898 protein-coding genes, 9 tRNA genes, 1 other RNA gene, 10 pseudogenes and 1 riboswitch (2 of these 919 running past the window's edge) are annotated in these 897,044 nt (G+C 67.3%); of the genes and pseudogenes, 492 read left to right on the top strand and 426 right to left on the bottom strand.

From position 1 onward, the window contains the following. Nucleotides 1-688, top strand: the 3' portion of a protein-coding gene (locus G6N67_RS13470; RefSeq protein WP_036430941.1) for an ABC transporter permease. 113 nt of this gene lie to the left of the window's left edge; the window shows 688 of its 801 coding nt (coding positions 114-801); the start codon falls outside the window, past its left edge; its stop codon occupies nt 686-688. Nucleotides 689-714: 26 nt separating this feature from the next. Beyond that, a complete protein-coding gene (locus G6N67_RS13475; RefSeq protein WP_036430944.1) occupies nt 715-1,761 on the top strand; it encodes an ABC transporter ATP-binding protein in 1,047 nt (348 codons plus the stop codon). A 30-nt stretch (nt 1,762-1,791) separates the two neighbouring features. On the opposite strand, the gene pyrE is transcribed toward G6N67_RS13475, so the two are convergent. From pyrE to G6N67_RS13490, 3 genes are read right to left on the bottom strand one after another with little or no spacing between them, the layout of a single operon-like run. Further along, on the bottom strand, nt 1,792-2,355 hold the full coding sequence (gene pyrE / locus G6N67_RS13480) for an orotate phosphoribosyltransferase (RefSeq protein WP_036430947.1): 564 nt from the start codon (nt 2,353-2,355) through the stop codon (nt 1,792-1,794). 32 nt (nt 2,356-2,387) lie between these two features. Further along, nucleotides 2,388-3,182 (bottom strand): HugZ family pyridoxamine 5'-phosphate oxidase, encoded by a 795-nt coding sequence (locus G6N67_RS13485; RefSeq protein WP_036430950.1) that lies wholly within the window; start codon nt 3,180-3,182, stop codon nt 2,388-2,390. Between the two features lie 30 nt (nt 3,183-3,212). Continuing rightward, complete coding sequence (locus G6N67_RS13490; protein ID WP_036435101.1) at nt 3,213-3,602, bottom strand: hypothetical protein; 390 nt, start codon at nt 3,600-3,602, stop codon at nt 3,213-3,215. A 291-nt stretch (nt 3,603-3,893) separates the two neighbouring features. On the opposite strand from G6N67_RS13490, the gene G6N67_RS13495 reads away from it, so the two are divergent. Continuing rightward, a complete protein-coding gene (locus G6N67_RS13495; protein ID WP_036435104.1) occupies nt 3,894-5,186 on the top strand; it encodes a maltokinase N-terminal cap-like domain-containing protein in 1,293 nt (430 codons plus the stop codon). A gap of 70 nt (nt 5,187-5,256) precedes the next feature. On the opposite strand, the gene G6N67_RS13500 is transcribed toward G6N67_RS13495, so the two are convergent. The 6 genes from G6N67_RS13500 to glgX all read right to left on the bottom strand — a co-directional run bounded on the left by G6N67_RS13500 (nt 5,257) and on the right by glgX (nt 12,051). Next, complete coding sequence (locus tag G6N67_RS13500) at nt 5,257-6,357, bottom strand: acyl-CoA dehydrogenase family protein (RefSeq protein WP_036430951.1); 1,101 nt, start codon at nt 6,355-6,357, stop codon at nt 5,257-5,259. Nucleotides 6,358-6,365: 8 nt separating this feature from the next. Continuing rightward, nucleotides 6,366-7,526, bottom strand: coding sequence for an acyl-CoA dehydrogenase family protein (locus tag G6N67_RS13505; protein WP_036430955.1), 1,161 nt, complete (start codon nt 7,524-7,526; stop codon nt 6,366-6,368). A gap of 59 nt (nt 7,527-7,585) precedes the next feature. Continuing rightward, entirely contained in the window at nt 7,586-8,398 is an 813-nt protein-coding gene (locus tag G6N67_RS13510; RefSeq protein ID WP_110798381.1) for an ABC transporter permease, read from the bottom strand. Continuing rightward, nucleotides 8,388-9,203 (bottom strand): ATP-binding cassette domain-containing protein, encoded by an 816-nt coding sequence (locus G6N67_RS13515; RefSeq protein WP_036430958.1) that lies wholly within the window; start codon nt 9,201-9,203, stop codon nt 8,388-8,390. The genes G6N67_RS13510 and G6N67_RS13515 overlap by 11 nt, the downstream gene beginning before the upstream one ends. Beyond that, nucleotides 9,200-9,661: a MarR family winged helix-turn-helix transcriptional regulator gene (locus tag G6N67_RS13520; protein ID WP_110798382.1), complete on the bottom strand. Its 462-nt coding sequence runs from the start codon at nt 9,659-9,661 to the stop codon at nt 9,200-9,202. The genes G6N67_RS13515 and G6N67_RS13520 overlap by 4 nt, the downstream gene beginning before the upstream one ends. Nucleotides 9,662-9,933: 272 nt before the next feature. Then, nucleotides 9,934-12,051 carry a glycogen debranching protein GlgX gene (gene glgX / locus G6N67_RS13525; RefSeq protein WP_036435111.1) on the bottom strand — a complete coding sequence of 706 codons (2,118 nt, stop codon included), beginning with the start codon at nt 12,049-12,051 and terminating at the stop codon, nt 9,934-9,936. A gap of 89 nt (nt 12,052-12,140) precedes the next feature. On the opposite strand from glgX, the gene G6N67_RS13530 reads away from it, so the two are divergent. After that, nucleotides 12,141-12,986 (top strand): enoyl-CoA hydratase/isomerase family protein, encoded by an 846-nt coding sequence (locus tag G6N67_RS13530; RefSeq protein WP_081812476.1) that lies wholly within the window; start codon nt 12,141-12,143, stop codon nt 12,984-12,986. On the opposite strand, the gene G6N67_RS13535 is transcribed toward G6N67_RS13530, so the two are convergent. From G6N67_RS13535 to G6N67_RS13560, 7 genes are all read right to left on the bottom strand, one after another. After that, nucleotides 12,957-13,508, bottom strand: a complete 552-nt coding sequence (locus tag G6N67_RS13535; RefSeq protein ID WP_036430961.1) for an isochorismatase family protein — start codon at nt 13,506-13,508, stop codon at nt 12,957-12,959. The two genes, G6N67_RS13530 and G6N67_RS13535, sit on opposite strands and share 30 nt — an antisense overlap. 9 nt (nt 13,509-13,517) lie before the next feature. Next, nucleotides 13,518-14,804, bottom strand: a complete 1,287-nt coding sequence (locus tag G6N67_RS13540) for a hypothetical protein (protein WP_036430964.1) — start codon at nt 14,802-14,804, stop codon at nt 13,518-13,520. Beyond that, nucleotides 14,801-15,244, bottom strand: coding sequence for a hypothetical protein (locus tag G6N67_RS13545; protein WP_036435116.1), 444 nt, complete (start codon nt 15,242-15,244; stop codon nt 14,801-14,803). Before G6N67_RS13545 ends, G6N67_RS13540 begins: the two co-directional genes overlap by 4 nt. 2 nt (nt 15,245-15,246) lie before the next feature. Then, nucleotides 15,247-15,420 (bottom strand): hypothetical protein, encoded by a 174-nt coding sequence (locus tag G6N67_RS38790; RefSeq protein ID WP_165572151.1) that lies wholly within the window; start codon nt 15,418-15,420, stop codon nt 15,247-15,249. Then, nucleotides 15,420-17,264, bottom strand: coding sequence for a hypothetical protein (locus G6N67_RS13550; RefSeq protein WP_179976825.1), 1,845 nt, complete (start codon nt 17,262-17,264; stop codon nt 15,420-15,422). Before G6N67_RS13550 ends, G6N67_RS38790 begins: the two co-directional genes overlap by 1 nt. 100 nt (nt 17,265-17,364) lie before the next feature. Continuing rightward, the gene (locus G6N67_RS13555) at nt 17,365-18,165 is read right to left on the bottom strand and encodes a DUF427 domain-containing protein (RefSeq protein WP_036430967.1); all 801 of its coding nucleotides are present in this window, start codon (nt 18,163-18,165) and stop codon (nt 17,365-17,367) included. 80 nt (nt 18,166-18,245) lie between these two features. Next, nucleotides 18,246-18,536 (bottom strand): hypothetical protein, encoded by a 291-nt coding sequence (locus tag G6N67_RS13560; protein ID WP_036430970.1) that lies wholly within the window; start codon nt 18,534-18,536, stop codon nt 18,246-18,248. Between the two features lie 113 nt (nt 18,537-18,649). Between G6N67_RS13560 and G6N67_RS13565 the strand changes: the two genes are divergently transcribed. From G6N67_RS13565 to G6N67_RS13585, 5 genes are all read left to right on the top strand, one after another. Further along, entirely contained in the window at nt 18,650-19,204 is a 555-nt protein-coding gene (locus tag G6N67_RS13565; RefSeq protein ID WP_036430973.1) for a hypothetical protein, read from the top strand. Between the two features lie 4 nt (nt 19,205-19,208). Beyond that, nucleotides 19,209-19,664: a PPOX class F420-dependent oxidoreductase gene (locus G6N67_RS13570; protein WP_036430976.1), complete on the top strand. Its 456-nt coding sequence runs from the start codon at nt 19,209-19,211 to the stop codon at nt 19,662-19,664. A 204-nt stretch (nt 19,665-19,868) separates the two neighbouring features. After that, nucleotides 19,869-21,113, top strand: coding sequence for an MMP alpha-(1->4)-mannosyltransferase (locus tag G6N67_RS13575; protein ID WP_036430979.1), 1,245 nt, complete (start codon nt 19,869-19,871; stop codon nt 21,111-21,113). Nucleotides 21,114-21,121: 8 nt separating this feature from the next. Continuing rightward, the gene (locus tag G6N67_RS13580; protein WP_036430983.1) at nt 21,122-21,850 is read left to right on the top strand and encodes a class I SAM-dependent methyltransferase; all 729 of its coding nucleotides are present in this window, start codon (nt 21,122-21,124) and stop codon (nt 21,848-21,850) included. A gap of 9 nt (nt 21,851-21,859) precedes the next feature. Next, complete coding sequence (locus G6N67_RS13585) at nt 21,860-22,924, top strand: MMP endo-(1,4)-3-O-methyl-alpha-D-mannosidase (RefSeq protein WP_036430986.1); 1,065 nt, start codon at nt 21,860-21,862, stop codon at nt 22,922-22,924. On the opposite strand, the gene G6N67_RS13590 is transcribed toward G6N67_RS13585, so the two are convergent. After that, nucleotides 22,921-23,592 (bottom strand): class I SAM-dependent methyltransferase, encoded by a 672-nt coding sequence (locus G6N67_RS13590; RefSeq protein ID WP_036430988.1) that lies wholly within the window; start codon nt 23,590-23,592, stop codon nt 22,921-22,923. The genes G6N67_RS13585 and G6N67_RS13590 overlap by 4 nt on opposite strands. 53 nt (nt 23,593-23,645) lie before the next feature. On the opposite strand from G6N67_RS13590, the gene G6N67_RS13595 reads away from it, so the two are divergent. After that, nucleotides 23,646-24,215, top strand: a complete 570-nt coding sequence (locus G6N67_RS13595; protein ID WP_036430990.1) for a TetR/AcrR family transcriptional regulator — start codon at nt 23,646-23,648, stop codon at nt 24,213-24,215. Here the strand turns inward: G6N67_RS13595 and G6N67_RS13600 are convergent. Continuing rightward, nucleotides 24,192-24,809, bottom strand: coding sequence for a TetR/AcrR family transcriptional regulator (locus G6N67_RS13600; protein ID WP_036430993.1), 618 nt, complete (start codon nt 24,807-24,809; stop codon nt 24,192-24,194). The two genes, G6N67_RS13595 and G6N67_RS13600, sit on opposite strands and share 24 nt — an antisense overlap. A 92-nt stretch (nt 24,810-24,901) precedes the next feature. Here G6N67_RS13600 and G6N67_RS13605 point away from each other — a divergent pair, with 92 nt between their 5' ends. After that, nucleotides 24,902-26,245 (top strand): cytochrome P450, encoded by a 1,344-nt coding sequence (locus tag G6N67_RS13605; RefSeq protein ID WP_036430997.1) that lies wholly within the window; start codon nt 24,902-24,904, stop codon nt 26,243-26,245. 2 nt (nt 26,246-26,247) lie between these two features. On the opposite strand, the gene msrA is transcribed toward G6N67_RS13605, so the two are convergent. Then, a complete protein-coding gene (msrA, locus tag G6N67_RS13610; protein ID WP_036431000.1) occupies nt 26,248-26,763 on the bottom strand; it encodes a peptide-methionine (S)-S-oxide reductase MsrA in 516 nt (171 codons plus the stop codon). Nucleotides 26,764-26,821: 58 nt separating this feature from the next. On the opposite strand from msrA, the gene G6N67_RS13615 reads away from it, so the two are divergent. The 4 genes from G6N67_RS13615 to G6N67_RS13630 all read left to right on the top strand — a co-directional run bounded on the left by G6N67_RS13615 (nt 26,822) and on the right by G6N67_RS13630 (nt 29,680). Next, nucleotides 26,822-27,217: a hypothetical protein gene (locus G6N67_RS13615; RefSeq protein ID WP_036431003.1), complete on the top strand. Its 396-nt coding sequence runs from the start codon at nt 26,822-26,824 to the stop codon at nt 27,215-27,217. Between the two features lie 42 nt (nt 27,218-27,259). Continuing rightward, nucleotides 27,260-27,775 (top strand): nuclear transport factor 2 family protein, encoded by a 516-nt coding sequence (locus G6N67_RS13620; protein WP_036431006.1) that lies wholly within the window; start codon nt 27,260-27,262, stop codon nt 27,773-27,775. Beyond that, complete coding sequence (locus G6N67_RS13625) at nt 27,772-28,788, top strand: NAD-dependent epimerase/dehydratase family protein (protein WP_036431009.1); 1,017 nt, start codon at nt 27,772-27,774, stop codon at nt 28,786-28,788. The genes G6N67_RS13620 and G6N67_RS13625 overlap by 4 nt, the downstream gene beginning before the upstream one ends. A 64-nt stretch (nt 28,789-28,852) precedes the next feature. After that, nucleotides 28,853-29,680 (top strand): class I SAM-dependent methyltransferase, encoded by an 828-nt coding sequence (locus G6N67_RS13630; protein ID WP_036431011.1) that lies wholly within the window; start codon nt 28,853-28,855, stop codon nt 29,678-29,680. Nucleotides 29,681-29,729: 49 nt separating this feature from the next. Here G6N67_RS13630 and G6N67_RS13635 read toward each other — a convergent pair whose 3' ends face one another. Together G6N67_RS13635 and G6N67_RS13640 are read right to left on the bottom strand one after the other, a co-directional pair. Further along, a complete protein-coding gene (locus G6N67_RS13635) occupies nt 29,730-29,939 on the bottom strand; it encodes a hypothetical protein (protein ID WP_036431013.1) in 210 nt (69 codons plus the stop codon). Nucleotides 29,940-30,072: 133 nt separating this feature from the next. Continuing rightward, nucleotides 30,073-30,543 carry a DUF4262 domain-containing protein gene (locus G6N67_RS13640; protein WP_036431015.1) on the bottom strand — a complete coding sequence of 157 codons (471 nt, stop codon included), beginning with the start codon at nt 30,541-30,543 and terminating at the stop codon, nt 30,073-30,075. Between the two features lie 80 nt (nt 30,544-30,623). Here G6N67_RS13640 and G6N67_RS13645 point away from each other — a divergent pair, with 80 nt between their 5' ends. After that, on the top strand, nt 30,624-31,997 hold the full coding sequence (locus G6N67_RS13645; RefSeq protein WP_036431016.1) for an NAD(P)/FAD-dependent oxidoreductase: 1,374 nt from the start codon (nt 30,624-30,626) through the stop codon (nt 31,995-31,997). Here G6N67_RS13645 and G6N67_RS13650 read toward each other — a convergent pair. Both G6N67_RS13650 and G6N67_RS13655 read right to left on the bottom strand, forming a co-directional pair. Next, the gene (locus G6N67_RS13650) at nt 31,994-32,437 is read right to left on the bottom strand and encodes a hypothetical protein (RefSeq protein WP_036431019.1); all 444 of its coding nucleotides are present in this window, start codon (nt 32,435-32,437) and stop codon (nt 31,994-31,996) included. The two genes, G6N67_RS13645 and G6N67_RS13650, sit on opposite strands and share 4 nt — an antisense overlap. Before the next feature lie 44 nt (nt 32,438-32,481). After that, nucleotides 32,482-32,946 carry an SRPBCC family protein gene (locus G6N67_RS13655; protein ID WP_036431021.1) on the bottom strand — a complete coding sequence of 155 codons (465 nt, stop codon included), beginning with the start codon at nt 32,944-32,946 and terminating at the stop codon, nt 32,482-32,484. Nucleotides 32,947-33,046: 100 nt separating this feature from the next. Here G6N67_RS13655 and G6N67_RS13660 point away from each other — a divergent pair, with 100 nt between their 5' ends. The 4 genes from G6N67_RS13660 (at nt 33,047) to G6N67_RS13675 (ending at nt 35,807) form a co-directional block, all read left to right on the top strand. Beyond that, a complete protein-coding gene (locus tag G6N67_RS13660) occupies nt 33,047-33,409 on the top strand; it encodes a DUF427 domain-containing protein (protein ID WP_036431025.1) in 363 nt (120 codons plus the stop codon). Nucleotides 33,410-33,418: 9 nt separating this feature from the next. Continuing rightward, entirely contained in the window at nt 33,419-34,318 is a 900-nt protein-coding gene (locus tag G6N67_RS13665) for a DNA-3-methyladenine glycosylase family protein (protein WP_179976826.1), read from the top strand. A 72-nt stretch (nt 34,319-34,390) separates the two neighbouring features. After that, complete coding sequence (locus tag G6N67_RS13670) at nt 34,391-34,933, top strand: Dps family protein (protein ID WP_036431031.1); 543 nt, start codon at nt 34,391-34,393, stop codon at nt 34,931-34,933. Between the two features lie 46 nt (nt 34,934-34,979). Continuing rightward, complete coding sequence (locus tag G6N67_RS13675; protein WP_036431035.1) at nt 34,980-35,807, top strand: MBL fold metallo-hydrolase; 828 nt, start codon at nt 34,980-34,982, stop codon at nt 35,805-35,807. Here the strand turns inward: G6N67_RS13675 and aqpZ are convergent, their stop codons facing one another. Next, complete coding sequence (gene aqpZ / locus G6N67_RS13680; RefSeq protein ID WP_036431038.1) at nt 35,808-36,569, bottom strand: aquaporin Z; 762 nt, start codon at nt 36,567-36,569, stop codon at nt 35,808-35,810. Nucleotides 36,570-36,685: 116 nt separating this feature from the next. Then, nucleotides 36,686-38,056 carry a chloride channel protein gene (locus G6N67_RS13685; protein ID WP_036431041.1) on the bottom strand — a complete coding sequence of 457 codons (1,371 nt, stop codon included), beginning with the start codon at nt 38,054-38,056 and terminating at the stop codon, nt 36,686-36,688. Nucleotides 38,057-38,584: 528 nt separating this feature from the next. Between G6N67_RS13685 and gltB the strand changes: the two genes are divergently transcribed. From gltB to G6N67_RS13700, 3 genes are read left to right on the top strand one after another with little or no spacing between them, the layout of a single operon-like run. Beyond that, the gene (gltB, locus tag G6N67_RS13690) at nt 38,585-43,192 is read left to right on the top strand and encodes a glutamate synthase large subunit (RefSeq protein ID WP_051578619.1); all 4,608 of its coding nucleotides are present in this window, start codon (nt 38,585-38,587) and stop codon (nt 43,190-43,192) included. Further along, nucleotides 43,185-44,651 (top strand): glutamate synthase subunit beta, encoded by a 1,467-nt coding sequence (locus tag G6N67_RS13695; protein ID WP_036431043.1) that lies wholly within the window; start codon nt 43,185-43,187, stop codon nt 44,649-44,651. Before gltB ends, G6N67_RS13695 begins: the two co-directional genes overlap by 8 nt. A gap of 20 nt (nt 44,652-44,671) precedes the next feature. Continuing rightward, the gene (locus G6N67_RS13700) at nt 44,672-45,985 is read left to right on the top strand and encodes a glycosyltransferase 87 family protein (RefSeq protein ID WP_036431047.1); all 1,314 of its coding nucleotides are present in this window, start codon (nt 44,672-44,674) and stop codon (nt 45,983-45,985) included. A gap of 544 nt (nt 45,986-46,529) precedes the next feature. On the opposite strand, the gene G6N67_RS13705 is transcribed toward G6N67_RS13700, so the two are convergent. Further along, nucleotides 46,530-47,381, bottom strand: coding sequence for an LLM class F420-dependent oxidoreductase (locus tag G6N67_RS13705; protein ID WP_036435123.1), 852 nt, complete (start codon nt 47,379-47,381; stop codon nt 46,530-46,532). A gap of 129 nt (nt 47,382-47,510) precedes the next feature. Between G6N67_RS13705 and G6N67_RS13710 the strand changes: the two genes are divergently transcribed. Next, complete coding sequence (locus G6N67_RS13710; protein ID WP_036431050.1) at nt 47,511-48,857, top strand: NAD-dependent succinate-semialdehyde dehydrogenase; 1,347 nt, start codon at nt 47,511-47,513, stop codon at nt 48,855-48,857. A gap of 6 nt (nt 48,858-48,863) precedes the next feature. On the opposite strand, the gene G6N67_RS13715 is transcribed toward G6N67_RS13710, so the two are convergent. Continuing rightward, entirely contained in the window at nt 48,864-50,489 is a 1,626-nt protein-coding gene (locus tag G6N67_RS13715) for a SulP family inorganic anion transporter (protein WP_036431053.1), read from the bottom strand. Beyond that, a complete protein-coding gene (locus tag G6N67_RS13720; protein WP_036431056.1) occupies nt 50,486-50,863 on the bottom strand; it encodes an ArsR/SmtB family transcription factor in 378 nt (125 codons plus the stop codon). The genes G6N67_RS13715 and G6N67_RS13720 overlap by 4 nt, the downstream gene beginning before the upstream one ends. Nucleotides 50,864-50,953: 90 nt before the next feature. Here G6N67_RS13720 and G6N67_RS13725 point away from each other — a divergent pair, with 90 nt between their 5' ends. Then, nucleotides 50,954-51,961, top strand: a complete 1,008-nt coding sequence (locus tag G6N67_RS13725; protein WP_036435125.1) for a PHP domain-containing protein — start codon at nt 50,954-50,956, stop codon at nt 51,959-51,961. Here G6N67_RS13725 and G6N67_RS13730 read toward each other — a convergent pair. Further along, nucleotides 51,950-52,240 (bottom strand): YiaA/YiaB family inner membrane protein, encoded by a 291-nt coding sequence (locus G6N67_RS13730; protein WP_036431059.1) that lies wholly within the window; start codon nt 52,238-52,240, stop codon nt 51,950-51,952. The two genes, G6N67_RS13725 and G6N67_RS13730, sit on opposite strands and share 12 nt — an antisense overlap. Before the next feature lie 66 nt (nt 52,241-52,306). On the opposite strand from G6N67_RS13730, the gene G6N67_RS13735 reads away from it, so the two are divergent. Continuing rightward, nucleotides 52,307-52,738: a hypothetical protein gene (locus G6N67_RS13735; RefSeq protein ID WP_036431061.1), complete on the top strand. Its 432-nt coding sequence runs from the start codon at nt 52,307-52,309 to the stop codon at nt 52,736-52,738. On the opposite strand, the gene dinB is transcribed toward G6N67_RS13735, so the two are convergent. Continuing rightward, entirely contained in the window at nt 52,735-53,946 is a 1,212-nt protein-coding gene (dinB, locus tag G6N67_RS13740) for a DNA polymerase IV (RefSeq protein ID WP_036431062.1), read from the bottom strand. The genes G6N67_RS13735 and dinB overlap by 4 nt on opposite strands. A gap of 23 nt (nt 53,947-53,969) precedes the next feature. After that, on the bottom strand, nt 53,970-54,611 hold the full coding sequence (locus G6N67_RS13745; protein ID WP_036431065.1) for a TetR/AcrR family transcriptional regulator: 642 nt from the start codon (nt 54,609-54,611) through the stop codon (nt 53,970-53,972). A 78-nt stretch (nt 54,612-54,689) separates the two neighbouring features. Between G6N67_RS13745 and G6N67_RS13750 the strand changes: the two genes are divergently transcribed. Next, a complete protein-coding gene (locus tag G6N67_RS13750) occupies nt 54,690-56,159 on the top strand; it encodes a flavin-containing monooxygenase (protein WP_036431068.1) in 1,470 nt (489 codons plus the stop codon). Between the two features lie 46 nt (nt 56,160-56,205). On the opposite strand, the gene rraA is transcribed toward G6N67_RS13750, so the two are convergent. The 10 genes from rraA to G6N67_RS39215 all read right to left on the bottom strand — a co-directional run bounded on the left by rraA (nt 56,206) and on the right by G6N67_RS39215 (nt 62,606). After that, the gene (gene rraA, locus G6N67_RS13755; RefSeq protein ID WP_036431071.1) at nt 56,206-56,685 is read right to left on the bottom strand and encodes a ribonuclease E activity regulator RraA; all 480 of its coding nucleotides are present in this window, start codon (nt 56,683-56,685) and stop codon (nt 56,206-56,208) included. Next, nucleotides 56,686-57,450: a MerR family transcriptional regulator gene (locus tag G6N67_RS13760; RefSeq protein WP_036431073.1), complete on the bottom strand. Its 765-nt coding sequence runs from the start codon at nt 57,448-57,450 to the stop codon at nt 56,686-56,688. Nucleotides 57,451-57,494: 44 nt separating this feature from the next. Next, on the bottom strand, nt 57,495-57,995 hold the full coding sequence (locus G6N67_RS13765) for a hypothetical protein (RefSeq protein WP_036431075.1): 501 nt from the start codon (nt 57,993-57,995) through the stop codon (nt 57,495-57,497). A 92-nt stretch (nt 57,996-58,087) separates the two neighbouring features. After that, nucleotides 58,088-59,011: a CopD family protein gene (locus tag G6N67_RS13770; RefSeq protein WP_036431078.1), complete on the bottom strand. Its 924-nt coding sequence runs from the start codon at nt 59,009-59,011 to the stop codon at nt 58,088-58,090. Between the two features lie 4 nt (nt 59,012-59,015). Further along, entirely contained in the window at nt 59,016-59,522 is a 507-nt protein-coding gene (locus G6N67_RS13775; RefSeq protein ID WP_036431081.1) for a copper resistance CopC family protein, read from the bottom strand. Next, the gene (locus tag G6N67_RS13780) at nt 59,519-60,196 is read right to left on the bottom strand and encodes a YcnI family copper-binding membrane protein (RefSeq protein WP_036431085.1); all 678 of its coding nucleotides are present in this window, start codon (nt 60,194-60,196) and stop codon (nt 59,519-59,521) included. The genes G6N67_RS13775 and G6N67_RS13780 overlap by 4 nt, the downstream gene beginning before the upstream one ends. Before the next feature lie 33 nt (nt 60,197-60,229). Further along, nucleotides 60,230-60,751 (bottom strand): hypothetical protein, encoded by a 522-nt coding sequence (locus tag G6N67_RS13785; protein ID WP_036431088.1) that lies wholly within the window; start codon nt 60,749-60,751, stop codon nt 60,230-60,232. Nucleotides 60,752-60,765: 14 nt separating this feature from the next. Next, entirely contained in the window at nt 60,766-61,422 is a 657-nt protein-coding gene (locus G6N67_RS13790; RefSeq protein ID WP_036431090.1) for a DUF6474 family protein, read from the bottom strand. 545 nt (nt 61,423-61,967) lie between these two features. Beyond that, nucleotides 61,968-62,303, bottom strand: a complete 336-nt coding sequence (locus G6N67_RS13795) for a hypothetical protein (protein WP_131524641.1) — start codon at nt 62,301-62,303, stop codon at nt 61,968-61,970. Nucleotides 62,304-62,387: 84 nt separating this feature from the next. Beyond that, nucleotides 62,388-62,606 (bottom strand): hypothetical protein, encoded by a 219-nt coding sequence (locus tag G6N67_RS39215; RefSeq protein WP_230022336.1) that lies wholly within the window; start codon nt 62,604-62,606, stop codon nt 62,388-62,390. A 10-nt stretch (nt 62,607-62,616) separates the two neighbouring features. On the opposite strand from G6N67_RS39215, the gene G6N67_RS39220 reads away from it, so the two are divergent. Genes G6N67_RS39220 through G6N67_RS13810 form a run of 3 tightly spaced genes read left to right on the top strand, consistent with a single transcriptional unit; the run spans nt 62,617 to nt 64,524 of the window. Next, complete coding sequence (locus tag G6N67_RS39220; RefSeq protein ID WP_230022335.1) at nt 62,617-62,862, top strand: hypothetical protein; 246 nt, start codon at nt 62,617-62,619, stop codon at nt 62,860-62,862. A 34-nt stretch (nt 62,863-62,896) separates the two neighbouring features. Further along, nucleotides 62,897-63,388 (top strand): ImmA/IrrE family metallo-endopeptidase, encoded by a 492-nt coding sequence (locus G6N67_RS13805; protein WP_036431095.1) that lies wholly within the window; start codon nt 62,897-62,899, stop codon nt 63,386-63,388. After that, on the top strand, nt 63,385-64,524 hold the full coding sequence (locus tag G6N67_RS13810; protein WP_036431098.1) for a hypothetical protein: 1,140 nt from the start codon (nt 63,385-63,387) through the stop codon (nt 64,522-64,524). Before G6N67_RS13805 ends, G6N67_RS13810 begins: the two co-directional genes overlap by 4 nt. A 47-nt stretch (nt 64,525-64,571) precedes the next feature. Here the strand turns inward: G6N67_RS13810 and G6N67_RS13815 are convergent, their stop codons facing one another. The 5 genes from G6N67_RS13815 to G6N67_RS38795 all read right to left on the bottom strand — a co-directional run bounded on the left by G6N67_RS13815 (nt 64,572) and on the right by G6N67_RS38795 (nt 67,995). Next, nucleotides 64,572-64,970, bottom strand: coding sequence for a zinc-binding metallopeptidase family protein (locus G6N67_RS13815; RefSeq protein ID WP_036435128.1), 399 nt, complete (start codon nt 64,968-64,970; stop codon nt 64,572-64,574). Nucleotides 64,971-65,436: 466 nt separating this feature from the next. Next, nucleotides 65,437-66,096 (bottom strand): hypothetical protein, encoded by a 660-nt coding sequence (locus G6N67_RS13820; RefSeq protein WP_051578620.1) that lies wholly within the window; start codon nt 66,094-66,096, stop codon nt 65,437-65,439. 245 nt (nt 66,097-66,341) lie between these two features. Further along, complete coding sequence (locus tag G6N67_RS13825) at nt 66,342-66,875, bottom strand: hypothetical protein (RefSeq protein ID WP_036431101.1); 534 nt, start codon at nt 66,873-66,875, stop codon at nt 66,342-66,344. A 211-nt stretch (nt 66,876-67,086) separates the two neighbouring features. After that, on the bottom strand, nt 67,087-67,710 hold the full coding sequence (locus G6N67_RS13830; protein WP_036431105.1) for a superoxide dismutase: 624 nt from the start codon (nt 67,708-67,710) through the stop codon (nt 67,087-67,089). Between the two features lie 126 nt (nt 67,711-67,836). Further along, entirely contained in the window at nt 67,837-67,995 is a 159-nt protein-coding gene (locus G6N67_RS38795) for a hypothetical protein (RefSeq protein WP_165572152.1), read from the bottom strand. Between the two features lie 610 nt (nt 67,996-68,605). Between G6N67_RS38795 and G6N67_RS13835 the strand changes: the two genes are divergently transcribed. Genes G6N67_RS13835 through G6N67_RS13845 form a run of 3 tightly spaced genes read left to right on the top strand, consistent with a single transcriptional unit; the run spans nt 68,606 to nt 70,894 of the window. After that, nucleotides 68,606-68,947 carry a rhodanese-like domain-containing protein gene (locus G6N67_RS13835; RefSeq protein ID WP_036431109.1) on the top strand — a complete coding sequence of 114 codons (342 nt, stop codon included), beginning with the start codon at nt 68,606-68,608 and terminating at the stop codon, nt 68,945-68,947. A 47-nt stretch (nt 68,948-68,994) separates the two neighbouring features. Further along, nucleotides 68,995-70,050 carry a DUF4328 domain-containing protein gene (locus tag G6N67_RS13840; protein WP_036431112.1) on the top strand — a complete coding sequence of 352 codons (1,056 nt, stop codon included), beginning with the start codon at nt 68,995-68,997 and terminating at the stop codon, nt 70,048-70,050. Nucleotides 70,051-70,054: 4 nt separating this feature from the next. Further along, on the top strand, nt 70,055-70,894 hold the full coding sequence (locus tag G6N67_RS13845) for a glycerophosphodiester phosphodiesterase (RefSeq protein ID WP_036431115.1): 840 nt from the start codon (nt 70,055-70,057) through the stop codon (nt 70,892-70,894). A 12-nt stretch (nt 70,895-70,906) separates the two neighbouring features. Here G6N67_RS13845 and G6N67_RS13850 read toward each other — a convergent pair whose 3' ends face one another. The 4 genes from G6N67_RS13850 to G6N67_RS13865 all read right to left on the bottom strand — a co-directional run bounded on the left by G6N67_RS13850 (nt 70,907) and on the right by G6N67_RS13865 (nt 74,437). After that, nucleotides 70,907-71,452 (bottom strand): ferritin, encoded by a 546-nt coding sequence (locus tag G6N67_RS13850; RefSeq protein ID WP_036431118.1) that lies wholly within the window; start codon nt 71,450-71,452, stop codon nt 70,907-70,909. A 137-nt stretch (nt 71,453-71,589) separates the two neighbouring features. Next, entirely contained in the window at nt 71,590-72,753 is a 1,164-nt protein-coding gene (locus G6N67_RS13855) for an LCP family protein (RefSeq protein ID WP_370466333.1), read from the bottom strand. Between the two features lie 111 nt (nt 72,754-72,864). After that, entirely contained in the window at nt 72,865-73,626 is a 762-nt protein-coding gene (locus G6N67_RS13860) for a CPBP family intramembrane glutamic endopeptidase (protein ID WP_036431121.1), read from the bottom strand. 28 nt (nt 73,627-73,654) lie between these two features. Continuing rightward, the gene (locus G6N67_RS13865) at nt 73,655-74,437 is read right to left on the bottom strand and encodes a DUF2470 domain-containing protein (RefSeq protein WP_036431123.1); all 783 of its coding nucleotides are present in this window, start codon (nt 74,435-74,437) and stop codon (nt 73,655-73,657) included. 126 nt (nt 74,438-74,563) lie between these two features. Between G6N67_RS13865 and pheA the strand changes: the two genes are divergently transcribed. Then, nucleotides 74,564-75,502, top strand: a complete 939-nt coding sequence (gene pheA, locus G6N67_RS13870) for a prephenate dehydratase (RefSeq protein WP_036431126.1) — start codon at nt 74,564-74,566, stop codon at nt 75,500-75,502. Continuing rightward, entirely contained in the window at nt 75,499-76,185 is a 687-nt protein-coding gene (locus G6N67_RS13875; protein WP_036431129.1) for a histidine phosphatase family protein, read from the top strand. The genes pheA and G6N67_RS13875 overlap by 4 nt, the downstream gene beginning before the upstream one ends. On the opposite strand, the gene G6N67_RS13880 is transcribed toward G6N67_RS13875, so the two are convergent. The 3 genes from G6N67_RS13880 to G6N67_RS13890 all read right to left on the bottom strand — a co-directional run bounded on the left by G6N67_RS13880 (nt 76,182) and on the right by G6N67_RS13890 (nt 78,219). Beyond that, nucleotides 76,182-76,370, bottom strand: a complete 189-nt coding sequence (locus tag G6N67_RS13880) for a hypothetical protein (RefSeq protein ID WP_036431132.1) — start codon at nt 76,368-76,370, stop codon at nt 76,182-76,184. The two genes, G6N67_RS13875 and G6N67_RS13880, sit on opposite strands and share 4 nt — an antisense overlap. Before the next feature lie 67 nt (nt 76,371-76,437). After that, entirely contained in the window at nt 76,438-76,788 is a 351-nt protein-coding gene (locus G6N67_RS13885; RefSeq protein WP_036431135.1) for a metallopeptidase family protein, read from the bottom strand. 3 nt (nt 76,789-76,791) lie between these two features. Continuing rightward, complete coding sequence (locus G6N67_RS13890) at nt 76,792-78,219, bottom strand: septum formation family protein (protein WP_036431137.1); 1,428 nt, start codon at nt 78,217-78,219, stop codon at nt 76,792-76,794. Nucleotides 78,220-78,354: 135 nt separating this feature from the next. Here G6N67_RS13890 and serS point away from each other — a divergent pair, with 135 nt between their 5' ends. Further along, nucleotides 78,355-79,614 (top strand): serine--tRNA ligase, encoded by a 1,260-nt coding sequence (gene serS, locus G6N67_RS13895; RefSeq protein ID WP_036431140.1) that lies wholly within the window; start codon nt 78,355-78,357, stop codon nt 79,612-79,614. Between the two features lie 18 nt (nt 79,615-79,632). After that, on the top strand, nt 79,633-82,953 hold the full coding sequence (locus G6N67_RS13900) for an ATP-binding protein (RefSeq protein WP_036431143.1): 3,321 nt from the start codon (nt 79,633-79,635) through the stop codon (nt 82,951-82,953). Here the strand turns inward: G6N67_RS13900 and G6N67_RS13905 are convergent. Further along, nucleotides 82,950-83,678, bottom strand: a complete 729-nt coding sequence (locus tag G6N67_RS13905; protein ID WP_051578621.1) for a hemerythrin domain-containing protein — start codon at nt 83,676-83,678, stop codon at nt 82,950-82,952. The genes G6N67_RS13900 and G6N67_RS13905 overlap by 4 nt on opposite strands. A gap of 75 nt (nt 83,679-83,753) precedes the next feature. Here G6N67_RS13905 and G6N67_RS13910 point away from each other — a divergent pair, with 75 nt between their 5' ends. After that, a complete protein-coding gene (locus G6N67_RS13910) occupies nt 83,754-84,569 on the top strand; it encodes a DUF5718 family protein (RefSeq protein ID WP_036431145.1) in 816 nt (271 codons plus the stop codon). Here G6N67_RS13910 and G6N67_RS13915 read toward each other — a convergent pair. The 3 genes from G6N67_RS13915 to G6N67_RS13925 all read right to left on the bottom strand — a co-directional run bounded on the left by G6N67_RS13915 (nt 84,566) and on the right by G6N67_RS13925 (nt 87,252). Then, nucleotides 84,566-84,895, bottom strand: a complete 330-nt coding sequence (locus G6N67_RS13915; RefSeq protein ID WP_036431147.1) for a hypothetical protein — start codon at nt 84,893-84,895, stop codon at nt 84,566-84,568. The two genes, G6N67_RS13910 and G6N67_RS13915, sit on opposite strands and share 4 nt — an antisense overlap. After that, nucleotides 84,892-86,436: an MBL fold metallo-hydrolase gene (locus tag G6N67_RS13920; protein WP_036431150.1), complete on the bottom strand. Its 1,545-nt coding sequence runs from the start codon at nt 86,434-86,436 to the stop codon at nt 84,892-84,894. Before G6N67_RS13920 ends, G6N67_RS13915 begins: the two co-directional genes overlap by 4 nt. Nucleotides 86,437-86,523: 87 nt before the next feature. Beyond that, nucleotides 86,524-87,252 carry an aminoglycoside 3'-phosphotransferase gene (locus tag G6N67_RS13925; RefSeq protein ID WP_036431153.1) on the bottom strand — a complete coding sequence of 243 codons (729 nt, stop codon included), beginning with the start codon at nt 87,250-87,252 and terminating at the stop codon, nt 86,524-86,526. 101 nt (nt 87,253-87,353) lie between these two features. On the opposite strand from G6N67_RS13925, the gene G6N67_RS13930 reads away from it, so the two are divergent. From G6N67_RS13930 to G6N67_RS13940, 3 genes are read left to right on the top strand one after another with little or no spacing between them, the layout of a single operon-like run. Further along, on the top strand, nt 87,354-88,145 hold the full coding sequence (locus tag G6N67_RS13930) for a lysophospholipid acyltransferase family protein (RefSeq protein ID WP_036431156.1): 792 nt from the start codon (nt 87,354-87,356) through the stop codon (nt 88,143-88,145). A gap of 6 nt (nt 88,146-88,151) precedes the next feature. Continuing rightward, nucleotides 88,152-88,916: a lysophospholipid acyltransferase family protein gene (locus G6N67_RS13935; RefSeq protein WP_036431159.1), complete on the top strand. Its 765-nt coding sequence runs from the start codon at nt 88,152-88,154 to the stop codon at nt 88,914-88,916. After that, nucleotides 88,913-89,743: a Cof-type HAD-IIB family hydrolase gene (locus G6N67_RS13940; RefSeq protein ID WP_036431162.1), complete on the top strand. Its 831-nt coding sequence runs from the start codon at nt 88,913-88,915 to the stop codon at nt 89,741-89,743. The genes G6N67_RS13935 and G6N67_RS13940 overlap by 4 nt, the downstream gene beginning before the upstream one ends. Here the strand turns inward: G6N67_RS13940 and G6N67_RS13945 are convergent. Both G6N67_RS13945 and G6N67_RS13950 read right to left on the bottom strand, forming a co-directional pair. Then, nucleotides 89,733-91,343, bottom strand: coding sequence for an N-acetylmuramoyl-L-alanine amidase (locus G6N67_RS13945; protein WP_036431165.1), 1,611 nt, complete (start codon nt 91,341-91,343; stop codon nt 89,733-89,735). The two genes, G6N67_RS13940 and G6N67_RS13945, sit on opposite strands and share 11 nt — an antisense overlap. A 132-nt stretch (nt 91,344-91,475) precedes the next feature. Continuing rightward, nucleotides 91,476-92,426: a PPE family protein gene (locus G6N67_RS13950; RefSeq protein WP_036435141.1), complete on the bottom strand. Its 951-nt coding sequence runs from the start codon at nt 92,424-92,426 to the stop codon at nt 91,476-91,478. A 213-nt stretch (nt 92,427-92,639) separates the two neighbouring features. Between G6N67_RS13950 and glf the strand changes: the two genes are divergently transcribed. The 13 genes from glf to G6N67_RS14015 all read left to right on the top strand — a co-directional run bounded on the left by glf (nt 92,640) and on the right by G6N67_RS14015 (nt 112,520). Further along, on the top strand, nt 92,640-93,875 hold the full coding sequence (gene glf, locus G6N67_RS13955) for a UDP-galactopyranose mutase (RefSeq protein ID WP_051578901.1): 1,236 nt from the start codon (nt 92,640-92,642) through the stop codon (nt 93,873-93,875). An 18-nt stretch (nt 93,876-93,893) separates the two neighbouring features. Further along, the gene (locus G6N67_RS13960) at nt 93,894-95,831 is read left to right on the top strand and encodes a glycosyltransferase (RefSeq protein WP_036431168.1); all 1,938 of its coding nucleotides are present in this window, start codon (nt 93,894-93,896) and stop codon (nt 95,829-95,831) included. Nucleotide 95,832: 1 nt separating this feature from the next. Beyond that, entirely contained in the window at nt 95,833-96,375 is a 543-nt protein-coding gene (locus G6N67_RS13965) for a phosphatase PAP2 family protein (RefSeq protein ID WP_036431171.1), read from the top strand. Further along, nucleotides 96,372-97,289, top strand: coding sequence for a decaprenyl-phosphate phosphoribosyltransferase (locus G6N67_RS13970; RefSeq protein WP_036431175.1), 918 nt, complete (start codon nt 96,372-96,374; stop codon nt 97,287-97,289). The genes G6N67_RS13965 and G6N67_RS13970 overlap by 4 nt, the downstream gene beginning before the upstream one ends. A 4-nt stretch (nt 97,290-97,293) precedes the next feature. Continuing rightward, nucleotides 97,294-99,315, top strand: coding sequence for a terminal beta-(1->2)-arabinofuranosyltransferase (gene zomB / locus G6N67_RS13975; RefSeq protein ID WP_396923068.1), 2,022 nt, complete (start codon nt 97,294-97,296; stop codon nt 99,313-99,315). Between the two features lie 68 nt (nt 99,316-99,383). Then, the gene (locus G6N67_RS13980) at nt 99,384-99,578 is read left to right on the top strand and encodes a hypothetical protein (RefSeq protein ID WP_036431178.1); all 195 of its coding nucleotides are present in this window, start codon (nt 99,384-99,386) and stop codon (nt 99,576-99,578) included. A 107-nt stretch (nt 99,579-99,685) separates the two neighbouring features. Continuing rightward, complete coding sequence (locus G6N67_RS13985) at nt 99,686-100,693, top strand: esterase family protein (RefSeq protein ID WP_036431181.1); 1,008 nt, start codon at nt 99,686-99,688, stop codon at nt 100,691-100,693. A gap of 189 nt (nt 100,694-100,882) precedes the next feature. Beyond that, nucleotides 100,883-101,785, top strand: coding sequence for an alpha/beta hydrolase-fold protein (locus G6N67_RS13990; RefSeq protein WP_036431182.1), 903 nt, complete (start codon nt 100,883-100,885; stop codon nt 101,783-101,785). 54 nt (nt 101,786-101,839) lie between these two features. Then, nucleotides 101,840-102,280, top strand: coding sequence for a DUF732 domain-containing protein (locus tag G6N67_RS13995; RefSeq protein ID WP_036431184.1), 441 nt, complete (start codon nt 101,840-101,842; stop codon nt 102,278-102,280). A gap of 66 nt (nt 102,281-102,346) precedes the next feature. Next, nucleotides 102,347-103,360, top strand: a complete 1,014-nt coding sequence (gene culp6 / locus G6N67_RS14000; RefSeq protein ID WP_073909571.1) for a carboxylesterase Culp6 — start codon at nt 102,347-102,349, stop codon at nt 103,358-103,360. A gap of 249 nt (nt 103,361-103,609) precedes the next feature. Further along, the gene (fadD32, locus tag G6N67_RS14005; RefSeq protein ID WP_036431187.1) at nt 103,610-105,502 is read left to right on the top strand and encodes a long-chain-fatty-acid--AMP ligase FadD32; all 1,893 of its coding nucleotides are present in this window, start codon (nt 103,610-103,612) and stop codon (nt 105,500-105,502) included. Nucleotides 105,503-105,561: 59 nt separating this feature from the next. Further along, nucleotides 105,562-110,970 carry a polyketide synthase Pks13 gene (gene pks13, locus G6N67_RS14010; RefSeq protein WP_163642190.1) on the top strand — a complete coding sequence of 1,803 codons (5,409 nt, stop codon included), beginning with the start codon at nt 105,562-105,564 and terminating at the stop codon, nt 110,968-110,970. Next, nucleotides 110,967-112,520: an acyl-CoA carboxylase subunit beta gene (locus tag G6N67_RS14015; protein ID WP_036431193.1), complete on the top strand. Its 1,554-nt coding sequence runs from the start codon at nt 110,967-110,969 to the stop codon at nt 112,518-112,520. The genes pks13 and G6N67_RS14015 overlap by 4 nt, the downstream gene beginning before the upstream one ends. 35 nt (nt 112,521-112,555) lie before the next feature. Here the strand turns inward: G6N67_RS14015 and G6N67_RS14020 are convergent, their stop codons facing one another. Then, nucleotides 112,556-113,821, bottom strand: a complete 1,266-nt coding sequence (locus G6N67_RS14020; RefSeq protein WP_036431196.1) for a PucR family transcriptional regulator — start codon at nt 113,819-113,821, stop codon at nt 112,556-112,558. A gap of 106 nt (nt 113,822-113,927) precedes the next feature. Here G6N67_RS14020 and G6N67_RS14025 point away from each other — a divergent pair, with 106 nt between their 5' ends. The 4 genes from G6N67_RS14025 to G6N67_RS14040 all read left to right on the top strand — a co-directional run bounded on the left by G6N67_RS14025 (nt 113,928) and on the right by G6N67_RS14040 (nt 119,732). Continuing rightward, nucleotides 113,928-115,385: a class I adenylate-forming enzyme family protein gene (locus tag G6N67_RS14025; protein WP_036435148.1), complete on the top strand. Its 1,458-nt coding sequence runs from the start codon at nt 113,928-113,930 to the stop codon at nt 115,383-115,385. A gap of 18 nt (nt 115,386-115,403) precedes the next feature. Further along, on the top strand, nt 115,404-117,170 hold the full coding sequence (locus tag G6N67_RS14030) for a DUF3556 domain-containing protein (RefSeq protein WP_036431199.1): 1,767 nt from the start codon (nt 115,404-115,406) through the stop codon (nt 117,168-117,170). Then, a complete protein-coding gene (locus G6N67_RS14035) occupies nt 117,167-118,585 on the top strand; it encodes a phytoene desaturase family protein (protein WP_036435150.1) in 1,419 nt (472 codons plus the stop codon). Before G6N67_RS14030 ends, G6N67_RS14035 begins: the two co-directional genes overlap by 4 nt. Nucleotides 118,586-118,730: 145 nt before the next feature. Further along, nucleotides 118,731-119,732: a DUF4331 family protein gene (locus G6N67_RS14040; protein WP_036431202.1), complete on the top strand. Its 1,002-nt coding sequence runs from the start codon at nt 118,731-118,733 to the stop codon at nt 119,730-119,732. Between the two features lie 3 nt (nt 119,733-119,735). Here G6N67_RS14040 and G6N67_RS14045 read toward each other — a convergent pair whose 3' ends face one another. From G6N67_RS14045 to G6N67_RS14070, 6 genes are all read right to left on the bottom strand, one after another. Continuing rightward, complete coding sequence (locus tag G6N67_RS14045; RefSeq protein ID WP_036431204.1) at nt 119,736-120,614, bottom strand: MBL fold metallo-hydrolase; 879 nt, start codon at nt 120,612-120,614, stop codon at nt 119,736-119,738. Between the two features lie 2 nt (nt 120,615-120,616). Then, nucleotides 120,617-123,796: an arabinosyltransferase domain-containing protein gene (locus G6N67_RS14050; RefSeq protein ID WP_407663349.1), complete on the bottom strand. Its 3,180-nt coding sequence runs from the start codon at nt 123,794-123,796 to the stop codon at nt 120,617-120,619. 29 nt (nt 123,797-123,825) lie between these two features. After that, nucleotides 123,826-127,065, bottom strand: a complete 3,240-nt coding sequence (locus G6N67_RS14055) for an arabinosyltransferase domain-containing protein (RefSeq protein WP_036431207.1) — start codon at nt 127,063-127,065, stop codon at nt 123,826-123,828. 91 nt (nt 127,066-127,156) lie between these two features. After that, a complete protein-coding gene (locus G6N67_RS14060; RefSeq protein WP_081812479.1) occupies nt 127,157-130,441 on the bottom strand; it encodes an arabinosyltransferase domain-containing protein in 3,285 nt (1,094 codons plus the stop codon). After that, nucleotides 130,413-132,293 carry a galactan 5-O-arabinofuranosyltransferase gene (locus G6N67_RS14065; RefSeq protein WP_036431212.1) on the bottom strand — a complete coding sequence of 627 codons (1,881 nt, stop codon included), beginning with the start codon at nt 132,291-132,293 and terminating at the stop codon, nt 130,413-130,415. Before G6N67_RS14065 ends, G6N67_RS14060 begins: the two co-directional genes overlap by 29 nt. Continuing rightward, nucleotides 132,293-133,057, bottom strand: a complete 765-nt coding sequence (locus G6N67_RS14070) for a decaprenylphospho-beta-D-erythro-pentofuranosid-2-ulose 2-reductase (RefSeq protein WP_036431214.1) — start codon at nt 133,055-133,057, stop codon at nt 132,293-132,295. The genes G6N67_RS14065 and G6N67_RS14070 overlap by 1 nt, the downstream gene beginning before the upstream one ends. Before the next feature lie 147 nt (nt 133,058-133,204). Here G6N67_RS14070 and G6N67_RS14075 point away from each other — a divergent pair, with 147 nt between their 5' ends. Genes G6N67_RS14075 through G6N67_RS14085 form a run of 3 tightly spaced genes read left to right on the top strand, consistent with a single transcriptional unit; the run spans nt 133,205 to nt 135,131 of the window. Next, complete coding sequence (locus G6N67_RS14075; protein WP_036431217.1) at nt 133,205-134,275, top strand: oxygenase MpaB family protein; 1,071 nt, start codon at nt 133,205-133,207, stop codon at nt 134,273-134,275. Between the two features lie 3 nt (nt 134,276-134,278). Continuing rightward, nucleotides 134,279-134,494, top strand: a complete 216-nt coding sequence (locus G6N67_RS14080) for a hypothetical protein (RefSeq protein ID WP_036431220.1) — start codon at nt 134,279-134,281, stop codon at nt 134,492-134,494. 10 nt (nt 134,495-134,504) lie between these two features. Further along, nucleotides 134,505-135,131, top strand: coding sequence for a TetR/AcrR family transcriptional regulator (locus tag G6N67_RS14085; RefSeq protein ID WP_036431223.1), 627 nt, complete (start codon nt 134,505-134,507; stop codon nt 135,129-135,131). Between the two features lie 60 nt (nt 135,132-135,191). On the opposite strand, the gene katG is transcribed toward G6N67_RS14085, so the two are convergent. The 5 genes from katG to G6N67_RS14110 form a co-directional block, all read right to left on the bottom strand. Further along, entirely contained in the window at nt 135,192-137,393 is a 2,202-nt protein-coding gene (katG, locus tag G6N67_RS14090) for a catalase/peroxidase HPI (protein WP_036431227.1), read from the bottom strand. Nucleotides 137,394-137,427: 34 nt separating this feature from the next. Beyond that, nucleotides 137,428-137,859 carry a Fur family transcriptional regulator gene (locus G6N67_RS14095; RefSeq protein ID WP_110798387.1) on the bottom strand — a complete coding sequence of 144 codons (432 nt, stop codon included), beginning with the start codon at nt 137,857-137,859 and terminating at the stop codon, nt 137,428-137,430. 74 nt (nt 137,860-137,933) lie between these two features. Continuing rightward, entirely contained in the window at nt 137,934-139,316 is a 1,383-nt protein-coding gene (locus G6N67_RS14100) for a decaprenylphosphoryl-beta-D-ribose oxidase (protein ID WP_036431231.1), read from the bottom strand. 41 nt (nt 139,317-139,357) lie between these two features. Beyond that, complete coding sequence (locus G6N67_RS14105; protein WP_036431234.1) at nt 139,358-140,692, bottom strand: MFS transporter; 1,335 nt, start codon at nt 140,690-140,692, stop codon at nt 139,358-139,360. Nucleotides 140,693-140,694: 2 nt separating this feature from the next. Next, on the bottom strand, nt 140,695-141,588 hold the full coding sequence (locus G6N67_RS14110) for an SMP-30/gluconolactonase/LRE family protein (protein WP_036431236.1): 894 nt from the start codon (nt 141,586-141,588) through the stop codon (nt 140,695-140,697). A gap of 210 nt (nt 141,589-141,798) precedes the next feature. Here G6N67_RS14110 and G6N67_RS14115 point away from each other — a divergent pair, with 210 nt between their 5' ends. From G6N67_RS14115 to G6N67_RS14130, 4 genes are all read left to right on the top strand, one after another. Continuing rightward, entirely contained in the window at nt 141,799-142,830 is a 1,032-nt protein-coding gene (locus tag G6N67_RS14115; protein ID WP_036431239.1) for a LacI family DNA-binding transcriptional regulator, read from the top strand. Nucleotides 142,831-142,922: 92 nt separating this feature from the next. Beyond that, nucleotides 142,923-144,203 (top strand): MFS transporter, encoded by a 1,281-nt coding sequence (locus G6N67_RS14120; RefSeq protein WP_036435159.1) that lies wholly within the window; start codon nt 142,923-142,925, stop codon nt 144,201-144,203. Then, a complete protein-coding gene (locus G6N67_RS14125; protein ID WP_036431241.1) occupies nt 144,200-145,213 on the top strand; it encodes a ketopantoate reductase family protein in 1,014 nt (337 codons plus the stop codon). Before G6N67_RS14120 ends, G6N67_RS14125 begins: the two co-directional genes overlap by 4 nt. A 26-nt stretch (nt 145,214-145,239) precedes the next feature. Beyond that, the gene (locus tag G6N67_RS14130) at nt 145,240-146,166 is read left to right on the top strand and encodes a beta-keto acid cleavage family enzyme (protein WP_036431243.1); all 927 of its coding nucleotides are present in this window, start codon (nt 145,240-145,242) and stop codon (nt 146,164-146,166) included. Between the two features lie 6 nt (nt 146,167-146,172). Here the strand turns inward: G6N67_RS14130 and G6N67_RS14135 are convergent, their stop codons facing one another. Further along, on the bottom strand, nt 146,173-146,571 hold the full coding sequence (locus G6N67_RS14135; protein WP_036431246.1) for a GtrA family protein: 399 nt from the start codon (nt 146,569-146,571) through the stop codon (nt 146,173-146,175). A 48-nt stretch (nt 146,572-146,619) separates the two neighbouring features. Here G6N67_RS14135 and G6N67_RS14140 point away from each other — a divergent pair, with 48 nt between their 5' ends. Continuing rightward, a complete protein-coding gene (locus tag G6N67_RS14140) occupies nt 146,620-147,246 on the top strand; it encodes a trimeric intracellular cation channel family protein (RefSeq protein WP_036431249.1) in 627 nt (208 codons plus the stop codon). A 3-nt stretch (nt 147,247-147,249) separates the two neighbouring features. Here the strand turns inward: G6N67_RS14140 and pdxR are convergent, their stop codons facing one another. Beyond that, the gene (gene pdxR / locus G6N67_RS14145) at nt 147,250-148,662 is read right to left on the bottom strand and encodes a MocR-like pyridoxine biosynthesis transcription factor PdxR (protein ID WP_036431252.1); all 1,413 of its coding nucleotides are present in this window, start codon (nt 148,660-148,662) and stop codon (nt 147,250-147,252) included. A gap of 49 nt (nt 148,663-148,711) precedes the next feature. Between pdxR and G6N67_RS14150 the strand changes: the two genes are divergently transcribed. Together G6N67_RS14150 and G6N67_RS14155 are read left to right on the top strand one after the other, a co-directional pair. Continuing rightward, nucleotides 148,712-149,182, top strand: a complete 471-nt coding sequence (locus G6N67_RS14150) for a carboxymuconolactone decarboxylase family protein (protein WP_036435164.1) — start codon at nt 148,712-148,714, stop codon at nt 149,180-149,182. Between the two features lie 19 nt (nt 149,183-149,201). Next, nucleotides 149,202-149,975, top strand: a complete 774-nt coding sequence (locus tag G6N67_RS14155; protein ID WP_036431254.1) for a phosphotransferase family protein — start codon at nt 149,202-149,204, stop codon at nt 149,973-149,975. Here the strand turns inward: G6N67_RS14155 and G6N67_RS14160 are convergent. Further along, nucleotides 149,933-150,271 carry a TFIIB-type zinc ribbon-containing protein gene (locus tag G6N67_RS14160; protein ID WP_051578625.1) on the bottom strand — a complete coding sequence of 113 codons (339 nt, stop codon included), beginning with the start codon at nt 150,269-150,271 and terminating at the stop codon, nt 149,933-149,935. The genes G6N67_RS14155 and G6N67_RS14160 overlap by 43 nt on opposite strands. Nucleotides 150,272-150,438: 167 nt before the next feature. Here G6N67_RS14160 and G6N67_RS14165 point away from each other — a divergent pair, with 167 nt between their 5' ends. Together G6N67_RS14165 and G6N67_RS14170 are read left to right on the top strand one after the other, a co-directional pair. Then, nucleotides 150,439-152,265 (top strand): HNH endonuclease signature motif containing protein, encoded by a 1,827-nt coding sequence (locus tag G6N67_RS14165; protein WP_163642192.1) that lies wholly within the window; start codon nt 150,439-150,441, stop codon nt 152,263-152,265. A gap of 47 nt (nt 152,266-152,312) precedes the next feature. After that, a complete protein-coding gene (locus G6N67_RS14170) occupies nt 152,313-152,717 on the top strand; it encodes a pyridoxamine 5'-phosphate oxidase family protein (protein WP_063835109.1) in 405 nt (134 codons plus the stop codon). Here G6N67_RS14170 and G6N67_RS14175 read toward each other — a convergent pair. Next, nucleotides 152,687-154,276, bottom strand: coding sequence for a DUF2207 family protein (locus tag G6N67_RS14175; protein ID WP_131524642.1), 1,590 nt, complete (start codon nt 154,274-154,276; stop codon nt 152,687-152,689). The genes G6N67_RS14170 and G6N67_RS14175 overlap by 31 nt on opposite strands. Nucleotides 154,277-154,300: 24 nt before the next feature. Here G6N67_RS14175 and G6N67_RS14180 point away from each other — a divergent pair, with 24 nt between their 5' ends. Further along, a complete protein-coding gene (locus G6N67_RS14180; protein ID WP_051578627.1) occupies nt 154,301-155,647 on the top strand; it encodes a neutral zinc metallopeptidase in 1,347 nt (448 codons plus the stop codon). Nucleotides 155,648-155,664: 17 nt separating this feature from the next. Here G6N67_RS14180 and wzm read toward each other — a convergent pair whose 3' ends face one another. The 5 genes from wzm to G6N67_RS14205 are packed head-to-tail and all read right to left on the bottom strand — an operon-like array spanning nt 155,665 to nt 160,677. Next, nucleotides 155,665-156,495, bottom strand: a complete 831-nt coding sequence (wzm, locus tag G6N67_RS14185; RefSeq protein WP_036431260.1) for a galactan export ABC transporter permease subunit Wzm/RfbD — start codon at nt 156,493-156,495, stop codon at nt 155,665-155,667. Next, nucleotides 156,492-157,397 carry a galactofuranosyltransferase GlfT1 gene (glfT1, locus tag G6N67_RS14190; RefSeq protein ID WP_036431262.1) on the bottom strand — a complete coding sequence of 302 codons (906 nt, stop codon included), beginning with the start codon at nt 157,395-157,397 and terminating at the stop codon, nt 156,492-156,494. The genes wzm and glfT1 overlap by 4 nt, the downstream gene beginning before the upstream one ends. Then, nucleotides 157,387-158,184 (bottom strand): galactan export ABC transporter ATP-binding subunit Wzt/RfbE, encoded by a 798-nt coding sequence (gene wzt / locus G6N67_RS14195; RefSeq protein ID WP_036431265.1) that lies wholly within the window; start codon nt 158,182-158,184, stop codon nt 157,387-157,389. The genes glfT1 and wzt overlap by 11 nt, the downstream gene beginning before the upstream one ends. 10 nt (nt 158,185-158,194) lie before the next feature. After that, nucleotides 158,195-158,710: a bacterial proteasome activator family protein gene (locus G6N67_RS14200; protein WP_036431268.1), complete on the bottom strand. Its 516-nt coding sequence runs from the start codon at nt 158,708-158,710 to the stop codon at nt 158,195-158,197. Continuing rightward, nucleotides 158,707-160,677, bottom strand: coding sequence for a DUF6541 family protein (locus G6N67_RS14205; protein WP_036431270.1), 1,971 nt, complete (start codon nt 160,675-160,677; stop codon nt 158,707-158,709). Before G6N67_RS14205 ends, G6N67_RS14200 begins: the two co-directional genes overlap by 4 nt. Nucleotides 160,678-160,800: 123 nt before the next feature. Between G6N67_RS14205 and G6N67_RS14210 the strand changes: the two genes are divergently transcribed. Next, nucleotides 160,801-161,997, top strand: coding sequence for a cysteine desulfurase-like protein (locus G6N67_RS14210; RefSeq protein ID WP_036431273.1), 1,197 nt, complete (start codon nt 160,801-160,803; stop codon nt 161,995-161,997). A 61-nt stretch (nt 161,998-162,058) separates the two neighbouring features. On the opposite strand, the gene G6N67_RS14215 is transcribed toward G6N67_RS14210, so the two are convergent. After that, a complete protein-coding gene (locus G6N67_RS14215) occupies nt 162,059-163,030 on the bottom strand; it encodes an NAD(P)H-quinone oxidoreductase (RefSeq protein ID WP_036431276.1) in 972 nt (323 codons plus the stop codon). Between the two features lie 66 nt (nt 163,031-163,096). Between G6N67_RS14215 and G6N67_RS14220 the strand changes: the two genes are divergently transcribed. Beyond that, complete coding sequence (locus G6N67_RS14220) at nt 163,097-163,609, top strand: MarR family winged helix-turn-helix transcriptional regulator (RefSeq protein ID WP_036431279.1); 513 nt, start codon at nt 163,097-163,099, stop codon at nt 163,607-163,609. Nucleotides 163,610-163,628: 19 nt separating this feature from the next. Further along, nucleotides 163,629-163,715, top strand: a tRNA-Ser gene (locus G6N67_RS14225). Between the two features lie 194 nt (nt 163,716-163,909). Here G6N67_RS14225 and G6N67_RS14230 read toward each other — a convergent pair. Together G6N67_RS14230 and G6N67_RS14235 are read right to left on the bottom strand one after the other, a co-directional pair. Beyond that, nucleotides 163,910-165,112, bottom strand: coding sequence for a site-specific integrase (locus G6N67_RS14230; protein ID WP_051578628.1), 1,203 nt, complete (start codon nt 165,110-165,112; stop codon nt 163,910-163,912). Between the two features lie 2 nt (nt 165,113-165,114). Further along, on the bottom strand, nt 165,115-165,534 hold the full coding sequence (locus G6N67_RS14235) for a helix-turn-helix domain-containing protein (RefSeq protein WP_051578629.1): 420 nt from the start codon (nt 165,532-165,534) through the stop codon (nt 165,115-165,117). Between the two features lie 145 nt (nt 165,535-165,679). Between G6N67_RS14235 and G6N67_RS14240 the strand changes: the two genes are divergently transcribed. The 20 genes from G6N67_RS14240 (at nt 165,680) to G6N67_RS39225 (ending at nt 177,607) form a co-directional block, all read left to right on the top strand. Further along, the gene (locus tag G6N67_RS14240; RefSeq protein WP_036431281.1) at nt 165,680-165,916 is read left to right on the top strand and encodes a helix-turn-helix domain-containing protein; all 237 of its coding nucleotides are present in this window, start codon (nt 165,680-165,682) and stop codon (nt 165,914-165,916) included. Continuing rightward, on the top strand, nt 165,913-166,290 hold the full coding sequence (locus G6N67_RS14245) for a DUF3846 domain-containing protein (RefSeq protein ID WP_036431284.1): 378 nt from the start codon (nt 165,913-165,915) through the stop codon (nt 166,288-166,290). The genes G6N67_RS14240 and G6N67_RS14245 overlap by 4 nt, the downstream gene beginning before the upstream one ends. Before the next feature lie 114 nt (nt 166,291-166,404). Next, entirely contained in the window at nt 166,405-166,863 is a 459-nt protein-coding gene (locus G6N67_RS14250) for a hypothetical protein (RefSeq protein ID WP_036431287.1), read from the top strand. A 178-nt stretch (nt 166,864-167,041) separates the two neighbouring features. Next, nucleotides 167,042-167,914 carry a hypothetical protein gene (locus tag G6N67_RS14255; protein ID WP_036431289.1) on the top strand — a complete coding sequence of 291 codons (873 nt, stop codon included), beginning with the start codon at nt 167,042-167,044 and terminating at the stop codon, nt 167,912-167,914. After that, nucleotides 167,911-168,198, top strand: coding sequence for a hypothetical protein (locus G6N67_RS14260; RefSeq protein ID WP_036431292.1), 288 nt, complete (start codon nt 167,911-167,913; stop codon nt 168,196-168,198). The genes G6N67_RS14255 and G6N67_RS14260 overlap by 4 nt, the downstream gene beginning before the upstream one ends. Nucleotides 168,199-168,352: 154 nt before the next feature. After that, nucleotides 168,353-168,814 carry a hypothetical protein gene (locus G6N67_RS14265; RefSeq protein WP_036431295.1) on the top strand — a complete coding sequence of 154 codons (462 nt, stop codon included), beginning with the start codon at nt 168,353-168,355 and terminating at the stop codon, nt 168,812-168,814. A gap of 89 nt (nt 168,815-168,903) precedes the next feature. Continuing rightward, complete coding sequence (locus G6N67_RS14270) at nt 168,904-169,533, top strand: hypothetical protein (RefSeq protein WP_036431298.1); 630 nt, start codon at nt 168,904-168,906, stop codon at nt 169,531-169,533. Between the two features lie 73 nt (nt 169,534-169,606). After that, nucleotides 169,607-169,834 (top strand): helix-turn-helix transcriptional regulator, encoded by a 228-nt coding sequence (locus tag G6N67_RS14275; protein ID WP_036431300.1) that lies wholly within the window; start codon nt 169,607-169,609, stop codon nt 169,832-169,834. Then, nucleotides 169,834-170,346 carry a M50 family metallopeptidase gene (locus G6N67_RS14280; protein ID WP_036431304.1) on the top strand — a complete coding sequence of 171 codons (513 nt, stop codon included), beginning with the start codon at nt 169,834-169,836 and terminating at the stop codon, nt 170,344-170,346. The genes G6N67_RS14275 and G6N67_RS14280 overlap by 1 nt, the downstream gene beginning before the upstream one ends. 405 nt (nt 170,347-170,751) lie before the next feature. Next, nucleotides 170,752-170,991 (top strand): hypothetical protein, encoded by a 240-nt coding sequence (locus G6N67_RS14285; protein WP_036431307.1) that lies wholly within the window; start codon nt 170,752-170,754, stop codon nt 170,989-170,991. Next, a complete protein-coding gene (locus G6N67_RS14290) occupies nt 170,988-171,368 on the top strand; it encodes a hypothetical protein (RefSeq protein ID WP_036431310.1) in 381 nt (126 codons plus the stop codon). The genes G6N67_RS14285 and G6N67_RS14290 overlap by 4 nt, the downstream gene beginning before the upstream one ends. Next, nucleotides 171,365-172,618 (top strand): hypothetical protein, encoded by a 1,254-nt coding sequence (locus tag G6N67_RS14295; RefSeq protein ID WP_036431312.1) that lies wholly within the window; start codon nt 171,365-171,367, stop codon nt 172,616-172,618. The genes G6N67_RS14290 and G6N67_RS14295 overlap by 4 nt, the downstream gene beginning before the upstream one ends. Nucleotides 172,619-172,830: 212 nt before the next feature. Then, nucleotides 172,831-173,364, top strand: coding sequence for a hypothetical protein (locus tag G6N67_RS14300; RefSeq protein WP_131524643.1), 534 nt, complete (start codon nt 172,831-172,833; stop codon nt 173,362-173,364). Between the two features lie 166 nt (nt 173,365-173,530). Next, complete coding sequence (locus G6N67_RS14305) at nt 173,531-173,743, top strand: hypothetical protein (RefSeq protein ID WP_131524644.1); 213 nt, start codon at nt 173,531-173,533, stop codon at nt 173,741-173,743. Then, nucleotides 173,740-174,525 carry a hypothetical protein gene (locus G6N67_RS14310; RefSeq protein ID WP_036431318.1) on the top strand — a complete coding sequence of 262 codons (786 nt, stop codon included), beginning with the start codon at nt 173,740-173,742 and terminating at the stop codon, nt 174,523-174,525. Before G6N67_RS14305 ends, G6N67_RS14310 begins: the two co-directional genes overlap by 4 nt. Nucleotides 174,526-174,588: 63 nt before the next feature. Further along, nucleotides 174,589-174,816 (top strand): hypothetical protein, encoded by a 228-nt coding sequence (locus G6N67_RS14315; protein WP_036431320.1) that lies wholly within the window; start codon nt 174,589-174,591, stop codon nt 174,814-174,816. A 77-nt stretch (nt 174,817-174,893) separates the two neighbouring features. Beyond that, nucleotides 174,894-175,148: a glutaredoxin-like protein NrdH gene (gene nrdH / locus G6N67_RS14320; protein WP_036431322.1), complete on the top strand. Its 255-nt coding sequence runs from the start codon at nt 174,894-174,896 to the stop codon at nt 175,146-175,148. Beyond that, a complete protein-coding gene (locus G6N67_RS14325) occupies nt 175,145-176,137 on the top strand; it encodes a hypothetical protein (RefSeq protein WP_036431325.1) in 993 nt (330 codons plus the stop codon). Before nrdH ends, G6N67_RS14325 begins: the two co-directional genes overlap by 4 nt. Nucleotides 176,138-176,279: 142 nt before the next feature. Continuing rightward, a complete protein-coding gene (locus G6N67_RS14330; protein ID WP_036431328.1) occupies nt 176,280-177,119 on the top strand; it encodes a hypothetical protein in 840 nt (279 codons plus the stop codon). A gap of 290 nt (nt 177,120-177,409) precedes the next feature. Continuing rightward, nucleotides 177,410-177,607, top strand: coding sequence for a hypothetical protein (locus G6N67_RS39225; RefSeq protein ID WP_051578630.1), 198 nt, complete (start codon nt 177,410-177,412; stop codon nt 177,605-177,607). A 147-nt stretch (nt 177,608-177,754) separates the two neighbouring features. Here the strand turns inward: G6N67_RS39225 and G6N67_RS39230 are convergent. From G6N67_RS39230 to G6N67_RS14415, 17 genes and pseudogenes are all read right to left on the bottom strand, one after another. Then, nucleotides 177,755-177,961 (bottom strand): annotated as a pseudogene (locus G6N67_RS39230) (HNH endonuclease); the annotation flags it as partial. Between the two features lie 5 nt (nt 177,962-177,966). Next, nucleotides 177,967-178,674, bottom strand: a complete 708-nt coding sequence (locus G6N67_RS14340) for a hypothetical protein (protein WP_131524645.1) — start codon at nt 178,672-178,674, stop codon at nt 177,967-177,969. A 75-nt stretch (nt 178,675-178,749) separates the two neighbouring features. Next, complete coding sequence (locus G6N67_RS14345; RefSeq protein WP_131524646.1) at nt 178,750-179,472, bottom strand: hypothetical protein; 723 nt, start codon at nt 179,470-179,472, stop codon at nt 178,750-178,752. Between the two features lie 92 nt (nt 179,473-179,564). Further along, nucleotides 179,565-181,985, bottom strand: a complete 2,421-nt coding sequence (locus tag G6N67_RS14350) for an FtsK/SpoIIIE domain-containing protein (RefSeq protein WP_131524647.1) — start codon at nt 181,983-181,985, stop codon at nt 179,565-179,567. Continuing rightward, nucleotides 181,985-182,335, bottom strand: coding sequence for a hypothetical protein (locus tag G6N67_RS14355; RefSeq protein WP_051578632.1), 351 nt, complete (start codon nt 182,333-182,335; stop codon nt 181,985-181,987). The genes G6N67_RS14350 and G6N67_RS14355 overlap by 1 nt, the downstream gene beginning before the upstream one ends. Further along, nucleotides 182,332-182,937 (bottom strand): hypothetical protein, encoded by a 606-nt coding sequence (locus G6N67_RS14360; protein ID WP_051578633.1) that lies wholly within the window; start codon nt 182,935-182,937, stop codon nt 182,332-182,334. Before G6N67_RS14360 ends, G6N67_RS14355 begins: the two co-directional genes overlap by 4 nt. Then, nucleotides 182,924-183,604 carry a hypothetical protein gene (locus G6N67_RS14365; protein ID WP_036431343.1) on the bottom strand — a complete coding sequence of 227 codons (681 nt, stop codon included), beginning with the start codon at nt 183,602-183,604 and terminating at the stop codon, nt 182,924-182,926. Before G6N67_RS14365 ends, G6N67_RS14360 begins: the two co-directional genes overlap by 14 nt. Beyond that, on the bottom strand, nt 183,601-183,891 hold the full coding sequence (locus G6N67_RS14370) for a hypothetical protein (protein ID WP_036431348.1): 291 nt from the start codon (nt 183,889-183,891) through the stop codon (nt 183,601-183,603). Before G6N67_RS14370 ends, G6N67_RS14365 begins: the two co-directional genes overlap by 4 nt. Beyond that, on the bottom strand, nt 183,888-184,349 hold the full coding sequence (locus G6N67_RS14375; RefSeq protein ID WP_131524648.1) for a hypothetical protein: 462 nt from the start codon (nt 184,347-184,349) through the stop codon (nt 183,888-183,890). The genes G6N67_RS14370 and G6N67_RS14375 overlap by 4 nt, the downstream gene beginning before the upstream one ends. Nucleotides 184,350-185,040: 691 nt before the next feature. Beyond that, nucleotides 185,041-186,084, bottom strand: coding sequence for a ParB/RepB/Spo0J family partition protein (locus G6N67_RS14380; RefSeq protein WP_036431354.1), 1,044 nt, complete (start codon nt 186,082-186,084; stop codon nt 185,041-185,043). Next, complete coding sequence (locus tag G6N67_RS14385) at nt 186,081-186,560, bottom strand: hypothetical protein (protein ID WP_036431356.1); 480 nt, start codon at nt 186,558-186,560, stop codon at nt 186,081-186,083. The genes G6N67_RS14380 and G6N67_RS14385 overlap by 4 nt, the downstream gene beginning before the upstream one ends. A 99-nt stretch (nt 186,561-186,659) precedes the next feature. Then, nucleotides 186,660-186,845, bottom strand: coding sequence for a hypothetical protein (locus tag G6N67_RS14390; RefSeq protein WP_036431358.1), 186 nt, complete (start codon nt 186,843-186,845; stop codon nt 186,660-186,662). Next, entirely contained in the window at nt 186,842-187,111 is a 270-nt protein-coding gene (locus G6N67_RS14395) for a helix-turn-helix domain-containing protein (protein ID WP_036431361.1), read from the bottom strand. The genes G6N67_RS14390 and G6N67_RS14395 overlap by 4 nt, the downstream gene beginning before the upstream one ends. A gap of 71 nt (nt 187,112-187,182) precedes the next feature. Beyond that, nucleotides 187,183-187,881, bottom strand: coding sequence for an HNH endonuclease (locus G6N67_RS14400; RefSeq protein WP_036431363.1), 699 nt, complete (start codon nt 187,879-187,881; stop codon nt 187,183-187,185). Between the two features lie 48 nt (nt 187,882-187,929). Then, nucleotides 187,930-188,649: a sigma factor-like helix-turn-helix DNA-binding protein gene (locus G6N67_RS14405; RefSeq protein ID WP_163642194.1), complete on the bottom strand. Its 720-nt coding sequence runs from the start codon at nt 188,647-188,649 to the stop codon at nt 187,930-187,932. Between the two features lie 64 nt (nt 188,650-188,713). After that, entirely contained in the window at nt 188,714-189,214 is a 501-nt protein-coding gene (rnhA, locus tag G6N67_RS14410) for a ribonuclease HI (RefSeq protein WP_036431373.1), read from the bottom strand. A gap of 627 nt (nt 189,215-189,841) precedes the next feature. Continuing rightward, nucleotides 189,842-190,486 (bottom strand): helix-turn-helix domain-containing protein, encoded by a 645-nt coding sequence (locus tag G6N67_RS14415; protein WP_051578634.1) that lies wholly within the window; start codon nt 190,484-190,486, stop codon nt 189,842-189,844. A 444-nt stretch (nt 190,487-190,930) separates the two neighbouring features. On the opposite strand from G6N67_RS14415, the gene G6N67_RS14420 reads away from it, so the two are divergent. The 23 genes from G6N67_RS14420 to G6N67_RS14530 all read left to right on the top strand — a co-directional run bounded on the left by G6N67_RS14420 (nt 190,931) and on the right by G6N67_RS14530 (nt 213,252). Next, nucleotides 190,931-193,531 carry a DNA primase family protein gene (locus G6N67_RS14420; RefSeq protein ID WP_081812483.1) on the top strand — a complete coding sequence of 867 codons (2,601 nt, stop codon included), beginning with the start codon at nt 190,931-190,933 and terminating at the stop codon, nt 193,529-193,531. A 77-nt stretch (nt 193,532-193,608) separates the two neighbouring features. Then, nucleotides 193,609-194,250, top strand: coding sequence for a hypothetical protein (locus G6N67_RS14425; RefSeq protein WP_131524649.1), 642 nt, complete (start codon nt 193,609-193,611; stop codon nt 194,248-194,250). Next, nucleotides 194,247-196,235, top strand: a complete 1,989-nt coding sequence (locus G6N67_RS14430) for a DNA polymerase (RefSeq protein WP_036431385.1) — start codon at nt 194,247-194,249, stop codon at nt 196,233-196,235. Before G6N67_RS14425 ends, G6N67_RS14430 begins: the two co-directional genes overlap by 4 nt. Before the next feature lie 59 nt (nt 196,236-196,294). Next, on the top strand, nt 196,295-196,741 hold the full coding sequence (locus tag G6N67_RS14435) for a hypothetical protein (RefSeq protein ID WP_131524650.1): 447 nt from the start codon (nt 196,295-196,297) through the stop codon (nt 196,739-196,741). Between the two features lie 91 nt (nt 196,742-196,832). Continuing rightward, on the top strand, nt 196,833-197,339 hold the full coding sequence (locus G6N67_RS14440; RefSeq protein ID WP_051578635.1) for a hypothetical protein: 507 nt from the start codon (nt 196,833-196,835) through the stop codon (nt 197,337-197,339). A gap of 143 nt (nt 197,340-197,482) precedes the next feature. Next, complete coding sequence (locus tag G6N67_RS14445) at nt 197,483-197,704, top strand: hypothetical protein (protein WP_036431391.1); 222 nt, start codon at nt 197,483-197,485, stop codon at nt 197,702-197,704. Nucleotides 197,705-197,737: 33 nt separating this feature from the next. Then, nucleotides 197,738-199,336: an Eco57I restriction-modification methylase domain-containing protein gene (locus G6N67_RS14450; protein ID WP_179976827.1), complete on the top strand. Its 1,599-nt coding sequence runs from the start codon at nt 197,738-197,740 to the stop codon at nt 199,334-199,336. Further along, nucleotides 199,336-200,259, top strand: coding sequence for a XamI family restriction endonuclease (locus G6N67_RS14455; protein WP_036431395.1), 924 nt, complete (start codon nt 199,336-199,338; stop codon nt 200,257-200,259). The genes G6N67_RS14450 and G6N67_RS14455 overlap by 1 nt, the downstream gene beginning before the upstream one ends. A 4-nt stretch (nt 200,260-200,263) precedes the next feature. Continuing rightward, the gene (locus G6N67_RS14460) at nt 200,264-200,554 is read left to right on the top strand and encodes a type II toxin-antitoxin system RelB family anti-toxin (protein WP_081812484.1); all 291 of its coding nucleotides are present in this window, start codon (nt 200,264-200,266) and stop codon (nt 200,552-200,554) included. A gap of 387 nt (nt 200,555-200,941) precedes the next feature. After that, on the top strand, nt 200,942-201,154 hold the full coding sequence (locus tag G6N67_RS14465; protein WP_081812485.1) for a sigma factor-like helix-turn-helix DNA-binding protein: 213 nt from the start codon (nt 200,942-200,944) through the stop codon (nt 201,152-201,154). Beyond that, complete coding sequence (locus G6N67_RS14470; RefSeq protein WP_163642196.1) at nt 201,151-201,324, top strand: hypothetical protein; 174 nt, start codon at nt 201,151-201,153, stop codon at nt 201,322-201,324. The genes G6N67_RS14465 and G6N67_RS14470 overlap by 4 nt, the downstream gene beginning before the upstream one ends. Beyond that, nucleotides 201,321-202,670 (top strand): neutral zinc metallopeptidase, encoded by a 1,350-nt coding sequence (locus tag G6N67_RS14475; protein WP_036431400.1) that lies wholly within the window; start codon nt 201,321-201,323, stop codon nt 202,668-202,670. The genes G6N67_RS14470 and G6N67_RS14475 overlap by 4 nt, the downstream gene beginning before the upstream one ends. A gap of 232 nt (nt 202,671-202,902) precedes the next feature. Beyond that, on the top strand, nt 202,903-203,781 hold the full coding sequence (locus G6N67_RS14480; protein WP_036431402.1) for a PD-(D/E)XK nuclease family protein: 879 nt from the start codon (nt 202,903-202,905) through the stop codon (nt 203,779-203,781). Between the two features lie 43 nt (nt 203,782-203,824). After that, nucleotides 203,825-204,097 carry a hypothetical protein gene (locus tag G6N67_RS14485; protein ID WP_036431405.1) on the top strand — a complete coding sequence of 91 codons (273 nt, stop codon included), beginning with the start codon at nt 203,825-203,827 and terminating at the stop codon, nt 204,095-204,097. Further along, on the top strand, nt 204,084-204,467 hold the full coding sequence (locus G6N67_RS14490) for a hypothetical protein (RefSeq protein WP_036431408.1): 384 nt from the start codon (nt 204,084-204,086) through the stop codon (nt 204,465-204,467). Before G6N67_RS14485 ends, G6N67_RS14490 begins: the two co-directional genes overlap by 14 nt. Before the next feature lie 116 nt (nt 204,468-204,583). Continuing rightward, a complete protein-coding gene (locus G6N67_RS14495; protein WP_131524651.1) occupies nt 204,584-204,814 on the top strand; it encodes a hypothetical protein in 231 nt (76 codons plus the stop codon). A gap of 1 nt (nt 204,815) precedes the next feature. Beyond that, entirely contained in the window at nt 204,816-205,682 is an 867-nt protein-coding gene (locus G6N67_RS14500) for a hypothetical protein (protein ID WP_036431415.1), read from the top strand. Further along, complete coding sequence (locus G6N67_RS14505; RefSeq protein ID WP_036431418.1) at nt 205,679-207,721, top strand: hypothetical protein; 2,043 nt, start codon at nt 205,679-205,681, stop codon at nt 207,719-207,721. The genes G6N67_RS14500 and G6N67_RS14505 overlap by 4 nt, the downstream gene beginning before the upstream one ends. A 12-nt stretch (nt 207,722-207,733) precedes the next feature. Continuing rightward, a complete protein-coding gene (locus tag G6N67_RS14510) occupies nt 207,734-208,159 on the top strand; it encodes a hypothetical protein (RefSeq protein WP_036431421.1) in 426 nt (141 codons plus the stop codon). Nucleotides 208,160-208,173: 14 nt separating this feature from the next. Next, the gene (locus G6N67_RS14515) at nt 208,174-209,247 is read left to right on the top strand and encodes a hypothetical protein (RefSeq protein WP_131524652.1); all 1,074 of its coding nucleotides are present in this window, start codon (nt 208,174-208,176) and stop codon (nt 209,245-209,247) included. 964 nt (nt 209,248-210,211) lie between these two features. After that, entirely contained in the window at nt 210,212-210,775 is a 564-nt protein-coding gene (locus tag G6N67_RS14520) for a recombinase family protein (protein WP_036435187.1), read from the top strand. 277 nt (nt 210,776-211,052) lie between these two features. Continuing rightward, nucleotides 211,053-211,796: a hypothetical protein gene (locus G6N67_RS14525; protein ID WP_036431433.1), complete on the top strand. Its 744-nt coding sequence runs from the start codon at nt 211,053-211,055 to the stop codon at nt 211,794-211,796. A gap of 961 nt (nt 211,797-212,757) precedes the next feature. Continuing rightward, a complete protein-coding gene (locus tag G6N67_RS14530) occupies nt 212,758-213,252 on the top strand; it encodes a hypothetical protein (RefSeq protein ID WP_163642198.1) in 495 nt (164 codons plus the stop codon). Nucleotides 213,253-213,501: 249 nt separating this feature from the next. Here the strand turns inward: G6N67_RS14530 and G6N67_RS14535 are convergent, their stop codons facing one another. The 3 genes and pseudogenes from G6N67_RS14535 to G6N67_RS39660 all read right to left on the bottom strand — a co-directional run. Further along, a complete protein-coding gene (locus G6N67_RS14535; protein WP_036431439.1) occupies nt 213,502-213,915 on the bottom strand; it encodes a hypothetical protein in 414 nt (137 codons plus the stop codon). Then, nucleotides 213,912-214,451 carry a hypothetical protein gene (locus tag G6N67_RS14540; protein ID WP_036431440.1) on the bottom strand — a complete coding sequence of 180 codons (540 nt, stop codon included), beginning with the start codon at nt 214,449-214,451 and terminating at the stop codon, nt 213,912-213,914. The genes G6N67_RS14535 and G6N67_RS14540 overlap by 4 nt, the downstream gene beginning before the upstream one ends. Before the next feature lie 224 nt (nt 214,452-214,675). Continuing rightward, nucleotides 214,676-214,777: pseudogene (locus G6N67_RS39660) on the bottom strand (hypothetical protein); the annotation flags it as partial. 314 nt (nt 214,778-215,091) lie between these two features. Here G6N67_RS39660 and G6N67_RS14545 point away from each other — a divergent pair. Then, the gene (locus G6N67_RS14545) at nt 215,092-215,424 is read left to right on the top strand and encodes a hypothetical protein (RefSeq protein WP_081812487.1); all 333 of its coding nucleotides are present in this window, start codon (nt 215,092-215,094) and stop codon (nt 215,422-215,424) included. A gap of 46 nt (nt 215,425-215,470) precedes the next feature. On the opposite strand, the gene G6N67_RS14550 is transcribed toward G6N67_RS14545, so the two are convergent. From G6N67_RS14550 to G6N67_RS14570, 5 genes are all read right to left on the bottom strand, one after another. Then, on the bottom strand, nt 215,471-216,355 hold the full coding sequence (locus tag G6N67_RS14550) for a hypothetical protein (RefSeq protein ID WP_131524656.1): 885 nt from the start codon (nt 216,353-216,355) through the stop codon (nt 215,471-215,473). Between the two features lie 43 nt (nt 216,356-216,398). After that, entirely contained in the window at nt 216,399-216,725 is a 327-nt protein-coding gene (locus G6N67_RS14555; RefSeq protein ID WP_051578638.1) for an Imm51 family immunity protein, read from the bottom strand. A gap of 99 nt (nt 216,726-216,824) precedes the next feature. Next, nucleotides 216,825-217,406, bottom strand: coding sequence for a hypothetical protein (locus tag G6N67_RS14560; protein ID WP_131524657.1), 582 nt, complete (start codon nt 217,404-217,406; stop codon nt 216,825-216,827). Nucleotides 217,407-217,481: 75 nt separating this feature from the next. Beyond that, nucleotides 217,482-217,760, bottom strand: coding sequence for a hypothetical protein (locus G6N67_RS14565; protein WP_036435198.1), 279 nt, complete (start codon nt 217,758-217,760; stop codon nt 217,482-217,484). A gap of 82 nt (nt 217,761-217,842) precedes the next feature. Further along, nucleotides 217,843-218,358 (bottom strand): helix-turn-helix domain-containing protein, encoded by a 516-nt coding sequence (locus G6N67_RS14570; protein WP_036431444.1) that lies wholly within the window; start codon nt 218,356-218,358, stop codon nt 217,843-217,845. Between the two features lie 58 nt (nt 218,359-218,416). On the opposite strand from G6N67_RS14570, the gene G6N67_RS14575 reads away from it, so the two are divergent. Next, the gene (locus tag G6N67_RS14575; RefSeq protein ID WP_036431446.1) at nt 218,417-219,622 is read left to right on the top strand and encodes a benzoate/H(+) symporter BenE family transporter; all 1,206 of its coding nucleotides are present in this window, start codon (nt 218,417-218,419) and stop codon (nt 219,620-219,622) included. A 21-nt stretch (nt 219,623-219,643) separates the two neighbouring features. Here G6N67_RS14575 and G6N67_RS14580 read toward each other — a convergent pair whose 3' ends face one another. Continuing rightward, complete coding sequence (locus G6N67_RS14580) at nt 219,644-220,690, bottom strand: bile salt hydrolase (RefSeq protein WP_036431448.1); 1,047 nt, start codon at nt 220,688-220,690, stop codon at nt 219,644-219,646. A gap of 68 nt (nt 220,691-220,758) precedes the next feature. On the opposite strand from G6N67_RS14580, the gene G6N67_RS14585 reads away from it, so the two are divergent. Continuing rightward, nucleotides 220,759-221,592 (top strand): MerR family transcriptional regulator, encoded by an 834-nt coding sequence (locus G6N67_RS14585; RefSeq protein WP_036431450.1) that lies wholly within the window; start codon nt 220,759-220,761, stop codon nt 221,590-221,592. Nucleotides 221,593-221,608: 16 nt separating this feature from the next. On the opposite strand, the gene G6N67_RS14590 is transcribed toward G6N67_RS14585, so the two are convergent. Beyond that, entirely contained in the window at nt 221,609-223,012 is a 1,404-nt protein-coding gene (locus tag G6N67_RS14590) for a flavin monoamine oxidase family protein (protein ID WP_036431452.1), read from the bottom strand. Nucleotides 223,013-223,221: 209 nt separating this feature from the next. Here G6N67_RS14590 and G6N67_RS14595 point away from each other — a divergent pair, with 209 nt between their 5' ends. After that, on the top strand, nt 223,222-223,953 hold the full coding sequence (locus G6N67_RS14595) for a TetR/AcrR family transcriptional regulator (RefSeq protein WP_036431454.1): 732 nt from the start codon (nt 223,222-223,224) through the stop codon (nt 223,951-223,953). A gap of 22 nt (nt 223,954-223,975) precedes the next feature. On the opposite strand, the gene G6N67_RS14600 is transcribed toward G6N67_RS14595, so the two are convergent. The 3 genes from G6N67_RS14600 to G6N67_RS14610 are packed head-to-tail and all read right to left on the bottom strand — an operon-like array spanning nt 223,976 to nt 227,381. After that, nucleotides 223,976-224,350 carry a hypothetical protein gene (locus G6N67_RS14600; RefSeq protein WP_051578639.1) on the bottom strand — a complete coding sequence of 125 codons (375 nt, stop codon included), beginning with the start codon at nt 224,348-224,350 and terminating at the stop codon, nt 223,976-223,978. Continuing rightward, complete coding sequence (locus tag G6N67_RS14605; protein ID WP_051578640.1) at nt 224,350-225,768, bottom strand: APC family permease; 1,419 nt, start codon at nt 225,766-225,768, stop codon at nt 224,350-224,352. Before G6N67_RS14605 ends, G6N67_RS14600 begins: the two co-directional genes overlap by 1 nt. Beyond that, on the bottom strand, nt 225,768-227,381 hold the full coding sequence (locus tag G6N67_RS14610) for an amidohydrolase (protein WP_036431456.1): 1,614 nt from the start codon (nt 227,379-227,381) through the stop codon (nt 225,768-225,770). The genes G6N67_RS14605 and G6N67_RS14610 overlap by 1 nt, the downstream gene beginning before the upstream one ends. 69 nt (nt 227,382-227,450) lie before the next feature. On the opposite strand from G6N67_RS14610, the gene G6N67_RS14615 reads away from it, so the two are divergent. From G6N67_RS14615 to G6N67_RS14625, 3 genes are all read left to right on the top strand, one after another. Further along, a complete protein-coding gene (locus G6N67_RS14615) occupies nt 227,451-228,464 on the top strand; it encodes a LacI family DNA-binding transcriptional regulator (RefSeq protein WP_036431458.1) in 1,014 nt (337 codons plus the stop codon). Between the two features lie 92 nt (nt 228,465-228,556). After that, a complete protein-coding gene (locus tag G6N67_RS14620; protein WP_036431460.1) occupies nt 228,557-228,973 on the top strand; it encodes a hypothetical protein in 417 nt (138 codons plus the stop codon). Then, nucleotides 228,974-229,882 carry an NAD-dependent epimerase/dehydratase family protein gene (locus G6N67_RS14625; RefSeq protein ID WP_036431462.1) on the top strand — a complete coding sequence of 303 codons (909 nt, stop codon included), beginning with the start codon at nt 228,974-228,976 and terminating at the stop codon, nt 229,880-229,882. On the opposite strand, the gene G6N67_RS14630 is transcribed toward G6N67_RS14625, so the two are convergent. Both G6N67_RS14630 and G6N67_RS14635 read right to left on the bottom strand, forming a co-directional pair. Further along, on the bottom strand, nt 229,869-230,513 hold the full coding sequence (locus G6N67_RS14630) for a cutinase family protein (RefSeq protein ID WP_081812630.1): 645 nt from the start codon (nt 230,511-230,513) through the stop codon (nt 229,869-229,871). The two genes, G6N67_RS14625 and G6N67_RS14630, sit on opposite strands and share 14 nt — an antisense overlap. A 197-nt stretch (nt 230,514-230,710) precedes the next feature. Next, nucleotides 230,711-231,526: a crotonase/enoyl-CoA hydratase family protein gene (locus G6N67_RS14635; protein ID WP_036431464.1), complete on the bottom strand. Its 816-nt coding sequence runs from the start codon at nt 231,524-231,526 to the stop codon at nt 230,711-230,713. A gap of 19 nt (nt 231,527-231,545) precedes the next feature. Between G6N67_RS14635 and G6N67_RS14640 the strand changes: the two genes are divergently transcribed. Next, nucleotides 231,546-232,091 (top strand): TIGR03086 family metal-binding protein, encoded by a 546-nt coding sequence (locus tag G6N67_RS14640; protein ID WP_110798390.1) that lies wholly within the window; start codon nt 231,546-231,548, stop codon nt 232,089-232,091. Here the strand turns inward: G6N67_RS14640 and G6N67_RS14645 are convergent. Continuing rightward, nucleotides 232,088-232,549, bottom strand: a complete 462-nt coding sequence (locus G6N67_RS14645) for a DUF4334 domain-containing protein (RefSeq protein ID WP_036431467.1) — start codon at nt 232,547-232,549, stop codon at nt 232,088-232,090. The two genes, G6N67_RS14640 and G6N67_RS14645, sit on opposite strands and share 4 nt — an antisense overlap. Continuing rightward, on the bottom strand, nt 232,546-233,601 hold the full coding sequence (hisC, locus tag G6N67_RS14650) for a histidinol-phosphate transaminase (protein ID WP_036431468.1): 1,056 nt from the start codon (nt 233,599-233,601) through the stop codon (nt 232,546-232,548). The genes G6N67_RS14645 and hisC overlap by 4 nt, the downstream gene beginning before the upstream one ends. A gap of 127 nt (nt 233,602-233,728) precedes the next feature. Here hisC and G6N67_RS14655 point away from each other — a divergent pair. From G6N67_RS14655 to G6N67_RS14670, 4 genes are all read left to right on the top strand, one after another. Then, nucleotides 233,729-233,820, top strand: a tRNA-Ser gene (locus G6N67_RS14655). A gap of 36 nt (nt 233,821-233,856) precedes the next feature. After that, nucleotides 233,857-233,929: transfer RNA gene (locus G6N67_RS14660), tRNA-Arg, on the top strand. Nucleotides 233,930-234,430: 501 nt separating this feature from the next. After that, a complete protein-coding gene (locus G6N67_RS14665) occupies nt 234,431-236,899 on the top strand; it encodes a polymorphic toxin-type HINT domain-containing protein (RefSeq protein WP_081812488.1) in 2,469 nt (822 codons plus the stop codon). Between the two features lie 116 nt (nt 236,900-237,015). Further along, the gene (locus G6N67_RS14670; protein WP_036431469.1) at nt 237,016-237,924 is read left to right on the top strand and encodes a leucine-rich repeat domain-containing protein; all 909 of its coding nucleotides are present in this window, start codon (nt 237,016-237,018) and stop codon (nt 237,922-237,924) included. Between the two features lie 22 nt (nt 237,925-237,946). Here G6N67_RS14670 and G6N67_RS14675 read toward each other — a convergent pair whose 3' ends face one another. After that, a complete protein-coding gene (locus G6N67_RS14675) occupies nt 237,947-238,264 on the bottom strand; it encodes a hypothetical protein (protein WP_163642042.1) in 318 nt (105 codons plus the stop codon). Between G6N67_RS14675 and G6N67_RS14680 the strand changes: the two genes are divergently transcribed. Then, on the top strand, nt 238,254-238,712 hold the full coding sequence (locus G6N67_RS14680; RefSeq protein WP_036431470.1) for a DUF4265 domain-containing protein: 459 nt from the start codon (nt 238,254-238,256) through the stop codon (nt 238,710-238,712). The genes G6N67_RS14675 and G6N67_RS14680 overlap by 11 nt on opposite strands. 401 nt (nt 238,713-239,113) lie before the next feature. Here G6N67_RS14680 and G6N67_RS14685 read toward each other — a convergent pair whose 3' ends face one another. Together G6N67_RS14685 and G6N67_RS14690 are read right to left on the bottom strand one after the other, a co-directional pair. Then, nucleotides 239,114-239,467, bottom strand: coding sequence for a hypothetical protein (locus G6N67_RS14685; RefSeq protein WP_036431471.1), 354 nt, complete (start codon nt 239,465-239,467; stop codon nt 239,114-239,116). Nucleotides 239,468-239,482: 15 nt separating this feature from the next. Continuing rightward, entirely contained in the window at nt 239,483-240,100 is a 618-nt protein-coding gene (locus G6N67_RS14690) for a TetR/AcrR family transcriptional regulator (RefSeq protein ID WP_036431473.1), read from the bottom strand. A 54-nt stretch (nt 240,101-240,154) separates the two neighbouring features. On the opposite strand from G6N67_RS14690, the gene G6N67_RS14695 reads away from it, so the two are divergent. The 5 genes from G6N67_RS14695 to G6N67_RS14715 are packed head-to-tail and all read left to right on the top strand — an operon-like array spanning nt 240,155 to nt 244,246. Further along, nucleotides 240,155-241,066: an AurF N-oxygenase family protein gene (locus G6N67_RS14695; protein ID WP_051578641.1), complete on the top strand. Its 912-nt coding sequence runs from the start codon at nt 240,155-240,157 to the stop codon at nt 241,064-241,066. Further along, on the top strand, nt 241,063-241,863 hold the full coding sequence (locus G6N67_RS14700) for a DUF4873 domain-containing protein (protein ID WP_036431475.1): 801 nt from the start codon (nt 241,063-241,065) through the stop codon (nt 241,861-241,863). The genes G6N67_RS14695 and G6N67_RS14700 overlap by 4 nt, the downstream gene beginning before the upstream one ends. Before the next feature lie 8 nt (nt 241,864-241,871). Then, nucleotides 241,872-243,317, top strand: coding sequence for an FAD-dependent oxidoreductase (locus G6N67_RS14705; protein WP_081812490.1), 1,446 nt, complete (start codon nt 241,872-241,874; stop codon nt 243,315-243,317). A 9-nt stretch (nt 243,318-243,326) separates the two neighbouring features. Next, entirely contained in the window at nt 243,327-243,836 is a 510-nt protein-coding gene (locus G6N67_RS14710) for a metallophosphoesterase family protein (RefSeq protein ID WP_036431477.1), read from the top strand. After that, complete coding sequence (locus G6N67_RS14715) at nt 243,833-244,246, top strand: MmcQ/YjbR family DNA-binding protein (RefSeq protein WP_036431478.1); 414 nt, start codon at nt 243,833-243,835, stop codon at nt 244,244-244,246. Before G6N67_RS14710 ends, G6N67_RS14715 begins: the two co-directional genes overlap by 4 nt. Here G6N67_RS14715 and G6N67_RS14720 read toward each other — a convergent pair. Beyond that, a complete protein-coding gene (locus tag G6N67_RS14720) occupies nt 244,243-244,581 on the bottom strand; it encodes a winged helix-turn-helix transcriptional regulator (RefSeq protein ID WP_036431479.1) in 339 nt (112 codons plus the stop codon). The genes G6N67_RS14715 and G6N67_RS14720 overlap by 4 nt on opposite strands. Before the next feature lie 103 nt (nt 244,582-244,684). Here G6N67_RS14720 and G6N67_RS14725 point away from each other — a divergent pair, with 103 nt between their 5' ends. From G6N67_RS14725 to G6N67_RS14750, 6 genes are all read left to right on the top strand, one after another. Continuing rightward, nucleotides 244,685-245,557 (top strand): NAD(P)-dependent oxidoreductase, encoded by an 873-nt coding sequence (locus G6N67_RS14725; RefSeq protein WP_081812491.1) that lies wholly within the window; start codon nt 244,685-244,687, stop codon nt 245,555-245,557. Beyond that, the gene (locus tag G6N67_RS14730) at nt 245,554-246,408 is read left to right on the top strand and encodes an NAD(P)-dependent oxidoreductase (protein WP_036431480.1); all 855 of its coding nucleotides are present in this window, start codon (nt 245,554-245,556) and stop codon (nt 246,406-246,408) included. Before G6N67_RS14725 ends, G6N67_RS14730 begins: the two co-directional genes overlap by 4 nt. A 16-nt stretch (nt 246,409-246,424) precedes the next feature. Then, the gene (locus G6N67_RS14735) at nt 246,425-248,302 is read left to right on the top strand and encodes an alkyl/aryl-sulfatase (protein ID WP_036431482.1); all 1,878 of its coding nucleotides are present in this window, start codon (nt 246,425-246,427) and stop codon (nt 248,300-248,302) included. An 87-nt stretch (nt 248,303-248,389) separates the two neighbouring features. Next, complete coding sequence (locus tag G6N67_RS14740; RefSeq protein WP_036431483.1) at nt 248,390-249,535, top strand: TIGR03364 family FAD-dependent oxidoreductase; 1,146 nt, start codon at nt 248,390-248,392, stop codon at nt 249,533-249,535. 26 nt (nt 249,536-249,561) lie between these two features. Further along, complete coding sequence (locus G6N67_RS14745) at nt 249,562-250,260, top strand: phosphonatase-like hydrolase (RefSeq protein ID WP_036431484.1); 699 nt, start codon at nt 249,562-249,564, stop codon at nt 250,258-250,260. Nucleotides 250,261-250,434: 174 nt separating this feature from the next. Then, entirely contained in the window at nt 250,435-251,754 is a 1,320-nt protein-coding gene (locus G6N67_RS14750; protein ID WP_036431485.1) for an MFS transporter, read from the top strand. A gap of 63 nt (nt 251,755-251,817) precedes the next feature. Here G6N67_RS14750 and G6N67_RS14755 read toward each other — a convergent pair whose 3' ends face one another. Continuing rightward, complete coding sequence (locus tag G6N67_RS14755) at nt 251,818-252,558, bottom strand: GntR family transcriptional regulator (protein ID WP_036435220.1); 741 nt, start codon at nt 252,556-252,558, stop codon at nt 251,818-251,820. Nucleotides 252,559-252,625: 67 nt separating this feature from the next. Continuing rightward, a complete protein-coding gene (locus G6N67_RS14760) occupies nt 252,626-253,381 on the bottom strand; it encodes an SDR family NAD(P)-dependent oxidoreductase (protein ID WP_036431487.1) in 756 nt (251 codons plus the stop codon). 48 nt (nt 253,382-253,429) lie between these two features. Here G6N67_RS14760 and G6N67_RS14765 point away from each other — a divergent pair, with 48 nt between their 5' ends. Together G6N67_RS14765 and G6N67_RS14770 are read left to right on the top strand one after the other, a co-directional pair. Next, complete coding sequence (locus G6N67_RS14765) at nt 253,430-254,077, top strand: histidine phosphatase family protein (RefSeq protein ID WP_051578903.1); 648 nt, start codon at nt 253,430-253,432, stop codon at nt 254,075-254,077. 2 nt (nt 254,078-254,079) lie between these two features. Further along, on the top strand, nt 254,080-255,102 hold the full coding sequence (locus G6N67_RS14770) for a phosphotransferase family protein (protein WP_110798391.1): 1,023 nt from the start codon (nt 254,080-254,082) through the stop codon (nt 255,100-255,102). A gap of 3 nt (nt 255,103-255,105) precedes the next feature. Here the strand turns inward: G6N67_RS14770 and G6N67_RS14775 are convergent, their stop codons facing one another. Then, a complete protein-coding gene (locus G6N67_RS14775) occupies nt 255,106-255,519 on the bottom strand; it encodes a LapA family protein (RefSeq protein ID WP_036431490.1) in 414 nt (137 codons plus the stop codon). A 128-nt stretch (nt 255,520-255,647) separates the two neighbouring features. On the opposite strand from G6N67_RS14775, the gene G6N67_RS14780 reads away from it, so the two are divergent. Genes G6N67_RS14780 through G6N67_RS14800 form a run of 5 tightly spaced genes read left to right on the top strand, consistent with a single transcriptional unit; the run spans nt 255,648 to nt 259,772 of the window. After that, complete coding sequence (locus tag G6N67_RS14780; RefSeq protein WP_036431491.1) at nt 255,648-256,574, top strand: ABC transporter substrate-binding protein; 927 nt, start codon at nt 255,648-255,650, stop codon at nt 256,572-256,574. A gap of 13 nt (nt 256,575-256,587) precedes the next feature. Next, nucleotides 256,588-257,700 (top strand): ABC transporter ATP-binding protein, encoded by a 1,113-nt coding sequence (locus G6N67_RS14785; RefSeq protein ID WP_036431492.1) that lies wholly within the window; start codon nt 256,588-256,590, stop codon nt 257,698-257,700. Between the two features lies 1 nt (nt 257,701). Continuing rightward, the gene (locus tag G6N67_RS14790) at nt 257,702-258,364 is read left to right on the top strand and encodes an ABC transporter permease (protein WP_036431493.1); all 663 of its coding nucleotides are present in this window, start codon (nt 257,702-257,704) and stop codon (nt 258,362-258,364) included. Next, nucleotides 258,361-259,167, top strand: coding sequence for an ABC transporter permease (locus G6N67_RS14795; protein WP_036431497.1), 807 nt, complete (start codon nt 258,361-258,363; stop codon nt 259,165-259,167). Before G6N67_RS14790 ends, G6N67_RS14795 begins: the two co-directional genes overlap by 4 nt. Continuing rightward, nucleotides 259,164-259,772 carry a putative glycolipid-binding domain-containing protein gene (locus G6N67_RS14800; RefSeq protein ID WP_036431498.1) on the top strand — a complete coding sequence of 203 codons (609 nt, stop codon included), beginning with the start codon at nt 259,164-259,166 and terminating at the stop codon, nt 259,770-259,772. Before G6N67_RS14795 ends, G6N67_RS14800 begins: the two co-directional genes overlap by 4 nt. Here G6N67_RS14800 and G6N67_RS14805 read toward each other — a convergent pair. Then, on the bottom strand, nt 259,735-260,679 hold the full coding sequence (locus G6N67_RS14805; protein WP_036431502.1) for a prephenate dehydrogenase: 945 nt from the start codon (nt 260,677-260,679) through the stop codon (nt 259,735-259,737). The genes G6N67_RS14800 and G6N67_RS14805 overlap by 38 nt on opposite strands. Before the next feature lie 99 nt (nt 260,680-260,778). Here G6N67_RS14805 and G6N67_RS14810 point away from each other — a divergent pair, with 99 nt between their 5' ends. From G6N67_RS14810 to G6N67_RS14825, 4 genes are all read left to right on the top strand, one after another. After that, a complete protein-coding gene (locus G6N67_RS14810; protein ID WP_036431504.1) occupies nt 260,779-261,285 on the top strand; it encodes a tRNA adenosine deaminase-associated protein in 507 nt (168 codons plus the stop codon). Further along, nucleotides 261,282-261,737, top strand: coding sequence for a nucleoside deaminase (locus tag G6N67_RS14815; RefSeq protein ID WP_036431505.1), 456 nt, complete (start codon nt 261,282-261,284; stop codon nt 261,735-261,737). The genes G6N67_RS14810 and G6N67_RS14815 overlap by 4 nt, the downstream gene beginning before the upstream one ends. Nucleotides 261,738-261,788: 51 nt before the next feature. Beyond that, nucleotides 261,789-261,879, top strand: a tRNA-Ser gene (locus G6N67_RS14820). A 172-nt stretch (nt 261,880-262,051) separates the two neighbouring features. After that, nucleotides 262,052-263,227, top strand: a complete 1,176-nt coding sequence (locus G6N67_RS14825) for a Glu/Leu/Phe/Val dehydrogenase dimerization domain-containing protein (RefSeq protein WP_036431507.1) — start codon at nt 262,052-262,054, stop codon at nt 263,225-263,227. A gap of 80 nt (nt 263,228-263,307) precedes the next feature. On the opposite strand, the gene G6N67_RS39235 is transcribed toward G6N67_RS14825, so the two are convergent. From G6N67_RS39235 to G6N67_RS14840, 4 genes and pseudogenes are all read right to left on the bottom strand, one after another. After that, complete coding sequence (locus tag G6N67_RS39235; protein ID WP_083613012.1) at nt 263,308-263,826, bottom strand: thiamine pyrophosphate-dependent enzyme; 519 nt, start codon at nt 263,824-263,826, stop codon at nt 263,308-263,310. Between the two features lie 185 nt (nt 263,827-264,011). Further along, nucleotides 264,012-264,911: pseudogene (locus tag G6N67_RS39240) on the bottom strand (thiamine pyrophosphate-binding protein); the annotation flags it as partial. Further along, nucleotides 264,908-266,551, bottom strand: coding sequence for an amidohydrolase (locus tag G6N67_RS14835; protein WP_036431509.1), 1,644 nt, complete (start codon nt 266,549-266,551; stop codon nt 264,908-264,910). The pseudogene G6N67_RS39240 and the gene G6N67_RS14835, both read right to left, overlap by 4 nt. Next, nucleotides 266,548-268,050 (bottom strand): aminotransferase class I/II-fold pyridoxal phosphate-dependent enzyme, encoded by a 1,503-nt coding sequence (locus G6N67_RS14840; RefSeq protein ID WP_197747963.1) that lies wholly within the window; start codon nt 268,048-268,050, stop codon nt 266,548-266,550. The genes G6N67_RS14835 and G6N67_RS14840 overlap by 4 nt, the downstream gene beginning before the upstream one ends. 295 nt (nt 268,051-268,345) lie before the next feature. On the opposite strand from G6N67_RS14840, the gene G6N67_RS14845 reads away from it, so the two are divergent. The 4 genes from G6N67_RS14845 (at nt 268,346) to G6N67_RS14860 (ending at nt 272,966) form a co-directional block, all read left to right on the top strand. Beyond that, a complete protein-coding gene (locus tag G6N67_RS14845; protein WP_051578643.1) occupies nt 268,346-268,984 on the top strand; it encodes a TetR/AcrR family transcriptional regulator in 639 nt (212 codons plus the stop codon). 204 nt (nt 268,985-269,188) lie between these two features. Beyond that, nucleotides 269,189-270,589: an amino acid permease gene (locus G6N67_RS14850; RefSeq protein ID WP_110798501.1), complete on the top strand. Its 1,401-nt coding sequence runs from the start codon at nt 269,189-269,191 to the stop codon at nt 270,587-270,589. Beyond that, nucleotides 270,586-271,491 carry a universal stress protein gene (locus tag G6N67_RS14855; RefSeq protein ID WP_036431515.1) on the top strand — a complete coding sequence of 302 codons (906 nt, stop codon included), beginning with the start codon at nt 270,586-270,588 and terminating at the stop codon, nt 271,489-271,491. The genes G6N67_RS14850 and G6N67_RS14855 overlap by 4 nt, the downstream gene beginning before the upstream one ends. After that, a complete protein-coding gene (locus tag G6N67_RS14860; protein ID WP_036431516.1) occupies nt 271,491-272,966 on the top strand; it encodes an aminotransferase class I/II-fold pyridoxal phosphate-dependent enzyme in 1,476 nt (491 codons plus the stop codon). The genes G6N67_RS14855 and G6N67_RS14860 overlap by 1 nt, the downstream gene beginning before the upstream one ends. A gap of 1 nt (nt 272,967) precedes the next feature. Here G6N67_RS14860 and G6N67_RS14865 read toward each other — a convergent pair whose 3' ends face one another. Further along, nucleotides 272,968-273,567 (bottom strand): TetR/AcrR family transcriptional regulator C-terminal domain-containing protein, encoded by a 600-nt coding sequence (locus tag G6N67_RS14865; RefSeq protein WP_036431517.1) that lies wholly within the window; start codon nt 273,565-273,567, stop codon nt 272,968-272,970. An 88-nt stretch (nt 273,568-273,655) separates the two neighbouring features. On the opposite strand from G6N67_RS14865, the gene G6N67_RS14870 reads away from it, so the two are divergent. From G6N67_RS14870 to G6N67_RS14895, 6 genes are all read left to right on the top strand, one after another. Beyond that, nucleotides 273,656-274,606, top strand: coding sequence for a PDR/VanB family oxidoreductase (locus G6N67_RS14870; RefSeq protein ID WP_036431518.1), 951 nt, complete (start codon nt 273,656-273,658; stop codon nt 274,604-274,606). Between the two features lie 2 nt (nt 274,607-274,608). Then, a complete protein-coding gene (locus G6N67_RS14875) occupies nt 274,609-275,265 on the top strand; it encodes an MSMEG_1061 family FMN-dependent PPOX-type flavoprotein (RefSeq protein WP_051578644.1) in 657 nt (218 codons plus the stop codon). Between the two features lie 48 nt (nt 275,266-275,313). Beyond that, nucleotides 275,314-276,669 carry a WS/DGAT/MGAT family O-acyltransferase gene (locus G6N67_RS14880; protein ID WP_036435231.1) on the top strand — a complete coding sequence of 452 codons (1,356 nt, stop codon included), beginning with the start codon at nt 275,314-275,316 and terminating at the stop codon, nt 276,667-276,669. 88 nt (nt 276,670-276,757) lie between these two features. After that, nucleotides 276,758-278,977 carry a propanediol/glycerol family dehydratase large subunit gene (locus G6N67_RS14885; protein WP_036435232.1) on the top strand — a complete coding sequence of 740 codons (2,220 nt, stop codon included), beginning with the start codon at nt 276,758-276,760 and terminating at the stop codon, nt 278,975-278,977. Further along, nucleotides 278,974-279,306 (top strand): diol dehydratase small subunit, encoded by a 333-nt coding sequence (locus tag G6N67_RS14890; protein WP_036431519.1) that lies wholly within the window; start codon nt 278,974-278,976, stop codon nt 279,304-279,306. The genes G6N67_RS14885 and G6N67_RS14890 overlap by 4 nt, the downstream gene beginning before the upstream one ends. 2 nt (nt 279,307-279,308) lie before the next feature. After that, nucleotides 279,309-281,036: a diol dehydratase reactivase ATPase-like domain-containing protein gene (locus G6N67_RS14895; RefSeq protein WP_081812493.1), complete on the top strand. Its 1,728-nt coding sequence runs from the start codon at nt 279,309-279,311 to the stop codon at nt 281,034-281,036. On the opposite strand, the gene G6N67_RS14900 is transcribed toward G6N67_RS14895, so the two are convergent. From G6N67_RS14900 to G6N67_RS14920, 5 genes are all read right to left on the bottom strand, one after another. After that, on the bottom strand, nt 281,000-281,236 hold the full coding sequence (locus tag G6N67_RS14900) for a hypothetical protein (protein WP_036431521.1): 237 nt from the start codon (nt 281,234-281,236) through the stop codon (nt 281,000-281,002). The genes G6N67_RS14895 and G6N67_RS14900 overlap by 37 nt on opposite strands. A 105-nt stretch (nt 281,237-281,341) precedes the next feature. Then, nucleotides 281,342-283,111: a penicillin-binding transpeptidase domain-containing protein gene (locus G6N67_RS14905; RefSeq protein ID WP_036431523.1), complete on the bottom strand. Its 1,770-nt coding sequence runs from the start codon at nt 283,109-283,111 to the stop codon at nt 281,342-281,344. 10 nt (nt 283,112-283,121) lie between these two features. Next, on the bottom strand, nt 283,122-283,775 hold the full coding sequence (locus G6N67_RS14910) for an SGNH/GDSL hydrolase family protein (RefSeq protein WP_036431525.1): 654 nt from the start codon (nt 283,773-283,775) through the stop codon (nt 283,122-283,124). A gap of 12 nt (nt 283,776-283,787) precedes the next feature. Next, complete coding sequence (locus G6N67_RS14915) at nt 283,788-284,981, bottom strand: PE-PPE domain-containing protein (protein ID WP_229479273.1); 1,194 nt, start codon at nt 284,979-284,981, stop codon at nt 283,788-283,790. An 85-nt stretch (nt 284,982-285,066) separates the two neighbouring features. After that, nucleotides 285,067-285,564: a lipoprotein LpqH gene (locus tag G6N67_RS14920; RefSeq protein WP_036435238.1), complete on the bottom strand. Its 498-nt coding sequence runs from the start codon at nt 285,562-285,564 to the stop codon at nt 285,067-285,069. Between the two features lie 136 nt (nt 285,565-285,700). On the opposite strand from G6N67_RS14920, the gene G6N67_RS14925 reads away from it, so the two are divergent. Next, nucleotides 285,701-286,609 carry a haloalkane dehalogenase gene (locus tag G6N67_RS14925; protein WP_036431526.1) on the top strand — a complete coding sequence of 303 codons (909 nt, stop codon included), beginning with the start codon at nt 285,701-285,703 and terminating at the stop codon, nt 286,607-286,609. On the opposite strand, the gene G6N67_RS14930 is transcribed toward G6N67_RS14925, so the two are convergent. Beyond that, complete coding sequence (locus G6N67_RS14930; RefSeq protein WP_081812494.1) at nt 286,596-287,033, bottom strand: lipoprotein LpqH; 438 nt, start codon at nt 287,031-287,033, stop codon at nt 286,596-286,598. The genes G6N67_RS14925 and G6N67_RS14930 overlap by 14 nt on opposite strands. 67 nt (nt 287,034-287,100) lie before the next feature. On the opposite strand from G6N67_RS14930, the gene tgt reads away from it, so the two are divergent. The 3 genes from tgt (at nt 287,101) to G6N67_RS14945 (ending at nt 290,928) form a co-directional block, all read left to right on the top strand. Next, nucleotides 287,101-288,333, top strand: coding sequence for a tRNA guanosine(34) transglycosylase Tgt (gene tgt, locus G6N67_RS14935; RefSeq protein WP_036431529.1), 1,233 nt, complete (start codon nt 287,101-287,103; stop codon nt 288,331-288,333). Between the two features lie 34 nt (nt 288,334-288,367). Then, nucleotides 288,368-289,603 (top strand): cytochrome P450, encoded by a 1,236-nt coding sequence (locus tag G6N67_RS14940; protein WP_036431531.1) that lies wholly within the window; start codon nt 288,368-288,370, stop codon nt 289,601-289,603. A 113-nt stretch (nt 289,604-289,716) separates the two neighbouring features. After that, the gene (locus G6N67_RS14945) at nt 289,717-290,928 is read left to right on the top strand and encodes a saccharopine dehydrogenase family protein (RefSeq protein WP_036435240.1); all 1,212 of its coding nucleotides are present in this window, start codon (nt 289,717-289,719) and stop codon (nt 290,926-290,928) included. Here the strand turns inward: G6N67_RS14945 and G6N67_RS14950 are convergent. After that, nucleotides 290,889-292,163 carry an MFS transporter gene (locus G6N67_RS14950; protein ID WP_081812495.1) on the bottom strand — a complete coding sequence of 425 codons (1,275 nt, stop codon included), beginning with the start codon at nt 292,161-292,163 and terminating at the stop codon, nt 290,889-290,891. The two genes, G6N67_RS14945 and G6N67_RS14950, sit on opposite strands and share 40 nt — an antisense overlap. 99 nt (nt 292,164-292,262) lie before the next feature. On the opposite strand from G6N67_RS14950, the gene G6N67_RS14955 reads away from it, so the two are divergent. Then, on the top strand, nt 292,263-293,555 hold the full coding sequence (locus G6N67_RS14955) for an acetyl-CoA hydrolase/transferase family protein (protein WP_036431533.1): 1,293 nt from the start codon (nt 292,263-292,265) through the stop codon (nt 293,553-293,555). Between the two features lie 73 nt (nt 293,556-293,628). Here the strand turns inward: G6N67_RS14955 and G6N67_RS14960 are convergent, their stop codons facing one another. From G6N67_RS14960 to G6N67_RS14975, 4 genes are read right to left on the bottom strand one after another with little or no spacing between them, the layout of a single operon-like run. Then, nucleotides 293,629-294,384, bottom strand: coding sequence for an amino acid ABC transporter ATP-binding protein (locus G6N67_RS14960; protein WP_036431535.1), 756 nt, complete (start codon nt 294,382-294,384; stop codon nt 293,629-293,631). After that, nucleotides 294,381-296,576 carry an ABC transporter permease subunit gene (locus G6N67_RS39665; protein WP_396898626.1) on the bottom strand — a complete coding sequence of 732 codons (2,196 nt, stop codon included), beginning with the start codon at nt 296,574-296,576 and terminating at the stop codon, nt 294,381-294,383. The genes G6N67_RS14960 and G6N67_RS39665 overlap by 4 nt, the downstream gene beginning before the upstream one ends. Before the next feature lie 44 nt (nt 296,577-296,620). Beyond that, entirely contained in the window at nt 296,621-297,502 is an 882-nt protein-coding gene (gene gluQRS, locus G6N67_RS14970; protein WP_036431537.1) for a tRNA glutamyl-Q(34) synthetase GluQRS, read from the bottom strand. Nucleotides 297,503-297,515: 13 nt separating this feature from the next. Then, on the bottom strand, nt 297,516-297,884 hold the full coding sequence (locus G6N67_RS14975; protein WP_036431539.1) for a hypothetical protein: 369 nt from the start codon (nt 297,882-297,884) through the stop codon (nt 297,516-297,518). A 50-nt stretch (nt 297,885-297,934) separates the two neighbouring features. Here G6N67_RS14975 and G6N67_RS14980 point away from each other — a divergent pair, with 50 nt between their 5' ends. After that, nucleotides 297,935-299,236, top strand: a complete 1,302-nt coding sequence (locus G6N67_RS14980; RefSeq protein WP_036431540.1) for a carboxylesterase family protein — start codon at nt 297,935-297,937, stop codon at nt 299,234-299,236. Here the strand turns inward: G6N67_RS14980 and G6N67_RS14985 are convergent. After that, a complete protein-coding gene (locus tag G6N67_RS14985; protein WP_036431541.1) occupies nt 299,233-300,306 on the bottom strand; it encodes an ATP-dependent DNA ligase in 1,074 nt (357 codons plus the stop codon). The two genes, G6N67_RS14980 and G6N67_RS14985, sit on opposite strands and share 4 nt — an antisense overlap. A 224-nt stretch (nt 300,307-300,530) precedes the next feature. On the opposite strand from G6N67_RS14985, the gene G6N67_RS14990 reads away from it, so the two are divergent. From G6N67_RS14990 to G6N67_RS15000, 3 genes are all read left to right on the top strand, one after another. After that, nucleotides 300,531-301,586, top strand: coding sequence for an ATP-dependent DNA ligase (locus G6N67_RS14990; RefSeq protein WP_036435251.1), 1,056 nt, complete (start codon nt 300,531-300,533; stop codon nt 301,584-301,586). Then, nucleotides 301,586-302,629, top strand: coding sequence for a non-homologous end-joining DNA ligase (gene ligD, locus G6N67_RS14995; protein WP_036431542.1), 1,044 nt, complete (start codon nt 301,586-301,588; stop codon nt 302,627-302,629). The genes G6N67_RS14990 and ligD overlap by 1 nt, the downstream gene beginning before the upstream one ends. Nucleotides 302,630-302,726: 97 nt before the next feature. After that, the gene (locus tag G6N67_RS15000; protein ID WP_036431543.1) at nt 302,727-303,923 is read left to right on the top strand and encodes a metallophosphoesterase; all 1,197 of its coding nucleotides are present in this window, start codon (nt 302,727-302,729) and stop codon (nt 303,921-303,923) included. A 37-nt stretch (nt 303,924-303,960) separates the two neighbouring features. On the opposite strand, the gene G6N67_RS15005 is transcribed toward G6N67_RS15000, so the two are convergent. The 8 genes from G6N67_RS15005 to G6N67_RS15040 are packed head-to-tail and all read right to left on the bottom strand — an operon-like array spanning nt 303,961 to nt 312,451. Then, a complete protein-coding gene (locus G6N67_RS15005; protein WP_036431544.1) occupies nt 303,961-304,995 on the bottom strand; it encodes an isopenicillin N synthase family dioxygenase in 1,035 nt (344 codons plus the stop codon). Next, nucleotides 304,992-305,525, bottom strand: a complete 534-nt coding sequence (locus tag G6N67_RS15010; protein ID WP_036431545.1) for a hypothetical protein — start codon at nt 305,523-305,525, stop codon at nt 304,992-304,994. Before G6N67_RS15010 ends, G6N67_RS15005 begins: the two co-directional genes overlap by 4 nt. Further along, a complete protein-coding gene (locus tag G6N67_RS15015; protein ID WP_036431546.1) occupies nt 305,522-306,349 on the bottom strand; it encodes an N-acyl homoserine lactonase family protein in 828 nt (275 codons plus the stop codon). Before G6N67_RS15015 ends, G6N67_RS15010 begins: the two co-directional genes overlap by 4 nt. Before the next feature lie 2 nt (nt 306,350-306,351). After that, the gene (locus G6N67_RS15020) at nt 306,352-307,944 is read right to left on the bottom strand and encodes an ABC transporter substrate-binding protein (protein ID WP_081812497.1); all 1,593 of its coding nucleotides are present in this window, start codon (nt 307,942-307,944) and stop codon (nt 306,352-306,354) included. After that, complete coding sequence (locus tag G6N67_RS15025; RefSeq protein WP_036431553.1) at nt 307,941-308,567, bottom strand: cysteine hydrolase family protein; 627 nt, start codon at nt 308,565-308,567, stop codon at nt 307,941-307,943. Before G6N67_RS15025 ends, G6N67_RS15020 begins: the two co-directional genes overlap by 4 nt. Beyond that, nucleotides 308,568-309,572: an ABC transporter permease gene (locus tag G6N67_RS15030; protein ID WP_036431554.1), complete on the bottom strand. Its 1,005-nt coding sequence runs from the start codon at nt 309,570-309,572 to the stop codon at nt 308,568-308,570. A gap of 9 nt (nt 309,573-309,581) precedes the next feature. Beyond that, entirely contained in the window at nt 309,582-310,448 is an 867-nt protein-coding gene (locus G6N67_RS15035) for an ABC transporter permease (RefSeq protein ID WP_036431556.1), read from the bottom strand. Then, nucleotides 310,448-312,451: a dipeptide ABC transporter ATP-binding protein gene (locus G6N67_RS15040; RefSeq protein WP_036431557.1), complete on the bottom strand. Its 2,004-nt coding sequence runs from the start codon at nt 312,449-312,451 to the stop codon at nt 310,448-310,450. Before G6N67_RS15040 ends, G6N67_RS15035 begins: the two co-directional genes overlap by 1 nt. 184 nt (nt 312,452-312,635) lie before the next feature. On the opposite strand from G6N67_RS15040, the gene G6N67_RS15045 reads away from it, so the two are divergent. Beyond that, nucleotides 312,636-313,310 (top strand): TetR/AcrR family transcriptional regulator, encoded by a 675-nt coding sequence (locus tag G6N67_RS15045; RefSeq protein ID WP_036431558.1) that lies wholly within the window; start codon nt 312,636-312,638, stop codon nt 313,308-313,310. Nucleotides 313,311-313,320: 10 nt separating this feature from the next. On the opposite strand, the gene G6N67_RS15050 is transcribed toward G6N67_RS15045, so the two are convergent. Beyond that, a complete protein-coding gene (locus tag G6N67_RS15050) occupies nt 313,321-313,887 on the bottom strand; it encodes a TetR/AcrR family transcriptional regulator (protein WP_036431559.1) in 567 nt (188 codons plus the stop codon). 66 nt (nt 313,888-313,953) lie between these two features. On the opposite strand from G6N67_RS15050, the gene lipL reads away from it, so the two are divergent. Then, complete coding sequence (lipL, locus tag G6N67_RS15055) at nt 313,954-315,225, top strand: esterase/beta-lactamase LipL (protein ID WP_036431560.1); 1,272 nt, start codon at nt 313,954-313,956, stop codon at nt 315,223-315,225. On the opposite strand, the gene G6N67_RS15060 is transcribed toward lipL, so the two are convergent. From G6N67_RS15060 to G6N67_RS15090, 7 genes are all read right to left on the bottom strand, one after another. Further along, on the bottom strand, nt 315,218-315,673 hold the full coding sequence (locus G6N67_RS15060; protein WP_036431564.1) for a GreA/GreB family elongation factor: 456 nt from the start codon (nt 315,671-315,673) through the stop codon (nt 315,218-315,220). The genes lipL and G6N67_RS15060 overlap by 8 nt on opposite strands. Nucleotides 315,674-315,752: 79 nt before the next feature. Then, nucleotides 315,753-317,003: an NAD(P)/FAD-dependent oxidoreductase gene (locus G6N67_RS15065; RefSeq protein ID WP_036431565.1), complete on the bottom strand. Its 1,251-nt coding sequence runs from the start codon at nt 317,001-317,003 to the stop codon at nt 315,753-315,755. Nucleotides 317,004-317,104: 101 nt separating this feature from the next. Next, nucleotides 317,105-318,625 carry a PucR family transcriptional regulator gene (locus tag G6N67_RS15070; protein WP_036431566.1) on the bottom strand — a complete coding sequence of 507 codons (1,521 nt, stop codon included), beginning with the start codon at nt 318,623-318,625 and terminating at the stop codon, nt 317,105-317,107. A gap of 14 nt (nt 318,626-318,639) precedes the next feature. Continuing rightward, complete coding sequence (locus tag G6N67_RS15075) at nt 318,640-319,704, bottom strand: NAD(P)H-dependent amine dehydrogenase family protein (RefSeq protein ID WP_036431567.1); 1,065 nt, start codon at nt 319,702-319,704, stop codon at nt 318,640-318,642. Nucleotides 319,705-319,762: 58 nt separating this feature from the next. Further along, the gene (locus G6N67_RS15080) at nt 319,763-320,788 is read right to left on the bottom strand and encodes a S1C family serine protease (RefSeq protein WP_036431568.1); all 1,026 of its coding nucleotides are present in this window, start codon (nt 320,786-320,788) and stop codon (nt 319,763-319,765) included. A gap of 45 nt (nt 320,789-320,833) precedes the next feature. Then, entirely contained in the window at nt 320,834-321,637 is an 804-nt protein-coding gene (locus G6N67_RS15085; protein ID WP_036431574.1) for a lipid uptake coordinator LucA, read from the bottom strand. 73 nt (nt 321,638-321,710) lie between these two features. Then, nucleotides 321,711-321,796 (bottom strand) — tRNA-Ser (locus tag G6N67_RS15090). 71 nt (nt 321,797-321,867) lie between these two features. Here G6N67_RS15090 and ffs point away from each other — a divergent pair. From ffs to G6N67_RS15105, 3 genes are all read left to right on the top strand, one after another. Continuing rightward, nucleotides 321,868-321,962, top strand: an RNA gene (ffs, locus tag G6N67_RS15095) — signal recognition particle sRNA small type. A 34-nt stretch (nt 321,963-321,996) separates the two neighbouring features. After that, nucleotides 321,997-323,271: an aspartate aminotransferase type Ic gene (locus G6N67_RS15100; protein WP_036431575.1), complete on the top strand. Its 1,275-nt coding sequence runs from the start codon at nt 321,997-321,999 to the stop codon at nt 323,269-323,271. Between the two features lie 26 nt (nt 323,272-323,297). Next, nucleotides 323,298-325,232 carry a DNA polymerase III subunits gamma/tau gene (locus G6N67_RS15105; RefSeq protein WP_036431576.1) on the top strand — a complete coding sequence of 645 codons (1,935 nt, stop codon included), beginning with the start codon at nt 323,298-323,300 and terminating at the stop codon, nt 325,230-325,232. Nucleotides 325,233-325,314: 82 nt separating this feature from the next. On the opposite strand, the gene G6N67_RS15110 is transcribed toward G6N67_RS15105, so the two are convergent. Both G6N67_RS15110 and G6N67_RS15115 read right to left on the bottom strand, forming a co-directional pair. After that, the gene (locus G6N67_RS15110) at nt 325,315-326,628 is read right to left on the bottom strand and encodes a class I SAM-dependent methyltransferase (protein ID WP_036431577.1); all 1,314 of its coding nucleotides are present in this window, start codon (nt 326,626-326,628) and stop codon (nt 325,315-325,317) included. Further along, nucleotides 326,625-328,004, bottom strand: a complete 1,380-nt coding sequence (locus tag G6N67_RS15115; RefSeq protein ID WP_036431578.1) for an FAD-binding oxidoreductase — start codon at nt 328,002-328,004, stop codon at nt 326,625-326,627. The genes G6N67_RS15110 and G6N67_RS15115 overlap by 4 nt, the downstream gene beginning before the upstream one ends. 90 nt (nt 328,005-328,094) lie before the next feature. Between G6N67_RS15115 and G6N67_RS15120 the strand changes: the two genes are divergently transcribed. Then, nucleotides 328,095-328,535, top strand: coding sequence for an SRPBCC family protein (locus G6N67_RS15120; protein ID WP_036431580.1), 441 nt, complete (start codon nt 328,095-328,097; stop codon nt 328,533-328,535). A gap of 23 nt (nt 328,536-328,558) precedes the next feature. On the opposite strand, the gene G6N67_RS15125 is transcribed toward G6N67_RS15120, so the two are convergent. Beyond that, the gene (locus tag G6N67_RS15125; protein ID WP_197747964.1) at nt 328,559-329,314 is read right to left on the bottom strand and encodes an Rv3717 family N-acetylmuramoyl-L-alanine amidase; all 756 of its coding nucleotides are present in this window, start codon (nt 329,312-329,314) and stop codon (nt 328,559-328,561) included. A gap of 113 nt (nt 329,315-329,427) precedes the next feature. Here G6N67_RS15125 and G6N67_RS15130 point away from each other — a divergent pair, with 113 nt between their 5' ends. The 3 genes from G6N67_RS15130 (at nt 329,428) to G6N67_RS15140 (ending at nt 331,174) form a co-directional block, all read left to right on the top strand. After that, the gene (locus tag G6N67_RS15130; protein ID WP_036431592.1) at nt 329,428-329,760 is read left to right on the top strand and encodes a YbaB/EbfC family nucleoid-associated protein; all 333 of its coding nucleotides are present in this window, start codon (nt 329,428-329,430) and stop codon (nt 329,758-329,760) included. Nucleotide 329,761: 1 nt separating this feature from the next. Further along, nucleotides 329,762-330,373 (top strand): recombination mediator RecR, encoded by a 612-nt coding sequence (gene recR, locus G6N67_RS15135; RefSeq protein ID WP_036431593.1) that lies wholly within the window; start codon nt 329,762-329,764, stop codon nt 330,371-330,373. A gap of 87 nt (nt 330,374-330,460) precedes the next feature. Continuing rightward, nucleotides 330,461-331,174 carry an MBL fold metallo-hydrolase gene (locus G6N67_RS15140; RefSeq protein ID WP_036431594.1) on the top strand — a complete coding sequence of 238 codons (714 nt, stop codon included), beginning with the start codon at nt 330,461-330,463 and terminating at the stop codon, nt 331,172-331,174. 24 nt (nt 331,175-331,198) lie between these two features. On the opposite strand, the gene G6N67_RS15145 is transcribed toward G6N67_RS15140, so the two are convergent. From G6N67_RS15145 to G6N67_RS15175, 7 genes are read right to left on the bottom strand one after another with little or no spacing between them, the layout of a single operon-like run. Further along, on the bottom strand, nt 331,199-331,522 hold the full coding sequence (locus G6N67_RS15145) for a hypothetical protein (RefSeq protein ID WP_051578645.1): 324 nt from the start codon (nt 331,520-331,522) through the stop codon (nt 331,199-331,201). Nucleotides 331,523-331,532: 10 nt separating this feature from the next. Continuing rightward, complete coding sequence (locus G6N67_RS15150) at nt 331,533-332,576, bottom strand: LLM class flavin-dependent oxidoreductase (protein ID WP_036431597.1); 1,044 nt, start codon at nt 332,574-332,576, stop codon at nt 331,533-331,535. Beyond that, a complete protein-coding gene (locus tag G6N67_RS15155) occupies nt 332,573-332,770 on the bottom strand; it encodes a tautomerase family protein (RefSeq protein ID WP_036431599.1) in 198 nt (65 codons plus the stop codon). Before G6N67_RS15155 ends, G6N67_RS15150 begins: the two co-directional genes overlap by 4 nt. Nucleotide 332,771: 1 nt before the next feature. Continuing rightward, complete coding sequence (locus G6N67_RS15160; protein ID WP_036431601.1) at nt 332,772-334,259, bottom strand: aldehyde dehydrogenase; 1,488 nt, start codon at nt 334,257-334,259, stop codon at nt 332,772-332,774. Next, nucleotides 334,252-334,983, bottom strand: a complete 732-nt coding sequence (locus G6N67_RS15165) for an alpha/beta fold hydrolase (RefSeq protein ID WP_036431604.1) — start codon at nt 334,981-334,983, stop codon at nt 334,252-334,254. The genes G6N67_RS15160 and G6N67_RS15165 overlap by 8 nt, the downstream gene beginning before the upstream one ends. A gap of 5 nt (nt 334,984-334,988) precedes the next feature. Then, nucleotides 334,989-335,540, bottom strand: a complete 552-nt coding sequence (locus G6N67_RS15170) for an amino acid synthesis family protein (RefSeq protein ID WP_036431606.1) — start codon at nt 335,538-335,540, stop codon at nt 334,989-334,991. Further along, on the bottom strand, nt 335,537-336,151 hold the full coding sequence (locus G6N67_RS15175) for an amino acid synthesis family protein (protein ID WP_036431608.1): 615 nt from the start codon (nt 336,149-336,151) through the stop codon (nt 335,537-335,539). The genes G6N67_RS15170 and G6N67_RS15175 overlap by 4 nt, the downstream gene beginning before the upstream one ends. A 251-nt stretch (nt 336,152-336,402) precedes the next feature. Between G6N67_RS15175 and G6N67_RS15180 the strand changes: the two genes are divergently transcribed. From G6N67_RS15180 to G6N67_RS15195, 4 genes are read left to right on the top strand one after another with little or no spacing between them, the layout of a single operon-like run. After that, entirely contained in the window at nt 336,403-338,016 is a 1,614-nt protein-coding gene (locus G6N67_RS15180) for a BCCT family transporter (RefSeq protein ID WP_051578646.1), read from the top strand. Beyond that, nucleotides 338,013-338,441, top strand: a complete 429-nt coding sequence (locus tag G6N67_RS15185) for an ester cyclase (protein WP_036431610.1) — start codon at nt 338,013-338,015, stop codon at nt 338,439-338,441. Before G6N67_RS15180 ends, G6N67_RS15185 begins: the two co-directional genes overlap by 4 nt. Continuing rightward, complete coding sequence (locus tag G6N67_RS15190) at nt 338,438-338,938, top strand: flavin reductase family protein (protein ID WP_036431612.1); 501 nt, start codon at nt 338,438-338,440, stop codon at nt 338,936-338,938. The genes G6N67_RS15185 and G6N67_RS15190 overlap by 4 nt, the downstream gene beginning before the upstream one ends. Before the next feature lie 17 nt (nt 338,939-338,955). Then, the gene (locus G6N67_RS15195) at nt 338,956-339,615 is read left to right on the top strand and encodes a GntR family transcriptional regulator (RefSeq protein ID WP_036435258.1); all 660 of its coding nucleotides are present in this window, start codon (nt 338,956-338,958) and stop codon (nt 339,613-339,615) included. Nucleotides 339,616-339,763: 148 nt separating this feature from the next. Here the strand turns inward: G6N67_RS15195 and G6N67_RS15200 are convergent, their stop codons facing one another. From G6N67_RS15200 to G6N67_RS15225, 6 genes are read right to left on the bottom strand one after another with little or no spacing between them, the layout of a single operon-like run. Further along, nucleotides 339,764-340,528, bottom strand: coding sequence for an HpcH/HpaI aldolase family protein (locus tag G6N67_RS15200; RefSeq protein WP_036431614.1), 765 nt, complete (start codon nt 340,526-340,528; stop codon nt 339,764-339,766). Between the two features lie 9 nt (nt 340,529-340,537). After that, the gene (locus G6N67_RS15205; RefSeq protein WP_036431617.1) at nt 340,538-341,488 is read right to left on the bottom strand and encodes an aldo/keto reductase; all 951 of its coding nucleotides are present in this window, start codon (nt 341,486-341,488) and stop codon (nt 340,538-340,540) included. Then, a complete protein-coding gene (locus G6N67_RS15210; RefSeq protein ID WP_051578647.1) occupies nt 341,488-342,303 on the bottom strand; it encodes an ATP-binding cassette domain-containing protein in 816 nt (271 codons plus the stop codon). The genes G6N67_RS15205 and G6N67_RS15210 overlap by 1 nt, the downstream gene beginning before the upstream one ends. Beyond that, nucleotides 342,300-343,118: an ABC transporter ATP-binding protein gene (locus tag G6N67_RS15215; protein ID WP_230022064.1), complete on the bottom strand. Its 819-nt coding sequence runs from the start codon at nt 343,116-343,118 to the stop codon at nt 342,300-342,302. The genes G6N67_RS15210 and G6N67_RS15215 overlap by 4 nt, the downstream gene beginning before the upstream one ends. After that, nucleotides 343,115-344,053, bottom strand: a complete 939-nt coding sequence (locus G6N67_RS15220) for an ABC transporter permease (protein WP_036431620.1) — start codon at nt 344,051-344,053, stop codon at nt 343,115-343,117. The genes G6N67_RS15215 and G6N67_RS15220 overlap by 4 nt, the downstream gene beginning before the upstream one ends. Continuing rightward, nucleotides 344,050-345,048, bottom strand: a complete 999-nt coding sequence (locus tag G6N67_RS15225) for an ABC transporter permease (RefSeq protein WP_081812498.1) — start codon at nt 345,046-345,048, stop codon at nt 344,050-344,052. Before G6N67_RS15225 ends, G6N67_RS15220 begins: the two co-directional genes overlap by 4 nt. A gap of 109 nt (nt 345,049-345,157) precedes the next feature. Here G6N67_RS15225 and G6N67_RS15230 point away from each other — a divergent pair, with 109 nt between their 5' ends. The 7 genes from G6N67_RS15230 (at nt 345,158) to G6N67_RS15260 (ending at nt 352,649) form a co-directional block, all read left to right on the top strand. Then, on the top strand, nt 345,158-346,813 hold the full coding sequence (locus G6N67_RS15230; protein WP_081812499.1) for an ABC transporter substrate-binding protein: 1,656 nt from the start codon (nt 345,158-345,160) through the stop codon (nt 346,811-346,813). After that, entirely contained in the window at nt 346,810-347,976 is a 1,167-nt protein-coding gene (locus tag G6N67_RS15235) for a sialidase family protein (protein ID WP_036431623.1), read from the top strand. Before G6N67_RS15230 ends, G6N67_RS15235 begins: the two co-directional genes overlap by 4 nt. After that, nucleotides 347,973-348,650: an SDR family NAD(P)-dependent oxidoreductase gene (locus G6N67_RS15240; protein ID WP_036431628.1), complete on the top strand. Its 678-nt coding sequence runs from the start codon at nt 347,973-347,975 to the stop codon at nt 348,648-348,650. The genes G6N67_RS15235 and G6N67_RS15240 overlap by 4 nt, the downstream gene beginning before the upstream one ends. After that, nucleotides 348,647-349,720: a four-carbon acid sugar kinase family protein gene (locus tag G6N67_RS39250; protein WP_051578650.1), complete on the top strand. Its 1,074-nt coding sequence runs from the start codon at nt 348,647-348,649 to the stop codon at nt 349,718-349,720. Before G6N67_RS15240 ends, G6N67_RS39250 begins: the two co-directional genes overlap by 4 nt. Then, nucleotides 349,717-350,724: a 4-hydroxythreonine-4-phosphate dehydrogenase PdxA gene (gene pdxA, locus G6N67_RS39255; RefSeq protein WP_036431631.1), complete on the top strand. Its 1,008-nt coding sequence runs from the start codon at nt 349,717-349,719 to the stop codon at nt 350,722-350,724. Before G6N67_RS39250 ends, pdxA begins: the two co-directional genes overlap by 4 nt. Before the next feature lie 12 nt (nt 350,725-350,736). Beyond that, nucleotides 350,737-351,516, top strand: coding sequence for a DeoR/GlpR family DNA-binding transcription regulator (locus tag G6N67_RS15255; RefSeq protein ID WP_036431633.1), 780 nt, complete (start codon nt 350,737-350,739; stop codon nt 351,514-351,516). Nucleotides 351,517-351,605: 89 nt separating this feature from the next. Continuing rightward, a complete protein-coding gene (locus tag G6N67_RS15260) occupies nt 351,606-352,649 on the top strand; it encodes a hypothetical protein (protein WP_131524659.1) in 1,044 nt (347 codons plus the stop codon). A 7-nt stretch (nt 352,650-352,656) separates the two neighbouring features. Here G6N67_RS15260 and G6N67_RS15265 read toward each other — a convergent pair whose 3' ends face one another. After that, nucleotides 352,657-353,361 (bottom strand): type 1 glutamine amidotransferase, encoded by a 705-nt coding sequence (locus tag G6N67_RS15265; RefSeq protein ID WP_036431638.1) that lies wholly within the window; start codon nt 353,359-353,361, stop codon nt 352,657-352,659. Next, nucleotides 353,358-354,578 (bottom strand): Mur ligase family protein, encoded by a 1,221-nt coding sequence (locus G6N67_RS15270; RefSeq protein ID WP_036431640.1) that lies wholly within the window; start codon nt 354,576-354,578, stop codon nt 353,358-353,360. Before G6N67_RS15270 ends, G6N67_RS15265 begins: the two co-directional genes overlap by 4 nt. Before the next feature lie 74 nt (nt 354,579-354,652). On the opposite strand from G6N67_RS15270, the gene G6N67_RS15275 reads away from it, so the two are divergent. Beyond that, entirely contained in the window at nt 354,653-355,666 is a 1,014-nt protein-coding gene (locus G6N67_RS15275; protein ID WP_036431641.1) for a DEDDh family exonuclease, read from the top strand. An 18-nt stretch (nt 355,667-355,684) separates the two neighbouring features. Here G6N67_RS15275 and G6N67_RS15280 read toward each other — a convergent pair whose 3' ends face one another. Next, entirely contained in the window at nt 355,685-356,071 is a 387-nt protein-coding gene (locus G6N67_RS15280; protein WP_036431643.1) for an SHOCT domain-containing protein, read from the bottom strand. A 137-nt stretch (nt 356,072-356,208) separates the two neighbouring features. On the opposite strand from G6N67_RS15280, the gene G6N67_RS15285 reads away from it, so the two are divergent. Beyond that, nucleotides 356,209-356,661: a hypothetical protein gene (locus tag G6N67_RS15285; protein ID WP_036431646.1), complete on the top strand. Its 453-nt coding sequence runs from the start codon at nt 356,209-356,211 to the stop codon at nt 356,659-356,661. Then, nucleotides 356,661-357,224 carry a TetR/AcrR family transcriptional regulator gene (locus G6N67_RS15290; protein ID WP_036431648.1) on the top strand — a complete coding sequence of 188 codons (564 nt, stop codon included), beginning with the start codon at nt 356,661-356,663 and terminating at the stop codon, nt 357,222-357,224. The genes G6N67_RS15285 and G6N67_RS15290 overlap by 1 nt, the downstream gene beginning before the upstream one ends. On the opposite strand, the gene leuA is transcribed toward G6N67_RS15290, so the two are convergent. From leuA to G6N67_RS15325, 7 genes are all read right to left on the bottom strand, one after another. Beyond that, entirely contained in the window at nt 357,212-359,023 is a 1,812-nt protein-coding gene (gene leuA / locus G6N67_RS15295; protein ID WP_036435273.1) for a 2-isopropylmalate synthase, read from the bottom strand. The genes G6N67_RS15290 and leuA overlap by 13 nt on opposite strands. A 189-nt stretch (nt 359,024-359,212) precedes the next feature. Further along, nucleotides 359,213-359,554 carry a hypothetical protein gene (locus G6N67_RS15300; protein ID WP_036431650.1) on the bottom strand — a complete coding sequence of 114 codons (342 nt, stop codon included), beginning with the start codon at nt 359,552-359,554 and terminating at the stop codon, nt 359,213-359,215. A 3-nt stretch (nt 359,555-359,557) separates the two neighbouring features. Beyond that, on the bottom strand, nt 359,558-360,256 hold the full coding sequence (scnC, locus tag G6N67_RS15305; RefSeq protein ID WP_036431653.1) for a thiocyanate hydrolase subunit gamma: 699 nt from the start codon (nt 360,254-360,256) through the stop codon (nt 359,558-359,560). Further along, the gene (locus G6N67_RS15310) at nt 360,253-361,089 is read right to left on the bottom strand and encodes a nitrile hydratase subunit beta (protein WP_036431655.1); all 837 of its coding nucleotides are present in this window, start codon (nt 361,087-361,089) and stop codon (nt 360,253-360,255) included. Before G6N67_RS15310 ends, scnC begins: the two co-directional genes overlap by 4 nt. Before the next feature lie 112 nt (nt 361,090-361,201). Beyond that, on the bottom strand, nt 361,202-361,849 hold the full coding sequence (locus tag G6N67_RS15315) for a type II toxin-antitoxin system RelB family anti-toxin (protein WP_036431659.1): 648 nt from the start codon (nt 361,847-361,849) through the stop codon (nt 361,202-361,204). Nucleotides 361,850-361,959: 110 nt separating this feature from the next. Beyond that, on the bottom strand, nt 361,960-363,264 hold the full coding sequence (gene glnT / locus G6N67_RS15320) for a type III glutamate--ammonia ligase (protein WP_036435276.1): 1,305 nt from the start codon (nt 363,262-363,264) through the stop codon (nt 361,960-361,962). 118 nt (nt 363,265-363,382) lie between these two features. Further along, entirely contained in the window at nt 363,383-364,627 is a 1,245-nt protein-coding gene (locus G6N67_RS15325) for an ammonium transporter (RefSeq protein ID WP_163642200.1), read from the bottom strand. Nucleotides 364,628-364,817: 190 nt separating this feature from the next. Between G6N67_RS15325 and G6N67_RS15330 the strand changes: the two genes are divergently transcribed. The 3 genes from G6N67_RS15330 to G6N67_RS15340 are packed head-to-tail and all read left to right on the top strand — an operon-like array spanning nt 364,818 to nt 367,515. Continuing rightward, nucleotides 364,818-366,110 (top strand): cytosine permease, encoded by a 1,293-nt coding sequence (locus tag G6N67_RS15330; protein ID WP_036431663.1) that lies wholly within the window; start codon nt 364,818-364,820, stop codon nt 366,108-366,110. Beyond that, nucleotides 366,107-366,796 (top strand): biuret amidohydrolase, encoded by a 690-nt coding sequence (biuH, locus tag G6N67_RS15335; protein ID WP_036431664.1) that lies wholly within the window; start codon nt 366,107-366,109, stop codon nt 366,794-366,796. The genes G6N67_RS15330 and biuH overlap by 4 nt, the downstream gene beginning before the upstream one ends. After that, nucleotides 366,793-367,515 (top strand): GntR family transcriptional regulator, encoded by a 723-nt coding sequence (locus G6N67_RS15340; RefSeq protein ID WP_036431666.1) that lies wholly within the window; start codon nt 366,793-366,795, stop codon nt 367,513-367,515. Before biuH ends, G6N67_RS15340 begins: the two co-directional genes overlap by 4 nt. Nucleotides 367,516-367,538: 23 nt before the next feature. Here G6N67_RS15340 and G6N67_RS15345 read toward each other — a convergent pair whose 3' ends face one another. Then, entirely contained in the window at nt 367,539-368,162 is a 624-nt protein-coding gene (locus tag G6N67_RS15345; RefSeq protein WP_036431668.1) for a nitroreductase family protein, read from the bottom strand. A 77-nt stretch (nt 368,163-368,239) separates the two neighbouring features. On the opposite strand from G6N67_RS15345, the gene G6N67_RS15350 reads away from it, so the two are divergent. The 12 genes from G6N67_RS15350 (at nt 368,240) to egtE (ending at nt 379,439) form a co-directional block, all read left to right on the top strand. Beyond that, nucleotides 368,240-369,505 carry an aspartate kinase gene (locus tag G6N67_RS15350; protein ID WP_036431670.1) on the top strand — a complete coding sequence of 422 codons (1,266 nt, stop codon included), beginning with the start codon at nt 368,240-368,242 and terminating at the stop codon, nt 369,503-369,505. 4 nt (nt 369,506-369,509) lie between these two features. Further along, entirely contained in the window at nt 369,510-370,544 is a 1,035-nt protein-coding gene (locus G6N67_RS15355) for an aspartate-semialdehyde dehydrogenase (RefSeq protein ID WP_036431672.1), read from the top strand. A gap of 6 nt (nt 370,545-370,550) precedes the next feature. Then, nucleotides 370,551-371,675, top strand: a complete 1,125-nt coding sequence (locus G6N67_RS15360) for a DUF4185 domain-containing protein (protein WP_163642203.1) — start codon at nt 370,551-370,553, stop codon at nt 371,673-371,675. Between the two features lie 71 nt (nt 371,676-371,746). Then, a complete protein-coding gene (locus tag G6N67_RS15365; protein WP_081812632.1) occupies nt 371,747-372,181 on the top strand; it encodes a hypothetical protein in 435 nt (144 codons plus the stop codon). A gap of 50 nt (nt 372,182-372,231) precedes the next feature. Next, a complete protein-coding gene (locus G6N67_RS15370) occupies nt 372,232-372,672 on the top strand; it encodes a Fur family transcriptional regulator (RefSeq protein WP_036431680.1) in 441 nt (146 codons plus the stop codon). 112 nt (nt 372,673-372,784) lie between these two features. Continuing rightward, the gene (locus tag G6N67_RS15375; RefSeq protein WP_036431683.1) at nt 372,785-373,300 is read left to right on the top strand and encodes a hypothetical protein; all 516 of its coding nucleotides are present in this window, start codon (nt 372,785-372,787) and stop codon (nt 373,298-373,300) included. A gap of 17 nt (nt 373,301-373,317) precedes the next feature. Then, a complete protein-coding gene (locus G6N67_RS15380; protein WP_179976828.1) occupies nt 373,318-373,959 on the top strand; it encodes a sensor domain-containing protein in 642 nt (213 codons plus the stop codon). 175 nt (nt 373,960-374,134) lie between these two features. Continuing rightward, nucleotides 374,135-375,403 (top strand): ergothioneine biosynthesis glutamate--cysteine ligase EgtA, encoded by a 1,269-nt coding sequence (gene egtA / locus G6N67_RS15385; protein WP_036431689.1) that lies wholly within the window; start codon nt 374,135-374,137, stop codon nt 375,401-375,403. Then, a complete protein-coding gene (gene egtB, locus G6N67_RS15390) occupies nt 375,400-376,674 on the top strand; it encodes an ergothioneine biosynthesis protein EgtB (protein ID WP_036431691.1) in 1,275 nt (424 codons plus the stop codon). Before egtA ends, egtB begins: the two co-directional genes overlap by 4 nt. Beyond that, nucleotides 376,667-377,359: an ergothioneine biosynthesis protein EgtC gene (gene egtC / locus G6N67_RS15395; protein ID WP_036431694.1), complete on the top strand. Its 693-nt coding sequence runs from the start codon at nt 376,667-376,669 to the stop codon at nt 377,357-377,359. Before egtB ends, egtC begins: the two co-directional genes overlap by 8 nt. Beyond that, nucleotides 377,356-378,321: an L-histidine N(alpha)-methyltransferase gene (egtD, locus tag G6N67_RS15400; protein ID WP_036431695.1), complete on the top strand. Its 966-nt coding sequence runs from the start codon at nt 377,356-377,358 to the stop codon at nt 378,319-378,321. Before egtC ends, egtD begins: the two co-directional genes overlap by 4 nt. After that, the gene (gene egtE / locus G6N67_RS15405; protein WP_036431697.1) at nt 378,318-379,439 is read left to right on the top strand and encodes an ergothioneine biosynthesis PLP-dependent enzyme EgtE; all 1,122 of its coding nucleotides are present in this window, start codon (nt 378,318-378,320) and stop codon (nt 379,437-379,439) included. The genes egtD and egtE overlap by 4 nt, the downstream gene beginning before the upstream one ends. Before the next feature lie 61 nt (nt 379,440-379,500). On the opposite strand, the gene G6N67_RS15410 is transcribed toward egtE, so the two are convergent. Next, nucleotides 379,501-380,853 (bottom strand): HNH endonuclease signature motif containing protein, encoded by a 1,353-nt coding sequence (locus G6N67_RS15410; protein ID WP_036431699.1) that lies wholly within the window; start codon nt 380,851-380,853, stop codon nt 379,501-379,503. 486 nt (nt 380,854-381,339) lie between these two features. Between G6N67_RS15410 and G6N67_RS15415 the strand changes: the two genes are divergently transcribed. After that, nucleotides 381,340-381,633, top strand: coding sequence for a CDGP domain-containing protein (locus G6N67_RS15415; RefSeq protein WP_036431701.1), 294 nt, complete (start codon nt 381,340-381,342; stop codon nt 381,631-381,633). 1 nt (nt 381,634) lies between these two features. Here G6N67_RS15415 and G6N67_RS15420 read toward each other — a convergent pair whose 3' ends face one another. Then, on the bottom strand, nt 381,635-382,312 hold the full coding sequence (locus tag G6N67_RS15420) for a TetR/AcrR family transcriptional regulator (RefSeq protein ID WP_131524660.1): 678 nt from the start codon (nt 382,310-382,312) through the stop codon (nt 381,635-381,637). 64 nt (nt 382,313-382,376) lie between these two features. Here G6N67_RS15420 and G6N67_RS15425 point away from each other — a divergent pair, with 64 nt between their 5' ends. From G6N67_RS15425 to pip, 8 genes are all read left to right on the top strand, one after another. Further along, on the top strand, nt 382,377-383,768 hold the full coding sequence (locus tag G6N67_RS15425) for a flavin monoamine oxidase family protein (RefSeq protein ID WP_036431705.1): 1,392 nt from the start codon (nt 382,377-382,379) through the stop codon (nt 383,766-383,768). 131 nt (nt 383,769-383,899) lie between these two features. Continuing rightward, on the top strand, nt 383,900-385,171 hold the full coding sequence (gene mdo, locus G6N67_RS15430) for an NDMA-dependent methanol dehydrogenase (protein ID WP_036435285.1): 1,272 nt from the start codon (nt 383,900-383,902) through the stop codon (nt 385,169-385,171). Continuing rightward, nucleotides 385,149-386,117: a MadB family AAA-type ATPase gene (locus G6N67_RS15435; RefSeq protein WP_036431709.1), complete on the top strand. Its 969-nt coding sequence runs from the start codon at nt 385,149-385,151 to the stop codon at nt 386,115-386,117. The genes mdo and G6N67_RS15435 overlap by 23 nt, the downstream gene beginning before the upstream one ends. Further along, complete coding sequence (gene madC / locus G6N67_RS15440; protein WP_036431712.1) at nt 386,114-387,580, top strand: MadC family VWA domain-containing protein; 1,467 nt, start codon at nt 386,114-386,116, stop codon at nt 387,578-387,580. Before G6N67_RS15435 ends, madC begins: the two co-directional genes overlap by 4 nt. A gap of 151 nt (nt 387,581-387,731) precedes the next feature. Continuing rightward, nucleotides 387,732-388,886: an iron-containing alcohol dehydrogenase gene (locus G6N67_RS15445; protein ID WP_051578905.1), complete on the top strand. Its 1,155-nt coding sequence runs from the start codon at nt 387,732-387,734 to the stop codon at nt 388,884-388,886. Beyond that, nucleotides 388,883-390,205: a MadS family sensor histidine kinase gene (locus tag G6N67_RS15450; RefSeq protein WP_036431715.1), complete on the top strand. Its 1,323-nt coding sequence runs from the start codon at nt 388,883-388,885 to the stop codon at nt 390,203-390,205. The genes G6N67_RS15445 and G6N67_RS15450 overlap by 4 nt, the downstream gene beginning before the upstream one ends. Next, nucleotides 390,202-390,834 carry a two-component system response regulator MnoR gene (mnoR, locus tag G6N67_RS15455; RefSeq protein ID WP_036431717.1) on the top strand — a complete coding sequence of 211 codons (633 nt, stop codon included), beginning with the start codon at nt 390,202-390,204 and terminating at the stop codon, nt 390,832-390,834. Before G6N67_RS15450 ends, mnoR begins: the two co-directional genes overlap by 4 nt. A gap of 28 nt (nt 390,835-390,862) precedes the next feature. Next, nucleotides 390,863-391,810: a prolyl aminopeptidase gene (gene pip, locus G6N67_RS15460; RefSeq protein ID WP_036431720.1), complete on the top strand. Its 948-nt coding sequence runs from the start codon at nt 390,863-390,865 to the stop codon at nt 391,808-391,810. A gap of 165 nt (nt 391,811-391,975) precedes the next feature. Here pip and mftM read toward each other — a convergent pair whose 3' ends face one another. Beyond that, nucleotides 391,976-392,839: a mycofactocin oligosaccharide methyltransferase MftM gene (mftM, locus tag G6N67_RS15465; RefSeq protein WP_036431723.1), complete on the bottom strand. Its 864-nt coding sequence runs from the start codon at nt 392,837-392,839 to the stop codon at nt 391,976-391,978. Between the two features lie 135 nt (nt 392,840-392,974). On the opposite strand from mftM, the gene mftA reads away from it, so the two are divergent. The 4 genes from mftA to mftD are packed head-to-tail and all read left to right on the top strand — an operon-like array spanning nt 392,975 to nt 395,657. Beyond that, nucleotides 392,975-393,070: a mycofactocin precursor MftA gene (gene mftA / locus G6N67_RS15470; RefSeq protein ID WP_063835112.1), complete on the top strand. Its 96-nt coding sequence runs from the start codon at nt 392,975-392,977 to the stop codon at nt 393,068-393,070. A gap of 1 nt (nt 393,071) precedes the next feature. Then, nucleotides 393,072-393,332, top strand: coding sequence for a mycofactocin biosynthesis chaperone MftB (mftB, locus tag G6N67_RS15475; RefSeq protein ID WP_036431726.1), 261 nt, complete (start codon nt 393,072-393,074; stop codon nt 393,330-393,332). Further along, entirely contained in the window at nt 393,329-394,480 is a 1,152-nt protein-coding gene (gene mftC / locus G6N67_RS15480; RefSeq protein ID WP_036431729.1) for a mycofactocin radical SAM maturase, read from the top strand. The genes mftB and mftC overlap by 4 nt, the downstream gene beginning before the upstream one ends. A gap of 10 nt (nt 394,481-394,490) precedes the next feature. Further along, on the top strand, nt 394,491-395,657 hold the full coding sequence (gene mftD, locus G6N67_RS15485; protein ID WP_036431731.1) for a pre-mycofactocin synthase MftD: 1,167 nt from the start codon (nt 394,491-394,493) through the stop codon (nt 395,655-395,657). On the opposite strand, the gene G6N67_RS15490 is transcribed toward mftD, so the two are convergent. Both G6N67_RS15490 and G6N67_RS15495 read right to left on the bottom strand, forming a co-directional pair. Next, the gene (locus G6N67_RS15490) at nt 395,654-396,337 is read right to left on the bottom strand and encodes a class I SAM-dependent methyltransferase (protein ID WP_036431733.1); all 684 of its coding nucleotides are present in this window, start codon (nt 396,335-396,337) and stop codon (nt 395,654-395,656) included. The genes mftD and G6N67_RS15490 overlap by 4 nt on opposite strands. Before the next feature lie 19 nt (nt 396,338-396,356). Then, complete coding sequence (locus G6N67_RS15495) at nt 396,357-397,826, bottom strand: glutamate-cysteine ligase family protein (protein WP_036431735.1); 1,470 nt, start codon at nt 397,824-397,826, stop codon at nt 396,357-396,359. 48 nt (nt 397,827-397,874) lie between these two features. Between G6N67_RS15495 and G6N67_RS15500 the strand changes: the two genes are divergently transcribed. Next, complete coding sequence (locus G6N67_RS15500; RefSeq protein WP_036431738.1) at nt 397,875-399,008, top strand: acyltransferase family protein; 1,134 nt, start codon at nt 397,875-397,877, stop codon at nt 399,006-399,008. On the opposite strand, the gene G6N67_RS15505 is transcribed toward G6N67_RS15500, so the two are convergent. Further along, nucleotides 399,005-399,766 (bottom strand): class I SAM-dependent methyltransferase, encoded by a 762-nt coding sequence (locus G6N67_RS15505; protein ID WP_036431741.1) that lies wholly within the window; start codon nt 399,764-399,766, stop codon nt 399,005-399,007. The two genes, G6N67_RS15500 and G6N67_RS15505, sit on opposite strands and share 4 nt — an antisense overlap. A 50-nt stretch (nt 399,767-399,816) precedes the next feature. On the opposite strand from G6N67_RS15505, the gene glpK reads away from it, so the two are divergent. Continuing rightward, on the top strand, nt 399,817-401,349 hold the full coding sequence (gene glpK, locus G6N67_RS15510; protein ID WP_036431744.1) for a glycerol kinase GlpK: 1,533 nt from the start codon (nt 399,817-399,819) through the stop codon (nt 401,347-401,349). Nucleotides 401,350-401,359: 10 nt separating this feature from the next. Here glpK and G6N67_RS15515 read toward each other — a convergent pair whose 3' ends face one another. The 3 genes from G6N67_RS15515 to G6N67_RS38925 form a co-directional block, all read right to left on the bottom strand. Then, a complete protein-coding gene (locus G6N67_RS15515) occupies nt 401,360-402,040 on the bottom strand; it encodes a hypothetical protein (protein ID WP_036431746.1) in 681 nt (226 codons plus the stop codon). 18 nt (nt 402,041-402,058) lie between these two features. Continuing rightward, nucleotides 402,059-402,811, bottom strand: coding sequence for a PadR family transcriptional regulator (locus G6N67_RS38920; protein ID WP_036431748.1), 753 nt, complete (start codon nt 402,809-402,811; stop codon nt 402,059-402,061). Between the two features lie 84 nt (nt 402,812-402,895). After that, complete coding sequence (locus tag G6N67_RS38925; RefSeq protein ID WP_036431751.1) at nt 402,896-403,408, bottom strand: PadR family transcriptional regulator; 513 nt, start codon at nt 403,406-403,408, stop codon at nt 402,896-402,898. A gap of 57 nt (nt 403,409-403,465) precedes the next feature. Here G6N67_RS38925 and G6N67_RS15525 point away from each other — a divergent pair, with 57 nt between their 5' ends. Together G6N67_RS15525 and G6N67_RS15530 are read left to right on the top strand one after the other, a co-directional pair. Beyond that, a complete protein-coding gene (locus G6N67_RS15525; RefSeq protein WP_036431754.1) occupies nt 403,466-404,776 on the top strand; it encodes a carotenoid oxygenase family protein in 1,311 nt (436 codons plus the stop codon). A 15-nt stretch (nt 404,777-404,791) separates the two neighbouring features. Next, nucleotides 404,792-405,952, top strand: coding sequence for a cation:proton antiporter (locus G6N67_RS15530; protein ID WP_036431756.1), 1,161 nt, complete (start codon nt 404,792-404,794; stop codon nt 405,950-405,952). Here G6N67_RS15530 and G6N67_RS15535 read toward each other — a convergent pair. After that, on the bottom strand, nt 405,918-406,850 hold the full coding sequence (locus G6N67_RS15535) for an AraC family transcriptional regulator (RefSeq protein WP_036431759.1): 933 nt from the start codon (nt 406,848-406,850) through the stop codon (nt 405,918-405,920). The genes G6N67_RS15530 and G6N67_RS15535 overlap by 35 nt on opposite strands. A 16-nt stretch (nt 406,851-406,866) precedes the next feature. Continuing rightward, nucleotides 406,867-407,619: a methyltransferase domain-containing protein gene (locus G6N67_RS15540; protein WP_036431762.1), complete on the bottom strand. Its 753-nt coding sequence runs from the start codon at nt 407,617-407,619 to the stop codon at nt 406,867-406,869. Between the two features lie 87 nt (nt 407,620-407,706). Between G6N67_RS15540 and G6N67_RS15545 the strand changes: the two genes are divergently transcribed. Next, the gene (locus tag G6N67_RS15545) at nt 407,707-408,186 is read left to right on the top strand and encodes an anthrone oxygenase family protein (RefSeq protein ID WP_036435290.1); all 480 of its coding nucleotides are present in this window, start codon (nt 407,707-407,709) and stop codon (nt 408,184-408,186) included. A gap of 80 nt (nt 408,187-408,266) precedes the next feature. On the opposite strand, the gene lfrA is transcribed toward G6N67_RS15545, so the two are convergent. The 3 genes from lfrA to G6N67_RS15560 are packed head-to-tail and all read right to left on the bottom strand — an operon-like array spanning nt 408,267 to nt 411,341. Beyond that, nucleotides 408,267-409,796 carry an efflux MFS transporter LfrA gene (lfrA, locus tag G6N67_RS15550; RefSeq protein ID WP_036431764.1) on the bottom strand — a complete coding sequence of 510 codons (1,530 nt, stop codon included), beginning with the start codon at nt 409,794-409,796 and terminating at the stop codon, nt 408,267-408,269. A 47-nt stretch (nt 409,797-409,843) separates the two neighbouring features. Then, nucleotides 409,844-410,419, bottom strand: a complete 576-nt coding sequence (locus G6N67_RS15555) for a TetR/AcrR family transcriptional regulator (protein ID WP_036431766.1) — start codon at nt 410,417-410,419, stop codon at nt 409,844-409,846. A gap of 52 nt (nt 410,420-410,471) precedes the next feature. Beyond that, the gene (locus G6N67_RS15560) at nt 410,472-411,341 is read right to left on the bottom strand and encodes an RDD family protein (RefSeq protein WP_036431767.1); all 870 of its coding nucleotides are present in this window, start codon (nt 411,339-411,341) and stop codon (nt 410,472-410,474) included. A gap of 32 nt (nt 411,342-411,373) precedes the next feature. Between G6N67_RS15560 and G6N67_RS15565 the strand changes: the two genes are divergently transcribed. Further along, the gene (locus G6N67_RS15565) at nt 411,374-412,366 is read left to right on the top strand and encodes a stage II sporulation protein M (RefSeq protein ID WP_036431770.1); all 993 of its coding nucleotides are present in this window, start codon (nt 411,374-411,376) and stop codon (nt 412,364-412,366) included. 28 nt (nt 412,367-412,394) lie between these two features. Here the strand turns inward: G6N67_RS15565 and G6N67_RS39670 are convergent, their stop codons facing one another. The 7 genes from G6N67_RS39670 to G6N67_RS15595 all read right to left on the bottom strand — a co-directional run bounded on the left by G6N67_RS39670 (nt 412,395) and on the right by G6N67_RS15595 (nt 419,015). Continuing rightward, nucleotides 412,395-412,991, bottom strand: coding sequence for a transposase (locus G6N67_RS39670; RefSeq protein WP_407663357.1), 597 nt, complete (start codon nt 412,989-412,991; stop codon nt 412,395-412,397). Further along, complete coding sequence (locus G6N67_RS39675) at nt 412,984-413,442, bottom strand: IS110 family transposase (protein ID WP_407663358.1); 459 nt, start codon at nt 413,440-413,442, stop codon at nt 412,984-412,986. The genes G6N67_RS39670 and G6N67_RS39675 overlap by 8 nt, the downstream gene beginning before the upstream one ends. A 340-nt stretch (nt 413,443-413,782) precedes the next feature. Then, nucleotides 413,783-415,105 (bottom strand): DUF58 domain-containing protein, encoded by a 1,323-nt coding sequence (locus G6N67_RS15575; protein ID WP_036431773.1) that lies wholly within the window; start codon nt 415,103-415,105, stop codon nt 413,783-413,785. Continuing rightward, entirely contained in the window at nt 415,105-416,076 is a 972-nt protein-coding gene (locus G6N67_RS15580) for an AAA family ATPase (protein WP_197747965.1), read from the bottom strand. Before G6N67_RS15580 ends, G6N67_RS15575 begins: the two co-directional genes overlap by 1 nt. Continuing rightward, nucleotides 416,073-417,185 (bottom strand): DUF4350 domain-containing protein, encoded by a 1,113-nt coding sequence (locus G6N67_RS15585; RefSeq protein WP_036431775.1) that lies wholly within the window; start codon nt 417,183-417,185, stop codon nt 416,073-416,075. The genes G6N67_RS15580 and G6N67_RS15585 overlap by 4 nt, the downstream gene beginning before the upstream one ends. Further along, nucleotides 417,182-417,835 (bottom strand): DUF4129 domain-containing protein, encoded by a 654-nt coding sequence (locus tag G6N67_RS15590; RefSeq protein WP_036431777.1) that lies wholly within the window; start codon nt 417,833-417,835, stop codon nt 417,182-417,184. The genes G6N67_RS15585 and G6N67_RS15590 overlap by 4 nt, the downstream gene beginning before the upstream one ends. A 1-nt stretch (nt 417,836) precedes the next feature. After that, on the bottom strand, nt 417,837-419,015 hold the full coding sequence (locus G6N67_RS15595; protein ID WP_110798395.1) for a DUF7847 domain-containing protein: 1,179 nt from the start codon (nt 419,013-419,015) through the stop codon (nt 417,837-417,839). A gap of 74 nt (nt 419,016-419,089) precedes the next feature. Between G6N67_RS15595 and G6N67_RS15600 the strand changes: the two genes are divergently transcribed. The 3 genes from G6N67_RS15600 to G6N67_RS38800 are packed head-to-tail and all read left to right on the top strand — an operon-like array spanning nt 419,090 to nt 420,418. Continuing rightward, a complete protein-coding gene (locus G6N67_RS15600; protein ID WP_036435296.1) occupies nt 419,090-419,755 on the top strand; it encodes an SIMPL domain-containing protein in 666 nt (221 codons plus the stop codon). Nucleotides 419,756-419,776: 21 nt separating this feature from the next. After that, nucleotides 419,777-420,241, top strand: a complete 465-nt coding sequence (locus tag G6N67_RS15605) for a GatB/YqeY domain-containing protein (protein ID WP_036431782.1) — start codon at nt 419,777-419,779, stop codon at nt 420,239-420,241. 36 nt (nt 420,242-420,277) lie between these two features. After that, nucleotides 420,278-420,418, top strand: a complete 141-nt coding sequence (locus G6N67_RS38800; protein WP_165572154.1) for a hypothetical protein — start codon at nt 420,278-420,280, stop codon at nt 420,416-420,418. Nucleotides 420,419-420,422: 4 nt separating this feature from the next. Here G6N67_RS38800 and G6N67_RS15610 read toward each other — a convergent pair whose 3' ends face one another. The 5 genes from G6N67_RS15610 to G6N67_RS15630 form a co-directional block, all read right to left on the bottom strand. Beyond that, nucleotides 420,423-420,644: a three-helix bundle dimerization domain-containing protein gene (locus G6N67_RS15610; protein ID WP_036431786.1), complete on the bottom strand. Its 222-nt coding sequence runs from the start codon at nt 420,642-420,644 to the stop codon at nt 420,423-420,425. Between the two features lie 77 nt (nt 420,645-420,721). Continuing rightward, nucleotides 420,722-421,516, bottom strand: coding sequence for an acyl-CoA thioesterase (locus G6N67_RS15615; RefSeq protein WP_036431789.1), 795 nt, complete (start codon nt 421,514-421,516; stop codon nt 420,722-420,724). 36 nt (nt 421,517-421,552) lie between these two features. Continuing rightward, a complete protein-coding gene (locus tag G6N67_RS15620; RefSeq protein ID WP_036431792.1) occupies nt 421,553-422,050 on the bottom strand; it encodes an SRPBCC family protein in 498 nt (165 codons plus the stop codon). A 20-nt stretch (nt 422,051-422,070) separates the two neighbouring features. Beyond that, on the bottom strand, nt 422,071-422,877 hold the full coding sequence (locus G6N67_RS15625; RefSeq protein WP_036431796.1) for a class I SAM-dependent methyltransferase: 807 nt from the start codon (nt 422,875-422,877) through the stop codon (nt 422,071-422,073). Then, entirely contained in the window at nt 422,874-423,494 is a 621-nt protein-coding gene (locus G6N67_RS15630; protein WP_051578652.1) for a TetR/AcrR family transcriptional regulator, read from the bottom strand. The genes G6N67_RS15625 and G6N67_RS15630 overlap by 4 nt, the downstream gene beginning before the upstream one ends. Nucleotides 423,495-423,576: 82 nt before the next feature. On the opposite strand from G6N67_RS15630, the gene G6N67_RS15635 reads away from it, so the two are divergent. Continuing rightward, nucleotides 423,577-424,740, top strand: coding sequence for a serine/threonine-protein kinase (locus G6N67_RS15635; protein ID WP_036431799.1), 1,164 nt, complete (start codon nt 423,577-423,579; stop codon nt 424,738-424,740). Between the two features lie 57 nt (nt 424,741-424,797). Here G6N67_RS15635 and G6N67_RS15640 read toward each other — a convergent pair. The 7 genes from G6N67_RS15640 to ponA2 form a co-directional block, all read right to left on the bottom strand. Beyond that, nucleotides 424,798-424,871, bottom strand: a tRNA-Pro gene (locus tag G6N67_RS15640). A gap of 85 nt (nt 424,872-424,956) precedes the next feature. Further along, a complete protein-coding gene (locus G6N67_RS15645; RefSeq protein WP_051578653.1) occupies nt 424,957-425,220 on the bottom strand; it encodes an SHOCT domain-containing protein in 264 nt (87 codons plus the stop codon). A 77-nt stretch (nt 425,221-425,297) separates the two neighbouring features. Further along, complete coding sequence (locus G6N67_RS15650) at nt 425,298-425,963, bottom strand: response regulator transcription factor (RefSeq protein WP_036431802.1); 666 nt, start codon at nt 425,961-425,963, stop codon at nt 425,298-425,300. Continuing rightward, nucleotides 425,960-427,117 carry a sensor histidine kinase gene (locus G6N67_RS15655; RefSeq protein WP_036431804.1) on the bottom strand — a complete coding sequence of 386 codons (1,158 nt, stop codon included), beginning with the start codon at nt 427,115-427,117 and terminating at the stop codon, nt 425,960-425,962. Before G6N67_RS15655 ends, G6N67_RS15650 begins: the two co-directional genes overlap by 4 nt. Nucleotides 427,118-427,301: 184 nt before the next feature. Next, a complete protein-coding gene (cds1, locus tag G6N67_RS15660; protein ID WP_036431807.1) occupies nt 427,302-428,408 on the bottom strand; it encodes an L-cysteine desulfhydrase Cds1 in 1,107 nt (368 codons plus the stop codon). Then, entirely contained in the window at nt 428,405-429,361 is a 957-nt protein-coding gene (locus G6N67_RS15665) for a metallophosphoesterase (RefSeq protein ID WP_036431810.1), read from the bottom strand. Before G6N67_RS15665 ends, cds1 begins: the two co-directional genes overlap by 4 nt. Before the next feature lie 74 nt (nt 429,362-429,435). Then, entirely contained in the window at nt 429,436-431,883 is a 2,448-nt protein-coding gene (gene ponA2 / locus G6N67_RS15670) for a transglycosylase/D,D-transpeptidase PonA2 (protein WP_036431812.1), read from the bottom strand. A gap of 353 nt (nt 431,884-432,236) precedes the next feature. Here ponA2 and G6N67_RS15675 point away from each other — a divergent pair, with 353 nt between their 5' ends. The 5 genes from G6N67_RS15675 (at nt 432,237) to G6N67_RS15695 (ending at nt 437,937) form a co-directional block, all read left to right on the top strand. Further along, nucleotides 432,237-432,536 (top strand): WhiB family transcriptional regulator, encoded by a 300-nt coding sequence (locus G6N67_RS15675; RefSeq protein WP_110798396.1) that lies wholly within the window; start codon nt 432,237-432,239, stop codon nt 432,534-432,536. A 50-nt stretch (nt 432,537-432,586) separates the two neighbouring features. Beyond that, a complete protein-coding gene (locus G6N67_RS15680) occupies nt 432,587-434,194 on the top strand; it encodes a PucR family transcriptional regulator (protein ID WP_110798397.1) in 1,608 nt (535 codons plus the stop codon). Between the two features lie 122 nt (nt 434,195-434,316). Further along, entirely contained in the window at nt 434,317-435,672 is a 1,356-nt protein-coding gene (locus G6N67_RS15685; RefSeq protein WP_051578654.1) for a type III PLP-dependent enzyme domain-containing protein, read from the top strand. Nucleotides 435,673-435,712: 40 nt separating this feature from the next. Next, complete coding sequence (locus G6N67_RS15690) at nt 435,713-437,101, top strand: amino acid permease (protein WP_036431827.1); 1,389 nt, start codon at nt 435,713-435,715, stop codon at nt 437,099-437,101. After that, nucleotides 437,098-437,937 (top strand): serine hydrolase, encoded by an 840-nt coding sequence (locus G6N67_RS15695; RefSeq protein WP_036431831.1) that lies wholly within the window; start codon nt 437,098-437,100, stop codon nt 437,935-437,937. Before G6N67_RS15690 ends, G6N67_RS15695 begins: the two co-directional genes overlap by 4 nt. Here G6N67_RS15695 and G6N67_RS15700 read toward each other — a convergent pair. Both G6N67_RS15700 and G6N67_RS15705 read right to left on the bottom strand, forming a co-directional pair. Then, on the bottom strand, nt 437,934-439,067 hold the full coding sequence (locus G6N67_RS15700) for an ATPase BagB (RefSeq protein WP_036431834.1): 1,134 nt from the start codon (nt 439,065-439,067) through the stop codon (nt 437,934-437,936). The two genes, G6N67_RS15695 and G6N67_RS15700, sit on opposite strands and share 4 nt — an antisense overlap. Beyond that, nucleotides 439,067-440,098 carry an ATPase BagA gene (locus G6N67_RS15705; protein ID WP_179976863.1) on the bottom strand — a complete coding sequence of 344 codons (1,032 nt, stop codon included), beginning with the start codon at nt 440,096-440,098 and terminating at the stop codon, nt 439,067-439,069. The genes G6N67_RS15700 and G6N67_RS15705 overlap by 1 nt, the downstream gene beginning before the upstream one ends. A 44-nt stretch (nt 440,099-440,142) precedes the next feature. Here G6N67_RS15705 and G6N67_RS15710 point away from each other — a divergent pair, with 44 nt between their 5' ends. From G6N67_RS15710 to G6N67_RS15720, 3 genes are read left to right on the top strand one after another with little or no spacing between them, the layout of a single operon-like run. Continuing rightward, a complete protein-coding gene (locus G6N67_RS15710) occupies nt 440,143-440,304 on the top strand; it encodes a Sp36 family protein (protein ID WP_073902818.1) in 162 nt (53 codons plus the stop codon). Next, nucleotides 440,301-440,756, top strand: coding sequence for a RidA family protein (locus G6N67_RS15715; RefSeq protein ID WP_036431840.1), 456 nt, complete (start codon nt 440,301-440,303; stop codon nt 440,754-440,756). Before G6N67_RS15710 ends, G6N67_RS15715 begins: the two co-directional genes overlap by 4 nt. A gap of 48 nt (nt 440,757-440,804) precedes the next feature. Then, nucleotides 440,805-441,581 (top strand): MBL fold metallo-hydrolase, encoded by a 777-nt coding sequence (locus tag G6N67_RS15720; protein WP_036431842.1) that lies wholly within the window; start codon nt 440,805-440,807, stop codon nt 441,579-441,581. A gap of 61 nt (nt 441,582-441,642) precedes the next feature. Here the strand turns inward: G6N67_RS15720 and crp are convergent, their stop codons facing one another. Further along, nucleotides 441,643-442,317: a cAMP-activated global transcriptional regulator CRP gene (gene crp / locus G6N67_RS15725; protein ID WP_003883807.1), complete on the bottom strand. Its 675-nt coding sequence runs from the start codon at nt 442,315-442,317 to the stop codon at nt 441,643-441,645. Between the two features lie 88 nt (nt 442,318-442,405). Next, nucleotides 442,406-442,705, bottom strand: a complete 300-nt coding sequence (locus G6N67_RS15730; RefSeq protein WP_036431844.1) for a hypothetical protein — start codon at nt 442,703-442,705, stop codon at nt 442,406-442,408. 90 nt (nt 442,706-442,795) lie between these two features. Between G6N67_RS15730 and nth the strand changes: the two genes are divergently transcribed. The 4 genes from nth to marP are packed head-to-tail and all read left to right on the top strand — an operon-like array spanning nt 442,796 to nt 446,234. Next, nucleotides 442,796-443,599: an endonuclease III gene (gene nth / locus G6N67_RS15735; RefSeq protein ID WP_036431846.1), complete on the top strand. Its 804-nt coding sequence runs from the start codon at nt 442,796-442,798 to the stop codon at nt 443,597-443,599. Between the two features lie 3 nt (nt 443,600-443,602). Then, nucleotides 443,603-444,247: a TlpA family protein disulfide reductase gene (locus tag G6N67_RS15740; protein ID WP_036431848.1), complete on the top strand. Its 645-nt coding sequence runs from the start codon at nt 443,603-443,605 to the stop codon at nt 444,245-444,247. Between the two features lie 11 nt (nt 444,248-444,258). Beyond that, a complete protein-coding gene (locus tag G6N67_RS15745) occupies nt 444,259-445,035 on the top strand; it encodes an NUDIX hydrolase (protein WP_036431850.1) in 777 nt (258 codons plus the stop codon). Nucleotides 445,036-445,046: 11 nt separating this feature from the next. Then, nucleotides 445,047-446,234 carry an acid resistance serine protease MarP gene (marP, locus tag G6N67_RS15750; protein ID WP_036431851.1) on the top strand — a complete coding sequence of 396 codons (1,188 nt, stop codon included), beginning with the start codon at nt 445,047-445,049 and terminating at the stop codon, nt 446,232-446,234. Between the two features lie 3 nt (nt 446,235-446,237). Here the strand turns inward: marP and G6N67_RS15755 are convergent, their stop codons facing one another. After that, complete coding sequence (locus G6N67_RS15755; RefSeq protein ID WP_036431852.1) at nt 446,238-447,170, bottom strand: alpha/beta fold hydrolase; 933 nt, start codon at nt 447,168-447,170, stop codon at nt 446,238-446,240. Continuing rightward, entirely contained in the window at nt 447,170-447,682 is a 513-nt protein-coding gene (locus G6N67_RS15760; RefSeq protein WP_036435305.1) for a phage holin family protein, read from the bottom strand. The genes G6N67_RS15755 and G6N67_RS15760 overlap by 1 nt, the downstream gene beginning before the upstream one ends. Nucleotides 447,683-447,831: 149 nt before the next feature. Here G6N67_RS15760 and G6N67_RS15765 point away from each other — a divergent pair, with 149 nt between their 5' ends. Then, nucleotides 447,832-448,527 (top strand): S1 family peptidase, encoded by a 696-nt coding sequence (locus G6N67_RS15765; RefSeq protein ID WP_036431854.1) that lies wholly within the window; start codon nt 447,832-447,834, stop codon nt 448,525-448,527. An 83-nt stretch (nt 448,528-448,610) separates the two neighbouring features. On the opposite strand, the gene acs is transcribed toward G6N67_RS15765, so the two are convergent. After that, nucleotides 448,611-450,572, bottom strand: coding sequence for an acetate--CoA ligase (gene acs, locus G6N67_RS15770; RefSeq protein ID WP_036431856.1), 1,962 nt, complete (start codon nt 450,570-450,572; stop codon nt 448,611-448,613). A gap of 126 nt (nt 450,573-450,698) precedes the next feature. On the opposite strand from acs, the gene G6N67_RS15775 reads away from it, so the two are divergent. Further along, nucleotides 450,699-451,436, top strand: coding sequence for a hypothetical protein (locus tag G6N67_RS15775; RefSeq protein WP_036431858.1), 738 nt, complete (start codon nt 450,699-450,701; stop codon nt 451,434-451,436). On the opposite strand, the gene G6N67_RS15780 is transcribed toward G6N67_RS15775, so the two are convergent. Genes G6N67_RS15780 through G6N67_RS15795 form a run of 4 tightly spaced genes read right to left on the bottom strand, consistent with a single transcriptional unit; the run spans nt 451,433 to nt 455,473 of the window. Next, nucleotides 451,433-452,767, bottom strand: a complete 1,335-nt coding sequence (locus tag G6N67_RS15780) for an MFS transporter (RefSeq protein WP_036431860.1) — start codon at nt 452,765-452,767, stop codon at nt 451,433-451,435. The two genes, G6N67_RS15775 and G6N67_RS15780, sit on opposite strands and share 4 nt — an antisense overlap. Before the next feature lie 5 nt (nt 452,768-452,772). Beyond that, nucleotides 452,773-453,921 carry a galactonate dehydratase gene (dgoD, locus tag G6N67_RS15785; RefSeq protein ID WP_036431862.1) on the bottom strand — a complete coding sequence of 383 codons (1,149 nt, stop codon included), beginning with the start codon at nt 453,919-453,921 and terminating at the stop codon, nt 452,773-452,775. Continuing rightward, complete coding sequence (locus tag G6N67_RS15790; RefSeq protein WP_036431864.1) at nt 453,918-454,526, bottom strand: 2-dehydro-3-deoxy-6-phosphogalactonate aldolase; 609 nt, start codon at nt 454,524-454,526, stop codon at nt 453,918-453,920. Before G6N67_RS15790 ends, dgoD begins: the two co-directional genes overlap by 4 nt. Then, a complete protein-coding gene (locus G6N67_RS15795; RefSeq protein WP_230023092.1) occupies nt 454,523-455,473 on the bottom strand; it encodes a 2-dehydro-3-deoxygalactonokinase in 951 nt (316 codons plus the stop codon). The genes G6N67_RS15790 and G6N67_RS15795 overlap by 4 nt, the downstream gene beginning before the upstream one ends. 67 nt (nt 455,474-455,540) lie before the next feature. Here G6N67_RS15795 and G6N67_RS15800 point away from each other — a divergent pair, with 67 nt between their 5' ends. Then, on the top strand, nt 455,541-456,314 hold the full coding sequence (locus G6N67_RS15800) for an IclR family transcriptional regulator (RefSeq protein ID WP_036431870.1): 774 nt from the start codon (nt 455,541-455,543) through the stop codon (nt 456,312-456,314). 414 nt (nt 456,315-456,728) lie between these two features. On the opposite strand, the gene G6N67_RS15805 is transcribed toward G6N67_RS15800, so the two are convergent. Next, complete coding sequence (locus G6N67_RS15805) at nt 456,729-457,598, bottom strand: HAD-IB family hydrolase (RefSeq protein ID WP_036431872.1); 870 nt, start codon at nt 457,596-457,598, stop codon at nt 456,729-456,731. A gap of 434 nt (nt 457,599-458,032) precedes the next feature. On the opposite strand from G6N67_RS15805, the gene ssd reads away from it, so the two are divergent. The 4 genes and pseudogenes from ssd to G6N67_RS15825 all read left to right on the top strand — a co-directional run bounded on the left by ssd (nt 458,033) and on the right by G6N67_RS15825 (nt 461,751). Continuing rightward, a complete protein-coding gene (ssd, locus tag G6N67_RS15810; protein WP_036431874.1) occupies nt 458,033-459,094 on the top strand; it encodes a septum site-determining protein Ssd in 1,062 nt (353 codons plus the stop codon). Further along, nucleotides 459,091-459,690: pseudogene (locus G6N67_RS15815) on the top strand (ATPase, T2SS/T4P/T4SS family); the annotation flags it as partial. The gene ssd and the pseudogene G6N67_RS15815, both read left to right, overlap by 4 nt. A gap of 161 nt (nt 459,691-459,851) precedes the next feature. After that, nucleotides 459,852-460,622: a TIGR04255 family protein gene (locus tag G6N67_RS15820; protein ID WP_268951278.1), complete on the top strand. Its 771-nt coding sequence runs from the start codon at nt 459,852-459,854 to the stop codon at nt 460,620-460,622. Nucleotides 460,623-461,196: 574 nt separating this feature from the next. Continuing rightward, complete coding sequence (locus G6N67_RS15825) at nt 461,197-461,751, top strand: hypothetical protein (protein ID WP_036431880.1); 555 nt, start codon at nt 461,197-461,199, stop codon at nt 461,749-461,751. A gap of 511 nt (nt 461,752-462,262) precedes the next feature. On the opposite strand, the gene G6N67_RS15830 is transcribed toward G6N67_RS15825, so the two are convergent. From G6N67_RS15830 to G6N67_RS15875, 10 genes and pseudogenes are all read right to left on the bottom strand, one after another. Next, the gene (locus G6N67_RS15830; protein WP_036431885.1) at nt 462,263-462,658 is read right to left on the bottom strand and encodes a hypothetical protein; all 396 of its coding nucleotides are present in this window, start codon (nt 462,656-462,658) and stop codon (nt 462,263-462,265) included. A 744-nt stretch (nt 462,659-463,402) separates the two neighbouring features. Then, nucleotides 463,403-464,562, bottom strand: a pseudogene (locus G6N67_RS15835) (IS3 family transposase). Nucleotides 464,563-464,609: 47 nt separating this feature from the next. Next, the gene (locus G6N67_RS15840; protein WP_036431887.1) at nt 464,610-465,482 is read right to left on the bottom strand and encodes a phage major capsid protein; all 873 of its coding nucleotides are present in this window, start codon (nt 465,480-465,482) and stop codon (nt 464,610-464,612) included. A 133-nt stretch (nt 465,483-465,615) separates the two neighbouring features. Further along, entirely contained in the window at nt 465,616-466,167 is a 552-nt protein-coding gene (locus G6N67_RS15845; protein WP_036431889.1) for a hypothetical protein, read from the bottom strand. Then, nucleotides 466,164-466,451 (bottom strand): hypothetical protein, encoded by a 288-nt coding sequence (locus G6N67_RS15850; protein WP_036431891.1) that lies wholly within the window; start codon nt 466,449-466,451, stop codon nt 466,164-466,166. Before G6N67_RS15850 ends, G6N67_RS15845 begins: the two co-directional genes overlap by 4 nt. Nucleotides 466,452-466,458: 7 nt before the next feature. Beyond that, nucleotides 466,459-466,845, bottom strand: a complete 387-nt coding sequence (locus G6N67_RS39680; RefSeq protein WP_407663361.1) for a WhiB family transcriptional regulator — start codon at nt 466,843-466,845, stop codon at nt 466,459-466,461. Next, nucleotides 466,752-467,222 carry a hypothetical protein gene (locus G6N67_RS15860; RefSeq protein WP_036431893.1) on the bottom strand — a complete coding sequence of 157 codons (471 nt, stop codon included), beginning with the start codon at nt 467,220-467,222 and terminating at the stop codon, nt 466,752-466,754. Before G6N67_RS15860 ends, G6N67_RS39680 begins: the two co-directional genes overlap by 94 nt. 720 nt (nt 467,223-467,942) lie before the next feature. After that, the gene (locus G6N67_RS15865; RefSeq protein WP_131524661.1) at nt 467,943-468,779 is read right to left on the bottom strand and encodes a helix-turn-helix domain-containing protein; all 837 of its coding nucleotides are present in this window, start codon (nt 468,777-468,779) and stop codon (nt 467,943-467,945) included. Nucleotides 468,780-468,856: 77 nt separating this feature from the next. Further along, nucleotides 468,857-469,282, bottom strand: coding sequence for a helix-turn-helix transcriptional regulator (locus G6N67_RS15870; protein ID WP_081812502.1), 426 nt, complete (start codon nt 469,280-469,282; stop codon nt 468,857-468,859). A gap of 475 nt (nt 469,283-469,757) precedes the next feature. Further along, entirely contained in the window at nt 469,758-471,179 is a 1,422-nt protein-coding gene (locus tag G6N67_RS15875) for a recombinase family protein (protein ID WP_036431902.1), read from the bottom strand. 23 nt (nt 471,180-471,202) lie between these two features. On the opposite strand from G6N67_RS15875, the pseudogene G6N67_RS15880 reads away from it, so the two are divergent. Beyond that, a pseudogene (locus G6N67_RS15880) lies at nt 471,203-471,688 on the top strand (ATPase, T2SS/T4P/T4SS family); the annotation flags it as partial. 99 nt (nt 471,689-471,787) lie between these two features. Here the strand turns inward: G6N67_RS15880 and G6N67_RS15885 are convergent. From G6N67_RS15885 to G6N67_RS15900, 4 genes are all read right to left on the bottom strand, one after another. Then, a complete protein-coding gene (locus G6N67_RS15885; RefSeq protein ID WP_003882619.1) occupies nt 471,788-474,874 on the bottom strand; it encodes an MMPL/RND family transporter in 3,087 nt (1,028 codons plus the stop codon). A gap of 124 nt (nt 474,875-474,998) precedes the next feature. After that, nucleotides 474,999-475,424: a DUF6188 family protein gene (locus tag G6N67_RS15890; RefSeq protein WP_003882618.1), complete on the bottom strand. Its 426-nt coding sequence runs from the start codon at nt 475,422-475,424 to the stop codon at nt 474,999-475,001. Between the two features lie 73 nt (nt 475,425-475,497). Beyond that, nucleotides 475,498-476,058: a TetR/AcrR family transcriptional regulator gene (locus tag G6N67_RS15895; RefSeq protein ID WP_079710224.1), complete on the bottom strand. Its 561-nt coding sequence runs from the start codon at nt 476,056-476,058 to the stop codon at nt 475,498-475,500. 59 nt (nt 476,059-476,117) lie between these two features. After that, nucleotides 476,118-476,630, bottom strand: coding sequence for a PaaI family thioesterase (locus G6N67_RS15900; RefSeq protein ID WP_003882616.1), 513 nt, complete (start codon nt 476,628-476,630; stop codon nt 476,118-476,120). A 143-nt stretch (nt 476,631-476,773) separates the two neighbouring features. Between G6N67_RS15900 and G6N67_RS15905 the strand changes: the two genes are divergently transcribed. Beyond that, complete coding sequence (locus tag G6N67_RS15905) at nt 476,774-477,433, top strand: TetR/AcrR family transcriptional regulator (RefSeq protein WP_003882615.1); 660 nt, start codon at nt 476,774-476,776, stop codon at nt 477,431-477,433. Here G6N67_RS15905 and G6N67_RS15910 read toward each other — a convergent pair. From G6N67_RS15910 to G6N67_RS15930, 5 genes are all read right to left on the bottom strand, one after another. After that, nucleotides 477,430-477,840 (bottom strand): DUF6262 family protein, encoded by a 411-nt coding sequence (locus G6N67_RS15910; protein WP_003882614.1) that lies wholly within the window; start codon nt 477,838-477,840, stop codon nt 477,430-477,432. The genes G6N67_RS15905 and G6N67_RS15910 overlap by 4 nt on opposite strands. Then, nucleotides 477,837-480,068: a site-specific integrase gene (locus G6N67_RS15915; RefSeq protein ID WP_003882613.1), complete on the bottom strand. Its 2,232-nt coding sequence runs from the start codon at nt 480,066-480,068 to the stop codon at nt 477,837-477,839. Before G6N67_RS15915 ends, G6N67_RS15910 begins: the two co-directional genes overlap by 4 nt. Beyond that, entirely contained in the window at nt 480,055-481,257 is a 1,203-nt protein-coding gene (locus G6N67_RS15920) for a tyrosine-type recombinase/integrase (RefSeq protein ID WP_021269098.1), read from the bottom strand. Before G6N67_RS15920 ends, G6N67_RS15915 begins: the two co-directional genes overlap by 14 nt. A 16-nt stretch (nt 481,258-481,273) precedes the next feature. Then, nucleotides 481,274-482,518, bottom strand: coding sequence for an ImmA/IrrE family metallo-endopeptidase (locus G6N67_RS15925; protein WP_003882611.1), 1,245 nt, complete (start codon nt 482,516-482,518; stop codon nt 481,274-481,276). A 61-nt stretch (nt 482,519-482,579) separates the two neighbouring features. Further along, nucleotides 482,580-483,332 (bottom strand): hypothetical protein, encoded by a 753-nt coding sequence (locus tag G6N67_RS15930; protein WP_019344398.1) that lies wholly within the window; start codon nt 483,330-483,332, stop codon nt 482,580-482,582. Nucleotides 483,333-483,464: 132 nt separating this feature from the next. On the opposite strand from G6N67_RS15930, the gene G6N67_RS15935 reads away from it, so the two are divergent. From G6N67_RS15935 to G6N67_RS15965, 8 genes and pseudogenes are all read left to right on the top strand, one after another. Continuing rightward, nucleotides 483,465-483,641 carry a hypothetical protein gene (locus G6N67_RS15935; RefSeq protein WP_036431909.1) on the top strand — a complete coding sequence of 59 codons (177 nt, stop codon included), beginning with the start codon at nt 483,465-483,467 and terminating at the stop codon, nt 483,639-483,641. After that, nucleotides 483,638-484,411, top strand: a complete 774-nt coding sequence (locus G6N67_RS15940) for a type II secretion system F family protein (protein ID WP_036431911.1) — start codon at nt 483,638-483,640, stop codon at nt 484,409-484,411. The genes G6N67_RS15935 and G6N67_RS15940 overlap by 4 nt, the downstream gene beginning before the upstream one ends. Further along, nucleotides 484,408-484,974: a type II secretion system F family protein gene (locus G6N67_RS15945; RefSeq protein WP_036431914.1), complete on the top strand. Its 567-nt coding sequence runs from the start codon at nt 484,408-484,410 to the stop codon at nt 484,972-484,974. Before G6N67_RS15940 ends, G6N67_RS15945 begins: the two co-directional genes overlap by 4 nt. A gap of 21 nt (nt 484,975-484,995) precedes the next feature. Next, nucleotides 484,996-485,199, top strand: a complete 204-nt coding sequence (locus G6N67_RS15950) for a DUF4244 domain-containing protein (protein ID WP_036431917.1) — start codon at nt 484,996-484,998, stop codon at nt 485,197-485,199. Between the two features lie 20 nt (nt 485,200-485,219). Then, the gene (locus G6N67_RS39260; protein WP_230021667.1) at nt 485,220-485,519 is read left to right on the top strand and encodes a TadE family type IV pilus minor pilin; all 300 of its coding nucleotides are present in this window, start codon (nt 485,220-485,222) and stop codon (nt 485,517-485,519) included. 10 nt (nt 485,520-485,529) lie between these two features. Beyond that, a pseudogene (locus G6N67_RS39265) lies at nt 485,530-485,856 on the top strand (Rv3654c family TadE-like protein); the annotation flags it as partial. 45 nt (nt 485,857-485,901) lie between these two features. Beyond that, nucleotides 485,902-486,483 (top strand): TetR/AcrR family transcriptional regulator, encoded by a 582-nt coding sequence (locus G6N67_RS15960; RefSeq protein ID WP_036431920.1) that lies wholly within the window; start codon nt 485,902-485,904, stop codon nt 486,481-486,483. 39 nt (nt 486,484-486,522) lie between these two features. Further along, complete coding sequence (locus G6N67_RS15965; RefSeq protein WP_051578656.1) at nt 486,523-487,101, top strand: DUF308 domain-containing protein; 579 nt, start codon at nt 486,523-486,525, stop codon at nt 487,099-487,101. Between the two features lie 10 nt (nt 487,102-487,111). On the opposite strand, the gene G6N67_RS15970 is transcribed toward G6N67_RS15965, so the two are convergent. Both G6N67_RS15970 and G6N67_RS15975 read right to left on the bottom strand, forming a co-directional pair. Continuing rightward, nucleotides 487,112-488,140, bottom strand: coding sequence for a PAS domain-containing protein (locus tag G6N67_RS15970; RefSeq protein WP_036431923.1), 1,029 nt, complete (start codon nt 488,138-488,140; stop codon nt 487,112-487,114). Nucleotides 488,141-488,420: 280 nt separating this feature from the next. After that, the gene (locus G6N67_RS15975; RefSeq protein ID WP_036431925.1) at nt 488,421-490,778 is read right to left on the bottom strand and encodes a DNA 3'-5' helicase SftH; all 2,358 of its coding nucleotides are present in this window, start codon (nt 490,776-490,778) and stop codon (nt 488,421-488,423) included. Nucleotides 490,779-491,076: 298 nt separating this feature from the next. On the opposite strand from G6N67_RS15975, the gene G6N67_RS15980 reads away from it, so the two are divergent. The 3 genes from G6N67_RS15980 (at nt 491,077) to topA (ending at nt 494,912) form a co-directional block, all read left to right on the top strand. After that, the gene (locus G6N67_RS15980; RefSeq protein ID WP_011562175.1) at nt 491,077-491,280 is read left to right on the top strand and encodes a cold-shock protein; all 204 of its coding nucleotides are present in this window, start codon (nt 491,077-491,079) and stop codon (nt 491,278-491,280) included. A 99-nt stretch (nt 491,281-491,379) separates the two neighbouring features. Further along, entirely contained in the window at nt 491,380-491,973 is a 594-nt protein-coding gene (locus G6N67_RS15985; protein WP_036431928.1) for a hypothetical protein, read from the top strand. A gap of 104 nt (nt 491,974-492,077) precedes the next feature. After that, nucleotides 492,078-494,912: a type I DNA topoisomerase gene (topA, locus tag G6N67_RS15990; protein WP_036431931.1), complete on the top strand. Its 2,835-nt coding sequence runs from the start codon at nt 492,078-492,080 to the stop codon at nt 494,910-494,912. On the opposite strand, the gene G6N67_RS15995 is transcribed toward topA, so the two are convergent. After that, the gene (locus G6N67_RS15995) at nt 494,909-496,516 is read right to left on the bottom strand and encodes an adenylate/guanylate cyclase domain-containing protein (RefSeq protein ID WP_036431933.1); all 1,608 of its coding nucleotides are present in this window, start codon (nt 496,514-496,516) and stop codon (nt 494,909-494,911) included. The two genes, topA and G6N67_RS15995, sit on opposite strands and share 4 nt — an antisense overlap. Nucleotides 496,517-496,598: 82 nt before the next feature. Between G6N67_RS15995 and G6N67_RS16000 the strand changes: the two genes are divergently transcribed. Further along, nucleotides 496,599-497,819 (top strand): DNA polymerase III subunit delta', encoded by a 1,221-nt coding sequence (locus tag G6N67_RS16000; RefSeq protein ID WP_036431936.1) that lies wholly within the window; start codon nt 496,599-496,601, stop codon nt 497,817-497,819. 63 nt (nt 497,820-497,882) lie between these two features. Continuing rightward, nucleotides 497,883-497,955 (top strand) — tRNA-Thr (locus G6N67_RS16005). A 25-nt stretch (nt 497,956-497,980) separates the two neighbouring features. On the opposite strand, the gene G6N67_RS16010 is transcribed toward G6N67_RS16005, so the two are convergent. The 3 genes from G6N67_RS16010 to G6N67_RS16020 all read right to left on the bottom strand — a co-directional run bounded on the left by G6N67_RS16010 (nt 497,981) and on the right by G6N67_RS16020 (nt 500,342). Continuing rightward, on the bottom strand, nt 497,981-498,145 hold the full coding sequence (locus G6N67_RS16010) for a hypothetical protein (protein ID WP_163642207.1): 165 nt from the start codon (nt 498,143-498,145) through the stop codon (nt 497,981-497,983). Continuing rightward, nucleotides 498,142-498,516 carry a carboxymuconolactone decarboxylase family protein gene (locus G6N67_RS16015; RefSeq protein WP_036431939.1) on the bottom strand — a complete coding sequence of 125 codons (375 nt, stop codon included), beginning with the start codon at nt 498,514-498,516 and terminating at the stop codon, nt 498,142-498,144. Before G6N67_RS16015 ends, G6N67_RS16010 begins: the two co-directional genes overlap by 4 nt. A gap of 74 nt (nt 498,517-498,590) precedes the next feature. Continuing rightward, nucleotides 498,591-500,342: a hypothetical protein gene (locus G6N67_RS16020; RefSeq protein ID WP_036431941.1), complete on the bottom strand. Its 1,752-nt coding sequence runs from the start codon at nt 500,340-500,342 to the stop codon at nt 498,591-498,593. A gap of 57 nt (nt 500,343-500,399) precedes the next feature. Between G6N67_RS16020 and G6N67_RS16025 the strand changes: the two genes are divergently transcribed. From G6N67_RS16025 to G6N67_RS16035, 3 genes are read left to right on the top strand one after another with little or no spacing between them, the layout of a single operon-like run. Beyond that, nucleotides 500,400-501,341, top strand: coding sequence for a GDP-mannose 4,6-dehydratase (locus tag G6N67_RS16025; protein ID WP_165572155.1), 942 nt, complete (start codon nt 500,400-500,402; stop codon nt 501,339-501,341). Between the two features lie 40 nt (nt 501,342-501,381). Beyond that, complete coding sequence (locus G6N67_RS16030) at nt 501,382-503,166, top strand: N-acyl-D-amino-acid deacylase family protein (RefSeq protein ID WP_036431945.1); 1,785 nt, start codon at nt 501,382-501,384, stop codon at nt 503,164-503,166. A gap of 1 nt (nt 503,167) precedes the next feature. Further along, nucleotides 503,168-503,749, top strand: coding sequence for a TetR/AcrR family transcriptional regulator (locus G6N67_RS16035; RefSeq protein WP_036431947.1), 582 nt, complete (start codon nt 503,168-503,170; stop codon nt 503,747-503,749). Here G6N67_RS16035 and G6N67_RS16040 read toward each other — a convergent pair. Genes G6N67_RS16040 through G6N67_RS16060 form a run of 5 tightly spaced genes read right to left on the bottom strand, consistent with a single transcriptional unit; the run spans nt 503,739 to nt 511,344 of the window. After that, nucleotides 503,739-504,080 (bottom strand): DUF2304 domain-containing protein, encoded by a 342-nt coding sequence (locus G6N67_RS16040; RefSeq protein ID WP_036431950.1) that lies wholly within the window; start codon nt 504,078-504,080, stop codon nt 503,739-503,741. The genes G6N67_RS16035 and G6N67_RS16040 overlap by 11 nt on opposite strands. Next, entirely contained in the window at nt 504,077-504,763 is a 687-nt protein-coding gene (locus tag G6N67_RS16045) for a polyprenyl-phospho-N-acetylgalactosaminyl synthase PpgS (RefSeq protein ID WP_036431953.1), read from the bottom strand. Before G6N67_RS16045 ends, G6N67_RS16040 begins: the two co-directional genes overlap by 4 nt. A gap of 16 nt (nt 504,764-504,779) precedes the next feature. Beyond that, nucleotides 504,780-506,060: a hypothetical protein gene (locus G6N67_RS16050; RefSeq protein ID WP_036431956.1), complete on the bottom strand. Its 1,281-nt coding sequence runs from the start codon at nt 506,058-506,060 to the stop codon at nt 504,780-504,782. After that, entirely contained in the window at nt 506,057-507,418 is a 1,362-nt protein-coding gene (locus G6N67_RS16055; RefSeq protein WP_036431959.1) for a M1 family metallopeptidase, read from the bottom strand. The genes G6N67_RS16050 and G6N67_RS16055 overlap by 4 nt, the downstream gene beginning before the upstream one ends. Next, complete coding sequence (locus G6N67_RS16060; RefSeq protein ID WP_036431961.1) at nt 507,415-511,344, bottom strand: Pls/PosA family non-ribosomal peptide synthetase; 3,930 nt, start codon at nt 511,342-511,344, stop codon at nt 507,415-507,417. The genes G6N67_RS16055 and G6N67_RS16060 overlap by 4 nt, the downstream gene beginning before the upstream one ends. 232 nt (nt 511,345-511,576) lie before the next feature. Between G6N67_RS16060 and G6N67_RS16065 the strand changes: the two genes are divergently transcribed. The 4 genes from G6N67_RS16065 to G6N67_RS16080 all read left to right on the top strand — a co-directional run bounded on the left by G6N67_RS16065 (nt 511,577) and on the right by G6N67_RS16080 (nt 515,843). Further along, the gene (locus G6N67_RS16065) at nt 511,577-512,545 is read left to right on the top strand and encodes a TerC family protein (RefSeq protein WP_036431963.1); all 969 of its coding nucleotides are present in this window, start codon (nt 511,577-511,579) and stop codon (nt 512,543-512,545) included. Nucleotides 512,546-512,656: 111 nt separating this feature from the next. Continuing rightward, nucleotides 512,657-513,874 carry a PP2C family protein-serine/threonine phosphatase gene (locus tag G6N67_RS16070; protein WP_081812504.1) on the top strand — a complete coding sequence of 406 codons (1,218 nt, stop codon included), beginning with the start codon at nt 512,657-512,659 and terminating at the stop codon, nt 513,872-513,874. Then, the gene (locus G6N67_RS16075) at nt 513,871-515,400 is read left to right on the top strand and encodes a sensor histidine kinase (RefSeq protein ID WP_036431965.1); all 1,530 of its coding nucleotides are present in this window, start codon (nt 513,871-513,873) and stop codon (nt 515,398-515,400) included. Before G6N67_RS16070 ends, G6N67_RS16075 begins: the two co-directional genes overlap by 4 nt. Further along, nucleotides 515,397-515,843, top strand: coding sequence for a response regulator (locus tag G6N67_RS16080; RefSeq protein WP_036431967.1), 447 nt, complete (start codon nt 515,397-515,399; stop codon nt 515,841-515,843). Before G6N67_RS16075 ends, G6N67_RS16080 begins: the two co-directional genes overlap by 4 nt. Here G6N67_RS16080 and G6N67_RS16085 read toward each other — a convergent pair. Together G6N67_RS16085 and G6N67_RS16090 are read right to left on the bottom strand one after the other, a co-directional pair. Beyond that, a complete protein-coding gene (locus G6N67_RS16085) occupies nt 515,779-516,273 on the bottom strand; it encodes an ATP-binding protein (protein WP_051578657.1) in 495 nt (164 codons plus the stop codon). The genes G6N67_RS16080 and G6N67_RS16085 overlap by 65 nt on opposite strands. A gap of 33 nt (nt 516,274-516,306) precedes the next feature. Then, a complete protein-coding gene (locus G6N67_RS16090; protein ID WP_036431969.1) occupies nt 516,307-516,699 on the bottom strand; it encodes an STAS domain-containing protein in 393 nt (130 codons plus the stop codon). Nucleotides 516,700-516,854: 155 nt separating this feature from the next. Between G6N67_RS16090 and G6N67_RS16095 the strand changes: the two genes are divergently transcribed. Continuing rightward, complete coding sequence (locus G6N67_RS16095; RefSeq protein WP_063835113.1) at nt 516,855-517,292, top strand: hypothetical protein; 438 nt, start codon at nt 516,855-516,857, stop codon at nt 517,290-517,292. A 1-nt stretch (nt 517,293) separates the two neighbouring features. On the opposite strand, the pseudogene G6N67_RS16100 reads toward G6N67_RS16095, so the two are convergent. After that, nucleotides 517,294-517,868: pseudogene (locus tag G6N67_RS16100) on the bottom strand (hypothetical protein). 70 nt (nt 517,869-517,938) lie between these two features. Beyond that, nucleotides 517,939-519,090, bottom strand: a complete 1,152-nt coding sequence (locus G6N67_RS16105; RefSeq protein ID WP_036435329.1) for an EstA family serine hydrolase — start codon at nt 519,088-519,090, stop codon at nt 517,939-517,941. A gap of 119 nt (nt 519,091-519,209) precedes the next feature. Between G6N67_RS16105 and G6N67_RS16110 the strand changes: the two genes are divergently transcribed. The 4 genes from G6N67_RS16110 to G6N67_RS16125 are packed head-to-tail and all read left to right on the top strand — an operon-like array spanning nt 519,210 to nt 523,449. Next, nucleotides 519,210-520,805, top strand: coding sequence for an aldehyde dehydrogenase (NADP(+)) (locus G6N67_RS16110; RefSeq protein ID WP_036431975.1), 1,596 nt, complete (start codon nt 519,210-519,212; stop codon nt 520,803-520,805). 22 nt (nt 520,806-520,827) lie between these two features. Further along, nucleotides 520,828-521,751 (top strand): 5-dehydro-4-deoxyglucarate dehydratase, encoded by a 924-nt coding sequence (locus G6N67_RS16115; RefSeq protein WP_036431977.1) that lies wholly within the window; start codon nt 520,828-520,830, stop codon nt 521,749-521,751. Next, nucleotides 521,751-523,010 (top strand): glucarate dehydratase family protein, encoded by a 1,260-nt coding sequence (locus G6N67_RS16120; protein ID WP_036431980.1) that lies wholly within the window; start codon nt 521,751-521,753, stop codon nt 523,008-523,010. Before G6N67_RS16115 ends, G6N67_RS16120 begins: the two co-directional genes overlap by 1 nt. 46 nt (nt 523,011-523,056) lie before the next feature. Beyond that, on the top strand, nt 523,057-523,449 hold the full coding sequence (locus G6N67_RS16125; protein WP_036431981.1) for a DUF6632 domain-containing protein: 393 nt from the start codon (nt 523,057-523,059) through the stop codon (nt 523,447-523,449). Here G6N67_RS16125 and G6N67_RS16130 read toward each other — a convergent pair. Further along, nucleotides 523,446-523,850 (bottom strand): 13E12 repeat family protein, encoded by a 405-nt coding sequence (locus G6N67_RS16130; RefSeq protein WP_036431983.1) that lies wholly within the window; start codon nt 523,848-523,850, stop codon nt 523,446-523,448. The genes G6N67_RS16125 and G6N67_RS16130 overlap by 4 nt on opposite strands. A 229-nt stretch (nt 523,851-524,079) precedes the next feature. On the opposite strand from G6N67_RS16130, the gene G6N67_RS16135 reads away from it, so the two are divergent. From G6N67_RS16135 to G6N67_RS16140, 3 genes and pseudogenes are all read left to right on the top strand, one after another. After that, nucleotides 524,080-525,099, top strand: coding sequence for a polyprenyl synthetase family protein (locus tag G6N67_RS16135; RefSeq protein WP_163642209.1), 1,020 nt, complete (start codon nt 524,080-524,082; stop codon nt 525,097-525,099). Continuing rightward, nucleotides 525,096-525,239: pseudogene (locus G6N67_RS39685) on the top strand (LacI family DNA-binding transcriptional regulator); the annotation flags it as partial. The gene G6N67_RS16135 and the pseudogene G6N67_RS39685, both read left to right, overlap by 4 nt. Nucleotides 525,240-525,311: 72 nt before the next feature. Continuing rightward, nucleotides 525,312-526,112 (top strand): substrate-binding domain-containing protein, encoded by an 801-nt coding sequence (locus G6N67_RS16140; RefSeq protein WP_131524663.1) that lies wholly within the window; start codon nt 525,312-525,314, stop codon nt 526,110-526,112. Nucleotides 526,113-526,118: 6 nt separating this feature from the next. Here the strand turns inward: G6N67_RS16140 and G6N67_RS16145 are convergent, their stop codons facing one another. After that, nucleotides 526,119-527,603: an APC family permease gene (locus tag G6N67_RS16145; protein ID WP_197747966.1), complete on the bottom strand. Its 1,485-nt coding sequence runs from the start codon at nt 527,601-527,603 to the stop codon at nt 526,119-526,121. Between the two features lie 206 nt (nt 527,604-527,809). Between G6N67_RS16145 and G6N67_RS16150 the strand changes: the two genes are divergently transcribed. Continuing rightward, entirely contained in the window at nt 527,810-528,592 is a 783-nt protein-coding gene (locus G6N67_RS16150) for a nitrilase-related carbon-nitrogen hydrolase (RefSeq protein ID WP_081812506.1), read from the top strand. Between the two features lie 38 nt (nt 528,593-528,630). Here G6N67_RS16150 and speB read toward each other — a convergent pair whose 3' ends face one another. Then, nucleotides 528,631-529,620 (bottom strand): agmatinase, encoded by a 990-nt coding sequence (gene speB / locus G6N67_RS16155; protein WP_036431989.1) that lies wholly within the window; start codon nt 529,618-529,620, stop codon nt 528,631-528,633. Between the two features lie 39 nt (nt 529,621-529,659). Continuing rightward, on the bottom strand, nt 529,660-529,899 hold the full coding sequence (locus G6N67_RS16160) for a hypothetical protein (protein ID WP_131524664.1): 240 nt from the start codon (nt 529,897-529,899) through the stop codon (nt 529,660-529,662). Here G6N67_RS16160 and G6N67_RS16165 point away from each other — a divergent pair. Then, the gene (locus G6N67_RS16165) at nt 529,868-530,794 is read left to right on the top strand and encodes a LysR family transcriptional regulator (RefSeq protein WP_036431992.1); all 927 of its coding nucleotides are present in this window, start codon (nt 529,868-529,870) and stop codon (nt 530,792-530,794) included. The genes G6N67_RS16160 and G6N67_RS16165 overlap by 32 nt on opposite strands. Nucleotides 530,795-530,834: 40 nt before the next feature. On the opposite strand, the gene G6N67_RS16170 is transcribed toward G6N67_RS16165, so the two are convergent. Then, nucleotides 530,835-532,301, bottom strand: coding sequence for an amidase (locus G6N67_RS16170; protein ID WP_036431996.1), 1,467 nt, complete (start codon nt 532,299-532,301; stop codon nt 530,835-530,837). Nucleotides 532,302-532,357: 56 nt separating this feature from the next. Next, the gene (locus G6N67_RS16175) at nt 532,358-533,329 is read right to left on the bottom strand and encodes a 2-hydroxyacid dehydrogenase (protein ID WP_081812507.1); all 972 of its coding nucleotides are present in this window, start codon (nt 533,327-533,329) and stop codon (nt 532,358-532,360) included. Nucleotides 533,330-533,628: 299 nt separating this feature from the next. On the opposite strand from G6N67_RS16175, the gene G6N67_RS16180 reads away from it, so the two are divergent. The 9 genes from G6N67_RS16180 to G6N67_RS16220 are packed head-to-tail and all read left to right on the top strand — an operon-like array spanning nt 533,629 to nt 542,959. After that, entirely contained in the window at nt 533,629-535,197 is a 1,569-nt protein-coding gene (locus G6N67_RS16180; RefSeq protein ID WP_036432001.1) for an ABC transporter substrate-binding protein, read from the top strand. Nucleotides 535,198-535,213: 16 nt separating this feature from the next. Further along, complete coding sequence (locus tag G6N67_RS16185; protein WP_036432003.1) at nt 535,214-536,143, top strand: ABC transporter permease; 930 nt, start codon at nt 535,214-535,216, stop codon at nt 536,141-536,143. Nucleotides 536,144-536,155: 12 nt separating this feature from the next. Continuing rightward, nucleotides 536,156-537,148, top strand: a complete 993-nt coding sequence (locus G6N67_RS16190; protein WP_036432005.1) for an ABC transporter permease — start codon at nt 536,156-536,158, stop codon at nt 537,146-537,148. 5 nt (nt 537,149-537,153) lie between these two features. Next, a complete protein-coding gene (locus G6N67_RS16195) occupies nt 537,154-538,158 on the top strand; it encodes an ABC transporter ATP-binding protein (protein ID WP_179976864.1) in 1,005 nt (334 codons plus the stop codon). After that, nucleotides 538,151-539,125 carry an ABC transporter ATP-binding protein gene (locus G6N67_RS16200; RefSeq protein WP_036432010.1) on the top strand — a complete coding sequence of 325 codons (975 nt, stop codon included), beginning with the start codon at nt 538,151-538,153 and terminating at the stop codon, nt 539,123-539,125. Before G6N67_RS16195 ends, G6N67_RS16200 begins: the two co-directional genes overlap by 8 nt. Next, entirely contained in the window at nt 539,122-539,844 is a 723-nt protein-coding gene (locus tag G6N67_RS16205; RefSeq protein WP_036432012.1) for a sulfite exporter TauE/SafE family protein, read from the top strand. The genes G6N67_RS16200 and G6N67_RS16205 overlap by 4 nt, the downstream gene beginning before the upstream one ends. After that, nucleotides 539,845-540,621 carry an IclR family transcriptional regulator gene (locus G6N67_RS16210; protein ID WP_036432015.1) on the top strand — a complete coding sequence of 259 codons (777 nt, stop codon included), beginning with the start codon at nt 539,845-539,847 and terminating at the stop codon, nt 540,619-540,621. An 11-nt stretch (nt 540,622-540,632) separates the two neighbouring features. Continuing rightward, a complete protein-coding gene (locus G6N67_RS16215; protein WP_036435341.1) occupies nt 540,633-541,982 on the top strand; it encodes an enolase C-terminal domain-like protein in 1,350 nt (449 codons plus the stop codon). A 2-nt stretch (nt 541,983-541,984) separates the two neighbouring features. Continuing rightward, on the top strand, nt 541,985-542,959 hold the full coding sequence (locus G6N67_RS16220) for a 2-hydroxyacid dehydrogenase (RefSeq protein ID WP_036432018.1): 975 nt from the start codon (nt 541,985-541,987) through the stop codon (nt 542,957-542,959). 4 nt (nt 542,960-542,963) lie between these two features. On the opposite strand, the gene G6N67_RS16225 is transcribed toward G6N67_RS16220, so the two are convergent. Together G6N67_RS16225 and G6N67_RS16230 are read right to left on the bottom strand one after the other, a co-directional pair. Continuing rightward, complete coding sequence (locus tag G6N67_RS16225; RefSeq protein WP_230021661.1) at nt 542,964-543,443, bottom strand: 2-oxo-4-hydroxy-4-carboxy-5-ureidoimidazoline decarboxylase; 480 nt, start codon at nt 543,441-543,443, stop codon at nt 542,964-542,966. 89 nt (nt 543,444-543,532) lie between these two features. Beyond that, nucleotides 543,533-544,021 carry an inorganic diphosphatase gene (locus G6N67_RS16230; RefSeq protein WP_036432022.1) on the bottom strand — a complete coding sequence of 163 codons (489 nt, stop codon included), beginning with the start codon at nt 544,019-544,021 and terminating at the stop codon, nt 543,533-543,535. A 128-nt stretch (nt 544,022-544,149) separates the two neighbouring features. Here G6N67_RS16230 and dacB point away from each other — a divergent pair, with 128 nt between their 5' ends. The 4 genes from dacB to hpt are packed head-to-tail and all read left to right on the top strand — an operon-like array spanning nt 544,150 to nt 548,130. Further along, the gene (gene dacB, locus G6N67_RS16235) at nt 544,150-545,532 is read left to right on the top strand and encodes a D-alanyl-D-alanine carboxypeptidase/D-alanyl-D-alanine endopeptidase (protein ID WP_036432023.1); all 1,383 of its coding nucleotides are present in this window, start codon (nt 544,150-544,152) and stop codon (nt 545,530-545,532) included. Next, nucleotides 545,529-546,578, top strand: a complete 1,050-nt coding sequence (locus tag G6N67_RS16240) for an Rv3626c family coenzyme F420 biosynthesis-associated protein (RefSeq protein ID WP_036435344.1) — start codon at nt 545,529-545,531, stop codon at nt 546,576-546,578. Before dacB ends, G6N67_RS16240 begins: the two co-directional genes overlap by 4 nt. Then, nucleotides 546,557-547,504: a tRNA lysidine(34) synthetase TilS gene (tilS, locus tag G6N67_RS16245; protein WP_036432026.1), complete on the top strand. Its 948-nt coding sequence runs from the start codon at nt 546,557-546,559 to the stop codon at nt 547,502-547,504. Before G6N67_RS16240 ends, tilS begins: the two co-directional genes overlap by 22 nt. 44 nt (nt 547,505-547,548) lie before the next feature. Next, a complete protein-coding gene (gene hpt / locus G6N67_RS16250) occupies nt 547,549-548,130 on the top strand; it encodes a hypoxanthine phosphoribosyltransferase (RefSeq protein WP_036435347.1) in 582 nt (193 codons plus the stop codon). A 4-nt stretch (nt 548,131-548,134) separates the two neighbouring features. Here hpt and G6N67_RS16255 read toward each other — a convergent pair whose 3' ends face one another. Together G6N67_RS16255 and G6N67_RS16260 are read right to left on the bottom strand one after the other, a co-directional pair. Continuing rightward, on the bottom strand, nt 548,135-548,860 hold the full coding sequence (locus tag G6N67_RS16255; protein ID WP_036432027.1) for an SIMPL domain-containing protein: 726 nt from the start codon (nt 548,858-548,860) through the stop codon (nt 548,135-548,137). A gap of 35 nt (nt 548,861-548,895) precedes the next feature. Then, a complete protein-coding gene (locus G6N67_RS16260) occupies nt 548,896-550,614 on the bottom strand; it encodes a helix-turn-helix domain-containing protein (protein WP_142242402.1) in 1,719 nt (572 codons plus the stop codon). Between the two features lie 91 nt (nt 550,615-550,705). On the opposite strand from G6N67_RS16260, the gene G6N67_RS16265 reads away from it, so the two are divergent. Genes G6N67_RS16265 through G6N67_RS16275 form a run of 3 tightly spaced genes read left to right on the top strand, consistent with a single transcriptional unit; the run spans nt 550,706 to nt 554,590 of the window. Continuing rightward, nucleotides 550,706-552,157: an aldehyde dehydrogenase gene (locus tag G6N67_RS16265; RefSeq protein ID WP_229479365.1), complete on the top strand. Its 1,452-nt coding sequence runs from the start codon at nt 550,706-550,708 to the stop codon at nt 552,155-552,157. Between the two features lie 11 nt (nt 552,158-552,168). Next, nucleotides 552,169-553,536 carry an MFS transporter gene (locus G6N67_RS16270; protein ID WP_036432031.1) on the top strand — a complete coding sequence of 456 codons (1,368 nt, stop codon included), beginning with the start codon at nt 552,169-552,171 and terminating at the stop codon, nt 553,534-553,536. Beyond that, on the top strand, nt 553,502-554,590 hold the full coding sequence (locus G6N67_RS16275; RefSeq protein ID WP_036435350.1) for an NADH:flavin oxidoreductase/NADH oxidase: 1,089 nt from the start codon (nt 553,502-553,504) through the stop codon (nt 554,588-554,590). The genes G6N67_RS16270 and G6N67_RS16275 overlap by 35 nt, the downstream gene beginning before the upstream one ends. Before the next feature lie 3 nt (nt 554,591-554,593). On the opposite strand, the gene G6N67_RS16280 is transcribed toward G6N67_RS16275, so the two are convergent. Genes G6N67_RS16280 through G6N67_RS16290 form a run of 3 tightly spaced genes read right to left on the bottom strand, consistent with a single transcriptional unit; the run spans nt 554,594 to nt 557,705 of the window. Continuing rightward, on the bottom strand, nt 554,594-555,610 hold the full coding sequence (locus G6N67_RS16280; protein WP_036432033.1) for a zinc-binding dehydrogenase: 1,017 nt from the start codon (nt 555,608-555,610) through the stop codon (nt 554,594-554,596). Next, nucleotides 555,610-556,785: an LLM class flavin-dependent oxidoreductase gene (locus tag G6N67_RS16285; protein ID WP_036432036.1), complete on the bottom strand. Its 1,176-nt coding sequence runs from the start codon at nt 556,783-556,785 to the stop codon at nt 555,610-555,612. The genes G6N67_RS16280 and G6N67_RS16285 overlap by 1 nt, the downstream gene beginning before the upstream one ends. Further along, nucleotides 556,782-557,705 carry an alpha/beta fold hydrolase gene (locus tag G6N67_RS16290; RefSeq protein ID WP_179976829.1) on the bottom strand — a complete coding sequence of 308 codons (924 nt, stop codon included), beginning with the start codon at nt 557,703-557,705 and terminating at the stop codon, nt 556,782-556,784. Before G6N67_RS16290 ends, G6N67_RS16285 begins: the two co-directional genes overlap by 4 nt. Before the next feature lie 61 nt (nt 557,706-557,766). Between G6N67_RS16290 and G6N67_RS16295 the strand changes: the two genes are divergently transcribed. The 20 genes from G6N67_RS16295 (at nt 557,767) to G6N67_RS16390 (ending at nt 577,597) form a co-directional block, all read left to right on the top strand. Further along, nucleotides 557,767-558,822, top strand: a complete 1,056-nt coding sequence (locus tag G6N67_RS16295) for an alpha/beta hydrolase family protein (RefSeq protein WP_051578662.1) — start codon at nt 557,767-557,769, stop codon at nt 558,820-558,822. Further along, the gene (locus G6N67_RS16300) at nt 558,819-560,024 is read left to right on the top strand and encodes a saccharopine dehydrogenase family protein (RefSeq protein WP_036432044.1); all 1,206 of its coding nucleotides are present in this window, start codon (nt 558,819-558,821) and stop codon (nt 560,022-560,024) included. The genes G6N67_RS16295 and G6N67_RS16300 overlap by 4 nt, the downstream gene beginning before the upstream one ends. After that, nucleotides 560,015-560,872: a PaaX family transcriptional regulator C-terminal domain-containing protein gene (locus tag G6N67_RS16305; RefSeq protein WP_036432046.1), complete on the top strand. Its 858-nt coding sequence runs from the start codon at nt 560,015-560,017 to the stop codon at nt 560,870-560,872. The genes G6N67_RS16300 and G6N67_RS16305 overlap by 10 nt, the downstream gene beginning before the upstream one ends. 109 nt (nt 560,873-560,981) lie before the next feature. Next, entirely contained in the window at nt 560,982-563,318 is a 2,337-nt protein-coding gene (gene ftsH, locus G6N67_RS16310) for an ATP-dependent zinc metalloprotease FtsH (protein ID WP_036432048.1), read from the top strand. A 19-nt stretch (nt 563,319-563,337) separates the two neighbouring features. Further along, on the top strand, nt 563,338-563,949 hold the full coding sequence (folE, locus tag G6N67_RS16315; RefSeq protein ID WP_036432050.1) for a GTP cyclohydrolase I FolE: 612 nt from the start codon (nt 563,338-563,340) through the stop codon (nt 563,947-563,949). Continuing rightward, nucleotides 563,946-564,779, top strand: a complete 834-nt coding sequence (folP, locus tag G6N67_RS16320) for a dihydropteroate synthase (protein WP_163642211.1) — start codon at nt 563,946-563,948, stop codon at nt 564,777-564,779. Before folE ends, folP begins: the two co-directional genes overlap by 4 nt. Continuing rightward, complete coding sequence (gene folB, locus G6N67_RS16325; RefSeq protein WP_036432051.1) at nt 564,772-565,152, top strand: dihydroneopterin aldolase; 381 nt, start codon at nt 564,772-564,774, stop codon at nt 565,150-565,152. The genes folP and folB overlap by 8 nt, the downstream gene beginning before the upstream one ends. Continuing rightward, nucleotides 565,149-565,676, top strand: a complete 528-nt coding sequence (gene folK / locus G6N67_RS16330) for a 2-amino-4-hydroxy-6-hydroxymethyldihydropteridine diphosphokinase (protein WP_036432053.1) — start codon at nt 565,149-565,151, stop codon at nt 565,674-565,676. The genes folB and folK overlap by 4 nt, the downstream gene beginning before the upstream one ends. Beyond that, a complete protein-coding gene (locus G6N67_RS16335) occupies nt 565,676-566,152 on the top strand; it encodes a DUF3180 domain-containing protein (protein ID WP_036432055.1) in 477 nt (158 codons plus the stop codon). Before folK ends, G6N67_RS16335 begins: the two co-directional genes overlap by 1 nt. Nucleotides 566,153-566,229: 77 nt before the next feature. Next, a complete protein-coding gene (locus G6N67_RS16340) occupies nt 566,230-567,687 on the top strand; it encodes a DUF6779 domain-containing protein (RefSeq protein WP_179976830.1) in 1,458 nt (485 codons plus the stop codon). Nucleotides 567,688-567,768: 81 nt separating this feature from the next. Then, on the top strand, nt 567,769-568,716 hold the full coding sequence (locus tag G6N67_RS16345) for a Rossmann-like and DUF2520 domain-containing protein (RefSeq protein WP_036432058.1): 948 nt from the start codon (nt 567,769-567,771) through the stop codon (nt 568,714-568,716). Then, entirely contained in the window at nt 568,713-569,648 is a 936-nt protein-coding gene (panC, locus tag G6N67_RS16350) for a pantoate--beta-alanine ligase (protein WP_110798400.1), read from the top strand. Before G6N67_RS16345 ends, panC begins: the two co-directional genes overlap by 4 nt. Further along, a complete protein-coding gene (gene panD, locus G6N67_RS16355; protein ID WP_036435359.1) occupies nt 569,648-570,055 on the top strand; it encodes an aspartate 1-decarboxylase in 408 nt (135 codons plus the stop codon). The genes panC and panD overlap by 1 nt, the downstream gene beginning before the upstream one ends. Then, the gene (locus G6N67_RS16360) at nt 570,055-570,870 is read left to right on the top strand and encodes a type III pantothenate kinase (RefSeq protein ID WP_036432061.1); all 816 of its coding nucleotides are present in this window, start codon (nt 570,055-570,057) and stop codon (nt 570,868-570,870) included. Before panD ends, G6N67_RS16360 begins: the two co-directional genes overlap by 1 nt. A gap of 39 nt (nt 570,871-570,909) precedes the next feature. Next, on the top strand, nt 570,910-572,433 hold the full coding sequence (lysS, locus tag G6N67_RS16365) for a lysine--tRNA ligase (RefSeq protein WP_036432064.1): 1,524 nt from the start codon (nt 570,910-570,912) through the stop codon (nt 572,431-572,433). A 130-nt stretch (nt 572,434-572,563) separates the two neighbouring features. Then, nucleotides 572,564-572,908, top strand: a complete 345-nt coding sequence (gene lsr2, locus G6N67_RS16370; RefSeq protein ID WP_073909640.1) for a histone-like nucleoid-structuring protein Lsr2 — start codon at nt 572,564-572,566, stop codon at nt 572,906-572,908. Nucleotides 572,909-573,245: 337 nt separating this feature from the next. Next, nucleotides 573,246-575,792 (top strand): ATP-dependent protease ATP-binding subunit ClpC, encoded by a 2,547-nt coding sequence (gene clpC1, locus G6N67_RS16375; protein ID WP_036432065.1) that lies wholly within the window; start codon nt 573,246-573,248, stop codon nt 575,790-575,792. 218 nt (nt 575,793-576,010) lie between these two features. Then, complete coding sequence (locus G6N67_RS16380; RefSeq protein WP_036432068.1) at nt 576,011-576,226, top strand: CbtB domain-containing protein; 216 nt, start codon at nt 576,011-576,013, stop codon at nt 576,224-576,226. A 21-nt stretch (nt 576,227-576,247) separates the two neighbouring features. Next, complete coding sequence (locus tag G6N67_RS16385; RefSeq protein ID WP_036432069.1) at nt 576,248-577,042, top strand: CbtA family protein; 795 nt, start codon at nt 576,248-576,250, stop codon at nt 577,040-577,042. A gap of 6 nt (nt 577,043-577,048) precedes the next feature. After that, complete coding sequence (locus tag G6N67_RS16390) at nt 577,049-577,597, top strand: histidine phosphatase family protein (RefSeq protein WP_036432072.1); 549 nt, start codon at nt 577,049-577,051, stop codon at nt 577,595-577,597. A 22-nt stretch (nt 577,598-577,619) separates the two neighbouring features. Here G6N67_RS16390 and G6N67_RS16395 read toward each other — a convergent pair whose 3' ends face one another. Both G6N67_RS16395 and mhuD read right to left on the bottom strand, forming a co-directional pair. Continuing rightward, nucleotides 577,620-578,993, bottom strand: coding sequence for a serine hydrolase (locus G6N67_RS16395; RefSeq protein WP_374762470.1), 1,374 nt, complete (start codon nt 578,991-578,993; stop codon nt 577,620-577,622). Further along, nucleotides 578,968-579,285 (bottom strand): mycobilin-forming heme oxygenase MhuD, encoded by a 318-nt coding sequence (gene mhuD, locus G6N67_RS16400; protein ID WP_036432075.1) that lies wholly within the window; start codon nt 579,283-579,285, stop codon nt 578,968-578,970. Before mhuD ends, G6N67_RS16395 begins: the two co-directional genes overlap by 26 nt. Before the next feature lie 39 nt (nt 579,286-579,324). Here mhuD and G6N67_RS16405 point away from each other — a divergent pair, with 39 nt between their 5' ends. Then, complete coding sequence (locus tag G6N67_RS16405; protein ID WP_036432077.1) at nt 579,325-580,086, top strand: alpha/beta fold hydrolase; 762 nt, start codon at nt 579,325-579,327, stop codon at nt 580,084-580,086. On the opposite strand, the gene G6N67_RS16410 is transcribed toward G6N67_RS16405, so the two are convergent. Beyond that, nucleotides 580,069-580,317, bottom strand: coding sequence for a hypothetical protein (locus G6N67_RS16410; protein ID WP_036432080.1), 249 nt, complete (start codon nt 580,315-580,317; stop codon nt 580,069-580,071). The two genes, G6N67_RS16405 and G6N67_RS16410, sit on opposite strands and share 18 nt — an antisense overlap. 71 nt (nt 580,318-580,388) lie before the next feature. On the opposite strand from G6N67_RS16410, the gene G6N67_RS16415 reads away from it, so the two are divergent. Continuing rightward, entirely contained in the window at nt 580,389-581,369 is a 981-nt protein-coding gene (locus G6N67_RS16415; protein WP_036432083.1) for a helix-turn-helix domain-containing protein, read from the top strand. Between the two features lies 1 nt (nt 581,370). Here the strand turns inward: G6N67_RS16415 and G6N67_RS16420 are convergent, their stop codons facing one another. Beyond that, nucleotides 581,371-581,661, bottom strand: a complete 291-nt coding sequence (locus G6N67_RS16420) for a hypothetical protein (protein ID WP_036432086.1) — start codon at nt 581,659-581,661, stop codon at nt 581,371-581,373. 61 nt (nt 581,662-581,722) lie between these two features. Beyond that, nucleotides 581,723-582,595, bottom strand: a complete 873-nt coding sequence (locus G6N67_RS16425) for an iron-sulfur binding domain-containing protein (RefSeq protein ID WP_110798513.1) — start codon at nt 582,593-582,595, stop codon at nt 581,723-581,725. A gap of 25 nt (nt 582,596-582,620) precedes the next feature. Between G6N67_RS16425 and G6N67_RS16430 the strand changes: the two genes are divergently transcribed. Beyond that, the gene (locus G6N67_RS16430; protein ID WP_036432091.1) at nt 582,621-583,241 is read left to right on the top strand and encodes a carbonic anhydrase; all 621 of its coding nucleotides are present in this window, start codon (nt 582,621-582,623) and stop codon (nt 583,239-583,241) included. Nucleotides 583,242-583,322: 81 nt separating this feature from the next. Further along, nucleotides 583,323-584,090, top strand: coding sequence for a hypothetical protein (locus G6N67_RS16435; protein WP_179976831.1), 768 nt, complete (start codon nt 583,323-583,325; stop codon nt 584,088-584,090). A 1-nt stretch (nt 584,091) separates the two neighbouring features. Here the strand turns inward: G6N67_RS16435 and disA are convergent, their stop codons facing one another. The 3 genes from disA to G6N67_RS16450 are packed head-to-tail and all read right to left on the bottom strand — an operon-like array spanning nt 584,092 to nt 587,247. Continuing rightward, nucleotides 584,092-585,210 (bottom strand): DNA integrity scanning diadenylate cyclase DisA, encoded by a 1,119-nt coding sequence (disA, locus tag G6N67_RS16440; protein ID WP_036432096.1) that lies wholly within the window; start codon nt 585,208-585,210, stop codon nt 584,092-584,094. A gap of 8 nt (nt 585,211-585,218) precedes the next feature. After that, nucleotides 585,219-586,622, bottom strand: a complete 1,404-nt coding sequence (gene radA / locus G6N67_RS16445) for a DNA repair protein RadA (RefSeq protein WP_036432098.1) — start codon at nt 586,620-586,622, stop codon at nt 585,219-585,221. A gap of 43 nt (nt 586,623-586,665) precedes the next feature. Continuing rightward, nucleotides 586,666-587,247: a copper chaperone PCu(A)C domain-containing protein gene (locus G6N67_RS16450; protein ID WP_036432100.1), complete on the bottom strand. Its 582-nt coding sequence runs from the start codon at nt 587,245-587,247 to the stop codon at nt 586,666-586,668. A 274-nt stretch (nt 587,248-587,521) separates the two neighbouring features. Between G6N67_RS16450 and carD the strand changes: the two genes are divergently transcribed. From carD to rlmB, 5 genes are all read left to right on the top strand, one after another. Continuing rightward, complete coding sequence (carD, locus tag G6N67_RS16455; protein WP_003921720.1) at nt 587,522-588,010, top strand: RNA polymerase-binding transcription factor CarD; 489 nt, start codon at nt 587,522-587,524, stop codon at nt 588,008-588,010. Nucleotides 588,011-588,016: 6 nt separating this feature from the next. Then, a complete protein-coding gene (gene ispD, locus G6N67_RS16460; protein WP_036432104.1) occupies nt 588,017-588,682 on the top strand; it encodes a 2-C-methyl-D-erythritol 4-phosphate cytidylyltransferase in 666 nt (221 codons plus the stop codon). Beyond that, nucleotides 588,679-589,155, top strand: coding sequence for a 2-C-methyl-D-erythritol 2,4-cyclodiphosphate synthase (ispF, locus tag G6N67_RS16465; protein WP_036432106.1), 477 nt, complete (start codon nt 588,679-588,681; stop codon nt 589,153-589,155). Before ispD ends, ispF begins: the two co-directional genes overlap by 4 nt. A 64-nt stretch (nt 589,156-589,219) precedes the next feature. Next, nucleotides 589,220-590,617 carry a cysteine--tRNA ligase gene (cysS, locus tag G6N67_RS16470; protein ID WP_036432108.1) on the top strand — a complete coding sequence of 466 codons (1,398 nt, stop codon included), beginning with the start codon at nt 589,220-589,222 and terminating at the stop codon, nt 590,615-590,617. After that, nucleotides 590,617-591,561 (top strand): 23S rRNA (guanosine(2251)-2'-O)-methyltransferase RlmB, encoded by a 945-nt coding sequence (gene rlmB, locus G6N67_RS16475; protein ID WP_036432111.1) that lies wholly within the window; start codon nt 590,617-590,619, stop codon nt 591,559-591,561. Before cysS ends, rlmB begins: the two co-directional genes overlap by 1 nt. Before the next feature lie 55 nt (nt 591,562-591,616). Here the strand turns inward: rlmB and G6N67_RS16480 are convergent, their stop codons facing one another. After that, complete coding sequence (locus G6N67_RS16480) at nt 591,617-593,152, bottom strand: purple acid phosphatase family protein (RefSeq protein WP_036432114.1); 1,536 nt, start codon at nt 593,150-593,152, stop codon at nt 591,617-591,619. Nucleotides 593,153-593,208: 56 nt separating this feature from the next. Further along, entirely contained in the window at nt 593,209-594,444 is a 1,236-nt protein-coding gene (locus tag G6N67_RS16485; RefSeq protein ID WP_036432116.1) for an SLC13 family permease, read from the bottom strand. 101 nt (nt 594,445-594,545) lie between these two features. Here G6N67_RS16485 and G6N67_RS16490 point away from each other — a divergent pair, with 101 nt between their 5' ends. Then, complete coding sequence (locus G6N67_RS16490) at nt 594,546-595,523, top strand: glycerophosphodiester phosphodiesterase (protein ID WP_036432118.1); 978 nt, start codon at nt 594,546-594,548, stop codon at nt 595,521-595,523. On the opposite strand, the gene G6N67_RS16495 is transcribed toward G6N67_RS16490, so the two are convergent. The 3 genes from G6N67_RS16495 to mrf are packed head-to-tail and all read right to left on the bottom strand — an operon-like array spanning nt 595,516 to nt 597,879. Continuing rightward, complete coding sequence (locus G6N67_RS16495) at nt 595,516-596,439, bottom strand: MBL fold metallo-hydrolase (protein WP_036432121.1); 924 nt, start codon at nt 596,437-596,439, stop codon at nt 595,516-595,518. The two genes, G6N67_RS16490 and G6N67_RS16495, sit on opposite strands and share 8 nt — an antisense overlap. Nucleotides 596,440-596,461: 22 nt before the next feature. After that, the gene (locus G6N67_RS16500) at nt 596,462-596,710 is read right to left on the bottom strand and encodes a type B 50S ribosomal protein L31 (RefSeq protein WP_036432123.1); all 249 of its coding nucleotides are present in this window, start codon (nt 596,708-596,710) and stop codon (nt 596,462-596,464) included. Then, nucleotides 596,707-597,879, bottom strand: a complete 1,173-nt coding sequence (gene mrf / locus G6N67_RS16505; protein WP_036435368.1) for a ribosome hibernation factor-recruiting GTPase MRF — start codon at nt 597,877-597,879, stop codon at nt 596,707-596,709. Before mrf ends, G6N67_RS16500 begins: the two co-directional genes overlap by 4 nt. Nucleotides 597,880-597,951: 72 nt before the next feature. Here mrf and rpmB point away from each other — a divergent pair, with 72 nt between their 5' ends. The 4 genes from rpmB to rpsR are packed head-to-tail and all read left to right on the top strand — an operon-like array spanning nt 597,952 to nt 598,911. Continuing rightward, nucleotides 597,952-598,188, top strand: coding sequence for a 50S ribosomal protein L28 (gene rpmB / locus G6N67_RS16510; RefSeq protein ID WP_036432126.1), 237 nt, complete (start codon nt 597,952-597,954; stop codon nt 598,186-598,188). After that, nucleotides 598,188-598,352: a 50S ribosomal protein L33 gene (rpmG, locus tag G6N67_RS16515; protein ID WP_036432128.1), complete on the top strand. Its 165-nt coding sequence runs from the start codon at nt 598,188-598,190 to the stop codon at nt 598,350-598,352. The genes rpmB and rpmG overlap by 1 nt, the downstream gene beginning before the upstream one ends. After that, a complete protein-coding gene (gene rpsN / locus G6N67_RS16520) occupies nt 598,352-598,657 on the top strand; it encodes a 30S ribosomal protein S14 (protein WP_036432130.1) in 306 nt (101 codons plus the stop codon). The genes rpmG and rpsN overlap by 1 nt, the downstream gene beginning before the upstream one ends. Beyond that, nucleotides 598,657-598,911, top strand: a complete 255-nt coding sequence (gene rpsR, locus G6N67_RS16525) for a 30S ribosomal protein S18 (RefSeq protein WP_036432132.1) — start codon at nt 598,657-598,659, stop codon at nt 598,909-598,911. The genes rpsN and rpsR overlap by 1 nt, the downstream gene beginning before the upstream one ends. 7 nt (nt 598,912-598,918) lie before the next feature. On the opposite strand, the gene G6N67_RS16530 is transcribed toward rpsR, so the two are convergent. Next, nucleotides 598,919-599,623, bottom strand: a complete 705-nt coding sequence (locus G6N67_RS16530) for a TIGR03943 family putative permease subunit (RefSeq protein ID WP_036432134.1) — start codon at nt 599,621-599,623, stop codon at nt 598,919-598,921. Beyond that, nucleotides 599,620-600,618, bottom strand: coding sequence for a permease (locus G6N67_RS16535; RefSeq protein WP_036432136.1), 999 nt, complete (start codon nt 600,616-600,618; stop codon nt 599,620-599,622). The genes G6N67_RS16530 and G6N67_RS16535 overlap by 4 nt, the downstream gene beginning before the upstream one ends. A gap of 79 nt (nt 600,619-600,697) precedes the next feature. Between G6N67_RS16535 and G6N67_RS16540 the strand changes: the two genes are divergently transcribed. Next, nucleotides 600,698-600,982: a DUF1490 family protein gene (locus tag G6N67_RS16540; protein ID WP_036432138.1), complete on the top strand. Its 285-nt coding sequence runs from the start codon at nt 600,698-600,700 to the stop codon at nt 600,980-600,982. Between the two features lie 44 nt (nt 600,983-601,026). After that, complete coding sequence (locus G6N67_RS16545) at nt 601,027-603,126, top strand: heavy metal translocating P-type ATPase (protein ID WP_051578907.1); 2,100 nt, start codon at nt 601,027-601,029, stop codon at nt 603,124-603,126. Here the strand turns inward: G6N67_RS16545 and G6N67_RS16550 are convergent. Genes G6N67_RS16550 through aztA form a run of 3 tightly spaced genes read right to left on the bottom strand, consistent with a single transcriptional unit; the run spans nt 603,123 to nt 605,207 of the window. After that, the gene (locus tag G6N67_RS16550; RefSeq protein ID WP_036432140.1) at nt 603,123-603,884 is read right to left on the bottom strand and encodes a LamB/YcsF family protein; all 762 of its coding nucleotides are present in this window, start codon (nt 603,882-603,884) and stop codon (nt 603,123-603,125) included. The two genes, G6N67_RS16545 and G6N67_RS16550, sit on opposite strands and share 4 nt — an antisense overlap. Then, entirely contained in the window at nt 603,884-604,531 is a 648-nt protein-coding gene (gene bluB, locus G6N67_RS16555; protein ID WP_036432143.1) for a 5,6-dimethylbenzimidazole synthase, read from the bottom strand. Before bluB ends, G6N67_RS16550 begins: the two co-directional genes overlap by 1 nt. Further along, complete coding sequence (aztA, locus tag G6N67_RS16560) at nt 604,464-605,207, bottom strand: zinc ABC transporter ATP-binding protein AztA (RefSeq protein WP_230021541.1); 744 nt, start codon at nt 605,205-605,207, stop codon at nt 604,464-604,466. Before aztA ends, bluB begins: the two co-directional genes overlap by 68 nt. Nucleotides 605,208-605,226: 19 nt before the next feature. Between aztA and aztB the strand changes: the two genes are divergently transcribed. The 4 genes from aztB to aztD are packed head-to-tail and all read left to right on the top strand — an operon-like array spanning nt 605,227 to nt 609,274. Further along, the gene (gene aztB / locus G6N67_RS16565; RefSeq protein WP_036432144.1) at nt 605,227-606,051 is read left to right on the top strand and encodes a zinc ABC transporter permease AztB; all 825 of its coding nucleotides are present in this window, start codon (nt 605,227-605,229) and stop codon (nt 606,049-606,051) included. Next, entirely contained in the window at nt 606,048-607,193 is a 1,146-nt protein-coding gene (locus tag G6N67_RS16570; RefSeq protein ID WP_036432146.1) for a PQQ-binding-like beta-propeller repeat protein, read from the top strand. The genes aztB and G6N67_RS16570 overlap by 4 nt, the downstream gene beginning before the upstream one ends. After that, nucleotides 607,190-608,095 carry a zinc ABC transporter substrate-binding protein AztC gene (aztC, locus tag G6N67_RS16575; RefSeq protein WP_036432149.1) on the top strand — a complete coding sequence of 302 codons (906 nt, stop codon included), beginning with the start codon at nt 607,190-607,192 and terminating at the stop codon, nt 608,093-608,095. Before G6N67_RS16570 ends, aztC begins: the two co-directional genes overlap by 4 nt. Before the next feature lie 15 nt (nt 608,096-608,110). Further along, nucleotides 608,111-609,274: a zinc metallochaperone AztD gene (gene aztD / locus G6N67_RS16580; protein ID WP_036432152.1), complete on the top strand. Its 1,164-nt coding sequence runs from the start codon at nt 608,111-608,113 to the stop codon at nt 609,272-609,274. 12 nt (nt 609,275-609,286) lie between these two features. Here aztD and G6N67_RS16585 read toward each other — a convergent pair whose 3' ends face one another. After that, nucleotides 609,287-610,423 (bottom strand): GTP-binding protein, encoded by a 1,137-nt coding sequence (locus G6N67_RS16585; RefSeq protein ID WP_036432154.1) that lies wholly within the window; start codon nt 610,421-610,423, stop codon nt 609,287-609,289. 57 nt (nt 610,424-610,480) lie between these two features. Between G6N67_RS16585 and G6N67_RS16590 the strand changes: the two genes are divergently transcribed. From G6N67_RS16590 to G6N67_RS16605, 4 genes are read left to right on the top strand one after another with little or no spacing between them, the layout of a single operon-like run. Then, the gene (locus tag G6N67_RS16590; RefSeq protein WP_036435374.1) at nt 610,481-611,485 is read left to right on the top strand and encodes a metal ABC transporter solute-binding protein, Zn/Mn family; all 1,005 of its coding nucleotides are present in this window, start codon (nt 610,481-610,483) and stop codon (nt 611,483-611,485) included. Beyond that, on the top strand, nt 611,472-612,248 hold the full coding sequence (locus G6N67_RS16595) for a metal ABC transporter ATP-binding protein (protein ID WP_036432157.1): 777 nt from the start codon (nt 611,472-611,474) through the stop codon (nt 612,246-612,248). The genes G6N67_RS16590 and G6N67_RS16595 overlap by 14 nt, the downstream gene beginning before the upstream one ends. Next, complete coding sequence (locus tag G6N67_RS16600; RefSeq protein WP_036432159.1) at nt 612,248-613,120, top strand: metal ABC transporter permease; 873 nt, start codon at nt 612,248-612,250, stop codon at nt 613,118-613,120. The genes G6N67_RS16595 and G6N67_RS16600 overlap by 1 nt, the downstream gene beginning before the upstream one ends. Nucleotides 613,121-613,160: 40 nt before the next feature. Then, complete coding sequence (locus tag G6N67_RS16605; protein WP_036432161.1) at nt 613,161-614,261, top strand: Rv3575c family transcriptional regulator; 1,101 nt, start codon at nt 613,161-613,163, stop codon at nt 614,259-614,261. Here the strand turns inward: G6N67_RS16605 and otsB are convergent. After that, complete coding sequence (otsB, locus tag G6N67_RS16610) at nt 614,258-615,007, bottom strand: trehalose-phosphatase (RefSeq protein ID WP_036432163.1); 750 nt, start codon at nt 615,005-615,007, stop codon at nt 614,258-614,260. The two genes, G6N67_RS16605 and otsB, sit on opposite strands and share 4 nt — an antisense overlap. Before the next feature lie 3 nt (nt 615,008-615,010). After that, on the bottom strand, nt 615,011-615,691 hold the full coding sequence (gene kstR / locus G6N67_RS16615) for a cholesterol catabolism transcriptional regulator KstR (RefSeq protein WP_036432166.1): 681 nt from the start codon (nt 615,689-615,691) through the stop codon (nt 615,011-615,013). 198 nt (nt 615,692-615,889) lie between these two features. On the opposite strand from kstR, the gene G6N67_RS16620 reads away from it, so the two are divergent. Continuing rightward, a complete protein-coding gene (locus tag G6N67_RS16620; RefSeq protein WP_036432167.1) occupies nt 615,890-617,992 on the top strand; it encodes an acyl-CoA dehydrogenase family protein in 2,103 nt (700 codons plus the stop codon). A 78-nt stretch (nt 617,993-618,070) separates the two neighbouring features. Here G6N67_RS16620 and G6N67_RS16625 read toward each other — a convergent pair whose 3' ends face one another. Next, nucleotides 618,071-618,688: a TetR/AcrR family transcriptional regulator gene (locus G6N67_RS16625; RefSeq protein ID WP_036435377.1), complete on the bottom strand. Its 618-nt coding sequence runs from the start codon at nt 618,686-618,688 to the stop codon at nt 618,071-618,073. A gap of 83 nt (nt 618,689-618,771) precedes the next feature. Between G6N67_RS16625 and G6N67_RS16630 the strand changes: the two genes are divergently transcribed. Next, nucleotides 618,772-619,287, top strand: a complete 516-nt coding sequence (locus tag G6N67_RS16630; RefSeq protein ID WP_036432170.1) for an Rv1443c family protein — start codon at nt 618,772-618,774, stop codon at nt 619,285-619,287. Here G6N67_RS16630 and G6N67_RS16635 read toward each other — a convergent pair. Both G6N67_RS16635 and G6N67_RS16640 read right to left on the bottom strand, forming a co-directional pair. Then, nucleotides 619,216-619,788, bottom strand: a complete 573-nt coding sequence (locus G6N67_RS16635) for a hypothetical protein (protein ID WP_036432172.1) — start codon at nt 619,786-619,788, stop codon at nt 619,216-619,218. The two genes, G6N67_RS16630 and G6N67_RS16635, sit on opposite strands and share 72 nt — an antisense overlap. Before the next feature lie 22 nt (nt 619,789-619,810). Next, nucleotides 619,811-620,869: a ferredoxin--NADP reductase gene (locus G6N67_RS16640; protein WP_036432175.1), complete on the bottom strand. Its 1,059-nt coding sequence runs from the start codon at nt 620,867-620,869 to the stop codon at nt 619,811-619,813. A 208-nt stretch (nt 620,870-621,077) separates the two neighbouring features. Here G6N67_RS16640 and hsaA point away from each other — a divergent pair, with 208 nt between their 5' ends. From hsaA to G6N67_RS16665, 5 genes are all read left to right on the top strand, one after another. Then, on the top strand, nt 621,078-622,268 hold the full coding sequence (gene hsaA, locus G6N67_RS16645; protein ID WP_036432178.1) for a 3-hydroxy-9,10-secoandrosta-1,3,5(10)-triene-9,17-dione monooxygenase oxygenase subunit: 1,191 nt from the start codon (nt 621,078-621,080) through the stop codon (nt 622,266-622,268). A 1-nt stretch (nt 622,269) separates the two neighbouring features. After that, complete coding sequence (gene hsaD, locus G6N67_RS16650) at nt 622,270-623,136, top strand: 4,5:9,10-diseco-3-hydroxy-5,9,17-trioxoandrosta-1(10),2-diene-4-oate hydrolase (RefSeq protein WP_036432180.1); 867 nt, start codon at nt 622,270-622,272, stop codon at nt 623,134-623,136. A 3-nt stretch (nt 623,137-623,139) separates the two neighbouring features. Then, nucleotides 623,140-624,039: an iron-dependent extradiol dioxygenase HsaC gene (hsaC, locus tag G6N67_RS16655; protein WP_036432181.1), complete on the top strand. Its 900-nt coding sequence runs from the start codon at nt 623,140-623,142 to the stop codon at nt 624,037-624,039. 2 nt (nt 624,040-624,041) lie between these two features. After that, nucleotides 624,042-624,608: a 3-hydroxy-9,10-secoandrosta-1,3,5(10)-triene-9,17-dione monooxygenase reductase subunit gene (hsaB, locus tag G6N67_RS16660; protein ID WP_036432182.1), complete on the top strand. Its 567-nt coding sequence runs from the start codon at nt 624,042-624,044 to the stop codon at nt 624,606-624,608. 155 nt (nt 624,609-624,763) lie between these two features. Continuing rightward, entirely contained in the window at nt 624,764-625,603 is an 840-nt protein-coding gene (locus tag G6N67_RS16665; RefSeq protein WP_036432184.1) for a mycofactocin-coupled SDR family oxidoreductase, read from the top strand. 6 nt (nt 625,604-625,609) lie between these two features. Here the strand turns inward: G6N67_RS16665 and G6N67_RS16670 are convergent, their stop codons facing one another. After that, nucleotides 625,610-626,194: a TetR/AcrR family transcriptional regulator gene (locus G6N67_RS16670; RefSeq protein WP_036432186.1), complete on the bottom strand. Its 585-nt coding sequence runs from the start codon at nt 626,192-626,194 to the stop codon at nt 625,610-625,612. A gap of 170 nt (nt 626,195-626,364) precedes the next feature. Here G6N67_RS16670 and G6N67_RS16675 point away from each other — a divergent pair, with 170 nt between their 5' ends. Further along, a complete protein-coding gene (locus tag G6N67_RS16675; RefSeq protein ID WP_036432189.1) occupies nt 626,365-626,580 on the top strand; it encodes a ferredoxin in 216 nt (71 codons plus the stop codon). Then, nucleotides 626,577-627,860 (top strand): cytochrome P450, encoded by a 1,284-nt coding sequence (locus G6N67_RS16680; protein WP_036432191.1) that lies wholly within the window; start codon nt 626,577-626,579, stop codon nt 627,858-627,860. Before G6N67_RS16675 ends, G6N67_RS16680 begins: the two co-directional genes overlap by 4 nt. Here G6N67_RS16680 and G6N67_RS16685 read toward each other — a convergent pair. The 9 genes from G6N67_RS16685 to G6N67_RS16725 form a co-directional block, all read right to left on the bottom strand. Further along, nucleotides 627,841-629,073 (bottom strand): NAD(P)/FAD-dependent oxidoreductase, encoded by a 1,233-nt coding sequence (locus tag G6N67_RS16685; RefSeq protein WP_036432193.1) that lies wholly within the window; start codon nt 629,071-629,073, stop codon nt 627,841-627,843. The genes G6N67_RS16680 and G6N67_RS16685 overlap by 20 nt on opposite strands. Then, nucleotides 629,070-630,476, bottom strand: coding sequence for an NAD(P)/FAD-dependent oxidoreductase (locus tag G6N67_RS16690; RefSeq protein ID WP_036432195.1), 1,407 nt, complete (start codon nt 630,474-630,476; stop codon nt 629,070-629,072). The genes G6N67_RS16685 and G6N67_RS16690 overlap by 4 nt, the downstream gene beginning before the upstream one ends. Beyond that, a complete protein-coding gene (locus G6N67_RS16695; protein ID WP_036432197.1) occupies nt 630,473-631,897 on the bottom strand; it encodes an FGGY family carbohydrate kinase in 1,425 nt (474 codons plus the stop codon). The genes G6N67_RS16690 and G6N67_RS16695 overlap by 4 nt, the downstream gene beginning before the upstream one ends. Next, nucleotides 631,894-633,384, bottom strand: a complete 1,491-nt coding sequence (locus G6N67_RS16700) for an amino acid permease (protein ID WP_036432199.1) — start codon at nt 633,382-633,384, stop codon at nt 631,894-631,896. The genes G6N67_RS16695 and G6N67_RS16700 overlap by 4 nt, the downstream gene beginning before the upstream one ends. 86 nt (nt 633,385-633,470) lie before the next feature. Beyond that, nucleotides 633,471-634,247, bottom strand: coding sequence for a DeoR/GlpR family DNA-binding transcription regulator (locus tag G6N67_RS16705; protein WP_036432202.1), 777 nt, complete (start codon nt 634,245-634,247; stop codon nt 633,471-633,473). Nucleotides 634,248-634,332: 85 nt separating this feature from the next. Next, nucleotides 634,333-635,718: an aldehyde dehydrogenase family protein gene (locus tag G6N67_RS16710; RefSeq protein WP_036432204.1), complete on the bottom strand. Its 1,386-nt coding sequence runs from the start codon at nt 635,716-635,718 to the stop codon at nt 634,333-634,335. Beyond that, nucleotides 635,715-636,503: a carboxymuconolactone decarboxylase family protein gene (locus tag G6N67_RS16715; protein WP_036432206.1), complete on the bottom strand. Its 789-nt coding sequence runs from the start codon at nt 636,501-636,503 to the stop codon at nt 635,715-635,717. Before G6N67_RS16715 ends, G6N67_RS16710 begins: the two co-directional genes overlap by 4 nt. After that, complete coding sequence (locus tag G6N67_RS16720; RefSeq protein ID WP_036432208.1) at nt 636,500-637,297, bottom strand: mycofactocin-coupled SDR family oxidoreductase; 798 nt, start codon at nt 637,295-637,297, stop codon at nt 636,500-636,502. Before G6N67_RS16720 ends, G6N67_RS16715 begins: the two co-directional genes overlap by 4 nt. After that, nucleotides 637,294-638,124 (bottom strand): mycofactocin-coupled SDR family oxidoreductase, encoded by an 831-nt coding sequence (locus G6N67_RS16725; RefSeq protein WP_036432210.1) that lies wholly within the window; start codon nt 638,122-638,124, stop codon nt 637,294-637,296. Before G6N67_RS16725 ends, G6N67_RS16720 begins: the two co-directional genes overlap by 4 nt. An 86-nt stretch (nt 638,125-638,210) precedes the next feature. On the opposite strand from G6N67_RS16725, the gene G6N67_RS16730 reads away from it, so the two are divergent. After that, on the top strand, nt 638,211-638,810 hold the full coding sequence (locus G6N67_RS16730) for a TetR/AcrR family transcriptional regulator (protein WP_081812636.1): 600 nt from the start codon (nt 638,211-638,213) through the stop codon (nt 638,808-638,810). A 12-nt stretch (nt 638,811-638,822) separates the two neighbouring features. Here G6N67_RS16730 and G6N67_RS16735 read toward each other — a convergent pair whose 3' ends face one another. The 3 genes from G6N67_RS16735 to G6N67_RS16745 are packed head-to-tail and all read right to left on the bottom strand — an operon-like array spanning nt 638,823 to nt 641,353. Next, nucleotides 638,823-639,593, bottom strand: coding sequence for an alpha/beta fold hydrolase (locus G6N67_RS16735; protein WP_036432215.1), 771 nt, complete (start codon nt 639,591-639,593; stop codon nt 638,823-638,825). A 55-nt stretch (nt 639,594-639,648) separates the two neighbouring features. Next, nucleotides 639,649-640,398: a class I SAM-dependent methyltransferase gene (locus G6N67_RS16740; RefSeq protein ID WP_036435380.1), complete on the bottom strand. Its 750-nt coding sequence runs from the start codon at nt 640,396-640,398 to the stop codon at nt 639,649-639,651. Between the two features lie 7 nt (nt 640,399-640,405). Then, nucleotides 640,406-641,353: a LysR family transcriptional regulator gene (locus tag G6N67_RS16745; protein WP_051578909.1), complete on the bottom strand. Its 948-nt coding sequence runs from the start codon at nt 641,351-641,353 to the stop codon at nt 640,406-640,408. Nucleotides 641,354-641,431: 78 nt separating this feature from the next. Here G6N67_RS16745 and G6N67_RS16750 point away from each other — a divergent pair, with 78 nt between their 5' ends. The 5 genes from G6N67_RS16750 to G6N67_RS16770 all read left to right on the top strand — a co-directional run bounded on the left by G6N67_RS16750 (nt 641,432) and on the right by G6N67_RS16770 (nt 647,390). Next, nucleotides 641,432-642,760: an MFS transporter gene (locus G6N67_RS16750; RefSeq protein ID WP_036432221.1), complete on the top strand. Its 1,329-nt coding sequence runs from the start codon at nt 641,432-641,434 to the stop codon at nt 642,758-642,760. Then, complete coding sequence (locus tag G6N67_RS16755) at nt 642,757-643,506, top strand: 3-hydroxybutyrate dehydrogenase (RefSeq protein ID WP_036432224.1); 750 nt, start codon at nt 642,757-642,759, stop codon at nt 643,504-643,506. Before G6N67_RS16750 ends, G6N67_RS16755 begins: the two co-directional genes overlap by 4 nt. Continuing rightward, entirely contained in the window at nt 643,503-645,437 is a 1,935-nt protein-coding gene (locus tag G6N67_RS16760; protein WP_036435384.1) for an acetoacetate--CoA ligase, read from the top strand. Before G6N67_RS16755 ends, G6N67_RS16760 begins: the two co-directional genes overlap by 4 nt. Nucleotides 645,438-645,523: 86 nt before the next feature. After that, entirely contained in the window at nt 645,524-646,942 is a 1,419-nt protein-coding gene (locus G6N67_RS16765) for an HNH endonuclease signature motif containing protein (protein WP_163642216.1), read from the top strand. A gap of 67 nt (nt 646,943-647,009) precedes the next feature. Continuing rightward, nucleotides 647,010-647,390 carry a ClpX C4-type zinc finger protein gene (locus G6N67_RS16770; RefSeq protein ID WP_036430204.1) on the top strand — a complete coding sequence of 127 codons (381 nt, stop codon included), beginning with the start codon at nt 647,010-647,012 and terminating at the stop codon, nt 647,388-647,390. A 6-nt stretch (nt 647,391-647,396) separates the two neighbouring features. On the opposite strand, the gene G6N67_RS16775 is transcribed toward G6N67_RS16770, so the two are convergent. Further along, nucleotides 647,397-648,548: a pyridoxal phosphate-dependent aminotransferase gene (locus tag G6N67_RS16775; protein WP_036430202.1), complete on the bottom strand. Its 1,152-nt coding sequence runs from the start codon at nt 648,546-648,548 to the stop codon at nt 647,397-647,399. A gap of 28 nt (nt 648,549-648,576) precedes the next feature. Continuing rightward, nucleotides 648,577-650,046, bottom strand: coding sequence for an aromatic amino acid lyase (locus G6N67_RS16780; RefSeq protein ID WP_036430200.1), 1,470 nt, complete (start codon nt 650,044-650,046; stop codon nt 648,577-648,579). A 127-nt stretch (nt 650,047-650,173) separates the two neighbouring features. Here G6N67_RS16780 and G6N67_RS16785 point away from each other — a divergent pair, with 127 nt between their 5' ends. The 7 genes from G6N67_RS16785 to G6N67_RS16815 are packed head-to-tail and all read left to right on the top strand — an operon-like array spanning nt 650,174 to nt 657,143. Beyond that, nucleotides 650,174-650,854: an IclR family transcriptional regulator gene (locus tag G6N67_RS16785; protein ID WP_036430198.1), complete on the top strand. Its 681-nt coding sequence runs from the start codon at nt 650,174-650,176 to the stop codon at nt 650,852-650,854. Continuing rightward, a complete protein-coding gene (locus G6N67_RS16790; protein WP_036430196.1) occupies nt 650,851-651,951 on the top strand; it encodes an ATP-binding cassette domain-containing protein in 1,101 nt (366 codons plus the stop codon). Before G6N67_RS16785 ends, G6N67_RS16790 begins: the two co-directional genes overlap by 4 nt. Beyond that, nucleotides 651,948-652,592: an ABC transporter permease gene (locus tag G6N67_RS16795; protein ID WP_036430194.1), complete on the top strand. Its 645-nt coding sequence runs from the start codon at nt 651,948-651,950 to the stop codon at nt 652,590-652,592. The genes G6N67_RS16790 and G6N67_RS16795 overlap by 4 nt, the downstream gene beginning before the upstream one ends. Then, on the top strand, nt 652,565-653,314 hold the full coding sequence (locus G6N67_RS16800) for an ABC transporter permease (RefSeq protein WP_197747967.1): 750 nt from the start codon (nt 652,565-652,567) through the stop codon (nt 653,312-653,314). Before G6N67_RS16795 ends, G6N67_RS16800 begins: the two co-directional genes overlap by 28 nt. After that, entirely contained in the window at nt 653,311-654,234 is a 924-nt protein-coding gene (locus G6N67_RS16805; protein WP_036430193.1) for an ABC transporter substrate-binding protein, read from the top strand. The genes G6N67_RS16800 and G6N67_RS16805 overlap by 4 nt, the downstream gene beginning before the upstream one ends. A gap of 21 nt (nt 654,235-654,255) precedes the next feature. Beyond that, entirely contained in the window at nt 654,256-655,923 is a 1,668-nt protein-coding gene (gene hutU / locus G6N67_RS16810) for a urocanate hydratase (RefSeq protein ID WP_036430192.1), read from the top strand. After that, a complete protein-coding gene (locus G6N67_RS16815) occupies nt 655,920-657,143 on the top strand; it encodes an allantoate amidohydrolase (RefSeq protein WP_036430190.1) in 1,224 nt (407 codons plus the stop codon). Before hutU ends, G6N67_RS16815 begins: the two co-directional genes overlap by 4 nt. A 2-nt stretch (nt 657,144-657,145) precedes the next feature. On the opposite strand, the gene ipdE2 is transcribed toward G6N67_RS16815, so the two are convergent. The 4 genes from ipdE2 to fadD3 are packed head-to-tail and all read right to left on the bottom strand — an operon-like array spanning nt 657,146 to nt 661,687. Then, nucleotides 657,146-658,087 (bottom strand): acyl-CoA dehydrogenase IpdE2, encoded by a 942-nt coding sequence (gene ipdE2 / locus G6N67_RS16820; protein WP_036430188.1) that lies wholly within the window; start codon nt 658,085-658,087, stop codon nt 657,146-657,148. Then, nucleotides 658,084-659,040, bottom strand: a complete 957-nt coding sequence (locus tag G6N67_RS16825) for an acyl-CoA dehydrogenase family protein (RefSeq protein WP_036430186.1) — start codon at nt 659,038-659,040, stop codon at nt 658,084-658,086. Before G6N67_RS16825 ends, ipdE2 begins: the two co-directional genes overlap by 4 nt. Next, complete coding sequence (locus tag G6N67_RS16830; RefSeq protein ID WP_036430184.1) at nt 659,037-660,167, bottom strand: acyl-CoA dehydrogenase family protein; 1,131 nt, start codon at nt 660,165-660,167, stop codon at nt 659,037-659,039. The genes G6N67_RS16825 and G6N67_RS16830 overlap by 4 nt, the downstream gene beginning before the upstream one ends. Continuing rightward, nucleotides 660,167-661,687, bottom strand: coding sequence for a 3-((3aS,4S,7aS)-7a-methyl-1,5-dioxo-octahydro-1H-inden-4-yl)propanoate--CoA ligase FadD3 (fadD3, locus tag G6N67_RS16835; RefSeq protein ID WP_036430182.1), 1,521 nt, complete (start codon nt 661,685-661,687; stop codon nt 660,167-660,169). The genes G6N67_RS16830 and fadD3 overlap by 1 nt, the downstream gene beginning before the upstream one ends. A 47-nt stretch (nt 661,688-661,734) precedes the next feature. On the opposite strand from fadD3, the gene ipdE1 reads away from it, so the two are divergent. Together ipdE1 and ipdF are read left to right on the top strand one after the other, a co-directional pair. Then, nucleotides 661,735-662,883 (top strand): acyl-CoA dehydrogenase IpdE1, encoded by a 1,149-nt coding sequence (gene ipdE1 / locus G6N67_RS16840; protein WP_036430180.1) that lies wholly within the window; start codon nt 661,735-661,737, stop codon nt 662,881-662,883. 31 nt (nt 662,884-662,914) lie between these two features. Then, entirely contained in the window at nt 662,915-663,706 is a 792-nt protein-coding gene (gene ipdF, locus G6N67_RS16845) for a (5R,7aS)-5-hydroxy-7a-methyl-1-oxo-2,3,5,6,7,7a-hexahydro-1H-indene-carboxyl-CoA reductase (RefSeq protein ID WP_036430178.1), read from the top strand. On the opposite strand, the gene G6N67_RS16850 is transcribed toward ipdF, so the two are convergent. Genes G6N67_RS16850 through G6N67_RS16870 form a run of 5 tightly spaced genes read right to left on the bottom strand, consistent with a single transcriptional unit; the run spans nt 663,703 to nt 670,861 of the window. Next, the gene (locus tag G6N67_RS16850; RefSeq protein ID WP_036430176.1) at nt 663,703-664,857 is read right to left on the bottom strand and encodes a VWA domain-containing protein; all 1,155 of its coding nucleotides are present in this window, start codon (nt 664,855-664,857) and stop codon (nt 663,703-663,705) included. The two genes, ipdF and G6N67_RS16850, sit on opposite strands and share 4 nt — an antisense overlap. After that, the gene (locus G6N67_RS16855; protein ID WP_230021735.1) at nt 664,850-667,030 is read right to left on the bottom strand and encodes a DUF5682 family protein; all 2,181 of its coding nucleotides are present in this window, start codon (nt 667,028-667,030) and stop codon (nt 664,850-664,852) included. Before G6N67_RS16855 ends, G6N67_RS16850 begins: the two co-directional genes overlap by 8 nt. Beyond that, nucleotides 667,027-668,118: an ATP-binding protein gene (locus G6N67_RS16860; protein WP_036434771.1), complete on the bottom strand. Its 1,092-nt coding sequence runs from the start codon at nt 668,116-668,118 to the stop codon at nt 667,027-667,029. The genes G6N67_RS16855 and G6N67_RS16860 overlap by 4 nt, the downstream gene beginning before the upstream one ends. Beyond that, nucleotides 668,115-669,563, bottom strand: coding sequence for a DUF5691 domain-containing protein (locus G6N67_RS16865; protein WP_036430174.1), 1,449 nt, complete (start codon nt 669,561-669,563; stop codon nt 668,115-668,117). Before G6N67_RS16865 ends, G6N67_RS16860 begins: the two co-directional genes overlap by 4 nt. Next, a complete protein-coding gene (locus G6N67_RS16870) occupies nt 669,560-670,861 on the bottom strand; it encodes an SWIM zinc finger family protein (protein ID WP_036430172.1) in 1,302 nt (433 codons plus the stop codon). Before G6N67_RS16870 ends, G6N67_RS16865 begins: the two co-directional genes overlap by 4 nt. A gap of 123 nt (nt 670,862-670,984) precedes the next feature. On the opposite strand from G6N67_RS16870, the gene G6N67_RS16875 reads away from it, so the two are divergent. The 8 genes from G6N67_RS16875 to G6N67_RS16910 all read left to right on the top strand — a co-directional run bounded on the left by G6N67_RS16875 (nt 670,985) and on the right by G6N67_RS16910 (nt 678,597). Beyond that, a complete protein-coding gene (locus tag G6N67_RS16875) occupies nt 670,985-671,650 on the top strand; it encodes a response regulator (RefSeq protein ID WP_036430170.1) in 666 nt (221 codons plus the stop codon). 5 nt (nt 671,651-671,655) lie between these two features. Continuing rightward, the gene (locus tag G6N67_RS16880) at nt 671,656-672,672 is read left to right on the top strand and encodes a HAMP domain-containing sensor histidine kinase (protein ID WP_036434769.1); all 1,017 of its coding nucleotides are present in this window, start codon (nt 671,656-671,658) and stop codon (nt 672,670-672,672) included. Then, nucleotides 672,669-674,210: a DUF4153 domain-containing protein gene (locus G6N67_RS16885; RefSeq protein ID WP_051578541.1), complete on the top strand. Its 1,542-nt coding sequence runs from the start codon at nt 672,669-672,671 to the stop codon at nt 674,208-674,210. Before G6N67_RS16880 ends, G6N67_RS16885 begins: the two co-directional genes overlap by 4 nt. A 70-nt stretch (nt 674,211-674,280) precedes the next feature. Continuing rightward, nucleotides 674,281-675,072, top strand: a complete 792-nt coding sequence (locus G6N67_RS16890) for a cysteine hydrolase family protein (RefSeq protein WP_051578540.1) — start codon at nt 674,281-674,283, stop codon at nt 675,070-675,072. Further along, nucleotides 675,072-675,743 carry an AmiS/UreI family transporter gene (locus tag G6N67_RS16895; protein ID WP_036430166.1) on the top strand — a complete coding sequence of 224 codons (672 nt, stop codon included), beginning with the start codon at nt 675,072-675,074 and terminating at the stop codon, nt 675,741-675,743. Before G6N67_RS16890 ends, G6N67_RS16895 begins: the two co-directional genes overlap by 1 nt. Nucleotides 675,744-675,860: 117 nt before the next feature. Then, on the top strand, nt 675,861-676,478 hold the full coding sequence (kstR2, locus tag G6N67_RS16900; RefSeq protein WP_036430164.1) for a TetR family transcriptional regulator KstR2: 618 nt from the start codon (nt 675,861-675,863) through the stop codon (nt 676,476-676,478). Next, nucleotides 676,471-677,619: a steroid 3-ketoacyl-CoA thiolase FadA6 gene (fadA6, locus tag G6N67_RS16905; protein ID WP_036430162.1), complete on the top strand. Its 1,149-nt coding sequence runs from the start codon at nt 676,471-676,473 to the stop codon at nt 677,617-677,619. The genes kstR2 and fadA6 overlap by 8 nt, the downstream gene beginning before the upstream one ends. Before the next feature lie 84 nt (nt 677,620-677,703). Next, on the top strand, nt 677,704-678,597 hold the full coding sequence (locus G6N67_RS16910; RefSeq protein WP_036430160.1) for a LysR family transcriptional regulator: 894 nt from the start codon (nt 677,704-677,706) through the stop codon (nt 678,595-678,597). 72 nt (nt 678,598-678,669) lie between these two features. Here G6N67_RS16910 and G6N67_RS16915 read toward each other — a convergent pair whose 3' ends face one another. The 5 genes from G6N67_RS16915 to G6N67_RS16935 form a co-directional block, all read right to left on the bottom strand. Further along, nucleotides 678,670-679,974: an MFS transporter gene (locus G6N67_RS16915; RefSeq protein ID WP_051578539.1), complete on the bottom strand. Its 1,305-nt coding sequence runs from the start codon at nt 679,972-679,974 to the stop codon at nt 678,670-678,672. A 23-nt stretch (nt 679,975-679,997) separates the two neighbouring features. Then, complete coding sequence (phnA, locus tag G6N67_RS16920; RefSeq protein WP_197747968.1) at nt 679,998-681,320, bottom strand: phosphonoacetate hydrolase; 1,323 nt, start codon at nt 681,318-681,320, stop codon at nt 679,998-680,000. A 152-nt stretch (nt 681,321-681,472) separates the two neighbouring features. Then, on the bottom strand, nt 681,473-682,375 hold the full coding sequence (locus G6N67_RS16925) for a LysR family transcriptional regulator (protein WP_163642218.1): 903 nt from the start codon (nt 682,373-682,375) through the stop codon (nt 681,473-681,475). Further along, a complete protein-coding gene (locus G6N67_RS16930) occupies nt 682,372-683,718 on the bottom strand; it encodes a cation:dicarboxylate symporter family transporter (RefSeq protein WP_036430154.1) in 1,347 nt (448 codons plus the stop codon). Before G6N67_RS16930 ends, G6N67_RS16925 begins: the two co-directional genes overlap by 4 nt. Nucleotides 683,719-683,959: 241 nt before the next feature. Beyond that, nucleotides 683,960-684,142, bottom strand: coding sequence for a hypothetical protein (locus G6N67_RS16935; protein ID WP_131524589.1), 183 nt, complete (start codon nt 684,140-684,142; stop codon nt 683,960-683,962). A 245-nt stretch (nt 684,143-684,387) separates the two neighbouring features. Between G6N67_RS16935 and G6N67_RS16940 the strand changes: the two genes are divergently transcribed. Then, nucleotides 684,388-687,024, top strand: coding sequence for a LuxR C-terminal-related transcriptional regulator (locus tag G6N67_RS16940; protein ID WP_230021738.1), 2,637 nt, complete (start codon nt 684,388-684,390; stop codon nt 687,022-687,024). A 12-nt stretch (nt 687,025-687,036) separates the two neighbouring features. Here G6N67_RS16940 and G6N67_RS16945 read toward each other — a convergent pair whose 3' ends face one another. From G6N67_RS16945 to G6N67_RS39520, 10 genes are all read right to left on the bottom strand, one after another. Next, nucleotides 687,037-689,109: a CHAT domain-containing protein gene (locus G6N67_RS16945; RefSeq protein ID WP_036430152.1), complete on the bottom strand. Its 2,073-nt coding sequence runs from the start codon at nt 689,107-689,109 to the stop codon at nt 687,037-687,039. Next, entirely contained in the window at nt 689,106-690,539 is a 1,434-nt protein-coding gene (locus G6N67_RS16950; RefSeq protein ID WP_051578536.1) for a metallophosphoesterase family protein, read from the bottom strand. Before G6N67_RS16950 ends, G6N67_RS16945 begins: the two co-directional genes overlap by 4 nt. Nucleotides 690,540-690,600: 61 nt before the next feature. Continuing rightward, complete coding sequence (locus G6N67_RS16955) at nt 690,601-691,644, bottom strand: esterase (RefSeq protein ID WP_073915794.1); 1,044 nt, start codon at nt 691,642-691,644, stop codon at nt 690,601-690,603. Then, the gene (locus G6N67_RS16960; RefSeq protein ID WP_036430150.1) at nt 691,641-692,237 is read right to left on the bottom strand and encodes a hypothetical protein; all 597 of its coding nucleotides are present in this window, start codon (nt 692,235-692,237) and stop codon (nt 691,641-691,643) included. Before G6N67_RS16960 ends, G6N67_RS16955 begins: the two co-directional genes overlap by 4 nt. Next, nucleotides 692,234-693,988: a GMC oxidoreductase gene (locus tag G6N67_RS16965; protein ID WP_051578534.1), complete on the bottom strand. Its 1,755-nt coding sequence runs from the start codon at nt 693,986-693,988 to the stop codon at nt 692,234-692,236. The genes G6N67_RS16960 and G6N67_RS16965 overlap by 4 nt, the downstream gene beginning before the upstream one ends. A gap of 137 nt (nt 693,989-694,125) precedes the next feature. Beyond that, complete coding sequence (locus G6N67_RS16970) at nt 694,126-695,835, bottom strand: GMC oxidoreductase (RefSeq protein WP_036430149.1); 1,710 nt, start codon at nt 695,833-695,835, stop codon at nt 694,126-694,128. Between the two features lie 45 nt (nt 695,836-695,880). Continuing rightward, nucleotides 695,881-696,933 (bottom strand): Rieske 2Fe-2S domain-containing protein, encoded by a 1,053-nt coding sequence (locus tag G6N67_RS16975; protein WP_036430147.1) that lies wholly within the window; start codon nt 696,931-696,933, stop codon nt 695,881-695,883. Then, nucleotides 696,930-697,901, bottom strand: coding sequence for a PDR/VanB family oxidoreductase (locus G6N67_RS16980; RefSeq protein WP_036430145.1), 972 nt, complete (start codon nt 697,899-697,901; stop codon nt 696,930-696,932). The genes G6N67_RS16975 and G6N67_RS16980 overlap by 4 nt, the downstream gene beginning before the upstream one ends. Next, complete coding sequence (locus G6N67_RS16985; RefSeq protein ID WP_036430143.1) at nt 697,898-699,136, bottom strand: cytochrome P450; 1,239 nt, start codon at nt 699,134-699,136, stop codon at nt 697,898-697,900. Before G6N67_RS16985 ends, G6N67_RS16980 begins: the two co-directional genes overlap by 4 nt. Before the next feature lie 27 nt (nt 699,137-699,163). Continuing rightward, the gene (locus G6N67_RS39520) at nt 699,164-699,289 is read right to left on the bottom strand and encodes a hypothetical protein (RefSeq protein WP_268951280.1); all 126 of its coding nucleotides are present in this window, start codon (nt 699,287-699,289) and stop codon (nt 699,164-699,166) included. A 199-nt stretch (nt 699,290-699,488) separates the two neighbouring features. Between G6N67_RS39520 and G6N67_RS16990 the strand changes: the two genes are divergently transcribed. From G6N67_RS16990 to nrfD, 4 genes are read left to right on the top strand one after another with little or no spacing between them, the layout of a single operon-like run. Continuing rightward, the gene (locus G6N67_RS16990; RefSeq protein WP_051578533.1) at nt 699,489-700,751 is read left to right on the top strand and encodes a PucR family transcriptional regulator; all 1,263 of its coding nucleotides are present in this window, start codon (nt 699,489-699,491) and stop codon (nt 700,749-700,751) included. Nucleotides 700,752-700,791: 40 nt separating this feature from the next. After that, the gene (gene fdh / locus G6N67_RS17000) at nt 700,792-704,133 is read left to right on the top strand and encodes a formate dehydrogenase (protein WP_165572149.1); all 3,342 of its coding nucleotides are present in this window, start codon (nt 700,792-700,794) and stop codon (nt 704,131-704,133) included. 19 nt (nt 704,134-704,152) lie between these two features. Beyond that, nucleotides 704,153-705,133, top strand: a complete 981-nt coding sequence (locus G6N67_RS17005; protein WP_036430137.1) for a 4Fe-4S dicluster domain-containing protein — start codon at nt 704,153-704,155, stop codon at nt 705,131-705,133. Further along, entirely contained in the window at nt 705,130-706,209 is a 1,080-nt protein-coding gene (nrfD, locus tag G6N67_RS17010; protein WP_036430135.1) for an NrfD/PsrC family molybdoenzyme membrane anchor subunit, read from the top strand. The genes G6N67_RS17005 and nrfD overlap by 4 nt, the downstream gene beginning before the upstream one ends. A gap of 17 nt (nt 706,210-706,226) precedes the next feature. Here nrfD and selD read toward each other — a convergent pair whose 3' ends face one another. Further along, entirely contained in the window at nt 706,227-707,207 is a 981-nt protein-coding gene (selD, locus tag G6N67_RS17015) for a selenide, water dikinase SelD (protein ID WP_036430132.1), read from the bottom strand. 43 nt (nt 707,208-707,250) lie between these two features. Between selD and G6N67_RS17020 the strand changes: the two genes are divergently transcribed. The 3 genes from G6N67_RS17020 to selB all read left to right on the top strand — a co-directional run bounded on the left by G6N67_RS17020 (nt 707,251) and on the right by selB (nt 710,462). Next, nucleotides 707,251-707,346: transfer RNA gene (locus G6N67_RS17020), tRNA-Sec, on the top strand. A 30-nt stretch (nt 707,347-707,376) separates the two neighbouring features. Then, entirely contained in the window at nt 707,377-708,678 is a 1,302-nt protein-coding gene (gene selA, locus G6N67_RS17025) for an L-seryl-tRNA(Sec) selenium transferase (protein ID WP_036430130.1), read from the top strand. A gap of 2 nt (nt 708,679-708,680) precedes the next feature. After that, nucleotides 708,681-710,462 (top strand): selenocysteine-specific translation elongation factor, encoded by a 1,782-nt coding sequence (gene selB, locus G6N67_RS17030; RefSeq protein WP_036430128.1) that lies wholly within the window; start codon nt 708,681-708,683, stop codon nt 710,460-710,462. An 88-nt stretch (nt 710,463-710,550) separates the two neighbouring features. Here selB and G6N67_RS17035 read toward each other — a convergent pair whose 3' ends face one another. From G6N67_RS17035 to G6N67_RS17045, 4 genes are read right to left on the bottom strand one after another with little or no spacing between them, the layout of a single operon-like run. Then, complete coding sequence (locus G6N67_RS17035) at nt 710,551-712,179, bottom strand: UbiD family decarboxylase (RefSeq protein ID WP_036430126.1); 1,629 nt, start codon at nt 712,177-712,179, stop codon at nt 710,551-710,553. A gap of 12 nt (nt 712,180-712,191) precedes the next feature. Continuing rightward, nucleotides 712,192-712,614, bottom strand: coding sequence for an SRPBCC family protein (locus G6N67_RS17040; protein WP_036430124.1), 423 nt, complete (start codon nt 712,612-712,614; stop codon nt 712,192-712,194). Then, on the bottom strand, nt 712,607-712,738 hold the full coding sequence (locus G6N67_RS39525) for a hypothetical protein (RefSeq protein ID WP_268951281.1): 132 nt from the start codon (nt 712,736-712,738) through the stop codon (nt 712,607-712,609). The genes G6N67_RS17040 and G6N67_RS39525 overlap by 8 nt, the downstream gene beginning before the upstream one ends. Further along, on the bottom strand, nt 712,735-714,042 hold the full coding sequence (locus G6N67_RS17045; RefSeq protein WP_036430122.1) for a UbiD family decarboxylase: 1,308 nt from the start codon (nt 714,040-714,042) through the stop codon (nt 712,735-712,737). The genes G6N67_RS39525 and G6N67_RS17045 overlap by 4 nt, the downstream gene beginning before the upstream one ends. A gap of 58 nt (nt 714,043-714,100) precedes the next feature. On the opposite strand from G6N67_RS17045, the gene G6N67_RS17050 reads away from it, so the two are divergent. Together G6N67_RS17050 and G6N67_RS17055 are read left to right on the top strand one after the other, a co-directional pair. Beyond that, on the top strand, nt 714,101-714,595 hold the full coding sequence (locus tag G6N67_RS17050) for a TIGR02444 family protein (RefSeq protein WP_163642220.1): 495 nt from the start codon (nt 714,101-714,103) through the stop codon (nt 714,593-714,595). Next, nucleotides 714,592-715,164, top strand: a complete 573-nt coding sequence (locus G6N67_RS17055) for a UbiX family flavin prenyltransferase (RefSeq protein WP_036430120.1) — start codon at nt 714,592-714,594, stop codon at nt 715,162-715,164. The genes G6N67_RS17050 and G6N67_RS17055 overlap by 4 nt, the downstream gene beginning before the upstream one ends. Nucleotides 715,165-715,179: 15 nt before the next feature. On the opposite strand, the gene ipdC is transcribed toward G6N67_RS17055, so the two are convergent. The 4 genes from ipdC to echA20 are packed head-to-tail and all read right to left on the bottom strand — an operon-like array spanning nt 715,180 to nt 718,630. Next, nucleotides 715,180-716,250 carry a (3aS,4S,5R,7aS)-5-hydroxy-7a-methyl-1-oxo-octahydro-1H-indene-4-carboxyl-CoA dehydrogenase gene (ipdC, locus tag G6N67_RS17060; RefSeq protein WP_036430118.1) on the bottom strand — a complete coding sequence of 357 codons (1,071 nt, stop codon included), beginning with the start codon at nt 716,248-716,250 and terminating at the stop codon, nt 715,180-715,182. Nucleotides 716,251-716,253: 3 nt separating this feature from the next. Then, the gene (ipdB, locus tag G6N67_RS17065; RefSeq protein ID WP_036430116.1) at nt 716,254-717,003 is read right to left on the bottom strand and encodes a cholesterol ring-cleaving hydrolase subunit IpdB; all 750 of its coding nucleotides are present in this window, start codon (nt 717,001-717,003) and stop codon (nt 716,254-716,256) included. Next, a complete protein-coding gene (ipdA, locus tag G6N67_RS17070; protein WP_036430115.1) occupies nt 717,000-717,878 on the bottom strand; it encodes a cholesterol ring-cleaving hydrolase subunit IpdA in 879 nt (292 codons plus the stop codon). Before ipdA ends, ipdB begins: the two co-directional genes overlap by 4 nt. Beyond that, nucleotides 717,875-718,630 carry a (7aS)-7a-methyl-1,5-dioxo-2,3,5,6,7,7a-hexahydro-1H-indene-carboxyl-CoA hydrolase gene (gene echA20 / locus G6N67_RS17075; RefSeq protein ID WP_036430113.1) on the bottom strand — a complete coding sequence of 252 codons (756 nt, stop codon included), beginning with the start codon at nt 718,628-718,630 and terminating at the stop codon, nt 717,875-717,877. Before echA20 ends, ipdA begins: the two co-directional genes overlap by 4 nt. 59 nt (nt 718,631-718,689) lie before the next feature. On the opposite strand from echA20, the gene G6N67_RS17080 reads away from it, so the two are divergent. Together G6N67_RS17080 and G6N67_RS17085 are read left to right on the top strand one after the other, a co-directional pair. Continuing rightward, nucleotides 718,690-719,460, top strand: coding sequence for an SDR family oxidoreductase (locus G6N67_RS17080; protein ID WP_073903663.1), 771 nt, complete (start codon nt 718,690-718,692; stop codon nt 719,458-719,460). A 12-nt stretch (nt 719,461-719,472) separates the two neighbouring features. Beyond that, nucleotides 719,473-720,378, top strand: coding sequence for an SDR family oxidoreductase (locus G6N67_RS17085; RefSeq protein ID WP_036430109.1), 906 nt, complete (start codon nt 719,473-719,475; stop codon nt 720,376-720,378). Between the two features lie 79 nt (nt 720,379-720,457). Here G6N67_RS17085 and G6N67_RS17090 read toward each other — a convergent pair whose 3' ends face one another. The 5 genes from G6N67_RS17090 to G6N67_RS17110 form a co-directional block, all read right to left on the bottom strand. Beyond that, nucleotides 720,458-721,792 carry a histidine phosphatase family protein gene (locus G6N67_RS17090; protein ID WP_230023420.1) on the bottom strand — a complete coding sequence of 445 codons (1,335 nt, stop codon included), beginning with the start codon at nt 721,790-721,792 and terminating at the stop codon, nt 720,458-720,460. A gap of 279 nt (nt 721,793-722,071) precedes the next feature. Continuing rightward, entirely contained in the window at nt 722,072-723,385 is a 1,314-nt protein-coding gene (locus G6N67_RS17095) for a histidine phosphatase family protein (RefSeq protein ID WP_051578885.1), read from the bottom strand. Between the two features lie 157 nt (nt 723,386-723,542). Further along, nucleotides 723,543-723,998, bottom strand: coding sequence for a nitroreductase family deazaflavin-dependent oxidoreductase (locus tag G6N67_RS17100; protein WP_036430107.1), 456 nt, complete (start codon nt 723,996-723,998; stop codon nt 723,543-723,545). A gap of 10 nt (nt 723,999-724,008) precedes the next feature. Then, entirely contained in the window at nt 724,009-724,383 is a 375-nt protein-coding gene (locus G6N67_RS17105) for a DUF8021 domain-containing protein (RefSeq protein ID WP_036430105.1), read from the bottom strand. 8 nt (nt 724,384-724,391) lie between these two features. Further along, complete coding sequence (locus G6N67_RS17110; protein WP_036430103.1) at nt 724,392-725,555, bottom strand: steroid 3-ketoacyl-CoA thiolase; 1,164 nt, start codon at nt 725,553-725,555, stop codon at nt 724,392-724,394. A gap of 121 nt (nt 725,556-725,676) precedes the next feature. On the opposite strand from G6N67_RS17110, the gene G6N67_RS17115 reads away from it, so the two are divergent. The 9 genes from G6N67_RS17115 (at nt 725,677) to G6N67_RS17155 (ending at nt 734,929) form a co-directional block, all read left to right on the top strand. After that, nucleotides 725,677-726,933 carry a cytochrome P450 gene (locus G6N67_RS17115; RefSeq protein ID WP_036430101.1) on the top strand — a complete coding sequence of 419 codons (1,257 nt, stop codon included), beginning with the start codon at nt 725,677-725,679 and terminating at the stop codon, nt 726,931-726,933. A gap of 19 nt (nt 726,934-726,952) precedes the next feature. Beyond that, nucleotides 726,953-727,957: an acyl-CoA dehydrogenase family protein gene (locus G6N67_RS17120; protein WP_036434751.1), complete on the top strand. Its 1,005-nt coding sequence runs from the start codon at nt 726,953-726,955 to the stop codon at nt 727,955-727,957. A gap of 3 nt (nt 727,958-727,960) precedes the next feature. Continuing rightward, on the top strand, nt 727,961-729,124 hold the full coding sequence (gene fadE29, locus G6N67_RS17125; protein WP_036430098.1) for an acyl-CoA dehydrogenase FadE29: 1,164 nt from the start codon (nt 727,961-727,963) through the stop codon (nt 729,122-729,124). A gap of 84 nt (nt 729,125-729,208) precedes the next feature. Further along, the gene (locus G6N67_RS17130) at nt 729,209-730,159 is read left to right on the top strand and encodes a bifunctional MaoC family dehydratase N-terminal/OB-fold nucleic acid binding domain-containing protein (protein ID WP_036430096.1); all 951 of its coding nucleotides are present in this window, start codon (nt 729,209-729,211) and stop codon (nt 730,157-730,159) included. Beyond that, nucleotides 730,156-730,557 (top strand): MaoC family dehydratase, encoded by a 402-nt coding sequence (locus tag G6N67_RS17135; RefSeq protein WP_036434749.1) that lies wholly within the window; start codon nt 730,156-730,158, stop codon nt 730,555-730,557. The genes G6N67_RS17130 and G6N67_RS17135 overlap by 4 nt, the downstream gene beginning before the upstream one ends. Further along, the gene (locus G6N67_RS17140) at nt 730,557-731,714 is read left to right on the top strand and encodes a 17-hydroxy-3-oxo-4-pregnene-20-carboxyl-CoA lyase (RefSeq protein ID WP_036430093.1); all 1,158 of its coding nucleotides are present in this window, start codon (nt 730,557-730,559) and stop codon (nt 731,712-731,714) included. The genes G6N67_RS17135 and G6N67_RS17140 overlap by 1 nt, the downstream gene beginning before the upstream one ends. A gap of 77 nt (nt 731,715-731,791) precedes the next feature. Then, nucleotides 731,792-732,880: a WXG100-like domain-containing protein gene (locus G6N67_RS17145; protein WP_036434747.1), complete on the top strand. Its 1,089-nt coding sequence runs from the start codon at nt 731,792-731,794 to the stop codon at nt 732,878-732,880. 47 nt (nt 732,881-732,927) lie between these two features. Continuing rightward, nucleotides 732,928-733,740 carry a hypothetical protein gene (locus G6N67_RS17150; RefSeq protein ID WP_036430091.1) on the top strand — a complete coding sequence of 271 codons (813 nt, stop codon included), beginning with the start codon at nt 732,928-732,930 and terminating at the stop codon, nt 733,738-733,740. A 343-nt stretch (nt 733,741-734,083) separates the two neighbouring features. Further along, entirely contained in the window at nt 734,084-734,929 is an 846-nt protein-coding gene (locus tag G6N67_RS17155; protein WP_036430089.1) for a hypothetical protein, read from the top strand. A 78-nt stretch (nt 734,930-735,007) separates the two neighbouring features. On the opposite strand, the gene G6N67_RS17160 is transcribed toward G6N67_RS17155, so the two are convergent. Both G6N67_RS17160 and kstD read right to left on the bottom strand, forming a co-directional pair. Then, complete coding sequence (locus G6N67_RS17160) at nt 735,008-735,868, bottom strand: enoyl-CoA hydratase ChsH3 (RefSeq protein WP_036430087.1); 861 nt, start codon at nt 735,866-735,868, stop codon at nt 735,008-735,010. A 1-nt stretch (nt 735,869) separates the two neighbouring features. After that, entirely contained in the window at nt 735,870-737,552 is a 1,683-nt protein-coding gene (kstD, locus tag G6N67_RS17165; protein ID WP_036434745.1) for a 3-oxosteroid 1-dehydrogenase, read from the bottom strand. Nucleotides 737,553-737,625: 73 nt separating this feature from the next. Here kstD and G6N67_RS17170 point away from each other — a divergent pair, with 73 nt between their 5' ends. From G6N67_RS17170 to G6N67_RS17190, 5 genes are all read left to right on the top strand, one after another. Then, nucleotides 737,626-738,411, top strand: a complete 786-nt coding sequence (locus tag G6N67_RS17170; RefSeq protein ID WP_036430085.1) for a 2-keto-4-pentenoate hydratase — start codon at nt 737,626-737,628, stop codon at nt 738,409-738,411. 9 nt (nt 738,412-738,420) lie between these two features. Further along, nucleotides 738,421-739,338 (top strand): acetaldehyde dehydrogenase (acetylating), encoded by a 918-nt coding sequence (locus G6N67_RS17175; RefSeq protein WP_036430083.1) that lies wholly within the window; start codon nt 738,421-738,423, stop codon nt 739,336-739,338. Beyond that, a complete protein-coding gene (gene dmpG / locus G6N67_RS17180) occupies nt 739,335-740,381 on the top strand; it encodes a 4-hydroxy-2-oxovalerate aldolase (protein ID WP_036430081.1) in 1,047 nt (348 codons plus the stop codon). Before G6N67_RS17175 ends, dmpG begins: the two co-directional genes overlap by 4 nt. 78 nt (nt 740,382-740,459) lie before the next feature. Beyond that, nucleotides 740,460-740,834 carry a hemophore-related protein gene (locus tag G6N67_RS17185; RefSeq protein ID WP_229481157.1) on the top strand — a complete coding sequence of 125 codons (375 nt, stop codon included), beginning with the start codon at nt 740,460-740,462 and terminating at the stop codon, nt 740,832-740,834. Between the two features lie 113 nt (nt 740,835-740,947). Further along, nucleotides 740,948-743,023 carry a RecQ family ATP-dependent DNA helicase gene (locus tag G6N67_RS17190; RefSeq protein WP_036430077.1) on the top strand — a complete coding sequence of 692 codons (2,076 nt, stop codon included), beginning with the start codon at nt 740,948-740,950 and terminating at the stop codon, nt 743,021-743,023. On the opposite strand, the gene G6N67_RS17195 is transcribed toward G6N67_RS17190, so the two are convergent. From G6N67_RS17195 to G6N67_RS17210, 4 genes are all read right to left on the bottom strand, one after another. Continuing rightward, nucleotides 743,020-744,498 (bottom strand): glycoside hydrolase family 32 protein, encoded by a 1,479-nt coding sequence (locus G6N67_RS17195; protein ID WP_036430075.1) that lies wholly within the window; start codon nt 744,496-744,498, stop codon nt 743,020-743,022. The two genes, G6N67_RS17190 and G6N67_RS17195, sit on opposite strands and share 4 nt — an antisense overlap. Next, nucleotides 744,498-745,790 (bottom strand): MFS transporter, encoded by a 1,293-nt coding sequence (locus G6N67_RS17200; protein WP_036430073.1) that lies wholly within the window; start codon nt 745,788-745,790, stop codon nt 744,498-744,500. The genes G6N67_RS17195 and G6N67_RS17200 overlap by 1 nt, the downstream gene beginning before the upstream one ends. Nucleotides 745,791-746,021: 231 nt before the next feature. Further along, nucleotides 746,022-747,047, bottom strand: a complete 1,026-nt coding sequence (locus G6N67_RS17205; RefSeq protein WP_197747969.1) for a LacI family DNA-binding transcriptional regulator — start codon at nt 747,045-747,047, stop codon at nt 746,022-746,024. Between the two features lie 85 nt (nt 747,048-747,132). Further along, nucleotides 747,133-748,065, bottom strand: coding sequence for an IclR family transcriptional regulator (locus tag G6N67_RS17210; protein WP_036430071.1), 933 nt, complete (start codon nt 748,063-748,065; stop codon nt 747,133-747,135). A 102-nt stretch (nt 748,066-748,167) separates the two neighbouring features. Between G6N67_RS17210 and G6N67_RS17215 the strand changes: the two genes are divergently transcribed. From G6N67_RS17215 to G6N67_RS17225, 3 genes are read left to right on the top strand one after another with little or no spacing between them, the layout of a single operon-like run. After that, complete coding sequence (locus G6N67_RS17215; protein ID WP_036430070.1) at nt 748,168-749,295, top strand: hypothetical protein; 1,128 nt, start codon at nt 748,168-748,170, stop codon at nt 749,293-749,295. Between the two features lie 2 nt (nt 749,296-749,297). Beyond that, complete coding sequence (locus tag G6N67_RS17220; protein WP_036430068.1) at nt 749,298-750,080, top strand: SDR family oxidoreductase; 783 nt, start codon at nt 749,298-749,300, stop codon at nt 750,078-750,080. 31 nt (nt 750,081-750,111) lie between these two features. Next, on the top strand, nt 750,112-751,260 hold the full coding sequence (locus G6N67_RS17225) for a sulfotransferase family protein (RefSeq protein ID WP_036430066.1): 1,149 nt from the start codon (nt 750,112-750,114) through the stop codon (nt 751,258-751,260). A gap of 93 nt (nt 751,261-751,353) precedes the next feature. Here the strand turns inward: G6N67_RS17225 and G6N67_RS17230 are convergent, their stop codons facing one another. The 3 genes from G6N67_RS17230 to G6N67_RS17240 all read right to left on the bottom strand — a co-directional run bounded on the left by G6N67_RS17230 (nt 751,354) and on the right by G6N67_RS17240 (nt 753,743). Further along, nucleotides 751,354-751,830 (bottom strand): hypothetical protein, encoded by a 477-nt coding sequence (locus G6N67_RS17230; protein WP_036430064.1) that lies wholly within the window; start codon nt 751,828-751,830, stop codon nt 751,354-751,356. A gap of 13 nt (nt 751,831-751,843) precedes the next feature. Continuing rightward, a complete protein-coding gene (locus G6N67_RS17235) occupies nt 751,844-752,992 on the bottom strand; it encodes a 3-ketosteroid-9-alpha-monooxygenase, oxygenase component (RefSeq protein ID WP_036430061.1) in 1,149 nt (382 codons plus the stop codon). A 100-nt stretch (nt 752,993-753,092) separates the two neighbouring features. Continuing rightward, on the bottom strand, nt 753,093-753,743 hold the full coding sequence (locus G6N67_RS17240) for a hypothetical protein (RefSeq protein WP_051578528.1): 651 nt from the start codon (nt 753,741-753,743) through the stop codon (nt 753,093-753,095). A gap of 62 nt (nt 753,744-753,805) precedes the next feature. On the opposite strand from G6N67_RS17240, the gene G6N67_RS17245 reads away from it, so the two are divergent. Then, on the top strand, nt 753,806-754,330 hold the full coding sequence (locus tag G6N67_RS17245; protein WP_036430059.1) for a gamma carbonic anhydrase family protein: 525 nt from the start codon (nt 753,806-753,808) through the stop codon (nt 754,328-754,330). 3 nt (nt 754,331-754,333) lie between these two features. Here the strand turns inward: G6N67_RS17245 and G6N67_RS17250 are convergent, their stop codons facing one another. From G6N67_RS17250 to G6N67_RS17270, 5 genes are read right to left on the bottom strand one after another with little or no spacing between them, the layout of a single operon-like run. Further along, nucleotides 754,334-754,747: a nuclear transport factor 2 family protein gene (locus G6N67_RS17250; RefSeq protein WP_036430058.1), complete on the bottom strand. Its 414-nt coding sequence runs from the start codon at nt 754,745-754,747 to the stop codon at nt 754,334-754,336. A 1-nt stretch (nt 754,748) separates the two neighbouring features. Further along, nucleotides 754,749-755,627, bottom strand: a complete 879-nt coding sequence (locus G6N67_RS17255) for a TIGR03619 family F420-dependent LLM class oxidoreductase (RefSeq protein ID WP_036430056.1) — start codon at nt 755,625-755,627, stop codon at nt 754,749-754,751. 5 nt (nt 755,628-755,632) lie between these two features. Next, nucleotides 755,633-756,811, bottom strand: coding sequence for a thiolase family protein (locus G6N67_RS17260; RefSeq protein WP_036430054.1), 1,179 nt, complete (start codon nt 756,809-756,811; stop codon nt 755,633-755,635). Then, nucleotides 756,811-757,872 (bottom strand): thiolase family protein, encoded by a 1,062-nt coding sequence (locus G6N67_RS17265; RefSeq protein WP_036430053.1) that lies wholly within the window; start codon nt 757,870-757,872, stop codon nt 756,811-756,813. Before G6N67_RS17265 ends, G6N67_RS17260 begins: the two co-directional genes overlap by 1 nt. A 12-nt stretch (nt 757,873-757,884) precedes the next feature. After that, nucleotides 757,885-758,874 carry a Zn-ribbon domain-containing OB-fold protein gene (locus G6N67_RS17270; RefSeq protein WP_036430051.1) on the bottom strand — a complete coding sequence of 330 codons (990 nt, stop codon included), beginning with the start codon at nt 758,872-758,874 and terminating at the stop codon, nt 757,885-757,887. 57 nt (nt 758,875-758,931) lie between these two features. Between G6N67_RS17270 and G6N67_RS17275 the strand changes: the two genes are divergently transcribed. From G6N67_RS17275 to G6N67_RS17285, 3 genes are all read left to right on the top strand, one after another. Further along, nucleotides 758,932-759,963 carry an LLM class F420-dependent oxidoreductase gene (locus G6N67_RS17275; protein ID WP_036430049.1) on the top strand — a complete coding sequence of 344 codons (1,032 nt, stop codon included), beginning with the start codon at nt 758,932-758,934 and terminating at the stop codon, nt 759,961-759,963. Between the two features lie 181 nt (nt 759,964-760,144). Then, the gene (locus tag G6N67_RS17280; RefSeq protein ID WP_051578884.1) at nt 760,145-760,825 is read left to right on the top strand and encodes an acetoacetate decarboxylase family protein; all 681 of its coding nucleotides are present in this window, start codon (nt 760,145-760,147) and stop codon (nt 760,823-760,825) included. After that, entirely contained in the window at nt 760,822-762,033 is a 1,212-nt protein-coding gene (locus G6N67_RS17285; RefSeq protein ID WP_036430045.1) for a cytochrome P450, read from the top strand. The genes G6N67_RS17280 and G6N67_RS17285 overlap by 4 nt, the downstream gene beginning before the upstream one ends. Here the strand turns inward: G6N67_RS17285 and G6N67_RS17290 are convergent. Beyond that, nucleotides 762,030-762,683 (bottom strand): nitroreductase, encoded by a 654-nt coding sequence (locus G6N67_RS17290; RefSeq protein ID WP_036430043.1) that lies wholly within the window; start codon nt 762,681-762,683, stop codon nt 762,030-762,032. The two genes, G6N67_RS17285 and G6N67_RS17290, sit on opposite strands and share 4 nt — an antisense overlap. 154 nt (nt 762,684-762,837) lie before the next feature. Here G6N67_RS17290 and G6N67_RS17295 point away from each other — a divergent pair, with 154 nt between their 5' ends. Continuing rightward, on the top strand, nt 762,838-763,161 hold the full coding sequence (locus G6N67_RS17295; protein ID WP_163642222.1) for a hypothetical protein: 324 nt from the start codon (nt 762,838-762,840) through the stop codon (nt 763,159-763,161). Nucleotides 763,162-763,218: 57 nt separating this feature from the next. On the opposite strand, the gene G6N67_RS17300 is transcribed toward G6N67_RS17295, so the two are convergent. Next, nucleotides 763,219-764,019, bottom strand: a complete 801-nt coding sequence (locus G6N67_RS17300) for a crotonase/enoyl-CoA hydratase family protein (protein ID WP_036430039.1) — start codon at nt 764,017-764,019, stop codon at nt 763,219-763,221. 69 nt (nt 764,020-764,088) lie between these two features. Here G6N67_RS17300 and G6N67_RS17305 point away from each other — a divergent pair, with 69 nt between their 5' ends. Both G6N67_RS17305 and G6N67_RS17310 read left to right on the top strand, forming a co-directional pair. Beyond that, nucleotides 764,089-765,738: a medium/long-chain-fatty-acid--CoA/3-oxocholest-4-en-26-oate--CoA ligase gene (locus tag G6N67_RS17305; protein ID WP_036430037.1), complete on the top strand. Its 1,650-nt coding sequence runs from the start codon at nt 764,089-764,091 to the stop codon at nt 765,736-765,738. Continuing rightward, nucleotides 765,738-766,859 carry an NAD(P)H-dependent flavin oxidoreductase gene (locus G6N67_RS17310; RefSeq protein ID WP_036430035.1) on the top strand — a complete coding sequence of 374 codons (1,122 nt, stop codon included), beginning with the start codon at nt 765,738-765,740 and terminating at the stop codon, nt 766,857-766,859. Before G6N67_RS17305 ends, G6N67_RS17310 begins: the two co-directional genes overlap by 1 nt. Nucleotides 766,860-766,937: 78 nt before the next feature. On the opposite strand, the gene G6N67_RS17315 is transcribed toward G6N67_RS17310, so the two are convergent. Next, entirely contained in the window at nt 766,938-768,491 is a 1,554-nt protein-coding gene (locus G6N67_RS17315) for a succinic semialdehyde dehydrogenase (RefSeq protein ID WP_036430033.1), read from the bottom strand. A 171-nt stretch (nt 768,492-768,662) separates the two neighbouring features. Here G6N67_RS17315 and G6N67_RS17320 point away from each other — a divergent pair, with 171 nt between their 5' ends. Beyond that, the gene (locus G6N67_RS17320; RefSeq protein ID WP_036430031.1) at nt 768,663-769,058 is read left to right on the top strand and encodes a VOC family protein; all 396 of its coding nucleotides are present in this window, start codon (nt 768,663-768,665) and stop codon (nt 769,056-769,058) included. Here G6N67_RS17320 and G6N67_RS17325 read toward each other — a convergent pair. From G6N67_RS17325 to G6N67_RS17340, 4 genes are all read right to left on the bottom strand, one after another. After that, entirely contained in the window at nt 768,989-769,711 is a 723-nt protein-coding gene (locus G6N67_RS17325; RefSeq protein WP_036430029.1) for a DUF6597 domain-containing transcriptional factor, read from the bottom strand. The two genes, G6N67_RS17320 and G6N67_RS17325, sit on opposite strands and share 70 nt — an antisense overlap. Before the next feature lie 111 nt (nt 769,712-769,822). Next, a complete protein-coding gene (gene fadD17 / locus G6N67_RS17330) occupies nt 769,823-771,349 on the bottom strand; it encodes a long-chain-fatty-acid--CoA ligase FadD17 (RefSeq protein ID WP_036430027.1) in 1,527 nt (508 codons plus the stop codon). After that, entirely contained in the window at nt 771,346-772,431 is a 1,086-nt protein-coding gene (locus G6N67_RS17335; protein WP_036430025.1) for an acyl-CoA dehydrogenase family protein, read from the bottom strand. Before G6N67_RS17335 ends, fadD17 begins: the two co-directional genes overlap by 4 nt. A gap of 8 nt (nt 772,432-772,439) precedes the next feature. After that, on the bottom strand, nt 772,440-773,621 hold the full coding sequence (locus tag G6N67_RS17340) for an acyl-CoA dehydrogenase family protein (protein ID WP_036430023.1): 1,182 nt from the start codon (nt 773,619-773,621) through the stop codon (nt 772,440-772,442). 165 nt (nt 773,622-773,786) lie between these two features. Between G6N67_RS17340 and G6N67_RS17345 the strand changes: the two genes are divergently transcribed. The 13 genes from G6N67_RS17345 (at nt 773,787) to G6N67_RS17405 (ending at nt 786,619) form a co-directional block, all read left to right on the top strand. Then, nucleotides 773,787-773,978: a ferredoxin gene (locus G6N67_RS17345; protein WP_036430021.1), complete on the top strand. Its 192-nt coding sequence runs from the start codon at nt 773,787-773,789 to the stop codon at nt 773,976-773,978. A gap of 66 nt (nt 773,979-774,044) precedes the next feature. Continuing rightward, nucleotides 774,045-774,965, top strand: a complete 921-nt coding sequence (locus G6N67_RS17350; RefSeq protein WP_036430019.1) for a 3-oxoacyl-ACP reductase — start codon at nt 774,045-774,047, stop codon at nt 774,963-774,965. Nucleotides 774,966-775,231: 266 nt separating this feature from the next. Next, a complete protein-coding gene (locus G6N67_RS17355; protein WP_036430017.1) occupies nt 775,232-775,996 on the top strand; it encodes an MlaE family ABC transporter permease in 765 nt (254 codons plus the stop codon). 52 nt (nt 775,997-776,048) lie between these two features. Then, nucleotides 776,049-776,891: an MlaE family ABC transporter permease gene (locus G6N67_RS17360; protein ID WP_036430015.1), complete on the top strand. Its 843-nt coding sequence runs from the start codon at nt 776,049-776,051 to the stop codon at nt 776,889-776,891. Between the two features lie 4 nt (nt 776,892-776,895). Continuing rightward, nucleotides 776,896-778,098, top strand: coding sequence for an MCE family protein (locus G6N67_RS17365; RefSeq protein ID WP_036430013.1), 1,203 nt, complete (start codon nt 776,896-776,898; stop codon nt 778,096-778,098). After that, nucleotides 778,098-779,144, top strand: a complete 1,047-nt coding sequence (locus tag G6N67_RS17370; RefSeq protein ID WP_036430011.1) for an MCE family protein — start codon at nt 778,098-778,100, stop codon at nt 779,142-779,144. The genes G6N67_RS17365 and G6N67_RS17370 overlap by 1 nt, the downstream gene beginning before the upstream one ends. Next, entirely contained in the window at nt 779,137-780,204 is a 1,068-nt protein-coding gene (locus G6N67_RS17375; protein WP_374762469.1) for a virulence factor Mce family protein, read from the top strand. Before G6N67_RS17370 ends, G6N67_RS17375 begins: the two co-directional genes overlap by 8 nt. Beyond that, nucleotides 780,201-781,652, top strand: coding sequence for an MCE family protein (locus tag G6N67_RS17380; protein ID WP_036430007.1), 1,452 nt, complete (start codon nt 780,201-780,203; stop codon nt 781,650-781,652). The genes G6N67_RS17375 and G6N67_RS17380 overlap by 4 nt, the downstream gene beginning before the upstream one ends. Continuing rightward, nucleotides 781,649-782,821: an MCE family protein gene (locus tag G6N67_RS17385; protein WP_036430005.1), complete on the top strand. Its 1,173-nt coding sequence runs from the start codon at nt 781,649-781,651 to the stop codon at nt 782,819-782,821. The genes G6N67_RS17380 and G6N67_RS17385 overlap by 4 nt, the downstream gene beginning before the upstream one ends. Then, complete coding sequence (locus G6N67_RS17390; protein ID WP_036430003.1) at nt 782,821-784,524, top strand: MCE family protein; 1,704 nt, start codon at nt 782,821-782,823, stop codon at nt 784,522-784,524. Before G6N67_RS17385 ends, G6N67_RS17390 begins: the two co-directional genes overlap by 1 nt. Further along, nucleotides 784,524-785,228: an Rv1363c family protein gene (locus G6N67_RS17395; protein ID WP_036430002.1), complete on the top strand. Its 705-nt coding sequence runs from the start codon at nt 784,524-784,526 to the stop codon at nt 785,226-785,228. Before G6N67_RS17390 ends, G6N67_RS17395 begins: the two co-directional genes overlap by 1 nt. Further along, nucleotides 785,228-785,725: a hypothetical protein gene (locus G6N67_RS17400; RefSeq protein WP_036430001.1), complete on the top strand. Its 498-nt coding sequence runs from the start codon at nt 785,228-785,230 to the stop codon at nt 785,723-785,725. The genes G6N67_RS17395 and G6N67_RS17400 overlap by 1 nt, the downstream gene beginning before the upstream one ends. A gap of 54 nt (nt 785,726-785,779) precedes the next feature. Beyond that, on the top strand, nt 785,780-786,619 hold the full coding sequence (locus G6N67_RS17405; protein ID WP_036429999.1) for a hypothetical protein: 840 nt from the start codon (nt 785,780-785,782) through the stop codon (nt 786,617-786,619). Nucleotides 786,620-786,627: 8 nt separating this feature from the next. Here G6N67_RS17405 and G6N67_RS17410 read toward each other — a convergent pair whose 3' ends face one another. The 5 genes from G6N67_RS17410 to G6N67_RS17425 all read right to left on the bottom strand — a co-directional run bounded on the left by G6N67_RS17410 (nt 786,628) and on the right by G6N67_RS17425 (nt 789,539). Next, nucleotides 786,628-788,091 carry an alpha,alpha-trehalose-phosphate synthase (UDP-forming) gene (locus G6N67_RS17410; RefSeq protein WP_036429997.1) on the bottom strand — a complete coding sequence of 488 codons (1,464 nt, stop codon included), beginning with the start codon at nt 788,089-788,091 and terminating at the stop codon, nt 786,628-786,630. Then, nucleotides 788,092-788,256 (bottom strand): hypothetical protein, encoded by a 165-nt coding sequence (locus G6N67_RS38805; RefSeq protein WP_110798355.1) that lies wholly within the window; start codon nt 788,254-788,256, stop codon nt 788,092-788,094. A gap of 47 nt (nt 788,257-788,303) precedes the next feature. Beyond that, nucleotides 788,304-788,693, bottom strand: coding sequence for a hypothetical protein (locus tag G6N67_RS17415; protein ID WP_036429995.1), 390 nt, complete (start codon nt 788,691-788,693; stop codon nt 788,304-788,306). A 106-nt stretch (nt 788,694-788,799) separates the two neighbouring features. After that, a complete protein-coding gene (locus tag G6N67_RS17420) occupies nt 788,800-789,129 on the bottom strand; it encodes a hypothetical protein (RefSeq protein WP_073907038.1) in 330 nt (109 codons plus the stop codon). A 59-nt stretch (nt 789,130-789,188) separates the two neighbouring features. Then, nucleotides 789,189-789,539, bottom strand: coding sequence for a hypothetical protein (locus G6N67_RS17425; RefSeq protein WP_036429993.1), 351 nt, complete (start codon nt 789,537-789,539; stop codon nt 789,189-789,191). Between the two features lie 270 nt (nt 789,540-789,809). Here G6N67_RS17425 and G6N67_RS17430 point away from each other — a divergent pair, with 270 nt between their 5' ends. Further along, on the top strand, nt 789,810-790,718 hold the full coding sequence (locus tag G6N67_RS17430; RefSeq protein ID WP_036429991.1) for an enoyl-CoA hydratase: 909 nt from the start codon (nt 789,810-789,812) through the stop codon (nt 790,716-790,718). Between the two features lie 41 nt (nt 790,719-790,759). Then, nucleotides 790,760-791,596 carry an SDR family oxidoreductase gene (locus tag G6N67_RS17435; RefSeq protein WP_036429989.1) on the top strand — a complete coding sequence of 279 codons (837 nt, stop codon included), beginning with the start codon at nt 790,760-790,762 and terminating at the stop codon, nt 791,594-791,596. 70 nt (nt 791,597-791,666) lie between these two features. Here the strand turns inward: G6N67_RS17435 and G6N67_RS17440 are convergent, their stop codons facing one another. Beyond that, on the bottom strand, nt 791,667-792,554 hold the full coding sequence (locus G6N67_RS17440; RefSeq protein ID WP_036429987.1) for an NAD(P)-dependent oxidoreductase: 888 nt from the start codon (nt 792,552-792,554) through the stop codon (nt 791,667-791,669). 40 nt (nt 792,555-792,594) lie between these two features. Between G6N67_RS17440 and G6N67_RS17445 the strand changes: the two genes are divergently transcribed. Further along, complete coding sequence (locus G6N67_RS17445) at nt 792,595-793,029, top strand: YdeI/OmpD-associated family protein (protein ID WP_036429985.1); 435 nt, start codon at nt 792,595-792,597, stop codon at nt 793,027-793,029. Here G6N67_RS17445 and G6N67_RS17450 read toward each other — a convergent pair. The 4 genes from G6N67_RS17450 to G6N67_RS17465 are packed head-to-tail and all read right to left on the bottom strand — an operon-like array spanning nt 793,007 to nt 797,391. Next, nucleotides 793,007-793,498 carry a (2Fe-2S)-binding protein gene (locus G6N67_RS17450; protein WP_036429983.1) on the bottom strand — a complete coding sequence of 164 codons (492 nt, stop codon included), beginning with the start codon at nt 793,496-793,498 and terminating at the stop codon, nt 793,007-793,009. The genes G6N67_RS17445 and G6N67_RS17450 overlap by 23 nt on opposite strands. Further along, on the bottom strand, nt 793,491-794,366 hold the full coding sequence (locus G6N67_RS17455; RefSeq protein WP_036429981.1) for an FAD binding domain-containing protein: 876 nt from the start codon (nt 794,364-794,366) through the stop codon (nt 793,491-793,493). Before G6N67_RS17455 ends, G6N67_RS17450 begins: the two co-directional genes overlap by 8 nt. Beyond that, on the bottom strand, nt 794,363-795,049 hold the full coding sequence (locus tag G6N67_RS17460) for an SRPBCC family protein (RefSeq protein ID WP_036429979.1): 687 nt from the start codon (nt 795,047-795,049) through the stop codon (nt 794,363-794,365). Before G6N67_RS17460 ends, G6N67_RS17455 begins: the two co-directional genes overlap by 4 nt. 2 nt (nt 795,050-795,051) lie before the next feature. Then, complete coding sequence (locus G6N67_RS17465; RefSeq protein ID WP_036429977.1) at nt 795,052-797,391, bottom strand: xanthine dehydrogenase family protein molybdopterin-binding subunit; 2,340 nt, start codon at nt 797,389-797,391, stop codon at nt 795,052-795,054. Between the two features lie 203 nt (nt 797,392-797,594). Here G6N67_RS17465 and G6N67_RS17470 point away from each other — a divergent pair, with 203 nt between their 5' ends. Further along, nucleotides 797,595-798,155, top strand: a complete 561-nt coding sequence (locus G6N67_RS17470; protein ID WP_110798354.1) for a M15 family metallopeptidase — start codon at nt 797,595-797,597, stop codon at nt 798,153-798,155. On the opposite strand, the gene G6N67_RS17475 is transcribed toward G6N67_RS17470, so the two are convergent. Next, nucleotides 798,152-799,633, bottom strand: coding sequence for a carboxylesterase/lipase family protein (locus G6N67_RS17475; RefSeq protein ID WP_036429971.1), 1,482 nt, complete (start codon nt 799,631-799,633; stop codon nt 798,152-798,154). The genes G6N67_RS17470 and G6N67_RS17475 overlap by 4 nt on opposite strands. An 81-nt stretch (nt 799,634-799,714) precedes the next feature. On the opposite strand from G6N67_RS17475, the gene G6N67_RS17480 reads away from it, so the two are divergent. The 3 genes from G6N67_RS17480 to G6N67_RS17490 all read left to right on the top strand — a co-directional run bounded on the left by G6N67_RS17480 (nt 799,715) and on the right by G6N67_RS17490 (nt 802,326). Further along, nucleotides 799,715-800,311 (top strand): TetR/AcrR family transcriptional regulator, encoded by a 597-nt coding sequence (locus tag G6N67_RS17480; protein ID WP_036429970.1) that lies wholly within the window; start codon nt 799,715-799,717, stop codon nt 800,309-800,311. A gap of 106 nt (nt 800,312-800,417) precedes the next feature. Then, the gene (locus G6N67_RS17485; RefSeq protein WP_036429966.1) at nt 800,418-801,119 is read left to right on the top strand and encodes a cutinase family protein; all 702 of its coding nucleotides are present in this window, start codon (nt 800,418-800,420) and stop codon (nt 801,117-801,119) included. A gap of 82 nt (nt 801,120-801,201) precedes the next feature. Continuing rightward, nucleotides 801,202-802,326, top strand: coding sequence for a glycoside hydrolase 5 family protein (locus G6N67_RS17490; RefSeq protein ID WP_036429964.1), 1,125 nt, complete (start codon nt 801,202-801,204; stop codon nt 802,324-802,326). Here G6N67_RS17490 and G6N67_RS17495 read toward each other — a convergent pair. From G6N67_RS17495 to G6N67_RS17515, 5 genes are all read right to left on the bottom strand, one after another. Next, on the bottom strand, nt 802,323-804,053 hold the full coding sequence (locus G6N67_RS17495; RefSeq protein ID WP_036429962.1) for a DUF885 domain-containing protein: 1,731 nt from the start codon (nt 804,051-804,053) through the stop codon (nt 802,323-802,325). The two genes, G6N67_RS17490 and G6N67_RS17495, sit on opposite strands and share 4 nt — an antisense overlap. A 43-nt stretch (nt 804,054-804,096) precedes the next feature. After that, nucleotides 804,097-804,705, bottom strand: coding sequence for a dihydrofolate reductase family protein (locus G6N67_RS17500; RefSeq protein WP_036429960.1), 609 nt, complete (start codon nt 804,703-804,705; stop codon nt 804,097-804,099). Nucleotides 804,706-804,759: 54 nt separating this feature from the next. Continuing rightward, nucleotides 804,760-805,164, bottom strand: a complete 405-nt coding sequence (locus G6N67_RS17505; protein WP_036429958.1) for an HNH endonuclease — start codon at nt 805,162-805,164, stop codon at nt 804,760-804,762. A 45-nt stretch (nt 805,165-805,209) separates the two neighbouring features. After that, nucleotides 805,210-805,284: transfer RNA gene (locus G6N67_RS17510), tRNA-Thr, on the bottom strand. 27 nt (nt 805,285-805,311) lie between these two features. Next, the gene (locus G6N67_RS17515; RefSeq protein WP_036429956.1) at nt 805,312-806,334 is read right to left on the bottom strand and encodes a hypothetical protein; all 1,023 of its coding nucleotides are present in this window, start codon (nt 806,332-806,334) and stop codon (nt 805,312-805,314) included. A 129-nt stretch (nt 806,335-806,463) separates the two neighbouring features. Here G6N67_RS17515 and G6N67_RS17520 point away from each other — a divergent pair, with 129 nt between their 5' ends. Next, complete coding sequence (locus G6N67_RS17520; protein WP_036429954.1) at nt 806,464-807,183, top strand: response regulator transcription factor; 720 nt, start codon at nt 806,464-806,466, stop codon at nt 807,181-807,183. Nucleotides 807,184-807,275: 92 nt separating this feature from the next. Then, a complete protein-coding gene (locus G6N67_RS17525) occupies nt 807,276-808,718 on the top strand; it encodes a sensor histidine kinase (protein WP_036429952.1) in 1,443 nt (480 codons plus the stop codon). Here the strand turns inward: G6N67_RS17525 and G6N67_RS17530 are convergent. After that, nucleotides 808,678-809,094 carry an HIT family protein gene (locus G6N67_RS17530; protein ID WP_036429951.1) on the bottom strand — a complete coding sequence of 139 codons (417 nt, stop codon included), beginning with the start codon at nt 809,092-809,094 and terminating at the stop codon, nt 808,678-808,680. The genes G6N67_RS17525 and G6N67_RS17530 overlap by 41 nt on opposite strands. Nucleotides 809,095-809,201: 107 nt before the next feature. Between G6N67_RS17530 and G6N67_RS17535 the strand changes: the two genes are divergently transcribed. Next, nucleotides 809,202-809,504 (top strand): hypothetical protein, encoded by a 303-nt coding sequence (locus G6N67_RS17535; protein ID WP_036429949.1) that lies wholly within the window; start codon nt 809,202-809,204, stop codon nt 809,502-809,504. Between the two features lie 4 nt (nt 809,505-809,508). On the opposite strand, the gene G6N67_RS17540 is transcribed toward G6N67_RS17535, so the two are convergent. From G6N67_RS17540 to G6N67_RS17580, 9 genes are all read right to left on the bottom strand, one after another. Beyond that, the gene (locus tag G6N67_RS17540) at nt 809,509-810,336 is read right to left on the bottom strand and encodes an SDR family NAD(P)-dependent oxidoreductase (protein ID WP_036429947.1); all 828 of its coding nucleotides are present in this window, start codon (nt 810,334-810,336) and stop codon (nt 809,509-809,511) included. A gap of 25 nt (nt 810,337-810,361) precedes the next feature. Next, nucleotides 810,362-810,790, bottom strand: a complete 429-nt coding sequence (locus tag G6N67_RS17545) for a nuclear transport factor 2 family protein (protein WP_036429945.1) — start codon at nt 810,788-810,790, stop codon at nt 810,362-810,364. A 19-nt stretch (nt 810,791-810,809) separates the two neighbouring features. Then, entirely contained in the window at nt 810,810-811,937 is a 1,128-nt protein-coding gene (locus G6N67_RS17550; protein ID WP_036429942.1) for an NDMA-dependent alcohol dehydrogenase, read from the bottom strand. 84 nt (nt 811,938-812,021) lie between these two features. Further along, nucleotides 812,022-812,561, bottom strand: coding sequence for a nuclear transport factor 2-like protein (locus G6N67_RS17555; RefSeq protein WP_036429940.1), 540 nt, complete (start codon nt 812,559-812,561; stop codon nt 812,022-812,024). 2 nt (nt 812,562-812,563) lie between these two features. Continuing rightward, entirely contained in the window at nt 812,564-812,770 is a 207-nt protein-coding gene (locus G6N67_RS17560) for a ferredoxin Fdx (protein ID WP_036434743.1), read from the bottom strand. A gap of 5 nt (nt 812,771-812,775) precedes the next feature. Further along, nucleotides 812,776-814,137, bottom strand: coding sequence for a lanosterol 14-alpha demethylase (locus G6N67_RS17565; RefSeq protein ID WP_036429938.1), 1,362 nt, complete (start codon nt 814,135-814,137; stop codon nt 812,776-812,778). Then, on the bottom strand, nt 814,134-814,961 hold the full coding sequence (locus tag G6N67_RS17570) for an SDR family oxidoreductase (protein WP_036429936.1): 828 nt from the start codon (nt 814,959-814,961) through the stop codon (nt 814,134-814,136). The genes G6N67_RS17565 and G6N67_RS17570 overlap by 4 nt, the downstream gene beginning before the upstream one ends. Nucleotides 814,962-814,987: 26 nt before the next feature. Further along, a complete protein-coding gene (locus G6N67_RS17575; RefSeq protein ID WP_036429935.1) occupies nt 814,988-816,190 on the bottom strand; it encodes a cytochrome P450 in 1,203 nt (400 codons plus the stop codon). Beyond that, on the bottom strand, nt 816,187-816,795 hold the full coding sequence (locus G6N67_RS17580; protein ID WP_036429933.1) for a TetR family transcriptional regulator: 609 nt from the start codon (nt 816,793-816,795) through the stop codon (nt 816,187-816,189). Before G6N67_RS17580 ends, G6N67_RS17575 begins: the two co-directional genes overlap by 4 nt. A 189-nt stretch (nt 816,796-816,984) precedes the next feature. Between G6N67_RS17580 and G6N67_RS17585 the strand changes: the two genes are divergently transcribed. From G6N67_RS17585 to G6N67_RS17610, 6 genes are all read left to right on the top strand, one after another. Beyond that, a complete protein-coding gene (locus G6N67_RS17585; RefSeq protein WP_036429931.1) occupies nt 816,985-818,454 on the top strand; it encodes an aldehyde dehydrogenase in 1,470 nt (489 codons plus the stop codon). Nucleotides 818,455-818,475: 21 nt separating this feature from the next. Continuing rightward, nucleotides 818,476-819,228, top strand: coding sequence for an SDR family oxidoreductase (locus tag G6N67_RS17590; RefSeq protein WP_036429929.1), 753 nt, complete (start codon nt 818,476-818,478; stop codon nt 819,226-819,228). Further along, entirely contained in the window at nt 819,225-820,106 is an 882-nt protein-coding gene (locus G6N67_RS17595) for an NAD(P)-dependent oxidoreductase (protein ID WP_036429927.1), read from the top strand. The genes G6N67_RS17590 and G6N67_RS17595 overlap by 4 nt, the downstream gene beginning before the upstream one ends. 5 nt (nt 820,107-820,111) lie before the next feature. Then, the gene (locus tag G6N67_RS17600) at nt 820,112-820,555 is read left to right on the top strand and encodes a carboxymuconolactone decarboxylase family protein (protein ID WP_036434741.1); all 444 of its coding nucleotides are present in this window, start codon (nt 820,112-820,114) and stop codon (nt 820,553-820,555) included. Next, nucleotides 820,542-821,771, top strand: a complete 1,230-nt coding sequence (locus G6N67_RS17605; protein ID WP_036429925.1) for a hypothetical protein — start codon at nt 820,542-820,544, stop codon at nt 821,769-821,771. Before G6N67_RS17600 ends, G6N67_RS17605 begins: the two co-directional genes overlap by 14 nt. Nucleotides 821,772-822,197: 426 nt before the next feature. Beyond that, on the top strand, nt 822,198-822,896 hold the full coding sequence (locus G6N67_RS17610; RefSeq protein WP_131524585.1) for a DUF5642 family protein: 699 nt from the start codon (nt 822,198-822,200) through the stop codon (nt 822,894-822,896). A gap of 23 nt (nt 822,897-822,919) precedes the next feature. On the opposite strand, the gene G6N67_RS39020 is transcribed toward G6N67_RS17610, so the two are convergent. The 6 genes and pseudogenes from G6N67_RS39020 to G6N67_RS17640 form a co-directional block, all read right to left on the bottom strand. After that, nucleotides 822,920-823,912 carry an EspA/EspE family type VII secretion system effector gene (locus tag G6N67_RS39020; RefSeq protein ID WP_220101421.1) on the bottom strand — a complete coding sequence of 331 codons (993 nt, stop codon included), beginning with the start codon at nt 823,910-823,912 and terminating at the stop codon, nt 822,920-822,922. 125 nt (nt 823,913-824,037) lie between these two features. Then, nucleotides 824,038-824,652 (bottom strand): TetR/AcrR family transcriptional regulator, encoded by a 615-nt coding sequence (locus G6N67_RS17620; RefSeq protein WP_036429923.1) that lies wholly within the window; start codon nt 824,650-824,652, stop codon nt 824,038-824,040. A gap of 17 nt (nt 824,653-824,669) precedes the next feature. Then, nucleotides 824,670-825,686: pseudogene (locus G6N67_RS17625) on the bottom strand (cytochrome P450); the annotation flags it as partial. Then, nucleotides 825,687-826,493 carry an alpha/beta fold hydrolase gene (locus G6N67_RS17630; protein ID WP_036429921.1) on the bottom strand — a complete coding sequence of 269 codons (807 nt, stop codon included), beginning with the start codon at nt 826,491-826,493 and terminating at the stop codon, nt 825,687-825,689. It abuts the pseudogene before it with no gap. Between the two features lie 10 nt (nt 826,494-826,503). Next, entirely contained in the window at nt 826,504-828,510 is a 2,007-nt protein-coding gene (locus G6N67_RS17635) for an MMPL family transporter (protein WP_036429919.1), read from the bottom strand. Then, complete coding sequence (locus G6N67_RS17640; RefSeq protein WP_036429917.1) at nt 828,503-830,095, bottom strand: Na+/H+ antiporter; 1,593 nt, start codon at nt 830,093-830,095, stop codon at nt 828,503-828,505. Before G6N67_RS17640 ends, G6N67_RS17635 begins: the two co-directional genes overlap by 8 nt. Nucleotides 830,096-830,132: 37 nt before the next feature. On the opposite strand from G6N67_RS17640, the gene G6N67_RS17645 reads away from it, so the two are divergent. The 9 genes from G6N67_RS17645 (at nt 830,133) to G6N67_RS17685 (ending at nt 838,119) form a co-directional block, all read left to right on the top strand. After that, entirely contained in the window at nt 830,133-830,435 is a 303-nt protein-coding gene (locus G6N67_RS17645) for a UBP-type zinc finger domain-containing protein (protein ID WP_036434736.1), read from the top strand. A gap of 24 nt (nt 830,436-830,459) precedes the next feature. After that, on the top strand, nt 830,460-831,875 hold the full coding sequence (purT, locus tag G6N67_RS17650; protein ID WP_081812441.1) for a formate-dependent phosphoribosylglycinamide formyltransferase: 1,416 nt from the start codon (nt 830,460-830,462) through the stop codon (nt 831,873-831,875). After that, on the top strand, nt 831,872-832,330 hold the full coding sequence (locus G6N67_RS17655) for an Rv0361 family membrane protein (protein ID WP_036429915.1): 459 nt from the start codon (nt 831,872-831,874) through the stop codon (nt 832,328-832,330). Before purT ends, G6N67_RS17655 begins: the two co-directional genes overlap by 4 nt. Further along, nucleotides 832,327-832,740 (top strand): rhodanese-like domain-containing protein, encoded by a 414-nt coding sequence (locus G6N67_RS17660; RefSeq protein ID WP_036429913.1) that lies wholly within the window; start codon nt 832,327-832,329, stop codon nt 832,738-832,740. Before G6N67_RS17655 ends, G6N67_RS17660 begins: the two co-directional genes overlap by 4 nt. After that, nucleotides 832,725-833,963 (top strand): O-succinylhomoserine sulfhydrylase, encoded by a 1,239-nt coding sequence (locus G6N67_RS17665; protein ID WP_036429911.1) that lies wholly within the window; start codon nt 832,725-832,727, stop codon nt 833,961-833,963. The genes G6N67_RS17660 and G6N67_RS17665 overlap by 16 nt, the downstream gene beginning before the upstream one ends. A 3-nt stretch (nt 833,964-833,966) precedes the next feature. Further along, nucleotides 833,967-834,374 carry a hypothetical protein gene (locus tag G6N67_RS17670; protein WP_036429909.1) on the top strand — a complete coding sequence of 136 codons (408 nt, stop codon included), beginning with the start codon at nt 833,967-833,969 and terminating at the stop codon, nt 834,372-834,374. 87 nt (nt 834,375-834,461) lie between these two features. Further along, complete coding sequence (locus G6N67_RS17675; protein WP_036429907.1) at nt 834,462-835,394, top strand: LysR family transcriptional regulator; 933 nt, start codon at nt 834,462-834,464, stop codon at nt 835,392-835,394. A gap of 105 nt (nt 835,395-835,499) precedes the next feature. Then, on the top strand, nt 835,500-837,014 hold the full coding sequence (locus G6N67_RS17680) for an APC family permease (RefSeq protein ID WP_036434732.1): 1,515 nt from the start codon (nt 835,500-835,502) through the stop codon (nt 837,012-837,014). An 88-nt stretch (nt 837,015-837,102) separates the two neighbouring features. After that, nucleotides 837,103-838,119, top strand: a complete 1,017-nt coding sequence (locus G6N67_RS17685) for an aminotransferase class IV (protein WP_051578526.1) — start codon at nt 837,103-837,105, stop codon at nt 838,117-838,119. A 70-nt stretch (nt 838,120-838,189) separates the two neighbouring features. Here G6N67_RS17685 and G6N67_RS17690 read toward each other — a convergent pair whose 3' ends face one another. Next, a complete protein-coding gene (locus tag G6N67_RS17690) occupies nt 838,190-839,041 on the bottom strand; it encodes an SDR family oxidoreductase (protein WP_036429906.1) in 852 nt (283 codons plus the stop codon). Nucleotides 839,042-839,173: 132 nt separating this feature from the next. Between G6N67_RS17690 and G6N67_RS17695 the strand changes: the two genes are divergently transcribed. Both G6N67_RS17695 and G6N67_RS39270 read left to right on the top strand, forming a co-directional pair. Further along, the gene (locus G6N67_RS17695) at nt 839,174-840,415 is read left to right on the top strand and encodes a PucR family transcriptional regulator (RefSeq protein WP_220101422.1); all 1,242 of its coding nucleotides are present in this window, start codon (nt 839,174-839,176) and stop codon (nt 840,413-840,415) included. 90 nt (nt 840,416-840,505) lie between these two features. After that, nucleotides 840,506-841,531 carry an Abi-alpha family protein gene (locus G6N67_RS39270; protein WP_051578525.1) on the top strand — a complete coding sequence of 342 codons (1,026 nt, stop codon included), beginning with the start codon at nt 840,506-840,508 and terminating at the stop codon, nt 841,529-841,531. Between the two features lie 5 nt (nt 841,532-841,536). On the opposite strand, the gene G6N67_RS17705 is transcribed toward G6N67_RS39270, so the two are convergent. Together G6N67_RS17705 and G6N67_RS17710 are read right to left on the bottom strand one after the other, a co-directional pair. Further along, nucleotides 841,537-842,901, bottom strand: coding sequence for a DUF445 domain-containing protein (locus G6N67_RS17705; RefSeq protein WP_036429904.1), 1,365 nt, complete (start codon nt 842,899-842,901; stop codon nt 841,537-841,539). 56 nt (nt 842,902-842,957) lie between these two features. Then, on the bottom strand, nt 842,958-843,182 hold the full coding sequence (locus tag G6N67_RS17710) for a hypothetical protein (RefSeq protein WP_036429902.1): 225 nt from the start codon (nt 843,180-843,182) through the stop codon (nt 842,958-842,960). A gap of 273 nt (nt 843,183-843,455) precedes the next feature. Here G6N67_RS17710 and G6N67_RS17715 point away from each other — a divergent pair, with 273 nt between their 5' ends. The 3 genes from G6N67_RS17715 to G6N67_RS17725 are packed head-to-tail and all read left to right on the top strand — an operon-like array spanning nt 843,456 to nt 845,403. Continuing rightward, a complete protein-coding gene (locus tag G6N67_RS17715) occupies nt 843,456-843,956 on the top strand; it encodes a GNAT family N-acetyltransferase (RefSeq protein ID WP_036429900.1) in 501 nt (166 codons plus the stop codon). Continuing rightward, nucleotides 843,953-845,068 (top strand): LLM class flavin-dependent oxidoreductase, encoded by a 1,116-nt coding sequence (locus tag G6N67_RS17720; RefSeq protein ID WP_036429897.1) that lies wholly within the window; start codon nt 843,953-843,955, stop codon nt 845,066-845,068. The genes G6N67_RS17715 and G6N67_RS17720 overlap by 4 nt, the downstream gene beginning before the upstream one ends. A 44-nt stretch (nt 845,069-845,112) precedes the next feature. Next, entirely contained in the window at nt 845,113-845,403 is a 291-nt protein-coding gene (locus G6N67_RS17725; protein ID WP_370466257.1) for a hypothetical protein, read from the top strand. A gap of 124 nt (nt 845,404-845,527) precedes the next feature. Here the strand turns inward: G6N67_RS17725 and G6N67_RS17730 are convergent, their stop codons facing one another. Then, entirely contained in the window at nt 845,528-846,910 is a 1,383-nt protein-coding gene (locus G6N67_RS17730) for an MFS transporter (protein ID WP_081812440.1), read from the bottom strand. 108 nt (nt 846,911-847,018) lie between these two features. On the opposite strand from G6N67_RS17730, the gene G6N67_RS17735 reads away from it, so the two are divergent. From G6N67_RS17735 to G6N67_RS17765, 8 genes are all read left to right on the top strand, one after another. After that, the gene (locus G6N67_RS17735; protein WP_163642224.1) at nt 847,019-847,963 is read left to right on the top strand and encodes a glutamate cyclase domain-containing protein; all 945 of its coding nucleotides are present in this window, start codon (nt 847,019-847,021) and stop codon (nt 847,961-847,963) included. Nucleotides 847,964-848,030: 67 nt separating this feature from the next. After that, nucleotides 848,031-848,639, top strand: coding sequence for a hypothetical protein (locus tag G6N67_RS17740; RefSeq protein WP_197747970.1), 609 nt, complete (start codon nt 848,031-848,033; stop codon nt 848,637-848,639). Nucleotides 848,640-848,652: 13 nt separating this feature from the next. Next, nucleotides 848,653-849,870: a 3-oxo-tetronate kinase gene (gene otnK / locus G6N67_RS17745; RefSeq protein WP_036429891.1), complete on the top strand. Its 1,218-nt coding sequence runs from the start codon at nt 848,653-848,655 to the stop codon at nt 849,868-849,870. Next, nucleotides 849,867-850,397, top strand: coding sequence for a class II aldolase/adducin family protein (locus G6N67_RS17750; protein ID WP_230021771.1), 531 nt, complete (start codon nt 849,867-849,869; stop codon nt 850,395-850,397). Before otnK ends, G6N67_RS17750 begins: the two co-directional genes overlap by 4 nt. Then, nucleotides 850,300-850,554: a class II aldolase/adducin family protein gene (locus G6N67_RS39690; RefSeq protein WP_374762509.1), complete on the top strand. Its 255-nt coding sequence runs from the start codon at nt 850,300-850,302 to the stop codon at nt 850,552-850,554. The genes G6N67_RS17750 and G6N67_RS39690 overlap by 98 nt, the downstream gene beginning before the upstream one ends. Continuing rightward, nucleotides 850,493-851,395, top strand: coding sequence for an alpha/beta fold hydrolase (locus tag G6N67_RS17755; RefSeq protein ID WP_230021769.1), 903 nt, complete (start codon nt 850,493-850,495; stop codon nt 851,393-851,395). The genes G6N67_RS39690 and G6N67_RS17755 overlap by 62 nt, the downstream gene beginning before the upstream one ends. Next, a complete protein-coding gene (locus G6N67_RS17760) occupies nt 851,392-851,823 on the top strand; it encodes a RidA family protein (RefSeq protein WP_197747971.1) in 432 nt (143 codons plus the stop codon). Before G6N67_RS17755 ends, G6N67_RS17760 begins: the two co-directional genes overlap by 4 nt. Then, nucleotides 851,820-852,614, top strand: a complete 795-nt coding sequence (locus G6N67_RS17765; protein ID WP_036429886.1) for a hydroxypyruvate isomerase family protein — start codon at nt 851,820-851,822, stop codon at nt 852,612-852,614. The genes G6N67_RS17760 and G6N67_RS17765 overlap by 4 nt, the downstream gene beginning before the upstream one ends. Here the strand turns inward: G6N67_RS17765 and G6N67_RS17770 are convergent. From G6N67_RS17770 to G6N67_RS17780, 3 genes are all read right to left on the bottom strand, one after another. Beyond that, entirely contained in the window at nt 852,611-853,285 is a 675-nt protein-coding gene (locus tag G6N67_RS17770; protein ID WP_036429884.1) for a substrate-binding domain-containing protein, read from the bottom strand. The genes G6N67_RS17765 and G6N67_RS17770 overlap by 4 nt on opposite strands. Nucleotides 853,286-853,299: 14 nt before the next feature. Then, nucleotides 853,300-854,061 (bottom strand): GntR family transcriptional regulator, encoded by a 762-nt coding sequence (locus G6N67_RS17775; RefSeq protein ID WP_051578523.1) that lies wholly within the window; start codon nt 854,059-854,061, stop codon nt 853,300-853,302. Between the two features lie 182 nt (nt 854,062-854,243). Then, nucleotides 854,244-854,981 carry an MBL fold metallo-hydrolase gene (locus tag G6N67_RS17780; protein WP_036429883.1) on the bottom strand — a complete coding sequence of 246 codons (738 nt, stop codon included), beginning with the start codon at nt 854,979-854,981 and terminating at the stop codon, nt 854,244-854,246. 35 nt (nt 854,982-855,016) lie between these two features. Between G6N67_RS17780 and fgd the strand changes: the two genes are divergently transcribed. Continuing rightward, nucleotides 855,017-856,027: a glucose-6-phosphate dehydrogenase (coenzyme-F420) gene (gene fgd / locus G6N67_RS17785; RefSeq protein ID WP_036434712.1), complete on the top strand. Its 1,011-nt coding sequence runs from the start codon at nt 855,017-855,019 to the stop codon at nt 856,025-856,027. Nucleotides 856,028-856,098: 71 nt separating this feature from the next. Here fgd and G6N67_RS17790 read toward each other — a convergent pair whose 3' ends face one another. Continuing rightward, on the bottom strand, nt 856,099-856,860 hold the full coding sequence (locus G6N67_RS17790; protein WP_036429881.1) for a GntR family transcriptional regulator: 762 nt from the start codon (nt 856,858-856,860) through the stop codon (nt 856,099-856,101). A gap of 222 nt (nt 856,861-857,082) precedes the next feature. Here G6N67_RS17790 and G6N67_RS17795 point away from each other — a divergent pair, with 222 nt between their 5' ends. The 4 genes from G6N67_RS17795 to G6N67_RS17810 are packed head-to-tail and all read left to right on the top strand — an operon-like array spanning nt 857,083 to nt 863,214. Then, nucleotides 857,083-858,639, top strand: coding sequence for an APC family permease (locus G6N67_RS17795; RefSeq protein WP_036429877.1), 1,557 nt, complete (start codon nt 857,083-857,085; stop codon nt 858,637-858,639). A 15-nt stretch (nt 858,640-858,654) separates the two neighbouring features. Continuing rightward, nucleotides 858,655-859,977 (top strand): aspartate aminotransferase family protein, encoded by a 1,323-nt coding sequence (locus tag G6N67_RS17800; RefSeq protein WP_036429874.1) that lies wholly within the window; start codon nt 858,655-858,657, stop codon nt 859,975-859,977. Nucleotides 859,978-859,996: 19 nt separating this feature from the next. Further along, nucleotides 859,997-862,081, top strand: coding sequence for a phosphate acetyltransferase (gene pta / locus G6N67_RS17805; RefSeq protein ID WP_036429871.1), 2,085 nt, complete (start codon nt 859,997-859,999; stop codon nt 862,079-862,081). Beyond that, on the top strand, nt 862,078-863,214 hold the full coding sequence (locus G6N67_RS17810) for an acetate kinase (RefSeq protein WP_036429868.1): 1,137 nt from the start codon (nt 862,078-862,080) through the stop codon (nt 863,212-863,214). The genes pta and G6N67_RS17810 overlap by 4 nt, the downstream gene beginning before the upstream one ends. A gap of 12 nt (nt 863,215-863,226) precedes the next feature. Here the strand turns inward: G6N67_RS17810 and G6N67_RS17815 are convergent, their stop codons facing one another. The 3 genes from G6N67_RS17815 to glnX are packed head-to-tail and all read right to left on the bottom strand — an operon-like array spanning nt 863,227 to nt 867,817. Then, the gene (locus tag G6N67_RS17815; RefSeq protein WP_036429865.1) at nt 863,227-865,506 is read right to left on the bottom strand and encodes a serine/threonine-protein kinase PknG; all 2,280 of its coding nucleotides are present in this window, start codon (nt 865,504-865,506) and stop codon (nt 863,227-863,229) included. After that, nucleotides 865,506-866,465 carry a glutamate ABC transporter substrate-binding protein gene (locus G6N67_RS17820; RefSeq protein ID WP_036429863.1) on the bottom strand — a complete coding sequence of 320 codons (960 nt, stop codon included), beginning with the start codon at nt 866,463-866,465 and terminating at the stop codon, nt 865,506-865,508. The genes G6N67_RS17815 and G6N67_RS17820 overlap by 1 nt, the downstream gene beginning before the upstream one ends. A 32-nt stretch (nt 866,466-866,497) precedes the next feature. Next, on the bottom strand, nt 866,498-867,817 hold the full coding sequence (gene glnX / locus G6N67_RS17825) for a protein kinase G-activating protein GlnX (protein WP_036429860.1): 1,320 nt from the start codon (nt 867,815-867,817) through the stop codon (nt 866,498-866,500). A gap of 146 nt (nt 867,818-867,963) precedes the next feature. Between glnX and G6N67_RS17830 the strand changes: the two genes are divergently transcribed. Further along, entirely contained in the window at nt 867,964-868,470 is a 507-nt protein-coding gene (locus G6N67_RS17830; RefSeq protein ID WP_036429857.1) for an NUDIX hydrolase, read from the top strand. Here G6N67_RS17830 and thiE read toward each other — a convergent pair. Continuing rightward, complete coding sequence (thiE, locus tag G6N67_RS17835) at nt 868,454-869,125, bottom strand: thiamine phosphate synthase (RefSeq protein WP_036429854.1); 672 nt, start codon at nt 869,123-869,125, stop codon at nt 868,454-868,456. The two genes, G6N67_RS17830 and thiE, sit on opposite strands and share 17 nt — an antisense overlap. 35 nt (nt 869,126-869,160) lie before the next feature. Beyond that, a riboswitch (TPP riboswitch) is annotated at nt 869,161-869,273 on the top strand. On the opposite strand from thiE, the gene thiO reads away from it, so the two are divergent. The 5 genes from thiO to G6N67_RS17860 all read left to right on the top strand — a co-directional run bounded on the left by thiO (nt 869,263) and on the right by G6N67_RS17860 (nt 873,005). After that, complete coding sequence (thiO, locus tag G6N67_RS17840) at nt 869,263-870,270, top strand: glycine oxidase ThiO (protein ID WP_036429852.1); 1,008 nt, start codon at nt 869,263-869,265, stop codon at nt 870,268-870,270. It overlaps the preceding riboswitch by 11 nt. Further along, the gene (thiS, locus tag G6N67_RS17845) at nt 870,267-870,467 is read left to right on the top strand and encodes a sulfur carrier protein ThiS (protein WP_081812439.1); all 201 of its coding nucleotides are present in this window, start codon (nt 870,267-870,269) and stop codon (nt 870,465-870,467) included. The genes thiO and thiS overlap by 4 nt, the downstream gene beginning before the upstream one ends. After that, a complete protein-coding gene (gene thiG / locus G6N67_RS17850; protein ID WP_036429850.1) occupies nt 870,460-871,221 on the top strand; it encodes a thiazole synthase in 762 nt (253 codons plus the stop codon). Before thiS ends, thiG begins: the two co-directional genes overlap by 8 nt. 126 nt (nt 871,222-871,347) lie before the next feature. Beyond that, entirely contained in the window at nt 871,348-872,250 is a 903-nt protein-coding gene (locus G6N67_RS17855) for an ABC transporter ATP-binding protein (protein WP_036429848.1), read from the top strand. Beyond that, a complete protein-coding gene (locus G6N67_RS17860) occupies nt 872,247-873,005 on the top strand; it encodes an ABC transporter permease (protein WP_036429845.1) in 759 nt (252 codons plus the stop codon). Before G6N67_RS17855 ends, G6N67_RS17860 begins: the two co-directional genes overlap by 4 nt. A 15-nt stretch (nt 873,006-873,020) precedes the next feature. Here the strand turns inward: G6N67_RS17860 and hypB are convergent, their stop codons facing one another. The 5 genes from hypB to rpe all read right to left on the bottom strand — a co-directional run bounded on the left by hypB (nt 873,021) and on the right by rpe (nt 877,640). Then, on the bottom strand, nt 873,021-873,788 hold the full coding sequence (hypB, locus tag G6N67_RS17865; protein ID WP_036429843.1) for a hydrogenase nickel incorporation protein HypB: 768 nt from the start codon (nt 873,786-873,788) through the stop codon (nt 873,021-873,023). A 12-nt stretch (nt 873,789-873,800) separates the two neighbouring features. Beyond that, nucleotides 873,801-874,136 (bottom strand): hydrogenase maturation nickel metallochaperone HypA, encoded by a 336-nt coding sequence (locus tag G6N67_RS17870; protein WP_036429841.1) that lies wholly within the window; start codon nt 874,134-874,136, stop codon nt 873,801-873,803. A 96-nt stretch (nt 874,137-874,232) separates the two neighbouring features. Continuing rightward, nucleotides 874,233-874,937, bottom strand: coding sequence for an HAD-IA family hydrolase (locus G6N67_RS17875; RefSeq protein WP_051578522.1), 705 nt, complete (start codon nt 874,935-874,937; stop codon nt 874,233-874,235). Continuing rightward, on the bottom strand, nt 874,930-876,948 hold the full coding sequence (tkt, locus tag G6N67_RS17880) for a transketolase (protein WP_051578521.1): 2,019 nt from the start codon (nt 876,946-876,948) through the stop codon (nt 874,930-874,932). The genes G6N67_RS17875 and tkt overlap by 8 nt, the downstream gene beginning before the upstream one ends. Next, complete coding sequence (gene rpe, locus G6N67_RS17885; protein ID WP_051578520.1) at nt 876,945-877,640, bottom strand: ribulose-phosphate 3-epimerase; 696 nt, start codon at nt 877,638-877,640, stop codon at nt 876,945-876,947. Before rpe ends, tkt begins: the two co-directional genes overlap by 4 nt. 148 nt (nt 877,641-877,788) lie before the next feature. Here rpe and G6N67_RS17890 point away from each other — a divergent pair, with 148 nt between their 5' ends. Both G6N67_RS17890 and G6N67_RS17895 read left to right on the top strand, forming a co-directional pair. Further along, entirely contained in the window at nt 877,789-878,460 is a 672-nt protein-coding gene (locus G6N67_RS17890; RefSeq protein ID WP_081812438.1) for a response regulator, read from the top strand. Between the two features lie 26 nt (nt 878,461-878,486). Then, nucleotides 878,487-879,689: a GAF domain-containing sensor histidine kinase gene (locus G6N67_RS17895; protein ID WP_036434699.1), complete on the top strand. Its 1,203-nt coding sequence runs from the start codon at nt 878,487-878,489 to the stop codon at nt 879,687-879,689. Here G6N67_RS17895 and G6N67_RS17900 read toward each other — a convergent pair. Then, on the bottom strand, nt 879,677-880,675 hold the full coding sequence (locus tag G6N67_RS17900; RefSeq protein ID WP_036429838.1) for a class I fructose-bisphosphate aldolase: 999 nt from the start codon (nt 880,673-880,675) through the stop codon (nt 879,677-879,679). The two genes, G6N67_RS17895 and G6N67_RS17900, sit on opposite strands and share 13 nt — an antisense overlap. 180 nt (nt 880,676-880,855) lie before the next feature. Between G6N67_RS17900 and G6N67_RS17905 the strand changes: the two genes are divergently transcribed. The 4 genes from G6N67_RS17905 to G6N67_RS17920 are packed head-to-tail and all read left to right on the top strand — an operon-like array spanning nt 880,856 to nt 884,644. After that, nucleotides 880,856-882,286, top strand: a complete 1,431-nt coding sequence (locus G6N67_RS17905) for a form I ribulose bisphosphate carboxylase large subunit (RefSeq protein WP_036429835.1) — start codon at nt 880,856-880,858, stop codon at nt 882,284-882,286. An 18-nt stretch (nt 882,287-882,304) separates the two neighbouring features. After that, nucleotides 882,305-882,730: a ribulose bisphosphate carboxylase small subunit gene (locus G6N67_RS17910; protein ID WP_036429833.1), complete on the top strand. Its 426-nt coding sequence runs from the start codon at nt 882,305-882,307 to the stop codon at nt 882,728-882,730. Between the two features lie 4 nt (nt 882,731-882,734). Then, entirely contained in the window at nt 882,735-883,736 is a 1,002-nt protein-coding gene (gene cbbX / locus G6N67_RS17915; protein WP_081812437.1) for a CbbX protein, read from the top strand. Further along, the gene (locus tag G6N67_RS17920) at nt 883,733-884,644 is read left to right on the top strand and encodes a LysR family transcriptional regulator (RefSeq protein ID WP_036429815.1); all 912 of its coding nucleotides are present in this window, start codon (nt 883,733-883,735) and stop codon (nt 884,642-884,644) included. The genes cbbX and G6N67_RS17920 overlap by 4 nt, the downstream gene beginning before the upstream one ends. On the opposite strand, the gene G6N67_RS17925 is transcribed toward G6N67_RS17920, so the two are convergent. Beyond that, entirely contained in the window at nt 884,634-885,695 is a 1,062-nt protein-coding gene (locus G6N67_RS17925; RefSeq protein WP_036429813.1) for an AraC family transcriptional regulator, read from the bottom strand. The two genes, G6N67_RS17920 and G6N67_RS17925, sit on opposite strands and share 11 nt — an antisense overlap. Nucleotides 885,696-885,910: 215 nt before the next feature. Here G6N67_RS17925 and G6N67_RS17930 point away from each other — a divergent pair, with 215 nt between their 5' ends. From G6N67_RS17930 to G6N67_RS17985, 12 genes are all read left to right on the top strand, one after another. Further along, a complete protein-coding gene (locus tag G6N67_RS17930; protein ID WP_036434696.1) occupies nt 885,911-886,459 on the top strand; it encodes a DUF1641 domain-containing protein in 549 nt (182 codons plus the stop codon). A gap of 103 nt (nt 886,460-886,562) precedes the next feature. After that, a complete protein-coding gene (locus G6N67_RS17935) occupies nt 886,563-887,534 on the top strand; it encodes an NADH-quinone oxidoreductase subunit B family protein (RefSeq protein WP_036429812.1) in 972 nt (323 codons plus the stop codon). Between the two features lie 62 nt (nt 887,535-887,596). Then, nucleotides 887,597-889,204 (top strand): nickel-dependent hydrogenase large subunit, encoded by a 1,608-nt coding sequence (locus G6N67_RS17940; protein ID WP_036429811.1) that lies wholly within the window; start codon nt 887,597-887,599, stop codon nt 889,202-889,204. After that, nucleotides 889,201-890,061, top strand: a complete 861-nt coding sequence (locus G6N67_RS17945) for a hydrogenase maturation protease (RefSeq protein WP_051578519.1) — start codon at nt 889,201-889,203, stop codon at nt 890,059-890,061. The genes G6N67_RS17940 and G6N67_RS17945 overlap by 4 nt, the downstream gene beginning before the upstream one ends. Nucleotides 890,062-890,066: 5 nt before the next feature. Next, complete coding sequence (locus G6N67_RS17950) at nt 890,067-890,318, top strand: hypothetical protein (RefSeq protein WP_036434691.1); 252 nt, start codon at nt 890,067-890,069, stop codon at nt 890,316-890,318. Further along, nucleotides 890,311-891,585, top strand: coding sequence for a hypothetical protein (locus G6N67_RS17955; protein ID WP_051578518.1), 1,275 nt, complete (start codon nt 890,311-890,313; stop codon nt 891,583-891,585). The genes G6N67_RS17950 and G6N67_RS17955 overlap by 8 nt, the downstream gene beginning before the upstream one ends. A 13-nt stretch (nt 891,586-891,598) precedes the next feature. Next, complete coding sequence (locus G6N67_RS17960; RefSeq protein ID WP_036429809.1) at nt 891,599-892,528, top strand: NifU family protein; 930 nt, start codon at nt 891,599-891,601, stop codon at nt 892,526-892,528. Beyond that, nucleotides 892,525-893,718: an NHL repeat-containing protein gene (locus G6N67_RS17965; protein WP_036429808.1), complete on the top strand. Its 1,194-nt coding sequence runs from the start codon at nt 892,525-892,527 to the stop codon at nt 893,716-893,718. Before G6N67_RS17960 ends, G6N67_RS17965 begins: the two co-directional genes overlap by 4 nt. After that, nucleotides 893,715-896,078 (top strand): carbamoyltransferase HypF, encoded by a 2,364-nt coding sequence (gene hypF, locus G6N67_RS17970; RefSeq protein WP_036429806.1) that lies wholly within the window; start codon nt 893,715-893,717, stop codon nt 896,076-896,078. Before G6N67_RS17965 ends, hypF begins: the two co-directional genes overlap by 4 nt. Then, nucleotides 896,069-896,317: a HypC/HybG/HupF family hydrogenase formation chaperone gene (locus G6N67_RS17975; protein ID WP_036429803.1), complete on the top strand. Its 249-nt coding sequence runs from the start codon at nt 896,069-896,071 to the stop codon at nt 896,315-896,317. The genes hypF and G6N67_RS17975 overlap by 10 nt, the downstream gene beginning before the upstream one ends. Then, complete coding sequence (locus tag G6N67_RS17980) at nt 896,317-897,027, top strand: HypC/HybG/HupF family hydrogenase formation chaperone (protein ID WP_036429801.1); 711 nt, start codon at nt 896,317-896,319, stop codon at nt 897,025-897,027. Before G6N67_RS17975 ends, G6N67_RS17980 begins: the two co-directional genes overlap by 1 nt. Next, nucleotides 897,024-897,044: the start of a D-sedoheptulose-7-phosphate isomerase gene (locus G6N67_RS17985; protein WP_036429798.1), read on the top strand. Its footprint extends 660 nt past the window's final position; only the first 21 of its 681 coding nucleotides appear in the window; it begins with the start codon at nt 897,024-897,026; its stop codon lies beyond the right edge, outside the window. The genes G6N67_RS17980 and G6N67_RS17985 overlap by 4 nt, the downstream gene beginning before the upstream one ends.

Below are 897,044 nucleotides of genomic sequence, written 5' to 3' on the forward strand. Positions count from 1 at the left end.
CTCGGCGGCGTGGCGCAACCTGGTGGCCGACGACGCGCTGTACCAGGCCATCGTGATCTCGCTGCTGCTCGCGGTGTTCACGGTGCTCGCCATGCTGGTGCTGCTGGTGCCCACCATGATCTGGGTGCGGCTGCGGGCTCCGTGGGCGCGGCGAGCCGTCGAGTTCCTGTGTCTGCTGCCGTTGACCATCCCCGCGCTCGTCATCGTGGTGGGCCTCAAGAACGTGTATCTGTGGGTCACCTACTTTCTCGGCGAGTCGGCACTGACCCTGACGTTCGTCTACGTCGTGCTGGTGCTGCCGTTCGCCTACCGCGCGATCGACGCGGCGCTCGCGGCCATCGACCTGACGACCCTCGCTGAGGCGGCCCGGTCGCTCGGCGCGGGCTGGTTCACCACGATCACGCGGGTCGTGGTGCCCAACATCTGGTCCGGAATCCTGTCCGCGGCTTTCATATCCATCGCGGTCGTGCTCGGTGAGTACACCATCGCGTCGCTGAGTGGCTTCGAAACCCTGCAGGTGCAGATCGTGTTGATCGGCAAGAGCGACGGTCCGACATCGGTGGCGGCGTCACTGGCCACTCTGCTGTTCGGGTTCGTGCTGTTGTTGATCCTGGCGTTCGTCACGCGCGGTCGCCGCGGACGTGAAGGGCAGCGGGGCATGCGCGGAAGAGTGGGAGATCCGGCGTGAGTGTCGCTGCGCACGTGAGGAGCAATATGTCTGCAGAGCATGGTGTCGCTGTCGAACTTCGCGACCTCACGCGCACTTACGGCAACGTCAAGGCGCTCGACGGGTTGAACCTGCGCATGGAGCCCGGCGAACTGGTGGCCCTGCTGGGGCCGTCCGGCTGCGGCAAGACCACCGCGTTGCGGATCCTGGCCGGCCTGGACGAGGCCACGGTGGGCACGGTGCTGGTGGGCGGGCAGGACGTCGGCTCGGTACCGGCGAACAAGCGCGGCATGGGCATGGTGTTCCAGGCCTACAGTCTGTTCCCGCACCTGAGCGTGCTCGACAACGTCGCGTTCGGATTGAAGGTCCGCGGAAAAGCCAAGGGCGCCAGGCTGTCTCGTGCCGAGGAGATGCTGGAGCTGGTCGGTTTGGCGGCCCACCGCGACAAGTATGCGAGCGAGTTGTCCGGCGGCCAGCAGCAGCGCGTCGCACTCGCCCGGGCGTTGGCGATCCAGCCCCGGGTTCTGCTCCTCGACGAGCCGTTGTCGGCTCTCGACGCCAAGGTGCGGGTGCAGCTGCGCGACGAGATCCGGCGGGTCCAGCTCGACGTCGGCACCACGACACTGTTCGTCACCCACGATCAGGAAGAGGCTCTCGCGGTTGCCGATCGGGTCGGTGTGATGAGTCAGGGCAAACTCGAGCAACTCGCGGCGCCCGCTGAGTTGTACGCCAATCCCGCGACACCGTTCGTCGCGGAGTTCGTCGGGTTGACCAACAAGGTGCCCGCGCAGGTGTCGGCGGGGCGCGCCCACGTGCTCGGCACGGTCATCCCCGCGCTGGCGGGCTCGATCAGCGGCGGTGAGGGCCTGGCCCTGGTCCGGCCCGAGAACCTGACGCTGACCGCTGCCGCGGACGGCGACGCCGTGGTCAGCGCGGTCGCGTTCCTCGGGCCGATCTCACGGGTCACCGCCGACCTGCCCGACGGCACGGTGGTCAGTGCTCAGGTGCCGAGCGGGCAGGCCCGGATGTTCAGCCCGGGTGCGCCGGTGCGGGTAGGGGTTGAGCCGGTGAGCGTGCTGGTGGTCGCCGGCTGAGCCGGCAATTCAGCACGGCCGGCTGAGCCGTCACACCGCGTGGATCGGTTCGATCCCCAGATCCTGGTAGGTGACCAGCGCGACGAACGGCACGTTGCGCGACGCGAAGAGTTCGGCCGCGACGTCGCCGCGGTCGACCATCGGGATCACGCCGGTGACCACGGCACCGAGTTGCACGACGCGATCGAACGCGATGGCGGTCGACCCGCCCGTGCTGATCACGTCGTCGACCAGCAGCACGCGCGTGCCGGGCTGCAACCGGGTGCCTTCGATCCACTGTTCGCGGCCGCGTTGCTTCTGCTCCTTGCGGACCGAGAACCAGGCCTTGCCGGTCACCATCGCCACACCGTGTGCGAGAGGATCGGCGCCCATGGTCAGGCCGCCGACGGCGTCGAACTCGATGCCGTGCTGCGTGGCCAGGTCGGCCACGGCGCGGCTCACCAGCGACAGCCGCTCGCCGGTGTCGATGGCGTACTTGCCGTCGATGTAGTCGTGGCTGAGCTGGCCGCTGGCCAGCTTGAAAGGCTCTTCCCGGTGCTCATAGCCACGGGTGCGAATGAGGTCGAAGGCCGCTTGCCAGGTGTCCGGGCGCATACCGGCGATCGTATTGCACCCGGGTACCCGGCTCAGAGCTGCCGGGCTCTTTCGGTCAACTCGACTGCCGCCGCGCGCAATTCGACGATCGAGCTGATGGGCGCGGCATAGGCGACCCGCGTGTGCGCCGCGCCGCGGTCCGACGTGATCCGCAGATCCAGGCCGTACCGATCGGCGGCGGTGCATTGCGCCGCGGTGGCGTCGGGATAGCCGCCCAGCGTCCGCGCCATGGCCACCAGGGCATCGGCGTGGTCGGCGTTGAGGTGCGCGATCGCGCCCGCGGCGTGTGGCGAGACCGGATCGGGTTCTGCGGCGAGATACTCCGCGCCCGTCGCGGAGTCCATGCGGCCGTAACCGCCGACCCACCGGACGCGTGCCACCCGCAAGACCCAGACCGAGAAATCGCTGTAGTCGATGTAGTACTTCGCGGCGTGAACCGCCGCGACATGCGCGTCGCGGGCCGCGTCGAGTTCGGCCCCGGTCGGCCGCTCGGCCAGGCCCGCCAACGTGATCCGGCCGCTCGCCAGGGGATCGGGTCCGTTGGCGGCTACCATCGCGATGCTGGCGCGCGGGTCGTTGTCGAGGTTTCGGCCGTGCTCGGCGAGATTCGACACGCACAGTACGGGTGCACCGCCGAGCAGCCCGTAGGTGACGAACGATGCCCACGGATCACCGTCGGCGGTCAGCGTGGCCAGGGTCGCGGTGTTGGTCGACGCCGCGATGGTGCGGGCTTCCTCTGCGGCCGAGGGCCGAACGGCATCGGCGACCGGAGTCAGCGGCGGCGGTACGGAGGGAGCGTCACCTGGGTCACCATGATCGCGCGGCACGTCGGCACCCTACCGCGAGACCGGCGTGTGTCAGCCGCCCAACGCGGCGATGAGATCCTTGATCTGCGCGGTCTCGGCCTCGGTGGCGGGCTCCTCGGCTTCGACGGCCTCGATCAGATCCTGGCGCAGCCCGACCCCGTTGGCCGCTTCCGCGGTGGACAGCTTGGCGCGGCCGCGAGCGACGTAGAGGCGCTGGCCCAGTGTGGCGCCGGGGCCTTCGGCTGCGGTCGTCATCAGCTCGTCGTACTGGCGGCGCACACCGCTGAGCGCGACGATCACCGACGGGGTCACGCGGCTGCGGCTCGCGGCCTCCGACAGCGAGCCCTGCAGCTTGCGCAGACCGCTGAGCACGACCGCCGCGCGTTCGGCGAATTCCGGTTCCGTGACCGGAGGCAGGGAGTCGATGGCGGCGACGTACATGTGCATCGCCGCATCGGACAGACCAACGATTACCGGTGCTTCACCATCATTAGGCGCCGAATCAGCCACAGGCCATCCTCATCGAATTGTTTCTTGGGCGATCTCCCCGGCGACCACCGGAGACAAGATCAAATGCGCAGAAAACGTAACCCGTCCCCGGCTCTTATTCAACCGTTAGTTTTCCCGCAAACCCGCCGGTCACGTCGAAAGATGTTGCTGGGGCCCGGACTTCGCCAGTGCCCTGGCCTGTGCCTCGACATTGGGTAAGTTGGGACGGTAATGGCCGACGTGATGGATCTGCCCTTCACCGACTGGCTGCCGCGACAGCGCTGGTATGCCGGTCGCACCAGGCAGCTCACGGGGGTGGCCCCGCGCGTTGCGGTGCCGCTCGGTGACCAGGACGGGCTGGGATTGGATCTGGTCCTGCTGGAGGCCAACTTTGCGCAGGGGCCGCCCGAGCGGTACCAGGTGATCGTGCGGTGGCGTGATCAGCCGGTCGACGCGTACCCGGCGATCGCCACGATCGGGCCCGCCGGTGGGCGCATCGGTTACGACGCGCTGTACGACGCCGAGGCGGCGCGCCACCTGCTGGAGTTGATCGCGACGACGACGACGCGCGGCGAGACGGTGTTCGCGGCCGAGCCCGGCGTGACGCTGCCGGTGGATGCGCAGCCGCGGGTGTCCGGCGCCGAACAGAGCAACACCAGCGTGATCTTCGGGCGCGCGGCCATGCTCAAGGTCTTCCGCCGGGTCACCGCGGGGATCAATCCGGACATCGAACTCAACCGCGTGCTTGGCCGGGCCGGCAACCGGCACGTGGCCAGGCTGCTGGGTTCGGTCGAAACATCTTGGGACGGTGAGCCGTTCGCGCTGGCCATGGTGAACGAGTTCGCCGCCGACGCCACCGAGGGGTGGGACATGGCCGTCGCCGAGACCCGCGACCTTCGGGCCGACGGCGACTTCTCGGCCGAGGCGCGCCGGCTCGGCGAGGCCGTCGCATCGGTACACGCGGGGCTGTCGCAACAGTTGGGCACCCAGTCGGTGCCGTTCCCGATGGCTGTGCTGTCCGAGCGGTTGGCGGCTGCCGCCGACGCGGTGGACCAACTGCGCCAACATGTTTCGTCCATCGAGGCGCTGTACCGCAGGCTCGCGGGCCAACAGATCACGGTGCAGCGGGTGCACGGCGACCTGCACCTAGGGCAGGTGCTGCGGACGGCTCAGGGCTGGCTCGTGATCGATTTCGAGGGTGAGCCGGGCCAGCCGCTCGACGAACGCCGACGCCCCGACTCACCCGTGCGTGACGTCGCGGGCATGCTGCGGTCGTTCGACTATGCCGCGCACAAGTGGCTCGCGGAGGGCGCCGGCTCCGGGTCGGTGGACGCGGCCAGGGCGTGGGTGCGGCGCGCCGAGGACGCGTTCTGCGCCGGCTACGCCGCGGTGGCGGGTGCCGATCCCCGCGATGCCGCCGATCTGCTTGCGGCCTACGAGTTGGACAAGGCCATCTACGAGGCGGCCTACGAGGCCAGGTACCGGCCCGACTGGCTGCCGATCCCGATGGGCGCGATCAGCCGCCTGCTTTCCTAGCGCGAACAGACGCATCGGTACCCCGATTTGCGGGTTTTGGGGTACCGCCACGTCTGCTCGGCGGGACAAACTAGAGCGTCGCGATCTCGTAACTGCCGATCTGCTCGATCAGCGTGTGCAACTGGTCGGCCGACGATCCGAGCGTGTGCTCGATCGCGGTGAGCCGGGCCGCGTAGTGGCCCACCGGGTACTCCGCGGTGATGCCGATGCCGCCGTGCAGCTGGATGGACTCCTGCGCGATGTGGCGGCCCGAGCGGCCGATCTGCAGCTTGGTGCGCGCGGCGATCACCGGATCGAACTGCCCGTCGGCGATCGACATCGACGCGTAGAGACCCATGCTGCGGGCCAGCTCGAGCGACAGGTACATGTCGGCCGCGCGCTGCGTGAGCGTCTGGAACTTGCTGAGTGTGACCCCGAACTGCTTGCGGGACTTGAGGTAATCGGTCGTCAGCCGTAGCGACTCCTCCATCGCGCCGACCGCTTCTGCGCACAGCCCGGCCGACGTGCGCACCAGGGCGCGGGCGATGGCCTCCGAAGAGTCGGTGGCCGCGCCCAGCGGGTCGGCCGGGGTGGCGTCGAGATCGATCTGCGCGCCCCGCTGACCGTCGAACGTGCGATAGCTCGTCCGGCTGACGGCCTCGGCGTCGACGAGGAACAAACCGGTGCCGCCGTCGGGCAGCGCGGCGCTGACGATCAGCGTGCCTGCGGCGTCACCGGCCAGCACGGGGTTCTTGCGGCCGTGCAGCGCCCACGAATCACCTTGCCGGACAGCCGTGGTGGTGACGGGTTCGGTGCCGCGCACCCCGGGCTCGGCGTGCGCGAAGGCCAGCAGGCGTTGGCCCGCGGCCACCTCGTCGAGCAGGGCGCGCTGTGCCTCGGTGCCGACCTCGGCGATGATCGAGCCCGGTACCAGGGCGCCGTGCAGCACCGGCTCGGGTGCCAATCGGCGTCCGAGCTCGTTGAGCACCACCATGATCTCGAGCTGGCCGCCCGCGTCTTCCTCGAATCCGAGCCCGAGCACACCGATCTCGGCGAGCTGGCCCCACACCTGCGTGCTGTAACCCGGATCGGTTTCGACGACCTTGTTGCGCTTCTCGGTGTCGTAACCCGACAGCACGTCGCGCGTGGTGTCGGCCAGCAGGGTCTGTTCGTCAGTCAGCTGAAAATCCATGGGTCAACTCACAATCCGAGAATGGTGGACGCGATGATGGTGCGCTGCACCTCGTTGCTACCGCCGTAGATCGACGTCTTGCGGTAGTTGAGGTAGTGCGGTGCGGCGTGCTGGGCCCACTCGGGCGACGCGATGGCGTCACCGGCCTCATACGGCAGGGCGTCCGCGCCCGCGACCTCGACCAGCAGTTCGGTGGCGATCTGCTGCAGCTGGCTGCCGCGGAGCTTGAGCACCGACGACGCGGGGCTGGGCTTGCCGTCGGCGGAGTCCGACGTCACGCGCATCTGAGTGAGTTCCAGTGCCAGCACGTCGTTCTCGGCCTCGGCGAGGCGTGCGGCGAACAGCGGGTCGCGGAGCAGACCGTTGGCCGCGGCGCGATCCTTCACCTCGGCGAGCCGGACCTTGGTCCTGGCCACCTGTGCGATGCCGGTGCGTTCGTTGCCCAGCAGGAACTTGGCGTACGTCCAGCCCTGGTTCTCCTCGCCGACAAGCTGATCGGCGGGTACCCGGACGTCCTCGAACCACACCTCGTTGACCTCGAAGCTGCCGTCGACGAGCTTGATCGGGCGCAGTGTGATGCCCGGCGTGTTCATGTCGATCAGCAGGAACGAGATGCCTGCCTGCTTCTTGGGGGCCTGCGGGTCGGTGCGGACCAGGCAGAAGATCCAGTCGGCGTGCTGGCCCAGGGTGGTCCAGGTCTTCTGGCCGTTGACCACGTAGCTGTCGCCGTCGCGGACTGCGGTGGTCCGCAGCGAGGCCAGGTCGGACCCCGCCTCGGGCTCGGAGAAGCCCTGGCACCACCAGATGTCGAGCGCCGCGGTCGGCGGCAGGAAACGTTCCTTGACCTCCTGTGAGCCGAACTCGGCGATCACCGGACCGACCATCCGCGCGTTGAAGGTCAACGGTTCGGGCACACTGGCCAGCTGCATCTCGTCGAGCCAGATCTGGTGCTGGTTGGGCGTCCAGTCCTTGCCGCCCCACTCGACGGGCCAGTTCGGGACGGCCAGGCCGTGCTCGTGCAGGATCTTGTGCGCGGTGACGATGCCTTCTTTGCCGAGCGGCAGACCCAGGCGGTTACGTTCGCGCAGGTCCGCGGGAATCTTCGTGGTGTAGAAGGTGCGGAGTTCGTCGCGGAACGCGGCTTCCTCCGGGGTGAGGGCTAGCTGCATGTCTGCACACTAAACCACCCGGTTGGTCGGGAGCCATCGCGGTGTGGCGTCCGTCGTTGTCAGCGCACGAGCCTGCGCAGCAGTCCCGAGGCCGCCGCGATGCCCAGGACGGCGGCCACCACCAGCACGGCGATGTCCAGCGCCCAGTTGGTCGGCGTGCCGATCAGCAGGCCGCGCAGCACGTTGACCTCGTAGCTGAGTGGGTTGACGGTGGACAGCCAGCGCAGCCAGCCCGGCATGATGTCGACCGGGTACAGCGCGTTGGACGCGAAGAACAGCGGCATGGTGATGGCCTGGCCGATGCCCATGAGCCGGTCGCGTTTGCGTACGAGCCCCGCGAGCGTCATCGACAGGCACGCGAAGAACGCCGAGCCGAGCACCACCACACCCATAGCGGCGAGGATCCGCAGCGGGTTGACCGTCATCGCGATGCCCATGAGATACGCCAGCACCACGACGCCGAGCACCTGCACCACCGAGCGCACACCGGCCGCGAACGCCTTGCCGGTCACCAACGCCGACGCGGGCGCCGGCGTGACCATGAGCTTGGCCAGGATGCCCGCGTCGCGGTCCCAGATGATCTGGATGCCGTAGAAGATCGAGATGAACAGCGCCGACTGCGCGATGATGCCCGGCGCGAGGAACGTCAGGTACGGCACGCCGCCCGTGTCGACCATGTGCAGCCTGCTGAAGGTCTGCCCGAAGATCAGCAGCCACAGCGCGGGCTGCACCAGACGCGTGAACAACTCGGTGCGGTCGTGGCGCAGCTTCTGCAGCTCCACGAGCGAGAACGCCCACACCCGCAGCGCGGTGCCGCGGATGCGGCCCAGGCCACGAGGGGCTCGGATCAGGGCGGGAGCCTCAACTGACACGGCGCGCGGTCCTCCTGCTGGATCGGACTTCCCGGATGCCTTGGCCGCCCGCGTCGGCGTCGAGATCGGATCCGGCGTAGTGCCGGAACACGTCCTCGAGCGTGGCCTCGGCGGACACGGTGGCCTTCAGCTCGGTCGGCGTGCCGATGGCCTGCAGGCGACCGTGGTGCATGAGCGCCACCCGGTCGCACAGCGCGTCGGCCTCGGCCATGTAGTGCGTCGTCAGCAGCACCGTCATGCCGAACTCGGTCTGCATGCGCTGCACCTGGTCCCAGACACTGTCGCGGGCGATCGGGTCGAGGCCGACCGTCGGCTCGTCGAGGATCAGCAACAGCGGCCGGTTGACCAGGGCCTGCGCCAGCTCGAGACGCCGGACCATGCCGCCCGAGTAGGTGCCCGCGGGCGCGTCGGCGACATCGATCAGCTGCATCGCGTCCAGCGCCGTCGTCACCCGTTCGGCGCGCTCGGCGCGCGGTACGTCGTACAGGCGCGCGAACAGTTCGACGTTCTGCCGGCCCGTCAGTGCGGATTCGATCGAAAGCTGTTGCGGCACGTAGCCGAGGTTGTGCCGGATGTCCATGGTGTGCTTGCGGGTGTCCAGGCCGAAGATCCTGACCTCGCCGTGCTGGACCGGGGTCAGCGTCGTGAGCACGCGCACCACGGTCGTCTTGCCCGCACCGTTCGGGCCGAGCAACCCGAGGGTCTCGCCGGGGCGGACCTGCAGGTTGAGCGCGTCGACCGCGGTGAAATGCCCGTATCGGTGGGTCAGGCCGCGGCAGTCGATGGCGGGAAGTTCGTCGGTCATCGCTCTTCGAGGCCCTTCTCGTTCAGCAGCCGGGTCAGCTCCGACAGCACGTCGAGGCCTTTCGCGAGGTCGTCGAGTTGCGCCGGGTCGAGTTGTGCGAGGACCGCCGAGAGTGCGGCGTGGCGGGCCTCGCGCGACGCGTCGGCGATGCGCTGAGCCGGTTCGGTCAGCCGGAGCCTGCCGACCCTGCGGTCCGAGTCGTCGACCGCGCGCACCATCAACCCGTCGGCGACCAGGCGCGACACCAGGGTCGACGCGGTGTTGGGCACGAGGCTGAGCTCGTCGGCGGATTCCCGCACCGAGATGCCCGGCCGCCGGCCCACCAGGCGCAGCAGCTCTGCCTGGGACTGGGTCAGCCCGGCCGCGCTGAAGCCGCCTCCGGTCGACCGCCGAAGCTGCCGACGGAACCGGCCGACGACGCGGAAGACCTCGCTCGTCAGCTCTGGGATGTCCACCACGTCAGAATACCTCTGAAACAGAGGTATCACAGGGCGCGGCACGGTGCCGAGCCCGGTGTGGGAGTTGCTGCGCAGACCAGCGCATGAGGCCGCAGCCGTGGCCGCAGGGTAGTTGCCGCCGCTCTTCGGCTTCTACCTCCGGCCCGCCCGGCCGGCGGCGCCAAGCAGTAGCTCGGCGCCCGCGAGGCGGCCACGGCTGCTACTTCGAGAACGTACCATACTTCCTGGTACGGGCCGGGATATCGAGGCCGTGAGCAACGTCCTTGTGACGGCTAATCCTGGTGTGCCTGCAGCACCAGCACCGCGCGGGCCTCGACGTTGACGCGAGCTCCCGGCGCGAGGGGTTCGTCGTCGGGGTTTGCGGCGGAGCTGACAATCGGCACCCAGGACGTGCCGAACTCCTCCGGTGGCAACGTGAACTCGATTGCCTCGTAGTGCGCGTTGAAGCACAGCAGAAACGAATCGTCGACCACGCGCTGACCGCGGACATCGGTGTCGGGGATGCCCTGCCCGTTGAGGTAGACGGCCACCGATTTGGCGTAGCCGGTCTCCCAGTCCTCGGTGGTCATGTCCGAACCGTCGGGGGCCAGCCACGCGATGTCGGGCAGCGCGGCGGCGCCGGCCTCCCGTACCGGACGCCCGTTGAAGAAACGCCTCCGCCGGAACACCGGATGCGCCGAACGCACCGCCGAAACCGACCTGGCGAACTCCAGCAGGTCGGTGTCGGCGCTCTCCCAGTCGATCCAGGACAATGCGTTGTCCTGGCAGTAGACGTTGTTGTTGCCCTGCTGCGTGCGGCCCAACTCGTCGCCATGCGAGATCATCGGAACACCTTGCGACAGCAGCAGAGTCGTGAGGAAGTTCCGCTGCTGGCGAGCGCGCAACGCGTTGATCGCCGGATCCTCGGTCGGGCCTTCCGCGCCACAGTTCCACGACTTGTTGTTGCTCTCGCCGTCGCGGTTGTCCTCACCGTTGGCGGCATTGTGTTTCTCGTTGTAGGACACCAGGTCTCGCAGCGTGAAGCCGTCGTGCGCGGTGACGAAGTTGATCGACGCGAACGGCCTGCGCCCGGTCTGCTCGTACAAATCGGCCGAACCGGTCAGCCGCGACGCGAACTCGTCGAGCGTGGCCGGCTCGCCACGCCAGTAATCGCGAACGGTGTCGCGATACTTGCCGTTCCACTCGGTCCACAGCGGCGGGAAGTTGCCGACCTGGTAGCCGCCGGGGCCGACGTCCCACGGTTCGGCGATCAGCTTGACCTGGCTCACGATCGGATCCTGTTGCACGAGTTCGAAGAACGCGGACAGCCGGTCCACGTCGTAGAACTCCCGGGCCAGGGTCGCGGCGAGGTCGAAGCGGAAACCGTCGACGTGCATCTCGGTCACCCAGTACCGCAGCGAGTCCATGATCAACTGAAGCGAGTGTGGGTGGCCGACATTGAGGCTGTTGCCGGTGCCCGTGTAATCCATGTAGTAGCGCTTGTCGTCGTCGACCAGCCGGTAGTAGGCGGCGTTGTCGATGCCACGCATCGACAACGTCGGGCCCATGTGGTTGCCCTCGGCCGTGTGGTTGTACACGACGTCGAGGATCACCTCGATGTTCGCCTCGTGCAGGGCGCGGACCATGGCCTTGAACTCCTGCACGTGCCCACCGGGGGTGGGGCTCGAGCTGTACTTCGGGTCGGGCGCAAGGAAGCCGATGGTGTTGTAACCCCAGTAGTTCGACAGCCCTTTGTCGATCAAGCCGGAGTCGTTGACGAAGTGATGCACCGGCATCAGCTCGATCGCGGTGACCCCCAACGACTGCAGGTGCTCGATGATCACGGGGTGCGCGACCGCGGCGTAGGTGCCGCGGATCTGCTCAGGGATGTCGGGATGCGTCTCGGTGAGGCCCTTGACGTGCGCCTCGTAGATGACGGTGTCGGCGTACTCGTGCTTGGGTGGGTGGTCCACGCCCCAGTCGAAGTACGGGTTGATCACCACGGCCTTGGGCATGTTGGCTGCGGAGTCGTCGTCGTTGCGGCTGTCCGGGTCGCCGAAGTTGTAGGAGAACAGCGGCTGGCCCCACGTGAACGAGCCGTTGATGGCCTTGGCGTACGGATCGAGCACGAGCTTGTTCGGGTTGCACCGGTGGCCCGCGGCGGGGTCGTAGGGGCCGTGGACACGGTAGCCGTAGCGCTGGCCCGGCTCGACACTCGGTACGAAACCGTGCCAGACAAACCCGTCGACCTCGGGGAGCGTGAGCCTGGTCTCCACACCGTCCGCGTCGAACAGGCACAACTCGACCCGCTCTGCGACCTCGCTGAACAGCGCGAAGTTGGTGCCCGATCCGTCGTAGGTGGCACCCAGCGGGTAGGCCTTGCCTCGCCAGATCTCGAGTTCGGGTTCCATGTTTTGCTCGGCAGGATTCACAAGCCGACTTTACGGTCCGGCGTGTCGAGGGACCATCGGAACGGTCGTCACATGAGCGGGAGGCCACCTTGTCCACCACCCCTGAACTGCCCGAATACCGAACCCTGCAGGTCGTTCGCGACGGCGCCGTCGCGACCGTCACGCTCAACCGGCCGCGCCGGCGCAACGCCTTCGGTGACGGCATGCGCGATGAGCTGGCCGACGCCTACACGCGCTGCGACCGCGACGACGGCATCCGGGTGATCGTGCTCACCGGGGCGCCGCCCGCGTTCTGTGCGGGTGCCGACCTCGCCGCGGGCGAGGACACGTTCACCACGGCTGGCCCGGAGTTCAGCGCGGCCGGCATCGCGGTGCCCGCCTGGTCGCTGTCCAAGCCCGTGATCGCCGCGGTCAACGGGCACGCGATCGGGCTCGGGTTGACTCTCGCGTTGCAGTGCGACATCCGGCTGTTCGCGGCCGACGCGCGCTACGGCGTCGTGCAGGTGCGTCGCGGCGTGATCGGCGACGCGTACTCGCACTGGGTGCTGCCGCGTCTGGTCGGGATCGCCAATGCCGCTGAAATCCTTTTGACCGGAGCGACTTTCGACGGACATCGGGCCGTCGAGCTGGGCCTGGGCAGCCGCGTGCTGCCCGCAGGCGAGGTGCTGCCCGCGGCATTGGCGCTGGCGCACGACATCGCGACCAACACCGCGCCCATGTCGGTCGCGGCGTCGAAGCGGCTGTTGTGGGATTCGTTCGACCTGGACCGCGCGGCAGTCGGGGCCAGGGAGACCGAGATCCACCGGCGGTTGATGGCCCACGACGACGCGAAGGAGGGCGTGCGGGCCTACGTCGAGAAGCGCGAACCTCGCTGGACCGGCAGCCCGGGCCCATCCTCTGCCGTGCTAACTGACTTGCACTCCCGAGGAACGTAATTCGTCGAGCGCGGCGTCGGTGGACTCAGGCGCGACACCTGCCGTGAGCCCCGTGAGCACGCGCGTGGTGAATCCCGCCTCGACCGCGTCGGCCGCGGTGGCCGCGACGCAGTAGTCGGTTGCGATGCCGACGACGTCCACGGTGTCGACGTCGTGCTGCCGCAGCCAGTCCGCAAGCGTCGTCCCCGCATCGGACGTGCCCTCGAAACCGCTGTACGCCGCCGAATAGTGGCCCTTGCGGAACACGGCCTCGACCGGCGCGGCGTCGAACTCGGGGTGGAACTCCGACCCGGGCGTATCGGCCACGCAGTGCCGCGGCCAGGACACCCGGTAGTCGGGGTGGTCGGAGAAGTGCTCGCCCGGATCGATGTGGAAGTCTTTCGTGGCCACCACGTGGTCGTAGCCGTGCTCACCGGCGAGCAGTTCGGTGATGCCGCGGGCGACGGCCGCGCCGCCGGTCACGGCCAGCGATCCGCCTTCGCAGAAGTCGTTCTGGACGTCGACGACGATGAGTGCCCTCATGTCCTCAAGCTACCCGCCGAACAGCAGGTACAACCCGGTGAACGTGTAGCCGACCATCACGAGCATCATCGCGAGTTGCCCGGTCAGCTGATGACGCTTGGGCAGCAGCTGCAGTGCGCGGTCGTGCGCGGCGATCACGCCGGCCACGTGGCCCGCGAGCACGAATCCCACCTTGAGGCTCGCGAGAACCGAAGGGTGAAGGGACAGCAGGTAATTGACCTGGGCGTCGTGGAGGCCGAGCAGCACGAAGACCGTCTGCTGGCCCCGCTCGACAAGATAGGTCAGATAGTGCGCGAACACGTAGCCGATCACGATGGGGATCAGCGAGTGTGCCATGAGCCCGGGCAGTTCGCGGCGCCGTCGGGCATCCACGCCGCCCGTGGTGCGGGCGGCCGCGGTGAACGTCACGGCCACCACGCCCGCGAAGACCAGCAGGCCCACGGTACGGATCAGTGTCGCGCCGAGCGGTGAGCCGGAATGGGCGTCGACGAAGTTGCGCCACTGCGGCATCGCCGAGAAGCTGTCGAACGCGGTCGACCCGAGCAGCACCGCGAGCACCGCGACCACACCGGGCCGCACCGGCAGCGACTGCAGATGGTCGAACGGGTTGCCCACCACGATGCGACCTGCTTGCCTGCGCAGCGGCGACAACCTCGACGCCACCATGCTGTACACGTCGAACGGGTCGGCGTTCGACAGCCACCGCTCACCGCAGCACAGCGCCCCGGCGAACGTCACCGCGAGATACAGCAAAAGCCAGATGCGAATGGCGGCAAGCGAACCCGGGTCCGGACTGGCGAGCTCGAGCCAGACGAACGCGAACAGGCCCGCGGCGGCAGGCCAGTAGCCCAGCCGCACCGGATAGCGCTGGGTGGTCCGGTGCAGCAGGCGGTACACCGTGCGCACCGGTGACACGACGCGCCACACGGGGCCGATCAACAGCGAGACCGCGACCAGGCCGACCCACAGCAGCACATAGAACACGCCGGGCAGCGGGTTGGTCGCGTCCTGCGGGCCCGTGAACGCGAGTACGCCCACCCAGACCGCGAACGCCAGCGCCAGCGCGCGCACGGTCCAGCGGGTGACGGGGGAGTCCACGGCCGTGGTCACCCAGCCCGGCAGCGGCCGTCCCGGCTTGGCCGGGTCGAACTTCGGCCGCCGCCAGGCCAGGGCCACGACAGCGAAGGTGAAGGTCAGCGTCCACGCCGCGCCGATGAGCGCGTACGTGTACGGGATGGGCAGATCGGTCGAACCGCCCAGGCCATGAGCCAGTATCGCGGTCCGAGCCGAAGTCACTGCTGCACTTGGATGCTGGCGACGGTGCGGTTCAGCTGATGCAGCTCGACGTCGACGGTTCCTGGCACGTCGACCGTGAACTGGAACTGCTGGCCGGCCTTGGGCTCGATCTTGAAGGTGTGTTCGGGCACCGAATGCACGTGCAACTCGTCGGCGGCATCGCTGTTGACCCGGATCACGATGGGATCCTTGACCTTGCCCTGCAGCTGCGCGTTGGTCGGTGTGACCTCGCCGCCCTTGATGGTCACGTCGATCACCAGGCGGTTGGGCGGGCTCTGCTGATTGGTCATGTCCGACGGCGCGACAGTGGTCACCGACGGAGTGGTGGACGTACTGGCTTCGGCGTTCTCGGCCTTGTCGGAGCCGCCGCAACCGGCGGCCAGGAGTGCCGCCGCGGCCGCCAGGACGATGATTCTGCTGCTCGGGATGGTCCTACTGATGGTCACGGTGAATCATCTTCTCCTGAGTCCTCCTGACTTTCACTGTGAGGCACCTCTTCGTCCGGCCCCTGGCGCCGGTCCCGCATCGCGACGTAGACGACCACGCCGACGACGACCACCGCCGGAGCGAATGCCGGCAGCGCCAGCAGCAACGTGTGATCTGCGAGCAGCCGCATCACGTCTGCGGTTGCACCGGTCGCGGTTCGCCGGCCTTGGCGCCGGCGGCCAGCTCGCGGGCGTTGATGCGCCCGGCGCCCCACGTGAGCCCGGCAATCAGGATCAGCGTGCAGACCAGGACCACGAGCGAGGCCACCGTGAACAACCACGACGGGTGGTTGAGGTTGCGTTCCCGCTGCAGCAGCGTGATCTCCTGCACGAACGGCCGCGTTCCGGACTCCAGCGCGGGAGTCTCGGGTGCACCGATGCCGGCATCGGCTGGCAGGAACAGCGGAACGCCTGCCATCGTGGTGCCGTCCTGCACCCGCAGCACGGTCTTCCAGCTGCCCGAGACCGGTATGGGTTGCGTGGACCGGTACCGGCCCGGGCCGACCCTCTCCAGCCGGTCCACGACCAGGCCGCGGTCGTTGGCCAGCCCGCCCTGCCACGCCAGGATCGACACCCATTCCGGGTCGGCGCTGATGAGGTTGGCCGGCGTGATCTGCACGTCCGCCGATGCCAGGCGCTGCCCGGTGTCGTTCGGGATGTCGGTCAGAGTGACTGTGGCGCTGGCACTTTCGGGAACCTCGGTGCGCAGTCCGGTGGCCACGGCGCCGCCGATCACGAGCACCGTCACGACGACCACCGAGATGCCGACCGCGGGCCGCGGCAAGGGCCTGCCGGTCAGCACGAGGGCCAGCAGCGCGCCGCACACACCCATCGCGACCGCGACGGGGACCGCCATGCCCAGGGCCTCCGGCCACATGGTCGTTGGCCACGGGAAGCGGTACACCGCGCCGATCCACAGCGATTCCAGCCAGAGCCCGGCCGTCGCGACGCCGAGGCCTGCCACCGCGCCGAATACGATGGGCCGCTTGACAAGTGGCGTCAACGCCAGCAGTTCCACGACGAGGGCCGGGCCGAGATACAGCGCGAACCAGCTTGTCGGGGCGCCGAGGACGGGGCCGACGACGAACGCGACGGCACCGCGCAGCGCGACGGCGAACCCGGCCGCGATCAGGGCGGCGCCCGGGCCGAGGACGAGCCGGGCCGCGACGGCGGCCAGCGCGGCCGCGCCTGCGATCATCATGGGCTGCAGCACGAGCCGGAACTGCTCGACGCCGAAGTCGTACTCGATCTGGAACACCGAGAGCCCGATGAAGAGCCCGCCGAAGGACAGGTAGTAGAGGAACTTGTTGAACTTGCTGTCCTCTGGCACATCCGGGCCCATTGCGACCCGGCCTTCATGTTCGAGCAGAAGCACCGCGATCAGGGACAGCCCGGCACCGCCGATCAACATCAGATGCGTTGGGCCCCAAAGGGTGACATCTTGCCCGAAGATGCGGTGCCAGATGTCGTCGAGCGGGAACCCGATCAGCGCGTACAGGCCGCACAACGCCATCAGCACGCCGCCGACGGGCGCGTACCAGGTGCGGGTGATCCGGATGGCCGCCGGACCGGGTTTCTCGTACGGCAGCACGATCGCCATCGAACCGGCGATGAACAGCAGGAACAGCCCGATCAGGATGAAGTAGTGCGCGGGGTTGGCGAGCGGGCCCGCGTCGCGGCCCTTGCCGATGTGCAGGCTGACGTCCCAGATGAAGCCGAACAGGGCGCAGATGATGGTGGCGGTGAACAGGAACACCTGCAGCGCGACCCACGGTGGCCGGTGGAATTTGCGGCCCAGGCGTTCGGCGAAGTTGTTGAGCCACGTGATGCGGCGCATGCGGTGCAGATAGCCGATCCACAGCAACGCGACCGTGACGACCAGCGCCGCGACGGACATGCCGATCACCTGGTCGAGGGCCGCGCCGCCGCCTTCCGTGCCCGGCGCGGCCGTGAGCGAAACGTTCGATGTGCCCATCATCATCCCCACCCACTGACTATGTCTGAATGACTGCGACTGGTGGGAGATGTTGCCAGAACTGATCAGGCTAAACCAGAGGTACCCGGTACCGCGGGTTTCAGCGTTCGCTCCACGGGGTGACCGGCCGGTCCTGGCGCAGGCCGTCGACGATGACATCGACGCGTTCGTCGAAGAAGCAGATGCGGTCGCGCACCGGACCCGCGTCGTACAGCGGCTCGTGGTACGTCCAACCGATGTCGGCGGGCCCGCCGGGCAGCGAATAGTAGGTCGCCCGGCCCTTGTACGCGCAGTAGCTGATGGTGCGACTCAGGTCCAGGGCGATGGTCACGTCCTCCCTGGGCAGGTAATAGCGCGTGGGCAGCAGGGTTTCGAACAGCAGAAGCGGACGCACGCTGTCGGCGAGCAACTGCCCGTCGAGCTCGACCTGGATGCGGCGGTGACTGCGCAGGATGTCGATGCGGTGGAACGGGTCGTGCGGATGCGCGACGATCGGCTCGTCCTCCTCGCGCCACTCGAACGTCGCGAAATCGAGGATCACGTAGTCGGCCAGGTCGGGATCGGTGGGTTGGAACGCTGCCTCGACACCCGTCTCTTCGCCGGCGATGACGTCAAAACCGTTGCCCGCACACGTATGTGCGGTGAACGGAACCGACGGGTCCAGGAAGCCCGGGATCTCGTCGTCCCCGGAATCGGCCCCCGCGGGCACGAGCTGCGCGGTGACGGCCGCGCGCGGGACGGCGTACGTGGGGACGATGCGGCGCGGCTCCCACACCAGCACGGCCGCGTCTGTGTCGGCGACGGGCTCCCCACCGAGGCAGGCCCGAATTCGCTTGGCAGTCGGGTGATATCGCAATGTGTCGATACCGCCTGCGAGTAGCTCGCTCATGGAGACCGCCATGGCCCCATTATCGACCCGCCGAACTCGTCTTGGACAGCAAAACGCCCCCGCCGGGGCGGGGGCGTCTCGAACTGCGGATGTCACTTCACGTCGACATAGACCGTGCGTTGCGTGACGGGCGACAGGCTGTCGGTGCGGCTGTAGTTCTGACCATGGCGCACCGCGACGACGGTCGCCTGGTCGAGCGGGGTCGAGCCGAGCCGGTTGACCACCACCCGGTAGCCCTGGGCCTCGAGTTGGCTGATGGTCTGCTGTGCGTTGCTCGGGCCGCTCGGTGCGGCGTGGCCGGGTGCGGCGAGACCGATGGTGGCCGCGGCCAATCCGCCTGCCAGCGCCGCTGTGATGCTGAACTTCTTGGCGGTGTACTGCACTTCTGGTTCCTCTTTCTCGCTTCGATGTCGGATTCTCTTCTGTAGGGTTGAACAAGCAGGTCAGACGATCTAGTTCCGATGGCAGAAATTGAACGGCCGATGGCGGCATCGACGTGGATCCGGTGAGACTCGCCGCACTGCGGCTGCACCAGCGCGACGGCGTCACATGCGGTCCGACGGTCGCGGTGGTGGCAGGCGCGTTGCTCGACGCGTCCTACCGTGAGGGGTTGCTGGGGCCCGATCGCGACGCATGGTTCGCGGGCGAGCAGGGGCGCGTGCACGCCGAGGTCAACGCGATCTGGCCGCGTCGGCTCGGCACGACGCCCGCCGGCATGGCCCGGGCGCTCACGGCGCACAGTGCACAGCGTGGAGTGTCCTACTGGTGGCGCTGGTTTCGCGGTTCAGGGGACACGCTGTCGGATGTGCTGCGTGCGGTCGACGGCGGCTGGCCCGTCGCGATGCTGCTCGGTGACCGGCTGCTGCCGAGGCACTGGGTACTGCTCGTCGGCGCGTCGGGCGACGTCGTGCAGTGTTATGAGCCGTCATCCGGGCGGGTCGTGCCCGTCGACGTGGCCGCGGTCCGGGCCGGCCGGGTCGACGGCGCAGGGTTCCGGCGGCCGTATGCGTTCGTGCTGCCCGATGCGATCGAGCCGCGCGGGCTAGCGTGAGGGTATGGCTCGAAAGTATGCGACCGCTGACACCGTGGGGATCGATGAGCTACTCGACTTCGTGCGTCCGCGACATCGGATGGTGCTCACCACTTTTCGGTCCGACGGATCATTGCAGAGCTCGCCCGTGACGGGCGGCGTGGACGCGGCGGGCCGGATCGTCATCGCGAGTTACCCGCAACGCGCGAAATCGGCCAACGCGCGGCGGAACCCGCAGGTGAGTGTGACGGTGCTGTCGGATGAGTTCGACGGACCCTACGTCCAGGTCGACGGCGAGGCCGAGGTGCTCGCGCTGCCCGAGGCCGTCGAACCGCTGGTCGACTACTTCCGGGCGATCGCCGGGGAGCATCCGGATTGGGATGAGTACCGGCAGGCCATGGTGGACCAGGGCAAGTGCCTCATCCGGATCACGCCGCGGCGTTGGGGGCCCGTGGCCACAGGCGGATTTCCGCCGGAGTGACCCGCCGGCTCTGCGCGTGCGGCGTGGGTCGCTCGGACTTTTGCGCCCTGGACACAGCGTCGAAAATTGCCGACGGCTAGAGGACGCGTTGCGTCAGCTAGCACGTCAAACTATAGTCTGGACACATGTCCAGAGGGTTTGGAGTCGCGGCGTGACGTCGTTTTCCCAGTTCAGCGCGATTCCGGCCGCGAGGTGAGCTGAATCATGCGTATCGCGTTGCTCTCCTATCGCAGCAAGACCCACTGCGGCGGCCAGGGTGTCTATGTCCGCCACCTGAGCCGCGGCCTGGCCGAACTCGGCCACGACGTCGAGGTCTTCTCGGGCCAGCCCTACCCGGAAGGGCTGGATCCCCGGGTTCGCCTCACCAAGGTGCCGAGCCTCGACCTCTACCGCGAACCCGACCCCTTCCGGGTACCGCGGCCCAGCGAGATCCGCGACGGCATCGACGCGCTCGAACTGCTGACCATGTGGACCGCGGGGTTCCCGGAGCCTCGAACCTTCACCCTGCGTGCGGCCCGCATGCTCGCCGAGCGCCTCGACGATTTCGACGTGGTCCACGACAACCAGAGCCTGGGCACCGGGCTGCTCAAGATCGAGAAGCTGGGCCTGCCCGTGGTCGCCACCGTGCATCACCCGATCACGCGCGACCGGGTGGTCGAGGTCGCGGCGGCCAAATGGTGGCGTAAACCGTTGGTGCGCAGGTGGTACGGCTTCGCCGAGATGCAGAAGCGGGTGGCCCGCCGGATTCCCGAACTGCTCACGGTGTCGTCGTCGTCGGCCGCCGACATCGCCGACGACTTCAGGGTGTCGCCCGATCAGCTTCACGTCGTGCCGCTCGGCGTCAACACCGAACTGTTCAAACCCGCCGAACATCGCGTCAGCGGCCGCATCATCGCGATCGCGAGCGCCGACGTACCGCTCAAGGGCATCAGCCACCTGTTGCACGCGGTCGCCCGGCTGCGGGTCGAGCGCAACCTCGACGTGCAACTGGTGTCGAAACTCGAACCCAACGGGCCGACCGAGAAGCTCATCGCCGAGCTGGGCATCTCCGACATCGTGCACAGCTCGAGCGGGCTGTCCGACGAAGCGCTGGCCGGCCTGTTGGCCTCGGCCGAGGTGGCGTGCATTCCGTCGCTCTACGAAGGGTTTTCACTGCCCGCGGTGGAAGCGATGGCCAGCGGTACCCCGATCGTGGCCAGCCGCGCCGGAGCGCTGCCCGAGGTGGTCGGCACCGATGGCCGGTGCGCGCGGCTGGTACGCCCGGCAGATGTCGACGAACTCACCTCGGTACTCGGTGCATTGCTCGACTCACCGCTGGAGCGCCAGAAGCTGGGACAGGCCGGCAGGCAACGTGCGCTCGACGTCTTCAGCTGGGAATCGGTTGCCGCACAGACGGTGTCCGTATACGAACAAGCCCGTGCAAGATGCCGTGCACGTGAGGAGCGATGAGGTGAAGCATGCTGACCGTCGACTTTGACCGGCTCGGTGTCGGGCCCGGCACCACGGTGATCGATGTCGGCTGTGGCGCGGGCCGACACACCTTCGAGGCGTACCGGCGCGGTGCGGACGTGATCGGCTTCGACCAGAACGTGTCCGACCTCAACGACGTCGACACCATGCTGCAGGCCATGCGCGAGCAGGGTGACGTACCGCTGTCGGCGCGGGGCGAAGCCGTCAAGGGCGACGCGCTCGACCTGCCGTACGAGGACGGCACGTTCGACTGCGTGATCGCCTCGGAGATCCTGGAGCACGTGCCCGAGGACGACCGCGCGATCGCCGAACTGGTCCGCGTGCTCAAACCCGGTGGCGCCCTGGCCATCACGGTGCCCCGCTGGTTGCCGGAGAAGGTGTGCTGGCTGCTGTCCGACGAATACCACGCCAACGAGGGCGGCCACATCCGGATCTACCACGCCGACGCGTTGCGTGACAAGGTGCTTGCCCACGGCCTCACGCTCACCCACACGCACCATGCGCACGCCCTGCATTCGCCGTACTGGTGGCTGAAATGCCTTGTCGGGACCGACAAGAACGACCATCCGGCGGTCAAGGCCTATCACCAGCTGCTGGTGTGGGACATGATGGGCCGGCCGTGGCTGACGAGGACCGCCGAATCGGTGCTGAACCCCGTGATCGGCAAGAGCGTCGCAATGTACTTTCACAAGCCACTCTCCCCGAACGGGCGGTGAACCTTGCGAGTGCCTGATGTTCCCGGGGTGCCCGGTGTCCTGACGCCGGACGAGTGCCGCCAGACCGCCCGGTCCATCGCGGCCACCCAGGAGACATCGGGCGCCATCCCGTGGTTCGACGGCGGCCACACCGATCCGTGGGACCACGTCGAGAACGCCATGGCGTTGACCGTCGCCGGGTTGTACGAGCCGGCCCGGGCGGCGTTCGAATGGTGCCGCACCGCGCAGCGTCCCGACGGCTCGTGGCCGATCCAACTGCGCAACGGCGCGATCGAGGACGCCAACAGCGACAGCAACTTCTGCGCCTACGTGGCCACCGGCGTGTGGCACCACGTGCTGATCACCGGGGACCGTGGCTTCGCGGAAGACATGTGGCCCGTGGTCACCGCGGCCATCGACTTCGTGTTGGGGCTGCAAGCGTCCACCGGTGAGATCTACTGGGCGCGAACCCCTTCCGGGCCCGTCACGGAAGCACTGCTGACCGGCTGTGCGAGCGTCTACCACAGCATCCGCTGCGCGCTGGCGCTCGCGGACCATCTCGGCGACCCGCAACCGGAATGGGAAGTGGCGGTCGGACGGCTCGGCCACGCGATCGCGGCTCATCCGGAACTATTCTCCGCCAAGGACACCCACGCGATGGAGTGGTACTACCCGGTGCTCGGGGGAGCCCTGCGGGGCGCGGCTGCACAATCCCGTATCGACGAGCGGTGGCAGGACTTCGTGGTGCCCGGCCTCGGTATCCGATGCGTGGACCACCGGCCGTGGGTGACCGGTGCCGAGACCTGTGAGCTGGTGATGGCACTCGACGCGATCGGCGACATCCGCCGCGCGCACGAACAGTTCGCGGCCATGCACCACCTCCGGGAGACCGACGGATCCTATTGGACCGGGCTGGTTTTCGCCGACGGCAAACGCTGGCCAGAGGAACGCACCACCTGGACCGGTGCGGCCATGATCCTGGCCGCCGACGCCCTGTCGTCGACCACGGCGGCCAGCGGCATCTTCCGCGGCGAAGGCCTGCCCCGCGGCCTGGAAGGCGAGTACGACTGCGAGTGTGTCGCCAGCGACCGTTAGTCGAGCACGCCTGGGTCGCCGGAGATCCGTTCCAGCACCCGCATCGACCCCATCGCCGAGACCTCCCGGAACGCGCCGGTGCGCAACGCGCGCTGATAGATGTGGAACGGCGCCTGCCCGCCGTCGTCGGGATTCGGGAACACGTCGTGGATGATCAGCGCACCGCCCACCTCGACCCACCTGGCCCAGCCGTCGAAGTCCCGCTGCGCGGCCTCCTCGGTGTGTCCGCCGTCGATGAACAATAGCCGCAACGGCATTCGCCAACCCCGCGCGACCACGGGAGACTTGCCGACAACCGCGACCACGTGCTCGTCGAGACCCGCGGCGTCGAGGGTGTGGCGCATGGTGGGCAGCGTGTCGAACAGCCCGGTGACGGGGTCGACGAGCGAGCTGTCGTGGTACTCCCACCCCGGCTGGTGCTCCTCGGACCCGTGGTGGTGATCCACGGTGTAGACCACCGATCCGGTTTCCTGCGCCGCCGCACCCAGCAGAACCGTGGATTTGCCGCAGTACGTGCCGATTTCGACGCCGACCCCACCGCCGAGGTAGCGCGCTGCGGCGTCGTAGAGGGCCCGCCCCTCGTCTGCGGGCATGAACCCCGTGACCTGCTCGGCGAGGGCGAACAGCCGCTCGGCGCGGGGCGGCAGGGCGGTGTCGATGTCGCTCATGTCTGACAACCTACCGTTGCCGGTCACAGGCAGTTGTAGTAGCGTCCGGACACGTGTCCGATCCGGCTTTGGAGTCGACTCGTCGACGTCTGACCGCACGGCAAGCCGACACCGTCGAACGCCTGGGCCGGGCCGCCGTGGAGCTGATCCGCCGGGAGGGCTTCGCGGGACTGACCGTGCGGCGCGTCGCCGCCGAGGCGGGCGTCGGTGCGGCCACCGCGTACACCTACTTCTCGTCCAAGGAACACCTTGTCGCCGAGGTGTTCTGGCGCAGGCTCGCGGGCGCGCCGCTGGCCGCGCACGAGTCCGCGGACCCCGCGACGCGCGTGGTCGAGGTGTTGCAGCACATCGCGTCGCTCGTGGCCGACGAACCCGAGTTCGCGGGTGCGGTCACCAATGCACTGCTGGGCCGTGACCCCGATGTCGAGGCGCTGCGGCACCGCATCGGCGGGGACATCCGGGGCAGGCTGGCTGCGGCGCTCGGCCCCGATGTCGATCCCGATGTCATCGAGTCGCTGGAGATGCTCTATTCGGGCGCGCTGGTGCGGGCGGGCATGGGATACGAGTCGTACCCGGACATCGCGCGGCGCCTGGAGAAATCAGCGCGGCTGATCCTGCGTTGACGGCGCAGGTGCGGCGCTCAGTATCGCCCGCGACGCGGCCAGAGCCGGCTCATAGATCTCGCGGATGTCGCGACCGTCCTCGACGATCAGCGCGGTGAGCTCGCGCAGCCCGCCCAGCAGGATGATCGCCATAGGCCTCGTGAGCTGGGGCAGCTCGGCATGACGGAAACCCGCGCTGTCGCTGAGTTCGATGAGCAGGTCGGTGAGTTCGCGCAAAGCGGCCCGCTGCAGCGGGCGTGCTTTGGTGCCGAGCGCGGGCAGTTCGCGGATCCAGCTCAGCGTGACCGCGGGCGCCGACTCGATGTGATCGACATAGGCCCCGACGGCTTGCGCGATCTGGTCCTGCCAGTCGGTGTCCGGCGCCACCGCCGTGCGGATCCGGTCGACCAACGACGTGTTGTTGGCCCGCAGCAGTTCGATGAAGCAGTCTTCCTTGCTTTCGAACTGGTCGTAGAAGGTCCGTTTCGACGTGCGGGCGTGGCGCACGATGTCGGCGACTGTGGTTTCGCGGTAACCCTTTTCGGTGATCGAGGCAGCCAGGCCGTCGAGCAGGCGCAGCCGGAAGGCGTCGGGGCTGGTGGCCGCGGCTGTCATTACCCACCCCCTTGCGCTGTGTGGTACCTGCGAGTACCGTACTACACACCCCCTTTGGTACACCGCAGTACCAGGACTTGGCTGGAGATGGCATGACCGAAACAGTGACCGCTGTAGACCCAGTTCGCCCCGCCACCCTCAGGATCCCGCCCGCGCCGAAGATCCCCCGGCTGCTGCAGGGCATAGCGTTCGCCGCAAACCGGCGGTGGGTGGTCAAACAGCTCACCCCGCGGTACGGCGACATCTTCACGCTGAGCATCCCCGTGTTCGGGCGGACCGCGATCGTGGCCGACGCGCAACTGGCCAAGCAGCTGTTCGTCGCCAACACCGACGACGTCGGCAACATCCAGCCCAACCTGAGCCGCATTCTCGGCTCTGGCTCGGTGTTCGCGCTCGACGGCACCGACCACCGCCGCAGGCGCAAGCTGCTCACGCCGCCGTTTCATGGCAAGAGCATCAAGAACTACGAGCGCATCTTCGAAGAGGAAACCCTGCGGGAATCCGCGAATTGGCCCGAGGGTCAGGAGTTCGAGACGCTCGAACCGATGATGCGGATCACGCTCAACGCGATCCTGCGGGCCGTGTTCGGCGCGGACGGTGAACAGCTCGACGAACTGCGCCGCATCATCCCGCCGTGGGTCACGCTGGGCTCACGCCTGGCCGTGCTGCCGACCCCGACCCGGACCTACGGCCGGTTCAGCCCGTGGGGGCGGCTCGCCGAATACCGCAGGCAATACGACGCGGTCATCAGCCGGTTGATCGACCGCGTCGAGAACGACCCGGCCTTCGATCAGCGTGACGACATCTTGGCGCTGCTCCTGCGCAGCACGTACGAAGACGGTTCGCCGATGTCGCGCAAGGACATCGGCGATGAGCTGCTGACGCTCCTGGCCGCCGGGCACGAGACCACCGCGTCGACGCTCGGCTGGGCATTCGAGCGGATCAGCCGCCACCCCGAGGTGCTGGCCCAGCTCGTCGCCGAAGCCGCGACCGACGGCAATGAATACCGGCAGGCAACGATTCTCGAGGTGCAGCGCGCCCGTACCGTCATCGATTTCGCGGGCCGCCACGTGTACGCGCCGTCGTTCCGGCTCGGCGACTGGGACATTCCGCGGGGCTACTCGATCGTCGTCGCGATCTCCCAGATCCAGGAACGCGCCGACGAGTTTCCCGATCCCGAGCGCTTCGACCCGCAACGGTTCATCGGCAGCAGGCCCGGCCTGGGCTGGATTCCCTTCGGCGGCGGCACCCGCCGCTGCGTCGGCGCCGCATTCGCCAACGTCGAGATGGACGTCGTGTTGCGAACGGTGTTGCGCCACTTCGTCATCGAGACCACGAGCGCACCGGGGGAGAAGGTGCATTCCCGCGGCGTGGCCTATACGCCCAAGGCCGGCGGGCGCATCGTCATGCGGCGACGCGCGACGCCGTTGGCCTGACGCTACTGGTTGGCGGTCTGCCGCTTGGGCAGCTTCCAGCCCGGGCGCGGGAAGTGGCACGTGTACCCGTTCGGGTAGTGCACCAGATAGTCCTGGTGTTCGGGCTCGGCCTCCCAGAAATCGACCGCCGGGGTCACCTCGGTGACCACCTTGCCCGGCCACAGCCCGGACGCGTCGACATCGGCGATGGTGTCCAGCGCGATGCGCTTCTGGTCCTCGTCGAGGTAGAAGATCGCCGAACGGTAGCTGGTGCCGACGTCATTGCCCTGCCGATCCTTGGTCGACGGATCGTGGATCTGGAAGAAGAACTCCAGCAGCGCGCGGTAATCGGTCTGGGCCGGGTCGTAGATGATCTCCACGGCCTCGGCGTGACCGGGATGGTTGCGGTAGGTCGGGTGGTCGTTGCGTCCGCCGGTATAACCCACGCGCGTCGAGATCACCCCGGGCTGCTTACGGATCAGATCCTGCATGCCCCAGAAGCAGCCGCCCGCGAGAATCGCCGTGGCGTAGTTGGTCATGAGCGCTCATCTCCTTTGCCGTCCACCACATTGTGCTCCGCCCACTACCGTGGGGCACATGCGTCTAGCTGTAACCGCAGCGCTGGGCTGTTTACTCCTGGCCGGCGCACCGATGGCCGCCGCCGAGCCGGTGAACCCGCCGGAGGTGCCGCCGGACCCCTCACGAACGGTGTTCGTCGACAACCCCGCGATCGTCGCCCCGCACGTCACCCGTGTCGAGTCGTGGACCCGCAGCGGCGACGGACTTGCGGTCAACTTCACCGCGGGTACCCCGGACTGCTTCGGTGTGCACGTCACCGCGCACGAGACCCCGGAGGCGGTCACGGTGCAGCTGAGAGGCGGGACGCCGCCCGAATCGGTCGGCCGGATGTGCATAGCCCTGGCCGTCGCGGGAACGGTCGACGTGCCGCTGCGGGAACCGCTGGGCAACCGGGCCGTGCTCGTCGACGACTGACAACCCTCGACAAACGTCAATAGAACGTGTTCTAGTTCTGGGGTGGGCAAGACGTTCAGCACCGCCGAGCTGGCGGCCGCGTTCGCGACGTTCGAACAGACCGTGGACCGGGCCGCGCAGACCAAGGACTGGGACGTGTGGGTCGAGCACTACACGCCCGACGTCGACTACATCGAGCACGCGGCGGGCACGATGAAGGGCCGCGAACAGGTACGCGCCTGGATCTGGAAGACCATGACCGCCTTCCCCGGCAGCTACATGACGGCATTCCCGTCACTCTGGTCGGTGATCGACGAGCCGACCGGACGCATCATCTGCGAACTGGACAACCCGATGGTCGACCCCGGTGACGGGACCGTCATCAGCGCCACCAACATCTCGATCATCACCTACGCCGGTGACGGGCTGTGGTCGCGGCAAGAGGACATCTACAACCCGCTGCGATTCGTGGCCGCGGGCATGAAGTGGTGTCGCAAGGCCAAAGAACTCGGGACGCTGACCGACGAGGCGGAGGCCTGGATGGAAAAGATGGGACACCAGATGGGGGCGGCACGATGACGGCGCTGGTGATCGGGGCCAACGGCTACCTCGGCTCGCACGTGGCCAGGCTGCTCGTCGAAGACGGCGAAGACGTCCGGGTGATGGTGCGGGCCGGCGCCAACACGATCGGAATCGACGACCTCGACGTCACCCGGTTCGAGGGCGACATCTTCAGCGACGACGTGCTGCGCGCCGCGATGACCGGTGCCGACGTGATCTACTACTGCGTCGTCGACACGCGCGGCTGGTTGCGTGATCCTTCGCCGCTGTTCCGTACCAACGTCGAGGGCACCCGCAACGTCCTGGACATCGCGGTGGAACCCGAGATCGCAGCCGGCCTCAAACGCTTCGTGTTCACCAGCAGCTACGCGACCGTCGGCCGCAAGCGCGGCAAGGTGGCAGACGAGGACGACATCGTCAGCGACAAGGGGCTGACCCCGTACGTGCGATCTCGCGTGCAGGCCGAGAAACTCGTGCTGAGCTACGCGCGGGAGCGTGGGCTGCCCGCGGTGGCGATGTGTGTATCGACCACCTACGGCGGACGGGACTGGGGCCGCACCCCGCACGGCGCGATCATCGCCGGTGCGGCGTTCGGCAAGCTGCCGTTCGTCATGCGCGGCATCGAACTGGAGGCCGTCGGTGTCAACGACGCGGCCCGCGCCCTGATCCTCGCCGCGGACAAGGGCCGCGTCGGCGAGCGCTATCTGATCTCGGAGAAGATGATCAGCAACGCCGAGGTGGCGCGAATCGCGGCCGAGGCCGCGGGCGTCGCGCCGCCCGCGAAATCGATCCCCCTGCCCGTCACCTACTTGCTCGCGGCCCTCGGCACCCTCAAGGGCAAGCTCAAGCGCACCGACGAGCGGCTGTCGCTGGCCTCGCTGCGGCTGATGCGCGCGGAAGCCCCGGTGGACCACAGCAAGGCCGAACGTGAACTCGGTTGGCGCCCAAGCCCGGTCGAGGATTCGGTGGCCGAGGCCGCGAAGTTCTGGGTGGGTGTGCGCGCCGCCAAACGCCAGGCCAAGGCGGGCTGAACACCACGCCGAAGGGTGTTAAGCGCTTGTGCCGCAGCGCTATTGCGGGGCTAGCCTGGCGGGTATGACCGACAGACTGAAAGTCGACCTCAGCGGCGCACCGCAGACGATGCTCGCGACCTTCTACGCCAAGGCCCTCGACGCCGACCTGCCCAAGCCGATCCTGGGGGACCAGCTCGCGAAGGAGATCGCCGAGCGCATCGACTACGACTGGTCGCGCACCACCATGACACCGGACCGGTCGCCGGCGGTGACCACCCGGTCGGCACACTTCGACAACTGGACCCGCCAGTTCCTGGCCGCACATCCCGAAGCCGTTGTGCTGCACCTGGGTTGCGGTCTCGACGGCCGGTTCTTCCGGTTGCGGCCCGGGCCGGGCGTGCAGTGGTACGACGTCGACTATCCCGACGTGGCCACGCTGCGTGAACAGCTCTATCCGACCGCCGAGAACTACCACGTCGTGTCCGCATCGGTCACGGATCCGGCCTGGCTCGCCGACATCCCCACCGACCGGCCCGTGCTGGCCATCGGCGAAGGGCTGACCATGTACCTGACCCAGGCCGACGGCGTCGCGCTGCTGCGCCGCATCGTCGACCACTTCGGCAGTGGGGAACTGCAATTCGACGCGTTCAACTCGCTCGGCATCAAGACCCAGTGGAGCAACGCCGTGGTGCGGCGCTCGGGCGCGACGCTGTACTGGGCGATCAACAAGCCCGAGGACATCCTCTCCGCCGTGCCCGGCACTCGCCTGCTGGCGTGGGTGTCGCCGTTCGACACCGCCGAGTTCGATCTGGTCCAGCCCGCCTATCGGATATTGGCGCGCGTGATGTCGGTGCTGAGCGCGACCAAGTACATGGCGCAGTACCACCGCTACGCGTTCGGCCGCCCGTGAACGCCAAGAGGGGCACCCCGGCCGGGATGCCCCTCTTGAGTTGCTGACCTCAGCGGCCGCTGTGGCGCACGGTGTTGTCGACCTTGGGCGCGGTGGCCTTGGGCTGGATCTGATCCAGCCAACCCAGGTGATCGACTCCGGCCGAGATCGTGGTCGAAGAGACCGGCGCTGGTGCGGCGGCCTGGGCCGGGGCGGCCAGGCCCACGATGGCGGCGCTCAGTCCACTGGCGGCGATGACGGCGAATCCGAACTTCTTCATTTTGCTCTCCTCCTCATATCCGGTGTGGCTGCCCTTGCGGGTGATCCGTACCGGTCTGACTGTCTAAACAGCGAGGTCAGAGGGATAATTCCGGTGGCAGAAATTGATCGACGGATGGCAGAAAGAAGTATGTTCAGCCCGTCTCAACGGGGCCGCGGAGGCCGAGTACCGGTTGTCTGGGCCCGCCGCGATTGAACTCCGGACACCACGGGGAATGCCCGTCTCTGTCATGCCAGACGAGTTGGAGTGCCCGAAGGTCGGGACCGCACATCCGCACCGCGAATCCCATGTGTGCGGTCGGCTCGGCCACTGCGACGAACTCGGCGAACCAGCCGTCCGGCAGCGACATGGTGTCGCCGGCAGCGGGGACGCACTTATGGACCAGGTAGCCGGCGACCGTGTTCAGCAGCCGCAGCGATGTCTCCGGGGGCAGGCCGGTGACCAGTAGCTCGGGCAAGCCGACTTCGCTCAGCCCGATGGTGTAGCCGAACGGCGAGCGACCCTCGACGTACTGCACGGTCCAGCCACACTTGGCGATCTGCCGCCGCAGGATGTCCAGATAGTCCTGCGTTGTCGCCTGCGGATGGTCGCACAACCAGCACATTGCCGACTCCTTCGATCACATGTTCGATTGCTTATGTCATCATGCTCCCGCAGTCCGACAAGTCTTGACAGAATCTGGCGGTGCCCAAAACCGTGAACGGTCAGGTCTCCCATTGGTTCGACGCGATTCCCGCATATCGCCCGGCGCTGCCGGGAGATCGCGACGCCGACGTGTGCATCGTCGGCGCCGGTTACACCGGACTGTGGACGGCCTACTACCTCAAAAAGGCTGACCCGACGCTGCGCATCGCCGTCCTGGAGGCCCGGTTCGCGGGGTTCGGCGCGTCGGGACGCAACGGCGGCTGGCTCTCGGGCTTGGCCCCCGGCGACCGGCACAAGCTCGCGAAGGCGCACGGCCGGGACCAGGTGCTGGCCTGGCAGCACGCGCTCAACGAGGCCGTCGACGAGGTCATCTCGGTGGCGGACCAGGAAGGCATCGACGCCGGTGCGGTCAAAGGCGGCACCATGGAGATCGCCCGCAACCCCGCGCAGGCCGCGCGGCTGGCCGACGCCCTCGCCGAAGAGCGCCGCTGGGGCAACGACGTCACCGAGCTGACGAAAGACGAAGCCGCACAGCGAATCCGGTTCGACGGGATGCTCGCGGCATTCCACAACCCGCACTGTGCCCGGATCCAGCCGGCGCGGCTGGCCCGCGGGCTGGCCGAAACCGTCGAGCGGCTCGGCGTCACCGTCTACGAGCAGTCGCCGGTGACCGAGATCAGGCCGGGCGCCGCGGTCACCGCCAGGGGCACCGTGCGCGCCCCGATCGTCCTGCGCGCCACCGAGGGGTTCACGCCCGCGCTCCCCGGCCTGCGGCGGCGCTGGCTGCCGATGAACAGCTCGATGATCGCCACCGCGCCGATCCCGGCCGACCGGTGGGACGAAATCGGCTGGGAAGCACGCGAAACCGTCGGCGACGCGGCACACGGTTTCTTCTACGCGCAGCGCACCGTCGACGACCGCATCGCGATCGGCGGCCGCAGCGTGCCGTACCGGTACGCGTCGCGCACCGACAAGGACGGCCGGGTGCCGGCCAAGACCATCACGCTGCTGACCGATGTGCTGCACACGATCCTGCCGCAGATCCGCGACATCCCCATCGCGCACGGATGGTGCGGAGTGCTGGCCGTGCCGCGTGACTGGCAGGCCGGGGTGGCCCTGGACCGGATCACCGGATTGGGTTGGGCCGGAGGTTATGTCGGCCACGGTGTGACCGCAACCAACCTGGCCGGCCGGACCCTGGCCGACCTGGTGCTGCGGCGGGACACCCCGATCACCCGACTGCCATGGGTCGGGCACGAGTCACGCACCTGGGAGCCCGAGCCGCTGCGCTGGCTCGGCGTGCGCGGCCTGTACATCGCCTACAAGCTGGCCGACCGGCACGAGGCCCGCGGCCGCGCGACGACGTCACCGATCGCGCGGATCGCCGACGTCATCACCGGCAAGCCGCACTAGCGCGGGTTCTGGTCGTCGATCAACCGCTGAAGCAGTCCGGCGATGTGAGCCTGACCGGCGGCGGTCGCATCGAGCTTGCCGCGCATTTCGATGAACCCGGCGTCGACCTGTGCAAACCGCGTGTTCATCTCGGAGCGCAGACCCGCGAAGTCGGAGCGCAGGTCGGCGAAGTCGGCACGCATGGCATTGAAGCTCGCAGCGGTCGCTTTGCGGTGGTCGCCGACCTCGCCGCGCAGTTGGCCGACCTCGCCGCGCAGTTCGCCGACCTCGCCACGGATTGCTCGCACATCTGTGCTGAGCTCACTGACATCACGATCGGCGGCGCCGGCCAGAATGCGGGCCGCGGCGGCGTCCTGCTCACTGCTGCGTACCCGCTCGTTGAGCTTGCGGTTCTCCGATTCCAGCCTGGATACGCGATCGGCAAAATCGTCGGGTTCCACGGTCCGAGCCTAACCGCATGCACCGACCGCGGTGATCGGCTCTTTCAGCCGCCGGATTCGGCGCGCTCCTTGAGCCGTTGCAGGGTCAGCCTGATGTGCTCGGCGTTGGCGGCAGGCCGGTCGTGCACGCCCGTGCTCCACTCGGCGGGCTTCTTGATCCAGCCCGGCCGCCGATCCCACGTCGACTCGGTGACCGTGCATCCGCCCTCGGCCGCCGCGATGTCATATCGCCAGCGTGCGACGGGAATGAAACCCCCGGTCTTGACGTCGAACGCGAACGTCTTGCCGGGCTCGGCCTCGGTCACGGTGCAGGTCGTGGTCCAGGTCCGGGAGCCGTTGCGGTTGTGCCCTTTGAACACCGCGCCGGGTGCCACCGCGTTGCCTTTCTGCCACTGCATCGCGTGGGCTTCCTCGGCCAGCGATGAGAGGGTCTGCAGGTCGGTGATCAGGGCATACACGTCTGCGGGGTCGGCGGCGATCGACACGGAAGCCGTTACGGGATCGGTCATGAGCCGATCGTAGTGATCCGCGCTGCCTTCCCGATGAACCTCATATGGGCCTCGGGCCGCTCGACGGGAATACCTCGGCGCGGGTGGCGTTGTGACCTAGATGACAAACCGTCCTGTGCTCGAGCCGACGGCCGAGCACCCCATCACCATCACGCCGACGGGCCGCCGCGTGACGGTCAGGGTCAACGGTGAGATCGTCGCCCAGTCCGACGACGCCCTGACCCTGCAGGAGTCGACCTATCCCGCGGTGCAGTATCTGCCGCTCGGCGATGTGGTCGCGTCGGCGCTGACGCGAAGCGAGACGACGACGTACTGCCCCTACAAGGGGGAGGCCTACTACTACCACGTAGGTGACGTGCAGGACGCCATCTGGACCTACGAGGAGCCGTACCCGGCCGTGGCCGAGATCGCCGGCCGGGTCGCGTTCTACACCGACAAGGCGGACGTCAGCGTCGCTCCATAAGCTGGTGCGGTGCCAAGCACCAGCGTGGTCTTTCCCGGCCCGGTCAGCCCGGGACTGACGCTGGCACCGCTGCGCCGCGGCGGCGGCGATCCGTGTTACCGCAGTGCTCCCGACGGGGCGATATGGCGGACGTCGGCCATGCCGAGTGGTCCGGTGACGGCACGCATCAGCAAGTCGGGCCTGGACACCGTCGACTGTGAAGCCTGGGGCGACGGTGCGGCCGAGTTCCTCGACGGGCTGCCTGCGCTGCTGGGATCCGACGACGACGCCACCGGTTTCGCACCCGTGGAACCGACCATCGCCGAGGCGTACCGGCGCGTGCCGCACCTGCGGCTCGGCCGCACCGGCCGGGTGCTGGAAGCACTGATCCCGGCCGTCATCGAACAACGCGTCTCGGGAATGGATGCCTGGCGGGCGTGGCGCGCGCTGGCCACCAAATTCGGTGCGCCCGCGCCCGGACCCGCACCGGCGGGAATGCGGGTGCCTCCGACGGCCGACGTGTGGCGCCGCATCCCGTCCTGGGAGTTCCACCGGGCCAACGTCGACCCGGGCCGGGCCCGCACCATCGTCGGGTGCGCGCAACGGGCCGACTCGGTGGAGCGACTCACCGCGGACCGCGCCCACCGGGCCCTGCAGTCGTTGCCCGGCGTGGGGGAATGGACCGCGGCCGAAACCGTCCAACGTGCGTTCGGCGACGCCGACGCGCTGTCGGTCGGCGACTACCACCTGGCCACGGTCGTGGGGCTGAGCCTGCTGGGCACGCCGATCGACGACGCCGCGATGCTCGAACTGCTCGAGCCGCTGCGGCCGCACCGGCACCGCGCCGTGCGGCTGCTGGAGGCCAGTGGACTGGCGGTGAACCGGCGGCGCGGTGCCCGCCAGGCGATCCCCAAACTGCGTGCGCTGTAACACAGAGGTGATTACCCGGGCCCGCCGTCGGGTACCCGTCGCGGTGACCATCGCTATGCGAAAGGAGCGACGATGACGGCGTTCACCATTCCGGGCCTCTCCGAGAAGGACGGCAACGAGGTGGCCGAACTGCTGCAGAAGCAGCTGAGCACCTACAACGACCTCCATCTGACCCTCAAACACATTCACTGGAATGTGGTGGGGCCCAACTTCATCGGTGTGCACGAGATGATCGATCCGCAGGTTGCGCTGGTCCGTGGCTACGCCGACGAGGTGGCCGAACGTATCGCGGCCCTCGGCAAGTCGCCGAAGGGCACGCCGGGCGCGATCGTCGCCGACCGGACCTGGGACGACTACTCCGTGGGCCGCGACACCGTGCAGGCCCACCTGGCCGCACTCGACCTCGTCTACACCGGGGTGATCGAGGACACCCGCAAGGGCATCCATCGGCTCGACCAACTCGACCTCGTGTCACAGGACATGCTGATCAACCATTCCGCCGAACTCGAGAAATTCCAGTGGTTCGTCCGGGCGCATCTGGAGAGTGCGGGCGGCAAGCTCACACATTCGGGCGAAACCACCGAACGCGGCGCGGCGAGCAAGGCGCGCAGCTGATTTCACGGGTTGACCTCAACCCTTGTTGAGGTGGCAGTCTCGGGCCATGCCTACCTGGATATGCACCGGATGCGGAATCGAACACCCGGAATCCGACGACAGGCCCGCCGAGAACACGTGCGTGCTGACATCGGAGGTCGTCGCGATCGAGGAACGCGGCGACCTCCCGCCGCACGGCACCTGGACCACGTTGGAACTACTTGCCGCGCAACCACACCACACCGAGCACGTGGACCACGGGCGGGGTGTGCACAGCCTGCGCAGGGAGCCGCGGTTCGCGATCGGGCACCGGTCGTTCCTGGTGCAGACCGCGCACGGCAACCTGCTGTGGGATGCGCCGGCCTATCTCGACGCCGAGATCGCCGGCCTGGTGCGCGGGCTCGGCGGGGTCACCGCGATCGCGTCGAGCCACCCACACATGTTCGGCGCCCAATTGTCCTGGAGCCGGGAGTTCGGTGACGTGCCGGTCTATGTGAATGCGCTTGACCGGGAATGGCTTCCGCGAACCGACCCGGTCATCAAACTCTGGAAGGGCGAGCACGAGCCGGTCCCCGGTGTCCGGCTGCTGCACGTCGGCGGCCACATGCGGGGAAGCTCTGTGGCGCTGACCGCCGACGGCACACTCCTGGTCGGCGACACCATCAGCGGCGGCCTGGCCAGGAACTGGGTGTCGTTCCAGCGCAACTTCCCCAAGCACGTTCCGCTCTCGGCCGCGGTGGTGCAGCGCATCGTGGACCGGCTCGACGCCTACGACTACGACCGGCTCTACACGCTGGGCGGTGACGAGATCGATCAGGACGCCAAGGGTGTGGTGCACCGGTCGGCCGAGACGCACATCCGCTGGGTCAGCGGCGAGTTCGACCACCTGACCTGACTATTCCAGCGCGTCGTCACGCACGGGCCGCTCGGCGAGTTCCTCGGCCACACCGAACAGGAACGGGTAGGCCACGCCTGCTATCGCCGCACCGACCAACGGCGCCAGCCAGAATGCCCACAGCTGCGCCGGCGCCCCGTCCCCGTTGAAGAACGCGACCGCGGTGGAGCGGGCCGGGTTGACCGACGTGTTGGAGATCGGGATCGAGATCAGGTGGATCAAGGTCAACGTGAGCCCGATTGCCAAGCCCGCGAAGCCCTTCGGTGCGCGATCGTCGGTCGAGCCGAGGATGACCAGCAGGAAGACCGCGGTCAGCACGATCTCGGCGATCAGTACGGAGGCCAGGGAGAACCCGCCCGGGGAGTGATCGCCGTATCCGTTGGCCGCCATGTTGCCGGTGGCGGTCCAGCCTTCTTTGCCCTTGGCCACGATGTAGATCACCACGCCGGCGACCAGGCCGCCGACGACCTGGGTTATCCAGTACGGCACCAACGCTTTCCACTCGACGCGTTTGGCCAGGGCCGCGCCGAGGGTGACCGCGGGATTGAAGTGCCCGCCCGAGATGGTGCCGAAGGCGTAGACCCCGGTGAGCACCGTGAGGCCGAACGCGAGGGCGACGCCGAGGAACCCGATACCCAGGGACAGCCCGGTATCGGTCGTGAACTTGGCGGCGAACACGGCGCTGCCGCAGCCGCCGAGAACCAGCCAGAACGTGCCGATGAATTCTGCGGCCAATCGATGTGCCAATGTCGGTTCGCGCATGCTGACTCCTCCGCAGCTGGATGCGTCATGGGTGATGCATACATTCGGAGAGTCACACGCCACTGGCCGATGGCATTACGGTTGTGACCGAATCGTTGGCCGATCGCAACCGGTCGTTATGCGCTGTTGCGGTCGAGCCGCTGTGCCCGGTAGATCGACACATTCGTCCGCGAGATCACCAGGCATGCGATCCCCACGGCGACCATGGCGCCGGGGATGACGGTGAACGAACCGGTCATCTCGGCAACCATGATCATCACGGCCAGCGGTGCGTGCGCGACGCTGCCGAAACAGGCCATCATGCCGACCACCACGAACACCGCTGGGGTGTCGGGAAGGCCTGGTATGCCGAGTGCTTCGCCGAGCCGCCACAGCGCGGCTCCGACGAACGCACCGATCACCACGCCGGGCCCGAAGATGCCGCCCGAGCCGCCCGTCCCGATGGACAGCGAGGTCGCGACGATCTTCGCGAACGGCATGAGCAGCACGATCCACAGCGGAATGGTCATCAAAGTGTCTGTGTCCGCGGCCTTTTGGGCCCATCCGTAGCCGCTGGCCAAGACCTGTGGGATGGCGAGGGCCAGCAGCCCGACCGCGAGCCCGCCGACCGCGGGCTTGACGATCTTGTTGCCTGGCAGCTTGGCGGTGAGCGCCGCGGTGCCGTAGAAGACCCGGGCATACAGCCAGCCGACCGCTGCGGCGGCAACGCCGAGCACCACGAACCAACCGAGGTCGGCCGGATGTTCGAACCGGTAATCGGCGGCCAACGAACCGAACAGCGGATCGAACCCGAGGATGGACCCCAGCACCGCATAGGCCGTTGCCGACGTGATGAAACCGGGCACCAGCGCCCGGTAGTCGAAATCCTCGCGGTAGACGATCGACGCGGCCAGCACCGCGCCGCCGAGCGGGGCCCCGAAGATCGCGCCGATGCCCGCGCCGATGCCCAGCGACACCGCGAGCCGTCCGTCCTCGTCGTCGAGATCGAGCCAACGCGTCAACAGCGAGCCGAAACCGGCGGAGATGTGGGCCGCGGGCCCCTCGCGGCCTCCGGACCCGCCCGATCCGATCGTCAGGGCGCTCGCGATGGTCTTCACCACGATCGCCCGGCCGCGAATGCCCCGCGGATCGGTGTGGACGGCCTCGATCGCGTCGTCGGTGCCGTGCCCTTCGGCTTCCGGTGCGAACGTCGCCACCAGCCACGCCGACAGCAGGGCACCGCCGAAGGTGATCAGCGGGATCGCCCACGGCCGGTCGAAGCCCGGGGATCCGGCGTCATCGCCATCCCCGGCCGGTTTCGGGATGTCGTATCCGCCGAGGTACCCGAGCAGGAACCGACCGGTGTAGTCGAGCGCGAGGTAGAACACCACCGCGCCGAGGCCCGCGATGACGCCGATGGTGACGCCGAGAATGAGCCATTTCCGCACATACCCCGAGCGCCGGAGGAAACCGCCCAGGCCGCCTTGGGTTTCCCGCGCTTCGGGCATGCAGCGGATGCTACTGCGGAATCGCCCGCCGCTCAGCGGTAAGTGCGTCGCCCGGATCCGCGGTCTGACGCCGTTGTGCAGGCGTTACGGCGAACTCTAAGAATCTGACTAGGCTTTTGTGCAAAGCGATATACGCCCTATAACAGCACGATAACGACCTGGCTTGATTTGTCCAGCAAACAGGTTTGCGGCGAAGGGCGATGTGGAGCCCGGAACAGGGGTGTGCCGGGCGTATCGGCTGTGGTGTGAAAAGGCAAGGGTGACAACGTGATTCGCGCAGCAGGTCGACGCGCCGAGCGGGTGGCTCGGATCCGGCCCGTGAGCATGGTTAGCCTTGGCTTAGTTGGCATGTCGCACCCTGTGTGCCCTATCGTTTTCTCCACTTATGGCGTGTGGGACATAGCCGTCGTCCAATGCTGCACGAAGGCATTCCATCGCCGGGCCGGCTAACACCAGCTGGAGGCGGTCGCAAAGTCGGCCAATAGCGGTGAGCTTCCTCATGGAAGCAGGTTGAAGGGCTAGGTGGGAATGACGCCCAGCACATTCGGAGGGCAGCAGAGCAGCAGCCAGGGCATGTACAACCCCGCATACGAGCACGATGCATGCGGCGTGGCCATGGTTGCCGACATGCACGGCCGTCGCAGCCGCGACATCGTCGACAAGGCGATCACGGCGCTGCTGAACCTGGAACACCGAGGTGCCGCAGGCGCCGAGCCGAACACCGGCGACGGCGCGGGCATCCTGCTGCAGGTGCCCGACGCGTTCCTGCGGGCCGTGTGCGACTTCGAACTGCCGCCCGAGGGCAGCTACGCCACCGGTATGGCATTCCTGCCGCAGTCCTCGCGCGACGCCAAGCTGGCCTGCGAGGCCGTCGAGAAGATCGTCGAGGCCGAAGGCCTGCAGCTGCTCGGCTGGCGCGACGTGCCCTACGACGACTCGTCGCTGGGTGCGCTCGCGCGCGACGCGATGCCGACGCTGCGCCAGGTGTTCATCGGCGGCGCCTCCGACATTGAGCTGGAACGGCGCGCATTCGTGATCCGCAAGCGCGCCGAACACGAACTGGGCACCAAGGGTCCCGGGCAGGACGGCCCCGGACGCGAGACCGTGTACTTCCCGAGCCTGTCCGGCAAGACCTTCGTCTACAAGGGCATGCTGACCACGCCGCAGCTGCGGGCGTTCTACCTGGACCTGCAGGACGAGCGCATGACCAGCGCGCTGGGCATCGTGCACTCGCGGTTCTCCACCAACACGTTCCCGTCGTGGCCGCTGGCGCACCCGTTCCGGCGCGTCGCCCACAACGGTGAGATCAACACCGTCACCGGCAACGAGAACTGGATGCGGGCCCGCGAGGCGCTCATTCACACCGACGTCTTCGGGTACCACAACGACCTGAACAAGATTTTCCCCGTCTGTACGCCAGGGGCGTCCGACACCGCGCGGTTCGACGAGGTGCTCGAGCTGCTGCACCTGGGCGGGCGTCCCCTGCACCACGCGGTGCTGATGATGATCCCCGAGGCGTGGGAGCGCAACGAGGAGATGGATCCCGCGCGGCGGGCGTTCTACCAGTACCACGGCTCGCTCATGGAGCCGTGGGACGGCCCGGCCTCGGTGTGCTTCACCGACGGCACCATCGTCGGCGCCGTGCTCGACCGCAACGGCCTGCGGCCGTCGCGCATCTGGGTCACCAAGGACGGCCTGGTCGTGATGGCCTCGGAGGCCGGAGTGCTCGACCTCGACCCGTCGACCGTCGTACAGAAGATGCGCCTGCGGCCCGGCCGCATGTTCCTGGTGGACACCGCGCAGGGCCGCATCGTCTCCGACGAGGAGATCAAGGCCGAGCTCGCGGCCGAGAAGCCCTACCAGGAATGGCTCGACGCGGGCCTGTTCCACATCGACGACCTGCCGCCGGGCAAGTACGTCAAGATGCCGCACCACCGCGTGGTGCTGCGCCAGCAGGCCTTCGGTTACACCTACGAGGAACTGAACCTGCTGATCGCGCCCATGGCCCGCACCGGCGCCGAGGCGCTCGGCTCGATGGGCACCGACACCCCCATCGCGGTGCTGTCGCAGCGGCCGCGCATGCTGTTCGACTACTTCCAGCAGCTGTTCGCCCAGGTCACCAACCCGCCGCTCGACGCGATCCGCGAAGAGGTGGTGACGAGCCTGCAAGGCGTCATCGGGCCCGAGGGTGACCTGCTCAACCCCGACGAGAACTCGTGCCGCCAGATCGTGCTGAGCCAGCCGATCCTGCGCAACGCCGAACTCTCCAAGCTCATCGACGTCGACCCCGACCATGAGATCCGCGGCCACAAGCACGGCATGCGGGCGGCCGTGGTGAGCTGCCTGTACCCGGTCGCCGACGGCGGCACGGGCCTGCGTCGCGCGCTGGAGGACGTCCGCACCAAGGTGTCGCAGGCCATCCGCAACGGGGCCCGCATCATCGTGCTGTCCGACCGCGAATCCAACGAGTGGCTCGCGCCGATCCCGTCGCTGCTGGCGGTCGCCGCGGTGCACCACCACCTGGTCCGGGAGCGCACGCGCACCCAGGTCGGTCTCGTGGTCGAGGCAGGCGACGCCCGCGAGGTGCACCATATGGCCATGCTGTGTGGTTTCGGTGCGGCGGCCATCAACCCGTACATGGCGTTCGAGTCGATCGAGGACATGATCGACCGCGGGGTCATCACCGGGCTGACCAGCGACCAGGCCAAGGCCAACTACGTCAAGGCCGCGGGCAAGGGTGTGCTCAAGGTGATGTCCAAGATGGGCATCTCGACGCTGGCCTCCTACACCGGTGCGCAGCTGTTCCAGGCCGTCGGCATCAGCCAGCGCGTGCTCGACGAGTACTTCACCGGATTGCACTGCCCGACAGGCGGAATCGACCTCGACGACATCGCGGCCGACGTCGCGGCCCGGCACGAACTGGCCTACCTGGACCGGCCCGATGAGTGGGCGCACCGCGAGCTCGAGGTCGGCGGCGAATACCAGTGGCGCCGCGAGGGCGAGTACCACCTGTTCAACCCGGACACGGTGTTCAAGCTGCAGCACTCCACGCGCACCGGGCAGTACTCGATATTCAAGGAGTACACCGCACTGGTCGACGACCAGAGCGAGCGCATGGCCTCGCTGCGCGGCCTGCTGAAGTTCAAAGAAGGTGTGCGCGAGCCGATCCCGATCGACGAGGTGGAGCCCGCGAGCGAGATCGTCAAGCGCTTCTCGACCGGCGCGATGAGCTACGGCTCGATCTCGGCCGAGGCGCACGAGACCCTGGCCATCGCGATGAACCGGCTCGGCGGCCGGTCGAACTCGGGTGAGGGCGGCGAGAGCGTCGACCGGTTCGACCCCGACGCCAACGGCGACTGGCGCCGCAGTGCCATCAAGCAGGTGGCCTCGGCACGGTTCGGCGTGACGAGCCACTACCTGACCAACTGCACCGACATCCAGATCAAGATGGCCCAGGGTGCGAAACCTGGTGAGGGCGGCCAACTTCCGGGTCACAAGGTGTACCCGTGGGTGGCCGAGGTGCGGCACTCCACGCCGGGTGTCGGCCTGATCTCGCCGCCGCCGCACCACGACATCTACTCGATCGAGGATCTGGCCCAGCTGATCCACGACCTGAAGAACGCGAACCCGCAGGCGCGTATCCACGTCAAGCTGGTGAGCGAGAACGGCGTCGGCACCGTCGCGGCCGGTGTCTCGAAGGCACACGCCGACGTGGTGCTGATCTCCGGGCACGACGGCGGCACCGGCGCGACGCCGCTGACCTCGCAGAAGCACGCGGGTGCGCCGTGGGAGCTGGGCCTGGCCGAGACGCAGCAGACCTTGCTGCTCAACGGGCTTCGCGACCGCATTGTGGTGCAGGTCGACGGCCAGCTCAAGACCGGGCGCGACGTGGTGATCGCCGCGTTGCTCGGCGCCGAGGAGTTCGGCTTCGCGACCGCACCGCTCGTGGTGTCGGGCTGCATCATGATGCGGGTCTGCCACCTCGATACCTGCCCGGTGGGTGTGGCCACGCAGAACCCCGTGCTGCGGCAGCGCTTCAACGGCAAGCCGGAGTTCGTCGAGAACTTCTTCATGTTCATCGCCGAAGAGGTCCGCGAGCTCATGGCCCAGCTGGGCTTCCGCACCGTCAACGAGATGGTCGGCCAGGTCGGCGCGCTGGACACCACCCGCGCCGCCGAGCACTGGAAGGCATACAAGCTCGACCTGTCGCCCGTGCTGCACGAGCCCGAGTCGGCGTTCATGAACCAGGATCTGTACTGCAGCTCGCGGCAGGACCACGGCCTGGACAAGGCGCTGGATCAGCAGCTCATCGTGCAGAGCCGGGAAGCGCTCGATGCGGGCACGCCCGTGCGGTTCACCACCAAGATCGCCAACGTGAACCGGACGGTCGGCACCATGCTCGGCCACGAGGTCACCAAGGTTTACGGCGGCCAGGGGCTTCCGGACGGAACCATCGACATCACGTTCGAAGGCTCGGCCGGCAACAGCTTCGGCGCATTCGTGCCGCGCGGGATCACGCTGCGCGTGTACGGCGACGCCAACGACTATGTGGGCAAGGGCCTCTCGGGTGGTCGCATCGTGGTGCGGCCGTCGGACAGCGCCCCCGCCGACTACATCGCCGAGAACAACATCATCGGCGGCAACGTGATCCTGTTCGGCGCCACCAGCGGCCAGGCCTTCCTCCGCGGCGTGGTGGGCGAGCGGTTCGCGGTCCGCAACTCCGGCGCGCACGCGGTCGTCGAAGGCGTGGGCGACCACGGCTGCGAGTACATGACCGGCGGCAAGGTGGTGATCCTTGGCTCGACCGGGCGCAACTTCGCCGCGGGCATGTCCGGCGGCGTGGCCTACGTGTACGACCCCGACAACAAGCTGGCGGGGAACCTGAATACAGAGATGGTCGATCTTGACGAACTGGACGACGCCGACCTCGAGTGGCTGCACGGCATGATCACCGCGCACGTCGATGCGACGGATTCGGCTGTGGGACAACGAATTCTTGCCGACTGGCCCAGTCAGCAGCGCAAGATCCGCAAGGTGATGCCACGCGACTACAAGCGGGTACTGGTGGCGATCTCCGAGGCAGAGACGGCCGGCGAGGACGTCAACGAGGCGATCATGGCGGCGGCCCGTGGCTGATCCGAACGGCTTCCTCAAGCACACGTCCCGCGAACTGCCGGCCCGCCGGCCCGTTCCGCTGCGCCTCAAGGACTGGAAAGAGGTCTACGAGGACTTCTCCCACGAGACGCTTCAGGTCCAGGCGTCACGGTGCATGGACTGCGGAATTCCCTTCTGTCACAACGGCTGCCCGCTGGGCAACCTGATCCCCGAGTGGAACGACCTGGTGTTCCGCGACCGGTGGCGCGACGCCATCGAACGGCTGCACGCCACCAACAACTTCCCGGAGTTCACGGGCCGGCTGTGCCCCGCTCCGTGCGAAGCGTCGTGTGTGCTGGGCATCAACCAGGATCCCGTGACCATCAAGCAGGTCGAGGTCGAGATCATCGACAACGCCTTCGAGCAGGGCTGGGTCAAGCCGCTGCCCCCCGGCGTGCTGACCGGCAAGAAGGTCGCCGTGGTCGGGTCCGGGCCTGCCGGGCTGGCCGCCGCACAGCAGCTCACGCGCGCCGGTCACGACGTGACGGTGTTCGAGCGGGCCGACCGCATCGGCGGGCTGCTGCGCTACGGCATCCCGGAATTCAAGATGGAGAAGCGCCACATCGACCGCCGCCTCGAGCAGATGGCGGCCGAGGGCACGCAGTTCCGCACCGGCGTCAACGTCGGCGTCGACATCACCGCCGAGCAGCTGCAGGAAGACTTCGACGCCGTGGTGCTGGCCGGCGGTGCGACCGCGTGGCGCGACCTGCCGATCCCGGGCCGCGAGCTCGACGGCATCCACCAGGCCATGGAGTACCTGCCGTGGGCCAACCGCGTGCAGAACGGCGACGACGTGCTTGGACCGGACGGCGAGCCGCCGATCACGGCCAAGGGCAAGAAGGTCGTCATCATCGGCGGTGGCGACACCGGCGCGGACTGCCTCGGCACCGCGCACCGGCAGGGCGCCGAGAGCATCCACCAGTTCGAGATCATGCCGCGTCCGCCGGAGTCGCGTGCGGATTCGACGCCATGGCCGACGTATCCGTTGATGTTCCGGGTGTCCTCGGCACACGAAGAGGGCGGTGAGCGCGTGTTCTCGGTGAACACCGAGCAGTTCGTCGGGACCGACGGCAAGGTGTCGTCGCTCAAGGTCCACGAAGTCGTCATGAACGCGGGCAAGTTCGAGAAGGTCGAAGGCTCGGACTTCGAGTTGGACGCCGACATCGTGTTCCTGGCCATGGGCTTTGTGGGTCCGGAGCGTGAGGGCCTGCTCACCGAACTCGGTGTCGAGCTCACCGACCGCGGAAACGTCGCGCGCGACAAGGACTTCCAGACCAGCATCCCCGGTGTGTTCGTCGCGGGTGACATGGGCCGCGGACAGTCGCTGATCGTGTGGGCCATCGCCGAGGGCCGCGCCGCGGCCGCCGCGGCGGACCGCTACCTGATGGGCCAGACCGCGCTGCCCGCGCCGATCAAGCCGACGGCGGCTCCGCAGCGGTAGCCGGCCCAGTGGGTGGGGGGATGAGGCTGCGCCGTCGCGTCGTCACAGGTGCGCTGGTCGCCGCGGTACTCGCGGTGGCGGTGCACAATCACCTGGTTCCGTTCCAGACGCAGTTCTACGGGCTGACCGAGAACAACTACGACCTGGACACCTACCGGGCGGCCGTGAACGGGCTGTGGGACGGCAAGCCCCTGTACGAGACACCGGCGCTACGGGGTGCCTGGTTCGTCTACCCGCCGTTCGCGGCCCTGGTACTCGCGCCGTTCGGCTGGGCCGATTTCGACGTCGCGAAGTGGGCGCTGCTGGGGCTTTCGATCTGTGTGCTGGCGCTCATCGCGTGGCGCATCATGCGCCTGGCCGGTTTCCGCGCCGACCACCGGCTGGCCGTGATGAGTGCCGCGCTCGCAGTCATCGTCATCGATGTCGAGCCGGTGCAGGCCACCCTGTGGTGGGGGCAGATCAACGTCCTGCTCATGGGCTTGGTGCTGCTCGACCTGTTGCGGCCCGCGGGCTCCCGCTGGCGGGGGATCGGGCTGGGGCTCGCGGCGGGCATCAAGCTGACCCCGCTCGTGTTCCTGCCGTACCTGCTGATCACCCGGCAGTGGCGCACCTCGGCGGTCGCGGCGGCGACGTTCGTGACCACCGCGGCGCTCACCTGGCCGCTGCTGCCACGCGACAGCGCATGGTTCTGGAGCCACCTCGGCGACACCTCACACATCAGCCGCCTCGATCACCTCGCCAATCAGTCGATCAACGGATTTCTCGCGCGGTTCTTCGCGCCCGATCCGCGCCCGGAATGGCTGTGGCTGGTGCTGAGCCTGCTGGTGGTCGCGGCCGGTCTCGCGGTCGCCGCGTGGGCGCATCGCCGAGGGGAACGTGCGCTTGCCGTGGTGCTGGTGGGCTTGATGGGTTGCGCGGTGTCGCCGTTCAGCTGGGCGGCGCACTGGGTGTGGTTCGCGCCGGCGATCTTCTGGCTCGTCGCCAAGGCCTGCACGGCCACGCGCCCGTGGGTGCTCGGCTGGGTGTACCGGGCCGCCGCGCTGTACGCGCTGACGTTCATGTGGACGCTGCACCGCCCCGGGCGCAATCACACGACCATGTATTTCAGCGGGGTGTACTGGAACTTCCTGGATCTGCGCCGGTTCTGGGCGGGCCAGCTGATGAGCGGGTGGTATCCGCTGACCTTCGTGTGCGTCCTGGTCGGGGCGGCCAGCTGGCTGTACGTGAGCGCGGGCCGCGACCCGGGCGAGCCCGACGAAACGCCCCTGGCCTCGGCGGACGACATCGAGGATTACCCGCCGGAATTCCTGGACGAGGAGCTGGCCCGCGCCTGATCCGAGCTTGTGGATTGGGGGGCTTTCTTATCTTTGCCCGCTTTGTTACCGCATTGTTATGTGACTTCACAGTGCGCGCCGACGTGTGATGCAAGCCACGCACATAGCGGGATCGATCGCCACATCAGTCCCAACAGCCTCACTAGAATCATCAGATTTTTGCGCGGCGTGGCTCACACTGTTTGCCGGAGATTGGGTATCTAATGACTTCATGAGAGCGCTGCGGTAACGTAGAGCTACGGGTACAGCTATCAGAACGTCGCAGGAGTGATCACCGTGTACATGAATCCGCTCAGTCGGTCACGGATGGGTCGAATTGCCTGGTCATTGCTTCGCCATCCCGTGAAAAGCCGTGAGTTCCCGGCAAAGAACGAGCGCCTGGTGACCGCCGACGAGCTACTGCGCTTCGGGGTCTGACGCACCTACCGCCACCTCGGGTAACAGCCCCACGTGGCGTTCGCCGTCTTTGCTTGGCTAAGTATTTCGACGTATTCGACAAATAAGGCCCGGCCGCCACTGGCGACCGGGCCCTTTTGCGGCGGTCCTAGGTGCTCAACTGTCCGGAATCCCGGATCGCCTCGGCCAACGGCTCGAGGACCGCGGTGTCGTATGGCGGCGGCAGGTAGATGATGGCCAGGTCGAGCCCTTCGGCTCCGAGGGCCGCGGCCTCGTCGACAACCTTGGCGTAATCCCGGTCCTCACCCAGCCGCACATGCGCGGACAACGTGATCTCCCCGGGGTCGCGACCGAGATCGGCGCAGTGTGCGGCAAGCACGTCGCGCTTGCGGGCGAACTCCTCGGGCGGCCCGCCCACGAAGTTCCAGTGATCGGCGTACTTGGCGGTGATCCGCAACGTGCGCTTCTCGCCGCTGCCGCCGATGCAGAACGGCGGGTGCGGCTGCTGCGGACCCTTGGGCTCGTTACGGGCGTCCTTGAGTTGGTAGTACTTGCCGTCGAATGTCGTCGTCTCCTGGCTCAGGAGACCCTTGAGCACCTCGCACGCCTCTTCGAAGCGGTCGAAGCGTTCCTTGATGCTGCCGAGTTCGATGCCGTATGCACCGGACTCCTCTTCGTTCCAGCCGGCGCCGATGCCCAGCTCCAGCCGTCCGTCGGAGATGATGTCAAGCGCCGCAGCCATATTCGCCAACACGGCGGGATGGCGGTAGTGGATGCCGGTGACGAGCACACCGACGCGGAGGCGTTCGGTTGCCTGGGCCAGCGCGGTCAACGTGGTCCAGCCCTCCAGACAGGGGCCGGTGGGGTCGGAGAAGATCGGGTAGAAGTGGTCGAACGTCCAGCCCGATTCGTAGACGTCGATGGTGTCGGCCACCCGCCAGATGGCAAGCATGTCGGCCCAGGCAGTGTTCTGCGGAGAAGTTTTGAAGGCGAATCGCACGTACACCGAAACTAGTCGCGGTAGCTGAATATTTCCTGCTTCGGCGTTTTTGCTTCCGAGCCAATTTCGGCATGCGCTGGGTAATCTCGCGTGGGAGTACACCCTCCGAGCGACCAGGAGTGAACAATTATGAGCGAGTATGCAGTCATCGATCCGGCGACCACGGAGGTCGTCGCCACCTACCCGACTGCAACCGATGCCGAGATCGAGGCCGCCATCGACGCGGCGGCCAAGACCGCCCGTACCTGGGCGCGCACCACCACGGTGGCCGACCGGGCCGCGCTTCTCGGCAAGGTCGCCAAGCTGCACGAGGAGCGTCGGGAACAACTGGCGAAGGTCATCAACCGGGAAATGGGCAAGCCCATGGACCAATCCCTGGGTGAGGTCGACTTCTGCGCGGCGATCTACCAGTACTACGCCGACAACGCCGAGAAGTTCCTCGCCGACGAGGAGATCACGTTGCTCGACGGAGAGGGCACCGCGGTGGTCAAGCGCGGACCCATCGGCGTGCTGCTCGGCATCATGCCGTGGAACTACCCGTACTACCAGGTGGCGCGGTTCGCCGGACCAAACCTGGTGGTGGGCAACACAATTCTGCTCAAGCATGCGCCGCAGTGCCCCGAATCGGCCGAACTGCTGCAGCTGATCTTCCTTGAGGCGGGATTCCCGCAGGGCGCCTATATCGACATCCGCGCGACCAACGACCAGGTTGCCGAGATCATCGCCGACCCGCGCGTGGCGGCGGTTTCGCTCACCGGATCCGAGCGGGCGGGCGCCGCGGTCGCCGAGATTGCCGGACGGCACCTGAAGAAGTGCGTGCTCGAGCTCGGTGGCTCCGACCCCTTCGTGGTGCTGTCGACCGACGATCTGGACGCCACCGTCGAATCCGCCGTCGCAGGCCGGATGGAGAACACCGGGCAGGCCTGTAACGCCGCCAAGCGGTTCATCGTCGCCGAGGACGTCTACGACGACTTCCTGACGAAGTTCACCGAGAAGATTCTCGCGACCGCCGAAGGCGTCGCCCCGCTGTCCTCGGTGCGGGCGGCCGAGACGCTGGAGCAGCAGGTCAAGACGGCGGTCGAAGGCGGCGCGAAGCTGACGTCGGCCGGCGAGCGCAAGGGCGCGTTCTTCCCGCCCGGCGTGCTGACCGGGGTCACCGAGGACAACCCGATCTACGGTCAGGAGCTGTTCGGGCCGGTCGCGGTGGTGTACAAGGTCGGCTCCGAGGACGAGGCGGTGGCCGTCGCCAACGACACCCCGTTCGGGCTCGGATCCTACGTGTTCACCACAGATCCCGACCAGGCCAAGCGGGTTGCCGATCGGATCGAGGCGGGCATGGTGTTCGTCAACGCCGTGGGCGCCGAAGGCGTCGAGCTGCCGTTCGGCGGGATCAAACGCTCCGGCTACGGGCGCGAACTCGGCAAGTACGGCATCGACGAATTCGTCAACAAGAAGCTGATCCGCATCGTGCCGTAACCGGCCTCAGTGCGGACGGTGCGCGACGTGCGTGCGCGCATGCTCGACGGCGTCGTCGAGCGAATCGACCAGGTGATTCTCGTGGCGCAGTGACTCGAACACGCCGACGTTGGCCAGCAACTCGGCGTGTTCGGGGCGCACGCCCTTGATGATGACGGTGATACCGCGCGACTCCAGTTCGGCGGCGATCTCCGCGAGCGTGTGTGCGCCCGTGGCGTCGAGCATGCCCAGTTGCGACATGCGGATGATGACGACCGATGTGTGCGGATGCTCGGCGTCCACGATCGCGTTCGAAATGCGTTCGGCCGCACCGAAGAACATCGCGCCGTCGAGGCGCAGCAGCGCGATCTGGTCGTCGCCGGGCAACCGCGGGCCGGGCAGCTCTTCGCGGACCACGCTGCTGCGCCGGGCCACCGAACGCAACGCGAAGAACGCGGCCACCACGATCCCGATCTCGACGGCCTCGATCAGGTCGAAGCACACGGTCACCGCCGCGGTCAGCACGAAGGTCAGCGCGTCGGACCGTGTCGAGCGCAGGATCTTGCGGATCGTGCCCGCCGAGATCATCCGGAACGACGTCACCATCAGCACGCCGGCCAATGCCGCGAGCGGAATTGTCGACACCGGCCCGGTCGCGAGGTACACCACACCCAGCAGCACCAGCGAGTGCACGATCGCCGCGACCCGCGTCCTGGCACCTGAGCGGACGTTGACCGCGGTCCGCGCGATCGCCCCGGTCGCGGGCATGCCGCCGAACACGCCCGACGCGACCGAGGCCAGGCCCTGTCCCACCAGCTCGCGGTCGGGATCGTACGGCCCGGTCGGCGACATGGTCGCCGCGACCCGGGCCGACAGCAGCGACTCGATGGCCGCGAGCGCGGCGATGGCCAGTGCCGCACCGAGCAGGGTGCGCAACGCGCCCAGGTCGGCGTGCGGCAGCACCGGAGAGGGCAGATGCGACGGCAACTCGCCGATCCGAGCGACCGGGATGTGCAGCGCCGCGACCAGGACCGTCGCGACGATCACCGCGGTGAGCGACTCGGGGATGGCGCGATGCAGCCGGGGGAGCGTGACCATGAGCGCCGCGACCACCGCAACCACGCCAAGGGTTTTCGCCGCTGCGGGCCAGTCGGCGCCGGCGACGACCGTGAGCGCGGCGGGCAGTGTTCGCGCACCGGCCGGCGGCTGCTGCGCGAACGCGGCGGGCACCTGCTGCAGGAAGATGATGGTCGCGATGCCGAGGGTGAACCCCTCGATTACGGGCCACGGAATGAACGTGACCGCCCGGCCCAGCCCGGAGACCCCGGCCGCCAGTACCAACAGACCGGCCACCACGGTCACCAGCGCGATGCTGCCGAGCCCGTGTTGCGCGACGATCGGCGCGAGCACGACGGCCATCGCACCCGTCGGCCCGGACACCTGCACGTGCGAACCGCCGAACACGGCCGCCACCAGACCCGCGACCACCGCGGTGATCAGCCCGGCTGCCGCGCCCACGCCCGAGCTGATGCCGAACGCCAACGCCAGTGGCAGCGCCACGACGCCGACGGTCACCCCGGCGACGACGTCGCGTCGCCACGAGCGCGGCAGCTCGGCGTAGTCGTCGCGATGGGGCAGCAGGCGTGCGATCACGGGTTCTGTCCGATCGGCGGCAGCGTCTGCAACGCCTCGAGCTGATCGCGTTGCGCGCCCAGCGTGTCGGCCAGGAACGTCCGCGCGATCACCAGTAACTCGGAGATCTTGGGGTGCGCCAGTTCGTAGAACACCGCATTGCCGACGCGGCGGCCGCTCACCACATGATGGCGCTTGAGCACCGCGAGGTGTTGTGACAGCAGCGTCGCCTCGATCTCGGTCTCGGCCAGTATCTCGCTCACCGCGGTGGGTTCGCCACTCGCGGAGAGGATTTCGAGGATCCGGATCCGCGCCGGGTGGGCCAGGGCCTTGAACAGGTTGGCCTTGATCTCGTACAGCGGCTGTTCGGGACTGCCGAGGAAGCGGTGGGGCACGGTACGACCTGATGACTTGATGGATTGAATAAGTTTGCAAGTCAGCCTAGCCGGGTGCCCGCGCGTGCCGCAACCGGCACACTGGAGCCCATGGATCCGGTGACCGCACTGCGCCAGATCGCGTACTACAAGGACCGCGCCCGCGAAGAACCGCGGCGCGTGATGGCCTATCGCAAGGCGGCCGACATCGTCGAGGCGCTGACCGATGCCCAGCGGGAAAAGCTGGGCGCGACCAACGGCTGGCAGTCGTTGCCGGGCATCGGCCCGAAGACCGCCACGGTGATCGCACAGGCCTGGTCGGGCCGTGAGCCCGACGCGCTGGTCGAACTGCGGTCCCATGCAGGCGATCTCGGCGGAGGCGAGCTTCGCGCGGCGTTACGCGGCGACCTGCACGTGCACTCGAACTGGTCGGACGGTTCCGCCCCGATCGAGGAGATGATGCTCGCCGCACGGGATCTGGGCCACGAATACTGCGCGCTGACCGACCATTCGCCGCGGCTCAAGATCGCCAACGGGCTCTCGCCGGAGCGGTTGCGTGAACAACTCGACGTGATCGAGGAGATCCGCGAGACCGTCGCTCCGCTGCGGATCCTCACCGGCATCGAGGTCGACATCCTCGAGGACGGTTCCTTGGATCAGGAACCCGAGCTGCTGGAGCGTCTCGACGTCGTGGTGGCCAGCGTGCATTCGAAGCTCGCGATGGACGCCCCATCGATGACGCGCCGCATGCTCAAAGCCGTCGCCAACCCGCACACCGACGTGCTCGGGCACTGCACGGGGCGCCTGGTCACCGGAGGCCGCGGCACCCGGCCCGAGTCGAAGTTCGACGCCGAGAAGGTGTTCACCGCGTGCCGCGATCACGGCACGGCCGTCGAGATCAACTCGCGGCCCGAGCGGCGGGATCCGCCGACGCGGCTGCTCAACCTCGCGTTCGACATCGGGTGCCTGTTCAGCATCGACACCGATTCGCACGCACCGGGACAACTCGACTTCCTCGGCTACGGGGCGCAGCGCGCGCTCGACGCCGGGGTGCCCGCCGACCGTATCGTCAACACCTGGCCCGCCGAGCAGCTCCTGGACTGGACCTCACGCGGCTGACGTGAACGGATTGTGTTCGGCGATCAGCTTCTCCATGCGCGCCTCATCGAGCCGGACCCGGATGGTGGCGGCTTCCTGCTGATCGCGGATCACCTTGGCCAGCGTGAACGAACTCGTCACGAGGAACAGCACGGTCATCGCGAGGAACAACCGCTGCCACAGGTCGAGCGGAAGGAAAAGCACACCGCCGAGCAGACCGAGGAAGCTCGCGCCGAAGGCGATCGCCGCCTGGAGGAAGAAGGCCGCGGTGACTTTCGACGTGTCGTTGAATGCGTTCATGTTTCACAGCCTGGCGTGGTTCGCCGCCCGGCGGATCCGTGAGACTACTCAATTAGACTCTGCGCGATGCGCGCTGAACTCGGCATCGACACCGTCGTCACGCTGCTGACCGCCGGGTTTATCTTCCTGCTGGCGCTGGTCCTCGGCGTGTGGAAGTACCGGCAGATGGCGACAAGCGAGAACCATCTGGCCCACCCCTACGTCGACATCGCGCACCGGGCCGCATTGCTCTATTCGTTCGCGACCCTGTTGGTCGCGGTGTTCGTCGAACTCAGTGCCTGGCCGACGTGGGTGAACCTCACCGCGGCCATGGTGCTGGTGTTCTTCTTCGTCGCCGCGATCGCCAGCTACATCGGCCACGGTGCAAAACGCGACACCGTCAATCAGTTCGACCAGTCCGGCGCGGGCCTGCACGCCGGCATGGCCGCCCTGATCTTCGGTGAGATCGGCGGATTCGCGGTGCTGCTCACGGGTTTCATTGCGGCCCAGTTCTTTTAGTCGGGCAGCATAGGCATCTCCAAACCGGGGTCGCGGCCCACCAGCACGCCCCGGGTGAGAAGTCCGTTGCCGAAGCGTTGCCGCACTTCGTCGATGGCGCAGTCGATCGCGATGGGATCCGGCTGGTGCTCGAACGGCAGCTCCAACTGCTGGGTGCCCTCGCGGTCGATGTTGGAGACCGCGAACCCGATGAGCGTCAGCCCGCGTTCGGCGATCAGCGGTGCCGCGTCGGCGACGAGCGCGCGAGCCGCGCCGAGGATCGCCTCGGTGGACGACGTGGCCCGGGGCAACGTGTGCGAGCGCGTGACCCGCCCGAAGTCGTTGAAGCGCAACCGCAATACCACCGTGCGTCCGGTGCGCCCGGCCGACCGCATGCGGCGCGTGATGCGATCCACGAGATTGAGCACGACGGCGTCCACCTCGGCGGGTGACATGGTGTTGCCGCGCTGACCGAGCGCGCGTTGCGCACCCACGGACCGGCGCCGCACGCCCGTGGTCACCCGCCGCCGATCGATGTTGCGCGACAACGCGAACAACTGGTGCCCCATGGCCCCGCCGACCATGGTGGCCAGCGCCGACTCGGACAGTTCGGCGACATCGGCCACGGTCTCGACACCGTGGGCGTGCAACTTCTCGGCGGTCTTTGCGCCGACGCCCCACAATCGCCGCACCGGGAGCGGGTGCAGGAACGCCAATTCCCGATCCGGCGGGACGAGTAGGAGCCCGTCGGGCTTGGCCTCCTGGCTGGCGACCTTGGCCAGGAACTTGGTGCGCGCGATGCCGACCGTGATGGGCAGCCCGACGCGGTCACGGACCTGTTCGCGCAGCTTCGCCGCGATCTGGACGGGCGTGCCCGATACCCGGCCCAGACCCGACACGTCGAGGAACGCCTCGTCGACCGACAGCGGCTCGACCACGGGCGTGGTGTCGTGGAAGACGTCGAACACGTCCCGGCTGGCCTGCGTGTACGCCGCCATGCGGGGTGGCACGACGACGGCCTGCGGACACAGCGCCCTGGCCTGCCTCCCGCCCATCGCGGTGCGCACCCCGAACGCCTTGGCCTCGTAGCTGGCCGCCAGCACCACGCCACCGCCCACGATCACCGGGCGCCCGCGCAGCGCCGGATCGTCACGCTGCTCGACCGATGCGTAGAACGAGTCGAGATCCGCGTGGAGGATGGCGGCTGCTTGCCCGTCGGACACGAACATATGTTCGCATGCCGGGCCGACAGTTACGAGACGCTGCCGTAGATGCTGTTGAGCCAGACGTGCGCGAGTGTGTCGACGACCTTGCCGTGTTCGACCGCGGGCTGTTCGCCGGACAGCGCGGCCATCATGGTCCGCTCGTTCATGAGGTTGAGCGACGTCGCCAGGTCGAGCGCGGGAATGGTGTCCGGCGCGGCGCCGCGTTGGCGTTCGGCCGTGATCAGCGCCGCGGTCAGGTTGATCCACTTCTGCATGAGCCCGGCCCAGAACGCGCGGAACTCCGGGCTGCTGTTCAGTGCCTCGGCGCCGGCGCGCGCCGTGGCCGGATGCGATCCGAACGAGTCGAAGAAGATCTCGATGCCGCGGCGGATCGCGCGCCTCGGTTCGGCGGGCATGTCTTCCATGGCGCTGTCGAATCCCGTGTCGGCGCGCTTGATCAGGGGATCGAGCAGGGATAGCAGCACGGCTTCCTTGGACGGGAAGTAGAAGTAGAACGTGGGCCGGGAGATTCCGGCGCCTTTGGCCAGGTCATCGACCGAGACGTCGGCGAATTTCTTGGACTCCAGCAGCTGCGTCGCGGTCGCGAGGATGGCAGCCTCGCGGTCGTCACCCGAGGGGCGGGCGGCGCGGCGACCGCGCGGTGCGCGGGTCGTGCTGGGCGTGGTCACAACAGGCAGCCTAACACTGCGTCGAATTTTTCAACACACTGTTGACCTACTCAACACCATGTTGATACCGTCGGTACCATGACCGAACACCTCGACGTTGTGATCGTCGGCGCCGGCATCTCCGGCATCAGCACGGCCTGGCACCTCCAGGAGCGCTGCCCCACGAAGAGCTACGCCATCCTGGAGCGTCGCGAGAACATCGGCGGCACCTGGGATCTGTTCAAGTACCCCGGCATTCGTTCCGACTCGGACATGTTCACCCTCGGCTTCCGGTTCAAGCCGTGGACCTCGGCGCACTCGATCGCCGACGGCAAGTCCATCTGGAACTACATCAACGAGGCCGCCGACGAGAACGGCATCAAGAAGCACATCCGCGTCAACCACCGCGTCGTCAACGCCGACTGGTCCGACGCGGACAACAAGTGGACGCTCACCGTCGACAACAACGGTGAGGAGAAGCAGATCACCTGCTCGTTCCTGTCGGTGTGCAGCGGCTACTACAACTACGACCAGGGCTACTCGCCGGAGTTCCCCGGCGCGGCGGACTTCAAGGGCAAGATCATCCACCCGCAGCACTGGCCCGAGAGTCTCGACTACGCAGGCAAGAAGATCGTCGTCATCGGCTCGGGCGCCACCGCTGTGACGCTCATCCCGTCACTGGTCAAGGGCGGTGCCGGGCACGTCACGATGCTGCAGCGTTCGCCCACCTACATCGGCTCGTTGCCGTTGGTCGACCCGATCGCGGAGAAGGCCAACAAGTACCTGCCGAAGAACCTGGCGCACTTCGTGAATCGCTGGAAAGCCATCGGCTTCTCGACCGCGCAGTACCAGTTGGCCCGGCGCTTCCCGCAGTACATGCGCAAGACCCTGCTCACCATGGCCAAGCACCGGTTGCCGGAGGGTTATGACGTCGAAAAGCACTTCGGCCCGCGGTACAACCCGTGGGATGAGCGGTTGTGCCTCGCTCCCAACGGCGATCTGTTCAAGACGATCAAGGCGGGCAAGGCCGACGTCGTCACCGACACCATCGACACCTTCACCGAGACCGGCATCAAGCTGAATTCGGGCGAGCAGCTGCAGGCCGACATCATCATCACCGCAACAGGTTTGAACATGCAGCTGTTCGGCGGCGCGAGCGTCACCCGCAACGGTGAGGAAATCGACCTGACCAAGTCGATGACCTACAAGGGCTTGATGCTCTCCGGGGTGCCCAACATGGCCATCACGTTCGGTTACACCAACGCGTCGTGGACACTCAAGGCCGACCTGGTCTCGGAGTTCATCTGCCGCGTGCTGAACTTCATGGACGCCAACGGCTTTGACAAGGTCGAGCCCGAGCATCCGGGCGAAGCGGTCGACGAGCTGCCGTTCATGGACTTCACCCCGGGCTACTTCCGGCGCGCCATGGACAGCCTGCCCAAGTCCGGTTCGGAAGCGCCGTGGCGCCTCAAGCAGAACTACTTCTTCGACCTGCGGACCATCCGCCACGGCAAGGTCGACGAGGAGTCGCTGCACTTCACCAAACACCGTGCGGCCGTGACGGTTTAGTCTCCCGCCGAGCAGTCCCCCCGCGCGTGCGGGGGGACTGCTTGCGCTATGGGGCGACCACGACGATCCCGTCCTCGTCGGCGTAGGCGATATCGCCCGGCACGAACGTGACGCCGCCGAAGCTGACCTCGACATCGCGTTGGCCCTCACCGGTCTTGGTGCCCTTGCGGGGATTGGTCCCCAGCGCCTTGATGCCGACATCGATGGTGCGCAGCGTCGCCGCGTCCCGCACGGCGCCGTGCACGATCACCCCGGACCACCCGTTGTCGGCGGCAAGGCCCGCGATGATGTCGCCCACCAGCGCGGTGTGCAGCGACCCGCCGCCGTCCACCACGAGCACGCCGCCGTCGCCGGGCGTGGACAGAATCGACTTGAGCAGCGCGTTGTCCTGGAAGCAGCGGACCGTGGTGATCCGGCCGGCGAACGCGGGCTTCGCCCCGTAGTTCTGCAACTGCAGGTCGCAGCTGCGGACGTCGGGGTAGATCTCGTCGACCAGGTCAGCGGTGGCGCGGGGTTCGATACTCACTCAGTTGATGCTAGCCACGATGATGTCGTGCACGAACTGGGCCAACCCCGGTTCGGCGTCGTCGTAGTAGTTGCCGTAGCGCTCGTCCTCCACGTATATCCGAGCCAGGCACATGTGCATGTCATCACTGCAGTCGAAGAACCGCGAGATGTTGGCCCGGTGCCGGGCGGCCAGCGCATTGGCCGCCGCGGATCCGGCCTCGACGCCGGACCGCTTGCCTGCGGCCAGCGCCTGCAAGAGGGCGTCGTTCTCGGCCTTGAATTCGATCCAGTCCCGCTTGGTCATCTTGGCGGTGCGTTCCTGCGACTGCCGCCATTCCTCGGTGTCGCCCCAGCGCTGCTGCGCCTCCTCGGCGTACTCCTCGCTGAACGCGGTGGTACCGAAGAGTTCGACCTGCTCCTCGGCGGTCAGTTGAATTCCGCTGTTGTGAGCGCTCATGAGTTCCTCCACTGCCTTGATCTTCTGTTCCAGCTGCTCGGCCTGATCGCACAGCAATCGGTGCTGGCGGTGCAGGTGGGCGAGTACATCGGCGTCGACGTCGTCGAGCAGGGTCCGGATCTCATCGAGGCCCAGCCCCACCGAGCGGTACACCAGAACCAGATGCAGGCGCTCGATGTCGGCGTCGGTATAGCCGCGGTAACCCGCCGCGGTACGCACGCTCGGAACCACGAGGCCGATGTGGTCATAGTGGTGCAGCGTTCGGACGGAGACACCCGTGAGGGTGGCTACCGTTCCGACCGTCCGCGCGTCCGAGTTGGCGTGCATGCCACCAACTATCGACCCTGACGTCACGTCAGGGTCAAGGCGATTTACTCGTCGTCCGGGTCGCTGTGGCGGCGCGTCACGAGGATGAACAGCACCACCAGGACACCCGCGGCCAGTGCGGCGGCCAGCGGCAGCCGCGACGAGCTCGGCCCGGCCAGCGGAGCCGGTGGTGGCCCGGACACCGGGTTGGCTGCCGCAGCGACTGTTGACTTGGCTTGTGCCGCAGCCTCTTTGGCGGCGGTCGCGACATCTGGCGCGGGTGCGGGGGGTTGTTTGGTGGGAGCCTTCTTGGCGGGCGCCTTCTTCGCAGGCGCTTTCTTGGCCGGAGCCTTCTTCGCGGCCTTGGCGGGGGCCTTCTTCGCCGGGGCCTTTTTGGCAGGCGCTTTCTTGGCGGGAGTCTTCTTGGCCGGGGGAGCCTTCGCCGCCGGAGGTTCAGGCGCCGGGGGTGCAGGCGCGGGATCGGCGACGGCATCCGGCGGTGCGGCCGAAGCGGACTCGGCTGCGGTGTCCGGCTTCTCGTCGGGCTGATCCTGCTGCTCTGCCATCTGGCTGCTCCTTTGCAGTGTCTGGTGCTCCGCGCCAGCGCGGTGTGGGGGGTGGCCGGCAGTGGTTCCCATCATGCCAGGTGGCCGGATCGTCAAGCCGCGACGGCCAACGCCGCGGCAAAGGTGAGCGCAACGGTCATGATCGCCAGTTCGGTCAGCGACCGCGACCGCGACAGGCTTGCGCTGGCCCGGTGCGCCCGCGCCGCGGGCAGCCAATCGGCCCGGTTGCGCCAGGCCAGCTCCAGCAGCCCGGCCGTCACCAGGATCTTCGCGGTCAGCAGCCGGCCGTAACCCGTGGTCCACAGCTCGGCCGGACTGTTCAGCCGGATCAGGGCGCCCGCCGCACCGGCGACCAGCAGCACGGCAACACAACCGAGCGACAGTTGAGAGAACCGGGGCAGCACGCGGGCCCATTGGCCGCGGTGCGTGACGGTCAGCACCAGCGCGGCCAGCACGCCGCACCAGACGGCAGCCGCCAGCGCGTGCACTGCGACGGCCATCCCACCGATCGGGTTCTCCGAGAGATGACCGGCCAAGGTGCGGGCCGTGAGACCGGCCGCCGCCAGACCCACGGTGACCGCGGTCGTCGACGCGGTGCGCGGCGCGAGCAGCGCCACGAGGCAGACACCCAGCGCCGCGATCACGCTCACCAGCCCGGACCGGCCCACCGTGGTGTACAGCGCGAACTCGGTGACCGTGCCGAGTCCGATGCGGTGCACCGGCAGGGCCGCGGTCTGCGCGGCCTCGACGATCAGGCGCACCAACTCGGCCAGCAGCCAACCCGCGCCGCACAACGCCAGCGGCCCGGCCGCTGCCCGCGCCAGCTCGGCGCGAAACCGCGTGGTGTCGAGCAGCGGCACCGCGGCCAGGCCGACCGTGCCCACCGCGGTGATGTCGGCGAGCGCGCGGACCAGCGGGCCGGTGACTGCGCCCTGCGGATAGACCAGGGCCCACGCCACGGCCGACGCTGCGGTCACCAGGAGCAGCCCGCCCGCCACCACGCGCCGGGTCACGATCGCCTCACGACCGTCTGCGTACCGCCCACCAGGCCCCGCCGCCGACGATCACGACGGCCGCCGCGACGAATGGCCAGACCGGCAGCCCGTCATCGGTCTTGGCGTCGGCCGTGGCGGACGGCCCCGGTGTTCCGGTCCCTGCGACGGTCAACTCGAAGGACCACGATCCGGAGACGACGTGTCCGTCGGCGGACGTCACGCGGTAGTTCACGGTGTAGGTGCCGGCCGGTCCGAGCGGCCGCAGCCCGACGCCGATCACCGCGCCCTTGACCTCGGCGTCGCCGCTCGACCACAGATTGCCGTCCGGGCCCACGACCGTCATGGCCGCGAACGCCTGCTGCAACGTCTCGTTGAACGTCGCGCTCACGCGCTGCGGGGACGCGGTGAGCTGCGCGTTTTCGGCGGGGTCGGTGGCGATGCGGGTCGCGTGGGCCGACGCGACGCCCGCTCCCGTCAGTGCCGCCGCCGCCATGGCGAGGCCAGTCAGCACGACGGCGAAGAGCTTCTTCACGACCGCCTCCTAGCCAGCAGTGCCGTGACGACCGCGGCGGCCGCCACCACGAGCGCGCCGCCCGCGAGCCAGCGTGCCGAATCGTCGGTGCTTGACGACGGTTGTGCGGTGGGCTGGGCCGGTGCCGGTTGCTCGGCGTGCTCGTCACCGTGATGGTCGTCAGACGCCGCGCCGGTCAGTTTCACCTCGGGTGCGGGGTGCTCCGGTTCGCTGCCGTCGGGCAGCGGCGCCTGGTCCCAGTGCACGACTGAACCATCGGAATAGGTCTGCGTGGCGGGGAAGCTCACGGTGTCGGAATCGGGCAGCTTGACCGAGATCTTGAACAGCGCGAACTGGTCGGGGGAGATGCCCACGCCGGGCGCGGCAGTCCAGGTGACCGACCGCACGGTACCCGCCGCGACGTCGCGGTCGAGCTTGGCCGTCCAGCCGGGCATCACCTCGGTGCGGGCCGAGGTGACGTCGGGCAGGCTGACACTCAGCGCGGTGGTCAACGCCCCGGAATCGGATTCTCCGGGCACCCGGAATGTGAGCACCGCAGTGCTGCCCGGGGCGGCGTTGTCGGCGTCGACGTGGACGTGTGCCGCGGCGGGCGCAGCGGTGAGTAGCGCGACGGCCGCGACCGTCGCCGCGGTGCCGAGCAGGGCGCGGCAAGGCGCCCCGATATGGGGTTGCATTTCGTCGGGATCTTTCGTCGGAGGGGAATCGGGTCAGGCGCGGACGCCGACCGGCGGACCCCGATGCGATACCGACGAGATGAGGAAGAGAACCGAGTGCAGTGGCCCGTCGCTGTCGCGGCTGACGATAGTCGCCGGGATCGGCAGTGGCTGCTCGACCGGCACGGCCGCACGCACCGCACGGGACACCGCGGCGCACAGCCGCGAGCCGCCCGCGATCAGCACCGCTCCCACGGTCACGGCCGCCAGGTGCGCGAGCGTCATCCCCGCACCCGGCGCGGCGCTGTGCGCGTGGTCGGCGGTGGCCAGCAGAGCGTGGCCCAACACCTGGCCCACACCGAGCAGCCCCCACAGCACGATCGTCCGATCCGCCCGGGTGAGGGTCGCGGCGAGCATGCCCAGCGTCACGGCCAGCACCGTGAGCTGTGCCGTCATCGCGCCGCCCGGCAGCGCGCCGCCCGCAGCACCGTGAGCCACGGCCGCGAGCGTCGCGGTGAGTCCACCGACCGCCACACCGCGCAGCGGCGCTGCGGGATCAGGCGTGGCGTCGGTCATGGGGAGTATCGGGGTCAGACCAGGCCGAGCCGGGCCATCAGGTCGGCGTCGATGCCGTCGAGCTGCGCGGCGATGGCCGCGTGTGCGCCGCGGCGACGGGCCGTCGGCATGTTCTCCGCGGCGGTCACCGCAGCCGACAGGTCGCTGAGCCGGTCGGTGATGGCCGATGCGAACTGCTTGGTCTCGGCATCCTTGGGCTTCTTGTCGACCACGAGGCGCAAGGACTGTTCGGCGCCGGCGATGCGGGCCGACAGCTGGGCGCCGTGCCCCGAGAACTGACCCAGCTGGCTCAGCGGGACGCCGAGCTGATCGGCCCGACGCTCGTCGAGTGCACCCCGCGCGGCGATCGACGCGCGGTAAATCAGCGGCACCAACACGGGCGCCAGCAAACGTGTGACAGTCAGCAGCCGACGAATTCGAGCGGGCGAAAGCAACTTGCCTTCACGTGCCGCCTGCAGCTCTGCCTGGGCGACTTTGAGCGCTGTGCGATCACTGTCCCGCTGAGCTTTGAGCTGGGACTTCAGCGCCTTGCGCTCGGCCTTGCGGTCACCTTTGATGCGGCGGGCCTCGTTCTTTGCGGTGAGCTTGGCTTCCAGCTTGGCCTTTGCCTTGATGGCCCGGGCTTCGGCCCTGCGGGTAGCACGGCTTTTACGTCGCGTGAACAGGCCCATTCCGGCTGCCTCCCGGTCGTCTCGTCGAGTTGTGGCGATCCCCAGTGCAATGCTGCAGACCCACAGTATCGTCCGGCGGCTTTGCTCGGCCGCCAAGCCCTGTGTGACCGCTGGTTATTCATTACGGCTAGCAAATCGGTCAGGCGGTCTGTGCGACAATTGTTCGGACGTCTTTAGGGCCGATGTGCGATGCGCTTGAGAGGTGGTGGGGTCGTGCGTTCCGGTGTGCGCGTCGCCGCCTCAGCGTGCGTGGTCCTTTCCGGCCTGCTCATCGCCGGTATCGGTGGTGCGCTCGCGTTTGCCGACCCCGACCGCGGTCACGGCGATTCGTCACAGGGTTCGTCGCACAACGACGACAAGGGCAGCCAACAGGGCGGCCGCGACCACGCCCGGCCCGACAGCGGGCGCCCGAGCCGGGACGACGGCAAGCCGGGCGGTGTCGGAGAAGGAGCCAACCGTCCGACCGGTGGCCCGTCCCGTGATTCGACAAAGTCGCCGTCCGGGTCGAACAAGCCGAGCTCGGGTCCGTCGCGCAATCCCAGCGGTCAGTCCCCGCAAACCGGCAACGCGTCTGCCGAGGGCGACGACGGAGACGAGCAGGGAACTACGAAAACTCCCGGGACGAAGACCGACGCGCCGGGAACCAAGACCGAGACAAAAACCGAGACGCCGCCTACGAAGACCGAGACGACCGGCGAGACGGAGACGGTGTCAGAGACGCCGCCGACTTCGGTAGAGGTGACGACGACGGACGTGACAACGTCGGAGACGTCATCGACGACTGCGACGACGACTTCCGCGACCACCACGGCGACGACGACAACACGATCGACCTCCCCGACAACTTCGCCGACGACCTCGCCTACGACGACCACGCTCATCGGATCGCCGGGTGGGGGCAGGGACGGCGGCGGCGACGGAGTCGGTGCGTTGCCAGGGTCGGTCGGTGGTCCGCAGCCCCCGCCTCAGATGCAGTTGCCCGAGCAGGCCGCGGCGCCTGTTTCGGAGGCCGCACCCGCCGCCCCACCCGGGCTCGCGGCCGGTGCCGCGGCAGCGCTCCCGCCGCCCGTGTTGCCGCCGGTCGTCGTGGCGCCGATCATTGTTGTGCCGCCCTTGCTTGCGCCGCCAGGTGCTCCCGGCGGGGACGGTCCTTCGGGCAATGACGCGGGATCCCCGTCGTTCACTGAACCGACAATGAAACAATCGGAAGCATCGGCAGACCGTTCGCTCGCGGACGGCCTGGACAGCGCGATTCCGGTGTCGTACCGGATGGGCTATGTCGACTATCTCCGTACCGCGGGGACATCGCAGATCGCGGCGGTCGCCGTGCCCGGGGTGGTCGGCATCATGGCTCTGACGGGCGCAGGGGGGCTCGTCGGATACCGGCAGGCCAAAGCCGGTTTCTCGCTGAGGGCCGGGTCGGCGCGGTTCCTGGGCTGATCGGCAGGACGGCGAGGAGTCGAAAGGGGGACAGATGTCAGCCAGCAAAAGCGTGACGCGCGCTGTGAGCGCGGTGCTCGACCTCGCTCCTCGACGGGGTGAAGTGACATTGATCCGCCTGGTCGAGGCAGTCAGCGAGGACCGCGGCAGACCCATCGAAGTCGACATGGCCGAGCTGCCGCCGGGCGTCTGCGGACAGTGGCGACAGTACGCAGACCGCGATGTGTTCCTGATCCAGCAGGGCCTACCGGCCTGGGACCGCACCCTGGCCCACGAACTTGGCCATCTGGTGCTCGGGCATGACGGCATCTCGATCGTCGAAGCCGCCGAGGATGCCGTAGAGGTCGCGAGTTCGGACCTCATCGCGTACATGCTCAACCAACGGACCGGATGCATGGGCCCCAATGGCGAGGACATTGAGCAGGAGGCCGAGGATTTCGCGGCCCTGCTGCTGTACCGGCTGGGACGGCTGCCGTCTGACCGGTCGTCGATCGTTCAGGTTCGCCTCGGAGAGGCGTTTGGTTGATCATCTGGGTGATCGCGGGTCTGCTCGGCCTGGCTACTGGACTGCGCATCGGCTGGGCACTGGTCAACAAACAATCTCTGGTGAGCTCGGCGATGATCCTTGCGCTGGGCAGCCTCGGCGCGGTGGCCGCGTTCAACTGGCAGCCGCTGGCACTTCTCACCGACACCCTGCTGCACTGGCCCAACATCGCGATGGCGTTCAGCCAGGTGGCGTTGATCGCATGTGCGGCGGGAAGCTGCGTGATGATCACCACCGCGGCCTCCGATCGTCCCGCCGCGATCAGCCGGCGCATCGCGATGGTGCAGTACGGCGTCGCCGCGGTCGTGGCGGTCGTCAGCCTGGCGACGTTCTTCCTGGCCGGCCGGCAACCCGAGATGGCGCCGGGGGAGTACCTGCAACGCAACCTCGGCGGCAACGGCACCACGTGGCTGCTGCCGTTGCTGTACGTGCTCCTGGCGCTCACGCTCGTGACGTGGGCCGGCGTGCGCTACTCGAACCGCAGCCGGCGCGGTCGCGCGCTGTTCGTGTTCACGATCGGCATTGTCCTGATCGTGGCGGCGAGCGGGTTCTTCCTGATCCGGGTGGTGAGCCGGACCAACCTGGTCAGTGTGGGTGCGGCGGTCACGATATTGGGCTGCGCGATGGTGATCGTCGCGATGGGCTCGTTGTTGCCGAGCATCGAAGACTGGTTCGGGGCACGGCAGGAACTGCGTGTCATCGCGCCGCTGCTTGCCGAACTCGGGCGGCGTCAGCCTGATGTCGGCATCGGCGTGCGACCGCGGGGACCGTTGGTTTTCCGGGTGGCTGAACGGATGTCGTTGATATCGGATTCGCTGTACCTGGAGGCCACCGCTGCGGCGACTGCGGCGCGGAATCGTGAGTCGGTCGGCCCCCGAGGATCGTCGGCAAAAGACGATCGGCGCCGCAAGGGCGATCCGGCGAACGTGTCACCGACCGAGCAGGCGCGCGTCGTCGCGCAGTGGATCTATGAAACTCGCGGCGACGACGAGCCGGACCCCGCCGCATTTCCAGGACTCACCTGGCTGCGCCAACCGGAATCGTATTCCGACCGGGAATGGATCCTTGCTATTGCCGAGCAGTACCGCGCATTGGAAAAAGCCAAACACGCCAGCTAAGCAGGGATCATCTGGTGATCCTGCTCAGCTGGCGGCTTGAGTGGACGTCAGTCGTCGAGTTGTTCGCGGCGGCGCAGTTCGTCGACCTTCTGGACGATGTCCTGCTGCGCCTCGGCCGACAGGCCAACGGTGCGGGCTGCGATGCGACGGACCCCTTCGTCGCGCATGCTCGCGAGCCAGGTCAGCTCCTTGTCGAGCTTCTCGTAGTACTCGTCGTCGGTGAAGTAGGCCGGCTTGATCCGGAAGAAATTGGCAAGGGCGGCCATTGTTGCCACGGATGGGTTGGTGCGGTTGCCCGACCGGAGCTGCGACAGGTACGGCGCCGACATGGTGATGCCCTCGGACTTCAGCGCGGCGATGACCTCAGCCGAGGTATGGGGTCCGCGCCCAGGTGGATAAACCGTGTCGAACAGGCGGTTTAGGCGGGCGGCGAACGTCTTGCTCATCGATTTGACCTCCACATGCATCATGAGCGGTACGAATAGGCGGCGTATTTGCTGACCATCGTAGCGAGAGTTGTGGCAACAACCAAGTGCAAACCGCGTAAAAGTTAAATCGGCTTTGTGTTTTGTGGGTCCGGGCAGCGGAAACCGGTACCTTCGCCGGGCGTCGAGGGCGGGATTCCGTCGTGTGACTAGGCAAATAATGACGGTTGCGTTGCATTGGCGCTGGTGAGCTGCTGTCTATGCATCTCAGGGGTGACCTCACCTGGTCGCTGGGCAACGGACACGGTCAGATCACGTCCCGAAATGGGTATTTGCTGGCGCACAGACCAACGCCGCACTGGCGCGCCGCGCGGCACCGGCGTGCGGCACGGGGCGCGCGCTGTCGTCGCGGCCGCCGAAAAGGCGCGATCCGCCGAACAAAAAGTTGCCACGACGGCTTCAGGCGGATTCTGGTGACGATTCACGTTCAGCCGGCGGACCAAGGTGTCGGCGCGCGCTCACGCGCAGGCCCGCAGGCGGCGGACCCTGCGGCGGCCATGACCACGAGGACGGTAACCGCCGCCGTGACCGGGCGCCAGCCAAGCGCGCCGATGATCAGCATCCACAACCCGACTAACAGGAATAGCACACCCGCTGCGTTGCGCACGGACCGCTCAGACAACCGGTGATGGCGCACCGACGCGGCGGTGATTGCTGCCGCGACTGCCAGCACCGCCCCTCGCGCGGTGTCGCGCCAGGCGTCTGACCAGTCACGATCGCCAACGGACGCGGGCATCGGCGCGTGACCGGGACGGGTCGGCGCGAGCGACGAGACAACTGTGAGCAGCGCCGGACACAATGCCGTCGCTTTTCCGGCTCCGCCGCTATCGGCGCGGCCCACGTGGCGCGCCCAAAAAACGACCGACAGAAATGCGATTAGCGCAGCAAATGTAATCGAATTATCCGGGGGAGTGAGTCCCATTAAATGGTCTACGAGGCCGGAAAAGATGCATGAGACGATGACGGCGGCACCGAGAATGGACAACCTCAGGTGCCATCCGAACGGCACGGGTGCGATCGCCGGCCGCATCTGGGCGGGCAAGGAGACGGCAACCACGCCGAGGCTGCTGGGCGTGGCGGCAAGCACTGACGACCTCTCGGCGCGTCGCCGCAGCAACGATCAACAGACCTGCGCGGCATGCGGTCGAAGGTCTCGTCCACCGCTGCGAAGCGGTTCGCCGGCCGGGCTGGCGCCAGGATGTCGACTCGGCGATCGGGACTACGGCCCTTCGCTGACGGCTAAGACCCTAACGGTTGCTTGCTCGGTTCGCTAGCTCTCCTACCTGTTTCGGGTAGCCGTATTCTTGTTTTCGCCATATAAATACAAGCGGCTCACGCCGCCAGCAGCATCGCGAGAATCGCGGTGTCCGGGTGGCTGATCGGATCGACGCCCACGCGGCTCACCATCGACGTGATCGTGCCGTCTGACTCTGCCTCGACCCACGCCGCCCGGTGTTCGAGACCGAGGTGCGGCAGACCGGGCAGCAGCACACATCCCGACGCCGCGCCGGCACACTCAGGCAGCGACGGCGTCGTCTCCGACGGCGGATGCAGCATCAGCAATGCGGGTGGCTGGTGCTCGGCGAAATAGCCGGGCGGCACCGCGGACTCACCGACCACCGGACCCTCGGCGAGCACGAGCCCCACGGTGCCCGGCTGAGGCTGCTCGGGAAGCTCCTCACGCACACCGAAAATCGTTGTGGTGGCCAGCAATCCGGGAAGCGAGGCCACGCGCACGGTGACGATCAACAGCTGTGCCCATTCTTTGGTCGACTCGGGCCAGCGGCCTGACACCACGAATCCCTTGAGCAAGCCACCGGAATGAAAAGGGGCGATTTCGATCGCCCGAGAAGACCCCTTATCCATCTTCGCCTCCGGGACGTCAGTGCCGGGATTCGTCCGTCGACGGCGATCGGACGTGCCCCGGCACATTGGTCGATGAATTCAGGATGCGCCCACGTCGCGGGGTGTGCAAGGCGACACGGTGGGCCGAGAACGAGGGCGGGGCGCCGCGCTGTCGCGCGACGCCCCTTCTGTAGAGACTTCTGAAATACCCTCTGGTCGGGCAGATTCCGGCTCAGCCGAAGATGAGGCCGTTGGCCTTCGACGTGGCCGCCGCGTAGCGGTTCTGGACGTCCTCCCAGTTGACGACGTTCCAGAAGGCCTTGACGTAGTCCGCCTTAACGTTCTTGTACTGCAGGTAGAAGGCGTGCTCCCACATGTCCACCTGAAGCAGCGGAATAATGCCGAGCGGTACGTTGGCCTGCTGGTCATACAGCTGGAAGGTCAGCAGCCGGTCGCCGAGGCTGTCGTAGCCGAGGACGGCCCAACCCGAGCCCTGCAGGCCGTTGGCGGCCGCGGTGAACTGTGCCTGGAACTTGTCGAACGATCCGAACTGCTCGTCGATGGCGGCCGCGAGATCACCCGTCGGCTTGTCACCGCCGTTGGGGGACAGGTTCTTCCACCAGATCGAGTGGTTCACGTGACCGCCGAGGTGGAAGGCCAGGTTCTTCTCGTTGAGGAAGATCGCGGCGTGGTCACCGTTGGCCCGGGCTTCCTCGAGCTTCGCAACTGCGTCGTTGACGCCCTTGACGTACGCCGCGTGGTGTTTGCTGTGGTGAAGCTCGTTGATCTGACCGGAGATGTGGGGTTCCAGTGCTCCGTAGTCGTAATCCAGGTCTGGCAGGGTGTATTCAGCCACGAGATTCCTTCCTGTAATTGATCGATGGAGTTCGACGTCATCAAGATCGTCGTCAACATTGCTCCATCGCCGCGCGCATCGCAAGGACGCGCGTCACCACCCCACGTATACCCGATCGGTTCGCGGTCAGTACAAGACGATCAACGCGAGGACGCCCAGCAACAGCAGCGCGATCACGCCCGCCCGCATGAACGACATCAGTTGGTTGCGGGTGTGCAGGTGTCCGGACGAATGCCACTCAGATTGTGGTAAGGCCGACCCCGGGCCCATCGGATGCGATGCCATCACACGCTCCTGACCTGCGCGATCAATGTTTGCCCCCAGTGAGTTCTGTCACAACATCAGGTGTGACGCCGATCATAGACCCTTTGCGGTGCCGGCAAAAATCGGGGCCGCCACGCCGCAAACACCCGAGCTGGTTTCGCCAGGGCAGGACCGTTCGGCACGTGCATCGCGAACGCGGCGCGAATTCTGCGCGAACGCGACGTGCCGCCCCGTCGCCACCGCGGCGCTCCGTTTGGCCGGGCGCGGTAATGGGAATCAACGTGAGCACAATCTGCGGCGGCACCGGCTTCGCGCGTCGGGCGGTGCGGATCCCGGCGGTGGCGGCTGCGGAATCGGGCCACGGTCCGCCGATGCGGCGTGTCCGCAGATAGTTAGCGGCACGAGCAATTTCGCTCGCTTCGCAATCAGGTGTTGATCGACGCTCGGGTGAACACAGGGTTATCCACAGTGTTGATCAGTAAGCGCACAGCTAAACCAGGCTGCGGACGGTCGCGGCAGGTGTCGGCCTGTGGATGAACCTGTGGAAACTGTGGATAGCCGCGCATTGCTAAGCGCGATGGGTCCACGGCGATGGATGCGTCGGCAAGATCGGCGTGTCAGCATGGTTGCCATGGACGATGTGGAGGTCGCGCAGGCGGAGATCGCCGCGGTTCCCACGACGTTCGAGGGGTCGGTGGTCCTGCTCGACGTGCGTGAGGATGACGAATGGCAGCGCGGGCATGTGGCAGGTGCCCAGCACATACCGATGGGTGACGTGCCTGCCCGGATGGCCGAGATCGACCCCGACGCCGAACTGTTCGTGGTGTGCCACGCCGGCGGGCGGTCGCTGCGCGTCGCGAACTATCTGGCTCGCAACGGCTACACCCCGGTCAACGTCAACGGCGGCATGCTGGCCTGGACGGCCGCCGGCCGGCCCGTGGTCACCGACGACGGCGGCGTCGGCACGGTCTGACCGGGCAGCCGCAAAAGCAACTACCGAGTCGTCGCTAGGCTGGTCGGATGATCCAGGTGTGTTCGCAGTGCGGGACGCGCTGGAACGTGCGCGACCGGCAACGGTCGTGGTGCCCGCGGTGTGGTGGCACGCTGCTCGCACCGTCGGCTCCCGCACAGCAGTGGGCACCCCCGCAGCAACCGGCCCAGCAGCGCCCGCCGCAGCGGCCGGCCCCGGGTTACCGCTGGATCGCCGTTCGTCCGGGCGCGGCGCCGCCGGCCCGTCGGCAGCGCAGGCCGCTCGGACCGACCCCGCGCTATCCCGTCATTCCGCGCTGGGGCCTGCAGCAGTACTTCGAACCCGAAGAGCAGCGCGATGTCACGCGCGGCGGACCGTCCGCTTCGACCGTCCGCAAGCTGCTGATCCTCGCAATGGCGATGCTGGGCTTCGCGGTCTTCGCCCATCTGGTGCGCTACATCCTGCTGTTGATCAACCGCACGGTGTTGCTGCATCCCTTCGTCGCCGCAGGCGGTGTCGTGCTCGGGCTGCTGGCAAGCGTGCTCGCGGTGGTCGCCGTGATCGTCACCGCGATATTCCTGGCCAACTGGCTGATCGCTCGGCGCGCCGCAGCCTACCGGCATCGCGGACAGGACGATCCACGGTCGCCGTGGGAAATCTTGATCCTGTGTTTGTTCCCCGGGCTCAACGTGCTGGTGGCACCCGTGTTCGTCATCGAGCTGGCCACGATCGAGGGCCGGTTGACGCAGCTGCGCCGGCCGATCGCGCTGTGGTGGGCAGTGTGGGCCGTGAGCGCGGTGACCGCGACGTGGTCGGTGATCAGTACCGTGCTGGTGAGCTTCTTCTGGAACTCGCCGCAGGGCATCGCCGACAACACCGTGATCACCACCGTCGGCTACGTCTTCGCAGTCGCAACCGTGGCGTTGACGGCCCGGCTGTACTTCCGGTTCGAGCGCACCGAACCGCACCGCAGTGCCCATCGCTGGGTCGTGGTGGGCACTGCCGAGGCATCCCCGGCGCCGTCTGCCGACAGCGCCGATCAGCCGGCACAGACCGAGGAATCGGCCGTTCCGGTTGAGACCGAAGGGCAGAACCCGGCAGCATAGCCATATGACCGCGGACGACGCCGGCGCTGCTGGGCCGACACCGGATCGGGTTCATCCATTTGTGGTGGCACATCGCGGAGCGTCTGCGGACCGGCCCGAACACACCTTGGCTGCCTACGATCTCGCGTTGCGTGAGGGTGCCGACGGCGTCGAGTGCGACGTGCGGCTGACCCGTGATGGGCACCTGGTGTGCGTGCATGACCGGAAGGTGGACCGGACGTCGACCGGTTCGGGTCTGGTCAGTGAGATGACACTGGCGCAGTTGCGGGATCTCGATTACGGGTCATGGCATTCGAGCTGGCGCCCGGACGGCGATCAGGACACCGGGCTGTTGACGCTCGACGACCTCGTCTCGCTGGTGCTGGACTGGAACCGGCCCGTCAAACTCTTCATCGAGACCAAGCACCCCGTCCGGTACGGCGCCCTCGTGGAGAACAAGGTGCTGGCGCTACTGCATCGGTACGGGATCGCCGCGCCGGCGTCCGCGGATCTCGCGCGGGCCGTGGTGATGTCGTTCTCGGCGGCCGCGGTCTGGCGGATCCGCCGCGCCGCGCCGATGCTCCCCACGGTGTTGTTGGGCGAGACGTCGCGCTACCTGGGCGGCAGCGCCGCCACGACGGTCGGTGCCACCGCGGTCGGCCCGTCCATCGCGACGCTGCGCGAACATCCCGAGTTGGTCGACCGGGCGGCGGCACAGGGCCGGGCGCTGTACTGCTGGACGGTCGATCACTACGAGGATGTCCGCTTCTGCCGCGACATCGGGGTGGCCTGGGTCGCGACCAACCATCCCGGCCGCACCAAGGACTGGCTGCAGAACGGCCTGACCGGTGCGGGCCGGGACTGACGTCGGCCGGATTTAGAGGTTGCCGCCCGCGGCGGTCGGCGCGGTCGGGTCGGCAGTTGCCGCGCCGAGCTCACGTGCGACGAAGTCCTCGAGGTGGAACAGGTTGGCGCCGGCGCGGTCGGCGATCCGCACGAGCGTCGACATCATGGCGACCTCTTCGACCTGCTCCTTGAGGAACCACTGCATGAACTGCTCGCCGAGGTAGTCGTGCTCCTCGCGGGCCACGCTCGCCAGCCGGCTGATCTGCTCGGTGACCGTGCGCTCCTGGTTGAGCGCCAGCACAAGCGCCTCGCGGGGCGAATCGAACCGATTGCACACCGTGTCCACGCCGGGGATCTCGACGTCGACGTCGCGGTCGAGCAGGTACTGCACCAGCATCATGGCGTGGTTGCGCTCCTCGATGGCCTGCGCGTAGAAGTGCTTGGCGAGCTGCGGAAGATCGGCGCCATCGAAATAAACGGCAATCGCAATGTATTGCTGAGCCGCGGTGAATTCGCTGCGAATCTGGTCCTGGAGAAGCGCGTGGAATTTCGTGTCGAGGGCACCGGTGATCGTCATGATCGCGAGGATATAGCAGGTCAGCGCGCATTGTCATAGAAGGTGAACCTCATTGAGGTCAGCTTTACCTAAGTGGTGTGACGGCGCTAACAAATATCGCTTTGAATTTGCTGTTGCCTAATTTAGCTTTGCCTAAACTATTGCGTGTTCAACGTGTCGGGAGGTGCCGGGTCGTCGGCGGCCAACGCGGCGAACAGCCGGCCCGCGGCGTCGCTGTCCCACACGACCACCGAACCGGAATCGCTCCCGGTGAACTCTCCGATGGGCACCGTGGTGGTCACGGGATCACCGTGCAGTGCCCAGGCCAGCCAGGCCAGATCCCAGATGTGGGCGTCTTGGTCGACCGTGACCGTTGCGCCGGCGGCGTGCGCCATCGGATACCAGCGCAGCGGGTTGAGCAGGACCGACGGGCTGGTCGCCCGGTGCAGCAGCGCGGACATGAACAGGCGCTGGTTGACCATGCGGTCGAGGTCTGCGCGCGGCGTCGCCCTGGTGCGCACGTATCCGAGCGCGTTGCGGCCGTCGAGGCGTTGGCAACCGGCGGGCAGGTCGATGCCGGCGAGTGGGTCGGTGATCGGTTCGGGCGGGCACATCGTGACCCCGCCGACGGCGTCGACGAGGGCCGCGAATCCGTCGAACCCGATCTCGGCGTAGTGGTCGAGCCGCAGACCCGTGGCCTGTTCGACGGTCTGCGCCAGCAGCGGCGCGCCGCCCAGCGAGAAGGCCGCGTTGATCTTGTCCTCACCGTAGCCCGGGATGGGCACATACGAGTCGCGCGGGATGGACACCATCGTGGCGGGCGTGCTCGAGCCCAGGCCCGGGACGTGCACGATCAGGATCGTGTCGGTGCGGCCGTTGCCGATGTCCCCGCCCGTCGCGAGCTCGGCCTGTTGCTCGGGGCTCAGCCCTTGGCGGCTGTCCGAGCCGACCAGCAGCCATGTGGTGCCCCGGCCGGTGCCGGGCCGTTCGGGGTAGTCGGCAAGCGCCGGGATCCGTTGTAACGACGAGTCGATCCACACACCCGTGGCGACGATGCCGACGATCGCCAACAGCAGCAGCGTCAGCACGATGCGGCCCCAGCGGCGTCGGCGCCGCGGCTTGCGGGGCGCTTTCGGTGTGGGTGGCGGCGGTCCGGCGGGCTGAGGCGGGCGGGCCACGGGCGCGGGCGGCCGCCGGGGCGGAGGTGGTGGCGGCGGGGGTGCGGCGCGCCGCGGGGGCGGGGCCGGCCGAGGCGGTGGTTGCCTGGGTGGCGTAGGCGGATTCGGGGGCCACGGCGGCCGGTAGTTCGGATCGCGCCGGATGACCTGCGACGGTTCAGCGGGCGGCCGGCCCGGGGCCGGACGCCGCAACCGCGGGTCGGGCTGGTACCGGTTGTCGTCCACAGCTGAAATGTACGTGTCGAAGCGGCCGGTCTACTGCAACCAGCTGAGATGGTCCGCGACAAGCGCATAGCCGACGAATGCGACGGCATCGATCAGGGTGTGGGCGATGATCAGCGGCCACAACCGGCCCGTGCGCTGCCAGGCGTAGCCGAACACCAGGCCCATCACGACGTTGCCGACGCCCGCGCTGTACCCCTGGTAGAGGTGGTAGGCGCCGCGCAGCAGGCTTGAGATCACCAGGGCACGCCCCGGGCTGACGTCGAGCTGGCGCAACCGCGTCAGCAGGAAACCCACGACGATGATCTCTTCGGCCCAGCCGTTGGCGAACGCCACTCCCAGTAGCACCGGGATGCGCCACCAGGTGTCGTACAGCTCGGCGGGTTCGACGTCGGCACTGAGGCCGAGCAGCCGGGCAAGGACGTAGAACGCCAACCCCGGCAGGCCGATCAGCGCGGCCAGACCCAGGCCGCCGAGACCGTCGGCGCGCCATTGCGGCCGGGCCAGACCGATCTTGGCCGGGCCGAATCCGCTGCGCCACAACAGATACAGCGCGAGCGCTCCCCACGCGAGCAGCTGCAGGATGCCGGCCAGGTGCAGGCCGAGGTCGATCAGGTCGAACGGCGAGCGCTTGGGGTTGAGCGCCACGGTCTGCCCGGCCAGGCCGAGCAGCACGGCCTCGGTCAGTTTGAGCAGCGCGGTGTAAGCGCTGAGCCCGAAGGTCACCGCCAGGACGACGGCGATCTCGATCTTGAGCGCGCGGCGTGGTCGCTCCGCGGCAGGGGGCTCGGTCACCGGAGCTACGGTAGCGGTGCTCCTGAGATCAGATGCGTCGTGCGCGTAGCCCGTTGAGGAAGGGGCACCCCATGAGCACGCGGATCGCCTGGCTGAGGCCCGTGACATCGTCGACCGGCTTGGCGAACGGCAGCCGCACGTCGTGGTCGCCGTTGTCGATCTCGACGCGCAGCTGCACGCCGTAGCGGTCCAGGCCCAGCGGCCGCACGCGGCCTTGGCGCAGGGCCACGGGCAGTCGGGTAGCGAGCCGTTCCACCACGTCGCGGTGCGCGGATTCCATGTGTTGCAGCCAGCAGGACTCCATGGCACAGAAGGGGTCCGGCTGGGCCTGCAGCAGCGCGCCCAGGCCGACGGACTCGGCGCCGGTGGCGTCGGCGACGACCACCGACTCGATCTCCAGGCGCATCAGGGCGTACGTGTCGTCACCTTGCTGCGGGGATGAATTGACTTGCAGCAGGGCAGGATTCGGGTCTTTCGTGGCGACGATGTCGAGCAGCGCCGCGACCTCGCCCGCCGGCACGTGCTGCAGCCGGCCCCGGATCCAGACCAGGGAGCGTACGGGCTCGCGCAGCGGCAGCGGTGCGTAGTCGGTCATCTCGAGCACGGCCTGCACACCTGCCGAGCCTGCCGACACCACCATCGCGGCCAGCGGCCCGGTCTGCGGCACGGTGATCGCGAACGAGCCGTCGTCGAGCAGGTGGTGGACGGGCGTCGCGATCGGCTCGAGGCCTTCGACGGCGACCATGGCGCCGCCACCGCGCGCGCATGCACTGCGAATCCGCTCGGCCGTCGTCGGTGCCGCTGTGGCCATCTCGCCGCCTTTCCTTGAGGTGAGGTAAGCCTAAATTAACTGGGTGCCCCGGTGGCCGCAAGGCGTACCGAACATGCCGCGCGCGACACGACCGGTCCAGGGAAACCGAGCGGATAGGGTTGGCATGTGCCGCGCATCGCCTACCTCGGACCGGAAGGAACTTTCACCGAGGCGGCATTGCTGCAGATGATCGCCAACGGTTCGGTACCTGGCATTCCACCGGGAGCCGACGCACACACGGCATTCACGCCGGTCCGGACCGACAGCACGCCCGGCGCGCTAGCCGCGGTGCGCGAGCAGCAGGCCGACTACGCGTGCGTGCCGATCGAGAACTCGATCGAAGGTTCGGTGCTTCCGACACTCGACAGCCTCGCCGCGGGATCACCGCTGCAGATCTACGCCGAGCTCACGCTGGACGTGTCGTTCACGATCGTGGTGCGACCCGGCCATACCGGCCCCATCGCGACGGTCGCGGCCTTCCCGGTCGCCGCGGCCCAGGTGCGCAACTGGCTGGCCGCCAACCTGCCCGACGCCGAAGTGGTTCCGGCGATCTCGAACGCCTCGGCGTCGCACGACGTCGCCGAGGGCCGCGCCGACGCCGGGGTCAGCACGTTGCTGGCCGCTCAGCGCTGTGGCGTCGACGTGCTGGCCTCCGGCGTCGTCGACGAGGCCAACGCCAGAACCCGCTTCGTGCTCGCCGGGCTGCCCGGGCGGCCACCGCACTCGACGGGTGCCGACCGCACCTCGGTGGTCTTGCGGCTGGAGAACGTCCCCGGTGCGCTGGTGTCTGCCATGACCGAATTCTCGATCCGCGGCATCGACCTGACTCGCATCGAATCCCGGCCGACCCGAACCGAGTTGGGCACGTACATGTTCTTTCTCGACTGCGTGGGCCACATCGACGACGTTCCGGTGGCCGAGGCACTCAAAGCGCTGCACCGGCGTTGTGCAGATGTGAGATATCTGGGTTCTTGGCCTACGGGGTCCGCGGCAGGCGCGCCGCCGCCGCACCTCGACGAGGCGTCGCAGTGGCTGGAGCGCCTACGCAACGGAGACCGCGCATGAGTGGACGGCTGATCCTGGTCCGTCACGGCCAGTCCCATGGCAATGTCGACCGCCGCCTCGACACGCGCCCGCCCGGCGCCGAGCTGACCGACCTCGGCCACGACCAGGCGCGCCGGTTCGCGCGCACGCTGCCGCAACCGCTCGCGATGGTCGGCCACTCCGTGGCGCGCCGGGCCGCGCAGACCGCCGCGGGCATCGGCGCCGAAACCGGTCTCGGCCTGCACGAGTTCGAAGGCCTGCACGAAGTTCAGGTCGGCGAGTTGGAGAACCGCAACGACGACGCGGCGATCGCGCAGTTCAACGCGATCTATCAGCGTTGGCATCAGGGCGAGCTCGACGTGCCCATGCCCGGCGGCGAGACGGCCACCCAGGTGCTCGACCGCTACGTCCCGGTGCTCACCGAGCTTCGGATGCGCTACCTCGACGATCACGAGTTCCCCGGCGACATCGTCGTGGTCAGTCACGGCGCCGCGATCCGGTTGGTCGCGGCCACGCTGGCCGGCATCGATTCGAGCTTCGCGCTCGACCATCACCTGGGCAACGCCGAATCAGTGGTGCTGGCGCCGATCACCGACGGGCGCTGGAGCTGTGTGCAGTGGGCCGCGCTGACCCCGCCGTTCTATCCCGAGCCGGAGGTGCACCCGGTCGAGGATGCGCTGCACTCAGGCGACCCGATGGGCTAGATCGCGAGCGCGATGTCGCGGCCGCAGGGACAGCCGATCGATTCGCAGTCGATGCTGAAGGTGTGGGCGATCTCGGGGGTGGTGCAGCCGTCGTCAGTGCACTCCGCGCGGTACCGGACGTGGTGGACGACCGTGCCGTGGCAGTGCTCCAGACCGGCCAGACAGTCCCGGCACTGGATGCTCATGGCCTGTTCATAGCACCGCACACCGACAATGCGGCGATGCCGCGCGGGGGGATGGGCTTCTTTCGGGTCATCCCCAACCCAGCCGGTGGAGCCGCTCGTCATCGATCCCGAAATGGTGCGCGATCTCGTGGATGACCGTGATCGCCACCTCGTCGCGGACCTCGTCGTCGTCCGCACACATCTCCAGCAGCGGTTCCCGGTAGATCGTGATGGTGTCCGGCAGTGATCCCGCGTACCAGGAGTCCCGCTCGGTCAACGCGATGCCCTGGTACAGGCCCAGGATGTCGGGCTCCTCGGCGTTGCGGTCTTCGACGAGCACCACGACGTTGTCGATCGCCGCGGCCAGTTCCTGCGGGATGCGGTCGAGAGCTTCGGAAACCAGTTCCTCAAACCGTTGCGGGCTCATCCGCACGGCCATGGCTTACGGCACCAGTGGTGGCGGTGCCGGTTCGCCCGGCGGCGGGCCCGCAGGTGCCGGTGCCGCCTGCTCGGGCGCGGGGGCCGGCGGTGCAGCCTGATCCGCCGCGGGCGGTTGCGCCTGGTCCGGTGCCGGCGGGGCCCCGGGCGGCGGCGGGTTGAACGTGTTGGCCTGCTGAGGCTCCGGTGCTGCCGAGCTGGGTGCGGCGGGCAGGTGCTGCGTCTGCTGCGACTGCGAGCCCGTGGACGACGACGAGCCGGACGACGACGACGAACCCGACGACGAGGATGAGCCCGACGAGGACGAACCCGAGGACGACGAACCCGAGGACGACGACGTGTCGACGGTCGCTTCCGGCATCGGGATCGGCGGCATGTTCAACCGCTCCTCGGGAATGTCCGGCGGGGCGACCGGCGGCTGCCCGTTGATCATCAGCGGGCCCTTGGCGCTGTGGACCAGCGTCGACCAACCACCGTTCCCGAGCGTCGCGCCGATGCTGCACGACACCTGGCGGCTGCCCGCCGACCAGCTGGGCAGCGCGATGGTGCTGTAGCTCAGCGCCAGGGTCGTGCTCCGCAGCTGTACGGGCGCCAAATAGTCGTCGGTCAGCTTGGTGCAGGTCTCCTTGATGTAGGAGTCCTGGTCGGGTTCGGGAGGGAGGCCTCCGGGGAACTTCTCGGCCAGGTTCACCGCGCCGGTGACCTCCATGGCATGCGGTGCCGCGCAGTCCACCGGGACGTCGGTGGGCTGGTTGGTCGCGGGGTCGATGCCCAGGCACGTGCCTGCCGGCCACACCTTGGACTGATCGATGTCGGCGACCTTGCCCTGGAAGGCGATCTGGGTGTCACCGGGGCCGAGTAACTGCAGCCCGCAGAGCATGCGGCGTTCGCCCGACTGCTTCCAGGCCTTCTCGCCCGACCACAGCAGGCCGATAGTGAACTTGCCGTTCGGGTCGAACTTCGGCCCCAGGTACTGGCGCAACGCCGGGGTGCACTGTTCCTGGCTGATCTGTTTGATGCGGTCCTCGGACGGCGGCGCGGCGTTGGGGCCGTACTCGCTGCCCGGGAACGTGCGCATGTCGACGGCCTCGGCGACCTCGAAGCGGTGCTCGTCGGTGCAGGAGACGATGTGCGCGCCGTCGGGATCGGGACCGGGCCAGTTCAGGCAGTCTCCCGTCTTGACATGGTCGAACGTGTCGTTGCCGCGGGGTCCGAGCGCAAGCGCACCGGCGTTGAGCGCGGTGTTGGCGCCCTCGCTGCGCGGCAGCGCCGTGATCAGTCCTGCGATGAGCAACCCGCCGAGCGCCGTCAGCAGCAGCGCACGACGCGTCGAGGCGGCTTGCAGGCTCTGCCACCAGTGCCCGTCGCGCCGATCGCCGGTCGCGGCGAGCTGGTCATCGGGGTGCTCAGGTGCTTCCAACATCCGCTCCATTGTGACAGGCGTGTCACGCGCTGTGACAACTGATACGGATGTAACGTTACGTGGTTGTGCCTGAGGCCTGAGCGGCGTTGGCGGTAGGCCACCTCACATGTACGCCGCGATCCGGCAAAAGTTAAGGTAGCGCCCGTGATCGACCTCAGGTTGTTGCGCGAGAATCCCGACGTCGTCCGCGCGTCACAACGCGCGCGTGGCGAAGACCCGGCGCTCGTCGATGCGCTTTTGGCGGCCGACACCGCGCGCCGTGCTGCGGTGTCCGCGGCCGACAACCTGCGTGCCGAGCAGAAGGCGGCCAGCAAGTCGGTGGGCAAGGCCACACCGGACGAGCGGCCCGCCCTGCTGCAGCAGGCCAAGGAACTCGCTGAACAGGTCAAGGCCGCCGAGGCCGCGCAAGCCGAGGCCGACGCCGCGTTCACGGCCGCGCACATGGCGATCGGCAACGTGATCGTCGATGGTGTGCCGGCCGGCGGCGAGGACGACTACGTCTTGCTGGACACGGTCGGCGAGCCGCGGGCGATCGAGAACGCCAAGGATCACCTCGAGCTCGGTGAGGCGCTCGGGCTCATCGACATGGAACGCGGCGCCAAGGTTTCCGGCTCGCGGTTCTACTTCCTGACCGGCGTCGGCGCGCTGCTGCAGCTCGGGCTGCTGCAACTGGCCGCCAGGCTCGCGGTGGACAATGGGTTCACCCTGATGATCCCGCCCGTGCTGGTGCGTCCGGAAGTCATGGCGGGCACCGGATTTCTCGGTGCGCACGCCGAGGAGGTGTACCACCTCGAAGCCGACGACATGTACCTGGTCGGCACCTCGGAGGTGCCGCTGGCCGGCTACCACGCCGACGAGATCATCGATCTGTCGGACGGTCCGCGCCGCTACGCCGGGTGGTCGTCGTGCTTCCGCCGGGAGGCGGGCAGCTACGGCAAGGACACCCGCGGCATCATCCGTGTGCATCAGTTCGACAAGGTCGAGGGCTTCGTCTACTGCAAGCCCGAGGACGCCGAGGCCGAGCATGAGCGGCTTTTGGGCTGGCAGCGCCAGATGCTGGCGGCCATCGAGGTGCCCTACCGCGTGATCGACGTCGCGGCAGGGGATCTCGGATCCTCGGCGGCCCGCAAGTATGACTGCGAGGCCTGGGTGCCGACGCAGCAGACCTACCGGGAGCTGACCTCGACGTCGAACTGCACAACGTTCCAGGCGCGGCGGTTGTCCACGCGCTACCGCGACGAGAACGGCAAGCCGCAGATCGCGGCCACGTTGAACGGCACGCTGGCCACCACCCGCTGGCTCGTGGCGATCCTGGAGAACCACCAGCAGCCCGACGGCAGCGTGCGGGTGCCCGCGGCGCTGGTGCCGTACCTCGGTACCGAAGTCCTGGAGCCCAAGAGCTAACCGCACGCCCTGCTGACGATGGCAGCGGTGGACCCCGTGCGGGTGGCGGTGCTCGGCCCGGTGCGGGCCTGGGTCGGTGACGAGCCGGCAGATCTTGGGGCGCGGCTGCAGCGGTCGCTGTTCGCGCGGTTGGTGCTCGCGCACGGTCACACGGTGTCGGTCGACCGGCTCATCGACGACCTCTGGGAAGGCGAACCGCCCCCCAAAGCTCTTGCGGCCCTTCAGGTTTACATATCGCACCTGCGGCGTGCGCTCGAACCCGGCCGGCCGCGCCGGGCGCCCGCGGGCATCGTGGTGAGCGCAGCGCCCGGATACTGCCTGAGACTTCCGGTCGAGGCCGTCGACTCATGGTGGTTCGAGGCCAAAGTGATCGAGGCGCAAAATGAATCGGACCCGCAGCGGCGGGCGCGGCTGCTGGACGATGCGCTGGCCACTTGGTCGGGCGATCCGTTCGCCGGGGTCGGCGATGCACTGTGGGCCGCGCCGGAAGTGGCGCGGTTGACCGAATTACGGCTCGCCGCGGTCGAAGACCTGGCCGCTGCCCAGATCGAACTCGGCAGGCACGCCACGGCGGTGACGGCGCTGGAACGTCACGTCCGGGACCATCCCGAGCGTGAGGGCGCCGCCGCGGTCCTGGCCACCGCGCTCTATGGGACCGGGCGGCAGGCCGACGCCCTCGACGTGTTGCGGCGCACCCGCGAACACCTGCTCGACGAGCTGGGGCTCGAACCCCGGCGGGTGCTGCGCGACCTCGAGCGGGACATCCTGCGTCACGCAGACCACCTGGAACCGGCCCGGCCGCTGCCGAATCCACCGCTTGCCGCACCGGACCGCGAACCTGCCCGCACCGAACGGGTGGCCTACGGACGCTCCGTCGAACTCGCGGCGATCGACGACGCCGCGCACGCGGTCATCACGGCGGGCAGTGCAGTGGTGTGGATCGGAGGCGAGGCCGGTTCCGGCAAGACGACCCTCGCCCACGCCGCGACGGACCGGTTGCGCACCGCGGGGTGGCGTGTCGTATTCGGGCGTTGTCCCGAGGTCGGCGGCGCGCCACCCGGTTGGGCGTGGACCGAGGTGCTGCGTCAATTGGTCGACCCGGCAACGCCATTGGGCGACAAGCAGGTGTTGGAGCCACTGCTGCACGACGGTGTCGCGGCCGAGCCGAGAACGTTCTGGTTGGGCCACGCGGTCGCCGACGTGCTCGGCACGGTCGCCGAGCAGCAGCCGCTGGTGGTCGTGCTCGATGACCTGCATCGCACCGACGGTCTCACGCTCGAACTGCTGCGGCTCGTGGCCGACCGGCTCAAGGACCGGCGCGTGCTGGTGGTCGGAACCTATCGCCCGTCGGAGGACCGCGGTGAGCTCGAGGCCGCGCGGGCCGCTTTGACCGTCCACACCGCGGCGCACGTGATCCTGCCGGGGCTCGATGCGGCGGCGATCGCGTCCTTGGCAGCCGATTGCGGGCTGACCGGTCTGAGTGGGGAGGCGCTGCGGCTGTTGCGTGAAAGGACCGGGGGCAACTCGCTTTTCGTCCGCGAACTGGCCCGGCTGATGGCCGCGGAGGGCGTGGATGCGGTATGGGCCTCGGTTCCGGTCGGGGTGCGTGATGTGCTGCGGCGCCGGCTGGCCCGGCTGCCCGGCCCGACCGTGACGGCGTTGCGGCAGGCGGCCGTGCTGGGGCGCGACGTCGACGTCGACCTGCTGGCCGAGCTCGGCGGGCGAGACCCCGACGATCTTCTCGACGCGCTGGAACCAGCCGTCCTGCTGGGCCTGCTCGACGAGCCCGGGCCCGGCCAACTGCGGTTCGCCCACACCCTGGTCCGTGACACCCTGTACGAGGACACCTCCCGGTTGCGCCGGTCGCGGCTGCACGCCGCGGCCCTGGAACTGCTGGCCCGGCCGGGGCGGTCGGCGGATCCGTCGGCACTGGCCCATCACGCGGTCGCCGCAGCGACCGCCGAAACATCCTTGGCCGCAGCCACTTTCGCGGCAGCGGCGGCTCGCGAGGCCGGCTCTGTGGGGGCGCATGCCGAAGCCGCGAGGCAGTGGCGCGCGGCGGTGCAGATGCTGGAGCTGGCGGCCGGCCGCCGGTTGCGACCGAGCGTGGACTGCCTGGAGGACGAATTCGAGGCACGCTGCGGGCTGATCTCCGCGTTGGCGCAGTCGGGTGACGCGATCGCCGCGCGCACCGAACTCAAGAAGGCGCTGCAGCTGCTCTCCGGTACGGCCCGCGACGATCTTCGGGTGCGCGTGTGCACCGCGTGGGACACGCCGCTGGTGTGGCGCGACCGCGAGTACGACGAGTCAGACGCCCAACTGGTCGAGCAGCTGCGCCGGCTGCTGGCGGTCGACGGTCGGCCCGCCGCGGACCGCATCAGACTGCTTAAGGCCCTCTACGTCGAACTCGAGGGCGCCGACCCGGACGGCGCGCTCGCGGTCAGCACGGAACTGCTCGAGCTGGCGCGCCGTGCCTACGCCGACGACCCGGCGTCGTCGGGACGGCTGCTGTGCACCGCGCTCAACGTCCGGGCCTATTGCTCGCTCGGGCCCGACCTCGATGCCGAGCGTGACGCCGTCGCTGCCGAATTGCTGCGGACCGCGGAGGCCACCGAGCAGGCCGACTATCAAGCCGTAGGGCACTGGCTGCTGTCTCTCGCGGCCGGGAATCGCTCTGATCTGGTGTCGGCGAAACGGCACGTCGACCTCGCGGTGGCGCGGGCGGGGACAGGCCAGCTGCTGCACCTGCTCGGGGTGCTGGGGTTGTTCCGCGCCCGCATGCACCTGCTGGCTGGCCGCCTCGACGACGCCGTGAGCTCATACACCGACCTTGCCGCGCGCATGGTGGAGAACGGCGCGGCCAACGGCGCCAAGCTGGCGATGGTGGGTCGCGTGACCGGTGAGTTCTGCCTCGGTGACCTGGGTCTGCTGGCCGACGAGCTGCTGTTCTTCTACCGCGAGGTGTCGGTCGCGGCGTTGGACGCCGCGGTGCTGGCGCTGGTCGCGCGGGGCCGCGACGCCGAGGCCCGAGAGCTGTGGCGTAACCGCCGACCGATCGAGCGCGCGTACTTCTGGCTGCCGTTCACGGTGCTGCGGGTCAACGCCGCGGTGGCGCTCGGCGATACCGAGGAAACCCGCGCGAGGGCCGCGGAACTTGAGCCCTATTCCGGCCGGATCGCCGGGCTGGGTGTCGACGGGCTCATGGTCGGTCCCGTCGACGCTGCGCTCGCGGTGGCCGCCGAGGCGCTGGGCCTGCCGGAGCAGGCTCGTCGCCACCGGGAGGCTGCGGACGCGTTGCGGGAGGCGCTTGCGGCCGAGGCACGGTCCCTCGTCGACTAGACGACCTCGTCGCACGCGTCGGCCGGCACTTCGAACTCGCGCGTAATGCGCGTCCCGAAGACCGCCCGCTCCAACCGCCGGTACCGCACCCCGACGATCGCGAGCACGGCCCGCAGCGCTATGCCCGCATGGTCGGCGAGTCGCGTGCGCTCGGCGTCGGTCATCGCCGCCAGTGCGCGCGGACCCTCGAACCACAATCGGCCCCCTCGCCGGGCTTCGGTCTCGACCGCGGTCCAGTCCGCCACCGAGACATGTTCGGTGATCAGCGGGAACACATCGCGTTCCTCTTCTTCGATGTGCTCGGTGAGCAGCGCCGTCAGCTCGGCCAGCTCGATCACCATGAGGCTCGCGACGTGGCGGTCGCCCATCGACAGCCGCAGGGCAGCGGCCCTGGCGCGCAACTGGTCCAGCCGTGGGTCGAGTGCGGCGTGATCCTCGGTCAGCTCGCCGAGGTCGAGCCTGCTGCCGACCGCGGCCTGGATCACGGGCCACAACACGATGTCCTCGGTGGTGTGGTGGTGGTGAATGGAGTCGCACAACAGCTCGATGTAGCGCGAGATGGCGCGGGCGTGGCCCGGCGTACAGATCACATCGCGGTCGCGCACCGCGATGGCCAGGTCGGTCAGGCGGCGCAGATCGGCCAGCATGGCCCGGTGGGCGACGGTGATGCCCAGCAGGTCGGGTCGGGTTGCGGCGATCTGGGCGTGGGGCGCGGCGGTCGGCATGCCGTAGAGACTGGCGGTACCGACTTAATCACGACTTGTCGCCGGCTTGTGGTGACCACAGTAGGGTTAGCGGCCATGATCGACATCGACCTTACGGAACTGCGGAACTGGTTCGGCTTCGGCGTGGCGGGAAACTTCGCCGGGCATCTCGAACAGGCGGGGGAAGCCGGGGATTTCGTCAAGGTCGTGACGGAAGGCTATGCGCCCAAAGGTATTTTCCCGTGGTACGCACCCGGGCGCGACGACTTCCTCGGGGAGTTTCCGCTGTCCAACGACGCGATCCTGTTGCCCGAGCCCGGTGAGGTGGAAGGCCCGCTGAACCTGCAGATTGAGCCCGAGGTCGGGGTGGCCTGCCGCGTCGTGTGGAACGGTGACACCGTGGTGCGGCTGGAACCGTTCGCGCTCGGCGCGTTCAACGACTGTTCGATCCGCAGGCCAGGAGCGCCCAAGATCAGCTACAAGAAGAACTGGGGCCCGGCGTCGAAAGGCGTTGCGCCGCAGTTCTTCGACATCAGCGACCTGACCCCGGACGGCCCGACCGCCACGATGCGCCTGGTGTGCTACCTGCGCGACGACAACGGCGAGCAGCACGCGTACGGCGTGGACTCCCCGCTGGTCGGTTACTCGTACTACGGCGAGGTACTGCTGGACTGGATCGTCGAGCGGCTGGCCAATCAGAAGGGTGCCGCGGACACCCCGCTGGAGGATGTCGGCGCGTTGATGGTGGCCAGCGGGCACCCGGAGAACGTGCTGATCGGGATCGGTGCCACGCGCTACACGCCGCTGGGTGAGTCGACCTACCTCAAGGCGGGCGACGAGGCGATCGTGCGGGTGTACGACAGTGCCTCGAGTGAGGCGTCCGAGCTACGCCAGCTGGTTTCAGCGCGCTAGCGCGCGAGCAGCTCGTCGAGCAGCGCGATGAACTCGGCGGGCCGCTGCGGTGTGAAGGCCGGATCGGGATGGGTTCCGTTGACCTTCAGGGTGATCAGCGTCGACTTGATGGGCCGCCAGACATCCAGCGGCAACCAGCGGCGCAGGTCGGTGCTGCCCCAGATGCGGAACCGGTTGATCAACAAACCCAGCGACTCGGCCCGGTAGCTGCGGATGTCGCGCAGCGGGATGACCTTCGACGTGCCGGACGGAAAATGGTAGCGGCGCAGTGTGATCGCTTCCCGATCCAGCTGGATCAGACCGTCGTCGTACTGCGCCCCGGTCATGCCCGTTCGCTCCTGAGCTGATGGCCCTTGGTGGTCAGGCACCGGCCGTTCTCCAGGTTCCACTGCCAGCCGTGCAGGTTGCAGGTCAGGGTGGTGCCCTCAACCACGCCGAACTTCGAAAGGTCGGCCTTGAGGTGCGGGCACCTGCGCTGAATCTCCCAGCCGTCCAGCGTGATCGACGCGGTGTCGTCGTGGGCTTCGGCGAACCAGCCGTCGGCATAGGCGATGCGTTCGTCGGTCAGACACTTGAAGAACGTGTAGAGGAACTCGTTGTAGCCGCCGACCCGCCACGCGGAGAACCGGGTGGACAGGAAGATGGTGTTGACCCAGTCCGGCTCGTTGTCCCGCAGCACGGTACGCGCCAATTCGGGTGCGATCCCGAAGCCGTACCGGAACTTCTCATCCGGGATAGCTTCGCGCACAACTCGTTTCGGGAAGTCGAGGACCACGGTCTCCGGGCCGAGGCGCAGCTCGACCGGGTAGCCGATGCCGTCGCAGATCTGATCGGTCTGGCTCATGATCGGTTCGAACAGTGCGCGCAGCGGCTCCAGCAGCGGTTCGCCGGCCGCGGGCGCCCACGACGCCTTCTCGGCGGCCAGCACCGGGGCCATGCGCTGCGCGTAGTCCTCGATGTAGGCGGCCTTGCCGGTGGTGAAGATCGTCTCGGGATCGTCCACGGGATGCGTCAGCGAGTTCAGCGTCGAGCCCGTGAAATCCGCTGTGCTGCCGGGGATCATCAGCAGCCCGCCGTCGTGGCCGTGGGACCGCATCTGGTCCAGGAACACGATCTGGTCGGGGAAGATGTTCGCCGGGTCGCCGTGGTCGTCGTTGAGATGCCGCAGCTCGGGATCGAGGAAGCACGGCGGGCCTGCCGAAGGCACCACCCAGGTCGCGCCGACCTGCGCGATGTACTGGCGGCAGCGGTCCATCTGACGCTGGCGCTTCTGCGTGCCGAACGCCTCCTTGGCCCGGGCGGGCATGTCGTAGACCATCGGGTACCAGATCGCGCCCGAGTACTGCAGCATGTGCACGTCGATCTGGCCGAAGTCGCTGTGCAGCATGTCGAGGTCGACGGGACGCGCGTCGTTCATGTTGAACGCAACGGTCTCGCCGTCGTCGACCACCAGGCCCGAGTCACCGATCGGGCCGTCGGCGGGCGCCCGCAGCGCGATGATCATGATGTCGAGATCGCCCTTGGGCCCGCTCACGGTGTGCTTGACGGAGTCGGTGGTCTCGAAGAATTCGTGGAAGCCCAGCTTCTCGAGCTCGCGCCGCAGGTCCGGCACGGGGTAGTCCGGCAGCAGCACCACGGCGTCCTTGTTGACGTGGCGGCGCAGGTTCTCGGGGTCGAAGTGGTCCTTGTGGAGATGCGACACGTACAGGTAGTCGACGTCTCCGAGCGCGTCCCAGTCCAGCTGGCTGTTGTCGGGAAAGGGGAACCAGGAGGCGAAATAGGCCGGGTTGACCCACGGGTCGCACAGGATGCTGCCGGCCCGGGTCTCGATCAGGAAGCCGGCATGTCCGACGCTGGTGACCTGCACAAACTGCCTTTCGTCCAAATTCGTTAATGCCTGGTCAGCCTAGCTGGAATCACGGGACACGCCGAAGCGCGGCAGGTCAGGCGGACGCTAGTCCTCGGCGTTCCACAGCTGGCGGTAGTAGTCGATCCGCGCGGGATCGGGCGCGGCGCCGTAGGCGGTGAAGAACACGTCTGCCCAGTCGCCCGGGTAGTTCCACTCCAGCGACAGCGAGGCCACGGCCAGGTCGGCCCAGCGGTCGGCCACGCCGAGGTCACCGAAGTCGACGTGCCCGCACCACTGCCCGTCGTCGGCGATGAGGGTGTTCGGCGCGCATGCGTCGCCGTGGCAGACCACGAGCCGGTCCACCGGTGGCGCTGCGGGCAGCGCGCGTCGACCGGCTTCGCTCAAACCTGCCAGCCGCTTGCGCACCGACCAGTCGTACGGGCAGTCCTCGACCGGTAGGCGGTCGTGCAGCGCGCGTAGCCCTTTGCCGATGGCGGTGACCGCTGCATGCGGGCGGGCCACCCACTGCGGGTCGACGGCGGAGCGGCCCGGCAGACCCGCGGTGTGCAGCCATGTAAGGGCGCCGTCGCGGCCGATGCCGAGCACGCGGGGCACCGTGAGGTACGGGCCCGCCCAGGCCAGTTTGTCGGCTTCGGCGGTCAGGTTCACCGACGGATGTGGCAGCGCGACTTTGACGAACTCGCGTTCGGCGCCGCTGCCCAGCTGGAAGGTGTGGCCGCCGACTTCGTTGTCCCACACGGCCTTGACCGGGCGGCCTGCGGCAATGTGGGTGACGATGCCGGGGACGGCGACGGTGTCCGCGGGAATGGTCATCGGCCCCAGTATCGTGATCGGCCGTTCGGGTATCCACCGAATTTGCCGCCGGTCGGGTGACCGGGTACGCGCCGGGACCGGCTGGCACTACGCTTGCGGATGTGGAACCGGTTTACGGGACTGTCATCCAGCTCGCCCGGCTGGCCTGGCGGCTACAGGGGTTGAAGTTCACCGTGACCGGCGTGGAGAACCTGCCCGTCACCGGTGGCGCGGTGATCGCGATCAACCACACCAGCTACTTCGATTTCACGTTCGCGGGCCTGCCCGCCTACAAGCAGAAGCGTGGCCGCAAGGTGCGGTTCATGGCCAAAAAAGAGGTGTTCGACAACAAGATCACCGGGCCCATCATGCGCAGCCTGCGCCATATCGAGGTGGACCGCGACAGTGGGGCCGCGTCCTACGATGCCGCGGTCGAATACCTCAAGTCCGGCGAGCTGGTCGGGGTGTACCCCGAGGCCACCATCAGCCGCAGCTTCGAGATCAAGCAGTTCAAGTCCGGCGCGGCCCGCATGGCGATCGAGGCCGGCGTGCCGATCGTCCCGCACATCGTCTGGGGCGCGCAGCGCATCTGGACCAAGGGACGCCCGAAGAACCTGTACCGGCCCAAGGTGCCGATCTCGATCGCCGTCGGCGAGCCGATCCAGCCGACGCTGCCTGCGCCGGAACTGACCGCGCTGCTGCATTCGCGTATGCAGCACCTGCTCGACCAGGTGCAGGATGCCTACGGGCCGCATCCCGCCGGGGAGTTCTGGGTTCCGCACCGGCTCGGTGGCGGGGCGCCCTCGCTGGCCGAGGCGAACCGGATGGATGCCGAGGAAGCGGCCGAGAAGGCGGCCCGGCGGGCGTTGGGGGGACAGACCGGACCCAACGAGCCGACAGGCGCGCCGGGGTAGGGGCGCATGGAACCGGTTTTCCGCAGTTTGGAGATCGCCGCCACGCTAGGGGTCCGCGCAACGGGAACCCGGATCACCTTCCGAGGGCTGCAGAATCTGCCCGCGTCGGGTGGTGCCGTGGTGGCGATCAACCACACCAGCTATGTCGACTTCCTCCCCGCGGCGCTGGCCGCGAAGGAACGCCGCCGGCGGATGCGCTTCATGATCAAGGCCGAGATGGACGAGGTGACGGTGATCCACTTCCTGATCAAGCACACCGGCACCATCCCGGTCGACCGGTCCGCGGGGGCGGGCGCGTATGCGAATGCCGTGGCGGCGCTGCGCGCCGGTGAACTGGTGGGTGTGTATCCCGAGGCAACCATCAGCCGCAGCTTCGAACTCAAGGGTTTCAAGACCGGGGCGGCCCGCATGGCGATCGAAGCCGACGTGCCCATCGTCCCGCTGATCGTCTGGGGAGCGCAACGGATCTGGACCAAAGACCACCCGAGGTCGTTGGGGCGCAAGAAGATTCCGGTGTCGGTGGTGCTCGGCACGCCGATCCGGCCGACCGGTTCGGTGGCCGAACTCGACGCGAGGTTGCGCGGCTCGATGTCGGCTCTGCTCGACGAGGCACAGCGCGGGTACCCGACCCCGGCCGGTGCGTACTGGGTGCCGCGCCGGCTCGGGGGCAGTGCGCCGACGCCCGAAGAGGCCACGCGGCTCGACGAGGTGGAGTTGGCCGAGCGGGCCCGCAAGCGTGCCGAGCGGGAAGCGACGAGGAACAACAGGTGAGCCCAGGAGGAACGCCGGGGCTGATCGCCACCGACGTGGACGGCACGCTGCTCGACGAGGACGAGAAGGTCACGCCGCGCACTCGCGCGGCCGTGCATGCCGCGGTCGACGCCGGGGCGACGTTCATCTTGGCGACGGGCAGGCCGCCGCGCTGGATCCAGCCCGTGGTCGACGGGCTCGGCCTGGCGCCCATGGCGGTGTGTGCCAACGGCGCCGTGATCTATGACCCGGCGACCGATCGCATCATCTCGGCCCACACGCTGTCGGCCGACGTGCTGGGCGAGCTCGCCGAGATCGCGACCCGGGTGATCCCCGGCGCGGGCCTGGCGGTCGAACGCGTCGGGGCGTCGGCGCACGACGCCGCGACACCGCAGTTCGTCAGCTCACCGGGCTACGAGCACGCGTGGCTCAATCCCGACAACACCGAGGTGTCGGTCGAGGATCTGCTGAGCGAGCCCGCGGTGAAGCTGCTGATCCGCAAAGCCGGTGCGCGCAGCGCCGACATGGCCGTGGAGCTGCTCAAACACATTGGGCTGCAGGGCGATATCACGTACTCGACCAACAACGGCCTGATCGAGGTGGTGCCCGTCGGCATCAGCAAGGCCACCGGGGTCCAGCAGCTCGCGGGCCCGCTCGGCCTGACCGCCGACGATGTGGTGACCTTCGGGGACATGCCCAACGACGTGCCCATGCTGAGCTGGGCCGGTCGCGGGGTCGCGATGGGCAACGCGCATCCCGAGGCGGTCGCGGCCGCCGACGAGGTCACCGAGACCAACGCCGAGGACGGCGTGGCCCGGGTACTCGAGCGCTGGTGGGCTACGGATTGATGGGCTTGAACCGCTCGAGCTGGACGGGCTGATCGTCCGGTGCGGGCGGCGGCAGTTCCTGCGGCACACCGTCGATCACGCGGGTGACGGTGCCCTTCTCGCGGTCGAAGTTCAGCGTGCCGTGCTGGAAGTTCTGCACGATCCACTGCGGTTCCTGGATCTCGCCGCTGGTCGGCAGTCCGAGTACGCCCCGTTCGAAGCCCAGTGAGCCCCAGGCCTCGTAGATCGCGCCTGTGACGGGCTCGGCACCGCTGGCCGGCGACCAGTACAGCGCGCCTTTCTCGAACGTCGCGTAGCGCGCGTCGCCTGCGGCCGCGGCCTCGGGCGAGGTCGGGTTGCCCAGCAGGCCCGCGGCGCCGCCGGTCTGTTGCCAGCGGTCGAAGATCGCGCCGCCGCGCATCTGCTCGGCGAGATCCTGCGGGCCGGGCGGCTGGTTGAACCGGGCCGCGATGTCGCGGATGAGCGGCATCTGGGCGTAGGCGGCGTTGCCGGGGCAGTCGGTGATGCCGACGTCACGGTGGGTGAAGATGGTCGGCAGCGTCGGGGTGGCGCCGCGCGGGAAATGCGTGAACGAACCACCCGCCGAGGTCAGCACCGTGGTGCCGTGCGGGTCGATGTGGTCGAGACCCAGCCGCCAGCCGAGCAGCCGCCCGGTGTTGCGCAACTGGATCGGGGTGGGCGGCACGACGTCGAAGTCGCCCATCATGGCCACACCCCAGGTGTCGCGGTTGAACCCGCCGGTGTGCGAGCCCTCGACAGCCCGGTTGATGCCGCCCGCACGGCCTTCGAAGACCTGGCCGTATTTGTCGACAAGTGCGTTGTAGGCGATGTCGCACCAGCCCAGGGTGCGGGTGTGGTACTCGTAGATCGAGCGGACGATCCCGGCCGAGTCCTCCGGTGTGTAGTCGTTGCTACCCGCCGTGTGGTGCACGATTCCCGCGCGGATCCCGTTGTCGTACACCGTGTTTCCGCAGCGCATCGATTCGTCGGCGCCCCACTGCGCGCGGGTGATGACGTTGGGCGGGACGCCGGGGGCCGTGACGGCGGCCGGTAGCGGGCCCGTGTCGACGGGTGCCTGCGGCGGGCTGATCAGCACCGCGGTGATGTTCTGCCCGAACGGTTGCTCGACGGTCGCGGGCCGGTAGCCCAGTCCGGGTTTCGCGGCGTCCTGATCGGCCGCACCCGTGGGCGCGGCGTCTTTGGGGCGCGTGACCGCGATCTGCACGGTGGTGGTGCGCCCGACGAAGATCGGCTCGGTGCCGCGCGGGCCGGGGGTGTCGGCGCCGACGCCGTCGAGATTCTCGGCCTGATACCAGGGGCCCCACGATCCGTCGGCCTTGCGCGCGCGTACGCGCGCCGAGGTTCCGCGCAGATCCTGCGCGGTGAGCGCGACCATCGAGAAGGGCGTGTCCTGATGGACCTCGCGGATGCTCTCGCCGCCCGCGAGATTGTTCAGAGGTTGCTGTGCCAGCGCAGGTGCATTGTCTGCAGGGTTGGCGGGTTCGCTGTCAGGGAGCCCGTCGATCGCCCACGGCAGGATTACGACTGTCGCCGCGATCGCGGTGAACAGGATCGACGGCGCTGGGCGGCGGGACGGCACGGACTGATGTTACGTATGGGTCTAGTGTTACTAATGTTTCGACACGGCCCGACCCGCACATTTCGTCACCAACACGCAACGGCACCGCAGAGCCCAGCCGGCTTCTGCGGTGCCGTTTCGTGATAGGTCTTCCTACGGTGTCGGCGGAGCCGGCGGCGGCACCGGAGCGGGTGCGGCCGGGACACCGGACTTCATGGCCGACGTGATGGCCGGCATGACCATGCCCTTGAGCAGATCGATCGCCTGGCCTGCGCCGAGCTGGTTGGCGGCGCTGGACAGGTCGCCGAACAGCCCGCCACCGCCCGTGGGAGCGGCTGCCGGCATCGCGCCGAGCGACGGGTCACCCAGCAGCGGGTAGGTGCCGAGGCCCGGATCCGCACCGAGCGGCGCCGAGATGGGCACCTCGCCCGGCGCGGGCAGCGCGCCGGTGGTGTTGGAGATCGGCAGCAGCGCCGGATCGCCGCCGATCGGCGGGGTGGTCAGGCCCGTCGCCGCATCGGTCAGCCCGGGCGTGGTCAGCCCACCCGGCGCGGCACCGGTCGGGCTCGTCAAACCGGGGTTGGTCAGGCTCGGGGTGGTCAGCCCGCCCGGGGCGCCACCGGGCGCGGTCAGCGCGGGGTTGGTCAGGCCCGGATCGGTGAGCGACGGCGTGGCAGGCGTACCTGCCGCAGGCAGGCCCGCGTTGGGTGCGGTCAGGCCGCCCGGACTGGTCAGGCCCGGAGACGTCAGCCCGGGCGAGGTGAGCGCCGGATCGGTCAGGCCGGGCGAGGTGAGTCCGGGCGAGGTCAGTCCCGGTGCGCCGAGGCCGGGCGACGTGAGCGTCGGCGAGGCCAGGGACGGTGTGGCACCCGTCCCACCGAGGATGCCGCCCGGCAGGTTGATGCCGAACTGGGACAGGCCCTGGGACAGCGCCGACATAAGCTCGCTGGGCAGGTCGGTGATCATCGCGGCCTGCGTGAACTCACGCTGCTGGGGTTCGGGCGCCAGCTCGGTGACGGCCACTAATGCGACTGGACTTGCGACTGCCACTGCAGCGACTGCGCGCATGGCTGTCGAGAGCTTGCGTCGACGTCGGTTCGGCACGGAAGTCTCCTCAATATTGGACTGCATGTTTGGTGCTCGTGGGTTGTCAGCGGCTACGGACAAATCGTGCGGAGCCCATGAGCGCCAACGTGATCGATGGTACTGGTGTGACTATTGGGTCTAGAGTGACGATATTGAATTGTGAGCGAATTGCGACCTGAGCCCGCCGTCGAATTCGGGGCATCCTGGGGCGGTCGGATACCCTGGCTGCCGATGACGTCCTTATCCCCGCGGGGCGCTGCGCGCCTGCCCACCGGTCATTTCGACTTGTTCGTCGTCGGCTCCGGATTCTTCGGTCTGACGATCGCCGAGCGCGTGGCGACGCAACTCGACAAACGTGTCCTCGTTATCGAGCGGCGTCCGCACATCGGCGGCAACGCCTACTCCGAGGCCGAGCCGCAGACCGGCATCGAGGTCCACAAGTACGGCGCGCACCTCTTCCACACCTCCAACAAGCGGGTGTGGGACTACGTGCGTCAGTTCACCGACTTCACCGGCTACCAACACCGCGTGTTCGCGCTGCACGCCGGTCAGGCCTACCAGTTCCCGATGGGGCTGGGCCTGGTGTCGCAGTTCTTCGGCAAGTACTTCACCCCGGACGAGGCCAGGGCGCTGATCGCCGAGCAGGCCGCCGAGATCGACAGCAAGGACGCGACCAACCTCGAAGAGAAGGCCATCTCGCTGATCGGCCGGCCGCTGTACGAGGCGTTCGTCAAGCACTACACCGCCAAGCAGTGGCAGACCGACCCCAAGGAACTGCCCGCGAGCAACATCACGCGGCTGCCGGTCCGCTACACGTTCGACAACCGCTACTTCAACGACACCTACGAGGGGTTGCCGGTCGACGGCTACACCGCGTGGCTGCAGAACATGGCATCCGACGACCGCATCGAGGTCGTCCTCGACACCGACTGGTTCGACGTGCGCGACGCGCTACGGGCCGAGAGCCCCGACGCCCCGGTCGTCTACACGGGACCGCTGGACCGCTACTTCGACTACTCCGAAGGCCGACTCGGCTGGCGCACACTCGATTTCGAGGTCGAGGTGCTCGACACCGGGGACTTCCAGGGCACGCCGGTGATGAACTACAACGACGCGGATGTGCCCTACACGCGCATCCACGAATTCCGGCACTTCCACCCCGAGCGGGCCTACCCGACCGACAAGACGGTGATCATGCGGGAGTACTCGCGGTTCGCCGACAACGAGGACGAGCCGTACTACCCGATCAACACCGAAGCCGACCGCGCCCTGCTGGCGACCTACCGGGCCCGCGCCAAAGCCGAGACCGCTTCGGCCAAGGTGCTTTTCGGTGGGCGGCTGGGCACTTACCAGTACCTCGACATGCACATGGCCATCGCCAGCGCGCTGAGCATGTACGACAACACGCTGGCGCCGCACCTGTCCGACGGTGCGCCGCTGGTGACCAATGGCGAGACAGACCTCTAACAAGGAAAGCAGCAACGCATGAGTGACATCCCTTCCGGCGCACTGGATGCCGGTGAATCCAGGGCGGTCAGTCTGCTGGCCCGCGTGATCCTGCCGCGACCGGGTGAGCCGCTGGACGTCCGCAAGCTCTATCTCGACGAAGATCCGACCAACGCGCGTCGGGCGCACGCCCCTTCGCGCACGACGCTCGAGGTGGGCGCCGAATCCGGGATATCGTTCGCGACCTACTTCAACGCGTTCCCGGCCAGCTACTGGCGCCGGTGGTCGACGCTGGAGTCCGTGGTGCTGCGGGTCGAGCTGACCGGCACCGCACGCGTCGACGTCTACCGGTCCAAGGCCACCGGCGCCCGCATCACCGTCGGTGGCGCACCCGTGTCCAGCGGCGACTCCGACGAACCCGCGAGCGTCGAGTTCGAGATCGACCTGACACCGTTCGAGGACGGCGGCTGGATCTGGTTCGACATCACCACCGACACCAAGGTCACGGTGCACAGCGCAGGCTGGTACGCGCCGACGGAAGCGCCGGGGCGCGCCGACATCGCGGTGGGCATCCCGACGTTCAACCGGCCCGCCGACTGTGTCAACGCCCTGGCCGCGCTCACGTCGGATCCGTTGGTCGACAAGGTGATCAGCGCCGTCATCGTGTCCGACCAGGGCACCAACAAGGCCAGAAACCACCCCGGGTTCGCCGCCGCGGCAGCGGGTCTGGGCGACCGTCTGACGATTCACAACCAGCCGAACCTCGGTGGCTCTGGCGGATACAGCCGGGTCATGTACGAGGCGCTCAAGAACACCGACTGTGAACAGATCCTGTTCATGGACGACGACATCCGCATCGAGCCCGACTCGATCCTGCGGGCACTGGCGATGAACCGGTTCGCCAAGGAGCCGACCCTGGTCGGTGGGCAGATGCTCAACCTGCAGGAGCCGTCGCACCTGCACATCATGGGTGAGGTCGTCGACCGGTCGAACTTCATGTGGACCGCGGCGCCCAATGCCGAATACGACCACGACTTCGCCAAGTTCGCGCTCGACGACGTCGATGCCGAACGCAGCAGGCTTCTGCACCGCCGCATCGACGTCGACTTCAACGGCTGGTGGATGTGCATGATCCCGCGGCAGGTCGCCGAGGAGCTCGGCCAGCCGCTGCCGTTGTTCATCAAGTGGGACGACTGCGAATACGGCCTGCGCGCAGCCGAACACGGCTACCGCACCGTCACGCTGCCCGGCGCCGCGATCTGGCACATGGCCTGGAGCGACAAGGACGACGCGATCGACTGGCAGGCGTACTTCCACCTGCGCAACCGGTTGGTGATCGCCGCGATCCACTGGGACGGCGACATCCGCGGGCTGCTGGCCAGCCACCTCAAGGCCACCTTCAAACATCTTCTGTGCCTTGAGTATTCGACCGTGGCCATCCAGAACCAGGCCATGGAGGACTTCCTGGCCGGCCCGGACCACATCTTCTCGATCCTGGAGTCGGCGCTGCCCGACATCCGCAAGATGCGCTCCGAGTACCCCGACGCCGTCGTGCTGCCCGGCGCCACCGCGCTGCCGCCGCCGTCTGACCTCAAGCGCAAGAAGGTCCGCATTCCGGTGTCCAAGGCCGCCATCCTGTTCCGGCTGTCCCGCGGCGTGGCCACCCAGCTGCGCAAGCACGATCCCGAAACGCATGTCCGGCCGCAGATCAACGTCGCGACGCAGGACGCGCGGTGGTTCTCGCTGTGCATGGTCGACGGTGTCACCGTCACCACGGCCGACGGCCGCGGCGTGGTGTACCGGCAGCGGGATCGCGCGAAAATGTTTGCGCTGCTGCGTGCTTCGCTGCGCCAGCAGGCCCGGATCGCGCGCCAGTTCAACAAGATGCGCAAGGTCTACCGCGACGCGTTGCCGAGACTGACCAGCACCCAGAGCTGGGAAAAGGTGCTGCTCACCGAGTCGGTGGAGAAAATCTGACATGACGGGTGCCCCTCACGGCGAAGATGCCGTGTTGGTTGCGGTGCAGTCGGCGCTGGCCGGCAGGCCCGGCGTGCTCGCCGGTGCACGCGCGTTGTCCCACTTCGGTGAGCACAGCGCGGGTTGGGTAGGCCTGGCGGCGGCGGGCGCGCTGGCGCAGCCGTCGAAGCGCCGGTCCTGGATCGCGGTGGGAGCCGGGGCATTTCTGGCCCACGCAGCCGCGGTGCTGATCAAGCGCGTGGTGCGCCGCGAGCGTCCGCATCACCCGGACATCGCGGTCAACGTCGGCACCCCGAGCCGGCTGAGCTTCCCGTCGGCACATGCCACGTCGACGACGGCCGCCGCGGTGCTGCTCGCGCAGACCACGGGTCTGCCGCTGCCCGCGGTGCTGGTGCCGCCGATGGCGTTGTCGCGCCTCGTTCTGGGTGTGCATTACCCCACCGATGTGCTGACCGGAATCGTGGTCGGCGCAGTCGTCGGGAAAACCGTCGGCAGGCTTGCCGATATTGTCGGTGCCGGGCCGAAGGAGATTGATCAGCAATGAGTGAGGACGTGCGAACGGAGCCGGGCCCGCCCAGCAATCTGGCCGTCGGGCTCGTCAAGGCACTGCGTCCGCGGCAATGGGTGAAGAACCTCCTGGTGCTGGTGGCGCCGCTGGCCGCGCTCGGCGGTGGCGTCGAGTACGACCTGAGCGATCTCAGCTACAAGGTCGGCATCGCCTTCGTGGTGTTCTCCCTGGCGGCCTCGTCCATCTATCTGATCAACGATGCGCGCGACGTCGAGGCCGACCGGGCCCACCCGACCAAACGCTTCCGGCCGATCGCGGCAGGCGTGGTGCCGGAATCGCTGGCCTACGTGCTGGCAGTGGTGCTCGCCGCGACGTCGCTGACCGTGTCGTGGCTTCTGACACCGAACCTCGCCCTGGTGATCGCCGTGTATCTGGCCATCCAGCTGGCCTACTGCTTCGGGCTCAAACATCAAGCGGTGCTTGACATCTGCATCGTTTCCTCGGCTTATCTGATCCGGGCGATCGCGGGTGGTGCGGCCGCCTCGATCCCGCTGTCCCAGTGGTTCCTGCTGATGATGGCGTTCGGTTCGCTGTTCATGGTGGCCGGCAAGCGGTACGCCGAACTGCAGCTGGCCGAGCGCACGGGCGCCAAGATCCGGAAATCGCTGGAGAGCTACACCAGCAGCTATCTCCGTTTCGTGTGGACGCTCGCGGCGACTGCGGTGGTGGTCTGCTACGGACTGTGGGCTTTCGAGCGGGACCGGGCCGGCGGCACGTCGTGGTTCGCCGTGTCGATGATTCCGTTCACCATCGCGATCCTGCGGTACGCGGTGGACGTCGACGGCGGTATCGCCGGTGAGCCGGAGGAGATCGCGCTCCGGGACCGGGTACTGCAGCTGCTTGCGGTGGCGTGGATCGGAACCATCGGTGCGGCCATCGCTTTCAGTTGACCGGGTGAAGCGGCGGGCGCAGGCCGGCGCCATCCGCGTGCTGCCGGGCGCGCCCGCGTTCCCCTATCACGTTTCGGTGCGCATCAGCCTGTGGATCAGCGTGGTGGTGGTCGCGGGCCTGTTCGGCTGGGGCGCCTGGCAGCGCCGCTGGATCGCCGACGACGGGCTGATCGTGCTGCGTACGGTTCGGAACCTGTTGGCGGGCAACGGGCCCGTGTTCAACGCCGGCGAGCGGGTCGAGGCCAACACCTCGACGCTGTGGACCTACCTGGTGACGCTCGGGGCGTGGATCGGCGGTCCGATCCGGCTCGAGTACGTCGTGCTCACGCTGGCTCTCGCGCTCAGTGTGCTCGGCGTCGTGCTGGCCGTGCTCGGGACCGGGCGCCTGTACGCGCCGAGCCTGCAGGGCAGGCGTGCGTTGTTGTTGCCCGCGGGTGCGCTGGTCTACATCGCGGTGCCGCCGGCCCGTGACTTCGCCACCTCGGGACTCGAAAACGGTTTGGTGCTGGCCTATCTCGGCCTGCTGTGGTGGATGCTGGTGTGTTGGTCGCAGTCGCTGCGCGCGTACCGGGCCCCGCACCCGGCGCCCGGTATGCCCGTCGCGCAGCCTCCGCGGAACATCCCGGGCACGGGCTTCGAGGCCGCGCTGGCCGCGGTGGCGGGCCTGAGCGTGCTGGTGCGTCCCGAGCTCGCGCTGATCGGCGGCGGCGCGCTGATCATGATGCTGGTCGCGGCGCACGGCTGGCGCCGCAGGGTGCTCATCATCGTCGCGGGCGGTTTGCTGCCCGTCGCGTACCAGATCTTCCGGATGGGGTACTACGCGCTGCTCGTCCCGGGTACCGCGGTGGCCAAGGACGCGTCGGGATCCAAGTGGTCCCAGGGCTTCATCTATCTGGCCAACTTCAACAAGCCCTACCTGCTGTGGGTGCCCGCGCTGTTGCTGATCGCGCTCGGTGTGGTGTTGCTGGCCACACGGACCAGGCCGTGGTGGGTGCGGCGCCAGATTCCCCGCGGATACGGCTGGCTGGCCCGCACCGTGCAGAGCCCGCCCGCCGTGGTCATCTTCATGCTCGTGAGCGGCCTGCTGCAGGCGGTGTACTGGGTCCGCCAGGGCGGCGACTTCATGCACGGCCGCGTTTTGCTGACCCCGTTGTTCTGCCTTTTGCTGCCGGTTGCCGTGATCCCGGTGGTGCTGCCCGACGGAACCAAGTTCACACGCGAGACCGGCTATCTGCTGGCGGCGGCCACCAGCGTGTTGTGGGCCGCGATCGTGGGTTGGTCTATATGGGCGGCGAATTCGCCCGGCATGGGTGCCGACGCGACCCGGGTGACCTACTCGGGCATCGTCGACGAGCGGCGCTTCTACGCGCAGGCCACGGGCCATGCGCACCCGCTGACCGCCGCAGACTATCTCGACTACCCGCGCATGCGGGCCGTCCTCACGGCCATCGAGAACACTCCCGACGGCGCGCTGCTGCTGCCGTCCGGCAACTACGACCAGTGGGACGTCGTACCTGCCATGCCGCTGCCGCCGGACGCGACGCCCGAGGCCAGGGCGGCGTATGAGCCGCCGCACACGGTGTTCTTCACCAACATGGGCATGCTCGGGATGAACGTCGGGCTCGACGTGCGGGTCATCGACCAGATCGGGCTGGCAAATCCGTTGGCGGCGCACACCCAGCGGCTGACCGACGGCCGCATCGGCCACGACAAGAACCTGTTCCCGGACTGGGCGGTGGCCGAAGGCCCGTTCATCAAGACACATCCTTATGTCCCGCCCTATCTCGACGAGGACTGGATCGCCCAAGCCGAGGTGGCGCTGCAGTGTCCGGCGACCGACGCGGTGCTGAATTCTGTGCGCGGCGAGCTGACCCCGCGGCGGTTCATCTCGAATCTGTTCCACGCATACGAGTTCACGAAGTACCGCATCGACCGCGTGCCCATGTACGAGTTGAACCGGTGCGGGCTGCAGCCTCCGCCGCCCAAGTCACCGCCGTACACGGGGCTGCCCGCGACAGGTCCGTAACGCCCGGCCGGGACCGGCCGATACGCAGACGGACGAGTGTCCTGATCGGACCTGACGAAACGGAAGCGATGTTGATCACACGCGGTGTCGAGTCCGCCCGTGCCCAGGGCGGTCGCCTTGTGCACGCTGTGGTCGCGACCTCGCCTTTCGTGCCCGCCGACACCCGAGCGCTGCCCCTGGTGGCAGTGCCGTCGGCCGTGCTCCACGTTCACCTGATCGCGCCGTTGAAAGGCGGCGGAGCGACCAGGGGGGACAACTGCTGAAGAGAAGATTTGCGCGTTCGTGTGGTTGACTACACGGGCACGTGAGCCGCTACGTCGGTTATTTCGGCGTGCGGCATACGACAGACGAAAGTGAGAATGGGAGCGGTATGAAGTTCGTTGGGAAGATGCGCGGCGCAGCGGCAGGTCTGTCGCGCCGGCTGACGGTTGGGGTCGCGGTCGCGGCTCTGCTGCCTGGCCTGGTGGGCGTCGTAGGCGGCTCGGCGACCGCTGGGGCTTTCTCTCGGCCGGGCCTGCCGGTGGAGTATCTCGACGTTCCGTCGGCAGGGATGGGACGTGACATTCGGGTGGAGTTCCAGAGCGGTGGCCCCCAGGCGCCCGCGCTGTATCTGCTCGACGGCATGCGCGCCCGTGAGGACAACAGCGGGTGGGACATCGAACTGCCGACGTTCGAGTGGTTCCTGAACTCGGGCATCTCGGTCGTGATGCCCGTCGGTGGCCAGTCCAGCTTCTACGCCGACTGGTACAAGCCGGCTTGCGGCAGCAAAGACGGCGGCTGCAAGACCTACAAGTGGGAGACCTTCCTGACGAGCGAGCTCCCGAACTGGCTGGCGGCCAACCGCGACGTCAAGCCGACCGGCAGCGCCGTGGTGGGTCTGTCGATGGCGGGTTCGTCCGCGCTGATGCTGTCGGCGCGTCACCCGGACCAGTTCATCTACGCCGGATCGCTGTCGGGCACGCTCAACCCGTCCGAGGGTTGGTGGCCCATGCTGATCAACGTTTCGATGGGTGACGCCGGCGGCTACAAGGCCGACGACATGTGGGGCAAGACGGGCGACCCGGGCAACGCGTGGAAGGCCAACGACCCGACGGAGAACGTCGCCACGATCGCCAACAACGGCACCCGCATCTGGATCTACTGCGGTAACGGCAAGCCCGGCGAGCTGGGTGGCACCGACATCCCCGCGAAGTTCCTCGAGGGCTTCGTGTGCCGCACGAACTCCACGTTCCAGGAGAAGTACATCGCGGCCGGTGGCAAGAACGGCGTGTTCAACTTCCCGCAGAGCGGTACGCACGCCTGGGCCTACTGGGGCCAGCAGCTGCAGGCCATGAAGCCTGACCTGCAGCGCGTGCTGGGTGCTACCCCGACCGCCTGAGCGGACGGCACGTAGCAGCCGAATCGAATCGAGACTGACGGCGGCGATCCCCCAGGGGGTCGCCGCCGTCAGGCGTTTGCGGCCACGCCGCGGCAAGGGATGTGGTTCACTACAACGCGGGTTACGTGTGCGGGGGCACATCTGGCAAAACCGGGGTGCGACGGTATCCGACAGCGGGAGAGGTTGAGGATGAGGCGTGCGTTGAGTCTGATGCGAGCGGTTGTGCTGTCGGTGGTGTTGGCCGCCGGACTGTGGACAGTCGCCACGACGGCGGATGCACCGGCAAAGGCCGACGGCGTCGAATACCTCATGGTCCCGTCCGCTGCGATGGGCCGCGACATCCCGGTCGCCTTCCAGGGCGGCGGGCCGCACGCGGTGTTCCTGCTCGACGCGTTCAACGCCGCACCGGACGTCAGCAACTGGGTCAACGCAGGCCACGCGATGACGACGCTGGCCGGCCGGGGGATCTCGGTGGCCGCGCCCGCGGGCGGCGCCTGGAGCCTCTACACCAACTGGGAGCAGGACGGCAGCAAGCAGTGGGAGACGTTCCTGTCGTCGGAGCTGCCCGATTGGCTTGCCGCCAACAAGGGCCTGGCGCCCGGCGGCCACGGTGTCGTGGGTGCTTCGCAGGGCGGCACCGCCGCGCTGACCCTCGCGGCCTTCCATCCCGACCGCTTCCGCTTCGCGGGATCGCTGTCGGGTTTCCTGACCCCGTCGGCGACGACGCTCAACGGCGCCATTACCGCGGGGCTGGCGCAGTTCGGCGGCGTGGACAGCTACGGCATGTGGGGTGCACCGCAGCTCGGCCGGTGGAAGTGGCACGACCCCGACGTGCACGTGCAGCTGCTTTCGGACGCCAACACCCGGCTCTGGGTGTTCAGCCCGGCGACTCTGACCTGCAGTGATCCCGCGGCGATGATCGGCGTGTGCGACCAGGCCACGGGCAGCAACCGGTCCTTCTACTCGCACTACCGCGGGGTCGGCGGGCGCAACGGACACTTCGACTTCCCGAATTCGGGCCAGCACGACTGGGGCACCTGGGCGCCTCAGCTGGCGGTGATGTCGGGCGAGTTGGTCGCGACCATCAAGTAGCCGCATCGAAACAGCTGCGGGCGGGCACTTTTCGCCACCCGGTACCGTGGAGGCGTGCAGCACTGGGTACCGCCGGCCGGAGTGGCCATCGTGGCGTTTGCTGCATTGTCGGTTACCGGGTGCGGTGCCGGCGAAGACATGATGGCGCCACTGGCCATGTCCACCTCGCAGATCAACGACACCGACGCGCAGTCCGGTGAGCTGTCCGACTACCCGGACCAGCCCGTGATCACCGAACAGCAGCGCGGTTATCTCGACGCGCTCAAGGCCGCGGGCGTGACGCCGTCGAGCGATCTGCACGCGCTGTCGATCGGTTCTTACGTCTGCCAGGCGCGCGCCGCGAGGCAGAATGACCAGGCAGTGTGGGATTTCGTGTTGCCGCTCGTACGCAGCGACGTACGGGCCGCGCATTCCAGCGAGGACATCCCGTTGACCGGCGAGGTCAACGAGGTCACCTCGGATTACATCCGCATCGCCACCGAGCGGCTCTGCTAGTCGGCATGACCGCGCCGCGGGGAGCGCGACCCAACACGTGCGCACGCGAGGAAGCAAAGGAAGTAAATGGCAAAGAACGCTCGCCGTAAGCGGCACCGCATCCTGGCCCTGATCGCAGCTGGGGCCATGACGCTTGTCGTGGTGCTGGTCGTGGCCATCGTGGTGATCATCATGCGGCGTCCTGAGACGCCGTCGGCGCCGCCGTCCGCTCAGCCACCGGCCGGGCAGCCGGGCGGCGTGCCGTCGACGGGCAAGCCGCGGCCCGAGTTCCAGTCCGCCGACTGTCCCGACGTGCAGCTGCTCTCGATCCCCGGTACCTGGGAGTCCTCGGTGCGCCAGGATCCCTTCAACCCGACGGAGTTCCCGCTCGCCCTGCTGCTCAATGTGACCAACCCGCTGCGCGCGCAGTTCGACAACTCCCGGCTCGAGATCTACACCGTCCCCTACACCGCGCAGTTCCACAATCCGTTCGCCGCCGACAAGCAGATGTCGTACAACGACAGCCGCGCGGAAGGGAAACGTGCTGCGGTGCAGGCGTTGACGGACATGAACAACCGGTGCCCGCTGACCAGTTACGTGATCGTCGGGTTCTCGCAGGGCGCGGTGATCGGCGGGGACATCGCAAGCGACATCGGCAACGGCCGCGGGCCGGTGGACCAGGATCTGGTTCTCGGCGTCACGCTGATCGCCGACGGCCGCCGCCAGGACGGCGTGGGGCAGAACCTGCCGTCGAACCCGCCGGGGCAGGGCGCCGAGATCACGTTGCACGAGGTGCCGATGCTCTCGGCACTCGGGCTTTCCATGACGGGCCCCCGGGCCGGCGGCTTCGGCGCGCTCAACGACCGCACCAACCAGATCTGCGGCCTGGGCGACCTGATCTGTTCGGCGCCGCAGGAGGCGTTCTCGATCACCAACCTGCCGCAGACCCTGGACACCCTGCTCGGCAGTACGGCGGGCCCGGTGCACGCGCTGTACAACACGCCGCAGTTCTGGTCGCTCAACGGGCAGACGGCCACGCAGTGGACGCTGGCCTGGGCGCAGAACCTCATCGAGAACGCGCCGCATCCGAAACACGGATAACAGTTCGGCCACGAGCGCGCCGGATTTGGCCGAGGGAAACTAGTTCCCTTAACATTAAGAGAAAAGTAAGAGCACCGCGCAAGATAATTCCGGGTGCACGTGGAGGGCGCCGGCCGACATGTCGGTTTGCGTGCTCCACCCCGGTACGATCCTTGGGGTTTTGGGGTTCGTGCGGCCGTCGAGTGGCTGTGACGCACCGCGAATGACGTGCGACAACGCGACGAGTGCGGCTCTGACAGGAGAAGAGATATGCCGTTCCACAATCCGTTCATCAAGGACGGACAGATCAAGTTCCCGGACGGCGCCAGCATTGTTGAGCACGTTGAGCGCTGGGCCAAGGTACGTGGGGACAAGCTCGCGTACCGATTCCTCGACTTCTCCACCGAGCGGGACGGCGTCGCCCGCGACCTGACCTGGTCGCAGTTCAGCGCCCGCAACAAGGCCGTCGCCGCGCGGCTGCAGCAGGTCACCCAGCCGGGCGACCGCGTCGCGATCCTGTGCCCCCAGAACCTCGACTACCTGGTCGCGTTCTTCGGTGCGCTCTACGCGGGCCGCATCGCGGTGCCGCTGTTCGATCCGTCGGAGCCCGGGCACGTCGGCCGCCTGCACGCGGTGCTGGACAACTGCCATCCGTCGGCGATCCTGACCACCACCGAGGCCGCCGAAGGCGTTCGTAAGTTCTTCCGCAGCAGGCCCGCCAACCAGCGGCCCCGCGTCATCGCGGTCGACGCGGTGCCCGACGACGTCGCGGCCACCTGGGCCAAGCCGGATCAGCCCGACGAGACCACCATCGCGTACCTGCAGTACACGTCCGGGTCGACGCGTATCCCGACGGGCGTGCAGATCACGCACCTCAACCTGGCCACCAACGTCGTCCAGGTGATCGAGGCACTCGAAGGCGAAGAGGGCGACCGCGGCCTGTCCTGGCTGCCGTTCTTCCACGACATGGGCCTGATCACGGCGCTGCTCGCGCCCATGATCGGCCACTACTTCACGTTCATGACGCCTGCCGCGTTCGTGCGTCGCCCGGAACGCTGGATCCGCGAGCTCGCACGCAAAGAGGGCGACACGGGCGGCACCATCTCGGTGGCCCCGAACTTCGCGTTCGACCATGCGGCGGCCCGCGGTGTGCCCAAGGAAGGCTCGGCGCCGCTGGACATGTCCAACGTCAAGGCCGTGCTGAACGGCAGCGAGCCGATCTCGGCCGCCACCGTGCGCCGGTTCAACGAGGCGTTCGGTCCGTTCGGCTTCCCGCCCAAGGCCATCAAGCCGTCCTACGGCCTCGCCGAGGCCACGCTGTTCGTGTCGACCACGCCGTCGGCCGAGGAGCCCAAGATCATCACGGTGGACCGCGACCAGCTCAACAGCGGCCGCATCGTCGAGGTGCCCGAGGATTCGCCCAAGGCTGTCGCGCAGGCCTCGGCGGGCAAGGTCGGCATCGCGGAATGGGCCGTGATCGTCGACGCCGAGAGCGCGACCGAACTGCCCGACGGCCAGGTCGGTGAGATCTGGATCAGCGGCCAGAACATGGGCACGGGTTACTGGGGCAAGACCGAGGAATCCCGCGAGACTTTCCAGAACACGCTCAAGTCGCGGACCAACCCGTCGCACGCCGAGGGCGCCGCCGACGACGCGACCTGGGTGCGCACGGGTGACTACGGCGCGTTCTACGACGGCGACCTCTACATCACGGGCCGCGTCAAGGATCTGGTGATCATCGACGGCCGCAACCATTACCCGCAGGATCTGGAGTACTCCGCACAGGAATCCAGCAAGGCCCTGCGCACCGGGTACGTCGCGGCGTTCTCGGTGCCCGCGAACCAGCTGCCCGACGAGGTCTTCGAGAACGCCCACTCCGGGCTCAAGCGCGATCCCGACGACACCTCCGAGCAGCTCGTGATCGTCGCCGAGCGCGCGCCCGGTGCACACAAGCTCGAGGTCGGGCCGATCTCCGACGACATCCGCGCCGCCATCGCGGTGCGCCACGGTGTCACGGTGCGCGACGTGCTGCTGACCGCGGCAGGCGCGATCCCACGTACCTCCAGCGGCAAGATCGGCCGCCGGGCCTGCCGCGCCGCGTACCTCGACGGCAGCCTGCGCAGCGGCAAGATCGCCAATGCGTTCCCCGACGAGACCGACTGATCTGACTTCAGACCCGTATCGCCGACCAGCGGGCCGGTCTAAGACGAAGGTGACTTGAAATGGATGAAACACAGAACGATTCGAATCTTCCAGCGACCACCGAGTCTGCCGGCCAGCCGACCTCGCGTCCGGACCTGAGCGTTGCGGAGATGCGCGAGTGGCTGCGCAAGTGGGTTGCCAACGCCACGGGGCAGTCGCCGGACGCGATCGACGAGACCACGCCCATGGTCGAGCTGGGCCTCTCGTCGCGCGACGCGGTGGCCATGGCCAGCGACATCGAGGATCTGACCGGGGTCACGCTGACGGCCACGGTGGCGTTCCGCCACCCGACCATCGAATCGCTCGCGACCGTGATCATCGAAGGCGAGCCCGAGCCAGAGTTCTCGGCCGACGACGAGGATTGGTCCCGCGAGCGTGACGTCGAGGACATCGCGATCGTCGGTGTGGCCACGCGTTTCCCGGGCGACATGAACACGCCCGACGAGATGTGGGCCGCGCTGCTCGAGGGCCGCGACGCCATCACCGACCTGCCCGAGGGCCGGTGGGAGGAGTTCCTCGACGAGCCGCGTATCGCCGAGCGGGTCGCCAAGGCCCGCACCCGCGGCGGCTATCTGAAGGACATCAAGGGTTTCGACTCGGAGTTCTTCGCACTGTCGAAGATGGAAGCCGACAACATCGACCCGCAGCAGCGCATGGCGCTCGAGCTGACCTGGGAAGCCTTGGAGCACGCCCGGATTCCGGCGTCGAGCCTGCGTGGCACGAGCGTCGCGGTGTACATCGGCAGCTCGACCAACGACTACAGCTTCATGGCGATGAGCGACCCGTCGGTCGCCCACCCGTACGCCATCACCGGAACCGCGAGTTCGATCATCGCCAACCGGGTTTCGTACTTCTACGACTTCCGCGGGCCGTCGGTCGCGGTCGACACCGCGTGCTCCAGCTCGCTGGTGGCAGCGCACCAGGGCGTGCAGGCACTGCGCTCGGGTGAGGCCGACGTCGCGGTGGTCGGTGGCGTCAACGCACTCATCACGCCGCTCGTGACGGTCGGTTTCGACGAGGTCGGCGGCGTGCTGGCATCCGACGGGCGGATCAAGTCGTTCTCGTCGGATGCCGACGGCTACGCGCGCTCCGAGGGCGGCGGCATGCTCGTGCTCAAGCGTGTCTCGGACGCACGCCGCGACGGCGATCAGATTCTCGCGGTCATCGCCGGTAGCGCGATCAACCACGACGGCCGGTCCAACGGCCTGCTCGCGCCCAACCCGGATGCGCAGGAAGCCGTGTTGCGCAAGGCCTACAAGGACGCCGGAATCGACCCGCGCACCGTCGACTACATCGAGGCCCACGGCACGGGCACCATCCTGGGTGACCCGATCGAGGCCGACGCGCTCGGCCGCGTGGTCGGCCGCGGTCGCGCCGCGGACAAGCCCGCACTGCTAGGCGCGGTGAAATCCAATGTGGGACACCTGGAATCGGCTGCCGGCGCGGCCAGCCTGGCGAAGATGACGCTGGCGCTGGCCAACGACAAGCTGCCGCCGTCGATCAACTACGCGGGGCCCAACCCGTACATCGACTTCGACAAGGAACACCTCAAGGTCAACGACACCGTCTCGGACTGGCCGCGCTACAGCGGGCACGCCATCGCGGGCGTGTCGGGCTTCGGCTTCGGTGGCGCCAACGCGCACCTGGTGCTGCGTGAGGTGCTGGCGACCGATCTGGTCGAGCCCGAGCCGGAACCTGAAGCCGCCGAGGACAAGTCGGCCTCCGACGATGCCAACGCGGTCTACGTGGGTGGTGTCCGGATGGACGAGTACGGCGAGTTTGTTCACGACGAGCCCGAGGCCGAGGAATACCCCGTCTACGACGAGGCGACTCATGAGCTGCCCGGCCTGACCGACGAGGCCAAACGCCTGATCGAGGCCGCTCGTGCGGAGCTCGAAGCCGCCGAGGCCGCCGAGCCCACCAAGAAGCTTGTCCCGCTGGCCGTCTCGGCGTTCCTGACGTCGCGCAAGAAGGCCGCGGCGGCAGAGCTCGCGGATTGGATCGACAGCGAGGCGGGCCGCGCGTCGTCTCTTGAGGCCATCGGGCGTTCGCTGTCGCGGCGCAACCACGGCCGGTCCCGTGCGGTGGTGCTGGCGCACGACCACGACGAGGCGGTCAAGGGCCTGCGTGCGCTGGCCGAGGGCAAGCAGCATCCGAGCGTCATCACCGCCGATGGGCCCGTCACCAACGGACCGGTCTGGGTGCTCGCCGGATTCGGTGCGCAGCACCGCAAGATGGGCAAGAGCCTGTACCTGCGCGAGCCGGTCTTCGCGGAGTGGATCAACAAGGTCGACGCCCACATCCAGGATGAGCGCGGCTATTCGATCGTCGAGCTGATCCTCGACGACTCGATCGACTACACCAACGAGACCTGCGAATACCCCATCGAAGTGGTCCAGACGGTGATCTTCGCCATCCAGATCGCGCTCGGTGAATTCCTCAAGGCCCACGGTGCGAAACCTGGTGCGGTGGTTGGCCAGTCGCTCGGCGAAGCGGCTGCCGCCTACTTCTCCGGCGGCCTGAGCCTGGCCGACGCCACCCGGACCATCTGCTCGCGTGCCCACCTCATGGGTGAGGGCGAGGCGATGCTGTTCGGTGAGTACATCCGGCTCATGGCGCTCGTGGAGTACTCGGCCGACGAGATCAAGACGGTCTTCGCCGACTATCCGGGTCTCGAAGTGTGCGTGTACGCCGCCCCGACGCAGACCGTGATTGGTGGCCCGCCGGAGCAGATCGACGCGATCATCGCCCGGGCGGAATCGGAGGGCAAGTTCGCCCGCAAGCTGCAGACCAAGGGCGCCAGCCACACGCAGCAGATGGACCCGCTGCTCGGTGAGCTGTCCGCTGAGATCCAGGGCATCGAACCGCACCCGCTGCAGACGGCGTACTACTCGACCGTCCACGAGGGCAAGCTGATCCGGGCCGGCGCCGAGCCTATCCACGATGTCGAGTACTGGAAGAAGGGGCTGCGGCACAGCGTCTACTTCACCCATGGCATCCGCAACGCCGTCGACAACGGTCACACCACGTTCCTGGAGCTCGCGCCGAATCCCGTGGCGCTCATGCAGGTCGGGCTGACGACGGCGACCGCAGGCCTGCACGACGCGCAGCTGATCCCGACCCTGGCGCGCAAGCAGGACGAGGTCGCGTCGATGACCACGGCCATGGCGCACCTGTACGTGCACGGGCATGACCTGGACTTCCGCACACTGTTCCCGCGGACATCGACAGGCCTGGCCGGGGCACTCGACTTCGCCGACATCCCGCCGACACGGTTCAAGCGCAAGCAGCACTGGCTCGACGCGCACTTCACGGGCGACAGCTCGACTGTCATGCCCGGCAACCACGTCGCGACACCGGACGGCAAGCATGTCTGGGAGTTCGTGCCGAAGGGCGCGAGCGATCTCGCGGCTCTGGTGAAAGCGGCTGCCGCGCAGGTACTTCCGGATGCCAAGCTGACGGCGTACGAGCAACGTGCGGTGCCCGCCGAGGGGTCGCGACTGGTCACCACACTGACCCGGCACCCGGGCGGTGCCTCGGTTCAGGTGCACGCCAGGATCGACGAGTCGTTCACGCTCGTCTACGACGCCATCGTCACGCGCGGTGGCGCCACGACGGCGCTGCCGACCGCGGTGGGCGCAGGTGTTGTCGCCGAACAGGTCTCGGCTGCGCCGGCGGTGGTCGAAGAGCCCGAGGACGACGCCGAGATCCTGCAGGATCACCTGACCCAGGGCGCAGGCATGGGGGCGGGCTTCGAGAAGTGGTCGCCGGAGTCCGGTGAGACCGTCGCGCAGCGCCTCGGCACGATCGTCGGCGCCGCAATGGGTTACGAGCCCGAGGATCTCCCGTGGGAGGTGCCGCTGATCGAGCTGGGCCTCGACTCGCTCATGGCGGTGCGGATCAAGAACCGCGTCGAGTACGACTTCGACCTCCCGCCCATCCAGCTGACCGCGGTGCGGGACGCCAACCTGTACAACGTCGAAGAGCTCATCAAGTACGCGATCGAGCACCGCGACGAGGTCGATCAGCTCGCCGAGGCCCAGAAGGGCAAGACCGCCGAGGAGATCGCGGCCGAGCAGGCCGAGCTGCTCGGGGGCGCGTCGAGTGTTGCCGAGGTCGAGGCCAAGCTGGCCGAGGTGGGACACCCGTTGGCCGACAAGGCGGACGAGACAGACGTCACCGCAGGTCTGGAGATTCCACCCCCGCCCACCGATCCCAGCGGACCGGCCGTTCCGCCCCCGCCCACCGATCCGTCCGGGCCCTCCGGCCCCAGCAAGGCCACCGCGGCCGCGGCTGCCGCCAAGGTGCTCACGCAGGAAGCGGTGACCGAGGCGCTTGGCGCCGACGTGCCCCCGCGTGATGCGGCCGAACGCGTCACGTTCGCGACGTGGGCGATCGTCACCGGCAAGTCGCCGGGCGGCATCTTCAACGAGCTGCCTGCCATCGACGAGGCCACCGCGACCAAGCTGTCCGAGCGGCTCTCAGAACGGGCCGAGGGCACGGTGACGGTGGAGCAGGTGCGCTCGGCCAAGACCATCGAGGCGCTGGCCACGATCGTCCGCGACCAGCTCGAGGAAGGTGTGGTCGACGGGTTCGTGCGCACGTTGCGGGCTGCCCCGGAAAGCCCGGCAGGCGGTTCCGCAAAAATTCCGCTGTTCGTGTTCCACCCGGCCGGTGGGTCGACGGTGGTGTACGAGCCGCTCATGAAGCGCCTGCCGGCGGACACCCCGATCTACGGCATCGAGCGCGTCGAGGGCTCGATCGAAGAGCGCGCGGCCGAGTACGTGCCCAAGCTGCTTGAGCTGCACAAGGGCCCGTTCGTGCTGGCGGGCTGGTCGCTCGGCGGTGCCCTGGCCTACGCGTGTGCGATCGGGCTCAGGCAGGCCGGCGCCGACGTGCGCTTCGTCGGATTGATCGACTGCGTCCGGCCGGGCGAGCCGATCGACCAGTCCAAGGAGGGCATGCGGGCCCGGTGGGATCGCTACGCGCGGTTCGCCGAGCGCACCTTCAACGTCGAGATTCCCGAGATCCCGTACGAGGAGCTCGAAAAGCTCGACGACGAGGGCCAGGTGAAGTTCGTGCTCGACGTCATCAAGGAGAGCGGCGTGCAGATCCCCGGCGGGATCATCGAGCACCAGCGCACGTCGTATCTGGACCAGCGCGCCCTGGACACCATCGAGGTCCAGCCCTTCGACGGACACGTCACGCTGTACATGGCCGACCGTTACCACGATGACGCGATCGTGTTCGAGCCCGCGTACGCGACTCGTAAGCCCGACGGTGGTTGGGGCGAGTTCGTCAAGGATCTCGAGGTCGTGCCCATCGGGGGTGAGCACATCCAGGCCATCGACGAGCCGTACATTGCCAAAGTGGGTGCGCACATGAGCGAGGCGCTCAACCGTATCGAAGCCGAGAGCGAGAGCAAGTGACGAACAAGACCACCGCCGAGCTGCTGGCCGACCTGCGCGACAAGCTCGAGCTGGCCAAGGAACCCGGCGGTGAGAAGGCCGTCGCCAAGCGCGAGAAGAAGGGCATCCCGTCGGCTCGCGCCAGGATCCACGCGTTGCTCGACCCGGGCAGCTTCCTGGAGATCGGCGCGCTGTGCAAGACGCCCGGTGATCCGAACGCGCTCTACGGCGACGGCGTCGTCACCGGTCACGGCACCATCAACGGGCGCCCGGTCGGCGTGTTCAGCCACGACCAGACGGTTTTCCAGGGCACGGTCGGCGAGATGTTCGGCCGCAAGGTGGCCCGGCTCATGGAGTGGGTGGCCATGGTCGGCTGCCCGATGATCGGCATCAACGACTCCGGCGGCGCCCGCATCCAGGACGCCGTGACCTCGCTGGCCTGGTACGCCGAACTCGGCCGCCGCCACGAGCTGCTGCGCGGCATGGTTCCCGAGATCTCGATCATCCTCGGCAAATGTGCAGGCGGCGCGGTGTATTCGCCGATCCAGACCGACCTCGTGGTCGCGGTGCGGGACCAGGGCTACATGTTCGTCACCGGGCCGGACGTCATCAAGGACGTCACCGGTGAGGACGTGTCCCTCGACGAGCTCGGCGGCGCGGACGCGCAGGCCCGCTACGGCAACATCCACCAGGTGGTCGAGGACGAGGCCGCGGCGTTCCAGTATGTACGCGATTACCTGAGCTTCCTGCCCGCCAACACCTTTGACGATCCGCCGATCGTCAACCCGGGCCTTGAGCCGGAGATCACACCGCATGACCTCGAATTGGATTCGATCGTGCCGGACGCCGACAACACGGCCTACGACATGCATGAGATCCTGTTGCGGATCTTCGACGACGGCGACGTGTTCGATGTGGCCGCGCAGCGCGGCCAGGCGATGATCACGGCGTTCGCGCGCGTCGACGGGCATCCGGTCGGCGTGATCGCCAACCAGCCGATGCACATGTCGGGAGCCATCGACAACGAGGCGTCGGACAAGGCCGCCGGGTTCATCCGGTTCTGCGACTCCTACAACCTGCCTTTGGTTTTCGTGGTCGACACCCCGGGCTTCCTGCCGGGTGTCGAGCAGGAGAAGGGCGGCATCATCAAGCGCGGCGGCCGGTTCCTCAACGCCGTCGTGGAGGCCGACGTGCCCAAGGTGACCATCACCATCCGCAAGTCCTACGGCGGCGCGTACGCGGTGATGGGTTCCAAGCAGCTCTCGGCCGACCTGAACTTCGCGTGGCCGACGGCGCGCATCGCGGTGATCGGTGCAGAAGGTGCGGCGCAGCTGCTGGTGAAGCGCTTCCCGGATCCCACGGCCCCCGAGGTGCAGAAGATCCGTGCCGACTTCATCGAGGGCTACAACCTCAACATGGCCACGCCGTGGATCGCGGCCGAGCGCGGCTTCATCGACGCCGTCATCCAGCCGCACGAGACCCGGCTGCTGCTGCGCAAGTCGCTGCACCTGTTGCGCGACAAGCAGAAGCACGGCCGCGTGCAGCGCAAGCACGGCCTGTTGCCGATCTAGTTTCCGCGGGCGGACTTTCTCCCGCTCGGCGGTGGTCAGTTGCCGGCCAACACCGCGGAGCGGTAGCGCTGACACAGCAACAGCGCCAATTCCACGTCGAGCCGGTCGTTTTCGATCGGGCGCCCACGCCGCTCCTCAGCCCGGCCGACTCGGTACTTCACGGAATTGAAGTGCAGGTTGAGTTCCTCGCCCGCGGCCTTGTAGCTCGCGCCGTGGCGCAGATAGACCTGCAGCGTGTCCCGTAGCCGGGCGTCGTTGTCGGTGTCCGATGCCAGCGCGCCCAGCGTGTCGGTGACGAATTCGCGTGCCGCATCCAGGTTCTCACCCAGCAGGGCCGCCGCGGCGAGCCCCGGATCGGTTGCGGCGGTGACGCCACCGGTGCCCGCGGCGATCGCCACCGCGCGGGCCCGGACGGCCTGATGGTGCGATCGGCGGAAGCCGTCGACGCCGCGCAGCGGGACGCCGAGGGCCACGGCGGGCGCGTTGTCCTGCGTGCGGAGGAAGTCGCGGGCCACCTCTATCGCGTCCGCACTCGCCGTCGCCGGCAACGGAACCCAGCCCCACCCGGTGTTGCGGTCGGCCGGGATGAACAACGGATGACCGTGCGCTCCAACAGCTTCTGCGATACCGCGCAGGATCACCTCGAGCCGCGCGAGCCCGTCCTCGCGGTCACAATCCGCCGGCCACCACAACACCACGGCCAGGTGCGTGCGCTGCATCGGGTACCGCAGCGCGGCGGTGAGGGTGTCGGAATCGGCCTCCGCCGACGACATGGGCGTCGCGAGCACCTCACGCACTCGCAGGGCCCTGGCGCTGTTCTGATTGGCCAGCCACCGCTCGCGTTCGGTTTCGTAGACCACCACCACCTGCTGGCTGATCCAGTCGATGTACCGGAACGACACCGAGGTGATGCGTTCGAACACCGCCAACCCGGTCTGCGCGTCCAGGCCGGCCTCGTTGACCTCGGCGGCGGCCGCGTCGATCACGAGCGCGTGCCCCAGCCGGTACGCGCGCACCAGCGCATCCATGGGCACTCCGCGCTGGGCCACGCGGCGCGCGTACTCGAGGGCCGCGGTGGGCGGTTCGATGTTGCCCAGCGATATGTCGTGGCGCAGCGCATGGAAGATGGTCTCGACGTTGCCCGCAACACTGGAGCCCAGCAGCTGCACCAACTCGGGGTCGCCGCGCAGCTGCGTGATGTCGCTGGCCAGCGCGTGTTGCACGGTGCGGCTCACCGCGGATTGCCGCGCGATCAAGCGGTCCATCACGACGGCTGAGGCGGCAGCGACAGCGGCGTCCATGCCCTGAACCCTAGAACGCGGATTTGTTTCCCGGCGACAAATCGCGGGGTCGACTTCATCGCCCCGCGATGGTGTGGTGCCTGCCACAAATTTCTACCGTCGTGACATGTCGCTCTCCACTCTGCCCGACCGCCGCGCTGCCGCGGTACCTCATGCACCCGCCGTCGCCGACGACGCGCTCGATCTCGACAACACGGCATTCCTCGATGCCGTGACCCGGGCCGCGGCCGCGTTGCGGGCCGCCGGCGTCGGCTCCGGTGACGTTGTCGCGATCAGACTGCCCAACCGCGCCGAGTTCGTCGTCGCGCTCTTCGCGGCCTGGCGCCTCGGTGCCGCGGTCACCCCGATCAGCCCCACCCTGGTCCCTGCCGAGATGGCCTATCAGGTCGCCGACGCAGGCTCAAAGGTGCTGCTCGGGGACAGCCCGCTCGACGCCGAGGTGCCGGTGGTAACGCTCGACGACCTGGCAGCCGCTGAGCCCGACCCGGTCGCACCCGCCGGCAACGCCGCCGACGCACTGGCCCTGCTGATCTACACGAGCGGGACCACGGGCCGGCCCAAGGGCGTCATGCTCGACCACGCCAACGTCGATGCCATGTGCGCCATGGTGATCGAGGGTTTCGCGCTCACCGGCGCCGACCACAGTCTGCTGATCCTGCCGCTGTTCCACGTCAACGGCATCGTGGTCAGCACCCTGTCGCCGCTCATCGCGGGCGGCCGGACGACGATCGCGGGCCGGTTCGACCCCGCCACGTTCTTCGGCCGGATCGAAAGCACGCGCGCCACCTACTTTTCCGCGGTGCCGACGATCTACACCATATTGGCCGGGTTGCCGCCCGAGGTGCGGCCCGACACCAGCTCGGTGCGGTTCGCGGTGTGCGGCGCGGCCCCCGCCAGCGTCGAACTGCTCGACCGGTTCGAACGGCGCTACGGCATCGGCGTCATCGAGGGCTACGGCCTGTCCGAGGGATCGTGCGCCAGCACGGGCAACCCGCTCGACGGCAAGCGCAAGCCGGGCACGGTCGGTATCCCGCTGCCGGGTCAGGAGATCCGGATCGTGGACACCATGGGCACGCCGGTGCCGCAAGGTGAGGCGGGCGAGGTGATCATCAAGGGCCCCAACGTGATGCGCGGCTACTTGAACCGGCCCGAGGAGACCGCGAAGACCGTCGTCGACGGTTGGCTGCACACCGGCGACATCGGACGTTTCGACGAGGACGGCTACCTGATCCTGGTGGACCGCGCCAAGGACATGATCATCCGCGGCGGTGAGAACATCTATCCCAAGGAGATCGAGACCGTCGTCTACCAGTTGCCCGCGATCGCCGAGGCGGCCGTGGTGGGCCGGGCCAACCCGCTCTACGGCGAAGAGCCCGTGCTGTTCGCGTCGCTGCACCCCGGTGCCGAGCTGGACGCCGGCCGCATTCGCGAACACCTGGCCGCGTCGCTGTCGAAATACAAACTGCCCGTGGATATCACGATCCTTCCGGAACTGCCCAAGAACCCCGTCGGCAAGATCGACAAGCCGTCGCTGCGCAAGACGCTCACCGCCGCCCGAACCTGAAAGCCAAAGGAGCCCATCATGGGATTCGTCAAACCGACGTTGCCAGACGTCGACTTCGAAGAGTTTCTGCGGATGCCGCTCATGGAGCGCATCCGGATCATGACCACCAAGTGGGCCGACCACGGCCTCGGCGCGCCCCGCATGATCCACGTGCTCTACATCGTCAAACTCGTCTTCTTCTACGCGCTCGGCGGCGTCGTCGTCGCGACCACGACCTCGCACCTGCCTGCCTTCTGGCATGTGTCGCAGTGGTGGGACCAGCCCATCGTGTACCAGAAGCTGATCCTGTGGACCGTCCTGCTTGAGCTCATCGGCCTAGCCGGATCGTGGGGGCCGCTCGCAGGCAAGACCAAGCCGATGACCGGCGGTTACCGATTCTGGGCCAAGGTCAACACGATTCGGCTGCGGCCGTGGAAGGCTGTGCCGTTCACGGGCGGTGACCGGCGGACCTGGTTCGACGTCATCGTGTACCTGGCGCTGAACGTGAGTGTGGTGGTGGCGCTGGTGCTGCCCGGTGTGCCCAGCGACTCACTGTCGAAGGTGTTGCCGGACAACACTTCCGGCCTGGTGAGCCCGAGTTTGCTGATCGTGCCGATGGTGCTGCTGGTGGTCATCGGCCTGCGGGACAAGACGATCTTCCTGGCCGCCCGCGGTGAGCAGTACCTGCCCGCGCTGCTGTTCTTCGCGACGCTGCCGTTCGTCGACATGATCATCGCGGGCAAGCTGCTGATCGGCACGGTGTGGATCTGGGCGGGCATCTCGAAGTTCGGTCTGCACTTCACCAACGTCATCCCGCCGATGGTGAGCAACAGCCCGACCATCGGCCTCAAGTGGCTCAAACGCGCGCACTACCGCAACTATCCGCATGATCTGCGTCCGTCACACCTGGCGACGTTCATGGCGCACGGGCCGGGAAGTTTCGTGGAGATCGTCGCGCCGCTTGCGCTGCTGCTGTCCCCGTGGCCGTGGCTCACGTTCGGCGCGGCCACGGTGATGGTGTGCTTCCACCTGTTCATCATCTCGACGTTCCCGCTCGCGGTTCCCGTGGAATGGAACGTGCTGTTCGCCTACCTGACCGTCTTTCTGTTCCTCGGCTTCCCGAACTGGGACGGCTACGCGATCGCGGACATGTCCTCGCCCTGGCTGACCGTCGCCCTGCTGGCCGGGTTGTGCTTCTTCCCGGTGCTGGGCAACCTGCGACCCGATCTGGTGTCGTTCCTGCCCGCCATGCGGCAGTACGCGGGCAACTGGGCTTCGGCGGTGTGGACCTTCACCCCGGGCGCCGAGCAGAAACTCAACCGGGTCACCCGGTCGTCGCCCAACACGGTGGACCAGTACATCGATTTCGGATGGGCGCCGATGGAGGCCGAGGTCTTCACGCAGCAGATCATCGCGTGGCGGGCGCTGCACAGCCAGGGTCGCGGGCTGTACTCGGTGCTGCTCAAGAGCCTGCCCGACATCGACACCCGCACCGTGCGGGAAGGCGAGATGGCGTGCAACACGATCATCGGCTTCAACTTCGGTGACGGTCACCTGCACAATGAAGATCTGATCGCCGCGATCCAGACCGAGGCGCAGTTCGAACCGGGCGAGTTCGTGGTGGCATGGGTGGAATCACAACCGATCCACAAGAAGACCCAGGAGTACAAGGTGATCGACGCGGCACTCGGGGTGATCGAACGGGGCACGTGGAACGTCGCGGATCTGGTCGACGAGCAGCCCTGGCTGCCCAACGGACCCATCCCCCTGAACGTGACGTGGCAGCGGGCCGGGGTGCGGGCGTGAGCACCGCGGTGGTGGTCGGTGGTGGGCCCAACGGGCTCGCCGCCGCCATCACGCTGGCCGGCCGCGGCGTCGACGTCACGGTGCTGGAGGCCTGCGACGAGATCGGCGGCGGGGTGCGGTCGTCGAGCGAGGGCGGCTTGGTCCATGACCAGTGCGCGGCGATCCACCCGATGGCGGTCGGCTCGGCGTTCCTGAGTGGGCTCGGACTCGACCGCCACGGCCTGCGGTGGCGCTGGCCCGAGATCGACTGCGCGCATCCGCTCGACGGTGGCGGCGCGGGCCTGCTGCACCGCAGTGTCGAGGCCACCGCGGCGGCGTTAGGCGAGGACGGCGGCCGGTGGCGCGCGGCGTTCGGCGGCCCGGCCGCGCGCTTCGACGTGCTGGCTCAGGACATCATGGGCCCGTTGCTGCGGGTGCCCAAGCATCCGTTGGCGCTGGCCCGGTTCGGCGCCCCCACGGTGCTGCCCGCGGCGGTGTTCACCCGGCTGTTTCGCACCCCGCAGGCCCGTGCTTTGTTCGGAGGCGTTGCGGCCCATACGTTTCAGCCGCTGCACCACCCCCTGACCTCGGCGATCGGGCTGGGCATCATCACGGCCGGGCACCGGCACGGCTGGCCCGTGGCCGAGGGCGGTTCGCAGGCCATCACCGACGCGCTCGCGGCCGTGCTCGCCGAGTTGGGCGTCAAGGTGGAGACCGGGGTTCACGTCACATCAGCGGCCCAGCTGCCGCCCGCCGACGTCACGATGTTCGACATCGCACCGACAGCGGTGGCCGACATCCTGGGTGACCGGTTGCCGCGGCGCGTCGCCCATGGCTTCCGTCGTTTCCGCTACGGCCCAGGCGCGTTCAAGGTCGACTTCGCGGTGGAAGGCCCCGTACCGTGGACCAATCCGCAGGTGGGCCGGGCCGGAACCGTGCATCTGGGCGGTGATTTCGACGAGATCGCCGCGACCGAGCGGGACATCCACGCCGGCCGCATGCCGCGGCGGCCGTTCGTCCTCGTCGGCCAGCAGTACCTGGCCGATCCGAGCAGATCCTCGGGCAACGTCAATCCCGTGTATTCGTATGCCCATGTGCCCCATGGCTATACCGGGGATGCGACCGAGGCCATCATCGGTCAGTTCGAGCGGTTTGCGCCCGGCTTCCGGGAGCGCATCGTCGGCATGGCGGTGCGGTCGACCACCGAGATGTCGGTGTACAACCCCAACTACGTGGGCGGTGACATCTGCACGGGCGCCAAGGACATCCGGCAACTGGTGTTCGGTCCGCGCACCACACTGCAGCCCTACCGGGTCGGTGTGCCCGGCATGTTCATCTGCTCGGCGGCCACGCCGCCCGGGCCCGGCGCACACGGCATGTGCGGTGCGAACGCCGCCGAGCAGGCGCTCACCTTCCTTGCGCGAGCAGTCGCGTAGCTACCCCAAAACGCCCAATTTGGGGTACCGACGCGTCTGCTCGGCGAGGAGCGGTACCAGCAGGCGAAGGCTCTTGCAGGACATTGGGTTGGGCAGTCACGTGATCTCCGTGCGGGCGGAACCGTGACGCGGTTGGATAGGGCCCATGTCAAACCACTTCACCGGCCTCAGCCTGGGCCCACCGCTGGGGGATCAGCGTCTCGATCTGTGCGACCTGTACGCGTTCCAATCGCCCGCAGATCCGGCACGCACCGTGCTGATCCTCAACGCCAACCCGAACGCCGACGCGCTGCACCCGGACGCGATCTACCGGCTGGCCATCGACAACGACGGTGACCTGCGCAACGACATCGCGTTCAGCTACGTGTTCTCCGAGCCGGTCGGTGGTCGCCAGACGGTCGATGTGTACCTCGCGGCCGGCGACGACGCCGAGTCACCCGAGGCCGTGGGGGAGCGGATCTTCACCGACGTCGAAGTTTCGTTCGGCAAGGAGCCGAACATCGTCGAGACCAACGGATTCCGGTTCTTCGCCGGGGCCCGCAGCGATGCGTTCTTCTTCGATTTCGACGGCATCAAGAACCTGTTCGACATCACGGGCGGCCGCAACTTCACCGCGCCGCATCTCGGTGGCGAATCCCCTTGGACGGGACAGGATTCCAACACCGAGGCCAACGTGTTCTCGATGGTGATGGAACTGCCGACCGAGCAGCTGGGTGCCGACCCGGACATCCGGATCTGGGGCCGGTGCAGTGTGCGCCGCGACGGTGAACTGCTGCATGTCGACCGCGCCGGGCACCCGTCGGTCAGCAGCTTCTTCAACACCGACGACACCAAGGAGGAATACAACGCCAGCGAGCCGATCCATGACCGGGAGCGCTGGATCGGCCAGTTCATCCACCTGCTCGGACACACCGGCGGCTATTCACATGACGAGGCGGTCGCGGCGATCGACGACGAAGGCATCCTGCCCGACATGCTGACCTACAACCCGGCCAGGCCGGCCAGATATCCGAACGGGCGCGTGTTCACCGATGACGTGATCGACTACCGGTTGGCGTCGCTCACCAAGGGCGACTGCCCGCCGTCGGGCTTGAGCCCGCACACCGACACTCTCGACGAATTCCCGTATCTCGGCCCGCCGCACTGAGATTCAGATCGGGTCGACGTCCAGCCAGTCGTCGACCTGAAACCGGTCGCCGCGCGCCACGATGGTCGCGCCGCCGTGGCCGGGGTAGTGCGCCGGGATGACGGTGGCGCGTCTGCGCGTGGCTTCGGCGAGGATGCGCCTGCGGGTGACGGCCGCGGCGTCGGCGTCGACGTCGAATGCGCACGGGTCCGACGGCCGCGGGATCTGGATCGGGCAGTGGGTCAGATCGCCGACGAACACCGCCGGATGGCCCGCGTCGAGCCACAGCACCGAGGATCCCGGCGTGTGCCCGGGTGCCGACCGCAACGCGAGCGATTCGCTGATCTGGTAGTCGCCCGACCACAGCACCGTCTGGTCCTCGACCGGCAGCACGCTGTCGGCGAACACGGTCCGGATGCCGTCGTGGGTTCCCGGCCCGTCCGGGCTGAAGAACCGGAAGTCGGCTTCGGGCATGAAGTAGCGCGCGTTGGGGAACGTCGGCACCCAGCCGTCGCCGCGGCGCATGGTGTTCCACCCGACGTGGTCGGTGTGCAGGTGTGTGTTCACCACCACGTCAACACTTTTCGGGTCGACGCCGGCCTGCGTCAGACCGTCGAGGTAATCGGTGTCGAGATTCGACAGCACCGGAAGGTGGGGTCGTTCACGCCCGTTGCCGACCCCGGTGTCGACGAGCACGCGCAGCCCGTCGACGTCGATCACCCAGCTCTGGATCGCGACCCGCCACTTCCCGGTCGCCGGGTTGTAGAACGTCGGCACCATCAGGTCGGCGTTGTCGGTCCAGGCCTGTGCCGGCGTCTGCGCGAACAGCTCGATCCCTGGCTCGAACGTCAGCTCCAGAACCCGGGTGACCGTGGCGTTCCCGAGCCGGACGCGATCAGCCATGGCTACGGGCCGATCCGGATCCGGCCCGGCTTGTACAGCCCGCTGTGGGTCGACTCGCCGAGGTCGATGTGGGCAGGCTCGGCATCCACGATGGTGTCGAACCTGCGCAGTGAGCCCCAGTCCTGACCCCAGTCCCGCGACAGGTACGTCGACATCACCGAAGCCCGCAGTAGCAGGTCGGTGATGCCGAGCAGGCCGCCGTTGATGCCGTCCTGCCACGTGTCGGTGCTCTGCAGCTTGGCGTAGTAGTCGGGCGAGATGCGGAACTTGGGCACCTCGGTCACGCCGTTGGCGTGCAGCATCGGCTGCTGACACGGGAAGGCCAACCCGACCGCCCAGTCCATCAGCACGGGCTGCTCGGAGCCGATGTACTCCTGCACCGACCGGACCTCGGGCACACGCGGCGGCGTCACCGCGATCCAATCGCCCTGGCTCAGTGACAGATCCTCGGCGATCACCCGGACCGCGACCGCGTCGGCGGGAATCTCCGAGCGCGGGTAACGCAGGTTGCGCCACGACGGGGTGGGGCCGACGTCGAACGGCTTGACCCGCCCCGCGGGCACCGGAGCGCCGTCGGGTCCGCGCCGTGCGTACTCGATCTCGATGGTCTGACCGGTCGTCAAGCCCTTGGCGACACTGGTTCCGGTGATCGTGCCCGCGGCGGTGATCACCACGAGCGGATGGGCCGCGTCGGCGGCGGGCAGCTCGTACCACGCCGATGCCAGCTTGCTCTCCTGTTGCGCGCCAAGCGAATACGTGCCAGCAACCGGAACCCGCGCGGGGTCCAGGCCGTAGGGCAGCGGGACGGTCGAGCCGTTGACACCCGGTGTGGACAGCTTGATCGGCTGGGTCCAGTCGTAGTCGGTGCCCGGCTGCGGGTTGTTGAGCCGGATGGCCTCGGCGATGATGCGGTCGGGAACTCCGTTGGGGGAGAAGCCCGTCGGCTTCTCGCCGCCCAGCGGGCCGAGCGGCCCGTAATTGCCCGGCAGCGCCTGCAGGAAGCCCGCGTTGGAGTCCGGTTCGACCAGCACGTCGTCGGCCAGGCCGCAGCCGCCGGCGAACGCGCGGACGTTGGCCCACCCGTTGGAGTAGGTCGGGTACTGGCGCACCACGCCGACGACCATCGACGCGACGAACACCATGACCATGAACCCGGCCGCGATCGGAACGGGTGCCGCGGTCAACCGGTCGACGACGCGCGACTCGCCGCGGCGCGACAGGTGCAGCCAGAACGCCCACAGCGCCGCGATCGCCGAGAGTGCGAAGAACACCGTACTGACCGTGACACCCGCGAACTTGGGCACCGAATTGTTGAACGGCGCACCGAAGTTCGACACATACCACCAGCCGTTGGTGGACGCGAAGCAGAACGCGAGCACGAAGAACACGAGCGCCAGGAACGCCATCCGGTTGCGTGCCGATCTCAGCACGGCAGGCGACACCAGCACGGTCGTGAGCGCGGCCATCGCGCCGCCCACGGCCGCGAACAGGCCGAAGTGGTGAATCCACTTGGTGGGCGTGAACATCAGGAAGAACATGGTCGCGAAGATGATGCCCATCAGTCGCCAGGCCGGGCCCCGCGCGACGCCCGCGATCCGCTTGCGCCGCAGCATCATGAACAGCGACGGGAACAGGCACATCGCGGTGAACACGAAGGCCACGCGCCGCGAGATCGCGCCGTCGGTCGTGGGCAGGATCAGGTAGTAGTACCGCAGGTTCTCGGTCCACCATTCCTGGCTGGGCCCGATCGCCGTGCGAATCCTGGTGGCCTCCAGCACCGTTGCCAGGGTCTGGTCGGCGAACACCACGGCCAGGATCACGGTGCCCGCGGCCAGCAGCGGCGCCACCAGCGGCCAGGTACCCACCATGCGGCGGCGACGCATCACGATCCGCAGGATCGGCCGGCCGCCCGCGAGCAACGCCGCGACCGCGATGAGGCCGGTCGGCTGGATGCCGAGCGTGAACGCGGCGGTGGTGATCGCCAGCGCGGCCGGGGTCAGCCGGCCCGAGGTGACGGCCCGTTCGATCAGCACGTAGGTGATCAGCGCGCCCGTGGCGATCTGGCCTTCGGGCCGCAGGCCGTTGTTGAACGGCATCCACGCGCCGAGCAGGACGAGGCCTGCCGCCCACAGCGCGGGCCTGCTGGCCGATACGGCCGGGCCCAGCCGCGGCAGCACCTCGCGGGACAGCAGCAGCCAGCAGACGAGCGCGCAGACCAGGTCCGGCAGCCGGATCCAGATGCTCGCGTCGCTGACATGGGTCATGAGTGCCAGCAGGTTGTAGTACCAGCCGAACGGATCCTCGGGACTGCCGAACCACCGGAAGTAGTTGGCCATGTATCCCGCGTGGTCGGCCGTGCGGGCCATCTGCAGGATGTAGCCGTCGTCGGAGGAATTGGCACCGATCACGTACCAGACCAGGAACCCGCCGACGACCACGCCGTCGACTGCGGTGAGCGTGCGCCAGCGGGTCGGGATGAGCCGGTGCATGCGGCGCCCGTCGAGCCGGTCCAGACGCCACAGCGCGAGCAGCGCGATCACGGTCGAGACGATCGCGAGCAGCATCGCCGCGAGTTTCAGCGGCGTCGGATGGGTCGTGAAGCGCGTGTCGATGACGGCCGACATCGAAAGACCTTGCGGCGCAGGCCCGGACAGGTCGGTGAACACCCCGACGATCGCGGGCCGCAGGTTCGGGTCGGCGTAGCCCGTGCGCTGCGGTTTGCCGGCGTTGGCGCCGGACACCTGGGTCAGGCCCACGAAGTCGGCGTACGTGCCGTCGGTCGTCGACGTGATCTCGATGCGCTGACACGCGGGGTCGGCGACGCGGTCCCGGTTGACACTCGCGACCACGACGTTGCGCACGATCACGTCCACGCGGGATTGCGTGACGTTGACGAGCATCGCGTTGAGTGCGGCGTCGCGGCCCTTGGCGGGTGCGGTGCCGAACACCAGGCCGCCTTGGGGAGGCAGATCCCGCACCACCGCGCACGGCACCGTCGCGGTCAGGCTCACCGGGGCTTGCGTGATCAGCGGGGCCGTGACATTCGTGAGCTGACCCTGCTGCGGCCAGTTCAGCGTCGCCGTCGTCTGCACCACGGGCAGGATCGGGGTGGTCACCGCGAGCACGAACCCCAGCAGACCCGCGATCGTGGCGACCCAGCGCGCGATCTTCACGTCGTTCACGCCTGACTCCACGCTGCCGTTCACTTCGTTCACGGCAGGGCCCTGATCGGTCCGCCGCGACTCCATCCGAACACTCGCGTCTGTCCTTCCTCGATGGCTGCGCTCGGCGCCCGATCCTGCGGCACCACCCGGATGTAGCGCTCGAGCGAGCCCCAGTCCCGGTACCAGTCGTCACGCAGGTACGTCGGGATCGCCTCGGTCCGCAGCAGCGCCTGGATGAACAGGAACGGTCCGCCGTCGGCAGCCGACTGCCACTGGTTCGAGGAGGCCACCATCTGCTTGAAATTCGGGATGATGCGGTATTCCGGCAGTTCGGCGACGCCGAGCCGCTCCGAGAACGGCCGCTGGCACGGGAAGTTCGCCGCCGTGGCGATGTCCATCATGACCGGGGTCTGGCTGCCGAGGAACTGTTGCGCGGTCTGCAGCACCGGCACGCGCGGCGGGGTGAACGCGAACCACTGGTCTTCGGACAGGTTCGGGTCGTCGGCCACGATGCGGGCCACGTTGGCCTCCGGTGGCGCCGTGGTGAGCGGGAAGCGCAGGTTGCGCCACGCCTTCTGCTGGAAGATGTCGATCGGCTGCACTTCGTTGAGCGCCTGGAACGAGCCGTCGGGCCGGGCCACGCCCCACTGCAGCTTGAGCGACTGGCCGTAGTTGAACGAGCCGTCTTCCTCGTAGTACCAGATGGCACCCGCGGCCGCGACGGTCACGAGCGGGCGGTCCGGTGTGCGGGGCGGCAGCTGGTACCAGGCCGAGGTGGCCTTGGCGGCCACGGTGTTCTCGTTGAAGCTGCCCATCACCGGGGTCCGCTTGGGATCGAGACCGAACGGCAGGAACACCCGCGAGCCGTTGACACCTTCGGGGCCGTAGCCACCACCGGTGCCCGCGGTGTAGCCGATGCCGATATTGGGCTTGTCGACCGGGCCGTCGGAGTTCACGGTGCCGGGGTTGGCCGCCACGGGTTCGGCGGGTTCGAGCGTGTCGCTGACGCCGTTGGGCGTGAAGCCGACGGGATCCTCGCCGCCGAGCGGACCGTACTGGCCGAAGCGCTGCCCCGGGACGGGTTGCAGCATGCCGGCGTTGGTGTCGGCCTCGACGAGGACCGCGTCGGCCATGGCACAGCTGTCCTCGGACAGTCCGGAGCGCAGCGCGGCCAGGTTGGCCGCACCGGTCGTGTAGACGGGGTAGCGGCCGGCCGTCGCCTTGAGCATCGAGCCCAGCTCGAGCACCACCATGATAGTCGCGACGATGAGCAGCGGGGTCGACGCCAGCGCGCGGTTGCGGCCGGTGTTGGCGACCTCGGTGTGCCCGGAGTAGTCCATGCGGAAGTGCAGCCAGCCGGTGAGCAGGCCGCCCGCGATCGCGAGCACCAGGAAGATCGTGGTGACCGGGAACCCGAAGATGACGGGTTGCTTGTCGAACCACGGCACGCCGTAGTTGCCGACGTAGAACCAGCCGTTGAGGCCAGAGGTCGCCCACGCCAGGATGAACAGCAGCGCGGTCACGTACAGCGCCAGGTTGCGGCGGCTGTGCAGCCCGACGCGGGCGAACGCGAAGGCTGTGACGCCGCCCAGCGCTCCGGCCAGCCCGGCGAACGCCCCGAACTGCACGGCCCACTTGGTCGGCGTGAGCATCAGCAGCAGCAGCCCGATGGCGGTCGAACCGGCCAGCCGCCACACCGGGCCACTGACGGCCCCGGGCACGCGGCCGCGCCGCAGCAGCACCATGATCAGGCCGAACACGCACAGCAGCAGCACCAGCACCGCGAACCGCCGGGTCAGCGAGCCGTCGACGCTGTCCTCGACCGTGAGGAAGTAGTACCGCAGGAATTCCTGGTACCAGGGGATGGTCGGGCCGACGACGTATTTGATGCGGACGGCCTCGGCGACCGTGGCCAGTGTCTGGTCGCGGAACACGATCACGAAGACAAGCGCGGCCGACGCCGCGAGCGGGGCCAGCGACGCCAGGATTCCGAGGCCGCGGCGCCGCTCGGTCACGATGCGGCCGATGGCGCGCGCGCCGACCAGCAGCGGCGCCAACGCGATGAGGCCCTGCGGGGCGAGCGTCACGGAGAACATCGCGATGACGATCGCGATGGCCGCGGGCCACAGCCGCCGCGTGCCGATGGCGTTCTCGACCAGGATCCACACCGCGACCACGGCGAACGCGATCAGTGGTTCGGGCCGCAAGCCGTTGTTGAACGGCAGCCACGCGGCGAGGAACGTCGCGCCCGCGGTCAGCATCGCGACCCGGTTGGCGGCCACGCGCCTGCCGATCCGGGGCAGGATGCAGCGGCTGATGATGAGCCATGTCGCGATCGCGGCCGCCGTGGCGGGCAGTCGCATCCAGACGCTGTCGGTGCTGATCGCGGCCAGGTGCGCCAGCACACTCTGGTACCAGTCGAACGGGGCTTCCGCGGCGCCGAAGTAGCGGTAGTAGTTGGCGGAATAGCCGGCTTCGGCCGACACCCTCGCGATCGTCAGGTTGTAGCCGTCGTCGGTCGAGAGCGCGCCGACGATGTGCCAGACGAGCAGTCCGCCGATCACCCCGGCGTCGGTGATCCAGGTCCACAGGCCCACCCGGCGGCGCGTGCGCGGGGGCCGTCTTCTGCCCGCGACGCGGTCCAGCAGGATCAGCGCGATGATCGATGCGATGACGCACGCGACGCTCAGGAACATCACGAGCGACTTGAGCGCGGTCGGTGCGGTGATGAACCGGGTGTCGACGTCGACGCGGGCGCCCAGACCGGGCTGGGCGGGCACCTTCAGATCGGTGAACAGGCCTGACACCTGGGGGCGCTTGTCGACCGCCAGCGTGCCGGTGGCCCCCGGGATGCCGACGAAGTCGGCCCCGACCGCTCCGACGTTGGCCCAGACGTGGATCTGGCTGCAGGCCCCGGAGTCCACGGCGGCCCGGGGCGCGACGGCTGCGACGCTGTCGCGGAACGCCACGTAGACGACGTCGGCGTTGGCCCGGACGAACATGCCGTTGCGCCCTGCTTCGATGCCGCCGGCCGGGTTGGTCGAGAACACCACGCCGCCGTCTCGCGGCAACGTGGCGACGGTCGCACACGGGATCGTGACGTCGAGCGCCTTGGGTGCGCCTGCCACCAGCGGAGCGGTGACATCGCTGACGTTCCCGTCGGCCGCGGGGGCCTGCGGCCACAGGATGGTCGCGGTGGTCTGCGTGACTGGTAGCAGTGGCGCGAGGACGCACAGCAACACACCCGCGATGCCGGCGAAGACGGCGATCAGACGTGCGATGCCCACAACTCGATCGGTTGGTTCATCGGAAGGCACGAGGCTCGATGGTATGCGACCAGGATGTGAGCCCCGGGTTCCCCTACCGCGTGGCCGCCGATCAACTCAGCCGCAGTGGCGCCGGGCTCCACAGCCCGCTGCGGGTCGCGGTGCCCAGATCGAGGCGGGCCGGCACGGCGTCGCGGTACCACGGCGTCAACCGCTGCAGCGCGCCCCAGTCCCGGAACCAGTCGTCCTTGAGGTAGGTGGGCACGCTCGACGGCCGCAGCAGCAGCTCCGAGATCCCCAGCGGCCCGCCACCGAGGTAGTCCATCACGGGTGAGTTGGCCTCCGCGCCGAACCGGTCGGGCAGGATGCGCCACTTGGGCACCTCGGTCACGCCGTACTGATGCGCGAACGGCCGCTGGCACGGGAACGCGAGCCCCACGAGCCAGTCGAGCAGCACGGGATCGGTCGACCCGACCACGTCCTGCAGCGTGCGCAGTTCGGGGATGCGCGGCGGCGTCACCGCGATCCAGTGCTGCGGCGCGAGATCGTCATCGGTGGCGACCAGCCGGATCTGGGTGGCGTTGCGTGGGATCGCGGCCAGCGGGGCGCGCAGGTTGCGCCAGGCCGGTGCGGCGCCGACGTCGGCGAATCCGACGGTGCCGCCCGGCTTGTTCTGCGCGGCGCCGGCGTCGTCGGCCCATTGCACGGTGACCTCGCCGGCGTCGAAGCGTCCGGCGGCCGAGACCACCAGCAGCGGGCCCGCCTTGTCCCGATCGGGGAGGCGGTACCACGCCGAGCGCATCACGGCGGGGGACTGGGTGCCGGCCCGCCAGCTGCCCAGCACGGGCGTGGTGGCCGGGTCGAGGTTGTAGGGCAACCGGGCGCGTGACCCGTTGACGCCCGCGGCCGCGGTGGTGCCGCCTTCGGTGCCTGCCTCGGCCGCGGTCTCGTCGGCAGAGTCGGTGTCGGCGAAGTTGCCGGACCCGGGCTGTTCCATCACGGGGTCGGCAGAGACGTCGGAGGGAATCCCGTTGGGCCCGAAGCCTTGTGACGTACCTGCGCCAAGGGCCTGGCCCGGCGGTTCGCCGATCGGGGCGAGCATGCCCGCGTTCGGGTTCTCCTCGACCATCACGTCGTCGGCCAGACCGCACGTCTTGCCGGTCAGCGCTTCGAGGTTGGAGCGGCCCACCGACCACGCCGGGTACTGATCGGTCATGGCCAGCGTCAGCGACAGAACCTCGAACATCACCAGCACCCACGCGGCGATCGCCAGCGGTGACTGCACGATGCGTTGCCAGCGGCGTTGCGGGCCGTCAGCGGCCACATCCCGTCCGCTGAAGTGGAACCACGCCGCGAGCAACAGCGTCAGCACCGAAAGCCCCAGCAGCATCGTGGTGAATCCGAAGTGCCACTCGGGGAACGAGTTCGACCACGGTACGCCGAAGTTGGAGACGTACCACCAGCCGTTGACGGTCGCGAACGACAACGCCATCACGAACAGCACGGCGGCCGCGAACATGGACCGGTTGCGGCGCGACTTCATCGCGGCGGCCGTGACGGCCACGGCGGCCAGCGCCCCCAGTGAGCCGGCCAGCCCGGCGAACACCCCGAAGTGGTGGGTCCACTTGGTGGGGGTGAACATCATGGCGAAGAACGAGATGATCGTGATGCCGACGATGCGCCGGCTCGGTCCCGCGGCCGTGCCGGGGATGCGGCCCTTGCGCAGTGACATCGCAACCGACACCGCCAGCGCCAGCAGCAGCGTCAGCACCGCGAAGCGCCGGGCCACCGAACCGTCGGGGCTCGTGGTGAACAACCGCTCGTAGCGGATGTGCTCGTCGAACCAGCTCAGGCTGGGGCCGACCGCGGATTTGAAGGTGCTGGCCTCGATCTCGCCGACCAGCGTCTGGTCGCGGAAGATCAGGATTATCGTCACGGTGCCCGCAGCCAGGATCGGCGCCAGCAGCGCGAGCCGGCCGAAGCGTGAAGTATGCGCGGCCACAATCGTTTTCAGCGGCCCGACGGCAACCAGCAACGCGCCCACCGCGGCAATGCCGGTCGGGCCGGAGAACAGGGTGAGCGCGCCGATGATGATCGCGATGGCCACCGGCAACAACCGGCTGGTCGCGACGCCACGTTCCACCGAACACCACGTCAGCAGGATGCCCAGCGCGATGATGGGTTCGGGCCGCAGGCCGTTGTTGAGCGGCAGCCAGAACGCCAGGAACATGCCCGCTGCCGTCCATGCCGCGGCCTGGCTGTGCTTGACCGCGTGCCCGAGGCGCGGGATCACCTCGCGGCTGATCACCCACCAGCACGCGAGCGCCATCAGCAGCGTGGGCAGGCGCATCCACACGCTCGCGGTCGATACGTGCGCCCACAGCGCCAGCAGGTCGTAGTACCAGCCGAAGGGGGCTTCTGGCGTGCCGAACCAGCGGTAGTAGTTGGCCATGTAGCCCGCGTGTTCGGACACGCGCGCCATGGTCAGGATGTAGCCGTCGTCGGACGTGTTGGCCCCGACGAAATGCCACCACACCAGCACCGCGGCCACCAGGCCGTCCAGCGGGCGCAGCGACCACCAGCGCGCGGGCAGGAAGCGTTTGATCCCGCGGCCGTCGGCGGTGTCGAGGACGTGCAGGGCGCCGAGCGCGATGAGGGTCATCGCGACACCGATGATCATCGCGAGCGTCTTGAGCAGCGTGGGTGCGCTGCTGTACCGCGAGTCGATCGTGGCCGAGAACTTGAGCCCGTCGGGAGCGGGCCCGGAGAGGTCGGTGAAGACGCCGACGATCTGGGGCCGGAAGTCGTAGCCGCTGCGTTCGCCGCGCAACGGCGCGTCGGGGTCGTCGGCCGTACCGCTCGCGTCGCCCTGTGTGAGGCCGACGAATTCGCCCGTCACCTTGTCGGCGTGGGCCGTGAACGTCACGTACTGACAGGCCGGGCTCAGCACCTGGTCGAGCGGCGCGCTCACCACGGGGGTGTTGCGGACGATGATCAGCAGGTCGTTGTTGACGCGTTCGATGAGCAGGCCGCGGTCGATGGCTTTCGGGGCCTGCTTGGGCACGGTCGACAACAGGACCGTGCGGCCCCGGTTGTCCGGTCCGGCCAGCCCGGCGGCGGCCTGACACGGCACGTTGATGGTCAGGTCGGTCGCGACGTAGCCGATCAGCGGCGCGTTGACGCTCTGCCAGACACCGTTCTGCGGCCAGTTGAGTTCGGCGGTGGTCTGTTTGACGGGCAGCAACGGCGTCGCTATCGCCATGACTGCCCCGAGAAGACCCGCGACGATCGCGATGAGCCGCGCGGTCCGGTGGTTGCTGCTGCCCGCTGGGTGCGGTCCACTCACGGGCTTTGATGCTAATGCGGCGTCAGTCGCCATCGGATCTCGGCTTCCCATCAGGCTTGCGGATTGCGAGGACGAACGGCCCGACGTCGGACACCTCGAACCGCGGATCGTCGAAGATCGCCGAATCGAGCGCAACGTGGTAGCGGCGCACGTTGGGCTGGTTGGGGTAGACGTCGGACGCGAGTCGCAGCGTGTAGGTGTCGTTGGCCCCGTGCCGCATCAGGAACACCGTCGGCGGCGGCCACGGCAACGCGTCGAGGGCACTGACGAACTGGTCGGGCTTGGTCAGCGTGGCCCAGTCCTCGATCGCCTTGGCGCGTTCGTCGAACTGTGCGAGCGGGTTCGCGTAATGCGAAGTCAAACCCTGGAACCCGTAGTACGGGTAGTACGACAAGAAGCTGTAGTCGGCTGTCAGCACCACGGTCTGGTTGCGGGGCACCCCGGTGATGTCGAGGATCTTGGCGTCGATCTCGCGGTAGTAGCGCTCGGCACCCGGGGCCCGGCGGTCGGCGCGGACCCCGGTCCCGTCGGTGTCGGTGTAGGCCACGTTGATGTCGGGGCGCAGCACGTCGGGAATGTCCTGGCTGAAGGTCAGCGCGCCGATCGAGCCGACCGCGGCCGCGGCCGCGACCACCCGGCGCCCCGTTTCGGGCTGGTAGCGCCGCGCGATCGCCAGCGACGCCTCGACGAAACCGAACGCGCCCGCGGTGGTGAGCAGCACGGTCAGGGTCGGCTGCAGCCGGAACGACAGCAGCGTGGTGCCCACCAGGGTGGTCAGCATCGACAGCAGCGACCACGCGTAGACCGCGAGCACCGCGACGGCCAGGGCGCCGGCGCGCGTCGACGAGCGGGCCCGCACCACGAGCCACAGCGTGCCGACCATGCACAGCGCACCCAGCAACGTGCCGCTCAGCATCGGGAATGTCAGCTGGGCGCCGTCCTGGGGCAGGTAGTGCTGGGCCGTTCCGGTGTCGGCGGGTTTGCCGCGCGCGGCGGCCAGCAGGTACGGGCCCCAGCCGATCAGCGCGATCGCGCCGGAGATCGCCGCGATCACGATTCCCCGCAGCAGCGGGTCGAACGTGCGGCGGGCCACCGCGAGCACGATGCCCATGATGGCCAAGGTGAACGCGGCGTAGGCGAACAGCAGCGTGTAGAAGAGCCCCGTCACGCCGAGGAAGACACCGACCCCGACGATCGCGGCCCAGCCGCCGTTGCGGGACTTGCCCCGCAACCCCGACCACGCCAACACGAACACCGGGGGCAGCAGCACCGTGATGATGGCCGCGTACGGCTCGGCGGGGGAATAGGCCAGCATCGCCGCGGTGCCCGCGGTGGCTGCGATCAGTGCGTACTCGAAGCGGATCATGGCTGCCCACAGCACAAGTGCCAGGACGGTGGCGATCGTGATGGACACGATGGCCCACGGCTTGAACATCTCCCACGCGGGCGTGTCGGTGCCCGCCGCGATGCGCCCGCCGATCCAGAACCAGCCCGGCGGGTAGAACGGCGGCAGCCCGATGTAGGTCATGTCGTGCAGGCCGGGAGTGTCCGTGAGCCGGGTCAGGTACTCGGTGCGGAACTGCTGGTCGACCGAGACCCCGAACAGGTACAGCTTGGTGGCCCCGAGCGGCATGGCGAGCGTGACCACCGAGAACGCGGACAGAAAGACGAGCCCGGCCAGCCTGGCCAGCGTGCGCCTGCCCCGGCGCCACAGCACACCGGCGGCGAATATGCCTGCCAGGGCGCCGAATTGGCCGACGGTGGTGAGGGCGTGCAGCTGGTTGGAGGTGTTGTAGGCGGGCCATTCCACGCGGGCTATCGCGGCGATCGACACGCCGGCCACGGCCGACGAGATCAGCACGGCGATGACCATCTGGCCGACCACCCTGGCCGGGCCCCGCATCAGATGGGGAGCTTGCGGAAGATGGGCCGCGGGATGTGCCGCAGGACCATCATCACGTAGCGGAATGCGCCTGGGGCCCAGACGAGTTCCTTGCCTTTCGCCGATGCGGTGACCGCAAGCTCGGCGACGTACTCCTTGTCGACCGTCAGCGGTGCTTCTTTGACGTGGGCGCTCATTCGGGTACGGACCTGGCCGGGCCGGATCACCAGTACCCGAACACCATACTCGCGCAGGGCCTCGCCGAGGCCCAGGTAGAAGCCGTCCAGGCCGGCCTTGGTGGAGCCGTAGACGAAGTTGGACCGGCGCACGCGCTCACCGGCGGCCGAGCTCATCGCGATGATGCGGCCCGAACCCTGCGCGCGCATCTTCTCGCCGAGCAGCACACCCACGGAAACGGCTGCGGTGTAGTTGATTTCGGCGATCTGCACGGCCTTGCGCTGGTTCTGCCACAGCTCCTCGGCGTCGCCGAGCAGGCCGAACGCGACGATCGCGACATCCACATCGCCGCCCGCGAACGCCTTGTCGATGACGGCGGGGTGACTGGCGGTGTCGACTGCGTCGAAGTCGATCACCTCGACGTCCTTGGCGCCTGCGGCACGCATCTGGGCCACGGCGTCGTCGCGGCCCGGATCGTCGGGCAGCGCGGCCAGCACGATGCGGGCGGGCGCGGTGCGCAGATAGCGCTCACAGATTGCCAGCCCGATCTCCGAAGTGCCGCCGAGCAGCAGAATCGTCTGGGGGTTACCTACGGCGTCGAACACCATCTAGCGCAGCTCCAAGCCTCGGGGACATCGTGACGAGGGTACCGTGCGGCAACTCTGACAAAGCCGGACAATCCGCGCGCAGGCATCTTGACCCGCTTTCCTACATCGCGTAGCTTTTTTCTACACCTTGTAGGAAATGGGGGAGACATGGCCATCCGTGACTGGTTGACGTTGCCCGAGACGGAACCTGGGGAGGACTACGGGTTCTTCGGCCCCGATTCGGTGACGTGGAAGGTGTGGAGTTATCCCACGTCGCTCTCCATCGGGTTTCAGCGCGCCGTCGTCGTCGAAGAACTCGACCCGGCGCTTGTCGCGGCGGTCGACAAGACTCATGAGATCTACTCGCGGCCGCGCACCCGGTATGACCGGACGTTGCGCTACTTCGCCATGGTGGCGTTCGACGACAGCCGCTCGACCACGAAGGCCGCCGATGTCCTGGTCAAGATCCACTCCAAGGCCATCGGCACCGATCCGGTGACCGGAAAGACCTACGACGCCAACGATCCTCGTTCGCAGCTGTGGATTCACCTGACCGCGTGGCATTCGATCCTGGTGGCCTACGAGAAGTACGGCCCCGGCCCGCTGCCGCCGGAGGAGGAGTTGCAGTACTGGCGGGAATGCTCGATCGCCGCCGAGCTGCAGACCTGCGACCCGTCCGATGTTCCCCGTACCCGCGAGGGTATCCGTGAGTACTTCGAGCAGATGCGGCCCCAGCTGATCGGTTCGGACATCGCCCGGCAGGCCATGCGCCACCTGCTCGGCGCCGAGGTGATGTTGCCCGAGATGCCGCTGCTGCTGCGTCCGGCAACCTTGGTGATCACCGCGCTCCTGCGCCGCGGCACCTTGGCGACGATGCCACGGTGGATGCGAAAGATGGCCGGGCTCAGCACTTCCCGGGTGCTCGACGCTTTGGTGGTGGCGCCGCTGAGCGCTGGGTTCACCCTGATCGCCATGAGCAAGCGGCTGCAGCTGATCCTGCTTCGGCTCCTGTCACCGGCAACCCTGCCGATCGGTGCGCGGGTACTGCTGTCGGTCCCGCCGAAGGATCCGGTCACCACGACCCCGCGCGAGGCCCAGCGTCGTTACGGCTACGCCGCCCCGAGCCAGGCGCACTTCGAGCTTCGCGATAGGCAGGCGGTCCGCGTGTTCGGCGAAGGGCGTGCACCCAGTGACGAGGGCATCGTTGAGTCGCAGCCGATTCTCGGTGGGATCGGTTGACGCATGATCAAGGATTTTCTCAACTACCGGTTGAGCATCAGGCAGCTCGTCTATCTTGCGCTCGTGGTTGGCGTCCCGTACTTCGTGATCGGCGTGGTCTGGGCTCTGACCCACAGTGATCACATCGCTGGGTTGACAGGGCTGGACAAGCTGTTTTCACTGTTGGGCGAGATCGTCGCGTGGCCGGTGCTGATCATTGCGGATGTCTCCCTGACATGAGTGAACTGACGTGAACCAAGCAGCAATCGCCAACCGGGCCCGGGCCGAGCATCTGGGCCCGGACCGCCGCCGGCCGCAGGTACTCGACACCGCGTTGGAGATCGCCGCGCAGCAGGGCCTGGCCGATGTGACGATGGGAAACATCGCGAAGCGGCTGGGTGTCACCCGGCCGGTCGTCTACGCCTGCTATCCCGGCCGCGGGGAAGTGCTTGCCGCACTGTTGGATCGGGAAACCGACACGGTGCTGGCCGGCCTGCTCGAACTGCTGCCGCCGCGCCGCACCGGTTCCATCGAGCAGTTGTTCGTCGACGGGTTCCGCGCGCTGCACTCCACCGTGCGTGAGCGTCCGGCGTCGTGGCGCATCATGTTCGGGACCGACGCCGACCCGGTGCTCACCGCGGCCGTCGCGCGCGGGCGTGAGCGCATCCGCAACCAGCTCGCGACTGTCATGCGCCCCCTGTTGCAGCGTTGGCAGGTCGAGGACGTCGAGACCGTCCTGCCCATGCTGGTCGAGGTGTTCCTGGCGATCTGCGAGGCCGCGGTGCGGAAGATGCTCGCGGGCGATGACGACTCCGGGCTGGTCGCCGAGACCTTCGGCAGGGCCGCCTACCGTGCGATGCGCGCAAAACCCCAGTGACACAACAACACCCCGCGAGCCGAAGCCCGCGGGGTGTTGCACCGTGCGTCAGTCGGTCGGTCAGACCTCGAGGTCGAACCGATCGTTGTTCATCACCTTGGTCCACGCCGCGACGAAGTCCTTGACGAACTTCTCCTTGGAATCGTCTTCGGCGTACACCTCGGCCAGGGCCCGCAGCTGCGAGTTCGAGCCGAACAGCAGGTCGACTCGGCTCGCGGTCCACTTGGGCGAACCGGTGGCGCGGTCGGTGCCGACGTACGTGCCGTCATCGGCCGGGGCCGGTGCCCACTTGGTGCCCATGTCGGTGAGGTTGACGAAGTAGTCGTTGGTCAACTGACCCTTCTTGTCCGTCAGAACCCCCAGGTCCGAGCCACCGTGGTTGGCACCCAGCACCCGCAGGCCGCCGATCAGCACGGTCATCTCGGGAGCCGTCAGGCCGAGCAGGTTGGCCCGGTCGATCAGCCGGTACTCGGGCGCCAGGGTGTCGCCCTTGCCGACGAAGTTGCGGAAACCGTCGCCCTTGGGCTCCAGGTAGGCGAACGACTCGACGTCCGTCTGGTCCTGGCTGGCGTCCCCGCGACCCGAGGTGAACGGCACCGCGACGTCGAAGCCGGCGTCCTTGATCGCCTTCTCCAGGCCCACGACACCGCCGAGGACCACCAGGTCGGCGAACGACACGCCAGTGTCCGAGGCCTGCTGGATCTCCTCGAGCTTCCGGATCACCTGCGCCAGCTCGTCGGGCTCGTTGACCTCCCAGCCGAGCTGGGGCTGCAGCCGGATCCGGCCGCCGTTGGCCCCGCCCCGCATGTCGCTGGAGCGGTACGACGCCGCTGCCTTCCACGCGGTGTTCACCAGCTGCTGCACGCTCAGGCCCGACTCCGCGATGGCCGTCTTGAGCGTGGCGACGTCAGCGTCGGACAGCGTCTTGCCTGCGGGGGTGATGTCCTGCCACAGCCAGGTCTGCTTCGGCACCAGCGGGCCGAGGTAGCGCACCACCGGTCCCATGTCGCGGTGCAGCAGCTTGAACCACGCCTTGGCGTATTCCTCGGCCAGCTCCTCCGGGTGATCCAGCCAGCGGCGGGTGATCTCACCGTAGATCGGATCCATCCGCATCGACAGGTCGGTGGTCAGCATCGACGGGTGGGTCTTGCCGGTGCCCTGGGCCATCGGCACAGAGTTGGCCCAGCCGTTGTCCTTGGGCTTCCACTGGTAGGCGCCCGCGGGGCTCTTGGTGAGCTCCCACTCGTTGCTGTAGAGGATTTCCAGGAAGCTGTTGTCCCACTTGGTGGGGGTGTGCGTCCAGGTCACCTCGAGGCCGCTGCTGACGGTGTCGTTGCCGACGCCCGGGTTGGCCCAGCCGAGCCCCATCTGCTCGAGCGGAGCGGCTTCGGGCTCGACGCCGTTCTCGATGTCGGTCGCGCCGTGGGTCTTGCCGAAGGTGTGGCCACCGACGATCAGCGCTGCGGTCTCGACGTCGTTCATCGCCATCCGGCCGAAGGTCTCGCGGATGTCGATGGCTGCGGCCACCGGATCCGGCTTGCCTTCGGGGCCTTCGGGATTCACGTAGATCAGACCCATGTGGCTGGCGGCCAGCGGGTTCTCCAGCTTGGTGCGGTCACTGCCGGAGTAGCGCTCCTGCGAGCCCAGCCACTCGTGCTCGGCGCCCCAGTAGATGTCCTCCTCGGGCTCCCAGTAGTCCGGGCGGCCGAACGCGAAGCCCGCGGTCTTGAAGCCCATGTGCTCCATGGCCCGGTTGCCCGCGTAGACGATGAGGTCCGACCACGAGATCTTCTTGCCGTACTTCTTCTTGAGCGGCCACAGCAGACGGCGCGCCTTGTCCAGGCTGACGTTGTCGGGCCAGCTGTTCAGCGGGGCGAAGCGCTGCATGCCGCGCCCGCCGCCACCGCGGCCGTCCTCGACCCGGTAGGTGCCTGCCGCGTGCCACGACATGCGGATGAAAAGCGGGCCGTAGTGGCCGAAGTCGGCGGGCCACCAGTCCTGCGAATTGGTCAGCAGCTCATCGAAATCGCGCTCGAACGCCTCGAAATCGAGCGTCTTGACTTCCTCGCGGTAGTCGTAGCCCTCGTCGGTCGGGTCGATGGCAGGCGGGTTCTTCTGCAGGATCTTGAGATTGACCGCGTTGGGCCACCAGTCGCGGTTGCTGCCACCCTCGACGGGAGGCTTGATCCGCATGGGACAACCGCTTTCGGCGGGTTCGGTCTGAGACTCACCGATAGGGGGATGGGTTTCGGCTTCAGCCATGACAAATCCTTTCCGGGGCTGGCGGGGATAAGGGCTATCTAATTGGAGCAGTGGAACATTCGGGGCAAATGCCCCAGTAGATGACCTCGGCTTCATCGATCTCGAAGCCGTGGTCTGCTGACGCGGTCAGGCAAGGTGCCTCACCTACCGCACAGTCGACGTCGGCGATCGCACCGCACGCCCGGCATACGACGTGGTGGTGGTTGTCGCCGACTCGTGACTCGTAGCGAGCCACGGAGCCTGATGGTTGGATGCGCCGCACCAGGCGCGCTGCGGTCAGCGCGTGCAGCGAGTCGTACACGGCCTGGTGCGACACTTCCGGCAGCTCCTGGCGCACCGCTCGGATGATCGAATCCGTGTCGGCGTGCGGGTGCGCGTGCACCGCCCCCAGCACTGCCAAGCGGGGCCGGGTCACACGTAAATCGGCTCCCCGAAGCAACTTCTGGAAGTCCGCAGTCGTGCCCACGACACGAAGTCTGGCCCGTTATCTGGAATTAGTCAAGAAAAAGTTCTCGGCCGTCTCAACCCGTGGTCAGCGGCTCAGGACAGCTCGAGACGGCGCGCCATGTCCGACATGAAGACGCCGTCGGGATCGACCTTTCGGCGTACCGCGATCCACTCGTCGATGCGCGGATACATCGAGTGGAACGTCTCGGCCGTGGTCCGCGAATCCTTCGCGGTGTAGAGCCGGCCACCGAACTCCAGCACCCGGCGGTCGAGGTCGGTGAGGAACTCGCCGACGCCCGGTTTCACGGGGAAGTCGACGCACACGTTCCAGCCGGGAATGGGGAAGCTCAGCGGGGCCTGGTTGCCCGGCCCGAACAACTTGAACACGTTGAGGAACGAGTAGTGCCCCGAGCGCTGGATGTCGTAGATGATGCCCTTGAACTCTTCGACGGCCTCGGTGGGCACCACGAACTGGTACTGCGCGAACCCGGCCGGGCCGTACGCGCGGTTCCACTCCCCGAACATGTCGAGCGGGTGGTAGAACTGCGTCAGGTTCTGCACCTTGTTGCGGTACGTGCCGGATTTGCGGTACCAGAGTTCGCCGATGGGGCCGAACGTGTACTTGTTCGCGAGCCCGTTGGGGAACACGTCGGGCAGCGTGAGCAGTTGCGGCGCATCGAATTTCAGCGGATTCTTCTGCAGTTTCTTGGGCAGCTGGTCGAGCTTGGCCAGCGATCCCCGGGAGATCGCGGCCCGGCCCAGCTTGGGCGGCGCGCTGATGGCGTCGAACCAGGCGCTGGAGTACGTGTAGTTGTCCTCGGTGCCGTCGCTGTGGAACGCGATGGTCTCGTCGAGGGTGTTCGTGACATCGCCGTCGGCGATGAAGTACGCGGTCTCGGTGGGCGTCATCTCGATCGTCGCGCGCAGGATGATGCCGGTCAGTCCGTTGCCGCCGACCGTGGCCCAGAACAGTTCGGCCTCGGGCCCGTCCGGGGTCAGCCGGCGCACGTCGCCGTTGGCGGTCAGCAGGTCCATCGAACGCACGTGGTTGCCGAAGCTGCCCGCACTGTGGTGGTTCTTGCCGTGGATGTCGCAGCCGATGGCCCCGCCGATGGTGACCTGACGCGTGCCCGGCAGCACCGGAACCCACAGCCCGAACGGCAGCGCGGCCTTCATCAGCTGGTCGAGGTTCACCCCGGCGTCCACGTCCACGATCCGGGTCTCGGCGTCGATCGAGTGGATGCGGTTCAGCGCGGGCATGTCGATGACCAGGCCGCCGCCGTTCTGCGCGTTGTCGCCGTAGGAGCGGCCCAGCCCGCGGGCGATCACGCCCCGGTGCCTGCCGTCGGCGGCCTCCGCCACCGCTTTGACGATCTCCTCGGGGTCCGAGGTGGTGAGCACCTGTGCCACGGTCGGCGCGGTGCGGCCCCAGCCCATGAGGCTCTTGGCGGTGGTCGCGATCTCAGTGGTGGACATCGAGACAGAGGGTACCGCGCCCGCGGGCCGCCCCCGGGCGGTCAACGCAACGTGAGCTCGCGCGGTTCTTCGTCGTCGGCCGGAGCCGGACGGCGCAGAAAGAGTTGGAGCACCACTCCCAGCAGCGCGCACGCCGACATGACGAAGAAGCACACGATGTAGCCGCCGTGCGCGGTCCACCCGCCGCCGAGGGAGATCAGCCTGCCCATGAGCAGCGGCGCGATTCCACCACCGATGAACATGGCCGTGGTGATGATGCCGTTCGCGGTGGAGACGGCGCCTTCTGGCGCGGCATCGGACGCCGCGGCGTAGTAGATGGGCCACACCGCGTTAGCGACCAGTCCGAAGGCCAACTGGATGACGACCACGAGCAGTGACGACGTCGCGAAATAGAAGCAGGCCACACTGACCGCCATCCACACGCCGCAGATCATGATGGTGGACTTGCGCCCGATCACGTCGGACAGCGTGGGCCAGAGGATCTGCCCCAGAATGCCGGTGAACGCGAACACCACGCTGAGGCCGGCCGATTCGGCCAGCGACAGCCCGACGACGTTGTAGAGGTAGGCGGGCAGCACGACGTTGATGCCCATGTAGACGATCTGGGTCAGCATCGTGGTGAGCGCGGTGAGGTTGATGCTGCGGTTGCGGAAGCAGGCCGAGATCAATCCTTTTGCGCCGCCGCTGCGGCCGAGGTCGCCGTCGGGTGGGGTGAGTCCTTTGGCGGCGATGTCGCTGTACAGCGTGGCGATGCGGTCGGCGGTCGAGTAGCGCCCCCAGAAGATCATCAGCGGCACGGCGACGATCAGGCCGAGGAACAACGTGTAGGACCAGTTCGACGCGCCGAACGTCGCGATCACGACTGCCGCGGACAAGCCGCTGAGCAGCGATCCGACCGGGTATCCGGTGTGGTGCACGCCGAGCGCGAAGCCGCGGCGTTCCTTGGGCCACCATTCGGCGGTGTTGCTGACACCGACGGGCTCGCCCCATCCGGCGCCGAGGTTGACCCCGACCCGCAGCGCGATGAACGCGACGGCGTGCGAGCTGACCGCTTTCAGCCCCGATATGAACGACAGCGCCGTGTAACCGATCACGAGCGGAACCTGGAAGCGCGCGCGTTTCCAGCCGCCCCCGTACCGGTCGCTCAGAGTCGATCCGGGGATCGCCAGGACTGCGAGCGAAATCATGATCAGCGATGCGATGGCGCCCCACGCATCCGGGCTGAGGTGGAACTGCTCGGAGATCGTCGGCCCGAGCCGCAGGATGATCTCGCGGTCATAGGCGTTGAGGATCCAGATCAGCCAGCACACGGCGAGCGAGATCCACGAGTACTTGTGGGTGTTGCGCAGGGAACCGCGACGCGAAGGAGTTTTCATGGCTATGCACCGAACCTGTTCTCGGGAATGCCCTGGACCCCCAGATCGCGGATCGCGAACAGGGAGCCGCGCAGCTGGCCGTCTTCGGGGAACCGCGGCAGGGGCGGCCGGGCCATCGAGGTCACGTAGAGGACGTCGAGATCGGCGCCGCCGAACATGACGCTCGTGGGCTTCCGCACCGGGAAGTCGATGACGCGGTCGACGGTTCCGTCCGGCGCGTAGCGAATGATCTTGCCGCCGTACACCAGTGCCTGCCACAGGTAGCCCTCGGCGTCGACGGTCGCGCCGTCGGCCGCCCCGCCCGAGCTGGTGTCGACGCGCGCGAACGTGCGCCGGTTGGCCACCGCACCGGTGTCGAGGTCATAGTCGTACGCCCAGATCTCGCCGGTCCAGGTGTCGCAGAAGTACAGCGTGCGGCCGTCCGGGCTCCAGCACGGGCCGTTGGAGACCGTGATGCCCTCGTCGAGCACCGTGAGCGATCCGTCCGGGTCGTAGCTGTAGAGCTTGCCGCTGGGCGAGTCCTCGAGCGTGTCCATCGAGCCGACCACGAAGCGGCCGCGTTTGTCGACCTTGCCGTCGTTGAGCCGGTTGTTCGGCAGGCCGGGCTCGGGGTCGATCAGTTCCGTGAGTCTGCCGTCGGCCAGATCGAGCTTGTGGAGGCCGTTCGCGAGGGCGACGATCGCGTGTTCGCCGTCGCGGCACAGCGCCATTGACCCGATCTTCTGCCCGACGTCCCAGGCACGGATGTGCGAGCCCTCTGCAGTCGAGCGAAAGATGCGTCCGTCCGCGCTGTCGATCCAGTACAACAACTGCTGCTCGCAGTCCCACAACGGTCCCTCGCCCAGCGTGGTCTTGAGATCGACGACCACGTCGATCACGGCATGCCTGTCGAACATTGCGGGAACGCTAGGAGCACTTCGCGGCGTTCAGCAACGTTAAGTTGTGATCCCTGACATTCAGCCTGGGTCGACAGCGGCCGATCACACTTGGCCGCCGCGATTCCCCGCTGTACCGCAGCATGCCCGGTGCGCCTCAACTTAACGTTGCTTAACGATTTGGGTCACACTTAACGTCGGGACACCAGGCCGAGCCAGGGAGGTGAACCGGTGAGAACACGCATATCGGCGGCTGACGTCGCGCGGGCCGTCGGCGTCTCACCTGCCACCGTCTCGTATGTGATGAACGGCCGCAGCGGGGTGTCGGAGCAGACCCGGGCGAAAATCCTGGAGGTGGCCGAGGAGCTGGGGCACATCTCGAGCGCGCGTGCCGACCGGCTCCGCTCGCATCAGACCCGCGTCATCGGTCTGGTTTTGACCGACATCGCCAATCCCTTCTACACCGAGATCGCAGCGGGCACCATCGACGCCGCGCGCGCCCGCGGATACGAGGTCTTCCTGGCCCACACGCAGGAGGATCCCGAGACGTTGCGCTCGGTGGTCGACGCGATGATCGCGCGGCACGTCGACGGTGTCGTGTTCACCGTGCTGCATCCCGACGACGGCGAGGTGATCCGGTCGCTGCGCAGCGCGCACATCCCGTTGGTGCAGCTGTCGCGGCGGATCGAGCGCATTGACGCCGACTTCGTCGGGATCGACGATCGGGCCGCGGCCTCGGAGATGATGGAACACGTTGTCGGGCACGGCTATCGGGACATCGTCACGATCGTCGGGCCGCGCACGTCGAGCGCATCGGCGGCCAGGGAAGACGGGTTCGTCCGCACCGCGGAATCGCACGGCATCCGCAGCATCGCGTCGCACCACATCAGCACCTACCTCAGTGAGCGGGGCGGCTATGTGGCCGTCGAGCAGGTGCTGGCCCGCAAGGCGTTGCCCCACGTGATCGTGTGCGGCAGTGACGCCATCGCGCTCGGCGCCATCAGCGCGCTGCGCGCGCACTCGATCAACGTGCCCGAGGACGTCGCCGTGACGGGCTTCGACGGACTCTTTCCTGGCGCGTCCCCGCTCGTCGAGCTCACCACCGTCAATCAGCCGCGCCGCGAAATGGCCGAGCAGTCAATCGAACTCCTGACCCGTCGTATCGACGGCGCCGGAGGCTCGTACCAGTCGGTGCTGCGCGCGCACGAACTCCGCATCGGAACCACCTGCGGCTGCCCGCGAAAACACGCGGCCGCCGCCTGACCAACAACACAACACCACTCCCTGGGCAACAGCCCACGGGACCATCTTTCGACACCCTCAAGAAGGGGCCCTGCATGGCCACGGACACCGAATTGAACAGGCTCATCTTCCGAAAGCTGATGCCGCTCTTGATCGCGGCGTACATCATCGCCTTCATCGACCGCACCAACATCGGCCTGGCCAAAACGCACCTGGAAGCCGACCTCGGATTATCCGCTGCCGCATACGGTTTGGGTGCCGGGTTGTTCTTCCTGGCCTACTCGCTGTGCGAGGTTCCGAGCAACCTCATCATGCACCGCGTCGGCGCCCGGCTGTGGATCACCCGGATCATGGTGACCTGGGGACTGTTGTCGGCGGCCATGGCCTTCGTGCAAGGGCCCGTGTCGTTCTATGTGCTGCGCGTTCTGCTCGGGATGGCCGAGGCCGGCCTGTTCCCCGGCGTGATGCTCTACCTCACGTACTGGTTCGGGCGCCGGGAGCGGGCCAGGGCCAACGGTGCTTTCCTGGTCGCGGTCTGCCTCGCCAACATCATGGGCGCGCCCATCGGCGGTGCCCTGCTCGGCATGGACGGAGCCCTGGGCTGGCACGGCTGGCAGTGGATGTTCGTGATCGAGGGCCTGCCCGCGGTAGCGCTCGCGTTCGTCGTGTACAAGTTTCTGCCCAACGGGCCCCACGACGCGAAATGGCTTGACCCGCACCAGGCCCGCGCGCTGACCGAGCGGCTGGCACAAGAGCAGCAGGACGGTGCCGAGGCGTCCGGGACGCATTCGTTCGCCGGCGTGTTCCGGGACAAGCAGATCCTGTTGGTGATCGCGGTGTACTTCACCCACCAGATCGCGGTCTACAGCCTGACCTACTTCCTGCCCGGGATCATCGGCGAGTGGGGTGAGATGTCCGACCTCACGATCGGTCTGCTCACGGCCCTGCCATGGGTCGCGGCCGCCGTCGGCACTCTCGTCCTGCCGCGCTACGCCACCGACGGCCGCCGTTCCCGGACGATGCTCTTCGGCGGAATGGCCGCCATGGTCATCGGATTCACGATCGGGGCGGTCGCCGGGCCCGCACTCGCGCTCATCGGGTTCTGCGTCGCGGCGTCCACATTCTTTGTCGTCCAGTCGATCCTGTTCGCGGTGCCTGCGTCGAGGCTGGCGGGTGCGGCGCTGGCCGGCGGGCTGGCGCTGGTCAACACGCTCGGCATCCTCGGCGGCTTCGTCGGCCCGTTCGTGATGGGCCTCATCGAGACCGCGACCGACAACCCTTCTGCCGGACTGTGGTTCGTGATCGCGCTGGTGTTCATCGGAGCCCTCGTGAGCTTGACCCTCAAGATCCAGGATGCGCCGGCGGACGTCACAGAGAAAGAGGTAACAACATGACCGACCGAATCCTCGTCGTCGGCGCGGGTGCCATCGGCGGAGTCACCGCCGCGCACCTCGCGCGGGCCGGCCGGGACGTCACGGTGCTCGACGCCAACACCGAACACGTGCGGCTGATGAACTCGCCAGGGCTGCGATTCGACGAGCTCGGACAGACCTCACAGGTCATCATCCCAGCGGTCGCCGACCCTGCCGAGTTGTCGGGCCGGTTCGACTACGCGCTTGTCACGCTCAAGGCGCCGTACCTTGACGTCGCCCTCGCGCCGTTGGTCGCGGGCGACCTGGTGGACACCTACGTGTTCCTCGGTAACGGCTTGGTGCAGAACACCGTTGGGCAGATCGTCGGCCCCGGCCGGCTCGTCGTCGGGATCACCGAGTGGGGCGCGACCAATCTCGGTCCCGGCCACCTCGCCCAGACCACCGTCGCGCCGTTCGTCATCGGCGAGGCCGATGGCAGCCGCACCGAACGCGTCGAGAGGCTGAGCCGTCTCCTCGCCGCGGCGGCCGAGGTGCGGATCTCGACCCGCATCGTGGGTCAGATCTGGACGAAGCTCCTGCTCAACAGCACCTTCTCCGGGCTCGGCGCGGTCGGCGGAATGCTGTACCGCGAGGTGGTCGCCGACCCGCTCGGCCGCGAACTGGCCCACCGGCTGTGGACCGAGGCCTACGACGTCGCGCACGCGGCAGGCATCGAACTCGACGAGATCATCGGTTTGCAACCGGACCGGCTCGTCGTCCGGTCCGCCGGCGACGTCGAACGGGCCGATGCCGCAACACAAATCCTGATGGACCGGCTCGGCGCCACCAAGGCGTCCATGCTGCAGGATCTCGAACGCGGCGCCGTCACCGAGGTCGACGTCATCAACGGCGGCGTGTGCGCGACAGCTGAAAAAGCCGGCGTGGCAAGCCCGTTGAACGCCCGCATCGTCGAGCTCGTGCACGACTGCGAGCAAGGGCGCCGCGCGCCGGGCGCAGCCACGCTCGAAGCCCTCGCCGAAGTGCCGGCCTGAACCCCAACCCTCAAGGAGTAGAACCCGTGAACGACAAAGTCATCATCACCTGCGCGCTGACCGGCGGCATGACCGTCCCCGCCCAGAGCAAGGCCATTCCCGTCACCGTCGAGCAGATAGTCGAGGACGGCGTCAAGGCGGCCGAGGCCGGCGCGTCCGTTCTGCATGTACACGTGCGCGAGGAGGCGACCGGGCGGCCCGTCGCCGACCTCGACCTGTTCGAACGCGTGCTGTCCGAACTCAAGAAGCGCACAGACGCCGTCATCCAGCCGACCACCGGCGGTGGCCGCGGCATGACCGTCGAGGAGCGTGCCTCGGTCCTCAAGTTCCGGCCCGAGATGGCCACGTTCAACGCGGGCAGCTTCAACTTCGGGTTGTTCCCCGTCGCGTCTCGCGACCTGCCGTTCGCCGACTGGGAACGCGAATACCTGGAGGGCACAACCGACTACATCTTCAAGAACACCTTCGCGGACATGACGTACATGGCCGAGCAGATGCGGCAGGCCGACACCCGGCCCGAGATCGAGGTCTACGACGTCGGCCACATCTACAACCTTGAGCAGCTCGTCAAGGACGGCGTGCTGGAGCCGCCGTTCAACCTGCAGTTCGTACTGGGCGTGCTCGGTGCCAACGCCGCCGAACCCGACCAGCTCATCCACATGCTGCGCACGGCCGAGCGCGTCTTCGGCAAGGACTCGTTCACCTGGTCGGCCGCGGGCGTGGGCTACCGCGGTGAGTACAGCCTCGCCGCGCTGTCGCTGATCCTGGGCGGCAACGTGCGGGTGGGCCTTGAGGACAACCTGCGGATCACCAGGACCGAGAACGCGACGTCGAACGCGCAGCTGGTGCGGAAGGCGGCCGACCTCGCCGCGCTCTTCGACCGGACACCCGCCACGCCGGACGAGGCGCGTGCGTATCTCGGCCTCAAGGGCGCGGAGGCGGTGGCCTTCTGACGGCTCTCAGTGCAGCTTGAAGATCACCGCGCGCTGCACCACGAAGTTGATCACGGTCGCGGTACCCTGCGCGATGACGAACGCGACCGGCACCGCCCACGACCGGTAGTCGGCAAGGTGGAGCACCAGGTGGTTCAGCCCCACCTGGACCGCGAAGGTCACCAGGTAGAGCACCCACACGGCGATGAACCGCGCGGTGCTCGGCGGTGCCTGGAAGGTCCAGCGCCGGTTGATCAGGTAGGCCGTGGTGGTCCCGGCGATGAAACCGATGGTCTTGGCGAGGTCGACCTGCAGTCCGACGACCTTGTAGAGCAGCACGTACAGGCCGAAGTCCACGATCGCGGACAGCCCGCCGGTGACGACGAACCGGAACGCCTGGGTCTTGAGATCCAGCCGGGGCGACATTAGGGGCTCAGCCACCACCGCAGCTTAGCGAGGGCCTACCGTGCGGGTGTGTTGCAGTTGGTGCTCAACTACCTCGGCATCGCGGTATTCGCCTCGTCGGGGGCCATGGTCGCGATCCGTAAAGGCTTCGACCTGTTCGGCATCGCCGCGCTCGGTGTCATGACCGGCGTCGGTGGCGGCGTGGTGCGCGACATCTTCCTCAACGTCAGCCCGCCCACGTCCATCCAGCACTGGCCCAACGTCACGGTCGCATTGGCCGCGACGGCCGTGGCCACCCTGACGGCCAGGTTGTTCATCCGGATGCGGCGCATCGTGCTGTCGCTCGACGCGGTCGGCATGGGCTTCTTCGCGACGTCGGGCGCGGCCATCGCGGTCGATCACGGCGCCAGCTGGTTCGCGGCCGTGCTGATCGGCATGACCACCGCGATCGGTGGCGGCATCATTCGCGACGTGCTGGCCCGGGAGGTGCCGCTGCTGCTCGGGCCCGACGACCTGTATGCGGTGCCCGCGATGCTGGGCGCGACAACATACGCCGTCATCGACTACTCGGGCCCGCAATGGGTCGGGCTCGTGGTGGGGACCGTGCTGGCGACCCTGCTGCGGGTGGCGGGGCTGCGGTTCGGCTGGCATCTGCCCACGGGCCCGGCCGACCTGATCGCGCGCGGCGACGCTTAGCGCTCAGCGCAGCACGTCGTCGAGCACCGCGCACAGGGCGTCGACCGCGGGTGCGAACGCGTGCTCGGCGGGTCCACCGAATCCCACGATGATGCCGTCGGGGTCGGGGATCTCCGGGCCGGCCAGCCGGTGGCGCATGAGCGCGAGCCCGTTCACGGCGATCCCCGCCTCGCCAGCGCGGCGCAGCACGTCGGGTTCGGCGCCGTCGGGCAGCGTGATGAGCATGTTGACGCCCGCGGCGAGCCCGCTGATGCCGACGTCGTAGCCCTGAAGTGCGGCGACCAGCATGTCGCGGCGCCGCCGGTAGCGGTTGCGCATGCGCCGGATGTGCCGGTCGTAGCCGCCCGTGCCGATGAAGTCCGCCAGCGTCAGTGCCGTGATGGCGTCGACGTGGTACTGCTGCCCGCCTGCCGCGGCGATCACCGGATCGATCAGCGCCTCGGGCAGCACCATCCAGCCCACCCTCAGCGTCTGGGCCAGTCCCTTGCTGACCGACCCGAGGTAGGCGACCCGCTCGGGGCTCAGTGCCTGCAGCGCGCCGACGGGTTGGCGGTCGTAGCGGAACTCGCCGTCGTAGTCGTCGTCGATCACGAATCCGTCTGTGCGCTGGGCCCATTCGACGACCCCGGCGCGCCGTGCCGGGTGCAGGGCCATGCCGAACGGACTGTGGTGCGCCGGGGTCAGCAGCGCCGCGGGGGTGTCGAGCGCATCGAGATCGCTGACCACCGCGCCGTCGTCGTCCAGCCCGATGGGTACCGTCGATATGCCCATCGCCTCCAGGGCGTCACGAAAGATGAAGAGCCCGTACGCTTCCACCGCTATCGGCCGGCTGTCGCCGAACACCTTGCCCAGCAGTTCGACACCGTCACGAACTCCCGAGCAGACGACGACGGACTCCGGTGTCGTACGGACGCCCCGCACCCGGCCGAGGTACTCGGTGAGCGCCTCCCGCAACTGCTGCGGACCGCGTGGGTCGCCCATCCGCAGGGCCGCGACCGGGGCCTCGGACAGCGCGCGCCGGGCTGAGGCCAGCCACGCAGCTCGTGGGAACTCCGAAACGTCAGGCGATCCCGGCATCAGATTGTGTTGCGGCACAACGGGTATGCGCCGCGGCCGCGGCGGTTTCCTGGGGGTGGCCGTGCGAGCGACCCACGTGCCCGCACCCTGGCGCGAGGCCAGCCAGCCTTCCGTGACGAGTTCGGCGTATGCCTCGGCGACGGTGTTGCGGGCCAGTCCGAGATCCGCGGCGAGCGAGCGGGATGGCGGCAACACGGTGTCGGTGGTCAGGCGGCCGGATCGGATGCCTTCCCGCAGTGCCCTGATGAGCTGTTCGCGGGCCGACCGGCTGCCCGGTTCGATGCTGGTGCGCAAGTCGAGATGCAGATCGCGACTGCCAGAATTGGCCCGTGAATTCACCATCGAATTGAACCATCTAGGCGGTACTTTTGTCGTTAGCGTGGTGGACATGACACAGACACTCGAACCCGCCAAGGCTGTCGACCGGCTCAAGATCTACAAGACGTCACCTGAGCTCTACGACGCGATGATGACGCTGTCCAACGCCGCGGCCAAGGACATCGACCCTACGATCGGTGAGCTCGTCAAGATCCGCGCATCGCAGATCAACCACTGTGCGTTCTGCCTCGACATGCACACCCATGACGCCCGCAAGCAGGGCGAGACCGAGCAGCGGCTCGCGCTCATCGCGGCGTGGCAGGAGGCAGGCGACCTGTTCACCGAACGCGAGCAGGCCGCGCTGGCCCTGACCGAGGCGATCACCGAACTGGGCAACGGCCATGTCCCCGACGCGGTGTACGCGCGTGCCGCCGCGGCGTTCACCGAACGTGAGCTGGGTCAGGTGATCGCGATGGCCGTGACCATCAACGCATGGAACCGGATCAACGTCACCGTGCGAACCCCCGCACCCCGGCGCTGATCTCGCGGAAACTGGAGGTGTGCAGACCCGGTCCGGTGCAGACATCACGGTGTGCGGCGACGCCGTGCACAAGCTGCACCGGCCGGGCACCGATCCGCGTGCACTACGCGTACGGCTGCACACGGCCAGCCGGGTGGGCGCACTGCTCAGTCCACTGTCGGATGTGCCCGACCTGGTGAACGGGCGGTTGCTGACCCGGTGGCCGCTGGTGGAAACCCTTGCGGTGCAACCGGAATCTGTGCCGTGGGTCGACATCGCGCAGCTGCTGGCGACCCTGCACACCGAGCCGGTCAGCGCGCGACTGCCGCCGCACGGCTGGCCCGCCCGGTTACGCCGCGCGGTCGGTCTGGCTCGGGGAAACGCGATCATCTGCCGTGCGGCGGCAGGCCTGCCCGACGCCGCGTGGCGGCCCGGCTCGGCGGACCGCCCGCGCACGCTCGTACACGGCGACTTCCACCTGGGCCAGGTGGGCCGGCGTGCCGGCCGCTGGCACCTGATCGATGTCGATGATCTCGGATTGGGTGATCCGGCTTGGGATTTGGCGCGTCCGGCCGGGTTCTGGGCGGCCGGCGTCATACCCGATACCGACTGGCTGCTGTTCCTCGACGCTTACCGCGACGCGGGCGGGCCCGCGCTGCCTGCGGGCGATCCGTGGCCCGTGCTGGAGCCGTTCGCGCGGGCCGCCGTCATCCAAGCCGCGGCCAACGATCCCGGCGACGATCTGTTGGCGGCGGCCTGCGCGCGGATGCCTCAACTGGAGAAGAACAGCCGGCCGAAGCCCTGCTTGCGGTAGTGCTTGTTGCCGCGGTGCCCCCAGCCTGGCCCGTAGTCCGAGTAGCCCTGGTGATAGCCCGAGTGCGCCTGCGGTGCCGGAGGCGGCGGCGCCTGGACGAACCGGTTCTCCATCTGGGTCAGCGCCTCGAGCTCGCCGAAATCCAGGAAGATGCCGCGGCAGGTGTCGCATTGCTCCAGGTGGACGCCGTTGCGCTCATACGTCTTCATGACCCCGGCGCACTTCGGACACAGCAGGGTGTTGCCCACACCGGGCGACGCGGGGGACTTCGGAGGCTCATATGGCGGAATGCTCATATCGCCATAACGCGCGACCTCGCTGTGAAGTGCCTGTGTGTTTTCCCGAAGCCCCGCCTACCACGTGGGTGTGACATTTTTCGTGCGTTGTCCCCAGGTTGGTTTTCATCCCCAGGCTGGGGTTTTGGCGTGGTGTGGGGGCCTGGGTTTTCGGCAGAATCAAACACATGTTCGAAGACCTCGATGATGCGGCCCTGGCGGCCGGGATCGAGGCGGAGACCCGCGCGGAGGCGGCCGCGGCGTGTCGCCGGTTGGCGATGATCGCGGCGTTGGCCGTCCGCCGGTTGGGTGATGAGGGCGATGAGCGGCAGTGGTGGGTGTGTGATGGCTGGGATGCCGCGGCCGCGGAGGTGGCCGTGGCGATGGGGGTGGGGCAGCGGGCGGCGTCGACGGAGATGACCAAGGCGCTGGCGTTGCGGGACCGGCTGCCGGCGGTGGCGGCGCTGTTCGCCCGTGGTGCGCTCAGTGCCCGCATGGTCGCGGCGATCACCTGGCGCACCCACCTGGTCGACGACCCGGACGCGTTGGCCGCGATCGATGCCGGGTTGGCGGAGCGCGCCGTGGGGTGGGAGGTGTTGTCGAAGGAGAAGTTGGAAGGCGTCATCGATGCGTTGATCACCCGCCATGACCCGGGCGCGGTGCGCCGCACCCGGCGGGCGGCCCGCGAGCGGGATGTGTGTTTCGGCAAGGATGATGACGTCACCGGGACCACGGCGTTTTTCGGGCGGTTGTTGCGTGCCGATGCGGTGGCCCTGAGGAAACGTGTGGCGCACGTGATCGGTGCGGTGTGTGCCGATGATCCGCGCACGCTGGGGCAGCGTCGTTCGGATGCGGTGGGGGTGATCGCTGTTGGTGGGGAGGCGTTGGCGTGTCGGTGCGGGAACCCGGAGTGTCCGGCCGCGGGGGTGGCCGATGCGCGGGCGGCCCACACCGTGGTCTACATCCTGGCCGATCCCGACGCGCTCACCGCCCAGCCCGACCGGTATCTGTCCGGGGATCACGACACCAACCCGATCCCCTGGGACACCCCGGCCCCCGTCGACACGGCAGAACCCGACGACCCCACCGAGCCCACCGACACGGCAGAACCCGACGAGCCCGATGCTGCCGATCCTGTCGAGCCCGCGGAGTGTGCGGATGCGGCCGGATGTGCCGAGCCCGCCGCGGAGTCCATGGACACCACAGAACTCGCCGACCGCGCGGAGCCCGCGGGCAGTGCGGACAACGCAGGGCCCGCGGACATTGCGGTGCCTTCGGACAACGTGGACAGCGCGGCCCCTGCCGAGCCCGCCGCCGAGCCTGCCGAGCTCGCCGAGCCTGACGACACCGCGGATGCCGCTGCGTCCGCGGACGTTATCGCCCCCGCCGCCTCGTCTCCCGGGGCCCCGGCCGAGAATCGGGTCCCGCCCGCCTGGTCGCCGGGGACCGCGGTGGTCGTCGATGGCGGGGTCATCCCCACCCCGCTGCTGGCCGATCTGATCGCCGCCGGCGCCACCGTCAAACACCTCGACCCGCCCGGTGTAGAGCCCGAGCCGCGGTACCGGCCCTCGGCGAAACTGGCCGCCTGGGTGCGGATGCGGGACATGACATGCATGTTCCCCGGCTGTGACCGCCCGGCCGAGCGCTGCGATGTCGACCACACCGAACCCTACCCAGGTGGTCCCACGCACCCGTCAAACACGAAGTGTCTGTGCCGGATTCATCATCTGCTCAAGACCTTCTGGGCCGGCTGGCACGACAAGCAGTACCCCGACGGCACCGTGGAATGGACCACCCCCAGCGGCCGGACCTACGTCAAGAAACCCGGCGCCGGACTGTTCTTCCCACACTGGGACACCACCACCGCCGCCCTACCAACGCCGGGGCCCCGAATCCCCAACGACGGCACCACCATGCCCCGCCGCACCCGCACCCGCGCCACCCAACGCGCCCGACGCAAACACGCCGAACGCGCACTCAACGGCCAGCACGACAAGCCGCCCCCGGGTTTGTAGACGACATTCGCAGCCTCGAACAGCATTCGCGGCGTTACGGTTGCTTCGTGCATCCGGTGACGAAGCTGAGCGAGGACGAGAGCTGGCGCCTGCTGTCCAGCGTGGCGCTCGGGCGCTTCGTCGCCACCATCGGCACAAGAATCGAGATCTTCCCGGTCAATTTCGTTGTGCAGCAACGCAGCATCCTGTTCCGGACCGCGGAGGGCACCAAACTGATCACAGCTCTGATGAGTGATCGGGTGGCGTTCGAGGCCGATGACCACAACATCATCAGCGGTTGGAGCGTGATCGTGCGGGGCACCGCTGAGATGCTCGAGTCGGCAGCTGACATCGCGGAGGCTGAACGGGCCCAATTACTTCCGTGGACCGCCACGGTGAAGCGCCGCCATGTGCGCATCACACCGAACGAGATCTCGGGGCGCTACTTCGTGTTCGGGACGGCGCCGGACTGACCCGCTTGGCTCTGGGCGGCGACGCCGTCGAGCATCGCGACAAGTGTGGGCAGCCCGGCGGGCAAGGGCCGATCGCCCGTCGCGCGGTACCACTCGACCGGGCCGGCTCCGCCCCACCGGGCCAACCAGTTACGCAGTCCACCGAGCGCATGCGCGTAAGGAATGGCCCGCTCGAACAACACCGGGCGTGCCGCCGGACTGATGCTGTCGGGATTGGTCGATTCGAGATAGCGCCGCATCCCGTCGACGGCCGCCGCGACGCGGCTCCCGCGAGCGGTCCGGTCGGGCAGCAGGCGACCGGCTGCCGCGACGCCACCACCGAGCACCACGACCGCAACGCCCCACAGCGAGCCGGCGCCGAGCACCGCGAGGACCACGGTCGCGATCACGCCGACGCCGAGGACCGCGTACCCGAGCGGTTCGATGCGGCGGGAACGACGCCACTCGGCCTGTCCCGCCGCGGGAACGACCACCGGGCGCGGGGATTGGGTCAGCTCGAACGCCGACACCGATTCGCGGTCGTTGGGCAGGATCGCGTCGACCACGGCCCGCTCATATGCGGTGGTCTCCCGGTCGAGCGGTGCGCGGCGGGATATCTGGAAATCCATCGCCCCTGAAGACCGTTGCCGCTCGGCGATCCAGAGATAGTTGCGCACAGCGAGATCCAGGATCGTGGCGCCGAAGTCGGATGGCTGGGCCCGGCCCGTCGTCAGCGTCCCGATCTCACCGGGCAACACACCGTCGGGCGACGCGAATGCGACGCCGCCCTCGGTCGGGACAAGCAGCTGCACGCTGTCGGTGGAGGCGCTGTCGGCCCGGCGCCGCAACCACGCAAACGCGGTCAAGGCCAGCGCAACAACCGCGGCGACGATGACGGCGATGAGTCCCGCGGTGTCCCGAGCAGGCCGGGCCTCGGTGACTGTCGGGGTGAATTCAGCGGTGGCCGTAGCGGTATCGGCAGGCAGCAGTACGGAGAACACCGCGACATCGCCGGATGCGAGGTTGTTGTTCTGGAATGACACCGAGCCGTCGAGGTCGGTCTGGGTCAGTGAGCACAGTCGTCGCACACCGATCTGGCCGTATGCGCAGATCGGCGAGTCCGGTTTGGCGGTGGGTGAGGAGAAGCGGCCCGTCAGCTTCTCGATCGGCGCAGACCAGCCCGCCGCGAGCACCCAGGTGAACTGTTGCAGGTCGGTGCCGTCGGCGACGGTGCCGCGCACCGAGTACCTCACCGTCGACGTGCCGCCGGGGACGGAGATGACCAGTGCGTCACCCTGGACGGCGGCCGACGCCCCGCCGTCGGCGGCGATGTCGGACACGGCGAAGTGCTGGGTCCGGTTGGCCTCCACGGGAACCTGAAGGGGCACAGTCCCGACCGCACTGGCGCCCTGGGGCACTGTGGCGGTGGTTGTCACGGCCAGCACCCCGTCAGCGTTGAGATCCAGTTTCACGTCGAGCGTGATCGCGGGGGTATCGGCGTGCGCCGCCGGCCCGCTCACGGTCAGCAACGTCGTCATGATCGCAACGACGATCGCGACCACACCCCCATAGGCACGCATGACCGGCACAGTAACGTACGTGAAATGCAGTCGTGGGGACCGTTCGGCCCACCGCCGAAGTCATGGGGCAACGATCCTTTCAGCGCGGGGGCAGATCCGTTCGGCGCACCACAACCCGGCAAGGCCAAGCCGCAGGATCCGTGGGCCTCGGTCCCCGATCCGTGGGCACCTGTGCCGGGTGCGCCGAGCGTCGGCCCGGCGCCCATGCGAGGCGGGGTCAGGAAGGGCTGGTTCGGGCGTCAGCCGCCCGCCCACGGCACCGCACAGCCGGATCCGTGGGGCAGCTACACCGCGCCGCCTCGCGTCGATCCGTGGGGCGACCCACAGCCCGTGCCGCCGGCCCAGCGCCCGGGCTACGTTGATCCCTGGGGTGGTCCGCCTGTGGGCCCGACACCGCTGCCGGTGCCCAAACGCAGTGCGCTGCCCGCCGTTCTGATGGGCGCCGCGGGCATCGTCGTGGTGCTCGTCCTGGTGGCCGCGGGGGTTTTCGTGGTGTTCAAACAACAGGGCGAGTCGAGTGCGAGCGGTCCGGTGAGCCCGACGAGCGAGATGCCGGCCACCGATCAGCCCACGTTCACACCGAGCCCCCGTACTCGTACGACGAGCACCAGTCCCACCCCGACGACCCTGCCGATACCGACCGGACCCGCGGCTCTCGGGCAGAACCGGCTGTACGCCAACTTCGATGCGGGTCTGCCGAAACAGCCGTGCAGCCCGGCCGGCTGGCCCAGTGACGCGGGTACCGCGCTGGCGTTCTACGAGGGCGTCATGCCGTGCCTGGAAGCGGCCTGGAAACCGGTGCTTACGGGCGCGGACATGGGTTTCCACGGTGCCACGGTGTTGGTGCCGACCGGGACCGTGGTGTCCAACCCGTGCGGGACCGAGACCGTCGGGCCCGGCGACACCCCGGCGTTCTACTGCTCGACGAACGAGACCCTGTACATGCCGCTGGCGGGAATGCCCGCAGAGCGCTTCGGCGACAAGGCGATCATCTACCTGTCGATGTTCGCTCATGAATTCGGCCACCACGTGCAGTCGCTCACCGGCACGCTCGCCGAGGAGGGTCAGCAGTCGCGCGCTGCAGGTACGGAGTCCGCCGCGGGCCTGGAACTGTCACGACGCCTCGAATTGCAGGCCCAGTGTTTCTCCGGGATGTTCGTCGGTTCGATCGTCGACAGCGGCGGACGGTTCACGGGAGCCGACTATCAGATCGCGCTCGACGACAACTCGAACCGTGGCGACTGGAACCCGAATGCGCCTCGCGATCACGGCTCGGTGGCGCACTCGGGGGCGTGGTGGGATCAGGGCTATCGCGAAAACAAGGTCGGGCAGTGCAACACCTGGCTCTCACCGCCCGAGGACGTTTCGTAGCGCCCAGACCCTAGCGCCTAGACCCAGTACGGCACGCGGGCCCGGTACTGCCGCATGGCCAAAGCGGCCAGCAGCCAGCCGATCACCGTCAACACCAGCACCACCACCCAGTGCCGTACCTCCTGATCGGCGCCCAACAAGGGGGCCCGCACGATGTCGAGATAGTGCAGCAGCGGGTTGAGTTCGACGATCTTGGCCCACGATCCGGCGCCCTGCTGCTGCAGGGTGGATTCGTTCCAGATGATCGGTGTCATGAAGAAAAGCAGCTGCACCACCGAGGCCAGCAGCGGACCGATGTCGCGGTAGCGCGTCGCCAGGATGCCGAAGCAGATGGACACCCAGATGCAGTTCAGCACGATCAGCCCCAGCGCCGGGATTACCGCGAGGTCGGGCCACGTCCAGTGCTTGGGATAGATGATCGCGATCACCACGAAGATCACGATGTTGTGGCCGAACAGGATGACCTGCCGCCACACCAGCCGGTAGACGTGTACCGACAGCGGCGTCGGAAGTTGTTTGATCAGGCCCTCGTTGGCGATGAACACCTCGGAACCTTCGAGGATGGCCGCGTTGATCAGGTTCCAGATGATCAGGCCGAGGGTGATGTAGGGCAGGTGTTCGGACAGCGGCAGCTTGAACAGTTTCGAGTACAGCAGGCCCATCGCGACCGCCGTGGTGCCGGTCGCGATGGTGATCCAGAACGGGCCGAGCACACTGCGCCGGTAGCGCTGTTTGATGTCCTGCCAGCCGAGGTGCAGCCACAGTTCGCGCTTGCCGAATCCGTCGACCAGGTCGCGCCAGGCCCGCGCCATCGTCTTGGACTGCGCGGCCGCATCGGTGAACGTCATGTTCCGGTCCTCCCGAACTTTTCGTGTCTGCCCAAGCGCCGCAAGCGAACCCATTCGAGCAAGCCCGCGGGATCGCGCCGGGACACCAGGAAGTACCAGCCGAACCGGAGCCATTCCTGGGGCAGGAGTTTGCGTAATCCCGGCTGCGACAGCAGATAGCCGCGATTGCGGTAGGTGAAGTACCGCTTGGTCTCGTCGTCGGGGTACTGCGTGTGCATGCGCCCACCGAGGATGGGCTTGAACTCGTCGGTACCGCACGGATGCAGATAGCTTGCGGTCAAGCATGTTCCGAACGGCAGACCTGAGCGCACGAGCCTGCGGTGCAGCTCCACCTCGTCGCCGCGCACGAACAGGCGCAGGTCGGGAACGCCGACCGCGTCCACGGTGGAGGCCCGGAACAGCGCACCGTTGAACAACGACGCGATGCCCGGTAGCAGGTCGCCATCGCCTTCGGTGCGCAGTTCGCTGACCAGTCGTCGCCACACCAGGCCGCGGCGCAGCGGGAATGCCAGCCGCTGCGGGTCGTCGAGATTGCACACCATCGGCGACACCTCGCCCAGGCTGTACTGCTCGGCGCACGCCAGCAGCGTCGCCAGCACCGTGGCGTCGGCGGGGCGGCCGTCGTCGTCGGCCAGCCAGATCCAATCGGCCCCGAGGGTCAGCGCGTGCAGCATGCCCAACGCGAATCCGCCTGCGCCACCGAGGTTTCGGCGCGACCCCAGATAGGTCGACGGGACCGGCTGGCCGGTCACCAGCTCGCGCACCGCCGGATCGTTGTCGTTGTCGACGACGATCAGGTGATCGGGCTTGCGGTCCTGTGTCACCACCGCGCGCAGCGACGTGGCCAGCAGGTCACGACGCCGGTGCGTGACCACGACCGCGCAGACCGTGTCAGGCTCCACGCGAGGTTTCCTCCAGCACCTCACGCACCGTGCGGGCGGCGTCCTCGCCCTCGTAGGCCCGCACGACTTCTTCGATGCCGCCCGTCATCTTGATGGTGCCGTGGTCGATCCACATCGCGGTCTTGCACAGCCTCGCCAGGAATTCGTTGGAATGGCTTGCGAACACCAGGATTCCGGAGCGTTCGACCAGATTCTGCAGCCGTGTCTGCGCCTTCTTCAGGAACTCCGCGTCGACCGCGCCGATGCCCTCGTCGAGCAACAGGATCTCGGGGTCGATGCTGGTGACCACGCCCATCGCCAACCGCACGCGCATACCGGTGGAGTACGTGCGCAGCGGCATGGACAGGTACTCGCCGAGTTCGGTGAACTCGGCGATCTCGTCGACTTTGGCCAGCATCTGCTTGCGGGTCTGGCCGAGGAACAGCCCGCGGATGATGATGTTCTCGAACCCGGAGATCTCCGGGTCCATCCCGACCCCGAGATCGAACACGGGCGCCACCCGGCCCCGCACCGTGGCCGAGCCGCGGGTCGGTTCGTAGATGCCCGACAGCAGCCGCAGCAGCGTGGACTTGCCCGCGCCGTTGTGGCCGACCAACCCGACGCGATCACCCATCTCCAGCGACATCGTGATGTCGCGGAGTGCCTCGATGACCACGACGTTGGACTGGTTGCGGCCGATGGCGCCGCCGGCTTTGCCGAGGAACGCCTTCTTCAGTGAGCGCGTCTTGGCGTCGAAGATGGGGAACTCCACCCACGCGTCGCGCGTCGAGATGTGCGGATCAGACAACGACGGCGTCCTACAGGTACTGCCCGGTGCCCGGGTGCGACGGACCGCCGCGCTGCGGGCCCGGGGGCTGCATGCCCGGCGGGAGTGCACCCTGACGCATCTGTTCCAACTGCGCGCGCGCCGCCATCTGCTGCGCGAACAGTGCGGTCTGAATGCCGTGGAACAACCCCTCGAGCCAGCCGACCAGCTGAGCCTGCGCGATGCGCAGTTCGGCGTCCGACGGCACGCTGTCCTCGGTGAACGGGAGTGTCAGCCGCTCGAGTTCTTCGCGGAGCTCGGGCGCAAGACCCTCCTCGAGCTCGGTGATGCTGGTCCGGTGGATGTCGCGCAGCCGGTTGCGGCTCGCGTCGTCCAGGGGAGCGGCCCGCACCTCTTCCAGCAGCTGCTTGATCATGGTGCCGATCCGCATCACCTTGGCCGGCTGCTCGACGAGATCCGTCAGCGACTTGCCGTCGGCCTCGGAATCGGCATCGTCGGCCGTGCTGGCCAGGATCTCGATGTTGTCGTCGTCGGGGTTGATTGTCATGACCTTCCCGTCGTCTCTGGTTGGTTCGGCTGGTCGCCGCGCCAGCGGTAGATGCGGTCCTCGCCGTTGTCGTAGATCTTCTCCCACGACCGCGACTTGTCTAGCGACACTAGCCCGTCGGGCATGACGAACCCGCGCACCACCGGAGTGCTGGTCAGCACATAGCGGATGTTGAGTGCCTTCACCGCCTCGGCAACCCGCGGATCGGTGTCCGCGTCGTCGGCGTATGCCCAGAAAATGAAGCGGTTATACCCGGGGCCCTGTTGCACCGGATAGTCGTAATGGGTCCACAGCGGGTGCAGCCCGCCCACCGCGTACATCCATGCGGTGCCGTCGGTGTTGGCGTTGCCGATCGTCGTGGTGCGCGCGTCGGGCAGCTCGGACAGGAACGCGAACGCCTCGAGATCCTTGTTGTCGATCATCACCGAGTCGTACTTCTCACCGAACAGGAACTTGTGTCGCGGAAAGTAGTGCCACGCGAGGCCGACCGTGGTGACCAGCAGCACGCCGGCGGCGGCCCCGCGAACCCAGTTCTCGCGCGTGGTGAGGCGTCTGAGCAGGGCCGTCACCAATGTCACGAGCCCGACCAACCCGATCGCGGCCATCGTCGCGTAGAGCATCGTGACCACGGCCGACAACCGGCGCGGGTCGCTGTAGAACAGGTCGCTGAACTTCCCGGTGATCGCGCCGATCGGCCCGCCGAACGGCGCACCCGAATGCACGATCGACACGATCAGCAGCAGCCACACCAGCAACGGCCACCACATCTTCTTGATCAGCATGATCAGCCCGCCCGCGGCGGCCAGCGCGATCAGCGCGTACTGGATCGGGAAATCGTTGAGATGACGGGTGTGCTGCACGATCGCCGCGAACAACGACCGCTTCTTGCCGAGGTGGTTGACGAACGCGTGCCCGACGATGATGTCCGCCTGCTGCAGCACGCCCAGGAATTGCGGCAGCAGGATCAGCAGCGTCGGCACCGCGACGACGAGCAGCGTCACGACGTCCGGCACCCGCCCGCGGACGGGCCGCCACAGCACGTCGAACAACCACCACGCGCCCACCAGCAGCACCGTCACCACGCCGCCGGTGATGTGCACCGAAAACACTCCGGTGAGCGCCAGCACGGCCAGTGGGATGCGATCGCGGTGCCGCAGCGTCGAGGCCACCAGGGCGAAGGCCGGCACGGCGATGCCGTACGCCACGAGATTCGGCATGGCGGCCACGTCGAATTCGACGTAGGGCACCGCGGTGAACGACGCCGCGAGCGCGGCAGCGGTGGCCGCGGCCGTCGCGGTCCGCCATTCGGTCGTGTGCGGGCGCACGATCTTCCAGGTCAGCAGCGCCGCGCTGAGCGGGAACAGCCAGACCGCTGCGGTGACCGAACTCACGGTGTACGCCGTGGTGGGTGCGGCGCCCGTGAGCTGGCACAGCACTGCCGCCAGGGCGTGGAACGCCGAAGGATAGTAGAGCCCTTCGTGGGTCTCGACGTTGCGGAGTTCGCCCATGTGGGTGGGTGAGGCCTGGCCCGTGTCGAGGATGTACCGGATGGTGTTGGCGTGCCACACCGAGTCCCAGGTGCTCGGGATCGATTGCCAGTGCGCCAACCCGGCCGCGGCCGCCGCGAAGATCAGGATCGCGCCGAGACCGATGCCTGCAGCGACGAGCATCACAGGGCCTCGCGAGGCCGCCTTGGCCTCGGCGTCGTGATCCCGATAGCGGGCCAGCAGCTTCCTGAAGCCGGCCGCGATGCCGCCGACAAATGCTGTGGCAAACAACGCCGTCCACAAGTTCCACGGCACGCCGAGTGCGCCGAACGGGACGATGGCCAGTGCGACTACGCCGTAGGTCAGCACAGGACCGACAGTCAGCGCCGCGGGCAGAGTTAGCCCGCCAACCCTCGCGATCAACGCCCCGGGAATCACCAGCAACAACAGTGCGATTAGCACTCCGAACCCGAAGCTCACTGGACTAGTATGGCTGCCCAGGGCGACCCGGTCCGGCGCGGCCTGTTGGGGGAAACACGCGGTCGGGCGCTCACCCCGATCTTGTCGGTTTGTGATATTTGCGGACGCTCTAAGGTGGCTGGCATGGCATACGACGTCGCCCGGGTGCGCGGTCTGCACCCATCACTGGGCGATGGGTGGGTGCATTTCGATGCGCAGAACGGAATGTTGGTTCCGGACGCGGTCGCGACGACTGTTTCCACCGCATTCCGCGGGTCGATGCCCACTCCGGTCGGACCGCACCCTTCCGCTCGGCGCAGTGCCGCCGTGCTGGCCGCGGCTCGGCAGGCGGTCGCCGATCTGGTCAACGGCGATCCGCGCGGCGTGGTCCTCGGCCCGGACCGTGCCCACCTGCTGACGGCGCTCGCCGAAGCCTCGTCGGCCCGCGTGGGGCTGGGCTATGAGGTCGTGGTGACCCGCCTGGACGACGAGGCGAACATCGCCCCGTGGTTGCGGGCCGCGAATCGCTATGGCGCCAAGGTGAAGTGGGCCGAGGTCGACATCGAGACCGGTGAGCTGCCCGCGTGGCAGTGGGAAGGCCTGATCGACAAACCGACCCGGCTCGTGGCGATCGCGTCGGCGTCGTCGACCCTGGGCACCGTCACCGATCTGCGTGAGGTGACCAAGCTGACCCACGAGGTGGGCGGTCTGGTGGTCGTCGACCACTCGGCGGCGGCGCCGTACCGGCTGTTCGACCTCAACGAGATCGACGCCGATGTCGTGGCGCTCAATGCCGTGGTGTGGGGCGGTCCGCCGATCGGCGCTCTGGTGTTCCGCGATCCCGCGACCATCGACACACTCGGCTCGGTGTCGCTGAACCCCTATGCCACCGGGCCGGAACGGCTCGAGGTGGGCGGGCACCAGTTCGGCCTGCTCGCCGGTGTGGTGGCCAGCATCGAGTACCTGTCCAACCTCGATGAGGCCGCGACCGGAACCCGCCGCGAAAGGCTTTCCGTCTCAACGCAATCCGCGGCCGCCTATATGGGTCGGTTGTTCGACTACCTGCTGTCGTCGCTGCGGTCCCTGCCGCTGGTTATGGTGATCGGCAGACCGGAGAACCACATCCCGGTGCTCAGCTTCGCGGTCCGCGACGTGCCCGCCGAGCGGGTCGTACAGCGCCTCGCGGACAACGGCATCCTCGCGATCTCCAACGCGAGCTCGCGGGTGCTCGACGTGATCGGCGTCAACGACATCGGTGGTGCGGTCACCGTCGGCCTGTCGCACTACTCGACGACAGCCGAGGTCGACCAGCTCGTGCGCGCGCTGGCGTCGCTCGGGTAATTCCCGTTCACTCTGCGTCCACGGCGCAGAAGTACGGGTGCGGCGCGTCGTCAGCGCAGAGTCAATCGACGGTCAGCAGGATCTTCCCCGACACCTCGCCCGACGCCAGCAGCTCCTGGCCCTGCTGGGCCTGCGTGATGGGCAGCTCTGCGCCGATGATCGGTTTCACCCGTCCGTCGGCGAACATGGGCCACACGTGCTCGGTCACCTGGCGCACGATCTCTGCCTTGCCGCCCGGGCCGTCGACGGGCCGGGACCGCAGGGCCGTGCCGATCACGCCGGCGCGCTTGCCGATCAGCTTGCCGATGTTGAGGTCGCCCTTCACGCCGCCCTGCATGCCGATGATCACGACCCGCCCGCCGTCGGCAAGGGCGTCGACGTTGCGATCCAGGTACGCCGCACCCATGATGTCGAGGATCACGTCGGCGCCGCCCTCCGCGCGCATCCGTTCGACGAAATCCTCGTCGCGATAGTTGATCGTGATGTCGGCGCCGAGGTCTCGACACAGCTCGAGTTTGTCGGCCGAGCCGGCCGTCACCGCAACTCGTGCGCCAAGCGCCCGCGCGACCTGGATGGCGTGCGTGCCGATGCCGCTGCCGCCGCCGTGCAACAGAACCAGCTGTCCGTCGGCTAAATCTGCCGTCATCACCAGGTTCGACCACACCGTGCACGCCACCTCTGGCAGTCCCGCGGCATGGGTCAGGCTGACCTGATCGGGCACCGGAAGCACTTGGGCCGCAGGCACCGCCACGTACTCGGCATAGCCGCCACCGGCAAGCAGCGCACAAACCTGCTGTCCCACCGACCATCCGGTAACGCCGTCGCCGAGTGCCGCGATAGTCCCGGAAACTTCCAGACCCAAGATGTCGCTCGCCCCCGGCGGGGGCGGGTACTTGCCCGCCGCTTGCAGCAAGTCCGCGCGGTTGATCCCGGCCGCCCTCACGCGGATCAGAACCTCTCCGTTTGCGGGTGAAATATCAGCAACGTTTTCCCAGGTCAGCGGGCCGTCTGCGGCCGCGACAATTGCATGCATTTTGACAACGGTACAACCTGTCGATTTCTCTTCCCAGCAATACTGACGTCACTTACGATTGCGCCCATGTCAGGCATGATTGCCGGGCGCACGGCAGGAGATATGCCGGGCCTGGATATCGCCGAAGAGAGGTCTTGGCAGAACTACCTCGATTCGGCACTTCGGTTGTACGCGACCCTCAACCGGTCGCTGGTGGACGCACATCACCTGACGCTCAATGATGTGCGCCTGCTGGACATGTTGGACAAGTCGCCCACCGGCGCGGCCCGGATGGGTGACTTGGCCGAACGTCTCATGTCCTTGCCAAGCCGAGTCACCCGGCAGATCCGCCGCCTGGAAGTTCAGAATCTGGTCACGCGATGTGCGAGCCCCGACGACGGCCGCGGCGTCATCGCCACGATCACCGACGAGGGCCGAGAGGCTGTCCGCGGAGCCATGGTGACCTACGGTCGCGGCGTCCGGGCACACTTCCTCGGCCGGCTGTCGCGCCCGCAGATCGCCGCGATGGGCGAGAACTGCCGGCGCATAAGCGTCGGTTTGCAGAACGGATCGCCTCCCGCCAAGATCGGCCGCGTGTGAACCACGTACTCTTGTCGGCGGTGGCGTGGCAGAGCGGCCTAATGCACTCGCCTTGAAAGCGAGAGGTGTCTAACAGCACCCGCAGGTTCAAATCCTGTCGCCACCGCAGGTCAGGGGCGGTATTTGGACGTAATACCAACGTCTGAGTGCCGCCCCTGATGCCCTCAGATGTCACAGGATGTCACAACTCCCAGGAACTCCTACACGCTGACCTGCTGTCACGTCCCCTGGATGCAGGCAGCCTGATGTCACCACGACCCGTGACATCGGGGAGCGGGGAGGTAATGCAGGAGCGGTGATCTACTCCGCTGCGGCGGTCGGCTTCTTGCCGTATAGCCCGTCGAAGGTGGTCGCGGCAGCTTCGATTGCCTGCTTCTGCGCGTGTGCGTACACACGCATCGTCACGTCACCGTTCGCGTGCCCCAGCCACGCCGCGACCACCGCCAGGGGAGCGCCTTCGAGTAGCAGCAGTGTGGCAGCGGTGTGCCGTCCGCCGTGAAGAACGATGGGATCAAGCCCAGCATCGGCGACAGCACGGTTCCAGTGGTTGTTCGTCGTCTTCGGGGAGAACCGTGTGCCGTCAGGCTTGAAGAACACATGTCCATCCTTGTCCCCTCGCCACGCTGAGCCAGACGCGAGGCGCTCACGTGTCCATCGCGCGCGAGCCCGACGCAGTACATCCACGGCGTGATCGGGCAGTGGCAGGTCGCGAGTGGATTCCTCGGTCTTGGTGCGATCCTTGTCCTGCACGCCCTTGCTGGTGGACACCACAGTGTGCGCGACCCTCAGCGTCCGCGCGTCAAGGTCAACGTGCGACCACCGCAGCCCGATAATCTCCGAACGCCGCATACCCAGGAGCGCCAGCATCACGAGCACCTCGTCCTCGGTGCCCTTCACGTGATCAAGGAGCTGCTGCCCCTGCTCTGCGGTCAGCGTATTGCGGACAGGCGCTTTCGGCGTCTTGGTGTCCTCACGCCTCACGTTCTTCACCAGGAGGGCGGGATTTCGAGCTAGAACGCCTTGCCCCACAAGGTCATCCATCAGAGAGCGTGTGCGTGCGAGGAACGGGTTAATACTTGTAGCCGCCCACGCGCCGCGTGGGGTGTCCCCGTTGATGAGCGCCTCAACGAGCCACTCTATGTCCGCTTTCGTGAGACTCTGTATAGGGCGGTCGCCGAACTGCTCAACCAACGGGCGAAGCGCGGCGGTGTAGGCGTCCCGTGTCGTCTGCTCGATGCGCTGCGAACGGAGCCACGCCTCCACAGCGGCTTTCACGGTGAGCTTGTTCGGCGCGACATGCAGCCCCCGCGCCTGATCCCCGAGTAGTGGGTCTAGGAATGCCCGCGCGGCGGTCTCAGTGGTGAAGCGGCGGCGGGACTGCTTCCGCTTTCCACCCTTCCGCCCAATGTCCACGACGACCTCATATCGGATTACGTCCCGTCCCTTGGCGTCGGTGCCGATGACACGTTTCTTGATCTGCGGCGGGAGCTGTTGCCGTGCCATGGTCAGTCCTTCCAGAGCCAGCGAGGCAGTGCCCCGCGTCGGAATGTCTCGATGTCGTGCTCATCATTCGTGCTGTTCAGAGGGGTGTCCCCGCGCACCCAGTCCACGAGATGGTGAAGGCTCACCTCGGGCGTCCCCGTGAGAGCGACCGCCTCGTCTGGGTCGGGCTGTGGGTCGTCGCGCTGCACAGGAATCAGGAACGTGACGGGGGCAATGCCCAACGCGGCGGATAGCGCGGTCAGGTCGTCCACAGTGACACGACGGTCGCCGCGCTCGATTTCCGAGAGCGTCGAGTGGCTCATCGGATGCCCTGCTTCGGTCATAGCCACCGAGAGCTGCCGCAGGCTCAGATGACGCTCGCCACGCACCATACGCAGGATGTATGCCACCGCCCACGAGGTCTTGCCGAGGTCGCGTATCACACCCGCAGTATGGCATGCCGTACGGCATATACGGAAGTTCTGGACGTTCTGTATGGAAATTCCTTCCATGATGGGCGTTCTTGTGTTAGCGTATGGGAAAGCCAGACAGTCTGGACGGAAATACCGCCGCTTGAAAGGGGCGACCATGAGCCTGGAACAGGCAATCGAGGAAGAAGTGGCGCGTCGCGTCGCTGAGCGGCTCGCAGAGGCGGATGTAGCTCCCCGCGTCTACACCGTCAATGAGGCAGCCGCCGCGCTGAAGGTGAGCCGTTCGACGGTGTACAAGATGCTCGCTGACGGTGAGATTCAGAAGGCTCCTCTGACCCGTCGTGTGCTCATCCCCGCCGATCAGGTGTCACGCCAGCTCGGAGTCCCCGCGTGACCATCACCGCCCTCGTCATCCCCGCCACCAGCGCGCCGTTCATGGTCGAGTTGCCGAAGTCAGACCCTGCCGCCGCGCTGCGAACGGTGGTCGGCGGGTGGATTGAAGGTGTCTACGGCACCACCCGCGCGGGTGAGCCCGTCACGATCTACATCAACGAGGACGGCAAGGGACGCGGACTACCTGCTAACGCCACCGCAACACTGCTCTGGCGATACCTCAACCAAGGCACCGTGATTGCCGATGAGTTGGTCGGCACGGCGGTAGTCCTGGGCGCTTCGGGCTGCGACGAGGCGGACATCCCCGCTGACGCGATGCATGCCGCTCTGGCGCTGCACAGGGCACTGAGCGAGGTGCCGCTGAACCTGACGTAGGGAGGGTGCCCGCGACCATCGGCGCGGCGCTGGGTTCAAGCCCCAGGCATCCACGGGAGCAGTTACACCGCTGCTGTCATCAACGAAATACCAACCAAACAAAGGAAATACACCGTGACCGACACCAACGAGGAATTATTCGCGGAAACACTGGATGAGAGCGTGGCGCGCAGCAACGCGGTAGGTGACCACGCCTGCAGAATCCGCGTGAAAGCCCTGAAGGGGTATCCCACTACGTCCACACCCAAGGAGGTGCGCACAGCGGCGGGAGAGGCGGCATATGAAGCAGCCGCCGCCGTGTTCACTGCAGCGGCATCTCGGTTCATAGCTGAGGCAAGCGCCGATGAGACGCTTCGCGTGGAGTACGAGTTCGTGGCAGACCCTGCACACGATGACGAGCTAATCGAACTCAGGCAGGGACTCTGCATCCAGCGAGGTGTGCTGCGCTGGGAGGAGATTGAGCGAGCGCGTCGGACGTTGTTTCCCCAGTGGCTCAAGGCACATCCAGAGGTGAGAGAGGAGGCGCTGACCCGCGCCACCGAAGCCGCTGCCCGAGCCGTCGCCACATCCTGACCAGGAGGACGCTGCCGAACCTAACGCGTTGCGGCACAGGGATTCATGACCCCAGCGTCCACGAACAGCGGACATAGACCACCCGCTGCGGAGCCGTCGCCATCGACGGGCACCACCTCCGACCAACTGAACAACCCTGCGCAAGGAGCGTGGGGACTGAACACCGTGGAGGTGGACGATGAGCTGGAACCCGAGGCGTTTCGCTATTGCCGTGAACGATTCTCAGTACACCCGTGGACGCCAGGCGCTCTGGCTGACCGCTGACGCTATCGAACGCATCGGGTCGGCGCTAAAGCATGAGACGCTGAACTTCGCCGATGCACCACCGTTCCCTGATGAGGGGTTGGTCGTGGGCTTCGCCGAGGGGATGGAAACTGAAGCGGGGGACATCGTGCACGCCGTGCGTGTGATCCCTCTCCCACAGGGGCAGGGTGCCATCCACACGCACCTCTGCACACCTGAGCCCACTCTCGGTGAGGTTCTGGCTCAACCTGATCGGGAGCAGGTATTCAGCGGCGTCGGCGGGAGCCTTTACTACGCACTGAGTCATCGAATGGAGTTCCTGGACGCGCAGTCGGAGATGGTCGCGGATTCGTCCATCGGGCGGGTGTCCCTCGCCGACTCATGCCGTTGGCTATTCACGTCACGAGGGCTTCCTGTCGATCACCTGCTAGTGGACGGGTTAAATCCAACCGAGCGCGCCGTGATTCGGTACTTCGCACACGCCGCCTGGGTGTTGCTGCATGAGCCCGTCGAGCGCGAGGTGTCAGCCACCGTCCTGACCCCGACGCCGATTCGCGCTGGTAAGGGGCGGCGAGCACGGGACGTGAGTGTGTCCGTCATCGACGTACGACGTTCCACGACAACGCGTTCCGCGCCTAGTGGGCGGGTTATCGAGCATGACCATCGCTGGACACGGCGTGCGGGTTGGGCGTGGAGGGCGTGTGGCAAGGGCAAGGCGGAGCGCCGCCGTGTGTGGATTGATGAGGTGATCTGCGGACCTGCTGACAAGCCGCTGATCAGGCGTCCGAAGGTGCAGGTGCTGCGGTGACCGTCAATCCGTTCCTCGACGCGCTGACATGGGATGAGCGGTTCACCGCATCCATGTCCTCGTCACAGCGAGCTTCGCGGCATGAGCGCCGAACAATCATGGCGCGGCTAGAGGCGTTGCGCGCGTTGGATTCTCAACTGCCGTTGGTTCAGCGGGCGCGGCTGGACGCGATACGTGAGGCGCGGGGCGCGGGCATGAGCAACGCGCTGATCGCGCAGGCGTTGGAGTTGAGCGAGGGTCGCGTGTCGGTGCTGGTACGGCGCGCTGAGGGTACTAGGTGTTAATGCCGCGTTAGCATGTAATGCATTGCTACTCAAGCCGACACGCCGCCAGTGTGACGCAACTCACAATCAGGATTCCTGACAATTGTCGTATCATGTACTACATTGGAGATAACAACGAAACGCCCTCAGGGGCACACCGACAGAAGGACACACCATGAACACCATTCACACCAACCAGGGCTTCCTCGACATCACCGACCTGAGCACCTGGTGTGCCGAAGGCGAGGGCTGGGAGCGCATCGAAGGCATGCAGGGGGCGCTGGAGGATGACCTGAAGGGCTTCCTCATCGAGCGTGACGACGAGGACTTCGCAGGGGGCTTCCAGGACTGGCTGACCTCAGGTGCGCCTGAGCGGGTGCGCGCAGCGTTCCTGGCGGACGACGTGGATTCTTACATCGAAGAGTCCACCGACATTGAATCCCTCGCCAACTACGCAGGCGAGCACGCCGATGACTTCGATCTGGACGCCATCGTGAGCGACTGGAGCGACTGGCTGGGTACCCGCCGCGACGCTATCGCTGCTGCGCTGCCCGATGAGAACGGCTCGGTCTTCGAGGCAATTGGCGGTGGACCCGTCCTAGACGGGCTGTTCCAGAAGCACGACAAGAACGGCTGACCAATCCACGAGGCGGGAGCCGTTGTCCGCCAGCGGTTCCCGTCCCCTAACTCCTAATCAACGAAACACCAACCGAAGGAACACTGATCATGAGCACGACCATCACCACCAGCTACAAGGCTGATACCGACAACCCCGACACCACCTACCTGGTCTTCTATCGAGAGGGTAAGTGGAGCAACCGCCAGCGGCTGATGCCAGTGAGCTGGGAAACTGCAGTCCTGCGCGGGGACGACCCCCGTTGGAAGTTCTGGAACAAGGCTGGCGCGCGTGAGTACATCATCCTTGCTGAGACCCAGAACCCTGAGGGCGACAGCGAGTTCCAGCGCCTCGTGTCCTTGGCTTGCCGCTTCCGCCGTCCCGACCTCCTGTCCCCTTTCGGTGTCGAGTGGCACGAACTCAACACCATCACAGTGGGCATGGTTCGTGAAGCCGTCGCGCCGAAGATGGACAAGTGGTCGGGCAAGACCCGCGCCGCCACCAGTTCGCCGCTGCTGCGGGAGGCTCTCCGCCTGATCGTGAACACGCCGTCAGTGAATCTCCGTGCCCGTCGTCTGGCTGCCGCCGTTCTCGGGGCGGGAGGTACGGAGCACGGACTTGCGGTCGCGGAGCGCGTTGCCAAACTCAAGCTGACTCTCACGGAAACCGAGGACGCGGCGCGGGAAGCCAGCCAGAGCAAGCACGGTGTGGCAGACGTACTGGCGAAGTACGCCGCCTGAGACCCAGCACGGTGGCGGTAGGTGTTCAGTCCCTACCGCCACCGTGTCACCAACGGATACAAGGACATTGACCATGACTACAGACCTCATCACTACCAAGGACGTTGCCGATATGGCGGGCGTTACCGAGCGCACCGTGCAGCAGTGGCGGGCACGGGGGACAGGACCGACGTTCACACGCATTGGGGCGACCTATGTCGTCTACGACCGCTCCGAGGTCGAGCGGTGGATAGCCGACGTGTACACCGTGGGCGTTGAGAGCCGCGCGGGACGTAAGCCGAAGTCGAGGGGTGGCAAGTGATGACCATCCACGACGAAATCCGCACCAAGACCACGGTCCACGAGGTCGGGCACGCGGTTGCCGCTGTCCTGCGGGGCGGCGAGCTGGTGTTCGTGGAAATCGAGGACGACGGGATGTCTGGTGTCACCCGCTGGTCGCAGCCGAGCGACAAGGACATCACGGCGTTCGTCGCCTGGGCAGGTCCGTACTACGAGCACCTCTGGCTGACGGAGCACAACGCGGACTACTCCGAGGGCGTGGACGGCGAGGAGGTCGCTTACTCGGTGTATGAGCTGATGGAAGGCAGTGACCGAGAGCTATATGACACCGCTGTGGACAATCTGGAGGAGGCTGCTGAGCGTCTCGGATTGTCGCCCGTAGGGCAGAACTGGTGCCGCACATGGGCATATGAGCTGTCGGACTTCTACCCGGTCGCGGTGTCACTCGCTGAGCGGTTGGCGCGCGGGGAGACCCTGACCCACGAGTTGGTGGTGGACGCCATCACCGCACGCCAAGCGGAGCTGGACGCGTGACCACAACGTCCTGACCCGCTGTAGCACTGACCGCGCGACTCACAACACCGTACAGGAACCCTGTGCGGGGTTCTTCTATGCGGAGGGACTCGACGCTGCGCGCGCACGCTGGCGGTCTCGGTAGCGCTTGGCACGGGCTCGGCGCTTCGCCGTTCGGGCTGCCTGCTGGGCGAGAGCTGACTTCCGTGCATTGGCGTTCACGGCGTCGGTGCGCTGTGCATGTATGAGGGTATGGGGCAGGTGGTGGGAGTCCCCGAGGTGCTGACCTGGGGAAACGTACGTCAACTGCATATTATGCAGCGCTGCCGATGGTGTTGCGCGCCGAGCTAGCGCCGATATGCGCAGTTGGTGCGCCCATATCACGGATATCTGACAACGCATAATTATTAGTGTAGAGTTAAGGGTATGCACACATGCGACCAGCACCGCAGCGGCGACCCGCTCGACGCTGTGCGATGCGCTGCCCACCAGCACCGTGAAGCTCGGGAAGCCGTACGCCGCGCATCCGCCCAGAGGACAGCGGCGTTCCGTGAAGCGCGGGACGCGGGGATCACCCTCACCGCCATCTCGCGCGAGGTCGGCATGTCGGTGCCGTACATCCATCAGCTCGTCCACTCCGCCGACACCGAGGACGCCGAATCATGACCACCACCCCAGACCCCACCATCACCGTCACGCCCGACGAGGCGCGCACCCAAGCTGACAAGCTCGAAGCGGGAGCCGCTCGCGCCGAAGCGCTACTTGCACGTATCACCGAAGCGCGCGACGCGTCCCGTGACGAATCCGCCGAGTACGTAGGCGAGTACGACCCCAAGCCCGACTTCCCCGATATCCAGAGCCCAGCGCAGCAGAGCGGTGTAGCCCTCATGTTGCACCTGACCAAGCAACGCGACGATTACGCCGCGCGGGCAGCGGGACTGCGTAAAGCCATCGCCGACCTCGAAGAGATGGACGTAGAGAACGGCGACGATATCGACGCCGTTGAGGTACCGAACCTAGACCAGGAGACCCAGCCAGCATGACCACGAACCCATACGGCACCTACGCCGCCATCCTCGCCGAAGTCGCGGTGGGCGCCGAAGCCCTCGGCGATGACATGAACGCGGCAATCGGCATCGCACCCGATGCATCAGGGCAGACCGCTGACGCCGTGAATGATGGCTTCCTCCAGAACGCCCAGGCTATGCGTGAAATAGCCCGCGCGGCAAGGGACATTGCCACGATTGCGGAGGACCAAGGACCCGCCGACGCGATGTTCGCAGCCGCCCCGACACCTGACGATATCGCCGACGCGCAGCAGAAGGTGCTCGACGCGAAGGCGAAGGGCGCAGCCCCTGAGGAGGTGCGTAAGGCTGCCAACCACGCCGCTGACCTGGCAACCGAGCGGGAGGATGCCCGCAACGCGCACGCCGCCGCATCACGCCGAACCGCAGAAGCCCTGCGCGGTGTCGTGATGCCACCGTTGCCGACTGGCAGCGCGCCTATCCCTACGGTGGCGCGGGGAGATGTTGACAGCGGTAACAGTAAGGGTGCCCCTCGAACAGGTGGTCAAGGTCAGGGTCAGGGAGACTTGAACAGCGGCAACGGTGGCGGGGGCGGGATTCCGCTGGACACCAGCTCCTCGGCTGGCGGCTCCACGCTCTCGGATAGCGACGCGGGAACCGCGCTCAGCGCAGACGGAAGTGGTGTCCCTATGACAGCCGCACAGCTCGCAGGGCAGCCCCAGGCGATGGGGCAGCAGCCTGGCGCTATGGGCGGGCAGCCGCAGATGGCACCCATGGGGCAGATGGGCGCGGTACCAAGCACTGGTGCGGGGCAGCTCACCGATCCGAAGGCGCTCGCGAAGGCGGCAGCCGCGCGTAACCGAAAGAGGGACAGCGGTAACGGCACACCCGTCGCACCTGTGATGTCGCCTATGAGCTTCGGAGGTGCTAGTGGTGGCGGCGCGGTAGACCGTGGGTCATCGACCAGTGGCGTCACAACAGCGGCGAACACCTCAGGCTCGCTCAAGACCGCGCTGTCGGGGGCTGTCGTCCCGCCTGGTACTGGGCAGGCACCAGGGATGATGGGGCGTGGCATGGGTGGCGGCATGATGGGTGGCGCTCCTGGTGCTGGTGGAGCTGGTGGCGGTAATTCCAAGGAACGCCCGACGATCTACGACGCGCATCGACCCGACGAAGTGGAGCGCTCGGATAGCATTCAAGACGGAACGCTGTCCCGCGCAACAGCGGAAGACCCGAATGCGGTAGAGGAACGAGAACGACAGAAGTGAAGCGGCACATAGGCGTTAGCGTCGCGGTGGCTACGGCTGCCGTGGCGCTATCGGCGTGCTCTGGGACTGGAATGCTGATTCCCGAGTACGACACGCCCGCGCCTGTGCCGACTGCCACGTCCACTGAGACCACAACGACTACAACCCCGCTGACGCCAGCGCCCGCGACCTCGGCGCACGTGGCGACGCCGCGATGGATTCCTACGGCAGATATGTCCGTAGACCAGGTGATGCGTGGAACGGTCGCCGATGCCGAGTCGTTCTGGACCAGCGATCCGAAGATGCCGAATCTCGGGCAGATCGACGCTGCACCTGGCGATGTGACCTGTGGCGGCGGGCTTCCAGACACGGGCAGCGAAGCTGCTCGGTGTCGTAATGGTGCTATCCGCTGGGATGCTCAGCGTCTCACCGCGCAGACCGCATCCCTCCCCGCACACCTCCGCGTCTGGACATGGACAATCATCGCAGCCCACGAGACGGGACACCATTTCGAGGGCTCTATCCTTGCGAATCGCACCTACCAGGAACGCGAGAACATCGCCGAATGCCTTGCAGGGGTTTACATTCGCCACCGTTTCAGCACGGTAGCCAGCGCTGACGACATCATGGCTGCCTATGGCGCGCTGGGGCGGGACGCGCGGATTCCTGACAACGCGGTGCCCGAGGCATTCAGCGAGGGTCTGCTGATCCCACGCGACACCACGCCAACGGATGCCTTCAAGGCGTGCACGCGGAGCTGGGGCTAACCCGTACCTCGCGCACTACCACCAGCACGTATTCGCACGCGCGCCAGCACCAACTTCCTCGCAGCCAGCGCACAACCTGTTAACGTCGCGTTAGCAACTACTCACGTATACCCCACCTATACGGCAGTTCGTATCTTGAACAGCGCAAATGCGCTAGCATAGACGTATGAGCAGCAAACTAGAAGAGTTCCAGCACGCCCTCGCTGAACTCGACGCGGCAGTTCGCGAACACCGCGACGCCGTTGACCACATGCACGCGACCTACGCCCGCCGCACCGCTGCCATCCGTCATGCCCGCAAGGTCGGCGTAACCCCAGGCGACATCGCCCGACGCATCGGACTGACCCGTCAGCGTGTAGCGCAGGTGACTACGAAATGAACACGCCCACAGCCCCTTACAACCCGCCCGTTGGACGGTGGAAGCGACCCAAGCTGCCCACCCTGGACGGCAGCGGTACCGACACCTACGTGCGCGGAACCACACTCATAGGGACGCTGGACGACAGCTCAGCGCTCGATACCTGGAAGACTCGCCAGCTTGTCCGTGCAGCTCGTTCCGCACGCCTGACCGACGACCTGTCCGCCACCGACCTGCTGGACACCGACGAGCCCGCCATCGACCCCCTGGTACTGCGCGACTATCTCGACGCTCCACGTGAGTCCGTCCCCGCGCCCTATCGCGAGTATGTGGACGCCTTCTACGAGGCGCTCGGAGCGGCTGGGCTGACCATCGACCACGCCTACACGAACACCTGGCTCATGCACACCGCAACGGGCTCCGTGACCCGCGTCTGGCGTGTTGTGGCTGCCCCTGACGGCATTACGCGCGCCCCGCTGATCCTGCGCACTAGCGCCACGGTGTCCCACGGAGCCCTACAGGATGCCATCAGCGCCGTTCTCGCAGCGGATTCGACCTATCGCCTGAACGCCTCTCACGACGCCTGGGATGCGGTGTCCCCGATGTTCCCGCGCACCGCCGTACTGATGCACCTGCCCACGAAGGTGGAGACGCCGACCGCGACCCTCTCGCTAATCGACTTGGACGAGGCGCGGCTGAACCTAGACACCGCGTTGGCTGTCCGCGCTGCCCGCTCGGATGCCAAGCACACCGTGCTCGGACGAAGGGTTCGCGTCTACGCGGACGGCACCGTAGAGAACTGACCCACATATAGACCGCCCGCAGCGAATCCCGTTGCGAGGGAACAGATAGAGGAGATACAAGCCATGACGAACACGACCACCAAGGACGCCTTCCGCTGGTACGCCGAGCCTGCACCAATCATCGACGGTGGGCAGGTGCTCACGGGAGTCGGCACATTCGACGGGGTGGACGACGTGCCACGATTCGCGCTCGCTCAAGGGACGGACGGCGTGATCCTGACCCCGACCGAGGCAGCGGCGCTCATCGGCGAACTAACCGAGTTCGCCGAGCTGGTACGCGACAACACCTAGACCCACCACGCACGGCACTACGGAGACCAATCGAAGGAGCCGCATCCGAATTACCAACTAACCCAAGGAAACACACCATGAACACCAACACCCTCACCGTCTACACCAAGCCGTCTTGCCCACAGTGCGACGCCACCAAGCGCTGCCTGACCAAGCATGGGATCGCGTTCCGTACCGTTGACTTGACCACCGATCCCGAGGCTCTGGCGTTCGTCCAGTCCCTGGGATACGGCTCCGCTCCCGTTGTCGTGACGGGCAGCGGCGAGCACTGGGCTGGCTTCCGTCCCGACCGCTTGAAGGCGACGGCGAGTGCAGGGGAGCTGGTGGCGTGAGCACCGTGGAAGAGCGCCAGGCACTGCTGGACGCCGCGCGGGAGGTGCGCCTGGCGACCGCTGAACTTCGCCTCCAGGGGCTGTCCTTCGCCGCTATTGCCGACCTGACAGGAACCACCGAAGGCATGGTGTCCCAGCGCATCGTCCGCCACCAGCGCTACGCCGCGCGAGGGCAGGAGCCACTGGTGTTACCACGCACTCCGCGTGGAGCGCATCGGATGGGCGAGCACACCGCCGTGGGTGATCCCGCAACCGTACAACGACTGCAATCCGCCAACGCCACCGTCGCGCGCCTACGGTCGCAGGGAGTGGGCTCCCGAGTTGCGCGCCCCTACCACACATGTCAGACACCACTACCGCTCCGTCACCGCGCCGCAGTGGAAGCGCAGCAGAGGGTCACAGCCAAACGCGCGGACATCTCGTACACCGCCTCCCAGTCCCTCTTTCACATGTCCCACGCCGACCTGGCGAAGTTGCTCGCGCCGAAGGGCGGGGACGACTGGCTGCTCGCTGACCTGACAGTGGGTGACTTGCGGAAGGCGTACCGCCGCAGAGCGGTACGTGACGATGATCGTGTGCTCTACGGGCTCAGGGTATGGGGGACGGCGGACACAGCGATACGCCATCGGTTATCCATCGACACCGAACGCGTAATGGACGAGCTGCGCCAGGTCGCAGACCCGCTGACCGACTACACCGTCCGAGCGCTCGCGGGGTGTTTGTACGCGAATCCTGCTCCGTCTCCCCTTGAGGTCGGAAGGGTCATCGACCATGCACTGGCGCTCCGAGACATTGGAGAGCGGTATGGAAAGCGTGGGATCGCGGCGGCGCGGTTCGCCGCCTGGGATTACGTGGAGGTAGGTGAGTTCGAGGAGCAGATGGTGGAGTTCGCCGAGTTCATCGAGCGCTTCACGGTGGCCGGAGAACCGATAACCGAGCTGATTGAGGCGGGACTGCCCGAGTGGGCGCGTCCGCTGATCGAGGCGTGATGGACGGGGAAGTAGGCGTACGCGTGACGTGCGGATGGCGAGCACCTGAGCCTCGTGTCGATGCCGTGGTGTCCCATGTCCGTGGAACCGACACATGGGTTATCGGGCGAGTGGACGAGCGCCCCGACATTACGGTGGGCTAATGAACATGGGCGAGGAGACTCGGCAGTGGCTGCTCGGCACCGCGCTGAACCACTCAGACCGTGACCAGCGCCGCGCAGCGCTGTTACTCCTGCTCGACGGGGATGTGTCCAACGCTGACCTGCCGCATATCGCCCCATGGGCTGTTCTGCCGCTGCTAAACGCCCTGGACAACGTACGCAAGCGCTTCGGGCACGTGGACGTAGCTGATGCGCTCGACGCGATTCCCGCCAATGCTGAGGTGCCACGCTGGGCGGGGGACGGTGCGGCGATGGTCGCGATGTTCACGCTCCTGGTCGCCGCGCTGCGGCATCACGCGCGCGATGATGATGTGAAGACGCTCGTGGCGAGGGCGGGTTGGCACGCCGACACTGCACCGACGTTCACCGTCGATGAGGCGCTCGATGCGGTGGAGTGGGCGGAGCGGTACGCCTGCTGCGGAGAGTACGTATCGCCCGCGACCCTGGTAGGGCTGTTCGGCGTGGACACCCTGTGCTTGGCGCGGGACTACGCGGGACGAGACGTGGAGTTGGAGCTGCTCGACATGGTGGTGGACACCCGCCTGGACTACAGCGCGCGACACCGAGCAGAGCAAGCCCTCACGTGGGCAACGGTTCTGCGGGACAACGGGATACCGTGCGATAGCACTGAGCGCTGGACTCGAACGCTCGACTGGCTATGCGCGGAGAGCCCCACAGTGGACGAGATGGTCGATGAGATTCCCGACGAGGATGGCATGGCGTTCATCGAGCAATTCACGGTGGACGGTGAACCTGTCACGGAGCTGATCCTCGCTGGAGTCGATGTGCCCGATTGGATGCTTCCGTGGGTCGGCGCATAGGGCGTTAACGAGGAGCGCCCCGCTCCAATTCGGAACGGGGCGCTTCTCTGTCTTCAACGAAACGGAACCACCATGACCGCTGGGCACCACCCCTATGCGGCATCTCCCACTATACCCCACAGGGGTATATCTGACGTTAGCAACACCCCGATTCCCGCGTATCCGATAGCCATTCACGCAGGTCAGCGCGTCGGGTGTGCCGAGAACCACAGAGGGTACACCACTTATTACATGTCCGTGTGGCAGATTGTCACGCCCACCGAATGGGGCATACGCGCAGGTCAAGGCACATGTCCCCGTGGCTAGGCAGCAAGGGCGGCGCGGCGGACACGTGGGCGGAGGAGCGGCGGAGGTTGGCGCAGGAGGTCGAGCTGGCGGCTTTCGCCGAGCGCGTCATAGGTCGCGCGGACAGCGGACAGGGCGCGGGCGCGAGGTCGGCGGGGTGGTCGTGGGCGTCGGTACGCAGACTCGCGCAAGGGTCCAATTAGTGGTGTCCCCACGGAGTAGCCGAGGGCACGGTCGAAGCGTTCCCGCAGGTCAACTGGCATTGTGAGGCGCAACCATTCAAGGCGCACCAACGGATTCGTCAACAGTGCGTGGAGCACTAGGTCGGGGCGTTCGTTCGCCAACTCGGTCAGCAGCTTCCCGCCCTTGTACGTGTTGCAGGTCTCGCACGCGGGCACCAAGTTCCAGACCTCCCAGTGTCCACCGCGCACCCTCGGACGTAGGTGATCCACCGTTCCCCGTCCCCGCCCGCAGTACACGCACGGCTGCCGACGAAGCGCTCGGCAATGGGCGCTACCACTGCTGACATGCCAGCGGGCGGGGTGGCGACGGGACATTGGGGCTAGGCGGCGCTGTGGGTGGCGTGCTCGGTCAACAACGCGGTCGCACGCTCCACGCAATCGCAGTCGATGGAGTGCGTTTCGGGCATCGGGAAGTTGGTGGCGATGCCCGAGCGCCAGGTAGACACCACGAGCGGGTACTCGGTGTGCGGCAAGCCCCGAGCCACGCGTACGGCGGCGTGTATGTTGTAGGGCAGGGCGTCCACGTCTCGATCTGAACGCTGGCGGAGAGCGATAGTCGTGGCGGCTTCACCCAGGAGGCGGCTGGGGACGTAGGACGCTCCCCGCGTGCTGATGAGCATTGAGGCGTTGTTGCTGCGCCCGTGTCGAGCGACCACACTAGCGGCGTCCCACAGATCACTCACGTTGTCCCCCATGGCAGCTTCCACGTCAATGACCATGAGCCGTGGTCGCTTTGGCGCAGTTCCACCGAATGAGTCAGCGAGGGCGCGGAGCGCTTCACCAGCCGCGTCCGTTCCCTCGTCGGCGACGTTGTGGGTGGTTATGTCCACGTCCTGCTCCATGCCGCGCACCAGCGCGTTCAGCAGATACGTCCTGCCCGCGCCAGTGTCGCCAACCAGGACGACGCCACCGCTATCTCGCCATGTCAGCCATATGGGTGAGCCGTTCGGCTGGTAGCCCACGACGGAACGGTGAGTGTGTGGGTCGTAGAAGCCCAGCGGGAGCGGGGCGTGTGATGGGGTGTTCATGTTCGTATTTCCTTGTCTGTCTTGCTATTTCCTTGTACTGCTAGCCATGTCATCGGGACATGGACATCTATGTGTCTACGACGCCTCAGCCTCGCCGTCGTCCTGCCCCTCGACTTGATACAGCGGTTCTGCGACCGCGACAGGGCGCTTGGCGTGCAGCTCGTTCCAGTCCGCCACGGTCACGGGCAGTGGTTGCACCGCCGCTGGCCACTGCACCGCGTTCGAGTGCGCCCACCCAGGATGCTTACGGCTCTGCGGGTCGTCCTTCTTCCAGGCGCGGCGCATGGACAGTGCCAGCACGCGCTCAGCGGTCGGGGCGTACGGCGTGGAGATACCCGCTGCCATCGCGCCCATCGCTGCGAAGGCGACGGTGGACGGGCGGAATCCTTCACCTGCCTTGACGATTGCCGCGTCCAGTCCCTCCCACTTCCCGCTGATGTCGGCGGCGAGCGCGTCCAGTCCTGCGCGTCCGAGTCCTTGGCTCTTGCCTAGCGCCCAGGTCTGTACGGTCGCCAATGGAACCTCGGCGACTGGTACGCGATGGCGTGCCAGCTCCCGCGCGATGTCCCACCACTGCCCATCGCGGCGGGGGAAGCTGGGGTCTTTGTCGATGAGTCCCCAAGACAACTTGCCCAGCACCACGAGCGATGGGCGGATGTTGTCCCGCAGCAGGGTGTCGAGCACCTCGGAGGTTGTGACGCGCTGACGGTGCACGGTGCTGGCGACGGAGTGGCTCCGACCGCTTGTGGCGGGAGGGCGTACCACCTTGCACAGCGGACGGTCGTTGTCAGCGTCCATCCGCACGATGCTTATAGCGGTCGTTGTGACATCCACAGCGAACACCAGTGGTCGGTCGGACGGGGTGAGTCGGCGGAACTTGAAATCGGACATCAGAAGTCGTCCCCTTGGGTCGTCGGTGTCGTCGTTGATTGCTTGGGGCTCGGGTCGGTCGTGGTGTCCTGTCCTTCGGGATCGGGTTCGGCGGACACAGGCTCCTCGGTGCTCACAGGCTCGGTCTCCGAGGTGTCGTCGGTGAGGTGTCCCGAGAGGCGGGCGTACTCGCGCATCCACGCGTCCCGTTCCTCGGCGGTCATCGCCGCGACCTCATCGGGTGTCGGAATGCGGAGAGCGTCCTGTCCCTTGGAAGCGTTCACAGGCTTGGCGTCGCGCTCCGCCGTCACTGTCGTCGGCTGCACATGGTCATCCACGCCATCGCCGTCCTCGTCAACGAAGCCGACTTCCAACACGTGACCTCCCGCGTCCAGCGACTCCGCTCCGAGCCACTCAGGGCTCGCGGGGTCGAACTGGCGAAGGCGCGCGGGTACAACACCGTTGGCGTCGGTAACGGGAATGACGGGGGTGTTCGCAATGACGTTCAGGTCAGCCTTGTCGCCGCCGCGCCAGTCGCTGGACAGTGCCTTGATGCCGAATCGCGGCGCGAGCCACGGGACGGTCTCGCACACTTCCTTCCACCGCTCCCACGAAGCCTTCACCTCGGGAGTCGGGGGCTGTACGTCCTTCGGCGCGCTGGGGTCGAGTGACGTTGTGCCAGGGCTCCAGCCGTAGAACGACTGGAACTCGACAACGCGCCCAGACTCGCGGTCAGCGGTGAGTCCACGTCCGCGCTTGCCCTTCAAACGAGGTCCGAGGAACGCCGCGCGGTCGCGCACCTCGGCGGGGAACGCGTCTGACTGGAGCGTGATTTCCGAAGGGGCACCGAGGCTCACAGTGAGTCCGAGGTTCTCCTGCCACGAGCCAGGTACAGCACCGTCGCCTGTCTTGCGGATCGTCTGGCTCAGCAGCACACAGTGCACGCGGCACTCACGTCCGAGGCGCAGGATGATGTCGATGTCCTTCTCGAATGCCTCAGCAGTCTTGCCGTACTCCGAGCGCATCTTGATAGCAACAGCGCCCCATTCGTCCAGAAGTAGGAGCCACGGCTGCATGCCCGCGAATGCATTCGCCTCGCCGCGTTTCTTCGCCGCAGAGGCTTGCGCGAACCGACGTTCCACCTCCTGGCGGACGCGGCGCACCATCACCGCGATCTGCGCGACATCACTGCTCGGAGCGACCATTGCGATGCCTGGCTGCCCTTCGAGAGCGCTGAAGTCGCTGCCTTTGCCGTCCCCCACAAAGGCTAGCCACCCGCCGCCGCAGTCCTGTCCCTTTCCGTTGTTCGCATCGGTGTCGCGGTAGCCCGTGCGCAGAGACTCGATAAGTCCGCGCGCCCACACTGACTTGCCGCCACCCGTGCCGCCTGTGACGAGGACGTGCGGTTGTGCTTTGAGTGGGAAACTCACGACGTTCCCGCGCGCATCCAGTCCCAGCATCCACCGTGTCGCCTCGTAGCGAGCGATGGCTTCGGCGATGGACTGCGGTGTCGTCGTCGGGGCAACGGGCGCGACGGCAGCGGGGAACGACGACGGGGCGTCATCGAAATCGAGGATCAGTTCCCCGTTCACGCCGTCCTTGATGCGGAGGTTGCTGGCGTTGTGAACACCGTTCGCGTTGAACGCAACACGCAGCGCGTCCAGGTGAGAACTCCAACGCTTCGCGGTCTCTCCTGCGCGATACGCGAACGTGATGCGGAGCCCGTCAGGCAGCACCTCAACTCCCGACACCGTGGGCAGTTCGGTCACTGTCACAGGACGTTCGTAGGTAATAGGCGAACCATCTTCGGCGGGGATTACACCGCGCTCGGGGAGCGTCTCGTTGAATGTGCGCAGCACACCAACTGGACGTATGAGACGTTCCAGCGCAGCGTCATCGCGAAGGTCGGCGACGATGGGATACCGCTTCTCGACATCCTCCAGAACGTCACCCGCGCGCTTCGCCCAGTCCTTGAGTGCAGGCGTCTGACCGACGTGCTCCACGAGCTGCACGGGGATCACATCGTCGTCGCCGATACCGCCGCCATCCCACAGCGCGAGCAGTGGTCCAGCGTCAGTGCGCTTGATGCCGTTGGTGGGGATGTTGTGCTCGGGAGGCAATGGAATCTGCCAGTGCCACACGATGAGCGGGGCGTCCCCGAGCGCCTTGGAACCACCCTCGGTTCGACGGTGCGGCTTGGTCAGCATGTCCCGTTCAGAGGCGCGCATCTCACGCTTCTGCTCCTTGATGAGCGCTTCCATTTCCTTCTGCGCGCGCTCAGCTTCACGGTCAACCTCGCGCTGCTGCTCATCGCGAATCCGCTTCGCCGCAGCCTGCTCTCGCTCCCAGCGACGGCGCTCCTCAGCGGTATCCCGCTGGCGCTGCTGCCATTTCTCCTTGGCATTAGGTACGTAATCGGGTTCACCGAACAGGAATCCCATTACATCCCCAGCTCTCGGTTGCGCGCCTCGGCGGCACGGCGCATCTCGTCGCGCATCGCGGCGAGTTCAGCGCGCTGTTGGTCGAGCGCAGACTCCCGCTGTGCGCGGGCGGCGGCTACCGATTGGTCACGCTGGAGACGCGCCTGGTCTTCCGTTGTGCCACCGAAATTCGTAGCTCGCTGCGAAGTTCCGAAGTTCCCGACCCACCAGCCGCCGACACCGAGCATGGTTGGGAAGACCATGCCGATGATGAACGCTCCGAGGTCTCCCGAAGTGAGTAGGGACAGGAGGGCGGATATGCCCATCAGCGCGGCGAGTCCGAGCATGATGCCACCGACAACTCGCCTCATGACTCGCTCCCTTCATCTCCAAATGTGAGCTTGCGCTTGGATGAGGTGCCCCAACCTGAACGGGTGCGCGGTGCTTCCTCGACAGGTTCGGCGTACTCGGGCTCAGCGGGACTCTCCGCGTATGCGGGGTAGTCCACGGGGTAGTCGTAGACGGGAACAGGTGGCGGGGGAGGCGGTGGCGCTGCGACGGTCTCAGGCTGCTGCGCCGCAGGCTCGTCGCCGTCGTTCTCATCTCGCCACAGGGTGAAACCCGCTGCGCCTGCGATAGCGAGACCAGCGATACCGACCTTGACGCCCAAGTCCTTCTGCCCAGAACTACTCGCTCCGCTGCGCTTCAAACGGCACAGCGACTCAGCAGACTTGGCGCGGTTCACCTGCGCTGTCGCCTGCTGCCGAGCGGTCGAGTAGGCGTCCTCACCGAGTAGTGGTGCGCGCGGTACGTTTCGGAGGTACTGATTGGCGGTCTCAACATCCGCTGCCTCGGCGTTGCAATTCACAGGCTTCGGCGCAGTCACCCAGATTCCCCCGCCGATGAGCGTGAGCGCTATCCCACCGAGGAATGCCAGGGTGGTCAGCTTGTCCCGCTGGTTATCCGTCAACATCACCGTCTCCGAATGTCAGCTTGTGCTTGGATGCGGTTCCCCATCCAGAGCGGGCACGCTGCGGCTCGTCAACAACAGGCTCCGCGTCCGTGTCCTCTGGGTAATCAACGACAGGCTCGGACAGTGGGAACGTTTGCTGGAACGCCTCAGGTGCAGGCTCAGGAGAGGGCTCCACAGGCGCTGCGGGCTGCGCGATACGGATGGTCGGTTCCTTCGGCGGGAGTCCACGCAACGCGCGGGAATGGACACGCACACGCTCTCCGAGGTCGGTGACGCGGCTTCCAGCGGACAGCCACAACACCGCTCCGATGCCCAGCGCGAGAGCCGTGATGCCCGCTCCGTTGTTGGCAATTCCACGATGCAACGGGCTCATCGACTGCTTCGTCGCCGCCTCCCACGCCACGATGCAATCGTTGTAATCGGAGCGGACGGCGTTAGCCCTGGAGGACTTCGCGCCGTACTCCTTCTCGGCGTTGGACAGCGCTTGCGACTCGGTGCTGCATCCACGTGCGATGGTATTTAGCACGTCGGCGCTAGGCGCTGCGGCAACCGCCAGCAAACTTACGACGGCGGCGGCGAAGCCAATGACGAGGAGCGCGGCAGCCCACTTCACGGTGGAAGGACGGGACGCCTTCGGAGAGCGCGGCTGCGTGTATTCGATGGTCATGGGGTCACCTCGGAGACAAGTTGCGCCTTCGCCGAGCGGTAGCTCCAACCAGCGCGGGCGAGGGGGATGAGCGCCGCTACTACGGCGACCACGGCGGTGACGCCGATCAACAGACCGAGTGCGCCGACGACGGTGGACGCTGCCGCTCGCCCTATTGCGATGACGGCTGTGCCGATGAGGTAGACGCCGACGAACGAGGCGATGACGGCAAGCCAACCCACGGCGCGAGTACGCGCTTCGATGGCGACGCGCGCAAGGAGTTCGGTGTTCGATTCGGAGGTGGTCATGGTCGTGACTCCTCGGTGTCGGCGTCCGAGTCCTCGGGAACGGCGACGCTGGCGCGGGACGCGTGTGCAGCACGACGAGCCTCGCGTTCTGCGTGGAGATGCTCGCTGTATCGGGCATGAAGCACGGCGCGCTTGTCCGCCCGTCGCGCCTGCGCCTCAGGGGACGTGACGCGTGTGAACGCGTAGATGGCGAGGACGCCGAGCGCGGTGGTCAGAAGCGCCAGGAGCGCGGCTCCAGCGGTCATGGGCGTTGCGCTGAACGTGACGGTGATGGCGGGCGCGAAGGGAAGCGGGAATCCGATGCCGCTGTCCGTCGAGGCGAGCAGTGCGTCCAGGTTGGCGGTCGGGTGGTCGTTCGCATGGGCGATGACGGAGGCGAGGCGGTCGCCTGGCACTGGGTCAACGTGGGTCAAGTCGAGCGGTGGGTACGGCGGGGTCGGGGTTGGTGTGGGGCTCATGTTGGTGTCCTTCGGTGGATGGTTATGCGCCTTAGTTAATAGAGTTACCGCGCTAGTAGGCGTGAGCCGTGGCTAGTGCGGTAGCTGATAATGGAAGGGTAGCACACCGCAGCAAACTTGTCAGGAATCCGACGACACGCTGCATATCCCCAGGTCACCCCTGCTAACGTCGCGTTAACACCTGGTCAGAGCGCCGAAGCTGTAGCCGCCATAGCAACCGTTCCATCCGCTCTAGCTAACAAGCGCCGAGAACCACCCGAATGCCGAGTCCGAGAGCGTCAATCCACGAGACAGTGCATAACTATGCGCCGTACATCTCCGCAGGTCATCGCCTCGGGGACTTCCACCAACACCGCCCAGAGAGCCGACAGGGCGCCGTGTTTCCCCAGGTCAGATAGCAAACGCGCAGGTCAGGGCGATTCCGTAACACTGTGCGTAATCGTGTGCGTAACAGTGCCCGTAACGATGGGCGTAACAGGTGCCGTAATGCCGCCCGTAACGACGGGCGTAACACCGAGGGCGACCTCAGTCGTGTGTCAGCGAGGGGTTGTAAACGCCGAGGTCAAGCTAGTGTTCTGCGAAGAAGTGAGTACCGCTCATGTGGGTGTATCGGGCAGGTGAGCAGGAGTGAGTCCGTAACGCCCATTCGTGGCGTGTGGAGGTGTGGGTGAGGGGTGCCTTGTAACGGCGGCTAGGAGGCAGCGGAGAGAGGAGGCTCCAGGTCTTTGGCGGCGTTGACGATCCGCCCCACCGTCGAACCGCTGGGAGCCTTCACGTCGGGCATTTCCACGCTCAGCGCCTCTGATACCTTCCGCTGGCTCAAGCCGTCGAGCGACAGCTCTAGCACCCGTGTGATGACCTCAGCGGACTGATCGAAGTTCCCCGTAGCCGCCAACTCGTCGGCGACTTCCGAGGCATCGCGGGACAGCACGAGCGGCTCAGCGCGAGGTAGTGAGCGTGGGGCGTTCGATGCTTCACGGGTTGGTCGATGCGTCACGAGCTGCTCGGTGATTGCGTCACGGAGCGCTTCAGCATGACCCGTGAGTTGCTCCGTGAGTTGCATCGTGAGTGATGCATGAAGCGCTCCACGATCCGCCTCACGGTTTGCGTCAAGCTGCTCCAGGAGCTGCTTCATGCCTGCGTCGTGGCGTGCGTCAAGCTGGCTCATGATGTGCTCCACGTCCGCCTGACGTGCGACGTTGAGCGCCTCTACATGCTCTGTGACCCGACGTTCCACGGCGTTATCCTGAACCTCCGGTGACCGCGCGACCAGCTCCGCCAGGGCGCTCACGATGGCGATGTCCACTGCAATCGGGACGATGGCGGCAGTCCACGCCGACAGTCCGAGCAGCATCATCGACAAGTCCTGCATCGCCAGGAAGGACAGGACGAAGGCACCTGTGACGGTCGCGCCTGTGAGTGTGAAGTTGACCCACCTGCGGATGTTCCCAACATTCGGACGGGGATTGGCGAGGGCGTGGGAACCGAACGCGAGGGCAATGGGCATAAGCGCTCCGAGCGCCACCGCGCCGAGTGTGAACCATGCTGGCGGGAGGTCGCCCGCCGTCTTCCAGGCTTCCCACAACACCGAGGTGTCACCCGTACGCAGAGCCTTGAAGTACGCAGGAGCCTTCACTCCAGCGTGCCACGCGTTGGCGATGACAGACACCGCCGTGAAGACGCCGAACCACACCCAGTAGAACGTGCGCGGGTCGTGCGTCCTGTCCTTGCTCACGATCCTCGTCCTCTCTCCAGCAAACTGCGCACAGTCTCACGTACGCCTCCGACACCCGCGTCGATGTCCAGGTCTTCGAGTTGTGGGTACGTCCCGTGCATCAGGCACAGCAGCTCCACGTCCATGCCCTGAAGGTCGTCGCGCAGGGTCAACCGCCCGCGCTCAACGGTCACCGTGCCGCGCCGCAGGAGCGTCAACACGGCGGTGGATTCGCTCGTGGACACGGACGTGCGGACGGGCTGCGCGCCCTCAGTGCGGAGGGCTCGCAGGAGCGAGTGCATCGCCTGCTCAACGGTCGCGTCGGGCTCCGAGGTGGCGGTGTGTGCGGCGATTCGGTCACGGATTCGGGCGGCAAGGGCGTGATCCCCGCGCCGTTCGGCACGTGAGATTTGGCGGACGAACGGGATGATGGTGTTGTGCCAGATTCGCTGACGGGGTTTGCTGGGGTTGGTCCAGCGGGGGAGTGCGGTGGTCATCGGTTCGGCTCCTCGGTGTCGGTGTTCGCGAGTTCGGCGATGCGTTGGTCGGCGGCGGCGAGTGCGGTGAGCAGTTCGGCGTCGGTCGGCTCGGTGTAGTCAGTCATGGGGGTGCACCTTGTCCACGTCGAACGGTGCGCGGGTCGAACGGCGTGCAGGTGCTCGGCGCTTGCGGAGGGGCTTCGTCGGCTGGTTGCGCAGGCGATAGATGGGCGTCTCGGGGAGGATGCAGCGCTCACTCACCTCGGCGACGATGGCTTCCAGCTCGATGTCTTCGGCTCTCATGAGTCCTGCCCTTCCGTGTTGTCGGCGGTGTGGTCGATGCGCGCGAGCAGGTTCTGCACGGTGCTGTAGCTGGTTCCCATGGCGTCGGCGAGGACAGGATAGGTGGCACCACCTCGCGTGCGGAGTCGGCGGACAACTTCGAGGCGTTCGGCGGATGTGGCATCCAATGTGCGCTTCTGCCGCTGCAGCTTTCGGCTCAACGCTCGGAGCGTCGCCAGGTCGGAGTCGCGCTCCTCGTCGGTGTACGTCGGGTCGGTGTTGGTCACGTTTCTATCATACCTAGCCATGATGAAATTGTCCCGTAACAGGCGTACAGGGGAGGTGTACGCCTGAAGGGTCAGCGCGAGATGGTGACGGTGAACGGCAAGCCTTCGCGCACCTCGACGTTCGGCGGTTCGCTCGGCGGTTCGGGACGCGCCGCCAGGAGAGCCTCTCCCGCAGGGTCATTCGTCCACGGCTTGAGTAGCAGGTGCATCGCCACGCGAAGCGATGGTGAGGCTGAGCTGATGGACGAGTTGCAGGGCTTGCACATCAACACCACATTCAGTGGGTGGTCTACGTACGCGCGTGGGACATTCCACACCGCGCCGTCCTCGCGCCCGTATCCATCGTGGCGGGACAGAATGTGTCCCGCTTCCATCGGCACCGAGGTGCTCTCAGACACTCCGCACAGGCGACACACACCGAGGTCGCGGACGCGAACCTCCTCCTCGTTGAGGTGGACAACCCAGTTGCGTGGTTGCGCGAGATAGTCGGGATTGGCACGCAGAGCGAGTGCAGCAGCGAGGTGTAGTGCTGGTGCTCCAAGCGCTTGGAACCGCTCAACGCAGGTAGCGCACATGGGAATCGTCACGGTGGCCACGGTGATTGGCAGAGTGGCGGCGGAGCCGCAGCCGACGCACGCGTTCACTCCTCGGTAGAGGAGGCGATAGAGGTCTCCCCACTGCTCGCACACCGCCGCAGGGTGCGCGGCGAGGGTCTCGGCGAGCTGATGTATGGGCACCAGTGGTGCGATGTCGGGTGGTTGAGTGGTCATGGTCAATCTCCTTGTCAGTGTTGATAGTTCGGTAGCGGAGGACAGGGGCTAGTCGTCCCCGAGATGGAGGTCGCGGCAATTGAGTGAGCACCACATCGGTGAGTTGTCGTCTCCGTCGTCGGCGACCAATTCGCCATCCCACGGGAAGCGCTCGTGGCACCACAGGCACTCTCCCCACCGCCAGCCTGTTGGGAGTTCCTCGACGTGCGCCCACAGTCCCTCAGGGTCTCCGTGGTAGTCACCATGCTCGGGCTGCCAGCTCTCCACGTCCAGGCGTACGGGATAGTCCGCCGACATGTATGCGATGAGCGTCGCGCCGTAATCGAGCACTTCCCGTACCTGCGGGACGGTGAGTGAGGGCAGGTCGTCCAGGGCTTCGGAGAGTGTGGCGCTGGCGTGCAGCTCACAGGGATACGGTGTAACGCCGCTGACTGCACACTGGAGCGCGTGCTGCAGCCGTCCCACGATGGGGTTGAGCGCCGCGTAGGCGTCCACGTCCCCGTGCAACGCTTCTATCGTCTTCGGAGCGTTTGAAGTCGGCACCTCTGGTAGGTAGCCCAGATGCAGGAGGCGTCCGTCGAGTTCGGTACGGGCTTCTGCCCACTGCTCGGCGGGCGTGCGGGCGGGATACGCGTCCCCCACATGTGGAGCCTCATCAGCCAGTTGCCGCACACGCTCGCGGCTCACTCCGAGTACACGTCCGAGTTCGGCGTAGGTGACACCAGCGGCGTAGGCGGCGCGGATGGTGCTGAGGTACTGCTCGCGCACCGCGCCTCGGGAATGTGGGTATGTAGCGTGCGCTTTGCGCACACGTGCCAGGTGGACGGCATGGTTAGACATTGAGAACCTCCCGCGCCTTCTCGACGGCTCCACGGCGTCCCTGCGCCACCAGCGCGTCGGCACGCTCGTTGCCTGGATTGCCACTGTGACCCTTCACCCAGTGCCAGACGACGGACTCATGGCAGCGGACGGCTAGCTGGATGCGCTGCCACAGCTCGGGGTTCTGGACAGGCGAACCGTCCCGTTTGACCCATCCGCGCTTCGCCCAGCCATCGACCCATTTGGTGATGCCGTCGATGACGAAGCGACTGTCGGTGAAGACGTGGACCTCACAGGGGCGCGACAGCGCTTCCAGCGCCTCGGCGGCGGCGGTCATCTCCATCACGATGTTGGTGGTGTCGTCGGCAGTCCCACCGCACAGTTCCTTGGTGTGGGAGCCGTACTGGAGGACGACTCCCCAGCCGCCTGGTCCTGGGTTCCTGGGGGCAGTGCCACCGTCCGTATACGCATGCACAACAGAGCGTGGTCTGTCGTTGCTGGATGTGTCAACCATACGTCCAGGTTACTCTGGACATTCGATATTTACCCAGCTCAGACGTATAGGGGGACTGTACGCAGTGTTGGGAACCGCGCAGTCGCAGCATTTGCTGTTAATGTCGGGATAGCAGTGTCGCGACGAACAGATGACTCTACGGGTTTGCTGGGCATTAACACCCGAGAGGGTGGAGGGTGGAGGCGGGGGACGCTACACGCACCGCCTGTCGCTAACGCGACGTTAGCCCTACGCGTCGCATTGCTCGAACCTGTGTTCGATTAGTGATGTGTATCACCATCGTAATTCGTTGTGCGTGTCGTCACAGAGGAGGGTATGTAGAGACGCAAGTCACACATTTAGCCTCCGAACTTCGGCAACTTCGGCAATAAGTTCGGCAACTTTGCACCTGTCCGAAACCGCCGTTGACCTGGGAACTTCGGCAACTTCGGCAACTTCGGCAGTTTCTGAGAGAGGTAGGGGGTAGGAGAAGTGAAATTAGCTAATCTCACTTCTGCTTATAGGAGACGAGTTGTGGAGAGGTGTATTTCTGCCGAACTTGCCGAAGTTGGCGGGTTTCCGCAGGTCAAAGGCTATTCTCGCCGATTTCAAAGTTGCCGAACTTACTGCCGACCCCCACTTCAGCCATCAGGCGGGTTCGTGGGGCTCCCCACCGACCCACTTCGCCCACTCCTCGGACAGTTCGCTGATTAGCTGGCGGGTGATCCTTGCGCGCCCCACGCGGGAGGTCACTCCCGCTGCCTCAGCCCGCGCATCCCGCTCCTCGGCGAGGTTCCGCCCCCACAGCGCGGTGGATAGTTGAATCATCCGAGCGCGGTCTAGCCCAAGCTCGGCGGCAGCACGCTGCTCGGTGCGCCCGTAGGTCTCCCGCGCGGACAGTTCCTGAGCGCTTCCTCGGGCGGTGGTGAACGGTCGGCGGTACTCAGCTAAAGCTCCCGCCGCGCCGCCCCGTACAACACCCACCAGGGCGGCGCTGGGCACCTCTACGCCCGTCACCAGCCCGATTCGCCCATCGTGGGTGAGCAGGTCAACCAGTGTCACAGAGCGGCGTGCGGGGAGAAGTCCGTCCAGCGCTGCCGCGACCAGCACCAGCGTCGGCAGCGTGGGGGACACATCCCCTGCCTCCAGTGCCGCCACGCGTCCACTACCCCACGGCAGCCCAAGGTGCACTAGCGCCGCCGCCACCTGTTGCTGTGTCGCGTCCGCCTCGGTACGCAGCCGCTTGACGTTCTGCCCTATGACCTGGGCAAGTGGCAGAGAAGCTGTAGACATGACGTTAACACTAGCATTGATTTCAGAGCGTCACTATCGCTAGGTGTGTCTCTCTGCACGTCAACGCGCCAAACGTGTGTTACAGTGTCATCTGCAACTAGGCGACACTAGCCCGAAAGGAACCACCCACAATGTCCCGAAGCAACGCAGATTCTCGGCGTGATGGGGACTGGCTCATGCACGACGCTCCTGAGCTGGTGCCAGTGCGCGTAGCCGCTGAGGTCATGGGGCTGCATCCCACGACCTTGACCGAGATGACCGTCAGGGGGGACGTGCCAAGCATCCGCAGTGAGCGCCGCACGTACGTCCCACGCCAAGCGCTGCTTGACCTTCTCCACCTCCCACGTCTGACCCGAACGCTGACCAGCGCCTGACCCAGGAAAGGAAAACGGGACAGGTTCACCTCGCCGTCAAACGAAGAACCTGCCCCGTGGAGCTATCACCATGCTAACACCAACCGACCCGTGGGGCGACCTCCCACCACTGGGCGACGACGACGTTCCGCCCGACTATGACGACTACCCCGAGCCCGACGTACCTGATGTCGATGTGCGGGAATTGGAGCAAGCCGCTGAAGTTGACGGAGCCGACTCCGCAGGAGCGGACGACGCCGACGAGCCTTCTGCAGGCAGTGATTATCCCGTCCACGCGGACGGTCACCCTGGCGCTCCAATGACTCTCCAGGATCGTGAGACGCTCATCAGCAAGCGCGGGCTCACCGAAACCTTCCTGTCCAGTCCTCACATCGCCGCCGCTGTCCGCTCGGTGCCTACTGTCGGTGACCTTCCATCCCATTTGCGCTGGAGCACCGCCGATTCCACGAACTGCGGCGTGCTGTACCTGTGGCGCGACCCGAAGTCGGGAGCGGTCACCCCTCAGTTCCGCCCGCACACGCCGACCAACCCAGACGCGAAGTACGTCTTCCCGAAGGGCGCGGGCTCGCCCGTGTGGCTTGTCTCAGGTGAGCTGCCCGACCTCAAGCACACGGTGTACGTGGTGGAGGGCACCAACCAAGCGCTGGCGTGGGCATGCGCCTTCGCCCATGACCCCTCGGTTGTCGTTGTCGCCATCGCGGGTTGCAACGGCGGCGTCAAGAACGGCGTCCTGCATTCGGGACTGGCGCACGTCGTCCGCCGCGCCTCCAAGGTCGTGGTGGTGCCTGACGGTGACGTGGCATCTAACCGCCGCGTGTACGACGCATACGCCACGCTCGGTGACCGCATCCGTGGATACATGCGCGCCCACGGGAACGGTGGACGGGCCACCGTGACCTTCGTCCAAATCCACGCCGACGCTGATGACCCCACAGCGGGCGCTGACGACCTTCTCGCGCAGACGCCCGAGCTGGATCGGCATGCGCTGCTCACCGAAATGACCGCGCTGTCAATCACCACTCCATCGGAGGTACGCCCACCGGCTGACCGTCGCCGTCCAAAGTCCGCCGCTGCTACCGACACCGAGGACGATGGGGAGGTCTACTTCAGCCAGTTCGGCGGAGGGCTGCGCTCGAAGGCGTGCGCGAGCGCCGTGCAGGAGCGTCTCGACCTACTGCTGGACGCCCACAGCAGCGTGCTCTACACGTACGACGCCGAGGCGGGCATCTACGTCCCCGACCGTAATGCGGGCACCAAGCACCCGCCCGCCCCCATCGCCGACGTACTCACCGACCTCGTTGGGGATGACTACCGCTCGGGACATGTCGCCTCGGTACTCGATCATGTGCACAAGTCCCTCGCGAAGGAGGGACGGCTACTGCCTGAGAAGCCGCTGACAGATGGGCTGCTACCCACGCGTACCTGCCTGGTGGACATGGAGACTGGGGAGACATTCCCGCATGCGCCTGAGGCGCGGCTCGCGGCGAAGCTCAACGTCGAGTTCGACCCCGACGCCACGGCTCCGACCTTCGAGAAGTGGCTCGCCGAGGCGACGGGCCTGTCAGACGGTACCGATCAGGTAGCGATTGTTCTTGACGCGCTGACCACCTTGCTGGACACCGCATCAGGTATCAGCCTCCCGACGCTTGCGCTGTACTTCTACGGTCCTCCCCGCGCGGGTAAGGGCACCATGGGAAAGCTGATTCAGGCGATGGTTCCCGTGGAAGCACAGACGGCTATGTCGTTGGCGGACATGGCAGTTGCGAAACCCTTCGACACCGCAGTGTTGTACCGCAAGCTGCTCAACGTCTCAGGTGAGACCAGTGACAACTACATCGGCGACACCGCGCTGATGAAGCAGGTGTTCGGCGAGGATTACATCCGTGGCGAGCTGAAGTTCGGTAAGGCGTGGCCCTTCAAGAACACCGCCGCGACGGTGTTCATGGGTAACGACCTGCCGCACTTCAGCGACGTGTCGGGCGCTACTGGCGCGCGCATTCAACCCATTCGCTTCACCAAGACGCATGTGGGGCAGGAAGACCGCACGCTGTACCCGAAGCTGGAGGAGGAGCTGCCAGGCATCCTCAATCTCATCATTGCCGCATGGCGGGAGCGGAAGGCTCGCAAGGGCTCATTCCTTCCGGCTGCCCCTGAGGCGGTGGAGGCGTTCATCGAAGCGACCAACCCGGTTGCGGGATTCATGCGCGACCGCGTTGAGAAGGCACCTGATGGAGCATGGGCTGACCCCCGCACGGGGGTTCCCACCCAATCGGTGGAGCCTGAATGGGGAACGACCGTCACCGAGCTGTATGCCGCATACCGCGCCTACTGCGAATCGACGGGCGGTAAGGCGCTCAAGCGTGACCGCTTCCTGAAGGCTATCTCCCGCGCCCCGTTCAGCATTCGTGACGGACGTACCCGCGCGACTGCCCAGCGCCGAGTCCTCGGTTGCCGCCTGGTCTCCGAGGACGACGACGCGCCGACCATCGCTACCTCTAATGGACATGGTGGTGTGGATATCGCGCTCACCGCTTCCGAGGTGGAGGCGCGCGCTCTCCGCGAGGAGCAGGAGCGTGCCCGTGCGAAGGCGAACATCGACCGCGTGGTGCGTATCGACACCTCGTCCGCGCGTACTGACGCGAACGCCTTCGGGGAAGGGGCGACGCTGTGACCGCCTCTGTTAGCACGGAGCCGTCCCCCTTCGACCACCCCGCTCTGGTGCGGTGCGGTAAGCGATTCTGGACAGAGATGGCGAAGGTCGCTGTCTCTGTGCCGCTCCCTGATGTTCTCCCCACTGACAACGAGTTTCGCCGCAATCTGCTTGCGCAGAAGCGGGAGGCGGACATCTTGCGCATCCCCGCCCAAGTGGCGCTGACACAGGTAGCTGAGTGGGTTGACCTGCCGCCTGAGTACGCGCGCGGATACCTTCGCGCCGTTCACCACCAGCTCGAAGCCTGCGGGCTCGTCCTGCTGGAGCGACGCCTCGGTGCTGTGGACACCCTCGGTTCCGACCTGCCGTACGGCGGGGAGGGTATGTCCAAACGAGACAAGGTTGAGCTGGAGCGCGCCGCGAATGCCGCCGCCCAGGAAGCTAAGTCGGCTGCCCGTGAGCACAAGCGCCGTGTCAGTGAAATGCGTCGGGCGGAACGGGCGCTCACTGCCGCTGAGAAGCGCGTAGCGCGGGGCAAGGAGGGTGACGACCTTGACGCCCTCACTGCGGCGCTCACAGCCGCACAGAGTGCCGTAGACGCGGCAGCGGCTGCCATCCCGCCTACTGAGCAAGCGCGCGACGCCTTGAGCGACCGCCTCGCCAATATCCAATTCCTACCCCTGGAGCGCATGGGCTACGCACCCATTCGCAACATCTCACCGAACGGAGCACGACCATGACCACACCAACCTCTGACCTTCGCACCTTGCTGCGTGCCCGCAAGCGCCAGACACTGTTCCTGCGGCACGGGGAGAGTCCCGCTGACGCCATCGCCAAGCTCCGCGCCTCGCTGCAAGGTGGCGGATTCCTCGCGTTCGACGTGGAGACCGACGCGCTGCATCCGTCCGATCCACGAGGCGCGACGACCTCGATTCAGCTCGGTAGCAAGTCCGTGGCGGTGCTGCTCGACCCGTCCGACCCCGCGCATGTATCGGCGGCACGGGAGATGCTCAACGACAAGACATTCACCCTCACAGCCCACAACGCCGCATTCGACATCCTGCGCCTGGTGCGCCTCGGGGTGTTCGACACTGTGCGCGACGCATGGAGGCGTACCTCTGACACCTTCATCCTGGGCATCCTCATCACCAACCGCAACGGCAAGCTCGGTAACGCCGCATTGGACCTGAAGTCCCTGACAAAGGCGTGGTGCGGGGAGGCAGCCGTGTCAGCGGACGCGAAGCAAGAGCTGCAAGCGGTACAGAAGGCGATGGGGACCAAGGGTGTAGGTGGCTCTACGTGGAGCGCCTATGACCACATCATCGTCACCGAGGACGGCGATGTGGTGGGCGACCCGACCCATGGCAACACCTGGGCGCACATTCCACGGGACAACCCTGAGTTCATCACCTACTGCGCGGCGGACGTGTACGACTCAGCGCACCTCGCCGAGGCTCTCGACCCCGTTGCGCGCTCACTGTGGCCGGACAGGGTGAACGCCGAGCATCACGCCGCCTGCATGGTCACGGAGATGACTCACCGTGGCGTGCGGCTGGACGTGGAACTCACACGCAAGTTGAACCAGGAGGCGTACGTGACTCTGGGGGACGCTGAGAAGGTGTTCGCCGACCATGGAGTGCCGATGGTCACGGCGAAGACCTCTGGCAATTCATCACCTGACAAGGAAGCCGTGGCGGCGGCTATTCGCGCCGAGGGCGTCCCCGTACCGACCAAGCGCACCAAGGACGGCAAGACCATCCCCGTGCTGGACAAGTCCGCATTGAAGGGGTACATCAAGGCGGGCTCGAAGGTGGCAACAGCCTTCCGTGCCTGGAACAAAGCCCACAAGGAAATCACCACCAACTACAGGCACTACCTGCGCACCACTGGCTCACGTGTGCACGCGGAAATCGTTGCCAATGAGGCGGTTACGGGACGTATGGCTTCCCGTTCGCCGAACCTCCAGAACGTGCCAGAGCCCGCGAAACCGTGCTTTGTCGCTGATCCTGGCATGGTCTTCATCAGCGCCGACTTCTCGTCCATCGAGATGCGCGTCGCCGCAGCGGTGACAGGCGACCCGAAGCTCACATGGAATTACACCGAGCCGATTCCAGAAGATGCGTCCGAGCATGACGTGAAGTCCCGTGACCCGTACTGGCTCATCGCCTGGGCGGTGTGGGGACCAGACGCCACGGTGGACGACCGCAAGCTCGCCAAGATCATCTGTCTGGCGCAGATGTACGGCGGCGGGCAGGACACTATCGCCGAGCAGGTGGACGAGGATATCGACCTGGTGTCGAAGGTGCTCAGCGCCAACCGCGCTCAGTTCCCGAAGTTGGGGGATTGGTTCTCGAAGAACGTCGAGCCGACCATCAACTCAGGGCGTCCCTTCTGGACGCTGCCCAGCGGGAGGTTTCAGACCATCGACCCCACACGCGCCTGGGCAGGATTCAACCTGATGATGCAGGGGTTGGCGCGTGACCTGCTGCTGGGAGCCATGTTCCGCCTGGACGGTGCAGGCTTCGGGGAGTACATGCTCCTGCCGATTCACGATGAAGTGCTGTTTCAGGTGCCAGCGGAGCAGGCGGAGGAGATGCTTCCACGCATCATCACCGCAATGGAGACGACCTTCCAAGGTGTCCCCATCACCGTGGAGGCGAAGGTTCTCGGTACGCGATGGATTGAGAAGACGCACGCCCCGAAGACCCCCTACCGAGTCAACTAACCCCGCCTCGTAGAGCGTGTATCCACCCGAAGTAGTAACCCTAATAAGGAGATTGAGAAATGAACACCCCGCTGCTAACCCCGTCCACACCTGAGCAGTGGCGAATATACGCTGACACATGGCGCTGTTGGCTCTGCCAGATATCCCGTACCGCTTTGGAAGTCCCGTGGGACACAGCGCACGAGCCGCATATCAACCGCCATCTGGCGTTCCACGAGACCACGCCAGGTGACCCGTTCGACCTCCAGTACAAGATGTGGAGGGAGGCTCCCACCCTTGCCCGCCACTTCGTGTGCACCACCTGTCGGGCGGAGCACTCCAACCTGAATCTCACATGCGTGTACTGCTGGTACTTCCCCGTGGGGATGCCACCCGCCAGACTTGCGGTTCTAGACGACTGCACACGGTGCGACGTGGACTTCACACGGGAGCGGATCAAGGAACGCATCCGCGCCGAGATTAAGGACGCTAAGCGCCGCGACACTCGTGTCTACCGCGTCGCCTGAGCTGCGGTTATCCGTGTACCTAACCCGTATGACGCACGCCCACAGGTAGCCTCCCCGCAGTAGGGGACACCACTTTCTGAGGAGCCTGAGCATGACGGACGCCGACCTGGAACTGCCTGCTGAGCTGGACACCTCCGACCCCGACGTGCTCGCGACGCTGCTGCACCGCGCGTTCTCAGAGGCGGACACAGCGGAGTTCCTCGAAGCGTTGGTGCAGATCGGCGGTTCGCTTCCCGCTGGAGCGCTCGGTGGTTCCATACCCGAGGGCGAGTTCACTGTGAAATGCACTGACGCAGTGCGGGACGTACTCGCGAGCCTACGAGGCACCAAACCCAAGCAGCAGATGCGTCGGAAAGTCCAACGCGCGCTTAGGATTATGCGCGACGCTGGACCCGAGCACCGCTCGTTGCAGTCGCACCGATACCACAACCTGAAAGGTAAGAACGGCGAGGACGTGTGGGAGTCATACATTGAGCACAAGATCGCCAACGCGTGGCGCGCGTGGTGGTACTTCGTGCTGGACGAGCCCAACACCATCCTTGTCGCCGCTGTCGGACCTCATCCAAAGCGCAGCCTGACAGCTCTACCACCCCACTGACCAGTACGTGGTGTCGAAGGGACGCCTTGCTGGTGTGTGATGATCAGTGGAGCTGGTGTGGCGGTTCACCTCATCAGTCACTCGCCTCACTGTTAAAGTCGACTTTCGAGCAGCGGACGGCACGGCGGGGAGGCACTATAAGCATGGTCAGTTCACCCAAGCGAGGACCACGCGGCGTTCTCAAGGACGCCATCCGCGCGTACCTGAGCAGCCTCAACGGCGAACCTGCGACAATCGCACAGATCACGGAAGCAACGAAGCCCGAAGTTGGCGAACGCCCGTCGTCGTCATACCGCTCCACGTTGCAGGATGAGAAATACTTCGAGCGCGTCTCGCGTGGCGTTTTCCGCCTCAAGCAGGGCTGACCAGTGTCGGTGGCTGGTGAGACCATCACTCGCATGGGAAGCGTGACAACTCTTGGTGACCTGGCACGTCTGTGTGCTGACCTGGGGGCTGATACTGCTGGAACGCTGACCCCGGACGAAGCCGCGCTCATCCCTTCGGGCAAATCACCGTTGACTGCCGATGCCGTGCGGCGGTTGCGTCAGACCATCACGCGCGGCGGCGACCCGCTCGGCGACGCCTACTGCCGCATCGTCACGCCCGCCGACCGCCGCCCATTGGGGCAGACCTATACCCCTTCGCCCATCATCGCGGCGATGACCTCCTGGGCTTCAGCACAAGGAGCGCCTGCCCGCATTGTGGACCCGGGCGCGGGATCAGGACGCTACCTGCTGGCTGCGGCGAAGAAGTTCCCGAAGGCGTCGGTCGTCGCAGCCGAGTTGGACCCGATTGCCGCCCTCATGTTGCGCGCGAACATCGCCGTCAACAAGCTGCAGGATCGGGTGGCGATCAACCTTGGCGACTACCGCGCCTTAGAGCTGCCTGACGTGGATGGACCGACGTTGTTCATCGGTAACCCGCCGTATGTCCGCCATCACCAGATTGACCCCGAATGGAAGCAGTGGCTTCTGGACACCGCGAAGGCACGGGGATTCAAGGCGTCCGCTCTCGCAGGTCTGCACGTGCACTTCTTCCTCGCTACAGCAGAGTTGGGCAAGCCTGGTGATTTCGGGGCGTTCATCACGGGCAGCGAGTGGATGGACGTGAACTACGGCTCCCTTGTTCGCCAACTGCTGTTGGATGGCTTGGGTGGCGAATCCATCCACGTCCTAGACCCAAGCGCCGCACCGTTCGCCGATGCCCAAACCACAGGTGCCATAACGTGCTTCAAGGTCGGTGCAGCTCCGACGAGCATGAAGCTACGCCGCGTGGACAAGGTGAGCGACCTGGGCAACTTGTCCAAGGGGCGCAAGGTGTCCCGTCAACGCCTGGCGGAGTCGTCGCGGTGGTCGGTGCTGACCCGCGTAACCCCGAAGCTGCCCCAAGGGTTTGTGGAGCTGGGCGAGCTGTGCCGCGTGCACCGTGGCGCAGTGACTGGTGCCAATGCTGTGTGGGTGAAGCGGCGCGACACCATCTCTCTTCCTGAATCGGTGCTGTACCCGTCCGTCACCAAAGCGCACGAGCTGTTCAGCGCAGGTGCGCGATTGGCGACTCCCGAGGGATTGAAGGTGGTCATCGACCTACCCGTGGACCTGGACGTGTTCGACGGTGATGAGCGTAAGCGGATTGATCAGTTCCTCCGAGTTGCCAAGCGGCACAAAGTGAACGAGGGATATATCGCCGCAACCCGCAAAGCCTGGTGGAGTGTTGGGTTGCGTACCCCCGCCCCGCTGCTGGCGACGTATATGGCGCGGCGTCCACCGACGTTCGTCCGCAACGACGCAGACGCACGGCACATCAACATCGCGCACGGGCTGTACCCACGAGAAACGTTCGCCGACGCAGTTCTCGACAATCTAGGCGAGTACCTGCGCACTTCCGTGTCCCTGACCGAGGGGCGCACGTACGCGGGCGGATTGACGAAGTTCGAGCCCAAGGAAATGGAGCGCATTGCGGTGCCGAACGTCGAAATGCTGACAGCGGGAGTCGTGTAGTGGCTCAGGTGCCGCCACCCCAATGGTCTGAGGTGCAGTTCGCCGAGGACATTGCGAAGTCACGGGCATTGTTCGCCGAGGCGCGGATGCAGGAGCCGCTGGAGCAGTACATCGACCGCTTCGAGGAGTTCCGCCTTGCTGTTGAGGAACTCATCGAAGGCACGGTAGATCTGACGTTGCTCAAGGACCACGCCGTGGAGTTGCTGGTACGTCCCGAGATGTTGACCACCATTAGATTTCTCGCGTCACCTTGGATCAGCGAGGACGACTTGAAGGTGTTGGCGGACACCACGCTGAGTCAGCAGCGGTTACGCGCCGACGATGGAGCTGGCGCGTACCGAGTCATCGACACAATCCTGGCGGGGTTGGACCGTAACAGGTTTCCGTGGGTGAGTGAGGACCGCAACCCGACAGCAGCCGAGCGAGAGGTGGCAGTCATTTCCACCGCCGCACTCATCGCTACCGAACGAGTGCGTACCGCCCGTCGCAACGAGTCCAAGGACGAGCAAGAAGAACTGGTGACGGCGTACCTCATCAGTCGGGGCTTCACTCAAGTTCCGACCCGCACCATTTCCACATTGATCGACGCCCCCGCGCCTGGTGAGTTCTGCCGCGAGAGCATGTTCGGCAGCCGAAAGGCTGACCTCATCGTGCGGCTCGGGGACGGGCGGGTGATGCCGATTGAGTGCAAGGTGTCGAACTCGTCCACCAACTCGGTGAAGCGCATCAATAACGACGCTGCGGTGAAAGCGGTTGCTTGGATTGCTGAGTTCGGGAGGCTAGGCGCGGTGCCCGCTGCCGTAATCTCTGGGGTGTTCAAAGTCCACAACCTGGTCTCGGCGCAGACGGCAGGGCTGACCATCTTCTGGTCCCACGCCCTGGACGAGCTGGGCAAGTTCCTGGAAGCGACGAAAGCGAAGTAGGGACGTGACACCCGCGCAGCGCCTCGGTGTCCTGCTGTCCGACCTACGTACCCAGCGCGGGCTCACCCAGGAGCAGGTGGCGGATGCTGCGGGAATCAGCCGCAACCATCTCCAGCTCCTGGAATCAGGACTGGGTAACCGTGATGGTTCACCAGCCAACCCACGCCTGTCCACTCTCCAAGGACTCGCCACTGTGCTGGGTACTGACGTGCCAGCCCTAGTCACAGCAGCGTTCACCGACGACCATGGCACTATGAGTATCGACTCGCGAAACGCCGAGCTGTTTAGCGAGTAGTTGCGTTCGGGGTCCAGCGGTAGCCATCGTCCCAGTCCAAGACCCAAGTGCCACTAACGGAGTCTCCGCGCGAGCGCATGACTTCGGCAGCCGCCGTGATGGCGGTTTGGGTGTCGGCGTAGTTCTCGCCGACCTGTTCACCGTCCGCTGTGAGGAGCGCACCCAAAGGTGTTTCCGCGATTCGGTAATCGGTCATCGCGTCATCGTGCCGTCAACCGACCGCCTGTGTTGGTGGAATCCTGCCGGACTTCATGAAGCACTCGCTCCCGTTCCTCTCGTCAAGGTGCTAACGCGACGTTAGCAGCAAACCTACTCAGCGCCTAGTCGTACAGTACCCCTATACGCCTGACCAGGGTAAATTGTGGAATGTCAAGGTAAACTTGACCTATGACCACGCCCCACAGCAACGACGAGCGGCTATCCCGTATAGCCGATGCGTGGGACGCTGCCCAGGCAACCCGCCATGCCTCCCGTGAGAACCTCGCCCATGCAATTCGCGCTGGACACCGTGAAGGGCTCACCTACGCGGAAATCGGACGCTATCTCGGAATCAGTCGCGAGCGCGTACGCCAAATTGCACAGGAGGGACAGGACGCATGACCGCTGACCACGCCCTCACCATCACCGCTAGCACCGTGCTCGCTGTCACAGTGACCGCCCTGACCATCGCACTCGCAACGGCAGCCCCGCGTGAAGTGTCGCAGTCCCCAACCCCCACGCTCCCGGAGATGTACGCCGACGCGTGGAATCAACTCAAGGAATCACCATGACCACCCACCCCTTTCGAGCCTCGATTGCCTCGCTTACCGCCGCTCTCTTGCTGACCTCGTGCGGGTCGCTGGCATTAATCCCTGAGCCCGATATCGCCGCAGGGGACACCGCTTCTACGTCCTCCGCGCCATCAGACACCGCCTCGTCGTCCACGCTTCCCGAGGTGGAGGGCACGGACGGGGGAGACCTCGACCGCGTTGCAGCGCAGACCATCGCTGACATGCAGGAACTCGTTGACCTCCCCTCGACCCTCCGCCTCGTGTCGTGGGATTCGACCCAACCGCAGGGGAACTCGTGGTGCAGGGGAGAGATTAAGGACGCGCTGAGCAACGCCGTGGTGTGCCGCGTTGACCCGCTGCTAATCGGCTGGGACAGGACATTTCTCCGCAAGCTCCACGACGCGAACGGCGACCTCGGTATCGCGTTAGTCATCGCCCATGAAATGGGACATGTCGCCGACGTGACGAGCGACGCGGGAGAGGGCGATTCTGTGATTGTGCGTGAGCAGCGCGCCGATTGCGTTGCGGGAGCCTATATCCGCTCACAACGGGACGCGGGCGAGATTCCTGAGGACGCCGTGGGCAACGCGTTCCTCGCCATGCTGTCCTTCGCCGACGTGCCCCTGAAGCCAGGGCAGAACCCCGCCGACGCACACGGCACGGGTGGTGAGCGGCTGAGCGCGATGCTCCAGGGCTTCAACGGGGATGTCGATGCCTGCCTCGCGATCACTCAGCCCGAGGTCGATGACCGCCGCTTGCGCCTCCCGCTGACCGCCGCCGAGGGCGAGGGTGACATGACCTGGAACCCCCGAGTGATTGACGGGGCATACAGCACTGCAGTGGCGTTCACGGGCGCTGTGGAACCTCCTCGGTTCGTCTTCAGCCCCTGCCTCCCTGGCGACCGTCCCGCGACCATCTGCCCCGATGGAAGCGTGTACGTAACACCCGAATCCTTGACCTCGTACACCGACACCATCCGCCGCGCGGCGACTACCCGCGTGGGGGACGGGACTGGACTTGGTGTCCTCGTCAATACCGTTGCGACTCGCTGGCTGGCGTCACAGGACATCCTCACCACAGGCGAGCAGGCAGCTCTCCGCGCAGCGTGCGTCGTGGGTATCACGCTGGCACGCATGACCGTCGATGTGATTGGTGCTCCCATCCTGTTGTCCGCTGGCGACGTGGACGAAGCGTTGACCGAGGTGCTCGTGCGGGGGCTCACGACCTCCGACCGAGATGGGTTGGTTCCTGCGTCCGTCCCCGACAGGGTGCAGGCGTTCCTTGCAGGCGTCTACACCGTCACGGGACCAGGAGCGTGTGTGTCGATGTACCCCGAATCGCGCTAGGGGACGCCACTTTCCGTTGTCCCACTTCAGGCAGCCGACGCTCCGCCGCGAGGTGACCGCCGCGCCGCCAGCAGACCAGCGCTGACCTGCACGTATCCACGTCCCACCCGAGACGGCCCAATGGGCCGTCTCGGGTGCAGAGCATCCCGAAGCGCGCTGACCTGGGCTTCGTACAGTCCCCCTATACACGATATTAGGGACAATAGTCAAATGTCTATGTAACATAGTCATCATGACCGCAGCTCTCGCCCTGCCCTTCGCCACCAGCGCCCCGCTGTCCTCGGTGCCGACCGTGGTACCGCAGGGCGCGGCGTACGCAATGCCCAAGCTCCCGAGCCGCTGTGAGCCGCGTGTGGACGGACGCGGGTATCACCTGCCCGCTGTCCCCGATTCCGACGCCCCAGCGCCTCCGTACGCGCGTGCCACGACCGTTGCGAAGACGCTGGAGGAGCGCGGCGGACTGACCAAGTGGTCGCTCAACCAGGTGCTTGCAGGCTTGACCTCGAATCCCGCGCTCCTGGCGGGATTGGACGCTGATGCTGACAACGACACCATCGACCACGTAGCCGAACTCGCGCACGCCGCCGCTGGTGCTGGAGACGCGGCGACCTTCGGTACCGCTGTGCACGCGTGGGCGGAAGCCGTGGATTTGGGCGTGTGCACCGTGGACGAGGTGCCTGAGGAACTCCGTGGACATGTCCGCGCCTACCGCGCCGCGTGCCTCGCGGCAGGGCTGACGGTGGTGCCCGAACTCGTGGAATGCGTCATCTACAACCACATCACGGGAGCCGCTGGGCGCATCGACCGCATCATGCGCGACGCTGACGGGCAGCTCGTCATCGTTGACCTGAAGACCAGCTCCTCACTCAAGAACAGCTTGCTGAGCATCGGCGTCCAGCTCGCGCAGTACGCATCTGCCTCTTGGCTTCTGAGCGCTGACGGCACGCACTGGCTCCCGTTCCCCGAGGTGCGCCAGGACATCGCCGTGGTTGTCCATGTCCCCGCGAAGGTGGACGACCAGCCCTACGCCGACGTGCTCGACATCGACCTGACCCGAGGACTGGACAACCTGTACCTCGCTGTAGAGGTGCGCGAAACCCGCGCTGCTTGACCCTGAATCCCTGACCCCTACCAACCGACAAGGAACCCCACACATGACCAAGTACACCGACGATGAACTCATAGAGCTGCTGACCGCCGACCAGGCGGCGCACGACGCGATGCACGCGAAACTCCGCGCCATCACTACCGAAATCGCCGAGGCGCAACGCCATCTCGCCGAACTGCGGGAGCGCCGTCACGACACCATCACCACCGCGCGGGCAATGGGTTGGACATGGCAGCGTGTGGGGGACGCCTTGGGCATTCCCCGAAACGCGGTTCAGCAGATTGTGCGCCTGGGGGAGGAGCGCCGTGGACGCGACTGATAGTGCAGATAGGCTGTCCCGCATCCCCCTGGACGCCGAGTACGCGGCACAGTGGGGCGTTGAGAACTTGTGCGCGGGTTGGACTCCCGCCGAAATACGGGACGCTGCTGCAATGTGCGCGGAGTTCGCGACGGCGTACCTCGACCTGATCCACGCGTTTGAATCGACCGCTGCCGCCGTATCGGCGTTGCACATGACCACTCCCGTTGACATCGCGCCGCTGTTCCGTGGCATGGAGATTCAGAACGCCACTTGGACGGAGCGCCTTATCGCAGACGCGGACGCGAACCGTCGCTCGGCGATAGATAACGTCCGCGCCGCTGGCGCTCTGCTCTGGCTCGCAGGGCAGCGGGAGTCGGGCGCGTCATGACGTTTGCCGAGCCTTGTGTTGAGCCGACGTTAACACCCTGGACGAGAGCCGACCGTACAGTCCCCCTATACGCTCTGACCTGGTGTAATGGGTTGACCTTCACGTACCATGAGGGTATGACCGATGACGACTCACGAGTGTTGCTGGAGCAGCGTCTCGATGACGCTTGTGCAGAGCATCGCCGTGCGTTGCAAGCGCTACGGGAGGCGCGTGTAGTACGCAACGCCGCCGTCGCCGACGCTCGCGCTGGTGGGTTGACCTGGGAGCGCATCGCCGACCACTTCGGTGTAGTGCCCACCGCGCCGATTGCATGGATGCACCGCGCCAATTGCGAAGGGGGACACTGACATGGCTAGCGCTGATGACCTCATTGACCTATTCGCGAAGGGCGTGCGGATGGGAGAGGACACTGCGAAGGCGGGCGCGAACGCTGCCGATGGACTGAAGACCGCAGCCCGTTCCACTGACGGTGCTGCTGATGCCACTCATGCCGCTGACACCGCTACTGACGGCGCTCGTGCCACGGACGGTGCCACCATCCCCGATGTCCACGGCAAGGATTGGGTGAAGGTGTCCCCTGCGGGGGACAAGCCTGACGGCAAGAGCGGGGGATTCCTGGATTGGGCGAAGCGTCACAAGCGCGGTCTGGGAGTTGGACTGGGAGCCGCAGGGCTCGGAACCGCTGGCGTCCTCGGATACCGCGCGCTGAGCGGCGGCGACAGCGGAGGAACGTCCCACGAAGACATCATCTCCCCTCCTGGTGGTCTCGTCGGCGATGCAAAGCGCGCTGTAGGAGCTGGGGACGGGACGAACGGAGCCATCGTGAAGATGGACACAGCCGTCGTTCGCCAGCTCGCCGCTGACCTACGCACCCAAGCCGATAACGCTGCTGCCCTGGCGACCTCTGCTCCTGACGCTTTCGCCGCGTACCGCGCGTGGCTGACGAGGGACGGACTGGGCGCGCCTACCCGTGACGGCAAGGCATCGCCTGTGGTCGCGGACTTCGACGCCGCCCTCGTTGAGGCTGAGAAGCGCTACATCGCTGTGGCGCAAGGGCTCTCCGCGCAGTTCGAGGGTGACGCCGTGAAGCTGGAACGCGTCGCCGCTGAGTGGGAGGACATGGAGACGGGCAACGCGGAATCCATCAACTCCGTGGACACCACCGTGACCCATGCTAACCCCGCCGCAACACCACCTAAGGACGTGCTCCTATGACCTCCGCGCTCAACGTCATCGGCGTAACCACCTCGGTTGCGTCGCTCACGGGACTCGGTAGCCCCGATCCCGACAGGCTGCGCCACCAAGCCCCCGAAGCAGGACGCACGCAATATCTCCCTGTGTCGGGTGTCGGCGGCATCGACGGCGACGCTGGGGACGCGGATTCCGTGGATGCCTTCGACCGCACCATCGACCAATTCAACACAGGCACAATGAACTACCAGCCCACGCACGTGGACGCATTCTGCGCGGGCAAGGGATGCGAAGCGGGCGGCGACTGCGGCGAGACCGTGGAGGGCGTCCCCGCGTTCCACGAAGCTGAGGCGTTACAGCCCCTGCTCGACGCGTTCGCGGGACTGCACGACGTGATGACCGCTGCCACTGCTGCGGTGACGCAACAGGCGGGGGAACCGTCAGCCGACCGACTTGCCGCTGTATATGCGGGCACAACTGGCGGGACGTTCAACTTGAACGCCGTCAACAATGCCACCACCGACGTGGAGGACGCGCTCACCATCACCGCCGCTGCCACACATGAGGGTGCGACGAACGCCCTTGGCTCACTTCGCCTATCAGTACAGGCGCTACGCAACGTGCAGGCTGACCGCGCTGCCCATCACGTGTCCGCTGCGGAGTGGCTGCTGGCTGCCCCGCTCGCCGCTACGGGTGTGGGGCTCGCCGTGGGCGGTCTCGGCTTGGGGATGAACGCCTGGAACGTGCTCAAAGGCTCAGGGGACACCACGCGTGGGACGGAGGCGCTCGGAGACGCGGCAACGGCGCTGGAGAACGCGACCACACTGAACGACGAAGCCGTGCAATACCTCCGCGCCGCTCTGGCTGAGTGGACGGTGACCCCGAACGGCAACTCCGTGACCACGAATCTGGAAGCCCCGAAACCTGAGGCGACGAAGGTAGGGGACACCACTCCAATCGGGGAGGCGCTGCCGAGCATCACTGACCCTGGTGCGCCCTCGCTCGCTCCCGCGCTGGACGACGTGTCCGACGACGAAGACCTGGACGACAAGCTCGCGAAGCTGCTGGCTTCCGAAACCCCGATGCCCGACATGGGTGTGCCCAGCGCGGGAATGCCCGCAGGTGGCGGTATGCCGTCCATGGGCGGCGGGGGAATGCCTGACATGGGCTCAGGAATGAGCAGCCCGCTCTCCGACCCGCTGGGCGACGAGGAGCTGGCGGAACCGCTGGACGACCTGAGCGAGGACGAGGACGACGAGATGGAGGAGCCGCTGGACGACCTCACCGACGAGGGCGATGAAGCCGTGGAGCCACTGGACGATCCCACCGATGGGCTGGACACTGAGCCCAAGGACGACGCAGCGCCCGAGACCGCCGAGGACACAGGTGAAGTCGCCCCCGTTGCCGCTGTCGAGACCGACCCGAACTCCGCCGAAGCGCGGACGGCGGACGTGGGCAACGGACGCCAGGTGGAGTTCCCGAGCGCCAAGCTCGCCGCTCTCGCGGACACCCTCGCGCGGGGCGCTGAGCAGGGTCTCGGCTTCACGCTGGCGCAGGAGGCTTCCGAACTGGGATTCCAGATTCCACCTGACGGTCAGGACATCGGCAAGCAGGTTCCCACGAGCCTGATGCAGGCAGGGGACGTGCTGGTGAGCAGTGCGGGCACGGGCATCTTCATCGGCAACGACGAGGTGATGATGGAGAACGGCGACATCGTGCCTGTGTCCGACGCCGCTGTGTTCGACGGTCAGAACCAGGGCATCTTCCGCCTGGACGAAGGCGGGGACTCCGCATCGCCGACCGCTGGCGCGGAGACCACCACCGTGGCAACTGGTGTCGCGCAGCCCGTGGGCGATGGTTCGGTAACGCCGCTCGCGGGTGACGTGACCCCTGTGGTGTCCACACCTGGCGAAGCGACCGCGCAGGCGGGCACCCCTGGCGTCCCCGACGATGAGGAAGCGGGACTGTCCAGCACTGATGACACCGCTGCGGGTGCCGCGTTCGGTGACACCGACAACGGCGCAGGTGCATTGAATCCCGACGACGTGTTCCCAAGCAGTTAGGAGGGCTGAACCATGAGCACGCTTGAGCTGGCACTCGGCACGCTGGGCGCGACCATCGCGCAGCGGGCGATGGCTGATATGCCCGCGCTCGATGCACTGGTAGACCCGTACCGTGCCCACCCTGACAGCGACTTCGGGGACAGGGACGCCGTGATGGAGCGCAGGCTCACTCAACTGGTGGCGAAGCTCCGCACACCATCCCTGTCCCCGAAACGCGGGCAGATGGTTCACGTCTCGCGACGCGGCTATGACATCGCCAACTCGGGCAGCGAGCAACGGGCGGACGGGACGCTCGTGTTCGGCGCGGGAACCCTTGCGCTGGAGAAGATTCTGCGCGACGACGCCGCCAACCCCGCGTTCGGCGGGAAGGCGGGATCGGTACTCCGAGACCGCGTGAACGCATTGCCCAAGCCCGACCTACCTACAACCAACCGATAAGGAGAACACACATCATGGCTACAGGAGGACTACCCCCGTCCACCACCCCGAACTTCGACAAGGTGGTGCGAGGTCACTACCCCGAACTGGACGAGACCGCTTACGCGGCAAGGGCAACCGAGCAGCACGCGAACGGCATCAACGCGTTCGCCAGCGCAGAGACCGTGACGAACATGGCGGTCAGCGTGGCATCGAGCATGCAGGGGGAGACCGCCGACGCGGCAGACTCGCAGTTCGCTACGCGCGTTGCGAACTTCACGGCTCAAGGCGCGACCTTCGAGAACCGCTCGGTAGCAACGGCTCTCTCGGCGCAGAACATCCTCAACGCGAAGACCGAACTCAATGCCCGCGCCGAGGCGTTCGACATGGAGTGGGAGGCGACGAAGGCGCGAGCTGTCGCCGAAGGCTGGGATCAGCCGCGTATCCAGGCGGAGTTCGATGCACTACTCGAACAGGCGCAGGGCGACGCCGACGCCATTGCCGCCAACTTCCAGTCCGCCAACACTGAGCTGAAGGGACACATCGCAGCAGGAACGGAACCGTCCGTCCCCGCTTCGATGCCCAGCGGAGCGCCTGGCGCGGGAGCCCCGAGCTTGGAGCTGCCGCCTGAGCTGATGAGCCAGATGCAGGGGATGCTCGGTCAGGGTATGGGGATGGCGCAGTCCCTCCCGCAGAGTCTGCAAGGGCTCACTGGGCAGGTGCAACCGCTCATCGACCCACTGCTCCAAGCGATTCAAGGCGCGGCTGGCGGCAGCGGGAACGTCAACGTAACACCCGAGATGCTGGACGAGATGCTGGCTGGACAGGAGAGCGAGGGTGGAGGTGGCTCAGCGTCCAGCGCTCCTGAGGCTCCCTCTCCCGAGGGCTTCCAGGGTGAGAACGCGGACACCGAGCTAGAGGAGCCGAAGGCTGAGGACACCGAGTCCGAGGGTGAGGGGGACGATGAACCCGCAGGTGAGGACACCGCCGAGGCGGCACCGAGCCCCGCAGCGTCTCCCGTGACTCAGGTGGCAGCACCGCCTGAGAGCGCCAAGGTGCCCGAGACCACCTTGTCCTCGGATGAGGCACTCGCGGAGCTGTTCTCATGATGCGCCCGCTGATTGTGGGAGCGGTGAGCATGGTGATGGCTGCTGTGTTCGCCGTTCCCGCACACGCTGATTCCACCCGCTGCGATTCGGTGACGACCTACCCACTGGTCGCGATGCCCGCACCGTGGACGCCTACCAGCCTGTGTGAGGCACGGGAGGCGCTGCTCGACCACACGATGCTGCCCCAGAGAGACGGGACGCGATGACCAACGAGGAGAGGAACGAGGAAGATGACCGAGACCAACACACCCGCTGGAAAGCGGCGCACCTGGCGGCAGGCTGCTATCGCGGGAGTAACACTGACCGCGATAATCGGCGGGCTACTCGCTGTGGACGTGGCGAATCGTCCAGAGCAGCAGGTGGACTGCGCCGTTGACCTGAGGGACATGGGCGACGACGGCGACGGAACAGGTGGGCTCGCGAACTTCGGAGACCCCCCGAGTTGCGGACACGACCTGGACGCAGGAGGACTTACAACGCGCCAAGGACGCCTTCCGTGCGGAACTGGGTAGGCGCGAAGCCGAGAAGCTCGCAGCGGGCTGCACTGATCCACTGCCGTTCCGTATCTGACCCGACCATGTGCAATTCCCAATCTGACGGCGAACACCAGCCCCATTCCAGCGTCACCGTCACGCCCGTCCTCGGCGGGCTGCGAATCACAGGCGTGACGCGGTATCTCGGCTACACGGATAACGTGGTGCTCCCGCCCTCGGACGCCCACACGCTTGCCGCCTGGCTTCGGCGCGACGGTGACGTGGATGCGGCGGAAGTGATTGAGGCAGCGTTAACGTCGGGTTAGGCGTGCTCGGGCGCGGTACCTCCGCTGTCGCATATCTAAAGATGTGACACGCCAACGCAACACCCATGCGCAGCATCGAAACCCGCAGGTCGCCGCTGCGATATGACACCGAGATATGCGACTGTCGCAGATTCCGTGTCAGATGACCGCTTTACGCTCCAGACCATGAGCACCGCAACGTATCTCCGTGTGAGCACGGGACACCAGACCGTCGAACAGCAGCGCGACACCCTGGCTGCCGCCAGCATCGCCGCCGACCGTGAGTTCGTGGACATCGCCTCAGGACGCGCGGGCGCTGACCGCCCTGGCTGGCGGGACTGTCTGGACTGGCTCCGTGAAGGCGACACCCTGGTGGTCGCCGCTGTTGACCGCATCGGGCGTTCCGTGCGCGAGGTCGCCGAGGCGCTGCACACGTTGACCGAACGCGGTATCGCCCTACGTTCTCTCCGTGAGGGCGTGGACACAGGAACGCCGACAGGTCGCGCCGTCGTGCAGATTATGTCCAGCATCGCCGAGCTAGAGCTGGAGCTGGGCAAGGAGCGCCGCGCTGCGAGCCGTGAGACTCGTTTAGCGCGTGGGCTTCCCGCTACACGTCCTCCGAAGCTGGCAGGTGACCAGCGTGAGCGTCTCGTCCGCCTATATCGCAACGGGGAGCCCGTTGAGGAGCTGGCGGCGATGTTCGGGGTGAGTCGAGCGACGGTGTTCCGCTACGTGCGGGTGGCAGGTTAACCCTTTACGATGTCGCGGCGCGGGGCTCTGTTGTGTTCACTCGGTGCTGCTAACCACGTGTTAGCTCGTACCCCGCCAATCTGCACACCATCCCTGTACAGGCGTGTTCTAGGGGACATGGACGAGTTCGCTGTAGGCTGGATACATGTGCAGAGCAACCGACGAGGGCGGACGGCGTTGCCCGAGCAGCCACGCCCCGAAGTCCGACACATTCAAGGCGAAGGACGCCGCACGGAAACGCGCTGAGCGAGCTGCCAAGCGCGGTAGCGTCGCGTCCATGTCCCCCAAGCAACGCCTGGCTGACCTGACTGAAGCGGGCGTCCAGCGCCTCACCGCCCGCATACCTGGTCTATCCGATGACACCGCGCGCGAGGTACTGCTCAAGACCGCACGGGAGTACGCCACACGTCCCATCGCCATCGAAGCGGGAACCCGCCTAATCGGGCAGTGGCAAGGCGGTGGCTCGCCTTCCCTGCTGGTGGACAGTGTGGACGACGATGGGTACTTGACCATCACCAAGCGCTCCGTGGGTACGGATTTCCGCCATGCGGTGGAGCTGCCGAAGCCGATGCGGATTCACCGCGACCTGCTGGCACCGCCGCCGATCCTGGACGAGGCGCGCGATGACGGGCGGATCGGCGGGCGTCCAGCGACGATAGAGACCCGTAGCGCGCAGAAGGACGTGGGAATGTCCGAGGTGGCGAGCATGGATCGTGATTACGCCGCAGAGGACGCCGCCGAAGCCTTGAAGGCTGGGCTGGGACGTGACGTTCCAGCCGACCATGCCGCTGCGCTGCGGGAGGAAGCCGACACCATGCTGACCGAGCTGTACGCCGACTCACCAGCCAATAGTCCTGGTCCCGTGGACTTCTGGGTCGCGGGCACCGCAGGCAAGGTCGCGAAGTCCGCCACCTTAACCGACATCCAGCTTCCATTCGCCACCGTCAAGCTGCGCGGGCAGGAGCCCGCCCGTATCAACATCTGGACACGTTCCGCGTTCCGAGAAGTCCTGGAACCATAGCGACCAAAGCGTTATTTCCCCAGCTCAACGACGTGTCCCCTGGTACACTAGACCTATGTGCAGGGCGATTCATGAAGGCGGGCGAAGGTGTCCAGGTGGACACGGGGAGAACCGCGCTGCTGTCCGTCGTGCGGAGCGTGCCGCGAAGCTGGCAGCGAAACGCGAAGCCCGCGCAGCACGCGCAACCCGTTACCGCGCAACGCAACTCCACCAGGCTGATGAAGCCCAGCAATTCATCACTGTGACTCGCGACCTCGCCCTGGATGACCGTGCCGTAGCGCTGGAGCAGCGTCTCGGAAGCCTGGACGCTGAGCCAGGCTCCCACCGTGCCGAGCGTGCCGTCCTGACCGCCGAACTCGCCCACGTTCAGGGCGCAATCTCCGCGCATAAGCGCGCCCAGTTCCTCCGAGAGATTGGGATAGACCCGATGCTGACCGACCACGACGTGACCCGCCAGGTGTACCAGCGCGCAGGGCTCCCACAGCCCTCCGAAGCGGCACTCGTGGCGGCGTACGGAACTCGCGCCGATGCCCCAACGCCTCCGACCACCGTGAAGGGTAGGGACGTAGTTCCTGACCTGCGTGTATCACCCGTCTCGGGGAACATCGGGGCACTTCCGGGTGAGTCGAAGGAACTGCTCAGGATGCACAAGCGCCGTGACCTGATAGCTGCTACGCCATCACACAACCCTGAGACCCTGCGCCGACTGGACGCGCGTATCGCGGCGGCGGAGGCGAAGTCGAAGGTGCACCAGGCACACCGCTCCCAGTCCGCCGTGCCCGCACCCACACCCGCGAACGTGGACACCGCACCTGCTCCCGTGCCTAAGCCTCAGTCCGTCGAACCGCCTGCCTCGCGTGTCAACGTCCCGCTGACACCGCCTCTCACGCCGCCGACCACGGTTCCCGTGACCGTGCCTATGTCCGCGAATGTCCCGCCTGTGTCCGCGAATGTCTCGCCCATGCCCACCCCACCCACTGCCACCGCGCCGTCGAGCACCGCCACAACGGGCAAGGGACACGCTACTGACCAGCGCGAATCACGTGCCAGCATGCCGAGTCCCGAGGTGGTGGACGCCAATCGCCAGCGTGTCGGTGTCCTCGTGGAGCAGCTCAAGGCGAGGGGGCAGGACGACGAGACGACCCGCGCGCAGATTGCCGCTGTCCGCGACGCGGAGCCCGTCGATTCCCCGTTGCGGGTAGCGCTGACCGAGGCGTGGGAGGCGCTGACTCCACGTAACTCCACGCCGAGGGACACCACCCCTAACCTGCGGGAATCACGCACACGTCCGCAATTCATCGCGCCAGCGGGTGGTGGTTCGCCGTTCGAGGCGCTCATGGCTCAGATGGGCGTGCAGGAGCGTGAGGAAGCCCTTGCGCGTGTCCGCGCTCAGCGGGACGCCGACGAGCACACCAGCTCATCGTTCGCACACGTCCTCGCCGAGATGGACGACTAACCGAGCCCCGTAGCCCTCAGTTCCGCGACACGTGCCTGCTCACAACGCGAATCGTCGCCTCCCGAATGGGCGACCCACTCCCCGCGAGCAGGTAGTCGCCAGTGCGTGCGTAACCGTGTGCGGCGAGAAGCTCTCCCGCCACGTCGGTGCAACGCTTCCCGCGCGGTATCTCAGTGCGCGCCACAGTGTCCCCGTGCTCGTCGCTTATCCACACGACCCGCGTCACGCGGTTGTAGCTGATGCGCGCGCTCATAGCCCCGCAGCCATCCAGACCAGCGGGTCGATATGCCCATCCACCGCGACCGCGACCAGTCCCCGCGCCACTGCCGCCGTCGCCGTCAACCCCGTATGCAGTCCCGCGACCGCCTGCGCTGCCGCTATGAGTTCGGTGTCCCCGTCCCACCCTTCCGAGGCACTCCACGACACCATCCGCCCATCCGCCAGCGTCACCTCCAGCGTGACATCGAGCAGGTCTCGGGGCATGAGCCGAGGCGCGGGGGACACGGAAAGAGGCAGGTCAAGCCCAGTGTCGGGCTCGTAATCGCGAATCCAGGGCTCAGGCTCCGCCGTCCAGCTCCACGCGTCGTACCAGGGGTAGGCGTCGTCGTCGGCGTCCTCCAACGCGTCGATATCGGCGATTAGGGAGTCCAGCGAATCGGTCACGGGGACGCCTCGGTGTAGCCCAGCTCATCGGCGTGGTCAGCGCACAGCGCGCGATACCAGCCTCGGCGGTGACACGGCACACCAACACCACCACACACCTCGCACACCGTCCGTGAATCCACCTCAGCCTCCCAAATCAGCGACTGTGCAACGGGATTCGCGCCTTTCACGTAGACCCTCAGCTCCGCGAACTTCGCCTTAACCTGCACATACTGAATGCCAGGACACACCTCTACCACGCGCTCGTGCATTTCCAGCACCAGAGGTACCCAACCCTCGGGAACGCCGATTCCGATGCAGGGCTCGGCGCGGTGGGCGTTGAGCGGTTCCAGGGGGTCAGGCTCTGGGTCAGTCTCAGGCATCGGGACGACCTTGCCGAGGGATGGGTCAGCCTTCACGGCGGCGACCAGTGCCTGCGCCGCTTCCTCGGTCGTGTGGGCAACGGGGAAGGTGAGGCAGCCGTCCTCAATCCACACGACGAACTGCACGGTGCCATCGGCGGTCAGGGTCTCGTAGTACGTCGGCTCGCTGGTCATGGGCACATCGTCGCTCCAGCCGCAGACAATGCGCCAGGAGCCGAAGGGGACGTGATGCACTGGTGAGATGTCACACTGCTCCTGTGATACCTACTCCTATCTGCGGCGTTGATACGCCAGGATGTCACGGTGGTGTCACAACTCCTGCAACCACGCCTGGGATAGAGCGACGTTTACCTGGGCTGTCCGGAATTTCCATACACATATCCACCTGGGGAAACGGGCTACTCTCGCCTTGAAAGCGAGAGACGGCTAACACCGTCCGGGGGTTCAAATCCCTCCGCCACCGCTCTTGGAGTGGCGGGTTTTCCGGGACTCGTGACATGGCGCGTGGGATCCGAACTCGATTCCGTTGCCGTCCTTGTACTTTCGAGTGCAAGCGCCGGTGCAATCCGCCGGGAATGCTCGATGTGTCGGCCCAGCAAGGACGTGAGCATCTGCGGTGTAGCCACCGCGACGCATGCGGACCCAATCGGTAAGGCTTTCAATCGCGTTGATAACGGCCATGCCGACAATGTGGCCTGCTTCCATCCGGTGTTCATCATGGAGACTGAATCTGGACGCCGCGGATGCGGATCGCTGTGGGTTCGGATGGTCGTCCGACGCGCACGTGGAGTTTGCTGAAGTTACCATTTACGTTATGGCATGTGTGGATGAATCCGACTGGCCCTTTGCTACGCCGGTCAACATCGCGGCCTTCACCACCCGTCAGGTTCTCGAGGATGGTCTACCGGTCCTGACCGTGTTTCACGATCACCAAGGTGAATGGCAGTTCGTGTGTGAGACTCCGGACCCGATCCGGGAGATCAAGCTCGCGTGCATGGGGTGCGTGGTCGGTGCCGACCCCTCGCTGCGCGCGTTGGCGGATCTCCCAGTGGGCTGGTTGGCGTTCCGGCCGTCTCCGGAGCACGAGTGGTACCGCGAGGAAATGCCCCCCGACGAGGTCGAGGACGACTCCACCCGTCACCGGTGACGGTGGCTCGCGCTGGCTTGCTTGCAGAGGCGTTGAGAGCCGCAGCCTATTTTTCGATGAGGTGCACCACGAGGGTGAGTCGACCGGATGGTGTCCACGCGCCGACGGCGATGTTCTCCGAACCCAGATACGTGAGCTTCTCGATCTCTCCGTCGTCGCCGAAGTCGATCGGCAGCACGATGCGTTCGGGCGAGTCGAAGTTCTCGTCGGCAACGATCAAGGCGTCCTCGGTCGCGTACACAGCGACTCGCTCGTCGTTGATCCAGCAGCCGGCGAGGCCGAAACCGTACTCGGCGTCGACGGCGCTCGCATCGAGCCGTGAGGTCTCCTTCAGATCCGGCCACGAGAGCACCCGTATTGTCTGCGGATCGCTGTGCGGCGTGACGAGTAGCCTCGAGCCCGATGGACTGAAGCCCGCGAACACGGGATCATCTCCTGTGAGGATCTCCGTCAGGTGTAGGCGCGTCCCCTCGACGTCGACGCGGAAACCGAGGACACCGTCCTGTCCCATGGCGAGCTCAAGAATCGCCGTGTCGTCGGCGGGATGGGGATGCAGGAAGGCGCGAGCATCATCCGCGTCGATAGCCTGGTCGTCGAGGATCGCCCCGGTCGCGGGATCGAGCAAGAGCAGCCGGTGACTCTCACCTTCCGGGACAGCGACGACGGGTCGACCGCCCAGGAGCGCGGTCGCGTCGGCGGGTAGCCCGGGCACCGTGACCACCTCCTTTCCGGCGATGACGAGGCCGTCGGCGGAGGCGAGTATGACCAGATCGAGGCCGGATGCCGCAAGGACGCAGACGTCGCCCTCCAGAGGGAGCTCTCGCTGCGCCTTCTCGGTGAGTCTGTCGTCGAGAAGACGCACTGCTCCGTCTCGCCACAGCGCGAAAGCCGATTGCCCGTCCACTTCGCCAGCGGAAACGAGGTCCGACATCGGGTCCAAGATGGCGATCACGTCAGGGGAGATGAGCATTCGACTAGTCGTCGAACTCGTAGCCGTCGGCCTCGGCCGTGGTGACCACGTCACGGACCTTCGCGGGATCGTTCACCACTGCGGCGAGTGCGGCACCGAGTTGCTCGAGTGCCGCGCGGTTGGTGCCGTACGCGCAGAACATCCCGGCTTCGCTGTCAAGCCCCACCTGTTTGACCAACTCCGGTGCCACGCGCTGGGCCACGCCCTCCCAGAAGTAGCCGTTGGGCTCGTGGTCGAGCGCCTCAACCGCTTCGTCAGATGGTGTCTCCCCGGCGTTGAGCAGGAGGGAGTAATTGCCGGTCGACGTCTCGACGATGCGGAGGGGTTCCATGGTTCGTGACGATATCCGCCGCCACCTCAATCTCATTCGTGCGGGGACTGTCACCCAGGCGGCTTCATCCATGGAGCAACGCTTGGCTGCCGTAGGCGATCAGTCGGTGTCGTAGTACCACCACCGCGGCATCACCTCGGGGCCAATCCCCGAGTCGCCGCCCCGATCAGGCGCCTCCATCCCGGAGGGCACGTAGAGCAACCCGTCCCAGCTTCTGTCGAACTTGATCAGCACGGTCCCGCTCGCGTTCGTCTGGACCGTGGCGGGGTAGCTGCCGATCCAGCGGTGCTGGGCCTCGCCACGCGCCGGCGGGTGGTCGGCCACTGCGAGCACCTCGGCGCGCGCATTCGCCCATCGCACCTTCTGCAGCACATTCGTACCGATCAACAGCATTGACAGGGCGATCACCGCGGCGACCGCAGCGATCGGGGCCGCCACCTGCCGACCGCGTGCGGCGCACACGCCGAAGTACACCGCGCCGACCAGCAACAGCGGAGGTCCGACGAAGAACGCCGGGAAGATCCAGCCCATGCGCTCGAACGGCCCGCCGCACCACACCAGCGTCCAGCAGAGGTAAGCCGCCGCAGCGACGAACACGACGTCGACGAAGCTGAGGATCCACGCTCCTGCGGTTCGGTGCTGTGGGCGCATCAGGTGGCGCGCCTCCCGCAGGGCGCCCATGTGCGGCTCCATATCTCGCGGATCGTCACGCCGAGCAGTGGGGCAGCTGTTTCGTGTCGGCCCGCTCGGCGGCAGTCAGATGGCGTCGCCGGGAACGTTGGTGCTGACCTGGAGGCCACCCTCATTGATCCCTCCACCGCCGTGATACTCGTTGAGATACTCCCCGTGCCACCGCGGCCAGTCCAGGTAAACGGCTCCCGCGCCGGCACGGTAGCGCCGGTACTGCCCACGAGCGGTGCGCAGCGAACGACGTGCCTCCCGAGCGGCCCGCCGGGCAGCGCTCCTGGCCGTGGACTCCTGCGCGGAGGTTAGCTCGCCGGGAGGATCGCGGAAGATTCGACGGTTGCTGAACATGTATGCCAGTGTATATCCGAGCACATAGAGGTGCACAGCGAGAGGAACGGAAACGTTGCTGGCCGCGTTGTCCGGCGAGGCCTCACCGCGGGGTCGTGATCACCACCACCGCCTCCGCGGCACCGTCGACGGCCGCGAACCGATGGCGGCGATCGCTCAGCCAGGTCAGCGTCGCGCCCTCTTCGACCACGGTCTCCTCGCCGACCGGTCCCGCCAGCACCTTTCCCTCCACCACGGTGAGGTGCTCGCGGACGCCGGCTCCATGCGACGGTGAGACGTGCTCTGCGCCCGAGGGGAACTCCAGACGGAACACCTCGACGGTGACCCGGGGCAGGTGCCGCACGGACAGCAGCACCGTCCGCATCCCGCCATGCGCGGCCGAGTGTGCGCCGGGGGATTCGCCGACCAGCGCGGTGAGAGGTACATCGAGGGGTTCGCAGAGCGCATAGAGCGTCTCGACCGTGGGGTTGCGGCCGCCCGATTCGATCTCGGACAGCGATCCCTTGCCGACGCCTGCGCGGCGCGCGAGCTCGGACAGGCTCAGACCGCGCTCGACTCGTAGATCCCGTAGCCGGCGACCGACCTCTGCCGCGTTCATCGTTCCATGCTACGTTCCGTTTACAGAACGTTCCGTATTCAGAACGGAGGGTCGGCGGATGGAGCAGGACGTCTCGAAAGCGGTTCCGATCGGCGCGGGCGTGGTGTGCGCGCTGGTCGGTTTCACGTCCTCGTTCGCGGTGGTGCTTGCGGGGTTGCGGGCAGCGGGCGCGAGTCCGGCACAGGCGGCATCGGGCCTGGTGGCGGTGAGCCTGGCGATGGGCGCAGCCTCGATGCTGCTGTCGTGGAGGTTCCGGATGCCGATCACCAGCGCGTGGTCGACGCCAGGTGCGGCGCTGCTGATCACGACCGGCGCAGTGGCCGGCGGATGGCCCGCCGCCGTCGGCGCGTTCGCGGTCACGGCGGCGCTGCTGTTCGCAACCGGGCTCTGGCCTGCGCTCGCGCGCCTTGTCACGCGCATTCCCACGGCGGTCGCGCAGGCCATGCTCGCGGGGGTGCTGCTCCCGCTGTGCGTCGCACCGGTCACCGCCCTGGCCCACGATCCGGGCGCGATCGCGCCGGTGCTGGCGGTGTGGCTGATCGTGCTCGCCGTCCGGCCCCGGTGGGCGGTGCCCGCCGCTTTCGGTGCGGCCCTGGTGGTGATCACGGTGACGCTGGTCCGGGAGCACAGCCTGCCCGCGGCCTCCGCGTGGATACCCCAGCTGCACGTCACGGCGCCGAGCCTGACCTTGCAGGCACTCACCGGCATCGCACTGCCGCTCTACATCGTGACCATGGCCGCGCAGAACATCCCGGGCGTCGCGGTCATGGCGGGGTTCGGGTTTCACGTCCCTTGGCGCCCGGCGCTTACGGTGACCGGAATCGGCTCGCTGCTGGCCGCGCCGTTCGGCGGGCACGCCGTCAACCTGGCCGCGATCAGTGCCGCGCTGGCGGCCGCACCGGACGCCGATCCGAATCCTCGGCGTCGCTGGATCGCCGGCTTCACGACCGGCGCGATGTACTGCGCGCTCGGCCTGGTCTCGACGGGGCTGACCGCGGCCGTGCTCGCCGCGCCGGACGGTGTGGTGCAGGCCGTCGCGGGTGTGGCGCTGCTGAGCGCGTTCGCCGGTGCCTGCGCGGGTGCCATGGCCGACGAATCGGCGCGAATCCCCGCAGCGGTGACGCTGGTCGTGGCGGCCTCGGGTACCACGGTGGCCGGGGTGGGCGCGGCATTCTGGGCGCTTGTGGTCGGCGTGATCGCTCACCGGCTGCTCAGGCCGGCGCCGAACCCTGCTCCTGAAACCAGTGCCGCTCCCGGAGGGTAGATCTGGGGACGCGTCGCGCGATTAGTCTTGTGCAGCAGCGGCTTTCGCCGCCGCTTCGAGTTCCGCCATGGCCTTGAGGGACAGGAACGTCATGGGACCGTTGTCGTCGAACCTGTCGGCGACGTTGCCCGCGATGCCGCCCTCGATCGCGAGTTTGCCGATCAGATCGAGCTTGAGCTGTGGGCTGCCCGCCGAGAAGTCGAGATCCGCCAGGTCGACCCAGACGATGTTGGGTCGGGTGGTGGACTCGTAGACGTACCGCTTGTTGGTCAGGTCCAGCACGGTCTGCCAGATGGTCTGTGAGGCGTCGGGCTTGCCCGGGTCGGGGATCCGGAAGGGCTGAGCGGCATTTCGGATCACCGAGAACATGGCGGCGATCGCCTCCACCTGAGTGTTCGGGGTGGGGAGCCGGCCGGCGTAGTAGCTGGCCCGGGCGAATCGGTCACTCGCCAAAGTCGATCCGGGGAGCGGCTGGTCACCGCCGAGGCCCGTGAACGACTTCACGAGCTCGAGTTGCCGGTCGAAGGTCGGTGAGTTGGTCATCACCGTGTAGTCCTTCGAGTGGTACACGCGGGCGTGCCCGTCGACGTATTCGATGATCGCGGAGTCGCCGGTCGCGTCGTCGAGTGCCAGGTGCAGGCCGGGTCGCACGCCGCCCGTGGGATCGTCCATCTGCACCACCTGCACGTCGGTCTCGGCGATCCACGCGACCGCGTCGGCCACGGTGGCGAAATTGTCCAGGAAGTACTGCAGCCAGATGGCCTGGCCGAGCTGAACCCGTGAGTCGTCGGGCTCGCCGTAGGTGGACTCGGCGAGCCACAGGATGTGCCCTGCCAGGCCGGCCTCGTTGATCCCGTCCACCGATGTGATGTCGAAGGCCGTCGCCACCACGCTGCCGTATTTCGAGGTCCAGGTGAGCTTGCCCGAGACGGCATCGTCACGTTCGACGCCGCGAGGCTGCTTCCACAAGTTGGTCAGCAGATCGCGGTGGAAGTCCATGTTCCTGCCGACCAGGACCGCATTCCCGGTCTTGTCGCCGGTGTCGGACCACATGACTCGCGTGCACATGCGAGTGACCCTATCGATGAACACCCCGACTTGACTCTCACGCCATGTGAGACCGCACGCTTGGTTTCGTGACAGACACCCCGAGCCTCATGTCCATCGGCAGGTTCTCCTCACTGAGCCGGATCAGCGTACGCATGCTGCGCCACTACGACATCCACGGCGTGCTGGTGCCAGCGGACGTCGACGAGTTCACCGGCTACCGGCGGTACGCGGCGACGCAACTGGCCGACGCGGCGGCGATCCGCCGCCTCCGGGACGTGGGTTTCGGCGTGTCCGCCATCGGAGCCGTGCTCGCCACCCGCGGTACCCCGGCCTACTACGCGGCGTTGCACGCGCAGCGCGCCGAACTCGCCATGGCCGCCGACGAAGCGCTCGCCCGGCTGCGTCTGATCGATCACCTGCTGTCCGAGAAGGAGCCCACCATGACCGACACCGTCACCGAAGAAATCATCCCCGCGCGCACCGTCGTGTACCTCCGGGGCACGATCGACAACTACGCCGCCGAAGGTCAGTTGTGGGAGCGGCTGTTTCCCGCGCTTCAGCAGCAAGGCATCACTCCCGTCGGCCTGGGCGGCACCATCGAGCACGACGACGAGTACCGCGAGGCCGACGTCGACGAGTCCGTGTTCGTGGCAGTGGCCGACGGCACCTCGGCCGCGGCGCCGCTCGGGGTGCTGACCACGGGGGAGCGGCGAGCCGTGGTCGCCACCGTCGTCGGGCCCTATCACGAGGCGATCTCGCGTGCCCACGAACTGATCGGCGCCTACGTCGCGGAACACAAGCTCGCGCTGTCGCGCACACCCGACGACCCGGCGACACACCACTTCAACGTGTACCTCAACGAGCCCGGTTCGGTGCCCGACGAACAACTGCGCACCAAGGTGTACGTCCCGGTGAACTGACCGGGGCGGTGGGCAGCTACAGCGCCGACCCGATGCGGGCAGCCGTGTCGGTGCCGATGCGGACGCCGCCGTCGACGTGGAGATATCCGGCGCCCTGAATGTCGGAGCTCGCGAAGTAGACGGGCCCCACGGGCTCGTTCTGGAGGTGACCCCACCGGCTGAGGCCGCCGAGGTCGTAGCTGCTTGCGTAGGCGCCGCGGGTGAATTCCTCACTGCCCCAGTCGGAAAGATAGAACGCGATCGGCTTCAGAGCTTCCTCGCCGAAGTACGCGGCGAAGGATTCCAGCACGGCTTCGCGGCGTCGGTCTTCGGGCAGCGCCCAGGTCTCGTCGGCGCGCTCGCTGACGATGAACCCGACGAGCATGCCGTGATCGTGGCCCGCGACGGTGTTGTCGTAGACCTCGCAGACGCGTTCGTGGGAAGCGAACCCGGTGCCGGACAGGCCACGGTCACGCCAGAACGGCCGCTCGTAGGCCGCCTGGGCCTTGATCACCAGGCCCATCGAATGATGTTGGTGGGCAACCTGCTGGGGCCGAGGCAGCGCTGGGGAGTAGTCGATGGTGGCGTAGAGGTTGGGTGGAATCGCGACGACGGCGAACCGCGAGCGGACGGTGACCCGGTCACTTGTGGTGATCACGGTGCCGGGTGCGCCGTCACCGTTCGACGCCCACTGCAGGCGCCGCACGGGGGTGGCAAGGTGCACGACTTCCGCGCCGAGTTCGGCGGCGATCTGCTCCGAGACGGACTGCATGCCGCCCACGACGCGTTCGTCGAGCAGGATGCCCTCGTCGATGAGGTGCTCGAACTTCTCGGCGGACGCGACCATCAGCATCGCCTGCAACAGCGAGAAGCAGTGGGACGGCTTGGTGAGCATCCCGGCCGCGATGTAGTGGTCGACGATGCGGATGGCCTCCGCGTCATCGGAGAGGCCGGCCAGCCAGGTGCTGAACTGGATTCCGTCGAGCTCGGCGGCTCGCGGATGGTTCCACGGGGCTGACGCGTCGATCTGCGCGGCCAATTCGTCCAACGCGTCGACCATCAACTGGATCTGTTGTTGCGTGGTGTCGGCGACCGGGAAGTCGCCGCGGAACTCTCGGCGTTCTCCGTCGCCGCTGATGTAGATGGAGTTGCCGTCCCGGTAGCGCGGAAAGGTCTCCTTACCCAGTTCCCGCAGGAGTGCCTTGAGCGCGTCCTGATCGGAGGAGACCCACTGCCCACCGATCTCGAAGAACTCGCCGTCGATCGTCTGCGACCAGGTGCGGCCGCCGACGCGGTCACGAGCCTCCAGTACGGCGACCGTGTGGCCGGCTTCCACCAGGCGGCGCGCGGTCACCAGGCCAGAGATTCCTGCGCCGATGACGACGACGTCCCGTTCCAGTTCCACGGTGTGCTCGGAACTGCTGGCGTTCGACAAGGTCATGGGGGTTCCTCTCAAGTTGGACCGGTGGTCGCGGTGAGTTGCGCAATGCTAGGAACGCCTTCGACGCCGACGGAACAGAAATCCGGTCGATGTTCGTTTGTCTGGCGGAAACGCGGTGATCAGCGCGGTCGGATCCGGTCAGGCTGTGTTCATTTTTGGCGTACGGTTCTGAGTGCACGGTCGACGATCACGCAGTGTTGGAGTTATCGATGCCGTCTGAGCGAGGTGCCGGCGACTCCGTCGGGTCGCTCCCGCCGAAGGCGCGCTCGAGGGGGCGTCCCCGCAGCCCGGTTCTCGACCCGGCCCGGATCACCGATGCCGCGTCGAGCCTGCTGCGCGCCGAGGGGATGCGTGGTCTGACGATGCGGTCGCTTGCCCAGCGGCTCGGCGTGTCCGTCGGTGCACTGTACAACCACGTGCCCTCGCGCGCAGGGCTTCTCGCAGCCGTGCAGGAGCGGTTCGCGGCCGAGCTCGACACCTCGGGCTTCGGGGTCGTCTCACTGCGGGAGGCGCTGGCGCGCTGGGCGTGGAGCTACCTGCGCCAGCTGCGTGAACATCCCGAGCTCGTGCCGGTGATCGTCGAAGTCCCCCTTGCGCAAGCGCCCCGGACATCGAGCATGTACCAACGTGTCATCGGGGGTTTCACCGCGGCGGGTTGGCCCGATGAGAGCGTCATCGCCTCGATGAGCGTGCTGGAGACGTTCATTTTCGGCGCGGCCTTGGATTCGCCGTCCCCCGACGATGTCTACGAACCCGAGGATCCGGCGCAGCTCCCACTGCTCGCGCGCACCTATGACGCGTTCGCCAGCGCCGTCGACCGCCAACAGGCACGCCCCCGCGACCTCATCTTCAGCATGGGCCTCGACGCCATCCTCACCGGGCTCCACCGGTTGTGGGGGACCGGGCGCGGCTGGGTAGACGTCAAAAGTGTTGGCGGTTAGGGCCGTTCGCTGCGATGCCCGGTCAGCTCAACACGATCCACGCGGCGATCAGGTAGCCGGCCGTCAGCATCACGAAGCCGGCGCGGTCGAGCCAGACCATGAGTGCGCAGTCACCGAGAGAAGGGCGCCAGGCCAGCGGGAAGAACAGCAGCGGCGCGAGCCATGAACCCGCGATCACGAACACGGTTGCAACAACAGGTAACCCAAGATCTGCTGCGCCCAGCGCAACCAGGATCGCACCCATGATCAGCAGGTCGAGATGGCCTTGGCGGATCCGCCGAGTGTCGACCATCCGCAGCCTGGTCCGCCATCGATCCGATCCCGCCGCCACCATGAGCCAACCGCTCAACACACCGACGGTCAGCTCGAGCACCCCGGCAGTGATGAGTGGACCCATCAGCCGACACTCGTAGGCTCGTCGGGCCGGACTGTGGCGAGCTGCTCGTACACCGCGGGGCGCCGTGCCCGCAGGATCCGGGCCACGACGACTCCGACGCCGAATGTCACCGGAAGTATCAGCAGCAGCACGGCGTTCGTGACGGAACCGGCGCCGGTGAGCAGATCGTAGTTGACAGCGATGAGCACGACCGTGCCGGCCAGCGCGGCGGTCGCGATGACTGGGGCGACGAGGCGGGTGAAGATGCCGTGGCCGTGCGGCTCACGGCGGAAGAACGCCACCACGGCGGCAGAGCACAGCGCCTGCAGCCCGATGATGCCCGGAATGCCGATCGCGTTGAGCCAGATGAACGTATGGGTGTAGGGGTCGGCGCCGGCGAGTGCGAACGCGACGACGATCACGGCTGCGGCCGCCGACACCGCGAGGCTGGCGGCACCGGGTGAGCCGGCCGGCGTGCGCCGCCCGAGCCAGGCGGGCAAAGCGTGTTCGTGCGCCAACGCCGACAGGTAGCGCGCGCTGGCGTTGTGGAAAGCGAGCGCGGCGGCCAGGGCACTCGTGACGATCAGCACGTGCATCGCGGTGGCGGCGGGCGCGCCCACCCACCGCTCGGTCGCGGTGAAGAACATTCCCGTGGGATCCTCGCTCGCCACGGCCACGGCGCGCTCGGGGCCGTACGCCATGATCGCGGCCCACAGCACGACGGTGTAGAACACTGCGAGGAACCCCACTGCGATGTAGGTCGATTGCGGCACAGTGCGTTTGGGGTTCTTGGCTTCCTCGCTGTAGATCGCGGTGGACTCGAACCCGAGGAATGCGCCGAACGCCAGCACGAACAGTGCGCCGACACCGGGGCCGAATATGTTGGCAGGGTTGAAACTTCCGAAGCTCAATCCTTCGGCGCCACCGGCAACCAGAACCGGCACCGCGAACAGCACCAGGATCAGCACTTCCAGTCCAAGCAGCACGCCGAGCACCTTGGCGCTCAGGGTGATGTTGAGGTAGCCCAATGTGCCGACGGTCAACCAGCCCGCGATCGCCCAAACCTGCCACGGAATGTCCACGCCTGCTAGTGACAACGCGGTGTCGTGCGCGAATACGCCGATTGCGGGGATGAAGCTGATGGCGATCAACACGTAGGACAACACCGCGACGAACGCCGCGCCCAGTCCGACAGTGCGGCCCAGCCCACGCGAGATGTACGCGTAAAAGGCACCCGGGTTGTCGACGTGACGGCTCATGGCGGTGAAGCCGACGGCGAAGACCGCCATGACGATGCCACCGAGTAGGTAGCCGCCGGGTGCCCCGACGCCGCCGAACATCACTGCGAGCGGCGAGACCCCGGACATCACGGCGAGTGGGGCGGCGGCCGCGACGACGAAGAAGACCAGATCCCAGACTCCGATGGAGCGGCGGTTCATCAGACATCCTCTCGGTGAACGATCTCGCCGTCGACGACGGTGAGCGGTATCGGCAGGTCGATCAGGTCGTCGGCGTCGACGCGTACTGGGTCGGCGGCGAACGCGGTGAGGTCGGCTCGAGCGCCGACGCGGATGCGCCCGCGGTCGTTCTCACCGAGAGCCTCTGCGGCCCAGGCGGTGTAGCCCAGCAGGGCCTGCTCACCGGTGAGCCGCTGCTCTGGTTCGAAGACGTGCCCGTTCCGGTCGCCCGGTGTGCGCCGCAGTCGCGCCCAGGCCATGCCGTACCGCGGGTCGGAATCGGCAACGGGCCAGTCCGAGCCGAGGCACACCGGCCCTCCGGCGGTGATGACGTCGGCCACCCGGAACGCCTGCGCGGCACGGCGCCTGCCGAGCCGCCGCGCGAATGCGTCGCTGTGGTCGGCCTGCCGCCATTGCATGTGTAGTGGCTGCATCGACGCCGTGACCTGCTGTTCGGCAAGGCGTTTCACATCGTCATCGGTGAGCAGTTCAAGGTGCTCCAGCCGGTGTCGCGCTGTGCCGTCGGCGTCGCGGTAGCAGTCGAGCACGAACGAGACCGCCTGGTCGCCGACCGCGTGTATCGCGAGTTGTATTCCCGCAGCGGTGTATTGGTGGATCACGTTGCGCAGCCGCTGCGGGTCGGGCCAGAACGGATGTGATCCGCACCCGCAGGTGTCCGGCTCGCGCAGCCATGCGGTGCCCGTGTCGATCACGCCGTCACTGAAGATCTTGACCATTCCGCTGCGCCACCGCCTGCCGCGGCGCGTGGCCAGCTTCACCAACTCGGCGACTCCCGCATCGTCGCGGTCAGGGTGATGCCACAGCGCTGCGACGAGCCGAACGGACAGCCGGCCGGTGTCCTCGAGCGCTGCGTAGGTGTCGAGCTGACCGGCGTCGGCATCCATCACCACGCCGCCGGTCACGCCAAAGCGGTTGAGCTCCTTCAATACACCGGCCAACCGATTCAGTACGGCTGCGGGGTCGGTCTCGGCCTGTGCGTCCATGAGTGGCAGGTAGGCAGACGGTTCCTTGAGTTCGCCGGTGGGGCGCCCCGTGTCATCGGTGACGACGGCGGCAGCGTCGGGAAACACTTCCCGCCCGGTCAGTCCGCTCTCGCGGATGGCCGCGGTGGACACCACAGCGGTGTGCAGGTCGTAGAAGACGCCGATGAACGGGCGGCGGCCGACGGCCTCGTCGATGAGTTGCGCGGAGATCCCGGTCTGCGCGAAGGCCGCGTAGTCGACGTTCCAGGCCCGCACCCATACGCCGTCGGGCGTCCGCGCCGCCTCGGCGCGCAATGCGTCACGTAGTCGGTCGAGGTCGGTGTGCCCGGCCACGTCAGCGCCCCGGGACAGTTCGGCGCCCCAGGCGGGGTGCAGGTGAGAGTCGATGAGACCGGGCGTGAGGCACGCGCCGCCCAGGTCGACGGGCTCGGTGCCCGGCGGCACCGTGGCCAGCACGTCCGCGGCGGAGCCGACGGCGGTGATCCGGCCGTCGGTCCAGCTGAGCGCTTCGGCGCGCGGCAGGTCGGGGTCGAGAGTTCGGATGCGGGCGTTCACCACGGCCCCAGACGTGACGGGGGACACAAATGTCATGGCGCCAAATCGTATACCTAAAACGTTTTGGGTCAACCCCTATATCGTTTTGGGCAGTAGGGTGGGGCGATGTCCCGGCCTCGCGTGACCATCCGCGAAGTAGCCGATGCGGTCGGCGTCTCGGTCACCACGGTGTCGCACGCGCTCAACGGGAAGGGCGAGGTCAGCGCGGCCACCGTGGAACGGGTACGGGCCGCGGCGAACCGGTTGGGATATCGACCGAGCGCGGCCGCACAAGCCCTGCGGCGCGGGCGCACGGGTTCCTTGGTGCTGATCCTGCCTCGCGAGGACGGCCGAGAAGTCGCGCGCCAGATCGTCGCGCTCGATTACTACATGGCCATCGCCGCCACTGCCGCCTCCGCGGCGTTCGAGCATCACCGTGCACTCGTATTGCCGCCCGAACTGACCTCGGCGGCGGACTGGGAGGCGCTCAACCCCGACGGTGTACTGCTGTGCGATCCCATCGCGTCGGATCCGCAGATCGATCTTCTGGAGAGTATCGGGATCCCGGTGGTGTCGATCGAGCGCGATGCCGGGCGGCCGCAGCAACGGCACTACGTGTCCGGCGACAACGCGGCCAACACCCGCCTGGTGTGTGACCACCTGCGCGCACAGGGCGCACGCCGGATCGCGCTGCTCACCACGGCCTGGACCAGAGCCTGGTCCATCGACATCGACCAGGCGTATTCGAAGTGGTGCCGTGACAACGGGTTTCCCGATCTGCAAGTGCGTATCCCGGTCCGGTTCGACCACCGTGCCACGTACGCGGCCACGAGTGAGCTGTTCGACCGCGACGATCCCCCCGACGCCATCTATGCGCCGGCCGAGGGCTACACCAGCGGCGTCGTGGCCGCCTGCCGGGACCGCGGCCTGCGGATCCCCCAGGATGTCCTGCTGGTGGGGGGAATCGACGGTCGCGAGGCCCGCGAGAACGATCCGCCGATCACCGCGCTCGACCTGCACCCCGACCGGCAGGCGCAAGCCGCAGTGGAACTACTCATCGACCGGATCGACGGGCGGGACGCGCCCGGCCCCGTGCATGTGACCAGTACGTTGCAGGTCCGGGCCAGCTCGACGCGGTAGCGTTGGCCACCCTCTGAGCCCGCAACCGGTACCCGGAAAAGCGCTTGAAATGGAGCCTGTTCGGAGACCTCTCTGAGGCCTATCGTGTGGGCATGGCGACCACAGCGACGCCGACCCGTTGGCGCTACGCCGACGTGGTGCTGGTGGTGTTCGGGATCTACTCGGTGACCCTCGGCCTGTTCATGCTCGTCGCGCCGGGCGCATTCTTCGAAACCCTGGGGGCTTTCGGGGTCCGAAACGACCACTACATCTTCGACAACGCGTCTTTCGAACTTCCGCTCGGTTTGCTGATGCTCGCGGCTGTGCGGCGGCCCGCATGGCAGGTGCCTGTGCTGGCGTTCGCGACGGCCCACTGGGCGCTGCACACGCTGAGCCACCTCGTCGACACCAACCATGCGGCGGGCGGTTGGGTGGGCTGGCTCGAAGCGGCGGGATTGCTGTTCACCACGGCGTTATTGGCAATTGCGTTGCGTGCCAGCATGTTCCGCGGTAAACGAGCGGGTGCCTAGATGCGAGTGCTGGTGGCAGGTGCGACGAGCGTTCCTGGCATTCCGCTGCTGCGGGAACTGACCGCGCGCGGTCATTCGGTCCGCGGCGTGACGCGGTCGCCCGCCAAGACCGCGCAGATCGCCGCGGCCGGAGCGGAGCCCGTGGTCGCCGATGTGCTCGATGCCGGCCAGATCGACACGGCGGTCGCGGAATTCGCGCCCGACGCGGTGGTGAGCCTGTTGACCACGCTGCCCAAGCTCGGGCCCAAGTGGATCAAGGATTTCGAACCCGCCAAACAGTTGTGGAGCCGCGGCGCGGGCAATCTGGTGGCGGCTGCGCAGCGTGCGGGGGTGCGCCGGATCGTCGCCGAGTCGGTGATCTTCGCGTACGGCTACGGGTCCACCGGGCCGGACCTGATGGACGAGACCGATCCCTATCCGGGCCCGCCGCCGCGCGGCGGCGGCGAGATGCTCGAAGCGCTGCGCGGCATGGAGCGCAACGTCGTCCGGTCCGGCGAGCACAGTGACACCGAGGGGATCGTGTTGCGCTACGGCGTCTTCTACGGATCCGGTGTCACACACGACGATTTGTTCCGCCGGCTCGCGAAATGGTGGGCCATGCCCGCGATGACCGGGAGCGGCGTGTTGTCGTGGGTGCACATCGACGATGTCGCGCGGGCAACGGCGGACGCGCTGGAGCGTGGGCGCGGCGGTGAGATCTACAACATCGTCGACGACCGGCCCCAGTCGTTCGGCGACTACATCCGTGAACTCAACGCCACGCTGAACCGGCCCAGGCCGTGGCCGGTTCCGCGCTCACTGGTCGGCCTCGTCGCGCCCTACCCGGCGACGGCGTTCGGCACCACGTGGCTGCCGCTGTCGAACGCGAAAGCCAAAGCGGAGCTCGGCTGGACGCCTATCGTCCGTTGACACGCTGTGCGACGAACGAGGCTGCCTGATCGGCCATTCCGTTGCTCGCGTAGAGGCTGTGCAGGCTCGCATCGCCCGGATCGGCCGAGCAGACCGGATCGCCGTCCACGCACATCTCCACGGTCTTGGCTGTGTAGCGGTGACCGATCGTGATCGGTGGTGCGGTGGACTGGATGGTGTTCATGAAGCCGTTGGACGGTTTGCCGAACAGCGCCACGGCCGCGACGTGATCGGCCACGTCGGCAGGCAGCGGCCCGGTAATGCCCTCCGGCAGTACGAAGTTCGCGGGAACCGAATCCGCGGTGATGTAGGCCGCGACCGCGGCGCCCTGTGAGAACCCGCCAAGCACGGTCTTGGTGCTCGGGCAGTCGGCGGCCGTTTGGCGGATCTTGTTGCTGGCGTCGATGATTCCGTCGGCCGCCCGCGGGAAGTCCAGCGATGCCGGGTAATTCACCGGGTACACCTCGACCGACTTGTCGCCGAGCTGGCGCGTGAGGGCGTCGACGAAGGCCTGCCCGGTGCCACCGACACCCGGCGGCTCGAACGTGCCGCGCGCGAACACCACCTCGACATCAGGGCACGGTGGCGCGGCGCTCGCGATCGGCGCGGCGAACAGTGACGCGGATACCATCGACAACGGCAATCCGGCGAGCACCGTCCGGATCAGGCATGAACTGAACAATCCCATTGCTGAACCCCCGGTCCGTCTGCACCCAATCGGCCGATTTCAGCTGCGGCGCCGAGCCGAGGGCGTCGGAATCTGTAGCACTACTAACCATAGGCGGGGATGGCTGAGCCCGCCACCGGGTTGTGGGTCAGCTCATACTTTTATTCGCCGGTGAACTGAGGCGCACGCTTCTGGAACATCGCGGTGACCGCCTCCGCGAGATCCTTCGACGGCAGGAACGCCGAGTTCCACGCGGCCACATAGCGCAGGCTCTCCGAGACCCGGGCGATGCGCTGCTGATCGAGCACGTCCTTGACACCCGCCACCGTCAGCGGCGGGTTGGCGGCGATCTCGGCGGCCGTGGCGTGTGCCGCGGCGAGCGACGCCTCCGGATCGTCGTACACGTCGTTCACCAGACCGATCTTCTCGGCGCGGGCCGCATCGATGTCTTTGCCCGTCAGAACCAGCTCCCGCAGGTGCCCGTCGGTCAGGATCAGCGGCAGCCGGGCCAGGCTGCCGACATCGGCGACGATGGCCAGCTTGGTCTCGCGCACCGAGAACTTGGCGTCGGCGCTCGCGTAGCGGATGTCGGCGGCGCTGATCAGGTCCACCCCGCCGCCGATGCACCAGCCGTGGATCGAGGCCACGGTCGGTGTCCGGCAGTCGGCGACCGCGCTGATCGCGCCCTGCATGCTCTGCAGCTTGGTGTGGAACTCCGCGCGGGCCTTCGCACCCGCGTCGAGTCCGGGCAGCGTCGCACCCATCGCGGGCAGGTCCAGTCCGTAGCTGAAGTTCTTGCCCGATCCGGTCAGCACGATCGCGCGCACCTCGGGGTCGGCATCGAGCTTGCCGAACACCTCGGGCATCTCGGCCCAGAACGCCGGCCCCATCGCGTTGCCCTTACCCGGACCGATCAACGTCACCTGCGCGACGTGATCCTTGGTCTCGATGGAAACGGACTCGTACGTGTCAGACATGCAGGCGACACTACCGAGTATGAACGAACTCGAATCCGCCGAGGCGACCCTCGGCGTACTGCAGACGGTCCTTCAAACCATCACTGACGACGACCTGTCCCGGCAGACCCCGTGTCGCGAATTCGACGTGGCGGCGCTGACCGACCACTTGCTGAACTCGATCACCATGATCGGCGGGGCCGCGGGCGCAGACATTCCCGAGCGCGACCCGGATGCCCCGGTCCGCGATCAGGTGCTCGCGGCGGCGCGGCCCGCCGTGGCGGCCTGGCAGCAGCGCGGGCTCGACGGCACCGTCCCGTTCGGTCAGGGTGAGGTGCCCGCGGCGATGATGGCCCGCATCCTCTCGCTGGAATTCCTGGTGCACGCCTGGGATTACGCGCGGGCCGTCGGGCAGTCGGTCGAGGTGCCCGATGCGCGGTCCGAGCCGGTCCTGCAGTGGGCCAAGGGCATCATCACGCCCGACGGGCGGGTCCGGGCGGGCTTCGACGATCCGGTCGAGGTGCCCGACGACGCATCGGGGCTGGACCGCTTGCTGGCGTTCACGGGACGCCGGCCGACGGCCTAGACGCGCTCGAGGAAGAAGTAGAAGTAGCGCCCGTTATCCAAGACGCCCTTGCCGTTCATGATGCCCATGACGGTGCGGTCGTCGACCTTCTTGAAGTGGTCGTGCGTGGGCTGGCCGTCGTAGACCATGGTCGCGGTCACCTGCCCGCGGAACTCCTCGAGCCACAGGCTGGCCTCACCCTTGCCGAGTTGGGTGTTGGAGAACTTCTGGCCGTTCTCGTCGAGACACACCAGCGGTTGCACGTCGGTCACCGATTTGAAGGTCTTGCCGAACCAGCGGGCCTTCTCCAGCAGGCCGTTCATCTTGTGACCTGTGACGAACTCGCCGCCCGACCACTCGCCCAGCATGAAATCGAGCGGCACCGGTTCGAGGACGGCCCAGAACGCGTCGAGTTCGGCGTCGGGGATCTGCCCTTCGCGGTTCTTGAACTCGTCGAACGTGCTGCGGGCGTTGCTCATCGTTGTCCTATCCAGCGGGTCGCGAATTCCAGGAACGCGTCGTTCTCGTGCGGTGCGGCGACGGTGACCCGGACGCCTTCCTCACCGTACGGTCGCACGATGATCCGGCTGTCTGCGGCCCGCGCCACGAAGTCCAGGGTGCGTTCGGCCAGCGGCAGCCACATGAAATTGGCCTGTGACGGCGGCACCGTGAATCCGGCATCGCGCAGCGTCGCGGTCACCCGCTTGCGTTCGGCGACCACCGCGTCGGTCCGGGCCAGGAGTTCCTCCGAGGCGTCGAGGCACGCGATCGCGGCGGCCTGCGAGAGGGTGGTCGCGCTGAACGGCACGTAAACCTTGCCCAGTGCGGTGATGATGTCCGGATCGGCCACCGCGTAGCCCACCCGCAGGCCGGCCAGCCCGTAGGCCTTCGAGAAGGTGCGCAGCACAACGACATTGCTGTGGGTCCGGACCAAACCGAGACTGTCGGGGGCCAGCCCGTCACGGATGTACTCGACGTAGGCCTCGTCGAGCGCGATCAGGATGTGCGGTGGCACCGCGGCCACGAACCGGGCCAGGGCGTCGGGCTCGACGACCGTGCTGGTCGGATTGTTGGGGTTGCAGATGAAGATCAGCCGCGTGCGGTCGGTGATCGCCGCGAGGATCGCGTCGAGGTCGAACACGTGATCACGCAGCGGCACCTGGACCGGGGTGGCGCCCGCCGTGCGCACCTGCAGCGGGTAGACCTCGAAGCTGCGCCAGCCGAACAGCACCTCGTCGCCCACGGTCGCGGTGATCTGGACCAACTGCTGGCACAGGCTCACCGAGCCGCAGCCCACCGCGATGTTCTCGGGCGCGAAGTTGACGTGCTTGGCCAGGTGCTCGCGAAGGTCGAGATAACCGTTGTCGGGATAGCGGTTGATGTTCTCGGTGGCCGCCAGGATCGCGTCCCGCACGCTGGGCAGTGGGCCGTGCACGGTTTCGTTGCTTGCGATCTTGATTGCGCCGGGGACGGTCTTGCCGGGGGTGTAGGCCGGGATCTCGGCCAATTCGGGGCGCAAACGGGCAGTCACCCGACCAGCATAGGGCCGCCGGTTATCCGCTTTGCTTCCAGCGGCCGAGCATGTGTAGGCTGTGCCCTCGGCGGTTCCGGGGACCAATCTGATCGACAGGTGGGGTCCGGTACCCTCAAGAAGTTCAGGAGGCGTGCCAGAGCGGCCGAATGGGACTCACTGCTAATGAGTTGTCCCCCTTACAGGGGACCGGAGGTTCAAATCCTCTCGCCTCCGCCAGGCTGACACGTCAGCTGTACAACTGAATACGCGAAAGCGCCCGTAGCTCAACGGATAGAGCATCTGACTACGGATCAGAAGGTTAGGGGTTCGAATCCCTTCGGGCGCGCAACATGTTGCAGGTCGGCCCCCCTCGTGGGGGCCGATTTCGTTTTCGAGGCGAATCGCGCTTCACCTTTGATCAGCACATCTGTCTAAAGTCTGCGTAGACATCAGACCCGACGTGGGTTCACCGCTGACGTTGTGATGCCAAGCCCCTTGGCACCCTCGCCGATGAGGCCGTGACAGATTCCCGGTAAGCGGGAGTGAGCAAATTCACTATGCCGGGACTCGGGGACTATGCGCAAGGGTCACGCGTTAGCTGCATGGCTGCTCAGAGACATCTACGCATTCTTTGCTATTACTGAAGCAAATGAGTCACAGACGCATTGCCGTATAAGGCATATATGCCGGTAGTTGACGTATTTTCCTGTTGCCAAATAGCGTGCTGAGCTACCTCACAGTCCTTGCTGAAGGGCTCTTCGTTGTTCGCTGATCGGGGGATCACGTGCGGGATAGTCGTGGCTTAGGGGCGTATTCAGGCAACTTTCTGTGCGACAGGCGGCAAAGCTTGTGGGCGGGGTGGCCGGCCCGCTGGCTCGCCGTGTTGTGCGCATTCGCGGTCACGGTAGCCGGGCTGCACCTGGTCACCGGTTCTGCGCGGCAGGGCGATCGCGAAATCGCGACGATCGCAGCCACGACGGTCGAGGGGTTCGCGGAGGCCGCTGGTGCTGCGTTCACTGATTCCGCGGTCGGTTCCGACCCTTCGCTGACTGCTGAGCAGCGTCGTGCGGGATTACCGGCTGATCCGGTGGCCGGCTTGACCTCGCAGACTCCGGTCGGCCTGGTTCAGGTGGTGTTGCCCGGCGGGCTCGGGGCGGCTCAACACACGTCGGGTGGTCAGGTCGTCTACCCGGATGCGGGTGCGGGGTTTGACTTGTTGGCGGAGAACACCGCGACCGGTACCCGCACGGTGGCCAAGGTCGACGGTCCGGGTGGGGTGCGGATGGTCACCACCTTTGTGCGGACCCCGGCCGATACGGTGATGCTGGCCCACACCAATGGCTATCTCACGATCAACAAGGCGACTCCGGCCGCCGAGACGATCGGCATGTTCTCCCCGGCCGAAACCCGCGACGCCACAGGAAAACTGGTCCCGAGCTCCTATGTCGTCAAACAGATCGCGCCGCAACTGTATGCGTTGGCCGAGGTGTTCGACCCTCAACCAGGCACGACCTGGCCGGTCTATGTCGACCCGCCCCTGCACCTGACCGGGCCGTTGCCGCAAGGGTTCTTCGACTCGGTCACCAACGCGGTCAGCTCCGTCGCCGACACGGTGACTTCGGCGGCCTCGACCGCGGTGTCGGCCACCGTCTCCGGCGCCAAAGCCGTCGGCACGTTTGTCAAGGAGAACCCGCTGGAATCGGCCATGCTGGTCGGCGGGGTCGCTCTTGCGTTGACCGGGGTCGGTGGGCCCGCCAGTGCCGCGATGATCGCCTCGGCCACCGTGAATCTGGCCAGCGCCACGGTGGATATCGCCGCCGCGGCGATGCCCGACAACCAGACTCTCGGGATCGCGTCGGACGTGCTGGGGGCCGCGTCGATGGTGACCCCGCAAGGTGCGGCGAAAAAGGTTGTCAAAGAGGGCGCCGAGCTGGCCGCCCAACAACTCGCCAAACACGCCGACGACGTCGTCGATGTCGCCAAAGCCGTACCCACCCCACCGAGCCAACTCGTCGACGAGGTCGCGGCCACCGCAGCCGCGAAAGCGCCTGTTACCCCCGGGGTTTCCCCGAAAGCCCCGAACGCACCGCCGGCCAAGGGTCCCGAGTTGCCGTGTGCGGGGCAGTCTTTCAGTCCTGACACCGCGGTGATGCTCGCAGACGGCAGCAGTCGGCCGATCGCTCAACTGGGTGTGGGTGATCTGGTGTGGTCCACCGACCCCACTTCGGGTCAGTCCGGGCCGCAGCTGGTGCAGGCGGTGTTGGTCAACCATGACACCGACCTGCTCGACCTCACCATCACCAACGCGGCTGGTGAGTCCTCGGTCATCAACACCACCAGCGGGCACCCCTTCTACAGCACCACCCGAGCACACGAGTCGACCCGGGGTCTTGCGGCCTCCACATCGACCGCGGCGTACGGGCCTGGTTGGACCGATGCCAGGAATCTGACCTCGGGCGACGGGCTCTACACCCCCAACAACGTTGCCGCGCAGGTCAAATCGACCACTCCGGTGGCCGGTGTCGCCGACATGTGGGATCTCACGATCGAGAACACCCACACCTTCTACATCACCACCCCCACCGCATCGGTTCTCGTCCACAACTGTCCAGCCGGCCCCGACCTGCCAGTTCCCGACGCCGCTCAGCCGAAACCCGCCACCGACGGCAAGGACATCACACCGAAAGTCAAGGATCACGTCACCGCGGACCGGGTATCGAAGAGCCCTGACGGCAACCTGCGCTGCGAAAACCCGCACTGCGCCGAGCGGGTCTTCCGGCAAGAAGGCAGAACGCGTAAAGGCGACAAGATCCCGCCGAACCGTGCCCAATTCGACCACGACACCCAACCCAAATCGCAGGGCGGCACCGGCGGTGCAAACGGCGAAGACACCAAGATTCTGTGCGCCCGATGCAATGGCCCCGCAGGCAAGGGCGATAAGTCGGCGGAGGAATGGGCGGCGGTCCAAGAAGATGTGGGCCGAGATTCGAAACGGATCATCCAGGAATTCGTTCGGCAGCACGGCCAGCCGCCGGACGGCGTGATCCGTACACCGAATCTGCGCCCACAGGCCACTGTGCGCAACGATGAAGCCCAGTCCACGACCCAAGCCAGCGCGGCCCAGCGCCGCGACACTGCGATCGGACAGGCACGGGAAGCCAATAACGCACCGTCGCAGGGCAACACGGGATCTGCCGGAACGAAGTCCAAAGACGGTGGGAAAAAGAAGAGCGAGAAGAAAAAGTCTGACAAGAAGAAAGACAAGACCAAAAAGAAGAACAAGAAGAGTAAGCAAAACCACAAAAAGCCTAAATAGACGAGGGTTGGCGAGCCGCGGCGTTGTTGACGTCGCCGCCCTGGCTATTCCCGACTTGCCAAACAGGCCGCGGTTCGCTTTGGATTGCATTTGACGGAAAGAGAGGGGTATTTCTGGTGACCAGCACCACTCCAGGCAGGGCCGAAGGCTACCGCGACGTCGCCTCGCCGCTGACCGCTGAGATGCTCGCGCCGCTGCCGCCAGCCTCGCCCGGTATTGCGATCGACGAGCCGCTGACCGACGGCGATTACCAGACCGTCGCGGAATTCCTCACCGCCTATCCCGACAAGAAACTCTACGTATCGCAGCTTCAAACGCCCGAGTGGAGTTCCCGTCCGTTCGTCGAACATCCGATCACTGATCTGAAATTTCTGCGTTTTTTCCCGAGCCTGCAACGATTCGCTTGCAATCTGTTCTATCTGGAATCTCTTGACGGCCTGCAACATTTGAACGCCTGCGTACAGTTGCGGATCTTCAAAAGCCCGGCGCGGCTGTCGGCTGCGCCGATCGGGGACCTCACCGGACTTGATTACCTAATGCTCGATGGCCAGATCCGTGACCTCGACACCCTCAAAACGCTCCCGAACCTGACCACCTTGAGTCTGGGATACGCCCGCAAACTCCCAGGCCTGGACTTCCTGCCGGCCGGTCTGCGCACCTTCTATATGAACCGCGGCAGCATCACCGACATCAGCGCCCTCGCCGATACCCACTTGGAGAAACTGTCATTCTTCAAAGTCGGCGCGCTCTCCAATCTCACTCCCATCTCGCACGTTACGAGCCTGCGGAACCTGCAGCTGTATCACCTCCGCGAAGTCACCGACCTACCCGACATGAGCGCACTAACCAATCTCACCGACCTCATCATCGACGACCTCAAAAACCTTTCCGACACCCGACCAGTCCTCACCGCACCTAACCTGACCAACCTCTCAGTCACCAACCTGCCCAGCATCAACCCCCAAGCCTGGGAACACACCTGGAAAACCTGGCTCCAACAAGGCCGACCACCCTTCTGGGAGTAAGGGGCAACCCCGCACCACCCGCTCAACCGCCAAACACCGCATGAGGTTCGACTTTGACCGCCGTTTTGCGAGTTGTTTGATCACGAATTCCGGAGAATCCGCTCAGCAGGCCGATGCGCAACACGGCGGCGGTTCCGGGTCCGGTGGGCGGTCCTCCGACAGAAAGAAAGACGATAAGAAGGACAGAAAGAGCAAGCAGAATCACCCCAAACCAAAAGGAAAGTAGTGCGCAGAGTTTGCGCGGGGATGGAAAATTGATCTCAATGGCTCGTGAACGCATCGGCACCCTTGAACCTCCTGCTGACACACGTCCACCGGATGCCTTGCCGATGAGGTTCAAGGTCGACACCGACGACAATCACTCCTGGCCGCCCGCCAACTCGGAGACACTCTGGGTAATGCCCGAGCCGCAGGCCCGAACGTACCGCATACTCAGTATCCCCGTTCTGGCCAACGGAATCGCGATTGATGACACCGTCTTCGGTGAGGTTGAGCCGAACGGCGACCTCACGTTCGACCGCAAGTACATCTCCGGCGGACACTCCACCATCCGGATCTTCATCGACCACCAGGCCGACGAAAATACCCTCACTGAACGCATCACCGCCATCGTCAGCGAGATAGAGGACGCCGGCTGCACCGTCCGGCGAACTCGATGGGATCTCATCCTCGCCGTCGACATTCCCACCCTCGACGCTTACGAACATGTCTACGACGATTGCCTCATCCCCCGGGGTGAAGCCGGCGATCTCAGCGTCGAATCAGCGTGCATGACCTTCGATACCTAACAAGCTAGCCGGAAACCTCGCTCCAACAAGGCCAAGCCGCTATCCGGGGATAGCGCGATATCCGTTCGGGAGTGCCCGGTCCAAACGGTTCCGACATCGGCAAACAGACCACCGTCACGAAGGGGGCGCCAGCGGTGTCCAGCGAGCATTCCGACCAGAAGGCCGGCTACCGCGATCATCTACGTCTACGGCCCCGACGCCGAAACACTTTGGCAAGCAATCGAACCAAAGGTGCGGGCGTTGGAACCCGCCCTCACGACTGTGACCATCCGCCCTTGACATCCTCCGCGGCAACTCGCCGCGATGTCCGCAGCCAATCGCAAATGTGAACGCCAGCGATCAGAACTGGAGCCGGCCCGCCCTCGCGGACTAATAGCATTCGGGCGCGCGGCTCTGACGCCTCACACCCACAACACCGCGACACCCGCGGCCAAAAGCGGAAGCACGCCGGCGGCGACGAACAGCCCGACCGGAGCGGCGCCCGTGCGCTTCTGGCGCGCGCTCGCGATGCCAAGCACGGCGCCGAGGGCGATCAGGATCACGAGCTTCACAGCGATCTTGGGGTAGTTGAGTTCGATGCCTGGCGGCCACGGCGCCGCGAGCGCCAGTCCGGTCACCAACGAGAGCGTGATGCCGTAGTGCATGACGCGCGTCACCTGAATCCGTCGGGCCGCCGCCTCGGCCACCCATGCGCCCACCATCAACGCGAAACCGATGAGGTGGAGATAAACAACTACATGCCGTAGTAGATCCATGGCCGGAGTGTACGGCTACGGCTGGATGACGGCAGCTTCCGCACTCATCGAGCGCAGCACCGGCAGCAGGAAGGTCCGCGCGTAATCCTCGGGCCCGCTCGGGGAGTCGATGTTCAGCACGCCGCCGGGAATCAGGATCAACGAGTGAATGGCCCGGGACAGGTACTCCGCGAAAGGCGCCCGGGCGGCCGCGGGAAGGTCGTCTTGATTGAAGGTCGAGTCGACGAATCCGCGGGCGAGGTTGAGGGCCAGGCTGTCCTCGGCGATCAGGTACGGCAGCAGGATCTCCGGGTTGACGCGCAACACCGTGGTCAGCGCCGGATGGTGCCGCAGCAGCCGGTAGGCCTGCGCGAAGCCGTGCACCAGTCGATCGTCGGCGTCGTGGTACTGGTCGACGACCTGCTGGATGCCCGCGAAGTAGCGCGCGAGCTCGCTCTGCACCAAGGCGCTGATCAGGGCGTCGCGGCCCTTGAAATACAGGTACAGCGTGGCGCGGCCGATCTTGGCTTGCCGCGCGATCTCCTCCATCGAGAACTTGCGCAACCCCGTGATGGCGGCCAGTTGCAACGCGCCGTCGAGGATCCGTTCGCGCGTGGCGGCGGAGTCGGCGCTGGTCGCGGGCCGTCGTTTCACGGATTCGATTCTATTCATAGACACAAAGACAAGAACTGTCTAATCTTCCAAGACATGACAGTGACGTCCAACATTCCGGGCCACGAAGCCCAGCGGCAGGAGATGGCGGACCGGCTGATCGGCGGCTCGATGCGGCGGTCCTACAACTCGGAAATCGATATCGACTGGGATGCACCCCAGGATCCCGACCTGTTCTATCTGCCCCCTGAGGGCGTGTCGCTGTACGGCACCCCGTTGTGGGAGCAGATGACGCATGCCGAACGCGTGGAGTTGTCCCGGCAGGAGGCGGCCAATCTGCTCACGCGTGGCGTGTGGTTCGAGAACACGCTTAATCAGGGCCTGCTGCGGGCGATGCTGTACCAGGATCCGACGTCGCGCAACGTGCACTACGCGCTGACCGAGATCGGTGACGAGACCCGGCACATGATCATGTTCGGGCGCACCATCAGCGCCATCGGGGCGCGGCCCTACCGGTTGTCGAAACTGCAGGCGTGGAGCGTCCAGCGGCTGCCGTCGCTGTACAAGGGCCTGTTGCTGTGGGGCGCGGCGCTGTGCGGTGAGGAGCTGCTCGACGATCTGCAGCGGCGGTTCGCGCACCACCCGCAGCTGCAGCCGATCATGGCGCAGGTGTTCCGCATCCACATCGCCGAGGAGGCCCGCCACATCCGCTACGCGCGTGAGGGCGTGCTCCGGCGGCTGCAGCACTCGACATGGCTGGAACGGCGGCTTGCCAAGGATCTCAACGGGATTGCGGCGTTCGTGATCCGCCGGCTGATGTACGACAAGGAGGTGTATCGCCGCTGCGGACTTGACGTCAAAGAGGCGATGCGCCAGGCGCGGGCCAACCAGCAGGTCGGGGCCATCCGGCAGGAGTCCTTCCGCAGCCTGTACCAGTTCATGGAGGACAACGGGCTGATGAGCCGGGTTTCGCGTCGCTTCTGGCGCTACTACGGATTCCTGGAGTGACGCGCGCAGTCGACGTCGTCGTATCGGGTTCGGCAGCACCGGGTTTGGTTGCGCAACTGAGAGATGACCTCACGCTCGGTGTTGTGGTGCTCGATGCGGTTGACACCGCGGTGTTCGACGGCGCCACCGACCGATGGGTCGTCGGAGAGCTTGCGGCGCGAGTGCTGATCGACACTGCGGTGGAGACCGGCACTCGGAGGGGGCTGCTTGCCGACGACGACGTCCGCGCGGGTATGCGTCCGTACCTGGCCGGCGCCAGGCACGGTTTCCCCAACCACTTCACCGTGACCGACGACGAGGCCGCACGCTACGTCGCGCAGTGCCTCGGCGCCCTGTGGCGGCGCGGCTGCACTCGCATCGAGGTCAAGCCGCATGTGCAGGCGCAGTACAGTCGCGGCGTCGACCGGGTCCGCCGGAAAGACCGTCGCACAGCGAAACTCGCGGACTTCGAGTTCACCACGTCGCACGACCGCGAGGAGGACGACGAGGACTACCAGGGCCCCGCAGTGCTGATCGGGGCAGACGGCACCGAGATCGACGTCGATGTGCATCTACTGGCCCTGTACCAACCGGTCGACAACGCAGTGCGCTGGTCGGGGCGCGTCCAGCCGTCGGCAGCGCTGGCCGATCTGCACCGCGGGCTCAATCAGCCCGTGCACATCCGCGTCGGCGGCAGGCCGGCCGTACCCGCAGTCCTGGTCGACAACGACCCGTGGGGCGGTTCGCACATCACGGGTGCCGGCCAGTCGCCGTACCCGCTGCCGCTGCTCGCCGAACTCGCCCGGCTCGACGGATAGGACGCTTCGTGGCGTACGTCATCACACAAAACTGTTGCAGCGACGCATCATGCGTCGTGGTGTGCCCGGTGGGCTGCATCCACCCGACCCCGGACGAACCGGGCTTCGGCACCGCCGAACTGCTCCACATCGATCCACAGACTTGTGTCGACTGCGGAGCCTGCGCCGACGCGTGCCCCGTCGACGCCATCCTGCCGGGCGACAAGCTCTCGGTCGACGACGAGTGGTACGCGGGGTTCAACGCCGGCTATTACCAGGACAATCCGACCGCTCCCGAGTGGTACCGGCGCACCCCGCCGCAGGTCGCGCGGGTCAGCGCCGACGGTCTACGCGTCGCGATCGTGGGATCCGGCGCGGCAGGCTTCTACGCTGCGACGGCATTGCTGCGCCATCCCGGCGTGCGTGTCGACATGTACGAAAAGCTCTCCGCGCCATACGGGTTGATTCGCTACGGGGTCGCTCCGGACCATCCGCACACCAAGGCCGTCACCGACCAGTTCCGGTGGCCGCCAGGGCAGCAGAAGCGTTTCACGCTGCATCTGGGTGTCGAGATCGGGCAGGACATCACCCACGACGAGTTGTTGCGCGATCACCACGCGGTGATCTACGCCTACGGTGCCGCCGGTGAACGCCACCTCGGCATCGCGGGGGAGAACCTGCCGGGCGTTGTAGGAGCGCTGTCGTTCGTCGGCTGGTACAACGGGCATCCCGACCACGCGGCACTGGCACCCGACCTCAGCGGTCAGCGCGCCGTCGTGATCGGCACCGGCAACGTCGCGTTGGACCTCGCCCGGATCCTGACCGCGGATCCGGATGCGTTGGCGGGCACCGACATCGCCGCCGCAGCGCTCGCCTCGTTGCGACGCAGCCGGATCGAGGAAGTCGTGGTCCTGGGGCGTCGCGGCGCCGAGCACGCGGCGTTCACCACCCCCGAGCTGTATGCGCTGAGCCGCGCCGCGGGCGTCGACGTGATCGTCGACCCCGACGACGTCCCCGCCGGGACGGGCCGCAAGCTCGATCTGTTGCGTGAGATCGCCGCCCGGCCGGCCACCGCGGGCAACAAGCGGATCGTTTTGCGGTTCAACACCTCTCCGGTGGAAATTCTGGGAGATCACGCCGTCACCGGAGTGCGGTGCAGTGACGGCCGGATCGTGCAGACCGGGCTGGTGCTGCGCTCGATCGGATTTCGCGGCCATGCGATCGCCGGTGTGCCGTTCGATGACGACACCGGGACCATCCCGGCCGTGGCGGGCCGGGTGGCCGACGGGGTCTACGCGACCGGGTGGATCAAGCGTGGTCCCACCGGTGGGATAGGCACCAACCGCACGTGTGCCGAGGAGACCGTGACTACGCTGCTGGCCGACTACGAGGCGAGCAGGCTCACGGCGCCTCAGCGTCCCCGCGCGGTGAATCGCCGCCTGCGGTTGTGGCCGGTTGGGTCGCGGGGCGCTTAACGTTGGGGCGTGCACCTGCTGCTGATCGCCGATACGCATGTGCCCAAGCGGGCGCGGGATCTGCCCCCGCCGGTCTGGGATGAGGTCGACCGCGCCGACGTCGTGATCCACGCCGGGGACTGGGTCGAGCCGGCGCTGCTCGACGCGCTGAGCGGGCGCGCACGCAGGCTCATCGGCTGCTGGGGCAACAACGACGGGGCCGAACTGCGTCGTCGCCTGCCCGAGCAGGCGCACGTGACATTGGAGGGTTTGCGCTTCACGGTCGTGCACGAGACCGGGGCCGCCACGGGCCGCGAGGCCCGCATGGCCAGGGACTATCCCGACACTGATGTGCTGGTGTTCGGGCATAGCCACATCCCGTGGGATACCACCGCGAAAACTGGTCTACGTCTGCTCAATCCGGGCTCGCCGACCGACCGGCGGCGGCAACCGCACTGCACGTTCATGACGGCGACGGTCAGCCGCGGTGTGTTGCACGACGTCACGCTGCATCCGCTGCACCGCGGCACACAGCCATGACGCCGCGGCGCGCCACGGTGGCCGACGTACACGCGATCGCCGCGGCCATGCCGCACGTGAAACGTGTTGAGGGGCCCAAGGGCAACCCGATCTACCAGGTGGGCGGAAAGTCGTTCGTGTTCTTCCGCACGCCGCAACCCGACGCCGTGGATCCCGAAACCGGGGAGCGGTATCCCGACGTGATCATGATCTGGGTCGAGTCGGAGAGCGACAAGCTCGCGCTGGTGCAGGATCCGTCGTCGCCGTTCTTCACGACCGACCGCTTCGACGGGCATCTGTCAGTTCTGGTGCGGGGCAGTGAGATCGGCGCGATCAGCCGTACCGAACTGACCGAGTTGATCCAGGATGCGTGGCTGTCCAGGGCTTCGGCACGGCGGGCCGAGCGGTGGCTCGCCGAGCACGGCGGCTAGCCCGCCTCGGCGGCACAGATCAGTTCGATGTGCTTGGTGGCCCAAATGCCCAACGGCTCAAGCGATTCGAGGAGCTCTTCGCCTGCGGGCGTCATCGAGTACTCGACGCGCGGTGGCACCTCGTGGTAGCTCTCCCGATGCACCACGCCGTGCCGCTGCAGCTCCTTGAGGTGTTGCGTGAGCATCTTCTGTGACACCCCGGGCAGGCTGCGGTGCAGCGCGTTGAACCGTTTCGGCCCGCCCTGCAACTCCCACAGGATCAGTGGCTTCCACTTCCCGTCCACCACGGCGAACGCTGCATCCAGGCCGCAGGTGAATTTACCCAACTGACTCATCTCGCCATCCCCGCAGTTCATGCCCAACAGTTACGAAAAGGTAAGTATCGCACTTTAAAGTGGGTACTTGTCGAAAACTCCGCATCACCCCAACGATGATGACATGACAAATCCGCAACTGACAGTCGGCTTTCTCGGAACCGGGGAGATGGGTTCGGCGCTGGTCCGCAGCGTGCTCGGTGCCGGCCATCGCGCCGTGATCTGGAACCGCAACGCGCACAAGGCCGAGGCGCTGGCCGGGGCCGGCGCGACCGTGGCGGCCACCGCGGGCGAGGCGCTGGACGCCGACCTGATCGTGGTATGCCTGTTCGACCACAAGTCCGTGCACGCCGTGCTCGATCCACTCGCCGAGCGACTCGCGGGCCGGCGAGTGCTGAACCTGACCACCACATCGGCCGAGGGCGCACGCGAACTCGCACGCTGGGCGGCAGGCGCGGGCGTCGACTATCTCGACGGCGGCATCATGGCCACGCCCGCGATGATCGGCAACCCCGGCTCGTCACTGCTCTACAGCGGGTCGCGAGCGCTGTTCGACGACCATCGTGAACTGCTCGAAACCTGGGGAACCGCGGAGTATTTCGGCGACGATGCCGGGTTGGCCTCACTGTACGACCTGGCGTTGCTCTCGGCCATGTACGTGATGTTCGCTGGCTTCTTCCACGGTGCCGCGATGGTCGGCACCGTCGGTGTCCCGGCCAAGGAATTCGCGGTGCGGGCCAGGGCGTTTCTCGGGGCCGTGCTGGAAGCGGTCGAGGAGTTCGCCGGCGTGGTCGACGGTGGTGACTACGGTGTGCCCGGGCAGCAGAGCCTGTTGTTCTCCGACGTCTCGGACATCGTCGAGACCAGCCGGGGACAGGGCATCAGCACCGAGGTCATCGACGTGGTTCAGCGGCTGATCCAGCGTCAGATTGCCGCGGGACACGGCGAAGACGGTTTCGCGCGCATCATCGAGAGCATCAAGAGGCCGGCCGCATGAGTGTCTCCGTTCTCGGGCTCGGGCCGATGGGTCAGGCGCTGACCCGCGCGCTGCTCAACGCGAATCATCGCACCACGGTGTGGAACCGGACCGCCGCCAAGGCCGACGACGTCGTGGCGCGCGGTGCGGTCTGGGCGGACGATCCTGCGTCCGCGATTGCCGCTGGCGACCTCACGCTGGTCAACGTGGTCGATCAGCAGGCCGTGGATGCGGTGCTGACCGCGGCAGGCGATGCCGTCGCAGGCCGGGTGATCATCGGCCTGAGCGCCGGCACACCCGACGCGGCGCGCCGCACCGCCTCGTTCGTGACGGGGGCGGGCGGGGCGTATCTCGACGGCGCCATCATGACACCGACCGACACCATCGGAACCGCCAGTGCCAGTGTGCTTTTCTCGGGCCCTCGTGAGCTGTTCGACGATCACCGCGAGGTCTTGTCTGCCCTCGGGACACTCACGTGGCTCGGTGAGGATGTGGGTCGGGCGGAAGCATTCGACGTCGCGCTGCTCGATCTGTTCTGGACGTCGGTGAGCGGATTCGTGCACGCCTTGTCGATCGCGAAAGCCAACGGCGTCAGCGCGGTGGAGCTGTTGCCGCATGCCAACGGCATCAGCGAGATCCTCCCGGCGATCTTCACCGAGATCGCCGAGCGGGTCGAGTCCGGCCGGCACGACGACGCGAGTGCGCCCGTGTCGTCGGTCGCGGCATCACTGCGCAATCTGATCTCCGCGGCGCGATCGGCGGGGATCGATGCCGGCGCGCTGGAAACCTTCCGGGACTACGTCGATGCCGCGGTGGCCGCGGGTCACGGCGACGCGGAGATCAGCAGGATCACCCCACTCGGAATCGGATAGTGGCAATGTCGCAGGCATGGAACAGAAGCCGCCCGCCGCCGTCATCGTCTCCGCCCATCGCGACCACCTCGACACCCTGCCGTTCGACGACACGCGAGATTTCACCGCCGCCGATCGCGGATTCATCGCCGCGCTGGAGCCCGGTGTCGTCAAGGCCGCCGACGGGCGGGTGGTCTGGGACAACGACTCGTATGGTTTCCTGACCGGCGAGGCGCCCGAGACGGTGCACCCGAGCCTGTGGCGGCAGTCGCAACTGTGCGCCAGGCAGGGCCTCTACGAGGTGGTCGAGGGCATCTATCAGGTGCGCGGCCTGGACCTGTCGAACATCAGCTTCATCGAGGGCGATACCGGGATCATCGTCATCGACCCGTTGATCTCGACCGAGACGGCCGCCGCGGCCCTGGAGCTGTATCGCGCGCACCGCGGCGACCGTCCGGTCGTCGCGGTGATCTACACCCACAGTCACGCCGACCATTTCGGCGGTGTGCTCGGTGTGACGAATCAAGCCGATGTCGACGCGGGCAAGGTCGTGATCATCGCGCCGGAACATTTCACCGAACATGCCGTGCAGGAAAACGTCTATGCGGGCACCGCGATGGCGCGCCGGGCCGGCTACATGTATGGCGCTGCACTGGCCCGTAACCCGCAGGGGCAGGTCGGTTGTGGGCTGGGGCAGGTCGGGTCGACCGGCGAGGTGGCGTTGATCGTCCCGACCCTCGACATCCGCGAAACGGGCGAGACCCACACCATCGACGGTGTCGAGATCGAGTTCCAGATGGCGCCCGGCACCGAGGCCCCGGCCGAGATGCATTTCTACTTCCCGAAGTTCCGGGCACTCTGCATGGCCGAGAACGCCACGCACAACCTGCACAACCTGCTGACGCTGCGCGGCGCACTGGTGCGTGATCCACACGGTTGGGCGGGTTACCTGACCGAGGCCATCGACACGTTCGCGGATCGCGCGGAGGTGGTGTTCGCGTCGCACCACTGGCCCACGTGGGGCCGGGACGAGATCGTGGAATTTCTGTCGCTGCAACGCGATCTGTACGCCTACCTGCACGACCAGACGTTGCGCCAGCTCAATCAGGGCTACACCGGAGTCGAGATCGCCGAGACCTTCCAGCTGCCGCCGGCCCTGGCGCGGGCCTGGCACACGCACGGCTACTACGGTTCGGTGAGCCACAACGTCAAGGCGATCTACCAGCGCTACATGGGCTGGTTCGACGGTAACCCGGCGCGGCTGTGGCCGCACCCGCCCGAGGCGCTCGGACCCCGCTACGTCGAGGCCATGGGCGGCGCCGACCGGGTGGTCGAGCTTGCCCAACGGGCTTTCGAGTCAGGAGATTTCCGGTGGGCGGCAACACTTCTCGATCACGTGATCTTCACCGACGAGAACCACGCGGCGGCCCGTGAACTCTACGCCGACGTGCTCGAGCAGCTGGCCTATGGCGCGGAGAACGCGACGTGGCGCAATTTCTTCCTGTCCGGTGCCACCGAGCTGCGCGAGGGGAAGTTCGGCACGCCGACCACGTCGGCGTCGCCGTCGCTGCTCGGACAGCTCACGCCCGAGCAGATCTTCGACACCTTCGCGATCAACGTGAACGGCCCGCGCGCGTCGGATCTCGACCTCGCGATCGACGTCACGTTCGAGGACACAGGCGACAACTACCGGCTGACGTTGCGCAACGGCGTGCTGGTGTACCGCAAGGCACCGGCAGATCCGCAGACCGCGCAGACCGGTGTCCGGCTGGCGAACAAGCTCCGGTTGTTGGGGTTGGCGGCCGGTGACGCGGCCTCACCGGGGTTCGAGGTGACCGGTGATGCCGACGCCCTGCCCGCGCTGTTGAGCGCGCTGGACCGACCCGACCCGGGTTTCAGCATCATCACGCCGTAGGCGCACCTACCTAACGGGTAGGTAGACAAGTCGTGGAAGTTTCGAACTTGTATTGACAAGTTGCGTGATGTGCCCCACTGTATCCGCATGGGAATTCATCACAGCTACGACGTCGTGGTGGTCGGTGCGGGCATCGTCGGCCTGGCGCACGCCTATCACGCGCACCAGCGGGGCCTCACGGTCGCGGTGGTCGACCACGCCGACGGAGTAGTCGGGGCGTCGGTCCAGAACTTCGGCCACGCCTGCATCACCGCGCAGTCCGGCGTTGCGCGCGACTACGCCCGCAACGGTCGGCAGCACTGGCTCGACCTGTCCCGGAAGGCAGGGTTCTGGTCGGCAGAGGCGGGTACCTTCTGCGTGGCGCGCCATGACGACGAGCTCGCTGTGATGCGGGAATTCGTCACCACCCGGGAAGACGGCGAGGTGCGGCTGCTGAGCCGCGAGCAGATCCTTGAGCAGATCCCGGTGGTGCCCGCGGGTGTCACCGGCGGCATGTACCTGCCGAACGACCTGCAGGTCGACCCGCGCACGGCCGCCCCGTCGATCGCGCGCTGGCTCGCGAGCGAAGGCGTCGACTTCCATTGGCGCACCGCGGCGTCCGGGTTCGAGCCCGGAGTCGTGCACACGTCGCGCGGCCCGCTTCGGGCTACCACGACGTTCGTCACGGTCAACTACGACGTCGACCGGCTGTTCCCGGGCCTGGCCGAACGCGACGGCCTGCTGCGGTGCCGGCTGCACATGCTGCGGGCCCGGCTACCGCTGGCCTTCGCGCTGCCCGCGCCGCTGTTCACCGGCTGGTCGCTGCTGCGGTACTCGGGATTCGAGGGGCTCCCGAGTGTCCAGGCGGTGGCCGACCGGTTGCGGGCCGACCATCCCGACTACGTCGCGATCGACCTGCACCAGATGTACACCCCGCAGCCCGACGGTTCGGTGCTGATCGGCGACACGCACTACCGCGACGTCTCCGCACCGCCGTTCCAATCCGAGGAGGGTTTCGCGGTCCTGCTCGAAGAGGCGCGGAAACTGTTCGGCGTCAAGGAGATCGAGGTCAGTGAGCGCTGGCAGGGCGTGTACTCGTCGGCGCCGGGGCAGGAATTCCTGATCGAGGAGCCCATCGAGGGCACCCACGTCGTCACCGTCACCACCGGCATCGGCATGACCACCAGCATGGGCCTCGCCCTCGACAGCGTCGAGAACGCCCTGTCCCGCGACAGCGTCGTCGCGCACGCCTGAACCAGCTACTCCGAAGGGATGAACCAATGAGCACCAACACAACTGACGCCATCAGCCTCGTCGTGTTCGACATGGCCGGAACCACCGTGGAGGACACGGGTCTGGTGAAGCAGTCGTTTCTCGCGGCCGACAACCATGCGGGCCTGTCCAAGACCGACGCCGACCGCGAGGAGATGCTGCGCTACGTCTCCGACACCATGGGACAGTCGAAGATCGTTGTGTTCCGCCACCTCGCCAAGGGCAACGAGGAGCAAGCCCAGGCCGCCAACAAGGAATTCGAACGCACCTACGCCCAGCTGGTCGCCGACGGGAACTGCAGCCCGATCCCCGGGGCCGAAGATGTCATTACATCTTTGCGCTCGAACGGCATCAAGACCGCGCTGACCACGGGCTTCGCGAAAGAAACCCAGTCGGCCATCATCGACGCGCTCGGCTGGCAGAGTCTCGCCGACGTGGTGCTGTGCCCCTCGCCGGGCGTGCGCGGCAGGCCCTACCCCGACATGCCGTTGACGGCGCTCATGCAGACCGAAACCGACTCGGTGCGATCGATGATCGTGCTCGGTGACACGTCTTCGGACGTCATCAGCGGGCTGCGCGCGGGTGCGCGGGCCTCGATCGGTGTACTGACCGGCGCGCACAACCGGGCCCAGCTGTCCGAAGCCGGAGCCACGCACATCCTCGACAGCGTCGCCGACCTACCGACCTTGGTGGCGGCCCTGCGGTAGGCCCGGAAACCGTCTGCTCGCGGCGGTCGGTCGCAGGCCCCGCCTCCCGACCGCCGCACCGCCTCTCCACCCGTTCTCGTCCGAGAAACCTGAACCTGACGTTCGGCCACTCACTCGGCCATCTGCCCCGGCCCGTCAGCACACCGTCTGCACAGCCCATCAGAGGTGCATCTCATGATCACGACGTCCACCGACCCGACGACCGTGCCGCGCTACCAGCGCTGGCGGATCCAGATCTTCGCCGTCACGTGGATCGCCTACGCCGGCTTCTATTTCACCCGACAAGCCTTTTCGGTCGCCAAGCTCGGCATCCTCGAAGACCCCATCCTGAGCACGACCCTGACCAAGAGCACGCTGGCCAACCTCGATGCCGCCTACCTCGCGGCGTACGCGGCCGGGCAGTTCGTGTGGGGTCAGGTCTCCGACCGCTTCGGGCCCCGCATCGTCATCCTCGGTGGTCTCGCCATCTCGGCCGTCGCAACCCTGTTCATGGGTCTGTTGCCCGCGCTGGTGTTCCTGCTGCCGCTGATGATCGTGCAGGGTCTCGCGCAGTCCACCGGCTGGTCCGGAACCCTGGCCAACATGGCCCAGTTCTTCTCGATCGGAGAACGTGGCCGCGTGCTCGGGCTGTGGAGCACCAACTACGCCTTCGGCGGTCTGGTGGCCGCGCCCGTGCTGGGCTGGTTCGCCTATGACATCTTCGGCTCGTGGCGTGCCGCGTTTTTCACCGGTGCGGCCATCGTGGTCGGGGTGTTCGTGCTGGTGCTGCTGTTCCAGCGCAACAAGCCCGAGGATGTCGGGCTGCCGCCGATCGAGGAATTCCATTCCAAGGAAGACATCGCAGAACTCGACGACTCACCCGACGCCGAGGCCGTCGCCGAGCCGACCCCGTCGTGGCGCGAGTCGCTGGCCGTGGTGCTGCGCGATCGCATGGTGAGAACCCTTGGCGCGTCGTACTTCCTTCTCAAGCCCGCCCGCTACGCGATCCTGCTGTGGGGCCCGGTCATCGTCGCGGAGCGGCTGGCCGACGGCGACAAGTTCCAGGCCGTGACGGTTCCGGTGGCGTTCGGTATCGCGGGCGTCATCGCCCCGATCCTGCTGGGCCGGATCTCCGACCGCGTGTTCAAGGCCCGCCGCGTCCCCGCATGTGTGCTGAGCCTGGCGATCCTGGTGGCCGTGCTCGCGCTGTTCGCGCCGCTGACCGCGACGGGCAACGTATGGATCATGGTGGGGGTACTCGGACTGATCGGTCTGAGCGTTTACGGCGCCGACGCGATGATCTCGTGCGTCGCCGCAGTCGATTTCGGTACCTCCAAGCATGCGGGCACTGCGGCCGGCCTGATCAACTGCTGCGGCTCGGTCGGGGCGATCCTCGGCGGCCTGCTGCCTGGTTACCTGAGCACGTCGACGCTGTTCTATGGTTTCGCCGTCGCCGCGTTCCTCGCGATGCTGCTGCTCATCCCGCACTGGAACCGGATGCCTGCCGCCGACTGACGCCTCACCACCCCTGCGCGAGCAGGCACAAAGTCGCACTCTCCCGAATAGGAGAGTGCGACTTCATGTCTGGCCGGCGGAGGAAAACTTGGTGCGGGCGTTGACGATGCTGAAGGTGACCATGTCCGGCCGATAGCGGTCGTCGGCGCATTCGAACACCACGCCGTGTTGATCGCGCGAGATGCGGCGCTCCCGCAGCAGCGGGCTGCCGGGCGCGATCCCGAGGTTCTCGGCGTCGTCCGGGCCGGCCGCGACGGCGTCGAGCACGTGTTCCATCGAGTCGAAGAACACTCCGCGGCTCGCGAGGTAGTCGGTCATCGAGCCGGAATCGGTGTCGAACTCGAACAGCAGAGAACCCACGGACTCGATGAACGTGCTGCGCTCGAGCATTGCCGGCTCACCGTCGAGCAGGCGCACCCGCAGCACCTCGACCACGAAGTCGTCGGCCGTCAAACCCAGTGCCTCGATGGCGGTTTCGGAGGCACGGCGCCTCGCGACCTCGATGGTGCGGTTGCCTGCGGTGCGCCCGACGCGTTCGGCCCACTGCGTGAACGGCGTGAAGGTGTCCAGGGTCTGCGTGGCGTCGTGGCTGCGCACCACCGCGGGCTTGCCGCGAGAGACCCGGATCAGCCCTTCGTTCTTGAGCGTTGCCAGTGCCTGCCGCACCGGCCCGCGGGACACCTCGAACTCCGCGCACAACGCGCTCTCGGTGGGCAACGCCTGACCGATCGCGTAGTCCCGGCGCCTGATGCGCTGGCGCAATTCGGCCGCGACGTGCTCATGGCGTGAACGGGGCCCCGCCATCCGCATCACCTTCCGGGTCAAGTTGTCATGACAAGTTAGCTATATCAGCTACATTACCGTGCCCCGTTCAGGGCAGGCCGCCGTCGGCGCGCAGGGTCGACCCCGTGGTGAAGCTCGCCGCATCTGACATCAAAAACAGTGCGGCGCCGACGATCTCCGCGGGATTGCCGGCCCGCTGCAACGCCAGGTGGCCGAACGGGTCTCCCGCCATGTCCCACGCTTTGCTGACATCCGTGAGGAACGGACCGGCCATCAGAGTGTTGACCCGTACGGTCGGGCCGAACGCCTTGGCCAGTCCCTCGGTCAGCGTGTTCAGGCCTGCCTTGGCCGCGGCGTAGGGCAGCATGTGCTGGTCGGGCCGCAACGAACCCGACGAGCTGACGTTGACGATCGCGCCTCCGCCTGCGGCAACCATGCGTTCCCCCACCAGGGCCGACAGCCGGAACGGGCCTTTGAGGTTGAGGTTGACCACCGCGTCGAACAGCTTCTCGGTGACCGTCGAGAGCGATTCATAAAGCGGCGACATGCCTGCGTTGTTGACCAGCACGTCGACCCGGCCGAACTCCTGGTAGGCGGCATCGACCAGCCCGTCGAGCTGATCCCAGCGCCCGACGTGCACCTGATAGGGGAACGCGTGGCGGCCCGTCGTCGCGGCGATCTCCTCGGCGGTGACGACGCAGGATTCCAGGTTGCGGCTCGCGATGATCACATCGGCCCCGCACTGCGCAGCCCCCATCGCGATCTCGCGGCCCAGGCCCCGGCTGCCGCCGGTCACCAGCACGACGCGGTCGGTGAGGTCGAACAACGTGTCGGCATAACCCATGTGCTGGCCCTCTCCGCCGCCGTGCCACTGCCGACCTATGGTGTCACGGTGCAATTGCTTCTGGTCCGACATGCGCTGCCGTTGCGCAGCGAACCCGGCCAAGGGTCCGATCCCGATCTGTCCGAGGTCGGTCTCGAACAGGCCAACCGGCTGCCCGCGGCCCTGGCCCGCTTCCCGGTCTCGCGGTTGGTGAGCAGCCCGCAACGACGCGCGGTGCAGACCGCGGGCCCGCTCGCGGAGAAGCTGGGGCTCACTGTCGACGTCGACGACCGCCTCGCCGAATACGACCGCGACATGTCGCACTACGTGCCGATCGAGGACATCGCCAAGGAGAACCCCGAGGAGCTGGCCCGGTTGGCCGGCGGCCACCTGCCGAGCGGCGTCGACGAGGACGCGTTCTCCGCCCGCATCGGCGCGGCCATCGAGGATCTGGTCGCGGCAAGCGATCACGACGAGACGGTCGCGGTGTTCAGCCACGGCGGCGTGATCAACGTGCTGCTGCACCAGATCCTGGGCACCGAGCGGTTGCTGTCGTTCCACGTCGACTACGCGTCGGTCACCCGGGTGCTGTCGTCGCGATCGGGCAAGCTCGCGGTCGCGTCGGTCAACGGCACCGAGCACGTGTGGGATCTGCTGCCGAGGAATAGTCCGATGAGCGCTCGCGCGAAGAGCAACGAGCACGGTGGTAAACAGTGACCGTGACATCTCTGGAAGGCCTCGACCTCACCGCCCTCGACCGGCATCTGCGTGCCGAGGGCATCGCCCGCTCCGGTGAGCTGCGCGCCGAACTGATCTCGGGCGGCCGTTCCAACCTCACCTTCCGGGTGTACGACGACGCGTCGAAGTGGGTGCTGCGCCGCCCGCCGCTGCACGGTCTCACGCCGTCGGCGCACGACATGGCCCGCGAGTACCGCGTCGTGGCCGCGCTGGCCGACACTCCGGTGCCTGTCGCGCGGGCCGTGACGATGAGCAACGACGACTCGGTGCTGGGCGCGCCGTTCCAGATGGTCGAGAACGTCGAGGGGCAGGTCGTCCGCAGCGCGGCAGAGCTCGCGGCGATGGGCGATGAAAGCGTGGTCAGCAGCAGCGTCGACGCCCTGATCAAGGTGTTGTCGGACCTGCACGCGGTGGATCCGGAGGCCGTGGGCCTCGGCGACTTCGGCAAGCCCGCAGGGTATCTGGAACGCCAGGTGCGGCGGTGGGGTTCGCAGTGGGATCTGGTCCGGCTGCCCAACGATCCCCGCGACGACGACGTCAAACGCCTGCACCAGGCGCTGGCCGAGGCGGTTCCCGCGCAGAGCCGCAACTCGATCGTGCACGGTGACTACCGCATCGACAACACGATCCTCGACGCGCAGGATCCGACCAAGGTGCTCGCGGTGCTGGACTGGGAGCTGTCGACGCTGGGCGACCCGCTCAGCGACGCCGCGCTGATGTGCGTGTACCGCGACCCGATGTTCAACCTGATCCTGAGCATGGAAGCCGCGTGGAGTTCACCGCTCATGCCGTCGGCCGACGAGCTGGCCAACCGGTATGCGGTGCAGTCCGGCCAGGAGCTCGCGCACTGGGACTTCTACATGGCACTGGCCTATTTCAAGGCGGCCATCATCGCCGCGGGCATCGACTTCCGGCACCGGCAGGGCTCGGCGGCCGAGGGCAGCTCGAGCGTCGGCGCTGCCGTGGCGCCGGCCATCGCGTCGGGTCTGAAGGCGCTGTCCTGAACCTCAGCCGCGCAGCGCGGCCTTCAGGTTCTTCTTCGCGGTCCGGCGCAGCTGGAAGATCCGGGCGGTGCCTGCCGCGACCGTGAGCAGTCCGCCGGCCACCGCGGCACCGAGGATCGCCACGCCCGTCGGCAGGGACCAGCGCCAGCCCAGGAAGGCCAGCGGCACCGGTTCGGTGTTCTGGGCGATGAAGATCAGCAGCACGATCAACACCAGGAAACCCATGATGAGCGCCGACCACAGCGCTCCGGCGCGGGTGAACTTGGAGGACTGGTCGACAGGGGGCTTGCCCTTGTCCGGCGTCTTCTTGTCCGGCTTGCCCACCTCGGGTGGTGTCTGCGCCTCCGGGATCAACTCCGGTGGGGTCGTGCCCGGCGTTGGCTCCGGCAAGTGGGGGGCCGGCTGATCGCTGGTCATGTTGACATCTTTGCCCGGATCGGCGGCAAAGCAAACCACCGTGAGGCAAAGCGCGGCGGCATGTCGGGTGTGCCGTTAGGGTCGAGAAGGGCCGCGATCCGGCTGATCGCCCGCCGAAAGGACTGCGCATGCCGCACAGAACCCTGGCCGTGCTCGTATTCGTGCTCGCAATCGTCACCGGCTGCGGGAGTTCGAATCCACTGGGCGGCGGCCCCATCTCCGGTGACCTGAAGTCCATCACCGTCGGCTCGGCCGATTTCCCGGAATCCAAGATCATCGCCGAGATCTATGCACAAGCCTTGGAGGCCAACGACTTTGAGATCAAGCGGCAGTTCGGCATCGGCAGCCGGGAAACCTACGTGCCCGCGGTGCAGGACCACTCGATCGACCTGATTCCCGAATACACCGGGAACCTGCTGCAGTACTTCGACAAGGACACCACCGCGACGACGTCGGACGCGGTGCTGATCGCGCTGCTCAAGGCGCTGCCGGGGGATCTGTCCATCCTGTATCCGTCGCCCGCGGAGGACAAGGACACCCTGGCGGTCTCAGCGGCGACTGCGCAGAAGTGGAATCTCAAGAGCATCGAGGATCTCGCGAAGCACTCGGCCGAGGTGAAAGTCGGCGCGCCGTCGGAGTTTCAGAACCGCCAGACCGGGCTCGTCGGGCTCAAGAACAAGTACGGTCTGGACATCGCACCCGCCAATTTCGTCGCGATCAGCGACGGCGGCGGCCCGGCCACCGTGCAGGCCCTGAACAACGGCACCATCACCGCCGCCAACATCTTCAGCACGTCGCCCGCGATCGAGCAGCACCACCTGGTGGTCCTCGAAGACCCCAAGAACGTATTCCTTGCGGCCAATGTCGTTCCGCTGGTGGCGTCCCAGAAGATGTCGAATCAACTGAAGACCGTGCTGGACGCGGTTTCGGCCAAACTCACCACCGAGGCACTGATCGCGCTCAACGCCGCCGTCGAGGGCAACGCAGGCGTCGACCCCGATGAGGCGGCGCGGAAGTGGGTGACCGACAACGGTTTCGACAAGCCGGTCGGATGACACAGGGGCAGAGATGATTACGTTCGAAGAGGTCACCAAGCGGTACCCCGACGGAACAGTCGCGGTCGACAACCTGAATCTCGCGGTGCCGCAAGGCACCTTGACGGTTTTCGTCGGGCCCTCCGGTTGCGGCAAGACCACGTCCATGCGGATGATCAACCGGATGATCGAGCCGACGTCGGGCACGCTCACCGTCAACGGCGACGACGTCACCAAGGTCGATCCCGTCAAGCTGCGGCTCGGTATCGGCTATGTCATCCAGAGTGCCGGCCTCATGCCGCACCTGCGGGTGATCGACAACGTCGCGACCGTGCCGGTGTTGCGCGGTGAATCCCGGCGCAGCGCGCGCAAGGCCGCGATCGGTGTCATGGAGCGCGTCGGCCTCGACCCGAAACTCGCCGACCGCTACCCGGCGCAGCTGTCCGGCGGGCAGCAGCAACGCGTCGGGGTGGCGCGCGCACTGGCAGCCGATCCGCCGATCCTCCTGATGGACGAACCGTTCAGTGCCGTCGACCCGGTGGTGCGCGACGATCTGCAGACCGAAATCCTGCGGCTGCAAAGCGAACTGCGCAAGACCATCGTGTTCGTCACACACGACATCGACGAGGCGCTCAAGCTCGGTGACAAGGTCGCGGTGTTCGGCCGCGGCGGTGTGCTGCAGCAGTACGACGAGCCGGCGCGGCTGCTCTCCAACCCGGCCAACGATCTCGTCGCGGGATTCGTCGGCACCGACCGCGGTTACCGCGGGCTGCAGTTCTTCCACGCGACGGGGTTGCCGCTGCACGACGTTCGCCGGGCCGCCGAACCCGAGATCGATGCGCTCGACCTCGGGCCTGACGACTGGGTGCTGATCACCAGGCCAGACGGCACGCCGTACGGCTGGATCAACGCCGAGGGCGTTCAGGTGCACCGCAACGGAAAGTCGCTCTACGACAGCACGATCGCGGGCGGTTCGCTGTTCCGTCCGGACGGCACGCTGCGGCTCGCGCTCGACGCCGCGCTGTCGTCGCCGTCGGGCCTCGGGGTCGCTGTCGACGACGACGAACAGGTCATCGGCGGGGTCAGGGCCACCGACGTGCTGGCCGCGCTCGAGACTCAGCGGCACATCCCCGAATTGGGGGACTAGCGTGCGTTATCTGCTCACCCATCTCGACGATCTGTGGGCGCTGACGCTTGTGCACCTGCGCCTTTCGCTCGTACCGATCGTGCTGGGGTTGTTGATCGCGGTGCCACTGGGGGCGTTCGTCCAGCGCACCACAACGCTGCGCAGGTTGACCACCGTGACCGCGAGCATCATCTTCACCATCCCCTCGCTCGCGCTGTTCGTGGTATTGCCGCTGATCATCCCGACCCGCATCCTCGACGAGGCCAACGTCATCGTGGCGTTGACGCTCTACACCACCGCGCTGCTGGTCCGCGCGGTGCCCGAGGCGCTCGACGCGGTGCCCGAACAGGTACTCGACGCGGCCACCGCGGTCGGCTACCGGCCGCTGGTGCGGATGCTGAAAGTTGAACTGCCCCTTTCGATCCCGGTGCTGGTCGCGGGTTTGCGGGTGGTCGCGGTGACCAACATCTCGATGGTCTCGGTGGGCTCGGTGATCGGCATCGGCGGTCTGGGCACCTGGTTCACCGAGGGATATCAGTCCAACAAGAGCGATCAGATCATCGCGGGCATCATCGCGATCTTCGTGCTGGCCGTCGTGGTCGACACGCTGATCATGCTGGCGGGCAAAGCCGCGACGCCGTGGACACGACAGCCCGGGCGTCGTCTGGTCAAGGCGGCCGCATGAACTTCCTGCAGCAGGCACTGGACTTCATCTTTACCGCGGCCAACTGGTCAGGCCCGGCAGGGCTGACCGCGCGCATTCTCGAACATCTGCAGTACACCGTCGTGGCGGTCGTGTTCTCGGTCCTGGTCGCAGTGCCGATCGGGCTGCTGATCGGACACACCGGTCGGGGTACGTTCCTCGTCGTCACGGGAGTCAACGCACTGCGCGCCCTGCCGACGCTGGGCGTGCTGCTGCTCGGGGTGCTGCTGTGGGGGCTCGGCCTGGTACCGCCGACCGTGGCCCTGATGCTGCTCGGGATCCCGCCGCTGCTGGCGGGCACGTACTCGGGCATCGCCAACGTCGACCGGGCTGTGGTCGACGCGGCCCGCTCGATGGGCATGACCGAATCCCGTGTGCTGCTGCGGGTCGAGGTGCCCAACGCGATGCCGTTGATCCTGGGCGGTTTGCGCACGGCGACCCTGCAGATCGTCGCGACCGCGACCGTGGCCGCGTATGCGAGCCTCGGCGGCCTCGGGCGTTATCTGATCGACGGGATCAAGATCCGGCAGTTCCACATCGCGTTGGTCGGCGCGCTGATGGTGACCGCGCTCGCGCTCATCCTCGACGCCGCGCTGGCGTTCGCGGTGTGGCTGTCGGTGCCCGGCAGCGGCAGGCTCCGGGCCCGCAGATCCGGCCGTACTCCGCTGCCGCAACCGTTGCTCGGCGACGAGGTCGCACTGGAATCGCGGTCGTCGGCAACATCTCGCGGGAGTTCCGGACTCGGCTACGAAGGTGGCGGTCCGTCGCATACGGTAGAAGGGTGAGTGAAGAGGCGCGCACCGACGAGCAGTCCGTCGACCAGGAATCTGCCTGGCCTGCCGTATTGACCTGGCGAGCCCACGACGTGCCGCGCATGGAATCGGTACGGGTGCAGCTCTCGGGCAACCGCATCAAGGCCTACGGCCGGATAGTGGCCGCCGCCACGGCATCCCATCCGGCGTTCTCGGCGTCGTACGACCTGGTCACCGACGAGCTCGGAGCAACCAAACGGCTCTCGCTCACGGTCACCCTGGCCGAGCGGGAACGTCAACTCTCCATCGCTCGCGATGAAGAGAACATGTGGCTGGTCCAAGACCACACCCAGACCAAGCGGTCGGACTTCGAGGGTGCCCTCGACGTCGACGTGATCTTCAGCCCGCTGTTCAACGCGTTGCCCATCCGGCGGCTCGGGTTGTACGAGAAGTCCGACTCGGTCACGGTGCCGGTGGTCTACGTGCGGTTGCCGGAGTTGACGGTCGAGGCGGCCAACATCAGCTACAGCAGCGCGCCTGACGGCGTGAAGCTGCAGTCGCCTGTCGCCGACACCACCATCACCATCGACTCCGACGGCTTCATTCTCGACTACCCAGGACTGGCAGAGCGGATCTGATCACCCCGCCGGCCCGTCCGGCGGCAGCCAGTTCCGCGCGCCAGTTGTCGGTGCCGACGACTGTGGTGATGATCTCCGGCCTGCTGAAGCTGTCGTAGCGCATCCGCGCGGCATGCCCCGTCTCGACCAGCTCGGCCACCGATCCGCTGGCCCGCAGGGTGTCCCTGGCGCGGGTGAGCAGGTCGATGCCGTGGTCGAGGGCAGGCAGCAGCTGCGCGGAGTTCGCCTCGCACATGGCCCGCACCAGGTCGGGCGCCGTCGCGGCGACTCGGGTGCCGTCCCGGAACGAGCCGGCCGCGAGCGCGAACGCCAACGGAACCTCACCCGCGATCACCGCGAGTGTTTCGGCGAACAGGTGCGGCAGGTGGGAGATGGCCGCGGCGGCCGCGTCGTGCTCGTCGGAGCGGGCCGGCACCACCACCGCGCGGCAGTCCAGCGCCAGCCGCGTGACCTCTGCCCACACGTGCGCGTCGACGTGGTCGTCGACACTGACCACCCACGGCGCACCGATGAACAGGCCCGCGTTGCCCGCGGCCCAGCCGGAGTGCGCGGTGCCTGCCATCGGGTGGCTTCCGACGAAGTTGTCCAGCAGCCCGAACTTCTGGACCTCTTGCAGCACAGCGCCTTTGACACTGATCACATCGGTGAGCGGGCACTCCGCCGCGATGCCGCGGACATGCTCGAGCATGATCGGCAACGCAGGCATCGGCACCGCGAGCACGATCAGCGCGTTGCTGTCGGCAGCCCGCTGCAGCGCCTCGTCGAGGTTTGCGGTGGCATCGAATCCGTCGAACTTCGCGGCCGCGACCGCCTCCACCGAACGGTTGTAGCCGAATACCTCGCGCCCGGCCGCGGCAGCGGCTCGCACCACCGAACCGCCGATCAGCCCCAGGCCCAATACGCACACGGGTGTGTTTGTCACGGTCTAAGGTTGGCACACTTCCGTGCGGGCAGCCGAGGGTGATGGCTGGTCAAAATCGCTGGTCGGCGACTACCGTAGGCGCACATGGGAGCACAGCGTGCGCCGGCGGACCTGCCAGATGGTTTCGGCGTGGCGGTCGTCCGAGAGGACGGCAAGTGGCGCTGCACGCCCATGCGTGCCGCGGCGTTGAACAGTTTGTCGGCCGCCGAGACCGAATTGCGTGAGCTGCGCAGCGCCGGGGCGGTGTTCGGCCTGCTCGACGTCGACGACGAGTTCTTCGTCATCGTCCGTCCGGCACCCGCGGGTACCCGGCTGCTGCTCTCGGATGCCACCGCCGCGCTCGACTACGACATCGCGGCCGAGGTGCTGGAGAAACTCGACGCCGACATCGGCCCCGACGACCTCGACGATGCCGACCCGTTCGAGGAGGGCGACCTCGGGCTGCTGTCCGATGTCGGGCTGCCCGATGCGGTGCTCAGCGTCATCCTCGACGAGACCGACCTGTACGCCGACGAGCAGCTCGGCCGGATCGCGCGCGAGATGGGTTTCGCCGAGGAGCTTGCCGCGGTGCTCGACCGACTCAATCGGTGAGCCCGTCCGACGAGGCCCTGATCCGCGTCGCGCTGGACGCCGCCCGCACTGCCGGGCCCCGTGACGTGCCGATCGGCGCCGTGGTGTTCGCGGCCGACGGCACCGAACTGGCCCGTGCCGCCAATGTCCGCGAAGCCACCGGCGACCCCGCCGGACATGCCGAGATCATCGCGATGCGTGAGGCCGCTGTCCGCCTGGGGGATGGCTGGCGGCTGGAGGGCACCACGCTCGCGGTGACGGTCGAGCCCTGCACGATGTGCGCGGGGGCGTTGGTGCTGGCCCGGGTCGCGCGCGTGGTGTTCGGCGCGTGGGAACCCAAGACCGGCGCGGTGGGCTCGCTGTGGGACGTCGTGCGGGATCGCCGGCTCAACCACCGGCCCGAGGTGGTCGGCGGGGTGCTGGCCGACGAGTGCGCGAGCCTGCTGGAAGAGTTCTTCGCGCGTCAGCGGTGAGGCTGCCCACGCGATTAGGGTCAGCGGCGTACTTTCGGTAAGCTGCCACACGGTGGCGTGTCCGAGCGGCCTAAGGAGCACGCCTCGAAAGCGTGTGTGGGGTAACCCCCCACCGAGGGTTCAAATCCCTCCGCCACCGCCATGAGCCCCGCGCCTGTCGACACAGGTAGCGGGGTTTTTCATCGGAACGGCATCCGGACACGTAGGCCGGTACTATTACGCGCCCTCATCGCGAACTTGGCCAAATCACTTACGAATTAACCGTTTTCGCACACACTGGGGGTGTGTTCACGACGGAAGGGCAGGGTTGACCCATGGCCGACTCGTACTTCGAGGTCACCTGGACCGATCCGGTCACCGACGCCAAGGGCTATCTGGTGATCGACCGGCTGGTCCGCGGTATCAGCAGCGGCGGCCTGCGCATGCGTGCGGGCTGCACCCTGGCCGAGGTCCGTGGTCTGGCGCAGGGCATGACGCTCAAGGAAGCCATGCACTACGAGGAGGGCGCGCGCTACGTCCCGCTCGGCGGCGCCAAGGGCGGCATCGACTTCGACCCGTACAGCGCCGACGCCGAGCAGGTGCTGTTCCGCTACCTGGCGGCCATGAAGCCGCTGATCGAGCAGCGCTGGACCATGGGGGAGGATTTCGGGGTCCGCCAGGATGCTGTCGACCGCGGCATCGCGGAGATCGGCCTGGACAGTTCGGTGCAGGCTGCGTACCAGGTGATCGAAGACCGGGCGGGTGCCGACGCCCGGATGAAAACCGCGTTCAGTGCGGTGGTCGACGGCGTCAAGCTCGATGAACTGGTCGGCGGCTACGGCGTGGCCCAGGCCGGGCTGGCCGCGATGGAGCGGCTCGGCATGCCCGCCGCCGATACCCGTGCGGTGGTTCAGGGTTTCGGGTCGATGGGCGGCGCGACGGCCCGCTACCTGGCGCGGGCCGGCGTGAAGATCGTCGGCATCGTCGACGTGCACGGCGTGGTGGCAAACCCGGACGGGCTCGACGTCGAGCGGCTGCTGCTCACGCGCGACGCCGCGGGCGGCATGGACCGCAACCAGTTGCGCGAAGGTGACGCGCAGTTGCCGGCCAACCAGTGGCTGGCGATCCCGGCGGATGTTTTGGTGCCCGCCGCGATGTCCTACTGCATCGACAGCTCGAACCAGGCCGACGTGCAGGCCAAGCTCATCGTCGAGGCCGCCAACATGCCCGTGCTGCCGGACGCCGAGGCGACGCTGGCCGCCCGCGGCGTGACGGTGTCGCCGGACTTCGTCGCCAATTCCGCGACCAACGCGTGGTGGTGGTGGGTGTTCTTCGGCGACATAGATGGCAGCCCGCAGCAGTCGTTCGCCAAGATCAGTGACCGCATCCGGGCATTGAGCCACAACATGTTCGACTACGCCGAAGCCAACGCCGTGACGCCACGCGAGGCCGCGCTCGCGGTGGCCGCGCAGCGATTGGCGTTGATCGACGAGCGGTTCCCGATCCTGTAGTGCTCGTCGAGTTCGACGTAAATGTCGTTCCCGCCCGAAAAGTACGACATTTACGTCGAATTCGGCGCCAATTAGACCCCCTACTGGCTGGCCCGGCTGTGCTCGCGCACGTGGATCAGGGTGGGCCGGTCGGCCGCGAAGGCGGTCTCGACGGCGCCGGTCAACTCCGAAACCTCGGTGATGGTCACGCCGTGGCAGCCCATCGCCCGCGCTAGGCCCGGGAAATCGACGCCACCGAGCGCGACGGCCGTCAAGGGCTCGCCGCGGTCGTCCATCTCGTTGCGGATCTCGCCGTAGCCGCCGTTGTCCACCACGACGACCGGCAACGCCACACCCTGCTGTGCGGCGGCGGCCAGCTCCGGCATGGTGAACATGATGCCGCCGTCACCCATGAGCGCCATGACCCGCGAGTCTGTTTCGGCCAGGGCCGCGCCGAGCGCCGCGGGCAGCCCGTAGCCCAGGGTGCCGACGCCGGTGGGGTAGAGGAATCCGGCCGGCCGGTGTACCGGAAGGTTGGACAGCGCACCGTAATACGACGCCATGTTGCTGTCGGCCGCGACGACCGTGCGCACGTCGATGGTGGGCGCCAACGCCGCCATGATGTCGAGCCATGGCCCGCCCTCGGCGGCAGCGTCGGCGCGCAGCCGCTCGCGAGCCTGGGCCGCGCGCGAGGTACCGCGCGCGAGGTACCGGCCGCGATCGCGGGCAGCGCGCCGGCGAGCAATGCCAGGGTCGCGGAGGCGTCACCGAGCAACCGGACCGCCGGATCTGCGTTGGTGACCATCGCGGCGGCGTCGACGTCGACGCGTATCAGCTTGTCGCCCAGGTCGACCGGGCCGTACCAGAAGTCCGACGGGGCCAGCTCGGTGCCGATCGCCAGCACTGCGTCGGCGGACACGAGCAGCGCCCGGGCCGCCGGATGGTGCACGCCCGAGCCGACGGCCAGCGGGTGGGCCTCGTCGAGCACGCCCTTGCCGTTGGCCGTCATCAGCACCGGTGCGTCCAGGTGTTCGGCCACGGTACGGACTTGGGTGGCAGCGCCTTTCGCGCCGCCGCCGACGATCAGCACCGGTTCGGCCGCCACCGCGAGGCGGGCAGCGGCATCGGCCAGGGCCGCGGTGTCCGGCTCGACGGGGCGCGGCGCGACGGGTGCGACGATGTGCACCTCTGCCTCGGCGTCGAGCAGGTCGAGCGGGATCTCGATGTGCACCGGGCGCGGCCGGCCCGTGGTCATTGCCGAGAACGCGTAGGTGACTGCCAGCGGGATCTCGGCGACGGAGCCGACCCGGTGGCTGTAGGCGACCACGGCTTCCACCGCGGCATGCTGGTCTTTCACCTCGTGCAGCAGCCCGTTGCCGCGTCCCGGATGCCCGGTCGACATGCCGGGCGAGATGAACAGCACCGGAACCGAATCCGACCACGCCTGGGCCGCGGCGGCCAGAGCGTTGAGGATCGCCGGACCGGTCGTGGTCAGGCACACCCCCGGGCGCCCCGCGACGCGCGCGTAGCCGTCGGCCGCGTAACCCGCGCCCTGTTCGTGGCGCGTGAGCACGGTCCTGATCGGCGACGCCGCCAGCGCGGCGAACGCCGCGAGGTTGTGGGTGCCGGGGATGCCGAACACCGTGTCGACGCCGTGCGCGACGAGCGCGTCGACCAGGGCCTGGCCGCCGCTGCGCATGGTCATGCTGCCGAGGTTCGGTTGTAGACGATCTGGCCGCCCACGATCGTCATGTCGATCGCGGCGTCCCGGATCGCCTCGGGTGGGCCCGCGAAGATGTTGTCGGAGACCACCGCGAAGTCGGCGTACTTGCCCGGTGTGATCGACCCTCGGTTGTCCTCGCAGAAGTTCGCGTAGGCGCTGCCCATGGTGTAGGCGTACACGGCCTCGTGCAGCGTGATGCCCTGTTCGGGCACCCACGCCGGGGTGTCACCGCGGCCGCGCCGCGTGACGGCGGTGTACAGGTGGGACAGCGGGTCCATCTCGGCGACGGTCCAGTCGCTTGAGAAGGCCAGCACCGCGCCGGCCTGCTGCAGGCTGCGGAACGCCCACGCGTGCTCCGAGCGTTCCGGCCCGATGGCCTCGGCCCAGTCCTTGCCGGGGCCGGCCACGTCGGGCGCGCCGTGCCGAGGCTGCATGCAGGCGACCACGCCCAGTTCGGCGAATCGCGCCACGTCGTCGGGGTGCAGGCATTCGACGTGCACGATCTGGTGCCGGGCGTCGCGCGCCCCGTTGGCGGCGCGCGCGGCCGCGACCCCGTCCAGCACGGTGCGGATGCCGCGATCGCCTGTCGCGTGGACGAAGGCCTGGAAGCCCGCGGCGTCCAGGCGCGTGAGGATCTCTGCGAATTCGGCAGGCTCGTAGTACGTCGCGCCGCGGTTGCCGGGCTCGTTGTAGTACGGCTCGAGCAGTGCGGCGGTGTGCGGCTCGACGACGTCGTCGATGTAGAGCTTGAGCGGCCCGAGCCGGAACTGGTCGTCCTGATACTGCTTGATCGCGGCGGCGAAGTCGGCCAGGTCTGAGGCCGGGGTGCCGCGCGGATGGAAAAGCCCGGCGATCACCCGCGACTTCAGCCGGCCCTCGTTGCGGGCCCGGGTGAACAGGCCGATGTCGTCCAGCGAGTTCTGTGGTTCGACGACCGTGGTCAACCCGTTCGCGATGGCCATGTCGAGGCTCGACAGCAGCCGTCCGTAGCGCCGGTCCTCCGACGCCCACGGCAGGAACTCGGCCATCGCGCGCTGGCCGTCGCGGGCCAGTCCCTTGACCGCGAAGTTGGTCAGGAACCCGGTGGGTTCACCGGTCTGCGGATCCAGTTTCGCAGTGCCGAACGGCAACTCGGTGTGATCGCGCGTGATGCCGAGGAACCGCAGGGCGGCCGTGTTGAGCCACGCCGTGTGGACGTCGTAGGTCAGCACGAACGCCGGCTTGTCCCCGGTGATGGCGTCGAGGTCGGCGGCCGTGGGCATCTGGCCCGTGGGGAACGCGCTGTAGTCCAGGCTTTCGCCCTCGATCCACGAGGCATCCGGATTGGCCGCGATCCAATCGGTCAGCCGGCGGTAGACCTCGTCGAGGGTTGCCGCCCCGGCGAGCTGCGCGCTCGCCACGTCCGAGCCGAGCCGCAGGTGGTTGTGGGCGTCGACGAAGCCCGGCAGCAGCAGCCGGCCGCCGAGGTCGACGACTTCGGTGCCGGGGCCGGCCAGGGCAGTGACGGTGGCGTCGTCGCCGACGGCGGTGATGCGGTCACCGGTGACGGCCACGGCCGCCGCGGCAGGTCGGTCCGGGTCGACCGTGTGGACGACCGCGTTGCGAAAGATGACGTCGGTCATGATTCCTTCCAGATCTGATCGGAGTGCTGGTCGGAGACCACGCGGAAGCCGGTGACCGCGCGGTCGACGGCGCCGCGGACGTAACCGCCGTGTGCCGTGGTACCGCGGAAGAAGTCGACGAGTTCGGCGGTGATCACCTCGCCGGGCAGCACGTTCGGGATGCCGGGCGGATAGGCCGCGAGCGTGTCGGCGCTGACCCGGCCGACGGCCGCTTCGACGCCGACGACCTCGACGGGCGAGAAGAACGCCTGGCGCACCGTCATGCGGCTCTCGCCGGGCGGCGGCACCTTCAATGCGGTGTGTTCGGCGCCCGTCGAGTCGCCCTCCTCGGGCAGCGCGTGCAGGGCGTCGACGATCCGGTCCACGTCGGGTGCGGACCCGGCGCCGATCACCATCACGATCGCGGCGCCGGTCGCCACCTCGACGTGGATCTTGTGCTCGTTGATCAGCAGCTTGCTGGCCCGGACGCCACTGATCCCGCCTGCCGACGTGTCGATGGCCACGCGCAGGGGGTCGACCGCGACCACGTCGGGGAACTCCAGGAAGTCGTCGCTTGCGATGCGGAACCGGCCCCTGGCGCGGATCCGCGCCCGGATCTCGTCGGCGACGACCACCGATTCGCCGATCCCGGCTTGCCCCGTCGCCAGTTGCCTGCGGGCCAGGTCTAGCGACGCGAGCAGGATGCCGCTGGTCGACGTCGACTGCACGGTGTGCAGGCCGCGAACAACCATGGGCTCGAGCTGCTTGGCGAACGGCCCGGCGCCCAGGTGCAGCATCGCCGACTGGGTGAGGCTGCCGCCCAGTTTGTGCGTGCTCGAGCACACCAGGTCGGCGCCCTTGGAAAGGGCGTTGGCGGGTAGCGCGGGATGGAAGCCGAAGTGTGCGCCCCAGGCTTCGTCGACGATGAGCGGCACGCCGTGGTCGTGGGCGACCTCGGCCAGCGCCGCCACGTCGCTGACCGAGCCGAAGTAGCTCGGCGTGATGAGATGCGCGGCCGCGGCGTCGGGGTTGGCGTCGAGCGCAGCGGACAGGTCGGCGGCCGTCACACCGTGCGCTATGCCGAGGTGGTCGTCGACCGACGGATGGACGAATGCCGAGTGCAGGCCCGCCAGCACGAGCGCGTCGACCACGCTGGAGTGCACGCTGCGCTGGACCACGAGCGTCTCGCCGAGCTGGCGCGCGCACATCACCGCGAGGTGGTTGGCCTGCGATCCGCCGTTGGTGAGAAACCACGTCCGGGCGGCGCCCCAGGCGTGTGCTGCCAATGCCTGGGCCTGGGTGATAGGCGTTGGGTCCGGCGTGATGTCGACGCCTTCGATCAGCGGCGGTACGTCGAGTTCGAGCACCCGGTCGCCGAACCATTCCGCGAGCAGCGGATGACGCTTCGGGTCGCCCATGTGGCCGGGCACGTGCACCCGGATCCACGGGCCCTCGCCGTAGGCGCGCATCGCGTCGGCGTATGGCGCACGGTCCTGATCGATCGGTTCGGTGGAGCTCACCGGCCCTCCCATCCACGGGGGCCCGGAGTATTCGCCGGGCCTGACGAGTTTGGCAATGTCGGGGACCGAGGGGGCGCTTTATCGTTCAATAATTCCGTGCCACTTTAGGTTTCGGGCTGCCGGTGCCGTGCCGGGCAGCGCCGGCGAGACCGGACCCAAACGGTCACCTCTTGTTAATAATTTGAACATATTATAGCGTTGTCGCATGTCGGAAGTGTTTCGGTCCCCGGGATCGGTCACGGCTGGGCGGCAAGCGGCCACAGGCAGCCGATTTCGGGCCTCGAACCCCGAACACATGGATGCCCGTCGGGCCGCCATCATCGCCGCCACGGCGCGGGTGATCGTGACCAACGGGGTGGATTCGACCCGCTTGGCCGATGTGGCCGAGGAGGCCGGTGTCTCGGTCGGCCTGATCCAGCACTACTTCCGGACCAAGGACCGGCTGGTGCTGGAGACCTTCCGGGCCGCGGCCGAGGCGAGCCGCGACGGTTGGCGCCGCTGGGCCGCCCTGGTCGATCAGCCGCTGGTGCGCATCGCCGCCCTGGCCCGATTCATCGTGACCGACGACGACTTCGCACTGGCCTGGGGTCTGTGGGTCGAGTTCTATGCCGTCAGCGCGCGAAACCGGGAGCTGCGCAAGCACATTCACCGGATCATGAACCTGTGGCGGACGCTGTTCACCGAGTGCGTCAACGACGGCATCGAACGCGGCGTGCTCACCTCGAACGGAAACGTGGACGACGCCGTGACCCGGATCGTGGCCCTGACCGATGGACTGGCCATCCAGAACCTGCTCGGCCTCTACGAGATGACCACGCCGTTGATGGAGTCGATGATCCTCGACGCCATCGCCGACCTGTTCAACGTCGACCGGATGGCGCTGGCCGAGGCGTCGGAAGCGGTGACCCACGCCGCGCTCGGCGCGCAATCCTGACCGCCGAATCGGGTATCGCGGCCGACAATATCGCACCACTGTTGCACAACGCCCTCCCCAGAACCCGCGCAGTCGTAGCGTGACCGCCGGGACACTCGCCGCTTGTGCTAGGGCCCCACCAGCTAGTGAGACAACGGGGTCTACTGAGGAGGAGTCGTGGCATCGTTCACCGAGCATGCCCTGCGCCGTAAACCGGTCGGCGAGATGAACGCCGAAACGGGTGCGGACACCGGCAACAGCGAGCTCAAACGCACCATGGGGCTGTGGAGCCTGTCGGCCATCGGCATCGGCGGCACCATCGGCACCGGCATCTTCTTCATTCTCAGTGAGGCGGTGCCCCTCGCCGGACCGGCCGTGATCTGGTCGTTCGTCCTGGCTGCCATTGTCGCGGGGCTCACCGCGGTCTGCTATGCCGAACTCGCAGGCGCAGTGCCGGTGTCGGGTTCGTCCTACTCCTACGCCTACACGACGCTCGGCGAACTCGTCGCGGTGATCGTCGGCGCGTGCCTGCTCCTGGAATGGGGCGTGGCCGGCGCCGCCACAGCGGTCGGCTGGTCGCAGTACGTGAACCAGTTCCTCGGCAACGTGTTCGGATTCCAGCTGCCCGAGGCGCTGTCGAACGCACCCGAAGAGGGCGGCATCTGCAATGTGCCCGCGATCCTGCTGATCCTGATGTGCGCCATCCTGCTGATCCGCGGTGTCAGCGAATCGGCCAAGACCAACGCCGTCATGGTGGCGATCAAACTCGCCGTGCTCGGCATGTTCATCGCGATCGGCGTGCAGGGCTTCGACTCGGCCAACCTGACGCCCTTCAACCCCACCGGTGTCGGCGGCGTCGTCACGGCCACGGGACTCATCTTCTTCACGTTCGTCGGGCTCGACGGCGTCGCCGCGGCGGGTGAGGAAGCCAAGAATCCGCACCGCAATCTGCCGCTCGCGATCATGATCTCGCTGATCACGGTCACCGTCATGTACGTGGTGGTCGCACTCGTCGCGGTCGCGGCGCAGCCGACGAGCGGCTTCGAGGGCCAGGAAGCCGGGTTGTCGCAGATCCTGCAGGACGTCACCGGATCGTCGTGGCCGGGCACCGTGATCGCGGCGGGCGCCATCATCTCGATCTTCAGCGTCACGCTGGTGTCGATCTACGGGCAGACGCGAATCCTGTTCGCGATGTCGCGCGACGGCATGATCCCGCCGGTGTTCCACCGCGTGAACCCGCGCACGCTCACGCCGATCCCCAACACGATCATCGTGGCGACCGTCATCGCGATACTCGCCGGTTTCATCCCGATCAACTTCCTCGCGGAGATGACGAGCATCGGCACGCTGATGGCGTTCATCACGGTCTCGATCGGTGTGATCGTGCTGCGGGTTCGCCAGCCGAACCTCAAGCGCACGTTCAAGGTGCCGCTGTACCCGGTCACCCCGATCCTGTCGGTGCTGGGTGCGCTGTGGATCATCTACAACCTGCGGGTCGTCACCTTGTACGTGTTCGTCATCTGGGTCGCCGTGGCCATCCTCTGGTACCTCGTCTACGCGCGCAGCCATTCCCACCTCGGCAGACACGAGCGGGTGGGGCTGGAAGCAGAGGAGCCGAAGCCATGACGATCCTCGTCGGCTACCCGCTCAAGCGCAGGGCCAAGGCCGTGCTCAGCCTGGCCGGCATGCTGGCCCGGACCAGCGGCGAGAACCTGCTGGTGTGCGTGGTCATCCCGGCCCCGTGGACGCCCGGCATCTCCCGGGCAGACCAGGGCTATCGCGCCTACATCGACGAACTCGTCGAGGCCGCGATCGCGCAGGCGCGCGAGGACATGCCCGCCGACGTCACGGCCGAGTTCATCACCATCCCCGCGAAGTCGGCGCCCGCCGGGTTGTTGGAGGCCGCCCAACAGCACGAGGTCAGCGTGCTCGTGACCGGATCGTCGGACTCGGGCCAGTTCGGGTACATCTCGCTGAGCAGTGTCGCCGACCGGTTGTTGCACAGTTCGCATGTTCCGGTTGCGGTGGCCACGCGTGGCTTTCGCGCGGTCGGCGGCAAGATCAAACGCATCACGCTTGCCTACACCGGCGGCGAGCAGAGTTCGTTGCTGCTGGCGTCGGCCCGCGTGCTGGCGGCGCAGTACGGCTGCGAACTTCGGCTCGCGTCGTTCGCGGTGCACCTGTCGCCATCGGAAACCGAGCGTTTCCGCGACGAACGTGGCACCGTGCTCTCGGAGTTCGCGCAGGAAATCTATGCCGCGGCCGAGAAGGAGCTGGCGACCGACGATCCTTCGCAGACAACGCGCCCCGAGATCGTGATCGGCTACGGCCGGGACTGGGACGAGGCGTTCGAGAGCGTCGAATGGGATGCCGGCGACGTACTGGTGGTCGGGTCGAGCGACGCAGGGGCCGTCGCCCGGGTGTTCATCGGGTCGCGGGCCACCAAGATCGTCAGGCACAGCCCGGTACCGGTGATCGTGGTACCGCGGTCTGCCGCAAAGGAATTCGCCGAGGAGGTGGGTGGCTGATGACGGCTCCCGAACAGCCGAACGCACCGTATCTCGACGCCGTCGTCGCGTATGCGTTCCGCGGCGCGGCCCGCTACCACACGCCCGGTCACAAGGGTGGTCCCGGTGCGGATCCCGCGCTGGTCAAGGCGATCGGCATCGACGCGCTCGCGTCCGATGTGCCGCTGGGCCTCTGGGGCGTGGACATCGGCCCGACGCCGACCCCGTACGTCGAGGCCGAGCGGCTCGCTGCGGAGGCGTTCGGTGCCGCTCGGTCGTTCTTCCTCACCAACGGTGCGACGCAGGGCAACCACACGCTGTGCCTTGCGCTCGCGCCGCTGGGCACCAGGATTGTGGCGCAACGTAATTCGCACGCCTCGATCGTCGACGGCCTGGTGCTGTCCGGCGGTATCCCGAGCTTCGTCGCGCCCGAATACGACGACGTGCTCGGCGTCGCGCACTGCGTGACCCCGAGTGCGCTGGCGCAGGCGCTGGACAACGCTCCCGACGCCAGGGCGGCTTTCATCGTGTCGCCGACCTATTTCGGCATGACCGCCGACGTCGCGGGGCTGGCCGAGGTCGCGCATTCCCGGGGTGTCCCGTTGGTCGTGGACCAGTCGTGGGGCCCCCACTTCGGCTTCCACGAAGCGCTGCCGCCGACCGCGCTGTCGCAGGGCGCCGACGCGATGCTGACCAGCACCCACAAGATCGCCGGTGCGCTGACCCAGGCCGCGATGCTGCATATCTCCGACAGTGGGCGCGTCGACATCGGCGCGGTCGCGCGTGCGCTGCGGCTGCTGCGGTCGACGAGCCCGTCGTCGTTGTTGATGGCCTCGCTCGACGCGGCCCGCCGCCAGCTGGTCATGCACGGCGAGCAGTTGCTGAACGAGACGCTTGTGGCGATCCGGACGGCCAGCGCGAAGCTCAAGAGCATCGACGGCATCGACCTGGTCGACGAGTCGATGGTCGGTCGGATGGGCGTGACGGGCTACGACCCGCTGCGCATCGTGCTCGACGTGCGACACACGGGCCGTACGGGTTACGAGATCGCCGACGCGTTGCGCCAGAACTACGACGTGCATGTCGAGCTGCCGTTGCACGCGACCATCGTGTTGGTGATCGGTCTCGGCGAGTCGGCAGCCAACCTGCTGCGGGTCGCGGGCGATGTCGAAGAGGTCGTCAAGCGGCTGTACCGGCCGGGCGACACGCCGCTGATAGTCCCGCCGGCCGCGTCGCTGGGCTACGAGGTGGCCATCCCGCCGCGCGAGGCCTTCCTCGGCGAGGCCGAGCAGGTCGCGGTGGAAAACGCCGCCGGCCGGATCTCGTGCGAGTCGATCGCGAGCTATCCGCCCGGTATCCCGGCGCTGCTGCCCGGCGAGCGCATCGACGCGGACATCATCACCTATCTGCGCGAGATCGCCGACGGCGGAGGCAAACTGCACGGCGCGAGCGATCCGAAGTTCCACACCATCAACGTGTTGGCCAAGGAGCCGTAGCTCACCGTCTGCCGAGCTCGGCGATCATCAGGTCGAGCCCGAAGTCGAAGCGCTGGTCGAAGTCTGCGGGGCGGAAGAACTCGGCGACCTGTGCCAGCGCGGGATAGCGGTCGGGGCTGACCGCGTCGGCGAGGCGCACCGGCTGGTCCAACGCGGGCAATGCCTGCTGCTCTTGCGTGATGCCCATGGTGTAGTACGCGATGGCCCAGGCCGACCACGCCGCGGTGCGCGGTTCGATGCCACCCGCGAGCAGTGTCGAGACGAACGCCTCGCCCAACTGCAGCGTGCGCGACTCGACGGGAAACGTTCCGGCGACCACGCGCGCGCCGTCGCGGTGGGCGAGCATCGCGTTGCGGTAGCGGTGCGCCAGTTCACGCAACCGGTCTTGCCACTGTTGCGGCAGCGGTTCGTCGGCGCAGCCTTCGAGCATCAGATCGGCCATGGCCGCCAGCAGGGCGGGCTTGCTCGCGGCGTGCCAGTACACGGTGTTGAGTTGCACGCCAAGGTGATTGGCCACTTTCCGCATGGTCAGCGCATCGAGGCCGATGTCGTCGAGCACCGCAAGACCTGCCGTGACCACTTGTTCCCGGTCCAGTCCCACGCCGGCTCTCCTCGAAACGTGACGCCTTGATCGTTGATCAAGTGTAGGGCATAGTTGTTCTTGATCCTTGTTCAAGAGAGGCGAGCGGATGAGTGTGGGATGTGCCGATCAGCCCGCGATGGTCAGGCAGTTGCGGCTCGAGGCCGACGGCGTGGTGTCGGTGTCGCTGACCCGTGCGGACGGCCTGCCGTGGCCGGCCTGGGAACCGGGCGCGCACGTCGACGTCGTGCTGCCCACGGGGATCACGCGGCAGTACTCGCTGTGCGGTTCACCCGGAGAGCGCGACACCTATCGCATCGCGGTCCGGCGCGAGGCCCGCAGCCGAGGCGGCTCGGAATACGTCCACGCGTTTCTGCGGCCAGGGCAGAAGCTCGCAATCCGCGGTCCCCGCAACAACTTTCCGCTGCAAGACCATGACCGCTACCTGTTCATCGCCGGTGGCATCGGCATCACACCGATTCTCGCGATGGCGCGGGAGACCGCCGCGCGAGGCGCACCGTGGCGGCTGGTCTACGCGGGGTCGAGTGCGGCCAGGATGGCGTTCACCGACGAACTGGCGGAGCTCGGTGGCACGGTCGAGTGCTACGAGAGCGACCGAACCGGGCGCATCCCGCTGGACGAGCTGCTGTCGCAACCGCAGCCGGGCACGGGCGTGTACGCGTGCGGACCCGAACCGCTCTTGGCCGCGATCGCCGAGCAACTGACGCAGTGGCCGCCCGGTGCGCTGCACGTCGAACGGTTCGCATCGCGACCGAAGGTGACGCGTCCCGATACCGAATTCGAAGTGCGTTGTGCGCGTTCGGGCAAGACCGTCACGGTGCCGCCAGGGCGCAGCATTCTCGACGTCCTCGCGGATGCGGGTGTGCCGGTGTCGGCCTCGTGCCGGGAAGGGTTGTGCGGTACCTGCGAGACGGCGGTGCTCGACGGTATCCCCGACCACCGCGACGACATCCTCGACGAGCAGGAACGCGCGGCCAACGACCGCATGTTCATCTGCGTGTCCCGCGCGGCCGGACCCCGACTGGAACTGGACATCTGACGATGACCCGCACCGCAGCTGACGACTACCAGCCCGTCGATCTGTCTCGCATCCGCGAAATCATCGGCTATCCACCCAAGTTCATCGAGGAGAAGAAGACCTCGAGCCTCGGGGACTTCGCGCGGCGCTTCATCGCGCACAGCACGTTCTACGTCGTCGCGACCGTCAACGACGCCGGCCAGGTCGATGCGAGCCCGAAGGGCGACCCGCCCGGGGCGGTCAAGGTGCTCGACTCGCGGACCCTGGCGATCCCGGACCGGCCGGGCAACAAGGCCATCGACACGTTCCGCAACCTCGTCGAGCGCCCCGGCATCGGCGTGCTGTTCCTGGTGCCCGGCGTCCGCGAGGTGCTGCGCGTCAACGGCGACGCCTTCGTCACCGACGACCCCAATCTGCTCGACATGCTCGCGGCCGACGGCAAGCCCGCGGTGCTCGCCACCATCGTGCGCGTCCAGGAAGTGTTCTACCAATGCGGCAAGGCGCTCATCCGCTCGCGCATGTGGAACCCGGATCCCGGCCTGGCCGAAGCGCTGCTGGGCGGCGCGAATTTCTACAGCGCCATCGGGGCGGAGATGGGCGAGATGGCCACCACCATGGGAATCGATGTGAGCGGGCTGATCGACATCACCAACGAGCATTACGAGACGACCTTGTACTGACACTCCGGTTTTGCCTTGCCGGTGCGCGCCGAAGCGTTCAATGGGCACATGGAGTTCATGTCGCCCACCGATTCGATGTTCCTGATCGCTGAGACGCGTGAGCACCCGTTCCATGTCGGCGGTCTGGCGCTCTACGAGCCGCCGGCCGGCGCGGGCCGCGACTTCGTGCGGGAACTGCACGAGGAAATGGTCGCCCACACCGACTTTCAGCCCGTGTTCCGCAAACACCCGGCGACCATCCTCGGCGGCATCGCCAACGTCGGCTGGACCTACGACAACGACGTCGACCTGGACTATCACCTGCGCCGCTCGGCGCTGCCGACCCCAGGCCGAGTGCGTGACCTGCTGGAACTGACGTCGCGCCTGCACGGCGGCCTGCTCGACCGGCACCGCCCGCTGTGGGAGGCCCACCTGATCGAGGGCTTGGCCGACGGCCGGTTCGCGGTCTACACCAAGCTGCACCACGCGCTCATCGACGGCGTCTCGGCCCTCAAGCTGATCATGCGCACGCTGTCGGAGGATCCGGACGATACCGAGGTCCGGGTGCCGTGGGACGTGCCGCGCAAGAAGCGGCCGCACCAGAATTCGTCGCTGCTGCGCACCGTGACCGACGCTGCGGGCTCGGTCGCCGGGATCGCGCCGTCGTCCGTGAAGCTGGCCCGCTCGGCGTTGCTGGAACAGCAACTCACGTTGCCGTTCGCGGCGCCCAAGACCATGTTCAACGTCAAGATCGGTGGTGCGCGGCGGGTTGCGGCACAATCCTGGCCACTGGAGCGGTTCAAGCGGATCAAGGAGGCCACCGGCGCCACGATCAACGACGTCGTGCTCGGCATGTGTGCCGGCGCGTTGCGGGCATATCTGCTGGAGCAGTCCGCGCTGCCTGACCGGCCGCTGATCGCGATGGTTCCGGTCAGCCTACGGTCGGAGAACGAGGCCGATACCGGCGGAAACCTGGTCGGGTCGATCCTGTGCAACCTGGCCACCGACCTCGACGACCCGGCCGAACGCCTCACCGTGATCAGCGAGTCGATGCGCGGCAACAAGAAGGTGTTCTCGGAGCTGCCCCGGATGCAGGCCCTCGCGTTGTCGGCACTGATGATCGCGCCGCTGGGCCTGGCCGCGGTCCCGGGCTTCGTCAAGGCCACGGCCCCGCCGTTCAACCTGGTCATCTCCAATGTGCCGGGGCCGCGACATCCGTTGTACTGGAAGGGCGCCCGCCTGGACGGCAACTATCCGCTGTCCATTGCGCTCGACGGGCAGGCCATGAACATCACGCTGGCCAACAACGCCGACAACTTGGATTTCGGCTTGGTCGGTTGCCGGCGCAGCGTGCCGCACCTGCAGCGCATGCTCAGCCATCTCGAGGACTCCCTCAAGGCGCTCGAGGTCGCCACCGGAGTCTGACACCAAAACCAGTAATGGCTAGACCAAATACCGCGCGTCACGCAAAATGGTTCGCGTGACGGACAGCGACGCCGCCGGGCTCGGGCGGATGCGGATTCTCGACGCGAAACCGGTGAACCTCGACGGTTTCAGCGTGGCCAACCCGGCTCTGGGCCTGGTGGCGATGCACAGTCCGCATGACCCGGAGCCCTCGCTGGTGGTCCGGGACGGTCAGGTCGTCGAACTCGACGGCAAGGCCGCCGCGGACTTCGACGTGATCGACGAGTTCATCGCACGCTACGGCCTTGACCTCGACGTCGCGGCCGAGGCCATGGCCATGTCGGACGTCGAACTGGCCCGCAAGACCGTCGACCTCAACGTGCCGCGCGCCGAGGTGGTGCGGCTGATCGGCGGCACCACGCCGGCCAAGCTGGCCAGGGTCATCGCGGTGCTCACGCCGGTCGAGATGCAGATGGCGATGGCCAAGATGCGGGCCCGCCGCACGCCGAGCAATCAGGCGCACGTGACCAATCAGCTCGACGACCCGATGCTCATCGCCGCGGATGCCGCGAGCGCGGTCGCCTACGGGTTCCGCGAAGTGGAGACGACGGTGCCGGTACTCGGCGACGCACCGTCGAATGCCGTTGCGCTGCTGATCGGTTCGCAGGTCGGGATACCCGGCGCGATGGCGCAGTGTTCGATCGAGGAGGCCCTCGAGCTGCGGCTCGGGCTGCGCGGGCTGACCAGCTACGCCGAGACCATTTCCATCTACGGCACCGAGCAGGTCTTCGTCGACGGTGACGACACCCCGTTCTCGAAGGCCATCCTCACGTCGGCGTACGCGTCGCGCGGGCTCAAGATGCGGGTCACCAGCGGCGGCGGCGCCGAGGTGCTGATGGGCGCGGCCGAGAAATGCTCGATCCTCTACCTGGAATCGCGCTGCGTGTCGCTGGCCCGTGCGCTCGGATCGCAGGGCGTGCAGAACGGGGGCATCGACGGCGTCGGGGTGGTGGCCTCGGTGCCCGAGGGCATGAAGGAACTGCTCGCCGAGAACCTCATGGTGATGCTGCGCGACCTGGAATCGTGCGCGGGCAACGACAACCTGATCTCCGAATCCGACATCCGGCGCAGCGCCCACACCCTGCCGGTGCTGCTGGCCGGTGCCGACTTCATCTTCTCGGGATTCGGTTCGATCCCGCGGTACGACAACGCCTTCGCGCTGTCCAACTTCAACTCCGACGACATGGATGACTTCCTCGTCCTGCAACGGGACTGGGGAGCCGACGGTGGCCTGCGCACGGTGTCGGCCGAGCATCTGGCCCGGGTCCGACGACGCGCGGCACAGGCCGTGCAGGCGGTGTACCGCGACTTGGGGCTTGCCGATTTCGACGACAGCCACATCGATGAGGTGGTGGCCGCCAACGGTTCGCGCGACCTGCCGCCCGGCGATCCCAAGGCGGTCGCCGAGGCGGCCAACGCGATCGAGGCCAAGCAGCTCACGGTGTTCGACGTTGTGGCGGCGCTGCACCGCACGGGCTTTCGGGCGGAGGCCGAGGCCATCATGAAGCTGACCGCCGAGCGGTTGCGGGGCGATCAGCTGCAGACCTCGGCGATCTTCGACGAGCAGTTCCGGGTGTTGTCGAAAATCACCGATCCCAACGACTATTCGGGTCCGGGCACCGGATATGCGCTGACCGGGCAGCGCCGCGCCGAGATCGACGACATCCGCCAGCAGCGCAGCGCTGCCGAGCTGACCGCCGATCAGGCCGAGCACGCCGGGCACATCACCGTGACCGAGGTGGAGCCGGCGCGTCAGGGCAGCGACCCCCGTGAGGTGTGCATCGGCCTCTCGCCTGCGTTGGGCCGCAGTGTGTGGCTGAGCCTGTGCGGCTTGACCATCGGCGAGGTCATCCGCCAGATCTGCGCGGGGCTTGAGGAAGAGGGTTGCGTGCCACGGTTTGTGCGGGTCCGCTCGACCATCGACGTCGGCCTGATCGGGCTCACGGCCGCCAAGCTTTCCGGGTCCGGCATCGGAATAGGTTTGCAGGGCAAGGGAACCGCGCTGATCCATCGCCGAGACCTGGCCCCACTGGCCAACCTCGAGCTGTTCAGCGTCGCGCCGCTGCTGACCGCGAAGAACTACCGCGAGCTGGGGCGCAACGCCGCGCGGCACGCCAAGGGCATGGCACCCGTGCCGATCCTCACGGGAGGTACCGACGAATCGATCTCGGCGCGCTACCACGCGCGGGCCGTCGCGCTGGTGGCGCTGGAGCGTGAGGCGAGCGAGCCGGGTCAGGCGCCCGTCACGGTGGAGGTGACCCGAGCATGAGCGAGAAGTTCACCGTCGCAGCCGCGGTCGACGGCAAGCTGGATCTGTCGGACCTGCGGATGGACCCGGCCGTCCTCGCGCACCAGGCCGTCGTCGCCGAAGAACACGGAAACCCGCAACTGGCCGAGAACTTCTTGCGCGCGGCCGAATTGGCGACCATCGACGACGAAGAGGTCATGGGTCTGTACGAGGCGCTGCGGCCGCACCGGTCCACCGCAGCGGAGCTCGACGCCTTGTCAGCCTCGCTCGAGGGTCGCGGGGCGTCGCGCTGTGCCGAGTTGGTGCGCCAGGCCGCCGCGGTCTACGCCCGGCGAGGTCTGTTGCGGTGAGGGTGGTGGCCGGGGTCGACATCGGTAATCACACCACCGAGATCGTCCTGGCGCGCATCACAGATGGCACAGTCGAGCCGATCACACACGGCCAGGCGCCGACTCGTGGGCGCAAGGGATCGCCGGAATCGCTGGAGGGCGCCGCGGCACTGCTGCACCGGATCGAAGTCGATGCCGGGGTCCGCGCGGACGAGCTTGTGCTGTCGGCGATCCGGCCGGTGGACACCGAGACCGCACCGCTGCCTGCCGCGCCGTCACCGCGCTCACCGGTGCGCAGCCTGCGGCGGCCCGATGCCAGCACGCCGGCCGGCACCGGTTACGCGGTGGGGCGCCACACGCCGCTGACCGCGCTGGCGGGACCGGCGCAACCGGGCCCGGTGATCGTGTCGGTCGACACGGAAACCGATTTCGAGATCGCCGCCGCGGGACTGACGGCGGCGATCGAGCGGGGCTGGTCGGTCGTCGGGGTGCTCGCCGCGCAGGACGACGCGGTGCTCATCCGCAACCGGATCCCCGTCGACGTCCCGGTGGTCGACGAGGTCGAGCTCGACGGTTTGCCGCCGGGAGTGCTGGTGGCGGTCGAGGTGGTCGAAGAGGGGCGCGCGTACCGCGCCCTGGCCGATCCGATAGCGCTGTGCGCCGCACTGGAACTCGGGCACGAGCAGATTCACGATGTCGCGGAGTTCACCCGCGAACTCGCCGATTCTCCGGCCATCGCGGTCACGCCGCGTACCGGGGCGCCCGAGCCGCCCGCGGTCGACGACGACTTCATCGAGTTCAGGATCGACGCGGAGGTCGTGCGTTACGCACCCGCGCAGGCCCACGGCATCCTGCGTTCGCAACCGCCAGGCACGGTCGCGCGGATCCGGTTGCGTTCGATCCCGACGGCCGATCATGAGATGGCGGTCGACGACGCCTTTTTCACCGAGCTGTCGGCCCTCGACAACGGAGCATGGCTGCGGCGCGGGGTTGCCGATGCCCGGGGCACGGTGGTCGCGTTGCTCGCTGCCGATCACGTCGCGGACGCCGCCGAGACGCTGGGCCGGTTGACCGGACGCCCGGCCCGCACCATCGCGACCGAACCGGCCGCCGCGGCGCGTGGTGCACAGACAACGCCGGGATTGCCGCCGGACACCGTGGTGTGTGATATCGGCGGCGGCACAATCGATCTCATCGGTCCCGACCGCGCCGTCACTGCGGCGGGCGCGGGGGAGACCATCACGGTCGCGGTCGCGCGGATGCTCAACATCCCACGCGCACTGGCCGAACGGGTCAAACGCACGCCTGCCATCCGCGTCGAGGGACCACACGTCGCGCATGAAGAGGACGGGCGGCGGTTGTTTTTGGACGGTCCGGCACCGGCCGATGCGATCGGCCGCCTGTGCACCAGGGGCAGTGCCGGACTCGTCCCGTTCTCCAACAAGCTGGCCGCCGAGGAATGGCGTAGCCTGCGGCTGGCCATCAAGCAGGAGACCGTCGCCGCGAACATCGCGCGGTGCCTGAAGGCTTTCGAGAAACCGCCGACCGCACTGGTGCTGGCCGGTGGCGGCGCGCTGGACGACGAATTGCTGCGCACCGTAGGCGAATCGCTGCGAACCGTTCCGGTCGTGGTCGGGCGCGCCAACATCGACGGCGTGCACGGACCCCGGTTCGCGGTAGCCGCCGGCCTCGTTCACCTGGCGGCCGAATCGCATCAGAACGGCAGATCCACACTGCCGTTCGTGGTGTAGACCTCGTCGTGGTTGGAGTCGACATAGCCCTGCGGGTACGGGTTGTCGGGGTTGGTGCCGTACGGCACGAGCGGATCGGTTCCCGTGGTGGCCGGTGAGTGCGAAACAGGTGCGGCGCTGGCGACCGGCGCCAACGCGACGGCGCCGGTGATGGCCGCTGCCGCCAGCCACGGTGCGATGAACTTCGCTGACATCTTCATGATGGGCTCCTGTGCTTGCTGGGCTATCGCGTTCGTGCGACAGACCAACTATCGCGCCGCGGCGCAGCACAGTCTGCACAGCTGACACCCAAACCCGGGGTCAGGCTAGCCGGTAGAGCGCAGGAAGTCGCCCGAGATCTTGACCGCGGGAGCCGACGAGTCGCCACCGACCACCAGCGTCGCAAACGCGATATCGCCTGCGATTCCGGCGAACCAGCCGTGCGAATGCGTGTTGTCGCCGAACTCGGCCGTGCCGGTCTTGCCACCGAGGCCGGCGATGTCGCTCAATTCGCTTGCCGTGCCCTCGGTCACGGTGCCGCGCATCATCGCGCGCAACGCGTCGACGACGTTGGGGGACAACGGCACCGACGGTTTGTCGGCCGTGGTCTTTTCGCCGTCGACCAACGACGGTGTGATGGTCGAACCGTGCGCGAGGCTGGCCTCGGCCACGGCCAGGCCGAACGGGCTGACCGTGACGGTGCCCTGCCCGATGCCGTTCTCGACGCGTTGCGCCGCGGTGTCGGCGTTGGGCACGCGCCCTGTCACGGTCGTGAGCCCGGGCACGTTGTAATCCACCCCGATCCCGAAATCCCGGGCCGTGTTGGTCAGCGCGTCCGCGGGCAACTTGTCGGCCAGAGCCGCCATGGTGGTGTTGCAGGAGTGCGAGAACGCCGAGGAGAGCGGCACCATGCCGAGGTCGAAGTTGTCCTCGTTGGGGATGGTCCGGTTCTCGATGGTGGCCTGGCCGGGGCACGCCAGCGGCGTATCAGGTGTGGCCAGATCGGCTTTCAGTGCGGCCGCGGTGGTGATGGTCTTGAACGTCGACCCCGGCGGGTAGAGTCCCGAGAACGCGATGGCACCCTGCGGGGCGGCCGCGGAGTTCTGCGCGGCCGCCAGGATGCCGCCCGTCGAACCCGACAGGGCCACGATGACGGCGGGCCTGGTCTCCTGCGCGACGGCCTGCTGCGCGAGCAGTTGCAGCCGCATGTCGAGCGTCGTGTGCATCGGATCGGTCTGTGCGGGCGGGGTCGAGGCCAGTCGCTGGGCCGGCGCGCCTTTGCCGTCCACCAGGTAGACCGACCAGCCCGAGGATCTGGTGATGCGGTCGTGCCACAGCTGCGCCAGCCCGTCGATCGCGGGCGACGACAGCGCGCGGTTGGTGGTCAGGAGCTCGCCCTGCTCGGCGACGGTGACGCCGGGAAGCTGGGTGAGCTGGTCACGCACCTGTTTGAGGTCGTCCTCACGCAACTTCATGACCGTGACGCGGTCGTCCGACGTCGAATTGAGCTGCGCGGAAATGGAATCTGGCGTGGTGGTGGGGTCGAACGGGGCCAGCAGCGCGGCCAGCGGGGCCGCGGCTTCCGGGTGCGCACGCTCGAGGTTGATCACTCCGACGGTCTGCCACGTCATCAATGGCTGACCGGTCCGGTCGAGCACAGGGGTCTGCAGGTCGCTGTCCTGGCTGTACTGGAACGCCAGCCCATCCTGCAGATCCTTGTGCAGCAGCGCGGGCGACCAGCCGACCGTCCAGCCCGCGTCGGTCTTGGTGGCGGATCCGGTGGTGTCGTAACCGAAGTCGTGGCCGTCGCCCCAGGTCCACTGGTACTTCAGGGTGAAGCTGTTGTCCTCACCCTCGGCCGCTGACGAGTTGACCGTGAGCTTGGCGTCCTTGCCCATGCCGTCGAACATCGACGTGATGGACTTCTCTGCGGCCGCCGGATCGCTGGTCTGTTGGGCTGCGGCGTGAGCATCTTTGCGTTGCAAGGCATCCGCGAACGACGCGAAGACGTCGGAGGGGTCCGGCGCCGATGAACAACCGACCATCGACAGGAAGAGCCCGAATACCGCGAGCCACGTCAGGGGGCGACGAGTCATACAGACAGCATTACAGCAGTGCGCGCACCCGCTCGGCCAGGGCCACGCCGAGGTCGCGGTTGTTGGCCTCGGTGAAGTGAATTCCGTCGACCCCGTCGGTGCTGATGACGGATCCGGCATCGAAGAACGGAACCTTCATGAATGACGCGAGCGCGCTGTACACGTTGGCCAACTCCGCGGACTTGCGCGCGCCGTCGGCGAAGATGAGCTGGAACCACGGATGCGGCATGGGAGCCAACAGGGGCGGGGCCATCACCAGCACCTGCGGTGCCGGGTATCCGGTGCCGACACCACCGGCGCTCGTCAGCACCTGCGTCAGCAGCACCGACATCCCGACGCCGATGTCGATGGGCTCGCGCCGGAAGTAGGCCTTGGTGTCGTTGGTGCCGAGCATGACGATCACCAGGTCGAGCGGCAGGTGGCTCGCCAGACACGACGGCAGGTAGCCCGCCCCGTTGAGGCGGGCGTCGGTCGGGTCGTCGAGGTTGGTGGTGCGGGCGCTCAAGCCCTCCTCGATCACCTCGTAGTCGGGCCCGAGCTGTTGGGCCAAAACCCCCGTCCAGCGCTGGTCGCGGGTGAACCGGTCGGTCGGCGCACCCTCGGCCACGGGGATCCAGCCCCAGGTCAGTGAGTCACCGAAACAGAGAATTCGCTTGGCCGCCATGGCCCAAGCACATCACACCGTGCTGTCGGCGTCCTGCTTCTCGGCGGGTGCGTCGTCCTTCTGGGCCGGCTTCTTGGGTTTGAGGTTCTTCAAGGTGCGCGACACCGCGTCGGTCAGGTTGTTGCCCCGCTCGGCCGGCTTGCGTGTCTTCGGCTTGGCGACGGCGGGCTTGTCCGGCTTCTGCTCGGGCTTGCTCGTCTCGGCCTGCTTGGCGGAGGTTTCGGGTTCAGAAGTCGACGGCGATCCGCCGGTGAGGTTGTCGGTGCCCTGCTTGATGGCACCGGGTAGTTGCTTGACGGTTTCGACCACGCGCTCGGGCGGCGTGACGAGCGAGAACCGGGTCGGTGTGTCGGCGTTGGAGTAATCGCGATCCGTGTAGCCCATGTCGACACCGAGCTTGAGGGTCGGCTCGATGGCTCCCAGCACCGGCTCCGTCAACGCGGTGGTGTTCAGCGCCGCCGACACGTCGCGCACCGGCCTGAGCAGCGGCAGGTGTTCGGTTTTCACCAGGATGTAGGTGTCGCCGTCGTCGGACGTGTACACGGCCTTGTCTGCCGTCTCCAGATTGGTCGCATCGGGTGTGGGGTCGCCGTGCAGGTACACCATCCCCGCGGCCGCATTCGCCAGCGACAGCGGGTTGGCGTAGGCGGGGAAGTCCCCCACCGGGTCGTACTCGATGGTGACGAACGTTTCCTTGTATGGCGACTCGGCGGCAGCGCCCGTGCTGGTGAAGCCCGGCATGCGGAGATCGGGGAAGCGCGCGTAGATGCCGCCGTTCGGCACCGTGGGCGCCGCGATGTAGACGAACTCGATGTCTTTCGTCGGCTGACCGGCAAGGCTGCGCTTGTATCTCTCGGCGACGATCGATCCCTCTGAGTAGCCGACTATGACGGTGTGCCCGGACGCGTCGTCCACCTCTTGACTGAGCGCAGGCACCCCGTCGTCGACACTGGGATCGATCGGCAGTGCGGCCGGGTAGTTGACGCCCTTGAATCCGGCCACGTCATACGCGCCTTCGAATTTGTTCTTGACCCGGTCACTGGTCGGGTTGCGCCAGCCGCCGACGCCGATCACCGTTTCGCCCTGGGGGAGGGTTGCCGCCGTGGCGTTGGTCGCGTGGCCGAGGGTCAATGCGGTCGAGATGCCGGCGGTCGCACCGGCGACCATGACAGCGGAATTCCGTGAACGCTTGCGGTGCTTGGCCACCGGCTGCTCCTACTGGTACGCGGAGAGTGGGCTTGAACGACCTCCGGCAACCGGAACGGTACTCAAGCCCACTCGCGTCAGCAAACTATGGGCAGGTAACTTCCAGTTCGAAGGGCTTGGTGACGACGCCGGCCATCGGATTGGCCATGTCAGCGCCCGTGGCGTTGCCCTTGATCGTGTACTTGTTGCCGTCCTTGGTGGCTTCCGCGCTGCCGCCGGGCGCACCCGCGCCGTACTGCAGCATCACGCCGTCGATGTTGCCGAGCTGCACCGCGGTTACGGCGGGCGGGTCGGCTTCGGAGACGACGGCGGTGATGCCTGTCATGCCCTGGCCCAGCGCGATGTTGACGTTTCCGCCTTGCTTGACGCACGCGATTGAGCCGGACACCGGATGGTCTTTACCGTCGATCGTCACCTTGGCTGTGCCCGAACCTGTGGTGACCGATGCACCACCGCCTTCGGCGCTGGCCGTCGCAGTCGCGGAGGCCGTCGACTCCGACTTCTTCTCGTCCGATGAACAGCCGGACAGGCCGGCGATGACGACGGCGGCACCGCCGACGACAACCAAGAACCCACGCTTCACCACTGTTCTCCTCACGGTCAGCGGTCCGCCGTCGTCGGCAAACCGTCTCGGAGAAGTATGAGGTGAGCCTTTGCGTTCGATAGGGGATTGAGTGAATTGACGGGCACGAATCGGGGAGCGGTCGTATCTTCACGGCATGCAGACTCTGCGGACCCCGGACGAGCGATTTCGCGATCTACCCGAATTCCCTTATGAACCAAGCTATTGCGAAGTCGACGACGGTGACGGCGGCCGGCTCAGGGTGGCCTGGGTGCAGGCCGGGCCGGCCGACGGCGCTCCGATCCTGTTGTTGCATGGGGAACCATCTTGGTCGTTTCTGTACCGGCAAATGATTCCGATCCTGACGGCCGCTGGGTACCAGGCGATCTGCCCGGACCTCGTCGGGTTCGGCCGGTCGGACAAGCCGACCCGGATCGAGGACCACAGTTATGCGCGGCACGTGGAGTGGATGCGGGCGTTGGCTTTCGACGTCCTCGATCTGCGCGACGTGACGCTGGTCGGTCAGGACTGGGGCGGGCTGATCGGATTGCGTTTGGCCGCCGAGCATCCCGACCGCTTCGCCAACATCGTCGTCGCCAACACCGGGCTGCCCACGGGCGACATCGCGATGCCTGAGATCTGGTGGCAGTTCCGCACCGCGATCCAAAACCTGCCGACCATCGACATCGGCAGGTTCGTTGCGTCCGGCTGCCGCCGTCCGGTCAGTGACGACGTCCGGGCCGCCTACGATGCGCCGTTCCCGGACGATTCCTTTTGTGCCGGGCCGCGCGCCATGCCCGGTCTGGTACCGACCTCACCCGACGACGCGGCCTCGGCCGCCAACCGTTCAGCGTGGAAGGTGTTGTCGGCCAGCGAAACTCCGATGCTTGTCGCGTTCAGCGACGGCGACCCGATCACGGGCGGTATGGCGGGTGTCTTCCAGCGGGAGATGCGGGGCGCGCAGGGCATCGAGCATCCCGTGATCGCCGATGCCGGTCACTTCCTGCAGGAGGACGCGGGCGAGGAGCTCGCCGCTGCGATCGTCACGTTCCTCAGGGACAGGTGACCGCGATGTCGAACGGTGTGTCGACCGGTGCGTCGCGGTTTGCCACGTTGGATCCCAGGCCGTTGCCCGTCACGGTGTAGTTCTTGCCGTCGCGGGACACCACAACCGGTGTGCTGGACACACCTTCGGAGTACATCAGGGCCGGGCCGTCGGATCCGACCTCGCCGATGCTGACCGATTTCACGGCCGGTGCCTGGCCCTCGGTCACCACCACGGTGCTGTGCAACTTGCCCTCGATCGAGATGGTGGTCAGCCCGTCCTTCGTGTCGCACTTGACGGACGTGACGGGCCCGGCGTCAGTGCTTCCGAACGTCACCTTGCCTCCGCCCGAGGATGCCGGTGAATCCGGCTCCTGCGACGAACATCCGACCAGTCCGGCCAGTATGGCTGCACATCCCGCGGCGACGACGAACCCGTGCTTCACGCACAGCAGTATGGCCGGGTCGGCCCCCGCGACGGAAATCGGATGCAGATCCGGTTGAATACCTGCTGTGGACCAGCCTTACTTCACCGTGGAGGCCGAGTTAGCCGGCCGACTCGGTCGGGTCGGGACGATTCACACGCCGCACGGTGACATCCAGACCCCGGCCTTCATTGCGGTCGGAACTCAGGCGACCGTCAAATCGGTGCTGCCCGAGACCATGAAACAGCTTGGTGCCCAGGCCATCCTGGCCAATGCCTACCACCTCTATCTGCAGCCGGGTCCGGACATCGTGGCCGAGGCCGGCGGGCTCGGTGCGTTCATGAACTGGCCGGGGCCGACGTTCACCGACAGCGGCGGGTTCCAGGTGATGTCGCTGGGCGTCGGGTTCAAGAAGGTGCTGGCGATGGACACCGAGCGGTTGCAGACCGACGACATCATCGCCAAGGGCAAGGAACGGCTCGCGGTGGTCGACGACGACGGCGTGACGTTCCGGTCGCATCTCGACGGCTCGAAGCACCGGTTCACCCCGGAGATCTCGATCGGCATCCAGCATCAGCTCGGCGCCGACATCATCTTCGCGTTCGACGAGCTGACGACGCTCGTGAACACGCGCGGCTACCAGGAAAGCTCGGTCCAGCGCACGCACGAGTGGGCAGTGCGATGCCTCATCGAACACCACCGGCTGCAGGACTCGACGCCGGAGCGGCCGCGGCAGGCGCTGTTCGGGGTGGTCCAGGGCGCGCAGTACGAAGATCTGCGTCGGCAGGCCGCCCGCGGGCTCACCGAGATCCGTACCGCGGACGGCCACGGGTTCGACGGTTACGGCATTGGCGGCGCGTTGGAGAAGCAGAACCTGGCCACCATCGTCGGCTGGGTCAGCAGCGAGTTGCCGGCCGACAAGCCGCGGCACCTGCTGGGCATCAGCGAACCCGACGACCTGTTCGATGCCGTGGCGGCCGGCGCTGACACGTTCGACTGCGTGTCGCCGTCGCGCGTTGCCCGCAATGCCGCGGTCTACTCGTCGACCGGGCGGTTCAACATCACGGGAGCCCGGTACAAGCGGGACTTCACCCCGATCGACGCCGAATGCGATTGCTATACGTGCGCCAATTACTCGCGCGCCTACATCCGGCACCTGTTCAAGGCCAAGGAGATGCTGTCGGCGACGCTGTGCACGATCCACAACGAGCGGTTCGTGATCCGGTTGGTCGACCAGATCCGCGCCGCGATCGTCGCGGGCGAGTTCGACGAGCTGCGCGCCCACGTGCTGGGGCGTTATTACGGCACGCCCGTGAGCTGAGCTGCACACTCTTCAACGCGTGCACAATAAGTGCATGACCTCATCCAGCCCGGCGGCCACCAACGCACAGGCGCTGCTGATGGAGATGCTGGACCCGGCCAGCCGCGCGGATCCGTACCCCACGTACCGCCGGATCCGCGAATGCGGCCCACTGCAACTCCCCGAGTCCAATCTCGCGGTGTTCACATCGTTCGCCGACTGCGACGAGGTGCTGCGGCACCCCGCGTCGTCCAGCGACCGGATGAAGTCGACCATCGCGCAACGGCAGCTCGAGACCGAAACCGAACCCCGCCGCGGCACTACGAGCTTCCTGTTCCTCGACGCGCCCGATCACACGCGGCTGCGCAAGCTCGTCAGCAAGGCCTTCGTGCCGAAGGTCGTCAAGGCGCTGGAGCCGGACATCACCGCACTCGTCGATGGGTTGCTCGATGAGGCCGCGGTCGCTGACGGGCCGTTCGATGTCATCACGGGCCTGGCCTATCCGCTCCCCGTCGCGGTGATCTGTCGCCTGCTCGGCGTCCCGATCGAGGACGAGCCACGCTTCAGCTGGGCCTCCGAACTGCTCGCCGCGGCGCTGGATCCGTTCCTGGCGCTCACCGGTGAGACCTCGGATCTGTTCGATCAGCAGATGCAAGCCGGACTGTGGCTCAACGAATACCTGCGCGAACTCATCGAACGGCGCAGGCGTCAGCCAGGTGACGACCTGATGTCGGGCCTGATCCAGGTGGAGGAATCCGGTGATCAGCTCACCGAAGACGAGATCATCGCGACCTGCAACCTGCTGCTCATCGCAGGCCACGAGACCACGGTCAACCTGATCGCCAACGCGACGTTGGCGATGCTGCGTCACCCGAACGAATGGGCTGCGCTCGGCGCCGACGCCGGCCAGGCCCATGCCGTGGTCGAGGAGACCATGCGGTTCGATCCACCCGTCCAGTTGGTGTCGCGAATTGCCGGTGAGGACATGAAGATCGGGGACGTGGCTGTCCCCAAGGGAGATTTCATGATGCTGTTGCTGGCCGCCGCGCATCGTGATCCTGCCGCCAACGAGCGGCCCGACGAATTCGACCCGGACCGCGCCAGTATCCGGCACATCGGATTCGGCAAGGGGCCGCATTTCTGCCTCGGCGCGCCGCTCGCGCGGTTGGAGGCCGGGGTCGCGCTGTCGGCGATGACCGCGCGCTTCCCGCAGGCCCGGCTTGCCGCCGATCCGGTGTACAAACGCAACCTCACACTGCGGGGCATGTCGACGCTGTCCGTCGAAGTCTAGGCGCCGAGAGCTGCAACGGTTTCCGTTGCCGAAACGCCACTGCGTAGATGGATCCTTCCGTAGATCGCCACAAACCCGACGAAAACCGCAATCCACGGGTACGGTTCTTCCGCATGCGGATCCTCTTGGTGGGTGCCGGCGGCGTGGGTGCTGCGTTCTGCGCGATCGCGGCCCGGCGCGATTTTTTCGAACAGATCGTGGTGTGCGACTACGACGAGAGCCGGGCCAAGGCCGCGGCAGACGCGGTCGGCGACGCGCGGTTCACCGCCGCGCAGGTCGACGCGACGTCTGCCGACGCGGTGGCCGAGCTGGTGCGCCGATACGGCATCACCCATGTGATGAACGCCGTCGACCCGCGCTTCGTGATGCCGATCTTCAACGGTGCCCTGGCAGGCGGTGCCGACTATCTCGACATGGCGATGAGTCTGTCGCAACGTCACCCCGACAAGCCCTACGAACTCACCGGGGTCAAGCTCGGTGACGAGCAGTTCGCGGTTGCCGCCGATTGGCAAGCCGCCGGCCGGCTGGCCCTGGTCGGCATCGGGGTGGAGCCCGGGCTCTCAGATGTGTTCGCGCGCTACGCGGCCGATCACCTGTTTTCCGAGATCGACGAACTCGGCACGCGAGACGGATCCAACCTCACCGTCGACGGCTACGACTTCGCACCGTCGTTCTCGATCTGGACCACGATCGAGGAGTGCCTCAACCCGCCGGTGATCTGGGAGTCCGACCGCGGCTGGTTCGTCACCGAACCGTTCAGTGAGCCAGAGGTTTTCGACTTCCCTGAGGGCATCGGACCGGTCGAATGCGTCAACGTGGAGCACGAGGAAGTGCTGTTGATGCCGCGCTGGGTGGATTGCAAGCGCGCGACGTTCAAGTACGGCCTCGGCACCGAATTCATCGACGTGCTCAAGGCTTTGCACAAGGTCGGGCTCGACCGGACGGACAAGGTCACGGTAGGTGACGTGCGGGTGAGCCCCCGGGACGTGGTGGCGGCCTGCCTGCCGAACCCGGCGACTCTCGGCCCGCAGATGCACGGCAAAACCTGTGCGGGGCTGTGGGTCACGGGCACCGGTAAGGATGGTGCGCCGAGGTCGACGTACCTCTACCACGTCGTCGACAACCAGTGGTCCATGGCCGAGTACGGACACCAGTGCGTGGTGTGGCAGACCGCGATCAATCCCGTTGTGGCACTCGAACTTCTGGCCAACGGCACATGGAGCGACACAGGAGTGTTGGGTCCGGAGGCCTTCGACGCCGTGCCGTTCCTGGACCTGTTGAAGGACTACGGCTCGCCCTGGGGGCAGCAGGAGCTTGCGCCGTAGGTCGTCAGTTGAGTGGTGGTGGTTGTGGTTGGTAGGGGGTGTACGCCGACCTGGCGCTCGGCGCGGGCAGCAGCGTCGGCGCTGCGTGCGGTCAGCAGCATCGCGAAGGCGATCGCCGCGGCGGTCACGGCTGCGGTCGCGGGCCAGCCGAACCATCCCACGGCGGCCGCACCGAATGCGGTGCCCAGGCTGCCACCCACGAAGTACACCACCATGTAGGCGCTGTTGAACCGCGCGGGCGCGGCCGGGTCGATCGCCAAGACCGTGCTCTGATTGGCGACTTGGGCCGCGAACAGCCCGGCGTCGAACACGGCCAGGCAGATCAGCGTGACCGCGGCATTCGACAGGCACGCACCCAGAGTGGCCGCGCCGAGGGTCGCGATGGCCAGGCCGAACATCATGACTCGTCGGGCGCCCACACGGTCCGTCCACACACCGGCGATACGCGTCGCGACGATGCCCAGCAGGCCGGCGAGGGCGTACAGACCAATCCGTTCAGCGGAATACGAGAACGGCGGCTGCGCCAGCGCCACTGCGATACCGGCCCACATTGCGCAGAAGGCGAAGAACCAGAGCGCGCCGCGTCCCGCGGCGATACGCAATGCCGGAAAGTGCACGTACAGGCCGGGGAGGCCGCGAAGCGTCGCGAGGTAGCCGCCGGTGGCCGAACCGGCCGCGTCGGGCAAGGTGCGTAACGCGACAAGCGCGGTGATCGCGGCGGCGAGCGCGAACACGAGCAGGGCGCCGCGCCATCCGGACACCTCGGTCAGCCAGCCACCGGCGATGCGGCCACCGATGATTCCGGCCGAGATGCCCGCCGTCACAATGCCGAGCGCTGTTGCGCGCCTGCCGTCCGGGACGAAGCGCGCCGTGATAGAGCTCAACTGCGCGCCGACGGTGGAACAGGCGCCGATCGCCCCGACGGCGATGCCGAGAATCCACAGTGCGCCGGCAGCGGCGTTGGCCGTCAAGGCCACGGCCAAAGCGGCGAACTGCGCGGCGAGCACGTATTTCGGTGGGAACCGGTCGACCAGTGGTACCAGCGTCGCGAGCCCCAGCAGGTAGCCAACCGGGCCGCACGCCAACGCGACACCGACCTGGGCGATCGAGACATCAAGACCGGCAGCGACGTCGGATACCGCCGGTTGCAGCGGATAGATCGCGGCGGTGCCGAGCGCTGCGGCAATCGCCGTGAACCACACGGTGATTCGGGTCAGGTCAGGCTGGGATGTCATGCCGCTGACGCTATGAGCCCGTACGCGGGGGTGCTGGCGGAAATCGGACCATGCGGTGCAGGCGTGTACAAATGCCGTCAGCCACGGAAGAGTGTCGGCATGCCAGAAGAGCTCACCGTCGAACAGGCCGTCGCGCGCCTGTCGACCGCTGACACCCTCGGTATCCCACTCGGCCCCGGACAGCCGCCGGCATTCCTGCGCGCGCTCGGTGAGCGTGAGGACTGGACGGATCTGCGCGTCTATGGCGCCCTGCTCGGGGTCGGGACCGAACTTTTCACGCGGCCGGGCGTGCATTACCTGTCCGGCTTCTTCGGTCCGTTCGAACGGATCCTCAGAGATGCCGGAGCCAACGTCGAATTCGCGCCTGCGGACTTCCGCCGGTTCGCCCCGCTGCTCGAACGCCAAGCACCGCGCGTGATGACGACGGTCGCGACGCCCCCCGATGCCGACGGGTGGTGCTCGCTGTCACTGCACGCCGGCGCCACGGTCGGTGAGCTGCGCCGGGCGGGCGCCGACCCGCAGCGACTGCTCGTCGTCGAGGTATCCGACGCTTATCCCCGAACCTTTGGGCTCGGCGATTACCGGCACGCGCTCCATGTCGACGAGATCGACGTCCTGGTGCGCTCGACCGATGCGCCGCTCGCGCTGCCCGGTGCGCAGCCCACCGACGTCGACAGGGCGATCGCGCGGCACGCCGTCGAATACGTTCCGTCAGGCGCCACGCTGCAGACGGGGATCGGCTCGATTCCCAGCCAGATCGCGGCACTGCTCGCCGAGGGTGACGGCGGTGATTACGGCCTGCACAGCGAGATGTTCACCGACGGTTGCATGCAATTGCACCGCGCGGGCAAGGTCACCAACGCCGCCAAAGGCCTGTTCGACGGGGTGAGCGTGACGACGTTCGCAATGGGTTCGGCCGAGCTCTATGCATGGTTGGACGGCACCGAGGATGTGTCGTTCCTACCGGTCGAGATCGTCAACGCACCCGAGGTGATCGGCGCCAACAACGACATGGTCACGATCAACGGTGCGCTCGCGGTCGACATCTACGGCCAGGTCGTCGCCGACACCATCGACGGCGGCCAGTTCAGCGGAATCGGCGGCGCCGAGGATTTCGTCGCCGGCGCCGGACTCGAGCTGTCGGACCGCTCGTTGATCTGTCTGCCCTCGACGTTCGAGAAGGACGGTGAGCGCCGGTCGCGAATCGTGCCGTGGTTCGGGCCCGGTGCGGTGATCACGACGCCGCGCCATCAGGTCGACGTGATCGTCACCGAATACGGCGCAGCCGAACTGGAGGGCAAGAGCATTCGGGAGCGCGGCGAGGCACTCGCTGCCATCGCGCATCCCGAGTTCCGCGATGAGCTGCTGGCGGCTGCGAAACGGGTCGGCTGATCTGCGCGAGCAGACGCGTAAGTGCCCGCAATAGCGCGAAATTGGGTACCTACGCGTCTGCTGGCCGGAGGAACTAGAGCGGGTTGAGGATGCGTTGCAGGAATTGGCGCGTGCGATCTTCCTGCGGGTCGCCGATCACCGCGGCGGGCGGGCCCTGCTCCAGGATCACTCCGCCGTCGGTGAAGAGCACTTGATCCGAAACCTGTTTGGCGAACTGGATTTCGTGCGTCACGATCACCAGCGTCCAGCCTTCGACTGCGAGATCCCGGATCACCGAGAGCACCTCGCCGACCAGCTCCGGGTCCAACGCCGAGGTCGGCTCGTCGAACAACACGACCTTGGGCTTGAGTGCCAAGGCCCGGGCGATGCCGACGCGTTGCTGCTGCCCACCCGAAAGCTGGAACGGATACTGATCGCGCTTGTCTGCCAGGCCGACCTGGCTCAGTAGTTCGGTAGCCTCCGACTCCACCTCGTCACGGGGGCGCTTCTGCACCACCAGCGGTCCCTCGGTGATGTTCTGCAGCACCGTCTTGTGCGGAAAGAGGTTGTGCGCCTGGAACACGAACCCGCTCTGCGCGCGGTAACGACGCAACTGGTCCTTCGTGACGGGTTTCGAGAAGTCCAGTTCGACCTCACCGACCTTGATCACGCCGGCGTCGGGCACGTCCAGCGCATTGAGTGCGCGCAGCAGCGTGGTCTTGCCCGAACCCGATGGGCCGATGATGGTCGTCGCGGAGCCCCGCGGCACGGTGAACGAAACTCCTTTGAGGACTTCGTTGTCGCCGAACGCCTTCCGGACGTCCTGGGCTTCGATCCGGTTCTCGGTCATCGCGCCACATACCTTTCCAGTCGGCGTTCGATGCGGCTCTGACCGAACGACAGCACCAGGCAGATCACCCAGTAGTACACCGCGGCCGTGCCGTACAGGGCGAAGAACTCGAACGTCGGTGCCGCCACGATCTGTGCCTGCCGCAAAAGTTCGGTCACCAGAATCGTCGAGGCCAGCGATGTGTCTTTGACCAGAGAGATCAGCGTGTTGGACAACGGCGGCACCGCTACCCGGGTGGCCTGCGGCAAGATGATGCGCCGCAGCGCTCCGACGTAGCTGAGCCCGATCGTCTCGGCGGCCTCCCACTGGCCCTTCGGGATGCTCTGGATGGCCGAGCGGATGATCTCGGCCGCGTAGCCACCCACGTTGAGACTGAACGCGATCACCGCGGCAGGGAACGGGTCGATCTTCACCCCGAACTCCGGCAGCGCGAAGAACACGATGAACAGCTGCACCAGCAGTGGGGTGCCGCGGATGATCGAGATGTAGAAACGGGCGATGTTGCTCAGCACCACGTTCGACGACAGTCGGGCCAGCGCGACCCCCAGCGCGATCACCAGACCGATCGCGAAGCTGATGATGGTCAGCGGGATGGTTGCCGTGATGGCGGCCTTGGCCAGCGGCCAGAGGTTGTCCAGGATCAGCTGCCACGCCGACCGGACCTGCGGCGCCTGCGAATTCTGCCCGTCGTGCCCGGTACCCGGCGCGGCACCGGTGGCATCGGTCTTGAGGTAGCGCTGGGAGATCTCGGCCAGGGTGCCGTCGGCGCGGAGCTCGTCGAGCGCCCCGTTCAGTTCGGGCAGCAGGCCACTGTTCTTGCGGGCCGCGAAGCCCTGTTCGCTTTTCTCACCGACAGTGCCTGAGATCTTGATCGACTTGTCGCCGGTCTCGGCGAGGTAGGCGTAGACGGCGATGCTGTCGTTGATGACGACGTCGACGCGGCCCTGGTTGAGCAGCGTGATGGCCTGCGTGAAGCCCTCGACGGCCTCGACGTCGGCCCCGGCCTTGCGTGCGATCTCCGACCAGTTGCTGGTGGCGTTCTCCGCGGCGGTCTTGCCCTTGACGTCGTCAAGCGTCTTGATGGAGTCGTCGTCGGCGCGGGTGACGATCACCCCCTCGCCGACCGAGTAGGGCTGCGACAGGTCGTACTTCCCCTGTCTCTCCGGCGTTATGGTGACTTCGTTGGCGACGATGTCGAATCGCTTGGCCTCCAACGCGGCGAAGATCGAGTCCCACGGCGTCTCGACGAATTCCACCGGCACACCGAGCTTTTCGCCGACGGCCTTCGCGACGTCGACGTCGTAGCCGACGAGCTTGCCGGTCGCGGGATCGTGGTAGCTGAACGGCGAGTACACGCCCTCGGTACCGACGCGCAACACTCCGGCCGCCCGGATCGGATTCTCCGACGGCGCGCCGGTCGCATCCGCCTTGAGGTAGCGCTGAGAGATCTTGGCCAGCGTGCCGTCTGCGCGGAGCTGGCCGATCGCGTCGTTGAGTTCGGGCAGCATGCCGCTGTCCTTGCGGGCCGCGAACCCTTGTTCGCTCTTCTCGCCGACGGTGCCCGCGATCTTGACCGACTTGTCGCCGGTCTCGGCGAGGTAGGCGTAGACCGCGATGCTGTCGTTGACGACGACGTCGACGCGGCCCTGGTTGAGCAGCGTGATGGCCTGCGTGAAACCTTCCACGGTCTCGACGCGCGCTCCAGCCTTGCGCGCAACCTCCGACCAGTTGCTGGTGGCACTCTCGGCGGCGGTCTTGCCCTTGAGGTCGGCGAGCGAGGTGATCGAATTGTCGTCCGCGCGGGTGACGATCACCCCCTCGCCCACCGAATACGGCTGGGACAGATCATATTTGCCCTGACGCTCCGGGTTGATCGTGACTTCGTTGGCCACCACGTCGAACCGGTTGGCCTCCAGCGCCGCGAACATCGAGTCCCACGGTGTCTCGACGAATTCGACACGCACGCCCAGCTTCTCGCCGACAGCCTTGGCGACGTCGACGTCGTAGCCGACGAGTTCACCGGTCTTGGGATCGTGGTAGCTGAACGGCGCATACGTGCCCTCGGTGCCGACGCGGAGCACACCGGCGGACTTGAGGGGGTTGTCGCCGCCGCCCGAAGATCCGCATCCGGCGGTCAGCAGCGCACCGAGGATGACGATCGCGAGCAGGGCCCGCCGCAGGGAGTACCTCACTGCCGCAACCTAGCAATGCGCTGGGAAATCCCGAAGGGTTCTGCTCATCCGGGCTGGTAAATCCATGGTTGGCGGGGCAGGGCGGCCGGGTCGAACTCGGCCAGCATGCCTGCGACGGTGGTCGCCGCGTATCCGAGTGAGCCGGCGATCTGCTCGAGCGCACGGTCGACGCCGATCTCGGCGAGCGTCACCGCGCCGTCGCGTTTGGCCAGCCGCGCGCCGTCCTCGTTGAGCACGAGTGGCACATGGGCGTACGTGGGCTCCGGGTAGCCGAGTAGCCGCGCCAGGTACGCCTGGCGCGGCGACGAACTCAACAGGTCGTCGCCGCGCACGATCTGATCCACACCGGAGGCCGCGTCATCGACCACCACCGCCAGGTTGTACGCCGGTACACCGTCGCCGCGCCGGACCACGAAATCGTCGACGATGCCGGTGTAGCTGCCGTGCACCAGATCGGTGACCGTGCCGACGAACGTGTCGGTGCGTAGCCGCAGCGCGGGCGGGCGCCCGGTCTCGGCCCGGCGGCTCTCGCGCTCGACGGCGGTCAGCTCGCGGCACGTGCCGGGGTAGGCGCCCTGAGGTGCATGGGGGGCTTGCGGAGCCTGCGCGATATCTTTTCTGCTGCAATAGCATTCGTACAGCAGGCCGTCATCCTGCAGTTGCTTGATCACGGCGTCGTAGCGGTCCCGGTGGCCCGTCTGCCATTCCACCGGAGCGTCCCAGGTGAGCCCGATCGCCGCGAGGTCATCGACCTGCCGGGTGCCGATGTCGCTGAACGTTCGGTCGTCGAGGTCTTCGACCCGCAGCAGGAACCGACGCCCCGTCGATCGCGCGAACAACCACGCCAGCACCGCGGTGCGCAGATTGCCGATGTGCAGGTCGGCCGACGGGCTCGGCGCGAACCGTCCGGCGGGGGCGAGGCTCACGCCCGCAATCTAGCTAACGACGCTCCCACGGCGCCGTCTCGCCCATCTTCTCGTAGTACTTGGCGAGGTGGCTCTTGACGCGGTCGATGTCTTCTTTCGGCAGGTCGATGCCGCCGCGGGCGCCGTCCATGATCCCGCCCGCGGCCATCACGCCACGCGGCACAGCTTCGAGCTTGCCGCCGATCACATCGGCGATCAGCAGCTTGTAAGCCGTGAAGTTGTCCTTCTCGTCCTTGTCGTACCAGACATGCGCGTCGCGGTATTTCGCGTTGGGCTCGTCCTGCGCGTCGGCCCACTTCCGTACCCGTTTGTCCGCCGCGTCGCCGTCCCACTCCCGATCCCGGTCGGCGAGCGGCAGATCCTGAAATGCAGTCACAGACATGCTGGTGGCATGCCCGATCGCGGGCGGTGGTAAACGCTAGCGTGGGGCGCGTGCGGGAGCGACACGTCAGGGGCGGCACGATCCAGGTCGAACACCGAGACGGGCTGGTGCGCGCACGGGGTGTGCGCTACGGCACCGCCAAGCGATTCGCGGTGCCCGAACCGCCCGCGGGCTGGTCAGGCGTGCGGGATGCGACGCAACCGGGGCCGGCGTGCCCGCAGCGGCCGTCGCGGCTGTCCTGGGTCGCCGGGGACGTGCTCGAGGGGCTGACCACCAACGAGCACTGCCTCGTGCTCAGCGTGACGGCCCCGGCCGACGCGCACCGCTTGCCGGTCATGGTGTGGTTCCACGGCGGCGCGTACGTCGCGGGTAGCGGTGAATCGGCCAAATACGATCCGGGGCTCCTGGCCCGTGCAGGCCACGTGGTGGTGGTCAACGTCAGCTACCGCCTGGGCATCTTCGGCTATCTCGTCCCACCCGGCGCAGGTGAGGACAACCTGGGGCTGCGCGATCAGATCCTGGCGTTGCACTGGGTGCGCGACAACATCGCGGCGTTCGGTGGCGACCCGGCCAACGTCACCCTCTTCGGCCAGTCCGCCGGGGCGCATTCGGTCATGTCACTCATGTTGTGCGAGGACGCCGCCGGGCTCTTCCACCGCGCGATCCTGCAGAGCGCTCCACTGGAACTGGACGACGGGCGCGATGACATGGCACAGCAGATGGGCTCCGCAATGGCGACCAGCCTGGCGGGCGCCGACCCGGCCGAGGTCAGTGTCGAACGGCTGCTCGTTGCCGAAGCCGCCGCGGTCGCGGCCGCGCAGGGCTTCGGCCTTCTCGGTGGCCTGGCGTTCGCACCACGGCTGGGCCGTGCGCCGCTGCCGGCACCCGCCGACGTGCCCGCGGCGATCGCCGACGCCGCAGGGCGCATCGAGCTATTCATCGGATATACCAAGGACGATGCCGCGCCGTTCGTCGCAATGGACCCCCGCGTCGCGAGGCTCAACCGGACGCCCGCCCTCGGCCGCATTGCGGTCCGGGCCGGTTCGCGAGCGATGACCAAGCGGGCGTTCGGTGCTCCCGCCGAACGACTGGCCGCGGCCTGGCGGAAACACGGTGGCCGGGTCGGCGAATATCGATTCGACTGGACGCCGGCCGGGTCGCCGCTCGGGGCGTGTCACTGCCTCGAGCTGCCGTTCCTGTTCGGCTCACCGCAGGCCTGGTCGGATGCCCCGATGCTCGGGCCGACGCGCAGCATCGACACCCAGCTGGCCAACGAGATGCGTTCGCAGTGGGCGCAATTCGCCCACCGCGGGGTGGAATCCCTGCCCGAGCCGGTCCTACGGTTCGGCTAGCGTGAGAGCCCGGGCACGATATCGCCGAGGTTGAACATGACCGGCTGGTCGAGTTGGGCGTACGTGCACGACCGCGGATCCCGGTCCGGGCGCCATCGGTTGAACTGCGCGGTGTGGCGGAACCGACGTCCTTCCATGTGGTCATAACGCACCTCGACGACGCGTTCGGGGCGCAGCGGCACGAACGAGAGATCCTTGCCCGCGTTCCAGCGGGAGCCGCCGCCATATCTACGTGCGAGGTCGGGATCGGCGGCGACCTGCGCGGCCCAGTTCCACGGATGGTCGTCGAAAGTGGTGACCAGCGCCTGCAATTCGGTGAACAACGCGCGGCGTTGCACCATCGGGAAGGCACCGACGACCCCGACCGAGGCGAGTTCGCCGTCGCCCGTGTAGAGGCCCAGGAGAAGTGAACCGACAGCGTCCGCACCCGATTTGTGAAGCCGGTAGCCCGCGACCACACAGTCGGCCGTCCGCTGGTGCTTGATCTTGACCATGACCCGTTTGTCGGGCTGGTAGGTGAGGTTGAGTGGCTTCGCGATCAGCCCGTCGAGGCCGGCTCCCTCGAACTCGTCGAACCACTGCCGGGCCGTGTCCAGATCGGTAGTCGCCGGCGTGACGTGGAACGAGCGGCCCACGTGCGCAAGCGCGTCGACCAGCGCGGCGCGCCGCTCGCTGAACGGCCGTCCCATCAGGTCGTCGTCGCCGAGCGCCAGCAGGTCGAATGCGACGAAGTGCGCCGGCGTCTGCTCGGCGAGCATCCGCACGCGCGATGCGGCCGGGTGCAGACGCAGTTGGAGCGCCTCGAAATCCAGGCCCTGGTCCACGGGCAGCACGATCTCGCCGTCGACGACGCACCGGGGCGGCAGCTCGGCGCGGGCGGCCTCGACGAGTTCGGGGAAGTACCGGGTCATGGGCCGCTCGTTACGGCTGCCCAGTTCGACCTCGTCACCGTCGCGGAAGCAGATCGACCGGAAGCCGTCCCACTTGGGCTCGTAGGACATGCCCGCCGGGATCGTCGTAACCGGCTTCGCCAGCATCGGCGACACGGGCGGCATCACGGGCAGCTGCATGGGGACCAGTATTCACGCGTGTGGACTTCCGGAATTGTGGCTATTCAACAAGCGCAACGACGTCCGGCCGAGTCGCGAGGCAAGAGCGGGAGTACCGGGTTTCAGGCGGCCTCCTAGGGCATGCGTCAAGCAGAGCGTGACTGGTCCCACCCGCCGCCGGACGGTCCGTCGATGAGTCTCGGACGGCGCGGCGGTCTAGATCCATGACACCCCGATGGATCAGGATGGTGATTGTGGACTTACCCGTACTGCCGCCGCTGGAACCGATGCTCGCCAAGGCGCAGGTGAAGGTGCCCGATGACGCGGGCGTGTGGTCTTACGAGCCGAAATGGGACGGCTTCCGCGCCCTGGTGTTCCGGGACGGCGACGACGTCGTGGTGCAGTCCCGCAGCGGTAAGGAGCTGGGTCGGTACTTTCCGGAGCTGCTCGACTCGTTGCGCGACGAGCTCGCGGACCGGTGTGTCCTCGACGGCGAAGTCGTGGTGCCCCGCGAGATCGACGGTCGGATCCGGCTCGACTGGGAGTCGCTGTCGCAGCGCATTCACCCGGCAGAATCCCGCATCCGCATGCTGGCCGAGCAGACGCCCGCGCACTTCATCGGTTTCGACGCGCTCGCGACGGGTGACAAGTCCTTGCTCGACGAGCCGTTCCGGGTCCGCCGGGAAGCCCTGATCGACGCCGTGAAGGAAAAACAGTGGTGTCATGTCACGCGCACCACCGAGGATCCCGCGCTGGGCACCGAGTGGCTCAAGACTTTCGAGGGCGCGGGCCTGGACGGCGTGATCGCCAAGAAACTCGACGGGCCCTACTTGCCGGGCAAGCGTGAGATGGTGAAGATCAAGCACCATCGTGACGCCGACTGTGTGGCCATCGGCTATCGCATCCACAAGAGCGGCGAAGGGGTCGGATCGATCCTGCTCGGCCTGTACCGCGACGACGGCGAGCTCCAGATGGTCGGTGGCGCAGCGTCGTTCACCGCGAAAGATCGGCTCAAGCTGTTGGCCGACCTGGAACCGCTGCGGGAGGGCGACGAAGTACGCGAAGGTGATCCGAGCCGGTGGAACTCGGCGGCGGACAAGCGCTGGATTCCGGTGCGCCCCGAACGGGTATGCGAGGTGGCGTATGACCAGATGGAGGGCAACACGGTGCACGGGAAGCGGTTTCGGCACGCGGTGAAATTCCTGCGCTGGCGGCCCGACCGCGAGCCGTCGAGCTGCCGGTTCGACCAGCTCGACGCGCCGCTCAACTACGACCTCTACGACGTCCTGGAGTCACGCTGATGGCAACGCCCGCAACCGAACTCGACGTCGACGGCATCAAGGTCAGGTTCACCAACCCGGACAAGGTGTACTACCCGAAACTGGGCAAGAACGGCACCAAGGGCAAGTTGATGGACTACTACCTGTCGGTGGCCGACCGCATGGTGGCGCTGCTGAAGGACCGGCCCACGCATCTGCAGCGGTTTCCCGACGGCATCGACGGTGAGGAGATCTATCAGAAGCGTGTGCCACAGAAGCATCCCGATTACCTGGAGACCTGCGTCGTCACGTTCCCGTCGGGCCGGACCGCCGACGCACTCAAGGTGACCCACCCCGCGTCGATCGCCTGGGCCGCGCAGATGGGCACCATCACGCTGCACCCGTGGCAGGTGCGGTGCCCGGACACCGAGCATCCCGACGAGCTGCGCATCGACCTGGACCCGCAACCCGGTACGGGCTTCAAGGAGGCCCGCACCATCGCATGCGACGTGCTCAAGCCGCTGCTCGACGAACTCGGCCTGGTCGGCTATCCCAAGACCTCGGGCGGCCGCGGCGTGCACGTGTTCCTCCGCATCAAGACCGATTGGGATTTCATCGAGGTGCGCCGCGCCGGCATCGCGCTGGCCCGCGAGATCGAGCGCCGGGCACCCGATGCGGTCACGACGTCGTGGTGGAAGGAAGAGCGGGGCGAGCGGCTGTTCATCGACTACAACCAGAACGCGCGCGACCGCACGTTCGCGTCGGCCTACTCGGCGCGCAAGACGCCGATTGCGACGGTCTCGACGCCCCTGACGTGGGGCGAGCTGGCCGACGCCGACCCCGACGACTACACGATCGCGACCGTGCCGGATTTCCTTGCCGGACGCGATGATCCGTGGGCCGGAATCGATTCGAAGAAGCAGTCGATCAAACCGCTGCTGGACATGGTCGCCGCCGACGAGGAGCGTGGGCTCGGAGATCTGCCGTACCCGCCGAACTATCCGAAGATGCCGGGCGAGCCGCCGCGCGTGCAGCCGAGCAAGAAGGTCGCCGAGCACTGGGACGACGAGGGCAACCGGCGCTAGGCCACCGATCTGAGCTTGTGTACCAACATTCGGCGAAAAGTGGTACGCAAGCTCAGATCCGTCGGAGATCGAAAACGCGCCCAGTACGCTCGCTGTAATGCAGGATAACCCGGCCGCCGAGGTCGAATCGGTCGCCCGTGCGCGCCCTGGCCGTCGGTGGCGTCGGCTGCTTGTCGTGTTGGCGATCGTGTTGGTGCTGCTCGCAGTGCCCTGGTGGACGCTGCTGTCGGCGGGTACCGAGTGGCCGGTTGCTGTGATCGTCGTCGGCACAGTCGCATTCGCAGCGGCGTTCGTCGGATTGCCGACCATGATGACGCTCGGACACGGCCGTCGCCACCTGGACTGGGCCGCCGCGACCGGAGATGCACTGCTCGGCGTGATGTGGGTGCTGTTCGTCTGGTCGGTGCTGGGCCAGCTGCTGCGGCTCGCGCTGTTCGTTCTGGGCATGCCCGATCCGGAGCGGTCCCGGGTGGTCGCGGGTGCGGTGGTCGCCGTGGTCGTTGCCCTGCTGACGTGGGGCTATGCCGAAGCGATGCGGGTGCCGCGGCTCAGGCGCGTCGACGTCGACATCGACAGGCTCGGCAGCGGTCTGGACGGACTTCGCGTCGCGGTGATCACCGACACCCACTACGGGCCGATCGACCGCACCCGCTGGTCCGCGTTGATGGTGGACCGCGTCAACGAACTCGACGCCGACGTCGTGTGCCACGTCGGCGACATCGCGGACGGAACCGTGGACGTACGGTTGCCGCAGGCGAGGCCACTGGCTGCGGTGCACGCGCGACTGGCACGCGTCTACGTCACCGGGAACCACGAGTACTTCAGCGAGGCGCAGGGCTGGCTCGACTACATGGGAGGCATCGGGTGGGACGCCCTGCACAACCGCCACCTGGTCGTCGAACGCAACGGGGACAAGCTGGTCGTCGCGGGCGTTGACGACGCGACCGCCCAAGCCTCCGGCGTCGCCGGACACGGCGCGAATCTCGAAGCCGCGCTGGCCGACAGCGATCCGATGCTGCCTGTGTTGCTGCTCGCGCATCAGCCCAAGCAGGTCGCCAAGGCCGCGGCGGCGGGAGTCGATCTGCAGATCTCCGGGCACACCCACGGCGGGCAGATCTGGCCGTTCAACTTTCTGGTCAGGTTCGAGCAGCCCGTGGTGCAGGGGCTGAGCCGGCACGGCGACCGCACCCAGCTCTATACGAGCCGCGGCACCGGTTTCTGGGGCCCGCCGTTCCGCATCTTCGCGCCGAGCGAGATCACCCTCATCACCCTGCGCGCGTCAGGCCTGCCCTGAGGAGCTTGCATTTCCAGGGCCGTCGAACGTTGGCGCATCAACCCGCGTGCAGCGCCTGCTGACCGAAGGTACCCACACCGAGTGACCCGTCGGGCAGGGTCAGCTCGCCGCGAGCCATGCGGGCCCGCAGGTACGCGAACGTCTGCGCGGTCTGGGCGAACAGGTGCTCACCGGCGCGCAGTGTCGGGCGGGTGGTGCCGGTCTGAGACACGAACTGCGGCAACGGTTTCACCTCGGTGTGGTAGTCGACGTTGAAGAACAGCGGAAACGAGTAGCGTTCCTCTTTGACGCGACGCACCCGATGGCTGGTCGCGATGAAGGTTCCGTTGGTCCACAACTCCAGCATGTCGCCGATGTTCACCACGTAGGTGCCGGGGATTGGTGGCACATCGATCCAGTCACCGGCCCCGTTCATCACCTCCAAACCGGGTGCGGTGGGCTTGAGCAGCGTGAAGCACTCGTAATCGGTGTGCGCCCCGATGCCCTGGGCATCCTCGGCCTTCGGGTTGTACGGATAATGGATGAGCCGCAGCTGGCTGGGCGTCTTCGTGGCGTGCCGGGCGAAGGTATCGGGATCCTCGCCCAGTGCGACCGCGAATGCCCACAGCAGCCGGTGCCCGACCTCAAGCACCGCGCGGTAGTACGCCGTCACGGCATCGGCGAAGCCCGGCAGTTCGGGCCAGGTGTTCGGTCCCAGCATCGGATTGCCTGCGAGGTGATCAGGATCGTCGGCAGGAAGGTCCAGTGCGGTGTCGAACGCCTCTTTCAGATCGGGCGGTCCCGTCTCCAATCCCTCCTCGCCGACCGGCACATACCCGCGGTGGCACCGGGACAAGCCGATGTAGGAGCGCATCTTCTCGTCGAGGGGTAGCGCGAAGAACTCCTTGACGCAAGATAGCATGTTGTCGAAAAGTGTTTCGGGCATGCCGGTTCCGGAGATGTAGAAGAATCCGACGTCACGCGCGGCCTTGCCGATCTCGGTTGCCACGCGTACCCGTTCGTCGGGGTCCGCCGACGTGAGACCACTGATGTCGACGATCGGTACTTCGGTGAAAGACGTTGCACCGCTCACAGATCCACCTCTCCTTCGGTCATTGTCGCGTGCCACCGCACGCCGTTGATCCACAGTTCGTCTTCCTCACGGCGGGGTGCCAGCCCGGCCCACCGCGCGTCGCCGACCTCCCCGAGTACCGCGGCGTCGCCATCAGCCCAGCCGAATTCGTCACCGGCCCGCACCAGCACCGCTGCCTGTCCGTCTTCTGATCGCAGCAGCAGCGACCAGCACGGCGATCCCGGCGGCTGGTCGCGGATCCAGTGCTCGACGTAGTCGGCGTGGACTCCGACCTCGACCAAAGTGCTACCGTCCCAGCTCATCCTGCCGGCGTCCGGAACCAGTCCGGGCGGGCCGGTCGAAACCAGCTGTTGCCACTCGAACACGTCCCCCCGCTGTTCGAGCACCCCGGCGAAGCCTCGGCTGTCGACGTATCCGGTGATGCCCTGCAGCCAGCTCACGCCCGGTGTGGTGTCGCGGGAGCCGTCGGAATCGATCAGCAGGGTGCGACGCCACAGCCCGGCGCAGTCTGTCATCAGCACGCCGGTCATGACGCCGGACCGAATCGCTCGTGGAAATGGCTGGTCAGCTCGGGCCACACCTGCGGATCGTGGCCGGGGATGAGTTGGTAGCCTTTCTCTTTCGCCAGCTTCTTGAGCCGGCGAATGGGTTCGACGGTCGCTTCCGGTCGGATCCCGATGTAGCCCCCGATGGCGAGCTCGTGCTCGATATTCTCGGTGAGATCCGCGGCGTCGAACGCGAACACGAACCCGTCGCCGCCCACCGACTTGTCCAGTTCGACCATGAAACTCTGATGGCCGGGGGTGTGGCCGTAGGTGGGGATCGCAGTGATACCGGGCGCGATCTCGGCCTCCCCGTCGGCGAGCCGCCAGTCGATGCGTGGATCGTCGAAGTCGATGCGGTTGATCGCGTTGTGTTCCGGCTCAGGGTGATTGGCCAGCCCATACTCCAGCTCACGGCGCTGGGCGTGCACGGGAACCTTGCCGGCGAACAACTTCAGTCCGCCTGCATGGTCGTGGTGCAGGTGGCTCACCGCGACCGTGTGGATGTCGTCGATGTCGACACCGATGTCGAGCAATGATTGCTCGATGGGTTCACCCGGCCCGGGCAGCACCGGGATGTACTCGACAGTCGGAAAGAACCTGCGGTACAGCGCCGGATCGCGGATCAGTGCGGTGTTGAACCCGGTGTCGAGCAGCACCCAGCCGCCATCGGTCTGCAGCAGCACTCCGGGCACCGGTTCCCGCATGCGCAGCTCAGGCGCTGCGCCGTGAACAGACACCGACTTCGGCAGCTCCTCCCAGCCGAGCGTGAGCAGGATTATGCGACGGACCTTGCCGTCGGTCACCCCCATCCTCAGCCGACCGAAAGTGCCGCGACCCGCAGCGAGTTGGGGTTGGACAGCGCATGTGCCTGTTCGACGCCCTTCAACCACGGCTGGGCCACGACGAAGTCGTCGATGTCGGCGACGTTGAGCCAGCACCCCGTGTCCTGGGCCGCTGCGCCGGCCTCCGAATACGGTTGCGGAGCGCCCGTCGGCAGTCCCTGCGCCAGCGCAGAACTCACCCGCGGCGACGAGCAACCCAGATAGTTGATCCCGCCGTCCTTGTCCCAGGAGATGTGACCCCAGGTGTAGGGCGACGGCGCGTCCGGCCACACCGTGTTCGCCATGATCTCCGGCGCGGCTTGCATGTCCGTACCGATCCAACCGTAGATTTCCGACGTCGGATAGCCCTGCACCTTCGCGGTGAGCCCGGCCGCCGCGAGTTGCGTCTGGACCAGGTTGCCGATCAGTTGCATGTCGGGGTTGCTGGTGTCATACCCGATGGTCACGGTCTTCTGATCGGCCGGAAGCCCGGCAGCGATCGTGGTCAGTGCCGAGGGGTCACGGGTGAGGGTCTGTTTGCCCAAGTCTGAGGCCAGCACGTAGGGCGGGTACATCTGTGCGCCGACCTTGCCGCGGCCGAAGAACGTCTGTTTGACAAGCTGATCGACATCGATGGCATCGATGGTGGCCTTCCGCGTGGCCTGGTCGGTCATGATGCCCTTGTTCGGGTTGACGTAAAGGAATGCCGCCATCATCGTGGGCAACGAGTAATGGGAGAACTTGCCGTTGTTCAGGTACTGCTCAACCGCCGATGACGGCAGGTCATGCAGGATGGCCGCGAGCTGACCGTTGTTGAACTGCAGCTGCTGCGCCGAGGTGTCGGTGATGACGGGCATCTCGACTTTCTCGAAATACGGCTTGGGGCCCCAGTATTCACTGAACGCCTCCATCGAGTAGTGCGACCCGACCTGGGCATCGGTCAACGTATACGGACCGGTGCCCAGGTCGTGGGTGGTCAGATAACTCTGAGCGAAATCCGAGCCGGCGTTCTGCTGCAGGCCGGTCGGGCTCATCATGCGCGGCCCGTACGGCGATGCGAGATAGTCGAGAAACTCCGAGTTGGGTGATTTCAGGGTGATCGTTACGCCGTAATCACCTTGTGTGGCCACTGATTCGATGTTCTTGACCATGTACGCGGGCCCGCCGCCGACGGCGAGCCTACGGTCGAACGAGGCCTTGACGGCGTCGGATTTGAACGGAGTTCCGTCGTGGAACTTCACGCCCTCCCGAAGCTTGAGCGTGAAAACCGTGTTGTCGGGTGACGCGGTCCATTCCCTGGCCAACAGCGGCTCCAGCTCGGGCTTGTCGGTACCGCCCTTGTACTGCAGGAGACCTTCGTAGGTGTTGGTCGTCAGCAGCAGGCCCTGGCCTGCGTAGTACACGTCGGGGTCCGGCGGCTGTCCCGGATCCTGGAGGAACGACAAGTGCAACACCTTGTCGGTCGGAGCGGCGTTGGGTGTTCCGCCGCCGGAATCCGAACCGCCACAGGCTGTCAACGTCAGCGTCGCGACGACGCTCACTGCGGCAACGGTTTTCATCCCAGCCGTGAGTCGCTTTCTCATCGTGCTGCTCCTTCGAGGATCTGGTTGTGGGTGGCGAAAGCGGCCAGGATCTCGTCGCTGGTACGGACGGCGCCGGTCTGCAGATACTCCATCGCGTCGAGGGCGGCATCGTGGCGGTACTGTGACGAGCCGCCGACGCAGTCCGAGACCACGCGCACGTAGTAGTCGCGTTGGTGCGCATCGGCGAAGGTGTAATGCACACACACGTCGGTGAGACCGCCGACCAGGATCAGGGTCGACGCCCGCAGGCCGCGGAGCACGATCTCGAAATCCGTGCCGATGAAGCCGGAATAGCGACGTTTGACGATGTGGAACTCGCCGGGTTCGGGCAACAGGTCAGGATGCAGGGGCGTGCCCGGCCGACCGTCGATGCAATGAGGGCCTTCCGTGCCGTCGAGTTCCCGGCCGAAGTCGACACCGCTGGGCCGGTGGACCTCCTGGAAGAACACCACCGGAATGCCGGCAGAGCGGGCGGCGGTGAGCAATTGCCGTGTCCGGCTGATCCGTTCGTCGTAGCCGGGCATGTGGGCGATGCCGACCTCCTCGGCCGGCATGTCGCCTGACTCCTGCATGTCGACCACGACGAACACGGGATTGCCGACGATCAATGGCTGTGCTGGCACCTAACCTCCTGATATTGCGATACGCGGATCCGCGGCGGCCTGCAGCAGGTCGACCGCGGTGTTGATGACGACGTAGAGCACGCCGAGCATGAGCGTGACGCCCGCGATGGCGGGAAAGTCGGCAACCGGGATGCTCTGTGCGATGTACTGGCCGATGCCCGGCCAACCGAAGACCTGCTCGATGACGAGTACCCCGGCGAACATCAACCCGACCTGCAGCCCGGTCATCGACATAGCCGCGCCGACACAGTTGCGCAGCACATGCCCGATCATCACGCGGCTCTCGGAAAGCCCCTTGGCCCTTGCGGTTCGGGCATAGTCGCTGTTGGCGTCCGACAGCAGGCTCGATCGCAGCACCCGCCCGATGGCGACTGCCGGGCCGAGCGCGAGCACCGCGGCAGGCAGGAGCAGATGATGCAACGCGTCGGCGACGACGTCGAAACGCCCCGCGAGCAGACCGTCCACGGTCAAGAGCCCCGTCGGGCCGTCCGGCGGGTTCGGCACACCGATCCGCCCGTTGGCGGGAACCCAACCCAACTTCTGATAGAAGACGATCAGGCCGACGATCCCGAGCAGGAACATCGGTGCCGACGCCCCGGTGAACAGCACCGCCCGCAGTGCCCCGGAGCCAGGCCATTTCAGCGTCGTGCCGAACGCCAGCAACGCAGCCAGCACGAGGGCCAGCACGATACCGGACAACGCGAGCTCGAGGGTCGCAGGGAAAAACGAACCCAGGTCGCTGCTGACCGGATGGCGGGTACGGTACGAGGTGCCCAGATCCCCGTGCACAGCCCCGGTGAGGTACTGCCAGAACTGGTTGACCAGCGGCTGGTCCAGGCCGAGCGCCTGCCGCCGGGCCGCAACAGTCTCGGCGGACGCGTTGGCGCCGAGTTGAGCCTTGACCGGGTCGAGCGGCGAAATGTGTTGCAGCACGAACATCACCGCGGTCAGCGCCACCAGGATCGCCACCATGGCGGCCAGCCGGGACAAGATGAAATTTCTCATCGTCGTCTCCTAACTCGTCTTCATCAGGTTGCGCAGGCCGTCGCCGGCCAGGTTCGCGATCAGCGCGAGTACCAGCACCCCGAGTCCCGGCATGACCGGAACCCACCACTGCTGAAGGAAGTACGTCAGGTTTCTCCCGGTGTCGGCGCCCAGCTCGGGTGCCGGCGCGGCCTGCCCGAGCCCCAGGAAAGACAGCGACGCCAGGGTGAGGATGAGCGTGCCGATGTCGAGGCTCGCGGCGACGAGAGCGTTGGGTACCGCACCGGGTAGGAGGTGACGCCGGGCCAGCCGAAACGGTCCGACCCCGGCGAGTTTGGCCGCTTCGACATGCGGGCGCGCCGCGAGCCGCGCCACCTCGCCGCGGACGAGTCGGGCGTAGAAGGGCCACCAGACGATGGACACCGCGATCAGCGTGTGGACGAAGCCCGGGCCGAGGGCAGCGACAACCGCGATGGCCAGCACCGGCGCGGGCAGGGACAGGAACCCGTCGGTGATCCGCATCAGCAGCCCGTCGACCCAACCACCCATGGCGCCGGCGATGAGTCCCACGAGTCCGCCGAGGAACAGTCCGACCGCCACTACCACCAGAGCCGCGAACCAACTGGCCCGTGCTCCGTAGAGCACCCGCGAAAGGATGTCGCGGCCGACGCTGTCGCTGCCCAGCGGGAACCCGTGGGAACCGGGTTCCTGCAGCGGCATCCCGACCGGCACCAGCGGGTCGTGCGGTGCGATGACGGGCACGGCCACCGCCACCACGGTCACCACCACGATCGACGCCACCGCGACCCAGTTCCACAGCCCGGCAGGCACACTGGGCAGCGCCATGCGGCGCCGCCCGATCCGCGGCCAGACACCCGTCGGTATCGCGATCGCCATCAGCTCGCCTTCCGTTCGATGCAGGCCACCTGGTGGGGGCCGCCGGGGATCCCGGCCAGCCGTACGTCGAGTTGAGGATCTGCGCACGTGTCGACGGCGACCGGACAGCGTGGGTGAAATGCGCAGCCCGTGGGCGGCGACAGCGGACTGGCGGGTTCGCCTGCCAGCACGGGTGATTCACGGCCGAGGTCGGGGATGGCGTTGACCAGCGCTTGCGTGTAGGGATGCGAAGGCCGGTTGATGACGTCGTCCGCCGGGCCGATCTCGACGATGCGGCCGAGATACATGACGGCGATTCGATCGGCGACGACCCTGGCCACCGACAGATCGTGGGTCACGAAAACCACTGACATGTCGAGCGTTTTGCGTAGGTCGCCGATCAGGTTCAGCACCGACGCGGCCAGGGATACGTCGAGCGCACTCGTCGGTTCGTCGCACAGCAGCACCGAAGGTGGCACCACGGTGGCCCGGGCCAGAGACACCCGCTGGCGCTGGCCACCGGACAGTTGGCCCGCGCGGGATCGCGCGATGTCGGCGGGCAGGCCGACCCGATCCAGAACCTCGGCCACCGCGGCCTGGCGTGCACCGCGCGACAGTGAGCTTGCCCGCAGTCGTTCCGATATGAGCTCGCCCACCGACAACCACGGTGTCAGTGACGCGCCGGCGTCTTGGAAGACCATCTGGGGGCGTCGGGCACCGTTGAGCGTCACCGAACCCGCGGTCGGTTTCTCCAGTCCCGCGATCACCCGCAACAAGGTCGACTTGCCCGAACCGCTCTCACCGACGAGCGCAACCGACTCGCCACTGTCGACGGTGAGCGAAACGCCGCGTAGGGCCTGGAGTTTCCCGCGCCGACCGTTCTTTCGGTCCCGCCGGTGGTGTTTGACGTCGAAGGACTTGGTGATGTCTCGGAGGGTGACGGCCGGTTCAGCGGATGTCGCAGGGATGTGCTCGTCTGAGGATTCATCCGCGTCCGCAGCCGGAGCGTTGAGCTCGGCCGCGACCGCTTCCATCGGCAACAGGCACGCGCCGGCCCGGCCGGGTGCCACCATCACGGGGTCGGGTGGTGAGCTTTCACATGCGGGTGTCGCCAACGTGCACCGGGGCGCGAAGGCGCAGCCGGGCAGCGGACTGAGGGGACTGGGCACCGCACCCGGCAGTGTGGCGAGTGCGCGGTGGCGCGGTGTGGCCAGGGTGAGCCGCGAACGTAGCAGGCCGAATGTGTATGGATGCGCCGGGCTTTCGAGAAGCGCTGTCGTCGGACCTATTTCAGCGACGCGTCCGGCGTAGAGGACTGCGATTCGGTCGGAGATCTGTGCTGCGACGCCGAGATCGTGGGTGATCATCACGATGCTGCAGCCGATGTCTTCGCGTAGCCGGCGCAGCAGCCGCAGCACTTGTGCCTGCACTGTGACGTCGAGGGCGGTTGTCGGTTCGTCGGCGATGATCAGTTCAGGGTCGCCCGCGACGGCCATCGCGATCATGACCCGCTGGCGCAATCCGCCGGACAACTCGTGCGGGTAGGCGCTCAGTCGCCGCTTCGCATCTGGGATGCCCACGGCATCAAGCAGTTTGACCGCTTCGTTCATGTTTCCGGCCGCTTCGGCGACCTGTTTGCCGATCCGCATGGTGGGGTTGAGTGACGTCATCGGATCCTGGAACACCGCTCCGAGATCCAATCGTCGTACCCGCCGGAGTGTCCTGGCGTTGCCGGTCAGCATGTCTGTGTCGCAGACCCGAACCGATCCGCGCGTGCCGGTGCCGGGCGGCAGCAGACCCAGCATGCTGAACCCGAGAACGCTCTTGCCCGAACCGGATTCGCCGACCAATCCCAGGATTTCGCCGGGAGAGATGTCGAGCGAGACGCCCCGTAGGGCCCGGACGTCGCGGCCGTCCCGTCGGAACGTGACGTGCAGGTTCTCCACCGCGGCGACGCACACGGGGTCCGCTACGTCGCCGGCGGCGGCCGGCGGTGCGACGGACTCGGTGATTGCGCTACTCATCTCGTTCTCCTGAGCCGGGGCCTGCCTATCGCCTGACAGTTTTCAGCCCCGGACTTCTCGATTGGTGTCGCCGGGGTAACCAATGCAATTCGGTTCGTAACCGATCGGTGTCGCATGTTTCTGTCGTGTGACAGATAGGGGTGGGACTTGAAGTGGCGCCGGGAAGGTGGGCAACGATGGGCCGATGGGGATCACTCGTGCGGGCCGCCCGCGGCTGATCACCCAGCGTCGGCCGGGTTCGACCGCGCGCGACGAAATCCTCGACGCCGCAGGTGAACTCTTCACCACGCTGGGGTACACCCGGACGTCGACCAGAACCATTGCCGAGGCAGTCGGTATCCGGCAGGCCTCGCTCTATCACTATTTCAGGACCAAGGACGACATCCTCTGCGCCCTGTTGAGTCAGACGGTGCAGCCGACGCTGTCGTTCATTCCGAGCCTCTGCCGGGCCGACCCCGCGCTGACCGATGCCGAGCACCTGCACGCCCTGGCGTTGTTCGACGGTCGCCAGCTGTTGAGTGGGCGGTGGAATCTGGGCGCACTGTACTTGCAGCCCGAGGTGAGGGAAGCACGGCTTTCGACGTTCTGGGCGGACCGCGAGCGGCTACGGCTGCATTACCTTGCGCTCAGCAAGACGATCGTTGCCGCTTCAGGTGTGCATGACGCGGCCGCCGATCTGCCGTTCCGCCTGGTCGAGTCGCTCGTCAACATGTGGTCCACGCCGGAAGGCCGGCGCTCCGAGCTGCCGGGTCATGTTGCCGACGCGTGCCTGCGGGTGCTGGGGCTGCCCGACCACACCATCCCGCGACTGCGATACCGCAGTTGTGCCCTGCTGTCGGGGGACGACGACGAGGGGTGAGAAGGCGGCCTCAGGTGCGCAGCATCAAGTCGAGGAAGCGTTCGTGGCGGTCGGACTCGCGCAGATCATCCGTCGAGTCGATCAGGTGCAGCATGCCGATACCCGCGGCGAACGTCGACTCCGCCCGCAGTTGCGCGTCGTCGTCGTCGAACCCGTAATCCAGGTAGGCCTGCCGGACCGCGAGCAGCACCCGGAGATCCGCGGCCCGCACGTTGGCCGCTGCGGCCTCGTCCGAGCGGGCCCATTCCCGCATGGCCCGTTCCAGCATCCAGTGCTGGGGACTGACCAGGGCCGCCATCATCTTCGACAACCGCTCGCGCGGCGGCAGCTGACCCAGCTCGGCCAGGGAGCGACGGTCGTTCTCCAGGAACGTATTCCACGAGTCGACCAGGGCCGCGCGGTAGGCATTCATGTCAGTGAAGTGCCAGTAGAAGCTGCCGCGGGTGGCCCCGACCTGCGCGCACAGCCGTTCGATCTTGAGCGCCCGCATGCCGTCGGTGGCCAGCAGCGTGTAACCGGCCTGCAGCCAGTCAGCCGCGGTCAAGCTGCCGGGCGAGCCCTTGCGTGCGCCTGCCATCCGATCAGGGTAAAGAAAATCCCGAATTCACCCCACGGAATCCCCCGACCCAGAAAAGTGTCGGGTATGACGAGTGACCAGCTGCTGCAAACCGACGCAGGTTTGCCCAGGGGTGTTTCTGGTGCCGCAGATCCCCGCTTCACCAGTGCGGTCAGGGTGTTCGCCAACCTGTTCCCCGGTCGCCGGTTCGGCGGCGGCGCACTGTGCGTATACATCGACGGCCGTCCCGTGGTCGACATCTGGACCGGCTGGTCGGATCGCGCCGGGCAGCGGTTGTGGACAGCCGACACCGGGGCGATGGTCTTCTCCGCGACCAAGGGCGTGGCCGCCACGGTCATCCACCGGCTGGCCGACCGCGGCCTGATCGACTACGACGCGCCGATGGCCGAATACTGGCCCGAGTTCGGTGCCAACGGCAAGGACACCGTCACGGTGCGCGAGGTGCTGCGGCACCGCTCGGGTCTGTCGCATCTACGCGGCGTGGGCCGCGAGCAACTGCTCGACCACGCGTTCATGGAGGAGCGGATGGCCTCGGCGCCGGTGGATCACCTGCGCGGCTGGCCGGCCTATCACGCGCTCACCTTCGGCTGGTTGCTCTCGGGCCTGGCCCGTGCGGTGACGGGAAAAGGCATGCGGGAGTTGATCCGTGAGGAGGTGGCCGAGCCGCTGGGCACCGACGGCGTGCACCTGGGACGCCCGCCGGCGGGCGGTCCGACGCAGCCTGCGCAGATCCTGATCCCGCAGGGCAGCGGCCGGGCCAATCCGGTGCTCGACTTCGTGGTGCCGAAGGTGGCAGGCATCCCGTTTTCGGGCCCGGTCGGCGCGATGTACTTCCCGGGTGTCAAATCCCTTGTGGAGGGCGATGTTCCGTTCCTCGACGGCGAGGTGCCCGCGGCCAACGGCGTGGTCACCGCGCGCGGCATGGCCAAGATGTACGGTGCGCTGGCCAACGGCGGGGTGATCGACGGAAAGCAGTATCTGTCAACCGAACTCGTACGCAGCCTGGCGGGCAGGCGGCGGATGTGGCCCGACCTCAACATCGGTGTCCCGATGGCCTTCCACCTCGGCTATCACGGCTCGCCGATTCCGGGACTGCTGCGCGGCTACGGTCATATCGGTCTGGGCGGCACCCTCGGCTGGGTCGATCCGGACACCGGGAGTGCGTTCGGCTACGTCCACAACCGGCTGATCTCACCGATGGTGTTCGACATGGCGTCGTTCGCGGCGCTGGCCCGGCCGATGCGGGTCGCGATCGAAGCGGCCCGCCATGCCGGGCCGCTGGAGGTGCCTGCGCTCGGCGCGGACTATCCCGCGCCTCGCCAGGCCGCCACTACGTGAGCGCGTGTAGGCCGAACGGTACTGCGGAGACCAGGGTCACCGGGATCGAGTCGCCGCTGGGCACCTGATAGAAGCGTTGCTCGCCGGGGCGGGCGCCGACGATCGCCGCACCGAGCGGCGACTGCACCGAGTACACCTCCATGTCGCCGTACTCGGCGCCGCGGACTCCGAGCAGGAATGTCTCGGTGTCACCGCCCTCGAAGCGGACCGTGAGCACCATGCCGGGTTCGGCAACGCCGTCGTCCGGCGGATCCTCCCCGACCACGGCGTTGAGCAGCAGATCGTGGATGTGCTGGATCCGGGCCTGACGGGCGCGCTGGATGGCCACCTGATTCTCGTCGGAGTCCTCGGCGGCCTCGGTGGCGAGCAGGTTGCGCAACGTGGCCAGCTCGTGCTGGAGCCGCTCGTGCGCCTGGGGTGACATCCACACCCGTTGGCTCGTAGTCATTTTCGGTTCCTCCTGATTGAACGTGAAAGGTGCCGTCAGGGGCGGGACGGGACACCGCCCCCGACGACTCTGTGGATGCCTAGCGCAGCGGGTTGAATTCGCGCAGCGCGTCGGGTTGCTTTCCGGTGGTGATGTATTCGGCCAGCAGCCGGCCGGTCACCGGCCCGTGCGCCAAACCCCACATGCCATGTCCGCCTGCGACATACACGTCACGGGCCACCTCGCCGATCAGCGGACGGCTGTCGGGTGTGACGGGGCGTGGGCCGACCCAGACGTCGGTGCGCTCGTCCCAGCGCACGCCGTCGAGCAGGGGCGCGGCCGACGCGACGATCGCGCCCACCCTGGCGGGCTGCAGGGCCGCGTCAGGCGAGCGGAATTCCATGGTGCCCGCTACGCGCAGCGCACCCTGATACGGCGTACACGCCACGCGCACGTCGGGCAGGTAGATCGGGCCGGGCACCGGACGGTCCACCGGCACGGTGAACGAGTAGCCACGCCCGGCGCGGACCGGGGTGCGCACCCACCGGCCGGCGAGCCGCGACAGCCATGCGCCGGTGGCGATGACCGCGGTGTCGGCGGTCAGCTCAGAACCGCGCAGATGCGCCACGACGCCGGTTCCGGACGGGGTGACGTCGGTGATCTCGCCCGTGCGGATGGTGCCGCCTCTGGCGACGAACGACTCCGCGAGCCCGTGCACGAACCGGCCCGGATCGATGAAGCGCTGTCCTTCGACACTGATGCCGACGGTGATGGCCGGCGACGCCAGCGGCACCTGCTCGTGCAGCGCGATGCCCGACAGTTCGGTGACGGTCACGGTCTGACCTGCCGCGGCCATGCGGCGCAGCTCGGTCCGGAGGTGCTCTGCCTGCTGGCTCGACGTGAACAGGGCGGTGATCGGCCCGTCGGTGGTGGGCACCTCGACGCCGTTGCCGGTGAGCACGTCGTACGCTTCGAGGCAGTCCTCGTTGAGCGGCAGGTTGGCGCGGGCAGCCCTGGTCCATGAGGAACGCCGGCAGTTGGCGGCGAACCGGGCGAGGAACATCCACAGGCCGGGATCCGCGGTCAGCGGGATGTGCAGCGGCGCGGCCGGGTTGGCCAGTGACCGCAGGCCGTAGCGGAGCACCCCGGGGTCGTTGAGCGGGATGGTCAGCGTCGGCGAAACCCATCCGGCATTGCCCCACGACGCACCGGCGGCGACGCCGGTCCGGTCCACCACGGTCACCTCGACACCGCGTTCCTGCAGGAACCATGCGGTCGACAGGCCGACGATGCCCGCACCCACGACGATCGCCGAACGCGGTCCGCCGTCAATCCGATCGACGCCGACCATGACGCCACCTCCCTGTAGTTGCCTGGCAACTCCATGGTGAGGTCGGGGGTACCGTCGCCGATTGCCGGTTTTCTACAACACGGTCACCTCAGATTGTCGGATCACGACAACGCCGGATCGTCACCCGTGGCGGCCAACTCGATCATCATCGCCAGCCGCTTGCGTGGGTCACCCAGGTCGAGCGTCGTGACCTCGGCCATGCGACGCAGCCGGTAACGCACGGTGTTCTCGTGCACATCGAGCTGCTGACCGGCCGCTGCGAGATCGCCTTGCGCTTCCAGCCAGGCTCGCAACGTCGTCGCGTACTGCGTCGCGTGAGCGCGGTCGTGCGCGCGCAGTTCGGCGACCGGTCCGCGCTGCGGCGCGCGGCCGGACTGTGCGGCGATCCGTAGCCGCTGCAGCAGGATGTCGTCCCAGGATTCGTCGTACACCGGTGCGGGACCGTGCCTGCGCACCTCGTGCAGGGCCAGGCACTCGTCGGCCTCGAGCCGGGCCAGGGCCAGCTCGGGCACGGTCGCGGGGCCGCTGACCCCGGCCAGCACGGTCACCGCTTCCGGCAGCGCGGCGCTCAGGCCAGAGACCCAGGTGCGGGCCGGTTCGGGTTCGGCGCCGGGGAGCACGGTGTAGACCGTGTTGCCGGCCAGTGCGCTGCGGGTCGGGCGCGACCAGCCGAAGCCCGTCGTCGCCCGCTCGAACGCGAGCAGCAGGGCCGCGTGCCGTTCGTCGGCGGTCTGTGCCCGCAGCGCGATGACCCGCAGTGGCGTCTGCGGCAGCGCGAGCCTGCTGGCGACCGTCGTGGCGTCGGCCGCGCCGTCGAGCAGACGGATCACCAGTTCGGATTCCACCTGCCGTTCGAGGTCCGCGCTGGCACGCGACCGCAGCAGGTGCATGGCGACCATGCGCGCGCCGTCGGCCAGGGCCGAGTGCTGCGCCTCGGGCAACGGCTCCGTGCACGCGACCCACACCGACCCGAGGATCTCGCGGCCCGCGCGTGCGGCGACCACCATGCGGCCGGTCAGGCCCTGGCCCGCATCGCCTTCGACGAACATCGGCTCGTCCGACTCGGCGAGGTGCCGAAACACCCCGCGGGATTCGAACACCGCGCGCAACCGCTCCGGGGCCTGACGGCTCAGGATCGTCTCGGCCCGCGCCGGGTCCGCGTGCTGCTGCAGCCGCGAGTAGGCCAGCACGCGCGACCGCCGGTCCTCGATGGTGACTGCGCCACCGACCGCGTCCGCGACACTGTCGGCGAGGGCGAACAAATCCGTTGGACCACGGCCAGATTCGGTCTCGCGGCCCTCCAGGACCAGCCCGTAGACCACGGCGGCGAGCTCGCTCCAGGCGACCTCGGCGTCGACCATCATCACCGCGATGCGGTCCGGATCGCCACCCACCGGCTCCGCGCTGCCGCGCACCAGCACCACGACCGCGCGCGCCGCCGCGGCCCATTCGATCGCCTCGGCAACCGAGGTGGCCCCGACGGCCAGCAGGACATCGCCGATCACCCGGCCCGGCTCGTGCATGACCACACTGCGCAGCTCGGTCGACCGCGGTGTCGAGCAGTACCGCAGGTGAACGCCGTAGCCGCCCAGCACGTTGATCAGCCGGTCGAGTGTGACCACGACTGCAGCGTAGGTCAGGCGCCGGGCACGACCCCGCGGGGCAGGATCAACGGCAGGTCGTTGTAGGTCACGATGCCGGGCGGGGCCGCGACCACCGCGGGGATCGCATTGAGCGGGGGCGTGGCGGTCATGATGTGGCCGAGCACCATGAATTCTTCGAGCGTGGTGGCCTCGAAGTCGGGCGGTGGCAGGAAGCCCACCTTCATGGTGACCGTGGGACGCCCTGCCACCTCGATCACCCAGCCGTCCTGGTCGATCTGCCAATCCGGTTGCAGTGCTTGGCCTTTGCGCCACCGTACGTTGATTTCGACCCGCGTCGCCCCCGCGACGATGCCCTTCCAGCTGGCGTACACACCTGCCACGCAGCCCGCCGGGATGGTCCACGAGCCAAGGTCGAGATCCTCGGTGGTCTGCGCGTACTCGGCGTCGCAGCGCACCTCGTCGAGTTCGACACCCAGCGCGTCGGCGACCATCCGGACGGCCTCGCCGAACACCCCGGTGCCGTGCGCGGTCATGGCCTGCAGGTCCGGGTTGTCGATGGGCTGGCCGAAGCCGACCGGTTTCTCGGTGGCGGGGGAGTCGTAGAACGTGGTGTCGGCGGCCTCGTTCACGGTGATCTTGTCGACGCGGTCGCAGATGCCCGCGGCCACCACCGACAGCTGGTTGACGTAGCCGGGGCTGATGCCCGAGCCGAACATGCTCGCCCCGCCGCGCGTGGCGGCGTCGGCGATCTTGTCCCGGCCAGCGCCCTGGTTGTGCCCGGTGATGAACGACGCCGTGGCCACGACGTTGACGCCAGCCTCGAGGATGCGGACCAGCTCGTCGACGTCGATCCACATGGGGTTGTAGACGACGACGTCGGGTTTGAGCGCGAGCAGCGCGTCGACGTCGTTGGTGGCCGTGACGCCGAGCGGTTCGATGCCCGCGAGCTCACCGACGTCTCTGCCGACCTTGTCGGCCGACCAGGCGTAACAGCCGACGAGTTCGAGCGTGGGGTTCTTGGCGATTGCGGCGACCGAGCTCTTGCCGACGTTGCCGGTGGTCCATTGGACGACGCGATAGGGAGCGGTGTTTGGCACTCGCTCAGCATAGGGAGAGGTGCTGAGCTCAACTAGCAATTCTGGATAAGCGAACCGCTTACGGGCCTGCGGCCAGCGTGGCCTTGCCGGTGCGCTGCTGCCCGGAGCGGTCCAGCCACGTGAGGTCGATGACGTCGCCGGGATAGTGCCGGTCCAGGATCAGCGTCAGCGTGCGGGCGGAGTCCAGCGTGGTGCCGTCCATGACGGTCAGCAGATCGCCGGGAACCAGGCCCGCGGCCTCGGCCGGGCCCCCGCGCACCACGTCCTGGATGACGACGCCGGAGCCGTCGCGCGTCGCGGTGCGGACACCCACACCGAGCAGCGTCGGCGGGCCGATGTGAACGGAGTCCGACGGCGTGCGCGACCGGATCTGCCCGGCGATGCCCATCGCGTCGTTGATCGGGATCGCGAACCCCTTGCCGCCCGGGCCCATGCGGAAGTTCACCGTCGCGGCCGTCGTCATCCCGACGACCTGCCCGGCCTCGTTGACCACCGGCCCGCCCGAGTCACCCGCGCGTACCGGCGCGGCGAACTCGAACAGCCCGTCGATCTGGTCTTTACTGCCCGTCAGCTCGTCCTCGGCGTTGACGGTGCGGCCGAACGCCGTGACGGTGCCGACCTCGCGCGTCAACGGGGCATTGGTGCCCTGGGCGTTGCCGAGCGCCACCACCGGGGCGCCGGGGGCCAGGGCCTTCGAGTCGCCGATCGGGGCCGCGGGCAGCCCGCCCGCGCCGCGCAACTGCAGGACCGCGATGTCGTGCTGGCGGTCGTAACCCACCAGATCGGCCATGAACGACTGGCCCGCGACGGTCGCGTTGATCGAGTTGGCGCCCTGTACGACGTGGTAGTTGGTCAGCACCTCGCCGCTCGGTGAGATCACGATTCCGGTGCCGATGCCGTATGCCTGCTGGTAGTCGACGACGGTGTCGATGCGCACCACCGACGGCTCGACCGCGGCAGCGGCTGCGGCCGGGTCACCCGGCGCGGCGGCTGCTGGGGAGACCGGAACCACGAGCGCCGCGACAGTCGTCAACGCTGCGGCCAGCACCACTGACTTGACGCGACGCATCACGGATATGCCCATGTATCCATCTTCCCCGGTCGCAGGGGGCGCTGTCGAACTCGGCGGTCAGTCGTCGACCGCGACGCCGCCGCGCGAACGCCTGCGCAGCCGGGAAACACCGCCCTTGTTGGCAGGTCGCCGGTTGCGCAGTTTGCCCCGAGGAGCCTCGGCTTCGGGCTCGCCAGATTCGGTGTCGTCGGCTTCGCTCTCAGCGGTCACAGCCTCGACGGGCTCGACTTCGTCGGCACCGGACTCGGGTTCTTCGGCAGTGACCTCGGCGGGGGCGTCCGCGTCGTCCTCGGCCTCGGTGTCCTCGGCAGCCGCGTCGTCTGTTTCGTCGACTTCGGACTCGGCCGCTTCTTCGGTGTCGTCGTCGGCCTCATCGGACTGCTTGCGGCGCCCCCGGCCCTTCTTCTCGCTAGTCTTGAGCGGTTTGGGTGCAGGTGGGGGCAGTTCGGCGACGAACGCCAGGTAGAAGCCGAAGATGCCGAGCAGCGCGATCGCGGCCGCAGCGCCGTAGATGCCGAACAGCCACTGGCCGGCGTCGTCGAGGTTGAGCCAGATCTCGCTGATCGCGGCGCCGAGGATGAGCACAGCGGCCAGAACGTGCATGACGATCGAGGAGGTGCGCAGCCGCAGCGCCAGGTGCGGGGTGGCGTACTCGGGGCGCTTGGTCCGCAGCAACGTGAACACCACGGGCAGGGCCGCGAGACCGATCAGGACAGCCGTGACGATCCGGAGCACCAAGCCGAGCGTGGGCGACGTCTGACCCATGAGCTCAGGCCAGCGGGGAACGACGAAGAAGAAGTAAAGGCCAGCCGCGACCAGCGAAAATGACGCATGCCAGGTCACCGCGACGGTGCGGCCCATACTCCTCCTTGGTTCTGTGGGCCGGGGTGCGGCAATGCTGGTGATCAGCAGGCCGCCACCCCGGACCCGAGTGCGGAGGATAGGGGATTTGAACCCCTGAGGGCTATTAACCCAACCCGCGTTCCAGGCGAGCGCCATAGGCCACTAGGCGAATCCTCCGTCGGCAATGGTAGCCGAACGCGCAACCCGTCCCGTCGGGTCGGGGGCCGACGGACGCGTATTACACTCGCCATGGACCCCGCGCGGCGTCCATCCTGTGAACTCCCCCAGGGCCGGAAGGCAGCAAGGGTCAACGGGCTCTGGCGGGTGCGCGGGGTCCCCTTATGACTAACCCAGATTTTCATTTCGAAAGGCGCGCGGTGTCGTACCACTCTCTCGGCCGCGACGAACTGCTCGCGCAGCACGAACTGCAGCAGCGCAACTACGCAGAACTGCAGGCCAAGCAGCTGAAACTCGACCTCACGCGCGGCAAGCCCGCGCCGGCGCAGCTGGATCTGTCGAACGCGCTGCTGAGCCTGCCCGGTGACGACTACCGCGACCGTGACGGCACCGACACCCGCAACTACGGCGGCCTGCACGGGCTGCCCGAGCTGCGGGAGATCTTCGGCGAGCTGCTCGGCATCCCGGTGCAGAACCTGATCGCGGGCAACAACGCGAGCCTGGAGTTGATGCACGACAGCATCGTGTTCTCGCTGTTGCACGGCGGTGTGGACTCGCCCCGGCCCTGGGGTCAAGAGCCTGCTGTCAAGTTCCTGTGCCCGTCACCCGGCTATGACCGGCACTTCGCGATCACCGAGTCCTTGGGCATCGAGATGATCCCGGTGCCGATGCGCGAGGACGGGCCCGACGTCGACCTCATCGAGGAACTCGTCGCGGCCGACCCGGCCATCAAGGGCATGTGGTGTGTGCCGGTGTACTCCAACCCGACCGGGGTCACGTATTCGTGGGAGACGGTCCGGCGTTTGGTCCAAATGCGCACGGCCGCACCCGATTTCCGGTTGATGTGGGACAACGCCTACGCCGTGCACACGCTCACCCCGGAGTTCGTCCGGCAGGTCGACGTGCTGGGACTGGCCGAGGCCGCGGGCAACCCGAACCGGCCGCTGGTGTTCGCCTCGACCTCCAAGATCACCTTCGCGGGAGCCGGCGTGAGCTTCCTGGGCGGCTCACTGGGCAACATCGCGTGGTACCTGCAGCACGCAGGCAAGAAGTCGATCGGCCCGGACAAGGTCAACCAGTTGCGGCACCTGCGGTTCTTCGGCGACGCGGACGGCGTCCGGCTGCAGATGCAGCGCCACCGCGAGATCATCGCGCCGAAGTTCGCACTGGTGGCCGAGATCCTCGAAGACCGCCTGGGCGAGTCGAAGATCGGGTCGTGGACCGACCCCAAGGGCGGCTACTTCGTGAGCCTCGACGTGTGGCCAGGCACGGCCAAGCGCACCATCGCGCTGGCCAAGGACGCCGGCATCGCGGTGACCGAGGCCGGATCGGCATTCCCGTACCGGAAAGACCCGGAGGACAAGAACATTCGCATCGCGCCGACGTTCCCGACGGAGTCCGACGTGCGGGAAGCGGTCGACGGCCTGGCCACCTGCGCGCTGCTCGCGGCCACCGAGTCACTGCTCGGCGAGTAGTCGGACCGCATCGGTAGCCTGCATCCGTGGCTCTCTACCGCAAGTACCGTCCGGCAACCTTCGCCGAAGTGGTCGGCCAGGAGCACGTCACCGAGCCGTTGTCCACGGCGCTGACCGCGGGCCGCATCAACCACGCCTACCTGTTCTCCGGGCCCCGTGGCTGCGGCAAGACGTCGTCGGCGCGCATCCTGGCCCGCTCACTGAACTGTGTGGACGGCCCGACCCCCACCCCGTGCGGGGTGTGCGACTCGTGCGTCGCGCTGGCACCCAACGGGCCGGGCAACGTCGACGTCGTCGAACTCGACGCGGCCAGCCACGGCGGCGTCGACGACACCCGTGAGCTGCGGGACCGGGCGTTCTACGCGCCTGCCCAGTCGCGGTACCGCATCTTCATCGTCGACGAGGCGCACATGGTCACCACGGCCGGATTCAACGCGCTGCTCAAGATCGTCGAGGAGCCGCCGGACCACCTGATCTTCGTGTTCGCCACCACCGAGCCTGAGAAAGTGCTGCCGACCATCCGGTCGCGCACCCACCACTACCCGTTCCGGTTGCTCGCGCCGCGCACCATGCGCCCGCTGCTCGAACGGATCTGTGGCGAAGAGAACGTCGAGGTGGACGACGCGGTGTACCCGCTCGTCATCCGGGCCGGCGGTGGCTCGCCGCGTGACACGCTCTCGGTGCTCGACCAACTGCTGGCCGGGGCCGAAGGCAACCGGATCGCCTACCAGCGGGCGTTGGCCCTGCTCGGCGCCACCGACATGGCGTTGATCGACGACGCCGTGGAAGCCTTGGCGGCCGGGGACGCCGCGGCCCTGTTCGGTGCGGTCGAATCGGTGATCGACGCGGGCCACGACCCGCGCCGGTTCGCGACCGACCTGCTGGAGCGCTTCCGCGACCTGATCGTGTTGCAGGCGGTTCCCGACGCGGCCGCACGCGGCGTGGTCGACGCACCCGCCGACGTGCTGGACCGCATGCGCGAGCAGGCCGACCGGTTGGGCTCGGCCACCCTGACCCGCTACGCCGAGGTGGTGCACGCCGGGCTGGGCGAGATGCGTGGAGCCACCGCCCCGCGGCTGCTGTTGGAGGTCGTGTGCGCCCGGCTGCTGCTGCCGTCGGCGCATGACACCGAGTCCGCGCTGCTGCAGCGCATCGAACGCATCGAGACCCGGCTCGACATGTCGATCCCGGCCGGGGAGGCCGCGGCGGCCCGGCCTGCCGAACCGGCCAAGACCTACACGCGCCGCAGCCAGGCCGCCGCGACACCGCCGGCACCCACGCCTGCACCTGACCCCGAGCCGGCACCGCCGCCGCCGGCCGTTGTGGCACCCCCACCAGCACCGCCGGCTCCCGAGCCCGAGCCCGAGCCGGAACGCATGCCCGAGCCGGTGGCGACGGCGCAGGCACCCGAACCGGAGCCCGAGCCCGAACCGGAACCTGCGCCTGCTGAGCAGCCCGCCCCTGGCGGCGAACCCAACGCGGCCGCGGTGCGGTCGATGTGGACGACGGTGCGCGAGAAGGTCCGCGAGCGCAGCCGCACCACCGAGGTCATGCTGTCGGGTGCCATCGTGCGGGCGGTCGAGGGGAAAACCCTTGTGCTGTCCCATGAATCACCCCCGTTGGCCAAACGGTTGACCGAGTCGCGCAATGCCGACGTCATCCGCGACGCGTTGAAGGACGCGCTCGGGGTGGACTGGCAGATCCGGTGCGAGGTCGGCACGGTCGAGGCGGCCGCGCCGCCGCCACCCAAGGCCGCGAAGCCGCCGCCACGGATTCCCACCCGGCCGGGCCGCACCATCCCCGAGCCCGAACCGGTGCCCGATCCGGAGCCGACCGTCGACGACGAGGAAGAAATGCTCGCCGAGGCCTCGCAGGGTGAGGCCGGGCCACGGCGCGACCCCGAAGAGGTTGCGCTGGAACTGCTGCAGAACGAACTGGGCGCGCGCAAGATCGAGGGTTAGCGCAACCCGTACAAACCCGTACAAGACTGAAGATCGCAGCCACCCGGTGGCTGCGATCTTCAGCGTTGGTACCTCTGAGCCGCTACGGCTGCCACCACGGCCGCAACGGCAACCCGCCGTCCTTGCCGTCCTCGTCGAGCTTCACGGCCAGAACCTGGTGCAGCTGAACCACATTCGTCTCGAAGCCCAGGCGTGACCCGGCCATGTACAGGCCCCACACCTTGGCGGTGGGCAGCCCGACCTCGGCAACGGCCTCGTCCCAGTGCTTGACGAGGTTGGCGCACCAGTCGCGCAGTGTGAGCGCGTAGTGGTTGCGCAGGTTCTCCTCGTGAATCACCTCGAGGCCGACGTCCTGGGCCTCTGCGATGATGCGGCCCGACCCCGTCAGCTCGCCGTCCGGGAAGACGTACCGGTCGATGAACCCGCCGGCCGACGGGCCCGTGCGGTTGTCGGGCCGGGTGATGCAGTGGTTGAGCAGCAGCGCGCCGGTGCGCATCTTGCGCTGCAGGAAAGCGAAGTACGCCGGGTAGTTGTGGACGCCGATGTGTTCGGTCAGCCCGATCGAGGACACCGCGTCGAACCCGGTCTCCGGGATGTCGCGGTAGTCGCCGTGGCGCACCTCGGCCAGGTCGGTGAGCCCCTCGTCGGCGATGGCCTGCTGCGCCCACGTGGCCTGCTCCTTGGACAGCGTCACGCCGATGGCCTTGACCCCGTGCCGCGCGGCGTAGCGCACCATGCCGCCCCAGCCGCAGCCCACGTCGAGCAGTCGGTCACCGGGCTGCAACCGGAGCTTGTCGAACACCAGCCGGTACTTGTTCTCCTGGGCTTCCTCGAGAGACGCGTCGGCATGCGGGTAGCACGCGCACGTGTAGGTCATCGACGGCCCGAGCACCCACTCGTAGAACGTGTTCGACACGTCGTAGTGATGGTGGATCGCCTCGGCGTCGCGGGTCTTGCTGTGGCGCAACCCTTCCATCATCCGGCGCCACCGGGGCAGCGCCTCCTGCGGCGGTGGCGCGATGGGCTTGAGGTGTTCGAAGCCGATGGAGCGCACGATGTTGGCCAGCACACGTGCCGGCGGACGCTTGAAGTCCATCTTGTCGGCCAGGGCGCACAACAGCGGGTACGGATCCCCGGGATGAACGCCGTGGGTTTCCAGGTCACCAGCGACATATGCGCGTGCGAGGCCGAGATCGCCGGGTGCGGTGGCCAGGTAGGTGGTGCCGCGCGGGGTCAGCAGGTCGAGCCCGAGTGTGGCGTCCTCGGGTCCGGCTGAACTGCCGTCGTATGCAGTGAATTTCAGTGGCAGCTTGCCCGCGGCGAAGATCTCCAGGATCTCCGCAAGCGTGAGTTTGGTCGCCGGGGTGTGTGTCGACCGTTCCTTGAAAGTTGTCATCGCCTTTGCACCGCCTTCGAATACAGGTCAAGCAAACGTGAATCGGGGTCGTACGCCTTCTTGACGGTTTTGTAAGTTTCCCCGCCATAGAGGTGGTCAAACTCCTCCGGAGAGTAAAAAGCGTCGGAGTACAGCGATTTATGCCCTTCGAGTTCGCTCACTTTGCGTTCGATGAGCTTGTTGGTGTGCCCCGGCTCCGGTCCCACTGGGACCGACGACCAGAAGCCGACGTTGACGTAGGTGTGGTGCGGACGGATGGGATAGAGCGGCCACGACGTGTCGTCCCGTAACCGCAGCGGACACAACCAGATCGGTTCGATCGGAATGTTCTGCAGGAACCAGGTGAGGAACTCCGCGCACCGCTCCAGGGGCACTTCGATGTCCTGGACCACGCGTTCGCGTGGTGGGCGGCCGTTGCGGATCTCGATCCGGTCGGCGATGTTGAACCGTTGGTCGTAGCCGATCAGTTTCCAGTAGAAGCTGCTGCGCCGGTAACGCCGCGGCCAGAACCGGCGGATGCGGGGGTTCTGCGCCCCGAATGCCCGTGAGCACCAGAACCAGTCGGTGTCCCAGCGCCACAGGTAATCGTGAATGGTCAGCCGGTCGTGCTTCTGGCCGTCGGCATGCTGGATGGAGCGGTAATAGATCTGCTGGCCCGTGTAATCGCTGACCGGGCCGGGCGTCGTGGTCTTGATGCCCACGCACAGATAGCTTTCCTCGGCGCTGAACACAACGCCGTCGAGGTAATCGATCTTCACGCCGTCCAGGCCGCCGGTCTCGATGATGCGGTCCATGGTGGCGACCAGATCGGCGAGGCGGTGAAAACGTAGATGCCGCAATTCGACGAACGGCGTCACCGGCTCGAGCTCGATTCGCAGACGAGTCGAATAGCCAAGTGTGCCATAGGAATTGGGAAAGCTGTGAAAAAGCTCGGAGTGGCTGGTGCGGCTCGCGGTGACGATTTCGCCTGCCCCCGTGAGGATGTCCATCTCGATGACGGACTCGTGCGGCAAGCCGTTGCGGAACGACGTCGACTCGATGCCGAGGCCCGTGACCGCACCGCCCAGTGTGATGGTCTTGAGTTGCGGCACCACCAGTGGCGCCAGGCCGTACGGCAGCGTGGCGGCGACCAGATCCTCGTAGGTGCACATGCCTGCCACGTCGGCCGTCGATGCGTGCGGGTCGACGGCGATGACATTCGTCAAACCCGATGTGTCCAGGCCCTTACCGGTGTTGCGGGGGCGGGCACGGAACAGGTTCGAGGTGGGTTTGGCAAGGCGAACGGTCGCGGTGGGCTCTATGGCGCGGTAACTGTCGAGAAGCCGTGCTACCCCGGCAGCGTGGACAGCCTGTGCGTCAGTCGAAACAACAGACACACATATACGCTAGTCGGCGGTTGCACCGGATGCGACCCAGAAGAGCGCGGTTATCAGACCGCGACGTCATTGATACAAGGAGTTTTCCCGATGGGACAGGTCAGCGCGGTCAGCACCGTTTTGATCAACGCCGAACCCGCCGCTGTGCTCGCCGCGATCGCCGACTACCAAACGGTGCGCCCGAAGATCCTTTCCTCGCACTACAGCGGCTATCAGGTGCTCGAGGGTGGTCAGGGCGCGGGCACCGTGGTCACCTGGAAGCTGCAGGCCACGAAGTCCCGGGTTCGCGACGTCAAGGCGACCGTCGATGTGGCCGGGCACACGGTGATCGAGAAGGACGCCAACTCGACCCTGGTGTCCAACTGGACCGTCGCCCCGGCCGGAACCGGGTCGAGCGTGAACCTCAAGACCTCGTGGACCGGGGCAGGCGGCGTCAAGGGCTTCTTCGAGAAGACGTTCGCGCCGTTGGGCCTGCGCAAGATTCAGGACGAGGTGCTGGCCAACCTCAAGAAAGAGGTGGAGAGCGCGTAAGCGCTCGACCATGCGGTGAGGGGCTAGCGCGCCTGCGTGCCCAGGAATCCGGCGATACCCCGGACGATCGCCTCGGCGTACTTCTGCCGTCCCTCAGGGGACTTCATCAGACTCGAGTCGACGGGGTTCTTCATGTTGCCGCATTCGACCAGGATCGACGGGTACTGCGCGAGGTTGAGCCCCGCGATGTCCGAGCGGGCATCGAGCCCGCCCGATCCGATGTAGGTGGCGGGCGGGATGCCCGAGCCGGCCAGTTGGTCACGCATGACCTGCGCGAACTGCACCGCAGGCCCGGCCTGGGCGTTGTTCAGTGGCGGCGACGAGTACAGCACGTGGAATCCACGCCCGTTGGGTGGGCCGCCGTCGGCGTGGATGGACACGATGGCGTTGGGCCGCAGCGCGTTCGCCATCGCGGCGCGTTCGTCCACGCACGGGCCGAGCGCGTTGTCGTTGCCGCGCGACATCGCGGTGCGCACCCCGAGCTGGGTCAGCGCCGCACGAACCCGCAGCGTGGTGTCCCACGTGAAGGTGTGCTCGGGATAGCCGTCGTCGGTCGAGGTGCCGCTTTCCTGGCAGTTCTTGGTGCCGCCGCGGCCGGTCGAGACCTGTTTGCTGATCGATGCGTCGTTGGCGCCGTTGTGGCCGGGGTCGAGGAACACGATCATCCCGGCGATGTTGGCGGGCGCAGCGTGCGCCGACGGGCTCACGGGGACGGACGCGGCGACAAGCACGCTGCAGGCAATCGCGGCGCCGACACGCAGGCAGGCTGGGACTCGCACGGGCGCCACCGTAGCCCGCGCGCCGTCTAGGCTGGAAGGCCAAACCGCCGCGCTCGAGCGATGAGCAATCAAGTCGAGACCAACGCGCAACCAACACGCAAGGGGATCCGTTCATGCAACCCGGAGGCACGCCCGACATGTCGGCACTGCTGGCGCAGGCGCAGCAGGTGCAGCAACAGCTGATGGAGGCGCAGGAAGCGCTGGCCAATTCGGAGGTGCACGGCCAGGCCGGCGGCGGTCTGGTGCAGGTCACCGTCAAGGGCAGTGGTGAGGTGACGGCGGTGTCGATCGATCCCAAGGTCGTCGATCCCGACGACGTCGAAACCCTGCAGGATCTCATCGTCGGCGCCCTCGCCGACGCCTCCAACCAGGTGACCACCCTGGCGCAGAGCCGCCTGGGTCCGCTGGCAGGCGGTTTGGGCGGGTTCGGAATCCCGGGGCTCTAGAGTGTTCGAAGGCCCGGTCCAGGATCTGATCGACGAGCTCGGCAAGCTGCCGGGCATCGGGCCGAAAAGTGCGCAGCGCATCGCGTTCCACCTGCTCAGCGTCGAACCGCCGGACATCGACCGGCTCACCGCGGTGCTGGGCCGGATCCGCGACGGTGTCACGTTCTGCGCGGTGTGCGGCAACGTCTCCGACGACGAACGCTGCCGCATCTGCAGTGATCCGCGCCGCGATGCGTCGCTCGTGTGCGTCGTCGAGGAACCCAAGGACGTCCAGGCCGTCGAACGCACGCGGGAGTTCCGGGGCCGCTACCACGTGCTGGGCGGCGCGCTGGATCCGCTGTCCGGCATCGGGCCCGAACAGTTGCGCATCCGGGAGCTGCTCAACCGGATCGGCGAGCGTGTCGACGGCATCGACGTCGCCGAGGTGATCATCGCCACCGATCCCAACACCGAAGGCGAGGCCACCGCGACCTATCTGGTGCGGATGCTGCGCGACATCCCCGGCCTTACGGTCACCCGTATCGCGTCGGGCCTGCCGATGGGCGGTGACCTCGAGTTCGCCGACGAGCTCACGCTGGGCCGCGCGCTGGCCGGCCGCCGCGCGATGGCCTGATTCGCGGCTCGCCGCGGTGGCCTGATTCGGTTTCGGCCACAGCGAAACCGCTCGACCGAGACGGGGCATCGTCACTAGCGTCGAGGCATGCCCGACCTCCTCCAGCTGGCGCCCGCGCTGTATCGGCTGCGCATCCCGGGCGGCCAGGCACACCTGCTGAACAGCTACGTGTGGCTCGGGCCCGACGGCGTGACGCTGGTCGACACCGGCTGGCCCGACAGCGCCGGGCTGATCGCCGAGGCGCTGGCCGCGCTCGGGATGCGGCGCCTGCACGTGACGCGCATCGTCCTCACCCACTTCCACGAGGACCACTGCGGATCGGCCGCGGAGATCGCGGACTGGGCGGACGTCGAGGTGATCGCCGGGGCCGGTGACGCGTCCTATGTACGTGGCGACGAGCCGGGCCCGCTTCCGGTGCTCACCGACGGAGAGCGGGCGCTTCATTCCGACTTCGACACCCCGCCGCACGGGCCGGCATGCCGCGTCGACCGCGTGGTGCGCGACGGCGACGTGCTCGACTTCGCCGGCGGAACCCAGGTGATCGAGGTGCCCGGCCACACGCCGGGCAGCATCGCGCTGTATCTGCCCGCCGCCGACACGCTGCTGACGGGCGACACGGTCGCCGAGTTCAACGGGCAGGTGATCCTCGGGGTGTTCAACACCGACCGCGCGGAGGCGGTCCGATCACTCGGCAAACTCGCCGCGACGGGCGCGCAGATCGCCGGTTTCGGTCACGGCGAAGCGGTGCTCACCGACGCCGCGGCGCGGATCGCGGCCGCGACGGACGCGTTCGCCGCCTGACGCACACCCGCGAGATCGATCGCGTCAGGACGCGAGACCGGGCACCAGTTCCTCGAGCATGAGATCGGCCACCGGGCTGTCGCCGAGTGGCTTGAGCACCACGCCGTCGGCGATGCCGAGCCGCTGCACGTCGGCGATCAGACCGGCCAGGCCGCGCGGGGTGCCGACGTAGCGCAGCGTGTTTCCCGCAGGCACGGTACTGAGCGCGGTGAGCGCAGCACGGGTGTCGCGGTCGATCAGCACCTCGATGTCGAGCAGCACGGGCCGCTCAGGTGCGGCGGCCCGCTGGGCCGCTGCGCGGCGCTGGGCATCCTGCAGATCGACGGCGTGAATACGCACACCATCCATGGCTGGCTCCTCACTGGAACGCGGGGACGACTTCTTTGATGAAAAGCTCGAGGCTCTTGCGCTTCTCGTCGTGCGGCAGGCTGTTGTCGCACCAGAAGCTGAACTCGTCGATGCCGAGTTCTCGGTAGAACCGCAGGCGCTCGATGACCTCGTCGGGTGTGCCGATCATCGCGGTGCGGTGCAGTGACTCGAGCTCGAACTCGGGCCGTTGCGCGAACTTCGACTCGGGGCTGGGCTCGAGGAACCCGTTGACGGGCGTGGTTTTGTTACCGAACCACGCGTCGAACGTGCGGTAGAACTTCGAGATCGCCGCGGCCGCCGGACGCCAGCCGTCGGGATCCTCGGCAGCGTGAACGTGGGTGTGGCGCAGCACCATGATCTGGGGGCGGGCCACCTCGGGGTGGTTGCCTACGGCGGTGTCGAACTTGCGCTTGAGGTCGACGACCTCCTCGTCGCCCTTCATCAGCGGCGTGACCATGACGTTGCAGCCCTGGGCCACCGCGAAGTCGTGCGAATCGGGGTCGCGCGCCGCGATCCACATCGGTGGCATCGGCTGCTGCACGGGCTTGGGAACGCTCGTCGACGTGGGGAACTGCCAGATCTCGCCGTCGTGCGCGTAGTCACCCTGCCACAGCTTGCGCACCGCGGGCACCAGTTCGCGCAGGTGCTTGCCGCCCTCGGCAGCGGACAGCCCGGGCATCATGCGGTCGAACTCGATCTGGTAGGCGCCGCGGGCCAGGCCGACTTCCATGCGGCCGTTGCTGATCACGTCGAGCAGCGCACACTCGCCCGCGGCGCGGATGGGGTTCCAGAACGGCGCGATGATGGTGCCCGCACCCAGCCGGATCGTCGAGGTCTGGCCGGCCAGATAGGCCAGCAGCGGCATGGGGCTCGGCGAGATCGTGTACTCCATGGCGTGGTGCTCACCGATCCACACCGTGGAAAAGCCGCCGGCCTCGGCCATCAGGGACAGCTCCGCGAGGTTCTCGAAGAGCTGCCGGTGGCTGACCGAATCGTCCCACCGCTCCATGTGGACGAACAACGAAAATCTCATGACTGCTCCTTCATCTCGGCGATGGTGAGATCGCCTGTTGCCCAATGAGTCCGGGGAACCTCGCGGACGATGACGCGGATGTGTTCGGGTTGGGTGTCCACGGTCCGCAGCACGGCCTCGTGCACTTCGTGCATCATGGCGCGGATCTGGTCCGCCGAACGGCCTTGCGCGATGGTGACTTCGACGAGTGGCATGTCAGCTCCGCATCACGAACGGGTCGGGCACCGGGCCCTCGTTGGTGTTGATCCACACGCTCTTGAGCCGCGTGTATTCCTTCATGGTCTCGGTGCCGTGCTCGACGCCGACGCCGCTGCTCTTGAAGCCCTGCCGCGGCGACATCGGGGACATGGCCCGGTAGGTGTTGACCCAGATGGTGCCTGCGTCCAGGCGTGCGGCCATCCGGTGGGCGCGGGCCAGATTCGACGTCCACACGCCGGCGGCCAGGCCGTACTGGGTGTCGTTGGCCAGTGCTACGACCTCGTCCTCTGAATCGAACGGCATGATCGCGGCGACCGGCCCGAAGATCTCCTCGCGCACCACCCGCATCTGGTTGGTGACGTCCACCAGAACCGTCGGCTCGTAGAAGAACCCACCGAGACCACCGTCGGAGGCGCGCCCGCCGGTGAGAACCCTGGCGCCCTCGGAACGGCCGAGGTCGACGTAGGACGCCACCTTGTCGCGCTGGCCCTCGAACGCCAGTGGGCCGAGCTCGGTGTCGTCGTGGAGCGGATCACCCATCCGGATGCTGCGCGCTCGTTCGGCGACGCGCTCAAGCAGCTCGTCGTAGATCGCGCGCTGGGCGAACACGCGGCTGCCCGCGATGCACGTCTGCCCGGCGGCTGCGAAGATGCCCGCCACCACACCGGTGGCCGCGTTGGCGATGTTGGCGTCGTCGAACACGATGTTGGGGGACTTGCCACCGAGTTCCAGCGTCGACCCGATGAACCGGCCCGCTGTCGCCGATGCGATCCGCGATCCGGTCGCGGTGCTGCCGGTGAACGAGATCTTCGCCAGCCCAGGGTGATCCACGAGCGGCTGACCCGCCTCGGCGCCGAATCCGGTGACCACGTTGACCGCACCGGGCGGGAAGCCTGCCTCGATGATGAGCTCGGCGAGCTTCAGCACGGTCGCCGACGTGTACTCGGACGGCTTGATCACCACGGTGTTGCCCGCGCACAACGCCGGGGCCAGCTTGCTCGTGGTCAGCGTCAGCGGCGAGTTCCACGGCGTGATCGCGCCCACCACACCCAGCGGCTCACGCATGGTGTAGTTGAGCACCTGCCGATCCGAGGTCGGGATGACGTCGCCGTGGATCTTGTCGGCCAAACCCGCGTAGTAGTAGTAATACTCGGGCAGGGTGGCGAGCTGACCGCGCATCTCGCGCAGCAGCTTGCCGTTGTCCAGGGATTCCGAGCGGGCCAACTCCTCGGCGTGCTCGCCGACGAGATCCCCGAGGCGGCGCAGCAGGTGTCCGCGTTTGGTCTGGCTCAGATCCCGCCACCGCGGGTCGTTGAACGCCTCGGTCGCCGAGGCCACAGCCGCGTCGATGTCGGCCGCGTTCCCGCGGGCCGCCTGGTACAGCACGTCGCGGGTGGCCGGGTTGGTGCTCTCGAAGTACTCGCCGGACGCCGGAGCGGTCGGCTTTCCGCCGATGAAGTGCTGCAGTGTCGGGGTTTCAGACATGGACGGACCTTCCGATGAAAGAAGTTAGGGCGTCGGCGAGTTCGCGTGGGCACTGCACCGGGAGCATGTGCCGCGCGCCGGGGACGATGACCGCTTGGCAACCGGGGATGGACGCCGCGAGCCTGCGGGTCATCTCCGGGGTCGAGCCCGGATCGTCGGACCCGGTGATGGCCAGCGCGGGGGTGTCGATGCGATCGAGCTGCGGTCCGATCTCCGCGTCGGCGGTCGCGAAGACCCGATAGCAGTTCAGGAAGCTGTCCGGATCGTTGGCCAGCAGCGTGGCCTGCGTCCGGGCGATCTGCTCGGCGCTGACGTCGGTGCCGTCGTACCAACGGTGCAGGGACGCAGCCGAACTCGCAGCAATGTCGGATGCCGCGGTGTCGAGCCGGGCCAGCACCGCGGCCCGTTCCTCCGGGGTGCGCCGGCAGACCGAGGCCACCGACGTCAGCGACGCGACGAGCTCGGGACGGTGCACCGCGAGGTGCTGGGCGACCAGGGCGCCGAGGGAGAACCCGACCAGGTGCGACCCGGCCGGGATCTCGGCCGCCACGCCATCGGCCAAGTCCGCCAACGTCACTCCCGCGGGTGCGGGCGGACGGTCGCCGTGCCCGGGCAGGTCGGGCGTGATGACCGCGAACTGGTCGGCCAGCAGCGCGGCCACCGGCTCCCACACGGTGTGGTCCAACCCCACTCCGTGCAGCAGGACGAGCGTCGGCCGGCTCATTGGCGTTACTTCTCGCTGCTCAGCGGCGCCAGGCGCTGCTGCGGGCGGCCTTGTGAGGCAGCGGCCAGTGCGATGACGATCTCGTCGGCGTGCGGCGCGTCGGCGATGCGCACCTCGACGGTCTGGTGGTGCGACCGGATCGTGGCGTCGGTGATGTGCTTGAGCGGGATGTCGAAGATGACGCCCGCCGGGCCGCGCTTCTCGACCGCGGGCAGCAACGTGGTGGCGTTGGCGGCCTTGCGGAAATGATCGCCGAACTTCAGCGTGTGGATCAGGCCCGAGCCGTGCTCGATCTCGCCGTTGAGCCCGACGATCGCGGCCTTGCCGTACGCCTCGGCGGGCTCCTCGAGGGCTTCGAGCACCAGCGGGGCCAGCAGGGCGCCGACGTTGGACGCGGTGGCGTCGATGCCCGGGGCCAGGTCGTCGACGAAACCCTGGCCCGCCCATGGGTTTTCGATCACCGCGGCGACCACTGCGACACGTGCGGGCGGAGTGACCTCGCGGCCGCCCTCGGTGCGGATCTCCTCGACGACGGTGACGATCTTGCGCAACTTCATGACAGGACACTCTCCAGACTCTTGACGGTGACGGCGGGGTCGGTGGTGCGGTCCCCGATCCGGGGATGCGGACGCGGACCGGTCGATCCGGCCGCGATGATGACGAGCTCGTCGGCGCGCGGGCCGTCGGCGACCCGGGTGCTCACGGTCTGATAGTGGCTGCGGGTCGCGGCATGCGTCTTGTGCCACAGCGGAACCACAAGCGGCTCACCGGCTTCGGCGCGGGTATCGGCGAAGCAGATGATCGATTCGCCGTCGAGGAACTCCCGCATCAGGTTGCCGAAGTACGGCGTATGGATCAGCGCACCGCCGTGCTCGATCTCGCCTGAGCTGCCCACGATCGCGGCCTTGCCGAACGCCTCGATCGCGTCGACTCCGCCGAGCGTGTCGATGAGGCGGTTGGTCACCAGCTGCGCGAGCACCGGGGCGATACGGGTCACCTCGGGTGACAGGTCGCGAGACGGGCCGGTGCCGGCCCACGGATTGCGCAGCACCGCGGCGACGCTGGCCTGCAGCGCAGGGCGGGTGGGACGTTCGCCTGCCTCGGTCACCACGGACTCGCGGTAGACGACCACCTTGCGGAGGCCGAGATCGGGGGTCACATCTTGCATGCCACAGACGATAGAGGTGCGGCGTCGAATCGGTCAAGGGTCGTGTGTGCGGCGGCTCCGCGAGCGGTGCGACGGATAGGCGATTTACCCAGTTGAAACACCATTTGTGGACGTCGGCGCGGTGGAGCGGGTGGCTATGGGTCCGGCAACCGTTGACAGAGGCTTGTGAGCGGTCTTACATTCTGTTGTATGCCACAGCCGCTTGCCGCTGGTCGATTCGGCCACTGGACCTGTGATGTCGAGGAGCGCCCATGACCAGCGATCTCAGTGCCGGCCCGGTGCCGCCCGTGACCGTCGCCCGCAACAGCCCGGCCAAGCCGACCGGCCGGCTCGGCACCGTCTTCTGGACCTCGGTGGCCATCTCGGCCGTCTTCGTCGCATGGGCGGTGCTGTTCACCGAGAACCTCAACGCAGTCACCACGGCGTCGCTGAACTGGGTGACCGGCAGCTTCGGCTGGCTCTACCTCGTGGTGACGCTGGGGATCCTGATCTTCCTGGTGTTCCTGGCCTTCAGCCCGTACGGGGACGTCCGGCTCGGCAAGGACTCCGACCGGCCCGAGTTCAACACCATCACGTGGCTCGCAATGATCCTGTCCGCCGTGATGGGCATCGGCCTGGTGTCCTACGGTGTTGCCGAACCGATTTCACATCTGGCCACGCCCCCGCACGGGCTGGCCGACGCGAACACCCCGCAAGCCGCGGTGCGTGCCATGCAGTACTCGTACTTCGACTGGGGCCTGCACGCCTGGGCGATCTTCGCGGTGTTCGGCCTGGCCATCGCGTACTCGACTTATCGAATGGGCAGGCGCACCCTGGTCAGCCAGCTGTTCGTGCCGCTGCTGGGTGACCGTGTCAACGGGCCGCTCGGCAAGCTCATCGACGTATTGGCCGTCTTCGCCACACTTTTCGGCACCACCACGTCACTGGGACTCGGCGCGCTGCAGGTCAACAACGGGTTGTTCACGCTGTTCGGCATCCCCGTCAGCAATGTCACCCAGGTGGTCATCATCGCCGCGGTGACCGCGATCTTCACGATGTCGGCGGTGACCGGCGTGAGCAAGGGCATCAAGTTCCTGAGTCAGGGCAGCACGGTGATGGCCGTGGCGTTGTTCGTCTTCATGCTTGTCGTCGGGCCTACGGTCTTCATCGCCAACCTCTACATCGAATCGCTCGGCACCTGGGCCACCGACTTCTTCCGGATGAGCCTGCAGGGCACGGCATTCGGTGACCTGGAATGGATGCAATGGTGGACCTACTTCATGCTCGCGTGGTGGGTGTCGTGGGGCGCCTTCGTCGGAGTGTTCCTGGCCCGTATCTCCAAGGGCCGCACGATCCGCGGATTCATCGTCGGTGTCCTGGTGGTCCCGAGCGTGGTGTTCTTCACGTGGTTCACCGTGTTCGGCGGCACCGCGATCCATGTCGACATGTTCGAGGGCGGTGACATCGCCAAGCAGACCGCCGACGACATCAACAGCGCGTTCTTCGCGACCCTGGCGCACTTCCCGCTCGCGTCGGTGACGTCGGTCGTCGCGATCCTGCTGGTGCTGATCTTCTTCATCTCGGGCGCGGACGCCAACACCTACGTGCTCGGCATGATGACCAGCGACGGCACGCTGACCCCGCGCCGTGGCGTGCTGATCCTGTGGGGCGTGCTCACCGGGATCACCGCGGTGGTGCTGATGTTCGCGGGTGGTCTGAATGCGCTGCAGAACACCGTGATCGTGGCGTCGCTGCCGTTCCTCATCATCATCGCGTGCCTCGCGGTGTCGTTCTGGAAGGACTTGATCGCCGACCGCAGGCACACCAAACCCGAGACTCCCATCGCCGCACTCATCGACGAAATCGACGAACAGGAAAAGCCATGACTGACAACGATTCCCGCCGGCGACGCATCCAGGACGCCTGGGAAGCCGCGTGGGATCGCGGCGAGGTGGACGTGTTCGACGGCCTGCTGGCCGAGGGTTACCGGCGGGTCAGCGGCACCGGCAACACCCAGGGCCGCGACGAGTTCAAGGCGTCGATCACCGCGACGCGCTCGGCATTCCCCGATCTGCTGACCGTGGTCGACGAGGTCGTGGTCGAGGGTGACCGCGCCGCGATCCGCTGGCACAGCACGGGCAGTCACGAGCACTCGTTCCTGGGCGTGCCGGCCACCAAGCGTGAGGTCGCGGTCAGCGGCGCGACGTTCGCGCGCTTCGAAGCTGACCGCATCGTTGAGGAACACGTCACGTGGGATCCGCGGGCGCTGCTGACCGCGCTCGGCATCATCGCGGTGGGCCAGGACCGATGACAGCACCCGTCCGCCCCGACGTCGACCTGATGAAGCGGGTCAACCGGCAGTTCGTCACGGGGGTCACCGTGGTCACCGCGCTCGACGGGGACAAGCCACGTGGGCTGGCGGTCAACGCGTTCGCGAGCATCTCGCTGGACCCGCCGACGGTCATGGTCGCCGTCCAGCACACGTCGTCGACGCACGACTGTCTGTTTCGCGCCGGTCATCTCGCGATCAACATCCTGTCCGCCGATCAACTCGACGTGGTGAGCCGCTTCGCGGTGAAGTCCGACGACAAGTTCTCCGGATTGGACTGGCACGCGGGGCCTTTCGGGAGCCCGCTGATCGATCGAAGCTCGGCGGCCATGGAGGTCGAGATCCGCGAGCGGCTGCAGGCGAGCACCCACACGGTGTTCATGTGCCGCGTCGTGCACGCTGAGGTCGACGATCGCCATCCCATGGTGTACAGCGCCGGTAAGTTCTTCGATGGCGGCAACCTGGCCGCACTGGGGTAGTGAGCAGGGGAGTGGCGGTGACCAGCAGTAACGGCTCGATCCAGGGTCGGTTGATCGAGGAGATCCGGCGCCGCATCATCGCGGGCGAGATCTCGCCCGGGGTCAACATCTCCGAGCTGGCCATCGCCGAGGAGTTCGGCGTGTCCCGCACCCCGGTGCGCGAGACGTTCAAGCAGCTGCAGACCGAGGGGCTCATCGAGATCCGGCCACGCGTCGGCACCTTCGTCACCACGCCGTCGCGCCGGGAGATCACCGAACTGTTCCAGATGAAGGAGCTGCTCGAGGGGGCCGCGGCGCGGCTGCTGGCGCAGCGCGGGCGCGTGCCCGAGATCGACAAGCTGGAGGAGAACCTCCGGCAGGCCGACGAGGCCGTCGCCCGCGACGACCGGGCCCACTACGCCGAACTCGTCGAGGAGTTCCACGACCTGCTGATCGTCGGTGCCGACAACAACAAGCTCGAGGCGCACTACCGCATGCTCATGAACCAGCTGGCCTACGCCCGGCTGGTCCACACCTCGCTGAGCCAGCCCGGCCGGCCCCTGCAATCGGACCGCGAACACCATGTCGTGCTCGACCTCATCGTCGCCAAGGACGGCGACAGCGCCGAACGTGTGATGCGCGAGCACGTCCGGGCCAGCAGACAGGCCCTGCTCGCGGGCCTGGGCGACTCTGTGTAGCTGGGTTGCACTGCGAGCGTGCGCGTCTGTCCTTCGACACGCCGCCACACACCAGCACTTTGCGCACGCTCGCGGTCGGCGAGGGTGCGTGTGGCGCCGATGACACACGGCGTGGCGGGGGACAAACACGCACGGTCGCGGTGCGGGCTTATTCGCCCCGGGCCGCCTTCAAGTGCGCTGCCGAGGCCTGCTTGAGATGCACGATGTCGGAGGCCACGGTTGCGAACGTGTAGCCCTGCGCGAGCCGTTTGGCCGCCGAAGCGCCGTCGGCGTTGTGGATCCCGGCCGCGATCCCTGCCGCCGCGGCGGCTTCCCGCACCCGCGTCAGCGCGGCCTCGAACTCGTCCGCGACCGCGGGATCCTGCGACGTCGCGCCCCCGATCGCCAGGCGCAGGTCCGACGGCCCGACGTACACGCCGTCGAGCCCGGGCACGCGGCAGATCTCCTCGACATGGGCCAGCCCGCCGGGGGTTTCGATCATCGCCAGCACGACCGTGTCACGGTTGGCCTCGGCGGGGACCGGCCCGATCCGCAACTGGGACCGCATGGGGCCGTACGACCGGATACCCGTGGGCGGGTACGTCGCGGCGGCCACCGCGGCGGCGGCCTCCTCGGCAGTGTTGACCATCGGCACGATGACCCCGGCCGCGCCGGCGTCGAGCGCCCGCCCGATCGCGGTGGCGTCGTTGGCCTCAACTCGCACCAGTCCGACGGCCGAGCCCGACGCGTCGATCGCGGTGAGCCCGGCCACCATGCCCGAGTAGCCGATCAGCCCGTGCTGCAGGTCGAGCGCGATGTAGTCCCAGCCGACGTGGGCCAGCCATTCCGTGGACACCGGGCTGTCGATCACCGACCAGTAGCCCAGCAGCTGTTGGCGATCCCGCAGCCGGGCCGCGAATTCCTGTGCGCGCATGGTGGATACCTATCGGTTGTAGTTGGGCATCGGGCCGCGCAGCGCGGCGCCGACCTCATCGCAGGCCGTCACCACATCTTCCGCCAACGGCCCCTGCGCCACCGCGGCGATGTTGGACTGCAGGTGGCCGACCTTCGAACCGCCCAGCAGAATCGGACCGGTCGCGGGTTTGGACACCAGCCACCGCAGCGCGAGTTCGGTCAGCGGTATGCCTGCCTTGTCGGCGATCACCGCCAACGCCTCGATGGCCTCGAAGATCGCGGCGTTCCAGTATCTCTGCTTGTACATCTGGGCCAGCCGCGAGTCGCCGAACCGGCCCTCGGTGGGGTCGGCGTCGAACGAGTGCCTGCCGGTGAGCAGACCGCCACCGAGCGGGTTGTAGACGACGGTGGTCAGGCCCGTGACGGCGGCGAACTCGGCGTACTCGTCCTCGATGCGGCGGGCCAGCAGGTTGTAGAGCTGTTGCGCGGCGACCGGGCGGGGCGCGCCGACGGTGTCGGCGACATGGTTGAGTTCGGCGATCTGCCAAGCCGCGTAGTTGGACACCCCCAGCGCGCCGATCTTGCCTTCGGCCACGAGTTCGGCCACGGTGGACAGTGTTTCGGTGAGCGGCGCGGCGCGGTCGGGCTGATGGAGGTAGAACAACTCGACGTGGTCGGTCTGCAGCCGGGACAGGCTGCCCTCGACACTCGCGCGAAGGCCGGCCGCCGACAACGGTGAGTGCTCGCCTGCGTCGGGATGCGGCATGCCGGCCTTCGTGGCGAGCGCGACGCGGTCGCGGCGGCCTCGCAGCAGATCGGCCAGCATGCGTTCGGATTCGCCGCCCGCATAGCCGTTGGCGGTGTCGATGTGGGTGATGCCGGCGTCGAGAGCCACATCGAGCATGGCCGCGGCGCCGTCGGCGTCGACGGTGTCGCCGAACGTCATGGTGCCGAGCACGAGGGGGCCGAGTTCGGCCATCAGGCAACTCCTTTGAGTAACTGTCGGGGTTTGACGCCGACCATCGTGGTCGGGTCGAGCGCGGCGGCGCGCAGCGCCTGGGTATACGGTTCGGCCGGGTGCGCGAGAACGTCTGTGGTCACGCCACTTTCGACGATCGAACCCGACGACATCACGATTATGGTGTCGCTGATTTCGCGCACGACTCCGAGGTTGTGCGAGATGAACACGTAGGTCAACCCGGTGTCGCGTTTGATCTCCCGCAGCAGCTCGAGCACCTGGGCCTGCACCGACACGTCCAGCGCGCTCGTCGCCTCGTCGCACACCAGCAGGTCGGGCTCACTGGCCAGGGCCCGCGCGATGCCGATGCGCTGGCGTTGGCCGCCCGAGAACTCACCGGGCTTGCGGTGTGCCGCCGTCGACGGCAGCCCGACGCGATCGATCAACTCGGCAGCCCGCTTCTCCCGCTCGGCCCGGTTGCGAATTCCCCGGAGCCGCAAGGGCTCGGAGACGATGTCGACGGCATCGAGGTGCGGATCGAGCGATCCGTACGGATCCTGGAAAACCATCTGGATGCGGGACCGGTACGGCTTGAGCCCACGCTCGGAGAGCTGCGCGATATCGGTGCCGTCGAAGCGGATGTGTCCCGAGGTCGGTGTGACGAGCCGGACGATCGACTTGGCGATCGTGGACTTTCCGCAGCCGGATTCGCCGACCACGGCGAGCGTCGTGCCTTTCGGCACCGAGAAGCTGACCCGGTCCACTGCGCGGAAAACCCCTCCGGATACCGGATATTCGACGACGAGATCCTCGACGGACAGCAGCGGTGTGGTCATGCGGGAACTCCCTGAGGTGCGTGATCGCTGAGCCGCGGCACGGCGGCCAGCAGCTTGCGGGCGTATTCGCTCTGCGGATGGCAGATCAGCGCCTCGGCACCGCCGGTTTCGACGAACCTGCCGTCCTTCATCACCAGGATCTGGTCGGACATCAACCGGGCCACGCCCAGGTCGTGGGTGATCAGCAGCATCCCGACCCCGGTGCGCTCCTGCACTTCCAGCATCAGGTCGAGGATGCTGGCCTGCACCGTCACGTCGAGGGCGCTGGTCGGCTCGTCGGCGACGATGAGTTCGGGGCCCGCGGCCAGCGCGGTGGCGATCAGCACGCGTTGCAGCATGCCACCGGACAGCTGATGCGGGTACTTGCCCAGCTGGGTCTCGGGCCGCGGGATCCGGACCTGCTCCAGAAGTTCGACGGCCCTGGCCGTTTCGCGGGCCTTGCCTCTGATACCGCTGTGCCGGATGGCGTCGCGCAGCTGAGCGCCGATGTTGTGGACCGGGCTCAGGGCGGTCATCGGATCCTGCGGGATCAGTGCGATGTGGCGGCCGCGGACCTTCTCCAGCGCCTTGGCGTTGCCGAGAATGTCGGTGCCCTGGAAGGTGGCACGCCCGGACAACACCGCGAGATCCGGTGGGAGCAGGCCCAGGATGCCCATCGCAGTGGTCGATTTCCCGGAGCCGGATTCACCGATGATCGTGACGGTTTCGCCGGCATCGATGCAGAACGACACCCCGTCCACTGCCCGGATCACGTCGCTCGCGGTGATCAACTCGACTTGCAGTTCGTCGACTTTCAGCAGGTTACCCATGCTCATGCTGCTTTCTTGGAGAGCGGAAGGCGTTTGAGCAGACCGAATTTGAACCCACCGCTGCGGTCACGGAGACCGTCGCCGAGGAGGTTGACCCCGATCACGAGGACCGCGATCACCAGACCGGGCAGCGTCACGAGCCACCACGACGTGGTGACGTAGTCCTGGCCGTCGGAGATGATGCGGCCCCACGTGGCGAACGGCCGCTGCGGCCCGGCGCCGAGGTAGCTCAGTGCGCTCTCCAACAGCACGGCCTGCGCGAGCAGCAGCAGCACCACGAGCGACACCTGCTTGACGACGTTGGGGATGACGTGGCGCAGCAGGATCGCGAAGCCACCCAGTCCGAGAACCCTCGCTGCTGCGACATAAGGCTTTTCGCGTTCCACCAGGCACAGCGAGCGGGTCAACCGGGCGATCTCGGGCCACTGCGCGATCGCGATGACGAACGTGATCACCGGGATCGACGGGCCGAACAGGGCCACCACGAGAAGCAGCATCATGAGCAGGGGCAGCGACAGCTGCGCTTCCAGCAGCCGGCTGACGACGGCGTCGACCCAGCCGCCCCAGTAGCCGGCGGCCGCGCCGAGCACCAGGCCGATGAGGCCCGACACCACGACCGCCAGGATGCCGACGGTCAGCGACACCTGACCGCCGTAGAGCACGCGGGCCAGCAGATCGCGGCCGAGCTGATCGGTGCCGAACAGGTGCCCGTCGGTCAGCGGCGGGAGGCGGCGTTCGCCGAGCTGTGTGGCGTCGGGCGACGGCAACGGCAGCAGCCGCGCGAACGCGACCGGCAGGATCACCAGCAGCGTGCACACGCTGCCGACCCAGATCTTGACCCGGCTGTCGCGCGCTCGGCGGGTCGCACCGGCGTGCGCGATGTCACGCGCGGTGACGGCGCTCGGCCGCGGTTCGGCGGGCGGGGCGACGAGAGTGGTCATTTCGCGGTTCCTTTCCCGAGCCGGACCCGTGGATCGAGAAGCGGATAACAGAGGTCGACGAGAAGCTGCACGAGTACCGCGAGAGCCGCGGTGACCAGCACGGTCGCCTGGATCAGCGGGTAGTCACGGGTTTCGAGGGCCCGCACGACCAGCGAGCCGACACCTGGCCACGCGAACACCACCTCGACCACGACGACACCGTTGAGCAGTGAGGCGAACCGCGTGCCCAGTGCGGTCAGCACGGGGATGGCCGAGTTGCGCATCGCATAGCGCCAGATCAGCTGGCGCTCCGAGACGCCCCTGGCCCGCGCGACCGTCACGTACGGCGACGTGAACGCGCCGACCATCTCACGGCGCACGAGCCGCGAGATGAGGGCGATCTGCAGGATCGCGATGGTCACGGTCGGCAGCACGAGGCTCGACCACGTCGCGAAGCCCGCGGTCGGGAAGATCGGGATGAGCACCGCGAAAACCGTGATGAGCATGAGCCCGGTCCAGAAGTCGGGCATCGATTGGCCGGCGATGGTGATGGCGTTGGCGCCGAGTTCGCGTCGGGTGTCGGCATTTCGGGCCATCCACACGCCGAGCGGAACCGATACGACCGTCGTCAGCAGGATCGACGCGATCGACAACGTGAGCGTGTAGGGCATCCGGTCGAGCACCACATCCAAGGCGGGCGCCTGGAACGAATATGACGTACCGAGGTCCAGGTGCAGCAGGCCCTGCAGGTAGCGCAGATACTGCACGAACACCGATTGATCCAGTCCCATGCTGGTGCGGATGCGTTCGATGTCGTCGCTGCTCGCGAGCGGCCCGGCCATGGCGTACGCGGGATCACCCGGGGCCAACCGGATCAGCACGAACACCGTGGTGAGGGTCAGGAAGATCGCGAGTGCGCTCTGGCCGAGGCGTTTGGCGATGTAGCGCGGGAGGGTAGCCGACGCCAGTCGGGATGCGCCCGTGCGGGGCGGCGCAAGGGTCACCTGCTGGGTCATCGAGTTCTCCGATGAGGTGGCGGAAAGTTCATCGTCGACCTTTCTGTTACACAGCTCACAATGTCACGATTGCGTGTTGTGCGCAAGTGTGAATCCCGACTTGCGCGTTATGCGCAATGCGATTACAGTTCGCTGTGTCCGCCATCACACTGATCCGTATGCCGCCTGGAGGTCGAGCGTGACCAAATCGATTCTGGATCAGCAGTTTTCCCGCCGAACGCTGCTGCGGTCGAGCCTGTTCGCGGGCGCGGGGCTGGCGTTCGGCGCGGCGGCAGGCTCGTTGGCCGGCTGCGCAACGCCGACCGGCACGCCCGGGCCGACCACCATGAGCCTCGGTCTCAACCGCTCGCTCGTGAGCCTGGACAACAAGCTCAACCAGTTCGACGCGGCGCTGACCGTCCAGCGCGGAGTGCGGCAGGCGCTGACCGAGATCAATCACGACCTGCGCCCGCAGCTCGTGCTGGCCGACCAGTTCAAACTCACCTCGCCGACGCAGTGGTACGTGCACCTGCGGCCCGGCGTGCGGTACTCGGACGGATCGCCGGTGCGCGCCGAGGACGTCGCGACGGCGCTCAAGATGTACAGCGAGGTCGACGGCTCCTTCGTGGCCGGGTTCTTCCCCGAGTTCCCGACGGTCGAGGCGATCGACGATACGAGCTTCACGCTCAACACCGTGCGCCCGGTGCCGGTGCTGGACTACCTGATGTCCAACATCCTCATCACGCCTGCGGCCGCCAACAAACCCGAGGAGTTGCAGAGCGGCGTCGGCACGGGCCCGTACGTCGTCACGGAAAGCAACCGCGGCGCTGGCACCTACACGCTGGTGCGCAACGACAAGTACTGGGGCGCACCGGCGCACGTCGAATCGGTGCGGGTGCGCTTCATTCCCGACGAGACCAGCCGGGTGGTCGCGTTGCGCAGCGGTGACATCGACGTGATCGACTCCATCACGCCTGATTCGGCCGACCAGCTCGACGGTCTGTCGGGCGTGGCCATCGACCGGGTCGACGGCGTGCGACTCAACCAGCTGTTCTTCAACTTCCGTAAGCCCAAGGGGCATCCGATCGCCGACGCCCGGGTGCGCCGTGCGCTCACCTACGCGATCGACGGCAACGCGTTGATCGACGAGGTCATGCAGGGATCGGCAACGGCGTCGCGCGGCGTCATCCCGCTGACCCTGGACGGGGCCATCGAGACGGGGGAGTACAGTTATGATCCCGGCCGGGCGAAGGCCGAACTCGACGCGCTCGGCCTCCGTGATCTCGATCTCAAGATCATCTGGGAATCAGGAGAATTCGCGGCCGACACCGACATCATGGAGTCGGTCGTACAGATGCTCGGTGCGGTCGGGGTACGCGCCCGGCTGCAACAGTTCGAGCCCGGCGGCGACATCATGCAGTGGCGCCAGGGCAAGACCGGGGACTGGGATGTGCTCGGAAACGGCTTCCCGAGCCCGACGGGGCTTGCGCTGACCATCATGCAGGGCATGTACGCCGGAACCCCCGAAAAGGAAGCCACCCGCGACAGCTACCACGGCTACGTCTTCCCCGAGATCACCGCGATCATCACGCAGGCCTCCGAGGAACCCGACTCGAAACGTCGCGCCGCGCTGCTGGCCGACGCGCAACGAAAGATCTGGGACACCTGCCCCATGCTGTGGTCGTTCGTCCCCAAGGCCGTGCTGGCCCGCCGCACGCGTATCGAAGGAATCACCCTGCGTCCCACCAACTCCTACGACCTGACGGCGGTGTCCCTGCGCTCATGAGCACCTCACTGACCACCACCGACGGCGCCGTCCGCGCCACCGCTGAACCCGGGCGGCGCCAGGCGTTGTTGCCGCCACCCCAGGTGCAGAACCACGCGGCCAACCTCACGGTACTGCCCGACGGCACGCTGGCGTGCGTGTGGTTCGCCGGAACCCAGGAAGGCGTGCCGGACATCAGTGTGTGGTTCTCGCGCCTCGACGGCGACACCTGGTCCGCGCCGGTGCAGCTGTCCGACGATCCGACGCGCTCGGAGCAGAACCCCGTGTTGCACGTGGCCGAATCCGGTGCACTGTGGCTCATGTGGACCTCACAACACGCGGGCAACCAGGACACCGCGCGGGTGTTGCGCCGTATCTCGACCGACCGCGGCGCCACCTGGGGGCCCGTGCACACGTTGCTGCCGGAGACCGACGAGGGCGGTGTGTTCATCCGCCAGCCGATCGTGACGCTGCCGAGCGGGCGCCTGCTCCTGCCGATCTTTCACTGCGTCAAGGTGCCCGGCCGCAAATGGGTGGGGGACAACGATTTCAGCGCGGTGATGGTCTCCGACGACGCTGGTGAAACCTGGCGTGAGGTCGTGGTGCCCCACAGCACCGGATGTGTCCACATGAACATCGGCAGGCTCTCCGACGGCACCTTGGTTGCACTGTACCGCAGCCGGTGGGCCGATTCCATCTATCGCAGCACCTCCACTGACGACGGTGAGACCTGGACCGCGCCGAAACCGACCGAACTGCCCAACAACAACTCGTCGATCCAGTTCGTGGTACTACCCGACGACCGGCTCGCGTTGGTGTTCAACGAATCCAGCGCCGCCGACGCGACCGAACGCCGGACCTCGCTGTACGACGAGATCGACGACGACGGGCTGGCCGCGACGCAGGAAAAGCCCGCCGAACAGCTCGGGCGCGCGTTCTGGGGCGCACCGCGAGCGCCGATGACACTGGCGATCTCTGCCGATGCCGGGCTGACCTGGCCGACCCGGCGCAACGTCGAGATCGGCGACGGCTACTGCCTGTCGAACAACTCGCGTGACGGGCTCAACCGCGAGTTCTCCTACCCGACGATCACCGCGACCCGAGACCGCCTGCACATCGCGTTCACCCGATTCCGGCAGGCCATCGAGTACGTCGAAGTGACCGACGACTGGGTCAACGGATGAGCACGGCCGTCGTCACCGGCGCGAGCTCCGGCATCGGCGCAGCCACCGTACTGCGGCTGCTCGACGACGGCTGGCACGTGACGGGACTCAGTCGCCGCGAGCCGGCCGTCGACCACGACCGATTCGACTGGCATCCCGCCGATCTCGACGACTGCGTGGGATTACGCGAAACCCTCTCCGGGTTCGGCGACGTCGACGCGGTCGTGCATGCCGCAGGACTGCAGCACAGTGCTCCGCTGGGGCAGTTGGACCCGGACCACGGCCTGGCGATGTGGCGCGTGCACGTGGCGGCCGCCGAAGTCCTCGTCGACGCACTGGCCTCCCGGATCCGCGACGGCGGCCGCATCGTGCTCGTCGGTAGCCGCACCATGACCGGCAACGCCGGCAAAAGCCAGTACGCGGCAACCAAATCCGCGCTCACAGGCCTGGCGCGGTCGTGGGCCGCCGAACTCGTGGGTCGCGGCGTCACGGTCAACGTCGTCGCACCCGGACCGACAGACACCCCGATGCTGCGCGAGCCGGCCCGCCGCAGCACGCCGCCCAAGACGCCTCCGATGGGCCGGTTCGTCACGCCCGAGGAAGTCGCCGGACTCATCGGATTCCTCGTGGGGCCGTACGGCGCGAGCATCACGGGACAGGCCATCGTGCAGTGCGCGGGGGTGTCGCTGCCATGACGCCGATTCTGGTGCTGGCCGACGATCTGTCGGGCGCGGCCGAGGTGGCCGGCGGATTCCTCGGCAGGGACACCGAACTCACGCTGCACCTAGGTGCTGCGGCCGTGACGTCCGGCGTCACCGTCGTCGACCTCGACACCAGGACCAAGCCCGCCGAAGACGCGGCGCGCATCGTGGCCGAGGCACTCGCCGGTGTCCCGGCAGGCACACGTGTGGTCAAGAAGATCGACTCACTACTGCGCGGACACATCGGCGCCGAGGTCGCGGTGCTCGCCGAGCGGGGACCGGTGCTCGTCGCCGCGGCCCTGCCCGCGCTACGCCGCCACGTCGAAGGCGGCGTGCTGCACGTCGACGGCACACCGTTGCACGAAACCGATTCCTGGCACGCCGAACTCGGGCAGCCGCCGCGCACCGTCGCCGAACTTTTCGGCGCAGGCGACATCACGATCTGCGACGCCGCGACCGACGCCGACCTGGACCGCATCGTCGCCTCCACGGGCGCGGGCGTGCAGTTGGTCGGGACCGCGGCGCTCGCGGCCGCGATTGCCCGGACCCTGCCTGCCGCACCGGCTCCCGCGAGCCGGCCAGGTGCGCGGGCCGTGCTCGTCGTCGTCGGCACCGCGGCCCCGGTCGCGCCGGGTCAGGTCGCGGCGCTGGATCCCGACGCCCGTGCCACCGTGACCGTCGACGCACGAGAGCTGCTGTGCGACAAAGCTGACCCGGAGCCCGTGCGGCAGGCGCTGTCGCGCGGCACCGCGGTGGTCGCGATCGGCGGAGTGGTGGAACCCGCTGAGACGTCGGCCGTTTCCCGCGCCCTCGCGACATACGTCGCGGACCTCCAGCGCCCGATCCAGCCCGATCTCGTGCTGACCGGAGGCGAGACCGCCAGGGCGGTGGTCGACGCGATCGGGATCACGACCCTGCGGCCGGTACATCAGATCCACCACGGCGCTGTGGTTTCCGAAGCCTCCGACGGCAGGCGGGTCGTGACGCGTCCGGGCAGCTTCGGCGGTACCGACAGCCTGGCCGCCATAGTCCACTACCTCACCCAACAAAAGGACCAGTCATGACAACCAGTCCAATCATCGCTGTCACCATGGGCGACGGCGCCGGTGTCGGCCCCGAAGTGGTGGTGCCCGCGCTGCTCGACGAGGGCGTGCTGAGCCGGTGCAATCCCGTGGTGATCGGGGACGCCAAACGGCTGCGTCAGGCCGCCGACATCCTCGGCATCGACGCGAAGATCAACGCCGTCGCGTCGCCCGGCCAGGCCGTGCCGACGCCGGGGACGATCAACGTCATCGACCTCGACCTGCTGCCCGAAGACCTGCCGTGGGGCGCGCTGTCCTCGGTAGCGGGCAACGCCGCCTACGAATACATCAGGGTCGCAGCCGAACTCGCGGTCCGCGGCGAGGTGCAGGCGATCTGCACGGCCCCGCTCAACAAGGAAGCCCTGCACGCCGCGGGACACATCTACCCCGGCCACACGGAACTGCTGGCACATCTGACCGGCACCGAAGAGGTGTCGATGATGCTGTCGACACCGAAACTCAAGGTCATCCACGTCACCACCCACATCGGGCTGATCGACGCGGTCGCCCGGATCGAACCGGGTCTGGTCGAGCGGACCATCCGGCGCGGCCATGACGCCCTCGTGCGTTCGGGCCTGGCCCAGCCCAAGATCGGCGTGTGCGGCATCAACCCGCATGCCGGCGAGAACGGCTTGTTCGGCTACGGCGAGGAAGAGCAGAAGATCATCCCCGCGGTCGACAAGCTCAAGGCCGAGGGCATCGACGTGCACGGTCCGCTGCCCGCCGACACCGCGTTCTTCCTGGCGGGCCGCGGCGACTACGACCTGATCGTGGCGATGTACCACGACCAGGGCCACGGGCCGGTCAAGGTGCTCGGCATCGAGGCCGGCGTCAACATCACGGTGGGACTGCCGGTGATCCGTACCTCCGTCGACCACGGCACGGCGTTCGACATCGCGGGCAAAGGCATTGCCGAGCACGGCAGTATGATCGAGGCGCTGCGTCAGGCGACGGAGCTGGCAACCAGCACAGCGACTGTGAGGTAACCGGGAAGACGTATGGCCATCCGTGAGTCGCAGGCCCGCCGGTCCGAGATCGTCCGACTGGCCAGGTCGATCGGGTTGGCCAGCGTCGACGAGCTCTCGGCGCAGTTCGGGGTGACCGCGTCGACCATCCGGCGCGACCTCAGCCAGCTCACCGCGCAAGGCCTGATCGCCCGTACCTACGGCGGTGCGATCCCGCTGGACCAGCAACCCGAATCCTCGTTACGGCAAAGGGCATTGGAAGGGTTCGACGCCAAACGCGCGATCGCCCGCTGGGCCGCCGACCAGGTGCAGCCCGGCGAGACCATCCTGCTCGACGCCGGCACCACGGTGGGCGCGATGGGTCACTTCCTGACCGACGTACGCGACCTCGTGGTGGTGGCGGCGGGCCTGACGGTGCTCGAAGTGCTTGCCGACGCCGACGATATCCGCGTCGAATGCATCGGCGGCACGATGCGCCACATCAGCCAGGGTTTCATCGGCCCGCTCGCCGAGGCCACGCTGCAGCGCCTGACGTTCGATCGTGCGTTCCTCGGCGCCGACGCCGTCACGGCCGACCTCGGAATCTGCGAGGCCGAGCTGGTGCAGACGCGGCTCAAGGAGATCATGATCGAACGGGCCGACCAGGTGTACGTGCTGGCGCACGCCGAGAAGCTCGGCAGGCGCCCGTTTCACGCGTGGGCGCCGATCCCGCCCGGGGCCACCCTCGTCACCGACACCGCGGCCACCGACGAACAGGTCGCACCGTTCGAGGAGTCCGGAATCCGCGTGGTCCGCGCCGCCGAAATGAGGTAGCCCGCTACGCGTTCGCTCCGAGTCCGAGCGCCATAACTTCACTGGTGAGCCCGGTGCGCGGGCTCCGCGGAGTCATGGAGGAGATGGCCATGTCCATCCCAACTGCGGACATTTCGAGCCGTCGCAACGGTAAGACACCGGAACCTGAACTGCCGCAACAGGTTCGCAGCGACGAGGAGCGCCACGGGCCGAGATCGGGATTGCCGCCCGAGTGGTCACATTCGGCGCCGTGGCGACAAACCGTGCAGCGCAGGCGTATCACGCTGATGAACGAGGTGGCGCGGCTGCAGCGCTGCGGGGCGCCCAGCGCGGCGTGCTCGTATCTGGTCGACGACCTCCTCGAAGATGCGAACCGGGCCTCGCTCGCGAAGGTCACCCTGCGGAAATGGTGGTGGGGCACCGAGATCGAACGAGCGTGGGCCCGGCTGCGTGAAGTCGAGGAGCGGATAGTCGAACTGGCACGCGACGAGGATCTGCCCGTGTACGCCGCGCATGCCGCGCATCTCGGCCAGACCTATCTCGGCAAAACCGACTCGCGAGTCACCCGTCTCCGTGTGCTGCGTCGACACGCGGCCCAGCCTGACACGACCCCGCAGGCCGATGAGTTGCGACGCTCGATCATCGCAGTGCTGTGGGCAGCGCACGACATTGCCGATTGCGTGGACCGCGAAGCGCGCTACCTGCGGAACCGGCTGCTGATCGCCTCGGGATTCTGCGTGCTCTTCGCGATTGTCATGGTGTGCATGCAGTCTCGGCTGGAATCGGTGAAGTTCATCGAGCACGCGAACGGATGGAAGGAGTCGAGCTGGTCCTACCTGGGCATCGTGATGCTGTTCGGGGCAGTGGGGTCGCTGTTCACCACCATTCCGGCGGTTTCGCGGATTCCGTCGAACTTCGGGCCGTTCAACCTTCCGCTCCAACAGGGACTGCTCAAGATCGCGTTCGGGCCGTTGGCGGCCGTGACAGGTCTGGGCGCACTCATGTTCGTTCCGGCGAAACTGCCCGACTCGCTGTCGGCAATCCTGTTGCTTGCGGTCATATTCGGCGCCGGACAGCACGCGGTCACGCGTTACGTCGACCAACGGGCCGAAGAGATCCTGACCGCGGCGGCGCCGAGCACGTCTCGAAAGTGACGCGGGCTCAGACCCGCCGCGGTGCCGCCAACCGTTCGCGGCGCAGCAATTCCACCTCGGGCAGCTCGAGCGGCGGCAGGTCACCGACCACTCGCGACAACAGGTGATCGGCCAGCTCCGGGTTGCGGGCCAGGCACGGGCCGTGCAGATACGTCGCGACGACGCTGCCCTGCACTGCGCCGTCGTAACCGTCGCCCAAACGGTTGCCCGCACCCTTGGTGACCGCCGCGAGCGGTCGGGCGTCAGAGCCGAGAGTCGTTCCACCACGGTGGTTTTCGAAACCCGTGAGCGGCTGGGTCAGCCCATCGAGCAGCGGCTTGGACGCGACCTCTCCGATGGTCCTGGCCTCCTGCGGTGACGTCGTGACGTCGAGCATCCCGACGCCCTCGACGCGCTCACCCGCCGATGTCTCGTACCAGTGCCCGAGCACCTGGATGGCCGCGCAGATCGCGAGTACGGGCGCGCCGCGCTCGGCGGCCCGCTGCAAGCCCGGGTAGCGGATCAGGTGCTTGGTGGCCAGGCGCTGCGCGTAATCCTCGGCGCCGCCGAGGGTGTAGATGTCCAGCGAGTCCGGGACCGGCTCGGCCAGCGTGATCTCGACGATCTCGGCGTCGATGCCGCGCAGCCGCAACCGTTGCCGCAGTACCACGGCGTTCCCGCCGTCACCGTAGGTGCCCATCACGTCGGGCAGCACCAGCCCTATCCGGATCATGCGAGCCGCCGATTCAGTTGCAGGAACGCGGTGTAGTTGGCGATCACCTCGACGTGCCCGGGCGGGCACGAGTCGATCGCGGCGACAGTGTCGTGCACGAGGTTGTGTTCGACGCCCGCGTAGCCGAGCCGCACCGCGAGGTCCGTCCCGCGTTCACCGGCCGCGACCACGACAGTGTCGTCGAAATGCTCGAAGCGAACATCCCACAGCCACGACAGATCCTCGCCGTCGGGCACCTGTCCGTTGACCGAGATCACGACGCCCGCGCCGTGCTTGTCGACCATCGACAGGGCTTCCTGCCAGCCGGCCGGGTTTTTCGCCAGCAGGATCCGGGCGGTGTGCGAGCCGATCTGGACGGTGCGATACCGGCCGGCAACCTCGTCGACTTGCGATACGGCAGCGACCGCGGCGGCCGGGTCGGCACCGAGCGCGACGGCGGCCGCGACGGCCTGCGTGGCGTTGCCGCGGTTCACCGCGCCGGGCAGCGCGAGCGTCATGGGCAGGACCAGACCGTCGGGGCCGTAGATGCTGGTCTCGTCGAACCACCACTGCGGATCGGGGCGTTTGAAGTCGGTTCCGGTGGAGTACCAGCCGGCGCCGTCACGCACGATGATCTCGCCACTGCGCGGGCAGCTCACCGAGTCGTTCGCCCAGCCGCCACCGGCCGCGACCCACACGACGTTGGGACTGTCGTACGCCGCCGAGGTCATCAGCACGTCGTCGCAGTTGGCCACGATCACCGCGCCGGGATGCCGGGCCAGCCCGCCCCGCAGCGTGCGTTCGATGTGGTTGATCTCACCGACCCGGTCCAGCTGATCGCGCGACAGGTTGAGCAGCACGATGACCGAGGGATCCACGGCGTCGGACACGTGCGGCACATGCATCTCGTCGACCTCGAGGGCGGCGAGCCGGGCGTCCCGCGCCGCGGCCAGGGCCGCGACTAGGCCGGCGTCCATGTTGGCGCCCTCGGAATTGCTGGCCACGGGGCCGAGCGTGGCCAGTGCGGCAGCCGTCATCCTCGTGGTCGTGGACTTGCCGTTGGTGCCGGTCACGACGACGGTGCGGCGGTCGCGGCCCAATTGACGCAGGATCGAGCGGTCCAGCGTCATCGCGACCAGGCCGCCGATCATGGCGCCCGCGCCACGGCCGGTGACCCGCGACGCCCAGCGTGCGGAAGCTCCGGCCGCGAGTGCGGCACGTCCGCGGAGGGTCAGCATTCCCGGGATTTTATGTGCACGACACGCTGCCCTGCCGCCCGAGGCTTGTCGGACCACCGTGCCATCCTGACGATATGAGCGACGCTACGGCTGTGACGGCAACCCCCTTGTGGGGCAGGCCGGCGGCCGAGCCGGGCTCCGGATGGGCCGTAGTCGACGTCGAGACGTCGGGATTCCGGCCGGGGCAGGCCCGCGTCGTGAGCATCGCAGCCCTGGCGGTGGGGGACGACGGCAATGTCGAGCGCAGCGTCTATTCGCTGCTCAACCCCGGCGTTGATCCGGGCCCCACGCACGTGCACGGGCTCACCGCGGAGATGTTGGAGGGCCAGCCGACGTTCGGTGACATCGTCGGTCAACTGGTCGAGGTGCTGCGGGGCCGCACCATGGTCGCCCACAATGTGGGCTTCGACTACGGGTTCCTGGCCGCCGAGGCCGAGCTCGTCGGTGCAGAGCTGCCGGTCGACAGTGTCATGTGCACGGTCGAGCTGGCTCGTCGGCTGGACTTGGGCACCGAGAATCTGCGCCTGGAGACGCTGGCCGCGCACTGGGGGATCAGCCAGATGCGGCCGCACGACGCGCTCGACGACGCGCAGGTGCTCGCCCAGATCCTCAAACCCACGCTCGCGCGTGCCCGCGAGCGCAAGGTGTGGCTGCCGCTGCGCGAGGTCAGCCGCAAGCGCTGGCCCAACGGTCAGGTCACCCACGAGGAATTCCGGCCGCTCAAGGTGCTTGCCGCGCGGTTGCCGTGCCCCTATCTCAACCCGGGAACGTACGTGCCGGGCCGGCCGCTCGTGCAGGGCATGCAGGTCGCGCTGTCGGCCGAGGTGGCCCGCACGCACGAGGAACTGATCGAGCGCATCCTGCACGCGGGGCTGGCCTACACCGAGGCCGTCGACCAGCAGACCTCCGTCGTGCTGTGCAACGAGCCCGCGCCGGAGTCCGGAAAGGGTTACCACGCAAAGGAACTGGGCGTTCCTCTGGTGACTGACAGCGATTTCATGGAGCTGCTGGACGACGTGATCGGCGGTTCTGCGGTCGAAGAGTTCACCGACACCACACCGGTCGGCGACCAGTTCACGTTGTTCTGATCGCCCCGACCGGAAGGCTCAGCCGAGCGCCTTGGCCTTCAACGTCTCGTACTCGTCGGCGGTGATGGTGCCGGCATCGAGCAGCGCCTTCGCGTCGGCGATCTCCTGCGCCGGGGTGCGGCCCGCCGCCTCGCGGATGTAGGCGTCGGTCTCCTGTTTGGCGGCTGCGGCCGCCGCCGCCGCGCGCTGGGCCATCCCCTGGCCACGTGCGATGAGATACACCACCGCGGTGAGCCACGGGAAGACGATCAGGAAGATCACCCAGACCGCCTTGATCCAGCCCGAGGTCTCGTGATCGCGCCAGAACAGGTCGCCGAGGATCTGGAACAGCACGAGCAGATACGCGATCCAGGCGAAGATGATCAGAAAGTGCCAGAGAAAATCCCACGTCGAACCCCAGTCCATGGGTGCTCCTTGACTTGGTTGGTTGCGTAGTTGATCTACGCATTCGTCAGTTAAACACGCGCGGAGGCGGTTGACCGCCCGACGTGATGCAGTCGTGACCCTTGTAGCCACTACGGTCGTAGTGATAGCTTCACATCATGACAACCACTACACATGTAGTACACCGCTCGTGGTGGGCGATCTACCGCACACACGGCTATTTCTTCCGCGAGGCTGCCATGCTCACGATCGGCCTGGGCGTTGCCCTGCACATATACCGCGTGATCTTCGGTGACCAGCTGGCGCTGAAGTATGCGATCACGCCGTTGACCGACCGGATCTTGCTCATCCCCATGACGTATGCGGCCGTCACGGGCATCGCGCTGCTGGCCCGGCGGCGGGTGATCTTCGCGAATCGGCGCCACCGCGCACTGTTCACGGGCTCGGTGGTCTACATCGCGGGCAGCGTGCCGCTGCACGTCTACTGCAGCTACATCATCGTGGACACCACCCTGGTCACGTGGTTCCCGATGTGGTTCAGCTACCTGCTGCTGATCGTGGTGTACCCGGTGTTCCTCACCATGTTCTGGCGGCTGCACTATAGGAACTGATGCCCGCCAACCCGCAACGTCGTGAGCAGATCCTCGACGCCGCCATCGACATCCTCTGTGACGACGGTGTCGCGGGCCTGACGCACCGGCAGGTGGATGCCCGCGCCGCCGTGCCGGCCGGAACCACCTCCAACTATTTCCGCACCAGGACCGCGCTGCTGGAGGCGACCGCGGCCCGCACGGTGGAACTGCACTGGCAGCGGGTCGAGGCGATGCAGGCCGCACTCGGCCCACTCTCGCGGGAGAGCCTGCGCGCCTTGATGATTCGGATGCTCGAGCCCGACGATCAGCTGCGCCGCTGGACCCTGGCGCGGTTCGAACTCTTCATGGAGAGCACGCGCCGCGAGGAGCTGCGGCCGTTGATGGCCGAGCTCCAGGCGGCCGCGGTGAAATCGGCGACGCTGATCTTCGAAGCGGCCGGGTTCACGCCGCCGCCCGAACGGATGGACGAGCTCAGCCGGTTGCTCAACGGGCTGGTGTTCAGCAATCTCACCATCGCCCCCGGTGCGGGGTATGACCCCGCCGGGGTGGTGGACCGGTTGCTGAGCGTTTACCCGGACTGAGCGGCGCGGTTCACCGCCGACACCACGGCTCGCAGCGAGGCCGTCGTGATCGACGTCGCGATGCCGACGCCCCACACGGTCTTGCCGTCGATCGAGGCTTCAACGTAGGCCGCGGCCTGGGCTTCTTCACCCGACGACATCGCGTGCTCGGAGTAGTCCAGCACGTTGACGTGATACCCGACGGCACCGAGGGCGTCGACGAACGCCGCGAGCGGGCCGTTGCCCGCACCCACGATCTCGCGCTCCTCGCCGTTGATCTTGACGATCGCGGTGATGGTGTCGGTGCCGCCGTCGATCTCGGCAGCGACCACCTTCTGCCGCATCCGCTCGAGCGGCGTGATCGGGGCCAGGTACTCCTCGGAGAACGCGTCCCACATCTCCTTGGGCGACACCTCGCCGCCCTCGCCGTCGGTGATCTTCTGGATCGCCTGGCTGAACTCGATCTGCAGCCGGCGCGGCAGCACCAGGCCGTGGTCGGCCTTCATGATGTAGGCGACGCCGCCCTTGCCGGACTGCGAGTTGACCCGGATGACGGCCTCGTAGGTGCGCCCGACATCGCGCGGGTCGATCGGCAGGTACGGCACCTGCCACAGGATGTCGTCGACGTCCTGATCGGCCTCGTCGGCGTCGACCTTCATCTGGTCCAGGCCCTTGTTGATCGCGTCCTGATGGCTGCCCGAGAACGCGGTGTACACCAGGTCGCCGCCGTACGGGTGGCGCTCGTGGACGCCCAGCTGGTTGCAGTACTCGACGGTGCGACGGATCTCGTCGATGTTGGAGAAGTCGATCTGCGGGTCGACACCGCGGCTGAACATGTTCATGCCCAGCGTCACCAGGCATACGTTGCCGGTGCGCTCACCGTTGCCGAAAAGGCAGCCCTCGATCCGGTCGGCGCCCGCCTGGTAGCCCAATTCTGCTGCGGCGACGGCGGTTCCGCGGTCGTTGTGGGGGTGCAGGCTCAGGATGATCGAGTCGCGCGGGCTCAGGTGGCGGTGCATCCACTCGATCGAATCGGCGTACACGTTGGGCGTGGCCATCTCGACCGTTGCGGGCAGGTTGATGATCAGCGGCCATTCCGGCGTGGGCTTGATGACGTCGGCGACCGCGTTGCACACCTCGACGGCGTACTCCAGCTCGGTGCCCGTGTACGACTCGGGGGAGTACTGGAACCGCCACTGCGTGCCCGGGTACTTCTTGGCCTCTTCGATGCACAGGGCCGCGCCGTCGGTCGCGATCTTCTTGACGGCGTCCCGGTCGGCGCGGAAAACCACGCGGCGCTGCAGGATCGACGTCGAGTTGTAGAAGTGCACGATGACGCGCGGCGCTCCGGCGCAGGCCTCGAACGTCTTGGTGATCAGCTCGGGCCGGCACTGCGTCAGCACCTGGATGGTCACGTCGTCGGGGATCGCGCCCTGTTCGATGATCTCGCGCACGAAGTCGTAGTCGGTCTGTGACGCCGACGGGAAGCCGACCTCGATCTCCTTGTAGCCCATGCGGACCAGCAGGTCGAACATGCGGCGCTTGCGTTCCGGGCTCATCGGGTCGATCAGGGCCTGGTTGCCGTCGCGCAGGTCGACCGCACACCACATGGGCGCGGTGTCGATGACCTTGTCGGGCCACGTGCGGTCGGGCAGCGTGACCTCTTCTACCTCGGCGGCGAACGTGCGGTACCGGCTCACCGGCATCGACGAACCGCGCTGGGTGTTCCAGGAGGGCTGGCCGGGGTTGGGCGCGCCGGCAGGAGTGGTGATGGTGCGGACGGACGTGAACGCGTCGGCAGAAGTCTCTTGGGTGGTCATGATGATTTGCTCCGGGTCGATGGTGGATTCAGACCGGCGCATCGCGAAAACCCGCGACGGGAGGCCAGTCTGGATCAGACCCCGTCGCGGCGTCCGAGAAGGAGCACCCGCTGCACGCCCGCAACTGTACTCCGCGTCGTGCCGTGGCCAAAACCCGCGGCCTGGCGGGGGTGGGTGTGAGCGGGCCCGTCAGGCCTCGAGCCGGGCCCGCACGGCGTCGAGCCGCTGTTGCAGTTCGGCCTCGTCGATAACGCCGCGCACCAGCAGCGAGTGGGCGAGCGCCATCAGCTGATTTTCCGGGTACGGCAGGTCGGCGTACAGCGACGCGGACAACGCGTCCTCCTCGTCACGGCGCTGCTTGAACGTGAGAGTGTCTGCGCCGCAAGCGGAATGGTCGAGCGCGTCACACAGCCCGTCGAGGCTGGTCTTCCACGGTGGCACCGGGTTCTCGACGCCGTACTTGGCGGCCATGCGGGGCCACACTTGGTTGCGTTCGACGATGGACTTCAGCGTCGCGATGTCGTCTGCCATCGCTCAGTCCGCCGGATGGAGTGCGGGACGCGTGTCGACGATGACGTTGGTGGTGACGCCCGGCTTGGGCAGCGCGACGCCGATGAGGCAGTCGCGCGTGATGATCTCGGCGAGCTGGTCCTCGGTCCAGCCGTCGGTGCCCTCGGGCCGCATGGGCATCACCATGAAACGGTGCTTCTGGTTGGAGTCCTCGACGCGCACGTCGACGTCGTCAGGCAGGTAGAGGCCGAACTCGGCCAGCACCTGCCGCGGCCAGCGCACCAGCCGCCTGCGGTAGTTCGGCGTGCGGTACCACTCGGGTGAGTTGCCCAGGATCGGCCGCGGGTAGCACGAGCACAACGCGCACACGATGACGTTGTGCAGCGTCGGGGTGTCCTCCAGGATCTTGAACGCCGTGAAATCGCTCGGGGTGCCGAACCCCGTCGGCTCCATCCAGTCGACGCCCACGGCCTTGCTGGCGGCCAGGGCGTCGGTGAGCGCGAGCTCTTTGAACTCCGGGTCGAGCCAGGCCCGGGCCACCAACCGCGCGGCCGGGGTCGGCCCGATCTGCTCGGCGAACTCGGTGAAGCGGCGGTGCTCCTCGGCGGTGAAGATCCCCTTCTCGATACACAGCTCGCGCAGCGCGATCTCGAGTACCTCGAAGTCGGTGATCTCGTCGACCATGGGTTTGACCGTGCGCGCGTGGTCGTGATCGTCGCTCATGCCTTCTCCAGCCAGCGTTCGGGAATCTCGGTCTGCAGGGTGTCGGTCGCGGTTCCGGTGTAGCCGTGCCACAGCTCGGACTGGTTGAACCGGACGATGTAGAACCACTCGGGCGTCGCGTCGGTGCGATCCCAGGTCTCGTCCTCGGCGGCCGGGCTCTCGTAGGTGACCTCGGCGATCTCACCGCGCGCGCCGCGGACGTACTCGGGCGTGCGGGTGTAGAGCAGGATCGGCAGCTCGCGCACGAGCACGGCGTCACCGACGCGGAACTTCGGCTCGCCGGCCTGCCCGGCGTACACCTGCGGATCGCCCTTGCCGACCGCGCGGATGTGGTGCTCGTTGCGTTTCACGTCCGCGCCGTCACCCTCGGACTTGGGTTGTGCTTCGAGCTTGCGGCCGGCCAGGCCGCCCTCGTAACGGCCTTTGACCTCGGCCATCCGCTGGGTCAGCTCACCGAGGCTGATGTGGTGCTTCTCCACCAGGACGCGGGCGACGGCCCACAGCCAGCGGCCGTAGTAGGGGAAGCCCTGGTAGATGGCCCGCCCGACGTCGACGTTGCCGATGCGGCGGCGCTCCTCCGAGAGCCAGATCCCACGCCACGCGAGCACCTCGCAGATCACGTAGGTCATGTGCTCCCAGTACTCGTAATCCTTGTTCTCGTACTTCATCGGAGCGTCCGGTTCACCGCCCACGTCGTGGACGGTCTTCATGTACGCCAGGAAGCGCTCGTGGTCGAGGAGGTCAGGGGGCGGCGCATCGGGCATCTCAGGGAAGGCCGACTTGAGCCGTCCGACGAGATCGAGGTGAGCTGCACGTTCTGCGGCAGTGCTCATGGGCGTCCCCTTCGGCGAGCAGACGATTTCAGACTCTAACGACGCTGCCACTCGGGCGTGGCGAAATGCTCCGCTTACGTGCGCGAAAATTCAGGCGCGCGAAGGCGTCTCGTCAGACCTGAGAGTCCGGGAACGCGATGACCGACAAAAACCGGATCGGCAGCTCCACCAGATCGACCGGTCCGTGCGCACCCTCGCCGTCGATCTGGAGCGAGTCGCCGGGCTGCAGCCGGTACACCGAGCGGCTGTGGCCGTAATCCATCACGCCCTCGAGCATGTAGATGAACTCGGTGCCCGGATGCTGGAACAACGGGTAGGTCTTGCTGGTCTCGGTCAATGTCACGTGCAGGCATTCGAGCCGTTTGTGCTCGCCGCGCAGCGAACTCAGCAGCTGGTACTCGTGGCCCTCGCGGGTGCCCTCGCGCACGATCTCCGCGCCGGTGCCGGCCCTGACGAACGCGGCGGGGCGTTCCACGTCCGCACCCCGGAACAGGCTCGTCACCGGAACGTCGAGGCCCTTGGCCAACAACGCCAGCGTGGACAGGCTGCACGAGGTCTGCGCGTTCTCGATCTTGGACAGCATGGCTTTGGAGATGCCGACGCGGGCCGCCATGTCGGCAACGGTCAGCCCATGCTGCTGGCGCAGCTGCCGCACGTTGCGCCCGATCGCCGCCTCGAACTCGAGCTCGTCGGCAGAGGCCTGCGGGTCGCGCTCGCGGGCAATGCCGGACTGGTTGCGGAGAAGCGGAACGTCACTCACAGCTACCTGTCTAACGTATTTTCGCCGCCCCTACGTGACAGAACGGGCACGTCAGCAGATCTTCTTCGGCAAACCACGCGCCGAAACCCGGTTTCCCGCCGACGATGACCTCAGAAAGCGGTCAGGTACGAATCGATCTCCCAGGACGTGACCGCGCTGTGGTAGGCGAAGAACTCCTCGCGTTTGATGCCGGCGAAGTAAGCCGACACGCCATCGCCTGCGACGTCGAGCACGCCGGTGACCACGGGGTCGGCCTCCAGCGCGTCGACGGCGTGCAGCAGGGTCGCCGGCAGAACCGAACTACCCTGCGCGCCGACCTGTCCGGGATCCGCACTGCGCTTGATGCCGTCCAGCCCGGCGCCCAGCGCCGCCGCGATGGCCAGGTACGGGTTGGCGGCGCCGTCGCCGCCGCGCAGCTCGATCCGCTGGTTGTCGGGCACCCGGATGTAGTGCGTGCGGTCGTTACCTCCGTAGCTCGGTTTGCGTGGTGCCCATGAGGCGCCCGACGCCGTCGAGGTGGCGCCGGTCCGCTTGTAGGAGTTGACGGTTGGGGCGATCACGGACTGCAGCGCGCACGCGTGATCGAGGATGCCGCCGATGAACGAGTACGCCGTGCCGGACAGGCCCAGGCCGCGCGCGTCGGTAGCGGCCGGGAAGACGGGGGCCCCGCCGCTGGTCAGTGACAGGTGCAGGTGCAGCCCGCTGCCGGTGCGGTCGGCGAACGGTTTGGGCATGAAGGTCGCGATCATGCCGCGCTCGGCGGCGATCGTCGACAGCAGGTACCGCAGGGTGATCACGCGGTCAGCGGTGACCAGCGCCTCGGCGAACTGGAAGTTCTGCTCGAACTGGCCGTTGCCGTCCTCGTGATCGTTGGCGTAGTTGGACCAGCCCAGGGTGTTCATCGCCGTGGAGATCGCGGTCAGATGCTCGTACATGCGGGTGACGCCGCGGGCGTCGTAGCACGGCTGGGCCGCCGTGTCGTGCGCGTCGGCGGTGACGAGTGCGCCATCGGTGTCGCGGCGCAGCAGGAAGTACTCGACCTCGGCGCCGACCCAGGGTTCGAATCCGGCGTCGGCGGCCTGCTGGATCAGGCCCTTGAGGATGACCCGCGGCGCGTAGGGCCACGGTTGCCCGTTGACGTGCGGATCGCAGTGCACGAGGGCCAGGCCGGGTTTGATGAACGGTATCGGGGTGAACGAGTCCGGATCGGGGATCGCGACCAGGTCGGGATCCTTGGGTTCCTGCCCCATGGCGCCCGCGGCGTACCCGGCGAAGCCGACGCCCTCGGTGGCCAGCTGCTCGATTGCTTCGACGGGAACCAGTTTGGCGCAAGGCTTTCCGCGCAGGTCGACGAACAGCGCGAGGATGAACGTGGTGCCGGACTGTTCGGCGAGGGCAGCAAGATCGGTGGACATGGTGACCAGCACTTTCGTCTCTTAGTGAGAATCTACGTATCGCGAGAGGAAACTTTGGTGAGCCGAGAAAACCCCGGACCGGTCGTCGGGAATCGGCGACCGGGCCGGGGTTCGGGGATCAGGCGAATTCGAGCTCGTAGGCCGAATCGCGGTGGAACTTGGTGTCGATTCCCTGCTCTTCGTCCTCGGGCGATATGCGGATGCCCATGGTCTTCTTGAGCACGTAGGCGATCGCGTAGGCAACGACGAAAGAGTAGATCATCACGGCGCCCGCCGCGACGGCTTGGCGCCACAGTTGATCGAAGCCGCCGCCGTAGAACAGGCCGCTGACCGCGTTGGGCATGCCTTCACTCGCGAAGAAACCGATCAGCAGCGTGCCGACGACACCACCGACCAGGTGGACGCCGACGACGTCGAGCGAGTCGTCGTAGCCGAACTTCTCTTTGAGCCCCACGGCATACACGCACACCGCCCCGGCGATCCCGCCGACGAAGATCGCGCCGACCGGCGTGACCGCACCGCACGCGGGCGTGATGGCGACCAGGCCCGTGATGGCGCCGGACGCCGCGCCGACACCGGTGACGTGGCCGGTCTTGACCTTCTCGACCGCCAGCCAGGCCAGCACCGCCGCACAGGTCGCGACGAATGTCGTGACCATGACGATCGCGGCCGAATTGCCTGCGGCCAAAGCGGATCCGCCGTTGAACGCGTACCAGCCGGCCCACAGCAGGCCCGCTCCCAGCAGGGTCAACGGCACGTTGTGCGGCTTGCGCAGCTGGCCGAACATGGCCGACTTGATGGCGACGGCCAGGGCGGCCGCGCCCGCGTTGATGTGCACGGCGGTGCCGCCCGCGAAGTCGATCGCGTGCAGCTTGTTGGCGATCCAGCCGCCGACCGAGTTCTCGGTCACCACACCGTCGAACGCGAAGACCCAGTGCGCGACCGGGAAGTAGACGAGAATGGCCCACACCGCCGCGAAGACCATCCACGCGCCGAACTTCATCCGGTCGGCGACCGCACCGGAGATCAGCGCGACGGTGATGGCCGCGAACAATGCCTGGAAGATCGAGAACAAACTGACCGGGAGTCCCTTGACCGTGGTCATCGGCTCGAGAAGGTTTGTCATCCCGGCGAATTCGGTGAAGCTGCCGATGAAACCACCGTAGGACGTGCCGAACACCATCGAGAACCCGAAGAGCACCCAGAGCAGACCCACGACGGCGACCGCGCCGAACGTCATCATCATCATGTTGGTCGAGCTCTTGACCGAGACCATGCCGCCGTAGAACAGCGCGAGCCCGGGAATCATCAGGGTGAGCCCGATGATGCAACACAACATGAATGCTGTGGTTCCTGTATCCATACACATCTCCTGCAGGGTGGGCGGCCCGATCGGGCCGGTCCCTGGCAGTTGACGACGCTTCTGTTACGTGAATCGGCTCTGCATGTTGCGGTCGCGTAAACGTCGACTGCCCGACGCCGTGAGCACCCCGTAACGGAACGTTCATCGAGTGAAACGCCGGGGAAATTCGTATACCGCACCGTATACAGCCATGGATACAGCGCGCGCGGGCCTCGGCGAAGAGTACGAAAGCGAACCTGTTCCGGCTTCTGCGCGAAAATCGCTGTTCGCGGTGTCGGCGGTGTGGGTCGGCTTCCCGATGATCATGACCTCGGCTGTGTTTGCCGGCATCGTGGTCTACAACCTGGGCTTCGCGACCGGAATGGCCGCGATCCTCGTCGGCGACCTCATCCTGGCGGCCTACGTGGGCACGCTGAGCTTTCTGGCCGGCCGGACCGGAAAGAACTTCGCGCTGACCGCCGCGGACACCTTCGGCGCCAAAGGGTTCCGCATCGTGTCGGCCTTCCTGTCGGCATTGGTCATCGGCTGGTTCGCGTTTCAGACCGGCATGGTGGGCTCGACGCTGCACCTCTCGATGGGATGGAGCGCGCCGTGGATCACGCTGTTGGCGGGCGTGCTGTTCGTGGCCCTGACGTTTGTCGGAATCCGGGCGATCTCGTGGATCGGTGTGGTGGCCTCGGCTCTGTTCATCCCGCTCGGCGTGGTCGCGGTGGTACTGGCAGCATCGGCGGACGGTTTGGGTTCGGCGCTGTCTTACGGCGGTGGAGCCGGGGCCGGCGCGTTCAGCTTCGGCGTCGCGGTGACGATGGTCTTCGCATGCTTCGCCGACTCAGGAACGATGACCGCTGATTTCACGCGGTGGGCCCGCAACGGCAAAGAGGGTGCCCTGGCGGCATTCGCGGCATTTCCGGTCGCCTATCTCATCGCTCAAGTGGTCGGTGCGCTCGTCGTGGCCTTGGGTGCGGCGGCTGCGGCCGACACCGCGGGCGGGGACTTCCTGCACGTTCTGGTGAGCGCAGGGGGAGTCCTGGTGCCGCTGGCGATCATCTTCGTGTTCGTCAACCTCGGCAGCGTGTGCGCGCACTGCCTGTACAACGGGGCCGTCGGCTTCGGCAACATCACTGGAAAGACCATGCGGCAGCTGACGATCGTGCTCGGCATCATCGGAACCATCGCCGCGGTCGCGGGAATTTGGTCCTACTTCGCGACCTGGCTGAACATCCTGGGTGTCCTCGTTCCGCCGATCGGTATCGTGCTCATCCTCGACCAATTGGTGTTCGCGCACCGGCGCGTAACCGCGGCGATGCACTGGAAGCCGTTCGCGGCGTGGGGGATCGGCGCTGCGGCTGCGCTGGGGACGCACCTCTACGCGCCTCAGCTGTCCGATGCGGTGGTGGCGATGGTCGTCGGTGGTCTCGCGTTCACCGTACTGACCTACCTGCCGGCCCGTGTCACGCGCACCGCCCTGGCGGCGGAAGCATGAGCATCACCATCGCCGCCAATCCCTACGTCTGGCCATACGACGGTGACATTGCGCGTGGCCGAACCGCATTGATAAACATCGACTGGCAGGTCGACTTCTGCGGCGAAGGTGGCTACGTCGACACCATGGGTTACGACCTGTCGCTGGTGCGCACCCCGCTCGGTCCTGCGCAGGAGGTTCTCGCGGCGGCCCGCGCGGCCGGTCTGTTCATCATCCATACGCGCGAGGGACACCGGCCCGATCTGTCCGACCTGCCGGCCAACAAGCGATGGCGCTCGGCTCAGATCGGCGCCGAGATCGGATCGCCGGGACCGTGCGGCCGCATTCTGACCCGCGGCGAGCCGGGCTGGCAGCTGGTGCCCGAGATGGCGCCACTCCCAGGGGAACCCGTCATCGACAAACCCGGCAAAGGCAGCTTCTACGCGACCGACCTCGACCTGATTCTGCGTCGGAGCGGCATCACTCACATCATCTTCACGGGCATCACCACCGACGTGTGCGTGCACACCACGATGCGTGACGCCAACGACCGCGGCTACGAGTGCCTCGCCGTGTCCGATGCCACCGGCGCGACCGACTACGCCAATCATGTTGCGGCGCTGAACATGATCACCATGCAGGGCGGGGTGTTCGGGGCGCACGCGACGAGCGTCGACGTCGTGACGGCGCTGAAAGGCCTGACGTGACCGGGGTCAAGGTCGACGAGCCGGTGTCGCAGCGCGACCGCGTGTACCTGGACCTCGGCAAGAAGCTCATGGTCGGCGAGATCGACGACCGCACCAGGCTCGTCGAGTCGCAGCTGTGCGAGACGCTCAACGTGAGTCGTACACCGTTGCGGGAAGCATTGGTGCGGTTGCACGCCGACGGCATGCTGGAACGTCGCGCTGACGGCTACTACCCGGTGGCGCTCGACATCGCCGGGGTCCGCGACCTCTACGAGCTGCGCATCACCATTGAACTGCGCGGCATCGCCCGAATTCTGGAGACCGACCAATTGCGGTACGACAAGACCGCATTGGCGAACGTACGTGCCGAGTGGGCGGCACTGGAAGCTGATCCGCCTCCTCCTGACGGCGACATGGTCCTGCTCGACGAATCCTTCCATATCGCCCTGTGCGCGGCCTCCGGCAACCGGGCGATGGTGGCGGCGCTCGACAACATCAACCGGCGGATCCGGCTCATCCGTATGTACGACTTCGTCACCGAGGAACGTGTGGCGGCGACCATCGCCGAACATCTGCAGATTGTGGATCTGCTGCTCGACGATCAACTCGACGCCGGCCGCGCGGCGCTGCACGAACACGTCGGCGCCAGCTTCGAAGTCGTCGAGCGTCGCGCTGTACGGGCGTTGACCGCGCGAGCGCTCGGACAGTCGGTCACGTCGCTCGACACGATGTGGCGGTAACTCGGCACCAACTGATGGACGCTCTAACCCAGTGGTCGGCCCCAGCGACCGCCGAAGGCGATGTCCTCGAGCGGCAGCCGTTCGCGCGGGCGACCGTCCCGCTCGATGATCGCTTCGTCGGAGGAGGAACCCAGTGTGCCCACCGCGACGATCGCGAGCGGCCGTACGCGGTCCGGGATGGCGAACGCCTCACGCGCCGCGTTGGCGTCGAACCCCGCCATCGGATGCACGACCAGGCCGCGCGAAACGGCCTCGACCGTGAGATTGGCGATCGCCGCCCCGGCATCGACGCCGGAATACCGCGCCGTCCGCTCGTCGTCGCCCTCGTCGGCGCACACCAGGATCAGTGCGCTCGCGGCGTGCGCGTAGCTGTTGCCGCGTTTGAGGGTCGCGGCGAGCGTCGTGAAGGTGTCGGCACCGCGGACGTGAGGAGCAGAGTCGGCACCGCGGAGGCCGACCACGAAGCGCACCGGTTGGCGGTGCCCCCACGTCGCGGCCCAGCGGGCGGCTTCGAGCAAGGCGGTGAGGTCGCCGTCGGCGAGGACCGCGTCGGGGTCGAACGCGCGCGGGCTCCAGCGAGCGGCGAGGTCGGGATGGATCGGCACGCTGGTGGAGGCCAGCCGACTTGAGTCGGGCACGTCGGCCAAGCTACCGGCGGACAAAACCGCGTGCGCGTCTCCCTTATCCTTGATGGGACTCAACACCCGCCCCGGAAGGTTTGACAGTGGCGCTCGTCGTACAGAAATACGGCGGATCCTCGGTATCGGATGCCGAGCGGATCCGACGCGTCGCCGAGCGCATCGTGGAAACCAAGAAGGCGGGCAACGACGTCGTCGTGGTCGTGTCCGCCATGGGCGACACCACCGACGACCTGCTGGACCTGGCCCGCCAGGTGTCCCCGGCGCCCCCGGCGCGCGAGATGGACATGCTGCTCACGGCCGGTGAGCGCATCTCCAACGCGCTGGTCGCCATGGCCATCGAGTCCCTCGGTGCGCAGGCCCGCTCGTTCACCGGCTCGCAGGCCGGCGTGATCACCACCGGTACGCACGGCAACGCCAAGATCATCGACGTCACCCCCGGCCGGCTGCGCGATGCGCTCGACGAGGGCCAGATCGTGCTGGTCGCCGGCTTCCAGGGCGTGAGCCAGGACAGCAAGGACGTCACCACGCTCGGCCGCGGCGGCTCGGACACCACCGCCGTCGCCCTGGCCGCGGCGCTGGACGCCGACGTCTGCGAGATCTACACCGACGTCGACGGCATCTTCACGGCCGACCCGCGCATCGTGCCCAACGCGCGCCACCTGGACACCGTCTCCTTCGAGGAGATGCTGGAGATGGCGGCCTGCGGCGCCAAGGTCTTGATGCTGCGCTGCGTCGAATACGCCCGTCGGTACAACGTTCCGATCCATGTGCGCTCGTCGTACTCGGACAAGCCCGGCACCATCGTCAAAGGATCGATCGAGGACATCCCCATGGAAGACGCCATCCTGACCGGAGTAGCCCACGACCGCAGCGAGGCCAAGGTCACCGTGGTGGCGCTGCCCGACGTGCCCGGCTACGCCGCCAAGGTGTTCCGCGCGGTCGCCGAGGCCGACGTCAACATCGACATGGTGCTGCAGAACATCTCCAAGATCGAGGACGGCAAGACCGACATCACGTTCACGTGCTCGCGCGAGAGCGGGCCGGGTGCGGTCGAGAAGCTGACCGCGCTCAAGGAGGAGATCGGCTTCAGCCAGGTGCTCTACGACGACCACATCGGCAAGGTGTCACTGGTCGGCGCGGGCATGCGCAGCCATCCGGGTGTGACCGCGACGTTCTGTGAGGCGCTGGCCGAGGTCGGTGTCAACATCGACCTGATCTCCACCTCCGAGATCCGCATCTCGGTGCTGGTCAAGGACACCGAGCTGGACAAGGCCGTCGCCGCACTGCACGAGGCGTTCGGCCTCGGCGGCGAGGACGAGGCCGTCGTGTACGGCGGAACGGGACGGTAGGCAGATGGTCAACATCGGTGTGGTCGGCGCGACCGGCCAGGTCGGCCAGGTCATGCGCGCGCTGCTGGAGGAGCGGGACTTCCCGGCCAGCTCCGTGCGGTTCTTTGCGTCCGCGCGGTCCGAAGGCAAGAAGTTGACGTTCCGCGGTCAGGAGATCGAGGTCGAGAACAGCGAGACCGCCGACCCGTCCGGGCTGGACATCGCGCTGTTCTCGGCGGGCGCCACGATGTCGCGCGTGCAGGCCCCGCGGTTCGCCGCGGCCGGCGCCGTCGTCGTCGACAACTCGTCGGCCTGGCGCAAGGATCCCGACGTTCCGCTCGTGGTCTCCGAGGTCAACTTCACCCGAGATGCCGGGACACGGCCCAAGGGCATCATCGCCAACCCGAACTGCACCACCATGGCCGCGATGCCGGTGCTCAAGGTGCTCCACGAAGAGGCCGGCCTGACCCGCCTGATCGTGTCGAGCTACCAGGCAGTCTCGGGCAGCGGTCTGGCCGGCGTCGAGGAGCTCGCGTCGCAGACGCGCGCGGTGGTGGACGGTGCCGAGGCGCTCGTGCACGACGGATCGGCCCTGGAGTATCCCGAGCCGGTGAAATACGTTGCGCCCATTGCGTTCAACGTCGTCCCGCTGGCCGGATCGCTCGTCGACGACGGCTCCGGCGAGACCGACGAGGACCAGAAGCTGCGCAACGAGAGCCGCAAGATCCTCGGCATCCCGGACCTTCTGGTGAGCGGCACGTGCGTGCGGGTTCCGGTGTTCACCGGGCACTCGCTGTCGATCAACGCCGAGTTCGCCCAGCCGCTTTCGGTTGAGCGCGCCAAGGAACTGCTGGCCGATGCGCCGGGCGTCAAGCTGGTCGACGTGCCGACGCCGCTTGCGGCCGCCGGGGTCGACGAGTCCCTCGTCGGCCGGATCCGCCAGGATCCGGGGGTGCCCGACGGACGTGGTCTCGCCCTGTTCGTGTCGGGCGACAACCTGCGAAAAGGTGCGGCGCTGAACACCATTCAGATCGCCGAACTGCTGGCCGCCGAGCTCTGACGGCGGGTGTCGCCGGCCCGCAGATTCGCCGCCGTCGCGGTCGCCGTGGCGTTGTGGCAGGCGCCCGCCGCGCATGCCAACCCGCCCTGGCCGTTTCCCGAGCCGACGCTTCCGCCGCTGGCCCCCGGCCAGGTGACCCTGATCGGGCCCGCTGCCGGAACCGGAACCCCTACGGGGGATTACGGCATCGGCGCGACCGACCTGTGTGAGTTCATGGAATTCCCGAGCCGCGTGCTGCAGGTCTGCGGCGACAGCTTCGCCGGTCAGGCCGTGGGATTCGGCGGCTGGTATTCGCCGATAGCACTGCATGTCGACCCCGATTCGATCGACGATCCGGCGGGCATCCGCTACGACGGTGTCACCGGTGGCGGCGTGGGCACGCCGCTGCTGGCCGACAAGACCCCGCCCGGCAGCTCGCAGCTGCCCGCGGGCGTGGTCTCCATCAACCGCGACAACTACATCATGGTGAGCACCACCAAAAACCTCGTCCCGCAGGACTCGCGGTTGGTGAAAGCCGATGCCTCCCGGGGCAATTGGCAGACCGTGCCCGGCTCGGTGCGGCCCGCGAACTACCAGGGCGGCGGCCAGTCGCAGATCAGTGGCTATTACGACCCCGTGCCGACGGCCGAGTCGCAGAGCGGCTGGGTGTACATCGTCGCCAACAACTTCGACCGCAGCGGGCCGGTGTTCCTGTACCGCGTGACGCCGCAGGCCTTCACCGATCGCTCTGCCTGGCAGGGCTGGTCGTCGTCAGGCGGTTGGGGCAAGCCGCCGACCGCGCTGTGGGGCGACCGGGTCGGCGAGATGAGCATCAAGCAGATCGACGGCAAGCCCGTGCTGTCGTACTTCAACGCGAGCAACGGCAACATGGAGGTGCGGGTCGCCTACGACCCGACGGGCCTGGGCACCGCGCCCGTCACGACCGTGGTCTTCGCGGGCGAATGGCCCGATCCCGTGGATTCGCTGCCGGACGACAACCGGCTCGCGCAGCCGTACGGCGGGTACATCTCCCCGGGATCCACGCTCGACGCGGTCCGGGTGTTCATCAGCCAGTGGAACACCACGCCGCGCGGCGGCACGCCGTACCGGGTCATCCAGTACGCGGTGAACCCGTTCAAGCCGTGGGAATAGCCGCTCCTTTCACAGCTGATTCATAGCGCATTCTTGATCACCACCTGAGTACGGCTCGCATGCTCAGGAACATGACAGATACACCGTCCTCGTCCGAGCCCGCCACCACGCCGGTGGCCACTTCCGAACCGGTCGCGGCTGCGCCGGTCACGCCGCCGGTCACGCAACAGCCCGTCGTCCAGGAGCCACGCCGGCCGAGCCGGCTCATGCAGACCGCGGCCTGGGTGGGGATCACCGCGGGCATCGTCTTCATCGTCGCCGTGGTGTTCGGCACGGGCTTCTTCCTCGGTGCCCATTCCGACGGCGGCCATCCTCGCGGCGGCGGCGGGTTCCACGACCGGCCCGGCATGATGATGTTCCACCGCGGCGGCCCGCCTCCGATGGGGCAGCTCGGTCCGGGCATGTTCGGCCCGGGTGGTCCCGACTTCGGTCCCGGTGGGCCCGGCTTCCGCCCGCCTGCCGAGCGTCCGGAGGCGCCGTCGACCGCCGCGCCGGCACGACCGTGATCACGCCCACTTTCTTTTGACTCATTCCAGAAAGGGCGCATACTGGAACCGTGACCGCGGTGCATGACCACGACCCCAGGGCCCGATTGCGGGCCGTGGGGCTACGGGTCACGGCACCGCGGGTCGCGGTGCTCGAGGCGCTCGCCGCCGAACCACATTCGACTGCAGATGATGTGGCCGGCCGCGTGCGACAAACCCTCGGCTCGGTGTCGACCCAAGCCGTTTACGACGTACTGCGGGCCTGCGTCAACGCGGGCCTGGTGCGGCGCATCGAGCCGGCAGGCTCGTCGGCCCGCTACGAGACCCGGGCCACCGACAACCATCACCACCTGGTGTGCCGGGTGTGCGGCCGGGTGGCCGACGTCGACTGCGCGGTGGGGCACGCTCCGTGCCTGGAACCGTCCGAACTCGCGGGCTTCACGGTCGACGAAGCCGAAGTCGTGTTCTGGGGCGTGTGCCCGGAATGCCAGGCCGCGAACAGCACCGCCTAGACCACATCTGCAGCCCGATGGACGCCCCGGTCGCCGTTACGACGACCGGGGCGCCTGCATTTTTGTCCCAACCGCTGGCCGCCCGGCGCCCGGCGTGAGATTCTCGCTAACCATGACGCGGAATCGGGGGCTCGTTGTCGCGCTTGTCGCGGCGCTGGGTGTGATGACCGGTTGCGCCGCCACCGGGCCACACCGCGGCACCGCCCCGGTGTTCGCCGTCGGCGACTGCGTCAGCGTGCCCGTGCCGGAGCCGTCGGAGCCCGCGCCGGTGCAGGCCGCCAAGGTGGCCTGCAGCGAGGATCCGAGCTACACCGTCGGTGCGATCGCCTCGGAGGAAGGGCAGTGCCCGAGTTCGGAGTACCAGCATCTGGCCGCGAAGCTGGCCGATCCGGCGACGGCCCGGCTGTGCCTGGTGCCCAACCTCGTCGCCGACCATTGCTACGAGATGGGCGTTCCGATGGGTGTGGTCGAGCTGGCCAATTGCGCTGATCGCGGCCAGGGTGTGCTGGTGCAGGTGACACAGCGGCTCGACGTCCGGGACCAGTCCGCGTGCCCCACCGAATCCGGCCATTTCGCATGGCCGTACCCGTCGCCGGCCCGGACCTATTGCACTCGCACCGTGTACTGAATGGCATCATCAAGGTCATGCGTGCCGTGACTGTGGGTCTCGGGGTGGCCGGTCTAGCGCTTGCCCTCGCGGCACCCGCCGGTGCCCGTCCGTCCGACCCGGGTGTGGTGTCCTACGCGGTGCTGCCGAAGGGTTCGGTCGGCAACATCGTGGGCGCCCCGATGACGTGGGAATCGGAATCCAACGATCCGTTCCAGGCCTTCTCCGTGGAAAACCCGGTGTGCAACAACTGGGCCGACATCGGACTGCCCGAGGTGTACAACGATCCCGACCTGGCGTCGTTCAACTCGGCCACCACCCAGACCTCGGCCAACGACCAGAACCATTACGTCAAGCAGGCGGTCGGGGTTTTCGCCGACGGCGACGCCGCCGACCGCGCGTTCCACCGGGTCGTCGACCGCACCGTGGGCTGTTCGGGGCAGACCACCCCGATGCATCTGGACAATTTCGTCACCCAGGTGTGGACCTTCACCGGAGGGCCCGCGAGTGCGACCGACGCCGACTGGGTCAAGCAGGAGGCCGGTACCGACCGCCGCTGCTTCAACACCACCCGCAAACGCGAGAATGTCCTGCTACAGGCCAAGGTGTGCCAGTCTGGCAACGGCGGCCCCGCGGTCAACGTGCTGGCGGGCGCAATGCAGAACAGCCTGGGTCAGTAGCAGCCGCAGGCTGTGGTCGGGCCGCAGTTCGGGTATCCGTCACCAACGCGTCATCACTGAAAACGGGAATTTGTCGGTCCTCTCTGGAAGATAGATGGGGAAGTGGCGGCCAGACGGCCGCCGTGCCGCCAACCAGAAGGATCGGCGCCGGTCCGGACTGGGAGGGATACACGCCATGACCCTGCCCATGCGCTCACGCCCGCGCGAGCCTGCCCTAGGAGAGTTCACCAGCGCCGCCCAAGCCGCCGAGTACATCGGCAGTCACTGCCTGCAGGCCGGTCCGGTGGGACGGGTGGGTCTGGAGATCGAAGCACACTGCTTCGACCTGACGGACCCGATGCGCCGTCCCGGCTGGGAGGAGTTGTCCGACGCCATCGCGAGCGTGCCCGCGCTGCCGGGCGGCAGCCGCATCACGGTCGAACCCGGCGGTGCCGTCGAGCTGTCCGGCCCACCGGCCGACGCGGCTCCGGAGGCCATCATCGGGCTGCTGGCCGACCGGGCGGCGCTGCGGGCGGCCTTCGCGCGGCGGGGTCTCGGGTTGGTGCTGCTCGGCACCGACCCGCTGCGGCCCACGCAGCGCGTCAACCCCGGTCCCCGCTACCAGGCCATGGAGCGCTTCTTCGCGGCCAGCGGCACCGCAGAGGCGGGCGCCGCGATGATGACGGCGACGGCCTCGGTTCAGGTCAACCTCGACGCGGGCCCGCAGGAGGGCTGGGCCGAGCGGGTGAAGCTCGCACATGCATTGGGCCCCACCATGATTGCCGTGACCGCCAACTCGCCGCTGCTGGGCGCCCGGTTCACCGGCTGGAACTCGACGCGCCAGTGGGTGTGGGGCCAGCTCGACTCGGCGCGCTGCGGGCCGATCCTCGGCGGCGACGACGACCCGGCCAGCGACTGGGCGCGGTACGCGCTGCGGGCCCCCGTCATGCTCGTTCATGCGCCCGAGGCGCTGCCCGTGACCAATTGGGTTCCGTTCGCCGATTGGGCCGACGGACGGGCGGTGCTGGGTGGGCGCCGGCCGACCGAAGCGGACCTCGACTACCACCTGACGACACTGTTCCCGCCGGTGCGGCCGCGCCGATGGTTGGAGATCCGCTATCTCGACAGCGTGCCCGACGCGCTGTGGCCCGCGGTGGTGTTCACCCTCACGACGCTGCTCGACGACTCCGATGCGACCGCGACAGCCACCGAGGCCACGGCGCCGGTGGCCGATGCGTGGGACCGGGCCGCCCGGGTCGGCCTCGCCGACCGGCGTCTGCACGCCGCCGCGGTCACGTGTGTGCAGGCCGCGGCCGAACGGGCCCCGGCCGAACTCGCGGAATCGATGGGGCAATTGGTGCGTTCGGTCGAACAGGGCCGCAGTCCGGCCGACGACTTCGCCGACCGGGTGGTGGCTCACGGAATCGCCCCCGCTGTGCGGCAACTGGCGGAAGGTGAGCTGTGAGCACACGCGAGACCTTGGCCCGCGAACTCATCCGGGCCCGCGAGCGCACGCTGCGCCTGGTCGACTTCGACGACGCCGAGCTGCATCGTCAATACGACCCGCTGATGAGCCCGCTGGTGTGGGATCTGGCGCACATCGGCCAGCAGGAAGAACTGTGGCTGTTGCGCGGCGGCAACCCCGACCGGCCCGGCATGCTGACGCCCGAGGTGGACCGGCTGTATGACGCGTTCGTGCATTCGCGCGCGAGCCGAGTCAGCCTGCCGCTGCTGCCGCCGGCCGACGCCCGCGCGTACTGCGCCACCGTGCGCTCCAAAGCCCTGGACGCCCTCGACGCGCTGCCGGCCGATGACGCCGGGTTCAACTTCGGGTTGGTGATCAGCCACGAGAACCAGCACGACGAAACCATGCTGCAGGCCCTGAACCTGCGGAAGGGCCCCGCGCTGCTGGACGCCGGAGCGTCGCTGCCCACCGGACGTCCCGGCGTGGCCGGCACGTCGGTGCTGGTTCCGGGCGGCCCGTTCACGCTCGGGGTCGACGCACTCGCCGAACCTCATTCGTTGGACAACGAGCGTCCGGCCCACACCGTCGACGTGCCGTCGTTCCGGATCGGCCGCGTCCCGGTCACCAACGCCGAATGGCGTGACTTCATCGACGACGGCGGATATCAGCAGTCGCGCTGGTGGTCCGAACGGGGCTGGGCGCACCGGCAGGAGGCCGGCCTGGTCGCGCCGCAGTTCTGGAACCCCGACGGCTCGCGCGTGCGGTTCGGGCACGTCGAGCCGATCCCGGCCGACGAACCTGTCCAGCACGTCACGTTCTTCGAAGCCGAGGCGTTCGCCGCGTGGGCCGGAGCGCGGCTGCCCACGGAGATCGAATGGGAGAAGGCGGCCGCGTGGGATCCGGTTGCGGGTGCCCGCCGCCGATTCCCTTGGGGCACTGCGGAACCTGATCGCCGACTGGCCAACCTGGGGGGCGACGCACTGCGGCCCGCGCCCGTCGGCGCCTATCCCGCGGGCGCATCGGCCTATGGCGCCGAGCAGATGCTGGGTGACGTCTGGGAATGGACGACGTCGCCACTGCGGCCGTGGCCCGGCTTCACCCCGATGGTCTACGACCGCTACACCGAGCCGTTCTTCGACGGTGACTACCGGGTGCTGCGGGGCGGATCGTGGGCCGTTGCGCCAGGCATCCTGCGGCCGAGCTTCCGCAACTGGGACCACCCCATTCGGCGGCAGATCTTCTCCGGCGTCCGGTTGGCATGGGATGTGTAGGCATCTGGGCTGGCTCGGAGCGCCGCGGTCGGTGGCCGCGTTGATGCTCGACCCACCGCAGAGCCTGTTGGTGCAGTCCTATGCGCCACGACGGCAGAAGCACGGCTTGATGAACGCCGACGGTTGGGGCGCAGGCTTTTTCGACGACGGTGTGCCCAGGCGTTGGCGCAGCGACAAGCCGCTGTGGGGTGACGCGTCGTTCGCGTCGGTCGCGCCGGCCCTTCGCAGTGGTTGCGTGGTCGCCGCGGTGCGCTCGGCGACCATCGGGATGCCGATCGAGCCGTCGGCGTCGGCGCCGTTCAGCGACGGGCAGTGGCTGTTGTCGCACAACGGCGTGGTCGACCGCGCGGTGCTGCCGCTTTCGGCGCTCGCAGAATCTACCGTGGACAGCGCGTTGCTGGCGGCGCTGATCTTCTCCAGGGGCCTCGACGCGTTGGGTGACACTGTCGCCGAGGTAGGCGCATCGGATCCGAACGCGCGGCTGAACATCCTGGCGGCCAACGGTTCCTGCCTTCTGGCCACCACCTGGGGCGATACCCTGTCGATGCTGCGTTGCGACGACGGCGTGGTGCTCGCCAGTGAACCCTACGATGACGATCCCGCCTGGCAGGACATCCCCGACCGGCACCTGGTGACGGTGCGCGACGGTCACGTCGAGCTCACCCCCATGAAAGGCACGCCATGACGTTCACGCTGTCGAACTACCTCGCGGCCGATTCCGCGGCCGCCGCGCTGCGTCGCGATGTGCGCGACGGTCTGACCAAGACGCCGAAAGAGTTGCCGCCCAAGTGGTTCTACGACTCGGTGGGCAGCGACCTGTTCGACCAGATCACGCGGCTGCCCGAGTACTACCCGACCCGCACCGAGGCCCAGATCCTGCGGGACCGTTCCGCTGAGATCGCCGCGGCCGCCGGCGCAGACACGCTCGTGGAGCTGGGCAGCGGCACGTCGGAGAAGACGCGGATGCTGCTCGATGCCATGCGCGACGGCGGTCAGCTGCGCCGGTTCATCCCGTTCGACGTCGATGCCGGGGTGCTGCAGGCCGCGGGCAAGGCCATCGGCCGTGAATACTCCGGCATCGAGATCGACGCGGTATGTGGTGATTTCGAGGAACATCTCGGCAAGATCCCGCGGGTCGGCCGGCGGTTGGTGATCTTCCTCGGCTCGACCATCGGCAACCTGACGCCTGGCCCCCGCGCGGAGTTCCTGGAAACCCTCGCCGACACGCTGCAACCCGGCGACAGCCTGCTGCTGGGCACCGATCTGGTGAAGGACACCGGCCGGTTGGTCCGCGCGTACGACGACAGTGCCGGTGTCACGGCGGAATTCAACCGCAACGTGCTGGCCGTGGTGAACCGTGAGCTCGACGCCGACTTCGACCTCGGGGCCTTCGAGCACGTGGCGCGCTGGAACGACACCGAGGAGCGCATCGAGATGTGGCTGAGGGCCCGCAGCGCCCAGCGGGTCAGGGTCGCGGCGCTCGACCTCGATGTTGCGTACGCGGCGGGAGAAGAGATGCTCACCGAGGTGTCGTGCAAGTTCCGTTCCGATGGCGTGGCCGCGGAGTTGGCGAAAGCCGGTCTGCGGCAGACGCATTGGTGGACTGACGCCGCCGGCGACTTCGGCCTGACGCTGGCGGTGAAATGAGTCTCGCCCAGCAGTGGCGGGATGCCCGCCCTAAGGTCGCCGGCCTGCACTTCGACAGCGGCGCGTGCTCACGGCAGAGCTTCGCGGTGATCGACGCGACCGCGACCCACGCGCGTCACGAGGCCGAGGTGGGCGGCTATGTCGCGGCCGACGCCGCGGCCCCCGTGCTCGATGCGGGGCGTGCCGCGGTGGCCGCACTGACCGGCCTCGCCGCGTCCGACGTCATCTACACGTCCGGTTCGGGCCACGCTCTCGAGTTGCTGCTCGGCAGCTGGGTGGGAGAGCGGACGCTGGCATGCCTGCCGGGCGAGTTCGGCCCGAACCTGGCGATCATGGCGGCCAACGGTTTTCAGGTGCGTGCCCTGCCCGTCGACTCCGACGGCCGGTTGGTCGTCGACGATGCCGCACGTGCGCTCGCCGCTGATCCCCCGGCGCTGGTGCACCTGACCGCGCTGGCCAGCCAGCGGGGTGTCGCCCAGCCGCTGGCCGAGATCGTCGCGGTGTGCCGCGCGGAAGGTATCCCGATCGTGGTGGACGCCGCCCAGGCGCTCGGGCATCTGGACTGCAACGTCGAACCCGACGCGGTGTACTCGTCGTCGCGCAAATGGATCGCCGGGCCGCGCGGCGTCGGCGTGCTGGCAATCCGCCCGGAGCTGGCGTCACGGCTGGAACCGCCTGTGCCGCCCGCGGACTGGGGGGTGCCGATGTCCGTCTTGGAGAAACTCGCGCAGGGCGAGCACAACGAGGCGGCCCGGATCGGCTACTCGGTTGCGCTCGGTGAGCACCTGGCCGCGGGCCCCGAGGCCGTGCGCGCGAGGCTGGCCGAGGTCGGGCGGCTGTCGCGGCAGGTGCTCGCCGATACGTCCGGCTGGCGCGTCGTCGAGCCGGCCGACGAGCCGACCGCGATCACCACGCTCGAGCCGACCGACGGTGCCGATCCGGTTTCGGTGCGGGCGTGGCTTATCGCCGAACGCGGAATCGTTACCACGGCATGCGAACTCGCCCGAGCGCCCTTTGAGATGACCAAGCCCGTGCTCCGCATCTCGCCGCATGTCGACACTACTGCCGAGGATCTCGACCAGTTCGCCGGAGCCTTGCGCGACGCGTCGAATCGGTAGCCCCGCCCCGTGTCCGCGGGTTTCACTGTGGAGTTGTCAAGGTGCGTTAGTGGGTTGGTGGTTATGCGGCGGTGGGCATCGAGGTCAGAGTGCGTCGGGCGTGTGAGCGCAGGTGTGGCGGTTCGGGCCCGGCCCGGTCATATGGCGGAATGAACCAGGGGTGGCGATCAGCGCCGAGATAGACCTGCCAGTCACTGTGGTGAATCATGGTGTGGTGACACCGGCAGAACAGCACGCCGTTGTCGACACAGGTGGATCCCTCTGCACCCCAAGGTTTTATGTGGTGGGCATCGCACCAGGACACGGGTCTGCCGCAGCCGGGGAAGGCGCAGCCGCGGTCGCGTATCGCCAACGCTTTGCGGATGTGCGGCGGGAATAATCGTTCACTGCGACCTACATCCAGCGGTGCACCGTCGGAGTCAACCAGAACGTTTCCCGTGGTGCTGTCACACGCAATGAGGTCGGCGGTGACACTGCTGATCGGCCCGGTGTACCCGAGCATGTCCACCCCCTTCCCGGCACCGAACACCCCTCCGTCCGTGGGCGTCATCGTGGCGGTCGCGGGCCGGATCAGGGTGACGTGCGGGAGGACTCCGCCGGAGGTGGGGCGCCGCGAACCGGACAGATAGGTGCGCACCAGTTGTCCGAACGCATCGGCGCGACGCTGCTGCGTCGAGCGGGGATCGGGTGACCCGTCGGGCAGTGGGACCGGCCGGCACAACGGGTCCAGTGCGGCGAACAGTTCTTCCCCGGTGAGTGCATCCAGATCCAGGGTGGCGTTGACTCGTCCTTCGTCGTTCTGGTGCAGGGTCATCTCGTTGAGGTCGGTGTTTTCCGCGACCGGCACCCCCTGCTCATCCGGGGATGGTCCGGCGGCGGTGTGGGCGATCGCGATCTCGCGGGCCTTCTTACCCACCCCTGCGGGCGTGGTCTGGATCATCAACGTGCGCACCACCTGCGCCCGTTCCTGATCGGATAGTTCGCCCCGGCGGTTGATGTGCTTGACACCTTTACCGACCGCGTCGACGAAGTCGATACCGAGTGCCCCGAGGCGTTGCTGAGCGGTGAGCGTGGGCAGGGTGTGCGCGGCCCGCCCGACTCGGGCGGCTTGGTACGCCGCGGCGGGGGACACCCCGAGATCGGTCAACAACTGCGCCCCCGAACGTAGACGCTTGCGTGTCGGGATTCCGGCACGCTCGGCGGCGGCGACCGCCTGGGCGATCACATAATCGAACAGATTGCGTGCGGTGACCGCGGCGGCCAGTACCGCTAACAGTGGCCCGTCATCGAGCACCCGGCGGGGACTGTCCAACAGATGACACAGCCGGCGATCCGCGTCCTCGTCGGGTGCCGGTGACGGGACTAGGTCATCGATGAGCGCATTGATGACGGTGTTCAGGTAGGTAGCGTCCATGACAGATACCCAAGCTTTCAACAAAGTCGCGCACGTAGGCGCGGCTCAACAAACAATTGGCTCTGACAATCCCGAGCCTCCCCGGGAACCTGTCGAGCCAGCAGTGACGTGGCGCGGGCGAAGCCCCTCACGTGCCCTTGCGGGGAGGACTTCTATTCGAACTTATGTTCGATTCTACGTGACGTAGCGACCTCTCGCAAGAGTTATCTCTCAGGACATCGGTGACAGTTCTGCCTTCAGTCGCGGATGGCCACCAAAGCTGCAATCACTGTGTCGGACAGGGTAATTGCTGAACACGGCGTTCCGCTCCGGCAATGGGACCGAGCTGAACTGTGGAAGTGATCACCGGGGTCAAGCCCACGACTGGCAACCCTGCCGCCACCGGACACGGGCCCGGTGAACCGCCCTTCTGTTATTCGGATACTGGTTGCACCTGAGTAGGCGCGGTAGCGTCATGGGCATCCGCGGATGTGACGGGAGAATCCCATGAAACTCTGCATCGTCGGAGGGGTGGTCGCGGTGTTGCTGGCTGGAGGTCTGATTGCCTCGGCGCCGCCAGCCAGCGCCGGCTGTCAGTACGGTGGACCTGTCATCAGCAAGTGCGACGGGCCCGTCCAGCCCGACGGCACCTGGCAGCGGTGCATCGGTGTTTACAGCTATGTACCCAGCGGGCTCAGCTCGCATCTGGTGCCCGTCAAGCGCTGCGATCTGATGGGGCCCGGTCACGACTATCCCGGGGACTTCGTCTTCGCCGACCCTCCGGTGCACATCAACGACTGATCTACGGCTTCAGGTTGCCGATGACGACGGCCAGCCCAGCGCCGAACCGCTGCCGCGCATCACCGCCGGAATGGGCCGCGAAGAACTGCGCGGCTGTCCCGGTATCGCGGCCGTGCAGCGACTCCAGCTCTGCCACCTTCGACGCCGACAGGTCGGCGAACGGCTGGCCGGCCTGTAGCCACGCGGCCTCGGCCGTGGCGGCGCCGAGCACGTAGTAGTAGACGGCCGATATGGCCGCGGCGAGCGAGTCGCCACGGAATCCCGCGCCGGACAGCACATCCACGATCGACGAGAAGTGGTCGACAGCAGCGGGCCCGATCGGCGGCTTGCTGCCCAGTAACGCAGGTGCCCACGGATGCCGTAGAAGCGCCTCGAACATGCTGTGGGAGAGCGCTTTCAAGTTGTCGCGCCAACTCCGGCCCCCAGCGTGCACGGCCGCCTCGGCGAAAACGCCGTCGAGTGCGTATTCGAGCACGTCGTCTTTCGTGGCGACGTAGCCATACAGGGTCATCGGTGCGGTGCCGAGTCGGGTGGCCAGCTTGCGCATGCTCAGCCCGGCGATCCCGTCGGAGTCCATGAGCGCCACGGCGGCCGCGACGATCTGATCGCGATGCAGCGATTGGTTGCGCTGCTTCTTGGCCGGACGCAGCCACACCGATTCCGATGATGCGGTACCCACGGGGGCTAGCGTACCTGCATTCGTACGTTGTACGTTGAATTACGTACAGCGTACGGAGGATGGTATGAACGAACACAAAGTCATCGTGATCGGCGCCGGGTTGTCGGGACTGGCTGCGGCGACCACATTGGTGGATGCGGGCTTCGCGTCGGTGACGGTGCTCGAGGCCGGCCCCCACGTCGGTGGGCGAACCCGCACCAGCACGGCCGGCGACACGACGATCGACGACGGCGCCACGCTGGCCTACCCGCAACACCGGCACGTTCTCGGGCTTGCCGACCGCTTCGGGGTCGACATGTTCGAGAGCGGGACGCAGGGACGCTTCCAATACCTGTTCGACGGCACGGCTCGATCACTCACCGCCGGGCGTATCCCGAACACGCGGCTGCTGACCGCACCGTTGCTGCGGCCGGTGGTCCGTGGCGCGCTGAGGCTGATCGAGCGGTGGCTGCCGATGTCGGCCGACGACGTCGTGCAGCTGCTGGAGGCCGTCCAGGAACTGGACCAATTGGCTGCGTCGGTCCCTGCTCAGCGCCCGTGGTCGGCGCCTCAGGCGCAAACCCTGGACCAGCGCACCGTCCAATCGTGGGTCGACGACGCCGTGCGACCCGGGCCTGCACGGCACCTACTCGCCTCACTCTTCGGGTACTTCCCGCCGACCACCTCGCTGCTGTTCGCCCTGCACGTCTTCAATACCTGGGGTGGGATCGGTGCGCTGCTGGCCAGCCAGGGCGGTGTGCTGCGGTTCGCGGACGGAGCGCAAGCGCTGCCCCTCGCTCTCGCGGCCGCCCTGGGCGACCGGGTCATCCTCAATTCGCCCGTCACCGCGATCGAGCAGTCGGCGAACCGCGTCAGCGTGCACGCGGGCGGCACGACGTACGACGCCGACCACGTCATCGTCGCCGTCGGCCCGGCGGCCTACCGCGGTATCGAATTCCGTCCGGCGCTGTCGCCGCAGCGCATCCGGCTGCAGAAGGCCTGGCAACCGGTGCACGGCCGCAAGGTCAACGTTGTCTACGACAAGCCGTTCTGGCGCGCCGACAACCTCTCCGGCTCGGCGCTGACCGATCGCGAAGCCGCACCGGGCGTGCTCGATGCCTCGCCGCCGGACGGCTCGCACGGTGTGCTCGCGTGCTACGGCACCGACGACACCACGGCCGTGCAGGATCCCGAGAGCCGAAAGGCCGCGGTGCTGACCACCTTCGCCGACCTGTTCGGCGCGCAAGCGCTTGAACCCCTGCACTATTCGGAAAAGCGGTGGATCTACGAACCGTTCCACTTCGGCTGCGAGGGCGGCCTCTCGGTAGGCGCGCTGACGGCGGCGCGTGAAACCCTCAAAGAACCCGTCGGCCGGCTGCACTGGGCCGGAGTCGAAACCGCCGACGAGTGGCTCGGTTTCATGGACGGCGCGGTCCAGGCCGGGCAGCGTGCTGCGAGTGAAGTGATCCGGAGCTAGCCCCTGTGCCGGTGGGACGACCTACCCGATCGGAGAGTTCTGGTGTGCCGGTCGGCGGGTAGTGCTCCCGAATCGTTGTGACGCGCGCCACCAAGGTTCACGGTGGTGTCACACGACAGAAGGAGCATCCAATGGCCATTGAGCTGAACCAGATTTGGGACTTCCCCATCAAGGAGTTCCATCCGTTCCCGCGGGCACTGCTCGGCGTGGGCGCGCACGACATCATCGGCGTCGAGGCCAAGAACCTGGGTTTCAAGCGCACCCTGCTGATGACGACGGGCCTGCGTGGCTCGGGCATCATCGAGGAGCTCACCGGCAAGATCGAATACCAGGGCGTCGAGGTCGTGCTCTACGACAAGGTGGAGTCAAACCCCAAGGACTACAACGTCATGGAGGCCGCCGCGCTCTACCAGCAGGAGCGCTGCGACAGCATCATCTCGATCGGCGGCGGATCAAGCCATGACGCCGCCAAGGGGGCGCGCGTCGTCATCGCCCACGACGGCCGCAACATCAACGAGTTCGAGGGCTTCGCGAAGTCGACCAACAAGCAGAACCCGCCCCACATTGCGGTATCCACCACGGCCGGAACGGGTTCGGAGACCTCGTGGGCCTACGTCATCACCGACACGTCCGACATGGAGCATCCACACAAGTGGGTCGGCTTCGACGAGGCCACCATCGTGACCCTCGCGATCGACGACCCGCTGCTGTACTACACGTGCCCCCAGCACTTCACCGCCTACTGCGGATTCGACGTGCTGGCCCACGGCAGCGAGCCCTACGTGTCGCGGCTGGACTTCGCGCCGTCGCTCGGAAACGCCTTGTACTCGGTCGAACTCGTGGCCAAGCACCTGCGGGAGGCGGTGTTCGAGCCGCGCAACCTCAAGGCCCGCGAAGGCATGATGAACGCGCAATACATCGCAGGCCAGGCCTTCAACTCGGGCGGCCTGGGCATCGTGCACTCGATCAGCCACGCCGTCAGTGCCTTCTTCGACAGCCACCACGGCCTCAACAACGCGATCGCGCTGCCCCGCGTGTGGGAGTACAACCTGCCGTCCCGCTATGAGCGCTACGCGCAGTTGGCCACCGCGATGGGCGTCGACACCCGCAACATGACCACGGTGCAGGCCGCCGACGCCGCGGTCGAGGCCGCGATCCGGCTGTCGCAGGACGTCGGCATCCCGGACAACTTCTCCCAGGTGCGTGTTGACTCGTATGACAAGAACCGCATGAACACCGGCAAGTACGCCGGTAAGGGCGAGGTGATCAAGGGCGACGACAAGAGCGTGCTTGCCATCTCCGAGCACATCCAGGGTGACTGGTGCACGCCCGGTAACCCCCGCGAGGTCACGGTCGACTCGATGATTCCGGTGGTCGGACATGCAATTAATGGCACTTACTGATCCGGTTGGGTTCGACAGTCCCGCAGCGCTTTCCGAAGCGCTGCGGGAGCAGGACTACATCGCCGATCAGGATCTGGCCACTGTCGTGCACCTGGCCACGGCGCTGGACCGGCCCCTGCTCCTGGAGGGGCCGGCCGGTGTCGGCAAGACCGAACTCGCCAAGGCGCTCGCGGCGGCGGGCGGCAGGCGGCTGATCCGGCTGCAATGCTACGAGGGCCTCGACGACAACCGCGTGCTCTACGAATGGGACTACGCCAAGCAGTTGCTGCACGTACAGATGCTGCGGGATCGGATGAGCGACGTCCACGAGATCGCCGAGGGCCTCTACACCGAGGAGTTCCTGTCGGTGCGGCCGCTGCTGGAAGCGGTGTTGTCGGAACAGCCGGTCGTGCTGCTGATCGACGAAGTCGACCGCACCGAGGAGGCGATGGAGGCGCTGCTGCTCGAGGTGCTCGCCGAACGGCAGATCACCATCCCCGAGATCGGCACGTTCGTCGCCCGCACGGTCCCATGGGTTGTGTTGACCTCCAACGACACCCGGGAGCTGTCGGCCGCGCTCAAGCGCCGCTGCCTGCATTACCACCTGGATTTCCCGACGCCGCAACGCGAACGGGAGATCGTCGGGGTGCGGGCACCACACGTCGAGCCGTCGGTCGTGGCCGATGTCGTCGAGTTGGCGCGGACCTTGCGGGAACTGCCGCTGCGCAAGAGCCCCTCGATCTCGGAAGTGATCGACGGTGCCAGGGCCGCGGCGATTCTCGGCCGCGACGTATCGCAGCCGTTGCTGCTTTCGGCGCTCGTGAAATTCACCAGCGACCGTGACATCGCGCTGCGCCACCTCACCGAACCGATCGCTGTCACAACAGAAAAGGAACGCGTCACCGTCGCGGCCCGGCCGGCCAACACCACCACCGCGGTATTCCGTGGGCGGGGCGGCCGGCAGTGACACCGTCGCAGACCCTCGACATCGTGGCGGCGATGTTCGGATCGCTGCTGCGCCGCGCCGGGGTCGCGACATCCCCGGCCGAGGTGATCGAGGTGCGTCGCGTCCTGGGTCTGCTGGGTGCGCGCGACCTGACAGTCCTGCGGGCGGCGCTGCGTGCGACGTGCGCGAAATACGGTCGGGAACAACAGGGATTCGACCGTGCCTTCGACGCGATGTTCGGCGTGGCCCAGGTCGAATCGAGAAGCGGCGAGACCCGCGCGCACTCGGGCGCGGGCCTGCCCGATGAGCTGGACATCGACGAGGACCAGGAGATCGGAAAGTATGCCGAGTACAACGAACGTGCGGCCGAGGTCGGCGATCACTTCGACACCCCCGATGCCGACAAGGGCTTCAACCCGCACAAGGACGACGACGATTTCAGTGTGACCGGTGGCGACAGCCAGTTGTCGGTGTCGGCCGAGACCGACATCGGCAGGCGCGGCGTGCGCTACACCGTCGAGGTGGATCGGGCCGCGTCGAATGTGGCCGGGCAGCTGGCGGATTCGGTGTCTTCGGTGGTGTCGGGAACCCTGAGTTGGGACGATCCCGATTCGATCCTGGCCTGGCTCGACGCGTACGACCCGAGCAGCTATGGCACTGACGACGAGCCGCTGACCGCCGAGCAACTGAGGCAGCTCAGCCAGGCGGTCGAGAAGTTCGTCGCGGCGCTGGCCGAACGCGCGGGGCTGACGGCCGAGCCCGACGGGCCCGTCGGCACCCCGGGTCTGGCCGCCGACATCGACCTGGCGTGCCACGAGGTGCTGCGGCGGATGCGGGGCGCGCCTCGGGTACGTCCCGGCCGTCGGGGCCGGCTCGACATCCGTCGTACGACGCGCGCGAGCCTGCGCACCGACGGTGTCCCGTTCCATCTCGTGATGCGCACACCCCTGCCGGACCGCGTGCGGCTGCTGGTGATCGCCGACGTGTCGCTGTCGGTCCGCCCGGTCACGGCATTCACACTGCGGCTGGCGCAGGCCATGCACCGGCGCGCTCACCGCTGCCGCGTGATGGCCTTCGTCGACCGCCCCGTCGACGTCACCGAGATCCTGCTGCGCTCCGGTGGAGACGACGCGCTTGCTGCGGTCCTCGCCGAGGCACAGCTCGACCTGCAGGCCAGCAGCGATTACGGGCAGGTGTTCGACGACATGCTGCGGGGGCAGGCCGACGCCCTGGATTCGCGGACCGCGGTGCTGATCGTCGGGGACGGCCGCAGCGGGGGGCTTCCGCCCGGTGTCGAGCAGCTGCGCGCGCTGCGGCGTCGCGTACACCGGCTGGCGTGGGTCACCCCGGAACCGCAGCGCTACTGGCGCCAGGCCACGTGCGCGATGCCGCAGTATGCGCAGGTATGCGATCACGTTGTGGTGGCAAGCGATGCCGAGCAGCTGACGGCGCACGCCGCGGAACTTGCCCACGCCCTTTCGTGATACCTGCCCGATCGGGTAGGTGACCACCTGTCCACCTGCAGATTGGTTGCGTCCGTCGACCGACGTAGGGTGGGGATGTTACTTGGATCACAAGGGAGTGCGCGAAGTGATAGCGCAGGCGGATATCGCGCCGGTGACGGTGCGCACGACGATGCCGACGCGGCTGCTGAAGTTTCATGCGCCCGAGATCGTGTTCGGCATCGATTCGATGGCCGAGGCTGCGCATGCCGCGGTCCGGCTGGGCGGGTTGCGGCCCCTGCTGGTCACGGATCCGGGGCTGATCGAGGCCGGCTGGGTGGACGAGCTCGTCGGGCATCTGCGCGCACAATGCGTCGAGGCGCACGTGTGGAGCGGCCTGACCCCCAACCCCAAGGACCACGAGATCACGGCGGGCCACGAGTTCTACCGGTCCCACGGTTGTGACGTGCTGATCGCGCTCGGCGGCGGATCGGTGATCGACGCCGCGAAAGGCATCGCGATCCTGTCGGCCAACGGTGGCGACATCCTGGACTACGCCGGCGTCGACAAGGCGACCATGCCGATCCCGCCGCTCGTGGTGCTGCCTTCGACGTCGGGCACGGGAGCCGACGTCTCACAGTTCTGCATCGTCACCGACACCACCCGCAACACCAAGATCACTATCCTGGGCCGGGCACTGGTGCCCGACATCACCGTGATCGACCCGCGACTGCTCACCACGATGCCCGAATGGCTCAACGCCGCAACGGGACTGGATGCACTGACGCACGGCATCGAGGCGTTCGTGTCGCTGGGGCACAACCAGCTGACCGATCACCACGCGCTGCGGTCGGTGATCATGGTGACCGAAAACCTGGTCACCACAATCGAACAGCCGCACGAGATGCCGGCCCGCGTGTTGATGGCGCAGGCCGCACTGGAAGCGGGCTTGGCGTTCACCAACGCGATCCTAGGGGCCGCCCACGCCATGAGCCATCAGGTCGGCGGCCTGCTGGATCTGCCGCACGGGGTCATCAACGGCGTGCTGCTGCCGCACGTGGTGCGCTTCAACGCCGAGGCGGACCCGGCCCCGTTCGCGACCATCGCGGCGTGCCTCGGCATCGCCGACAAACGCGCCCCGGAACGGGAATCCGCACTGGCCCTGGCAGATCGGCTGCAAGAGCTGGCCCGGCAGGTGGGCGTTCCACGCGGCCTGGCGGATCTGGGGGTGCGCGACACCGACGTGCCCGTGCTCGCCCGTAACGCGATGGCCGACGCGTGCATCACGACCAATCCGCGGCCTGCCGATGAGGCGCAGCTGCGCGCGCTGTTCCGGGCGGCGATGTGAGGGCGCCGGATCTGGAGCGACTGACCGGGGTTCGGTCCGGAAAGCCCACGTTCTACCCCGAGTTCCGCGTCGCGGCGCAGCGCACCGAGCGGGTCATCGCCGCGCTGGACGCCATATCGCGGGCCCTGGTGCAGACCGTCAACGGCCCGGAGAAACTCGTGCGCGCTGTGGCCGAGGCGGCCCGGACCCATCTGGGTGCCGAGTGGGTGCTGCTCGCACTCGCCGACGGCGCGCTGCCGGAGGCCCGGCCCCGGCACCTGATCCTCGACTCCGAGGGGAACGCGTACTCGTTCGAAGGGCTTTCCGGCGCAAAGCATCCGGTGCCGCACCTGCCCGACGCGGTGCTCAACCGGCTCAACGACATCCTGCGGGGTCAGCTGGCGCAGTTCCGGTTGCCCGTGATCGAGCCGCATCACGCGCACGTGCCGATCGAACTCGACGGTGGCGTGATCGGCGCGTTCGCGGCCTGGACACCCAACCATCGGACGCTCGACGGTACCGACGAAACCGTGATGCGAATCCTGTCCAACCAGACCGCGGTGGCGCTGCACAACTGCGAACTGTTCCAGCGCACGCAGAGCCTGCTGGCGCAGTCGGAGGCCCGCAACGCCGAGTTGCTGGCCACCCAGCGGGAACTCGGTGCGGTGCAACGCCATCAGGTGCTCGACTCGGAGCGCCACCGCATCGCACGCGAACTGCATGACAGCGTCGCGCAAACCGTGCTGTCGGCGGGCATGCAGATCGAGGTGTGCCGCAGCGAGATCGCCGCGCTCGGTGAGCGGGAACTCGTCGAGCGGCTCGACACCGCCAAGACCCTCACCCGGTCGGCCACCGAACAGCTGCGCTCGGCGATCTATGCCCTCAACCAGCCTGGCGACGCGGGCCGCTCGACGCTGCCCGAACTGCTGGAACAGCTTGCGACCGTACACATGCCCGAGGATCTGCGGGTCTCCTTGAAAGTCGAAGGGGCCGTGGCCGAACTGCCCAGCGAGGTGGAGCACGCGCTGCTGCGGGTGGCCGGCGAGGCGTTGTTCAACACCGCCATGCACGGCCATGCGACGCGGGCCATCGTGCGGCTGCGGTACCGGGCCGCCGCGGTCACGCTGTCGATCTCCGACGACGGCACGGGCGATCCGGAGAAGATCCGGTTGATGTTGCGGCTGGCCGACGCCACGGATGTCGACGGTCATCACCGCGGCCTGGCCAACATGCTGGCGCGCTGCCGTGAGCATCGCGGCACGTTCACCGTGCAGCGCTCGCGGATCGGCGGCGTGCGGGTGGTGGCGAGTATTCCCCGCGCGGAAGGGGTTCTGCGATGATCCGATTGGCACTGGTCGACGACCACGCGATCCTGCGGCAGGGCCTGCGCTCGCTGCTGGAACGCGAAGACGACCTGGTGGTCGTGGGCGAGGCGTCCACCGAACCGGAAGCCGAGGCGATGGTGGCCGCCGTCAATCCCGACGTGGTGCTTCTCGACCTGAAACTGTCGGCCGGCTCCGACTTCGAAGGTTTGTCGTTGTGTGCCAAGCTGTCCGGCACCTATCCCGATCTGGGTCTGCTGGTGCTCACGACGTTCCTCGACGAGGATCTGGTGGTGCGGGCCGTACATGCCGGGGCACGCGGCTACGTCGTCAAGGACGTCGACACCACCGAGCTGGTGCGGGCCATCCGCGCGATCTCGTCGGGGGACAGCGCGTTCGACTCGCGCAGTGCGGCCGCGGTCGTGCGCTCGCTGAGCGGGCGTACCCAGCCCCGTGAGCAGCTCACCGACCGCGAGCTCGAGGTGTTGCGGCTGCTGGCAACGGGCTTGTCCAACATCAAAATTGGCGAGAAGCTCTTCATCTCCGCGACCACCGCGAAGTTCCACGTCAGCAACATCATGCGCAAGCTCGACGTCAGCCGCCGCGCCGAGGCCGTGTACGCAGCGAGCAAGCGGGGCCTGATCTGACGCACCGCGGCGGGTACCGTCGGTCGATATGTATCCGCCGATCGAGGCCTACGACTCGGGCATGCTCGACGTCGGGGACGGAAACCGGGTCTATTGGGAGACCAGCGGCAATCCAGATGGAGTGCCTGCCGTGGCGCTGCACGGCGGCCCCGGCTCGGGCTGCGTGCCAGGTATGCGGCAGCTGTTCGACCCCCAGAAGTACCGCGTCGTGTTGTTCGACCAGCGCGGATGCGGCCGCAGCAGACCGTATGCCGGGGATCCGTCGGTCGACCTGCACACCAACACCACTGATCACCTGATCGCCGATCTGGAACTGCTGCGCGCCCATCTGCGTATCGACCGATGGGTCGTGGTCGGCTGGTCGTGGGGAACGACGCTGGCCTTGGCGTACGCCGAGCGGCACCCTGACCGGGTTGCGGCGCTCGTGCTGACCGCAGTCACCACCACGACACCACGCGAGGTGCAGTGGATCACGCGCGATGTCGGCCGGCTTTTCCCGGCCGAATGGGCCAGATTCCGGGCCGGCGCGCCCGAGGCCGACCGGGACGGCAGCCTGGTCGACGCGTACGCGCGGCTGCTCGCCGACGACGATCCGGCCGTGCGCGAGAAGGCTGCGCTGGACTGGTGTGAGTGGGAGGACAGCCACGTCAATCTCGGGCCTGAACCGCGGCACAGGCTCGTTGCCGCCACGCCCGAATTCCGGATGTGCTTCGCCCGCTTGGTCACCCATTACTGGCGCCATGCCGCGTGGCGCGGTGAAGGCGAACTGCTCAGCGGCGTCGCCGAAATCGCGCATATCCCGGCGGTGCTCATCCATGGCCGCCTCGATGTGAGCGGTCCACCCGACATCGCGTGGCAGTTGGCGCAGCGCTGGCCCGCGGCGCAGTTGCACATAGTGCCCGGCATGGGACACGAATCCGGCGGCGCGATGGGCGCGCTCGGCGTCGAGGCGCTGGACACGTTCGCAGCGCTTTGAGCACGCGCGCGGCTCTGCATGCTGCCTCCAGAACGCTGTGGCGAGTGTGCAGCCTGTCGCCGTCGATGTCGCGAATCTGACCCGAAAGGCTGCACGCTCGTCACAGCGTCTGGAACAGGACTACAACAGCCGAGATAACAGACCGCCAGTCGCAGCGCAGCAGCGCTACGCCAAATCCAATACCAGCCAGCCGCCGTGGTATTCGGACACGGTGGCGCGGATGCCGCCGGCGAGTTCGCCGAGCCGCGTCAGCTCACCGACGTCGAAGCGGCGGACATGCCCGTAGCACGCCTGCGGTTCGTCTTCGAACGGCACCGCGATGATCACGCGGCGGCGCGCCAACCGCACTGCCTCCGCGAGCACGGCAGCGCCTGCGTCGGTTGGCAGGTGTTCCAAAAGATGCAGGGCCGTCACGGTGTCGGCGACCCCGTCGGGCAACGGCACGCGCGCGGCATCGCACGCCACGGTGGCCACCGGCCGGCCCAGGCGCCCGCTGACCTGGCTCAGCAGGTCCATGGTCGGTGCACTGAGATCGGTTGCCGTGACGTGATATCCGGCGTGGCTCATCCGCAGCGGGAAAAACCCGAAGCACGATCCGAGGTCGAGCAGCCGCGTACCCGTGGTCAGCTCGGCCGCCCGCTCGTGGACGGCGGCGAATGCGGCGCGGCCGGATTCGAGCGCGGCGAGCGAATTGCGGTAGAAGCGCAACCACGCGGGCAGGCCTCCGTCGACCGTGGACCGCACGATGCCGGTGAAGACCCTCTCGAAATCTGGCTGACCGCGCAGCACTCCGCCGAGCTCGGCGGCCACCAGCACCGCGATCTCGTCGGACAGCTCGTCGGGCGTGAAATCGTGTTCGACGGTCAGGGCGTCACCGCGGCGATGCGCGCAGAACCTGGGCGTGCACACCGCGCCCGGGTGGTTCCGGTGCGGGCCGCGCCTTCTGCGGACCCGGACCCCGTGACTGCTCCATGTGCCGCGGGGTGCCGGCGCCAGTGGGTCGACTTCAGCAGGGCCGAGAATTGCCATGCCTACCAACGCTATTCGTTCAGACCTCCGAATACGCGCTCCGATCGGGTGAATCAGAACTGCCCGTTCGGCCAGTGTTCAGCCGCCGTGGCGTGGCCTAGCGTCAGTGGTGTCCGTCACACCTGGGAGGTTCCGATGCGTGCCAGCGAAAACACCACCGAAGTCACCGATCTCGTCGAAGAGACCCTCGTCGAAGAGGTCTTCATCGACGGCATGTGCGGGGTCTACTGACATGGAGTTCGACGTCGACGCACCGTGGCGGCTGCATTCGCAGGTCGCGGTGCGGCCCGAACCGTTCGGCGCGTTGCTGTACCACTTCGGCACCCGCAGGCTGTCGTTCCTCAAGAACCACACCGTGGTCGAGGTCGTGCGTTCGTTACCTGAACATCCCAGTGCCCGCGCCGCCCTGGAAACGGCAGGCGTCGACGCGAAACCCGCCTACACAGAAGCGCTTGCGGCCCTGGCCCACTCGCACATGCTGGTGACAACATGACCGCGGCCCTCACCGATCAGTTCGAACTCGGCCTGGCTGCCCCGATCTGCCTGACCTGGGAACTCACCTACGCGTGCAACCTGGCCTGCGTGCACTGCCTGTCGTCGTCCGGCCGCCGTGACCCGCGCGAGCTCAACACGCAGCAGTGCAAGGACATCATCGACGAGCTCGAACGCATGCAGGTGTTCTACGTCAACATCGGCGGCGGGGAACCCACTGTGCGGTCGGACTTTTGGGAGCTCGTCGACTACGCGACGGCCCACCACGTGGGCGTGAAGTTCTCGACCAACGGGGTGCGTATCACGCCCGCGGTCGCGGCCAAGCTTGCCGCGAGCGACTACGTCGACGTCCAGATCTCGCTGGACGGCGCGACGGCCGACGTCAACGATGCCGTGCGGGGCCGGGGCTCGTTCGACATGGCGATCCGCGCGCTGGAGAACCTCAAGTCCGCGGGCTTCAAGGACGCCAAGATCTCGGTCGTCGTCACGCGGCACAACGTGGAGCAACTCGATGATTTCAAGGCACTGGCGGATCGTTTCGGAGCGACCCTGCGGATCACCAGGCTGCGCCCGTCGGGGCGGGGCGCAGACGTTTGGGACGACCTGCACCCGACGCCACGTCAGCAGCGCCAACTCTACGACTGGCTGGTCGACAAGGGTGACCGTGTTCTTACCGGGGATTCGTTTTTCCATCTGTCGGCGTACGGCAGCGCGCTGCCCGGGTTGAACCTGTGCGGGGCGGGCCGCGTGGTGTGCCTGATCGATCCGGTGGGCGACGTCTACGCGTGCCCGTTCGCGATCCACGACAAGTTCCTGGCCGGAAACATCCTGTCCGACGGCGGTTTCGGTGCGGTGTGGCGGGATTCGGAGCTGTTCACCGAGCTGCGTAGCCCGACGACCGGTGGCGCCTGCGCCCGATGCGCGCACTTCGACTCGTGCCGCGGCGGTTGCATGGCCGCCAAGTTCTTCACGGGCCTGCCGATGGACGGGCCGGATCCCGAATGCGTGCAGGGCTACGGCCAGACCGCGCTCGACTCAGACCGCACGGTGCCGCGCCCGGCTGTCGACCACTCCCGGTCGCTGCCACTGACGGTGCTCAAGCAGCCCAGGCGGGTGTGCGACGTGAACCCGGTAAGCGAATTGCTGTGAGGAGCAGGACATGACATGGTTCGAGACGGTGGCCGAGGCTCAGCGCCGCGCCGCCAAACGGCTGCCCCCCAGCGTCTACAGCGCGCTGCTGGCAGGCTCCGAGAAGGGCACCACGGTCGCCGACAACACCGCGGCGTTCGCCGAACTCGGCTTCGCGCCGCACGTCGCGGGTCTGTCCGGCAAACGCGACATGGCCACAACCGTGATGGGACAGTCAATTTCACTGCCCGTCTTCATATCGCCGACCGGCGTGCAGGCCGTGCATCCCGACGGTGAGGTGGCGGTCGCCCGGGCCGCCGCGGCGCGTGGCACGGCGATGAGCCTGTCGTCGTTCGCGAGCAAGCCTATCGAGGACGTCGTCGCGGCCAACCCGCAGACCTTCTTCCAGATGTACTGGACCGGCAGCCGCGATCAACTCGTCGCCCGCATGGAACGGGCCAGGGCGGCGGGCGCCGTCGGCGTCATCGTCACCACCGACTGGTCGTTCTCCCACGGCAGGGACTGGGGCAGCCCCAAGATCCCCGAGAAGATGGACGTCAAAGCCATGCTGCGGTTCGCGCCGGAAGGCCTCCGGCGCCCCCGCTGGCTGCTCGACTTCGCGCGCACCGGCCGGGTGCCCGATCTCACCGCGCCGAACCTCGCCGAACCCGGTACGCCTGCGCCGACGTTCTTCGGGGCCTACGGCGAATGGATGGGCACGCCGCTGCCCACATGGGATGACATCGCGTGGCTACGCGAGCAGTGGGGCGGACCGTTCATGCTGAAAGGCGTCATGCGCGTCGACGACGCGAAACGGGCCGTCGACGCGGGTGTCACCGCGATCTCCGTGTCCAACCACGGCGGTAACAACCTCGACGGCACCCCGGCCTCGATCCGCGCCTTGCCCGCCATCGCCGACGCCGTCGGCGAGCACGTCGAAATCGTGCTCGACGGCGGCGTGCGGCGGGGCAGTGACGTGGTCAAGGCGGTCGCACTCGGCGCCCGCGCGGTCATGCTCGGCCGTGCCTACCTGTGGGGCCTGGCGGCCGGGGGCCAGACCGGCGTGGAGAACGTCCTCGACATCATCCGCGGTGGGATCGACTCCGCGCTGATGGGGCTCGGGCACTCGTCGGTGCACGATCTGAGCCCCGCCGACCTGGTGATCCCCGACGGGTTCGGCCGCGTGCTCGGGGTCTAGCTCGGCTTGTGCGCGGTCAGCAGGAAGGCCGGGAACTTGATGCGGCCCTTCTCGTCGTGATCGTGCTGCGGCAGCTCGAACGGGACGTCGGCGGGCAGCGCGACCGCGTTGGCGTGGATGAACGCGGGCCGGATGTCGTCGATCTCCCAGTACTTCGACACCGCCGCGCGCAGCTCGTCCTCGGTGACCTCGTTGGGCTTGGTCTCCAATTCGGCAGGGAACGCACCCTTGGCGAACACCAGCACGAAATAGCTCGCGCCAGGGGCCGACGCCCGCAGGATCGAGCTCAGGTACCCGTCGCGGCCCTCGACCGGCAGCGAGTGGAACAACGTGGAGTCGACGATGGTGTTGAACCGGCCGTCATAGCCGGTGAACGACGTGATGTCGCCTTGCACGAAGCTCGCGGTGTTCAGGTTGCGTTCCTGGGCCGCACGGTTGGCCGCGGCCACGGCCGTCGGGCTCAGATCCATCCCGACCACGGTGTAGCCGTCAGCGGCCAGCGTCAACGACAGTTCGGCGTGCCCGCACCCGGCGTCGAGCACGTCACTCCGGAACTTCCCAGCCCGATGCAGCGCAGCCAATTCGGGTTGTGGTTCACCGATGTTCCACGGTGGCGGCCCGCTGAACTCGCCCTCGCCCTTGTAAGCACTGTCCCAATCCAAGAGTCCGTCAGCAGTCATGAAATCCAACGTACCCGCGTCAGTCCCACGTGTGGACGGCCTCGTTGCTGTGCATCCGCTGCACATAGAGCCGCAGCATCTCGGCCAGAGCCTGTGGGCGTGCCAGGCCCCGTTCCTGCAGCGCCTGAACCGTCGCGACCTGCCACGACGCGCCCGTCCGGCCGGTTTTGGCGCGGCCTTCGATGACGCCGAGATACCGGTCGCACACCTCGCCGGCCACGCCCCAGCGGCGTAGGCCGTCATGGGCCAGCGGCAGCAGTTGCCGCAGCACCAACTCGTCGGGCGTCACCTCGCCCAGGCCGGGCCAGTACAGCCGCGCGTCCATGCCGTGCTGCGCGGCCTCCTGGAAATTGTGGTGGGCCGCAGCGAAACTCAGCTTGGTCCAGACCGGCCGGTCCTCCTCGGACAGGGTCCGCAGCAGGCCGTAGTAGAACGCCGCGTTGGCCATCATGTCGACCACGGTGGGCCCGGCGGGCAGCACGCGGTTCTCGACGCGAAGATGTGGCCGACCGTTCACGACGTCGTAAACCGGGCGGTTCCACCGGTACACGGTGCCGTTGTGCAGCCGTAACTCCGAAAGCCGCGGGGTGCGCCCGGCGGCCAGCTCAGCGGCTGGATCCTCGTCGGACAGCTCGGGCAGCAGCGACGGGAAGTAGCGGACGTTCTCCTCGAACAGGTCGAAGATCGACGTGATCCAGCGTTCGCCGAACCACACCCGCGGCCGCACGCCCTGCGTCTTGAGCTCGTCGGGCCGGGTGTCGGTGGCCTGCGCGAACAGCTCGATGCGCGTCTCGGCCCACAGCTGGTGACCGAAGAAATACGGTGAATTGGCCCCCACCGCCAGCTGCGGGCCCGCCAGCACCTGCGCGGCGTTCCAGTTGCGCGCGAAATCCGCCGGTGAGACCTGCAGATGCAACTGCATGCTGGTGCACGCGGATTCGGGTGCGATGGTCGCGGCCTGCAGCGACAGCCGCTCGGGTCCGGAGATGTCGATCGTCATGTCCTCACCGCGGGCGGTGAAGATCGAGTCGTTGAGCGCCTGATAGCGGGTCGATTCGCTCATCCAGCTGCCCGCCAGGTGCTCGGGCATGAGCGTCGGGAGGATGCCGACCATCACGATGTGCGAGCCGTCTTCGTTGGCCTTGACCTCGGCCGCGTTGAGGCTGGCCCGGACCTCGGTTTCCAGGTCCAGCGCGGCCCGGCCGGGCAGTGGGCGGGGCGGCACGTTGAATTCGATGTTGTAGGCGCCCAATTCGGTCTGATAGGCCGGATCGGCGATCGACGCCAGCACCTCCTGGTTGGTCATCGCAGGCTGGTAATCGCCGTCGACCAGGTTGCATTCGATCTCCATGCCCGTCAACGGCCGCTCGAACTCGAAGCTGGACTGCGCCAGCATGGTTTCGAACACGTCGAGACAGCGCTGCACTTTGCGGCGATACTCCTGACGGTGTGCCCGGGTGTACTCGGTGTTGCTGACCTCATCGCCCACACCGCGATGCAACAACGTCGGAGGCACGGTGCGCAGCAGAATGGCGAAATGACCTCAGCGGCCCAACCGGATCAGGGTGGGCTCGAACAAGTGGCCGGAGTCGACCGCGTCGCCGCGCTGACCGGCGTGCGCGCAGTGGCCGCGTTGACCGTGATGGGTACCCACGCGGCGTACGGCACCGGGCTGCTGTCACACGGTTACGTCGGCCTGCTCAGTGCGTGCCTGGAGATCGGCGTCGCGATCTTCTTCGTGCTGTCGGGACTGTTGCTGTTCCGGCCGTGGGTACGGGCTTTCGCCGAAGCGGACGACGCTCCGTCGGTGCGCCGCTACGCGCGCAGCCGGTTCCGCCGCATCATGCCCGCCTATGTGCTGACCGTGCTGCTGGTGTTCGGGGTGTACGAGTTGCGGCCCGTAGCGCCCAATCCGGGCCACACCTGGACCGGTCTGCTGCGCAACCTCACGCTCACGCAGATCTACAGCGACGACTACTTCACGCGGTACCTGCATCAGGGGCTGAGCCAGATGTGGAGCCTCGCGGTGGAGGTCGCCTTCTACGCGGTGCTGCCCGTGCTGGCGTACGGGTTGCTCGTGGTGTTGTGCCGCAGGCGGTTTCGGCCGGTCGTGCTGCTGGCCGGGCTGGCGGTGCTGGCTTCGGTCAGCCCCGTGTGGCTCATCGTCATGCACCGCACGGACTGGTTGCCCGTGGGGGCCGGCTCATGGCTGCCGCACTATCTGGCGTGGTTCGTGGGCGGGATGATGCTCGCGGTGCTGGCGGCGATGGGCGTGCGGTGCTATGCGCTGGCGGTGCTGCCGCTCGCGCTGGCCTGCTATCTCGTGGTGTCCACGCCGATAGCGGGTGTCACGACCGCGCTGACCCTCGACCTGTCCGCGGACCTGGCCAAGACCATGTTCTACGCCGTGATCGCGACGTTGGTGGTGGCACCGCTGGCCCTCGGCGACACCGGGTGGTACGCGCGGCTCATGGGCGGCACCCCGATGGTGCGGCTGGGTGAGATCTCCTACGAGGTGTTCCTGCTGCACGTCGTGGTGATGGACGTGGTGATGGAGCTGGTGCTGGGCTGGCCCGTCTACACCGGTTCGGCGGTCGTGCTTTTCGCGGTCACGTTGGCGTTCACGGTGCCTGCCGCGTGGCTGCTGCACCGGCTCACGCGGCCCCGCTAACCGCGCCGGGCGATCACGATCTGCGGCGAGTACAGGCCGCTGCGCAGTTCGAGCGTGATCGCGGGGTCCGCGTGCCGGGCGAGGCTACGCAACGCCGACGGGCTGTAGCAGCGCAGTGAGCTGATGATGCCGTCGTGCACGAACGGCAGGAACGGAGCCGCGGGCAGCATGGTCGCGAGCCGCAGCAGGTGCAGCGGGGCAGGCGGCCGCGGCAGGTCGATGATCAACAGCGTGTCGGCCACGCGCGTGCCCTCCGCGAAAACGCGGGATGCCTGCGCGGGCGGCAGGTGGTGGAACGACAGCGCGAACACCGCGAGGTCGTAACTGCCGTCGGCGGCGTCGATTTCGGTGGCATCAACGTGGGCGACGCGCGCGCGGCGATGGCTGCCGAGGTCGCCCGCGGCGATCTGGGCCACGGAGTCGGCGTCGACGTCGGATACCGTCACATGCGCGGACGGATGGTCCTGCAGCAGTTGCCGGGACAGTCCGCCGTGCCCGGCGCCGAGCTCCAGGATCCGCGGATCGGCGACGTCGGCGAGCAGCTCGAGGGCGATCGCGGCGAACCGTTCGTGGGTTTTGAAGAACCGGCCGGTCCAGTCCAGGGCTTCGATCACCTGCCGTTTGGTCGCGTCGTCGACGTCGTCGCGGTCGAGGTATTCGGGCCGGTCGGTCTCCAGCAAGCGATCCAGGCACGACGCATCGAACCCGCCTCGGGGCATGCGCGCGATATCTGCGGTGTGGCCGGCCATGTAAGCCATGATGGACGTTTCGGAGGGCAGGAGCGAAAGCGACCCGGGAAAGGACCACTGTGGCCGACTTTGTCGCAGCAATCGACCAGGGCACCACCAGCACGCGTTGCATGATCTTCGACCATTCGGGTGCCGAGGTGGGCCGCCACCAACTCGAACACGAGCAGATCCTGCCGAGGGCAGGGTGGGTCGAGCACAATCCCGTGGAGATCTGGGAACGCACGGCCGCGGTGATCATGACCGCGCTCAACAGGACCAACCTGAGCCACGGCGATCTCGCGGCCCTCGGCATCACCAATCAGCGCGAGACGTCGCTGGTGTGGAACCGGCGTACCGGACGGCCGTACCACAACGCGATCGTCTGGCAGGACACGCGCACCGACCGGATCGCGGCCGCGCTGGACCGCGACGAGCGGGGCCAGACCATCCGGCGCAAGGCCGGGCTGCCGCCCGCCACCTACTTCTCTGGCGGCAAGCTGCAGTGGATCCTGGAGAACGTCGACGGCGTGCGCGCCGACGCCGAGAAGGGCGACGCGATCTTCGGTACCGCCGACAGCTGGGTGGCCTGGCAGCTGACCGGGGGGACGCGCGGCGGTGTCCATGTCACCGACGTCACCAACGCCAGCCGCACCATGCTGATGAACCTGGAGACCCTCGACTGGGACGATGAGTTGTTGTCGTTTTTCGGGATTCCGCGTCAGATGCTGCCCGAGATCAAGCCGTCGTCGCACCCCGACGCGTACGGTGCGACCACGAGCACCGGCCCGATGGCCGGTGAGGTGCCGCTGACCGGCATCCTCGGCGATCAGCAGGCCGCGATGGTCGGGCAGGTGTGTCTGCAGGCTGGGGAGGCCAAGAACACCTACGGCACAGGCAATTTCCTGCTGCTCAACACCGGCGAGAACATCGTGCGGTCCGACAACGGTCTGCTGACCACGGTGTGTTACCAGTTTGCGGCCAGAGACGGGAGCCCAGCGAAACCGGTTTACGCGCTTGAGGGTTCGATCGCCGTCACCGGATCGGCCGTGCAGTGGCTGCGCGATCAGCTGGGCATCATCAGCGGCGCGTCGCAGAGCGAGTCGCTGGCCCGCCAGGTCGCCGACAACGGCGGGGTGTACTTCGTGCCCGCGTTCTCGGGGCTGTTCGCGCCGTACTGGCGCTCGGACGCACGCGGCGCGATCGTCGGGCTCTCGCGGTTCAACACCAACGCCCATCTGGCGCGCGCGACGCTCGAGGCGATCTGCTACCAGAGCCGCGACGTGGTCGATGCCATGGAGGCCGATTCCGGTGTGCACCTTGAGGTTTTGAAGGTCGACGGCGGCATCACCGCCAACGCGCTGTGCATGCAGATCCAGGCCGACGTTTTGGGGGTCGACGTGGTCAAGCCCGTGGTCGCGGAGACCACCGCGCTCGGCGCGGCATATGCGGCCGGGTTGGCGGTCGGTTTCTGGGACAGCGCCGATGATCTGCGGGCGAACTGGCAGGAAGGCCAGCGGTGGAGCCCGCAGTGGAGCTCTGAGCAACGCGCCGACGGCTATGCGGGCTGGCGGAAAGCCGTTCAGCGCACGCTGGATTGGGTCGACATCGAGTGATGCGTGCCCGTCATCGCTGCGACGGGCACTCCGTGCGGATCGCCACGAGCTGGTCCTGGATCTTGGTGCCGAGGATGGCGTGGCGGGCCTTGTCGCCTGACCGTTCGGCATCGGCGATCTGTCTTGCCAGGTCGGCGATGGTGCGGGCGGATTCTGCGACAGAGCCCGAGGTCACCTGCTGGGCTTGCTCGCCGATCACCTTGGCCCATTCGTCGTAGTCGCCGCTCGTCGGGCCCTGGCCCGCAGGAGCCATCGAGGGCACGAGCGCACCCGCGGTGGCAGTGCTGACCTGCATGAGAGATTTCACCTGCCGGCAGCCGGCGCCGTTGTAGTACGCCCACGTGATCGAGCCGATGAGGACGACGACCGCGGCGACGGCCGCCGTCGTTGCCCGCCACCGCGTGCTGTGGTCGGCGTCCAGCACCAGCCTGCGCCACAGGACGTGCGCGACGGTCACGGCGGCGAACCCGAACGCGCCGATGATGAGAACCTCGTAGAGCTGTCCGCCCGAGCTCGCGGTCTGCGTCGCGAACCACGTCGACAGGGCCGCGACCAGCACCAACAGCAACTGCCAGAACCCGCGCCTGCGTTCGTAGGCGTCGACATCGCGGAACTGGACTCCGATGATGGCACCCGCCGCGGTCAAGACCGCGACGAGTGCCGGTACTGCGACGGTGACGAGGCTGTCCACGGAGGGCAGCCTACGGGCTCACTCCTCGCCGAGGATTTGGTAGATCTCGCGGCGGGCGTTGTTGACGATGTCGACGATGCGCTGTTGTTGCTCCTCGTTGGCGGTGTACGCCGACTGCGCGACGGCGCCCATCAACTGGCCGACCGCTCCGCGCAACTTGAGGGCGTTCGGGGCCTCATCTTCCAGGTCTTCGGTGATCTGCGTCCACGGAGGCGTGTCGACCTTCTCGGCGGCCTCGCGTCCCTCGGCGGTGAGTTCGAACAGCTTCTTGCTGCCCTCGGCCTCGGTGGCCGCGATCAGACCCTCGTCGACCAGCAGCTGCAGCGTCGGGTAGACCGAGCCGGGGCTGGGGCGCCAGAGGTTCTGGCTGCGTTCGGCGATCTCCTGGATCATCTCGTAGCCGTGCATGGGTCGTTCGGTCAGCAGCGCCAGGATCGCGGCGCGGACATCACCGCGCCGGCCTCGCCTGCCGCGGCCGGGTCCGCCGCCTCGACGGCCGCGGGGCCCGGGGCCGAAACCGAACCCGAAGCCGCCACGCGGGTCGAAGCCGAACTCGAAGCCGCCGCGTCCGGGGCCGAAGCCGGGGCTGAACCCGGTCTCGCAGCTGGGGTCGACGCCCTGTTCGCGGGCCTCGTGGACGTGGGCGCGCATCTGCTCGCGCAACTCGCGGCGGGCCGCGCGGCGCTGGTGGTGCATGGCGCGGCGGGCGGCGTGGTCACCCGGGCCGAACCCGAATCCGAAGCCGCCTGGTGGTGTGAATGGGGTGCTCATATGGCAAGTCCTCCGGTCTGAGGGAAGCGCCGAGTGCGCTTCCGATACGTTAACGATATATCGGAAGCTATCGCGATGCAACGATTATTTGTCGAGCCGCGCGGCGACGTCTCGGGCCCACTGGGCCTGCATGGCGTTGAAGCGCAGGCCGTATTCGAGGGCTGCGTGCCCATAGGTGTCCTCGTCGGCGTCCCAGTCGATCGAGGCCTCCAGCTGTTTGAGGCGCTCGACCTCGGATTCTGAATGGTGGGCCAGGCCGAGGAGGTGGGCGCGCGCCTGGTCTCGCGGAAGTTCGTCCAACAGGAAGATCCGCAGCAGCCCCGCGCTGCGCTCGGGCGGGTCGTCGGCCGGATTGGTGATCCAGCGCAGCAGTTCGGCGCGGCCCGCCTCCGTGACCCGGTATTCCTTGCGGCCGCGCGGGCCGACGGCCGACGCCTCGATGAGCCCGGCGCCGGCCAGCTTGTTCAGCTCGCCGTAGAGCTGGCTCTGGGTGGCCGGCCACACGTTCGCCATCGACTTCTCGAAGCGTCTCAGCAGGTCGTACCCGCTGCCGGGGTGCTGGGCCAACAGGCCGAGTGCCGCCATTCGCAGACTCATGCGAGCATCCTAACCTCCAATATTGACATGTCAGTTGTGGAATGTCACTGTTGAGCCATGACTTCAGCCCTGCCGATTGGCGAAACCGAATTCTTCCGGCGCGGCAACTACGCGCCTGTCGCAGACGAACTCACCGAATACGACCTGCCCGTCGACGGCGCGATCCCGCCCGAACTCGATGGCTGGTACCTGCGCAACGGGCCGAACCCGCGCCAGGCCACCGCGCACTGGTTCACCGGTGACGGCATGATCCACGGCGTCCGGATCGAGGGCGGTGCGGCCAAGTGGTACCGCAACCGATGGGTGCGCACCGACAGCTTCATAGAGGACTTCCCGCTCTACAACGCCGACGGCACCCGCAACCTGCGCGCCGCGGTCGCCAACACCCACGTGGTCAACCACGCCGGGAAAACCCTCGCGCTCGTGGAATCGTCGCTGCCCTACGAGATCACGAACGATCTGGAAACCGTGGGGGCCTACGACTTCGGCGGAAAGCTCGTCGACTCGATGACGGCCCACCCCAAGATCTGCCCGACGACGGGCGAACTGCACTTCTTCGGCTACGGCAGCATCTTCGAGCCCTACGTCACCTACCACCGTGCCGACGCCAACGGGGAGCTGACCATCAACCGGCCCGTGGACGTCAAGGCGCACACCATGATGCACGACTTCGCGATGACGTCGGGGCACGTGATCTTCATGGACCTGCCTGTGGTCTTCGACCTCGACGTCGCGATCAAGGGTGAAGGTGACATGCCCTACCGGTGGAGCGACACGTACGGGGCCCGCCTCGGTGTGCTGCGCCGCGACGACCCGTTCGGCACGATCCGTTGGTTCGACATCGAACCGTGCTACGTGTTCCACGTCGCCAACTCCTTCGATTCTGGCAATTCGATTGTGCTGCAGGCAGTTCGCTATCCCGAGCTGTGGCGTAACGACGGCGGTTTCGACGTCGAAGGCGTGCTGTGGGAATGGCGGATCGACCTGACCGCGGGCACCGTCAGCGAACGTCAGCTCGACGACCTCGGCGTGGAGTTCCCGCGCATCGACGACCGGTTGGCCGGCCTGGACGCGCGCTACACCGTCGCGGTCGGCGGCAGTTCGTGGCTGCGTTACGACCTGAGCACCGGTGCGGCCGTGCGGCACGATCTCGGTACCGGCGGGCCGGGGGAGGCCGTGTTCGTGCCGGGTGCCGGTGCCGCCGACGAGAGCAACGGCTGGTACCTCGGATATGTCTACGACCCCGAACGTGACGGCAGCGACCTGGTGATCCTCGACGCCACTGACTTCGGGGGCAAGCCCGTCGCGAGAATCAAACTGCCGCAGCGTGTTCCCTACGGTTTTCACGGCAACTGGATCACCGGGTAAGTAATGTGACCGGCCATGGCCGGTTTCGGGTTTCCCACACTGGCGCTGATCACGGTGATCGGGCTGACCGGTCCGGCGCTGGCGGCGGTGCCGCGGCTGCGCGTCCCGGTGGTGATCGGTGAGCTGACCGCCGGGATCGTGGTGGGCAGAACCGGATTCGGCATCGTCGACCCCAGCGACCCGACCTTCACGCTGCTGGCCAACATCGGGTTCGCGCTCGTGATGTTCGTCGTCGGTACCCACGTTCCGGTCCGCGACACCACGCTGCGTTCCGCGCTGCCGAAGGCCCTGCTGCGCGCGGTACTGGTGGGAGCGGTCGCGGCCGCGCTCGGTGTGGTCATCGCCCGCGTGTTCGGCACGGGCCACGCGGCGCTGTACGCCGTGGTGATGGCGTCGTCATCGGCAGCCCTCGCGCTGCCGGTGATCGACGGCCTACGCCTGCAGGGGCCGAATGTGCTGTCGGTGACGGCACAGATCGCCGTGGCGGACACGGCATCGATCGTGCTGCTGCCCTTGGTGATCGACATCGAGCGGGCCCCGCGTGCGGCGCTGGGCGCCTTGGCCATCGCGGGCTGCGCGGGCGTGCTCTTCGTCGTGCTGCGGACCGGCTACACGCGGGCGTTGCGCCGCCGCCTGCATCACTACTCCGCGAAGCACAAGTTCGCGCTCGAGCTGCGGTTCAGCCTCATCTTCCTGTTCGGGCTTTCGGCGATCGCGCTGACCACGCACGTCTCGATCATGCTCGCCGGTTTCGCGCTCGGTCTGGTGGTGTCGGCGATCGGGGAGCCGCGTCGGCTGGCCAGGCAGTTGTTCGGCATCACCGACGGGTTCTTCGGCCCGCTGTTCTTCGTCTGGCTCGGCGCGTCGCTGCAGGTGCGCGAACTGGCCGACCACCCCGAATTCATCTGGCTCGCGGTGGCTTTGGGGGTCGGTGCGGTGCTCGCGCATGCCGTGGGCGTGGTGCTGCGCCAGCCCGTGACGCTCGCGGTGTTCTCGGCCGCGCAGCTGGGTGTGCCGGTCGCGGCGGCCACGCTGGGCACCGAGCAGCACCTGCTGGCGCCCGGCGAACCGTCGGCGTTGATGCTCGGCGCATTGGTGACGATCGCGAGCACGTCGGTCACCGGTGCCCTCGCCGCGCGGGTCAACCGACCCGTTCCCGATGTTCGTTCGGGCTGACCCCGTACGACCGCTTGAACGCGCTGCTCAGCGCGAACGGGGTGGAGTAGCCGACCTGCCGGGCCACCACGGCGATCGTGGTGTCGCTGCCGCGCAGCAGATCGGCCGCGAGCGCCAGGCGCCAGCCGGTGAGGAACGCGATCGGCGGTTCGCCGACCTGATCGGTGAACCGCCGGGCGAACACCGCCCTCGAACATCCCACGGCCGCTGCGAGATTGGCGACGGTCCACGGATGGGCCGGGTTGTTGTAGATCAGTTTGAGCGCGGGCCCGACAACGGGATCCTGCTCTGCCTGCCACCACGCGGGCGCGTTGCCGTCGCGGTCGAACCACGTGCGCAGCACGGCGATCAGCAGCACGTCGAGCAGCCGGTCCAGGTAGGCCTCCTGGCCGGGCCCGTCGCGGCCTGCCTCGACCGACAGCAGATCGATCAGCGGGGTGTCCCACTCGTCCGCGCGCAGCACCAGCACGGCCGGGAGCGCGTCGAGCAGGCGCGCGCTGACCTCGCTGCGGCCCTCGTACGCGCACACGATCGATTCCGCGGCACCCGCCGCGCTGTTACCCCAGCTGCGCAGCCCGAGCGACATCTCGAAGTGCAGATCCTCGCCCGACAGCGTCGTGCACCGCTGCCCGGGATTGATCACGACGCTCGGCGGCGTGGCCGGATCGTCGGCGAACACATAGTTTTCGGTGCCGCGGGTCAGCGCGACATCGCCGGGCCCGAGCCGCAACGTGCCGCTGTGGTCGCCGGCGATCACGGCGTATCCACGGGTCTGGCAGATCAGCGCCAGTGGGGCCTCGTCGCGGATCGCGAGGGACCAGGGCGGATCCATGCGCGACCGCAGTACGAACGCGCCCCGCGCGCGTACCCCGTCGAGCAGTCCGACCAGGGCGTCCACCTCGGTAGGGTAACGCTCAATCGGGCTTGCGGGCCTCGATCAGGTGACGCGACGAGTGCGCGACGAACGAACCGTCGGCCTCGATCTTGCGGTGCAGCGCGGCGAGCTTGTCGCGGTGGTCGTCGACCGTGAACCCCGGCACGATCCAGATCACCTTGCGCAGGAAGTACACCACGGCGCCGATGTCGAAGAACTCCATCTTCAGGCGCTCGGCACGCAGGTCGACGATGTCGAGGCCGGCGGCCCGCGCCGCAGCGGACTCGGATTCGGGGTCGCGGACCCTCCGGGCTTCGGGCTGTGGCCCGAGGAAGAACTCCGTCAGCTCGAAAACGCTTGCGGGGCCGACATGTTGGGCGAGATAGGTGCCGCCAGGTACCAGCACGCGGGCGATCTCGTCCCACCATACCGTGGCCGGGTGCCGGCTCAGCACCAGCTCGAACGCCGCGTCGGCGAACGGCAGCGGCGGCTCGTCGGGATCGGACACCACCACGACCCCGCGCGGCCCCAGCAGCCGGGTCGCGCGGTCGAGGTTGGGCGGCCACGATTCGGTGGCCGCCATGGTCGGCGGGAACGTCGCGGCGCCGGCAAGCACCTCACCGCCGCCGGTCTGGATGTCGAGCGCCGAGGACACCGTCGTCAACCGCCGGCTCATCAAGCGCTGATAGCCCCACGACGGCCGGGCCTCGGTGGCGCGGCCGTCCAGCCACGTGAAGTCCCAACCGGCCACGGGTGCCGCGTCGGCCTCGGCCACCAAATCGTCGAACGTCATCGACCCATCTTGGCAGTGAGACGATCACGTATGGAATCGGGATTCTCGGCGATGGAACGTCTCACGTCGGAGTCGTTGACTAAAGCCATGACCATCAGCCCCGTCGTCGTCCTCACCGCAGCCGCAGCCCTCGGCAGTGCCGCCTCCGGTGGGATCTTCTACGTGTTCTCCACCTTTGTGATGCGCGGCCTGGACCGTACCGGCCCGGTCGACGCGATCACGGCGATGCGCGGCATCAACGCCGAGGCCAACGCCAACGCGCCGTTCCTGCTGTTCCTGTTCGGGTCCGCATTGCTGTCACTGATCGTCGGCGTGCTCGCGGTGGCCCGGATCGGCAGGCCGGGCAGCTGGTTCCTGCTGGCCGGCGCGATCTTCGGGATCCTCGGCGTCATCGTCACGATGCTGTTCAACGTGCCGCTCAACAACCATCTCGACAAAGTCGACCTGGCCGATGCCGCGGCCGAATGGCAGGCCTACTTCAGCACCTGGACCGCGTGGAACCACGTGCGCACCGTCTCGGGGTTCGTCGGCGCGGTCCTGCTGCTGATCGGCATGCGTTACCGCTAGCTTTCTCCTGCCGAGCAGACGCGCAAGTACCCGGGAACGCGCTTTCCCGGGTACCGCCACGTCTGCTCGCGGGAGAAGTGTCACCGCTGAGGCTGCCTGCGGAAGGCAGCTGCGACGATCCCGGCCGCGGTCAGCGCGAGCGTCGCCGCGATGAGCGCGGTTGGCGCGATGCCGGAGTCGAATGCCGTGCGGGCCGAATCCAGCAGGCGCTGAGCGACTTCGGCGGGCAGATCCGCGGCCACCGCGGTGGCGCCGCCGATGCTCTCACCGGCGTCGGCGGCCTGCGCCGGGGTCAACCCGGCAGGCACCTCGATGTTGTTGCGGTAGAACGCCGTGAAGATCGTGCCGAGCGTCGCGGTGCCGATCACCGCGCCGAGCTCGTATGCGGTCTCGGAAACCGCGGACGCCGCACCGGCTTTCGCCGCGGGCACCGAGGCCACGATGGTGTCGTTGGACACCGTCTGCGAAACGCCGACACCCAGTTCGAGCACCACGAACGACACGATGACGGCCACCACCGAAAGGTCGTGGCGGAACGCCAGGATCATGCCGAACCCGGCCGCGACGAACACCAGGCCGAAGATCATCAGGGTGTTCGGCGCGAACCGCTTGGCGGCCTTCACCACCGCCAGACCCGCGATCATCGACACCACCGCGCCCGGCAGCGTCACCAGACCGGCCGCGAGCGGCGACAGGCCCAGCACCAGCTGCAGGTGCTGCGAGATGAAGAAGATGAACCCGATCAGGCCCACGATCGACAGGAAGTTCGCCAGGATCGACGCGCTGAACGGCGCGTACGAGAACAGCCCGATGTCGAGCATCGGTGTGGCACTGCGATTCTGCCGGCGCACGAACAGCACGCCGGAGACGATGCCGATCGCGAACGCCGCGACGACACCTGCCGAGAAACCGTCGTGCGCCGCGGTTTTGATCGCCCACACGACCGGCAGCATCGCGGTGAACGACAGCGTCACGCTCAGCAGATCCAGCGGGCCCGGATTCGGGTCACGCGATTCCGGCACCAGCTTGGGGCCGAGCACGAGCAGCGGCAGCAGGATCGGCACCGCCACGAGGAACACCGAGCCCCAGTGGAAATGCTGCAACAGTGCGCCGCCGACGATCGGGCCGAGCGTCGAGCCCGCCGTGAAGCACGACGCCCAGATGGCGATCGCGAGCCGGCGCGCCGACGCGTCGACGAAGATGTTGCGGATCAGCGACAGCGTCGACGGCATGAGCATCGCGCCGAACACGCCGAGCGCGGCACGCGCGGCGACCAGGTAGGCCGCGCTCGGCGCGAAAGCCGCGGCGGCCGAGACGATCGCGAAGCCCGTCGCGCCGATGAGCAGCAGACGGCGCCGGCCGAACCGGTCGCCGAGGCCGCCCATGGCGACCAGCAGTGCGGCCAGCACGAGCGAGTAGACGTCGACGATCCAGAGCTGGGTGGACGCCGCGGGACGCAGATCCTCGGCGATCATCGGCAGCGCGAAGGCCAGCACGGTGTTGTCGACCGCGATCAACAACACCGGCAGGGTCAGGACTGCCAGTGCAACCCAGGCGCGCCTGGGGGTGGTAGTGGGTGTCGATGGTGTGCCATCGATGCAGGTGGACACGGGAGTAGCTCCTGTAGTGCGAGAAAAATGGTGCGGCGCTTGGAAATTCAGGCGCGCGGCAGGTGGATGGTGCCGGAGGTGAGGCTGCTCATGATGGCGTCGACGATCTGGTGGCGGGGCGTGCCGTCCTGTTTGGCGGCTTCGTACCCGGCCTGCAGCAACGCCCAGAACACGCGTCGGGCCCATCCGGGGGGATATTCGGGTCGGTCGCACGAGGCCCGGTTGAGTACCTCGACGATGGCCTCGTCGCCGGTGTCCAGGTAGGCCGCCAGCTCGGGATCGGCCAGGATCGTGGGCTCGCTGTAGACGAAGAGCACGATGGGGCCGAGGTCGAGCTGGCTCTCCACGACGCGGCGCAGGGCCGCGTCGGGTGGGCCGTCGGCGGGGTCGGCGCGTTCGATCGCGGCGTTGCTCAGCTCGTGGACGTGCCGGGCGAGCGCGCGCAGCAGGTCGGAGCGTTCCGGGTAGTACCGGTGCACCGTGCTGCGGCCGACGCCTGCCGCACCGGCGATATCGGCGAGCGCGGCGGTCGGTTGGTCAGCCAGCACCGTCATGGCGGCGTCGAGGATCGCCTTGCGGGTCCGCTCACGCGGCCCACTGTGCGTCACTACCTGGCTGGTCATGCCTCAGAATATAGCACGATTGGCCCAAAATGGGACATCACTGTCCCATGGATCACGTCGGGGGAACAAACCCGCCGGTCGGTGGTGGCGGGGCCGGCTGCGGCGCAGGCGCGGGCGGATACGGCCCCGGCGGATACGACGGTGGATACGGCTGTGGAGAAGGCTGGGGCGCGGGCATCAGCCGCGCCAACTCACGCCGGTGCCGCTCGGCGAGCACCGCGGCCAGCACCCACTGCGGTGCCACGCCCTGCGGGGGTGGCGGCGAGATCCGGGATGCCACCTCGCCCAGGATCCGGTAGGCCATGTCGTCGCGGACGCGCGGATCGAGCTGGCCGGCCCTGGACAGGAACTGCCGGGCCAACTCGGCCTGCTCGGCGCCGAGCCCGGACAGCTGCAGCGACGCGGCCCACTGCGCCAGCATCGGCGGCATGGCGGGCGGGGGCGCCAGACGTGGGGCGCGTTCGCTGATCACGACCGTCCCGGCGAAGATGTCGCCGATCCGCTTACCCTTTGCCGAGAGCAAGCTGCAGATCACCGCGGGCCCACCGGTGAGCATCCACAGTTCGATGAACCCGGCCAGCGCACGAAACAGGGCCTGGCGGAAGCGTTCCGGGCCGCCGTCCTCGGACACCACCCGCAACCCGAGCGCCATCTTGCCGAGCGAGCGCCCGCGCGTCGTGGTCTCCATGACGAGTGGGTAGCCCACCAGCGTCAGCACCGTGAAGATGATCAGGATGGCCCCCGTCAGCGCATCGTCGAGTTGCGTGAACGCGAGCGCCCACAACACCATGCCGAGGAGGTAGAAGACCAAGATCGCCACGACGTCGATCAGCGCCGCCAACGCGCGGACCGGCAGCAGCGCGATCTGAATGTCGAGGACCACGGCATCCCCGGTCACCACCGGCTCAGGCTGGGAGACCATACCGCCACACGCTACCGACTACGATTTCTCACGTGGATGTCGATGCGTTCGTGTTGGCCCATCGCGCCACCTGGGACCGATTGGAACAGCTCGTGAAGCGGCGCAGGCGGTTGACCGGCGCCGAGGTGGACGAGCTCGTGGACCTGTATCAGCGGGTTTCGACGCAGCTGTCGATGGTGCGGTCGGCCTCGGGCGACGCCGTGCTGATCGGGCGCCTGTCGGGTCTGGTGGCGCGGGCCCGGTCCGCGGTGACGGGGGCGCACGCGCCGCTGTGGCGCGAGTTCGTCCGGTTCTGGACGGTCTCGTTTCCCGTTGTCGCCTACCGCTCCTGGCGGTGGTGGCTGGGTGCCGCGGTCGCATTCTTCATCGTCGTCGTGGCGCTCGCGCTGTGGGTCTCGGGCAATCCCGAAGTGCACACCGCGATCGGAACACCAAGCGAGATCGACGAATTGGTCAACCACGACTTCGAGTCGTATTACAGCGAGCATCCGGCGGGCTCGTTCGCGCTGCAGGTGTGGGTGAACAACTCCTGGGTGGCCGCGCAGTGCATCGCGTTCTCGATCCTGCTGGGCCTGCCCATCCCGTACATCCTGTTCCAGAACGCCGCCAACCTCGGCGTGATCGCCGGGCTGATGTTCAACGCCGGCCGCGGCGATCTGTTCCTCGGCCTGATCACACCGCACGGACTGCTGGAACTGACCGCGGTCTTCCTGGCCGGTGCGGTGGGCATGCGGCTGGGCTGGACCGTGATCGCACCGGGGGACCGGCCGCGCGGCCAGGTGCTCGCCGAACAAGGGCGAGCGGTGGTGTCGGTCGCGGTCGGGCTTGCCGTGGTGCTGCTGGTTTCGGGTCTGGTCGAGGCGTTGGTCACGCCGTCACCCCTGCCGACGTTCATGCGCGTGGCGATCGGCGTCGCGGTCGAGGTCGCGTTCCTGGGCTATGTGTTCTACTTCGGCCGCAAAGCCGTCCGGGCCGGCGACAGTGGTGACCTCGAGGACGCGCCCGACGTCGTGCCGACGGGCTGATTTCCTACCGCCAGCAATAGCTCCTATGTCAAGCCGCGGCGGTTAGGTGTTGATTGTGGGTGTGGTTGTCGTGGTGGAGGGCCTGGTAAATGCGGCGGGAGATGCGGCGTTTGAGGCAGCGGCGGGCTTTGGCTTTGGTTTTCCCGGCGGTGATGAGCCGGTGGTAGTAGGCGTGGCCGTCGCTGCCTTTCATTCGGGCTTGGGTGACGGCGATGCGGTGGATGGCGGCGTTGAGTTGGCGGTTGCCTGAGCGGCTTAACCGCATCTGGCCGGCGTTGGCGCCCGACCATGCCGGGATGGGTGCGACCCCGCAATGGCAGGCGAAGGCGGCCTCGCTGGTGAACCGGTCGATGCCGGCGGCCTCGCCGACAATCTTGGCCGCGGTCAGCTCCGCGCACCCGTCGATGGCCAGCAGGCTGGGCGCCACTTCGCGGGCCCGAGCGGCCAGACGCTGCTCGAGCTTGTCGATCTCGCCGGTGAGTCGGATGATGTCGGCCAGCTCATCGCGGGCCAGTTCAGCCACCAGACCCGGCTGGATGTTCAGCCATGTCTGCAACGCCTGCTGATGGGTGCGGGTTTTCAACGCGCGAGGTGGCGGGGCCTGGTCGGGGTCGAGTTCATGCACGCCACAGCAGTTGGTTGATCGTCTGAGTGCGTTGCCGGACAAGGACATCGCGACGGTCGGTGAGCAGTTTGAGCTCCGGATTGCTCATCGTGGGAAGCGATGGGCAGGTCGGTTCGCGCAGCACCGCCCGTGCGACCGACTCGGCATCGATCGGGTCGGACTTGCCGCGGGTGCGGGCGGACTTGCGCGTCTGGGCCGACAGTTTGGTGGGTACCCGCACCACTTTCTGCCCGGCACCGAGCAGGTCGCGTTCCAGCCGCGCGGACATGTTGCGGCAGTCTTCGATACCCCACACCAGTTCGGTGCCGAACTGGTCACGCGCCCACATCAGGGCCGCGTGGTGGCCCTCGGTGGTGGCCTTGACGGTCTTCTCGCCGAGGCGCCGGCCTACCTGATCAACGGCGACAAAGGTGTGGGAGCGCTTGTGTACATCGGCGCCAACAACAATCATGGTGAATGCCTCCTTCACGCGTGGGAGAGGTTGTTGAGGTTGGACCGGTCGGCCGACACATCTCAGTCGGGGCGATGCCACGCTCCTATCAAGTCAGGTCGGCCGGTCCGTCTCACCTGGTGCCGGCACTACTGCTCAACGCCAACTCCAAAGGGCGGCAGACGCGTACCGAGCCAGACACCAGGTGAAACGCAACCAACCACCGCGCTACAACGCCTGTCACGCAGACACGCCGTAAACCCGGCACACTCACCATGACACTGAGACGCGTACGTACCCGAAAGTGGCGGGTTTGGGGTACGCGCGCGTCTGCTCGCACAGTGGAACTCGCGCAGTGGAACTAGAGCCTGCCCGCGGCCTTCATGGCCAGATAGTGGTCGGCCAGCGCCGGGGCCAGCTCGTCCGGCACGGCGTCGACCACGTCGACCCCGTGGCGACGCAGCCGCGACGCGATCGCGCGCCGGTCGTTGCGGGCCCGCTCGGACGCGGCCGCGTCGTAGACCCGAGCGGCGTCGGCGCGTCCGGCCGCCAACGCGTCGACGCGCGGATCGGCGACGGCCGCCACGAGCACGCGGTGGCGCGCCGACAGCTGCGGCAGCACCGTCATGAGCCCCTCGTCGAGCGCTGACGCGTTCAGATCGGTCAGCAGCACCACGAGGGCCTGGCGTTTGACCCGGCCGGTGACGGCCGCGACCAAAGCCCGCGCATCGGATTCGACGAGCGCGGGCTGCAGCGGTGCCATGGCCGACACCAGCGCGGGCAGCAGTTCGGTGCGCGACGCCCCCCACACGCCGGCCCGGCTGACGCGGTCGAACGCCAGGAAATCGACGTGATCACCGGCCCGCGCGGCCAGCGCGGCCAGCAGCAGCGCCGCATCCATCGACCAGTCCAGCCGGGGCCAGCCGCTGGGATCGCTCGACGTGGGATCCACCCCGACGCGGCCCGCCGACGTGCGGCCCGAATCGAGCACGATCACCACGCGTCGGTCCCGTTCCGGGCGCCACGTGCGCACCACGACGTCGGCCCGACGTGCGGTGGCGCGCCAGTCGATGGAGCGCACGTCGTCGCCGACGACATACTCACGCAGCGAGTCGAATTCGGTGCCCTGGCCGCGGATCAGCACCGGGATGGCGCCGTCGAGTTCGCGCAGCCTCGCCAGCCGCGACGGCAGGTGCTTGCGGGACAGGAACGGCGGCAGGATCCGCACCTCGCCCGCGATCCGGTGTGACGCCTGGCGCCCGGCCAGCCCGAGCGGGCCGATCGCGCGCACCGTCACCGCCGCCGACGACTGATCGCCACGCCGTATCGGACGCAACCGGGTGACGACGCGAAGCTCTTGTCCGGCAGGGATGTTCACGCGGTGCGCGCGGGGCTCGGCGCGCGCACTCGGCGCCCAGGCATCACGGATCAGGCCACGCACGCGGCGCCGGCCTGCGTTGTGCACGGTCAGGGTCGCGTCGACCGATTGGCCAAGCCGGGCCGTGGTGTCGCCGCTGCGGGTCAGCCGCAGCGTCTTGGTGCTGCCGGCCAGCGCGACGTCAGCGGCCACCGCGGCCACCAACAACGCCAGCAGGACCAGGAAAACCGCTGCCGGCCAAGGGGCGAACGCGATCGGCAGCGCGCCGATCAACGCGACCAGGCCGGTTCGGCCGGTGAGGACCATCAGCGCGGGACCGGCACGGCCGCCAGGATGCCGTCGAGGACACCGTCGGCCGTGGCGCCCTCGAGCTCGGCCTCGGGCCGCAACGCCACACGATGCCGCAGCGTCGACCGTGCCATGGCCTTGACGTCGTCGGGCGTCACGTAGTTGCGGCCCGAAAGCCACGCCCACGACCGCGCGGTGCCCAGCAGCGCGGTCGCGCCGCGCGGTGACACCCCGAGCTGCAGCGACGGCGAATGCCGGGTGGCTCCGACGATGTCGACGATGTAGCCGAGCACTTCTTCGCCGACCAGCACCTGCGCGACCGCGGCACGCCCCGCCGCGAGCTCGGCCGCACCCGCCACGGGCTGCACGGCCGAAAGGTCACGCGGGTCGAAGCCGTGTGCGTGACGGGAAAGGATCGCGATCTCCTGGTCTCGCGGCGGCAGCGGCACAGTGAGTTTGAGCAGGAAGCGGTCGAGCTGGGCTTCCGGCAGCTGATAGGTGCCCTCGTACTCGATGGGGTTCTGCGTGGCCGCGACGATGAACGGGTCGGGCAGTGGCCGTGGCTTGCCGTCGACGCTGACCTGCCGCTCCTCCATGGCCTCGAGCAACGCGGCCTGGGTCTTTGGCGGCGTCCGGTTGATCTCGTCGGCGAGCAGCAGGTTGGTGAACACGGGCCCGGACCGGAACTCGAATTCGGCTGTGCGCGCGTCATAGACCAGCGATCCGGTGACATCGCCCGGCATGAGGTCGGGCGTGAACTGTACGCGTTTGAAGTCCAGTTGCAGCGCCGCGGCCAACGTCCGCACCAGCAGGGTCTTGGCGACGCCGGGTACCCCTTCGAGGAGCACGTGGCCGCGGCACAACAGCGCGATCACCAGGCCGCTGACCACCGCGTCCTGACCGACCACCGCTTTGGCGATCTCATTGCGCAAGGACAGCAACGCGTTTCGCGCGGCGTCGGGTTCCACTGGATACGCGGCGTAAGTCACGACTGTGCGACCTGCCTTTCGATGTCGTCGAGTTGATGGGCGAGGCTGACTAGATCGGAATCGGTCGCAGGCGGCGGCCCGAACAGCATGTGCGTCGTCGCGCCGATGTCAGTGCCGGAGCGCGCCGCGACAGCAGCGGCGATCGCGTCGGGTGCAGCGGCCGACGTGAGGCCGAGGCGCGGCAGCAGCCGCTGCAGGGTTGCCGTACGCAACGCATCGGCAGCCCGGTCACGGGCCCGGTGCGAACGGTACAGGCGGCCGCGTCCCTCAACGGTTTCCGACGCGCGGACCACGACGGGCAGCGACTCGGCGACCAGCGGCCCGAGGCGGCGGGCCTGCCACACCGCGACCAGCACGACAACGACGCACAGCCACAGCACGAGCCAGCGGACCTGATCGGGCAGCAGGTCGGACAGTGTTGCATCACCCGTGGATTCGCCCTCGTACCGCTGCGGCGCGTACCAGATCACGGTGGGTCGGGCGCCGGCCAGATTCATCGCGAGCGCGGCGTTGCCCTGTTTGAGCAGACCGGAGTTCGACATGAACTCGGCGGTGCCGACGACGGTGACCGTCCGCGGTCCGTCGGTGTAACGCACCACGGCGCCGTCGTAGCAGCGGGTCACCGGGGTGCTCCCGGCGGCTTCGAACGTGTCGGTGAAATCCAGCTCGGCGTCTCCGGCCCGGGTGGCCGCAGGCAGGTCGCAATCCGGTCGGCCGCCGCCGAACGCGCTGGCCCCGCTCTGCCGGATCTCGGGTGCGAGCGCCTCCCTGGTCTTGGCGACCGGGCTGATCAGCAGCAGATCGCCTGGGGTGTCGGCCAATTGAACCAGCCGGTCGCCCGCGGGCAGATACATGGTCTGGGCCACCACGAGCAGCCGGTCAGGACGCGCCGCGCGGCGCACATCGCCGATGGTGTCGGCCTCGATCACCTCGACGCCGTGGTCGCGCAACAAGGAGACCAGGGCGCGGGCCCCTTCGGGCGACGTCGCCTCGGGATCCATCGCGCCCCCGGGGCGCGGGGCCGTGAGGTACGTGCTGACCGCGGCCACCGCAACGATCACGACGAGCGCGAGCACCACCCAGCGCGCGGTGCGCAGACGTTGTTTCATCGCACCTGCGCCCAGCCGTCGACGGTGGCGGGTGCGGCCGCTGCGTCGCTCGCGGTGGCGCCGCGGTGGCGCAGCCGGTTGTCGAGCTCGACGATGCCGCGGTACGCCGGTTCGTCGCCCGGCCGCTCACCGTAGGTGACGTCGTTGAAACTGTCTGCCGCCCTGGCGAGTTCACGCGTCAGATCGGGCAGGACCGCTGCGGCGTCCCGCGCGAGCTCCGTCGCGGTACGCCCGGGGTTGGGACCGAGAACCTCGGCCTCCTCGAGGTGTCGGGCCACCGCACGCAGCCGGTGCCGGATCGCCGCGGCCCAATTGCCCGCTGCCGCATACTGTTCGGCGGTGGCCCGGTGCTCGGCCGCACTGAGCTCATGGGTGTCGAACAGCGAGTAGCTGTCGTCGCGCTGCGTGCGCATGGTGCGCCGCGCGACGCGCACGGCGACCACCACGGCGACCACCGCCACGATGGCCAGCACCGTGAGCGTGAGCCAACCGCCGGGGAACGACGAACCCGCCGACGCCACCCGGTACAGCAGATGGTTGAACCAGTCGCTGAACTGGTCCATGGCCGAAGCCCGGGGATAGATCGGCTTTCCGAGTTCGTTCTGGGCCGCATCGTGGGCGGCGTCGCGGTCGATGTCTATCGTCGTCACCTCACTGGCGCCGCGTGAGCCACAGCTGATCCGTCGATTCGGCCGACCCGGCCGCGCCGGTCCGCAGCACGAGGTCGAACGCCTCGGCCCGGATCCGCCGGTCGGTGTACAGCAATACCGTGACGCCTGCGGTGAATGGTGCCGTGACGATCTGGCCGATCGCGGAACCGATCGCCATGAGTGTCAGGCCGACGAACATCAGCGTGCCCGGGGTCGTGGCCATCAGGTTCCCGGCGATGCTGAACGGCATCCCGACGGCACCGGCCAGCAGCGCGGCGAGCAGCGACGCAAGCAGCCAAATGCCCAGTACGCGCCAGAAATCGTTTTTCACCAACGCGAATGACCGTGCAATGGCGGCGAATATGTCGAGTTGCTCGAGCACGATCAGGGACGGCGCGAACAGCAGCACGACCGACAGGTAGATCAGGCCCACGAAAGCCGCGAGCACCAGGATCGCGCCGATCATGAAGGCCGCGACCCCACCGCCGACGCTGCCTGCGGCGACGATGGCCAGCGCGATCACGCCACCGACCAACACGACGGCCAGCATCTCGAGGGCCGTGAGCCCCAGCAGCGGTAGAAAACGGCTGCGCAGCCGTTCCCAGGTCTGCCCGATGGTGATCGAGCCGCCGAACACCGCGCGGCCGATCACCACGGTGAGCATGCCGCTGAGCACCACTCCGGCGAGTGCGGTGATGATGACGCTGGCGATCATTCCGCCGGACAACGCCGTGATGGCGCCCATCGACGGCTCCTCGCCCTGCAGTCCCGAGTCGAACACGCCGAATGCGGCCAGCGGACCGATCTGCAGCAGCAGCGCGACGATCTGCGAGATCACCACCACGATGGTCGTGAGGCCCAGCGTCGCTTTGGGATTGGCCCGGATGTAGGACACCGCGCCGTTGAAGATGTCCGACAAGGTCAGCGGCCGCAGCGGGATGACGCCCGGTTTGAGAGCCAGCGGGGCTCCGTAGCCCGGTGGTGGATAGCCGGGCGGGGGATAACCCGGAGGCGCGTAACCGTACGGCGCATAACCGGGTGGGGGCCCGTACGGCGGGTACCCGGGCGGCGGCCCGTACCCGGGTGGCGGCGGTGCGTAACCAGGCGGGGGATAGCCCGGATTCGGCGGACCCGGCGGCGGCGGGGGATAGGGCGGAAACCCGCCGGCGTCGTGAGTCATGTTCCCCATCCTGTCCATGACCGCGGAAATTGACAACGTCGCATGCCGTCGCGGTGCACGACTACCGTGACAGGATGCCGACCGAGATCATTGTGCGCGGCTCGTTTTCCGCGCGGCGACCGCCCGAGCGCGGGACCGTCAACGCCACCGTGTCGCACGAAGGCCCGGCCATGGAACCCGTGTACCGGCGAGTGGTCCAGGATCTCGAAGCGCTCACGGGCTCGATCGAGCCGATGTCCGACACCGGCCGAGGCCCCGTCGTCAAGTGGTCCACCGATCAGCTGCGCACCTGGTCGGACCGGCCGTGGAACAACGAAGGCAAACAGCTGCCGCTCGTGTACCACGCAAGCGTCGGGATCGCGGTGACGTTCAACGACTTCACCGAGCTGTCGCGGTGGGTCGGCACGCACGTCGTCGACACCGCAGGCTTCCAGGTGGCGCACGTGGCATGGGAACTCACCGACGACCACCACGACGCGCTCGTCCGCGAGGTACACACCGGGGCGGTGCACGACGCCGTGGCCCGGGCCCAGCGCTACGCCGACGCGCTGGGCCTCGGTGCGGTGCGGCCCATGGCGATCGCCGACGCCGGGATGCTCGGCCAGGGGCAACCGGCTGACGCCCCGGTCGCCCCGCGGGCCATGGCGATGAAGGCCGGCGCACCGCAGATCGAGCTGGCGCCTGCCGACATCGAGGTGACGGTATCGGTGGATGCGCGGTTTCACGCCGGTGCCGCCTGACGTGCGGCGTAGGTTTGCGCTATGGCCGAGCTGAAGGACAAGCTGCGTACCGACCTCACCGGGGCGATGAAGTCCCAGGACAAGCTGCGCACCGCCACGCTGCGAATGATGTTGGCCGCCATCCAGACCGAGGAGGTCTCGGGCAAGCAGGCGCGTGAGCTGTCCGACGCCGAGGTGGTCGCGGTGCTGGCCCGGGAATCCAAGAAGCGCGGTGAGGCCGCCGAGATCTACACGCAGAACGGACGCGGCGAGCTGGCCGCCAACGAGCATGCCGAGGCGCGCGTCATCGACGAGTACCTGCCCACGCCGCTGACGGACGCCGAATTGGCCGATGTCGCAGACACCGCGATCGCGCAGGTGGCCGAGGATCTGGGAGAACGGCCGAGCATGCGCCAGATGGGCCAGGTGATGAAGGTCGCGACGGCCATTGCCGCGGGCAAAGCCGACGGCGCGCGGCTGTCGGCGGCGGTGAAGGCGCGGCTTTAGAGTTTGATGCCGCTCGCGGCCGGGAATTCAGCGGGCATGCCACGTGGACGAGGCATCAACGACGAAGAACATGCCGACAAGTACGACGACGGCGAGCATGGTCGCGATCCGGACTATCCGCGGGACACACCGGATGTTCCCGACCCGCCCGATGCCGAGCAGGAGCCGCCGGACTGAGGGCCTAAGTGGTCGCCAGCTGCGCTGCGCCGAGCTGCTGTTCCAGCTCTGAGCGGACTCGGCGTTCCACGAGCAACGGGACGAAATCGCGGATGATGCTGTGCTCGAAGCGCGTGTGCGCCGTGATCACCGCGTCCGAAACCAGGTCGCGGGGCAGGTCGGTGAAGCGTTGCGCCAATCGATCCTCGACGTCGGCCACCAACTCCTTTTCACTTTTTCCGAGCATGCAAAGAATTGTCTGACCTGGCGGTTGTGTGCGTCAACGCGCGTTTCCTCACACAGCTCGACAGGTGTCAACGCAGATCACATGCGCCAGAGCGCTTCCTGCGTGGTGCTCGCGATCAACGTCCCGTCGGCAGCGTAGAGCGAGCCGACCGCAAGCCCACGTGAATCGTTGTGGTTGACCGAGCGGACCTCGTACCGGTGCCAGCCGTCGGGCCGGAACGGCCGGTGAAACCAGATCGAGTGGTCGAGGCTCGCGGCGAAGCCGAGGTCTGACCGCAGCGGGATGTGCGGCGGTAAGGCGGCGGGCACCGGCCCGAGGTCCGACAAGAACGTCAGGGTGCACGCCCGGACCAGCGGATCGTCTTCGATCGGTGTGCTCGCCCGGATCCAGAACGGCGGCAGCGCGAATTCCGACGTGTCATGGCCCATGGTGCGCAGCTCGAACCAGCCCCCGAAATCGAGCACCGAGTCTTTCGGGACCGCTGCGTCGAATTCGAGGTTGGGCGCGACATCGGGATACCAGTCGGCGCCGGGTTCGGGATGGTGGAACGACGCGATCATCTCCAGGATCACCGCACCGTCCTGGATCGCCGTGACCCGCCGGTTGGCGAATGCGCGGCCGTCGCGCGTCCGGTCGACGTGGAATTCGACGTCGGCGTCGTACCGGCCACCCCGCACGAAATACGCGTGCAACGACTGCGGCAGCTTGCCGTCGTCGACGGTCGCGCCCGCCGCGGCGAGCGACTGGGCGGCGATCAACCCACCGAAGAGCCGCTGGACGGCACCGCGGCGGGGCTCGCGGATCCGGAACACATCGCCGTCACGATCGAAGCGCAGCAGCCGGGCGATCCAGCTTGTGGTGGAGGTCGTCATCGACCTGACGCTATCAACCGCTTGGTTGGGCTCGTGTCAGGCCTGCTTGGCGAAGTACCGCTGACCATCCGAGGCCAGCCGCCCGAACGTGGCCTTGACCACCGGGGTCAACGCCTTGAACGGCAGCGCGAACAGGGGGTGCGGCTCGATCGCCACGATCCAGGTGAACTGGGTCTCGCCTTCGCCTGCGGGTTCGATCAGATAGTCCTCGGCGAACCGGCGCAGCGCCGGGATGGTCCCGTAGTCGACGGAGAACGAGTACCGGCGACCGTCCTCCCACCGGAAGAACGTCTCGTGCACGCGCGCGATCCCGGGCGCCAGGATCACCTCGCGGGAGCTGCCGACCCCGAACGGGCGGGGCGACAGCCAGGTGACCTTCTGCACCGACGGGCCCCATGCGGCCAGCGACTCGTCGGAAGTCATCGATTCCCAGACCTTTTCCGGCGGGGCCGCAAAGCGTTTGGAGTACGTGAAGATGTGCGGCGCCGTCGTGAAGAAGCCGGCGTCTGCGGATTCCAGGTTGAACCGGGGCATGCGCTGAGCATGCCAGCTGATCAGCCGAAGGTATATCGCAGCGGCCGGCCCAGCCTGCGTACGGCGGGAACCGTGTACGCGGCATGCAGCAGGCGCCGCGTGATCGCGGAGAGGTGATGGTCCATGCCGGGGGCGTCGGAGTACCAGAGTTCGGCGTCGAACCGCAGGCCCGGCACGGCCCGTTCCAGCTCGCGGGGATCGTCGATGCTCCAGCCGAGGCGCGCGCCCGAAGCCTTGACGCAGCCGTAGCGCTGCAGGAACCGCAGGCCCCACCGGCCGTACGCGTCGAACAACAGCTCGCCCGTTGGGAAGTGGGCGGTGATGCGCCGCAGCATCGCGATGCCCTCCGCGGCGGGCAGATAGGGTGTCACGCCTTCGGCGACAACCAGTACCGGCCCGTCCCCGGCAATGCCGTCGAGCAGCGTCGGATCGGTGACGGACTTGGCGATCGCAGCCACCCCTGATCCGAAGAGCTTGTGCCGCAACGCGATCACATCAGGGAAGTCGACGTCGTACCACGTGCACCGTGGGGTGATCCGGTACGGGCGGGTGTCCAGGCCGCAGCCCAGGTGCAGGACCGTGCAGTCCGGGTGCGCGGCGATGAACTGGCAGGCCCAGATGTCGTACGCCTTGGCGCGCACTGCCAGTGACAGGTGGTCGCTGCGACGCACGCGCAACTTTCCGAAGTCGTAGTCGACGCGCGCCAGGGCATCGAACGCCACGGTGTCGTGCAGGATCGTGTCGGGGCGGCGACTCTCCATCGCCTTTCCGTACAGTGTGGCCAGGGTGGTCTCCTGAGCCCCGGTCAACGTCACCTTGTCGGTCATTGCTCATGCTCCTGTTGAAAGCGGGCCAAACCGTTGCGGGCCAACGACATCAGGTCCGCGCCGGCCAGATCCGGTGACATCGCGTCGAGCACCGCAGCGCTGATCCGGCTCAGCACCGCGGGCGTGAGAGCCTCCGCCCCGAGCGCCCGGACCAGGTGCGGATGCAGGATCCACACCCCGAGCCGCATCGCGACGTGGACCGCGGCCAGGGTCCGCAGGTCGTGGTTCGCCGACCGGCCGTGCACCGGATGGTCGGTCAGGTACCGCTCGGTGAGCGCCACCAGGTTGTCGAACAGTGTTGTGGCACCCGGGGATTCGTCGACTAGGGCGCGGGACACGTAACGCAGCACGATGGGTGCGTCCCGGTAGACGTCGCCGAGGTAGCCGGGATCGGCGATCGCCTGCCCGTCGACGCCCTCGGCGATCACCCGGCGCAGATAATCCATCACGTAGCCGTCGCACGCGTCGCGTAAGCCCTGCTTGCTGCCGAAGTGGTGCGACACGAGTCCCGGCGCCACGCCCGCATCGGCCGCGACCGCGCGGATGGTCGTCTCCTTGACGCCGTGCTCGGCGAACAGGCGCATGGCCGAATCCCGGATCCTGGCTCTGGCGGTCACGTCTTCGATTGGCCGTATGTTCAGTAGTTTAAACATCTGGCCAGTCGACTGGTCAAGTGTTCAATGTGCGATAGTCCGGGGCATGGGCAGTGTCCTCGGAAACCGCTACGAGCTCAGGGGAGTGCTGGGCCGCGGCGGGATGGCCGAGGTACGGGACGGTTGGGACACGCAACTGTCCCGCCCCGTGGCCATCAAACTGCTCTACCCGGCCCTTGCGGCCGATGCCGGACTACGCCGACGCTTCGAGGACGAGGCGCGCGCCGCCGCGGCGCTCAACCATCCGAACGTCGTCGCCATCCACGACAGCGGTGAGTACCACGGACAGCCGTTCATCGTCATGGAGCGACTGCCGGGACGCAGCCTCGCCGATGAGATCGCCGCGGGCCCGATGCGCGTCGAGCGCGTGCGGGCAGTGCTGGCCGAGATCCTGTCCGCACTGGCCGCCGCACACGCCGCAGGCATCCTGCACCGCGACATCAAGCCGGGCAACGTGCTGATCAGCCCGTCCGGTGCGGCCAAGCTCGCCGACTTCGGCATTGCCAAGACCGACGGGGGCATGCACACCCAGACCGGCCAGATCGTCGGAACCATGGGCTATCTCAGCCCGCAGCGCATCATGGGGCGGCCCGCGACCGTCGCCGACGACATCTACGCCGCCGGAGTGCTGGGCTACGAGGCGCTCACCGGGCAGCAGCCGTTCCGCCAGGACAACCCCGCCGCGATGGTGCGGGCGATCCTCGACGCGCGGCCGGTGCCCGTCGAAGCCGTGCGCCCCGACGTCGACCCCGCGCTGGCCGCGGTGATCCGGACCGCGACCGCGCCCGAACCGGGCCACCGCTTCCCCGACGCCATCGCGATGCGGGCCGCGGTGACCGGTGAGGCGCCGCCCACCGTGCAGTTTTCGCCGGCGCCGCGCCCCGCGACGAAGGCGTTCACGGCACCTGTGGCGTTTCCCGAGTCGGCGCCGGTATACCCGCCGGCGCGCCGATCCCGGTTGCCGCTCGTGCTCGGGGCCGCGGCCGCACTGCTGTTGGCGGCGATCCTCGCAGTCGTGCTGCTGGTGTCCCAACGTCCGCAGCAACAGCCGCTCACCCCCGTCAACACCACGTCGGTGCCGACGCCGACCACCTTCAGTGCGCCCCCGATGCCGACGACCACTGCGGCCGAGGACGACGAAGAGCCCGGGCGGGGCAAGGACAAGGGCAAAGAACCACCGGGCAAGAAGAAGGGCCATCCGCACGGGTGAGGGCTCGAGCAAGAAGGCCCCGACCGGATATGCCAGGTCAGGGCCTTGCCTACGCTGTCGGGGTGGCGGGATTCGAACCCACGACCTCTTCGTCCCGAACGAAGCGCGCTACCAAGCTGCGCCACACCCCGCGTGAAGCCACGACAGCGTATCGCACCGGGGTGGTCGAAAGCCAAACGGTTAACCCTCATGGCGCAGCGAGGCAGCCCATACCGCTCAGCGGCGCGTTTCCCGCAGCACGGCCAGCCGCTCGCGGTACTCGGCCTCGTTGACCTCGCCCTTGGCGTAGGCGTCGCGCAGCGTGCGTTCACCCTGGCGTCCGCGGTTGCGGCGGACGAAGTAGACGATCGCCCCGATGATCAGGACGAACACGACCAGCCGGATCACGAGGAACCACGGCGAGAATCCGTGGTGGCCCCAGCGCTCGTACTCGTCGGCCAGGAAAGTGGTTGTGGTGGGAGTGATTTCGTAGATGCTCATGCCACCAGCCTGCCGCCGTCACCCGCCGGGAACATCGGCCCGCGGGCGTCAATCCCGCTACGCTCCGGCGCGTACGTTCAGCCCTGCCAGCCCGGGCGGACCAGCCCGCTCTCGTAGGCCAGCACCACGAGCTGTGTGCGGTCCCGCGCGTCGAGCTTGGTCAGGATGCGGCTCACGTGCGTGCGGGCCGTGGCCGGGCTCATGAACAGACGCTCGCCGATCTCGGCGTTGGTCAACCCCTCGGCGACCAGGACCAGCACCTCGCGTTCGCGCGCGGTCAGGTCGGGCAGTGCGGGCGCGGCGGGGGTCTTGGCGTGCGCCGCGAACTCGGCCACCAGCCGGCGCGTGACCGACGGCGAGAGCAGCGCATCTCCGGCCGCGACCACCCGCACCGCCCGCACGAGCTCGGCCGGCTCGGTGTGCTTGACCAGAAACCCGCTGGCTCCCGCGCGGACGGCCTCGAACACGTACTCGTCGATCTCGAATGTGGTGAGAACCACAACGCGCACGTCGGCCAGTGCCGGATCGGCCGCGATCGCGCGGGTCGCCGCGAGGCCGTCGAGTTCGGGCATCCGGATGTCCATCAGCACCACGTCGGGCTTCAGCTCGCGGGCCGCTGACAGGGCGCGGGCCCCGGTGTCGGCCTCGGCCACCACCTCGATGCCGTCCTGCGCGTCGAGCAGCGCCACGAACCCGGCCCGCACCAAAGCCTGATCGTCGGCGACCAGTACCCGAATCGTCATGCGGCACCGTTACTTTCGTTCACCGGGAAGCTGGCCCGCACGCTGAACCCGCCGCCTGGAACTCGTTGCGCGGTGAAGTCGCCACCGAGCGCCTTGGCGCGTTCCCGCATGCCCGTGATGCCGCTGCCGCCTGACGGGCTGCTGTTCAATGGATGCCCGTCGTTGTCGACGCCGACCGCCACGTGCGTCGGGCCGTAATCCACGGTCACGGCCGCCGCGGTGGCGGTCGAATGGCGCACGACGTTGGTCAGAGACTCCTGCACGATGCGCGCCGCGGCCACGTCGACGACTGCGGGCAGCGGCCGCGGCTCGCCGCGCACCGTCGTCGTCACCGCGAGCCCGGTGGCCCGTGCGGGGGCCAGGAGCGCATCGAGATCCGCGATGCCGGGGGTCGGCGCTGTGGGTTCGCCACCGTCGGTACGCAACGCCGCGACGAGCGCGTGGACATCCGAAATAGCTTGGCGGCTGGCATCTTTGATGGCGGCCAGCGCCGGTCCCGCGCGCTCGGGTTGCTTGTCGAGCAGCTCCAGCGCGACCGAGGACTGCACGTTGATCATCGACAGGCTGTGCGCCAGCACATCGTGCAGTTCGCGCGCGATGGCCAGCCGGGCCGCGGTCGCCTGACGCTGCTGCTCGGCGCGGGCCTGCAGCGCCATGGCGTCCTGGCGCTGCCTGCGCGCCTCGACCACCGAGCGTCGTTGCCGCAGCCCCTCGGCGATCGCGATCAGCACCAGCAGCCACGCCCCCAGCGCGCCGAGGGCCTCCAGCGGGGGACCGGGCCGATCCCGCAGCCACGGCAGCAGCCAGGCCACCGCGACCCAGCCGAGTACCGGCAGCGGGTACGTCCACCAGCGCGGCCCGACGGCGGCGGCCCGCAGGAACGCCACCACGAGCGACAGGAACACCGGGCCCGCGCCGAACCCGGCCAGATGATAGGTCAGCGTGACGGCCAGCACCGCCAGCAACACGGGATACGGGTAGCGGATCCGGGCCAGCAGCGCCGCGGGGCCGGCCAGCAGCAGCAGATAACCGAACCAGTTCAGCGGCGGAAGCTCGGGGACGCGATGGCGGATGCCGGTACTGCCCGCGACCTGGATGACCGCGACGACCAGCGGCACCAGCCACCCCGTCGGGCGGCGGAGCAGCGGGTCCATAACCGCGAACCTAGTCCGGCACCAGAGGCGCTGACATCCGCATCGCGGCGTACATCACGTTGCGCTCAGGGATGGATGTGCTGGTCGGTGGCGTTAGAACCCGTATGACCGCATTGGGCGCCACCATCTACCTGGGGTTCTTTGCGCTGGCCGCGTTGTGGCTGTTCCTGACCGCCGAGGGTGCTCAGGACCAGCGGCCCGAGCGCTCGAACTCCGACAACACCTCGGCAGGTCCGGACGGATCCAGCCCCTGGCTGGCCACCCAGTCGTCGTCGAAGTAGGTGTCCGCGTAGCGGTCGCCGCTGTCGGCGAGCAGCGTGACGACCGAACCGCTGCGCCCCTGTCTCAGCATCTCGGACAGCAGCCCGAACGCACCCCACAGGTTGGTGCCCGTCGACGGCCCGACCCGGCGCCCGAGCACGGCGCTCACGTGCCGCGACGCGGCGATCGACGCGGCGTCGGGCACCGCGATCATGCGGTCGACCACCTCGGGCAGGAACGACGGTTCCACCCGCGGCCTGCCGATGCCCTCGATGCGTGACGACGCGCCCGTGACGATGTCGGTGCGGCCCTGCGAATAGGCCGGGAAGAACGCCGAATTCTCCGGGTCGACGACGCACAGCCGGGTGGCGTGGCGTCGGTAGCGGATGAACCGGCCGATGGTCGCGCTGGTGCCGCCCGTGCCCGCCCCGACGACGATCCACTCGGGAACCGGGTGGGCCTCCATCTGCATCTGCTCGAAGATCGACACCGCGATGTTGTTGTTGCCGCGCCAGTCGGTGGCCCGCTCGGCGTTGGTGAACTGGTCGAGATAGTGCCCGCCGGTCTCGTCGGCCAGCCGTTGCGCCTCGGCGTACACCTGGGACGCCTCGGCGACGAAATGGCAACGGCCACCTTGAGATTCGATGAGCGCAATTTTCGACGCGCTGGTCGAGGCTGTCATCACCGCGATGAACGGCAGGCCGAGCAGCGCCGCGAAATACGCCTCGGAGACCGCCGTCGAACCCGATGACGCCTCGATCACCGTGGTGTTCTCGCCGATCCAGCCGTTGCAGAGCCCGTAGAGGAACAACGAGCGCGCCAGCCGGTGCTTGAGGCTGCCGGTGATGTGGGTCGACTCGTCCTTGAGATACAGCGCCAGATCGAGGCCGTCGCACCACGCCGCGGGCAGCGGATAGCGCAGCAGGTGGGTGTCGGCACTGCGCTTGGCGTCGGCCTCGATCAGCCGCACCGCGTTGTCGACCCACTCGCGAGGCTGACTCCTGACGGCCGAACAGGCCTCGGGGCTCACCGCGCCGATACGGTCGGGGAGGACTGGCCGGCCCGGGTTCCGACGTGGCCGCCGCCGGTCGGTGCGGCGACGAGCGTCAGCAGGGTGGCCTCCGGCCGGCAGCAGAATCGCACGGGCGCGTACGGCGACGTGCCGATACCGGCCGACACGTGCAGCGCCATGTTGGCGCCCCAGCGCGACGCGCCCTTGGCGCGCGAGCGGTCCAGGTCGCAGTTGGTGACGATGGCGCCGTAGAACGGCAGGCACAGCTGACCGCCGTGAGTGTGGCCGGCCAGCACCAGCTGGTAGCCGTCGGCGGCGAACCGGTCCAGCACGCGCGGCTCGGGGGAGTGGGTGAGCCCCAGCGTCAGGTTCGCGGCCGCGTTGGCCGGCCCGGCGATGGTGTCGTAACGGTCGCGCTTGAGGTGCGGATCGTCCACCCCGGCCACCGAGATGGTCACGCCCGCGACTTCGAGTTCGCGGTGCGTGTGGGTCAGATCCAGCCAGCCGCGCTCGGTGAACGCCGCGCGCAGATCCTGCCACGGCAGCGGCTCACCGTGCGTGCGGTGCTCGGGGTTGGTGATGTAGTTCAGCGGGTTCTTGAGTCGTGGCGCGAAGTAGTCGTTGCTGCCGAACACGAACAGGCCGGGCACCGACAACAGGTCGGTCAGCGACTGCACGACGGCGGGCACGGCCTTCGGGTGCGCCAGGTTGTCGCCCGTGTTGACCACCAGGTCGGGCTCAAGCCGGGCCAGATCGCGCAGCCACGCCTGCTTGCGGCGCTGATTGGGACGCATGTGCAGATCCGACAGGTGCAGCACCCGAAGCGGCGACGATCCCGGCGTCAGCACCGGCATGGTCGCTTCGCGCAGCACGAACGCGTTCCGTTCGATGACGGACGCGTACCCGATCCCGGCTACGAGGGAACCGGCGGTGATGGCGGCGGACTTCTTCACTACCGAAGCTGCTGACATGCCCGAGAGCCTACTGCCACAGCCTGTGTGTCACCGCTTCTTGGCCGGTCACGGTGGTCAACCGCACAAACCGATCACGGCGGCGGCGGTGGTGGCGGCGGCCCAAGCACCGGGACCGTGATGGGCGGCAACCCGGGGATCTCCACGACGGTCTGGCCGATCTCCGGCGGCGGGCCGCCAGGCATCGGGAACGCCACCGGCGGCGGCGGTGGCGGCGGCGCGATGCCGTTGCTCAGCTGGATCGTGATGATCGAGCCGGGAATGGTCTGCCCGCTCGGCGTGGTGCCGACGACCGTGCCGTACTTCGAGCTGCTGTTGACCATCGCGGCCCCGTCGGCCACCTGGAAGCCCGAGTCCCTGAGCCGTTGGCGTGCGGCGTTCTCGTCGAGCCCGCTGACGCTGGGCACCTGCGAGCCGGGCCCGCCGTCGACGTAGCGCGGATCGGTCGGCGGCAGCGCGACGGGCCCGAAGTTGTTGGCGATGGGCTTCATCGCGGTGAACCACGTCCGGGCCGGCTCGTTGCCGCCGAACAGGTCGCCGTCGCCGCATTGGCGCAGCGGGAACGAGCACAGCTCGCCCGGGCTGGTCGAGTCGTCGTAGATGTAGTTGGCCGCCGCGTACTGGTTCGTGAAACCGAGGAAGCCCGACGAGCGGTGTGCCTCGGTGGTTCCGGTCTTACCCGACATCGGCAGATCCCAGCCGACCGAACCGGCCGACCCCGCCGCGGTGCCGCCACCCTGGTCGTCCTTGCTCATGGCGTTGGCCAAGGTGTTGGCCAGGCCTTCGGGCACGGCCTGTTCGCACGTCTCGGTGGTGACCGAGACTTCATTGCCGTTGCGGTCCAGCACCTGCGCGATCGGGTTGGGCGGGCACCAGGTTCCGCCCGAGGCCAGCGTCGCCGCGACGTTGGACAGCTCCAGTGCGTTGACCTCGATGGGCCCCAGCGTGAACGACCCGATGTTCTGGCGTTTGACGAAGTCGGCGAGGCTCTCGTTGCTGTCGGGGTCGTAATCGCGCGCCGTGCCGGGCAGCGCGTAGGACCGCAAGCCGAGCCGGACCGCCATGTCGACCGTGCGCTGCACACCGATCTGCGAGATGAGCTTGGCGAACGCCGTGTTGGGCGACGTGGCGAGCGCGTCGGTGACGCTCATCGACCCGCGGTAGCCGCCCGCGTTCTTGACGCACCAGGTTTCCTTCGGGCAGCCCGGGGTGTCGCTGCTGCCCAGGCCCTTGGCCTGGAAGAACTGCGGCACGGCCAGCTGCGTGTTGATGCCCATGCCCATGTCCATGGCGGCGGCCACGGTGAAGATCTTGAAGATCGACCCGGCGCCATCGCCGACCAGTGAGAACGGCTGCGGCTGCATGGTCTCGCCCGCGTCGGTGTTCAGGCCGTAGGTGCGGTTGCTGGCCATCGCCAGGACCGGGTGCGATTCCTTGCCGGGCTTGATCACGCTCATGACGCTCGCGATGCCCTGGGTGTCCGGACGCGCGATGCTGTCGATCGCGGACTTGACCGGAACCTGCACGTCGGGGTCGAGCGTGGTCTTGATGAGATAGCCGCCCTTGGCCACCTGGTCCTTGCTGATGCCCGCGCGGGCCAGGTACTCCAGGGCATAGTCGCAGAAGAAGGCCCGGTCGCCCGCCGCGATGCAACCGCGGGGCAACTCGTTGGGCTGCGGCAGGATGCCCAGCGGCTCCTGTTTGGCCGCCCGCAGTGCCTCTGCCTCTTGCGGAATGTTCTCGATCATGGTGTCCAGCACCAGGTTCCGGCGGGCCAGGGCGCCGTCGGGGTTGGTGTAGGGGTTCAGCGCACTCGTGGACTGCACCATGCCGGCCAGCAGGGCGGCCTGCTGCCAGTTCAGCTCCGAGGCGTTGATACCGAAGTACGTCTGCGCGGCGTCCTGGATTCCGAACGCGCCGTTGCCGAACGACACCAGGTTCAGATAGCGGGTGAGGATCTCTGGCTTGGTGAAAGTCTTGTCGAGCGTGAGCGCCATCCGGATCTCACGCAGCTTGCGCGCCGGAGTGGTCTCGATCGCGGCGCGGCGCTCGGCGTCGGTCTGTGCGACGACCAGCAGCTGATAGTTCTTGACGTACTGCTGTTCAAGGGTCGAGCCGCCGCGGGTGTCGGGATTGCCCGACATGTATCCGGACAGGCCCGTCAGGGTGCCCTGCCAGTCCACACCGTTGTGCTCGGCAAACCTCTTGTCCTCGATCGAGACGATCGCGAGCTTCATGGTGTTGGCGATCTTCTCGCTGGGCACCTCGAAGCGCCGCTGCGAGTACAGCCACGCGATGGTGTTGCCTTTGGCGTCGACCATCGTCGACACCTGGGGCACCTCGCCCTCGACGAGTGCCGCGGACCCGTTGGCAACCACGTCCGACGCCCGGTTCGACATCAGCCCGAATCCGCCGACGACGGGGAACATGAAAGCGGCCGCCAACACGCTCGCCAACAGACAGCACCAGGCGAGCTTGATGACCGTGACCGTCGTCGGCGGTCGCGTCGGCTGCTCGGGCATGGCTACAGAGTAACGAGCGTGCCCGCCGGCGTTCCCGCCGAGCGGGCGGATCGCCATATCGGGCTCGCGCTGCGGAAATGCCACACTTCGCGCGAAGATAGATCAGACGGCACGGGCGTCCCAAAAAAGTGGGTCGCAAACTGTTGCGTTAATACCCTCTGACCACCTAGCTTGGACACACAGTGCGATCCAGGTAACACTCACTGGCGCAATGTGGCGTAGATCGCATCGGCGTTCTACACCGGAGGACTCGCCGCCCCTCCGTTCGGTGGGCGGTTGGAACGAAGGGATCGCTGGTGTCAGGTACACAGTCGGCCGTACACAAGACGAGCACTAATGCCACAGCCCATGGAGTGACCCACGGTCGAGAGGCCGAAGCCCGCATCGCATGGGTGTCCCAAGCCCGGTGCCGGCAGGCCGACCCTGACGAGTTGTTCGTCCGCGGCGCCGCTCAGCGCAAAGCCGCGGTCATCTGCCGGCACTGTCCGGTGATCCTCGAATGCGGCGCGGACGCACTCGACAACCGCGTGGAATTCGGAGTGTGGGGCGGCATGACCGAACGCCAGCGCCGTGCCCTGCTCAAGCAACACCCCGAAGTCAGCTCCTGGGCCGACTTCTTCGCGGCCCAGCGCAAACATCGCAGCGCCGTTTAACCACCCCGCCCGCCGCGGCGCTCGGCGCCGGCCGTAGCGTGGCGTCAGCCATGAATGCCGTCGAGCCCGCACTTCCGTTGTCGGCGTTGGTAACTGGCGCCGCGGGCATGCTGATACCCGTCGCGGCCGATATCGAACGGGACGACGATCCGTTGGTGCGCGACGTCGCGCTGCACGAACGCGGTACGTCGGTGGACTATTCGGGCGCCATCGTGCTGGTCAGCACGCGCATCGACGACCGGTTCGCGCTCGGGTCACTGCTCGACGAGGTGGGAACCGCTGCTGCGCTTGTGCTTCCGGCCGACGCGACGCGCGACCTATCCGTGGTGCCCGGCGATCCCGCTCACCGTCCCCGCTTGTTCCGGCGGTCGCCCTGGGTGGGCTGGACCGAGCTGTTCGCTGGTCTGATCCGGCTGCTCGGCGCGGGCCGCGTCGTCATGCCCGCCCCGAACGTCGACAATCTGCAGGCGCTGGCCCGCTGGATCAGCGGCAAGACCGGTGCGCCCGTGACCATCGAGGATCTGGATTCTCGGGTGCTGGCGTATGCCGTCGCCGATCACGATGTCGATCCGATCCGCAACCAGACGATCCTGCGCGGTTCGGTGCCCGAGTATCGGGTCGAGCGGCTGATGTCCAGCGGATTCCTACCCGCGGTGTGGCGGTCCGACGACGTTGTCGTTCGCAACGCCGAGGACAACGATCCGGCTCGGATGGTGATCTCGCTCAAGACCGGCACCGAGACGCTCGGCACCATCTGGGCCGCGCTTGACGACGACACCGACCGGACCGAGCTGCGCGCGCTGCTGCTCGAGGTGCGTCAGACCGCGGCGGCCATGATGCTCCGCGAAGTCCACCGCGACCAGTACGAACGGCAGCTGCAGGAATCGGCGCTGGTCGATCTGCTCGCGAACGGCGTCGAGCCAGGGATCCCCGCGGCGCTGCTGGGCCTGCAGAGCGAAACCCGCTACGCCGTCGTCGCGCTGGGTGCGGACACGGCTGCGTCGCGTTCGGTGATGTTCCATCTCCAGGCGCTGCGGGCCGGGGCGCGGCCGGCGTCCGTGGCGGGGCACCTGCTGGTGGTCGTCCCGCTGCACGACGACGAGACCGCAGAGGCCGATGTGGCAGCCGCCCTGTCCGAGCGCCTGGGTCGGGTCGCAGGCGAACGCGACGTCGTCATCGCGGTCGGACCCGTCGCGCCGGCCCTGCCGGACCTTCGGAATTCGGCGACCGTCGCCCGGCACGTCCTCGACGCCGCGGCCCTCGGCGGCCAGCGCCGCGGCGGTGTCACGGTACTCACGGCGGCCGACGTGCCCGACGCGTTGACCCTCCTGCGGGTGGCCGACCGCCTGCTGCCGATGGCGGATGCCATCGCAGAGCCGCTGGAGATCCTGCGTCGTCACGATGCCGACCACGGGACCAGCCTGGTCGACACCGTCGCCGCGGTGCTGTCCCATCCCGGCAACCTGGCCGAAGCGGGACGCGCATTGGGGATTCACGCCAATTCGCTGCGGTACCGGCTCGAGCGCATCGGTGCGGTCTCGGGTATCGACCTGCATTCGGCACCCGCTCGGTTGCGTGCCGCACTGGCCCTGCTGGTCTGGGAACGCACCGGAGTGCCGCGACCCGGCGAATCGCACAAAACCGGCGGGGCGCCGTAGTGCATTTCGACGAACGCGGCGGTATCGACTCGCAGTGACCCTCACATTTGCACGAAGAACGCCGCGAAAGTCCTCGACGTGCGCGGGCTGCGCCGATATCGCGCTCTCCTTAGGGTTTTGGCGTGATTGAGACGACGTCGGCTGCCCGACATGTTCTGCCCAGTTCGGAGACGCTGCTGCGGCGCCGCGCAGAGGTGGTTGCCGGCGTGGTGCGGCACGGCTTCATCGACGACGCGCAGCCCTTGTGCGGCGTGATCGACCTGGACACACTCGACGAGTTGATGCGCGATCTCGCGGTGACCTACCCGCCGGAGATGCCGGCGTTGCACACCATCGCCGCGAAGGCCATCACGCTGCGGCCGGTCCTGGCCAGGTTCGCCCGGGCGGGCTTCGGGTGCGAGGTGGCCAGCCCCGGCGAGCTCGAACTCGCCCTGGCCGCAGGCTTTCCCGTCGAGCGCATCGTGCTGGATTCGCCGGCGAAGACGACGTCGGACCTCGCCAGGGCCGTCGAACTGGGCATCTCGTTCAACATCGACAATTTCGAGGAGCTCGCTCGCGTCGACGACGTGCTCGCACGCGTCGGTGCCACCCGGTCGATCATCGGGATACGCGTGAACCCACAGACCGGAGCGGGTGCGATCGGTGCCATGAGCACCGCGACCACGACGTCCAAGTTCGGCATCGGGCTGGCCGACGACCGGGCGCACATCATCGACGCGTTCGCGGCCCGGCCGTGGCTGACCCAACTGCACGTACACAGCGGCTCGCAGGGGGTGCGCCTCGAACACGCCGCGCACGGTGTGCGTCTGATCGTGGATCTCGCCGACGCCATCAACGCGCGCGTCGGCCGTCGCCAGATCGAGCGGATCGACATGGGCGGGGGACTGCCGGTCAATTTCGAATCCGACGACATCACCCCGACGTTCGCCGACCACCGGGCGGCCCTGCAGCAGGCCGCACCCGGATTGTTCGACGGCACATACGGTTTGGTGACGGAGTTCGGTCGAGCCCTGACCGCCAAGGCCGGCACCGTGGTGGCCCGCGTGGAGTACACGAAGGTCACGGGCGGCCGCTCGATCGCCATCGCGCATGCCGGGGTCCAGGTCGCCACCCGCACGATCTTCGCGCCGGGAGCCTGGCCCCTGCGCATCGACGTCTACGACCCGACCGGCCGCCGCCGCGTCGCGCAACCGTGCGTACAGGACGTCGCGGGGCCCGCCTGTTTCACCGGCGACCTGCTGGCCACCGGCCGCGAACTGCCCCGCATCCGCCCGGGGGATCTGGTGGCCGTGCCGGAGACCGGCGGCTACTACTTCTCCACCCATTTCTCGTACAACGCGCTGCCCCGGCCCGCCGTCTACACGATCGGATCCGACGCGCACGGGCACCGGCGCTGGTCCTTGGCGCGTCGCGCCCAGTCGATCGACCAGATCGTCGCCGAGGCCGGTGAACCGGCCCTCGTTCCCCTGCCCGCCTGACGACCCGCCGCGTCCCTTCCCTCGAATCGAGTTCTCGCCCATGACCTCAACCGAACCCCGCTCCGGCCTGGCCCAGTCGCTGAAGACCCGGCACATGACGATGATCGCCATCGGAGGCGCCATCGGCGCCGGGTTGTTCGTCGGCAGCGGCGCGGTCATCAAGACCGCCGGGCCCGCCGCAATCCTGTCGTACTGTCTGGCCGGTGCGCTCGTGCTGTGCACGCTGCGCATGCTCGGCGAGATGGTGGTGGCCAAGCCCAGGGCCGGTGCGTTCGCCGATTACGCCCGCATCGGGATCGGGCCATGGGCGGGCTTCACGCTCGGTTGGCTGTACTGGTACTACTACGTGATCATCATCGCCGTGGAAGCCGTTGCGGGAGCGCAGATCCTGCACGTCTGGGTCGGGCTGCCGCTGTGGGTCATGGCCATGCTGCTGATGGTCGTGATGACCGCGACCAACCTGATCTCGGTGAGATGGTTCGGCGAATTCGAATTCTGGTTCTCCGGCATCAAGGTCGCCGCCATCGTGTCGTTCATCATCCTGGGGCTGCTGTGGGTGGCCGGGCTGTGGCCGGGCGACACGGGTGGGCTGTCGAACCTGGTGGCGCACGGCGGGTTTGCGCCCAACGGATTCGGATCGATCCTCGGCGCGGTCGTGGTGGTGATCTTCGCGTTCGGCGGGGCCGAGATCGTCACGATCGCGGCGGCCGAGAGCGCCGAGCCGGCCAAGTCGGTGGCCCGGGCGACCACGGGTGTGATCTGGCGGATCATCCTGTTCTACGTCGGCTCGATCTTCCTGGTGGTGTGCATCCTGCCCTGGAACGACGCGTCGGTGCTTTCGAGCCCCTACGTCGCCGCGCTGGACAAGCTGGGGATCCCCGGCGCCGGTGTGATCATGAACTTCGTGATCCTCACGGCGGTGCTTTCGGTGCTCAACTCGTCGATCTACACGTCGTCGCGCATGCTGCGCGTGCTCGCATCGCACGGCGACGCGCCAGAGTGGCTGGTGCGGACCAACTCTCGAGGCGTTCCCACCGCGGCCGTCCTCGCCAGCACGGTCGTCGGATGGGTCTCCGTCGTGGTGGCCTACATTGCCCCCGATTCGCTGTTCCTCTTCCTCGTGAACTCGTGCGGCGTGGTGGCGATCTTCATGTACGTGATGATCGGTGTTTCCGAGTTGCGGGTGCGCCGGGCCATCGAACGCGAGGATCCGTCGCGGCTGACGTTGAAGATGTGGTTCTTCCCGTATCTGACCGTCGCCGTCATCGTGAGCTTCGTGCTGGTGCTGGTGGCCATGCTGTTCGACGCCGATCAGCGAGTGCAGCTGCTCGCCAGTGTGCTCAGCCTGGTCGTGGTCCTTGTCGCGTACGTGCTGCGCAAGCGCTACGGCCGGGTGCCGGCAGACGCTGTGTCCCGCGAATCGGCATGAGCGGCTTGTTCACTCAGGCGTCGACGTGGCTCGCCGGCGCGGCGACGTGGTCGACCCGCGTGGTGGATCTGACCACCGGCGACACGTTGTGGGAACACGATCCCGCGCGGGTGCTCAAGACCGCGAGCGTCGGCAAGGTCTTCCTGCTGGCGGAGGTGGCACGCCGGTTCGAGGCCGCCACGTTGGATCCCGCCGAAGTCGTCGCGGCCGGCGCAGCCGATCAGGTGGCGGATTCCGGTGTGCTGTACCTGATGCGGCAGCAGGATCTCCGGATCGACGACCTGTGCCTGCTCATCGGCGCGGTCAGCGACAACATGGCCACCAACATCCTGCTGCGCAGGCTCGGGCTGGAGGAAATCCAGCGCGCGACCCGCGACCTGGGGTTCACCGCGAGCGGGCTGCGGGATCGGGTGCGGCTGAACCGATCCCGCGACGACCCGCTCACGCTGTCGGTGGGCAACGCGGCAGAGCTGTGCGCGCTGGTCGCGCGGCTGGACGCGGGCACCATCCACGACCGCGCGGTCTGCGGGCGGGTCAGGCGATGGCTCGCCGTGAACACCGATCTTTCGATGGTCGCGGGCGCCTTCGGTCTCGACCCGTTGGCTCACACCGAGCCCGATCACGGCTTCGAGCTGTGGAACAAGACCGGGACCATCGCCGATGCCCGCATCGACATCGGCTGCGTGACGCGCCGGGTGGACGGACGCAAGGTCGGTTATGCGGTGCTCGCGAATTGGGCGTGGGGGGAAGACCACCGGGATCCCGTGCTGCACGGCATGCGGCGGATCGGCACGGAGATCCGCCGCTACCTCGACAGTGCGAGGCCCGGCGCCTAGGCGACCGAAGCTGCTTCGCCGGTGATCTGATCGGCGATCGCCCGCAACGCCTCCAGGTCTGAGACGTCGAACGGCAACGACGGCACCCCGACGATCGCCACGTGCGGGTTCGCCCCGGTGAACCGCGACAGCAGGCGTACCTCGCGCTTGGCGGTCTGGGCGCGGTCGGCGTGGATGCGCAGCACCCCTGCCGTCAACGACTCGGGATCGTCGGCCGCCAACTCGTCTGCGGCCTCCTCGGCCTTCTCGGCGTGCAGATCGCACAGCGTGGGATGCGTGCGGTTGAGGATCAGGCCCGCGAGCGGCATGCGTTCGCTCGAGAGCCGGTCGACGAAGAACGACGCCTCGCGCAACGCATCCGGCTCGGCTGCCGACACCACGACGAACTGGGTGCCGCGGCGCTTGAGCAATTCATAGGTGCGGTCGGCCTTTTCCCGGAAGCCGCCGAACGTCGCGTCCAGTGACTGCACGAAACCGGCTGCGTCGGAAAGCATCTGGGAACCCAGCACGGTCGACAACGCCTTCATGGCGAGCCCGACGGCGCCGGTTACCAACCGGCCGATGCCGCGTCCCGGCGCCAGCAGCATGCGCCACAGCCGGCTGTCCATGAAGCTGCCCAGCCGCTGCGGCGCATCCAGGAAGTCCAGTGCGTTGCGCGACGGCGGGGTGTCGACAACCACGAGATCCCACTTGTCCTCGGCCAGCAGCTGGCCGAGCTTCTCCATGGCCATGTACTCCTGCGTGCCGGCCAGTGACGTCGCAACTGTTTGGTAGAACTGGTTTTCCAGGATCGCGTCGGCCCGGTCGGGCCCGGAGTACTGGATCACCATCTCGTCGAATGTGCGACGCATGTCGAGCATCATGGCGTGCAGCTCGCCGCTGACCTCGGGGGCCAGCGGAACCCGCTGCGGCGTGTTGCCGAGATCCTTGATGCCGAGGGCCTGCGCGAGCCGCTTGGCCGGGTCGATCGTGAGGACGACGACGGTGCGCCCGTACTCCGCGGCCCGCAGGGCCATCGCCGCCGCCGTCGTGGTCTTGCCGACACCGCCTGCGCCGCAACAGACTACGACGCGATTGCTGGTGTCGGACAAGATCGCGCGCATGTCCAACGCCGGTGGTTTCGCACTCACTATCGGACTCCCTGTCGCTCGAGTTCCTCGGCCAGCTCGTACAGGCTGCCCAGGTCCACACCGTCGGCCAGGGCGGGCAGTTCCAGCCGCGGCACATCGATCGCGTCGAGTTGTTCGGCGCTCTCGGCACGCGCGGCGATCCGGGTCGCATGCTGGATGGTCTCGGTGAGCAAGCCGGCCAGATCGTTGTCCGACAACGTGATTCCCGTTTTTGCCAGATCCGCTCGCACAGCGTCGGCGTCGACGTCGCCCTCGGCGGCCTTGGCCAGATCGTCGGCGGACAGATACGCCGGGATGTTGCGGTTGACGATGACGCTGCCGATCGGCAGGCCCATCTCGGTGAGTTCTTCGATGGCCTCCAGGGTTTCCTGGATCGGCAACGCCTCCAGCAGGGTCACCAGGTGGATCGCCGTCTGCTCGGAGTGCAGCAGCTTGACCACGCCGTCGGCCTGAGAGTGCACCGGGCCGCCCTTGGCCAGATCCGACACGGCCTTGGTGACGTCGAGGAAGCGGGAGATCCGGCCCGTTGGCGGTGAGTCGACGACGACCGCGTCGTACGCGATCCGTTTTGCCTTGGGGCTCTTGTCTGTTCGGGTGACGACCTCTTTGATCTTGCCCGTCAGCAGCACGTCGCGCAGGCCCGGCGCGATGGTGGTGGCGAACTCGACGGCGCCGATGCGGCGCATCGCGCGGCCGGCCAGCCCGAGGTTGTAGAACATGTCGAGGTATTCCAGGAACGCGGCCTCGATGTCGATGGCCAGCGCGTTGACCTGACCGCCGCCGTCGGCCGTGGCGATCTTGACTTCCTCGTAGGGCAGCGGCGGCACGTCGAACAGCTGCGCGATGCCCTGGCGTTCCTCCACTTCGACCAGCAGCACCCGGCGGCCACCCGCGGCCAGCGCCAGGGCCAGCGCCGCGGCGATGGTGGATTTGCCGGTACCGCCCTTGCCGGACACGAAGTGCAGTCGCGCTTTGGTCAGGCGCGACGGCCAGCCGACCGGTTTGGCGCCGCTTTCTGTGGTTGCCACCAGTGCATGCTAACCATTGGCCGGAGCCCGACCGATAAGCTCGGGCCATGACCGAACCGACCCGGTGGGAATACGCCACGGTGCCGTTGCTGACGCACGCGACCAAACAGATCCTCGACCAGTGGGGAGCCGACGGCTGGGAGCTGGTCTCCGTGCTGCCCGGGCCGACCGGTGAACAGCACGTCGCCTACCTGAAGCGGCCGAAGTGAGCGCGTCTTCGCGGCTCACCGAACTGGGCATCGAATTGCCCGAGGTGGTGGCGCCGCTCGCGGCCTACGTTCCCGCCGTGCGGACCGGCAATCTCGTCTACACCGCGGGGCAGCTGCCCATCCAGGGCGGCGAGCTGCTGGCGACCGGAAAGGTCGGCGCCGAGGTGAGCCCCGAGGAGGGCAACGCCCTGGCCCGCGTCTGCGCCCTCAACGCGCTGGCCGCGGTGCACGCGCTGGTCGGCATCGACAGTGTGGTCCGGGTCGTCAAGGTGGTCGGCTTCGTCGCGTCGGCCCCGGGCTTCAGTGGCCAGCCCGGCGTGGTCAACGGTGCCTCCGAGCTCTTCGGTGAGGTGTTCGGCGACGCCGGTGCGCATGCCCGCTCGGCCGTCGGCGTGTCCGAGTTGCCGCGTAATGCGCCGGTCGAGGTCGAAATCATCGTCGAGGTCGCGTGAGCGACGATCGGGCAGAGGTCGCGTGAGCGACGATCGGGCAGGGGTCGCGTGACCGCTGAGCACCCGGCTTACGGGGTGCTGCGGCCCGTCACACCGACGGCCTCGGTACTGCTCTGCAACAACCCCGGCCTGATGACGCTCGAGGGCACCAACACGTGGGTTCTGCGGGCGCCGGGCAGCGACGAGATGGTGGTCGTGGATCCCGGGCCCGACGATGACGAGCACATCGCCCGCATCGCCGAGCTCGGGCGCATCGCGCTGGTGCTGATCAGCCACAAGCACGAGGACCACACGGGCGGCATCGACAAGATCGTCGAACGCACCGGCGCCGTGGTCCGTTCGGTCGGCAGCGGTTTCCTGCGCGGGTTGGGCGGGCCGCTGACCGATGGCGAGGTGATCGACGCGGCCGGGCTGCGCATCACGGTGATGGCCACGCCCGGCCACACGGTCGACTCGCTGAGTTTCGTGCTCGACGACGCCGTGCTGACCGCCGACACCGTGCTGGGGCGCGGCACGACCGTGATCGACACCGAGGACGGCAGCCTGCGGGACTATCTGGAGTCCTTGCGCCGGCTGCAGGGCCTCGGCGCACGTACGGTCCTGCCGGGCCACGGCCCCGACCTCGCCGATCTCGAAGCCGTCACCGCGATGTACCTCGCGCACCGCGAAGAGCGGCTCGAGCAGGTGCGGGGTGCGTTACGGGAACTCGGTGACGACGCCACGGCCCGCCAGGTCGTCGAGCACGTGTACACCGACGTCGACGAGAAGCTGTGGGATGCCGCCGAGTGGAGCGTGCAGGCCCAGCTGGACTACCTCCGCGCCTAGGCGCCGCGACAAAACTGCCCCTCTTCCGCGGAAGAGGGGCAGCTCATGGGGTTCTGCGGAGTCAGCGCGCGCGCCGTGCCAGCCGTTCACTGTCGGAGATCAGCACGCTCTTGCCCTCCAGCCGGATCCAGCCGCGGTGGGCGAAGTCGGCCAGCGCCTTGTTGACGGTTTCGCGTGACGCGCCGACGAGCTGGGCGATCTCTTCCTGAGTCAGGTCGTGGGTGACCCGCAGCGCGCCGCCCTCCTGCGTGCCGAACCGCTGGGCCAGCTGCAGCAGCTGCTTGGCCACGCGACCGGGCACGTCGGTGAAGATCAGGTCGGCGAGGTTGTTGTTGGTGCGGCGGAGCCGGCGCGCGAGCACGCGCAGCAGCTGCTCGGCGATCTCGGGCCGGTCGGCGATCCACGCCCGCAGCGCGTCGCGGTCCATCGACACCGCACGCACCTCGGTGATGGTGGTGGCGCTCGACGTCCGCGGTCCCGGATCGAAGATCGAAAGCTCACCGAACATGTCCGACGGACCCATGATGGTGAGCAGGTTCTCGCGGCCGTCCGGCGAGCGGCGGCCGATCTTCACCTTGCCGGAGATGATGATGTACAGCCGATCGCCCGGCTCGCCTTCGGCGAACACGGTGTGTCCGCGCGGGAAGTCGACGGGCTGCAACTGCTTGGTCAACGCCGATACGGCGGTGGGTTCGACTCCCTGGAAGATTCCGGCCCTGGCCAGGATCTCGTCCACGTTGCCCCTCTTAAGCTGGTGGGTGGTGTGATCTCTAACTGATAATCGTGATCATTCTAGAGGTACGCGGTTTCGCGACTAGCCCACGCTACACACGATTGGCATATCGAGTCTCCTGAAATTCAGGATTTGGGTGGCATGAGGTCTGCAATCGCGTTGGCAAACGCTCGACATTGAGGTCGCCGAGTGCGGTCTCGATCGCGACGTGTCGTTGCCGCAGCCGTCGCTGCAGGCCGTCCATGGTCTCGCGGGTATCGGCGCGCGCCGGATGCGCTGCCGGGCCGGACACGGGGCCGGATTCGCGGGCAAGCCACGCCTCGAGGCGGTCGAGCCCAAATGCCGCCAGCATCAGCAACCCCGGGATGAGCGCCACCAGCAACCACGACACAAGGGTGAAGTAAACACGCCGTAGGTCTCAGCGGGATCACGAAATCTCACCAGGTGTTCGACGGACCGATGTCACCATCCGCGCGGCGTCATGTCGGGGGTTGTCAGTACGCTGACAGCCGTGTCAACCGGTGTCGCACCAACAGGCAAAACAGCCCGCGCCAAGAAGTGGGACACCGAAACGCACCTCGGTCTGGTGCGCCGCGCGCGCAGAATGAACCGCGAACTCGCGCAAGCATTTCCGCATGTCTATTGCGAGCTGGATTTCACCAATCCGCTCGAATTGGCGGTCGCGACCATTCTTTCCGCGCAGAGCACCGACAAGCGGGTCAATCTGACGACGCCCGCGCTGTTCGCGAAATACCGCACCGCACTCGACTACGCGCAGGCCGACCGCGCCGAGATGGAGGAGTTGATCCGTCCCACCGGCTTCTACCGGAACAAGACCACGTCGCTGATCCGGCTGGGGCAGGAGCTCGTCGCACGCTTCGACGGGGAGGTGCCCAAAACCCTCGACGAACTGGTGACGCTGCCCGGCATCGGCCGTAAGACCGCCAACGTCATCCTGGGCAACGCCTTCGACATCCCGGGCATCACGGTCGACACGCACTTCGGGCGCCTCGTGCGGCGCTGGCGCTGGACCGCCGAGGAGGATCCGGTCAAGGTCGAGTTCGCGGTCGGTGAGCTCATCGAACGCAGCCAGTGGACTCTGCTCAGCCACCGCGTGATCTTTCACGGCCGCCGGGTCTGCCACGCACGCAAACCGGCCTGCGGCATCTGCGTGCTGGCCAAGGACTGCCCGTCGTTCGGCCTGGGGCCCACCGAGCCCGAGGTCGCCGCCGCCCTGGTCAAGGGCCCGGAGACCGAGCATCTGCTGGCCCTGGCCGGCCTGTAGGACATGAGCGTTTCGACCCGGTGGACCGTCGTGGTGCTCGTGGTCCTGGTGGCACTCGGCGCGGCGTTCTGGATGGAACTGCGTGACCAACCGGGCAGCACACCGGGGGCGGACACGCCCACCGCGCGCGATCACCGCGACGCCGACACCCCCGAGGCGCTGGCCGGCCCCCGCGCCAAAGCCGCTCTGCCGCCGTGTCCCGCACCCGGCGCAGGCGCGGGCCCCGAGGCGCTGCGGGGCATCACCCTGGAATGCGCGGCCGACGGCGCACCGGTCGACGTCGCCCGCGCGCTGGCCGGGCGTCCGGTGGTGCTCAACCTCTGGGCGTACTGGTGCGGGCCGTGCGCCGACGAGTTGCCCGCCATGGCCGAATACCAGCGGCGCAACCCCGGGGTGCTGGTGGTGACAGTGCACCAGGACGAGAACGAAACCGCCGCGCTGCTGCGCCTCGCCGAGCTCGGCGTACGCCTGCCGACGCTTCAGGACGGCCGCCGGTTGGTCGCCGCCGCACTACGCGTGCCCAACGTCATGCCTGCGACCGTGGTGCTGCGCGCGGACGGTAGCGTTGCCGAGATCCTGCCGCGACCATTCGCGACCGCGGACGAGATCGCCACGGCGGTCGACGCGAAGATTCGGCCCGACAGATAGGAGCACCCGGGGTGAGTTCCACGCGCGACGGGCTGACTCCCGATGCCGCCCCGGCGTGGCTCAAGCCTTTGGTGGACAACGTCGCCGGGGTGCCCGACGCGTACCGCAGGCGCGTGCCACCCGATGTGCTGGCGGCGATCGTCGAGGCGAACGAGCAGGCCGCGCTGGCGGGCGCGCGACGCGACGCGGCCGTGCTGGTGTTGTTCTCGGGCCCCCCGGACGCCCCGGCCGGTGCGCTGCCCGACGACGCCGATCTGCTGGTCACGGTGCGAGCGTCGACCCTGCGCCACCACGCCGGTCAGGCCGCGTTTCCCGGCGGTGCCACCGATCCGGGTGACGACGGACCCGTGGGCACGGCGTTCCGGGAAGCCGTCGAGGAAACCGGGATCGACACCAGCCGGCTACACCCGCTGGCCACCCTGGAGCGGATGTTCATCCCGCCGTCGGGTTTTCACGTCGTGCCCGTCCTGGCGTACTCGCCCGACCCTGGACCGGTCGCGGTGGTCGACGAATCCGAGACCGCGGTCGTCGCGCGGGTTCCAGTGCGCGCCTTCACCAATCCCGAGAACCGGCTCATGGTCTACCGCGAGGCCAACACCAGCCGGTTCGCGGGCCCGGCATTCCTGCTGAACGAGATGCTGGTGTGGGGGTTCACTGGTCAGGTCATCTCCGCGATGCTCGACGTGGCCGGCTGGGCGAAACCGTGGAACACCGACAATGTCCGGGAACTCGACGAAGCAATGGCGCTCGTCGCGCGTCCGAACGGCTACGGTGAAGCCCAACATTGAAGTGGAATTGAATGACACCTTCGCTCTGGCTTGATCTGGCCGTCATCGGCATCGCCTTCGTTGCCGCCATCTCCGGGTGGCGCTCGGGGGCGCTCGGCTCCCTGCTGTCCTTCATCGGCGTCGTGCTGGGCGCGGTCGCCGGCGTGCTGCTGTCGCCGCACGTGGTCACCCACATCGACGGGCCCCGCACCAAGCTGTTCGCGGCGCTGTTCTTGATCCTCGCACTGGTCGTGGTCGGTGAGATCGCGGGCGTCGTGCTGGGCCGCGCGGTGCGCGGCGCGATCCGCAACCGCGGCCTGCGCCTGATCGACTCGGCGGTGGGCGTCGCACTGCAGCTGGTCGCGGTGCTGGTGGCGTCCTGGTTGTTGGCGACGCCGTTGACCTCGTCGGACCAGCCGAACCTGGCCGCCGCCGTCAAGGGGTCGCGTGTGCTGTCGGAGGTCGACAAGGTCGCGCCGCCGTGGCTCAAGTCGGTGCCGACGCGGCTGTCGAGCCTGCTGGACACCTCGGGCCTGCCCGACGTGCTGGAACCGTTCGGCCGCACCCCGATCGTCAACGTCGACGCCCCCGACGCCGCGCTGGCCAACGATGCCGTCGTCGGCATCACGCGACCCAGTGTCGTCAAGATCCGCGGTATCGCGCCCAGCTGCCAGAAAGTGCTCGAGGGCAGTGGCTTCGTGGTCGCGCCCAACCGGGTGATGTCCAACGCGCACGTCGTCGCCGGTGCGGACAGCGTCACGGTCGAGGCCGACGGGCAGACCTACGAAGCCGGTGTCGTGTCCTACGACCCGAATGCCGACATCTCGATCCTCGACGTGCCGAATCTGCCGACTACGCCGCTGGTGTTCGCCGACGCGCCCGCGCCGCAGGGCACCGACGCGGTCGTGATGGGGTATCCGGGCGGCGGCGATTTCGTCGCGACCCCGGCGCGGGTCCGCGAGATCATCGAACTCAACGGGCCTGACATCTACCGCAAGACCACCGTGACCCGCGAGGTCTACACCGTGCGCGGCACGGTGCGGCAGGGCAATTCGGGTGGGCCGATGATCAACCGCAGCGGCAAGGTGCTCGGCGTGGTGTTCGGCGCGGCCGTCGACGACGCCGACACGGGCTTCGTGCTGACGGCCAAAGAGGTCGAGCGGCAGATGGCCAGGGTCGGCAACACCCAGCGGGTCGCCACCGGGACGTGCATCTCCTGACCGCTAGGCGTGGACCTGGGCGAAGTACCGGGTCAGCTGGGCGTTGACCTCCGCGGGCTGCTCCTCGTGCGCGAAATGGCCCGCGCCCGCCACGGATACGTAGCGGCCGTGCGGGGCATAGTGCTGCGTGCGGTACACCGGGTCGGCCAACACGTACGGATCCGCGTCGCCGCGCAGGTGCAGCACCGGGACGTGGATGGGCCGCTTCATGGACCGCATGAAGCGCCTGCCCTCGCCGCGTAACTGGCTGCGTACGGCCCAGCGCTGATACTCCAGGGCCGAATGCGCCGCGCCCGGAATCTGGATCGCCTGCCGAAGGTGCCCCATGGTCTCGGCGAAGTCCTGCGTGGCCTGCCATTTCTCGCTCGAGCGGCTGCGCACCAGCCGCTCGAGTTCCGCGCCGTCGTGGCGGGTCAGCGCATGCTCGGGCCAGATCGGCAACTGATAGCGCAGCATCGGCGGCAGCAGCGCCCGGCCCTGGTCGCGGCGCGTGAGCGTGGACGCCCGCAGCGCGACCGGATGTGGCGAGCTGACCACCGCGATCGCGCGCACCACGCGAGGGTGCAGCACCGCGGTCGCCCAGCACACCAGACCACCGTCGGCGTGCCCGACCAGCGTCGCGGTCTTGTGCCCGAGCGCGCGCACCAGGCCGGCCGTGTCCCCGGCCAGGGTCCAGCCGTCGTAGCCCCGCGGCGGTTTGTCGGTGCCGCCGTACCCGCGCAGGTCCACCGCGACCACCCGGGCGTCCCGCAATCCGGTGAGCTGATGGCGCCACGACCACCAGAACGAGCCGAAGCCGTGCAGCAGGATGACCAGCGGCCGGTCGGGCTGCGAGCCCTCGCCTTCCACGACCTGGAACCGGATGCCGTTGGCGTGGACCTGTAGATGACGCCAGGGCCCGTCGATCCGTGTGACCGACGGATCAGGCGCGGGCATTACCAGCCCGAAGGGTCAGCGGTGGGTTGCTTGGCCACCGCCGCGCCCGGTGCGGCGGCCTTGTCGTGCCCGGGGGTGAGCGCTTCGCGGGTTTCCTTGACCGACTCGATGGTTTGCCTCGGACCGCGGATGCGCCGCACCTTGAGGTACCCGAACAGGGCGAGCGCCACGGTCGTCAGCACCATGACCCCGAACACGATCAGGAACGCGACCCAGCGCCACAGCCACGTGTCGAGCAGCTCGGCCACGAAGAAGAAGAAAAAGAACGTCGAGTAGAACAGCACGACCAGGGCGGCGATGAAGAACACGCTGCCGGTCAGGCCCTTCTTGACGTCGCGGGTGATCTCGGCCTTTGCCAGCTCGACTTCGGCGCGCACCAGGGTCGACATCTGCGCGGTGGCGTCCTTGACCAGGTCACCGATGGACGGGTCGGGCTTGGGCGCGTTCGGATCCACCAGCGGAATCGATGTCACCGTTGCTGGTACGCCGTTCTTGCGGTCGCCAATGCTCACGGACACCGTCCTCCCCGAATCAGATTGGGTTTCGGCGTTCATGGTGCCATGCGACGCGCGGGCTCACGATCCCGGTCGGCATGTGTGCCCAAGTAGACTTCCGGTATTCCCTTGGCTTGCGCGGGTCGGGCGCGTCGATTGGAGGACTCTTGGCGACCAGACACCGCCGGCGACTTCTCGTGTTGGCACCGCTTCTTGCACTGGTCGCCCTGCTGACCCCGGTCGCCGCGCACGCCGACGGTCCGGTCGTGCTCGGCGGCGGTTCGGGCATCGTCGTCAACGGCGACACGTTCTGCACGTTGACCGCGATCGGTCATGACAACGCCGGCAGGCTGATCGGCTTCACGTCGGCACACTGCGGCGGCCCGGGCGCGGTGGTGGGCGCCGAAGGCGCCACCGACGCCGGGATCGTGGGCAAGATGGTCGCCGGCAACGATCTCCTGGACTACGCGGTGATCGAGTTCGACCCGCAGAAGGTCACGCCGACCAAGAACGTCAACGGCTTCGAGATCGACGGGCTCGGCCCGGACCCGGTCTTCGGCCAGGTCGCGTGCAAGCTCGGCCGCACCACCGGCTACTCGTGCGGTGTGACCTGGGGGCCGGGCCAGGAGCCCGGCACGATCGTCAATCAGGTGTGCGGACAGCCCGGTGATTCCGGCGCGCCCGTAACCGTCAACAACCTCCTGGTCGGCATGATCCACGGCGCGTACACAGAAGACCTGCCGACGTGTGTGGTGAAATTCGTGCCGCTGCACACCCCGGCCGTGACGATGTCGTTCAACACGCAGCTGGCAGACATCACCGCCAAGAACCGGCCCGGCACGGGATTCGTGCCGATCGCCTAGCTTCCCTCCCGCGGAACTGCATTCCCGGTCGTAAAACCCGGTCTTAAACGACCGGGAACGCAGTTCCGCGGGGGAGCGGCGGACTACTTGCCGGCGCGGATGGCCTCGAACACGCTGGGATCGACCAGGGTCGAGGTGTCGCCGAGCTCGCGGCCCTCGGCGACGTCGCGCAGCAGGCGCCGCATGATCTTGCCGCTGCGGGTCTTGGGAAGCTCTGGCACCACGTGGATCTCGCGGGGCTTGGCGATGGGGGAGATCTCGGTGGCGACCTGGGCGCGCAGTTCCTCGATCATGTTCTCGGCGCCGCCGTGGGCGCTTTCCTTGAGGATGACGAACGCGCAGATGGCCTGGCCCGTGGTGTCGTCGGTGGCGCCGACCACCGCCGCCTCGGCGACGCCCGCATGCCCGACGAGAGCCGATTCGACCTCAGCGGTCGAGATCCGGTGCCCGGAGATGTTCATGACGTCGTCGATGCGGCCCAGCACCCAGATGTTGCCGTCCGAGTCGTAGCGCGCGCCGTCACCGGCGAAGTACCAGCCCTGCTCGGCGAAGCGCGACCAGTAGGTCTCCTTGAACCGTTCCGGGTCACCCCAGATGCCGCGCAGCATCGACGGCCACGGCTTGTCGAGCACCAGGTAGCCCGTGACGTGCTCGGCTTCGTCGGCTCCGGGCACCAGGTCGTTGCCATCGTCGTCGACGATCTTGGCCGAGATACCGGGCAGCGGGGTCATGGCCGAACCGGGCTTGGCAGCCGTCACGCCCGGCAGCGGGGAGATCATGATGGCGCCGGTCTCGGTCTGCCACCAGGTGTCGACGATCGGAGTCTTGTTGCCTCCGATGAACTCGCGGTACCAGCGCCACGCCTCGGGGTTGATGGGTTCACCGACCGAACCCAGCAGCCGCAGGCTGGTCAGATCGTGGGCCTCGGGCAGCACGCGGCCCCACTTCATGAACGTGCGGATCAGCGTGGGCGCCGTGTAATAGATTGTGACGCCGTACTTTTCGATGACCTCGAAGTGCCGGTGCATGGTCGGCGACGCCGGGGTGCCCTCGTAGACCACCTGTGTGACGCCGTTGGCCAGCGGGCCGTAGACGATGTAGGTGTGGCCGGTGACCCAGCCGATGTCGGCCGTGCACCAGTACACGTCGGTTTCCGGCTTGATGTCGAAGACGTTGTAATGCGTGTACGCCGCCTGGGTCAGGAAACCGCCCGACGTGTGCACGATGCCCTTGGGCTTGCCGGTCGTTCCCGACGTGTACAGCAGGAACAGCGGCTGCTCGGAGTCGAACGCCTCGGGGGTGTGCTCGGGGGAGGCTTGCTCGACCGTCTCGTGCCACCACAGGTCGCGGCCATCGGTCCACTCGATGTCGATTCCGGTGCGCCGCACCACCAGAACGTGCTGCACCGACGGCTGGTCGGCGACCGCCTCGTCGACCGCGCTCTTGAGCGACGCGGCCGCGCCACGCCGGTACTGCCCGTCGGTGGTGATCACCAGCTTGGCCTCGGCGTCCTCGACGCGGGCCCGCAGTGCGCTCGCCGAGAAGCCGGCGAACACCACCGAATGCATGATGCCCAGGCGCGCACACGCCAGCATCGCGACGATCGCCTCGGGCACCATCGGCATGTAGATCGCCACGCGGTCACCGGCGGTGAGGCCGAGATCGGTCAGTGCGTTGGCCGCGCGGGAAACCTCGTCCTTGAGCTGGGCGTAGGTGATGTCGCGCTCGTCCTCGACGGGCTCACCGACCCAGTGGATGGCCACGCGGTCGCCGTTGCCGGCCTCGACGTGGCGGTCGACGCAGTTGTAGGCGACGTTGAGCTTGCCGCCGACAAACCATTTGGCGAACGGGGCGTCCGACCAGTCCAGCACCTCGGTGAACGGCGTCTGCCAGGACAGCCGGGCGGCCTGAGTTGCCCAGAACCCCAAGCGATCCTGCTCGGCTTCGGAGTAAAGCTCGGCCGTCGCGTTGGCATTGGCCGCGAAATCGGCCGGCGGCGGATAGGCTGACGGAACGTCGGTGTGCGTCGCTGACGGGTTTGTCATGTGTGTGAGCGTAGTCACCAAACGTTGCAGCCGCGTTGGGACGTCACAAGACGCCCGATGGGCGGTGGGCCAGCTGCGCTGAACGGTCGGATTTGTTGCGCTCAGCGGTCGACTACCGTAAGCCGGATGACCGATCCACTTGCCCCTTTGCTCGATTTGCCAGGGGTGGCCGCAGCCTGCGACGAAGCGCGCGACGCGCTCGGCCGGGCGCACCGGCACAAGGTCAATCTGCGGGGCTGGCCCAAGACGGCAGCGGAGTCGGCGCTGCGCGGTGCACGGGCGTCCGCGGTGCTCGACGGCGGCTCGCTGCAGGTGCCTGCCGACGGTAAGCCCGATCCCGTGATGGCCGGCGCGATCCGGGTCGCCGAAGCCCTCGAAGGCGGTGCGACGGCCCTGGTCGGCGTATGGCAGCGGGCCCCGCTGCAAGCGCTGGCACGGCTGCATTCACTGGCCGCCGCAGATCTCACCGATGACGAGCATCTCGGCCGGCCGCGCACCGATCCCGAGGTGGGGACGCGGTTGGCGCTGCTGACCGAGATTCTCACGGGCGGGTCGAAAGCACCCGCGCCGGTGCTGGCCGCGGTGGCGCACGGCGAGCTGCTCACGTTGGCGCCGTTCGGCTCGGCCGACGGGCTGGTGGCCCGCGCGGTGTCGCGGTTGATCACGATCTCCAGCGGCCTGGATCCGCACGGCCTCGGAGTGCCCGAGCTGCACTGGATGAAGCAGGCGGGCAACTACAAGGCCGCTGCCCGCGGGTTCGCGTCGGGAACGCCCGACGGCCTGACAGCGTGGCTTCTGCTCAGCTGTCAGGCCTTGCACGCCGGGGCGCGCGAGGCGCTGCAGATCGCGCAGGCCTCGGCCTAGTCGGAGGCCTGGTCGGAGGCCGCGTCGGAGACCCGCTCCACGCGGCCCACGAGCAGCACGTAGCTCGCGATGCCGATCGCGGTGACCACCGTCATGTAGACGAAACCTGGCGCGAAACTGTCGTCGGTCACCAAGAGCCCGATGATGATCGGTGTGGCGATCGACGACAGGTTGCCGATGAAGTTGAACATGCCACCGGTGAGCCCGAGCAGCCGCTTGGGGGCCAGCGCCGACACCAGCGACCACGTGATCGAGGCCAGGCCGTTGCCGAAGAACGCGATCGACAGGAACACCACGACCATCGCGGTCGAGTCGGTGAAGTTCGCGCCGAGCATCGCCATGGTCAGCAGCAGCCCCGTGATGATCGGGCCCTTGCGCGCGGTACCCAGTGAAACACCGCGCCGCAGCAGGAAATCCGAGAAGACGCCGGAGAACAGCACGCCGACGAGCGCCGCGATGAACGGCAGCGACGCCAGGAACCCCGTCTTGATGTAGTCCATGTCGCGGTATTCGACGAGATACGTCGGGAACCAGGTCAGGAAGAACCACAGCGTCGAGGTCAGGCAGAACTGGCCCAGGTAGATGCCCCACAACTTGCGCCTGCCGAGCACGGTCGCCACGTCGGCGCGCGTCACGGCGGCGCGTTGGGGGGCCGCTTCGACGACGTCCACGAGCCCGCCGCCACCGGCGATCAGCTCGATCTCCGCGTCGTTGGCCCGTGACTCGCGCGGCTCCCGGTACAGCGAGTACCAGACCGCGGCCCAGAGCAGGCCGATCGCGCCCGTCACGATGAACACCCAGTGCCAGCTCAGCACCGACTGCAGCCACGACAGCACAGGCGTCAGCAGGGCCAGACCGATGAACTGGCCGGACGTGTAGAAGCCGATGACCGAGGCCCGTTCCCGCTCGGGGAACCACGCCGTCGCGACGCGGTTGTTGATCGGATAGGCCGGCGCCTCGAAGATCCCGACGAGCAGCCGCAGCGCGATCAGCGCGACGAACCCGCCGATGACGCCCATGAACACCGTGGCCAGCGACCACAGCGCGAGACACAGCGGGTACAGCACGCGCGGGCGGATGCGGTCGACGAGCCAGCCGCCGGGGATCTGCAGCGCGGCATATGTCCAGCCGAACGCCGACAGCAGCAGGCCCTGTTGTGCCTTGGACAGGTCCATCTCGTCGGCGATGGCCGGCATCGCGATCGACAGGTTGGCGCGGTCCATGTAGTTGATCACCACCGTGACGAACAGCAGTACCGCGATGAGCCACCGGGCTCGCGACGCCTGGGTGGCCAGCCGCGGGCGGGTGGTCGCTGTGTTGTTCTGCGTCATGTGCCTCACCACTCCGCCACGGATCCGTCGGTGTGGCGCCAGACGGGGTTGCGCCAGCGGTGTCCTTCGGCCGCCCGCTCGGCCACGTAGTCTTCGTTGATCTCGATGCCGAGGCCGGGCCCCGACGGGATCCGCACCTGACCGTCGGCGTAGGTGAACACGGCCGGGTCCACGAGGTAGTCGAGGAGATCGTTGGTCGTGTTGTAGTGGATGCCGAGGCTCTGCTCCTGGATCGTGGCGTTGTAGCAGCCGGCGTCGATCTGCAGGCACGCGGCGAGCGCGATCGGTCCCAGTGGGCAGTGCAGCGCGAGTGCGACGTCATACGCCTCGGCCAGGTGCGCGATCTTGCGGGCCTCGGTGATGCCGCCGCAGTGCGACGGGTCGGGCTGGATGATGTCGACCGCACCCGAGGCCAGGATCGTCTTGCAGTCCCAGCGGGAGAACAGCCGCTCGCCCAGTGCGATCGGGATGGGGGACTGGCGCAGCACGTCGACGAACCCGTCGACGTGTTCGCTCAGCACTGGTTCCTCGACGAACATCAGCCGGTACGGTTCCAGTTCGCGCAGCAGCACTTTGGCCATGGGCTTGTGCACGCGGCCGTGGAAGTCCACGCCGATGCCGATGTTGGGGCCTACGGCGTCGCGCACCGCCGCGACACTGGCCACGGCCCGGTCGACCTTGTCCCACGAGTCGACGTACTGCATCTCCTCGGTGCCGTTCATCTTGACCGCGGTGAACCCGAGGTCGACCACTTCTTTTGCGGCCCTGGCAGTTTCGGACGGCCGGTCGCCGCCGATCCACGAGTACACCTTGATCCGGTCGCGCACCCGGCCGCCGAGCAGCTCGTAGGTGGGCACACCGAATGCCTTGCCCTTGATGTCCCACAGCGCCTGGTCGATGCCGGCCAGGGCGCTCATGTGGATGCCGCCGCCACGGTAGAAGCCGCCGCGGTACAGCACGGTCCAGATGTCCTCGATCTGCGCCGGATCCTGCCCGATCAGATAGTCCGAAAGTTCCTCGACGGCGGCCGCGACGGTCGCGGCGCGGCCCTCGAGAACCGGTTCGCCCCAACCGATCAGGCCGTCGTCGGTTTCGATCCGCAGAAAGAGCCACCGCGGCGGCACGGTGTAGGTCTTGATCGACTTGATCTTCATCGGGGGTTCCTCTCTGCCCAGATGCGTGCGAGTGTGCGGGCGCGCCGGCCGACGGTTTCGGCGTCGTCGCCCGGGCGGTACAGGCTCGATCCGAGTCCCGCGCCGCCGGCACCGGCGGCGGCCCAGTTGGCCAGGTTGTTCTCGTCGACGCCGCCGACCGGCAGCATCTCCACATCGGCGGGCAGCACCGCACGCCACGCCGACATCCCGGAGATGCCAACGGCGTCGGCCGGGAAGAGTTTGAGGCTGCGGGCTCCGGCGGCGACCGCGCGGAACGCCTCGGTCGGCGTGGCCACCCCGGGGTACGGGTGCAGGCCGCGCGAGACCGCGGCGGCGATCACGTCGGGATCGGTGTTGGGCGCGACGATGATTCGGGCGCCTACGGACTGTGCGCGGTCGACGTCGTCGACCGTGAGCACCGTGCCCGCGCCGACCACACCTGCGTCACCGGTCGCGGCGGCCAGCCGCTCGATGGAGTCGAACGGCTGCGGTGAGTTGAGTGGCACCTCGATCGCGGTGACGCCTGCCTCGACGAGCGCGCTGCCGATCGCCAGGATCTCGTCGGGGCGGATGCCGCGCAGGATTGCGACGAGCCCGGTTTTCATGAAACCTCCTCGGAATGTCGGGTCGGGCTGAGCAGCCCGCAGTCGGCGGCGATGGTCCACAGGCCGAGTGCGGCCGCGTCACCGGTGATCGACGCAGCGGGTGTGACGCCGTGCGCCGCGAATGCGGTGGAGTAGCGACGGCACAGCTCGGCGTTGCCGCACAGCACGATTCGCTGTTGCGGAAGGTGTTCGGGCAACAGGTGGCGTACTTCGTCGGCGATCAAGAGCCCGGACACGTAATCGGGCAGGGCGCTTGGGGCGAGCTGATCGTCGAGCACCGCCGCTCGGGCCCCGAACAGTGCGGAGGCCAGCCCGCGGGACGGGTCGGCGGCCAGGCCCCGCGCGAAGGCTCCCTCGTCCGGGGCTGCGGCGGCCGCGGTCCGGGCGAGGATTCCGTGCTGCATGAGCAGCCCGTACAACTCGCCCGTCATCGCCGTGGTGAACGAGAGCACTTGGTGCGCACTGATTCTCACCCACTTGGTGTGTGTGCCGGGCAAGACCACGAGCAGGTCGTCGGCGTCGAGCATGCGCAGCACGCCGATCAGTTGTGTCTCCTCGCCGCGCATGACGTCGGTGCGGCCGTCGTGCTCGTAGCGCAGCCCCGGCACCAGATGCAGGATTCCGCGATCGTGCGGGACGGGCGTCAGGGCGGACGCGGCGATGGTCAGGTCGGTCGGCACCGTCAGGTACCCGGCCTCACGCCAGCCCTGGCTGCTGCCCACCATCCCGCATGCGATGGCGGGCACGTCCGGATGGGCTCCCAGCCAGTCGGAACACATGTCGGAGAAGGTCGCGGCGTAGTCCTCGACCCGCAGCAGGCCGCCGTCGCATACGCGGGCATCGAGGATCTGGCCGTCGTCGCCGAGCAGCCACGCGCGCAACGCGGACGTGCCCCAGTCGAGGGCGACGAGCCGGGCCGGGCCCGGCTGTGGCGTGTCGTGCATCACAACCGCCAATATGCGGACCGTATCCCAAAATATCCAACAGAGTCCCTATATATGGGACGCTGTGGGCATGGCTGCGCCAACGGACATCCCGCCCGGCACTCAGACCCTGGCCCGCGGACTGGCGGTGATCAGGGCTGTTGCCGACGGCGCGGGCGATCTCCGCACGCTCGTCGAGCACACCGGACTCGGCCGCAGCACAACGCACCGCCTCGTGCAGCTGTTGGTGCGGGAGGACTTCCTCCGGCATGTCGACGGCGGCTACCGGCTGGGCCCGGCACTCATCGAACTCGGGTTCAAGGCGCTGCACGGCAACCCGCTGCCGGTGGTCGCGCGGCCCGTGCTGGAGGAGTTGTCCGCCCAGGTGCAGGACACCGTGCACCTCGGCGTGGTCGACGGCGACTCGGTGCTGTACCTGGAGAAGCTGCCGGGCTCCCGGGGTGCCGAGATGCGTTCGCGCGTCGGGCATCGGATGCCGCTGACCCGCACGGGTGTGGGGATGGCCCTACTGCTGGACTCGCCGGATCGGTGGTCCGACACGTACGTCGCGGACGAGGATCGCGTCACGGTTCCCCTGGCCGGCAAGCGCGGTGACGTCGCGGAATTCTGCGCGCGGATGGCGGGCTACGCCAAGATGGGCGCCGCAATGGACCTGGAGGACAACGAACCCGGCATCCGGTGTGTCGCCGCGCCGGTGCGTGACGCGTCGAAGGCCATCGTCGGCGCGATCAGTGTTTCGGCGACCCGGCCGTACATGCCGGCCGCCCGGATGCGCGGTCTCGTGCCGGTAGTCCGGCGGGCCGCGGGACGCATCTCGTCGGCCATGGGATACCGGGATGGCTGACCCGCCCCAGCAACGCAAAAGCGGGCGACGTTCCGAACTGTGTTCGGCTCGTCGCCCGCTAGCACGGACTCCAGTTACCAAGCGTGCCTTGTGGGTTGCGTGGGTGGCCTCGGCGTCCTTGCGATGCGCTGCGGCTGCAACCCCACCCAAGGGGCCGTCGTGGCCGTCCGCCTTCCCGCAATCACGCAGGCCCGCAACACTTTTGCCTATTCCGCGGCATGTGCTCCGCGTGGGTGCTGGAACCCGTGCTAGGGAGCCTGGTTCAGGAGATCTAGCCTTCTCTTCCGGCTATAACCTTGGCTTCGCCAAGCTTCCGTGGTTCCTTTGTACTACGTGACCACGGTCACAGCAAGGCCCAAATCGGGTGAGATTCCTGATCGTTACTGCCGGGCCTCAGCTACTACGTCCGGTAGCTCAGAATGCGAAGCGGCGCAAGAGCGAATACGTCAGCGCACCGGCTGCCAGCGCACTCATTCCGACCGCCGCGGTGGTCGCGACGGCGGCGCCCGACGGCGCGGGAATCCGGTCGCGCAGGGACACCGGTTTGGTGAACGTCTGCACGGGCCAGCCGCGGCTCGTGGCCTCCTTGCGCAGTGCCCGGTCCGGGTTGACCGCGGTGGGGTGGCCGACGGCCTCGAGCATCGGGATGTCGGTCACCGAATCGGAGTAGGCGTAGCAGTGGTCGAGCGCGTAGCCCTCGCGCGCGGCGAGCGCACGGATGGCCTCGACCTTGCCCTCGCCGTAGCAGTAGAACGCGATCTCGCCCGTGTAGCGGCCGTCTTCGACCACCATGCGCGTGGCCATGGCGTGTGTCGCACCGAGCGCCCTGGCGATGGGCGCGACGATCTCCTCGCCCGAGGCCGAGACCACGACGACGTCGCGGCCGCACAGCTTGTGGTCGGCGATCAGTTCGGCCGCCTCGGCGAACACCAGCGGATCGACGATGTCGTGCAGGGTCTCTCCGACGATCGACTTGACCTGCTCGACGTCCCAGCCCGCGCACATGTTGGTGATGTAGCTGCGCATGCGGTCCATCTGGTCGTGGTCGGCACCCGACATCAGAAACAGGAACTGCGCATAGGTGGACTTGAGCACCGCCCGGCGGTTCAGCAGACCCTGGTCGAAGAACGGTTTGCTGAATGCCAGGGTGCTCGACTTGGCGATCACTGTTTTGTCGAGGTCGAAGAACGCTGCGGTGCGTACCGGCCGACCGGCCTGGTGCCATGGTTGCGGCTCGATCGATTCCCCGGCAATCCGATCGGATGCGGTCACGATTGCCAGCATAGAGGCACGTCCGCGACCGTATTCGGGTCGCCGGACAAAACGGCCCCTGACGGGACGTTCTGCCTGCGCGCATTTTGAATACACGCGTTGTTAGCCCACAGCGTCATCTCTTGCGTATTCGGGCAGTTCCGTGTGTATAGTGAGCATTACTCGGCTTATGCCGAGGTGCATCAGCCCGACCCCCCGGGGCTGATACACGACGACCTCCGCCTCCTCCCCCCCTGGCGGGGGTCGTCTCTTTATGTGGGGACGTCTTCAAATCCGGTTCGCGGGCCCCGGCAAGAATGCCGCTCCGCCGCGGCCGGTTGGTTGCGGAACACCGTTTTCAGTGCCGCTCTCACAGTCGGTTCACGGGTTATCCCCAGGTTGGATTTCATCCACAATCGGCGAATCGACGATGGCGCGGTGTCGGTCGTCGGCCGCAGGGTTGGCACATGGCCGTTACGCCCAATGCGGTCCTCGCCCTCATCGGCGAGGCGCCCCTACTCGACGACGTGGCGCGCGTGGCCGCGGCCGCCGGTGTTCGGGTGGTGCATGTCGACGAGCCGTCCAGCCGCAAGGTGTGGGCGGGAGCCGCCGCCGTGGTGCTGGACGCGTCCGCTGCCAGGAGGTGTGTCGAGCGGGCACTACCGCGCCGCGACCGGGTGATCCTCGTCGGGCACGCCGCCCCGGGGCCTGCGGACTGGCAGGCCGCGGTCGCCATCGGCGCGCAGCACGTGGTGACGCTGCCGGCGCAGGGTGCCGACCTGGTGGCCGTGTTGTCCGACGCCGCGCTCCCGGACGACGCGCGGCGCGGGCCCGTGATCGCGGTCGTCGGGGCCAGGGGCGGCGCCGGGGCTTCGGTGTTCGCGGCCGCGCTCGCGCAGTGCGCGGGTGAGGCGCTGCTGGTCGACGCCGATCCGTGGAGCGGTGGCATCGACCTGGTCATGGGGTGCGAGGACGAGCCAGGGCTGCGGTGGCCCGATCTCGCACTGCAGGGCGGCAGGCTCGCCTACCCCGCGCTGCGGGACGCCCTGCCGCACCGGCACGGGGTGAGCGTGCTGTCCAGCGGCCGGGTCGCCGCCGACATCGACGCAGGCCCGCTCGGCGCGGTGCTCGACGCGGGCTGTCGGGGCGGCGCGACGGTGGTGTGCGACGTTCCGCGGCGCTGCACCACGGCGGCCGAGATCGCGATCGAGACAGCCGATCTCGTCGTCGTGGTGACCCCGGCCGATGTGCGGTCGTGCGCCGCGGCGGCCGCTGCCCGGCCATGGGTCACGAGCTGTAATCCCAACGCCGGGTTGGTGGTACGCGGCCCGGCGCCCGGCGGGCTGCGCGCCGCCGAGGTGGCCCACATCGTCGACCTACCGCTTCTGGTGGCGATGCGGCCGCAACCGGGCATCGCCGACGTTCTGGAACGCGGCGGGCTGCGGGTGCGGCGCCGGTCCCCGCTCGCATCGTCCGCGCGCCGGGTGCTCGCGGTCCTCGACGGGCATGGCGGGCTGGTGGCGGCATGAGCGGGTCACTGATCGAGCGCGTGCGGGAACGGCTCGTGGCCGAGGCCGCGCCGCTGAATCCGGGCGCCGTCGCGGCGGCGATCCGGGCTGAATCCGGCGGCCTGCTCGGCGACACCGAAGTGCTCGACAACCTTCGCGTGCTGCAGACCGAGCTGACGGGCGCCGGGATCCTCGAACCGCTGCTGTGCGCGGACGGCACCACCGACGTGTTGGTCACCGCGCCCGACGCGGTGTGGGTGGACGACGGTGCCGGCCTGCGACGCAGCGCTGTTCGTTTCCCGGACGAGGCCGCGGTGCGCCGGCTCGCGCAGCGGTTCGCGCTGCTGGCCGGCCGCCGCCTCGACGAGGCCCAACCATGGGTCGACGGCCAGCTCACCGGTCTCGGTGCGGTCACTGTGCGCCTGCACGCCGTGCTGCCACCGGTGGCGGCCGGCGGTACCTGCCTGTCGCTGCGCGTGCTGCGGCCCGCGACACAAGACCTGGCCGCGCTCACCGCATCCGGGGCCATCGCGCCGGATGCCGCCGCACTCCTTCGCGAGATCATCCGCGCCAGGCTGGCATTTCTCATCTCGGGCGGCACCGGGGCAGGCAACACGGCATCACACTAAAGACACGGCAGCGGAGGGAACGACTGGTGGCGACCAGTCGTTACGCTAATAAATAGCGACGCGCCGTATAACACGAGTCGCAGACGTTAAGAGGGGACCGCGAGTAGCTTTGGTTAACCTTCGTGGGTCAGAGCGATGGAAGGGATAGGGTGGCAGACGCTGGGCCTGGACGGACTGAGTATCCGAACCCGCCAATAGTGGAGGTCGTTTGTCAGGTGACTTTCGCTGATGCGGTGCCGTGGTCTGTAGCGTCTCCCGGCCTGCTGTGGACAGCGATCAGAGATGAGTACCCGTCCGAGCCCAATGCCCTCGGTGGTGGCGTAGAGGCCTCATTTGGTCAAACGCAAGGTCAAAATGAGGTCAGAGTAAATCAGCAGGCGCCGCGGTACGTCTTCTCGAATTCCGACCAGAACCGCCGCGTCGTGACCAACGGGTCTTGCCTGAGCGTGAACGGATTGGCACCATACGAAAAGTGGCCAAGTCTAGCGGCCCGCTTCGCAAAGGCTATTGATGCGTTTAGTACGACCATCGCTAGTTTCGTGCCCGAATCGGTGAGTATTCGGTACATCAACCGAGTAGTCATCCCAGAGAGTCGATTCGACCTCGATGATTACTTTAACGTGCCGATTTTTAAGTCGCACCAAGAGGGGGCGCTATTGCAGCAGCTCGTCGCAAGGTCGAGAACTTTTGTCCCCGACACATCAGTACAAACCACCATCACATTCGCGAGTGCCGACGACCAAACTGAGCATGAATCGTCCTTCGTACTCGACATTGAGCTGGTACAGCCGGTGCAGCCTGATGCGCAAGCGGATGATCTGCTCAGTGTGGCCGAGAAGCTGCACGTGCTAGAAAACCGCGAATTCGAGTCCAGTATTACCGCAAAGACAAGAGAGCTGTTCTATGGCAACGATCGCTAAGCGTCACGATGCGTTCGCGGCTGACGACACTCCGACTCGCGAGGCGCAGCCTACGTACTTGGATGCATTGACCTTCCTCGATGAGTTCGATAGCCCGGCTGATACGACCGGAGTAATCCACGCATCCCACGCACACACCACCTCGCTTTGGGTGTGGGGGCTGCAGCGGAGAGCCGCCGAAATTGTGAGTGAAACACTGGCGGCGCCTGCCCTTCCAGCACTTCCACCTGGACTTTTGGAGCACATCAATGTTCGGTGGCACACGGTGGGAAATGTGCTTGGGCGCTGCGACTTCCGAAGTGTCCCGCTTCCTGGTTTCGACCGCGCCTTCGAATCGCTCTCAGCGCTGTATCGCGACGTGTACGGGTTCATGCATCCATCGTCGGATTCTTTCTTGGAGCACAGATGTGACGACGGTGAGGATGACTTGGAGAGCGTCACATATGCCGACGTTGATTACACCCCGCGGTCGCGCACGTATCTAGATGTCGGAGTCAGCATCAATATCCATGGCAGGTCGGTGTCACGGCGCTACTCCGACGATGACGCAGAAACTTGGGAACCCTAGCTGGCAATGGCGGAGACAGAAGACATCGCTTCGAAGCACGCCCAATACTACGAGCAGACGTCGGAACTGCTTCAGGGCACAGTCCTTCGCGCAGTCCGCGTCTACGAGGAGACTGCGGAATCAACAGACGAAGCCCCGGAGGTTCGGCCTCAAGAGCTTGATGTCATCGTCCTTACCCAGTCATGCGACATCGCAAAACAATCACAGCGACAACTTCTCGTCGCAGAGGTTCAGCAATACTCCGACATGGTGAAAGAGCGAGCAGGCACCGAATCCGCAAAAGACAGTTACAAAAGAAGCCTAATTAGAAATACCGCGGTGTCGGACATGCTACTGCCACCGTGCGCTCTTCTCGGAATAACCGACTATCTCATTGTGAACTTCCGTGAGTTACACACGATCTTCAAACACCGGGTGTGCACTGCAGACAGCGGCTTTGTGTCACTTGCCTCACCCTTTCGGGAGCACTTGAGCCAGCATTACGCTTCATTCACCATGCGCGTAGGCCTACCAACCCCACCCCTGCACGAGTTCGAAAAGTATCGGCCCGAGCCGTCCTGATGAGCCAAAGGGATATCGCAGGCGAATGCCCGCTGTCGCCGACCCGACAGGTGGAGAGTGTCGCCGAGAATTCCCGCAGTTCGGCTCCCATCGGCAGGGTGATACTTGACAGGTGAACCGCCGAGACATCGCCACCATTGACGCCGAGTTGCGTCTACTCGCTGCGGTGCGCCGCCACGTCAAAGAACACGGTGGCCCACTACCCCCGGCGGCACTCGTGGACGGGCTCCTGGACGAACGCGCAGAGACAGCCGCGCAACCCACTACATGTCGGGGGTGACCACCACAGTCTCCCCGTGATCGGATGGCAGGAACCCTGACGGCACCTTCCACCACGGCACCCTCACCGTCTCCCCAGCCTCCAGAGCATCCAACAAATGCCGGGGACGGCGCATAGCGCCCACCACCCCGAACCGCTTCTGCAAGAACCGCTCACGATCCAACAAGCGCCGATACACCGGACCCATACCACTGCGGCTGCCAGCAGCCGATGCTCTCGCCAGGTTCTGCCTCACCGCGAACCCTCCAACCGCACCACATGCCCGTCCACCACGGGCTGATTCAACCGATCACGGCGACCCCACCGCGCATTAGCCGCCCGCTGATGTCTGGCACTCTTCGGCGGCTCCGGCGTCACCCGCACCCGGTCCAGCAGCTGCAGGGACTGCCGCTCGCAATGCCTGGCCTCTGCGCTCAGCCTGACCAGCGTCGTCGCCTTCGCCTCATCACCCTTGGCAAGCTCGGCGTCATACATCGCCTGCAGCTGCTCGGCGCGATCCGCAACCGCGCACGCCGCGTCCAGAGCTTCCAGCTCATACTCATCGAACTCCGCGCCCGCGATGCCGGTCGCCCGCAGCGCGGCATTCATCTTCGCCCGCAGCCTCTGCCCAGCGGTCCGCTTCGCCATAGCAACGAGTGTACGACCGAGCGATGTCACTAAAAATGTTGGTAGACAATGATGTTCAGTGTTACGCGATACGTTGACAAACGTTGCCACGCAACACGATTCCAGCACACGCCAGCCATCGCGAAAGCCGTTTGCTGTCAGCAATATTCGTGGTATCGTCGCAGGTAGCGAGAGTTGTTCCAGGGCAACGCAATTCGTTTCCAGCAAACACATGGCCAGCGGGTGCCCGCCCGGGTCGAAAACGGCCTGACCTGGGAATTCCGACGCACTGCGCGGAATGCCACCGAGCGCGCCTAGCGCTCGCGACTCGAAGGGCGGCAAAGGGGTATCCCCCCAGGGCAAGGCCGTGACCTGCGGAAACGTGGCCGATAACTGTCACTCGGCAAACTTATATTGGTGCGATGGCCCTTGTTTGAAAGTGCCGAAAGTGGCTGTGTAACAGCCGATTTCGATGCTCGAACCATGGTGTGGCACAGCGTTTTTGGCTATGTTCTGCGTGCTGCTGTTGTGGAGCGGTTCGACTGTTGGTTGTGGTGGCATGGTGGCCAGCAAACTTTGTCGGGTGGCACCACGGCCCGCGCGGGCGGTTGGCTTTGCATACGCGGGCCGTGGTGGCTTGGTGCACCGCTACTGTGTGGGCGTTCGGAGTAGTCAGGACGACTTCGCGCCACGCAGGTAGCGGTGAGTCTGGGCTGCTAGCTGCCTTCCATGCGGGTCTGCTGCACGATCAGGTGACAGTTTCGGTCACGCGGCCTGACTGGCCGGTGTGGTCATGATTGCTTCGAATTCGATCGGGGTCAACCGCCCGAGGCCGGACTGGCGGCGGCGCCGGTGGTAGGTGCGCTCGATCCAGGTGACGATCGCGATGCGGAGTTGTTCTCGGGTGTCCCAGCGGCGGCGGTCGAGCACGTTCTTCTGCAGCAGGCTAAAGAAGCTCTCCATGGCGGCGTTGTCGCCGGCGGCTCCGACACGGCCCATAGAGCCGACCATCTCGTGTTGATTCAAGGCGTGTACGAATTTCCTTGACCGGAACTGAGATCCGCGATCCGAGTGCAGAATGCACCCCGCGACATCTCCGCGTCGGGCTACCGCGCTGTGTAGTGCCCGGATGGCCAGTTGTGACTTCATTCGGGAGTCGATGCTGTAGCCGACGATCCGGTTGGAGAACACGTCCTTAATCGCACAGAGGTAGAGCTTGCCCTCACCGGTGCGGTGCTCAGTGATGTCACTGAGCCACAACTGATTTGGCCCTTCAGCGGTGAAGTCACGCTCGACAAGATCGTCGTGCACCGGCGGCCCGACTTTGCCGTTCTTGCCGCGTTTCTTACCAAACACGCTCCACAGTCGATTCTGCGAGCAGATCCGCCATGCGGTGCGCTCGGCCATCGGCTCGCCGGCATCGCGCGCCTCCTCCACGAGGTAGCGGTAGCCGAACTCCGGATCGTCTGCGTGCGCGTCGAACAGCGCATTGGCGCGGTAGGCCTCGATGAGTTCGGCCTCGGTGATGGGTCGGCCAGCCAGCGGTAATACGGTTGGCGGGAGAGCTTGAGTACCCGCACGTCACCGCGACGGGGATCCGTCGGCGGCGAGCTCTTTCACGAGCGGGTAGACCCTTTTCCCGGCAGATTGGCCTGCGATAAATACGCTGCGGCCCGGCGCAGCACCTCGTTCTCTTGCTCTAGCAGTTTGATCCGCCGTCGGGCTTCGCGCAGCTCACCGGACTCGCTGGCGCTCTTGCCGGGCTTGGTGCCTTCGTCGATGTCGGCCTGACGGAGCCATTTCTGCAGCGTCATCGGGTGCACTCCGAAATCGGTGGCGATCTGCTCGATCGTTACACCGTCATCGCGGTTGCGAGCGACCCGGACGACGTCGTCGCGGAACTCGCGGGGGTAGGGCCTTGCCATGGGGACATCCTTCCAGCCCGCCCATGCTGGGCAAGCCAACTCAGATGTCACCTATTCGTGCAGCAGACCCTGCCGACACGCACGATGGCTTGTTCGTGCGGGAAGCCGAAGCCGACTCGCAGCACGCAGCGGATACCTGTGCGGTCGCTGGAGAAGTAGGCCGAGCTGTCGGCGATGACTTGCGGGTCGGCGCGCAGCACCACGAACACCTTGTCGCGGGGTACCAGCCACATCGCGCCCTGTGTGACAGCTGGTGAGCTGTAGGCGGGGACACCGAGAATGCTGCGCCCGGTCGCTTGTGTGGCATCGGGGCCGAGCAACGGTTGGTTGGAGTCGGCAGCGACTTTGGTGGTGGACACCGAGAGCACGTCGGTGGGGTTGCCGACGAACGCCATGTTGGGCAGGCCATCGAGCGGGTTGACGGCGAGCACTCCGGCGTTCTCGGCAAGGGAGATACCTTCGGCGAACACGTCCAGGCTGCCGTCGAACGAAACGGTGGTCTCCTGCACGTTGGGCAGTGATTCCAGACCAGACGGCCCGTTGGGCACGGTGTTTCCGAAGTAGGCGTTGTCCAGGCGGGTCTGGAGGTCGCGCACGAGACCACTACCGACTACGTCGAGTGCGGACGGGTCGCTGTCGTTCATCAGCTCGTTGCTGACGACAGTGAGTCCTGCAAGCTTGGACGGTGTGACAACCAGCTCGTCCAAATCGGGATCGCTGACGGCGATCTCTGCGCCTTCGGCGGTCCAGCCTGTGGTGGGGTCGGTGACGACGACGGGGAATCGCGTTGCATGCGAACCGGTTTGGACAATGGTGGACACTCGTGTACCAACGGCTGACGCAAGTAGCGGTTTGATGACGAGTGCTTGGATATCTGCGGGTGCCAGGATTGCGGCACCGTTGCTGCTGAGCAGAGGCATGGGATTGCTTCCGAGAGGGAATGACTCGCCCGGTGCGATCCTCCAGGATCAAGCCGGGTCGCTCCCTACGGAAGCCCGCATGCGGTAGGCGTCTGGCCCGTACGGGCTGCGTCTATCAGCAGCCGCCAGTGTACTAGTCGCGACCGGCTTTCAATGCTGATGACCACGAGGATTGCCCGTGTGGCTGCCCTGATCCGGTGCCTTGCTGTCTGTTTGGCTGCGGTGGGCGGCTCTTCGGTGGGACGCGGAACTCTCGCGCGGTCTCGGCGATTGCCGCTGACAGCTTGTCGTGGTCGATGAGCCCGTCTTCGCCCACGAGTGTCTCCACGGTGTGACCGGCTGCGGCAATGAGTCGAGGGTCTACCCCGGCGGCGTGCACGGCGGTGTCCACGATGGACTGGCGTGTCTTGGTCAGCATGTCTTGCGCGGCGTCGCGTTGAGTGCGCGCTTCGTCCCGTTCGGCTTCTGCCTTTTGAGCCCGTTTGCGCAGCTTCGCGGCTTCTCGGTTTCCCTTGCCGTCTGCGTTGCCGTCGTCGGTGTCGTCGGTGTCGTCGCGGTCGGTGTCCGCTTCGCTAGCTGGCGGGTGTTCCTCGTCGGTGCTGGCAGGTGAGGGGTGGCCGGCCTGGACAACCGGTGCTGAATCCTGCTGCCCTGCATTGTTGTTCGTATTGTCCTGCTCTGTCACGGTGTGTGTCCTTCCAGTTGTGGCCAAGTGCGGCGACGAACCCCGTTGCTGAGCCACTGCACGCGCGTGGTCAGCTCGCCGGGCAACGCGTAGCCCAGGTGGGCGAGTAGCGCGCGTTCGGTGTCAGTGGCGGGTCGGTCGCGGTGCATGCTGGCGCGCCAGTGCCTCTGCTCGTAATCGTTGTGCTGCGTGCTGTCTTCGGCGCGCTGCATATCGTCGGGCAGCTGCTCGAATACCAGCCAGCCACGCGGATCGCCCGGTCGGTGAGCGCCAATGTCAGTCATTGTCTTGTCATCCTGTCTCGCTGCATGTTTCGGCCTTCTCTACATAGTCGCGGCCATAAAACTTGCCTGCCCAAACCCCGGTCAGGTCACGCTGTGTGGCTGCCCAACTTCGGCACCGCTCCAGCACGGGGCAGCGTCGGCATGCAGCCACGCACTCATCGATTCTGTGCCGCGCGCCGGTCATTTCGGCTTCCCAGAAGCGGATGCGCGCACCGATGCAGGCCGCGCCGTCCAATCGGGGAACGTTTTTCAGCACTCTGACCAACAGCTCCAAGGCGCCCGGAGTGACGCGCGCGCTATTCACGCTGCACCGTGCCCGTACTCGCGGAGCCGGTCGAACACTCCAGAGATGTCCACCGCGAGTGCCGCTATCGCCTGACCGGTGATTGCGCACGCCGCATGCGCAAGATCATGCGCTGAGACCTGCGAGCCGAGGCACAGTTCACGGACTGCCGCGTAGTCGTCGCGCTGCATGGCCTCAGCGAGCGCTACAGCCTCCAACGCGGCCACGGTGGTGTAATCGGTCGCCCCGGTGGCGGCAGCGACGCGTAGAACCTCTGAGCGCAGTTCGTCAGCGGATGCGCCTTCGCGCAGCAGACCAGCGAGCAATACCGCGCCGGAGATGACCAGCCAGCCGGGATTGCAGGTGCTTCCGGTTATGGTGGCGCAGCAGCGGGCTGGGTCGTCGTGCGCTGCGTACTCGGCGGCAGTGATGGTGTCCCGCCACGCATCCGATGGTGGGCGAGTGCGCCAATTCGGTTCGCAGGTCATGCGTGCTTACCTCCCGGCTTTCATGGTGCCGTTCGACCACGACAGACTCAGTGCGACATTTGCGCACGAGGATTGCTCGGTGCTTGCCGTGGAAGTGATTGCCGCCCAGCCGCCCAGGGCGAACCGCAGCCCGGAAAGCACGGGTGCACGCGGCACATGTGCGCGCAGCCGGGGCAGTGATGCCTGCCGGTGGACCACGACGACAGCCGGTGGAAGGCGGTTCGGTGCCTGCGAAGAACTCGTCCCTGCGCGTGCGCGGCGTCAAACACCCGATGGCACTTCGCGCAGCGTGGCCGGTAATGCGCCGGGTCGGCAGAGTAAGGCGACCCGTCTTCGAGCTGCTCATCGGGGTCGTCGTGGCTGTAGCTCCAGTGCACAGCCGGTCGTCCACAAGACACGCACCGGTAGTCGCTGGCGGGACCACGCTGGGCGCGGACACGGCGGTGCGCGGCGCGATAACCGATGCGCTCACGCGGAGACACGTGCCACGCGAGCGCCATACAAACACTGCGCCGCCCGTTCACCGCGAACCCGTTCGTGTGGTGCGTGTTTGCGCAGTAGTTCTGTTGGGCGCATGGCTGAAAAATCGCTGTGCGGCCCGTAGAGCGATTGGGAACTGCTTTCCGGCATAACCACCCTGCCGACGCGCCATTTGTCTCAGCACGTCCGAATCGGGCCCAGAGATAAACAATCTGGTAGACGTCTGCTGCACAGCCAGCCTCACCCGAGCATCTCCTCAACAGAGCTTGCGAACTTTCGATCCGCTTCGGCATCGGCATGACATCTCGGACATAAGCCGTCACTTGAGAACGGGTGTGCGGGTTCTTCGGAGCACGTGCGGCACAGGACTTCCGCATCGAGAGCAAGTTCCTGCTTCTCGTCCAGGCTCGCGGAGCGAAGCGGAGCGTTCTCTTGTTCGAACCCATGATCAGCAAGACGTGTGTTCATCTCGTCGTTGGGTGCGTTTTCGGCAGAAAACGCCCTATCACCCGTTGTAGTTCTTTCACCCGTGTATTCACCCGTTCTTTCACCCGTGGGGGTAGGTGTTTTCGCAGGTAGAGAATTTTCTCCAGGCGGGTCATTACCGCCTATTTGGCGGGTAATTACCGCCAATTTGGCGGGTAACTCGGGGTATGACCCGCCTATTTGGCGGGTAATTGTGGCATCGGACAGCTGCTCATTGTCAACCATTGTCACATTCACCGGACTATGACCCGCCAGATTGGCGGGTAATTCTGGGATCGCCAGCCGGTACTTATCCGGTCCGTGGTGGCCGGGGCCACGCTTCCGGGGTACGTCGACAACGAGATAACCCAACTGCTTCGCTTTGGAGATGGCGCGCTCTACCGTGCGTAGCCCCACCTTGAACCGCTCGGCCATTACGGACTGTCGCACGTAGAGCACACCCTCGCGCCTGCGGTGGTTCACGTAAGTAACGGCCATGTTCTGCAACACGTATTTATCCGCAGCCGACAGCCGGGTATCTGCCTGGACCGCCATAAACCAGTCGAATTTGTCGACGCGCCCCGTTGGCCTGTCGCTGGCTCGATCTATCATGGTTGCGTTCCGTTCGGTCGTCGGAATCGTTGAGAATCGGCCCGCGTAAACCCCCAGGCGCGGGCCGATTCGCGTACTCAGGACTGGATCTCGGTTCGGAGTTGTTCCCACAGTTCGGCACCCCGACCGGACGGGCGCAAAGCTCGAACTGCGATCCCGATTGCCTCCAGCGCCAACACATTCCCTGCGACGACGGGAATGAGCTTGTCGGCCTGCGCGTGATCACCTGCCGCCATGGCGTCAACGAAGTCTGCGACCGTCCGTTGGGCGGCTCTGCGCTGTGCCGGGGTGGGCGGTCGGTCCACGGTCTCAGTCCTTTGGTCGATCCAGTCCTGTAGCCGGTCGTCGCGGATGAGTACCCGGCGACCGATACGGGTCACGGCTGGCCCGTTGCCCTCGCTGATCTGGTCTTCCAAGTGGCGCTTGCTGATCCCGGCCACTGCTGCGGCTTCGCTAACGGTGCGCATCACCAGGGGTGGCGTAGTGGTTGCGTGCGTCTCCATGCAGCAAGTACAGCACTCAGTACAGGGCGCCTGATGTTGGTGATCTGCTGGGTACCTGGACAATTCGCGACAGTGCTGGCACTTGAGATAGGTGCTTGTCGGCAACCTCCAGGCATAACCGCATGTCAGCACTAGTTCACCTGGGCAACCGATATTCCTCCGGCGTGTCGTGCCAGGTTCTGTATCAGCGTGTCGCGCACTGAGTTTCAGCGGCAATCCGTTACACGATGACACGCAGAGAGCCGTGACCAGCTGCCTCCGGCTGAGTCAACGTTTGCCATTGTGTGAAATACGTTGGCATAAAGCGGAATAGACCCACGTCAGTCTGACGCGTTAGGTGAGTACCTTCGCCCACATGGGAAGACCAGCCGCCGAACGCAGCGACATTGCCGCTGCCGTGCGCGCTGTCGTGGACGCCGCGCCACCGCTCACCGCTGAGACCGTGCAGCGGATCGCGCAGATAATGCGGGTGCCGCTAACGCTTCCAATCGATGCGGACACCAGCCGGGTCGAACCCCAAATGTCCGCGTGACCGGCCCAGCGGAAGCACCGTCACGGTGCACAGATAATCGATGATCGCCCGTTTCTGGCCCAGCGTGAGTGCCGCCCACGCTGCCGCCATATCGGCGGGCTCCGCGTGCGCGAGGGCATCCAACGGCGACTTGCCGCCGATCATGGCCAGCTGAGCAGCGACCTGCGCTGCGCGTTCTTCGATGCGCTTGGACCCAGCCGTCAACGCTGCCCGCGTGATGTCGCCTTCGGCGAACGCCTCCGCAAGCTGCTCCTGCCGCAGGCGCAGCGCATCGGCCTCGGCGCGCAGCTCCACCACGTTCGTGGTGCTTTCCTCGGCGATGGCCTCATGCACGAGACCGGGACGAGACAGCCGCTCCACCATCACTGCTTCCACGAACCCGTCCAGCGCGGTCGCTTCCCGGCTCACATGCCCACCACTATCTTTCCGGTCACGGCTGCGGCAGCGATACGCGCGACGCTTCGCGGTGCTGGAGGACACCCGCAACTCGGCCTCACCGCAGACACCACAGTGGTAGAGCCCTGAGCCGAGCCATCGCACACCAGGGCCACGCCCCGCGTTGGTGCGCCGCGCTGGGTCGGTCAGGATCGCGCACGCTGCCCGCCACGTTTCCTCGGGCACGATGGCGGGCCACTGCGCCTTGCCGACGATCTCACCCTTGTACGACGACAAGCCAGCCGTGCGCGGGCGTCGGATGGTGTCCGATAGTGCGACGGCGGTCCACCGTGCCCGACCCGTCACTGTGGGGACACCGCGGGCGTTAAAGTCCCGCACGATGGCGCGCAGGCTCACTCCGGAGACGATCTGCTCCACAGCCTTCGCCAGCTCGGCAGCTTCGTCGGCTCGGATAGTGATGCCGTCAGGCTCGAACCCGAACGGCCGTATGCCGCCGTGGAAGCCGCCAGCTTTGGCCTGTTGCTGGCGTGCGCGCCGGATGCGTTCGCCCTTGTGCTCGGACTCGTGTTGACCCCACGCGGACAAGGTGATCGCGATCGCTCGACCTGACGGGGTTGACAAGTCCCAATGGCCCGCTTGCACGGTGTGTGTATCGATGCCGTGCTTACGGCTGACTGCTACGTAGTGCTCCAGCTCCAGCACCGACCGGTGTAGCCGGTCGGGGTGCCATGCCAGCACTCCTTTGACCGCACCCGACTCGATGGCGTTCAGCAGTGCCTCGTACTGCGGTCGGCGCTTGCCGGAGTAAGCGGAGATGTCGTTGTCGCAGAACACTTGGACGACGTGCCAGCCGAGTGTTTCGGCGAGCTTGCGGCAGTCCTGCTCTTGGCGGTCCACACCGAGGCCAGCGCCGGTGCGGTCCTGGGATATGCGCACGTAGATAGCGGCTGGAACCACGTTCTTACTCATGCCATCCAGTGTGTCATAAATATGGTGCCGTAAAGACCACGCTGTTGACCGCGGCCCTCGGCGCGGTCGCCGCCCACGAGCGCATCATCTGCGTCGAGGACGCTGCCGAACTCGCCCCACCGCATCCGCACCTGGTGCGGTTGGTGGCCCGCAGCGCCAACGTCGAAGGCGTCGGCGAGGTCACGGTGCGGGATCTGGTGCGCCAGGCCTTGCGGATGCGGCCCGACCGCATCGTGGTCGGCGAAGTCCGCGGCGCCGAAGTGGTCGACCTGCTCGCGGCGCTCAACACCGGCCACGACGGCGGCGCGGGCACGGTGCACGCCAACAGCCCCGCCGAGGTGCCCGCACGGCTGGAGGCTCTCGCCGCGCTCGGTGGCCTCAACCGCGAGGCGCTGTCCAGCCAGCTCGCGGCGGCCGTCTTATCTGTAGGTCGGTTGCGGGTGTCCTCGACTGTCGCTGACGGTGATCGGGATGGTGTTTGCGACCGTGGGCGACATGCTTATCTGTAGTGCTGTACTCGATGATCTGCGCTCTGCGGGGCGGGTTTTGGCGGATCGGTGTGAATCGGGAATGCCGCGTGTGACTGTGGTTGAAATTTCTTAGCGCTGTCAGGTTGTGGCGGTGGCTGGTTGTGGTGTTGGTGTGGGGTGTGTTGTGGGTGTGGTGGGGCGTTGTGGCCACCAGCTGGCTTGGCGGAGCAGGGTGGCGATGGCTGGGACGGTGAGGGTGCGTACGAGGAAGGTGTCCAGCAGTAGTCCGCAGCCGATGATGAGTCCGGTTTGGATCATGATGGCTACCGATCCGATCATCAGGCCGAACATGCTGGCTGCGAAGATGAGGCCGGCGGAGGTGATGACTGAGCCGGTGGTGGCTACGGTGCGCAGCACGCCGACGCGGATGTTGTGGGTGGATTCTTCGCGGAGTCGGGATACGAGCAGCATGTTGTAGTCGGCGCCGACGGCGACGAGGATGATGAACGCTAGTAGTGGTACGGGCCAAGCGATTTGGTGGCCGAGGATCCATTGGAAGACGATGACTCCGATACCGAGTGAGGCCAGGTAGTTCAGCACGACGGTGCCCAGCAGATATAGCGGGGCGATCAGGGCGCGTAGCAGGGCGATGAGGATGAGTCCGACAATGACCAGGGTGGCGATGGCCAGTTGGGTGAAGTCGGATGAGAGCAGGCGTTGGATGTCGGAGTTGACGGCGGGGAATCCGGCGACCGAGACGGTGGCGTGGTCCAGGGAGGTGTTGGGGCGTGCGGTGTTGGCGACGTCGGTGATCTGGCGGGCCAGGTTCATCGCCTCGCCGCTGTAGGGGTCGGTGTTGGTGTCGATGGCGAAGCGGGCGGTTTTGCCGTCGGGTGAGAGGAAGTGTTTGGCGACGTCGGCGAATTGGCGGTTGTCGAAGGCTTCGGGGGGCAGGTAGAAGCCGGTGGCGGCATCGGATCCGGCGGTGGCGCGGGCGGAGTTTTGCAGTTGGGCCGCGATTTGACTCATCCCGGACAGCATTTGGATGTTGCTGTCGGCCAGGGTGTGCACGCCGGTGGCCAGGGCGCGTGCGCCGGAGGCCAGTTGGCTGATGCCGTGTTGGAGTCGGCCGATGTTGGCGGTCAGGTTTTCGGGGTTGCCGAGGGTTTTGAAGGCGTTGTTCATGGTGGCCACGGTGTGTTGCACTTCGGTGAGGGTGCCGGTGACGGTGGCGTTGGTGGCCGGGTTGTACTGGTCGCCCAGGGTGGCGAGTTGGGTGAAGAATCCGTTGTCGCGCAGGGTGGTCAGGATACTGACCTGGTCGCGGATCTGGGTGCATTGCGGGGTGGTGATACACCACGGTGAGGTGTTGAGTGCGGTGACGAGCGGGTCGAGGGCGGCGATGGCGGTCTGGGCGCGTTCGGCCAGGGGTCGGATGCCGGGGCCGGCTTGGATGGCGGTGTCGACCTCGGGTGCGGTGGCTGAGAGTTGTTGCAGCAGCGGGCCGAAGCGCTGCATGTTCTCACCGGCGGCGCCGGCTTGGGTGAGTACACCGCCCAGGGGGGTGAGCGCGGTGCGCACGGTGGTGTCGAGTTGGGCCAGGCCGTCGGCGAGTTGGTCGGCGCCGTGGGTGAGCTTGTCCAGGTCGGTGCGCCGGTCGTTGCCCTGGGCGACCGAGTCGGCCATCTTGTCGCCGATTTGTCCGTTCTGCCAGGACAGTTGGGCTTGGTCGAGGCGTTGCCCGGCCGGTCGGGTGATCCCGGAAACACGTGTCACGGCCGGGATTTGGGCGATGCGTGAGGCCATCTCGTCGAGGTCGGCCAGGCCTTTGCCGGTGCGCATGTCGGTCGGGTTTTCCACGACGAGGAATTCGGTGATGACGACGTCTTTGGGGAAATGGCGGTCCAGCAGCTGATAGCCCTGGTTGCTGGCGGTGGTGGGGGGTTGTCCTTGGCGGTCGTCGTAGCTGATGGTCATGGTCGCCGCGGCCGCTGACAGTGCCACCAGGATGGTCAGGCTGATGACCAGCAGCGGCACCGGGCGACGCACCACGGCCACGGCCACGCTGTTCCAGTAGCGGCGGGTGCGGTCGGGTTTGGGTTCGCCGATGCCGCGGGTGGCCGCCAGCGCCAGCACCGGCGGCAGCAGGGTCACGGTGGCGGCGAATCCGACTGCCACGGCGACCGCGCAGGCCGGACCGAGGCCGGCGAACACACTCAAGGTGGCGAACACCATGGCCAGAAAGGCCAGGGCCACGGTGCCCGCCGAGGCCAGGATGACTCGGCCGATGCTGGCGGTGGCCGCGATGACCGCCTGCTCGGCGGGCACCTGGGCGCGGCGTTGTTCGTGGTAGCGGCTGATCAGAAACACGGTGTAGTCGGTGCCGGCGCCGAGCAGGATCGCGGTCATGAACGCCACGGTGAACTGCGAGACCGGCATGCCGATTTCCCCCAGGGCAGAGAGCACCCCACGCCCGACGGCCAGGCTGATCCCGATCACCAGCAGCGGCAGCAGCGCGGTGAACACCGACCGGTACACGATCAGCAGGATCAGCGCGATCAGCCCGGCGGTGGCGATCGAAATGAACACCAGGTCGTGCTCGGCTGAGGCGATCTGATCGGCGAACGTGGCCGGTGGCCCTGTCACATAGGCCGTGGTGGACGTGTTGGCGAATGCCGTGTCGGTGAGATCGCGCACGGCTTGCACGGATTCGGCCGCGGTGGGATCACCGAGCGTGCCGGCCACCCCGACCGGCAGATACCAGGCCTTGCCGTCACCGCTGACCGCCTGGGTTCTGGTGACCGGGTCGGCCAGCAGATCCTGGACCAGCAGGACATGGTCGTGATCGGCGCGCAACCGCCCCACCAGATCCTGATAGCGCAGCTGATTATCGGGGGTCAGACCGGCCGGGTCTTGCATCGCGACGAACAGCATCGTCTTGGAGCCCTGCTCACCGAACGCCTCACTCATGCGGTCCACGGTCTGAAACGAGGGCACATCACGCGGGATCAGATCGACCGACTGTTGGCGCACCACCGTCTCCAGCTGCGGGAACAGCAGCGCCAGCACCACCGCGGCCGCGATCCATCCACCGATCACCAATGCCTTGTGGCCCACCGTGAACGCCGCGAGCCGACCCAACCGGGCGCTGTATTCCGAAGATCCGGACAGATCGACGCCGCGCCGGCCACGGGAAGGCCCAGCATCTCCGGTTCGATCGCCCATCCCCACGCCTCCCAAGAAACGAAACTATCGGTATCGCTACGATACTAATAGTCCCACACGAGGATCGGAAGGGCCGCGCCGACCTTTCGGGCCATGGTTGCGGCTGGGCGCGGTGGGGGGTGAATTAACTTGCGGTGTCCTCAGATTCGTCGTCGGGCAGGTCGTGGCGCACCACCCGCACCCGCCCGCGGGGCAGGCATGCCATGTAGCCGTGGCGTTTGCCGTAGAGCTCCCAGGAGGTCGCGGCCTCCTGGGGGGCGACATCGATGCGATGCCCGCGGGAAAAACCCAGGTGCAACCCGCCGCCCTCGTCGCACCACGCCCCCGTGCACACCGCGCCGGCCAGGTCCAGCAACGGACGCTGCTGGACCGAGACGTTGCCCGGGTCGATGAGGACCTGCTCTTCGGGATAAGACGATCCGATCGGCGGCAGGGTCAGCCGGATCGGGGTGGCGATCACCAATTCGTTGTAATCGTCGAGGTCGAGCACCAATCCGTCGCGCAACGAGACACGCTGAACGGTGCACCGCTCGATCCAGGGGGTATGCATGCCCGGCTCCCTTCGACACGTCGTTGTGTCGCTTTATGGTACTGGGAGTAGCGCAGCGATACTACTAGTATCGCTAAGTGGTGGTGTGGGTGCCGTGCACCAGCTGTCGGGTTGTGCGGTCGATGCGTTCGCGGGCCAGGTCCGCATCGATCCGGCCGCCGATGACGGCGATCAGGTTGGCCAGCCACACGTCGGCGATCAGGCTGGCCACGTCCCGGTCATGTGCGCTGGGTGTGGGCCCGCCCAGGGCGCGGGCCAGCATGTCCTCGATCACCGCGACAGCGTGCTCGATCGCGCTGGTGGCCTCGGTGTCGGCCACGACGAACGCACGCACCATCGCCTCGGTCAGGTGCGGGTTGGCCTGCCAGGCTGTGTGCAGGTGGGTGGTCAACCGCCCCAGCCGGGCCTGCGGCGCCAGTTCACCGGTACTCCAGACGAATTCGGTGTCGAGACGTTCGAATTCGCGGGCCAGCACCGTCACCAGCAGATGGCTTTTGGATCGGAAATGCCGATACAGCGAGCTGGCGGCAATGCCGGCCTGCGCGGCCACCGCACGCATCTGCACACCGTCAAAACCGTGTGCTGAGGCCACCGTCCACGCGGCATCCAGGATCGCCTCGCGACGCGCCCACACCGAGGCCGCCGGCCGGCGCGGGCGCCGCACCCGGTCCCGGGGTGCGGCGGTGGGCGCGCTCACCGCGACCCCGCGTCGGGGCCGGCGCCACCGTAGCGGGCCAGCTCGGCGAACAACTCCCCGAAACCGCTGATGTCACCGTGGGCGGCGAAATGGGCCGCATCCACCGTGATGAACACCGCCGAGGCGGTGAACCGGGTGACACCGTCCACGCCGACCCCCACCCCGTCCACATGCAACGCCCGGCCCTCGCGGGTGGCGATCCGCGCGGTCAGCCGATGCGTACATCCCAACGGCACCGGCTGCAGATAGTCCACCGTCAAACGGCGCGTCACCGCCGGGGTGGCCGCGATCCACAACGAAAACCCCAGCACGTCATCACAGGCCGCGGCGATCGCGCCACCGTGTGCGAGCCCCGGCGCACCGATATGACGCTCATCGAACACCAGATCAGCGAACACCTCATCGCCGCACCGAAACACCTCCAGCTGCAAACCGTGCGGATTGTCCGGCCCGCAGCCCATGCAGGTCGGCGTGTGTGACGGCAACCGCTGCGGCTGATCAGCACCCATCACGGCCTCCTCACACCCGGGCAGCCCCGCCACCGCGTCCCGACCCGGGACCGCCGGTACTAGCAGTTTCGCTGCGCTACTATCGGTACCATAACCGGGAGAGCGGGGGCAACGCACCGGCGATCGGAACACCAGGAGGTCAGGTGGGGACAGAACCCGCGGCGGCACCCGACGACGAGGACGACGTCGACCCGCGCCGCACCCGATCGCGCACCCGACTGCTCGACGCCGCGGCCAACCTGCTCAAAACCGGTGGGATCGAAGCCGTCACCATCGACGCGGTCACTAAAGCCTCCAAGGTCGCCCGCACCACCCTCTACCGCCACTTCAACAGTTCCTCACAACTGCTCGCGGCCACCTTCGAACGCCTTCTGCCCCAAGTCATCCCGCCCGCCCCGACCAGCGGCACCCTGCGTGAGCGGCTCATCGAACTGCTCTCGCGCCAAGCCGACCTGTTCGCCGAAGCGCCGCTGCACGTCACCACCTTGGCCTGGGCCGCGTTGGGCCCCACCGAAACGCACGACAGCGACAGCGATACCGGCCAACACGCCACCGCCAGCATGCTGCGCACCCGGGTGATCGAGCAGTACCGGCGGCCTTTCGACGAAATCCTGCACAGCCCCGAAACCTTCGACCAACTCGGCGAACTCGACATCGAACTGGCACTGTGCCAACTGGTCGGCCCCCTGGTCTTCGCCAGAATGACCGGCCTACGCGCCATCGGCCACCACGACTGCACCCGCATCGTCGACGACTTCATCACCGCGCAAACCACGCAGCGACCCGCACAACCAGCCAGCTAGGAGTTGGTGTCCGGGTGGGGTTTGCCGGCCAGTTGCCCGTGCAGGGTCGCGATGATGTGGTCGCGTTCGCGCAGTTGGGCTTTCAGGTCGGCGATCTGGGCGTCTCGTGCCTTCAGGCGGGTCCGTAGCGCGGTGATGATGCTGCTCTCGGTGTCGGTAGCCGGTGGTGGCGGTGGATCGGGGGCGGCGGCCAGCGGCTGGGTGGTGCGGATCTGTTCTCGCAGTTGGGGGCGGCGGTGGATGACGCTGCGTGACACTCCGGCGTGGCGGGCCAGGCTGCTGACGTTGATGTCGAGGCCCTGCTTGCGCATCTTCTTCAGGGCCCGATCGATACGGGCCTCGACGTCGGCGCTGCGTTTGCGGGCGCTGGCCTCAAGGGCGGTGAGGGAGGCGGGGGTGACGGTCATGCGGGTGTGTGAGGATCGGCTTTGCGCAGTGCTGAATCGTGCGCACCGCGGGTGGCCACAGGTTGCAGCGGGATGCGGTTGGCCGTCCCGGCCCCGGCGATCGCCTCCTGATGGGTGCGTTGATCTGCGGTCAGGCGGTCCAGGATGGCTTGCAGGGAATGCAATTCGCGCAGGCGTTGGGCGACCCATACGTTGTCATCGGTGAGTTCGCGGCCGGTGCGCTGGCGGTACTGCTGACGTCTGATCTCGACCAGCGCCGTGGTCTTGGCGTGCTGATCTTTGAGTTCGTCGAGGTGGGTGGCGTCGGTGGCGAAATGCCCGCACGACAGACAGGCGTTGCCCTTGTCGCAGGTTTTCAGTGGCGGCAGCAGGCACACCCCGTTGGGCAAGACCCGGTCGGTGCGCACTGAGAGCTGGGTCATGTCCAACATGTCAGACGGGCTGATTCCGATGTCGGTGCCGTGAGCGCCGATCTTCTTGTGTTTGAGGAACTCCGCTTCGGCGGTCGCGGCCAGTGTCGCGGCATAACGCATGGTCATCTCGGGGCTCTTGTGGCCCAGGTAGCGCTGGACGACGTGGATCGGCACGCCGTCGTTGAGCAGTTCGGTGGCCCGGGTGTGGCGCAGCCGATGCGTTTGGGTGAACCGCAACGGGTTTCCCGCAGCATCGCTGAGACCATGGATGGCATCGAGCTTGTCCAGGGAGGCCCGATACGTTGCATACGGGCGGGGCCGGCGCCCGGCCAGGTTTTGTTTGACCGCGATGAACAGGTATTTCGGGGTGAGGCTGGGGTGGGTGTCGGCGAGCCAGCGCTGTTGCTCGGCGATGACGTTGACCACGGCCTGCTCGACCAGGATGGTGGGGATGACCCCGTCGACTTTGGTCTGTTGGTAGCGCAGTTTGGCCACGAACACATCGGGGTCATCGGTGGCGGTGGGCCGCGCCGCGCCGGGGATCGCTTCGAGCGGGTGGTGATCGAGCATGAGAATTTCTGAGGCCCGCCGCCCAGTCAGTGCTTGCAGCAGCCAGATCCGGGCGGCCTGGGGGTCGCCGAGGCCTTTGATCAGCGACACGGTGCCATCGGGATGGGTCACCGACACCAGGGCGCCCCGTTGGGCGGCGAGCACGTCGAGGTAGGCCAGCATCTGCTGCAGTTCTCCAGTGGAGTACCAGGTCAATTCCCGGGTGCGGTGGGCGCGGCGGGTGCGAAACGCCGGCCCCCACAACCGGGTGTGCGCCGCGGACAGGTTCTCCCAACGCGCATCGCCGGTGGCTGCCGCGGCCTCGGGTGCATGGTCGAGCATGAACGTGTAGAAGCTCTGGATCTGAGATTGGCTGTCGCCGATCGCCGTGGCAGACAACGGCTTGTCAGGTCGGGCAGCCGCGGCTGGGGAGCGCAGGTATTCGTTGTAGGTAGTGAAAATCAGGCGTAGCTGCGCCGGGTCATCGGATAAGACGGGATCGGTGTAGCCACGCGCGATCACGAATTCACCGAAATGGCGCGCCATCTCGCGGGCACGATCGACTGCCGATGACCAGCGCAGCAACTCCGCATCCAGGCAGGTGCGCAGCCAAAACCGCACCCCTTCGCGCAGCCACGCTGGTTCGATCGCGCCGATGCGCACCGTCTTCTCGTGGCACGGTTCGTGTTCGCGTTGCGGGATCCGTGGATCGGCCCGCAGATCCCAGGTGTCATAGGCCCACCAGTCGATGGCGCTGGCCCGCACCGACACAAACAGGTGCAGATGCTCGATCAGGCCCACAATATTGCGGCGTGTGCCGCCGGCGGGCAGCCGCGCATTGCGCCGCTCGAACACCACGACCGCGTGGCGCACCATGTCGTTGACCGCCAGGTCGGTGATGCTCACCGGGTGGCGGCCGTGCGCACTGCGGTACTCGGCCGCGGCGGCGCTGATGGCCTGGGTGGCCCAGCGCAGCAGGGAATGCTCGATCTTGCGCAGCCCCTCGTGGTAGCACACCCACACCCACCAGGCGATCTCGTCGGCGAACCGCGCCGGTGTGGCCTGCGGGGTGAAGTCGTACACCCCAGCGGTCGCAGCGGGCGGCAGATCGTTCTTGCGGGACAGGAACACCCGATCTGCCGGGGGCAGATGCACCTGATAGGCCGGGCGGCGCCATTCGGCGGGTACCTGGGCCCACTGCGCCTGCCACGCCACCGCACCGAGGTCGCCTACCGGTGTGGTCAGGCGGCCCTCATTGCTGGCCATCGTGAAGTCCTTTCCATCCGGCGACATAGTTTTTCCACTCGGCCAGTGAACGCATCGCCGCGTCCTGGGTGACCCAGCCGTAGGTGGACAGAGTGGTCTGCACATCGGCGTGGCCCAGACGCCGCATCACCACATGCTCAGGCACCCCCGCCAGCAGCAACGCGGTGGCGTGAGTGTGGCGCAGCCAGTGCGGTGACCAATCCGGCGGCAGACTCCGATGCGCTGTGCGCAGCCCGCGCACCTTCTCGTAGATGTTCTCCTGGCGCATCGGCGAAAAACGCGGTCCCCGTTGCAGATTGACGAACACGAAATGATTCGACAGATCATCGACCACCTGGTCGGCGTTCATCGCGACCAACTGCCACACATACTCTGAATACAGTGCCTCCAGGTCATCACCGACATAGATCCGCCGCGGCCCGGTCTTGACCCGAGCACCATGGGGATGATCTTGGCGCTCCACAATGTCGATCCACGGGGTCGCACCGGCGCCGATATGAAAATCGTTGTGCCGCAGTGATAAGGCCTCGCCCAGACGCATTCCCGTTTCGGCCAGTACTGCGAAAAACAATCGGTTGCGCACCGCGGCGGCCCCGCCGGTCCAGTCCCCGTCGCGCTGCACCGAGCAGCCATCGAGGATCGTGGCCACCTGGGCAGGCGACAAGACAGGGGTAGCCGATCGCCGCGGGGTGCGCACCGGGTAGATCGGGTGCTCGCCGTCGCGGTGGGGCCCGACGCCGTCGAGGAACCCGACGTAGCGGTTGTGGCGCCGCCAGCTGCCCCGCTGAGTGACCAAACGCCGATAAGGCACCTCGGTGGTGCCGGCATCAGCGTGATAGCGATACATCGACAACACCGCAGCCGCCCGCGGCTGCAAAGAACTGGTCACCATCTTGGTCTCGGGGGCACCCAGGCGCGGTGTCCCGGGCAGATCCCCAGTCCGCAGATACTGCAAGTACTGCCCGAACAGGGTGGTGGGGAAGTCATCCCAGCGATGGCCGGTGTGCTCGAGCATCGTGAACCACCGCGCCAACCCCGCGGCGTAGCCACGCACCGTGTGCGGGGACGCGCCCCCCTCACGCAGAAACCTCAGATACTCCGCAGCCGGGGCCACCGGCAGATGATCGGCGCCAACGACCGTGTAGGTGACAGGCTGGTCGGCAAAGATCACCCGCTGCACTCGCGCCACCGGCCCCCCTTGTGTTCTAGCCGCGCCGGCTTCGCTGCCGCAACGGAATCACATTGCTGCCCGTACTGGGCGCCGATGACCCGGGTCCGACCGTCGCTCTGCCGCTGCCGGCGGCCACCCGCACCGCCGCCGCGCCCGGGGCGGCCCGCTGCCCGGCCATGAAGTCCTCCAGCAGATCCTGCGGCCACACCAAGTCATAGGGGGCCAGCATCGCCGCCGAACGCGCCGAAAACGCCATCTCCAGCCACTTGCTGATCAATCGTGGCCGCTCCACCTCACGGTCATTCCAGCCCGGCTCCACCCGACCCCACGTCGTATCGGTATCCGGATTGACCCGGGTGTAGAGCTGGCGGCGCAACGCCTCAAACCGCGCCCCAGTCAACAACTGCGAGGTATGCAGATGCTTGATCAACGCCCCCAGCGACACACCCCACTTTGCTTTCACCGGCAACAACTCCGCCAGCGACGGAGCCCGCGACACGTCCTTGGCCAGCACCGCCGCCGGCGCCAACAACTCCGAGGCGAACTGCGACGCCTGCTCCTCGCAGGCCTCGGTGACGCTGCCCGAGGCATGCAACACCAGATGACCCACCTCATGAGCCAGCGTCCAGCGGGTCCGTTCCCACGAATTCGATTGCCGCACAACGATCAACGGCCGGGTATTGAACTCCCCGACACGCACCGAATAACCCAAATGCTTGTCGATCTTGCCGGTGGAATCCCCGTCACCCAGGATCCGCCGTGACGAGGAGGTCAGCAAGCGGCGCACCACGACCACCACACCGCTGCGCTCGATCTCATGCGTCAGGTACTCGATCGGCTGATCGTGCTCCAACCCCCAACTGGCACGCACCGCCGCAGCGGCCTGGGTCACTGCGGTGTCGATCGGAAGTATCGGCAACTTCACCGCAGGTAACTGAGTGCGGCCATTGAGCTCGTCGAGAAACTCCCCAGCCAATGCCGCGAACTGCGCCAAATACTCCCGCTCGGTCGCCGTGATCGACCGCGGCGCACGGAACAACAGATCCGACTGGTGCACCCGCGACGTCGGAGCGGTGGTGAAAAATTTCGCCGGGAACCGCAACACCGCCACCAGCCGGTCGAAATCCTTGATCGGCAACGCCGTCGTGGTCGACTTCTCCAACCGGTTCAGCCGAGAATGCTTCCAGCCCAACGCTTCCATCACCGCAGTGGCAGTCATCGCGCGCATGACCCGGGCCTGGTTGACCCGCAACCCATACACGTCCACGGTCGTCGTCATTGCGACCTCGATTCAACAGCCACCCGCCGACATTCGCATCGACCCCCGACACCACGACCCCTTAAGCCGGCTCCTCGGGATCCTCGCCCGTCCCCAGCGCCGGCGGCTCGTACTCGCCGAAGTCGTCCCTGGGCCCCTGACCCTGCGCCGACGGAGTCACCAGCGGAGAGTCGGTGACTGGAGGCAGCGGCTCGGTTGCCAAAATCTGCACCCGCGACGCATTGTCCACATCCACCACGAACGCCAACACCGCCTCCGACAATCCCCACCCATCGTCGGTCGGCCACCACAGGGCGAAGATATCCGGTGTACCGGCCGGAGTCACAATCGGCGACGGAAACAACTGCGCCGGCTCGTCCTCGTCCAACAACATCTGCTCGTCGACCTGAGCCTTCGGCGGCCGCAGCACCCGAAGATCGCCGCCCGTCGGATGCGTCACCACCCGAACTCGCTCCCCGTGCAACACCTTCGACGGCCACCGTCGCGCACGAAAATCCATCCCCCGCGAATCGGCGATCTGCACCGACAACCCACTGCCACGAGAAGTCAACAACGTGTCCCCAGGGATCGGCTTGCGAAGCTCGCGCATCCTCAACACCATCTGGCGCACACACGTACAAAACGCCTGACCATGAATATCCAACGGATCCTCGAACAACGGCTGCCACATCTGGCCAACCTTGGGGATCACCACCTCCAAGTCGTAACGCAGAGTCGCCAACGACGGCCCATGATCCGACACCGCCTTGCGCAACCGCTCTTGTAGGTTCACACGGCGAATTTCGCACACAAAAACAGAGAGCGCAAGCAACACGCCGCATCGGCGTGGCGAGAGGGTTGATATTGCTACGCACACTCTTAGAGTACATGTACCCGACGATAAATACGCAGTTCAACACGCATTGTGCGCCCACATTGTGTAGTTAACTACTGATAATTGTGTCAGGTGCTGGCACACGTGGGCCGCGACGGGTCCGGACGGCGCAGGCTTGCCGAGATCGCGGTGCTGGGGCGGGGCGCCGACGGCTCGGTGCACGTGCGGACGGCGTGGCACGCGGACAACGGATTCGGTTGCGGAGCAGAGCATCTCAAAACCCTCATCGCCGAGCGGGGCACGCCGTGACGGCCGCGGCGGTCGCGTTGGCGGTGGCCCTGCTGGTCTGGCCGGTCACCCCGCGCCGGTTGCGGGCGGTGCGTCGATCGCGGATACGCCGCGGCCCGGTCCTGCCCGTCGGGCTGGTCGCGGCGGGGGTGGTGCTGTGGACGATTCCCGGCACCGCCGCGTTGGCCGCGGGCATGATCGCCGGCACCGGTTGGTTGCGGTGGCGGCGCCGCCGGATGATGGTGCGCCGCAAAGAAGAAGCCGACGCGCTGCAGGCCGCGCTGGGGGTGCTGGTCGGGGAGTTGCGCGTCGGCGCACACCCCGTCAGCGCGTTCAGCACGGCGGCCGCGGAGGTCTCGGGGCCCGTGGCCGACGGTATGCGCACCGTGGCGGCGCGTGGCCGGTTGGGCGCCGACGTCGCGGCCGGTCTCGACGACATCGCGCGGTCATCGGTGCTACCGGTGCACTGGCAGCGCCTGGCGGTGTGCTGGCGGTTGGCCGAGCACCACGGCTTGGCCATCGCCACCCTGATGCGCACCGCGCAGCAGGACATCGTTGAGCGCGAACGCTTCTCGACCTACGTGCACGCGGGCATGGCGGGCGCGCGGGCGACCGCGATCGTGCTGGCCGGGCTGCCTGTGGTGGGCATCGGGCTCGGGCAGCTGATCGGTGCCGATCCGGTGTCGTTTCTCACGAGTGGTGGGGGCGGTTGGCTCTTGGTGATCGGTGTGCTGCTGTCGTGTGCCGGGTTGCTGTGGTCGGACCGGATCGCCGCTGGGGTGGTCAAATGAGCTGGGCGGCAGTGCTGTTGGCGGCAGCATTGCTCGTCGGGGCGGGCCCGCGCAGGCGTATCGGGACATCGGGCGCGAAGACCACGGCGCGTCACGCCCCGCGGGATGACGACCCGCTTGCGGCCGCGTCGACATTCGACCTGCTCGCCGCGTGCCTTTCGGCAGGCATGGCGGTCTCCGGCGCTGCGTCGGCGGCCGCGCCGTCGGCTCCCGCGACCGTCGCCGCGCTGCTGACCCGGGCATCCGACCTGCTGGCGCTCGGCGCTGATCCGGCCGTCGCCTGGTCGAACGATCAGCTGCTCGAGGACAAGAACGCCGAGGCCCTGCTCCGGCTGGCACGCCGCTCGGCAGCGTCGGGCACCGCACTGGCGCACGGCGTGGCCGAGCTGGCCGTCCAGTCACGCCACGATGCCTCGGCCGCCGCCGACGCTGCCGCGGAGCGCGCATCGGTTTTGGTCGCGGGCCCGCTCGGCCTGTGTTATCTGCCCGCGTTTTTGTGCCTGGGCATCGTGCCCGTGGTCGCCGGGCTGGCCGGCGACGTGCTCGGTTCGGGGTTGCTGTGACCTCAGTGGAAAGGAAAACCAATGGTAGAGAACATGATTCAGCAGGTTCGTGCCCGGCTGGCGGTGCTGGTGGTCGACGATTCTGGCATGTCGACAGTCGAGTACGCGATCGGCACGATTGCCGCCGCGGCGTTCGGGGCGATCCTGTACACCGTGGTGACCGGGGATTCGATTGTCAGCGCGCTGACCAACATCATCAGCAGGGCGCTCAACACCAACATCTAGATGACTCCGGTGCCGTCACGGTGGAGGCGGCTTTCGCGATCGCCGCGTTGGTGGTGGTCCTCATGCTGTGCGTCGGCGGGCTCAGCGCGGTTACCGCGCAGGTCCGGTGTGTCGACGCGGCCCGGGAAGCCGCGCGGCTGGCGGCCCGCGGTGACGATGCCTCTGCCACCGCGGTGGCACGGCGGATCGCGCCCGACGGCGCGTCGGTGCACCTGCGGCGGGAGGGCGCGGTCGTGGTGGCGCAGGTCAGTATCCCGGCGGCGCTGCCCGGCCTCACGGTGTCGTCGCAGGCGGCGGCCGCGATGGAGCCCGGCGGATGAGCGTGGTTCGGCGAGTGTGCTCGCGGCCGCCATGATCGCGGTGGTGGTGGCCTTCACGGTGGGTCTCGCGTATCTCGGGGCTGCGGTCATCGCGCGGCACCAGGCCCAGGCGGCAGCCGATCTCGCGGCGCTCGCCGCGGCGGGCTCGCTCGCGGCGGGGCCCGATGCGGCGTGTGCTCAGGCGGACGCGATCGCCTCGGCGATGCACACGGTCGTCGCGGGCTGCCGAGTGGACGGGCTCGACGTGGTGCTCGAAGCCCAGGTCACCGTGCGCTTCGGGCGGTGGGATCTGGGGCCCGCCCGGGCATCGGCGCGCGCGGGCCCGGTGTTGCCATGACCCGGCCCACTTGACGCCTACCTACTAGTAGGTAGGGTAGGAACCGTGACTCCGACCGGAGCGACCTACGACGGCATCATCGACTGCGCTCGTTCCTTGATAATCACCGGTGGCTACAACGGTTTCAGCTATGCCGATATCGCCGGCGCCGTAGGAATCCGGAAGGCCAGCATCCACCATCATTTTCCGACGAAGGCGGATCTGGTTCGCATTCTCGTCGAGCGATATCGCACAGATGCCGCCGAGGGGCTTGCGCACATCGAGCGGAATGTTCCCGAACCCGTAGACCAACTCCGCGCATATATCGGCTATTGGGCGGGGTGTATCGCCGATCCCAGTACGGCTTTTTGCGTGTGTGCGCTGCTCGCGAGCGAGATACCCCTGCTGCCGCAGGAAGTCGCGGTTGAAGTGCGTGCGCACTTCGAGGCGCTGTCGGCGTGGCTGACCTCGGTTCTGCAGGGGGGCGCCGACCAGGGCGAATTCGCGCTCAAAGAATCCGCACGGGCCGAGGCCGAGACGCTCATGGCGACCGTGCACGGTGCCATGCTGTCGGCCCGGGCGTACGGCGATTCACACATATTCAGCGTCATCACCGATGCGCTGATCGAAAGGCTCGTCAGCGCTTAGCGGGCGGGCATCTCTCTTTCCCGATTCTCAGGAGAAAACATGGCAGTGAAAGTGCAACCCGAACACGATAATGCTGCCGGCAATGCGTGGCTGAAACGCTATTACTTCGTCCGCGCCGCATTTTCATTCCTGTGGGTGGCGGCGGTCTTGACCCTGCCGGCCGGTGCGTCGGCCGTCGTCGGAGCGCTCCTGGTGGTCTACCCGGCATGGGATGCGGCAGCCAATCTCGTCGACGCGCGACGTAACGGCGGGATGCGGCACAACCGGACGCAGGCGCTCAACACCGCGGTCAGCACTGCCACGGCGGTCGCAGTCGCGATCGCGCTGTCGATGAGCATGAACGCAGTGCTCGGCGTGTTCGGGGTGTGGGCGTCTCTGGCGGGGCTGCTGCAGTTGGCGACCGCCGTTCGCCGTTGGAAAAGCTATGGGGCGCAATGGCCGATGGCACTCAGCGGCGGGCAATCGGCCGTCGTGGGCGTGATGTTCCTCAAGCAGGCAAACGCACCCGAGGTGCCCGGCGTCTCCACCATCGCCGGCTACGCGGCGTTCGGCGCAATCTACTTCGTGGCCTCGGCGTTGTTCCTCGTCGTGTCGGACCGGCGCCGCCGCAACGCCTGAACCGGCGATCTCAGTCGTCGATCGCGTCGAGGTCGGCGGCGGCCACTTCGGCGGCGGTCGGCAGGCGCAGTGCCACCAGACCGGCGAACGTGTCCCGCTCAAGCTCGATGCGATTGATCGTCATGTGCACCGGCTGCCACCCGCCGTCGGCCGTGCGCATTCGCAACACAGCGGTGGTGACGCCGCCGGCGAATTCCGCAGTCATCCTTTCCATGTGGCGGGCGTCGAGCGGGTGCACACGTGCCGGCCCGCCCTCGCGGCTGCGCCAGTCGAAGAACGGGGCCGGTTCGTCGAGCCATTTCAACAACTTCCAGTTGTTGAGGTCGATCAGGGCCCGATGCACACCGGGCTGCGCCAGGCCTTCGAGAATCCGCTGCGCAAGGTAGTCGGGCGGCACCTGAGCACCTTCGCGCTCGCTACGCCAGTTCATCGCGCGGCAGATCAGCCGCTCGGGCCCGTCGTCGGTTGATTCGTATGCCACGCGGGCCACGAATCCGACCGTGATCGGGTTGCCACGGAAGTCCGTGACGTCCCATGTGGTGCACAATGTGCTGCCCGGTTCGGGCTTGATCGTCATCGACAGCACCTTGGCCTCGCTGGGGTTCAAATCACGCGTCGGCAAATCGTCGGCGAATGCGCGGCCGTGGGTCGCCTCGGTTTCCGGATCCATCCCGCTGTTGGCGATGGATTCCGCAGTATCGGTCGCGATGCCTGTCGTGAGATCCCATTTGAGCGGACCCGGAATCGGTCGTTCCGGCGGGTCGACGTCGGGCGGGCCGATCCAGACGTGCACACCGTGGATGCGCCCATCGGACATCCGCACCACCTCGGTGCGGATCACGCGGTCGTTCTTGGGAGTGATACTGCTGAGGCCCTGACCTGCGCGTACGGTCTCACCGATGGCGCTCTGAATGGCCATGAGGTTCGGATTGCGACGCAGAAACGCACTTATCGGAACGAGATTCTTGGTCTGTTGACCCCGTGCAACCACCGCCGGCTCGCTGCCGAGTGTTTCCACGAGCAGCCAGTCGTGGGTCATGACGGGTATTTTACCGGCGGTCAGGTAGCTGTCCTTACGCCGAGCAACAACGAAATCCGTACCTCAAACACCGCGGCGGCGCATCTCGCCCGGGCGGGCGCCCAACCAACCGGTTGCAAACATGAGTGAATTCAAGTAATTTGCCACTGCGCCCGGCCTCCGGGATTGGGAACGGATCGCGTTGTCCGACCGTTCGTCGCAACGTCTGCGTGTTCGGCGTGCCCGAACGTGGTCATGTGTTGTCGATCCGTGCAGTCGGCCGTCGAGGGGTCGGTCGTCTTCACGGTCGGGGGTCGTCACGGTTCAGCGCGCCGAGCACCAGACGCAGTACCCGTACCGCACCGGCTTTGTCGAGCGGGTCATTGCCGTTGCCGCACTTGGGCGATTGCACGCACGACGGGCAGCCCTGCGGGCACTCGCACGCCTCGATGGCCGCGGCCGTCGCACCCCACCAGGTGGCGAACTGGTGAAAGCCACGGTCGGCGAACCCCGCGCCGCCCGGGTAGCCGTCGTAGACGAAAATCGTGGGCAGCCCGGCCAATTCGCCGGGACCGGGCCCGGCCGCTGTCGAAACCCCGCCGATGTCCCCGCGGTCGCAACTGGCCACCAGGGGCAGTAGGCCGATCGCGGCATGTTCGGCCGCGTGTAGGGAGCCAGGCACTCGCAGCGGGTCGATCCCGTTGTCCTGCAGCGCTTCCGGGGTGACGGTGCACATCACCGCGACCGTGTCCAGGGTGCGCGGGGGCATGTCGAGTTCGACGAAGTCGATCACCTCGCCGTCGACGCGCCTGCGCAGGTAACCGACCACGGTGTTGGTCACCGACACCGGCACCAGCCCCACGGTCACCTGCCCGTGGTGGTGCTGTTCACCGGCGCCTGTCACGGCGATGTCGGTGACCTCGCGCGCGAAGGTGGTGTAGCCCGGGTCCGCGGCGTGGACGAACGCGATGCCGTCCTCGAAATCGAGGGAATCGACCAGGTAGGTCTCGCCCTGATGCAGATACACCGCTCCGGGATGGACCGACGACGCGGCCTGGCCTGCGCCCGTGGTGCCCAGGATCCGTCCGGTGTCGGTCTCCAGGATCGCGATCTGACCGCCCGAGGAGCCCCGGATGTCGACCGCGGGATGCGGATCGACCCCGGGTGCCGGGTAATAGCTGCCGGCCCGTTTGCGCAGCAATCCGTCGTCGACCAGGTCCGCGGCCACCGATTCGGCGTTCCACAACCGCACTTCGGCATCGGTGAGTGGCAGTTCGGCCGCGGCGCACAGCAGCTGTGGCCCGAGCACGTGCGGGTTGGTGGGATCGATGACGACGCGTTCGATCGGCTTGTCGAGCAGCGCTGCCGGATGGTGCACCAGATAGGTGTCGAGTGGGTCGTCGCGGGCCACCAGCACGATGAGCGCGCCCTGCCCGCGTCGCCCGGATCGGCCCGCCTGCTGCCAGAACGACGCGACCGTGCCGGGGAATCCGGCCAGCACCACGGCATCCAGTCCGGCGATGTCGATGCCCAGCTCGAGCGCGTTGGTGGTCGCCAGGCCGCGCAGGCGGCCATCGGACAGGGCGTGCTCCAGCTCCCGACGGTCTTCGGCGAGATACCCGGCACGGTAGGACGCCACCTGCTCGGCAAGTTCGGGAGCGATGTCCTCCAACCGGGTCCGTGCTCCCAGCGCGGTGAGCTCCGCACCTCGACGTGACCGCACGAACGTCAGGGTGCGTGCACCCTCGGCGACGAGGTCGGCCATCACCCGGGCGGCCTCCGCGCCGGCCGAACGGCGTACCGGCGCACCGTTTTCACCACTGAGTTCGGGCAGCAGAGCCGGTTCCCACAGGGCGATCGTGCGGGCGCCCTGCGGGGATCCGTCCTCTGTCACCGCGGTCACCGTCTGGCCGATGAGCTCGGCCGCGGTCTCGGCGGGCGCGGCTGTGGTGGCGCTGGCGAAGAACACAGTGGGGGTCGAATGGTCGGTGGAATATCTCTCGCACAACCGCAGCAGCCGGCGCAGCACCATGGCCACATTCGAGCCGAAAATGCCACGGTAATAGTGGCATTCGTCGACCACGACATACTTGAGGTGACGCAGGAACACCGCCCAGCGGGCGTGGTTGCGCAGCATGGACAGATGGATCATGTCGGGGTTGGAGAAGATCCACCGCGACCGTTCCCTGGCGAATCGTCGGACCTCGGCTGCACTGTCGCCGTCGTACGCACTCGGCGCGACATCCCGTAGCGCGGTGACGCTTTCGGTCATCGCCATCGCGGCGCGCAACTGGTCGTGCCCGAGGGCCTTGGTGGGGGACAGGTAGAGCACGCGGGCCCGTGGGTCGGCGGCCAGGGTCGACAGGATCGGCAGCTGGTAGGCCAACGACTTCCCGGATGCGGTACCCGTCGACAGCACGACGTGGCGCCCGTCGTGCGCTAGCTGTGCCGCGGTGAGCTGATGCGACCACGGCGCGGTGATGCCGTGATCAAGCAACGCCCGCACCACATCTGGGTCGGCCCACTCCGGCCAGCTTTCCTGGCGGCCCTGACGCGGAGGTAAATCCGCGACATGGCGTAGCGGATGTTCGTCGGCCGGGGTGCCGTCGACAGCGCAGGCGAGCAGCTCACGGCCGAAATCCAGGCCCCGATCTGACACGCTTTGCCCTCCTGTCGCCGACCCCGCCGCGGCCTGCGCGGGGTTGTAAACGAATTGTTCACCACGCGCGGCACGTTGAGACTGTCGCGGCAGCGCGGAACGTGATTGACTAACCACGGTCGCAGCTTCTGTGTTTGTCACTCGCACTCGCAGGATCGTCGTTGCGATCGCGGTTCCTGCGAGGGTTGTAGGTCGGTCTCGTTCCGGCGACACACGCGTTGGTAAGCGGTCGGAACGGGCCCGGTACGCCGGAAGTCGGTGGACCGCACCCGGTAATAAGAGAAGGAAAGATCGAGAAATGCCACAGGGAACTGTGAAGTGGTTCAACGCGGAGAAGGGCTTCGGCTTCATCGCGCCCGAGGACGGCTCCGCCGACGTGTTTGTCCACTACACGGAAATCCAGGGCAGCGGCTTCCGCACCCTGGAAGAGAACCAGAAGGTTGAGTTCGAGGTCGGCCAGAGCCCCAAGGGGCCGCAGGCCACGGGTGTTCGGACCATCTGAGCCAACCCACACCTGACAGGACACCCCCGCGAAAAAGTCCCGCACCGGACACCGCGGGGGTGTTCTGGTTTATGGGCTCGGCTGGCCTACTGTCGTGCTGTGAGCCAGCTGTCCTTCTTCTCGGCTGAATCGGTGCCGCCCGCGGTCACCGATCTCACCGGAGTGCTCGCGGGGCCCGGCCAGATCGTCGTGGTCGGCAGCGGCGAGAAGCAGACAGCGCGGATCTCAGTAGTGGTCGACGAGCCGTGGCGCGCGGAGGCGCTCGCGGAGATGTTCGGTCAGGCCGGCCTGGCCGCCGAGATCGCCCGCACCGACGAGAACACTCCGTTGGTCCGCACGGCGCTGGATCCGCAGCTCGTGCCGATCGCGCGGGAGTGGACCCGCGGCGCGGTCAAGACCGTGCCGCCGACGTGGTTGCCGGGCTCACGCGAGCTGCGGGCCTGGGCACTGGCGGCCGGCGAACCCGAGGCCGACGACCGCTACCTGCTGGGTCTGGACCCGCACGCGCCGGACACGCACGCGCCGCTCGCGTCGGCCATGATGCGGGTCGGGATCGCACCCACGCTCATCGGCACGCGCGGATCGCACCCGGCCTTGCGGATCAGCGGCCGGCGCAGGCTGTCGCGCCTGGTAGAGAACGTGGGGGAACCGCCGGGGGATGCTGCCGCGTTGGCGCACTGGCCACGTATTTAATAGGTGTGGGGCAAAGGGCCAGTTTGCGTAGGCTCGCGCGGAGTGCGAAATTGTCAGTTGCCTCGCATGGCGTGGCAACTATATGAAGTGGAGCGTAGGCACAGTTGGCTGGCGACGACCGCAGCGGCGGTAGGACGGGAAATATCCGGCGACTCGTCATTGTCGAGTCGCCGACCAAAGCGCGCAAAATAGCCAGCTACCTGGGCTCGAACTACGTCGTCGAGTCCTCGCGCGGCCACATCAGGGATCTGCCGCGCAACGCCGCCGACGTGCCCGCCAAGTACAAATCCGAGGCCTGGGCGCGGCTCGGCGTGAACGTCGACGACAACTTCGAGCCGCTCTACATCGTCAGCCCTGACAAGAAGGGCACGGTATCGGAGCTCAAAGACCTGCTCAAAGGTGTCGACGAGCTCTACCTGGCAACGGACGGTGACCGCGAGGGTGAGGCCATCGCGTGGCACCTCGTGGAGACGCTCAAGCCCCGCATCCCGTATCGCCGGATGGTGTTCCACGAGATCACCGAGCCCGCGATCCGCGACGCCGCCGCAAACCCGCGTGACCTGGACATCGACCTGGTCGACGCGCAGGAGACCCGGCGCATCCTCGACCGCCTGTACGGCTACGAGGTCAGCCCGGTGCTGTGGAAGAAGGTCGCCCCGAAGCTTTCGGCGGGCCGCGTGCAGTCCGTGGCCACGCGCATCATCGTGCAGCGCGAACGGGAGCGCATGGCGTTCCGCACGGCCGGTTACTGGGACGTCACCGCCGAGCTCGACGCCAGCGTGTCCGACCCGCAGGCCACGCCGCCCCGGTTCACCGCGAAGCTCAACACGGTCGACGGGCGCCGCGTCGCGACGGGCCGCGATTTCGACTCGCTGGGGCAGGTCCGCAAGCCCGATGAGGTGCTGGTGCTCGACGAGGCCGCCGCCGGGGCCCTGGCGGCCGGGCTGCGCGGTGCGCAGCTGGCGGTCAGCTCGGTCGAGCAGAAGCCGTACACCCGCCGGCCCTACGCGCCGTTCATGACCTCGACGCTGCAGCAGGAGGCCGGCCGCAAGCTGCGGTTCAGCTCCGAGCGCACCATGAGCATCGCGCAGCGGCTGTACGAGAACGGCTACATCACCTACATGCGTACCGACTCGACGACTTTGTCGGAGTCGGCCATCAACGCGGCTCGCAACCAGGCGCGGCAGCTCTACGGTGACGAGTACGTGCACCCGACGCCGCGGCAGTACACCCGCAAGGTCAAGAACGCGCAGGAAGCGCACGAGGCCATCCGGCCCGCCGGTGACGTGTTCCAGACGCCGGGCCAGCTGCACGCGCAGCTCGACACCGACGAGTTCCGGCTCTACGAGCTGATCTGGCAGCGCACCGTGGCCTCGCAGATGGCCGATGCGCGCGGCACCACGCTGTCGTTGCGGATCGCCGGCGCTGCGGCAGGCGGTGAGCAGGTTGTCTTCAACGCGTCCGGTCGCACCATCACGTTCCCGGGCTTCCTCAAGGCCTACGTCGAGAGCATCGACGAGCTGGCCGGTGGCGAGTCCGACGACGCCGAGAGCCGCCTGCCGAACCTGACGCAGGGGCAGCGGGTCGACGCCGCCGAACTCACTGCCGACGGGCACCAGACCAGCCCGCCCGCACGTTTCACCGAGGCGTCGCTGATCAAGGTGCTCGAAGAGCTTGGCATCGGCCGCCCGTCGACGTACAGCTCGATCATCAAGACCATCCAGGACCGCGGCTACGTGCAGAAGAAGGGCAGCGCGCTGGTCCCGTCCTGGGTCGCGTTCGCGGTCGTGGGCCTGTTGGAGCAGCACTTCGGCCGGCTGGTCGACTACGACTTCACCGCGGCCATGGAAGACGAACTCGACGAGATCGCCAATGGTCAGGAGCGAAGGACCAACTGGCTCAACAACTTCTACTTCGGCGGTGAACACGGCGTCGAAGGTTCGGTGGCGCGTGCGGGCGGGCTCAAGAAGCTCGTGGGCGTCAACCTCGAAGGCATCGACGCGCGAGAAGTCAACTCCATCAAGCTCTTCGACGATTCCGAAGGGCGGGCCATCAACGTGCGGGTGGGCCGCAACGGCCCGTACCTGGAGCGCATGATCGCCGATCCCGACAATCCGGGGGAGCTGAAGCCTCAGCGGGCCAACCTCAAAGAGGATCTGACGCCCGACGAGCTGACTCTCGAACTGGCCGAAAAGCTTTTCGCCACACCACAAGAAGGTCGCGTGCTCGGTGTCGATCCCGCGACCGGACACGAGATCGTGGCCAAGGACGGCCGCTTCGGCCCCTACGTCACCGAGGTGCTGCCCGAACCCGAGGAGCCCGACGACGGCGCGGCCGGAACCCCGGCCAAGAAGGGCAAGAAGCCGACGGGGCCCAAGCCGCGCACCGGATCTCTGCTGCGGTCGATGGATCTGGAGACCGTCACGCTCGACGATGCGCTCAAGCTGCTGTCGCTGCCGCGCGTGGTCGGCGTAGACCCGTCCAACGGTGAGGAGATCACCGCGCAGAACGGCCGCTATGGCCCATACCTCAAGCGCGGCACCGATTCCCGCTCGCTGGCCACCGAGGAGCAGATGTTCGACATCACCCTCGAAGAGGCGCTCAAGATCTACGCCGAGCCCAAACGCCGTGGGCGCCAAGCCGCATCGGCTCCGCCACTGCGTGAGCTCGGTACCGACCCCGCGTCGGGCAAGCCCATGGTGATCAAGGACGGCCGGTTCGGGCCCTACGTGACCGACGGCGAGACCAACGCGAGCCTGCGCAAGGGCGACGACGTCGCGTCGATCACCGATGAGCGCGCATCGGAACTGCTGGCCGACCGCCGGGCCAAGGGTCCGGTCAAGAAGGCCGCCAAGAAGGCTCCGGCCAAGAAGGCTGCCGCGAAGAAGACCCCGGCCAAGAAGGCGCCCGCCAAGAAAGCCGCCGCCAAGAAGACCTAACCGGTCAGGTCGCTTTCGGTGACGTTGTCGGCGAGGTCGCGCGGCAACACCAGGTTCACGGGGCGGGCCAGCTGCGTGGGTGCGGTACGGCCGCGCAGCTCGACGATCTCGCCGACGTCCCAGCACAGTGCTTCGGCATCCAGTGCACCGCTGACGGCGATCGCGGATGCCAGCACGTGGCCTTCCTCGAGCTTGGCCAGCTCGGTCAGCCGGGCGGCCTCGTTGACGGGGTCGCCGATCACGGTGTACTCGAACCGGGCCTGAGCGCCGATGTGGCCGGCGATCGCGCGGCCCGCCGAAACCCCGATGCCGAACTCGGTGTCGCTGCCCAGCACGGTGAGCAGCTCGTCGTGCAGTTCGCGCGAAGCCGCCAGCGCGGCACCCGACGCGTCGGGATGTTCGATGGGCGCGCCGAAGATGGCCAGCGCGGCGTCACCCTGGAACTTGTTGACGAACCCGCCGTGGCGGTTGACGGTGTCGACGATGACGCGGAAGAACTCGTTGAGCAGGTTGACGACCTCGGCGGCCGGGATGGTCGACGCCAGGTGCGTCGAACCGACCAGGTCGACGAAAAGCACCGCGACGTCACGTTCCTGGCCGCCCAGCTCGGTGCCGCGTTCGAGCGCGCGGCGCGCGACATCCTCGCCCACGTAGCGGCCGAACAGGTCGCGCAGTCGTTGCCGCTCGGCGAGGTCGCGCACCATGTCGTTGAACCCGGCCTGCAGCAAGCCCAGCTCGCTGGCGTCGTAGATCTGCATGTGCGCGTTGTAGTTGCCGCGCTGTACTTCGCCCAGTGCCCAACGCAATTGGCGCAGCGGGTCGGCGATCGACATGGCCACCAGCACCGTGCCGGACAGCCCGATCACCAGCGCGGCGACGGCCAGCAGCAGGAGCGGTGTGGTGAGCCGGTCGGCCGTCGCGGTGAGGATCGAGAACTTGCTGGCCACCAGCGCCAGCACGATAGCCAGGACCGGGACGCCCGTCGACAGCACCCAGGTGAGCACCTGGCGCAGGATCACGCCGGGCGCGTGGAAGTTCTCCGGCACGCCGCCGCGCAGCGCGGCGACCGCGACCGGGCGCAGCACGCGTTCGGACTGCAGGTAGCCGATGATGGCCGTGGCGGTGGCACCGAGTGCGGTCGCCACGGCGACGATGGGTGCCGAGCCGCTGGCCACGGGCCAGCTGGCGATGATGAACACGATGGACCCGAAACACCAGTTCGAGACGCTGATCAGGGTTCGGTAGAACGGCATCCGCAGGGCTCGCGTGCGGGCCAGCTCGGTGATCGCCGGATCGCCGTCGGCAAGCAGCGTGTCGCGCCGCTGCCAGCGGATGACCGGCAGCAGCAGCCGCAGCGTCAGGTACGCACCGACGGTGAACGACACGAAGAGGTAGCCCAGGAACACCGCGAGGTTGGCGGCAGGCAGATCCTGCAGCTGGATGCGGTCCTCGGGCGGCAGGCCGAACCGCAGGAAGCCGAGCACGAACAGCGCGCCGATGATGTCGGCCTGCAGCATGCCCAGCGTGAACACCGGCCACGGGGTACGCGCGACCCAGCGGACGAATGCGCTGATTCGCCCGATCGGTACCGCCTCCGTGCTCACCCGTTAACCGTATCGGGCCGGGGCGACGTTCATCGCGGCTGTGAGGAGGTTGTGTCCGCCCCGGCCACTACTGTTGGCGGTGATGAGCGGTGTGTTTTCGCGTCTGGTGGGCCAGCACGTGGTGGAAAAGGAGCTGGTGGCGGCTGCTGTGGCCGCTCGCGGCGACGGTGGCGGTGATTCACCGCACAGCGCGACGGCGACCGGGACTATGACACACGCGTGGCTGATCACGGGTCCGCCCGGATCGGGCCGCTCGGTCGCGGCGCTGTGCTTCGCCGCGGCGTTGCAGTGCACGTCGGACGGGGTGCCGGGCTGCGGCCAGTGCCGCGCGTGCACCACGACCATGGCGGGCACGCACGCCGACGTGCGGCGCATCATCCCCGAAGGACTGTCCATCGCGGTCAAGGAGATGCGTGAGATCGTCCAGATCGCGTCGCGGCGGCCCGCGACCGGGCGGTGGCAGATCGTGGTGATCGAGGATGCCGACCGGCTCACCGAGGGCGCCGCGAACGCCCTGCTCAAGGTGGTCGAGGAGCCGCCGCCGTCGACGGTCTTCCTGCTGTGCGCGCCGTCGGTCGATCCCGAGGACATCGCGATCACGCTGCGCTCGCGCTGCCGGCACGTGGCGCTGACGACGCCTTCGGTCGAGGCCATCGCCGACGTGCTGATCTCGGGCGACGGCCTGCCGGCCGACGATGCCCGCTGGGCGGCGTCGGTCAGCGGCGGACATGTCGGGCGCGCGCGCCGGCTCGCGACCGATCCCGAGGCGCGCGAACGCCGGAAACGTGCGCTCGGGCTCGCGCGCGACGCCGCGACACCGTCACGCGCGTACGCGGCCGCCGAAGAGATGGTCGCGGTCGCCGAGGCCGAGGCGCTCGCGCTGACGGCTGGGCGCAACGAGGCCGAGATGGAGGAGCTCAAGACCGCGCTGGGCGCCGGCGGCACCGGCAAGGGCACCGCGGGCACCACGCGAGGTACTGCCGGCGCGCTCAAGGAGCTGGAGAACCGGCAGAAATCGCGTAAGACCCGCGCGTCGCGCGATGCGCTGGACCGTGCGCTGATCGACCTCGCGACCTACTTCCGCGATGCGCTGCTGGTGTCGTCGGGGGCCGGCGGTGTCACGGCCAACCATCCCGACATGGCCGAGAAGGTCGCGGCGATGGCCGACCATGCCTCGCCGGACAAGCTGCTGCGCTGCATCGAGGCCGTGCTGGAGTGCCGCGAGGCGCTCGCGGTGAACGTCAAGCCCAAGTTCGCGGTCGACGCGATGGTGGCCACGGTCGGGCAGGCGCTGCGGGGATGACGGCCTGGCTTTGGTGGTGCGGGATGTCTGCCGTAGACTCGTCCCGCCTGGTGCGCCAGGCGCGCCACCTTAGCTCAGTCGGCAGAGCGATTCACTCGTAATGAATAGGTCGGGGGTTCGATTCCCCCAGGTGGCTCTCATCTTCGTCGTCGTCATCATCGTCACGTCCACGGCCCGTTACGCGGGTCGTACGGCGGCTGTTGCCCATAGGGCGGGTACGGCGGCTGAGGCGGTCCCTGATTACGGCCCTTGGAGCTCTTGACCACGAGCACGACGAGAAACCCGATGATGGCCATCGCCACGACCAGAAGAAGCAGGATCGTCATTCCGTAGACGCTATGCCCTCGCGAAGTGACTCGCGCGCGACCTTGCAGGCCGTGTTGGCGGCGGGGAAGCCCGCGTATCCGCTGGAGTGGTAGATGACCTCGGCGATCTCGTCCTCAGAAAGCCCGTTGGTGCGGGCGATCTGCACGTGGGCTTTGAGCTCGTCGGTGGCCCGCAGCGCGATCAGGATGCCCAGCGTGACGAGGCTGCGGTCCCGAAGGCTCAGGCCTTCGCGGGCCCACAACCGGCCGAACACGTTGTCGACGCCGATCTCGAGCAGTTCGTCGCCGAAAGTGCCGTCCCGCAACTGCAATTCACTGTCGGGCAGTAACTCCCGGAACACCCGCAGACCCTGTTCGCGTACGTCAGTCATACCTGCCAGCTTCGCACCCGGTGCGGATCCTGGCCTGTCTTGGTCGGTGTGTGCCGCAGGTGAACCCGACCCCGCTACTTCGGCGCCAGAAATCCGACCGGCCCGGGCGAGATGCACACCGACAGTGCCGCGGTGTTGGCCCGCACGGTGATCGCGTCACCGGCCCCGGGCAGGCGGACGAAAACCCGGTTGAGCCCGGGCCGCACGGGCACCTTGGCCTCGGGCCCTTCAGAAAGGGCCATGGTCAGCGAGCCGTCGCTGTTGGCGAGGTAGTTGATCTCGGCGGTCCAGTCCGCGGGCAGCAGGGGTCCGTCGAGCGGCATGCGCACCGGAAAATCGGGCTGGATCAGGTAGCCGCAGTTGGCCGCGGGCCCCTCGACGATGGTGCGCACCCAGGTCACCTGGGCCGGCAGCAGCGTGCCGGAGCGATCGAACATGCGGAGATCTGTTGTTGCCGAGGCGAATTCGGGACGCGGTTGGGCGAGTGCGAACATGTGGCTGGCCAGGTTCTCGGGGAATGCGACGCGCTGCAGGATCAGCGGGTCCACCTCCTGGTCGAGCAACGGGGCGTCCGACGTGGCGGCCAGGCCCGCGCGGGCGTTGTTCAGATACGACGGCACCGGGCTGTCGCGCCACACCCGCAGGAACGTCGCGGTCGAGTACAGGCTGCTCACGATGAACACGACCGCCACCCCGACGGCAACGGCGGTGCGCCGCCGCGAGGCATCCAGCCGGGGCGAGGTGCGGTTGGGTGCGCAGAACCCCACGGCGGCGAGCAGTGCGAGCACCACCACCAGATCCGGCAGGTAGCGCAGCGTCTGCGCCAGTTCCAGCGCCGTGAACCGCGACGAGCGCATCAGATAGATAGGTATCTGGCACGCGACGGCATAGCCGAGCGCGACCGCGAGCACGGGCCAGATGCGCTGTTTGCGGGCCAGCGCCAGGGCCACGGCCGCGATCACCACGACCCAGCCCAGCACCATGACGCTCGCGGGCGGCGTGGCCCACGGCGACGCCGGCGCCCAGCGCTGCCACGCCCACGGCCCGCCGACCAGGCCCGGCACGATGCCGTGTGTGAACGACCGGCCCAGCAGGTCTCCCGTCATCGCGACGTCGAAACTCCACCGCTTCTGGTCGACGACCATCAGATACACCCCGATCCACGCGACGGTCAGCGCCAGACAGGCCAGCCACAGGCGCAGCCCGCGCCGCCAGACCTCGCGCACGCCGAACGACCCGGTCACGTATCCGAGCAGGGCCACCACCGCGAACGCCACGAACGGGATCACCGCGGCCTTCTCGAAGAACAGCAGCCCGCCGAAGTACACCAGCACCCCGGCGACGGCATAGCGCGGCTGCCGCGTGCGCATCAGCAGGATCGCGTCGGCACACACCCACGCGAGCGCGGCCTGCATCGGCAGGGTGTTCAGCCCGGCCGCCCACCACGCGAAACCGGGTATCGCCAACGGCGTGAACAACGCGAAGGTCAGCGGCACCAGCAGCACGGGCCGCCAGCCCAAGATCACCCACAGCGCACGCAGCAATGCCAGCGACGCGAGCGCTTGCAGCACCACGAGGCTCACCGCGGGCCACACCCAGGAGAACGGCGCCAGCCGCGTGATCGCACCGGACACCAGGAACGCGGCGGGCATCACGTGGCCGTCGTGGTCGTCGAAAAGGTACGACGGCGACAGCAGATTCTGGGTGCCCGCGCGGCCGACGAGGATCAGATCGTCCCAGTAGAAATAACCGCCGAAAGCCACCACGCCCCGGACCACGAGATGCGCCACGAGCAGTGCCGCAGCGGCGCGGGGAACCCATTTCACTCTTTCCGACTGTACGGTCCGAGCGGATCCGCAGCCGACGTCGGTATGGTGTGCGGCGTGCGAACACTGGTGACGGGCGCGGCGGGTTTCATCGGATCGACGCTGGTAGATCGGCTACTGGCAGACGGGCACAGCGTCGTCGGCATCGATGACCTCAGCACCGGTCGGGTCGACAACCTGCAGGATGCCGACAACGACAAGAACTTCGAGTTCGTCAAGGCTGACATCGTCGACGCCGATCTGATCGGGCTGCTCGCCGAGATGCGGCCCGAGGTGGTGTTCCATCTCGCAGCGCAGATCTCGGTCAAGCGCTCGGTCGACGATCCGCAGCTCGATTCGACGGTCAACGTGGTCGGCACGGTGCGGCTGGCCGAGGCCGCGCGGCGGGCCGGCGTGCGCAAGGTCGTGCACACGTCGTCAGGCGGTTCGATCTACGGCACCCCGCCGGTCTATCCGACGAGCGAGGACGTCGCGACCGATCCGGCGTCGCCGTACGCGGCGAGCAAGGTGGCCGGCGAGGTGTATCTCAACACCTTCCGCAACCTCTACGACCTGGACTGCTCGCACATCGCGCCGGCCAATGTGTACGGCCCGCGGCAGGATCCGCACGGCGAGGCGGGCGTGGTGGCGATCTTCGCGCAGGCCCTGCTGGCCGGCCGGCCGACCAAGATCTTCGGAGACGGCAGCGACACCCGCGATTACGTGTACGTCGACGACGTCGTGGACGCCTTCGTACGGGCGTCGGGCACCGAGGGCGGTGGATTGCGGTTCAACGTGGGCACGGGTGTGGAGACCTCGACGCGCGAGCTGCACACCGTGATCGCCAAGGCGGTCGGCGCAGCGGACGAGCCCGAGTTCCATCCGCCGCGCCTGGGGGATCTGCGGCGTTCGAAACTGGACATCAGCCGGGCGAAGAAACTGCTCGGTTGGCAGCCGGACGTGGCGCTTTCGACGGGCGTCGAGCGGACTGTCGATTTCTTCCGCAACAATCCTCGATGAAAAGATTGTAAGCACTTACTTTCTGGGTTAGCGTGACGTCATGCCCTATGACGTCATCGTGCGTAACGGTCTGTGGTTCGACGGCACCGGCAAGCCCCCCAAGGTCAGAACGCTCGGCATCCGCGACGGCGTCGTGGCCACGGTGTCGGTCGAGCCGCTCGACGAGTCCGGGTGCCCCGAGGTGATCGACGCGGGCGGCAAGTGGGTCGTGCCGGGCTTCATCGACGTGCACACGCACTACGACGCCGAGGTGCTGCTCGATCCGGGCCTGCGCGAGTCGGTGCGCCACGGCGTCACCACGGTCCTGCTCGGCATGTGTTCGCTGTCCACGGTGTACTCCGACACCGAGGACGCCGCCGACCTGTTCAGCCGCGTCGAGGCCGTGCCGCGCACGTTCGTGCTCGGTGCGTTGGAGAAGAACAAGACCTGGTCGGGGCCGGCCGAGTACGTCAAGGCCATCGACGAACTGCCGCTCGGCCCCAACATCAGCTCCATGCTGGGGCACTCGGACCTGCGCGCATCGGTGCTCGGCCTGGATCGGGCCACCACGCGCGGTGTGACGCCGACCGATGACGAACTCGAGACCATGGCACGCAAGCTCGACGAGGCGCTCGAAGCGGGCATGCTCGGCATGTCCGGCATGGACGCCGCGATCGACAAGCTCGACGGCGATCGCTTCCGCTCGCGTGCCCTGCCGTCGACCTTCGCCACCTGGCGGGAACGCAGGCGTCTCATCAAGGTGCTGCGCAAGCGCGGGCGCGTGCTGCAGAGTGCGCCCAACGTCGCCAAGGCGCAGGAGGCGCTCAACTTCTTCCTGGAGAGCAGCGGCCTGTTCGGTCGCCGTCGCGGCGTCAAGATGAGCCTGCTGGTCTCCGCCGACGCCAAGTCCGCACCCGGTGCCGTGCATGTGCTCGGGCGGGGCACGCGGCTGCTCAACAAGATCCTGGACGCCAAGGTGCGCTTCCAGCATCTGCCGGTGCCGTTCGAATTGTATTCGGACGGAATCGATCTGCCGGTTTTCGAGGAGTTCGGCGCGGGCACCGCTGCGCTGCACCTACGCGATCAGCTGGAGCGCAACAAGCTGCTGGCCGATCCCGAGTACCGGCGCCGCTTCCGCAAGTCGTTCGACCGCCGCAAGCTCGGTCCGACGTTGTGGCACCGCGACTTCCACGACGCCACCATCGTCGAATGCCCTGACAAGAGCCTGATCGGCAAGAGCTTCGGGCAGATCGCCGACGAGCGTGGCATCCACCCGCTCGACGCGTTCCTCGACGTCCTCGTCGACAACGGCGAGCGCAACGTCCGCTGGACCACCATCGTCGCCAACGACCGCCCCAAGCAGCTCGACAAGTTGGCCAAGGAGCCGTCGGTGCACATGGGCTTCTCGGATGCCGGTGCGCACCTGCGGAACATGGCCTTCTACAACTACGCGCTGCGGCTGCTCAAACGGGTTCGTGACGCACAGCTGGCGGGCAGGCCGTTCCTCACCACCGAGCATGCCGTGTACCGGTTGACGGGTGAGGTCGCCGACTGGTTCGGCGTCGACGCGGGCACCCTGCGCGAAGGCGAGCGTGCCGATTTCGTGGTCATCGACCCGCGGGGCCTCGACGACTCGGTGGACGCGTATCACGAGGAGACGGTGCCGTTCTACGGCGGCCTGAGCCGCATGGTCAACCGCAACGACGACGCCGTCGTCGTGACTGCCGTCAACGGTCAGGTCGTGTTCCGCGCCGGGCAGTTCCGCGAAGGCTACGGTGAGACCGTGAAATCCGGTCACTACCTACCTGCCCGCGGGGCCCGGCGGGCTGCCACGCAACCGGTCTGAGATGGCCCGGACGCAACAGCAGCGCCGCGAGGAAACGGTCGCACGGCTACTCGATGCCGGCATCGAGACCATCATTGAGGTCGGCTACGCGAAGGCTTCGGCCGCCGTGATCGCCAGGCGGGCCAAGGTTTCCGACGGCGCGCTGTTCCGGCATTTCCCCACCATGAGCGACTTCATGGCGGCCACGGCGCAAGAGGTGGCGCGCCGTCAGTTGGAGCTGGGCAGCAAGCTGGTCGCGGAGATCCCCGCCGACCAGCCGCCGCTACCTGCGGTGCTGACGATCCTGCGGGACATCGCGGGCAGCGACACCAACACCGTGTGGCACGAGCTCATGATGGCGGCCCGAACCGACGAAAAGCTGAGGGGCCCACTGCAAACGGTGCTCGCCGAGTACATCGACAACATCTACGAAACCGCCAAGAGCGGGCCGGGGATGGACCAGGTTCCCGAAGACGTCTTCGCGGTTCTGCTGACCATCGTGGTCAACACGTTCGACGGCGCCGCCATGGTGCGCCGCGTGCTGCCGCTCCCGGAACTCGAAGAGGCCAGGATCGCGGCACTGACCGAATTGCTCAGTCGTTAGCGGGTTCGCGTGCGTTCTGCAGTGCCACCGATCGCGCGAGCCTGGCGTACTTGAGCTCAAGATCCTTGAAGCGCAGGTACGCCGACAACGTGACGAACACGAACGCGATGACCAGTACGTACTCCATGAGGTCCGCACCGCGGTCCACGCCGAGCCAATTCGCGACGATCGTGGTGTCGTCGGGCCGCAGGATCGCGTAGATGCCTGCGACCACGAACAGCACGAAGCCCACTTTGACCCACGCCTTCGACCGCGCGCTGCGCCGCGACCGCAGCAGGTACACCAGCAGCGACAACACGGCCACGATGAGCAGTGCCTGGATCCAGTTCATCGGGACAGCCTCCTGCGCAGCAACCCGTCGAAGACTATGTTGACGCCGTTGAGCAGCGGCTGTCCCTTCGACTTCGAGTAGTCGGTGTAGAGAATCTCGACGGGTTCTTCTGCGACCCGCCAATGGTTCTCATAGGCCAGTGAGATGAACTCACCGGCGTGGCTCATGCCGTTCATGGTCAGGTCGAGCGCGTCGGCGACCTTCCTGTTGAACACCCGCAGCCCGTTGTGGGCGTCGGTCAGCCCGAGCGCGCGGCTCTGCGGGCTCAGGATGGCCGCGGCCCGCAGGATGACCCGCTTGAGCGGCGGCGTGTGGCTGACCGCGCCCGCGAACCGCGTGCCGACCACCAGGTCGACGTCGTCGCCGCCGAGCCGGTCGATCATCCGCATGACGTCCTTGACCTGGTGCTGGCCATCGGCGTCGAACGTCACGAACACCTCGGCGCCCGGCCGGCTGCGGGCATACTCGACCCCGGTCTGGATGGCCGCGCCCTGGCCCAGGTTCACCGGATGCGGCACGACGTACGCGCCGGCCAGGTGCGCCCGGTCTGCGGTGTCGTCGCGGCTACCGTCGTCGACGCAGACCACGTTAGGGAAAACCGAGCGCACGTCGGAGATGACGTCGCCGATGATGCTCGCCTCGTTGAAGGCGGGGATGACGATCCAAACGTCGTGGTAGCGCATGTCGATGGGCACCAAACTACACGGGGTTCCTGGCCAGGGCGCCCAGGTGCACGGCGATCCCCACGAGCGGTCCGCACAGCAGTGCGACGACGGTGCGGGTCTCCAGCTCGACGGGTAGCAGCAACAGTCCGACGGCGGCCACGGTCGCCAGGATCCAGCCCAGCGCGTAGGCCCGGTGCCGGGCGGCCGCGACGGCAGCGGCGCCGGTCAGCGTGAGCATCGCGATCGCGACGGCGCCCGCCGTGAGCCAGGCGAGCAGCGGGCCCGTGGCGAGGTAATCGCTGCCGAACCCGACCCGCAGCAGCCACGGCCCGACCAGCCCCGCGGCCAGCACCCCGACCGCGCCGAGCGCGGCCACCACCGCGGCCGGCGTCACCAGTGCGCGTAACCGCGCGCTGCGCTGGTCGACGAAATGTGCGATGAGGTTGCCCTGCATCGCGGTCAACGGCACCAGCAGCGGCGCCCGGGTCAGGGTGACCGCCAGGATCACCACACCGCCGGTGGCGCCGAGATCCCCAGAGGTGGCCTTGAGCAGCACCGGGAAACCCATCACGAGGATCGCGCTGGCACCCGCCGCCGAGATCGAGTGCCCGGCACCGCGCAGAAACGACGCGGTGGTGCCCGCGGTGACGAGCCGGGCCGCCATGCGCGACGCGGGGGACACGACCAGCATGATGAGCCAGGCCACCGCCCCGGCGACCGTGGCCCACAGGAAGCCGATCAGACCCCAGCTCAACACGAAGGTCGCGGCGGCGACCACCACGCGGATGACCGCGTCGGTGACCATGAGCGCGCCGTAATCGGTCCACCGGTTGACCCCGGCCAGCATGCCGAGCAGCGTTGCGTGCAGGCAGAATCCGGCGAGCCCCGCACTGAGCAGCGCGACGCTGAGTGCCCGGGACTCGGCGAACACGTGCGGCGACCACAGCGGCGAACTGCCCGCGATCACCAGGGCGGCGACGACGCCGACGACGGCCGCGATCCGCATGGGGTGCGCGCGGGGCGAATCGGTCAGGTCGACGTGGCGAGCCGAGCGCACCTCGCGGGTGGCTTCCTGCAGCAGACCATTGGCGGCCCCGGTGACCAGGCCGAACGCACCCCAGAACACGCTGAAGACCGAGAAGCCTGCCGGCTCGAGAGCACGCGCGGCCAGGTACAGGACGGCGTAGCCACACAGCGCGCTGATCGCGGTCGCCACGCCGACGCGGGCGACGCTGCTGCGCGTGATCGGGCCAGTCGCCGATGAGCCGCTTGCGCGAAGAGCATCGAACCCGGGCGCGCCGCCGCCGTCGGTCATAGGTCCGGCAGTTCCCTGGAGTACAGCCACTCGTGCCACAGCGGCCGCAGGGACTCGTTGGCGTACCGGGCGGCCAACCCGATGAAATCGTCGGTGAACGCGGTGCTGTGCCGGTATCGCGTGGTCCAGTCCTGAAGCAGCGCAAAGAAATTGTCGTCACCGATCCAGATGCGCAGCACGTGCAGCGTCATCGCGCCGCGCTTGTACACGCGGTCGTCGAACATGTCCCGCGGTCCCGGGTCGGCCAGCAGCAGATCCTGCGGCAAGTCGCGCAGGCCGTGGTGGTAGCGCCTGGCCCACTCGTCGGCGGTCGGCCCGCCGCTGTTCTCCGACCACAGCCACTCGGCGTAGCACGCGAAGCCCTCGTGCAGCCAGATGTCGCGCCACCGGTGCGCGGTCACCGAATTACCGAACCACTGGTGGGCCAGCTCGTGCGCGATGAGCCGCTCGGAACTGCGGTGCCCGTCGCAGTGATTGGCGCCGAAGATCGAAATGCCCTGGGCCTCTAGCGGTATCTCCAGGTCGTCGTCGGTCACCACCACGGTGTAGCCGGTCGACAGGGGATACGGGCCGAACAGTTTTACGAACAGTTTCATCATCTGCGGCTGCCGTGCGAAATCGTGGTCGAACGTGCGCTTGAGCCGCGGGGGCAGCACCGCTTGCATGGGCACCGGAGACTTGTTGAGCCGGTGGCTTTCGTACATGCCGATCTGCAGCGTGATCAGGTAGCTCGAGGTCGGTTCGGCCTGCTCGTAGGTCCACACCGTGTGCCCGGCCTTGACCTTGCGCGACACCAGCTCGCCGTTGGCGATCGCGCGGTACGGGCTGTCGGTGCTGATCTGGATGCGGTAGCTGGCCTTGGAACTGGGGTGGTCGTCGCACGGAAACCACGACGCCGCGCCGTTCGGTTGCCCGGCCACCAGCGCACCGTTCGACAGTTCCTCGAAACCGACGTCACCCCAATAGGTTTCGATGGGTCGAGGGTTGCCGCTGTAGCGCACGAAGATCGTCATCGCCGCGCCTGCGGGCAACACGGAGTCGAGCGTTATCAGCAGCTTGCCGCCCGAACATCGGAACTGCGCGGGCCTGCGGCCGTTGACCGAGACCCGCGACACGTTCATGGTGTGCGCGAGGTCGAGAGTGAACGTGCGGAGCTGGGCCAGCGTCACCGCGGTGATGGTCGCCGTCCCGGCCAGCCGATTGGCCGACACCTTGTATTCGAGGTCGAGCTCGTAGCGGGACACGCGGTAGCCGAAGTTGCCGTTGTTCGGCAGGTACGGATCGATCACCGGTGCGGGGGATGCCTTCTTCGCGGCTTTCTTGGCCGCCTTGCCGACTGCCTTCTGGGATCTCGTCACGCGGCGGTGTCCTCGGGGGCCTTGGGGCCCTTCTCGGGTGCCGAGGCGCCGCGCTTCTTGCCGAACAGGTTCCATGGGGCGATCGGATTGCCCTGCCAGCGCGTCGACGGTGGTACCTCGTCGCCGCGCATCACGAGCGAGCCGGGGCCGACCGTGGCGCCGGCACCAAGCCGGGCCGCGGGCAGCGCCACGCAGTGCGGGCCCAGCGTCGCACCCTCTTCGAGCACGACACTGTCCATCCGCATGATGCGGTCGTGGAACAGGTGGGTCTGCACGACGCAGCCGCGGTTCACCGTGGCCGCGGTGCCCAGCGTCACGAGATCGGCCTCGGGCAGCCAGTAGGTCTCGCACCACACGCCGCGGCCGATGGATGCGCCGAGCCCGCGCAGCCACAGGTTCATCACGGGTGTGCCGCTCGCGGCGCGCGCGAACCACGGTGCGGCGACGGTTTCGACGAACGTGTCCGACACCTCGTTGCGCCACACGAACGACGACCACAGCGGGTGTTCGACCGCGCGAATCCGGCCGATCACCAACCACTTCGCGATCACGGCGATGGTCCCGGCCACCGCGCCGGCCGCGAGCAGCACGAGGCCGCTGGCCAGCGCGGTCCACAGGTAACCGAACCGCAGGGCCGATGCCTGCAGCGTGCCGAGCACCGCGATGCCGATGCCGAACGTCACGATCACGGGCAACAACCGGCAGGTTTCGACGGTGCCGCGCATGATCTTGAGCCGCGCGGACGGATGGAAGGTTCGCAACGCGTCGGCCGCAGTCGGGTTGCGGCGCAACCGGACCGGCGGGCTGCCCAGCCACGACGATCCCGCCTTCGCCTTGTGCGGTGCGGCCGAAAGGACCGCGACCAGGCCGTCGTCGGGCACCTTGCGGCCGGGTTGGGTGATGCCCGAGTTGCCGAGGAACGCGCGCTTGCCGATCGTGGCCTTCGCGACGTGGATCCAGCCGCCGCCCAGTTCGTAGGACGCGACCATGGTGTCGTCGGCCAGGAATGCGCCGTCCTGCACCTCGGTGAACTTCGGTGTGAACAGCGCCGTCGAGATCTCGGTGCCCGCGCCGACTTTCGCGCCGAGCAGGCGCAGCCACCACGGGGTCAGCAGGCTCGCGTAGATCGGGAACAGGTAGTTGCGCGCGGCGTCCATTAGCCGCTCGGTGGCCCACAGCTGCCAGCCGACGCGGCTGCGCACCGGGTGGTAGCCCTCGGTCAGCCGCAGCGCCAGCACCCGCACGCCGATCACCGTGAACGCCGCGTAGCTCACCATCGCGGCGATCGCGGCCACCGGCGTCCACGCCAGTGCGGGCAGGATCGCGTCGGCCGCCGAGGCCGTGCCGTGGATGCCCCAGGCGATCACCGCCAGGCCCACGGCCAGCGCGGCCAGCGGCAGGCTGCCGAGCAGGATCGAGGTGAGGCCGTAGACCGCCACCCAGACGGGCGCGCGGCCGGGCCGGTGATCCGGCCAGGGGTGGCGCGCCTTGCCGGATTTCACCGCGGGCGAGCCCTTCCAGTACTGCCCGTTCTTGACCTTGCCCACGACCGCCGAGCCGGGCGCGACGTCGGCGTTCTTGCCGACCGTCGCGCCGGGCAGCAGCGTGGTGCGGGCCCCGATCGTGGCGTCGTTGCCGATCGACACCGGCCCGACATGGAACAGGTCGCCGTCGATCCAATGTCCGGTGAGGTCGACCTCCGGTTCGACCGAGGCACGGTGCCCGAGCTTGAGCATGCCGGTCACGGGCGGTGCCGAATGCAGGTCGACGCCCTTGCCGACGGTGTTGCCGAGCGCGCGGGCGTAGTAGACCATCCACGGCGCGCCCGCCAGGTTCTCCGCGCCGCTCGCGTCGGCGAGCCGTTCGGCGACCCACACACGCAGGTGCACGGCGCCGCCCCGCCGGTAGGTGCCGGGCTCGAGGCCCGTCAGCAGCATGCGCGCGAACAACACCGCGATCCCCATGCGGCCCAGCGGCGTGATGAACAGGATGAAGCCGCCGAGGATCCACCACCAGTTCATCGGCTCGGCCCACGGCACGATGTCCGCCGCGGCGGCCACGTTGTTGAGCAGCGCGAGCCACACGACCCACTGGATGCCCGTCAGCGTGGCAAGCGGCAACGACAGCGCGACCTGCGCGGCCTGCGTGAGCCACGGTGTCGGCTTCACCACGCGGGTCTCCACGCGGGGCGGCGGTTTGAGTTCGTCGAGGTAGCCGGCCAGCGATCCGAGGCGGGGATGGTCGTACAGGTCGGCCACCGTGACCTGCGGATAGCGCTGGCGCAGCGCAGCCACCAGCTGGGCCGCCGAAAGCGAGCCGCCGCCCAGCGCGATGAAATCGGCCTCCGGGCCGTCGACCGCGGTGCCCAGCACGTCGCGCCACAGCCCCGCGAGCCAGCCGAGGGTGCCGCCCAGGTCGGGGCTGTCCTGCTCGGTCTCGCCGGGTGGCGGCCACGGCAACGCGTTGCGGTCCACCTTGCCCGACGTGCGGGTCGGCAACTCGTCGAGCAGCACGAGCCGGGGCACGAGCGCGGCGGGCAGTGATTCCGAAAGCGCGGTGCGGGCCGCGGCGAGGTCGAACTCGGGATCGGTGCTGGCGATGTAGCCGACCAGCAGGGGCGTGCCGCTGGCGGTCTTGCGGACCGCGGCCGCGCCGCCGCTGACACCGGGCAGGTTGACCAGCGCTGTGTCGACCTCGCCGAGCTCGATGCGGCGTCCGCCGACCTTGACCTGATCGTCGGCCCGGCCCTGGAAGTAGAGGCCGTCCTTCTCGAGGCGCACCAGGTCTCCGCTGCGGTAGGCACGGCTCCAGCCGAGCGTGGGCATCGCGGCGTACTTCTCGGCGTCCTTCTCCGGGTCGAGGTAGCGGGCCAGCCCCACGCCGCCGATCACCAGTTCGCCGACCTCGCCGATGGGCACCGGCAGGTTGTCCTTGTCCACGACCGCCAGATCCCAGCCGGGCAGCGGCAGGCCGATGCTGACCGGGCCCTGCCCGTCGAGCTTCGCGCCGCACGCGACGACGGTGGCCTCGGTGGGGCCGTAGGTGTTCCACACCTCGCGGCCGTCCACCGCGAGGCGTTGTGCCAGCTCGGGCGGGCAGGCCTCGCCGCCGAAGATCAGCAGCCGCACGGCCTCGAGCGCCTCGGCGGGCCACAGGGCGGCCAGGGTCGGCACCGTCGACACGACGGTGATGTCGCGCGACACCAGCCACGGGCCCAGGTCCATGCCGCTGCGCACCAGCGACCGGGGCGCGGGTACCAGGCACGCGCCGTGCCGCCAGGCCAGCCACATCTCCTCGCACGACGCGTCGAACGCCACCGAAAGCCCGGCCAGCACGCGGTCACCGGGCCCAATGGGATTGTCCTGCAGAAACATCCGTGCCTCGGCATCGACGAACGCCGCGGCGCTGCGGTGCGTTACCGCGACGCCCTTCGGGGTTCCCGTCGAGCCCGACGTGAAGATGATCCAGGCGTCGTCGCGGCCCAGCGGCGCAGCGGCCCGCCACCCTCGCGAGGAGCCGGGCCCCCGCACCAGGCCGGCCTCGGTGATCACGCCCACCACGTTGGCCTCGCCGAACACCAGTGCCGCGCGCTCGTCGGGATCGTCGGCGTCCACCGGGACGTAGGCCGCCCCGGCGGCCAGCGTCGAGAGGATCGCGACGTAGAGGGCGTAGCTGCCCGACGGCATGCGGATGCCGATCCGGTCGCCCCGGCCGATGCCGCGCGCCGCCAGCCACGCGACGCTGTCCTCGATGTCGGCGATCAGTTCGGCGTAGGTGAGCTGGACGGTGCCATCGTCGAGTGCGGGTGCGTCGGGAAACCGGCGCGCGGTCTCATGCAGGATGTCTATGAGGGTCCGAGGCTCAGGTGCGGACGGCGATAGCACGTACTGAGCGGGTATTTCGGGCCCCGTGTCCGCAGCTGTCACGCATACAAACTACTAACTCGAAGTGACGCCGGCTCGGTGCCGGGCGCGGCGTGTGCATCGTTTCGGTTTCGGTTCGCGGCCGCGATCAGGCACACTTGTCGGCGGAGGGGAGTATTCCTTCGCTGCGGTGTCGTCATCACGTCGGTCGTCTACGGACCGATCGGTGCCGCAGACCGGTCGGCACGGCCGGTGGAAGAGACCTCCGGCGTTGTTTGGCGACCGGAGGTATTTGATGCAGGTAACCCAACTCGAGTGGATTGTCACGTTGGCCGTGACGATCGCCGTGCTGTTGTTCGACGTGATCGTCATCGGACGGCGGCCGCATGAACCATCGACCCGCGAGACCGCGACGTATCTGTCGATCTACATCGGCCTTGCCGTCGCGTTCGGCGTGTGGGTGTGGTTCTTCCACGGCTCCCAGTTCGGCCTCGAGTTCTTTGCCGGCTGGCTCACCGAGTACAGCCTGTCGGTCGACAACCTGTTCATCTTCCTGATCATCATGGCCAGCTTCAAGGTGCCCAGGGTCTACCAGCAGCAGGCTCTGCTGGTCGGCATCATCCTGGCGCTGATCTTCCGCGGCATCTTCATCGCGCTGGGCGCGGTCGCCATCAACCAGTTCTCGTGGGTGTTCTACATCTTCGGCGCGTTCCTGGTGTACACCGCGTTCAACCTGGTGCGCGACACCGAACACGACGACGACGGCGACAACGGTGTGGTGCGGTTCGCGCGCAAGCACCTGCGCACCACCGACAAGTGGGACGGCCTGCGGTTGTGGATCCACGAGAACGGCAAACGGCTCATGACGCCGATGTTCTTGGTGATCGTCGCGTTGGGTACCACCGACCTGCTGTTCGCGCTGGACTCGATCCCGGCGATCTACGGCCTGACGCAAGAGCCCTACCTGGTGTTCACCGCCAACGTGTTCGCGCTCATGGGCCTGCGGCAGCTGTACTTCCTGCTGGGCGATCTGCTCAAGCGCCTGGTGTACCTGTCCCAGGGGCTTGCCTTCATCCTGGCCTTCATCGGCGTGAAGCTGATCCTGCACGCGCTGCACGAGAACGAGTTGCCGTTCATCAACGGCGGTGAGCCGGTGCACGTGCCGGAGATCCCGACGCTGGCTAGCCTAGGGGTGATCATCGTGACGCTGGCCGTCACCACGGTCGCGAGCCTGTACAAGACGCGGGTGCGCGACGCCCGGTAGGACCGCTCGATGAATTGACGCGCGCGACTGGGTATTGTCGTGACGTTGTCACTAAAGCAGATGGTCAGCGCGACCAGGGGTGACCTCATTACATTAAGGATGTGATGGCCCATGCGCGCACCCCTGGATCCGCGGCTGGTTGCTGCGGTCAGTTCTGGCATCGCTGCTCACGGTGAGCAGCGATTGTCCCTGCTGTTGGTCGAAGACGACCGTGCCGATGCGGTGCTGGTCGAGGAATTGATCGCCGACGCCGGTACCGACATCCAATTCGTCTGGGCGCAGTCACTTTCCGACGCCGAGCACATCCTGGCCACGTCGAGGCCGGACTGTGTGCTGCTCGATCTGAACCTGCCCGATGCCAACGGCATCGACGCGCTACACCGGCTGGCCAAGTTCGACGCCACGATTCCGATACTCGTGCTGACGGGTCTGCACGACGAGCACTTCGGGGTCTCGGCCGTGGCGTCGGGCGCGCAGGACTATCTGGTCAAGGGCCGGGTGGATTCCGAGATCCTGCTGCGCGCGGTGCTTTACGCCATCGAGCGCAAACGCACCGAGCTCACGGCGGTCGCGTTGCACGCCAGCGACCTGCGGGCGCAGGAGAACGCGCGGCTCGAACGCGGGCTGCTGCCGTCACCGCTGCTGCTCGACGAGCCCGGCGTCGAGATCGTCACGCAGTCCCTGCCGAGCCGGCAGGACGCGCTGATCGGCGGGGATTTCTACGACGTCGTGCAGACGCCCGACCGCACGGTCCACGTCATGATCGGCGATGTGGCGGGCCACGGGCCTGATGCGGCCGCGTTGGGCGTCGCATTGCGGATCGGTTGGCGGGCGCTGACATTCGCGGGCCTGCGGGGCAACGAGCGGATGCGTCAGCTCGACCGGATCCTGACCACCGAGCGTCCCGGCGCAGGCATCTTCGCGACGCTGCTCAGCGTTGCGCTCGATCCCGACAGCGGACGGTTTTCCGCGGTGCGCGCGGGACATCCCGGAATGCTCGTGCACAGCTCGGACACGGTCGAATGGATCGAGCCCCCCGCAGGCGCGGCCCTGGGGCTCGGCGCGAAGGAATGGCCCGTCAACCAACTGGAACTGAGTGAGGAACACGGTCTGCTCCTGCTCACCGACGGATTGTTCGAAGGCCGGGTCGGACACGACGGCGAACGCCTCGGTGAACCCGGGTTGCTCGAGTTGGCCCGCTCACTCGCGGCGCTGCCGGGCCGCGAGTTCGTCGACACGCTGATCGGGCGGGTCGAGGCCTACGCCGAGCCGCACGGCGGTCTGACCGACGACATCGCGGTGATCCGGGTGGAGCGGTCGTCTCGATGAGGCTGACCGTGCAGGGGTGGCTCAACCTGGTGTTGGCTGCCATGGGTCTGATCGTCGTCGCAGGTGCGGTGGCCGGCGCGGTCGTGCTGAACCGGACCGACAGTGTGTCCGCGGATCTGACCGACCACATCCAGCCCGCCCGGGTGGCCGCCTACCAGTTGCAGGCCGCGCTGCGCGACCAGGAAACGGCCGTGCGGGGCTACGCCATCGCCGCCGACGACCAGTTCCTGGCGCCCTACCGCGACGGGGAACGTGCGGAATATGCTGCCGCCGACGGTATTCGCGCCAATCTGGCGGGCCGCGAAGCGTTCATCGCCGATCTCGACGCGATCGAGCAGGCCGCGGCAGGCTGGCGAAGCACGTACGCCGAGCCGTTGATCGCGAGCGTCACGCCAGGCCGGCCCACGCTCGTCGCGGGCGGCACGGTTGAGCGTGGGCGGGCTGAATTCGACCGTCTGCGAGCGCTTTTCGAGACTCAGAACGATCGCCTCGATGACGCGCGCAATGCCGCGGTGGCCGAGCTCGACGAGATCAGGGACTGGCGCGACGGCATCCTCACCGCGATGGTCGTGGCGTTCTTCGTCACCGCGATCCTGCTTGCGGCGTGGGTGCGCGGCGCCGTCGTACACCCGTTGCAGGCACTCGCCGCGGCGTGCAGGCGGATCACCGAAGGCGGCTTCGACGAACGCATCGTTGCGCAGGGCCCCAAGGACATCCGGGCGATGGCGGTGGACGTCGAGGACATGCGCCAGCGCATCGTGGCCGAACTCGACGCTTCGCGATCCGCACAGGCAGCGCTCGACGAGCAGGCCGACGAACTCCGGCGGTCCAACGCCGAACTCGAGCAGTTCGCCTACGTGGCATCGCACGACCTGCAGGAGCCGCTGCGAAAAGTCGCCTCGTTCTGTCAGCTGCTGGAGAAGCGGTACGCGGACAAGCTCGACGAACGCGGCGTCGAATACATCGGTTTCGCGGTCGACGGCGCCAAACGAATGCAGGTGCTGATCAACGACCTGCTGACCTTCTCGCGGGTTGGGCGGCTCAACGCCACCCACACCGAGGTCGAGCTCGACGCGACAGTCGAATCGGCCCTGCACAACCTGGCGACCTCGATCGACGAATCGGGGGCTGAGATCGAGCTTCCACAGGGGCCGTTGCCCCGCGTCGAGGGTGATCCGACGCTGCTGACGATGGTGTGGCAGAACCTCATCGGCAACGCCGTGAAGTTCCGGCGGGACAGCGTCGCACCGCGCATCGCGATCGACTGCCGGCCCGATGACGAGGGCTTCTGGTTGTTCAGTGTGTCCGACAACGGAATCGGGATCGGCGACGAGTTCGTCGACAAGGTCTTCGTGATCTTCCAGCGGTTGCACGGCCGAGATGCCTACAGCGGAACCGGGATCGGACTCGCGTTGTGCAAGAAGATCGTCGAACACCACGGCGGCACAATCTGGATCGACACGTCGTACGAGGGTGGGACGCGGTTCGAGTTCACCCTGCCCCGAGTGGAAGGAGACCCGCAATGACAACAGGCCCAGAAAGCCGGGCGATCGACATCCTGCTGGTGGAGGACGATCCGGGTGACGAGCTGATCACCCGCGAAGCCTTCGAACACAACAAGATCAACAACAACCTGTACGTCGCGCGGGACGGCGAGGAGGGCTTGGACTTCCTCTACCGGCGTGGCGAATACGCGGACGCACCGACGCCGGATCTGATCCTGCTCGACCTCAACCTGCCGAAGTACGACGGCAGGCAACTGCTGGAGCAGATCAAGTCCGATGCCGACCTGTGCCACATCCCGATCGTGGTGCTCACGACCTCATCGGCCGAGGAAGACATCCTGCGCAGCTACAAGCTGCATGCGAACGCCTACGTCACCAAACCGGTCGACCTGGACCAGTTCATGAGTGCGGTTCGGCAGATCGATCAGTTCTTTGTTCAGGTGGTCCGGCTTCCGCATGCCTGAGTGCGGGGGTGCGGATCCCGTCCCACTGCAGACACACCCGGGTGCCTGCCGACGTCGAATCGATGACGGCGCGGTCGCACAACGCGCGCATGAGCGGTATGCCCCTGCCTCGGGAGGCGTTGTTGTGCTGTGACTCCGAAATCCGCCAGCGGCCCTGATCGGCGACGATGACGGTGAGGATCGCGGCGGCCGGATCGTAGTCGGCGTGCACGTGCATCACTCCCGGCTGCGGTGCGCTCAGGTACGCGAATTCGGCCGCGTTGGCCAGGGCTTCGTTGACCGCCAGTACCACGTCACTGGCTTTCACCGCGTCGAGCGCGAGGTTCTGATCCAACCAGTCGGAGAATCGGTGCCGAACCTGGGCAGCCGATTCCGGAACGGCGGTGACATCCGCCATCGTGAAGCTTGGTGACTGTGCGTCGTCTGTCATAGCGACCTGTTGGCTACCCCGATTACGTCACGGCTATGTCGTGACCGCCGACAGCGCCTCATCGAGGGTCGCGTACAGGTCGACCACGTCGGTGATGCCGATCAGCTTGAGCGGCCGGCTCGTCGCGGGCCCGTCGGCGACCACGGCGAACCGGACGTCCGGATCCAGGTCGTTGCGTGCTGCCACCAGCACCCCCATCCCTGCCGACGCCAGGAAGTCGACGGCGCTCATGTCGACCACCACCGCCGACGGCGAACCCTTCACCGCGGCACCGATCGCCTCTTCCAGCCAGGGCGCGGTGAGCATGTCCACCGTTCCCGACACCGACACGACACTGACCTCACCGATCTGACGTCCTTCGACTGCGCAGTTGACCGCGGCCGTCGCGTCACCCGCGCTCTTGGCCGGGTCGGGCTGGCTGGTCATAGTCACCTCCGAAGTGTTCGTACGCCTATGGCGACAGGACGAGTACCCAGGCAGCATCCACTGCCCGCTGTCCTTCTTACCCTGTGGGGCGAATCCTCACACATTTCGTTCCCTTGGATTCGGGCTGAGCGCAACCCTGTGCGCGGCCGGCGGGTATGCCTAGCGTGGTCGGGGTGCGACTATTCGTGGCGGATTCCGGAGAGTGGACCGAGCTGACGACCGGCGATGCGGCCATTGTCCGCGTTTCCGCGCCTGACCTGCAGCAGGCCCGGCGGACCAGGGCGGCCATCCGGTCGGCTTCACAGAGCGAGGTGATCCTCGACGTGACCGTCGCGGTGGCCGGGGACTTCCGGTCCGCGCGGCGCGGGCTCGAACTGGCCCGTCCGGACGCAACGGTGCGCTATGCCGGGACGGTCGACGGGCTGGCCGGCCTGATCCTCGACATCGAGTTGGCCGGCGTGGCCGACGGGGTAACGCTGGTGCCTGCCGCGCCCGAGGAGGATGTCCGTGCGCTCGGTCGCGACGTGCTGCGTCGGCTCGAGCTCCGGTCCCGTCCCGACCTCACGCGTGAAGCTGGGCGCCGCCCAGCCTGACTCAGCGGCCGGGCCCCATTATCCTGCCGGGCCCATCATCCCGTGCATCATCGCCGGCATGCCGTCGCGGACGAACCCACTCACTTCCCGGGCGTGTTCGCGGATGGCCCGGATGAGATCGGGATCGTCAGCGGTCTCTTCCGCGATCACCCCGGTGCGCGTGATTGTGAGTTGTCTGCGGTAACCGGTGGCATGTCGAAACAGGATGGGCAGGCTCTGACTCATGCACATGACCTCTGATCCCTGTCCCATGCGGGTGTACATGCCGGATACGTGTATTTGGAGCTGGGCCGCAAGGTCCGGCGAGCTCGATTCGGTCGTCGTCCGCACGCCGCCCGGTATCTCTTCGACCGTTCGACGGATCTCTTTGTGTCGGGCGAACATCGCTCGGTAAAGCTGCATGTCGGCGGTACCGATGCCCATCATGCCGCCGTCCCGCGGCCCGTCGGCGGCCTGGAAGTCTGACGTCGGCGCCGCCGCGATGGTGCGGATGACGTAGCCGACGCCCAGGACACCTGCCGCGGCCAGCGCACCCAGGCCGGCGAGCGCCGCACGGCGATTCATCAACCTGGCCATCGTGAGCCTCCCTCTGTGCCGATCCTGCGCGCAGAGTCCTCCGTGGTCTAGGGCATTTGTGACCTTTGTGTCAGGCCAGGGCCTCGTAGAACAGGTTCAGATAACGGGCCGTGCGATCGGAGCCCTCGACGCCCGGTCCCATCTTGTTCATCACGTAGGCGAACGTCGCGCGATGGTCGGGGTTCATGGTCTCCCACGACCCGCCCCAGCCACCCCAGAAGCAGATCTTGCCGTCCGGCACGTACGGCACGGTGACCGGCTGCGGCAGCCCGAAGCCCAGCCCCCAGCGCAGTGGATGCCCTAGCAGCACCACGTCGGGGCCCTCCAACTGAACGTCGAAGATCGACTCGACAGTCTCGGGGCGGAGCAACTGAACCCCGTCGACCGTTCCGCCCAGTGAGATGGCCGAGAGGATGCGGGCCAGCGACCGGGCATTGCCGTGCCCGTTGGCGGCGCCGATGTCGGCCGCGCGCCAGGCCTCGGTGTTCGCAATCGTCGGGTCTGGTGCTCCGACGAAGGTTTTCATCGCGATTTCGGACAGCTGGTCCAGTGGGAGGTCCAGCGGCTCGTCGGCCGGGATCACCTCGGCGATCCGGTGGGAGTCCGATGGGTCTGCGCCGATCTGGAAGTCCGCGGAGAGCGGTCTCGCGATCTCGTCGCGGACGAACTCTTTCAACGTCTTTCCGGAGACTCGCCGCACGACCTCGCCGATCAGGTGGCCGTGCGTCACGGCGTGGTAGCCCGATGCGGTGCCCGGTGGCCACCACGGAGCCTGGGCTGCCAGCGCCGCCGTGGCGGCCTCCCAGTCGTAGACGGTCTCGACCGAGAACGGCGGCTCCCAACCGGACAGGCCCGAGCTGTGCGTCAGCAGGTGCCGAAATTCGATGTCCTGCTTGCCGTTTGCGGCGAACTCGGGCCAGTAGGTTGCGACGGTGGAGTCAGGGGCGACGAGTCCGCGGTCGATCAGCATGAGCGCGGCCAGCGCGGTCACGGTCTTGGTCGACGACCAGACGTTGACGATCGTGTTCTCGGTCCATGCGGTGGTGCGGGCCGCGTCGGCGTGGCCGCCCCACATGTCGACGACGAGCTCGCCGTCGATGTCGATCGCGATGGCCGCACCCACCTCCTCTCCGTCGGCGATGGCCTTGGCCAGGGCGTCACGGATGGGGGCGAATCGATCGTCGCAGTGGCCGTGCACGCTTGTCGCCGGGTCGAGGTCCATCGCCACATCATGCGGGAGCAGCGCGGGTTCGCGGCCCAGTTTGAACTGATCCAATCAGTGCATGAGTAACCGGCAAATTTGACTTGGACATGTATTTATTGGGGTCGTACGGTGCCACTATGACCTCGACCGCGACGCTAGACCTGACTGGGCGGATGCTCGTCGCCGGAACCCCGGTGCGGGGAACGGGTGTGGAGATCCGCGGTATCGACCCGCAGACCGGGAAGGTTCTCGAACCCGGCTATGCCTACGGTGACGAATCGAACGTCGAGGCCGCATGCGCTGCCGCAGCGGCCGCCTTCCCGGCCTACCGGGCGACGACCGCCGAAGACCGGGCGCGGTTCCTCGAAACCATCGCCGACAACCTCGAGTCGATCCGCGACGCCCTCGTCGAACGCGCGCACGCGGAGAGCGGCCTGCCCCGGCCGCGGCTGACCGGCGAGGTCGGCCGAACCTCCGGGCAGTTGCGCATGTTCGCCGACGTGCTACGTGAGGGCAGCTGGAACGAGGCCCGCATCGACCCCGCCCTGCCCGATCGAACTCCGTTGCCGCGCCCCGACATCCGTCAGCGCAGCGTGCCGTTGGGTCCGGTGGCGGTGTTCGGCGCGAGCAACTTCCCGCTCGCCTTCTCGGTGGCGGGCGGCGACACCGCGTCCGCGCTGGCCGCCGGATGCCCCGTCGTGGTCAAGGCGCACGACGCCCACCCCGGTACCTCCGAACTCGTCGGCCGCGCCGTCACCGACGCAGTCGGGGCCAGTGGCCTGCCCGCCGGAACCTTCTCGCTGCTGTACGGGGCCGGGCCCACGCTCGGCATCGCGCTGGTGACCGACCCGCACATCAAGGCCGTCGGGTTCACCGGATCACGTTCGGGCGGTATGGCTTTGGTGACCGCGGCCGCAGCGCGGCGCGAGCCGATCCCGGTATACGCCGAGATGAGCGCCATCAATCCCGTGTTCCTGCTCAGCGGTGCACTGGCCAGCCATGGCGCCGACCTGGGCCGGGCCTTCGTCGGATCCCTCACGCTGGGCTCGGGACAGTTCTGCACCAACCCCGGTCTGGTGGTCGCGATCGACGGACCCGAGCTGGACGCGTTCGTCGCGGCGGCCGCAGAGGCCGTCGCCGCGGCCGCGCCCACTCCGATGCTCACCCCGGGTATCGCCGAGAGCTTCCGCACCGGCGTGGCCGCAGTGTCCGGCGAGGCCGACCTGGTGGCCCGCGGCTCCGAGGCGGATTCGCCTGCCGTGTCCTGCCGGGCCGCCCTGTTCGCCACTGATTCCGCGACGTTCCAGCGCTCGGAAGCCTTGCAGGCCGAGGTGTTCGGCGCCTCCGGCGTGATCGTGCGCTGTGCCGACGTGGCTGAGATGAACCGCGTCGCGGCCGGTCTCGAGGGCCAGCTCACGGCGACCATCCACGCCGACGAATCCGACTACGGCCAGGCCCGCGAACTGCTCGGAACCCTCGAGCTCAAAGCCGGACGGATCCTGTTCAACGGTTGGCCCACCGGGGTCGAGGTCGGTCACGCCATGGTGCACGGCGGGCCGTTCCCGTCGACCTCGGACTCGCGCACCACGTCGGTGGGCGCGCGGGCCATCGAGCGGTTCCTACGTCCAGTGTGTTACCAGGACGCCCCGAAATCCTTGTTGCCCAGTGCCATTGCCGACGGAAACCCGGACGGACTGTGGCGCCGCATCGATGGCCGACTGACCAAAGACTGACAGAAAAATAGGAGTAGTAGAAATGCTGGACGGCGTCCTGTTCTTCCCGGTTACCCCGCTCACCGCTGCCGGTGAGGTCGACGTGGACCTGCTCGCGCAGCACGTCGCCAAGGGCGTCGCGGCCGGCCCCGGTGGCGTCTTCATCGGTTGCGGCACCGGCGAATTCCACGCGCTGGACCCCGAGGAGATGCGCACCGTGGTCCGCACGGCGGTCGAGGCGGTCGGCGGCCGGGTGCCCGTGTACGCGGGAGCCGGCGGCTCGGTCGCATCGGCCAAGGCGTTCGCGCGGGTGGCCGCCGAATCCGGCGCCGACGGCTTGCTGCTGCTGCCGCCGTATCTCGTAGAGATGCCGCAGGCCGGTCTGGTGGCCTACACCCGCGAGGTCAGCGCCGCCACCGAACTGCCGGTCGTGGTCTACAACCGTAACAACGCGCGTTACAACGAGGCGTCGGCCCTCGAGGTCGCCAAGCTGCCCAACGTGGTCGGATTCAAGGATGGCACAGGCGATCTCGACCAGGTCTCCCGCATCGTGCGGGCCGTCACCGACGCACTGGAGCCGCTCGGCAAGCCGTTCCAGTTCTTCAACGGCCTGCCCACGGCCGAGGTGTCGCAGCAGGCCTACCGGGCAATCGGTGTGACGCTCTACTCGTCGGCCACGTTCGCGTTCGCGCCCGACGTCGCCCTTGCCTTCTACCAGGCGCTGGAGACCGGCAACGAGCCGCTCGTCGCGGCCTTGCTGCGCGAGTTCTACCACCCGCTGGTCCGGTTGCGCGACACCGTGCCCGGTTACGCGGTGTCACTGATCAAGGCCGGCGTCACGATGGAAGGGATCCCCGCCGGCCCTGTGCGCGCCCCGCTGGTGGACGCCAGTGCCGAGGACGTCGCCGAACTGCAGCGCATCCTCGCCGCGGGCCGCGCCGTGCTGGCCGACGCCCTGGTGCACTGATGCCGCCGATCCGCATCACCGGGGCGCGCATCACGCCCGTCGCGTTCGCCGACCCGCCGCTGCTCAACACCGTCGGGGTGCACCAGCCGTTCGCGCTGCGCGCGATCATCCAGCTCGACACCGACGCGGGCTTGACCGGGCTCGGCGAGACCTACGCCGACTCCGTGCACCTGGCGCGCCTGCGCGCCGCGGCCGATGCGATCGCCGGCCAGGACATCTTTGCGCTGAACGCTATTCGCGCTGCCATCGCCGAGGTGCTGCGGGGTGATGCGGCGGCGGTCGGGACCGCGGGCATGATCACCACGGCCAGTGCCGTCGACCAGGTGCTGTCACCGTTCGAGGTCGCGTGCCTCGACGTCGCGGGCCAGGCCACGGGGCGTCCCGTGTCGGACCTGCTCGGCGGTGCGGTGCGCGATGCCGTGCCGTTCAGCGCCTACCTCTTCTACAAGTGGGCCGGGCATCCCGGCGCCGAACCCGACGGCTGGGGTGAGGCACTCGATCCCGACGGCATCGTCGCACAGGCCCGCCGCATCGTCGACGAATACGGTTTCACCGCAATCAAACTCAAGGGCGGCGTGTTTGCGCCCCAGGAGGAGGCGGCCGCGATCGAAGCGTTGCGAACCGCATTCCCCGAGCATCCGCTGCGGCTGGACCCGAATGCCGCCTGGACACCCGAGACGTCGCTGAAGGTGGCCGCGCGACTGGCCGGAGTGCTGGAGTACCTGGAGGATCCGACTCCGGGGCTCGACGGCATGGCCGAGGTCGCGGCGTCGGCCCCGATGCCGCTGGCCACCAACATGTGCGTCGTCGCGTTCGACCAACTGGCGCCCGCCGTCGCGAAAGGTTCCGTGCGCGTGGTGCTTTCCGACCATCACTACTGGGGCGGGCTGCAGCGGTCCCGGCTGCTGGCCGGCATCTGCGACACCTTCGGCCTCGGACTGTCCATGCATTCCAACTCGCACCTCAGCATCAGCCTGGCCGCCATGGTGCACCTCGCGGCCGCCACGCCCAACCTCACCTACGCCTGCGACACCCATTGGCCGTGGAAGACCGAGGACGTCGTGCGACCCGGCGCGCTCGAATTCCGCTCGGGCTCAGTGCCGGTGCCGACCGGTCCCGGGCTCGGCGTGCAGATCGACGACGACGCCATGGCAGCCCTGCACGAGCAGTACGTGCGCTGTGGCATCACCGACCGCGATGACACCGGATACATGCGGACCGTCGACCCGTCTTTCGAGGCCATCAGCCCGCGCTGGTAGGTGTCGCGGTGCGATCCTGGAGGTTTCCGTCCGCTAGGAGCGCGCCATGCCACCTTCACGCAGCTACCGCCTTCTCCAGATCGCGCTCGTCGTGTTCGGCGCCGTGATGATCCTGCTCTACCCGCTGGCCGTGGTCTGGCCGGCGGGGTGGGCATGGCATCACGGCGCGCCGTACGAGTCGAACTACTTCATGATGATCGTCGGCCTGTACGTGACGCTGGGCCTGTTCCTCTGGAACGCGGCGCGCCGCCCTGAGGCCAATCTCAGCCTGATCTGGTTCACCGTGGCGTCCAGCGTCGTGCATGCCGCGATCATGGCCGTGCAGTCATTCGGCAGCGGCCACCACATGGGCCACCTCTTGGGCGACGTGCCCGCACTGCTTCTCGCGGCCGTCGTGTTGTCAGGTCTGGTCTGGGCCTCCGGCATCGCGCGCACCTAGAACGGTGGCTTGTCGGGTTCGGGGGGTTCGTTGATCCAGCGCGCGTAGGGGCTGGAACTGAGTTCGTCACCTTTGAACAGGACCAGGCTGGCGCGCATCAGGTTGCGTATCATGCCGCGCCCCACAACCTCCGCCACCTGCGGCAACCTATTGGTCAACGACTCGGCCTGCGACACCACCGACGGCGACAAATGCATCGCCGCCCCCACCTCGGCGACCGTGCGGGCAAACGCCGTCACCAACACGAAGCCCGGATCGTCATCTTCGGCCTCGACCTCGGCGATGTGCCGGTTCAACAGCTCACCGATCATCGACATCCGCCACGCCATCATCATGGCCTCGTCAGCCACCGACTCACCGATGCACAACGCCAACTCCCACGATGCATTGTCCTCGAACATATGTTCGATCTTGATGCGAAAAGGTATCCCCGACAAGGGAATCCTCTACTGACATCACTGTCGAATGGCCTGCTTCCCGAACGGCGCCTGCCCCGGCCCACGCCGAAGTGCTAGGGCTTCTGCGTCGGCATCCACTGCCGCTGCCCCATGTTGCCGAACCGATTTGGCACCGGCTACGCGCGTCCGTATCCTGGTATGACTCCTCGCACGCACCGGAGAAGGGATCTGTGTGACGACGCCCGTTGCCCTCGTACGAGACGCGGAACCGTTCTCCCCGGAGTTGATCGACGCACACGTCGTGCGCGTCGCCGAGGAGCTCAAGGTTCGGATATCCGAGCGGATCGGGCACATCCCGCTCGCGGTTGACGATCCAACGTCCGTCATCGATGCGCTGTCGGGTGGAAAGCACCTGCGCGCACGGACACTTTTCCTCGTAGCCCACTCGTTCGGTGGGCCTGATGTGTGCTTCGCCGCGGATGCAGCTGTCGCACTCGAGTTGCTCCACACCGCGTCGCTCGTTCACGACGACATCATCGACGGGTCCAGCTTTCGCCGCGGGCAGCCATCACTGCACTCCGCGGCGGATGAGGCCACCGCGATCCTGATTGCCGATCTACTGATCGCTCTCTCGTTCGAAACCGCGGCAGTCCTCGGAGAGCGCGCCGTTGCTCCGCTGGCCCGTGCGTTCGGGCAGCTCTGCAAGGGCCAGTTGCTGGAACCGACGCTCGAATGGAGCGCCGACGCCCAGCCTGGAATCGAGGACTATGCGACGCTCAAGACCGGCGTGCTTTTCGGGGCGGCCTTCGAACTAGGCGGCATGGCAGCCTCTTGCGATGCGGCCTCCCAGCATTGCTTCCGTGAGTCAGGCCAGCGGCTCGGCCTGGCATTTCAGCTGACCGACGATCTTCTCGATGTCCGCGACGACGCTCTGAACCTCGGCAAGGATCAGGGTGCGGATCTCCGCAACGGAGTGCCGACGCTTCCGATCTGGAGCGCATACCGGCGTCTCGTCGATCGTGGCGAAACCCGTTCGGCCTCAGACCCGTCGCTGCGTGACCGCCTGGCAGGCGAGGCGGGTTCGGATCGCACACTTCATTTCACGAAGGAGCGGATCCGGGCTCTGATCCAGCAGGCCCTGGCGTTGTTGCCGCCGGCGAAGTCACCTCAGGTGCTCGATCTCACGGTGGCCACCGTGCTGGCCGATCTCGACCAATTCACGGGCGCGGATTCCGAATCAGAGATGCTGTGAAAGCCCGCCGCATCACCATCAAGGACGTCGCATCCGAAGCAGGCGTCTCGATCGCGACGGCGTCAGAGTCGTTGAACGGAAAGGGACGCGTCGCGGCTGCTACCCGTCAGAACGTGATCGACGTCGCCAATCGCCTGGGATACACGGCGAATCGGGTGGCCAAGAGTTTGAACGCAGGCAGAACCGGTTCACTCGTCCTGACCGTGTCCCCCATGGCAGTACAGTCGTCGACCGCCGATCTGCAGCCCGAATGGGATATCGAGTATTACTTCAGAGTTCTCAACGGGGCGAGTGCAGAAGCGTTCCAGCGCGGGTTCCTGCTCTCCATGCTGCCCTCGCACTTGTCCTCACAGGCGTTCCTCTCGGCGGCCGACGGCCTCATCGTCGTCGACCCGAGCGACGACGACGAGCTACTCGCACAGGTTGCCCAAGCGGGTTTGGCATGCGTCACCATCGGCCGGAACTCCGGTGAGTTCAGCTGGGTGGACAACGACTTCTCCACGGGTACGACGACCGCTCTGGGACATCTGGACGCGGTGCGTGGCTCGCGAACGGCGTTGTTCCTGAGCGAGACCAGCTCTTCCTATGTGCGGGACGAACTCTCCGCGTATCTCGATTGGTGCTCGTCGGTTTCGCTCGACCCGATCATCATCCGCTCGCCGGGTCCGCGGGTGGACGAAGCCGAGCCGGTGATCCGGGCGGCGCTCGCCTCACCCGATCGCCGATTCGATGCGGTGCTCGCCACTCTCGACACGCTGGCGTTCGCCACCGAGCGAAGCGCGCACCTGCTCGGGCTCGACGTCCCGCAGGATCTTCAGGTGGTGAGCCTCTCGGACAGTCGCTACCTCGATTACGGTCTGCAGAAGCCCATCACCGCGCTCGATCTGCACCCGGTGCGGCTGGGCCAGGTTGCGGTCGACCTGCTTGTCGAGACGCTGGACGGAGCGGCCGGCCGACGACGCGAACTCGTGAACACATCGCTGACCGTTCGGGAATCGACACTCGCAGAATGACATTCGTCACACCGCCTCGGTGCTGGTGGTGCAGTTTCGCAAGTCGCGGTCTTCGGGCTGTGCTTCGCGCTCCGGTTCGTCGTCGGCAGACTCGTCGCGTTCGACGATCACAATCGTCTGACCCGTCGAAGCCGCGAGCAGCCTCTTTCGATGCACCCAGCCTTCCACCACCACACCGAGAAGGCCGACCGCGACCGCTCCGATGATCGTGGACCAATCACTGGCCCAACCACCGCCGGTCTCCCGCGGCCACGCGACATTGACGATCTGAAATACCAGCCACCACAGTGCGATCCAACCTATGACGCGTCCCGCCCGTCCCAAGAAGAGGTCGGGCCCGTCGTGCCATTGGCCGCGGACCCGCGCGATGGCCAAGCCGAGGATGGGGAAGAAGAACGAGATGAAGAACCCAACCGACGAGAAGGAGATCAGCGCCATCTGAATGCCCTCGCTCTGGAACGGGATGAAGAGCGCCACCGCGATCAGCGCTGTCACCACGACCGCCTTGCGCGGCAGCCCGGTTGCGCCGGAAAGGCCTGTGAGGAATCGGGCGAATGGCAGTTCTCCGTTCCGCGCTGTGGCCCAGACGATTCGGGAGACCGTGATCTGAATGGTCATGAGGCTCGCAGCGAAGGCGATGACGAAAAGGGCGAGAATGCCACGGAATACGGGCTCGGGAAGCGCGCCGGCCATGATGGCGACGGCCGGATCCGCGGCGGTCTCGGGGTTTTGCAGGAACTGCTCGCTCGGCACCGCGAGGGTGAACGCGAGCGTGCTGAATACGACGATGCTCATGATGGCGAAGAACGAGACCACCATCGCGCGCGGCACTGCCCTCTTGGGGCGCTTGACCTCCTCGGCGATCGAGCTGGCGCTCTCGAATCCGATAGCGAAGTAGCTCGAGAAGGCAATCGCCATCACGAGCGGAGCCGAGAACAGCACCCCCTGGTGGTCGGGGAGCGCGGCAGGCGACAGGTACTCGAGCCCCTGGTGGCGGTCGAACATGAGCAGCCAGATCGCAACCCCGACCGAGCCGACGGCCTCGGCGACGATCACCGCGACCATGAGGATCTTGATGAACACGCGCCCGGCGAGGTTCACCAGCGTGCTGAACGCGAGAACCGCGACCGCCAACCACGTGACGAGCCCATGATCGACTCCCGAGAGGTCGAAGATGGGTGGGATCAGGACCGCGCCGGCGTATGCGACCGCAGGAAGCGTGATCAGCAATGTCCAGATGTAGGTCCACGACGCGAACCAGCCATAGCGAGAACCCAGGAGGCGGCGCGACCACTGATAGATGCCACCGGAATCCGCCCACTTGGAGGCGAGTACGCCGAGCGTGAGCACCACGACGAACTGGCCGGCGAACAGGATGAGCCCGCCCCAGATGAACGCGGGCCCCGTCGTCGCCAGGCCGACACCGAGAACGCTGTAGACGGCAACGATCGGCGAGACGAACGCGAACGCGACGGACAGAGCGGAAAACATGGTGAACTCTCTCTTCATCACCATCGGCGCCTCGGCCATAGTGCTCCCTTGATCCACGAGACGAAGACATGTAGCGGCGCTCACACTACGGAAGCCGAAACGTTTTGACAACCCGGCGTTAAAGTGCTGTTGGAACCGCATTCATTCCTCGAAACGATTCACGCGACACCTGACCTTCTCTGCACCCCATAGAGATCGGAACCTCAATGACGCCATCAAAAACTCTGCGACTCACAGTGATTCAAGAAGCGCCCGGCTCCCGTGATCTTGAACGCAACATTTCTCGGATCCGAGAGGGCATCGCTGCGGCGTGCGAAACGGATCTGATCGTCTTCCCGGAGCTCTTCCTGTCGGGGTACCAGACGAGCGCACTCGCAGAAATCGCGCTACAGCGCGATGATCCCCGGATCGCATCACTCGCGGATTGCTGTCGTACGACGGGTACAGCACTGTTGACCGGTTACGTCGAGGACGGCCCCGGAGGCTTTTTCGATTCTTATCTGGCCATCGACCGAGACGGCACCGTCAACGAGCCCATTCGCAAAACGCACCTGTTCGGGGCTGAACGCGAGGCATTTCTCAGCGGCGATGTGCTCGCACCGGTGACCCTCTGTGACACCAAGATCGGCGTGCTGAACTGTTTCGAACTCGAGTTCCCCGAGGTGTCCCGCACTCTCGTGCTTCGCGGGGCCGAGCTCCTTGTCGCGGGCTCGGCCAACATGCACCCCTACGAGCGCGATCATCTCATCGCCGCGACTTCACGCGCACTGGAGAATCGCGTCCCGCTGGCGTACGCGAACCGAATCGGGGCGGAATCAGGGCACCGCTTCTGCGGATCGAGCCGGATCGTCGACCGCGACGGCACGGTGCTGGCTGCGCTCGACTCCGTTGAGACCGGCAGTGCGACTGCGGATGTGGAAGTGGATTTGCGCAGCGGGGGAGCGACAGACATGCTCGGCCAGCGCCGCCCCGAACTCTACGAATCGTAGGTGGAGGCGACGCCGGCTTCGCACACACGGACGTCGATTCAGCCGACCTTGACCGGCGTGCTGGGGGAGTCTGCGTGAAATGCGAGCGCCTCCAGCACGATCCGGCCGGCGATCAGCTGAGTTCGGGTCGAATGGTCATGCGCGGGAAGTGCCTCAGCGACATCGATGCCGATCAATCCAGCAGGAGAGATGCCTCGAACGATTTCCAGCGCCTCCCGCATGGTCATACCGCCAGGAGTCGGCGCGCAGGTTCCCGGCGCGTAGGCGGCGTCGAGTGAATCGACGTCGAAGGTCAGATAGAACCCTTCCTCGCCGACCCGCTCGAGAATCTGATCGACGACCCAGGCGGCCCCGTGCTCCCAGATGTCCTCAAGCCAGATCACCCGAATGCCTTGGTCTCGGCAGTATTTCAGCTCCGTCTTCGGGTTCATCCACCCGCTGATTCCGACGAGCACGATCTTCGAAGGATCGTAGCCGTTGTCGACCGCACGTGTGATCGTGCAGCAGTGATTCAGTTCCTCACCTCCGACGTGCGGTGCGGCATCGAGGTGTGTGTCGAACTGAACCCAGCCCGGGCTCGTTCCCACTCGCTTGGCGGCCTTGCCGACCGGAATGCTCACCGAATGGTCACCGCCGAAGACCACGGGAATCGCTCCGCCTGCCACGATCTCGGCGATATCAGCCTCCACCCGCTCGAAGGTTTTCACGGTGTTTCCGAGGGCCACTTTGCAGTCGCCGCCGTCGGCGAGTGGAAGGTGCGCGAAGAGGTCGAAGTCGTAGGTCGCCTGGAAGTTCGTGAACTGCACCGACGTTTCGCGAATCGCCCGAGGTCCGTAGTTCGCGCCGCTTCGGCTGATCGTCGTCGCGTCGAACGGAAATCCGTATACGACGGCCTTCGTTCCGGACGCTCTGATCACGTCGCGGTCGAGTTCGATGCTCGGCACACCCATAAAGGTTCCGCCGTGGCCCCCGTGCAGGAGGCCGCTCCACATCGTCTCGTCGAACGAGCCGACAGTCACTTCGGTCATGCTTTCCTCACTTCTCTTTGCCCGCGAGAATCTCGCGCCTCATTGGCGAACCGCCTTGGAGAATCTCCACGACAGAAATTGCCGAAACGATTCGGCAAAACCGTAACATTCGGCTTCGTCGGCGTCCAGGGCGCTGCTGCCACCGGAAAGAAACCCGGTATCACCGGCCGGCGACCTCGCCATTCCCATTCGCACGATTTCCGGCGTCCATTCATGCCGCACCGGCATGAACCGATAGGCTTCAGCGGTGTTCTCACTGTCGAGACTGTCGTGCTTCATCGCGGTCGCCGAGGAGCTGCATTTCGGCCGGGCCGCCGAGCGGCTGCACATGACGCAGCCACCGCTGAGCAGGCAGATCCAGCAGTTGGAGAGTGAGCTCGGCGTGCACCTGATCGACCGCACCACGCGGTCGGTCACGCTCACGCCGGCCGGGGTGGCGTTCCTGCCCGACGCCCGCCGGATCCTGCAGCTGGCCGAAGGCGCGGCGCTCAACGTAAAACGGGTTCCAGCAGGCGATCTCGGCACCGTCGTGATCGGGTTCACCGCGGCCTCGGCGCACGCCGCGATGCCGCGCCTGCTCGACGCGGCCCGCGAACACCTGCCCGACGTGAAACTCGACCTGCGCGAGATGGTTACGGCCGCGCAGATCGAAGGGCTCATGACCGGCGAGCTGGATCTCGGCATGTGCCGGCCGCCGCTGAAGCGCCCCGGTCTGGTGTCGCGGCCGCTGCTGCACGAGCAGCTCATCGCGGCCATGCCGGTCGGTCATCCGTTGGGCGACATCGGCCGTCAGCTGACGCTCAACGACCTCGACGGCCAGGACATGATCATGTACTCGCCCGTGCAGGCCCGCTATTTCAACGAGTTGCTGATCAGTACCTTCACCATCGCGGGTGCGACGCCGCGATACGTCCAGTACGTCACGCAGGTGCACACCATGCTGGTGTTGGTCCGCTCCGGCATCGGCATCGCGCTGGTCCCGGCGTCAGCGGCGACGCTGCATCCCGAGGGTGTGCGGTTCCGCTCGATCGGCGCGTTCCGGGAGCGGCCCGTCGAGCTCGACGCGGCCTGGCGCGGCGACAGCACCAACCCGGCACTGCTGCGCATGTTGCGCGACGTACTCCCGCCGCGCGAATGGACGACCGACGATCTGGTCGAGGACGTGGTGGGCTGACCGCGTCGAGATCGACGAAATTGTCGCTGCCACTGGCGGATCACGACATTTGCGTCGAATTCGGTGTCTGGAAGCCGCCGATCTGCTGCTCGAGCAGTTCGGCCAGCCGCAGCGGCGTGCGGTCCTCGAACATCGGTCCGATCAGCTGCACTCCCACCGGTAGCCCCTCGGGTGAGCGCCCCGCGGGGATCGCGGCGGCTGGCAGGCCCGGCATCGTCGGCACACCGGCCCAGACGAGCTGGTCGAAGTACGCGTGCTCGACGCCGTCGATGTCGAGCCGACGTCCCAACAGATCCGGGTCGTGGTCGTGGCCGAACGCGGGAGTCGGCGTGATCGGGCATACCACGGCGTCGAACTCGCCGAACAGCTGCCGCCAGCCGTGGCGGTGCAGTTCGCGACGGTTGTTCACCTCGATCCAGTCGCGGTGGCTCAACACCATCCCGCGCAGCCGTGCCGCATCGAGGCTCTGATCGTCGGCACTCAGGCCGTCGGCGCGGGCCAGCAGCTGCTCGTACGAATCGACGGGAAATCGCGCCGCGGAGCCGGAAAACAGCAACTGCGTGTACAGCACCGCGGCCTCGGCCAGGTCGGGCAGCAGCGGACTGTGGCGTTCGACACGAGCACCACCGGCGACGAGCGCGTCGGCCACCCGGTCAACGCCTGCCCGGACCGCGGCCCCGGTCGCGATGAGCGGATGCTCGTCGAGGACCAAGACCCGGAAATCGGCGAGCCGCTCGTGGCGCGGGGGCGGCAGCGTCACCTCGTGCGCCACACCGAGAGTCAGCGGGTCCGGCCCGGCCATCACCTCGAGCAGCAGGGTGAGATCGCGGGCGGTGCGTGCCATCGGGCCGACGACCGCGAGGTCGGACTCGGCAGGCAGGGCGGGAGCCGGTGGCGGGGTCATACCGCGCGTGGCCGCCAGCCCGAGCGTCGGCTTGTGCGCGTAGACACCGCAGAAGTGCGCGGGGGTGCGCAATGAACCGGCGAGGTCGGAGCCGATCGACAGGGCGCCGAACCCGCACGCCAGGGCCGCTGCCGATCCGCCCGAGGAGCCGCCCGCCGTGCGACCGGGATCCCATGGATTGTTGGTCGTGCCGTAGAGGTCGTTGAAGCTCTGGATGTCTTGCAGGCCAAGCGGCACGTTGGTCTTGCCCAGGACCACCGCGCCTGCGGCCTTGAGCCGCGACACCTGCACCGCGTCCTCTGCGGGCACGAAGTCCCGGCATTGCGGCATGCCCCACGTCGTGGGCAGCCCGGCCATGTTGTAGGACTCCTTGACCGTCACCGGAATTCCGAGCAGCGGCCGATCCTCGCCCTGGGCACGCGCCTGGTCGGCTTGCCGTGCGGCCTTTCGTGCCCGATCGAAGTCACGCACACAGATCGCGTTGATCGTCCCGTCGAGCCGTTCGATCCGCGCGATCGCCGCGTCGGTCAGCTCGGCCGAGGAAACGGCACCAGAGCGCAACGCGACCGCCAGTTCACCGGCCGACTGAAAATTCCACTCCATGAATCCGACGCTAGAGACCCGCCGCCGGAGCCATAAAATCCCTTTTCCCGCAAGACCTACCCGGTTGCGGCAGGCATGGGCACCGGCGTGACGAGTTCCCCGGAATCCAGGAAGCGGTCCAGGTTCGCCAGCGTCAGCGCCTCCATGGCGGCGCGGGTCTCGACGGTGCCGCTGCCGACGTGGGGGAGCAGCACGACGTTGTCGAGCGCCGTCAGGGCTTCGGGCACGTTCGGTTCGTCGGCGAACACGTCGAGTCCCGCACCGGCGAGCCGGCCCTGTGTCAGCGCCTCGACGAGAGCGTCCTGATCGACGACGCTGCCGCGCGCGATGTTGATCAGGTAGCCGTCGGCGCCCAGCGCATCGAGCACCTCGCGGTCCACCAGGTGGCGCGTGCCGTTGCCGCCCGCCGCGGCGATCACCAGGACGTCGACCTGGCGCGCGAGCTCGGCCGGTGACCCGACGTAGGTGTACGGGCTGTCCGCGATCTCGTTGCGGTTGTGGTAGCTGATGCGGCAGTCGAAGGCGCGCAGTCGCGTGGCGATCGCGGTGCCGATGCGGCCGAGCCCGATGATGCCGACGCGGGAGCCTGAAACCTTGTGCGTCAGAGGGTAATTACCGTCGACGGCCCAGCGGCCCGCGCGCAGGTAACGGTCGGACGCCGAGAACTGCCGCATGGTGTCGATGAGCAGGCCCACGGCAGTGTCGGCGACGCAGTCGCTCAGCACGTCTGGGGTGTTGCTGACCGCGACGCCGCGTGCGGCGGCCGCGTCGACATCAGTCGTGTCGTAGCCGACGCCGAAGTTCACGACCGCGCCCAGATTGGGCAGCTCCGCCATGAGCGCGGCGCCGACGCCGGTGCGGCCCGAGGTCACGGCCGCCACGATCTCCGCGCCGTGCTCGGCGAGGAACGCCTGCCGCTCGGCACCGTCGTCGGGCAGCACGTATGCCTGGTGGCTGGTGCGCAGCGTCTCGGCCAGCGACGGCTTGAGTGGACCGACCTGCAACACGCGGCGAGCGGGAGCATCCATGCCGGTAACGGTAGGCGTGCCTGCAAATACCCGTCCAACACGGAAATAGCATGGGTTAATACGCAAGCCGCATAATTACCGGCGCGGCGGTGCGTTCGCCGCATCGATCGTCTTTCGGCATGGGTAAACGCGCAGGTCAAGCCCCAAATTGTGGTCGCCTTACCCGGCCCAGTAGTCCAGGCATTTTGGCTTTCCCGACCGATTTCGCCGGGTTGACGGTGTTCGGCACAGGTTCTTAGGTTGTGTCTGCGGTCACAGCCAGCATCCACATACGTGGACGTCACACCCTGGAGGATCCAATGAGGCCCGTTCCCCGCCGAACGCAGCGCACGCTGGCCGTCCTCTCCGCCGCGCTGTGCACCGCGACCGCGGGTTGCACAGTCGCCAACACGGCCCACGGTGGCTACGACCCCAACACGTTGCGGATCGTGCTGCCGCAGGAGCCGCCCACGCTCGAACCGTGCGAGAGCTCGCTGACCTCGACCGGCGTGGTGGTGCGGTCCAACATCACCGAGCCGCTGATCGAACGGGATCCGGGAACCGGTGATCTGCAGCCGCTGCTGGCCACGCAGTGGCGCCAAACCTCGCCGAACCAGTGGACGTTCACCACCCGCCCGGGCGTGACGTTCTCCGACGGCACGCCGTTCACCGCGGCCGACGCGGCCTTCTCCATCGACCGCGCGGTCAACTCCGACCTGCAGTGCAACGTCGACGGCTACGTGTTCGGCGACGACAAACTCGACGTGTCCGCGCCCGACGAGCACACCGTGGTGGTGGGCACCCCCAAGCCCGATCCCATTCTGCCGCTGCGCATCTCGTTCGTGGAGATCGTGCCGAAAACCACCAGCATGGCCGCGAAGGTCCGCGAACCGATCGGCACCGGCCCCTATGCGATCGAGAAATGGGACTACGGCCAGAAGCTCGTGCTGCACCGCAACGAGACGTACTGGGGCACCAAGCCGGACTTCGCCCGCGCCGAATACCAGTGGCGCAGTGAGGGAAGCGTGCGTGCCGCGATGGTAGTCAACGACGAAGCCGACATCGGCACCTCAGTCGGGCCGGAGGACGGCGCCGAAGAACTCGGCGTGCCGTTCCCCAACAACGAGACCACCGCACTGCGGATCACGGCCACCGAGGCACCGCTGAACGACATCCGGATCCGCCACGCGATCAACTACTCGGTCAACCGCACCGGCATCGTCAAGGCACTCTTCCGTGGTCTCGGCGAACCCGCTTCGCAGCTGATCCCCGAAGGCGTCGTCGGCTACAACAAGGATCTCCCGCTGTGGCCCTACGATCCCGACAAGGCCAAGCACCTGGTCGACGAGGCCAGGGCAGACGGCGTGCCGGTCGACCGCCAGATCCGGTTGATCGGGCGGAACAGCCAGTTCCCCAAGGTCACCGAGACCGTCGAGGTGATCCAGAACGAGCTGGCCAAGATCGGCCTCAACGTCAAGATCGAGATGATGGACACCGCGGCACAGCTGCAGTACCAGCTGCAGCCGTTCCCGGCCAACGCCGGGCCGTTCATCGCGCTGATCATGCACGGCAACCAGGCCGGTGACGCGGCGTTCAGCGTCGACCAGTACATGCGCAGCGACGGCGCGCAGAGTGCATACGGCACACCGGCTTTCGACGCGAAAATCGAGCAGGCCGGCGAACTGACGGGCCAGCAGCGCCAGGGCGCGTACGCCAAGGTGTTCGCCGACGAACCCAGCGAGATCGGCCAGTTCGCCTACATCGCCCATATGACCGGCGTGCTCGCGAAATCCCCGCGGGTCGACTACCAGCCCAACTCGGCAACCGGTGACGAGATGCGGCTGTCCCAGATGACATTCGCCGGCACCGAGTCCTCCGACAAGCAGTGACGGGAAGGCCCCAGCGATGTTCCCATTCCTCCGGCGCCGGATGTACACGAGCGCCCTGCCGTTGATCATCGTGCTGCTGGGTGTGTTCCTGCTGGCCCGGCTGACCGGTGACCCCACCAACCTGTACCTGCCGGAATCGGCGACCGCCGAACAGCGCGCCGAGTTCGCCGCATCGCACGGATTCGACGCTCCGCTGCTCACCCAGATGGCCGACTACTTCCGGGGCGTCATCCACCTCGACTTCGGCACGTCGCTGCGCACCGGGGAATCGGCGTCCGAGATGGCGCTGCGCGCTTTCCCGGCCACGCTTCAACTGGCCTTCACCACAATGATTCTGGCGATCATCGGCGCCGTGATCATCGGTTGCTGGGCGGCGTACCGGCCGAACTCGTTGGCCGACCGCTTCTCCAGCCTGCTGTCGATGACAGCGGCCTCCATCCCGGACTTCTGGTTCGCGATCACCGGGGTGTGGCTTTTCGCGGTGCTGCTGGGCTGGCTGCCGACCTCGGGTGTGGACAGCGGTGTGCTGTCCTGGATCCTGCCGGTCGCGACCCTGATGATCCGTCCGCTCGGCGTGCTCACCCAGGTGGTGCGCGGCGCCATGGTCTCGGCACTGTCCGCGCCCTACATCCGGCTCGCCCGGAGCAAGGGCGCAGGCGACCTGCGGGTGGTCAGCCATCACGCCCTGCGCAACGCGGCCGCACCCGCTCTGACGGTGGCAGGCGATCTCGCGGTCGGCCTGATCAACGGTGCGGTGGTGGTCGAGGCCATCTTCGGCTGGCCCGGCATCGGCAAGCTCATGATCGACGCGATCCTGCAACGCGACTTCGCGGTGCTCCAGGCGGCCGTACTGCTCACGGCCGTCAGCATTTTCGTCCTCAACATCGTCATCGACGCCTGCTACGCGCTACTCGACGCGCGGGTGCGGGAACCGGCCAGGGTTTAGGAGATCACCGACATGAGCACGCAGATCGACCTGATTCCGGCCAAACCCACGACGGCGATCATCGGTGAGGCCGAAACCGCCACCGGCAAGCGGCGCGATCGCGGGGTATGGCTCCGGATGCTGGGCAACGACCGGGTCGCGGCCGCCGCGGCCGTGGTGCTTGGCCTGGTCTTCCTGACCGCGATCGTCGGTCCCATGCTGGTCGGCGATCTCGCCACCGACATCGACCTGGACAACTCCAATCAGGCGCCGTTCACGCTCGCGCACGGCTGGGCCAACGTGCTCGGCACGGACCCGCTGGGGCGCAGCATGCTGGCGCGGCTCATCGTCGCGAGCCGCACCACACTGTCGGTAGCCGTTCCGGCCGTGGTGATCTCGGCCGTGGTCGGCTCGGTGATCGGCATGTGGGCCGGCTACCACCGGGGCTGGCGCGAGACCGTGGCCATGCGGGTGGCCGACGTCATCATGAGCTTCCCGTCGCTCCTGCTGGCCGTGGTGGTGCTGTATGTGTTCTCGCCCAGCGCGGCCAATATCGTGCTGGTGCTGGCCATCACGCGCATCCCGGTCTACCTGCGCACCGCCCGCGCCGAGTCCGCCGAGCTGCAGAGCCGTGTGTTCGTCGACGCGGCCCGCACGTTCGGGGCGGGTGCGACGTCGATCATCATGCGCCACGTCGTGCCGATCGTGCTGCCGACGCTGCTGACGGTCGCGACCCTCGACTTCTGCTACGTCATGCTCGCGGAGAGTTCGCTGAGCTTCCTGGGCATCGGCATCCAGCCGCCTGACATCAGCTGGGGCCTCATGGTTTCCCAGGGCCGCACGTATCTCCACACCGCGTGGTGGCTGTCGTTCTTCCCCGGCCTGGCCATCGTGATCACCACGGTGTCGGCGACGATCCTCGCCGCGTGGGCCCGCATCGCGACCGACCCGGGCCAGCGCTGGCGGCTCACCGTGCCCCAGAACCGCTTGTCCCGCTTCGCCAAGACCGGAAAGGCCCTCTCATGACCACGATGGTGGACCAGGCCGCCCTGCAGGTGGAGGGCATGTGCGTCGACATCCGCACCATCACCGGCACCGTCCGCGCGGTCGACAACGTGAGCTTCTCGGCGCACCGCGGCGAAACCCTCGCCCTGCTGGGCGAATCCGGCTGCGGCAAGTCCATGACCGCGACCGCGCTTGTCGGCCTGCTCGAGCCGGTGGCCAGGGTGTCGGCCGGTTCGGCCAGGCTCGGCGACGTCGAACTGTTCAGCGCCGACCGCAAGAAGCGCCGCGAGATCGCGGGCACCGAACTGGCCATCGTGTTCCAGGACGCGCTCACGGCCCTCAATCCGCTCTACACCGTGGGAACCCAACTGGCCGAGCCGTTCCGGATCCACCAGGGCATGAGCGCCAAGGACGCCAAACGCAAGGCTGTCGAACTCATGGCTCGCGTCGGGATCCCGCAGCCCGAGTCGCGGCTCAACTCGTACCCGCATCAGTTCTCCGGCGGTATGCGCCAGCGCCTACTGATCGCGATGGCGGTCGCGCTCAACCCCAGCGTGCTGATCGCCGACGAACCCACCACAGCGCTCGACGTCACGGTGCAGGCCCAGATCATGGCCCTGCTGCGGGATCTGCGCACCGAGTACCACATGGCCGTCGTGCTCATCACGCACGACCTGGCACTGGTGGCCGAGGAGGCCGACCGGGTCGCCGTGATGTACGCCGGGCAGATCGTCGAGACCGGGCCGGTGTCAGAGGTTTTCAGTGACCCCAGGCACCCGTACACCAAAGGGCTGCTGAGTTCGGTGCCCGTGCACGCGGTGCGCGGCGAGACCCTCAAGTCGATCGGCGGCTCGCCACCGGACCTGCACTCGATCCCGGCCGGCTGCGTGTACCAGGCGCGGTGCCCGCTGGCCCGGGAGATCTGCACCACCACTCGGCCCGAGCTGCGCGGCGACGGCCGGCGCAGTGCTTGCCATTTCCCGGAGGAAACTGCGGTCCGCACGCGAGGAGGAGAAATTGCAGATGTCTGAGCAACTGCTAGAGGTCCGTGGCCTGCGCAAGTCATTCCGGGTGGGCAAGAACCGGCTCACCGCGCTCGACGGCATCGACCTCGACCTGGCCCGGGGTGAAACGTTGGGTCTGGTGGGGGAGTCTGGTTGCGGAAAGTCCACGCTCGCACGCACATTGATGATGCTAGAACGTCCCGATGCGGGGTCGGTGACCTTCGACGGCATCGATCCCTTCAGCCTGCGCGGCAAGGAGCTCTTGAAGTTCCGCCGCCGCGTGCAGATGGTGTTCCAGGATCCCTACGCGTCGCTGAACTCCCGGATGACGGCGGGCGACATCATCTCCGAGCCCTGGCGCACCCACAAGACCCTGTACCCGAATCGTAAGGACCGCGAGCTGCGCATGCGTGGGCTGCTCGACATGGTCGGGCTCGGTGCCAAGGCGGCCGACAAGTATCCGCAGGAATTCTCCGGCGGCCAGCGCCAGCGCATCGGCATCGCCAGGGCCCTGGCGCTGGACCCCGATGTCATCATCTGCGACGAACCCGTTTCGGCGCTGGACCTTTCGGTGCAGGCGCAGGTACTCAACCTGCTCAACGATCTGCAACAGGAACTGAAGATCTCCTACCTCTTCATATCGCACGACCTTTCGGTGGTGCGGCACGTGGCGGACCGTGTGACGGTGATGTACCTGGGCCGCATGATCGAAAGCGGCCGCACCGAGGACGTGTACCGCAGCCCCGCGCATCCCTACACCGCGGCGCTGATGTCGGCGGCACCGAAACTGGACGCCGCGGACCGCGGCGACCGCATCCTGCTGAGCGGCGAGGTACCGTCACCGCTGAATCCGCCCTCGGGCTGCCGGTTCCGAACGCGATGCTGGCAGGCGACCGAGATCTGCGCGACGCACGAGCCCGCCGCGCACGACGACTCGGGGCATGTCGCCGAATGCCACCATCCCCTGCAGCCGGCCGTGCCGGTCTCGGCGTGAGCGCCGCCGGCTATGTGATCATCGCCGTGGCGATCCTGCTCGGCTCGTGTCTGCAGGCGTCGATCGGTTTCGGCCTCGGCATGCTGGCGGCACCGATCGTCGCCGTGGTGGATCCGAGCCTGATTCCCGGCACGCTCATCATGCTGGCCACCGCCGTCACGTTGTTGGTCGTCGTGCGGGAACGGGAGGCCATCGACCTGGCCGGAACCGGATGGGCACTGGCAGGGCGGGTTCCGGGCACCGTCGCGGGCGCGCTGCTGCTCGTGGTGCTGCCCGAACGGGCGTTGGCCTACGTGCTGGCCGCCGTGGTGCTCGGGGGCGTGGCGCTCACCAGTTTCGGGTGGATGCCGACGCCCCACCGGCGCAACCTGGTGCTGGCCGGCGCCACGTCAGGTGTGTTGGGCACCGCGACATCGATCGGCGGGCCACCGATGGCGCTGGTGTGGCAAAACAGCAGCGGCGCGAAGCTGCGCGGCACCATGAGCGGGTTCTTCCTGGTCGGGTCGGTGCTGTCGATCGTGCTGTTGGCCGTGACCGGCGCCATCGACCACCGTACCGTGGTGGTCTTCGGGATGCTGATCCCCGTCGTTATCGCCGGATACCTGTTGTCCCGCTTGGTCAATCGGCATCTGGACCGGAAACGGCAACGGTGGGCCGCGATCGTGATCTCGGCGCTCGGCGCGGTGGTGCTGATCGTCCGTCAGTTGGTTGGAGGGTGAATGACGAAGGTGAAGTCGGCGGTCCGCACCGTTGAACTGCTGGAGTACCTGGCGGCGCGGCCTGACCAACCGACGCGGGTGCGGGAAATCTGTGCGGCCCTGCAGATGCCGCGCAGCTCGGCCCATGCCCTGTTGCGCACACTCGTGGACCAGGGCTGGGTGCGGTCCGACGAGGCGGGCACCGAGTACAGCATCGGCATCCGGGCGCTGCTGGTCGGCACCAGCTATCTCGATGCCGACCCGTACCTGCCGATGATCACGCCGTTCCTCGACGATCTGCGTGGCCAGCTCGACGAGACGTTCCACCTGGCCCGGCTGGACGGTGACGACGTGGTGTACCTGGCCACCCGCGAACCCCGGCAATACGTGCGCACGAGCAACAAGGTCGGGCGCCGGCTGCCCGCCTACACGACCGCGCTGGGAAAAGCCTTGCTGGCCGAGCGGTTCGGTGCCGAGCTCGACGCGCACATCCCCGCGGCGCTGCCCGCGTTGACCGCACGCACCATCACCGATCGGGCAACGCTCGAGCGGGCGCTCGAGGAGGCCCGGGTCCGGGGCTACGCCACGGACAACGAGGAGAACACCGTCGGCATCAAGTGTTTCGCTGTCGCGCTGCGCTACCGGAATCCGGCATCGGACGCCATCAGCGCATCGGTCCCGCTCGAACGGCTCACCCCGGACCGGGAGCGGGAGATCGTCGAGGCGCTGCGCCTGGTGTGCGACAAGGTTTCGCGCGTGGTGCGGCCGGTGGCCAACGGGGACAAGTGGTTCGCATGAACAGGAGCATCATGAACGCCGAAACATCCATACCGGTCGTGACCGGCATGACCGTGATCCCCATCGCGGGTCACGACAGCATGCTGCTCAACCTCAGCGGCGCGCACGGGCCGTACTTCACCCGTAACCTGGTGGTCCTCACCGACTCCGACGGCAACACCGGCGTCGGGGAAGTGCCCGGCGGTGAGCCGATCCGCCGCACGCTCGACGATGCCCGTGCGCTCGTCGAAGGCCGGTCGATCGGCACCTACCACGCGATCCTGGCCGGCATCCGGCGCGAGTTCGCCGACCGCGACAGTGCGGGCCGGGGCGCGCAGACCTTCGATCTCCGGGTCATGATCCACGCGGTCACCGCGGTCGAGTCAGCCCTGCTCGACCTGCTCGGCAAGCATCTGGGGGTACCGGTCGCAGCGCTGTTGGGCGACGGCCGGCAGCGGGATCGCGTGCAGGCGCTGGGTTATCTGTTCTTCGTCGGCGACCGCAACCGCACCGATCTGCCATACCTGTCCGCCGCCGACGAACCCGCGGATGCCGACGACTGGCTGCGGATCCGCCACGACGAGGCGCTCTCGCCCGAGGCAGTGGTCCGGTTGGCCGAGGCCGCCCGCGCCCGCTACGGCTTCGAGGATTTCAAGCTCAAGGGCGGCGTCCTGCCCGCCGCGGACGAGGCCAAGGCCGTCACCGCGCTCGCCGAACGGTTCCCCGACGCACGAATCACCCTGGACCCCAACGGTGGCTGGCTGCTGGCCGACGCCATCCAGACCTGCCGCGGCCTCACCGATGTGCTCGCCTACGCCGAGGATCCGGTCGGGCCAGAGGGTACCTTCTCGGGCCGGGAGGTGATGGCCGAGTTCAAGCGGGCCACCGGCCTGCCGACCGCTACCAACATGATCGCGACCGACTGGCGCGAGATGGGCCACGCCATCCGCTCGGGCGCCGTCGACATCCCGCTGGCCGACCCGCATTTCTGGACCATGAGCGGCTCGGTGCGGGTCGCACAGCTGTGCGATGCCTGGGGCCTGACGTGGGGATCGCACTCCAACAACCACTTCGACGTTTCGCTGGCCATGTTCACCCACGTCGCGGCAGCGGCGCCGGGCCACATCACCGCGATCGACACCCACTGGATCTGGCAGGACGGCCAGCGCATCACCAAGCAGCCGTTCCGCATCGTCGACGGGTACCTCGATGTGCCCACCACGCCGGGGCTCGGTGTGGAACTCGACGACGACCGCGTGGCCGCGGCCCACGAGCTGTATCTGTCCAAGGGCCTCGGTGCGCGCGACGACGCCGCGGCCATGCAGTACCTGATCCCCGGGTGGACGTTCGACGGCAAACGGCCGGCGCTGCAGAGGGATTGATGATGAAGATCGTGATCGCTGACTCGAATCTGGTGCCGCACCGCGCACAGCTCGAGGCCGGTTTGCCGGACGCGGTGGACGTCAGCTGGTTCCTGCCGGGCGACGGCGCGATCCTCGACGAGCTGGCCGACGCCGAGGTCTTCGTGGGCAGCCGGTTTCCCGCCGAGCTGGCGGCGGCCGCTCCGCGGCTGCGCTTGATCCACGTCAACGGCGCGGGCACCGACCGGGTCGACTTCTCGGCGTTGCGGCCGGAAACCCAGGTGGCCAACACATTCCATCACGAACAGTCGATCGCCGAGTACGTCGCATCGGCAGCGGTGATGCTGCGGCGCGATCTGCCCGCGCAGGACCGTGCGCTGCGAGCCGGCCGGTGGGCGTCGTCGATGTACGACCGGTCGATCCCGCAACCCGGTTCACTGCACGGCGCGAGGGTCGGGTTCGTCGGATTCGGGCACATCGGGCGGTGCAGCTGGAAGCTGCTGCGCGCCTTCGGCGCAGAAGGCGCCGCCGTCACCGGCAGCGGCCGAATCGACGCGGCCACCGAAGGGCTCGGCTGGGCCGGCGACACCGGCAGGCTCGACCGGTTGATGGCCGAATCGGACGTCGTGGTGGTGTGCGCGCCGCTCACCGAACGCACGGTCGGCATGATCGGCGCCGCTCAACTCCGGGCCCTCGGCGAGACGGGTGTGCTGATCAACGTCGGTCGCGGCCCGCTGGTGGTGGAAACGGCGCTCTACGAAGCGCTTTCGACGGGGGTGATCGCGGCCGCCGCGATCGACGTGTGGTACAGCTACCCGGACGCGACCGGCTACGGAAGTCCCGCGGAATGCCCCTTCCACACGCTGCCGAACGTCTTGATGACGCCGCATGTCTCGGGCGTCACCGCGAACACGTTCGCGGGCCGCGCCGCCGACATCGCGGCGAACATCGGCAGGCTCGTGCGGGGCGAGCCGCTGTGCAACGTCGTGGCGCGCTGAGCGGTCACCAGTTGTAGAAGCCGCCCTCGGGGCCCAGCATGCGCTCCAACCGCACGCGGTTGATGCGGGCCATCTCGTTGCGCACGATCTTGCGTTCGGTCTCGTCGTCGTTGTGCATCCGGTCGGCGAGCACGGCAAGGATCTCGTCGGCGCGGCAGTCGGCCGTGCACATGATGAAGCCGAACCCGAACCGGTCGCTGTACCGGGTAACCGCGGTGGCCAGTTCTGCCTGCACATCAGGTCTGCGCTCCCAGCACCGCCCGATCGTGTAGGCCTGCAGGATGCCGTCGATCGAGTCCTCACACAGGCCAAACAACAACGCGTCGGCCTGCCGGAACAGCGCGTCATGCGTGTCGTACGGCCGCGCGCGGGCGATATCGGCGGCCAGCGGAACGCTGTAGCAGCATTCGTAGACCGCGTGGACGGCGCGTCGCATCGGCAATGCGTTGTACGCCTCAAGCCCCATGCCCTGATGCATCAACACACGGCAATCATCGAAGTTGCATAGGACAGCGGCGTTACCGCGTGTTACAGCGACGCTAAAAGATCAGTGGCTTTCGATCGGCTCGCCGATCAGTGACCTTCGGTCTTGAACCGGTCGATCGAGCGCTGCAGTTCGGCCTCGGCCTCTTCGCGGCCCACCCAGTCGGCGGTCTTGACGAACTTGCCGGGCTCCAGATCCTTGTAGTGCACGAAGAAGTGCTTGATCGCGTCGAGCTCGAACTGCGACACGTCGCCGACGTCCTGGATGTGGTCCCAGCGGGGGTCGCCCGCGGGCACGCACAGCAGCTTGTCGTCGCCGCCGGCCTCGTCGGTCATCTTGAACATCGCCACCGGGCGCGCCTCGACCGTGCAGCCCGGAAACACCGACTCGGGCAGCAGCACCAGCGCGTCGAGCGGGTCGCCGTCCTCGCCGAGGGTGTTCTCGAAGAACCCGTAATCGGCCGGGTAACCCATCGGGGTGTAGAGGTAGCGGTCGAGCTTCACCCGGCCGGTCTCGTGATCCACCTCATACTTGTTGCGCGAACCCTTCGGGATCTCGATGACGACGTCGAACTCCACCGTCGTGGCTCCTTCGCATTGCGGTTTCAGTCAGAGGTCGTCGGACGACGACGCGGGTCAACCTTAATTGAGCGATAGGCTGGCGCGGCGGGGTGGCTGGTCCCCCGCCGGTCGAGAGCAGGAGAACTATGCGGCCCACTCGGTGGCGGCGGTCCACCCATGTGGCGATAGGCGTCGCGGTCATTGTGCTGGTCGCGGGCGTCGTCGCGGTGGCCGCGCTGCTCACCGGGCAGCGGTCCAGCGATGCCGCCGCGATCAAACCCGCGCCCGCGCCTGCCACCGCGCAGCCCGGCATCGTCCCCGTCGACATGTCCGCCCCGACACCCACCGCCGGGGGCCTGGCAGCGGCTCTGGCGCCCGCGCTGGCCGACCCCAACCTCGGTGTGATCACGGGCCGCATCACCGACGCGGACACCGGGGCCCAGCTGTGGGAGCAGAACGCCGACGTGGCCATGCAGCCTGCGTCGGTCAACAAGGTGCTCACCACCGCGGCGGCCCTGCTGACCCTGGACCGCGACGCGACGCTGACCACCACGGTCGTCGCGTCCGAGCAGGAGCCGGGCCTCGTGGTGCTCAAGGGCGGCGGTGACACGACGCTGTCGGCTGCGCCGACCGGCACCGACACCTGGTACAAGGGCGCGGCCCGGATCAGCGACCTGGTCGAGCAGATCAACCAGAGCGGCATCAAGGTCACCGACGTGCAGGTGGACACCGGCGCGTACAGCGGCCCGACGATGGCGCCCGGTTGGGATCCGGCCGACATCGAGGGTGGCGACATCGCACCCATGGAGTCGGTCATGCTCGACGGCGGCCGCACACAGCCGACGACGGTCGAGTCCCGCCGGTCCACCACCCCCGCGCTGGATGCGGGACGCGCACTGGCCGTGGCCCTCAAGGTCGATCCCGACACCGTGACGGTCGTACGGTCATCGGCCACGGGCGGCAAGGAGATCGCCTCAGTACAGTCCGCGCCGCTGATCGAGCGGTTGCGCCAGATGATGAACGAATCCGACAACGTCATGGCCGAGGCCATCGCGCGCGAGGTGGCCGAGAAGCTCAACCTGCCGCAGAGCTTCGACGGCGGTGTGGAAGCCGTGCTGGGCCAGCTCAAGAGTGCCGGCATCGACACGAGCGGCGCCAAGCTCGTCGACTCGTCCGGGCTGTCCGTGGACGACAGGTTGACCGCGCGGACCCTCGACGAGGTCGTCAACGCCGCGGCGGGCAACACCGAACCGCGGCTGCGGCCGCTGGTCGACCTGCTGCCGATCGCGGGCGGCAGCGGCACGCTGTCCAACCGCTACCTCGACACCGACGCGGGCCGCTCGGCCGCGGGCTGGCTGCGGGCCAAGACCGGCTCGCTCACCGGAACCAACGCGCTGGCCGGGATCGTCACGGACCTCAACGGCCGGGTGTTGACGTTCGCGCTCATCTCGAACAACGCCGGTCCGACGGGACGCACGTCGATCGACGCGCTCGCCGCGGTGCTGCGCTCGTGCGGATGTGGCACATGAACAGCTCCGCGAGCTTGACCGCCGGTCGCGCCGTCGACTGGGGTTTCGCCGCGACCGTCGGCGCCAAGCTCGCGCGTCCCGCGCCGGCGGCCACCGAGTACACGCGCCGTCAGGTCGTCGATCAGCTCTTCGAAAGCGCCCGCGCGGCCGAACTGCCCGTCCGCGAGGTCACCGGGCTGGCCGAGGGCGCCGAGGTGCCCGAGGCGCGCGTCGTCGACCGGCCCGAGTGGATCCGTGCGGCCACCCGGTCCATGAAGGTCATGACGGGCGGCGACGACGAGCACAAGCCGGCGTTCATCACCGGTCGCGTCACCGGGGCACAGACCGGTGCGGTGCTGGCTTTCATCTCGTCGGGCATCCTCGGGCAGTACGACCCGTTCGGTCCCAACGGTGGCGAGCTGCTGCTGGTGTACCCCAACGTGATCTCGGTCGAACGCCAATTGCGGGTTTCCCCAGCTGATTTCCGGCTCTGGGTGTGTCTGCACGAGGTCACCCACCGCGTCCAGTTCCGGGCCAACCCGTGGCTCGCCGACCACATGTCGCAGGCGCTGGCAGTGCTCACGCAGGACGCCGGTGAGGACATTCCCGCGGTGGCGGCCCGGCTCGCGCAGTTCGTCCGCGACCAACGCAACGGCGCAGCGCCAGAACCGAACTCGACGGGGATCATCGGTCTCATGCGTGCCGTGCAGGCCGAGCCGCAGCGCCGCGCGCTGGATCAGCTGCTGGTGCTCGGCACGCTTCTGGAAGGCCACGCCGACCATGTCATGGATGCCGTCGGCCCCGCCGTCGTGCCGTCGGTCAGCACCATCCGGCGTCGCTTCGACGAACGCAGGCAACGTAAGCAACCGCCGCTCATGCGGTTGGTGCGGGCCCTGCTGGGCTTCGACGCCAAGCTCAGCCAGTACACCCGCGGCAAGGCCTTCGTCGACAAGGTGGTGGCCGAGGTCGGGATGGCCCGGTTCAACACCGTGTGGACCAACGCTGAAACCTTGCCGCTGCCAAGCGAAATCGACGAACCCCGGCGATGGATCGATCGGGTGCTGTAGCCGCGCTGCAGCGCGCGGTCGCGGCGTTCGAGGTCGACGGTGCCCGCTGGTGTGTCGCGCTGTCCGGTGGCCCGGACTCGCTCGCCCTCACCGCAGTCGCCGCGGAAGTCCGCCCGACCACGGCGCTGATCGTCGACCACGGTCTGCAGACCGGCTCGCGCACCGTCGCCGAAACCGCGCGCCAACAGGCGCTGCGGCTGGGATGCGTTGCCGCGCATGTGCTTGCGGTCGATGTCGGCAGTGCGGGCGGGCCGGAGGCGGCGGCCAGGACCGCGCGGTACGCCGCGCTCGACGCGGCCCGCGACGGTGCTCCGGTCCTGCTGGGCCACACGCTCGACGATCAGGCCGAGACGGTGCTGCTGGGGCTGGGCCGCGGTTCCGGGCCGCGGTCGATCGCCGGGATGCGGCCGCACGACCCACCGTGGCATCGCCCGCTGCTCGGGGTGCGACGCGCAGTCACCCACGCCGCGTGCGCCGAGCTCGGGCTAGCCGCGTGGCAAGATCCGCACAACGCCGACCGGCGGTTCACCCGGACCCGGCTGCGCCTCGAGGTCATGCCGCTGCTGGAGGACGTGCTCGGCGGGGGAGTGGCCGAGGCGCTGAGCCGCACCGCGGGCGCGTTGCGTGAGGACGTCGATGCGCTCGACGGTATGGCGCGCGACGTGCTCGACGGGCTCGCCGGCGAAACCCTGGACACCGAAGCGCTCGCCGAACTGCCCGACGCGCTGCGCCGTCGCGTGATCCGCGGTTGGCTGCTGGCCGGCGGGGCCAGCGGCCTGACCGATGTCCAGATCCGCGGCGTGGACCGGTTGGTCACCGATTGGCGCGGGCAGGGCGGCGTCGCGGTGCCCTCGGCCCTGCGTCGGCAACGGCTCATCGCGGCCCGCCGCGGCGGTGTGCTGGCCCTGCACATCGAGCCGGTGTAGAGGTCGCGTTGGTTCGCGCGGGCCAGTCATGGCACGCTGTGCACGTGGCTGCCGATTCTGCCGAGCTGTATCCGGGGGACATCAAGTCAGTGCTGCTGTCCGAGGAACAGATCCGGACGCGCACGGCCGAACTCGCCGAGATGATCGCCGCGAAATATCGCGACGACCTCGGAACCGACGACCTGTTGCTGGTCACGGTGCTCAAGGGTGCGGTCATGTTCGTCACCGACCTCGCGCGCACCATCCCGCTGCCGACCCAACTGGAATTCATGGCGGTCAGCTCGTACGGCTCGTCCACGTCGTCGTCCGGCGTGGTGCGCATCCTCAAGGATCTCGACCGCGACATCAACGACCGCGACGTGCTGATCGTCGAGGACATCATCGACTCGGGGCTCACGCTGTCGTGGTTGCTGCGCAACCTGGCGACCCGGCACCTGCGGTCGCTGCGGGTCTGCACGCTGCTGCGCAAACCCGAAGCGGTCCGCACCGAACTCGACGTGGAATTCGTGGGCTTCGACATTCCCAACGAGTTCGTCGTCGGCTACGGGCTGGACTTCGCCGAGCGCTACCGCGATCTGCCGTACATCGGCACGCTCGACCCGAAGGTCTACGAACCTCGGCTCTGAGCGGTCAGGTCAGTTCCCAGACGACCGTCACCGAGAAGTTCACGGTCTGCTGGCCCGGCTCGACCGGCACGGACTCCATGGCCATGCGCGGCATCGGGGTGGGCGGTGGCGTCGAGCCCGACTCTTCGGAAATCGAGATCACCTTTCCGAGGTCGAGCCCGGACAGCCCCGCGTACTGCTCGGCCCGGTTCTTGGCGTCGTCGAAGGCCCGGGCCCGTGCGTCGCGCACCAGGTCCGAGTCGTCCTCGATCGAGTAGTTGACCGAGTTGATGCGCGTCGCGTCGCCGCCGGTGTTCGCGATCAGGGCCAGCTTCTGCGATGCCGCACCGAGATCGCGGATCTTGACGTCGATCGCATTGCTGGCCCGGTAGCCTGTCGGCGTGTTGCCGTCGGCGGTGAACTGCGGCTGCACACTGACCTGCGTCGTGCTGATGTCCTTGCGGTCCACACCCGAGCCGACGAGCGCGTCGATCACGGCCTGCTGCCGCTGGCTGGATTGGCTGAGCGCGCCACTGACGTCGGGGGCGAAGAACTCCATCGCGACGTTGGCGGTCAGCGTGTCGGGCGTGCCTGACACCTTGCCCGCCCCCACGACGGTGACCTGGCGGGTCTCGCCGGACCCGCCCGTGGACGGACCCGACGTGGCGTCGCAGGCCGACACCGTGGCGGCCGTCAGTCCCGCGGCCGTGACGGCCAGGATCCGGGTTCGTAAGTTCGCGGGCATCGGCATGCCCGCACCCTACCGTCCGGGTCGGCGTTCGCGGTTCACGTTGCGGCTCCGCGCAATCCCACGGTGCGCACGGTCAGGGCCGTGCTGAAGTGCGCCGCGGCCGCCGGATCGCCCAGGTCGGTCGAGCACAGCTGCTCGATGCGGCGGATCCGCTGCCCGACGGTGTTCGGGTGGATGTGGAGTTCGGTTGCGGTCCTGGCCCGGTCGAGCCGGCAGCGCAGGTACACCGAAAGCGTCTCGAGCAGATCGGTGCGGTGCCTGCGGTCGTAATCCAGCAGCGGCCCGAGGGCACGCTCGGCGAATCCCAGCAGTTGCGCGGGGTCGTCGAGTTGCAGCAGGAGCCCGGCGACGCCCAGGTCGGCCAGCCGCACGACGGTGTTCGCGGAGCCCGCGCCGAGCGCGACGTCGAGGGCGCCCTTGGTCATTCGGTAGGCGTGCGCGTACGACGTAGATCCGGTCTCGTCGAGCGCGACGGTGGTCTTGAGCCGTCGCTGCACCAGAGCCGCGGCGTCGGTAGCGGCACCCGCAGCGGTCGGCCACAGCACCAGCACGTCGCCGCGGTACATCGCGGTCAGCGGGCGTGGCCGGTAGGACCGCAGCGCGTCGGACACGGTCGAAAGCGCCCGCTGACTGTTCTGCCCGGACGGCCCCAATGCGGCCACCATCGTCGCGTGCGGCGCGCTCAGGTCGTGCCCGAGCAGCTCGGCCCGCGACATCAACTGCTGCGACGGTGGCCCACTGTTGGTGAGCAGTTCGACCACCAGGTCGCCGCGCAGCCGGTGTTCGACCTCGACGCCGGTGCGGACCCGCAGCAGTTCGAGCGCGACGACCAGCGACGCGTGTTCGACGGCCCGGATGCCGATCGCGTCCAACGACAGATCCGGCAACCAGATCCGGGCTGCGACGTCGCCGCCGAGCCGCGCCGCAGACACCAGGAAGGCCGTGCCGTCGGAGCCGACGACCCGCACGGGTGTCGACGACGCGTCGACATCGACCGCGGCCCGCACGTCGGGGCCGGGCAGCGCGTCGCTGTCCCCGGTCAGCACCTGGTGATGCGCGTCGTCGATCAGTACCGGACCGCCGACCAGCTCGGCCAGCGCGGTCGCGATGCCGTCGATGCCGCCCGAGCGCAGCGTGACCGCGAGCAGCCGCTGGTGGATCTGCTCCGAGCGGGTCAGCGCGTCGCGCTGCTCGCGCAGCGAAGCCGTGAGGCTGCGCAGCTCGTCGAGCAGCCGGGCCGAGGTCACCGCAATCGCCGCATGGTTGGCCAGCAGTGTGAGCCGTTCGATCTCCTCGGCCGAGAATTCGTGCTCGGGCCGGTAGTAGCCGTTGAGTGTGCCGAGCACCTCGGTGCCCGCGATGAGCGGCACGCACACGATCGCGCGGTAGTCCTGTTCACGCGCGACGCCGCCCCATGGTGCGAACCCTGCCTCGGCCGTGATGTCGGCGATCGCGACCGGTCGGCCGCCGTGGAAGGCCCGGCTGGACGGTGCGGTGCCGTCGAGCCGCACTGCGCGGTCGCTGTTGACCCGGTCGACGTACTCGGCCGACAGCCCGTCCCAGCCGGTGATGAGCAGCCGGTCGCGCGCCGCGTTCGGGATCAGCACGCCGCAGAAGTCGAAACCCAGCAGGTCGCGGGCCGTCGCGGCGACCAGGTTGAGCACGTCGTGCGGGTCGGCCTCGGACGTGGCCGCCGCGCTCAGGGTGCGCAGCGCGGCCAGCCACCGCACCAGCTCGGTGTCCTGGCCTGTCATCGCGCCCCTTATGTTCACGGATACATAGTCAGATGACATCTATGTTATGGAAGACATTGATGTGGGTCACAGTTATGCCGACACTCGTGACATGACTTCACCCGACACCCGAGACATCGTCGATCCCGCGACCGGCGCGGTCATCGCGACAGTGCCCGAGCACGGCCCCGCCGACGTCGACGCAGCGGTGGCCCGCGCACAGGCCGCGTTCGACAGCGGCCCGTGGCCCGCGATGACTCGCAGTGAGCGGGCGAAACTGCTGCTGCGCATCGCCGATGCCATCGAGGAACACTCCGAGCGGCTGTACCGGTTGGAGACCCGCAACAACGGCAGGCCCATAACCGAGACCCGGGCACAGCTGTCCCGCGTACCCGAATGGTTCCGTTACAACGCCGGGCTGCTCGCCGCGCAGCGTTACGCCGTGCTGCCCGGTGACGGGCCGTACCTGACCTATCAGCAGCGGCTGCCGCTCGGCGTGTGCGGCATCATCACGCCGTTCAACCACCCGATGCTGATCCTGGCCCGCAGCCTGTCCGCGGCGCTGGCCAACGGCAACACCGTCGTGGTCAAGCCGTCCGAGCTCACGCCGCTGACCACCCTCGAACTGGCCAGGATCATGGCCGAGGCCGGGTTGCCCGACGGTGTCGTCACTGTCGTCACGGGCGGCCGCGACGCAGGTGTGCGGCTCACCGAACATCCGGAAATCGCCAAGATCACGCTGACCGGCGGCACCGAGGCGGGCCGCTCGGCGGCGGTCGCGACCGCGTCGCGGTTCGCGCGGGTCACGGCCGAGCTCGGCGGTAAGACTCCCGTGATCGTCTTCGGCGACATCGATCCCGTCGTCGCGGCCGAGGGCGCGGCGTTCTCGGCGTTCGTCGCGGCCGGCCAGTCGTGCGTGGCGGGATCACGATTCCTGGTGCACCGCAGCATCTACGACGACTTCGTCACCGCCCTGGCCAAGCGCGCCGCCGCGATCCGCATCGGCGACCCGGCCGACGCGGAAACGCAGCTGGGCCCGCTGATCAGTGCGCGGCAACGCGACAAGGTGCGGGCGCTGATCGCGACCGGCCTCGACGAGGGTGCCCGCGTGGCCGCAGGCGGTGAGCTGCCCGATCTGCCGTCGCCGCTGCGGGACGGATTCTTCCTGCAGCCAACGGTTCTGGCCGACGCCACGATGGACATGACGGTCGCGACGGAGGAGATCTTCGGCCCCGTCACGGTCGTCATCCCGTTCGACGACGAGGCGCAGGCCGTCGCGATGGCCAACGACAACCGGTACGGCCTCGGCGCCGGGGTATGGACCACCGACCTGTCGCGGGCCCACCGCGTGGCGGCCGCCATCGTCGCGGGCATGGTCTGGATCAACGATCACCACCGCCTGGAACCGTCGCTGCCCTGGGGCGGGGTCAAGGAATCCGGAACCGGAAAAGACGCGGGTACAGAGTCTTTCGATGATTTCTCGTGGGTCAAGACCGTGGTGGTGCGCACCGCGGCCGAACCGGTCGACTGGTACGGCAGCCACGACAACGGCCGGCTCAACTGAGAGGCGCTGACGTGACAACGGAACGCTTGGGGATCACCCGCGTGCAGTGGCTCGTGTTGGCGGGCACCACGCTGGGCTGGGGCCTGGACGGCTTCGCGGGCAGCCTCTACGTGCTGGTGCTGGGTCCGGCGATGACGGAGCTGCTGCCGCACAGCGGAATCGACGTCGCGCCCGCGGCGATCGGGTTCTACGGCGGGCTGACGGTGACGCTGTTCCTGCTGGGCTGGGCGACCGGCGGCATCCTGTTCGGCATGCTGGCCGACTACTGCGGCCGCACGAGGGTGCTGTCGCTGGGCATCCTGACCTACGCGGTGTTCACCGCGCTGGCCGCGTTCTCCGAAACCTGGTGGCAGCTGGGCGTGTTGCGCTTCGTCGCGGGCCTGGGGTCGGGTGTCGAGGCGCCGGTCGGCGCCGCGCTGATCGCGGAGACCTGGCGCAACCGTCACCGGGCCCGCGCAGGCGGCATCATGATGTCGGGATACGCCGCGGGATTCTTCGTGGCGGCCGCGGTATACGCGGTGCTGGGCTCGCACGGTTGGCGGCCGATGCTCGCGCTCGCGGTACTGCCTGCCCTGCTGGTCTGGTTCATCCGGCGCTACGTGCCCGAACCGCCCGAGGTCGGTGCGCACATCGAGGCGCGTAAGGCGCGTAAGCGGTTGGGCAACAGCACATCCGCCGACGGATTCGTGCTGCGCCGGCTGTTCACGCCGCCGCTGCTGCGGCCCATGCTGGTCAGCACGGCCCTGGCCACCGGAGCGCTGATCGCGTTCTGGAGTGTGTCGACGTGGTATCCGCAGCTCATCCGCAGCGCGACGCTGGCCGACGGCGCAGGCCGCGACGCGGCCGACCACCGCGTGGCCATCGCGTCGATGCTGTTCAACGCCGGCGGTATCGCCGGTTACGCCAGCTGGGGCTTCCTCGCCGACTGGGCAGGCAGGCGAAAGGCTTTCGCGCTGAGCTTCGTCGTGTCGAGTGCGGCGATCGTATACACATTCGTGTTCGACCGCGGCTACGGCGAATTCCTGGTCGCCATGCCGATCCTCGGGTTCGGTCTGTTCGGCGCACTGTCGGGCACGTTCATCTACGGCCCGGAGCTGTTCCCGGCCAGCGTCCGGGCCACGGCCCTTGCCGTGTGCAACAGTGTCGGGCGATATGTCACCGCGTTCGGCCCGCTGGTAGCCGGAGTCATCGCGACGTCGTGGTTCGGCGGCAACCTCGGCCTGGCCACCGCCTCGGTCGCCGCGCTCGGCCTCATCGCCGTGGCGGGCCTGGCGTTCGCACCGGAGACCCGCGGCGCACCGCTGCCGACCGATCCCACCACCCACACCGACCTGGAGAGCGAACATGGCAAACCTGTTCACACCATTGACAATCCGTGACGTCACGTTCGCGCACCGCGCCTGGATGTCGCCCATGATGCAGTTCGCCGCGGTGCCGGACGGCCCGGCCACCGGCAGCGCAACCGATTGGCATCTGGCGCATCTCGGCGCCCGCGCGACGGCAGGCGCGGCCCTGGTCATGGTCGAGGCCACGGCCGTGGCCGCGCGAGGCCGCAGCAGCGACTACGACCTCGGGCTGTGGAACGACATCCAGGCCGAATCGCTGCGGAGGATCACCACTTTCGTCACGGCCCAGGGAGCGGTCCCCGGAATCCAGCTGGTCCACGCGGGCCGCAAGGGTTCGACGGGCCGGCCGTGGCCGGATCCGGACCGCACGGAGAACCGGTGGGACACCGTCGGTGCCAGTGCCGTGCCGTTCGGCCGGTTGCCGAGCCCCGCTGAGCTTGGCGTCGGTGAGATCGGTTCGATCGTCGAGGCTTTCGCCGATGCGGCCGAACGTGCCGCCCGTGCGGGCTTCCGGGTTCTCGAGCTGCACGGTGCCCACGGCTACCTGATCCACCAGTTCCTGTCACCCCACTCCAACCGCCGCACCGATGCCTACGGCGGCTCTGCGGTCAACCGAAGGCGGTTCGCACTCGATGTGGTGCGCGCGGTGCGGTCGCGGTGGCCCGCGGAGCTCCCGTTGTTCTTCCGGGTGTCGGCCACCGATTGGCTCGGCGGAGACACCGACGATCCGCGTCCGGGCTGGATGGTCGACGACACCGTCGCGCTCGCGGTCGAGTTGAAAAGCCTCGGGGTGGACCTGCTCGACGTCTCGACGGGCGGCTCTGCGCCCGACGCCGTGATCCCGGTCGGGCCGGGATATCAGGTGCCGTTCGCTGCGCGGATCCGCAAGGAGGCCGAGATCCCGACGGCCGCAGTGGGTCTGATCACCGAACCGGACCAGGCCGACGAGATCGTCACGGGCGAACAGGCCGACGCGGTGTTCCTGGGCCGCGCGTTGCTGCGCAATCCGGCCTGGGTCCGGCAGGCCGCCGAACACCTTGGCGCGACGCTGCCACACCCACCGCAGTACGCGCGGGCGTTTCGCTGACGCCTACGGCGTCACCAGGATCTTGCAGTGCCGGTCGGGGTCGGCGAGTTCGGCGAAGGCCTCGTCGACGCCGTCCAGCGGCACCCGACCGGTGATCATCGGTGCCACATCGATCTCGCCCTCGGCGATGGCCCGCAGTGAATTCGCGAATTCTGCCGGGTCGTAGCCGAACACGAATTGGACGTTGATCTGTTTGGTGATCGCGTAGAACGGGTGCACGGTGTCGGGCTGCATGCACACGCCGGCCACCACGAGCCGGATTCCCGCCGGTGCGCGGCGCAGCACGTCGTCGATGATGCCGGGCGCGCCGACAGCCTCGAACACCACCGCGGGCCGGCACCGGTGGAACGGCGAGTCCTCGGCCGGGTCCAGGGTCACGTGCGCGCCCATGGTGGCCGCGAGCTCCCGCCGGGCGGGCGAGAAATCGGACGCCGCAATACTTTCCACACCACGCAAGGTGAGCGCGGCGATGATCGCGATGCCGACCGGGCCGCAGCCGACCACGAGCGCGGTCTCGCCTCGTTCGATGCGTGACGCGTTGACCGCGTGCAGGCCCACGGCCATCGGCTCGGTGAGTGCGGCCCGGTCCGCGTCGAGGCCGTTGGGGATGGGCAGCAGCAGCGGGGCCGAGAGCAGCATCCGCTCGGCGTAGCCGCCGACGGTCGAGTTGCTGTAGACGATCATCGACACCCCGGTGGGAGAGAGCAGCGCGGGGATGGACGTGACGAGCGTGCCCGCAGGATGGGTCTCGGTTCCGGGCCCCGCGTCGAGGATCTCGGCGCTGAACTCGTGGCCCATGAAGATGTCACGCGACAGGTCGATGTCGGCGTTGATGTCACCCATGCCTTCCATCTCGGCGCCCGCGGCCAGCATCTGGTCGCCGTGCTTGGCGAAATGCAGGTCGGATCCGCAGATCCCGCACGCCTTGACGTCGACCAACACCTGACCCGGGCCGGGTAGCGGTTCGGGGATGTCGTCGCGCACGACCATGCGGCCGCCGCGCAGAACGGCGCCGCGCATCAGTTCTTCCCCTCCGCGGTGTGCTCGGTGATGGCGTTGACGATGGCCTGTCCGGCCCGGCCGAGAAGTTGATCCCGCATGCCTTTGGCCCAGTCGTGCGACGCGCGTGCCGCGGTCAACTGCCCCTTGAAGTGCGGGATGACCTCACGCGCGAACAGCTCGTACGAGTGGAAGGTCGCGGCGGGCGGCGCCCAGTCGTGGCCGAGCAGCAGCAATGTGCCGAACCCGCCGGACCGGTCCAGTAGATCCTGGATGTAGCCGATCGCGTCGGCAGCGGTGCCGATGCAGCAATTGCCTTTGGACGCATAGTTTTCCACGAACTCGTACGCCGACTCGGTGGCTTCGGTCTGCTCCGAAAGCGGCACGAAGCCTGCCGCGCCGAAGTAGTTCGCGAAGTCCTGCAGGCCGTACGTGCAGTCCTCGATGGCCTGCTCGCGGGTGTCGGCGAGGTGCACGACGCCGAGCACGCGCCAATCCTTGCGGTCCGGCTCGGGCCGGTCCGACTTCGCGGCCTGATCGCGCACGATGTCCCACGTGGTCTCCAGCGCCGCATAGCCGCCGGGCACCGACATCGACAACGACAGCAGCGACGTGCCAAGGGCCCCGGCCAGCCGCGGGCCGGACGGCGAGACCATCGCCGCGGTGGAGATCTCCGGATAGGGGTAGGTGTAGGGCCGGATGTGCAGGGCCGCGTCCCGCAGGGTGAACCATTCGGTCTTGCGGTCGATCCGCTCGTCGGGCGCGGCGCGGAACAGCGCCAGGATTGCCTCGAGGGATTCCTGCATCATGGGCCGCTGATCGACCGGGTCGATGCCCATCATGTAGGCGTCGGACGGCAGCGCGCCCGGACCGGTCCCGAACATCACCCGGCCGCGGGTCAGGTGATCGAGCAGCACCCAGCGGTCGGCCACCATGAGCGGGTGGTGATAGGGCAGGGAAACGACGCCGGTGCCCAACCGGATGTGTTTGGTCCGCTCGGCCGCGGCCGCGATGAACACCTCGGGACACGCGATGAGCTCGTAGCCGCCCGAGTGGTGTTCACCGAACCACGCCTCGTCGTAGCCGAGCCGGTCCAGTGCCTCGACACGGTCCATGTCGTACTGCAGTGCGGTGGTGGGAGATTGGCCGACCGGGTGAAACGGCGTGATGAAGACGCCGAAGTTCAGCGGCCTCACTTGAGGCCGCCCAGGAATTCGAGGAGCACGGCGTTGACCTGGTCCGGGCGCTCCTGCTGCAGCCAGTGCCCGGCGCCGTCGAGCAGCACCTCGCGGTACTCGCCCGTCACCACGTCGCGGACGTGGTCTCGAGGCGTGAAGCTCAGCACCGGGTCGGCGCTGCCGGCCAGGAACAGGGTCGGCACCGTGATGGTCGGGGCGGGCGTGGTCTCGGTCAGCTCCCAGTTGCGGTCGAAGTTGCGGTACCAGTTCAGCGGCCCGGTGAAGCCGGTCGCGGTGAAAGCCTGTACGTACCGGTCGAACTCGGCGGCGCTGATCCACTCGGGCAGCGGCGGCAGTGGCCGGTCGACGAGGTTCTCGGGCGGCTCACCGAAGCCCTCCAACGCGATCATGCGGCGCATCGATTCGTACGTGTTGGCGCCGAGTGCGGCGTCCGCGACGCCGGGCTCCTGGAAGTAGAGGATGTAGAAGAAGTTGTCGCCGAAGAACTTCCGCCAGATCTGGACCGGTGGTGCCGGGGCCCGCGGCACGGGCGGCACGCTCAGGGCGGCCACCGCGCGGACCCGGTCGGGGAAGAACAGCGGGAAGTTGGTGGCCACCGGTGAGCCCCAGTCGTGGCCCACCAGCACGGCCTTCTCGGCGCCGACGTCGTCGAGCAGCCCGGCGATGTCGGCGGTGAGCTCGGTGATGTTGTAGGCGTCGATGCCCTCGGGCCGCGACGAGCCGCCGTAGCCGCGCTGATCGGGGGCCAGCACGTGGTAGCCGGCTTCGGCAAGCACCGGGATCTGGTGCCGCCACGAGTAGGCCAGCTCGGGGAAACCGTGCGCCAGCACGACGACGGGATTGCCGCGCTCGCCCGCCTCGGTCACCTTCAACGTCACGCCATTGGTATCGACTAACCGTTCGGTCGGTGTGCTCACGATCACAGCCAAGCACAGGATCGGCAGGATCGTAAGCCTGGCTATTCAAATCTATCGAAACATGAACGCCCGTTTCTGTTACGATAGGTTTGTGTTGCGTGCCAGTGGGTGGGTGATCGCCGTGTGCTGCGTCTTCGCGGCCGTGTCGGGCGGAGTCGTACTCGTGCAGAACGACTTCGACATCGCCGAGCAGCGCGTGGTGATACCGGGATCGGCGCAATCGCTCGACGCGATCCTGGCGCTGCCGCGTCGTAGTGAAAAGCCGCATGGGCTGGTGATTTTCGTGCACGGCGACGGCCCGGCGGACGCATCGCGGGACTCCTTCTACCGGCCGCTGTGGGAGACGTTCGCGCGGGCCGGCTACGCCTCGGTGTCCTGGAACAAGCCCGGTGTCGCCGGCGCGCCGGGCAATTGGCTGTTCCAGAGCATGCACGACCGTGCCGTCGAAACCGAAGCCGTACTGGCCTGGGCGAAAGGCCGAAGCGACATTGATCCGCACCGCATCGGGGTGTGGGGCATCAGCCAGGCGGGTTGGGTGCTGCCCGAGGTCGCCGCGGACCATCCCGAGTTGCAGTTCATGATCCTGGTAGGACCGGCCGTCAACTGGCTGCGCCAAGGCGAGTACAACCTGCGGGCCGAACTGCGCGCACAACGCGCCGGCGACGCCGAGATCGCCGCTGCGCTGCACCGCAGGACCGAATCCGTGCGACTGCTGCGCGCCGATGCCGACTATGGCCGGTACCTCGCGAGCGGCATCGACGACCCGCCGATGTCCGCCGACCGCTGGCGATTCGTGCACACCAACTACACGGCCGATGCGACGCTACAGCTGGGGCGGATCAGGATTCCTGTGCTGCTTGCCCTCGGCGCGGACGACCGCAACGTCGACGTCGCCGAAACCGAGCGGGTCTATCGCGCCCACCTGTCCCCGAACCAGCTGACCGTCGCGACGTTCCCGCACGCGTCGCACAACATCGTCAAGGCTCCGCTCGACCACGACCAGGGCGTCTGGTCGGTCCTCGTGGCGGTCTTCGCGCCGCGCTCGCTCTACGCGCCCGGCTACCTCGAATCTCTCCGGCAGTTCGTCGGAGACCAACCCGAAAGGAGCACGGCATGAGAGTTCTCGCACTGGGCGGCGCCGGATCGATGGGCGCCGTTGCTGCCCGGACCGTCGCGGCCGGAGGCGTCGAGCAGATCGTCATCGCCGATCGTGACCGTGCGGCGGCCGGGCGCGTCGCCCGGGAGTTGGCCGATGCGCCGGTGCCCGTCTGCGCCCGCCGGGTCGACGTGACCGATGGTGCCGAACTCCGCGATGCCCTGCATGGCGCGGATCTGGTGCTCAACACCGTCGGGCCGTACTTCCGCTTCGGATTGGCGGTGCTGCGGGCCGCGATCGACACCGGAACGCATTACCTCGACATCTGCGACGACTGGGAACCCACCGTCGCGATGCTCGAACTCGATGCGGAGGCCCGCGCAGCAGGCGTGACCGCGGTCATCGGCATGGGAGCCAGCCCTGGTGTGAGCAACCTGCTCGCCGCCACGGCGGTGGCGCCACTCGACTCGGTTCGCGACGTGTACACGGCCTGGCCGGTCGATGCGACGGGCGATGTCGACGACAGCCGCGGGCAACTGATCGGCGCGGACGGATCACCGACCGCCGCCGCGGTGCACTGGATGCAGCAGAGCAGCGGCAATATCAAGGCGGTTCGCGCAGGCTCGTTGACCGAGCAACGGCCGTTGCGTCCCGTCGCACTCGAGTTGCCGGGCGGACGCCGCGGAACCGCCTACACCGTCGGACACCCCGAACCCATCACGTTGCACCGCACTCTCGGACTCACCGGAGATTCCGCCAGCCTCATGGTCGTCAGGCCGTCGACGGTTGCGTATCTCGACGTGCTGCGCCGCGACATCGATGCCGGCGGGCTCACCAACGCTGCCGCCGCTCGCCGCGTGGCCGAGCCCCATATCCTCAGCATTCTCCGGTCGCTGCCGCGGGCGCTCGTGAACAAGGGTCCAGCAACATTGCCGCCGTTCTTCGCCGCGGCGTTCGGTGAACGGCAGGGCCGGGAAACCGCTGTGCTGGCCCACCTCGATCCCGCGGCCGGAATCGACGGCCTGCTGACCGACATGGCCCGCGCCACCGGAATTCCCTTGGCGCTCGGCATGTCCCAGGTCGTCGACGGCACCGCCCGGCGCGCGGGTGTGCACCCGCCCGAGGCGGTGATCGACCGCGAGCGCTTCTTCGCCGACCTCGATCGCGAACTCGGCCGCACCGGTTCCCCTCCGCTGATCGTGGTGGAACATGAATGTCGATGAGTCCTGAGATACCCACCCGCACCCTGGTGGAGAGCCTGCTGCGCGAGGACGCCACGGTCGACGCGGGCGAACTGTACGACGTCGGCAACGCCCTGGGTATGAACGATCAGCAGGTGAGGCTGTGCATCAAACGCCTTGTCGCCGAAGGGCAGTTCATCCAGGACGGCCGCGGTCGCAAGGCTGTGCTGCGTGCCACGCCAGAGGTGCGCAGCACGATCGAACCGGACCTGGACTTCGTGCGCCACATGTACGAACAGGATCGCGGCCGAGCCGACTGGGACGGCCGATGGCATGTGGTGGCCTTGGCGATCGGCGAATCCGCGCGCCCGGCGCGCGACGCGATGCGCGATGCCGTGGTGCGCCTGGGCGGCGCACCGATCCAGGGCGGCCTCTATGTGTCGCCCAACCGGTGGGAGCCGTATGTGCATGCGGCGGCCGACAGACTCGGGGTAGCCGACCGCGTCACGACCCTCACCACGACAGACCTGACGGTCGGGGGCGTGACCGAGCCGCGGGCCCTCGCCGAGCAGTTGTGGCCGCTGGACCGCATCGGCGACGGGCACCGCAGGCTGCTGGCGGCCGCGGAACGCTCGGCCCGCGTCCTGCCGGGGGCCTCGCGCACCTCGCGGCTCGGTGTCGCGATCGAGTTGGCCGCGGAGTTCGCCCGCGCTGTCGAACTCGACCCGCTGTTGCCGCCCCAGCTGTTGCCGCAGCCGTGGATCGGCACCGAGGCCCGCGCCGCCGTCGCGGCCTGCTGGGCGGAGCTGGTACGGAGCGATCAGCGCGAGCCGCTCAACCTTTTCCGCTGGTATGCCGACGTCATCGCGGAGGTAGCCGCCGCTGGCTAGACAACGTCGGGAACTTCCGCACGTTGGTCTAGCGGTAGCCTTGTAACTTGCCCAGCTGCGCGTATGGAAGGACTGGCCGGCTGACCCTGTTGGTGGCCGAAAGAAAACGATGAACCGGAAAAATGTGATCCGCACGCTGACCGTCATCGCGGTTGTGCTGTTGCTGGGCTGGTCGTTCTTCTATTTCAGTGACGACACCCGCGGCTACAAGCCCGTCGACACGTCTGTCGCGATGGCGCAGATCCACGGCGACAACGTCAACAGCGCCCAGATCGATGACCGTGAACAGCAGCTTCGGCTGGATCTGAAGAACGGCAACGACGCCACCGAGAACAGCAACAAGGTCATCACCAAGTACCCGACCGGGTACGGCGTGCCGATCTTCGACGCGCTGAGCGCCAAGAACGCCAAGGTCAACACCGTGGTGAACCAGGGCAGCGTGCTCGGATCGCTGCTCATCTACATGCTGCCGCTGCTGTTGCTGGTCGGCTTGTTCGTGATGTTCTCCCGCATGCAGGGCGGCGGGCGTATGGGCTTCGGCTTCGGCAAATCGCGCGCCAAGCAGCTCTCCAAGGACATGCCCAAGACCACGTTCGCCGACGTCGCGGGCGTCGACGAGGCGGTCGAAGAGCTCTACGAGATCAAGGACTTCCTGCAGAACCCCAGCCGTTATCAGGCACTGGGCGCCAAGATCCCCAAGGGCGTGCTGCTGTACGGCCCGCCCGGCACCGGCAAGACCCTGCTGGCCCGCGCGGTCGCCGGGGAAGCCGGAGTTCCGTTCTTCACGATTTCAGGTTCGGACTTCGTCGAGATGTTCGTCGGTGTCGGCGCCTCGCGCGTGCGTGACCTGTTCGAGCAGGCCAAGCAGAACAGCCCGTGCATCATCTTCGTCGACGAGATCGACGCCGTCGGCCGTCAGCGCGGCGCCGGCCTGGGTGGCGGCCACGACGAGCGCGAGCAGACCCTCAACCAGCTGCTGGTCGAGATGGACGGCTTCGGCGACCGCCAGGGCGTCATCCTGATCGCCGCGACCAACCGGCCCGACATCCTCGATCCCGCGCTGCTGCGGCCCGGCCGCTTCGACCGCCAGATCCCGGTCTCCAATCCCGACCTGGCCGGCCGCCGCGCCGTGCTCAAGGTGCATTCGCAGGGCAAGCCCATCGCGCCCGACGCCGACCTCGACGGCCTGGCCAAGCGCACGGTCGGCATGTCCGGTGCCGATCTGGCCAACGTCATCAACGAGGCCGCACTGCTCACCGCACGCGAGAACGGCACCGTGATCACGGGCCCCGCGCTGGAGGAGGCCGTCGACCGCGTCGTCGGCGGCCCGCGCCGCAAGAGCCGCATCATCAGCGAGCACGAAAAGAAGATCACCGCCTACCACGAGGGCGGCCACACGCTCGCGGCCTGGGCGATGCCCGACATCGAGCCCATCTACAAGGTGACCATCCTGGCCCGCGGCCGCACGGGCGGCCACGCCGTCGCGGTGCCCGAGGACGACAAGGGCCTGATGACCCGCTCGGAGATGATCGCCCGGCTGGTGTTCGCGATGGGCGGACGCGCGGCCGAGGAGCTCGTGTTCCGTGAGCCCACGACGGGCGCGGTATCCGACATCGAGCAGGCCACCAAGATCGCCCGCGCCATGGTCACCGAGTACGGCATGAGCTCCAAGCTGGGTGCGGTGCGCTACGGCACCGAGCACGGCGACCCGTTCCTCGGCCGCACCATGGGCACGCAGGCCGACTACAGCCACGAGGTCGCCCAGATCATCGACGACGAGGTGCGCAAGCTCATCGAGGCCGCCCACACCGAGGCGTGGGAGATCCTCACCGAGTACCGCGACGTGCTCGACACGCTGGCCGGCGAGCTGCTCGAGAAGGAGACGCTGCACCGCGCCGAGCTCGAGGCCATCTTCGGTGAGGTCAAGAAGCGTCCCCGGCTCACCATGTTCGACGATTTCGGCGGGCGCGTGCCGTCCGACAAGCCGCCCATCAAGACGCCGGGCGAGCTGGCCATCGAACGCGGCGAGCCGTGGCCTCCGCCCGTGCCGGAGCCGGCCTTCAAGGCTGCCATCGCGGCGGCCAGCCGCGAGGCCAACGAGCGTGCCGAGGCGTCGCGCCAGAACGGTTCGGCCGCCAACGGTGCCCCGAGCAACGGCGCGCCCAACGGGCCCACTCAGCCCGATTATGGCGCCCCGGCAGGCTGGCATGCTCCGGGCTGGCCGCCGCCCGCGCAGCAACAGCCGGGATACCAACCGCAGCAGGGGTACTGGTATCCGCCACCACACCCGTCGGGATGGCAACAGCCTCAGCCGTACCCGTATCAGCCCTATCCGCAACCGGGTCAGCATCCTGCGGCCCCGGATCCGGCCGGGCCGCCAAGCCAGGGATCTGGCCAGGACGGCGACCGGTCGGCGGACCGGTCCAACCCACCGGCACACGGCTGATCCGAGAACGGAGGCTTCGATGACGTCTCTTCGCGAGCACAACGACACCGCGCGGGACACCCCGGTGTTCGACCAGCCACGGGCCGAGGCGGCCGTGCGTGAGCTGCTCCTCGCGATCGGCGAAGACCCGGACCGCCAAGGGCTTCTCGACACTCCGGCCCGCGTCGCCCGGGCCTACAAGGAGTTGATGGCCGGGCTCTACACCGATCCGGACGCCGTGCTCAACACCACGTTCGACGAGCAGCACGACGAACTGGTGCTGGTCAAGCAGATCCCGATGTATTCGACGTGCGAACACCACCTGGTGTCGTTCCACGGCGTCGCGCACGTCGGCTACATCCCCGGCGTGGACGGGCGAGTCACGGGCCTGTCGAAGATCGCGCGCCTGGTCGACCTCTATTCGAAACGGCCGCAGGTGCAGGAGCGGCTGACCGCGCAGATCGCCGACGCACTCATGCGCAAGCTCGATCCGCGCGGCGTCATCGTGGTCGTCGAGGCCGAGCACCTCTGCATGGCCATGCGCGGTGTCCGGAAACCCGGCGCCATCACCACCACCTCGGCCGTGCGGGGGCAGTTCAAGACCGACAAGGCATCTCGGGCCGAGGCGCTGGAACTCATCCTGCGCAAGTGAAACCCACCCACGTGCAGGTGATGGGCGTCGTCAACGTCACCGACGATTCTTTTTCCGACGGCGGCAAGTTCATCGATCGCGACCGCGCCGTGGCGCACGGCTTGGCGCTGGCTTCGGCTGGGGCGGCGATCGTGGACGTCGGGGGCGAGTCGACCCGGCCCGGCGCCACCCGGGTGGATCCGGACATCGAGGCGGCACGCGTCGTTCCGGTCATCGAAAGCCTTGCGGCGCAAGGCATCACGATCAGCATCGATACGATGAACGCAGGCGTGGCGCGGGCCGCGCTGGAAAGCGGCGCGACGATCGTCAACGACGTGTCGGGCGGGCGGGCAGATCCCAACATGGCCGGCGTGGTGGCCGACGCCAAATGCCCGTGGATCCTCATGCACTGGCGTTCGGTGGGCGCGGCGCAGCCACACCGGATCCCGGGCTACACCGACGTGGTCGCCGAGGTCCGCAGCGAGCTGCTGGCCGCGGTGGACGACGCGGTCGCCGCGGGCGTCGACCCCGACCGGCTCATCATCGATCCCGGACTGGGCTTCGCCAAGACCGGCCAACACAATTGGGCCCTGCTACACGCCCTGCCCGAATTCGTCGGCACGGGAATCCCGGTGCTGGTCGGGGCGTCGCGCAAGCGTTTCCTGGGCACGTTGCTGGCCGGGCCCGACGGCGAACCCCGCGAGCCCGACGGCCGGGGGACCGCGACCGCGGTCATCTCGGCACTCGCGGCCGTGCACGGGGCGTGGGGTGTGCGGGTGCACGACGTGCAGGCTTCGGTCGACGCCGTGAAAGTCGTGGCGGCCTGGCAGTCGGGAGGCCGTGATGGCTGATCGAATCGAGTTGCGCGGCTTGAAAGTTCGCGGCAACCATGGCGTTTTCGACCACGAGCGCCGCGACGGGCAGGACTTCGTCGTCGACATCACGGTGTGGCTCGACCTCGCGGCCGCCGCGGCCAGTGACGACCTGGCCGACACCCTCGACTACGGCGCGCTGGCCCAGCGGGCCGCCGACATCGTGGGCGGTACCCCACGCAACCTGATCGAAACGGTCTCGGCGGAGATCGCCGACGACCTCATGTCCGACGACCGGCTGCATGCGGTCGAGGTCGTCGTGCACAAACCCAGCGCACCGATCCCGCTGACCTTCGACGACGTCGCGGTCGTGGCCAGGCGCTCGCGGCGCGGGGAGCGGAGGGCTACGTGACGACTGTCGTTCTCTCGATCGGCTCGAACCTGGGCGACCGGCTGGCGCGGCTGCAGTCCGTGCTCGACGGGCTCGGATCCGCGGTGCGCGCGGTGTCGCCGGTGTACGAGACCGCGGCCTGGGGCGGTGTCGAGCAGGGCCCGTTCCTCAACGCGGTGCTCGTGGCCGACGATCCCGCGCTCGACGGGCACGGCTGGCTGCGGCGCGGGCAGGAACTCGAGCAGGCCGCGGGCCGGGTGCGCGGGCAGAAATGGGGCCCGCGCACGCTCGACGTCGACCTGGTCACGTGCCATGCCGACGGAACCGAGGTGATGTCGCGCGAAGACGGGCTGACGCTGCCGCATCCGCTCGCGCATCTGCGGGCCTTCGTGCTCATCCCGTGGCTCGACATCGACCCTGACGCCACGTTGACCGTGGCAGGCGAATCGCGCCCGGTGCAGCGGCTGCTCACCGAAATCGACCCGGGTGAACGCGCCGGGGTCAGCCGTACCGAGCTGGTCCTGGAACGAGCGACCGAGCTCTGATGGGACCGACCCGTAAGCGAGACATCTCCGCGACCGCGGTGCTCGTCGCGATCGTCAGCTATCTGCTGATCGGCGGCCTTTACCGATGGTTTCCGCCGATCACGGTGTGGACGGGCCTGTCGCTGCTCGCGGTCGCGATCGCCGAGACGGGCTGGGCGTTCTACGTGCGGTCGAAGATCGCCGCGGGCCAGATCGGGGTGGGCGGCGGCAGGCTGCACCCGCTCGCGGTCGCCCGGTCGGTGGTGATCGCCAAGGCCTCGGCGTGGGTCGGCGCCGTGATGGCGGGCTGGTGGGTCGGCGTGCTGGTGTACCTCCTGCCCAAGCGCGGCACCCTTCGCGTCGCGGGGGAGGACACCGCAGGTGTCGTCGTCGCTGCCATCAGCGCGATCGCGCTGGCAATCGCAGCCCTCTGGCTGCAGCATTGCTGCAAGTCTCCCGAAGAGCCGCCCGAGAACGGCGATGCAGCGCCCGAGTGACGGACCGGTAAACCGGGATTCCCGAATCGCCGAAGCGGTCGACACGCTAGGTGACCTGTGACGGGTACAGTCGGCCCATGACCGTTCTGCCCCGCGGTGCACGACCACGGCGCGGCGGCCGAAGGCCGGGATGGCTGCTGTTGACTGTGTTGCTGGTGCTCGCCATCCTGGCGAGTTCAGCGCTGGTGTTCACCGATCGCGTGGAGTTGCTGAAACTCGCCGTCATCCTGGCGTTGTGGGCTGCTGTCGTGGCGGCCTTCGTCTCCGTCATCTATCGCCGCCAAAGCGACCTCGACCAGGCCAAGGCACGCGACCTGAAGCTCGTCTACGACCTGCAGCTGGACCGCGAGATCTCGGCGCGCCGGGAGTACGAGCTGACCGTCGAGAGCCAGCTGCGCCGCGAACTGGCCTCCGAGCTGAGGGCCCAGGCCGCCGACGAGGTCGCGGCGTTGCGGGCCGAACTGGCCGCGTTGCGGACCAACCTGGAGATCCTCTTCGACACCGACCTGGCGCACCGTCCGGCCATCGAGACCGACAAGTCGACCGCGCGTGCCGCGGGGCGCGTGACCGCGAGCCGCCTCGACATCCCCGACGTCGAGGTCACCGACATCCGCACCGAGGAAAGCCCCATCATCGACGTCCCCGCGGTGCCGCACCCGCCGGAGAACGACTGGGCCGCGCCCGCGTCCGGGGGCGCACACCGGTTGCCGACGCAGCCCGCGCCCGCGCCCGAGCAGCCGCGGCGCCGCCGCAGGCAGGCAGAAGACCAACCGCGGCCCGAGCCGCAGGCGGCCCGGCGGCAGCGGGAGGCGCCCGCACAGCCCGCGCAGCCCGCACAGCAGCCCGTACCGCCCCCGCCGCCGCCGCGTCGCCAACCCCCGGCACCCGAGCCGCCGTCCACGTGGGCGCCACCGCCGCCTCCGCCGACCATGCCGCCCATGGAGCCGTCGCCGACCATCGATGCGCCCGCGGCCAATCGCAGCGAACCGCAGCCGCGCATGCCGTGGCCGGCCGCCCAGCAGCCGGAACCGCCGCGCCGGACCGAACCCGCCGCCTCCGAATGGCAACCGGCACCTGCCGAGGGACAGTTCATCCCCGCGGGCGCGCCTGGCAGCAACTGGGTCGCGCCGGTGCCCGAGAACGGCGCCGAGGTCGAATACGTCGGCCGCAGGCGGGCGCCGGAAACCGCAGCGCCCGAGGCCCCGGCGGCGCCAGAGCCGCCCGCCGAGCCGCCTGCACCCGCGATGTCCACCCCGGCGGCCACCGAACCGCCCCCGCCGCCGCGGGGCCGCCACTCGGCACCGGCCGACGCCACCGATCCGGGCAGGCCGGGTGACGCGCAGCCGGAGCCGGTGCTCGCCGCGGAGCCGTCAGCGCCCCCGCCGCCTCCGGTCGAAGGATCCCGGCATCGCAGGGCCGCCGAGCCCGAGGCACCCGCTGGTCAGCACGCCGACGGACAGTCCGCGGCCGAACTGCTGGCGCGCTTCCAGGCAGCGCCCGCGGGAGGTGGCCGTCGCCGCCGCCGCGACGAGTGAGTTAGTCTCGTGTGATCCGTCCGGTACCCGCAGAGCGGGACTGGAACGTACAGAACTAGTCAACCTGCGAGGTCGTCTGCGATGGAGCAGCCCCCTGCGCGCGGCAGCGGTCCCTATGAGGGGCTGCGGCCGGCGCGGCTCACGGTCGGGATCATTTCCGCCGGTCGCGTCGGGACCGCGCTCGGTTACGCCCTGGAACGCGCCGAGCACGTCGTCGTGGCCTGCAACGCGATCTCGGAGGCTTCGCGGCTGCGGGCCCGGCGCAGGCTGCCCGACACCGCGATCCTGCCGCTGCACGAGGTCGCCCAGCGCGCCGAACTGCTGCTGCTGACCGTGCCCGATGCCGAGCTCGCCGGTCTGGTCGACGAGCTCGCCACCACCGGCGCCGTGCGGCCGGGCACCATCGTCGTGCACACCTCGGGAGCCAACGGGGTCGGCATTCTCGGGCCGCTGACCGACCGAGGCGGGATCCCGCTGGCCATCCACCCCGCGATGACGTTCACGGGATCCGACGAGGACATCGCGCGGCTGCCCGACACGTGCTTCGGCATCACCGCGGCCGACGAGATCGGCTACGCGATCGGCCAGTCGCTCGTGCTCGAGATGGGCGGCGAGCCGTTCCGCGTCCGCGAAGACGTCCGGACCCAGTACCACGCGGCGCTTGCGCACGCCAGTAACCACCTGGTCACGCTGGTGCTCGACGCTGTCGCGGTGCTGCGCGAGTCGCTGCGCGGCCAGGAGCTGCTCGGGCAGGAACTCGTCGGCGACGAACCGGGCGGCTTGGCCGAACGGGTGGTCGCGCCGCTGGCGCGCGCAGCGCTGGAGAACGCGTTGCAACGCGGCCAGGCGGCCCTCACCGGACCCGTGGCCCGTGGTGACGCCGCAGCGGTCGCCGCACACCTGCGCGCCCTGCGTGATCTCGACGAGGACGTGGCCGAGGCCTACCGGGCCAACTCATTGCGCACAGCCCAGCGTGCCCATGCATCCGACGACGTGTTCGAGGTGCTGGCAGAAGCGAGGACAACGTGATCAACAGCAAGGCGCCCGCGTTCACCGCCGGTGAGCTCAACGTGTATTCCCGGCCCCGCGACGTCACCGCGGTGACGGGTGCGCTGCGGGCCACGGGACGCCGGGTCATGCTGGTGCCGACCATGGGGGCGCTGCACGACGGGCACCTCACCCTCATCCGGGCGGCCAAACGCGTTCCCGGCTCGGTGGTCGTGGTGTCGATCTTCGTCAACCCGCTGCAGTTCGGTGCGGGCGAAGACCTCGACGCCTACCCCCGCACGCTCGACGACGATCTCGCCGCGCTGCGTGCCGAGGGCGTCGAGATCGCGTTCACCCCCACCGCGGCGGACATGTACCCCGAGGGCCCCCGCACCTCGGTGGATCCCGGACCCATCGGCTCCGAGCTCGAAGGCGCCTCGCGCCCAGGTCATTTCGCGGGCGTGCTCACCGTGGTGATGAAACTGCTGCAGATCGTGCGTCCGGACCGCGCGTTCTTCGGTGAGAAGGACTATCAGCAACTGGTGCTGATCCGGCAGATGGTCAACGACCTCAACATCGACGTGCGCATCGTCGGGGTGCCGATCGTGCGGGAATCCGACGGCTTGGCGATGTCGTCGCGCAACCGCTACCTCAGCGAGGACGAGCGCGAGCAGGCAGGCGCGCTGTCGGCCTCGCTGCTCGCGGGGATGTACGGGGCCGGGGAAGGTGTCTCGGCCGCGCTGGATGCCGCACGCGCGGTGCTCGACGAGGTTTCGGCCATCGCCGTCGACTATCTGGAGGTGCGGGGCGTCGACCTCGGGCCCGCGCCCGCGTCGGGCCCGGCCCGCATGCTCATCGCCGCGCGGCTCGGCACGACCCGGCTGCTGGACAACATTGCCATCGACATCGGCGTGCCCTCCGGGCCCGGCCCCGACGTCGCCTACGACGAGCACGAACTTCCGTGGAGAAACTGATGTTGCGCACCATGCTGAAATCCAAGATCCACCGCGCCACCGTCACGCAGGCAGACCTGCACTACGTCGGCTCGGTCACCATCGACGCCGACCTGATGGAGGCCGCCGACCTACTCGAGGGCGAGCAGGTCACGATCGTCGACATCGACAACGGTGCCCGGCTGGTCACGTATGCGATCACCGGTGAGCGCGGCAGCGGCGTGATCGGCATCAACGGTGCCGCCGCGCATCTCATCCATCCCGGCGACCTGGTGATCCTGATCGCCTACGGCACCATGGAGGACGCCGAGGCCCGGGCCTATCAGCCGCGGATCGTGTTCGTCGACGCCGAAAACAAGCAGATCGACCTCGGCCACGACCCCGCATACGTACCTGCGGATGCGTCCGAACTGATGTCGCCACGCTGATGCTGCTCGCGATCGACGTCCGCAACACCCACACCATCGTGGGCCTGATCTCCGGTTCGGGGGATCACGCAAAGGTGGTGCAGCAGTGGCGGATCCGGACCGAATCCGAGGTCACCGCCGACGAGCTCGCGCTGACCATCGACGGCCTGATCGGTGAGGACTCCGAACGGCTGACCGGCGCGGCCGGGCTGTCGACCGTGCCGTCGGTGCTGCATGAGGTGCGCCTCATGCTCGAGCAGTACTGGCCCGCGGTGCCGCACGTGCTCATCGAACCCGGCGTGCGCACGGGAATCCCGCTGCTGGTCGACAATCCGAAAGAGGTCGGTGCCGACCGGATCGTGAATTGCCTTGCGGCATACCACAAGTACCGCACAGCGGCGATCGTCGTCGACTTCGGCTCGTCGATCTGCGTCGACGTCGTCTCGGCCAAGGGCGAGTTCCTCGGCGGGGCCATCGCGCCGGGCGTCCAGGTGTCCTCGGACGCCGCGGCGGCCCGGTCGGCGGCGCTGCGTCGCGTCGAGCTGACTCGGCCGCGCTCGGTGGTCGGCAAGAACACCGTCGAGTGCATGCAGGCCGGTGCGGTGTTCGGCTTCGCGGGGCTCGTCGACGGTTTGGTCAACCGGATTCGCGACGATGTCGACGGCTTCTCGGGCACCGATGTCGCGGTGGTGGCGACCGGATACACCGCGCCGCTCGTGCTGCCCGATCTGCGGACAGTCGAACACTACGATCAGCACCTCACCCTCGACGGCCTGCGCATGGTGTTCGAACGCAACCGCGACAACCAGCGCGGCAGGCTCAAGCCCGCGCGCTGAGTTTTTTCACGCTCGCCGCAACACATAAGCTGGCATTTCGTGACCCCAGCCGACAGTGACCAGACGTCCCAGCTCCAGACCGACATCCCCGAGCAGTTCCGGATCCGTCAGGGCAAGCGGGAGCGGTTGCTCGCCGAAGGCCGTGAACCGTATCCCGTGCAGGTGCCGCGTACCCACACCCTGGCCGAGCTGCGCGCCGCGTACCCCGAGCTGGCGGCCGACACCCAGACCGGGCAGATCGTCGGCGTCGCCGGCCGCGTGGTGTTCGCCCGCAACTCCGGCAAGCTGTGCTTTGCGACGCTGCAGGAGGGGGACGGCACTCAGCTGCAGGCCATGATCAGCCTGGCCCAGGTGGGGCAGGAGGCGCTGGACGCCTGGAAAGCCGACGTCGACCTCGGCGACATCGTGTTCGTGCACGGTGAGGTGATCAGTTCCAAGCGCGGTGAACTTTCGGTTCTCGCCGATTCCTGGCAGATGGCGGCCAAGGCGCTGCGGCCACTTCCGGTTGCCCACAAGGAAATGAGCGAAGAGGCCAGGGTGCGTCAGCGCTATGTCGACCTGATCGTGCGGCCCGAGGCGCGCGTGATTGCGCGGCAGCGTGTCGCGGTGGTGCGGGCCGTGCGAAACGCACTCGAACGGCGCGGTTTCCTCGAAGTCGAGACGCCGATGCTGCAGACGCAGGCCGGCGGCGCGGCGGCCCGTCCGTTCATCACGCACTCCAATGCGCTCGACACCGACCTCTACCTGCGGATCGCGCCGGAACTGTTCCTGAAACGGTGCGCAGTGGGCGGGTTCGAGAAAGTTTTCGAGTTAAATCGCAACTTTCGTAACGAAGGTGTCGATTCCACGCACTCGCCTGAATTCGCGATGCTCGAGACTTATCAGGCTTACGGTGACTACAACGATTCCGCGACCGTGACCCGCGAGATTATTCAAGAGGTTGCCGACGAAGCCATCGGCACCCGCCAGGTGCCATTGCCCGATGGCACGGTCTATGACTTGGACGGTCAATGGGACACCGTGGAAATGTATCCATCTCTGTCCCAAGCGCTCGGTGAGGAGATCACGCCGCAGACGCCCGCCGAGCAGTTGTGGCGGATTGCCGATCGACTCGGGGCCGAGATTCCGCGGGACCGTGGCTTCGGGCACGGGAAATTGGTCGAGGAACTCTGGGAACACACCGTCGGCGAGAAGTTGTGGGCGCCGACGTTCGTCCGGGACTTTCCCATCGAAACTACTCCGCTGGTGCGTGCGCATCGCAGCATTCCGGGTGTCACCGAGAAGTGGGACTTGTACGTCCGCCGTTTCGAACTCGCCACCGGATATTCAGAACTCATCGACCCGGTAATCCAGCGGGAACGGTTCGAGGCGCAGGCCAGGGCCGCGGCTGCGGGTGATGACGAGGCAATGGTGCTCGACGACGATTTCCTTGCGGCATTGGAGTATGCGATGCCGCCGACCACCGGAACCGGAATGGGTATCGACCGCTTGTTGATGGCGCTCACAGGGTTGTCAATTAGGGAGACGGTTTTGTTCCCGATTGTGCGGCGGCACGGCAACTGATCCCGGTGTGAGCCGCGCGTTGTTGAAATTCTGCGAGTCTTTGTGGCACATTGGTGCCGGGCTGCGGGATACTCGGGGATAGTTCTTACGACTCAGCAATGCGTGAAGCAGAAGGGTTCGGTGTGGGGTAATGGCGAAGAAAGTGACCGTCACGCTTGTTGACGATTTCGATGGCGAAGCCACCGCTGACGAGACGGTCGAATTCGGGCTCGACGGAGTGAGCTACGAGATTGACCTTTCCTCCAAGAATGCCGCCAAGCTCCGTAATGATCTGAAGCAGTGGGTCGAGGCCGGACGCCGCGTCGGTGGACGCAGGCGGGGACGCGCCGCGGCGACGACGGGTCGTGGCCGTGGCGCCATCGACCGTGAGCAGAGCGCGGCCATCCGGGAATGGGCGCGGCGCAACGGACACAATGTGTCGACCCGGGGCCGCATCCCCGCCGACGTCATCGATGCATTCCACGCCGCGACGTGATGCCGCCGCGCGTGCGGCAACAAACGCGAAAGTAGCCAGCTCCGGACCGGCGGGTTTCCGCCGGTCCGTTGTTTTCGCTAGAGGCGAACTGCCGCGCCGGGGTTCGCGGAAACGTTTCCGGGAACCCCGGCGTTGCTCAATTGCAGCGCCGGGTACTGGAGAAATCTGTGGCAACGACGAATTGTCGGAGCATCTGGTTGGTGAAGCAGTAGACACCGCCAACCTCCGCGCCCGGGGTCGCCGCCCATTAGAGTGGACGGCAGGTAGTACGCAGCCGGCGAAGAGAAGTTGCTGCTGCGTGAAGTACCGCTACGTGATGGAGAGCAGGTAACCACCGATGTTCGAACGCTTTACCGACCGCGCACGGCGCGTCGTCGTCTTGGCCCAGGAAGAGGCCAGGATGCTCAACCACAACTACATCGGCACCGAGCACATCCTGCTTGGACTCATTCACGAAGGTGAAGGCGTCGCGGCCAAGTCGCTGGAGTCGTTGGGCATCTCCCTGGAAGGTGTGCGCAGCCAGGTCGAGGAGATCATCGGCCAGGGCCAGCAGGCGCCGTCCGGGCACATCCCGTTCACGCCGCGCGCCAAGAAGGTGCTCGAGCTCTCGCTGCGCGAGGCGCTGCAGCTCGGCCACAACTACATCGGCACCGAGCACATTCTGCTCGGCCTGATCCGTGAAGGCGAAGGCGTCGCGGCCCAGGTGCTGGTCAAGCTCGGCGCCGAGCTGACGCGCGTGCGCCAGCAGGTGATCCAGCTGCTGAGTGGCTACCAGGGCAAGGAGGCCGCCGAGGCAGGCACCGGTGGCCGCGGCGGTGAGTCGGGCAACCCGTCCACGTCGCTGGTCCTCGACCAGTTCGGTCGCAACCTGACCGCTGCCGCCATGGAGGGCAAGCTCGATCCGGTCATCGGCCGCGAGAAGGAAATCGAGCGGGTCATGCAGGTGCTGAGCCGCCGCACCAAGAACAACCCGGTGCTGATCGGCGAGCCCGGCGTCGGCAAGACAGCCGTCGTCGAAGGCCTCGCGCAGGCCATCGTGCACGGCGAGGTGCCCGAGACGCTCAAGGACAAGCAGCTCTACACCCTCGACCTGGGTTCGCTGGTCGCGGGCAGCCGCTACCGCGGTGACTTCGAGGAACGCCTCAAGAAGGTGCTCAAGGAGATCAACACCCGCGGCGACATCATCCTGTTCATCGACGAGCTGCACACACTCGTCGGCGCGGGTGCCGCCGAGGGCGCCATCGACGCGGCATCGATCCTGAAGCCGAAGCTGGCCCGCGGCGAGCTGCAGACCATCGGCGCCACGACCCTCGACGAGTACCGCAAGTACATCGAGAAGGACGCCGCCCTGGAGCGCCGGTTCCAGCCGGTCCAGGTGGGCGAGCCGACCGTCGAGCACACCATCGAGATCCTCAAGGGTCTGCGGGACCGCTACGAGGCGCACCACCGCGTCTCGATCACCGACGGCGCGCTGGTGGCCGCGGCCACCCTGGCCGATCGCTACATCAACGACCGGTTCCTGCCGGACAAGGCGATCGACCTGATCGACGAGGCGGGCGCCCGCATGCGCATCCGCCGGATGACCGCTCCGCCAGACCTGCGCGAGTTCGACGAGAAGATCGCCGACGCGCGCCGCGAGAAGGAGTCCGCGATCGACGCGCAGGACTTCGAGAAGGCCGCGAGCCTGCGGGACCGGGAGAAGCAACTGGTCGCGCAGCGCGCCGAGCGGGAGAAGCAGTGGCGTTCGGGTGATCTCGACGTGGTCGCCGAGGTCGACGACGAGCAGATCGCCGAGGTGCTGGGCAACTGGACCGGCATCCCCGTGTTCAAGCTGACCGAGGAGGAGACCACTCGGCTGCTGCGCATGGAGGACGAGCTGCACAAGCGGATCATCGGCCAGGAGGACGCCGTCAAGGCCGTCTCGAAGGCGATCCGCCGTACGCGTGCCGGCCTGAAGGATCCAAAGCGTCCGTCCGGTTCGTTCATCTTCGCCGGCCCGTCCGGTGTCGGTAAGACCGAACTGTCCAAGGCGCTGGCCAACTTCCTGTTCGGCGAGGACGACGCGCTCATCCAGATCGACATGGGCGAGTTCCACGACCGCTTCACCGCGTCGCGGCTGTTCGGTGCTCCCCCCGGATACGTCGGCTACGAAGAGGGCGGCCAGCTCACCGAGAAGGTGCGCCGCAAGCCGTTCAGCGTCGTGCTGTTCGACGAGATCGAGAAGGCCCATCAGGAGATCTACAACAGCCTCCTGCAGGTGCTCGAGGACGGTCGCCTCACCGACGGTCAGGGTCGCACGGTCGACTTCAAGAACACCGTGCTGATCTTCACGTCGAACCTGGGCACGTCCGACATCTCGAAGGCCGTCGGCCTCGGCTTCTCGCAGGGCGGTGGCGAGAACAACTACGAGCGGATGAAGCAGAAGGTCAACGACGAGCTGAAGAAGCACTTCCGCCCGGAGTTCCTGAACCGTATCGACGACATCATCGTGTTCCACCAGCTGACGCAGGACGAGATCATCAAGATGGTCGACCTGATGATCGGCCGGGTCGCCAACCAGCTCAAGACCAAGGACATGGCTCTGGAGCTGACCGACAAGGCCAAGGCTCTGCTGGCCAAGCGCGGGTTCGATCCGGTGCTGGGTGCGCGGCCGCTGCGCCGCACCATCCAGCGCGAGATCGAGGACCAGCTGTCGGAGAAGATCCTGTTCGAGGAGGTCGGACCGGGCCAGCTGGTGACGGTCGACGTCGAAGGTTGGGACGGCGAAGGTGCGGGCGAGGACGCCAAGTTCACGTTCGCCGGCGGGCCCAAGAAGGCCGAGCCCGCCGAGCCGGTCGCGGCCGGCGCGAGCGCGGCCGGCTCGTCGACGACCACCACGGAGTAGCCGCCTCAACGCAAAGTGCCCCCGATTCGTCGGGGGCACTTTTGCGTTCGCGGGTGAACCGGATGCGCCATTCCTGGGCCACGTGCTTAGGATGCTGATGTAATTGACAGACGAAGGAATCTGGTGAGAATCCAGAACGGTCGCGCCACTGTGAAAAGTCAGACCCTGCGCCTGTCACCTCTTCGGACTGGGACGCGAGCTCCCGGAAAGGACACCCGATGACTTCTCCCGAGGCTCACCAGAGTCGTGTTCGGTCCATCGACCTTTCGGCCACCAAGGCCGTCATGTGGCTGACCCTCACGGCGTTCCTGGCGCTGCTGGCCCTGTACTTCGTCGGCATGGACCAGGGCGCGACCTCGGTGTTCGGCAACAACACGTACGTGCACGAGTTCGTGCACGACGCTCGCCACCTGCTCGGCTTCCCCTGCCACTGACGCGCGGGATCAGCTACCAGAATGGAAAAACAGATCATCGGGCGCGGCATTCTGGCCGGCGCCCTCGCCGGTGTGCTCGCATTCCTGTGGGCCCGCGTGCTCATCGAGCCGGTCATCGACCGGGCCATCGGCTTCGAGGACGGCGTCGGCGAAGCACATGAGGCCATGGCACACGCGCACGGCGGTCATTCGCACGGCGACGGTGGCGAGGTGTTCACGCGCGGCATCCAGTCCAACATCGGCATGGGCTTCGGCGTGCTGATCTTCAGCGTGGCGATGGGTGCCCTGTTCGCCGTCGTCTTCTGCGTCGTCTACAACAAGACCACGATCTCGGCGCGCGCCCTTTCGGTGCTCACCGCGGGCGGCATGCTGGTCTCGCTGTGGATCGTGCCCGCGCTGAAGTACCCGCCCAACCCTCCTGCCGTGAGCCTCGACGAGACCATTCAGCAGCGGACCCTGCTCTACCTGCTGATGGTGGTGCTGTCGGCGGCACTGTTCGTCGGCGCGGTCTATCTCGGCCACCGGCTGAAACGCAACTTGGGTGCGTGGAATGCCACGCTCGCCGCGGCCGGCGCGTACATCGTGGCCGTCGCGGTGGTGATGCTCATCCTGCCCACGATCGACGAGACACCGGGTCCGCTGCGCGACGACTCCGGCGCCATCGTGTTCGCCGGATTCCCGGCCGACGACCTGTACCAGTTCCGGTTGCTCTCGCTGGGTACGCAGGTCGTGATGTGGGCGACGATCGGGCTCGTGTTCGCCGCGTTGGTTTCGCGGCTGCTCGACGGCAGGCGGCAGGAGCAGTTGGCGGCGTGAGCTCGCATGAGTGAAGTGGTCCGGCTGTCGCTGGTGTCGCATGCCATGACCGATGCCTTGGCGGCCGGACGCTTCCCGACCGACGAACCGCTCAACCCCCTCGGACACCGGCAGGTCGACGCGACGTACGAGCTGGGCCACATCGACGCGGCGTACTGCGGGCCCGAGAAGCGCACCAGACAGACCGCCGAGTTGCTCGGGCTGCGCGCAGACGTGCTGCCCCAGCTGGCCGACCTGGACTGTGGCCGCTGGCGCGGGGATCTGCTCGGCGGGGTGCGCCCGGCCGAGCTCGCGATCTGGCTGACCGATCCGACCCAGGCGCCGCACGGCGGGGAAACCGTCGTCGAGCTCATCGCCAGGGTGCGGCGCTGGCTCAACACCATGGCCGACCACCGCGGCAGGCTGGTCGCGGTCACTCACCCTGCGGTGATCCGCGCGGCGATCCTGGTGGTGCTCGACGCCCCGCCGAAGTCGTTCTGGCGCATGGACATCGCGCCGGTCAGCCGAACCGTGCTGCACTACCGCGGGCACGCCTGGACGTTGCGCAGCAAGTAGCGACGACGCTTCGTCGACCGCGTCAGCGGCCCTGGCCCACCGGGGCCATCGCGAACGCGCGCTTGGCGATCGACAGCAGCCAGCCCGCGGCCGTGGGGCTGCGGAACTGCGGCCAGTTCAGCTGGAAGCTCACCACCCACGGCTGGCCCGTGTGGTCGACGGCGTACCAGCTGAACGTCAGATCGCCGGGCAGGTTGCCGCCCTTGGCGCCGATGTAGCTCCACTTCGCCGGGTCGAGGTCGATGCCGGGCAACGCAGACAGGATGTCCTTGACGGGTGCAGCCGGCCCGACCGCGGAGGCCTGCAGCGCGGCGTGCACACGGCAGATGTCGGAGGCACTGCCGAACCACTCCAGCCCGTCGTTGGACGCCGGGGTGTGGGTGCGGGTCGGATCCGGTTCGTACGGACGTGAATTGGTCTGCTTGAACAGTTGCTGACGGGCCTCGGGCGACGCGTTCTTCCACTGCTCGCGCAGGTTGGGTTCGCCCCAGCCGACCGAGAACACCTGGTGCATGGTGGGGAACGGCGTCATGCTGGCCGGGTCGTGGTGGCCCGCGGTGACCAGTGCGCGTTCCACCGCGCCGGGGCCAAGGCGTCCGATCAGCAGGTCGGTGGCCATGTTGTCGCTGGCCGAGATCATCTGCTGAGCCGCGGTCCGCACGGTGATCTGGGCGCCCGGTGGCAGCTTGTCGAGACCGGCCGAACCGAGCTTCTTGCCCTCTTTCGTGATGGTGAGGTGGTCGTCCCAGCTCAGCGTGCCGGCTTTGACGGCATCCGAAACCGCAAGCAGCACATACAGTTTGAAGATCGACGCGAGTGGCAGGGACAGGTCGGTGTTGGTGCCCGCGACCTTCTGGCACTTGCCGTCGGTCACTCTGGAGACCTGGTAGGAGTACCGCGCCCCCGATTTGGTCAGCACGGTGTCGATGTCGGACCAGTTGTTGATCACCGGGGGGTTGAGGGTGACGTCGAAGCGGTCGACCAGACCGAAGTCGTTGGTCTTCAGCTCGATATCCTGCGACACGTTGTACGACGTCAGCACGTGCAGCGTGGCCTGGCCCGCGCCGATGTCGACGGACGTCACCGTGAACGGGCGGTCCCACCAGATGGCGTCCATCTTGGTGCCGACGTCGTCGACCTTCTCCGGGGCCGCGAGCGTGCGCACGCCTATCGGACCGATGGGCCAGTCCGAGTTGAGCATGTCCATGGTCTGCTTGGCGCGCAGCCCGGGTGGGGTGTTGGTGTCGATGTGGGCCCCGTAGGACACCTCGGCCGCTGGGGCCGCGCTTTGTGCACAACCACAAGCCAGTGCGGCAACCACCGCGGCGATGGCCGTGAGGCCCGACGCGGTGTGCAGCTTCCGGCTTGGGCTACGCGTTGGTGCCAGGCCCCGCAACGTCCAACACAACCTCGAACTCCAGCAGCGATGCCCCGGTGGCGACCGGGTTGGCGTGTTGCCCCTTGTGGGCCTCGACCGCGGGCCCGGAGGCCCAGGCCTGGAATGCCTCTTCGGACTCCCACTGCGTGACCACGAAGTAGCGGTCTTCGCCCTTGACCGGACGCAGCAACTGGAAGCCGAGGAAGCCGGGCTGGCTGTCGACGGCGTGTGCACGGTTCGCGAACCGCTTCTCCAGTTCCGGGCCGGCGTTGGGCGGGACCTCGATGGCGTTGATCTTCACGACGGGCATGGCCTTCAGGCTACCGCGACCGCTCGGCAAGATAACGGCATGGTCACAGAACTCCTCACGCCCCGCGGCGGCCGCGGCGCGCCGATCGTGCTGGTGCACGGGTTGATGGGGCGCGGCAGTACGTGGTCACGGCAGCTGCCGTGGCTCGCCGAGTTGGGCGCGGTGTTCACCTACGACGCGCTGTGGCATCGCGGCCGCGACGTCGCCGACCCCTTCCCGATCAGCACCGAGCGGTTCGTCGAGGATCTCGGCGACGCGGTCGCGTCGCTCGGTGAACCGGTCCGGTTGGTGGGCCATTCGATGGGTGGTCTGCATTCGTGGTGCCTGGCCGCGGCCAGGCCCGAGTTGGTGACGGCAGTCGTGGTGGAGGACATGGCTCCGGACTTCCGCGGCCGTACCACCGGGCCGTGGGAACCGTGGGTGCACGCGCTGCCGGTCGAATTCGGTTCGGCGCAAGAGGTTTACGACGAGTTCGGCCCGGTGGCCGGGCAGTACTTCCTGGAGGCGTTCGACCGGACCGCCACCGGGTGGCGGCTGCACGGCCACCCGCAGTGGTGGCTCGACATCGCCGCGGAATGGGGAACGCGGGACTACTGGGGGCAATGGCGGGCGGTGACGGCGCCGACGTTGCTCATCGAGGCCGGGAACTCCGTCGCGCCACCCGGCCAGATGCGCCGGATGGCCGAAATCGGCGCTCGGACAACCTATTTGTACGTCGCGGCGGCGGGGCATCTGATCCACGACGATGCCCCTGCGGTGTACCGCGACGCGGTCACCCAGTTTCTAACGCCGCTCGCCTAGCACACCGGCGGTCGGCCACGACGGGTCACGTTCGAAGCGGGTCCGGATCGCGTCGAGGTCGTGTTCGGCGCGGTAGGCGTCGTAGTCGGCCATGCGGCCCGCCAGCGGCGCGAAGACGCGGAACTGGTCCAGGTGGACCTTCAGGATGCCGCTACGGTGTGCTGCCCAGCTCAGCGCTGCGGCGACCAGAAACGGCGAAACCATGATCAACAGGGCGAGTGCAACAGTCATGGCAGTAATTGTTGTTGAGACCAAATCCCGCCAACAGTGGCAGCGCTGACACCTTGAGATAAAATGCTGCCATGCTTAAAAGCGTATCGGCGTTGGTGCTCGATGGGCTAGCGGTTTTTGAGTTCGGGGTGATCTGCGAGGTCTTCGGGATCGACCGATCTGCCGACGGCGTGCCCAATTTCGACTTCAAGGTGTGCGGCCCGGAGGCGGGCAAGCCGCTGCGGACCTCCGTGGGTGCCACGCTCACGCCCGATCACGGGCTCGACGCCCTGGCCGGTGCTGATCTGGTGGCCATCCCGGCGATCGGCGGATCCGACTACCTGCCCGAGGCGCTGGACGCGGTCCGCGCGGCGGCCGACGCCGGCTCGATCATCCTCACGGTGTGCTCGGGCGCGTTCCTGGCCGGGGCCGCCGGGCTGCTAGACGGCCGCCCGTGCACCACGCACTGGATGCACGCCGACGCGCTGGCGCGGATGTACCCCACCGCGAAAGTCGACCGCAACGTGCTGTACGTCGACGACGGCAACTTGATCACCAGCGCGGGCACCGCGGCGGGCATCGACGCGTGCCTGCACCTCGTGCGCCGGGAACTCGGCAGCGAGGTGACCAACAAGATCGCCCGGCGCATGGTGGTCCCGCCGCAGCGCGACGGCGGTCAGCGCCAGTTCATCGACCAGCCGATCCCGGTTCGGTGTTCGGAACGTTTCGCCCCGCACCTCGACTGGATCGTCGGCAACCTCGACAAGCCGCACACGGTTTCGACCTTGGCCAAGCGTGCCGCGATGTCCACTCGCACCTTCGCGCGCCGCTTCGTCGAGGAGACGGGCACCACGCCGATGCAGTGGATCACCGATCAGCGGGTGCTGTATGCGCGTCGCCTGCTCGAGGAGACGGATCTCGACATCGACTGGATCGCGGGGCAGGCCGGGTTCGGCACGGCCACGCTGCTGCGCCATCATTTCCGGCGGGTCATCGGCGTCACGCCGTCGGACTATCGGCGCCAGTTCGCCTGCGGCAACTCGCAACCCGACGAGGACATGGCGACTGCGTAGGTCACCCGTCGGGCTGGCACTTGACGTTGACGTAGACCGTCGTGTGCTGCGTCGGGTCGATGCGGTGACCCGTGTCATCGATGTTGGAGTCGGAGAGCCCGTGCACGCCGGTGACCGTGCAGAGCGAAAGTGCCGCCGGGGAATTCGAGTTGACCTGGACGTGGTAGCCGCGCTGCTGCAACTCGCGCACGGTGTCGGCGGCCGACCCGTTGCCGGCAGGTGCGGCGCCGGCCGGGGGCGCGAGGGCTAGGCCGAGGGCCAGTGTCGCACCGGCGAAAAGTCTGACTGACATGCATCCGTTCTATGCGCCGCGACGCCCGAAAAGTGCACCGCGGCGCGGATTCATGCCGACCTCATGGAATTTCGCCTTCACCCGCCAGCGCGAACCGGCCGTCGGTGGTCTGCTCGACCAGGCCGTCCACCAGAAGCGAGTCCAGTGCACGGTCCCGCTGCGCGGTGTCGGTGAGCCAGGCCACGTCCAGCTGTGCACGTGTCACCGGAGAACTGCTGGCGCGCAACACGTCCATCAGCTTTCCGCGCACCTGGCGATCGGTCCCGGCATATTTCTGCACCCGCTTGACCTCCGTGCCGGCCGGGAAACCGGCAGTGCGCCAACGGCATACGCTCAACGGGCAGATTCCGCAGCGTGGGTTGCGGGCCGTGCACACCGTGGCGCCGAGTTCCATCAGGGCGGCCGAGAACACCGGCGCGGTCGCGTCGTCGGGCAACAGCGCGGCGACGTCGTCGAGGTCGCGAACGCTGGCAGGCGAATCTGCGCGGCCGTGCACGGCCCGTGCGACCACCCGCCGGACGTTGGTGTCGACCACGGGAACCCTCGCGGAATACGCGAAACACGCGACCGCCCGCGCGGTGTAGGCCCCTATTCCGGGCAGTGTGAGCAGCGTCTCAACGTCGGCGGGCACCACGTCGTCGTGGTGCGACGAGATGACCACCGCACATTCGTGCAGGCGTTTTGCCCGCCGCGGGTAACCGAGCTTGCCCCAGGCCCTCAGCACCTCGGCCGAACCGGCGGCAGCGGTAGCTGACGGGGTGGGCCAGCGCTCGATCCAGGCCAGCCAGATCGGTTCGACACGCGAAACCGGGGTTTGCTGCAGCATGAACTCGCTGACCAGGATCTGCCACGGCGTGACCTCGGGCTTGCGCCACGGCAGATCCCGTCGAGCCTGCGCGTACCACCGCAGCAGCTCATCTGACTCGATGGTCATGTCCGACTCGGGCACAATAACGGCCATGCCCAATTCGAACCCGGTGTCCGCATGGAAAGCACTCAAGGACGGTAACGCGCGCTTCGTCGCGGGCGAACCGCAGCATCCCAGCCAGGACATCGCCCGTCGGGCAAGCCTTGCGCACACCCAGCGACCCACGGCTGTGGTGTTCGGCTGCGGGGACAGCCGGGTCGCCGCCGAGATCCTGTTCGACCAGGGCCTCGGCGACATGTTCGTGGTGCGCACCGCGGGCCACGTCATCGACAACGCGGTGCTCGGCTCGATCGAGTACGCGGTCTCGATCCTCGGCGTGCCCTTGATCGTGGTGCTCGGCCACGACAGTTGCGGTGCGGTCAAGGCCGCGCTCAACGCGCTCGACGAGGGCCAGGTGCCTGGCGGCTACGTCCGCGACATCGTGGAGCGCGTGACGCCGTCGATCCTGCTGGGCCGCCACGCCGGTCTGGAGCGGGTCGACGAGTTCGAGGCCCAGCACGTCAAGGAGACCGTGGCGCAGCTGCAGATGCGGTCGGCCGCCATCGCGCAGGGCATCGCCGCGGGCACCCAGGCCATCGTCGGCGCGACCTACCATCTGGCAGACGGCCGGGTGGAATTGCGCCATCATGTCGGCGATATCGGCCAGGTCTGAACGCGCCCGCGGCAAAATAGGCCGCAGACACGCCGGGTCGCCTCGGGCAACTGCGCATGACCTGGGCTTACCGTGAAGGTCGTGTTGGATCTGGAACCACGAGGCCCGCTGCCTGCAGAGATTTATCGGCGGCGCAGGGCGCTCGCCATCGGGATCGCGGTGGTTGTCGTCGCGATCATCGCCGCGATCGTCGCGGTGGTTGTGAGCAACAGCTCGGGTGCCGAATCCAAGCAAGCCGATCAACCCACCGCCACGGCCGCTCCGCCGACCCCGTTGCCCGGCGAGAACCCCGAAGTCAAGAGCCCGGTGGTGCCGCCACCGCAGCGCGCACCAGCGCCGACGGCCACGCCCACCGCGGCCGTGACGCCGCCGCCCGTGCTCAAGGAGGGCGACGACTGCCCGGATTCGACGCTCGCGGTCAAGGGCATCACGAGCCAGCCGCAGTACGTCGTCGGGGATCAGCCGAAGTTCACAATGGTCGTGACCAACATCGGTCTGGTGGCGTGCCAGCGTGACGTCGGTGCGGCCGTCCTCGCGGCGTACGTGTACTCGCTGGACAACAACCGGCTGTGGTCCAACCTGGACTGCGCACCGTCCAACGAGACGCTGGTGAAGACGTTCAACCCCGGCGAGCAGGTGACCACCGAGGTGACGTGGACCGGCATGGGCTCCGCGCCGCAGTGCCCGCTGCCGCGGCAGCCGATCGGCCCCGGCACGTACAACCTGGTGGTGCAGCTCGGGAATCTGAGATCGGCGCCGGTCCCGTTCATCCTGGCCGATGCCGCCCAGCACCCCGCGCCGCCTCCGGGCGATGCCCCGCCTGCGCCGGGACCGGTCCCGGGCAACTGATTCAGGCCAGCCGGTCGGCGATCGTCGACTCGGCCAGCAGCGAGAGCCCTTCGCGGATGTGCCTGGCCCACATCGAGCCGATGCCGTCCACCGACTGCAGATCGTCGGCACTGGCCGCCAGCAGGCCTTGCAGCGAGCCGAACGACCGCACCAGCAGGTCGACATGGGCGAACTGCAGTCGCGGGATGCCCGCCATCGCGCGATAGCCGCGCGAACTCATGGCCGAGTCCTGTGCTTCGGCTGTCGAAGGGTAGCCGAAAACCCTTGCCAGCGTGGTGAAGTCGAGCAGCTCGTTGTCGGTGAGCGCGTCCAGCTCGTCGAGGGTCGCGCCGACCTGGGCCGCGGTCGGCGGGTCCGGGTTGGCGTGATAGTCCCGCACGATCAGTTCCCGCGCGGTGTCGTTGTCCCCGACGAGCTCGTCGAGCTGCAGTTTGAGCTGACGTCCGTCGGTGCCGAGCTCGACCACGTCGGCGTCGATCTCGAGGCTGATCCGGCGCACCATCTCCAGCCGCTGTACCACGGTCATGACGTCACGCAGCGTCACGAAGTCCTCGATCTCGGCGGTCGAGAGCTGCTTGCTCACCTCGTCGAGCCTGCCCTTGTAGCGTTCGAGCGTGGCGATGGTCTGGTTGGCGCGCGACAGGATGGTCGCCGAATCGGGCACCACGTGACGCTCGCCTGCCACGTAGACCGTGACGATGCTCATCGAGTGGCTGACCGACACCACGGGGTAGCCCGTCTGGATCGCGGTGCGCTCGGCGGAGCGATGCCGCGTGCCGGATTCGTCGGTCGGGATCGACGGGTCGGGCACCAGCTGGACGTTGGCCCGCACGATGTGGTTGCCGTCGCTGGACAGCACCACCGCACCGTCCATCTTCGACAGCTCGCGCAGCCGGGTCGGCGCATACCGCACGTCGAGCGCGAACCCGCCGTCACAGATGGCCTCCACGCTGTCGTCGTAGCCGAGCACGATCAGCGCGCCCGTCTTGCCGCGCAGGATGCGTTCCAGGCCGTCCCGCAGCGGCGTCCCCGGCGCCAGCCGGCCGAGGGTCTCGCGCAGCGTCGGGCGTGCCAGATGCACGACGTTGCGCCCGGCGCGGCCACCGGACTTCACCGCCATCAGTTCTCCTAGGGTCGGCCGTTGTTGTCGCAATCGTTGCCGATCTCCCGCAGCGCTCGCAACGCGGTTCTGATGTTGTCGGCCTGGATCACCCGCATTCCGGCCGGCTTGGTGACCACTCCCGGCGGCACCACGGCGTGCGTGAAGCCGAGCCGCGCGGCCTCGGCGAGCCTGCGGTCCAAGCCCGTGACGCGGCGCAGATCGCCCGCGAGGCCCACCTCGCCGATGGCCACCGCGGTCATGGGCAACGCCAGGTCCAGGAATGCCGACGCGAGCGCCGCGGCGACGGCCAGGTCTGCCGACGAGTCGGTCAACCGCATGCCGCCGACCGTGGACAGATACACGTCGCTCTTGTTGACCGGCAGCCCGCCGATGGTCTGCAGGACCGCGCCGATCATCGACGCACGGGCCGAGTCGATGCCGCTCACGGCGCGCCGCGGCGGGGCATCGGTGGACGCGACCAGCGCCTGCACCTCGCCGATCATGGGCCGCTTGCCGTCGAGCGTCACCGTTATCGCGGTCCCGGGCACCGGTGCGGTGCGCTGGTCCAGGAACAGCCCCGACGGATCGCTCACACACTCGATCCCGTTGTCGTGCAACTGGAAACACCCGACCTCGTCGGCCGCGCCGAACCGGTTCTTGACCCCGCGCACCATGCGCAGCGCCGACGCGCGATCGCCTTCGAAGTGCAGCACCACGTCGACGAGGTGTTCCAGCGAGCGGGGGCCGGCGATGGCGCCGTCCTTGGTGACGTGGCCGACCAGGATCATCGCGACGGCCGGGTCACCCGTCGCGGATTTGGCGTAGGACGTCAGGGCCGTGGTCACCGCGCGGACCTGGGTCACGCCGCCCGTCACGCCGTCGGCCTCGGTGGTCGACATAGTCTGCACGGAGTCCACCACGACCAGGCTGGGGCGCACCGCGTCGATGTGACCGATCGCGGTCTGCAGGTCGGATTCGCCCGCCAGGTAAACCTCGTCGTGTGTGCAGCGCGTGCGCTCGGCCCGCAACCGGATCTGCCCGGCCGATTCCTCGCCGGACAGGTACAGCGCGCGCTTGCCGTTGTGGGCCCAGCGGCTGGCCACCTCGAGCAGCAGGGTCGACTTGCCGACGCCGGGATCACCCGCGAGCAGCGTGACCGAGCCCGCGACCAGCCCGCCGCCCAGAACGCGGTCCAACTCGCTGACGCCCGTCGGGTAATGGCGTGTGGTGCCCGGATCGATCGACGTGATGGGTACCGCAGGCGAATTGGGGGCCACCGAACGCCGCGCGGCGCTGCCGACCGAGGCCAGCACGGTCACCTCGTCGACCGTGCCCCAGGTGCCGCAATTCGAGCACCGCCCAACCCATTTCGGGGTGACATGCAGACACTCCGAACAGCGGTATTGCGAACGTACTTTCGAACCGGCCACGCACTGACAGTATCGGCCGGCGCCGACAAATCCCGGTCAGGGACTAGTGGTGCCCGCCCGTGTCGCCCTCGGCGGCTTCTTCGCCCTCGCCGGTCTTGTCGCGGCGCGGCTCGTTGCCCGCCGAGATCGGCACCGCGACCGTGGTCTTGCCGTTCTCGAAGTTGAACGTGAAGTCGTAGGTGATGCCGTTGGTGATCGGCTTGCTCAGCGTGACCTCGGCCGTGATGGCATCGGCCTTCTCGGCGTGCTCGACCGAAGCGATCTGGCCGTCGGGCTCACCGACCAGCAGCACCCCGTTGGCGGGGACGGTGCTGTCGCCGCTCAGGGTCACCTGGCCGACGTCCGACGTGATCGACGTGAGCTTGTTGTCGGCTTCCGAAGAACCGTTGACCGCGACGAACAGCAACTCGACCGTGCTGCCCGGCTCGACGTAGTCCTTCTGCTGCGGCGCGCGCAGGTGCACGTTGCGCAGCGAGACCTGGCCGGCCTGCGCGTTGGTGCCGTTGACCGCGGGCTCCTGGGTTGCTGTCTGGGAGACCTGCCCCGCACCACACCCGGTGAGGGCAGCGGCAGCCAGGCCGCATGCGGCCAGACCGACCGAGGCGCGCAATGTGAAGCGGTTCACTCAAGCCTCCTGAACTGGGTCGCCGTACTTCGACTATGCACAGTAGTAGGTGGCGGGTGCGGGCGGAACCGCGAGGGTTCACAACTGTTCGATCAGGCCCGCGAGACAGTTTGCGCGCCCGTGCATTACGGGCTGGGCAAACGCCTGGGTGTGGCACGGTTTCGTCACTCTGTCAACCCCTACTCTTCACCTGCAGTGCCCCTGACCAGCGCAGTTGGTGCGCGTGTGATCTGGGCCCGTGTTAGCATGGAGTAGCGAAAGGGGCTCGAATCAGATGATTTTTAAGGTCGGAGACACCGTCGTCTATCCACATCACGGTGCTGCGTTGATCGAGGCGATCGAAACCCGAACCATCAAAGGCGAGCAGAAGGAATATCTCGTCCTCAAGGTCGCCCAGGGGGATCTGACCGTACGAGTACCCGCTGAGAATGCTGAGTATGTCGGTGTTCGCGACGTCGTAGGCCAGGAAGGTCTCGACAAGGTGTTCCAGGTGCTGCGCGCTCCCCACACGGAAGAGCCGACCAACTGGTCGCGCCGCTACAAGGCCAACTTGGAGAAGCTGGCCTCCGGTGACGTGAACAAGGTTGCCGAGGTCGTTCGTGACCTGTGGCGCCGGGACCAGGAGCGCGGGCTGTCCGCCGGTGAGAAGCGCATGCTGGCCAAGGCTCGGCAGATCCTCGTCGGCGAGCTGGCGCTCGCGGAGAACACCGACGACGCCAAGGCCGAGACCATCCTCGACGAGGTGCTGGCCGCCGCGTCCTGACGCGCTGTGGCAACGGTTGCGGTCGTCCCGGCCGCGGGCTCTGGTGAACGGCTCGGTGCGGGACGGCCGAAAGCTTTCGTCAATCTGGGGGACAAGCCCCTGCTGGCGCATGCCCTTGCCGGGCTGCGCGCGTCAGGGGTGATCGACAGGGTCGTGGTGGCGGTGCCACCGACCCTCACCGATGAGGCCAAGCTGCTGTTCGGCGACGCCGCCGAGATCGTCGCGGGCGGCGCCGACCGGACCGAGTCGGTCGGGTTGGCCCTCGCGGCGGCCGGTGACGCAGAATTCGTCCTGGTGCACGATGCCGCGCGGGCGCTGACGCCGCCGGATCTGATCGTGCGCGTGGTTCAGGCCTTGCAATCCGGGCATGCCGCAGTGGTACCCGGGCTCGCGCTTACCGACACCATAAAGGCCGTCGACGCCAACGGTGCGGTGCTCGGCACGCCCGAGCGGGCGGGGCTGCGCGCCGTCCAGACGCCCCAGGGTTTCCACGCCGACGTGCTGCGCCGGGCCTACCAGCGCGCCGGCGCTGGGGTCGCCACCGACGACGCGTCGCTTGTCGAGCAGATGGGCACTCCCGTGCAGATCGTGGCAGGCGACCCGATGGCGTTCAAGATCACCACCGCGATGGATCTCCTGTTGGCAGAAGCCGTCCTGGCGCGTGGCGCGTGACGATCCCACGCGTCGGTGTGGGCACCGATGTCCACCCGATCGAGGCCGGGCGCCCCTGCTGGCTGCTGGGGCTGCTTTTCGAGGGCGCTGACGGCTGCGCCGGGCATTCCGACGGCGACGTCGCGGCCCACGCGCTGTGCGACGCCCTGCTGAGCGCGGCGGGCCTCGGCGATCTGGGCGCCGTGTTCGGCACCGACCGCCCCGAATGGCGTGGCGTCACAGGCGCCGAAATGCTGCGGCACGTCCGGGAGCTCGTGCAGGCGGCCGGGTTTGCGATCGGCAATGCCACGGTTCAGGTGATCGGCAACCGGCCCAAGGTCGGGCCCCGCCGCGACGAGGCGCAGGGCCTGCTCACCGAGCTCGTCGGCGCGCCTGTTTCGGTTTCTGCGACCACGACCGACGGCCTCGGGCTGACCGGCCGTGGCGAGGGTTTGGCCGCGATTGCCACGGCTTTGGTAATTCCAGCCGAATAGGGCCGGTAAGCTGGCGCGTCGTGGCCGGACAGCCCGGTTGCGCACGCGAGGAGCAAAAGTTGTGATGCGGCTTTACGACACCATGGCGGGTGCCGTACGTGATTTCGTGCCGCTGCAGCCCGGGCATGCCTCGATCTACCTGTGCGGCGCAACGGTCCAGGGGCTTCCGCATATCGGTCACGTCCGCAGCGGTGTCGCGTTCGACGTGCTGCGGCGGTGGCTGACGGCCAACGGCTACGACGTCGCGTTCATCCGCAACGTCACCGACATCGACGACAAGATCCTCAACAAGGCCGCCGACGCGGGCAGGCCGTGGTGGGAGTGGGCCGCCACCTACGAGCGGGCGTTCAGCGCCGCCTACGACGCGCTGGGGGTGCTGCCGCCGTCGGCCGAGCCGCGCGCCACCGGACACATCACCCAGATGGTCGAGCTCATCGACCGGCTCATCGACAAGGGCCACGCGTATGCCGCCGACGGCGACGTGTACTTCGACGTGTTGAGCCTGCCCGAATACGGCCAGCTGTCCGGGCACAAGATCGACGACGTGCACCAGGGTGAGGGCGCCGCCACCGGCAAGCGCGACCCGCGGGACTTCACGCTGTGGAAGGGCGCGAAACCTGGCGAGCCGTCGTGGCCGACGCCGTGGGGCCGGGGGCGTCCCGGCTGGCACACCGAATGCGTCGCGATGTGCGAGGCCTATCTCGGTGAGACTTTCGACATCCACGCGGGCGGCATGGATCTGGTCTTCCCGCACCACGAGAACGAGATCGCCCAGGCTCACGCCGCGGGAGACGGCTTCGCGCGGTACTGGCTGCACAACGGCTGGGTCACCATGGGCGGCGAGAAGATGAGCAAGTCGCTGGGCAACGTGCTGTCGATCCCGGCTGTGCTGCGACGGGTTCGCGCCGCCGAGCTCCGGTACTACCTGGGCAGCGCGCACTACCGGTCGATGCTGGAGTTCTCCGAGACGGCCCTGCAGGACGCGGTCAAGGCCTACAGCGGCATCGAGGACTTCCTGCACCGCGTGCGCAACCGGGTCGGTGCGGTCGAGATCGGGCAGTGGACGCCGAAGTTCGCCGCGGCTCTCGACGACGATCTCTCGGTGCCGATTGCGCTCGCCGAGGTGCACGCCGCGCGCGCCGAGGGCAACCGCGCGCTCGACGCGGGCGACCACGACGGAGCGATGGCGCAGGCGAGCGCCATCCGCGCGATGATGGACATCCTCGGGTGCGACCCGCTCAACGAGCGCTGGGAGTCGCGTGACGAGGCCTCGGCCGCGCTGGCGGCCGTCGATGTCCTGGTGCAGTGGGCACTCGCGAGCCGCGCCGAGGCGCGGGAGAATCGTGACTGGGCAGCCGCCGACGCCATCCGCGACCGGCTCAAGGAGGCCGGCATCGAGGTCACCGACACGGCCGACGGACCGCAGTGGGCGTTGCTCGACGGAGACGGAAAGCAGCAGTAATGGCAGGCAATTCGCAGCGCCGCGGCGCAGTCCGCAAGGCCGGGACCAAGAAGGGACCGACCGTCGGCTCGGGCGGCGTACGCAGGCGCGGGCTCGAAGGCCGTGGCGCCACCCCGCCGGCCCACATGCGGCCCAACCATCCGGCGGCCAAAAAGGCCAGGGCCGCCGCCAAGGCCCAGAAGCAGCGCGCGGGCCGCAAGACCGACGAGACCGAGTTGGTGCTCGGCCGCAACCCTGTGCTGGAGTGCTTGCGCGCCAAGGTTCCCGCCACCGCGCTGTACGTCGCGCTCGGCACCGAGGCCGACGAGCGGGTCACCGAATCCGTTCAGATCGCCGCGGACCGGGGCATCTCGATCCTCGAGGTGCCGCGCACCGATCTCGACCGCATGAGTTCGAACGCGCTGCACCAGGGCCTGGCCTTGCAGGTGCCGCCGTACGTGTATGCCCACCCCGACGATCTGCTCGCGGCGGCCAAGGCCGACGGCGCCCCGGCGCTGCTGGTGGCGCTCGACAACATCTCCGATCCGCGCAACCTCGGTGCGATCGTGCGGTCGACGGCCGCGTTCGGCGGGCACGGGGTGGTGATCCCGCAGCGCCGCTCGGCATCCGTGACCGCGGTGGCGTGGCGCACGAGTGCCGGCGCGGCGGCGCGGTTGCGGGTCGCGCGCGCGACGAACCTCAACCGGACGCTCAAGAGCTGGGCTGATGCGGGCCTGACGGTGGTGGGCCTCGATGCGGGCGGGGACACCGAACTCGACGAGCTCGACGCGACGGGGCCCATCGTGGTCGTGGTCGGCTCCGAGGGCAAGGGCCTGTCCCGCCTGGTGCGCGAGAACTGCGACGCCGTGGTTTCGATCCCCATGGCCGGGCCCACCGAATCGCTCAACGCGTCGGTGGCCGCGGGTGTGGTGCTCGCCGAGGTCGCCCGCCAGCGTCGCGGCTGATTCATTCTGCGGCCATGGCGCAGAAGTGCGAGTGCCGAGAGCCGTCGCGGCAGGATCAACTGGGCCGGCGCGGCTTGCGCAACGTGAAGCGGTCCACCGGAGTGGTCTGACCGAACGGCCCGTCGACTGCGAAATAGGTTGCCTCAATTGAGGTTTCACCGCCCGCCGAGCCCGGGTCGACGTCGAACATCACGAATCCGTAGGCGTGCTCCACGTCGCGGAACGCCGACCACGGTGCCGCTTCGGTGACGTAGCGTGGCGTGCGTTTGCGCAACGCCGGGTCGGGCGCGCCGACGCCGGTGAGCACCCGGCAGCGCGGTTCGGGGAAGAACATGCGGTTCGACGGGATCGAGGTACCCCCGCCGCCGATCACCAGATGCACTGTGCCGCGCCCGTCTTCGACGGGGATGGGGGTCAGCGTGTCGGTGGGCAGCACACCGCGGATCGGGTGTGAGCGTTCGTAGTGATGCTCGTGGCCGCACACCACGAGGTCGACGCCGTAGCGGTCGAACAGCGGCAGCCAGTTCTCCCGGATACCGAGGTCCGCGCCGTTGGTGCGGTCGGCGGTCGACACCGCGGTCTGGTGCATGCAGACCACGATCCAGTCGATGTCGGCGTCGGCGCTCGTGCGCTCCAATTCCTTTTCCAACCAACGCTTCTGAGCGCCGCCCGAGTAACCGTGCACGTATGAGTTGCCGCCGTCCTGATAGCACACGTCGTCGTTGTTGAGGCTGATCACCCGTACGGCGCCCGCGGTGAACGCGTACCACACGCCGCGCAGTTCGTCGTCTGCGCCGGAATCTGGCAACGCGAAGTAGGTCTGGTAGGCGCCGTAGCCGATCGGGCCGTTGCCCAGTTCGTTCTCGTGGTTGCCCGCCGCGGGCATCCAGGGACGGTGCCGCGCCGACCGCGAGTTGTTCTCGAACCAGTTCGACCAGGTTCGGACCCGGTCGCCGGACAGGTTGGCGTAGCACAGGTCGCCGTTGACCAGGTTGAACAGCGGCCGCACGTTCTCGACCGCGGTCGTGATGTCGCCCGCGGCGGGCGAACCCAGGCTGTCGCTGCCGAAGGCCTGGGCCACCATGGCGTCGAGCGTCGGTGTGGACTGGTCGCCAAAGCTGGTGAACCGCAGGTGGGCCCGCCCTCGCGGCGCCGTGCGTGCCGTGCCGAGCTCAGGACTCGCGCCGTCGTGCACCGCGGCGTAGACATACTCGGTGTCGGGCAGCAGGCCCGTGAGCCGGGCGTGGTGCACGCGGATCTCGGTGTTCGACTGGGCGTCGCGGTACGTCACCGTTTCGGCGGCGACGGTGTCACCGAAGCCGTCGCCGGGCGTGCCGAACATGACCCGCGGATTGCCGACGCCGACCACGGTGTGCCACGACACCACGACTTCCGACGACGCATCCGCGCCGTACTGCAGGTGCAGACCGCTGACGCGGGGCGCGCCGCTGCGGTCGTCACGCTGCCACAGCTCCGGTCCGGACGAGCGGAGCTGGCCGTCGGCCACCGCTCCCGCGCCGGCCCCGAGGATCGCGGTGGTGCCGCCCACGAGCAGCAGTGTTCGTCTACTCACCCCGGCGTTGTCGGTCACCCTGCCGTGCTACCGGGTCAATGCGAACGGTGTGGCACCGGCAAGTTAACGGTGTCCTAGCCGCCGAAGATTCGAAGGCCCACCCACAGCGCGACCACGCAGACGACCACGGTCAGCGGCGTCGTCACGAGCCCCACCCGGCTGAACTCGGTGAACCGCGCAGGCACGTCGTAGCGATGAACCACATTGCGCCACAGCAGGTTCGACAGTGAGCCGAGGTAGCTCAGGTTCGGCCCCACGTTGACCCCGATCAGCACGGCCAGCACCGCGCCGGGGCCGGACGCCGCCACCAGCGGCAGCAGCACCAGCACCGCGGGCAGATTGTTGACCAGGTTGGCCAGCACGGCGGCCACCGCCGCGAAACCCAGCAGCGCTGGCAGCGAGTCGCCGGCCGGAAGCAGCCCGCGCATGATGTCGCCCAGACCGTTGTGCACCACGGCATCCACGACGACGCCCAGGCACAGCACGAACGCCAGGAACGGCGCGTTGACCGCCCGCGCGATACCGGTCAGTGTGCTGCGCCGCTGGGCAAGGCTGCGCACGCCGAGCACGAGCGCACCGGCCAGCGCGGCCCAGGCGGGGGACACATCGAACACCGACGTGACGGCGAAACCCGCCAGCGTCAAACCCAGGACCACGAGCACGAACACCGGGATCTCGGGCGGCGGGGGAGTGACGTCGGCGGCCGGTCGGCTCAACTCACGGCGAAAGAGCAAACGCAGCAATACGAATTCGACCGCGATACCCGCGAGCCACGGCACCGCCATGATCGCGCTGAACTGGGTGAAGGACAGCCCGGCCACCGCGAAGGCCAGGAGATTCGTCAGGTTGGAAACCGGGAAGACCAGCGACGCGGTGTTCGCCAGGTGCGCGGTGGCGTACGCGTGCGGACGCGGCGTGATCGACAGCGTGCGGGCCGTCGCCAGCACCACCGGCGTGAGCAGCACGACCGTCGCGTCGAGGCTCAGCACCGCGGTCGTGGTGGCGCCGATCAGAAACACGCGAGTGAGCAGTCGGCGCGGATCGCCGCGGCTCGCGCGTGCCATCAGGGTGCCCGCGGCGTGGAACAGGCCTTCATCGTCACACAGGTGCGCAAGGACCAGCACAGCCGCGAGAAACCCGACCACCGGCAGCAGCCGGTTCACCTCGGCGAGGGCCTCGTCGGCCGAGATCACGTCGAACGCGATCAGCAGTCCGGCCGCGGGAACGGCCGCGACGGCCTCGGGCCAGCCTTCGGGCCGCGCGAGCGCGAACACCAACACGACAGCCAGCAGCACGACGGCCAAAATCAAGGCGTAGATCCTTTCGGCCGGTCGAACATTCGATGACTATTCGGGCGGTCGGCCCGTGCGGTCATGACCGTACCCGTGCCTGCTGGATAACGTGGTTCACCATGCGTCTGGCTGCTCCGATCATCCTGCTCTTCGCGCTGGCTGCGGCCTTCCAAGCGGTGCCGCCCGCTGCCGCGGCACCCACCGGATTCGACCTGCAGTCCCACCGCGGCGGCCGCGGCGAGACCACCGAGGAGTCGTTGCGGGCCTTCGCGAAGTCCCTCGAACTCGGGGTCAGCACGCTCGAGCTCGACATCGTGCTCACCAAGGACCGCCAACCTTTGGTGTGGCACGACCCACGGATCGACGAGGCCAAGTGCGCCGACACCGCGCCGGCGTTCCCGGGTGACCCGATGTATCCCTACGTCGGGAAACTCGTGCACGATCTCACCCTCGAACAGATCCGTACGCTGGACTGCGGCAAGTTGCTCAGCGGTTTTCCCGACGCTGAGGTGGTGCGCAACAACAAGATCGCCGTGCTGCCCGAGGTTTTCGAGCTGACCGACGCCTACGGCGCCGATGTGCGATACAACATCGAGACCAAGATCGAGGCCGACAAGCCCGAAACATCGGCTACGCCCGAGGAATTCGTCGATGTCATCCTGTCCGCGGTCCGGGCCGCGAACAAGGTCGACAAGGTGGACATCCAGAGTTTCGACTGGCGCACACTGCCGCTGGTGCGCCAGGCCGAGCCGTCGATCCCGCGGGTGGCGCTGTGGGACGACACCACCTGGATACCCGATTCCCCGTGGCTCGGCGGCGTCAACCCGGCCGTCGTGAGCGATCCGATCGCGGGTGCCAGGTCCGTGGGAGCCACAGTGCTCTCACCTCAGTATCAATTGGTGGACCGGGGATTCGTGGACCGGGCCCACGCGCTGGACCTCACGGTGACGCCGTGGACCGTCAACGATCCGGCCGCCATGCGGGCATTGATCGCCGACGGGGTCGACGGCCTGATCACCGATTACCCGACCCGGCTGCGGGCTGTGCTGGCGGAACTCGGCATGCCGTTGCCGCAGCCATACCGTCGCATCAGCTGACCCACGGATCGGACGGTTCCCACAGCGTCGGCAGGTGCAGGCACACGCCGTCACGCTCGGCCAGCCGGGTCAGCGTCCGCATCGACACATCGAGATCGTCACCGGCATACGGCAACGCGCGCAACGGCTTGTCCAGCGGCCGGAAGAAGTCGTCCCAATGGATGAGCACCACGCGGCGCGCGCCGACCGCACGGACCGTCTCGGCCCAGTAGCTCTCGAAGTACTCCTCGGACTGCAATCCGAGCTGCCCGACGCCGAGGTAAACCACGTCGGCCTGCTGACCCGCGAGCGCGCCCGGCACCGCCCCCGCACTGCCCACGATCAGCAGCCTGCTGTCGCTGTCGCGGTGGCGGAGGAACGTCGACCAGGCCTCGCCGCACTTGTAGGCCGAGGCCTTGACGGGTGGCACGACCGGCGCGGTGATCGTGCCGGGGAACCGGTCGGGCGGGCAGTGCTCGGACGAGAACAGGGTGACGTCGTAGCCGCCGAGACGTACCGGTTCACCTGGGGTTACGGTGACGACGCGGTCGGGCGCCAGCCCCTGCCCGGCACCGATCTGGGCGGCGGACGTTCCTCCGACCAGGCGTGCCCCGGTGTGCTCGGCCACCACGGCGGAGTCCATCGCGTGGTCGAAATGCGTGTGGACCGGCAGCACGGCGTCGAGCCGGTCGACGCCGAGCCGCGCCAGGCACCCGGCGATGCGGGGCGCCGACGGTGCCAGCTTGCGCAGGCCGACGCTCAGCAGGTTCGGTCGGGAGAAGAAGCCGTCGGTCATCACCGCCGACCTGCCGTCGTCGATCAGCAGGGTCGTGACGCCGGCCCACGTGACCCGTACCGCGGATTCGGGTGTGGCCGGCGGGGCGTCGAAGAACCGGTCGTAGTCGGCCAGGTCGGGCCTGCCGGGTTTGAGCCGCATGGCCCCCACCCTAGGACCGTGCCTATCCGTAGCGGCGCCGGAACTTCTCCACCTGGCCGGCCGAATCGATGTGGCGTGCCGACCCGGTCCAGAACGGGTGCGAATCGGAGCTCACATCGACCACGATCAGCGGGTAGGTCTCGACGCCGTCAGCGGTCGGCCAGTCGATCGTGCGACTGCTCGTCGCGGTCGACCGGGTGAGGAACCGGGTTCCGGTCGCGGCGTCCTGGAAGACCACCGGGTGGTAGTCGGGGTGGATACCGGGTTTCATGAGTTCTCTCCTTTGTGTCGGCCGGGGTTGGCGGTCTCGTCGGCGGGGTCTTCGCATGGCTCCTCGTGCCAGTCCCCGAACGGGTCGGGGTAGCGGCTCCAGTCCGCCCGCATCTCGCCGTCGGTGAGCAGCGCGCCGCGCAGTGCGTCGGTGATGTCGTCGGGATGCCCGCCGCAGACGAGCACGGTCAGCGATACGTGCCGGTCCCCGAACTGGTCGTCCCAACCGACGGCAGCCAGCGCCAGCCGCTGCGGGTCGGCATACGCGCGCTCGCTGGAATCCATTGCCGCCAGCCATCTTCCGGCATTACTGAACCGCAGCCCGCCGCCTGCCGATTCGATGAACATGACCTCGTCGGGCCGGTTGGCCAGCCAGGCCCGGCCCCGCGTGCGCACCACACCGTCGAGCAGCAGATCCAGCGCGGCGTGCAGGCGCACCGGGTGGAAGGGCCGCCGCGCGGTGAACTCGACGATCGCGACCTCGCCGTCGCGCTCCAGCGGCGGTTCGCCGGCCAGCAGCGGATCGTGCGGCGCGAACGCGCGGCCCCTGGGGCTGTCGGGCTCGAGGTGGGCCAGCGCCAACTCGACGCGATCGGGTCCGACCGTGATGCGGGCTCGTGGTGCGAGCCTGCGCAACACCGCCAGGGTCGTGGTCTTGGGTTCGGTGAGGACCAGCACGTCCGCGAACTCGGCTTGGCCGACCACGACCTGCGCCACGGTGCGTCCGTCGTCGAGTTCGTCGTCGCCGGTGGCCTGCTGAACCCACGACGCGGTGTCGATGCAGCTGACCACGCCGTCGATGCGGACATCGCGCGACGCGGGCCCGTCGATGTAACCGGGGCCGACGCAGACGCGGATGTTCTCGATGGCCCAGCACACCGGTTCCGGTTCGAGCCAGTCCATCAGCTGCACGACGATGCGCTGGACGTCGGTGCGCCGGTGCAGGCGGCGCAGCAGCACGAGCAGGTCGTCCCGCACGGTGCACGACACGCAGCCGTGCGCGAGCTCCAGCGGCCAGTCCGACGTTCCTGACGCCGTGCCGACCGTTCGCACCACGACCTGGCCGTCGAAGGTGTGCCGCACCAGCACCGTGCCCGGATTGCGGCTCAGCTCGCGGACGACGCCATCGGTATCGCCCTGGCCCGCGACCAGCACAACAGGGGTTCGCACCTCGCCTCCCATCGATTAGTGAAAACGATTATCATTATGATTAAGTCAGGTTACCTCAGACGAAGGAGACGCATGTCGGCCCACTGCCAAGTCACCGGGCGCAAGCCCGGGTTCGGCAACACCGTGTCGCATTCGCACCGGCGAAGTCGCAGACGCTGGAACCCGAACATCCAGACCAAGACCTACTACCTGCCCTCGGAGGACCGCCGGATCCGCCTGCGGGTCAGTGCCAAGGGCATCAAGGTGATCGACCGTGACGGCATCGAGGCCGTGGTCGCCAGGCTGCGTAGCAGCGGAGAGAAAATCTGATGGCGCGCACCGATATTCGGCCGATTGTCAAGCTGCGGTCCACGGCGGGAACCGGTTACACGTACGTCACCCGCAAGAACCGCCGCAACGACCCCGACCGGATCGTGCTGCGCAAGTACGACCCGGTGATCCGCAAGCACGTCGACTTCCGCGAGGAGCGCTGATGGCCAAGCGATCCAAGATCGTCAAGAACGAGCAGCGCCGCGAGTTGGTGGAGCGCTACGCCGAACGCCGTGCCGCGCTCAAGGAGACGATCCGCAACCCTGCGAGCTCGCGTGAGCAGCGGGCCGCGGCCGTCTCGGCGCTGCAACGCCTGCCGCGTGACTCCAGTCCGGTGCGGCTGCGCAACCGCGATGCGGTCGACGGCCGGCCCCGCGGGCACCTGCGCAAATTCGGCCTGTCCCGTGTGCGGGTACGCGAGCTGGCACATCGCGGTGAGCTGCCCGGCGTGCGGAAGTCGAGCTGGTGATGACGAAGAAGAATCCCAAGAAGCGGCCGCCCGCAACCGAACTCAAGAAGCCGCGGCGCAACCAGCTCGCCGCGCTCGGCGTCACCCGCGTCGACTACAAGGACGTGCAGTTGTTACGGACGTTCATCAGCGAGCGCGGCAAGATCCGGTCACGCCGGGTGACGGGTCTGACACCGCAACAGCAGCGCCAGGTCGCCGCCGCGATCAAGAACGCGCGGGAGATGGCACTGCTGCCGGTGGCAGGGCCCCGCTGAGCGGGTGTCAGTAGGCGTACGGACGCGCCGGAGGATCGGTGCGGGTCACGCGCGACACCGTCATGGTCGGGATGGTCCGGCCGCTCGAATCACCCTGCCCGGCAGGGACCGTGCCCTCCACCTTCAGCCAGGTGTTGTCGGGCAGACCGGACATCTCGGCGGTCGCGGGACCGGAAAGCCGGATCCGGGCGAGCTGGGCGTCGGCCGCGCAACAGATGATCACGACGCGCGCCAGGTCGGTGCGGTCGCCGTCACGCATGGTGAATCCCGTGACGGTGATGGTGCGGTTGTCGAGCGTGCCCGCGGTGTCCTGTGCGACCCGGATCAGCACGTCGGGCAGCGACACTTCGGGTGCGGCACCGTCGGGCAGCGGTGGGAACGGCCTGCGCAGCACATCGGTGGACACCTCGGTCACCGATGCCGCATCCGGTCGGATCGACGGCGGAACGACGAACGCCAGCAACGCAATCGGGATGATCAGCAGCCACGCGGTGCCGCTCCGGTGGTGATGGTCGGCATGGTCTTCTGCGCTGCCCCGGCGGATGTCGCGCACGATGGCCGCCAGCGCCAGCGCTATGAGCAGCACGGCCGTCGCGATCAGGTAGGGCAGCAGCGCCGGCTTGACGTAGCGCGTGTAGCTGCCGGTCAGCGCGATGAGCGCGGTGCTGACACCGATCAGCAACAGCATCGCGTTCTCGGTCTCGCGGCTCATCGCGGCCCCAGCAGGATGAGTCCCACGCCGGTCGCGGCCAGCGTGGCCACCACGAACGTCGCGGGTGCGAACCGAAGTGCGAACGCGCGCCCGAACATTCCGGCCTGCATGGCGAAGAGCTTGATGTCGACGGCAGGCCCGACGACCAGGAAAACCAGCCGGGGCAGCAGCGGCAGCATGGTGAGGCTTGCCGCGACGAACGCGTCGGCCTCCGAGCACAGTGCCAGCACCACCGCGAGCACCGCCATGGTCAGCACGCCCAGGATCAGTTGGCCCGCAAGGTGTTCGTACACCCAGGCCGGCACCAGGACATGCAGGGCCGCCGCGGCGACGGCGCCGACCACCAGGTAGGAGCACGCGGTCAGAAAGTCGTGGCGGGCGGCCTCGGTGAACACGGCCCAGCGGGAACCGGCGCCGTCATGCGGTTGCGGCAGCCGCCGGCTGATCCATTCACCGCGGCCGAACCGAGCCCACGCCGCACCCATGATGACCGCGGTGAGCAGCGACGCCGCGCAGCGAGCGGCCACCATCTCCGGATGGCCGGGAAACGCCACGGCCGTCGCGACCAGCACCACGGGGTTGATGGCGGGTGCGGCCAGCATGAAGGTCAGCGCGGCCGCACCCGCTGCGCCGTCGCCGAAAAGCCTGCGCGCCACCGGAACCGAGCCGCACTCACAGCCGGGCAGGGCGGCACCGCCGACGCCGGCGGCCAGGATGGCCACGCCGGTGCGCCGCGGCAGCCAGCGGGCCAGCCGCTGCGGTGTGACGAAAACCGCGATCAGCCCACTGATCACCACGCCGAGCGCCAGGAACGGCAGCGCCTGGACGAAGACGCCGCAGAACACCGTGGCGGCCGTCGCGACGTCCGGGGTGTGGATCACGAAATCTCGCAGCGGACTGCCGGCGAGGGCCAGTGCCACGACCCCGAGCACCAGCACCTGCATCGAGGTCGGCCGCCATCGCGTAATCGCCGGTGTCACCGCCACGGCGGCCATGATGCCAGGCCTGGTTGTGAATCGGCCGGTGCCACCGCCTGCAAATGACAATCATTTTCTCGCGGGCTACGCTGGGCCGATGGTGTGGCATGGGGTGCTGGCGAAGGCGGCGACGACAGTGGTGACCGGTGCGGTCGGGGTCGCGGCGTATGAGGGTCTGCGCAAGGTGGCCGCGAAAGTCCCGGTTCGGGAAGCTGCGGTCACCACGACCAGCTGGGCATTGCGTGGCGCGCGCAAAGCCGAGGTGGGCGCGGAGGCCGCGCGGCTCAAAGTGGCCGACGTGATGGCCGAGGCGCGCGAGCGCATCGGTGAGGAAGTGCCGCCGCCCGCGGTGGCCGACTCCGGCCACCCGCACGATCACTGAGCGTCGTGACAGCCCTGGAGGTGGTGTCCGACGCTGCCGGGCGCATGCGGCTGCATGCGCCGTGGCTGCGGGGCGACGCAGTTCGCGCGGTCGCGATCGAGGACGCCGTGGATCAGGTCGCCGGTGTTCGTGCCGTGCACGCGTACCCGCGGACCGCATCGGTGGTGGTGTGGTACTCCCCGAAACGCTGTGACCGCGATGCGGTGCGCACGGCCATAACGCAGGCCGCAGACATCGCGCGAAGTCTGGTCCCGGTCCGCACACCCCGTTCGGCCGACATTCACAACGCCGAGATCGTCCGGATGGCGATCGGTGCAGTCGCGTTGGCGCTGTTGGGAATTCGCCGTTACGTGTTCGCGAGACCGGCCTTGCTGGGGCCGACGAGCCGCACTTTCGCGACCGGGGCGACGATCGTCACGGGCTATCCGTTCCTGCGTGGTGCGCTGCGAACCCTCACCGGCAACCGCACCGCGGGCACCGACGTGCTGGTGTCGGCGGCCACGGTGGCCAGCCTGGTGTTGCGCGAGAACGTGGTGGCGCTGACCGTGCTGTGGCTGCTCAACATCGGTGAGTACCTGCAGGATCTGACGTTGCGACGCACCCGCCGGGCGATCGCGAACCTGCTCCAGGGCACCCAGGACACCGTGTGGTTGCAATTGCCCGACGGAACCGAGGTCGAGGTCGCCGTCGACGGTGTCCGGATCGGCGACCGGGTCGTGGTGCACGAACAGGTCGCGCTCGCGGTCGACGGCGTGGTCAGCGACGGTGAAGCGATCGTCGACCAGTCGGCGATCACCGGTGAGAACCTGCCCGTGGCGGTGGTGCCGGGCAGCAAGGTCTACGCGGGTTCGGTCGTCGTGCGTGGCCGGTTGGTCGTCACGGCCGAGGCGGTGGGGCGGCACACCACGATCGGCAGGATCGTCAGCCGGGTCGAGGAGGCGCAACAGCACCGCGCACCCATTCAGACCGTCGGAGAGAACTTTTCGCGACGCTTCGTGCCTGCCTCGTTCCTGTTGTCGGCGGTCACGCTGGTGGCGACCGGGGATGTCCGCCGCGCCATGACCATGCTGCTGGTCGCCTGCCCGTGCGCCGTCGGGTTGGCGACTCCCACGGCCATCAGCGCCGCGATCGGCAACGGTGCGCGGCGCGGCATCCTGATCAAGGGTGGCTCGCACCTGGAGCAAGCCGGCCGCGTCGACGCGGTCGTCTTCGACAAGACCGGCACGCTCACCCTCGGCCGGCCGATCGTCACCAATGTCGTTTCCTTCCATAAGGATTGGGAGCCCGCGCAAGTGCTGGCCTACGCGGCCAGCTCGGAGATCCACGCGCGCCATCCGCTCGCCGAGGCGGTGATCCGGTCCACGCAGGAACGGCACATCGAGATACCCCCGCACGAGGAATGCGAGGTTCTCGTCGGGTTGGGCATGCGGACGCGGGCTGACGGTCGCACGCTGTTGCTTGGCAGTCCCTCGCTGCTGCAGCAGGAAAATGTCCGGGTCACCAAACGGGCCGATGAATGGGTCGACAAACTCCGCAGACGCGCCGAGACCCCGCTGTTGCTGGCGGTCGACAAGAAGCTCGTCGGCCTGATCAGCCTGCGGGACGAGGTCAGGCCCGAGGCAGTTGAGGTGCTCAAGGCACTGAGCGCCAACGGGGTTCGGCGCGTGGTGATGCTCACCGGTGACCATCCCGACGCCGCGGCGGCCGTCGCCGAAGAACTCGGCATCGCCGAATGGCGCGCCGAGGTCATGCCCGAGGACAAGCTCGCGGTGGTCCGGGATCTGCAGGCCGACGGGCACACGGTCGCGGTGGTCGGGGACGGCGTGAACGACGCGCCCGCGCTGGCGGCCGCCGACATCGGCATCGCGATGGGCCTGGGCGGCACCGACGTCGCGGTCGAGACCGCCGATGTCGCGCTCGCCAGTGACGATCTGCGGCGGCTGCTCGACGTGCGGGCCCTTGGCGGGCGCGCGGTCGACGTGATCCAGCAGAACTATGCGATGTCCATCGCGGTCAACGCGATAGGGCTCGCGGTGGGCGCGGGCGGTGCGCTGTCTCCCGTGCTTGCGGCCGTGCTGCACAACGCATCGTCGGTCGCGGTGGTCGCCAACAGCGCGCGGCTGATCCGCTACGAGCTCGACTAGCTGAACGCAGAGAGATCGATCCCCTCTGCGAGCAGACGCTCCCGAACCGTGGTGGCGATCTGTACCGCTCCGGGTGAATCACCGTGCACGCAGATCGATTCCACCGTGATCGGGATGGTGCTGCCGTCGACCGCGGTCACCCGACCCGACGTCACCATCGTCGCGACCCGGTCGGCGATCGCCGACGGATCGTGCAGCACCGCGCCCGGTTCGCGCCGGGACACCAGGGTGCCGTCGGGGCGGTAGGCCCGGTCGGCGAATGCCTCGGGCACTGTGCGCAGCCCGAGGCGTTGCGCCTCGCTGAAGAACGCGGAGCCGGCCAGCCCCAGCACCGGTAGGCGGGCATCGACGGCATGCACGGCGGCCGCGACGGCTCGGGCCTGCTCGGTGTGGGTGACGATCGCGTTGTACAGCGCGCCATGGGGTTTGACGTAGCTCACCGAAGTGCCTGCCGCCCGGGCGATGGCCTGCAGCGCACCGATCTGGTAGATGATCTCGGCCGTCAGTTCGTCGGGCGCGACGTCGATGAACCGTCTGCCGAAGCCCGGCAGATCCCGGTAGCTGACCTGTGCGCCGACGCGTACTCCCCGGTCCGCCGCGACGCGGCACGTGTCGAGCAGTAACGCAGGATCCCCGGCGTGGAAGCCGCAGGCCACATTGGCGCTCGTGACGACACCTAGCATGGCCTCGTCGTCGCCGAGCTGCCACACCGAAAAGCTCTCGCCCAGGTCGGCGTTGAGATCCACGGTGGCCGGCATCAGTCCGGCCAGCCGTTCTCGGACACGAATTCGGGCAGCGGCCGCGCGGCGGTCCAGTGCTCGATCTCCAGCACTGGCCGGTCCGGAAACTCCGGAACCGGCCCGAGGCACAGGATGGCCACCGGTTCGGCGCCTTCCGGCATGTTCAGCAGCTGGGCCAGCGGCAGTGGCTCGAATATCGAAACCCAGCCCATGCCAAGGCCTTCCGCGCGTGCGGCCAACCACATGTTCTGGATCGCACACGATACCGACGCCAGGTCCATGTGTGGCAGGGTCCGGCGTCCGAACACGTGGCGCTCACGGCCGTCGCCCAGTGCGACCACGAACAGCTCGGCACAGTCGAGGATGCCTTCGACCTTGAGCGCCAGGAACTCGTCGCCGCGCGAGCCGAGGGCGTCGGCGGTGTGGCTGCGTTCCTCGTCGACGAGCGCGTGGATCTTGGCGCGGAGGGCGTCGGAGGTGATGTGGATGAAGCGCCACGGTTGCATGAGGCCGACGCTGGGCGCGGCGTGTGCGGCGTGGAGCAGACGCGCGACGACGTCGTCGGGAACGGAGCTGCCCGGGACGAATCTGCGCATGTCACGACGTTCGGCGATGGCCCGGTAGACGGCCTGCCGTTCGGGCTGGCTGAACGCATGGTGAGGCACATGACGAGCCTATCGCCGTCGATTCTCCGGCCAGGTCGGCCAGGTTGCAGTGGTGGTCGAAGCGGGTGTGGGCGTCGGCATCGTGGGTCGCGGCCACGATCGTGGTTCCCGCGGCCGCGAGACGGCGCAGCTGCCGGTACACGGTTTCCGCGCTGTCCGCGTCGAGCCCGGCGGTGGGCTCGTCGAGCAGCAGGATCGGGGCCTGTTGGGCGAAGGCCTGCGCCAGCAGCGTGCGTTGCCGTTGGCCGCCGGACAGATCTGCGAGGCGACGCCTGCGGAGTCCGTCGAGGCCGAGTTCGGTGATCCAGTAGTCGACGATGTCGCGATCGCTGCGCGCCGGGCGGCGGAGCAGCCCGAGGCGGCGCCAACGGCCCATGGCCACCGCTTCGCCGACCGTGATGGGAAACGTCTGTTCGACCTGGTCGCGTTGCACGGCCAGGGCGATGTTGTCGACGCCGTCGACGTCGACCGTGCCGTGTTGTGGTCGGAGCAATCCCGCGATCAGTCCCAGCAGGGTGGACTTGCCGCAGCCGTTGGGGCCGGTGACCGCCGTGCCGGCCGACCCGGCGAACTCGATGGTCAGATCGGTGAAGACCTGACTTCGGTGGTAGCCGAACGTGATTCGGTTCAGCCGGATCGCGGGCACGGACGACTCCTTGTTGAAAATGATTGTCATTGATGATAAGAGTCTAGCTGTGAATTGGCTGGGTGCCCCGTTCGGGTCGGAGGTCGTGGTCCGCGGGGCCGTCGCGGGGTCGGTCGTGGCACTGATGTGCGCGATCGTCGGCACGTGGGTCGTGTTGCGGGGTTCGGTCTTTCTCGGCGACGCGATGTCGCACGGCATGCTGCCGGGCGTCGCCGCGGCGTCGGCTCTCGGTGGCAACCTGCTCGTCGGTGCGCTGATCGCCGCGCTCGCGATGGCTTACGGCGTTGCGGCGCTCAGCCGGTCGGTGCGGTTCTCGTCCGACACCAGCATCGGTCTGCTGCTGGTCGGCATGCTCGCGGTCGGCGTCATCGTGGTGTCCCATTCGAGCAGTTACGCGGTCGATCTCACGGCGTTCCTGTTCGGTGATGTGCTCGGTGTGCGGTCCGGTGACATCGCGGTGCTCGCGGCGGCGCTCGCGGTCATCGCCGCGGTGGCGTTCGCGGGCCGACGGGCCTTCGTGGCGGCCACGTTCGACATTCGGAAAGCGGCCACGTTGGGGCTCAATCCGCGCGCGGCGGGTATCGCGCTGACCGTGCTGATCGCCGTCGCGATCGTCGCGTCCTTCCATGTGGTCGGCACGCTGCTGGTCTTGGGTCTGTTGGTGGCGCCGCCCGCGGCAGCCACGCTGTGGGCCCACTCGATCGGGCGCATCATGGCGCTGGCTGCCGCCCTCGGCGTGGCATCGGTGTGGATCGGGCTGCTCGTGTCGTGGCATGCCGCCACCGCGGGAGGCGCGACCATCGCGGCCGTGGCGGTTGCGCTGTTCTTCTGCTCCGCGGTGGCCTCCGTGGCGGTTCGGCGGGTCGCCGCATGAGGATCGTCGTCGGATTCGTGTGCGCCGTAGTACTTTTGGCCGGCTGCTCGGCCGACGAGAAGCCGGCCACCCCCACCACATCGGCGGCCGGCGACGACACCGGCATCGACGCGCAGGAGAGCTCCGAGCCGGTGACCCGGTTGGTGCTCGTCGAACCCGAGACCGGCGCAACTGTGGTCTTCGACGCCGGTGAGGAGACCGAGACGCGGCTGGGCGAACTCGGGCCGACGCACGGCGTCAGCGGTGACGGACGCTTCGCCTATCTCCGCGGCGATGATGCGCTCGCCGTCGTCGACGCGGGATCGTGGACCTTCGACCACGGTGACCACTCGCACTACTACGTCGAACCTCCCGCGGTCGCAGGGCGGGTCGACGGCCGGTTCGCTGCCGCGCACGGCCAACGCGACCTTGCCACGGCGCAGCGCGAGGACGGCACCGTTGCGGTACTGGATCGAAAAGCGCTGGGGGAACACCAAATCAAGCCGTTCGATCGGTTCGGTGAACTGCGTGACATCGCGGCGGCGGCACCGCTCGGCGAGGGCGTGGTCGTGGTGACCCGCGACGGTGCCGTCACCGAGATCGGTACTTCGCAGAACCTGGGCCGGTGCCCCGGAGTGACAGGTGTTTCCACGGTCGGGCGCGACGTGGTGTTCGGTTGTGCAGACGGCGCCGTGCGGATCGTCAGACGGGCGGGCGCCCTCACTGCTGAACCCATGCCCCTCCCAGGCGAACCGCCGTATCCCGGTGCCCTCGTATACCGGTACGGCAGTACGACTTTGACGGGCGTCGCCGAAGACACGGTCTGGGTGCTCGACGGCCGTCGCGGCTCCTGGAAGAGGGTGGCCGTACCGGACGTGGTCGCGGCGAACTCCGTATCGGCCGATACGGTGCTGGCCCTCACGGCCGATGGTCAATTGCGGGCCTTCGCCACGAACGACGGCAGGCAGACCGCCGCGGTGCCGCTCCTGCGCGGTCCGATACGGACCGGCCGGCCGGTCGTAGAGGTCGACGCCGACCGTGCATACGTCAACGATGCGCAAGGCCGCGCGGTCTACGAGATCGATTACCGGGACGGCCTGCGGGTGGCCCGCACGTTCAAGACCTCCATCGCCCCCGGCTTCATGGTGGAGACCGGGCGGTGACCCGCCGGTCGACATGGGCCCTGCTGTGCCTGGCGCTGCTGCTCGCCGCGTGCGGCGGTCCGGGCACCGCAGGCGGGCGACAGCAAATCGCCGTCACCACAACCATTCTCGGGGACGTCGTATCAGAGGTCGTCGGCGACACCGCGGACGTGCACGTGATGATGAAACCCAACGCCGATCCGCACTCCTACGCCCTTTCGGCCGCGGAAGCCGCGCGGATGGCCGAGGCCGACCTCGTGATCTACAACGGGCTGGGGCTCGAAGAGTCCATGCAACGCAATGTGGACGCGGCAGCCGGCGACGGTGTCCCCACCTTGCCGGTCGGCGACCACGTCGACCCGTTGCGGTTCTCCGAGGACGAGCACGGCGGGCCCGACCCTCATTTCTGGACCGACCCACAACGCATGGTCCGTGCGGTCGACGCGATCGCGGATCGCATCGCGCGGCTCCCCGGCATCGACGGGGCCAGGGTCGCGGCCAACGCGGCGAGCTACCAGGACCGCCTGAACAGCCTGTCGGAGACCATGACCGACCGGTTCGCCGCGATCCCCGCCGAGCGGCGCAAGCTCGTCACCAATCATCACGTGCTCGGCTATTTGGCCGACCGGTTCGGTTTCACGGTGATCGGTGCGGTGATCCCGAGCGGTACGACCCTGGCCTCGCCCAGCGCCTCCGACCTGGAATCGCTGGCCGGTGCGATCCGGGAAGCCGGGGTTGGAGCCATCTTCGTCGACTCGTCGCAACCCGACCGGCTGGCCCGGGTACTCGCCGAGCATTCCGGCGTTCAGGTCAACGTCGTGACGCTCTACAGCGAGTCGCTCAGCGAACCCGGAACAGAGGCCGACAGCTATCTGGGGATGATGCGCGCCAACACCGAAACCATTGCGAACAACCTCATCTGACAAGGAGACCGATACATGGCCAAACCCCTGCCACTGACCGCTGCGCTGGGCGCGTTCGCATTGGCATCGACGCTCGCGGGGTGCGCCGGTGACAACGGCCAAGCGCGCCAGGAGCCTATAGCCGAACCGCTGGTGGCCACCTATGACGGCGGGTTGTACGTGCTCGACGGTGAGACGCTCGAGGTCAAGGCCGACATCCCGCTCGACGGGTTCCTGCGGGTCAACCCGGCCGGCGACGATGCGCACGTGCTGGTGACGACCAACGACGGGTTCAGGGTGCTCGATGCGTCGGCGGGTGAACTCACCGAAACCACGTTCACGGCAGCCGAGCCCGGTCACGTGGTCCCGCACGGCGAGCGCACCGCGTTGTTCGCCGACGGATCCGGTGAGGTCACGGTGTTCGACCCGCACGACTTGGCCGGCGGTAAGCCCCAGGTCACGACGATGTCGTCACCCAAGCCACATCACGGAGTCGCGATCGTCCTGGCAGACGGCAGCTGGCTGCGCAGCGAGGGCGACCCCGACGAGCGGTCCGGTGCCGTGGCCTTCGACTCCGGCCAGGCCGAGATCGCCCGCAGCTCCGAATGCCCCGGCATTCACGGCGAGACTGTCACCGACGGCGAGACCGTGGTGTTCGGCTGCGAGAACGGCGCTTTGGTCTACGCCGACCGTGCCTTCACCAAGATCGCCGCCCCGGATCCGTACGGTCGCATCGGCACGGTGAAAGGCCACCCCGAATCGCCTGTGGCCCTGGGCGATTACAAGGTCGATCCCGATGCCGAGCTGGAACGGCCGAACCGATTCTCCCTGATCGACACCGCGGCCGATCAGCTGCGTCTCGTGACGTTGCCGCCGTCGGTCAGCTACTCCTTCCGTTCGCTTGCGCGCGGCCCGCACGCCGAGGCATTGATCCTGGGCACCGACGGTCAGTTGCACGTCGTCGACCCGGCGACCGGCGACACCGCCAAAACCATTGCGGTGACGCAGGCCTGGACCGAGCCGGACGACTGGCAGCAGCCGCGGCCCAGCGTTTTCACCCGCGGCCACGACGTCTACGTCGCAGACCCCGCCACGCGGGAACTGCACATCGTGGATGTGGAATCCGGCTCGGTGACCAAGTCGGTGACTCTCGACCACGCGCCGAACGAACTCAGCGGCGTGGTCGGCCACGAGCACTGAATCGGCAACGCCTCAGTGAGAATGCACGTGCGTCACATGCCATTCGGGCAGCGGATCGGGGTAGCGCAGCCACGCCTGCTCGCCGTCGGCCAGCTCGGCATCGGTCAGCAGCGCTGACCGCAGGTTTGCGTCGAGCGCGGCCCAGTCGATCCCGATGCCGATGAACACGATCTCCTGGCCTGGCTCGATCTCGGTCGATGACCAGAACTGGGCGGGATCGATCACCAGGTTCGGGCCGGCCTGCGACCAGATCGCGGCGATCGACGGCCGGCTCGCGATCCAGCAGAAACCCTTGCTGCGCAATAAACCTTGGGCCTGGTCCAGAACGGACGCCAGCCGCTGTGGATGAAACGGGCGATCGGCGCGGAACGTCGTCGACCCGATGCCGTACTCCTCGGTCTCCGGGGTGTGGCCCGATGCGATCTCCTCGTCCCAGCCGGGCAATTGGGCCGCGGCGATCGGGTCGAACAAGCCCGTGTCGAGCACTTCGTCCAGGGCCACCACGCCATGGTCGGTATGCAGCAGCCGGGCGGTCGGGTTGAGCCGCCGGACAACGGCTTCCACCGTCCCGAGCCGTTCGGCGGTCACGAGGTCGGTCTTGTTGAGCAGGATCACGTCGGCGAACTCGACCTGGTCGACCAGCAGATCCGCCACGCTGCGGGCGTCGCCAGGGCCTGCCGTCAGCTGCCGCTCGGCCAGTGCCTCACCACGCGCGAGTTCGGTGAGAAACGTCGACGCGTCGACGACGGTCACCAAGGTGTCCAGGCGCGCCAGCGCGCCCAGGCTGAACCCGTCGTCGAACTCCCAGCTGAAGGTCGCCGCGACGGGCATGGGCTCGGAGATTCCGGTCGACTCGATCACCAGCTGGTCGAACCGGTTCTGCCGGGCCAGCGCGCCGACGGCGTCGACGAGATCCTCACGCAGCGTGCAGCAGATGCAGCCGTTGGTCAGCTCGACGAGCTTCTCTTCTGTGCGGTCGAGGTGGCCCTGTCCGGCGATCAGCGCGGCGTCGATGTTGACCTCGCTCATGTCGTTGACGATCACGGCGACGCGTTTGCCGTCCCGGTTGGCGAGGATGTGGTTGAGCAGGGTGGTCTTGCCCGCCCCGAGGAAGCCGGACAGGACGGTGACGGGCAGCAGATCGGACATCGGGCTCCTTACTGAAAATGATTTTCAATAAATCATGATCCGGATGTGCGCGAGATAATGCAAACGGTTATCGTTATCGCCGTGAACCTGCCCGTGAACCTTCGCACCCTGGCTGTCGCAGCGGTACTCACCGCCCCGTTCGTTCTGGCTGCCTGCGGTTCCGGTGAGACCACCGGCACCGAGTCGGCAGGTGACTGCCCTACCACCCCCGTCAACGTCGTGGTCAGCGTCGACCAGTGGGGCGACATCGTGTCCGAACTGGGTGGGGCGTGCGCGAAGGTGACCACGGTGCTGGCCGGCTCCTCGGTGGACCCGCACGACTTCGAACCCGCGCCGTCGGACGCCGCGAAGTTCCAGGGCGCGCAACTCGTGGTGATCAACGGCGGCCACTACGACGAGTGGGCGGCCAAGCTGGCCCAGAGCTCGGCTCCCGATGCGCCCGTCGTCGAGGCGATCGCCGGGGGCGACGATCACGACGACCATGACCATGCGGCCGAGGGCCACAGCCATGGCGACGACCACGCCGAAGGCGTCAACCCCCACGCCTGGTACAGCCCGGCCGCGGTGACATCGGTAGCCGACGCGGTGACCGCGAAGCTCAGCGAGCTGGCGCCCGACGCCAAGGACTACTTCGCCGAGCGGCGCACCGCGTTCACCGACTCGATGAAGCCCTACCAGCAGCTCATCGACACCATCAAGGCCAAGGCGTCGGGCAAGACCTACGCAGCCAGCGAGGCGGTGTTCGACGACATGGCGGGCGCCGTGGGCCTGGTCAACCGCACGCCCGCGGGTTACCAGGTCGCGTCGTCGAATGAGTCTGACCCGTCACCGGCCGACCTCGACGCGTTCCTGCGCCTGCTCGGCGACAAGGGCGTCGACGTGCTCATCTACAACACCCAGACCGAGGGCTCGGTGCCGCAACAGCTGCGCGCGGCGGCCGAGAAGGCGGGCGTGCCCGTGGTCGATGTGACCGAAACGGTGGCGCCGGGAGCGGATTCGTTCGAGGCTTGGCAGGTGGCACAACTCACCGCGCTGGCCAAGGCTCTTGGTGTCCAGCAGTAACGACGAACCCGCGCTGGTCTTCGACGATGTCAGCGTCGTCCGCGGCGGACGGCTGATCTGGTCGGAGGGCACCTTCGAGATCCCGGCAGGCGGCATCGTCGCGCTGATCGGGTCCAACGGATCCGGCAAGTCGACCATGCTTCAGGTCGTGCTGGGACTGCTGCCGGTCGCGTCGGGCTCGGTGCGGGTGCTGGGGAGCCGGCCCGGGGAACGCAACGACGTGATCGGCTATGTGCCGCAGGATTACGTCGCAGGCGCCGGCGAGGCGATCCGGGCGCGTGACGCGGTGACGCTGGGCCTGACCGGACGTCGATGGGGCTTCAGCCGCACCACGCGAGCCGACAAGGCCCGCGTCGCCGAGGCGCTGGAGTGGGTCGAGGCCGACGGATTCGCCGACATGCGGGTCTCACAGCTGTCCGGCGGGCAGCGGCAGCGCATCGCGCTGGCCAATGCGCTTGTGGGACACCCGAAGATGCTCATCCTCGACGAGCCGCTGGCCGCGCTCGACCTACGCAACCAACATGAGATCGTGCGGCTGCTGGCCCGGCTCAACGACGAGCTGGGCATCACGATTCTCGTTGTCGCCCACGACCTCAACCCACTGCTTTCGGTCCTCGACAGCGCCATCTACCTGCTCGACGGCCATGCCCACCACGCGGCGATCCACGAGGTGGTGGATGCTGATCTGCTGACCCACCTGTACGGCACCAAGGTGCAGGTGGCCAACACCTTGCAGGGGCAGATGTACATGAGGAGCGTGTGATGCAGACGGGCCTGCTCGCGGGCAGCATGGCGTTGGGCTATCAGCACAACTGGTGGCAGATCCTCACGTCGGCGTTCATGCGCAACGCGTTGCTCGGCGGCACCCTGGTCGCCCTGGCGGCGGGTTTGATCGGCTACTTCATCATCGTGCGCAATACGGCGTTCGCCGCGCACGCGTTGGCGCACATCGGATTGCCCGGCGCGACCGGCGCCGCTCTGGTGGGACTGCCCGTCGTGCTCGGCCTCGGGGTGTTCTGCATCGGTGGCGCGCTGGTCATCGGGGCGCTCGGAAAACGTGCTGACGACCGGGAAGTCGCGACCGGGACAGTGCTCGCGCTGGCCACCGGTTTCGGGTTGTTCTTCAACTCGCTGGCCACCAAGAACTCGTCGACCCTGACCAACGTCCTGTTCGGCAACCTGTTGGCCATCACCCACCAGCAACTGCTGACGTTCACGGCGCTGCTGGTGGTGCTGGCCGCCACGGTCGTATTCATCTACCGCCCTTTGCTGTTCGCATCGGTCAACGCTCAGGTGGCCGAGGCCAAGGGGGTTCCGGTGCGCGCGCTCGCGGTGCTGTTCATGGCGCTGCTCGGCGTGGCCGTAACCATGGCCGTGCAGGCCGTCGGCACGCTGCTGTTGTTCGCGCTCGTCGTCACCCCGGCCGCCACCGCGATCATGCTGACGGCTCAGCCGCTGGCAGCGATGGCGATCTCGACCGGCATCAGCCTGGTCTCGGTGTGGGCCGGGCTCGCGGTTTCCGCGATCTTCAACATGCCGCCGAGTTTCGTGATCGTCACCATCGCGTGCGTCATCTGGCTCGTGGTGTGGACGCTCAACCGGGTAACTCACCCGACGCGCCCGATTACCGTCTGACTGCGACCGTCCGGCGGGCCATCCACTAGCCTCAGAAAGCATGCCGAGGAGTCCCCACCCGCCGAGGAGGGCGACACTGGCTTCCCTTGCGGCGGAACTGAAGGTTTCGCGCACCACGATCTCGAACGCCTACAACCGTCCTGACCAACTATCGGCGGATCTGCGTGAGCGCATCTTCGACGCCGCCAAGCGGCTGGGCTATCCGGGGCCCGATCCGGTGGCACGGTCGCTGCGGACCCGCAAGGCCGGCGCAGTCGGGTTGATGATCACCGAGCCACTCAACTACTCCTTCAGCGATCCCGCGGCGTTGGATTTCGTTGCCGGTCTTGCCGAGTCGTGTGAGGCGGTCGGGCAGGGCCTGCTGCTGGTCGCGGTTGGCCCCAACCGCAGCTTCGAGGAGGGTTCGGCTGCGGTGCTGTCGGCCGGCGTGGACGGATTCGTCGTGTACTCGGCCTCCGACGACGACCCCTACCTGCCCATCGTGCGGCAGCGGCACCTTCCGGTGGTCGTGGTGGACCAGCCCAAGGATGTGCCGGGGGTTTCGCGGATCTCGATCGACGACCGGGGCGGCATGCGCAAGCTCGCTGAACACGTGCTCGAACTCGGCCACCGCGACATCGGTCTGCTCACCATGCGGCTGGGCCGGGACTGGCCGCACGGCAACCCGAAACCGGCGCTGGCCGACCCGGATCGGCTGCTCACGCCACATTTCCACGTGCAGCGCGAACGTATCCATGGCGTCTATGAGGCGATGATCGGCTACGGACTCGATCCCGGGTCGTTGACGGTCGTGGAGAGCTACGAGCACCTGCCGACGTCGGGTGGCGCGGCCGCGGAGGTCGCGTTGGAGGCCAATCCGCGGCTCACCGCGCTCATGTGCACGGCCGACGTGCTGGCGCTGTCGGCCATGGATTACCTGCGTGCGCGTGGCATCTACGTGCCGGGGCAGATGACCGTGACGGGATTCGACGGCGTGCCGGAGGCGTTGCGCCGGGGTTTGAGCACGGTCGTGCAGTCGAGTGTCGAGAAGGGCAGGCGTGCCGGGGACATCCTGCACAATCCGCCGCGGTCGGGTCTGCCGGTGATCGACGTGCTCGACATCGAGGTGGTGCGGGGCCGGACGTCGGGCCCGCCCGCCTAGCGGGCCTGACGCTGCTCCAGCAGGTACTTCAGCGCGACGGCGACGTCCTCGGGCGCGGAAATCCGGTACGCGGCCTGGGTTTCGCCGGGGCCGACCTTGACGCCGACGTCGCTGTCACGCATACGTCGGAATGCCTTCTCGTCGGTCACGTCGTCGCCGAAATAGACCACGGCCGACGCGTCGTGCTCGTTGCGCAGGATGTCGATGGCCTCACCCTTGTCGGTCGTGATCACCGCGAACTCGAGCACGGCCTTGCCCTCGGTCAGCTGCGCGTCCCACGCCTGCGCTGCCGCGCGAGCCTGGGCCAGTGCGGCGTCGGCGTCGGGTGCCGAAGCGTTGCGCACGTGCAACGCGACGCTGGCCGGTTTGAGTTCGACGGTGACGCCCGGCCTGTCTGCGGCGATCGACTGCAGTTCGCGGGCGATCGTGCCGAGCAGTGCTTCGTCGATCGGGTGGGTGAAACCCGAATCGAACTCGGCGCCGTGACTGCCGACCAGATGGACCGACGCGGGCATCCCCGACAGACTGCGCAGCACGTCGAGGGCGCGGCCTGAGATCAACGCCGCGGCGGTGTCGGGCAGGCCGGCGAGCGCGACGAGCGTCTCGGCGGCGTCCGCGAGCGGCCGCGCATCGGCGGGATTGTTGACGATCGGCGAGAGCGTGCCGTCGAAGTCGGACGTGACCAACAGCCGGGGTGCGAGGGCCGCTCGGGTGAGGACGTGCGACAGTTCGGCAGGCAGGCTCACCCGTCAGATCTTAGGTTGGTCCTCGGCGCCGATGAGCAGTCGCACGGCCAGGTCCAGCCGCTTGGAGACGTCGGTCGCCGACGCGCGCCGGGTCAGCCAGGCCAGCAGGTTCGACAGCCACACGTCGGAGATCACACGCGCGATGTGGTACTGGTCCTCGGTCGGTTCGCCGTCGCTCATGGCGCGCGCGAACATCGAGTCCATGAGCTTGCCGACGTGGTCCACCTCGCCGGCGGCCGACGCGTCGGCGAACACGAACGCCCTGGTCATGGCTTCCGTGAGCAGCGGATTGCGCTGCATCGCGCGGTTGAGCTTGCCGACCATGAAGTTCAGCCGCTGATACGGGGTGCCTCCCGACAGCGAGGCTCGATCGGTCTTGGCGTCGATGCGCTCGAACTCCCGGCCGAGGGCCGACACCAGCAGGTGAACCTTGGAGGGGAAGTACCGGTAGAGCGTCCCGACGGCGACATCGGCCCGTTCGGCCACCGCACGCATCTGAACCGCCTCGTACCCACCCTTGGACGCGATGGCCAGGGTCGCGTCGAGGATTCGTTTGCGACGTTCCCGCTGGGCTTCAGAGCCGAGTTCGGATTCTGCGAGCACTGCCACGTTCAGAACCTCACGTGGGCGCGAGTCCGCCCCCGAGGACGAATCGGTGGATGCTGACTGCGACACCCCAGACATGTGGCTGGCGACTCCTTCTCATTGCGTACCTCGTGGAAAACGATACGCACGCCGGTCTCCTTTTTCTCACCCCCGAGCCGGTAAGACACGGACGTGTCCTGCTACAACGCCGGTCGACTTGACGGTCGAACACTGTCACCATTAGAACACGTTCTAGTGGGAAGCACGGACTTCTCGCACTACGACTAGGAGCCGACCTTGTCCGCTACCGTCACTGACGAGCAGTCCGCTGCCCGCGACCTGGTACGAAGCTGGGCCGCGGCTTCCGGGGCGATCGATGCCGTGCGAGAGGTCGAACACGATCCCGCAGCCTGGCGCGCGCCGTATCAGGCGTTCGCCGAACTGGGGATCTTCGGTGTGGCCGTTCCCGAAGAGTCGGGCGGTGCGGGCAGCTCGGTCGAGGATCTGTGCGCCATGATCGACGAGGCCGCCGCTGCCCTGGTGCCGGGGCCGGTCGCGACGACGGCGCTGGCGACCCTGCTGGTGACCGATCCGGGATTGCTCGACGCGCTGATGTCGGGGCAGCGGACCGCCGGTGTCGCGCTGAGTTCCGATGTCGCCGTCGACGGGAACCGCGCGAGCGGCACAGCCGACCATGTGTTGGGTGCCGACGCCGCAGGCGTGCTGGTGCTGCGGGCCGGTGACGCGGTGGTGCTGATCGACGCCCAGGCTGACGGTGTGAGCGTCGAATCCCTGGCAGCAACCGACTTCTCGGTTCCGCTGGCCCGCGTTGTGCTCGATTCGGCTCCCGCGGAGGTTTTGGACGTCTCGGTGCAGCGGTTCGAGGATCTGGCCGTCACCGTGCTCGCGGCCGAGCTGGCCGGGCTGTCCCGCTGGGCGCTGCAGACCGCGACCGAATATGCCAAGGTGCGTGAGCAGTTCGGCAAGCCGATCGGCAGCTTCCAGGCCGTCAAGCACATGTGCGCCGAGATGCTGTTGCGCTCTGAGCAGGCCGCGGTGTCGGCGGGCGATGCCGCACGCGCCGCGGCTGGTTCCGATGATCCGCAGCTGTCGATCGCCGCCGCGATCGCCGCGGCCGTGGGCATCGACGCGGCGCAGGTCAACGCCAAGGACTGCATTCAGGTGCTGGGTGGCATCGGCATCACGTGGGAACACGACGCGCACCTGTATCTGCGTCGCGCATACGGGATTTCGCACTTTCTCGGTGGCCGGCGCCGGTGGCTGCGCCGGGTCGCGGCGCTGACGCAGCAGGGCGTGCGACGTGAGCTCCGGATCGACCTGGAATCGGTGGAGGATCTGCGACCCGAGATCAGCGCCGCGGTCGCCGAGGTGGCGGCCCTGCCCGCCGAGAAGCGGCAGGTCGCGCTGGCCGACTCGGGTCTGCTTGCGCCGCACTGGCCCCGGCCGTACGGGCGGGCGGCCGGGCCTGCCGAGCAGCTGCTGATCGACCAGGAGTTGGCCGCCGCGAAGGTCGAGCGCCCCGACCTGGTGATCGGATGGTGGGCCGTGCCCACGATCCTCGAGCACGGCAGGCCCGAGCAGATCGAGCAGTTCGTGCCGCCGACGCTGCGAGGCGAGTTGACGTGGTGCCAGCTGTTCTCCGAGCCGGGTGCGGGTTCCGACCTGGCGGCGCTGCGCACGAAAGCCGTTCGCGCCGAGGGTGGTTGGAAGCTCACGGGCCAGAAGGTGTGGACATCGGCGGCGCAGAAGGCGCACTGGGGCGTCTGCCTGGCCCGGACGGACGCCGACGCGCCTAAACACAAGGGCATCACGTACTTCCTGATCGACATGCGCTCACCGGGCATCGTGATCCGGCCGCTGCGGGAGATCACGGGCGACGAACTGTTCAACGAGGTGTTCTTCGACGACGTGTTCGTGCCCGACGAGATGGTCGTCGGCACCGTCAACGACGGCTGGCGGCTGGCCCGCACGACGCTGGCCAACGAGCGCGTCGCGATGGCAGGCGGTACGGCCCTTGGCAATCCGATGGAAGAGCTGCTGCGCACCGTCAGCACGCTCGACCTGGATCCGGCCGATCAGGATCGGTTGGGTGGGCTGATCCTGGCCGCCCAGGTGGGCTCACTGCTGGATCAGCGGATCGCGCAGCTGGCCGTCGGCGGCAAGGATCCGGGGGCGGAAGCCAGCGCCCGCAAGCTGATCGGTGTGCGGTACCGCCAGGCGCTCGCCGAGTTCCGCATGGAGCTCTCCGATGGCGGTGGCGTCGTGGTCAACCACGAGGTGCACGACTTCCTCAACACCCGCTGCCTGACCATCGCAGGCGGCACCGAGCAGATCCTGCTGACCCTGGCCGGCGAGCGCCTCCTGGGCCTGCCGCGGTAGCTCACCTTCTCTGCCGAGCAGACGTATAGGTACCCGGGAACGCGCTTTCCCGAGTACCTATGCGTCTGCTCGGCAGGTTTAGTGACCCCGTAGATACCCCGCCAGCATCGCAACGATGCCGTCCTCGAGTTGCCCGGCGTCGGCGGGCTTTTCGCACGCCAGCAGCCGGTGAGTGAGCGATTCGATGGTCGCGACCACCATGCGCGCCGCGAACGCGGTGTCCTCGACCGTGACGTCGGGATGGTTGTCGAGCAGGGCCTGTGCGAGTTGCACCGAGCCGTCCTCGGTGTGGTGCAAGCGATTCAACAGTGCGGGTGAGCGTGGCGCCTCCTCGAACAGCACGCGGTGCAACCGGGTGTCGTCGCGATGGTTGTCGATCGCGGCCCGCACGAACAGCCGGAGCAGCTCGTCGAGGGATTCGGGCAGACCGTCGGCCGTGCGGTCGGTCAGCAGTGCCGCGCCCGCGTCGATGTGCGCGTCGGTGAGTGCCGACAGAATCGCGTCCTTGTTCGGAAAGTACTGATACAGCGAACCGATCGACAGGTCGGCGGCTTCGGCGATGCGGTTCGTGGTGCCCGCGGCGTAGCCGTACTCGGCGAAAATGCGAGCAGCCGCGTCGAGGATGCGCTGGCGGGTTTCGGCCGAGCGCTGCTGTCTGGGCTGCTTGCGGGGCCGAAACCGGTCGGGCGGTGCCATCGTCACCTCCACGGGAAAAGCGAGTAGTCAACCGGTCCGGTCTGGTCGAGTATCAGGTAACCCTAACGGAGAGGAGCTCTTTCGTGCGTACCGTGCATACCGAGACGGTTCTGGCCACCGACACCGACCGGGTCTGGCGGGCCATGCAGCAGATCCCGACGTTTCTCTACGTCTGCCGCGGCTTGTTCGGCGTGCCGATGCTCGCGGGCCGGACCGAACCGTTCCGGGCCGGCGATCGTGGCACCGGTTGGCTGTTCGCGTTCCACGTGATCCCGGCCTATCGGCACACCATCGAGGTGCTCTCGATCGACGACGCCACCCGCACCATCCGCACGCACGAACACGGCGGTGTTCTGCGGTCCTGGAACCACACGCTGCACGTCGAACCGGTCGCAGACGGCGTGTGCCGCTACAGCGACACCGTCGAGATCGACGCAGGCCGGCTGACCGGGATGGTCAGCGTGCTCGCGCGCGGCATCTACGCCTACCGGCACCGGCGTTGGCGCAGACTGGTGCGCCGGCACCTCTCAGAAGGTGGTCTGGGCGCAGGCGGTCGGGGTGGTGAGGTTCACGCCGCCGTAGACCACCTGGATGAATGAGCACGCGATGAAGTCGGCCTTGGTGTTCGGTTGACCCGTGCTCCAGTCGGTCGGCGACGAGTCGCCGTCGACCGTGAAGCGTTCGATGGGCCCGCCGCCGAAGTAGGTCACCGAGATCTCGACGTTGTTGATCGACTTCAACATTCGAGACAGCACGTTGTCGTGATTGGCGCCCTTGACTTCGCGCGGCATGCCCGCCGGTGCGCTGTAGGAGGCCTCCTGCCAGACGTCCCTGTTCATGCTGCGCAGCGTGATGGTCTGCCGGGCCCAGGTGTCGCCGGGGAAGCCCGTCGGGCCGTCCGGGCCCAGCAGGTTGGCGCTCGTGCGGAACGTGCACATGGTGCCCGCACAGTTGGCGTCGACGTGCATCTCGATCTGGGTCGCCGGGTCGACGGGAATCGACGCGGTGGCCGAGTTGGACGCGGCCGAGGCCGACGCGGGGTTGGTCAACGCAGCAGCGGTCAGCAGGGCCGCCGCGCTCGCTGCTGTGAGCCTGTTCATCGTCAAGAAAGGTATCCGCTCGTTACTCGTCGTAGGTGACTTCTACTGAATCCGTCACCGGCGTGGCCTGGCAGCCCAGGATGAGACCCTCTTCCAGATCGGAGGGTTCGAGCACGTCGTTGACCTCCATGTCGACCTCACCGGACTTCTTGAGCACCGCGCACGCCCCGCAGTGGCCCTCCCGGCACGAGAACGGTGCGTCCAGCCCCTTGTCGAGCAGGACGTCGAGCAGTTTGGCCGAGCGCGGCCAGCGGACCTCGTGGGTCGTTCCGTCGAGCGTCACGATCGCGGTGGCCGGCCCCTGGTCGCTGTCGTCTTCTTCGATGACCACGGCGGCGAACGGGTCACTCTCCAGCGACTTGAACACCTCGATGTGGATGCGCTCGTCGGGCGTTCCCGCCTCGCGCAGTGCCTCCTGCGCGGCGGCCATGAACGGGCCGGGACCGCAGATGAAGGCGTCGCGCGCGGTGTACGGCGCGGCCAGCCCGGCCAACGCGGCCGCGCTCGGCAGGCCCTGCACGGTCTCGAGCCAGTGCACCACGGTCAACCGGTCGGAGTACTTGGCGGCCAGCTCACGCAGCGTGGCCCCGAAGATCACCGAATTCTCGTCACGGTTGGCATAGATCAGCGTGACCTTGCCGTTGCCCTCGGCCAGCGCTGTCTTACAGATCGCCATCATCGGCGTGATGCCGCTGCCCGCTGCGAGCAGCAGGAAGTCGGCGTCGAGATCCTTGGGGACGAAATTGCCGGACGGTGCCAGCACGTGCATGCGCATGCCGGTGTGGGCGTTGTCGCACAGCCAGTTCGATGCGTAGCCGTCGGCGGTGCGCTTGACCGTGACGGTCAGCTGGTCGTCGGTCGCGGGTGAACTCGACAGCGAATAGCAGCGGGCCACGGATCCGGTCCGGTCGCTGGGCACGCGCAGCGTCAGGAACTGGCCCGGCGAGTACCGCAGCTTGTCCGGGGACAGCTCGGATCCGTCGGGAACACAGAACACCAGAGAGCGGGCATCGGCGGTCTCCTCGATGACCGCAGCCACCTGCAGTTCCAGCACATGGCTGCCCAGCGGCTCATCGGTCACAGTGGGATCCTTTCTCGCCTCATAACTAGAACAGGTTACAAAACCATAGTTGCCCAGGTCCAGCGCTTGCAGCCAGGCGCTACTCGACACAAATCGTAACGTGTTCTAATCTCTGTCTAGATGATCGGCTCTTCGCGCAAGCGCCCATCGCAGGTGATCGGGCTTCGCGCAAGCGCTCATCACGATCCGCACTCTGGGAGGCAAATCCGTGACATCCATTGAACAGCGTGACGTTCAGGCAGTGCTAGCCGGCATCGACGATCTGTTGCCGCAGCTGCGTGAACGCGCCCAGGCCACCGAGGATCTGCGCAAAATCCCGCAGGAGTCGATCGACGCGCTCGACGAGATCGGGTTCTTCAAGCTGCTGCAACCCGAGCAGTGGGGTGGCCTGCAGTGCGACCCGACGGTGTTCTACGAGGCGGTTCGCCGCCTGGCCAGCGCCTGCGGTTCGACCGGCTGGGTCGCCTCGATCATCGGTGTGCACAACTGGCACCTGGCGCTGTTCGATCAGCAGGCCCAGGAAGAGGTGTGGGGCGAGGATTCGTCGGTGCGGGTGTCCTCCTCGTACGCGCCGATGGGTGCCGGTGTGGTGACCGAGGCAGGCGACGGCTACCTGGTCAACGGTTCATGGAACTGGTCCTCGGGCTGTGACCACGCCACCTGGGCGTTCCTGGGTGGCCCGGTGATCAAGGACGGCCGCCCGGTGGATTTCGGCAGCTTCCTCATCCCGATCAGCGACTACAAGATCGAGGACGTCTGGCACGTCGTCGGCCTGCGCGGCACCGGCAGCAACACCGTCGTCGTCAAGGACGTCTTCGTGCCGAAGCACCGGTTCCTGTCGTACAAGGCGATGAACGACGGCACCGCGGGCGGCTATGCGACCAACACCGCGCCGGTGTACAAGATGCCTTGGGGCACGGTGCATCCCACGACCATCTCGGCCCCGATCGTCGGCATGGCCTACGGCGCCTACGCGGCCCACGTCGAGCACCAGGGCAAGCGGGTACGCGCGGCGTTCGCGGGGGAGAAGGGCAAGGACGATCCGTTCGCCAAGGTCCGGATCGCCGAGGCCGCAAGCGATATCGACGCCGCGTGGCGTCAGCTGATCGGCAACGTCGGTGACGAGTACGCACTGCTGCAGGCAGGCAAGGAGATCCCGTTCGAGCTGCGGACGCGTGCCCGCCGAGATCAGGTCCGTGCCACGGGCCGGGCCATCGCGTCCATCGACCGGCTCTTCGAGTCGGCGGGTGCCACCGCGCTTGCCAACACCGCACCGCTGCAACGGTTCTGGCGCGACGCGCATGCCGGCCGCGTGCACGCCGCCAACGATCCGGAGCGCGCGTACATGATCTTCGGCAACAACGAGTTCGGCCTGCCGCCCGCGGACACGATGGTCTGACATGACTGCAACGCAAGAGATCACATTCGAATCCACCTCGCGCTACGCGCAGGTCGCAGACGACATGCGGCTGCACTACCACGAGGCGGGCGACCCCAGCGCGCAGACCATCGTGCTGCTGCACGGCGGTGGTCCCGGTGCGTCGAGCTGGTCGAACTTCGGCCGCAACATCGCGGTGCTCGCCGAGCGCTTTCATGTGCTCGCGGTCGACCAGCCGGGTTACGGCTACTCGGACAAGCACACCGAACACGAGCAGTACAACCGCTACAGCGCCAAGGCGCTGCTGGGCCTGTTCGACCACCTGGGTCTGCAGGGCCGGATTCCGCTGCTGGGCAATTCGCTCGGCGGCGGCACCGCGGTGCGCTTCGCGCTGGACTATCCCGACCGCGCGGGCAAGCTCGTGCTGATGGGCCCGGGCGGCCTCTCGGTCAACCTGTTCGCTCCTGACCCCACCGAGGGTGTGAAGGCGCTCGCCAAGTTCAACTTCGAGCCGACCCGCGAGAACCTCGAAGCCTTCATCCGCATCATGGTGTTCGACCAGAAGCTCGTCACGCCGGAGCTGGTCGAAGAGCGCTTTGCGATCGCCAGTACCCCGGAATCGTTGGCCGCCACGCGGGCCATGGGCAAGTCTTTCGCCGGACCCGATTTCGAGCTCGGCATGATGTGGCGTGAGGTCTACAAGCTGCGCCAGCCGGTGCTGCTGATCTGGGGCCGCGAGGACCGGGTCAACCCGCTCGACGGTGCGCTGGTCGCGGTCAAGCAGATCCCGCGGGTGCAGCTGCACGTTTTCGGGCAGTGTGGACACTGGGCACAGGTGGAGAAGTTCGACGAGTTCAACAAGCTCACCATCGATTTTCTGGGAGGCTAGCCCATGAGCATCAAGTCGCTGGGGTACCTGCGCATCGAGGCCACCGACGTCGCGGCCTGGCGGGAGTACGGCCTGAAGGTGCTCGGCATGGTCGAGGGCAAAGGTCAGACCGAAGGCGCGCTGTATTTGCGGATGGACGAGTTCCCCGCACGGCTCGTGATCGTCCCTGGCGAGCACGACCGGTTGCTGGAGTCGGGCTGGGAAACCGCGAATGCCGCGGAACTGCAGGACATCCGCAGCAGCCTCGAGGCCAATGGCACGCCGTACAAAGAGGCCACCGCCACCGAGCTGGCCGATCGCCGCGTCGACGAGATGATCGTGTTCGACGATCCCTCCGGCAACACCCTCGAGGTGTTCCACGGGGTCGCACTTGAGCACCGTCGCGTCGTCAGCCCATACGGGCACAAGTTCGTCACCGAGGAGCAGGGGCTCGGGCACGTCGTGCTGACCACCAAAGACGACGCCGAAACCCTGCACTTCTACCGTGATGTGCTCGGCTTCCACCTGCGCGACTCGATGCGGTTGCCCCCGCAACTGGTGGGCCGCCCCGCTGACGGGGAGCCGGCGTGGCTGCGCTTCCTCGGAGTCAATCCGCGCCACCACAGCCTCGCGTTCATGCCGGGCCAGACACCCAGCGGCATCGTGCACCTCATGGTCGAGGTCGGCGAGGCCGACGACGTGGGCCTGTGCCTGGACCGTGCGCTGCGGCGCAAGGTGAAGATGTCTGCGACGTTGGGCCGCCACGTCAACGACAAGATGCTGTCGTTCTACATGAAGACACCGGGCGGGTTCGACATCGAGTTCGGTTGCGAGGGGCTCGAAGTCGACGACAACGACTGGGTGGCGCGGGAGTCCACGGCCGTCAGCCTGTGGGGCCACGACTTCACCGTCGGTTTCAAGTAGCGATGTCCGCTCCCGCGATCGATCCCCGCACGTTCCGCAACGTGCTCGGACAGTTCTGCACAGGCATCACGATCATCACCACGGTGCATGACGACGTGCCGATCGGGTTCGCGTGCCAGTCGTTCGCTGCGCTGTCGCTGGATCCGCCGCTCGTGCTGTTCTGCCCGACGAAGGTGTCCCGGTCGTGGCAGGCGATCGAGGCCAGCGGCCGGTTCTGCGTCAACATGCTGCACGAGGATCAGCAGCACGTGTCGGCGCGGTTCGGCTCCAAGGAGCCGGACAAGTTCGCCGGGATCGACTGGCGGCCATCCGAACTCGGCTCGCCGATCATTGACGGGTCGCTGGCCCACATCGACTGCACCGTTGCGTCTGTGCATGACGGTGGTGACCACTTCGTCGTGTTCGGTGCGGTGCACGGCATGTCCGAGGTGCCCAAACGCAAGCCCCGGCCGCTGCTCTTCTACCGCGGTGAGTACACCGGGATAGAGCCCGACAAGAACACCCCTGCGACGTGGCGCAACGACCTCGAGGCGTTCCTCACCGCCACCACCAACGACACCTGGCTTTGACTCGTTGACAACACACCGGGCCCCCTCCCTGCGGAGGGGGCCCGGTCTGTGTTGGGGTAGCCGGATGCTGATCGATCGATCAAAGTGAGTATTGACACACGGCCTTCACGGTGGAACGGTTTGATCGAACGATCAAACCGAGTGGAAGGATCCCCATGGCCGGGCGAGTCGAGGGCAAGGTCGCGTTCATCACCGGGGCGGCGCGCGGACAGGGGCGCAGCCACGCGGTACGGCTCGCACAGGAGGGTGCCGACATCATCGCGGTCGACGTCTGCAGGCCGGTGAGCAGCAACAGCGTCATCCCCGCGTCGACACCGGACGATCTGGCTGAGACAGTCGACCTGATCAAGGGCCTCAACCGGCGGATCGTCACGGCCGAGGTCGACGTCCGTGACTTCGACGCACTCAAGACGGCCGTGGACAACGGTGTCGAACAGCTGGGGCGGCTCGACATCATCGTCGCCAACGCGGGCATCGGCAACGGCGGTGAGACGCTGGACAAGACCAGCGAACAGGACTGGGACGACATGATCGGCGTCAACCTGTCCGGCGTCTGGAAAACCGTGAAAGCCGGTGTTCCGCATATTCTTTCGGGAAGCCGGGGCGGCTCCATAATCCTCACCAGCTCGGTGGGCGGACTCAAGGCCTACCCGCACACAGGTCACTACATCGCCGCCAAACACGGTGTGGTGGGTCTGATGCGGTCGTTCGCCGTTGAACTGGGCCAGCATTCGATCAGGGTCAACTCGGTACACCCGACCAACGTGAACACGCCGATGTTCATGAACGAGGGCACCATGAAGCTGTTCCGCCCGGATCTGGAGAATCCGGGGCCCGACGACATGGCCGTGGTGGCCCAGCTCATGCATGTGCTCCCGGTCGGCTGGGTCGAACCGGTGGACATCAGCAATGCCGTGCTGTTTCTGGCCTCCGACGAGGCGCGCTACGTCACGGGCCTGCCGGTGACGGTCGACGCCGGCAGCATGTTGAAGTAGCGCAGGCTATTTCAAGGGAGCGAAGCGGCTCAGCATGCGATCGACGAAGGCCCGGAACTCGGCGTGGCCCTGTGTCACGCCGACCGCCTCCTCGTTGCAGAGGCTGCGCGCCGACTGGGTCAGCAGCATCGACATCACCACGGGCGGGAACTCGTCGGTGTCGACGCCATGAGCCCGCAACACCATGGCCATCGCGGTGGTCTCGATGTCCCGGACGCGTTCGGAGTAGGCCTTGAGTTCGGCGCCGATCGCCTTGCGGTGGTTGGCCAGTGCCATGAATTCGGTATTGAGCCCCGTCAGCCGGGAGTCGGAATTGAGCAGCCACAGGGCGCGCAGGGGGTCGTCGTCGTCGATCGCCTCGCGCATCCGGGCCAGCGCGGCGTCGGCGCCGCTGCGCAGCACCGCGACGAACAGATCGTCGAGCGTGTCGAAGTAGTAGTACACCAGCGCCGAGCGGACACCGGCCTCCGCGGCGATCCGCCGCGTCGTCGCCGCGGCGTAGCCCTCATCGCGGATCACCTGAGCGGTCGCCTCGATCAGGCGTCGCCTGGTTCCGGCGTCCTTGTCCTTCGCTGCACGGGTCGCCGGCATCAGATGATGTCCCGAGAAGTGTTGTGCGACAGTATGTATTGCACGTCACCGGCAACCCTTGACCGCTCCTGAGGCGGAGTGATAAGCATGACGCATCTTAACAGTTTGATCGATTGATCAAACTCGGAGTGTGTGGAAGGCCCATGGCAGAAAAACGACGTGAGGAACATATGAACGCAAGCCTCTGGGTGGACCCCGGCCTGTGCGAGGGCCACGCGTTGTGCATCGAGTTGGCTCCCGAGATCTTCGACCTCGGGGACGACGACGTCGCCCGCGCCCTGCCACAACCACCCGAACGGTCGTGGGAGCACGTGAAAGCAGCGGTCGACGCGTGCCCACGCCAAGCGATCACGTTTCAAACCTCCGCGAAAGGCCCGCAGCAATGACCGATCTCGCGAGTGTCGACTACTTCTCCGACCCGGCGATCACGCAGGATCCCTATGCGTACTTCGACTACCTCCGCGAGCAGGGGCCGGTGTACGCCGAACCGCACCACGGCGTCGTGGCCGTCACCGGCTATCAGGAGGTGATGGCCGCGTTCAAGGACACCGACGCGTTCTCGGCGGTCAACGCGATCGGCGGCCCGTTTCCGCCGCTGCCGTTCGAACCCGAGGGCGACGACATCACCGCGCAGATCGAGGCGCACCGGCACGAGTTCCCGATCTTCGAACACATGGTGGTCATGGATCCGCCCGAGCACGAACGCGCGCGGTCCCTGCTCTCCAAGCTGCTGACACCGCGGCGGCTCAAGGAGAACGAGGACTTCATGTGGCAACTGGCCGATCAGGTGCTCGACGAGTTCATCGCGAACGGCCGCTGCGAGTTCCTCGGCGAGTACGCCAAACCCTTTGCCACCCTGGCGATCACCGATCTGCTCGGGGTTCCCGAGGAGGATCGCGCCGAGTTCCGCCGCGCGCTGGGAGCCGACAAGCCTGCGGGCAACCGCGTGGGCGCACTCGACGGTGAGCCGGTGGGCCTCAACCCGCTGCAGTACCTCGACGACAAGTTCAGCGCGTACATCGCCGAGCGCCGGCGCACGCCTCACGCGGATGTCCTCGGCGGCATGGCATCCGCAACCTATCCGGACGGATCGGTGCCGGAACTCCTGGAGGTGGTGCGTCCCGCGACGTTCCTGTTCGCGGCGGGGCAGGAGACCGTCACGAAACTCCTCAGTGCGGCAGTGCAGACGCTGGGGGACCGCCCCGAGTTCCAGCAGCGCCTGCGCGACGAACCTGAGCTGATCCCGGCTTTCATCGAGGAAGCGCTGCGCATGCAGAGCCCGACCAAGGTCGACTTCCGCCTCGCCCGCAGAACCACGACCCTGGGTGGCGTGCCCATCAAAGCCGGCACGGTGCTCATGCTGTGCCTGGGCGCGGCGAACCGGGATCCGCGCAAGTTCACCGACCCGCACGAGTTCCGGATCGACCGGCCGAACGTGCGTGAGCACATCGCATTCGGGCGCGGCATCCACACCTGTGCGGGGGCGCCGCTGGCCCGGGTCGAAGGCCAGGTCACCGTGCGCCGCCTGCTGAACCGGATGCGCGACATCACCATCAGTGAAGCCGAACACGGGCCCGCCGAGGACCGGCGTTACACCTACGAGCCCACGTTCCTGCTGCGCGGTCTCACGCGATTGCACATCGAGTTCACGCCAGTGACAGCGTGACCGTCCCGCCGTTCCGGTCAGCGCCGTCGAGAATGCTCGACGGCACCCGGAACACCCGGCCCGGTGACGCGGGCCATGGCAGGGTCTTGCGTCCGACGAGCCTGCCATCCTGATGGGCAACGACTTTCGGGATCCGCACGAGCTTGTCGGTCCACAACAGCAGCCGGTGGCGCGCGGGCGCCGGGTCGCCGGGCCGCAGCAGGCCGGGTGACACCCACCGCAGCGGCGCGCCGGCCTCGATCCGCACCCCGTCACCCGCGGCGGGCCTGCCGTCGAGATACCGGCGTACCTGGGCGGCGACGTGGCGGCCGTCGAGGGCCGCGATGTCGGCGGTGTCGACCGGGTGCAGCAGGTTGCCGATCGCGAACACGCCGTCGCGGCTGGTTCGCAACGCGGTGTCGACGACGGGCCCGAGGGTGCCGCGGTCGATGTCGAGACCGGCGGCCCGGGCCAGCTCATGGTCGGGGATCCAATCACCCGTGAAAACCACGGTGTCGCAGTCGATGACACGTCGCTGCCCGGTGCGCGTGTTCTCGATCTCGACGCCCTGAAGCACGGGTTTGCCGATGATGCGGGTCACGCGCGTGGTGGTCGCGATGTCCACATCGAGCAGCGGCGTGCGGCCCGCGAGATTGAACATCGCGTACGACTCGGGCGACGGGTACTCCGTCGTCATCAGCACTGTGCGGCAGCCGGCGTGCTTGAGGGTCAGCACGGCCGAGTAGCTCACCAGTTCCGCGCCGACGACCACCGCGCGGCTCCCGACCTGGCGGTGTTTGAGGTGTACGGCGTTCTGCAGGTGTCCCGTTGTGTACACCCCGGCGGGCCGGTCGCCGGGGATCATGCGCGCCGGCCGGGGGCGTTCGCGGGCGCCCGTGGCCAGCACGACGGCGCGTGCGTCGATGCGTTCGCGGCCCTGCGGCGAGGTGACGTCCAGTGCGGTGGCGTCGGCCCATCCGGTGACCATCGCGCTCGTGCGGATGCTCGCCCCGGCGGTGACGGCACCCTGCACCAGTCGGCGCGCGTACGCGGGCCCGCTGATGAACGTCTTCATGTCACGGATCCCGTATCCGGGATGATCGCTGTGCCGCGGAATGCCGCCTGCCGCGAGTTCACGTTCCAGGACAACGACTTTGTGGTACGGGGCCAGCTCGGCGGCCGCGGTGAGGCCCGCGGGCCCGCCGCCGACGATCGCAACGTCGTAGGTGGTCATCGCGTGGTCTCCTGCAGTACGGCGGGTCGTTCTGGTTGACGTTCGCGGTCGAAGATCGCCTGCACCTCGGCGCCGCAGAAGAACGCCTGGCAGCGGCCGTTCATGACGCGCGTGCGCCGCCGCAGCCCTTCGAGCGCTGCTGGTGCGATGACGGACTGGCATGCGTCACGCATCTCACCCTCGGTGACGCGCTCGCAGAAGCACACGATGCGGCCGTAGGCCGGGTCGGCGGCGATCTTGTCGGCCTCCTGATACGGCCGGGGGAACGCTTCGCCGAGGTTGGGCATGCGTGGTGGCGCGGGCAGGTCGGTGCGTGGGGCCAGTATGAGCCCGGCCGAAACCAATTGGTCGCGAACGTATTCCGCGATGGCCATGCCCGCGGTCAGCCCGGTCGAGCGGATGCCGCCGACCAGCAGATAGTTCTGCGCGGTGTCGGCCTCGATCAGGTAGTCGCCGTGGTCGATGGCCGCGCGCAACCCGGCGTAGGTCGCGGTGACCTCCTCGTCGAGCAGTCGCGGCATGAGCGCGCGCCCCTTCTCGAGCAGGAATTCGAAACCGGTCTCCGACGTCCCGGTCGCGGTGCGGTCGGTGAGATCCTCGGACGTGGGGCCGAGCATGACGTTGCCGTAGATGGTGGGGCTGACGAGCACGCCCTTGCCGCGCGACGTGGGCACGGGTAGCACGATCTTGTCGACCAGCGGGCGCGCGAGCTTGTCGTAGACGATGAGCTCGCCGCGGCGCGGGGTCACGGTGAACCGGGAATGGCCGAACAGGCCGTCGATCACGTCTGCACCGAGGCCCGCGGCGTTGATCACCCACCGTGCGGATACGGGACCACCTGTGGTGTGCAGAACCGTGCCGTCACCGGTCTTTTCGATGCTCTCGACGCGGTGATTGCGCAGCAGTGCGGCGCCCCGGTTGACGGCGTCGGTGGCCAGCGCGAGGTTGACGGTCCAGGTGCAGATGATCGATTCGTCGGGCACGGTCAGCCCGCCGAGCGCGCCCGGGCCGAGGTGGGGGACGGCGGCGTAGACCGCGTCGGAATCCACGATCTCGCACCGGTGGTAGCCGTTGGCCTCGGCCTTGTCCTTCAAACCCGGTAGCGCGGCGAGTTGTTCGCCGTCCCACGCCACCAGGATCGCACCGGTGTGTTCGATCGGGATACCGGTGTGCGTCGCGTAGTCGGACAGCAGGTGGTAACCGCGGCTGACCATCGCCGATTCGAGCGTGCCGGGCTTGGCGTCAAAACCGGTGTGCAGGATTGCGGTGTTGGCCTTGCTCGTGCCGTCGCCCACATCGTCGCGGGCTTCCAGCAGCGCGACCGACAGTTGGTGGCCGGACAGTTCGCGTGCGATGGCCGAGCCGACGATGCCTGCGCCGATCACCGCGACGTCGTAGTTCATGAAGTCTCCTGGGGGTAGGTGGTCGCCGCCAGATCGCGCCAGGCGGAGCGGAATTCGCTCGCTCGGGCGGCAGTCCAGCGGGGTTCGTAGCTGGCCGACGGTGTCCAGTCGGTGACGACGTCGCGCACCGATCGGTCGGGGTTCAGGCTGAGCCGGGCCAGCGCGGCGGCGCCGAGTGCGGTGGCGTGTGCCGACGGGTACACGTCGACCGGGATCTGCAAGATGTCGGCGCACGCCTGCATGAGCACCGTGGACTGGGTCAGGCCGCCGTCGGCACGCAGCCGCGTCAACGGGACCGCGTCGTCGTTGATCGCCGAGATCAGCTCGCCGACCTGTGCGGCTATGCCCTGAAGTACCGCGAGCACGATGTGCTCGCGCCCGGTCGACAGGGTCATGCCCGAAATAGCGGCTGTCGCATGAGATTTCCACCAGGGCGCGGCGAGTCCGGCCAGCGCGGGCACGCACAGCACGCCGGCGTTGTCCGGCGCGGCGACCGTGTCGAGCTCCTTGGGGCCGGAGACGATGCCGAGTGAGCACAGCCATTTGACCGCAGACGCGGCCGTGTACACCTGGCCGTCGATGCAGTAGGTGTCCTGCCCGCCGACGCGCCAGGCCACCGACGACGTGAGACCCGCGGTGGAATGCACGGGTGTGCCACCGGTATTGGCCAGCAGGAAGGCGCCCGTGCCGAACGTGCATTTTGCCATGCCCGGTTCGAGGCAGGCCTCAGCCAGCAGCGCGGCCTGCTGGTCCACCACGACCCCACCGACGGGCACGTCGGAGCCGAATGCCGATGTGGTGCCGATGGTCTCGTCGTTCGCGACGATCTGCGGCAGTTTCTCATCGGCCAGGCCGAAGGCCGCGAGCAGCTCGTGGCTCCAGTCCCGCCCGCCGAGCTCCACGGCCAGCGACCGGCTGGCCGTGGTCGCATCGGTGACGAACGCGCCGGTGAGTTGGTGCAGCAGCCAGGTGTCCGATGTGGTCACCACGCCGGAGGACTCCAGGTTCTGGCGCAGCCATGCCATCTTCGGCGCCGAGAAGTAGGAATCCAGCACCAGTCCCGTGCGCTCGGCGAACATGTCGCGATGCTGGGCAAGCTCGGCGCACAGCGGCTCGGCGCGCCGGTCCTGCCACACAAGCGCCTGCGTGAGCGGACGGCCCGTATCAGGATCCCAGGCCAACACGGTTTCGCCTTGATTGGCCAGCGACACCGCGTCGACCGACCGTCCGGCTTGTGCCAGGGCGGCGCGGCCGGCGCCGAGCACGGATTCCAGCAGTTCTGCCGGATCCTGCTCGACACCGCCGCCGTCGAGGTAACGCGGGTGCACCGCCACCTCGGCCAGGCCGACGACACCTTGTTCGGGGTCCACGACGATCGCCTTGGTGCCCGAGGTGCCCTGGTCGATGGCCAATACGGTCATTTCACCGAATCCTCGGTGGGAGTTGCCAAGTGGTCGAGTTCCGCGTCGATCGACGCCATCTCCGGCATCTTCAGCCCATGCCTGCCGCGGGTGACCAGCAGGTACCCGAGATAGACCGCACCGATGGCCACCATGATCGCCGCATACAACCAAGGATCTTTGAAGGACGCGTCGCGGAACAGCGAAAGCTCGAAAACGAGCCACACGACCGCGACGACGAGGATAGGGATCTCCCAGCGGCCCAGGCTGAATCCCTTGCTCGCGGGCAGCCGCTTGCGGGTCGCGATGTAGAGCGCCACGGTGATGGCGTAGATGATCGCGGGCAGCAACGTGGCGGCGGAGAACAGCTTGAACAGCGCGTCGGTGCTGGTCGAGAACAGTCCGAGGATCACGGCCGAGATGGCGGCCATGACGATGGTCGCGTTGAGCGGGGTGCCGAACCGTGGTGACACCTTGTGCAGCACCTGCCAGCCCGGGAAGCGCTGGTCGCGCGACATGGCCCAGACCAACCGGACGCCGCTCATCAGGATGACCAGACCGCACGCGAAGATCGCGATGGCCACCAGGACCAGCAGCGCGGTGCCGACGAACGAGCCGAGGATGTCACGGATGACGTCGGCGATCGGGGTGCCCGACTCGGCCAGTGCGGTCGGGTCGTTGACCGCGGCCGTGACCACGAGCAGGAACAGGAAGCCGAGTACACCCGAGGCCAGGACTGCCTGCCACATCGCGCGAGGCACAACGATTTCGGGTTTCTTGGTCTCCTCGGCGAGGTTGGCCGCGGACTCGAACCCGACGATCGTGAAGGCGCCGAGCAGGAAGCCCAGCATCCACGGTCCGGCCGACGTCGCTGTGCCGAAGCTCCAGTACCCGTCTGCCGGAATCTCGCCGCGCGAGAACAGGTTTCCGACCGAGAGCTTGTGGGCGATCACGCCGACGATGAACAACAGCACCACCAGGGCCACCATGCCGATCAGTTCCGCCGTCACGGCGAAGTTGTTGACCCGTTCGGTCCACCTCGTGGACAACCCGACGAGCAGGGCTTGCAGCAGCAGCACGCCCGCGGTGATCAGGAACGCGGTCGCGGGCGTTCCGGTGAAGTCGAACAGTGCGGGCACCACCGTCGACGCGACCGTGTAATCGACCGCGACGACGACGATCGCCAGGAACGTGAACGAGATCCAGCCGGTGATCCAGCCGAAGATGGGGTTGGCGAGCCGCGACACCCACTGATAGGCGTATCCGGTGACCGGGATGCGGGCGGCGAGCGATCCGAGCAGCAGCGCAACGGCGAGCTGGCCGATGATCACGATGGGCCAGGTCCAGATGCCCAATGGGCCTGAGCTGTTGAGCACGCTGCCGTACGTGGTGAAGATTCCGGTGGCGATGGAGACGAAGGCGAACGCCACGGCGAAAGACGCGAACCTGCCGGTCGCGCGTTCCAATGTTTCGGTATAGCCGTACGGCGTTGTGGAAGAATCTGTCATCGATCGGGCTTTCTTGACTGGAATTGACTGTTTCGGGAGGAGAGGCTCGGTCCGCGGGCGGCGCTGCAACGCCGCCCGCACCCGTATCAGGCGCTGGGACGCGCCGACAGGACAACACCTCCCGTCTCTTCGATGGCTGCTGCAACAGCCGGATCGGTGTTCTGATCGGTGATGAGTCCGTCGACGGCGCTGAACTCGCACACGCGGTACGGCGCGACCTGCCCGAGCTTGGACGAGTCGGCCAGGATGTAACTGCGTGCGCTGTTCGCGATGATCGTGCGACGCACGTCGACCTCGTCGAAGTGGTAGTCGGTGAGCCCGGCCTGCGCGTCGACCCCGCCGGATCCGAGCAGTGCGATGTCGGCGTAGATGTCGGCGAAAAAGGCCTTGGCGTGCGCGTTCGAGCAGGCCAGGTCACCCGCGCGGACCCGGCCCCCGGCCACCAGCACCGTGATTCCCGGCCGGTCGGCCAGTTCCACGGCGACCGGCAGTGACGGCGTGATCACCGTTCCGGTGAATCCGCGGGGGATCGCCTGCGCGACCGCCACAGCCGTCGTCCCGATGTCGATGACCACGGTCTGGCCGTTCTTGAGCAGACCCGCGGCGACCCGCGCCAGCTGGGCCTTGGCCTGGTGCCGGATGATCGTGCGCTCGGTGTAGGTGGGTTCGATGACATGCCGGTCGGCGACGGCGGCCGCGCCGCCGTGTACCCGGCGCAGTGCGCCCTGTTCTTCGAGGAGTGCCAGGTCACGCCGCACCGTCTCGGCCGAGACTCCGAGCAGGCGGACCAGCTCATCGGTGCTGACCGCCTGGGTGGCGCCGACCGCTTCGACGATCGCCTCATGCCGCTCAACTGGCAGCACGACTGACCGCCAATGTGGATTTTTGACCGGGCATGACGGTAATTGTGGGGTGTTGCCTGGCTCACGTCAACCGGGCACGAAAAAATCAACGCATGGCGATGCGGATGTTCTTCACCTGCTGGAACTCGCGCAGACCTTCCAGCCCGCCGGTCCGGCCGAAGCCACTCTGCTTGTAGCCGCCGTACGGACCCTGCGGAGAGATGTCGCTGAACTGGTTGATCCACACCGATCCGGACTCGAGCCCGCGGGCCACCCGATGTGCGCGGTTCAGGTCCGTGGTCTGGACGAACGCGTTGAGCCCGTAGGGAGTGTCGTTGGCGATCCGCACGGCATCGTCCTCGTCGCGGAATCTCATGACCGACACGACCGGGCCGAATGTCTCGGTTTGCGCGAGCGCCGACGCGTTGTCGACGCCGCCGAACACGGTCGGCTCGATGAAGTAGCCGTCGGCAAGGGCGCCGCCGATCCGGTTGCCGCCCAACAACAGCTCGCCCGCACCTGTGGACACCGCGGTTTCGATGGTGGCCAGGATCCGGTCGGCTGCAGACCGGCTGATCATGGGCCCGAAGACCGTCGCGGGATCGGTCGGGTCACCGACCTTGGCCGCAGCGACGACCGCAAGGAACTTCTCCAGGAATTCGTCGTACACCGTTTCGTGCACCAGGATCCGGCTCGCGCACGCACAGCTCTGGCCGGATTGCATGAGTGGACCCTGGTGCGCCGACAACGTGGCGGCGAGGTCCAGGTCGGCATCGTCGAACACGATGTTCGCCGATTTGCCGCCCAGTTCGGTGACCACGGGCGTCAGATTCGTCGCGGCAGCCTGCAACACCTTGCGCGCGGTCGTGCCACCTCCCGTGAAGGCGATCTTGCCGACGCCGGCGTGTCGCACCAGCGCGTCGCCGCCCTCGGCATCTGCGGGTACGACGCCGACGAGGCCCGCGGGCAGACCTGCCTCGGCGCACAATTCGCCGAAGTGCCGGGCCGCGAACGGCGCGAGCTCCGAGGGCTTCAAGACCACGGCGTTGCCCGCAGCCAACGCAGGCACGGCGCACGACGCCGCAACCGCGAGGGCGCCGTTCCACGGCGTGAGTACGGCGACGACGCCATAGGGCTCCCGCTCGACGAGATTGATGTCGAACGACCCGTTGACCGGGGTGCTGACGCCGTGCGGCTTGTCGACGTAGCCCGCGAAATGCCGGAGGAATCGCTCGAGCAGCAGTGCGGTGCCCGCGAACGAGATCGGCACCCCGTAATCGGCAACGTTGAGCCCGGCGAGTTCGTCGAGGCGGTCGTGCACCACGTCGGCAAGGTCGATCAGCAGATCCCGTCGCCGGTCGACGGTGAGCGCCACCCATTCTCGCTGCGCTTCGGCGGCCGTGCGGACCGCGTGGTCGATCTCTCGGGCCCCGGCCAGGGTCACCGTCCCGTTGGGCCGGCCGGTCGCGGGATAGATGTGATCGACGATCATGCTTCCCATCCCTGGCCCTCGTCGAGCACCCGCTGCTTCTGTTCGGCGATCACCTGGTTGAGGTGCGACGCCTTGGGCCAGCCGTAGTACGCCGCGAAATGCAAGGCCAGTTCGTCCATCTCGTCGAACGACACGTCGTGGCTCTTGAGCGCGGCGTACACATGGCTGAGGATCGGCAGCGGAGCGTCCTGGAACGCCACGCACGCGACTGTCACGAGGCGGCGTTCTTTCATGCCCAGGCCCGGCCGCAGCCACATCTCGCCGAACACGAAGTTGAGGATGCCCGCACCCGAATAGGGGTTGTCCCGGATCGGTGCGTACGGCAGGCAGTTGATCTCTTTGAACGACTCCTCGCCGCAGACCAGCCGCTCTTCGGGATCGCTCGGTGTCGCCAGCGGCAGCAGCGGATCGGGCCGCGGTGGCGGCACACCGCGTTCGCGGTGGATTCGGTCCCACTGTTCATCGACCACCATGTTGAAGCGCGAGGCCTTGGGCCATCCGCCGTACACCGCGAAATGCAGTACGGTTTCCCGCATTTCGACGATGCTCAGGTCGCCGCTGTTGAGTGCCGCATAGACGTGATCGCGCAACGGGCCTTCGGCATCGGCGGCCGCGACACACGGCAGCGTGATGAAGCGTCGGTCCCGGCGACTCAGCGCGGGCCGCGGCCAGATCTCGGCGAACACGAAGTCGATCAGGTTGGCTGTTGCGGGGGTCGTGTCGGACGGCGGCGGGAACGTCATCACCTCGGAGAATTCGCGGCGGCCGCGCTCGGTCCGGTTCATCGAAGCGTCACCCCCGCATCGACCTTGAACTCGAGCCCGGTCACATATCGGGATTCGTCGGACACCAGGAACAGCACCGCATTGCTGATGTCGATCGCCTCGGCCATCACGATGGGCATGGCGTTGGCGAACAGGGGCGCCAGATCGGGGCGTTGCTCGGCGATCAAGGCGTGCAGCGACGCCGGGCGCATGCCGGTCTCCACCCCGGTCGGGTGCACTGTGTTGACCCGGACCTGCTGGGCGGCAAGCTCATTGGCCAGTGCTCTGCTCATGCCGACCACGCCGTGTTTGGACGCCGTGTAGGGCGTGTGCAGCGGCGTGCCCTTGATGCCCGCGGCGGAGCTGATGTTGACCAGGCTGCCGCCGCGCTCGACCAGATGAGGCAGGGCTGCAGCGCAGGTGTTCCAGGTGCCGATCAGGTTGACGTCCACCACCGTTCGCCACTGCTCGGGCGTTGTGGCGTCCCACGTGCCCGCGGTCAGCACTCCGGCGTTGGCGACCGCGGCGTCCAGCCCGCCCAGCTGCGCCACGCCGTCGTCGACGGCGGCCGCCAGTGCCGCGGCATCGCGCACGTCGACCACATGGGAGACGGCCCGTCTGCCCTGCTTCTCGACAAGCCGTACGGTCTCGTCGAGCTCGTCTGGTGTAGCGAGCGGATATTCGATCTCGTCCAGGGATCGGCAGATGTCGACCAGGATCAGGTCTGCACCCTCCTCTGCGAGCCGCACGGCGTGACTGCGGCCCATACCTCGCGCGGCGCCGGTGATCAGCACGCGCTTGCCTGCGGCCCTCATAGCTTGTTGCAGAAGCCGGCGTCGACCGGGAAGGTCACCCCGGTCACGTATTTGGCGGCGTCGGACACCAGGTAGGCGATCGCCGCGCTGATGTCTTCGGGTTCCAGCAGCGACACCGGCATGGGGTTCTGCAGGTGCGGCCCGCCGTCGGGATAGTTCTCCAGGAACGCGGTCATGGCCGGGTTGACCGCCATCATGGTGTTGACCGCGGTCGGGTGCACGGTGTTGACCCGGATGCTGTGGGGTGCAAGCGCGTTGGCCAAGGTGCGCATGAGGCCGACGATGCCGTGTTTCGACGCCGCGTAGCCCAGGCCGCCGCCTTGCAGGCCACCGAATCCGCGAAGTCCGGCCGTCGAGCTGGTGAACACGATCGACCCGCCCCTGCCGCCGTCGATCAGGTGGGGGATGGCCGCCTTGGCGGTGTGGAAGGATCCCACCAGGTTGACGTTGAGCACGTCGGTCCACATCTCGAGGTCTTCCTCGATGGTCAGCTCGCGGAACGCCATCGTCGCGATACCTGCGTTGGCGCATACGATGTCGAGCCGGCCGAACTGCTCGACGCCTGCGTCGAGCGCGGCCCTGAGCTGATGGAAGTCCCTGACATCGGCGACCGCGCCGATCATCTTGCCGCCCGCGGCCTCGACCAGGCTCGCGGTCTCGTCGAGCTCGGCGCGGCTGGCCATGGGGTAGCCGTTCGATGCGATGTCAGCGCAGATGTCGACGCCGATGATCGCGGCGCCGTCACTCGCGAGCCGGATGGCGTGGCTGCGGCCCTGGCCGCGGGCCACCCCGGTGATGAAGGCGACTTTTCCGTCCAGACAACCCATTGATCCTCGCTCCGTCGCGGTGAGTAACCGTGTTACACCCGGTACGGTAACGGGGTTACTCATCGACGGCAAGGGTGTTCTCGACTGTGGCGATTGAACGTGACCGGATCCTCGACATCGTCGTGGAGATGCTCGAGACCGAAGGCTATGACGCTGTCCAACTGCGCGAGGTCGCGCGGCGCTCCCGGACGTCACTCGCCACGATCTACAAGCGCTACTCGACTCGCGACGAGTTGATCCTGACCGCACTCGACGCCTGGATGGAGGAGAATCGGTATGCGGGCCTGGCCGCGCATCCGCCCCCGCCGGGTGAATCGCTCTACGAGGGCCTGATGGGGTTGTTCCGCACCATCTTTGAGCCGTGGGAGAAGCATCCCGACATGCTCAGGGCGTACTCCCGCGCCCGCGCCGCACCCGGCGGGGACCGCCTGGTCAAGCGGGGCCTCGACGCGGTGGTGCCCGCGGGCATGGAGATCTTGACGGGTGTGGACGAGGACTTCGTCGACGACCTCGACAGCATCCTGACGAGCCTGGTGTTCGGGCTCGTCGGCCGCTTCACGGCGGGCGAGATCGCCATCACCGAGATCCTGGCCGGCATCGATCGGACCGTGTACCGGCTCACCGCAGGCTATGAGGCGTCGGTCAAAGCGCCCAGTAGATCCCGAAGACGAACGCGGCAAGGATGACGGCCAGATTGCTCAATCGAGCTGGCCGCCGATGAAATCCACGATCGTGGCGGCAACCTCACGGTGCACCGACTCGTTGAGGATGTCGTGGTGCGCGTGTGGATACTCGATGAGCTGCAGGGGCTCGATCTGCTCGGCGTAGGCACGAACCGCGTCGACGGGCGCGATGACGTCGGCCGACCCGTGCAGTGCGAGCGTCGGGACAGCCAGCCCCGGCAACTCGGCGCCGAACCGGTCCCACGCGCGGTCCAATTCCCGGGTCAGCGGGGCGCCGTCGGCATCGACGAAGGCCAATGGATCGTTCTCCAGCGCGTCCAGGTAGAACGGGTCGCTCGACAACCATGACGGATCGAGATCCAATGACGTGTCAGGGTCGAGCATCTCGGGGATCGGCACCAGCGGCGCCCCTGAGATGATGCCTGCCCGGTAACGGTCCGGCTGGCCCAGCAGCCGGAACAGGGTCACCACCGAACCGAACGAATGTCCTTGTGCCACCAGCGGTAGGCCCGGATGTGCCGTTGCGGCGAGCGCCGTCAGGGCGTCGGCCAATGCCGAGCTGTCCTCGAGCGTGCCGAAATCCCCGCGCGTGCCGGGGGACAGGCCGTGGCCGAACTGGTCGACCGCCCACAGGTCGATGCCTGCGGCGTTGAGTGCGAAGCCGTACCGGTGATACACCCCGGTGTGTTCGCCGAAGCCGTGCAGGAAGATCACCGCGGCTCGTGGCTCGGCGGCAGGCCAGTGCCGGTAGTAGGCGCGCCCACGGTCGTGCTCGATGAAAGGCATGCCAACACTGCAGCAACAGCGGAGCGCGAGCGCAAGGATTTGTGGCGGGTTGATGTCAACGCGGTGTGCAGACGACAGCAAGGGCGTCGTTCTCGGCGATCACGCCTCCGGTCCCGATGCACTGCTTCAGTCGCTTGCGGAACTCGCTGCGATCGTGGGGATCGAGCGTGAGGATGTTGGAGTATGTGCAGGCCATGCTGACCCAGTCGTCGGTCCGGTAGTGCAGATGCTCGACCACATGCCGACGGTCGATGACGAATCCGCACTCCTCGATGAGTTCGCTTACCCCCGCCGTGCGGTCGGCATCGACGGGAGGCCGGGCGGTCGGCGCCAGAAACTCCGAATAGACGGCGTCGATGGCCTGCCGGTCGGGCGATATGGGTGTGACGCGGTTCCACAGCAGTGCGAGACGGCCGTCCGGTTTCAAAAGCGTCGTGACCTTCCGGAGTGCCTGCCGAGGCTCCACCCAATGAAATGACGAGCCGAACACCACGACGTCGAACTGGCGTCCCGCAGGATCCCACTCCTCGAACATCGAGACTTCGACGGGCAAGCCCTTGGCCGCGGCGACTTGCGCCATTCGTGGATCGGGTTCTACGGCAAGGACTTGCACCCCAGTCGCGGCCAACTGTTCTGACAAGATGCCGGTTCCCGCCCCGACATCCAACGCGACGGCGGCGCCGCTCGGTAGGAGACCTGTGAGCAACGCTTGCGGGTAGCGCGGACGATAGCGATCGTATTCCGCTGCGGCGGAGCCGAAGGATCCGGCGCGATGGCGGTTCTCATGTAATGGTCGGTCCGACATGTTCGGCTCACCGCTCACCGAGCAGCACGTCGCGCTGATCGCTCATGCGGTCCTGGATTGCGTCGACCACTGCGGCCACGACCGGACGCCGCAAGGTTTCTGCCCGGGCCACCAGCCAGTAACTCAGCCGCACCGCAACGGCTTCCGGCAACACACGCACCAGGTCGTCGTGACGGTCGGACATGAAGCACGGCAGCAGGCCCAGCCCGGCGGCCGCGCGCGTGGCTTCCACGTGGACGAACACATTGGTCGACGTCACCGATTCGCGCATGGCCGGAGTGAAGCTCGTGGCCATGTCGAGTTCGTCGACCTGCAGCATCGAGTCGATGAAGTAGACGAGCGGAAAACGCGAGAGGTCTTCGACGCTGTCCGGGACGCCGTGCTCATCGAGATAGCTGCGGGCGCCGTAGAGGCCGAGGCAGTAGTCGCCGAGCCGGATCGCCTCGGCGCGACGCACCTGCGGCGCGCCGACGACGATCTCCAGATCGACGCTGGAGCGCTGTTGCGACGCCAGCCGGGTGGTCGCGACGATCTCGACCGCGATGCCGGGATGCCGACGTTGCACCTGTGCCGCCGCGGGCGCAGCGATGTACGCACTGAATCCGTCGGTGGCCGATACGCGGACGACGCCTTCGAGTCGCCGTGGGCCCGTCGCGGTGATCGAACGCACGGCGGACTCGACGGCCTCCGCGGCCTCGAGTGCTTCACGCCCGAGGTCAGTGAGTTCCCACCCACCGGCGGTGCGGGTCAATACGCGCCCGCCGATCGCGTGTTCGAGCGCCGCGATACGCCGCGAGATGGTGGTGTGGTTGATGCCGAGTTGCTCGGCTGCCGTGGTGTACCGCCCGGACCGTCCCACGGCCAGCAAAACCAGCAGATCGTCCGCGCTCGGGCGGCGGCCACTCGGATCGTCCACATCTGCATTTTTGCAGATAGTCCGTGCGCATCTCCCCATTGCGGCGTCGGTCACGTGCATGAATACTCACTGAGGATTGTGGCCTAAGTCACTGACGTCTTCTTTAAGGAGTTGCCGATGAGTGCGCCCATCTCAACCGGCCTGCGTCGCGTGGTCCTCGCGTCGATGGCGGGCACGGTGGTGGAGTGGTACGAGTTCTTCCTCTACGGGACCGCCGCCACGCTGGTGTTCAACAAGATCTTCTTCGATCAGGGCGCCAGCGATCTCGACAACATCCTCAAGGCGTTCCTGACCTATGCGGTCGGCTTCATCGCGCGGCCCGTCGGCGGCATCGTCTTCGGCCACTACGGCGACAAGTTCGGCCGCAAGAAGCTTTTGCAGTTCAGCCTGCTGCTGGTCGGCCTTGCCACATTCCTCATGGGCTGCCTGCCGACGTACGCGCAGATCGGCGTCTGGGCGCCGATCCTGTTGGTGCTGTTGCGGTTCCTGCAGGGCTTCGCGGTCGGTGGTGAGTGGGGCGGCGCGGTGCTGCTGGTCGCCGAGCACAGCCCGAACCAGTCGCGCGGGTTCTGGGCCAGCTGGCCTCAGGCCGGCGTGCCCGTCGGCAACATGCTGGCAACGGTCGTGCTGCTCGTGTTGAACGGCCTGCTGTCGAGCGCCGACTTCCTGTCGTGGGGTTGGCGCGTGGCATTCTGGCTGTCGGCGGTCGTCGTGCTGATCGGCTACTACATCCGCACCAAGGTCACCGACGCCCCGATTTTCGTTGCAGCGCAGCAGGAAGCAGAGCGCATCAAGGCCAGCTCGTTCAGTGTCATCGAGGTGCTGATGCGCTATCCGCGTGGCGTGTTCACCGCGATGGGCCTGCGGTTCGGCGAGAACATCATGTATTACCTGGTGGTCACGTTCTCGATCACATACCTGAAAGAGCACGTGAAGGCCGACACCACGGACATTCTGTGGTGGCTGCTCATCGCGCACACGGTGCACCTCGTGGCGATCCCGACCGTAGGCCGGTTGTCCGATCAGTACGGCCGGCGCCCGGTGTACTTCGTCGGGGCGGTTGGTGCGGCCTGCTGGGGCTTCATCGCATACCCGATGATGGACACCGGCAACTACCTGCTCATCATGGCCGCGATCATTCTCGGTCTGGTGATCCACGCTCTCATGTATGCGCCGCAGCCGGCGATCATGGCCGAGATGTTCCCCACCCGGATGCGTTATTCCGGTGTGTCGCTTGGCTATCAGGTCACCTCGATCGTCGCCGGATCGTTTGCGCCGATCATCGCGGTGTGGTTGCTGGAGCGGTACGCGTCCTCGGTGCCCATCGCGATCTACCTGGCCGGCGCTGCGGTGATCACGCTGTTCGCGGTGGTGGTCGCGCGCGAAACCAAGGGGATCGACCTCGCTGATGTCGACGCCGCGGACCTTCGGCGGGTCACCACATGAGCGGTGACCTCGACGGCCGCGCCGCGCTGGTCACCGGCGCCGCCAGCGGGATCGGCGCGGCGTGCGTGCGAGCCCTGGCGGCACGCGGCGCGACGGTCACCGTGGCCGACATCGACGCCGACGGAGCCAAGGCCCTGGCCGACGAGGTCGGCGGGAAGGCCTGGGCGGTGGACCTTCTCGACGTCGCCGCGCTGGAGTCGCTGAAGCTGGACTGCGACATCCTGGTGAACAACGCCGGGGTGCAGAGCATCAACCCGATCGAGGACTTTCCGCCGGACAAGTTCCGCATGCTGCAGACCTTGATGGTCGAAGCGCCGTTCCTGCTGATCCGGGCGGCGTTGCCGCACATGTACGGTCAGGGATTCGGCCGCATCGTGAACATCTCGTCGGTGCACGGTCTGCGGGCCTCCGAGTTCAAGGTCGGGTATGTGACCGCCAAGCACGCGCTCGAAGGCCTGTCGAAGGTGACTGCGCTGGAAGGCGGTCCGCACGGGGTCACCAGCAACTGCGTCAATCCCGGATACGTCCGCACCCCGCTGGTCGCCAAACAGATCGCCGATCAGGCCAGAATCCACGACATCGGCGAGGATGAGGTGATTGCCAAGGTGCTGCTGAAGGAAAGTGCTATCAAGGAGTTGGTGGAGCCGGAAGAGGTTGGTGCCCTGGTGGCTTGGCTGGCGTCACCGGACGCCCGCATGGTGACCGGGGCGTCGTACACGATGGATGGTGGGTGGAGCGCACGATGACAACCCCGGACGCCCAGTGGGAGCCGACGCAGGCCGATGTCGAATCGGCCCGTGTCACCGATTTCGCCCGCTTCGCGGCGTCCCGCGCCGACCGCGAGTTGACCGACTACCGCGCCCTGTGGCAATGGTCGGTCGACGATCCGGCAGCATTCTGGGCCGCGCTATGGGACTACTTCGAGCTCGGCGAGCGCCCCGCCGACGTTCTCACCGACGACCGGATGCCAGGGGCGCGCTGGTTCCCGGGCACCCGCCTCAACTACGTCGACCAGATCCGGCGCAATGCCCGCAGCGATCGTCCCGCGATTCTCTACGTCGCCGAAGGTGGCGCTGTCGCCGAGCTCTCCTGGGCTGAATTACTGTCTCGTACAGCAGCTTTCGCTCAAACGCTCCGTTCGCTCGGGGTGGAGCCCGGCGATCGCGTGGTCGGCTACCTGCCGAACATCCCAGAAGCCATCATCGCCTTCCTGGCCACCGCCGCGATCGGTGCGATCTGGAGTGCGTGCGGGCAGGACTACACCGCGAAAGCCGCGCTCGACCGGCTCGGCCAGTTGGAGCCGACCGTGCTGGTGACGGCCGACGGCTACCGGTTCGGCGGTAAGGACCATGACAAGAGCGACGACATCGCAGCGCTGCGGTCGGGGTTGCCGACGCTCAAGGCGGCCGTGCTGGTGGCTCGGCTCGGGCAGGCCCGCGCCGATTGGATCGACTGGGAATCGGCCAGCACCGGCGAGGTCGAATTGACCACGACGCCAGTGGATTTCGATCACCCGTTGTGGATCCTGTACTCGTCGGGCACGACGGGACTGCCCAAGGGCATCATGCACGGCCACGGTGGTGTGCTCGTGGAACACCTCAAAGCCGTTTCCCTGCAGTCGAATATCGGTGGCGACGACACCTTCTTCTGGTACACCAGCCCGAGTTGGATGATGTGGAACTTCCAGGTGGCCGGGCTGCTGGTGGGCGCCACCATCGTGTGTTACGACGGCAGCCCGGCCGCGCCGACCACCGATGCGCTGTGGGCCATCGCATCCCGTATCCGTGCCACAGTGCTCGGCACCAGCCCGGGTTACGTGCTGGCGTGCGCCAAGGTCGGCGCGGTGCCGCGCAAGGATCACGACCTGTCGGCCCTCAAACTTGTCGGCGTCACCGGATCGTCGTTGCCGCCGTCCTCGTCGTTGTGGTTGCGCGACAACGTCGGCGAACGTGTGCAGGTCTCCTCGATCAGCGGTGGCACCGACGTGGTGTCGGCGTTCATCGGCGGGGTACCCACCGTGCCCGTGTGGCCCGGTGAGCTTTCCGCGCCGTACCTCGGAGCGGCGCTGGACTCCTGGGACGAGTCCGGCCGGCCGGTCCGCGGCGAGGTGGGTGAACTGGTCATCACGAAACCGCTGCCGTCGATGCCCATCGCATTCTGGAACGACCCTGACGGAACCCGTTATCACGACGCGTATTTCGCGATGTTTCCCGGCGTGTGGCGGCACGGCGACTGGATCACCATCACCGACCACGGCAGCATCGTCGTGCACGGCCGGTCCGATTCCACGCTCAACCGGCACGGCATCCGAATGGGCAGTGCTGACATCTACCAGTCGGTCGAGCGCCTGCCAGAGATCGTGGAGGCTTTGGTGATCGGCGTCGAGCAACCCGACGGTGGCTACTGGATGCCGCTCTTCGTGGTACCGGCAGACGGTGTGGAGCTCACTGACCAGCTGCGTGACCGCATCAATCAGACCATCCGGACCGAGGTGTCGCCGCGGCACGTGCCCGACGAGATCATCGTCGCGCCGGGCGTGCCGCACACCCGCACCGGAAAGAAGCTCGAAGTGCCGATCAAGAAGATGTTCGGCGGCGCCGACCCGGCCAAAGTGGTCGAACGCAGCGCCGTCGACAATCCGGATCTGCTCGACTGGTACGCGTCGATCGAGCACTGATCCTGGGTTATCCCCAGATTGGTTTTCGTCCACAATTGGGGTTGTGACCTGCGGGATTGTCGGGGTGGATCGGTAGAATCGCACGTATGTTCGATCGGTCGGGTGCGGAGTTCATCGACGGGATGAGCGCGGCCTGGCGGGCCGAATCCGCCGCGATCGCCGCCCGCCTGGACCACATCGGCCGCCTCGACGCCCGGCGCACCGTGGAACTGGCCGAAACGGTGTTCTGGCGGGTCGACCCGTTCGAAGAAGTCGCCGCCGAAGTGTCGGCGGCGTTGCGGATCAGCCGTGCGCGGGCGGCCACGCAGATCCGTCATGCCCGCGCGTTGCGCAAGATGCCGGCGGTGGCGGCCCGCTTCGCCGCCGGGGACATCGACTGGCGGGTGATGGAGATGATCATCCAGCGCACCCCCAACGTCACCGATGAGGCCTGGCCCGGGTTGGACGCGGCGATGGCCCGGCACTGCGACAAATGGATGCGCCTGTCGGAACCGAAACTCAAAGACCGGGTGGATCAGTGGATCGCCAAACACGACCCCGACGCCGTGCGGGTGCCGCCGGAGGTGGCGGACGGCCGGTATGTGGAGATCGCCCCCACCGAGCCCGGCATGGCGGGGATCTGGGCCCGGCTGGATGCCCTGGATGCCGCCGCGTTCGAACAACGGCTGATCACCATCGCCGCCACCGTGTGCGATCAGGATCCCCGCACCGGGATGCAGCGCCGCACCGACGCCATCGGCGCGCTGGGCCGTGGCCGCCCCTGGCTGGACTGCCAGTGCGGGCTCGACGACTGCCCGGCGGTGGCGGACAAGCACCGCGCCGCCGATGTGGTGATCCATGTGTTGGCCAACCAGTCCACCCTCGACGGCACCAGTGATGACCCCGGGTATCTGCCGGGGTTCGGTGTGCAGCCCGCCGAGACCGTGCGGGCGGCGGCCACGACCGCCACGATCAAGCCCGTCGTGATCCCGCAGGACACGGCCGAGCCGCGGTACCGGCCCTCGGCCACGCTGGCCACCTTCATCACGTGGCGTGATCTGACGTGCCGGTTTCCGGGCTGCGACCAACCCGCGGTCAATTCCGAGATTGATCACACCACGCCGTATCCGGTGGGGCCGACGCATCCGTCGAACACCAAGCTCTACTGCACTCTTCATCACCTGGTGAAGACGTTCTGCGCGGGCTGGTGGGATCGGCAATCCCCGGACGGCACCGTGGAGTTCACCACCCCGACCGGGCATGTCTACAGCACCGACGCCCACGGCGCGGTCCTGTTCCCGGTCCTGGGGCAGCCCACCGGGGCGCTCGACCTGCCCGCCCCGCAGGAACCCGGCCCGCACAAGGCCGTCATGATGCCCAGACGCCGCCAAGCTCGTGATCAGGACACCGCCCAACGCATCGCCGCCGAACGCCGGCTCCGCCACGCACTCAACGAACAACTCGCCGAAACCCAACGCCAACACCAACAATGGCTCACCGACCACGCCGAACCACCCCCCTTCTGAACTTGACATCCGTCAGGCGTGGCCTGACTATTGATGTCAGGATTCACCTGACATTGATGGGAGGGCCATGGCCAAGACGACTAATGACGACGAGGCGGTTGCGGCCTGCTCGTTCTGCCTGAAGCCGCACACCGAGGTGAACTCGTTGGTGGCCGGGCCGGGTGTCTACATCTGCGACGAGTGCGTTCGGTTGGCGGGCGAGGTCATCGCCAACAAACCGGAGCAGGCAGATCCGGCAGCGCAATTGCCGGTATGGGAACAGGTTTCCACGGTCGACGAGATTCTCGGGAACCTGCCGCGCATCGCTGCCGCCGCCGATCTGGTGGACCGCAATCTGACGGGTTGGGTGTCGCGCGCGCGGCGGCTCGGGGCCAGTTGGGCGCAGATCGGGGAGTCCCTGGGGATGGCCCGCCAGTCCGCGTGGGAGCGGTTCGCCGAGCGGCAGTGACGAGCGTCAGCCCAGCCAGGGCCCGATCCGCCGGACGGCCTCTTCGACGTCGCTGGTGGGGCCGGCGAAGGACAACCGGACAAAGGAGCTGCCCCGGACCGTATCGAAGTCGATGCCCGGTGCGATCGCAACCCCGGTGTCGGCCAACAACTTCGAGCAGAACGACAGTGAATCCGAGGTGAACGCGCTGACATCGGCGTAGACGTAAAAGGCGCCGTCCGTCGGTGCGAGGCGGTCGATCCCGATGCCCCGCAACCCGTCGAGCAGCAGGCGCCGGTTGTCGGCGTAGTGCGCCAGCAGCCCGTCGGCTTCGGCGATGGACTCCGGCGTGAATGCCGCGACGGCCGCGTGCTGGGCCACTGCGGGCGGGCAGATGGTGAAGTTGCCGGTGAGGCAGTCGACTGTGCGGCGCAGCGGCTCTGGCACCAGCAGCCAGCCGAGCCGCCAGCCGGTCATCGCGAAGTACTTCGAAAAGCTGTTGACCACCACGGCATCTCGTGAGGTTTCCCACGCGCAGCTGGTCGCGGGTGCGCCGTCGTAGACCAGGCCGTGATACACCTCGTCGCTGACGAGCCGGACGCCGTTGGCCGTACACCAGGTTGCGATGGCCGCGAGTTCCTCGGGTGGGATGACGGTTCCGGTCGGGTTGGCCGGGCTCGCCACGATGACGCCCGCGACGGGCGGGTCGAGCGCGTCGAGCATCGAGACGGTCGGTTGGAAGCGGGTCTCGGGCCCGCACGGGATCTCGACCACCTCGCAGCCCAGCGCCGTGAGGATGTTGCGGTAGCACGGGTAGCCGGGACTCGCGATCGCCACGCGATCGCCGACGTCGAAGCAGGCCAGGAATGTCAGCAGGAACCCGCCGGATGAACCGGTGGTCAGCACGACGTCGTCCACGCCGACGTCGACACCGTACTTGGCGTATGACGCGGCGATCTGAGCACGCAGTTCGGGGATGCCCAGCGCGACGGTGTAGCCGAGTTGATTGGCCTGCACCGCCGCGATCGCGGCGTCGCGCACCGCGGCAGGCGGCCCTGCGCTGGGCTGGCCCGCCGACAGGTTGACCAGGTCGCCGTGCGTGCGTTGCCGTTCGGCAGCTGCCAGCCACACGTCCATGACGTGAAACGGCGGGATCCCTGCCCGGAGCGAGACGTCCATCCCAGTCAGGCTAGAACAGCGCACGCGGCTATCGGTCGGCCGGGCTGAAGGGATCGTCGTCGGACACCAGCCGACCGAGGTCGTCGAGCAAGTCCTCGGCGGTCGCCAGGTCGCCGCGCAGGTCGCGGTCGTCGTCGTTCCAGGGCAGCGCGGTGGCCAGCGCCAGCGCTTCGCCCAGCACGCCGCTGAATCCGTCGTGCAGCCCGCGCTGGCGCAGCAGTCGCACCGCGCCGACGAACTCGCAGCCGAGCAGGACGCGGTATGCCGCGATCGACCGTTCCAGCTGGAGGGTGCCCTGTGAGGCGAAGGTGGCGTCCTCCTCGGCGCCCCGGGACAGCACGAGCGTGCCGATCGATGCGGGTTGTGCTGCGGCACGGATCTCGGCGATGGCGCCTGCGGCGACGTATTCCACCATCATGAGCCCTGACGAGCCGTCCTCGGTGGCCGCGAGGAAAGCGTTGCGGCGGTTGGTCTCCGGATCGTTGAGCATGCGGATGCGGGAATGTGTGATGGGCGCCGTGAGCGCCAGCGCGAGGGTGGCTCCGTCGAGTTCGAGCGACAGTGAGGCCTGGTAGAAGGCGCCGTGATGGATCACCGCGTCGCCGTCGACATCGAACAGCGGGTTCTCCTGCGCGGCGTTCAGAGTCCGTTGCAGCTGCCGCGCAAGTGAATCCAACGATGCGACGACGCTTGCGTGCGCGACGGGATACACCCGCAGCCCGTACGGATCCTGGATGCGCGCCGGTACGTGATCGCCGCGTTCGTCGTCCCCATACAGCTGGCGCAGCCGGCCCGCCACGGTCAGCACCTGCGGGGCCGCCGCCGCGCGCGCCGCGGCCGGCGAGAACGTGGACGGGTTCCCGTCCAGGGCAAGGAAACTGAGTATGTAGATGACGCTGGACGCGCGCTCGAGCCGGTTCAGTTCGTCGAGTGCGAGGCAGCACCGCCCGACGGTGAGCGCACTGCTGCTCATGAACGGCAGGGCGCTGTCGGCGCCCCACGGTTGCATGGGCTCCAGCGGTGCGCTCGCGGGCCGCTCGCCGATCAGCGTCAGCGCGGTGCCCGCGAGCGCGGCGAGGTCGCCCGTGCCGATCGATGCGTACTGCAGCAGCTCGGGCAGTGCGTCGTCGTTGAGCATGCGTTCGAGACCGGACAGCACCTTCGGGTCGAGACCTGCCCCTGGCACGCACAATTGGATCAACCGGACCGCGAGCATGGCGCGGACAGTCCTGGCGGCCAGCGGATCGCCCGCGTCGACAGCGTGGCTGCGCAGCAGTCGCATGCCGTAGTCCTTATCGTCGGCAAGTACCTGGGTCGTGCGATTCGCCCCGACACCGGTGGTGCGTCCGTAGGTGGGAAAACGCGTGCTCAACTCGGCCGCCCGGTCATAGGCGCGCCCGACCGCGGCCAGGACATCCGGTGAGATCGAGACCTCGTCACCCCGGTCGGCCAACGTCACGACATCGGCAATCGTGCCCGAGCCGTTCAGCACAATCATGTAATTCTCCTCATTCTCTACCGCTGACGCGTGACACGACCTATCATCGCTCCAACCTGATAATTCCGCTAGATGGCAATTGAATTCCATCTACTAGAAATGTACGGGGTTGAGAGGAGGGTCGAGATTGGCCGAGGCGTCCACCCGGACCGTGGAGCGCGCGCTCGCGTTGCTGGCCACGATCTGCGAGCGCGGCAGCGCGAATCTTGCTGACAGCGCGAGGGATTGCGATCTCGCGCCGAGCACCGCGCTGCGGCTTCTGCGCACGCTGGAGACCACGGGCTTCGTCGCCAAGGACGAGTCCGGCATCTACCGGCCGGGCGGGCGGATGATCCAACTGGGAGCCGCGGCTCTCAGCAGCGAGTCGTTGACCGACCTGGCCAAGCCCGTGATGGAAAAGCTTGTCGGGCAGACGGGTGAGTCGGTCTATCTGTCGGTCGAGTGGCACAGCGACGTCGCCATATATATCGGCATTGTGCAGGGCACCCACTCGGTGCGACACACCAGTTGGGTTGGCCGGACCATTCCACTGGACGTGTCGGCGGCGGGGCATGCGCTTCGCGGCGACGTCAACAGCGACGGGTATGTCGTCATCGAGCGCGGTGTCGAACCCGACGTGACCGCCGTCGCGTGCCCGGTGTACTCCGAAGCGCGCATCGTCGCGGCGCTCAGCTTCGTGGTGCCGAGTTACCGATTCACCGAATCCGATGCGGCCCGGTGTGGCCACCTGCTGGTCTCGGCTGCCGCGGAGCTGTCCGCGCAGCTGAGCCGTTCCCCCAAGTCAGGCTCCGCAGAAAGACATTCATGATCACATTCGACAACGTTTCCAAGGTGTATCCCGACGGCACGGTCGCCGTCGACAAACTCACCTTGACTGTGCCGAGCGGCAAGATCACCGCTCTGGTGGGCCCGTCCGGGTGCGGCAAGACCACTTCGATGCGCATGATCAACCGGCTCATCGAACCCAGCTCGGGCACCATCGAACTCGACGGCGTCGACACCCAGACCCTGGACCGGGTCGCATTGCGCAGGCGGATCGGCTACGTCATCCAGAACGCGGGCCTGTTCCCGCACCGGACCGTCGTCGACAACGTCGCCGCGTTGCCCCGCCTGCTCGGCGGCGGCAAGAAGGAGACCCGCGCCAAGGCCATGGAACTCCTCGAGCGGGTCGGCCTGGACGCCAAGTTCGCCCGCCGGTATCCCTGGCAGCTCTCCGGTGGGCAGCAGCAGCGGGTGGGCGTGGCCCGTGCGCTGGCCACCGATCCGCCGTTCCTGTTGATGGACGAGCCGTTCAGCGCCGTCGACCCGATCGTGCGCAGCCAGCTGCAGGACGAATTCCTGCGCCTGCAGGCCGACATCTCGAAGACCATCGTGATGGTCACACACGACATCGACGAGGCGCTCAAACTGGGCGACCAGGTGGTCGTGCTACGCGAGGGCGGCACGCTGGCCCAGGCCGCGAGCCCAGCCGAACTGCTGGCCGCCCCGAACGACTCCTTCGTCGCAGACTTCGTCGGGTCCGCACGTGGCTACCAGGCGCTCGGGTTCCACCCCATCGACGGCCAGATCGCGCTGACCGAAGAACCGACAGTGACTGTGGGGCAGTCGGTTACGTCGATCCCGACGCTCGACGAGCGATGGGTGCTGACCGTGGGGAGCAACCGGGAGCCGCTCGGCTGGCTCGACACCGCGAACCTGTCCGGTGACACCGTCGCGGAGCGCGACATCAACCTGTGCGGCACCACCGCGCGGCGCGGCGATCCACTGCGCGAGCTGCTCAACTCGGCGCTGTCGAGCCCGAGCGGACGCGCCGTCGTCACCGACGATGCGGGCGTGCTGGTGGGCACCGTGACCGACCAGAACCTCATCGCGGCGATCCGGCGCGCGAAGGAGGCGCGACCGTGAACTGGATCTCGTCGAACCTGGACCGCATCGTGGCCCTCACGATCAGCCACACCTGGCTGACGGTGCTGCCCACGCTGTTCGGCCTGCTGCTCGCACTTCCGTTGGGCTGGTGGGCGCACCGCTCGAAGCGGGGATATGCCGCCATCGTCGGCACCGCGGGGCTGCTCTACACCGTGCCGTCACTGGCGCTGTTCATCCTGCTGCCGGTGCTGCTCGGCACCAAGATCCTCGACCCGATCAACATCGTTGTGGCGCTTACCCTTTACACCCTGGCGCTGCTGGTGCGGGTGGTCGCCGACGGGCTGAGCTCAGTGCCGCACGACACGGTGGCGGCGGCCGAGGCCATGGGCTACCGGGGCTGGCAGCGGCTGCTGCTGGTGGAACTGCCCGTCGCGGTCCCGGTGATCGCGGCCGGCCTGCGGGTCGCGGTGGTGTCCAACGTCAGCATCGTGACCATGGCCGCCCTGCTCGGTATCCCGCAACTCGGGTCTCTGTTCACCCAGGGCTTCCAGCTCCGATTGTTCGTTCCGTTGGTCACCGGCGTGGTGTTGTGCGTCGTGCTGGCCGTGATCCTGGACGGTTTGATCATCGTGGGAAACAAGATCCTCACGCCGTGGCGGCAGCGGACGGTGACCTCATGAACATCATCGGCTGGTTCACCGACCCCACGCACTGGACCGGCACGGGTGGCATCCCGATGCAGGTCGGCTACCACCTTTTGTACTCCGCGATCGCGCTGCTCGCTGCACTGGCCATCGGTGTCCCGCTCGGAATCCTGATCGGCTACACCGGGCGCGGCGAGACCCTGGTCGCCGGATTCGCCAACGCGCTGCGAGCTTTGCCGAGTCTGGGCCTGCTGGTGCTGCTGTTCCTGGTCTTCGCGCCGGTGGTGGCGGGCAAGCTCGTGTATGTGCTGCCGACCATCGTGGTGCTGGTGCTGTTGGCGGTGCCGCCGATCCTCACCGGCACCTACGCCGGGATCCAGAACGCGGATCCGGACGCGGTGGGCGCGGCCCGCGGCATGGGGTTCACCAAACGCCAGATCCTGCTGCGCGTTCAACTGCCGTGCGCGCTGCCGCTGCTGATCTCCGGTATCCGCAGTTCGACACTGCAGATCGTCTCGACCGCGACCATCGCCGCCTATCTGGGTCTGCAGGGTCTTGGCCGGTTCATCCTCGACGGCCGCGCACAGGCGAATTTCAGTGAAATGGCAGGCGGCGCAATCCTCGTCGCCCTGGTGGCCATCGTCCTCGAACTCGGCTTCGCCTGGCTGGGCCGCGTGATCGTGTCGCCCGGCCTGCGCCGCGTGGCCGCCAAATCCACCCCGCTCGACACCGCCGTCCCCATGGAGCCCGTGAAATGATCAGACGCAAATTCCTGTCCGCCCTCGTCACCACGATGGCTGCGGCACTGACCGTGTCGGCTTGCGGCCTGAACAGTGACCCACTGTCCAGCGACGGTGCCGCCGGCTCGGAAGGGTCCGGGGTCATAATCGGGTCCGCTGATTTCACCGAGAGCCAGCTGATCGCCAGCATTTATTCACAGGCCTTGCAGGCCAAGGGAATCAGCGTCACCGAGCAGTTCAACATCGGCAGCCGCGAGGTGTACCTGGCGGCGCTCAAGGACGGTTCGATCGACCTGGTTCCGGAATACTCCGGCGCGCTGTTGAGCCACCTGAACCCGGAGTCGACGGCGTCGAGCACCGAAGCCGTGATCACCGGACTGGTCAGCAACATGCCGTCCGGCATCACCATGCTGGCCCCGTCGCCTGCCCAGGACAAGGATGTCGTCGCGGTCACCCAGGCCACCGCGGACAAGTACAAGCTGCGCAAGATCTCCGACCTCGCACCGGTCGCCGGTGAAATGGTGCTCGGCGGGCCGCCCGAATGGAAATCGCGTGTGCAGGGTGTGGTCGGCCTGCGGGACGTGTACGGGCTCAACTTCAAGGAGTTCGTGAGCCTCGACGCCGGTGGCACCCTGACGATGACCGCGCTGACCAACGGTCAGATCCAGGCCGGTGACCTGTTCAGCACCGACCCGGGACTCAAGGCCAACCACCTTGTCGCCCTTGAGGACGACAAGGATCTGTTCGCGGCCGAGAACGTCATCCCGCTGATCAAGTCGGCCAAGCAGACCGAGACCATCACCAAGGCACTCAACGCTGTGTCGGCGAAGTTGACCACCGATGACCTCATCGACATGAACGCCGAGGCCGCCAAGGGCACCAACCTCTCCGACATCGCCAAGAAGTGGCTCGCCGACGCGGGCCTGAGCGGCAACTGAGCACAGAAGGAACCATCGAACATGACCGTGATATCCGGACCCCGTCCCGTTCGTGCCGCACGTGGCACCGAAATCTCCTGTAAGGGTTGGCAACAGGAAGCCGCCCTGCGCATGTTGATGAACAATCTCGACCCCGAGGTCGCCGAGCATCCCGAGGATCTCGTGGTCTACGGGGGCACCGGGCGGGCCGCGCGGAGCTGGGAGGCCTTCGACGCGATCGTGCGGACGCTGCAATCCCTCGAGGACGACGAAACCATGCTCATCCAGTCCGGGAAGCCGGTCGGGGTGTTCCGCACCAATGTCTGGTCACCGCGTGTCCTGCTGGCGAACTCGAACCTGGTGGGGGACTGGGCCACGTGGGAGCAGTTCCGCAAGCTCGAGGCCGAGGGCCTCATGATGTACGGCCAGATGACCGCGGGTTCCTGGATCTACATCGGCACGCAGGGCATCCTGCAGGGCACGTTCGAGACCTTCGGTGCCGTGGCGCGCAAGAGGTTCGGCGGAACCCTGGCCGGCACCATAACCCTGACCGCGGGCATGGGCGGCATGGGTGGGGCACAACCGCTCGCGGTGACCATGAACGACGGCGTGGCCATCTGCGTCGACTGCGACGAGAGCCGCATCGACCGCCGCATCGCGCATCACTACCTCGACACCAAGGCCGCCGACATCGACGAGGCCATGAGAATGGCGATCGAGGCGCGAGACGCCAAGCGGCCGTTGTCGATCGGGTTGGTGGGCAACGCCGCCGAGGTCTTCCCCGAGCTGCTGCGGCGCGAAGCCCCCATCGACATCGTGACCGATCAGACCTCGGCGCACGATCCGCTCGCGTACCTGCCGCTGGGCATCGATTTCGACGACATGAAGAAGATGTCCGAGAAGGATCCCGTCTACTTCACCGAACAAGCCGAACTGTCGATGGCCAAGCACGTCGAGGCCATGGTCGGATTCATGGACCGCGGTGCGGAGGTTTTCGACTACGGCAACTCGATCCGCGACGAGGCCCGTAAGGCCGGATATGACAGGGCCTTCGACTTCCCCGGGTTTGTGCCGGCCTACATCCGGCCGCAGTTCGAGGAGGGTCTGGGCCCGTTCCGGTGGGCCGCGCTCTCCGGCGATCCCAAGGACATCGCCGCCACCGACCGGGCGATCCTGGAGTTGTTCCCCGACAACGCCCACCTTCGCCGCTGGATCACCATGGCCGGCGAGAAGGTCAAGTTCGAAGGTCTGCCCGCCCGCATCTGCTGGCTCGGCTACGGCGAACGCCACCGGGCCGGGCTGCGGTTCAACGAGATGGTGGCCTCGGGCGAACTGTCCGCGCCGATCGTGATCGGCCGCGACCACCTCGATTCGGGGTCGGTCGCATCGCCCTATCGCGAAACCGAGTCCATGGCAGACGGTTCCGACGCGATCGCCGACTGGCCGCTGCTGAACGCGATGGTCAACGTGGCCTCGGGTGCATCGTGGGTGTCGATCCATCACGGCGGCGGGGTCGGCATGGGGCGGTCGATCCACGCCGGTCAGGTCTGTGTCGCCGACGGCACCGAACTGGCCGCGCAGAAACTCACGCGCGTGCTGACCAACGACCCGGGCATGGGCGTGATCCGCCACGTGGACGCCGGATACGAGCACGCCGCCGACGTCGCCCGCGAGCGAGGTGTGCGTATCCCGATGTGGGAGAACGCATGAGCGCGTTCGACGCGCTGTGGCCGACGATCCTCGACGTCGGCCGCCATCCCGCCACGGGCGGTTACCGTCGGTTCGCGTGGTCCGACGCCGACCTGACGTTGCGGGAATGGTTCGTGGGTGAGGCCGACCGCCGCGGCATGGACGTCGAGGCCGACCGCAACGGCAACCTGTGGGCGTGGTGGCTGCCGCCGGGGTGGTCCGGCGATCCGCGCGACGCGTTCGTGACGGGTTCGCACCTGGACTCGGTGCCCGACGGTGGTGCGTTCGACGGGCCACTCGGCGTCGTGTCGGCCTTCGCGGCCGTCGACATCCTGCGCGAGCGTGGCGTCGTGCCCACCATTCCGGTCGGGGTGGCGGCGTTCTCCGACGAGGAAGGTGCGCGGTTCGGTGTGGCGTGCGTGGGCTCGCAGCTGTCCACCGGTGCGCTGAGCCCCGACCGGGCCAGGGGCTTGCGCGACAACGACGGAATCACGTTGGCGGAGGCGCTCACCCGGGTCGGTCGGAATCCCGATCACCTCGGCGCCGACCCTCGCCTGGCCGAACGCGTCGGGGTGTTCGTCGAACTGCACGTCGAGCAGGGCCGGGCCATGGACCTGGTGGACGCACCGGTCGCGGTGGCGTCGTCGATCTGGCCGCACGGGCGGTGGGAGTTCACGTTCGCCGGCGAGGCCAACCATGCGGGTGCGACGCGGCTGATCGACCGTCGCGATCCGATGCTCGCGTTCGCGTCGTCGGTGCACACCGCGCGGGTGCAGGCGGCTCAGCACGGCGCGGTCGCGACGTTCGGCAAGGTGCTCGTATCACCCAACGGGGCCAACGCGATCCCGTCGCAGATCCGCGCGTGGCTGGATGCCCGGGCGCCCGACGAGGCGACGTTGAACACGCTGGTCGAGCACATCACGTCCGAGGCCCGTCATCATGCCGCCACCGACGCGATCGACCTCGACGTGTTCGCCGAATCCGTCACGCCCATCGTCGAATTCCCGGAGGGCCCGCGATCCCGATTGCTCAAGGCGCTCGCGCATCTCGGCGAGGTGCCCGTGCTGCCGACGGCCGCGGGCCACGACGCCGGAATTCTGTCCGAGCAGGTACCGACCGCGATGTTGTTCGTGCGCAACCCAACCGGTGTTTCGCACTCGCCCGCCGAGCACGCCGAACCGGCCGATTGCAATCAGGGCGCGGTCGCCCTCGCCGACGTCATGGCCGAATGGGTCGCGTGAGGCTAGAACACCTCGGCTTCGAGCCTGCGCAGATGCTCGCGCGCCGGGCCGAGCAGCTGCGCGCTGCCGTGTGCCCGCTTGAAGTACAGCTGGATGTCGCTCTCCCAGGTGATGGCGATGCCGCCGTGCAGCTGGATGGCTTCGGACGTCACGGCCGACAGTGTCTCGCTGGCGAACACGCGAGCCAATGACGCTGCGGCGGGCGTTGGTTCGGCGATCGCGTCGTAGATTACGGTGCGGGCCGAGACCACGTGGACGTAGAGATCGGCCATCCGGTGCTTGAGCGCCTGGAAGCTGCCGATCGGGCGGCCGAACTGCACGCGGTCCTTGGTGTAGGCGACGGTCAGGTCCAGGCAGCGCGCGGCCGCACCGATCTGTTCGGCCGCCAGCAGCAGTGCGGCGGTGTCGGCAAGGCCGGGGTCGGCGCCCAGTACCGCGGTGTCGCCGGGGATCACCGCCGACAGCCGCCGGGTCAGGTCCATGGTGGACTTGGCCTGCGCGGTGAAGGTGTTCCACCGGGTGAGGTTCTCCCCGTCGGCCGCGATGACGATGTCGGCGATATCGCCGTTGATCACGTACTCGGGATCGAACACCACGGTGCCGATGGCTGTGCCCTCGGCGAGCCCGGCCAGGGCCTCCTCGTCGGGGGCGTCGACCGACAGCAGCGCGAGCTCGGCCAGGGTGCTGCCGAGCAGGGGAGTGGGCACCAGCGCCTTGCCGAGCTCTTCGAGGACCACGGCCGCGTCGGCGAGTTCGCCGCCCGCGCCGCCGAGATCCTCGGGCACGACCAGCGCTGCGGCACCGACCTGCTCGCACAACAGTTTCCACAGCGACTCGTCGTAGCCGCGTTCGGATTCCATCGCCCCGCGGACCGCCTCGGGTGAAGCATGTTTGTCGACGAGCGCCGCAACCGTCTCGCGCAGCAGTTCGCGCTCTTCACTCACGAGAGCCCCTCCAATACCCGGCGGCGGTGCAGTGTCGGATCGCCCCAGGCCGAGCGTAGCGCTTGCACTCGCAGCAGCAGCAGGGACAGGTCGTGCTCCTGGGTGAAGCCTATGGCACCGTGCGTCTGCAGCGCAGACCGCGCGGCCAGCAGCGCGGCATCGGCGGCGGCCACCTTGGCGGCGCTCACGTCGCGCGCGGTTTCCGGCGATCCTTCGGCCAGCGACAGTGCCGCGCCGTAGACCAGTGGGCGCGCCAGTTCCACGGCGATGTGCACGTCGGCGAGCTTGTGCTTGATGGCCTGGTACGAGCCGATGACCCGGCCGAACTGGGTGCGCTGTTTGGCGTACGAGACCGACTGGTCGAGCATCGCCTGGCCCGCGCCCACCAGCTGGGCCGCGGTTGCCAGGACACCGAATTCATAGGCGCGCTGGGTGTCGGCGGGCTGGTCGGTGCCGGTGGCCGTAACCTCGAACAGTTTCCGGGCGGGGTCGACCGAGTCGTGCACCGCTCCGGCCTGACCATCCTGAATCGTCCCGTCACCCGCGACCAGGACCAGCCCCGCGAATTCTGCGTCGACGGCGTAGGGCACCTGGGGCGGCAACGCGACCGTCGCGATCAGATCACCGGACGCCAGGCCCGCGGACCGTTCGCCGTCGGCGAGGAGGATCGGGGCGACGGCGATCGACTCGGTGACCGGACCGGGCACGGCCCAGTAGCCCAGCCGCTCGGCCGCGACCACCAGGTCGACGGGGTGCGCGTCGATGCCGTCGTATTTCTCGGCCACCAGCAGCGCCGTGACGCCCAGGTCGGTCAGCTGTGACCACACCTTGCGCCCGGGTGCGGTGTCCCCGGCCGCCCAGGCCCGCACCGCGGCGGGAACGTCGGCCGCACCGAGCGCGGCGTCGATGCTTGCCGCGAAATCTCGCTGCTGTTCGTCTATCTCGAAGTTCACTTCGGCTCCCGGGGCAGGCCAAGTAGGCGCTCGGCGATGATGTTGCGCTGAATCTCGTTGGTGCCGGCGTAGATCGGGCCACCCAACGCGAACAACAGGCCTTCCGTCCAGTGGTCGACGACCTCGGCTTGAGCGCCCTGCATGTCCAACGCGGTCTGATGCAGCGCGACATCGAGGTCGGACCAGAACACCTTGGTCACCGAGGACTCGGCGCCGAGCTCACCGCCATTGGCCAGCCGGGTCACGGTGCCGAACGTGTGCAGCCGGTAGGCCTGCGCCTTGATCCAGGCGTCGGCGACCCGGTCGGTGAACGCCGGATCGGGGTTGGACTTCCACTGTCCGACGAGCCGCTCGGCCGGTGCCAGGAACCGGGCCGGGCTGCGTAGCGACATGCCGCGCTCGTTGCTCGACGTGCTCATCGCCGCGCGCCAGCCGTCGTGCACGCCGCCGATCACGTCGTGATCCGGCACGAACACGTCGTCGAGGAATATCTCGCCGAAGCCCGTGTCGCCGCCGAGTTGCGCGATCGGTCGCACGGTGATGCCGTCGGCCTTGAGGTCGAACATGAAGTAGGTCAGGCCCTTGTGCCGCTGGGCTTCGGGGTCCGAGCGGAACAGTCCGAAACCGCGCTCGCCGAACGGCGCCCGTGAGCTCCAGATCTTCTGCCCGTTGAGTTTCCAGCCGCCGTCGACCTTGGTGGCTGTCGAGCGCAGCGACGCCAGGTCGCTGCCCGATTCGGGTTCGGACCAGGCCTGCGCCCAGATCTCCTCACCGCTCGCCATTTTCGGCAACACACGATCAAGCTGTTCGGTGGTACCGTGCGCGAACAGCGTCGGCGCCAGCATCGACGTACCGTTGGCGCTCGCGCGTCCGGGCGCACCGGCGCGGAAGTACTCCTCCTCGAACACCACCCACTGCAGCAGCGTGGCGTCGCGGCCACCGTACTTCTCGGGCCACGCGATCACCGACAGGCCCGCGTCGAAAAGCACCTTGTCCCAACGGCGGTGCTGCTCGAACCCCTCGAGCGTGTCATATGACTTGGTCGGGAAGGAATCGCGGTTGGCCGCGAGGAATTCGCGGACCTCGGCCCGGAAGCCCTCGGTCTCGTCGTCGAAAGTCAGGTCCATCAGATCATCTCTCGCAGTTGTGGTTTTACCACTTTGCCTCCTGGATTGCGCGGCAGCACGTCGAGGAACGCGACTGACCGCGGCACTTTGAAGTTCGCCAAATGTTCACGGGTGTAGGCGATCACCGTCGCCTCATCCAAGGCCGCGCCGGGCTTGGCCACCACGAACGCCTTGCCGACCTCGCCGAGACGCTCGTCGGGCACCCCGATCACCGCCGCTTCGGCCACACCGTCGAGCCGGGCCAGCACCTGTTCGATCTCGGCGGGATACACGTTGAACCCGCCGCAGATGTACATGTCCTTGAGCCGGTCGGTGATGGTGAGGTTGCCACGCTCGTCGAGGGTTCCGATGTCGCCCGTGTGCAGCCAGCCGTCCGCGTCGATCGCCTCCGCAGTCGCAGCCGGATCGTCGAGGTAGCCCAGCATGACGTTCGGCCCACGCAGCAGCACCTCGCCGGTATCGGCCAGCCGCAGTTCGAAATCGGCAATAGGTCGCCCGCATGTCGTGGCCACCGTGACGGCGTCGTCGTCGGCGCTGCACATGGTGCCGAACCCGCTGGCCTCGGTCAGGCCGTACGCGGTCAGCACGATGTCGATGTCCAGTTCGGACTGCATGCGCTCGATCAGCACGACCGGGACCACAGCCGCGCCGGTCACCGCGAACCGCAAGGAGCTGAGGTCGTAGTCCGCACGCTTGGGGTGGTCCAGCAGCGTCTGATAGATGGTCGGCGGGCCGGGCAACACCGTGATGCGATGTTCGGCAACGGCTTTCATGGCCTGCTCGGGGTCGAACGTGAGCTGCGGATACAGCGTCGCACCCGTCTGCAGGCAGGCCAGGATCCCGGCCTTGAACCCGAAGTTGTGGAAGAACGGGTTTATGCACAGGTACCGGTCGGTGCTCGTGAGCTGACCGCATGCGGCCCACGCGGCCGACCCGTCGAGCGACTGCCGGTGCGCGCACCGCACGCCCTTGCTGCGGCCCGTCGTCCCGGAGGTGAACAGGATGTCGGAGACATCGTCGGGTGACACGGCGGCGGCGCGCGCGTCGACCGCGTCGAGATCGGTCCCGCGGGCCACGAACTCATCCCACGTGCCGTCGTCCTTTTCGATGGGTACGCGCACCACATGTCGCAGCGTCGGAAGCGCCGCCCGGTCCAGGTCTGCAGTCTTGTCGGCACCGAGGAACTCGCCCGCCGCAATCAGCAGAGGCGCTTCGGTGCGCGCCAGGATGTCGGCCGCCTCGCGGGCCGTGTACCGCGTGTTGAGCGGAACCACGACTGCGCCCGCGTAGTGGGTGGCCAGGCATGCCACGACCCAGTGCCAGGTGTTGGGGGACCAGATCGCGACCCGGTCGCCGGGTTCGACACCGAGCGCGATCATCGCCGCGGCGGCTTGGCGCACGTGCACCCGCAGTTCCGAGTAAGTCAGTCGCTGATCGTCGCTGACCAGGGCTTCATGGTCGGAAAACCGCACGGCAATCCGGTCCAACACCGCTGGAACGGTGCGGCTGGCGGTGATCATTGATGCTCCCTTAACAAAGCAAGTGCTTGGTAGGTTAGCCTACAAGGGTGATAGAGGTCCAGGAGTTCCGGGCCGAGGTCCGGCAGTGGCTCGCAGACAATCTCGTCGGTGAATATGCCGCGCTGAAAGGACTCGGAGGCCCCGGCCGCGAACACGAGGCATTCGAGGAACGGCGCGCGTGGAATCAGCACCTCGCCGCGGCAGGTCTGACCTGCCTCGGATGGCCCGTCGAGCACGGCGGCCGCGGCCTTTCGGTCGCGCACCGCGTCGCGTTCTACGAGGAGTACGCCCGCGCGAACGCGCCCGACAAGGTCAACCACCTGGGCGAGGAGCTGCTCGGGCCGACACTGATCGAATACGGCACGCCCGAGCAGCAACAGCGGTTCCTGCCCAAGATCCTCGATGTCACCGAGCTCTGGAGCCAGGGCTACTCCGAGCCGAACGCGGGCAGTGACTTGGCCAATGTGGCGACGACGGCCGAACTGGTCGGCGACGAATGGGTGATCAACGGGCAGAAGGTCTGGACGTCACTCGCGCACTGGGCACAGTGGTGCTTCGTGGTGGCCCGCACCGAGAAGGGCTCGAAGCGCCACGCCGGCCTGTCCTATCTGCTGGTCCCGCTGGATCAGCCCGGTGTCGAGATCCGGCCGATCATCCAGCTGACCGGTGACTCCGAGTTCAACGAGGTGTTCTTCGACGACGCCCGCACCGATGCCTCTCTCGTGGTCGGCGCACCCGGCGACGGTTGGCGCGTCGCGATGGGCACGCTCACCTTCGAACGCGGGGTGTCGACGCTGGGCCAGCAGATCCGCTATGCGCGTGAGCACTCCAACCTGGTCGAGCTGGCCAAGCGCACCGGTGCGGTCGATGACCCACTGATCCGCGAACGGTTGACCCGCTCCTGGACCGGCCTCAAGGCCATGCGGTCCTACGCCCTGGCGACCATGGATGTGGAGCAGCCGGGCCAGGACAACGTGTCGAAGCTCTTGTGGGCCAACTGGCACCGCGAGCTCGGCGAGATCGCCATGGATGTGCAGGGCATGGCCGGGCTCACGCTGCCCGACGGCGAGTTCGACGAGTGGCAGCGGTTGTACCTGTTCTCCCGTTCGGACACCATCTACGGCGGATCGAACGAAATCCAGCGCAACATCATCGCCGAGCGCGTGCTGGGCCTACCCCGAGAGGCTCGCGGATGAGCGTTCGCGCGAAGACCATAGGAGAAGACTGATGACCGATCTGTCCATCGCTCCCGAAGAGGTTGAGGGCCACGGCCTATTGGCGGGCAAGGTCGTCCTCGTCACCGCGGCCGCAGGCACCGGCATCGGTTCGTCCACCGCGCGCCGCGCCCTGCTGGAGGGGGCCGACGTCGTGGTGTCCGACTACCACGAGCGCCGCCTGGGGGAAACGCGCGACCAGTTGGCCAATCTGGGGCTCGGCAAGGTCGAGGCTGTGGTCTGCGACGTCACCTCGACCGAAGCGGTCGACGCACTCATCGCCCGGTCGGTCGAGAAGATGGGCCGCCTCGACGTTTTGGTCAACAACGCCGGCCTCGGCGGTGAAACCCCGCTGATCGACATGACCGACGACGAGTGGGACCGCGTCCTCAACGTCACGCTCAACTCGGTCATGCGGGCCACCCGCGCCGCGCTGCGGTATTTCCGGGACGTCGAGCACGGCGGCGTGATCGTCAACAACGCGAGCGTGTTGGGCTGGCGCGCACAGCATTCCCAGTCGCACTATGCCGCCGCCAAGGCCGGCGTCATGGCGTTGACCCGGTGCAGCGCAATCGAAGCCGTCGAGTACGGCGTGCGGATCAACGCCGTCTCGCCGAGCATCGCACGGCACAAATTCCTGGAGCGCTCGGCTTCTGCGGACCTGTTGGATCGGCTCTCTTCCGATGAAGCGTTCGGCCGCGCTGCCGAGCCGTGGGAGGTCGCGTCGACCATTGCGTTCCTGGCCAGCGACTACTCGAGCTACCTGACCGGCGAGGTCATCTCGGTGTCGAGCCAGCGGGCCTAGGTCTGCTCCATCCCGCGCTGCGCCAGACCGGTCCGGTCCGCCCAGCCGCGGATGTCGCCCTTGGTGATGGCCAGCGCCAGCAGCTCGGGAAACGCGTCGGGCGTGCTCGCGAACGCGGGGATCTCCATGGCGGCGAGGTCGGCGGCGATCTCCCGGTCGAACGACGGCGCGCCCGAGTCGGACAGCGCCAGTAGCACCACCACGGTCACTCCCGCGTCGACGAGTTGCTTGACGCGGGCCAGCATCTCGTCGCGCACGCCGCCCTCGTAGAGGTCGGAGATCAGCACGAAGATGCTGTCGGCGGGCCGCGTGATCAGCGTCTGGCAGTAGGCGATGGCCCGGTTGATGTCCGTGCCGCCACCGAGCTGGGTGCCGAACAGCACGTCGACAGGATCGTCGAGCAGGTCGGTGAGGTCGACGACTTCGGTGTCGAACACCACGAGCGACGTGCGCAGGGACCGCATCGACGCGATCACCGCGCCGAAAACCGCTGAGTACACGATCGATTCCGCCATCGAGCCCGACTGGTCGATGGCCAACACGATGTCCTTGGTGACCGATCGCCCGGCCCGGCGAAACCCGACCAGCCGTTCGGGGATGATCGTGTTGAGATCGGGCTGAAAGGTTTTCAGATTCCGGGCGATGGTGCGGTTCCAGTCGATGTCGGAGGCCAACGGCCGGTTGGTCCGCGCGCTGCGCGATAGCGCGCCGCGCAGCGTGGCTCGGGTGCCGTCGGCGATGCGCCGCTCGATGTCCTCGACGACCTTACGGACCAGGGCCCGCGCCGAGGCCTTCGACTCGTCGGGGATGGCCTCTCCGAGCGTGATCAGCGTGGTGGCCAGCGACAGATCCGGGACGACGCTGTCCATCATCTCGGGTTCGAGCAGCAGCATGCGCAGGTTGAGCCGTTCGATGGCGTCCTGCTGCATGACCTGAACCACGGTGCTGGGGAAGTAGTTTCGGATGTCGCCCAACCAGCGGGCCACCTTGGGCGCTGATCCGCCGAGCCCACCCTTGCGGTCGTACAGCGCGGACAGTGCCTTGTCCATCTCGACGTCACCGCCCTGCAGGCTCGGCAGCGACTCCGCGTCCGAGCCCAGCACGAGCCGCCAGCGGCGGTCGCGTTCGTCGGGGACGATGTCGTCAGTCATGCGCGATACCTCGTGCGAAGATGGCGGCCGCCGCGATCACCGCGGGCCGGGCGCGTTCGGCGTCGATGGCGAATTCGGTGTGGACGGTGGCGCCTGCCGTGGCCACCGCGTGCCCGATGTTGCGTTTGATGCCGGCATCGAACGTGGAGAACGTGCGCCGCACCAGCGGCAGGACGTCGGTGAACTCCGTTGCCGTCAAACCGATCAACCACTCGTCGATCACCGAGAGCAACTCGGTGTCGTGCACCAACAGCAGACCGCTGCCGGACAGGAAGCCCTCGATCCAGGCGGACTTCTCGTCGGCCGGCGCGCCGACGCTCAGGGCGCGACGCATGCGGTGGGCCGCTTCGGTGGTGGTGAACACCGCTCCGTCGACCCCGATCCGGACGAAGCGGCCCACCAGGCTGCCGTGCAGGTCGTCCCGGTCGGCCAGGCGCGTGATGGTGGTGAGCCATTCCTCACGGATATCGACGTCGAGCAGATCGACGGTTTCGGTGACGGCGTTGACGTGCACGAGCATCTCGGCGGCCGCGTCCGGACCCAGACCGGTCAGCGTCGCGGGCAGCCCGACGTTGACGCGGCGCAGCAACGATGTGGTGACCTCGCCCAGCGCGCCCGCGTCGGTGCGCCGCACGTCGCCGTAGCGCAGCGACCGGGCCAGCGCGGGCAGGGCCGCCATGAGCTCGGTGAGATCGCGGTCGACTGCGGCCTTGTTCTCCAGGATGGCCAGCAGCGGTGCGACGGCCTCGTCGACACCGCCGAGCAGGGCAGCCTCGATCGCGGCGGTCACCTCACCCAGATGAGTCGCGTTCTCGGCGGTGTCGACCAGTTTGGCTTTACATGCGCGGCACACGGTGTTGCCCCACACCGAAGACACCACGACCTTCACCGCGAACTCGGGCAGCCACTGCAGCGTCCAGGCCTCCTTGAACGTGCCCTGGCCGCTGGTCATCTCGGGCTCACCCCACGGAATGTCGAGCACGGCAAGCCGATGCAGCAGATGCGATTTGGCGAGGTCGTTCGGCTTGCGTAGGTCGAGCGTGACCTGCTTGGCAGTGGCATCGGGTTTGAGCCGCAACGAGCGCTGCTGCTTGGTGATGTCGGCCAGCAGCGGCACCATCGGCAGGTGTTCAGGAATGCTGCCGAGCCGTTCCCCGACCACCAGCTCCCGCACGATCAGCCCGAACCGGGTGTCGGAACCTTCGCACAGCACGGCTTCGGTGGCCTCGTTGACCTCGCTCAAACCGGGATGGGCCCGGCCCCGCATCGCGGCCAGTGCGTTGGCCAGCCGGACGCCTTCGATCACGTGTGCGGAGGAGACGAAGATGTCGTGGTTGCGTAATGCCCTGGCCGCCAGCGTGAGCCACGTTTCCACCGGGCGTTCGCGCTCGACAAATGCGTGCTGATACCAGCCCGGCGAGCGGACGCCCGCGCCGTAGCCCGACGCCGCGGCCAGCCGTGAATGCGTCCACGGCACCCACACCGTCGCGCACTTGACCTTGGGCAGGCCCCGCAGCAATGCCGAATCAGCGCTCGCGGCGGGAAGTTTTCCGGCCAAGGCGGGTGCGTGCCAGGCTCCGCACACCACGACCACGGTCGTGAATTCCTTGACTGCTTTCCGGATCACCTGACGCATGTGTGCTTCACGCTGGTGCTCGATCGTATCGTCCTCGGCGGGTTCGAGCTCCCGCACGGTCCGCATTGCCTCGGTGATCGCGTCGAATCCGGTTCCGTCGGTGCGAGATTCAACAACGTCATCCCACCAGCGTTCTGGGTCGTCGTAACCCGCGGCATCGGCGAGCGCCCCGATCGGATCGATGCGCACGAACGATGCGCTCTCGTGCCGCTCGTCGCGCTGGGCCAGCACGGTGGCTGCGGGCAGATCACAGAACCGCACCGGCACGCGGTTGTGCGCGGCCCACTGCAGCGCCTGCCACTCCGGGGAGAAGCCGCCGAACGGCCAGAACGCCGAAACCGCGGGATCGTCGACCGCATAGGCCATGATCGCCACGGGCGGCACCATGTCGGTGTGATCGACGTCGGTGGTGAGCGCGTTCGCGTCGGCCGGACCTTCGATCACCACGATGTCGGGCCGGATGCGGTCCAGCTCGGACACCACGGCACGGGCGGAACCGGGGCCGTGGTGCCGAACACCCAGGACGTGGGTGGTCACGAGTTCAGCACGTCCCGCGATGCCCGGTAGAAGTCGGCCCACCCGTCCCGCTCCCGCACCACGGCCTCGAGGTATTCCAGCCACACGACCGCGTCGTTGACCGGATCCTTGACGACGGCGCCGACGATTCCCGCCGCGGTGTCGGCAGGCCGCAGTACACCGTCGCCGAAATGCGCGGACATCGCGATACCCTGAGTCACAACGGAGATCGCCTCGGCGGTGGACAGCGTGCCCGATGGCTGCTTGAGTTTGTTGCGGCCGTCGGCGGTCAGGCCCGAGCGCAGTTCGCGGAAAACCGTGACCACGCGGCGGATCTCGTCGGCCGAGGTCGGCACCTCGGGTAGCTGCAGCGATCCGCTGATGTCGGCGACCCGGCGCGTCACGATCTCCACCTCGTCGTCGAGACTCGCGGGCAGCGGCAGCACCACGGTGTTGAACCGCCGCCGCAGTGCCGAGGACAGGTCGTTGACTCCGCGGTCGCGGTCGTTGGCGGTAGCGATCACGTTGAAGCCCCGCGTGGCCTGCACTTCGGTGCCGAGTTCTGGTATCGGCAGGGTCTTTTCGGAGAGCACCGTGATGAGCGCGTCCTGCACCTCTGACGGGATGCGGGTGAGCTCTTCGAGGCGCGCGATCTTGCCGTCGCGCATCGCGGTCATGATCGGCGACGGGACCAGGGCTTGCTCGGACGGTCCTTCGGCGATCAGCCGGGCATAGTTCCAGCCATACCGCACGGCTTCCTCGACGGTGCCCGCGGTGCCCTGCACCAACAGCGTCGAATCCCCGGTGACGGCCGCGGCCAGATGCTCCGAAACCCAGGTCTTGGCGGTGCCGGGTACCCCGAGCAGCAGCAGCGCCCGGTCGGTGGCCAGTGTCGCGACCGCTACCTCGATGATCCGGCGGGGTCCGATGTACTTGGGTGTGATCTCCACGCCGTCCACGGTTTCCCCGCCCAGCAGGTAGCGCACTACGGCGTGCGGCGACATCGACCAGTTGGGTGGCGCGGCCTTGTCGTCGGCCGCACGCAACGCGGCGAGTTCTGCGGCGAACAGCTGCTCGGCGTGCGGGCGCAGCAGGGCGGATTCGGTCATGGGAGTTCCTTTGCAATGTCGGAGCGCAGCGTGAGCAGTTCGAACACGGTGGCGTAGAACTTGTGCAGTTCCTCGTCGGTGGTGCGGTCGACCAGTGCGGCGAAGCGCGGCAGCCAATCGAGTGGATAGCCTGCAGCCAGATGGGCGGCGGCCTCGCGGCGCGAGCGCGCTGTGCCCCAGCCAACACCGGCCAGGGACGCGAACAGGGCTTCGGCCACGTCCGGCGCGAACGGCCGCGGCAGACCCGCCACCAACCGGGCCAGGGGCGCGGACTCGGCAGTGTTGGTGAGCGCGCGGATCATCTCGGCCGAGATGGCCGGATGGGCAGTCGCCGGGTGGTAGCAGGTGCCGTAATCAGCTGGGAGACAGCGCTGTAACAGCGGCACCGCCCAGCTGGGGTCGTCGCCGCGCAGCGCGCTGAGGGTCAGCGCGGCCAGCACGGTGTCGGGCAGCGCGCGCGCCACCTTCTCAGGTGCCACTGCGCCGAAGACCTCGTTCCAGAACGTGATCGGGGTGCGAGCCACGACGGCCTCGGGTTTGGTGGTGCTCAGGCCGTCACGAATCGCGGCGGCGTCGGGGCCGGGCAGCGGATGGACGGTGACCTTCACACCCAGCATCGATTTCTTGACCGAAAATATCTGGGCGGACCGGTCTTTCATGCGATCGAGATAGCGGCTGCGGGCCCGGTCACCGAGCACGGCGATGGCGGCGCTGCGTACCGTGACGGCGCGGTCGTCGAGCGCGGCTTCCAGAAATGGTTCGTCGGCGTCGTGTTCGGGTGACGCGAACGCTGCCAACAAGGCCGCCCGAGACTCGGCGTCTTCGCTCGCCCAATGTGCGGTGACGAGTTCGCGGGCGCGGTCCGGGTCGAGCCTCCGGGCGGCGGCCAGCCAGCTCAGGCGCTTGGCGGTGTCGCCGTGGGTGTAGTCGGATTCCCTGGGCCACTCGGTGGCATCCGCCCGGACTACGTTGCGCAGCGCACGGTGGTTGCGGCCGTAGTGCTCGACGGCATACCACTGGCCGGCGTTGCCGAGCGCATCCCAGAGTGCCTGCGTCACAACGCCGCCCTGCTGGAGCCGGAGCAGGTCTGGTATGAGCCGCGGTGGCAGGCGCAGGCCCGCCGCGGCGATGTCGCCGAGCACGGCGTCGAGGATGGGCCGGACGGTCAGTGCGCGCTCCATGAGGAAGGCGTGTGCGGCAGTGATCAGCGGCCGGGTCTCCGCGGCTGCGGGGGCGGCGCCCGGCTCGACGCGTTCGGGAAGTTGGCCCGCCCGTCTGGCGGTCGCGTACAGGCCCGCGACCCGCAGCACCGACCCGACGGGATCGTCTGCATCGCACACGGCGGCGACACTGCCGTCGACGGGTGCATCGAAGGTGCCCGCTGGAAGCGGTTTGGCGCCGAATCCCACAGTGGCGGCCGAGATCATCCGCTGATAGTCACTCACAGTGCGGTCACCGCCGGTCCGGTCAGACGCGACGGCGGCGCATCGCTCAAGAGTGACAGCGGATCGACACCGTCCCTGGTGATCTCGACCAGCACCGGCTGCAGGCGTCCTCCGCTGCCGGCCTGCAACCGCGCCCAGCGGTCGTCGTCACAGATCGCCGGTAGAGCGCTGCCGTCCGCGTCCACGAGATAGCGGCGTTTGGGCTTGGCTTGCTGCACGGGCCGGGCGGTGACGACCGCCGGAAACCGCAGCAGCCATGGGTCGACCGCCAGGGCGCGGGCCCGGCCGGCCAATGCCGCGTCGATTCCCGTGCCGGTGACGGCGAGTCGCTCGATGGGCGTCGTCGGCACGTCGCCGTCGGGAATCGCGACGCGGAAGCTCGACGACCCACCGGGGTACAGGTAGACGCCGCCGGTGAATTCGCGCCCCGGGGTGAGCCGGTTGTCGAAACTGGCACCGCTCGGCGCGGTGGACTGCACGCTGAGCAGCAGTCCGGTGGCGCTGCCGCTCAACCACATTCGCCGGGTAGTGTACCGGTCCTCCAAGGTCTCCGCGTAGCCGAGCACCTGCCAGGTGTCGCTCACCGGCTCGGTCGCCAGCACCTCGGCCCGCGCCACCGTGAACCCGATGTGGCGGCGCACCGCGGCAGCGGTCTCCGCGGGCAATGAGTCGATGGTGCGGTAGGCGTCGGTCAGCAGCCGCATCAAACCGAGATCCTCGATGATCATCCGCGGCCATTCGTCGTGCGTGAGGTAGCCGGGCAGGTTGCGCAACCAGCCCGCCAGGCCGGGTGCCTTGGCGTCGACCATGCGTTTGGCGATCGGTTCACTCCAGCCGGCGTACGGGTCGGTGCTGATCCCGGCGATGCCGTTGCGGATCTGGTCCTCGATCCACCGGTCGAGCTGCTGCAAGCCCTCGGCAACGCTGCGCTGCCGCGCCGCCATGGTTTTCTCGCTGACCTCACGCGGCGCCTTCGGCGCGGCGGGCGTCGCCTCGATGGCGCCTGCCGGGGCCGCCGAGGCGTCGACGCTGCCGCCGCACCAGCGCAGCACCAGACCGACCACGTGCTTGCAGGGAAACTGCCGTGACGGGCACGAGCACTTGTACGTCGGGCCCACCAAATTGACCTGCACGCGGTACGGCGTCCGCCCGCTGCCCTGGAAGTCGCCCCACAGCAAGGTCTGGGTGGCACCCGTGTTGGACCAGCCGGCAGCGCCTGCGAGCTTCTGGCCCGCCGCGTAGGCCTTGCCGGCAAACTGCCGCACCTCGTCGGTGGACCATGCCGTGTTCTGGTCCACCCCGGTGCCCTTCCTGACGCGTCCTGACCCAGGCCAGCGTAGCCAGATCCGGCGACACGGTCTCCACAGGATCTTCACAAACGCTGCCCTTGGCCACCACAACCTGCACCTAGAGTCGGATTTGTGAAGCGAATCCTGGTGGTCGACGACGAGCCGACGATCCTGTCCGCGGTGGCCACCCGGCTGCGCGCCGAGGCGTTCGACGTCGAGACCGCCGTCGATGGACCATCGGCGGTAGCAACCGCCGCGGCGACCCAGCCGGATCTGGTGGTGCTCGACGTGATGCTGCCGGGCTTCGACGGGCTGGAGGTGTGCCGGCGCATCCAGGCCGAGCGGGCTGTGCCGGTGCTCATGTTGACGGCCCGCACCGACGAGACCGACATGCTGATCGGTCTCGGCATCGGTGCTGACGACTACCTGACCAAGCCGTTCAGCATGCGGGAACTGGTGGCCCGGGTCCGGGTCTTGCTGCGGCGCGTGGACCGCGCGGCCGGTGACCAGCCGCTGTCGGTGGGCGACTACCGCATCGACCTGGCCGAGCGACGGGTCCATCAGGGCGAGCAGGAGATCCACCTCACCCGAACCGAATTCGACCTGCTGGCGTTTCTGGCCGGCCGGCCCCGGGCCGCGGTGGCCCGGGAGACGCTGCTCGAACACGTCTGGGGGTGGGCTGCGGAGGTCGAAACCCGCACGGTCGACAGCCACGTCAAGGCGCTGCGCCGCAAGCTCGGGTCGGACCTGATCCGCACGGTGCACGGCGTCGGTTACTCACTGGAGACGCCGAAATGAGCAGTGTGGCCGAGCTGTGGGACCGGCTGCCCCGGCCGCTGGATCCGTTCGCATCGTTCAAGGTGAAGACCGGGCTCCTGGTCGGCGGGGCGATCCTGTTGGCGTCGTTCACGTTCTGGGTCGGTGCCAGCTGGCAGTTCCGGTACGCGCTGCTCGCCGCGCTCGCGACGTCATTGATCTTGACGCAGTTCCTCGCGCATGGCATGACCTCGCCGCTGCGGCAGATGACGACCGCCGCCCGCGCGATGGCGCAGGGCGACTACAGCATCCGGGTCCGGGCCACGTCGCGCGATGAAATCGGCCAGTTGGCAGTCGCATTCAATCAGATGGCGGCCGACCTCGGCGCCGCGGACGAATACCGGCGCGGCTTGATCGGCAACGTGTCCCACGAACTGCGCACGCCGATCACGGCCCTGCAGGCGGTGTTGGAGAACGTGGTCGACGGCGTTGCCGAACCGGACCCCGCGACCATGCGGATGGCGCTCGCACAGACCGAACGACTCGGTGAGCTGGTGACCAATCTGCTCGATCTCTCGCGCATCGAAGGCGGTGCGATCCCGTTGCAGATCAGCAGGTTCGAGGTCGACGAGTTCCTGCGGGACGCGGTTGAGCACGCCACGGTGGCGGCAGCCGACGTGACGGTGAGCGTTCGGGTGTCGCCGCCCGGTTTGCACGCTGTGGCCGACCCGGCCCGGCTGCGTCAGGTGGTGGTCAACTTGGTGGACAACGCTATTCGGCACAGCCCGCCCGGCGGGCGCGTCACCGTGCTGGCCGCCGCGGCAGGCACGTCCGGCCTGCGGTTGGAGGTGTGCGACGAGGGCCCCGGAATCCCGCCGGCCGAGCGCGAACGCGTGTTCCAGAGGTTCACCAGGGGTGCGACGTCCGACGGCGGGACGGGTCTCGGCCTGGCCATCGCCCGGTGGGCCGTCGAACTGCACGGCGGAACCATCGAAGTGTTGGACGCCCACGCGGGGTGCCGGATCAGGGTCACCGTCGGGGAACAGATGGAGGAGTCAGTATGACGACAGCGCCACCCGGGTATCCCGGGGTCCATCCGGTGATGGCCCCGCCACCCCTGATCGGGCCGGCGCTGCCGCGCTACGGCGAGCCGGGCTGGACCGTGTGGTCGCGCCGGATCTGGCCGATCGATCCGTTGGCGGCCGCGCCCCGGCGGGTGCTGGTGTTGGCCGGGGTCGCAGGCTTGATCGGTACCGCGCTGTGGCGGCCCTCGGTGCTCAGCATCGGCTATCTGCTGGTCGCTGTGCTGGTGTTCGGCGTGGTGTACGGCACCGCGGATCGCCGGCCGTCGAGGCTGGAACTGGCGGGGATCGCGTTGACCCTCGCGCTGTTCGCCGTCCCAGGGCTGCTGGCCGCGGACTGGCTCGGCGTGCTGTGCATCATGGCCGGGTGGATGCTCGGATGGTGCACGTTGTTCGGCGGTCACACGTGGACCGCGGTGTTCACCGGGCCCTTCATGGCGTGGGCGTTGCCCGCGCGGGTCACGCGCTGGGTCCAGCGGGCGCTGCCACGGCGGACGAACATTCCCAACCTCGGTCGCGTCGCCGTGGTCGTCGCGGTGACCGTGGTGCTGGTGCTGTTGTTCGGCGCCTTGTTCGCCGCGGCAGACCCGGCGTTCGCGCACCTGGCAGGCAGTCTGACACCCGCGCTGGACGGTGGTGAATTCATCGCTCGCACAGTGGTGTTCGCGATCGTGGTGGCGTTCGTGCTGGGCGGGGCGTATCTGATGCGGTTCGCCCCGAAGCTCGACGCGATGGCACCGCCGCCGATGCGGCCGGTGCCCCGGTGGGAGTGGGCGCTGCCGCTGGGCGTGCTCGACGCGCTGTTCATCGCTTTCGTCGTGGTGCAGGCCGCGGTGCTGTTCGGCGGGCACACGCATGTTCTGGAAACCGAGGGGCTGACGTACGCAGAGTACGCGCGGCAGGGTTTCTGGCAGTTGCTGTGGGTGTCCGCGCTGACCATGCTGGTGCTCGGCGCCGTGATCCGGGTGGCCTCGCGCGTCAGTGCCGCCGACCGCCGCGCATTGCGGGTGCTCGTCGGGATCTTGTGTGCCACTTCGGTTGTGGTGGTGATCTCCGCGATCCACCGCATGTGGCTGTATCAGCAGGCCTACGGTTTCAGCACCGACCGGCTCATGGTGGTGACGATCGAACTGTGGCTCGGCGTGGTGTTCCTGCTGGTGGCTGCGGCAGGCATCCGGATGTCGGCGCGCTGGCTGCCACGGGCCGTCCTCGTCGCCGGCGTGCTGGCCCTGCTGGGGTTGGCCGCCCTCAACCCCGAACGATTGGTCGCCGACCGCAACATCGACCGTTTCGAAGCGACCGGGCAGATCGATCTGGAGTACCTGTCCCGGTTGTCCTCGGACATCGACCCGGCGCTGCACCGGCTCCCGGAGCTGGTGCGGACGTGCGTGAAATCCCGGCCTGCGGAACAGGATTCCTGGTATACCTTCAACCTGTCGCGGGCGAAGGCCGACCGCCCGGTGGCCGTCGAACTGCCGCAATACTGCTCGGCGTACTGGGACACCGTCGCGATGCGGTAGCGCGCTGGAATCGCGGCGATTCAAAGGCTGTCGTCCCGTTGCGCGCCGGTCAAAAGTTGTCCCGAGTGGCATGTTTCGTACACGTAACGCCGAAGGGAAGACTGTGACCGCACTCGCCGTCGACGGCTCACCGAGAATCACACCGCTCGAGCCGGTCGAGCTCGATGCCGCCGCGCTGGGTTATCCAGCCGACAACACCGCCGCCATTCCGCCGCTGGCCAAACAGTGGGAGAGCCTCGATTTCCGTGAGATCCTCTCGAGGCCGGCCGCTTTCCTGTCGATCAGCCAATCCAATTCGCTGTACAAGCCGGGCGGGGTTCAGTACGCCGAGGGGCACGCCTTCCGGGGCAGTCTCGCTGCGACCGTCAAGGCGGTGAAAGCCGCACGTTCGGCACCGAATTTCGTGTCCTTCAACTGGATTGGATTCTCGGTGTTCCGCGAGGATTATCCGAAAACCGATTTCGACAAAGCACAGTACGCCGGGTGGACCGGTCACATCAACGCGACGCCTGAACAAATCGCCTGGGACAACGAGCTTGTCGGCGAACTGCGCGAGCTGGTCGAGCCCGGCGACAACGAGTTGTACGAGAAGGCCCTGCAGACGGCTTTCGTCGGTACGGACCTGCCCGGCGCGTTGAACCGGCAACGGGTTGAGGTCATCGTGCTCACCGGCATTCATCTCGACTGGTGCGTGGAAGGCAATGCCCGGGCCGCACGTGACCACGGCCTGCTGCCCATCGTGATCGGCGATGCGACCGGTGCCGTGCATCCCGACCACGAGCGCGCCGCGTTCGAACGGATCAACAACTTTTTCGCGCCGGTCATCACGTCCGACCAGTTCGTGGATTGGGTCGGCCGCTGATGGGGAACGTCGGATTGCTTCTGGTGGGTGTGGCACTGTTCGTGAACGGACTGGTGTCGGTCGGGGTGGTCAGCCCGCGAGGTGCTGCGCCACTGAACCTGTTCGTGGGTGCCGCCCAGGTGGTCCTGCCGACGCTGGTGCTCGTTCAATCGGCCGGTGAGCCGACCACCGTCAACGCGACCTGGCCGAGCTACTTGTTCGGCTTCACATATCTGTGGTTCGGCTTCATCCAGATCTTCGACATCGACCCACGCGGCTTCGGCTGGTACAGCTCCTTCGTTGCTGCCATAGCGCTTCTCTATGCCGTCAGGAGTATCGGCACCGATCCAGTGTTCGCGGTCATCTGGGCGACCTGGGCGATCATGTGGACGCTGTTCTTCGTGCTGCTCGGACTTGGCGTGACGAAGGCGGGCCGAGTCGATCTCGGGCACTTCACCGGGTGGTTTCTGGTCCTGTTGGGCGTTCCGACCTGCACGTTGTCGGGGCTCTTGCTGCTGAACGGGATCTGGCCGACCTCAGCGTATGCAGGGCTGAGCGCGCTGGCGCTGCTCGCATTCGCCGCGGTACTTTCCGCGGTATTGGCGCAGCGCAGCGCTCGCGAAGGCGCAGACGAATCTGCAGTCGAAGTCGCGCAAGCCACTGCGGTCGGTGGTGTCCCGCAGCCTGCATAGCCCCATAGCCCCGACGAGTCGCGGCGGGCCTCCCTCTTGGAGGCCCGCCCTTTTTTTGAACGCGGTGTCGCGAACCCAAACGTGACCTAGCAAGCGCTTGGTTGCTATGCTGTCGTCATGGCGCCGGAAACCTCCAGCCAGCCGGCAAGCAGGCGGGACGAGCTCCTTGAGCTCGCAGCGACGATGTTCGCCGAGCGCGGTCTGAAAGCAACGACCGTCCGCGATATCGCCGACTCCGCAGGCATCCTCTCGGGCAGTCTGTACCACCACTTCAAGTCCAAAGAACAAATGGTCGAAGAGGTGCTGCGGGACTTCCTGGACTGGCTGTTCGCCCGCTATCAGGTCATCGTGGACAGCGCGGCGACCCCCTTGGAGCGGCTCTCGGGCATGTTCATGACGTCTTTCGAGGCCATCGAGCACCGGCACGCGCAGGTGGTGATCTACCAGGACGAGGCCAAACGGTTGTCCGCGCAGCCACAGTTCGCGTTCGTCGAGGCGCGCAACAAAGAGCAGCGCAAGATGTGGATCGACATCCTGCAGCAGGGCATGGCCGACGGCTCGTTCCGGCCAGACCTCGACGTCGACCTGGTGTACCGATTCATCCGCGACACCACATGGGTCTCGGTCCGGTGGTATCAGCCCGGCGGACCACTCTCGGCCGAGCAGGTCGGGCGCCAATACCTCGCCATCGTTCTCGGCGGAATCACCCTGTCAAAGGAGACAAACAATGCCTGAGGCATACATCGTCGATGCCGTGCGCACACCCGTCGGCAAGAAGAACGGATCGCTCGCCCAGGTGCACCCGATCGACCTCGGTGCGCACATCTTCCGTGCAGTCTTCGACCGTAACGACGTCGATCCGGCCGCGGTCGACGATGTCATCGTCGGCTGCGTCGACGCGATCGGCGGGCAGGCAGGCAACATCGGCCGTAACGCCTGGCTCGCGGCGGGTTACCCCGAAGAGGTGCCCGGCGTCACCGTCGACCGGCAGTGCGGCTCCAGCCAGCAGGCGATCTCCTTTGGTGCACAGGCGATCATGTCGGGCACCGCGGACATCATCCTGGCCGGCGGCATGCAGAACATGAGCTGGGTGCCGATCTCGTCGGCCATGATCGTCGGCAAGGAACTCGGATTCAGCACTCCCACAGCCGAATCCGAGAGCTGGCGGCATCGGTACGGCGACCAGGAGATCTCGCAGTTCCGCGGCTCCGAGCTGATCGCCGAGCGCTGGGACATCTCGCGGGAAGAGATGGAGCAGTTCGCCTACACGAGCCACCAGCGGGCGTTCGCCGCGATCCGCGCGGGCCATTTCGACAACGAGATCGTCCCGGTGGGGGACTTCGGGGTCGACGAAGGTCCGCGCGAGTCGACACTCGAGAAGCTCGCGACCTTGAAGCCGCTCGTCGAGGGTGGCCGCTTGACCGCCGCACTGGCCAGCCAGATCTCCGATGGCTCCAGCGCCGTGCTGTTGGCCTCCGAGAAGGCGGTCAACGAGCACAATCTGAAACCGCGGGCCCGCATTCACCACATCAGCGCACGCGGCGCCGATCCCGTGCTGATGCTCACCGGTCCGATCCCGGCGACGCAGTACGCGCTGGAGAAGACCGGCCTGTCCATCGATGACATCGACACCGTCGAGATCAACGAGGCCTTCGCGCCCGTCGTGCTGGCCTGGATGAAGGATCTGAAGGCCGACCCGGCCAAGGTCAACCCGAGCGGTGGTGCGATCGCCCTGGGGCACCCCCTCGGCGCCACCGGTGCCAAGCTGTTCGCCACGATGCTCAACACCCTTGAGCGCACCGGCGGCCGCTACGGTCTGCAGACCATGTGCGAAGGCGGCGGTACCGCCAACGTCACGATCATCGAGCGCCTCTGACATTTCGTCGAGCAGTCACAAAAGTGCCCCAAAACTCATGTTTTGGGGCACTTTTGCGTCTGCTGGGCGGACAATGGTGACCCTATGGCGAACCTGACGCAGCTCGAAGTGTTGGTCGCGGTCGTCGAAAGCGGAGGTTTTTCGGGGGCCGCCAAGCGGCTGTACATGAGTCAGCCCTCGGTATCCAATCACATCCGCAACCTGGAGAACTCTCTTGGCGTGCAACTCGTTCAGCGCAGCACGCAAGGTGCCAGGACGACTCCGGCCGGGGATGTCGTGGTCGAGCACGCCCGCAAGGTGTTCGAACTGCTGAGGAGTATGGAACATCAAGTCGCCGGCTTTCAGGGACTCGAAGCGGGCAGCCTGGTGGTGGCGGGCACGACCACGCTGGGCACCTATTTGTTGCCGAGGCTCGTGGCCGAGTTCGCTGAGCAGGCACCGAAAGTCGAATGCCAGATCAGGGTCGGAAACGAGGACGCGGTAGAAAACTGGGTGCTGCGCGGCGAGGTGGCGCTCGGCTTGTGCGCAGATGCGCCACGCGAAGAACAATTGACCGCCCAGGCCATGTTCGAAGAGGCGATGCTGCTCGTCGCAGCGCCCGGATCGCCGCTGGCTGGTCATGCGTTGACACCGGAAGACCTTGTCGGCCAGCGGTTTCTGATGCGAGAGATGGGATCGGCGACACGGCGCCAACAGGAAACGGCGCTGCGGTTGTGGGGACTGGATTCAGCCGCGCAATGGAACCTCTGGGGCCCCGACACCCTCAAGGAGGCGGTCTACGCAGGCCTTGGGGTGGCATTGCTGTCCGAACATGTGACCGCACGTGAGCGGGCTTCGGGTCTGCTCGTCGGACTGACGGTGACGCCTCCGCCGCCCAGCCGGACGGCCTACCTCGTGCGGCGGGCGGACCGGGTGCTGACTCCGCCCGAGGAGGCGTTCGTGGCGCTTGTCGGCGGCACAGCTTCGTGGCCGACGTAGGTGTCAGGCGCGCGAACCCAGGTACCGCACGACGCGGTGACCCGAAGTCGGGCCACCGCGCCGTCGATTGAGCTAACGCCGAATGGTTGCGGCCGCAGTCGCACTGGCCACACAGCACCCCGCCACCACAGGGAAGATCAGCGCTGCGTTTCCGGTGTGATCCATGAGGTGGCCGACGAGTGGTTCCGCGACGCCGGCGAACAGATAGGAGAAGAAGTTCACCACTCCCGTTGCAGTGCCCGCCATTTGCGTACCGACCAGATCCGGGCACAGCGCCCAGATGGTCGAATGCGGACCGTAGACGAAGAATCCCGTCAAGAACAGCACAAGGATCCCGGTGACCGTGCCCAGATGCGCGACGTACATGACTGTGGCGGTCACCGCGCCGAGCACCATGAACAACATGATGGGGCGATCACGACGGGATCCGAACATGCGGTCGGACAACTGACCGTTGGTGAGGGCGCCGACAGCCATGCCGACCGGCAGTGCCACCGAGATCCATACCGGGCTTATCCCACCGCCCCCCTCTTTCCAGTCCTTGCCCAGAAAGTAGACCGGTACCCAGATCAGCAATCCATAACGAGCAGCGTTCTGGAAACCGATCGTGACGCCGGTGGACCAGATCTTCGGATTGCGCAGCACCGCACGGTAACGGGCGAGTGACCGCGTGGTGTCCACCCCCTGAGCAGTCGCCTCGACGTATTCCTCGTCGCGGGTGTAGGACTCGGGCGGAGTGATTCCGGCGGCCTTGGGGCTGTCGCGGGCCACCACATAAAAGGTTATGCCGCCGACCAGCATGAGCAGCACCGGAATACGGAATATCCACTGCCAGTCCATTTTCAGCGTGTCCACCACGATGGTTGAGGTGACGAACGCCAGGACCGACGACAAGCCTGCGGCGAAGAGGTAGAAGCCGAAGCTCTTGCCGCGTTCGTGCGGGCCCCACCAGTTCGAGATCACGCGCCCTCCGGATGGAAAACCCATCGCCTGCGTGAATCCGTTGGCTCCCCAGAAGAAGGCCAGGGACTTGCTGCCCACGGCGAAACTGGTGCACCAGTTCAGAATCGTCGAAAGGACGGCGCCTGCGGCCATCAGCCGGCGTCCGCCGAACTTGTCGGCGAGGTTGCCGTTGACCATCTGACCCGCGGCGTAGCACCACAACATCGCGCCGCTGATCGACCCCAGAGTGGTCTTGCTGAGTCCCAAGTCTTCCTGGATGCCCGGGATCGCAAAACCGAAGGTCTGGCGTCCCGTATAGAAGAACAGGTAGCAGAACATCGCCGCGAGCAGCATGCGCCACTTCAACCGCGAAAACTTGGCCTCCGACACCGCAACCAGATCCCGAGAGGCGCGCTTTTCGAACGTGCTGGACATCGTTGTCCTCCGCTGGTCGGGCGCTAGACCGCTGCCGCGGTTCGGGATTGATGTTGTGTGACGAGGGTGGTGGCCACCCAGAACGCGTCGTAGTTGTGCACGTAGGCGTCGGCGCCATACGGCTCGTCGAGCAGGTCGGGACGCGGCAGCGCGCGGTTGATGATGAACGGGATCTGCAGTTCGCCCAACGCCCCGTGCGAACGCAGAGGCGCGTCGAGCCCGGTGAGATCGTGCCATTCGGCGAAGCGGCCCACCGCGGTGCCGGCGTCGGCCATCAACACCACATCACCGATCCGGTCACCCGGCAGCCCGAAGACATCGACCGCGTCGTCGCGGCTGTACACGGCCTGTACCCCGTTGATGGCCTTCAGCGCACTGATCACCAGATCTTGGTCGGTGCCTGTCGGTAGATGGATGCTGGCGAATGAACCCAGGGCGCCGTGGTGCACGGTATATGGGTCCGTGATGGGCAGGATCACCCGAACCCCGTCTACACCTTCGCCGCCCAGGATTCGGCGGACTTCGTCTTCGACGTAGATCACGCGCGGGGTTCCGGTCTCGTCGGTCTTGGCACTCATCCCGTGATCGGCCGTGAGCACCACGATCGCGCCGAGTGCCTCCAATTGTGCGGCGTACGAATCGATCATGGCGTAGAACCCGTTGGCGGTTGCGGTTCCGGGGGCATGCTTGTGCTGGATGTAGTCGGTCAGCGAGAGATACATGAGATCGGCGCCGCGTGAGGCGAGGATTGCGACCCCCGCAGCAAGCACGAACTCCGACAGATCCGCCGAATACACTTCCGGCACAGGCTTTCCCACAAACTCGAGCACGTTGTCGATGCCGTTGTCGGCCAGGGTGGCCTGATCGGCTTTCTCCGCGGAAAAACAGATGCCGGTGCGCGACGGTGCGACGAACGCGCCGCCACCGTCGAGACTCGGCCCTTCCTCGACCAGACCGGCGCCCAGCAGGTGCCGAAGTTTGTCCTTGGCGGTGACCACGACGACGTCGAATCCTGCTTGGCTCGCTGCGGCGAAAATGGTTGGTGCACGCAGGAACCGCTTGTCGTTCATCAATACTTCTTCGCCGGTGGTGGTGTCGAAGATGTAGTTGCCCGAGATGCCGTGGACACCAGGCGGACGCCCGGTCGCGATCGATAGATTGTTCGGATTGGTCAGCGCCGGTATGGCGCAATGCGCAGGCCATGAACTGGACTCGCCGGCAAGTACTCGGCTCAGCCACGGCATGTGGCCCGCTTTCATCGCCTCGACGTGATAATCGGGCTCACTGCCGTCGATGCAGATGACCACCACCGGTGCTCCCGGCAGCACGTATGTCCGGTCGTTCACGCTGAATGACGAAGGGGATTCCACTGATGCGCTCCTCGTGCTTGGTTGGGTGACAACGGCCTCGTGTAGCAACGGCCCGTCAGTAACAGTGCTCGGGTCCGGCGGCGCGCGGAACCCAGGTTCTCGCTATGGGAGCCATAGCTTGGCGAGATTCACTCCCGTGTGCACTTCTCGGTGACCAGTGCGAGGAAGTGCTCTTCTGCGCGCGTCAGGTGATGGTCGGTGCGCCGCACGAAGCAGACGGGGCGGGCAGGTGGCGGCGGATCGATGGCGAGTTCGGCCACCCGGCCCAGTGCGAAGGCGTCGCGGCACACGATCCGTGGAAGGCACGAAATGCCAAGACCTTCCGCGACAGCCGCGACGATCGCGCTGGTGCTGGCCAGCGTCCACGTGCGGACGTCGGGGATCTGCCAGCGGTTCACGAGTGCCTCCTGATAGGTCCGCGTCGCCGAACCCTGCTCGCGGAGTAGCACGATCGAGCCTCGTAGCACTCGTGGCTCCGCTGCCGAGCCCGCCAGCGGGTGCCTGCCGGACACGACGACGGCCTGCTCTTCGCTGGGTAGCGGTATGACAGTGAGGGCCGGATCGTCTACTTCCGCCGCGATGATCCCGAGGCCCACCTTGCCTTCGAGGGTGTGACGGATCGCCGTCGATGAGTTGTCGATGTGCACGTCGATCGTGACATCCGGATAGGTCGAGGAGAAGTCCTGCAGCAGCCCGGGCAGGAACGCGCCTTCACTGGTCGTCGTCGTAGCGCTGATGGTGAGCGAACCGGTCAGCGGCCGGAGACTGATCCCGGCGAGATCGTCTAGCGCCTCGTCGGCGATAGCGAGCATCCGGTACGCGTGCGCAAGCAGAACTTCTCCGGCTTCGGTGAGCTTGAACTGCCTGCCCGTCCGTTCGATGAGCAGGGATCCGACCTCGGCTTCTAGTTGGCGCAGATGGGTGGATGCGGTGGACTGCGTGATGCCGAGTTCCCGTGCGCCCGAGGACACACTGCCTGCGTCGACGATCACGGTGAACACGCGCAAGCGGTGCAGGCTGGGCAGGGTCACCGGGACGCCACCGCGGCCGGTGCGGCGGGTAACGGGGGAGCGTCCGGCACCCACGAGGTTCCGGCGATGATGGCATGCACCTGGGCGGGCCGGATTTCGCCCTGCCAGCGGCCGATCACCAGACCCGCGACGGCGTTGCCCAACGAATTCACCACCGCGCGACATTCCGACATGAACCGGTCGATTCCGAACACCAGCATCACGCCAGACACCGGAATCAGGCCGATTGCGGACACGCTCGTGGTCAGCATGACGAAGCCACCGCCCGTCACCCCGGCCGTGCCCTTCGACGCGAGCAGCATGACCAACAGCACCATCACCTGCTGTCCGATGGGCAGGTCGATACCGAGGGCTTGCGCGATGAAAACCGTTGTCAGCGTGAGGTAGATGCACGTGCCGTCGAGATTGAACGAGTAGCCGGCGGTAACGCTCATGCCCGCGGTGCCCTTAGAGACCCCGAGGTTCTCGAGTTTGCGCACGATGCCCGGCAGCGCCACCTCCGACGACGACGCGCCGAGAGCCAGCAGCACCTCGTCACGGAAATACCGCAGCACACGCCAGGGGTGCAGCCCCACCGAAAGCAGAATGCCGCCGAGCACCACCGCGATGAACACGATCGAGGTCGCGTAGAAGGTCAGGATGAGCTTCAGCAGTGCGCCCAGAGATGCCGCGCCGAAATTGCCCGCCGTGTACGCCATGGCACCGAACACGCCGACGGGTGCGGCCCACACGACGATCCGCACCACTGCGAACAGTGCCTCACCCACCCGCTCGACGCCTTGCGCGACGGGGCGGCCGCGCTCGCCAAGCAGTTGGAGACCGATTCCGAACAGCACCGCGAAGAACAAGATGGGCAGGATTGCGCCGTCGGCCAGACTCGCCACGATGTTGGACGGAATGACCTGCAAGAAATAGTCGTACCAGGCGAGTTCTTTGCCCGCGGCGACCCCGTCTGCGACTTTGTCGCTGAGCTCCAATGAGGATGCATCGGCATGCAGTCCCACGCCAGGGCGGATGAGGTTGACCGCGAGAAGACCCAGCGCGAGGGCGATCGTGGTGACGATCTCGAAGTAGATGATCGAGCGGAGCGCGACCCTGCCGACGGCACCCAAGTTCGCGACGGCGCCGATGCCGGCGACGACCATGCAGAGTATGAGCGGACCCAGCGTCATCGTCAGCAGGCTGACGAATGCGTCACCAAGCGGTTTGAGCGACTTGCCGGCTGACGGCCAGACCAGGCCTACTGCCGTGCCGAGCGCCATTGCGATCAGAACCCACACGTAGAGATGGCGATACCAGGGCGTCCGTCGGGAGGGAGGATTCGCGGGGGAGCGCAGCGTCATGAAACGCCATGATTCGAAGCAAGACCGAAGCCGTCACCAACTCACGGTGACGGGCGAATGAACTGTCGGCCCCATCTGGCCGACCTCTCGTTGGCCGCGATCGAGAATTCCGATATCGCCCTACGGCCGATCCCAAAGACACAAAAAGTGCCCCAAAACGCCGCTTTTGGGGCACTTTTGCGTCTGCCCGCCACCGTCGCCGGGAGGTCATCCGGCAACGCGAGCAAACTCCGGACCGACCCTATCCGGGGCCGGTGCGGCCCAGCATGTCCGACGGTCCCCCGAACCACGCATCGTCGATACCGCTGAGCATCGGGTGGGCGGTCCCGGTGTCCGGACCCCGGTCGTCGGTGTGCTCGTAGAGCACGTCGCGACTCGGGTCGGCACCGGGTACCACCGGTGACTGGCCAGGTTGAGTGGACATATGAACCCCCCTCGATGGTCCCATGTGCTTACTGGCTGCGGTCGAGGTCAACGTTAGGAGCGCGGGCCACGGCGGCGCACGAGTAGTGCACTACTTGTTTCCGAATCAATAACCGCGCCGCCGGAGGGCAAGCGCGCCCCAGACCGTCTTCAGCAAATTTTCCCGCCGGGAGTCCGCGTCCGCCACGCGGTCGCATTCGGGTTTTTCACCAAGTGAAGCAATCCGGCCCGGCTTAAGATTTGACGGTGGCGGAGGTTCGCTGGAAATTGGCGCCACGCCAATCGGTGTGGGAACGCATGGATTCGGCGTTGAGCAGCACGGCCCATCACGGCGTGGTTCTGGTGGGAGCGGCAGGTGTCGGCAAGACCGAGATCGCGCGTGCGGTCGCGCGCCGTCATGCCCACAGCGACCCGCGGGCCGTGACCCGCTGGGTGGCCGGAACCTCGTCGGCCACCCACATCCCGTTCGGGGTGTTCAGCCATCTCGTGGAGGTCTCCGGCGCGGGCGAGTCGGCAGCGTTGCTGCGCACCGCGCGAGAGACGCTGTGTGGCGGGACCGACGAACGCCGCCTTTTGATCGCCGTCGACGACGCCCACAACCTCGACACCTTGTCGGCGACGCTCGTGCATCAGCTCGCGGTGAGCAGTGGCGTCCGGCTGATCCTCACCGTCCGGGAGGGCGAGCCGGCCCCTGACGCCGTGACCGCGCTGTGGAAGGACGGCCTGCTTGCGCGCGTTGACGTCGAACCGATGAGTGCGGCCGAGGCCACCACGCTGCTGGAGTCCGTGCTGGGCGGTCCGCTGGAAACCAGCAGCGCCGCCAAGATCAACGCCGCCAGTGAGGGCAACCCGTTGTTTTTGCGGCACCTGGTCGACGGGGCGCTGCACTCGGGCCGGCTGCGGCTGGTCGAGGGGGTCTGGCAGCTGCGCGGCGCGATCGCACTGTCGTCGCACCTGTCCACCCTGATCCTGCAGCACCTGGATTCCATGCCGCCCGCAGTGCGGCAGGTGCTGGAGTATCTGGCGATCGAAGAGCCGCTGACGCTGTCCGATCTGGCTGCCGTGACGGGTTTGGACGCGGTCGAGCAGGCCGAGGCGGCCGGGGCGGTCACGGTGACCGACCGCGGCGGCAACACCGTGGTGCATCCCGCGCACCCGCTCTACACCGAATGCGTGCGCGGATCCATGGGACAGCTGATCGGGCGCCGGCTGCGCACCACGCTCGTGGCCCAATTGAACACGCGCCCACCCGAACACGTCAGCGACCGGCTGCGATTGGCGGCGCTCGCGCTGGGCACCGACGCCCCGCTGTCACCAACCGATCTGGTGGTCTCCGCCTACGAGGCGATGCGACTCGGTGATCTGGTGCTCGGCGAGCAACTCGCCCGCGGGGCGCTCGACCGCGGTGGCGGCCTGGCCGCGCGCCTGCCGCTGGCGCACTCGCTGGCCTGGCAGGGCCGTGGTCGCGACGCCGACGACGTCCTGGCGGCGGTCGACCCGGACACGTTGTCGCAGTGGGATCTCATGGCGTGGGCGCTGCCCAAGGCCGCCAACCAGTTCTGGATGTTGGGGGAGTCGCGGCAGGCCGTCGATCTGCTGGCCCAGGTGCGTTCCCGCATCACCGAACCGGCCGCGCGGGACAGCCTCGACGCGCTCGCGGCGACGTTCGCGCTCAACACCGGCGAGCCCAGGCAGGCCATCGAGATCGCGGGCGACGTGCTGGCCTCGACCACCGCGCAGGATCTCGCCGTGGCGTGGGCCGCGACCTCGGCCGCGCTAGCCAGCGCCCGGATCGGCCGCTTCAAAGACGTTGCCGCCCTGGCTGATCGCGGCTTGAATGCGCAGCACCCCGGTCTGCTCCGGTTCACGATCGGGCTCGGGCAGACGACCGCGGCGCTCATGGATTGCGATCTCGCGGGTGCCGAGAAGCTGGCCCGGCACTATCTGAGCTTCTCCGAGTTCCAGCAGCCCGGCCGGGCCATCGGTGACGTGCTGCTGGCACACGTTCTGATGGCGCGCGGAGCCCTGCGGGAAGCGGCCTCGCTGTTGCGGCAGAGCGCGGCGGCGCTGATCTCCACCGGGTACTCGTGGGGCCCGCTCGCATTGATGTACCTTGCGCAAACCCTTGGTCAACAGGGAGATTCGTCCGCTGCCGCCCAGGCCCTGCAACGCGCCGAAGCCGCGCACGGCATGCACTCCGCCCTGTATGCACCCGAACTGGAGTTGGCGCGCTCCTGGACCCTGGCCGCGGCCCGCGACGTGCGGGGCGCGATGGCCGCGGCCCGAGAAGCCGCGGCAGTCGCCGAGTCATCCGGTCAGCTGGCGATCGCACTGCGGGCCCTGCACGACGGGGTCCGGTTGGGCGACACCCGGCTGGCGGACCAGGTGCAGCGGATCGGCAAGCAACTCGACTGTGCCCTCGCACCTTTGGTGTACGCACACGCCCGCAACCTGGCCGACGGTGACGCTGCCGGGCTCGATGCCGTTGCCGCGTCGTTCGAGTCGCATCAGCTCAACCTCGCGGCCGCGGATGCCGCGAGTCAGGCCGCGGTGCTGCACGGTGGCGCCGGCAAACGTGCCCTCGAGTTGAAGGCCAAGAACCGCGCGGCGCAGCTCGCGGTGCACTGTGACACACCGTCGACGCCGGCGCTGGCTCGCGTGCTCAACCCGCTGCCGCTGACCGATCGGGAATTGGAGATCGGCGTGATGGTCGCAGAAGGGTTGACCAACAAGGCGATCGCCGACCGGCTGAGTGTCTCGGTGCGCACGGTCGAGGGGCACATCTACCGCGCGTGCATCAAACTCGACGTGCCCGACCGCGCGATGCTGGCCGCCGCGATCTCCGCGACCCAGATCTCCCGCCGTGCCAACGCGGCGCACTGAGCGCCGGGTCACTCAACCGTCGACGAGCTCCAAAACCGCGCTGGGGTCACCGAAGAACGCGTACGCCGCGTAGGTGTCGGTGTCCTCGTCGTCGTAGGCCCGTTGGCGCACGCGCCGCACGATCTCGGCGATCGGCGTGCCCGGGGACGTCAATGCGGTCTGGTAGACCTCGACCGCGAACTGGTGCGCCAAGGTGTCGTCGACCGGCCACAGCGGAGCCAGAATCGCCCGTGCCCCGATGTCGCTGAACGCGACGGGGAATCCGGCGCCCCCGACAAGCGCCGGGATGCTCATCCCGGTTTGGCACGCGTTGAGGAACACCATGGGGGCACGACGCCGGCACAGGGCCTTGAAGCCGTCGAGCGCCAGGATCGTGTCGGAGCGGAGTTCCTGTTCGTTGTCGAGCAGCAGGACCGCGTCGAAGTTGTCCTGGTCACTGGCGCCGTGACAGACGAAATGCAGCAGCGAAGCCGAATTGTCCTGGAAGTAGCGGTCGAGACCGTCGATCGAGGCGTCCTCGATCTTGATCCCGCGCAGGTTTTGAGTCATGTAGGTGACTTCGTCGTCCGCCGATGCCAGCTTCCGTTCCCCCTCGTAGCGGGGAGCGACCACGAAGGTTCTGCTCACCGGCAGTCGCTGCGGTGGCGATGCGGAATCGCTGCGGGTCCACCGGCCGATCGCGAACTCGACACCCAGCGGTGCGCGTTCTTCGGCGAACCCCGCGACCACGCGATGCGGAATCATCAGTTCCCACGGCAACGTCGGTTCGGCGGTCGCGATGTAGAGATTCTTGACCGTGACGTTCGCGTCGATCAGATCCCAGATCAACTTTTGGAACGTGGGTGGCGCAGCCTTCCAGAAACGGTATCCGGCCTCCTTGAGGTTGCGCCTGCGCTCGGTGGCGGACCGTGATTCGTCGATCAGGCCGTCGAGCTTCTTCGCGACGAACTCGGCTGCGGTCTCCGGCAGGCCGAACTCGGCTGAAACCCCAGCCTGGTATGCGGGCAGCAGTGGGGACTCGACACTGCACACGTAGTGCTGCCCGTCGGCGACCGGCGCGGTCACCTTGACGGTGACATCCGGAGCGACCGATTCGACGTGGATGGGCAAGCTCGACGCGGCCGCCGCATGCCCGGGTATCTCGGGCGCCTCCGATGCGGCTACGGTCCAGTCCCAGGCTCGGCTGACGAATCCGCTCGGCCTGCCGTTGTAACTGAACTGGGCCAGCATACCTGCGGGCCGCCTGGGCGCGTCCGCAGTCACCTCCAGCTCGAAAGTGGCTTCTGCAGTGCGCTTTTCGCTGCGCTTCAGAGTGACTTCGCGCCGTTGCCCGCCGCGATGACGGAAATGCGGGCTGGTCACGAGTTCGACCGTGAGGGCGATTTCGGTGACCGATTCCGGAGCCGTGATGACCACGTCGCGGCCGTCTTCCTGCTCTGCCATCGGTGCCTCGTCGAGGTACACCGTCACGGTGATCCTGCTGTCTGCCGCCTTGGGCAGTCGGTCCGGCGCATCCAGGTGCGGGGTCCGCTCCAGTACGGTGTCCGCGGCCGGTTCGGGCGCGGCGGCCCGGGCGCGGCTTCGCCGCCGACGCGGTGGTGGTGCAGGTGCCACTTCGACCGGTGGTGGCGCGCCGAAATCGGGCAACGCCTCGGCCATCTCGGGCAAGATCGCACCACCAAAGCCGTCGAGGTGTACCCGGCCGCCGGGTGCGGGAGCGTGGCGAACGTCGCGGTGCGCGATGAGGATGCCGACCGCCGAGCCGCCGGACATCACCGCGACCACCCGCGGCTCGGGCAGCCGCTGTAGCCGACGCTGGAGCTCGCGGCCGTCGGTGCCGTGCAACACGTCGACGACCGGCGCCTGCCGGATCGCGGCGCGCAGTTTGACGCGGTTGTCGCAGAGCTGCAGCAGCTCGTCGCGGTCGGCACCGAGGAACACCCGAATCTCGGCCGCCCCGATCTGCACCACGATGTCGGTCCCTGGCGGCGTTCGCTTGACGAGTCCGTCGACGACCTTGTCGAGAGTGCCGTGGACATAGGTGATCTCGGTGATGGGAATGAAGTCGTAGCCGGCAATGATCACGGTGCCACCCCCACCTGGTCGACGCGGTGATGCTCGTGCCCGGCCTCGTCGACGTAACGGACGTCGAGGCGTTCGTCGTGCAGGTCGAGCACCGCGAAGCCGAACATGCCCCACGGTTCCAGGCCGGTGCTGAACCGCTTGAGGTATTCGTATTCCCATGGCGCCGGCGCGGTCTGGCCCTCTTTCATCACCAGGTATTCCGGCACGCCACCGTGGCCGATGCAGCTCGCGAAGCCCAGCCGGTGCCCGTTGTAGGTGGTGGGCGAGTACTGGATACAGCGGTGTTCATGGCCCCACAGCCAGGCGTCGACCCGTTCGGTCGCGAGGACCGGTTCGATCTGGGTCCGCAGCGGGTGGTTCTTGTTCTCGTGCGCGCTGAACAACTGATGATGGCTCAACAGGCACGTGCGCATGTCCGGTGGGGCGTTGACGATCCGGTCCCGCGCCCAGCCGGTTTGTCCGCCGAACAGGCCGGCGTCCTGGTAGGCGGTGTCAAGGCCCAGGAACTGCCAGTGGTCGGTCTCGACCGCGAAGTAGCTGCAGCCCTGCTGGCGCGCGAACCGCGGATCGGTCAGGCCCACGTCGAAGTACGCGAAACCACCCGAGTACAGCTCGTGATTCCCGGGGATCGTGAGCGAGACGACCTCGGACCCTTTCGGCACGGGCCATGGATCGAGGAAGCGCTCCCGGAACTCCCGTTCGGTACCCGAGTAATACACGTCGCCGAGGTGGATGACGACCTTCTGCCTATGCGGATCTCGCGCCAGTTCTTTGGCGACCTGATCGGCGACCAGGCGGGCCCGCGGCAGACCCGAGCCCCAGTCACCGATCACGATGATCACCGCGTCATTGGCGACTTTGATCGTCGCCGGGTTGTCCACGAACGGGTGACTGCCCGTGCACGCATCCCGCCAGATCTTGTTGACGAGGGACAGCGCCCACCGGGGGTCGCTGAGCCAGGCCCACTTTCCGGTGGCGATCTCCATCTTCTTCCACACCCGCCGGTTGCCGACGGTCGGCGCCAGTTCAACACCTTTCAGGCTGCTGCCGGTGATGGCAGGCGTGGCACCGCCGCGGCGCCGGCCGGCGGCCGGGGATTGCGACGACACCTTGCCGGGATCGTGTTCGGCGATGGCCTGTTCGAGCGCGGACTGCAGGATGGCCATCAGCTGGTTGTGAGGCAGGAAGATGTGGTCCTCGCGCGGTGGCGGGGCGTCCGCCGCTGCGGCTGGCACCGGCTCGGGCGCACCGAGCTCGGCCGCTGCCTGCCCCAGCGCCTCCTCGAGTTCGTGAAGGTCGGCGGTGGAGTAGTCGTCCAGTGGGGATTTCTTGCCCCGGCGTTGATGTGCGGACGTTTCCTTGTTCAGGACCGTCCTGGCCCCCTCGGTAACCGCGAGCATGAAGTCCCGGTTGAGAAACTGTTCGATCATCGGGGTACGACCTTGTCGAGGGCATATTGTCCCGCCAGTGCCCGCTGGCGTGCCGGTAGGGTCATGCGCTCAACTCCTCGAGAATGAGTGGGAAGACGTCACGGGCCGAATACCGCCCCATGAAGATGTCGAGATGGCCGTAGCCACGGATCTCGTGGATCCGGTGATAACCGCGCCGGTAGGAGTCGAGGTACTCGAACGTGCGGTGTTGGCTGGCAGGCAGGAAGCAGCGGTTGTGTTCACCCGCGATGAGCGTGAACCGCGCATCGGTCTGGGGCGGTCCTGACATCGGATCGGCGGGCAGCTCGCGGAACTTCCCCGTCGGCATCAGGCGGCCCCGCCGCACAGATGCGCCCATCTGGTTGAAGAATGTCAGTGGAACGGAACCGAATTCGGCACGCAACCACTCGTGGGTTCTGGCCGACAGGTTCTCGTGCGCCCACAGCGCGGGCCTGCCGGACCCGTACGTGAAACTGACCATCTTGCAGGATCCGTTGTCGCACTCGCGATGTGTCGCATTGACCATGGCCACCATCGCGCGTTCGACCCACCGCGACGGCCGGTCGGTGCCCCAGCGGGGGTTCAGGCGGGGAAATATCGGCGTGATCCGCGGGACCACCTGGGTGATCTTGAACTGCGACCACCGCGGGATGACCGGATGCAGCGACATCGCATTCGACACGATCCGGTCCACCTGCGGCAGCAGGCCCGACACGGCCGACAACGCGAAGCTGCTCGAACCCTGGCAGTGGATCAGGGCTTTCACGGTGTCGGCGCCGGTCTTGTCGATGATGCACGCGACTGCGCGCGGATGGTCGAGCACCGCGGCCTGATCCAGATCCCAGTCGTTGAGCGGCAGGTCGATGCTGGCCCGCCAGTTCTCCAGCCAGACATCCCAGCCGTCGGCCACGAGCGCGTCGACGATGTTGACGGATTCGGGGGCACGGAACAGGTTGGCGCGAACCCCGGCGCCGGGCGCCAGGATGACGGGCCCCCGCCACGGTTCCTGCGGGCCCCGGACGTGGTGCAGGTTGAGTTCCATGCCGTCGGCTGCTGTGAACGGCACGATCTCGGTGACGAGTTCGGTGGCCTCGGTCGATGTCATAGCGGGGGCTTCCGTCGGGGACCGCCGTAGGCGGCCAGCAGTCGATTGAGAAAGAACGAGCCGAACTGGGCCACGCCCAGAGGCGAACCGCGAAACGTGGTGAGCTGCCGTGCGAACATCAGGGCGTTGAGGCGCAGGATGCCGCGCGCGTGTTCGGTCTCGGGATCGGCGTCGTGGTCGGCGGTGCCGCGGACCAGCCGGGTGTAGAGCGTCGTGGTGTCCGACCACGGGTCGATGCCCCAGTCGTCGCCGACGTCCTTGTACCCGAGCAGCGTCATCTCTCCCGCCGAGGTGGAGAACGGCAGCCGGTAGCGCATGAGGTAGCGGCCCTCGGCCGGGGCCGGCGCGAACAGGTCGAAAGTGCCGTCGTGTACCGGCATGCCGACCGGGCTGAACTCCTTGCAACGCACCTCGCCGATCGCCTGCATGCGGTGGTCTGGGTCGGACCGCACTCTGTCGAGGTCGTCGGTGCCGATGGTCAACCGGAACGACAGCCGGTTCCAATCACGTTGCCCCACCACATAACCGGCGTCATAGGCCGGCGAGTTCACGGTGTAGAACCCGGCCATCGATTCGGTGAATTTGACTTTCATGACGCTCCCGCGAGTTCCGAGTCCTCGTCGTCGTGGTACGTCGACGGGGATTCTTCGAGCATGTCCAGTGCGACGCGCCGGGCGAACGCCGCGATGGTCAGCGACGGGTTGGCGCCGACCGGCCCGGGGAACACCGACCCGTCGCAGACCCGCAATCCCGGGACACCGTGGACCCGGCCGTGGCTGTCGACGACGCCGGTGGCCCTGGTGGTGTCGGCCGGGCAGCCGCCGAGCGGGTGCACGGTGATGACCCTGCGCTGCAGCAGATAGCTCGGGTTGACCACGAAATCGCCGTCGAGCAGTTCGGCGATCTTGCCCATCCGGTGCACCATGGTGTCGAAGTAGTTCATCGACGTACGGGTGGTCCAGGTGCTGTCGAGAATCTCTTCGGGGGTGTCCCCGTTGCGCAGGTACAGCGTGCCGTCGGGGATGTCGCGGCCCATGCCGAGCACCGGAAGGCTCTGCGCGGTAAGCCTTCCCGGGCCGAGCACCGACGCGATGTCGGCAGACAGCGAGGTGCGCCACCGTCCCGTCCACCGCGACCACATCCTCTTGGCGACCAGACCGGACAGCCGGCCGAGCTGCCGGCCCGCCTGCGAGGTTTCCACGAGCCAGGCAGCGAAGGCCGGATAGCCGGCGTCCTCGATGTACATGCCGAAGTCCTCGGCCGCTCCGGTATCGATCCGGTCGGGGAAGCGCGCGTAGGACGTGATGACCGGACCGTTTGTGCCGTCGAGCTTTTCGCGCGAATTGAAGATGAAACCGAGCAGGTCGCCGTTGCCGCAGAACCGGGTTCCCAGGGCCGGGTTGTCCAAACCCAGCCGTTCCCGGTTCTTCAACAGCAGATAGGTGCTGCCGAACGTCCCTGCCGAAACCACGACGCGGCGCGCGGTGATCGTGTGGATCGGCAGCGCGCGGGTGTCGGTGGGGCTGCCTTCGTTCTCCGGACGGTGCACCACGACCTCGACGTCGAACCGTCCGTCGTCGCGGCGCGTGATCGTGCGTACCTCGGTCCGCTCATGCAGGGACGCGCCGTGGTGGCTGGCCGCGGACAGGTAGGTATGGTCGAGGCTGTTCTTGGCGCCGTCGTTGCAGCCGACGTCGCACTCGCCGAGCATTCGGCACGTTCGGCGGGGTGCCCCGAACAGGTTCGGGTAGCCGGCATCCGGCAGCGGTGCCCCGATCGCCGGCTCGCCCTGCGCGTCACGGAACCGGACGGCCAGTGGGGCGAACGTGGTGTGAGCGCCGTCCAACCGCGTTGCGGCCGCCTGGAACGCGGCGGTCTTGGGCAGGTTGAACTGTGGGTGATGCGCGGGCAGTCGTTGCACGTCGAGGAACCGCTCGACCGCGTCGTAGTGCGGTTCGAGGTCGCCGTAGCCGAAGGACCACTCTTCTGTGATGCCTGGCCGATACGGGTGGTGTTGCCGGAACCACGACTCGTCCTTGCGCAACATCACGTTGGCATAGATCAAGGAGCCGCCGCCGACTCCACTCGACACCACCGAGTCCAGGCCGTCGAACGACCAGACGTTGAACATGCCGTGCAACCCCGCCGACGGATCCCAGAAATTCGTGCCGACACCCGCAGGCGTGCGCGGGAACGAACCCGGCGGGTAACCCTTGCCGCGTTCGACCAGACAGACCTCGACACCTGCCTCGGCGAGCGTCTCGGCCACCACGGATCCACCGAAACCCGAACCGATCACGAGGACGTCGGTGGTCTGCGGGACGTCACCGATGCGCAGACTCATGGCAGGCCCCGCTCGGCGGAATGGACATGCGTGGGCGAGCTCATCTTCATCTGGCATCCTCCGACGTCAACGACCGTGGAGAAACCATAGGGCGATGGCGAGATCGCCACACGAGTACTCGACTACTCGACCCTCGCTCAGGTCAGCGGCGCGGCTGTCAGTCGCAGGGCGGCAGGTGCAGTCGCGGGCACGGCGGGATGAGCGGGTGCCACCGCGGGGATCCGCTGATAGGCCTCGCCCAGCGCGGGCCGTGGGTCGACCTCGCCGCGGTTGGGCCAGAACGACGCGGCGCGTTCGGCTTGCGCGGTGATGGTCAGCGACGGATTCACCCCGATGTTGGCCGAGATCGCCGAGCCGTCGAAGACGTGCAGGCCGGGGTGACCGAACACCCGGTGGTACGGATCGATGACACCGCGGGCAGCCGAATCGCCGATCACGCAGCCACCGAGGAAGTGCGCGGTCATCGGGATGTCGAGGATCTCGCCGATGCTGCTGTACGGCGCACCGTCGATCTCATCGGCCAGGCGTCGCGCGGTTTCGTTGGCCGCGGGGATCCAGGTCGGGTTCGGCACGCCGTGGCCCTGGCGCGAGGACACCCGCACGCGGCCGAAGCGGGTCCGTCTCGGGAACAGGGTCAGCGAGTTGTCCTCGGTCTGCATCACCAGCGCGATGACCGTGCGCTGCGACCAGTCCCGCAGGCCCGCATACAACGACGCGGCATGAGCGGGGTGGCGCAGCAGCTGACCGAGCCATTTGAGCCAGCGCGGGATCCGGCCGCCGCCGTCGGTCATCACGGTGGTCAGCAGCGCCATTGCGTTGGAACCCTTGCCGTAGCGCACCGGTTCGATATGGGTCTTGTCGTCCGGGTGGATCGACGACGTGATCGCGACGCCCTGCTGAAACTCGGCTCCGTCGCGCTTGCCGAGCTTGGTGCTGGCGGTGCAGATCGCCTCGGAGTTGGTGCGGGTCAGCTCACCGAGGCGATCCGACAGCTGCGGCAGGGTGCGCCCGGCTTTCATGCGGTGCAGCAGCTGCTGCGTGCCCCACGTGCCCGCGGCGAATATGACGTGCTCCGCGGTGAACGTGCGGGCCGTGCGCGTGGGGCGCCAGGATCCGGTCCGCACGGTGTCGATCGCATAGCCGGTCGCCAGCGGCCGCACCGACGTGACGGTGGTCAGGGCGTGCACCTGCGCACCCGCCCGTTCGGCAAGGTACAGGTAGTTCTTCAGCAGCGTGTTCTTGGCATTGTGCCGGCATCCGGTCATGCACTCGCCACATTGCAGGCAGCCGCGGCGGGCCGGACCCGCGCCGCCGAAGAACGGGTCGGGAACCTCGACGCCGGGTGCGCCGAAGTACACGCCGACCGGTGTCATGCCGAACGTGTCGGCCACGCCCATCTGGGCGGCGACCTTGAGCAGCACCCGATCCGACGGGGTCATGGTCGGATTGGTCACCACACCGAGCATGCGTTTGGCCTGGCGGTAGTACGGGGCGAGTTCGGATTTCCAGTCGGTGATGCCTGCCCAGTGCGGATCCTGATAGAACGCATCCGATTTCGGTTCGTAGAGGGTGTTGGCGTAGACCAGGGATCCGCCGCCCACGCCGGCCCCGGCGAGCACCACGACGTCTGGCAGGACGTGGATTCGTTGAATGCCGGTGCAGCCCAGCCGCGGTGCCCAGAACGCCTTGCGGACCTGCCAGTTGGTGTCGGCGAAGTCGGCGTCCTCGAAGCGGCGCCCGGCTTCCAGGACGCCCACGCGGTACCCCTTCTCGGTCAACCGCAGTGCCGCGACCGAACCGCCGAAGCCCGAGCCGATCACCACGACGTCGTAGTCGAAGTCAGCCATGCGCCCAGCCCAGCACCGGGAAGCTGATCATGAGTTCCTCGATGGTCATATCGCGGTCCACTCTCGGGTGAGCCGGCCGGATTCCTCGTCGACCATGTCGAGAGCGATACGACGGGCCCGCACCGCGGCCCGATCGGCCTTGACGTTGAATTCCCGCCTGGGGAGGGCATCTTCGTCGCGCCGGCGCTGCACGGTCTCCAACGCCACGGCGTCGCGCTCGGCCCACTCGTGGAACATCGTGGCCAGGAATTTGCCGACCGCGTCGTCGTCGATCGCGTAGTCGCGGGCCATCTGCAGGAAAATGTGTGTGACGCCGGGAGATTCCGGGGTGAACCCCTGCACCCGCAACAGCTGGCGGGGCGCGGCGTCGGCCGGCTCGATCACGTAGCGCTGCACGTGCAACGCGGGGGAGACGAAGATGCCTTCCTCGCGCCGGATCCCGCTCGTGTCGGCGGGCAGCCCCGTGGCCTGGGTCTCCCACGGCGCCAGCCTGCTGGGCGGGGTGGTGCGGAAGTAGGCGACCGAGCGTTCCGATACCTCGACCTCTTCGAGCGGGGGCAGCACCTCGATGTCGGGCGGCACCATCTCGGGGTGCAGCGTGAAGACGTTGGTCAGGTCGAGGTAATGCTCATGCAGCAGAAGGTAGTTCGCTTCGATGCCCAGCACTTCGAGACTGCTCGCCCAGTTCGAGCCGTCGGCGAGCCACGGTACCCGCGGTGGGGTGCGCAGCGCGGCCGCACCCGGATCGCCCAGCCAGATCCAGATGAACGGCCCTAGTTCGACGACTGGGTAGGTGCGGATCCGCACGCCGCGCGGCACGTTGTCCTGCGACGGCACGTCGACGAGATCTCCCGCCGGATCGTAGGCGAAGCCGTGGTAACCACACCGCACCAGATCGCCGTCGCGGCGGCCGTCCGACAGCGGATGGGGCCGGTGCGCGCAGCGGTCCTCCATCGCGACCACGGAGCCGTCGCCGCGGCGGTAGAGCATCACCGGGATGTCGAGCAGGCGGCGGGCGAACAGCTCGGGCCCGACCTCGTCGCGCAGGGCAGCGACGTACCAGCAGTTGAACGGATAGTTGATGCGCGGGTTTCTCATAAGTCGAGCACCAATCTTTGTGAGCGGGAGCGTGATACGCAGATCATGATGGACTGGCCGGCTTCCTTCTCGGCGTCGTTGAGCACCGAGTCCCGGTGGTCTGGCTCGCCCTCGAGGACGTCGCATTCACACGTGCCGCACACACCCTCCATGCATGAACCGAGCACATCGAGGCCGGCGTCCTCGGCCACCTCGTAGATCGTCTTGCCCAGTGGCACAGTCAGAGTGAGGCCCGACCGTTGGCACTCCACCTCGAACGAGTCCAGGGTGTCCGGGGTGTCCTCGACGGTCTTGGCGGAGAAGCGTTCGACGTGCAGGCTGTCGGCGGGCCAGTGCCCGCACCCGTCCTCGGTCGCGGTGAGCAGCCCTTCCGGACCGCAGCAGTACACCAGGGTGTCCGGGTGGGATTCGGCCAGAACGGTTTCCAGCGTGGTCCGGAACGTGGCGCCCTCATCGCGGGCGCACACCGTGACGCGGTCACCGTAGTGGGAGAGCTGGTCGAGGTAGGCCATCGAGGACCGCGTGCGGCCCCCGTAGAGCAGGTGCCAGTCCGCACCGGTGGCCTCGGCGGCCGCGATCATCGGCAGCATGGGCGTGATGCCGATGCCGCCTGCGATGAACTGGTAGCGCGGCGCGTGCACGAGCGCAAAGTGGTTGCGTGGTCCGCGAACCCGCACCGTGGCGCCCTCGTGCAGCTTGTTGTGCACGAACTCCGATCCGCCGCGGCTCGCGGGATCCAGCAGCACACCGACCTTCCATTCGGCGCGGTTGGTGGTGTCGCCGCACAGCGAGTACTGGCGGACCAGCTCCGGAGTCATCACCAGGTCGATGTGGGCGCCGGGCGTCCATTCGGGCAGGTCGGCCCCGGACGGGTCGGCCAGGGTCAGTGTCACCACGCCGTCGGCGGAATCTTCGCGGCCGGTGACCAGCAGGTCGAGTTCGACTTCACGGTAGGCGGGCCTGGTCATGACGTCCGCCGGACCGGGATGGACTTGTACTGGTTGAGGAACAGCGCCTGCACGCGGGTCGGTTCGCCGTCGAGCGCAAGATCGGGGAACCGTCGCAGCGTCTCCTGGATCCACAGTTTGAGCTCGAGGCGGGCCAGGTTGGCGCCGAGGCAGAAGTGCCTGCCGCGGCCGCCGAAGGCCTGATGCCGGTCGGCGAGTCCTTCGCGGGTGATGTCGAACTTGTTCGGGTTGTCGAACGCGGTCTCGTCGCGGTTGGACGCGATGTACCACAGCAGCAGCCGGTCGTTCTCCTTGATGGTCGTGCCGTGCAGTTCGAAGTCCTTGGTGGCGGCGCGGGCCATGAATGCGAACGCCGGGAAGCAGCGCAGCCCTTCCTCGACGGTCGCGTCGATCAGTTCCGGGTTCTCCCTCAGCAGCGCGAGCTGGTCGGGGTTCTGCATGAGCGCGAGCATGGTCGCGCTGTAGGTGGCACGCGTCGAGTCGTTGCCTGCGGTCATCAGCAGCGCGAAGAACGTGGCCATCTCGAGTTCGGTCAGCTTCTCCCCGTCGACCTCGGCGTTCATCACCGCGGTGATCAGGTCGTCGCGCGGCGCGTCCTTGCGCAGCTCCATCTGCTCGTTGAGATAGGCGATGATCTCCAGCACGATCGCGCCTGCGTCATCCCATTGCGCCCGGATCTCGGGGTCTTCGAACGCGCTGAACACGTTGGTCCAGTGCACCAGCCGCTCGTCGTCCTCGGGTGGCGTGCCGAGCATCGAGCCGATCACCCGGGCCGGGACAGGCCGCGCGACGTCGGCGACCAGATCGAACCGGTCCCGGTCGGCGACGCTGTCGAGCACCTCGCCGATGATCTGCTTGATGGCCTCCTCGTGTGCCGCGACGCGTTCGGGCGTGAAGGCCTTGATGACCAGGGCCTTGAGCCGGTCGTGGCGGGGCGGGTCCATCGAGATCAGCTGGAGGCGCTGGACGTCGAGCGGGACTCCGATGTCGTCGACGTTGAAGATGCCGCGTCGTTCGGACGAGAACGTGCGGTGGTCGCGGCTGACCGCGCGGACATCGTCGTACCGCGTGATCGACCAGAAGCCGCCTTCGCCCGGCGCGGTGTGCTGCGGGCTGTAGTGCACCGGGGCTTCGCGCTGCATCCGGGCGAACAGCTCATACGGCGGGCCTGCCGCCCAGATGGCCGGGTCGGCCAGGTCGATGCTGTCGAGGTCGGTGGCGCTCACGGTGCTCATGGCGGCTCTCCTTCGCTTGGGTGCTGATTACTGGGCGGTGGCCAGGCGGCGTCCGCGCCAATCGCTGACCGCACGCACGGTGGAGGTCGCGGCGGGCACCAGGACCGGGAACAGGCCGATGAAGAACAGGAGGAAGAAGCCGAAAACAGACATGGAGAACTCGCTTTCTTGTCGGTGGGTTTTCGCTGTCGCCGCTGGTAGAGGGCTTGGCGCTGCGTTCGTGAAGAACGTTACGGAGATGTGGTGGCCGTCACGACGTCCTCAGCGGCTCAAATGGCGGCCCGCCTCTGTCCCCGGAGGACAAATTCCCAACCCGGCCACTTCGGCCCAGGGGGACAACTACGGTTTTCCCATGGCGGGAAGCGGCGTCGTGGACGAGGCGCGGGTCGCGGAAGCCGCCGTGGCCGTGACCGCCCGACTGGTCGACAAACTGCCGGTCATCACCAGGACCGTTCAGCAATCTGTGGTTGCTGCAATATCGGAACTGCGCGACGAGGACGAGCTGCAGCAGTTGCTGCGCGACACCGTCGAGACCAATGTCGAGACGTTCTTCGCGGCGATCAGGCACGGCATATCGGTCCAGAACGTCGAACCGCCCGCCGCGGCGCTGGAGTATTCGCGGCGGCTGGCGCAGCGCGACGTGTCGGCCAATGCGTTGACCCGGGCGTACCGGCTGGGGCACCGTGCCGCGTTGCGGTTCATCCTCGACGAGATCCGTGAGGCAGGCCTCGACCCGACGCTGGGGCTCGCGGTCTATGAGCTCATGGAATCGGTGTCGTTCGACTACATCGACCAGATCTCGCTGCGTGTGGTCGAGGAGTATCAGGACGAACGTGATCGCTGGGTCGAGTCTCGCAACAGCGTGCGGGCATCGCGGGTCAGGGAGTTGCTGGTGTCGGGCGAGGATGTCGACGTAGACGCCGCCGCGATGGCAATCCGCTACCCGCTGAGGCGAATTCATCTGGCCGCGGTTGCTTGGTGTGAGGGATCAGACGATGGCGACGAGCTGTCGTCGATGGAGCGGTTCTTCACCAGATTCGCGAAATGCATCGGGGCGCAGGAAAGCCCGTTGTTCATCTCGGTCGACCGGGTCACGGCGTGGGTGTGGATCCCGGTGCCGGGTGAGGCCTCCGACGACGTGGTGAACCGCTTGCGGGCAGCCGCAGACGGACCGCTGCTCGCGGTGGGCAACCCGTTGCCCGGCGTCGACGGTTTCCGGCATTCACACCGCCAGGCCCAGGAGGCCCGGTCCGTGGCCATCGCGGCGGGGCCCGCGCTGTGCAGGTTCACCGCGGCGAGCGACAGCGGGGTCTCGGTGGCCGCGCTGCTCGGCACCGACCTGGAATCTGCTGCGCAGTGGGTGGGTGACGTGCTCGGCCCGCTCGCCGCGGCGACTGAGAACGACGAGCGGCTCCGCGAAACCCTGCGTGCCTTCCTGAGGTCGGGATCGAGCTACAAGGCCGCGGCAGAAGAACTTCACCTGCACACCAATTCGGTGAAGTACCGCGTCAGCCGCGCCGTCGAACGACGGGGCAGGCCGATCACCGACGATCGGCTCGATGTCGAGGTGGCCTTGCTGCTGTGCCACTACTTCGGGGCGACGCTGCTGCGCTGAAGTCGCGCCCCACCATGCCCACACGTACTAGCCTCGAGGCATGGCGGGACCGAAGTTCTTTCTGGAGTGGCCTGTGCTGCGGCAATTCCGCTCCGGTGACCTGTTGGGCCGTGGGCCCGCGGTGACCTCGGCGCGCACGCGTGCCGTCGAGCCGCGCACCGCGACCGCCGACCGTGTGGTGCAGAGCGTGTGCCCGTACTGCGCGGTGGGTTGCGGGCAGCGGGTTTACGTCAAGGACGAGAGGGTCGTGCAGATCGAGGGCGATCCCGATTCGCCGATCTCGCGCGGCCGGTTGTGCCCCAAGGGCTCGGCGAGCGAGCAGTTGGTGAACTCGCCCGGCCGGCAGACCGAGGTGCTCTACCGTGCGCCCCGGGCCACCGAGTGGCAGAAGCTCGACCTCGACACCGCGATCGACATGGTGGCCGACCGGTTCATCAAATCGCGCCGCTACACCTGGCAGGAACGCGACGAGCAGGGCCGGCCGCTGCGCCGGACCATGGGCATCGCATCGCTTGGTGGCGCCACGCTGGACAACGAAGAGAACTACCTGATCAAGAAACTCTTTACCGCTGCGGGCGCCATCCAGATCGAGAACCAGGCGCGTATTTGACACTCCGCCACGGTTCCCGGTCTGGGAGCCTCCTTCGGTCGCGGTGGCGCGACGCAACCCCTGCAAGACATGGCCAATGCGGACTGCATAGTCATCCAGGGCTCCAACATGGCCGAGTGCCACCCCGTGGGCTTCCAGTGGGTGACCGAGGCCAAGGCCCGCGGCGCGACGGTTATCCACGTCGACCCGCGGTTCACCCGCACCTCGGCGGTCGCTGACAAGCACGTCCCGATCCGGGCCGGCTCGGACGTCGTGTTGCTCGGCGCGCTGATCAACCACGTCCTGACCAACGACCTGTGGTTCAAGGAGTACGTGCTCGCTTACACCAACGCGGCCACGCTGATCAACGAGAACTACCGCGACACCGAGGATCTCGGTGGCCTGTTCTCTGGCTTCGATCCCGAGACGGGCCAGTACGACCCGACCACATGGTCGTACGCCGATGCCGACGGTGGCGGGATCGGGTCGCCCGGCCGGGAGACGTCGGGTCTGAGCGCCTCGGACAGTGCCACCGGTGACCAGTACGGAAGCGGCGGACCGGCTCTCGAACACGCCGGGGTGCTGCGCGACGACACCCTGCAACATCCGCGGACGGTTTTCCAGATCGTCAAGCGGCACTACGCGCGCTACACGGCTGAGATGGTGCGCGACGTGTGCGGCATCAGCATCAGCGACTTCGAATACCTGGCCCGCACCATTACGCAGAACTCGGGGCGCGAGCGCACCACGTGCTTCGCGTACGCGGTCGGTTGGACCCAACACACCCTCGGTGCCCAGTTCATCCGCACCGCAACCATTTTGCAGCTGCTGCTGGGCAACGTCGGTCGTCCGGGCAGCGGCATCATGGCGCTGCGCGGGCACGCCAGCATCCAGGGCTCGACCGACATCCCGACCCTGTTCAACCTGCTCCCGGGTTATCTGCCGATGCCCAAGGCCGGCAACCACGACACCTTCGATGCATACGTCGACGCGATCGGATCGAAAAAGCAAAAAGGCTTCTGGGCCAATGCCGACGCCTACACGGTGAGCCTGCTCAAGGCGTGGTGGGGCGACGCTGCGCGCGAGGACAACAACTGGGCCTACGACTATCTGCCCCGGCTGACTGGGCCGCACGGCACGTATCAGACCGTGATGTCGATGCTCGACGACGAGGTCGAGGGGTACTTCCTGCTCGGCCAGAACCCGGCGGTCGGCTCGGCGCACGGCCGGATGCAGCGCCTGGGCATGGCGCACCTGAAGTGGCTTGTGGTGCGCGATCTCAACCTCATCGAATCGGCGACGTTCTGGAAGGACTCACCCGAAATCGCGTCGGGTGAGCTGCGCACCGAGGACATCGAGACCGAGGTGTTCTTCCTGCCCGCGGCCACCCACGTCGAGAAGGCCGGATCGTTCACGCAGACCCAGCGGCTTGTGCAGTGGCGCCATCAGGCACTCGCGCCGCCCGGGCAGTGCCAGAGCGAACTGGACTTCTTCTTCAAGCTTGGTCAACGGATCCGCGCCAAGCTCGCAGGGTCGACCGACGAGCGGGACCGCCCGCTGCTCGACCTCACGTGGGACTATCCGACCGACGAGCACGGCGAACCGTTGCCCGAGTCGGTGCTCGCCGAGATCAACGGGTGTCAGTTGACCGGACCCGACGCGGGCAAGCCGTTGTCGTCGTACAACGAACTGCGCGCCGACGGGTCCACCGCTGCGGGCTGCTGGATCTACACCGGCGTCTACGCCGAGGGCGTCAACCAGGCGGCGCGCCGGGTGCCTCGCGGCGGCCATGGCCCCAGCCAGTCGGAGTGGGGTTGGGCCTGGCCCGCCGACCGGCGCATGCTCTACAACCGCGCGTCGGCCGACCCGGACGGGAAGCCGTGGAGCGACCGCAAGAAATACGTCTGGTGGGATGACCAGCAGTCCCGCTGGGTCGGCGACGACGTGCCGGACTTCCCCGTGGATCTGGCCCCGCACAGCCGGCCGGACCCGGCGCTCGGCGGGCCTGCTGCGTTGGCGGGTGACGACCCGTTCGTCATGCAACCCGACGGCAAAGGGTGGCTGTTCGCGCCGCGCGGCATGCTCGACGGGCCACTCCCGACGCACTATGAACCGCAGGAGTCGCCGGTCGCCAATGCGCTGTACCCACAGCAGCAGAGCCCGTCGCGGATCATCTTCCCGCGCAAGGACAATCTGAGCGCTCCCAGCGCGGGTGACGCAGGGGTGGACGTCTACCCGTATGTCTTTACGACGTACCGGCTCACCGAACACCACACGGCAGGTGGCATGAGCCGTTGGCTGCCTTATCTTTCCGAGCTGCAGCCCGAGATGTTCTGCGAGGTATCGCCCGAGCTGGCCGCCGAACGCGGCCTGGAACCCTACGGCTGGGCCACGATCGTGTCGCCGCGCGCCGCGATCGAGGCCCGCGTGCTGGTGACCGAGCGGATGACCCCGCTGACCATCGGCGGGCACACCGTGCACCAGATCGGGTTGCCGTATCACTGGGGTGTCGGCGGCGATGCGGTCGTCAGCGGCGACGCGGCCAACGACCTGCTCGGCCTCGCACTCGACCCGAACGTGCAGATCCAGGAGTCCAAGGCCGGGTCATGCGACATCCGGCCCGGCCGGCGGCCGCAGGGCCCCGCGCTGCTGCGGTTGATCGAGGAGTACCAGTCCCGTGCCGGGGTGACCACCGAGACCGACAACGTCCGGATCACCGACCCGGCGCGCGAGATCGTCGACCCGCCGCCCGAACAAGATGACCCAGAGAAGGAAGGATGGTCACGGTGGTGACGTCCGGGAGGGAACGCTGATGGGCCAGTTCGCGGGACCGAGCGACCCGGCCGCCGACGCGCACTGGGCCGAACACGTTGCCGAGCGCAAGGGATTCTTCACCGACACATCGATCTGCATCGGCTGCAAGGCGTGTGAGGTCGCGTGCAAGGAGTGGAACCGCAATCCGCGCGACGGCGACCTCGAGCTGCTCGGATCGTCCTACGACAACACCGGGGCGCTCGGCGCCAGCACGTGGCGGCACGTCGCGTTCGTCGAACAGAACCGCGACCGCATCGAGGAGGCCCGTGAGTCCGGCCGCGCGCTGGTGGGGCTCGGGATGCCTGCCGTCGGCGCGCCCGAACCGGACATCACGCCGCCCGACACCCCCGAGTTCCGTTGGCTCATGGCCTCGGACGTGTGCAAGCACTGCACCCATGCCGGCTGCCTCGACGTGTGCCCGACAGGCGCGATGTTCCGCACCGAGTTCGGCACCGTGGTGGTGCAGGCCGACGTGTGCAACGGCTGCGGGACATGCGTGGCGGGTTGCCCGTTCGGGGTGGTCGAGCGGCGCAGCGACGGCACGGCCGCGCCGACCACGCGGTCCGGCGAACGCAAAGGCGAGCAGCCCGAGGTGCCCAAACGCGGCATCGCGCAGAAGTGCACGCTGTGCTACGACCGCCTCGTCGAGGACGAGACGCCCGCGTGTGCGAAGACCTGCCCGACCACGTCGATCAAGTTCGGTGACCACGACGATCTGGTCGCCGAGGCCAGGGACCGTGTCGCGCAACTGCACGCGCAGGGCCTGACCGAGGCCCGGCTGTACGGCGCCAACGAGCTCGACGGTGTCGGTGGCACAGGCTCGGTGTTCCTGTTGCTCGACGAGCCCGAGGTGTACGGTCTGCCACCCGATCCTCGAGTGTGCACGGCCGATCTGATGACGATGTACAAGCGGGCCGGTGTCGCGGCGCTGGGAATGGTTGCGGCCGCCGCATTTTCGTTCCTCCGGGGTCGCTCGTGAGCGAATTCGACAGCTATCGCCCGCCCGAGCCGGCCCGCCGCCGGCGCGGCGGGGTCAAGCGCCGCCGCGGTTTACGCGGTGGCGGCGACGGCGCGCGCGAGATGCCGATGGTGCCCGAGGCCGAGTTCACGTCGTACTACGGCAGGCCGGTCGTCAAACCGCCACCATGGGGCCACGAGGTCGCGGCGTATCTGTTCCTGGGCGGGGTCGCAGGTGGATCGGGCCTGATCGGGCTCGGTGCGCAGCTGACCGGGCGGGCCAAGCTGCGGCGCAATGCCCGGCTCGGTGCGCTGACCGCGGTCGGCCTCGGCGGCGTGGCGCTGGTCGCGGACCTCGGCAGACCGGACCGCTTCTACAACATGCTGCGCACCTTCAAGATCACCTCGCCGATGAGCGTGGGGTCGTGGATCCTGTCGGCGTTCAGCGGCGGTATGGGAGTCGCCGCGGTCGCCGAGGTCGACCGGATGACGGGGGAGCGGCTGCCGCTGGGGCCGTTGCGCGGGGTGCTGCGCGCTGTCGAAGGGCCGGCCGGGCTCGAGGCCGGGGTGTTCGCCGCGCCGCTGGCCGTCTACACCGCGGTGCTGTTGTCCGACACCGCGACCCCGACGTGGAACGCCGCGCACCGAGATCTGCCGTTCGTGTTCGTCAGCTCGGCGAGCCTCGCGTCGGCCGGGCTCGCGATGGTGACCACGCCGGTGGCCGAGACCGGCCCGGTGCGCACCCTCGCAGCACTCGGCGTGATCGGGGACATCACGGCCATGAAACTCATGGAGCGCCGCATGGATCCCGTGGCGGCCGAGCCGCTGCACCACGGCACGGCCGGGCAGATGCTGCGATGGTCCGAGCGGCTCGCGGTCGCCGGCGGGCTCGGCGCGGTCCTCGGTGGGCGCAACCGGCTCGTCGCGGCGGCGTCGGGGCTGGCTCTGTTGGCGGCTTCGGCACTGACCCGGTTCGGTGTGTTCGAGGCGGGCATCCATTCCGCGAAGGATCCGCGCTACACGATCGAGCCGCAGAAGCGCAGGCTTGCCGCCCGGCGCGCAGCGGGCATCACCGACGATTCGATCACGACGGCCTGACCGAGTTTCGCGTCCGCCTAGCGAACCTCGATGCCCGACCCCGTCACGGTGTGCCCGATGACGGGATAACCGGGCACCTCGCCGACCACGAGCAGCCCGCCCGAGGTCTGGGCGTCGGCGAGCAGCAGCAGGTCGTCTTCGGAGACGTCGGCGCCGGGACGCAGGTGCGGCCGCACCCAGTCGAGATTGCGGCGCGTGCCGCCGGACACGAAGCCGTCGCGCAGCGCGTCGAGCGCACCGTCGACGACGGGCACCGCGCCTCGGTCGATCACCGCGCCGACGCCGGAGGCCCGGCACATCTTGTGCAGGTGCCCCAGCAGGCCGAAGCCCGTGACATCGGTGGCCGCCCGGGCGCCCGCCGCCAAAGCGGCCTCGGACGCGTCACGGTTGAGCGCCGTCATGGTCGCGAGCGCCTCGGCGAACACCTCGCCGGTCTGCTTGTGCCGGTTGTTCAGCAGGCCGACGCCGATCGGCTTGGTCAAGGTGAGGGGCAGCCCAGCCTCGGCGGCGTCGTTGCGCAGCAACCGATCAGGGGCGGCAACGCCCGTCACCGCCATGCCGTATTTGGGCTCCGGATCATCGATGGAATGCCCGCCGATCACCGGGCAGCCGGCCTGGGCGGCGACCGCGAGGCCGCCGCGCAGCACCTCGGTCATCAACTCCATCGGCAGGGTTTCGCGCGGCCAGCCCACCAGGTTGATCGCGACGACAGGACGCCCGCCCATCGCATACACGTCGGACAGCGCGTTGGCCGCGGCGATGCGGCCCCAGTCGTAGGCGTCGTCGACCACGGGCGTGAAGAAGTCGGCGGTCGAGAGCACCGCGAGGTCGTCGCGGACCAGCACCGCGGCCGCGTCGTCGCCGTCGTCGAGGCCGACGAGGACGTGGTCACCGGACTGTCCGACCAGCCCGCGGACCGCGTCCTCCAACTCGCCCGGCGGGATCTTGCAGGCGCACCCGCCGCCGTGGGCGTAGCCGGTGAGGCGAACGGTTTCCATGGCGTCAATGTAGCCGCCCGGGGCATTGGCTAGGTTTAGCGGCGGAGGCGTTTGGGTTCCTGGTGGTCCCCCCGGTCTTCAAAACCGGTGAGGCCGAGTAGCTCGGCCTGGCGGGTTCGATTCCCGTCCGCCTCCGCCAGTCGTTGCTGTCGGCGTCAGAGGAGGGCACGTGACCCAGCTCGACCCGCGTCGGCACATTCCGCGCACCGATCAGCTGCTGGCGTTGCCCGAGGTGCTCGAGGCCCGAAACCGGCTCGGCGAGCCGATGATTCGCACCGTGGTCCTCGAGGCCCAGGAGCAGGCCCGCCGCGGCGAGCTGGCCCCGGACGACGTCGCGACGGCCGTGGTGACCGCACTGGCCGCGCGGGCACCGGTGTCACTGCGGCCTGTGCTCAACGCCACCGGTGTCGTAGTGCACACCAATCTGGGCCGGGCGCCGCTGTCTCCCGTGGCGGTGGATGCGTTGGTCTCGGCCAGTGGATATGTCGACGTCGAGCTGGATCTCGGCACCGGCACCCGATCCAAGCGCGGGGTGGCAGCACGCCAAGCGCTGCTCGCGGCGTGCCCCGCGGCCGAGGACGCGCTCGTGGTCAACAACGGGGCTGCCGCGCTTGTGCTGGCCACCACCGCACTCGCCGCGGGTCGCGAGGTCGTGGTGAGCCGTGGTGAGCTGATCGAGATCGGCGCAGGCTTCCGTCTGCCCGACCTCATTGCGTCGACCGGGGCCAGGCTGCGTGAGGTCGGCACCACCAACCGCACGCACCTGACGGACTACGCCGACGCGCTCGGCCCCGACACCGGATGCGTGCTCAAAGTCCATCCGAGCAATTTCCGGGTCACCGGGTTCACGTCCGGGGTCGCGCTGCCCGAACTCAGGAAAATGCTGAGTGACAACGGGATTCCCCTCGTCGTCGATCTGGGCAGCGGCCTGCTCGAACCGGATCCGCTGCTGCCCGACGAACCCGATGCCGCTACGGCGCTCTCCCAGGGCGCGGACGTGATCACCGGGAGCGGGGACAAGCTGCTCGGCGGCCCGCAGGCCGGCATCGTGCTCGGCCGCGCCGAGATCGTGGCCCGCCTCGCCAGGCACCCGCTCGCGCGCGCCGTGCGCGCCGACAAGCTCACCCTCGCCGCGCTCGAGGCGACGGTGTGCGGCGGGCCCGCCCCGGTGATCCAGGCGCTGCATGCCGACCCAGACGTGCTGCGCGCCCGGGCCGAACGCATCGCCGACGCCGTGGGTGCTGCCGTGGTGCCGCACGACGGCCGCGTCGGCGGGGGTGGTGCGCCCGGCGTCCCGTTGCCGGGCTGGGCAGTCCGGCTGCCCGAGGCCGTCGCGGCCCGGCTGCGCGCAGGCGACCCTGCGGTGCTGCCCCGCGTGCACGACGGTGCCTGCCTGCTCGACCTGCGTTGCATACCCGAGGCCGACGACGAGCGTCTGCTCGCCGCCGTCCGGACCGCACTGGACGGTTGACGGTGCCGCACGTCATTGCCACCGCGGGTCACGTCGACCACGGCAAGAGCACTCTCGTGCGCGCGCTCACGGGTATCGAGCCCGACCGGTGGGCCGAAGAGCGCCGCCGCGGCCTGACGATCGACCTCGGCTTCGCGTGGACCACGCTGCCGTCGGGACAGGAGGTCGCATTCGTCGATGTGCCCGGCCACGAACGGTTTCTGGGCAACATGCTGGCCGGGCTCGGGCCCGCACCGGTGGTGTGTTTCGTGGTCGCGGCCGACGAAGGGTGGCAGGCGCAGTCGAGCGACCACCGCGACGCCATCGCGGCGCTCGGTATTCGGCACGGCCTGCTGGTGGTCAGCCGCATCGACCGGGCGCCCGACCGCGTCGACGATGTGATCGCACAGGCCCGCGCCGAATTGGCCGAGACCGGACTGCACGACGCCCCGGCCGTCGCGGTGTCGGCTGTCGAGGGCACCGGCCTGACCGATCTGCGCGCCACACTCGACGCTGTGCTGGCAGGCGTGGCGGCGCCGTCGGTCACTACGCGGGTGCGGCTGTGGGTGGATCGGTCCTTCACGATCACGGGCGCCGGAACCGTCGTCACCGGCACCCTGGCGGCCGGCACACTGGCCGACGGTGACCGGCTCGAACTCAGTCCGCGCGGACGCGAGGTTGTCGTCCGTGGTCTGGAATCGCGCGGCGTGCCGTGTGCCACGCTCGGGCCAGTGACGCGCGCCGCGCTCAATCTGCGTGGGATTTCAGCCGATCACGTGCGACGCGGCGACGCGCTGCTCACGCCCGGCGCGTGGGAGACCACCCGCACCATAGACGTGCTGCGGGTCAGCGGTGCGGTATTTCCCTACGTGCCAGAACAATTGACCGTGCACGTCGGCACCGCGGCGGTACCCGCCCGCGTGCGGCCCTTCGGCGACGACCACGCCCGGCTGGTGCTGGACCGCCGCCTGCCCCTCGTCCTCGGTGACCGCCTGGTGCTGCGGCATCCCGGCAGTCGGCGGGTGCTCGGCGGTGTGCAGATCCTCGACGCCGATCCGCCCGCACTGCGGCGCCGCGGCGACAGTGCGCGCCGGGCAGTTGCGCTGTCCGGTCTGGACGCCCGCGGCGACGTGCTCGTCGAGGTGGCCAGGCGGGGTGCGGTCACCGAAGACCATTTGCGCCGGTTGGGATTTCAAGTCGATGCCGCGCCCGTCGAGGTGCGCGTGCTCGACGGCTGGTGGGTGCACGCGCCGACCTTCGAGGCGTGGCAGCAACGGCTGCGGGCCGCGGTGCAGGAACTGCACGATCGAGATCCGCTGGCCGCCGGGCTCTCTCACGGTGCCGCCCGCGACCTGCTCGCACTGCCCGACCCGGCGCTGCTCGACGAGGTCGCCCGCGCAGCGGGACTCGAGCAGGCCGGTGGCCTGGTGCGGTTGCCCGGTGTCGCCGGCGAACTCGGCCCGGCCGAGCAGGCGGTGGCAGCGCTCGCGGACCGGCTGCGGGACAATCCCTTCCACGCACCGGAAGCCGACGATCTGACGGCTCTGCGGCTCGGCGTGCGTGAGCTCGCCGCGGCCGAACGGGCCGGCCGGCTGCTGCGGCTGCGCGACGGCGTGGTGCTGCTGCCGAACGCTCCCGCACTCGCGATGCGCGAACTGGCACGGCTGGAGCAGCCTTTCACCACGAGCCAGGCCCGGCAGGCGCTCGGCACCACGCGCCGTGTCGCGATCCCACTGCTGGAGCATCTCGACGCTCGCGGCTGGACCCGCCGCATCGACGCCGGTCACCGTGAAGTCGTGCGCTGAGTTCCCTCGGGGCTCATTTCCACTCGCGAGCAGACGCGGAAGTACCCGAGTAACACGGTTACGGGGTACCGCCGCGTCTGCTCGCGGGTCAGGGGCGATGCCTCGGGTCGTAGTTGTGCACCACGGTCTCGGGCTGCGCCACGGCGAAGTCCCCGTCGGAGAACGTGTAGCGGTACCACGGTGCGTCGTCGCACCGGCCCAGTTGCGGCCGCAGGTTGCTGAACGCGCGGTAGACAGTGCGGTACGGCTGGCCGTTGAAGTGCTCCAGGATCTCCTTCCACGCCCGCGGTTTTTCGCGGATGAGATCGGCCATTGCGGAGGTCAGTTCGTCCTCCGCAAGCTCCGTCACGTCGGCGGGCGGGTCCGCCAGCATGAACACCGAGCTGCGGTCGAAGCTCGCGCGGGTGAACTGCGGCCCCATCGGGATGGTGCAGTCGAAGCCGATCTTGGACGCCGTGCCGGGCGCGACGTCGGACCCGATCTTCGGGTCGACGGTCATGGTGTTGCCGTGCAGCATCACGGTGTCCAGGTGGGGCATGTACCGGAACGCCATCGCCAGTTGCACGGCGTTGTCGTCCCAGATGTCGATGTCCTCGTCGAACACCATCGCGATCTTCGGCAGGGCCAGCTTGGAACAGGTCAGCATGATGCCGAGGGCCTGCTTGGCATCCCCGCCGCCGTTGGGCTTGATCTTGGCGTAGGCGATGTTCGACAGGCCGCCGAGCGGGCAGCGGACCTCTTTGACGTTGATTCCCGCGAACTTCAGCGCACCGAAGATGTCGGCCTCCACCGCGGGCAGCTGCAGCATGTTGTCGGTGTACCAAGGGTGTGCGCCGCCGATCGTGGCGTGCTGAAAGATTCCGCCTCTGCGGTAGGTCATGGCCTTCACCACGGCGCGGTAGTTGTGCTTGATGCCTCCGCCGTACATGCCGCTGAACTCGCCGTACGGCCCTTCGTCGTGGGTCAGCCCCTCGGACGCCATGAGCTCGCACTCCAGCACGATCTCGGCGTTGGCGGGCACCAGCACGTCGATCGTCTCGCAGCGAACCAACCGCGCCGGGTGCCCGTAGAAACTGCCGAGCACTTCGAAATCGTCGGTGTCGGCCGGCACACCCGTCAGCGACGCCACCTTGTCGAGGATCGGCCCGCCGAGGACGATCGCGACCTCAAGGTTCTGGCCTTTCTCCTGCGCGGCAATGGCATTGATACGTGCCCGGTGTGACGTGCACGTCATGTCGAACATCTTCTCGTTGCGCGACCGGAACATGCTGCGGTAGATGCCCCAGTCATGCACGCCCGTGTCCGGGTGCCGGCTGACCACGAGGTTGTCGTTGGTGTAGGCGTGCCCGTCGCGGTCGTGGTGCAAAAACAGCGGCAGCAGTGTGAGGTCGACGTCGTCGCCGGTCAGGATCACGTCCTTGCACGGCGCGGTGTCGACGATCTCAGGTTTGACCCGGCCCTTGGCGAGTTCGCTCATGACGAAGCCGCTCTGGCTCTTGTCGCAGCCAAGACCCCACGCGTACTGATCCTGGTTGGAGTAGGCGTTGGCGAGGAACTGGAATTCGCAGTCCTTGACGTTCTCCACCAGCACCGCCGTGAGCGGGTTGGCCTCCATCACCGCGGGCAGTTCGTCGACGCGTTTCTCTTCGGTGATACGGACCAGCAGGCCCGCCTTCTCCATCTCCTCGACGAACTCGGTCAGGCTCTGCTGCGGCATGTCGCGTCCTGTTCAGTTGAAAGTGGTTGACGGGGCGCCGGTTTCGACGTACTGCTGGAGGTGGTGCAGCAATGCGCCCCAGATGGTGTTGCATTTGACGAAATTGCCGTGCGTACCCGGCCATCCGGCGTGCGTCAGCTCGACCAGGGTGCGGCCGTCCTCGGTGGGAGTGAGAACGAACGTCGCCGTGGTGCCCACGGAGTCACCGGGCCCTTGCGTGCACTTCCACGCGACGAATGTGTTGGGCTCCGACGCTGCGATCTCCCAGTCAAATTCGGCGCGGCCGGTGAATGTGAACGCCCACGTGCTGCCGACGGCGCCCGTGCCCTCGGCGAGCGGCGTGTGCCAGGACCGGACACCGTCCAGCGTGGTCAACGCGGCGTAGACCCGTTCTGGTGGTGCCGCAATCTTGATCTCGTGGTTGATGTCAGCCATGGGCCGTGCCTTCCAGTTCTGGAAATTCGTACTCGCGCCAGCCGGGAATGTCTGCCACCTCGACGACCCTGCCGCCATGTTCTTCGAGCGCGGGCCCACACACGTCGCCGACTTTCTTGATCACGGTGCCGTAGGGATACGTCGCGTCGGTGCCGATCGCCGATCCGGTGCGTTGATCCTGGGCAGCGACTCGTCGGCCGTCGGATCAAGCGGTCCTCCGGGCAGGCTGTCCACGATGATCACGTCGCGCGCCGGTTGGGTGCGGAACGCCATGGCCCACTCGACCTGCTCCGAGTCGTGCACATCGATGTCGGGGTCGACCACGACAACCTGCTTGGGCCGCAGGTTGCTGCCCATCGCGGCCAGGATCACGCTGCGAGCCTCGCCTGCGAAGCGCGGCCGCATCGCGATGACCACGCGGAAATAGACGCCCCCCGACGCCGGGATCGCCACCTTCTCGATCGTCGGGAACTGCTGGCGCATCATGTCGAAGAACGACGCCTCGAACGAGAGTTGTTTGAGGATATGGTTTTCCGTGGTGGGACGGCCGGTCAAGAGGGCCTGGAAGTAGGCCCCGTTGCGGTGCGTGACCGCTGTCGGCCGGACCACCGGCTTCGGTGACGCCGGCGTGTAGTAGCCCGTGTACTCGCCCAGTGGACCCTCGGTGACGGTCTGCGTGAAGTCGACTTCGAATTCGATGACGAACTCGGCGTGCGCGGGCACCGAAACGTCGTTGGTGCGGCACTTCACCAGTTCGACGGCGGCGCCGCGCATGCCACCGACGACTTCCCAGTCGTTGGTGTCCTCGGGCACCTGAACGGGGCACGAATAGGCGATCATCGGGTCGACACCGATCACGAGCGACGCGCGAAAGGTCTTGTGACCCATCCGCCGTGCCTTGGCCTGGTTCTTGGCGAAGCGGTGGTTCGGGATGGCCATGAGCGTCATGGTCTTGTTGTCGATGATCTCGCAGCGGTAATGCCCGATGTCGGGGACACCCGTTTCGGGATCGTGGCTCACGACGAAACCGGGCGTGATGTAGCGGCCGCCGTCGTCCGGGCTGTACTTCGGCACCGGCAGCATCGAGAGGTCGATGTCGTCGCCGAGGATCACGTTCTCGTGCACAGGACCGTCGTCGACGGACACCGGGGGAATCCGCGTCTTCAGGCGCTTCACGATGTCGTCGAACGCGTTGTCTTCGGTACACCCGTACGCCAGCAGCGCTTTGGCGCGGGAGTTGTAGATGCCGCCGACAAGTGGGAACGGCGTGCCATTGTCGTTGAACACGATGGCGGGCCCACCGGTCGCGGCACTCTTGCGCATGGCCTTGGCAACCTCCAGTTCCAGCGCCACCGGCCGGTCGACGTCGATGAGCTGCCCTTGGTTTCGCAGCGCGGCCAGGAAAGAACGGAAGTCGTCGAAGGGCATTGCTAACTATGTACTACGACTAGGCAGGCAGGGCTACCGAACAGCACAATTGGTCACCGTGCGGTTACCAGATTTTGCCCTGCGGGTGCACGGGGCCGACGGGGTCGCGCAGGCGTGCGTGCTGCTGCAGGACCGGTTCGGCCTCGACGTGAACCTGCTGCTGTTCGCGGCTCGTGTCGGCACCACCGGCCGGCTGACCCCGGCCACGCTTGCGGCCGCGACCGAACGTGTCGCGCAGTGGCACGCCGAGATCGTGCGGCCCCTGCGCGGCGTGCGACGACGGCTCAAATCCGGTCCGTCGCCCGCCCCGAGCCCCGCGACCGCCGAGCTGCGCGACGAGCTCAAGGGGCTGGAGATCCGCGCCGAGCTGATCGAGCTCGACGAACTGGATGCGTTGGTTCCCGCCGCCGAGCCGGGAAACGATCCCGTCAGGGCGGTCGCCGCTGCGCTCACGCTCGTCGTACGGGCACTGTCGGACCGGCCATTTGCGGCCGACGAGGACGCGGCGCTGGCTACGATCGCCGCAGCGGCCGTCAGAGTGGGGAGCCAGTGAAGCGACTGATCGTGGCGATCACCGGCGCGTCGGGTGCCAGTTACGGCATCCGGGCGCTGGAGCTGCTGCGTGATGTTCCCGACGTCGAAACCCATGCCATCGTGACGGCCTCGGCACACCGAACCATCGCCTACGAGACCAAGTACACCGACGAGTACGTGCGCGATCTGGCCGATCAGGTGCACAGTCCACGTGACATCGGGGCACCAGTGTCGTCGGGCTCGTTCGTCACCGCGGGCATGTTGATCGCGCCGTGCTCGGTCAAGACGCTCAGCGGTATCGCCCACTCCTACAACGAGTCTCTCGTCGTGCGCGCGGCCGATGTGTGCCTCAAGGAGCGCCGCCGCGTAGTGCTCCTGCTGCGCGAGACGCCGCTGCACGCCGGGCACATCGAGCTGATGGCACAGGCGACGCGCAACGGCGCGATCGTCATGCCGCCGGTTCCCGCGTTCTACGCACTGCCGCAGACCGTCGACGACATCGTCGACCAGACCGTGGGCCGCGCCCTGGATCTGCTCGGCGTGGTCCTGCCCGGCGTCAGGCGGTGGGACGGCAAGGGCGTCCAGTGACACGCGCGCGGCAGGCTACCGGATGTAGCTGGTTGCCGACTGCAGGTGCTTGACGGCGTCAGCAACGATCGACGGGACCAGTTCGGCACACGACGGCAGATCCTCGATGATGCCCGCGACCTGACCGGAGGCCAGCACACCGGCCTCGGTGTTGCCCTCGACAAGTCCTGCCTTGAGCAGCATCGGGGTGTTGGCCGCCATCACGACCTGCGACCAGGTGAGATCCTTGCCGTGCCGCATGGCCAGTCCGTCCTTGAGCATCGACTTCCAGGTCATACCGGACAGCTTCTTGAATTTCTGCGCGTTGCTCACAGCCGCGGCGAAACCCCGCACCGGGGATCCGCTTTCGAGCTTCTCCACCAAGCCTGTGCGTAGCACGCGGTGCGGCATGCCGTCGACGCGCGTCGACACCACGGTGCCGTCCAGCGCCGCCTGCAGGTACCGCTGCTTGACCGCGTCGGGCACAGTGGAGTCCGACGTGAGCAGGAAGCGGGTGCCCATCGCGACACCCGCCGCGCCGTACGACAGCGCCGCGGCCAGGCCCCGCCCGTCGAAGAAGCCGCCCGCGGCGATCACCGGCATGCCGGTGTCGGCGACCGCGTCGAGCACCGACGGCAGCAGCAGGGTGGTGGCGATCGGGCCGGTGTGGCCGCCGCCCTCGCCGCCCTGCACGATCACCGCGTCGGCGCCCCACCCGGCCACCTTCTTGGCATGCTTGGCCAGGCCGACGGAGGGGATGACTACCACGCCCGCATCTTTGAGCTTGGCGATCAGGTCGGGCTTGGGAGCCAGGGCGAAGGAGGCGACTTTGACTCCTTCGCGGATCAGGAGGTCGACGCGCTCGTTGGCGTCGCCGGCGTCGGCACGGATATTGATGCCGAAGGGTTTGTCGGTGGCGGCTTTGACCTTGGTGACGGCGGTCTGCAGTTCGTCCAGCGTCATGGTCGCCGACGCGAGGATGCCCAGACCGCCCGCGTTGGAGGTCGCCGCGACCAGGCGCGCACCGGCCACCCAGCCCATCCCGGTCTGCACGACGGGATGCTCGATGCCGACCAGTTCGGTCAGCGGAGTCGTGAGCTTGCTCATCGGTCAGACCTTGACTTCCTTGTCCCGCAGCGACTTCGGGTCGATGGTCTCGCGCAGCAGCGTGAGTTCGTCGGCCGAGGGCAGCCGCGTGGTCTCGGCGGAGTCGAGGCCGTGCACCTCGAAGCCCGTGTTGTCGGCGACCTGCTGGGCCTCGACACCCGGGTGCAGCGACACCGCGCGCATCTGGTGATCGGGTCCGTTGAAGTCGAACACGCCCAGATTGGTCACCACGCGGTAGACGTTGACGAACCGGTACGCGGGATTGTCGGCATCGACCTTGTCCCAACCGATTCCGGACACCACGTCGACCGATTCGCCGAACACGCGCTTCGAGTGGTTGCCCACCCAATAGCTGGTGGCATGGTTGATGGTGTTGCCCGGTGCGCCGCGGACGCCGAACATCTGCCGGGTCGGGTGCTGCAGCGGCCCGAACGCCGAGAGGTTCTGATTGCCGTAGCGGTCGATCTGGTTGGCGCCCATCACCACATGGCGCCTGCCCCACGCCAGCGTCTCGAACACCCGGCCGAACGGCATCCAGCCCTCGATCGCGGCCGCCGCACCGATGGCTGGGGTGTCGGCGATCAGCCGGGCCTCGCCGTCGGTCAGCAGGATGTCGGGGGAGAAGGTCAACCGGGCCAGCCGGGCACCGACCGACACGATCGTGGTCATCGGGCTGACCATGATCTCGCCGGCGTCGCGGAACAGCTCGGCGCAGGCGACGGCGCACACGTCGGCGCGGGTCACGGCGATCATTTGTTCTCCTCTGCAAACTTCCGCACGGCAGCCTGATAATCGAGCTCGTTGCCCGACAGATACGTCTTGACGAACTCGGCCCACGTCTCGTCGGACTCCGCGGCCTCGGCATAGTGGCGCTGGAACTTCTCGTCGCGGCGGTAATCCGGCTCCGCAGTGGTGAAGTGGGCACCGTTCGGGGCCTCCACGACGGTGTCGACCATCATGCGGTTGATCAACAGTGCCTGCGGCGGAACGGCTTTCACCAGTTCCTCGGTCGGCACGACGCGCTCGACCGACAGAAAACGGCGTTGCGCGGACATCAGGAACAAGTCATCGAAGTACGGGTCGATGCCGGTGTATGCCGCATTGCCCTGAGTGTCACCGAGATTCATGTGCACGAAGGCTGCGTCGAGGTTCAGCGCGGGCATCGCGATCAATTCCTCGTACGCCCCGTCGGTCTGATACGGCGACTTGACGGTCTTGAGCTCGTCACCCCAGAACGCGCGGACGTCGCTGCCGAGGCCGGCGCGGATCGGCAGGAACGGTAACCGTTGCGCCGCCGCCTGCAGGCCGCAACGCAGCATGCCCTCGTCCATCTCGCGGGCCTCGATCGAACCCGACGTGCGGGCTTTGGCGAACCACGGGTCGTAGAACGGCGGCGAGTCCAGAGACACGAAGCCGTAGTAGACCCGCTTGACCTTGCCCGCCGAGCACAGCAGGCCCAGGTCCGGGCCGCCGTAGGTGACCACGGTGAGGTCGGTGACATCGGTGCGCAGCAACGCGCGCACGAACGCCATCGGCTTGCGCCGCGAGCCCCAGCCACCGATGCCGATGGTCATACCGCTTTCGATGGAGGCGACGGCCTCGTCGAGAGTTGTTCGCTTGTCAGTCATTCTTTCCCCTTGGAGGTGCCGGCGAACGCGTCGCGGTGCTCGTCGGAGACACCGGACAGGTTCAGCTCGAACGTGAAGCCCTGCTCCATGCGGTAACTGGAGTTGACCTTCTGGACGTCGATGAGGTTGAGCGCTTCCTTGGCCGCGCGGATCACGCGGGTGTCCTTGGCGGCGATGTCGCGGGCGACCCGCAGGGCGGCCTCGTCCAACTCGTCGCGCGGCACCACCTCGTGGACGGAACCGAACTGGTGCAGGGTCTCGGCGCCGACGGTCGCGGCCGTGAAGAACAGCCGCCGCATCATGTGCTGGGGCACCAGGCGGGACAGGTGCGTGGCCGCACCGAGCGCGCCGCGTTCGACCTCGGGCAGGCCGAACTTGGCGTCGTCGGAGGCGACGATCACATCCGAGTTGCCGACCAGGCCGATGCCACCGCCGACGCAGAAGCCGTTGACCGCCGCGACCACCGGCACCTCGCACTCGTAGACGGCTTTGAACGCCGCGAAGCAGCCGCGGTTTGCGTCGATGAGCGCGGTGAAACCTTCGGTGTTCTGCATCTCCTTGATGTCCACACCGGCATTGAAGCCACGGCCCTCGGCTCGCAGGATCACCACGTGGGTGCTCTTGTCGCGGCCGGCTGCCGTGACGGCGTCGGCCAGTTCGAACCAACCGGCCGAGGGGATGGCATTGACCGGCGGGTAGTTGACGGTTACCGAGACGATGCCCGGCTCGACTGTCTTGGTGGTGATCGTCATCAATCCACTTCCTGAAGGGGTCGCTACCTAAGCAAGCACTTGCTTGGTACGCTAGCACAGTGACTGACGGTGCTGGAATCGATCTGCAACTCAGTGGCCGGGTGGTCCTGGTTACCGGTGGAGTGCGAGGGGTTGGCGCCGGAATCAGCGCCGTCTTCGCCGGTCAGGGCGCCACCGTGGTGACCTGCGCGCGGCGCCCCGTGGACGGGCTGCCGTACGAATTCCACAGCTGCGACGTCCGTGACGACGATTCGGTGGCCGCCATGATCGCGCACATCGTGGGCAGTCACGGCCGGCTGGACGTCGTCGTCAACAACGCCGGAGGGTCGCCGTACGTGCCCGCCGCCGAGGCGTCGGCGAAGTTCAGCACCAAGATCATCGAACTGAACCTGCTCGGCCCGCTGTCGGTCGCACAACACGCCAACGCCGTCATGCAGAAGCAGGACACGGGCGGGGTCATCGTGAACATCTCGAGCGTGAGCGCGCACCGGCCGACGCCCGGCACCGCGGCTTACGGCGCCGCCAAGGCCGGCCTGGACAACCTCACGTCGACGTTGGCGGTCGAATGGGCACCCAAGGTGCGCGTCAACTCCGTCGTGGTGGGCATGGTTGAGACCGAACAGTCCGAGCTGTTCTACGGGGACGCCGAATCCATCGCCGCGGTGGCCGCGACGGTTCCGCTGGGCCGGCTCGCCAAGCCCGCCGACATCGGTTGGTCGGCAGCCTTTCTCGCCTCCGATGCCGCGTCCTACGTCAGCGGTGCGACGCTTCAAGTCCACGGTGGCGGCGAGCCACCGCAATACCTGGCAGCTTCCAGCGCCAACAAGTAAGGAGAAACAGCAATGGGTTTGCTCGACGGCCGCGTGGTCATCGTGACGGGATCGGGTGGCGGAATCGGCCGCGCCCACGCACTGGCATTCGCCGCTGAAGGTGCGCGCGTGGTGGTCAACGACATCGGTGTGGGCCTGGACGGATCACCTGCCGGCGGCGGCAGTGCCGCGCAGGGCGTCGTCGACGAAATCACCGCTGCCGGAGGCGAAGCCGTCGCCAACGGCTCAAACGTGGCGGACTGGGCGCAGGCCGAGGCCCTGATCCAGACGGCCGTCGACACGTTCGGTGGGCTCGACGTCCTGGTGAACAATGCCGGCATCGTGCGGGATCGGATGTTCGCCAACACCTCAGAAGAGGAGTTCGACGCCGTCACCGCCGTGCACCTCAAGGGCCACTTCGCGACCATGAAGCACGCGGCCGCGTACTGGCGCGCACAGTCCAAGGCAGGCAATGCCGTTGACGCCCGCATCATCAACACCAGCTCGGGCGCCGGTCTGCAAGGCAGTGTGGGACAGGCGAATTACAGCGCATCCAAGGCCGGTATCGCGGCGCTGACGCTGGTGGCCGCCGCCGAGATGGGCCGTTACGGCGTCAGTGTCAACGCCATCGCGCCGTCCGCGCGCACCCGCATGACCGAGACCGTGTTTGCCGACATGATGGCCACGCAAGACGCCGAGTTCGATTCGATGGCGCCCGAGAACATCTCGCCGCTCGTGGTGTGGCTGGGCAGCGTCGAGTCCAAGGACGTCACCGGCAAGGTCTTCGAGGTCGAGGGCGGCAAGATCCGGGTGGCCGAAGGCTGGGCGCACGGTCCCGAGATCGACAAGGGTGCCAGGTGGGATCCTGCCGAGCTCGGGCCCGTCGTCTCCGACCTGCTGGCCAAGGCGCGTCCCGCGGTCCCGGTCTACGGCGCCTGATTTTCCACCCGCGAGCAGTCGCGCCGGTACCCTGCATCACGCATTTTCGGGTACCGGCGCGTCTGCTCGCCGTGGTTGGTCAGGCCGCGTCCTTGCCGGTGTCGCTGTCGGCGTCGCCGGTGTCGGCGTCTGCAGGCTTGGCAGACGGCTCGGCCTGGCCGGTGACCTTCTTGACGGCGTCGCTGATCTTCTGGAGGGACGACGTGACCTGTTCGCGAGCGCCCTCAATGGCCTCACGTACGCGCTGACCCGACCGGCCGACACTCTTGGTCGCTTCACCCGGCACGGCCTTGTTGCCGTCGGACAGGTCCGTCGCACCCCGCGGCTTGGCGACACGCTCGACCGCGTCGTCGACGGTCGGCGTCACGTCGCTGGCCAGTTTGCTTGCGCCCGTTACTGACTCGGAAACGTTCTGCTGAACCGACTGTGCTTCGCGCTTGATGCTCTCGGCGCCGGCCGTCACCGACGTCTTGACGTTCTCGACGCCGCCCGAGACCTTGTCCTGCAGCTCGCCGGCGTCGGAGCGGGCCGCATCGTCGACGCGCTTGATCGCCTCGGCGTTGATCGCCCGCCCGAACTTGACGACCGAGAAGCTCGCCTCGGCGATACCGCGGTTGATTGCGGTGGCGATGGCCGCCGGGTCGCGGGTCGCGAAGGACTCGACGACGCCCTCGACTGCCTTCTGCAGTTGCCGCGACAGGGTGCGGACCTGGAGTTCCAGGTTGGCGCCGAACGACGGTTGCGGGCCGATCTCCTCGCCGTCCCAGTTCACCAGGGTCCAGCCGTCTTCCGGATTGCCCTCGATGACGACGTATCCGGTGTTGGACAGCGGATGGCGGGCGAACAGCGCGAACTTCTCTGCGGTGCTGAGGTTGTCGACGTTCATCATGGTCCAGAACATGATGGTGCCGCCGTGCGAGAACACGACCGGATTGCGATCGCCGTTGTCGTACATGGTCTGCAGGGCGCCGTCCACCCGCGCATCGAACTCGTTGCCGTCGATCGATCCGGGGATACGCGCGTTGAGATCACCTTGCACCCACTTGATCGGGGCGACCAGATAGCCCGACACCGCGTCCCGCTCGGGCGTGCCCTCGTAATCGCCCGCCTCGATCTCCTGCAGGCCGGGCAACACCTGGATCGGCAGCCCGAGGTACTGCGACATCGGGGCCGCGGTCAGCTGCGTCCGGACCATGGTCGACGCGTAGATCGCGTCATAGTTGTTGTCGCCCAGCACCTTGACGATGTCTTGTGCCTGTTGCTGACCACCCGGGGTCAGCACGGGCCCGGGTGTCGAGGTGTCGATCAAACCGGACGTGTTGCCGTACGACTGCCCGTGGCGGACGAAGGTGACCCGCATGACCTCGGCAGCGTTGGCAACGGGGATCGCCGTGAAAAGGGCGAGGAATGCCATGGCGACACCCCCGAGAATTCTTCGTGTCCGCGACGACAACCCGTCGCCTCTCCGGTGGATCATGTTCTGTTGCCTCCGTTGGCATTTGGCGGATGTGGTGCGACTGTTCGCGGTAATCCCGTGAGCGGCCTCACGAATCGTCCAACTTGTGACCGAAGAATTGGGGCAGTGTCTCGGTGTCCGAGACACGCAAATTGACAAACGGAGATTCGCTCGAAACAGCACAAACCGGCCCCTTTTCCCGTGCAAGGGAGCCGGTTTGCGTCGTCCGCGAAGGCGTTAGGCGGCGTCCTTCGAGCCGGTGTCGTCGCTGGTCTTGCCGTCGGCGTCGGCCTTGCCCGCCTTGTCGGCGCCCGTGAGCTTCTTGACGGCCTCGCCGACCTGCTTGACGGAGGACTCGATGCCGGTCTGCGCATCCTTGATGGCACCCCGAACCTGTTGGCGCACTGTGGAAAGTGGCCGCCCGGGCGTGGCCTTGTTGCCGTCGGTCAGCTTGGTCGCCCCGGCGGCCTTGCGGACGGGTTTGGTGACCGCTTCAGACGTCGACTCCGCGACATCGGCTGCGGGAGTTTCGCTGTCAGAGTCGAGGGTCGACGCGCTGGACGTAGCAGGCTGATTCAGTGAGACGGGAATGTCGCGGATCGCGTCGACCGTGTCGGTCACGGAATCTTTCACGAACTTGACGCCGGCCTGTGCGACGTCGGAAGCCCCGGTTGCGACGCCTTCGCCGATACCTTGGGCATCGAGTGCGAGGGCGGGCTGGCGCAGCTTGTACGCCGCGGTCTGCGGGGCCACGATGAGGTCGCGGACGTTGACGAACATCTGTGTCGGATAGTTGACGGGCCCGACTTCCTGGCCGTCCCAGCTCTTCAGGGTCCAGCCGCCCTCGTCATTGCTCTCGACCACCACGACATCGGTGTTGCTCAACGGGTGCGTCAGGATCAGCGTGAGATCGGGGTTGTCGACGTTCATCATGGTCCAGAACATGATGGTGGCGCCGTGGGAGAACACCACGGGCTTTTCGCTACCGTCATCCGCCATCTCGGCCAAGGCGTTGTCGACGCGCTCGTCGAACTCGTTGCCGTCCTCGCCGCCCGGGATCCGCACGAAGCGCAGACCCAGCGTCCAGGCCAGCGGCGCCACGATGTAGCCGATGCGGCCGAGGCCGGCGCCTTCCGGCGAGCCCTCGAAGATGCCTGCGCCGATCTCCTGGACGCCGACGTTCTTGCCCGGGTTGTCCGGGTCGAATTCGCCGACGACGATCACCGGTTGGCCCATCTTGTCCGAGAGCGGTTGAGCGGTCTCCTGGGTCCGGATCATGGTCGATGCGTAGATGCCGTCGTACGCGGTGCACGGCGCGCTCGGGCACAGCTGGTCGGCCACGGCAACGGCCTCGCCCTGACCTTTCGTGGTCAGATGCGGTCCCGGTGTTCCGGTGTCGATGACGCCCGACGCGTTCCCCTCGGATTCCCCGTGCCGCACGAACGTCACGGTCATGGCAGCCGCGGGCAGAGTGGCGGCCGCGAAGAGCGAACACGCCGTGAGGGTGGTTGCGGCGGCTCCGGCGGTCCGGCGTCCCGAGAGTTTTCGCATGTAGTTCTCCATCTGTGCACCGAAAAGTGGGCTGACACACAACCGGTGTTCACTGTGTGCGCGCTCACTGTACAACATCGAAAAACTGTCTACTGGCATTGGCGTCAAAATCAAAAAGAGCCCCTGAGCTGCAGCTCAGGGGCTCGTCTAGGACCGGTCAGGCCGGGTCGCAGATGACTATCGGGATCTTGCGGTCGGTGTAGGACCGGTAATCCTTGAAGTCCGGATACATCGCGTCGAGCTTGGGCCAGTACTCGTCGCGCTCGGCGTCGGTGGCATCGCGCGCGGTCAGCTTCAGCACCTCGGTCTTGGTCTGGAAGCTCACCGTGGGATTGGCGGTCAGGTTCAGGTACCACATCGGGTTGGTCGCCCGTCCGCCCTGCGAAGCGACCAGCACAATGCGCCGGCCCTCCTGCAGGAACAGCAACGGGCTCTCCCGCGGCTCACCGGTCTTGCGGCCGATGGTGGTCAGGATCCCGACCGGAGCGCCGCGCAAGAACTTGTCCCCGAACCGGCCGTTGGACTTCTTGAAGATCCACGTGTTGGCGCGCGACATCTGCTTGATGAGGAAGCCGACGGGCTTCGAATTGAGGGCTCTGGGCGGATTGGCCATTCGGGCGACCCTAACGACTGATGAACGGTTTGAGCGTGGCCCGGATGTGGTGGATCAAGCCGTCCGACTCCGGGATCAGGAACGTCTCGTCCACGTGCGAACATACCCGCCGGCCGAACAACCGCGGCTTGGTCAGCACGTCGAAGCGCGCGCGGACATGGTCACCGTCGACGGTGAACTCCGGCGGCGTGGTCTTCTCGATCAACTTGAACTGCGGACCGCGATTCAGGCTGCGCCGCAAGTGATCTCCGGACCTGCCGGTCTTGAGTCCCATCTCGATGCGAATGCAGCCGGGCGCGAACGGCACCGAGTCTGCCTCATGAGTGACCAACGCATCGATGTACGCCTGGGCCGCCGCGATGCGGTCGGCTTCGGAGAATGCCACCGAACGACTCAGATTCTCTCGATGATGGTTCCGGTCGACAGCGCGCCGCCCGCGCACATCGTGATCAGCGCGGTGCTCTTGTCGGTGCGCTCCAACTCGTGCAGCGCTGTGGTGATCAGGCGCGCGCCCGTGGAGCCGACCGGGTGGCCGAGCGCGATGGCGCCGCCGTTGACGTTGACCTTGTCCATGTCGGCATCGTGGACCTGCGCCCACGACAGCACAACTGACGCGAACGCCTCGTTGATCTCGACGAGGTCGATGTCGCCGAGCTTCATGCCTGCCTTCTCCAGCACGCGCGCGGTCGACTGCACCGGGCCGTCGAGGTGGTAGAAGGTCTCGGCACCGACGTTGGCCTGCGCGACGATGCGGGCGCGGGGCTTGAGGCCGAGCGCACGTGCCCTGTCCTCGTCCATCCAGAGCACCGCGGCCGCGCCGTCGGAAATCTGCGACGACGTGCCCGCGGTGTGAATACCGCCTTCCATCACCGGGTTCAGCGACGCCAGTCCTTCTGCGGTGGTGTCGCGCAGCCCCTGGTCGCGGCTGACCGGCGCCCATTCGGCGGTCGGCTGCTTGTTCTCGTCGAGCACCGGCGCGGAGATCGGGGAGATCTCGCGGTCGAAGCGGCCCTCGGCCCAGGCCTGCTTGGCCTTGGCCTGCGACGCCAACCCGAGGGCGTCGACGTCGGCGCGCGTGATGCCCCGCCGCTTGGCGATGCGCTCGGCGGCCTCGAATTGGTTGGGCATGTCGATGTCCCACGACGACGCGCGGATCAGGCTGCGGTCCGGCCCCGCGTTGGCGCCCAGCCCGACGCGGCTCATGGCCTCGACACCGCAGGCAATGCCGATGTCGATCGCGCCCGTGGCGATCAGGCCGGCGATCAGGTGGTTGGCCTGCTGCGCGCTACCGCACTGGCAGTCGATGGTCGTTGCACCGACATGCTCGGGCAAACCTGCGGTCAGCCACCCCACGCGGGTGATGTTGTTGGATTGCTCGCCGTACTGCGTGACGCAGCCGCCGATGAGCTGCTCGACGTCACCGGCCTCGATGCCGGCCTTCTCGACGAGTGCCTTCTGCACCGCGCCCAGCAGTTCGGTGGCGTGCAGGCCGGACAACCAGCCATTGCGCTTGCCGATGGGGCTGCGGGTGGCTTCGACGATGACAGGATTACCCATGAGGTCAGGCTAGAACACGTTTCATTACTCTGACAAGCGACGATGTGACCGTGCCTTTTATCTGCTACGAAGGCATGTTTTACTGGCACTAGAACACGTTGCATTCCAGGAGCCCACACCTATGCCATGCCCGAATATCCCGGCCGATTTCGACTTCCTCGACGCGACCCTGAACCTCGAGCGGCTGCCTGTCGAAGAGCTTGCCCAGCTGCGCCAGTCCGAACCGATCCACTGGGTGGACGTACCCGGCGGTACCGGCGGCTTCGGTGACAGAGGTTACTGGCTGGTCACCAAGCACGCCGACGTCAAGGAGGTGTCCAAGCGCAACGACATCTTCGGTAGCTCACCTGACGGCGCCATCCCGGTCTGGCCTCAGGAGATGACGCGCGAAGCGGTGGACGTCCAGAAGGCCGTCCTGCTCAACATGGACGCCCCGCAGCACACGCGGCTGCGCAAGATCATCTCCCGCGGTTTCACGCCGCGGGCCATCGGCCGGCTGCAGGCCGAACTGCAGGAGCGAGCCCAGAAGATCGCCGAGAACGCCAAGGCCCAGGGGTCGGGCGACTTCGTCGAGCAGGTGTCGTGCGAGCTGCCGCTGCAGGCTATCGCCGGACTGCTCGGTGTGCCGCAGGAAGACCGCGACAAGCTTTTCCGGTGGTCCAACGAGATGACCGCGGGCGAGGATCCGGAGTACGCCGACATCGATCCGGCGATGTCCTCGTTCGAGCTCATCACCTACGCCATGAACATGGCGCAGGAGCGCGCCAAGAACCCCACCGACGACATCGTCACGCAGCTGATCGAGGCCGACATCGAAGGAGAGAAGCTCTCCGATGACGAGTTCGGCTTCTTCGTCGTGATGCTCGCCGTGGCCGGCAACGAGACCACCCGCAACTCGATCACGCACGGCATGATCGCGTTCTCGCAGCACCCCGAGCAGTGGGAGCTCTACAAGAAGGACCGCCCCGAGACTGCGGCCGACGAGATCATCCGGTGGGCCACACCCGTGTCGGCCTTCCAGCGCACGGCGCTCGAGGACACCGAGCTGGGCGGGGTGCAGATCAAGAAGGGCGAGCGGGTGGTGATGTCCTACCGCTCGGCCAACTTCGACGAAGAGGCGTTCGAGAACCCGCACACGTTCGACATCCTGCGCAGTCCCAACCCGCACGTCGGGTTCGGCGGCACGGGCGCGCACTACTGCATCGGCGCAAACCTGGCCCGCATGACCATCAACCTGATCTTCAACGCCGTCGCCGACCACATGCCCGATCTCAAGCCGATCGGCGAGCCCGAGCGGCTCAAGTCGGGGTGGCTCAACGGCATCAAGCACTGGCAGGTTGACTACACGGGTACGGGCAAGTGCCCGGTGGCCCACTGAACTGACGGAGGTGGATTCGGTGGATTTCACACCGAACCCCGAGCAGCAGGCTGTTGCCGATGTGGTGACGTCCGTGCTGGAGCGGGACAATAGTTGGGACGCACTGGTTTCCGGTGGCGTGACGGCACTCGCGGTGCCCGAACGGCTCGGTGGCGACGGCCTGGGCCTGCTCGAGGTCGCGACCGCGCTCACCGAGATCGGGCGCCACGGCACCATCAGCCCCGCCCTGGCCACGCTCGGTCTTGGCCTGGTCCCGCTGCTGGACCTGGCCTCGGAGGCGCAGCAGGACCGCTACCTCGCCGGGGTGGCTAAAGGCGACGTGTTGTCGGCAGCGCTCAACGAGCCGGGCGCCCAGCTCCCGGACCGGCCCGCCACGACCTATTCCGACGGCAAGCTCAACGGTGTGAAAACCGGTGTGCCCTATGCCGGATCGGCGCAGTGGCTGCTGGTGACCGCCGACACGGCCGTCGTGATCGTGGCGCCGACCGCGGCCGGCGTCACGGTGACGAAGACGCCCACGGCCAACGGCTCCGACGAATATGTGGTGACCTTCGCCGACGTCGAGGTGCCGGCCGGCGACGTGCTCGACGGCGCGACCGCTCACCGGGTCAACCAGCTGGCGCTGGCGACCACGGGTGCTTTCGCGGCAGGTCTGGTCGCGGGTGCGCTGCGGCTCACCGCCGACTACGTCGCGACCCGCGAGCAGTTCGGCCGCCCGCTGTCGACCTTCCAGACCGTGGCAGCTCAGCTGTCGGAGGTCTACATCGCCTCGCGGACCATCGACCTGGTGGCGACGTCGGCGACGTGGCGGTTGAGTGAAGGCCTCGACACCGAGGACGATCTGGCCATCCTCGGGTACTGGGTGACGTCGCAGGCACCCCCGGCGATGCGGACCTGCCATCATCTGCACGGCGGCATGGGCATGGACATCACCTACCCGATGGACCGTTACTACTCGTCGATCAAGGATCTGGCCCGGTTGCTGGGCGGTCCGCTGCGTCGTCTCGATCTGGTGGGAGCGTAGAGCATGTACATCGAGCTGACGCCCGAGCAGCGGGCACTGCAAGCCGAACTGCGGCAGTATTTTTCGACCCTCATCACACCGGGCGAGGCCAAGGCGATGGAGTCCGATCGCCACAACGAGGCCTACCGTGCGGTGATCAAACGCATGGGCTCCGACGGCAAGCTGGGTGTCGGCTGGCCCAAGGAGTACGGCGGCCTGGGCTTCGGTCCCATCGAGCAGCAGATCTTCGTCAACGAGGCCAACCGCGCCGACATCCCGTTGCCGCTCGTGACGCTGCAGACCGTCGGACCCACGCTGCAGGTGTACGGCACCGAGGAACAGAAGAAGAAGTTCCTGCCCGGGATCCTTTCCGGTGACATCCATTTCGCGATCGGCTACTCCGAGCCCGACGCGGGCACCGACCTGGCGTCGCTGCGCACCACCGCAGTCAGGCACGGCGACGAGTACATCGTCAACGGCCAGAAGATGTGGACCACGGGCGCGCACGACGCCGACTACATCTGGCTGGCCTGCCGCACCGATCCCACCGCCGCCAAGCACAAGGGCATCTCGATCCTGATCGTCGACACCAAGGATCCGGGGTACTCGTGGACGCCGATCATCCTGTCCGACGGCGCGCACCACACCAATGCGACGTACTACAACGACGTGCACGTACCCGCAGACATGGTGGTCGGCGAGGAGAACGGCGGCTGGAAGCTCATCACCACCCAGCTCAATCACGAACGCGTGAGCCTCGGGCCGGCCGGGCGCATCGCAGGCATCTACGACCACGTCTACGCCTGGGCGTCGAAACCCGGATCGGACGGCGTGACGCCCATCGAGCACGACGACGCGCGTCACCTGCTCGGCCAGATCAAGTCGATCTGGCGCATCAACGAGCTGCTCAACTGGCAGGTCGCGGCCTCTGGTGAGACCATCGCCGTCGCCGATGCCGCTGCGACGAAAGTCTTTTCCACCGAGCGCATCCAAGAGGTCGGCCGGCTGGCGGAAGAGCTCGTCGGCCGGTTCGGCAACCCCGCCGACCCGGAGACCGCCGAACTGCTCGAGTGGCTCGACAAGATGACCAAGCGCAACCTGGTCATTACGTTCGGTGGCGGGGTCAACGAGGTGATGCGCGAGATGATCGCCGCGTCCGGACTGAAGGTGCCGCGGGTTCCCCGGTGAAACACACGGCGCCGAACGTGAAGTTGTTGGCGAAGAATCGTCGAAATCTCGCGAACAACTTCACTTTCGAGGTAAAGGACACAGATGACTGACCTGCAGGCAGCGGCAGCCGAGATCAAAGCCGCCGGCCGGAGCAAGCCCCGCGCCGGCCGGGATCCGGTGAACCGGCCCATGATTCACCACTGGGTCGACGCCATCGGGGACAAGAACCCGATCTATGTCGATGAGGAGGCCGCGAAGGCTGCCGGCCACCCCGGCATCGTCGCGCCGCCGGCCATGATCCAGGTCTGGACCATGGCCGGCCTGGGTGCGGGCCGGCCGGACGACGACCCGCTGAGCCAGATGATGAAGCTGTTCGACGACGCGGGCTATGTCGGGGTCGTCGCCACCAACTGCGAGCAGACCTATCACCGCTACCTCGAGCCCGGCGAGGAAGTCACGATATCGGCCGAGCTGACCGACGTGATCGGCCCCAAGCAGACCGCGCTAGGCGAGGGCTACTTCATCAACCAGAAGATCACCTGGCAGGTCGGCGACGAGGATGTCGCCGAAATGATGTGGCGCATCATGAAATTCCGGCCCGCCGAGAAGAAGCAGACCTCGACGGTTCCGGATGATCTCGACCCGGACAAGCTCATGCGCCCCGCGGCCTCGCGTGACACCCAGTTCTTCTGGGACGGCGTCAACGCGCACGAGTTGCGGATCCAGAAACGCCCCGACGGCACGCTGCAGCATCCGCCGGTGCCCGCGGTGTGGGCCGACAAAGATGCGCCGGTCGACTACGTCGTCGCCTCCGGCAACGGCACGGTGTTCAGCTACGTGGTGCACCACGCGCCCAAGGTTCCCGGACGCAGCCTGCCGTTCGTCATCGCACTCGTCGAACTCGAAGAAGGGGTGCGGATGCTCGGCGAACTGCGTGGCATCGACCCGGAGAAGGTGCAGATCGGAATGCCTGTGCGCGCAACGTTCATCGACTTCCCCGACAGTGATGTCAGCCCGGCGTGGACGCTCTATGCGTGGGAGCCGGCCCAGTGAGCGCTCCTGCCGTCGCGGTCGGAACCAAACTGCCCGAGCTCGCGATCTACGGCGACCCGACGTTCATCGTGTCCACGGCCATCGCCACACGTGATTACCAGGACGTGCACCACGACCGGGACAAGGCGCAGGCCAAGGGATCCAAGGACATCTTCGTCAACATCCTCACCGACACCGGGCTGGTGCAGCGGTATCTCACCGACTGGGCGGGCCCGTCGGCGCGGATCAAGTCCATCGGGCTGCGGCTCGGCGTGCCGTGGTACGCGTACGACACCGTCACGTTCCGGGGTGAGGTCACTGCTCTCGACGACGGCGTCGCGACCGTGAAAGTGGTTGGCAGCAACAGCCTCGGCGATCACGTCATCGCCACCGCAACACTCACAGTGGGGGACAAGTGATGCTCTCCGGCAAGGCGGCAATCGCCGGTATCGGCGCCACCGACTTCTCCAAGAACTCCGGGCGCAGTGAGCTGAGGCTCGCCGCCGAGGCTGTGCTCGACGCGCTCGACGACGCCGGCCTCAAGCCATCCGACGTCGACGGTCTGGTGACCTTCACGATGGACTCCAACCTGGAGACCGCGGTGGCCCGGTCCACCGGGATCGGGGAACTGAAGTTCTTCAGCCAGATCGGCTACGGGGGCGGTGCGGCCGCCGCGACCGTGCAGCAGGCCGCGCTGGCGGTCGCCACGGGCGTCGCGGAATGTGTGGTGGCCTACCGAGCTTTCAATGAGCGCTCGGAGTTCCGGTTCGGCCAGGTGATGACCGGGCTGACCACCAATGCCGACTCCCGCGGTGTCGAGTACAGCTGGTCCTACCCACACGGTCTGAGCACTCCGGCCGCGTCGGTCGCAATGATCGCGCAGCGGTACATGCACGAATACGGTGCGACCAGTGCGGATTTCGGTGCGGTGTCGGTGGCGGACCGCAAGCACGCAGCGAACAACCCGAAGGCGCACTTCTACGGCAAGCCCATCACCATCGAGGATCACCAGAATTCCCGCTGGATCGCCGAACCGCTGCGGCTGCTGGACTGCTGCCAGGAGACCGACGGCGGCGTGGCCATCGTCGTGACGACCCCCGAACGGGCCAAGGATCTCAAGCACCGGCCGGCCATCATCGAGGCGGCGGCCCAGGCCGCGGGCGAAGACCAGTTCACCATGTACTCGTACTACCGCGACGAGCTCGGCCTGCCGGAGATGGGCCTGGTCGGCCGGCAGCTCTGGGAGCAGAGCGGTCTGTCGCCGGACGACATCCAGACCGCGATCTTGTACGACCACTTCACGCCGTACACGCTGCTCCAGCTCGAAGAGCTCGGCTTCTGTGGCAAGGGCGAAGCCAAGGACTTCATCGCGGGCGGTGCGATCGAACTGGGTGGGCGGTTGCCCATCAACACTCACGGCGGTCAGCTCGGTGAGGCCTACATCCACGGTATGAACGGCATCGCCGAGGGCGTCCGCCAGTTGCGCGGCACGTCGGTCAACCAGGTCGAGCGCGTCGAGCATGTGCTGGTCACGGCAGGCACCGGGGTTCCGACGTCGGGTCTGATCTTGGGATAAAGGTGCGTTGCCACCCCACTGCGGCACTGTAATCTTTTTGCTGCATGCCTGCAGCACGCATGGAAGGGGGCCGTGGCATGGGGATGCCGCCAGACAGCACTCCGTTCGGGTCGCAGACCGTGACGGGCCCGGCCTGGCCCAACGTCGACGAAGATCAGCTGATGGCTGCCGCGGCGTCGTACCAGAAACTGGCGGCGAAGATCAGCGGAACGGTCGTGCCTCAGCAGACCACGCAGCTCTCGAAGTTGACCGAGGTCTGGCAGGGGACCGGTTCGATCGCGGCGTCGGGTGAGGCCACCACGATGATCGGGGGTCACGAGACCAACGCGGCGCAGGCCGAAGCCATATCAGCGCAGCTGCTGGCCATGGCGTCTGCTGTCGTGCAGACCAAGACGACCGTCAACGCGACGGCCCAGGCTGTGCAGCACGCGGTTGAGGCCGTGCAGGCGGTGCCGTATCCCAACAAGGAGGAGTTGATCCAGGGGCTCATCCGGGAGGGCATGTCGCAGAACATCGCGACCGTGACGGCTGCGACGTCCGAACTTGCCACCAGCCTCGGTACCACGGCGAACATGCCCCAGATGACCACGCCGCCGACGGCTCAGGCGCAGCAGGCCGGCCAGCAGGGCATGCAGCAGATGATGCAGATGATGGGCCAGCTACCCCAGATGCTCGGCCAGATCCCGCAGATGCTGGGTCAGGTTCCGCAACAGTTGACGCAGCCACTGCAACAGTTGACGCAACCATTGCAGCAGCTCACCTCGATGTTCGGTTCGGCAGGCAAGGGCGGCAGCGGCGGTGGCCCTTCGCCGTTCTCGGCGTTCTCCACGCACCCCGCGGCCGGTGGATCCGGCCCCAGCACGGGTGCGGGCATGGTCAAGGCCGCTTCGTTACCGGGTACCGGCGGTGGCAGTCCGCAGACACCGTTGATGGCCAAGCTCGTCGGGGGTACGTCACCGGTTTCGGTTGCCGTGGACCCGACGCTGGCCGGCAGCAACGCGGTCGGGGTGGCGCCCGTGGCCGCGGGTGGCGGCATGGGCGGCGGTATGGGTCCGGGAATGATGGGGCAACGCGGTACGAGCGGCGGCTCGACGTCCGGGCTGGCCGTGCCTGCGCCCCTCGAGCACGACGTCGACTTCGAAGACGACGATGACGACGGTTGGTGATCGGCCGTGACCCCGACCTTGGTCGTAATCCCTGAAGGAGATCCCCGATGAGCCTGCCCGATTTCACGAGCCCAGGTGCCCTGGACTGGAATGCGGCCTCGGTCGAACTGCCTGAGATGCCGTCGATTCAGGCCGGCGAGGACGCGATGAGCATGACCATCGCCGGTTTGCTTCCGACCATGCACGCGTCACTGACCGCGAACATCACGGCGTTGTCGGCGAAAGAAAACATGTTCAACGCCAAGCTCAGTGACGCTCAGGGGGCCTACGAGAACGCTGACCAGGCCGGCCAGCAGGGTGTGGGCCAGCTGGGCCAGATGATGGGTCAGCTCGGCCAGCTGGGACAGATGGCCAGTGGCGCTGCTCAAGGTGGCGGTCAGGGCGGCGGGTTCAGTTCGCTGATGGAACCGTTGATGAAGGCCATGGAGAGCGCCACCAAGGGCGGCGGCGAGAACGGTGGAGCGCCTCCGGGCGCCGGGGCTCCTCCGGGTGCGCCGGGCGGTCCGGGAGGGCCGAATCCGCAACAGCAGCAGGACGAGCGGGAAGCGCGCCTGAACGACCGGGACAACCAGCAGAACGAACGCGAGGCCCGTCAAAACGAGCGCGATGCCGCTCAAGACGGCCGCGAGGCACATCTCAACGAGCGCGAGTCCCAGCTGAACGAGCGCTCGACGGCTGCGCCACAGGGCGCAGGCTCCGGGCCCAGCGAGAACCGGCCCAGCGCCGGGCCTGCACCCGTCGCGCCTCCACAGGCTCCGGCGGCTCCGCAGGCGCCCGCACCGCAAGCTCCGACGGCTCCTGTGGCCCCGCACCATCCTCCGTCGCGCCCCGACGACGGGGATCTCTCGCGCCGGATGTAGGCGGGGCAGGCCGCAAGCCTTGTACATCTTCTTTGCACCATTGTCACGCTGGAGTGGCTCTCGAACCCGAGAGCCACTCCAGCGTGACAATGGGGGAGGCTGTTCGGTGAATCGCGTTGTCGGCGGCGAACTTTGTCACTCCAGCGCGATGCTCGCGCCTGGCAGCCACTCCAACGTGACAAGCCGGTACTGAGGCAGTCGCTGCGGAAGTGTGAGCGCCATACCACCCAATACGGCACCCAGTCCACCGCCACGAGGGCGCGGCTGTGGACAACGAGCGTCACGCCAGCGCCTGTGGATAGCGGCGTGACGGATACGTTGTTGCGCGGCACACTTTTTCGCCATGGGGGATCCATTTGTCGGCAGTGTCGCTGTTGCGAACGGCGAATTGCTCAAGAGCGCACTTCGCACCAAGTACACCAGGGTATTCCGCGACATCTACGTGAGCCCGGGCACGGAACTCACGCCGGAGATTCGGGCACACGCGGCCTGGTTATGGTCGCGACGGCGGGGAGTCATCGCCGGCAAATCAGCATCTGCGCTCTATGGCGCGAAATGGGTCGACGCTGAAGCGCCTGTGGAGTTGATTCACTCCAACCGAAATCCGCTCGTGGGCCTCAAAGTGCGGACTGAACAAATCGATGACGACGAGATTGTCCGGATCGGTGCCCTTCCTGTTACCTCATTGGCCCGTACTGCTCTCGATATCGGATGCTGGTACCCGCGCGACGAAGCGGTGGCTGCCCTCGATGCGTTGGCACGTGCAACGGATCTGAAGGCAGCGGACGTCGAGTTGCTTGTGCAGCGTTATGCCCGACGTCGGGGGATCGCGGGTGCTCGGACGGCGCTCGATCTGATGGACGGTGGATCCCAGTCGCCGAAGGAGAGTTGGTTGCGGCTGATCATCATCGACGGTGGCATAGCACGTCCGCAGACCCAGATCCCGGTGTTCGACGGCCCAGGGAATCCATTCGCATACGTCGACATGGGTTGGGAGGACATCAAAGTCGGAGTCGAGTACGACGGTGAACAACACCGACTCGACTCGTGGCAGTACGGCTGGGATCTCCGTCGTGCGGACCGTCTGGAGCGGTGCGGCTGGATCAACGTACGCGTGGCCGCAGGCGAACGCAGTGGCAGCATCTTGCGCCGAGTTCACGCCGCGAGGGCTTGCCGCTTGTCACGTTAGAGTCACCGTCGACCACGACAGCCACTCCAGCGTGACAAACGGGAAGTCGGAAGTCGGAAGTCGGCGCCTGACCGCGACCTACGCGGGCACCAACTCCACGCCTGACAGCACCACGGCGTTGTCCCGCGACGGTGCGGTCAGCACGCCGATGAACTTGCCGTCTTCTTTCCAGATGTTGGCCTGCAGGGTCTCGCCCGGGAACACCACGCCGGCAAACCGCGCACCGTAGGAGGCCACCTGCGAGACATCGCCGTCGAGCAGGTTGTCGACGATGGCCTTGCAGCCGATGCCATAGGTGCACAGGCCGTGCAGGATGGGCCGGTCGAAACCGGCTGCCGCAGCGAAAGCCGGGTCGGAGTGCAGCGGGTTGCGGTCACCGCACAGTCGGTACAGCAGAGCCTGCTGCGGCAGCGTCGGCAACGCGATCTCGATGTCGGGCGCTCGTGCCGGTGGCTCGACGGATGTCGACGGACCCCTCTCGCCGCCGAATCCGCCCTCGCCGCGCGCGAAGATCGACCGTTTGGTCGTCCACAGCACGGTGCCGTCGGGATCGGTCACCGTGGTCTCGCTGACGATCACCGCGGCCTTGCCCTTGTCCCAGATCTCGGTGAACCGCTGCACCGACTGTGCGGTTCCGCTGGTCGGGATCGGGCCCGGCACGTTCACGGCCTCGCTCGCGTGCAGCACCTTGGCCAACTCGATGTCGATACCGGGGAACTGCACCTTGGGTGGCTCGGTCATGTGGAAACTGGCGGCCACATTGCCGAACGTCGGCAGCACCTGTGGGGCGTCGTCAACCAGGTAGCGGAGTTCCCGCTGATCCATCGGGTCGGCGCCCGCGCCAAGGCCCAGGTGGTAGAGCTGAATGTCGCTGCTGGTCCACGAGAATTCGATCGGGTCCAGCTCGGCGCCCAGCGCCTTGTCGAGATCGATTGGCATGTCAGACCTTTCCAGCCAGGTGCAGCGCCGCGAGGTAACCGAAGGTCATGGCGGGTCCGATGGTGCCTCCTGGGCCGGGGTAGGTGTGCCCCATCACCGGTGAGCTGACATTGCCTGCCGCGTAGAGCCCCTCGATCACCGAGTCGTCGTCGCGCAGCGCGCGCCCGTGCACGTCGGTGCGGATACCGCCCTTGGTACCCAGGTCGCCGGGCACCATCTTGGCCGCGTAGAACGGGCCGTGCTTGATCTCGCCGAGATTCGGGTTGGGCTTGTTGGTGGGATCGCCGTAGTAGCGGTCGTATGCACTGTCACCGCGATGGAAGTCCGCGTCGACGCCCGTGCGGGCGAAGTCGTTGAACCGTTCGACAGTTGCGGCGAAGGCATCGGCGGGCAGGCCGGTCTTCTCGGCCAGTTCGGCCAGCGTCTCGGCCTTGACCACCACGCCGGATTCCAGCCACTTCGACGGAATCCGTTGCCCGGGCTGCAATCCCGCGAAGATGTAGCGGTCACGGTACTGCTGGTCGAAGATCAGCCAGGCCGGGATGTTCTCGCCCGGGCCGGCACCTTGGCCGTACTCGCCGCCGTACATGTGGTGGCAGGCCTCGACGTAGGGCATCGACTCGTTCATGAAGCGTTTGCCCGCCATGTTCACGATGATCGACCCGGGAGAGTTGCGCTCGGACAATGCGAACCACGGCGCGTCGACCAGCGGAACCGTCGGACCCCACCACGCGTCTTCCATGAGTTCGAGTGCCGCACCGAGTTTCTCGGCAGCAAGGATGCCGTCGCCCGTGTTGGCGATCGCGCCGACGGTCCACTCGGTGGTGATCGGGGCGCGCTGGTACTTCACCCGCATCTGCTCGTTGTGCTCGAACCCACCTGAACCGAGGATGACGCCGCGGCGCGCCCGGATCAGTTCGGGCTCAGACGTTTCCGACGATCCGGCCGTGCGCACGTAGATGCCACGTACCACGCCGTCCTCGACGTACAGGTCCGTCATGGCCGTGTTGAGCAGCACCGGCACCCCGGCCTTCTGCAACCCGATGCGCAGCGGGGCGATCAGGGCGCGGCCCATGCCGACGAGGTTCTTGCCGGTGGCGTTGGCCCACATGGACCGGATACCGACCTTGAGGCTGCGCAGCACACCGCGCGGATGGCGCTTGAGCTGGTTGAGCCGTACGTAGTCCTGCTGCATCACCACCATGTTCAGCGGAACCTTGCCGTACGGCGGCTCCAGGCCCTTCTCGTCGGGGCCGAGCTTCTTGGCGTTGAACGGTTTGGGTTCCACGGACCGCCCGGTCGGCTTACCGCCCGGTGTCTCGGGGTAGTAGTCGGAGTACCCGGGCACCCAGCACAGCTTCAGCGGTGAGTTCTTGAGGACGAACGACAGCATCTCCGGACCACGGTCCAGATAGGTGTCGATCTTCTCGGCGGGAACCACGTCGCCGATGATCGTGTGCAGGTACGTCCGCGCCGCATCGGCCGTGTCGGTGACCCCGTCACGCTTGAGAATCTCGTTGTTCGGGATCCACACACCACCGCCGGACCGCGCAGTGGAACCTCCATAGTGCGGCGCCTTCTCGACGACTACTGTCGAGAGACCCTGGTGGGCAGCTGTGAGGGCGGCGACCATGCCGGCAGCGCCGCTGCCGACTACGACAACGTCGTACTCCTGTCCAGTCATGTAGAACACGTTATAGAATTGCCGGGCCTGTGGACAACTGCGCCGGTCAAAGAAGCGAGGGGAATTCACCAGAATGCTTAGTGTCGAGGTGCGTGACGAGCTCGCGGCCGATCTCGCTCAGGCCGAGCGCAGCCGGGTGCCGATGTCGCCGCTGACGGATCGCTACGCGGACATCGACGTGGTCGACGCCTATGAGATCCAGCTGATCAACATCCGGCGGCGGGTCGCCGAGGGGGCCCGGGTGATCGGCCACAAGGTCGGTCTGTCCAGCAAGGCCATGCAGGACATGATGGGCGTCGACGAGCCGGATTACGGCCACCTGCTCGACGAGATGCAGGTTTTCGAGGACACGCCGGTGAAGTCCGCGAATTACCTGTATCCGCGCGTCGAGGTGGAGGTCGGCTTCATCCTGGCCGACGATCTTCCGGGGGCCGGCTGCACCGAGGAGGATGTGCTCGCGGCGACGGCGGCATTCGCCCCGGCCATCGAGCTGATAGACACCCGGATCACCAACTGGCAGATCAAGCTGTGCGACACGATCGCCGACAACGCGTCGTCGGCCGGGTGGGTGCTGGGGCAGGCGCGGGTGTCCCCCAAGGACATCGACATCCGCAATATCGACGCCGTTCTGACCAACCACGGCGAGGTGGTCGCCGAAGGGCGCAGCGATGCGGTGCTGGGCAATCCGGTGACGGCGGTGGCATGGCTGGCCCGCAAGGTGGAGGGCTTCGGGGTGCGGCTCAAGGCCGGCGACATCGTGTTGCCGGGCTCGTGCACGCGTGCGATAGATGCACCCGCCGGCAGCGATTTCGTTGCCGACTTCGCCGGGTTAGGTTCAGTAAGACTGAGTTTCGAATAAGGAGCGAAAATGCCGAACAAGGCATCCGTCGCGATCGTTGGATCCGGCAACATCAGTACCGACCTGCTCTACAAGCTGCTGCGTTCGGAATGGCTTGAGCCACGCTGGATGATCGGCATCGATCCGCAGTCCGAAGGATTGGCCCGCGCGCGCAAGCTGGGCTTGGAAACCAGCCACGAGGGGGTGGATTGGCTGCTGGCGCAAGATGAGAAGCCGGATCTGGTTTTCGAGGCCACGAGTGCCTACGTGCACCGCGACGCCGCACCGCGGTACGCCGAGGCCGGTATCCGCGCGATCGACCTGACCCCGGCCGCAGTGGGCCCGGGCGTCATCCCGCCGGCCAATCTGCGGGCGCACCTCGACGCGCCCAACGTCAACATGGTCACCTGCGGTGGCCAGGCGACCATCCCCATGGTCTATGCGGTCTCCCGCGTGGTGGACGTGCCGTATGCCGAAATCGTGGCGTCGGTGTCGTCGGCCTCGGCGGGTCCGGGCACCCGGGCCAACATCGATGAGTTCACCAAGACGACCAGTGCGGGTGTGCAGAACATCGGCGGTGCTGCCCGCGGCAAGGCGATCATCATCCTCAACCCAGCTGAACCGCCAATGATCATGCGCGACACCATCTTCTGCGCGATCCCAGAGGATGCCGACCATGCCGCGATCACGCAGTCGATCAAGGACGTGGTGGCCGAGGTGCAGACCTACGTGCCGGGCTACCGGCTGCTCAACGAGCCGCAGTTCGACGAGCCGTCGGTGGTCAACGGTGGCAACCATCTCGTCACCGTTTTTGTGGAAGTGGAGGGTGCGGGCGACTACCTGCCGCCCTACGCTGGAAACCTGGACATCATGACCGCGGCGGCGACCAAGGTCGGCGAAGAGATTGCGAAGGAGTCGCTCGCGGTCTCAGGAGGTGCGCAAGCATGAGCGACATTTTCTTCAATCCTGTGTGGGACGTCCGGATGACCGACACGTCGCTGCGTGACGGCTCGCATCACAAGCGCCACCAGTTCACCAAGGACGAGGTCGGCGCCATTGTCGCGGCCCTGGACGCCGCGGGTGTCCCGGTCATCGAGGTGACTCACGGCGACGGACTGGGTGGCTCGAGCTTCAACTACGGGTTCTCCAAGACCCCGGAGCAGGAGCTGATCAAGCTCGCCGCAGAGACGGCCAAGGAAGCCAAGATCGCCTTCCTGATGCTGCCCGGTGTGGGCACCAAGGAAGACATCAAGGAAGCGCAGAACAACGGTGGTTCGATCTGCCGCATCGCGACGCACTGCACCGAGGCCGACGTGTCGATCCAGCACTTCGGGCTCGCTCGGGAGCTGGGCCTGGAGACCGTGGGCTTTTTGATGATGAGCCACACGATCTCTCCGGAGAAGCTCGCCAAGCAGGCGCGCATCATGGCCGACGCCGGCTGTCAGTGCGTGTACGTCGTGGATTCGGCTGGTGCCCTGGTCTTGGACGGGGTGGCCGACCGGGTGTCGGCGCTGGTCGCCGAACTCGGTAACGACGCGCAGGTTGGTTTCCACGGGCACGAGAACCTCGGGCTGGGCGTCGCGAACTCGATCGAGGCCGTGCGGGCCGGGGCCAAGCAGATCGACGGATCCTGCCGCCGGTTCGGGGCCGGAGCGGGCAACGCGCCGGTCGAGGCGCTCATCGGCGTGTTCGACAAGATCGGCGTCAAGACCGGCATCGATTTCTTCGACATCGCCGACGCTGCCGAAGAGGTCGTCGCACCGGCGATGCCTGCCGAATGCCTGCTCGACCGCAACGCGCTGATCATGGGTTATTCGGGGGTGTACTCGAGCTTCCTCAAGCACGCCATCCGGCAGTCCGAGCGCTACGGGGTGCCGGCACACCAGCTGCTGCACCGGGCCGGGCAGCGCAAGCTCATCGGCGGCCAGGAAGACCAGCTCATCGACATCGCGCTGGAGATCAAGCGCGAGCAAGAGCAGGCAGGCGTTTAGCGTTGCGCGTCGTCGGTTAATCCTTCGGTCGCGGTCACACAAGACCGCCGACCGAAGGAGTGAAGTTCGATGCACAGAATGTCCGCACGCACCGTCCGTCGTTGCTTGTACGGGATGTGCGCGGGCGGCGTCGTCTCCGCCGCGTTCACGCTGCCGACGGCGACAGCTGCGCCCGATCAGTGCAGCGAGAGTGGAATCAACCGCACCGTCAGCTCCGTCAGCGCCTCGACGAGCGCCTACCTGACGGCACACCCGGAGGCGGACCAGTCCCTGTCGGATATCGCCGCGCAGGCGGGCGACCGGGCTGACGCGCTGTACCAGGCGTACTTCGACCAGAACCCTCAGGTCGAGCAGGATCTGAGGACGATCAACCAACCGGTGACCGATCTGTCGGCGCAATGCGGTGTCGACGTGACACCGACATCGGTGTCCGCGGCGCTGCAGGATCTCTAAATCCTTTTGTGCCAGCGTAACCGGGTGGCGGCCCGATCCCCCGAGGGTCGCCGCCTGGTTACGTGCCCCCTGCGCCGCCTCCGGTGTCGGTCCCGCCAGGCACGATAGGACGCATGGCAACCCGCGAACAGGCCCAGTCGATCCTCGAACAACTCGCCGGGCCCGCGGCGTCGCTACGTGACGATCAGTGGACGGCCATCGAGGCGCTCGTCGTGCAGCGCCGTCAGGCGTTGGTGGTGCAGCGCACGGGCTGGGGAAAGTCCGCGGTGTACTTCATCGCGGCCAAGCTGTTGCGTGGTGCCGGGCGTGGCCCGACCGTGATCGTGTCGCCGCTGCTGGCGTTGATGCGCAACCAGGTGGCCGCGGCCGAACGCGCCGGGGTGCGTGCGGCGACCATCAATTCGGGCAACGTCACCGAGTGGTCGGCGATTCATCAGCAGGTGGCCGACGGCGAACTCGACGTTCTGCTGGTCAGCCCGGAACGGTTGAACAATCCCGATTTTCGCGACAATGTGCTGCCCGCCCTGGCGGCCGACGCCGGTCTGGTGGTGGTCGACGAGGCGCACTGTGTTTCCGATTGGGGCCATGACTTCCGCCCCGACTACCGGCGCATCCGCACGTTGATCGGCGAGTTGGGTTCCGACATCCCGGTTCTCGCCACCACCGCGACAGCCAACGACCGCGTGGTCAACGACGTCGCGGCCCAGTTGGGTGTCGGGGGTCGCGACACCGTGGTGCTGCGTGGCGGCCTGGACCGCGAGTCGCTCCGGCTGGCCGTTGTGCACGCGGGCAACCCCGCGCAGCGTGCGGCTTGGATTGCCGCGCAACTGGATTCGTTGCCCGGTTCGGGCATCGTCTACACGCTGACGGTTGCGCAGGCCCATGATGTCGCGGCGCTGCTGCGTGAGCAGGGCCATCAGGTCGCGGCCTACACGGGTTCGACTGACACCTCCGAACGCGAACAGCTGGAAGCCGACCTGCTGAACAACCGGGTCAAGGCGCTCATCGCGACGTCGGCGCTCGGGATGGGTTTCGACAAACCGGATCTCGGTTTCGTCGTACACCTGGGCGCACCGTCCTCGCCGATCGCGTACTACCAACAGGTCGGCCGTGCCGGCCGCGCGACCGAAAGCGCCGAGGTGATCCTGCTGCCCGGCGCCGAGGACCAGGACGTGTGGCGGTATTTTGCGTCGGTGGCATTCCCGTCGGAATCCATGGTGCGCAACGTGCTTCGCGCACTCGAACCCGACCGGCCGCAGTCGACACCCGCGCTGGAGGCGCTGGTGGACCTCAACCGGTCACGCCTGGAGATGGTGCTCAAGGTGCTCGACGTCGACGGTGCGGTGCGGCGCGTCAAAGGCGGGTGGATCGGCACCGGCCAACCCTGGGAGTACGACGAGGAACGGTACCGCGCACTCGACGAGGCCCGGAAACGCGAACAGCAGGCGATGCTGGACTATCAACGCACCGATGGATGCCGAATGGCTTTCCTGCGTGGACAACTCGATGATCCGGAAATACAGCCGGGCGAGCGGTGCGGCCGCTGCGACAACTGCACAGGAACTCGTTACGACACGAGGGTCGACGAAGGCACTCTGGCCACCACCGCGGAACGGCTGCGCAGGCCTGGCGTCGATGTGGCGCCCCGCAAGCAGTGGCCCTCCGGGCTGGCCGCGCTCGGGCTCGAACTGTCCGGACGCATCTCCGGTGGGGCCGCGCCTGGGCGGGCCATCGGCAGGCTCACCGACCTGGGCTGGGGTGCGCGGCTACGTCGGCTGCTGGCCGAACCCGACCAGGAGGTGCCCGACGATGTGGTGCAGGCCGCCGTCGCGGTACTCAAGGCCTGGGACTGGAAAGCCCGCCCGGTGGCCGTCATCGGGCTGGACTCCGAGACCCACCCGCGGCTGATCTCCTCGACCGTGCAGCGTCTCGCGCAACTCGGCCGGCTGACGGATCTGGGCACGTTGCGTTATGCGCCGCAGCGGCGGCCCGCAACCGCCGCCAACTCGGCATACCGGGTTGCCGCATTGCACGGGGCTTGGGAGGCACCGGACATCACCGTCGACGGCCCGGTGCTGCTGGTCGACGACATGACCGACACCGGCTGGACGCTGACCATGGCGGCGCGGGTGTTGCGGGATGCCGGTGCGCCAGAGGTGCTGCCGTTCGTGCTGGCCAGCACCAGTTAACGGGCGTCCTCCCAGATGGAACCCAGCCGATGGACGACGAGCCGGGGGATCGTCGCGTCTCCGCACTCGGTATAGAGCTCGATCGACCGGGGCCCGTCCGCGGCGAAGATCAGCGACGACACCGTCTCGGCGCCGTCGTTGACAAACACCTCGACCGATCCGCGATCGACGAGCACCCGCAGTTTGACCCGACCGCTCGAGCACGGCGCAGCGCGGTAACCCCGGTTGCCATGGCCCGAATTGCGGCGGTCGACGAACACCCTGCGGGCCAGATCGTCGTAGCCCACCAATGTTTCGTGGCCGTCGGGCGTCTTGTTGATCGCCAGGCCCACACGCTCGGCAGTCGAGCCGGCAAGATCGATGTCGATCTCCACCTCGGCGGCATCGACATTCTCGGCCAGCGTCCGGGTTTCGTTGGGCCCCATGGCCACCAACCCGAAATCGTGCGTTGCGGTTCGCAGCTGCGTCAGCTCCGCGATCGGCACCGCAATCAGGCGGTTGTCGTCGCCGAGCGTCAGCTCGCGGTGAACCGTCATCTGGCCTGACCAACCGTCGGTGAGCTGCGAGGCTGCGGGGATCCCGAAGGAACCCATCCACGCCAGCATTAGCCTGCGGCCGTCTGGAGCTTGAAATGATTGTGGGGCATAGTAATTGGCACCCCAGTCGATGGGCCGGTACTCGGTGAGCGGCCGAAACTCTTCACCCGGCGACCAGGTGCCCACCACGTATCCCGCGTTGTGTCGGTTGCGGGCCCGGTATTTCTTCGGTCTGCGGCCCATCGGACAGTAGGTGAGCACCCATTTGTCGCCGAGCGGGAACAGGTCAGGGCATTCGAGCATGAAAGTGTGTGGATCCGGATCGCGGTAGAGCACGCGGTCGAATGTCCAGTCCCGCATGTCGTCCGACGTGTACAGCCAGACCTCGCCACGATTGTCGGGTGAGCACGCGCCGAAGATCATGTAGCCGCGATCGCCAGTCCGCCAGACCTTCGGGTCGCGAAAGTGCATGAGGCCGTCCGGACACTCGACCACGGTGCCCTGCTTTTCGAAGGTGATTCCGTCTTTACTCACAGCCAGGCATTGGACCTGTAGGTTTCCGTCGTCCTCGTCGACGCCGTTGCGCCAGCGGTGTCCGGTGAAATAGACCAGCAACTCGTGCTCATCGGAGACCACGGCCGAGCCCGAGAAAACCCCGTCCCGGTCCTCCGCCACGCTCGGGGCCATCGCGATGGGTTCGCGGCGCCACGTGACCAGGTCGGCACTGCTGACATGGCCCCAGTGCATCGGGCCCCAGTCGCTGCTGTACGGATGATGTTGGAAGTAGACCTGGTACCGGTCGTTGAAGTGGCAGAGCCCGTTGGGGTCATTGATCCATCCGGCACGCGCCGCGATATGGAACTTGGGATACCAGCGGTCATTTCGGGTGGCCCGAAGTTCACGGACTCCCTGTTCGGCGCGGGCGAGCTGCTGGTCCATCACGCGCCCGCTCCGGCCGGGGTCTTGTCCGAAGCCCGGACGAACGGGTCGCCGTAGACGTCCTGAGCATCTCGCTTGAGAGTGCAGTAGGCATAGACACCGGCAGCGAATACCGTTGCGGCGATGACATAGAACGTCGGCTGGTAACCGATCGAGTCACGCAGCGCGCCGAGCGGCTGGGACAGGATGACGTTGCCGACCTGCGCCGAGATCTGGAACCCGACCATGTACAGGGTCGCCGAAAGCGTGGCCGGGAAGTGCAGCGTGAAGTAGCGGAAGATCGCCAGGATGAAGAGCGGAACCTCGATGGCGTGGAACATCTTCACGATGGACACGATGACCGCGTCGTCGAACACCGCGGTGCCGAGGATCCGCACACACATGACGGATACGCCCAGCAGGAGCGTGGCGCGAACCCCGACCTTGCGCATGAGGATCGGGACGAAACCCATCATCGTCGCTTCCACGAATACCTGGACAGAGTTGAGCACGCCATAGATCTGCTGGCCGCGTTCTTCGGTCTCGAACAGGCTCGTATAGAACTCGGGGAACATCTGCTGGTCGTAGACCGTGTAGAAGGTCCAGGTGAACAGCACGAACACGATGATGAGCCACAATCGCGGCAGTTTGAGCAAGCCGGCCATCTCGCGAAGGCTGGGAGTCTGCGGGTGGCTGCTGTGGCCTGCGGCCAACGGTACCGACGATGTTCTCCAGAACAGTTGCACCAGCAGGCAGGCGATGCCGAAGAGCGAGCCACCGATGAAGTTCAGCGTCGGGTTGATGGTGAACAGGAACCCTGCCATGAGGGCCGCGAGTGCATAACCGAACGAGCCCCACATGCGGGCCTGGCCGTACTCGAACCCATAGGTGCGGCTCATCCGTTCGGCGACGGCCTCGAGCAGACCTGCGGCGGCCATGTAGCCCAGCGACAGGAAGACCGCGCCGGCCAAGACTCCGAGGAAGAACGCCGAACGCAGCAGCGGTTCGTATATGACGAGGAAGAACGGTGCCACCAGGGCCATCGCCGCAGACGCGATGACGACCAGTGTGCGCTTCAAGCCGAGCTTGTCCTGGATCGTCCCGTAGAAGAACATGATCGCCAAGGTGGCGAGCGAGTTCACCGAGTAGACGGTCCCCACCTCGGCGCCGTTGAGCCCCAGACCGTGCTCGTCGTTGGTCAGCCAGATCTGGAAGAACGACCACCAGATGCCCCAGGACGCGAAGAAGAGCAGCAGCGTCACGGAACTCTGCAAGTAGGCCCCGTTTTTGAGGGAATGGGTCAGCTTCGGCACGTGGTGAACCTTTCCTCGCCGAGTCTTGTTGCCGACGCCGCACAGGGTGCGGTCTGACGGTGCGGCGCCTGCAGGCCGGAAGATTCGGCAGGTGCGATCACGGCGTTGGCCGTCAGGTGCAGGTCGGGGTTCGCAACGGCAGCAGCTTGCTAAATCGATTCTGCACTGTCTGGGCGAGGAAGTTACACCCCCTTGCAGGTGTGACGCAAGTCTCTTCTCGAGTCTGGTCCGTCAGCGCGGACGAGCGACCGATTCCCGCGTGGAACAAGGCATCGGGCACCGATGCACCGCGGCCTCCCGCTGGTTCCCGAGCACCAACTCGACGGCCTTCGCGCCCATGTCGTAATGCGGAAGGGCGATCGAGGTCAGGGCGGGACGCATCCAGGCCGCGAGTTCGGAGTCGTCGAACGAGACGACCGACACGTCGCCAGGAATGGAGAAACCCGATTCCTGCAGCGCCTGGTAGGCGCCGAGGGCAAGCCGGTCGTTGGCGCAGATGAGCGCCGTCGGCGGGAGATCGGTGCGTAGCACCTCCCGGGCCACCCGATATCCCTCCGGCGGCACCCACTCGCACTCTGCCGTACCGGCCAGGGACAGTCCCCGGGCGGCGAACGCCTCGGCGATGCCTCTGGCCCGCTCGTGGCCGGCGAAGATGCCGCCTGGTTTGTCGGCGGTCAGGTGCCTGCCGCCGATGTAGTACACGCGGTCGGTGTGACCGGCATCGAGAAGCGTTGCCGCGGCAAGCCTTCCGGCTTCGGCTTCGTCCGGGATCACCGCCGGTCCGTCATTCCCGGGGGGAAGGCAGTTGAGGAAGACGTGGGGCACCGACCGGAGGGAAACCGGCGGCTCCACCTCGCGGGTGTACATCGATCCGTAGATCAGTCCGTCGACCTGGCGGTCGAGCATCGCGTCGATGTGCTCGGCGCCATCGGCGGATTCGTCTTCGGTCTCCGCGATCAAAAGCACGCGGCCGGTTCGGGTCGCCGCCTCGATGGCTCCGCGCACCATCTCGCCGGCGTATTGCGTCGCCGCAATGCGATCGGAGATCATCCCGATCGTCATCGTCGAATTGACCCGCAGGCTTCGTGCCGCCAGGTTGGGCCGGTACCCGAGCTTGCGGCTGGCCTCCCAGACCCGGTCCTGGGTATCCGCAGAAATCCGCTTCGAATCTTGGTGCGACAGAACGAAGGACGCCGTCGTCCTGGACACCCCGGCTTCGCGCGCGACGTCGCTCAGCGTCACCCGCTTTTGCCGCAACGAATCACCTCCGGCTGGTCGTCCGCGCAGAACCCAGTATGCCCCGCTGGTTTTTCCCTTCAGATCCGTACCGGGTCGGCCCGGGTCAGCCGCCCGGTTTCGATCCACCCAGTTGAGCCGTCAACACGTCGGCGGCGGCGCACAGTCCGCCGGCATGCCGAGCAATCTCGGCGTCGGCCAGGGCCCGCCCGATCTGCAGCGAAACCACCATCACCTGCCGCTGATGGTGATCGAAAACGGGTGCCGCGATCACGCTGACGTCGACTGCCCGGGAATCGGCCGCGGTGCCGTCTGCTCTTCGCGCAAGCGGCTCATCGCTCGGCAGGTACACACGCTCCCCGATATCCGATATCAGCTCGCCCAGCAGCGCACGAAGTTCGTCGGGCAGCGTGCTCGACATGCCTGCCATCATCGCGTACAGGCGTCGGCCTCCCGGCGTGAGCCGCTCCACGAGGTATCCCGAGGCCCGGCACTCGGCGATGACGCGGTCGAGACGTTCGCTGTCGGTACGCAGCGGGATGGTCGGCTCTTTCGCGAGCCAGTCCCGCACGGCCCTGTCGTCCCACAACACGAACATCAGGCCGACCGGCGGCGCGAACGGATAGCTCTGGCCGACGCGGACGGTGACGGGGCTTCCGGGCGGGGAGACCAGTTCCAGCAGGGTGATGCGATCGTCCACGACGCCCGAGAGTGCCGCCGTCGCGTTGAAGGTCTCGCAGAGCCGACGCAGTTCTTCGCGCGCACCCGGACTGACTCGCATCGATTCCTGCGCGATGTGTCCGAGGGAGATGAGTGCAGGCCCAAGGCGATACGTCTTGTTTTGTGTGTCGCGGATCAGATAACCGGATTCGGCCAAGGTCGACAGGATGCCAAGGCATGTCGGCTTGCTCAGGCCCACCCGCCGCGCCAGTTCGGACAGACCGAACTGATCGTGGGGGTGCTGGGCCAGGAAGTCCAGGATGGCGATCACCCGCGCGGTGGGCGGCGACGCACGTCCGGCCGACTCGGCGAGCGTCATGTCATGACCTCCCAGACGTTGACTCGAATTGGAACGCGTTCTAGTGTCAGGTCGGAAACTCTACCACTTCGGTCCAATATTGGAACGAAAGAACGGGGCGAGATGTATTCACAGCCACTGGTCGACGCCATAGCCGAGGCTGAGCGCCTGGTCCGCGAGGCGCCGCACGTCGAATCCGAAGCCGACCTGCTCGAAGGCCTGCAGTACCTGGCAGGTGGGATCTCGGCCTGTACGCACATGGCGTTCGACTACGACCGCGACCACCCGTTCCTCTTGTCCGGCACCGGTCCGTTCAACAAGATGGGCCTCGACAATCCCGACACGCTGTATTTCGGCACCCGCGTGCAGGCCGGGCACGAGTACGTCGTGACCGGAACCCGGGGCACCACCACAGATCTGAGTTTCCAGATGCTCGGCGGTGAATACACCGACTCCAACGTGCCGGACAGCGAAACCGCGTTCGACGACCGGGCCCTCGACATCGCCGAGGACGGCACCTTCGAATGGCGCGTCACGCCGAAAAGCCCCGCGCAGTTGGTGATCCGCGAGGTCTACAACGACTGGTCGGCCCGGCGCGGCACGCTGGCGATCGCGCGTACCGACTCGGCCGGAACCGCGCCGCCACCACTGACCCGTGAACTCATCGAGAAGCGGTACGCCACTGCGGGCAAGCAGCTCGTGCAACGGATCAAGACGTGGCTGCAGTTCCCGCAGTGGTTCTACCTGAACATCCCGGTCAACACCATGGTGGCGCCGCGGCTCACGCCGGGCGGGCTGGCCACCCAGTATTCGTCGGCCGGGCACTATGACCTGGCTGACGACCAGGCGATGGTCATCACGCTGCCGGTCACCGACGCGCCGTACCTCGGATTCCAGCTGGGCAGCCTCTGGTACATCTCGCTCGACTACATCAACCATCAGACGTCGCTCAACGGTACTCAGGCACAAGCGGATCCGGACGGCAAGATCCGCATCGTGGTGTCCGAGGAAAATCCGGGGATCACCAACTGGGTGGAGACCCTGGGGCACCGCAAGGGCTTCCTGCAGTTCCGGTGGCAGCGGGTGTCGCGCGAGTTGACCGAGGCCGACGGTCCCACGGTGGAAGTGGTCGACGTGGCCGATGTGGCGAAGGCGCTGCCGTTCTACGACCACAACAAGATCTCAGAGCAAGACTGGCGGGCCCGTATTGCGCTGCGTCAGAACCAAATCGCGAACAGGATGCTGGGGTAGACATGTCGGGACTGCTTGAAAACAAAGTCGTCGTCATCAGCGGTGTCGGGCCCGCGCTGGGCACCACCCTGGCCCGGCGGTGTGCCGAGGCCGGCGCCGATCTGGTGCTCGCCGCGCGCACCGTCGAGCGCCTCGACGACGTGGCCAAAGAAGTGGCGAACCTCGGCCGGCGCGCGTTGTCGGTCGGCACCGACATCACCGACGACGAGCAGGTCGACAACCTCGTCTCGGCAGCGACGGCGGAGTACGGCAAGGTCGACGTGTTGATCAACAACGCATTCCGGGTGCCGTCGATGAAACCGTTCGCCAACACCACCTTTGAACACATGCGCGAAGCCATCGAACTCACGGTCTTCGGTGCGCTGCGACTCGTGCAGGCGTTCACGCCGGCCCTGGCCGAGTCGAAAGGCGCTGTGGTCAACGTCAACTCGATGGTGGTGCGGCACTCGCAGGCCAAGTACGGCGCCTACAAGCTGGCCAAGTCGGCACTGCTGGCCATGTCCCAGACCCTGGCGACCGAGCTCGGCGAGCAGGGTATCCGGGTGAATTCGGTGCTGCCCGGCTACATCTGGGGCGGCACGCTGGAGAGCTACTTCACCCACCAGGCCGGCAAGTACGGCACCACCGTGGACGAGATCTACAAAGCCACCGCGGCCGCGTCGGATCTCAAGCGGCTGCCCACCGAGGACGAGGTCGCGTCGGCCATCCTGTTCATGGCCAGCGACATGGCGAGCGGGATCACGGGGCAGGCCCTCGACGTCAACTGCGGGGAGTACAAGGCATGAGCGGGCAGCGAGTAGCGGAGGCGGATCGCGTATGAGCGGCGTTCGTACCAACGTCGGCACGGTCGAGGATCTGCACGCGTCGGCGACCAAGGCCACGGGTCTCGACGATTTCGGTACCGACGACGACAACTATCGCGAGGCGCTCGCGGTGCTACTGGAGTCGTATCAGCGCGACGCCGACCTCACCGAGCTGGGCAGCAAGATGTCGCGGTTCTTCTTGCGCAACGCACTGGTGGCCCGGCTGCTGAGCGAATCGTCGTGGAAGCAGTACCCGCAACATGCCGACGTGGCCATCGAGCGGCCGATCTTCGTCACGGGTCTGCCGCGTACCGGCACCACGGTGCTGCACCGGTTGCTGACGGCCGACCCGGCCCATCAAGGCTTGGAGATGTGGCTCGCCGAGTTTCCACAGCCGCGCCCGCCGCGCGAGACCTGGCCGGACAACCCCGTGTATCAGCAGCTCGCAGCCCGCTTCGACCAGCATCATGAGGAGAACCCGGACTACACCGGTCTGCACTTCATGACTGCCGACGAGGTGGAGGAGTGCTGGCAGCTGCTGCGTCAGTCCCTGCATTCGGTGTCGTACGAGACGCTCGCGCACCTGCCGACGTACGCGAACTGGCTTGCGCAGCAGGACTGGACGCGGTCCTATCAGCGGCACCGCCGCAACCTTCAGCTGATCGGTCTCAATGACCCCGAAAAGCGTTGGGTGCTCAAGAATCCCAGCCATCTGTTCGCCCTGGACGCGGTGTTCGCCACCTACCCGGACGCCCTCGTGATCCAGTGCCACCGGCCGGCGGAGACCATCATGGCGTCGATGTGTTCGTTGGCCCAGCACACCACGGAGGGCTGGTCGAACAGCTTCGTCGGCGCACAGATCGGCGCGGACGCGCTCGAAACCTGGTCGCGTGGGCTGGAGTTGTTCAGTGCGGAACGGCGCAAACACAATCCGGCGCAGTTCTACGACGTCGACTACTTCGAGTTCATCGCCGATCCCGTGGCCACGGTCGAGAACGTGTACCGGCACTTCGGGTTGCCGTACACCGACGCGGCGCGTGCGGCCGTCAAAGCGGTGGACGAGGCGAGCAAGCGGGGTCCGCGTGCACCGAAACACACGTATTCCCTTGCTGATTACGGGTTGACCGCGGAGTCGGTCAAGGAGCGGTTCAAGGGGCTTTAGAGTCTCCCCGCGAGAGTCTCCCCGCGAGCAGACGCGCAGGTACCCGGAAATCGCGAAAACGGGGTACCGACGCGTCTGCTCGCGAGAGAAAATTCAGCCGTCGCCGGGGGAGGGGGCCGAGGAGAATTCTTCGAGGCACCCTTCCGCGACGGCATGCTTGATGCTGTCGGCCAGCCGTGGACAGGATCGGGCCCGGGCCGGATCCCCGCCCGACTCCCGGATCTCGGCGAACACCGCACAGCGTTGCGTCGCTTGGGAATTCCACTGCACCGAGGTGTGCTCCGGGCCCAGCTTCTTGACCTTCACCGCGACGTGGCAGAACCGGCAGTCGACCTCCGCGAGGCCGGACGTGAGATAGCGCTCACGGTCCCGTTCGGTGGCAGCCCGCACCGCCGCGGCCCGTTCAGGGTCGGACGCGAAATCCGGTGCCTTTGACCACGTCCCAGCCCATGAACCGGAACTACTGCCGCCGGCGCCATGACGATCGTCGTCGTCATCATGCACGCCGTGCAGCAGCAGCATCGACCGGGCAAGTCGGTCGACATCTGGCGGTTCGTGGCGCGGCGTCATGGCGACTGCCAGCCTAGGCGTTCTCGGCGGCCTTGGCCGCTTCCTGCTGTTTCAAGTTCTCTTCCACCTCGATGTGCCACTTCTCGTTGGCCGCGGTGGTGTCGATCTCCATTTCGAAACGGTCGGTCATGTCGGGCGTGATGTCGGCGACGTCGACATAGAACTGCTGATACCAGCGGCGCATCTGGTAGACCGCGCCGTCCTCCTCGACCAGCAACGGGTTGTCGATGCGGGTCTTATGCTTCCAGATCTCGACGTCCTGCATGAAGCCCTTGCTCACGCCTTCGGTCATCGCCGCGGCAAGTTTCTCGGTGGTGGCATCGTCCATGCCCTTGGGCTTTTCGACGATGACGCCCCACTGCAGCACGAAGGAATCCTGGGTCACCGGGTAGTGGCAGTTGATCAGGATCGACTCGGCCTTGTACCCGCCGTAGTTGTTGTGCAGCCAGTTGATCATGAACGACGGGCCGAAGTACGACGCTTCCGAATCCAGGTGTGCCTCACCGTAAGCCGTACCCATGCCGCCGATGTCCGGGCGGCCCACGTTGTGCAGGTACTGCGACGCGATGTGGCCCTCGAACACGTTCTTGAAGTAGGTCGGCAGGCCGTAGTGGATGTAGAAGAAGTGCGCCATGTCGGTGACGTTGTCGATGATCTCGCGGCAGTTGCTGCCCTCGATCAACAAGGTGTTCCACCGCCAGTCGGTCCAGTCGTCGCTGGCGAACTCCGGGATCTCGGGGATGCGGACCTCGGGCTGTGGTGGGTTGCCCTCGTGGTCGTGCCACACGAACAGCAGACCGCCGCGCACATCGGTGTGCCAGGCCCGGGTACGGGCCAACCTCGGCGTGCGCTTGGCGTAGGGCACCAGCTTGCACTTGCCGTCGCCGCCCCAGCGCCAGTCGTGGAACGGGCATGCCACGGTGTCACCCTTGATGGTGCCCTGCGACAGGTCGCCGCCCATGTGACGGCAGTAGCCGTCCAGGATCTTCAGCTCGCCCTGCGAATCGGCAAAAATCACCAGCTTGGTGCCGAACGCCTCGACCGAGTGCGGTTTGCCGTCCAGGAAATCCTTTACCGGGCCCAAGCAATGCCAGCCCCGGGCATACCGATCGGGCAGCGCACCGGTGTCGATTTCGCGAATGCCGGCTGTGTCCGTAGCCATGACGCCTCCAGTCCTTGCTCTCTAACTAGAACACGTTACAGTTTTTGGCACCGCTCTGGCAATAATCGCGGCATGACCTGCGACATACCCGTCGTGGTCGTCATTCCGGCTGGGTGAACCCGATTCGCAGGGCAATCTCCTGCATTCTCCCGACGGCCGTCACCACCTGTGGCGAGGTCACGTCCCCCGGCGCACTGTCGAACTCGAGCCGCACGAGCGCGCGGCCCTCGGTGAACATCAGCAGCGTCACGGCTTTCGCGCCGTCGGGCGATGTGCCGGAGATCACAGTCCCGTCGGTGCCCACCGGAAACGGTTGCGGCGTGCCGCCGGTCACGATGGTGCTCACGGCGCCCGCCGCCTGACGCAGCGTCGCGGTCGCGGTCGCCGCGTCCGGGTAGATCACGACGGTGTCGGCGATGGCCCTGGTGTCGTCCTGGTTGACGAAAAGGGCACTTGCGCCGGGGATCCCGTTGGGATCGGTTTTCGACGACTGCGCGGTGTAGGTGTCCGGCGGGATGCTGACATCGCTCGCCCGCAGCAGAAGCCGGTTGTAGTCGGCCTTTTGGGGAGCTGCCGACGCCGACGTCGACGGTGCGGGAGCGGTCGACGACGACGTCGTGGTCGGCGTCATGCCCCAGCGGGCCGTCGGGGCCACGTCCGATGAACTGCAGGCGGTGGCGGCGGTCGCAATGACCGTCGCCATACCGAACGTGAACAGGAACTTGCGAGGTGTGGGCGGCGGAAACGACATAGTTACTGTTCACGGTACGCGTCGCGGCATGGCGGCCGCCCTGCCTGCGGTATATCTGAACGATGCCGTTGTACTCGTTCGAAGGGCGCGCTCCGCGCATCGACGCGGAAGCGTTCGTGGCCCCCACCGCGACGTTGATCGGTGACGTCACGGTCGAGGCCGGCGCCTCGGTGTGGTTCAACACGGTCGTGCGCGCCGACTACGCGCCGATCGTGATCCGAGAGGGCGCCAACGTGCAGGACGGCTCGGTGCTTCATGCGCCGCCCGGCATCCCCGTCGACATCGGGCCGGGCGCGACGGTCGCCCACATGTGCGTGATCCACGGCGCGCACGTCGGCGCGGAGGCCTTGATCGCGAACCACGCGACCGTGCTCGACGGTGCGGTGATCGGCCGCCGCAGCTTGATCGCCGCGAACTCGCTGGTGGTGGGCGGCACCAAGATCCCTGACGAGGTGCTGGTGGTGGGGTCGCCTGCGAAGGTTCGGGGCCCGATCGCCGGGACCGGGGCCGAACTGTGGGTCAACTCCAACCCGCTGGCCTACCAGGATCTGGCCCGCCGCTACCTGACCGGCCTGGAAGAGATCTAGCCGCTACGCGGGCGTCGACGTCGCCCGCCCGGCCTCCCAGTACGCCCGCAACGCCACCAACTGACCCGCGTCGTCGGCCCGGTAGGTGAACACTCCCTCGGTGGTGATCCGGTGGCCGCCCATGGTGGTGACGATGCTGCCGACGTTGGCTTCCTCGTCGCCGCACTGGAACGTGTCGACGAAGTTGAATTCCAGCTTCTCGGTGGGGGCGATCGCCTTGTCCCAGAACGCCGCGATGGCTTCCTTGCCGCGATGGCCCTTGCCTTCCGGATCGAGGAACGACGGCCCGATCGGATCCTGCACGATCGCGTCGTCGGCGAACACCGCCAGCCAGGCATCCTTGTCTCGCGCGGCCACCGCGGCGCGCGACCGCTTGCCTGCCAGGTGGGCGGGGTGTTGCGGATCGGTGATCGCCATGTCAGTCCTGCCAGCCGGAGTGGATGTACGTGTCGGCGAAGCGCTTGAGCGAGTCCTGCTTCTTCCCCAGCGGGGCGTCGAAGCCCAGGCCCTCGAGCAGCCACGGGATGACGATGTTGTCGGTGATGCCGGCGTCGGCGAGTTCACGGTGCCCTGCGAGATCGAACTTGTCGATACAGACCGCCTGGAACTCGAAAGGCTCGTCGGCGCGGCCGTATTCGGCCCGCAGCTTGTTGATCGCCTGAACCGTGTCGGCCAGTTGTGCACAGGTCATCATGGCGCTGGTCCAGCCGTCACCGACCCGGGCCGCGCGCTTGAGCGCGACCGGGGTGTGCCCACCGACGTAGAACGGCACGGGCTGCGACGGCGCAGGGCTCATCTGCAGACGGTCGAAATCGTAGAACTCGCCGTGGAACTCGACCATGCCGCCGCCGAGCACCAGCTTGAGCACCTCGATCATCTCATCGACGCGCGCGCCACGCTTGGCGAACGGAACCCCGCACCACTCGAATTCCTCCGGCGCCCAGCCGATCCCGACGCCGAACCCGAACCGGTTGTTCGTCAGGTTGGCCACCGAACCGACCTGCCGGGCCAGCAGCAGCGGGTTCCGCGAGCCGAGCTTCATGACGTTGGTGTAGAACCGCAGCGTCGAGGTCACCGCGCCCATCGAGGCCGCCGCGATCAGCGGATCCACCCACGGGGTCTCGGCATTCCACATGCGTGACCCGTCCGGCGTGTACGGATAATCCGCGGCCTGCTTCTCCATGTAGAACAGGGAATCCGGCAGCGCGATCGCGTCGAACCCGACTTCCTCTGCGGTGCGGGCCAATCCGGTCAGGTGTTCGAGCGGGCCCATGGCCACGCTGAGGGTGTACTTCATGCGAGTCATGACTTGTCCACCGGCTTGTCGCTACCGACGACCCACATCGAGTAGTACTGCGAGCCACCGCCGTAGGCGTGGCCGAGCGCCTTGCGGGCGCCCTCGACCTGGTGGTCGCCTGCCTTGCCCATCACCTGGATCGCCGATTCGGCGAACCGGATCATGCCCGACGCGCCGATCGGATTCGAGCTCAGCACGCCGCCCGACGCGTTGAACGGGATCGTGCCGCCGATCGCCGTCTCACCGGCCTCGGTGAGCTTCCAGCCCTCGCCTTCGGCGGCAAAACCGAGATTCTCCAACCACATCGGCTCGAACCACGAGAACGGCACGTACACCTCGGCGACATCGATCTCGTCGATCGGGCTCGTGATGCCCGCGTCGCGCCACAGTGCGGCGGCTGCGTCCCGGCCGGCCTGTGGATTGACCTGGTCACGACCCGAATAGGCGAGCGGTTCGGTGCGCAGGGCGGTCGCGTGGATCCAGGCCACCGGGTGGCCCGCTGCGACACGGGCATCGGCGGTCTGCTCGTCACCGATCACCATCGCGGCCGCGCCGTCAGATGACGGGCAGGTCTCGTCGAATCGGATCGGATCCCACAGCATCTGGGACGACATCACCTTCTCCAGCGTGATGTCGGGCTGATGCAGGTGCGCCAACGGGTTCTTGGCACCGTTCAACCGGTCCTTGACCGCGACCATCGCGCCGATGTGGTCCGGGGCACCAGAACGACGGATATAGGCGCGCACGTGCGGCGCGAAGTATCCGCCCGCGCCTGCGCCGACGGGTTTGGTGAACGGCACCGGAATGCTCAACGCCCACATGGCGTTCGACTCGGACTGCTTCTCCCACGCCATGGTGAGCACACGTCGGTACTTGCCGGACTTCACCAGGCTGGACGCCACGACGGCGGTCGAGCCGCCCACCGACCCCGCGGTGTGCACGCGGATCAGCGGTTTGTTGGTCGCACCCGTCGCGTCGGCCATGAACAGCTCGGGCATCATGACGCCCTCGAAGAAGTCGGGTGCCTTGCCGACCACCACGGCGTCGATATCGGCCATGGTCGTGCCGGAGTCCGCGAGGGCCTTGTCTATGGCTTCGCGCACCAGACCGTTCATCGACACGTCCTGGCGCTTGGCCACGTACTTCGTCTGGCCGGTGCCGAGGACCGCTGCTTTGTTGGCCATTATTTGCCCTCCAAGACCGCGACCAGATTCTGTTGCAGCGCAGGGCCACTCGTGGCATGCGCCAGTACGCGCCCTGCGGAGCCGGTGAAGATGTGTTGTGCCGCGAAGCCGACGCGTTCGAGGCCTGCCGCGAACATCGGGTTGGCGGCGAGCGCACCACCGGACGGGTTGACCTTCGTGTTCTCTCCCAGCCCGATCGCCTCGGTGAGGATCAGCTGCTGGTGGGTGAACGGCGCGTAGATCTCGGCCACCTCGATCGAGCTCACGTCGCCGCCGGTGGCGACCTGCGCCGATGCGGCAGTCGACGGTGACGTCGTCAGATCGCGGGCACCCACCACCGGAGTCTCGATGCGATGTTCGAAACCGGTGATCCAGGCCGGATTTTCACGTAGTTCGCGGGCCCGGTCGTCGGCGGCGAGCACGATCGCCGCGGCCCCGTCGGTGATCGGCGCGATGTCGTGGCGGCGCAGCGGATCGGCGAAGAACGGGCGGTCCAGCAGGTCCGCGACGGTACCGGTGACGTCTTCCCTGTCGGTGCGCCCACCGGCGGCGTAGGAGTCCAGGGCTACCTGGGCCATCTGCTCGGCAGTCCACTTTCCGGCGTCCAGACCGAACCGGGCCTGCAGCCCGGCCATCGACACCGAGTCCGGCCACAGCGGCGCGACGGTGTAGGGATCGGTCTGCAGCGCCAGCACCCGGCGCAGCACACCGGCGCTGGACTTGCCGAAGCCGTACACCAGCGCGGTGTCGACCTCGCCGGTGAGGATCTTGATGTAGGCCTCGTACAGTGCCCACGCGGCGTCCATCTCGACGTGCGATTCGTTGATGGGCGGTACGGCGCCGATCGAATCGATCGCCGAGATGAACGAAAAGGCTCGGCCGGCAAGGTAATCCGAGGAGCCGGAGCACCAGAATCCGATATCGGTCTGCTGGAGGCCGAGTTCAGCGTACAACTGGGCGAAACACGGCATCAGCATCTCGACGCCGTTGGTGGTGCCGTCGGTGCGGCGCACATGCGGGGCATGCGCGAAACCGACCACGGCTACATCACGAAAAGTCATGTGCAGTTTCCCTTACAGGTGGTGCTTGTAGCTGTCGTAGTCGGCGTCGGGCTCACCCGTCGGCCGGAAATGGGAGATGTTGTCGATGCCGAGGCCCCACTCGTCGCGGGGCTTCCACACCGCCTCCACCCGCATGCCCATGCGAACCTCGTCGGCGGGAATCTCGGTGACCAGATGCAGGAACGGGATGTCGGCGCCGTCGAGCAGCACGTAGGCCGCCACGTACGGCGGCTTGATGCGCTGGCCCGCGAACGGGATGTTGATGATCGCGAACGTCGTCACGGTGCCCTTGTCCGGCAGCTCGACGAACTGGTCGAGTTCCTTGCCGGTCGCCGGGTCGGCCTCCTTGGGCGGGAAGTACACCTTGCCTGAATCGCCCGTACGGGCGCCCAGCAGCTTGCCCTCCTGCAAACCCCGCAGGAACGTGCTCTCGGGGAGCGACGCGGTGTGTTGGATCTCGATGGCCGTCGGGACCACGAGCATGGTGATGGGGTCGCGGGCGTCGGTCACGTCGGGCACCGGCTCGGGCGTCTCACCCGGCACGAAGTACGCGATGTCGGTGATGGCGCCGACCGGTTCATCGACCCAGTGCGCATGGACGCGGGCGCCCGTGCTGAGCGTGCCTTCTGCAGCGTCGACCGCATGCAGCAGCGGGGTGTCGGCGCCGTCGAGCTTGATCAGGGCCCACGCGAACGGCCGGTCCAGCGGCTGGCCCTCGAGGGGCTCTGACTGCCAGGTCCACGACACCACGGTTCCGACGCTGGAGACCGGCACCACCTCGGTCAGGGCCTCGTAGGTGACCGGGTCATACTCGGCGGGTGGCACATGCACACGTCCGTCCGACCCGCGTACGCCGACGATTCGGCGGTCACGAAGGGCGGTGAAGAACTGACCGAGCACCGGGCCTACTGAACGGGTGTAGTCAAACGACAGTTTCAGTGGCGCAGAAAGTGGCGGCTCGTGATGATCTATCGAGGCCGGGCGGCTTTGGCTGGCTGTCACACATCGAGTAGAACAGGTTCTAAGAATCGTGGCAAGAAGCGGTCGAGAGGACAGCTAATGAAGTTGGGACTCCAGCTCGGATATTGGGGCGCGCAGCCGCCCACCAACCATGCGGAACTGGTGGCCGCCGCCGAAGACGCCGGGTTCGACACCGTCTTCACCGCCGAGGCCTGGGGATCGGATGCGTTCACGCCGCTGGCCTGGTGGGGACGCGAGACCAGCCGCTTGCGGCTGGGCACGTCGGTGGTGCAACTGTCGGCGCGCACCCCCACCGCGTGCGCCATGGCATCCCTGACGTTGGACCACCTCTCGGGCGGCAGGCACATCCTCGGGCTCGGGGTGTCCGGCCCGCAGGTCGTCGAGGGCTGGTACGGGCAGCGCTTCCCCAAGCCGCTTGCCCGCACCCGTGAATACGTCGACATCATCCGCCAGGTCTGGGCGCGCGAGGCGCCGGTGACCAGCGCGGGCCCGCACTATCCGCTGCCGCTTTCGGGGGAGGGCACGACCGGGCTGGGCAAGCCGCTCAAGCCCATCACGCATCCGCTGCGCGCCGACATCCCGATCATGCTCGGCGCGGAAGGCCCCAAGAACGTCGCGCTGGCGGCCGAGATCTGTGACGGCTGGCTGCCGATCTTCTACACGCCGCGCATGGCCGACACTTACAACGCCTGGCTCGACGAGGGTTTCGCGCGCCCGGGCGCGCGCCGGTCGCGCGAGGATTTCGAGATCTGTGCGACGGCCAACATCGTGATCACCGACGACCGGCCCGCGGCGTTCGCGGCCATGAAGCCCTACCTCGCGCTCTACATGGGCGGGATGGGCTCGGAGGACACCAACTTCCATGCCGAGGTGTACCGCCGCATGGGTTACGGCGACGTGGTCGACGAGGTCACCGAGCTGTTCCGCAGCGACCGCAAGGACGAGGCTGCCAAGGTCATCCCGGACGAGGTGGTCGACGACGCCGCGATCGTCGGCGACAAGGATTACGTGCGCGAACAGATCAAGGTCTGGGAGGCCGCGGGCGTCACGACCATGGTGGTGAGTGGTCGTAGTGCGGAGCAGATCCGGGAGCTCGCGACGCTCGTGTAGGCGGGCCCCTTTCCCGCGCGAGCAGACGCGCGGGTACCCGAAAAGCGCGTGATACGGGTACGTCCGCGTCTGCTCGGCGGGAAAGAGTAGACACTTGTTGCAAAGTGTTTAGAACACGTTCTAGATTTGGGATGTGACCGACGCCACCTCCCATCACACGATCGCCGGCACGGTGGTCACCATGCCCGTGCAGATCCGCAAGGCGGATCAGCACATGGCGATGTTCTCCGTGGACGCCGACGCCGCCCAGCGGATGATCGACTACAGCGGCCTACAGGTCTGCCGGTACCGGCCCGGCCGTGCGGTGGTCGTCCTGATGCTCATGCGCTACGTCGACGGCGACCTCGGCGAGTATCTGGAGTACGGCACCAACGTCATGGTCAACCCGCCGGGGTCGACCGCTTCGGGTGTTCGGGCCCTGCGGTCCGCCGGCGCGTTCATCCACCACCTGCCGGTCGACCAGGCGTTCACGCTCGAGGCCGGCAGAAAAATCTGGGGCTACCCGAAAGTCATGGCGGACTTCACCGTTCGCGAAGGCCGCCAGTTCGGATTCGATGTCAGCATCGAGGGGCAGCTGGTGATCGGCATGGAATTCAAGCCTGCGGTCCCGGTCCCGTCGGCGTTCACGTCCACGCCGCAGGTGCATCCCACGTACTCGCATCTGGACGGCGTCACGCGTGAAACCGCCGGCGTGATGCGGCTTTCCGGCGTGCGCTACCGGCCTGGCGGCGTCCGGCTGTGGCTCGGCGACCACCCGTACGCAAAAGAACTCGCGGCGCTGGGCCTGCCGAAGCGCGCGCTCGTTTCGAGCTCGGTCGACAACGTGCAGATGACGTTCGGTGACGCCAAGGAGATCTCATGACCCAAGTCCTGTCCAGCACCAAGCCCGACGTCGATCTGGCCGACGGCCGGTTCTACGCCGACGGCAACGCGCGCGATGCGTACCGCTGGATGCGGGCCAACGAGCCGGTGTTCCGGGACCGCAACGGGCTGGCCGCCGCGGCCAGCCATCAGGCGGTGCTCGACGCCGAGCGCAACCCCGAACTGTTCTCCAGTGCGGGTGGCATCCGGCCCGACCAGCCGGGTATGCCGTACATGATCGACATGGACGATCCCGCACATCTGTTGCGGCGCAAGCTCGTCAACTCCGGCTTCACCCGCAAACGCGTCATGGACAAGGTGCCGTCCATCGAGAAGCTGTGTGACGCCCTCATCGACGCGGTGTGTGAGCGCGGAGAATGCGACTTCGTCCGGGACATCGCGGCGCCGCTGCCGATGGCGGTCATCGGCGACATGCTCGGTGTGCTGCCCGAAGAACGCGACATGCTGCTGCGGTGGTCCGACGATCTGGTGTGCGGGCTGAGCTCCCACGTCGACGAGACCGTGATCCAGAAGCTCATGGATACCTTCGCGGCCTACACGGCGTTCACCATGGAAGAGATCAAGCGGCGCCGCGCCGATCCGACTGACGACCTGTTCTCGATCCTGGTCAACGCCGAGGTCGAGGGCCAGCGCATGACCGATGACGAGATCGTCTTCGAGACGCTGCTGATCCTCATCGGCGGTGACGAGACCACCCGGCACACGCTGTCAGGTGGTGTGGAACAGCTTCTGCGGCACCGGGATCAGTGGGACAGTCTGGTCGCAGATACAGCGCTGTTGCCCGGTGCGATCGAGGAGATGCTGCGCTGGACCTCGCCCGTGAAGAACATGTGCCGCATCCTGACCGCCGACACGGAGTTCCACGGCGCGGAGCTCAAAGCCGGCGAGAAGATCATGCTGTTGTTCGAGTCGGCCAACTTCGACGAAGCCGTGTTCGGTGATCCGGAGAACTTCCGCATCGACCGGAACCCGAACAGTCACATGGCGTTCGGGTTCGGGACGCACTTCTGCCTGGGCAACCAGCTGGCCCGCCTCGAGCTCAAGCTGATGGTTTCCCGGCTGCTGGCGCGGCTCCCGGACCTGCGATTGGCCGACGGCGCCGAAGTGCCGCTGCGGCCCGCCAACTTCGTGAGCGGCCCCGAGTCGATGCCGGTGGTGTTCACCCCGACCGCGCCGGCCGGCGCTTAGTTCTCGACGAAAGTCACGTTGTCGCTGACCGGGCTTCGCGGTGTCTGCAGCGCGTTGCCCGGGAAGCAGGGATCCGGGTAGCCGACCGCGAGGCCGCACAGGATGCGCATGTCGGCAGGTATCGCGAGTTGCTCGTGCACAACCTCGGGGTAACCCGCGATCGACACCTGCGTGCAGGTGCTCAACCCGCGGGCGGTCAATGCCAGAACGAGGGTCTGCAGGAACATGCCCACGCTCATGCTGTCGACATGGTCGAGCTCGCGGTGCATGCATACGACGCCGGCCAGCGGTGCCCCGAAGAAATCCCAGTTCCGCAGGACCACAGCGCGTCTGGCCTCGGCGTCGTGACGAGCGATGCCGAGTGCGCCGAACATCGCGGCACCAACCTCGAATCGATGATGTTCGAACTGTGTGGGGAGCGGGGGTATCTGCGGTTCGGACCGCCGGGCTTCGGCGCCGAGGGCTTTCACGAGCCGGTCGCGAGCCGGACCCGTCGTGAACACCACGCGCCACGGCTGGATGTTGGAGTTCGACGGCGCCCGCATCGCGAGGTCGAGTGCCTCGTCGACCAGCTCGCGCGGAACCGGTCTGTCCGGCAGGAACTGGCGTGTCGAGCGTCGGGTGCGGATTGCCGCATCGAGGTCGTACATAGCCGACCACGCTATCGATCGGGGTGGGAAGTGCCCACTGCTTTTCCGTCGCTTTGAATTGCTGTGCCGCGGTTAAGTTTTCGCTGTGTGATCTTCCTCGATGGCAGGCCTGTTAGATAGCCTTTCTAAATTGGATGACGAGGAGGTGCACGATATGGCACGACGAATTTCTCTGCTGATCGCGGGGGCAGTGCTCAGCGGAGCGCTCATGGCAGCATCGGTCGGGCCGGCCGGTGCGGCAAACGCCGCGCCCGCAACGACTTCGGCGGGTGCGCAGTTGGGGCCGGTTCCGCTCTTCCCGCCACCGCCGCCCCCGCCACCGCCGTTCTGGGGGCCGCCGCCACCACCCCCACCGCCGTTCTGGGGGCCGCCGCCACCACCCCCACCGCCGTTCTGGGGGCCGCCGCCACCACCCCCGCCGCCGTTCTGGGGGCCACCCCCGCCGCCGCCGTTCTGGGGGCCGCCTCGGCGCTGGTGATCCGGGTCCGAACATGATTGAGGCCCTGCCCATTTCGGGCAGGGCCTCGATCGCCGGCTACTTCATCTGGAAGTTGGGCGCACGCTTCTCGGCGAACGCCCGCGGGCCTTCCTTGGCGTCGTCGGACAGGAACACCGGGATGCCGTTGGCGGTGTCGGGCTTGAACGCGTCGTTCTCGTGCATGCCTTCGGTCTCGCGGATGGTCTTGAGGATCGCCTGCACGGCGAGCGGACCGTTGTTGTTGATCACCTCGGCGATCTGCAGCGCCTTGTCCAGCGCCGTGCCGTCGGGCACCACGTAGCCGATCAACCCGTAGGACAACGCCTCGGCCGCCGTGATGTGGCGCCCGGTCAGCAGCAGGTCGCACGCGATGGTGTAGGGAATCTGCCGCACCAGGCGCACCGCTGAGCCGCCCATCGGGTACAGGCTCCACTTGGCCTCGGAGATGCCGAACTTCGCGCTCTCGCCGGCGACGCGGATGTCGGTGCCCTGAAGGATCTCGGTGCCGCCCGCGATTGCCGGGCCCTCGACCGCGGCGATCAGCGGCTTCTTGAGCCGGCGGCCCTTGAGCAGACCGTCGATGCGCGACGGGTCGTAGCTGCCGTCCTTGAACGATTCGCCAGGCGGCTTCTTGTTCGCGCCCTTGAGGTCCATGCCTGCGCAGAAGTAGCCGCCCGCTCCGGTGAGGATGCACGTGCGGATGTCCGGATCCTCATCGACGCGGTCCCATGCGGCCACCATTATCGAGAGCATCTCGGTCGAGAGCGCGTTGCGCGCCTCCGGCCGGTTCAGCGTCACGATCAGGGTGTGTCCGCGCTGCTCAACGAGGGCGTCGGGCCCCTTCTCGGTCTCACTCACGGATATCTGCCTCCACACTCTTCAACGTCAGACTTGTCACGAAATGTAACACGTTCTAGTTTAGGTTCCGTGGCTCTGAATATCGCCGATCTTGCCGAGCACGCCATCGATGCTGTGCCTGACCGTGTCGCCCTCATCTGCGGCGACGAACAGCTCACCTATGCGCAGTTGGAGGAGAAGGCCAACCGCCTCGCGCACTACCTGCTGGACCAGGGCGTCAAGAAAGACGACAAGGTCGGCCTGTATTGCCGCAACCGCAACGAGATCGTCATCGCGATGCTCGGCATCGTGAAGGCGGGCGCGATCCTGGTGAACGTCAACTTCCGCTATGTCGAGGGCGAACTGAAGTACCTGTTCGAAAACTCCGACATGGTCGCGCTGGTCCATGAACGCCGCTACGCCGACCGCGTCGCGAACGTGCTGCCGGAGACTCCCAACGTGAAGACCGTGCTCGTCGTGGAAGACGGGTCGGATGACGACTTCGAGCGCTACGGCGGCGTCGAGTTCTACTCGGCCATCGCCGACAGCTCACCCGAGCGCGACTTCGGCCCGCGCAGTGCCGACGACATCTACCTGCTCTACACCGGCGGCACCACGGGATTCCCCAAGGGCGTCATGTGGCGTCACGAGGACATCTACCGCGTGCTGTTCGGCGGCACCGACTTCGCGACCGGCGAGCCTGTCGCCGACGAATACGACCTGTCCAAGCAGGCCGTCGCGAACCCGCCCATGATCCGGCTGCCGATCCCGCCGATGATCCACGGCGCCACGCAGTCGGCGACCTGGATGTCGCTGTTCTCCGGCCAGACCGTCGTGCTGGCACCGGAGTTCAACGCCGACGAGGTCTGGCAGATGATCCATGACCACAAGGTCAACCTGTTGTTCTTCACCGGCGATGCGATGGCCCGGCCGTTGCTGGACTCGCTGCTCGCCGCGCAGGCCGCAGGCAAGGAGCACGACCTGTCGAGCCTGTTCCTGCTCGCGAGCACCGCGGCGCTGTTCTCCACGAGCCTCAAGGAGAAGTTCCTCGAGCTGCTGCCCAACCGCATCATCACCGACTCGATCGGCTCGTCGGAGACCGGCTTCGGCGGCACCAGCATCGTGGCCAAGGGGCAGTCGCACACCGGCGGCCCACGCGTGACGATCGACAAGAACACCAAGGTGCTCGACGAGGACGGCAACGAGGTCAAGCCCGGCTCGGGCGTACGGGGCATCATCGCCAAGTGCGGTCACATCCCGGTCGGCTACTTCAAGGACGAGAAGAAGACCGCGGAGACCTTCAAGACCATCAACGGGGTTCGGTACGCGATTCCTGGTGACTACGCCGAGGTCGAGGCCGACGGCAGCGTGACCATGCTGGGGCGCGGCTCGGTGTCGATCAACAGCGGCGGCGAGAAGATCTACCCCGAAGAGGTCGAGGCCGCGCTCAAGGGGCATCCCGACGTGTTCGACGCGTTGGTGGTCGGTGTGCCCGACGAGCGGTTCGGGCAGCATGTCGCCGCGGTCGTGCAGCCCCGCGAGGGCACGCGGCCGACGTTGGCCGAGCTCGACGCGTTCGTGCGCAGCGAGATCGCGGGCTACAAGGTGCCGCGCAGCCTGTGGCTGGTCGATGAGGTCAAGCGCTCGCCCGCGGGCAAGCCCGACTACCGCTGGGCCAAGGACCAGACCGAAGAGCGGGCCGCCGATGACGTGCACGCCAACCATGTGGGAGCCAAGTGATGAAAACCGAACTCTGCGAACGGTTCGGGATCGAATACCCGATCTTCGTGTTCACGCCGTCGGAGAAGGTGGCCGCCGCGGTCAGCAAGGCCGGCGGACTCGGTGTGCTCGGCTGCGTGCGGTTCAACGACGCCGACGACCTCGAAGAGGTGCTGCAGTGGATGGACGCCAACACCGGCGGTAAGCCCTACGGCGTCGACGTCGTGATGCCGGCCAAGGTTCCCACCGAGGGCACGGCCGTCGACATCAACAAGCTCATCCCGCAGAGCCACCGCGACTTCGTCGCGAAAACCCTTGCGGATCTCGGAGTTCCGCCGCTGCCGGAGGACGAGGAGCGCAACGAGGGCGTGTTGGGCTGGCTGCACTCGGTGGCCCGCAGCCATGTCGAGGTCGCGCTCAAGCACCCGATCAAGCTGATCGCCAACGCGTTGGGATCCCCACCCAACGACGTGATCGAGCAGGCGCACGCCGCGGGTGTTCCGGTGGCAGCGCTGGCCGGCAGCGCCAAGCACGCGCTGCGCCACGTCGAGAACGGCGTCGACATCGTCGTCGCCCAAGGGCACGAGGCCGGTGGGCACACCGGTGAGATCGGCTCGATGGTGTTGTGGCCGGAAATCGTTGACGCGCTTGACGGTAAGGCCCCGGTGCTGGCGGCCGGCGGCATCGGCACCGGTAAGCAGGTGGCGGCCGCACTGGCGCTCGGCGCCTCGGGCGTGTGGATGGGCTCGGCCTTCCTGACCTCGGCCGAATACGACCTGGGCCACCGGCTGCCGGGCGGAACCTCCACGATCCAGGAGGCGCTGCTGCGCGCAGGCACCGCGGACACCGTGCGCCGCAAGATCTACACGGGCAAGCCGGCCCGGCTGCTCAAGACCAAGTGGACCGACGCGTGGGACGCGCCGGACGCGCCAGAGCCGCTGCCGATGCCGCTGCAGAACATCCTGGTGAGCGAGGCCCACCAGCGCATGAACGAGTCCGACAACCCCGACACCGTGTCGATGCCGGTCGGTCAGATCGTGGGCCGCATGAACGAGATCCGGCCCGTCGCCGACATCATCGGTGAGCTGGTCTCCGGGTTCGAGGCCGCCACAAAGCGTTTGGACACCGTCCGCGACAGCTGATTCCTCCCGCGAGCAGACGCGCAGGTACCCAGGAAGGCGCTTTCCAAGGTACCCGCGCGTCTGCTCGCGAGGGGAGGGTTAGCGTCCGGGCAGCTTCTGCACCGCCTGGATCATCGGCGTGAGGGCCTTCTGCCAGAGGGTCTGCGAGATGCCGAGCGGCGGATCCAGGTTCAGCACACGTGCGGTCGAAACCGTCTGCGATTCGGTGTATTTGAGGATGCCGTCGGCGCCGTGACGGCGGCCGACGCCGGACGCCTTCATACCGCCCATCGGGGCGGCCGTACTGCCGAACGCCAGCGCGTAGCCCTCGTCGACGTTGACCGTGCCGGCCTGCAGACGCGCGGCGATGGCCTCGCCCTCGGCCTTCGACCCTGCCCAGACGCTGGCGTTGAGGCCGTACTCGGTGTCGTTGGCCTTCGCGATGGCCTCGTCGACGGAATCGACCGGGTAGATCGCCACGAGCGGGCCGAAGGTCTCGTTGCGCCCGCATTCCATCTCGTCGGTGACGTCGGTGAGCACGGTCGGCTCGAAGAACAGCGGGCCGATGTCGGGGCGCGCGTTGCCGCCGGCAATGACCTTGGCGCCCTTGACCTTTGCGTCATCGACGTGGCCCGACACGGTCTTCACCTGGTCCTCGGAGATCAGGCTGCCCATGTCGGCGGAGAAATCGTATGCGGTCGAGAGTTTCATGTTGCGCACCTGCTCGCCGAACTTGGCCGTGAACTCGTCGGCGATCTCACGTTCGACGTAGATGCGTTCGATCGAGATGCACAGCTGGCCCGCGTTGGAGAAACACGCGCGCGTCGCGGCCTTGGCCACCACGTCGAGGTCGGCGCCTTTGGTGACGATCATGGGGTTCTTGCCGCCCAGCTCGGCCGAGAAGCCGATGAGTCGGCGGCCGCACTGTTCGGCCAGGGACCGGCCGGTCGCGGTGGAGCCCGTGAACATCAGGTAGTCGCAGTTCTCGACGATCGCGGTGCCCACCACCGAACCGGGACCGGGCACCACCGCGAACACGTCGCGCGGCAGGCCGGCCTGGTAGAGCAGTTCGGCGTTGGCCAAGGTGCAGTAGGGCGTCTGGCTGTCGGGCTTGACCACGACGGCGTTGCCCGCGAGCAGTGCCGGGATGGAATCCGAGATCGACAGCGCCATAGGGTAATTCCACGGCGAGATCACTCCGATGACGCCCTTGGGCTGATGATTGACGACGGTCTTCACGACGCCGGGGAGCAGGCCCTGTACGCGCTTCGGGGTGAGCAGCCGGGTCGCTTCACGCGAGTAGTAGCGCGCGTTCAGCATCATGTCGAGGATTTCTTCCTGAGCGGCCGAACGGGCTTTTCCGGTCTCGGCCTGCGCGACGTCCATCAGGAAATCCCGGTTGGCGATCACCAGGTCGCGGAAGCGCTCGATGACGGCGCTGCGTTCCTTGACCGGGCGCTTGGCCCACGCCACCTGCGCGGCCCTGGCCTTGGCGAAGGCCGCGGTCACGTCTTCGGCGGTGCCGACGGGGATGGTCGTCAGCTCCTTGCCGGTGAACACCTCGTCGATCGGTTTGGACTGCCGGGCCTCGACGTCCTCGATCGCGACGAGTTTGCGGAGCCGGGCGAAATCAGCGGCGGACGGAGCGGGCATCGGTGACTCTCCCTACTGGCCAGTAACTACGGTTACGCCCAACCTACTCGGTACCGGCGGTCCGACCAACCCTCCGGCAAGCCGACAGATCCGGGAAACTTCGTCCTGGGGGGACAAGACTTGTCCGATCCGTTCACGACCGTGCCTGGTCGGCCGTCCTACCGTGCGGATATGACTGTTCACCTCACCTCGACCGTCGTCGAGATCGTCGTCAATGACCTGCAGCGTTGCCTGGATTTCTACCGGCTGCTGGGCCTGGAGGTGCCTGCCGCCGACGGGCCGCATGTCGAGGTCGCGTTGCCCGGTGGCAACAAGCTCGCGTTCGACACCGAGGAAGTGATCGCGGGCATGCATCCGGGCTGGACGCCACCGGCCGGAGCCGGCCGGGTCGCGCTCGCCTTCGGGCTGGAGACTCCTGGCGCGGTCGACGAACTCTTCGAACGGCTCACCGCGGCCGGCCACGCCGGCACGCTCAAACCGTTCGACGCACCGTGGGGTCAGCGGTACGCGACAGTCGAAGACCCCGCCGGCACGTCGGTGGATCTGTTCGCGGCGCTGGAGAGCTGACGCAGCGGCACCCCGGCGAGCTCGCGGACCTCGCGGTAAAGGTGTGGCTGGTCGGCGTATCCGGCGTGGGCCGCGACCGCGCTGGTGTCCATGCCGGTGTGGATCAACTCGACCGCGCGGCGGAAGCGCAGGATGCGCCGCAACGTCGCCGGTCCGTAGCCGTACACCGCAGCGCATTGGCGTTGCAGGGTCCGGCTCGACCACCCGGCGTGGCGCGCCGTCGCGGTGACCGAATCGCCCGCTGCCAGCCGCCGCGTCACGTCCCGCAGCACCGGCAGTGGCCACGGCGTGGTCTCCGCCCGGGGCGTCTCGGCGGCCAGGGCGACGGTCAGTTGCAGCAGCGAGCGATCAGCTCCCGTGGTGCGCAGATCCCTCAGGTCGACGCGGGTGTTGCGCAACTCGGCCGCCGGAACCCCCAGCAGCCTGGGCAGCACCCCGGGCCGAAAACGCAGACCGTGCAACGGTTCCGGGCCGCGCTGCGCGACGAACGCTGTGGTGTCGGGGCCGGCGACGATCACCCTGTCACCGCTGCGGATCAGGTCCATGCAGCCGTCGGGAAGAACGCGGGCGTCTTCTGGTGCGCGGTCGCTGGCCCAGCCGCACTCCACGAGCGAGCGCAACTCGGCGGGTGCCGGAATCTCGCGGTAGCCCACGACTCCACGCTACCGGGGTGGGCCCGCGATTGGTTCTGCGGTGAGGGTGTGGGTTACTCGTGCTTTTGCGCCGTGGGCGCAGGGTGAGTGCGGTGTGGGGTGGGCGCAGGCTCAACGCGAGACGCGGCGCGCCGTGGGCGCAGGGTCAACGCGGAAAACGGGGTCCGCGCAGTCGGTGCCCTCGGCGGACAGCTGACGCTTGATCACCTTGAACGTCTCGGTGCGTGGCAGCGTTGCGCCTACCCGTACATATGTGGGCCACTGCTTCGGGCCGAGATCGGTTTGGCGCGAAAGGAACTCGCGGAAGGACGAAACATCGAACTCCACGCCGGGAACCAGCACCAGCGCGGCCATCACCTGATCGCCGACCGCGGGATCGGGGATCGGATACACGGCGGCCTCGACAACACCGGGGTAGCGCAACAGGATTCGCTCGATCGGGGCGGTTCCCAGGTTCTCGCCGTCGACCCGCATCCAGTCTCCGAGTCGGCCGGCGAAATAGACGTAGTCGTTCTCGTCGCGATACCCCAGGTCGCCGGTGTGGTAGACGCCGCCGGCCATGCGTTCGGTCTCGGCGTCGGGGGAGTTGTAATAACCGCGGAACCAGCCGCGCCCCGTGGGATTGACGATCTCGCCCACCACACCTGGCGGACACGGTTCACCCGTCTCGACGTCGACGATCGCGACCTCGTCGGTGAGCGGGCCGAGCGATCCGTCGGGGGTGTCGGGGGTGCGGGCGATGGCCACACCGCCTTCGGTGGAACCGAATCCGTCGACCACGACGACACCGAACCGCTCGGCGAACCGTGGCAGATCCCGTGGTGCGCCCTCGTTGCCGTACAGGATCCGCAACGGATTGTCGGCGTCGTCGGGTTGCTCCGGTGTGGCCAGGATGTAGGACAGCGGCTTGCCGACGTAGTTCGCGTACGTCGCGCCGTAGCGGCGGACATCGGGGAGGAATCGCGATGCGGAGAACTTGCGCCGCAGGGCAATCGACGCTCCCGCGGCCAGGCCGACGGCCCAGCCCGCCATGATGGCGTTCGAGTGGAACAACGGCATCGCCAGGTAGACGGTGTCGGCGGGGCCCAGGCCGAACCGGTCGGCGAGCATCCGCCCCGGGAACGCCACCTTGTCGTGGGTTACGCGGACTGCCTTGGGGTCACCGCTCGTGCCCGACGTGAAGATCAGCATGAACAGGTCGTCGGGGGACACGTCGCCGAACGTCACCGGGCTGTCCCGGTACGACGCGAGTTCGGTGGCCCAGGCTTCCGATTCGACGTCGATGTACTCCACACCGGCCGGCACACAACCCGGTGAATCCGACAGCACCAGCTGGCAGTCGGCCAACTCGATGTCGCGGGCCAGCGCGTCGCCGCGCCGGGTCGGGTTGAGGCCGACCGGTACCAACCCCGTCAGACCGGCGGCGACCAACAGGCTGGAGAAGAACCGCGTATTGCCCAGCAACACACCGACATGCGGCGGCTTCCCGGGATCGAGTCGGGCCCGCAGGGCCGCCGCGAGCTGTGCCCCTTCGGCGATGTGGTCGGCCCAGCTGACGAACGAATCACCCTCGTGGACACCACGATCGGTGACCGCCGCCAGCGGGGCCAACAGTTGCGTGACGGTTGGACCGGTCAAGCGGGGGTGTCCGCCAATTCACGTCCGATGCGCAGCAATTGGCCGGTGGCTCCGCCGAGCGCGAACTCGGTCTGCTTGGCGGCCAGGAAGTAGCGGTGCACCGGGTGATCCATGTCGATGCCGACGCCGCCGTGCACGTGCACGGCGGTGTGCGCTACGCGGTGTCCGGCCTCGGCGGCCCAGAACGCGGCGCTGGAGACATCGATGTCGGCGGGGAGATCCTCGGAAAGCCGCCAGGCGGCCTGGGTCAGCGTGAGCCGGAGGCCCTTGACGTCGATGTACCCGTCGGCCAGTCGCGCCGACACGGCCTGGAAGCTGCCGATCGGACGGTCGAACTGCTCGCGCTCGCGCGCGTATTCAGCCGTCAGTTCGAGGGCCCGCTCCAGCACGCCGAGCTGATAGGCGCTGCGGCCGAGGGCCGCGTGCGTGGTCAGCCATGCCACCACGTCGGCGCCACCCACGACGCGAGAGGCGTCGACCTCGGTGCCCTCCAGCTCCAGCAGCCCGACACTGCCGCGGCCGGTGGTGTCGAGTGCGGTCACCGTGACGCCGGGGTCGGCCGCGGTGACCAGGAAAACGCTTACGCCGGAACCCGTTTCGGCGGGAACCAGGAACGCGTCGGCGACCGGTCCGTAGCCGACGAGGGTGCGCGTGCCGGTGAGGCGGCCGTCGGTGGCCTGAACGGGGCCCTGCCCCATCTCTCCGTCGAGTGCGACGGCGAGGATCTTCGAGCCGGCCACCGCGGGCGCCGCCCACTGCGCGCGCAGTTCGTCGGACCCGAACGCCGCGAGCGCGCCGGCGGCCAGCACCACCGACTCCAGGTACGGCACGGCCGCGAGCTGGCGACCGAGCGCGGTCAGCACCGCGGTCTGCTCGAGCACGCCGAACCCGCCGCCGCCCACCGCCTCCGGAGCCGCGGCCGAAAGCACGTCGGCCTCGACGAGCTTGGCCCACAGGACACGGTCGAAGCGTTGTTCCAGCTTGTCGAGGTCGCGCTGATGTTCGGGCGTGCACACCGATTCGGTGATGGTCCGGACCAGGCCGCCCAGGTCGTCGGCGGCTTCTGTCGTCTTGAAATCCATGATGTCCCTTACCGATTAACCCTGGGCAGGCCCAGGGCGACCATGCCGATGATGTCCCGCTGAATCTCGTTGGTGCCGCCACCGAACGTCAGGATCAACGCCGACCGGTGGAACCGTTCGATGCGGCCGCGCAGCAGGGCACCCCGGGAATCGGCCCGCAGCGTCGCCGACGTGCCGAGCACCTCCATCAGCAGGCGGTAGGCCTCGGTGGCGAGTTCGGTGCCGTACACCTTGGCCGCGGACGCATCCGCCGGCGACGGCGCGGCATCCTGCGCGGAGGCCAGCTCCCAGTTGATGAGCTTGAGCACCTCGGCCTTGGCATGCACGCGTGCGAGGTTGAGCTGAACCCATTCCGAGTCGATCACGCGCTTGCCGTGCACGTCCTTGGTGTTCTGCGCCCACTCGCGGACGCCGTCGAGCGCGACGTAGATGGGCTGGGCCGAGACGAGCGCGACGCGCTCGTGGTTGAGCTGGTTGGTGACGAGCTTCCAGCCGGCGTTCTCCTCGCCGACCAGGTTCGTGACCGGAACCCGCACGTCTTGGTAATAGGTCGCGCTGGTGTCGACGCCGGACATGGTGTGCACGGGCGTCCACGAGAAGCCCTCGGCGGTGGTCGGCACGATGAGCATCGATATGCCGCGGTGCTTCTTGGCCTCGGGATTGGTGCGCACCGCCAACCACACGTAGTCGGCATACGCGATCAGGCTCGTCCACATCTTCTGGCCGTTGATGACGTAGTCGTCACCGTCGCGGACCGCGGTGGTGCGCAGCGCCGCGAGGTCGGTGCCCGCGCCGGGTTCGGAGTAGCCGATCGAGAAGTGCAGCTCGCCCGCGGCGATCTTGGGCAGGAAGAACTTCTTCTGCTCCTCGGTGCCGAAGTGCATGATCGTCGGCGCGACGCTGTTGATGGTCAGGAACGGCACCGGCGCGCCCGCGATCGCCGCCTCGTCGGTGAAGATCAGCCCGTCCATGGGTGGGCGGGCCTGGCCGCCGAACTCCTTGGGCCAGCTCAGCGTCAGCCAGCCGTCCTTGCCCATCTGCGCGACGGTCTCGCGGTAGACGTTGCCGCGTCCCATCTCGCCTTCCGACGAGCTGAGCGCTTCGACCCGGTCAGGCGTCATCAGTCGGGAGAAGTACGCGCGCAGCTCGCGGCGCAGCTCCTCCTGTTCGGGGGTGTAACCGATCCGCATCCGCTTTGCATCCTCACTGGTAGATCGACCTGAGTTCTCACCCGGTTGTAACACGTTCTAGTCTTGGGGTCCAGGCCGGTGTTGGACTATAGCCGTCCTGGCGGGTCGTATTCTGTGCCTGCGCGCACGCAGCCCCGTGTGCGCACACGTCGTGAGGAGGTCGTCATGCGAGTTGAAGTTGACCGCGATCGCTGTGAAGGCAATGCGGTGTGCGTGGGAATTGCCCCTGATCTGTTCGATCTCGACGACGAGGACTACGCCGTCGTGAAAGCCGATCCGGTGCCTGCCGATCAGGAGGAACTGGCCGAGCAGTCCATCGCGGAGTGCCCGCGCGCGGCCCTGCTCCGCAAAGACTAGAGGTATTCATAAATTCCGGCCCGCGCAGGCACGGGCGCGAAAGATCAAGTGGACGCTAGGAGCGCTATGACCAACGACGACGTTCAGATCGACCTGTCCGGGAAGGTTGCGGTGGTGACCGGCGCAGCCGCCGGTCTGGGCCGCGCCGAGGCCATCGGGCTCGCGCAGGCCGGGGCAACCGTGGTGGTCAACGACATGGCCGGAGCGCTCGACGCCTCGGACGTGCTCGACGAGATCGCAGCCGCCGGATCGAAAGGTGTGGCCGTGGTCGGCGACATCAGCCAGCGCGCCACCGCAGACGAGCTGGTCGCGACCGCCGACAGCCTGGGCGGCTTGAACATCGTCGTCAACAACGCCGGCATCACCCGCGACCGGATCCTTTTCAACATGACCGACGAGGAGTGGGACGCCGTCATCGCGGTGCACCTGCGCGGCCACTTCCTGCTGACCCGCAACGCCGCCACGTATTGGCGTGCGAAGGCCAAGGAGGGTGACGGCACGGTATACGGCCGCATCGTCAACACGTCTTCGGAGGCTGGGCTGTCGGGTCCGGTCGGGCAGCCCAACTACGGCGCCGCGAAAGCGGGCATCACCGCCTTGACCCTCTCAGCGGCGCGGGCCCTGGAGAGGTTCGGTGTGCGCGCCAACGCGATCGCGCCCCGTGCGCGCACGGCGATGACGGCTGGTGTGTTCGGAGATGCGCCGGAGCTTGCTGAAGGGGCGGTCGACCCGCTGTCGACCGACCACGTGGTGACGCTCGTGCGGTTCCTGAGCTCGCCGGCTTCCGAAGCCGTCAACGGCCAGCTCTTCATCGTTTATGGTCCAACTGTCACGCTCGTCGCGGCGCCGACAGCCGAGAAACGCTTCACCGCGGACGCCGACGCATGGACGCCCGCGGACCTGAGTTCGGCGATGCGCGATTACTTTGCTGATCGTGATCCTGAGCGCGGATTCTCGGCCACCGCGCTCATGACGGAACGAGACTGACAGTCTCAGCTGTCAGCCATCGGGCGGGGTTAGAACACGTTCTAGATAGCTGTTCTTTCGATGTGCCTTGAACTGCTAAAACTGGTGAATATCGTCCTTTTTTGCCGTTCTTTGACACTGCGAACGTGTTCTAGTTACTATGAGCCGGCTCACTAAGAGCGACGTAAGAACAAAGGGGTGGGAACACCGCCGCGGCGAGCGGTCCATGACTTTTCGCCATTGCGGATAGTCTGAGCACACCCCACCCCCGAGAACGGAGCCGAGGTTTGATCGAACAGCTTGCGGTTCCGGCCCGGGCCGTGGGTGGGTTCGTCGAAATGTCGATTGACACTTTCGTCAAAACCTTCCGCCGCCCGTTCCAGCTCAAAGAGTTCCTCGACCAAACCTGGATGATCGCGCGCGTGTCGTTGGTCCCGACGCTCTTGGTCGCCATTCCGTTCACCGTGCTGGTGGCGTTCACACTCAACATCCTGCTGCGGGAGATCGGCGCCGCGGATCTGTCCGGGGCCGGCACCGCGTTCGGCACCATCACGCAGCTGGGCCCGGTCGTCACGGTGCTCGTGGTCGCCGGCGCCGGGGCCACCGCGATCTGCGCCGATCTCGGCGCCCGCACCATCCGCGAAGAGATCGACGCCATGCGGGTGCTCGGCATCGACCCGATCCAGCGGCTCGTGGTGCCCCGCGTGCTGGCCTCGACGTTCGTGGCGCTGCTGCTCAACGGTCTGGTCTGCGCGATCGGCCTGTCCGGCGGCTATGTGTTCTCAGTCTTCCTGCAGGGGGTCAACCCCGGCGCCTTCATCAACGGGTTGACGGTGCTGACCGGACTCGGTGAACTTGTGCTCGCCGAGATCAAGGCGCTGCTGTTCGGTGTGGTGGCAGGGCTGGTCGGCTGCTACCGCGGGTTGACGGTCAAGGGAGGGCCGAAGGGTGTGGGTAACGCCGTGAACGAGACCGTCGTCTACGCCTTCATCTGCCTGTTCGTCATCAACGTGATCATGACCGCCATCGGCGTCCGGGTTTTGGTGCGGTGACCGGCATGATTGTTGCGTGCGCAAAAACCGCGGGACTGAAAAGGGCGCGGGCATGAGCTACGACGCCACCCTTCGCTTTCGCCGTCTGTTCCGTGGCGTGCCCAAAGTGGTCGACAACGTCGGTGAGCAGGCCCTGTTCTACGGCGAGACGATGCGGTACATCCCCAACGCCGTCACGCGCTACCGCAAGGAGACCATCCGGCTGATCGCCGAGATGACCCTCGGCACGGGTGCGCTCATCATGATCGGCGGAACGGTCGGTGTCGCCGCGTTCATGACGCTTGCCTCCGGCGGCGTCATCGCGGTACAGGGCTACTCGTCGCTGGGCAACATCGGTATCGAGGCGCTCACGGGCTTCCTGTCGGCGTTCCTCAACGTCCGCATCGTCGCGCCCGTGATCGCCGGTATCGCGCTCGCCGCGACCATCGGCGCGGGCGCCACCGCCCAGCTCGGCGCCATGCGAGTGGCCGAGGAGATCGACGCGGTCGAGTCGATGGCCGTGCACGCGGTGTCGTACCTCGTGTCCACGCGGTTGCTCGCGGGGCTGATCGCGATCGTGCCCCTTTACTCGCTTTCGGTGCTGGCCGCGTTCTTCGCGGCCCGGTTCACCACGGTCTTCATCAACGGGCAGTCCGCGGGCCTCTATGACCACTACTTCAACACGTTCCTGATCCCGAGCGATCTGCTGTGGTCGTTCCTGCAGGCCATCGTCATGTCGATCGCGGTCATGCTGGTGCACACCTACTACGGCTACAACGCTTCGGGCGGTCCGGTCGGCGTGGGTATCGCGGTCGGGCAGGCCGTGCGCACGTCGCTCATCGTCGTCGTCACCATCACCCTGTTCATCTCCCTGGCCGTCTACGGCGCGTCCGGCAACTTCAACCTTTCCGGGTAGATCGATGTCAAACGGAAACGCGAAACGTAGCCATGTCCGGATCGCCGCGGCGATCCTGGCGGCGATCGTGCTGGCTGCGGTGGTCTTCACCTACTTGTCGTATACCGCGGCGTTCACGCCGACCGACACCGTGACGGTCACCTCGCCGCGCGCCGGTCTGGTGATGGAGCGCGACGCCAAGGTCAAGTACCGCGGCATCCAGGTCGGCAACGTCAAGGACATCGAGTACGCGGGCGACGAGGCGAAGCTCACGCTGCTGATCAACCGCAACGAGATGCGCTTCATTCCGTCGAACGCGACCGTGCGCATCGCGGGCAACACGATCTTCGGCGCCAAGTCCGTCGAGTTCCTCCCACCGGACCAGCCGCAGCCGACGTCGTTGAGAAACGGCGCGATCGTGGCCGCCAAGGACGTTCAGCTCGAGGTCAACACGCTGTTCCAGACGTTGTCGGACGTGCTGAACAAGATCGACCCGGTGAACCTGAACGCGACGCTCTCCGCGCTCGGCGAGGGTCTGCGCGGCAACGGTGACAATCTGGGTGCGGCCATGGCGGGCCTCAACACCTATCTGCAGCAACTGAATCCGAAGTTGCCGACGTTGCAGGACGACTTCGCGAAGGCCGCGGTGGTGGCCAACATCTACGGTGACGCCGGACCGGACCTGGCCAAGATCATCGACAACGTGCCGACGCTCAACAAGACCATCGTCGACGAGCAGGACAACCTCAACGCGACGTTGCTCGCCGCGACCGGGCTCGCCAACAACGGCACCGCAACGCTGGGCCCGGCGGCCGACAACTACATCGCGGCCATCCAGCGACTGCGGGCTCCGTTGAAGGTGGCGGGCGACTACTCACCCGAATTCGGCTGCATCCTGCAGGGCACGTCGGTCGGCGTGGATCGCTTCGCCCCGATCATCGGCGGGATCCGGCCCGGCCTGTTCGTGGCGTCGAACTTCCTCCCAGGCGCGCCGGCCTACACGTACCCCGAGAGCCTGCCGCTCGTGAACGCGTCGGGCGGCCCGAACTGTCGCGGTCTGCCCAATCCGCCGTCGAAGCAGTTCGGCGGCAGCTGGTACCACTCGCCGTTCCTGGTTACCGACAACGCCTACGTTCCGTTCCAGCCGAACACCGAGGTGCAGTTCGACGCGCCCGCAACGCTGCAGTTCCTGTTCAACGGTGCGTTCGCGGAAAGGGACGATTTCTGATGGCCGGCGCCTACAAGGACCGGACGATGCTCAAGGTCAGCATCTTCACGGTGGTGATGCTGCTGGTCGCGGCCGGGCTGGTGGTGGTGTTCGGCGAGTTCCGGTTCGCCGCGGGCAACAGCTACCACGCGACGTTCTCCGAGGCGTCACGGCTGAAGGCCGGCCAGGACGTCCGGATCGCCGGCGTTCCGGTCGGCACGGTCAACGACGTGAAGCTCAACCCCGACAACACCGTCGACGTCGCGTTCGACGTCAACAAGCGCTACCAGCTCTACACGTCCAGCCGGGCCGTGGTGCGCTACGAGAACCTCGTGGGCGACCGCTACATGGAGATCACCTCTGGGCCAGGCGAACTGCGCAAGCTTCCTGCGGGCGGCACGATCGCGCTGCAGAACACCCAGCCCGCACTGGATCTCGACGCCTTGCTGGGCGGCTTGCGTCCGGTGCTCAAGGGCCTCGACGGCGCCAAGGTCAACGAGGTCTCCAACGCGGTGATCGAACTGCTGCAGGGCCAGGGCGGTGCGCTCAACAGCCTGCTCACCAGCACCGGGGCCTTCACCCAGAACCTGGCGGCCCGCGATCAGCTGATCGGCGACGTCATCACCAACCTGAACACCGTGCTGGGCACCGTCGACGAGAAGGGCGCGCAGTTCGACGCCAGCGTCGACGAACTGCAGAAGCTGATCACCGGCCTGGCCGAGGGACGCGATCCCATCGCCGGGGCGATCGGCCCGCTGGCGTCGGCGGAGAACGATCTCACCGACATGCTGGAGAAGTCCCGGCGGCCCCTGCAGGGCGTCCTCGAAAACGCCCGCCCGCTGGCGCAGCGCCTGGACGAACGCAAGGGCGACGTCAACAAGGTGATCGAACCGCTCGCCGAGAACTACCTGCGGCTCAACGCCCTCGGTGCCTACGGGTCGTTCTTCAACATCTACTACTGCTCGATCCGGATGAAGGTCAACGGACCTGCAGGCAGCGACATCCTGATTCCGTTCGGCGGACCGCCGGATCCGTCCAAGGGGAGGTGTGCACCGAAGAATGACTAGTTTGAGCAGCTCGCGCAACTCGAATCCGCTGCGCACCGGAATCATCGGCATCTTCGTGGTGGCGTGCCTGGTGCTGGTCGCGTTCGGCTACACCAGCCTGCCGTTCTTCCCGCAGGGCAAGCAGTACGAGGCCTATTTCAGCGATGCCGGCGGGATCAACCCCGGCAACGACGTGAACGTCTCGGGCATCACGGTCGGCAAGGTGACCGACGTGGCGCTGTCCGGGGCCAACGCCAAGGTCGGCTTCACGGTGGACCGCAAGATCAAGGTCGGCGACCAGTCTCTGGTGGCCATCAAGACCGACACCGTGCTCGGCGAGAAGTCGCTGTCGGTCACGCCGAAAGGCGCGGGCTCGCAGACCGTCATCCCGTTGGGCCGCACCACGACTCCCTACACGCTCAACACCGCGCTGCAGGATCTCGGGCAGAACGTGAGCGAACTGGACAAGCCTAAATTCGAGCAGGCCCTGCAGACGCTGACCGACACGCTGCGGGATGCCACGCCGCAACTGCGCGGCGCGCTCGACGGCGTGGCCAATCTGTCGCGCAGCATCAACAGGCGCGACGAGGCCCTCGAAGGCCTGCTCATGCATGCCAAGCGGGTCTCGGATCTGCTGGCGCAGCGGGCCGGCCAGGTCAACCAGCTGATCACCGACGGCAACCAGCTGTTCGCGGCCCTCGACGAGCGCAGACAGGCCCTGAGCACCCTGATCGCCGGCATCGACGATGTGTCCAAACAGCTTTCGGGGTTCGTCGCGGACAACCGCCGCGAGTTCAAGCCCGCGCTGGACAAGCTGAACCTGGTGATGGACAACCTGCTGGAGCGCAAAGAGCACATCGGTGAGGCGCTCAAGCGCCTGCCGCCGTATGCCACCGCGCTCGGCGAGGTGGTCGGCAACGGCCCGGGCTTCAACATCAACCTGTACGGCCTGCCGCCGGCAGCGATGTCCGAGGTTCTGCTCGACACCTACTTCCAGCCCGGCAAGCTGCCCGACAGCCTCGCCGACATGCTGCGCGGCTACATCTCGGAACGCACGATCATCAGGCCGAAATCGCCATGACACAAGGGAATTCAGTGTCCAGACGAAATCGCTGGCTGCGCGCCGGGCTCGCGGCGTTACTGCTGGTGACGCTCGCCGTCGGCGTCTACCAGGTGTGGCCGTCCCGCGTCGGCCACAAGCTCACGGCCTACTTCACCAACGCCGTCGGCCTGTACGCCGGCGACGAGGTGCGGGTGGTCGGCGTGCCGGTGGGCCGGATCGACTCGATCGAGCCGCGGCCCTCGGACGTCAAGATCACCATGACCGTCGACAGCGACGTCAAGGTGCCTGCCGACGCCAAGGCGCTGATCATCGCGCCGAACCTGGTGTCGGCCAGGTTCATCCAGCTCACCCCGGCCTATACCGAGGGCGACGTGATGGCCGACGGCGCGTCGATCGGCCTGGACCGCACGGGCGTGCCGGTCGAATGGGACGAGGTCAAGGAGCAGCTGACCGCGCTGAGCACGCAACTCGGCCCGCAGCAGGGTTCGGTGGCCGGCCCGCTGGCCGACTTCGTGAACCAGGCCGCCGACACGTTCGACGGCAACGGTGACTCGTTCCGCTCGGCGCTGCGCGAGCTTTCGCAAACTGCTGGGCGCCTTGGTGATTCGCGTACCGACCTGTTCGGCACGGTCAAGAACCTGCAGATCCTGGTCAACGCGCTGTCCAACAGCAACGAGCAGATCGTGCAGTTCACCAACCACGTGGCGTCGGTGTCGCAGGTGCTCGCCGACAGCTCGAGCGATCTGGACAACACCCTGGCGACGCTGAACCAGGCGCTGGGGGATGTGCGTGGGCTCCTGCACGAGAGCAACGACGCGCTGATCGGCCAGGTGAACAAGCTCGCGGACTTCACGCAGATCATGACCGACCACAGCGACGACATCGAGCAGATCCTGCACATCACACCCAACGGCCTGGCGAACTTCTACAACATCTACAACCCGGCGCAGGGCACCGTCGGCGGTCTGCTGTCGCTGCCGAACTTCGCCAACCCCGTGCAGTTCATCTGCGGTGGCACGTTCGACACCGGTGCGAACCCCGACAACTACAAGCGTGCCGAGATCTGCAGGCAACGCATGGGCCCCGTGCTCAAGCGCATCACCATGAACTATCCGCCGGTGCTGTTCCACCCGATCAACAGCATCACCGCGTACAAGGGCCAGATCATCTACGACACCCCGGCGACCGAAGCGAAGTCCGAGACGCCGCTGCCATATCTGCAGTGGCAGAACGCCCCCGGCGTGACACCACCCCAGATTCCGTCGGACGCCACGCTGTCGTCGCTGGTGCTGCCGCCCGACCCGGCCGCGGCTCCCGGTGCGCCCACGCCCGGTGCGGCAGGCACGCCGGCGCTCCCGAGCACGTCGCACAACGGCGGCCCCGAAGCCCCGGTCCCCGCTCCGGGCCCGGTGCCGCCGCCGGAGCCCGGTGCCCCGATGCCGGCAGAGGCAGGTGCGGGCGGATGAGGACTGCACACGTCTTGCGCCGGGCGACGGTGCTCGGCAGCGGCGCCGTATTGCTCGCGGGGTGCCAGTTCGGCGGGCTGAACTCGCTGAACATGCCCGGCACCGCCGGACACGGTCCCGGGTCGTACACCATCACGGTGCAGCTGCCGGATGTCGCGACGCTGCCACAGAATTCGCCGGTGATGGTCGACGACGTGACCGTCGGCAGTGTGTCCGGTGTGGACGCCGTGCAACGTCCCGACGGCACTTTCTACGCCGCGGTGCAGCTTTCGCTCGACAGCAACGTCAAGTTGCCCGCCAACGCCACCGCGCGCGTCGCGCAGACGTCGCTGCTGGGCTCGCAGCACATCGAGTTGTCCGCTCCGGTCGACGAGCAGGGCGAAGGCGAGCTGCGCCAAGGCTCCAACATCGCGCTCAAACAGGCGGGCCGGTATCCGACCACCGAAGAGGTGCTGTCCTCGTTGGGCGTCGTCGTCAACAAGGGCAATCTCGGTGCGCTGCAAGACATCACCGACGAGGCGTTCGCCGCGGTGGCCGGGCGGCAGGGCAGCTTCGCCGACCTGATCCCGCGGCTGGCCGAGCTGACCTCGTCGCTGGACCAGCAGACCAACGACATCATCGCGGCGGCCGAGGGGCTCAACCGGTTCGCGTCGGTCCTGGCGCGCAGCAAGGACAACCTGGGCCGCACGCTAGACACGCTGCCGGGCGCGCTCAAGGTGCTCAACGACAACCGCGCCAACATCGTCGAGGCGTTCACGGCACTGCGCGGTTTCGCCGAGATCGGCGCGCGGATCCTGTCGCAGACCAAGGACGATTTCGCGGCCGACCTGAAGGATCTTTACCCGGTGATCAAGGCGTTCAACGACAACGCCGACGACTTCATCAAGGATCTCGAGTTCCTGCCGACGTTCCCGTTCCACTACAAGTACCTGCGCCAGGCGGTGCGGGGCGACTACCTGAACGTGTTCGTGACGTTCGACCTGACGTTGCGGCGGTTCGGCGAGTCGATCTTCACCACCGGCGGCTTCGATCCGAACATGAAGCACCTCGATGAAGTGATCAATCCGCCGGACTTCCTGCTCGGCGCGATGGCCAACCTTTCGGGGCAGGCCGCCGATCCGTTCAAGATCCCACCGGGAACCGCGACACAGCATGAGGGGACGCCGTAATGATCGACCGGCTGACTCGTCTGCAGCTCATGATCTTCGGGATCGTCACGGTGTTGACCGTTGGCGCGATCTCGACGTTCTACCTGCACCTGCCCGCGGCTGTGGGCATCGGCGTCTACCACGTCAAGGCCGACTTCGAGGCCGGCGGTGGCCTGTACCAGAACGCGAACGTCACCTACCGCGGCGTCACGGTCGGTCGGGTCGACTCTGTGGGCCTGTCGCCTGACGGCGTGGTCGCCAACATGCGGCTCAACAGCAACACCGCGATTCCCGACAACGTGATCGCGACCGTCAAGAGCGTCTCGGCGGTCGGTGAGCAGTACGTCGACCTGGTGCCACCGGAGGATCCGTCGTCGAACAAGCTGCGCAACGGCTCCACCATCAGCCAGCAGAACACCCGCGTGGGCCAGGACATCGCTGGCCTGCTGCACGAGGCCGACACCTTGGTGAGCAGTGTCAGCAACAGCCGACTGCAGGATCTGCTGCGCGAATCGTTCAAGGCGTTCAACGGATCCGGCCCCGAGCTCGCCCGACTGATCCAGTCGTCGCGGCTGCTGATCGACGAGGCCAACGCCAACTATGGCGAGACCACGCAGTTGATCGACCAGGCCGGGCCGTTCCTGGAAGCCCAGATGCGCAGCGGCGACGACATCCGGTCGCTGGCCGAGGGGCTCGCGCGGTTCACCGGCGAGGTCGCGGGCGCCGATGCGCAACTGCGCACGACGCTGAAGACCGTGCCGGGCGCCACGTCCGAGGCCAACACCGCGTTCAGCGGCATCCGCCCGTCGTTCCCGGTGCTGGCCGCCAACCTGGCCAACTTCGGCCGGATCGGCGTGATCTACAGCAAGTCGATCGAACAGGCGCTGGTGATCTTCCCGGCGCTGATGGCCGCGCTGAACACCGTGGCAGGCGGCGTGCCCACCGACGAGGGCGGCAAGCTCGACTTCAAGGTGGATCTGGGGGACGCGCCACCGTGCCTGACGGGCTTTGTGCCCGCGACCCAGATCCGGTCTCCCGCGGACGAAACCCTGCGAGAGCTGCCGCCCGACCTGTACTGCAAGACCGCGCACAACGATCCCTCGGTGGTGCGCGGCGCGCGCAACTACCCGTGCCAGGAGTTCCCCGGCAAGCGCGCACCCACGGTGCAGCTGTGCCGCGATCCCAACGGATACGTGCCGATCGGCACCAACCCGTGGCGCGGTCCGCCGGTGCCCTACGGGACGCCGATCGACGACGGCCGGAACATCTTGCCGCCCAACAAGTTCCCGATGATTCCGCCGCAGGTGGATCCGGATCCGGGGCCGCCCGTGGTGCAGCTGCCGCCGGGTGTCGAGCCGGGCCCTGGGCCCGCGCCGCACGCCCCGTTCCCGTTGCCGGTGCCGCCCAACAAGCCGGGGCCGCAGCCGCCGCCATGGCCGTACTTCGCGCCGCCCGACCAGATCGTCCCGCCGTACGGCAGGACGGCACCGCCTGCCGACGCACCGCCGCCCCCGCCGGACGCGCCCGCGCCGCCACCGGCAGACGCGCCGCTGCCCGCGGAGGCGCCACCACTGGCCAGCCCGGCCGGGATCGGCAGTTACGATCCCCATACCGGGGTCTTTGCGGATGCCGACGGTGGCACCGGTGTGTACGCGCCCGGCGCAGACAATCTGGCACCCCCGCAGACCTGGGCAGATCTGATGACGGATCCAAGGCAGGCTTGATGACCGAGGAAACGGCCTCCACCGTGAGGCCGGAGCGTCGTCGTGCGTCCCGGGCGGCTGGTCCGGCCGGCGGCGAGGCGACGCCCACCACGACCGATATCCGAATAGAAGCGGCGCCGCCGGCGAAACCGGCGGCCAAAACACCCAAGAAGCCCGCCGCCACACCGCTCAAACTGGTGCGCAGGCGCCCGCACGCGGCGATGGTCGCGCTCGTCGCCACCGCGGTGCTCGGCGTCGTCGTGATCGCACTGGCGAGCCTGGTCGCGCTGATGGCCCACCAGCAGGGGCAGGCGGACGCCGCGCAGGCGCGCGATCAGCGCTTCGTGGACACCGGCAAGCAGACCGTGGTCAACATGTTCAGCTACACGCAGGACACCATCGACGAGAGCGTGCGCCGCTTCGTCGACGACACCAGCGGCCCATTGCGCGACATGATGACGCGGGACAACAACGCCGACAATCTCAAGGCGTTGTTCCGCGACACCAACGCCAGCTCGGAGGCCGTGGTCAGCGGTGCCGCACTCGAGGGCATCGACGACATCGCGGGCAACGCCTCGGTGCTCGTGGCCGTTCGGGTCACCGTCACCGACGTCGACGGTGTCAACGCGCCCTCCAAGCCCTACCGGCTGCGGGTCATCGTGCACGAGGACGACAACGGCCACATGACGGGGTACGACATCAAATGGCCCGACGGAGGCAACTGATGCGCGGGCGGTGGACGGGCCGGTTGGCGGTGTTCGTGGGCGTGCTGCTCGCCGTCGCGGTGGTGGCACTCGGCGCCGTCGGCGGCAGCATGTACTGGAATCGCGTCGAGACGCACGCGGAGCAGCAGACCCGCGATGCGCTGCCGGATCTCGCGAAGGACCAGATTCCCGCGATCCTCGGGTTCGACTACCAGACCATCCGGGCCAGCAGCATCCAGGCGTATCAGCTGATGACGCCGGAGTTCCGCAAGCAGTACGAGGACGAGTCCAACAAGACCATCATCCCGCAGGCGCTCGATCGCCAGGTGATCAGCCAGGTCAACGTGGTCGGTGTCGGAATGCTCACCGCCCAACGCAATTCGGGTTCGGTGCTGGTGTTCATGAACCGCACCCTCACCGACAAATCCAAACAGCCGTTGTACGACGGCAGCCGCCTGCAGGTCGACTATCAGAAGATCGACGGCCGCTGGCTGATCAACGCGATCAATCTGGTCTGATCCGCCGAAAAATCTCTGCACCGAAGCCTCGTCCGGCCGGGCGAGAATCGACATGTGAGCAATGCGGACGGTTCCGGTCCCGGCGGTGAGCCACCGGCCTACGGGGCAGGGGACACCCCGATCTACTGGGCACCGCCGGATCAGCAGGGTGTGCGGTACCCGGACGCGGCGGGGACACCGACCGCGCCGCCTGACCACAGCCGCCGGAACCTCGCGATCCTCGGTGTCGTCGGCGTGGCGATCCTCGCCGTGATCGCGGTCGCGGCGGTGCTGATCGTGCGGATGGCCCTGACACATCCGACCTCCGAGCCCGTCGCCTCGGAGCCGCCGCCCAGCCCGGTCGCCCAGAACGCGACAGACTGCACCCACAGTGTGTCGAGCGGCGAGGTACCGACGACGGGCATGGTTTCGGCGGGCGGTCTGGCCTTCCCGCAGAACATCGCACCGGATTGGCGCCCCAAGGCCGAGCACCGGGTACCCAACTCGATCGATGCGGTGTCGCTCGACGAAACGGTCCGCGAAATGCCCGAGACGGATTGGATCGGGCAGCTCACGGTCGGCATCACCAACTTCGCGCCGTCGTTGAGCCTTGCCGATCAGGCCGAGCTGATGCTGAAGTGCATCGTGGCCAGTGAGCTGTACGAGGGCACGGCTCCCGTGGTCGGTGACGTGACGCCGACACCGGGCCGGCTCGACGGCACGCCGATCAGCCAGATCGACGTCCCGGTCACCGTCACGATCTCCGACCCGACCATCCGGGGCGACGACGTCATGCTCGTCGTCGTCGGCACCAGCCCCACCACGTACTTCCTCGGGGTGTCACCGATCGGCGACCCGGGTCGCCGCGCGGTGGTCGAGACGGCCAGGAAGGAATTGCACATCACCGCGCTGTGAGCCGCGGGCTACGACGGATTCTCCGAACCCTCGGTCGAGGTCAGCGCATCGAGGAAGGCCCGCGCCCAGCGGTCGACGTCGTGCGCGAGCACCTGGCGGCGCAGCGCGCGCATCCGGCGTCTGCCTTCCTCCGGGTCTTGACCGAGCGCGGCCTCGATCGCGTCTTTCACGCCCTCGAGGTCGTGCGGATTGGTCAGATACGCCTGGCGCAATTCGGCTGCGGCGCCGGTGAATTCGGAGAGCACGAGCGCACCGCCCAGATCACTGCGGCAGGCCACGTACTCCTTGGCGACCAGGTTCATGCCGTCCCGCAGCGGTGTCACCAGCATGACGTCGGCGGCGACGAAGAACGCGATCAGCTCGTCGCGCGGCACGGGCCGGTGCAGGTAGTGCACGATCGGGTGGCCGACCTCGCCGTACTCCCCGTTGATGTGGCCGACCTGCCGTTCGATGTCCTCACGCATCGCGATGTAGCTCTCGACACGCTCGCGGCTCGGCGTCGCGAGCTGCACCAGAACGGTGTCGTCGCGTTTGACCCGGTGTTCCTCGAGCAGTTCCGAGAACGCGCGCAACCGCACGTCGATGCCCTTGGTGTAGTCGAGCCGGTCGACGCCGAGCAGGATCTTGCGCGGGTTTCCGAGCTCGGCGCGGATCTGCCGGGCCCGTTGCCGGACTGCGCGGTTTCGGGCCTTGCTGTCGAGGTCGGTCGAGTCGATCGAGATGGGGAACGCGCCGACCTTGACGGTGCGGAAGCCCACCTGCACCTCGCCGAACCGGGAGCGCACCCCGACCGAGGCCCGGGTCGCGTTGGCGCCGACCAGCCGCCGCGACAACACCAGAAAGTTCTGTGCGCCGCCGGGCAGATGGAAGCCGACGAGGTCGGCGCCCAGCAGGCCCTCGACGATCTCGGTGCGCCACGGCATCTGCATGAACAGTTCGACGGGCGGGAACGGGATGTGCAGGAAGAACCCGATGGTGACATCGGGCCGCAGCATGCGCAGCATCTTGGGGACGAGCTGGAGCTGGTAGTCCTGGATCCAGACCGTTGCGTTGGGTGCGGCCGCGCGTGCGGTCGCCTCGGCGAACCGGCGGTTCACCTCGACGTAGCTTTCCCACCATTCCCGGTGGTACTCGGGTTTGACGATCAGGTCGTGATAGAGCGGCCAGAGGGTGCCGTTCGAGAAGCCCTCGTAGTAGTCGGCGACCTCTTGGGCCGTCAGGCGTACCGGGTGCAGTTCGAGATCGTCTTCGACGATCGGTTCCTCAGGACTGTCCGGGATTCCGGCCCAGCCGATCCAGGCGCCCCGACGCTTACGCAGCAGCGGCTCCAAGGCGGTCACGAGACCGCCGGGGCTCCGCTTCCACGCCGTGCTGCCGTCGGGCAACCGCTCCATGTCGATCGGAAGGCGATTGGCCACCACGACGAAGTCGGAATGGCCGGACACGGCCTTTCGGCCGTCGTCCGGACTCACTCAGGCCTCGGTTTTCGACGGTCCGATACCGAGCATGGACAGGAACATCCGACACTCGTCGGCGTCGTTCGCGTAGGTCGCGACAACCCGGCGCGCCTGACTGGCGGTGCTGTCGGCCAACGGTTCGACGTCGCCGAGATCGGCGGGATCAGTTTTTGCAGCCATACCTCAACTCTATGCGACCGGGCATGTCGCGGCCGATTCGCTCGGGATCAGCCGATCGAGCCGTGCACCGTGGGGCTGCTGCCCACACTCGACTCGGGGTTGACCGCCGGGCCCTCGGACTGGGCTTCCTCGGCGAGACCGATGCACTGGCCGGTGTTGGCGCCGGTGCACGGGATGGAGCCGCCGCCGCCCGGCACGTTCACCGCGGGCAGGTCCGGATTGCCGGAGACGGGGCCGATCGAGCTGCTGGAGTTGGGCACGGTGTGCGGCAGGCACACGCCGGTGTAGAGGTCTTCTTCCTCGCCGGCAGGGCACGCCACGGCCGGAGCGGACGACACGGGCACGGTGAAGGCGGTGATCACCGGTGCGGCGGCCGCTGCGATCGCAAATCCGCCGGCAAGGATAAGTCGTCGCATCGAGAACGGGAAGGTCGCCATCGTCACGCTTTCTGTAGTTATTTGACAGTTATTTGACTGTCTCGTCGGGAGGATTCTATGGAAGCTGGCAAGAATCTGCATTAGTTCTGCCAGTCCCCTGGAAACCTCAGGGGCTCGCGCTGATCGTCGAGCGCGGAACAGCCTCCGGACCTGCCGCTTCAGCCTCTTCGGCAAGGCCTATGCACTGGCCGGCGTTACGGCCCGTGCACGGGATACCGTCAATCGCGGGGATATCGGGATTGCCTGGAATCGCCGAGAACGGCGAAGGCGAATTGGGCACCAGAAATGGTGTGCACGACGTGGTGTAGACGTCTTCTTCTTCGCCACTCGTACACGCGGCATTCGCGGTCGGCGTAACACCCGGCAGGAGCGCGAGCGCAGCGGCACCTGTCACGGCGGCCGCGAATCCCGCGGCCAGGAGATGGCGTGGTGTCACCCCAGCAGTCTAGGACTGCTGGGGGTCAGCTGTACGGACTCTGGAGACTCGCTGTGTCCTCAGCCGATGCTTCCGGTGACCGTGGGGCTGCTGCCCACCGTCGACTGTGGCACCGGCTGCGGTCCCTCGGACTGCTGCTCCTCGGCCAGGCCGATGCACTGGCCCGAGTTGGCGCCCGTGCACGGGATCGAACCGCCGCCACCGGGGATGCCAACCGAGGGCAGCGGCGAGTTGGGCACGAGGTCCGGAACGCACGCCGTGGTGAACGTGTCCGCACTCTCCCCGTTGGGGCAGTCGGCCAGCGCGGTGGCGGGGACCGTGAACATCGCGACCGCCGGTGCGGCGACCATCGCGATGGCGAGGCCGCCCGCGGCGATGAGTCGGCGCGCTGAAAGCTGGGAAATGGCCATGTCTCTCGTACTCTTTCTACGGGGTTCAAACTACTTTGCTAGAAGCAGGGTGGCGGTGGCTTGACCGCCGCTGGCCACGATGTCTCTGGTGCTCGACATGCTACTCGCGGCAACGGATATGCGTGGTGTGATGCTTTCGCATCGTCATGTCTTGACAACTGCTGTGAAGCGACTGTCAAGTAACTGTGATACCGGGTGTGGTCGGGTTCGGCGATACACGTAAGGTGCAGTTTGTTAAGTCTGTAGCCCCTGCCAGCGAGGTGGTCCGACATGGCCGAATCCGAAGACGAGCCCCGCCAGATCGCTTACGAGACCCTCGATGAGGGCCGCATCGCGCGCATCTGGCTCAACCGGCCTGCCGCGCAGAACGCCCAGACGCGCACGCTGCTGGTGCAATTGGACGAGGCGTTCGCCCGGGCCGAGGCCGACGACGATGTGCGTGTGGTGATCCTCGCGGCGCGCGGCAGGAATTTCTCGGCCGGTCACGACCTCGGTTCGGAAGAGGCGCTCGCCGAACGGGAACCCGGCCCGGGCCGGCACCCGACGTTCGCCGGATACGGCGCAACGGCGGCGGGTGTCGCCGAGCGTACGTATCTGCAGGAGTGGCACTTCTACTTCGAGAACACCAGGCGCTGGCGCGATCTGCGCAAGATCACCATCGCGCAGGTACAGGGCAACGCCATCTCGGCGGGGCTGATGCTGATCTGGGCGTGCGATCTGATCGTCGCGGCCGACGACGCCAAGTTCAGTGACGTGGTCGGAGTGCGCATGGGTATGCCAGGCGTCGAATATTACGCCCATCCTTGGGAATTCGGCCCCCGCAAGGCCAAAGAGCTTTTGCTGACCGGGGATTCGATCGACGCCGACGAGGCGTACCGGCTCGGCATGGTGTCGAAGGTGTTCGCGCGCGACGAGCTCGAGGACAAGACGCTGGAGTTCGCCCGCAGGATCGCCGAGCGGCCGACCATGGCCGCGCTGCTGATCAAGGACTCGGTGAACGCCGCGAGCGACGCTATGGGCTTCACCGAGGCGCTGCGTCACGCGTTCCACATCCACGAACTCGGGCATGCGCACTGGGCCGCGGCCAACGAGAACCGGTTCCCCGTCGGGTTGCCCCCCGACGTTCCGGATTGGCGCACATTGGGCGCACCGAAACCGGCCCGGCGTGATACACCTTGACTTAACGAGAACCTGTTCTAGTTTCGGTAAGGGGTACAGCAGTGCAGCTGTCGTTGGCGGACCGTGTGTATCTGGTGACGGGCGGCGGTAGCGGTATCGGCAAGGGTGCCGCGGCCGCCATCGTCGCGTCCGGTGGAAACGCCATGCTCATCGGCCGCAACGCCGACAAGCTCAGCGCCGCGGCCGACGAGATCGCCGCGGCGGGCGGCCCGGGATCCGTGCGCTACGAGCCCGCCGACGTGACCAGTGAGGATGAGGTCAGCCGGGCCGTGGCCGCGGCGACTGCGTGGCACGGCCGGCTGCACGGCGTGGTGCACAGCGCAGGTGGATCGGAGACCATCGGGCCGATCACGCAGATCGACTCCGAGCTGTGGCGCCGCACCGTCGACCTGAACATCAACGGCACCATGTATCTGCTCAAGCACGCGGGCCGCGAGCTCGTGCGCGGCGGCGGCGGATCGTTCGTCGGCATCTCGTCGATCGCGTCGAGCAACACCCACCGCTGGTTCGGCGCATACGGCGTGAGCAAGGCTGCGCTCGACCACCTGCTGAAGCTGGCAGCCGACGAACTCGGCCCGTCCTGGGTGCGCGTCAACAGCATCCGCCCCGGCTTGACCCGTACCGAGATGGTCGGTCCGATCTTCGAGATCCCGGCGGCCGCCGACGACTACAAGGCCTGTACGCCGCTGCCCCGCTTCGGCGAGGTCGAGGACATCGCCAACCTCGCGGTGTTCCTGCTCAGCGACGCCGCGAGCTGGATCACCGGTCAGGCGATCAACGTCGACGGCGGCCACGGGCTACGCCGCGGGCCCGACATCTCGGGCATGCTCGAGCCCATGTTCGGCGCCGACGGGTTACGCGGCGTGGTCGCCGAATAATTCTGGTATGCAAGCACTTATGTTGAAGATCGCACCACCACGTGACTGCGATCTTCTACGTTGACGAATCTCAGGCCGGGTGATCCGCGCCGGCCTCCCACGCGCTGAGCGCCCCGACCGCCGACCAGTCCAGTTCACCGCCTCCGGTGGCCAGCAGGGTCAGGAACCGGTCGCGCAGCAGGCTGGCCACCGGTAGCGGCACCTGCAGTGCCTCGCCCGCGCTCAGCGCGAGCTTGACGTCCTTGAGGCCGAGCGTCGCGGCAAAACCGGCCGGGGTGAACTGATCGCGGGCCAGCAGACCGCCGTAGGTCCGGTACACCGGAGCGTCGAACAGCGTCGACGTCAACAGGTCCAGGTACTGCTGTTTGTCGACACCGGCCTTGCCGACCAAAGCCATTGCCTCGCCGACCGATTCGATCACCGAGGCGATCAGGAAATTGCCGCTGATCTTCACCAGGTTGGCAGCCTTGGGCTCGACACCGAGGACGAAGGTGCGCTGTCCGACGGCGTCGAACACCGGCGTCACGGCGTCGACCGCGGCTTGCGCGCCCGCCGCGACGACGAAGAGTTTGGCGGCGGCAGCGGCCTCGGGCCGTCCGAACACCGGTGCGCTGACGAATCCCTGGCCGGCCTCGGCGTGGGCCTGGGTGAGGCGTTCGGCCAGGTCGACACTGATGGTCGACGACGAGACGTGGACGGCACCCGCGGGCAGTGCGGCCAGTACGCCGTCGGCTCCGAACGTCACGGCTTGCACGGCCTCGTCGTTGGCCAGCATCGTGATCACCACGTCGCCGCGGCACGCCTCGGCCACCGACGTTGCCGGTCGCGCCCCCTTGGCCGCGAGTGCGGCCACCTTGTCAGGGGACCGGTTGTAGGCAGTGACCTCGTGACCTGCGTTGAGCAGATTGGCGGCCATCGCCGCGCCCATGTTGCCCAGGCCGATGAATCCGATCTTCATACCTCCACTTGTACCGGCTACGTTGGCCAGGGGAGGAAGCATGAAGTTCTCGACAGTGATGTTCCAGGACGGCAACAACACCGGGATCGAAGTGCCTGCCGGCGTCGTCGAGGCGCTCGCCGCGGGCAAGCGCCCGGCCGTGGTGGTCGACGTGAACGGCTACCGGTACCGATCGACGGTAGCCCCGATGGGCGGCAAGTTCCTGATCCCGTTCAGCGCCGAGCGGCGCAAGGAGTCTGGCATCGGTGGTGGCGACGCGATCGACGTCGAGCTGACCGTCGACACCGAACCGCGCACCGTTGTCGTGCCCGACGATCTCCGGGCGGCCATCGACGGGTCACCGGGTGCCGCGGCGAACTGGGAACGGTTGTCCTACAGCAGGCAGAAGGCGCACGTGACAGCGGTGGAAGGGGCCAAGGCCGCAGAGACCCGGGCCCGCCGCATCGCGAAAGTCATTGCTGAGCTAGCGGTTTGAGCTCGTTTTCACATGCGCGATGCACCGCGTTGACGATGCCCTGGTAGCCCGTGCAGCGGCAGAAGTTGCCGGACAGGCCTTCGCGGATCTCGGCGTCGGTTGGCGTGGGGTTGTCTCGCAACAGTGCGGTGATCGACGTGACGAATCCCGGCGTGCAGAAGCCGCATTGCAGCCCGTGACATTCCTTCAACGCGGCCTGCACCGGTGACAACTGTCCGTCGGGGCCTGCGATGCCCTCGACGGTGGTGACTTCCTGGCCGTCGGCCTGAACGGCGAACATCAGGCAGGACCGCACCGCCTGACCATCCAGCAGCACCGTGCACGCCCCACAGGCGCCGTGCTCACAGCCCAGGTGGGTTCCGGTGAGTCCGCAGATCTCCCGCAGGAAGTCGGCCAGCGTCATCCGTGGTTCGACGATGCCCTGACAGGCCCGCCCGTTGACCGAAATCACAACCGGCAGTTCATGCATTGCACGCCTCCATGCTCGCTTGCTTCCAGGCCCGGGCCACCATCGCGGCGCCGACACGCGTGCGGTAGGCCGCCGACCCCTGCAGGTCGGTGGGCACGTCGGTGAGCTCGGACATCGCCAGCCGGCCGATCTCCTCATCGGTGATGCTGCCGATCGGGGAGCCGAGCACGGCGGCCTCGGCCGCGGCGGCCCGTTTCGCGGTGGAGCCGAGCCCGAGCAACCCTATCCCGCACCGCGAAACCCGGTTGTCGTAGTCGAGCTGAATCCCGACGACTGCGCCCGCGATCGCGAAATCGCCGTGCCTGCGGGCGAACTCCTGCACCGCGAATCCGCAGCGCCCCGGCCACACCGGGAACCGCACTGCCGTGAGGATCTCGTCGGAGGCCAGCGACGTCTCCCACAGGCCCGTGAAGAATTCACCGGCCGGGATCTCCCGCGTGCCGCGTGGGGACGTGGCCTCGATGGTCGCGTCGAGTGCGAGCGCGACGGCGGCGTACTCGGCCGCGGGATCGGCGTGGGCGATCGCGCCGCCGAGGGTTCCGCGGGTGCGGATCTGGAAGTGCCCGATGTGGGGCGTGGCCAGGGTCAGCAGTGGGACCGACTCGGCCACTTCGTCGTCCATGCCGACCAGTGCGTGCGGCGTGGCCGAACCGATCCGGACCTCGTCTCCCCGGCGATCGATGTCGTTGAGTTCGGTCAACCGCGATATGTCGACCAGGTTGTCGAAATGCGTGAGCCGCATGGCCAGCATCGGCACCAGGCTCTGACCGCCCGCCAGGATCTTTGCGTCATCGCCGTATTCGCCGAGCAGCCGCACGGCCTCGGCGACGTCGGCGGGCCGGTGGTAGGCGAACGCGGCGGCTTTCACGACACCAGCCGAAGCAGGGCCGCGTGCAGATCGTCCGACGACAGCTCGGTGCGTTTGCGACCGGCCCGGCCGAGCAGGAACCCGGCCACGCCCGCGGCGGCGACCGCGCCGATCACCGGCGCGAACCGCTTGGCCATCGGTACCGCCATGACCTTGGCCAGGGCGAGTGCGTTGATCGGGGCGCCCGGTTGAGACTCGGCGGGAGCTGTTGTGGCGGACGCTGTTTCATCCGACGGTCCACCGCGCAACTCGCCCTCGAGGCGCTCGGCGAACTGGTCGATCAGGCTGCCCGCGACGTCGGCGAGCACGCCGCGGCCGAACTGCGCGGCCTTGCCCGAGATCGCCAGATCGGTGGTGACCACCACCAGGGTGCTGCCGGCGGCTTCTTCCTTGAGTTGCGCAGTAACGACGGCCGACGCGCTGCCGTTGCCGCGGGTCTCCTTGCCGTTGGCTTTGAGCACCACCCGTTGCGCGGCCGGATCCTTCTCCTGGAAGGTCGCATTGCCCTGGTAGGCCACCGTGATGGGGCCGACTTTGACCTTGACCGCGCCGGTGAAGTCGTCGCCGTCGACGCTCAGCAGCGTGGCGCCGGGCAGGCACGGCGCCACGCGTTCGACGTCGGTCAGCACCTCCCAGGTTTTCGCCGCCGGTACCGCGACCCGGAATTCGTTGTTGAGCTCCACGGCTAGTGGTCCTTCCGTTCGGATCGTTCGAGTGCCGCGACGATGGCGGCGGGGCTCGCGGGCAGCGTGGTGAGGGTGACCCCGAGCGGGGCAAGTGCGTCGTTGATCGCGTTGATGACCGCGGGGGCCGATCCGATGGCGCCGCCCTCGCCCGCACCCTTGTACCCGCCGACGCCGGGTCCGGGGATCTCGACGTGGCCGTACTCGATCGTCGGGACGTCGGTGGCCGTCGGCAACAGGTAGTCGACAAACGTTGAGGCGAGCGGGTTTCCGGCGTCGTCGTAGGATAGCTGCTCCAGCAGGGCGCCGCCGATGCCCTGTACGGTGCCGCCGGCGATCTGGCCCTCCACGACGTTGGGGTTGATCATCGGGCCGACGTCTTCGCTGACGATGTAGCGGGTGATGTCGACCCGGCCCGTTTCCAGGTCGACCTCGCACGTGCAGGCGTGCGTGGCGTTGGCCCAGTGGATGGGCGCGGTCGGCGGCGCGGTGAACCGGGCGGTGGCCTCCAGACTGGCCGATACGCCCGGCGGCAGCTGCTGCGGTTCGTAGTGCGCACGGTAGGCGAGGGCCGCGAACGTCACGTTCTTGTCGGGATCGTCGCGCACCGTCGCCTTCGATCCAGCGAGCTCGATCTGCTCCGCATCGACACCGAGGTGCGCCGCGGCCATCGCGAGGAGTTGGTTGCGCAGGATCGCGCCGGCCTCGTTGACCGCGCCCGCGGTCATCGGTGCGCTGCGGCTGCCCTGCGTGCCGGCGCCGTACGGTGTCACGGCGGTATCGCCCTGGATGGTCGCGACGTCGTCGATGTCGGCGCCGAGTGTGTCGGCCGTGAGTTGAATGACGGTGGTCTCCAGGCTGTTTCCCGTGGATCCGCCGTTGACGTAGACGTTGATCTTTCCGGTCGGTTCCATCCGGATGGTGCAGCCTTCGGAGGCCAGGTGGCCGGTGGCCGCGCCGGTCGGTTCGATGTAGGCCGAGAAACCGAGCCCGAGGTAACGACCGTGCGCGAGCGCTTCGGCCTGTTCCTTGCGGAAGCCCTCGTGATCGAGGATCTTCACGGCCTGTTCGAACGTCTCGATCGGCGCGACGTGGTCGTACGGCATGCCGTTGGGGTTGAAGTACGGCATCTCGTCGCGACGCAGCAGGTTCCTGCGGCGCAGCTCGACCGGGTCCATGCCCATCTTCCGGGCCGCGATGTCGAGAAGGATTTCCCGCGAGAGGGTTTCGTACTGCCAGGGCCCGCGGTAGGCGTGCAGGCCCGCGGTGTTGGAGAACAGCGTCTTGTAGTTGAAGCTGGCTTTCGGAACCCGATACGGGCCCGGGAAGAACATGCCGATCGCCGCGGTCGTCAGCACCGGGTACGGAGTCGGGTAGGCACCGACGTCCTGGATGAAGTCGATGTCGGCGGCCAGGATCGCGCCGTTCTCGTCGAACGCCATCCGGACGTCGCCGTCGACGTGGCGGGATTGCCCCGCCGACATCAGGTTTTCGCGCCGGTCCTCGATCCACTTCAGCGACGCCGGTACTTTGCGCGCGGCCAGCATGATGCACATGTCCTCGCGCATCGGGACGACCTTCTGCCCGAAGCCACCGCCCGTGTCGCGCATGATCACCCGGACGTGCTGGGCGGGTATGCCCAGCAGTCGCGCGGCGAACGCGCGCAGTTCGTGCGGGGTCTGGGTGGACGCCCAGATGGTCAGTTCACCGTTGGCCCACTCGGTCACCATGCCGCGGGTCTCCATCGGGACCGGCACGTACATCTGTTGGTAGATGTGTTCTTTGACCACATGTGCCGCGGAGTCGAAGGTCTCCTCGTCGGGCGGTGCCCCGCCCATACCGCCCGCGTTGTTGTCAGGGTACGCGGAGTGGACGCTGACGTCGGACGTGAGCGCCCGACGGAAATCGGCGACGGCAGGCAGCGGCTGGTAGTCGACTTCGACCAGATCGACGGCGTCTTCGGCGACGTACCGGCTCTCGGCGATCACGAGCGCGACGGGATCGCCGACGAACTTCACCTCACCTTCGGCCAACGGCGGGCGAGGGGTGTCCGGCATGTCCTTGCCCGCGACGGCATGCCAGGCCTCCTTGACCTCGTGGTTGAGATCCGCGGCCGTGAGCACCGCGTGCACACCCGGAAGTGCTGTCGCCGCGGTGGTGTCGACGCCGTTGATCGTGGCCCGCGCATAAGGGCTGCGCACGAAACAGGCGTGCAGCATGCCGGGCCGGACGATGTCGTCGACGAAGCTGCCGCGGCCGGTGAGCAGCCGGGTGTCCTCGACTCGTTCGACCCGCCTGCCGGCGTAGCGCGTGGCCACGGTTCCCGGTGAGGCTGACACCATACGATCGCTCCCATCCGTCGGTTACTTCTGCGCGTAAGTACACGCCGTCGGCCACGTGAACATCGCTTCAAGAGTGCCGTTATCGTACAACGGAAGGGAACATGCCAGAAGTGGAGAGTGGCGTTTCCGGTCCATGCCTGTGTTCGAATCGTCGGGTGCGACGGATTCTTGCGGGGTTTGTCCTGCTGTGCGGCTTTGTCGGGATGCCGAAGGCGGCGGCCACGCCGGCAGCGGCAGCCGGACTGGTCGACGTGCGCACCGTCGTCAGCGACGCGGTCGTCGACCTGCGCTACGCCACGCCCGACAATTTCGTGGGATTCCCGCTCTATCCCGCCGACGCCCGCTGCCTGGTTCACGAGTCCCTGGCGCCAGGGCTGGCCGCGGCCGCCGCCGCGTTGCGACCCGATGTGCTGGTCTTCTGGGACTGCTATCGCCCCCACGATGTGCAGGTGCGGATGTTTCAGGCCGTGCCCAACCCGAACTGGGTCGCCAAACCTGGCGCATATGCCCGCAGCCACGAGGCGGGCCGATCGGTCGACGTCACCATTGCCGGCGCCGACATGGGTACGGGGTTCGACGATTTCTCGCCGCGAAGCCTCGCGTACGCCACCGAAGGCGTCAGTCCGTCGGCGCAGCGCAACCGCGCACGGTTGCGTGATGCAATGCAGACCGGTGGGCTGACGGTGTATGCGGGGGAGTGGTGGCACTTCGACGGGCCCGGTGCGGGCGACCCGCGCCCGATTCTCGACGTGCCGGTCAACTAGACGAGGGTGAACGGGGCCGGCGGATGTCCGAGCCAGATCCGCCGCGACTTTTCCTCGGGATAGGTCGTGGTGGTGGACGGTGCCGCGAGGATTCGGGTCGCTCTCTGGTCTGTGTTGTAGCGCGTCCATCCGGGTTGGCCTGCCGTGATGAACCGAACCCAGGCCTGCCGGAGTTCGTCCGACACCGCACGGGCGTCGGACGTCGGGTGGTCGCCGAAGAAGTACCTGCCGGTCGGACTGTCGAGGGTGGCGAAGGCCAGAGGCACGTCGGTGCTGTGACAGGCTCCGAAATCCCCTGCGGCATAGGCGAGTTCGAAGAGGTAGCTGTCGCCTCCGGCTTCGGCGTTTGCTTCTGCCAGCAGCAGCGACGGCATGCGGAAGGTGGCATCCGAGTACACCACCTCCACGAGTTCCTCCGGATCGGCGTCGGGAAAGGCGCGGCGGTATGCGTCCGGGCCGTCCGGGCGCGGCGCGAAGACATCCATCGCCGTGCGCGCGTCGGCGTCGGTGAAGGTGCCCCGAACGCCCATCGTGATGCTGAAAAGCCGGAATTCGTCCCGAGTATGGCCGGCGAGCAGATCGATCCCGGCGGCGCGACCGTCGGCCAGGGCGGCCCAGGGGGTGTCGGCGAGGAGTTCTCCGTCGATCACCGGGCAGACGGCGATGCCCAGGTGAGCGAGGCGGCCCCAGCGTTCGCGATAAGCGGGCATGTCGACGCACAGCGCGGTGACCTCGTCAGCCAGCCGCTGCGGAGCGACGGTGGCGAGCCCGTGCGGGGTGGGTGGGACGCCGAGGCGGTCCGCGAGCGTAGCGGTCACTTCTTCGGCCAGCGCCGGCGTGCAGTGCAACCCGGGAACCGAGTGGGTGATGGCCCGGTGAAACAGCGGGCGGGCACGGGGGATGGCGAGAAGGGAGGCGACCGACCCCGCTCCGCCGGACGTGCCGGCGATGGTGACGCGGGTCGGGTCTCCGCCGAAGCCGCCGATATTGTGCTGAACCCATTCCAGCGCCGCGATCTGATCGAGCAGGCCGCGGTTCGGCGGAGCACCGTCGATCAAGGCGAAACCTTCCGCGCCCATCCGGCATTGGACGCTGACCACCACGATGCCGGCATCGGCCAGGGCGGTGGGATCGGTCATCGGGTCGGCCGCCGTGCCGGCCATGTAGCCACCGCAGCACAGCCACACCAGCACCGGCAACCCCGTCGTGCCGAGGTCCGGCGTGCACACGTTGAGTGTCAGCCAGTCCGTTTCCGGGGACGGGTCGGCCTTCGGGCCTGGGCCCGACTGCGGTGGCGGCGGACCGAATTCGACCGCGCTCCGAACGCCGTCCCACGGGGCAGCAGGCACGGGAGCGGCGAAACGCAGCGCCCCGACCGGGGGCTGCGCGTACGAGATGCCGCGGAAGACGGCGTGGCCCCGCCGCAGGCGTCCCTCGATGATCCCCTGCGTTGTTCGGACTTGCGGATGTCCGTGCATGCTTGCTCCGTCTGTTCGTTGCGCTTCAACGGTAATCAGCCAAGTGTATTATTTCGACTGTATTGGAACAGCGGAGGGGACGTGCCGAAACAGGTCGATCACCGCGAGCGTCGCGAAACGATCGCTCGCGCTCTGTGGCGTGTGGTGGATCAACGCGGGGTTCTGCGGCTGAGCCTGCGGGAGGTGGCGGCGGAGGCCGAGATGTCACACGGCCAACTCCAGCACTACTTCGCGAGTCGTCAGGATTTGCTCACCTTCGCGATGGACTTCGCTGCCGAGCAGACAGCTGCGCGTGTGGCACATGGTCTGCAGGCGCTCGGCGCGGCGCCACACCCTCGAGACGTCCTGCGATTGACGCTCGTCGAAATGCTGCCGCTGCACGACGATGCGCGTGCGACGAGCCGGATGAATGCCGCTTACGTGCTCGAAGCACTGCACGACAACACGATTCGCGACCGTACACGCGAGGGCCTACGTCAGGGACGGGAACAGGTCAAAGCACTCATCGCGCAAGCGATCACTGATGGAAATATCGCTCGCGATCGCGACGCGGACACCGAGACCGACCGCATCCTGGCGTTGACCGGCCTGACACCCCTTCTCGACCTGGAGGTCATCACACCCGGCGCGGCCCTCGCCGCGATCGATCAGCATCTCGATGAGCTGTTCACGGCGTAGGGCTCGCCAGACCGTTGATGTGATCGGCACGTTCCTTAGCGGGCCAATCTATGTCAGCATGGATGACAAGCAACGGTCGGCATATTCCGATGCGCCTGGAGTCGATATGGATATTGTCAAACTGATCCTGGGTGCCGCGCTGGTAGCCATGTGTGCGCTCCCGATCACGCCTGTCTCACCCGCGGCCGCGCAGCCGTGTCCCGATGTCGAAGTGGTGTTTGCCCGCGGCACCTATGAGCCGCCCGGCGTCGGTGGGCCCGGCCAGTCGTTCGTCGACGCGCTGCGCGCCCGCACCGGAGAACGGTCGGTCGAGGTGTATCCGGTGAACTACGCGGCCAGCGGAAACTTCGGCGACAGGATCGAGTTCGCCCGTACGGTCGTCGACGGTATCCGCGATACGGCCGACCACATCGAGGCCACCGCGCGGGACTGCCCCAACACCAAGGTCGTGCTGGGCGGGTACTCGCAGGGCGCGGTCGTGGCGGGCTACGTGACGGCAGCCACCGTGCCGGACGGGATACCGCCTGAGTACAAGCAGTACATCCCGGATCCCATGCCGCCGGAGGTGTCCGATCATGTGGCTGCCGTCGTGCTGCTCGGCACGCCGTCCGACGAGTTCATGCGCGATATCGGGGCACCGGCGATGGTGATCGGGCCGCGGTACAAGGACAAGACGATCGAGCTGTGCGAGCCCGGTGACACCATCTGCGACGGAACACCGGCCGGCGCGCCGAGCTTCGCGCACGGGGCCTATGTGTTCAACGGGATGCCCGCGCAGGCGGCCGATTTCACCGTGGGCCGGCTCTGAGCTGATAACGATTTGAAACCTCAACGATTGCAATGTGATACGTGAGCCGGGGATCTTTGCTGGGGACCACTATGTTCACTAGGTGCACCGTCGAACGGCCCTCAAGATCCCGCTGGTTCTGGCAGCATCAGCGGCACTGACCACCCTTCCGCGCGCCACCGCCGCGGCCGGCCAATGGCCGGTTGAGCGTGCCAACGCCTGGTACCAGGCGCAGGGCTGGTTGGTCGGCACCAACTTCATCACGTCCAACGCGATCAACCAGATCGAGATGTTCCAGCCGGGCACGTACGACCCGCGGCGCATCGACAGTGAGTTGGGGGCTTGCCGGCTGCTGGGGTTCAACACTGTGCGGGTCTTCCTGCACGATCTGCTGTGGGCGCAGGATCGCAGCGGCTTCCAGAATCGGTTGGCGCAGTTCGTCGCCATCGCGGCGCGCCAGAGCATCAAGCCGCTGTTCGTGTTCTTCGACTCGTGCTGGGATCCGAACCCGCAGTTGGGTGCTCAACGCGCGCCGACCCCAGGAGTGCACAACTCGGGATGGGTGCAGAGCCCCGGCGCGCAGCGCATCGACGACCCCCGCTACCGGCCCGTGCTGCAGGACTACGTGATCGGGGTGATGAGCCAGTTCCGCAACGACAACCGCGTGCTCGGCTGGGATCTGTGGAACGAGCCGGACAATCCCGCCAAGCAGTACCGCAAGGTCGAGCGCAAGGACAAGATCGACGCCGTGGGATCACTGCTGCCGCAGGTATTTCAGTGGGCGCGGTCGGTCAATGCGGTGCAGCCGTTGACGAGCGCGGTGTGGCAGGGCAGTTGGGAACCCGGGCAACGCAGCGAAATGGACAGCTTCCAGCTCGACAACTCCGACATCATCTCGTTCCACTCGTACGCGGGCCCCACCGAGTTCGAGAACCGCATCGCCGAGCTCGCGCCACTCGGGCGCCCGATCCTGTGCACCGAATACCTCGCGCGAGACCAGGGCAGCACCCTCGAAGGCGTGCTGCCGGTTGCCAAGCGGCACAACGTCGGTGCCTACAGCTGGGGTTTGGTGGCAGGCAAGACCCAGACCTATTTCCCGTGGGATTCCTGGGACAAGCCCTACACCAGCGTCCCGAAGGTGTGGTTCAGCGACCTGCTGCGGCCCGACGGGCGGCCCTACAAGGACAGCGAATACCAAACCCTGCGGCAGCTGACCGCGCGCGTCTAGAACAGGTCGCCCGCGTCACCGAGCATGGCCTTGCGGATCAGCGGCAACGGCAACGGCCCGAGCTTGACGAACGCGTCGTGGAAACCCTTGAGTGAATACGCGTCGCCCAACTTCTTCTGGTAGTCGTCGCGCAGCTTGAGAATCGCGAGCTTGCCCATGGTGTAGTAGCCGTACGTGGCGTCCGACGTGCCGCGTTTGGCCTCTGACTCGGCCACGGGTGCCGGCTGGTAGGCCTGCTCGACAAACATCCGCTGGGCCTGCTCGACCGTCATGCCCTGCGTGTGCATCTTGATGCCGACGATGAACCGGACGTCACGCAGCAGCGCATCCTGGAGCTGGGCCAGCCGGTAGCGGGGGTCGTCGGCGTGCAGGCCTTCGTCGAGCATCATCTGCTCGCAGTAGTGTGCCCAGCCCTCGAAGTTGCTTGCGGCGCTGAACACCTTGCGGACGTCTGACGGATAGTCCTTCGCGTACAGAAACTGTACGTAGTGCCCGGGCCACACCTCGTGCACCGACACGTTGCTGATCGACGCCCGGTACCACTGCGACATGAACTCGTCCTGCTCATTCTTCGGCCAGGACGGATCGGGCAGCGTCATGTTGAAATACGCCTCGGTCGCGACCTTTTCGAACGGTCCGGGGATGTCCATCGACGCCGAGGTGGTGGCGCGCAGGAACGGCGGCGTTTCGACGACCTTGGCCGGTGGCGCCGGCGGGACGTCGATGATCTGCTTGCCGCCGACGAACCGGGCCAGGCTGTCGAGGTTGCCCTGCGTCACCGCCAGCACCTCCGACGGCGGCGGGAAGTCCTTCTGCACGTCGGCCAGCACGTCGAGAGCCGGTTTGGCCGGGTTGATCTTCCGCGCAGCCTCGGCGAACGCCTCCTGGTTGTGCTTCAGGTCGTTCTCGGCGACCGACAGCAGTTCGGGCAGCGGCGTGGTGATCATCTCGTCGGCGTCGAGCACCTTCCGGTAAGTGTCCGCGCCGTACGCGAACGAACCGTGCGAGCGCGGCAGGAGGTCGTTCTCCAACCAGCCTTTGTAGTCGTCGAGCGCGGCGATCACCGCATCGTTGGCGGTCTTGAACTCGGCCAGTAGCGCTTGGTCTTTCACGTCGGCGAACGCGGCGGGCACATCTGTGGCGAAGAAGTCGCGGTTGCCGTCGAGCTGATCGATCGCGATCTCGGTGTAGATCCGCGGCGGGTTGTCGAGATTCTCGCGGGCCTGTGCAAGCGCGTTCGGCATCAACTTCAACCGGCTGGTCAATGAGCGCAGGCGCTGTTCGGGCGGGGCGAAGTTCCGGGAGATCATCACGAACGCGTCGTTGGTGATGCCGCTGCTGTACGTGTCGGGATCCTTGGCCCACTGCCGGACGACCTCGTCGCGCAACAACATTCCGTCGAGCGCATGCTTGGTCTGCTCGAGATCGAGTTGCGCGTTCAGCGTCAGCGTGTCGGCATCGACGCCGTCGAGGCGTGACCGGAACGATTTGACGGCCTCGGCGTCGGCCGCGATCGCATCGGCCGAGTAATCCGCGATCTTGTCGTCGTACTTGTGGATCCCGAGGTACGTCGCGTTCGACGGATTCTGCTTGTAGGTGTACTCGAGAATCTCCGATGCGAGCCGGCGAAACGCCTCGTCGCCGGATCCGGCGTCTTGCCTATTACATGCCTGTAGGAAACCGATGGCGAGCAGCACTACCGCGAGCGTTGACCCCAGACGCCTCATGCCTGGAGGCTAAGGCACACGTCTTGCCGGCGTCTACGTCGACTCAGCGGTGGACCCGGTAGCGCACGTGCGTCGCCCACGGTGAATGTTCGGTTTCCAGCAGCGTGAGCTCATTGACCGTGGTGTCGTCGAAGATCCGCTCACCCCGGCCGAGCAGCACCGGGATGATGTCGAGGGTCAGCTCGTCGAGTTCACCGGCCGCGAGCGCCTGCCGTACCGCGGACGCACCGCCCGCGATGTCGACGTCACCGTCGCCCGCTTCGCGGGCCTGCGCCAGCGCGTCGGCGATGCCGCCGGTGACGAAGTGGAACGTGGTGCCGCCGCGCATCTCGATCGGCTCATGCTCGAAGTGGGTGAGGACGAATACCGGTGCATGGTAAGGCGGTTCGTCACCCCACCAGCCGCGCCACCGCTCGCCTGCCGCCGCCCACTCGCCACGGATCGGCCCGAACATGTTGCGGCCCATCACATATGCACCGCGTGGCCGCAGCAGGCGGGCGGTCCACCGCGCGTCGACCTCGTGCTGGGGCTGATCGAGGTGCCACTGGTGCAGCCGCATTCCGCCGAGGCCGATCGGGTTGTCCCGGGACTGGTCGGGGCCCGCGACGAAGCCGTCCAGCGAGATCGACATGTGCGAAGTGGTGAATGTCATGACAGATGAGACCATCGGTGCGGCGAAACCTCATCGGGGCAGAGCCAAGGGTGTTCAGTACGACTGCCCGTCGGCATACCGCTGTCGGCGATAGTGGCGCCCGTTGCCACGATTGCGACTCTTGTACGTCGGCAGCTGGGAGTCGCAGTTCGGGCAGACCAGCCGCAGATTCTCCCGGCGGTTGTTCGTCGGATCCCCGTCGATGTGGTCCAACACCAGCGCCAGGGACAGGCCCTGCCACGTGGTGTCTCCACCACAGATCGCGCAGCAGCCCGATTGGGCATCGGCGAGGTATTGCCGAATGTAGTGATCATGATAGGTCGCGACGAACGCCTCGCCGGTTTCGAGCCAACGTTTCGTATGCGCTTGGCGGCGGGCCAACGCCTGACATGCGTTACTGCAGTAGACCTTTTGGCTGCGCTTCGACAGAGGTGAACCGCAAGCTAGACATGACCTCATGAGCGGACATTACGACGGGCTACCGACAAGCGGCGCCCGCCGGAATGGAGCCTCCTATCGGGATTGAACCGATGACATTCCGCTTACAAGGCGAACGCTCTACCACTGAGCTAAGGAGGCAGGTGGAACGCGCTACATCCTAACGGGTCACATCTCCTGGTCGATGACCCGCTGGGACGCGACCACACGGGCTGCGGTGCGGCGGCGTTGCCGGGACAGCGGGATGCGGTCGGCGATGTTGCTCAGTGGGTTGACCACCGCGGTCAGCGACAGCACCGCGTCGTGCAGGGTGTCGACCATGGGTGCGAGCGCTTCCAGGCCGGGCACCAGGCGGTTGAGGGTGTCGGAGAGGTCGACGAGCTTGGCCAGCGGCCCGTCCGGATCGGCCAGGGTCTCCAGCAGGCCGTCGTCGGCGAGCAGTTTGTCGACGACGCCGTCCTCGCGCAGCAGGCGTTCGATGAGGCCTTCGTCGGCGAGCAGTTGATCGGCCAGCCCGCCGGGGGAGACGACCCGCGACAGTGCGCCGTTCTCTGTGGTCAGCCGGTCCATCAGACCGCCCTCGGAGGTGACCTGGTCGACCAGGCCGCCTTCTTGCAGGGCCCGGTTCACGGGTCCGGTCTCTGCGAGCAGTTTGTCGGCGACACCGTCTTCGCGCAGGATCCGCTCGATGATCCCGTCCTTGGCGAGCAGTCGGTCGGCCAGACCGCCTGGGGCCAGCACCCGTGACACGACGCCGTCTTCGGCGGTGAGCCGGTCGGCGAGGCCACCCTCGGCGGTGATCTGATCGACGAGGCCGCCCTCGGCCAGCGCGCGTGACACCGGCCCGGTGTCGGAGTTCAGCCGGTCGAGCAGTCCGCCGGGCTTGGTCAGCTGATCGACCAGGCCACCCGGTTGCAGTAGCTGGTTGAGGGGACCGTCGGGCGCCAATGCCCGCCCGATCGGTGCGTCGTCGTCCATCAGGTGGGCCAGCCGGTTTGCTCGGGACACCGCATCGTCGAGTCCGAGCAGGCCTGCCACCGAGGGCTTGCCCTGGATGGGGTTGGCGTCGTTGAGGGACCGTTGTACGACGTTGAGGGTGCCTCCGGCGATGCCGAGGCCGAGGTCGGCGACGGCCAAACCGACCTTGACGGGGGCGGTGGCGACCTGGACCAGGGTTTTGCCGAGGTTCATGGCGCCCAGTGTAGGCGGGTGTGGTCGCGGTCACGTCGGCCGGTGGCCACAGCTGCCCAGCGACAAACTCACAGGAAGCTCACAGTCGGCTGGCAGGTTTACGCCACTTCACAGGTTCACGATGACCACATGGCAATGGCTGCACTACCTGAGAGCGTTCCTGAGGCCCGGGTTCTCGTCGTCGATGACGAGGCCAACATTGTGGAACTGCTCTCCGTGAGCCTGAAGTTCCAGGGGTTCGAGGTGCACACCGCCTCCAACGGGGCGGCAGCGCTGGACAAGGCCCGTGAGGTACGTCCCGACGCCGTGATCCTGGACGTGATGATGCCCGGCATGGACGGCTTCGGCCTGTTGCGGCGCCTGCGCGCCGACGGCATCGATGCTCCCGCGCTGTTCCTCACGGCGCGCGACAGCCTGCAGGACAAGATCGCGGGGCTGACCCTGGGCGGCGACGACTACGTGACCAAGCCGTTCAGCCTGGAAGAGGTCGTGGCCCGGCTCCGGGTGATCCTGCGCCGCGCCGGCCGTGGCGCCGAGGAACCCCGCAACGCGCGGTTGTCCTTCGCCGACATCGAACTCGACGAGGACACTCACGAGGTGTGGAAGGCCGGCGAGCCGGTATCGCTGTCGCCGACCGAGTTCACGCTGCTGCGGTACTTCATCATCAACGCCGGAACGGTGCTGTCCAAGCCCAAGATCCTCGATCACGTGTGGCGCTACGACTTCGGTGGCGACGTCAACGTCGTCGAGTCCTATGTCTCATACCTGCGCCGCAAGATCGACACCGGTGAGAAGCGTCTGCTTCACACCCTGCGTGGTGTCGGCTACGTGCTGCGCGAACCGCGCTGAGCGCTCGACACAGTCACTGCTGATATTTGCCGCCGATCGCGCGAGTTCGGTGGAGAATGCAACCGCAATGACTGAATCATCTTCTGCCGTCGATGTTTGAGCGGGTCGGCCCGGGCCACGGGCGTGGTGTGCCGCTTCGTGTCGGCTTGGTGGCCGCCGCATTGTTCTTGGTGGCATGCGGTCTGTTGGCGTCGGGTGTCGCGGTCACGTCGATCATGCGTCACACCGAGGTCAACCGCATCGATCAGACCCTGCTCGACGCGTCGCGCAGTTGGGCGCAGGCGCCGCGTCAGTCGCCGTCGACACCGGTCGAGGGCCCGAATCCGGCGCGGCCGCCCTCCAATTTCTATGTCCGCGGGGTCGATGCGGACGGGCGCACGTGGATCGCGGTCAACGACCGCGAAGCCGAACCCGATCTGCCAGATGACAACGATGTGGGCCCCGTGCCCGTGACGGTGGGGTCGATCGACAACTCAAAGGTGCAGTGGCGCGCGATGACCGTGCGCGGACCCCAAGACGAATTGACCACGGTCGCGATCGACCTGTCCGACGTGCAGTCGTCGGTGCGAGCGTTGATCTGGTCGCAGGTGGGAATCGGCTCAGCGGTGCTGTTGGTGCTCGGCGTTGCGGGATACGTCGTGGTACACCGCAGCCTGCGTCCGCTGGTCGAGGTGGAGCAGACGGCGGCCGCGATCGCTGCCGGCCAGCTCGACCGCCGTGTCCCGGAACGGGATCCGCGCACCGAGGTGGGCCGACTTTCGTTGGCGCTCAATGGAATGCTGGCGCAGATTCAGCGGGCGGTGGCCGCCTCGGACGCGTCGGCCGAGCAGGCGCGGACGTCGGAGGAGCGGATGCGACGCTTCATCACCGACGCGAGCCACGAGTTGCGCACCCCGCTGACCACCATCCGCGGGTTCGCCGAGCTGTACCGGCAGGGCGCGGCCCGGGACGTCGAGATGATCATGGGCCGCATCGAAAGTGAATCGCGCCGCATGGGGCTGCTGGTGGAGGATCTGCTGCTGCTCGCGCGGCTCGACGCGCAACGTCCGCTGGACCGCCACCGCGTCGACCTGCTGACGCTGGCCACCGACGCCGTGCACGATGCGCAGTCGATCGCCCCCAAACGCAAGGTCACGATGGAAGTGTTCGACGGGCCGGGCACCCCGGAGGTGCTCGGCGACGACGCGCGCCTGCGGCAGGTGCTGGGCAATCTGGTCGCCAACGCGCTGCAGCACACGCCCGAGAGCGCAGGCATCACGGTCCGGGTGGGAACCGTCGACGACAATGCGGTGCTCGAAGTGTGCGACGAGGGACCGGGCATGAGCCAGGACGACGCGCGGCGCGTCTTCGAACGGTTCTACCGCGCGGACACGTCGCGAACCCGCGCCAGCGGCGGTACGGGCCTCGGGCTCTCGATCGTCGACTCCCTGGTGTACGCCCACGGTGGCACCGTGCAGGTCACCACCGCCCCGGGACAGGGCTGCCGGTTTACCGTCAGCTTGCCGCGGATTGCAGATCAGCCAGCGCGGCTTTGATCTTGGCCTGCGCCTCGTCGAGCGACTCCGGTGACGGATTGTTGTCGACGTTGGCGAAGCCGAAATCGGTCAGGTTGTAGGCCGGGAACACGTGGACGTGCAGGTGGGGCACCTCCAGACCGGCGATGATGACCCCGGCCCGCTCCGCGCCGAATGCCTTGCACACAGCCTTGCCGATCAGCTGTGAGACCGCCATGATCCGCCCGAACACCTCGGGTTCGACGTCCTGCCAGTTGTCGATCTCGGCCCGCGGCACCACCAGGGTGTGGCCCTGCGTCATGGGCGCGATCGTCAGGAAGGCCACGATGTCGTCATCCTCGTAGACGAATCGGCCGGGCAGTTCTCCGTTGATGATCTTCGTGAAGACGGTCGCCATGCCTTGAGCATAGAGATAGAGATTGAGACGCCCATCTCGTTGCGCAGGAAACAACCACAGGGTTGACTAGTGGGGCTTAGTAAATTGCACAGAGGAGTGACGAGATCGTGCCCGACGCGGTGAAGAGGGAAGCCGACGGTGACGATCCGGTTGTCCCGGATGCGCGTGACGCTCGATACGAGTGGATCGCCCTGGACGTCCCGGCGGACAACTGGTGGGAGGTCGTCGACCACCCCGAACTCGCCTCGCGGGGGCTCGACGGCTGGACGTACCACTCGTGCACACCGTCGGCGTACGGCGACGATCACGTCGTCCTGACCTACTACCGCGCGCTCAAACTGCCCGTGGTGCACGGCGCACGGCCGACGCATCGCGGCCGCCGATTCGAACGGGGCGCGTGCGTGCGCTGACCGGTCAGGCGCCGGAGATGATCCCGTGCAGTTCGTCGACGGCCCACGGGCCTGCGGTGTGGTGGTCCCGGTAGCCGAGGAATCCCGGTGCGGGACGAGCGAATTCGCCGACGAATCCTCCGGCCGCGATGAAGACCCGGCCCGTCACATCCTTGGCGAGGTCACTCACCAGATAGCCGTAGGTCGGTGCGACGTACTCCGGGGGTGCGGCGTCGAGCGCACCCTGCATGCTCACGTCGTCCAGCATGCCGCGCCGGTTCAGTGAGGCGATGTGCTGCTCATACTCGGCGCCGGTGGACAGCCGGGTCTTGGCGCCCGGGCACACCACGTTCGCGCGGACTCCGAACTCCTTGAGCTCCGCGGCGATTGCGAGTGTCAACCCGTTGACGGCGCCCTTGCCCGCCGGATAGCCCGTGCCGCCGTAATCGCCGAGGAACGCGAATGAACTGGTGTTGACGATGGCGCCGTTGCCCTGCGCGACCATCCGCGGTGCGGCCGCGCGGCATGTCTCGAACACCGTGCTCAGATGCGCGCCGAGCAGTTGATTGAACTCGGCACTGCTCACACTCAGGATCGACGATCCCATGGGTTCGGCCGTGCCGGCACAGTTGATCAGGATGTCGATGCGACCGAACTCGCGGACGCACGCCTCGATCAGAGCGTCGGCGACCGCCGGGTCGGCCGGCGAACCGGCATGTGCCACACCGGAAATCCGTTCGGCCGCGGCATGTGCGGCGCCGGGGTCACGGCCGTTGACCACCACCCCGGCGCCCTGGGCTGCCAGCAGTTCGGCAATCGCCAGCCCGATGCCTCGGGTACCGCCGACGACCACCGCGCCGCGGCCGGCAAGTGGACCGCTAATTGGCGCCTTCCTCAGAGAACTTCATGGCAGCCATGTTCCAGTACCCGCGCAGGTTGGTGATCAGGCCTGCGTCGTCGACCTTGTAGGTGAACACCCCGCGCACCGTTGCGGTGAAGCCATTGGGAAACTTGGTGCGCAGCACCAGGATGTACGCGATCTCGGTGGGCGAGCTGGACGGGAACGCCTCCTCGCACGTGACCGTCAACTCGTTGGGGCCGATGTTGGCGTCGTAGAACGCCGCGAGCGCTTCCTTGCCGCGCACCCCGGTGCCGTCCGGGTTGGTGACGGCCTCGCCGATCGGATCCTCGACCACCACGTCGTCGGACATCAGTGCCAGCCAGCCTTCACGATCTCCGGACTGCACACAGCGCCACGACGCCTGCGACGCCGCCTGTGCCGGCGTAAGTTCCTGGGTTTCGGTCATATTCGTCTCCAAATGGCAGTCAGCGGTCGGCGTCGGTATAGCGGATGACACCGCGGATGTTGCGGCCCTCCAGCATGTCCTTGTACCCGTCGTTGATCTGCTCGAGCTTGTATTGGCGCGTCACCATGTCGTCGAGGTTGAGCTTGCCTGCCTTGTACATCGACAGCAGCTGCGGGATGTCGTAGTGCGGGTTTCCGCCACCGAAGATGGTGCCCTGCAGGTTCTTCTGCATGAGTGTCAGCATGGCCAGGTTCAGGCTGACGTTGGTGTCGAGCAGGCTGCCGATCGCCGTCACCACGCACGTGCCGCCCTTGCTGGTGAGGTTGAGGTAGTTGTCGACATCGGCGCCGTGCAGCTCGCCGACCGTGACGATGACCTTCTTGGCCATCAACCCCCACGTGACCTCGGCGACGCCGGCCATGGCCGAGAAGATGTCCGGATAGACGTGGGTGGCGCCGAACTTGAGTGCTTGATCGCGTTTCCACTCGACCGGGTCGACCACGAAGATGTGCCGTGCGCCCGCGTTGACCGCGCCCTGCAGGGCCGCCATGCCGACGCCGCCGACGCCGATGACGGCCACGTCGTCACCGGGGCGGATGTCGCCCGCGCGGACCGCCGAGCCGTAGCCCGTGGTCACGCCGCAGCCCACCAGGCACGCCACCTCGAACGGGATGGACTTGTCGATCTTCACCACCGAGCTCTTGTGCACCACCATGTACGGGCTGAAGGTGCCGAGCAGGGTCATCGGAAAGACGTTCTGGCCCTTGGCCTGAATGCGGAAGGTGCCGTCGGACACGGCTTGGCCGCCGAGCAGGCCCGCGCCGAGGTCGCACAGGTTGCGCAGGCCGGCCTGACACGACGGACAGCTGCCGCACGACGGGATGAACGACAGCACCACGTGGTCGCCGGGTTCGATGCCTTCGACGCCCGGGCCGACCTCGGTGACGATGCCCGCACCCTCGTGCCCGCCGAGCACCGGGAAGCCGCCCATCGGGATACCGCCGGTGACCAGGTGGTGGTCGGAATGGCACATGCCCGACGCTTCCATCTGGATCTTGACTTCATCCTTGACGGGATCGCCGATCTCGATCTCCTCGATCGACCACGGCTGATTGAACTCCCAGATGAGAGCTCCCTTTGTCTTCATGACGTCCCACTTTCGTTGGAGGCTTCCGGCGACAGACTAAGTTATCTAGGTCACATAAGGAAGATCACATATGAACTGTCGTGGTCACCAGATGGGCACGGGCGCCTGACCCAGTGGGTAGTAGCCGGGCAGCTTCTCACCGGCCAGGCTGCGCTCGATGCGCTTCTGCATACCCGCGCTGAGATCACCCGACTCGATCAGCTTCATGAACATCGACGACACATGACCGAAATCGAAGAAGTCGCGTTGCCATTCGATCAGCAACTGGTCGTTGAGCCGGAACCAGCTGCCGCCGATCCCGTAGATCTCGTCGGTGGTGTTGTCGGCCTTGTTGACGATCTGCTTCCAGAAGCCGACCACCTCGCCCTGCTTCTCGTCGACCAACACCTTCTGGTATTCGTAGACCCAGTTCTCCAGCCCTTCCATCTCCAGACCCAGTGCGACATCGCGGATCTCGTCGCGGCCGACGCACATCACGTCTTCCTTGGGGCCGATGTTCCAGCCGTAGGTCGCGTCGGCGGTGTAGAAGTCGGCCAGCGGTTTCCAATCACCGGCCTTCTCGGCGTCCTTGTTGGCTTGCAGCCAACGGTCGACCCACTGATCGAGTGCTTCGCGTGACGGCATGGCTATTCCTTCTCGGTGATGGACAGTGCTCGGGTAGGACACATTTCGACGGCGCGCTCGACGTCGTCGCGGAGTTCGTCGGGTGGTTCCGGGTCGGTGATCTCGACGATGCCCCGTTTGGGCACCGAGAAGACATCCGGGGCCTCGAGTTCGCACATGGCGTGGCCCTGGCAGAGGTCGGTGTCGACCTCAACGCGATAGCAACCCACGACGCTCATCCCTTCGCGCGTTTGCGGTACCGAACCTTGGCGGGACGTTCCAGCTGGACGACCATCTTCGAGTGGTCGTTGCGGTACGAGTCGGCCGGCTGGGCCATCTCGAACTCATACTCGCGCAACAGGACCGAGAAGATCGCCTTGATCTGCATCTGGGCGAATGCCGCGCCGACACAGCGGTGCCTGCCGGCCCCGAACGGGATCCAGGTCCACCGGTTGACGATGTCGGCCTGCTCGGGCTTGTTGTAACGATCCGGCGTGAACGCGTCGGGATCGGGGAAGTCCTCCGGGATCCGGTTGGAGATCGCCGGCGATGCCGCGACGAAGTCGCCCTTGTGGATCGGGTAGCCCTCGACCTCGAACTCGCCCTGGGCCACGCGCATGAGGATGATCAGCGGCGGGTGCAGCCGCAGTGTCTCCTTGACCACGTTGTCGAGCTTCGGGATCTGGCGCAGCGCATGGAAGCTCACCTCTTGGCCATCGGCGTAGAGCTCATCAAGCTCCTGCTGCACCTCGGCATAAACCTCGGCATGGCGGATCAACTCGATCAGGGTCCACGACGACGTGCCCGAGCTGGTGTGGTGACCCGCGAACATCAGAGAGATGAACATGCCGGTGATCTCGTCGGCGGAGAACCGCAGGCCCCCCTCCTCGTCCTTGATCGACACCAGGACGTCGAGCATGTCCCGGTCCGACTTGTCCTTCGGCGGGTTGGCCAGCCGCTGGTCGATGATCTCCTGCACCAGCGCAACGAGTTTCACCCGGGCCTCGTCGCGCCGCTGGAAGCTCTCGATCGGCAGATACGGGTCGACATAGCACAACGGGTCGGTGCCGCGTTCGAGTTCGTGGTAGTACCGTGCGAACCGGGAGTCCAACTGCTCGCGGAACTTGAGCCCGATCAGGCACGCCGTCGACGTGTAGATGGTCAGCTCGGCGAAGAAGTCCAGCAGCTCGATCTCACCCTCGTCACCCCAGTCGGCGATGATCTTCTTGACCTCGCCCTCGATGGTGGCGGCGTGGGCTTTCATGTGATCGCCCCGCAGCGCCGAGTTGTGCAGCATCTCCTTGCGGCGCTCCGGGCTGGCGTCGAACACGACGCCTTTGCCGAAGATCGGCGTCATGAACGGATAGGCCTCGGCCTGGTCGAGATCCTCGTCGGCAGACCGGAAGAAGAACTCGTTGGCCTCGGCTCCCGACAGCAGGATCACATGCTTGTCGACCAGCTGGAACCAGCCGACGTCGCCGCATTCCTCCCGGACCCGCTTCATCAGCCCGATCGGGTCGGTGCGGAACTCCTCGAGGTGTCCGTGCTCTTCCTCGCCACCCGAGACCCGCTGTACTTCCTTGAGGGCGTTGCTCATTGGTTCGGCATCCCTTCTTCCCCGAGGGCGAGCTTCTGGCGGTCCTTGACGGCGGCGAGCGGAGCCTCGGGCTGGATCTCCAGGTTTGCGATGAATCCGCCGCGGGGTGTCTCGGCCACGAACGTGATGGCCCGGGCCAGGTCGGCGGCCCGCAGGAAGTAGTCGTGGCGGGCCTGCCCCCACTTGGCCCAATCCTCAAGGGCCGGACCGATCTTCTCCGCGGACAGGCTCCAGCCCATCGAGGTTCTGGTGGGCCCCGGATGCACGATCGACGCACGCACACCGGTGCCTTCGAGCTCCATCTGCAGGTTGGTCACCATGGCCACCAGCGCGGCCTTGGCAGCCCCGTAGGCGCCCATGTGGGGACGTTGGCGCAGGGCCACGTCGGAGCCGACGAAGATGACGTCACCACGCTGGCGTTCGACCATGGCGGGCAGCACCGCGGTCGCGATCCGGTTGGCGCCGATCAGGTGGATCTGCACCTGCTCCTCGAACTCGGTGGTGCTCATCTCGTGCAGCCGGCCGAAGTTGGTGTCGCCGGCACCGGCCACCAGCAGCTCGATGTCGCCGAGAGCCTCGGTGGCGCCGTGCACGAACGACTTCACCGAATCGGCATCCGTGACGTCCAGGGGCAGCGCGATCGCCTCGCCGCCATCGGCCTTGATCTGGTCGACGAGCTCCTGGCACTTCTCCACGCGACGCGCGCCGAGCGCGACCGGGAAGCCGTGCGCAGCCAGTTCGGTCGCGGTCGCGGCACCGATCCCGGAGGAGGCGCCGGCCACGATCGCGGGCCGGCGGGCGGGGTGCGGTTCAAAACGGGCCATTTAGCGTTTCTCCACTGTGATGGGTTTCAGCGGTGGGACACCGCAATGGGCAGATGCGCGAATCCTCGTACCGAACTGGAATGCACCCGTACGGCTGCGGATTCATCCACCTCGTATCCGCGGATTCGTTTGAACAGCTCGGCGAGCGCCACCCGGGCCTCCATGCGGGCCAGGTGCGCGCCGAGGCAGAAATGCGCGCCACTGCCGAAACTGACCAGCTTGGAACCGATGTCTCGGCCTATGCGGTACTCGTCGGGATTCTCGAAGACCCGGTCGTCCCGGTTGGCCGAGCCGGCCAGCAGCAGCAGCACGTCGCCCTTCGGGATGGTCGTGTCGTAGAGGGACAGATCCTCGGAAACGAGGCGGGCCAGGATCTGGCTGGACGTGTCGTAGCGCAGCGTCTCCTCGACCCACGGCGCGATGAGATCGTGGTCGTCGAAGACGGGTGCCAGCTGATCGGGATTCTTGGCGCCCCAATAAGCCGCGTTGGCAAGGAGTTTGGTGGTGGTCTCGTTGCCGGCGACCACCATGAGGAACAGGAACGCCATGATCTCGTCGTCGGTGAGCTTGTCACCGTCGATTTCGGCTTCGATGAGCGCTGACGTGAGGTCGTCGCTGGCCTGCCTTCGGCGTTGCTTGACCATGTCGGCGTAGTACACGAGCAGTTCCGCAGAGGCCTGCATCGCGGAGGCGGGGACGTCGGCGACCCCGTCCTCGCGGTGCATGACACCGTCGGCCAGTGCCCGGATGCGGACCCGGTCCTCGTCGGGCACACCCATCAGTTCGGAGATGACGTCCATGGGCAGCTTGCCGGCGAATTCATCGACGTAGTCGAAGGTTTCGTGCTGCAGCGCGGCATCGAGGTGCTGGACCGCGATCTCGGTGACGCGGCCCTCGAGCTCGCGGATGCGCCGCGGCGTGAAGCCCTTCGACACCAGGGTGCGCAACCGAAGATGGGCCGGATCGTCCAGTGCCAGAAACGACATGACCCGGTGGGCTTCGTCGTTGCGGGAGATGGGGTCCAGCGAAACGCCGTGCCTGTTGGACAGCGCGGTGCTGTTCCTGAAGCCCTGCAGCACATCCTTGTGCCGCGACAGTGCCCAGAAGTTGAGGTCGTCGTTGCGGTACAACGGTGCCTCGTCACGCAGCCGGCGGTAGTACGGGTACGGGTCTTCGTGGAAGTCGTAGTCGTACGGGTCGAATACCAGATCGACGGTTTCCAAGCTCATTGGTCCTCTCCCAAGATCAGACCGACCACGTATGTCAGCCGGTCGGCAATCTGGTGGTAGGTGAACGCGCCGCTGCCGGCATTGACCAGCGCGCCGAAGAAGGTCATCTCCAGGGCCGAGACGACGCGGGGGTCGGCATCGGGGCCCACCGCCGACCGGATGCGCCGGTGGATCTCCGCGCCGATGCGATCGCGCACCTTGCGGACCGCTGGGTCGCTGCCACCACCCAGCAGGGCCGTGGTGCACGCGGCCGCGACTTCGGGTTCGTCGGCGACGACGAGCGTCAGAGCACGGACCGCCTTGTCGACCCGCGTCGTCATCGAGTCGTTGACATCGGTGAAGTACGGCACCTGGCGCACCAGGTCCAGGTACACCTCGGCGATCAGGTGGTTCTTGGACGAGAAGTAGGTGTAGGCGGTTGCCGGCGCGACTTTGGCCCGCGCGGCGACGGCCCGGACGGTCAGATCGGCATACGACGATTCCCGCAGCATCTCGATCCCTGCCGCGAGCACTTTGCGGAAGGTCTCCTCCTGGCGCCGGTTGCGTGGCGTCTCATCGGAGTCTGCGGCGGATTCTGTGACTGCTGCCACTGCATCGCTGGACACATGTCCAAGTTATCCGACGATGTGGACCCTGGGCAAGTGCGCACGGTGAATACGCTGCTAATGACGCAGTTTTCCGCGGTCGGGCGCACGCTGACGGTACCCGGTCTTGCGGCGCCGCGATGAGTGCGGCTATCGTTCGTGACGAGACAGCCGGACAGTTGTCCAGAAACCCTGAAGTGGAGTTCGCCGATGCCGGTACTGGCCGATCGCCAGAGTCAACTACTCATCGACGGCAAGCTCGTCGCCGGGCGCGGCGGCGTGTTCGACACCGTCAACCCCGCGACCGAAGAAGTGCTCGGCGTCGCTGCCGACGCGACCGCCGAGGACATGAGCGACGCCATCGAGGCCGCCCGCCGTGCCTTCGACGACACCGGCTGGTCGACCGACACCGAACTGCGTGTGCGGTGCCTGCGTCAGCTGCGCGACGCGCTGCGTGAAAATGTCGAGGAATTGCGGGAATTGACCATCGCCGAGGTGGGCGCTCCGCGCATGCTCACGGCAGGCGCTCAGTTGGAAGGCCCCATCGACGATCTCGCGTTCTCCGCCGACACCGCGGAGAACTACCGGTGGCGCACTGATCTGGGACACGCCACACCGCAGGGTATTCCGACCAACCGCGTCGTGGCGCGGGAAGCCGTCGGCGTCGTCGGCGCCATCACGCCCTGGAACTTCCCGCATCAGATCAACCTGGCCAAGGTCGGGCCGGCCCTGGCCGCCGGGAATACGCTCGTGCTCAAGCCGGCCCCGGACACACCGTGGGCTGCCGCCGCCGTCGGCCAGATCATCGCCGAACAGACCGATTTCCCCGCAGGCGTGATCAACATCGTCACGTCGAGCGACCACTCGGTCGGTGCGCTGCTCTCGAAAGACCCACGCGTGGACATGGTTTCGTTCACCGGCTCGACGGGGACCGGGCGCGCCGTGATGACAGACGCCGCGCTGACGCTGAAGAAGGTGTTCCTCGAGCTCGGCGGCAAGTCGGCGTTCCTGGTGCTCGACGACGCCGACCTGGCCGGGGCGTGCTCGATGTCGGCGTTCACCGTCGCGATGCATGCCGGGCAGGGCTGCGCGATCACGACGCGTCTGGTGGTTCCGCGGACGCGGTATGACGAGGCGGTCGAGATCGCCGCGGGGACATTGGGTTCGATCAAACCGGGCGATCCCAACAGCAAGCGCACGGTATGCGGGCCGCTGATCTCGGCGCGCCAACGCGACCGCGTGCAGTCGTATCTGGACCTGGCCGTACAGGAAGGCGGCCGGTTCGCCTGCGGCGGAGGTCGTCCCGCCGACCTGGACACCGGCTTCTACATCGAGCCGACCGTGATTGCGGGGCTGGACAACTCGGCCAGGGTTGCGCGCGAAGAGATCTTCGGCCCCGTGCTGACCGTGATCGCCCACGACGGAGACGACGATGCCGTACGCATCGCCAACGACTCGCCGTACGGGTTGTCCGGCACGGTGTTCTCCGGTGACGATGCGCGCGCCCAGGCGGTGGCGTCGAGGATGCGCGTCGGCACCGTCAACGTCAACGGCGGCATCTGGTACTCGGCCGATGCGCCGTTCGGCGGCTACAAGCAATCCGGAATCGGCCGCGAGATGGGCCTGGCCGGCTTCGAGGAATACACCGAAATCAAGACGATCGCCACGTTGGCGCAGTAGAGCGCAGTAGAGGAGAGCTCAATGGGACAATTCGATGACAAGGTGGCCATCGTCACCGGGGCCGGCGGGGGCATCGGGCAGGCTTACGCCGAAGCGCTCGCGCGTGAGGGCGCAGCAGTCGTGGTGGCCGACATCAACACCGAAGGCGCGCAGAAGGTTGCGGACGGCATCAAAGGTGAGGGCGGGTCGGCGCTCGCGGTGCGCGTCGACGTGTCCGACATCGACTCTGCTCGCGACATGGCGGCCCAGACTCTTTCGGAGTTCGGCGGCATCGACTACCTCGTGAACAATGCCGCGATCTTCGGTGGCATGAAGCTCGACTTCCTGCTGACCGTCGACTGGGACTACTACAAGAAGTTCATGAGCGTGAATCTCGACGGGGCCCTCGTGTGCACGCGTGCGGTGTATCGCAAGATGGCCAAGCGCGGTGGTGGGGCGATCGTCAACCAGTCGTCGACCGCGGCGTGGCTCTATGCCAACTACTACGGCCTGGCCAAGGTCGGCATCAACGGTCTCACGCAGCAGCTGTCGCGTGAACTCGGGGGACAGAACATCCGCATCAACGCCATCGCACCCGGGCCGATCGACACCGAGGCCAACCGGACCACCACGCCCAAGGAGATGGTGGACGACATCGTCAAGGGAATCCCGTTGTCCCGCATGGGACAGCCGGAAGATCTCGTCGGCATGTGCCTGTTCCTGCTCAGCGACCAGGCCAGGTGGATCACCGGGCAGATCTTCAACGTCGACGGCGGACAGATCATCCGCTCATGAGTGCCGACGAGCGCTCGCGCGAGGAGCCGACCAACACTGTCAGGTACGGCTATATCGGCCTTGGCAACATGGGCGCCCCCATGGCCAAGCGGCTGGTCGAGTGGCCCGGTGGCGTCGTCGTGTACGACGTACGGGCCGAGGTCATGGCGCCTTTCGGAGAGCTCGGCGCGACATTGGCGGGTGATCTGGCCGACGTCGCCGACGCGGACATCATCAGTGTCACGGTGCTCAACGACGAGCAGGTGCGTTCGGTGGTCGCCGAACTCGCCGCACATGCCAAGCCGGACACCGTGATCGCGATCCATTCGACGATCAGGGACACCACGGCCGTCGAACTGGCCGCCCAGCTGAAGCCGCAGGGCATCCATGTGGTCGACGCGCCGGTCAGCGGTGGCGGGGGAGCCGCCGAGAAGGGTGAGCTGGCGATCATGGTTGGCGCCGAACGTCCCGTCTACGAGCGGGTCAAGCCGGCGTTCAAGCAGTTCGCGTCGATGGTGATCCACGCCGGTGAGCCTGGCGCGGGCACCCGGATGAAGTTGGCCCGCAACATGCTGACCTTCACGTCGTACGCCGCGGCGTGTGAGGCGATGAGGCTGGCCGAAGCGGCCGGGCTGGATCTGCAGGCGCTGGGCCGGGTGGTGCGTCACACCGATGCGCTGACCGGCGGCCCCGGCGCCATCATGGTGCGCGACGACATGTCCGAGTTGGCACCTGACCACTGGTTGCACGATGCGTTCGCCCACACCCGCGGGCTCGGTGAGAAAGACTTGAGCTTGGCGCTCGGGCTCGGTGAGGTTGTGGGAGTGGATCTTCCGTTGGCCCAGGTGGCCCTGCAGAGGCTCGCTGACGGCCTCGGCGTACCGCACACGAAGGAGTGACCGGCATGGATGAACTGCGCGCCAAGGGCCTGGCCAAGATGAACGAGGTCTACGGCTGGGAGATGCCGAACATCGAAGGGGATCCGTACTTCGATCTGACCGTCGACCACTTGTTCGGGACCATCTGGAGCAAGCCCGGATTGTCCATGCGCGAGAAGCGGTTGATGACCCTGTCGGCGGTGACTGCGCTGGGTCTGCAGGATCTCGCCGAGGTCCAGGTGAATGCCGCGATGCTCAACGGTGAGTTCACCGAAGAGGAGCTCAAGGACATCGCGATCTTCCTCACCCAGTACGTGGGTTTTCCGCTCGGATCAGGTCTCAATGGAACGGTGTCAAAGGTTGCGGCCAAGCGGCGCAAGGCCGCCGAGAAAGGGCTTGACGAGGACCGGCGGGCCAATGTGAACGCCGCAGTCAAGATGAGCACCGGGAGCGAGCTTGACGACAAGTAGATACGCCTCGCTGTCCCATGACGAGCTGGTGACGCTGGTTCCAGAGCTGCTGTTGATCGGTCAGATGATCGACCGCTCCGGAATGGCCTGGTGCATATCGTCTTTCGGCCGGGAGGAGATGCTGCAGATCGCCATCGAGGAGTGGATGGCGTCGAGCCCCATCTACACCAAGCGGATGCAGAAAGCGCTGAAGTACGAGGGCGTTGACGTCATCACGATCTTCAAAGGTCTGCAGCTCGACATCGGTGCGCCGCCGCAGTTCATGGATTTCCGCTACACCGTGCACGACCGGTGGCACGGCGAGTTTCACCTCGACCACTGCGGGGCACTGCTCGACGTCGAGCCGATGGGCGACGAATACGTGCGCGGCATGTGCCACGACATCGAAGACCCCACGTTCGACGCGACCGCACTGGCCACCAACCGGCGTGCGCAGATCCGGCCGATTCATCGGCCGCCGCGTATCCCGGCCGACCGTCAGCCGCACTGTGCGTGGACCGTGATCATCGACGAGTCCTACCCCGAGGTGCCCGATCTCCCCGCAGCGGACGTGATCCGCCGGACCCGGGCTGCGCAAACGCAATTGGATGCCATCGATACGTCCGATGCGGGTCAGTCGGACTATTCCGGCCCGCTGCTGTCGGATTTCGACTTCTCCGCGTTCTCGCATTCGGCGTTGGTCCGCATGGCCGACGAGGTGTGCCTGCAGATGCACCTGCTGAACCTCTCGTTCGTGCTCGCGGTGGGGAAGCGGGCCGGGACAGATACCGCGCTGGCCACTGACATCTGCACCAAGCAGCTCATCGGAGTGGCCGGGCTCGGCGCCGAACGGATTCACCGGGCTCTCGGCCTTCCCGGCGGCATCGAGGGCGCTGTGCGGGTGCTCGAACTGCATCCGCTGCTCAATCCCGCGGCTTACGTCGACGCTTCGTTCGGCCCGGATACCGTGTCGGTGCGTCGTTCCCCGGCCCATGAGGATGGCGCTTGGGTGTCCTTGGTCGGTCCCACCGAGACCCGGCCCTTGCGGGCGATCGTCGCCGCGGTCGATCCGCATCTTTCCGTCGAGGTGCTCGGTTCGGATGCCGAGTGGACCGCACGTGTTGTCGAAACCGGTGAGGTGGCAAAGGAATTCGGTGAAGTCGCGGTGGCGAAGGTCAGCGGGGGAGCCGGGTTTGTGTTCGAGCCGCGGAGGTCGTTGCCGTTGACGGTGGTATAGCGGACCGTCACTGCAGTCACTTGTGCACCAGCCGGGCGATGGTAAATAGGTTTCGGACTGTGGTACCACATGCGGTACCACGCTTCGAGTTTGGTGCACGGTCGCGGAGCATCCGGCGCTTAGGCTTGGACGATGGGAGTGCGCTGCGGTCATCGTTCGATGGGTGCGCTGGTGCTCGTAAGTGACAAACCGGCGACGAGCACGGTTTGCCCCTCTCATCTCAGCCATCGCCTCGCCCAGGGTGAAATCCCCACAGCCGCGAATCATGCACGCTAACAACAGTTCTGACGCAGTAATCAAGGTTGGCCGCGGGAGGGAAGGTGCCAGCAGTTGCCAGCCTCTCGTAGCGCCCTGAGTTTGGTCCATGGAGCCTGGACCAGTGAGAAAAGTGTCACCGTGCCCTGTGCCGCCACATACGATGGGTGGATGGCATTCGGGGGATGTTCAAAGCGGCGACGCGCGGTTGTTGCACTGGTCTTTGGTATGGCTGTTCTCCTGACCGGTTGCCGAGCTTCGGTGACGGATAATGCTGAAGTTACCTCGACGGCAGAGACACCGGCGCAGGATATTTCGCGTTTGGCCGATATAAAGGATGATCTTCCATCGGGGTACAACAGCCAATGGTTCCCGTCGAGTGTGTTGAACGAGCAGCAGGCGGCGAACGCCGATGATGTCGCAAGCGTAGGCATGCTTGTGACGGTCGATCCTCCAGCTTGCGTTGCATTGATGAAGCCTGTCAACGTTGCGGCGGGAACCGAGTCTGCCGCGCTCCGTGCGTATGGTCCCCAGGAAGAGCAGATTTCCATCGGTGCCATGAGATCGAATCGCCCGCTCCAGGCAGATGTTCCCAGCGCCGGTTGTGATCGAATCTCCTTTGAAGGTACAGACTCCCGAGCACGGGGAACAGTCGACAGATTGCCTGCACCAAAGATTGACGGTGCCACCACCGCCGCCGTGAGAGTCGAACAAGACGGCGCGCCTGAAGTTGCTGACTACGTCTACTACGCGATAGATGGTGATCAGACGTTTGTCTCGGTTCATGCGCGCGTCGATGTCAGTTCCGGATCTCAGGAGATGTATGCCGACCTCCTCGTCAAGTCGGTCGCGGCAGTAAGGGGCGAGTGACATAGTGTTGTCCCGCAGAACCACTACTCTCGTGTAACTCCGCCCGGGCTCTTCGCTGTCGGCGAGAATGGGTTGGGCACATACACACCGGTCCCTTGCCCCAACTCCATCTCCCACGGCATAGCCAGGCCACCAGGTCGAACCGAAATCTTGTTGAGGTCAAACGGCACCTGCGGCGGTTTCTGTTCAAAACCTGGGTAGTCGGGGTTTGGAATCCACACGCCGGCGCCCGGTATGAGTTCGGTTTCCCACGGCTCTCCGAGGCTGCCGGGGCCCCGATCCACGATGTCGGCGAGGTCGACTGGATGTTTGGGCGGATGTGGCTTGTAGGTCGGGCTGGCCGGGTCCGGAACCCACACTCCGGACCCGGGAACCAGCTCCTTGTGGCCAGGAGGCCCGAGTGCCCCGGGTGGATAACGCTTGATGTCATCAAAGTCGAGGATCGCAGGCTGGCTGGTGGGGGCTGGCCCCTCCTTCAAACCGAGGGCATCTGCGGACTGCTCGTCGGTGCCCTTCTTGTTCTGGTCTCCGCCAATCTCGTCGTACTCCCGACCGATGCCGCGGATGCGCTCGCCGATTGCGTTCATCTGGTCGTTGGACTGTTGGATGATTTCGCTGATCTGGCTGAGGCCCTTGCTGGCGATGGCGACCTTCATGGTTTCGCCGGATCGGTCGCTCGGGGCTGACGCGGCGGCACTGGCCACCCAGTCCCGGATCTGGTCGAGGTTCTGGCGACCCGCAGTCACCACCCCGGCGGTCTTACTGACTTCGGCGGCCATGCGCTGGTCGAGATCGGCGAGCTTGCCGTAGGTGGCCGCGTGCTGCGCATTCTTGGCGGCGTAGGCGTCGGCGGCAGGCCCCTGCCATCGTGAATCGGGGGCGGCGCCTTGCACCGAGGACTGCAGTTGGCGCAACTGGTTGCTCTTGTCGAATTCGGAACCATCTTGCGGCACACCGGAACCGAACGATTCGCGCGCCTGAGACCACGTCGAATAAAAGGCGTCGATCGCACTCACGGTTCTGGCACCCCCGGTCTCTAGGCCGTATTCCAGTCTAGGTGCCGGCCCGGTGGCCCATTGACACGAAGTTGTGCGGATGCCCGTTGCGCCGCGGGATCACCGAGGCGGAGGTGCCTGGGGAGCTATTCCGTCCGGGCACTCGCCGCACCGACGACGGCGCTGCCGACCCACCGACGCAGGTACGCCCGCAGTTCGGGACCGGTGCGCGGAGGTCGGCCGGGATCGATGACGAACGACTGGATGATGCGCAGCAGGTGCTCGGCGAGCTCGTCGAGATCGGTGTCGGTGAACCCCAATCCCTGCCAGTCGACGTCGAACCGGCGCAGCACGGCCCGGGCGAAATCCACGGCCATGTCCGAGGTGACCGACTCGGTGTGCGAATCGGCCCGCCCCGGCGCGATGAGCAGCCCGATGTGTTTGTCTTTGGGCAGCCATTCCAGGGCCGTCGCGATCGCCTCGGTGACGGCCTCGACCGGGTCGGTGATGCCCGCGAGATGCGCGGCCAACCGGTCGAGGAAGTCGCTCGCGGCGTGTACCGCCGCAGCCACCAGCAGCGCTTCGGTGCTGGGAAAGTACCGGTAGACGGTCTGTCGGGTGACACCGAGCGTGCGGGCGACGTCGGCGATGGAGAAGTCGGCGCCGCGCTCGTCGATCGCCTTGCCTGCCGCGGCCAGGATGCGTGCCACGGCCTCCTCGTCAGTGGCCGGTGCTGAACCGGCCCAGCCATGGGTGCGCACCCGGGAATTGTAGCCAGCTAACGGTACGAGACCTGCAGATCCTTGACGCCGTTGATCCAGCCGGACCGAAGCCTCTGGGGCTCACCGAGTTTGGAGATGTCCGGGATCTGGTTGGCGATCTCGTTGAACATCAGCTTGATCTCCATGCGGGCCAGGTTGGCGCCGATGCAGTAGTGCGCGCCGTTGCCGCCGAAGCCCAGGTGCGGGTTGGGGTCGCGCAGGATGTTGAATTCGAAGGGGTTGTCGAAGACAGATTCGTCATAGTTGGCCGAGCTGTAGAACAGTCCCACGCGTTGCCCGGCGCGCACCGTCACGCCGCCGATCTCGGTGTCGGACAGTGCGGTGCGCTGGAAGCAGTGCACCGGCGTGGCCCACCGGACGATCTCGTCGACCGTGGTGGCAGGCCGCTCGCGCTTGAAAAGTTCCCACTGGTCCGGGTTTTCGAAGAACGCGTTCATCCCGTGCGTCATGGCATTGCGGGTGGTTTCGTTGCCCGCCACCGCCAGCAGGATCACGAAGAACGCGAACTCCACGTCCGTGATGCCGCCCCCGGCGCCATCTTCGATGTCGGCCTGCACCAGCCGCGTCACGATGTCGTCGGCCGGGCACTTCCGGCGCTGCTCGGCCATGTTGTACGCATAGCCCATGAGCTCGGCGTTGGCCATGGTCGGATCGCTGTCGAAATCGGGATCGTCGGTGTTCATGATCGCGTTCGTCCAGTGGAAGAGCTTCTCGCGGTCTTCCTCGGGCACACCGATCAAGTCGGCGATGGCCAGCAGCGGCAGGCTCATCGCGATGTCGTCGACGAAGTTGCCGCTGTCCTTCTCGGCGGCGGCGGCCACGATCTCGCGGGCGGCCACAGCGAGCTTCTCCTCGAGCGCGGCCACCGAACGCGGCGTGAACAGCCGCGACACCAGCTTGCGCAGCCGGGTGTGCTCGGGCGCGTCGTGGTTGATCAGCAATGCCTTGGTGAGGTCGAGCTGTTCGGACGTGACGCCCTCGGGCAGCCGCATCACGGCCCCCTTGGCGTTGGTCTACTCGCGCACGACGAAATCCCTGATCAACGCATTGACGAGGGTCGGGTTCTCCAGCGCGGCCAGGTGCGCGACGCCGTCGAGCACCGCGATCTCGGCGCCGGGGATCGCGTCGGCCATCGCGATGGTCTCGTCGAGTCCGAACGTCGCGTCCTCGGTTCCGGCGACCACCAGCACCGGTGTCCGCACGCGGGACAGCAACTCGCGCTGATCCGGACGCTGTGGCACCACACTGGTCACGGCCCACGCGCTCGATTCGACGTCGACGCGGCGCGCCGCATCCCGCACGAACGCGACCACGTCGGGCCGGGTTCGCATGGTCGTCGGGCCCAGAAACGCCTTGAGCACCGAGCGCGTCAGCGGACCGCGGATCCCGCCGAGCGCCTTGGCGGTCCGCAGCAGCAGCCCGTACTCGAGCCTTTGGCGCCGCCCGGCGGCCGAAGCCGTGCAGTTCATCAGCACGGCCCTGCCGATGCGTTCGGGGTGCAGCGCGGCGAATGTGCCGCCGATCATCCCGCCCCACGAATTGCCGACGAAGTGCGTGCGCGTGACACCCACGCCGTCGAGGATCTCGGCGACGGTGTGTGCGCAGTCCGTGAAAGTGAAAGGCGCGGTGAGCTTCTCGCTGCCGCCGTGGCCCGGTGGATCGACCAGCACGACGCGGTGCGACGGGCTGAACTCCGCCGCCTGTCCGGCCCACATGTCACCGGTCATCAACAGGCTGGGCCAGAACAGGATCGCCTCGCCGTCGCCGAAGACCCGGACCCGCAGCCGGCCCAACCTGGTCGGTAGCCGCAATTCCTGCATACCCGCCACGCTACGGGTCGGCCCGCAGCCCTGGCCACCAGATCCGCGGGCCGATCAGCGTGAACAGCGCCGGGATGATCACGGTGCGGACCACGAACGTGTCCAGCAGGATGCCCAACCCTACGATGATGCCCAACTGCGTCAACACGATCAGCGGCAGCACACCCAGCACGCAGAACACCGCGGCCAGCACCACGCCCGCACAGGTGATGACGGCGCCGGTCGCCGAGACGGCCCGCACGATGCCCTGCCGCGTGCCGTGTTCAGGGGTCTCCTCGCGGGCCCTGGTCAACAGGAAGATCGTGTAGTCCACGCCGAGCGCCACCAGGAACAGAAAGGCGAACAGCGGAGTGCTGTTGTCCAGTGCGGGAAATCCGAACACGTGCACGCCGGCCCAGCCGCCGAGGCCGAGCGCGGCCAGCGCGCTGAGCACCGTGACGGCCACCAGCAGCACGGGTGCAAGCGCCGACCGGAGCAGCACATAGAGCACCGCGAGCACCACGGCCAGGATGGCCGGGATCACCACCGTCCGGTCGCGCTGCGCCGCGGCTGCGGCGTCGCGCGCCTGTGCGTCGGGTCCGCCCACCAGCGCACTGCGGTCGGCGGTGCGTATCGAATCACGCAGCGCATCAACGATTTCGAAGGATTCCGCGGAGGCCGGTGCGGCTTTGAGCACCACCGAGAACTGGCTCAACCCGGTCGGTGACTCACCGGCCGAGGTGGCCGACACCACGCCCGCGGTGTCGGTGATGGCGCGTTGCACGCCCGCCGCTTTGGCGCTCGACGCGATGACCGTGGTCGGGTTGGTCAGGCCGCTCGGGAAGTGCGCGGCCAGCGTTTGATAGCCCGTCACCGATTCGGCCTGCACGCGGAACTGTTCGGTCTGCGACAAGCCGATCGGCGTCGCCGCCAGGCCCGTGCACAGCAGCGCCAACACGGCCACGGACCCGATGGTGACGCGGCCCGGGCGCCGGGCCACGGCGTCGGCGATCCGGTGCCAGACACCGTTGTCGGTCAACGCTTGTGCACCGGGCTTCGGGATGAACGGCCAGAACAACCGCGTGCCGCACAGCGCCAGCAGCGGCGGCAGCACCACGAGCACGAAGATCGCCGCGACGATCAGGCCCGCCGCAGCCTGGACCCCGAGGCTGCGGTTGCTCGGCGCCGTGGCGAACAGCAGGGTCAGCAGGGCCAGCACCACCGTGGCGTTGCTCGCCACGATCGCCGGACCGGCCGCACGCAATGCGATCTGAAGGGCCTCGCGGTGCTGTCCGGTCCGGCCCAGTTCTTCCCGGTAACGCGAAATGAGCAGCAGCGCATAGTTGGTGCCCGCGCCGAACACCAGCACACTGGTGATGCCCGCGGTCGATCCGTCCGGGCTGAGGCCGAGCCCCGATGCCGCCGCGGTGCCGACGACGGCGCCGACGCGGTCGGCGAATCCGATCACCAACAGCGGCACGAGCCACAGCACGGGCGAGCGATAGGTGACGATCAGCAGCAGCGCCACCACGGTCGCGGTGACCGCCAGCAGCGTGATGTTGGCTCCGGCAAAGGAATTGGCGATGTCGGCACCGAATGCGGGGCCTCCCGTGACCTCGGCACGCAGCCCGGCGGGCAGGCTTTGGGCGGCCGCACCGCGCAACCCCTGCACTGCGTCGTCGAGCGCAAAACCGGAAAGGCCCGTGTCGACCGGCACGGTGGCCAGCGCCGCCTTGCCGTCGTCGGACACCAACACGGGCGGGCCTGCCTCGTCGGTCATGCGTTGGCGCGCTTCGACTGTCGCGTCGATGTCGGCCGCGCTCAGTTCGGTGCCGTCGGCCCTGGTCACAACCAGGATCGCGGGCGCGCGGTCACCGCCGGGGAACTCGGACCGCAGCGCCTCGGCCCGTGCGGATTCCGCACCGGGCGGAACCGCGACGGGGGACCGGGAACCCGAGTCGTCACTGCCCAGCAACGCCAACAGCGCGCCCGAGACCACCACGACCAGCGCCGCGAGCCACGCCAAGCGCCTAATCACGGTTCAAGGTCGCTTCTTCCAGGTCGAGTCCGTGAAGCACAGTGCGCAGCACCTCGTCGTCGATGTGGCCCGCGTCACGCTCAGCGATGAATGTCTCGCGTTCGGCGGCAAGCATTTCCAGTCGCAGCCTACGGAACGCCGACGTCGGGCTCTCCCCGATGTCCTCGTCGTCGCGGCCGAGCCGTTCCCACGCGGCGTTGCGGCGCCGGGTGTTCCACGCGCGCAACACGTCCGCCGCGCGCTCGGGTACGTCGCCGCCGGCCGGTTGCTCGGCGAGCAGCTCGTCGAGCCGTTCGGCCGCGGCCCTGGCCGCCTTGTCCTGCGCGGCCGCGGTCGCGATCGCGTCGCTGTGGGCCTCGTTGCCCTGGGCCCCGAGCACGCGGATGAACCACGGCAGCGTCAGCCCGTGCAGCAGCAGGGTGCCGACCACGACCACGAACGTCAGGAACACCAGCTGCGGCCGCCCGGGGAAAATGTCCCCGGAAAGCGTCGTCGCGGGCACCGCAAAGGCCGCCGCGAGCGAAACCACGCCCCGCATACCGGCCCACGCAACTATGAACACCTGGGCTCGCGTCGGTTCCTCGTCCCGAGCGCGGGTCTTGGGGAACAGCAACCGCGGCACGTACGCGAACGCGTACACCCAGATCACGCGGACCGCGATCACGGCCGTGAGCACCGCGGCCGACGAGATCGCGAGCGTGGCCGCCGAGATGCCGTGCAGCTCGCGCACCACCTTGGGCAGCTGCAGGCCGATCAACAGGAACGCGAACGATTCCAGCACCAGCTGCAGCGCCTTCCACACGGCCTTGTCCTGCAGCCGGGTCGCGTAGCTCGCGTGGGTCTCGCGCTGGCCCAGCAGCAGTGCCGCGACCACGACAGCGATCACGCCCGAACCGTGGATCTCCTCGGCCACCAGGTAGATGAAGAACGGCGCGACCAGGCCGACGGCGCTCTCGACAAGCGGATCGTCGAGCCGCGTGCGGATGAAGTCGGTGATCATGCCGATGACGCCGCCGACCACCACGCCGCCGACCGCGGCCAGCGCGAACGTGCCCAGCGCGGTGTTCCACGTCGCGGCCGTGCCGATGGCCGCCGCGAGCGCGACCTTGTACGCCGTCAACGCGGTCGCGTCGTTGAGCAGGCTCTCCCCGCCGAGCAGGGTCATGGTGCGCCGCGGCAACCCAAGGCGTCTGCCGATCGCGGTGGCAGACACCGCGTCGGGCGGGGCCACGATGGCCCCGAGGGTCAGGGCCGCGGCGATGGTCAACTCCGGGACCGTGTGGAACGCCACGATGCCCACCACGAACGTCGTGGCGAGCGGCAGTCCGACCGCGAGCATGCCGATGGTGCGGAAGTTGCGGCGCAGCGCCACGTAGCTGCTCTCCAGCCCGGCCGACCACAGCAGGGGAGGAAGGATGACGAACAGCACGAGCTTGGGCTCGAGATGGACGTCGTCGAATCCTGGGATCGCGCTGCCTGCCAGCCCGGCGACCACAAGGGCCAGCGGCGCCGAGACGTCGCAGCGGCGGGCTATGGCGGCCAGCAGCACCGACGCCACCAGCGCGGCCAGCAATGAGGCTCCCACGTCGTCAGACCTCCTTCCGTGCCTATCCTTGATCAACATGTTGAGGAGATCACGCCGGCGCGAGCAGGACTCGCCGCCCGCGACCTGTGAACACCTCGCCGCCGAAGTCCCCGAGCCGCAGCCGATCACCCCGGGGCGGTGCCAGGAGTGCGAGGAACTCGGCGAGAGTAGCTGGGCGCACCTGCGGATGTGCATGACGTGCGGCCACGTCGGCTGTTGCGACTCGAGTCCCCACCAACATGCCCACAAGCACTTCGAGCACAGCGGCCATCCGGTGATGCGCTCGGCGGAGCCCGGCGAGAGTTGGCGGTGGTGTTATATCGACCTTCGTGTCGGTTGACGATCTGGCAGGCTTGGGGGCGCGATGAGTGAATCGATTGAGGACGCCGTGCAGGACACCGAGGACGGTGACGCCGAGCGGGACGCGGGGGCCGACGGGGCCGGTGCGGTGACCGAGACCGCGCCCGGTGCGGAAACCGCCGACGAGGCCGTCGACGACGGCAGTGAGGTGACCGGCGACCAACCTGCTGATGCGCAATCCGCAGCCGAGGCCGTCGAAGAACCGGCCCGACCGGAGGCGGCGCCCGCGGATCCCCGGCCGACCGTGCTGCTGCTCGGTTCGGGTGAACTGAGCCGCGAGCTGGCACTGGCCTTCCAGCGGCTCGGCGCCGTCGTCGTGGCGGTCGACCGGTACGACGCTCCGGCGCACCGGGTCGCCGACCGGTCGGCGGTGATCAAGATGAACGACGCCGAGGAACTCACTGCCCTCATCGAGCGCGAAAAACCGCAGTACGTGGTGGCCGAATCCGGCGTCATCGCGGCCGACGCGCTGATCGCGGTGGCGCAGGGCGGCGTGGTCGACGTGCTGCCGACACCCCGCAGCATCCGGCTCAGCCAGGATCGTGAGGGCCTGCGCCGGCTGGCCTCCGACGAACTCGGCCTGCCGACCGTGCCGTTCTGGTTCGCCGGATCGGTCGAAGAACTCACGGCAGTGGCCGAGCACGCGGGCTACCCGCTCGTGGTCAAGCCGACCGTGGGGGCACTGCGCGACGGCGAGTCGGTGCTACTGCGTCCCGACGACATCGAGCCCGCGTGGCAACGCGCGATCGCCGCGGGCCGCATCCCGCACAACCGGGTGCTGGCCGAATCGGTGGTCGAGGTCGACCACGAGGTCACGCTGCTGGCCATCCGCACCACCGGACCCGCGGGGCCTGCCGTGCAGTTCTGCGAACCGATCGGGCATCGGCTCACCAACGGGGAGATCCTCGAAGCGTGGCAGCCCCAGCAGCTGCCGCCTGCCGCGCTGGACGCCGCGAAGTCGATCACCGCGCGCATCGTCAACTCGCTGGGCGGACGCGGGGTGTTCGCCGTCGAGCTGCTGGTACACGGTGACGACGTGTATTTCTCCGATGTCCGGATCCGGCCGCACGACAGCGGACTGGTGACGCTGCGGTCACAGCGGCTGACCGAGTTCGAGCTGCACGCCAGGGCCATCCTCGGGCTCGCGGTCGACACGATCATGATCTCGCCCGCGGCGGCCGAACTCACCTACGGCGGCACCGTGGCGGAACCCGGCGGGAACGCTGAGCCGCACGTCGGCGCGGTGCTCTCGGAAGCGCTCGCCACCTCGGAGAGCGACGTGCTGCTGTTCGCCGGTGCCGACGACTCCGACGACCGGCGGCGCCTCGGCCTCGCGCTGGCCACGGCCCCCGATGTGATCGTCGCGCGGGACCGGGCCCGCCGCGTGGGCACTGCGCTGCGCAAACTCTGGCAGTCATGAGCGACGACACCGACCAGCCGGCGGCCGACCGGCCCACCATGACCCCGTTCCTGGGGGCACTGGCCATCATTGTGCTCGTCGTGATCGGCATCTGGGTGTCGAGCCTGTTCCGCGGTGACGGGTTGTCGGAGGATCAGCGCGTCGGCCGGGCCGCGGTGGGCCAGAACGACGCCATGCAGCGCGAGAACTTCCGCGAGTTCGCCGATTACACGTGCCGTGAACAGCAGGGCACGGAAGCCGATTTCCTCGCCCGGCAACGTGATTCGGTGGCCAAGAACGGCGCCCGCTACGTCGACGACATCACCGGGGTGCGCATCGACGGTGACCGGGCGACGGGCACCGTGGTGTACCACTTCGAGAAGACGCCCGACACCAAAGTCGATGCCGAGACCACGTTCGTGCGTGAGGACGGCCAATGGCGGGTGTGCTCGGGTGTGGAAGACTCACGGCCGTGAGCTATGCAGGAGACATCACGCCTGAGGAGGCCTGGAAACTTCTGAGTGAAGACCCCGAGGCGGTGCTGGTGGACTGTCGCACCGAGGCCGAGTGGCGGTTCGTCGGAGTGCCGGACCTGACGTCGTTGCAGCGCGACGTCGTGTACATCGAGTGGAACCGCACCGACGGCAGCCACAACGACGGTTTCGTCGACGATCTCCGATCGGCCGGCATCACGCCCGGTGAGAGGCCGGTGGTCTTCCTGTGTCGCTCCGGCAATCGTTCGATCGGCGCTGCGGAGGCCGCGACCAGCGCGGGCATCGGCCCGTCGTACAACATGCTCGACGGCTTCGAGGGCAATCTCGACGAGCACCGGCACCGCGGCGCCACTGGTTGGAAGGCCGTCGGCCTGCCATGGAAACAGAGCTAGGGGCAATCGTGAGCTCACCAGAAACACCGTCCGTCCGGATCCCGGCGGCATTGCCCGACGGCGTCGGCCAGGCCACCATCGGCGTGCGCGGCGGCTTGCTGCGGTCCGGGTTCGAGGAGACCGCCGAGGGCCTGTTCCTGACGTCCGGGTACGTCTACGAGTCGGCGGCGGCCGCGGAGAAGGCGTTCACCGGTGAGATCGACCGCTACGTCTACTCCCGTTACGGCAACCCGACCATCTCGATGTTCGAGGAGCGGCTGCGGCTGATCGAGGACGCCCCGGCATGTTTCGCGACCGCGACCGGAATGGCCGCGGTGTTCACGTCGCTGGGCGCGCTGCTGGGTGCCGGGGATCGGCTGGTGGCCGCACGCAGCCTTTTCGGTTCGTGCTTCGTGGTGTGCAACGAGATCCTGCCGCGCTGGGGTGTCGAGACCGTGTTCGTCGATGGCGACGACCTCTCGCAGTGGGAGGAAGCCCTCTCGGTGCCCACGCAGGCGGTGTTCTTCGAGACGCCGTCCAACCCGATGCAGTCGCTCGTCGACATCGCCGCGGTGTCCGAGCTGGCCCACGCTGCCGGCGCAAAGGTGGTGTTGGACAACGTCTTCGCCACCCCGTTGCTGCAGCAGGGCATGCCGCTGGGCGCCGATGTGGTGGTGTATTCGGGCACCAAACACATCGACGGGCAGGGCCGCGTGCTGGGCGGGGCCATCCTGGGCGACAAGGAATACATCGACGGCCCGGTGCAGAAGCTCATGCGCCACACGGGCCCGGCCATCAGCGCGTTCAACGCCTGGACGCTGCTGAAAGGTCTTGAGACGCTTGCGGTCCGGGTGGACTACTCGAACCGCTCGGCGCAGGCGGTTGCCGAGTTCCTGGAGGTCAAGGCAGGCGTGAACTGGGTGAAATACCCGTTCCTGGAATCACATCCGCAGTTCGACCTGGCCAAGCGGCAGATGCGCGGCGGCGGCACCGTCGTCACCTTCGAACTGGATGGCGGCAAGGACCGCGCGTTCGAGGTGCTCGACAAGCTGCGCGTCATCGACATCTCCAACAACCTCGGTGACGCAAAGACACTCGTGACCCACCCGGCCACCACGACCCACCGGGCCATGGGGCCCGAGGGCCGCGCGGCCATCGGTCTCGGCGATGGCGTGGTGCGCATCTCCGTCGGCCTGGAAGGCACCGAGGACCTCATCGCCGACCTCGACCAGGCGTTGAGCTGAGGCGTGTCCAAGCAGAGCGACGCCAAGAAGGCCCGCCGCAAGAAGCGGCAGGCCGCCAAGGATGCGCGCTGGGTGCCGCAGGAGATGGTCGAGCAGCTGGCCGACATCCCGGACAGCATCGTCGCCGACCTGGCCGAGTTCGACGAGCGAATCACCGAGCGCGGGTGGACTTTTGACGAGGACGAGTCCGACGACGACTACGCGATCTGGTTCTACGAGCCCTCCGGCGCCGAGGTGTCCGACGGCCTGCCGGTGACCTCGCTGTGGCTCGACGCGGCCGAGGACGGCGAGATCGTGCGCATCGTGTTCGTCGGCAGCACCGAACGCTACGAGTTCACGCACGACGAGCTCGTCGACCATCTCGACACCATCGAGGCCTACCGCGCCGGTCAGCCGCTGCCCACCTTCTAGCGTTCTAGCGCGAGCAGTCGTGAAAGTACCCCGGTAACGGCGTTCTCGGGTACCCGCGCGTCTGCTCGCCGGGGATAGCCTTGCGGCATGACCGAGGTGACGCTGCGGCAGCTGCGGTACTTCGCCGTGCTGGGCGAGGAGCTGAACTACCGCAGGGCCGCCGAGCGTCTGTTCATCACGCAGCCCGCGTTGTCGACCGCGATCAAGCAGCTCGAGCAGGCCTTCGGTGTCGTGCTGCTCAACCGCAACACGCGCGAAGTGGCGCTGACCGATCTGGGTGCCGCGTGGCTGCCGCAGGTGCAGCAGGCGCTCAGCGGAATCGACGCGGTGGTCGAGAATCTCGTCACGCTGTCGGGCACCCGCCAGGGCCGGTTGCGGTTCGGCTACCTGATCGGAACCGGGGCCGATCTGGTGTTCCGGATCGTGCGCCACTTCGAGACGGCCTATCCGGACGTGAGCGTCGAGCCCATCGAGTTCGATTTCCGTGATCCAACCGCGGGACTGGCCGACGGGCGCACCGAGGTCGCGTTGATTCGCCCGCCCGTCGATCTGCCCGAGCACCGGATGCTGATCCTCGACTCCGAATCGTGGGTCGCGTGCCTGCCCCGCGACCATCGGCTCGCGGGCCGCAGCGAGGTCGAGATCGCCGAACTGCTCGACGACCCCATCGTGTGCGCGCCGCTGACCGCTGGTTCGTGGCGGGATTACTGGATGGCGATGGACGTCCGCGGGAACCGGCCACCGACCATCGCCGCGGTCGCCGCGACCTACGAAGCCGAGACGACGGCCATCGCGCGTGGGCTCGGCATCAGCTTCACCACGGCATCGGTGTCGCGGTTCTACGACCGTCCCGGCATCGTCTACGTGCCCATCACCGACCGCCCGCCGAGTCACGTCGCGCTCGCCTGGCCCCCCGGTGCGCTGAGCCCGCAGGCGGACGCGTTGATCAGGCATGTGCGGGAGCAGTGGAATTTCGGCGACTTCGGCGACGGCGGCCCGCTGCCCGCCGTCCAGCAGTGATAAATCGGCTTTATCAGCAGATCAAATTATCGAACTTCCGATGACCGTCCGGTGGCGCTTTCCTTACATCAACCGATTCTGGCTTACGTCTGACCTGGAGTGATCATGACCGATGCATTGCGCGGCGGGGCGCCACCCACTCATTCGCCCAACCCGGATGTCACCCTGAGCACCGAGGATGCCAAGCTCGCCCAATTCGGATACACCCAGAAGCTGGACCGCTCGGTCGGCACGCTGGCGTCGTTCGCGATCGGCTTCGCGACCATCAGCGCCACCACCGCGGTGTTCACCGGATTCGGCGCGGGCTACTTCACCGCGGGCGGGCCCTTCGTCTGGACGCTGCTGCTGGCGGGCGCGGTGTTCGCGCTGTGGGCGTTCATCGCGGCGGATCTGACCGCCAAGATCCCGCTCGCCGGCTACTCGTACCAGTGGATCAGCCGGATCAACGGCCCGAGCCTCGGCTGGTTCACCGGGTTCATCGCGCTGATGGGCTGGGTCTGCGGGATGACCGGCGTCGGGTTCATCCTGTCCGGCTACCTCGGCGGGCTGTTCGGCTGGAACATGAGCCAGAGCGAACAGATCCTGGTGGCCATCGGCGTGGTGCTCCTGTGCGTGTTGATCAACATCTACGGCGTGCGGTTCGCGACCATGGTCAACAACATCGGCGTGAGCCTGGAGCTCGTGATCACCGTCGGCGCAACCGCACTCGTCGCGATCATCGCGTTCTCGGCGCCCGAGAACCACCAGCCGATCTCGGTGTTGTTCACGGGCGGTGAGGCCGGGGACAAGGATTCGTATCTGCTGGCCTGGCTGGCGGCCGCGCTCGGGCCCTTCTTCGGGCTGATCGGCGTCGAGTCCGGTGCCGATGTCGCCGAGGAGACCAAGGACGCCCGGCGCGTGGTGCCCAAGACCATGTTCTACGCGCTGGTCACCTCGATCGTGATCGAGTTGCTGATGTACATCGTCTACGTGCTGGCGATCCGCGATGTCGCCGCGGTCGAGGCCAATGCGGCCGCGCCGATCGAAGAGATCATCAACCAGCAGGCCGGTCCGGTGGTCACCAAAGTCGTTGTGGCCGTGGCACTGACGAACATCCTGGCCTGCCTGCTGGCGAACATCCTGGTGGCCACCCGGTTGACGTACTCGATGGCGCGGGACAACATGCTGCCGTTCTCGTCTGTGTGGCGCCACGTGTCGCCTGCGAGTAAGACACCCACCTACGCGGTGCTGGGCCTCGGTTGCCTGTCGGCGCTGCTGCTGTTGTCGGCCCTGGTCAACGAGGAAGCGTTCAACTACATCATCGGCATCGCGTCGCTGCTGTTCTTCTTCGTCTACATCCTGCAGACCATCGGGCTGCTGATCGGATACCGCCAGGGCACCATCCCGCCGGCCGAGCCCGGCACGTTCGACCTCGGCCGATTCCGGTTGCCGCTCTACGTCACCGCACTCGTGGTGTTCGGCGCGGTCGCCGTCACGCTGCTCTTCCTGCCCCAGTTCACCAACAACAAGTGGGTGCTCCTCGGAGTGGTTGCGCTGGCGGCGATTTGGTGGGCCACCGGGCTCAAGGCCCGGCTGCGCTCAGGCGATGCCGGATCCGACTACGCCAAGACACACAACTGATCACCGTTTGACCCTGCGGTCACGGCGCGGAGCACTCGCACTTTCGCGCCGTGGCGGCAGAGCCAACCCGAAACAGAAGGAAAACCCAATGACCGTCACAGAAACCGGCACCAGCAATCTCGTCGCAGTCGAGCCCGGCGCCATCCGCGAGGACACCCCGCCCGGCTCGGTGATCCAGTACAGCGACTACGAACTCGACACCACAAGCCCGTTCGCGGGCGGTGTGGCCTGGATCGAGGGCGAGTACCTGCCTGCCGAAGAAGCCAAGATCTCGATCTTCGACACCGGATTCGGCCACTCCGACCTGACCTACACCGTCGCACATGTGTGGCACGGCAACATCTTCCGGCTCGGCGACCACCTCGACCGGCTGCTCGACGGCGCACGCAAGCTGCGCCTTGACGCCGGCTACTCCAAGGACGAGCTGGCTGCCATCACCAAGAAGTGCGTGTCGCTGTCGCAGCTGCGGGAATCGTTCGTGAACCTGACCATCACACGTGGTTACGGAAAACGCAAGGGCGAGAAGGACTTGGCCAAGCTCACGCACCAGGTCTACATCTACGCCATCCCGTACCTGTGGGCGTTCCCGCCGTACGAGCAGATCTTCGGCACCACCGCGATCGTGCCGCGCCACGTCCGTCGCGCGGGGCGCAACACCGTCGACCCGACCATCAAGAACTACCAGTGGGGTGACCTCACCGCGGCGAGCTTCGAGGCCAAGGACCGCGGCGCCCGCACCGCGATCCTGATGGACGCCGACAACTGCGTCGCCGAAGGCCCGGGCTTCAACGTCGTCGTGGTCAAGGACGGCAAGCTGGCGTCACCATCGCGAAATGCGTTGCCGGGCATCACCCGTAAGACTGTGTTCGAGATCGCCGACCAGATGGGCATCGAGGCCACGCTGCGTGACGTGACGAGTCACGAGCTCTACGACGCGGACGAGCTCATGGCCGTCACCACGGCAGGCGGCGTCACCCCGATCAACTCGCTCGACGGTGAGGCGATCGGCAACGGTGAGCCCGGCCCGTTGACGGTCGCGATCCGTGACCGGTTCTGGGCGCTGATGGACGAACCCTCTCCCTTGATCGAGCCCATCCCCTACTAGCGCGAGCAGACGCTTGGGTACCCGGGAATGCGCATTCCCGGGTACCGCCACGTCTGCTCGGCAGAGAAAGTCAGCTCTCGATGACACCCTGGGCGGCCTGCGCGCGGTCTTCGTAGCTCTTGCGCTTGGCCGAGTCGAACTCGAGGAACACGGTGTCCAGGCCGAGTTTCTTGTTGAGCCAACGCCGCCCGCGCGGCGGCAGCATCTGGGCGGCCTGTGCGGTGAAGCGCAGCGGCGGCGGCACCGACACATGGGTCTTGGGCTTGTCGAGCGTCTTGACGACGGCAGCGGCGATGTCCTCCGGTTCGACGGGCTTGATCGCGCCGCTCGACTTGGTGCCCGCGATGAGCTCGGTGTTGGTGAACGGTGGCATGATCACCGAAACGTTCACTCCGTGCGGGGCCATCTCGTCGGCCAGGGCGGTGGACAGCCCGACGACTGCGTACTTGGCGCCGACGTAGACCACCTGACCCGGCAGCGGGATCAGTCCCGACAACGACGCGATGTTGATGACGTGGCCGCTGTGGCGCTTGACCATCTCCGGCAGCGCGAGCTGACACCCGGTCAGCACGCCGTACACGTTGACCTCGATCGATGACCGGATCGACTGCTCGGTCTGCTCGAGGAACGGGCCGATCGGCATCACACCGGCGTTGTTGATGAGCACGTCGATGTGGCCGCCGCCGTCGGTGCGGGCCTTGTCGAGGAAGGTCGCGAAGGACTCCCGGTCGGTGACGTCGAGGGGGTAGCCCGACACCTGGCCGAGCTTGGTCAACTCGACGACCGCCGACTCCTGCAGCGCCACGTCCCGGTCACCGATCACGACCCGGGCGCCGCGGGCCAGCAGGGCCTTGGCGGTGGCGTAACCAATACCGCGAGCGGCGCCGGTGATCGCGATGGTCTTGCCCCTGATGTTGTCCATGGCGGCGAACTTTACACGTGTCAAGTTTTGGAGGGAAGAGGCGGCTGTTTGTCCTGTGCGGCCGACACCCGCGTCGGATTCTGTGGTCCGCGGCCAGTGTGTTCGCACGGTACGACCCTTAGTTTTCGTCTGATGACGCCGATGCGCCGGATGAGCGGTTCCGCCGTCCACGACCTGGTGACCTGCGCCCGCGAGGATCTCGCTCAGGTGGTCGACGACGCGTGCACGGCCATCCGCGGGCAGCTCGAGTTCTACCGGCACGGCGACGCAGTTCCGGTCGACGATCTCAAGCAGTCCGTCGCGCTCAATCTCGGTGCTCTGCTCGACGCGCTCGTCGACCCCGACGCAACGTCGCACGTCGGCGCCGCCGAGGAGACCGGGCGGACGCGCGCGCGTCAGCGGGCGCCGCTGCCCGAGGTGCTGCAGGCCTTCCGGATCGCCAACACCACGCTCTGGGACGGCTTGGCCGGGCGAGTCCGTGGGGCCGTCGACCCGCGGTCGCTCAGCGCGCTCGCCGAGGTGGCCAACGTGCTGTGGCACCGGGCCGACGCACAGGCCCGGGCGCTCACCGATTCCTATCGCGACGCGACCGCCGAACTCGTGGCCGCGCATGAGCGCAGGCGGGCGGCGTTGGTCGACGCGTTGTTCAGCGGGCACATCGTGCTCAACTCGGGTCCGTGGGAGATCGGCAAGATGCTGGGGCTGTCCCTCGACGGCAGTCTCGTGGTGGCCGTCGTCGAAACCTCGGGGACGCCGCAGGACGGCAGGGCCGCGGTCGAGAAGCGGCTGGCGGAGCACGGCATCGTCTCCGCGTGGTATGTGAACACGACGCTGTACGCGGGCGTCGTCTCGCTGCGTGAGGATCAGCACGGGTTGATGCTGCGGATGCTCCGGGAGGCGGGGGTCACGCGGGCCGGGCTCAGCCCCGTGTATCGATCGTTGGCCGACACCCCTCGGGCATTCCACCTCGCGCGTACCGCACTGGCCGAGATACCCGCGGGTGACGCCGCCATCCGTGAGTTCAGTTCGAGCCCGCTGGCGGGACTCGTCGCGCGTGACCCGGACGAGGGGCGCCGCATGGCCCAGGATGTGCTGGGCGCGGTGCTTGACCTGCCCGCGGAAGACCGGCAGGGCCTGCTGGAGACGTTGCGCGTGTACTTCGACGAAGGCGGGTCGACCGAACGGACTGCGCGCACGCTGCACTGTCACCCGAACACAGTGCGGTACCGGTTGCACCGCATCACCGAACTGACCGGCCGATCGCTCAACGAGCCGCGAACCCTTGCCGAGCTGGTGACGGCGACCTATGCGCTGGGCTCGCACGACGACAACGGTCGGCGGGGCGGCGTGGGGCCCCGGCGGTCGACGGGCTAGCTGGTGGCCCGAAAATGACGGTTCACCACATACTTTGGGCCCGGTGCCCTAGGGTTGAGGTCGAGCACCTGCCACCTGATCGGGAATCCCATGGGGCATAAGGGAAAGAAGAAGCAGAAGAAGTCGCAGCCGGCTGCCGACGAGTCGCTGAACCTGCTCGGCGCCCTAGGCCAGTTGGCCTTGGGCGCAACACGAAACGCCAATCCCGCCGGAAAACACCGGCTCGACTTGACCGACAATCCGCTCGGTGCGATGACGGATGCGCTCAACGACGTCGCGAGCGTGCTGCGGGGCGATGGACTCCAGGAGAAGACGGTGGCAGACAACGACGCCGGCAAGCCGACCGAACCGACGGTAAAACCGCTTGGCGCGCTTGGCATTCTCGGCAACGCCGTGGGCATCCCGAACAATCCGGTCACCGACGCGGTGGACACCGCGGCCAACCTCGCGATGCGGCCCGTGCTCGGTGCCGGGCGGCTGGCGGCTGCGCCCGTCGCGGGCGTCACCGAGGCACTCGGACGCGTGCTCGGCACCCAGGGGTCAGCGGAATCGGCTGCGGCCCTGCGTAAACGCGGGAATGCGCTGATCCGCATCTCGTACCAGCCGGATTACCAGCGACGCGACATGCATCCGTCGTTCCTGCGGATCATCGACGAGTTGTTGCCCGACGAGGCCCGTATCCTGCGCTTCATGGCCGTTGCAGGCACCCAGCCGGTGATCGACGTGCGGACCAAGACGCTGTTCCAGATCGGCTCGGTGCTGCTGGTCAGTGGTATCACCATGGTGGCCCAGATGGCCGGCTGCCACTGGCCCGATCGTGATCATCACTACTTCGCCAACCTGCACCGGCTCGGGTTGCTGAACTTCTCGCGCGAACCGGTCGACGACTACCGTCGGTACGCGCTGCTGGAGGTTCAGCCCGCCGCGGTGGAGGCCATCGAGAGCGTGCCCAAGGCGGTCACGGTCTTTCGCAGTCTGCGCCTGACGCCGTTCGGTGAGCAGTTCATCGAGGTGTGCTTCGACACCGAGGGGTATCACGCGGGCGGTTGGGACACCGACGGGCGGCAGGACAAGATCATCGGCAAGGGTCCGCCCGCGCTGCGGCACAAGGGCTGACCGGCTCACCAACCGAACAGCAACAGGTGGGTCGCGCCGACCAGGATCCCGAGCAGCCCGCCGTGGACATAGAGCAACCAGGCGTCCTGTTCGATTGCCGCATAGAGCATCTCGCTGAACTCGTCCGGCGGGAGCTCGCGGAACTTCGTGGTCGCGAAGTCGGCGATCTTCTTTGCCTTCTCCTCGTTGAACTCCTCGGAGTAGAAGACTTCGGGTGCCAGGTCGACGATCTCGGTGCTCACCTTGCGTTCCAGATCGTCCCAGTCCACGACACCGAGCGCTTGCCCCGCACTCACGGCCAGCGGGCTGAATATCTGGTCCACTTCCTCGGCAACGACCTCGGCCAGGTAGGACGCGGTCTTGTCGCCGCTCGCGCCGAACAGCAGCTCGCGCGTGAAATTCGTTACGGTGAGCACCTTCTCGGACATCATGGTCGCCACCTGCGCGGCAGCTTCGTGCTGGCGCTTCGGGAAGATGCCCTGCTTCCACAGATACTTGTAGCGGGGCTGGGGCGAGCCGGGCTCGAACACGATCTTGATCGCCAGGATGTTGACGACCACTCCGATGACGGCGGCGCCCGCGAGCACCACGAACCACGACGGGACGGCGCTCAGCACCGGCGGGTGGTACTCGTGAATCCAGTTGAGGTACAGCGCAAGCGGGATTCCGAAGAAGAACCCGAGTGCGCCGATCTTTACCATGAACCTCAGCTCGGGGGCACCCATGCCTTTGAAGATGTCGCTCAGCACGGCCGGGTTCCGCCGGAGGTGGTTGACCGTCATCAGCTTGACATTGAGCAGGTCGTCGATGTGATCGCCGACGCGCGCAAACGCCCTTTGTGAGATCGCCGGAACCCGTGCCTCAATCGTGGCGATCACGTTTTGCTGTGCCGGCGCGGGCAATGCGTCCCACAACCACCGATGATTGCTGTTGATCACTTCACCTGCGATCCGCGCGATGTGGGGCCGTGCCTCCTTGGCCATCAGCTCGGCCATCTTGTCGGGCTCGAGTTGTTGATAGAAGTCGCCGATGCCGCCGATGCGGGCAATCGACATGTCCACGATGAGGCTGGCCATCTTCTCTGCGCGACACGGGATGAAGCCCTGGAAGCCGAGGATTCCGTTGGGCGCGAAGATGGGCAGGATCTGCACCTTGCGTGGCAACAGCGGGAACAGGGTCTTGAGGCCGGGGACGTAGAAGCCCGTGAAATGCGTGGGCGAAAAGAGCATCCAGACGCCGGTCCAGTTCGTGATCAGTCCGGCGATCGCACTGAAGATGGGGATGCTGACCATGTCGATGACGAATCGCGACTGGCCGGTGAGCTCCTCCCAGTCGATGAAGGACGACGTCGCCAGATTGACGGTGGTCACGTGTGACCCGCTCCTTCCGCTCGCGCCGGCGATGTGGCTTGGGCGTGATCGGCGGGCTACTTCTTCTTGCTCTTCTTCTTGGGCTTCGCGGTGTCGAGCTTGGCCAGTTTCTCCACCTGATCGGTCACGTCCTTCGCGCGTTTGCGCAGCTGTTTGACAGCCTCGTTGGTGACGTCGTTGACCGAATTCGACGTGGTGGTCTGCAGATCCTTCACGTCGTCGAGTAGATCCTTGGTGCTGTCGAGAACCTTGGACAGTAGGCCGGAAGCGTTTTGGGCCATGGCGTCACTCCTTGTCTGCGGGGCCTGCGGGTCGATCCCAGTTAGGAAACTAGCCACGCCGCAGACCCCGCCATCGGCAGTTGCGGGTGGCGTTGTCGCAATCCACGGGAAATGTTGTGCGTGTCTACAATCCGAGGCAGTGGGAAAAATGACGCCCGCGGAAATGTCGGCCATTCGGGTGACGCCGCCCCACCTCGGCGGAATTCGAATCACGGCGAGCAAATATGCCCCGCCCGGAATGCGCGCCGGGCCCACACGTTAGACATTGAGGTGATGCCCGGATCAACGTTGGAGCGGTTGCGCTTCCAGGCCGTGGGACAAGACGACCCACTGGCCCAGCCGCTGCTGGCCGAGCTGGCCGTCGAATACTCGGGTCGCTACGGCGGCACAGCCGAGCGCGTCATGGAGTGGCTGCGCGGCCACCCGGCCGATGAGTTCGCACCGCCCGGCGGCGGTCTGCTGATCGGTCTGCTCGACGGCCGGCCGGTCACCGGCGGCGCGTTCCAGCGCTACGACGCCGACACTGCCGAGCTCAAGCGCATTTGGACCGACAGCGGGCACCGCAGGCGCGGCTACGCGAAACGGTTGCTCGTGGCCCTCGAAGCCGAGATCACGGCGCGTGGCTATCGGCGCATCTTCCTCACCACCGGCCACCGCCAGCCCGAGGCCGAGGCGCTGTACCTCTCGTCGGGCTACCGGCGGCTGGCGCTCGAGTTGCCTGCCGAAGGGGACGGCACGGTCTATCCGATCGCGTTCGAGAAGGCGCTGCCATGACGATTCCGCTCTCCATTCTCGACCTCGCGCCGATCAGTGCGGGTAGCGACGCCGCCACCGCGCTGCGCAACACCGTCGACCTGGCCCAGCACGCCGACCGGTGGGGTTTCAAGCGGTACTGGGTGGCCGAACATCACTTCGTGGCGGTGGCCAGCTCGTCACCCGCGGTTCTGGTCGGCCAGATCGCGGCCGCCACCCAGCGCATACGTGTGGGCACCGCGGCCGTGCAGCTGGGCCACACGACCGCGGTCGCCGTCGTCGAGAGCTTCGGCTCCCTCGCCGCGTTCCACCCCGACCGCATCGATCTGGGGGTCGGGCGCTCGGGGCAGAAGCGCGCCGAGGCGGTCAAGGAGGCGCCCCACAAGCCCAGCACACCGCGCGAGTGGCACGAGATCGACGGTGTGGTGATCCCCGCGCCGTTCGACATCGCCGCGTTGATGCGTGACCCGCGGCTGCAATCGCGGATGGCGGTGCTGCAGCAACCACACGCCGTCGCACCGGATTTCGCCGATCAGGTCGACGACATCCTGGCGATGATCGCCGACCGCTACGACGTCGGGACCGCGGTGCCCGGTGCGGGCGCCGCGCTGACACCGTGGGTGTTCGGTAGCAGCAAGGGCCAGAGCGCCCGGGTCGCGGCGGCCAGGGGCCTGCCGTTCGTGGCGAGCTACCACATCACACCGGCCACCGCGCTCGAAGCGATCGAGGTGTACCGCAACGGGTTCACGCCGTCGGCACAGCTGCCCGAACCCTATGTGGTGGTGTCGGCCGACGTCGTCGTGGCCGACGACAGCGCCACGGCCCGTCACCTCGCGTCGAGCTACGGCCAGTGGGTGTACTCGATCCGGGCCGGCGGTGGCGCGGTGCCCTATCCGGATCCCGACGAGTCCGCACCGCTGACGGCCGAGCAGCTCGAGGTGGTCCGAGACCGCACGGCAACGCAATTCGTCGGCGACCCTGACGAGGTGGCCCACCGGCTCGAGGCCCTGCAGCGCGTCAGCGGGGCCGACGAACTCGTGATCACCTCGGTCACGCACCGGCATCAAGACCGGCTGCGCTCCCACGAACTGATCGCCGAGAGATGGGGGTTGCCTGCGCGCACCGACCTATAGGCTGGCCCGAAGGTATCTACCGGTGGGGGTGGCCTTTGCCGAGCGTGCAGGTGGTGGTGGGCTCGCTGCTACTGGCGGCTGCGGCCGTGGTCTTCGGCATCGGCGTCGCGTTGCGCCTGTTCATCGGGCGCCGGGTGGACTCGACCACGATGCGCCGCCGCATGCATGCATTCCGTCAGACCGCGGCGGCCCGGGTGTTCTTCGGCCCGGTGCGCGACGACGAGGAACTCAACCCTGACGAGCTCGATCAGGTGATCCTGATGCCTGCCATCGTGCTGGCCTGCGGGTTGTGCCTGACGGGGTTCTTCCTGCTGGGCTACAAGGTGCTCAGCTAGGCCAGTTTCGGTGTCTCAACCGCATTACCTGGCCTTGGGCAGCGGGACGCTCGCTTCTCTGCCGTCCGACGTCCATGCTCGATATCGGTCTGGGTATCGCGGATGATCAACGGGCGCTGCATGTTCAGCGTGGCTCTCGCGAGGTCGAATCATGATCGGGGGCGAAAACCAGCTCTTCTTCCATGTCGTGGTCACGGCCGAGCAATGTGCAGCCGACGACGGTGACGGTGCATGCCAGCGCGGCGTAGACGGCGACGGGCAACCATGATCCTTGCCAGTTCAACAGGGCTGTGAACGCCAGTGGTGCGACGGCTCCGCCGAACGTGCTTCCGATCGCGTATGCCAATGAACTGCCGGTCGCACGCAGGCGCGGTGAGAACTGCTCGGTGATGAATGCGCCCTGCGGTCCGTAGACCAGGGAGTGCAGAAGGAGGCCGACGACGATGCCGGCAACGAGGAACGAGAACGAGCCGTTGAGGGCGCCTGGTAGAAACACAAAAGGCCATATCGCTGCGACGGCGGTAGCGATTGCGTACATGTGACGCCGATTGACGCGATCGGACAACGCGGCAGCGAGGGGAACTGCGACCAGCTGCCCGGCTGAGCCGATCAGCACGGCGGTCAGTACTTCTGACGACGAGAACCCGGCCTTCTTGGTGCCGTACAGGAGGCTGAATACGATGAACAGGGCAGAGATGACATCGGGCCCGATTCGAGCGCAGGACGCGGCGATCAAACCACGCAATTCCGTTGCGAATACCTCCCGAACTGGCGCGGAAGGACTTTCGCCTTTGTCGCGGATCGCGCGGAAGACGGGCGTGTCCTCCAGTCGTAGTCGAATCAACAAGCCAACGGCCACGAGGAGCGCCGAGAGCAGGAATGCGACCCGCCAGCCCCAGGTGACAAAAGCCGTCTCCGACATCGAAACCGTGAGGAGTGCCAGCACTCCGTTGGCGAGCAGAGTGCCGGCCGCCGGTCCCATCTGGGGTGCTGAACACCAGAATCCGCGGCGTTCGGGATCGCCGAACTCGCTCGACAACAACGGAGCGACACCCAATTCGCCGCCCACGCCGACACCCTGCGCAAACCGGAGTGTTACCAACAGAATCGGCGCGACGACTCCGATGGAGTCGAACGTTGGAAGCAGCCCGATGGCGAATGTGGCGACACCGATGAGCAGCAGTGTGGAGACGATGACCTGCTTTCGGCCGATGACGTCGCCCAGCCGTCCCAGCGCAAAGGCGCCGAGCGGGCGTGCCAGGTAGCCCACGGCGTAAGTGGAGAACGCGAGCAAGACGCCGGACGCCGAGCTGGAGCTGGGAAAGAACAGGACGGGGAACACCAGGGCGGCTGAAGCCGAGTAGATGCCGAAGTCGTACCACTCCAGCGCGGTGCCCGACAGGCTGGCGGCGAAGGCTTTCGCCAACGGGCCGCGCTGGGTGTGCGAGGCCGGCGTGGTCGGGGCGGTTGCGATCGTCGGGGATCGCGGAGATTCGTCGTTGGGCATGTAACCTCCGAGTCGTAGGTATACGTAAGGTATATGTGACTTGAAGCACTCGTCAAGGGGTTCCCACAAAGGTTGACAGCGCCAATGTTTGAAATATATGTTGCGTATATGTTGATCTCCGAGCAAGCATCTCCCGATATCACCGAGATGGAACGGATCGTCGGACAGACGGTGCGTCGAGACATCGGCCGACTCGCCGCATCCTCGCAGGGCCATCTGGAGCGTGCCGCGCGATCGATCGCGCAACATCAGGCGCCGCACGTCGGCATCACCTGCGGCTTCTTTGTGCGCCACGCGGAGCCTCCTTCTCCGGAGACCGATGGGCTCAACGGCATGGGCCAACTTGCCGCGGGGCTTCTTGAAGCGGGTGTTCCAGTCACGGTTATCACCGATGCCCCGTGCGCTAAAGCGGTGTGGGCAGTCACCAAGGTGTTGCCAGGCCCTGTAAATCTTGAAGTGGTTGGGGTGGAGGCTAAGTCCGTGCGTAAGTTGCGTGACAGGCTCGAAGCATCGCCCGAGCCGCTGACGCACCTCATCGCTATCGAACGTTGCTCCCTGGGCTCGGATGGCCGCCCTCATCGCGAGCATGGTTGGGACATTGGAGACGACACGGCTCCGCTGGACTACCTTTTCGAAGACGCCGGCTGGACGCCGAGATGGGAGACAATCGGAATCGGCGACGGCGGCAACGAGATTGGTATGGGGTTGCTGCCTCGCGAGATAGTGGAAGCCGACATTCCGAACGGCAGCCTCGTCGGTGCGCAGACTGGTGCCGATCATCTCATCGTTGCGGGCGTTGCCAATTGGGGCGCCTACGCGCTGTTGGCGGCCGTTGCACGCCTGCGCCCCGACTTGGCTAACCGCCTCCTCAAGCATTTCAACGCGGAGAACGAGGAGAAGATCTTGGAGGCCGCGGTGAACGTCGGCCAGGCGATCGATGACAGCCGTGTCGACCGTCCCGGTCAGCTGCAGATGACGATCGATCGTCTACCTCTGGAAGACCATGTGCGCGTGATCGAGAGCATCACTGCCCTCGTAACGTCCAATGCCTGAGGCGATGGAAACAGAGTCACACGCCGCGCCACCTCGCGTCGTCCTTTTGCATGCCACGCCAGTGGCTATGGCGCCCATCCATGAAGCGTTCGCCGAGCGGTGGCCCGAGGCAGAACTGGTCGACTTGCTCGACACGGGTCTCACGATTGATCGGGCTCGTACGACCGCGCTGACCAGCCGGCTGATCGACCGCTTTGTTTCCTTCGCCGAGTACGGCCATTTGGCCGGTGCGAGTGGAATATTGGCGACTTGCTCGGCATTCGGCCCTGCCATTGAGCTTGCCGGTAAGAGATTGCCGATCCCGGTCATGAAACCTAACGAGGCAATGTTCCGGGCGGCGCTCGGGCAAGGTACGCGGATTGCGATGCTCGCTACATTCGCCCCTGCGGTTGCCTCGATGTCGGCCGAGTTCGCCCAAATGTCGCGGGACGGCGAGCTGCACACGGTCGTCGTGGAGGAGGCGATACATGCCCTTCGGCGAGGAGATGTGGCACACCACAATCGACTCGTCGCCGGGCGGGCGGCCGACCTTGGCGACTACGACGCGATCATGTTGGCGCATTTCTCGACATCCCACGCCGCAACGGAGGTACGTGCCGCAGTCAATGTGCCGGTGTTCACCGCGCCGGAATCGGCTGTCCTCGCTATCCGAGCCGCAGTCGCGAAACCGATCTGAAAGACAATCCGTTATGCAACTTGGATGCGTTGCCGACGATTTCACGGGTGCCACTGACTTGGCCGGCATGTTCGCCCGTCATGGCTTACCCACCTTGGTCGTTCGTGGTGTTCCCTCCGATCTCCCGGCAACGGGCGCCGAAGTCGTTGTGGTCGCACTGAAATCACGCACCGCGCCGGCCGATGCCGCAGTCCGCGAGTCCGTCGCGGCGCTGAAATGGCTGAGGGAGCAAGGGTGTCAGCGGTTCTACTTCAAATACTGCTCGACGTTCGATTCGACACCGCAAGGCAATATCGGTCCCGTGATGGACGCGTTGATGTCCGAGCTGGACACGGCGTTCACAGTGGCTTGCCCTGCTCTTCCCGTCAATGGGCGCACCGTTTACAACGGACATCTCTTCGTCGGAACCGACCTTCTACACGAATCATCGATGCGCAACCATCCGCTGACTCCGATGGATGATGCCAACCTGGTTCGTCTGCTCAACCGGCAAACGTCCGGTCCGGTGGGCTTGATCTCGTGGAAGACTGTCGCATCGGGTACTGAGGCCATCCGCGACGCCTTCGCCGAACAGCGCGGGGCCGGCGTTCGAGTGGCAGTGGTAGACGCCATCGCGGACCAAGACCTGGTTGCGCTGGGTGAAGCATGCGCTGAATTGCCGCTTGTGACTGCCGCCTCCGGACTGGCGACTGGTCTGCTCACGACATTGCGGCTCGATTTCGGTGCTCCGCCATCGGTCCCTCGTGTCGGGGGTGCGTGTGCGGTGGTCGCAGGCAGCGCCTCAAAGACGACCGCGGCTCAGATCGGCGCGATGCGGGCGCATCATCCCGCATTCGAGATATCCGCGGAGGCAGTGCTTTCCGGCTCCGACGTCGTCAGCGAGGCATTGGACTGGGCGGCACCTCGTCTCGCCAAGGGCCCCGTCCTGGTCCACACCGCCGCCGGCCGGGTGAACGTGAAAGCGTCTGAGAAGCTCGAGCTGACAATGGCGGCTATCGCCTGCGGTTTGGTCAGCGCCGGTGTGCGGCGTTTGGTTGTCGCGGGTGGTGAAACCTCGGGCGCAGTTGTTAACGAGCTTGGGGTGCGGACCCTACACATCGGCCCCGAGATTAGTCCCGGTGTGCCTTGGACGTTTACGCTTGACGGACCGCAGCCCATTGCGTTGGCGCTCAAGTCCGGCAACTTCGGATCCGTTGATTTGTTTACCCGTGCGTTTGAGGTGCTGCCATGAGCCGGGAGAGCATCGACCGCGAGCGTATCGCCGCCGTTGGCGCATTGCTCTACCGCCGTGGGTTGAGCCCGGGAAGCGGCGGCAACATCAGTGTGCGGTTGGCGGACGGCTGGTTGATGACCCCGACCAACACCGCACTGGGAGAACTCGATCCGGCATCGCTGTCCAAAGTCAGCCTTGACGGCGACATCTTTTCCGGAGATCCGCCGACCAAGGAGATGATCCTACATCTCGCGCTCTACAGACACCGCCCGAAGGCGGGCGCGATCGTAGACCTCCACGCTACCCATGCGGCCGCCGTTTCATGTCTGGACGGGCTCGATCCCGGTGACTGTATTCCTCCATTGACTGCCTATCACGTCATGAAAGTCGGCCGTCTGCCTTTGATCCCGTGTCACCCGCCTGGGGAGCGCTGCTCTCGCCGAAGCCATCGGTGCACGCGCGGGCTCGGCACATGCGCTCGTGCTCGCCAATCACGGACCCCTCGTGAGTGGTTCGTCGCTCGAAGCCGCTGCGACAGCCGTTGAAGAGCAGGAGGAGACGGCCAAGCTGTACTTTTTGCTCAGGAACTGGCCGACCCGGCTCTTGACCGCGAAACAAGTCGCTCATCCCCGAGGGCGAGATGAAACGTATCGAACCACCGCAGAGAGGAAAACTGATGTCCAATTGCAGCTTCCATCATGAAATGGTCCGCGCGGCCGATCTGGGCTTCCACATCGTCACGGCAGGTGAGGGTCCGACGGTGGTGTTGGTGGCGGGCTTCCCCCAGAGCTGCTTCGCGTGGCGACGGGTCATGCCGCTACTGGCTGAAGACCACCACGTGATCGCCGTTGATCTGCCCGGACAGGGCGACTCCGAAACGCCTGCCGGGGGGTATGACACCGCAACCACAGCCAATCGTTTGCACGCCTTACTCTCTGAACTCGGCGAGAACCGCTACGTGTTTGTAGGCCATGACATCGGTTCATGGGTCGGCTACCCATATGCGCACCAATACGCCGACGAGACACGCGGACTCGTCCTCCTCGACGCGAATATCCCCGGCGTCACCTTGCAACCCACACTGACCCTGGGCCCGGACAACTGGCGCAACTGGCACTTCTTGTTCAACCCGATACCGGACTTGCCCGAGGCATTGCTGGCCGGCCGTGAACGGATCCTCATCGAATGGTTCTTCAGCCGCAAGACACGGAACTTCCGGGGCACGTTCAGCACTGCCGACATCGATGAGTACGAGCGGGTGTACAGCTCACTGGGCGGTATGCGCGGGATGCTCGGTTACTACCGCGCGGTACTGGAGGATATTGAGCAGAACAAGCCCCTGCAGCAGCAGCAACTCAGTGTTCCGGTGTTGGCGCTGGGCGGCGATGTCGGAAGTGCCCCCGACCTTTACTCGCGTATGAAGCCACTGGGTCGTGATGTCCGCGGCGGTGTCATCGCCAACAGCGGTCACTACATCCCAGAGGAACAACCGGAGGAACTGGCCCGCCAGATCCGTGACTTCGCCACCACCCTCCAACCGTGACCATCGGGAGAAACATGTCTGTCAACGCGCCGAGTTCTTTCGTAACACCGATCGTCGAGCACGACGGAATCGCCTACCTGAGTGGGCAGCTTCCGCGACTCGACGGTGAACTGGTCCACCGCGGCCGGGTGGGCGACACCGTCGATGTGGACTGCGCACGTTTGGCGGCGTCATTGGCGGCGAAGGCGTGTGTTGATGTGCTTCGCGCCGGACTCGGTGATCGATTCGCGCGATTGTTGAAGATCACCGGATTCGTGGCGAGCGCCCCCGACTTCACCGAGCAGGGGAAGGTACTTGATGCGGCCTCACGGGTTTTCACCGAAACCATGGGTGCTGCAGGAGAACACGCACGCAGCGCGATCGGGGTGGCGCAGCTGCCGCACGGGGCTTGCGTGGAAATCGAAGTGATCGCCGCGGTCAAGGGATGACAGCACCGCTGAAATTCTGCGCCAATCTCAAATGGTTGTTCACCGAGGTTCCCTTTGAGGCACGGTTCACTGCTGCGGCCGAGGCAGGCTTCGCAGCAGTGGAGTACGCATCGCCGTACCCATACCCGCCTGCGGTGCTGCACGGGCTCCTGCGAGATGCCGGTCTGACCCAAATCCTCATCAACACACCGACGGCGTCACCGGGTTCGCCCGGCGACGCCGGTACGGCGGGCCTGCCCGGTGCCGAACGCGTCTTCCGCTCAGATATTCACCGTGCCCTCGACTACGCCGGCGCACTGGATTGTCGGCTCGTGCACGTGATGTCAGGCACTCGGCCTGCGGGCCTGAGTCGCGACCGAGTTTTCGGCACGTTGTTGGACAACTTGTCGTGGGCCGCGGAGCAGGCGGCGCAAGGGGGAGTACGGCTCGTGATCGAAGCCATCAACCATGGCGACCGCCCCGGGTACTTGCTCGAGACGCAAGAGGAAGCCGCCGCCGTCGTCGAAGCTGTCGACACCGACCACTTGGGCGTGCTGTTCGACGTCTATCACTGCGCGGTCACGCAAGGTGACGTAGTGACCAGGCTGCAGACCCTCGACCCGTGGATCTTCCATGTTCAGGTTGCCGACATCCCCCAGCGGGGCGAGCCGGGAACGGGAGAAATGAAATGGGAGCCGATTTTTGAACAACTCAGACGGTCGCGCCACGACCGCTGGATCGGATGCGAATATCAGCCCACTGTGTCCACCGCCCTCGGTCTGGACTGGCTGGCGAAGTTCGGCGCGCGTTAACAGTCCAGGCCCGCACGCCGGTAGGCATCACCGGCGTAAGCAGTAGTCAGCTGCTGTAACAGGGCTGGCGCGGTGGCACCCGAGCCCACGAAGCACGCCGCACTGAACTCCGTGCGATGCTGAAGTTCTGCGGGCAGCGCGCCGGCTATTTCGATGCCTTCAACGAACTTCAGCTCGCTGATCTGCTGGATCGCCATGTCAGCCCGGCCATCCAGTACCGCCAGTCCGGTGAATCCCTTTTCGACGATCGTTGCGCGGCTATTGATCTCGTCAGCGATGCCGAGGCGGTCAAGGATCTTGGCGAAGTACTTGCCGCTGGCTCCAGACCGGGAATATGCGACCGAGCGAGCCGCTTTCAGTGCCGCGATCAACCGCGGAACCGTGGATAGATCGGGTCGCGGGCCGCCTGCGGCAACTCCCAGACCGACTCCGGTGGACGCAATCGCGACAGACGAGCCGACAAGCCCACGCCGGCGCAAGCCGTCGATATCGTGGCTTACCGCCACGATCGTGTCGGGGCGTTCGCCCTCGTCGATCTTTTGAAGCAGTACCGCAGTGGGTTCAAAGACAGTGCGAACTCGAAACTCGGTGGACAGTGCGGGAAGAACGTCGTGTTCGAGTGGGCCCTGGACTGCGAGTGTGCTGAAAAGAACGAGATCACCGGTGGTCACATAGAAAGTATATCTTACGTATATGAATTGAGTGCTGGATCTTTGACGTTGATCGCAAACGGCGCGACCTTCTTGCTGCGGATGATGTCGACCAGTCGCTCTTGTGTCGTACCGGCATGTGCGGGAAGCAAATCCGTCAGGGTCGCGCGGTCGTGGGCGGCCACTGCCTCGATGATTCGGTCATGCTCGGCCACATTGAGCTGGAACTGCTCATCCTGATGATCTGGCCGGGACGCCTCAAGGCTGTACACGTGCATGAGAAGTCGGCGCACGTGGTGGTGGGTGGAACGTGCGAATTCCATAAAGAAGGAGTTCCCGATCGAGGCGTTCATCCGCATGTGGAAGGCCTCGTTGAGCTCCGTGATCCGCAGGTAATGTCGGTCACCGACCTCTTGTCGGTAGTCCTCCTGGATCGCACGCAAGTCGTCGACGAGAGATGGGTCATCTAGATTGCAGAGCTGACCGAGGGTGTTTTCGACCAGTTGATGGGCCACGATGATCTCGCTCATCTCCGCAAGGTCGAGCTTGCGGACGAAAGTGCCTCCCCGATTCGGCGCGATCCTGACGAAGCCTTCCGCCGCGAGCCGGTTGATCGCCTCTCGCGCAGGCGTTCGGCCGAGCTCAAATTGCTTGAGCAGCAGTGCCTCATCGATCCTGCTGCCAGGGGGCAGGGTTAGATCGATGATCCTCGACCGGATGAGTTCCAGTGCGGCCTCGGTCTGTGAGCCGCTGCTTGACGCTCCGGATGTTTCCGCAGCGATTGCCTGATCACCCATACCTTCAGCATATGTCACGTATCCAAGAATGTGCTCGAACGTTGACCGAGCTGGACGGCGCAGAAGAACATATCGCCGCCTGCGGACGGCACTGGTCGATGGGCCGACTCGCGGTCCGATGCGCCGCGCGGAGCGAGACTCGTGGACAAGGCCATCAACGACGCGATGGCCGAAGCCTCGTCTTAGGATCCGTGCCGCGTGAGAGCCTCGGCGGCCGCGTCGGCGATCGGCCCGCGCCACACCGCCCCGTGCCCCGGCAGCATCACGTCGGCGTCGACGGTGGCCAACGTCTTCAGGCTCGCCAGGCACGCCTCTTCGTCGTGATTGAACAACGCGGGCAGCAGTTGCGGGCCCGGCCGTGGAATCAGCGGGTGCCCGGTGACCAGGGCGTCGCCGCTGACCAGGATCCCGTCGACGATGAACGAACAGTGCCCACCGGTGTGCCCCGGGGTGGGCACCGGCACCGGCGTGCCCGGGAGGACGTCGGCGTCGGTGAGGGCTTGCGCAGTGGGAATCCCGGCGTGGTTCATTCCGCCCTTGGCGATGAGCGTTGCGGTCCAGTTGAGCCAGCGGGGCTGCCAGATGTGCTTGATCACATCGGCGGGGGACGCCTGTTCCAGGTACTCGCGCTTGACGTGCCTGACCTCGGAACTGTGGCAATAGACCGGTGTGCCATGGGTTTTCGCGAACCAGATGGCGGAGCCGAGGTGGTCGATGTGGGCGTGCGTGAGCAGGATCGCGCGGACGTCGTCGGCGTCGAACCCCAGCCGGCGGATCGATTCGAGCACCTCGGCGCGCTGGCCAGGGTATCCGGCGTCGATCAGCATGACGCCGTCGTCGTCGGTCACCACAGTCCAGTTGACGAGGTCGGTTTGCGCGAAGTGCACCCGTTCGGTGATCGCGCTCAGGGCTGCTGCCATGCCGCGAGTCTATGGACTGGAGTAGAAACGAACTCGTGGCTGAACTCAAACTTGGTTATAAGGCTTCTGCGGAGCAGTTCGCGCCCCGGGAACTCGTCGAGCTGGCAGTGCTGGCGGAGGCGTCCGGGATGGACAGTGCGACGGTCAGTGATCACTTCCAGCCGTGGCGCCACGAGGGTGGGCATGCGCCGTTCTCGCTGGCGTGGATGACCGCGGTGGGGGAGCGCACCGAGCGCCTGGTGCTGGGCACGTCGGTGCTGACGCCGACGTTCCGGTACAACCCCGCGGTGATCGCGCAGGCGTTCGCGACCATGGCGTGTCTGTACCCCGGCCGCATCTTCCTGGGTGTGGGCACCGGCGAGGCGCTCAACGAGATCGCGACCGGCTACGCCGGGGAATGGCCGGAGTTCAAGGAGCGCTTCGCGCGGCTGCGGGAGTCGGTCAAGCTCATGCGCGAGCTGTGGCTGGGCGACCGCGTCGATTTTGACGGCGAGTACTACCGGCTCAAGGGCGCCTCGATCTACGACGTGCCCGAGGGCGGTGTGCCGGTCTACATCGCCGCCGGTGGCCCCGTGGTGGCCAAGTACGCGGGCCGCGCGGGTGACGGGTTCATCTGCACCTCGGGCAAGGGTGAGGAGCTGTACAAGGACAAGCTCATCCCCGCCGTGAAGGAGGGCGCCGAGGCCGCGGGCCGCAACGCCGACGACATCGACCGGATGATCGAGATCAAGATCTCCTACGATCCCGACCCGAAGCTCGCGCTGGAGAACACCCGGTTCTGGGCGCCGCTGTCGCTCACGGCCGAGCAGAAGCACTCGATCGACGATCCGATCGAGATGGAGAAGGCCGCCGACGGGCTGCCCATCGAGCAGGTCGCCAAGCGCTGGATCGTCGCGTCGGATCCCGACGAGGCCGTGGCCAAGGTCAAGGACTACGTCGACTGGGGTCTCAACCACCTGGTGTTCCACGCGCCCGGTCACGATCAGCGCCGGTTCCTCGACCTGTTCAAGACGGATCTGGAGCCCCGGCTGCGCAAGCTCGGCTGAGCTGATTCGCCGAACGTGAAGAAGATGGCGAGATTTTCGAGAAACATCGCCATCTTCTTCACATTGGCGACTCAGGCGGTGTTCACCGAGCGCCGCACCGCGCCGACCGTGCCGTGGCTCGTGGCGGTGAGCCGCACACGGTCGGCGCGGAACAGGTCATAGGCATACTCGAACGGCCGGTCGCTGTTGTCACACGTGACGCGGGTGATGGCCAACAGTGGTTTGCGGTGCGCGATGCCGAGCCACTGCGCTTCGCGCGGGCTCGCGCTGACCACTTCGATGGTCTCCGTGGTGGTGGCAGGTGTCAGGCCGTAGCGCACCCGCAGCAGTTCGTAGAGCGATCCGCCGAGCGGCTGTTCCAGCAGATCCGCCATATGCTCGGCGACAAAGCACGCCAGATCCACCGAAAGCGGTACACCGTCGGCGAAACGCAGCCGCCGGATAGTGAATATCTCTGTGCTGTGCGGGATTTCGAGGGCCTGCGCTTCGACGGGCGTGGCGGGCCTGCGGTCGGTCGCCAGTACCCGCGTGGTGCTGGTGTGACCGCCGCTGCGTAACCGGGCCGGCAGCCCCACCAGTTCCCCGGCGTTGCGTTCCACCACGTCGGCCCGCACGAACGTGCCGCCACCGCGGCCCGCGCGCCGCTCCAACACGCCTGCCTGGCTCAGCGGCAGCAACGCGCTGCGCAGCGTCGACCGGGACACGGCAAAGTTCTCGGCCATCTCGCGTTCGGTGCCGAGCCGCGAGCCGGGCCGCAGCGTGCCCAACGCCAGCATGGACAGGATGCGCCTGCGCACGTCCTCGGCCACGGGGCCGCCTGATGTCGCAGGCATGCCCAGAGTGTCTACCAAAACGACCCGGCAGAGCAGACCAAAAAGCGCGGTTTAACCTCCCCGTTGCACGATTCCCAGGTTCGAAACATGACGGCAACAAATGGCTTGGACCACAACAAATTCCAAGTTGACCGAGCCGTCGCGGCGCGATAACAATGTGCTGCGTCGCACCACAGCGCTGTCGGCGATGCCAATGAACCAGACCAAATAGTGGGACTCACAATGAGCGAGATCATCGATCCACCCGCACCGTCCGGTGCCGCCATCCAGCGCCTCAAACCCAATGCCGTGGGGTTGGTCGGCGTGCTGTTCATGGCCGTGGCCACCGCCGCGCCGATCACCGCGATGGTCGGAAACGTGCCGATCTCGGTCGGTTTCGGCAACGGTGCCTACGCGCCCGCCGGCTACTTCGTCGCGACCATCGTGCTGACGCTGTTCGCGATCGGCTACGCCGCGATGAGCAAGCACATCACCGCGACCGGTGCGTTCTACGGCTACATCTCGCACGGCCTCGGGCGCATCGTCGGCCTGGGATCGGGTTTCCTGACGGCCTTGGCGTACATGGTGTTCGAGGCCTCGCTCATCGGCATCTTCTCGTTCTTCGGCAACGACCTGTTCAAATCGTTCTTCGACGTCGACGTGCCGTGGATCGTGTTCGCGGTCGTGATGCTCGCGGTCAACGCGGTGCTGACCTACTTCGACATCAACCTGGCGGCCAAGGTGCTCGGGGTTTTCCTGATCACCGAGATCGTGATGCTCGCGCTCATGGCGCTGTCGGTGGTGTTCACCGGTGGCGGCCCACAGGGCTGGTCGCTCGGTTCGCTCAACCCGCTCAACGGTTTTCACAGCCTCTCCGGTGAGGTGGCCGGGGCCGACGGCAGCATGATCGCGGTCGCCGGATCGGCGGGCGTCGGCTTGTTCTTCGCGTTCTGGTCGTGGGTGGGCTTCGAGTCCAGCGCGATGTACGGCGAGGAATCGCGCAACCCCAAGAAGATCATCCCCATCGCGGTGGTCAGCTCGGTGATCGGCATCGGCGCGTTCTACGTGCTGGTGTCGTGGCTCGCGATCGTCGGTACCGGGCCCGAGAATGCCATTGCGCTGGCGCAGGATTCGACCACGGCGGGCAACATCTTCTTCAATCCCGTGCACGAGCACCTCGGGCAGTGGGCCGTCGACCTGTTCAAGATCCTGCTCATGACCGGCTCTTTCGCGTGCGGCATGGCGTTTCACAACTGCGCGGCCCGCTATCTGTATGCGCTGGGCCGCGAGAACGTCATCCCGGGGATGCGCAGGACCATCGGCGCGACCCATCCGGTGCACGGCTCACCGCACATCGCGGGCTTCGTCCAGACCGGCTTCGCGACCGCGGTGGTGCTGTTCTTCGACCTCTCGGGGCGTGACCCGTACACGGGGCTGTACGGGTTGATGGCGCTGCTCGGAACCACAGCCATCATGATCGTGCAGGCGCTCGCGGCGTTCTCGGTGATCTCGTACTTCCATGTGCAGAAGCGGCACCCGGAAACCGCCAACTGGTTCACCACGTTCCTGGCGCCGCTGCTGGGTGGCACGGGCATGCTCTACGTGATCTATCTGCTGGCCAAGAACGCGTCGTTCGCGGCGGGTGCGGCCGCGTCCGACTGGATCTTCACCGCCATCCCGTACGTTGTCGGGTTCGTCGGTATCGGTGGGGTACTTCTGGCATTGTTCTTGAAGTACAAGGATCCACAGCGGTACGCGGATCTGGGCCGGACCGTGCTCGAGGAGGCGCACGAACGCTGATTGGGGGATGCGGGCATGGCGTTTTCGAACATCATGGATTCCAACAGCTACTCGGGTGGGGTGGCGACCGATCCCGCAACCGAAGAGCTGATCTCGGCGCGTGAACGCATGCTCGGCCCGGCGTACCGGCTGTTCTACGAACGGCCGGTACACCTGGTCCGGGGCCGCGGCAGCCATGTGTTCGACGCCGACGGCGTGCGCTACCTCGATGCCTACAACAACGTCGTCAGCGTCGGGCACTGTCACCCCCGCGTCGTCGGTGCGGTGACCCGGCAACTGGAGACCCTCAACACCCACACTCGCTATCTGCACGAGGGCATCGTCGCCTACTCGGATCGGTTGCTGGCGACCTTGCCCGAGCAAGTCGATCAGGTCATGTACGCGTGCACCGGTTCGGAGGCCAACGACCTCGCGCTGCGCGTCGCCGCGATGCACACGGGTGCTCGGGGCGTCATCGTGACCGGCGACGCGTATCACGGCAATACCGAAGCGGTGACGGCTATTTCACCGTCGATCGGCAGTGCGACGACCATCGGCCCGCATGTGCGCACCGTGGCCGCACCCGACAGTTACCGGTACGGCGATCAGGTGTCCGCGCGATTCCTCGCCGATGTGCAGCGCGCGATCGCCGAGCTGCAGGCCAGTGGTCACGGTTTGAGCTGCCTGATTGTCGACACCTTCTTCTCGTCCGACGGCATCTACCCCGATCCGTCGGTGCTCGGCCCGGCCGTCGAGGCCGTGCACGCCGCGGGCGGGGTGTTCATCGCCGACGAGGTGCAGCCAGGCTTCGGGCGGACCGGCGAGGCCATGTGGGGTTTCACCCGTCACGGCGTGGTGCCTGATCTGGTCACGATGGGCAAGCCGATGGCCAACGGGTTGCCTGTCGCGGCGATGGCGGCGCGCAGCGACGTGCTGGAGACGTTCGCCCGTGGCGTGCCCTACTTCAACACGTTCGGCGGCAATCCGGTGTCCATGGCGGCCGCGGGTGCGGTGCTCGACGTCATCGCCGATGAGCAACTGGTCGCCAACGCCGCGCATGTCGGCGCGGCGCTGCGCGACGAACTCAGCCGGATCGCGGCCGCGCATCCCCGTATCAGTGACGTCCGCGGCGCGGGGCTCTATGTGGGCATCGAGATCGTCGCCCACCCCGATTCGAAGACTCCCGATCGCACGGCGGCCCATGACCTGGTCAACGCCATGCGGGACCGCCGCGTGCTGATCTCGGTGTGCGGATCCGACGGCAACGTGCTCAAGGTGCGCCCGCCGCTCGTGTTCTCGATGAGCGATGTGGACTGGTTCTGCAGTGAATTTTCTGGGGCGGTGGCGGAGCTCCGGTGATCTAAGGAATGCTGTAGCGGTGCCGGATGGAAACATCGCGACCGCTATCTACATCGCCTCACCCGAGGGTGACACTGGCAAGTCGACCATAGCGCTCGGAATACTGCAGCGACTGGCGGCGACCGTGCCCAAGGTCGGGGTGTTCCGGCCGATCACGCGCCTCGGCGAGCAACGCGACTACATTCTCGAGCTGCTGCTGGCCGGAACCACCGCGGGGCTGAGTTACGACGAGTGTGTCGGCGTCAGCTACCAGCAGGTGCACGAGGATCCCGACGCCGCGATCACCGACATCGTCGACCGGTTCCACCAGGTGGCCGAGCAGTGCGACGCGGTGCTCATCGTGGGCAGTGACTACACCGACATCGCCACGCCGAGCGAACTGAGCATGAACGCGCGCATCGCGGTGAACCTCGGCGCACCCGTTGTGCTCGCGGTCAAGGCCGCCGACCGCACGCCTGACGAGGTGGCGCACGTCGTCGAGGTGTGCCTGGCCGAGCTGGCGCACCAGCATGCGCACGCCGCGGCCGTCGTCGCCAACCGGTGTGATCCCGCGAAGCTCACCGCGGTCGCCGACGCGCTCAAACCGCTCGGACCACCGGCCTACGTGCTGCCCGAGGAACCCCTGCTGGTCGCGCCGTCGGTCGCCGAACTGCAGGCCGCGGTCGACGGCACGGTGGTCGCCGGTGACCCCGCGCTGCTGTCCCGCGAGGCGATGGGGGTGCTGGTCGCGGGCATGACGGCCGAGCATGTGCTCGAGCGGCTCACCGAAGGCGTCGCCGTGATCACCCCGGGTGACCGGTCCGACGTCGTGCTGGCCGTCGTGAGTGCCCATGCCGCGGAAGGCTTTCCGTCACTGTCGGGCATCATCCTCAACGGTGGGCTCGAACTGCACCCGGCCATCGCGTCGCTGGTGTCCGGCCTCGGTCTGCGGCTGCCGATCGTGGCCACCGAATACGGGACGTTCGAGACCGCGAGCCGGGTCGCGGGCGCCCGGGGCCGGGTGACGGCGAAGTCGCAGCGCAAGATCGACACCGCGCTCGCGCTCATGGACCGCTACGTCGACGTCAACGACCTGCTGGCCCAGCTGAGCATCCCGATCCCGGCGGTCACCACGCCGCAGATGTTCACCTACCAGCTGCTGGACCGGGCCCGCTCGGACCGCAAACGCATCGTGCTGCCCGAGGGCGACGACGACCGCATCCTCAAGGCGGCCGGGCGGTTGCTACAGCGCGGTGTCGCGGACCTGACCATCCTCGGTGACGAGGCCCAGGTCCGCTCGCGCGCAGCCGAACTCGGCGTCGACCTGACGGCCGCCACCGTGCTGAACACCCGGACCAGCGAACTGTGCGACCAATTCGCGGTGCAGTACGCCGAATTGCGCAAGCACAAGGGCGTCACGGTCGAGCAGGCCCGCGAAATCATCCACGATGTGTCGTATTTCGGCACCATGCTGGTGCACAACAACATGGTGGACGGCATGGTGTCCGGGGCGGCCCACACCACGGCGCACACCGTGCGGCCGGCGTTCGAGATCATCAAGACCATGCCCGACGTGTCCACAGTGTCGAGCATCTTCCTGATGTGCCTGGAAGATCGGGTGCTCGCGTACGGCGACTGCGCCATCGTGCCTGACCCGACCACCGAGCAGCTCGCCGACATCGCGATCTCGTCGGCCCGTACCGCGGCCCAGTTCGGTATCGACCCCCGCGTGGCCATGCTGTCCTATTCGACGGGTACGTCGGGCACCGGCGCCGATGTCGACAAGGTCAGGGCGGCAACCGAACTGGTGCGCAAGCGTGAACCCGAGCTGCTGGTCGAGGGGCCCATCCAGTACGACGCCGCGGTGGAACCTTCGGTGGCCAAGACCAAGATGCCCGATTCGCCCGTGGCCGGGCAGGCCACGGTGCTGATCTTCCCGGATCTCAACACCGGCAACAACACCTACAAGGCCGTGCAGCGCTCGGCGGGCGCGATCGCCATCGGCCCGGTGCTGCAGGGGCTCAACAAACCGGTCAACGACCTGTCCCGTGGCGCGTTGGTCGAGGACATCGTCAACACCGTGGCCATCACGGCGATTCAGGCGCAGGGGCAGGAGCAGCGATGACCGTACTGGTGATCAACTCCGGCTCGTCGTCGCTGAAATACGCGGTGGTGAAACCGGATACCGGAGAATTCCTGGCCGACGGCATCGTCGAGCGGATCGGGGAGGGGCCGATCGCCGACCACGACGCGGCGCTGCGCGCCGCGTTCGACGCGCTCGCGGCCGAGGGCCTGCACCTCGACGAGCTCGGCCTGGTCGCGGTCGGGCACCGGGTGGTGCACGGCGGCCAGACCTTCTACCGGCCCACCGTGATCGACGACGCCCTGGTGGCCAAACTCGAAGAGCTGTCTCCGCTTGCCCCGCTGCACAATCCGCCGGCGTTGCTCGGTATCCAGGTGGCCCGCAAGCTGCTGCCCGAGCTGCCGCACATCGCGGTGTTCGACACCGCGTTCTTCCATGACCTGCCCGAGGCGGCGTCGACCTACGCGATCGACCATGACCTCGCGCAGCAGTGGAAGATCCGCCGCTACGGCTTCCACGGCACGTCGCACGAATACGTCAGCCGGCAGGCCGCCGAGTTCCTGGGCAAGCCCCACGATTCGCTGAATCAGATTGTGCTGCACCTGGGTAACGGGGCGTCGGCGTCGGCGCTCTCCGGCGGCCGGCCCGTCGACACGTCGATGGGGCTGACGCCCATGGAGGGTCTGGTGATGGGCACGCGCAGCGGTGACGTCGACCCCGGCGTCATCATGTACCTGTGGCGCACCGCGGGGATGAGTGTCGAGGAGATCGAGACGCTGCTCAACCGCCGGTCCGGCGTGCTGGGAGTGGGTGGCCAGAACGACTTCCGCAAGCTGCACGAGCTCATCGAATCCGGCGACCAGAACGCGCAATTGGCCTATGACGTGTACATCCACCGGCTGCGCAAGTACGTCGGGGCCTACCTCGCGGTGCTCGGCCGCGCCGATGTCATCAGCTTTACCGCGGGGGTGGGCGAGAACGACGCCGCGGTGCGCCGCGACGCCCTGTCAGGGCTGACGGGCCTCGGTATCGAGATCGACGAAGGACTCAACGCCGAACGGTCCAAGCAGGCCCGCCGCATCTCGACTCCGGACTCGCCGGTGACCGTGCTGGTGGTGCCGACCAACGAGGAGTTGGCCATCGCCCGCTCGTGTGCCGACGTGGTCACCTCCTGACCGTCCGCGGGGTCAGAACGTGCTCATGGGCCGGACGCTGTTGGCCAAGTCGACCAGTGCGTAGCGGTGCGACTGCGTCGGCGCCACCCGGGCCAGCGCCCGCAGCGAGGCTTCGACGCCGAGCTTGAGCCCGTGTTCGGTGAACGGGAAGCCGAGGATGTGGTTGCTGCTGGCGGTGTTGTCGGCCAGCCAGTCCATCGCGGTGCCCAGCACGAGCGCCCGGATCTGCAGCACGCGCGGCTCGGTGTCGGGCAGGGCCTCCACGCGGCGCGCGGCATCGCGGATGTGCTGTTCGGTGATGGCGCTGGCCGAACGTCCCGACAACAGCGTCACCGCACTGGTCAGCCGGGCCGTGGTGAAATGCCGTGACGTGGGCGGCACCGCGTCGAGGGTCCGCACGGCGCGATCCCGTTCGCCTGCAACGGATTCCGCGCGAGCCAAGCCGAAACCGGCCGAGATCACGCCGTTGTCGGTGGACCACACGGTCTTGTAGAACTTGAGTTCATCTGCGGTGCCTGCGAGTTCGGCCGTCGCGGCCAGCGCGAGCTTGGGCGCCAGCTCGCCGGGCAGCGTGTCGAGGACTTCGGTGAAGTGCTTTGTCGCCGAATCGTAGTCCGCGGACAGCATCTCGGCGACAGCTCGGAACCAGACCAGCCGCCACCGCCAGCCGACCCGCTCGGCCAGGTCGTCGAGCTTGCGGGTTGCCTTGGCCACGTCGCCGAGATCGAGCAGCGCCCTGGCCTCCATGAGCGGCAGCTCGACGGACTGGGACAGGTCGATGCCTTCGGAGTCCAGTGCGCCGTGCCGCGCCGCCCGCAATTGGTCGAGGGTGTGCACGGGCTCGCTGAGCACGCTCGCCGACAGTACGGGCGCCCCGACATCGGTGCGGTCCACCAGCGGTACGGGCAGAGCCCGGACGATTTCCTGCGCCGTGAGCTTCTCCGAATGCACCTGCCCATCGACGTAGACATCGGTGTGTGCCACCAGCAGGTCCACTCCGAACGTCGACCGCGACGGACTGAACACTGTCGACAGACCGGGCCGCGGCATACCGCTGTCGGCCGCCACCACCTCCCGCAGCACACCGAGCAGCTGCGAGGACATCTCTTCGGCACTGTCGAAGCGGCGACGCGGATCGGGATCGGTGGCGCGGCGCAGCAGCCGGCCGAACGAGTCGTAGGTGGCCAGCACCGGATCGTCGGTCGGCAGGCCGTCGACGTAACGGCCTTTGCGGGTACGCAGATTCAGCGTCAACGCGGCCAGCGTGCGGCCCACGGTGTAGATGTCGGTGGCCACGGTCGGCCCGGTCCGCACGATCTCGGGCGCCTGGTATCCCGGTGTGCCGTACAGGTAACCGTAGGAGTTCAGCCGCGACACCGCACCGAGGTCGATCAGCTTGAGCTGTTCCTCGGTGATCATGATGTTCTCGGGTTTGAGGTCGTTGTAGGCCAGCCCGATCGAATGCAGATAGCCCATGGCCGGCAGGATCTCCAGCATGTAGCCGATCGCCTCGGCCACCGGAAGTTTCTCGCCCCTGGCCTGTTTGAGCGATGTGCCGCCGACGTACTCCATGACGATGTAGCCGACCGGGTTGCCGTGCTTGTCGTCGTGTTCGACGAAGTTGTAGATCTTGACGATTCCCGGATGTGTCACCTCGGCCAGGAACTGGCGCTCGGCCATCGCGATGGCCTGAGCCTCGGCATCACCGGAATGCACCAGGCCTTTGAGCACGACGGGGCGTTCGTTGACGTTGCGGTCGAACGCCAGGTACACCCAGCCCAGCCCGCCGTGGGCGATGCAGCCTTTGATCTCGTACTGCTCGGCGACTATGTCACCCGGGGACAGTTGCGGCAGGAACGAATACGCGCTGCCGCAGTGCGGACACCAGCCCTCGGACAGGGCCCGGCCGTCGGGCGAGGACCGGCCGACCGGCTTGCCGCAGTTCCAGCAGAACCGCTTCGACTCGGCCACCACCGGGTTGGTCATGAGCGCGGTCAGCGGATCACGCTCGGGCACCCGGGGGATCTCGACCAGACCACCGCCGAGCCTGCGCATCGGCGACAGTGCGCGCGTCACCATCGTTGGGTAATCGTGCGGTTCGGTGTCGCCCGTGCGCAGCGAGATGCTGTCGGAGTCGTCGAACTGCGGTCGGTACACGGCCTGCGTCGCCATCGGCCGCATGGTCGACATCGAGTCCATGTCGAGGTCTTCGAGGCTTGCCGGCTGGGTGCCGGGGCCCTCGTCGAGATCGTCCTGGGCAGTCACGTCAGTGCCCTTTTCGGGATCTGTCATCAGTCGACATACCTCGCGGCCGGAGGTGACGGCGCCGGCCCCAGCACCGTCAACCACTTGCGGTACAACGTGTTCCAGGTTCCGTCGCGGCGAATGCGGTCCAGCGTGCCGTTGACCACGCGCACCAGCCCGGTGTTCTCCAGGTTGACGCCGATGCCGTAGGGCTCCTGATTCATGCTCGGGCCGACGATGTGCAGATACGGATCCTGGGCGACCAACCCGGCCAGGATCGAATCGTCGGTGCTGACCGCGTCGACCTGGCGCTGCTGCAGCGCCACCAGGCAATCGGACCACGTGACCACCGAGACGATGATGGGCGCGGGGCTGATCTGCTGGATGCGCTGCAGCGACGTCGTGCCGTCCACCACACATACGCGCTTGCCGGACAGATCAGAGGCCTGGGTGATCGAGGAGTCGCGCGACGCCAGGATGCGCTGATTGGCCATCAGATACACCGTGGAGAAGTTGACCAGCTTCTTGCGCTCGCACGTGATCGTCATGGTCTTCACCACGATGTCGACCTGGTTGTTCTGCAGCGCGGTGATTCGGTCGGCCGACGACAGGATCCGGTACTCCACCTGCGCGGGCGTACCGAAGATGTCGCGGGAAACCTCGCCGGCGATGTCGACGTCGAACCCGGTGATCTCACCGCTGATCGGATCGCGGAAGGAAAACAGATTGCTGCCGATGTCGAGCCCGACGATGAGCCTGCCGCGATCGCGGATGTTGGCCACAGCCGCGTCGGCCTCGGCCTTGTCGCTGAACGGGCGCAGGCTCGCGGTGCGGTTGCAGTCGTCGTTGTCGGGCATGGGCACCCGCACCGGCTCGGGCGGAAGCTCCTGCATCCCGGCCGGGGTCGGTGGCGTCAGCGTCAGCGCGGGAATGGTCAGCGCGGGCGCCGTCTGGCTGCAGCCCGCGACGGTCAGGACCGCCGCGAGGAGGACGAGCAGTTTCTTCATCGGTGCTGGTTTCTTCTTCGCGCAAGCGCTCATCAGCGGTACTCACTGAGTCTGGGCCACAACCCCAGCGCCACCGCCACGGCCGCGGCGACGCTGAGCATCGCCGCGCCCACGGTCGCGCCGGACAGCACGCGGCGGGCGTTGAGGATGTCGTTGCGCAGCTGGGTGCGGCTCTGCTCGATACCCTTCGACAGCGCCTCGTCGAGCTTGTCGAAGGCGGGCGTCGAGTCGTCCTCGCCGGTGCCCAGCGCCACCTGCGTCGCGGCCTGATAGTTGCCGACCGCGATGTAGGCGTTGATCCGGTCGTCGGCCGCACGCCAGCGCGTCAGCAGGTGTTCGGCGTCGACGAGGTCGCTCTTGTCGAGGCCCGTGTCGCGCGCCAGGTAGGCCGAGAGCTCCTGCTGCATCATGTCGATGCGCTGGTAGTACGACTGCTTGCGGACGTTCTCGTCGCCGCGGCGGATCAGCGCCAGCGTCTCGTCGGCGCGGGCCTGTTGCGCGGTGATGGCCAGGTTGGTCACGGTCTTGAGCGACTCGGCGGCGGTGTCCTTGGCGCTGCGGCTGTCCGACGTCGAGATCACCAGCGCCGTCGTCACCCAGATCAACATGATCAGCACGGCCAGGCCGCCGGCGACGAATCCGATGTTGACGCGGCGCCGGGTCCGCCGGGCCAGCCACCGGTTGGCGAACGCCCCGAACATCAGGGTCGCGAGCACCACGAGCATCACGGGCGCCGGGATGCGGGTCGACGCCGTGGTTTCCGCGTCCACCCGCGCCGAGGTCTGTTCGTAGAGTCGTTGCGCATCGGGCAGGATCTGCGTCTGCATCATGGCCGACGCCTCCGACAGGTACGACGACCCGACGGGATTTCCTGCGCGGTTGTTGGTGCGGGCGGTTTCGACCAGCCCGGTGTAAACCGCGAGCCGTGCGTTGATGCGGCCGAGCAGCTGCACGAGCGCTTCGTCGGTCAGTCCGCTGGACGCCCGGGTGACGGCGCTCGCGGCGTCGGTGATGGCCTGCTCGTAGCGCTGCCGCACATCCCGCGGTTCGGCTCCCGCGATGAAGGCAGTGGCTGCCGCGGCGTCGGCCACCGAAAGCGTCGTGTACAGCTGACCGGCCGCGAACGACAACGGCTCGGTGTGGTCGAGCACCGTCGTCAACGCCTGCTGCCGGTCGTTGACCGTGGTGGACGTCGCGAAGGCGCTCGCGATCACGAGCGCCGACAGCACCAGACCGATCGTCAGGATGCGGCCCGGCGTGGTCCACAGGAACCACCAGCGCGGGTGGGCAGGGGTGGTAGGTGACCGGGACGCGAGCGGCTCGGTCGAGGGATGTGCCAACTCCACAGTCACCTGAGCGCGAACCTCATCAAGTTTCGATACCTACCGGGTCTCGTACGGGCTGTGCCCAACTGTATAAAAGAATTCTAAGAGTTTCTCAGAGGCGCGGCCGCGGTTTGGGATCCACCGAATCGGTTCGTGTTCCTTATCCTGTACGGGTGCGTGGCGACGGGGACGGCTGGGTGGTATCCGACAGCGGTGCCCGGTTCTGGGGCCGCCACGGTGCGGCCGGTCTGCTGCTGCGCGCGCCGTGGCCGGACGGAAGTGCCGCGGTGCTCCTGCAACATCGGGCGCCATGGAGTCATCAGGGCGGCACCTGGGCGCTGCCGGGCGGTGCACGCGACAGTCACGAGACGCCCGAAGAGGCCGCGGTACGCGAAGCGCACGAGGAGGCCGGGTTGGCGGCCGAGCAGTTGAGTGTCCGGACCACCGTCATCACCGCCGAGGTGGTCGGGGCGGGCGGCACGCGCTGGACCTACACGACCGTCATCGCCGACGCGACCGAACTCCTGGAGACCGTGCCCAACCGCGAGAGCTCGGAGTTGCGCTGGGTCGCCGAGGACGAGGTGGCCGAGCTTCCGCTGCACCCCGGCTTCGCGGCCAGCTGGCCGCAGTTGCGGGACGTCACGGCCACCATCCCGCTGCGCGTCAACCGTTCGCGGTAAGCCGCGCCTTGAGCGCCGCGGCGGCCGCGCGGGGATCCTCGGCCGCGGTGATCGCGCGCACCACCACGATGCGCCGGGCCCCGGCGTCGAGCACCTCGGGCAGTCGCTGCTTGTCGATCCCGCCGATCGCGAACCACGGCTTGGCCGGGTTTCGTGCCGCCGCGTTCCGGACCAGGTCCAGGCCGGGCGCGTGGCGGCCGGGTTTGGTGGGGGTGGGCCAGCACGGCCCGACGCAGAAGTAATCGACCTCTTCTTCGATGGCCGCGGCGACCTGATCGGCATCGTGCGTGGACCGGCCGATCACCGGGCGCTCGCCGATGATGTCGCGCGCCACGTCGAGCGGCAGGTCGTCCTGGCCGAGGTGCAGCACGTCGGCGCCGGCCGCGCGCGCGATGTCGGCACGGTCGTTGACCGCCAGCAGCGCGCCGTGCCGACGCGCGGCATCGGCCAGCACCGCGAGCGCGTCCAGTTCCTGGCGCGCCTCCAGCGGGCCGAACTGCTGCTCCCCGGCCGAGCCCTTGTCCCGCAGCTGGATCAGATCCACCCCGCCGGCCAGCGCGGCGTCGGCGAATTCCGCCAGGTCACCGCGTTCGCGGCGAGCGTCGGTGCACAGGTACAGGCTGGCTTGCTGCAGGCGATCGGCGGGTTGCTCCACACCGCGACGCTATCGCGTGGCTGCCGAGTACCCTGGACTGGCAACGCGGGAGTCCCAGGCACGGGGGCTGAGAGTGGGCGTACGACCGGCCCTTACCGTCACACCTGATCCGGGTCATGCCGGCGAAGGGAGCTGAAATGGCGCGAACCATGGCCGTCGTCGGCGGCGGTGTCATCGGGCTGTCCGTGGCACGGCGTGCTGCCCTCGATGGCTGGACCGTGCGGCTGCATGCCGCGACCGAGCGCGGCGCATCGTGGGTGGCCGGCGGCATGCTGGCCCCGCACAGCGAGGGCTGGCCGGGCGAGGAACACCTGCTGCAGATCGGGCTGGAATCGCTCCGGCTGTGGCATTCGGGTTTCCTGGAGGGCCTGCCGCCCGACGTGGTGACGGCGCGGGAATCACTGGTGGTGGCGGTCGACCGGGCCGACGTCGCCGACCTGCGCACGGTCGCAGAATGGCTGGCCGGCCAGGGCCACCCCGTCGAGTTGACCACGGCCGCGCGTGATGTCGAGCCGCTGTTGGCGCAGGGCATCCGGCATGGGTTCCGGGCCACCACCGAGCTCGCGGTCGACAACCGCCGGGTGGTCGACGCGCTGGCCGAGCACTGCCGGCGGCTCGGCGTGTGCTGGGCGCCCGCGGTGTCGGAACTCGCCGAGGTGGACGACGCCGACACCGTGGTGATCGCCAACGGCATCGACGCGCCGAAACTCGTGCCGGGGCTCCCGGTGCGCCCCGTCAAGGGCGAGGTGTTGCGGCTGCGTTGGCGCAAGGGGTGTATGCCGGTGCCGCAGCGCGTGATTCGGGCCCGCGTACACGGCAGGCCCGTGTACCTGGTGCCGCGGGCCGACGGCGTCGTGGTGGGTGCCACGCAGTACGAGCACGGCCGGGACACCGCGCCCGTCGTGACCGGCGTGCGTGACCTGCTCGACGACGCGTGCACGATCATGCCTGCGCTGGGTGAGTACGAGCTCGCCGAGACCGCGGCAGGCCTGCGGCCCATGTCGCCCGACGGTGTGCCGATCGTCGAACGTGTCGACGCCCGCACCCTGGTGGCCGCGGGGCACGGCCGCAACGGATTTTTGTTGGCGCCGTGGACCGCAGAGCGGATCGCGGCTGAACTCGAGGTGAGCGTGGGAGCGAAATGATCACCATCACGGTCAATGACGAAATGGTCGAGGTGGATTCCCAGACCACCATCGCGAAGCTGCTGGAAAACCGCGGTTTTCCGGAAAAGGGCATCGCGGTCGCGCTGGACTGGTCGGTGCTGCCGCGGTCGGAATGGGATCGCACGCTGGCCGACGGCGCGCGCATCGAGGTCGTGACGGCGGTGCAGGGTGGCTGATTCCGTGCTCACCATCGGCGGCCGCGAGTTCGGTTCCCGCCTCATCATGGGAACCGGCGGGGCGCCGAACCTGGCAGTGCTGGAAGAAGCGCTGGTGGCGTCGGGCACCGAGCTGACCACGGTCGCGATGCGCCGCGTCGACGCCGAGACCGGCACCGGCGTGCTGGATCTGCTCAACCGGCTCGGCATTGCGGCCCTGCCCAACACCGCGGGTTGTCGCGGCGCGGCCGAGGCCGTGCTGACCGCGCAGCTGGCCCGCGAGGCGCTGGGCACCGATCTGGTCAAACTCGAGGTCATCGCCGACGAGCGCACCCTGCTGCCCGACGCCATCGAATTGGTGCGCGCCGCCGAGCAATTGGTGGACGACGGATTCGTCGTGCTGCCCTACACCAACGACGACCCGGTGCTGGCCCGGCGGCTGGAGGACACCGGATGCGCGGCCGTCATGCCGCTGGGCGCGCCGATCGGCACCGGGCTCGGCATCTCCAACCCGCACAACATCGAGATGATCGTCGAGGCGGCGGGTGTGCCGGTGATCCTCGACGCAGGCATCGGCACCGCGTCCGACGCCGCGCTCGCGATGGAGTTGGGTTGCGACGCAGTGCTGCTGGCCTCGGCCGTCACGCGCGCCGCCGACCCGCCGACCATGGCCGCGGCGATGGCGGCCGCCGTGACCGCGGGCTACCTGGCGCGCCAGGCCGGGCGGATTCCCAAACGCTTCTGGGCGCAGGCGTCGAGCCCGTCGTTGCTTTGAGTCTGCTGCGGTGGTGTTCGCCACTCGCCTTTTCAGACCTTGGTGGCAGAGTCAATCGTGGTCATGAGGGTGCTCGGCGGGTGTGGCGGTGACGCTCACGGCCGAACATGGCAATACTGGACGGCGATGATCGAACTAGCCGGGCTGACCAAGCTCTACGGAACCCACCGCGCCGTCGACGATCTGACCTGCTCGGTCGAACCGGGGGTGGTCACCGGCTTTCTCGGACCCAACGGTGCAGGCAAGACCACCACCATGCGGTTGATCCTGGGCCTGGACCACCCGACCTCGGGCACCGCGACCATCGACGGCAAGGCCTACCGCGAGCTGCGCGACCCACTGCGGACCGTCGGTGCGCTGCTCGACGCGCGGCAGGCGCACCCGAACCGCAGCGCCCGCAACCACCTCCGCTGGATCGCTGCGGCCAACCGGATCGACTCCACGCGGGTCGACGAGGTGCTCGACATGGTCGGGCTCGAATCGGTGGGGGATCGCACCGCGGGCACACTGTCGCTCGGCATGAGCCAACGGCTCGGCATCGCGGCAGCGCTGTTGGGTGACCCGCCGGTGCTGCTGTTCGACGAACCGGTCAACGGTCTGGACCCGGAGGGCATCCACTGGGTGCGCACCTTGATGCGCAAACTGGCCGCCGAAGGCCGCACGGTGTTCGTGTCCAGCCACCTGCTGGCCGAGATGGCCAACACCGCCGACCGATTGGTGGTGATCGGGCAGGGCAAGCTGATCGCCTCGACCACGGTCGAGGAGTTCGTCAAGGGCTCCGCGGCCGACACGGTCCGGGTGCGCAGCCCGCAACTCGAAACCCTCGCGCAGGTGCTGTCCGACGCCGGACTGCAGGCCGAAACGGACGGCGACACGATGACCGTGCACGGCGTCGCGATCGAGGTGATCGGTGAGTTGGCCGCGCGCAACGCCATCACCCTGCACGAGCTCAGTGCGCGGCAGGGATCGCTGGAGGAGGCGTACTTGAAACTCACCGATGACGCCGTCGACTACCGGGCGGCCCAGTGAGCGCGCTGGCGGCGCTCGACGCCGAACGCATCAAGCTGTCCACCACCCGCTCGCCGCTGTGGTCGGTGCTCGGTGTCGCGGTCATCAGTCTCGCGGTGGCGGCCCTGCAGGGTTGGTCGGCCTACAGCGCGGCTTCGCTGCCACCGGAGAAAGCCGCCTTGGGTGTCGCGGTGTTCGGGGTGCCGGTGTTGATGGTGCTGTCCTCGATGACCATGACGGGCGAATACCGCAGTGGGCTGGTCCGCACCACATTCCTGGCCACGCCCAACCGCACCGTCGTGCTGATCGCAAAAGCCGTTGTGGCGGCGGCGTTTTCCTCGCTGTGCGCGGCTGTGATGGTGATCGTCGCGGTGCTGGCGGCCCGCGTGATCGCCGAACCCACCGCAGGAACTCAGCTGTCCCTGGCCAACCCGGCGGTCTGGCAGGTGGCGGGCGGCTTTGCGCTCTACGCCGCGTTGGCCGCGGTGCTCGGGGTGGCCGTCGGTGCGCTCGTGCGGTTCGCGGCCGGGGCGGTCGCCGTACTGCTGCTGTGGCCACTGGTCGCCGAGCCGCTCTTGGCCAACATGCCGAATTCCGGTCCGCGGACGGGGCCGTGGCTGCCGTTCGTCAACATGTTCTCGTTCCTCGACGTGGAATGGCTGTTCCCGACGTACGCGATGCCATGGGGCGTCGTCGGCTCGTTGGTGTACTTCATGGTGATCGTCGCGGTCGTGTTCGTCGCCGCCGCTGTGGTGCTGAACAAGCGCGACGCGTGAGGGGTCGGCACGGCGTCAATTGCGGAGGAACCGCCGAACCCATTCGTACCAGGATTGCATTCCCGCGCCGGTCCGCGCGCTCACCGGCAAGACTTCCGCGGTGGGATTGACCTCGCGGATGTGGGCCATGTAGCGATCCAGGTCCGCGTCGAGATAGGGGACGAGATCGATCTTGTTGAGCAGCACCAGGTCCACAGAGCGGAACATCACCGGGTACTTCAAAGGCTTGTCTTCGCCTTCGGTGACCGAGTACACCATGGCTTTCGCATGCTCACCCACGTCGAACTCCGCAGGGCAGACCAGGTTGCCGACGTTCTCGATCACCACCAGGTCGAGGCCGGCAAGGTCGAGTCCTTGCAGTGCGCGATTGACCATCGGCGCATCGAGGTGGCATTCGCCACCGAAACCGTTGTTGGTGTTCAGCAGTGATATCTGCGCGCCTCGCCCGCCGAGTTTCGCGGCGTCGATGTCGGTTGCGATGTCGCCTTCGACAATGCCGACTGCGATATCGCTCGCAAGTTCGTCCAGGGTGGCCGCGAGCACCGTGGTCTTGCCCGACCCTGGTGAGCTCATCAGGTTCAGGGCACGAATACCGTTGTTCTCGAAGATCTCTCGATTCAAGGCCGCGCGGGTGTCGTTCTCGGCAAAGATCGATTCCAGAACGTCGACGCGCTGTGTACCGGTCTGATACCCGCTGTGGTCGCCGTGGTCGTGCGAATGCTCGTGGTCGCCGTGTTCGTGGCTGTGCGCCGTACCGTCGTCGTGCCGGTGAAATCTGCCCATAATCCTGACCTTTCACGTTACGTCGAGCGACGTGACCAGAAACTCGTTTCCCCGTATGACCTCGACGTCAGCGCTCGTGCAGTGTGGGCAACATACCGACCACCTTGACTTGATCTGAGAGCACTGCTGACAGGCGCGGCATCTCACCTCGGCCGGAATCAGCTCGAGTTTCAGTTCGGCCCCCGCGAGGTTTTCGTGGTCGCGGATCAGCGACCAGCAGAACTCCAGCGACTCTGGAACCACCTGGCGAAGGGCGCCGACCCGCACCCGGACCACGTCGATGCGCCGGCCTTGCGCATGTGGCTTTACCACGCCGGCGATGGCCTGGCACAGGGATAGTTCGTGCACATTCCCATGCTGCCCGCGAAGTGCGGACCGTGGGCCCGAATCGGCCACGCAAAAACGCACGGTTTCTGTGCGAAATTGTGATTGTGGGCGGCGGCATCAGCTTGTCCACCAATTGTGGTGTATCTGCTGGCACCGATCGGCCAGCAGTGCGGGCCCGGTGTCGTATCCCGGGTGGACCGCGGCAGCACCGTCGAAGTCCTGGTCCTTGGTGTATCCGTTGGTCACGATCACCGTCGCCAGTCCCGCGGCACGCGCAGACCGGAGTCCTACCGCGGAATCCTCAACCGCGAGTGCGTCTTCTGGGCGCAGACACAGTTCGTCGAGTGCACGCAGGTAGACCTCGGGGTCCGGCTTGAGTTGGCTGACGTCGTCGCCGGTGACGATGACCTCGGCCGTGCCCTCACCGATGAGTTGGTGGACCAGCGGCCTCACCCAGCGCCGGCTGCCGGTGGTTGCGACCGTTACCCGGATGCCGCAATTGCGCAGGTCGGCGATCAATTCGACCAATCCGGGTCTCGGGGACAGCCGTCCGTCGGCGACTTGACTGCAGAACAGGTCGGTCTTGGTGCGGTGGATGGCAACGGCCAGTTGGCCGGTCGCATCCGCGATGCCGCGGGCACGCAGGTCGTGTGCGATTCGGTGACACCCGCCGGTGATTTTGAGCAGTTCACGGTACTCGTCGGCATCCCAGGCAAGATCCAGTCCGTGGATCGCGAAGGCTTCGTTGAACGCGGGCCGATGGCCGTCGCGTTCGGTGTCCGACAGCGTCCCGTCGACATCGAAGATGACCGCCTCAAGCACGCAGCATCATCGCTGTTTCGGCGACCGTGGCCGGGGTCAGCCCAAGGTGTGCGGCGACCTGCGCACCTTGGCCGCTCTCACCGAACCGCTGCAATCCGACCACCGCATCACGCGATCGTGCCAGCGCTTGCCAGCCGATCGGTACGCCTGCCTCGATCCACACGGTCGGGGCGTCCGGTAGTGCATAGGTGCCGTTTTCCATTGCATCGTAGAGCTTTTCGCGGCACATGACCGACACGACCGTGGCCTTGACCCCTTGCTCGGCCAGAATCTCGGCGGCGTCGAGCGCGAGGGTGACCTCCGATCCGCTGGCTGCCAGCACCACGTCCGGCCGCTCATCCACCGACCGTACGACGCGGGCACCGTATTCTCGGATGTCATTCATGTTGCGCCCCCCGAGGATCGGCAGATCCTGACGGCTGAGTACGAGTGCTGTCGGACCGGTCGTGTTCTCCGCGGCGATCTGCCATGCCGCCGCAGTCTCGGCGGCGTCGGCGGGACGTAGAACTGTCAGCCCCGGTATCAGGCGTAGCGATTCAAGCTGTTCTATGGGCTGGTGGGTGGGCCCGTCTTCACCGACATGCACCGAGTCGTGCGTGAACACATAGATGACACCCAGCTTCATGAGCGCGGAGAGTCGCAGGGCCGGCCGAAGATAGTCGGCGAACACGAGGAACGTGCTGCCAAAGGGGCGCAGACCGCCGTGCAGCGCGATCCCGTTCATGACAGCGGCCATCGCATGCTCTCGGATGCCGAAATGGATTGTGCGTCCTGCATAGTCGTTCGGGCCGACGAATCCGCCCGGGATGGCGGTGTTGGTCGACGCCGCGAGGTCTGCCGACCCGCCGACCAGAGACGGGTACACCTCGGCCAGCGCGGTCAGCGCGTTGCCGGAGGCTTTCCGCGTCGCGATCTTGCCGCCGGGATCGACCTCGTCGGCGAGCGGGGCGAGCATCCGGTGCGCCTCGGTCCTCGGTGTCGCTCCAAGTGGGAAGTCAGTCGAGAGCCCGGCATTGGCGGCTCGCCACTGTGCGTGTCTGGACAACCAATCAGTGTGTGCCTCAGCACCTCTCACCGCCACAGCGGCCGCGGCGGCCGAAACCGCGACCGGCACGTGGAAGGGCACGTCGGGCCAGTTGAGACGGGCGCGCATGGCTGCCAGGGTGCCTGCACCCAGCGGACTGCCGTGTGCTTTCGAGGTGCCCTCGACGCCGGGGGCGCCGTAACCGATCGTCGTACGGACGCGGATAAAGGTCGGGCGGTCGTCGTGACGGGCTGCAGTGAAGGCGCCGTTGAGGGCGGACAGGTCGTTTCCGTCTTCGACATTCAGCACGTGCCAGCCGTAGGAAGCGAACCGCGCCTCGGCGTCGTCGGCGCAGCTCTGTCGTGCCGGACCGTCGATGGTGACGTCGTTGTCGTCGAAGATCACGGTCAACTTGCCGAGTTGAAGCCGGCCCGCGAGGGAAGCCGCCTCGTGTGAGATGCCTTCCATCAGATCGCCGTCGCCGGCAAGTACCCACGTGCGGTGGTCTACGACGGTGTGGTCGTCGGTGTTGCAGCGGGCGGCCAACATTCGTTCCGCGAGTGCCATACCGACCGCGTTGGCCAGCCCCTGGCCGAGGGGGCCGGTCGTGGTTTCAACGCCTGGGGTATGGCCGTATTCGGGATGCCCCGGCGTCTGAGACCCCAACTGGCGGAATCGGCGGAGCTGATCGATCGGCAGGGCGTATCCGAAAACATGCAGCAATGCGTACAGCAGCATGGAGCCGTGTCCGGCCGACAGAACGAACCTGTCCCGGTCCGGCCAGTGCGGATCGGCGGGATCGTGACGCAGATGGTGCGCCCAGAGCGTCCACGCCATCGGTGCAGCGCCCAAAGGCAAACCTGGATGCCCGCTGTTGGCGGCCTCGACGCCGTCCGCTGCGAGGAAACGTAGGGTCGTGATCGCCAGATCATCGAGTTCTGGTGATTGTGACTGTGTTTCGTGGTGTGTGCGTGATGCGGTTGTCACTGCAGAACCAGCCTCTCGCGAGCAGCCGCTCGTAATGCTCTGGCGCGTTGTGCCATTCGGTTCTCGCCCGAGAACAGTGCCGAGCCGGCGCAGCACACCGTTGCTCCGGCTGCCGTGGCCCCGCCGATGGTGTCGATTCCGATGCCGCCGTCCACCTCGAGTTCGATATCCAAGCCGCGCCGGTCGATTTCGGCGCGTGCCGCGGCGATTTTGGGTTCCATGTCGGAGATGTAACGTTGCCCTCCGAAACCAGGGTTGACGGTCATCACCAGCAGGAGATCGGTCAGGCCGAGGACATTGGTGACAGCGTCCAGTGGCGTCGCGGGGTTCAGCGCGACGCCGGCGCGGGCGCCGAGCCCACGAATCGACGACAATGTGCGGTGCAGGTGCCTGCAGGCCTCGGCGTGCACGATCACGATGTCACAGCCGGCCTCAACCCAGCGGTCCAGCATTGCGTCTGGCTCCTCGACCATCAGGTGCGCCTCGAAGCCGATGGCGACTCGTGTGCGGTTGGCCGCGATGATATCGGGGCCGAACGTGATGTTCGGGACGAAACGACCGTCCATGACGTCCCATTGGATCCGGTCCACACCGGCTCGCTCGATCTCTTCGACATCGCGGCCGAGCGACGCGAAGTCGGCCGGCAGAACGGACGCGACGATTTTGGGCTCTGACAACGCCACCTGGACCATCGGGCATTCCCTTTCTGTTTGTGAAGATGATAGGAACGCCGAGCGGGCATTCTGTCCCCCGGATTGGGGGATAGCCGGGGTGATCGGTCACCCGAAGAAAAAGCAATTCCCCGGTGACTGAGGGGACAAACGCGCATATCGTGAATACATGACGGCGGCTGTTTCTCCGGGGCCCATACGCGTGGTGCTCGTCGATGATCACGAAATGGTGATCGAGGGTCTCAAGGCGATGCTCGCTCCATTTAAGAACAGGGTGCGAGTGGTGGGCCACGCGATCGGTGTTGAAAATGCCATGTCGGTTATTTCCGGCCTGCACCCGGACATTGTCTTGTGCGATGTCAGGTTGCAAGGAGCGAGTGGTCTCGACCTGTGTAGAGCTGTCCGGGAGCGGGACGCCGGGCGCCGGGTGATTCTGTTGTCGGTGTACGACGACGAGCAGTACCTGTTCCAGGCGCTCCGGGTGGGCGCGTCCGGGTATCTCTTGAAAGGCATCAGCAGTGACGAGCTGGTGCGCCAGTTGGAGTACGTGCGCAGCGGCTCGACGGCGATTGACCCCGGACTGGCAGCGCGTGCCGCCGACACCGCGGCCCGCCTGCAACGTGACGAGTTCTGGCCCGGCGCACGGCACGGGCTGACTCAGCGGGAAAGCGAGATCCTCTCGCTTGTGGTGTCGGGGCTGTCCAATCGAGGGTTGGCCAGCAAACTGGTGATCGGCGACGAGACCGTCAAGAGTCATCTCAGGGCGATCTACCGCAAGCTCGATGTCAGTGACCGGACCGCTGCGGTGGCCGTCGCCTTGCGCGAAGGCATCTTTCAGTGACGCCGGCGCTGTCCACGGCGCGCACGATGCGCGGGCTGGTCGGCATAGACCAGGAAATCGCGCTGTTGCAGGACATCGTCGCCGTGACGTCCAGCGGACCCGACGTTGGATCGATGGCCGCTGCGGTATCGGGTCTGATCACCGCGGTCACGGCGTGCGACGTGTGTTTCGTGCATGTGCTCGACGACACTGAACGGACGTTGACGTTGGCCGGAGCTACGCCGCCCTTCGATGAGCAGGTGGGAAAGATCCGGTTGCCCCTTGGATCTGGTGTCTCAGGTTGGGTGGCCGCCCGCCGCGAACCGGTCGTGATAGTCAGCGACAAGGAGAAGGATCCGCGGTATGTGCCGATCGAGGCACTGAGGGGAGCGGACTTCACTTCCATGGCCTCCGTGCCGATGGAGACCGATCCTGGCGGACTGGTCGGCGTGCTCAACGTGCACACCGTGCAGCGACGGGACTTTACCCAGCGGGATGTGCAGCTGCTGGTCGCCATTGGACGGCTTCTGGCGGGTGCGCTGCACCAGGCGAGGTTGCACCGCCGGCTTGCCGCCAGGGAAACCGCACATGAGAACTTTGCCGAGCAGGTGATCGCGGCGCAGGAGGCCGAGCGGCGCCGGCTGGCCGCTGACATCCACGACGGGATCTCGCAACGTCTGGTGAGTCTCAGTTATCGGCTTGACGCGGCCGCGCGGGCCGTCGATGTCTCCGACAGTTCGGCGGCCGCCCAGCAGATCGAGAAGTGTCGCGACCTGGTGGATCTGACCCTCGCCGAGGCGCGTTCGGCCATAGGTGGACTGCGCCCGCCGGTGCTCGACGATCTGGGCCTTGCCGGTGGTCTGGCCAGCCTGGCCTCGTCGATTTCGGAAATCGACATCGATCTCAAGCTGGCGGAGGACCGGCTCCCTGAGCACATCGAGGTCGCCCTGTACCGCATAGCCCAGGAGTCGCTGCAGAACGTCGTCAAACACTCGCGCGCAATGGCTGCCACGGTGCAGTTCTCCGCGTCCGATGGCGTGGCCCGCCTGTTGGTCGACGATGACGGCATCGGGTTCGACCCCACAGCAGGCGCCGTCAGTGCGGAACCAGGAGGCTACGGCATGCTGTCGATGGCCGAACGGGTTGAGATCGTGGGTGGTCGACTGTCGGTCCGGTCGCGACCGGGTACGGGCACCACAGTGTGTGCGGTGGTACCGCTCGTTGCCCCCGAGGGCGCTCAGGCGGACTGAAGTTCACCCCGCAACCGGACGGCGGCGGCGTTGGCGGCGACGTGCGTGGCGAGTGCGGACTGTCCGTCGCGGACGAGAGATTCGTCGCCGTGCCAGGCGGCCAGCGCGGGCGACACCAATGCGCGCCCGAACGAGAAGGTCAACGGCCACGGTGTCGGGTGCTGCTGGAGAGCCTCGAGGTTGGCGGTGGCTCGCTCCGGCGATTGTCCACCTGACAGGAACGCGACACCCGCGAGTTCGTTCGGCCAGGATCGCAGTATCGCGACGGTTGCCTCGGCTACCTGGTGTGGTGTCGCCTGCTCCGGGTGACCGGCGCCTTCGGTGACCATGTTGGGCTTCAGCACGATCCCGCTCAGATCGACGTTGAGCAGCGAGAGTTGTTGGCGGACCGCGGCGTGCACGGAGGCGGTGACTTCCGCACATCGTCCGATCGAGTGGGTTCCTTCCGTCAGCACCTCCGGCTCGACGATGGGAACAAGTCCGGCCTCCTGGCACGCTGCCGCGTATCGGGCCAGCGCGTTGGCGTTACTGGTGATCGCGCCCCAGGTCGGGCCGGCATCGGTGATGGTGTAGACCGCGCGCCACTTCGCGAAGGCTGCCCCGATCTCGGCGTAGCGAGCCAATCGCGCCGCCAGGTCGTCGAGGCCTTCGGTGATGGTCTCGCCGGGCAGTCCCGGGCACGGCTTGGCGCCGGTGTCGACCTTGATACCCGGGAGCATGCCGAGCTCGCGGACGCCTTGTGCGAACGGGCGCCCGTCAGAGAACACCTGGTTGAGGGTCTCGTCGCAAAAGATGATTCCCGAGACGCAGTCGGCCAGACCTGGTGTCGTGACCAACAGTTCGCGATAGTCACGACGACTCTGCGCAGTCGAGTTCACGCCGGCGTTCTTCAGCCGCGAGGACATCGTTGCGATGCTCTCGTCGGCCGCCAATATGCCCTTTCCTGGGCTGACCATTTGCGCCGCGATCTGTCTGCACGTGCTCATCGATTCTCCCTGTCTCTGGTCCACCGGACTCGTGCGGGACACGCTATGAGCAGGCTGAACAGGGTTGCCTCACCCAGGAGGTGGATTGGCGAGGGGATCAGAACACTTGACTGATTACTTCATTATCAGCACCCTATTCTCAATAGACATATTCACTATTCCGGTGGCAGCATTCGGCCCATGACAGATAGATGGAACGCGGGAGTCATCCCTTACGCAGAGATGGGCTACTGGCAGCCGGACTACGTGCCGAAGGACTCCGACGTGCTGTGCGCCTTTCGGATCACTCCTCAGGACGGAGTGCCGCCCGAGGAAGCCGGTGCGGCCGTCGCCGGCGAATCCAGCACCGCGACATGGACGGTGGTGTGGACCGACCGGCTCACCACCTTCGAGCACTATCAGGCCAAGTGTTACAGCGTCGAGGCCGTCCCCAACGCGCCCGGGCAATGGATCGCCCTCATCGCCTACGACCTCGACCTGTTCGAGGAAGGGTCGATCGCCAACCTCACCAGCTCGATCATCGGCAACGTGTTCGGGTTCAAACCGCTCAAGGCGTTGCGTCTGGAGGACATGCGGATACCGACGCATTACGTCAAGACCTTCCAGGGCCCCGCGCACGGCATCGTGATGGAGCGCGAGTACCTGGGCAAGTTCGGCCGGCCGCTGCTCGGTGCGACGACCAAGCCCAAGTTGGGCCTGTCAGCGCGGAACTACGGTCGTGTGGTTTACGAGGCACTGCGGGGTGGCCTCGACTTCACCAAAGACGATGAGAACATCAACTCGCAGCCGTTCATGCGTTGGCGCGACCGGTTCCTGTTCTGCATGGAAGCCGTGAACCGCGCCCAGGCCGCGACCGGTGAGATCAAGGGTCACTATCTCAATATCACGGCAGGCACGATGGAGGAGATGTACGAGCGGGCGGACTTCGCCGCCGAACTCGGCTCGGTCGTCGTGATGATCGACTTGACGATCGGGTACACCGCGATCCAGTCGATGGCCAAATGGGCCCGTGACAATGGCGTCATCCTGCACCTGCATCGGGCCGGCCACGGGACGTACACACGGCAGAAGACCCACGGTGTGAGCTTCCGGGTGATCTCCAAGTGGATGCGGTTGGCGGGCGTCGACCACATCCACGCGGGCACCGTCGTCGGCAAACTCGAAGGGGATCCGAACACCACTGCCGGCTTCTACGACACGTTGCGCCTCGACAGTGTGAAGGCCGATCCGGTCAAGGGACTGTACTTCGACCAGGAGTGGGTCTCGATGCCTGGCGTAATGCCGGTGGCGTCCGGGGGCATCCACGCGGGCCAGATGCATCAGCTCATCCATTACCTGGGCGAGGACGTCGTTCTCCAGTTCGGAGGTGGCACGATCGGGCATCCGATGGGTATCGCCGCCGGTGCCGAGGCAAACCGGGTCGCGCTGGAAGCGATGATCAAGGCCCGTAACGAGGGTAGGGACTACTACAGGGAAGGTCCGGACATCCTCAAGAAGGCCGCATCGAAGAACCGTGCGCTCGACACCGCGCTCGCCACCTGGGGCGACATCACCTTCAACTACGAATCCACCGACACGCCCGACGTCGTCGTGACGCCGACGACCGTCTGACAGGAAGGGAGTTCACACATGAGGATCACCCAGGGCACCTTTTCGTACCTTCCCGATTTCACCGACGAGGAGATAACCGCGCAGATCGAGTACGCGCTGAGCAACGAGTGGCCACTGTCGGTCGAATTCACGGACGACCCGCATCCGCGCAACACCTATTGGGAGATGTGGGGACTGCCGATGTTCGACCTCAAGGATCCAGCCGGTGTTCTGCTCGAGGTCAACGCCTGCCGTACCGCCAACCCGAACAGCTACATTCGGCTCAACGCTTACGATGCGAGCCTGGGTAGGCAGACGACCGCGTTGTCGTTCATCGTCAACCGGCCTATGCACGAGCCGGGCTTCCGGCTCGATCGAGTCGAGAGGGCCAACCGGCAGATCGGCTACACCACCCATTCCTATGCGACCGAGCGTCCCGTCGGATCCCGGTACCAGCAGGAGTGAACCGATGACACTGCAATCAGCCGAGAACCCGCGCAGCTCGTTCGCATTCCGGCCGCATCCGACTTCCGGTCCGCAGCTGGAGGAGGTGCCGGACGTGCGGGCAGTGGAACCGTTGCCGGCCGACGCCGTCGTGGACCTGACTGCCGCGCGCCGTGACTCGGGTGTCGACGAGGTTTTGGCAGAACTCGATGCCGAGCTCGTGGGGCTCGAATCGGTCAAAACCCGAATCGCCGAGATCGCCGCGCTTCTACTCGTCGACCGGATGAGGGGCCGCTTTGGAGTCAGTGCGCCGCAGCCCACGTTGCATATGTCCTTCACCGGAAATCCTGGCACGGGCAAAACCACTGTGGCGATGCGGATGGCTGATCTGTTGCACCGGCTGGGTTACCTGCGGCGTGGACACCTGGTCAGTGTCACGCGCGACGACCTGGTAGGGGAGTATGTGGGGCATACCGCGCCCAAGACCAAGGACGTCATCAAACGGGCGATGGGCGGCGTGCTTTTCATCGACGAGGCCTACTACCTTTACAAAGTCGAGAACGACCGTGACTACGGCGCGGAGGCGATCGAGATCCTGCTCCAGGTCATGGAGAACAATCGGGACGACCTGGTGGTGATCCTGGCCGGCTACGCAGGCAAGATGGATCAGTTCTTCTCGGCCAACCCCGGTATGCAGAGCCGTATCGCGCACCACATCACCTTCCCCGACTACACAGTCGCTGAGTTGGAGGACATTGCGACGTTGATGACCGCCGGGCTGGGCTATCGGTTTTCGGACGAGGCCCGCGAAGTGCTACACCGGTACCTCGAACTACGGATCGACCAGCCGTGGTTTGCGAATGCGCGCAGCGTGCGCAACGCGTTGGAACGGGCTCGGTTGCGCCATGCGCGACGGCTGCTCGCCGACGGCGGCGAAGTAGACCTGGCGGCATTGTCCACGATCGAATCAGCCGATATTCTCGCCAGCCGCGTGTTCGCGACTGCGAAGGGATCGGGCGGCCGATGACCACCAACGCGCGACTGCGAGCTCTGGTCGAACTGGCGGATACCGGTTCGGTGCGCGCAGCTGCTGAGCGACTCGTGGTCACCGAATCTTCGATCTCCTCGGCTTTACGCGCATTGAGCAACGACATCGGGATCAGCTTGGTCGACCGGCATGGCCGCGGGGTGCGGCTGACTCCTGCCGGCCTGCGTTACGTCGAATACGCGCGGCGGATCCTCGGCTTGCACGACGAGGCGATATTGGCTGCCCGCGGAGAGGCCGACCCGGAGAATGGCTCGATCCGGCTGGCTGCGGTCACCTCCGCGGGGGAACTGCTCATCCCCGCCGCGTTGGCATCGTTCCGTGCCGCGTACCCCGGTGTCGTTCTGCATCTGGAGGTGGCGGCGCGCAGCTTGGTGTGGCCTATGCTGGCCCGCCACGAGGTCGATCTCGTTGTGGCGGGACGGCCGCCGGACGAATTGGTCCGGAAAGTGTGGGTGCGCGCCGTCAGCCCGAACGCGCTTGTCGTCGTGGGACCACCCGCGGTAGCGAAGGGATTCCAGCCCGCCACCGCGACCTGGCTGCTGCGTGAGACCGGATCCGGTACCCGCTCTACGTTGACGGCACTACTTGACGACCTCGATGTCGCGCCACCTCAATTGGTGCTCGGATCGCACGGCGCGGTGATTGCCGCGGCGGTGGCGGGGCTGGGCGTGACGTTGGTGTCGCGTCAGGCTGTGCAGCGCGAACTGGCCGCCGGCGCACTCGTCGAACTGCCGGTGCCCGGTACTCCGATAAGCCGGCCATGGCATGTGGTCAGCCAGATCAGTCCGACGATGTCGACCGAACTGCTCATCAAGCACCTCTTGTCCCAGCGAGACCTGGGCTGGCGCGATATCAACACCGCCCTCCGGGGAGCCGCTACCGCCTGAGGGTTTCCGACGGGGCTTCGCCCCAGCGCTTGCGGTACTCCACCGCGAAGCTGCCCAGATGGTTGAACCCCCACCGTTGCGCGACCGCCGTGACGGTGACGCCATCGGATGGGATCGCGTCCGTGAGCTCTTCATGCACGCGCTCCAGTCGCCGCTCGCGGACAAAGGTCATCGGAGTCATCGCGAGTTCTTCCCGGAAGCCCTGCTGAATCGACCGGATACTCATGTGAACTGCCTTGGCCACCGATTCGATCGTGATGTGTTCTGCCAGGTGATCCTCGATGTAGTTCATCGCGTCCTGCACGACGGCCCGGCGTTGGTCGGGTTGCGGCGGTTGCACGAATTCGTCGTGGTGACTCGACGGTTGCAGCTGTAGCAAGCTGCTCATCACCAATTCCTCCAGTGCCCCGATACCTTGTCCACGCTGTACGAGCGACCCGGGATGGAAGACCTCACTGTGGATCAATTGGACCGCCGCGTGCCATCGCATCGCCGCCTCGGTGGCCAGATCGAACTCGGGCTCGAACTCCAGCGGTCGTTGCAGGCTGTGGCCGAGTAACCGGGTCAGGTGGGCCAGCATTGCGCGTTCCTCGATACGGATCACCAGGTGCGGTGAATCGTGCTCGAACGCGACGTGCAGCGATCCATGTGGGCTGGTGACGATTGAGCGGATGGTGTTGGCTTCGAATACCCGGCCGCGATGATGTACCACCGCAGTGCCATTGGTTGGCATGTGTACAGCAAAGTACGGGCCGAGTTCGGGAATCTCCAAAGCGCACGCGACGTGCAGATCGAGATAGAGCATGCTGACATTGCGCAACCGGACGCCGTGCATCGTCGCAGCAAACCCGGGCACCTCGTTGGAGCCAACGGTCAGGGTCAGCGGTGCGAGAGCCTTTCCGATGAGTCGCGCCGCCTCCGCAACGTCTTCTGTGTAGAAGATCTCCTTGTCGGCCAGTGCCGGCGGTACGCCGCGCGACCGGACTTTGCGCCGCACCGGGTTGCTGGTGCGACGGACGTCGATGTAACCCAACCGGGTCAATCGGGACATTGCCGCAGCCAGGGACGATGCCGAACCGACAATGTAGGTTCTCCTAAATTAATTGCGGTGAACACGCAAGTATCCAATCGGCTGACCGCGCTTCAGCGGGTTCAAGTTTGCGCAATTTTGACAGTCGCTGCGTGAAAACGATAGGCAGGTCGCTGACATCTCGTTAGATTTGTGACCAGAGCCACAAGGTTGTGGATCGCGAACGGGAGGTTTGCATGACCGCAAATGGTCAGATGGTCACCATCTCGCCGGCCAACTACCTACGCGAGCGTCTCGACGACCCCGCTGTGGCCGCCTCGCTGAACAGCCTGCTGGACCATGCCGATTTGCTGGCAATTCTGGTCAGTGGCCTGGACGGGATGATCCGCCGGGGTGACGAAATCGGCGCATCGCTGTCTTCCGCGGTCGAGGAACTCAAGGGTGGTATGGCTCCCGGGGCGATGCCAGGCATCGAGTCGCTCAAGAGCGTCGACCTGCATGGTTTGGCCGCCAGTTTGGCCTCGCTGTCGGGCGCTCTGGTCAACGCCACTCCGGCGTTGAACACCGTGCTGGCCTCGCGGTTGACCGATCCCGAGGCGGCCGACGTACTGGCCCAACTCGGTCAGGCGCTGGTCGACGGAAAGGCAGCGGCCAAGGCCGACCCGGGTGGGCCGAAGGGCGTCTTCGGCTTGTGGCGGGTGAGCAAGGACAAGGACATAATCCGGGGACTCGGTTTCATGATCCAGGTGGCCCGCGCATTCGGCAAGAGCCTGGATCAAAAGTAAAACAACGGATCGACCCAAAACAGCCCATCAGTAATTCGGTTCACCAATTTCACTCTGGTCATGAAATGGTGATCGTCCGTACATCGCCTCGAGAGGAGTTCGAATGGCTTCCGTCCTATGGTTCCAAGGAGGTGCATGTAGTGGAAACACCATGTCATTCCTCAATGCGGAGGAACCGAATGTAGTCGACCTGATCGTCGATTTCGGTCTCGACCTCCTGTGGCACCCGTCCTTGGGTCTGGAATTGGGAAAGAATGCCCAGAAAGTGTTTTGGGACTGTGCCAGAGGTGAACGGCCGCTCGATATTTTCGTATTCGAGGGCACGGTGATCGAGGCGCCCAACGGGACCGGACGGATGGACATCTTCGCCGACCGCGCGATGAAGGACTGGGTGACCGACCTCGCGGCGGCAGCTCAGATCGTCGTCGCGATCGGTGACTGCGCCTGCTTCGGTGGTATTCCGGCGATGGCTCCCAATCCGTCCGGGTCGACCGGGCTGCAGTTCCACAAGCGGGACAAGGGCGGCTTTCTGGGCCCGGATTTTCGCTCGAAGATGGGCCTTCCGGTCATCAACATTCCGGGCTGCCCAGCACATCCCGACTGGATCACCCAGATCCTCGTCGCGCTCGCATCCGGACGCGCCGGCGATATCACGCTCGACGAATTGCACCGGCCTGAGACCTTCTTCAAGACCTTCACCCAGACCGGCTGTACCCGTGTGCAGTTCTTCGAGTACAAGCAGTCGACCATGTCGTTCGGTGAAGGCACCCGCACAGGTTGTCTGTTCTACGAATTCGGCTGTCGTGGGCCGATGACGCATTCCCCGTGCAACCGCATTCTGTGGAACCGCCAGTCGTCGAAGACCAGAGCTGGCATGCCGTGCCTGGGCTGCACCGAGCCCGAGTTCCCGCACTTCGATCTCGCCCCCGGCACACTGTTCAAGACCCAGAAGGTCAGCGGCATGATCCCCAAGGAGGTGCCGGAGGGCTCTGATCACCTGACCTACATGGCCCATGCGGCCGCCGCCAGGATTGCTGCCCCGCAATGGGCCAAGGAAGACATGTTCGTGGTCTAGCCGTGGCTAAACATCGTGCAGCCAAACCATCAGCCCAGGTTTATCGGAAGGACCCAACAACCATGACCGAACTTGATCTGTTCGTCAGCCCCCTGGGGCGCGTCGAAGGGGATCTCGACGTCCGCGTCACGATCGAGGATGGCGTCGTCACCTCCGCGTGGACGGAGGCCGCGATGTTCCGCGGCTTCGAAATCATCTTGCAGGGAAAGGATCCGCAGGCCGGTCTCGTGGTATGCCCGCGAATCTGTGGGATCTGTGGCGGCAGCCACCTCTACAAGTCGGCCTACGCGCTCGACACCGCGTGGCGTACCCACATGCCGCCGAATGCGACCCTGGTGCGAAACATCTGCCAGGCCTGCGAGACGCTGCAGTCGATTCCGCGCTATTTCTACGCTCTGTTCGCAATTGACCTGACCAACAAGAACTACGCCAAGTCACCGCTCTACGCCGAGTCGGTGCGCCGGTTCGCGCCATATGTAGGCACAAGTTACCAACCGGGCGTTGTGCTGTCGGCCAAACCGGTCGAGGTGTACGCGATCTTCGGCGGACAATGGCCGCATTCGAGCTTCATGGTGCCCGGAGGTGTCATGTGTGCGCCGACGCTCTCGGACGTCACCCGGTCGATCGCGATCCTCGAGCACTGGAAGGACAACTGGTTGGAAAAGCAGTGGCTCGGTTGCTCAATCGAACGCTGGCTGGAGAACAGAACCTGGGAGGACGTCCTGGCCTGGGTGGACGAGAACGAGGCGCAATACAACAGTGACTGCGGCTTTTTCATCCGGTTCTGTTTGGACGTAGGTCTGGACAAGTATGGACAAGGCGTCGGGAACTACCTTGCCACCGGAACATACTTCGACCCGTCGCACTATGAGAACCCGACGATCGACGGACGCAACGATGCGCTGATCGGCCGGTCCGGGGTCTTCGCCGGGGGGCGGTGGCACGGTTTCGATCAGGCCCGGGTTACCGAGGACGTCACGCATTCGTTCTACGAAGGTAATCGACCGCTGCACCCGTTCGAGGGCGAAACCATCCCCATCGATCCGGAAGTCGGACGGGCTCAAGGCAAGTACAGCTGGGCGAAGTCGCCCCGATACGACGTGCCCGAGCTTGGCCACATCCCGCTGGAAGCCGGGCCGCTGGCTCGGCGGATCGCTGCGGGGGGTCCGAATCCGTTGCCGCATCAGGACAACGATCCGCTGTTCGTCGACATCTACAACAAGATCGGGCCCAGTGTGCTCGTTCGGCAACTCGCACGCATGCACGAGGCGCCGAAGTACTACAAGTGGACTAGGGCCTGGCTCGATGAGCTCGACCTCAAGGAGAGTTTCTACAGCAAACCGGTTGAGCATGCCGAGGGCATGGGATTCGGCGCCACCGAGGCAGCCCGCGGCGCGTTGGCGGACTGGATCGTCATCGAGGACAACAAGATCAAGAACTATCAGGTGATCACGCCGACCGCGTGGAACATCGGCCCTCGCGACGCTGCCGAGTCGCTCGGGCCTATCGAGAAGGCACTGGTCGGTTCTCCCATCGTCGATGTGGAAGATCCCGTCGAACTGGGTCATGTCGCCCGCAGTTTCGACTCCTGCCTGGTGTGCACAGTGCACGCCTACGACGGAAAATCGGGGCGTGAACTGTCCCGGTTTGTGATCAACGGAATGGTGTGATCCCGACGTCTTCCGATGCGTGCGCCGTCCCGGGTGGTTCCGATGTCGATAACCCTTCGATCGACATCGAGCCACCCGGGTGCGCGGTCCTGATCGTCGGCTGCGGCAACCTGCTGCGCGGTGACGACGGGGTCGGCCCCATTCTGGTCCGTCATCTGTGGGAACGCGGAGTCCCCGATGGAGCTCGCCTGGTCGACGGTGGAACCGCAGGCATGGATGTGGCATTCCAGATGAAGGGTGCCGAGCGTGTTGTCATCGTCGACGCTGCCGCCACCGGTGCAGCGCCGGGCACCGTCTACAAGGTGCCCGGTGCCGAGCTGGCCCAGTTACCACCGTTGCAGGGCCTGCACACCCATTCATTCCGCTGGGATCACGCAATTGCGTTCGCGCGGTGGGCACTTGGCGACGCGTGCCCCCAGGCCATCACCGTATTCCTGATAGAGGCCCACAATGTGGCCTTGGGTGCAGATCTCAGTGAGCCCGTCGAGGCGGCGTTGGAGAACGTGATCGGGCTGATCGAAGCTGAGTACCTGTCGGGGCTGAGACCCGAAGGAGACGACGGCGCGTTACGGGTGGAGTTCACCGCCGACGGATACGTGCGGCTCGATGTACGGCTTGCGGCCAGCCGGTTCCCATCAGACGCGATCGCGGCGGTGGTCCGGGGAGCCGATCTGTGGTTGATCCCGCTGCGAGGCCCGCGCAGCGGTGGTTTGCTGCTCAAACAGCGCAATCCGGTGGGTGACCGGACGACGTTGGTGCGCGAAGTGCTCGACGACCGTATCCCGGTCGGTGTTCGTGCGGCATTCTGGGACGATGACCAAGGGGCACTGCGGATTCCACTGGGACCAGAGTCGTGACCGCGATGACTGAGCAGCGCCCGGACCGCCCGAAGACGACACCACGGTCCACCGGTCGTACCGAGGACGCCCTCGACGTGGAGACCGTGGTGGTCGAGGACCGCGGTCAATGGGCGGTCGAGGTCGTGGTGGTCTTTCCGGACGGTGTGGTGCGCAACCGGGTCGACATCTGTCGGACCAAGGCCAGGGCGGAATTGGCCGCCAGCCTGATCAAGCGCGCTGCCGAGCGAGATTTGCGAGGATTCCTCAATGACTGACGTCGTGACGACACCGTTCGCAACCGCCAAGCCCGTAGAGGTGCGTGCGGTGCGCCCGCAGCCACTGGGTGCATTCCCACTTCCCTTGGGCTACATGCTGATTCCAGACGGAGATGGCAGTGACGCAGTACGTGCTGAGCTGCTCGCCGGCCGTGTCCCACAATCGTGGCCCCCGCAGATGCGCCCGCACGAACTGGCCTTGGCCGGTGACCGTACGGCGGCGCTTGCTGCGTTGACCGACGAGCAGGACGACGTCGTGGCGCGGTACAACCGGTTCGTACTCGATCCCGACTCCACCGACCCCGACAGTTTGCGTGCGGTGCTCGGGGAATTTGCGGTGCTGGTCGACTTGGTGCTGTTCGTCGTCGGGCGCGCCGACACCATGCCCGACGTCAGCGCCCTCGATGGTGAACTTGCCGCGGCCGTACTGGCGTGCCAGGCAAGCGCTACCCTCGACGGCGGGGATTCGGCGGCGGCGATTGCGCTGCTCGATCAGGCTATGGCGGAGGCCGCACCGGTATCGGCGCCGTTGCAGGGCATGCTGGGTTCGGCTGCGGGCTCGATATGCCGGGATGTCGGCGATCCGAGTGCACGTCAGCGGCTGGAGCAGGCGGTGCGGCACCTGGATGGGGCCGAGGGTCTGCGGGTGGAGCGCGCCGAGCTGCATCTGACCCTCGGGGGCCTGCTGCATGAACAGGCCCAGGACCGACCGGAATTACTGCCGAGCGCGATACCGCATTACCACTCGGCGTTGCAGTTGGTGCTGCGCGACGAGGCGCCTCTGCTGTGGGCCGCTGCGCACGCCAACCTTGCCACGGCGTATCTGACCATGCCCATGGTGGAGGCGTCCGGTCAGCTGCGGCTCGGTGTTGCGGCACAGTCACTGCGCTCGGCGCTGACCGTGTACACCAAAGAAGACCATCCCGAGCAGTGGGCGAGTGTGCAACTGAACCTTGCCAACTCACTCGTATACACCCCGTCCAGGCATCAGGCCGACAACTTGGTCGAGGCCGTCGAACTCTACGAGGCGGTGCTGCAGTCGCGCGATCGTGACACCGATCCGGTCGGCCGGGCCAGAGTGCTGGCCAATCAGGGTAATGCCCTGGCCCACCTCGGCGTCTTCGATCAGGCCAGGGCCAAGTTGTACGACGCACGATTCTTGTTCGAGGAGGCCGGTGACCACGAGTCGGTGCGGGCTGTGCGCGGTGTGCTCGACGAGATCTCGCGGCAACGGGCACTGACCCGGAACGAAACCGAGCCCGGCTAGGAAGGAGCGGCACATGTCGACCACTACCAGAGTGGCGCCCACGGCGCGTCCGGTAGGTTCCGCTGCGCAGCCATCCGAATCGGAACCGGACTTCGAGACCCTCGCGAAAAGAGTCGATGCCGCAATTGCCGCGTTGGCAGACCTCGACGACGGACCGCGGTCGGTCGCCGAGGAGGTCAAGGCGGCGATCGAGGCGGTGCACCGGGTCGGCCTGACGACCATGGTGCGACGGATGCGCGCCGACGCCGCAGCCCGGCCGGTGCTGTTCGATCTGGTCGATGATCCGGTGGTGCATCTGTTGCTGTCGCTGCACGGCATCGTCCGGCCGGACCCGATGACCCACGCCAACCGGGTGCTGGCCGAGGTGCGGCCGCAATTACAAAGTCACGGTGGCGATGTCAGCTTGATACGGATCGAGGACGGAATCGCGTTCGTCCGACTCGAGGGCGCGTGCAACGGCTGCTCGATGTCGTCGGTGACACTGCGCAATCTGGTGGAGAGCGCCTTGGTCGACAACGTGCCGTCGGTCACGGGCCTGGAAGTGCTGCCGAACCAACCGTCCCCGACTCTGATTCCTCTGGAAGCGTTGCGGGTCGGGCCGGATCCGGCAAGTGAGGGCTGGGTCAGCGCAGGTCCGGCCGGTGCCGTGTCCGACGGTCAACTCGTGGCCCGCAACCTCGCCTCGTCGTCCGGCGCGTCGGCCGATGTAATCGTAGTCAATGTCGGCCAACGGTTTTCGGCCTATCGCAACGAATGCGCGCACGAGGGTTTACCGATGGACAACGCCGTGGTCGACACCGCCAACGGCACGCTGACCTGTCCTTGGCACGGCTTCTGCTACGACGCCGGCTCGGGCGAGTGCCTCAGCGCGCCGGGTGCGCAGCTGGAGCAGTTGCCGATACGGATCGACAGCGGCGAAATCTGGGTCCGAGTAGCGGTATGACCCGATACACCGTCCGTCACAACATCGGTGGCCGCCCGGCGCTGGTGGACAAGACACCCGGGACCGACCTCAACGACGGGTGGGCGCCGGAGATCTGCTTGGGCGCACCGGCCCCGGGTGGTCTCGCGCTGCCGCCCGCGCACCCGTCGATGGCCTGGATGTACTCGCCCAGGAGTGTGTTCCTCGGCCGCGACCAGCTGGTGGTCGCTGATTCCGGTAACCACCGCGTCCTGGTATGGCACGGTCGTCCGGACGGCGATGGACAACCCGCCGACATCGTCCTCGGTCAGCCCAACGGCATCACCGAGGGAAAGGCGGCCGGTGGTCGAGGGCCGGAACGCGGCATGAACCTGCCCACCGGAGTGCTGCTGCACGAGGGTCGGCTGGTCGTCGCGGATGCGTGGCACCATCGCATCCTGATCTGGGATTCGGTGCCGCAGACCAGCGATGTCGCACCGGATCGGGTTCTCGGTCAGCCCGATGCATCCTCGGTCGAGCCCAATCAGGGCGCCGCCTGCTCGGCGGCGACGTTCTACTGGCCGTTCGGCATCGCAATGGTCGGTTCGCGGTTCTGGGTGGGCGATACCGGAAACCGTCGGGTACTCGGATGGCATGGCGGTATCCCTGAACCCGGACAGCCCGCCGATATCGTGCTGGGCCAACCCGACGCAACGCAACGTTCGGAAAACCGCGGCGGCACTGCGGGTCCGGCGAGCTTCCGCTGGCCGCACGCGCTGGCGGGCCACGACGATCTACTGTTGGTGGCCGATGCGGGCAACCACCGGATCCTGGGTTGGTCACCGCAGCCCGATGGCGACCGGCCAGCCGACATCCTGCTGGGGCAAGGCGATTTCGCGGCATCGGAGGAATGGCCGTATGGCCCGCACACCGGGGACCGGTTCCGCTTCCCCTATGCCGTAGGCCTCGATGGAGACGGTTCTGCCGAACGGCTCGCCGTCGCGGACACCGCAAACAACCGAATCCTGTTGTGGGACGGGGTGCCGACCGACGGAAAGGGTGCCGATCATGTGTTGGCCCAACCGGACTTCGCGTCCAACGGCGAGAACCGCTGGACCTCGGTTCAGCCCGACACCATGTGCTGGCCGTATGGCCTGTCGCTGCGCGGCGACCGCATCGCCGTATCGGACTCCGGAAACAATCGTGTCGTGATCTGGCGGCGGGCGCGATGAGTGCAGGCGCGCTGATGCAGCTCAAAGAGATCCGCCGACGCTTCACGGTCGTCGGCGTGGTGCAGGGGGTCGGATTCCGCCCGTTCGTGCACCGGGTGGCAACTGAGTTGGCGCTGAGCGGATTCGTCGGCAACGACTCGTCAGCGGTGTTCGTCGAGGTACAGGGTCCGGCCTCCGCTGTCGCGGAGTTCGCCCGCCGATTGCGCGCAGATGCACCACCCCTGGCGGCGATCGCCGCGGTTTCCAGTGTTGCGGTGCCGGTGCAGGCGGGCGATCCGGCACCATTCCAGATCGAGGACAGTCGATCTGCCGATGGAGCGGCCACACCCATCCCGCCCGACATCGCCATATGCGACAACTGTGTAGCGGAGTTGTTCGACCCCGCCGACCGACGTTATCGGCATCCGTTTGTGACGTGCACCGACTGCGGCCCTCGATTCACCATCATCCGTCAGTTGCCATACGACCGTCCGGCGACCACGATGTCCGGATTCGCGATGTGCGAACGTTGTGCCACCGAGTATCACGATGTCACAGACCGCCGGTTCCACGCTCAGCCCATCGCTTGCCCGGATTGCGGTCCGGCACTGTGGTTTCGGGATTTCCGCCGACAGCATGCCGGTGCCGGACGAACGCTGGGCACCGACGCGGCGATCGCCGCGGCGCAGCAGGCCCTTGCCGCGGGCGCGATCGTTGCGGTCAAAGGTATCGGCGGCTACCACCTGAGCTGCTCGACCGGCGACGAGGTGGCCGTGGCAGCCCTACGGCAACGAAAGGCCAGGGGCGGCAAACCTTTCGCCGTCATGGTTCGTGACCTCGAAGTCGCTCGCCGCTATGGCGAGATCGGCGACGACGAAGCAGCTGTACTGACCAGCCGCGCGAGGCCGATCGTTCTGGTTCGGCGGCGCGCCAATGCGCCGGTGGCGCCGGAGGTCGCGCCAGGAAGCCCGTGGATCGGATTGCTGCTGCCGTATTCGCCGATTCACCACCTGTTGATGTGCCCGGTGCCGGGCTCCGGGTGCCCGGCTCCCGAGTCACTCGTGCTGACCAGCGCGAACTTATCTGATCAGCCCATCTGTTACACAGATGACGATGCCGTCGAACGTCTTCCGGCACTCGGTGATGCGGTGCTCGACCACAACCGGCCGATCCATGTACCGTGCGACGACTCGGTGGTCCGGGTGATCGACGGCTGCGAACTCCCGATTCGTCGGTCGCGCGGCTACGCCCCGTTGCCCATAGCGCTCGGCGACACCGTGGAATCCACGGTGCTTGCGGTAGGTGGTGAGCTAAAGAACACCTTCTGCCTCACCGATGGCCGTCGTGCGTACTGTTCCGCGCACATCGGGGACATGGGCAGCTGGGAGACGCTGCGTGCATTCGAGCACTCGGTAGCCCAGATCAGCGGCATGCGGGGGGTACCGACCAGGCTGGCGGCCGACCTGCATCCGGCTTACCTCACTCGCAGCTGGGCTGAGCGCAATGCCGCGGGACGTCCCGTCGATCTGGTCCAACACCACCACGCCCATGTCGTCTCGCTGTTGGCCGAGCACAGTAGGTTGGGCGAGCCGGTCATCGGAATCGCCTTCGACGGAACGGGTTACGGTACAGACGGCACCATCTGGGGCGGTGAGATCCTGGCGCTCGGAGCCGACAGTCACCGGTTCGCACGAGTCGGGCATCTCGCTCCGGTCGCACTGGCCGGCGGCGACACCGCAGTGCGCAATCCGTGCCGGATGGCGCTGTCGTACCTGAGGGCGGCCGGTATCGAATGGGATCCGGATCTGGCCCCGGTGTCCGCGCTGTCCGAAGCCGAACTGCGGCTGCTGGGTTCGCAGCTCGCGAGCGGGACCGGCTGTGTGCCCTGCACCAGCATGGGCCGGTTGTTCGATGCGGTCGCTTCCTTGCTCGGGGTGCGCCACCGCATCGAATACGAGGGGCAGGCGGCGATCGAGCTCGAAGTACTGGCCGGCACCGGCGCGGCCGGACCGGATGCGCCGCAGCTGCGCCTGACCGTGACCGAGGACGCGGTGCTGGACCCGGCACCGATGTTGCGACAGATGGTAGGAGCGGTGCGCGAGGGGGTCAGACCCGCGGCATTGGCGCTGGCCTTTCATCGCGCCGTTGCCGAGGCCGTCGGCGAGGGCGTGGACCGGGTGGCCGGTCCGGTCCGACTGGCCGGGCTGACCGGCGGCGTCTTCCAGAATGTGCTGCTGCTGCGTGCGTGTCGGCAGCAGCTCACCGATCGGGGATTCGAGGTACTGGTCCACCGCACTGTTCCCCCCAATGATGGAGGGCTTGCGTTGGGCCAGGCGGCAGTATCGGTGTTGACCGAGCAGGAGGCGAAGCGATGTGTTTAGGAATCCCGGGACGTATCACCGAGATCTGGGACGAGGACTCCGGGGCGCGGATGGCGCGCGTGGCGTTCCCCGGCGAGGAGAAGACGGCGTGCCTGGCCTACTTGCCCGACCTGAGCATCGGGGACTACACGATCTTGCACGCAGGTTTCGCGTTGACCCGTATCGATGAGGAATCGGCGCAGCTCACCCTGGCGACTATGACCGAATACGGTGTATTCGGGGATCCGGCGGTGTCGTAATGGTCAGCACCATCGTCGACCACGGGCTGAGTGAGGATCTGGCTGCGGCCTCGTTGACCCTGGCCCGGCGCTTCGCCGCCGGTGCCACGATGTGGTGTCTCGCCCCATCCTGGCTACCGCACGCTCAGCACGTTGCGGTCGAGTTCGTGCACCCGGTGATAGTCGGCAAGCGGGCGTTGCCCGCAGTCGCCCTTACCGGACCCGATCTGGTCGACGTTGCGCGTGTGTCGGTGCGATCGGGCGACGTCGTGATCGCGATTGCGGACGCCGTCGACGCGGACGTGCGCTCGATCATGCGTCGCGCACCCGCGTGGGGAGCCACCACGATCTGGATCGGCAGCGGCGCTCGGCCGAACGACGGTGCGGCCGACCACGTGTTGTGGATTGACGATGCGGATCCGCGACTGCCCGCGACAGGTGGTTTCGTACTGCTCTACCACCTGCTGTGGGAGCTGACCCATGTCTGCTTCGAACATCCCGGCCTGCTGACGGTCGCCGCGTGCACCGACGAGGTGTGCGTCACCTGCAGCGACGAAGGGCGGCTGGGCGAGGTGCTCGCAGCCTTGGACGGCACCTCGGCGCGAGTGCGGACCGCGAACGGCAGCGAGACCGTCGAGACTGTCCTCGTCGGCCCGGTGTCCGCCGGCGATCTGGTGTTGGTGCATGCCGGGATGGCGATCAGCCGGGTGGGGGAGGACGACGCGAGATGACCGGACAGCCGACAGGT

Origin of the sequence: Mycolicibacterium mageritense (assembly GCF_010727475.1) — a bacterium.
GTDB classification, from domain to species: Bacteria; Actinomycetota; Actinomycetes; order Mycobacteriales; family Mycobacteriaceae; genus Mycobacterium; species Mycobacterium mageritense.

Excerpts from the sequence above, each read along its gene's own strand:
- G6N67_RS13475 (WP_036430944.1), top strand. The coding sequence starts at position 715 with ATGTCTGCAGAGCATGGTGTCGCTGTCGAACTTCGCGACCTCACGCGC.
- pyrE (WP_036430947.1), bottom strand. The coding sequence starts at position 2,355 with ATGCGCCCGGACACCTGGCAAGCGGCCTTCGACCTCATTCGCACCCGT.
- G6N67_RS13490 (WP_036435101.1), bottom strand. The coding sequence starts at position 3,602 with ATGTACGTCGCCGCCATCGACTCCCTGCCTCCGGTCACGGAACCGGAA.
- G6N67_RS13495 (WP_036435104.1), top strand. The coding sequence starts at position 3,894 with ATGGATCTGCCCTTCACCGACTGGCTGCCGCGACAGCGCTGGTATGCC.
- G6N67_RS13500 (WP_036430951.1), bottom strand. The coding sequence starts at position 6,357 with ATGGATTTTCAGCTGACTGACGAACAGACCCTGCTGGCCGACACCACG.
- G6N67_RS13505 (WP_036430955.1), bottom strand. The coding sequence starts at position 7,526 with ATGCAGCTAGCCCTCACCCCGGAGGAAGCCGCGTTCCGCGACGAACTC.
- G6N67_RS13515 (WP_036430958.1), bottom strand. The coding sequence starts at position 9,203 with ATGACCGACGAACTTCCCGCCATCGACTGCCGCGGCCTGACCCACCGA.
- glgX (WP_036435111.1), bottom strand. The coding sequence starts at position 12,051 with ATGGAACCCGAACTCGAGATCTGGCGAGGCAAGGCCTACCCGCTGGGT.
- G6N67_RS13535 (WP_036430961.1), bottom strand. The coding sequence starts at position 13,508 with ATGAGGGCACTCATCGTCGTCGACGTCCAGAACGACTTCTGCGAAGGC.
- G6N67_RS38790 (WP_165572151.1), bottom strand. The coding sequence starts at position 15,420 with ATGCGGCTGCTCGCAGATCACACGTTGCTGCTGGCGCTGCCGGCATTC.
- G6N67_RS13550 (WP_179976825.1), bottom strand. The coding sequence starts at position 17,264 with ATGGGCACATCGAACGTTTCGCTCACGGCCGCGCCGGGCACGGAAGGC.
- G6N67_RS13555 (WP_036430967.1), bottom strand. The coding sequence starts at position 18,165 with ATGGCGGTCTCCATGAGCGAGCTACTCGCAGGCGGTATCGACACATTG.
- G6N67_RS13570 (WP_036430976.1), top strand. The coding sequence starts at position 19,209 with ATGGCTCGAAAGTATGCGACCGCTGACACCGTGGGGATCGATGAGCTA.
- G6N67_RS13575 (WP_036430979.1), top strand. The coding sequence starts at position 19,869 with ATGCGTATCGCGTTGCTCTCCTATCGCAGCAAGACCCACTGCGGCGGC.
- G6N67_RS13580 (WP_036430983.1), top strand. The coding sequence starts at position 21,122 with ATGCTGACCGTCGACTTTGACCGGCTCGGTGTCGGGCCCGGCACCACG.
- G6N67_RS13590 (WP_036430988.1), bottom strand. The coding sequence starts at position 23,592 with ATGAGCGACATCGACACCGCCCTGCCGCCCCGCGCCGAGCGGCTGTTC.
- G6N67_RS13600 (WP_036430993.1), bottom strand. The coding sequence starts at position 24,809 with ATGACAGCCGCGGCCACCAGCCCCGACGCCTTCCGGCTGCGCCTGCTC.
- G6N67_RS13605 (WP_036430997.1), top strand. The coding sequence starts at position 24,902 with ATGACCGAAACAGTGACCGCTGTAGACCCAGTTCGCCCCGCCACCCTC.
- msrA (WP_036431000.1), bottom strand. The coding sequence starts at position 26,763 with ATGACCAACTACGCCACGGCGATTCTCGCGGGCGGCTGCTTCTGGGGC.
- G6N67_RS13615 (WP_036431003.1), top strand. The coding sequence starts at position 26,822 with ATGCGTCTAGCTGTAACCGCAGCGCTGGGCTGTTTACTCCTGGCCGGC.
- G6N67_RS13625 (WP_036431009.1), top strand. The coding sequence starts at position 27,772 with ATGACGGCGCTGGTGATCGGGGCCAACGGCTACCTCGGCTCGCACGTG.
- G6N67_RS13630 (WP_036431011.1), top strand. The coding sequence starts at position 28,853 with ATGACCGACAGACTGAAAGTCGACCTCAGCGGCGCACCGCAGACGATG.
- G6N67_RS13635 (WP_036431013.1), bottom strand. The coding sequence starts at position 29,939 with ATGAAGAAGTTCGGATTCGCCGTCATCGCCGCCAGTGGACTGAGCGCC.
- G6N67_RS13640 (WP_036431015.1), bottom strand. The coding sequence starts at position 30,543 with ATGTGCTGGTTGTGCGACCATCCGCAGGCGACAACGCAGGACTATCTG.
- G6N67_RS13655 (WP_036431021.1), bottom strand. The coding sequence starts at position 32,946 with ATGACCGATCCCGTAACGGCTTCCGTGTCGATCGCCGCCGACCCCGCA.
- G6N67_RS13660 (WP_036431025.1), top strand. The coding sequence starts at position 33,047 with ATGACAAACCGTCCTGTGCTCGAGCCGACGGCCGAGCACCCCATCACC.
- G6N67_RS13670 (WP_036431031.1), top strand. The coding sequence starts at position 34,391 with ATGACGGCGTTCACCATTCCGGGCCTCTCCGAGAAGGACGGCAACGAG.
- G6N67_RS13675 (WP_036431035.1), top strand. The coding sequence starts at position 34,980 with ATGCCTACCTGGATATGCACCGGATGCGGAATCGAACACCCGGAATCC.
- aqpZ (WP_036431038.1), bottom strand. The coding sequence starts at position 36,569 with ATGCGCGAACCGACATTGGCACATCGATTGGCCGCAGAATTCATCGGC.
- G6N67_RS13685 (WP_036431041.1), bottom strand. The coding sequence starts at position 38,056 with ATGCCCGAAGCGCGGGAAACCCAAGGCGGCCTGGGCGGTTTCCTCCGG.
- gltB (WP_051578619.1), top strand. The coding sequence starts at position 38,585 with ATGACGCCCAGCACATTCGGAGGGCAGCAGAGCAGCAGCCAGGGCATG.
- G6N67_RS13700 (WP_036431047.1), top strand. The coding sequence starts at position 44,672 with ATGAGGCTGCGCCGTCGCGTCGTCACAGGTGCGCTGGTCGCCGCGGTA.
- G6N67_RS13710 (WP_036431050.1), top strand. The coding sequence starts at position 47,511 with ATGAGCGAGTATGCAGTCATCGATCCGGCGACCACGGAGGTCGTCGCC.
- G6N67_RS13725 (WP_036435125.1), top strand. The coding sequence starts at position 50,954 with ATGGATCCGGTGACCGCACTGCGCCAGATCGCGTACTACAAGGACCGC.
- G6N67_RS13730 (WP_036431059.1), bottom strand. The coding sequence starts at position 52,240 with ATGAACGCATTCAACGACACGTCGAAAGTCACCGCGGCCTTCTTCCTC.
- G6N67_RS13735 (WP_036431061.1), top strand. The coding sequence starts at position 52,307 with ATGCGCGCTGAACTCGGCATCGACACCGTCGTCACGCTGCTGACCGCC.
- dinB (WP_036431062.1), bottom strand. The coding sequence starts at position 53,946 with ATGTTCGTGTCCGACGGGCAAGCAGCCGCCATCCTCCACGCGGATCTC.
- G6N67_RS13750 (WP_036431068.1), top strand. The coding sequence starts at position 54,690 with ATGACCGAACACCTCGACGTTGTGATCGTCGGCGCCGGCATCTCCGGC.
- G6N67_RS13760 (WP_036431073.1), bottom strand. The coding sequence starts at position 57,450 with ATGCACGCCAACTCGGACGCGCGGACGGTCGGAACGGTAGCCACCCTC.
- G6N67_RS13765 (WP_036431075.1), bottom strand. The coding sequence starts at position 57,995 with ATGGCAGAGCAGCAGGATCAGCCCGACGAGAAGCCGGACACCGCAGCC.
- G6N67_RS13780 (WP_036431085.1), bottom strand. The coding sequence starts at position 60,196 with ATGCAACCCCATATCGGGGCGCCTTGCCGCGCCCTGCTCGGCACCGCG.
- G6N67_RS13785 (WP_036431088.1), bottom strand. The coding sequence starts at position 60,751 with ATGACCGACGCCACGCCTGATCCCGCAGCGCCGCTGCGCGGTGTGGCG.
- G6N67_RS13790 (WP_036431090.1), bottom strand. The coding sequence starts at position 61,422 with ATGGGCCTGTTCACGCGACGTAAAAGCCGTGCTACCCGCAGGGCCGAA.
- G6N67_RS13795 (WP_131524641.1), bottom strand. The coding sequence starts at position 62,303 with ATGAGCGTGGTCGTCGTAGGCGAGGTCGTCGGCGAAGTTGTCGGGGAG.
- G6N67_RS39220 (WP_230022335.1), top strand. The coding sequence starts at position 62,617 with ATGAAACAATCGGAAGCATCGGCAGACCGTTCGCTCGCGGACGGCCTG.
- G6N67_RS13805 (WP_036431095.1), top strand. The coding sequence starts at position 62,897 with ATGTCAGCCAGCAAAAGCGTGACGCGCGCTGTGAGCGCGGTGCTCGAC.
- G6N67_RS13815 (WP_036435128.1), bottom strand. The coding sequence starts at position 64,970 with ATGAGCAAGACGTTCGCCGCCCGCCTAAACCGCCTGTTCGACACGGTT.
- G6N67_RS13825 (WP_036431101.1), bottom strand. The coding sequence starts at position 66,875 with ATGGATAAGGGGTCTTCTCGGGCGATCGAAATCGCCCCTTTTCATTCC.
- G6N67_RS38795 (WP_165572152.1), bottom strand. The coding sequence starts at position 67,995 with ATGGCATCGCATCCGATGGGCCCGGGGTCGGCCTTACCACAATCTGAG.
- G6N67_RS13835 (WP_036431109.1), top strand. The coding sequence starts at position 68,606 with ATGGACGATGTGGAGGTCGCGCAGGCGGAGATCGCCGCGGTTCCCACG.
- G6N67_RS13840 (WP_036431112.1), top strand. The coding sequence starts at position 68,995 with ATGATCCAGGTGTGTTCGCAGTGCGGGACGCGCTGGAACGTGCGCGAC.
- G6N67_RS13845 (WP_036431115.1), top strand. The coding sequence starts at position 70,055 with ATGACCGCGGACGACGCCGGCGCTGCTGGGCCGACACCGGATCGGGTT.
- G6N67_RS13850 (WP_036431118.1), bottom strand. The coding sequence starts at position 71,452 with ATGACGATCACCGGTGCCCTCGACACGAAATTCCACGCGCTTCTCCAG.
- G6N67_RS13865 (WP_036431123.1), bottom strand. The coding sequence starts at position 74,437 with ATGGCCACAGCGGCACCGACGACGGCCGAGCGGATTCGCAGTGCATGC.
- G6N67_RS13875 (WP_036431129.1), top strand. The coding sequence starts at position 75,499 with ATGAGTGGACGGCTGATCCTGGTCCGTCACGGCCAGTCCCATGGCAAT.
- G6N67_RS13880 (WP_036431132.1), bottom strand. The coding sequence starts at position 76,370 with ATGAGCATCCAGTGCCGGGACTGTCTGGCCGGTCTGGAGCACTGCCAC.
- G6N67_RS13885 (WP_036431135.1), bottom strand. The coding sequence starts at position 76,788 with ATGGCCGTGCGGATGAGCCCGCAACGGTTTGAGGAACTGGTTTCCGAA.
- G6N67_RS13890 (WP_036431137.1), bottom strand. The coding sequence starts at position 78,219 with ATGGAGCGGATGTTGGAAGCACCTGAGCACCCCGATGACCAGCTCGCC.
- G6N67_RS13900 (WP_036431143.1), top strand. The coding sequence starts at position 79,633 with ATGGCAGCGGTGGACCCCGTGCGGGTGGCGGTGCTCGGCCCGGTGCGG.
- G6N67_RS13905 (WP_051578621.1), bottom strand. The coding sequence starts at position 83,678 with ATGCCGACCGCCGCGCCCCACGCCCAGATCGCCGCAACCCGACCCGAC.
- G6N67_RS13910 (WP_036431145.1), top strand. The coding sequence starts at position 83,754 with ATGATCGACATCGACCTTACGGAACTGCGGAACTGGTTCGGCTTCGGC.
- G6N67_RS13915 (WP_036431147.1), bottom strand. The coding sequence starts at position 84,895 with ATGACCGGGGCGCAGTACGACGACGGTCTGATCCAGCTGGATCGGGAA.
- G6N67_RS13925 (WP_036431153.1), bottom strand. The coding sequence starts at position 87,252 with ATGACCATTCCCGCGGACACCGTCGCCGTCCCCGGCATCGTCACCCAC.
- G6N67_RS13935 (WP_036431159.1), top strand. The coding sequence starts at position 88,152 with ATGGAACCGGTTTTCCGCAGTTTGGAGATCGCCGCCACGCTAGGGGTC.
- glf (WP_051578901.1), top strand. The coding sequence starts at position 92,640 with ATGACGTCCTTATCCCCGCGGGGCGCTGCGCGCCTGCCCACCGGTCAT.
- G6N67_RS13960 (WP_036431168.1), top strand. The coding sequence starts at position 93,894 with ATGAGTGACATCCCTTCCGGCGCACTGGATGCCGGTGAATCCAGGGCG.
- G6N67_RS13965 (WP_036431171.1), top strand. The coding sequence starts at position 95,833 with ATGACGGGTGCCCCTCACGGCGAAGATGCCGTGTTGGTTGCGGTGCAG.
- G6N67_RS13970 (WP_036431175.1), top strand. The coding sequence starts at position 96,372 with ATGAGTGAGGACGTGCGAACGGAGCCGGGCCCGCCCAGCAATCTGGCC.
- G6N67_RS13980 (WP_036431178.1), top strand. The coding sequence starts at position 99,384 with ATGTTGATCACACGCGGTGTCGAGTCCGCCCGTGCCCAGGGCGGTCGC.
- G6N67_RS13985 (WP_036431181.1), top strand. The coding sequence starts at position 99,686 with ATGAAGTTCGTTGGGAAGATGCGCGGCGCAGCGGCAGGTCTGTCGCGC.
- G6N67_RS13990 (WP_036431182.1), top strand. The coding sequence starts at position 100,883 with ATGAGGCGTGCGTTGAGTCTGATGCGAGCGGTTGTGCTGTCGGTGGTG.
- culp6 (WP_073909571.1), top strand. The coding sequence starts at position 102,347 with ATGGCAAAGAACGCTCGCCGTAAGCGGCACCGCATCCTGGCCCTGATC.
- fadD32 (WP_036431187.1), top strand. The coding sequence starts at position 103,610 with ATGCCGTTCCACAATCCGTTCATCAAGGACGGACAGATCAAGTTCCCG.
- pks13 (WP_163642190.1), top strand. The coding sequence starts at position 105,562 with ATGGATGAAACACAGAACGATTCGAATCTTCCAGCGACCACCGAGTCT.
- G6N67_RS14020 (WP_036431196.1), bottom strand. The coding sequence starts at position 113,821 with ATGGACGCCGCTGTCGCTGCCGCCTCAGCCGTCGTGATGGACCGCTTG.
- G6N67_RS14025 (WP_036435148.1), top strand. The coding sequence starts at position 113,928 with ATGTCGCTCTCCACTCTGCCCGACCGCCGCGCTGCCGCGGTACCTCAT.
- G6N67_RS14030 (WP_036431199.1), top strand. The coding sequence starts at position 115,404 with ATGGGATTCGTCAAACCGACGTTGCCAGACGTCGACTTCGAAGAGTTT.
- G6N67_RS14040 (WP_036431202.1), top strand. The coding sequence starts at position 118,731 with ATGTCAAACCACTTCACCGGCCTCAGCCTGGGCCCACCGCTGGGGGAT.
- G6N67_RS14045 (WP_036431204.1), bottom strand. The coding sequence starts at position 120,614 with ATGGCTGATCGCGTCCGGCTCGGGAACGCCACGGTCACCCGGGTTCTG.
- G6N67_RS14060 (WP_081812479.1), bottom strand. The coding sequence starts at position 130,441 with ATGGGAAGCCGAGATCCGATGGCGACTGACGCCGCATTAGCATCAAAG.
- G6N67_RS14065 (WP_036431212.1), bottom strand. The coding sequence starts at position 132,293 with ATGCGGGGCCCGGCCAGGGTGGTCGGCCAGATGGTCATCGCCGTGCTG.
- G6N67_RS14070 (WP_036431214.1), bottom strand. The coding sequence starts at position 133,057 with ATGGTGTTCGACGCCGTAGGTAACCCCCAGACGATTCTGCTGCTCGGC.
- G6N67_RS14075 (WP_036431217.1), top strand. The coding sequence starts at position 133,205 with ATGGCCATCCGTGACTGGTTGACGTTGCCCGAGACGGAACCTGGGGAG.
- G6N67_RS14080 (WP_036431220.1), top strand. The coding sequence starts at position 134,279 with ATGATCAAGGATTTTCTCAACTACCGGTTGAGCATCAGGCAGCTCGTC.
- katG (WP_036431227.1), bottom strand. The coding sequence starts at position 137,393 with ATGGCTGAAGCCGAAACCCATCCCCCTATCGGTGAGTCTCAGACCGAA.
- G6N67_RS14100 (WP_036431231.1), bottom strand. The coding sequence starts at position 139,316 with ATGTCCACCACTGAGATCGCGACCACCGCCAAGAGCCTCATGGGCTGG.
- G6N67_RS14105 (WP_036431234.1), bottom strand. The coding sequence starts at position 140,692 with ATGAAAACTCCTTCGCGTCGCGGTTCCCTGCGCAACACCCACAAGTAC.
- G6N67_RS14110 (WP_036431236.1), bottom strand. The coding sequence starts at position 141,588 with ATGTTCGACAGGCATGCCGTGATCGACGTGGTCGTCGATCTCAAGACC.
- G6N67_RS14125 (WP_036431241.1), top strand. The coding sequence starts at position 144,200 with ATGACCGACCGAATCCTCGTCGTCGGCGCGGGTGCCATCGGCGGAGTC.
- G6N67_RS14135 (WP_036431246.1), bottom strand. The coding sequence starts at position 146,571 with ATGTCGCCCCGGCTGGATCTCAAGACCCAGGCGTTCCGGTTCGTCGTC.
- G6N67_RS14150 (WP_036435164.1), top strand. The coding sequence starts at position 148,712 with ATGACACAGACACTCGAACCCGCCAAGGCTGTCGACCGGCTCAAGATC.
- G6N67_RS14160 (WP_051578625.1), bottom strand. The coding sequence starts at position 150,271 with ATGAGCATTCCGCCATATGAGCCTCCGAAGTCCCCCGCGTCGCCCGGT.
- G6N67_RS14165 (WP_163642192.1), top strand. The coding sequence starts at position 150,439 with ATGTTCGAAGACCTCGATGATGCGGCCCTGGCGGCCGGGATCGAGGCG.
- G6N67_RS14175 (WP_131524642.1), bottom strand. The coding sequence starts at position 154,276 with ATGCGTGCCTATGGGGGTGTGGTCGCGATCGTCGTTGCGATCATGACG.
- G6N67_RS14180 (WP_051578627.1), top strand. The coding sequence starts at position 154,301 with ATGCAGTCGTGGGGACCGTTCGGCCCACCGCCGAAGTCATGGGGCAAC.
- wzm (WP_036431260.1), bottom strand. The coding sequence starts at position 156,495 with ATGACGTTCACCGATGCGGCCGCGCAGTCCAAGACGATGGCGCGGGCC.
- G6N67_RS14200 (WP_036431268.1), bottom strand. The coding sequence starts at position 158,710 with ATGACAATCAACCCCGACGACGACAACATCGAGATCCTGGCCAGCACG.
- G6N67_RS14210 (WP_036431273.1), top strand. The coding sequence starts at position 160,801 with ATGGCATACGACGTCGCCCGGGTGCGCGGTCTGCACCCATCACTGGGC.
- G6N67_RS14215 (WP_036431276.1), bottom strand. The coding sequence starts at position 163,030 with ATGCATGCAATTGTCGCGGCCGCAGACGGCCCGCTGACCTGGGAAAAC.
- G6N67_RS14220 (WP_036431279.1), top strand. The coding sequence starts at position 163,097 with ATGTCAGGCATGATTGCCGGGCGCACGGCAGGAGATATGCCGGGCCTG.
- G6N67_RS14230 (WP_051578628.1), bottom strand. The coding sequence starts at position 165,112 with ATGGCACGGCAACAGCTCCCGCCGCAGATCAAGAAACGTGTCATCGGC.
- G6N67_RS14240 (WP_036431281.1), top strand. The coding sequence starts at position 165,680 with ATGAGCCTGGAACAGGCAATCGAGGAAGAAGTGGCGCGTCGCGTCGCT.
- G6N67_RS14255 (WP_036431289.1), top strand. The coding sequence starts at position 167,042 with ATGAGCTGGAACCCGAGGCGTTTCGCTATTGCCGTGAACGATTCTCAG.
- G6N67_RS14265 (WP_036431295.1), top strand. The coding sequence starts at position 168,353 with ATGAACACCATTCACACCAACCAGGGCTTCCTCGACATCACCGACCTG.
- G6N67_RS14270 (WP_036431298.1), top strand. The coding sequence starts at position 168,904 with ATGAGCACGACCATCACCACCAGCTACAAGGCTGATACCGACAACCCC.
- G6N67_RS14275 (WP_036431300.1), top strand. The coding sequence starts at position 169,607 with ATGACTACAGACCTCATCACTACCAAGGACGTTGCCGATATGGCGGGC.
- G6N67_RS14280 (WP_036431304.1), top strand. The coding sequence starts at position 169,834 with ATGACCATCCACGACGAAATCCGCACCAAGACCACGGTCCACGAGGTC.
- G6N67_RS14285 (WP_036431307.1), top strand. The coding sequence starts at position 170,752 with ATGCACACATGCGACCAGCACCGCAGCGGCGACCCGCTCGACGCTGTG.
- G6N67_RS14290 (WP_036431310.1), top strand. The coding sequence starts at position 170,988 with ATGACCACCACCCCAGACCCCACCATCACCGTCACGCCCGACGAGGCG.
- G6N67_RS14295 (WP_036431312.1), top strand. The coding sequence starts at position 171,365 with ATGACCACGAACCCATACGGCACCTACGCCGCCATCCTCGCCGAAGTC.
- G6N67_RS14300 (WP_131524643.1), top strand. The coding sequence starts at position 172,831 with ATGTCCGTAGACCAGGTGATGCGTGGAACGGTCGCCGATGCCGAGTCG.
- G6N67_RS14305 (WP_131524644.1), top strand. The coding sequence starts at position 173,531 with ATGAGCAGCAAACTAGAAGAGTTCCAGCACGCCCTCGCTGAACTCGAC.
- G6N67_RS14310 (WP_036431318.1), top strand. The coding sequence starts at position 173,740 with ATGAACACGCCCACAGCCCCTTACAACCCGCCCGTTGGACGGTGGAAG.
- G6N67_RS14315 (WP_036431320.1), top strand. The coding sequence starts at position 174,589 with ATGACGAACACGACCACCAAGGACGCCTTCCGCTGGTACGCCGAGCCT.
- nrdH (WP_036431322.1), top strand. The coding sequence starts at position 174,894 with ATGAACACCAACACCCTCACCGTCTACACCAAGCCGTCTTGCCCACAG.
- G6N67_RS14330 (WP_036431328.1), top strand. The coding sequence starts at position 176,280 with ATGAACATGGGCGAGGAGACTCGGCAGTGGCTGCTCGGCACCGCGCTG.
- G6N67_RS39225 (WP_051578630.1), top strand. The coding sequence starts at position 177,410 with ATGTCCCCGTGGCTAGGCAGCAAGGGCGGCGCGGCGGACACGTGGGCG.
- G6N67_RS14340 (WP_131524645.1), bottom strand. The coding sequence starts at position 178,674 with ATGAACACCCCATCACACGCCCCGCTCCCGCTGGGCTTCTACGACCCA.
- G6N67_RS14345 (WP_131524646.1), bottom strand. The coding sequence starts at position 179,472 with ATGGACGCTGACAACGACCGTCCGCTGTGCAAGGTGGTACGCCCTCCC.
- G6N67_RS14350 (WP_131524647.1), bottom strand. The coding sequence starts at position 181,985 with ATGGGATTCCTGTTCGGTGAACCCGATTACGTACCTAATGCCAAGGAG.
- G6N67_RS14355 (WP_051578632.1), bottom strand. The coding sequence starts at position 182,335 with ATGAGGCGAGTTGTCGGTGGCATCATGCTCGGACTCGCCGCGCTGATG.
- G6N67_RS14360 (WP_051578633.1), bottom strand. The coding sequence starts at position 182,937 with ATGTTGACGGATAACCAGCGGGACAAGCTGACCACCCTGGCATTCCTC.
- G6N67_RS14365 (WP_036431343.1), bottom strand. The coding sequence starts at position 183,604 with ATGACCATCGAATACACGCAGCCGCGCTCTCCGAAGGCGTCCCGTCCT.
- G6N67_RS14370 (WP_036431348.1), bottom strand. The coding sequence starts at position 183,891 with ATGACCACCTCCGAATCGAACACCGAACTCCTTGCGCGCGTCGCCATC.
- G6N67_RS14375 (WP_131524648.1), bottom strand. The coding sequence starts at position 184,349 with ATGAGCCCCACACCAACCCCGACCCCGCCGTACCCACCGCTCGACTTG.
- G6N67_RS14385 (WP_036431356.1), bottom strand. The coding sequence starts at position 186,560 with ATGACCACCGCACTCCCCCGCTGGACCAACCCCAGCAAACCCCGTCAG.
- G6N67_RS14390 (WP_036431358.1), bottom strand. The coding sequence starts at position 186,845 with ATGAGAGCCGAAGACATCGAGCTGGAAGCCATCGTCGCCGAGGTGAGT.
- G6N67_RS14400 (WP_036431363.1), bottom strand. The coding sequence starts at position 187,881 with ATGACCACTCAACCACCCGACATCGCACCACTGGTGCCCATACATCAG.
- rnhA (WP_036431373.1), bottom strand. The coding sequence starts at position 189,214 with ATGGTTGACACATCCAGCAACGACAGACCACGCTCTGTTGTGCATGCG.
- G6N67_RS14415 (WP_051578634.1), bottom strand. The coding sequence starts at position 190,486 with ATGTCTACAGCTTCTCTGCCACTTGCCCAGGTCATAGGGCAGAACGTC.
- G6N67_RS14420 (WP_081812483.1), top strand. The coding sequence starts at position 190,931 with ATGCTAACACCAACCGACCCGTGGGGCGACCTCCCACCACTGGGCGAC.
- G6N67_RS14425 (WP_131524649.1), top strand. The coding sequence starts at position 193,609 with ATGGCGAAGGTCGCTGTCTCTGTGCCGCTCCCTGATGTTCTCCCCACT.
- G6N67_RS14430 (WP_036431385.1), top strand. The coding sequence starts at position 194,247 with ATGACCACACCAACCTCTGACCTTCGCACCTTGCTGCGTGCCCGCAAG.
- G6N67_RS14435 (WP_131524650.1), top strand. The coding sequence starts at position 196,295 with ATGAACACCCCGCTGCTAACCCCGTCCACACCTGAGCAGTGGCGAATA.
- G6N67_RS14440 (WP_051578635.1), top strand. The coding sequence starts at position 196,833 with ATGACGGACGCCGACCTGGAACTGCCTGCTGAGCTGGACACCTCCGAC.
- G6N67_RS14445 (WP_036431391.1), top strand. The coding sequence starts at position 197,483 with ATGGTCAGTTCACCCAAGCGAGGACCACGCGGCGTTCTCAAGGACGCC.
- G6N67_RS14450 (WP_179976827.1), top strand. The coding sequence starts at position 197,738 with ATGGGAAGCGTGACAACTCTTGGTGACCTGGCACGTCTGTGTGCTGAC.
- G6N67_RS14465 (WP_081812485.1), top strand. The coding sequence starts at position 200,942 with ATGACCACGCCCCACAGCAACGACGAGCGGCTATCCCGTATAGCCGAT.
- G6N67_RS14470 (WP_163642196.1), top strand. The coding sequence starts at position 201,151 with ATGACCGCTGACCACGCCCTCACCATCACCGCTAGCACCGTGCTCGCT.
- G6N67_RS14475 (WP_036431400.1), top strand. The coding sequence starts at position 201,321 with ATGACCACCCACCCCTTTCGAGCCTCGATTGCCTCGCTTACCGCCGCT.
- G6N67_RS14480 (WP_036431402.1), top strand. The coding sequence starts at position 202,903 with ATGACCGCAGCTCTCGCCCTGCCCTTCGCCACCAGCGCCCCGCTGTCC.
- G6N67_RS14485 (WP_036431405.1), top strand. The coding sequence starts at position 203,825 with ATGACCAAGTACACCGACGATGAACTCATAGAGCTGCTGACCGCCGAC.
- G6N67_RS14495 (WP_131524651.1), top strand. The coding sequence starts at position 204,584 with ATGACCGATGACGACTCACGAGTGTTGCTGGAGCAGCGTCTCGATGAC.
- G6N67_RS14500 (WP_036431415.1), top strand. The coding sequence starts at position 204,816 with ATGGCTAGCGCTGATGACCTCATTGACCTATTCGCGAAGGGCGTGCGG.
- G6N67_RS14505 (WP_036431418.1), top strand. The coding sequence starts at position 205,679 with ATGACCTCCGCGCTCAACGTCATCGGCGTAACCACCTCGGTTGCGTCG.
- G6N67_RS14510 (WP_036431421.1), top strand. The coding sequence starts at position 207,734 with ATGAGCACGCTTGAGCTGGCACTCGGCACGCTGGGCGCGACCATCGCG.
- G6N67_RS14515 (WP_131524652.1), top strand. The coding sequence starts at position 208,174 with ATGGCTACAGGAGGACTACCCCCGTCCACCACCCCGAACTTCGACAAG.
- G6N67_RS14520 (WP_036435187.1), top strand. The coding sequence starts at position 210,212 with ATGAGCACCGCAACGTATCTCCGTGTGAGCACGGGACACCAGACCGTC.
- G6N67_RS14525 (WP_036431433.1), top strand. The coding sequence starts at position 211,053 with ATGTCCCCCAAGCAACGCCTGGCTGACCTGACTGAAGCGGGCGTCCAG.
- G6N67_RS14530 (WP_163642198.1), top strand. The coding sequence starts at position 212,758 with ATGCCCACCCCACCCACTGCCACCGCGCCGTCGAGCACCGCCACAACG.
- G6N67_RS14540 (WP_036431440.1), bottom strand. The coding sequence starts at position 214,451 with ATGACCAGCGAGCCGACGTACTACGAGACCCTGACCGCCGATGGCACC.
- G6N67_RS14545 (WP_081812487.1), top strand. The coding sequence starts at position 215,092 with ATGGCATGTGTGGATGAATCCGACTGGCCCTTTGCTACGCCGGTCAAC.
- G6N67_RS14550 (WP_131524656.1), bottom strand. The coding sequence starts at position 216,355 with ATGTCGGACCTCGTTTCCGCTGGCGAAGTGGACGGGCAATCGGCTTTC.
- G6N67_RS14555 (WP_051578638.1), bottom strand. The coding sequence starts at position 216,725 with ATGGAACCCCTCCGCATCGTCGAGACGTCGACCGGCAATTACTCCCTC.
- G6N67_RS14560 (WP_131524657.1), bottom strand. The coding sequence starts at position 217,406 with ATGGGCGCCCTGCGGGAGGCGCGCCACCTGATGCGCCCACAGCACCGA.
- G6N67_RS14565 (WP_036435198.1), bottom strand. The coding sequence starts at position 217,760 with ATGTTCAGCAACCGTCGAATCTTCCGCGATCCTCCCGGCGAGCTAACC.
- G6N67_RS14570 (WP_036431444.1), bottom strand. The coding sequence starts at position 218,358 with ATGAACGCGGCAGAGGTCGGTCGCCGGCTACGGGATCTACGAGTCGAG.
- G6N67_RS14575 (WP_036431446.1), top strand. The coding sequence starts at position 218,417 with ATGGAGCAGGACGTCTCGAAAGCGGTTCCGATCGGCGCGGGCGTGGTG.
- G6N67_RS14580 (WP_036431448.1), bottom strand. The coding sequence starts at position 220,690 with ATGTGCACGCGAGTCATGTGGTCCGACACCGGCGACAAGACCGGGAAT.
- G6N67_RS14590 (WP_036431452.1), bottom strand. The coding sequence starts at position 223,012 with ATGACCTTGTCGAACGCCAGCAGTTCCGAGCACACCGTGGAACTGGAA.
- G6N67_RS14595 (WP_036431454.1), top strand. The coding sequence starts at position 223,222 with ATGCCGTCTGAGCGAGGTGCCGGCGACTCCGTCGGGTCGCTCCCGCCG.
- G6N67_RS14600 (WP_051578639.1), bottom strand. The coding sequence starts at position 224,350 with ATGGGTCCACTCATCACTGCCGGGGTGCTCGAGCTGACCGTCGGTGTG.
- G6N67_RS14605 (WP_051578640.1), bottom strand. The coding sequence starts at position 225,768 with ATGAACCGCCGCTCCATCGGAGTCTGGGATCTGGTCTTCTTCGTCGTC.
- G6N67_RS14610 (WP_036431456.1), bottom strand. The coding sequence starts at position 227,381 with ATGACATTTGTGTCCCCCGTCACGTCTGGGGCCGTGGTGAACGCCCGC.
- G6N67_RS14615 (WP_036431458.1), top strand. The coding sequence starts at position 227,451 with ATGTCCCGGCCTCGCGTGACCATCCGCGAAGTAGCCGATGCGGTCGGC.
- G6N67_RS14620 (WP_036431460.1), top strand. The coding sequence starts at position 228,557 with ATGGCGACCACAGCGACGCCGACCCGTTGGCGCTACGCCGACGTGGTG.
- G6N67_RS14625 (WP_036431462.1), top strand. The coding sequence starts at position 228,974 with ATGCGAGTGCTGGTGGCAGGTGCGACGAGCGTTCCTGGCATTCCGCTG.
- G6N67_RS14630 (WP_081812630.1), bottom strand. The coding sequence starts at position 230,513 with ATGGTATCCGCGTCACTGTTCGCCGCGCCGATCGCGAGCGCCGCGCCA.
- G6N67_RS14635 (WP_036431464.1), bottom strand. The coding sequence starts at position 231,526 with ATGTCTGACACGTACGAGTCCGTTTCCATCGAGACCAAGGATCACGTC.
- G6N67_RS14640 (WP_110798390.1), top strand. The coding sequence starts at position 231,546 with ATGAACGAACTCGAATCCGCCGAGGCGACCCTCGGCGTACTGCAGACG.
- G6N67_RS14645 (WP_036431467.1), bottom strand. The coding sequence starts at position 232,549 with ATGAGCAACGCCCGCAGCACGTTCGACGAGTTCAAGAACCGCGAAGGG.
- G6N67_RS14680 (WP_036431470.1), top strand. The coding sequence starts at position 238,254 with ATGAGGTTCAAGGTCGACACCGACGACAATCACTCCTGGCCGCCCGCC.
- G6N67_RS14685 (WP_036431471.1), bottom strand. The coding sequence starts at position 239,467 with ATGGATCTACTACGGCATGTAGTTGTTTATCTCCACCTCATCGGTTTC.
- G6N67_RS14695 (WP_051578641.1), top strand. The coding sequence starts at position 240,155 with ATGACAGTGACGTCCAACATTCCGGGCCACGAAGCCCAGCGGCAGGAG.
- G6N67_RS14715 (WP_036431478.1), top strand. The coding sequence starts at position 243,833 with ATGACGCCGCGGCGCGCCACGGTGGCCGACGTACACGCGATCGCCGCG.
- G6N67_RS14720 (WP_036431479.1), bottom strand. The coding sequence starts at position 244,581 with ATGAGTCAGTTGGGTAAATTCACCTGCGGCCTGGATGCAGCGTTCGCC.
- G6N67_RS14725 (WP_081812491.1), top strand. The coding sequence starts at position 244,685 with ATGACAAATCCGCAACTGACAGTCGGCTTTCTCGGAACCGGGGAGATG.
- G6N67_RS14730 (WP_036431480.1), top strand. The coding sequence starts at position 245,554 with ATGAGTGTCTCCGTTCTCGGGCTCGGGCCGATGGGTCAGGCGCTGACC.
- G6N67_RS14735 (WP_036431482.1), top strand. The coding sequence starts at position 246,425 with ATGGAACAGAAGCCGCCCGCCGCCGTCATCGTCTCCGCCCATCGCGAC.
- G6N67_RS14740 (WP_036431483.1), top strand. The coding sequence starts at position 248,390 with ATGGGAATTCATCACAGCTACGACGTCGTGGTGGTCGGTGCGGGCATC.
- G6N67_RS14745 (WP_036431484.1), top strand. The coding sequence starts at position 249,562 with ATGAGCACCAACACAACTGACGCCATCAGCCTCGTCGTGTTCGACATG.
- G6N67_RS14750 (WP_036431485.1), top strand. The coding sequence starts at position 250,435 with ATGATCACGACGTCCACCGACCCGACGACCGTGCCGCGCTACCAGCGC.
- G6N67_RS14755 (WP_036435220.1), bottom strand. The coding sequence starts at position 252,558 with ATGGCGGGGCCCCGTTCACGCCATGAGCACGTCGCGGCCGAATTGCGC.
- G6N67_RS14760 (WP_036431487.1), bottom strand. The coding sequence starts at position 253,381 with ATGGGTTATGCCGACACGTTGTTCGACCTCACCGACCGCGTCGTGCTG.
- G6N67_RS14775 (WP_036431490.1), bottom strand. The coding sequence starts at position 255,519 with ATGACCAGCGATCAGCCGGCCCCCCACTTGCCGGAGCCAACGCCGGGC.
- G6N67_RS14780 (WP_036431491.1), top strand. The coding sequence starts at position 255,648 with ATGCCGCACAGAACCCTGGCCGTGCTCGTATTCGTGCTCGCAATCGTC.
- G6N67_RS14785 (WP_036431492.1), top strand. The coding sequence starts at position 256,588 with ATGATTACGTTCGAAGAGGTCACCAAGCGGTACCCCGACGGAACAGTC.
- G6N67_RS14795 (WP_036431497.1), top strand. The coding sequence starts at position 258,361 with ATGAACTTCCTGCAGCAGGCACTGGACTTCATCTTTACCGCGGCCAAC.
- G6N67_RS14810 (WP_036431504.1), top strand. The coding sequence starts at position 260,779 with ATGGGAGCACAGCGTGCGCCGGCGGACCTGCCAGATGGTTTCGGCGTG.
- G6N67_RS14825 (WP_036431507.1), top strand. The coding sequence starts at position 262,052 with ATGGCCGACTCGTACTTCGAGGTCACCTGGACCGATCCGGTCACCGAC.
- G6N67_RS39235 (WP_083613012.1), bottom strand. The coding sequence starts at position 263,826 with ATGGCGGCGTTGGCGCCCACCATCGACGTGCGCACGGTCGTCGCGGCC.
- G6N67_RS14835 (WP_036431509.1), bottom strand. The coding sequence starts at position 266,551 with ATGACCGACGTCATCTTTCGCAACGCGGTCGTCCACACGGTCGACCCG.
- G6N67_RS14845 (WP_051578643.1), top strand. The coding sequence starts at position 268,346 with ATGGATGCCCGTCGGGCCGCCATCATCGCCGCCACGGCGCGGGTGATC.
- G6N67_RS14850 (WP_110798501.1), top strand. The coding sequence starts at position 269,189 with ATGAACGCCGAAACGGGTGCGGACACCGGCAACAGCGAGCTCAAACGC.
- G6N67_RS14855 (WP_036431515.1), top strand. The coding sequence starts at position 270,586 with ATGACGATCCTCGTCGGCTACCCGCTCAAGCGCAGGGCCAAGGCCGTG.
- G6N67_RS14860 (WP_036431516.1), top strand. The coding sequence starts at position 271,491 with ATGACGGCTCCCGAACAGCCGAACGCACCGTATCTCGACGCCGTCGTC.
- G6N67_RS14870 (WP_036431518.1), top strand. The coding sequence starts at position 273,656 with ATGAGTGTGGGATGTGCCGATCAGCCCGCGATGGTCAGGCAGTTGCGG.
- G6N67_RS14875 (WP_051578644.1), top strand. The coding sequence starts at position 274,609 with ATGACCCGCACCGCAGCTGACGACTACCAGCCCGTCGATCTGTCTCGC.
- G6N67_RS14880 (WP_036435231.1), top strand. The coding sequence starts at position 275,314 with ATGGAGTTCATGTCGCCCACCGATTCGATGTTCCTGATCGCTGAGACG.
- G6N67_RS14885 (WP_036435232.1), top strand. The coding sequence starts at position 276,758 with ATGCGGATTCTCGACGCGAAACCGGTGAACCTCGACGGTTTCAGCGTG.
- G6N67_RS14890 (WP_036431519.1), top strand. The coding sequence starts at position 278,974 with ATGAGCGAGAAGTTCACCGTCGCAGCCGCGGTCGACGGCAAGCTGGAT.
- G6N67_RS14900 (WP_036431521.1), bottom strand. The coding sequence starts at position 281,236 with ATGAAGATGTCAGCGAAGTTCATCGCACCGTGGCTGGCGGCAGCGGCC.
- G6N67_RS14905 (WP_036431523.1), bottom strand. The coding sequence starts at position 283,111 with ATGACTCGTCGCCCCCTGACGTGGCTCGCGGTATTCGGGCTCTTCCTG.
- G6N67_RS14910 (WP_036431525.1), bottom strand. The coding sequence starts at position 283,775 with ATGGCGGCCAAGCGAATTCTCTGTTTCGGTGACTCACTGACCTGGGGC.
- G6N67_RS14925 (WP_036431526.1), top strand. The coding sequence starts at position 285,701 with ATGCAGACTCTGCGGACCCCGGACGAGCGATTTCGCGATCTACCCGAA.
- G6N67_RS14940 (WP_036431531.1), top strand. The coding sequence starts at position 288,368 with ATGACCTCATCCAGCCCGGCGGCCACCAACGCACAGGCGCTGCTGATG.
- G6N67_RS14945 (WP_036435240.1), top strand. The coding sequence starts at position 289,717 with ATGCGGATCCTCTTGGTGGGTGCCGGCGGCGTGGGTGCTGCGTTCTGC.
- G6N67_RS14950 (WP_081812495.1), bottom strand. The coding sequence starts at position 292,163 with ATGACATCCCAGCCTGACCTGACCCGAATCACCGTGTGGTTCACGGCG.
- G6N67_RS14955 (WP_036431533.1), top strand. The coding sequence starts at position 292,263 with ATGCCAGAAGAGCTCACCGTCGAACAGGCCGTCGCGCGCCTGTCGACC.
- G6N67_RS14960 (WP_036431535.1), bottom strand. The coding sequence starts at position 294,384 with ATGACCGAGAACCGGATCGAAGCCCAGGACGTCCGGAAGGCGTTCGGC.
- G6N67_RS14975 (WP_036431539.1), bottom strand. The coding sequence starts at position 297,884 with ATGTCTGTGACTGCATTTCAGGATCTGCCGCTCGCCGACCGGGATCGG.
- G6N67_RS14985 (WP_036431541.1), bottom strand. The coding sequence starts at position 300,306 with ATGCAGCTGCCCGTGATGCCGCCCGTGTCGCCGATGCTGGCGAAGCCG.
- G6N67_RS14990 (WP_036435251.1), top strand. The coding sequence starts at position 300,531 with ATGGTGATTGTGGACTTACCCGTACTGCCGCCGCTGGAACCGATGCTC.
- ligD (WP_036431542.1), top strand. The coding sequence starts at position 301,586 with ATGGCAACGCCCGCAACCGAACTCGACGTCGACGGCATCAAGGTCAGG.
- G6N67_RS15000 (WP_036431543.1), top strand. The coding sequence starts at position 302,727 with ATGCAGGATAACCCGGCCGCCGAGGTCGAATCGGTCGCCCGTGCGCGC.
- G6N67_RS15010 (WP_036431545.1), bottom strand. The coding sequence starts at position 305,525 with ATGACCGGCGTGCTGATGACAGACTGCGCCGGGCTGTGGCGTCGCACC.
- G6N67_RS15015 (WP_036431546.1), bottom strand. The coding sequence starts at position 306,349 with ATGGGGGTGACCGACGGCAAGGTCCGTCGCATAATCCTGCTCACGCTC.
- G6N67_RS15020 (WP_081812497.1), bottom strand. The coding sequence starts at position 307,944 with ATGAGAAAGCGACTCACGGCTGGGATGAAAACCGTTGCCGCAGTGAGC.
- G6N67_RS15030 (WP_036431554.1), bottom strand. The coding sequence starts at position 309,572 with ATGAGAAATTTCATCTTGTCCCGGCTGGCCGCCATGGTGGCGATCCTG.
- G6N67_RS15035 (WP_036431556.1), bottom strand. The coding sequence starts at position 310,448 with ATGGCGATCGCGATACCGACGGGTGTCTGGCCGCGGATCGGGCGGCGC.
- G6N67_RS15040 (WP_036431557.1), bottom strand. The coding sequence starts at position 312,451 with ATGAGTAGCGCAATCACCGAGTCCGTCGCACCGCCGGCCGCCGCCGGC.
- G6N67_RS15045 (WP_036431558.1), top strand. The coding sequence starts at position 312,636 with ATGGGGATCACTCGTGCGGGCCGCCCGCGGCTGATCACCCAGCGTCGG.
- G6N67_RS15050 (WP_036431559.1), bottom strand. The coding sequence starts at position 313,887 with ATGGCAGGCGCACGCAAGGGCTCGCCCGGCAGCTTGACCGCGGCTGAC.
- lipL (WP_036431560.1), top strand. The coding sequence starts at position 313,954 with ATGACGAGTGACCAGCTGCTGCAAACCGACGCAGGTTTGCCCAGGGGT.
- G6N67_RS15060 (WP_036431564.1), bottom strand. The coding sequence starts at position 315,673 with ATGACTACGAGCCAACGGGTGTGGATGTCACCCCAGGCGCACGAGCGG.
- G6N67_RS15065 (WP_036431565.1), bottom strand. The coding sequence starts at position 317,003 with ATGGTCGGCGTCGATCGGATTGACGGCGGACCGCGTTCGGCGATCGTC.
- G6N67_RS15080 (WP_036431568.1), bottom strand. The coding sequence starts at position 320,788 with ATGGGCATATCCGTGATGCGTCGCGTCAAGTCAGTGGTGCTGGCCGCA.
- G6N67_RS15085 (WP_036431574.1), bottom strand. The coding sequence starts at position 321,637 with ATGGGCCGCACCGTCGCGGTGACCTGGCATGCGTCATTTTCGCTGGTC.
- G6N67_RS15110 (WP_036431577.1), bottom strand. The coding sequence starts at position 326,628 with ATGACAACTTTCAAGGAACGGTCGACACACACCCCGGCGACCAAACTC.
- G6N67_RS15120 (WP_036431580.1), top strand. The coding sequence starts at position 328,095 with ATGGGACAGGTCAGCGCGGTCAGCACCGTTTTGATCAACGCCGAACCC.
- G6N67_RS15130 (WP_036431592.1), top strand. The coding sequence starts at position 329,428 with ATGCAACCCGGAGGCACGCCCGACATGTCGGCACTGCTGGCGCAGGCG.
- G6N67_RS15140 (WP_036431594.1), top strand. The coding sequence starts at position 330,461 with ATGCCCGACCTCCTCCAGCTGGCGCCCGCGCTGTATCGGCTGCGCATC.
- G6N67_RS15145 (WP_051578645.1), bottom strand. The coding sequence starts at position 331,522 with ATGGATGGTGTGCGTATTCACGCCGTCGATCTGCAGGATGCCCAGCGC.
- G6N67_RS15150 (WP_036431597.1), bottom strand. The coding sequence starts at position 332,576 with ATGAGATTTTCGTTGTTCGTCCACATGGAGCGGTGGGACGATTCGGTC.
- G6N67_RS15155 (WP_036431599.1), bottom strand. The coding sequence starts at position 332,770 with ATGCCACTCGTCGAAGTCACCATCGCGCAAGGCCGTTCGGCGGACCAG.
- G6N67_RS15160 (WP_036431601.1), bottom strand. The coding sequence starts at position 334,259 with ATGTCTGAAACCCCGACACTGCAGCACTTCATCGGCGGAAAGCCGACC.
- G6N67_RS15165 (WP_036431604.1), bottom strand. The coding sequence starts at position 334,983 with ATGAGCCGGCCGACGCTCGTCCTGCTGCACGGAGTGGGGTTGGACCAC.
- G6N67_RS15170 (WP_036431606.1), bottom strand. The coding sequence starts at position 335,540 with ATGAAGTTGCGCAAGATCGTCACCGTCGTCGAGGAGATCCGCACCGAG.
- G6N67_RS15175 (WP_036431608.1), bottom strand. The coding sequence starts at position 336,151 with ATGCAAGATGTGACCCCCGATCTCGGCCTCCGCAAGGTGGTCGTCTAC.
- G6N67_RS15180 (WP_051578646.1), top strand. The coding sequence starts at position 336,403 with ATGACCAGCGATCTCAGTGCCGGCCCGGTGCCGCCCGTGACCGTCGCC.
- G6N67_RS15185 (WP_036431610.1), top strand. The coding sequence starts at position 338,013 with ATGACTGACAACGATTCCCGCCGGCGACGCATCCAGGACGCCTGGGAA.
- G6N67_RS15190 (WP_036431612.1), top strand. The coding sequence starts at position 338,438 with ATGACAGCACCCGTCCGCCCCGACGTCGACCTGATGAAGCGGGTCAAC.
- G6N67_RS15200 (WP_036431614.1), bottom strand. The coding sequence starts at position 340,528 with ATGCGCGCACAGGAATTCGCGGCCCGGCTGCGGGATCGCCAACAGCTG.
- G6N67_RS15205 (WP_036431617.1), bottom strand. The coding sequence starts at position 341,488 with ATGGCCGAACTCGGCCCCCTCGTGCTCGGCACCATGACGTTCGGCGAC.
- G6N67_RS15210 (WP_051578647.1), bottom strand. The coding sequence starts at position 342,303 with ATGACCACACCGCTGCTGTCCGTCGAGGATCTCGTCGTCGAATATCCG.
- G6N67_RS15215 (WP_230022064.1), bottom strand. The coding sequence starts at position 343,118 with ATGAGCATGGGTAACCTGCTGAAAGTCGACGAACTGCAAGTCGAGTTG.
- G6N67_RS15220 (WP_036431620.1), bottom strand. The coding sequence starts at position 344,053 with ATGACCACTCTCGTCGCCCCGCCCGCCGAACCGCGGCCGAGCGCCGTC.
- G6N67_RS15225 (WP_081812498.1), bottom strand. The coding sequence starts at position 345,048 with ATGACCCAGCAGGTGACCCTTGCGCCGCCCCGCACGGGCGCATCCCGA.
- G6N67_RS15230 (WP_081812499.1), top strand. The coding sequence starts at position 345,158 with ATGCGCAATGCGATTACAGTTCGCTGTGTCCGCCATCACACTGATCCG.
- G6N67_RS15235 (WP_036431623.1), top strand. The coding sequence starts at position 346,810 with ATGAGCACCTCACTGACCACCACCGACGGCGCCGTCCGCGCCACCGCT.
- G6N67_RS15240 (WP_036431628.1), top strand. The coding sequence starts at position 347,973 with ATGAGCACGGCCGTCGTCACCGGCGCGAGCTCCGGCATCGGCGCAGCC.
- G6N67_RS39250 (WP_051578650.1), top strand. The coding sequence starts at position 348,647 with ATGACGCCGATTCTGGTGCTGGCCGACGATCTGTCGGGCGCGGCCGAG.
- pdxA (WP_036431631.1), top strand. The coding sequence starts at position 349,717 with ATGACAACCAGTCCAATCATCGCTGTCACCATGGGCGACGGCGCCGGT.
- G6N67_RS15255 (WP_036431633.1), top strand. The coding sequence starts at position 350,737 with ATGGCCATCCGTGAGTCGCAGGCCCGCCGGTCCGAGATCGTCCGACTG.
- G6N67_RS15260 (WP_131524659.1), top strand. The coding sequence starts at position 351,606 with ATGTCCATCCCAACTGCGGACATTTCGAGCCGTCGCAACGGTAAGACA.
- G6N67_RS15265 (WP_036431638.1), bottom strand. The coding sequence starts at position 353,361 with ATGATCCGGATAGGGCTGGTGCTGCCCGACGTGATGGGCACCTACGGT.
- G6N67_RS15270 (WP_036431640.1), bottom strand. The coding sequence starts at position 354,578 with ATGCTGACCCTCCGCGGACGTGCCGCACTCGCGGCCGGAGCTTCCGCA.
- G6N67_RS15275 (WP_036431641.1), top strand. The coding sequence starts at position 354,653 with ATGAGCGACGCTACGGCTGTGACGGCAACCCCCTTGTGGGGCAGGCCG.
- G6N67_RS15280 (WP_036431643.1), bottom strand. The coding sequence starts at position 356,071 with ATGGACTGGGGTTCGACGTGGGATTTTCTCTGGCACTTTCTGATCATC.
- G6N67_RS15285 (WP_036431646.1), top strand. The coding sequence starts at position 356,209 with ATGACAACCACTACACATGTAGTACACCGCTCGTGGTGGGCGATCTAC.
- G6N67_RS15290 (WP_036431648.1), top strand. The coding sequence starts at position 356,661 with ATGCCCGCCAACCCGCAACGTCGTGAGCAGATCCTCGACGCCGCCATC.
- leuA (WP_036435273.1), bottom strand. The coding sequence starts at position 359,023 with ATGACCACCCAAGAGACTTCTGCCGACGCGTTCACGTCCGTCCGCACC.
- G6N67_RS15300 (WP_036431650.1), bottom strand. The coding sequence starts at position 359,554 with ATGGCAGACGACATCGCGACGCTGAAGTCCATCGTCGAACGCAACCAA.
- scnC (WP_036431653.1), bottom strand. The coding sequence starts at position 360,256 with ATGAGCGACGATCACGACCACGCGCGCACGGTCAAACCCATGGTCGAC.
- G6N67_RS15310 (WP_036431655.1), bottom strand. The coding sequence starts at position 361,089 with ATGAGCACTGCCGCAGAACGTGCAGCTCACCTCGATCTCGTCGGACGG.
- glnT (WP_036435276.1), bottom strand. The coding sequence starts at position 363,264 with ATGTCCACCGATCTTGCTGCCCTCGCCGAACAGTCCGGCACCACGTTC.
- G6N67_RS15325 (WP_163642200.1), bottom strand. The coding sequence starts at position 364,627 with ATGGATACAGGAACCACAGCATTCATGTTGTGTTGCATCATCGGGCTC.
- G6N67_RS15330 (WP_036431663.1), top strand. The coding sequence starts at position 364,818 with ATGGATACAGCGCGCGCGGGCCTCGGCGAAGAGTACGAAAGCGAACCT.
- biuH (WP_036431664.1), top strand. The coding sequence starts at position 366,107 with ATGAGCATCACCATCGCCGCCAATCCCTACGTCTGGCCATACGACGGT.
- G6N67_RS15355 (WP_036431672.1), top strand. The coding sequence starts at position 369,510 with ATGGTCAACATCGGTGTGGTCGGCGCGACCGGCCAGGTCGGCCAGGTC.
- G6N67_RS15365 (WP_081812632.1), top strand. The coding sequence starts at position 371,747 with ATGACAGATACACCGTCCTCGTCCGAGCCCGCCACCACGCCGGTGGCC.
- G6N67_RS15375 (WP_036431683.1), top strand. The coding sequence starts at position 372,785 with ATGACGCGGAATCGGGGGCTCGTTGTCGCGCTTGTCGCGGCGCTGGGT.
- G6N67_RS15380 (WP_179976828.1), top strand. The coding sequence starts at position 373,318 with ATGCGTGCCGTGACTGTGGGTCTCGGGGTGGCCGGTCTAGCGCTTGCC.
- egtA (WP_036431689.1), top strand. The coding sequence starts at position 374,135 with ATGACCCTGCCCATGCGCTCACGCCCGCGCGAGCCTGCCCTAGGAGAG.
- egtC (WP_036431694.1), top strand. The coding sequence starts at position 376,667 with ATGTGTAGGCATCTGGGCTGGCTCGGAGCGCCGCGGTCGGTGGCCGCG.
- egtD (WP_036431695.1), top strand. The coding sequence starts at position 377,356 with ATGACGTTCACGCTGTCGAACTACCTCGCGGCCGATTCCGCGGCCGCC.
- egtE (WP_036431697.1), top strand. The coding sequence starts at position 378,318 with ATGAGTCTCGCCCAGCAGTGGCGGGATGCCCGCCCTAAGGTCGCCGGC.
- G6N67_RS15410 (WP_036431699.1), bottom strand. The coding sequence starts at position 380,853 with ATGGACGCTACCTACCTGAACACCGTCATCAATGCGCTCATCGATGAC.
- G6N67_RS15415 (WP_036431701.1), top strand. The coding sequence starts at position 381,340 with ATGAAACTCTGCATCGTCGGAGGGGTGGTCGCGGTGTTGCTGGCTGGA.
- G6N67_RS15425 (WP_036431705.1), top strand. The coding sequence starts at position 382,377 with ATGAACGAACACAAAGTCATCGTGATCGGCGCCGGGTTGTCGGGACTG.
- mdo (WP_036435285.1), top strand. The coding sequence starts at position 383,900 with ATGGCCATTGAGCTGAACCAGATTTGGGACTTCCCCATCAAGGAGTTC.
- G6N67_RS15435 (WP_036431709.1), top strand. The coding sequence starts at position 385,149 with ATGCAATTAATGGCACTTACTGATCCGGTTGGGTTCGACAGTCCCGCA.
- G6N67_RS15445 (WP_051578905.1), top strand. The coding sequence starts at position 387,732 with ATGCCGACGCGGCTGCTGAAGTTTCATGCGCCCGAGATCGTGTTCGGC.
- mnoR (WP_036431717.1), top strand. The coding sequence starts at position 390,202 with ATGATCCGATTGGCACTGGTCGACGACCACGCGATCCTGCGGCAGGGC.
- pip (WP_036431720.1), top strand. The coding sequence starts at position 390,863 with ATGTATCCGCCGATCGAGGCCTACGACTCGGGCATGCTCGACGTCGGG.
- mftM (WP_036431723.1), bottom strand. The coding sequence starts at position 392,839 with ATGGCAATTCTCGGCCCTGCTGAAGTCGACCCACTGGCGCCGGCACCC.
- mftA (WP_063835112.1), top strand. The coding sequence starts at position 392,975 with ATGCGTGCCAGCGAAAACACCACCGAAGTCACCGATCTCGTCGAAGAG.
- mftB (WP_036431726.1), top strand. The coding sequence starts at position 393,072 with ATGGAGTTCGACGTCGACGCACCGTGGCGGCTGCATTCGCAGGTCGCG.
- mftC (WP_036431729.1), top strand. The coding sequence starts at position 393,329 with ATGACCGCGGCCCTCACCGATCAGTTCGAACTCGGCCTGGCTGCCCCG.
- mftD (WP_036431731.1), top strand. The coding sequence starts at position 394,491 with ATGACATGGTTCGAGACGGTGGCCGAGGCTCAGCGCCGCGCCGCCAAA.
- G6N67_RS15490 (WP_036431733.1), bottom strand. The coding sequence starts at position 396,337 with ATGACTGCTGACGGACTCTTGGATTGGGACAGTGCTTACAAGGGCGAG.
- G6N67_RS15500 (WP_036431738.1), top strand. The coding sequence starts at position 397,875 with ATGACCTCAGCGGCCCAACCGGATCAGGGTGGGCTCGAACAAGTGGCC.
- G6N67_RS15505 (WP_036431741.1), bottom strand. The coding sequence starts at position 399,766 with ATGGCTTACATGGCCGGCCACACCGCAGATATCGCGCGCATGCCCCGA.
- G6N67_RS38920 (WP_036431748.1), bottom strand. The coding sequence starts at position 402,811 with ATGAGCACCCCATTCACACCACCAGGCGGCTTCGGATTCGGGTTCGGC.
- G6N67_RS38925 (WP_036431751.1), bottom strand. The coding sequence starts at position 403,408 with ATGAGTCTGCGAATGGCGGCACTCGGCCTGTTGGCCCAGCACCCCGGC.
- G6N67_RS15525 (WP_036431754.1), top strand. The coding sequence starts at position 403,466 with ATGACTTCAGCCCTGCCGATTGGCGAAACCGAATTCTTCCGGCGCGGC.
- G6N67_RS15530 (WP_036431756.1), top strand. The coding sequence starts at position 404,792 with ATGGCCGGTTTCGGGTTTCCCACACTGGCGCTGATCACGGTGATCGGG.
- G6N67_RS15540 (WP_036431762.1), bottom strand. The coding sequence starts at position 407,619 with ATGACGTTCGACGATTTGGTGGCCGAGGCCGACGCGGCACCCGTGGCC.
- G6N67_RS15545 (WP_036435290.1), top strand. The coding sequence starts at position 407,707 with ATGACCATCAGCCCCGTCGTCGTCCTCACCGCAGCCGCAGCCCTCGGC.
- G6N67_RS15555 (WP_036431766.1), bottom strand. The coding sequence starts at position 410,419 with ATGACCAGCCAGGTAGTGACGCACAGTGGGCCGCGTGAGCGGACCCGC.
- G6N67_RS15560 (WP_036431767.1), bottom strand. The coding sequence starts at position 411,341 with ATGGTCTCCCAGCCTGAGCCGGTGGTGACCGGGGATGCCGTGGTCCTC.
- G6N67_RS39675 (WP_407663358.1), bottom strand. The coding sequence starts at position 413,442 with ATGATTGTTGTTGGCGCCGATGTACACAAGCGCTCCCACACCTTTGTC.
- G6N67_RS15575 (WP_036431773.1), bottom strand. The coding sequence starts at position 415,105 with ATGGTCCTCACCGGCCGAACCGGCCTGGTCGCGTTGATCGGCGCGCTG.
- G6N67_RS15585 (WP_036431775.1), bottom strand. The coding sequence starts at position 417,185 with ATGAAACAACGTCTGCGCACCGCGCGCTGGGTGGTGCTCGCGCTCGTC.
- G6N67_RS15595 (WP_110798395.1), bottom strand. The coding sequence starts at position 419,015 with ATGACTCACGACGCCGGCGGGTTTCCGCCCTATCCCCCGCCGCCGCCG.
- G6N67_RS15600 (WP_036435296.1), top strand. The coding sequence starts at position 419,090 with ATGCCGACCGAGATCATTGTGCGCGGCTCGTTTTCCGCGCGGCGACCG.
- G6N67_RS15605 (WP_036431782.1), top strand. The coding sequence starts at position 419,777 with ATGGCCGAGCTGAAGGACAAGCTGCGTACCGACCTCACCGGGGCGATG.
- G6N67_RS38800 (WP_165572154.1), top strand. The coding sequence starts at position 420,278 with ATGCCACGTGGACGAGGCATCAACGACGAAGAACATGCCGACAAGTAC.
- G6N67_RS15610 (WP_036431786.1), bottom strand. The coding sequence starts at position 420,644 with ATGCTCGGAAAAAGTGAAAAGGAGTTGGTGGCCGACGTCGAGGATCGA.
- G6N67_RS15615 (WP_036431789.1), bottom strand. The coding sequence starts at position 421,516 with ATGACGACCTCCACCACAAGCTGGATCGCCCGGCTGCTGCGCTTCGAT.
- G6N67_RS15620 (WP_036431792.1), bottom strand. The coding sequence starts at position 422,050 with ATGCCCCGGTTCAACCTGGAATCCGCAGACGCCGGCTTCTTCACGACG.
- G6N67_RS15625 (WP_036431796.1), bottom strand. The coding sequence starts at position 422,877 with ATGACCGACAAGGTGACGTTGACCGGGGCTCAGGAGACCACCCTGGCC.
- G6N67_RS15635 (WP_036431799.1), top strand. The coding sequence starts at position 423,577 with ATGGGCAGTGTCCTCGGAAACCGCTACGAGCTCAGGGGAGTGCTGGGC.
- G6N67_RS15645 (WP_051578653.1), bottom strand. The coding sequence starts at position 425,220 with ATGAGCATCTACGAAATCACTCCCACCACAACCACTTTCCTGGCCGAC.
- G6N67_RS15650 (WP_036431802.1), bottom strand. The coding sequence starts at position 425,963 with ATGACGATTCGGGTACTGGTCGCCGACGATCAGGCTTTGGTGCGGGCC.
- G6N67_RS15655 (WP_036431804.1), bottom strand. The coding sequence starts at position 427,117 with ATGGACCCGCTGCTCCGCCGCCCGACGGGGTGGCTGGTGCCGCTGGTC.
- G6N67_RS15665 (WP_036431810.1), bottom strand. The coding sequence starts at position 429,361 with ATGTCAGCAGCTTCGGTAGTGAAGAAGTCCGCCGCCATCACCGCCGGT.
- ponA2 (WP_036431812.1), bottom strand. The coding sequence starts at position 431,883 with ATGCCCGAGCAGCCGACGCGACCGCCGACGACGGTCACGGTCATCAAG.
- G6N67_RS15680 (WP_110798397.1), top strand. The coding sequence starts at position 432,587 with ATGAATGCCGTCGAGCCCGCACTTCCGTTGTCGGCGTTGGTAACTGGC.
- G6N67_RS15690 (WP_036431827.1), top strand. The coding sequence starts at position 435,713 with ATGACCTCAACCGAACCCCGCTCCGGCCTGGCCCAGTCGCTGAAGACC.
- G6N67_RS15695 (WP_036431831.1), top strand. The coding sequence starts at position 437,098 with ATGAGCGGCTTGTTCACTCAGGCGTCGACGTGGCTCGCCGGCGCGGCG.
- G6N67_RS15710 (WP_073902818.1), top strand. The coding sequence starts at position 440,143 with ATGACCGAACCGACCCGGTGGGAATACGCCACGGTGCCGTTGCTGACG.
- nth (WP_036431846.1), top strand. The coding sequence starts at position 442,796 with ATGTCGGGGGTTGTCAGTACGCTGACAGCCGTGTCAACCGGTGTCGCA.
- G6N67_RS15740 (WP_036431848.1), top strand. The coding sequence starts at position 443,603 with ATGAGCGTTTCGACCCGGTGGACCGTCGTGGTGCTCGTGGTCCTGGTG.
- marP (WP_036431851.1), top strand. The coding sequence starts at position 445,047 with ATGACACCTTCGCTCTGGCTTGATCTGGCCGTCATCGGCATCGCCTTC.
- G6N67_RS15755 (WP_036431852.1), bottom strand. The coding sequence starts at position 447,170 with ATGCCCGCGCCTGATCCGTCGGTCACACGGATCGACGGGCCCTGGCGT.
- acs (WP_036431856.1), bottom strand. The coding sequence starts at position 450,572 with ATGACAAACCCGTCAGCGACGCACACCGACGTTCCGTCAGCCTATCCG.
- G6N67_RS15775 (WP_036431858.1), top strand. The coding sequence starts at position 450,699 with ATGACCGATCCACTTGCCCCTTTGCTCGATTTGCCAGGGGTGGCCGCA.
- G6N67_RS15780 (WP_036431860.1), bottom strand. The coding sequence starts at position 452,767 with ATGACGCAGAACAACACAGCGACCACCCGCCCGCGGCTGGCCACCCAG.
- dgoD (WP_036431862.1), bottom strand. The coding sequence starts at position 453,921 with ATGAAGATCAAGTCGATCAAGACCTACACCGTGCCGCCGCGGTGGCTC.
- G6N67_RS15790 (WP_036431864.1), bottom strand. The coding sequence starts at position 454,526 with ATGAAAACCGGGCTCGTCGCAATCCTGCGCGGCATCCGCCCCGACGAG.
- G6N67_RS15800 (WP_036431870.1), top strand. The coding sequence starts at position 455,541 with ATGGCTGCGCCAACGGACATCCCGCCCGGCACTCAGACCCTGGCCCGC.
- G6N67_RS15805 (WP_036431872.1), bottom strand. The coding sequence starts at position 457,598 with ATGCTGGCAATCGTGACCGCATCCGATCGGATTGCCGGGGAATCGATC.
- ssd (WP_036431874.1), top strand. The coding sequence starts at position 458,033 with ATGGCCGTTACGCCCAATGCGGTCCTCGCCCTCATCGGCGAGGCGCCC.
- G6N67_RS15825 (WP_036431880.1), top strand. The coding sequence starts at position 461,197 with ATGGCGGAGACAGAAGACATCGCTTCGAAGCACGCCCAATACTACGAG.
- G6N67_RS15830 (WP_036431885.1), bottom strand. The coding sequence starts at position 462,658 with ATGGCGAAGCGGACCGCTGGGCAGAGGCTGCGGGCGAAGATGAATGCC.
- G6N67_RS15840 (WP_036431887.1), bottom strand. The coding sequence starts at position 465,482 with ATGCCTCTGCTCAGCAGCAACGGTGCCGCAATCCTGGCACCCGCAGAT.
- G6N67_RS15850 (WP_036431891.1), bottom strand. The coding sequence starts at position 466,451 with ATGACTGACATTGGCGCTCACCGACCGGGCGATCCGCGTGGCTGGCTG.
- G6N67_RS15860 (WP_036431893.1), bottom strand. The coding sequence starts at position 467,222 with ATGACCTGCGAACCGAATTGGCGCACTCGCCCACCATCGGATGCGTGG.
- G6N67_RS15865 (WP_131524661.1), bottom strand. The coding sequence starts at position 468,779 with ATGATAGATCGAGCCAGCGACAGGCCAACGGGGCGCGTCGACAAATTC.
- G6N67_RS15870 (WP_081812502.1), bottom strand. The coding sequence starts at position 469,282 with ATGGAGACGCACGCAACCACTACGCCACCCCTGGTGATGCGCACCGTT.
- G6N67_RS15875 (WP_036431902.1), bottom strand. The coding sequence starts at position 471,179 with ATGAGTAAGAACGTGGTTCCAGCCGCTATCTACGTGCGCATATCCCAG.
- G6N67_RS15885 (WP_003882619.1), bottom strand. The coding sequence starts at position 474,874 with ATGGGCGATCGAACCGGAGATGCTGGGCCTTCCCGTGGCCGGCGCGGC.
- G6N67_RS15890 (WP_003882618.1), bottom strand. The coding sequence starts at position 475,424 with ATGCATACCCCCTGGATCGAGCGGTGCACCGTTCAGCGTGTCTCGTTG.
- G6N67_RS15900 (WP_003882616.1), bottom strand. The coding sequence starts at position 476,630 with ATGGGTGCTGATCAGCCGCAGCGGTTGCCGTCACACACGCCGACCTGC.
- G6N67_RS15910 (WP_003882614.1), bottom strand. The coding sequence starts at position 477,840 with ATGACCGTCACCCCCGCCTCCCTCACCGCCCTTGAGGCCAGCGCCCGC.
- G6N67_RS15915 (WP_003882613.1), bottom strand. The coding sequence starts at position 480,068 with ATGGCCAGCAATGAGGGCCGCCTGACCACACCGGTAGGCGACCTCGGT.
- G6N67_RS15925 (WP_003882611.1), bottom strand. The coding sequence starts at position 482,518 with ATGACGACGACCGTGGACGTGTATGGGTTGCGGGTCAACCAGGCCCGG.
- G6N67_RS15945 (WP_036431914.1), top strand. The coding sequence starts at position 484,408 with ATGAGCTGGGCGGCAGTGCTGTTGGCGGCAGCATTGCTCGTCGGGGCG.
- G6N67_RS15950 (WP_036431917.1), top strand. The coding sequence starts at position 484,996 with ATGGTAGAGAACATGATTCAGCAGGTTCGTGCCCGGCTGGCGGTGCTG.
- G6N67_RS15965 (WP_051578656.1), top strand. The coding sequence starts at position 486,523 with ATGGCAGTGAAAGTGCAACCCGAACACGATAATGCTGCCGGCAATGCG.
- G6N67_RS15970 (WP_036431923.1), bottom strand. The coding sequence starts at position 488,140 with ATGACCCACGACTGGCTGCTCGTGGAAACACTCGGCAGCGAGCCGGCG.
- G6N67_RS15980 (WP_011562175.1), top strand. The coding sequence starts at position 491,077 with ATGCCACAGGGAACTGTGAAGTGGTTCAACGCGGAGAAGGGCTTCGGC.
- G6N67_RS16000 (WP_036431936.1), top strand. The coding sequence starts at position 496,599 with ATGAGCGGTGTGTTTTCGCGTCTGGTGGGCCAGCACGTGGTGGAAAAG.
- G6N67_RS16010 (WP_163642207.1), bottom strand. The coding sequence starts at position 498,145 with ATGACGATCCTGCTTCTTCTGGTCGTGGCGATGGCCATCATCGGGTTT.
- G6N67_RS16015 (WP_036431939.1), bottom strand. The coding sequence starts at position 498,516 with ATGACTGACGTACGCGAACAGGGTCTGCGGGTGTTCCGGGAGTTACTG.
- G6N67_RS16030 (WP_036431945.1), top strand. The coding sequence starts at position 501,382 with ATGCCCTATGACGTCATCGTGCGTAACGGTCTGTGGTTCGACGGCACC.
- G6N67_RS16035 (WP_036431947.1), top strand. The coding sequence starts at position 503,168 with ATGGCCCGGACGCAACAGCAGCGCCGCGAGGAAACGGTCGCACGGCTA.
- G6N67_RS16040 (WP_036431950.1), bottom strand. The coding sequence starts at position 504,080 with ATGAACTGGATCCAGGCACTGCTCATCGTGGCCGTGTTGTCGCTGCTG.
- G6N67_RS16045 (WP_036431953.1), bottom strand. The coding sequence starts at position 504,763 with ATGCGCTACCACGACGTTTGGATCGTCATCCCCGCCTTCAACGAGGCG.
- G6N67_RS16050 (WP_036431956.1), bottom strand. The coding sequence starts at position 506,060 with ATGACCGACGGCGGCGGCGCGCCCGGGTTCGATGCTCTTCGCGCAAGC.
- G6N67_RS16065 (WP_036431963.1), top strand. The coding sequence starts at position 511,577 with ATGCAGGTAACCCAACTCGAGTGGATTGTCACGTTGGCCGTGACGATC.
- G6N67_RS16070 (WP_081812504.1), top strand. The coding sequence starts at position 512,657 with ATGCGCGCACCCCTGGATCCGCGGCTGGTTGCTGCGGTCAGTTCTGGC.
- G6N67_RS16075 (WP_036431965.1), top strand. The coding sequence starts at position 513,871 with ATGAGGCTGACCGTGCAGGGGTGGCTCAACCTGGTGTTGGCTGCCATG.
- G6N67_RS16080 (WP_036431967.1), top strand. The coding sequence starts at position 515,397 with ATGACAACAGGCCCAGAAAGCCGGGCGATCGACATCCTGCTGGTGGAG.
- G6N67_RS16085 (WP_051578657.1), bottom strand. The coding sequence starts at position 516,273 with ATGACAGACGACGCACAGTCACCAAGCTTCACGATGGCGGATGTCACC.
- G6N67_RS16090 (WP_036431969.1), bottom strand. The coding sequence starts at position 516,699 with ATGACCAGCCAGCCCGACCCGGCCAAGAGCGCGGGTGACGCGACGGCC.
- G6N67_RS16095 (WP_063835113.1), top strand. The coding sequence starts at position 516,855 with ATGCCTAGCGTGGTCGGGGTGCGACTATTCGTGGCGGATTCCGGAGAG.
- G6N67_RS16105 (WP_036435329.1), bottom strand. The coding sequence starts at position 519,090 with ATGGACCTCGACCCGGCGACAAGCGTGCACGGCCACTGCGACGATCGA.
- G6N67_RS16110 (WP_036431975.1), top strand. The coding sequence starts at position 519,210 with ATGACCTCGACCGCGACGCTAGACCTGACTGGGCGGATGCTCGTCGCC.
- G6N67_RS16115 (WP_036431977.1), top strand. The coding sequence starts at position 520,828 with ATGCTGGACGGCGTCCTGTTCTTCCCGGTTACCCCGCTCACCGCTGCC.
- G6N67_RS16120 (WP_036431980.1), top strand. The coding sequence starts at position 521,751 with ATGCCGCCGATCCGCATCACCGGGGCGCGCATCACGCCCGTCGCGTTC.
- G6N67_RS16125 (WP_036431981.1), top strand. The coding sequence starts at position 523,057 with ATGCCACCTTCACGCAGCTACCGCCTTCTCCAGATCGCGCTCGTCGTG.
- G6N67_RS16130 (WP_036431983.1), bottom strand. The coding sequence starts at position 523,850 with ATGTTCGAGGACAATGCATCGTGGGAGTTGGCGTTGTGCATCGGTGAG.
- G6N67_RS16140 (WP_131524663.1), top strand. The coding sequence starts at position 525,312 with ATGGCAGTACAGTCGTCGACCGCCGATCTGCAGCCCGAATGGGATATC.
- G6N67_RS16145 (WP_197747966.1), bottom strand. The coding sequence starts at position 527,603 with ATGTTTTCCGCTCTGTCCGTCGCGTTCGCGTTCGTCTCGCCGATCGTT.
- G6N67_RS16150 (WP_081812506.1), top strand. The coding sequence starts at position 527,810 with ATGACGCCATCAAAAACTCTGCGACTCACAGTGATTCAAGAAGCGCCC.
- speB (WP_036431989.1), bottom strand. The coding sequence starts at position 529,620 with ATGACCGAAGTGACTGTCGGCTCGTTCGACGAGACGATGTGGAGCGGC.
- G6N67_RS16160 (WP_131524664.1), bottom strand. The coding sequence starts at position 529,899 with ATGAAGCACGACAGTCTCGACAGTGAGAACACCGCTGAAGCCTATCGG.
- G6N67_RS16170 (WP_036431996.1), bottom strand. The coding sequence starts at position 532,301 with ATGGAGTGGAATTTTCAGTCGGCCGGTGAACTGGCGGTCGCGTTGCGC.
- G6N67_RS16175 (WP_081812507.1), bottom strand. The coding sequence starts at position 533,329 with ATGGATGCTCCCGCTCGCCGCGTGTTGCAGGTCGGTCCACTCAAGCCG.
- G6N67_RS16180 (WP_036432001.1), top strand. The coding sequence starts at position 533,629 with ATGAGGCCCGTTCCCCGCCGAACGCAGCGCACGCTGGCCGTCCTCTCC.
- G6N67_RS16185 (WP_036432003.1), top strand. The coding sequence starts at position 535,214 with ATGTTCCCATTCCTCCGGCGCCGGATGTACACGAGCGCCCTGCCGTTG.
- G6N67_RS16190 (WP_036432005.1), top strand. The coding sequence starts at position 536,156 with ATGAGCACGCAGATCGACCTGATTCCGGCCAAACCCACGACGGCGATC.
- G6N67_RS16195 (WP_179976864.1), top strand. The coding sequence starts at position 537,154 with ATGGTGGACCAGGCCGCCCTGCAGGTGGAGGGCATGTGCGTCGACATC.
- G6N67_RS16200 (WP_036432010.1), top strand. The coding sequence starts at position 538,151 with ATGTCTGAGCAACTGCTAGAGGTCCGTGGCCTGCGCAAGTCATTCCGG.
- G6N67_RS16210 (WP_036432015.1), top strand. The coding sequence starts at position 539,845 with ATGACGAAGGTGAAGTCGGCGGTCCGCACCGTTGAACTGCTGGAGTAC.
- G6N67_RS16215 (WP_036435341.1), top strand. The coding sequence starts at position 540,633 with ATGAACGCCGAAACATCCATACCGGTCGTGACCGGCATGACCGTGATC.
- G6N67_RS16220 (WP_036432018.1), top strand. The coding sequence starts at position 541,985 with ATGAAGATCGTGATCGCTGACTCGAATCTGGTGCCGCACCGCGCACAG.
- dacB (WP_036432023.1), top strand. The coding sequence starts at position 544,150 with ATGCGGCCCACTCGGTGGCGGCGGTCCACCCATGTGGCGATAGGCGTC.
- G6N67_RS16240 (WP_036435344.1), top strand. The coding sequence starts at position 545,529 with ATGAACAGCTCCGCGAGCTTGACCGCCGGTCGCGCCGTCGACTGGGGT.
- tilS (WP_036432026.1), top strand. The coding sequence starts at position 546,557 with ATGGATCGATCGGGTGCTGTAGCCGCGCTGCAGCGCGCGGTCGCGGCG.
- G6N67_RS16255 (WP_036432027.1), bottom strand. The coding sequence starts at position 548,860 with ATGCCGATGCCCGCGAACTTACGAACCCGGATCCTGGCCGTCACGGCC.
- G6N67_RS16260 (WP_142242402.1), bottom strand. The coding sequence starts at position 550,614 with ATGACAGGCCAGGACACCGAGCTGGTGCGGTGGCTGGCCGCGCTGCGC.
- G6N67_RS16265 (WP_229479365.1), top strand. The coding sequence starts at position 550,706 with ATGACTTCACCCGACACCCGAGACATCGTCGATCCCGCGACCGGCGCG.
- G6N67_RS16275 (WP_036435350.1), top strand. The coding sequence starts at position 553,502 with ATGGCAAACCTGTTCACACCATTGACAATCCGTGACGTCACGTTCGCG.
- G6N67_RS16280 (WP_036432033.1), bottom strand. The coding sequence starts at position 555,610 with ATGCGCGGCGCCGTTCTGCGCGGCGGCCGCATGGTCGTGCGCGACGAC.
- G6N67_RS16295 (WP_051578662.1), top strand. The coding sequence starts at position 557,767 with ATGAACGCCCGTTTCTGTTACGATAGGTTTGTGTTGCGTGCCAGTGGG.
- G6N67_RS16300 (WP_036432044.1), top strand. The coding sequence starts at position 558,819 with ATGAGAGTTCTCGCACTGGGCGGCGCCGGATCGATGGGCGCCGTTGCT.
- G6N67_RS16305 (WP_036432046.1), top strand. The coding sequence starts at position 560,015 with ATGTCGATGAGTCCTGAGATACCCACCCGCACCCTGGTGGAGAGCCTG.
- ftsH (WP_036432048.1), top strand. The coding sequence starts at position 560,982 with ATGAACCGGAAAAATGTGATCCGCACGCTGACCGTCATCGCGGTTGTG.
- folE (WP_036432050.1), top strand. The coding sequence starts at position 563,338 with ATGACGTCTCTTCGCGAGCACAACGACACCGCGCGGGACACCCCGGTG.
- folB (WP_036432051.1), top strand. The coding sequence starts at position 564,772 with ATGGCTGATCGAATCGAGTTGCGCGGCTTGAAAGTTCGCGGCAACCAT.
- G6N67_RS16335 (WP_036432055.1), top strand. The coding sequence starts at position 565,676 with ATGGGACCGACCCGTAAGCGAGACATCTCCGCGACCGCGGTGCTCGTC.
- G6N67_RS16340 (WP_179976830.1), top strand. The coding sequence starts at position 566,230 with ATGACCGTTCTGCCCCGCGGTGCACGACCACGGCGCGGCGGCCGAAGG.
- G6N67_RS16345 (WP_036432058.1), top strand. The coding sequence starts at position 567,769 with ATGGAGCAGCCCCCTGCGCGCGGCAGCGGTCCCTATGAGGGGCTGCGG.
- panD (WP_036435359.1), top strand. The coding sequence starts at position 569,648 with ATGTTGCGCACCATGCTGAAATCCAAGATCCACCGCGCCACCGTCACG.
- G6N67_RS16360 (WP_036432061.1), top strand. The coding sequence starts at position 570,055 with ATGCTGCTCGCGATCGACGTCCGCAACACCCACACCATCGTGGGCCTG.
- lsr2 (WP_073909640.1), top strand. The coding sequence starts at position 572,564 with ATGGCGAAGAAAGTGACCGTCACGCTTGTTGACGATTTCGATGGCGAA.
- clpC1 (WP_036432065.1), top strand. The coding sequence starts at position 573,246 with ATGTTCGAACGCTTTACCGACCGCGCACGGCGCGTCGTCGTCTTGGCC.
- G6N67_RS16380 (WP_036432068.1), top strand. The coding sequence starts at position 576,011 with ATGACTTCTCCCGAGGCTCACCAGAGTCGTGTTCGGTCCATCGACCTT.
- G6N67_RS16385 (WP_036432069.1), top strand. The coding sequence starts at position 576,248 with ATGGAAAAACAGATCATCGGGCGCGGCATTCTGGCCGGCGCCCTCGCC.
- G6N67_RS16390 (WP_036432072.1), top strand. The coding sequence starts at position 577,049 with ATGAGTGAAGTGGTCCGGCTGTCGCTGGTGTCGCATGCCATGACCGAT.
- mhuD (WP_036432075.1), bottom strand. The coding sequence starts at position 579,285 with ATGCCCGTCGTGAAGATCAACGCCATCGAGGTCCCGCCCAACGCCGGC.
- G6N67_RS16405 (WP_036432077.1), top strand. The coding sequence starts at position 579,325 with ATGGTCACAGAACTCCTCACGCCCCGCGGCGGCCGCGGCGCGCCGATC.
- G6N67_RS16410 (WP_036432080.1), bottom strand. The coding sequence starts at position 580,317 with ATGACTGTTGCACTCGCCCTGTTGATCATGGTTTCGCCGTTTCTGGTC.
- G6N67_RS16415 (WP_036432083.1), top strand. The coding sequence starts at position 580,389 with ATGCTTAAAAGCGTATCGGCGTTGGTGCTCGATGGGCTAGCGGTTTTT.
- G6N67_RS16420 (WP_036432086.1), bottom strand. The coding sequence starts at position 581,661 with ATGTCAGTCAGACTTTTCGCCGGTGCGACACTGGCCCTCGGCCTAGCC.
- G6N67_RS16425 (WP_110798513.1), bottom strand. The coding sequence starts at position 582,595 with ATGACCATCGAGTCAGATGAGCTGCTGCGGTGGTACGCGCAGGCTCGA.
- G6N67_RS16430 (WP_036432091.1), top strand. The coding sequence starts at position 582,621 with ATGCCCAATTCGAACCCGGTGTCCGCATGGAAAGCACTCAAGGACGGT.
- disA (WP_036432096.1), bottom strand. The coding sequence starts at position 585,210 with ATGGCGGTGAAGTCCGGTGGCCGCGCCGGGCGCAACGTCGTGCATCTG.
- carD (WP_003921720.1), top strand. The coding sequence starts at position 587,522 with ATGATTTTTAAGGTCGGAGACACCGTCGTCTATCCACATCACGGTGCT.
- cysS (WP_036432108.1), top strand. The coding sequence starts at position 589,220 with ATGCGGCTTTACGACACCATGGCGGGTGCCGTACGTGATTTCGTGCCG.
- rlmB (WP_036432111.1), top strand. The coding sequence starts at position 590,617 with ATGGCAGGCAATTCGCAGCGCCGCGGCGCAGTCCGCAAGGCCGGGACC.
- G6N67_RS16490 (WP_036432118.1), top strand. The coding sequence starts at position 594,546 with ATGCGTCTGGCTGCTCCGATCATCCTGCTCTTCGCGCTGGCTGCGGCC.
- G6N67_RS16495 (WP_036432121.1), bottom strand. The coding sequence starts at position 596,439 with ATGCGGCTCAAACCCGGCAGGCCCGACCTGGCCGACTACGACCGGTTC.
- G6N67_RS16500 (WP_036432123.1), bottom strand. The coding sequence starts at position 596,710 with ATGAAACCCGGTATCCACCCCGACTACCACCCGGTGGTCTTCCAGGAC.
- rpmB (WP_036432126.1), top strand. The coding sequence starts at position 597,952 with ATGTCGGCCCACTGCCAAGTCACCGGGCGCAAGCCCGGGTTCGGCAAC.
- rpmG (WP_036432128.1), top strand. The coding sequence starts at position 598,188 with ATGGCGCGCACCGATATTCGGCCGATTGTCAAGCTGCGGTCCACGGCG.
- rpsN (WP_036432130.1), top strand. The coding sequence starts at position 598,352 with ATGGCCAAGCGATCCAAGATCGTCAAGAACGAGCAGCGCCGCGAGTTG.
- rpsR (WP_036432132.1), top strand. The coding sequence starts at position 598,657 with ATGACGAAGAAGAATCCCAAGAAGCGGCCGCCCGCAACCGAACTCAAG.
- G6N67_RS16530 (WP_036432134.1), bottom strand. The coding sequence starts at position 599,623 with ATGAGCCGCGAGACCGAGAACGCGATGCTGTTGCTGATCGGTGTCAGC.
- G6N67_RS16535 (WP_036432136.1), bottom strand. The coding sequence starts at position 600,618 with ATGGCCGCCGTGGCGGTGACACCGGCGATTACGCGATGGCGGCCGACC.
- G6N67_RS16540 (WP_036432138.1), top strand. The coding sequence starts at position 600,698 with ATGGTGTGGCATGGGGTGCTGGCGAAGGCGGCGACGACAGTGGTGACC.
- G6N67_RS16545 (WP_051578907.1), top strand. The coding sequence starts at position 601,027 with ATGCGGCTGCATGCGCCGTGGCTGCGGGGCGACGCAGTTCGCGCGGTC.
- G6N67_RS16550 (WP_036432140.1), bottom strand. The coding sequence starts at position 603,884 with ATGCCGGCCACCGTGGATCTCAACGCCGACCTGGGCGAGAGCTTTTCG.
- aztA (WP_230021541.1), bottom strand. The coding sequence starts at position 605,207 with ATGACAATCATTTTCAACAAGGAGTCGTCCGTGCCCGCGATCCGGCTG.
- G6N67_RS16570 (WP_036432146.1), top strand. The coding sequence starts at position 606,048 with ATGAGGATCGTCGTCGGATTCGTGTGCGCCGTAGTACTTTTGGCCGGC.
- aztD (WP_036432152.1), top strand. The coding sequence starts at position 608,111 with ATGGCCAAACCCCTGCCACTGACCGCTGCGCTGGGCGCGTTCGCATTG.
- G6N67_RS16585 (WP_036432154.1), bottom strand. The coding sequence starts at position 610,423 with ATGTCCGATCTGCTGCCCGTCACCGTCCTGTCCGGCTTCCTCGGGGCG.
- G6N67_RS16590 (WP_036435374.1), top strand. The coding sequence starts at position 610,481 with ATGCAAACGGTTATCGTTATCGCCGTGAACCTGCCCGTGAACCTTCGC.
- G6N67_RS16600 (WP_036432159.1), top strand. The coding sequence starts at position 612,248 with ATGCAGACGGGCCTGCTCGCGGGCAGCATGGCGTTGGGCTATCAGCAC.
- G6N67_RS16605 (WP_036432161.1), top strand. The coding sequence starts at position 613,161 with ATGCCGAGGAGTCCCCACCCGCCGAGGAGGGCGACACTGGCTTCCCTT.
- kstR (WP_036432166.1), bottom strand. The coding sequence starts at position 615,691 with ATGTCTGGGGTGTCGCAGTCAGCATCCACCGATTCGTCCTCGGGGGCG.
- G6N67_RS16625 (WP_036435377.1), bottom strand. The coding sequence starts at position 618,688 with ATGGCACCGCCCGACCGGTTTCGGCCCCGCAAGCAGCCCAGACAGCAG.
- G6N67_RS16635 (WP_036432172.1), bottom strand. The coding sequence starts at position 619,788 with ATGAACAGGCTCACAGCAGCGAGCGCGGCGGCCCTGCTGACCGCTGCT.
- hsaD (WP_036432180.1), top strand. The coding sequence starts at position 622,270 with ATGACTGCAACGCAAGAGATCACATTCGAATCCACCTCGCGCTACGCG.
- hsaC (WP_036432181.1), top strand. The coding sequence starts at position 623,140 with ATGAGCATCAAGTCGCTGGGGTACCTGCGCATCGAGGCCACCGACGTC.
- hsaB (WP_036432182.1), top strand. The coding sequence starts at position 624,042 with ATGTCCGCTCCCGCGATCGATCCCCGCACGTTCCGCAACGTGCTCGGA.
- G6N67_RS16665 (WP_036432184.1), top strand. The coding sequence starts at position 624,764 with ATGGCCGGGCGAGTCGAGGGCAAGGTCGCGTTCATCACCGGGGCGGCG.
- G6N67_RS16670 (WP_036432186.1), bottom strand. The coding sequence starts at position 626,194 with ATGCCGGCGACCCGTGCAGCGAAGGACAAGGACGCCGGAACCAGGCGA.
- G6N67_RS16675 (WP_036432189.1), top strand. The coding sequence starts at position 626,365 with ATGAACGCAAGCCTCTGGGTGGACCCCGGCCTGTGCGAGGGCCACGCG.
- G6N67_RS16680 (WP_036432191.1), top strand. The coding sequence starts at position 626,577 with ATGACCGATCTCGCGAGTGTCGACTACTTCTCCGACCCGGCGATCACG.
- G6N67_RS16685 (WP_036432193.1), bottom strand. The coding sequence starts at position 629,073 with ATGACCACCTACGACGTTGCGATCGTCGGCGGCGGGCCCGCGGGCCTC.
- G6N67_RS16690 (WP_036432195.1), bottom strand. The coding sequence starts at position 630,476 with ATGAACTACGACGTCGCGGTGATCGGCGCAGGCATCGTCGGCTCGGCC.
- G6N67_RS16695 (WP_036432197.1), bottom strand. The coding sequence starts at position 631,897 with ATGACCGTATTGGCCATCGACCAGGGCACCTCGGGCACCAAGGCGATC.
- G6N67_RS16700 (WP_036432199.1), bottom strand. The coding sequence starts at position 633,384 with ATGACAGATTCTTCCACAACGCCGTACGGCTATACCGAAACATTGGAA.
- G6N67_RS16710 (WP_036432204.1), bottom strand. The coding sequence starts at position 635,718 with ATGATCGTCGATCACATCTATCCCGCGACCGGCCGGCCCAACGGGACG.
- G6N67_RS16715 (WP_036432206.1), bottom strand. The coding sequence starts at position 636,503 with ATGAACCGGACCGAGCGCGGCCGCCGCGAATTCTCCGAGGTGATGACG.
- G6N67_RS16720 (WP_036432208.1), bottom strand. The coding sequence starts at position 637,297 with ATGAGGGCCGCAGGCAAGCGCGTGCTGATCACCGGCGCCGCGCGAGGT.
- G6N67_RS16725 (WP_036432210.1), bottom strand. The coding sequence starts at position 638,124 with ATGGGTTGTCTGGACGGAAAAGTCGCCTTCATCACCGGGGTGGCCCGC.
- G6N67_RS16735 (WP_036432215.1), bottom strand. The coding sequence starts at position 639,593 with ATGCCTTTCATCGAGCACGACCGTGGGCGCGCCTACTACCGGCACTGG.
- G6N67_RS16740 (WP_036435380.1), bottom strand. The coding sequence starts at position 640,398 with ATGTCGGACCGACCATTACATGAGAACCGCCATCGCGCCGGATCCTTC.
- G6N67_RS16745 (WP_051578909.1), bottom strand. The coding sequence starts at position 641,353 with ATGGGGAGATGCGCACGGACTATCTGCAAAAATGCAGATGTGGACGAT.
- G6N67_RS16750 (WP_036432221.1), top strand. The coding sequence starts at position 641,432 with ATGAGTGCGCCCATCTCAACCGGCCTGCGTCGCGTGGTCCTCGCGTCG.
- G6N67_RS16755 (WP_036432224.1), top strand. The coding sequence starts at position 642,757 with ATGAGCGGTGACCTCGACGGCCGCGCCGCGCTGGTCACCGGCGCCGCC.
- G6N67_RS16760 (WP_036435384.1), top strand. The coding sequence starts at position 643,503 with ATGACAACCCCGGACGCCCAGTGGGAGCCGACGCAGGCCGATGTCGAA.
- G6N67_RS16765 (WP_163642216.1), top strand. The coding sequence starts at position 645,524 with ATGTTCGATCGGTCGGGTGCGGAGTTCATCGACGGGATGAGCGCGGCC.
- G6N67_RS16770 (WP_036430204.1), top strand. The coding sequence starts at position 647,010 with ATGGCCAAGACGACTAATGACGACGAGGCGGTTGCGGCCTGCTCGTTC.
- G6N67_RS16775 (WP_036430202.1), bottom strand. The coding sequence starts at position 648,548 with ATGGACGTCTCGCTCCGGGCAGGGATCCCGCCGTTTCACGTCATGGAC.
- G6N67_RS16780 (WP_036430200.1), bottom strand. The coding sequence starts at position 650,046 with ATGATTGTGCTGAACGGCTCGGGCACGATTGCCGATGTCGTGACGTTG.
- G6N67_RS16790 (WP_036430196.1), top strand. The coding sequence starts at position 650,851 with ATGATCACATTCGACAACGTTTCCAAGGTGTATCCCGACGGCACGGTC.
- G6N67_RS16805 (WP_036430193.1), top strand. The coding sequence starts at position 653,311 with ATGATCAGACGCAAATTCCTGTCCGCCCTCGTCACCACGATGGCTGCG.
- hutU (WP_036430192.1), top strand. The coding sequence starts at position 654,256 with ATGACCGTGATATCCGGACCCCGTCCCGTTCGTGCCGCACGTGGCACC.
- G6N67_RS16815 (WP_036430190.1), top strand. The coding sequence starts at position 655,920 with ATGAGCGCGTTCGACGCGCTGTGGCCGACGATCCTCGACGTCGGCCGC.
- G6N67_RS16830 (WP_036430184.1), bottom strand. The coding sequence starts at position 660,167 with ATGGACCTGACTTTCGACGACGAGACCGAGGGCTTCCGGGCCGAGGTC.
- fadD3 (WP_036430182.1), bottom strand. The coding sequence starts at position 661,687 with ATGATCACCGCCAGCCGCACCGTTCCAGCGGTGTTGGACCGGATTGCC.
- ipdF (WP_036430178.1), top strand. The coding sequence starts at position 662,915 with ATGACCGATCTGTCCATCGCTCCCGAAGAGGTTGAGGGCCACGGCCTA.
- G6N67_RS16850 (WP_036430176.1), bottom strand. The coding sequence starts at position 664,857 with ATGACTGACGACATCGTCCCCGACGAACGCGACCGCCGCTGGCGGCTC.
- G6N67_RS16860 (WP_036434771.1), bottom strand. The coding sequence starts at position 668,118 with ATGACCGAATCCGCCCTGCTGCGCCCGCACGCCGAGCAGCTGTTCGCC.
- G6N67_RS16885 (WP_051578541.1), top strand. The coding sequence starts at position 672,669 with ATGACGACAGCGCCACCCGGGTATCCCGGGGTCCATCCGGTGATGGCC.
- G6N67_RS16890 (WP_051578540.1), top strand. The coding sequence starts at position 674,281 with ATGTTTCGTACACGTAACGCCGAAGGGAAGACTGTGACCGCACTCGCC.
- G6N67_RS16895 (WP_036430166.1), top strand. The coding sequence starts at position 675,072 with ATGGGGAACGTCGGATTGCTTCTGGTGGGTGTGGCACTGTTCGTGAAC.
- kstR2 (WP_036430164.1), top strand. The coding sequence starts at position 675,861 with ATGGCGCCGGAAACCTCCAGCCAGCCGGCAAGCAGGCGGGACGAGCTC.
- fadA6 (WP_036430162.1), top strand. The coding sequence starts at position 676,471 with ATGCCTGAGGCATACATCGTCGATGCCGTGCGCACACCCGTCGGCAAG.
- G6N67_RS16910 (WP_036430160.1), top strand. The coding sequence starts at position 677,704 with ATGGCGAACCTGACGCAGCTCGAAGTGTTGGTCGCGGTCGTCGAAAGC.
- G6N67_RS16915 (WP_051578539.1), bottom strand. The coding sequence starts at position 679,974 with ATGTCCAGCACGTTCGAAAAGCGCGCCTCTCGGGATCTGGTTGCGGTG.
- G6N67_RS16930 (WP_036430154.1), bottom strand. The coding sequence starts at position 683,718 with ATGACGCTGCGCTCCCCCGCGAATCCTCCCTCCCGACGGACGCCCTGG.
- G6N67_RS16935 (WP_131524589.1), bottom strand. The coding sequence starts at position 684,142 with ATGTCCACTCAACCTGGCCAGTCACCGGTGGTACCCGGTGCCGACCCG.
- G6N67_RS16950 (WP_051578536.1), bottom strand. The coding sequence starts at position 690,539 with ATGATCGAACAGTTTCTCAACCGGGACTTCATGCTCGCGGTTACCGAG.
- G6N67_RS16955 (WP_073915794.1), bottom strand. The coding sequence starts at position 691,644 with ATGACATCGACCGAGGCCACCGAACTCGTCACCGAGATCGTGCCGTTC.
- G6N67_RS16960 (WP_036430150.1), bottom strand. The coding sequence starts at position 692,237 with ATGAAAGTCAAATTCACCGAATCGATGGCCGGGTTCTACACCGTGAAC.
- G6N67_RS16965 (WP_051578534.1), bottom strand. The coding sequence starts at position 693,988 with ATGAGTCTGCGCATCGGTGACGTCCCGCAGACCACCGACGTCCTCGTG.
- G6N67_RS16970 (WP_036430149.1), bottom strand. The coding sequence starts at position 695,835 with ATGGCTGACTTCGACTACGACGTCGTGGTGATCGGCTCGGGCTTCGGC.
- G6N67_RS16975 (WP_036430147.1), bottom strand. The coding sequence starts at position 696,933 with ATGAGAAACCCGCGCATCAACTATCCGTTCAACTGCTGGTACGTCGCT.
- G6N67_RS16980 (WP_036430145.1), bottom strand. The coding sequence starts at position 697,901 with ATGACCAGGCCCGCCTACCGTGAAGTCGAACTCGACCTGCTGGTCACC.
- G6N67_RS16985 (WP_036430143.1), bottom strand. The coding sequence starts at position 699,136 with ATGAGCACCGTGAGCGCCACCGACCTCGACAGCATCGACCTGGCCGAC.
- G6N67_RS39520 (WP_268951280.1), bottom strand. The coding sequence starts at position 699,289 with ATGTCTGTTTTCGGCTTCTTCCTCCTGTTCTTCATCGGCCTGTTCCCG.
- G6N67_RS16990 (WP_051578533.1), top strand. The coding sequence starts at position 699,489 with ATGGCGGGAAGCGGCGTCGTGGACGAGGCGCGGGTCGCGGAAGCCGCC.
- G6N67_RS17005 (WP_036430137.1), top strand. The coding sequence starts at position 704,153 with ATGGGCCAGTTCGCGGGACCGAGCGACCCGGCCGCCGACGCGCACTGG.
- selD (WP_036430132.1), bottom strand. The coding sequence starts at position 707,207 with ATGGAAACCGTTCGCCTCACCGGCTACGCCCACGGCGGCGGGTGCGCC.
- G6N67_RS17035 (WP_036430126.1), bottom strand. The coding sequence starts at position 712,179 with ATGCCGCAGCAGAGCCTGACCGAGTTCGTCGAGGAGATGGAGAAGGCG.
- G6N67_RS17040 (WP_036430124.1), bottom strand. The coding sequence starts at position 712,614 with ATGGCTGACATCAACCACGAGATCAAGATTGCGGCACCACCAGAACGG.
- G6N67_RS17045 (WP_036430122.1), bottom strand. The coding sequence starts at position 714,042 with ATGCCCTTCGACGACTTCCGTTCTTTCCTGGCCGCGCTGCGAAACCAA.
- ipdC (WP_036430118.1), bottom strand. The coding sequence starts at position 716,250 with ATGAGCAAGCTCACGACTCCGCTGACCGAACTGGTCGGCATCGAGCAT.
- ipdB (WP_036430116.1), bottom strand. The coding sequence starts at position 717,003 with ATGATCGCCGTGACCCGCGCCGACGTGTGCGCCGTCGCCTGCGCCGAG.
- ipdA (WP_036430115.1), bottom strand. The coding sequence starts at position 717,878 with ATGACTGACAAGCGAACAACTCTCGACGAGGCCGTCGCCTCCATCGAA.
- echA20 (WP_036430113.1), bottom strand. The coding sequence starts at position 718,630 with ATGACGATCACCACCAAGACAGTCGAGCCGGGCATCGTCTCGGTAACC.
- G6N67_RS17085 (WP_036430109.1), top strand. The coding sequence starts at position 719,473 with ATGGGTTTGCTCGACGGCCGCGTGGTCATCGTGACGGGATCGGGTGGC.
- G6N67_RS17090 (WP_230023420.1), bottom strand. The coding sequence starts at position 721,792 with ATGGCATTCCTCGCCCTTTTCACGGCGATCCCCGTTGCCAACGCTGCC.
- G6N67_RS17095 (WP_051578885.1), bottom strand. The coding sequence starts at position 723,385 with ATGCGAAAACTCTCGGGACGCCGGACCGCCGGAGCCGCCGCAACCACC.
- G6N67_RS17100 (WP_036430107.1), bottom strand. The coding sequence starts at position 723,998 with ATGGCCAATCCGCCCAGAGCCCTCAATTCGAAGCCCGTCGGCTTCCTC.
- G6N67_RS17110 (WP_036430103.1), bottom strand. The coding sequence starts at position 725,555 with ATGGGTAATCCTGTCATCGTCGAAGCCACCCGCAGCCCCATCGGCAAG.
- G6N67_RS17115 (WP_036430101.1), top strand. The coding sequence starts at position 725,677 with ATGCCATGCCCGAATATCCCGGCCGATTTCGACTTCCTCGACGCGACC.
- fadE29 (WP_036430098.1), top strand. The coding sequence starts at position 727,961 with ATGTACATCGAGCTGACGCCCGAGCAGCGGGCACTGCAAGCCGAACTG.
- G6N67_RS17130 (WP_036430096.1), top strand. The coding sequence starts at position 729,209 with ATGACTGACCTGCAGGCAGCGGCAGCCGAGATCAAAGCCGCCGGCCGG.
- G6N67_RS17140 (WP_036430093.1), top strand. The coding sequence starts at position 730,557 with ATGCTCTCCGGCAAGGCGGCAATCGCCGGTATCGGCGCCACCGACTTC.
- G6N67_RS17145 (WP_036434747.1), top strand. The coding sequence starts at position 731,792 with ATGGGGATGCCGCCAGACAGCACTCCGTTCGGGTCGCAGACCGTGACG.
- G6N67_RS17150 (WP_036430091.1), top strand. The coding sequence starts at position 732,928 with ATGAGCCTGCCCGATTTCACGAGCCCAGGTGCCCTGGACTGGAATGCG.
- G6N67_RS17155 (WP_036430089.1), top strand. The coding sequence starts at position 734,084 with ATGGGGGATCCATTTGTCGGCAGTGTCGCTGTTGCGAACGGCGAATTG.
- G6N67_RS17160 (WP_036430087.1), bottom strand. The coding sequence starts at position 735,868 with ATGCCAATCGATCTCGACAAGGCGCTGGGCGCCGAGCTGGACCCGATC.
- kstD (WP_036434745.1), bottom strand. The coding sequence starts at position 737,552 with ATGACTGGACAGGAGTACGACGTTGTCGTAGTCGGCAGCGGCGCTGCC.
- G6N67_RS17170 (WP_036430085.1), top strand. The coding sequence starts at position 737,626 with ATGCTTAGTGTCGAGGTGCGTGACGAGCTCGCGGCCGATCTCGCTCAG.
- G6N67_RS17175 (WP_036430083.1), top strand. The coding sequence starts at position 738,421 with ATGCCGAACAAGGCATCCGTCGCGATCGTTGGATCCGGCAACATCAGT.
- dmpG (WP_036430081.1), top strand. The coding sequence starts at position 739,335 with ATGAGCGACATTTTCTTCAATCCTGTGTGGGACGTCCGGATGACCGAC.
- G6N67_RS17185 (WP_229481157.1), top strand. The coding sequence starts at position 740,460 with ATGTCCGCACGCACCGTCCGTCGTTGCTTGTACGGGATGTGCGCGGGC.
- G6N67_RS17190 (WP_036430077.1), top strand. The coding sequence starts at position 740,948 with ATGGCAACCCGCGAACAGGCCCAGTCGATCCTCGAACAACTCGCCGGG.
- G6N67_RS17195 (WP_036430075.1), bottom strand. The coding sequence starts at position 744,498 with ATGGACCAGCAGCTCGCCCGCGCCGAACAGGGAGTCCGTGAACTTCGG.
- G6N67_RS17210 (WP_036430071.1), bottom strand. The coding sequence starts at position 748,065 with ATGACGCTCGCCGAGTCGGCCGGACGTGCGTCGCCGCCCACCGCGCGG.
- G6N67_RS17215 (WP_036430070.1), top strand. The coding sequence starts at position 748,168 with ATGTATTCACAGCCACTGGTCGACGCCATAGCCGAGGCTGAGCGCCTG.
- G6N67_RS17220 (WP_036430068.1), top strand. The coding sequence starts at position 749,298 with ATGTCGGGACTGCTTGAAAACAAAGTCGTCGTCATCAGCGGTGTCGGG.
- G6N67_RS17225 (WP_036430066.1), top strand. The coding sequence starts at position 750,112 with ATGAGCGGCGTTCGTACCAACGTCGGCACGGTCGAGGATCTGCACGCG.
- G6N67_RS17230 (WP_036430064.1), bottom strand. The coding sequence starts at position 751,830 with ATGACGCCGCGCCACGAACCGCCAGATGTCGACCGACTTGCCCGGTCG.
- G6N67_RS17235 (WP_036430061.1), bottom strand. The coding sequence starts at position 752,992 with ATGGCTACGGACACAGCCGGCATTCGCGAAATCGACACCGGTGCGCTG.
- G6N67_RS17240 (WP_051578528.1), bottom strand. The coding sequence starts at position 753,743 with ATGTCGTTTCCGCCGCCCACACCTCGCAAGTTCCTGTTCACGTTCGGT.
- G6N67_RS17245 (WP_036430059.1), top strand. The coding sequence starts at position 753,806 with ATGCCGTTGTACTCGTTCGAAGGGCGCGCTCCGCGCATCGACGCGGAA.
- G6N67_RS17250 (WP_036430058.1), bottom strand. The coding sequence starts at position 754,747 with ATGGCGATCACCGATCCGCAACACCCCGCCCACCTGGCAGGCAAGCGG.
- G6N67_RS17255 (WP_036430056.1), bottom strand. The coding sequence starts at position 755,627 with ATGAAGTACACCCTCAGCGTGGCCATGGGCCCGCTCGAACACCTGACC.
- G6N67_RS17260 (WP_036430054.1), bottom strand. The coding sequence starts at position 756,811 with ATGGCCAACAAAGCAGCGGTCCTCGGCACCGGCCAGACGAAGTACGTG.
- G6N67_RS17265 (WP_036430053.1), bottom strand. The coding sequence starts at position 757,872 with ATGACTTTTCGTGATGTAGCCGTGGTCGGTTTCGCGCATGCCCCGCAT.
- G6N67_RS17275 (WP_036430049.1), top strand. The coding sequence starts at position 758,932 with ATGAAGTTGGGACTCCAGCTCGGATATTGGGGCGCGCAGCCGCCCACC.
- G6N67_RS17280 (WP_051578884.1), top strand. The coding sequence starts at position 760,145 with ATGCCCGTGCAGATCCGCAAGGCGGATCAGCACATGGCGATGTTCTCC.
- G6N67_RS17285 (WP_036430045.1), top strand. The coding sequence starts at position 760,822 with ATGACCCAAGTCCTGTCCAGCACCAAGCCCGACGTCGATCTGGCCGAC.
- G6N67_RS17290 (WP_036430043.1), bottom strand. The coding sequence starts at position 762,683 with ATGTACGACCTCGATGCGGCAATCCGCACCCGACGCTCGACACGCCAG.
- G6N67_RS17295 (WP_163642222.1), top strand. The coding sequence starts at position 762,838 with ATGGCACGACGAATTTCTCTGCTGATCGCGGGGGCAGTGCTCAGCGGA.
- G6N67_RS17310 (WP_036430035.1), top strand. The coding sequence starts at position 765,738 with ATGAAAACCGAACTCTGCGAACGGTTCGGGATCGAATACCCGATCTTC.
- G6N67_RS17315 (WP_036430033.1), bottom strand. The coding sequence starts at position 768,491 with ATGCCCGCTCCGTCCGCCGCTGATTTCGCCCGGCTCCGCAAACTCGTC.
- G6N67_RS17320 (WP_036430031.1), top strand. The coding sequence starts at position 768,663 with ATGACTGTTCACCTCACCTCGACCGTCGTCGAGATCGTCGTCAATGAC.
- G6N67_RS17335 (WP_036430025.1), bottom strand. The coding sequence starts at position 772,431 with ATGGATTTCAAGACGACAGAAGCCGCCGACGACCTGGGCGGCCTGGTC.
- G6N67_RS17340 (WP_036430023.1), bottom strand. The coding sequence starts at position 773,621 with ATGCGGATCGGTTACACCCCCGAACAGGAGGAGCTGCGCCGCGAGCTG.
- G6N67_RS17345 (WP_036430021.1), top strand. The coding sequence starts at position 773,787 with ATGCGAGTTGAAGTTGACCGCGATCGCTGTGAAGGCAATGCGGTGTGC.
- G6N67_RS17350 (WP_036430019.1), top strand. The coding sequence starts at position 774,045 with ATGACCAACGACGACGTTCAGATCGACCTGTCCGGGAAGGTTGCGGTG.
- G6N67_RS17360 (WP_036430015.1), top strand. The coding sequence starts at position 776,049 with ATGAGCTACGACGCCACCCTTCGCTTTCGCCGTCTGTTCCGTGGCGTG.
- G6N67_RS17365 (WP_036430013.1), top strand. The coding sequence starts at position 776,896 with ATGTCAAACGGAAACGCGAAACGTAGCCATGTCCGGATCGCCGCGGCG.
- G6N67_RS17370 (WP_036430011.1), top strand. The coding sequence starts at position 778,098 with ATGGCCGGCGCCTACAAGGACCGGACGATGCTCAAGGTCAGCATCTTC.
- G6N67_RS17375 (WP_374762469.1), top strand. The coding sequence starts at position 779,137 with ATGACTAGTTTGAGCAGCTCGCGCAACTCGAATCCGCTGCGCACCGGA.
- G6N67_RS17380 (WP_036430007.1), top strand. The coding sequence starts at position 780,201 with ATGACACAAGGGAATTCAGTGTCCAGACGAAATCGCTGGCTGCGCGCC.
- G6N67_RS17385 (WP_036430005.1), top strand. The coding sequence starts at position 781,649 with ATGAGGACTGCACACGTCTTGCGCCGGGCGACGGTGCTCGGCAGCGGC.
- G6N67_RS17390 (WP_036430003.1), top strand. The coding sequence starts at position 782,821 with ATGATCGACCGGCTGACTCGTCTGCAGCTCATGATCTTCGGGATCGTC.
- G6N67_RS17395 (WP_036430002.1), top strand. The coding sequence starts at position 784,524 with ATGACCGAGGAAACGGCCTCCACCGTGAGGCCGGAGCGTCGTCGTGCG.
- G6N67_RS17400 (WP_036430001.1), top strand. The coding sequence starts at position 785,228 with ATGCGCGGGCGGTGGACGGGCCGGTTGGCGGTGTTCGTGGGCGTGCTG.
- G6N67_RS38805 (WP_110798355.1), bottom strand. The coding sequence starts at position 788,256 with ATGGCTGCAAAAACTGATCCCGCCGATCTCGGCGACGTCGAACCGTTG.
- G6N67_RS17415 (WP_036429995.1), bottom strand. The coding sequence starts at position 788,693 with ATGGCGACCTTCCCGTTCTCGATGCGACGACTTATCCTTGCCGGCGGA.
- G6N67_RS17425 (WP_036429993.1), bottom strand. The coding sequence starts at position 789,539 with ATGGCCATTTCCCAGCTTTCAGCGCGCCGACTCATCGCCGCGGGCGGC.
- G6N67_RS17430 (WP_036429991.1), top strand. The coding sequence starts at position 789,810 with ATGGCCGAATCCGAAGACGAGCCCCGCCAGATCGCTTACGAGACCCTC.
- G6N67_RS17440 (WP_036429987.1), bottom strand. The coding sequence starts at position 792,554 with ATGAAGATCGGATTCATCGGCCTGGGCAACATGGGCGCGGCGATGGCC.
- G6N67_RS17445 (WP_036429985.1), top strand. The coding sequence starts at position 792,595 with ATGAAGTTCTCGACAGTGATGTTCCAGGACGGCAACAACACCGGGATC.
- G6N67_RS17450 (WP_036429983.1), bottom strand. The coding sequence starts at position 793,498 with ATGCATGAACTGCCGGTTGTGATTTCGGTCAACGGGCGGGCCTGTCAG.
- G6N67_RS17465 (WP_036429977.1), bottom strand. The coding sequence starts at position 797,391 with ATGGTGTCAGCCTCACCGGGAACCGTGGCCACGCGCTACGCCGGCAGG.
- G6N67_RS17470 (WP_110798354.1), top strand. The coding sequence starts at position 797,595 with ATGCCGAAGGCGGCGGCCACGCCGGCAGCGGCAGCCGGACTGGTCGAC.
- G6N67_RS17475 (WP_036429971.1), bottom strand. The coding sequence starts at position 799,633 with ATGCACGGACATCCGCAAGTCCGAACAACGCAGGGGATCATCGAGGGA.
- G6N67_RS17485 (WP_036429966.1), top strand. The coding sequence starts at position 800,418 with ATGGATATTGTCAAACTGATCCTGGGTGCCGCGCTGGTAGCCATGTGT.
- G6N67_RS17495 (WP_036429962.1), bottom strand. The coding sequence starts at position 804,053 with ATGAGGCGTCTGGGGTCAACGCTCGCGGTAGTGCTGCTCGCCATCGGT.
- G6N67_RS17500 (WP_036429960.1), bottom strand. The coding sequence starts at position 804,705 with ATGACATTCACCACTTCGCACATGTCGATCTCGCTGGACGGCTTCGTC.
- G6N67_RS17505 (WP_036429958.1), bottom strand. The coding sequence starts at position 805,164 with ATGAGGTCATGTCTAGCTTGCGGTTCACCTCTGTCGAAGCGCAGCCAA.
- G6N67_RS17515 (WP_036429956.1), bottom strand. The coding sequence starts at position 806,334 with ATGAACCTCGGCAAAACCCTGGTCCAGGTCGCCACCGCCCCCGTCAAG.
- G6N67_RS17520 (WP_036429954.1), top strand. The coding sequence starts at position 806,464 with ATGGCAATGGCTGCACTACCTGAGAGCGTTCCTGAGGCCCGGGTTCTC.
- G6N67_RS17525 (WP_036429952.1), top strand. The coding sequence starts at position 807,276 with ATGTTTGAGCGGGTCGGCCCGGGCCACGGGCGTGGTGTGCCGCTTCGT.
- G6N67_RS17530 (WP_036429951.1), bottom strand. The coding sequence starts at position 809,094 with ATGGCGACCGTCTTCACGAAGATCATCAACGGAGAACTGCCCGGCCGA.
- G6N67_RS17545 (WP_036429945.1), bottom strand. The coding sequence starts at position 810,790 with ATGACCGAAACCCAGGAACTTACGCCGGCACAGGCGGCGTCGCAGGCG.
- G6N67_RS17550 (WP_036429942.1), bottom strand. The coding sequence starts at position 811,937 with ATGAAGACAAAGGGAGCTCTCATCTGGGAGTTCAATCAGCCGTGGTCG.
- G6N67_RS17555 (WP_036429940.1), bottom strand. The coding sequence starts at position 812,561 with ATGCCGTCACGCGAAGCACTCGATCAGTGGGTCGACCGTTGGCTGCAA.
- G6N67_RS17565 (WP_036429938.1), bottom strand. The coding sequence starts at position 814,137 with ATGAGCAACGCCCTCAAGGAAGTACAGCGGGTCTCGGGTGGCGAGGAA.
- G6N67_RS17570 (WP_036429936.1), bottom strand. The coding sequence starts at position 814,961 with ATGGCCCGTTTTGAACCGCACCCCGCCCGCCGGCCCGCGATCGTGGCC.
- G6N67_RS17575 (WP_036429935.1), bottom strand. The coding sequence starts at position 816,190 with ATGAGCTTGGAAACCGTCGATCTGGTATTCGACCCGTACGACTACGAC.
- G6N67_RS17585 (WP_036429931.1), top strand. The coding sequence starts at position 816,985 with ATGCCGGTACTGGCCGATCGCCAGAGTCAACTACTCATCGACGGCAAG.
- G6N67_RS17590 (WP_036429929.1), top strand. The coding sequence starts at position 818,476 with ATGGGACAATTCGATGACAAGGTGGCCATCGTCACCGGGGCCGGCGGG.
- G6N67_RS17595 (WP_036429927.1), top strand. The coding sequence starts at position 819,225 with ATGAGTGCCGACGAGCGCTCGCGCGAGGAGCCGACCAACACTGTCAGG.
- G6N67_RS17600 (WP_036434741.1), top strand. The coding sequence starts at position 820,112 with ATGGATGAACTGCGCGCCAAGGGCCTGGCCAAGATGAACGAGGTCTAC.
- G6N67_RS17610 (WP_131524585.1), top strand. The coding sequence starts at position 822,198 with ATGGCATTCGGGGGATGTTCAAAGCGGCGACGCGCGGTTGTTGCACTG.
- G6N67_RS17630 (WP_036429921.1), bottom strand. The coding sequence starts at position 826,493 with ATGCAGGAATTGCGGCTACCGACCAGGTTGGGCCGGCTGCGGGTCCGG.
- G6N67_RS17645 (WP_036434736.1), top strand. The coding sequence starts at position 830,133 with ATGTTGAGGAGATCACGCCGGCGCGAGCAGGACTCGCCGCCCGCGACC.
- purT (WP_081812441.1), top strand. The coding sequence starts at position 830,460 with ATGAGTGAATCGATTGAGGACGCCGTGCAGGACACCGAGGACGGTGAC.
- G6N67_RS17655 (WP_036429915.1), top strand. The coding sequence starts at position 831,872 with ATGAGCGACGACACCGACCAGCCGGCGGCCGACCGGCCCACCATGACC.
- G6N67_RS17665 (WP_036429911.1), top strand. The coding sequence starts at position 832,725 with ATGGAAACAGAGCTAGGGGCAATCGTGAGCTCACCAGAAACACCGTCC.
- G6N67_RS17675 (WP_036429907.1), top strand. The coding sequence starts at position 834,462 with ATGACCGAGGTGACGCTGCGGCAGCTGCGGTACTTCGCCGTGCTGGGC.
- G6N67_RS17680 (WP_036434732.1), top strand. The coding sequence starts at position 835,500 with ATGACCGATGCATTGCGCGGCGGGGCGCCACCCACTCATTCGCCCAAC.
- G6N67_RS17685 (WP_051578526.1), top strand. The coding sequence starts at position 837,103 with ATGACCGTCACAGAAACCGGCACCAGCAATCTCGTCGCAGTCGAGCCC.
- G6N67_RS17690 (WP_036429906.1), bottom strand. The coding sequence starts at position 839,041 with ATGGACAACATCAGGGGCAAGACCATCGCGATCACCGGCGCCGCTCGC.
- G6N67_RS17695 (WP_220101422.1), top strand. The coding sequence starts at position 839,174 with ATGACGCCGATGCGCCGGATGAGCGGTTCCGCCGTCCACGACCTGGTG.
- G6N67_RS39270 (WP_051578525.1), top strand. The coding sequence starts at position 840,506 with ATGGGGCATAAGGGAAAGAAGAAGCAGAAGAAGTCGCAGCCGGCTGCC.
- G6N67_RS17710 (WP_036429902.1), bottom strand. The coding sequence starts at position 843,182 with ATGGCCCAAAACGCTTCCGGCCTACTGTCCAAGGTTCTCGACAGCACC.
- G6N67_RS17715 (WP_036429900.1), top strand. The coding sequence starts at position 843,456 with ATGCCCGGATCAACGTTGGAGCGGTTGCGCTTCCAGGCCGTGGGACAA.
- G6N67_RS17720 (WP_036429897.1), top strand. The coding sequence starts at position 843,953 with ATGACGATTCCGCTCTCCATTCTCGACCTCGCGCCGATCAGTGCGGGT.
- G6N67_RS17730 (WP_081812440.1), bottom strand. The coding sequence starts at position 846,910 with ATGCCCAACGACGAATCTCCGCGATCCCCGACGATCGCAACCGCCCCG.
- G6N67_RS17735 (WP_163642224.1), top strand. The coding sequence starts at position 847,019 with ATGTTGATCTCCGAGCAAGCATCTCCCGATATCACCGAGATGGAACGG.
- G6N67_RS17740 (WP_197747970.1), top strand. The coding sequence starts at position 848,031 with ATGGCGCCCATCCATGAAGCGTTCGCCGAGCGGTGGCCCGAGGCAGAA.
- otnK (WP_036429891.1), top strand. The coding sequence starts at position 848,653 with ATGCAACTTGGATGCGTTGCCGACGATTTCACGGGTGCCACTGACTTG.
- G6N67_RS17750 (WP_230021771.1), top strand. The coding sequence starts at position 849,867 with ATGAGCCGGGAGAGCATCGACCGCGAGCGTATCGCCGCCGTTGGCGCA.
- G6N67_RS17755 (WP_230021769.1), top strand. The coding sequence starts at position 850,493 with ATGAAACGTATCGAACCACCGCAGAGAGGAAAACTGATGTCCAATTGC.
- G6N67_RS17765 (WP_036429886.1), top strand. The coding sequence starts at position 851,820 with ATGACAGCACCGCTGAAATTCTGCGCCAATCTCAAATGGTTGTTCACC.
- G6N67_RS17775 (WP_051578523.1), bottom strand. The coding sequence starts at position 854,061 with ATGGGTGATCAGGCAATCGCTGCGGAAACATCCGGAGCGTCAAGCAGC.
- G6N67_RS17780 (WP_036429883.1), bottom strand. The coding sequence starts at position 854,981 with ATGGCAGCAGCCCTGAGCGCGATCACCGAACGGGTGCACTTCGCGCAA.
- G6N67_RS17790 (WP_036429881.1), bottom strand. The coding sequence starts at position 856,860 with ATGCCTGCGACATCAGGCGGCCCCGTGGCCGAGGACGTGCGCAGGCGC.
- G6N67_RS17795 (WP_036429877.1), top strand. The coding sequence starts at position 857,083 with ATGAGCGAGATCATCGATCCACCCGCACCGTCCGGTGCCGCCATCCAG.
- G6N67_RS17800 (WP_036429874.1), top strand. The coding sequence starts at position 858,655 with ATGGCGTTTTCGAACATCATGGATTCCAACAGCTACTCGGGTGGGGTG.
- G6N67_RS17810 (WP_036429868.1), top strand. The coding sequence starts at position 862,078 with ATGACCGTACTGGTGATCAACTCCGGCTCGTCGTCGCTGAAATACGCG.
- G6N67_RS17815 (WP_036429865.1), bottom strand. The coding sequence starts at position 865,506 with ATGACAGATCCCGAAAAGGGCACTGACGTGACTGCCCAGGACGATCTC.
- G6N67_RS17820 (WP_036429863.1), bottom strand. The coding sequence starts at position 866,465 with ATGAAGAAACTGCTCGTCCTCCTCGCGGCGGTCCTGACCGTCGCGGGC.
- thiO (WP_036429852.1), top strand. The coding sequence starts at position 869,263 with ATGGCGCGAACCATGGCCGTCGTCGGCGGCGGTGTCATCGGGCTGTCC.
- thiS (WP_081812439.1), top strand. The coding sequence starts at position 870,267 with ATGATCACCATCACGGTCAATGACGAAATGGTCGAGGTGGATTCCCAG.
- G6N67_RS17855 (WP_036429848.1), top strand. The coding sequence starts at position 871,348 with ATGATCGAACTAGCCGGGCTGACCAAGCTCTACGGAACCCACCGCGCC.
- hypB (WP_036429843.1), bottom strand. The coding sequence starts at position 873,788 with ATGGGCAGATTTCACCGGCACGACGACGGTACGGCGCACAGCCACGAA.
- rpe (WP_051578520.1), bottom strand. The coding sequence starts at position 877,640 with ATGGTCCAGGTGGCGTTGTCAGAGCCCAAAATCGTCGCGTCCGTTCTG.
- G6N67_RS17890 (WP_081812438.1), top strand. The coding sequence starts at position 877,789 with ATGACGGCGGCTGTTTCTCCGGGGCCCATACGCGTGGTGCTCGTCGAT.
- G6N67_RS17895 (WP_036434699.1), top strand. The coding sequence starts at position 878,487 with ATGCGCGGGCTGGTCGGCATAGACCAGGAAATCGCGCTGTTGCAGGAC.
- G6N67_RS17900 (WP_036429838.1), bottom strand. The coding sequence starts at position 880,675 with ATGAGCACGTGCAGACAGATCGCGGCGCAAATGGTCAGCCCAGGAAAG.
- G6N67_RS17905 (WP_036429835.1), top strand. The coding sequence starts at position 880,856 with ATGACAGATAGATGGAACGCGGGAGTCATCCCTTACGCAGAGATGGGC.
- G6N67_RS17910 (WP_036429833.1), top strand. The coding sequence starts at position 882,305 with ATGAGGATCACCCAGGGCACCTTTTCGTACCTTCCCGATTTCACCGAC.
- cbbX (WP_081812437.1), top strand. The coding sequence starts at position 882,735 with ATGACACTGCAATCAGCCGAGAACCCGCGCAGCTCGTTCGCATTCCGG.
- G6N67_RS17920 (WP_036429815.1), top strand. The coding sequence starts at position 883,733 with ATGACCACCAACGCGCGACTGCGAGCTCTGGTCGAACTGGCGGATACC.
- G6N67_RS17925 (WP_036429813.1), bottom strand. The coding sequence starts at position 885,695 with ATGTCCCGATTGACCCGGTTGGGTTACATCGACGTCCGTCGCACCAGC.
- G6N67_RS17930 (WP_036434696.1), top strand. The coding sequence starts at position 885,911 with ATGACCGCAAATGGTCAGATGGTCACCATCTCGCCGGCCAACTACCTA.
- G6N67_RS17935 (WP_036429812.1), top strand. The coding sequence starts at position 886,563 with ATGGCTTCCGTCCTATGGTTCCAAGGAGGTGCATGTAGTGGAAACACC.
- G6N67_RS17940 (WP_036429811.1), top strand. The coding sequence starts at position 887,597 with ATGACCGAACTTGATCTGTTCGTCAGCCCCCTGGGGCGCGTCGAAGGG.
- G6N67_RS17950 (WP_036434691.1), top strand. The coding sequence starts at position 890,067 with ATGACTGAGCAGCGCCCGGACCGCCCGAAGACGACACCACGGTCCACC.
- G6N67_RS17955 (WP_051578518.1), top strand. The coding sequence starts at position 890,311 with ATGACTGACGTCGTGACGACACCGTTCGCAACCGCCAAGCCCGTAGAG.
- G6N67_RS17960 (WP_036429809.1), top strand. The coding sequence starts at position 891,599 with ATGTCGACCACTACCAGAGTGGCGCCCACGGCGCGTCCGGTAGGTTCC.
- G6N67_RS17965 (WP_036429808.1), top strand. The coding sequence starts at position 892,525 with ATGACCCGATACACCGTCCGTCACAACATCGGTGGCCGCCCGGCGCTG.
- hypF (WP_036429806.1), top strand. The coding sequence starts at position 893,715 with ATGAGTGCAGGCGCGCTGATGCAGCTCAAAGAGATCCGCCGACGCTTC.
- G6N67_RS17975 (WP_036429803.1), top strand. The coding sequence starts at position 896,069 with ATGTGTTTAGGAATCCCGGGACGTATCACCGAGATCTGGGACGAGGAC.
- G6N67_RS17980 (WP_036429801.1), top strand. The coding sequence starts at position 896,317 with ATGGTCAGCACCATCGTCGACCACGGGCTGAGTGAGGATCTGGCTGCG.